The 916,665-nt window shown below is 72.5% G+C and carries 773 protein-coding genes, 9 tRNA genes, 1 other RNA gene, 16 pseudogenes, 1 CRISPR repeat array and 1 riboswitch (2 of these 801 running past the window's edge); of the genes and pseudogenes, 371 read left to right on the forward strand and 428 right to left on the reverse strand.

Annotated features, from left to right (window positions below):
* The 7 genes from BRM3_RS02300 to BRM3_RS02330 all read right to left on the reverse strand — a co-directional run.
* Positions 1-136, reverse strand: the 5' end (the start) of a protein-coding gene (locus tag BRM3_RS02300) for a glycosyltransferase family 4 protein (protein ID WP_263594496.1). 1,196 nt of this gene lie to the left of the window's left edge; only the first 136 of its 1,332 coding nucleotides appear in the window; its start codon is at positions 134-136; its stop codon lies beyond the left edge, outside the window.
* A complete protein-coding gene (locus BRM3_RS02305; protein WP_263594497.1) occupies positions 133-513 on the reverse strand; it encodes a PRC-barrel domain-containing protein in 381 nt (126 codons plus the stop codon). The genes BRM3_RS02300 and BRM3_RS02305 overlap by 4 nt, the downstream gene beginning before the upstream one ends.
* Entirely contained in the window at positions 513-2,864 is a 2,352-nt protein-coding gene (locus BRM3_RS02310) for a hypothetical protein (protein ID WP_263594498.1), read from the reverse strand. The genes BRM3_RS02305 and BRM3_RS02310 overlap by 1 nt, the downstream gene beginning before the upstream one ends.
* Positions 2,865-2,942: 78 nt before the next feature.
* Entirely contained in the window at positions 2,943-3,716 is a 774-nt protein-coding gene (locus tag BRM3_RS02315; RefSeq protein ID WP_263594499.1) for a TetR/AcrR family transcriptional regulator, read from the reverse strand.
* Between the two features lie 75 nt (positions 3,717-3,791).
* Positions 3,792-4,922: an aspartate-semialdehyde dehydrogenase gene (locus tag BRM3_RS02320; RefSeq protein ID WP_396127023.1), complete on the reverse strand. Its 1,131-nt coding sequence runs from the start codon at positions 4,920-4,922 to the stop codon at positions 3,792-3,794.
* 104 nt (positions 4,923-5,026) lie between these two features.
* The gene (locus tag BRM3_RS02325; RefSeq protein ID WP_263594500.1) at positions 5,027-6,535 is read right to left on the reverse strand and encodes an aspartate kinase; all 1,509 of its coding nucleotides are present in this window, start codon (positions 6,533-6,535) and stop codon (positions 5,027-5,029) included.
* 262 nt (positions 6,536-6,797) lie between these two features.
* A complete protein-coding gene (locus tag BRM3_RS02330) occupies positions 6,798-7,505 on the reverse strand; it encodes a ThuA domain-containing protein (protein WP_263594501.1) in 708 nt (235 codons plus the stop codon).
* A 184-nt stretch (positions 7,506-7,689) separates the two neighbouring features.
* Here BRM3_RS02330 and BRM3_RS02335 point away from each other — a divergent pair, with 184 nt between their 5' ends.
* Positions 7,690-8,706 (forward strand): hydroxyacid dehydrogenase, encoded by a 1,017-nt coding sequence (locus BRM3_RS02335; protein ID WP_263594502.1) that lies wholly within the window; start codon positions 7,690-7,692, stop codon positions 8,704-8,706.
* Positions 8,707-8,813: 107 nt separating this feature from the next.
* On the opposite strand, the gene BRM3_RS02340 is transcribed toward BRM3_RS02335, so the two are convergent.
* The 6 genes from BRM3_RS02340 to BRM3_RS02365 form a co-directional block, all read right to left on the reverse strand.
* On the reverse strand, positions 8,814-9,359 hold the full coding sequence (locus tag BRM3_RS02340) for a type 1 glutamine amidotransferase domain-containing protein (RefSeq protein WP_263594503.1): 546 nt from the start codon (positions 9,357-9,359) through the stop codon (positions 8,814-8,816).
* A 293-nt stretch (positions 9,360-9,652) separates the two neighbouring features.
* On the reverse strand, positions 9,653-10,306 hold the full coding sequence (locus BRM3_RS02345) for a DedA family protein (protein WP_263594504.1): 654 nt from the start codon (positions 10,304-10,306) through the stop codon (positions 9,653-9,655).
* A gap of 129 nt (positions 10,307-10,435) precedes the next feature.
* Positions 10,436-11,290 carry a metal ABC transporter permease gene (locus BRM3_RS02350; RefSeq protein ID WP_263594505.1) on the reverse strand — a complete coding sequence of 285 codons (855 nt, stop codon included), beginning with the start codon at positions 11,288-11,290 and terminating at the stop codon, positions 10,436-10,438.
* Positions 11,287-12,129: a metal ABC transporter ATP-binding protein gene (locus tag BRM3_RS02355; RefSeq protein ID WP_263594506.1), complete on the reverse strand. Its 843-nt coding sequence runs from the start codon at positions 12,127-12,129 to the stop codon at positions 11,287-11,289. The genes BRM3_RS02350 and BRM3_RS02355 overlap by 4 nt, the downstream gene beginning before the upstream one ends.
* Positions 12,126-13,121: a metal ABC transporter solute-binding protein, Zn/Mn family gene (locus tag BRM3_RS02360; RefSeq protein ID WP_318152454.1), complete on the reverse strand. Its 996-nt coding sequence runs from the start codon at positions 13,119-13,121 to the stop codon at positions 12,126-12,128. The genes BRM3_RS02355 and BRM3_RS02360 overlap by 4 nt, the downstream gene beginning before the upstream one ends.
* A gap of 224 nt (positions 13,122-13,345) precedes the next feature.
* Positions 13,346-15,565 carry an NAD(+) synthase gene (locus tag BRM3_RS02365; RefSeq protein ID WP_263595374.1) on the reverse strand — a complete coding sequence of 740 codons (2,220 nt, stop codon included), beginning with the start codon at positions 15,563-15,565 and terminating at the stop codon, positions 13,346-13,348.
* A 344-nt stretch (positions 15,566-15,909) separates the two neighbouring features.
* Here BRM3_RS02365 and BRM3_RS02370 point away from each other — a divergent pair, with 344 nt between their 5' ends.
* Both BRM3_RS02370 and BRM3_RS02375 read left to right on the forward strand, forming a co-directional pair.
* A complete protein-coding gene (locus BRM3_RS02370; protein WP_263594507.1) occupies positions 15,910-17,145 on the forward strand; it encodes an ABC transporter ATP-binding protein in 1,236 nt (411 codons plus the stop codon).
* On the forward strand, positions 17,145-18,233 hold the full coding sequence (locus BRM3_RS02375; RefSeq protein WP_263594508.1) for an ABC transporter permease: 1,089 nt from the start codon (positions 17,145-17,147) through the stop codon (positions 18,231-18,233). Before BRM3_RS02370 ends, BRM3_RS02375 begins: the two co-directional genes overlap by 1 nt.
* Positions 18,234-18,343: 110 nt before the next feature.
* On the opposite strand, the gene BRM3_RS02380 is transcribed toward BRM3_RS02375, so the two are convergent.
* The 10 genes and pseudogenes from BRM3_RS02380 to BRM3_RS02425 all read right to left on the reverse strand — a co-directional run bounded on the left by BRM3_RS02380 (position 18,344) and on the right by BRM3_RS02425 (position 34,021).
* Positions 18,344-19,906: a hypothetical protein gene (locus tag BRM3_RS02380; protein ID WP_263594509.1), complete on the reverse strand. Its 1,563-nt coding sequence runs from the start codon at positions 19,904-19,906 to the stop codon at positions 18,344-18,346.
* A gap of 301 nt (positions 19,907-20,207) precedes the next feature.
* Positions 20,208-20,801: a recombination mediator RecR gene (gene recR / locus BRM3_RS02385; protein WP_318152431.1), complete on the reverse strand. Its 594-nt coding sequence runs from the start codon at positions 20,799-20,801 to the stop codon at positions 20,208-20,210.
* Positions 20,802-20,970: 169 nt separating this feature from the next.
* Positions 20,971-24,357, reverse strand: a complete 3,387-nt coding sequence (locus tag BRM3_RS02390) for a DNA polymerase III subunit gamma and tau (protein WP_263594511.1) — start codon at positions 24,355-24,357, stop codon at positions 20,971-20,973.
* Between the two features lie 421 nt (positions 24,358-24,778).
* Positions 24,779-26,155, reverse strand: coding sequence for a TIGR01777 family oxidoreductase (locus BRM3_RS02395; protein WP_263594512.1), 1,377 nt, complete (start codon positions 26,153-26,155; stop codon positions 24,779-24,781).
* Between the two features lie 225 nt (positions 26,156-26,380).
* Positions 26,381-27,931, reverse strand: a complete 1,551-nt coding sequence (locus BRM3_RS02400; RefSeq protein ID WP_263594513.1) for an alanine/glycine:cation symporter family protein — start codon at positions 27,929-27,931, stop codon at positions 26,381-26,383.
* Positions 27,932-28,290: 359 nt separating this feature from the next.
* An RNA gene (gene ffs / locus BRM3_RS02405) (signal recognition particle sRNA small type) lies at positions 28,291-28,387 on the reverse strand.
* 237 nt (positions 28,388-28,624) lie between these two features.
* Positions 28,625-29,245: pseudogene (locus BRM3_RS15020) on the reverse strand (CPBP family glutamic-type intramembrane protease); the annotation flags it as partial.
* Positions 29,246-29,664: 419 nt separating this feature from the next.
* Positions 29,665-30,669 carry an aldo/keto reductase family protein gene (locus BRM3_RS02415; RefSeq protein ID WP_263594514.1) on the reverse strand — a complete coding sequence of 335 codons (1,005 nt, stop codon included), beginning with the start codon at positions 30,667-30,669 and terminating at the stop codon, positions 29,665-29,667.
* 300 nt (positions 30,670-30,969) lie between these two features.
* Positions 30,970-32,556: an AbgT family transporter gene (locus tag BRM3_RS02420; RefSeq protein WP_263594515.1), complete on the reverse strand. Its 1,587-nt coding sequence runs from the start codon at positions 32,554-32,556 to the stop codon at positions 30,970-30,972.
* 94 nt (positions 32,557-32,650) lie between these two features.
* Positions 32,651-34,021 carry a M20 family metallopeptidase gene (locus BRM3_RS02425; RefSeq protein ID WP_263594516.1) on the reverse strand — a complete coding sequence of 457 codons (1,371 nt, stop codon included), beginning with the start codon at positions 34,019-34,021 and terminating at the stop codon, positions 32,651-32,653.
* A gap of 201 nt (positions 34,022-34,222) precedes the next feature.
* On the opposite strand from BRM3_RS02425, the gene BRM3_RS02430 reads away from it, so the two are divergent.
* The 3 genes from BRM3_RS02430 (at position 34,223) to BRM3_RS02440 (ending at position 36,214) form a co-directional block, all read left to right on the forward strand.
* Positions 34,223-35,857 carry a sodium-dependent transporter gene (locus tag BRM3_RS02430; RefSeq protein ID WP_263594517.1) on the forward strand — a complete coding sequence of 545 codons (1,635 nt, stop codon included), beginning with the start codon at positions 34,223-34,225 and terminating at the stop codon, positions 35,855-35,857.
* A gap of 43 nt (positions 35,858-35,900) precedes the next feature.
* Complete coding sequence (locus tag BRM3_RS02435; protein ID WP_263594518.1) at positions 35,901-36,008, forward strand: methionine/alanine import family NSS transporter small subunit; 108 nt, start codon at positions 35,901-35,903, stop codon at positions 36,006-36,008.
* A gap of 121 nt (positions 36,009-36,129) precedes the next feature.
* Positions 36,130-36,214 (forward strand) — tRNA-Ser (locus BRM3_RS02440).
* Between the two features lie 197 nt (positions 36,215-36,411).
* Here the strand turns inward: BRM3_RS02440 and BRM3_RS02450 are convergent.
* From BRM3_RS02450 to BRM3_RS02465, 4 genes are all read right to left on the reverse strand, one after another.
* Positions 36,412-37,281, reverse strand: a complete 870-nt coding sequence (locus BRM3_RS02450; protein ID WP_263594520.1) for an aldose epimerase family protein — start codon at positions 37,279-37,281, stop codon at positions 36,412-36,414.
* A 110-nt stretch (positions 37,282-37,391) separates the two neighbouring features.
* Positions 37,392-38,042, reverse strand: coding sequence for a hypothetical protein (locus tag BRM3_RS02455; protein ID WP_263594521.1), 651 nt, complete (start codon positions 38,040-38,042; stop codon positions 37,392-37,394).
* 70 nt (positions 38,043-38,112) lie between these two features.
* Positions 38,113-39,390: an MFS transporter gene (locus tag BRM3_RS02460; protein WP_263594522.1), complete on the reverse strand. Its 1,278-nt coding sequence runs from the start codon at positions 39,388-39,390 to the stop codon at positions 38,113-38,115.
* A gap of 99 nt (positions 39,391-39,489) precedes the next feature.
* Entirely contained in the window at positions 39,490-40,095 is a 606-nt protein-coding gene (locus BRM3_RS02465) for an alpha/beta hydrolase-fold protein (protein ID WP_263594523.1), read from the reverse strand.
* On the opposite strand from BRM3_RS02465, the gene BRM3_RS02470 reads away from it, so the two are divergent.
* Positions 40,084-41,163: a DUF3100 domain-containing protein gene (locus BRM3_RS02470; protein ID WP_263594524.1), complete on the forward strand. Its 1,080-nt coding sequence runs from the start codon at positions 40,084-40,086 to the stop codon at positions 41,161-41,163. The genes BRM3_RS02465 and BRM3_RS02470 overlap by 12 nt on opposite strands.
* 188 nt (positions 41,164-41,351) lie before the next feature.
* Here the strand turns inward: BRM3_RS02470 and BRM3_RS02475 are convergent, their stop codons facing one another.
* The gene (locus BRM3_RS02475; RefSeq protein ID WP_263594525.1) at positions 41,352-42,875 is read right to left on the reverse strand and encodes an ABC transporter permease; all 1,524 of its coding nucleotides are present in this window, start codon (positions 42,873-42,875) and stop codon (positions 41,352-41,354) included.
* Between the two features lie 36 nt (positions 42,876-42,911).
* Positions 42,912-43,802 carry a hypothetical protein gene (locus BRM3_RS02480; RefSeq protein WP_263594526.1) on the reverse strand — a complete coding sequence of 297 codons (891 nt, stop codon included), beginning with the start codon at positions 43,800-43,802 and terminating at the stop codon, positions 42,912-42,914.
* A gap of 163 nt (positions 43,803-43,965) precedes the next feature.
* On the opposite strand from BRM3_RS02480, the gene BRM3_RS02485 reads away from it, so the two are divergent.
* From BRM3_RS02485 to BRM3_RS02515, 7 genes are all read left to right on the forward strand, one after another.
* Positions 43,966-44,202: a hypothetical protein gene (locus BRM3_RS02485; RefSeq protein ID WP_263594527.1), complete on the forward strand. Its 237-nt coding sequence runs from the start codon at positions 43,966-43,968 to the stop codon at positions 44,200-44,202.
* A 233-nt stretch (positions 44,203-44,435) separates the two neighbouring features.
* A complete protein-coding gene (locus BRM3_RS02490) occupies positions 44,436-45,386 on the forward strand; it encodes a neutral zinc metallopeptidase (RefSeq protein WP_263594528.1) in 951 nt (316 codons plus the stop codon).
* An 890-nt stretch (positions 45,387-46,276) separates the two neighbouring features.
* Positions 46,277-47,449 carry an LLM class flavin-dependent oxidoreductase gene (locus tag BRM3_RS02495; RefSeq protein ID WP_263594529.1) on the forward strand — a complete coding sequence of 391 codons (1,173 nt, stop codon included), beginning with the start codon at positions 46,277-46,279 and terminating at the stop codon, positions 47,447-47,449.
* A gap of 90 nt (positions 47,450-47,539) precedes the next feature.
* Positions 47,540-48,292 (forward strand): CE1759 family FMN reductase, encoded by a 753-nt coding sequence (locus BRM3_RS02500; RefSeq protein WP_263594530.1) that lies wholly within the window; start codon positions 47,540-47,542, stop codon positions 48,290-48,292.
* Between the two features lie 121 nt (positions 48,293-48,413).
* Positions 48,414-49,265, forward strand: coding sequence for an SMP-30/gluconolactonase/LRE family protein (locus BRM3_RS02505; protein WP_263594531.1), 852 nt, complete (start codon positions 48,414-48,416; stop codon positions 49,263-49,265).
* Between the two features lie 87 nt (positions 49,266-49,352).
* Positions 49,353-50,093: a siderophore-interacting protein gene (locus BRM3_RS02510; RefSeq protein WP_263594532.1), complete on the forward strand. Its 741-nt coding sequence runs from the start codon at positions 49,353-49,355 to the stop codon at positions 50,091-50,093.
* 134 nt (positions 50,094-50,227) lie between these two features.
* Positions 50,228-51,235 (forward strand): Sir2 family NAD-dependent protein deacetylase, encoded by a 1,008-nt coding sequence (locus tag BRM3_RS02515; RefSeq protein ID WP_263594533.1) that lies wholly within the window; start codon positions 50,228-50,230, stop codon positions 51,233-51,235.
* On the opposite strand, the gene BRM3_RS02520 is transcribed toward BRM3_RS02515, so the two are convergent.
* A complete protein-coding gene (locus tag BRM3_RS02520) occupies positions 51,220-52,083 on the reverse strand; it encodes a DUF1206 domain-containing protein (protein ID WP_263594534.1) in 864 nt (287 codons plus the stop codon). The two genes, BRM3_RS02515 and BRM3_RS02520, sit on opposite strands and share 16 nt — an antisense overlap.
* Before the next feature lie 120 nt (positions 52,084-52,203).
* On the opposite strand from BRM3_RS02520, the gene BRM3_RS02525 reads away from it, so the two are divergent.
* Positions 52,204-52,737 carry a GNAT family N-acetyltransferase gene (locus BRM3_RS02525; RefSeq protein ID WP_263594535.1) on the forward strand — a complete coding sequence of 178 codons (534 nt, stop codon included), beginning with the start codon at positions 52,204-52,206 and terminating at the stop codon, positions 52,735-52,737.
* Positions 52,738-52,840: 103 nt separating this feature from the next.
* On the opposite strand, the gene BRM3_RS02530 is transcribed toward BRM3_RS02525, so the two are convergent.
* Positions 52,841-54,334 carry an MFS transporter gene (locus BRM3_RS02530; RefSeq protein WP_318152432.1) on the reverse strand — a complete coding sequence of 498 codons (1,494 nt, stop codon included), beginning with the start codon at positions 54,332-54,334 and terminating at the stop codon, positions 52,841-52,843.
* Between the two features lie 50 nt (positions 54,335-54,384).
* On the opposite strand from BRM3_RS02530, the gene BRM3_RS02535 reads away from it, so the two are divergent.
* Positions 54,385-55,239 carry a TetR/AcrR family transcriptional regulator gene (locus BRM3_RS02535; protein ID WP_263594536.1) on the forward strand — a complete coding sequence of 285 codons (855 nt, stop codon included), beginning with the start codon at positions 54,385-54,387 and terminating at the stop codon, positions 55,237-55,239.
* A gap of 201 nt (positions 55,240-55,440) precedes the next feature.
* Here the strand turns inward: BRM3_RS02535 and BRM3_RS02540 are convergent, their stop codons facing one another.
* From BRM3_RS02540 to BRM3_RS02570, 7 genes are all read right to left on the reverse strand, one after another.
* Positions 55,441-57,651 carry a glycoside hydrolase family 3 C-terminal domain-containing protein gene (locus BRM3_RS02540; RefSeq protein ID WP_263594537.1) on the reverse strand — a complete coding sequence of 737 codons (2,211 nt, stop codon included), beginning with the start codon at positions 57,649-57,651 and terminating at the stop codon, positions 55,441-55,443.
* Positions 57,652-57,765: 114 nt separating this feature from the next.
* On the reverse strand, positions 57,766-58,575 hold the full coding sequence (locus BRM3_RS02545; RefSeq protein WP_263594538.1) for a GNAT family N-acetyltransferase: 810 nt from the start codon (positions 58,573-58,575) through the stop codon (positions 57,766-57,768).
* 143 nt (positions 58,576-58,718) lie between these two features.
* Complete coding sequence (gene putP / locus BRM3_RS02550) at positions 58,719-60,371, reverse strand: sodium/proline symporter PutP (protein WP_263594539.1); 1,653 nt, start codon at positions 60,369-60,371, stop codon at positions 58,719-58,721.
* A 447-nt stretch (positions 60,372-60,818) separates the two neighbouring features.
* Complete coding sequence (locus BRM3_RS02555) at positions 60,819-61,769, reverse strand: carbohydrate ABC transporter permease (protein ID WP_263594540.1); 951 nt, start codon at positions 61,767-61,769, stop codon at positions 60,819-60,821.
* Positions 61,766-62,848 (reverse strand): carbohydrate ABC transporter permease, encoded by a 1,083-nt coding sequence (locus BRM3_RS02560; RefSeq protein WP_263594541.1) that lies wholly within the window; start codon positions 62,846-62,848, stop codon positions 61,766-61,768. Before BRM3_RS02560 ends, BRM3_RS02555 begins: the two co-directional genes overlap by 4 nt.
* 67 nt (positions 62,849-62,915) lie before the next feature.
* Positions 62,916-64,175 (reverse strand): sugar ABC transporter substrate-binding protein, encoded by a 1,260-nt coding sequence (locus BRM3_RS02565; protein WP_263594542.1) that lies wholly within the window; start codon positions 64,173-64,175, stop codon positions 62,916-62,918.
* A 69-nt stretch (positions 64,176-64,244) separates the two neighbouring features.
* On the reverse strand, positions 64,245-65,348 hold the full coding sequence (locus BRM3_RS02570) for a LacI family DNA-binding transcriptional regulator (RefSeq protein WP_263594543.1): 1,104 nt from the start codon (positions 65,346-65,348) through the stop codon (positions 64,245-64,247).
* Between the two features lie 201 nt (positions 65,349-65,549).
* On the opposite strand from BRM3_RS02570, the gene BRM3_RS02575 reads away from it, so the two are divergent.
* Positions 65,550-67,625, forward strand: a complete 2,076-nt coding sequence (locus tag BRM3_RS02575) for a glycogen debranching N-terminal domain-containing protein (RefSeq protein WP_263594544.1) — start codon at positions 65,550-65,552, stop codon at positions 67,623-67,625.
* Between the two features lie 348 nt (positions 67,626-67,973).
* Here BRM3_RS02575 and BRM3_RS02580 read toward each other — a convergent pair whose 3' ends face one another.
* The 4 genes from BRM3_RS02580 to BRM3_RS02595 form a co-directional block, all read right to left on the reverse strand.
* Positions 67,974-68,498 (reverse strand): NUDIX domain-containing protein, encoded by a 525-nt coding sequence (locus tag BRM3_RS02580; protein WP_263594545.1) that lies wholly within the window; start codon positions 68,496-68,498, stop codon positions 67,974-67,976.
* A gap of 438 nt (positions 68,499-68,936) precedes the next feature.
* Positions 68,937-70,472 (reverse strand): glycerol kinase GlpK, encoded by a 1,536-nt coding sequence (gene glpK, locus BRM3_RS02585; RefSeq protein ID WP_263594546.1) that lies wholly within the window; start codon positions 70,470-70,472, stop codon positions 68,937-68,939.
* Between the two features lie 98 nt (positions 70,473-70,570).
* On the reverse strand, positions 70,571-71,314 hold the full coding sequence (locus BRM3_RS02590) for an MIP/aquaporin family protein (protein ID WP_263594547.1): 744 nt from the start codon (positions 71,312-71,314) through the stop codon (positions 70,571-70,573).
* Positions 71,315-71,473: 159 nt separating this feature from the next.
* On the reverse strand, positions 71,474-73,231 hold the full coding sequence (locus BRM3_RS02595) for a glycerol-3-phosphate dehydrogenase/oxidase (protein ID WP_263594548.1): 1,758 nt from the start codon (positions 73,229-73,231) through the stop codon (positions 71,474-71,476).
* A gap of 174 nt (positions 73,232-73,405) precedes the next feature.
* Here BRM3_RS02595 and BRM3_RS02600 point away from each other — a divergent pair, with 174 nt between their 5' ends.
* Positions 73,406-74,365 carry a sugar-binding transcriptional regulator gene (locus tag BRM3_RS02600; protein ID WP_263594549.1) on the forward strand — a complete coding sequence of 320 codons (960 nt, stop codon included), beginning with the start codon at positions 73,406-73,408 and terminating at the stop codon, positions 74,363-74,365.
* A gap of 322 nt (positions 74,366-74,687) precedes the next feature.
* On the opposite strand, the gene fdhD is transcribed toward BRM3_RS02600, so the two are convergent.
* The 14 genes from fdhD to pdxS form a co-directional block, all read right to left on the reverse strand.
* The gene (fdhD, locus tag BRM3_RS02605; RefSeq protein WP_263594550.1) at positions 74,688-75,557 is read right to left on the reverse strand and encodes a formate dehydrogenase accessory sulfurtransferase FdhD; all 870 of its coding nucleotides are present in this window, start codon (positions 75,555-75,557) and stop codon (positions 74,688-74,690) included.
* 10 nt (positions 75,558-75,567) lie between these two features.
* Positions 75,568-75,966, reverse strand: a complete 399-nt coding sequence (locus BRM3_RS02610; RefSeq protein ID WP_263594551.1) for an ArsR/SmtB family transcription factor — start codon at positions 75,964-75,966, stop codon at positions 75,568-75,570.
* On the reverse strand, positions 75,963-76,466 hold the full coding sequence (locus BRM3_RS02615) for an SRPBCC domain-containing protein (protein ID WP_263594552.1): 504 nt from the start codon (positions 76,464-76,466) through the stop codon (positions 75,963-75,965). Before BRM3_RS02615 ends, BRM3_RS02610 begins: the two co-directional genes overlap by 4 nt.
* 164 nt (positions 76,467-76,630) lie before the next feature.
* Positions 76,631-77,746: an ABC transporter ATP-binding protein gene (locus BRM3_RS02620; RefSeq protein ID WP_263594553.1), complete on the reverse strand. Its 1,116-nt coding sequence runs from the start codon at positions 77,744-77,746 to the stop codon at positions 76,631-76,633.
* A 7-nt stretch (positions 77,747-77,753) separates the two neighbouring features.
* Positions 77,754-79,061, reverse strand: a complete 1,308-nt coding sequence (locus BRM3_RS02625; RefSeq protein WP_263594554.1) for an ABC transporter substrate-binding protein — start codon at positions 79,059-79,061, stop codon at positions 77,754-77,756.
* Between the two features lie 85 nt (positions 79,062-79,146).
* Positions 79,147-79,986 carry a carbohydrate ABC transporter permease gene (locus BRM3_RS02630; protein WP_263594555.1) on the reverse strand — a complete coding sequence of 280 codons (840 nt, stop codon included), beginning with the start codon at positions 79,984-79,986 and terminating at the stop codon, positions 79,147-79,149.
* Positions 79,983-80,906, reverse strand: a complete 924-nt coding sequence (locus BRM3_RS02635; RefSeq protein WP_263594556.1) for a carbohydrate ABC transporter permease — start codon at positions 80,904-80,906, stop codon at positions 79,983-79,985. Before BRM3_RS02635 ends, BRM3_RS02630 begins: the two co-directional genes overlap by 4 nt.
* A 246-nt stretch (positions 80,907-81,152) precedes the next feature.
* Positions 81,153-81,623: an SRPBCC family protein gene (locus BRM3_RS02640; protein WP_263594557.1), complete on the reverse strand. Its 471-nt coding sequence runs from the start codon at positions 81,621-81,623 to the stop codon at positions 81,153-81,155.
* A gap of 80 nt (positions 81,624-81,703) precedes the next feature.
* The gene (locus tag BRM3_RS02645; RefSeq protein WP_263594558.1) at positions 81,704-82,648 is read right to left on the reverse strand and encodes an ABC transporter substrate-binding protein; all 945 of its coding nucleotides are present in this window, start codon (positions 82,646-82,648) and stop codon (positions 81,704-81,706) included.
* An 89-nt stretch (positions 82,649-82,737) separates the two neighbouring features.
* Positions 82,738-83,406 (reverse strand): ABC transporter permease, encoded by a 669-nt coding sequence (locus BRM3_RS02650; protein WP_263594559.1) that lies wholly within the window; start codon positions 83,404-83,406, stop codon positions 82,738-82,740.
* Positions 83,403-84,128, reverse strand: coding sequence for an ABC transporter permease (locus tag BRM3_RS02655; protein ID WP_263594560.1), 726 nt, complete (start codon positions 84,126-84,128; stop codon positions 83,403-83,405). The genes BRM3_RS02650 and BRM3_RS02655 overlap by 4 nt, the downstream gene beginning before the upstream one ends.
* Positions 84,125-84,958, reverse strand: coding sequence for an ABC transporter ATP-binding protein (locus BRM3_RS02660; RefSeq protein WP_263594561.1), 834 nt, complete (start codon positions 84,956-84,958; stop codon positions 84,125-84,127). Before BRM3_RS02660 ends, BRM3_RS02655 begins: the two co-directional genes overlap by 4 nt.
* Before the next feature lie 340 nt (positions 84,959-85,298).
* Positions 85,299-85,982 carry a pyridoxal 5'-phosphate synthase glutaminase subunit PdxT gene (gene pdxT, locus BRM3_RS02665; protein WP_396127024.1) on the reverse strand — a complete coding sequence of 228 codons (684 nt, stop codon included), beginning with the start codon at positions 85,980-85,982 and terminating at the stop codon, positions 85,299-85,301.
* On the reverse strand, positions 85,979-86,908 hold the full coding sequence (gene pdxS, locus BRM3_RS02670; RefSeq protein WP_396127025.1) for a pyridoxal 5'-phosphate synthase lyase subunit PdxS: 930 nt from the start codon (positions 86,906-86,908) through the stop codon (positions 85,979-85,981). The genes pdxT and pdxS overlap by 4 nt, the downstream gene beginning before the upstream one ends.
* Positions 86,909-86,995: 87 nt before the next feature.
* Between pdxS and pdxR the strand changes: the two genes are divergently transcribed.
* Positions 86,996-88,405: a MocR-like pyridoxine biosynthesis transcription factor PdxR gene (gene pdxR, locus BRM3_RS02675; RefSeq protein ID WP_263594563.1), complete on the forward strand. Its 1,410-nt coding sequence runs from the start codon at positions 86,996-86,998 to the stop codon at positions 88,403-88,405.
* 1,345 nt (positions 88,406-89,750) lie between these two features.
* Here pdxR and BRM3_RS02680 read toward each other — a convergent pair.
* From BRM3_RS02680 to BRM3_RS02700, 5 genes are all read right to left on the reverse strand, one after another.
* Positions 89,751-90,623 (reverse strand): class II glutamine amidotransferase, encoded by an 873-nt coding sequence (locus tag BRM3_RS02680; protein WP_263594564.1) that lies wholly within the window; start codon positions 90,621-90,623, stop codon positions 89,751-89,753.
* Between the two features lie 55 nt (positions 90,624-90,678).
* Positions 90,679-91,521, reverse strand: coding sequence for an amino acid ABC transporter permease (locus BRM3_RS02685; RefSeq protein ID WP_263594565.1), 843 nt, complete (start codon positions 91,519-91,521; stop codon positions 90,679-90,681).
* Complete coding sequence (locus BRM3_RS02690; RefSeq protein WP_263594566.1) at positions 91,518-92,201, reverse strand: amino acid ABC transporter permease; 684 nt, start codon at positions 92,199-92,201, stop codon at positions 91,518-91,520. The genes BRM3_RS02685 and BRM3_RS02690 overlap by 4 nt, the downstream gene beginning before the upstream one ends.
* Before the next feature lie 65 nt (positions 92,202-92,266).
* Complete coding sequence (locus tag BRM3_RS02695) at positions 92,267-93,262, reverse strand: glutamate ABC transporter substrate-binding protein (protein ID WP_263594567.1); 996 nt, start codon at positions 93,260-93,262, stop codon at positions 92,267-92,269.
* A gap of 55 nt (positions 93,263-93,317) precedes the next feature.
* Positions 93,318-94,079: an amino acid ABC transporter ATP-binding protein gene (locus tag BRM3_RS02700; protein WP_263594568.1), complete on the reverse strand. Its 762-nt coding sequence runs from the start codon at positions 94,077-94,079 to the stop codon at positions 93,318-93,320.
* 196 nt (positions 94,080-94,275) lie between these two features.
* Here BRM3_RS02700 and BRM3_RS02705 point away from each other — a divergent pair, with 196 nt between their 5' ends.
* The gene (locus tag BRM3_RS02705; RefSeq protein WP_263594569.1) at positions 94,276-95,199 is read left to right on the forward strand and encodes an isoaspartyl peptidase/L-asparaginase family protein; all 924 of its coding nucleotides are present in this window, start codon (positions 94,276-94,278) and stop codon (positions 95,197-95,199) included.
* Here the strand turns inward: BRM3_RS02705 and BRM3_RS02710 are convergent, their stop codons facing one another.
* A complete protein-coding gene (locus tag BRM3_RS02710; RefSeq protein WP_263594570.1) occupies positions 95,200-96,000 on the reverse strand; it encodes a hydroxymethylpyrimidine/phosphomethylpyrimidine kinase in 801 nt (266 codons plus the stop codon).
* Between the two features lie 81 nt (positions 96,001-96,081).
* Here BRM3_RS02710 and BRM3_RS02715 point away from each other — a divergent pair, with 81 nt between their 5' ends.
* The 4 genes from BRM3_RS02715 (at position 96,082) to BRM3_RS02730 (ending at position 100,524) form a co-directional block, all read left to right on the forward strand.
* Positions 96,082-96,684 (forward strand): GtrA family protein, encoded by a 603-nt coding sequence (locus BRM3_RS02715; RefSeq protein WP_263594571.1) that lies wholly within the window; start codon positions 96,082-96,084, stop codon positions 96,682-96,684.
* A 199-nt stretch (positions 96,685-96,883) separates the two neighbouring features.
* On the forward strand, positions 96,884-98,962 hold the full coding sequence (locus tag BRM3_RS02720; protein ID WP_263594572.1) for a PTS sugar transporter subunit IIA: 2,079 nt from the start codon (positions 96,884-96,886) through the stop codon (positions 98,960-98,962).
* A gap of 6 nt (positions 98,963-98,968) precedes the next feature.
* Positions 98,969-100,111 carry a mannitol-1-phosphate 5-dehydrogenase gene (locus tag BRM3_RS02725; RefSeq protein WP_263594573.1) on the forward strand — a complete coding sequence of 381 codons (1,143 nt, stop codon included), beginning with the start codon at positions 98,969-98,971 and terminating at the stop codon, positions 100,109-100,111.
* 140 nt (positions 100,112-100,251) lie between these two features.
* Complete coding sequence (locus tag BRM3_RS02730; RefSeq protein ID WP_263594574.1) at positions 100,252-100,524, forward strand: HPr family phosphocarrier protein; 273 nt, start codon at positions 100,252-100,254, stop codon at positions 100,522-100,524.
* Positions 100,525-100,614: 90 nt separating this feature from the next.
* On the opposite strand, the gene ptsP is transcribed toward BRM3_RS02730, so the two are convergent.
* A complete protein-coding gene (gene ptsP / locus BRM3_RS02735) occupies positions 100,615-102,333 on the reverse strand; it encodes a phosphoenolpyruvate--protein phosphotransferase (RefSeq protein WP_263594575.1) in 1,719 nt (572 codons plus the stop codon).
* 258 nt (positions 102,334-102,591) lie between these two features.
* Here ptsP and BRM3_RS02740 point away from each other — a divergent pair, with 258 nt between their 5' ends.
* The 3 genes from BRM3_RS02740 (at position 102,592) to BRM3_RS02750 (ending at position 105,722) form a co-directional block, all read left to right on the forward strand.
* Positions 102,592-103,872, forward strand: a complete 1,281-nt coding sequence (locus BRM3_RS02740) for an ABC transporter substrate-binding protein (RefSeq protein WP_263594576.1) — start codon at positions 102,592-102,594, stop codon at positions 103,870-103,872.
* A gap of 66 nt (positions 103,873-103,938) precedes the next feature.
* Positions 103,939-104,841 (forward strand): carbohydrate ABC transporter permease, encoded by a 903-nt coding sequence (locus BRM3_RS02745; RefSeq protein WP_263594577.1) that lies wholly within the window; start codon positions 103,939-103,941, stop codon positions 104,839-104,841.
* On the forward strand, positions 104,838-105,722 hold the full coding sequence (locus BRM3_RS02750) for a carbohydrate ABC transporter permease (protein ID WP_263594578.1): 885 nt from the start codon (positions 104,838-104,840) through the stop codon (positions 105,720-105,722). Before BRM3_RS02745 ends, BRM3_RS02750 begins: the two co-directional genes overlap by 4 nt.
* Before the next feature lie 87 nt (positions 105,723-105,809).
* Here BRM3_RS02750 and BRM3_RS02755 read toward each other — a convergent pair whose 3' ends face one another.
* The 5 genes from BRM3_RS02755 to BRM3_RS02775 all read right to left on the reverse strand — a co-directional run bounded on the left by BRM3_RS02755 (position 105,810) and on the right by BRM3_RS02775 (position 110,624).
* Complete coding sequence (locus tag BRM3_RS02755) at positions 105,810-106,253, reverse strand: VOC family protein (protein WP_263594579.1); 444 nt, start codon at positions 106,251-106,253, stop codon at positions 105,810-105,812.
* Between the two features lie 304 nt (positions 106,254-106,557).
* Complete coding sequence (locus BRM3_RS02760; protein WP_263594580.1) at positions 106,558-108,036, reverse strand: lipase maturation factor family protein; 1,479 nt, start codon at positions 108,034-108,036, stop codon at positions 106,558-106,560.
* A gap of 10 nt (positions 108,037-108,046) precedes the next feature.
* Positions 108,047-108,604 (reverse strand): NYN domain-containing protein, encoded by a 558-nt coding sequence (locus BRM3_RS02765; RefSeq protein ID WP_263594581.1) that lies wholly within the window; start codon positions 108,602-108,604, stop codon positions 108,047-108,049.
* A 346-nt stretch (positions 108,605-108,950) separates the two neighbouring features.
* Positions 108,951-110,390 carry an MFS transporter gene (locus BRM3_RS02770; protein ID WP_263594582.1) on the reverse strand — a complete coding sequence of 480 codons (1,440 nt, stop codon included), beginning with the start codon at positions 110,388-110,390 and terminating at the stop codon, positions 108,951-108,953.
* 146 nt (positions 110,391-110,536) lie between these two features.
* Positions 110,537-110,624, reverse strand: a tRNA-Ser gene (locus BRM3_RS02775).
* A 257-nt stretch (positions 110,625-110,881) separates the two neighbouring features.
* On the opposite strand from BRM3_RS02775, the gene BRM3_RS02780 reads away from it, so the two are divergent.
* On the forward strand, positions 110,882-113,005 hold the full coding sequence (locus tag BRM3_RS02780; protein WP_263594583.1) for a S9 family peptidase: 2,124 nt from the start codon (positions 110,882-110,884) through the stop codon (positions 113,003-113,005).
* Positions 113,006-113,608: 603 nt separating this feature from the next.
* On the opposite strand, the gene BRM3_RS02785 is transcribed toward BRM3_RS02780, so the two are convergent.
* From BRM3_RS02785 to BRM3_RS02825, 9 genes are all read right to left on the reverse strand, one after another.
* Entirely contained in the window at positions 113,609-114,457 is an 849-nt protein-coding gene (locus BRM3_RS02785) for a MetQ/NlpA family ABC transporter substrate-binding protein (RefSeq protein ID WP_263594584.1), read from the reverse strand.
* 202 nt (positions 114,458-114,659) lie between these two features.
* The gene (locus BRM3_RS02790) at positions 114,660-115,355 is read right to left on the reverse strand and encodes a methionine ABC transporter permease (protein ID WP_263594585.1); all 696 of its coding nucleotides are present in this window, start codon (positions 115,353-115,355) and stop codon (positions 114,660-114,662) included.
* Positions 115,352-116,368, reverse strand: coding sequence for a methionine ABC transporter ATP-binding protein (locus BRM3_RS02795; RefSeq protein ID WP_263594586.1), 1,017 nt, complete (start codon positions 116,366-116,368; stop codon positions 115,352-115,354). The genes BRM3_RS02790 and BRM3_RS02795 overlap by 4 nt, the downstream gene beginning before the upstream one ends.
* Before the next feature lie 528 nt (positions 116,369-116,896).
* Positions 116,897-118,123: an anhydro-N-acetylmuramic acid kinase gene (locus BRM3_RS02800; RefSeq protein ID WP_263594587.1), complete on the reverse strand. Its 1,227-nt coding sequence runs from the start codon at positions 118,121-118,123 to the stop codon at positions 116,897-116,899.
* An 11-nt stretch (positions 118,124-118,134) separates the two neighbouring features.
* Positions 118,135-119,718 carry a glycoside hydrolase family 3 N-terminal domain-containing protein gene (locus tag BRM3_RS02805; RefSeq protein WP_263594588.1) on the reverse strand — a complete coding sequence of 528 codons (1,584 nt, stop codon included), beginning with the start codon at positions 119,716-119,718 and terminating at the stop codon, positions 118,135-118,137.
* Between the two features lie 7 nt (positions 119,719-119,725).
* Entirely contained in the window at positions 119,726-120,553 is an 828-nt protein-coding gene (locus BRM3_RS02810) for a carbohydrate ABC transporter permease (RefSeq protein ID WP_263594589.1), read from the reverse strand.
* Positions 120,550-121,533: a carbohydrate ABC transporter permease gene (locus tag BRM3_RS02815; protein ID WP_263594590.1), complete on the reverse strand. Its 984-nt coding sequence runs from the start codon at positions 121,531-121,533 to the stop codon at positions 120,550-120,552. The genes BRM3_RS02810 and BRM3_RS02815 overlap by 4 nt, the downstream gene beginning before the upstream one ends.
* The gene (locus tag BRM3_RS02820) at positions 121,530-122,828 is read right to left on the reverse strand and encodes a sugar ABC transporter substrate-binding protein (protein WP_263594591.1); all 1,299 of its coding nucleotides are present in this window, start codon (positions 122,826-122,828) and stop codon (positions 121,530-121,532) included. Before BRM3_RS02820 ends, BRM3_RS02815 begins: the two co-directional genes overlap by 4 nt.
* Before the next feature lie 400 nt (positions 122,829-123,228).
* Positions 123,229-123,546 carry a MazG nucleotide pyrophosphohydrolase domain-containing protein gene (locus BRM3_RS02825; RefSeq protein WP_263594592.1) on the reverse strand — a complete coding sequence of 106 codons (318 nt, stop codon included), beginning with the start codon at positions 123,544-123,546 and terminating at the stop codon, positions 123,229-123,231.
* 244 nt (positions 123,547-123,790) lie between these two features.
* Between BRM3_RS02825 and BRM3_RS02830 the strand changes: the two genes are divergently transcribed.
* The 5 genes from BRM3_RS02830 (at position 123,791) to BRM3_RS02850 (ending at position 128,231) form a co-directional block, all read left to right on the forward strand.
* Positions 123,791-124,897: an ABC transporter ATP-binding protein gene (locus BRM3_RS02830; RefSeq protein WP_263594593.1), complete on the forward strand. Its 1,107-nt coding sequence runs from the start codon at positions 123,791-123,793 to the stop codon at positions 124,895-124,897.
* Entirely contained in the window at positions 124,894-125,727 is an 834-nt protein-coding gene (locus BRM3_RS02835; protein WP_263594594.1) for an ABC transporter permease, read from the forward strand. Before BRM3_RS02830 ends, BRM3_RS02835 begins: the two co-directional genes overlap by 4 nt.
* A gap of 87 nt (positions 125,728-125,814) precedes the next feature.
* Complete coding sequence (locus BRM3_RS02840) at positions 125,815-127,014, forward strand: sensor histidine kinase (protein ID WP_263594595.1); 1,200 nt, start codon at positions 125,815-125,817, stop codon at positions 127,012-127,014.
* Entirely contained in the window at positions 127,011-127,637 is a 627-nt protein-coding gene (locus tag BRM3_RS02845) for a response regulator transcription factor (protein WP_263594596.1), read from the forward strand. The genes BRM3_RS02840 and BRM3_RS02845 overlap by 4 nt, the downstream gene beginning before the upstream one ends.
* Positions 127,638-127,748: 111 nt before the next feature.
* Positions 127,749-128,231, forward strand: a complete 483-nt coding sequence (locus tag BRM3_RS02850; RefSeq protein WP_263594597.1) for an SRPBCC domain-containing protein — start codon at positions 127,749-127,751, stop codon at positions 128,229-128,231.
* A 57-nt stretch (positions 128,232-128,288) separates the two neighbouring features.
* Here BRM3_RS02850 and BRM3_RS02855 read toward each other — a convergent pair whose 3' ends face one another.
* Entirely contained in the window at positions 128,289-128,756 is a 468-nt protein-coding gene (locus BRM3_RS02855; protein WP_263594598.1) for a nucleoside deaminase, read from the reverse strand.
* On the reverse strand, positions 128,753-129,298 hold the full coding sequence (locus BRM3_RS02860; RefSeq protein ID WP_263594599.1) for a dihydrofolate reductase family protein: 546 nt from the start codon (positions 129,296-129,298) through the stop codon (positions 128,753-128,755). Before BRM3_RS02860 ends, BRM3_RS02855 begins: the two co-directional genes overlap by 4 nt.
* A 119-nt stretch (positions 129,299-129,417) precedes the next feature.
* Between BRM3_RS02860 and upp the strand changes: the two genes are divergently transcribed.
* Positions 129,418-130,056: a uracil phosphoribosyltransferase gene (gene upp, locus BRM3_RS02865; protein WP_263594600.1), complete on the forward strand. Its 639-nt coding sequence runs from the start codon at positions 129,418-129,420 to the stop codon at positions 130,054-130,056.
* Positions 130,057-130,504: 448 nt separating this feature from the next.
* Positions 130,505-131,311 (forward strand): winged helix-turn-helix domain-containing protein, encoded by an 807-nt coding sequence (locus BRM3_RS02870; protein WP_263594601.1) that lies wholly within the window; start codon positions 130,505-130,507, stop codon positions 131,309-131,311.
* Between the two features lie 444 nt (positions 131,312-131,755).
* Here the strand turns inward: BRM3_RS02870 and BRM3_RS02875 are convergent, their stop codons facing one another.
* A complete protein-coding gene (locus BRM3_RS02875; protein ID WP_263594602.1) occupies positions 131,756-132,529 on the reverse strand; it encodes a protein phosphatase 2C domain-containing protein in 774 nt (257 codons plus the stop codon).
* Positions 132,530-132,598: 69 nt separating this feature from the next.
* Here BRM3_RS02875 and BRM3_RS02880 point away from each other — a divergent pair, with 69 nt between their 5' ends.
* The 3 genes from BRM3_RS02880 (at position 132,599) to BRM3_RS02890 (ending at position 138,464) form a co-directional block, all read left to right on the forward strand.
* Positions 132,599-135,868: a DEAD/DEAH box helicase gene (locus BRM3_RS02880; protein ID WP_263594603.1), complete on the forward strand. Its 3,270-nt coding sequence runs from the start codon at positions 132,599-132,601 to the stop codon at positions 135,866-135,868.
* On the forward strand, positions 135,865-136,644 hold the full coding sequence (locus BRM3_RS02885) for an SWIM zinc finger family protein (protein ID WP_263594604.1): 780 nt from the start codon (positions 135,865-135,867) through the stop codon (positions 136,642-136,644). The genes BRM3_RS02880 and BRM3_RS02885 overlap by 4 nt, the downstream gene beginning before the upstream one ends.
* 257 nt (positions 136,645-136,901) lie before the next feature.
* Complete coding sequence (locus BRM3_RS02890) at positions 136,902-138,464, forward strand: serine hydrolase domain-containing protein (protein WP_263594605.1); 1,563 nt, start codon at positions 136,902-136,904, stop codon at positions 138,462-138,464.
* Positions 138,465-139,237: 773 nt separating this feature from the next.
* On the opposite strand, the gene BRM3_RS02895 is transcribed toward BRM3_RS02890, so the two are convergent.
* Positions 139,238-140,854 (reverse strand): serine/threonine-protein kinase, encoded by a 1,617-nt coding sequence (locus BRM3_RS02895; RefSeq protein ID WP_263594606.1) that lies wholly within the window; start codon positions 140,852-140,854, stop codon positions 139,238-139,240.
* A 141-nt stretch (positions 140,855-140,995) separates the two neighbouring features.
* Here BRM3_RS02895 and BRM3_RS02900 point away from each other — a divergent pair, with 141 nt between their 5' ends.
* Both BRM3_RS02900 and BRM3_RS02905 read left to right on the forward strand, forming a co-directional pair.
* A complete protein-coding gene (locus tag BRM3_RS02900; RefSeq protein WP_263594607.1) occupies positions 140,996-141,244 on the forward strand; it encodes a hypothetical protein in 249 nt (82 codons plus the stop codon).
* On the forward strand, positions 141,241-142,152 hold the full coding sequence (locus BRM3_RS02905) for a hypothetical protein (RefSeq protein WP_263594608.1): 912 nt from the start codon (positions 141,241-141,243) through the stop codon (positions 142,150-142,152). Before BRM3_RS02900 ends, BRM3_RS02905 begins: the two co-directional genes overlap by 4 nt.
* A 34-nt stretch (positions 142,153-142,186) precedes the next feature.
* Here the strand turns inward: BRM3_RS02905 and BRM3_RS02910 are convergent, their stop codons facing one another.
* From BRM3_RS02910 to BRM3_RS02915, 3 genes and pseudogenes are all read right to left on the reverse strand, one after another.
* The gene (locus BRM3_RS02910; RefSeq protein ID WP_318152433.1) at positions 142,187-143,434 is read right to left on the reverse strand and encodes an alpha/beta hydrolase; all 1,248 of its coding nucleotides are present in this window, start codon (positions 143,432-143,434) and stop codon (positions 142,187-142,189) included.
* A gap of 247 nt (positions 143,435-143,681) precedes the next feature.
* A pseudogene (locus tag BRM3_RS15105) lies at positions 143,682-144,740 on the reverse strand (MFS transporter); the annotation flags it as partial.
* A 102-nt stretch (positions 144,741-144,842) separates the two neighbouring features.
* Positions 144,843-145,040 (reverse strand): CsbD family protein, encoded by a 198-nt coding sequence (locus BRM3_RS02915; RefSeq protein ID WP_263594609.1) that lies wholly within the window; start codon positions 145,038-145,040, stop codon positions 144,843-144,845.
* A 51-nt stretch (positions 145,041-145,091) separates the two neighbouring features.
* On the opposite strand from BRM3_RS02915, the gene BRM3_RS02920 reads away from it, so the two are divergent.
* Both BRM3_RS02920 and BRM3_RS02925 read left to right on the forward strand, forming a co-directional pair.
* The gene (locus BRM3_RS02920) at positions 145,092-145,253 is read left to right on the forward strand and encodes a hypothetical protein (RefSeq protein ID WP_263594610.1); all 162 of its coding nucleotides are present in this window, start codon (positions 145,092-145,094) and stop codon (positions 145,251-145,253) included.
* A 66-nt stretch (positions 145,254-145,319) separates the two neighbouring features.
* Entirely contained in the window at positions 145,320-146,288 is a 969-nt protein-coding gene (locus BRM3_RS02925) for a C40 family peptidase (RefSeq protein WP_263594611.1), read from the forward strand.
* A 166-nt stretch (positions 146,289-146,454) separates the two neighbouring features.
* Here the strand turns inward: BRM3_RS02925 and BRM3_RS02930 are convergent, their stop codons facing one another.
* The gene (locus BRM3_RS02930; RefSeq protein ID WP_263594612.1) at positions 146,455-147,282 is read right to left on the reverse strand and encodes a serine hydrolase; all 828 of its coding nucleotides are present in this window, start codon (positions 147,280-147,282) and stop codon (positions 146,455-146,457) included.
* A 331-nt stretch (positions 147,283-147,613) separates the two neighbouring features.
* Here BRM3_RS02930 and BRM3_RS02935 point away from each other — a divergent pair, with 331 nt between their 5' ends.
* Positions 147,614-147,787: a hypothetical protein gene (locus BRM3_RS02935; protein ID WP_263594613.1), complete on the forward strand. Its 174-nt coding sequence runs from the start codon at positions 147,614-147,616 to the stop codon at positions 147,785-147,787.
* A gap of 70 nt (positions 147,788-147,857) precedes the next feature.
* Positions 147,858-149,234: an NADP-dependent succinic semialdehyde dehydrogenase gene (locus BRM3_RS02940; protein ID WP_263594614.1), complete on the forward strand. Its 1,377-nt coding sequence runs from the start codon at positions 147,858-147,860 to the stop codon at positions 149,232-149,234.
* Positions 149,235-149,726: 492 nt separating this feature from the next.
* On the opposite strand, the gene BRM3_RS02945 is transcribed toward BRM3_RS02940, so the two are convergent.
* From BRM3_RS02945 to BRM3_RS03000, 12 genes are all read right to left on the reverse strand, one after another.
* A complete protein-coding gene (locus BRM3_RS02945) occupies positions 149,727-150,911 on the reverse strand; it encodes a M20 family metallopeptidase (RefSeq protein ID WP_263594615.1) in 1,185 nt (394 codons plus the stop codon).
* Positions 150,904-151,569 carry a DUF1028 domain-containing protein gene (locus BRM3_RS02950; RefSeq protein WP_263594616.1) on the reverse strand — a complete coding sequence of 222 codons (666 nt, stop codon included), beginning with the start codon at positions 151,567-151,569 and terminating at the stop codon, positions 150,904-150,906. Before BRM3_RS02950 ends, BRM3_RS02945 begins: the two co-directional genes overlap by 8 nt.
* Positions 151,566-152,000 (reverse strand): RidA family protein, encoded by a 435-nt coding sequence (locus BRM3_RS02955; RefSeq protein WP_263594617.1) that lies wholly within the window; start codon positions 151,998-152,000, stop codon positions 151,566-151,568. The genes BRM3_RS02950 and BRM3_RS02955 overlap by 4 nt, the downstream gene beginning before the upstream one ends.
* Before the next feature lie 61 nt (positions 152,001-152,061).
* Positions 152,062-153,444: a flavin-containing monooxygenase gene (locus BRM3_RS02960; RefSeq protein ID WP_263594618.1), complete on the reverse strand. Its 1,383-nt coding sequence runs from the start codon at positions 153,442-153,444 to the stop codon at positions 152,062-152,064.
* Between the two features lie 112 nt (positions 153,445-153,556).
* On the reverse strand, positions 153,557-154,561 hold the full coding sequence (locus BRM3_RS02965) for a LysR family transcriptional regulator (protein ID WP_263594619.1): 1,005 nt from the start codon (positions 154,559-154,561) through the stop codon (positions 153,557-153,559).
* A 93-nt stretch (positions 154,562-154,654) separates the two neighbouring features.
* Entirely contained in the window at positions 154,655-156,055 is a 1,401-nt protein-coding gene (locus BRM3_RS02970) for an MFS transporter (RefSeq protein WP_263594620.1), read from the reverse strand.
* 278 nt (positions 156,056-156,333) lie between these two features.
* A complete protein-coding gene (dnaB, locus tag BRM3_RS02975; RefSeq protein WP_263594621.1) occupies positions 156,334-157,713 on the reverse strand; it encodes a replicative DNA helicase in 1,380 nt (459 codons plus the stop codon).
* 81 nt (positions 157,714-157,794) lie between these two features.
* Positions 157,795-158,517 carry an ABC transporter permease gene (locus BRM3_RS02980; protein WP_318152434.1) on the reverse strand — a complete coding sequence of 241 codons (723 nt, stop codon included), beginning with the start codon at positions 158,515-158,517 and terminating at the stop codon, positions 157,795-157,797.
* Positions 158,518-158,522: 5 nt separating this feature from the next.
* Positions 158,523-159,266, reverse strand: a complete 744-nt coding sequence (locus BRM3_RS02985) for an ABC transporter ATP-binding protein (RefSeq protein WP_263594623.1) — start codon at positions 159,264-159,266, stop codon at positions 158,523-158,525.
* Positions 159,267-159,578: 312 nt separating this feature from the next.
* Positions 159,579-160,088: a mycothiol transferase gene (locus BRM3_RS02990; RefSeq protein ID WP_263594624.1), complete on the reverse strand. Its 510-nt coding sequence runs from the start codon at positions 160,086-160,088 to the stop codon at positions 159,579-159,581.
* Positions 160,089-160,237: 149 nt separating this feature from the next.
* On the reverse strand, positions 160,238-160,522 hold the full coding sequence (locus BRM3_RS02995; protein ID WP_263594625.1) for a GNAT family N-acetyltransferase: 285 nt from the start codon (positions 160,520-160,522) through the stop codon (positions 160,238-160,240).
* A gap of 172 nt (positions 160,523-160,694) precedes the next feature.
* Positions 160,695-162,446, reverse strand: a complete 1,752-nt coding sequence (locus BRM3_RS03000; protein WP_263594626.1) for a hypothetical protein — start codon at positions 162,444-162,446, stop codon at positions 160,695-160,697.
* A gap of 195 nt (positions 162,447-162,641) precedes the next feature.
* On the opposite strand from BRM3_RS03000, the gene BRM3_RS03005 reads away from it, so the two are divergent.
* A complete protein-coding gene (locus BRM3_RS03005; RefSeq protein ID WP_263594627.1) occupies positions 162,642-163,787 on the forward strand; it encodes a hypothetical protein in 1,146 nt (381 codons plus the stop codon).
* Positions 163,777-164,562, forward strand: a complete 786-nt coding sequence (locus tag BRM3_RS03010; RefSeq protein ID WP_263594628.1) for a ferritin-like domain-containing protein — start codon at positions 163,777-163,779, stop codon at positions 164,560-164,562. The genes BRM3_RS03005 and BRM3_RS03010 overlap by 11 nt, the downstream gene beginning before the upstream one ends.
* 282 nt (positions 164,563-164,844) lie before the next feature.
* On the opposite strand, the gene BRM3_RS03015 is transcribed toward BRM3_RS03010, so the two are convergent.
* Positions 164,845-168,177 carry an efflux RND transporter permease subunit gene (locus BRM3_RS03015; protein WP_263594629.1) on the reverse strand — a complete coding sequence of 1,111 codons (3,333 nt, stop codon included), beginning with the start codon at positions 168,175-168,177 and terminating at the stop codon, positions 164,845-164,847.
* 211 nt (positions 168,178-168,388) lie between these two features.
* Here BRM3_RS03015 and BRM3_RS03020 point away from each other — a divergent pair, with 211 nt between their 5' ends.
* On the forward strand, positions 168,389-169,735 hold the full coding sequence (locus tag BRM3_RS03020) for an MATE family efflux transporter (RefSeq protein ID WP_263594630.1): 1,347 nt from the start codon (positions 168,389-168,391) through the stop codon (positions 169,733-169,735).
* 40 nt (positions 169,736-169,775) lie between these two features.
* Here BRM3_RS03020 and metE read toward each other — a convergent pair whose 3' ends face one another.
* The 3 genes from metE to BRM3_RS03035 all read right to left on the reverse strand — a co-directional run bounded on the left by metE (position 169,776) and on the right by BRM3_RS03035 (position 175,813).
* Positions 169,776-172,109, reverse strand: coding sequence for a 5-methyltetrahydropteroyltriglutamate--homocysteine S-methyltransferase (gene metE, locus BRM3_RS03025; protein ID WP_263594631.1), 2,334 nt, complete (start codon positions 172,107-172,109; stop codon positions 169,776-169,778).
* On the reverse strand, positions 172,106-173,059 hold the full coding sequence (locus BRM3_RS03030; RefSeq protein WP_263594632.1) for a methylenetetrahydrofolate reductase: 954 nt from the start codon (positions 173,057-173,059) through the stop codon (positions 172,106-172,108). Before BRM3_RS03030 ends, metE begins: the two co-directional genes overlap by 4 nt.
* Before the next feature lie 75 nt (positions 173,060-173,134).
* Positions 173,135-175,813, reverse strand: coding sequence for a LuxR C-terminal-related transcriptional regulator (locus BRM3_RS03035; protein ID WP_263594633.1), 2,679 nt, complete (start codon positions 175,811-175,813; stop codon positions 173,135-173,137).
* A 783-nt stretch (positions 175,814-176,596) separates the two neighbouring features.
* Here BRM3_RS03035 and BRM3_RS03040 point away from each other — a divergent pair.
* Complete coding sequence (locus BRM3_RS03040; RefSeq protein ID WP_263594634.1) at positions 176,597-178,138, forward strand: sugar transferase; 1,542 nt, start codon at positions 176,597-176,599, stop codon at positions 178,136-178,138.
* Between the two features lie 122 nt (positions 178,139-178,260).
* Positions 178,261-178,716, forward strand: coding sequence for an adenylyltransferase/cytidyltransferase family protein (locus BRM3_RS03045; protein WP_263595378.1), 456 nt, complete (start codon positions 178,261-178,263; stop codon positions 178,714-178,716).
* A 523-nt stretch (positions 178,717-179,239) separates the two neighbouring features.
* On the opposite strand, the gene BRM3_RS03050 is transcribed toward BRM3_RS03045, so the two are convergent.
* Positions 179,240-179,503, reverse strand: a complete 264-nt coding sequence (locus tag BRM3_RS03050) for a hypothetical protein (protein ID WP_263594635.1) — start codon at positions 179,501-179,503, stop codon at positions 179,240-179,242.
* A gap of 10 nt (positions 179,504-179,513) precedes the next feature.
* Between BRM3_RS03050 and BRM3_RS03055 the strand changes: the two genes are divergently transcribed.
* The 4 genes from BRM3_RS03055 (at position 179,514) to BRM3_RS03070 (ending at position 187,752) form a co-directional block, all read left to right on the forward strand.
* Complete coding sequence (locus tag BRM3_RS03055; RefSeq protein ID WP_263594636.1) at positions 179,514-179,933, forward strand: DUF4352 domain-containing protein; 420 nt, start codon at positions 179,514-179,516, stop codon at positions 179,931-179,933.
* A 2-nt stretch (positions 179,934-179,935) separates the two neighbouring features.
* A complete protein-coding gene (locus tag BRM3_RS03060) occupies positions 179,936-184,891 on the forward strand; it encodes a PKD domain-containing protein (RefSeq protein WP_263595379.1) in 4,956 nt (1,651 codons plus the stop codon).
* 527 nt (positions 184,892-185,418) lie between these two features.
* Positions 185,419-186,726 carry an ISL3 family transposase gene (locus BRM3_RS03065; RefSeq protein ID WP_263594637.1) on the forward strand — a complete coding sequence of 436 codons (1,308 nt, stop codon included), beginning with the start codon at positions 185,419-185,421 and terminating at the stop codon, positions 186,724-186,726.
* 33 nt (positions 186,727-186,759) lie between these two features.
* Positions 186,760-187,752: an acyltransferase family protein gene (locus BRM3_RS03070; protein ID WP_263594638.1), complete on the forward strand. Its 993-nt coding sequence runs from the start codon at positions 186,760-186,762 to the stop codon at positions 187,750-187,752.
* Between the two features lie 214 nt (positions 187,753-187,966).
* Here the strand turns inward: BRM3_RS03070 and BRM3_RS03075 are convergent, their stop codons facing one another.
* From BRM3_RS03075 to BRM3_RS03085, 3 genes are all read right to left on the reverse strand, one after another.
* Entirely contained in the window at positions 187,967-188,965 is a 999-nt protein-coding gene (locus BRM3_RS03075) for a nitroreductase family protein (RefSeq protein ID WP_263594639.1), read from the reverse strand.
* Positions 188,966-189,056: 91 nt separating this feature from the next.
* Positions 189,057-190,517 carry a lipopolysaccharide biosynthesis protein gene (locus tag BRM3_RS03080; protein WP_263594640.1) on the reverse strand — a complete coding sequence of 487 codons (1,461 nt, stop codon included), beginning with the start codon at positions 190,515-190,517 and terminating at the stop codon, positions 189,057-189,059.
* Positions 190,514-191,590 carry a polysaccharide pyruvyl transferase family protein gene (locus BRM3_RS03085; protein WP_263594641.1) on the reverse strand — a complete coding sequence of 359 codons (1,077 nt, stop codon included), beginning with the start codon at positions 191,588-191,590 and terminating at the stop codon, positions 190,514-190,516. Before BRM3_RS03085 ends, BRM3_RS03080 begins: the two co-directional genes overlap by 4 nt.
* A 680-nt stretch (positions 191,591-192,270) precedes the next feature.
* Here BRM3_RS03085 and BRM3_RS03090 point away from each other — a divergent pair.
* The 3 genes from BRM3_RS03090 to BRM3_RS03100 are packed head-to-tail and all read left to right on the forward strand — an operon-like array spanning position 192,271 to position 196,381.
* Positions 192,271-193,455, forward strand: coding sequence for a DUF1972 domain-containing protein (locus BRM3_RS03090; protein WP_263595380.1), 1,185 nt, complete (start codon positions 192,271-192,273; stop codon positions 193,453-193,455).
* A complete protein-coding gene (locus BRM3_RS03095; RefSeq protein ID WP_263594642.1) occupies positions 193,452-194,357 on the forward strand; it encodes a glycosyltransferase family 2 protein in 906 nt (301 codons plus the stop codon). The genes BRM3_RS03090 and BRM3_RS03095 overlap by 4 nt, the downstream gene beginning before the upstream one ends.
* A 26-nt stretch (positions 194,358-194,383) precedes the next feature.
* Positions 194,384-196,381: a PIG-L family deacetylase gene (locus BRM3_RS03100; protein WP_263594643.1), complete on the forward strand. Its 1,998-nt coding sequence runs from the start codon at positions 194,384-194,386 to the stop codon at positions 196,379-196,381.
* Positions 196,382-196,454: 73 nt separating this feature from the next.
* Here the strand turns inward: BRM3_RS03100 and BRM3_RS03105 are convergent, their stop codons facing one another.
* Positions 196,455-197,021: a CDP-alcohol phosphatidyltransferase family protein gene (locus BRM3_RS03105; protein ID WP_318152435.1), complete on the reverse strand. Its 567-nt coding sequence runs from the start codon at positions 197,019-197,021 to the stop codon at positions 196,455-196,457.
* A 694-nt stretch (positions 197,022-197,715) separates the two neighbouring features.
* Between BRM3_RS03105 and BRM3_RS03110 the strand changes: the two genes are divergently transcribed.
* Positions 197,716-199,023 carry a hypothetical protein gene (locus BRM3_RS03110; protein ID WP_263594644.1) on the forward strand — a complete coding sequence of 436 codons (1,308 nt, stop codon included), beginning with the start codon at positions 197,716-197,718 and terminating at the stop codon, positions 199,021-199,023.
* 91 nt (positions 199,024-199,114) lie between these two features.
* The gene (locus BRM3_RS03115) at positions 199,115-200,500 is read left to right on the forward strand and encodes a polysaccharide biosynthesis tyrosine autokinase (RefSeq protein WP_263594645.1); all 1,386 of its coding nucleotides are present in this window, start codon (positions 199,115-199,117) and stop codon (positions 200,498-200,500) included.
* 100 nt (positions 200,501-200,600) lie between these two features.
* Here the strand turns inward: BRM3_RS03115 and BRM3_RS03120 are convergent, their stop codons facing one another.
* A complete protein-coding gene (locus tag BRM3_RS03120; protein ID WP_263594646.1) occupies positions 200,601-201,524 on the reverse strand; it encodes a glycosyltransferase family 2 protein in 924 nt (307 codons plus the stop codon).
* A 68-nt stretch (positions 201,525-201,592) separates the two neighbouring features.
* A complete protein-coding gene (locus BRM3_RS03125) occupies positions 201,593-202,726 on the reverse strand; it encodes a glycosyltransferase (RefSeq protein WP_263594647.1) in 1,134 nt (377 codons plus the stop codon).
* 185 nt (positions 202,727-202,911) lie between these two features.
* Between BRM3_RS03125 and BRM3_RS03130 the strand changes: the two genes are divergently transcribed.
* Together BRM3_RS03130 and BRM3_RS03135 are read left to right on the forward strand one after the other, a co-directional pair.
* Complete coding sequence (locus BRM3_RS03130) at positions 202,912-203,868, forward strand: glycosyltransferase family 2 protein (protein WP_263594648.1); 957 nt, start codon at positions 202,912-202,914, stop codon at positions 203,866-203,868.
* A gap of 150 nt (positions 203,869-204,018) precedes the next feature.
* Entirely contained in the window at positions 204,019-204,996 is a 978-nt protein-coding gene (locus BRM3_RS03135; protein WP_263594649.1) for a glycosyltransferase family 2 protein, read from the forward strand.
* 168 nt (positions 204,997-205,164) lie between these two features.
* Here the strand turns inward: BRM3_RS03135 and BRM3_RS03140 are convergent, their stop codons facing one another.
* From BRM3_RS03140 to BRM3_RS03170, 7 genes are all read right to left on the reverse strand, one after another.
* Positions 205,165-206,604, reverse strand: a complete 1,440-nt coding sequence (locus BRM3_RS03140; RefSeq protein WP_318152436.1) for an MFS transporter — start codon at positions 206,602-206,604, stop codon at positions 205,165-205,167.
* A 9-nt stretch (positions 206,605-206,613) separates the two neighbouring features.
* Positions 206,614-208,083, reverse strand: coding sequence for a M48 family metallopeptidase (locus BRM3_RS03145; RefSeq protein WP_263594650.1), 1,470 nt, complete (start codon positions 208,081-208,083; stop codon positions 206,614-206,616).
* Between the two features lie 162 nt (positions 208,084-208,245).
* Positions 208,246-209,661, reverse strand: coding sequence for an aldehyde dehydrogenase family protein (locus BRM3_RS03150; RefSeq protein ID WP_263594651.1), 1,416 nt, complete (start codon positions 209,659-209,661; stop codon positions 208,246-208,248).
* A gap of 20 nt (positions 209,662-209,681) precedes the next feature.
* Positions 209,682-211,403: an ATP-binding protein gene (locus tag BRM3_RS03155; protein ID WP_263594652.1), complete on the reverse strand. Its 1,722-nt coding sequence runs from the start codon at positions 211,401-211,403 to the stop codon at positions 209,682-209,684.
* 213 nt (positions 211,404-211,616) lie between these two features.
* Entirely contained in the window at positions 211,617-212,822 is a 1,206-nt protein-coding gene (gene manA, locus BRM3_RS03160) for a mannose-6-phosphate isomerase, class I (RefSeq protein ID WP_263594653.1), read from the reverse strand.
* Positions 212,823-212,918: 96 nt separating this feature from the next.
* Positions 212,919-213,671 (reverse strand): transglycosylase family protein, encoded by a 753-nt coding sequence (locus BRM3_RS15025; protein WP_318152437.1) that lies wholly within the window; start codon positions 213,669-213,671, stop codon positions 212,919-212,921.
* Between the two features lie 281 nt (positions 213,672-213,952).
* Positions 213,953-215,695, reverse strand: coding sequence for a pyruvate dehydrogenase (locus tag BRM3_RS03170; RefSeq protein WP_263594654.1), 1,743 nt, complete (start codon positions 215,693-215,695; stop codon positions 213,953-213,955).
* Positions 215,696-215,988: 293 nt separating this feature from the next.
* On the opposite strand from BRM3_RS03170, the gene BRM3_RS03175 reads away from it, so the two are divergent.
* The 5 genes from BRM3_RS03175 (at position 215,989) to BRM3_RS03195 (ending at position 221,333) form a co-directional block, all read left to right on the forward strand.
* Positions 215,989-217,044, forward strand: coding sequence for an efflux RND transporter periplasmic adaptor subunit (locus tag BRM3_RS03175; RefSeq protein ID WP_263594655.1), 1,056 nt, complete (start codon positions 215,989-215,991; stop codon positions 217,042-217,044).
* Positions 217,045-217,118: 74 nt separating this feature from the next.
* Positions 217,119-217,922, forward strand: coding sequence for an ABC transporter ATP-binding protein (locus BRM3_RS03180; RefSeq protein WP_263595383.1), 804 nt, complete (start codon positions 217,119-217,121; stop codon positions 217,920-217,922).
* Entirely contained in the window at positions 217,919-219,121 is a 1,203-nt protein-coding gene (locus BRM3_RS03185) for an ABC transporter permease (protein WP_263594656.1), read from the forward strand. The genes BRM3_RS03180 and BRM3_RS03185 overlap by 4 nt, the downstream gene beginning before the upstream one ends.
* 164 nt (positions 219,122-219,285) lie before the next feature.
* Entirely contained in the window at positions 219,286-220,758 is a 1,473-nt protein-coding gene (locus BRM3_RS03190; RefSeq protein WP_263594657.1) for an MFS transporter, read from the forward strand.
* Positions 220,755-221,333, forward strand: a complete 579-nt coding sequence (locus tag BRM3_RS03195) for a universal stress protein (RefSeq protein ID WP_263594658.1) — start codon at positions 220,755-220,757, stop codon at positions 221,331-221,333. The genes BRM3_RS03190 and BRM3_RS03195 overlap by 4 nt, the downstream gene beginning before the upstream one ends.
* 13 nt (positions 221,334-221,346) lie before the next feature.
* On the opposite strand, the gene BRM3_RS03200 is transcribed toward BRM3_RS03195, so the two are convergent.
* Entirely contained in the window at positions 221,347-222,300 is a 954-nt protein-coding gene (locus BRM3_RS03200; protein WP_263594659.1) for a CPBP family intramembrane glutamic endopeptidase, read from the reverse strand.
* 34 nt (positions 222,301-222,334) lie between these two features.
* Entirely contained in the window at positions 222,335-223,339 is a 1,005-nt protein-coding gene (locus BRM3_RS03205; RefSeq protein ID WP_263594660.1) for a class II glutamine amidotransferase, read from the reverse strand.
* Positions 223,340-224,297: 958 nt separating this feature from the next.
* Here BRM3_RS03205 and BRM3_RS03210 point away from each other — a divergent pair.
* On the forward strand, positions 224,298-224,903 hold the full coding sequence (locus BRM3_RS03210) for a hypothetical protein (protein WP_263594661.1): 606 nt from the start codon (positions 224,298-224,300) through the stop codon (positions 224,901-224,903).
* A 502-nt stretch (positions 224,904-225,405) separates the two neighbouring features.
* On the forward strand, positions 225,406-226,635 hold the full coding sequence (locus BRM3_RS03215) for a TVP38/TMEM64 family protein (protein ID WP_263594662.1): 1,230 nt from the start codon (positions 225,406-225,408) through the stop codon (positions 226,633-226,635).
* Here BRM3_RS03215 and BRM3_RS03220 read toward each other — a convergent pair.
* The 5 genes from BRM3_RS03220 to BRM3_RS03240 all read right to left on the reverse strand — a co-directional run bounded on the left by BRM3_RS03220 (position 226,607) and on the right by BRM3_RS03240 (position 231,556).
* Positions 226,607-227,425, reverse strand: coding sequence for a VOC family protein (locus tag BRM3_RS03220; RefSeq protein WP_263594663.1), 819 nt, complete (start codon positions 227,423-227,425; stop codon positions 226,607-226,609). The two genes, BRM3_RS03215 and BRM3_RS03220, sit on opposite strands and share 29 nt — an antisense overlap.
* Positions 227,426-227,568: 143 nt before the next feature.
* Complete coding sequence (locus BRM3_RS03225; RefSeq protein ID WP_263594664.1) at positions 227,569-228,726, reverse strand: bifunctional glycosyltransferase family 2/GtrA family protein; 1,158 nt, start codon at positions 228,724-228,726, stop codon at positions 227,569-227,571.
* Between the two features lie 5 nt (positions 228,727-228,731).
* Positions 228,732-229,724 carry a phosphodiester glycosidase family protein gene (locus tag BRM3_RS03230; protein ID WP_263594665.1) on the reverse strand — a complete coding sequence of 331 codons (993 nt, stop codon included), beginning with the start codon at positions 229,722-229,724 and terminating at the stop codon, positions 228,732-228,734.
* A gap of 73 nt (positions 229,725-229,797) precedes the next feature.
* Positions 229,798-230,025, reverse strand: coding sequence for a hypothetical protein (locus BRM3_RS03235; RefSeq protein WP_263594666.1), 228 nt, complete (start codon positions 230,023-230,025; stop codon positions 229,798-229,800).
* Positions 230,026-230,110: 85 nt separating this feature from the next.
* The gene (locus BRM3_RS03240) at positions 230,111-231,556 is read right to left on the reverse strand and encodes an amidohydrolase family protein (protein WP_263594667.1); all 1,446 of its coding nucleotides are present in this window, start codon (positions 231,554-231,556) and stop codon (positions 230,111-230,113) included.
* A 109-nt stretch (positions 231,557-231,665) separates the two neighbouring features.
* Here BRM3_RS03240 and BRM3_RS03245 point away from each other — a divergent pair, with 109 nt between their 5' ends.
* The 6 genes from BRM3_RS03245 (at position 231,666) to BRM3_RS03270 (ending at position 237,525) form a co-directional block, all read left to right on the forward strand.
* A complete protein-coding gene (locus tag BRM3_RS03245; protein WP_263594668.1) occupies positions 231,666-232,643 on the forward strand; it encodes a squalene/phytoene synthase family protein in 978 nt (325 codons plus the stop codon).
* Positions 232,640-234,244, forward strand: coding sequence for a phytoene desaturase family protein (gene crtI, locus BRM3_RS03250; protein ID WP_263594669.1), 1,605 nt, complete (start codon positions 232,640-232,642; stop codon positions 234,242-234,244). Before BRM3_RS03245 ends, crtI begins: the two co-directional genes overlap by 4 nt.
* Positions 234,245-234,355: 111 nt before the next feature.
* Positions 234,356-235,408, forward strand: coding sequence for an NAD-dependent epimerase/dehydratase family protein (locus tag BRM3_RS03255; RefSeq protein ID WP_263594670.1), 1,053 nt, complete (start codon positions 234,356-234,358; stop codon positions 235,406-235,408).
* 47 nt (positions 235,409-235,455) lie between these two features.
* The gene (locus tag BRM3_RS03260; RefSeq protein ID WP_263594671.1) at positions 235,456-235,854 is read left to right on the forward strand and encodes a VOC family protein; all 399 of its coding nucleotides are present in this window, start codon (positions 235,456-235,458) and stop codon (positions 235,852-235,854) included.
* Positions 235,855-236,059: 205 nt separating this feature from the next.
* Entirely contained in the window at positions 236,060-236,713 is a 654-nt protein-coding gene (locus BRM3_RS03265; protein WP_263594672.1) for a DUF4956 domain-containing protein, read from the forward strand.
* The gene (locus BRM3_RS03270; protein WP_263594673.1) at positions 236,710-237,525 is read left to right on the forward strand and encodes a polyphosphate polymerase domain-containing protein; all 816 of its coding nucleotides are present in this window, start codon (positions 236,710-236,712) and stop codon (positions 237,523-237,525) included. Before BRM3_RS03265 ends, BRM3_RS03270 begins: the two co-directional genes overlap by 4 nt.
* Before the next feature lie 17 nt (positions 237,526-237,542).
* On the opposite strand, the gene BRM3_RS03275 is transcribed toward BRM3_RS03270, so the two are convergent.
* Both BRM3_RS03275 and BRM3_RS03280 read right to left on the reverse strand, forming a co-directional pair.
* The gene (locus BRM3_RS03275; RefSeq protein ID WP_263594674.1) at positions 237,543-239,111 is read right to left on the reverse strand and encodes an SDR family oxidoreductase; all 1,569 of its coding nucleotides are present in this window, start codon (positions 239,109-239,111) and stop codon (positions 237,543-237,545) included.
* Positions 239,112-239,115: 4 nt separating this feature from the next.
* A complete protein-coding gene (locus tag BRM3_RS03280; RefSeq protein WP_263594675.1) occupies positions 239,116-239,601 on the reverse strand; it encodes a pyridoxamine 5'-phosphate oxidase family protein in 486 nt (161 codons plus the stop codon).
* A gap of 168 nt (positions 239,602-239,769) precedes the next feature.
* Here BRM3_RS03280 and BRM3_RS03285 point away from each other — a divergent pair, with 168 nt between their 5' ends.
* A complete protein-coding gene (locus BRM3_RS03285; RefSeq protein WP_263594676.1) occupies positions 239,770-241,350 on the forward strand; it encodes a carbohydrate-binding domain-containing protein in 1,581 nt (526 codons plus the stop codon).
* 264 nt (positions 241,351-241,614) lie between these two features.
* On the opposite strand, the gene BRM3_RS03295 is transcribed toward BRM3_RS03285, so the two are convergent.
* Positions 241,615-244,215, reverse strand: coding sequence for an alkaline phosphatase PhoX (locus BRM3_RS03295; RefSeq protein ID WP_318152438.1), 2,601 nt, complete (start codon positions 244,213-244,215; stop codon positions 241,615-241,617).
* Between the two features lie 708 nt (positions 244,216-244,923).
* On the reverse strand, positions 244,924-247,527 hold the full coding sequence (locus BRM3_RS03300) for an FAD/NAD(P)-binding protein (RefSeq protein ID WP_263594677.1): 2,604 nt from the start codon (positions 247,525-247,527) through the stop codon (positions 244,924-244,926).
* Positions 247,528-247,697: 170 nt separating this feature from the next.
* Between BRM3_RS03300 and BRM3_RS03305 the strand changes: the two genes are divergently transcribed.
* From BRM3_RS03305 to BRM3_RS03340, 8 genes are all read left to right on the forward strand, one after another.
* Positions 247,698-248,765 (forward strand): amino acid ABC transporter permease, encoded by a 1,068-nt coding sequence (locus BRM3_RS03305; protein WP_263594678.1) that lies wholly within the window; start codon positions 247,698-247,700, stop codon positions 248,763-248,765.
* Positions 248,762-249,610, forward strand: coding sequence for an amino acid ABC transporter ATP-binding protein (locus BRM3_RS03310; protein WP_263594679.1), 849 nt, complete (start codon positions 248,762-248,764; stop codon positions 249,608-249,610). The genes BRM3_RS03305 and BRM3_RS03310 overlap by 4 nt, the downstream gene beginning before the upstream one ends.
* A gap of 27 nt (positions 249,611-249,637) precedes the next feature.
* Positions 249,638-250,639 (forward strand): ABC transporter substrate-binding protein, encoded by a 1,002-nt coding sequence (locus BRM3_RS03315; RefSeq protein ID WP_263594680.1) that lies wholly within the window; start codon positions 249,638-249,640, stop codon positions 250,637-250,639.
* Entirely contained in the window at positions 250,636-251,640 is a 1,005-nt protein-coding gene (locus tag BRM3_RS03320; protein ID WP_263594681.1) for an ABC transporter substrate-binding protein, read from the forward strand. The genes BRM3_RS03315 and BRM3_RS03320 overlap by 4 nt, the downstream gene beginning before the upstream one ends.
* The gene (locus BRM3_RS03325; protein ID WP_263594682.1) at positions 251,637-252,587 is read left to right on the forward strand and encodes an LLM class flavin-dependent oxidoreductase; all 951 of its coding nucleotides are present in this window, start codon (positions 251,637-251,639) and stop codon (positions 252,585-252,587) included. Before BRM3_RS03320 ends, BRM3_RS03325 begins: the two co-directional genes overlap by 4 nt.
* A 46-nt stretch (positions 252,588-252,633) precedes the next feature.
* A complete protein-coding gene (locus BRM3_RS03330) occupies positions 252,634-253,980 on the forward strand; it encodes an LLM class flavin-dependent oxidoreductase (RefSeq protein WP_263594683.1) in 1,347 nt (448 codons plus the stop codon).
* A 413-nt stretch (positions 253,981-254,393) separates the two neighbouring features.
* Entirely contained in the window at positions 254,394-255,308 is a 915-nt protein-coding gene (locus BRM3_RS03335; RefSeq protein ID WP_263594684.1) for a LysR family transcriptional regulator, read from the forward strand.
* A gap of 192 nt (positions 255,309-255,500) precedes the next feature.
* Positions 255,501-255,983 carry a hypothetical protein gene (locus BRM3_RS03340; protein WP_263594685.1) on the forward strand — a complete coding sequence of 161 codons (483 nt, stop codon included), beginning with the start codon at positions 255,501-255,503 and terminating at the stop codon, positions 255,981-255,983.
* A gap of 323 nt (positions 255,984-256,306) precedes the next feature.
* Here BRM3_RS03340 and BRM3_RS03345 read toward each other — a convergent pair whose 3' ends face one another.
* The 4 genes from BRM3_RS03345 to BRM3_RS03360 all read right to left on the reverse strand — a co-directional run bounded on the left by BRM3_RS03345 (position 256,307) and on the right by BRM3_RS03360 (position 260,925).
* The gene (locus tag BRM3_RS03345) at positions 256,307-256,783 is read right to left on the reverse strand and encodes a nuclear transport factor 2 family protein (protein ID WP_263594686.1); all 477 of its coding nucleotides are present in this window, start codon (positions 256,781-256,783) and stop codon (positions 256,307-256,309) included.
* A gap of 909 nt (positions 256,784-257,692) precedes the next feature.
* Positions 257,693-257,986: a YciI family protein gene (locus BRM3_RS03350; RefSeq protein WP_263594687.1), complete on the reverse strand. Its 294-nt coding sequence runs from the start codon at positions 257,984-257,986 to the stop codon at positions 257,693-257,695.
* Between the two features lie 179 nt (positions 257,987-258,165).
* Entirely contained in the window at positions 258,166-259,011 is an 846-nt protein-coding gene (locus BRM3_RS03355) for an undecaprenyl-diphosphate phosphatase (RefSeq protein WP_263594688.1), read from the reverse strand.
* A gap of 450 nt (positions 259,012-259,461) precedes the next feature.
* Positions 259,462-260,925 carry a family 4 glycosyl hydrolase gene (locus BRM3_RS03360; RefSeq protein ID WP_263594689.1) on the reverse strand — a complete coding sequence of 488 codons (1,464 nt, stop codon included), beginning with the start codon at positions 260,923-260,925 and terminating at the stop codon, positions 259,462-259,464.
* Between the two features lie 230 nt (positions 260,926-261,155).
* On the opposite strand from BRM3_RS03360, the gene BRM3_RS03365 reads away from it, so the two are divergent.
* From BRM3_RS03365 to BRM3_RS03415, 11 genes are all read left to right on the forward strand, one after another.
* Positions 261,156-262,517, forward strand: coding sequence for an extracellular solute-binding protein (locus BRM3_RS03365; protein ID WP_263594690.1), 1,362 nt, complete (start codon positions 261,156-261,158; stop codon positions 262,515-262,517).
* 1 nt (position 262,518) lies between these two features.
* Positions 262,519-263,451 carry a carbohydrate ABC transporter permease gene (locus BRM3_RS03370; RefSeq protein WP_263594691.1) on the forward strand — a complete coding sequence of 311 codons (933 nt, stop codon included), beginning with the start codon at positions 262,519-262,521 and terminating at the stop codon, positions 263,449-263,451.
* Complete coding sequence (locus BRM3_RS03375; RefSeq protein ID WP_263594692.1) at positions 263,448-264,254, forward strand: carbohydrate ABC transporter permease; 807 nt, start codon at positions 263,448-263,450, stop codon at positions 264,252-264,254. The genes BRM3_RS03370 and BRM3_RS03375 overlap by 4 nt, the downstream gene beginning before the upstream one ends.
* Positions 264,251-265,438 carry a carbohydrate kinase family protein gene (locus tag BRM3_RS03380; protein ID WP_263594693.1) on the forward strand — a complete coding sequence of 396 codons (1,188 nt, stop codon included), beginning with the start codon at positions 264,251-264,253 and terminating at the stop codon, positions 265,436-265,438. The genes BRM3_RS03375 and BRM3_RS03380 overlap by 4 nt, the downstream gene beginning before the upstream one ends.
* A 413-nt stretch (positions 265,439-265,851) precedes the next feature.
* Entirely contained in the window at positions 265,852-266,265 is a 414-nt protein-coding gene (locus BRM3_RS03385; protein WP_263594694.1) for a hypothetical protein, read from the forward strand.
* Positions 266,266-266,305: 40 nt separating this feature from the next.
* On the forward strand, positions 266,306-267,319 hold the full coding sequence (gene dhaK / locus BRM3_RS03390) for a dihydroxyacetone kinase subunit DhaK (RefSeq protein WP_263594695.1): 1,014 nt from the start codon (positions 266,306-266,308) through the stop codon (positions 267,317-267,319).
* A gap of 6 nt (positions 267,320-267,325) precedes the next feature.
* Positions 267,326-268,066: a dihydroxyacetone kinase subunit DhaL gene (gene dhaL / locus BRM3_RS03395; protein ID WP_263594696.1), complete on the forward strand. Its 741-nt coding sequence runs from the start codon at positions 267,326-267,328 to the stop codon at positions 268,064-268,066.
* Positions 268,063-268,470 carry a dihydroxyacetone kinase phosphoryl donor subunit DhaM gene (dhaM, locus tag BRM3_RS03400; RefSeq protein WP_263594697.1) on the forward strand — a complete coding sequence of 136 codons (408 nt, stop codon included), beginning with the start codon at positions 268,063-268,065 and terminating at the stop codon, positions 268,468-268,470. Before dhaL ends, dhaM begins: the two co-directional genes overlap by 4 nt.
* Positions 268,471-268,961: 491 nt before the next feature.
* Positions 268,962-269,657 carry a helix-turn-helix domain-containing protein gene (locus BRM3_RS03405; RefSeq protein ID WP_263594698.1) on the forward strand — a complete coding sequence of 232 codons (696 nt, stop codon included), beginning with the start codon at positions 268,962-268,964 and terminating at the stop codon, positions 269,655-269,657.
* A 60-nt stretch (positions 269,658-269,717) separates the two neighbouring features.
* Positions 269,718-270,809: a serine hydrolase domain-containing protein gene (locus BRM3_RS03410; protein WP_263594699.1), complete on the forward strand. Its 1,092-nt coding sequence runs from the start codon at positions 269,718-269,720 to the stop codon at positions 270,807-270,809.
* Positions 270,806-271,324: a hypothetical protein gene (locus BRM3_RS03415; protein ID WP_263594700.1), complete on the forward strand. Its 519-nt coding sequence runs from the start codon at positions 270,806-270,808 to the stop codon at positions 271,322-271,324. Before BRM3_RS03410 ends, BRM3_RS03415 begins: the two co-directional genes overlap by 4 nt.
* 13 nt (positions 271,325-271,337) lie before the next feature.
* Here BRM3_RS03415 and BRM3_RS03420 read toward each other — a convergent pair whose 3' ends face one another.
* The gene (locus tag BRM3_RS03420; protein WP_263594701.1) at positions 271,338-272,120 is read right to left on the reverse strand and encodes an alpha/beta hydrolase; all 783 of its coding nucleotides are present in this window, start codon (positions 272,118-272,120) and stop codon (positions 271,338-271,340) included.
* A 196-nt stretch (positions 272,121-272,316) separates the two neighbouring features.
* Here BRM3_RS03420 and BRM3_RS03425 point away from each other — a divergent pair, with 196 nt between their 5' ends.
* The 5 genes from BRM3_RS03425 to BRM3_RS03445 all read left to right on the forward strand — a co-directional run bounded on the left by BRM3_RS03425 (position 272,317) and on the right by BRM3_RS03445 (position 281,117).
* Positions 272,317-273,813 carry an alpha-amylase family glycosyl hydrolase gene (locus BRM3_RS03425; protein ID WP_263594702.1) on the forward strand — a complete coding sequence of 499 codons (1,497 nt, stop codon included), beginning with the start codon at positions 272,317-272,319 and terminating at the stop codon, positions 273,811-273,813.
* A 400-nt stretch (positions 273,814-274,213) separates the two neighbouring features.
* On the forward strand, positions 274,214-274,636 hold the full coding sequence (locus tag BRM3_RS03430) for a hypothetical protein (protein ID WP_396127026.1): 423 nt from the start codon (positions 274,214-274,216) through the stop codon (positions 274,634-274,636).
* Positions 274,637-275,194: 558 nt separating this feature from the next.
* The gene (locus tag BRM3_RS03435) at positions 275,195-277,099 is read left to right on the forward strand and encodes an ABC transporter ATP-binding protein (protein WP_263594703.1); all 1,905 of its coding nucleotides are present in this window, start codon (positions 275,195-275,197) and stop codon (positions 277,097-277,099) included.
* The gene (locus BRM3_RS03440; protein ID WP_263594704.1) at positions 277,096-278,904 is read left to right on the forward strand and encodes an ABC transporter ATP-binding protein; all 1,809 of its coding nucleotides are present in this window, start codon (positions 277,096-277,098) and stop codon (positions 278,902-278,904) included. The genes BRM3_RS03435 and BRM3_RS03440 overlap by 4 nt, the downstream gene beginning before the upstream one ends.
* A gap of 512 nt (positions 278,905-279,416) precedes the next feature.
* On the forward strand, positions 279,417-281,117 hold the full coding sequence (locus BRM3_RS03445) for a cation:proton antiporter (protein WP_263594705.1): 1,701 nt from the start codon (positions 279,417-279,419) through the stop codon (positions 281,115-281,117).
* A 100-nt stretch (positions 281,118-281,217) separates the two neighbouring features.
* On the opposite strand, the gene BRM3_RS03450 is transcribed toward BRM3_RS03445, so the two are convergent.
* Positions 281,218-283,353: a prolyl oligopeptidase family serine peptidase gene (locus BRM3_RS03450; protein ID WP_263594706.1), complete on the reverse strand. Its 2,136-nt coding sequence runs from the start codon at positions 283,351-283,353 to the stop codon at positions 281,218-281,220.
* Positions 283,354-283,475: 122 nt separating this feature from the next.
* Between BRM3_RS03450 and cas3 the strand changes: the two genes are divergently transcribed.
* From cas3 to cas2e, 8 genes are read left to right on the forward strand one after another with little or no spacing between them, the layout of a single operon-like run.
* Complete coding sequence (cas3, locus tag BRM3_RS03455) at positions 283,476-286,292, forward strand: CRISPR-associated helicase Cas3' (RefSeq protein ID WP_263594707.1); 2,817 nt, start codon at positions 283,476-283,478, stop codon at positions 286,290-286,292.
* 58 nt (positions 286,293-286,350) lie between these two features.
* Entirely contained in the window at positions 286,351-288,045 is a 1,695-nt protein-coding gene (casA, locus tag BRM3_RS03460; protein WP_263594708.1) for a type I-E CRISPR-associated protein Cse1/CasA, read from the forward strand.
* A complete protein-coding gene (gene casB, locus BRM3_RS03465; RefSeq protein WP_263594709.1) occupies positions 288,035-288,706 on the forward strand; it encodes a type I-E CRISPR-associated protein Cse2/CasB in 672 nt (223 codons plus the stop codon). The genes casA and casB overlap by 11 nt, the downstream gene beginning before the upstream one ends.
* A gap of 34 nt (positions 288,707-288,740) precedes the next feature.
* Positions 288,741-289,871 (forward strand): type I-E CRISPR-associated protein Cas7/Cse4/CasC, encoded by a 1,131-nt coding sequence (gene cas7e, locus BRM3_RS03470; protein ID WP_263594710.1) that lies wholly within the window; start codon positions 288,741-288,743, stop codon positions 289,869-289,871.
* Positions 289,868-290,575, forward strand: a complete 708-nt coding sequence (cas5e, locus tag BRM3_RS03475) for a type I-E CRISPR-associated protein Cas5/CasD (protein ID WP_263594711.1) — start codon at positions 289,868-289,870, stop codon at positions 290,573-290,575. The genes cas7e and cas5e overlap by 4 nt, the downstream gene beginning before the upstream one ends.
* Positions 290,572-291,270, forward strand: a complete 699-nt coding sequence (gene cas6e / locus BRM3_RS03480) for a type I-E CRISPR-associated protein Cas6/Cse3/CasE (protein ID WP_263594712.1) — start codon at positions 290,572-290,574, stop codon at positions 291,268-291,270. Before cas5e ends, cas6e begins: the two co-directional genes overlap by 4 nt.
* Position 291,271: 1 nt before the next feature.
* Positions 291,272-292,213, forward strand: a complete 942-nt coding sequence (gene cas1e / locus BRM3_RS03485) for a type I-E CRISPR-associated endonuclease Cas1e (RefSeq protein WP_263594713.1) — start codon at positions 291,272-291,274, stop codon at positions 292,211-292,213.
* Positions 292,213-292,593: a type I-E CRISPR-associated endoribonuclease Cas2e gene (cas2e, locus tag BRM3_RS03490; RefSeq protein ID WP_263594714.1), complete on the forward strand. Its 381-nt coding sequence runs from the start codon at positions 292,213-292,215 to the stop codon at positions 292,591-292,593. Before cas1e ends, cas2e begins: the two co-directional genes overlap by 1 nt.
* Positions 292,594-292,654: 61 nt before the next feature.
* Positions 292,655-300,449: direct repeats of the CRISPR family, unit length 28 nt; unit sequence GTGCTCCCCGCGCGAGCGGGGATGAGCC.
* Positions 300,450-300,696: 247 nt separating this feature from the next.
* Here cas2e and BRM3_RS03495 read toward each other — a convergent pair.
* Together BRM3_RS03495 and BRM3_RS03500 are read right to left on the reverse strand one after the other, a co-directional pair.
* Positions 300,697-301,281 carry an AAA family ATPase gene (locus BRM3_RS03495; RefSeq protein ID WP_263594715.1) on the reverse strand — a complete coding sequence of 195 codons (585 nt, stop codon included), beginning with the start codon at positions 301,279-301,281 and terminating at the stop codon, positions 300,697-300,699.
* A 419-nt stretch (positions 301,282-301,700) separates the two neighbouring features.
* Entirely contained in the window at positions 301,701-303,101 is a 1,401-nt protein-coding gene (locus tag BRM3_RS03500; protein ID WP_263595386.1) for an MFS transporter, read from the reverse strand.
* Positions 303,102-303,466: 365 nt separating this feature from the next.
* On the opposite strand from BRM3_RS03500, the gene BRM3_RS03505 reads away from it, so the two are divergent.
* From BRM3_RS03505 to nhaA, 3 genes are all read left to right on the forward strand, one after another.
* Complete coding sequence (locus BRM3_RS03505; protein ID WP_263594716.1) at positions 303,467-304,741, forward strand: M20/M25/M40 family metallo-hydrolase; 1,275 nt, start codon at positions 303,467-303,469, stop codon at positions 304,739-304,741.
* A gap of 429 nt (positions 304,742-305,170) precedes the next feature.
* On the forward strand, positions 305,171-306,688 hold the full coding sequence (locus tag BRM3_RS03510; protein WP_263594717.1) for a sodium:proton antiporter: 1,518 nt from the start codon (positions 305,171-305,173) through the stop codon (positions 306,686-306,688).
* Positions 306,685-308,052: a Na+/H+ antiporter NhaA gene (gene nhaA, locus BRM3_RS03515; RefSeq protein WP_263594718.1), complete on the forward strand. Its 1,368-nt coding sequence runs from the start codon at positions 306,685-306,687 to the stop codon at positions 308,050-308,052. The genes BRM3_RS03510 and nhaA overlap by 4 nt, the downstream gene beginning before the upstream one ends.
* 191 nt (positions 308,053-308,243) lie before the next feature.
* On the opposite strand, the gene BRM3_RS03520 is transcribed toward nhaA, so the two are convergent.
* The 5 genes from BRM3_RS03520 to lysX all read right to left on the reverse strand — a co-directional run bounded on the left by BRM3_RS03520 (position 308,244) and on the right by lysX (position 317,257).
* Positions 308,244-308,651, reverse strand: a complete 408-nt coding sequence (locus BRM3_RS03520; RefSeq protein WP_263594719.1) for a universal stress protein — start codon at positions 308,649-308,651, stop codon at positions 308,244-308,246.
* Positions 308,652-308,699: 48 nt separating this feature from the next.
* Positions 308,700-310,196, reverse strand: coding sequence for an APC family permease (locus BRM3_RS03525; protein ID WP_263594720.1), 1,497 nt, complete (start codon positions 310,194-310,196; stop codon positions 308,700-308,702).
* 244 nt (positions 310,197-310,440) lie between these two features.
* A complete protein-coding gene (locus BRM3_RS03530; protein ID WP_263594721.1) occupies positions 310,441-312,081 on the reverse strand; it encodes an LssY C-terminal domain-containing protein in 1,641 nt (546 codons plus the stop codon).
* A gap of 76 nt (positions 312,082-312,157) precedes the next feature.
* Positions 312,158-313,753: a variant leucine-rich repeat-containing protein gene (locus BRM3_RS03535; RefSeq protein WP_263594722.1), complete on the reverse strand. Its 1,596-nt coding sequence runs from the start codon at positions 313,751-313,753 to the stop codon at positions 312,158-312,160.
* Between the two features lie 108 nt (positions 313,754-313,861).
* Positions 313,862-317,257 (reverse strand): bifunctional lysylphosphatidylglycerol synthetase/lysine--tRNA ligase LysX, encoded by a 3,396-nt coding sequence (gene lysX / locus BRM3_RS03540; RefSeq protein WP_263594723.1) that lies wholly within the window; start codon positions 317,255-317,257, stop codon positions 313,862-313,864.
* Positions 317,258-317,476: 219 nt separating this feature from the next.
* On the opposite strand from lysX, the gene BRM3_RS03545 reads away from it, so the two are divergent.
* A complete protein-coding gene (locus BRM3_RS03545) occupies positions 317,477-318,745 on the forward strand; it encodes an alpha/beta hydrolase (protein ID WP_263594724.1) in 1,269 nt (422 codons plus the stop codon).
* A gap of 142 nt (positions 318,746-318,887) precedes the next feature.
* Complete coding sequence (locus BRM3_RS03550; RefSeq protein WP_263594725.1) at positions 318,888-319,724, forward strand: aldo/keto reductase; 837 nt, start codon at positions 318,888-318,890, stop codon at positions 319,722-319,724.
* Between the two features lie 46 nt (positions 319,725-319,770).
* On the opposite strand, the gene BRM3_RS03555 is transcribed toward BRM3_RS03550, so the two are convergent.
* From BRM3_RS03555 to BRM3_RS03565, 3 genes are read right to left on the reverse strand one after another with little or no spacing between them, the layout of a single operon-like run.
* Positions 319,771-320,628: an SDR family NAD(P)-dependent oxidoreductase gene (locus tag BRM3_RS03555; protein ID WP_263594726.1), complete on the reverse strand. Its 858-nt coding sequence runs from the start codon at positions 320,626-320,628 to the stop codon at positions 319,771-319,773.
* Positions 320,629-320,680: 52 nt separating this feature from the next.
* The gene (locus BRM3_RS03560) at positions 320,681-321,292 is read right to left on the reverse strand and encodes a DinB family protein (protein ID WP_263594727.1); all 612 of its coding nucleotides are present in this window, start codon (positions 321,290-321,292) and stop codon (positions 320,681-320,683) included.
* A gap of 58 nt (positions 321,293-321,350) precedes the next feature.
* Positions 321,351-321,926 carry a DinB family protein gene (locus BRM3_RS03565; RefSeq protein WP_263594728.1) on the reverse strand — a complete coding sequence of 192 codons (576 nt, stop codon included), beginning with the start codon at positions 321,924-321,926 and terminating at the stop codon, positions 321,351-321,353.
* A 142-nt stretch (positions 321,927-322,068) separates the two neighbouring features.
* On the opposite strand from BRM3_RS03565, the gene BRM3_RS03570 reads away from it, so the two are divergent.
* The 4 genes from BRM3_RS03570 to BRM3_RS03585 all read left to right on the forward strand — a co-directional run bounded on the left by BRM3_RS03570 (position 322,069) and on the right by BRM3_RS03585 (position 325,971).
* Positions 322,069-323,082: a helix-turn-helix transcriptional regulator gene (locus BRM3_RS03570; RefSeq protein WP_263594729.1), complete on the forward strand. Its 1,014-nt coding sequence runs from the start codon at positions 322,069-322,071 to the stop codon at positions 323,080-323,082.
* 317 nt (positions 323,083-323,399) lie between these two features.
* Positions 323,400-323,720, forward strand: coding sequence for a hypothetical protein (locus BRM3_RS03575; protein WP_263594730.1), 321 nt, complete (start codon positions 323,400-323,402; stop codon positions 323,718-323,720).
* 410 nt (positions 323,721-324,130) lie between these two features.
* Positions 324,131-325,294: a histidine kinase gene (locus BRM3_RS03580; RefSeq protein WP_263594731.1), complete on the forward strand. Its 1,164-nt coding sequence runs from the start codon at positions 324,131-324,133 to the stop codon at positions 325,292-325,294.
* Positions 325,291-325,971 (forward strand): response regulator, encoded by a 681-nt coding sequence (locus BRM3_RS03585; protein ID WP_263594732.1) that lies wholly within the window; start codon positions 325,291-325,293, stop codon positions 325,969-325,971. The genes BRM3_RS03580 and BRM3_RS03585 overlap by 4 nt, the downstream gene beginning before the upstream one ends.
* A 503-nt stretch (positions 325,972-326,474) precedes the next feature.
* Here the strand turns inward: BRM3_RS03585 and BRM3_RS03590 are convergent.
* The 13 genes from BRM3_RS03590 to BRM3_RS03650 form a co-directional block, all read right to left on the reverse strand.
* Positions 326,475-327,326 carry a GH25 family lysozyme gene (locus BRM3_RS03590; protein WP_263594733.1) on the reverse strand — a complete coding sequence of 284 codons (852 nt, stop codon included), beginning with the start codon at positions 327,324-327,326 and terminating at the stop codon, positions 326,475-326,477.
* Between the two features lie 69 nt (positions 327,327-327,395).
* Entirely contained in the window at positions 327,396-328,133 is a 738-nt protein-coding gene (locus tag BRM3_RS03595) for a glutamine amidotransferase (RefSeq protein WP_263594734.1), read from the reverse strand.
* A gap of 309 nt (positions 328,134-328,442) precedes the next feature.
* Positions 328,443-328,784: a cupin domain-containing protein gene (locus tag BRM3_RS03600; protein WP_263594735.1), complete on the reverse strand. Its 342-nt coding sequence runs from the start codon at positions 328,782-328,784 to the stop codon at positions 328,443-328,445.
* A gap of 65 nt (positions 328,785-328,849) precedes the next feature.
* Positions 328,850-329,614, reverse strand: a complete 765-nt coding sequence (locus BRM3_RS03605) for a GntR family transcriptional regulator (RefSeq protein WP_263594736.1) — start codon at positions 329,612-329,614, stop codon at positions 328,850-328,852.
* Positions 329,615-329,764: 150 nt separating this feature from the next.
* Positions 329,765-331,381: an MFS transporter gene (locus BRM3_RS03610; RefSeq protein ID WP_263594737.1), complete on the reverse strand. Its 1,617-nt coding sequence runs from the start codon at positions 331,379-331,381 to the stop codon at positions 329,765-329,767.
* Between the two features lie 103 nt (positions 331,382-331,484).
* Positions 331,485-332,450, reverse strand: coding sequence for a sugar phosphate isomerase/epimerase family protein (locus BRM3_RS03615; protein ID WP_263594738.1), 966 nt, complete (start codon positions 332,448-332,450; stop codon positions 331,485-331,487).
* A 43-nt stretch (positions 332,451-332,493) separates the two neighbouring features.
* Positions 332,494-333,558 carry a Gfo/Idh/MocA family protein gene (locus tag BRM3_RS03620; RefSeq protein WP_263594739.1) on the reverse strand — a complete coding sequence of 355 codons (1,065 nt, stop codon included), beginning with the start codon at positions 333,556-333,558 and terminating at the stop codon, positions 332,494-332,496.
* 71 nt (positions 333,559-333,629) lie between these two features.
* Positions 333,630-334,544, reverse strand: coding sequence for a 5-deoxy-glucuronate isomerase (gene iolB, locus BRM3_RS03625; RefSeq protein ID WP_263594740.1), 915 nt, complete (start codon positions 334,542-334,544; stop codon positions 333,630-333,632).
* Positions 334,545-334,563: 19 nt separating this feature from the next.
* Positions 334,564-335,466 carry a Cgl0159 family (beta/alpha)8-fold protein gene (locus BRM3_RS03630; RefSeq protein WP_263594741.1) on the reverse strand — a complete coding sequence of 301 codons (903 nt, stop codon included), beginning with the start codon at positions 335,464-335,466 and terminating at the stop codon, positions 334,564-334,566.
* Positions 335,463-336,503 carry a 5-dehydro-2-deoxygluconokinase gene (gene iolC, locus BRM3_RS03635; RefSeq protein WP_263594742.1) on the reverse strand — a complete coding sequence of 347 codons (1,041 nt, stop codon included), beginning with the start codon at positions 336,501-336,503 and terminating at the stop codon, positions 335,463-335,465. The genes BRM3_RS03630 and iolC overlap by 4 nt, the downstream gene beginning before the upstream one ends.
* Before the next feature lie 118 nt (positions 336,504-336,621).
* A complete protein-coding gene (locus BRM3_RS03640; RefSeq protein WP_263594743.1) occupies positions 336,622-337,077 on the reverse strand; it encodes a tautomerase family protein in 456 nt (151 codons plus the stop codon).
* Positions 337,078-337,106: 29 nt separating this feature from the next.
* On the reverse strand, positions 337,107-338,111 hold the full coding sequence (locus BRM3_RS03645; RefSeq protein WP_263594744.1) for a sugar phosphate isomerase/epimerase family protein: 1,005 nt from the start codon (positions 338,109-338,111) through the stop codon (positions 337,107-337,109).
* A 33-nt stretch (positions 338,112-338,144) separates the two neighbouring features.
* Positions 338,145-339,341 (reverse strand): Gfo/Idh/MocA family protein, encoded by a 1,197-nt coding sequence (locus BRM3_RS03650; RefSeq protein ID WP_263594745.1) that lies wholly within the window; start codon positions 339,339-339,341, stop codon positions 338,145-338,147.
* 368 nt (positions 339,342-339,709) lie between these two features.
* Here BRM3_RS03650 and iolD point away from each other — a divergent pair, with 368 nt between their 5' ends.
* From iolD to BRM3_RS03675, 5 genes are all read left to right on the forward strand, one after another.
* Positions 339,710-341,602: a 3D-(3,5/4)-trihydroxycyclohexane-1,2-dione acylhydrolase (decyclizing) gene (iolD, locus tag BRM3_RS03655; protein WP_263594746.1), complete on the forward strand. Its 1,893-nt coding sequence runs from the start codon at positions 339,710-339,712 to the stop codon at positions 341,600-341,602.
* A gap of 56 nt (positions 341,603-341,658) precedes the next feature.
* Positions 341,659-343,161 (forward strand): CoA-acylating methylmalonate-semialdehyde dehydrogenase, encoded by a 1,503-nt coding sequence (locus BRM3_RS03660; protein WP_263594747.1) that lies wholly within the window; start codon positions 341,659-341,661, stop codon positions 343,159-343,161.
* A gap of 17 nt (positions 343,162-343,178) precedes the next feature.
* Positions 343,179-344,150, forward strand: coding sequence for a sugar phosphate isomerase/epimerase (locus BRM3_RS03665; protein ID WP_263594748.1), 972 nt, complete (start codon positions 343,179-343,181; stop codon positions 344,148-344,150).
* Between the two features lie 28 nt (positions 344,151-344,178).
* Positions 344,179-345,048: a sugar phosphate isomerase/epimerase family protein gene (locus tag BRM3_RS03670; protein WP_263594749.1), complete on the forward strand. Its 870-nt coding sequence runs from the start codon at positions 344,179-344,181 to the stop codon at positions 345,046-345,048.
* A gap of 288 nt (positions 345,049-345,336) precedes the next feature.
* Positions 345,337-346,290, forward strand: a complete 954-nt coding sequence (locus tag BRM3_RS03675; RefSeq protein ID WP_263594750.1) for an aminoglycoside phosphotransferase family protein — start codon at positions 345,337-345,339, stop codon at positions 346,288-346,290.
* A gap of 6 nt (positions 346,291-346,296) precedes the next feature.
* Here the strand turns inward: BRM3_RS03675 and BRM3_RS03680 are convergent, their stop codons facing one another.
* A complete protein-coding gene (locus tag BRM3_RS03680) occupies positions 346,297-346,968 on the reverse strand; it encodes a GNAT family N-acetyltransferase (protein WP_263594751.1) in 672 nt (223 codons plus the stop codon).
* A gap of 32 nt (positions 346,969-347,000) precedes the next feature.
* On the opposite strand from BRM3_RS03680, the gene BRM3_RS03685 reads away from it, so the two are divergent.
* A complete protein-coding gene (locus tag BRM3_RS03685) occupies positions 347,001-347,627 on the forward strand; it encodes a pyroglutamyl-peptidase I family protein (protein WP_263594752.1) in 627 nt (208 codons plus the stop codon).
* A gap of 37 nt (positions 347,628-347,664) precedes the next feature.
* Here the strand turns inward: BRM3_RS03685 and BRM3_RS03690 are convergent, their stop codons facing one another.
* The 4 genes from BRM3_RS03690 to BRM3_RS03705 all read right to left on the reverse strand — a co-directional run bounded on the left by BRM3_RS03690 (position 347,665) and on the right by BRM3_RS03705 (position 351,288).
* On the reverse strand, positions 347,665-348,126 hold the full coding sequence (locus BRM3_RS03690) for an Hsp20/alpha crystallin family protein (protein WP_263594753.1): 462 nt from the start codon (positions 348,124-348,126) through the stop codon (positions 347,665-347,667).
* 175 nt (positions 348,127-348,301) lie between these two features.
* Complete coding sequence (locus BRM3_RS03695; RefSeq protein ID WP_263594754.1) at positions 348,302-348,937, reverse strand: mismatch-specific DNA-glycosylase; 636 nt, start codon at positions 348,935-348,937, stop codon at positions 348,302-348,304.
* Between the two features lie 583 nt (positions 348,938-349,520).
* A complete protein-coding gene (locus BRM3_RS03700; RefSeq protein WP_263594755.1) occupies positions 349,521-350,657 on the reverse strand; it encodes a rhomboid family intramembrane serine protease in 1,137 nt (378 codons plus the stop codon).
* A 94-nt stretch (positions 350,658-350,751) separates the two neighbouring features.
* A complete protein-coding gene (locus BRM3_RS03705) occupies positions 350,752-351,288 on the reverse strand; it encodes a peptidylprolyl isomerase (protein ID WP_263594756.1) in 537 nt (178 codons plus the stop codon).
* A 208-nt stretch (positions 351,289-351,496) separates the two neighbouring features.
* Here BRM3_RS03705 and BRM3_RS03710 point away from each other — a divergent pair, with 208 nt between their 5' ends.
* Together BRM3_RS03710 and gluQRS are read left to right on the forward strand one after the other, a co-directional pair.
* Positions 351,497-352,417: a hypothetical protein gene (locus BRM3_RS03710; RefSeq protein ID WP_263594757.1), complete on the forward strand. Its 921-nt coding sequence runs from the start codon at positions 351,497-351,499 to the stop codon at positions 352,415-352,417.
* A 190-nt stretch (positions 352,418-352,607) separates the two neighbouring features.
* Positions 352,608-353,525, forward strand: a complete 918-nt coding sequence (gluQRS, locus tag BRM3_RS03715; protein WP_263594758.1) for a tRNA glutamyl-Q(34) synthetase GluQRS — start codon at positions 352,608-352,610, stop codon at positions 353,523-353,525.
* Between the two features lie 45 nt (positions 353,526-353,570).
* Here the strand turns inward: gluQRS and BRM3_RS03720 are convergent, their stop codons facing one another.
* The 4 genes from BRM3_RS03720 to BRM3_RS03735 all read right to left on the reverse strand — a co-directional run bounded on the left by BRM3_RS03720 (position 353,571) and on the right by BRM3_RS03735 (position 357,704).
* On the reverse strand, positions 353,571-354,560 hold the full coding sequence (locus BRM3_RS03720; RefSeq protein ID WP_263594759.1) for a TerC family protein: 990 nt from the start codon (positions 354,558-354,560) through the stop codon (positions 353,571-353,573).
* Between the two features lie 199 nt (positions 354,561-354,759).
* A complete protein-coding gene (locus BRM3_RS03725) occupies positions 354,760-355,500 on the reverse strand; it encodes a class I SAM-dependent methyltransferase (RefSeq protein WP_263594760.1) in 741 nt (246 codons plus the stop codon).
* An 11-nt stretch (positions 355,501-355,511) separates the two neighbouring features.
* The gene (locus BRM3_RS03730; RefSeq protein ID WP_263594761.1) at positions 355,512-356,279 is read right to left on the reverse strand and encodes a metal-dependent transcriptional regulator; all 768 of its coding nucleotides are present in this window, start codon (positions 356,277-356,279) and stop codon (positions 355,512-355,514) included.
* Between the two features lie 45 nt (positions 356,280-356,324).
* Positions 356,325-357,704, reverse strand: coding sequence for an Nramp family divalent metal transporter (locus BRM3_RS03735; RefSeq protein ID WP_263594762.1), 1,380 nt, complete (start codon positions 357,702-357,704; stop codon positions 356,325-356,327).
* Between the two features lie 264 nt (positions 357,705-357,968).
* On the opposite strand from BRM3_RS03735, the gene BRM3_RS03740 reads away from it, so the two are divergent.
* Together BRM3_RS03740 and BRM3_RS03745 are read left to right on the forward strand one after the other, a co-directional pair.
* A complete protein-coding gene (locus tag BRM3_RS03740; protein ID WP_263594763.1) occupies positions 357,969-359,951 on the forward strand; it encodes an alpha-amylase family protein in 1,983 nt (660 codons plus the stop codon).
* 108 nt (positions 359,952-360,059) lie between these two features.
* The gene (locus BRM3_RS03745) at positions 360,060-360,443 is read left to right on the forward strand and encodes a VOC family protein (RefSeq protein WP_263594764.1); all 384 of its coding nucleotides are present in this window, start codon (positions 360,060-360,062) and stop codon (positions 360,441-360,443) included.
* Between the two features lie 61 nt (positions 360,444-360,504).
* Here BRM3_RS03745 and BRM3_RS03750 read toward each other — a convergent pair whose 3' ends face one another.
* Positions 360,505-362,979, reverse strand: coding sequence for a glycoside hydrolase family 31 protein (locus BRM3_RS03750; RefSeq protein ID WP_263594765.1), 2,475 nt, complete (start codon positions 362,977-362,979; stop codon positions 360,505-360,507).
* A gap of 148 nt (positions 362,980-363,127) precedes the next feature.
* Between BRM3_RS03750 and BRM3_RS03755 the strand changes: the two genes are divergently transcribed.
* Positions 363,128-363,826, forward strand: coding sequence for a hypothetical protein (locus BRM3_RS03755; RefSeq protein WP_263594766.1), 699 nt, complete (start codon positions 363,128-363,130; stop codon positions 363,824-363,826).
* Positions 363,827-363,901: 75 nt separating this feature from the next.
* Positions 363,902-366,970 (forward strand): YhgE/Pip domain-containing protein, encoded by a 3,069-nt coding sequence (locus BRM3_RS03760; protein ID WP_263594767.1) that lies wholly within the window; start codon positions 363,902-363,904, stop codon positions 366,968-366,970.
* Here the strand turns inward: BRM3_RS03760 and BRM3_RS03765 are convergent.
* From BRM3_RS03765 to glpX, 3 genes are all read right to left on the reverse strand, one after another.
* The gene (locus tag BRM3_RS03765; protein ID WP_263594768.1) at positions 366,942-368,165 is read right to left on the reverse strand and encodes an AI-2E family transporter; all 1,224 of its coding nucleotides are present in this window, start codon (positions 368,163-368,165) and stop codon (positions 366,942-366,944) included. The genes BRM3_RS03760 and BRM3_RS03765 overlap by 29 nt on opposite strands.
* Positions 368,166-368,231: 66 nt before the next feature.
* A complete protein-coding gene (ppk2, locus tag BRM3_RS03770) occupies positions 368,232-369,095 on the reverse strand; it encodes a polyphosphate kinase 2 (protein ID WP_263594769.1) in 864 nt (287 codons plus the stop codon).
* Positions 369,096-369,152: 57 nt separating this feature from the next.
* A complete protein-coding gene (glpX, locus tag BRM3_RS03775) occupies positions 369,153-370,115 on the reverse strand; it encodes a class II fructose-bisphosphatase (protein ID WP_263595387.1) in 963 nt (320 codons plus the stop codon).
* A 332-nt stretch (positions 370,116-370,447) separates the two neighbouring features.
* On the opposite strand from glpX, the gene BRM3_RS03780 reads away from it, so the two are divergent.
* Positions 370,448-371,044: a DUF6318 family protein gene (locus BRM3_RS03780; protein ID WP_263594770.1), complete on the forward strand. Its 597-nt coding sequence runs from the start codon at positions 370,448-370,450 to the stop codon at positions 371,042-371,044.
* A 157-nt stretch (positions 371,045-371,201) separates the two neighbouring features.
* A complete protein-coding gene (locus BRM3_RS03785; RefSeq protein WP_263594771.1) occupies positions 371,202-372,020 on the forward strand; it encodes a PKD domain-containing protein in 819 nt (272 codons plus the stop codon).
* A 51-nt stretch (positions 372,021-372,071) separates the two neighbouring features.
* Here the strand turns inward: BRM3_RS03785 and BRM3_RS03790 are convergent, their stop codons facing one another.
* A complete protein-coding gene (locus BRM3_RS03790) occupies positions 372,072-372,992 on the reverse strand; it encodes a sugar-binding transcriptional regulator (RefSeq protein ID WP_263594772.1) in 921 nt (306 codons plus the stop codon).
* A gap of 295 nt (positions 372,993-373,287) precedes the next feature.
* On the opposite strand from BRM3_RS03790, the gene BRM3_RS03795 reads away from it, so the two are divergent.
* From BRM3_RS03795 to BRM3_RS03830, 8 genes are all read left to right on the forward strand, one after another.
* Entirely contained in the window at positions 373,288-373,758 is a 471-nt protein-coding gene (locus BRM3_RS03795; protein WP_263594773.1) for a PTS sugar transporter subunit IIA, read from the forward strand.
* Positions 373,759-373,835: 77 nt separating this feature from the next.
* The gene (locus tag BRM3_RS03800; protein WP_263594774.1) at positions 373,836-374,072 is read left to right on the forward strand and encodes a PTS sugar transporter subunit IIB; all 237 of its coding nucleotides are present in this window, start codon (positions 373,836-373,838) and stop codon (positions 374,070-374,072) included.
* 39 nt (positions 374,073-374,111) lie between these two features.
* Positions 374,112-375,491: a PTS galactitol transporter subunit IIC gene (locus BRM3_RS03805; protein ID WP_263594775.1), complete on the forward strand. Its 1,380-nt coding sequence runs from the start codon at positions 374,112-374,114 to the stop codon at positions 375,489-375,491.
* Between the two features lie 42 nt (positions 375,492-375,533).
* Positions 375,534-376,202, forward strand: coding sequence for a class II aldolase/adducin family protein (locus BRM3_RS03810; RefSeq protein WP_263594776.1), 669 nt, complete (start codon positions 375,534-375,536; stop codon positions 376,200-376,202).
* A 16-nt stretch (positions 376,203-376,218) separates the two neighbouring features.
* Entirely contained in the window at positions 376,219-376,860 is a 642-nt protein-coding gene (locus tag BRM3_RS03815) for a histidine phosphatase family protein (protein WP_263594777.1), read from the forward strand.
* A gap of 29 nt (positions 376,861-376,889) precedes the next feature.
* Complete coding sequence (locus BRM3_RS03820; RefSeq protein WP_263594778.1) at positions 376,890-377,903, forward strand: dihydroxyacetone kinase subunit DhaK; 1,014 nt, start codon at positions 376,890-376,892, stop codon at positions 377,901-377,903.
* Positions 377,904-377,912: 9 nt separating this feature from the next.
* A complete protein-coding gene (locus BRM3_RS03825; protein WP_263594779.1) occupies positions 377,913-378,536 on the forward strand; it encodes a dihydroxyacetone kinase subunit L in 624 nt (207 codons plus the stop codon).
* Positions 378,537-378,562: 26 nt separating this feature from the next.
* A complete protein-coding gene (locus BRM3_RS03830) occupies positions 378,563-379,183 on the forward strand; it encodes a hypothetical protein (protein ID WP_263594780.1) in 621 nt (206 codons plus the stop codon).
* A 35-nt stretch (positions 379,184-379,218) separates the two neighbouring features.
* On the opposite strand, the gene xylB is transcribed toward BRM3_RS03830, so the two are convergent.
* From xylB to BRM3_RS03845, 3 genes are all read right to left on the reverse strand, one after another.
* Positions 379,219-380,610 carry a xylulokinase gene (gene xylB, locus BRM3_RS03835; protein WP_263594781.1) on the reverse strand — a complete coding sequence of 464 codons (1,392 nt, stop codon included), beginning with the start codon at positions 380,608-380,610 and terminating at the stop codon, positions 379,219-379,221.
* Between the two features lie 137 nt (positions 380,611-380,747).
* Positions 380,748-382,220: a glycoside hydrolase family 36 protein gene (locus BRM3_RS03840; RefSeq protein WP_263594782.1), complete on the reverse strand. Its 1,473-nt coding sequence runs from the start codon at positions 382,218-382,220 to the stop codon at positions 380,748-380,750.
* Positions 382,221-382,291: 71 nt separating this feature from the next.
* Positions 382,292-382,888, reverse strand: coding sequence for a hypothetical protein (locus BRM3_RS03845; RefSeq protein WP_263594783.1), 597 nt, complete (start codon positions 382,886-382,888; stop codon positions 382,292-382,294).
* Between the two features lie 154 nt (positions 382,889-383,042).
* On the opposite strand from BRM3_RS03845, the gene BRM3_RS03850 reads away from it, so the two are divergent.
* Together BRM3_RS03850 and BRM3_RS03855 are read left to right on the forward strand one after the other, a co-directional pair.
* Entirely contained in the window at positions 383,043-384,350 is a 1,308-nt protein-coding gene (locus tag BRM3_RS03850) for an FAD-binding protein (protein WP_263594784.1), read from the forward strand.
* Positions 384,351-384,462: 112 nt separating this feature from the next.
* Positions 384,463-385,431: a sugar-binding transcriptional regulator gene (locus tag BRM3_RS03855; protein ID WP_263594785.1), complete on the forward strand. Its 969-nt coding sequence runs from the start codon at positions 384,463-384,465 to the stop codon at positions 385,429-385,431.
* 61 nt (positions 385,432-385,492) lie between these two features.
* Here BRM3_RS03855 and BRM3_RS03860 read toward each other — a convergent pair whose 3' ends face one another.
* The 8 genes from BRM3_RS03860 to BRM3_RS03895 all read right to left on the reverse strand — a co-directional run bounded on the left by BRM3_RS03860 (position 385,493) and on the right by BRM3_RS03895 (position 391,668).
* Entirely contained in the window at positions 385,493-386,791 is a 1,299-nt protein-coding gene (locus BRM3_RS03860) for an NAD(P)H-dependent oxidoreductase (protein WP_263594786.1), read from the reverse strand.
* Between the two features lie 16 nt (positions 386,792-386,807).
* A complete protein-coding gene (locus tag BRM3_RS03865; protein ID WP_263594787.1) occupies positions 386,808-387,299 on the reverse strand; it encodes a transcriptional regulator GutM in 492 nt (163 codons plus the stop codon).
* Between the two features lies 1 nt (position 387,300).
* Complete coding sequence (locus tag BRM3_RS03870; protein ID WP_263594788.1) at positions 387,301-387,669, reverse strand: PTS glucitol/sorbitol transporter subunit IIA; 369 nt, start codon at positions 387,667-387,669, stop codon at positions 387,301-387,303.
* 79 nt (positions 387,670-387,748) lie between these two features.
* Positions 387,749-388,774: a PTS glucitol/sorbitol transporter subunit IIB gene (srlE, locus tag BRM3_RS03875; RefSeq protein WP_263594789.1), complete on the reverse strand. Its 1,026-nt coding sequence runs from the start codon at positions 388,772-388,774 to the stop codon at positions 387,749-387,751.
* Positions 388,771-389,376, reverse strand: coding sequence for a PTS glucitol/sorbitol transporter subunit IIC (gene srlA / locus BRM3_RS03880; protein WP_263594790.1), 606 nt, complete (start codon positions 389,374-389,376; stop codon positions 388,771-388,773). The genes srlE and srlA overlap by 4 nt, the downstream gene beginning before the upstream one ends.
* Positions 389,377-389,536: 160 nt before the next feature.
* Positions 389,537-390,070, reverse strand: coding sequence for a YjbQ family protein (locus tag BRM3_RS03885; RefSeq protein ID WP_263594791.1), 534 nt, complete (start codon positions 390,068-390,070; stop codon positions 389,537-389,539).
* Between the two features lie 26 nt (positions 390,071-390,096).
* A complete protein-coding gene (locus BRM3_RS03890) occupies positions 390,097-390,954 on the reverse strand; it encodes a class II fructose-bisphosphate aldolase (RefSeq protein ID WP_263594792.1) in 858 nt (285 codons plus the stop codon).
* Positions 390,955-390,978: 24 nt separating this feature from the next.
* Positions 390,979-391,668, reverse strand: coding sequence for a triose-phosphate isomerase (locus tag BRM3_RS03895; protein ID WP_263594793.1), 690 nt, complete (start codon positions 391,666-391,668; stop codon positions 390,979-390,981).
* Positions 391,669-391,866: 198 nt separating this feature from the next.
* On the opposite strand from BRM3_RS03895, the gene BRM3_RS03900 reads away from it, so the two are divergent.
* The gene (locus tag BRM3_RS03900; RefSeq protein WP_263594794.1) at positions 391,867-392,280 is read left to right on the forward strand and encodes a (deoxy)nucleoside triphosphate pyrophosphohydrolase; all 414 of its coding nucleotides are present in this window, start codon (positions 391,867-391,869) and stop codon (positions 392,278-392,280) included.
* 16 nt (positions 392,281-392,296) lie between these two features.
* On the opposite strand, the gene BRM3_RS03905 is transcribed toward BRM3_RS03900, so the two are convergent.
* The 8 genes from BRM3_RS03905 to BRM3_RS03940 form a co-directional block, all read right to left on the reverse strand.
* Positions 392,297-393,097 carry an HNH endonuclease gene (locus BRM3_RS03905; protein WP_263594795.1) on the reverse strand — a complete coding sequence of 267 codons (801 nt, stop codon included), beginning with the start codon at positions 393,095-393,097 and terminating at the stop codon, positions 392,297-392,299.
* A 109-nt stretch (positions 393,098-393,206) separates the two neighbouring features.
* Positions 393,207-393,785: an HdeD family acid-resistance protein gene (locus BRM3_RS03910; RefSeq protein WP_263594796.1), complete on the reverse strand. Its 579-nt coding sequence runs from the start codon at positions 393,783-393,785 to the stop codon at positions 393,207-393,209.
* 126 nt (positions 393,786-393,911) lie between these two features.
* Positions 393,912-394,604, reverse strand: a complete 693-nt coding sequence (locus tag BRM3_RS03915) for an N-acetylmannosamine-6-phosphate 2-epimerase (protein WP_263594797.1) — start codon at positions 394,602-394,604, stop codon at positions 393,912-393,914.
* 94 nt (positions 394,605-394,698) lie between these two features.
* The gene (locus BRM3_RS03920; RefSeq protein ID WP_263594798.1) at positions 394,699-395,562 is read right to left on the reverse strand and encodes a PRD domain-containing protein; all 864 of its coding nucleotides are present in this window, start codon (positions 395,560-395,562) and stop codon (positions 394,699-394,701) included.
* Positions 395,559-396,044 (reverse strand): PTS sugar transporter subunit IIA, encoded by a 486-nt coding sequence (locus tag BRM3_RS03925; protein WP_263594799.1) that lies wholly within the window; start codon positions 396,042-396,044, stop codon positions 395,559-395,561. Before BRM3_RS03925 ends, BRM3_RS03920 begins: the two co-directional genes overlap by 4 nt.
* Positions 396,045-396,166: 122 nt before the next feature.
* A complete protein-coding gene (locus tag BRM3_RS03930; RefSeq protein ID WP_263594800.1) occupies positions 396,167-397,840 on the reverse strand; it encodes a PTS transporter subunit EIIC in 1,674 nt (557 codons plus the stop codon).
* Between the two features lie 238 nt (positions 397,841-398,078).
* A complete protein-coding gene (locus BRM3_RS03935) occupies positions 398,079-398,354 on the reverse strand; it encodes an HU family DNA-binding protein (RefSeq protein ID WP_263594801.1) in 276 nt (91 codons plus the stop codon).
* Positions 398,355-398,502: 148 nt separating this feature from the next.
* Entirely contained in the window at positions 398,503-400,221 is a 1,719-nt protein-coding gene (locus BRM3_RS03940) for an ABC1 kinase family protein (RefSeq protein ID WP_263594802.1), read from the reverse strand.
* 120 nt (positions 400,222-400,341) lie between these two features.
* On the opposite strand from BRM3_RS03940, the gene BRM3_RS03945 reads away from it, so the two are divergent.
* Complete coding sequence (locus BRM3_RS03945) at positions 400,342-401,505, forward strand: glycerate kinase (RefSeq protein ID WP_263594803.1); 1,164 nt, start codon at positions 400,342-400,344, stop codon at positions 401,503-401,505.
* 18 nt (positions 401,506-401,523) lie between these two features.
* Here the strand turns inward: BRM3_RS03945 and BRM3_RS03950 are convergent, their stop codons facing one another.
* On the reverse strand, positions 401,524-402,294 hold the full coding sequence (locus BRM3_RS03950) for an ABC transporter permease (RefSeq protein ID WP_263594804.1): 771 nt from the start codon (positions 402,292-402,294) through the stop codon (positions 401,524-401,526).
* A 195-nt stretch (positions 402,295-402,489) separates the two neighbouring features.
* Here BRM3_RS03950 and BRM3_RS03955 point away from each other — a divergent pair, with 195 nt between their 5' ends.
* The 3 genes from BRM3_RS03955 to BRM3_RS03965 all read left to right on the forward strand — a co-directional run bounded on the left by BRM3_RS03955 (position 402,490) and on the right by BRM3_RS03965 (position 403,838).
* A complete protein-coding gene (locus BRM3_RS03955) occupies positions 402,490-402,774 on the forward strand; it encodes a DUF1540 domain-containing protein (protein ID WP_263594805.1) in 285 nt (94 codons plus the stop codon).
* A 159-nt stretch (positions 402,775-402,933) separates the two neighbouring features.
* Positions 402,934-403,107 (forward strand): hypothetical protein, encoded by a 174-nt coding sequence (locus BRM3_RS03960; RefSeq protein ID WP_263594806.1) that lies wholly within the window; start codon positions 402,934-402,936, stop codon positions 403,105-403,107.
* A gap of 5 nt (positions 403,108-403,112) precedes the next feature.
* On the forward strand, positions 403,113-403,838 hold the full coding sequence (locus BRM3_RS03965) for an MgtC/SapB family protein (protein WP_263594807.1): 726 nt from the start codon (positions 403,113-403,115) through the stop codon (positions 403,836-403,838).
* Between the two features lie 63 nt (positions 403,839-403,901).
* Here BRM3_RS03965 and BRM3_RS03970 read toward each other — a convergent pair whose 3' ends face one another.
* Complete coding sequence (locus BRM3_RS03970; RefSeq protein WP_263594808.1) at positions 403,902-406,349, reverse strand: glycoside hydrolase family 3 protein; 2,448 nt, start codon at positions 406,347-406,349, stop codon at positions 403,902-403,904.
* Positions 406,350-406,524: 175 nt separating this feature from the next.
* Here BRM3_RS03970 and BRM3_RS03975 point away from each other — a divergent pair, with 175 nt between their 5' ends.
* The 5 genes from BRM3_RS03975 to BRM3_RS03995 all read left to right on the forward strand — a co-directional run bounded on the left by BRM3_RS03975 (position 406,525) and on the right by BRM3_RS03995 (position 411,634).
* Positions 406,525-407,802: an ABC transporter substrate-binding protein gene (locus BRM3_RS03975; RefSeq protein WP_263594809.1), complete on the forward strand. Its 1,278-nt coding sequence runs from the start codon at positions 406,525-406,527 to the stop codon at positions 407,800-407,802.
* A 70-nt stretch (positions 407,803-407,872) separates the two neighbouring features.
* The gene (locus tag BRM3_RS03980; protein ID WP_263594810.1) at positions 407,873-408,826 is read left to right on the forward strand and encodes a carbohydrate ABC transporter permease; all 954 of its coding nucleotides are present in this window, start codon (positions 407,873-407,875) and stop codon (positions 408,824-408,826) included.
* 9 nt (positions 408,827-408,835) lie between these two features.
* Entirely contained in the window at positions 408,836-409,765 is a 930-nt protein-coding gene (locus tag BRM3_RS03985) for a carbohydrate ABC transporter permease (RefSeq protein WP_263594811.1), read from the forward strand.
* The gene (locus BRM3_RS03990; protein ID WP_263594812.1) at positions 409,762-410,763 is read left to right on the forward strand and encodes a LacI family DNA-binding transcriptional regulator; all 1,002 of its coding nucleotides are present in this window, start codon (positions 409,762-409,764) and stop codon (positions 410,761-410,763) included. Before BRM3_RS03985 ends, BRM3_RS03990 begins: the two co-directional genes overlap by 4 nt.
* 31 nt (positions 410,764-410,794) lie before the next feature.
* Positions 410,795-411,634 (forward strand): MBL fold metallo-hydrolase, encoded by an 840-nt coding sequence (locus tag BRM3_RS03995; RefSeq protein WP_263594813.1) that lies wholly within the window; start codon positions 410,795-410,797, stop codon positions 411,632-411,634.
* A gap of 69 nt (positions 411,635-411,703) precedes the next feature.
* Here BRM3_RS03995 and BRM3_RS04000 read toward each other — a convergent pair whose 3' ends face one another.
* Both BRM3_RS04000 and BRM3_RS04005 read right to left on the reverse strand, forming a co-directional pair.
* Positions 411,704-411,958: a Txe/YoeB family addiction module toxin gene (locus BRM3_RS04000; RefSeq protein ID WP_263594814.1), complete on the reverse strand. Its 255-nt coding sequence runs from the start codon at positions 411,956-411,958 to the stop codon at positions 411,704-411,706.
* Positions 411,959-412,210 carry a type II toxin-antitoxin system Phd/YefM family antitoxin gene (locus BRM3_RS04005; protein WP_263594815.1) on the reverse strand — a complete coding sequence of 84 codons (252 nt, stop codon included), beginning with the start codon at positions 412,208-412,210 and terminating at the stop codon, positions 411,959-411,961.
* A gap of 111 nt (positions 412,211-412,321) precedes the next feature.
* Here BRM3_RS04005 and recQ point away from each other — a divergent pair, with 111 nt between their 5' ends.
* From recQ to BRM3_RS04025, 4 genes are all read left to right on the forward strand, one after another.
* Complete coding sequence (recQ, locus tag BRM3_RS04010; protein ID WP_263594816.1) at positions 412,322-414,241, forward strand: DNA helicase RecQ; 1,920 nt, start codon at positions 412,322-412,324, stop codon at positions 414,239-414,241.
* A gap of 116 nt (positions 414,242-414,357) precedes the next feature.
* Positions 414,358-414,428, forward strand: a riboswitch (Fluoride riboswitch).
* A 52-nt stretch (positions 414,429-414,480) separates the two neighbouring features.
* The gene (locus BRM3_RS04015; RefSeq protein WP_263594817.1) at positions 414,481-415,032 is read left to right on the forward strand and encodes a universal stress protein; all 552 of its coding nucleotides are present in this window, start codon (positions 414,481-414,483) and stop codon (positions 415,030-415,032) included.
* The gene (locus BRM3_RS04020) at positions 415,029-415,511 is read left to right on the forward strand and encodes a fluoride efflux transporter FluC (protein ID WP_263594818.1); all 483 of its coding nucleotides are present in this window, start codon (positions 415,029-415,031) and stop codon (positions 415,509-415,511) included. Before BRM3_RS04015 ends, BRM3_RS04020 begins: the two co-directional genes overlap by 4 nt.
* Positions 415,511-415,885 (forward strand): fluoride efflux transporter FluC, encoded by a 375-nt coding sequence (locus BRM3_RS04025; RefSeq protein ID WP_263594819.1) that lies wholly within the window; start codon positions 415,511-415,513, stop codon positions 415,883-415,885. Before BRM3_RS04020 ends, BRM3_RS04025 begins: the two co-directional genes overlap by 1 nt.
* A gap of 50 nt (positions 415,886-415,935) precedes the next feature.
* Here the strand turns inward: BRM3_RS04025 and BRM3_RS04030 are convergent, their stop codons facing one another.
* Positions 415,936-416,190, reverse strand: coding sequence for a hypothetical protein (locus BRM3_RS04030; protein ID WP_263594820.1), 255 nt, complete (start codon positions 416,188-416,190; stop codon positions 415,936-415,938).
* Between the two features lie 215 nt (positions 416,191-416,405).
* Between BRM3_RS04030 and eutC the strand changes: the two genes are divergently transcribed.
* Entirely contained in the window at positions 416,406-417,122 is a 717-nt protein-coding gene (eutC, locus tag BRM3_RS04035; protein ID WP_263595388.1) for an ethanolamine ammonia-lyase subunit EutC, read from the forward strand.
* 329 nt (positions 417,123-417,451) lie between these two features.
* On the opposite strand, the gene BRM3_RS04040 is transcribed toward eutC, so the two are convergent.
* The 4 genes from BRM3_RS04040 to BRM3_RS04055 all read right to left on the reverse strand — a co-directional run bounded on the left by BRM3_RS04040 (position 417,452) and on the right by BRM3_RS04055 (position 421,154).
* Positions 417,452-418,456: an NADP-dependent oxidoreductase gene (locus BRM3_RS04040; protein WP_263594821.1), complete on the reverse strand. Its 1,005-nt coding sequence runs from the start codon at positions 418,454-418,456 to the stop codon at positions 417,452-417,454.
* A gap of 208 nt (positions 418,457-418,664) precedes the next feature.
* Positions 418,665-419,174 (reverse strand): type 1 glutamine amidotransferase domain-containing protein, encoded by a 510-nt coding sequence (locus tag BRM3_RS04045; RefSeq protein WP_263594822.1) that lies wholly within the window; start codon positions 419,172-419,174, stop codon positions 418,665-418,667.
* 73 nt (positions 419,175-419,247) lie between these two features.
* Complete coding sequence (locus BRM3_RS04050; protein ID WP_263594823.1) at positions 419,248-420,636, reverse strand: NAD-dependent succinate-semialdehyde dehydrogenase; 1,389 nt, start codon at positions 420,634-420,636, stop codon at positions 419,248-419,250.
* Positions 420,637-420,725: 89 nt separating this feature from the next.
* Positions 420,726-421,154, reverse strand: a complete 429-nt coding sequence (locus BRM3_RS04055; protein ID WP_263594824.1) for an organic hydroperoxide resistance protein — start codon at positions 421,152-421,154, stop codon at positions 420,726-420,728.
* 114 nt (positions 421,155-421,268) lie between these two features.
* Here BRM3_RS04055 and BRM3_RS04060 point away from each other — a divergent pair, with 114 nt between their 5' ends.
* A complete protein-coding gene (locus BRM3_RS04060) occupies positions 421,269-421,700 on the forward strand; it encodes a MarR family winged helix-turn-helix transcriptional regulator (RefSeq protein WP_263594825.1) in 432 nt (143 codons plus the stop codon).
* A 27-nt stretch (positions 421,701-421,727) separates the two neighbouring features.
* Positions 421,728-422,123, forward strand: a complete 396-nt coding sequence (locus BRM3_RS04065; RefSeq protein ID WP_263594826.1) for a DoxX family protein — start codon at positions 421,728-421,730, stop codon at positions 422,121-422,123.
* A gap of 357 nt (positions 422,124-422,480) precedes the next feature.
* Here the strand turns inward: BRM3_RS04065 and BRM3_RS04070 are convergent, their stop codons facing one another.
* From BRM3_RS04070 to BRM3_RS15110, 3 genes and pseudogenes are all read right to left on the reverse strand, one after another.
* Positions 422,481-422,648: a hypothetical protein gene (locus BRM3_RS04070; RefSeq protein WP_225911270.1), complete on the reverse strand. Its 168-nt coding sequence runs from the start codon at positions 422,646-422,648 to the stop codon at positions 422,481-422,483.
* A 188-nt stretch (positions 422,649-422,836) separates the two neighbouring features.
* Positions 422,837-422,905 (reverse strand): annotated as a pseudogene (locus BRM3_RS04075) (hypothetical protein); the annotation flags it as partial.
* 400 nt (positions 422,906-423,305) lie between these two features.
* Positions 423,306-423,359: pseudogene (locus BRM3_RS15110) on the reverse strand (hypothetical protein); the annotation flags it as partial.
* 207 nt (positions 423,360-423,566) lie between these two features.
* Here BRM3_RS15110 and BRM3_RS04085 point away from each other — a divergent pair.
* A complete protein-coding gene (locus BRM3_RS04085; RefSeq protein ID WP_263594827.1) occupies positions 423,567-423,839 on the forward strand; it encodes a transposase in 273 nt (90 codons plus the stop codon).
* Here BRM3_RS04085 and BRM3_RS04090 read toward each other — a convergent pair.
* A pseudogene (locus tag BRM3_RS04090) lies at positions 423,811-424,622 on the reverse strand (transposase). The gene BRM3_RS04085 and the pseudogene BRM3_RS04090 overlap by 29 nt on opposite strands.
* Positions 424,623-424,651: 29 nt before the next feature.
* Between BRM3_RS04090 and BRM3_RS04095 the strand changes: the two are divergent.
* Positions 424,652-425,735: pseudogene (locus tag BRM3_RS04095) on the forward strand (IS3 family transposase); the annotation flags it as partial.
* Between the two features lie 255 nt (positions 425,736-425,990).
* Here BRM3_RS04095 and BRM3_RS04100 read toward each other — a convergent pair.
* The 7 genes from BRM3_RS04100 to gyrB all read right to left on the reverse strand — a co-directional run bounded on the left by BRM3_RS04100 (position 425,991) and on the right by gyrB (position 432,527).
* Complete coding sequence (locus BRM3_RS04100; protein ID WP_263594828.1) at positions 425,991-426,419, reverse strand: hypothetical protein; 429 nt, start codon at positions 426,417-426,419, stop codon at positions 425,991-425,993.
* A 22-nt stretch (positions 426,420-426,441) separates the two neighbouring features.
* Positions 426,442-426,514 (reverse strand) — tRNA-Ala (locus BRM3_RS04105).
* A 60-nt stretch (positions 426,515-426,574) separates the two neighbouring features.
* Entirely contained in the window at positions 426,575-426,733 is a 159-nt protein-coding gene (locus BRM3_RS04110) for a DLW-39 family protein (RefSeq protein WP_263594829.1), read from the reverse strand.
* A 21-nt stretch (positions 426,734-426,754) separates the two neighbouring features.
* Positions 426,755-426,828 (reverse strand) — tRNA-Ile (locus BRM3_RS04115).
* A 231-nt stretch (positions 426,829-427,059) separates the two neighbouring features.
* The gene (locus tag BRM3_RS04120; RefSeq protein WP_263594830.1) at positions 427,060-427,680 is read right to left on the reverse strand and encodes a DUF3566 domain-containing protein; all 621 of its coding nucleotides are present in this window, start codon (positions 427,678-427,680) and stop codon (positions 427,060-427,062) included.
* A gap of 3 nt (positions 427,681-427,683) precedes the next feature.
* On the reverse strand, positions 427,684-430,452 hold the full coding sequence (gene gyrA, locus BRM3_RS04125) for a DNA gyrase subunit A (protein ID WP_263594831.1): 2,769 nt from the start codon (positions 430,450-430,452) through the stop codon (positions 427,684-427,686).
* An 83-nt stretch (positions 430,453-430,535) separates the two neighbouring features.
* Positions 430,536-432,527 carry a DNA topoisomerase (ATP-hydrolyzing) subunit B gene (gene gyrB / locus BRM3_RS04130; protein ID WP_263595389.1) on the reverse strand — a complete coding sequence of 664 codons (1,992 nt, stop codon included), beginning with the start codon at positions 432,525-432,527 and terminating at the stop codon, positions 430,536-430,538.
* 542 nt (positions 432,528-433,069) lie between these two features.
* Between gyrB and BRM3_RS04135 the strand changes: the two genes are divergently transcribed.
* Complete coding sequence (locus tag BRM3_RS04135) at positions 433,070-434,023, forward strand: DMT family transporter (protein ID WP_263594832.1); 954 nt, start codon at positions 433,070-433,072, stop codon at positions 434,021-434,023.
* Positions 434,024-434,026: 3 nt separating this feature from the next.
* On the opposite strand, the gene BRM3_RS04140 is transcribed toward BRM3_RS04135, so the two are convergent.
* From BRM3_RS04140 to dnaA, 6 genes are all read right to left on the reverse strand, one after another.
* Complete coding sequence (locus BRM3_RS04140) at positions 434,027-434,611, reverse strand: anthranilate synthase component II (RefSeq protein ID WP_263594833.1); 585 nt, start codon at positions 434,609-434,611, stop codon at positions 434,027-434,029.
* Positions 434,608-436,113, reverse strand: a complete 1,506-nt coding sequence (locus BRM3_RS04145) for an anthranilate synthase component I family protein (protein WP_263594834.1) — start codon at positions 436,111-436,113, stop codon at positions 434,608-434,610. The genes BRM3_RS04140 and BRM3_RS04145 overlap by 4 nt, the downstream gene beginning before the upstream one ends.
* A gap of 141 nt (positions 436,114-436,254) precedes the next feature.
* Entirely contained in the window at positions 436,255-436,989 is a 735-nt protein-coding gene (locus BRM3_RS04150; RefSeq protein ID WP_263594835.1) for a DUF721 domain-containing protein, read from the reverse strand.
* Positions 436,983-438,272 carry a DNA replication/repair protein RecF gene (gene recF / locus BRM3_RS04155; RefSeq protein WP_263594836.1) on the reverse strand — a complete coding sequence of 430 codons (1,290 nt, stop codon included), beginning with the start codon at positions 438,270-438,272 and terminating at the stop codon, positions 436,983-436,985. Before recF ends, BRM3_RS04150 begins: the two co-directional genes overlap by 7 nt.
* A 25-nt stretch (positions 438,273-438,297) precedes the next feature.
* On the reverse strand, positions 438,298-439,422 hold the full coding sequence (dnaN, locus tag BRM3_RS04160) for a DNA polymerase III subunit beta (RefSeq protein ID WP_263594837.1): 1,125 nt from the start codon (positions 439,420-439,422) through the stop codon (positions 438,298-438,300).
* Between the two features lie 536 nt (positions 439,423-439,958).
* Entirely contained in the window at positions 439,959-441,605 is a 1,647-nt protein-coding gene (dnaA, locus tag BRM3_RS04165; protein ID WP_263594838.1) for a chromosomal replication initiator protein DnaA, read from the reverse strand.
* A gap of 349 nt (positions 441,606-441,954) precedes the next feature.
* Between dnaA and rpmH the strand changes: the two genes are divergently transcribed.
* The 8 genes from rpmH (at position 441,955) to BRM3_RS15030 (ending at position 448,526) form a co-directional block, all read left to right on the forward strand.
* Positions 441,955-442,092, forward strand: coding sequence for a 50S ribosomal protein L34 (gene rpmH, locus BRM3_RS04170; protein ID WP_263594839.1), 138 nt, complete (start codon positions 441,955-441,957; stop codon positions 442,090-442,092).
* Between the two features lie 86 nt (positions 442,093-442,178).
* A complete protein-coding gene (gene rnpA / locus BRM3_RS04175; protein ID WP_263595390.1) occupies positions 442,179-442,481 on the forward strand; it encodes a ribonuclease P protein component in 303 nt (100 codons plus the stop codon).
* Entirely contained in the window at positions 442,478-442,780 is a 303-nt protein-coding gene (gene yidD / locus BRM3_RS04180) for a membrane protein insertion efficiency factor YidD (protein ID WP_263594840.1), read from the forward strand. Before rnpA ends, yidD begins: the two co-directional genes overlap by 4 nt.
* Before the next feature lie 78 nt (positions 442,781-442,858).
* A complete protein-coding gene (yidC, locus tag BRM3_RS04185; protein ID WP_263594841.1) occupies positions 442,859-443,944 on the forward strand; it encodes a membrane protein insertase YidC in 1,086 nt (361 codons plus the stop codon).
* A gap of 65 nt (positions 443,945-444,009) precedes the next feature.
* Positions 444,010-444,684, forward strand: a complete 675-nt coding sequence (locus BRM3_RS04190) for a R3H domain-containing nucleic acid-binding protein (protein ID WP_263594842.1) — start codon at positions 444,010-444,012, stop codon at positions 444,682-444,684.
* Between the two features lie 109 nt (positions 444,685-444,793).
* On the forward strand, positions 444,794-445,468 hold the full coding sequence (gene rsmG / locus BRM3_RS04195) for a 16S rRNA (guanine(527)-N(7))-methyltransferase RsmG (protein ID WP_263594843.1): 675 nt from the start codon (positions 444,794-444,796) through the stop codon (positions 445,466-445,468).
* Positions 445,469-445,529: 61 nt separating this feature from the next.
* Positions 445,530-446,393 (forward strand): ParA family protein, encoded by an 864-nt coding sequence (locus BRM3_RS04200; RefSeq protein WP_263595391.1) that lies wholly within the window; start codon positions 445,530-445,532, stop codon positions 446,391-446,393.
* Positions 446,394-446,489: 96 nt separating this feature from the next.
* A complete protein-coding gene (locus BRM3_RS15030; protein ID WP_318152439.1) occupies positions 446,490-448,526 on the forward strand; it encodes a ParB/RepB/Spo0J family partition protein in 2,037 nt (678 codons plus the stop codon).
* A 2,816-nt stretch (positions 448,527-451,342) separates the two neighbouring features.
* Here BRM3_RS15030 and BRM3_RS04210 read toward each other — a convergent pair.
* The 6 genes from BRM3_RS04210 to BRM3_RS04235 all read right to left on the reverse strand — a co-directional run bounded on the left by BRM3_RS04210 (position 451,343) and on the right by BRM3_RS04235 (position 460,844).
* Positions 451,343-452,131 (reverse strand): hypothetical protein, encoded by a 789-nt coding sequence (locus BRM3_RS04210; RefSeq protein ID WP_263594844.1) that lies wholly within the window; start codon positions 452,129-452,131, stop codon positions 451,343-451,345.
* Positions 452,132-452,222: 91 nt separating this feature from the next.
* The gene (gene trxB / locus BRM3_RS04215) at positions 452,223-453,317 is read right to left on the reverse strand and encodes a thioredoxin-disulfide reductase (protein ID WP_263594845.1); all 1,095 of its coding nucleotides are present in this window, start codon (positions 453,315-453,317) and stop codon (positions 452,223-452,225) included.
* Between the two features lie 56 nt (positions 453,318-453,373).
* On the reverse strand, positions 453,374-454,216 hold the full coding sequence (locus tag BRM3_RS04220; protein WP_263594846.1) for a hypothetical protein: 843 nt from the start codon (positions 454,214-454,216) through the stop codon (positions 453,374-453,376).
* Positions 454,213-456,627 carry a hypothetical protein gene (locus BRM3_RS04225; protein ID WP_263594847.1) on the reverse strand — a complete coding sequence of 805 codons (2,415 nt, stop codon included), beginning with the start codon at positions 456,625-456,627 and terminating at the stop codon, positions 454,213-454,215. The genes BRM3_RS04220 and BRM3_RS04225 overlap by 4 nt, the downstream gene beginning before the upstream one ends.
* 91 nt (positions 456,628-456,718) lie before the next feature.
* On the reverse strand, positions 456,719-458,464 hold the full coding sequence (murJ, locus tag BRM3_RS04230) for a murein biosynthesis integral membrane protein MurJ (protein ID WP_263594848.1): 1,746 nt from the start codon (positions 458,462-458,464) through the stop codon (positions 456,719-456,721).
* A gap of 10 nt (positions 458,465-458,474) precedes the next feature.
* Positions 458,475-460,844 carry a DUF6049 family protein gene (locus tag BRM3_RS04235; RefSeq protein ID WP_263594849.1) on the reverse strand — a complete coding sequence of 790 codons (2,370 nt, stop codon included), beginning with the start codon at positions 460,842-460,844 and terminating at the stop codon, positions 458,475-458,477.
* Positions 460,845-460,974: 130 nt separating this feature from the next.
* Between BRM3_RS04235 and BRM3_RS04240 the strand changes: the two genes are divergently transcribed.
* The 6 genes from BRM3_RS04240 to rplI all read left to right on the forward strand — a co-directional run bounded on the left by BRM3_RS04240 (position 460,975) and on the right by rplI (position 467,242).
* Positions 460,975-462,387 carry a CCA tRNA nucleotidyltransferase gene (locus BRM3_RS04240; protein WP_263595392.1) on the forward strand — a complete coding sequence of 471 codons (1,413 nt, stop codon included), beginning with the start codon at positions 460,975-460,977 and terminating at the stop codon, positions 462,385-462,387.
* Between the two features lie 248 nt (positions 462,388-462,635).
* Positions 462,636-465,146 (forward strand): transglycosylase domain-containing protein, encoded by a 2,511-nt coding sequence (locus BRM3_RS04245; protein ID WP_263594850.1) that lies wholly within the window; start codon positions 462,636-462,638, stop codon positions 465,144-465,146.
* A 211-nt stretch (positions 465,147-465,357) separates the two neighbouring features.
* Positions 465,358-465,648, forward strand: coding sequence for a 30S ribosomal protein S6 (gene rpsF, locus BRM3_RS04250; protein WP_263594851.1), 291 nt, complete (start codon positions 465,358-465,360; stop codon positions 465,646-465,648).
* Between the two features lie 122 nt (positions 465,649-465,770).
* Positions 465,771-466,361 carry a single-stranded DNA-binding protein gene (locus BRM3_RS04255; RefSeq protein WP_263594852.1) on the forward strand — a complete coding sequence of 197 codons (591 nt, stop codon included), beginning with the start codon at positions 465,771-465,773 and terminating at the stop codon, positions 466,359-466,361.
* Between the two features lie 153 nt (positions 466,362-466,514).
* Positions 466,515-466,751, forward strand: a complete 237-nt coding sequence (rpsR, locus tag BRM3_RS04260) for a 30S ribosomal protein S18 (protein ID WP_263594853.1) — start codon at positions 466,515-466,517, stop codon at positions 466,749-466,751.
* A 23-nt stretch (positions 466,752-466,774) separates the two neighbouring features.
* On the forward strand, positions 466,775-467,242 hold the full coding sequence (gene rplI, locus BRM3_RS04265; RefSeq protein ID WP_263594854.1) for a 50S ribosomal protein L9: 468 nt from the start codon (positions 466,775-466,777) through the stop codon (positions 467,240-467,242).
* Between the two features lie 188 nt (positions 467,243-467,430).
* On the opposite strand, the gene BRM3_RS04270 is transcribed toward rplI, so the two are convergent.
* From BRM3_RS04270 to BRM3_RS04280, 3 genes are all read right to left on the reverse strand, one after another.
* Complete coding sequence (locus BRM3_RS04270) at positions 467,431-468,348, reverse strand: endonuclease domain-containing protein (RefSeq protein ID WP_263594855.1); 918 nt, start codon at positions 468,346-468,348, stop codon at positions 467,431-467,433.
* 252 nt (positions 468,349-468,600) lie between these two features.
* Positions 468,601-469,902: an MFS transporter gene (locus BRM3_RS04275; RefSeq protein WP_318152440.1), complete on the reverse strand. Its 1,302-nt coding sequence runs from the start codon at positions 469,900-469,902 to the stop codon at positions 468,601-468,603.
* 73 nt (positions 469,903-469,975) lie between these two features.
* On the reverse strand, positions 469,976-470,533 hold the full coding sequence (locus BRM3_RS04280; protein WP_263594856.1) for a MarR family winged helix-turn-helix transcriptional regulator: 558 nt from the start codon (positions 470,531-470,533) through the stop codon (positions 469,976-469,978).
* A 168-nt stretch (positions 470,534-470,701) separates the two neighbouring features.
* Here BRM3_RS04280 and BRM3_RS04285 point away from each other — a divergent pair, with 168 nt between their 5' ends.
* From BRM3_RS04285 to BRM3_RS04295, 3 genes are all read left to right on the forward strand, one after another.
* Positions 470,702-472,189, forward strand: a complete 1,488-nt coding sequence (locus BRM3_RS04285; protein ID WP_263594857.1) for an amino acid permease — start codon at positions 470,702-470,704, stop codon at positions 472,187-472,189.
* A gap of 178 nt (positions 472,190-472,367) precedes the next feature.
* Positions 472,368-473,210, forward strand: a complete 843-nt coding sequence (locus BRM3_RS04290; protein WP_263594858.1) for a hypothetical protein — start codon at positions 472,368-472,370, stop codon at positions 473,208-473,210.
* Positions 473,211-473,319: 109 nt separating this feature from the next.
* A tRNA-Leu gene (locus tag BRM3_RS04295) sits at positions 473,320-473,403 on the forward strand.
* A 258-nt stretch (positions 473,404-473,661) separates the two neighbouring features.
* On the opposite strand, the gene BRM3_RS04300 is transcribed toward BRM3_RS04295, so the two are convergent.
* Positions 473,662-474,489: a PRC and DUF2382 domain-containing protein gene (locus BRM3_RS04300; protein WP_263594859.1), complete on the reverse strand. Its 828-nt coding sequence runs from the start codon at positions 474,487-474,489 to the stop codon at positions 473,662-473,664.
* A 360-nt stretch (positions 474,490-474,849) separates the two neighbouring features.
* Here BRM3_RS04300 and BRM3_RS04305 point away from each other — a divergent pair, with 360 nt between their 5' ends.
* The 3 genes from BRM3_RS04305 to BRM3_RS04315 are packed head-to-tail and all read left to right on the forward strand — an operon-like array spanning position 474,850 to position 475,973.
* On the forward strand, positions 474,850-475,260 hold the full coding sequence (locus tag BRM3_RS04305; protein WP_263594860.1) for a phage holin family protein: 411 nt from the start codon (positions 474,850-474,852) through the stop codon (positions 475,258-475,260).
* On the forward strand, positions 475,247-475,642 hold the full coding sequence (locus BRM3_RS04310) for a DUF3618 domain-containing protein (RefSeq protein ID WP_263594861.1): 396 nt from the start codon (positions 475,247-475,249) through the stop codon (positions 475,640-475,642). The genes BRM3_RS04305 and BRM3_RS04310 overlap by 14 nt, the downstream gene beginning before the upstream one ends.
* Positions 475,643-475,673: 31 nt before the next feature.
* Complete coding sequence (locus tag BRM3_RS04315; protein WP_263594862.1) at positions 475,674-475,973, forward strand: DUF4235 domain-containing protein; 300 nt, start codon at positions 475,674-475,676, stop codon at positions 475,971-475,973.
* Between the two features lie 89 nt (positions 475,974-476,062).
* Here the strand turns inward: BRM3_RS04315 and BRM3_RS04320 are convergent, their stop codons facing one another.
* Entirely contained in the window at positions 476,063-477,217 is a 1,155-nt protein-coding gene (locus BRM3_RS04320) for a YihY/virulence factor BrkB family protein (RefSeq protein ID WP_263594863.1), read from the reverse strand.
* A 96-nt stretch (positions 477,218-477,313) separates the two neighbouring features.
* On the opposite strand from BRM3_RS04320, the gene BRM3_RS04325 reads away from it, so the two are divergent.
* Complete coding sequence (locus BRM3_RS04325; protein ID WP_263594864.1) at positions 477,314-478,030, forward strand: TetR/AcrR family transcriptional regulator C-terminal domain-containing protein; 717 nt, start codon at positions 477,314-477,316, stop codon at positions 478,028-478,030.
* A 16-nt stretch (positions 478,031-478,046) separates the two neighbouring features.
* Positions 478,047-478,277, forward strand: coding sequence for a hypothetical protein (locus BRM3_RS04330; RefSeq protein ID WP_263594865.1), 231 nt, complete (start codon positions 478,047-478,049; stop codon positions 478,275-478,277).
* 82 nt (positions 478,278-478,359) lie between these two features.
* Here the strand turns inward: BRM3_RS04330 and BRM3_RS04335 are convergent, their stop codons facing one another.
* The 5 genes from BRM3_RS04335 to BRM3_RS04355 all read right to left on the reverse strand — a co-directional run bounded on the left by BRM3_RS04335 (position 478,360) and on the right by BRM3_RS04355 (position 482,184).
* A complete protein-coding gene (locus BRM3_RS04335; protein ID WP_263594866.1) occupies positions 478,360-478,680 on the reverse strand; it encodes an SPW repeat domain-containing protein in 321 nt (106 codons plus the stop codon).
* 19 nt (positions 478,681-478,699) lie between these two features.
* Complete coding sequence (locus BRM3_RS04340) at positions 478,700-479,158, reverse strand: hypothetical protein (RefSeq protein ID WP_263594867.1); 459 nt, start codon at positions 479,156-479,158, stop codon at positions 478,700-478,702.
* 23 nt (positions 479,159-479,181) lie between these two features.
* Positions 479,182-481,119, reverse strand: coding sequence for an MDR family MFS transporter (locus tag BRM3_RS04345; RefSeq protein ID WP_263594868.1), 1,938 nt, complete (start codon positions 481,117-481,119; stop codon positions 479,182-479,184).
* Positions 481,116-481,760, reverse strand: a complete 645-nt coding sequence (locus BRM3_RS04350; protein ID WP_263594869.1) for a TetR/AcrR family transcriptional regulator — start codon at positions 481,758-481,760, stop codon at positions 481,116-481,118. Before BRM3_RS04350 ends, BRM3_RS04345 begins: the two co-directional genes overlap by 4 nt.
* A 136-nt stretch (positions 481,761-481,896) precedes the next feature.
* Entirely contained in the window at positions 481,897-482,184 is a 288-nt protein-coding gene (locus BRM3_RS04355; protein ID WP_263594870.1) for a GNAT family N-acetyltransferase, read from the reverse strand.
* A 132-nt stretch (positions 482,185-482,316) separates the two neighbouring features.
* On the opposite strand from BRM3_RS04355, the gene BRM3_RS04360 reads away from it, so the two are divergent.
* A complete protein-coding gene (locus tag BRM3_RS04360; RefSeq protein WP_263594871.1) occupies positions 482,317-482,931 on the forward strand; it encodes a class I SAM-dependent DNA methyltransferase in 615 nt (204 codons plus the stop codon).
* Positions 482,932-483,011: 80 nt separating this feature from the next.
* Here the strand turns inward: BRM3_RS04360 and BRM3_RS04365 are convergent, their stop codons facing one another.
* The gene (locus tag BRM3_RS04365) at positions 483,012-483,326 is read right to left on the reverse strand and encodes a DMT family transporter (protein ID WP_263594872.1); all 315 of its coding nucleotides are present in this window, start codon (positions 483,324-483,326) and stop codon (positions 483,012-483,014) included.
* A 152-nt stretch (positions 483,327-483,478) separates the two neighbouring features.
* Between BRM3_RS04365 and BRM3_RS04370 the strand changes: the two genes are divergently transcribed.
* The gene (locus BRM3_RS04370; protein ID WP_263594873.1) at positions 483,479-484,186 is read left to right on the forward strand and encodes an alpha/beta hydrolase; all 708 of its coding nucleotides are present in this window, start codon (positions 483,479-483,481) and stop codon (positions 484,184-484,186) included.
* A gap of 21 nt (positions 484,187-484,207) precedes the next feature.
* On the opposite strand, the gene BRM3_RS04375 is transcribed toward BRM3_RS04370, so the two are convergent.
* From BRM3_RS04375 to BRM3_RS04410, 8 genes are all read right to left on the reverse strand, one after another.
* Complete coding sequence (locus BRM3_RS04375) at positions 484,208-485,704, reverse strand: gluconokinase (RefSeq protein ID WP_263594874.1); 1,497 nt, start codon at positions 485,702-485,704, stop codon at positions 484,208-484,210.
* A gap of 118 nt (positions 485,705-485,822) precedes the next feature.
* Positions 485,823-486,761, reverse strand: a complete 939-nt coding sequence (locus tag BRM3_RS04380) for an SDR family oxidoreductase (protein ID WP_263594875.1) — start codon at positions 486,759-486,761, stop codon at positions 485,823-485,825.
* Positions 486,762-486,880: 119 nt separating this feature from the next.
* On the reverse strand, positions 486,881-487,762 hold the full coding sequence (locus tag BRM3_RS04385) for a carbohydrate ABC transporter permease (RefSeq protein WP_396127027.1): 882 nt from the start codon (positions 487,760-487,762) through the stop codon (positions 486,881-486,883).
* A gap of 1 nt (position 487,763) precedes the next feature.
* Positions 487,764-488,663 carry a carbohydrate ABC transporter permease gene (locus BRM3_RS04390; RefSeq protein WP_263594876.1) on the reverse strand — a complete coding sequence of 300 codons (900 nt, stop codon included), beginning with the start codon at positions 488,661-488,663 and terminating at the stop codon, positions 487,764-487,766.
* Entirely contained in the window at positions 488,660-489,970 is a 1,311-nt protein-coding gene (locus BRM3_RS04395) for an extracellular solute-binding protein (RefSeq protein ID WP_263594877.1), read from the reverse strand. Before BRM3_RS04395 ends, BRM3_RS04390 begins: the two co-directional genes overlap by 4 nt.
* 19 nt (positions 489,971-489,989) lie before the next feature.
* Positions 489,990-490,511 (reverse strand): SRPBCC family protein, encoded by a 522-nt coding sequence (locus BRM3_RS04400; protein WP_263594878.1) that lies wholly within the window; start codon positions 490,509-490,511, stop codon positions 489,990-489,992.
* A complete protein-coding gene (locus BRM3_RS04405) occupies positions 490,508-494,026 on the reverse strand; it encodes a S41 family peptidase (protein ID WP_263594879.1) in 3,519 nt (1,172 codons plus the stop codon). The genes BRM3_RS04400 and BRM3_RS04405 overlap by 4 nt, the downstream gene beginning before the upstream one ends.
* A gap of 61 nt (positions 494,027-494,087) precedes the next feature.
* A complete protein-coding gene (locus BRM3_RS04410) occupies positions 494,088-494,684 on the reverse strand; it encodes an NADPH-dependent FMN reductase (protein WP_263594880.1) in 597 nt (198 codons plus the stop codon).
* A gap of 209 nt (positions 494,685-494,893) precedes the next feature.
* On the opposite strand from BRM3_RS04410, the gene BRM3_RS04415 reads away from it, so the two are divergent.
* A complete protein-coding gene (locus tag BRM3_RS04415; RefSeq protein WP_263594881.1) occupies positions 494,894-495,178 on the forward strand; it encodes a hypothetical protein in 285 nt (94 codons plus the stop codon).
* A 76-nt stretch (positions 495,179-495,254) separates the two neighbouring features.
* On the opposite strand, the gene BRM3_RS04420 is transcribed toward BRM3_RS04415, so the two are convergent.
* The 9 genes and pseudogenes from BRM3_RS04420 to BRM3_RS04460 form a co-directional block, all read right to left on the reverse strand.
* Complete coding sequence (locus BRM3_RS04420; protein ID WP_263594882.1) at positions 495,255-496,316, reverse strand: LLM class flavin-dependent oxidoreductase; 1,062 nt, start codon at positions 496,314-496,316, stop codon at positions 495,255-495,257.
* Between the two features lie 135 nt (positions 496,317-496,451).
* Positions 496,452-497,963, reverse strand: coding sequence for a nucleobase:cation symporter-2 family protein (locus BRM3_RS04425; RefSeq protein ID WP_263594883.1), 1,512 nt, complete (start codon positions 497,961-497,963; stop codon positions 496,452-496,454).
* Positions 497,964-498,011: 48 nt separating this feature from the next.
* A pseudogene (pucL, locus tag BRM3_RS04430) lies at positions 498,012-498,872 on the reverse strand (factor-independent urate hydroxylase).
* Positions 498,827-499,096 (reverse strand): hydroxyisourate hydrolase, encoded by a 270-nt coding sequence (locus BRM3_RS04435; protein ID WP_263595395.1) that lies wholly within the window; start codon positions 499,094-499,096, stop codon positions 498,827-498,829. The pseudogene pucL and the gene BRM3_RS04435 overlap by 46 nt, the downstream one beginning before the upstream one ends.
* A 70-nt stretch (positions 499,097-499,166) precedes the next feature.
* Positions 499,167-499,607, reverse strand: a pseudogene (gene uraD / locus BRM3_RS04440) (2-oxo-4-hydroxy-4-carboxy-5-ureidoimidazoline decarboxylase); the annotation flags it as partial.
* Between the two features lie 58 nt (positions 499,608-499,665).
* Positions 499,666-500,475 carry an alpha/beta fold hydrolase gene (locus BRM3_RS04445; protein WP_263594884.1) on the reverse strand — a complete coding sequence of 270 codons (810 nt, stop codon included), beginning with the start codon at positions 500,473-500,475 and terminating at the stop codon, positions 499,666-499,668.
* Positions 500,476-500,500: 25 nt separating this feature from the next.
* The gene (locus tag BRM3_RS04450; RefSeq protein ID WP_263594885.1) at positions 500,501-500,650 is read right to left on the reverse strand and encodes a hypothetical protein; all 150 of its coding nucleotides are present in this window, start codon (positions 500,648-500,650) and stop codon (positions 500,501-500,503) included.
* Between the two features lie 118 nt (positions 500,651-500,768).
* On the reverse strand, positions 500,769-501,284 hold the full coding sequence (locus BRM3_RS04455) for a ferritin (RefSeq protein ID WP_263594886.1): 516 nt from the start codon (positions 501,282-501,284) through the stop codon (positions 500,769-500,771).
* A gap of 33 nt (positions 501,285-501,317) precedes the next feature.
* A complete protein-coding gene (locus BRM3_RS04460) occupies positions 501,318-501,725 on the reverse strand; it encodes a DUF1801 domain-containing protein (protein WP_263594887.1) in 408 nt (135 codons plus the stop codon).
* A gap of 314 nt (positions 501,726-502,039) precedes the next feature.
* Between BRM3_RS04460 and BRM3_RS04465 the strand changes: the two genes are divergently transcribed.
* Positions 502,040-502,786 carry a glycerophosphodiester phosphodiesterase gene (locus BRM3_RS04465; RefSeq protein WP_263594888.1) on the forward strand — a complete coding sequence of 249 codons (747 nt, stop codon included), beginning with the start codon at positions 502,040-502,042 and terminating at the stop codon, positions 502,784-502,786.
* Positions 502,783-504,045, forward strand: a complete 1,263-nt coding sequence (locus tag BRM3_RS04470) for an enterochelin esterase domain-containing protein (RefSeq protein ID WP_263594889.1) — start codon at positions 502,783-502,785, stop codon at positions 504,043-504,045. The genes BRM3_RS04465 and BRM3_RS04470 overlap by 4 nt, the downstream gene beginning before the upstream one ends.
* Here BRM3_RS04470 and BRM3_RS04475 read toward each other — a convergent pair.
* The gene (locus BRM3_RS04475) at positions 504,026-504,649 is read right to left on the reverse strand and encodes a hypothetical protein (protein ID WP_263594890.1); all 624 of its coding nucleotides are present in this window, start codon (positions 504,647-504,649) and stop codon (positions 504,026-504,028) included. The two genes, BRM3_RS04470 and BRM3_RS04475, sit on opposite strands and share 20 nt — an antisense overlap.
* A 162-nt stretch (positions 504,650-504,811) precedes the next feature.
* Between BRM3_RS04475 and BRM3_RS04480 the strand changes: the two genes are divergently transcribed.
* From BRM3_RS04480 to BRM3_RS04490, 3 genes are all read left to right on the forward strand, one after another.
* Positions 504,812-505,333, forward strand: coding sequence for an O-acetyl-ADP-ribose deacetylase (locus BRM3_RS04480; protein WP_263594891.1), 522 nt, complete (start codon positions 504,812-504,814; stop codon positions 505,331-505,333).
* Positions 505,334-505,462: 129 nt separating this feature from the next.
* Entirely contained in the window at positions 505,463-506,806 is a 1,344-nt protein-coding gene (gene gdhA, locus BRM3_RS04485) for an NADP-specific glutamate dehydrogenase (protein ID WP_263594892.1), read from the forward strand.
* A gap of 17 nt (positions 506,807-506,823) precedes the next feature.
* Positions 506,824-507,318 (forward strand): DUF3995 domain-containing protein, encoded by a 495-nt coding sequence (locus BRM3_RS04490; RefSeq protein ID WP_263594893.1) that lies wholly within the window; start codon positions 506,824-506,826, stop codon positions 507,316-507,318.
* On the opposite strand, the gene BRM3_RS04495 is transcribed toward BRM3_RS04490, so the two are convergent.
* Positions 507,272-508,390, reverse strand: coding sequence for a phosphotransferase family protein (locus BRM3_RS04495; protein ID WP_263594894.1), 1,119 nt, complete (start codon positions 508,388-508,390; stop codon positions 507,272-507,274). The genes BRM3_RS04490 and BRM3_RS04495 overlap by 47 nt on opposite strands.
* Before the next feature lie 86 nt (positions 508,391-508,476).
* On the opposite strand from BRM3_RS04495, the gene BRM3_RS04500 reads away from it, so the two are divergent.
* On the forward strand, positions 508,477-509,283 hold the full coding sequence (locus BRM3_RS04500) for a sulfite exporter TauE/SafE family protein (protein WP_263594895.1): 807 nt from the start codon (positions 508,477-508,479) through the stop codon (positions 509,281-509,283).
* Here the strand turns inward: BRM3_RS04500 and BRM3_RS04505 are convergent.
* The gene (locus BRM3_RS04505; protein ID WP_263594896.1) at positions 509,255-509,734 is read right to left on the reverse strand and encodes a pyrimidine dimer DNA glycosylase/endonuclease V; all 480 of its coding nucleotides are present in this window, start codon (positions 509,732-509,734) and stop codon (positions 509,255-509,257) included. The two genes, BRM3_RS04500 and BRM3_RS04505, sit on opposite strands and share 29 nt — an antisense overlap.
* A 151-nt stretch (positions 509,735-509,885) precedes the next feature.
* Between BRM3_RS04505 and helR the strand changes: the two genes are divergently transcribed.
* The gene (gene helR, locus BRM3_RS04510) at positions 509,886-512,159 is read left to right on the forward strand and encodes an RNA polymerase recycling motor ATPase HelR (RefSeq protein WP_263594897.1); all 2,274 of its coding nucleotides are present in this window, start codon (positions 509,886-509,888) and stop codon (positions 512,157-512,159) included.
* Between the two features lie 10 nt (positions 512,160-512,169).
* Here the strand turns inward: helR and BRM3_RS04515 are convergent, their stop codons facing one another.
* From BRM3_RS04515 to BRM3_RS04525, 3 genes are all read right to left on the reverse strand, one after another.
* Positions 512,170-513,912 carry a bifunctional 3'-5' exonuclease/DNA polymerase gene (locus tag BRM3_RS04515; RefSeq protein ID WP_263594898.1) on the reverse strand — a complete coding sequence of 581 codons (1,743 nt, stop codon included), beginning with the start codon at positions 513,910-513,912 and terminating at the stop codon, positions 512,170-512,172.
* Between the two features lie 52 nt (positions 513,913-513,964).
* The gene (locus BRM3_RS04520) at positions 513,965-514,810 is read right to left on the reverse strand and encodes an aminoglycoside phosphotransferase family protein (RefSeq protein ID WP_263594899.1); all 846 of its coding nucleotides are present in this window, start codon (positions 514,808-514,810) and stop codon (positions 513,965-513,967) included.
* Between the two features lie 86 nt (positions 514,811-514,896).
* On the reverse strand, positions 514,897-516,465 hold the full coding sequence (locus tag BRM3_RS04525; protein WP_263594900.1) for an HNH endonuclease: 1,569 nt from the start codon (positions 516,463-516,465) through the stop codon (positions 514,897-514,899).
* 129 nt (positions 516,466-516,594) lie between these two features.
* On the opposite strand from BRM3_RS04525, the gene BRM3_RS04530 reads away from it, so the two are divergent.
* Positions 516,595-517,833 (forward strand): FUSC family protein, encoded by a 1,239-nt coding sequence (locus BRM3_RS04530; RefSeq protein ID WP_263594901.1) that lies wholly within the window; start codon positions 516,595-516,597, stop codon positions 517,831-517,833.
* Between the two features lie 10 nt (positions 517,834-517,843).
* Here BRM3_RS04530 and BRM3_RS04535 read toward each other — a convergent pair whose 3' ends face one another.
* A complete protein-coding gene (locus tag BRM3_RS04535; RefSeq protein ID WP_263594902.1) occupies positions 517,844-518,356 on the reverse strand; it encodes a VOC family protein in 513 nt (170 codons plus the stop codon).
* 70 nt (positions 518,357-518,426) lie between these two features.
* On the opposite strand from BRM3_RS04535, the gene BRM3_RS04540 reads away from it, so the two are divergent.
* The 4 genes from BRM3_RS04540 (at position 518,427) to BRM3_RS04555 (ending at position 523,665) form a co-directional block, all read left to right on the forward strand.
* Positions 518,427-519,236 carry an AraC family transcriptional regulator gene (locus tag BRM3_RS04540; RefSeq protein ID WP_263594903.1) on the forward strand — a complete coding sequence of 270 codons (810 nt, stop codon included), beginning with the start codon at positions 518,427-518,429 and terminating at the stop codon, positions 519,234-519,236.
* Between the two features lie 93 nt (positions 519,237-519,329).
* Positions 519,330-520,184, forward strand: coding sequence for a pyruvate, water dikinase regulatory protein (locus tag BRM3_RS04545; protein WP_263594904.1), 855 nt, complete (start codon positions 519,330-519,332; stop codon positions 520,182-520,184).
* Positions 520,181-522,646: a phosphoenolpyruvate synthase gene (gene ppsA, locus BRM3_RS04550; protein WP_263594905.1), complete on the forward strand. Its 2,466-nt coding sequence runs from the start codon at positions 520,181-520,183 to the stop codon at positions 522,644-522,646. Before BRM3_RS04545 ends, ppsA begins: the two co-directional genes overlap by 4 nt.
* Positions 522,643-523,665 carry an NADP-dependent oxidoreductase gene (locus BRM3_RS04555; RefSeq protein ID WP_263594906.1) on the forward strand — a complete coding sequence of 341 codons (1,023 nt, stop codon included), beginning with the start codon at positions 522,643-522,645 and terminating at the stop codon, positions 523,663-523,665. Before ppsA ends, BRM3_RS04555 begins: the two co-directional genes overlap by 4 nt.
* A gap of 36 nt (positions 523,666-523,701) precedes the next feature.
* On the opposite strand, the gene BRM3_RS04560 is transcribed toward BRM3_RS04555, so the two are convergent.
* The 5 genes from BRM3_RS04560 to BRM3_RS04580 all read right to left on the reverse strand — a co-directional run bounded on the left by BRM3_RS04560 (position 523,702) and on the right by BRM3_RS04580 (position 528,283).
* Positions 523,702-524,124 carry a YccF domain-containing protein gene (locus tag BRM3_RS04560; protein WP_263594907.1) on the reverse strand — a complete coding sequence of 141 codons (423 nt, stop codon included), beginning with the start codon at positions 524,122-524,124 and terminating at the stop codon, positions 523,702-523,704.
* 9 nt (positions 524,125-524,133) lie between these two features.
* Complete coding sequence (locus tag BRM3_RS04565) at positions 524,134-524,715, reverse strand: cysteine hydrolase family protein (protein ID WP_263594908.1); 582 nt, start codon at positions 524,713-524,715, stop codon at positions 524,134-524,136.
* Positions 524,705-526,123 (reverse strand): purine-cytosine permease family protein, encoded by a 1,419-nt coding sequence (locus tag BRM3_RS04570; protein WP_263595396.1) that lies wholly within the window; start codon positions 526,121-526,123, stop codon positions 524,705-524,707. Before BRM3_RS04570 ends, BRM3_RS04565 begins: the two co-directional genes overlap by 11 nt.
* Positions 526,124-526,284: 161 nt before the next feature.
* Complete coding sequence (locus BRM3_RS04575) at positions 526,285-527,136, reverse strand: hypothetical protein (RefSeq protein ID WP_263594909.1); 852 nt, start codon at positions 527,134-527,136, stop codon at positions 526,285-526,287.
* A 64-nt stretch (positions 527,137-527,200) separates the two neighbouring features.
* Entirely contained in the window at positions 527,201-528,283 is a 1,083-nt protein-coding gene (locus tag BRM3_RS04580) for a WXG100 family type VII secretion target (protein WP_263594910.1), read from the reverse strand.
* A gap of 106 nt (positions 528,284-528,389) precedes the next feature.
* Between BRM3_RS04580 and BRM3_RS04585 the strand changes: the two genes are divergently transcribed.
* The gene (locus BRM3_RS04585) at positions 528,390-529,151 is read left to right on the forward strand and encodes a PH domain-containing protein (RefSeq protein ID WP_263594911.1); all 762 of its coding nucleotides are present in this window, start codon (positions 528,390-528,392) and stop codon (positions 529,149-529,151) included.
* Here BRM3_RS04585 and BRM3_RS04590 read toward each other — a convergent pair.
* Positions 529,132-529,620 (reverse strand): GNAT family N-acetyltransferase, encoded by a 489-nt coding sequence (locus tag BRM3_RS04590; RefSeq protein WP_263594912.1) that lies wholly within the window; start codon positions 529,618-529,620, stop codon positions 529,132-529,134. The genes BRM3_RS04585 and BRM3_RS04590 overlap by 20 nt on opposite strands.
* Before the next feature lie 354 nt (positions 529,621-529,974).
* Here BRM3_RS04590 and BRM3_RS04595 point away from each other — a divergent pair, with 354 nt between their 5' ends.
* Positions 529,975-530,790, forward strand: a complete 816-nt coding sequence (locus BRM3_RS04595) for a methyltransferase domain-containing protein (protein ID WP_263594913.1) — start codon at positions 529,975-529,977, stop codon at positions 530,788-530,790.
* A 36-nt stretch (positions 530,791-530,826) separates the two neighbouring features.
* On the opposite strand, the gene BRM3_RS04600 is transcribed toward BRM3_RS04595, so the two are convergent.
* The 6 genes and pseudogenes from BRM3_RS04600 to BRM3_RS04625 all read right to left on the reverse strand — a co-directional run.
* Positions 530,827-531,432, reverse strand: coding sequence for a YbhB/YbcL family Raf kinase inhibitor-like protein (locus tag BRM3_RS04600; RefSeq protein ID WP_263594914.1), 606 nt, complete (start codon positions 531,430-531,432; stop codon positions 530,827-530,829).
* Complete coding sequence (locus BRM3_RS04605; protein WP_263594915.1) at positions 531,429-532,304, reverse strand: HAD family hydrolase; 876 nt, start codon at positions 532,302-532,304, stop codon at positions 531,429-531,431. Before BRM3_RS04605 ends, BRM3_RS04600 begins: the two co-directional genes overlap by 4 nt.
* A 4-nt stretch (positions 532,305-532,308) precedes the next feature.
* Positions 532,309-533,097 carry a fructosamine kinase family protein gene (locus BRM3_RS04610; protein ID WP_263594916.1) on the reverse strand — a complete coding sequence of 263 codons (789 nt, stop codon included), beginning with the start codon at positions 533,095-533,097 and terminating at the stop codon, positions 532,309-532,311.
* A gap of 31 nt (positions 533,098-533,128) precedes the next feature.
* Positions 533,129-533,902: an SDR family oxidoreductase gene (locus BRM3_RS04615; RefSeq protein WP_263594917.1), complete on the reverse strand. Its 774-nt coding sequence runs from the start codon at positions 533,900-533,902 to the stop codon at positions 533,129-533,131.
* 65 nt (positions 533,903-533,967) lie between these two features.
* Complete coding sequence (locus tag BRM3_RS04620) at positions 533,968-534,819, reverse strand: alpha/beta fold hydrolase (RefSeq protein ID WP_263594918.1); 852 nt, start codon at positions 534,817-534,819, stop codon at positions 533,968-533,970.
* A gap of 29 nt (positions 534,820-534,848) precedes the next feature.
* Positions 534,849-535,277, reverse strand: a pseudogene (locus BRM3_RS04625) (class I SAM-dependent methyltransferase); the annotation flags it as partial.
* A 173-nt stretch (positions 535,278-535,450) separates the two neighbouring features.
* Between BRM3_RS04625 and BRM3_RS04630 the strand changes: the two are divergent.
* From BRM3_RS04630 to BRM3_RS04640, 3 genes are read left to right on the forward strand one after another with little or no spacing between them, the layout of a single operon-like run.
* The gene (locus tag BRM3_RS04630; RefSeq protein ID WP_263594919.1) at positions 535,451-536,053 is read left to right on the forward strand and encodes a hypothetical protein; all 603 of its coding nucleotides are present in this window, start codon (positions 535,451-535,453) and stop codon (positions 536,051-536,053) included.
* Complete coding sequence (locus tag BRM3_RS04635) at positions 535,969-536,763, forward strand: sensor histidine kinase (RefSeq protein WP_263594920.1); 795 nt, start codon at positions 535,969-535,971, stop codon at positions 536,761-536,763. The genes BRM3_RS04630 and BRM3_RS04635 overlap by 85 nt, the downstream gene beginning before the upstream one ends.
* On the forward strand, positions 536,760-537,464 hold the full coding sequence (locus tag BRM3_RS04640; RefSeq protein WP_263594921.1) for a LuxR C-terminal-related transcriptional regulator: 705 nt from the start codon (positions 536,760-536,762) through the stop codon (positions 537,462-537,464). Before BRM3_RS04635 ends, BRM3_RS04640 begins: the two co-directional genes overlap by 4 nt.
* A 38-nt stretch (positions 537,465-537,502) precedes the next feature.
* Here the strand turns inward: BRM3_RS04640 and BRM3_RS04645 are convergent, their stop codons facing one another.
* From BRM3_RS04645 to hutG, 3 genes are all read right to left on the reverse strand, one after another.
* Entirely contained in the window at positions 537,503-538,945 is a 1,443-nt protein-coding gene (locus tag BRM3_RS04645; protein WP_396127028.1) for a dicarboxylate/amino acid:cation symporter, read from the reverse strand.
* Positions 538,946-539,011: 66 nt separating this feature from the next.
* Positions 539,012-540,118 (reverse strand): PLP-dependent cysteine synthase family protein, encoded by a 1,107-nt coding sequence (locus BRM3_RS04650; protein WP_263594922.1) that lies wholly within the window; start codon positions 540,116-540,118, stop codon positions 539,012-539,014.
* The gene (gene hutG, locus BRM3_RS04655) at positions 540,115-541,101 is read right to left on the reverse strand and encodes a formimidoylglutamase (protein WP_263594923.1); all 987 of its coding nucleotides are present in this window, start codon (positions 541,099-541,101) and stop codon (positions 540,115-540,117) included. The genes BRM3_RS04650 and hutG overlap by 4 nt, the downstream gene beginning before the upstream one ends.
* 45 nt (positions 541,102-541,146) lie before the next feature.
* On the opposite strand from hutG, the gene BRM3_RS04660 reads away from it, so the two are divergent.
* From BRM3_RS04660 to hutI, 4 genes are all read left to right on the forward strand, one after another.
* Positions 541,147-541,935 (forward strand): IclR family transcriptional regulator, encoded by a 789-nt coding sequence (locus tag BRM3_RS04660; RefSeq protein ID WP_263594924.1) that lies wholly within the window; start codon positions 541,147-541,149, stop codon positions 541,933-541,935.
* Between the two features lie 88 nt (positions 541,936-542,023).
* Entirely contained in the window at positions 542,024-542,575 is a 552-nt protein-coding gene (locus BRM3_RS04665; RefSeq protein ID WP_263594925.1) for a GNAT family N-acetyltransferase, read from the forward strand.
* 103 nt (positions 542,576-542,678) lie between these two features.
* Positions 542,679-544,361 (forward strand): urocanate hydratase, encoded by a 1,683-nt coding sequence (locus tag BRM3_RS04670; protein WP_263594926.1) that lies wholly within the window; start codon positions 542,679-542,681, stop codon positions 544,359-544,361.
* Positions 544,358-545,539 (forward strand): imidazolonepropionase, encoded by a 1,182-nt coding sequence (gene hutI / locus BRM3_RS04675; protein WP_263594927.1) that lies wholly within the window; start codon positions 544,358-544,360, stop codon positions 545,537-545,539. Before BRM3_RS04670 ends, hutI begins: the two co-directional genes overlap by 4 nt.
* Before the next feature lie 5 nt (positions 545,540-545,544).
* Here hutI and BRM3_RS04680 read toward each other — a convergent pair whose 3' ends face one another.
* Positions 545,545-546,069 (reverse strand): hypothetical protein, encoded by a 525-nt coding sequence (locus BRM3_RS04680; RefSeq protein ID WP_263594928.1) that lies wholly within the window; start codon positions 546,067-546,069, stop codon positions 545,545-545,547.
* A 56-nt stretch (positions 546,070-546,125) separates the two neighbouring features.
* On the opposite strand from BRM3_RS04680, the gene hutH reads away from it, so the two are divergent.
* The 4 genes from hutH to BRM3_RS04700 are packed head-to-tail and all read left to right on the forward strand — an operon-like array spanning position 546,126 to position 551,286.
* Positions 546,126-547,667: a histidine ammonia-lyase gene (gene hutH, locus BRM3_RS04685; protein ID WP_263594929.1), complete on the forward strand. Its 1,542-nt coding sequence runs from the start codon at positions 546,126-546,128 to the stop codon at positions 547,665-547,667.
* Between the two features lie 44 nt (positions 547,668-547,711).
* Positions 547,712-549,229: an MmgE/PrpD family protein gene (locus BRM3_RS04690; RefSeq protein WP_263594930.1), complete on the forward strand. Its 1,518-nt coding sequence runs from the start codon at positions 547,712-547,714 to the stop codon at positions 549,227-549,229.
* Positions 549,229-550,137 (forward strand): methylisocitrate lyase, encoded by a 909-nt coding sequence (gene prpB / locus BRM3_RS04695; RefSeq protein WP_263594931.1) that lies wholly within the window; start codon positions 549,229-549,231, stop codon positions 550,135-550,137. Before BRM3_RS04690 ends, prpB begins: the two co-directional genes overlap by 1 nt.
* A gap of 3 nt (positions 550,138-550,140) precedes the next feature.
* Positions 550,141-551,286, forward strand: a complete 1,146-nt coding sequence (locus BRM3_RS04700) for a bifunctional 2-methylcitrate synthase/citrate synthase (RefSeq protein WP_263594932.1) — start codon at positions 550,141-550,143, stop codon at positions 551,284-551,286.
* Between the two features lie 388 nt (positions 551,287-551,674).
* Here the strand turns inward: BRM3_RS04700 and BRM3_RS04705 are convergent, their stop codons facing one another.
* A complete protein-coding gene (locus BRM3_RS04705; protein ID WP_263594933.1) occupies positions 551,675-552,247 on the reverse strand; it encodes a hypothetical protein in 573 nt (190 codons plus the stop codon).
* Positions 552,248-552,438: 191 nt separating this feature from the next.
* On the opposite strand from BRM3_RS04705, the gene BRM3_RS04710 reads away from it, so the two are divergent.
* A complete protein-coding gene (locus BRM3_RS04710) occupies positions 552,439-553,362 on the forward strand; it encodes an NADP-dependent oxidoreductase (protein ID WP_263594934.1) in 924 nt (307 codons plus the stop codon).
* On the opposite strand, the gene BRM3_RS04715 is transcribed toward BRM3_RS04710, so the two are convergent.
* From BRM3_RS04715 to pdxH, 3 genes are all read right to left on the reverse strand, one after another.
* On the reverse strand, positions 553,346-553,867 hold the full coding sequence (locus BRM3_RS04715) for a GNAT family N-acetyltransferase (RefSeq protein ID WP_263594935.1): 522 nt from the start codon (positions 553,865-553,867) through the stop codon (positions 553,346-553,348). The two genes, BRM3_RS04710 and BRM3_RS04715, sit on opposite strands and share 17 nt — an antisense overlap.
* A gap of 21 nt (positions 553,868-553,888) precedes the next feature.
* Positions 553,889-554,119, reverse strand: coding sequence for a hypothetical protein (locus tag BRM3_RS04720; protein ID WP_263594936.1), 231 nt, complete (start codon positions 554,117-554,119; stop codon positions 553,889-553,891).
* 179 nt (positions 554,120-554,298) lie between these two features.
* Entirely contained in the window at positions 554,299-555,027 is a 729-nt protein-coding gene (gene pdxH, locus BRM3_RS04725) for a pyridoxamine 5'-phosphate oxidase (protein ID WP_263594937.1), read from the reverse strand.
* A gap of 188 nt (positions 555,028-555,215) precedes the next feature.
* On the opposite strand from pdxH, the gene BRM3_RS04730 reads away from it, so the two are divergent.
* The 8 genes from BRM3_RS04730 (at position 555,216) to BRM3_RS04765 (ending at position 565,888) form a co-directional block, all read left to right on the forward strand.
* Entirely contained in the window at positions 555,216-556,853 is a 1,638-nt protein-coding gene (locus BRM3_RS04730) for an ABC transporter substrate-binding protein (RefSeq protein ID WP_263594938.1), read from the forward strand.
* A 101-nt stretch (positions 556,854-556,954) separates the two neighbouring features.
* Positions 556,955-557,950, forward strand: coding sequence for an ABC transporter permease (locus tag BRM3_RS04735; RefSeq protein ID WP_396127029.1), 996 nt, complete (start codon positions 556,955-556,957; stop codon positions 557,948-557,950).
* Between the two features lies 1 nt (position 557,951).
* A complete protein-coding gene (locus BRM3_RS04740) occupies positions 557,952-559,010 on the forward strand; it encodes an ABC transporter permease (protein ID WP_263594939.1) in 1,059 nt (352 codons plus the stop codon).
* Positions 559,007-560,716: an ABC transporter ATP-binding protein gene (locus tag BRM3_RS04745; protein WP_263594940.1), complete on the forward strand. Its 1,710-nt coding sequence runs from the start codon at positions 559,007-559,009 to the stop codon at positions 560,714-560,716. The genes BRM3_RS04740 and BRM3_RS04745 overlap by 4 nt, the downstream gene beginning before the upstream one ends.
* 170 nt (positions 560,717-560,886) lie before the next feature.
* Positions 560,887-562,386 (forward strand): APC family permease, encoded by a 1,500-nt coding sequence (locus BRM3_RS04750; RefSeq protein WP_263594941.1) that lies wholly within the window; start codon positions 560,887-560,889, stop codon positions 562,384-562,386.
* Complete coding sequence (locus tag BRM3_RS04755) at positions 562,383-563,270, forward strand: universal stress protein (RefSeq protein ID WP_263594942.1); 888 nt, start codon at positions 562,383-562,385, stop codon at positions 563,268-563,270. The genes BRM3_RS04750 and BRM3_RS04755 overlap by 4 nt, the downstream gene beginning before the upstream one ends.
* Positions 563,271-563,378: 108 nt before the next feature.
* Entirely contained in the window at positions 563,379-564,596 is a 1,218-nt protein-coding gene (locus tag BRM3_RS04760) for an acetyl-CoA C-acetyltransferase (RefSeq protein WP_263594943.1), read from the forward strand.
* The gene (locus BRM3_RS04765) at positions 564,596-565,888 is read left to right on the forward strand and encodes an acyl-CoA dehydrogenase family protein (RefSeq protein ID WP_263594944.1); all 1,293 of its coding nucleotides are present in this window, start codon (positions 564,596-564,598) and stop codon (positions 565,886-565,888) included. Before BRM3_RS04760 ends, BRM3_RS04765 begins: the two co-directional genes overlap by 1 nt.
* Before the next feature lie 25 nt (positions 565,889-565,913).
* Here the strand turns inward: BRM3_RS04765 and BRM3_RS04770 are convergent, their stop codons facing one another.
* Entirely contained in the window at positions 565,914-566,372 is a 459-nt protein-coding gene (locus BRM3_RS04770) for a hypothetical protein (protein WP_263594945.1), read from the reverse strand.
* 351 nt (positions 566,373-566,723) lie between these two features.
* On the opposite strand from BRM3_RS04770, the gene BRM3_RS04775 reads away from it, so the two are divergent.
* From BRM3_RS04775 to BRM3_RS04800, 6 genes are all read left to right on the forward strand, one after another.
* A complete protein-coding gene (locus BRM3_RS04775) occupies positions 566,724-568,862 on the forward strand; it encodes a 3-hydroxyacyl-CoA dehydrogenase NAD-binding domain-containing protein (protein WP_263594946.1) in 2,139 nt (712 codons plus the stop codon).
* A 126-nt stretch (positions 568,863-568,988) separates the two neighbouring features.
* Positions 568,989-569,789, forward strand: coding sequence for a hypothetical protein (locus BRM3_RS04780; RefSeq protein ID WP_263594947.1), 801 nt, complete (start codon positions 568,989-568,991; stop codon positions 569,787-569,789).
* 179 nt (positions 569,790-569,968) lie between these two features.
* Complete coding sequence (locus tag BRM3_RS04785; RefSeq protein WP_263594948.1) at positions 569,969-570,958, forward strand: hypothetical protein; 990 nt, start codon at positions 569,969-569,971, stop codon at positions 570,956-570,958.
* Positions 570,959-570,995: 37 nt separating this feature from the next.
* Positions 570,996-571,874, forward strand: coding sequence for a putative RNA methyltransferase (locus tag BRM3_RS04790; RefSeq protein ID WP_263594949.1), 879 nt, complete (start codon positions 570,996-570,998; stop codon positions 571,872-571,874).
* A 24-nt stretch (positions 571,875-571,898) separates the two neighbouring features.
* The gene (locus tag BRM3_RS04795) at positions 571,899-572,972 is read left to right on the forward strand and encodes a LacI family DNA-binding transcriptional regulator (protein WP_263594950.1); all 1,074 of its coding nucleotides are present in this window, start codon (positions 571,899-571,901) and stop codon (positions 572,970-572,972) included.
* Positions 572,973-573,075: 103 nt separating this feature from the next.
* Positions 573,076-574,425 (forward strand): glycoside hydrolase family 32 protein, encoded by a 1,350-nt coding sequence (locus BRM3_RS04800; RefSeq protein ID WP_263594951.1) that lies wholly within the window; start codon positions 573,076-573,078, stop codon positions 574,423-574,425.
* A gap of 17 nt (positions 574,426-574,442) precedes the next feature.
* On the opposite strand, the gene BRM3_RS04805 is transcribed toward BRM3_RS04800, so the two are convergent.
* The 7 genes from BRM3_RS04805 to BRM3_RS04835 form a co-directional block, all read right to left on the reverse strand.
* Positions 574,443-574,736 (reverse strand): DUF2316 family protein, encoded by a 294-nt coding sequence (locus BRM3_RS04805; RefSeq protein WP_263594952.1) that lies wholly within the window; start codon positions 574,734-574,736, stop codon positions 574,443-574,445.
* 96 nt (positions 574,737-574,832) lie between these two features.
* The gene (locus BRM3_RS04810) at positions 574,833-576,425 is read right to left on the reverse strand and encodes a PTS ascorbate transporter subunit IIC (RefSeq protein WP_263594953.1); all 1,593 of its coding nucleotides are present in this window, start codon (positions 576,423-576,425) and stop codon (positions 574,833-574,835) included.
* A 44-nt stretch (positions 576,426-576,469) separates the two neighbouring features.
* A complete protein-coding gene (locus BRM3_RS04815) occupies positions 576,470-577,318 on the reverse strand; it encodes a PTS sugar transporter subunit IIA (protein WP_263594954.1) in 849 nt (282 codons plus the stop codon).
* Positions 577,319-577,393: 75 nt separating this feature from the next.
* A complete protein-coding gene (locus tag BRM3_RS04820) occupies positions 577,394-577,999 on the reverse strand; it encodes a hypothetical protein (RefSeq protein ID WP_263594955.1) in 606 nt (201 codons plus the stop codon).
* A complete protein-coding gene (locus BRM3_RS04825; protein WP_263594956.1) occupies positions 577,996-579,012 on the reverse strand; it encodes a cation:proton antiporter in 1,017 nt (338 codons plus the stop codon). The genes BRM3_RS04820 and BRM3_RS04825 overlap by 4 nt, the downstream gene beginning before the upstream one ends.
* A 57-nt stretch (positions 579,013-579,069) precedes the next feature.
* Positions 579,070-579,564 (reverse strand): hypothetical protein, encoded by a 495-nt coding sequence (locus tag BRM3_RS04830; protein WP_263594957.1) that lies wholly within the window; start codon positions 579,562-579,564, stop codon positions 579,070-579,072.
* Between the two features lie 31 nt (positions 579,565-579,595).
* Complete coding sequence (locus BRM3_RS04835; RefSeq protein ID WP_263594958.1) at positions 579,596-580,834, reverse strand: aminotransferase class I/II-fold pyridoxal phosphate-dependent enzyme; 1,239 nt, start codon at positions 580,832-580,834, stop codon at positions 579,596-579,598.
* 66 nt (positions 580,835-580,900) lie between these two features.
* Here BRM3_RS04835 and BRM3_RS04840 point away from each other — a divergent pair, with 66 nt between their 5' ends.
* The gene (locus BRM3_RS04840; RefSeq protein WP_263594959.1) at positions 580,901-581,824 is read left to right on the forward strand and encodes a hypothetical protein; all 924 of its coding nucleotides are present in this window, start codon (positions 580,901-580,903) and stop codon (positions 581,822-581,824) included.
* Positions 581,825-581,850: 26 nt separating this feature from the next.
* On the opposite strand, the gene BRM3_RS04845 is transcribed toward BRM3_RS04840, so the two are convergent.
* From BRM3_RS04845 to BRM3_RS04860, 4 genes are read right to left on the reverse strand one after another with little or no spacing between them, the layout of a single operon-like run.
* Positions 581,851-582,333 (reverse strand): SRPBCC family protein, encoded by a 483-nt coding sequence (locus BRM3_RS04845; RefSeq protein WP_263594960.1) that lies wholly within the window; start codon positions 582,331-582,333, stop codon positions 581,851-581,853.
* Positions 582,294-582,677 (reverse strand): ArsR/SmtB family transcription factor, encoded by a 384-nt coding sequence (locus BRM3_RS04850; protein ID WP_263594961.1) that lies wholly within the window; start codon positions 582,675-582,677, stop codon positions 582,294-582,296. The genes BRM3_RS04845 and BRM3_RS04850 overlap by 40 nt, the downstream gene beginning before the upstream one ends.
* 60 nt (positions 582,678-582,737) lie before the next feature.
* Positions 582,738-583,208, reverse strand: coding sequence for a SufE family protein (locus BRM3_RS04855; protein WP_263594962.1), 471 nt, complete (start codon positions 583,206-583,208; stop codon positions 582,738-582,740).
* The gene (locus BRM3_RS04860; protein WP_263594963.1) at positions 583,205-584,104 is read right to left on the reverse strand and encodes a sulfurtransferase; all 900 of its coding nucleotides are present in this window, start codon (positions 584,102-584,104) and stop codon (positions 583,205-583,207) included. The genes BRM3_RS04855 and BRM3_RS04860 overlap by 4 nt, the downstream gene beginning before the upstream one ends.
* 607 nt (positions 584,105-584,711) lie before the next feature.
* Here BRM3_RS04860 and BRM3_RS04865 point away from each other — a divergent pair.
* Positions 584,712-586,805, forward strand: a complete 2,094-nt coding sequence (locus BRM3_RS04865) for a heavy metal translocating P-type ATPase (RefSeq protein ID WP_263594964.1) — start codon at positions 584,712-584,714, stop codon at positions 586,803-586,805.
* Positions 586,806-586,842: 37 nt separating this feature from the next.
* Here the strand turns inward: BRM3_RS04865 and BRM3_RS04870 are convergent, their stop codons facing one another.
* From BRM3_RS04870 to BRM3_RS04905, 8 genes are all read right to left on the reverse strand, one after another.
* The gene (locus BRM3_RS04870) at positions 586,843-587,550 is read right to left on the reverse strand and encodes a hypothetical protein (protein ID WP_263594965.1); all 708 of its coding nucleotides are present in this window, start codon (positions 587,548-587,550) and stop codon (positions 586,843-586,845) included.
* A gap of 21 nt (positions 587,551-587,571) precedes the next feature.
* Entirely contained in the window at positions 587,572-588,288 is a 717-nt protein-coding gene (locus BRM3_RS04875; protein WP_263594966.1) for a DsbA family protein, read from the reverse strand.
* Between the two features lie 201 nt (positions 588,289-588,489).
* Complete coding sequence (locus BRM3_RS04880; protein ID WP_263594967.1) at positions 588,490-589,383, reverse strand: PadR family transcriptional regulator; 894 nt, start codon at positions 589,381-589,383, stop codon at positions 588,490-588,492.
* A 122-nt stretch (positions 589,384-589,505) separates the two neighbouring features.
* Complete coding sequence (locus BRM3_RS04885; RefSeq protein WP_263594968.1) at positions 589,506-590,681, reverse strand: ATP-binding protein; 1,176 nt, start codon at positions 590,679-590,681, stop codon at positions 589,506-589,508.
* A gap of 88 nt (positions 590,682-590,769) precedes the next feature.
* Entirely contained in the window at positions 590,770-591,339 is a 570-nt protein-coding gene (locus BRM3_RS04890) for a hypothetical protein (protein ID WP_263594969.1), read from the reverse strand.
* A gap of 95 nt (positions 591,340-591,434) precedes the next feature.
* On the reverse strand, positions 591,435-592,430 hold the full coding sequence (locus tag BRM3_RS04895) for an asparaginase (protein ID WP_263594970.1): 996 nt from the start codon (positions 592,428-592,430) through the stop codon (positions 591,435-591,437).
* Complete coding sequence (locus tag BRM3_RS04900; protein WP_263594971.1) at positions 592,427-593,083, reverse strand: SRPBCC domain-containing protein; 657 nt, start codon at positions 593,081-593,083, stop codon at positions 592,427-592,429. Before BRM3_RS04900 ends, BRM3_RS04895 begins: the two co-directional genes overlap by 4 nt.
* On the reverse strand, positions 593,080-594,312 hold the full coding sequence (locus BRM3_RS04905; protein ID WP_263594972.1) for a methyltransferase domain-containing protein: 1,233 nt from the start codon (positions 594,310-594,312) through the stop codon (positions 593,080-593,082). Before BRM3_RS04905 ends, BRM3_RS04900 begins: the two co-directional genes overlap by 4 nt.
* An 87-nt stretch (positions 594,313-594,399) precedes the next feature.
* On the opposite strand from BRM3_RS04905, the gene BRM3_RS04910 reads away from it, so the two are divergent.
* Positions 594,400-595,026, forward strand: a complete 627-nt coding sequence (locus tag BRM3_RS04910) for a GOLPH3/VPS74 family protein (RefSeq protein WP_263594973.1) — start codon at positions 594,400-594,402, stop codon at positions 595,024-595,026.
* Between the two features lie 186 nt (positions 595,027-595,212).
* Here the strand turns inward: BRM3_RS04910 and hrpB are convergent, their stop codons facing one another.
* Positions 595,213-597,780, reverse strand: a complete 2,568-nt coding sequence (hrpB, locus tag BRM3_RS04915) for an ATP-dependent helicase HrpB (protein WP_263594974.1) — start codon at positions 597,778-597,780, stop codon at positions 595,213-595,215.
* Between the two features lie 7 nt (positions 597,781-597,787).
* The gene (locus BRM3_RS04920; protein ID WP_263594975.1) at positions 597,788-598,333 is read right to left on the reverse strand and encodes a hypothetical protein; all 546 of its coding nucleotides are present in this window, start codon (positions 598,331-598,333) and stop codon (positions 597,788-597,790) included.
* 104 nt (positions 598,334-598,437) lie between these two features.
* Here BRM3_RS04920 and BRM3_RS04925 point away from each other — a divergent pair, with 104 nt between their 5' ends.
* Together BRM3_RS04925 and BRM3_RS04930 are read left to right on the forward strand one after the other, a co-directional pair.
* A complete protein-coding gene (locus BRM3_RS04925; protein WP_263594976.1) occupies positions 598,438-599,223 on the forward strand; it encodes a hypothetical protein in 786 nt (261 codons plus the stop codon).
* Between the two features lie 612 nt (positions 599,224-599,835).
* Positions 599,836-600,891 (forward strand): WXG100 family type VII secretion target, encoded by a 1,056-nt coding sequence (locus BRM3_RS04930; protein ID WP_263594977.1) that lies wholly within the window; start codon positions 599,836-599,838, stop codon positions 600,889-600,891.
* On the opposite strand, the gene BRM3_RS04935 is transcribed toward BRM3_RS04930, so the two are convergent.
* Together BRM3_RS04935 and BRM3_RS04940 are read right to left on the reverse strand one after the other, a co-directional pair.
* Positions 600,875-601,912, reverse strand: coding sequence for a bile acid:sodium symporter family protein (locus BRM3_RS04935; protein WP_263594978.1), 1,038 nt, complete (start codon positions 601,910-601,912; stop codon positions 600,875-600,877). The genes BRM3_RS04930 and BRM3_RS04935 overlap by 17 nt on opposite strands.
* Positions 601,913-601,984: 72 nt before the next feature.
* On the reverse strand, positions 601,985-603,463 hold the full coding sequence (locus BRM3_RS04940; protein ID WP_263594979.1) for a glutamate--cysteine ligase family protein: 1,479 nt from the start codon (positions 603,461-603,463) through the stop codon (positions 601,985-601,987).
* Between the two features lie 131 nt (positions 603,464-603,594).
* Here BRM3_RS04940 and BRM3_RS04945 point away from each other — a divergent pair, with 131 nt between their 5' ends.
* Genes BRM3_RS04945 through BRM3_RS04960 form a run of 4 tightly spaced genes read left to right on the forward strand, consistent with a single transcriptional unit; the run spans position 603,595 to position 607,408 of the window.
* Complete coding sequence (locus BRM3_RS04945) at positions 603,595-604,428, forward strand: nucleotidyltransferase family protein (RefSeq protein WP_263594980.1); 834 nt, start codon at positions 603,595-603,597, stop codon at positions 604,426-604,428.
* The gene (locus tag BRM3_RS04950; RefSeq protein WP_263594981.1) at positions 604,425-605,675 is read left to right on the forward strand and encodes a GHMP family kinase ATP-binding protein; all 1,251 of its coding nucleotides are present in this window, start codon (positions 604,425-604,427) and stop codon (positions 605,673-605,675) included. Before BRM3_RS04945 ends, BRM3_RS04950 begins: the two co-directional genes overlap by 4 nt.
* 31 nt (positions 605,676-605,706) lie before the next feature.
* Positions 605,707-606,504: a hypothetical protein gene (locus BRM3_RS04955; RefSeq protein ID WP_263594982.1), complete on the forward strand. Its 798-nt coding sequence runs from the start codon at positions 605,707-605,709 to the stop codon at positions 606,502-606,504.
* Position 606,505: 1 nt separating this feature from the next.
* Positions 606,506-607,408 carry an aminotransferase class IV gene (locus BRM3_RS04960; protein ID WP_263594983.1) on the forward strand — a complete coding sequence of 301 codons (903 nt, stop codon included), beginning with the start codon at positions 606,506-606,508 and terminating at the stop codon, positions 607,406-607,408.
* 4 nt (positions 607,409-607,412) lie between these two features.
* On the opposite strand, the gene BRM3_RS04965 is transcribed toward BRM3_RS04960, so the two are convergent.
* From BRM3_RS04965 to BRM3_RS04975, 3 genes are read right to left on the reverse strand one after another with little or no spacing between them, the layout of a single operon-like run.
* Positions 607,413-609,254, reverse strand: coding sequence for a glycoside hydrolase family 15 protein (locus BRM3_RS04965; RefSeq protein ID WP_263594984.1), 1,842 nt, complete (start codon positions 609,252-609,254; stop codon positions 607,413-607,415).
* 21 nt (positions 609,255-609,275) lie between these two features.
* Positions 609,276-610,232 (reverse strand): sugar-binding transcriptional regulator, encoded by a 957-nt coding sequence (locus BRM3_RS04970; protein ID WP_263594985.1) that lies wholly within the window; start codon positions 610,230-610,232, stop codon positions 609,276-609,278.
* Positions 610,233-610,275: 43 nt separating this feature from the next.
* Positions 610,276-611,235 (reverse strand): DMT family transporter, encoded by a 960-nt coding sequence (locus BRM3_RS04975; RefSeq protein ID WP_263594986.1) that lies wholly within the window; start codon positions 611,233-611,235, stop codon positions 610,276-610,278.
* A 73-nt stretch (positions 611,236-611,308) separates the two neighbouring features.
* On the opposite strand from BRM3_RS04975, the gene BRM3_RS04980 reads away from it, so the two are divergent.
* Together BRM3_RS04980 and BRM3_RS04985 are read left to right on the forward strand one after the other, a co-directional pair.
* Complete coding sequence (locus BRM3_RS04980; protein WP_263594987.1) at positions 611,309-611,758, forward strand: hypothetical protein; 450 nt, start codon at positions 611,309-611,311, stop codon at positions 611,756-611,758.
* Complete coding sequence (locus BRM3_RS04985) at positions 611,755-612,246, forward strand: NUDIX domain-containing protein (protein ID WP_263594988.1); 492 nt, start codon at positions 611,755-611,757, stop codon at positions 612,244-612,246. Before BRM3_RS04980 ends, BRM3_RS04985 begins: the two co-directional genes overlap by 4 nt.
* Positions 612,247-612,252: 6 nt before the next feature.
* On the opposite strand, the gene BRM3_RS04990 is transcribed toward BRM3_RS04985, so the two are convergent.
* Both BRM3_RS04990 and BRM3_RS04995 read right to left on the reverse strand, forming a co-directional pair.
* A complete protein-coding gene (locus BRM3_RS04990; protein WP_263594989.1) occupies positions 612,253-612,564 on the reverse strand; it encodes a hypothetical protein in 312 nt (103 codons plus the stop codon).
* Positions 612,565-612,584: 20 nt separating this feature from the next.
* Complete coding sequence (locus tag BRM3_RS04995; protein ID WP_263594990.1) at positions 612,585-614,282, reverse strand: sodium:solute symporter family protein; 1,698 nt, start codon at positions 614,280-614,282, stop codon at positions 612,585-612,587.
* A gap of 155 nt (positions 614,283-614,437) precedes the next feature.
* Here BRM3_RS04995 and BRM3_RS05000 point away from each other — a divergent pair, with 155 nt between their 5' ends.
* Both BRM3_RS05000 and BRM3_RS05005 read left to right on the forward strand, forming a co-directional pair.
* A complete protein-coding gene (locus BRM3_RS05000; RefSeq protein WP_263594991.1) occupies positions 614,438-616,741 on the forward strand; it encodes a carbon starvation CstA family protein in 2,304 nt (767 codons plus the stop codon).
* On the forward strand, positions 616,738-616,956 hold the full coding sequence (locus BRM3_RS05005) for a YbdD/YjiX family protein (RefSeq protein WP_318152441.1): 219 nt from the start codon (positions 616,738-616,740) through the stop codon (positions 616,954-616,956). The genes BRM3_RS05000 and BRM3_RS05005 overlap by 4 nt, the downstream gene beginning before the upstream one ends.
* On the opposite strand, the gene BRM3_RS05010 is transcribed toward BRM3_RS05005, so the two are convergent.
* A complete protein-coding gene (locus tag BRM3_RS05010; RefSeq protein ID WP_263594992.1) occupies positions 616,886-618,220 on the reverse strand; it encodes a glycoside hydrolase family 15 protein in 1,335 nt (444 codons plus the stop codon). The two genes, BRM3_RS05005 and BRM3_RS05010, sit on opposite strands and share 71 nt — an antisense overlap.
* A 22-nt stretch (positions 618,221-618,242) precedes the next feature.
* Positions 618,243-619,724 carry a S10 family peptidase gene (locus BRM3_RS05015; protein ID WP_263594993.1) on the reverse strand — a complete coding sequence of 494 codons (1,482 nt, stop codon included), beginning with the start codon at positions 619,722-619,724 and terminating at the stop codon, positions 618,243-618,245.
* Between the two features lie 61 nt (positions 619,725-619,785).
* Between BRM3_RS05015 and BRM3_RS05020 the strand changes: the two genes are divergently transcribed.
* From BRM3_RS05020 to BRM3_RS05030, 3 genes are all read left to right on the forward strand, one after another.
* Positions 619,786-620,016, forward strand: a complete 231-nt coding sequence (locus tag BRM3_RS05020) for a hypothetical protein (protein WP_263594994.1) — start codon at positions 619,786-619,788, stop codon at positions 620,014-620,016.
* Positions 620,017-620,031: 15 nt separating this feature from the next.
* A complete protein-coding gene (locus BRM3_RS05025) occupies positions 620,032-621,132 on the forward strand; it encodes a serpin family protein (protein ID WP_263594995.1) in 1,101 nt (366 codons plus the stop codon).
* Between the two features lie 157 nt (positions 621,133-621,289).
* Positions 621,290-622,237 carry an aminoglycoside phosphotransferase family protein gene (locus BRM3_RS05030; RefSeq protein WP_263594996.1) on the forward strand — a complete coding sequence of 316 codons (948 nt, stop codon included), beginning with the start codon at positions 621,290-621,292 and terminating at the stop codon, positions 622,235-622,237.
* Between the two features lie 192 nt (positions 622,238-622,429).
* Here BRM3_RS05030 and BRM3_RS05035 read toward each other — a convergent pair whose 3' ends face one another.
* Positions 622,430-624,241, reverse strand: a complete 1,812-nt coding sequence (locus tag BRM3_RS05035; RefSeq protein ID WP_263594997.1) for an HNH endonuclease — start codon at positions 624,239-624,241, stop codon at positions 622,430-622,432.
* Positions 624,242-624,574: 333 nt separating this feature from the next.
* Positions 624,575-625,900: an ISL3 family transposase gene (locus tag BRM3_RS05040; protein ID WP_263595400.1), complete on the reverse strand. Its 1,326-nt coding sequence runs from the start codon at positions 625,898-625,900 to the stop codon at positions 624,575-624,577.
* 1,060 nt (positions 625,901-626,960) lie between these two features.
* Here BRM3_RS05040 and BRM3_RS05045 point away from each other — a divergent pair.
* From BRM3_RS05045 to BRM3_RS05065, 5 genes are all read left to right on the forward strand, one after another.
* The gene (locus BRM3_RS05045) at positions 626,961-628,364 is read left to right on the forward strand and encodes an ABC transporter substrate-binding protein (protein WP_263594998.1); all 1,404 of its coding nucleotides are present in this window, start codon (positions 626,961-626,963) and stop codon (positions 628,362-628,364) included.
* The gene (locus BRM3_RS05050; protein ID WP_263594999.1) at positions 628,361-629,245 is read left to right on the forward strand and encodes a carbohydrate ABC transporter permease; all 885 of its coding nucleotides are present in this window, start codon (positions 628,361-628,363) and stop codon (positions 629,243-629,245) included. Before BRM3_RS05045 ends, BRM3_RS05050 begins: the two co-directional genes overlap by 4 nt.
* Entirely contained in the window at positions 629,242-630,162 is a 921-nt protein-coding gene (locus BRM3_RS05055) for a carbohydrate ABC transporter permease (protein ID WP_263595000.1), read from the forward strand. The genes BRM3_RS05050 and BRM3_RS05055 overlap by 4 nt, the downstream gene beginning before the upstream one ends.
* Before the next feature lie 265 nt (positions 630,163-630,427).
* Complete coding sequence (locus tag BRM3_RS05060; RefSeq protein ID WP_263595001.1) at positions 630,428-631,864, forward strand: amino acid permease; 1,437 nt, start codon at positions 630,428-630,430, stop codon at positions 631,862-631,864.
* A complete protein-coding gene (locus tag BRM3_RS05065; RefSeq protein WP_263595002.1) occupies positions 631,861-632,739 on the forward strand; it encodes a universal stress protein in 879 nt (292 codons plus the stop codon). Before BRM3_RS05060 ends, BRM3_RS05065 begins: the two co-directional genes overlap by 4 nt.
* Before the next feature lie 98 nt (positions 632,740-632,837).
* Here the strand turns inward: BRM3_RS05065 and BRM3_RS05070 are convergent, their stop codons facing one another.
* Complete coding sequence (locus BRM3_RS05070) at positions 632,838-633,272, reverse strand: Lrp/AsnC family transcriptional regulator (RefSeq protein ID WP_263595003.1); 435 nt, start codon at positions 633,270-633,272, stop codon at positions 632,838-632,840.
* Between the two features lie 128 nt (positions 633,273-633,400).
* Here BRM3_RS05070 and BRM3_RS05075 point away from each other — a divergent pair, with 128 nt between their 5' ends.
* From BRM3_RS05075 to BRM3_RS05110, 8 genes and pseudogenes are all read left to right on the forward strand, one after another.
* Positions 633,401-634,441 carry an ornithine cyclodeaminase gene (locus tag BRM3_RS05075; RefSeq protein WP_263595004.1) on the forward strand — a complete coding sequence of 347 codons (1,041 nt, stop codon included), beginning with the start codon at positions 633,401-633,403 and terminating at the stop codon, positions 634,439-634,441.
* 3 nt (positions 634,442-634,444) lie between these two features.
* On the forward strand, positions 634,445-635,491 hold the full coding sequence (gene ctlX / locus BRM3_RS05080; protein ID WP_263595005.1) for a citrulline utilization hydrolase CtlX: 1,047 nt from the start codon (positions 634,445-634,447) through the stop codon (positions 635,489-635,491).
* Positions 635,492-635,567: 76 nt separating this feature from the next.
* Entirely contained in the window at positions 635,568-636,806 is a 1,239-nt protein-coding gene (locus BRM3_RS05085; protein ID WP_263595006.1) for an arginine deiminase, read from the forward strand.
* A gap of 76 nt (positions 636,807-636,882) precedes the next feature.
* On the forward strand, positions 636,883-637,665 hold the full coding sequence (gene ddaH, locus BRM3_RS05090; protein WP_263595007.1) for a dimethylargininase: 783 nt from the start codon (positions 636,883-636,885) through the stop codon (positions 637,663-637,665).
* Positions 637,666-637,688: 23 nt separating this feature from the next.
* The gene (locus BRM3_RS05095; protein ID WP_263595008.1) at positions 637,689-639,563 is read left to right on the forward strand and encodes a glycoside hydrolase family 35 protein; all 1,875 of its coding nucleotides are present in this window, start codon (positions 637,689-637,691) and stop codon (positions 639,561-639,563) included.
* Positions 639,560-640,747 (forward strand): annotated as a pseudogene (locus BRM3_RS05100) (Gfo/Idh/MocA family protein). The gene BRM3_RS05095 and the pseudogene BRM3_RS05100 overlap by 4 nt, the downstream one beginning before the upstream one ends.
* Before the next feature lie 26 nt (positions 640,748-640,773).
* Positions 640,774-642,090, forward strand: a complete 1,317-nt coding sequence (locus BRM3_RS05105) for an alpha/beta hydrolase (protein WP_263595009.1) — start codon at positions 640,774-640,776, stop codon at positions 642,088-642,090.
* A gap of 412 nt (positions 642,091-642,502) precedes the next feature.
* Positions 642,503-643,450: an aldo/keto reductase gene (locus BRM3_RS05110; protein WP_263595010.1), complete on the forward strand. Its 948-nt coding sequence runs from the start codon at positions 642,503-642,505 to the stop codon at positions 643,448-643,450.
* A 7-nt stretch (positions 643,451-643,457) separates the two neighbouring features.
* On the opposite strand, the gene BRM3_RS05115 is transcribed toward BRM3_RS05110, so the two are convergent.
* From BRM3_RS05115 to BRM3_RS05170, 12 genes are all read right to left on the reverse strand, one after another.
* Complete coding sequence (locus BRM3_RS05115) at positions 643,458-643,865, reverse strand: hypothetical protein (RefSeq protein WP_263595011.1); 408 nt, start codon at positions 643,863-643,865, stop codon at positions 643,458-643,460.
* 181 nt (positions 643,866-644,046) lie between these two features.
* Positions 644,047-645,171: an SPFH domain-containing protein gene (locus tag BRM3_RS05120; RefSeq protein ID WP_263595012.1), complete on the reverse strand. Its 1,125-nt coding sequence runs from the start codon at positions 645,169-645,171 to the stop codon at positions 644,047-644,049.
* 79 nt (positions 645,172-645,250) lie between these two features.
* On the reverse strand, positions 645,251-646,630 hold the full coding sequence (locus BRM3_RS05125; protein ID WP_263595013.1) for a glycoside hydrolase family 32 protein: 1,380 nt from the start codon (positions 646,628-646,630) through the stop codon (positions 645,251-645,253).
* 107 nt (positions 646,631-646,737) lie between these two features.
* Positions 646,738-647,751 carry a LacI family DNA-binding transcriptional regulator gene (locus BRM3_RS05130; protein ID WP_263595401.1) on the reverse strand — a complete coding sequence of 338 codons (1,014 nt, stop codon included), beginning with the start codon at positions 647,749-647,751 and terminating at the stop codon, positions 646,738-646,740.
* A 56-nt stretch (positions 647,752-647,807) separates the two neighbouring features.
* The gene (locus BRM3_RS05135) at positions 647,808-648,695 is read right to left on the reverse strand and encodes a carbohydrate ABC transporter permease (protein WP_263595014.1); all 888 of its coding nucleotides are present in this window, start codon (positions 648,693-648,695) and stop codon (positions 647,808-647,810) included.
* Position 648,696: 1 nt separating this feature from the next.
* Positions 648,697-649,575, reverse strand: coding sequence for a carbohydrate ABC transporter permease (locus BRM3_RS05140; protein ID WP_263595015.1), 879 nt, complete (start codon positions 649,573-649,575; stop codon positions 648,697-648,699).
* 52 nt (positions 649,576-649,627) lie between these two features.
* The gene (locus tag BRM3_RS05145) at positions 649,628-650,971 is read right to left on the reverse strand and encodes an ABC transporter substrate-binding protein (RefSeq protein ID WP_263595016.1); all 1,344 of its coding nucleotides are present in this window, start codon (positions 650,969-650,971) and stop codon (positions 649,628-649,630) included.
* A gap of 26 nt (positions 650,972-650,997) precedes the next feature.
* Positions 650,998-652,434, reverse strand: coding sequence for a glycoside hydrolase family protein (locus BRM3_RS05150; protein ID WP_263595017.1), 1,437 nt, complete (start codon positions 652,432-652,434; stop codon positions 650,998-651,000).
* Between the two features lie 180 nt (positions 652,435-652,614).
* Positions 652,615-653,217, reverse strand: coding sequence for a glutathione peroxidase (locus tag BRM3_RS05155; RefSeq protein ID WP_263595018.1), 603 nt, complete (start codon positions 653,215-653,217; stop codon positions 652,615-652,617).
* 270 nt (positions 653,218-653,487) lie between these two features.
* The gene (locus tag BRM3_RS05160; RefSeq protein WP_263595019.1) at positions 653,488-654,411 is read right to left on the reverse strand and encodes a PfkB family carbohydrate kinase; all 924 of its coding nucleotides are present in this window, start codon (positions 654,409-654,411) and stop codon (positions 653,488-653,490) included.
* A 22-nt stretch (positions 654,412-654,433) separates the two neighbouring features.
* Positions 654,434-656,503 (reverse strand): NADPH-dependent 2,4-dienoyl-CoA reductase, encoded by a 2,070-nt coding sequence (locus BRM3_RS05165; protein ID WP_263595020.1) that lies wholly within the window; start codon positions 656,501-656,503, stop codon positions 654,434-654,436.
* A 31-nt stretch (positions 656,504-656,534) separates the two neighbouring features.
* Complete coding sequence (locus BRM3_RS05170; protein ID WP_263595021.1) at positions 656,535-657,650, reverse strand: MerR family transcriptional regulator; 1,116 nt, start codon at positions 657,648-657,650, stop codon at positions 656,535-656,537.
* A 165-nt stretch (positions 657,651-657,815) separates the two neighbouring features.
* On the opposite strand from BRM3_RS05170, the gene BRM3_RS05175 reads away from it, so the two are divergent.
* Genes BRM3_RS05175 through BRM3_RS05200 form a run of 6 tightly spaced genes read left to right on the forward strand, consistent with a single transcriptional unit; the run spans position 657,816 to position 662,271 of the window.
* Positions 657,816-658,856 (forward strand): GNAT family N-acetyltransferase, encoded by a 1,041-nt coding sequence (locus tag BRM3_RS05175; protein ID WP_263595022.1) that lies wholly within the window; start codon positions 657,816-657,818, stop codon positions 658,854-658,856.
* Between the two features lie 49 nt (positions 658,857-658,905).
* Entirely contained in the window at positions 658,906-659,577 is a 672-nt protein-coding gene (locus BRM3_RS05180; protein ID WP_263595023.1) for a YdcF family protein, read from the forward strand.
* On the forward strand, positions 659,574-660,068 hold the full coding sequence (locus BRM3_RS05185) for an SRPBCC family protein (RefSeq protein ID WP_263595024.1): 495 nt from the start codon (positions 659,574-659,576) through the stop codon (positions 660,066-660,068). The genes BRM3_RS05180 and BRM3_RS05185 overlap by 4 nt, the downstream gene beginning before the upstream one ends.
* Entirely contained in the window at positions 660,065-660,523 is a 459-nt protein-coding gene (locus BRM3_RS05190) for a DnaJ family domain-containing protein (protein WP_263595025.1), read from the forward strand. Before BRM3_RS05185 ends, BRM3_RS05190 begins: the two co-directional genes overlap by 4 nt.
* A 9-nt stretch (positions 660,524-660,532) precedes the next feature.
* Complete coding sequence (locus BRM3_RS05195; protein ID WP_263595026.1) at positions 660,533-661,348, forward strand: HAD family hydrolase; 816 nt, start codon at positions 660,533-660,535, stop codon at positions 661,346-661,348.
* Entirely contained in the window at positions 661,345-662,271 is a 927-nt protein-coding gene (locus BRM3_RS05200; protein ID WP_263595027.1) for a CPBP family intramembrane glutamic endopeptidase, read from the forward strand. Before BRM3_RS05195 ends, BRM3_RS05200 begins: the two co-directional genes overlap by 4 nt.
* An 87-nt stretch (positions 662,272-662,358) precedes the next feature.
* Here the strand turns inward: BRM3_RS05200 and BRM3_RS05205 are convergent, their stop codons facing one another.
* Positions 662,359-662,814, reverse strand: a complete 456-nt coding sequence (locus BRM3_RS05205) for a hypothetical protein (RefSeq protein WP_263595028.1) — start codon at positions 662,812-662,814, stop codon at positions 662,359-662,361.
* Positions 662,815-662,920: 106 nt separating this feature from the next.
* Entirely contained in the window at positions 662,921-666,250 is a 3,330-nt protein-coding gene (locus BRM3_RS05210) for a DEAD/DEAH box helicase (RefSeq protein ID WP_263595029.1), read from the reverse strand.
* Positions 666,251-666,301: 51 nt separating this feature from the next.
* Between BRM3_RS05210 and BRM3_RS05215 the strand changes: the two genes are divergently transcribed.
* The 3 genes from BRM3_RS05215 to BRM3_RS05225 are packed head-to-tail and all read left to right on the forward strand — an operon-like array spanning position 666,302 to position 668,097.
* Positions 666,302-666,769, forward strand: a complete 468-nt coding sequence (locus BRM3_RS05215) for an NUDIX hydrolase (protein WP_263595030.1) — start codon at positions 666,302-666,304, stop codon at positions 666,767-666,769.
* A gap of 43 nt (positions 666,770-666,812) precedes the next feature.
* Positions 666,813-667,550 carry a class I SAM-dependent methyltransferase gene (locus tag BRM3_RS05220; RefSeq protein ID WP_263595031.1) on the forward strand — a complete coding sequence of 246 codons (738 nt, stop codon included), beginning with the start codon at positions 666,813-666,815 and terminating at the stop codon, positions 667,548-667,550.
* Between the two features lie 10 nt (positions 667,551-667,560).
* Positions 667,561-668,097 carry a CPBP family glutamic-type intramembrane protease gene (locus tag BRM3_RS05225; RefSeq protein WP_263595032.1) on the forward strand — a complete coding sequence of 179 codons (537 nt, stop codon included), beginning with the start codon at positions 667,561-667,563 and terminating at the stop codon, positions 668,095-668,097.
* Positions 668,098-668,194: 97 nt separating this feature from the next.
* Here the strand turns inward: BRM3_RS05225 and BRM3_RS05230 are convergent, their stop codons facing one another.
* Positions 668,195-669,502: an ISL3 family transposase gene (locus BRM3_RS05230; RefSeq protein WP_263594637.1), complete on the reverse strand. Its 1,308-nt coding sequence runs from the start codon at positions 669,500-669,502 to the stop codon at positions 668,195-668,197.
* A 208-nt stretch (positions 669,503-669,710) separates the two neighbouring features.
* Here BRM3_RS05230 and BRM3_RS05235 point away from each other — a divergent pair, with 208 nt between their 5' ends.
* Together BRM3_RS05235 and BRM3_RS05240 are read left to right on the forward strand one after the other, a co-directional pair.
* Positions 669,711-670,907 (forward strand): ATP-binding protein, encoded by a 1,197-nt coding sequence (locus BRM3_RS05235; RefSeq protein WP_263595033.1) that lies wholly within the window; start codon positions 669,711-669,713, stop codon positions 670,905-670,907.
* Positions 670,908-671,148: 241 nt separating this feature from the next.
* The gene (locus BRM3_RS05240; RefSeq protein ID WP_263595034.1) at positions 671,149-672,309 is read left to right on the forward strand and encodes a hypothetical protein; all 1,161 of its coding nucleotides are present in this window, start codon (positions 671,149-671,151) and stop codon (positions 672,307-672,309) included.
* Here the strand turns inward: BRM3_RS05240 and BRM3_RS05245 are convergent.
* Positions 672,263-673,303 carry a hypothetical protein gene (locus BRM3_RS05245; protein WP_263595035.1) on the reverse strand — a complete coding sequence of 347 codons (1,041 nt, stop codon included), beginning with the start codon at positions 673,301-673,303 and terminating at the stop codon, positions 672,263-672,265. The genes BRM3_RS05240 and BRM3_RS05245 overlap by 47 nt on opposite strands.
* Before the next feature lie 208 nt (positions 673,304-673,511).
* On the opposite strand from BRM3_RS05245, the gene BRM3_RS05250 reads away from it, so the two are divergent.
* Positions 673,512-674,183: a hypothetical protein gene (locus BRM3_RS05250; RefSeq protein WP_263595036.1), complete on the forward strand. Its 672-nt coding sequence runs from the start codon at positions 673,512-673,514 to the stop codon at positions 674,181-674,183.
* Positions 674,184-674,228: 45 nt separating this feature from the next.
* Here the strand turns inward: BRM3_RS05250 and BRM3_RS05255 are convergent, their stop codons facing one another.
* Positions 674,229-675,719, reverse strand: coding sequence for an amidohydrolase (locus BRM3_RS05255; protein ID WP_263595037.1), 1,491 nt, complete (start codon positions 675,717-675,719; stop codon positions 674,229-674,231).
* Positions 675,720-675,818: 99 nt separating this feature from the next.
* On the opposite strand from BRM3_RS05255, the gene BRM3_RS05260 reads away from it, so the two are divergent.
* From BRM3_RS05260 to BRM3_RS05285, 6 genes are all read left to right on the forward strand, one after another.
* Positions 675,819-676,733 carry an ABC transporter ATP-binding protein gene (locus BRM3_RS05260; protein WP_263595038.1) on the forward strand — a complete coding sequence of 305 codons (915 nt, stop codon included), beginning with the start codon at positions 675,819-675,821 and terminating at the stop codon, positions 676,731-676,733.
* Positions 676,734-676,762: 29 nt separating this feature from the next.
* The gene (locus BRM3_RS05265) at positions 676,763-677,590 is read left to right on the forward strand and encodes an ABC transporter permease (protein ID WP_263595039.1); all 828 of its coding nucleotides are present in this window, start codon (positions 676,763-676,765) and stop codon (positions 677,588-677,590) included.
* A gap of 41 nt (positions 677,591-677,631) precedes the next feature.
* Entirely contained in the window at positions 677,632-679,047 is a 1,416-nt protein-coding gene (locus BRM3_RS05270; protein WP_263595040.1) for a sensor histidine kinase, read from the forward strand.
* Positions 679,044-679,679 carry a response regulator transcription factor gene (locus BRM3_RS05275; protein WP_263595041.1) on the forward strand — a complete coding sequence of 212 codons (636 nt, stop codon included), beginning with the start codon at positions 679,044-679,046 and terminating at the stop codon, positions 679,677-679,679. Before BRM3_RS05270 ends, BRM3_RS05275 begins: the two co-directional genes overlap by 4 nt.
* 1,126 nt (positions 679,680-680,805) lie before the next feature.
* Complete coding sequence (locus BRM3_RS05280; protein WP_396127030.1) at positions 680,806-682,197, forward strand: HNH endonuclease signature motif containing protein; 1,392 nt, start codon at positions 680,806-680,808, stop codon at positions 682,195-682,197.
* Between the two features lie 227 nt (positions 682,198-682,424).
* Complete coding sequence (locus tag BRM3_RS05285) at positions 682,425-684,302, forward strand: ABC transporter ATP-binding protein (protein ID WP_263595043.1); 1,878 nt, start codon at positions 682,425-682,427, stop codon at positions 684,300-684,302.
* 40 nt (positions 684,303-684,342) lie between these two features.
* Here the strand turns inward: BRM3_RS05285 and BRM3_RS05290 are convergent, their stop codons facing one another.
* Positions 684,343-685,176 (reverse strand): NAD(P)-dependent oxidoreductase, encoded by an 834-nt coding sequence (locus BRM3_RS05290; protein WP_263595044.1) that lies wholly within the window; start codon positions 685,174-685,176, stop codon positions 684,343-684,345.
* A 35-nt stretch (positions 685,177-685,211) separates the two neighbouring features.
* Between BRM3_RS05290 and BRM3_RS05295 the strand changes: the two genes are divergently transcribed.
* On the forward strand, positions 685,212-686,048 hold the full coding sequence (locus tag BRM3_RS05295) for a sulfurtransferase (RefSeq protein WP_263595045.1): 837 nt from the start codon (positions 685,212-685,214) through the stop codon (positions 686,046-686,048).
* A 13-nt stretch (positions 686,049-686,061) separates the two neighbouring features.
* Here BRM3_RS05295 and BRM3_RS05300 read toward each other — a convergent pair whose 3' ends face one another.
* Positions 686,062-686,628, reverse strand: coding sequence for a hypothetical protein (locus tag BRM3_RS05300; protein ID WP_263595046.1), 567 nt, complete (start codon positions 686,626-686,628; stop codon positions 686,062-686,064).
* Positions 686,629-686,658: 30 nt separating this feature from the next.
* On the opposite strand from BRM3_RS05300, the gene BRM3_RS05305 reads away from it, so the two are divergent.
* The gene (locus tag BRM3_RS05305) at positions 686,659-687,594 is read left to right on the forward strand and encodes a phosphoglycerate dehydrogenase (RefSeq protein ID WP_263595047.1); all 936 of its coding nucleotides are present in this window, start codon (positions 686,659-686,661) and stop codon (positions 687,592-687,594) included.
* A gap of 78 nt (positions 687,595-687,672) precedes the next feature.
* Here BRM3_RS05305 and BRM3_RS05310 read toward each other — a convergent pair whose 3' ends face one another.
* Positions 687,673-688,338: a response regulator gene (locus BRM3_RS05310; RefSeq protein ID WP_263595048.1), complete on the reverse strand. Its 666-nt coding sequence runs from the start codon at positions 688,336-688,338 to the stop codon at positions 687,673-687,675.
* Positions 688,339-688,618: 280 nt separating this feature from the next.
* Between BRM3_RS05310 and BRM3_RS05315 the strand changes: the two genes are divergently transcribed.
* The 3 genes from BRM3_RS05315 (at position 688,619) to BRM3_RS05325 (ending at position 692,130) form a co-directional block, all read left to right on the forward strand.
* Positions 688,619-688,798, forward strand: coding sequence for a hypothetical protein (locus tag BRM3_RS05315; RefSeq protein WP_263595049.1), 180 nt, complete (start codon positions 688,619-688,621; stop codon positions 688,796-688,798).
* A gap of 17 nt (positions 688,799-688,815) precedes the next feature.
* Entirely contained in the window at positions 688,816-690,021 is a 1,206-nt protein-coding gene (locus BRM3_RS05320; RefSeq protein WP_263595050.1) for a sensor histidine kinase, read from the forward strand.
* 237 nt (positions 690,022-690,258) lie between these two features.
* Positions 690,259-692,130 carry a BCCT family transporter gene (locus tag BRM3_RS05325; protein WP_263595051.1) on the forward strand — a complete coding sequence of 624 codons (1,872 nt, stop codon included), beginning with the start codon at positions 690,259-690,261 and terminating at the stop codon, positions 692,128-692,130.
* Positions 692,131-692,233: 103 nt separating this feature from the next.
* Here the strand turns inward: BRM3_RS05325 and mtnN are convergent, their stop codons facing one another.
* Complete coding sequence (gene mtnN, locus BRM3_RS05330; RefSeq protein ID WP_263595052.1) at positions 692,234-692,944, reverse strand: 5'-methylthioadenosine/S-adenosylhomocysteine nucleosidase; 711 nt, start codon at positions 692,942-692,944, stop codon at positions 692,234-692,236.
* A 98-nt stretch (positions 692,945-693,042) separates the two neighbouring features.
* Here mtnN and BRM3_RS05335 point away from each other — a divergent pair, with 98 nt between their 5' ends.
* Positions 693,043-693,930, forward strand: coding sequence for an alpha/beta hydrolase (locus BRM3_RS05335; RefSeq protein ID WP_263595053.1), 888 nt, complete (start codon positions 693,043-693,045; stop codon positions 693,928-693,930).
* On the opposite strand, the gene BRM3_RS05340 is transcribed toward BRM3_RS05335, so the two are convergent.
* Complete coding sequence (locus tag BRM3_RS05340; RefSeq protein WP_263595054.1) at positions 693,914-694,624, reverse strand: lysoplasmalogenase; 711 nt, start codon at positions 694,622-694,624, stop codon at positions 693,914-693,916. The genes BRM3_RS05335 and BRM3_RS05340 overlap by 17 nt on opposite strands.
* A gap of 116 nt (positions 694,625-694,740) precedes the next feature.
* Entirely contained in the window at positions 694,741-696,474 is a 1,734-nt protein-coding gene (gene argS / locus BRM3_RS05345; protein ID WP_263595055.1) for an arginine--tRNA ligase, read from the reverse strand.
* A gap of 159 nt (positions 696,475-696,633) precedes the next feature.
* On the opposite strand from argS, the gene BRM3_RS05350 reads away from it, so the two are divergent.
* Genes BRM3_RS05350 through BRM3_RS05360 form a run of 3 tightly spaced genes read left to right on the forward strand, consistent with a single transcriptional unit; the run spans position 696,634 to position 700,521 of the window.
* Positions 696,634-698,292 (forward strand): DUF7937 domain-containing protein, encoded by a 1,659-nt coding sequence (locus BRM3_RS05350; protein WP_263595056.1) that lies wholly within the window; start codon positions 696,634-696,636, stop codon positions 698,290-698,292.
* Positions 698,293-698,331: 39 nt separating this feature from the next.
* Complete coding sequence (locus BRM3_RS05355) at positions 698,332-699,654, forward strand: uracil-xanthine permease family protein (protein WP_263595057.1); 1,323 nt, start codon at positions 698,332-698,334, stop codon at positions 699,652-699,654.
* Between the two features lie 6 nt (positions 699,655-699,660).
* Positions 699,661-700,521, forward strand: coding sequence for a GNAT family N-acetyltransferase (locus BRM3_RS05360; protein WP_263595058.1), 861 nt, complete (start codon positions 699,661-699,663; stop codon positions 700,519-700,521).
* Here BRM3_RS05360 and pulA read toward each other — a convergent pair.
* From pulA to BRM3_RS05375, 3 genes are all read right to left on the reverse strand, one after another.
* Positions 700,493-704,443, reverse strand: coding sequence for a pullulanase-type alpha-1,6-glucosidase (gene pulA / locus BRM3_RS05365; protein ID WP_263595059.1), 3,951 nt, complete (start codon positions 704,441-704,443; stop codon positions 700,493-700,495). The two genes, BRM3_RS05360 and pulA, sit on opposite strands and share 29 nt — an antisense overlap.
* A 185-nt stretch (positions 704,444-704,628) precedes the next feature.
* Positions 704,629-707,430: an FAD-binding and (Fe-S)-binding domain-containing protein gene (locus BRM3_RS05370; RefSeq protein ID WP_263595060.1), complete on the reverse strand. Its 2,802-nt coding sequence runs from the start codon at positions 707,428-707,430 to the stop codon at positions 704,629-704,631.
* Between the two features lie 22 nt (positions 707,431-707,452).
* Positions 707,453-708,169 carry a sulfite exporter TauE/SafE family protein gene (locus tag BRM3_RS05375; RefSeq protein ID WP_263595061.1) on the reverse strand — a complete coding sequence of 239 codons (717 nt, stop codon included), beginning with the start codon at positions 708,167-708,169 and terminating at the stop codon, positions 707,453-707,455.
* 95 nt (positions 708,170-708,264) lie between these two features.
* Here BRM3_RS05375 and BRM3_RS05380 point away from each other — a divergent pair, with 95 nt between their 5' ends.
* Entirely contained in the window at positions 708,265-709,095 is an 831-nt protein-coding gene (locus BRM3_RS05380; protein ID WP_263595062.1) for a DUF5926 family protein, read from the forward strand.
* Positions 709,092-709,958, forward strand: coding sequence for a glycosyltransferase (locus BRM3_RS05385; RefSeq protein WP_263595063.1), 867 nt, complete (start codon positions 709,092-709,094; stop codon positions 709,956-709,958). Before BRM3_RS05380 ends, BRM3_RS05385 begins: the two co-directional genes overlap by 4 nt.
* Positions 709,959-709,961: 3 nt before the next feature.
* Here BRM3_RS05385 and BRM3_RS05390 read toward each other — a convergent pair whose 3' ends face one another.
* On the reverse strand, positions 709,962-711,959 hold the full coding sequence (locus BRM3_RS05390) for a hypothetical protein (protein WP_263595064.1): 1,998 nt from the start codon (positions 711,957-711,959) through the stop codon (positions 709,962-709,964).
* Positions 711,960-712,167: 208 nt separating this feature from the next.
* Here BRM3_RS05390 and BRM3_RS05395 point away from each other — a divergent pair, with 208 nt between their 5' ends.
* From BRM3_RS05395 to pheA, 5 genes are all read left to right on the forward strand, one after another.
* Positions 712,168-713,115 (forward strand): hypothetical protein, encoded by a 948-nt coding sequence (locus BRM3_RS05395; protein ID WP_263595065.1) that lies wholly within the window; start codon positions 712,168-712,170, stop codon positions 713,113-713,115.
* Positions 713,112-713,606, forward strand: coding sequence for a GntR family transcriptional regulator (locus tag BRM3_RS05400; RefSeq protein ID WP_263595066.1), 495 nt, complete (start codon positions 713,112-713,114; stop codon positions 713,604-713,606). The genes BRM3_RS05395 and BRM3_RS05400 overlap by 4 nt, the downstream gene beginning before the upstream one ends.
* Positions 713,603-714,130: a GNAT family N-acetyltransferase gene (locus BRM3_RS05405; RefSeq protein ID WP_263595067.1), complete on the forward strand. Its 528-nt coding sequence runs from the start codon at positions 713,603-713,605 to the stop codon at positions 714,128-714,130. Before BRM3_RS05400 ends, BRM3_RS05405 begins: the two co-directional genes overlap by 4 nt.
* 43 nt (positions 714,131-714,173) lie before the next feature.
* Positions 714,174-714,713 (forward strand): GNAT family N-acetyltransferase, encoded by a 540-nt coding sequence (locus BRM3_RS05410; RefSeq protein WP_263595068.1) that lies wholly within the window; start codon positions 714,174-714,176, stop codon positions 714,711-714,713.
* Positions 714,714-714,792: 79 nt separating this feature from the next.
* Positions 714,793-715,773, forward strand: a complete 981-nt coding sequence (gene pheA / locus BRM3_RS05415) for a prephenate dehydratase (RefSeq protein ID WP_263595069.1) — start codon at positions 714,793-714,795, stop codon at positions 715,771-715,773.
* Positions 715,774-715,776: 3 nt separating this feature from the next.
* On the opposite strand, the gene BRM3_RS05420 is transcribed toward pheA, so the two are convergent.
* Complete coding sequence (locus tag BRM3_RS05420) at positions 715,777-716,904, reverse strand: diacylglycerol/lipid kinase family protein (protein WP_263595070.1); 1,128 nt, start codon at positions 716,902-716,904, stop codon at positions 715,777-715,779.
* 67 nt (positions 716,905-716,971) lie between these two features.
* Between BRM3_RS05420 and serS the strand changes: the two genes are divergently transcribed.
* The 3 genes from serS to BRM3_RS05435 all read left to right on the forward strand — a co-directional run bounded on the left by serS (position 716,972) and on the right by BRM3_RS05435 (position 720,004).
* Entirely contained in the window at positions 716,972-718,237 is a 1,266-nt protein-coding gene (serS, locus tag BRM3_RS05425) for a serine--tRNA ligase (RefSeq protein WP_263595071.1), read from the forward strand.
* Between the two features lie 164 nt (positions 718,238-718,401).
* The gene (locus BRM3_RS05430; protein WP_263595072.1) at positions 718,402-719,268 is read left to right on the forward strand and encodes an HAD family hydrolase; all 867 of its coding nucleotides are present in this window, start codon (positions 718,402-718,404) and stop codon (positions 719,266-719,268) included.
* Between the two features lie 43 nt (positions 719,269-719,311).
* Complete coding sequence (locus BRM3_RS05435; protein ID WP_263595073.1) at positions 719,312-720,004, forward strand: nucleoside/nucleotide kinase family protein; 693 nt, start codon at positions 719,312-719,314, stop codon at positions 720,002-720,004.
* A 415-nt stretch (positions 720,005-720,419) separates the two neighbouring features.
* Here the strand turns inward: BRM3_RS05435 and BRM3_RS05440 are convergent, their stop codons facing one another.
* The 3 genes from BRM3_RS05440 to BRM3_RS05450 form a co-directional block, all read right to left on the reverse strand.
* The gene (locus tag BRM3_RS05440; RefSeq protein WP_263595074.1) at positions 720,420-721,355 is read right to left on the reverse strand and encodes an NAD(P)H-quinone oxidoreductase; all 936 of its coding nucleotides are present in this window, start codon (positions 721,353-721,355) and stop codon (positions 720,420-720,422) included.
* Positions 721,356-721,418: 63 nt separating this feature from the next.
* Positions 721,419-722,720, reverse strand: a complete 1,302-nt coding sequence (locus tag BRM3_RS05445; RefSeq protein ID WP_263595075.1) for an MFS transporter — start codon at positions 722,718-722,720, stop codon at positions 721,419-721,421.
* Positions 722,717-723,367, reverse strand: a complete 651-nt coding sequence (locus tag BRM3_RS05450; protein ID WP_263595076.1) for a GntR family transcriptional regulator — start codon at positions 723,365-723,367, stop codon at positions 722,717-722,719. The genes BRM3_RS05445 and BRM3_RS05450 overlap by 4 nt, the downstream gene beginning before the upstream one ends.
* 302 nt (positions 723,368-723,669) lie before the next feature.
* Between BRM3_RS05450 and BRM3_RS05455 the strand changes: the two genes are divergently transcribed.
* From BRM3_RS05455 to BRM3_RS05470, 4 genes are all read left to right on the forward strand, one after another.
* Positions 723,670-723,757, forward strand: a tRNA-Ser gene (locus BRM3_RS05455).
* 115 nt (positions 723,758-723,872) lie between these two features.
* On the forward strand, positions 723,873-725,057 hold the full coding sequence (locus BRM3_RS05460; protein WP_263595077.1) for a MarP family serine protease: 1,185 nt from the start codon (positions 723,873-723,875) through the stop codon (positions 725,055-725,057).
* A gap of 45 nt (positions 725,058-725,102) precedes the next feature.
* Entirely contained in the window at positions 725,103-725,423 is a 321-nt protein-coding gene (locus BRM3_RS05465; RefSeq protein ID WP_263595078.1) for a nucleotide pyrophosphohydrolase, read from the forward strand.
* A complete protein-coding gene (locus tag BRM3_RS05470; protein ID WP_263595079.1) occupies positions 725,410-727,131 on the forward strand; it encodes a DUF2075 domain-containing protein in 1,722 nt (573 codons plus the stop codon). Before BRM3_RS05465 ends, BRM3_RS05470 begins: the two co-directional genes overlap by 14 nt.
* A gap of 132 nt (positions 727,132-727,263) precedes the next feature.
* Here the strand turns inward: BRM3_RS05470 and BRM3_RS05475 are convergent, their stop codons facing one another.
* From BRM3_RS05475 to BRM3_RS05490, 4 genes are read right to left on the reverse strand one after another with little or no spacing between them, the layout of a single operon-like run.
* Positions 727,264-729,699 (reverse strand): glycoside hydrolase family 31 protein, encoded by a 2,436-nt coding sequence (locus BRM3_RS05475; RefSeq protein WP_263595080.1) that lies wholly within the window; start codon positions 729,697-729,699, stop codon positions 727,264-727,266.
* 5 nt (positions 729,700-729,704) lie between these two features.
* Positions 729,705-730,523: a carbohydrate ABC transporter permease gene (locus BRM3_RS05480; protein WP_263595081.1), complete on the reverse strand. Its 819-nt coding sequence runs from the start codon at positions 730,521-730,523 to the stop codon at positions 729,705-729,707.
* 1 nt (position 730,524) lies between these two features.
* Positions 730,525-731,475 carry a carbohydrate ABC transporter permease gene (locus BRM3_RS05485; protein ID WP_263595082.1) on the reverse strand — a complete coding sequence of 317 codons (951 nt, stop codon included), beginning with the start codon at positions 731,473-731,475 and terminating at the stop codon, positions 730,525-730,527.
* A gap of 43 nt (positions 731,476-731,518) precedes the next feature.
* A complete protein-coding gene (locus tag BRM3_RS05490) occupies positions 731,519-732,895 on the reverse strand; it encodes an ABC transporter substrate-binding protein (protein WP_263595083.1) in 1,377 nt (458 codons plus the stop codon).
* Between the two features lie 160 nt (positions 732,896-733,055).
* Between BRM3_RS05490 and BRM3_RS05495 the strand changes: the two genes are divergently transcribed.
* Together BRM3_RS05495 and BRM3_RS05500 are read left to right on the forward strand one after the other, a co-directional pair.
* Positions 733,056-734,132, forward strand: coding sequence for a LacI family DNA-binding transcriptional regulator (locus BRM3_RS05495; protein WP_263595084.1), 1,077 nt, complete (start codon positions 733,056-733,058; stop codon positions 734,130-734,132).
* A 104-nt stretch (positions 734,133-734,236) separates the two neighbouring features.
* Entirely contained in the window at positions 734,237-734,740 is a 504-nt protein-coding gene (locus BRM3_RS05500; protein ID WP_263595085.1) for an FBP domain-containing protein, read from the forward strand.
* A 46-nt stretch (positions 734,741-734,786) separates the two neighbouring features.
* Here the strand turns inward: BRM3_RS05500 and BRM3_RS05505 are convergent, their stop codons facing one another.
* Both BRM3_RS05505 and BRM3_RS05510 read right to left on the reverse strand, forming a co-directional pair.
* On the reverse strand, positions 734,787-737,366 hold the full coding sequence (locus BRM3_RS05505) for an excinuclease ABC subunit UvrA (RefSeq protein WP_263595086.1): 2,580 nt from the start codon (positions 737,364-737,366) through the stop codon (positions 734,787-734,789).
* A gap of 53 nt (positions 737,367-737,419) precedes the next feature.
* Positions 737,420-738,928: pseudogene (locus BRM3_RS05510) on the reverse strand (protein adenylyltransferase SelO).
* Positions 738,929-739,030: 102 nt separating this feature from the next.
* Here BRM3_RS05510 and BRM3_RS05515 point away from each other — a divergent pair.
* Positions 739,031-739,741 carry a M50 family metallopeptidase gene (locus tag BRM3_RS05515; protein ID WP_318152442.1) on the forward strand — a complete coding sequence of 237 codons (711 nt, stop codon included), beginning with the start codon at positions 739,031-739,033 and terminating at the stop codon, positions 739,739-739,741.
* 67 nt (positions 739,742-739,808) lie between these two features.
* Here the strand turns inward: BRM3_RS05515 and BRM3_RS05520 are convergent, their stop codons facing one another.
* Positions 739,809-740,129 (reverse strand): hypothetical protein, encoded by a 321-nt coding sequence (locus BRM3_RS05520; protein WP_263595087.1) that lies wholly within the window; start codon positions 740,127-740,129, stop codon positions 739,809-739,811.
* 79 nt (positions 740,130-740,208) lie between these two features.
* Here BRM3_RS05520 and BRM3_RS05525 point away from each other — a divergent pair, with 79 nt between their 5' ends.
* A complete protein-coding gene (locus tag BRM3_RS05525) occupies positions 740,209-740,679 on the forward strand; it encodes a peroxiredoxin (protein ID WP_263595088.1) in 471 nt (156 codons plus the stop codon).
* Between the two features lie 167 nt (positions 740,680-740,846).
* A tRNA-Ser gene (locus BRM3_RS05530) sits at positions 740,847-740,935 on the forward strand.
* A 187-nt stretch (positions 740,936-741,122) separates the two neighbouring features.
* Here BRM3_RS05530 and BRM3_RS05535 read toward each other — a convergent pair.
* The 4 genes from BRM3_RS05535 to BRM3_RS05550 form a co-directional block, all read right to left on the reverse strand.
* Entirely contained in the window at positions 741,123-741,899 is a 777-nt protein-coding gene (locus BRM3_RS05535) for a hypothetical protein (RefSeq protein WP_263595089.1), read from the reverse strand.
* An 8-nt stretch (positions 741,900-741,907) separates the two neighbouring features.
* Positions 741,908-742,891: a hypothetical protein gene (locus BRM3_RS05540; protein WP_263595090.1), complete on the reverse strand. Its 984-nt coding sequence runs from the start codon at positions 742,889-742,891 to the stop codon at positions 741,908-741,910.
* A 263-nt stretch (positions 742,892-743,154) separates the two neighbouring features.
* On the reverse strand, positions 743,155-744,054 hold the full coding sequence (locus BRM3_RS05545; protein WP_263595091.1) for a hypothetical protein: 900 nt from the start codon (positions 744,052-744,054) through the stop codon (positions 743,155-743,157).
* Positions 744,051-744,527, reverse strand: a complete 477-nt coding sequence (locus BRM3_RS05550) for a hypothetical protein (protein WP_263595092.1) — start codon at positions 744,525-744,527, stop codon at positions 744,051-744,053. The genes BRM3_RS05545 and BRM3_RS05550 overlap by 4 nt, the downstream gene beginning before the upstream one ends.
* A gap of 255 nt (positions 744,528-744,782) precedes the next feature.
* On the opposite strand from BRM3_RS05550, the gene ppc reads away from it, so the two are divergent.
* A complete protein-coding gene (gene ppc, locus BRM3_RS05555) occupies positions 744,783-747,554 on the forward strand; it encodes a phosphoenolpyruvate carboxylase (protein ID WP_396127035.1) in 2,772 nt (923 codons plus the stop codon).
* A 137-nt stretch (positions 747,555-747,691) separates the two neighbouring features.
* Positions 747,692-748,243: a glycosyl-4,4'-diaponeurosporenoate acyltransferase CrtO family protein gene (locus tag BRM3_RS05560; RefSeq protein ID WP_263595094.1), complete on the forward strand. Its 552-nt coding sequence runs from the start codon at positions 747,692-747,694 to the stop codon at positions 748,241-748,243.
* Between the two features lie 28 nt (positions 748,244-748,271).
* On the opposite strand, the gene BRM3_RS05565 is transcribed toward BRM3_RS05560, so the two are convergent.
* Complete coding sequence (locus BRM3_RS05565) at positions 748,272-750,599, reverse strand: HAD-IB family hydrolase (RefSeq protein ID WP_263595095.1); 2,328 nt, start codon at positions 750,597-750,599, stop codon at positions 748,272-748,274.
* Positions 750,600-750,797: 198 nt separating this feature from the next.
* On the opposite strand from BRM3_RS05565, the gene BRM3_RS05570 reads away from it, so the two are divergent.
* The 3 genes from BRM3_RS05570 to BRM3_RS05580 are packed head-to-tail and all read left to right on the forward strand — an operon-like array spanning position 750,798 to position 754,131.
* Complete coding sequence (locus BRM3_RS05570; protein WP_263595096.1) at positions 750,798-751,589, forward strand: SDR family NAD(P)-dependent oxidoreductase; 792 nt, start codon at positions 750,798-750,800, stop codon at positions 751,587-751,589.
* A gap of 5 nt (positions 751,590-751,594) precedes the next feature.
* On the forward strand, positions 751,595-752,416 hold the full coding sequence (locus tag BRM3_RS05575) for a lysophospholipid acyltransferase family protein (protein WP_263595097.1): 822 nt from the start codon (positions 751,595-751,597) through the stop codon (positions 752,414-752,416).
* Positions 752,413-754,131 (forward strand): FAD-binding oxidoreductase, encoded by a 1,719-nt coding sequence (locus tag BRM3_RS05580; protein WP_263595098.1) that lies wholly within the window; start codon positions 752,413-752,415, stop codon positions 754,129-754,131. Before BRM3_RS05575 ends, BRM3_RS05580 begins: the two co-directional genes overlap by 4 nt.
* 132 nt (positions 754,132-754,263) lie before the next feature.
* Here BRM3_RS05580 and BRM3_RS05585 read toward each other — a convergent pair whose 3' ends face one another.
* Positions 754,264-754,941 (reverse strand): SDR family NAD(P)-dependent oxidoreductase, encoded by a 678-nt coding sequence (locus BRM3_RS05585; RefSeq protein WP_263595099.1) that lies wholly within the window; start codon positions 754,939-754,941, stop codon positions 754,264-754,266.
* A gap of 103 nt (positions 754,942-755,044) precedes the next feature.
* Between BRM3_RS05585 and BRM3_RS05590 the strand changes: the two genes are divergently transcribed.
* Complete coding sequence (locus tag BRM3_RS05590; protein WP_263595100.1) at positions 755,045-755,878, forward strand: helix-turn-helix transcriptional regulator; 834 nt, start codon at positions 755,045-755,047, stop codon at positions 755,876-755,878.
* 102 nt (positions 755,879-755,980) lie between these two features.
* Here the strand turns inward: BRM3_RS05590 and BRM3_RS05595 are convergent.
* The 11 genes from BRM3_RS05595 to BRM3_RS05645 form a co-directional block, all read right to left on the reverse strand.
* Positions 755,981-756,053, reverse strand: a tRNA-Arg gene (locus BRM3_RS05595).
* Positions 756,054-756,177: 124 nt separating this feature from the next.
* Positions 756,178-757,467 carry an LppM family (lipo)protein gene (locus BRM3_RS05600; RefSeq protein ID WP_263595101.1) on the reverse strand — a complete coding sequence of 430 codons (1,290 nt, stop codon included), beginning with the start codon at positions 757,465-757,467 and terminating at the stop codon, positions 756,178-756,180.
* Between the two features lie 141 nt (positions 757,468-757,608).
* Entirely contained in the window at positions 757,609-758,466 is an 858-nt protein-coding gene (locus BRM3_RS05605; RefSeq protein ID WP_263595102.1) for an SGNH/GDSL hydrolase family protein, read from the reverse strand.
* Positions 758,467-758,471: 5 nt separating this feature from the next.
* Positions 758,472-759,044, reverse strand: coding sequence for a cell division protein CrgA (locus BRM3_RS05610; protein ID WP_263595103.1), 573 nt, complete (start codon positions 759,042-759,044; stop codon positions 758,472-758,474).
* A gap of 27 nt (positions 759,045-759,071) precedes the next feature.
* Entirely contained in the window at positions 759,072-761,147 is a 2,076-nt protein-coding gene (gene pknB, locus BRM3_RS05615; protein WP_263595104.1) for a Stk1 family PASTA domain-containing Ser/Thr kinase, read from the reverse strand.
* Positions 761,148-761,160: 13 nt separating this feature from the next.
* A complete protein-coding gene (locus BRM3_RS05620; RefSeq protein WP_263595105.1) occupies positions 761,161-762,525 on the reverse strand; it encodes a serine/threonine-protein kinase in 1,365 nt (454 codons plus the stop codon).
* On the reverse strand, positions 762,522-763,967 hold the full coding sequence (locus BRM3_RS05625) for a peptidoglycan D,D-transpeptidase FtsI family protein (RefSeq protein ID WP_263595106.1): 1,446 nt from the start codon (positions 763,965-763,967) through the stop codon (positions 762,522-762,524). The genes BRM3_RS05620 and BRM3_RS05625 overlap by 4 nt, the downstream gene beginning before the upstream one ends.
* A gap of 1 nt (position 763,968) precedes the next feature.
* Complete coding sequence (locus BRM3_RS05630; RefSeq protein ID WP_263595107.1) at positions 763,969-765,345, reverse strand: FtsW/RodA/SpoVE family cell cycle protein; 1,377 nt, start codon at positions 765,343-765,345, stop codon at positions 763,969-763,971.
* Positions 765,346-766,689, reverse strand: a complete 1,344-nt coding sequence (locus tag BRM3_RS05635; protein ID WP_263595108.1) for a PP2C family protein-serine/threonine phosphatase — start codon at positions 766,687-766,689, stop codon at positions 765,346-765,348. It lies immediately after the preceding gene.
* A complete protein-coding gene (locus tag BRM3_RS05640) occupies positions 766,686-767,189 on the reverse strand; it encodes an FHA domain-containing protein FhaB/FipA (protein WP_263595109.1) in 504 nt (167 codons plus the stop codon). The genes BRM3_RS05635 and BRM3_RS05640 overlap by 4 nt, the downstream gene beginning before the upstream one ends.
* A gap of 7 nt (positions 767,190-767,196) precedes the next feature.
* Positions 767,197-767,910, reverse strand: coding sequence for an FhaA domain-containing protein (locus BRM3_RS05645; protein WP_263595110.1), 714 nt, complete (start codon positions 767,908-767,910; stop codon positions 767,197-767,199).
* Positions 767,911-768,108: 198 nt separating this feature from the next.
* On the opposite strand from BRM3_RS05645, the gene BRM3_RS05650 reads away from it, so the two are divergent.
* The 10 genes and pseudogenes from BRM3_RS05650 to BRM3_RS05695 all read left to right on the forward strand — a co-directional run bounded on the left by BRM3_RS05650 (position 768,109) and on the right by BRM3_RS05695 (position 776,064).
* Entirely contained in the window at positions 768,109-768,930 is an 822-nt protein-coding gene (locus BRM3_RS05650; protein WP_263595111.1) for a serine hydrolase domain-containing protein, read from the forward strand.
* A gap of 3 nt (positions 768,931-768,933) precedes the next feature.
* On the forward strand, positions 768,934-769,815 hold the full coding sequence (locus BRM3_RS05655; RefSeq protein ID WP_263595112.1) for a serine hydrolase domain-containing protein: 882 nt from the start codon (positions 768,934-768,936) through the stop codon (positions 769,813-769,815).
* A gap of 25 nt (positions 769,816-769,840) precedes the next feature.
* Positions 769,841-770,479, forward strand: a pseudogene (locus BRM3_RS05660) (FecCD family ABC transporter permease); the annotation flags it as partial.
* Positions 770,476-771,564 carry a FecCD family ABC transporter permease gene (locus tag BRM3_RS05665; protein WP_396127031.1) on the forward strand — a complete coding sequence of 363 codons (1,089 nt, stop codon included), beginning with the start codon at positions 770,476-770,478 and terminating at the stop codon, positions 771,562-771,564. The pseudogene BRM3_RS05660 and the gene BRM3_RS05665, both read left to right, overlap by 4 nt.
* A gap of 13 nt (positions 771,565-771,577) precedes the next feature.
* Complete coding sequence (locus tag BRM3_RS05670) at positions 771,578-772,471, forward strand: ABC transporter ATP-binding protein (protein ID WP_263595113.1); 894 nt, start codon at positions 771,578-771,580, stop codon at positions 772,469-772,471.
* A gap of 57 nt (positions 772,472-772,528) precedes the next feature.
* Complete coding sequence (locus BRM3_RS05675; RefSeq protein WP_263595114.1) at positions 772,529-773,677, forward strand: NAD-dependent epimerase/dehydratase family protein; 1,149 nt, start codon at positions 772,529-772,531, stop codon at positions 773,675-773,677.
* On the forward strand, positions 773,674-774,798 hold the full coding sequence (locus tag BRM3_RS05680; RefSeq protein WP_263595115.1) for a glycosyltransferase family 4 protein: 1,125 nt from the start codon (positions 773,674-773,676) through the stop codon (positions 774,796-774,798). Before BRM3_RS05675 ends, BRM3_RS05680 begins: the two co-directional genes overlap by 4 nt.
* A gap of 30 nt (positions 774,799-774,828) precedes the next feature.
* Positions 774,829-775,110, forward strand: a complete 282-nt coding sequence (locus tag BRM3_RS05685; protein WP_263595116.1) for a DUF3253 domain-containing protein — start codon at positions 774,829-774,831, stop codon at positions 775,108-775,110.
* A 14-nt stretch (positions 775,111-775,124) separates the two neighbouring features.
* Positions 775,125-775,445, forward strand: a complete 321-nt coding sequence (locus tag BRM3_RS05690; protein WP_263595117.1) for a biopolymer transporter Tol — start codon at positions 775,125-775,127, stop codon at positions 775,443-775,445.
* A 73-nt stretch (positions 775,446-775,518) separates the two neighbouring features.
* A complete protein-coding gene (locus tag BRM3_RS05695; protein WP_263595118.1) occupies positions 775,519-776,064 on the forward strand; it encodes a dihydrofolate reductase family protein in 546 nt (181 codons plus the stop codon).
* 96 nt (positions 776,065-776,160) lie between these two features.
* Here BRM3_RS05695 and BRM3_RS05700 read toward each other — a convergent pair whose 3' ends face one another.
* The 10 genes from BRM3_RS05700 to hemE all read right to left on the reverse strand — a co-directional run bounded on the left by BRM3_RS05700 (position 776,161) and on the right by hemE (position 788,239).
* A complete protein-coding gene (locus tag BRM3_RS05700; RefSeq protein ID WP_263595119.1) occupies positions 776,161-776,508 on the reverse strand; it encodes a hypothetical protein in 348 nt (115 codons plus the stop codon).
* Positions 776,509-776,836: 328 nt separating this feature from the next.
* The gene (locus tag BRM3_RS05705; protein WP_263595120.1) at positions 776,837-779,029 is read right to left on the reverse strand and encodes an MMPL family transporter; all 2,193 of its coding nucleotides are present in this window, start codon (positions 779,027-779,029) and stop codon (positions 776,837-776,839) included.
* Positions 779,030-779,182: 153 nt separating this feature from the next.
* Entirely contained in the window at positions 779,183-780,568 is a 1,386-nt protein-coding gene (gene hemL, locus BRM3_RS05710) for a glutamate-1-semialdehyde 2,1-aminomutase (RefSeq protein WP_263595121.1), read from the reverse strand.
* 151 nt (positions 780,569-780,719) lie between these two features.
* Positions 780,720-781,727, reverse strand: coding sequence for a porphobilinogen synthase (gene hemB / locus BRM3_RS05715; RefSeq protein WP_263595122.1), 1,008 nt, complete (start codon positions 781,725-781,727; stop codon positions 780,720-780,722).
* Positions 781,727-782,485 (reverse strand): uroporphyrinogen-III synthase, encoded by a 759-nt coding sequence (locus BRM3_RS05720; protein WP_263595123.1) that lies wholly within the window; start codon positions 782,483-782,485, stop codon positions 781,727-781,729. The genes hemB and BRM3_RS05720 overlap by 1 nt, the downstream gene beginning before the upstream one ends.
* Positions 782,482-783,513 carry a hydroxymethylbilane synthase gene (gene hemC, locus BRM3_RS05725; protein WP_263595124.1) on the reverse strand — a complete coding sequence of 344 codons (1,032 nt, stop codon included), beginning with the start codon at positions 783,511-783,513 and terminating at the stop codon, positions 782,482-782,484. The genes BRM3_RS05720 and hemC overlap by 4 nt, the downstream gene beginning before the upstream one ends.
* Positions 783,510-784,871: a ferrochelatase gene (locus BRM3_RS05730; RefSeq protein WP_263595125.1), complete on the reverse strand. Its 1,362-nt coding sequence runs from the start codon at positions 784,869-784,871 to the stop codon at positions 783,510-783,512. Before BRM3_RS05730 ends, hemC begins: the two co-directional genes overlap by 4 nt.
* A 37-nt stretch (positions 784,872-784,908) precedes the next feature.
* The gene (gene hemQ / locus BRM3_RS05735) at positions 784,909-785,640 is read right to left on the reverse strand and encodes a hydrogen peroxide-dependent heme synthase (protein ID WP_263595126.1); all 732 of its coding nucleotides are present in this window, start codon (positions 785,638-785,640) and stop codon (positions 784,909-784,911) included.
* On the reverse strand, positions 785,637-787,133 hold the full coding sequence (gene hemG / locus BRM3_RS05740) for a protoporphyrinogen oxidase (RefSeq protein WP_263595127.1): 1,497 nt from the start codon (positions 787,131-787,133) through the stop codon (positions 785,637-785,639). The genes hemQ and hemG overlap by 4 nt, the downstream gene beginning before the upstream one ends.
* On the reverse strand, positions 787,130-788,239 hold the full coding sequence (gene hemE / locus BRM3_RS05745; RefSeq protein ID WP_263595128.1) for a uroporphyrinogen decarboxylase: 1,110 nt from the start codon (positions 788,237-788,239) through the stop codon (positions 787,130-787,132). The genes hemG and hemE overlap by 4 nt, the downstream gene beginning before the upstream one ends.
* 187 nt (positions 788,240-788,426) lie before the next feature.
* Here hemE and BRM3_RS05750 point away from each other — a divergent pair, with 187 nt between their 5' ends.
* Both BRM3_RS05750 and BRM3_RS05755 read left to right on the forward strand, forming a co-directional pair.
* Positions 788,427-789,944, forward strand: a complete 1,518-nt coding sequence (locus BRM3_RS05750; RefSeq protein WP_263595129.1) for a glutamyl-tRNA reductase — start codon at positions 788,427-788,429, stop codon at positions 789,942-789,944.
* Positions 789,923-790,234, forward strand: a complete 312-nt coding sequence (locus tag BRM3_RS05755) for a hypothetical protein (protein ID WP_263595130.1) — start codon at positions 789,923-789,925, stop codon at positions 790,232-790,234. Before BRM3_RS05750 ends, BRM3_RS05755 begins: the two co-directional genes overlap by 22 nt.
* Positions 790,235-790,828: 594 nt before the next feature.
* On the opposite strand, the gene BRM3_RS05760 is transcribed toward BRM3_RS05755, so the two are convergent.
* Positions 790,829-792,157 (reverse strand): UDP-glucose dehydrogenase family protein, encoded by a 1,329-nt coding sequence (locus BRM3_RS05760; protein WP_263595131.1) that lies wholly within the window; start codon positions 792,155-792,157, stop codon positions 790,829-790,831.
* 93 nt (positions 792,158-792,250) lie between these two features.
* Here BRM3_RS05760 and BRM3_RS05765 point away from each other — a divergent pair, with 93 nt between their 5' ends.
* From BRM3_RS05765 to BRM3_RS05780, 4 genes are all read left to right on the forward strand, one after another.
* Complete coding sequence (locus tag BRM3_RS05765; protein ID WP_263595132.1) at positions 792,251-793,891, forward strand: DUF2142 domain-containing protein; 1,641 nt, start codon at positions 792,251-792,253, stop codon at positions 793,889-793,891.
* Between the two features lie 174 nt (positions 793,892-794,065).
* Positions 794,066-795,124: a glycosyltransferase family 2 protein gene (locus tag BRM3_RS05770; protein ID WP_263595133.1), complete on the forward strand. Its 1,059-nt coding sequence runs from the start codon at positions 794,066-794,068 to the stop codon at positions 795,122-795,124.
* A complete protein-coding gene (locus BRM3_RS05775; protein ID WP_263595134.1) occupies positions 795,121-796,233 on the forward strand; it encodes a glycosyltransferase in 1,113 nt (370 codons plus the stop codon). Before BRM3_RS05770 ends, BRM3_RS05775 begins: the two co-directional genes overlap by 4 nt.
* A gap of 11 nt (positions 796,234-796,244) precedes the next feature.
* Entirely contained in the window at positions 796,245-797,192 is a 948-nt protein-coding gene (locus tag BRM3_RS05780) for a flippase-like domain-containing protein (RefSeq protein ID WP_263595135.1), read from the forward strand.
* Between the two features lie 9 nt (positions 797,193-797,201).
* Here BRM3_RS05780 and BRM3_RS05785 read toward each other — a convergent pair whose 3' ends face one another.
* The 3 genes from BRM3_RS05785 to BRM3_RS05795 are packed head-to-tail and all read right to left on the reverse strand — an operon-like array spanning position 797,202 to position 802,972.
* Positions 797,202-798,524, reverse strand: a complete 1,323-nt coding sequence (locus BRM3_RS05785) for a M18 family aminopeptidase (protein ID WP_263595136.1) — start codon at positions 798,522-798,524, stop codon at positions 797,202-797,204.
* 59 nt (positions 798,525-798,583) lie between these two features.
* Positions 798,584-800,899: an acyltransferase family protein gene (locus BRM3_RS05790; RefSeq protein ID WP_263595137.1), complete on the reverse strand. Its 2,316-nt coding sequence runs from the start codon at positions 800,897-800,899 to the stop codon at positions 798,584-798,586.
* Between the two features lie 15 nt (positions 800,900-800,914).
* The gene (locus BRM3_RS05795) at positions 800,915-802,972 is read right to left on the reverse strand and encodes a DUF6541 family protein (RefSeq protein WP_263595138.1); all 2,058 of its coding nucleotides are present in this window, start codon (positions 802,970-802,972) and stop codon (positions 800,915-800,917) included.
* 103 nt (positions 802,973-803,075) lie between these two features.
* On the opposite strand from BRM3_RS05795, the gene BRM3_RS05800 reads away from it, so the two are divergent.
* Positions 803,076-803,822 carry a glycosyltransferase family 2 protein gene (locus BRM3_RS05800; RefSeq protein ID WP_263595139.1) on the forward strand — a complete coding sequence of 249 codons (747 nt, stop codon included), beginning with the start codon at positions 803,076-803,078 and terminating at the stop codon, positions 803,820-803,822.
* Positions 803,823-803,827: 5 nt separating this feature from the next.
* Positions 803,828-804,328, forward strand: a complete 501-nt coding sequence (locus BRM3_RS05805; protein WP_263595140.1) for a DUF2304 domain-containing protein — start codon at positions 803,828-803,830, stop codon at positions 804,326-804,328.
* Here the strand turns inward: BRM3_RS05805 and BRM3_RS05810 are convergent.
* Complete coding sequence (locus BRM3_RS05810; protein ID WP_263595141.1) at positions 804,290-805,174, reverse strand: glycosyltransferase family 2 protein; 885 nt, start codon at positions 805,172-805,174, stop codon at positions 804,290-804,292. The genes BRM3_RS05805 and BRM3_RS05810 overlap by 39 nt on opposite strands.
* Positions 805,171-806,370 carry a hypothetical protein gene (locus tag BRM3_RS05815; RefSeq protein WP_263595142.1) on the reverse strand — a complete coding sequence of 400 codons (1,200 nt, stop codon included), beginning with the start codon at positions 806,368-806,370 and terminating at the stop codon, positions 805,171-805,173. The genes BRM3_RS05810 and BRM3_RS05815 overlap by 4 nt, the downstream gene beginning before the upstream one ends.
* A gap of 257 nt (positions 806,371-806,627) precedes the next feature.
* On the opposite strand from BRM3_RS05815, the gene BRM3_RS05820 reads away from it, so the two are divergent.
* Positions 806,628-808,235 carry a glycosyltransferase gene (locus tag BRM3_RS05820; protein WP_263595143.1) on the forward strand — a complete coding sequence of 536 codons (1,608 nt, stop codon included), beginning with the start codon at positions 806,628-806,630 and terminating at the stop codon, positions 808,233-808,235.
* A 4-nt stretch (positions 808,236-808,239) separates the two neighbouring features.
* Here the strand turns inward: BRM3_RS05820 and BRM3_RS05825 are convergent, their stop codons facing one another.
* Entirely contained in the window at positions 808,240-810,507 is a 2,268-nt protein-coding gene (locus BRM3_RS05825; RefSeq protein WP_263595144.1) for an acyltransferase family protein, read from the reverse strand.
* A gap of 116 nt (positions 810,508-810,623) precedes the next feature.
* Here BRM3_RS05825 and tgt point away from each other — a divergent pair, with 116 nt between their 5' ends.
* Complete coding sequence (gene tgt / locus BRM3_RS05830; protein WP_396127032.1) at positions 810,624-811,934, forward strand: tRNA guanosine(34) transglycosylase Tgt; 1,311 nt, start codon at positions 810,624-810,626, stop codon at positions 811,932-811,934.
* Between the two features lie 139 nt (positions 811,935-812,073).
* Positions 812,074-813,567, forward strand: a complete 1,494-nt coding sequence (locus BRM3_RS05835; RefSeq protein WP_263595145.1) for a PQQ-like beta-propeller repeat protein — start codon at positions 812,074-812,076, stop codon at positions 813,565-813,567.
* A gap of 389 nt (positions 813,568-813,956) precedes the next feature.
* Here BRM3_RS05835 and BRM3_RS05840 read toward each other — a convergent pair whose 3' ends face one another.
* Positions 813,957-816,989, reverse strand: coding sequence for a glycoside hydrolase family 2 TIM barrel-domain containing protein (locus BRM3_RS05840; protein ID WP_263595146.1), 3,033 nt, complete (start codon positions 816,987-816,989; stop codon positions 813,957-813,959).
* Positions 816,990-817,162: 173 nt separating this feature from the next.
* On the opposite strand from BRM3_RS05840, the gene BRM3_RS05845 reads away from it, so the two are divergent.
* Entirely contained in the window at positions 817,163-818,695 is a 1,533-nt protein-coding gene (locus BRM3_RS05845) for a DUF3375 domain-containing protein (RefSeq protein ID WP_263595147.1), read from the forward strand.
* A 1,014-nt stretch (positions 818,696-819,709) separates the two neighbouring features.
* Here the strand turns inward: BRM3_RS05845 and BRM3_RS05850 are convergent.
* From BRM3_RS05850 to BRM3_RS05870, 5 genes and pseudogenes are all read right to left on the reverse strand, one after another.
* A complete protein-coding gene (locus BRM3_RS05850; RefSeq protein WP_263595148.1) occupies positions 819,710-820,069 on the reverse strand; it encodes an MGMT family protein in 360 nt (119 codons plus the stop codon).
* A 264-nt stretch (positions 820,070-820,333) separates the two neighbouring features.
* A protein-coding gene (locus BRM3_RS05855) for an IS3-like element ISPfr10 family transposase (RefSeq protein WP_263595405.1) occupies positions 820,334-821,484 on the reverse strand; the annotation gives its coding sequence in 2 pieces (ribosomal slippage) (positions 820,334-821,214 and positions 821,214-821,484; 1,152 coding nt in all).
* 84 nt (positions 821,485-821,568) lie between these two features.
* Positions 821,569-821,841, reverse strand: a pseudogene (locus tag BRM3_RS05860) (helix-turn-helix domain-containing protein); the annotation flags it as partial.
* A gap of 76 nt (positions 821,842-821,917) precedes the next feature.
* Positions 821,918-822,250 (reverse strand): TfoX/Sxy family protein, encoded by a 333-nt coding sequence (locus BRM3_RS05865; protein ID WP_166813951.1) that lies wholly within the window; start codon positions 822,248-822,250, stop codon positions 821,918-821,920.
* The gene (locus tag BRM3_RS05870) at positions 822,247-822,633 is read right to left on the reverse strand and encodes a hypothetical protein (protein ID WP_263595149.1); all 387 of its coding nucleotides are present in this window, start codon (positions 822,631-822,633) and stop codon (positions 822,247-822,249) included. Before BRM3_RS05870 ends, BRM3_RS05865 begins: the two co-directional genes overlap by 4 nt.
* A gap of 19 nt (positions 822,634-822,652) precedes the next feature.
* Between BRM3_RS05870 and BRM3_RS05875 the strand changes: the two genes are divergently transcribed.
* Positions 822,653-823,372, forward strand: a complete 720-nt coding sequence (locus tag BRM3_RS05875; RefSeq protein ID WP_166813973.1) for a winged helix-turn-helix transcriptional regulator — start codon at positions 822,653-822,655, stop codon at positions 823,370-823,372.
* A 257-nt stretch (positions 823,373-823,629) separates the two neighbouring features.
* Here the strand turns inward: BRM3_RS05875 and BRM3_RS05880 are convergent, their stop codons facing one another.
* The 3 genes from BRM3_RS05880 to sbnA are packed head-to-tail and all read right to left on the reverse strand — an operon-like array spanning position 823,630 to position 828,639.
* Positions 823,630-825,339, reverse strand: a complete 1,710-nt coding sequence (locus BRM3_RS05880) for a type III PLP-dependent enzyme domain-containing protein (protein ID WP_263595150.1) — start codon at positions 825,337-825,339, stop codon at positions 823,630-823,632.
* 11 nt (positions 825,340-825,350) lie between these two features.
* Positions 825,351-827,432, reverse strand: a complete 2,082-nt coding sequence (locus tag BRM3_RS05885) for an FAD/NAD(P)-binding protein (protein ID WP_263595151.1) — start codon at positions 827,430-827,432, stop codon at positions 825,351-825,353.
* Positions 827,425-828,639: a 2,3-diaminopropionate biosynthesis protein SbnA gene (sbnA, locus tag BRM3_RS05890; RefSeq protein WP_263595152.1), complete on the reverse strand. Its 1,215-nt coding sequence runs from the start codon at positions 828,637-828,639 to the stop codon at positions 827,425-827,427. The genes BRM3_RS05885 and sbnA overlap by 8 nt, the downstream gene beginning before the upstream one ends.
* Positions 828,640-828,937: 298 nt before the next feature.
* On the opposite strand from sbnA, the pseudogene BRM3_RS05895 reads away from it, so the two are divergent.
* Positions 828,938-829,383, forward strand: a pseudogene (locus BRM3_RS05895) (pyridoxamine 5'-phosphate oxidase family protein); the annotation flags it as partial.
* 290 nt (positions 829,384-829,673) lie between these two features.
* The gene (locus BRM3_RS05900; RefSeq protein WP_263595153.1) at positions 829,674-830,342 is read left to right on the forward strand and encodes a DUF4194 domain-containing protein; all 669 of its coding nucleotides are present in this window, start codon (positions 829,674-829,676) and stop codon (positions 830,340-830,342) included.
* 297 nt (positions 830,343-830,639) lie between these two features.
* Here the strand turns inward: BRM3_RS05900 and BRM3_RS05905 are convergent, their stop codons facing one another.
* Positions 830,640-832,022, reverse strand: coding sequence for a sugar porter family MFS transporter (locus BRM3_RS05905; protein WP_263595154.1), 1,383 nt, complete (start codon positions 832,020-832,022; stop codon positions 830,640-830,642).
* Between the two features lie 150 nt (positions 832,023-832,172).
* Here BRM3_RS05905 and BRM3_RS05910 point away from each other — a divergent pair, with 150 nt between their 5' ends.
* On the forward strand, positions 832,173-835,553 hold the full coding sequence (locus BRM3_RS05910) for an ATP-binding protein (protein ID WP_263595155.1): 3,381 nt from the start codon (positions 832,173-832,175) through the stop codon (positions 835,551-835,553).
* A gap of 177 nt (positions 835,554-835,730) precedes the next feature.
* On the opposite strand, the gene BRM3_RS05915 is transcribed toward BRM3_RS05910, so the two are convergent.
* Positions 835,731-837,161 carry a maltokinase N-terminal cap-like domain-containing protein gene (locus BRM3_RS05915; protein ID WP_263595156.1) on the reverse strand — a complete coding sequence of 477 codons (1,431 nt, stop codon included), beginning with the start codon at positions 837,159-837,161 and terminating at the stop codon, positions 835,731-835,733.
* A 186-nt stretch (positions 837,162-837,347) separates the two neighbouring features.
* Here BRM3_RS05915 and BRM3_RS05920 point away from each other — a divergent pair, with 186 nt between their 5' ends.
* The gene (locus BRM3_RS05920; RefSeq protein WP_263595157.1) at positions 837,348-839,003 is read left to right on the forward strand and encodes an Ig-like domain-containing protein; all 1,656 of its coding nucleotides are present in this window, start codon (positions 837,348-837,350) and stop codon (positions 839,001-839,003) included.
* A 24-nt stretch (positions 839,004-839,027) separates the two neighbouring features.
* On the opposite strand, the gene BRM3_RS05925 is transcribed toward BRM3_RS05920, so the two are convergent.
* Positions 839,028-840,452 carry a beta-N-acetylhexosaminidase gene (locus tag BRM3_RS05925; protein ID WP_263595158.1) on the reverse strand — a complete coding sequence of 475 codons (1,425 nt, stop codon included), beginning with the start codon at positions 840,450-840,452 and terminating at the stop codon, positions 839,028-839,030.
* A 221-nt stretch (positions 840,453-840,673) separates the two neighbouring features.
* Positions 840,674-841,831: a peptidoglycan-binding protein gene (locus BRM3_RS05930; RefSeq protein WP_263595159.1), complete on the reverse strand. Its 1,158-nt coding sequence runs from the start codon at positions 841,829-841,831 to the stop codon at positions 840,674-840,676.
* Positions 841,832-842,260: 429 nt separating this feature from the next.
* Here BRM3_RS05930 and BRM3_RS05935 point away from each other — a divergent pair, with 429 nt between their 5' ends.
* A complete protein-coding gene (locus tag BRM3_RS05935; protein WP_263595160.1) occupies positions 842,261-842,845 on the forward strand; it encodes a WXG100 family type VII secretion target in 585 nt (194 codons plus the stop codon).
* 85 nt (positions 842,846-842,930) lie between these two features.
* On the opposite strand, the gene BRM3_RS05940 is transcribed toward BRM3_RS05935, so the two are convergent.
* The 3 genes from BRM3_RS05940 to BRM3_RS05950 all read right to left on the reverse strand — a co-directional run bounded on the left by BRM3_RS05940 (position 842,931) and on the right by BRM3_RS05950 (position 846,421).
* Positions 842,931-843,007 (reverse strand) — tRNA-Pro (locus BRM3_RS05940).
* Positions 843,008-843,074: 67 nt separating this feature from the next.
* Positions 843,075-844,004, reverse strand: coding sequence for a metallophosphoesterase (locus tag BRM3_RS05945; protein ID WP_263595161.1), 930 nt, complete (start codon positions 844,002-844,004; stop codon positions 843,075-843,077).
* Positions 844,001-846,421 (reverse strand): penicillin-binding protein, encoded by a 2,421-nt coding sequence (locus BRM3_RS05950; protein WP_263595162.1) that lies wholly within the window; start codon positions 846,419-846,421, stop codon positions 844,001-844,003. Before BRM3_RS05950 ends, BRM3_RS05945 begins: the two co-directional genes overlap by 4 nt.
* A 191-nt stretch (positions 846,422-846,612) precedes the next feature.
* On the opposite strand from BRM3_RS05950, the gene BRM3_RS05955 reads away from it, so the two are divergent.
* From BRM3_RS05955 to BRM3_RS05970, 4 genes are read left to right on the forward strand one after another with little or no spacing between them, the layout of a single operon-like run.
* Positions 846,613-846,924, forward strand: coding sequence for a WhiB family transcriptional regulator (locus BRM3_RS05955; protein WP_263595163.1), 312 nt, complete (start codon positions 846,613-846,615; stop codon positions 846,922-846,924).
* A 19-nt stretch (positions 846,925-846,943) separates the two neighbouring features.
* Positions 846,944-847,114 (forward strand): DUF4177 domain-containing protein, encoded by a 171-nt coding sequence (locus BRM3_RS05960; protein WP_263595164.1) that lies wholly within the window; start codon positions 846,944-846,946, stop codon positions 847,112-847,114.
* On the forward strand, positions 847,111-847,599 hold the full coding sequence (locus BRM3_RS05965) for a RidA family protein (RefSeq protein WP_263595165.1): 489 nt from the start codon (positions 847,111-847,113) through the stop codon (positions 847,597-847,599). The genes BRM3_RS05960 and BRM3_RS05965 overlap by 4 nt, the downstream gene beginning before the upstream one ends.
* Complete coding sequence (locus tag BRM3_RS05970) at positions 847,596-848,417, forward strand: MBL fold metallo-hydrolase (RefSeq protein ID WP_263595166.1); 822 nt, start codon at positions 847,596-847,598, stop codon at positions 848,415-848,417. Before BRM3_RS05965 ends, BRM3_RS05970 begins: the two co-directional genes overlap by 4 nt.
* Before the next feature lie 68 nt (positions 848,418-848,485).
* On the opposite strand, the gene BRM3_RS05975 is transcribed toward BRM3_RS05970, so the two are convergent.
* On the reverse strand, positions 848,486-849,163 hold the full coding sequence (locus tag BRM3_RS05975) for a Crp/Fnr family transcriptional regulator (protein ID WP_318152443.1): 678 nt from the start codon (positions 849,161-849,163) through the stop codon (positions 848,486-848,488).
* 142 nt (positions 849,164-849,305) lie between these two features.
* On the opposite strand from BRM3_RS05975, the gene BRM3_RS05980 reads away from it, so the two are divergent.
* The 4 genes from BRM3_RS05980 (at position 849,306) to BRM3_RS05995 (ending at position 852,066) form a co-directional block, all read left to right on the forward strand.
* Positions 849,306-850,001: an endonuclease III domain-containing protein gene (locus tag BRM3_RS05980; RefSeq protein ID WP_263595167.1), complete on the forward strand. Its 696-nt coding sequence runs from the start codon at positions 849,306-849,308 to the stop codon at positions 849,999-850,001.
* The gene (locus BRM3_RS05985; protein ID WP_263595168.1) at positions 849,998-850,678 is read left to right on the forward strand and encodes an NUDIX hydrolase; all 681 of its coding nucleotides are present in this window, start codon (positions 849,998-850,000) and stop codon (positions 850,676-850,678) included. The genes BRM3_RS05980 and BRM3_RS05985 overlap by 4 nt, the downstream gene beginning before the upstream one ends.
* A gap of 193 nt (positions 850,679-850,871) precedes the next feature.
* A complete protein-coding gene (locus BRM3_RS05990; protein WP_263595169.1) occupies positions 850,872-851,255 on the forward strand; it encodes a cold-shock protein in 384 nt (127 codons plus the stop codon).
* A 4-nt stretch (positions 851,256-851,259) separates the two neighbouring features.
* Positions 851,260-852,066, forward strand: coding sequence for a DUF3027 domain-containing protein (locus tag BRM3_RS05995; RefSeq protein ID WP_263595170.1), 807 nt, complete (start codon positions 851,260-851,262; stop codon positions 852,064-852,066).
* 15 nt (positions 852,067-852,081) lie between these two features.
* On the opposite strand, the gene BRM3_RS06000 is transcribed toward BRM3_RS05995, so the two are convergent.
* The 3 genes from BRM3_RS06000 to BRM3_RS06010 are packed head-to-tail and all read right to left on the reverse strand — an operon-like array spanning position 852,082 to position 855,019.
* The gene (locus BRM3_RS06000; RefSeq protein ID WP_263595171.1) at positions 852,082-853,227 is read right to left on the reverse strand and encodes a DNA polymerase III subunit delta'; all 1,146 of its coding nucleotides are present in this window, start codon (positions 853,225-853,227) and stop codon (positions 852,082-852,084) included.
* Entirely contained in the window at positions 853,224-853,916 is a 693-nt protein-coding gene (gene tmk, locus BRM3_RS06005) for a dTMP kinase (protein ID WP_263595172.1), read from the reverse strand. Before tmk ends, BRM3_RS06000 begins: the two co-directional genes overlap by 4 nt.
* Positions 853,913-855,019 carry a Gfo/Idh/MocA family protein gene (locus BRM3_RS06010; RefSeq protein ID WP_263595173.1) on the reverse strand — a complete coding sequence of 369 codons (1,107 nt, stop codon included), beginning with the start codon at positions 855,017-855,019 and terminating at the stop codon, positions 853,913-853,915. Before BRM3_RS06010 ends, tmk begins: the two co-directional genes overlap by 4 nt.
* 232 nt (positions 855,020-855,251) lie before the next feature.
* Here BRM3_RS06010 and BRM3_RS06015 point away from each other — a divergent pair, with 232 nt between their 5' ends.
* The 4 genes from BRM3_RS06015 to BRM3_RS06030 all read left to right on the forward strand — a co-directional run bounded on the left by BRM3_RS06015 (position 855,252) and on the right by BRM3_RS06030 (position 859,979).
* Positions 855,252-856,574 (forward strand): ABC transporter substrate-binding protein, encoded by a 1,323-nt coding sequence (locus BRM3_RS06015; RefSeq protein WP_263595174.1) that lies wholly within the window; start codon positions 855,252-855,254, stop codon positions 856,572-856,574.
* 181 nt (positions 856,575-856,755) lie between these two features.
* Entirely contained in the window at positions 856,756-858,078 is a 1,323-nt protein-coding gene (locus tag BRM3_RS06020) for an ABC transporter substrate-binding protein (protein ID WP_263595175.1), read from the forward strand.
* Between the two features lie 3 nt (positions 858,079-858,081).
* A complete protein-coding gene (locus BRM3_RS06025) occupies positions 858,082-859,059 on the forward strand; it encodes a carbohydrate ABC transporter permease (RefSeq protein WP_263595176.1) in 978 nt (325 codons plus the stop codon).
* Positions 859,056-859,979 (forward strand): carbohydrate ABC transporter permease, encoded by a 924-nt coding sequence (locus BRM3_RS06030; RefSeq protein WP_263595177.1) that lies wholly within the window; start codon positions 859,056-859,058, stop codon positions 859,977-859,979. The genes BRM3_RS06025 and BRM3_RS06030 overlap by 4 nt, the downstream gene beginning before the upstream one ends.
* Positions 859,980-860,093: 114 nt before the next feature.
* Here the strand turns inward: BRM3_RS06030 and topA are convergent, their stop codons facing one another.
* The 3 genes from topA to BRM3_RS06045 form a co-directional block, all read right to left on the reverse strand.
* Positions 860,094-862,793 (reverse strand): type I DNA topoisomerase, encoded by a 2,700-nt coding sequence (gene topA, locus BRM3_RS06035; RefSeq protein ID WP_263595178.1) that lies wholly within the window; start codon positions 862,791-862,793, stop codon positions 860,094-860,096.
* Positions 862,794-862,893: 100 nt separating this feature from the next.
* Positions 862,894-863,868 (reverse strand): phosphatase PAP2 family protein, encoded by a 975-nt coding sequence (locus tag BRM3_RS06040; RefSeq protein ID WP_263595179.1) that lies wholly within the window; start codon positions 863,866-863,868, stop codon positions 862,894-862,896.
* On the reverse strand, positions 863,865-865,496 hold the full coding sequence (locus BRM3_RS06045; protein ID WP_263595180.1) for a DUF7059 domain-containing protein: 1,632 nt from the start codon (positions 865,494-865,496) through the stop codon (positions 863,865-863,867). Before BRM3_RS06045 ends, BRM3_RS06040 begins: the two co-directional genes overlap by 4 nt.
* A 93-nt stretch (positions 865,497-865,589) precedes the next feature.
* Here BRM3_RS06045 and BRM3_RS06050 point away from each other — a divergent pair, with 93 nt between their 5' ends.
* Positions 865,590-868,085, forward strand: coding sequence for a DEAD/DEAH box helicase (locus BRM3_RS06050; RefSeq protein ID WP_263595181.1), 2,496 nt, complete (start codon positions 865,590-865,592; stop codon positions 868,083-868,085).
* Between the two features lie 78 nt (positions 868,086-868,163).
* On the opposite strand, the pseudogene BRM3_RS15115 reads toward BRM3_RS06050, so the two are convergent.
* The 9 genes and pseudogenes from BRM3_RS15115 to BRM3_RS06090 form a co-directional block, all read right to left on the reverse strand.
* Positions 868,164-868,445: pseudogene (locus BRM3_RS15115) on the reverse strand (Rv3654c family TadE-like protein); the annotation flags it as partial.
* On the reverse strand, positions 868,442-868,843 hold the full coding sequence (locus BRM3_RS06055; protein WP_263595182.1) for a TadE family type IV pilus minor pilin: 402 nt from the start codon (positions 868,841-868,843) through the stop codon (positions 868,442-868,444). The pseudogene BRM3_RS15115 and the gene BRM3_RS06055, both read right to left, overlap by 4 nt.
* A complete protein-coding gene (locus tag BRM3_RS06060) occupies positions 868,840-869,073 on the reverse strand; it encodes a DUF4244 domain-containing protein (RefSeq protein WP_263595183.1) in 234 nt (77 codons plus the stop codon). The genes BRM3_RS06055 and BRM3_RS06060 overlap by 4 nt, the downstream gene beginning before the upstream one ends.
* A gap of 105 nt (positions 869,074-869,178) precedes the next feature.
* Positions 869,179-870,270 (reverse strand): type II secretion system F family protein, encoded by a 1,092-nt coding sequence (locus BRM3_RS06065; protein WP_263595184.1) that lies wholly within the window; start codon positions 870,268-870,270, stop codon positions 869,179-869,181.
* Complete coding sequence (locus BRM3_RS06070) at positions 870,267-871,442, reverse strand: TadA family conjugal transfer-associated ATPase (protein WP_263595185.1); 1,176 nt, start codon at positions 871,440-871,442, stop codon at positions 870,267-870,269. The genes BRM3_RS06065 and BRM3_RS06070 overlap by 4 nt, the downstream gene beginning before the upstream one ends.
* Positions 871,439-872,548: a hypothetical protein gene (locus tag BRM3_RS06075; protein ID WP_263595186.1), complete on the reverse strand. Its 1,110-nt coding sequence runs from the start codon at positions 872,546-872,548 to the stop codon at positions 871,439-871,441. Before BRM3_RS06075 ends, BRM3_RS06070 begins: the two co-directional genes overlap by 4 nt.
* A gap of 465 nt (positions 872,549-873,013) precedes the next feature.
* Positions 873,014-873,814: an exodeoxyribonuclease III gene (locus BRM3_RS06080; RefSeq protein ID WP_263595187.1), complete on the reverse strand. Its 801-nt coding sequence runs from the start codon at positions 873,812-873,814 to the stop codon at positions 873,014-873,016.
* A gap of 9 nt (positions 873,815-873,823) precedes the next feature.
* On the reverse strand, positions 873,824-874,618 hold the full coding sequence (locus BRM3_RS06085) for a siderophore-interacting protein (protein ID WP_263595188.1): 795 nt from the start codon (positions 874,616-874,618) through the stop codon (positions 873,824-873,826).
* A gap of 89 nt (positions 874,619-874,707) precedes the next feature.
* Entirely contained in the window at positions 874,708-875,727 is a 1,020-nt protein-coding gene (locus BRM3_RS06090; protein ID WP_263595189.1) for an iron-siderophore ABC transporter substrate-binding protein, read from the reverse strand.
* Positions 875,728-875,836: 109 nt separating this feature from the next.
* Here BRM3_RS06090 and BRM3_RS06095 point away from each other — a divergent pair, with 109 nt between their 5' ends.
* The 5 genes from BRM3_RS06095 to BRM3_RS06115 are packed head-to-tail and all read left to right on the forward strand — an operon-like array spanning position 875,837 to position 880,631.
* A complete protein-coding gene (locus tag BRM3_RS06095) occupies positions 875,837-876,907 on the forward strand; it encodes a FecCD family ABC transporter permease (protein ID WP_263595408.1) in 1,071 nt (356 codons plus the stop codon).
* A complete protein-coding gene (locus tag BRM3_RS06100; RefSeq protein WP_263595190.1) occupies positions 876,904-877,899 on the forward strand; it encodes a FecCD family ABC transporter permease in 996 nt (331 codons plus the stop codon). Before BRM3_RS06095 ends, BRM3_RS06100 begins: the two co-directional genes overlap by 4 nt.
* 23 nt (positions 877,900-877,922) lie before the next feature.
* Positions 877,923-878,738, forward strand: a complete 816-nt coding sequence (locus BRM3_RS06105; RefSeq protein WP_263595191.1) for an ABC transporter ATP-binding protein — start codon at positions 877,923-877,925, stop codon at positions 878,736-878,738.
* Positions 878,739-878,796: 58 nt separating this feature from the next.
* Positions 878,797-879,807, forward strand: a complete 1,011-nt coding sequence (locus BRM3_RS06110) for an ATP-binding cassette domain-containing protein (protein ID WP_263595192.1) — start codon at positions 878,797-878,799, stop codon at positions 879,805-879,807.
* Positions 879,804-880,631, forward strand: a complete 828-nt coding sequence (locus tag BRM3_RS06115; protein WP_263595193.1) for an ABC transporter permease — start codon at positions 879,804-879,806, stop codon at positions 880,629-880,631. Before BRM3_RS06110 ends, BRM3_RS06115 begins: the two co-directional genes overlap by 4 nt.
* Here the strand turns inward: BRM3_RS06115 and BRM3_RS06120 are convergent.
* The gene (locus BRM3_RS06120) at positions 880,613-883,861 is read right to left on the reverse strand and encodes an ATP-binding protein (protein ID WP_263595194.1); all 3,249 of its coding nucleotides are present in this window, start codon (positions 883,859-883,861) and stop codon (positions 880,613-880,615) included. The genes BRM3_RS06115 and BRM3_RS06120 overlap by 19 nt on opposite strands.
* Positions 883,862-883,923: 62 nt before the next feature.
* Between BRM3_RS06120 and BRM3_RS06125 the strand changes: the two genes are divergently transcribed.
* Together BRM3_RS06125 and BRM3_RS06130 are read left to right on the forward strand one after the other, a co-directional pair.
* A complete protein-coding gene (locus BRM3_RS06125) occupies positions 883,924-884,772 on the forward strand; it encodes an SDR family NAD(P)-dependent oxidoreductase (protein WP_263595195.1) in 849 nt (282 codons plus the stop codon).
* A 43-nt stretch (positions 884,773-884,815) separates the two neighbouring features.
* A complete protein-coding gene (locus tag BRM3_RS06130; protein WP_263595196.1) occupies positions 884,816-885,418 on the forward strand; it encodes an orotate phosphoribosyltransferase in 603 nt (200 codons plus the stop codon).
* A gap of 1 nt (position 885,419) precedes the next feature.
* Here the strand turns inward: BRM3_RS06130 and ypfJ are convergent, their stop codons facing one another.
* Positions 885,420-886,322, reverse strand: coding sequence for a KPN_02809 family neutral zinc metallopeptidase (gene ypfJ, locus BRM3_RS06135; protein WP_263595197.1), 903 nt, complete (start codon positions 886,320-886,322; stop codon positions 885,420-885,422).
* Positions 886,323-886,426: 104 nt separating this feature from the next.
* Here ypfJ and BRM3_RS06140 point away from each other — a divergent pair, with 104 nt between their 5' ends.
* The 3 genes from BRM3_RS06140 to fbaA all read left to right on the forward strand — a co-directional run bounded on the left by BRM3_RS06140 (position 886,427) and on the right by fbaA (position 888,835).
* The gene (locus BRM3_RS06140; protein WP_263595198.1) at positions 886,427-887,089 is read left to right on the forward strand and encodes a DedA family protein; all 663 of its coding nucleotides are present in this window, start codon (positions 886,427-886,429) and stop codon (positions 887,087-887,089) included.
* Positions 887,086-887,739: a TrmH family RNA methyltransferase gene (locus tag BRM3_RS06145; protein WP_263595199.1), complete on the forward strand. Its 654-nt coding sequence runs from the start codon at positions 887,086-887,088 to the stop codon at positions 887,737-887,739. Before BRM3_RS06140 ends, BRM3_RS06145 begins: the two co-directional genes overlap by 4 nt.
* A 64-nt stretch (positions 887,740-887,803) precedes the next feature.
* Positions 887,804-888,835: a class II fructose-bisphosphate aldolase gene (gene fbaA / locus BRM3_RS06150; RefSeq protein ID WP_263595200.1), complete on the forward strand. Its 1,032-nt coding sequence runs from the start codon at positions 887,804-887,806 to the stop codon at positions 888,833-888,835.
* A gap of 54 nt (positions 888,836-888,889) precedes the next feature.
* On the opposite strand, the gene BRM3_RS06155 is transcribed toward fbaA, so the two are convergent.
* The 6 genes from BRM3_RS06155 to BRM3_RS06180 all read right to left on the reverse strand — a co-directional run bounded on the left by BRM3_RS06155 (position 888,890) and on the right by BRM3_RS06180 (position 893,680).
* Entirely contained in the window at positions 888,890-889,201 is a 312-nt protein-coding gene (locus BRM3_RS06155) for a DUF2516 family protein (protein WP_263595201.1), read from the reverse strand.
* Positions 889,202-889,219: 18 nt separating this feature from the next.
* The gene (locus BRM3_RS06160) at positions 889,220-890,533 is read right to left on the reverse strand and encodes an FUSC family protein (protein WP_263595202.1); all 1,314 of its coding nucleotides are present in this window, start codon (positions 890,531-890,533) and stop codon (positions 889,220-889,222) included.
* The gene (locus BRM3_RS06165) at positions 890,530-890,988 is read right to left on the reverse strand and encodes a hypothetical protein (RefSeq protein ID WP_263595203.1); all 459 of its coding nucleotides are present in this window, start codon (positions 890,986-890,988) and stop codon (positions 890,530-890,532) included. Before BRM3_RS06165 ends, BRM3_RS06160 begins: the two co-directional genes overlap by 4 nt.
* 18 nt (positions 890,989-891,006) lie before the next feature.
* Positions 891,007-892,128 (reverse strand): CAF17-like 4Fe-4S cluster assembly/insertion protein YgfZ, encoded by a 1,122-nt coding sequence (ygfZ, locus tag BRM3_RS06170; protein ID WP_263595204.1) that lies wholly within the window; start codon positions 892,126-892,128, stop codon positions 891,007-891,009.
* The gene (locus BRM3_RS06175) at positions 892,121-892,774 is read right to left on the reverse strand and encodes an FABP family protein (protein ID WP_263595205.1); all 654 of its coding nucleotides are present in this window, start codon (positions 892,772-892,774) and stop codon (positions 892,121-892,123) included. The genes ygfZ and BRM3_RS06175 overlap by 8 nt, the downstream gene beginning before the upstream one ends.
* A 150-nt stretch (positions 892,775-892,924) precedes the next feature.
* The gene (locus BRM3_RS06180) at positions 892,925-893,680 is read right to left on the reverse strand and encodes a hypothetical protein (RefSeq protein ID WP_263595206.1); all 756 of its coding nucleotides are present in this window, start codon (positions 893,678-893,680) and stop codon (positions 892,925-892,927) included.
* A 178-nt stretch (positions 893,681-893,858) separates the two neighbouring features.
* Here BRM3_RS06180 and mshD point away from each other — a divergent pair.
* The 11 genes and pseudogenes from mshD to BRM3_RS06230 all read left to right on the forward strand — a co-directional run.
* Positions 893,859-894,653 (forward strand): annotated as a pseudogene (mshD, locus tag BRM3_RS15120) (mycothiol synthase); the annotation flags it as partial.
* Between the two features lie 222 nt (positions 894,654-894,875).
* On the forward strand, positions 894,876-897,026 hold the full coding sequence (locus tag BRM3_RS06185) for an RNA degradosome polyphosphate kinase (RefSeq protein WP_396127036.1): 2,151 nt from the start codon (positions 894,876-894,878) through the stop codon (positions 897,024-897,026).
* Positions 897,023-897,997 (forward strand): NUDIX hydrolase, encoded by a 975-nt coding sequence (locus tag BRM3_RS06190; protein WP_263595208.1) that lies wholly within the window; start codon positions 897,023-897,025, stop codon positions 897,995-897,997. Before BRM3_RS06185 ends, BRM3_RS06190 begins: the two co-directional genes overlap by 4 nt.
* A gap of 29 nt (positions 897,998-898,026) precedes the next feature.
* On the forward strand, positions 898,027-898,449 hold the full coding sequence (locus BRM3_RS06195) for a DUF4190 domain-containing protein (RefSeq protein WP_263595209.1): 423 nt from the start codon (positions 898,027-898,029) through the stop codon (positions 898,447-898,449).
* Positions 898,450-898,591: 142 nt separating this feature from the next.
* Positions 898,592-899,713 (forward strand): phosphate ABC transporter substrate-binding protein PstS, encoded by a 1,122-nt coding sequence (gene pstS / locus BRM3_RS06200; RefSeq protein WP_263595210.1) that lies wholly within the window; start codon positions 898,592-898,594, stop codon positions 899,711-899,713.
* A gap of 8 nt (positions 899,714-899,721) precedes the next feature.
* Complete coding sequence (gene pstC / locus BRM3_RS06205; RefSeq protein ID WP_263595211.1) at positions 899,722-900,645, forward strand: phosphate ABC transporter permease subunit PstC; 924 nt, start codon at positions 899,722-899,724, stop codon at positions 900,643-900,645.
* A gap of 8 nt (positions 900,646-900,653) precedes the next feature.
* Positions 900,654-901,826, forward strand: a complete 1,173-nt coding sequence (gene pstA, locus BRM3_RS06210; protein ID WP_263595212.1) for a phosphate ABC transporter permease PstA — start codon at positions 900,654-900,656, stop codon at positions 901,824-901,826.
* 34 nt (positions 901,827-901,860) lie between these two features.
* Entirely contained in the window at positions 901,861-902,640 is a 780-nt protein-coding gene (gene pstB, locus BRM3_RS06215; RefSeq protein ID WP_263595213.1) for a phosphate ABC transporter ATP-binding protein PstB, read from the forward strand.
* 93 nt (positions 902,641-902,733) lie between these two features.
* Entirely contained in the window at positions 902,734-903,495 is a 762-nt protein-coding gene (locus tag BRM3_RS06220; RefSeq protein ID WP_263595214.1) for an ABC transporter ATP-binding protein, read from the forward strand.
* Complete coding sequence (locus BRM3_RS06225) at positions 903,492-904,826, forward strand: FtsX-like permease family protein (protein WP_263595215.1); 1,335 nt, start codon at positions 903,492-903,494, stop codon at positions 904,824-904,826. The genes BRM3_RS06220 and BRM3_RS06225 overlap by 4 nt, the downstream gene beginning before the upstream one ends.
* Positions 904,827-904,908: 82 nt before the next feature.
* A complete protein-coding gene (locus BRM3_RS06230; protein WP_263595216.1) occupies positions 904,909-905,232 on the forward strand; it encodes a rhodanese-like domain-containing protein in 324 nt (107 codons plus the stop codon).
* A 12-nt stretch (positions 905,233-905,244) separates the two neighbouring features.
* On the opposite strand, the gene BRM3_RS06235 is transcribed toward BRM3_RS06230, so the two are convergent.
* On the reverse strand, positions 905,245-906,042 hold the full coding sequence (locus BRM3_RS06235; RefSeq protein WP_318152444.1) for a CPBP family intramembrane glutamic endopeptidase: 798 nt from the start codon (positions 906,040-906,042) through the stop codon (positions 905,245-905,247).
* A gap of 36 nt (positions 906,043-906,078) precedes the next feature.
* Positions 906,079-906,576 carry a GNAT family N-acetyltransferase gene (locus BRM3_RS06240; protein ID WP_263595217.1) on the reverse strand — a complete coding sequence of 166 codons (498 nt, stop codon included), beginning with the start codon at positions 906,574-906,576 and terminating at the stop codon, positions 906,079-906,081.
* Between the two features lie 523 nt (positions 906,577-907,099).
* On the opposite strand from BRM3_RS06240, the gene BRM3_RS06245 reads away from it, so the two are divergent.
* Both BRM3_RS06245 and BRM3_RS06250 read left to right on the forward strand, forming a co-directional pair.
* Positions 907,100-908,851, forward strand: coding sequence for an HNH endonuclease signature motif containing protein (locus tag BRM3_RS06245; RefSeq protein WP_263595218.1), 1,752 nt, complete (start codon positions 907,100-907,102; stop codon positions 908,849-908,851).
* A 64-nt stretch (positions 908,852-908,915) separates the two neighbouring features.
* Positions 908,916-909,626: an SDR family oxidoreductase gene (locus BRM3_RS06250; RefSeq protein WP_263595219.1), complete on the forward strand. Its 711-nt coding sequence runs from the start codon at positions 908,916-908,918 to the stop codon at positions 909,624-909,626.
* Positions 909,627-909,630: 4 nt separating this feature from the next.
* Here the strand turns inward: BRM3_RS06250 and ppdK are convergent, their stop codons facing one another.
* The 5 genes from ppdK to BRM3_RS06275 all read right to left on the reverse strand — a co-directional run bounded on the left by ppdK (position 909,631) and on the right by BRM3_RS06275 (position 915,257).
* Complete coding sequence (ppdK, locus tag BRM3_RS06255; protein WP_263595220.1) at positions 909,631-912,336, reverse strand: pyruvate, phosphate dikinase; 2,706 nt, start codon at positions 912,334-912,336, stop codon at positions 909,631-909,633.
* Positions 912,337-912,469: 133 nt separating this feature from the next.
* Positions 912,470-913,102: a DNA-3-methyladenine glycosylase gene (locus tag BRM3_RS06260; protein ID WP_263595221.1), complete on the reverse strand. Its 633-nt coding sequence runs from the start codon at positions 913,100-913,102 to the stop codon at positions 912,470-912,472.
* A complete protein-coding gene (locus tag BRM3_RS06265; protein WP_263595222.1) occupies positions 913,099-913,389 on the reverse strand; it encodes a metal-sensitive transcriptional regulator in 291 nt (96 codons plus the stop codon). Before BRM3_RS06265 ends, BRM3_RS06260 begins: the two co-directional genes overlap by 4 nt.
* A gap of 2 nt (positions 913,390-913,391) precedes the next feature.
* Complete coding sequence (gene purB, locus BRM3_RS06270) at positions 913,392-914,828, reverse strand: adenylosuccinate lyase (protein ID WP_263595223.1); 1,437 nt, start codon at positions 914,826-914,828, stop codon at positions 913,392-913,394.
* Between the two features lie 33 nt (positions 914,829-914,861).
* A complete protein-coding gene (locus BRM3_RS06275; protein ID WP_263595224.1) occupies positions 914,862-915,257 on the reverse strand; it encodes a phage holin family protein in 396 nt (131 codons plus the stop codon).
* 40 nt (positions 915,258-915,297) lie between these two features.
* Between BRM3_RS06275 and BRM3_RS06280 the strand changes: the two genes are divergently transcribed.
* The gene (locus BRM3_RS06280) at positions 915,298-916,398 is read left to right on the forward strand and encodes a histidinol-phosphate transaminase (protein WP_263595225.1); all 1,101 of its coding nucleotides are present in this window, start codon (positions 915,298-915,300) and stop codon (positions 916,396-916,398) included.
* Positions 916,399-916,449: 51 nt separating this feature from the next.
* On the forward strand, positions 916,450-916,665 hold the beginning of the coding sequence (locus BRM3_RS06285; protein WP_263595226.1) for a Gfo/Idh/MocA family protein. Its footprint extends 1,080 nt past the window's final position; 216 of the gene's 1,296 nt are visible here — the first part of the coding sequence; its start codon is at positions 916,450-916,452; its stop codon lies beyond the right edge, outside the window.

Here is a 916,665-nt window from a genome sequence, read left to right on the forward strand (position 1 = left end):
CGGGATAGTGGGGCGGGGGCGCGATCACGGCCACGTCGTGCCCGGCCTCGTGGAGCGTGCGGACCACCGAGTTCCACCGCCGCTGCGGGGCGCCGTGCTCGGGGTGGTAGTAGTGCGACAGCAGCAGGACCCTCACGGCGCGGCCTCCGCGGCGAGCGCGCGTCGGGCCGCGGCGAGCGCGTCGGGCTCGAGGTGGGCGGTGGCCGGCGCGGCCATGGCCGTCGTGCGCACCCGGTCACGGGAGGCCGCGACGCGGACCCGGCCGGGCGCTGCCGGCGAGAGCATGTCGAGGGGGATCACGGCGTCGTGATCGGCGAAGGGACCGAGCGCGACGCTCACGGCCGCGAGCTGCCCGGTGCGATCGACGAGGTAGACGTCGAGCACGCGACCCACGCGGCGCCCGTCCTCGTCCTCGACGGTCGCCGACGCGATCGTGCGCGGGTCGAGCGCGGGGGCGCGCGACGGGAGGCCCGGTCTCGCCGAACCGCCCACCTGCGCCGCGCCGCTGTCCATCACCGCTCGAACACGACGGCCATGGGGGTCTGCTCGCGTCCCTGGCCCAGCGGGTTGTCGGCGAACTGCAGCTCGTAGTGGGTACCGCTGTGCGGGGCCGCCTTGCCCAGGGTGTTGCGGCCGATGTCGTTGGCGTCCATCACGACGGTGCCCGTGAAGGACTCCCGCCACGCCTGCGGCACGGCCGCTCGGACCACGTCGTTCAGATGCCGGGCGACGAGGTCGGGATCCTTGGGCGGCAGCTTGGCCGACACGTTGGCCGGGTAGACCGAGTACTCGGTGGGCCCGTCGATCGCGCGCACGTTGCCGCCGACGACGTGGTAGAACCAGCCCTTGCGCCGCAGCACCTTGCCGGCGGCCCCGGCCGCGGAGGCCGCGATCACACGGGGCAGACCCGCCTCCTGGATCGCGAGCTGCATCGTCACGGGGTCGCCGAGGCCGATGCCCGCGGGCGTGCGCGCCACGTAGCGCGAGAGGTTCTGGGCCCACCACGTGGGCTGGACGTCCCACACGAAGTAGGAGCGGCCCTGCATGATCGCGATGATCTTCTCGGAGATGGTGAGGTTCCAGGGCTTGCCGACGGTCGCGGCACGATGGTCCTCGGCGTCGGGGCCGTCGGCTGCGAGCTCGGCGTCGAGCGCGTCGAAGAACCCGGACACGTAGCGCGTCACCTCGGCGTCCATGTCGGAGTCCGCGGCGAACTTGCCGGTCTGCAGCGGGTAGCGCCGGGCGATCACGGGGGCGGCGGAGCGCGGGTCGCGCACCTCGAGGTCGAGCTTCTTGCCGGGGTTGGCGGCGAGCGGGGGCTTGGGCTCGGGCTCGTCGAAGCGGCCGTGGTCGTCCTGGCCCTCCCACGCGTCGTCGGTTTCGTCGGAGGCCTCGCGCGTCGGGTCGTCGACGCACTCGCGCATCCACAGCTCGAGGTTGAGCAGGCGCCAGAACACCTCGTCGCCCCCGGTGGTGCGGCCCGCGACGTGCGCCTCGAAGGCCTCGAGCACGGCACGCTGGTCGCTCCAGGGGCGACGGGCGAACTGCTCGGAGCGGAACACCTGGTGGAGGGTGCCCTTGAGCCGCGACAGCCACTCGTGCTGGTCAATGGGCGCGATCCGCTCGGGCTCGGTGGCGACGGCGCGCGGCGCGGCCAGCGGCGCGAGCGGGGCGAGCACGTCGCCGTCGGCGCCGGTGGACTGGGCGAGCACGGAGGCGACCTCGGGGTCCACGAGCGGGAGCGCGAACGCGAGGCCGAAGCGCTCGGCGTTGCGCTGGGCGGCGACCACGGCCGCGGTGTCGCGGGCGGAGGCCGGCTCGGAGGCGAGATGGCCGGCGGCCGCGGTGTCCTCGAGGAAGGCGCGGGCCAGGAGCGCGTCGGCCGTGAGCGCGGTGCGCCCGCGCGCGGCGATCCGCTCGCGCACCGCGCCGAGCGCGGAGGCAGGAGCCGCGACGACCTCGGGGGCGGACGAGGAGCCGATGAGGCCCGCACCGCGCGGCCCGCTCGCGTCGAGCACGAGCGCCGCGGTGCCCGTCTCGTGCGCGACCTCCCGCAGAGCGCAGTAGTGGGCGTACACCCCGAGGCCGCCGAAGGGCTCGGCCTGGGTGCGCACGAGATCGCCGAGGTCCTTCTTGAAACGGTCGGTGGTGGGGCCGACGGTGCGCAGCGCGGCGCCGACGGACTCGGCCGCCACGGCGGCGCGGGAGGCGCCGCCCGTCTCGGCCGAGGAGTCCTGGGCGCGGGTCGAGCCGGCCCGCACGCGCACGGCCCGCACGGAGTCGTCATCCTGCGGTGCCGCCTCGCCGGGTGTCGCCTCGTCGGTCGTCCGCGCAGGGCGGGCGCCGTCGACGGCGGCGAGCAGGGCGGCCGAGGCGAGGTCCTCACCGAGCACGACCGTCGGCGCACCCGCGGGCGCGTCGGACAGCGACCGCTCCACGGCGCCCTGCACGGCGCGGGCGAGCGGCACCGAGGAGGCCGGGGTGGCGGGCTCCGGGCGGAGGCGGTCGACGGAGCCGTCCGCGGCGATGCGCATCTCGTCGCCGGCGCGCAGGCGCAGGACGCCGTCGAAGAACGTGGAGGGGGCCGAGGCGACGTCGTCGCCGCGCAGATAGGCCAGGACCACGCCGTGGTGCGGCGCGATCGGGTGCCCCTGGGCGGCGAGACGGCGCACGAGCCCGCCCAGCTCGGTGCCCCAGACGACCGCGTCGTCGAGCACGGCCAGGTAGAGCTGCGGAGCGGCGGCGCCGGTGCGGGCGGCGACGATCGTGCCGTCCTCGCGGCGCTCGAGGCGAAGCCCGGCGGGCAGCTCGGGGGCGGCGTCTCCGGCAGAGCTCAGCGCGATCGAACCGGCGGTCTCGGACATGGGCGGTCCCTCCATGGAGCGGGGCCGGCGCACGCCGGCCGGGTCGAAGAGGGCGCCCGCGGCGGGCGCCCCGGTGTGTCAGCGCAGGAGCATCTCGATCAGGCGCAGGTAGTCGGGCCCGGCGACGCCCGCGCTGCTGGGCTGCACGGCGCCGATCGTGGCCTCGCGGGTGATCAGCGGGATCCGCATGGAGATCAGCAGGCGCCCGGCCCACGCGAGGTCGAGGCCCTCGACGAGCTCGCCGCGCGCCTCGAAGGCCCGCAGCACGTGCTCGGCGATGTGCTCGTACACGCGGCGCAGCCGGATCAGGCGTAGCCGGCACGGGAAGTCGGGGGCGATGGCCTCGGTGCTCAGCACCGCGAACAGCAGCATCTCCTGGGAGTCGGTGACGAAGTCGCCCTTGACGATCTTCTCCAGCCGCTCCGTGGTGATGGTGTCGAACGTGTCGATGTGGTCGATGACGTGCTGGGCGTGGCCCTCGAGGTCGTCGATCACGGCGTCCAGGAGCGCGTCCTTGGACTTGAAGTGGTGGAGCATGCCGGGGTGGGAGATGCCCACCTTGCCGGAGATGTCGCGCAGGCTCGTGCCGCGGTAGCCGCGCACCGCGAACAGCTCCGAGGCGGCGTCGAGGATCTCCCGCCGACGACTGCGACCGCCGACCTCCGTGGGCGCCATCTGCCCCGACACGGCGTCGAGCGTCGAGATCGCGTGCGCGATCGGGTCCATCGGCGCGACCGGCGGGGATGTCGCCTCCTGGAGCCCGAGCACGTCGCCGGCCCGGTCGCTCAGAACGGTCTCAGGAGCGGCTGGACCGGGCTCGGATCCCTCGAGGGGGCGGGGAAGTGTCGTCATGGCGGTCTCACTGTAGCCTGCGCCGTCAGCGCGCGACGCCCATGCGCCCGGGCGCCGCGCATCGAACGGCGACGGTCACGCGGCCCGGGCCCCCGCGCGCAACGAGCGCCCGACGATCTCGGCGATCTGGATCGCGTTGAGCGCGGCGCCCTTGCGGAGGTTGTCGCCGACGGCGAAGAGGATGAGGCCGCGCCCGTCGGGCACCGAGGCGTCCTGGCGGATCCGGCCGACGAAGGTGCCGTCGCGTCCCGCCGCGGCGAGCGGGGTGGGCACGTCGGCGAGCTCGACGCCGTCCGCGGCCTCGAGGAGCCGGCGCGCCTCGTCCGGGGCGATCGCTCGGTCGAACTCGGCGTGGATGACGAGGGAGTGACCGGTCACGACGGGCACGCGCACGCACGTGCCGGCGACCGGCAGATCCGGGATGCCGAGGATCCGGCGCGACTCGTTGCGCAGCTTCTGCTCCTCGTCGGTCTCCTCGGAGCCGTCGTCGACGATGCTGCCCGCGAGCGGGACGACGTCGTACGCGATCGGCGCGGCGTACACCTCGGGGGCGGGCAGGGCGGCGGCGGAGCCGTCGACCGCGAGCGCCTCGATGTCGTCGGCGCCGGCGCGGATCTGCGCGGCGAGCTCCTGGACGCCCTTGACTCCGGAGCCGGATACCGCCTGGTAGGTCGCGACCACGAGCCGCGTCAGGCCCGCGGCGTCGTGGAGGGCCTTGAGGGCGGGCATCGCGGCCATCGTGGTGCAGTTGGGGTTGGCGATGATGCCGCGCGGGCGGTCCTCGATCGCCTCGGGGTTGACCTCGGAGACGACGAGCGGCACCTCGGGGTCCTTGCGCCACGCGGAGGAGTTGTCGATCACGACGGCGCCGGCGTCGGCGAAGCGCGGGGCCAGGCGCAGGGACGTCGAGCCACCGGCCGAGAAGATCGCCACGTCCACGCGCTGGCCCTCGGAGGTCAGGTCGGCGAGCTCCGCGTCCTCGACGAGCACGTCGCGACCGGCGAACGAGACGGTCGAGCCGGCCGACCGCGCCGAGGCGAAGGCACGGATCCGCGAGTGCGGCACGGCGCGCTCGGCGAGCAGGGCGAGCATGACGCGGCCCACCTGGCCGGTCGCGCCCACGACCCCGATCACGGGGCCCTCGGGCGTGTAGCCGGGGCCCTCGGCGGTGGCGCGGTCGACGGGGGCGGTGCTGGTCTCGGTCACGGGAGCCTCCTGGGGAAGCGGGCGGTGGACGGGGGTGGCGGGCGGAGCCGGGTCGGCGGGTCGGCGGGTTCCGAGTCGATCATGCACCCGGCGACGCCGCCCCGTCAGCGGCCGGTGCCGCCGTAGACGACGGCCTCGGCGGCGTCGGAGTCGAGGTCGAAGGCGGTGTGGATGGCGCGCACGGCGTCGTCGAGACGGTCGATGTCGGTCACGACCGAGATGCGGATCTCCGACGTCGAGATCATGTCGATGTTGATGCCTGCCTCGCCGAGCGAGCGGAACAGGGTGGCCGAGACGCCCGGGGACTGCCGCATGCCGGCGCCGACGAGGGAGACCTTGCCGATGCGATCGGTGTAGCGGACCTCGGAGAAGCCGACCTCGGCCTGCGCGGCCTCGAGCGCGGCGAGGGCGCCGGCGGCGTCGGACTCGGGCAGGGTCAGGGAGATCGCGACCGTGTCGTTCGTGGTCGAGGTGTTCTGCACGATCATGTCGATGTTCGCGCCGGTCGACGCGAGGATGTCGAAGATGCGCGCGGCCTTGCCGGGCATGTCGGGCACCTCGACCACGGTGATCTTGCCCTCCGAGCGGTCATGGGCCACGCCGGAGATGATCGGGGCCTCGAGGCCCTGCTCGTCGATGTCGTCGGGCACGGGGGCCTCCTCGGGGTCGGTGGTCGCGGACGGGGCCGCGTCGGAAGTCGTGGTGGCGGCCGCGGGCATGGTGCCGCCGGAGCCGGCCGGGGCGGCAGCGGCTGCTGCTGCTGCTGCTGCGTCGACGGTCGGTGCCTGGGTGGCACCGGGCAGGATCGGGGTGCCGCCCAGGTCGGCCACCGCGCGGATCGGCAGGGTCAGCTCGGGGTCCACGGGGATCTCGCGGTCGGGCTCGTCGGACACGATCGTGCCGATGCGGCCGCTGAAGGAGCTGCGCACGTGCAGCGGCACGCCGTAGCGCCGCCCGTACTCGACGCTGCGGACCATGAGGATCTTGGCGCCGTGCGCCGCGAGCTCGAGCATCTCCGCGCACGAGACGACGGGGACGCGTCGGGCCGCGGGCACGACGCGCGGGTCGCCCGTGAAGATGCCGTCGACGTCGGAGTAGATCTCGCACACGTCGGCGTCAAGCGCGGCGGCGAGCGCGACGGCGGTCGTGTCGGAGCCGCCGCGACCGAGCGTCGTGATCTCCTTGGTGCTCCGCGAGACCCCCTGGAACCCGGCGACGATCGCGACGTGTCCGGTGTCGACGGCCTCGCGGATCCGGCCCGGGGTGACGTCGAGGATCATCGCCTTGCCGTGCGTGGTGTCGGTGATGAGGCCGGCCTGGGAGCCGGTGTAGGCGCGCGCCGAGACGCCGAGGCTGTTGAGGGCCATCGACAGGATGGCCATCGAGATGCGCTCCCCCGCCGTGAGCAGCATGTCGAGCTCGCGCGGCGGCGGGTTCTCGGTGACCTGCTCGGCGAGGTCGATGAGCTCGTCGGTCGTGTCGCCCATCGCCGAGACGACCACGACCACCTGGTGCCCGGCCTTCGCGTACAGCGAGATCCGCTGGGCGACGCGCAGGATGCTCTCGGCATCCGCGACGGAGGATCCGCCGTACTTCTGGACGACCAGGCTCATCGGGGGTGGGCTCCTTGCGATGGGTCCGGGCCGTGGCGGACGCCGTCCGCTCGCCGACCCGGAGCGGGGCCGGGTGCTGCCGGGCCCCGGTGACTCGGGTGAGCCCGAGCGCGCCGGGCCCGGTGGTCCGCGCAGAGACCACCGCGCTCAGTCTACGAGCGGGGGCGCGGGACCCCCGGCCGCGGTTCGGCATGCGGGACCGGGGCGGGGCTGCGGCGAGAGGGCGCGGCGTGTGCCGGGGACGGTGCAGTCCCGGCGCGGCTCACGCGTCGAGGGGACGTCCCAGCAGCCAGTTCACCTCGTGCAGGAGCAGCGCCACCCGCTCGGGGGACTCGAACGCCCGCGCGTCGTGGCCCAGGGAGTCGTAGACCGTGCGCACGCCGCCCGCCGTGTTCACCCAGCTGGTCGGATGCTCGACGCCCGCCTCGAGCTGGGTCGTGGTGACGACGACCCCGTCCTCGGGGGCCAGCAGCGTGTACCGCTCGTCGTCGACGGGGATGTCGGCGAGCCCCTCGGTGAGGGGGTGCGCGCCCGGGACCACGCGGAAGAGGGCCGGCGACCGCGGGGGATGGTAGGTCGTGCCGCGCACCCAGCGGCCGCCGATGATGCGCGGCCACGCGGGATCGTCCAGGAACGCGTTGATGCCCTGGTGGTGGGCGAGCAGCGGGGCGCCGGAGAAGACGTGGTCGTGGAGCGCGCGGTGGAACGGCTGCCAGTCCTCGTCCGTCCCGTCGAACTCGGGGTCGACGCGCCCCGTGCCGCCGTTGACCACGAGGAGGTCGTGCGTCCGGGCCGCGATCAGCTCGGCCGTGCTCGGGAACAGGGAGGCGACCGTGGCCTCGAGGCCGTGGGTCTCGAACAGGCGGGCCAGCAGGTGCGAGGTCGCCGCGTGGTCGTGCCAGGGGTCCTCGTAGCGGCCCCGCCCCGCCAGGACGAGCACCCGTGGCCGGGCCTCCGGGCTCGACGTCATCGCTCTGTCCTCCCTTCGGGCCGCGCGCGGGCCGCTCGACCACCGAGCCGTCGCTGCGGCCCTGGTCTAGTATCGCAGTCACCCGCCTGACCTGCGGCGATCGTCCCCGAGGAAGCTTTCAGGGAGCTGTCGGTCCACCCACGCGGCGGCCTGCACCGGCGTCGCGACCGACCGAGGAGTGCCCGTGACCGACCGCCCCACGATCGTCCTCTCCGTGCTCGACGACTATCGCGACCGGTTCTTCGACCCCGCCGCCGTCCGGCGTCTGCGGGACCTGGGCGAGGTCGTGCTCGACTCGGACCCCGCCGCGCACGCGACGCACGAGAGCCTCGCCCTGCTGCGCCGCGCCGACGTGCTCGTGACCGGGTGGGAGACGGGGCCGGTCGACGCCCTGCTCGCCGCCGGCGCCCTGCCCCGCCTGCGGCTGCTGACCCATGCGGGCGGATCCGTGCGCGGGGTGGCGGGCCCGGAGGTCTTCGACCACGGCGTCCGCGTGAGCTCGCAGACCCAGCTCAACGCCGAGCCCGTCGCCGAGTTCACCCTGGCCATGATCATCCTGGCCGCCAAGAACGCCTTCCGGGCCCGGGACGACTACCGCCGTGAGCACGCGAGGCCGGACCTCACGGGCCCCGCGTACCGGACCATCGGGCTCTACGGCGCGACGATCGGCATCATCGGCCTGTCGCGGATCTCCCGGCGCGTCATCGAGCTGCTCCGGCCCTTCGCCTGCACTGTGCTCGTCGACTCCGCCCACCTGACCGCTGCCGAGGCGAGCGCGCTCGGGGTGCGGGCCGCGAGCCGGGAGGAGGTGCTCTCCACCTCGGACGTGATCTCCCTGCACTCGGCCTCCACGCCGCGCACCCGTCACATGCTGGGCGCGCAGGACTTCGCGAGGATCACAGACGGCGCCACCTTCATCAACACCGCACGCGGCGCGATCTGCGACGAGGACGCCCTGATCGCCGAGCTCCGCACGGGCCGGATCAGCGCCGTCCTCGACGTCACCGATCCCGAGCTCCCCCACCCCGACTCGCCGCTGTGGACGCTGCCCAACGTCGAGCTGTTCCCGCACCTGGCAGGGTCGATGGGGCGTGAGCTGCACCGCCTGGGCGACGGCGCCGTGGACGATGTCGCCGCCTTCCTGGCGGGGCGGCCCGTCGCGGGCGAGTTCGGACCGGAGGAGTACGGGGGCCGGGCCTGACGCCGGGGCGGGAGGTCAGCGGCAGGAGCACGACGGGCACGGGGCAGGAGGCGCAGGGGTTGCGGTACCGCGCCTCCCGGCCCCGACACAGCCCGTTGCCCGGCGCGTCAGCCCCGGGCGCTCACCCGGGCGATGATCTCGGCGTTGAAGGCGTCGAGGTCGCCGGGGTTGCGGCTCGTGGTGATCCCGCCGTCGGTCACGACCTGCTCGTCGACCCACTGGGCGCCGGCGTTCTCGAGGTCGCTGCGCAGCGAGGTGTAGCTGGTCAGGCGCGTGCCCTCGACGAGCCCCGCCTCGATGAGGATCCACGGGGCGTGGCAGATCGCGGCGATCGGCTTGCCGGCGCTCGCGAACTCCTGCACGAAGCGCACCACGTCCGTGTCGACGCGCAGGGCGTCGGCGTTGAGGGTGCCGCCCGGCAGCACGACGGCGTCGTAGTCCGCCGCGCTCGCGCCGGCGACGGGCCCGTCGACCTCGAAGTCGCGGCCGCGGTCCCAGTCCCCCTGCAGAGCGGTGATGGTGCCCTGCTCGGGGGAGAGCAGCCGCACGGTCGCCCCCGCGTCCGAGAGGGCGGAGAGCGGCTGGGCGAGCTCGGGCTCCTCCACGCCGCGGGTGGCGACGAGGGCGATGGTGCGACCGGTCAGTTCAGCCATGGTGGACCTCCTGTGCTCGGGCGCCGCTCCGGCGGGCTCGTGGCCGGGCCCGGGCGGCGCGCATCGGTGGGCCCCGAGGTGTCCGGGGCGTCGCTTCCACCGTAACCAGAGTCCCCGTGCCGGCCCAAGGGGTCGACCAGCAGGTCGAGGACCTCCGTGCGGGCGGGGAGGGTGCAGGAGAAGGTAGTCATATGGTCGAGCGGCCACCGTGAGGGACTCGGCTGACCATATGACTACCTTTTCCGACCACGTCCTGCCGCTCGCCCCGAGGAGCCGGTCAGCTGCAGCAGGTCTCAGGCCTTGCTGCCGGTCGAGGCGCGGTCCTGCTCGCGGCGGCTCTTCCTCCAGGCGCGCAGCCCCTCGATCGCCATGGGGATCACCGACAGCGCGACGATCAGCAGCACGGCGATCTCGAGGTTGTCGCGGATCGCGGAGACACCGCCCAGGAAGTACCCGAGGACCGTGATGAGCACGACCCACAGCACCGCGCCCACGGCCGACCACGTGAAGAACACGCGGCGGGGCATCTGCCCGACGCCCGCGACCACGGTGATGAAGGTGCGCACGACCGGCACGAAACGCCCGATCACGAGGGCACGGCGCCCGTACTTGTCGAAGAACGCGATGGTCTGGTCGAAGTACTTGCGCTTGATGATGCGGCCGTCGCGCTCGTACAGCCGGTGCCCGGCGGCGCGGCCGATCTCGTAGCCGACGACGTTGCCGGCGACCGCGGCGATCATGAGCGTGACGAGCGACAGCCCGAGGGGCTGATGGAGCTGGCCCGAGTGGGAGAACATCCCGACCGCGAACAGCAGCGAGTCGCCCGGCAGGATCGGGAAGAACAGCCCGCACTCGATGAACACGATGACGTGCGAGAGCCACCAGAAGGCGTCCCCGAAGCGCTCCAGCAGCTGGGCCGGGTCCATCAGCAGGTGGATGAGGTCCATGGAAGTCCTGTTCGGCTCGGGAAGCGGCGGCCGGTGGCGTGCGGCCCCGTCCATGGTGCTCTGCGCCGGCGCGCGGGGGCCAGTCCAGGTGGCACACCGCTCACGTGATCCCCGCGGTCCCCGCACGCCCTACCTGCTCCTGCGCACCCGGGCGACGACCCGGCACACCCCGTAGAGGAGGAACGAGATCGTCGTGATGTACGGGCTGATGGGCACCGAGCTGCCCGCGGCCAGCAGCACCCCGCCCACCGAGGCCGTGAGCGCGAAGACCACGCTCAGCAGACACATGGTGAGCGGCGAGGCGGTGATCCAGCGGGCGGCCGCGGCGGGTGTGACGAGCAGCGACAGCACGAGCAGCGCGCCCACGATCTGCACCGACACCGCGACCGCGAGTCCCAGCAGGAGCATGAACGCGATCGACAGCGCGCCCGTCCGCACCCCGCGCGCCGCGGCGACGGCCGGGTCGGTCGACGCGAACAGGAGGGGACGCCACAGCGCGAGCAGGGCGACGATCACGATCACCACGATGATCACGAGCGACGTGATCCGCGGGGTGTCGATCGCGACGATCTGGCCCGTGAGCAGCCCGAACTTGTTCGCCGCGCGCCCCTGGTACAGGGCAAGGCACAGGATGCCGAGCCCGAGCCCGAAGGGCATGAGCACCGCCGTGATCGAGTTGCGGTCGCGGGCCCGGGAGCCGAGCGCGCCGATCGCGAGCGCTGCGAGCAGCGAGCCGATGAGCGACCCGGGGACCACCCCGATGCCCAGCAGCAGCCCGGCCGAGGCCCCCGCGAAGGACAGCTCGCTGATGCCGTGCACGGCGAAGGCCATGTCCCGCATCGTCACGAACACGCCGATCAGGCCGCCGACGAGGCCCAGCGCGACGCACGCGATGATCGAGTTGCGCAGGAGCGGCAGCAGCTCGCCGTAGTCGGAGAAGTCGATGATGCGGGACAGGTAGTCCGAGAGCTCCGCGGCGGTCATCGCCCTCCTCCCGTCGTGGCGAGCGGGTCCGGCGCGTCGTCCGCGTGGTGGGGCACGTGGTCGGGTGCTCCCACCACGAGCACGCGCCCACGATGGCGGATCACGTCCACGGGCGCGCCGTACAGGTCGGAGAGCACGTCCGAGCGCAGGACCTCGTCGGGCGTGCCGATGCGGAACCGGGCGCCCGCGATGTAGAGCACGCGGTCGACGGCGTCGAGCACGGGGTTGATGTCGTGGGTGACGAACAGGACGCCCAGGTCGAGCTGGCGCCGGGCGTCGTCGACGAGGTCGACGACCATGCGCTGATGGGTGAGGTCGAGCGACAAGAGCGGCTCGTCGCACAGCAGCAGCGAGGGGTCGGCGGCGAGTGCCTGGGCGATGCGCAGGCGCTGCTGCTCGCCGCCCGAGAGGGTGCCGACGGGCGCGTCGGCGTAGCGCTGCGCCCCGACCGCCTCGAGCAACCCCTCGATGCGGGCGCGCCGCGTGCGCGAGGGCAGCGGCAGACCCCAGCGATGGCCGTCGATGCCGAGCCCGACGAGGTCGCGGCCCCGCAGCGGCACCCCCTCGTCGGCGAGCGTCTGCTGGGGCACGTAGCCGATGCGCCGGTCGCCGCGGCGCACGGGCGCCCCGAGGAACCGGACCGTGCCGGAGGTCAGCGGCTGCTGTCCGAGGATCGTCTTGAGCAGCGACGACTTCCCGGAGCCGTTGGCCCCCAGCACGGCGATCACCTCACCGCGATGCACGTCGAGGTCCAGGCCGTGCCACAGGGTGCGCTCGCCGAAGCGGAGCGTCGCCGAGCGCAGCGACAGGACCGCCTCGGCGGACTCGGTCCCGCTCACTTGCCGAGCGCGTCGCCGATGGCGCTGAGGTTGTCGCTCATCCAGGTCACGTAGTCCTTGCCCTCGGGCAGGGTCTCGGTCACGCCGACGACGGGCACGCCGTTGTCCTTCGCGGCCTTGAGCACGGCGTCGGTCTGCGGCCCGGCGGTCTGCTCGTTGTAGGCCAGGAGGTCCACGGACTTGTCGGTGAACAGCGTGAGGGTGTCGTTGAGGACGGCGGCGGGGACGTCGTCGCCCTCCTCGATGGCCTCGCTGAACTCCTCGGGCGTCTTGTTGACGAGCCCGATCGCGTCGAGCATGTAGAGCGGCACGGGCTCGGTGATCGCGACGGACTTGCCGTTGTCGCTCGCCTTGAGGTCGGCCTCGGTCTGGACCAGCTCGTCGATCTTGGCGTTGAGGGCCTGCGCGTTCGCCGTGAAGGTGTCCTTGTGCGCGGCGTCCGCCGCGCCGAGGGCGTCGGCGATCGCGTCGACGACCTTCTTGACGGTCGGGAAGTCGTACCAGACGTGCTCGTTGAGCTCCTCGCCGGCGCCGGCGGTGTAGCCCGAGATGTCGACGGCGTTGAGCACGGTGGCCGAGGTGTTCTTGGCCGAGGTGAGCATGCGGTCGATGAAGTCGTCGTAGCCGCCGCCGTTCTCGATGACGATCGCGGCCTTGGACAGGGCGAGCTGGTTGCGGGTGGACGCCTCGTACTCGTGCGGGTCGGCGTCCGGGTTGGAGATCAGGGAGGTCACGTCGACCTGCTCCCCGCCGACGGTGGCGGCGAGGTCGCCCCACACGTTGGTGGACGCCACGACGGTGATCCCCGAGCCGGAGCCTCCGCCGTCGCTCGCTCCCCCGGCGTCGGACGAGCCGGACGCGGTCGAGGACGACTCACCCGAGGAGCACGCGGCGAGCGTGAGCCCGACGGCGGCCGAGGCGGTGGACAGGAGGAATGCTCTTCTTCTCATCAGGGCAGCTTTCTGGACGAACGTGTGCGCGGCGAGGACCACCGCGCGCAACCCTTATGATACTCATTCTCAAACGATGTTGAGACCACGGCAGGGTGCCGTCCGTGTCTGATCGATGACAGTCGTCAGCGCAAGGGGCACCGGGGGGCCGGGGCGGGCGCTTCCGGCCAGTCCGGTCCCGTCGCGCTCACCCGGCCCCGTCCCGTCGGCCCGGTCACGTCTGCGGGGGCTGGCCAGCCCGGTCATGCCCGACCCGCCCGGCCCGGTCAGCTGTCGCCGGGGGCCTCCCCGTCGTCGCCCGGCACATCCTGCTCGATCTGGGCGAGCCAGGCCGCGGCCGCGGCGTCCGAGGGCATGCGCCAGTCCCCTCGCGGGGAGAGCGAGCCGCCCGCGAGCACCTTGGGCCCGTTGGGGATCGCCGAGCGCTTGAACTGGTTGGCGAAGAACCGCCGCACGAAGACCTCGAGCCAGTGCTTGATCTCGCCGCGCGAGTAGGCGCGCCGGTCCTCGACGGGGTACCCCGAGGGCCAGTCCCCGAGGTCGACGTCGCCCCAGGCCTGATGGGCGAGGTAGGCGATCTTGGCGGGGCCGTAGCCGCGCCGCAGCACGTGGTAGAGCGTGAAGTCGTGCAGGGCGTAGGGCCCGATCGAGTCCTCGGTGGACTGCGCCTTCGTGCCCTCCTGGTGAGGGATCAGCTCGGGGGTGATCTCGGTGTCCAGCACGGCTTGCAGCACCTCGCCGGTCGCCGCGTCGAAGATCCCCTCGCTGATGACCCAGCGGATCAGGTGCTGCATGAGGGTCTTGGGCACGCCCGAGTTCACGGTGTAGTGGGACATGTGGTCGCCCACGCCGTACGTGCACCACCCCAGGGCGAGCTCGGACAGGTCACCCGTCCCCACCACGATCCCGCGGCGCTGGTTGGCCAGACGGAACAGGTAGTCGTACCGCACGCCGGCCTGGACGTTCTCGAAGGTCACGTCGTAGACCGGTTCGCCGTCGCCGGCGGGATGGTGCATGTCCCGCAGCATCTGCAGGCACGTGGGGCGGATGTCGATGGTCTCGAAGCTCGCGCCGAGGGCCCGCGCCAGCAGCTCCGCGTTCGAGCGCGTCTTCTCGGTCGTCGCGAAGCCGGGCATCGTGTAGGCGAGGATCTCGGAGCGGTCCCGCCCCAGCAGGTCCATCGCACGCGCGCACACGATCAGCGCATGGGTCGAGTCCAGGCCGCCGGAGACGCCGATCACCGGGCGCGAGCCGCCCGGGCGGTCCCCGCCGATCTGCTGCAGGCGCCGCACGAGGCCCGCGACCTGGATGGAGTAGGCCTCGTAGCAGTCCTGGGCCAGCAGCGCCGGGTCGTCGGGCACGAAGGGGAAGCGGTCCTGCGGGCGGCGCAGCGGCCCGGTCTCCAGAGCCGGTCGCTCGCGGCTGACCTCGTGGTGCTCGAGGTGTCCGACGTTCGGGCCGTCGTCGGTCGAGACGCCCGGGTCGACCTGGGCCCCGCCCGGCTCGTGCGCCAGCAGCAGCGCGTGATGGGTCATGACGTCCTGGTCGGCGCCCAGGGTGCGCCGGTTGTCGTCGAACGTGCCCTGGCGCCGACGCTCGCCGACGATGCGGTCGAGGTCGACGTCCACGATCGTGGCCGCGGAGCCGCGCGGGAACCGCGGGGACTCGCCCAGCAGGTCCCCGCACTCGTACACGAAGGTCTGCCCGTCCCAGGCCAGGTCGGTCGTGGACTCGCCCTCCCCCGCCGCCGCGTACGCATAGGCGGCGAGGCAGCGGCTCGCGGCGCTGCGGGCCAGCAGCTGCCGATCGGCGGCCCGGCCGATGGTGATGGGCGACCCGGACAGGTTGACGAGCACGGTGGCGCCGGCGAGCGCGGCCTCGGCCGAGGGCGGCACGGGCACCCACATGTCCTCGCAGATCTCGATGTGGACCACGAGTCCCGGCACGTCGTCGACCGCGACCAGCTGGCGCACGCCGAAGGGCACGCGCTCCCCCGCCGCGCCCGCGCCGCGCAGGGTGAGGGTCTGGCCGATCACGTCGTCGCCCGGCGCGTACCAGCGCCGCTCGTAGAACTCGCGGTAGGTGGGCAGGTTGGCCTTGGGCACCGCGGCGATGATGCGTCCGCGGTGGATCATGACGGCCGCGTTGTAGACCCGGTGGCGCCATCGCACGGGGGCGCCGACCACGATCAGGGGGAACAGCTCGCGGCTGGCCTCGACGAGGGTGCCGAGCGCTGCCTCGACCGCGTCGAGCAGCGGCTCGGCGAGCACGAGGTCGTCGAGGCTGTAGCCGGTCAGGGAGAGCTCGGGGAAGACGGCGAGCCCGACGTGCTGCGGCTGCAGGTCGCGCAGGACCTCCAGGTGGCGCTGGGCGTTGCTCGCGGGATCCGCGAGGGCCACCGGCAGGGTGACGGCGGCGACGCGCACGAAGCCGTGGTCGTAGATCGAGGTCGACGGGTGGGGACCGGTCGGCGGGACGGGCCGCACGGCGCCCTCGGAGTCCGGGGTGGTGGTCACGACCTCAGGGTACTGGGGGCACGTCCCCGGGGCGGGAGCGGTGGGTGTCTCGCCCGGGCGTCACGCCCAGGGGCGGCAGGGCCGGGGCGGCAGGGATAGCGCCGGGCACGCCGGGCACCACGCCGGGGCCGGGCACGGTCGGCTCCGTCGCCTCCACCATCTCCTCCACAAGCTCTTCTCGGTCTCTCCCCCGGTTCTTCCCGGGTTGCGCGCCGGGCAGGACGTGTCGTGTGACACGATGCGTCGAGGGCGCCGCCCGCGGCGACCGGCGGATGCCGCAGAGCCGCGCCACGACTCGACCTGAGGGGACTCCCATGACGACGCAGGATCCGATGCACCCCGAGCAGGCGGGGCAGCGGGTGTGCCGCGACTACGCGTACTCGCCGCAGCCGCCGACGGGCGATCACGGCCCCTCCGGACGCGCCGACGCGCAGAACCCCGCCGGGCACAACCCGCAGGAGCCTCCACGCGAGGTGGCGCCGACGCCGGGCCTGGCCGGTCCGCGCCCGCAGGTCCCCACGCCGCCCGGCGCCTGGACCGCCGGCGCCGAGGCCGCCCCCGGAACTCCGGCAGCGCCGGGGGCGTCCCCGCAGACGCCGCAGGAGCCCGGCATCGTCGTGGACCGGGTCTCGCGGGCCTTCGGCGCAGTGCAGGCGGTCGCCGGCATGAGCCTCGTCGCCCCGCGCGGGGCCGTGACCGCGCTCGTCGGCCCGAACGGCTGCGGCAAGTCGACGCTCATGCTCATGCTCGCCTCGCTGCTCGCCCCCGACTCCGGCACGGTCCGGATCTGCGGCATCGACCCCCTCGTCGACGCCGCGGCCGTGCGCACGAAGGTCGGGTGGATGCCCGACCAGTTCGGCACGTGGGACTCGCTGCGCGTGCAGGAGGTGCTCAGCGTGGTGGGCGGCGCCTACTTCATGCCGCGCGAGCAGATCGCCCAGCGCACGCCCGAGCTGCTCGCCGAGCTGGACCTCGAGCAGCTCGCGACGCAGCGCGCGCACGTCCTCTCGCGCGGACAGAAGCAGCGCCTCGGCCTCGCCCGCGCCCTCATGCATCGCCCCGAGGTGCTCGTGCTCGACGAGCCCGCCTCGGGCCTCGATCCGGCCTCGCGGCGCAACCTCCAGCGCATCGTGCGGGAGTTCGCCGCGGCCGGCGGCACCGTGCTCATCTCGAGCCACATCCTGTCCGAGCTCGAGGAGATGGCCGACAACGTCGTCTTCATGGACCACGGCACGCTCGTCGACCAGTCGAGCGTGCGGGACCTCGCGCGGCGCGTCCAGCCGTGGCGCATCGAGTCCCTCGACGCCGCGCACCTGCGGACGGCGCTCGAGCACGTCGGCATCACCGGGATCCCGGTGACCGAGGCCGAGCGCACCGTGAGCGGACACGCCGAGGCCGTCGTCCTCGTGTCCGACGAGTCGCAGGCCGCGCGCCTCGTGTCCGACCTGGTCGCCGCCGACGCGCGGGTGGTCGTCTTCGCCCCCGCCTCCGGCCGCCTCGAATCCGCCTACCTGTCCACCGACGCCGGTCGCCGCAAGGGAGCCCTGTGATGAGATTCCGTCCCCGCGCCATCGCGCTCGTCGCCGGTCTCGAGCTGCGCCAGCGTGTGCGCTCGATCCGCTGGTACGTGGCCCTCGGCATCTGGTTCGTGTTCCTGCTGGGCATGTCCGCGCTCATCACGGTCGCCATGCTGTGGATGACCGGCGACCCGTCGAGCGCGATGCCGGGGGCGACCGTCGCCGCCATCGTCTTCAGCTTCTCGGTCCTCCTGCTGATCTTCGCGATGCTGCTGGTCATCCCGGCCCTCGCCTCGGGCGCCATCAACGGCGACCGCACCGCCGGGACCCTCGCGACCCTGCAGGCCACGCTCCTGTCCCCGCTCGAGATCGTGGTGGGCAAGGTCCTCGCGGGATGGGCGACGGGCCTCGCGTTCCTGGTCGCGGCGCTGCCGTCGATCGTGCCGTCCGCGCTCATCGCCGGCAACTCGGTGTTCTACCTCGCCCGGGTGATCATCGCGATCGCGTTCATCACGCTGTGCATCACGGCTGTCGGGGTGGGGCTGTCGTCCCTCACGTCGCGGCAGCTGGGCTCCGTGGTGCTGTCCTACCTGGTGGTGCTCGGCACCACCGTGATCCTGCCCGTGGTCTACGTGTGCACCCTGCCGATGCTGTCGACCACGCGGGAGGTGACCGTCTACGAGGCCGAGTACGGGCCCGTGGGCGGGGGCGACGAGTTCGACGAGGTGAGCTGCCAGAAGTCGGTCCAGCAGATGCCGATCGTGCGGACCGACCTCACCCTGCCGCTGCTGTGGGTCAACCCCCTCGTCATCGTCTCCGACATGGCGCCGATCCCGAAGAGCGGGGTCGTCGACTCCTCGCCGGGCACCGTCGACGCCCTCGTCCTGATCGGCACCGGCGTGCGCTACCTGGCCCATCCGACCGATCCCTCGCACTTCGTCATGTGCTACGACACGAGCATCCCCGGCTATCCGACGGATCTGGCCTCGCCGACGTCGATCCCGGTGTGGCCCTTCGGAGCGGCGCTGTACCTGGTCGCGGGGGCCAGCGGCATCGCCGTCGCGACCTGGCGGATCCGCACCCCCATGCGGCGCGTGGGAGCGGGGACGCGGATCGCGTGAGCTGTGCCGGAGAAGGTAGTCATATGGTCAGCCGAGCCCTCTGAGAGAGTCGGCCGACCATATGACTACCTCTTCCTGCAGCACGCAGCGACCGACCTCGACGCCCCTGCTCAGCGCCCCTCGAGCTCCGTGACGTCCTCGGGGATGTCGTCCCGGGCGGCGGCCGGGGGTCGGGTCCGCGGCGACCGTCCCGCCGAGAAGTCCGGCAGCGAGCCGTCCGCGCCGAGCGCCCCGGCGCCGGCAGCGGCGGCTCCCGCACTGCCGCCGCCCGCGGGCTTGACGGTCTCGTCCTGTCCGAGCCGGCGCATGCGTGCCCGCACGAACGGGTCGGCGGCGAGCTCGGTGCGCGTGCCGATCGGCGGGGCGATGAGGGCGAACGGCGTGCGGCGTCGCATGTACCGGCCCGCGGGTCCGTAGACCACGTCGCGCAGGCCGCCCTGCATGCCGCGCAGCACGGCCGGGTAGGTCAGCGGCGTGAGCACGACGAGGTCGATCGTGATCCAGGTCCACGCCATCGGGTCGAGTGTGCCCGCGACGCCCAGCCCGATCGCGAGCAGGACCGTCGCCGCACCCATGGCGATCGTGTCGATCGCGGCCGTGGTGCGGCACACCGCGACCTCCCACGGGTTCACGGCGGCCCGCTGGGCCCACGTCGGTGCGGTGCGCAGGTCCGTGACGAGCGCGCGCTGCGGCTCGGCCAGCCGCATCGCGACGAGGGGCGCGAGGGCCATCGCGGCCAGCAGGAGCGCGAGCAGCAAAAACCCGATCGCGTAGGTCGGCCAGGGCAGGCCGGTGCGGATGGTGGTGTCGAGGGACGAGCTGATCCGGGTGAAGAAGACCGCCGCATCGCCGATGCCGAAGGCGAGCCACATGGTCGGCAGCAGCACCGGCCCCCACCACGTCACGAGGGAGCGCACGGTCACGAACAGGGACCGGAGGACGGCGGGCCCCGGATCGACCGGCCCGCTCGGCGGGAGATGGCGGCGGTCCTGGGCGATCGCGTCCTCCCGGAACTTCCCGGAGCGGGTCACCTCGCCGTCTCGGGGCCGCAGCAGAGCGGGCACGTCGAGCAGACGGCGCACGATCGCGGAGGCGACCCACGTGAGGCCGACGCCTCCCGCGAGCCCGGCGATCGCGCCGTAGCTGAGGTCCTTCCACTGCAGCGGCGCCTGGCAGAGCACGGCCAGCAGCAGGAGGGCGATCGCCGCGACGGGCGGCAGCACGAGCACGCGGGCGATGCGGGTCGACACGGCCCGGCGCGCCCCGACGGCCGTGAGGTGCCGGCGCGGGTTCACGCGGGCGGCCGCCGCCGAAGCGACGGGGAGCAGTGCGAAGCTCAGCGCGGTGCCGACGATCGGCACGAGCACCAGGAGGAGCACGATGCCGCCGAGGCTGAAGCCGACGAGGGACAGGACCGCCGTGAGCGGCACGCCGCCCGTGGCGAGCAGGAGCGGGGTGAACGCCCACAGCGTGGGCGAGGCGGAGTGGATGTAGCCGATCGCGAGCAGGAGCCACAGCGCCAGCAGGACGAGCCCCGGCTTCCAGAACCCGCGGCGCAGACGCGCCGTGAGCTCGGCGCGGGACTCGAGCAGGATCTCCGAGGGGACCGCGGGCGGATCGGCGGGCAGCCGCGGCGGGGCGGGCAGATCGTGCAGCGGCGGCCGGGACGGCATGCCATAGGTCCCGGCAAGGTGCGGTAGCGGCACGGAGCGCGGCGGCGGTGCGGAGCGCGGGGCCGGCACGGAGTGCGGAGGCAGGGCGCCGGGAGGCGGACCAGCCGTCGCGGGCTGCGGGACCCTCGGGCCCGGCGGCGTCGAGACCGACATTCCCGGGTGGGGGCTCGGCACGCCCGCGTGGGGGCCCGGCGGCGATCCCGGCACGCCCGTGGCCGGATGGGCGGGGCGGGCCGGCACCTGTCCCTGCGGTCGGGAGGGCGGGGGCGGCGGCCCGGGCTGTCCGTAGGTCATGCGGCGATCAGACCGTCTGGCGCCCCGTGAAGGCGCGCCCGAGCGTCATCTCGTCGGCGTAGTCGAGGTCGCCGCCCACCGGGAGCCCGGAGGCCAGCCGGGTGACGGTGATGTCCATGGGCTGCAGCAGCCGCGAGAGGTAGGAGGCGGTCGCCTCCCCCTCGATGTTGGGGTCCAGCGCGAGGATGATCTCCTGCGTCTCGCCCGAGCCGAGGCGCGCCATGAGCTCCTTGATCCGCAGATCGTTGGGGCCGATGCCGCCGATCGGGTCGATCGCGCCGCCGAGCACGTGGTAGCGGCCCTTGAACTCGCGGATCCGCTCGATCGCGACGATGTCCTTGGACTCCTCGACCACGCAGATCACGGCCTCGGTGCGGCGCGGGTCCGAGCAGATACGGCAGGTCTCCGAGGCCGACACGTTCCCGCAGATCTCGCAGAAGCGCACGGTCTCCTTGACGGTCACGAGCACCTCGGCGAGACGGCGCACGGACGCCTCGTCCGCATCGAGCAGATGGAACGCGATGCGCTGAGCCGACTTGGGGCCGATGCCCGGCAGCTTGCCGAGCTCGTCGATGAGGTCCTGGACGATGCCTTCGTACACGGCTGCCACTCTAGGCGAGAGGGCCGACATCCCCGCCTGTCGGCGCCCGCTGTTCGCGGCGAGCGCGACGGGAGGGGTCGAGGCACGGCGCGCCGTCCGACGGCCGGACCGCCGACGTGACGCACCCTGCGCGGGTCGCCACCCGCGCGCAGCTCAGCGGCCTCCGGCCTCAGTGGGTCTCGTCGATGACCTCCAGGACCGTGCCGCCGAGCATCTGCTCGACGATCTCCTGCGGGCGGCGCGAGGTGTACTGGGCGTCCTCGTCGTCACGGGAGGCGCCGCCGGTCGGATCCTCGGGTGCCGGCTCGACGTCCCCCGGTCGGACCGCACGGCTGCCCGAGCGGTTCGTCGGCCCGGCGGCGCGCGAGGCGAGCGCCGCCTCCCGCACGAGCGCGGCGCCGCTGCGGCTCGCCGAGCGCGGTCCGCTGTCGGGACGTGCGGACGGGGCGGGCGCGGTGCCGCGGGCCGCGGCCGACGACGTAGAGGAGGGACGTGTTCCGGACGCCGAGTCCGCCGGCGCCGGCGACACGGGGCCGGACGGTGCGGGGCCGGCCTGCGCACGGTCGGAGGACGCACGGTCCGAGGATGCGCGGTCGGGGGACACGGAGCCGGGCGGGGCATCGCGGCTCTCCCACCCCTCCCCTGTCGCCGCGGAGCTCGTCGTCGGGGCCTCCGCGGTGGTCGCCTGGGGAGCGGTGGCGCCCGTGCGGGGCTCGGTGCGCACGGGACGACCGGTCTCGAGGGCGCGGCGCAGCGCCTCCTGGCCGTGCGTGCGCGGGGTGTCGTCCGGCAGGGAGTCCCGAGAGTCGTCGGGAATGACGATCGGGGTGAGGTCCGGGGCGCCCACCGGGGCGGGCTCGGCGGGCCGCTCCCGATCCGCGCTCACGCCGGCCGCAGACCCGGGGTCGTCCGTCGACGGGCCGGCGGCGCCACCGCTCCGGGCGGGGCCGCGCAGGTCAGCGTGCTCCTCGGGGTCGGCTGACGCCTCGGGTGCCTGGCCGCGAGCGTCCGGCCGTCGGGAAGTAGCTTTCTGACCACCGTCTGCGGGGGCGCGACCGCCGGTCGCCGTGGGCCGGGCCTCGCGAGCAGCGGGGGCGGACCTGTCCGCCGGCGCCGAGAAGCCGTCACGAGCCGGCGCGGCCGACGACCAGTCCCCCGACATGCCCGGATCGGCGGCGTGAGCCTCGTAGGGGTCCGGCGGATACGGGTCGTCGGGCTCGGGCGGGAGATCGTCGTCGGCCGGGAAGCCGGGGCCGCCCGCCGCCATGCCTCGTGGCGAGGTTGCCGCGGAGCGGTGCTCGCCGGCGGTTCCTCCGCGCCGCTCTGCCGGGGCGCCCGCACCGGAGCCGCCGCCTCGCGACTGCTGGCCGCGGCCGTCTGTGCCGGTCGCGCCGCTCGCCGGCCGGCCAGGAGCGTCACCTCGCGGCGTGCTCGGGCCTGCGCCCTGCGGGGCGCGACCATCGCGGCCGCCAGGACCGCCGCCCGGGCGGCCCCCGCCACCGCGGCCGTCGGGTCCCTGCGGGCCGCCGCCGGCCTCGGGGTTCTCCCCGACCACCGCCTCGACCATCACCTCGCGTCGCATGACCCGGCGCACGGCGTCGGCGACATTGCCCGCGCCGGTGCCGCGGTGGAACGCGGCGAGCAGCCCGTCGGTCGCGAAGCCGAGCACGAGAGTCGAGTCCTGGGCGGCATGCACGTGGGCGTTCTGCGAGACGAGCGCCCAGGTGGGACGGCGGATCTGCTGCAGCTCGTCGAGGATCGCCGACCAGTGGCCACGGACCTCGTCGGCGTCGAGGCCGCCCTCGCCGCCTGGCGCGGCGGCGCCGGAACCGCCGTCCGCCTGTTCGTCGGAGTGCGGGAGCACGCCGCCGTGCAACGGCGCGGCGCGATCGACCATCTGCTCGCCCGCGCCCGACTGCGCGGCGCCGGGACCCTGCACACGACCGTCGTCGCGGGACGCCTCCGGCCCGGCACCGCGCCCGTCCGCGGACGCAGGCTCCTGGGGGGCGGCGCGGCCGCCGATGGGCGCCACGGGCCCCCAGTCGTCGTCCGTCGAGAGAGCCGCCGCGGGGGCGTCCTGCCGACCCGTGTTCGGCGCGGAGCGGGGCCCCGAGGGACGCGGCGCCCCCTGCGTGCTGGGGCTGCGATCGCCCGCCTCGCTCCGAGGATCTGCCGCCTGGGGTCGAGTGCTCGAGGCGGCCTGGTCTCCCGGGGCCTCCGGACGCTGTGCGGGGTGGGGCCGGCCGCCGGTCTCTGTCGAGACCGGGGTGCCGCTGCGCACGTCGCCGGCGCGCTCGCCGTCACGGGCGCGCCGTGCCGCCTCGGCCTGCTCCTGTGCGATCTGGCGGGCACGATCGCGTCCGCTCGCCTGGCCACCCGCGGCGGGGCGCCCGGCCGGTGCGCCCTGCCCGCGCGGCGGAGCGTCGGGCGCGCCGACCGGCGCCGCCTGCGCACGCTCGTCACGCAGCACGAGGCGCGCCGCGAGCAGCTCGAGGTGGACGCGCGGGGAGGTGGCCCCCGACATGGTCGAGAGCGTCTCGTGCACGAGGTCGCCGCAGCGGGACAGGTCCGCCGTCTCGAAGCCCTCGATCTGGTCACGCATGCGGGCGAGCTCGTCGGCCGGATGCTGGGGCAGCAGGTCCTCGCCGCGCTCGGGCACGGCGGACAGCACGATCAGGTCGCGCAGCCGCTCGAGGAGGTCCTCGACGAAGCGCCGCGGCTCCTGGCCCGAGGCGATCACCTGCTCGACGGCGCCGTACATGCCCGCGGCGTCGCGTCGCGCGATCGCGTCGACGGCGGTGTCGAGCAGGGCGGTGTCGGTGAAGCCGAGCAGCGCGATCGCGGTCGCGTGGTCGATCCCGTCGTCGCCGGCACCGGCCATGAGCTGGTCGAGCACGGAGAGGGTGTCGCGCGCCGAGCCGCCGCCGGCGCGCACCACGAGCGGCAGCACGCCGTCGCCGACGCGCACGTCCTCGGCCGCGCAGATCTGCTCGAGGTAGGGGGTGAGGACCTGCGGCGGGATCAGGCGGAACGGGTAGTGGTGGGTGCGCGAGCGGATGGTGCCGATCACCTTGTCGGGCTCGGTCGTCGCGAACACGAACTTCACGTGCTCGGGCGGCTCCTCGACGAGCTTGAGCAGGGCGTTGAAGCCGGCCGACGTGACCATGTGGGCCTCGTCGATGATGAACACCTTGAAGCGGTCCCGCGCCGGGGCGAAGGTGGCGCGCTCCCGCAGCTCGCGCGCGTCGTCGACGCCGCCGTGGCTCGCGGCGTCGATCTCCACGACGTCGAGGCTGCCAGGGCCGCCGCGGGCGAGGTCACGGCACGAGTCGCACTCGCCGCACGGCGCGTCGGTCGGCCCCTCGGCGCAGTTCAGGCAGCGCGCGAGGATGCGCGCGCTCGTGGTCTTGCCGCAGCCGCGGGGGCCGGAGAAGAGGTAGGCGTGGCCGATGCGCCCGTGGCGCAGGGCGCGCATGAGCGGCACCGTGACGTGATCCTGGCCGATGACATCGGCGAAGGTCTCAGGGCGATAGCGACGGTACAGAGCGGTGGCCACCCCCACAGGCTAGTGGAGGGCACCGACGTCCGAGACGGCCGTGCACAGCGCCCGCAGCGAACCCGGAGGCCGCGCGGACAGGTGGGGCGGTTGGACTGGTCGAGGGCAGGCCGGCGGCCGGGCAGGTCGGGGGCAGAACCCGCGGGCAGGCCGCGCGGGGCAGGCCAGGTGGCCACGCGGGGCAGGCCGCGCAGGCAGGCCGGGTGGCCACGTGGGGCAGGCCGCGCGGGCCGGCCGGGTGTCCAGTGGTGCGAGAGGGAGCAGGCGCGACCCTGGAGCCATCCATCCTGGTCGTCCCGACATGTCCGCTGGCGGACCCTCGCACGCCGGCCACGGTCCGCGAGCAGGCACCCAGCCCCGCTATCGGTCGTCCGGCACACCACGCCACGGACTCCCGCCCCCACCCGGGCCAGCCGGCCGCTCAGCGTCGCAGGACGTGGCGCAGGGCGCCCTCGAGCTCCGGGTAGGCGGCCTCGAATCCGCTGTCGCGCAGCGTCGCGTCCGACACGCGCTGGTCGGCGCGCACCAGCTCGCGCGCTCCTTCTCGGCCGAGCAGCAGGGCGGGCCCGGCGGCCGGCACGGGCACGACGGCGGGACGGTGCAGCACGCGGCCGAGCGTCGAGGCGAGCTCCCGCGCGGTCGCCGGATGCGGGGCGACGGCGTTGACGGGCCCCGCGAGATCCGCCGTGAGCAGGGCGTGCGCGTACGAGCGCACCATGTCGTCGAGCGTGATCCAGCTGCTCACGGCGTCGGGCGGGGCCAGACGGCCGCCGAGACCGAGCAGGAACAGCGGCAGCTGGGGCAGGAGCGCTCCCCCGCCGTCGGACAGCACGATCCCGGTGCGCAGATGCACGGTCCGCACGCCCGCCTCGGCGGCACGCCGGGTCGAGGACTCCCAGGCCCGGCACACCTGCGCGAGCACGTCGTCGCCGCCCAGGTCGCCCTCCGTGAGCAGCTCCCCGGGCCGCTGCGCCCCGTAGTACCCGATCGCGCTCGCCTGGACCAGGACGCGCGGCCCGTCGGACATGCCCGCGATGGTGCGGGAGATGAGCTCGGAGCTCGAGACGCGGGAGGACAGGATCTCCTGCTTCGCCTCAGGCGTCATGCGGGTGGCGATCGAGCGGCCGGCGAGGTTCACGACGGCGTCGACGCCCTCGAGGTCCGCCGGGTCGAGCACGCCGCGCTGCGGGTCCCACGAGATCTCTCCCTCGCCCGCCTCGCGTCCGCGCACCATGCGTCGCACGCGGTGCCCGCCCGTCTCGAGGAGGGCGGCGAGCTGGGTGCCGATGAGACCCGAGGCCCCCGCGATCGCGACCGTGAGCCGTGGCGCGTCGGCGTAGCGGGCATGGAGGTCGAGGTCGTCCCGCAGCTGCTCGGTGCGGAAGGTCAGGGTGCGGCGCACCTGGTCGGCGAGGGCGGCATCGGCCACGCGGCCACCGCCCGGAGCCTCGGCCTCGATCGTGTCCCGGACCGTGGTGCCGGATCCGTCGCCGCGCAGCTCGTGCACGTGATGCCACAGGCGGAACGGCCCGGTCACCTGCCGGTCCTCGAAGCGCAGGGCGTCGTCGTGCTCGGCGAGCGCCGCGTGTCGCAGCGTCCAGCGGGGCCGCCCGGTCGGCAGCATGCCCGGGCCGAGGTGCACGCTGACGCGACGGCCGACGTCGAGTCCCCCCTCGGCGGGCCGGTCGATCGTGGCGAGGCCGGGCGGGGTGAGCCGCACGAGGGCGCCGGGACGGCGATGCCACGCGGCGACGTCGGCGAACGGGTGGTCCAGGTGGTCGGTGGACTCGATGCGCATGGCATGCCTCCGGGGCTGACGCGGGATCGTGGCTCCACGCTACCGGGGCCCGCGCCGTAGGAGGAACGGCCGGCCGGTCGGTCGGGTGCGCCGACACAGAGGTGACGCTGAGAGCCGCACCCCTCCGATTCTCGAGGGCTGCGGCTCTCAGCGTCACATGTGTGCGCCGCCCGGCCCCGTAAGCCGCTCGGGCGGGGACGTCAGCGCACCGCGGGAGCAGCCGCGTCAGCGCGTCGCGTCGACCTCCTCCTCGGAGCGCCCGTCGCGCTGGGCGCGCTTCTCGGCGCGCTCGATCCAGAAGTCCGCGTTCTCGATGCCGAGCTTCCGCGGATCGAACTGCGGGTCGAGCCCGGCCTTCTTCTGCTGCCGGTAGTCCTTGAGCGCCTTGAGCGCCGGGAACTGCAGCACGAGGATCGCCAGGATGTTGAGCCAGGCCATCGCGCCCACGCCGATGTCGCCCAGCCCCCACGCGGTGCCGGTGCTCGTGGACAGGCCGCCCACGAGCACGGCCACCATGATGAGCACGCGCAGCACCCACACCAGGGCGCGTCGCGCCGTGTGGTTCGGGACCCAGCGCATGAGGTAGGTCAGGTTGGTCTCGGCCATGTAGTAGTACGCGATGATCGTCGTGAACGCGAAGAACAGCAGCGCGAACGCGATGAATGAGGCGCCGACGCCCGGGAGCATCGTGTCGAAGCCGGCCTGGGCGAAGCCCGGGCCCACCTTGACCGAGTCGGCCAGGCCGCCGGGGCCCTCGGTGAGGATCTGCGAGGGGTCCTCGACGGCATCGGAGTAGACGCGGTACATGCCGGTGGACAGGATCATGAACGCGGTCGCGGAGCAGACGAACAGGGTGTCGACGTACACCGCGAAGGCCTGCACGAAGCCCTGCTTGGCGGGATGGGACACCTCGGCGGCGGCGGCCGAGTGGGGGCCCGTGCCCTGGCCGGCCTCGTTCGAGTAGAGGCCGCGCTTGACGCCCCACTGCACGGCGAGGCCCCAGATCGCGCCGTACACGGCGTTCATGCCGAAGGCCGAGGAGAAGATCTCGCTGAAGACGGGCACGATCTGGTCGGCGTTGACGACCATGAGGGCGATCGCCGCGATGATGTAGATGATCGCCATGGCGGGCACGACGAGCGACGCGAAGTTCGCGATGGTCTTGACGCCGCCGATGATGATGACCGCGAGCACGACGAGCACGACCACGGTGGGCACCCACAGCGGCAGACCCCACGCGCCTTCCATCGAGGTGGAGATGCCGTTGGCCTGCACGCCCGGCAGGAAGAAGCTCAGGGCGATCACGGACACGATCGCGAAGATGATCGCGTAGACCTGGGAGAAGCCCCGGCCGCGCGTGTGCCTGTAGGCCTTCTCGATGTAGAAGGCGGGGCCGCCGCGGTACTCGCCCGTGTCGCGGTCGCGCTCCTTGAAGATCTGGCCGAGCGTGCACTCGATGTACGACGTGGCCGATCCGAGGAACGCCATCATCCACATCCAGAACACGGCACCGGGGCCGCCGAAGGCGATGGCCGTGGCCACGCCCGCGATGTTGCCGGTGCCGACGCGGCCGGCGAGCGAGATCATGAGCGACTGGAACGAGGAGATGCCGGAGGCGGACTTCTCGCCGCGGACGATCTGCCGCAGCATGTCGGGAATGTTCCTGATCTGCAGCAGGCCCGTGCGGATCGTGAAGTAGAGGCCTGCGGCGAGGCACAGGACGATGAACGGGGTGCCCTGGATGTTTCCGGACAGCCACCCGATGAGGTCGGTCATCTGCGGACTCCTCGTGGTCGGGGAAACGGGACCTGCATCAAGGGGGAAGCAGGCGTACGGCGTCCGGGCGGTGGCAGAGCACGCCGATGCCGGTGGGCACGGGCGGGTCCGCGAGGCGGTCGCCGCTCGGATAGGCACCGAGTGTGGCGGACATCTCCCCGTCGGGAGAGCAGTTTTCCGTGCCGGAGCCGACTTCGTTGTCGATCCGTGACCTTGGCCGGCGCCCCCGCGGGGCGGAGATCGCGCACCTCGCGGAGCATCGCGGGCCGCTCGCGGAACATCGCGGGGCGTCCGCGCCGGTCGACCTTGCGCACGTGCCCGGGCGGGTCGCGGCCGACGGCTCTGCCTGCGTCCGGGCATGGAAGGACCCCTCGCGCACCTGCCAGAGCCCGCCTGCCCTTGCTGCCGTCAAGCCCTGGGGGAGTTCAGCGAGGTGACACCGCACGAGGGGTCGCGGACGAGTCTAGCCAATGCCCCGGGGCGGTGCGAACCCGCACGTCGCCCCGCCGCCCGCATCACGAGGAACGCGGCGAGGAGCCACAGCGCCCAGCCGCTCGCCTCGACGATCCAGAACGCCCCGTCCCCGCGCTCGGACGCCGGGGAGAGGAGGTTCTGGTCGATCGCGACGCGCAGGCTGTTGAGGAGGCCGTGCCCGAGCACCGCCGGCCACACGCTCATCCCGAGCACTCGCAGCGTCGACAGCAGCGGAGCGACGGCGAGGATCACCAGCAGGTAGGCGACGAGCTCGCGACCGGCGAGCCCGAGGGCGATCACGATCGGCAGGTGCCAGAGGGCCCAGAGCACGCCGATGACGAGGGAGGAGGCCCAGAAGCCGAGCGGGCTGAGCGTCGTCTGCAGCCATCCGCGCCAGCCCAGCTCCTCGCCGATGCCGAAGAGGGTCTGGAGGACGAGCACGACGGGCACGGCGACCACGATCATCGCGATGCCGTCGCCTGCGCCGAGCTGCGCCGATCCGGTGACCAGCGCGATCGCGGCGCGCACCAGCGGGACCGAGGCGAAGGCGAGCACCGCGACTCCCGCGGCCTGCCAGAGGGCCCTGCGGGACGGGACGGTGAGGGTGAGGGCGTCACGCCTCCGGACGGATCGGTCGCGCACGATCAGCGCGGCGATCAGCGGGGCGAGCTGCGCGATCGGGACGACGAGACCCACGGCCTCCTCCGGGAGGACGCCGAGGGCGAAGGGCACGGAGAGCAGGCCGGAGGCCGCGAGGGCGATCGCGAAGAAGGCGGCCACGCGGGTCCAGCGAACCCGGGTCGGCGTCGCCGCGATCGCGGCGGACGGGGAGAGGGGCATGGTCTCGCTCCTGGGATGGAAGGGCGCCCACCGGATCGGGCCGGCCGGGTCGTTCACTGCCCTCGACGCTACGGAGGCGCCGACCGTGCCGACATGGTGGATCCCGCCGTCCCTTCCGGGGGAGAACCCGAGGTCCCGACGCCCTCTCTCGGGGGACCGCTGCCACGGACGGCGTCCCGGCTCTCGTCGTCGACCTCGAGGCCCGCTCCCTCGGCGCTCCGTCCCGCTCTCCCCGGCGAGGCCCCTGGGTCACCGGCGTCGAGCTCACGCGACGTGGTCACGACGCGCTGCTCGATCGCGCGCCGCCGCATCGAGGGCCCGTCGGGGAACAGCGGGATCCCCGGCGCACGGGCGAGACGGTGCCGGCGACGCCGAGCACCTCGGGTCAGCTCGACACTCAGGTCAGCTCGACGCCCGGGTCAGCTCAGCCGATGCGGCGGAGAGACCGTCTTGGCGGGGTCGGTCTCCGGGATGTCGCCGAGCACCTCGTCGATGCGTCGCAGGGTCTCGGCGTCGAGGCGCACGCCCGACGCCTTCACGTTCTCGGTCACCTGCTCGGGCCGCGAGGCGCCGATGATCGCGCCGGCGACGTTGTCGTTCGCGAGCACCCACGCCACGGCGAGCTGGGCCATGGTCAGACCCAGGTCGTCGGCGATCGGGCGGAGGTTCTGGACCGCCTCGAGCGTCGGATCGTCGAGGAAGCGCTTGATCATGTCGGCGCCGCCCTTCTCGTCGCGCGCCCGCGACCCCTCCGGCGGCTCGGCGCCCACCTGGTACTTGCCGGTCAGGATGCCCTGCGCGATCGGGGACCAGACGATCTGGGAGACGCCGAGCTCGCGCGAGTCGGGCACCACGCGCTCCTCGATCACGCGCCACAGCATCGAGTACTGGGGCTGGTTCGAGACGAGCTGGATGCCGAGGTCGCGCGCCAGGTGGTGCCCCGCCCGGATCTGGTCGGCGGTCCACTCCGAGACCCCGATGTACAGGGCCTTGCCCGCGCGCACGACGTCGGCGAAGGCCTGCATCGTCTCCTCGAGCGGCGTCTCGTAGTCGTAGCGGTGGGCCTGGTAGAGGTCGACGTAGTCGGTCTGCAGACGCCGCAGGGAAGCGTCGATCGACTCGCGGATGTGCTTGCGGGACAGGCCGGTGTCGTTGTGGCCCTTGGGGCCCGTCGGGAAGTAGACCTTGGTGAAGATCTCGAGCGACTCGCGGCGCTCGCCCTTGAGCGCCTCGCCCAGGACCGTCTCGGCGGCCGTGTTGGCGTAGGTGTCGGCCGTGTCGAAGCTCGTGATGCCGCTGTCGAGAGCCGCCCGCACGCAGGCCCGCGCCCGCTCGTCCTCGATCTGGGAGGCGTGGGTGAGCCAGTTGCCGTAGATGATCTCGCTGATCTTGAGGCCGCTGCGGCCCAGGTATTTGAATTCCATGCCGTCAGACTACGAACCCCCGCCGACAGATGCATGGGCGCCGTCGCGGGGCCGCCCGCGGAACCCGTCCGGACCTCCTGACCTCCGTGCGCCGTCGTCACCCACTCTCGGACCAGCGCGACGCCGGGACGGGGGCGCGCACGAGCGCGGGCGCGGGCACCCTCAGGCCATGAGCCCGCTGGCGGACCGTGCCGGCGAGGCCACGGTCCGCCAAAGGACACGAGCGCGACGCCACGGTCCGCCAGCAGCCACGAGCGCGACGTCAGCCCCCTGCCCCGCGCGCCCCGCGCGCGCCGCCCGTCACTCGCCGAGGTAGATCCCGTTGCCGGGGCCGAGCGGCAGATCGGCGAAGAAGAACACCGCGAGGATCGCGGCCCAGATCAGCCAGAACGGCACGACGAAGGGCAGCATGCGCGCGAACAGCGTGCCGAGTCCGGCCTGCGCCTCGTACTTCCGCAGCATGCCCAGCAGCACGACCATGTACGGGTTCATGGGGGTGATGATCTGGGTCGCGGAGTCGCCCACGCGGAACGCCGCCTGCGTGAACGCCGGCTCGTAGCCGAGCAGCGCGAACATCGGCACGAACACCGCGGCCATGATCGTCCACATGCCCGAGCCGGAGATGATGAACAGGTTGAGCACGCTCGCCAGCAGGATGAAGCCGAGCACCGCCCCGAAGCCGGTCAGGCCGATCCGCTCGAGCCCCTCGGCGCCGGTCACGGCGATCCACGAGCCGATCCCGGACCAGTTGAACAGCGCGATGAAGTTGCCCAGGATGAAGGCGAGCACGAGGAACGGCAGCATCTCCTTGATCGCGTCGGTCATCATGCGCACGGCGTCTCCAGTGGAGCGCAGGGTGCCCGTGACCATGCCGTAGACCAGGCCCAGCACGACGAAGTACGCGAACACCAGGAACACGATCGAGTCGAGGAGCGGGGACTTGGGCAGGAAGCCGCCGTCCTCGTTGCGCCACGGCGAGGAGGGCAGGAGCGCCGCGACGAGCACGACCGCGGTGAGCACGACGCCCGCGATCACGGCCGCCACGAGCCCGCGCTTCTCGACCGGGCTGAGCTTGGCGCGCATGTGCTCGGCCGAGGTGCCGGAGTCGTCCCCGTCCTCGAGCGTCTCGTCGCGCGGCACGTCCTGGCGCACGAGCCGGGGCTCGATCACGCGGTCGATGATGAAGCCCGCCATCGCGCCGAGGATGATCGACGCGGCGATGTTGAACCACCAGTTGGAGATCGGGTTGACGGTGGTCGCGCCGAGCCCCGGCAGGGTCTCCATGACCGAGTTGGTGATGCCGGCGAACAGGGCGTCGAGGCTGGTCGGCACGATGTTGGTGGAGTAGCCGGCGCCGGCCGCGGCGAAGCCGCCGAGCAGACCCGCGACGGGATGGCGCCCGGCCGCCTTGAAGACGAGGGCGGCGAGCGGCGGGACCACCACGAACGCGGAGTCGGCCATGATCGAGGCGATCACGCCGACGAAGCCGACCACGTAGGGCAGCGCCCAGGCGGGCGACGAGCCGAACATGGTCCGGATCCCCGCGGCCAGCAGCCCGGAGTGCTGGGCGATGCCGATGCCCAGCAGGATCGGCATCACGGTGACGAGCGGCGGGAAGCCCATGTAGTTCTGGCCGATGTTCGAGGTCAGCCAGGTCAGGCCCTCCCCCGTGAACAGGCCCTTGATGACGGTGGGCTCGTCGGAGCCGGGCACCTCGACGACGACGCCGGCGAGCGCCATCGCGGTCGAGACGATGCCGGTGATCGCGAACAGGATCAGGAACAGCATGAACGGCTCGGGCAGCTTGTTGCCGATGCGTTCGACGCCGTTGAGGATCCGGTCGCCGAATCCTCGGGGGCCGGCGCTCGGGGCAGGGGTGGCGGTCATCGGTGCTCCTGGGGCGGGGTGTCGGGCGGAAGGGAGGCAATGCGGTCCGGGCGAGTCTCGATCGGCAGAGGGGAGCCGATGCTGGTCAGGCGGGTCAGTCGAAGTAATGCGGGACGTCGATGGCGCCGCCGGAGGCCGCGAACTCCTCGGCCACGGCGCGGGCCAGCTCGTCATCGTGCAGGACGTCCAGGAGGGTCGCGGCGAGGCCGAAGGCCCCGTCGGCGGCGGCCGAGCGGGCGCGGTCGGAGGTCGCGGCGGCCGCGAACTCGCGCGTGTGCAGGGCGACCTCGGGGTCGGCGATGCGGATGAGCGGGTGCATGCCCGGCAGCCGGTAGCTGACGTTGCCGAAGTCGGTCGACGCGGCGAGGGTCTCGGAGACGACGCCGCGGGGCAGCGGCTCACGTCCGCGACGCCGCTGCGCCTCGACCCAGCGGCCGGTGAGCGCCTCGTTGGTGCGCACGGGCAGCGACGGGGGGTGCACGTCCCAGTCGACGGTCACCCCGCAGCCGGTCATGAGGGCCGCTCCGAGCGCGACGTCCTCGACCCGTCGGGACAGGTCGCGCAGGGTCGCCGGCGCGGGAGAGCGCACGTACATCTGGACGCGGGCGAGGTCGGGGATGACGCTCGCGCGGTCCCCGCCCTCGGTGATGACGGCGTGCAGGCGGTCGGTGGGCGGGGTCTGCTGCCGCAGCAGACCGATGCCCTGGTACATGAGGGAGGCGGCGTCCAGGGCGTTGCGCCCCATGAAGGGCTGGGCGGAGGCGTGGGCCGTGCGGCCGTGGAAGTCGACGGTCAGGGTGCGCCGCCCGAGCCACAGCTGATCGGCCAGGTCGTGGCCGTAGCCGTGGGCCATGACGGCGGCGTCGAGGCCCTCGAACGCGCCCTCGCGCGCCATCACCTCCTTGCCGCTGTGCCCCTCCTCGGCGGGGGTGCCGAGGTAGACGACGCGGCCCGGCACGAGGCCCGGGTCCTCTTGGGCGAGGGCCGCGAGCGCGAGGAACGCGCCGAGGCCCATCACGGCGATCACGTTGTGGCCGCAGCCGTGGCCGATGACCGGCAGGGCGTCGTACTCCGAGAGCACGGCGACGGTCGGGCTCTCGACGCCCTCGGCCGGGGCGATCTCGGCGCGGATGGCGGTCTCGACGCCGTGCACGCCGAGCTGGGCGTCGATCCCGTGGCGCTGCAGCATCTCGACGATCGCGCGGCTGGAGCGGACCTCCTCGAAGGCGGTCTCGGGATGCGCGGCGAGGTCGAGCATGAGGTCGACGAGCTCGCCGTGCAGACCCTCGACGGCGTGCTCGAGGCGAGCGGTCACGGCATCGTCGGCGCCGGCGAAGGCGGAGCCGGGATGGCGTGCGGTCGCGTACGCGGCATCGGTCGCCGCCTGCAGCTCCTCGAGGTAGTCGGTCGAGGGCTCGAGCGGCTCGGCGGAGGGGCGAGGGGCATCGTGCGCAGTGGTGGGCATGGGAACACCCAAACACAGCGAGCGGCGTCGGCGCTCCTGATCCGGCACGTGCAACCATGCCGTGACGTGCGCAGACCACGCATCGGTCACCGGTGGCGACGGATGGCGGCCCTGTGCCTATCCTGGGCCCTTTCATCCGCCGGGCATCCCCGGGCGGCCCGTCCGCCCCGCCCTCGTCCCTCTTCTCCCCGGAAGGCTCCGATGTCCTCCTCGACAGACACTGCCGCCCCGGAGAAGGCGAGCGCCAATCGCGGCGCCTTCTCCGGTCGTTCCGCCTTCATCTTCGCCGCCATCGGCTCCGCCGTCGGCCTCGGCAACATCTGGCGCTTCCCCGCCGTCGCGTACGAGAACGGCGGCGGGGCGTTCATGATCCCCTATCTCGTGGCACTGCTGACCGCCGGCATCCCGCTGCTGTTCGTCGACTACGCGATCGGCCACCGCTGGCGCGGCTCGGCCCCGCTGGCCTGGCGCCGCCTCAAGCGGTGGGGCGAGTTCATCGGCTGGTGGCAGGTGCTCATCTGCGTCATCATCGGCGCCTACTACGCCCTGATCATCGCCTGGGCGGCCGACTACATGTTCTTCTCCCTCAACACGTCCTGGGGCGATGACGCGGCCGCGTTCTTCGGGAGCTTCACGCAGGCGCCCGACGCCGCCGAGACCTCCGTCGGCGGCTCGATCGTGTGGCCCGTCCTGATCTCCATCGTGGTGGTCTGGGTGGCCACCGTCGTCACCATGATCCTGGGCATCCAGAACGGCATCGCCCGGCTGTCGATGATCTTCATCCCGCTGCTCGTGATCATGTTCGTGATCCTCGTGGTGCGCGCGCTGTTCCTGCCCGGTGCGCTCGTCGGTCTCGAGACCCTGTTCACCCCCAACTGGAGCGCGCTGGCCGACGGAGGGGTGTGGGTCGCCGCCTACGGACAGATCTTCTTCTCGCTCTCGGTCGCGTTCGGCATCATGCTCACCTACTCGTCGTACCTGAAGAAGAAGTCGGACCTCACGGGCTCCGGGCTGGTCGTCGGGTTCTCCAACTCCGCCTTCGAGATCCTCGCCGGCATCGGGGTCTTCTCGGCGCTCGGGTTCATGGCCCAGGCCCAGGGCGTGCGGGTGGACGAGGTGGTCTCGAGCGGCATCGGCCTGGCCTTCATCGCCTTCCCGACGATCATCGGCGAGGCGCCCGGCGGCGCCCTCATCGGCGTGCTGTTCTTCGGCTCCCTCGTGCTGGCCGGCTTCACCTCGCTCGTCTCGATCGTCGAGGTCGTCATCTCGGCGGTGCACGACAAGTTCGGCATGTCCCGCGCGGCGTCGGTGCTGGTCGTCATGGTGCCGCTCGCCCTGGTCTCGACGATCCTGTTCTCGTTCAGCTCGGGGCTGCCGATGCTCGACGTGCTCGACAAGTTCGTCAACGAGTACGGCATCGTCGCGGTCGCCCTGGTGTCCACCGTGATCCTCGCGTGGCTCGTGCGCGGTCTGCCCACCCTGCGCGACCATCTCAACCACTCCGGCTCCTTCAAGATCGGCTGGTTCTGGATCGCGTGCGTGGCGGTCGTCGACCCGATCGTGCTGGCCGTGACGCTGTTCTTCTCGAGCCGCGACCTGCTGGGCGCGGGCGAGCCCTACGGCGGATACCCGGCCTGGTTCGTCAACGTGTTCGGCTGGGGCATGGCGGCCCTGCTGCTGGTGGCCGCGATCGTGCTGTCGCTCGCGCCCTGGTCACCCCGCTCGCACCTGCATCAGCTCGACTCCGACGGTGACGAGGTCGCCCCGGACGTCGTGCCCGGCCAGGGCCTCGAGCACGCGGGCGCCGCGACCCCGCACGCGATGCGCACCCCCTGAACGCCCAGTCCGCCTCCCGCCCACCGACCCTGAGGAGCTGCACATGTCGGCCTCGTCCATCGTCATGCTGATCGTCGCGATCGCGACCGTGTGGGGCGGCCTCGTCGCCGCGATCGTCAACGTCGTGCGTCATCCCGAGGACCTCGACTGACCCCGGACCGGCCCGCCGCCTGCACACGATCCTCGTGTGACCTGCGTCGGGCCGGTTTCCGTTCCCGGCCGCCTCTCGGGTAGCCTGGAGCACGCCTCGCGGGCCTGTGCCCCGATGCACTGGAGGATTCGCCTAGCGGCCTATGGCGCACGCCTGGAACGCGTGTTGGGTTCACGCCCTCGGGGGTTCAAATCCCCCATCCTCCGCCCACGAGAACGCCCCTGACCTGCCTTTCGGCAGATCAGGGGCGTTCGTGCGCCGGGGCATGCCTCCTGCCGGGCACGACGCGGCAGCCGCCCCGCCCGCCGTCAGATGCGTCGCACGCCCCACACGAGCTCGAGGGACCTCCCCGGCTCGAGCACCGCCAGGTCGCGCCCGGAGTTGAAGGCGTCGGGCGGGCACGTCATCGGCTCGATCGCGAGCGAGGCACGGCGCTCCTGCCCGGGGAGCGTGTCCGCCGTGAACACCTGCACCCATCTGGCGGTCCTGCCGAGCGTGACCTCGACGCCGTGCCCGTCGTCAGACGGATGCGCGCGACGCCCTCGTCGTCTCGTCGCAGGTCCGTGAAGGCGGTGTCGAGCACGGTCGCCCCGAGGCGACGGGGAACGGAGACGTCGCGCCCGTCGCCACCGCTCCGGGGCACCGCCACCTCGTCGATCGGCAGGCCCCGGTCATCGCATCGCAGTGATCGCCGTGCGGGCAGGTCGAGCCGCCAAGCGTCGACAGCGCCCTCGTGGGCGGGGCCGGCCACGAGGTAGGGATGGACTCCCAGCCCGCACGGCGCCGGGGTCGTCGACACGGTGGTGGCGACGATGCGCTGCGTGCACCCCTCGGCGCCGACGGAGGCCTGGACGTCGACCCGCATCCGCCACGGGTAGCCCGGCCGCGGCGCGATCCGTGTGCGCAGACGGACGGCATCGCCGGACCGGGCGAGCACGTCGAAGTCCTGCATGAAGACCAGTCCGTGCACAGCGCTGCGGCCGGCGACGTCGTTGACCGGCAGCTGATGGGCCGTGCCCGCGAAGCGGTACGCGCCGTCCGCGACCCGATTCGGCCAGGGGGCGAGGACCGCTCCCCTCATGCCAGGGAGGAGGTCGTCCTCGTCGAAGCCGCCGACGAGGTCCTGCCCGCGGAACGTCACCTGGCGCAGGGCGGCGCCGAGGCCCGTGACCGTGGCGGCGTAGTCGCCCGCACGGAGGACGAGCTGTCGCCCGGAGAGCGGCAGAGGCCGCGCGTCGCCGCGGTCCGCGTCGCCGTCGTCGTCAGGGCGCATCGGACCGGATCCTCTCCTCGACACGGGACACGCGGACGGGCGGGAGGGCGGGTCGCCAGATGCTGCGCGGCGACCCGCCCTCCCGCCATCAGGACGCACAGACCGGGCCGTCAGCGTCCCTCGTCCGCGACGCGCTCGCCGTCGGCGTACCACGGGATCAGCCCGTGGACGGGCGTGATCGGGACGTCCGGGTCCACGATCCTGCCCTTCTCCGCGAAAGCGTAGACCGCCCGGTCGTAGTCCTCCCCCGCGCCGAGGGCGTCTGCTCCCCCGGCCTGGCCGGCCCATCCCTGGAGCGCCAGGGCGACGACGGCGTGATGCGAGCTGGAGAGGATGATCTGCTTGACGATCTGGCAGTCCTCGTTGATGACGTAGATGTTGAAGTCCGCCATCCGGATCGTCTTGCCGCCCAGGCCCATCGAGCGCGCTCGAGGCGTGTCCTTCGCCGTGCCCTCGTAGACGGTGTAGACGGCTCCGCAGGCCTCGTTCGCGAAGACCTGGGACTCGACCGCCCGGAAGTCGGGGATGACGTCGTTGATCATCCGGGCCTCCTGGCTGTCGGCGTCCTTGAGCGCGGTGCCCCAGTCGCCCTTGGGGTATTCGGCGCCGCCCGAGTCCCAGCTCTGCACGGTCGCGTCCGGCGCGAAGTTCCAGTACGTCGGGTCACGGACGATCCTGCCGGTCTCGTGCCCGTCGACATGGGCCTTCGTGAACTCCTCTGCGACGCGGCGGTGCCATGCGATGAGCTCGTCGCGCGTCATCTGACTCTTCTTCGGGGACATTGATCTGCCTTTCTTCTGGATCGAACAGGGGAAGATGCCGCGACCGGCGTCATCTGACGCTCTTGATCGGGAACACGCACAGCGAGGAGAGGATCACGCCGATGATGGCGTAGATGAAGATCACCGCATAGTTGTGGCCGAACATGCCGAGCAGCACGGCCGCGAGGATCGGCACGAGCGTCTGGGGGATGTTGGTCGCCACGTTCAGGACGCCCAGGTCCTTGCCGACATCGCCGCTCGAGGGCAGCACATCGATCATGAGGGCGAGGTCGACCGAGATGTACGCGCCGTAGCCGACGCCCACGATCACGCCGTAGAGGAACATCGCGGCCGTGGTCGGCACGAGCAGCGGGATGAGGATCGCCACGATCATGATGGCGCTCGCGGCGAACACGAAGGCCTTGCGGCGGCCGATCTTGTCGGAGAACCGCCCGAACGCGATGGAGGCCACCATCGTCGTCACCATGATGATGATGTTCATGGTGGCGAGCGCCCGGCCCGCCGCGTTCACCTCCAAGCCGATGTAGTCGGTGAAGATGTAGAGGCCGTACTGCTGGATGGCCTGGTACCCGAGGACCATGAAGAAACGCCCCAGCCACGCCCACACGAAATCGGGGTGCTTGCGGAAGTTCAGCGGCCGGAAGAAGCCGAGGAAGAACTCCTTCCAGGAGAAGTCGGCGCGAGCGAGCCCCGTCGTGGACCTGTCGCGGTTGACGAGCACGAAGACGACCGCCCAGACGATCACCGCGCCGCCGAAGAGCGTGTACCCGACGCCCATGCGGTTCAGCAGGTTCCCGGCGAGCGCGAAGCCCGCCGAGATCCCGAGCGTCGTGCCGACGCCGACGAAGGAGGAGCCCAGCGCGCGGTGCCGGTAGTCCACGCGATCGGCGAGCACCGCGGACGACGGCGCCTGGAACACGTTCAGCGCCGCCTGCGCCAGCACCCAGCCGATCCCGACCAGCGCGACCGAGTTCGCGAACTGCATGAGGATGACCACGGCGCCGCCGGCGACGGCACCGCTCGCGATCCAGGGCGTGCGGCGCCCGAGGCGGGACCGGGTCCGATCCGAGAGCGTGCCGACGATCGGCTGCACGAAGAGCGTGATGAATGCGCCGATGCTCGAGATGACGGCGAGGTTGTCCACCTTGGCGGCGTTGTCGATCAGCGCGAGCTTGGCCGGGACGAAGACCCCGCCGATCGCCGCATAGGCGGTGTTCAGGAAGAAGAAGCTGAGGAGCAGTGAGACGAGAAGGGCGTTACGCTGCGCGCCCGAGAGGCCGAACGAGTGCTCTCGTTCGTCGGCCGTGACCGCTTCGGTGGTGTTCATGGGTGTCCTTGTCTAGACGTCGTCGTCAGGTAGGTGAGGCGGCGGTGAGCGGCGCTCGTCGTGCGACCGGAGGTCGGCGAGCGCGGTCACGTCGGGTGGTCAGGCCGCGCTCTGCGAGGGGAAGCAGGTCCGGGCGAAGCTGCGGTACGCGTCGATGCAGCCGGTCTCGTGGTCCTCGTCCGGGAAGATGGCCGTCGTCAGCGTCAGGCCGGGGACGGGGTGGCAGCGCGCCAGGTCGATGAAGCGGAGGTCCTCCACGGCCATCTTCCTCATGAGCTCGGAGGGCCCGAAGATCTCGCCGGTCCCGAGCGTCATGTGCAGATGGCGGGCGCGGCCGGCGTTCGCGTCGTCGGCCGCGAAGGCGCGATAGCGGTCGAAGATCGTGCTGTCCGGGACGAGGATGCCGGGGCTGCCGGCACCGAAGCGGGTGAAGAACGTGGACCCGGAGGTCAGCGCGTAGAGGGCGAAGAGCCCTCCGTACGAGAAGCCGAAGAGGCCCGCCCCCTCGTCGCTCACGCGATGGCGCGACGCGATGAACGGATGCAGCTCGTGCTCGAGGAGGTCGAGGAAGCGATCGGCCCGCGGGCGCTCGATCCACTCGAAGAACTGGTCGACCAGCGCCTGCGAGCCGCCGGGTGCCTCCGGGCCGAAGTTCTCCAGGATGTAGTCCCGCATGAAGGCCGGATAGGGCTCGTGCGGGGGCATCAGGTCGCGGTTGCGGAGGGCCAGGGGGTTGATGCCCTCGTCCAGGCGGGCCCCGCCCTCCTGCTCCAGGAGGTCGGCCACCTCCTGGGCACCGTCGCCCTCGCCCTGCCGCTGGCCGTGCTGCTGCGCATGGGGCCGGCGACGATCGGCGCGACCTTCTCGATCGACCGCGAGGGCTCCTTCGCGATGGTCAGCGAGCGCTACGGATCGGGCTCCCACCAGTACCGGGGCGTGCTGTCGATGTACGTGTTCGGCACGGTCTTCGGCGCCGTGATCGTCAGCCTGATCGCGTCGCTCACGATCTCGCTGAGGATCTTCGACCCGCTCGCCCTCGCGATGGGCTCGGGCGTCGGCTCGGGATCGATGATGGCGGCCGCCGCCTCGGTCATCGTCTCCGAGCACCCCGACATGGAGCAGCAGGTCCTCGCGCTCGCCGCGACCTCGAACCTCATCACCGGCGCCCTCGGCCTGTACGTGGGGGTCTGGGTGTCCCTCCCCCTCACCGACCGGTTCTATCGTCTGCTGACCCGCAACCAGGACGCCGAGCTGCCCGGGCGCGGCGCCGGGGCCGCGGACGCCGACGAGGCCGATCCGGCCGCGGTGAGCGAGGTGCTCGCACGGCCGACGGTGCGCGTGCCGCTGTGGATCTCCCTCGCGGTCGTCGCCGTCGCCGGGGTGATCGTCTCGGTGATCGCGAGTCGCACGTTCTCGTGGGACCTGGTGATCACGTACGTGGTGCTGGTGGCCCTCGTGGCGGCCGGCCTGGGGCTCAACCACCTGGTCCGCCGGGCGGTCCCCGCGATCATCTTCGTCACCACGATCGGCGTGATCGCGACCTCGCCGATCTCGCCGATCGCCGACTGGCTGGGCCAGGTGTCGGTCTCGGCGGACTTCCTCGCCATGATCACGGTCATGCTCACGATCGCGGGCTTCACGCTCGGCAAGGACGTGCCGATGCTCCGCAAGATCGGCTGGAAGATCATCCCCGTCGGCATCGTCGCGATCATCGCCTCGTTCCTGCCGGCCACGATCGTCGCGGAGTTCGCGCTCGGCATGTGGACCGCGTGAGCGCACGCCGGGCCGCGGCCCTCTGACCGAGGCGCCCCGGACCGGCGCGGCGCCGCGTCAATCCGCGCCCCTGTGCGCTGCGTCAGCCCGCGCCGGGTCAGCCGGCGCCAGCTCAGCCCGCGCGGGGTCAGTCCGCGCCAGGTCAGTCCGCGCCAGGTCAGCCCGCGCTGCGTCAGTCCGCGCGGCCGTCAGTCCGCGCGGGGCGCGCCGTCCTCGGTGCCGGCGGCATCCGCCGGGGTCCGCCGATCGGTCCGCGGGCCCTGGCCCAGGTCCGCAGCAGCCGCCTCGTCGTCCTCGATCCCGTAGCCGTCCACGCCCACGTCCTCGAGGCTGCCCATGATGCCGGTCTCCGGCGACCAGTCCTCGGCGGGGATGGGGCCGTCCTCCAGCAGATCGCTCCCGCGGCGACGGCCGGTCAGGCCGTGGTCTCCGTCGCCCTCGCGGGCGGCCCCCGGGGCACGGTGCCGGCCGACGTGCCCGGCCGCAGCTCCGTCCTCGGCCGTCCCGTCACCGGTGCGCGCGCCGTCCTCCCCCTCGCCGGAGGTCGCCAGATGCACGAGGGCGCCGTCGTCACGACGGGCGAGCCCCCGGGCGGCGAGCAGCCGGCCGTTCTCGCGCTCGTGGATGCGCCCGTTGGCCCGCTGGGCGTCCTGGAACATCGTGGTCCTCCCGCTCAGGACACGCCGCACCCGGCGCCACTCCCAGTAGGGCTTGCCGACCCACGTCAGCACGAGCCCGACGACCAGGTAGCCGGCCCACATCGCCCAGCCGCGGCCGTAGCCCGGTCCGACGTCGTAGACGAGACGCTTGAGCATCTCGCTGATGCCGGAGCCGACGACGACGTGGTTGAGCCACTGGAAGGGCTGGGGCATGAGCCACTGGGGCATCGCCGCACCCGAGGCGGGGATCGACAGGAAGATGAAGATCGTCATGGCGGGGGCCGCGATGAAGCGTCCGACGAAGTAGGACAGCCCGTTGACCGCGACGCCGATCGCGACCGCCCATGCCCAGCCGAGCCCCCACAGGGCGAAGAAGTGGCCGTGGATCGCGCCGAGCACGAGGTCCACGAGCACGGCCGCGAGCAGGCTCAGCCCCAGGCCCACGCCGCCGATCACGGCGAAGCGGGTCAGGCGCCGCAGGGGGCCGCCCATGAGGCCGATGAACATCGCGGCCAGGTAGCCCGAGATGCACCACGCGAGCATGAGGTACATCGGCGTCATGCCCAGGTCCCCCGCGGGCAGCGGCGCGATGTCCTCGTGCGTCGGCGTCTCGTCGGCGCCCAGGATCGGGGCCACGAGCGTCGGCAGCAGCTGGGCCGCCTGCGCCTGGTGCGCTCCCGCGACGATGACGGCGTTGGACTCGACGTCGTAGGCCAGCCCCACCCGCCCGGCGCGCACATCGGAGCGCGCGGTCGCGCCGTCCGGCTCGCGCACCATGTCGAAGGCATCGGGCATCGCCGCGTCGGCCGCGCTCTGGTACTGCTCGACGGCGGCGCTCGTGCCGATCACGCCCACGGGCACGTGGCGGGGCGCGACGTGCTGGAACGCGCCGACGTAGCAGACGATGAACATGACGCACAGGAACACCGGCATCCACAGCTGCATCAGGACCAGCTGCAGCGGCGGGTTCAGCCGGCCGAACCAGCGGCGGAACGCGCTCGTGCCCGGCGGCGGGGTGTGGACGACCTCCTCGGTCGGGTTCGCGCTCGTCATGGCTCCTCGGTCTGTCGGCGGGGTCTCGCGGGCAGGCTACGCCTGGGCCTCCCGCTCGTCCGCGCCCGGCATCGGCCGGCCCACGCGCGCCCAGAACCCCGGGTCCCAGGCGATCAGGCCCGCGGCGGGCAGCGCGAGCACCTCGGCCAGCTGCTCGTCGAGCATGCGCTGGGCCCACAGCTCGACCACCGCCGCCATGAGCCGGCGGGCACGGACCCCCACCCCGCCGTCGCGATCGGACAGCGCCTCCGGCAGCACCTCGGTGCGCTCGATCGCCATGGCGACCTCGTGGAACAGGTCGAAGTACTCACGATGCCCGAACGCCGGAGCAGCGCCCAGCTCCCGGACCCGCGCCGCGAGCCTCTCGACCTCCGCCTCCTCCGGCGCGGCGAAGGCGCGGCGCGCCCAGGCGCGCGCCTGGGCGTCGGACTCCGGCACGAGGCGGCAGTGCTCGATGCCCGCCTCGTCGCCGACGAGCCGCTCGAGCTGGCGCGACAGGTCATCCGGCTGCTCCCGTACGGCGATGAGCACGCCTGCTCGCAGGGGCCGATACCCCCAGTGCCGGGCGACGTGCAGCACGCGGTCGCGATCGCCGCGCCGGGTCTCGGGGATCGTGACCAGCAGCGCCCGGAAGGAGCCGTCGTAGGCCGCGGTCTCCTGAGCCCCGGAGTAGCGGACGAATCCGCCGTCGAGCTGCGTCGAGCGTCGGTAGACGCTGACCCTGCCGGCCGTCGAGCGCACGAGCAGGCCGCGGTCCACGAGGCGCACGAGCTCGTTGCGCACGCTCAGCGCCGAGTACCCGCGATGCGCCAGCACGGCCGCGAAGGCGGGGCCGGGCACGGCCACGGCGCCCAGGCACCCGAACACGCTCACCAGGTCGAAGGCGGCGCGGGTCATGCGATAGCGGGACGGCGAGACCCTCGGCATGCGCCGACGATAGAACACATCTGGCGCCCGGATCGGGACGATCTCGCGCCGCGCCGCCACGCGCCCGACGATGGGCGCACCAGCCGCGGCGAGCGCGGTCCCCGCCGGCGCCGCGTCGCCGCGGACCCGCGCTCCATGCGCCGCCCGAGCGAAGGAGACGCCCATGTCCGCCGATCAGCGCCAGCCCCATCCCCCCGTGCCCGCCGACGACGTGAACCGGCTGGCGCGGGCGCTCCGGTCGAGCCTGCTCGCCGCCGCGATCGCCGCGATCATCGCGTTCATCGCCTTCGGGATCTTCGCGGGCGACTCCGAGGTCATGGCCCGCTGGATGGTCATGTCGGCGCTGCTCGCGGGCTCGGGCGGCTACATCGGCGGGCTCATCGCCGGCCGGGGGCGCTGACCTCCTGACGCGGCGGCGCCGCGAGCGGGGCCGGAGCCGCGGGCGGGGCCGCAGCCACGCGGGCGGGGCCGCAGCCGCAGGCGGGGCGAGCGGGTCGGACGCATCGTTCGATGCATCGTGGCGCCCGGGCGGCGGCGACCGGTGAGAGGGGGCCGACGCACGCCAGTACCCTGGCCCCAACGCCGCGCCCTCCCCCCGTCGCGCGGCCCCGGCTCACCCTGCTGGAGCGCACGATGGAACCTCGCGGACGGCATCTCGCCACCGGCGCCGGCCTCCGGCAGCGTCATCCCGCCCTGGTCCTGTGCGCCGCGCTGCTCGTGGGCTGTGTGGCGGTCGGGGTGGTGGGGATCGCGTTCCTCCACCAGCTGCGCGCGTTCGACGCCCCCTATCGTCCCGGCGGGGCCGATCCGCTGTACTCGCAGGCTCCCGTGCCGCCCGAGGCCGGCCTCTCGGTCCCCCCGAGCGGGCACGAGAGCCCGGCCTGGTCGGCTCTCACCGGCTCCCCGCTGACCCGGCTGCGGGTGACCGAGACGACGGACTGCGATCTGCCCGCGCTGCGCGGCAGATCGACCTCCCGGGACACGCTCCAGGAGCACCTGACGGCGCTCGCCGGCTGCCTCGACCGGCAGTGGGCGCCCGTGCTCACAGAAGCGGGCCTCACCTTCGAGCCGGTGTCCGTGGTCGTCTTCGATCCCCATCGCGGCACCGGCAGCGCATGTGGCGGCAAGGAGTCGGCGGTCCCGGCCGTCTACTGCCCGTCCGAGCGCACGATCTACGTCTCGTCCTCGGTCGGCAAGCACCGCTCGGGCACCGCCAACTGGACCGAGCTGACCGTCGTGAGCGTGCTGGGCCATGAGTACGGGCATCATCTGCAGTCGCTCACGGGAGTGCTCGACGACGCGGATGCGGCCGCCGCCCAGGGGGCGGACGGCTCTGCGGACATGGCGCGGCGGATCGAGTCGATGGCCACGTGCCTGGGCGCGCTGTCGCACGGCCGGCTGGGCGGGGCCCAGCAGATCACCCAGGGCTACTACGCGCGCATGATCGACCCCGGCACCTATCGCGCGGACGCCTCCCACGGCAGCGCCGCCACCCAGGCGTTCTGGGCCAAGCGGGGCTACGACGCGGACGGCGACACGAGCCGCTGCGCGACCTTCTCCGCCCCGGCCGAGCAGATGCGCTGACCGGGAGGGCGCGGGCGGCAACGCAGCCGGTGGGCGGCGCGGCCGGTCGGTGGCAGAGCCGGTGAGTGGCGCGGCCGGTCGGTGGCAGAGCCGGTGGGCGGCGCGGCCGGTCGATGGCACTGCCGGTGGATGGCGCGGCCGGTCGACGGCACGGCCGATGGGCGGGGCGGCCGGTCAGTGGCAGAGCCGGTGGGCGGCAGAGTCGGTCGGCGGCGCGGGCGGTCGATGGCACTGCCGGTGGGCGGGGCGGCCGGTCGACGGGGCGGCCGGTCGGTAACAGAGCCGGGCGGTGGCAGAGCCGGTGGGTGGCAGGGCCGGTAGGCGGTGCGGCTGGTCGGATGAAGCACGTCGCACCGGCCGGACGGGCAACGATGGCAGGAGCAGACGCGCAGCCCCGCCAGGGGCACGGCGTCGGACGACAGGAGCCAGGCGCTCACCCGAAGTCCGGGCCGGGCGCTCATCCGAGGTCCGGGCCAGGCGCTCACCCGAAGTCCGGGCCGGGCGCTCACCCGTGAACCGGGGTGCCAGCCGGCGTCCCGGCCCAGGCCCCTCCCACCCGGACCTCCTCGGACTCGAGATCAGGGCCGCCTCCTCGGGCCACTGGTCACGGACGGGACGCTGGTGATGTGCTGTGGCTATATAGCCAGTGCACATCACCAGCGTCCCGTCCAGGACACGCACCCCGGGTACGCCGGCCACGTAGCCCGCCTTTCTCTCTCCCCCCGCAGTCCCCTCGCCGCCACTCCCTTCCCTCCCTCCGCCGCCCCGGCTCCCTCTCCTCGGTGTGCCATCAGCGACATCCCCTTGCCCCCGCCCCTTCATTAGTTTACTTTTCATCTATAGACCCGGTGTGGCCGGGCCTGCGCCGAGCCCGGAAGGAGGGCGCTCCCGTGCAGTTCGGGATCTTCACCATCGCCGACATCACGCCCGACCCGACCACGGGGCGCGTGCCCACCGAGCACGAGCGCCTGCGATCCCTGGTCGAGCAGGCCACGCTCGCCGAGCAGGTCGGCCTGGACGTCTTCGCCCTCGGCGAGCACCACAACCCGCCGTTCGTGACCTCCTCGCCCACGACCACCCTCGCCTACATCGGCGCCCAGACCTCGCGCCTGCTCCTGTCGACCGCGACCACGCTGATCACGACCAACGACCCGGTCAAGATCGCCGAGGACTACGCGATGCTCCAGCACCTCACGGAGGGGCGCGTCGACCTCGTGATGGGCCGCGGGAACACCGGCCCCGTCTACCCGTGGTTCGGCCAGGACATCCGCAAGGGCCTCGAGCTCGCGGTCGAGAACTACGACCTCCTGCACCGTCTGTGGACCGAGGACGTCGTGGACTGGGAGGGCCGCTTCCGCACGCCTCTCCAGCAGTTCACCTCGACGCCGCGGCCGCTCGACGGCGTCCCGCCCTTCGTCTGGCACGGCTCGATCCGCTCGCCCCAGATCGCCGAGCAGGCCGCCTACTACGGCGACGGCTTCTTCCACAACAACATCTTCTGGCCGATCGCCCACACCCGTCAGATGGTCGAGCTCTTCCGCCGGCGCTTCGAGCACTACGGCCACGGCACCGCCGCGCAGGCGTTCGTCGGCCTCGGCGGCCAGGCGTTCATGCGCGCACGGTCGCAGGACGCGGTCGCCGAGTTCCGCCCGTACTTCGACCATGCCCCGGTCTACGGCGGCGGGCCCTCGCTCGAGGACTTCACCGCCCAGACCCCGCTCGTCGTCGGCTCCCCCGAGCAGGTGGTCGAGCGCTACCTCACGATGGCCGACCACGTCGGCGACTACCAGCGCCAGCTGTTCCTCATGGACCACGCGGGGCTGCCGCACCGGACCGTCATGGAGCAGATCGAGCTGCTGGGCACCGAGGTCGTGCCCGTGCTGCGGCGCGAGCTCGACGCCCGGCGGCCCGCCGACGTCCCGGACGCGCCCACCCACGCGGGCCTCGTCGCGGCGGCCGAGGCCGAGCGCGGCGCCTTCGATGCGGCGTACCGTTTCGAGACGGGAGAGAACTGGACCGGGCTCCGGGCCGAGAGCGGTGACTCGCCACGGCGACCCGCCTGAGCCTCATGCGTCCGGTCCGCCGGCCGGCCGCGCCCTCGGCGGTCGCCGGCGCGGCGGCGCCGTCCCGTCCATCGTCAGGGAAGTGAGGCCATGACCGACACACCGATGCGGATCGTCGTGCTGAGCGCGGGGCTGTCGTCCCCGAGCTCCACCCGGATGCTCGCCGACCATCTCGCCGCGAGCGCCCGCGCGGAGCTCGAGGCGCGGGGCGCCGAGGTCGAGGTGACGGCCTACGAGCTGCGCTCCTACGCGCACGAGATCACCGACGCGATGCTCTCCCACTTCCCCGGCGAGCGCCTCGCCGCGCTGATCGCCGCGGTCCGGGACGCGGACGCCGTGATCGCGGTGACGCCGATCTTCAACACCGGCCCCTCGGGGCTGTTCAAGTCCTTCATCGACGTGGTGCCGCTCGGCGTGTGGCCCGGCAAGCCCGTGCTGCTCGGCGCGACGGCCGGCTCGGCTCGTCACTCCCTCGCCCTCGAGTACACGATCCGCCCGATGTTCGTGTACCTCAAGGCGGCTCTCGTGCCGACGGCCGTGGTCGCGGCGAGCTCGGACTTCGGCGTCGCCGCCGTCGGCGAGGGCGACGCGGCCTCGCTCGCCTCCCGCACGCGCCGCGCGGCCCAGGAGCTCGCGGCGCTCGGCTGCGGCGCGCGCCGCATCGGCCACGACGACGTCGAGCCGCCCTCGGAGGCGGACGGCCCGGCCGACGAGCGCCCCACAGGCGCGGACGACGCCGCCCCGGCGGGCTCAGCGGACCCCGCGCCGACCGGCGGCGCCGCGGGCCTGGACCCGGAGTTCTCCGACTTCGTGCCCCTGGGCTCGCTCCTGCGCCGCGACTGACCGCCCCGGCGCTGCGCGACCAGCCGCGACGGTCCGCGCTGCCGCGGCGAGCGGGACCCGTCGCGTAGCGTGGTGCTCCCGGGGCCACCGCCGGCCCCATCTGCGACCCGAGGGAGCGACCGTGGATGCCGAGCGCCTGACCGATTCGATCTGCTACCACGCCGAGGGGCCGTCATGGTCCGACTCCTGGGGCGGCCTGCGCTGGGTGGACATGCTGGCGGGCGACCTGCTGCACCTGCACGAGGACGGCGACGTCGACCGGATCGAGACGCCCAGCCCCGTGGTCGCGTGCGTCCGGCCGCGGCGCCAGGGCGGAGCGGTCCTCGCCGTCGAGAAGGGCTTCGCGCTCGAGGGCGCCGACGGGGGCGTCGAGCTGCTCGAGGACCTGTGGGACGGCCCGGTGCGCATGAACGAGGGCTCCGTCGCCCCCGACGGCTCGTTCCTGTGCGGCTCGATGGCCTATGACCAGCACGAGGGCGGCGCCGAAATGTGGCGGCTGTTCCCGGACCTGAGCACGCGCCGCATCGCGACCGGGCTGACCATCTCCAACGGCCTGGCCTTCTCCCCCGACGGCACCCTCGCCTACTACGTGGACACCCCCACCGGTCGGGTCGACGTCCTGGACTGGGACGACGAGCGCGCCCTGGTGAACCGTCGCCCCTTCAGCGACCTGTCGGCCGAGGAGGGCGGCCCCGACGGCCTGTGCCTGGATGCCGACGGGCACGTGTGGGTCGCGATGAACGGCGGGAGCGCCGTGCTCGGCCTCGACGCCCTCGGCTCGGTGGTCCAGCGCATCGAGGTCGGCGCCCGTCAGGTGACGGCCTGCACGTTCGGCGGGGACGATCTCGCGACCCTCTTCATCACCACGAGCCGCGAGAACCTCGCCGACGACGACGATCCGGCGGCCGGCTCGCTCTTCGCGGCGACGCCCGGCGTGAAGGGGCTCGGGCCCGGGACCGCGTTCGCAGGCTGACCCGACCGGGCGTCGGGCGGCTCTCACCACCCCGAGCCCCGACAGGCAAGGTGTTCCTCACCTCACCTCGAACCTCGGAGGGCGCCCGTGCCGACGACCAACTCCCGCACCAGCTCCCCGCGCCGCGGCGTCAACGGAGTGATCCTCAAGGCCTTCCGAGCCCGTGACACGCGCGTGAGCGTGATCGGGCGCGAGGAGGTCTCCGAGCACTTCGTGCGCCTGCGCTGCCGCGGCGACGAGGTGCTCGCCGCGGAGGATCTCTACCCCACCTACTGGCTGCGCCTGTGGTTCACCGAGCCCGGCGGCAAGGGCCATCAGCGCGGATACACCGTCGTGGACCCCGATCCTGCGACGGGCGAGTTCTCGCTCGAGTTCTACCTCCATCCGGGCATCGCCTCGGCGTGGGCGCAGCGCGCGACGCCCGGCGACGAGATGGAGGCGACGATCCTCAACGGGCGTCCGCTCGTGGACCCGCTGCCCGACCACCTGGTCGCCGTCGGCGACGGGGCGTCGCTGCCCGCCATCCTCGACACCCTCCGCCGCACGCCCGACCTCCCCGCCACCGTGCTGCTCGAGCGCGGATATCCCGATGACGAGAGCGTCCTCCCGGCGCCCCGGCCGCGGGCGGGGCAGGTGGACGTGCGCTGGTTCGACCGCGACGGCTCGATCGTCGACGCCGCCCTCGATGCCGCGGCCTCCGCGCCCGCCGGCAGCGTGTACTTCGTCTCCCTCGAGGGCGAGCCCACCCGGCGTCTCTCCTCGGCGCTGCGCAAACGCCTGGGGGTGCCCAAGGAGCGCGTGCACGCGCTCGCCTACTGGAAGCGCTGACCGCCGCCGGCACCCCGGGGGGGCATCGCGTCCGGGGCAGCCGGCCCGCCTCCATCGGCCGCGTCGCCCCGGCCGGCGCCACGCCCTGGGCGAGCTGGCGGCCTCCCCTCGGTCGCACGTCGTAGCCTGGCCGCGTGAGCCCCGGATCGTCGCCCCCGTCCGCCCCGCCCCGACCGGGCGATGCCGCCGACGTCGGGCGCTGGTTCTCGACGGCCACCGCCCCGGTTGTCGGCCGCGGGCTGCCCCGTCTGCCCGCGTGGGGCCCCGATCCCCGCGGTGGCTACGGCCTCGTGAGCGACGAGGGGACCGTGGAGCGGGCGCTCGCCGTCATCCGCGGCCGGGACACCGCCGTGCTGACGGGCGCGGGCATGTCCACCGGCTCCGGGCTGCCGGACTACCGGGGCGCCGACGCCGTGCCCCGCTCCCCCATGACCTTCCAGGAGTTCAGCCGCTCCGACCTCGCCCGGCGCCGCTACTGGGCGCGCTCGACGGTGGGCTGGACCCAGTTCAACCGGGCCCGCCCCAACCTCGCGCACCGACGTCTGGCCACCCTCGCCCGCGTCACGCCGCTCGAGGCGGTCATCACCCAGAACGTCGACGGCCTCCATCAGGCCGCCGGCTCCCGCCCCGTCGTCGACCTGCACGGCCGCCTCGCGGTCGTGCGATGCCTCTCGTGCGATGCGACCAGCTCCCGCGAGAGACATCACGAGCGTCTGCTGGCGATGAACCCCGAGGTCGCCGCGCATCTCGACGAGCTCGCCGCCGACGCCGCCCAGGCGCCCGACGGCGATGCCGAGGTCGACCGCACCTCGAGCTTCCGCTACCCCCCGTGTCCGCTGTGCGGCGGCGTGCTCAAGCCAGACGTCGTCTTCTTCGGCGAGAGCGCCCGCCCCGAACACGTCGCCGAGGCCATGGCCGCCGTCGACCGCGCGGAGGCGCTGCTCGTGCTCGGATCGAGCCTCACCGTGCGGTCGGGGCTGCGGTTCGTGCGCCGCGCGATCGGCCGCGGCGCGGCGGTCGTCATCGTCAACGACGGGCCCACCCGCGGCGACGCCCTCGCGGCCGTGCGCGTGCACGGCCGGATCGAGGACGTGCTGGGGCGCTGGCTCGAGCTGCTCGGCGAGGGTCAGAGATCCTCGTAGCGCGCCCGGAAGAAGCTGTAGACGCCGTAGAGGACGAGGCCGATGCCCACGAGAGCGAGCAGGATCGTGCCCGCCGGCAGACCGGCCATCGTGTGCAGGGCGCCGTCGAGCCCGGTGGCCTTGTCGGGGTCGGCCCCGATCCCGGCCCACGCGAACAGGGCGCCCACCGCGATCAGCGCCACGCCCTTGGCGATGAAACCTGCCATGGCGCATGCGACCACGAGGGCCGACGCCGAGCCGGACGGCTCGCGCCGCAGGTCCCGTTCGAACCGTCGGGTGGCGCCCTTGACCACATGGAACACGCCGACGCCGACGACGACGGCGCCGACGGCGACCACGAGCACCTGTCCCGCGGGGTTGCCCAGCAGCGGAGCGGCCGCCCCCTCGGTCTGCTGGCTCGACGAGGAGCCGGCGCCGACGGCAAAGCGCCCCGCGGCGACGGCCATGACGGCGTACACGACCGCCTTGCCGCCGTACGAGACGGCGCGGCTCAGCTTCGTGGCGACGGTCGGCTCGCGCCGTGCCTCGAACCACGCCTCGAGGGCATTCCAGATGGCGAGGGCGCCCATCGCGAGCGCGCCGATACCGAGCAGGATCTCTCCGCCGGGGGCCTGGGCGACCGAGGCGAGCGCACCGGACTGGTCGGCGTCGCCGCCGCCGGAGCCGAGGGCGAGCCGTAGGGCGATCCAGCCGATGAGGATGTGCACGAGCCCGCTCGCGACGAAACCGGTGCGCGCCGCGGTGCGCAGGGCCGTCGAGCTCTCGGCGCGCTCGGCCGCGTCCTCCGCACGATCGGCGGCCTCGCTCACGCCGGATGCGGCGTCCGTGGTGCCCGCGTCCTCGTCCATGAGGACCATCCTGACCCATCGCAGCTCATGCGGGGCACCGGATCGCCCCGCACCGCCCGTGGACAGGTTCGTCGTCGCGGGCCGGCGACCGTCAGGATGAGCGCACGAGGAGGCCCACCCATGCGAATCACCGAGGCCGATGCCGCCGCCATCCCGGCCATCACCGCCATCTACAACGACGCCGTCGAGCACACGACCGCGATCTGGAACGACCAGACGGTCGACGAGGCCAATCGCGCCGCCTGGGTCGCCGAGCACGAGCAGGCCGGCTTCCCCGTGCTCGTCGCGGTCGATGACGACGAGGTGGTCGGTTACGCCACGTTCGGGCCGTGGCGTCCGCACGACGGCTACCGCTACACCGTCGAGCACTCCGTCTACGTGCGCAGCGATCAGCGCGGGCGCGGCCTCGGCCGGACGCTCATGGTCGAGCTGATCGACCGTGCGCGTGCCCTGGGCCTGCACGCGATGGTCGCCGGCATCGCGTCGGACAACCTCGGCTCGATCCGCCTGCACGAGAAGCTCGGCTTCCAGACGGTCGGCATGCTCCCGCAGGTGGGGACCAAGTTCGGCACCTGGCTCGACCTCACCTTCCTCCAGCTCACGCTCGACGACCGGGAGCGCCCCGAGGACGCGGAGCGCGGCGAGAAAAGGTAGTCATATGGTCGGCCGAGGCTCTCACGGAGGTCGGCTCACCATATGACTACCTTCTCCAGCAGGCACCACATCACCTGAGCGGCACCTCCGGCGCCGGCCCGGCTCAGTCCTGTGTCACGCCGTCGGCCGCCCCGCGGGCGCGCGCGTAGCCCCAGCCGACGAGCAGGGCCGAGACGACGGTCAGCACGAGGCCGGCGACGGTCACGGCCTCCCGGAACTCGCCGGTCTGGGCGGCGCTCCAGGGCGCGACGGCGATCGACCCGCTGAACAGCGCCGCCAGGATGGTGCCGGGCACCGCGATGCCCACGGCGGACGCGACCTCGGTCGAGGTGTCGGCGAGCGCGGCGCCCGTCGAGGTGCGGTCGGCCGGGAGCCCCCGCATCACGTTCGTGCCGGCGACCACACCGACCACCCGCATCCCCGCGGAGACGAGCACGAGGGCGAGCGCGACCCAGCCGTAGCCGAAGCGACCCAGCACGGCGTACACCGCGAGGCCGGCCACGACCACGAGGGCGCTGATCCAGGCGGACCGCTCGAGCCCCAGCCGCTTCATCATCGGCGTGATCACCGCACCGCCCGCGATCAGCACCACCACCTGCGGCAGCATGCCGAGGGCCGCGAGCGCCGGCGCCCATCCCCAGTCCAGCTGGAGCTGGAGCGTGACGAGGTAGCCGATCCCCGCCGTGGCCAGGCCCGAGGCGGCCTTGTAGGCGAGGCCGCTCGAGACCAGCGGGCGGGCCAGGAGGGCGAGGTCGAGCAGCGGGTGGTCGGCGCGGCGCTCGCGCACGACGAACAGCACGAGGGCGAGGACGGCCCCGGTGCTCGCCGCCCATGCCGCGGCGGAGGCGGCGCCGCGATCGACGAAGAGCGTCGGTGCGACGAGGGAGAGCACGATGGCCGCGGTGCCGAGCGCGGCACCGGCCAGGTCGGCGGGGGCGCGGTGCAGCTCGGCGGGGTCGTCGGCGGCGATCCCCGAGCGGACCCCGACGAGGGCGAGGATCGCGATCGGCACGTTGACGAGCAGCAGCACCTGCCACGGCGCGACCGCGAGGACCAGCCCGCCGGCCGTCGGCCCGATCGCGAGGCCCACGATCCCGACCGTCGAGATGAGCGTCATCGCACGCACTCGCAGCGCGTCGTCGGGGAACAGGCGGAAGGCGAGCGCGAGCGACCCTGGGGTGGTCATCCCGGCGGCGACGCCCATCGCGACGCGCACCGCGATCAGCTCGCCCGCGGTCGAGACGAACGCCGTGGCCAGGCTCGCGAGCCCGAGCAGCACGAGGCCGACGAGCATGACGCGCCGCCGCCCGACGCGGTCGGCGAGGGCGCCGAGCGCCAGCATCGGCCCGCCGAAGACGACGGCGTACGAGCCGGTGACCCACTGCAGCGCGGTGGTCGAGGCGTTCAGCTCGCGCCCGATCGTGGGGAGGGCGACGTTGAGGATCGAGCTGTCGAGCATCTCGAACAGGAAGACGGCCGAGAGGCCGGCGAGCGCGACCCATGCCTCGCGGAGCGAGGCGGGTGCGCGACGGGAGGCGGAGGAGTCTGAGGAGCGGGCGCCGGGTTCGGGTGCCACGATGGTGTTGTCGGAGGACATACCTCTACGTTAAGTAACTAAACTTAGTGACTCAAGGGAGTGTGACGCGCATGCCACGCACCGATCCGCGCGGAGGGGCTCGCACGCGCGCCCGGATCCTCGAGGCTTCGTCCCCGCTGTTCCTCGAGCACGGGTTCGACGCCGTGACGGTCGCGCAGATCGCGAAGGAGGCGGGCGTCTCGAGCGTCACCGTGTTCAACCACTTCCCGCGCAAGGAGGACATGTTCCTCGACCGGGCCTTCGACGCCGACGAGCTGCTGCGCGCGGCCGTGCGCGACCGGGCGCCGGGACGCGACGTGCTCGACGCCCTCGAGGAGCTGTGCGCTCGTCTCGCCGACGAGCGCCATGCGCTCTCGGGCCTCGACCCGCGCTCGGTGCCGTTCTTCCGCACGGTCGCGGGCTCGGCCGCCGTGATCGCGCGCGCCCGCCAGATCGCGGCCGATCTCGCGGCGGCCCTGGCCGAGGAGATCACGCAGACGAGCGCCTCGCCGAGCACCGCCGCCCGCGGCGTCGCCGCGCCTGGCGACACCGCACCGAGCGACACCGCGCCCGGCGACACCGCACAGAACGACCCCCGGCCTGGTGGGACCGGGCCTGGCAACACCCAGCCGAGCGGCGTGGCGCCCGAGGGCGAGGAGGCGCCCGCTCCCTCCGGGGCCGCCGCAGCATCTCCGACCACGACCACGACCACATCCCCGAGCGGGGACGGCACCACCGCCGAGGCCGAGCTGCTCGCCGCGCTGTTCGTCGCGGGCTATGCGGCGGTGCTCACGGGCACCGCGCGCCGGCGCCTGCGGGACGCGCCGACGGACGAGGTCGACCCCGCGCTCGTGGAGGACCATCGCGTGCGGCTCGGCGCGCTGTTCACGATGCTGCGGAGCGGAGCGCCGGCTCACCACGGATGACACACGTGCCCGCCTGCGGACCGTGATCTCGTGACCACGGTCCGCAGGCGGGCACGTGCGGGCGACAGCGCCACCGGGTGAGCGACCGCGGCGCCACCGTGCGGGTGACAGCGGCACCAGGTGGGCACCAGCGCCGCCAGGTGGGCGACACCGACTGAGCGACCGCGCCGCCGCGGGCTTTCCTCGAGTGCCCGCGGCGCCTCAGCGCTGGTTGAGGCTGTCGATGAACGCGGCGAGGTCCTCGCGGCTCACGTTGCCGATGCCGGTGAGGCGGCCGATCGGGATCTGCTCGGCCATCTTGCGCATCTCGGGGTCGGCCATGAGCCCGATCGAGGACATGAACGACTCGAGCTTCTCCTCGCCGCCGGGCATCTCCGCGATCTCGAGCGGCGTGGTCGCGCCGGTCACCTCGGGGATCGTCTCGTCCCCGGTCACCTCGACGTCACCCTCGAGGCGCAGGTCGCGGCTCGAGGCGCCGACCGCCACGTGGTAGGTGCCGCCCTCGACGGCCCAGCCGTGCAGGGCCACGCTCCAGTACTGGAGGTCCGCGTGCGCGAGCGTGAGCTCGACCCGCTCGGAGGCGCCGGCCTCGAGCTCGACCTCGGCAAAGCCCTTGAGCTCGCGCGGTGCGCGCGCAACCTTCGAGCCGGGCACCGACACGTAGGCCTGGACCACCTCGCGGCCGGCCCGCTCCCCCGTGTTCGCCACGGTGAGCGCGACGTGGATGCCGTCGTCGTCCGAGGAGAGCTCGAGGTCGGAGTAGTCGAACGTCGTGTACGACAGCCCGTAGCCGAAGGGGAACTGGACGTCGAGGCCGCGTGCGTCGAAGCCGCGGTATCCCACGAAGAGGCCCTCGCCGTACTGCACGCGCGAGGCCTCCCCCGGGAAGTGCAGGAACGAGGGCACGTCCTCGAGACGCAGCGGCACGGTCTCGGCGAGCTTGCCCGAGGGGGTGACGGCGCCGAACAGGACGTCGGCGACGGCCTCGCCGCCGGCCTGGCCCAGCAGCCAGGTCTCGAGCACGGCGGAGGCGTCGAGCAGCGCCGAGGGGAAGCGCACGGCAGATCCGTTGGACAGCAGCACCACCACGCGGTCGTTGACCTTCTGGATCTCCTGGAGCAGCGCGACCTGCTCCGCGGGAAGCTCCATGTCGGTGCGGTCGTAGCCCTCGGACTCGACGTCCTCCCCGAGCCCCAGGAACACGAGCACCGTGCCGGCGTTGCGGGCGACCTCGACGGCCTCCTCGACGAGCGCGGAGTCGGCCTTGTCCCCGGGCACGAAGCCGCGCGCGAAGGGCACCTCGGTCCCGGTGGCCTCGCGGATCGCGTCGAGCGCGCTCGAGAGCCGGGTGGGGATGACGTGCGAGGAGCCGGCGCCCTGGTAGCGGGGCGTCTGCGCGAAGTCGCCGACCACGGCGACGTCGGCGTCGGGGGCGAGCGGCAGCGTGCCGTCGTTGGTCAGGAGCACGATCGCCTTGCGTGCGGCGTCGCGGGCCACGGCGTGGTGCTCGTCGCGGTCGTAGGCGGCGTCGGGGTCGGCGTTCTCGGCGCTGCGGAGGATGAGCGCGGCCACCCGGTCGGCGGCGCGGTCGAGGGCGCCCTGGTCGTAGTCGCCCGCGGCGACGGCGTCGCGCAGGTCCTGCTCGGCGCCGGTGTCGGCGGGCATCTGCAGGTCGAGGCCGGCGGCGACGGAGGCCGGGCGGTCCACGACGGCGCCCCAGTCGGAGACGACGACGCCCTCGAAGCCCCACTGGTCGCGCAGCACCTCGGTCAGCAGGTGGTGGTTCTGGGAGACCAGGGTGCCGCCCACGGAGTTGTAGGAGCACATGACGGTCCACGGCTGGGAGCGCGTCACGACCGAGCGGAACGCGCGCAGGTAGATCTCCTGCTTCGTGCGCTCGTCGACCTCGACGTCGACGCGCATGCGGTCGGTCTCCTGGTTGTTGAGCGCGAAGTGCTTGATGGAGGTGCCGACGCCCGCGTCCTGCATGCCGTCGACGTAGCCCACGGCCATCTCGCCCGCGAGGTGGGGGTCCTCGGAGAAGTACTCGAAGTTGCGGCCGCACAGCGGCGAGCGCTTGATGTTCATGCCCGGGCCGAGCACGACGGACACTCCCTCGGCGCGGGCCTCCTCGGCGATCGCGGCGGCGACGGCGCCAGCCGTGCGGGGGCTCCAGGTCGCCGAGAGGCCGACGGCGGGCGGGAAGCAGGTGGCCTCGACGGAGTCGTTGAGGCCGAGCATGTCGGAGTCGCCCTTCTGGGTGCGCAGGCCGTGGGGGCCGTCGCTGACCATCACGTCGGGCAGGCCCTTGTCGGGGAAGGAGTGGAGGTGCCAGAAGTCCTGTCCGCCCGTGAGCGCGATCTTCTCGTCGGTGGTGAGGTCGGCGGCGGGGCCGGAGCTCTGGTCGTTCACGGTGATCTCCTTCGATGCTGGACGTGAGTCCTGCCGACGGTACCCGTGGCCCGGCCGGGCGGCGCACCGCGCCGACGGTCGGACGTGCCCGATCGGTGCGGTGGGATCAGCGCCTCAGCGCCGCCACTGGTACGGCGTGGTCGTCGAGACCCTGCGCAGCCCCGAGCGCTCGAGGATCGGCCGCGAGTGCTCAGTCGAGTCGGAGTGCACGAGCGTACGGCCGAGGGCCAGAGCGGCCCGGGCGCGGGCGGCGGTGAGCGCCCGGTAGATGCCGCACCCACGGAACGCGGGCAGCGTCGCGCCGCCCCAGATCCCCGCGAAGTCGGTGTCGGGGACCGGCTCGAGGCGTCCGCCGCACACCATCTGCCCCTCGGTCTCGGCGACCCAGAGCTGCATGCCGTCCGGGCGGTCGCGCTCGCGCGCCAGGCGGTCGATGAGGTCGCGCGCGCGGTTCTCGTCGCCCTCGTCGCCGAAGGCGCGATCGACCATGAGGCTCACGGCGCGCACGTCCTCGGGCTCCGTCGCCCGACGGATGGTCACCCCGGCCGGGGTGGGCGCGTCGGCGAGCGCGGTGAGCGGGCCGATCATGATCGACTCGGGCTCCTCGGCGCGGAAGCCGCGCGCCACGAGGGCCTCGTGCAGGCCCGGGGCCCGGTCGTGGCCGCGGGTCTTCCACTCCACGCGCACGATCGAGCCGTCGGCCCGGAAGTGGTCGAGGGCCGCGTCGACCAGGCGGGCGATCTCCTCGGCGTCCGCGCCCGCGAGGTCGCGGTAGGTGACGAAGCCGCGCCCGCCCGCGAACGTCACGAGCCGCAGCGGGCCGCGGCGCTCGACGGCCAGGGCGCTCGGCGTCTCCGCGTCGGTGCGCAGCTGCTCGTCGTAGGCGCGAAGGTAGGCGGAGACGTCCGCGGGCCGCTCGGTCATGCCTGGAAGCATGCCCGAGCGGCCCGCGTCCGCGCGAGGGGATTTCCGTGCGGCCCCGTCCGCCACCGTCGCCCGCCACCCGGGGCACAGCGGCACGGGGCGCGGCGGCCCGCAGACCGCTCACGCCCGGGGTCAGGCGGCGATCAGTCGGTTGAGCTGCCGCGCGGCGTCGCGTCCGGCTCGGCGCCCGCGCCCTCGGCGCCGACCGCGGCGAGCTCGGGCTCGCGGGTCGGGATCACGCCGTCGGAGAGCGAGGCGACCATGTCGTCGTACTCGTCCATCGCAGCCCGCGGGGGTCGCGGCGTGATGAGGGAGATGACGATCGCGAGCACGAGGCACACGACGAAGCCGGGCAGGATCTCGTAGAGGTGCTCGCCGCCGAAGAGGTCCCAGCGCACGTCGGGGCTCTGGTAGTTCGTGACGTCGCCGTTCCACAGCGGGGCGATCGTCTTGTACCCGCCGCCCCACCAGAACGCGACGGCCGCGCCGGCGACCATGCCGACGAGCGCGCCGGCGGCGGTCAGCCGCCGCCAGAACAGCGACAGGATCACGATCGGGCCGAACGCGGCGCCGAACCCGGCCCACGCGAACGACACGAGGCCGAGCACCGAGCTGCCCGGATCGAGCGCCAGCAGGAGCGCGACGATCGAGACGGCGAGCACGCCGATGCGGCCGCCCCACAGCTTGCCCTGGGGGCCGAGCTTGATGCCGACGCCGCCGACGAGATCCTCGACGAGGGCCGAGGAGGTCACGACGAGCTGCGACGAGATGGTCGACATGATCGCCGCGAGCACGGCGGCCAGCAGGATGCCCGCGATCAGCGGGTGGAACAGGATCTGCCCGAGGTCGAGGAACACGGACTCGCCGTTGGTGGTGTCGGTCAGGTGCTGGTCCTGGTGCTGCTGGAAGTAGGCCAGTCCCGCCATCGAGGTGAAGATCGCGCCGAGCACGCACAGGATCATCCAGGTGAGCCCGATGCCGAGGCCCCACCGGGCGTCGCGCGAGGAGCGCAGCGCCATGAAGCGCACGATGATGTGGGGCTGACCGAAGTAGCCCAGGCCCCACGCGAGCGAGGAGATGACGCCGACGGCGGTCGCACCCGCGGTCATCGAGGCGAAGGTGTCGTTGACCTCGCGCACGGAGGCGAACATCTCGGCGGGGCCGCCCACCACGAACATCGCCGTGACGGGCACCGCGATGAGCGAGACCAGCATGATCAGGCCCTGCACGACGTCGGTGTAGGTCGCGCCGAGGAAGCCGCCGAACAGGGTGTAGAGGATGGTCACGCCGGCCACGAGCAGCATGCCCACGAGGTAGGAGCCGCCGAAGGAGGACTGGAAGAACACGCCGCCGGCGACCATGCCGGAGGACACGTAGAACGTGAAGAACACGAGGATGACCAGGCCCGCGGCGAAGCGCAGCAGGTGGGTGCGGTCGTGCAGGCGGTTGCCGAAGAAGCTCGGCACCGTGAGGGAGTTGTTGGCGATCTGCGTGTACTGGCGCAGGCGCGGGGCGATGAAGAACCAGTTGAGCGCCGCGCCGGCGGTCAGGCCCACCGCGATCCAGGCCTCGACGAGGCCTCCGACGTACAGGGCGCCGGGCAGGCCCATGAGCAGCCAGCCCGACATGTCGGCGGCGCCGGCGGACAGCGCCGCGGTGAACGGGTGCAGGCTGCGCCCGCCGAGCATGTAGTCCTCGCCGTCGTCCGTCTTGCGGAAGGCGTAGAGGCCGATGGCGAGCATCGCGAGGAAGTAGACCGCGAGCGCGATCAGTTTGAAGACGAGGTCCGAGCTCATTCGTGGCTCCTGCTCTTCAGGGCGGCTCTCGGGCCGCGGTGAGGATGCACGGCCGGGGTCGGCCGCGGGGCGGACGTGCGCTCCGAGTCGGCCGCTGGTGGGGGCGGCGGTCCGACGCTGACGCGGGAAAGGTGGCCTGCATGAGGCGTGGGCCACACTATCGCGTGCCCGTCCGTGCCCCCGACGGTTCGCGCAAACCGTGACCGCATCGTCATCCGGGCAGCGGCTCGCGGGAGCGGGGAGCCGCGCCGGGGAGGGGCGCGCCCGGTCGTCGTGCCTGTCCCCGCGTCCAGTGGCAGCCCGCCCGGTCCCCAGGCAGGCACCTCGGCGCGACAGGTGCCGGCCGCGGGGCCTGCCCTGTGCTCGTGCCTGCTCGCGGACCGTGGGCGAGCGATCACGGTCCGCACCGGGGCTCACACCGGCCCGGTCACGCGCCCGCTGCGCCCGTCAGCCCTTCACGGCGCCCGAGGAGGTGTTCATGATCCGGCGCTGGAAGATGAAGAAGACGAGGGCCACCGGGACCGTCATGAGCGCGGCCGCCGCGAGCTTGAGCGGGTACTGGCTGCCCTGGGACAGCTGGCCCGAGGCGAGCTGGGCGACGCCCTTGGTCAGCGTCGTCAGCTCGGGGCTCTGGGTGGACACGATGAAGTGGTTCATCTCGTTCCAGGAGCCCTGGAACGAGAGGATCACGATGGTCATGAGCGCCGGCGTCGCCATCGGCAGCACGATCGACCAGAAGGTGCGGAAGGTGCTCGCGCCGTCGATCTTCGCCTGCTCCTCGATCGACCGCGGGATCGACTCGAAGAAGTTCTTCATGATGAACACGCCCGCCGCGTCGGCGAGCAGCGGCAGGGTCATGCCCGCATAGGAGTCGTACATCCCCAGGGTGTTCAGGACCAGGAACTTCGGGATCAGCAGCACCACCCCGGGGACCGCCATGACGGCCACGAGCAGCGCGAACACGACGCCGCGACCGCGGAAGTCGAGGCGGGCGAGCGCGTAGCCGGCGAGCGAGTCGAAGAAGACGCGCCCGAGCGTCACGATGATCGTCACGATGAAGGAGTTCTTGATCCACAGCGGGAAGTCCGAGTGGGCGAACAAGCGCGTGTAGGCCGCCGCGGTCCACGTCTCGGGGATCAGCGAGAGGGGGTTGGAGGCGGCATCCGGCTCGGTCTTGAAACTCGTCGCGATCTGCACGAGGAACGGGAAGATGTAGACGACCGCGACGATCAGCAGCACGACGTACGTGACGAGGGAGCCCGTGCTGAACGCCCCGCCCCGACGGGAGCGACGCCGAGGCCCGGAACCGGCGGCCCCGCCCGCGTCCGTCGTGCCCGTGCCGGGAGCGGCGAGGCCCGTGCTCGCGCCGACGGGTCCGATGGTGCTCTCGGCGCTCATGCGTGCGCTCCGTTCTGCGTGCCGCGGCGGCGGGAGCCGAGCCGGCGGCGGCGGGGCTCGTCGCGCTCGCGCAGCACGAGGCGCTGCAGGAGCGTGAGGGCCACGATGATGAAGAAGAGGATGAACGAGATGGCCGCGCCGTGCCCCCACTGCTGCTGGTTCAGGGCGGCGTCGAAGGACAGGTAGGCGGGCGTGAGCGTCGTCTTGGACGGCCCGCCCTGGGTGCCGACGTAGATCTGGTCGAAGACCTGCCAGGTGCCGATCAGACCCAGGGTGAGCACCGTGAACAGCGTCGGGCGCAGCTGCGGGACCGTGATGCGGAAGAACCGCTGGACCGTGCCCGCCCCGTCCATCATCGCGGCCTCCTCGACCTCGGGGTCCAGAGCCTGGAGCGCGGCGAGGAACAGCAGCATGAACGTGCCGGAGGTCGTGAACACCGCCATCAGCACGAGGGCGGTCATGGCGATGGACGGCCCGGCCAGCCAGTCCCAGCCCGAGAGCCCCAGGAAGCCCGGCTGGGACAGGGCGGCCGGTGCGGCGTCGACCCCGAACCAGCCGAGCACGACGTGCAGCAGGCCCCGCGGATCGTTGAACCAGTTGGGTCCCTTCACGCCGACGAAGGAGATGACCTTGTTGACCACGCCGGCCGAGGAGAACAGGAACAGCCACAGCACGGTGATCGCGACCGAGCTCGTCACCGAGGGGAAGTAGAAGGCGGTGCGGAAGAATCCCTTGCCCCGCAGCACCCGCTTGTTGACGGCCACGGCGAGCAGCAGCGCGAGGATCGTCTGGAGCGGCACGACGAGCAGCACGTAGTAGGCGTTGTTGCGCAGGGCGGTGCCGAAGTCCCGCTGGGCCAGGCCCTTCTCCCCGAGGATCTGCCCGTAGTTGCGGGCGCCGACGAAGCTCACGCCGGACGCGAACGGGCTGCCCCGCCCGGTCCAGTCGGACACGCTCACCCAGGCGGCCATGATCACCGGGACCACGAGGAACAGGCCCAGGATCACGATGACGGGAAGGGTGAAGACCCAGCCGGCGGCGGCGTCGCGGCCCGCGCGGCGGCGGAGGCTGACGGCCATGGGGACTCCTCTCGGGGACGGTGGGGACGGCGGACGCGACGCGTGCGTCCGCCGTCCGGAGGCGGGATCAGTCGAGGGCGGCTTCGAGGTTGCTCTGCACCGTGCCGAGGATCGTCGCCGGATCCTGGCTCGCGAGGGACTCGAGCTGGGAGTTGAGGTCCGCGATCACGTCGGAGACGCCGGCCTGGGAGGGGATGTTCTTGGCGTACTCGGCACCGGCGCTGAAGGCCGCGAGATCCGGGTACTGGGCCGACCAGTCCGCGGCGGCCGCCGTGAGCGACGGCATGACGCCGAAGGCCTTGGCGAAGGCCATCTGCTGCTCCTTGGAGGTCAGGAACTCGACGAGCTTGAGCGCGTCGTCCTGGTGGGAGGAGTCGGCGGCGATGCCCCACGCGTTGGTGAACTGCAGCGTGGCCTTGCCGGCGGGGCCCGCCGGCAGCTCGGCCACCCGGTAGGCGACATCGGGGAAGTCGGCCTCGAGACCGCCGGTGATCCAGTTGCCCTCGATCGTCATCGCGCACTGCTTCTTGCCGAACGCCTCGCCGCCCCAGCCGGCGCCGAGGTCCTTGGCGAACTTCATGGTCCCCGCGCCCAGGAGCGACTTGACGTAGTTGAGGCCCTCGACGTTCTGGGCGGAGTCGGCGGTCGCCTTGCCGTCGGTCACGAGCTCGCCGCCGGCCTGGGCCATGAACGCGCCGAGCCGCGCGTACTCGCCGCTCACGGCGAGGCCCACGACATCGCCCTGGGTGAGCTTCTGGGCGACGGCGGTCAGTCCGTCCCAGTCGGTCGGGAGGTCGCCGTCGCCCAGGCCCGCGGCCTGCCACAGCTCGGTGTTGATGATGAGGGCGAGGGTCGAGAAGTCCTTGGGCGCGCCGTACTGCTTGCCGTCGAGCGTGAAGGCCTCCATGAGCGCCGGGTAGAAGTCGTCCTTGTTCGAGAGCCTGTCCCCGTAGGCCTCGAGCGACCCGTTGGAGGCGAAGCCGGCGAGGGAGTCGGAGGACAGGTAGAACACGTCCGAGGGCTTGCCCGAGGCGAAGCCCTGGGAGAGCTGCTGGGCCAGGTCCGAGGCGGCGATGACCTTGGCCTCGGTGCCGGAGTCCTTCGACCAGGCGGCCACGGCGTCCTGGACGGCCGTGGTCTCGGCGTCGCCGGAGGAGCCGATGAGCACGCTCAGGCCGCTCGAGCTGCCGCCGCCGTCCGAGCCGCCGTCGGACGAGTCGAAGCCGCTGCCTCCGCATGCGGCGAGGCCGAGGCCGAGGGCGGGAGCGGCGGCGAGGGTGCCGAGCACGCGGCGCCGGGTGACGGGTGAGATGCGGGTGGGGGTCATGACTGCTCCTGAGGTGAGGCGATGGGCCGGACGGGATCGGTGAGGGTGGTCGGGAGGCGGCGCGCGGCGTCAGGTCGCGCGGCGACGATGCACGACCGGCGTGAGCAGGTCGGTGGGGTCGGAGGCCGGGGAGGCGCCGGGATGCTCGATGCGGTGGATGAGCAGGTCGACCATGCGGCGGGCGGCCTGCTCGACGGGCTGGTCGACGCTCGAGATGCCGACGGCCCGCGCGATGGGGGTGTCGTCGAAGCCGACGACACGGTCCATGACGTCGTGGCGGCCGAGCGCTCGCATGCGGGCGATCGCACCGAGCGCGAGCGAGTCCGAGACGCACACGAGGGCGTCGGCGCCGGCGGCCACGAGCCGCTCCGCCGCGCCCTGGCCGTTCTCGAAGCTGTCCTCGACCCGGTCGACGAGATCGGGCACGTGACCCAGGTCCTCCATCGCGGTGACGTAGCCGTCGAAGCGGTCGTCGCCCGCGCCGGAGCCCTCGGGCCAGCCCATGAACCCGATGCGGCGCGCCCCGTCCTCGGCGAGGAGGCGGGTCGCGGCGTCCGTCCCGGCGCGGCCGTCGATGTCGATCCAGTCGTGGTCGCGCGTCGTGGCGGCGTCGATGCGCCCCCAGGGGCGCCCGAAGCAGACGAAGGGGATGTCGTGCTCGAGCAGCCAGTCGGCGCGCCGGTCGCCGTGGTTGGTGGAGGTCAGCAGGAACCCGTCGAGCGCGTTGGTGGCCCGCAGGTCCTCGTAGGCGGCGATCTCGGCGGCCTCGCCGTCGGCTGCGAAGACGAGGAGGGCGTAGCCGCACTCGTGAGCGCGCGCGGTGAGGGCGTGGAGCAGGCGGTCGAGGATGGAGCCGTTGATGCCGTCGGTCGTGTCCTGCATGCGGAAGCCGAGCAGCCGCGAGCGCCGGGTGCGGAGTTGGCGGGCCGCCGCGCTCGGGCGGTAGCCGACGCGCTCGATCTCCCCCCGCACGGCGGAGCGGGTGGGCTCGGCGACCCGCTCGGGGCTGTTGAGCACGTTCGAGACGGTCTGCCGTGAGACCCCGAGGGCGCGGGCGATCGAGTTGAGCGTCGGCGTGGCGGTACCGGTGTCGGCCGGGGCGTTCACGCGGCGGCCGGCGGGTACCTGCTCGCCGCTCGCGGTCCCGTGGCCATGCTGGCTCTCCTGGCCCATGGCTCGTACCTCCTGTCCCGTCCTTGCGACGTCCCACGGTGCGACACCGCGAGGACTCCGTGGCATTTGATCGTTCAAACGCGGTTGCGCTCGAGAATTTGATCGATCAAACTGTGGATGCGCCCATCGTCAGCCGCTGATGCGGGCCTGTCAAGCACCGCCCGGCTCCCGCCGGGCGCCACCCCCGTCCGGAGGAGTCCGTTGACCGCGCAGCAGCCCTCGCCCGCCACGCCCCCGGACGCCTCGGCGTCCCTCCCCGGCGGCCTGCCCCCGAGCATCCATCCCCTCGAGTTCCACCAGCCGTTCGTGCACGACCTCACCGGGGTCTTCAACGCCCCCGTCCAGGCGTGGTCGCTGCCCGACGGGTCGATGCACGGCTCCGGTGCCCACGGGATCTACGCGGGCGACACCCGCATCGTCTCGCGCCTGACCGTCGAGGCCCTGGGCGGTCAGCTCTCGCCGCTCCCGGTGCAGGTGGTCTCGGCCCGCGAGGTCGTGCACACCGACGCCGTCTCCCTGCTCGACGGCACCGTCGACCCGCTCCTGCTGCTGCGCCGCGCTCGCCGCGCCGATACCGACGGCGTCACCGAGACCCTCACGCTGACGAGCGCGGACCCGCGCCCCCGCGCGCTCTCGCTGCGCGTGCGTCTCGGCGTCGACGACACCTCGATGTCGGCGGTCAAGGACCCCCGGATCCTGATCCAGCGCACGTCTCCCCTGCCGTCGGTGACGGTCGATACCGCCTCGGGCACCGCCCGGTGGGTCTTCGGCCCCCGTGCGCACGCCGCTCTGCGCACCGACGTCCCGATGTCGGCCACCGACAGCCCGTGGGAGATCGAGCTGAGCGTCGAGCTGCACCTGGACGGCCCCGGCTCGGTCGAGGCGAGCTGGCGCCTCGAGGCGCAGGACCCGTCGCTGCCCTTCGCGGCCCCCGCGCCGTCCGCCGTGCTCGGCGCCGCCGCCGAGCGCGCCCGCGCGGCGAGCCGCGGCGCGGACGACCCCGAGCGGCGCGCCGTCGCCGATCTTGTGGCACGCTCCCTGGGCGATCTCGATGCTCTGCGCCTGCGTACGCACGAGCACGCCGACGAGGTCTTCTACGCGGCGGGCGCGCCGTGGTTCTTCACGCTCTTCGGCCGTGACGCGCTCATCGCCGCGTCCCTCGCCCTGCCCGTCGATCCCGAGATCGCGTGGGGCACCCTGCGCACGCTCGGCGCACGGCAGGGCAGGGTGCGCGACCCCGAGACGGCGGAGCAGCCGGGCAAGATCCTGCACGAGGTCCGCGCCGAGGGCATGGACATGGTCGACTCCCACCTGCCGCCCGTCTACTACGGCACGATCGACGCGACGCCCCTGTGGATCGAGCTGCTCCACGAGGCGTGGAGCGCCGAGACGGCCGCGGGGTCGGACGAGGCGACCCGGCGCGCCGCGGCGCGCGTGCGAGTGCTCCGGCCCCAACTTGAGGGCGCCGCGACCTGGCTCCTCGAACATGCCGACGCCGATCGCGACGGGTTCCTCGAGTACATCGACGAGTCGGGGCACGGCCTGACCAACCAGGGCTGGAAGGACTCCGGCGACTCCGTCCGGCGCGCCGACGGGTCGCTCGCCGAGGGCAGCATCGCGCTCGCGGAGGTGCAGGGGTACGCCTATGCCGCCGCGCTCCACGCCGCCGAGCTGTTCGAGGGCCTCGACGACGGTCCGAGGGGCAGCGCGGGAACGGACGAGACGGCGGCGCTCCCGGCGCGTCTGCGCCTCTGGGCCGCCGAGCTGCGCGAGCGGTTCCGCGCGGCGTTCTGGTGCACCGACGAGCTGGGGCCCTACGTCGCGCTCGCCCTCGACGGGTCCAAGCGGCCCGTCGACGGTGTCGCCTCGAACATGGGCCACCTGCTCGGGACGGGGCTGCTCGACGCCGAGGAGGAGGCCGTCGTCGTGCGCCGCCTCCTGCATCCCAGCATGTTCTCCGGGTACGGGATCCGGACCCTGTCGACGACCAACGCCGCCTACTGGCCGCTGCGGTACCACGGCGGGAGCGTCTGGACCCACGACACCGGCTACATCCTGCGCGGCATGCTGCGGGCGGGCTTCCGCGACGAGGCCCAGGTGCTCGCGCGGGGTCTGCTCCGGGCCTCGGAGGGCTTCGACCGCCGCATGCCTGAGCTGTTCGGCGGGCAGGCGGCCGACGAGGTGTGGCCGCCCGTGCCCTACCCGGCATCGTGCCGCCCGCAGGCGTGGGCCGCGGCGACGGCGGTGACGGTCGCCCAGGCGCTCGACGCGCTCTGACGGGCACGCTCGAGGACGAGCCGCGGCCCGGGCGGCGCTGCGGCTGGAGCGGGGCCCGGCACGCGGCTGGGGCGGGGGGCGCTGCGGCGCCTGAAGCCGGGGTGGTGCGGCGCACTGGCCGGACGCCCGCCGTTCGAGCCTGCTGGCGGACCATCGGAAGCCCACCACGGTCCCCCAGCAGACCCGACACCGAGGACCGGCCATGGCCTCGCCGTCAGATCCCGCTCCCGGACCGTCGGGAGCGCATCACGGTCCCCCAGCGGACTCGTCCATCGCATCGCCCGCCCCGGACCCCGAGCGCTGCGGCGCGCCATGACGGGCGCGGTGGGTGAGCGGTGCCCGCTCGCGCTATTCGCCGGCGCGCGGCGGCTCGGGGTGGCGACCCCGTTCCGCGAGGCCGTGGAGATCCACCTCCGCGCGGCCCTCGAGCACGTCGAGCGCCCGCAGCGCTCGCGACGCGCCCCAGGTGCTCAGCAGGTGTGCGTCCTCGGGACCGACGAGCGCCCAGTCGTCGAGCTCGGCGGCCTGCAGGCGGATCCGCGCGCGCAGCTCGGCCTCGGGCATCACGCCGGCGTCGAACACGAAGTGCACGCCCATCGGCGCGGAGTTCGCAGCGCGCGACGGCGCCCAGTCCAGGGCGAGCAGGCGGCCGATGGAGAGGTCGAGTCCGAGCTCCTCGATCACCTCGCGGTGCGCGCACTGCCGCGGGTCCTCCCCTGGGTCCACGCCGCCACCGGGCAGCAGCCAGTGGTCGCGGTAGTTGGGCTTCTCGATGACGAAGCGTCCGGTCTCGTCGCGCAGCATCACGGCCCCCGAGGAGATGATCTTCGGCAGCCCTGCGAAATACACCGGATCGGGCAGCAGCTCGTTCATCCCGTCATCCTGGCACGCCGACGCCGCTGGACGTCCCCCGGGCCGACATCCCCGGGCCAACGTCCCGCGCCCCGATCCTGCATCCCGATCCCCAGCCCGACCCTTCCCGCAGTCGGACCCTGCCGCAGCCCGACCCGCACCCGCACCTGCACCTGCACCTGCTGACGCTCCTCGACCTCCGAACCCCTCCCGAGCTCTCCGTCGGCCCTCGACCCCCGGGCGAAAGACAGCTGACGGCACCTATCAGACGCGATAGGTGCCGCCAGGTGGCAATGGGTCGGCGGCGGGGCGACCCCCGCAGAACCGGGCCGCGGGGCGACCCTACGGAACCGGGCCGCGGGACAGCCCCACAGAACCAGCCGCGGGACAGCCCCACGGGGCCAGGCCTCGGCCCGGCCCGGCCCGGCCCGCGAGGTGAGACGCCCCCCGGGCCGGACGTCAGCCGTACAGCTCGTTGACGTCCTCGTCGACCCAGTCGTAGGTGCGCTCGACGGCCTTCTTCCACAGCCGCAGGTAGCGCTCGCGGGTCGCCTCGTCCATCGTGGGCTCCCAGCGCTTGTCCTCGGCCCAGTTGTCGATGACGTCCTGCTCGCCGTCCCAGAAGCCGACGGCGATGCCGGCCGCGTAGGCGGCGCCGAGCGCGGTGGTCTCGATGACCTGGGGGCGCACGACGGGAACGCCGAGGATGTCGGCCTGGAACTGCATGAGCGTCTCGTTCTTGACCATGCCGCCGTCGACCTTGAGCTCGCTCAGCTCGACCCCGGAGTCCGCGTTCATCGCGTCCAGCACGTCGCGCGACTGGAACGCCGTGGACTCGAGCGCGGCCCGCGCGATGTGGTTCTTGTTGATGTACCGGGTGAGGCCGACGATCGCGCCGCGGGCGTCGGACTTCCAGTACGGGGCGAACAGGCCGGAGAAGGCGGGCACGATGTAGCAGCCGCCGTTGTCGTCGACCTTCTTGGCGAGGTCCTCGATCTCGGGCGCGTCGCTGATGAGCCCGAGGTTGTCGCGGACCCACTGCACGAGCGAGCCGGTCACGGCGATCGAGCCCTCGAGGGCGTAGATCGGCTTGTTGTCGCCGATCTTGTAGGCGACCGTGGTCAGCAGGCCGTTCTCGCTGCGCACCAGCTCCTCTCCGGTGTTGATGAGCATGAAGTTGCCGGTGCCGTAGGTGTTCTTGGCCTGGCCGACCTCGAAGCAGGCCTGGCCGAAGGTCGCGGCCTGCTGGTCGCCCAGGATGCCCGCGATCGGGGTGTCGATGAGCAGGCCCTGCTTGCGGCCCGTGCCGTAGACCTCGGACGAGGAACGGATCTCCGGGAGCATGGACAGCGGGATGCCCATGTCGCCCGCGATGTCCTCGTTCCAGTCGAGGGTGTCGATGTTCATGAGCATCGTGCGGGAGGCGTTGGTGACGTCCGTGACGTGCACGCCGCCGTCCTTGCCGCCCGTCATGTTCCACACGAGCCACGAGTCGGTGTTGCCGAACAGCAGGTCGCCCTTCTCGGCCTTCTCGCGGGCGCCCTCGACGTTGTCGAGGATCCACTTGACCTTGGGGCCCGAGAAGTAGGTCGCGAGCGGGAGGCCCACGCGCTCCTTGTACTTCTCGGCGCCCTCGTCACCGGCCAGCTCGTCGCAGATCTTCTGGGTGCGGGTGTCCTGCCAGACGATCGCGTTGTAGACGGGCTCGCCCGTCGTCCTGTCCCACACGACGGCGGTCTCGCGCTGGTTGGTGATGCCGACGGCGGCGAGCTGGTGGCGGTTGATCTCGGCGCCGACCAGGGCGTCGCCGACGACGCTGCGGGTGTTCCGCCAGATCTCGGCGGCGTCGTGCTCGACCCATCCGGCCTTGGGGAAGATCTGCTCGTGCTCGCGCTGGCCGCTGGCCACGATCTGGCCGGCGTGGTCGAACACGATCGCGCGGGTGGACGTGGTCCCCTGGTCGATCGCGAGGATGTACTTCTGGTCGTCGTTCATCGAAACTCCTTCGTTGCGGATGGCGGTGGACTGCGGTGGGTGGAGGGGACGGCGGGCACGCGCCGAGGGTGCTCTCGGGGCGCGCCCGCCGTCCGCCGTCAGATGAAGGCCTTGGCGGCGAGGCCCGCGAGGATGCCGCCGACGGCGGGCCCGGCGATCGGCACCCACGCGTACGACCAGTCCGAGCCGCCCTTGTGCGGGATCGGGAGGAGCGCGTGGGCGATGCGGGGACCGAGGTCACGGGCCGGGTTGATGGCGTAGCCGGTGGGGCCGCCGAGGCTCGCGCCGATCACGACGACCAGCAGGGCCACCGCGAGCGGGCCCAGGCCCGAGGGCGTCCCGCCGAACAGGATGATGATGAACACCAGGATGAAGGTCGCGATGACCTCCGTGACGAAGTTCCATCCGTACGAGCGGATCTCCGGGCCGGTCGAGAACACGCCGAGGATCTTGCCCTCGTCGGTCTCGGCGTCGAAGTGCTTCTTGTAGGAGAGCCAGCACAGCACGGCGCCGAGGAAGGCGCCGATCATCTGGGCGACGATGTAGGCGATCACGTTGCCGAAGGTGGCCGGGATGGCGGGGAGGCCCGCGGCGGCATCCCCGGGATACAGGTCGCTGCCGTTGACCAGCAGACCGAGCGTGACGGCCGGGTTCAGGTGGGCACCGGTCTTGTAGGCGACGTAGACGCCCGAGAAGACCGCGAGCCCCCAGCCGAAGCTGATCATCAGCCAGCCGCCGCCGAAACCCTTGGTCTTGGTCAGGATGTTGTTGGCGACCACGCCGCCGCCCAGCAGCAGCAGGACGGCGGTGCCGACGATCTCGTGAAGGAAGATCACTCCCATGGGTACTCCTCATCGAGTAGGGCGCCCCCGGGCGGGCGACGCCGGTGGCCGAGCGGACGGTGGTCCGCTCGGTCGCAGGGGGGAATCCTCCCTGACCTGCCATGGCATGCACACGGCATGCCGACGGACGTGTCCGGGCACGGCCGCCCGGACACGGGCTCAGACTCCCGGCCCCACCTGCGGGACCTCGGGCACGCGCGACGCGGCCGTCTCGGCGGCGGCGTCGTCACGGGTGCGCTCGCCCTCGAGGCGGGCCTCGATGAACGCGCGGTAGGTGTCGATCTCGAGCCGGGTGCGCTCGGCATCCCAGTCGAGCTCGGGGCCGATGAGCGCGGCCACCTCTTCGGCGGCGCCGACGCCGCGGTCGCTCACCTCGTAGTCCAGGCGCATCCGGCGCGTCAGCGCATCGGACAGGTGGCGCACGCCCTCGGCGCGTGCCGCGTACAGGGCCTCGGCCCGCAGGTAGCGCGGGGCGTGCTCGAGCGGGCGTCCGAGGGAGGCGTCGTCGTCGATGAGGGCGAGGACGTCGCGGAGGAGGGCGCCGTAGCGCATGAGCAGCCGGTCGACCCGGACCTCGTCGAAGCCGTAGGAGCGCGCGATCTCGGCCTTGGAGGCGACGAGCTCCTCGTAGCCCTGGGCCCCGATGACGGGCACCGAGGTGGTCAGTGAGGGACGGCCCGCGAAGTCGTCCTTGATCGCGAAGTCGACGACGTCCTCGGCCATCACCCGGTAGGTCGTGTACTTGCCGCCCGCGATCGCCGAGAGGCCGGGCTCGACGGCCATGACCGTGTGCTCGCGCGAGACCTTGGTCGACGAGCTGGACTTCTCGCCCTTGCTCACGGGCTGCAGCAGGGGGCGCAGGCCCGCGTAGACGCCGATGACGTCGTCCCGGGTCAGGTCGCTCGTGAGCACGGCGTTGGCGTGCTCGAGCACGTAGTCGATGTCGTCGCTCGTGGCCGCCGGGTGGGCGACGTCGAGCTTCCACGGGGTGTCGGTCGTGCCGATGATCCAGTACTCGTCCCACGGGATGATGAACAGGACGGACTTCTCGGTCTGCGTGATGATGCCCGTGCTGGGCGCGGCCGGGATGCGGTCCTTGGCGACCGTGATGTGGACGCCCTTGGACGCGAGCACCTCGAGCCCGGTCTCGGCGCCGGCGAGCTCCTGCTGGTCCTGGGTCCAGACGCCGCCGGCCAGGATGGTCTGGCGGGCATGGACCTCGAACTCCTCGCCGCTCTCCTCGACCCGCACGCGCACGCCGATCACGCGGCCCGCGTCGTCGTGGAGGTAGGCGGTGACGGTCGTGTAGTTGGCGACGGCGGCGTCGAGCTGCGCGGCGGAACGGGCGAGCATGGCGACGAACCGCGCATCGTCCACCTGGGCGTCGTAGTACTCGAGGGCGCCGACGATCTTCTCGCCGTCGAGAGCCGGGAAGACCGTGAGCATCTTCTTCTGCAGCAGGTGGCGGTGCACGGGGACCGCGCGCTTGCGGCCCACGGACTGCATCGCGTCGTACAGCGCGACGCCCGCGCCGATGTACGAGCGGTCGATGACCTTGCGGAAGAACGGGAAGACGAACGCGATCGGCTTCACGAGGTGCGGAGCCGTGTGGGTGAGCAGGAGGTCGCGCTCACGCAGGGCCTCGGCGACGAGCTTGAAGTCGAGCATCTGGAGGTAGCGCAGGCCGCCGTGCATGAGCTTGGACGAGCGCGACGAGGTGCCGTGGGCGAAGTCGCCGGCCTCGACGAGGCCGACGGACAGGCCGCGGGTGGCGGCGTCGAAGGCGGCACCGGCGCCGGTCACGCCACCGCCCACGACGAGGACGTCGAGGGGGGCGTCGGCAGTCGCGGCACGCAGACGGTCGAGGTGCTCGCGGCGCGCGGCGGGGCTGAGAGCGGAACGGTTCGTGGACGGCACGGGAGCTCCTTTGCATCGGTGGTCTCGTCCGGGGCCCCCGGCGGTCGAGGACGGTGGTTCTGCCTCGGCCGATGGGACGTTCGTCCCCGTGACGGATGACACCATCGTGGTTCGATGTGCGTGCTGACGCAAGCGCGCTGCACGAACGTGCAAGACTGCGGGGGTGATCCCCCGATGACGGCCTCCACGCGCCACGCCGAGGCGTTCCGCGCTGCACGGATGTACTACGACGAGGGCCAGACGATGGAGGCCATCGCCGGGACGCTCGGCGTCTCGCGCTCGACGGTCTCGCGTCTGCTGCGCGACGCCCGCGAGGACGGGCTCGTGCGGATCTCCCTGCACCCTCCGGGGGCACACCGCTCGCGCGACCTGCGCGAGCGGATCCAGGACCGCTTCTCCGTGGCCACCCGGGTGGTGCCGGCCCCGGCGGGCACGAGCGAGCGCGAGCGCCTGCAGGCGGTGGCCGCGGGCGCCGCCGCCGAGCTCGAGCGCATGCTCGCCCCCGACATGGCGGTGGGCCTGGCGTGGGGCACGACGGTCGCGGCGGTCGTCGCCGAGCTGAGGCCCCATCCGATGCCGGGGCTGCGGATCGTGCAGCTCAACGGCGCGATCAACACCGAGGGCTCGGGCCTCACGTACGTCTCGACCGTGCTCGCGCGCGCCGCCTCGATGTGGGACGCGACGGTCCACCAGTTCCCGGTGCCCGCGTTCTTCGACTTCGCGGGCACGCGGGAGGCGATGTGGCGCGAGCGCTCCGTGCGGCGCGTGCTCGGGGCGCAGCAGCAGTGCTCGCTCGCGGTGTTCGGGGTGGGCGCGTTCGACGCCGAGGTCCCCAGCCGCGCCTACACCGCCAACTACCTGACCGAGCAGGACCTGCACTCGCTGCGCGCGGACGGTGCGGTCGGCGACGTGTGCACGGTGTTCCTGCGGGCGGACGGCTCGTGGCGGGGCATCGGGATGAACGAGCGCTGCTCCGGGCCGAGCCCCGATCAGCTCGCGCGGATCCCGCGGCGCCTGCTCATGGCCGCGGGCACCCGCAAGGCCGTGCCCCTGCGGGCCGCGCTCCTGGCCGGCGTCGCGACGGACCTCGTGGTCGACGAGGTGACGGCCTCGAGCTTGCTCGCGCTCGACTGATCGCGGGGCGGGGGCGCCGGCCGGGCGGGTTCGCGTCGGGATCGCCGTGACCGGTGGCATCCGGGGCCATCCGCGCATCGAGATCGCCACAACCTGTCGCTTCCGGGGCCCGCACTTCCAGATCGCCTTATCCGGTGGCATCCGGCGGCCCGCGCATCGAGGTCGCCTTTTCCGGTGGAATTCCAGGAGGATTCCGCCCGAAAAGGCGATCTCGATCGATGACGCCCCGTCGCAGGGTCTGGCGCCCCGTCGCCTCGCCCGACGCTCCGCTCTCGCTGCGCACGCCCCGGGACGGCGCCGCCCAGCACTCCGCGCCGATCCGTCAGGCGGCGTCGCTCAGGTCGAGGCGCTCCGGGCCCGTGTAGACGTTCATCCGGCCGTCGCCGTCGTCGCGGCCGCGCAGGAAGCCGACGAGCGTCATGCCGACGCGCTCAGCCGTCTCGATCGCGAGCGAGCTCGCCGCCGAGACGCAGGCGAGGAACGGGATGCCGGCCATGTACGCCTTCTGGGCGATCTCGAAGCTCGCGCGCGAGGAGACGAGGAGCAGGCAGTCCGCGGCGGGCAGACGGTCGTGCAGGAGCGCCCAGCCGATCACCTTGTCGACGGCGTTGTGGCGGCCGACGTCCTCGCGCTGGACCAGGATCTCCCCGTCCGGGGCGATGAGCGCGGCGCCGTGGATGCCGCCCGTGCGCTGGAACATGACCTGCCCGGCGTCGAAGCGCTGCTGGGCGGCGAACAGGGTCTGCGGGGCGATCGTCCAGTCATGGCCGAGGGTGTAGCGCCCCTGGGTCTGCACCTCGTCGATGCTCGTGCTGCCGCACACCCCGCACGCCGAGTTCGTGACGACGTTCCTGATGGCGATCGGGGCGAGCGGACGGATCCGGGTCGCGACGTCCATGACGTTGTAGTTGTTCTCCGGCAGCCCCGTCTCGCCCTGGATCACCGCGCCGTCGCAGTAGCGGGCCTCCCCCACGTCCTCGCGACCGGCGATGTAGCCCTCGGCGTGGAGGAAGCCGTGGATCAGCTCGACGTCGTGGCCGGGCGTGCGCATCGTCATCGACAGCCGCTGTCCGTTCAGGCGGATGTCGAGCGGCTCCTCGACGGCGACATGGTCGCCCTTGCGTCCCGCGTAGAGCCGACCGTCGCGGATGCGGACCGTCGTGATGCGGCGCGCGTCGGTCACTCGTCCCATGGCCTTGAGACTAGTCGTCCTCCCCGGCCCCGTGATCGTCGGCCCCACGACCATCGGCCTCGCGGCGCTCGGCCTCGCGCGCGATGCCGGCCAGGCGGCGGTCCCAGCCGCGCGCGACGGCGCCGAGCAGCTCGGAGATCTCGCGGATGCGCTCGGGGCTCACGCGGTGGACGCGGCGCCGTCCCTCGGGCTGCGAACAGACCAGCTCGGCCTCCTCGAGCCGGCGCACGTGCTTGGCCACGGCCTGCCGGCTGAGGTCGAGGTCGCGCGCAACAGCCCCCGCGTCGCACGGCTCGACGGCCAGGCGTGCGAGCACGCGGCGCCGCGTGGGGTCCGCGAGGGCCGTGAACACACGGTCGGCCGCGGGCGAGGTGAGGTCGACCTCGAGGGCCCCGGCCCGAGGGATCATCGACCGCCCTGCTCGGCGAGCGTGCGGGCGAGCGTGAGCTCCTCGACCCAGCCGGTGTCGTTGGCCTCGAAGCGGCGGCGCCGGGTGACCGCATCGGCGTCGAGGCTCGCGAAGCCGGTCTCGCGCACCGTGAGCAGCACGCCGTCGCCGTCGGGCTCGAGGGTGAACTCGACGATGTTGGCCGGGGTGTCGGCGAGGGCGCCCGGGTCGCCGCCGAGCCAGCGCATGACGACGCGCCGCGGCGGCTCGAGCACGTCGGTGCGCAGCTCGAAGGTGCCGTGCACGGGGTCCGTCACGCGGGCCACGTCGCCGTCGACCTCGATGTCGTGGGCGCGGTACTCCCCGTCGTTGATGAACCAGCCGGGCTCGGACACGATCGACCAGACGGTCTCGGCGCTCGCCGCGATGCGGATGGTGCGCACGATCTCGTCGGGCACGTCGTCGGTGGTCAGCGCGGTGTCGTCGGCGTCGGGCGACGGCGCGTTCGGGACGGTGGTCATGGCGCTCTCCTCGATCGGGCACCCGGGTCGGTGCACCCCGAGCGTTGCACGTCCAGTCGCTAAGTGCAACCCTGCAGTTGCACTCGTGAGCGCACGGCTCACCGCGGTCGCGCCGGGCGGGCGCGACGGCACGAGCCCCCGCGCGGCGACGTCGCGGCGCCTGCTCACACCGCGGCGGCGTGTCCCCGCTCGTGCCCGAGGGCCTCGCCGCTCTCAGGGTCGAACCACCGCACGTCGTCGGCCACGGGCCGCACCGCGAGGGTCTCCCCCGGCCTCGCCGACTGCTTGCGGTCCAGCCGCACCACGATGCGGGGCGCGGTGACCTCGACCCCGTCGGCGAGCGCACGGCCCTGCCCGTACGCGAACGACTCCGCGCCGAGCGCCTCGACCTGCTCGACGTCGACGTCGAGGGCGCCCGGCGTGCCGGCCGCGACGACCTCCCACTCCTCCGAGCGGATGCCCGCGACGACCTGCTCGCCGGCACCGGCGGGCACGGCGAGCTCGACGCCCTCGGCGAGAGCGACCCGGCCGCCCCGCACGGGCGCCGTGAACAGGTTCATCGCCGGGGAGCCCATGAACGTCGCCACGAACAGGTTGGTGGGGTTCTCGTAGATCTCGGCGGGGGTCGCGACCTGCTGGAGGCGGCCGTCGGACAGGACCGCCACGCGGTGGCCCATCGTCATGGCCTCGACCTGGTCGTGCGTGACGTACACCGTGGTCACGCCGAGCCGCCGCTGGAGGTCGGCGATCTCCCCGCGGGTCGAGACCCGCAGCTTGGCGTCGAGGTTCGACAGCGGCTCGTCCATGCAGAACACCGCCGGGCGCCGCACGATCGCGCGCCCCATCGCGACCCGCTGGCGCTGGCCGCCCGAGAGCGCCTTGGGCTTGCGGTCGAGCAGGCCGTCGAGGTGGAGGATCCGCGCGGCCTCGTCGACCCGCTGCGCGATCTCCGCCTTCGGCGTCTTGACGTTGGCGAGCGCGAACCCCATGTTCTGGCGCACCGACATGTTCGGGTACAGCGCGTAGGACTGGAACACCATGGCCACGTCGCGGTCCTGCGGCGACAGGCGCGACACGTCGCGCTCGCCGATCAGGATCCGCCCCGCGGTGACCTTCTCGAGCCCGGCGAGCATGCGCAGCGCGGTGGACTTGCCGGACCCCGACGGGCCGACGAGGACGAGGAACTCCCCGTCGGCGACGTCGAGGTCCAGGGCGTCGACGGACGGCACGTCGTTGCCCGGGTACGTGAGGGTCGCGCCCTCGTAGCTGACGGATGCCATCAGGCGGTCACTTCGCCTTCTTCTCGAGCTGCTCGAGCTTGGGAGCGGCCCAGTCCTGGAGCTCCTTCATGGTCGCGGCCACGTCGGCGCCCTGCACGATCTTGTCCCACGCGCCGCCGATCTGCTTGCCGCCGCCCGCGATGAACACGCGCGCGTAGTCCTGGGACTTGGTGAAGGGGAGCTGGTCGAGCGCGGTCTGCGCCTGCGGGGTCTTCTCGAGGTACTGCTTGATGGTGTCGGAGTCGAGGGCGGCCGTCTGCACGGGCATGTAGCCGGTGCCCTGGGCGAAGGTCGCGGTGTTCTCGACGTTGGTCAGGAAGCCGATGGCCTTGAGGGCGTTCACCTTGCGCTCGTCCGAGATGCCGGCGGGGATCGCGAGGCCCGCGCCGCCGGTGGGGCAGCTCTCGCCCTTGGGGCCGGGCAGGAAGGCGGTGCCCACCTCGAACTTGCCCGCGGCGGCGTCGAGCACGCCCTTGAGGGAGCCCGTGGACTCGATCATCGCGGCCGACTGGCCCGAGCTGAACACGGGCGCCGGATCGCTCGAGACGTCGTACAGACCGGTCGCCTTGAAGTCCTGGAGGAGCTGCGCGGCCTTGATCGAGTTGTCGTCGGTGAAGGTCGGCGTGTAGCCGTCGGAGTAGCCGCCGCCCATCGACCACAGCAGGCCCTGCGCGATCCAGTCGAGGTAGCCCACGCCGTCGCCCGTCACGAACGAGAGCTGGGCGCCGGCCTTGTCCTTGAGCGTCTGCGCCCACTCGGTGAGCTGCTCCCAGGACTCGGGCCCCTGGTCGGGCAGGCCCGCCTTCGCCCAGAGGTCCTTGTTGTAGTAGAACAGCGGCGTCGAGCGCGAGTAGGGCAGCGCGTAGTGCTTGTCCTTGAAGGTGTAGTCGTTGTAGAGCGGCTCGACGTAGCCCGAGGGGTCGACGCCGGCCTTGTCGAAGAGGTCCTCGAGCGGGGCGAGCTGCTCGTTGAGGGCGAAGTTGAACCAGGTGACGTCCGACAGCACGACGATGTCGGGCAGGGTGCCGCCGGACAGGGCCGCGTTGAACTTCTGCTGGACCTCCTCGTAGTTCTTGCCGCCGTCGACGAGGGTGACGGTCACGCCGTCGCTCTGCTTCTCGAAGGCGTCGATGAGCTGCTGCTCGACCTCCTTGGAGCTGCCCGGGTGGTTGGACCAGAACTGGAGCTTGGTGGCGTCGCCGCTCTGCTCGCTGCCGCCGCCGGTGCCGGCGCACGCGGACAGGGCGAGGGCGCCGGCGGCGCCTCCGAGGCCGAAGAGGCTGCGCCGGGACAGGCGGGTCTGGCGTGCGTTCATGACTGCTCCTTGGTTCGTAGGTTCGTGAGGCGAGGTCGGGTGAGGGGCGGGACGGGGACGAGCGCGGGCGGGCGACGGGAGGCGCTCAGCCCTTGACGGCGCCCGAGGTGAGGCCCTTGATCATGGGCCGCTGGAGGAAGAGGAAGACGATGAGGATGGGCAGCATGGTGAAGATCGTGCCGGCCATGATGGGGCCCCAGTTCTGGGTGCCCTCGTTGTTCTGCAGGAGGGTGAGGCCGATCGGCAGGGGCGCGGTGGCCGCCTGGTCGGACATGAGGTAGGGCCAGAGGTACTCGTTCCACTCGTTGACGAGGGTGATGAGGATGAAGGCCACGAGGGTGGGCCAGCTCATCGGCAGGACCACCCGGAACAGGGTGCGCAGGGGGCCCGCGTTGTCCATGCGCGCCGCCTCGATCACCTCGGTGGGCAGCGACAGGAAGTGGTTGCGCATGAGGAAGGTGCCGAAGGCGACGCCCGCGAGCGGGATGATGATGCCGGCGAAGGTGTTGCGCAGCCCGGCCTGCGCGACGAGCGCGTAGTTGGAGATCACCGTGATCTGGTTGGGGATCAGCAGCGCCGAGACGATCACGACGAACACGATGTTGCGCACCCGCCGCGAGACCTCCGCGAAGACGAGGGCATAGGCGCTGATGACGCCCAGGACCACCTTGATGACGGTGAGCGAGCCGGCGATGATCAGCGAGTTGCGGAAGTACGTGAGGAACGGGATCTGGGTGACGAGCGTCCCGTAGTTGTCCGTCGTGAACGGGTGCGGGACCCACGTGGCCGGCACCGTGTAGATGTCGGACTGGGTCTTGAAGCTCGCGATCGTGATCCACAGCAGCGGCATGCCGATGATGAGCAGCACGACGAGCATGGCGGCGTAGCCGCCGACCCGGCGCAGGAGCGAGGCGGTCGAGGTCATCGGGAGCCCTCCCGGTCCATGATCCGCACCTGCACCACCGTGATGAGCAGGAGCACGACGAACATGACGGTCGCGACGGTCGCGCCGTAGCCGGCCCGCTGGTTCTGGAAGGTCTCGACGTAGACCTGGTAGATCATCGTCGTGGTCCCGATGTTCTGCGGGCCGCCGCGGGTCATCACGTTGATGATGTCGAAGACCTGCAGCGAGTTGAGCATGACCGTGATGGACAGGAAGAACGTGGTCGCGCGCAGCTGCGGCATGGTCACGCGCCAGAACGTCGTCCACGTCGAGGCGTGGTCGATTGCGGCGGCCTCGTAGAGGTCCTGGCGGGCGCCCTGCAGCGCGGCGAGGTAGATGACGAAGCTGTAGCCGACGTTCTTCCAGATGTACGTCAGCGTCACCATGAACAGGGCCCATCCGGGCCGCTGGTAGAAGTCGGGCGTGTGCACGCCGATGCGGCCGAGCAGGTCGCGGATCATGCCGAAGTTGGGGTCGAAGACGAACTGGAAGGCGATGCCGACGGCCGCGCCCGAGAGCACGAAGGGCGCGAAGATCGCCGAGCGCACGAGGTTGCGGCCGCGCAGGCGCTGGTCGAGCAGGAGGGCGAGCAGCAGGCCGAGCACCATGCAGCCGCCGACCACCGCGATCGTGAAGATCACGGTGTTGCGCACGATCGTCCAGGAGTCGGGGCTCGTGGCCCACTCGACGTAGTTGTCGCCGCCGATGAACGTGGAGGTGGGCGACGAGATGTTCCAGTCGAAGAACGACAGGCGGATGTTGTCGACGAGGGGGCGGTACGTGAAGATCGTCAGCAGCACGAGGTTGGGCAGCAGGAGGCCGACGAACAGCAGCCAGTGCTTCCAGGCGCCGCGCGAGCGCGGGGGCGCGGCAGGCAGCGCGGCAGGGTCGGCGGAGGTCACGAGAGGCGACCGTAGGGGGCGGGGGCGAACGCGCGGCAACGGGCGAGGGACCAGGCGGTGACCTGCGGGCGTCGCACGGCGATGGGCGATGTGGTGCTCGACACATCGGGGACCGTAGCACGCGGGGTCGGGCCGGGTGGGGCGGTCGGAAGAACTTGTGACCGCCCCGTGACCAGGGCCGACGGCACGGTGACGGGCCCTCCCGCCGCGACGGCGGGAGGGCCCGGAGAGCGGCCGAGCGGCCGGTCAGCTCGCGGTGACGGCGGCGGCGAGCAGGTTGAGGGACTGCTCGAGGTCCTCCTCGGTGACCTTCGGGAAGATCTGGCGGAGCTTCGGGTCGGTGACCTTGGACCAGTCGTAGGTCAGCGACACCTCGGTGTCGCCCGAGTCGAGCGGCGTGAGCTCGTACAGCCACTCCCAGCCCGCCGGCTGGTCCTTGTTCTGCTCCTGCGCGGGCTGCCAGCCCACCATCTTGTTGTGGTCGAACGCGGTGACGTGGTTGTACATGCGGTAGTCGCCGCCCATGTCCTCGGCGTGCATGTTCATCACGAACTGCTCGCCCACCTTGGTGATGCGCTCGGTGTCCTCGCTCGAGCGGACCATGCCGGAGCCGTCGAACTCACGATGGCGGGCGGGCAGGGTCAGCAGGGCGAAGACGTCCTTGGCGGGGACGTCGATGGTGCGGGTGACGGTGATGGAGTTCTCGGTGCTGGTCATGTCCTCCACCGTGCCACGGCATCGCGGGCTTGTCAGCCCGCGGTGCCGTGGCGCCCGGAGCGCCGGGGCGGACCGACCGGTCAGACCAGGCCCTTGTCCTTCAGCCAGGCCGTGGCGATCTCGGCGGACTTCTTCTGCTCGTCGACGCTCTGGGTGTTCAGGGCGATGAGCTCCTCAGTCGTGAGCGCGTCGGTGACGGTCTTGATCGCCGCCTTGGCCGCATCATCGACCTTGGCCGAGACGATCGGCACCACGTTCTGCGGCAGGATCATCGACTCCGGGTCCTCGAGGGTCACGAAGCCGTTGGCCGCGATCGCCGGGTCCGCGGAGTAGATGTCGGCGAGCTGCACGGTCCCGTCGGTGAGGGCCTTGACGGTGAGCGGGCCGCCCGAGTCCTCGACGGGCACGAGCGTCACGTCGGCGCCGTAGACCCGCTTGAGGCCCTCGGGGCCATAGGGGCGGGTCTCGAACTCGCTGTTGGCCGCGACCTTGAGGCTCTCGGACACCTTCGAGAGGTCCGCGAGCGAGGTCAGGGAGTTGGCCGACGCGAAGTCCTTGGTCGTGTTGTAGGAGTCCTGGTCGGTCGCCTGGGCGTACGGGAGGGCGGTCAGGCCGTCGGGCAGGGCCTCGGCGAGCGCCTGGGCGATCTCGTCGGGGCTCGCCGTCTCGGCATCCTTGTCGTAGTACTGCAGCAGGTTGCCCGTGTACTCGGGGATCACGTCGACCTTGCCGCCCTCGAGCTCAGGGAGGTACACCTCGCGCTGGCCGATCTGGTACTGGCGCGACACCTGGGCGCCGGACTTCTCGAGCACCTGCGCGAAGAGCTCGGCGATGATCTCATTGGAGTAGTAGGCCTGAGAGCCGACGACGATGCCGCCGCCCGCGCTGCCGCCGTCGGAGCCGCCGGCGCTCGAGGACTCCTGGGACAGCGGGTCGTCGTTGGAGCAGGCGGCGAGCGAGACGGCCGCGCCGCCGAGGCCCAGCAGGCCCAGGGCGCTGCGGCGCCCGATGGAGGTGGTGGTCATGGTTCTGTCCTTCCGGTGGGGCGGGTTCGCGGGCGGGGATGCCCGGAGGAGGTGGGTCTGGTCGGGCGCGAGGTCACGTCGACGGGCGGTCACGTGGAGACGGCGGCGCCGCGCGGCGCCGTGAGCCGCTGGACGGTCAGCAGGATCACCTCGAGCACGATCGCGAGCGCGATCACCAGCAGGGACCCGGCCAGCATCTGCGGGTAGTCCTGGGTCTTGAGGCCCAGGAAGATGTAGCGGCCCAGGCCGCCGTTGCCGATGTACGCGGCGAGCATCGCGGTCGAGACGACCTGCAGGGTCGCCGAGCGCAGCCCCGAGATGAGCAGCGGCAGGCCGAGCGGGAGCTCGACGCGCGCGAGGATCTGCCACTCGGTCATGCCCTGCGCCCGGGCGGCGTCGACCGTGCGCGGGTCGACCGACTCGCACGCGGAGTACGCCCCGGCCAGGAGCGAGGGGATCGCGAGGATCACGAACGCGAGGACGGGGGCGAGCAGGCCGATGCCGGCGAGCAGGCCGAACAGGGTGACGAGGCCCAGGGTGGGCAGGGCCCGTGCGGCGCCGGAGGCCGTCACGGCGATCCCGCGTCCGCGATGGGTGTGGCCGACGAGCAGGCCGAGTGGGATCGCGATGACCGCGGCGATGCCCACGCCGATCACGGTGTACCAGAGGTGCTCGCCCAGGCGCATCGGGATGCCCGAGGGGCCGCTCCAGTGCAGGGGGTCCGCGAGCCAGGCGAAGGCGCCGGTCAGCTGGTTCATACGACGCTCACCTCCTGCGCGGCGGGGTCGGGACGCGCCGGGCCGGTCGGTGAGGACGAGGCGCCGCGACGTCCGCGGCGCGGGGCGCCGCCGCCGCGGGACCAGGGCATGAGCACGCGGCCCAGGAGCACCAGCAGGCCGTCGAGCACGAGGGCGAGCACGGCGGTCATCACGATGCCGGCGAGGATCTCCGCGACGATGCCGCGCTGGAAGCCGTCGACGAAGAGCATGCCGAGGCTCGGCACGCCGAGCACACCGCCGACGGTCACGAGCGAGACGGTGGAGACCGTGACCACGCGCAGGCCGGCGAGCAGGACGGGCCCGGCGAGCGGCAGCTCGACCTGCACGAACCGTGCCAGCGGCGCGTAGCCCTGGGCCGTCGCCGACTGCAGGACCTCGCGGCTCACGCTGCCGAAGGCGCCGACCGCGCTCGGCACCATGAGGGCGAGGCCGTAGAGCGTGAGGGCGACGACGATGTTGAAGGGGCTGCGGATGCCCGTGCCCAGGATCAGCGGTAGCACGATGAACAGCGGGAGCGACGGCACCGCGTACAGCAGCCCGGAGGTGACGCTGACGGTGCCGCGCAGCCATCCGCGGGAGCCGGCGAGCTTGGCGATGGGGATCGCGAGCACGAACGACAGCACGATCGGGGGCAGCGCCTGCAGCAGGTGCGCCCCGAGGTTGGAGGAGATGGTGTCGAGGTTGTCGAGCACCCAGCTCATGACGGGCCCCTGCCGCGATCCTGGTCGAGCACGCCGATCGCGCTGCCGGCGGCGTCGAGCACGACCCGGGCGCCGTCGACCTCCGCGACGTGCAGGGTCCGCTTGCCGCGGTCGGCGCCGATGAAGTTCTGCACGAACTCGTCGGCCGGGGCCGCGAGGATCTCCTCGGGCGTGCCCGCCTGGGCGATCACCCCGCCCGGACGGAGCACGACCACCTCGTCGCCGAGCAGGAACGCCTCGTCGATGTCGTGGGTGACGAACAGGATGGTCTTGCCCAGGTCGCGCTGGAGGCGCAGCAGCTCGGACTGCAGCTCCGCGCGCACGATGGGGTCGACCGCCCCGAAGGGCTCGTCCATGAGCAGGATGTTGGGGTCCGAGGCGAGCGCACGGGCCACGCCCACGCGCTGCTGCTGGCCGCCCGAGAGCTGCGAGGGGTAGCGCGCGCCGTGGTCGCGCGACAGTCCCACCATCTCCATCAGGTCGAGCGCCCGGGCGTGCGCCTCCTTCTTGGGCGCGCCGTTGAGCATGGGCACGGTGGCCACGTTGTCGACGACGGTGCGATGCGGGAGCAGCCCGCTGGACTGCATGACGTAGCCGATGCTCCGGCGCAGCTTGACGGGATCGACCCGCGCCACGTCCTCGTCGTCGATGAGCACGCGGCCCGAGGTGGGGTCGACCATGCGGTTGACCATGCGCAGCAGGGTGGTCTTGCCGGAGCCGCTCGTGCCCACGAGCACGACGCTCGCATGGGAGTCGATCGTGTACGAGAACTCGCCCACGGCGGTCGTGCCGTCGGGGTAGGTCTTCCCGACGGAGTCGAATCGGATCACGGGGTCCTCCTCATCGCGCGGTTCGGCCGGCGACTGGGATCGGGTGCCCCACCCTATGCGACCCGACCGACATTCCCACGGCGCCGACCGCGCGGTCGCCGCGGGCAGGGGCCGGGGCGACGGGGAGCCGCCCGTCGACGCCGGGCCGGCGAGGGGCGGCGACCCGCGGCGCGGCGCCCACGGAGCGCGGCGCCAGCGGCCCCGCCTCTCATCGAGATCGCCTTTCCGGGTGGAATCCGACGGGAATTCCACCCGAAAAGGCGATCTCGATGAGAGGCGGGGCCACGATGCCCCGTGAACCGGCGATCTCGATGCTGCGCCTCAGCCGACGTCGGCCCCCTCAGCCGACCCGCCCGCGCCGCACGGAGGCCAGGCGCAGCAGCTCGCGGTGCACGGTCGTCTCCCCCGTGAGCTCGGGGTGGAAGGAGATGCCGAGCAGGCTGCCCGCGCGCACGCCGACGATCGGCGCGTGAGGGTCGCCCACGTCGTCCCCACGACGGGCGTTGACCTCGACGCCCTCCCCCACGGCGACCACCTCGGGTGCCCGGATGAAGGCCGCGCGCACGGGGCCGAGCGTCGTCGCGAGGGTCTCCTCGGCCGAGTCGACCTGGCGGCCGAAGGCGTTGCGCCGCACGGTCACGTCCAGGCCGCCGAGGCTCTGCTGTCCCGGGGCGGGGTCGAGCACGCGGTCGGCGAGCAGGATGAGGCCGGCACAGGTCCCGAGCGTCGGCAGCCCGCCGGCGAGCGTCGCTCTCAGCGGATCCCGCAGTCCCAGGATCCGGGTCAGGCGGTCGATCGTGGAGGACTCCCCGCCCGGCAGGACGAGCGCGTCGAGGTCCTCGAGCTGCACGGGCCGGCGCACGAGCACCGCCCGGGCGCCCAGAGACGTCAGCAGCTCCACGTGCTCGCGCACCCCGCCCTGGAGGGCGAGCACGCCGACGCGCAGCCCGGCGCCGGGGAGCAGGTCGTCGGGATGCCCATCGTGCGCGTCCCCTCGGCGCACCTGCTCGCCCGTCGTGGTCACCAGCCGCGCTCGGCCAGGCGATGCGGGGCCGGGAGGTCGGCGACGTTGATGCCGACCATCGCCTCGCCGAGGCCGCGCGAGGCGTCGGCGATCGCGGCCGGGTCGTCGTACTGCGCGGTGGCGCGCACGATCGCGGCGGCGCGGCGCGCCGGGTCGCCGGACTTGAAGATGCCCGATCCCACGAACACGCCGTCGGCGCCGAGCTGCATCATGAGCGCCGCGTCGGCCGGGGTGGCGACGCCGCCCGCGGTGAACAGGACGACGGGCAGCTCGCCCCTCTCGGCGACCTCGCGCACGATCTCATACGGCGCCTGCAGCTCCTTGGCGGCGACGTACAGCTCCTCGGGCGAGGAGGTCCACAGCCCGTGGAGCTCGGCGATCTGCTTGCGGATGGTGCGGATGTGCTTGGTCGCCTCGGAGACGTCACCGGTGCCGGCCTCGCCCTTGGAGCGGATCATCGCGGCGCCCTCGGCGAGGCGCCGCAGCGCCTCGCCGAGGTTGGTCGCGCCGCACACGAACGGCACGGTGAAGCGCTGCTTGTCGATGTGGTGGGCGTAGTCGGCGGGGCTGAGCACCTCGGACTCGTCGATGTAGTCGACCCCCAGGTGCTCGAGGATCTGCGCCTCGACCTGGTGGCCGATGCGGGCCTTGGCCATGACGGGGATCGAGACGGTCTCGATGATGCCCTCGATCATGTCGGGGTCGCTCATGCGGGACACGCCGCCCTCGGCGCGGATGTCGGCGGGTACGCGCTCGAGCGCCATCACCGCGACGGCGCCGGCGTCCTCGGCGATGCGAGCCTGCTCGGGGGTGACGACGTCCATGATGACGCCGCCCTTGAGCATGTCGGCCAGCCCGCGCTTGACGAGCGGGGAGCCGGTGGTGGGGGCGTCGGTACCTGGGGTGTTCTGTGCCATGGGCACCATGCTCGCCCCCTGCAGTGGTCCATCACCAGTTCCAGTTTTCGCGTGTTCCGATGGACCACATACCCCTCGCCGGACGAGGATGTGCATGTGCCCCGCTCCGCTCGCCCCGTGGACCTGCCGCTCGATCCGACGACCGGTCCCGAAGGGTCCGTGCCCGAACGCCTCGCCGCGCAGATCCGTGCCCTCGTCGCCGAGGGGACCCTGCGCCCCGGCGACCCGCTGCCGTCCTCGCGCGCGCTCGCCGAGCGGCTGGGCGTCTCGCGCGGGAGCGTCGTCGGCGCCTACCTGCAGCTGAGCGCGGAGGGCTACCTCGCGGCCGTGCGCGGCAGCGGCACCGTCGTCGATCCCGCCCTCGCCCTTCTGCCCCGCCATCCGCGGGCCGGAGCACCCGTCGCGTCGCCGACGTCCGACCGGTCCCGTGCGGCACCGGCTCCGATCGATCTACGCCCCGGAGCCTCCCGTGGGCTTATCTCGCTGACGTCGCCCGCGTGGCGACGGGCCTGGCGCGACGCGGCGGCGAGCGCACACGGGGTCCGCGCCGAGCCGCTCGGCTCCCGCGCCCTGCGGGAGGTGCTCGCCGAGCGGCTGCGACGGGTGCGTGCCGTGCGTGCGTCGGCCGAGCACGTGGCGGTCACCGCGGGGACCCGCGACGGCCTGATGCTCCTGCTCACGGCGCTGCAGCAGCGCCACGGGCGCCCTCTCACGGTGGGCTTCGAGTCGCCCGGGTATCCGAGCCTGCGGCGCATCCCGCACGTCCGCGGCGATCGCGTCGTCGACGCCCCGGTCGACGGGCAGGGTCTTGATCCGGAACGTCTGCCGCGCGGCCTCGACGTCCTCGTCGTGACCCCGTCGCATCAGCACCCGCTCGGCGGGTCGCTCCCTGTCGGGCGGCGGCTGGCGATCCTCGAGCGGGCCCGGGCAGAGGGCTTCGTGGTGGTCGAGGACGAGCACACCGCCGAATGGCGCTGGGAGGGCGCGCCGCTGCCTGCTCTCGCCGGGCTCGACGATCCGGCCGATCCCCGCACCGTGCTGCTGGGCAGCCTGTCCTCGCTCGCGGATCCCGGCATCGTCGCCGGCCACCTCCTCGCACCTGTCTGGCTCCTCGAGTCGCTCGCGAGCGTGCGCCGGGCGGTCGGGACGCCGCTCGGCGCGGTGCCGCAGGCGGCGATGGCGGCCTTCGTCGGCTACGGCGCGCTGGACCGGCAGCTGCAGAGCGCGCGACCGGGGCATCGCCGCCGCCTGCAGCTGCTCCGCGACCGGCTGAGTGAGGTGCCCGGCCTCTCCGTGCAGGACGTGCCGGGCGGACTGGCCGCGATCATGCTGGCCGATGCGCCCGTCGGCCCGCTCCTCGAACGCGCCGCCCGCGCCGGGGTGCGCGTGGAGTCACTCGACCGCTACTGGGCGGACAGGGCGCCGCGGCCGGGCATCGTCGTCGGGTTCGGCGTGCCCGACGACGACCTCGACGAGGGGCTGCGGCGACTCGTCGCGGCGCTCTGAGCGCGGCGGGCGCCGGGGGTGACGACAGGGTGGGTGCCTGGGACGACGACAGAGCCGGCGCCCGGGGCGACACAGAGCGGGCGCCCGGGGCGACACGGAGCGGGCGCTCAAGACAACGACAGTCACGACCTCGACCACGGACGAGGACCCCACACGCCTCGGCCTTCGAGGCGCCTCCAGGGAAGCGCTCCTCCCGCATCGACAGGCACGAAGACGTCGAAAAGTAGCCCTGCACCAACGGCAACGTGCACCTCGATCCAGGAAAACGACGCAAACGTGCGTCTCGACGGGATCCGCGTCGGGTGACCCCCGCGAGGACATCGACAGGCACGAATGCGTCGGAAAGCCGCCCTATACCGACAGCAACGTGCACCTCGATCCAGGAAAACGACAGCAACGCGCACCTCGATGACAGAGACCGGCACCCGCAACATCGACGTCTGCGTTTCGGTCGTCATCCATGCCATATAGCGACTAAAACGCAGAAGTCGATCCCTCCCCCAGACATCGAAGCCCGCACGCCCTTGGGTTCAGCTCACGCCCGCATCGATACGCCCGACGACGTCTGAAAGTAGCCCTATACCGACTGCAACGTGAACCTCGATCCAGGAAAACGACGCCAACGTGCGTCTCGACGGGATCCGCGTCGGGTGCCCCCCGGGAGGACATCGACAGGCACAAACACGTCGGAAAGTCGTCCTATACCGACAGCAACGTGAACCTCGATCCAGGAAAACGACAGCAACGCGCACCTCGATGACAGAGACCGGCACCCGCAACATCGACGTCTGCGTTTCGGTCGTCATCCATGCCATATAGCGACTAAAACGCAGAAGTCGATTCCCCCCCAGACATCGAAGCCCGCACGCCCTTGGGTTCAGCTCACGCCCGCATCGATACGCCCGACGACGTCGGAAAGTAGCCCTATACCGACATCAACGTGAACCCCGATCCAGGGAACCGACAGCAACGTGCACCTCGATCCGGGCAACCGACGCCAACGTGCCACTCGATCCAGGCAACCGACGCGAAGGTGCACCTCGATCCAGGCAACCGACGGTAACGTGCACTTCGATGGCAGAGACAGGCGCCAGCAACATCGATGTCTGCGTTTCGGTCGCCATCCATGCCATATAGCGACCAATACGCAGAAGTCGATCCCCAAGGCAGCCAGAACGCAGACGTCGATCCCCCGAGACAACCGGAACGCAGAGGTCGGGGCGAACGGAGCGACCCGGCCAGGGCCTCCGCCCTCGGCTCCGCACCCTCCGCACGCCCGGTTCCCTCCGCACGCCCCGTTTCCCTCAGACGCCCCTGCCCTCCAGACGCCTCTGCCCCTACTCCCTCACGCGGCCCGCAACGACGGCTGCGCGCCGGGCGCGTCGGGGCGGGCGGCGGCCCAGGCGGCCTCGCCGTGGGCCTGTGCCGGGGCGAGCTCGAAGCCCTCGAGCGGGGAGCGCACGTCCACCTCGAGCGTGCCGCGGTGGACCGTGAGCGCGTTGCCCTGCGGGATCGAGACGAAGGCGTCCTGCGGGTAGCCCGAGGAGCTCACGATCACGCGATGCTCCTCGACCAGGCAGCGCAGGTCGTAGGTGTCCCACGTCGAGTCCTCGCGCAGCTGCGCGGGGTCCGACTGGGCATAGGCGACGAGCTCGTGCGGTGTCATCACGAGGCAGTTGAGACCCTCGGGGTAGCGTCCGCCGAGCTCCTGGACCCACTGCGTGACGTCCTGCGCGGCGCGCTGCACGGCGAGCGCCCAGCCCGTCTCGCGGGCGTGCGCGGTGATGAGCGAGAAGTAGAGCTCGGAGTCCGTCGTTCCCTGCACGCCGCGGCCGCCGCGCGCCAGCACGCGCTCGCGGAACCCGTCGGGCATGTCGAACTGGCCGTTGTGGGCGAACGCGACATCGCCCTCGACGAAGGGATGGGTGTTGTCGAGCGAGAGGCCCAGGCCCACGCTCGCGCGACGCAGGTGCACGATCACGAGCTCCCCGTCGGCGTCCGCGACCGCCTGGCCGTACTCGTTCGAGACCCGGGCCGTGTCGATCCCCTTGCGCACCTCGAGCACGGGCGCGGACTCCGACGAGTTCGAGGAGTACCAGGCCACTCCCCACCCGTCCTTGTGCCGCTCCGAGAGGGCGGTGAACAGGGGCAGCTCGTCGGGGACGGCCTCCCTGAGGGGGGTGTGCTCACGGGTGACGACGCCGAGGAGACGGCACATGGGGCAGGACCTGCTTCCGAGGACGGACGGAGTGGGACGGGCGCGGGCGGGTCGGTCAGTCGACCAGCGAGCCCGTGGTGGAGGCGGCACGTCGCTGCATGCGACGGTCCAGCCAATGCGCGAACTGGGTCAGCACGAAGTTCAGCGCGACGTAGATGAAGGCCACGATCAGATAGGTCTGGATCAGGAAGTGCGTGTACGCGACGAGCGACTTGCCCTGGTACTGCAGCTCGTTGTAGCTGACCACGAAGCCGAGCGTCGAGTCCTTGAGCAGGGAGACGAGGGCCAGGATCAGGCTCGGCAGGACCAGGCGGATCGCCTGCGGGATCACGACGTAGCGCAGGGTCTGGGCGTGCGTCAGGCCGATCGACGCGGCCGCCTCGGACTGTCCGCGGTCCACCGCGCGGATGCCAGCGCGGAACACCTCGGCGGTCGTGGCCGAGGACACCAGGATCATCGGGATCACGAGCATCCAGAACCGCGGGAACGTGACGTTGAAGGGCGCGCCCGGCAGGGCGAGCAGGAAGAAGTAGACGACGAGCAGCATCGGGATCGAGCGGAAGACCTCGATCCACGCGGTCGTGACCCAGCGCAGCGGCAGGAACGAGCTGAGCCGGCCGAGGGCCAGCAGGAGCGCGAGCGGGAACGCGAACACGGCGGCCACGGCCGTGGCCAGGAACGTGCCCTTGGCCCCCTGGCCGAGGAAGGCGATGTAGTCCGGCCGCAGGAACGGCGCCCAGCGATCGGCCGCGAGCTGCCCGTTGACCCCGAACTGGTACAGCCCCAGGGCGATGACGCCGAGGATCGCGAGCGCGCTCAGGAGCGACAGCAGCAGGATCCGCCGTCGCCCGCGGGGCCCGGGCTCGTCGAACAGGACTCGGGTGGCGCTCGCGCTCATGCTCCGGCTCCGATCCGCGTGGTGTGGCGGTTGAGCAGGCGGGTCGGGGACAGTCGGCGCTCGAGCAGCCAGCCGACGAGGCCGCCTGCGAAGGCCAGGCACAGGTAGACGGCCCCGACGAACAGGAACATGAGCACGGCCTGCGCGTACTGGTTGTTGATCGCCTGGGTCTGGTAGGTCAGCTCGGGCACCGCGACGGCCGCGCACAGCGATGAGCCGATCACGGTGCCGATGAAGATGTTGACGAGCGGCTGGATCATCGTGCGGAAGGCCTGGGGCAGCACGACGAACCGGAGGACGCTGAAGAACCCGAGGCCGATCGAGCGTGCGGCCTCGGCATGGCCGATCGGGACCGTGTTGATGCCCGAGCGCACGGTCTCGCACACGAACGCCGAGCCCGACAGCACGAGCGCGAGCACGCCGGTCCAGAACAGCGGGAGCAAGAGGCCCGCGTCGGGCATGCCGAAGGCGAGCAGCACGAGCAGGGAGAGCATCGGCATGTTGCGGAAGATCTCGACGTAGACCGTGGCGGCCCAGCGCAGCGGGGGGATCGGGCTGACGCGGAACACGGCCAGCAGGGTCCCGAAGATGAGCGAGAACGCGTATCCCAGGATCGTGAGCAGGCACGTCGTGCCGATCCCGTGCAGCAGGGCCGGGATGTTGTCGGTGATAGCGTCCATGGGCTCGGCCTCCTCTCATCGGTCGGTCCGCCGTGCGCGCGCCGGCGCGCACGGCGGACGCGCTGTCACTCGGCGGGGGCGGTGTCGCCGATCGTGGGCGGCGCCGGGGTGTCGCCCTCGACGACCTGGCCGATGGTGGCCTTCCACAGCTTGGCCCAGGTGCCGTCGTCGTAGATCTTCTGCAGGAAGCCGTTGACGAAGTCGAGGGAGTCCTCGTGGTCCTTGGACAGGCCGATGCCGTAGGGGTCCTTCGTGAAGGGCTCGCCGACCACCTTGAGGGAGTCGTCGGCGACGGCGTTGGACAGCAGGATCGACTGGTCGAGCACGTAGGCGTCGACGCGCTTCTGCTTGAGCGCGGCGATGCACTGGTCGTTCTCGGCGAACTGCTGGATGTCGGAGTCCTGGGCGTCCGGGACGTGCTTCATGATGGCGTCATACCCGGTCGACGCGGACTCGGTCGTGATCTTCTTGCCCTTGAGGTCGTCGAGCGAGGAGATCGAGTCGTCGTCCGAGCGCACCTGGATGGCCGCGCCCGAGGCGTAGTACGGGCCCGCGAAGTTGACCTTCTCCATGCGCGGCGCCGTGATCGAGTAGGTCGCGACGACGACGTCGACGGTGCCGTTCTGAAGCATGGTCTCGCGGGTCTCGACGGTGGTGTCGAGGTAGTCGATCTTCTCCGTCGAGTCCTTGCCCAGGATGTACTGGGCGAGCAGCTGGGTGATGCCGGCGTCGAAGCCGGTCACCTTGCCCGTCGACGGGTCCTTGAGCGAGAAGATCTGGCCGGTCGTGATGCCGCCGCGCTTGAGCTTGCCGGCCTCCTTGATGCCCTGGGCCCACTCGCTGCCCGAGACCGTCGCGTCGTCGGCGACGGGGCCGCCCGCGATGATCTCGTCGTAGTCGGAGCCGACGTTCGAGCCGCCGCCTCCGTCGGAGCCTCCGGAGCCGCCGATGGCGGGGGCGTCGGAGCCGCTCGAGGAGCACGCCGCGAGCGCGGCGCCGACGGGCAGGAGGGCGGCGGCACCCAGCAGGGCGCGGCGCGAGGGGCGGGTCGAGGGGTTCATCGGACTTCTCCGTTCGAGAGGGACTGCGGACTGCGGTGGCGCACGGGCGCCGGGATCAGTGGGCCAGGATCTTGGACAGGAACGCCCGGGCGCGCTCGGAGCTGGGGGCGGTGAAGAACTGCTCGGGCTCGGCCTCCTCGACGATCTCGCCGGAGTCCATGAACACGACGCGGTCGCACACGTGGCGCGCGAAGCCCATCTCGTGCGTGACCACGAGCATCGTCATGCCGGCCTCAGCGAGCTCCTGCATGACGTCGAGCACCTCCTTGATGACCTCGGGGTCGAGGGCGGAGGTGGGCTCGTCGAACAGGAGGGCCTTGGGCTGCATGGCGAGCGCGCGGGCGATCGCGACGCGCTGCTGCTGGCCGCCGGAGAGGGCCGCGGGCAGGTTGTGCTCCTTGCCCTGCAGGCCCACGCGCGCGAGCAGCTCCATCGCCTGCTTCTGGGCCTCGGCCTTGGCGACGCCCTTGACCTTGACCGGGCCGAGGGTCACGTTGTCGACCGCGCGCATGTGCGGGAAGAGGTTGAAGGACTGGAAGACCATGCCCACCTCGGAGCGCAGCTTCGCGAGGTCCTTGCCCTCCTCGGGCAGCGGCTTGCCGTCGATCGTGATGGTGCCCGAGGTGATGGTCTCGAGCCGGTTAATGCAGCGGCACAGGGTGGACTTGCCGGAGCCCGACGCGCCGATCAGGGCGACCACCTCGCCGCGGTGGATGTCGAGGTCGATGTCCTTGAGGGCCTGGAAGTCGCCGAAGTACTTGTCGACGCCGCGCACGGAGATGAGGGCCTCGCCGCTCGAGCTCACATCGTTCGTCATAGGTTGAGAATGAGCCCCGACCCCCGATGTGTCCACCCGGCGAAACTCGGATTCACATATCGAGACCACTTCGTGACCGGAGCCCGCCGCCGGCGCCGGCCGTGCGAGCGCCGCGTCCTCCGGCGGTCCTACCGTGGAGGCACGGCCCTCCCCCGCCCACCATCCCGGCGCACCCGCCCCGACCCCAGGAGATCCCATGACGACCGCCCCGCGCACCCTCACCGCGCCCCTCGACGAGCGCGGCTTCGCCCTCGTGCTGCACGGCGGCGCGGGCGGACGGGTCGAGGAGCTCTCGCTCGAGGCCAAGGCGGACTACGACGCGGGGCTCGCGGCGGCGCACCGCGCCGGCGAGGAGGTGCTCGCCGCGGGCGGCGCCGCGCTCGACGCGGTGTGCGCGACGGTCACCGCGCTCGAGGACGATCCGCTGTTCAACGCGGGCCGCGGCGCCGCGCTCACCGCGAGCGGGCGGGCCGAGCTCGACGCGTCCGTGATGACCGGCGACGGCGCGGCCGGCGCCGTCGCCGCCTCGCGCTGGGCCCGCAACCCGGTGCAGGCGGCGCGCGCCGTCATGGAGCGCACCGACCACGTCCTGCTGGTCGCCCCGGCGGCCGAGCTGGTCCGCTCCTGGGGGCTCGAGACCGTCGACCCCGAGCACTTCGTGACCGAGGCGCGGCTCGCGCAGCTCCGGCGCGTCCTCGCCGCGCGTCAGGAGGCACCGCGCCACGGCACCGTCGGCGCGGTCGCGATCGACGCCGAGGGGCGCATCGCCGCCGCGACCTCGACGGGCGGCATGGTCGGCCAGGCCGACGGCCGGGTCGGGGACTCCCCGATCATCGGCGCCGGCACCTTCGCGCGCGACGGCGTCATCGGGGTGTCGTGCACGGGCGAGGGCGAGGCGTTCCTGCGCGGCGCGGTCGCCCACGACGTCACGGCCCGCATCGCCTACGCCGGCCAGGAGCCGCTCGCGGCGATCGAGGCGACGATCGCGGCGGAGCTCACGGCGCGCGGCGCCTCGGGCGGCCTGATCGCGGCGGGGCCGACCGGCGTCGTGGTGGCCCACAACTCCCCCGCCATGTTCGCGGCCTACCGCGAGGGCGAGCGGCTCGTGACGCTGACCTGATCAGCCCGCGTAGGCGCCCTGGTAGACGGCCTCGAAGGGGGCGTGGCCGCCCTGACGATGCGCGATCGCGCTGTCCACGACGGCCTTGGCGGTCCGCGCCGCCTCGAGCGGGGTCGCGCCCTTGGCGAGCTCGGCCGTCACGGCGGCGGCGAGCGTGCAGCCCGCTCCCGAGACCCGCTCCTGGCCCACCTTGGGGCTCGCGAGCTCGACCATCTGCTCGCCGTCGTAGAACACGTCGACCGCGTCGTCGCCCGGCAGCTCGACGCCGCCCTTGGCGAGCACGACCGCGCCCGAGGCGTCGTGGATGCGGCGCGCCGCCTCCTGGAGGTCCTCGACCGACTCGATCGCCTCCATCCCGGACAGCGAGAGCGACTCGAAGAGGTTGGGCGTCACGAAGGTCGCGAGCGGGAGGATCGTCTGCTTGAGCGCGTTGTCCGTGTCGAGCGCCGCGCCGGGCTCCTGCCCCTTGCAGATGAGGACGGGGTCGAGCACGACGTTCCGCCACTCCTGACGGCCGAGCGCGGCGGCGACCGCGTCGATCGTGGCCGGGGTGCCGAGCATGCCGATCTTGACGGTGTCGATGTCGTGGAGGGCGGTCGTCGCCTCGATCTGGTCCTGGATCACCTGCGGGTCGACCGGCACGAAGCGGTGCGCCCACCCGTTGTCCGGGTCGAAGGAGACGATGCAGGTCAGGGCCACGGTGCCGAAGGTGCCGAGCTGGTGGAAGGTCTTCAGGTCGGTCTGCGCGCCGGCGCCGCCGGTGGCCTCGGAGCCGGCGATGGCAAGGGCGACGGGGATCATGCGTTCCTCCTGGCGGGTGCGTGCGGGATCGACCAGAATGCTACGCGCTCGCGAGGAGGCCGCTGGAGTACAGTGCCTCGCGTGCCGACCCCCTCGCCTGCCGCTCCCTCGGCCGACGCGCCGTCGGCCGGAGCCTCCCGTCCCGACGCCGCCGGGCGCCGCGCCCACCACCCCGGATGGCAGCGCGGACTCGTGGCCCGCCATCTGGGCTCGAGCCTGAAGTTCCTGGTCGTGGGCGGCATCGTCTTCCTCGTCGACGCCGCGACGTACAACGTGCTCGTGTTCCTCGACCCCGTGCACGGGTGGGGCCACGGCGTCCTGTTCGACCATCCCGTGACGGCCAAGGTGCTCACGATCGCCTTCGCGAGCGTGCTCACGTATCTGGGCAACCGGCTGTGGACGTTCGCGGACCGGCCGAGTCCGCGGACCACGCGCTCGATCGTCGCCTTCGTCGTCGTGAACCTGATCGCCACCGGCCTGCAGCTGGGCTGCCTCGCCTTCTCGCGGTACGTGCTCGGGCTCGACTCCCCCCTCGCGGACAACATCTCGGGGACCCTCATCGGACAGGTCGTCTCGACCTCGTTCCGGTACGTCACCTACGGGCGCTTCGTGTTCCCGCCCCATCACTCCGCGCACGAGGCGGATCCACGGCCCCAGGGCCGCTCTGACGTGCCCGAATCTTGACTCGCGCGCGCGGCACGCACATCCAGAAGGCCCGCGATCCGACCTCTCGGTCGCCCTACACTGGGCGCATCGGCTCTCCGCCGTGCCGACGTCATCCCCGCGGAGCGGCAGGGAGCTGTCGACGGCCCACCCGGGCCGCTCCTGCTATCACCCCGTGGTCGCGACATCGTCGTCGCCCGGGCCTCCGCGAAGGACACACATGAGCACCACCACCGAGACCCGGTCGGGCTTCAGCCCACGGGTCGCCCTGCAGAAGGTCGGCACCTCGCTGTCGAACATGGTCATGCCGAACATCCCCGCGCTGATCGCGTGGGGCATCTTCACCGCCTTCTTCATCCCGGACGGCTGGACGCCGAGCGAGCCGCTCGCCACGCTCGTCGGCCCCACGATCCATTACCTGCTGCCGCTGCTGATCGCCAACACCGGCGGCCGCATGGTCTACGAGGCGCGCGGCGCCGTCGTGGGCGTCGTCGCGACCATGGGCGTAATCGCGGGCTCCGACTGGCTGATCGCCCAGGAGAACGCGCCCGCTCTCGCGAAGTGGGTCGCCGAGGGCAACGACTCCTCGACCTTCTCCGGTCTCGGCCAGGTCCACATGTTCATCGGCGCCATGATCATGGCGCCGCTCGCGGCGTGGCTCATGAAGAAGTTCGACCAGGTCGTGCAGCCCCGCATCCCCGCGGGCTTCGAGATGCTCGTCAACATGTTCTCGGCCGGCATCCTGGCCTTCGTCATGGCGGTGCTCGGCTTCTTCGGCCTGGCGCCCGTCGTCAACTGGGTCATGCACCTGCTGTCCGACGGCGTGAACGCGCTGATCCAGCATGATCTGCTGCCGCTCGTGTCGATCCTCATCGAGCCGGCCAAGGTCTTCTTCCTCAACAACGCGATCAACCACGGCGTGCTGACGCCGCTCGGCATCACGGAGGCCGCAGGCCCCGCCGGCAAGTCCGTGCTGTTCCTGCTCGAGGCCAACCCCGGCCCCGGCCTGGGCATCCTGATGGCGTACACGATCTTCGGACGCGGCGCCGCGCGCGCCTCGGCCCCGGGCGCCGCGATCATCCAGTTCATCGGCGGCATCCACGAGATCTACTTCCCGTACGTGCTCATGAAGCCGATCCTCATCATCGCCGCGATCGGCGGCGGCATGACCGGCGTGTTCCTCAACGTCGTCTTCCACAACGGGCTCATCGCCCCCGCCTCGCCGGGGTCGATCCTCGCGATCATGGGCGTGGCCGCACGCGGTGACCGCCTGACGATCCTCATCGCCGTCTTCGGCGCCGCCGTCGTCAGCTTCGTGCTCGCCTCCCTGTTCCTGCGGATCGGCAAGCAGGAGGACGGCGACATCGCCGCCGCCACCGCCAAGATGGAGCAGATGAAGGGCAAGAAGTCCTCCGTCGCGGGCGCGCTGACCGGCGCCGCCGGCGACACCGTCGCGGACTCCGACGCCGACGCCCACACCGGCCCGATCCACAAGATCGTGTTCGCGTGCGACGCGGGCATGGGCTCGTCCGCCATGGGCGCGACCGTGCTGCGCAAGAAGATCCGCTCCGCGGGCTTCAGCGACGTCGAGGTGACCAACAAGGCCATCTCGAGCCTCGCCGACGAGTGGGACCTGGTCGTCACCCAGAAGGAGCTCGCGGATCGTGCCGCGCAGCGCACCGGCTCGGCCGTGCACGTCGCGGTCGACCAGTTCATGAACTCGCCGCGCTACGACGAGGTCGTCGAGCTGGTCCGCGAGCGCAACACCGCGGGCGAGGCCCCGGCAGCGGCGGCGCCTGCCGCAGCTCCGGCCGCGGCGGCGACCGGCACCCACCGCGCGGACACGCCCGCCGACGCTCCCGCAGACGCCGCGGGCGAGGTCATGCCGGCCTCGAGCGTCGTGCTCCACGGGACGGCCGCCTCGGCCGCCTCGGCGATCGACGAGGCGGGCCAGCTGCTCGTCGGCGCGGGCGCCGTGGACGAGGCCTACGTCGCGGCGATGCACGACCGCGAGCGCTCCGTGTCGACGTTCATGGGCAACGGCCTGGCGATCCCCCACGGGACCAACGACGCCAAGTCCTCGATCCGGCGCTCGGGCATGTCGTTCATCCGCTACGACGACCCGATCGACTGGAACGGCAACGAGGTCCGCTTCGTGGTCGGCATCGCCGGCCAGGGCAACGAGCACCTCGCCCTGCTGCAGAATGTCGCCATGACGTTCTCGGATCCGGCGCAGGTCGAGAAGCTCGAGAAGGCGACCTCCGCCGACGAGATCCTGTCCATCTTCGACGAGGAGTGATCACACATGAAGGCAGTCCACTTCGGGGCCGGTAACATCGGCCGCGGCTTCATCGGGCTCCTCCTGCACGAGGCAGGCATCGAGCTGGTCTTCGCGGACGTCGCGGAGGCCCTCATCGACCACCTCAAGCAGGCGGACTCGTACACCGTGCACGTCGTGGGCGACGAGCCCCGGGACATCGAGGTCAGCGGCTTCTCTGCCGTGAACTCGGCGTCCGAGGTCGACGCTCTCGTCGAGCAGATCGCGAGCGCCGACATCGTCACCACGGCGGTCGGCGCCCACATCCTCAAGTTCGTCGCACCGGCGATCGCGCAGGGCATCGCCGCGCGCGAGGCGGGCGCTCCGAGGATCGCGGTCATGGCGTGCGAGAACGCGATCAACGCGACCGACATCCTGGCCGCCGAGATCGCCAAGAGCTACGACGGCGACGACCTCGCCGAGCGGGCCGTCTTCGCCAACACGGCCGTCGACCGGATCGTGCCGGCCCAGGCGCCCGACGCGGGCCTCGACGTCACCGTCGAGACCTTCTGCGAGTGGGTCGTCGAGCGGACCCCCTTCGGGGGCTCCGAGCCGGACATCCCCGGCGCCACCTACGTGGACGATCTCTCCCCGTACATCGAGCGCAAGCTGTTCACGCTCAACACGGGGCACGCCACCACGGCCTGGTACGGCTGGGCGAAGGGCATCGAGAAGATCTCCGACGCGATCGCCGACGAGGAGATCCGGGCGAAGGTCTCCGACGTGCTCGACGAGACGTCGGCGCTGCTCGTGGCCAAGCACGGGTTCGAGCCCGAGGTGCAGGCGGCCTACAAGGCCAAGATCCTCACCCGCTTCGCGAACCCGTATCTGCCCGACACCCCGGAGAGGGTGGGCCGCAGCCCGCTGCGCAAGCTCTCCCGGCACGACCGGATCGTCGGACCCGCGGCCGAGCTCGCCGAGCGCGGGCTCGACCACTCGGCTCTCATGGGGTCGTTCTCGGCGGCTCTCGCGTTCACGCCCGAGGGCGACGAGGAGGTCACGCAGCTGCAGGGGATCCTGAGCGGCGACGACGCCGAGGCGGCGACCGTCGAGATCACCGGTCTCGACCCGACCCACCCGCTCTACGCGGCGGCCCTCGCGGCCGTGGCCGAGCGGATGAAGGCCCTCTGAGACCCCTCAGGGACCACCATCGTGGGGCGGGGCGCCCGATCCGTCGGACGCCCCGTCCCGCCAGGACTTCGATCCTCCACGAAACGGTCAGCGCCCTGTAGCCTGACCACACGACGCAGGACCTTCCGAAAGGCATTCCCATGGCAGAGCGCACCGTCAAGATCGCCAGCTCGTCCGGGCTCCACGCCCGCCCCGCCGCGATCTTCTCCAAGGCCGCCGGCGAGCAGCCGGCCCAGGTCACGATCGAGAAGGCCGGCGGGAACCCCGTGCAGGCCTCGAGCATCCTCATGCTCATGACCCTCGGCGCCGGCCACGGCGACGAGGTCACCCTGCGTGCCGAGGGCGACGGGGCCGAGGAGTCGGTCAACGCCCTCGCGGATCTGCTCGAGAAGGACCTCGACGCCGACGCCTGAGTCCTCTCGCCGCGGTCCTTCCGCGCGAACGCCCCGACCCGCATCGCGCGGGCCGGGGCGTTCTGCATGAGGGGCCGGGGCCCCCGGGGCTCAGAGCCCCAGCTGCTCCATGATCGGCAGGGCGGCGCGGACCGCGTCGCGGCCCTCGTCGGCCGTGCGGGCCGAGACGGCCACCTGCGCGAGGCGCTGCGCCTCCTCGAGCGAGACGGTCGCGAGCACGGTCGCCACGGCCGGCAGGGAGCGCGGGGTCATCGACAGCGAGTTCACGCCCAGGCCCACGAGGACCACGGCGAGTGCCGGGTCGCCCGCGGCCTCGCCGCACACGCCCACGGGCTTGTTCGCCGAGTCGCCGAACGCCTCGGGGTCGCCCCCGGCGGCGCGGGCGCCCGTGCAGGTCGCCCCGACGAGCGAGAGCACCGCGGGCTGCCACGGGTTGTTCAGGTGGGCGAGCGAGCCGAGCATGCGATCGGCCGCCATCGTGTACTGGGTGAGGTCGTTGGTGCCGATCGACGCGAAGTCGCACTCGGCCAGGCAGCGGTCGGCGGTGACCGCCGCCGAGGGCGTCTCGACCATGATCCCGGCGGGCGAGATGCCCCGCTCGCGGCACATGCCGATGAAGTCCTGGACGTCCTCGACGGTCGAGATCATGGGAGCCATGACCCACGCCTTCGCGTCGGACTCGGCGGCCGCGGCGGCGATCGCGTCGAGCTGGTTGGTCAGCACCGAGCGCTTCTCCCACGAGGTGCGGTAGGCGCGCACGCCGAGCGCCGGGTTCGGCTCGTCGGCGTCGGTGAGGAAGGGCAGCGGCTTGTCGGCGCCCGCGTCGATCGTGCGGACCACGACCTTCTTGCCGACGAAGTGGGAGAACACCGCGGCGTACGCCTTCTGCTGCTCGGCCACGCTCGGCTCGTCCTCGCGGTCGAGGAACAGGAACTCGGTGCGGAACAGGCCCACGCCGTCGGCGTGCGCCGCGGCGGCCTTCTCGGCGTCCTTGGCGTTGCCGATGTTGGCGAGCAGCTGCATGCGGGTGCCGTCGGTCAGGGTGACCCCGCCGCCGGAGTAGGTGAGCGGGTTCTTCTGCAGCTCCGCCCACGCGGCGGCGAGCTCGCGCTCGCGGTCGCCGACCTCGTCGGTGATGGTGCCGCGCGCACCGTCGACGAACACCTCGGAGCCGTCGGCGATGGCGTCGATGCCCTTGGCCGCGACGATCGCCGGCAGGCCCAGCTGGCGGGCCAGGATCGCGGTGTGGGACTGCGGGCCGCCGTCGGACGTGACGAGCGCGATCACCTTGGCGGGGTCGAGCGTCGCGGTGTCGGCCGGGGCGAGGTCGATCGCGAGCAGCACGAAGGGCTCGGCCACGTCGGGGATGCCGGGAGCCTGCTCGCCGCGCAGCTCCGCGACGATGCGGGCCCGCACGTCCTTGACGTCCGCGGCGCGCTCGGCCATGTAGCCGCCGAGGTTCTCGAGCATCGCGGCGACCTGGTCGCCGGCGTCCCACACGGCGCGCTCGGGGGTCACGCGGGTCGAGCTGATGAGCCCCTCGGCGGTCTGGACGAGGGTGGGGTCCGCGGCCATCTGGGCGGTCGCCTCGAGCACGGCCTTGGCGTTGCCCTCGGCGCGCTCGGCACGCCGGGTGAGGGACTCCTGCACGGCGGCGGCGGCGTCCTTGATGCGTGCGGCCTCCTGCTGGAGGTCGGCGTCCTCGGCGACCTTGGCGTCGGCGGCGGGCTCCGCGACCGGCGGCGCCATCGACCGGACGGCGCCGATCACTCGACCGGCGCTGACTGCAACACCTGCGTATTCGGACATCTGTGTCCACCCTCCGGGAAGTCGTTGTCGTGCGCGGACCCGCGGTGCGGCGCGATGGCGCGCGATCGGTCCCTGTCATGGTACGTGGGCCGCGCGGGACCTCCGTCGGGACGATCAGGGTCTGGAAGGTGACGGGGCCCACGTCACGAGCCGGTCACGGTCTGCCGATTCCCGCCGAGAGCGCTCTCGGAGGTGTCTAGACTGCTGCGCACCCGGGCATCGCTGCCGGGGTGCGCATCGTTCAAAGGAGAACCGATCATGCTCAACCGCAGGAACTTCCTCGCCCTGTCGTCCGCGGGCATCGCCGTCGGCGCCCTCGCCGCGTGCGGCGACGACTCCGGAGGCGGCGGGGGCGACAAGAGCAAGGAGGTCGAGGTCTTCACGTGGTGGGCCCAGGGCTCCGAGAAGGCCGGCCTCGACGCCCTCGTCGAGGTGTTCAAGAAGCAGCACTCCGACTTCACCTTCGTCAACGGCGCCGTCGCCGGCGGCGCGGGCTCGGCCGCCAAGGACATGCTGCAGTCGCGCCTCCAGGCGGGCGATCCGCCCGACACCTTCCAGGCGCACGCGGGCGCCGAGCTCGCCGACTACATCGACGCGGCCCAGATCCAGGACGTCTCGTCGCTCTACGACGACTACGGCCTGACCGACGCGTTCCCCCAGGACCTCGTGGACCGCCTCACCGTCGACGGCAAGATCTACTCGATCCCGTCGAACATCCACCGCTCGAACATGGTGTGGGGCTCGACCGAGGCGCTCACCAAGGCGGGGATCGACCCGGCCACCCCGCCCGCCGACGTCGACGCGTTCATCGCCAACCTCGACAAGGCCAAGGCCGCCGGGGTGACCCCGCTGTCCATCGCGACCACGTGGACCCAGATCAACCTGCTCGAGGCGATCCTCATGGCCGACCTCGGGGCCGACGGCTACAACGGCCTGTTCGACGGGTCCACGGCCTGGGACTCCGCGGACGTGACGACGGCCCTGCAGCAGTTCGAGAAGATGATGGGCTACACCAACACCGATCGCGACGGGCTCGACTGGCCCGACGCGACCCAGCAGCTGATCGACAACACGGCCGCCTACAACGTGATGGGCGACTGGGCGGTGGCGGCCTTCCAGGAGGCCAAGCTCGCCGAGAACGACCAGTACGTGTACTTCCCCCTCCCCGGCAAGGACAAGATCTTCGGCTTCCTCGCCGACTCCTTCACCCTGCCCGAGGGGGCGCCGAACGAGGACGGCGCCAAGGCCTGGCTCGAGACCATCAGCTCGACCGACGGCCAGCTCGCCTTCAACCTCGCCAAGGGCTCGATCCCGGCGCGCACCGACACCGACAACTCGAAGTTCGGCCCGTACCAGCAGACTGCCCTGACGTCGTTCAAGGAGGACACGATCTGCCCCTCGATCGCGCACGGCGCCGCCGTGCCGATCGCGTGGCTGAACGACATCTCGGACGCCACCAGCCAGTTCACCTCGGGTGCGAGCGACCTCGCCGCGTACCAGAAGGCCCTGGTCGACGCGGCGGACAAGCACGCCGCCTGATCGCGTCTCACGGCAGGGAGCGACCGGAGGGCCGCTCCCTGCCCCTCCTCGGACGAAAGGCTCCCCGTGCGCTCCTTCCTGCGCCGCTTCGGTCCTCCCCTCCTGCTGATCTCCCCCTCGCTGATCCTCGTCGGGGTCTTCGTGTACGTGCTCATCGGCCGGAACCTGTGGACCTCCCTCACCGACAACCACACCGCCGGGCAGGCCAACGGCCGACGGCCCGTGTCGTTCGTCGGCCTGCAGAACTACGTGGACCTGCTGGGCACCCCGCAGTTCCGCCACTCCCTGCTGAACCTCGTGCTGTTCACGGCGGTGTTCCTCGCGGGCGCCCTCGGCATCGGCTTCGTGTGGGCGTGGCTGCTCGAGCGGCCCATCCGCGGCGGGCAGATCTTCCAGACCGTCTACCTGTTCCCGATGGCGATCTCGTTCGTCGCCTCGGGCGTGGTCTGGCGGTGGCTGCTGAACTCCAACGAGGGGGACGCGGCGTCGGGACTGAACCGCCTGTTCCAGATGGTGCATCTGGACTTCCTGCAGAACCCGTGGTGGAACCAGATCACCTTCGGCATCATCGCGATCGCGCTGCCCGCCGTGTGGCAGCTCTCCGGTTACGTGATGGCCCTGTTCCTGGCCGGCTTCCGCGGCGTGCCCGATGATCTGCGGGAGGCGGCCCGCGTCGACGGGGCGAGCGAGTTCCAGGTCTACCGCCACGTGATCTTCCCGCAGCTGACCCCGGTGCTCATGAGCGCGCTCGTGATCATCGCGCACATGTCGCTCAAGTCGTTCGACCTCATCATGTCCATCTCGAAGCCCGCGAATTACCAGACGAAGGTGCCCGCGGTCGACATGTTCGTGTTCAAGTCCGGCTACGACTACGCGAACGCCGCCGCGGTGGGCACCCTGCTGCTCGTGTTCGTCGCCGTCCTGGCCGTCCCCTATCTGATCCAGCAGCACCGGGAGCGCACGCGATGAGCACCGAGGCCCTCTCCATCCCCGCGTCCGCGGCGCCTGCCGCGCCGCCCCGGCCGACGGGTCGCCGCGTGACCCTGCGGACCCTGCGCTACGCCGCCCTGCTGATCGGGATCCTGTTCGTGCTGATCCCCGTGTACGTGCTCGTGGTGACGAGCTTCAAGGGCCAGGGCGACGCGACGCCCGCGCGCGCCTGGGCGCTGCCCACCGCGTGGACCACCGAGAACTGGGCCCAGGCGTGGCAGACGCTCGCCCCCTCGATCGGCCGCACCGTCGCGCTCGTGGTGCCCTCGACGATCATCTCCTCGGTCCTGGGCTGCATGAACGGCTTCGTGATGTCGCGGTGGCGCTTCCCCGGCGCCGACATCGTGTTCACGCTGATCCTGTTCGGCATGTTCCTGCCCTACCAGGCCGTCATGATCCCGCTGCTCGAGCTCGTCCTGTCCACGGGCATCCCCAACGGGATCCCCTCGCTGATCCTGCTGCACGTCGTCTTCGGCATCCCGATCACGACGCTCATCTTCCGCAACTACTTCGAGACGGTGCCGCACGAGCTGATCGAGGCCGCGACGGTGGACGGCGCTGGCATGCTGCGCACCTTCGCGTCGGTGGCGCTGCCCATCGCGGTGCCCGGCTTCGTGGTGGTGATGATCTGGCAGTTCACGAGCGCGTGGAACGACTTCCTCTTCGCGGTGTTCTTCTCGACCCCGCGCAACGGGCCCGTCACGCTCGCCCTCAACAACCTGGCCAACGGCGCGCTGCTGACCAACTACGGGGTGTCGATGGCCGGTGCACTGCTCGCCTCGCTGCCCACCCTCGTGGTGTACGTGCTGCTCTCGCGCTACTTCATCGCCGGGCTCATGTCGGGCTCGGTCAAGGGGTAGCGGTCAGGAGCATGGGGTGCGAGAAAAGGTAGTCATGCGGTCGCACACCGCCTGTCAGACGTGCGGCCGACCATATGACTACCCTTGTCAGCGGCGTTCGCGGCGGAGGTCCTGCGCGAGCATGACGATGATGCCGCTCGGACCGCGCAGATAGGTCAGTCGGTAGACGTCCTCGTAGGTCGCGACGCCGCGCAACGGATGGCAGCCGTGCCGTGCGGCGATCTCGAGGGCCGCGTCGAGGTCGTCGACCGAGAAGGCCACCCGGTGCATGCCGATCTGCTCGGGGCGCGTGGCCTCCGTCTCGATCGCCTCGGGATGGATGTACTCGAAGAGCTCGAGGCGACCATGGCCGTCGGGCGTCTGGAGCAGGGCGATCCGGGCATGGTTGCCGTCGAGGCCGACCGCGGTGTCGGCCCACTCGCCGCTGATCGTGTCCCGGCCGACGACCGTGAGGCCGAGGTCGGTGAAGAAGGCGATCGTCGCCTCGAGGTCACGGACGGCGATGCCGACGTTCTCCAGGATGATGGACATGGCCGCACAGTACCGGGCAGGGGCTCGTGCCGGGGAGAGGCCTGCGGTCAGGACCGGGCAAGGGGCCGTGCCGGGACCGAGCAGGGGCCTGCGGTCGGGACCGGGCAGAGGCCTGCGGTCGGGACCGGTCGGGGTCCCGGCCGTGCCGAGGAGTGGCCTGCGACCAGGACCGGACCCGATCCTGTATCGCCCACATCCGATCCTGCGTCGCCCACATCCGGTTCTGCGTCGCCCATGTCCGATCCGCGCCCTGCCCGCGCGTGCTCCTGCCTCGATCGGGCTCCACCGCGACCGGCGGCACTCCTCACCCGCCGTCGGTGGAGCGGACGAGGGTGCCGAGCTCCTCGCGCATCCACCACTGCCCCGTCTCGCGCCGCTCTGCCCGGGTCGCATAGCGGTAGTCGAACACCCGCACCCGGATCCGGCGGGGCGCCCTGCCGTCGAAGGGGTCGACCCGCAGCAGGCGGCGGATGGGGGCCTCGCCGTCGACGATCGCGTCGAGCAGGCGTGCGAACCAGGTCGCGTTCCAGGAGCCGAGCGCAAGGAACCACATCATCCAGTCCAGACGCAGGTGGTACGGCGCGAACTGGCGGGAGCGCCGACGCACGTCGCCGGGCTTGCCCTTGAACTCGTACGGCCTCCAGTCCTCCTCGGCAGGGTCCTCGGCAAGCGTGCCCTCGATGATCACCTCGCGCCGCTGGCGCGTCATCGAGCCGAACGCGCCGTAGGCGTTGACGAGCTGCCAGCGGTTGAAGCTCGCATTCATGAGCTGATGGGAGGAGACGAGGTTCTTGAGCGGCTTCCAGGACAGGACGAGAAGGCCCGCCACCACGAGCGCGACCAGCACGTGCCACCACACGGGAGATGCCGCCGTACCGCTCGAGACCGCATCGGCGCCCTCCCATCCGGGCCCCCACCCGGGCCACGGGCCGCCGACGATCCAGCGCCAGAAGCCGTCGCTGATCCCGCAGCAGGCGATGACGATGGTCAGCCAGTTCAGCCACGCGTAGTTGCCGGTGACCACGAGCGCGAGCTGGGTGAGGATGATGCAGCAGGCGGCGATCGACGCGATGGGTTGCGGGGCCAGCAGGAGCAGCCAGGGCGCGACGAGCTGGACGACATGGCTGCCCAGGGTCTCGCTCTGATGCCACCAGTGCGGCTTGAGATGGGCCCAGCGGCTGAGCGGGCCGGGCATCGGCTGGGTCTGGTGGTGGTAGTCCATCGCGGTGAGGTCGCGCCACGCGGGATCGCCCCGCATCTTGATCATCCCGGCGCCGAACTCCAGACGCAGCATCAGCCAGCGCAGGAAGAGGATCATGAGCAGCGGCGGGGCGACCGCGTGCGACCCCAGGAAGCCGACGAGGAAGCCCGCCTCGAGCAGCATCGACTCCCAGCCGAAGCCGTAGAACGTCTGCCCGACCGCGACGATCGACAGGTACAGCCCCCACATCGCGAGGAACACCGGGATCGGCACCCACGCCGGCCCCAGCTGCGGCAGCCCCACCACGACGCTCGCCCCGAGCACCATCCCCACCACGCACATGACGCGGAGCCGCCGATCGGTGTAGCCGACGGAGCGGACGCGGAACAGGGTGGGCGTCCCGCCCGGCCGTCGGCGCGCGAGGTAGGCGGGCACGGGCAGCAAGCCCCGCTCCCCCAGCAGGGCCGGGAACTGGTGGAAGGTGGAGAGGAAGGCGACCACGAACAGCGCGGCCGTGCCTCGCTGGATGATCTCGCGGGCGATCGTGTAATCGGTCGCGTCCAGATGCCCGAGCCACTCCATCGTCGTCACCTCACAGGAAGTCCAGGGGATCGAACTCGTCGATGTCGATGACCCGCAGCCGCGGCAGCTCGGCGGTGAAGGCGTGCACGTCGTACTCGAGGTCGAAGAACTCGACGCCGGGGATGCGGCGCAGGTCGGAGGAGAGGAACTCCTGGAAGCCGACGATCCCGGTGCGGCGGCCGGGGGTCTGCGCGAGCACGTCGAGCTGCAGGGCGAAGTCGCGGTCATGGCTGACGAGCGCGACGTCGGCCTCGCGGGAGGCGAGGGCCTCGGCGGTGCGCTGGATCGCGATGTCCACGACCTTGCCCTCGCCGCGCAGCATGATCGGCTGGTAGCCCATCGCGACGAGCGCCTGCACGAAGGACGCCGGGAGGTCGCCCTCGACGGCGAGGAAGAAGAGGCCGCGGACGCTCTGGCGCCACTGGCGCTCGATGAACTGCAGGAGCTTGTTCCAGCGGGGCCGCTCGTCCGGATGGGGGCGACGCCCGAGGATCGACATGCCGAGGGTGGCGTCGATGTTCTCGCCGTCGATCAGCAGGTAGGTGAGGCGGTCGTCCGTGGAGGCCATGCGCCCAGCGTAGGCCGTCGGCGCGACATGGAGTCCGCGAGGGGCCAGGTGAGGGACGGCGGCGAGAGGTGGTGGGCGGCGGGGCGCGGCGGGCAGGCCGGGGGCGGAGGCGGCGAGCGGGGTGGCGGGGCACGGCGGGCAGGCCAGGGGGTCTGCGGGAGCGGCGGCGGGGGCGGGGATCCCGGGGGTCTGGTCGCGGAGGGGAAGCTGGTGATGTGCACTGGCGATATAGCCAGTGCGCATCACCAGCGTCCCCTCCAGAACGCGCACCCCGTCTACAACCGCATGCGGGCCCCGATCAGGTCACGCGCCCACGATGCCCGTGCTGGCCGGGGACCGGGGCCCGTCAGGGGTGCGGGTGGAGCGCGTCGTAGGCGCGGAAGCTCGGCAGCACGCGCAGGATCACCGCGACCAGCGCGATGATCACAATGCCGCCCAGGAGCGGCGGGAACCAGGCGGCGACGAGGGTGGCGAGGATGCCCGCGTAGAGGTCGCCGATGCGGGGTCCGCCGGTCACGACCACCATGAACACTCCCTGGAGGCGGCCGCGCATCTCGTCGGGCGCCGCCGTGAGCAGCATCGACGAGCGGAAGATCGCGCTGACCTCGTCGGAGGCGCCGGTGCCGGCGAGCGCGAGGCACGCGAGCACGAGGGCCGGCCAGCCCACCGCGTCCCACGAGGGCCCCGTCGGTCCGAACAGCCCGACCGCGGCGAGCAGCAGCACCAGCCCGAACACGCCGATGCAGGCGCCGTACACGATGACCGCCCCGCCGATCGCGACGCCGTACCGGCGCACGCTGCCCACCCGCCCGGAGAGCAGGCCCGTCAAGAAGGTCCCGATCGCGGCGGAGGCGGTGAGGATGCCGACGGTGGTCGGGCCGCCGCCGATCACCGCGGCGCCCACCGCGGGGAACAGCACATAGGTGCGCCCGAAGCTCATCGCGATGATGTCGACCAGGAAGCCGGCGCGAATGTTGGTGGCGGTGCGGAGGAACGCGAAGCCGTCGCGGAGCGCGGCCAGGCCGGGCCGCGCGACCTCGGTGAGCGGGGGCAGGGCGGGCAGCCCCAGGATGCCGAGGAACCCGGCCGTGAACAGCACGGCGTCGACCGCGAACGTGAGCGGCAGGCCGATCGCGGCGGCGAGCACGCCCGCGAGCGCGGGACCCACCGTGAGCTGGATGCCCATCGAGATCCCGCCGAGGGCCGAGGCGGCGGGCACGTACTGGGCGGGCAGGATGCGCGGGAAGACCGCCGTGCGGGTCGCACCGCTGATGGTGGCGGCGACCGCGTTGACGGTTGTGGCCACGTAGAAGGGCCACACCTCGCGCAGACCGCCGGTCGTGCCGAGATGGGAGTGCACAGCGGACAGGGCCACGATCGACAACGTCGACAGCCAACCCAGGAGGCTCGAGACGATGAGCACGCGACGGCGGTCGAAGGCGTCCGCGAGCATGCCGCCCCAGAGGCCGGCGACCACCATCGGGGCCAGGGCGATCCCACCGACGAGCGAGACCGCGAACGTCGAGGAGGTGATGTCGTAGATCTGGATGCCGACGGCGACGGTCGTGAGCTGAGCGCCGATACCCGAGACCGCGGCGCCGATCCAGAGGCGCGCGAAGGCGGGCGAGACCCGCAGCGGGGTGAGGTCGACGAAGTGGCGGCGCCGCCCTGCGTCAGGCGCGGCACCTGCGTCGCCGGCCGGGCTGTGCTCGGCGGGCGGCGTGCCGTCGGCGGATGACGGATCGTCGGCGGGAAGGCCCGTGTCCTCGTTCTCGGACTCGGACACCTGCGGCTCCTCGGGACGACGGGCGGCCCGTCGCGCGGGCACGGGATCGGAGGGCCCAGGCGACACGCGCCACAGGTGCTCCGCATCGAGAAGCTCCCCGGGTCGAGGACCCGGGGAGCTTCTCGGCGGTCCGTACGGACCTTCAGCGGTAGCGGCGGGATTTGAACCCGCGGTACGGGGTTACCGTACACGACATTTCGAGTGTCGCACCTTCGGCCGCTCGGACACGCTACCGCCGACGATCCTACCGTCGGGCCGCGGACAGGGCCAAACCGCTCGACGTCGCTGCGACGCAGGTCACCGCGCCCCGCATCGCACCGCACCGGCGTCGACGGCTGTGTGCACGCCCCGCCGCGGGCCGTGAGGACGCCGCGGTCCGCACGGGCAGACCGTCACCCGCCTTCCCCACCAGGAATGGATCGTGCGCCCCGTCCGTGCGCAGGCATGCGACCGCTCAGCCCTCCTCCACCGCTCCCGGCTAGGCTCGACGGGTGACCGAGCAGACCCCCACCCCCGCCCTTCCCGAGCCGCCCCGACCCGAGGCCCGACCCACCGAGCGCACGTTCCACGGCGACACCGTCGTTGACGAGTACGAATGGCTGCGCGACAAGGAGGACCCGCAGGTCATCGCGCACCTCGAGGCGGAGAACGCCTACGCCGACGCGCGCACCGCCCATCTCGCCGATCTCCGGTCCCGCCTCGTCGACGAGTTCGTGGGCCACACCCAGGAGACCGACCTGTCCGTGCCCGTGCGCCGCGACGGCTGGTGGTACATCACCCGCACCACCGAGGGCCACGACTACCCGGTCTTCACGCGGGTCCGCGACGAGGGCTCGATGCCCGAGGTCGTGCCCGGGACGCTGCTGGAGGGAGAGGAGGTCCTGCTCGACGCCCAGGCCGAGGCGGCGGGCCACGAGTTCTACTCCCTCGGAGGCTTCCACCCTTCCCCCGACCAGGACCTCCTGGCCTACGCCGTCGACGTCGCGGGCGACGAGCGCTTCGACATTGTCGTCACCGGTCTCGACACCGGTGAGATCGTCGACGACGCCGTGCGGGGCGCCGGCTACGGCCTCGCCTTCAGCACCGACCAGCAGTGGCTGTTCTACGCGCGCGTCGACGACGCGTGGCGTCAGCACCAGATCTGGCGCCACCGGCTCGGCTCGAGCGCCGAGGCGGATGTGCTCGTCCTCGAGGAGCCGGACGAGAAGTTCATGATCGGCTTCGAGACCTCGCGCGACGCCTCCACGCTCGTGATCCAGTCCGCCTCGACCACGACGACCGAGGGCTGGCTGCTCGACCTCGCCGACCCCACGTCCGCGCCGCGTCCCGCGGGTGGCCGCCGTCTGGGCGTCGAGTACGCCCTCGAGCACGCGGGCGATCAGCTGCTCGTGGTCCACAACGACGGCCATGAGGGCTTCGCGCTCGCGACCGCCCCACTCGAGGATCCCGGCGCGTGGACGACGATCCTGAGCGCGGGCGAGGGCGAGCGTTTCGAGGGTGTCGACGCCTTCGCGGGCGCTGCGGTGATCGAGCTGCGCTCGGGCGGCCTCGCGGCCGTGCGCGTCGTCCCGCGCCGCGAGGACGGCTGGGACGTCGAGGGCGCGTGGGGCATCGACCACGGCGGCGAGCTCGACTCGGTGTGGCTGGGCGAGAACCTGATCTGGGACGCGACGAGCCTGCGCTACGAGCTCACGAGCCTGCTCACCCCGTCGACCGTCGCCGAGGTCGACCTGGCCACGCGCGCGACGACGGTGCTCAAGCGCACGCCGGTGCCCGGTTTCGACCCCGAGCTCTACGTCGAGCGGCGCCTGTGGGCCACGGCGGCCGACGGCACCCGCGTCCCGCTGTCCGTCGCGATGCGCCGTGAGGTCACCGCCGACGGCGGCAACCCCGGCTACCTGTACGGGTACGGCAGCTATGAGATCTCGATGGACCCGTCGTTCGTCGCGACGCGACTGTCGCTGCTCGACCGCGGGGTCGTGGTCGCGATCGCCCACATCCGCGGCGGCGGGGAGATGGGCCGGCCCTGGTACGAGCACGGCAAGCTGCTCGAGAAGAAGAACACCTTCAGCGATTTCGTCGCGGCCGCCGACGCCCTCATCGAGGACGGCTGGGTCGCACCGGATCGGCTCGCCGCCGAGGGGCGCAGCGCCGGCGGCCTGCTCATGGGCGCCGTCGCGAACCTGGCCCCGGACCGCTTCCGGGCGATCATGGCGGGCGTGCCGTTCGTGGACGCGCTCACCACGATCCTCGACCCCTCGCTCCCGCTCACGGTCGGCGAGTGGGAGGAGTGGGGCGACCCGCTGCACGACCCCGAGGTGTACGCGTACATGAAGGAGTACACCCCGTACGAGAACATCCGGGCGACCGAGTACCCGGCGATCTTCGCCTCGACCTCGCTCAACGACACCCGCGTGTTCTTCGTCGAGCCCGCCAAGTGGATCGCCCGGCTGCGGGAGACCGTCACGTCGGACCAGGTCGAGCGGCCCATCGTGTTCCGCTGCGAGATGGTCGCCGGGCACGGAGGCCGCTCCGGGCGCTACGCCAAGTGGGACCAGCGGGCCGACGAGCTCGCGTGGCTGCTCGACCAGATCGGCGCGACCGAGCGGATCTGACCCGCGCGGCGGGTCGCCGTCCCCATCGAGGTCTGCGCGCGGGTCGCCACCGGCCATCGAGGTCTGCGCGATAGTCGCCACCGGGCATGCCTGGCGGCCCTCGCGCAGAACTCGAGTGCTCAATGGGTGCCCGCGGCCCTCTGTCGACAACCCGGCCGGCGGGGCGAGATCGACGCGCGCGTTCCTGTCGCGTCCACACATCGACGCGCGCGTTCCTGTCGTGTCCCCGCATCGACGGGCGCGTTCCCGTCGTATCCCCGGATCGAGAGGCACGTTCCTGTCGCATCCACGGATCGACGCGCACGTTCCCGTCGCATGCCCGGATCGAGAAGCACGATGACGTCGCTCTGCCGGCGGAGAGCGACGTCATCGTGAGACTGGATGGGTCATTCCGACATCAACGTGACACTGGATGGGGCACCCCGGCGCCACCGCGACACGGGTCAGGGCATGCCGACGCGGACGAGCCTCTGGATCGAGCGACCGCTGAAGAAGCGCCCGCTCGCCGGTGCCGGCCGCGGGCAGCAGCCTCCTGGCGATGGGCCTCCAGCCACGCACCACCAGCGGCCGCTACGACCGCTACGACCGCGGCGTGAAGCCCGGTCAGAAGGCCGGGATCACCGAGCCGTCGGTGTAGGTGCTCGTGATGAACGAGCGCACGTCGTCGGAGTGGATCAGCTCGTCGAGCTTCGTGAGGCCGGCGTTGTCCTTGTCGGCCTCGCGGCACACGACCATGTTGGCGTAGGGGCTGCCCTCGCCCTTCTCGAGCACGATCGCCTGCTCGGAGGGCTTGAGGCCAGCCTCGAGGGCGTAGTTGCCGTTGACGACCCCAGCGGCGAAGTCGCCGAGCGAGCGCGGGATCTGCGCCGCCTCGATCTCGGTGAACTTCAGGTTCTTGGGGTTGTCGGCGACGTCGCCCACCGTGACCTCGGTGGGCTCGACGCCGTCCTTGAGGGTGATGACGCCGTTGTCGGCGAGCAGGCTCAGACCGCGGCCCCGGTTGGCGGGGTCGTTGGCGATCGCGACCTCGCCGCCCTCGGGAAGCTCGTCGAGGCTCGTGATGGACTGCGAGTACAGGCCCATGGGCTCGACGTGCACGCCGTCGAACGCGTGGAACTCGTATCCCTTCTCCTTCTCCTGGGACTCCAGGAAGTTCGGGGTCTGGTAGAAGTTCGCGTCGATGTCCCCGTCGTTGAGCGCCTGGTTGGGGATCTGGTAGTCGGTGTAGGGCGTGATCTTGAGGTCGAGGCCCGCGTCCTTGGCGAGGTTGTCCTGGATGAACTGCAGGATCTCGGCGTGGGGCTTGGGCGAGGCGCCGATGTTGATCGTGGTCACGCCGTCCTTCTCCTCGGGGCCGCTCGCGCCGCCGCCGCCCGCGCCGCACGCGGACAGGGCGAGCGCGGCGAGGCCGGCGCCGGAGACGAACAGGGTGCGGCGGTTGATGGGGGTCACAGGGATCTCCTCGGGTCTGGGGATGCGATGCGGTCGGCGACCGCGGGGACAAGAGGGGCCGACGGGCCGGGCGAGCGGGTCCGACGGGATCGGGCGGGCGGTCCCGGCCGGATCGGCCGGGTACGCCCGGTCGGGCAGGGCCGGGTCGAGCAGGGCGGGGTCGGGTGGGACGGGGTCGGGTGGGACGGGGGCGGGCGGGTGGTCAGGCGTGGCGCGCCCGGTGGTCGACGGCGCGGGCGAGAGCTGAGCCGAGCAGCTGCACGGCGATCACGATGACGATGAGCAGGACGACGGTCGCGACCATCACCACGTTGTCGTAGCTCTGGTACCCCATGCGGTTGGCGAGGTCGCCCAGCCCCTTGCCGCCCACCGTGCCGGCCATCGCGGTGTAGCCGATGACGGCGATCGTGGTGGTGGTGAGCGAGCCGATGATGCCGGGGAGCGCCTCGGGCACGAGCACCTGGCGGATCACCTGCCAGCGGGTGGCGCCCATCATCTGGACCGCCTCGATCTTGCCGGCGGCGACCTCGCGCAGGTTGATCTCGATCATGCGCGCGAGGAACGGGATCGCGGAGATCGTCAGCGCGAACATAGCGGCGTTGGGCCCGGTCACGCGCCCGACCACGAAGCGGGTGACGGGGATCAGCGCGATGATCAGGATGATGAAGGGGAACGAGCGTCCGATGTTGACGATGAAGCCGACGACGCGGTTGACCCAGCGGGCGGCCGTGCCGCGCGAGCGCTCGGTCTCGAACAGCAGGATCCCGAGCGGGAGGCCGACGATGGTCGCGAAGACCATGGTGCCGAGCGTCATGTAGAGCGTGATGAGCGTGTTGGACCACAGGCTCGAGTTCGAGTCCCAGGTCGTGAAGACGGGGTTCTGCCACCAGGGCGTCATCGGGTCACCTCCTGGGCCACGACGCCCTGGGCGTCGAGCGCGTGAATGAAGGCGTCGAGGCCTTCCCGGCTGATGGGCGCGCCGGAGTCGTTGCGCAGGGCGAGCTGCACGCGCCCGACCTGCCGGCCGCCGATGGTCTCGATGGTGCCGGCCACGATGGTGGCGTGCGCGCCGCGCTCGCCGGCCAGGCGCACCAGGTCATCGCTCGTGCGGAGGGTCTCGGAGTCGCCGTAGTCGCAATTGACGACGAGGGCGCTGATACCGGTCGGGGCGGGCGGCAGCGGGATCAACTCGGACGAGAGCGGCCCGTGCGGATCGCTCGCGACGTCGAGGAGACCTCCGGACTGCACGACGCGGCCGCCCTCGAGGAGCGTCACGGCGTCGCACACCTCGCGCACGACGGACATCTCGTGCGTGATGATCACGACCGTGATGCCGAGCCGGTCCCGCAGGTCACGGATGAGTGTGAGGATCTGGCGGGTCGTCGAGGGGTCGAGCGCACTCGTCGGCTCGTCGCACAGGAGCACCTTGGGCTCGGCGGCGAGGCCACGGGCGATGCCGACGCGCTGCACCTGGCCACCCGAGAGCTGGGCGGGGTGGTTGTGCTCGCGCCCGCTCAGGCCCACGAGCTCGACCAGCTCGGCGACCCGCTGCTCGCGGCGGGCACGGGGCACGCCCGCGATCTCGAGCGGATGGGCGATGTTCTGGGCGGCGGTGCGGGAGTCCAGCAGGTTGGCGTGCTGGAAGACCATGCCGATGTTGCGGCGGGCGGCGCGCAGGGAGGCGCCGTCGAGCGCGGCGATATCGGTCCCGTCGATGCTCACGTGTCCCGAGGTGGGCTTCTCGAGCCCGGTCAGGCAGCGGATGAGGGTCGACTTGCCGGCGCCGGAGCGACCCACGATGCCGTGGATCTGACCGGCGTCGACGGTGAGGTCGATGTCGTCGAGCGCGACGACGTCGGCTCCGCCGCCAGGGGCGGGGAAGACCTTGGTGAGGCCGTCGAGAGTGATCACGCCGGGCAGTCAACCAGAGGCCGCGCTCGACACCTGCACGCACGTTCACATAACGACCACTTTCGGCGGTCATCGTGCCCGATGTCACCCTCGGTCGCGCGCGAGGCGGCGCGCAGGGTGATCCGCGCCGCTCGTGATGAGGAGCGGACGGGGACCTGGTCGCCGAGACGCGCACCTTCTACCGGGACTTCTACGACTACGACCTGTCCGAGGACGACGCGCAGCGCATCATCGCCGGTCAGGCCCCGGCGAGCAGAGCGCAGGCGGGAGCGGGGGCGCCCTGGTCGAGCGCACCCGAACCTGCGCCCGCACCTGCATCCGCATCCGCATCCGCATCCGCACGACGACACATCGAGATCGCCTTTTCCGGCGGGATCCGAGCGGAATTCCACCGAGAAAGGCGATCTCGATGCGTGCGGCCCACGACCCGCGGGGCCGTGAGCGTGTCGATGCCCGTGATGCGAGGGTTGCGCTCCTCGGTGGGCGAGGCGAGCGCGACGAGCGACCGCCCGTCCGCGGGAGCCGGGGTCACCGGTCCTCCGGGGGCGCAGGCGGAGATCGGACGATCATCCGGCGGATCGAGCCCGGGCGGGGCTCGAGACCGGCGGGCAGGACCGGCGGGGTCAGCGCGCCGAGCACCACCGCGGCGTCCGACCCCGTGACGGTGCGGCCGTCGGGCGCGAGCGGCAGGGCCGGCATCCCGTGGACGCCGAGGTAGCCGAGCAGCGCCATCAGGAGCGCCTCCTTCGCGTCGGGCGGGACGCCGAGGGCGCTCGAGTCCTCGAGACGGGCGGGCGCCATGAGCGCTTCGAGCCGTTCGACGAGGACGGGATTGCGCATGCCGCCACCCGAGCCGATCACCCGGTCCACCCGGTGCGGCGCGAGGGCCTGGGCGACGGTGGTCGCCGTGAACTCCGTCAGGGTCGCCACCAGGTCCGCGGTCGGCATCCCCGCGGGATCCGGAACGGCGACGCCCCCGGGCCCCGCGAGCGCGGCCTCACGGACCCGGCGCGCGACGTAGTCGCCGTCGAAGTGCTCGCGGCCCGTGGACCGGGGCAGCGGCAGGGAGAAGAAGGGGTCGGCGAGCAGGATCTCGAGCAGAGCCCGGTCCACCTGGCCCGTGCGGGCCAGGCGGCCGTCCTGATCGCACGAGAGCGCGCCGTCGGTGGCCTCGTGCACGGCGGCGTCGATCAGGGCGTTCGCGGGCCCGAGATCACCGGCGAGCACGCCGTCCGCGGTGGTCACGGTCGCGTTGGCGATCCCGCCCAGGTTCAGCACCGCACTGCCCGGGCCCGCCCCGAGCAGGGTGTCGAGCACGGGGGCGAGGGGCGCCCCGTGCCCATGGCGGGCCAGGTCCGCCGAGCGCACGTCGTACAGGACGCTCGTGCCGGTCGCAGCGGCGACCCGTGACATGTCCCCGATCTGCAGGGTGCCCCACGCGTGTCCGTCGGCGTCGACCCCGTGGAACAGGGTCTGGCCGTGGCAGCACACCAGGTCCGCTCCCCCGCCGGCGTCCAGGGCACGCGCGGCAACGTGCGCGAAGTGGTCGCCGACCTCGGCGTGCAGACGGGTCCAGGTCCCGACGTCGCTCGTGGCCGGCGCGAGCACGCCCAGCAGGCGGCCGCGCAGGTCGGTGGGCCACGGATGCTCACGGACGTCGAGCAGATCCGCGTGCAGGAGCCCGGGATCGTCCTCGTCGCGGTGCAGGTCGACCAGGGCGGTGTCCACCGCGTCGATCGAGGTCCCGCTCATCATGCCGAGCACCCTCACGCGGAACCTCCCGTGGCGCCGGCGGTCCGGCCGGCGGCGAGCAGCGCCTCGACCGCGGCGCGCATGGGCACGAGGCCGCCGCCGAGGGTGAGCACGAGGTGCCGATGGGCGGGAGCCGCGTCCGGCACCCCGATGTGCACCACGATCGCGTCGGGCCGGGCGGTGATCACCTCCTGGAGGCGCCGCTCCTCCGGCGGGTCGGCGCGGGGCAGCCGGGTCACGACGAGCACCGCGCGGTCGTCTTCGAGGTCCGAGACCGCCTCGGCGGCGGTGGCGTCGATCCCCTTCTCGGTGAGGGCCTCGAGCAGGTGCACGGGGCGGATCCTCGCGGCGTGGTCGACGCGGCCGCGGGCGTCGACCACGACCACGGGGGTCCCGTCCAGGGCCGCGGAGCGGATGTCGATCGCCCTCGCGGCGGCCCGGGGCCCGAGTCGCGCGAGCGTGCCGAGGGCGTCCGCGAGGTCTCCCTGCCCGTGCAGCCGGCGTCGTCGGCGCAGGGCGCCGGCCGCCTCACGGGTCCGCAGGGCCCGGGAGGCGAGGTCCTCGCGACGGATCCGGCCGGACGCGACCGCTCCGACCAGAGCATCGTGCGCCTCACGCACCATGCCCAGGTCGTCGCGACGCAGGGATGTGCCCAGGCACAGCAGGTCGGCGCCGGCCTCGACGGCGCGGACGACGGCCTCGCCGACGCCGGGATCGGCGGCGACCGCGGCCATGTCCAGCGCGTCGGTGACGATCAGGCCGTCGAAGCCGCCGCGGGAGACGTCCCGCAGCAGCGGGGCCGACCACGGGGAGATGGACGCCGGCCCCTCGCCCAGGGCGGGCACGAGGATGTGCGCGGTCATCACCGCGTCCAGCCGCGGGGCGATGGCCCACGGCGCGAGGTGCTCGGCGCGGAAGGCGTGCTCGTCCAGGTCGATCCGGGGCAGGTCGGTGTGGGAGTCGGTCGCGGTCGCCCCGTGCCCCGGGAAGTGCTTGCCGCACGTGCCCACGCCGGCCGACCGCAGCCCGGTCGCGAAGGCCTCGGCGTGACGGGCGACGAGATCGGGCGTCGCCCCGAAGGCGCGGGTGCCGATCACGGGATTGGCGGGGTCGGTCGAGACGTCGAGCACCGGGGACAGCGCCAGGTCCAGGTCGCATGCGTGCAGCAGGCCACCGAGGGCGGCCCCGACCTCGGCCGTGAGGGCCGTGTCGTCGACCTGGCCGAGCGCCCAGGCGGTGGGCAGCGACGACCCGGTCCCGGCCTGCAGACGGGTGACGTCGCCGCCCTCCTCGTCGATCGAGACGAGCGCCTGGGCGGAGATCCCGTGGATCTCCCGCGCCAGGTCCCGGGCGGCCTCGGGGCTCGGGGTGTTGTACCCGAACAGGATGACCGAGGCGAGGCCGCCCTCCAGGGCGCCGCGCGCCCACTCCGGGACGGTCGTGCCCTCGATCGGCGCCATCAGCACGCCGAGGGCGTCGCGGTCCCAGGTCCCGGCGAGCCCGGTGCCGGCGCCGGGGGTGCCGGCACCCCCAGCATCGGCGCCGTCGGCACCGAGGGCCTCGGCGCCCTGCGTGGCCGGGTTCGTGTCGCTCGTCATCGACGCCTCATCCCTTGACCGCGCCCTGGGTGAGGCCCTTGGCCAGGTTCTTCTGCACGAGCACGAAGAAGATCACGACGGGCAGGGCGATCAAGGTCGAGGCCGCCATGACCGGGCCCCAGTCCGCGGTGTTCTGGGTGAAGAACTGCCGCAGGCCCACCCCGACGGTGTACTTCGAGCTCTCCTGCATGAAGGTGAGCGCGAAGATGAACTCGTCCCACGCGGTGATGAAGCTGAACACGGAGGTCGCCACGAGTCCGGGGCCGACGAGCGGCAGCAGGATCGAACGGAACGTGCGGCCCCAGCTGGCGCCGTCCACGTAGGCGGCCTCCTCGAGCTCCTTGGGCACCGCCGCGACGAAGCCGCGCAGGTTCCAGATCGCGAAGGGCAGCGAGAACGCCAGGTAGACGACCACCAGCCCCGCGAGGGAGTTCAGCAGGTGCAGCGACTTGGCCTGGATGAACAGCGGGATCACGAGGGCCTCGAGCGGCACCATCTGCACCATGAGCACCAGGATCAGCACCCCGGTGCGGCCGCGGAAGCGGAAGCGGGCGACGGCGACCGAGGCGAGCAGGGCGACCAGCGCGGAGATCAGCACCGTGGCCACCGCGACGATCGCCGAGTTCTTCACGTACCGCAGGAACCCGGCGTCCACGAGGACGAACCGGAAGTGTTCGAGGGTGAACCCGGTGGGCAGCACGCTGCCCCCGCGGGCGAGCGGGTTCGGGTCCACCGCGGTCGTGATCATCCAGTAGAAGGGGAACAGGGTCACGACGATCAGCACGACGACGCCGAGCGCCTTGGCCGGTTTCGCGAGCGGGCTGCGGCTCCTCACAGCTCCTCCTCCTTGAGCAGGGTGCGCATGTAGATCACGGAGACGACCAGCAGTACGACGGTCAGCAGCACCGCGATCGCGGAGCCCATGCCGTACATGCCCTGGGAGAAGGACTCGGAGTAGGACCACACGCCCAGATTCATGACCTGTCTGTTGGACCCGTCGCCGCCGGGCATCAGATAGATCTGTGTGAAGACCTTGAAGTCCCAGATGGTCGAGAGGATGACGCACACGGCGAGCACCGGTCGGATGCCGGGCAGGGTCACGTGCACGAACCTCTTCCACGCCCCGGCGCCGTCGAGGGCCGCCGCCTCGTACAGCTCGAGCGGGACCCCGATGACGGCCGCGAGCACGGTCACCGCGATGAACGGGAACCCGTGGTAGACGACGTTGAGCAGCGCGATCCCGTAGAAGGCCCATCGGTTCGTGAACCAGTTCCAGGATCCGGCATCCATGATCCCGAGGCTGTCCATGAGGTTCGTGACCAGGCCGTTCAACGGATCGAACAGCCACACGAACACGTAGGTGCCCGAGAGCGCGGGGATCGCCCAGGCGATCATGACCACGGTCGTGCAGATGCTGCGCCACACGGTGCCCAGCGTGTTCAGGAACAGGGCGACCCCGATCCCGACGACGATCGTGACCACGACGCAGACGATCGCGAAGCCCACGGTGTTGGGCAGCACGGTCTTCCACAGGAAGCCGTCGGTGAGGATCTTGGTGTAGTTCTCGATGCCGATGTAGTTGGACTCGCCGCGCACCAGGTTCCGCAGCCGGTAGTCCTGGAAGGACAGCATCAGCACCCGCACCAGGGGCCACAGCAGCAGCACCGCGAGCAGGATCAGCCCCGGGGCCAGCAGGGCCCAGGGCGCGGCGCCGCGGGCGAGGCGGCGCCCCAGCGGGACCTGCCGGCGCTCGAACGGCCGGCCGCCGGACGAGGCGCCGGAGATCCCGGTCGGGACGGGGGTCGCGTCGGTCATCCGCCGAAGATCTCGTTCATCTCATCGGCGGCGGCGTCGGCGGCCTTCTGCGGATCGGTGCCGCCCAGCACGTCGGACATGAGGGTGGTCAGGGTCTTCTTGCCCTCGATCTGCCCCCAGGCCGGGGTGACGGGGACGGTCGTGCCGCCCTCGGTCATCTGCTGGGCGAAGACCTTGGTCAGCTCGTCGCCCTGGTCGATCACCGCGTCCAGGGCCTTCTGCTCGCCCGGGAAGTAGTTGGTGTCGGTGGCCCACTGGGTGGCGAAGTCGCCGGTCGCCATGAGCTTGATGAGCTCGAAGGCGAGCTCGGGCTCCTCGGTGTCGGCGAATCGGCACAGGTGCGAGCCGCCCAGGAACGACGGGGCGATGGCCTTGTCCTTGGCCGGGATGGTGTACGCGACCAGGCGGCTCGCGAGGTCGGGGTCGTCGTCCTTGATGGTCGCGGGCACCCACGAGCCGGTGATGAACATGGCGACCTTGCCCTGCTGGAACGCGGCCAGGGAGTCGGTCTCGAGCCAGGTCGAGGCGGCGGCGGTCGAGGCGTCGTGCTTGAGCGCCAGGTCCGCGTACCAGCTGATGCCCTCGACGGACTCGGCGGAGTTGATGGTCGCCGTCCACTTCCCGCCGCTCTCGGTGGCCAGGTCGCCGCCGGCGCCCCAGATGAACGGGGTCAGCGAGTAGGAGCTGGCGCCGGCGACGGGGAACGGGATCGTGTCGGGGTTCTTCGCCTTGAGCGTCTCGATCTTGCCGAGCAGGTCGTCCCAGCTCCCGGGCTGTCCCTCGACCCCGGCGTCCTCGAGGATCTTCTTGTCGGCGAGGATCGCGCGGACCCCGGCGTACCAGGGCATGCCGTAGAGCTTGCCGTCGATCGTGCCGGCGGTGACCAGGCCCTCGACCAGGCCGTCCTTCAGCCCGGCCTTCTCGATGTCGTCGGTCAGGTCGTCCAGGCCGCCCGCGTCGGCGAACTCGGGGGTCCAGGTGGTGCCCACCTCGGCGACGTCGGGGCCGGTGCCGCCGCTCATGGCGGTCACGAACTTGTCGTGCGCGCCGTCCCAGGGCTGGACCTCGACGGTCAGGTCCGCTCCGGTCTTGTCCTTGAACGCCGTGGTGATCGCGTCGATGTACTCGTCGGTCTTGGCATTGGTGCCCTGCATGATCCACAGGGTCAGGGACTTGCCCTCGTTGGCGTCCTTGTCGGTGGGATCCGTGCTGCTGCCCCCACCGCCGCACGCGGCCAGGGTGAGGGCTGCGCTGCCCGTCGCGCCCGCGGCGAGCAGGCTCCTGCGTGTGATCATCATTTCTCCTCGGTCCGGTCCGGTTCCCCGGGCGCTTCGTTGAACTCGTGGTCGACCTGCAGTGATCGAGGCAACTTTTGCAACCGATCTCCACAGTGGAAGTTAGCATCATCACGGAGATCGTCCGAGGCGGAGGGCGGCAGTTACCGAGCTGTGACCGCTTCCGATGACGGATCGAGGCGCTCGTCTCGGTGGGCTTCGGTGACGACACCCGTGTCTGCTTCGTCCCGCCGCCGCGGAATCGCGAGCACGATGCCGTCCGCACGAGGGGCGAAGCCCCCGCCTCGCCCGCCCTTCGTGAGGTCGCGGACGGCCCGCCACACCGCGGCAGCGCCCGGTCCGACGGCGAACCGGCATCCGAAGGTTGCCCGGCGGGCCCCGCGCACGCGCTGAGCGGCCCTCACCGAGCAGCCGGACGTCTCCACGCGAGCCACTTGCGGTCGACCGCCGCCGAGAGGTCGACGCCGAAGCGCTGCGCGATGAGCAGGACGTGGGCGAGCACGTCGGCCAGCTCCGCGCGCAGGTCCTCGTCGAGCTCGGCGCCCGCACGTCCCTTGTCCCGCGCCTGGCCGGCCCGCGCGAGATAGGCCTGCGTCAGCTCGCCGACCTCCTCGTTGAGCTTGAGCAGCAGCCAGTCGCCGGTGCGATCGATCCCGTGCCGCTCGGCGTACAGAGCGGACACCGCCTCGACCTCGTCCCTGAGCGTGTCGATGTCCATGGGCGGAGTCTGCCACGCCCACCGCGCCCTCCCACGGGCGGAGGGAGAGCAGGTCCCGGCACGGAGTCACCAGGCCGCCCGGAGCCGCAAGGCCCCGCGCCCCGGGCGGCAGGGGAGCCGACATGACACATGTCAGTGCCCGTCCGTGCATCGCTCACGACAGCTCGTGAGAAGCCGCCCTACCAGCCATCTCGGCGTCCCGGAAGGCTGGGATCACCGACATCGACCACGGAAGGACAGCGCCATGACCACCACGCAGAGCACGCCGGAGGGCACCGGCTCCCGGCCCGGCGCCGCCGGTGAACCCGGCCGCAGCCGCCGCGCCACCGGAGCCGGCATCGGCCGGGCCGACGCCGCTGCCCGCACCTCCTCCGCGGGCCGACCGCGCGACACCCGTCCCGTGACCGACGAGGCCGCGGTCATCTCCGCCTCGGGGCTCGAGCGGCGCTACGGCTCGCACCGCCACGGCCACCTCGCCGTCGCTGGCATCGACCTCGAGATCCGGCGCGGTGAGCTGTTCGCGCTGCTCGGCACGAACGGCGCCGGCAAGACCTCGACCCTCGAGGTGCTCGAGGGCCTCGCCCGCCCCACCGGCGGCAGCGTGCGGGTGTTCGGCGCGGACCCCTACCGCGACCGGGGCACCGTGCGCCCGCGCCAGGGCCTCATGCTCCAGAGCGGCGGGTTCCCGGCCGACCTCACCGCCCGCGAGGCGCTGCGCATGTGGTGCGCGACGCTGAGCACCCCGCGCCCGCTCGATGCGGTGCTCGAGGAGGTCGACCTGTCGCATCGCGCCTCGACACGCATCTCCGCGCTGTCGGGAGGCGAGGTCCGCCGCCTCGACCTGGCCTGCGCGGTCGCGGGCGGCCCGGAGCTGCTGTTCCTCGACGAGCCCACCACGGGGCTCGACCCCGAGTCGCGCACCCGCACCCAGGAGCTCATCGCCCGTCTGCGGGCACGCGGCACGACGATCGTGCTGACCACCCACTACCTCGACGAGGCCGAGGCGCTCGCCGACCGGATCGCGATCATGCACCGCGGGCGCATCGTGCGCCGCGGGGCCCTCGCCGAGGTGATCGCCGGGCACCCCGCACACCTGCGCTTCCGTCTCGCCACCGGCCTCGCGGAGCTGCCGTCCCTGACGGGCGACGTCGCGATCGACGGACGCGACCGGATCGTCGTCACCACGACGGCGCTCCAGGACGACCTCGGTCGCCTGCTCGACTGGGCGAGGTCGCGTGGGGTCGCCCTCCTCGACCTCGATGCGCGGGCCCCGAGCCTCGAGTCCGTGTTCCTGTCCATCGCCGGGTCCGAGACCTACGCACCCGCGCTCACCGAAGGAGCCTCCGCATGACCTCCCCCGCGCTGACCCGCCCCGCCGCGCCGGCCGCCCAGGCGTCGCGCACCCGTCGCCCGCACCGACTGCTCGGCCTCGCGCGCGCCGAGCTCACGCTGCTGCTGCGCAACCGGATGCAGCTGTTCATCGCGCTCGTGATGCCGCTCGCGATCCCGCTGATGTACATCCCGCTCAAGAACGCGGGCATCGGCGGCCCCGCTCTCGCCGGAGCCCTCGGCTCGATGTACGTGGTCGCGCTCCTGTTCGTCGTCTACTACAACCAGCTGTCCACGTATGTGGCCCGCCGCGAGTCGCTCGTCCTCAAGCGGCTGCGCACCGGGGAGGCCTCCGATGCGACGGTGCTGACGGCCACGGCGGTCCCGGCAGTGGTCATCGCGCTCGTCATGCTGACCCTGATGACCGCCCTCGCGGTCCCGCTGCTCGACCTGCCCGTCCCCTCGCACCCGCTCCTGCTCCTCGCGGCCGTGGCCCTCGGCGCCGCCGTCTTCGTGCCGCTCGCGCTCGCGACCGCCAACATCACCCGCACGGTCGAGTCCGCGCAGGTCACGTGCCTGCCGTTCATCGCGATCGCGATCGTGGGCGCGGGATCGGCCCTGCCGCTCGACCTCATGCCCGAGTGGTTCCGCCGCATCATCGACGTCATCCCGACCGCTCCGCTCGTCTCGCTCGTCCGCCTCGGGTGGCTGGGCACCGACGCGGCCGGTGCCGCGCTGTCCGCGAGCGACGTGTGGCGCGACGCCGGCCCGCAGGCCGGGATCCTGGTGATCTGGTTCGTCCTGGGCTGCTGGTTCGTCTCGCGGCGCCTGCGCTGGGAGCCGCGCGCCTGAGCGGCTCCGCTCCACCCCGTTCGGCCCCCCCGTCGGGCGCCGCTCGGCGGCGCGTCGGCCATCACCTCGCATGGAAGGATCGACGACATGACCGCTCCGACGGCGCCCTCCCGCTCCTGGCGCGTGTACCTCTGGTACACGGTCCTGGGGATGGTGATGTTCGTGGTCGTCATCCCGCTCGTGATCGCGGGGTTCCTCGAGACCTACGAGCCCGACGCCGCGGACGCGCTGCTGACGCCGGGCTCGTTCGTCCTGCTCGCGGCCCAGTTCGTGCTCTCGGCGCTCTCGACGTGGTGCGGCGTCCTGCACTGGGCCCGCTCGACGCCGCCACGGCACCGGACCGACGATCGCACGATCCTGCTGGTGACCGGCGCGAGCCTGGTGCCGCTGCTCGCGGCGGTGGCCGCCGCCCTGCTCTCCCCCGCGATCGGTCCCGCCACCGCGCTCACGTGCGCCGCCGTGGTCGCCGCGGATCTCGGCTCGCGCGGCCGTGCCGTCGGGATCGCCGTGACCGGCGTGCTCGTGGTCGGGCTCGCCCAGCTGCTGCCCGAGCACCGGTCGCTCGTGACGGTCTGCGCCGTCGTCGTGACGACGTGCGCGCTCCTGATGCGCATGACCCTGTGGCTCGGCGCGCTCGTCCGCGAGCTCGACGACGCCCGCACCTCCCAGGCCGCTCTCGCCGTCGCCGAGGAGCGGCTGCGCTTCGGACGGGACCTCCACGACGTCGCGGGGCGCGACCTGTCCGCGATCGCGGTCAACGCCGAGCTGCTGACGCGGCTCATCGAGCGGGGCGACGACCGGTCCGCCGAGCAGAGCCGCCAGGTGGCGGCGCTCGCCCGCTCCTCGCTCGCCGAGATCCGCTCCCTCGCGCGCGGCTACCGCCAGGCGGACCTGGGCACGGAGCTGCACGGGACGGTCTCCCTGCTCCGGTCCGCCCACATCGAGGTCGCGGTCCAGGGCGCCGCCGACGACGTCCCGGCCGAGCATCGCGCCACCGCGGCGTGGGTGCTGCGTGAGGGCGGCACCAACATGCTGCGTCACGCCGCACCGTCCTCCGTCACCGTCGTGCTCGACGCCGAGGGCCTGCGCCTGAGCAACGACGGGGTGCCCGCCGACGAGGGCGCGGTCGTCGAGAGCAGCGGCCTGACCGGTCTGCGGGAACGGCTCGGCACCGGCCTGCTCACCACCTGTCGGGCGGACGGCGTCTTCACCCTGGACGTGCGCTTCGATCCCGCCGCCGTCCCGTCGGCCCCACCTGCTCGATCCGCATCCCCGGAGGACACATGACCGCCACCGCACCGACGCCGCTGACGGTCGTGCTTGTCGACGACGAGCACCTGATCCGCAGCGCGCTCGCGACGATGCTCGACCTCGAGGACGATCTGCACGTCGTCGGCCAGGCGGCCACCGTCGCGGACGGCCTGGCCCTCGTCGCGTCCGAGCGGCCCGACGTCGACGTCGTCGATCTCCAGCTGCCCGACGGCGACGGCCTCGACCTGTGCGCCGCCACGGCCTCTCGCTCGCCCGCCACGAGGTGCCTCGTGCTCACGTCCCATGCCCGGCCCGGCTATCTCAAGCGGGCGCTCGAGCAGGGCGTGCTCGGGTTCCTGCCCAAGACCACCTCGGCCGACGTGCTCGCCGCGGCGGTGCGCAGCGTCGCCGCCGGGCGACGGGCGATCGACCCGGAGCTCGCGGCGGAGACCATCGCCTCGGGCGACTCGCCGCTCACCCCGCGCGAGGCCGACGTGCTCGAGTACGCGGCCGACGGCGCCGGGATCGCCCAGATCGCGCGCCGTGCGCACCTCGCCGAGGGCACGGTGCGCAACTACCTCTCGAGCGCCCAGGCCAAGCTCCAGGCCGCCAACCGGCACGAGGCGGTCGCCGTCGCCCGGCGCCACGGGTGGATCTGAGCCCCCCGAGGCATACGGGCCAGGTCACGGGACGCCGACACCACGGCATCTTCCCCGGGCGCCGCCGACGGCGCACCATGGGTGCATCGTCCCCCACCCGAGGAGCCCGCGATGAGCCCCCAGCCCACCGGCACGCGCACCCCCGACGGTCGCGTCGTGATCTCACGCCGTCTCGACGCCGCCCCGGAGGAGACCTGGTCGTGGATCACCGACCCCGACCGCACGGCCCGATGGTTCGGGCGCTGGAGCGGGGACCCCGCGAGCGGGCGCGTCGCCGTCCAGCTCTCGGCCGAGGAGGGGGCGCCGACCTCGACCACGCTCATCCGCACGTGCGAGGCTCCCCGGCGTCTCGTCATCGAGAACGGTCTCGGCTGGGTGCTCGCGCTCGACGTCGAGGCGGACGGCGCGGGCAGCGTCCTCACCCTGAGCCAGGTGATGGACGACGCCGAGTTCGCGGCCTCCGTCGGGCCCGGGTGGGAGTTCTACCTCGACCGCCTCGTCACCGCCCGCGCCGGCGGCGACGTCGACGCGATCGTCTTCGAGCCGGACTACGTGCCCGGCCAGAGCGCCCATTACCGCGCCCTGTTCAGCTGAGGCGCCGGCACCCGGGGTCGAGGGCGACGCCGGGCCGACCGCGCCGGGCCGGGCCCCTCATCCCCGCGCCCGGCGCCGCTGACGGAAGAAGTCCCGCAGGAGATCGCCGCACTCGGTGCCGCGCACGCCCGTCGTGAGCTCGACCCGATGGTTCAGACGCGGCTCGCGCACGAGGTCGTAGAGCGAGCCCGCGGCCCCGGCCTTGGGGTCCATCGCGCCGACCACGAGGCGCTCCACGCGCGAGAGCACGATCGCGCCCGCGCACATCGTGCACGGCTCGAGGGTCACCGCGAGCGTGCAGCCCGTCAGGTTCCAGCGGCCGGTGGCGCGCGCCGCCGCCCGCAGGGCCAGGATCTCCGCGTGCGCCGTGGGATCCTCGTCGGCCTCTCGCCGGTTGCCCGCTCGTGCGAGCTCGACGCCGTCGGGTCCCACGACGACCGCGCCGATCGGCACGTCCGGGCGCGTGCGGCGCGCCGCCGCGCGGGCCTCGTCGAGCGCGATGCCGATCAGCTCGTCGTCGGTCATGCGGTCCCGCCGGCGGATCGCACGGCGTATCGCGCGCACACGAACGCCTGGTTGCGGGCGACGTTCCGCAGCTCGAGGTCGAGCCGGCCGGTGAACAGCGGCCGGCCCGCGCCCAGCATGACGGGGGCGATCGAGACGACGACCTCGTCGAGCATCCCGGCCTGCGCGCACTGCGTGGCGAGATCGCCGCCGCCCACGATCCACACGTCCTTGCCGCCGGCGGCGGCCTCGAGCCGGGATCGCAGGTCCGCGACGGGTCCGGCGACGATCGAGACGTTCTCGGCGACGGGCGCGAGATCCCGGTGGGACAGCACGAAGCTGGGCTGGGCGTAGGGCCATGCGGAGTCCGCCAGGGCGTTCCGGCAGACCCACTCGTACGTCGTCGCACCCATCACGACCGCACCGACGTCGCCGATGAACTCCCCGTAGCTCATCGGACCGGTCTCGTCGATCGGCTGGGAGAGCAGCCAGTCGAGGTTGTCGTCGGGGTCGGCGAGGAACCCGTCCAGGGTGGTCGCCGTGTAGTAGCGGTACGCGCTCACCCGTGCAGTGTCCCAGAAAGCAGGACGGTCGTCCCGGGAGGCCGGACGGCCCCGGGAGACCAGCTCTCGGCGCCCGCCGGTCCCCGTCCGCCGCTCTCGCGCTCGGGTAGATTCGCCTCATGCGCGTCCTCGAGATCGACCACCCGCTCGTCGCCCACAAGCTCACCGTGCTGCGGAACAAGGAGACCCACTCCTCGGTGTTCCGTCTGCTCGCCGACGAGCTCGTGACCCTCCTGGCCTACGAGGCCACGCGCAACGTCGCCGTGGCCCCCGTCGAGATCGAGACCCCGGTGACGCCGATGACGGGCACCAAGCTCACCAATCCCAAGCCGATGGTGGTGCCGATCCTCCGGGCCGGCCTGGGCATGCTCCACGGCCTCACCACGCTGCTGCCGACCGCCGAGGTCGGGTTCCTCGGCATGGTGCGCAACGAGGAGACCCTCGAGGTCACCACCTACGCCAACCGTCTCCCCGACGACCTCACGGGCCGCCAGTGCTTCGTGCTGGACCCGATGCTCGCGACCGGCCACACCCTGATCGCCTCGGTCAACTACCTCCACGAGCGCGGCGCGAAGGACATCACGTGCGTCACGCTCCTCAGCGCCCCGGAGGGGCTGCGAACCCTCGAGGCCGCGATCGGCGAGGACGTCGACCTCACCGTCGTCACCGCGGCGATCGACGACCATCTCAACGAGAAGGGCTACATCGTGCCCGGCCTCGGGGACGCGGGCGATCGCCTGTTCGGCGTCGTCGACTGAGGCGCACGACCGCCACGACGCGCCACCCTGGCCCACGACGGCCGACGGGGCGACCGCACCTGTTCACACACGTTCACACATCCCACGATGTGAACGCATGCTTGTCCGCCTCCGCGCATCGGGGCACTCTCTACCCATGACCTCCGCCCGGCTCCGTGTCGAGGCCACCGTCCCGGTGGCCTCCGCGATGATGCCCTCGATGCGGATGATGCACATGCCGATGATGCGCATGATGCAGCGTCAGCCGAGCCTCTGAGCGCTCGAGAATCCTCCGGGGTCGGCTGACAGGAGCCGGTCGAGAGGCGCGGGCTCCAGGTGCCACCGGGAGCACAGCCCCAGGCCGGACGCGACCCCTCCTCCGCGAGGACGACGCAGACCGCCGATCGCGGGATCCCGGGCCCACCTGCCCGCCGGACGCCGTCGGCGCCCGCGACCTCGGAGATCCGCCATGACCATCGCCCTCGATCGCCCCACCACCGCCCCCGCCGCTCCGCACACGGCCGCCCTCCGCTCCGTCGGGGGCCGCACCGCCGGCGTCCAGCGCCCGGCCTCCCGCGCCCCCTTCACCGCTCCGGGAGCGCCCGCGCCGCGTCCGGAATCCTCGACCGTCACCGTGACGCTGACCATCTCGCTTCCCGCCGGCACGCCCGACGTCGAGTCCGCCCGCCTGGCCGACGCGCTGCGCACGCAGGCGCAGCGGCTCACGGCAGGGCGCCGAGCGCGTGCCACCGTCGACGTGACCTCGCCGCACCCGTTCACGTCCACCACGGGCTCCGCCCAGCGCGCTCTGCCGCCCGTGGGGCGCGCCTCGGCGCCCGCGAGCCCGGTGCGCGAGCGTCGGGCTGGCGTGGTCTCGCCGAACTCGCCGGCGCGCCGTGACATCGAGACCGCACGCCGCCGGGCGCTCCAGGCCACCGCGGTGAGCCCGTCTCCCGCCCCGGTCCCGGGCGACACGGCCCTCGTCATCGACCTGTACGGGCGGCGCGTGCGGCTCGACGGCACCGACATCGACCTCACCTACAAGGAGTTCGAACTGCTCGCGCATCTCGCACGCCACGCACGCCGCATCGTCAGCCGCGAGGAGCTCATGGAGTCGGTGTGGGCGGACGCCGAGGCCGACACGGGCGAGCGCACGGTCGACGTGCACATCCGCCGGGTCCGCTCGAAGCTGGGCCGCTACCGCAAGCTCATCTCGACCGTGCGGGGCGCGGGCTACCGCCTCGATCCCGGCAGCGACGTGGCCGTGCTCGACTGACCGGACACGCAGGGCCCGCCCCCGGACGACCGAACGGCGGTCGGCACGCTCACGCGTGTCGACCGCCGTTCGGCGTACGGGACGCCGCGAGCGCGGCGTCCCCGACGTACAAAGCGAGCGGCCCGGAACTCTCACTCGACCGAAGTCGGGGGCTCACGGGCCGCTCGCCGACCTGTCGTCCGTCAGGGGTGGTGCGGGCGAACAGGCGAGACGAACCGTCAATTCGGGGGGAACTGACGACGGTCCGTCCAACCGCTTCCCTCAGGGGGGGTCGAGAGAAGCGGCGCTTTTATCCAATTCTCAGGACTGCTGAACCATCGCCGGCGGGAACGTGCGAGATGCCCGCGCTGCGACGGCCACAAGTCTAGGGCGAGATTTCCGCGCCTGTAAACGGGGGTCATCCCCCCGTCGTCAAGATCTCCCCAAGATTTGCCCCAGATCCGGTCACCCGGCGTGCCCCGGGAACCATGCCAGGACGGTCGCGTCGTCGTGCGTCTTGCGCTCGGGCAGGGTGCCCTCCTCCGCCCGGCGGGACTCGACGCGGCGCACCTCGTCGATGAGCTCCGCCGCGCCGCTCGCGTCCTGGCAGCGCCGTGCGACCGCGTCCGCACCGCCGATGCCCAGCAGGTCGATCGCCCTGGTCACGCCGTCGGAGACGAGGACGGCCGCCTCGACCTCGGCGAGCGGCACGGAGCCCACGAGGGCCTCGCGCGCCGCGCGCTCCTCGTGGCGTGCCACCCAGAACCCGCCCTCCCCGTTGCGCAGCGCCTCGATCGCGTCGGGGACGCGCTCGCGCCGCACGACGTCCTCGATCCGGGTGTCCGTCACGCGCACGACGTCGCCGTCGGCGCGCGCCAGCAGGAGAGACGAGTCGCACAGAACCAGATGCTCGAGCACCCCGTCACGGGCCCTCACCGCGACCACGGTGGCCGACGGGCTCCCGGCCTCGAGGTCGCACTCGCCCTCGTGCAGAGCCCGGACGCGTCCGATCGCGGCGGCGAGCGCCGCCCGCATCGAGACGCCCTCGTCGGCCAGCTCCTCGGCGAGGGCGTCCACGAGCGCATGGGAGTACCACGCCACCGTGTGACGACAGCCGGCGCGATAGCGCGGCGGCACGCCCGACCCGTCCGCGAGCACGGCCACGCGGGCGTCGAACCGGGCCGCGTCCTCGTTGGCGGCCTCGGGCGAGGACGGATCGGTGACGATGAAGGAGCGCATCGCCCCACCGTATCCACCGCCGGCACCCCACCGTCGCCGCTCGTCACACCCCCGCCCTACGCTGGAGCCATGCCCGTCCACCGCCTCCATCTGATCGTCGACGACGATCTCGGGGCAGCGCTGTGGGCGCGCGAGCAGACGGGTCCCGGCCGCTCGCGCGCGCTCGAGGACCTCGCCCCGCTCCTCGAGCACGCCCCCGCACCGATCGCCGAGGTCCTGCGCCCGCTCGCCGGTCCCCTGCGCCACCGGCTGCGGGTCGCCGGCACCTCCCGGCGGGTCCCCGCCCGGGCGCTCGGGCCCGTCCGTCTGATCGAGCTGGTCGAGGCGGTGCGCGCGGTGCTGAGCGCCGGCGACGACGCCTCGGCGGCCCCGCTCGTCGAGCGCGTGCGGCCGCTCGTGGAGGCCGGCAGCTCCGTGCGCCTGACGGAGAGCCTGCTCGCGATGCCCGATCTGCTCGCCGCGCTCGTGGCCGACGACGCCGCGCAGACCCTGGTCGCGGCGCGGCACGTCGTGCCCGTGCTCACGGAGCGCTACGACACGGTCCGCGCCCGCTGGGCCCCCGTCGCCGCCGACGGCTCCCTCCATGACGCCCCGCTGCTCGCCGCGCTCGTCGACGCCCGCACGCGCCCTGTCCTCGGCGCGCTGCTGGCCGAGGGCGAGCACGCCGACCCCCGTCGGCTGCTGGCCGCGCTCGTCGACGACGAGGTGACGGTCGAGGCCGACGTGCCCGCCGTGCGGCGCCTGACCGAGGCGCTGTCGGCCTTCGCGGGATCGGCGCGGGAGACCGTGCAGCTGTCCTCGACCGACCTGGGCCTCGTGGTGCGCCTGCACGAGCCGCCGCTCGGCACCGCATGGCCGCTCCAGACGTGCCTGCGCGAGAAGGACGGAACGGTGCATCCCGTGGCCGATCTGCGAGCCGTCGGCGACCTCACGGCCGCCGGCGCGGTCGAGGCCGCCGGGGAGGTGGTGCGCCTCGCCCCCACCGTGCGCGGGGCCACGTGGGACGACACGGGGGTGGACTGGCTGCTCACGACGGCGGAGGCCTCGGCCTTCCTCGCTCAGGACGCCGACCTGCTCGAGGCCGCCGGGGTCACCGTGATGCTGCCGCGCGAGTGGACGAAGGCGCGGGCGAGCGTGCGCGCCCAGGTCGCGGACGCGGCCGAGACGGACGCGAAGCAGGGCAAGGGGATCGGCCTGCACGCCCTGGCGTCCTTCCGGTGGAGCGTCGCGATCGGCGATGTCGAGCTCACCGACGAGGAGATGCAGGAGATCCGCGAGGCGCAGTCCGAGCTCGTGCGGCTGCGCGGGCAGTGGGTGCACCTGGACTCGTCGACCCTGCGGGCCGCCGAGCGCTTCCTCGACGCCTTCGCGGCCCGTGCGCGCCGTCGTGACCCGCTCGAGGGGACCGGCGGGGAGCCGCCGTCCACCGGCGAGGCGGGCCCTGTGCTCGTCGGCACGGTCCTCCCGCCCGCGGGCGCCCGACCCTCCCGCCGGGACCAGGAGGCCTTCGCCGTCCACGACCCGCACAACCCTGTCGGACCGGGCGCCGTCGAGGGAGACCTCACGCTGCGGGACTGGTTCGGCCTGCTCGCGTCCTCGGACGCCGAGGGCGCCGACGTCGGCGACCTCACGGTCAGCGGGGAGATGGGCCGCCTGCTCGACGCCCACGAGGCGCAGCCCGCGCTGCCCGCCCCCTCGACCCTGCGCGCCGAGCTGCGTCCCTATCAGCGACGCGGGCTGGACTGGATGTGGTTCCTCGACTCCCACGGGCTCGGCGGGATCCTCGCGGACGACATGGGCCTGGGCAAGACCATGCAGGTCCTCGCGCTGCTGTGCCGCGAACGCGAGCTCGCGGCGGGCGAGCGCGTGGGCCCGACGCTGCTCGTGTGCCCCATGTCCGTCGTGGGGTCGTGGCAGCGGGAGGCCCGCACCTTCGCACCCGAGCTGGCCGTGCACGTGCATCACGGCGGGGACCGTGTGCGTGACGCCGCGTTCGTCGAGGGCGTCGCCGACGTCGACCTCGTGCTCACCACGTACTCGCTGCTCGCGCGGGACCTGCCCCTCCTGCAGAGCGTCCGCTGGGGCAGGGTGGTCCTCGACGAGGCCCAGCACGTCAAGAACCCGCAGACGGCGGTCTCCCGGGCGGCTCGCGCCCTGCCCGAGGGACGGCGGCTCGCCCTGACCGGGACCCCCGTCGAGAACCGGCTCGCCGATCTCCATGCGCTCATGGAGGTCGTCAATCCCGGGCTGCTCGGCCCGCTCGACGGCTTCGAGGCACGGATCGCCCGCCCCATCGAGTCCGACGGGGACCCCGCGGCCGTCTCCCGGCTGGCGCGTCTGACGAGCCCGTTCGTGCTGCGCCGCGTCAAGACCGACCGGTCGATCATCGCCGACCTGCCCGCCAAGACCGAGATCACCCAGCGCGTAAACCTCACCCCCGAGCAGGCCGGGCTGTACGAGGCCCTCGTGGACGAGATGCTCGGGCAGCTCGGTGGGGCCGACGAGAACCAGCGGCGGGCCCTCGTCGCGTCGACGCTCACCAAGCTCAAGCAGGTCTGCAACCATCCCGCGCACTATCTCGGCGACGGCTCGTCGATCCTGCGCGTCGGCGCCCACCGCTCCGGCAAGCTCGAGCTCGTCGACGACCTGCTCGAGGCCGCCTTCGCCGAGGGCGAGAAGGTGCTCCTGTTCACCCAGTTCACGACGTTCGGCCGCATGCTCGTGCCCTACTGGGGCGAGAAGTTCGGGATCGACATCCCCTTCCTGCACGGCGGGGTCTCCAAGCTCGACCGGGACGCGATGGTCGCCGACTTCCAGGCGCGCACGGACGCGCCGGGCGCGATGCTGCTGTCCCTGCGGGCCGGCGGCACCGGCCTCACGCTCACGGCCGCCAACCACGTCGTCCATCTCGACCGCTGGTGGAACCCGGCCGTCGAGGACCAGGCCACCGACCGGGCGTTCCGCATCGGCCAGCGCCGCGACGTGCAGGTGCGCAAGCTCGTGGCCGCCGGCACGGTCGAGGAGCGCATCGACACCATCCTGAGCGACAAGAAGCAGCTCGCGAACCTCGCGGTCTCCTCGGGCGAGGGGTGGATCGCGAGCCTCGGCGACGCCGACCTCGCCGCCCTCCTCGCGCTCGACGCCGACCAGGTGGGCGACGCACCGGAGGACGACGGGACGGGGGCCGGCCCGGCGGGACGGGAGCCGGGAGCCGGCCCGGCGAGCGGGGAGTCGGGAGCCGGATCGGCCGGCCAGGGTCCGGGAGCCGGGCCACCGGGGGCGGGCGACGGCCCCGATGCCGGCGACGAGGGGCCAGGCCGTGAGAGAGGGGCCGCATGAGCATCACCCTGCGGTCGCGTCGCGGCCCGATCGGCACCTCGTGGGCCGCCGGCATGCTGCGCTCGAGCCTTGGTGACGAGCTGCGTCCTCGCACGGCCAACGCCGGCAAGCGCATCGCCCGGGCGGGTCTCGTCGACTGGCTCGACATCTCCCCGGGCCTCGCCCGCGCCGAGGTGCGGGACGAGACGACGGGGCAGGCCGTCATCGCGCGTCTGGAGTTCTCGCCCCTCCCGGCGGGGGATCGCGCCGTGCTCCTCGACCTCGCCCACGCCCACCCCGAGCTTCCCGCCCAGCTGGTCGCCGGGGAGTATCCGCCGGACTTCGAGGTCGAGCTGAGCCGGCACGAGATCTCGCTGCTGCCGCACGGGGCCTCCGAGTACTCCCATGACTGCTCGTGCCAGGACTGGCCGGGCCCCTGCGCCCACGTCGCGGCGCTCGGGTACGTGCTGGTCGAGGCCGTGGACGTGCGGCCGATCCACCTGCTGACGCTGCGCGGGCTGACGCTCGAGGACATCGCACCGCCGGCCGTCTCCGCACGTCAGGCGGCATCGGAGAGCGCCTCGGCTCCCGCCGTGGATTCGGGTGAGGGCCAGGAGGAGCTCGAGGGGGGCGGCTCCGACGAGCCTTCCGCGCCCCGGTTCGATCCGACGCGCGGGGACGCGACCCTGCTCGTCGACGCGCTCGGGCGGGACGCGGCGCGTGTGCTCGCCCGCTTCTACGGGGCGGCGGAGCCGGGCACCGCTCAGCGCGGGGAGGCCCCACCTGCCGTCGGCTGAGACCTCGGTGTGGCCCACCGCATCGGGCCGGCGCGCCGGGGGGATGGCGGGCCGGCCCGATGTTCGCGGGGAACCACGATCACCGAAGTGACCTGTCGGCGGGAGGGGGGTCCCACCGACAGCACCAGCGAACACCGCGACGCTGGGAGCGCTCTGCCCTCCCCCTCCGAATTCCCTCCGGATCTCGGGGCGCACGAGACCGCCCGCGCTGCTGCCACGCCGGGTCCCTCTGTTGAGGCGGCCCTACAGTGGAGGCCATGACCTCGCATGACACTGACCTCGATCCCGCGACCACTCCGCACGCGGCGCTTCCCGCACCGACGCGCACGAGGATCGAGGACCTGTTCTCGACGGCGGTCGGCGAAAACCGGACCGCCGGCATCACCTGGGCCGTCGTGGGCGGACACGACGAGCCGTCGGCCGTGCTCGCCCGCGGCAGCGCCGGCGACGCCGAGCTGCGTGACGGCGTGCCGGCCCCCGGCTCCGCTCCCCTGTCCCCCGGCTCGATCTCCCGGATCGCCTCGATGACCAAGTCGTTCACCGCGGCCTCGATCCTGCGCCTGCGCGACGAAGGCCGGCTGCGCCTCGACGATCCGGTGGCCCAGCACGTGCCGGAGGCGGCGGGGCTCACCGGCCCGACGGCCGACTCCCCCGTGCTCACCCTGCGCCTGCTGCTCACGATGAGCGCGGGCCTGGTCACCGACAACCCGTGGGGCGACCGGCAGGAGGCGATGAGCCGCGAGGAGTTCGCGCGCGTCCTGCGCGGCGGCCTCGGGCACGTGAGCGTGCCCGGCACGGGCTTCGAGTACTCCAACACCTCCTTCGCGCTCCTGGGGCGGGTCATCGACGAGGTGTCCGGCGTCCCGTACACCCGGTTCATCGAGCGCGAGCTGCTCGCGCCCCTGGGCATGGCGGACACGGGCTTCGCGCTCGAGGACGTCGACTCCTCGCGCGTGGCCGTCGGCCACCGGATCGGCGACCGCGCCGACCGCAGCCGCTTCGAGCCCGTGCCCTTCGACCGCCCCGGGGTGTACGGCGCGATGGCGGGGCTGTTCTCGACCACGTCGGACATCGCGCGCTGGGTGCGCTTCCTCGCCGCCGCCGATGCGCCGGATGCCGCCGCGCGCGAGCAGCTGCCGCTCGGCACGGCGAGCCGCCGTGAGATGCAGCAGATCCATCGGGTCCAGCCCACCGCGCCCCTGCCCGCCGGGCCCGACGGCGTCTCCCCCGGTTTCGACCGTGTGCGTGGCTACGGCTTCGGGCTCGTCATCGAGCGCTTCGCCGATCTCGGCGAGGTCGTGTCCCACTCGGGCGGCTACCCCGGCTACGGCTCGTACATGTGCTGGCATCGCGACAGCGGCGTCGGGGTGGTGGCGCTGGCCAACGCGAAGTACGCCCCTGCCTCCGTGCTCGCGCAGCAGACCCTGCGGGTCCTGCACGAGGAGACCGACCTCCTGGCCCCGCGCGCGGCGGTCGCGGCGCCGCGCACGCTCGCCGCCGCGGAGGGCGCCATGCGGTGGCTCGCGACGGGCGACGACGCGGTCGCCGATGCGTGGTTCGCCGACAACATGGACCTCGACAGCACGCGCGCCGAGCGCCTCCGTCGGCGCGATGCCGCTCTCGCCGGCGCCGGCCTCGACGCGACGGTCCTGCGCGGGCTGCGGCCGGAGGACGCCCGGGTGCTGACCCCGGCCCAGCTGCGGTGGGAGATCCCGTCGCGGCGCGAGGGCGCCCCGGGAGTCCGGGTGGACGTCCTCGTCGACCCGCGGCGCGAGGCCCTCGTGCAGTCGATCGACGTGCTCCCCCTCCGCGAGGCCTGAGGGGGCCGGGGGGCCGGAGGTGAGCCCGGCCCTGAGGACGGGGCGGGAGCCCGGCGTGAGGACAGGGCCGGAGGGCCCGTCGAGGCCACCTCGGGGGCCGAGCCTGAGGACGAGAGCTGGGGGCTGGTCCTGATCATGGGACCTGTGGGAACAGGAGCTGAGGGCCGGCGGTGCCCAGAGGAGCTGAGGCAGGAGCTGAGGGCTGGGCCTGGCCTCACGTGAGGACCGGGCCGTGCGAAAAGCCGCCGGGCAGCGACGGCTCCCCCGCGCCCGGGGCGATGTGCACCGGTGATCTCGGGCCCATGGTCGCGGACAGGACGCTGGTGATGTGCTGTGGCTATATAGCCAGTGCACATCACCAGCGTCCCCTCCACGACCGGACCGCCAACCACGTGCCACGACCGACCCGCCACGATCGGCCGGGACCGGCCAGGACCGGCCCAGCGAACACCTGTCAGGACCGGCTGGCGAACCCCAGCCAGGACCGACTCGACCGACCCCCTGCCCTGACCGACCCGACCGACCCTCTGCCACGACCGACCCCGCGCCCCCCTGTCAGGACCGGCCAGGACCGGCCCAGCGAACCCCTGCCACGACCGGCTCCTCGAGCCCCTGCCCTGACCGATCCGACTGACCCTCTGCCACGACCGACCCCGCACCCCTGTCTGGACCGCCCCGCCGACCACCCACCAGGGCCTACCCGCCGACCGTGGCGGCTACCAGAGCGGGACGCCCCGCGCCCGGGTGTGGACCCGCGTGGACCTGCCGTCCCGTCACGCGTAGGCGTAACTGCCGTCGTCCTGGCGCGTGCACGAGATGTAGCTGCCGTCCGGCAGGGTGGCGACCACGCCGAGCTCCGCCTCGGTGCAGGCCTGCCCCTCCGCGACCTGGGCGATCGCCGGCCCCGTGCTCTCCGGGGCGCTCGAGGTCGGGTCCGCGGACGGCGTCCCCCGATCCGAGAAGACGAACAGCAGGATCGCGGCAAGCGCGATGCCGGCGAGCACGGCCACGACGAGTCCGATCACCGCGGCCACGATGGTGCGGCGCCTGGAGTTCCGGGGCAGCACGCCGCCGATCGCACGGCCGATGCCGCCACCCGTCGGGGCGCCCCTCTGACCGCTCGGGCCTCCCGTGGAGCGCGGACCGGTCTGCGGGCTCGGCGAGGGGAAGCCGCCGGGCGAGGGAGCGCTGCGCGGCATCACGGCAGCGGGCGCCGCGGCACGAGCCGGTGCGCCGGCCGGCACCGACTGCTGCGGCCTGGCCGGTTCGACCATGCCCGCCTGCCCGCCCCGCGACGCCGGGGCGAAGGATGCGGGACGGCCCGATCCCGGCGCGGGCTGCCCGGAGCGCGCAGGCTGCGCGGCGAAAGCGGCGGGGTCAGCTCGTGGGGGCTGCCCCGCCGACGCCATGGCGCCCACGGCGAGCGGGGCGGACCGGGCGGGGCCGCCGCTCCGGCCGGGAAGCTCGCCGCGCCGGGCGGCCTCGGCCGGTCCGGGCGTGCCCGGGGCGGGCATCGACGGCGAGCGCACGGCGCCCGGTGCGTCCGGCGGCAGCGGGTCGAGCGTGTCGTCGGCGCGGAAGTCCGAGCCGTCGGCGAACGTGAGGGGGAAGGAGGCCGGCACGCGCGGGAGGGCGGCGCGCACGCTCGCGGCGTCCTGGAAGCGATCGGCGGAACGGGGTGCGACCATGCGGCGCAGCACAGCCGCGAGCTTCGGGGAGGCGCCGCGCAGGTAGCCGTCGAGCTCGGCGGGGCGGAAGGGCCCGTCGTGCAGCGCGAGCGGACCGTTCAGCGCCATGAGCGCGACCACGCCCGCCGCGTAGATGTCGTGCGACGGCTCGGGCTCGGCCAGGTCGAAGAGCTCGGGCGCCATGTAGCCGGGCGTCCCGTTGATCATGCCGACGTGCGTGAAGCGCACGTCGGTCTCGTGCACCGCGATCCCGAAGTCCGCGAGGCGGGTGTGGGGGCGCCGGCGCCCCGTGGCCTCGAACATGAGGTTGGCGGGCTTGACGTCACGGTGGATCCAGCCCTGGGCGTGCACGAGCGAGAGGCCGTCGAGCAGCTGGTCGAGGATCACCACGGCCGTCGGCTCCGCCACGGGACCGTGGGACCGCACGATCGACTCGAGGGTCCCGCCGGAGACGAGCGGCATCGCGATGACGACGTGCTCGTCCTCCGCGCCCCACCCGTAGGGCGCGAGCAGATGCGGATGGTCGAAGGCGACGCCCTTCTCGCGCACGAACCGCATGAGGTCCGCGGAGTCGCGCTGGCGCAGGACCTTGGCCGCACACAGGCGCTGGGCCTTCGCATCCCAGGCACGCCACACGGACCCGGAACCGCCCTTGGCGATCAGGTCGATGAGCGCGAACCGCCCCACGATGACGTCGGCCATAAGGGCCCCAGCATATCGACGCCCTCGGCCTCGGGTCGCCCGTGTACAGGACGCGGCTGTCGTGCACGGGACGGAGGCGGCGACCGCCCAGCGGATACACTGCCCGCGACGACCGCCGGCCCGGCGACGGAGGAGGCCCCGATGGACGACGCGCTGTGGCAGCTGCCCCTGTCCGACGCCGCGCTCATCGCGATCTTCGCCGGCGTGGTCGTGCTCGTGACCGTGATCGCCGCGGTGTGGGCGGTCGCGGTGCCGGAGTCGGCGCCGCGCCCCGACCGCGACGCGACCGCCCGCATCGTCGAGCGGCGTCATGAGGACGCCACCCAGGTGGCCCATGTAATGGACGACGAGACGGGCCGCACCGACCCCGCCGTGGTGTGGACCCGGTGAGCGCCGTGCCCGCCCTCGACCGCCGGCGCGCCCTGTCCCGCGGTCGGCATGCGGTCTGGCCCGCGGCCCTCGCACTCGTCGTGGCCGTCGCGCTGCCGGCCTGCGAGCCGTCGCCCACGACCGACACGCCGTCGCCCACGACCGCTCCTGCCGCCGACGCCCCGCGCGACGTCCTGGCCGACCTCGACCGCTCCGTCTGGTCGGCCACCGACACGACCTCGCTGCTCGCGCTCGACATCGACTCCTCGGCCGTGGACACGGCGGCCTGGGACGCCGACGGCATCGACTCGAAGGCGATCGAGGCGACCCGCAGCGCGCTCGCCGACTACCTGTCCACCGCGATGTTCGACCCCGACGCGCTGCGCGAGACCGACGACGCCGACGACGAGCAGGCGATCATCGACGCCGCGCCCACGGTCTGGAAGGACAAGCTCAAAGAGCAGTGGTCGGCCGACAACCGCCGCTTCTACGCGATCGAGTTCGCGGAGCCCTACCGGGTGATCGGCGCGCCCCGCGGCGCCCTCACCTGGCGCCTGGCCGAGCTCGACGACGGGCACACGCTCACGCTCGGCGGCACCGTCGCATACTCCGTGATCGACACGCGGACGGGCGACACGGGGGCGTTCGCCGTGCGGGTCGGCATCGTCGCGACACCCGCGGCCGAGGGAGCGGACACGCCCTCGAAGGCGTCGATCCGCGTCACCCTCAACGGGCAGGACATCTGCCAGACCGACGCGGGGGACGGCACGATCGTGCCCGCCATCGGCACGGCCGACGATGCGCAGGCCGCGCAGAAGGCCGTCATGGACTCGGTGATCGCGAGCCCCGACGTGAGCGCCGACGCCCTCGCCCACGACGACTCGGACGAGCTAAGCGGCGACGTCTCGACCGCGGTCGTCTGCGACTGACCGCCTCGGGGTCGGGCGCCCGCGGCGGACCACGTCAGGCGCGCAGGCCGCACGCCTCGCGGACGAACGCGATCTGCCGTCGCAGCGCCCACTGCGCAGCGGGCCCGTCGCTCATGACGGCGTCGTCGTGCTGGCCGCCGGGCTGCTCGGTGAACGCGACCGGTACCCCGGCCGCACGCAGCGCCTCGGCGAGCGCGCGGGCATCTCCCAGCAGGATCTCCTCGGACCCCGCGAACAGGAGGACCGGCGGCAGCGCCTCGAACGAGGCGAAGCGGGGGCTCACGCGCGGGTCCGTGAGCGCGTAGCCGCCCGCGTACTCGTGCGCGCAGCGGGCGAGCGCCGGGGCCGACAGCACGCGGTCGCGGTCCTCGCGGGCGGCCACGAGCGGGTCCGCGAGGGTCAGGTCCGTCCACGGGGACAGCAGGATCACGCCCGCGGGCAGCGGGATCCCCTCGTCCCTCAGGGCGGCCAGGACGGCGAGCGCGAGACCGCCGCCGGAGCTGTCGCCGCTGAGCACCCAGCCGCCGTCGCGCACGTCGGCGCGCTCGCGCAGGTCACGGATCACGGCCAGCACGTCGTCGAGGGCGGCTGGGAAGGGCGACGTGGGCGGCATCCGGTAGTGGATCATCGCCGCGGCGGCGCCCGACCGGCGGCGCAGCTCCTCGAGCCAGCGCCAGTGCTCCGGCTGCTCCCCGGCGACGTGAGCGCCGCCGTGGAGGTGGATGACGGCAGCGGTCCGGGAGCGGGGCCGGTCGATCCAGGTGACGGGGACGCCCGGCACGGTCTCGCCGACCCCGCCGATCCGCTCGCGCGTGACGAGCGCGCGCGGCACGAGGCGCCGGGAGGGCTTGGTGGGCCGCTGGGTGCGGGTCATGAGCGCATGGAAGGCGGCGTCGGGCAACGACCCGAGCACGCGCATCGCGAGGCCGTCGCGGCGCCGGCTCCCGGAGGTGTCGGACGGAGGCGGCGTCGCCTCGGCGGTGCCGTGCAGGGCGAGGGAGTCGACCGCTGTGCGCGGCCCGGTGCTCGGTGCGTGGCTCATGGCCCGCATCCTTCCACGTTCCGCCTGGGGCCGTCCGGGACGGCGGCGGATCGCGCGAGGAGGGCGGGTCGGGGCGGCGCGGCGGCGGGTCAGCCCGCCGGAACGAGATCGAGATCGCCCTTTCGGGCGGAATCCGACGAGAATTCCGCCCGCAAGGACGATCTCGATCGGGCAGGTGCCCTTTCGCGCGCCCGAGACGACGATCTCGATCGGGTGGGTGCCCCTTCGCGCGCCCGGCATGGCGATCTCGCTCCGTGTCCTCCGGCGGCGTCCGGGGCCCCCGGACTCGGGCTCGCAGCTCGTCGTCGACGAGGTGCGGGCCGGCCGCTCGCCATCCGACCAGACCCATCGCGAGGCCCGCGGCGGCGAGCACGACGAGGATCATCGACCAGCCGCCGAGGATCTCGTGGAAGAGCCCGACCGCGAAGGGGCCGAGCGCGGCCAGGAAGTAGCCGACGGGCTGGACCATGCCCGACAGGCGCGCCGTGACGAGCGGGTCGTGGCTGCGGGAGGGGATGAGCGCGATCGCCGTCGCGAAGGTCCAGCCGCCGATGCCCAGCAGCACCGTCCACAGCAGCGGCGCGGCCGCCGGGGCCAGCAGCAGGCCTACGTATCCGGCGGCCGTGAGCAGGCCGAGCGCGAAGAGCACGGGCCCGAGGTTCCGCACGCGGGCGACGGCGAGCGGCATGAGGAGGCCGCCGATGATGCCGAAGCCCGAGATGAGCGCCGTGAGCGCACCGGCGGCGGTCGGCGCGAGGCCCGCGTCGGTGAGGATGCGGGGCAGCCATCCCATCTGCACGTAGGCGGTCATGGACTGCAGGCCGAAGGTGACCGTGAGCGCGATTGCCGTGGTCGAGCGCAGCAGGCTGCCGCGGAGGTGTCCCGCCGGGGAGAGCGGCGGGAAGTCGTGGCCGGTGCGCCGCCACACGACGAGCCAGACCACGACCGGCACGGCCGCCAGGGTCCCCCACACGAACAGCGAGCGTCGCCAGCCGTCGGGGGCGGACCCGGCCATCGGCACGGACAGCAGCGAGCCGGCGCCGCCGCCGGTCGCGAGCATGACGGTGTACACGGTCATGAGCTGGACCGCACGACGGCCGCCGTGGCGCTTGACCCAGGCGGGCACGAGGACGTTGCCGGTCGCAGGACCGATGAGGGCAAGGGCCGAGAGCACCACGAAGACGGGGAAGGAGCCCGCGAGGGGTCGCAGCAGCAGTCCGAGGGTCGTGACGGCGAAGGCCAGGACGATGGCGCCCGTGAGCCCGAGGCGACGCGCGATCGGCACCGCGAGCAGCCCGAGCACGCCGAAGCACAGGCCGGGCAGAGCGTTGACGACGCCGCCCGCGGTCTCGCCGAGGCCGAAGGCGGCGGTGATGCGGTCGATCAGGGGCCCGGGAGCGGCCGCTCCGAGGCGGAGGTTCATGGCCACCGTGAGCACGGCGACCGCCGCGAGCAGAGCGCCGACGGTGCCCGGGCGGACACAGCGAGGAGGGACCGGCTCGGAGGCGACGGCGTCGGGGGCGAAGGAGTCGGGGTCGACGCTCATCGTCCCGTTGTAGCACCCCGGAGACGACGAGCGCCCGCCCCGCGAGGATGCGGGACGGGCGCTCGGAGGACGACGGCGGCCCGGGGGTCGCCGTCGCGGCGATCACTCGCCGGTCAGGCCCTCCTTGAGGTTCTTGCCGGCATCCTTGACGTTCTCGCCGGCCTGCTTGGCGCCGGCCGACGCCTGGTCGCCGACGCCCTCGGCCTGGAGATCCTCGTTGTCGGTCTTGTCGCCGACGAACTCCTTGGCCTTGCCGCCGAGCTCCTGGGCCTTGTTCTGGATCTTGTCACCCGCATTCATGGGGATCCTCCTTCGAGTCGGTGGAAGCGCCATATGGCGCAGGACACATCGATGATAACCACGGGGTCCTGGGCGGCCCCGACCGCTCGGTCGCTCTGGCGAGGGTCCGCGGCCACGAGACCCGCCGTGCCGAGCGACCTCGTGCGCTCGTACGTCGAGGCCGGCATGCTCGGCCGCACGAGCGGTGAGGGCTTCTACGGCGACGACGACTGAGCGGCGGCGCGATACGGTGATCGTCCTCCGCCGGCCCCAGGAATCGTCCAGAGGAGATGACCCCCGGTGACCACTCCCGCTCTTCCCACCGCCCCCGTACCGGGTGCCGCGGCCGTCGTCGTCGTGGACGTCGCGACGCTCTGGAGCGAGCCCTCGGCCCCCCGCCCCGGCATCGACGACGCCGCGCTCACGCGCCCGACCGACCTCGACGCCTGGAACGCCGCCATGCCCGGGGACGAGGAGCGCGGCTGGCTGCTCCCCCATCTGGAGACGCAGGCCCTGTTCGGCACGCCCGTGCTCGTCGACGAGCTGCGCGAGGGGTGGGCGCGCGTGGTCGTGCCCTCGCAGCGGACCTCGCGGGACGAGCGCGGCTATCCCGGCTGGGTGCCCGCGGTGCAGCTCGTGACCGATCCCGGCTTCGTCCGCCTGGTCGAGTCGGCGCCCTCGCTGCACGTGACGGCCGACCGCGCCTGCCTGCGCGACGTCGAGGGAGCCCCCGGCCCCGTCCCGGCTCTCGTGCCCCTGAACACCGTGCTGCCCGTCGTCGGGCGTGAGCCGGAGGCGGTGCGCGTCGCTCTGCCCGGCGGGGGCACGGCCCTGCTCGCGGAGACTGATGCCGTGGCGCGCGAGAGCAGGGAGCAGGCCCCGATCGGGACCGCAGACGACGTGATCGCCACCGGCGAGCGCTTCCTCGGCCTGCGCTACCTGTGGGCGGGCATGAGCCCGTGGGGCTTCGACTGCTCAGGCTTCGCCTGGGCGATCCTCCTCCGCCACGGCGTGACGATCCCGCGGGACGCGGGCGATCAGCTGCGTCTGTCGGGGTTGCCGCGCATCGATCGCGAGGATCTGCGACGCGGCGACCTCGTGTTCTTCTCGGGCTCGTCGGGCGGCGACTCCATCCGGCACGTGGCCGTGTACGTGGGCGAGGGTCGGATCCTCCACTCCCCCAACTTCTCCCGGGACGTCACCGAGGAATCGCTCGCCGACTACGACGCGCGCGACGAGTACGCGGGAGCGGTGCGGCCGATCCCGTGAGGCACAGGGCCCGACGATCGGGCATACCTCGCGGGTCGAGGACCCGGTATGTGCCGGGTCTGCTGAGTATCGGCGCTCCGTGGACGGGCGAGCCGCGGCAGGACCTCGCTCGGCCGCAGAGCGCCGTCTTCTCGCAGGGAACACCTCGGTCGTCCCCGAGGCCAGCTCAGGCGGCCAGGTCCCCGAGCAGCTCGCGGGCGATCCGTCGGATCTCCTCGTCCGCCTCGAGCGGGGCGTATCCGCTGGTCATGACCGCGAGCACGCGCGCGTCCGGCAGCGTGGGGTCACCGATGAGGGCGACGTCGTGGCGATAGCCGTCGACCTCGCCGGACTTCGAGCCCACGACGATCCCCTCGCGCACGACCGTCGCGATCACCCGGATCCGCTGGGCGCGCAGCGCGCCGAGCGCGAGGGCCGTCGAGGCGCGCGACACGGCGTCACCGCTCACGATGGCCCGCATCGTGGTGGCGAGATCGGCGGCGGTCGTCTCGTTCGTCAGGCCACGCCCGATCGCGGACGGATCGCCGATCGCGCGTTCGATCCGGGTGTCCGTGAGCCCCAGGTCGCCGACCACGCGGGCGATCGCCTCGAGGCCGACGCGCGCGATCACGGCGTTCGTCGCCTCATTGCTCGACCGGTCGATCATGCGCACGAGCAGCTCGCGCATCTCGATCGGGGTGCCGTCGGGCGGATGGCTCGGGTCGAGATGGTCTCCCTCGAGGGCGAAGGGCGTGCCGTCGGCGCCGGTGAACGTCCGGCTGGCAGGCACTGTCGCGGCGAGGTCGAGCTCGCCATGGTCGGCGGCCCGGAGGGCGGCGAGCAGCACGCAGAGCTTGATCGTGCTGGCGGCGTAGAACCGGCGGTCCGGGTCCCGTTCGGCGAGCACCGAGCCGGCGGCGTCGAGCAGGCAGAAGGACAGCCGGTGGCCCTCGGTCGGCTCGGGCGGCGGCATGGTCGTGGGAGGGGGACGGCGCTCGGATCCTGCGGCGGGCATGCCTCGACCGTACCGGGCCGGGCCGGCGCGGGGTCTTCGTCCTCGTGTGCGCCGGCCGACTCGGCGTCCTAGCATCATCGGCATGCAGCCGCTGCCCCGCTTCTGGAGTCTTCCGGGTGTTGGTGACCGGGACCGGCGTCACCCCGGTGGAGGGGGACGCCGAGCGGATCCTCTCGGAGCTCGCCTCGGACCCGCTTTACGTGCGTCTGTGCGCGGCGCAGGGAACCTACCGGGCGCCCTTGACACCCAAGCCCTGGCGGATCGGGATACGGGGTCCCGCCTCCGCCCTGCGCTGGCCCGTCGAGGGTGGGTGCGAGAGACGCTACCTGGCGTGGTCGAGGAGTACTCCCGTCGCAGCGGGCCGTGGGCGATGTGTCGTCGCGAGGCGTGGAACGGGCTCGAGCCGAGCGCGGCCGAGCGCCTCGTCCTCGAGCTGTACGACCGCGTGACCGGTACGGACTCGGTGCCGCGCTCGCCTGAGAACGGCCATCGCGCGGAGTCCTAGGGTGGAGGGCACAAGCACCGCGTGCGCACGGCGGCCCGCCGCGCGCACCTCGCGAGAACGGAGGCACCCCATGGCCATCGCCACCATCAACCCCGCCACCGGAAAGACCGAGAAGACGTTCGATCCGCATGACAGCGCCGAGGTCGAGCGCCGCATCGCCCAGGCCCACGCGGCCGCCCATACGCTGCGCGGCACCGCCTTCGACGAACGCGCCGGATGGGCCCGTGCGACCGCCGACGTGCTCGACGCCGACACCGACATCCTCGCCGCCGTCATGACCACGGAGATGGGCAAGCCGATCGCGCAGTCGCGCGCCGAGGTCGGCAAGTGCGCCGCGGCGCTGCGGTTCTACGCCGACAACGCCGAGCGCTTCCTGGCCGACGAGCCCCTCGAGGACCCGTCCGCGGTCGGGGCCACACGGGCCTGGGCCCGCTACCAGCCGCTCGGCACGATCCTCGCGGTCATGCCGTGGAACTTCCCGCTCTGGCAGGTGATCCGCTTCGCCGCGCCGGCGCTCATGGCGGGCAACACGGGGGTGCTCAAGCACGCCTCGAACGTGCCGCAGACCGCCCTGTACCTCGACGGGCTGTTCGAGCGCGGAGGCTTCCCCGCCGGCTCGTTCCGCACCCTCCTGATCGGCTCGGACCGGATCGAGGCGGTGATCGACGATCCGCGGATCGCGGCCGTGACCCTCACCGGCTCCGAGCCAGCCGGCCAGGCGGTTGCCGCACAGGCGGCGCACCGGATCAAGAAGTCGGTCCTCGAGCTCGGGGGCTCCGACCCCTACATCGTGATGCCGAGTGCCGATCTCGACGAGGCCGTCTCCACCGCGGTGACCGCCCGCACCCAGAACAACGGGCAGTCGTGCATCGCCGCCAAGCGGTTCATCGTGCACACGGACGTGTACGACGAGTTCGCCGAGAAGTTCGTCGCGGCCATGGGCCGGCTCACCGTGGGCGACCCGATGGACGAGTCCGTCGACGTGGGCCCGCTCGCCATGGAGGGCGGCCGCGACGACCTGATCGAGCTCGTCGACGATGCCCGTGAGGCCGGGGCCTCGATCCTGCTGGGCGGCGAGGCGCCGGAGGGGCCGGGCTGGTTCTACCCGGTCACGGTGATCGCCGACCTGCCCGACTCCGCCCGGCTGGTGCGCGAGGAGAGCTTCGGCCCCGTCGCCTCGCTCTACCGGGTCGCTGATCGGGAGGAGGCCGTGCACGTCGCGAACCAGACGCCGTTCGGGCTGTCCTCCTCGGCGTGGACCACGGACCCCGAGGAGCAGGAGTTCTTCGCCGATCGTCTGCAGGCCGGCGGCGTGTTCCTCAACTGGATGACCGCGTCGTCGCCGCAGCTGCCGTTCGGCGGCATCAAGCGCTCGGGCTACGGCCGTGAGCTCTCGGCCGCGGGCATCCGCGAGTTCTGCAACCTCAAGACGGTGTGGGTGGCCTGAGGGCCGGAGCGCGGCATGCGGCCCGAGGCAGAGCACGGGGTTCACGGCCAGAGGCGGAGCACCGGTCACCGGGCCCGAGGTAGGGCACCGGGTACGTAACCGTGCGCGTGGCGCTGGGTGCCGGGAGACCGGTGCCGCGGCGGACCCCGCACTTCGGTGCACGTGAGAGCCGCAGCCCTCGAGAATCGAAGGGCTGCGGCTCTCACGTACAGATCTGTGCAGGCGCTGAGCCACTCTGGGCAGGAGCCGCCGAGCCAGGTCGCGCCGTCGCGCCAGGCCGCGCCGTCGCGCCCGGCACCACACCCGCGCGGCAACGCCGCCCATGGGCGGCGCGGCAACACCGATGTGACGCCGAGAGCCGCAGCCCTCGAGAATCGGAGGGCTGCGGCTCTCGGCGTCACATCCGTGCACGGCGTTTCAGAACGACGCGCCGCCAGACCGGAAAGATTCAGCTCTCGCGTCCAGCGCGCTCAGCCCGCGCGTCCTCCAGACTCAGCTCTCGCGCCGCCAGTCCTCGGCGACGTCGATCGCCGTCCAGGCCAGTGCCGTCGCACCATCGCTCAGCGTCCGCTCCGCAATCGGGCCGACGCAGTGGTCCGCGAACTCGCGCTGGTGGTTGAGCACGGGGAAGCTGCCGACCCCGATGTACGGGTGGATCGCACGGACCACCTGGGAGACGTTGCCCATGTCCGTCGAGGCCGTGCACATCGCGGTCTCGGGCCCGTCGGTGACGAGGGTGCGGCCGAGGGCGGCGGCGTTGAGCTCGTAGGCGGCGAGCGCCGCCTCGTCCGTGCGGAGATCCGAGTAGGGCTGGGACTCCGGCTCCAGGGCGAGCTCGCAGCCCGTGGCGAGGGCGCCGGCCTCGAAGCAGTGCCGCACCTTCTCCTCCGTCTCGGCGAGCTCTGCCATGCTCGACGCCCTCACGTACCAGCGCCCGGTCGTGACCTCCGGGATGGCGTTGGGCGCCTCGCCCCCGGAGGTCATGACGCCGTGCACGCGCACGGTGGGCGGGAGCTGCTGGCGCAGCATCCCGATGGCGACCTGCGCGATCGTGAACGCGTCGGCGGCATTGCGGCCGTGCGTGGGGTAGGCGGCGGCGTGCGCCGCCTTGCCGGTGAAGCGGATCGCCGAGTGCGACACGGCGAAGGGGCGTGCGCGGGCGACGTCGACGGGCGCGGGATGCGCCATCATCGCGAGGTCGAGGCCCTCGAAGGCACCGCGATCGAGCATCTCGATCTTGCCTCCCCCGCCCTCCTCGGCGGGCGTGCCGAACACCTCCACTGTGAGGTCGAGCTCGTCGGCGACCGCGGCGGTCGCGATCGCGGCCCCCGCCGACATCGCCGCGATGAGGTTGTGGCCGCACGCGTGCCCGATGCCGGGGAGCGCGTCGTACTCGGCCATGAACGCGACGCGGCGATGCCCGGTGCCGCGTGTCGCATGGAACGCCGTGGGAAGATCGGCGACGCCGCGCACGACCGCGAAGCCGTGCCGCTCGAGCAGGGCGGCCACCGCCGCGCTCGAGCGGACCTCGTGCCATGCCGTCTCCGGGTCGCCGTACAGGCTCTCCGAGAGCTCGACCAGTTCGGCGCGGGCGCCGGCGACCGCATCTCGGGCGCGCTCCTTGAGCGATCCGAGCGGGCCCGAGGGGGCTCCCGCCTCCGTGCTCGGCTCACTCATCTCCCGGCACCCCGTAGGACGGCGAGGTGCTCGGGTCGATCCCGCGCGTGACGTAGTCGCCACGCTGGGGCAGCCACACCTCGAGGAGTGCACCGAGGTCTGCGAGCGGGTTCTCGCTCCAGTCGACGCGCAGGTCGGTCTCGTTCCATCCGGCGTCCCGCGCGACGGCGAGACCAGCCGAGTGGATGTCCCCCGCCTCTCCTCCGGCGTCGAGGCCGGCCGACATCGCGGCGAGCAGACGCTCCTCGAGGTCGCCCCGCGACGTCTCGAAGGCCTCGAGGACGGCGTCGACGACCCCGGTGTGCGCGAGCAGGTTCCCCGCCGCGACGGCGTCGGCGCCGAGGCGTGTGTGATGGGTACCGAGGGTGTGCGAGCCCGAGTGAACCGCGGGCTCACCGCTCGTGCCGATCACGGCCACCTGGCGGTAGTCCATCGTGGCGTCCTCGGCGCGCAGGGCGTCGAGCGCCTCGGATGCGGACTCCCCGACAGCCAGCCGATCGAGCAGGAGGCCGCCGAAGCGCGGATCGGTGATGTTCTGCGAGGCCACTCCGCCGACACCGCCGCGAAGATGCAGACAGCGCGCGGCGACCGCGGGGGACGAGGAGGCGACGGCCATGCCGATGCCGGACTCGTCACGGGCCAGGATGGAGAAGGTCACGCGTGCTCCCCCTCGTCTGCCCTCTCGCCCAGAACGGCCGTCGCGTCGATCTCGACGAGCCACTCGGGCCGCGCGAGCGCCTCGACGACGAGCCCGGTGGAGACGGGGAAGACGCCCGCGAGCCAGCGGCCCATCACGCGGTACACCGTCTCCCGGTAGCGGATGTCGGTCAGATAGACGACGACCTTGACGATGTCCTCGAGCTCGCCGCCGGCTTCCTCGAGCAGCATCGCGATGTTGGCCATGGCCTTCTCGGCCTGTGCCTCGACGTCGCCGATGCCGACGCTCTCGCGGGTCTCGAGGTCTTGACCGATCTGCCCACGCAGGTACACCACGCCGCCCGCGACGACGGCCTGGCACAGGTCGTTGTCGAGATTCTGCTCGGGGTAGGTGTCCTTGGTGTTGAACGGACGGATCCTCGTGTGCTTCATGGATGTGCTCCTCGTCGGCGATGGTTTGGTGTGGCAGGCGGTGCAGGAACGGTCGGGGCGATCAGGGTGACGGCACCGCCTCGTCCTCGGGGGCGGCAGCGGCGAGGTCGTCACTACCGCTCACCGCATCGGCGTCGGCTGCCGGCGCGGTACGGGCGTCGCGCTCGGCCGCGGCGGCCTCGGCCGTGAGCGTCGCCCCCGTGGGCTGGTAGGCGCGATAAGACCGCTGGATCACGATGTGGTCGCGCAGGAACTTCGCGTCGTGCCACACGCCCCAGATGAAGCTCGAGCCGCGCCGCGACTGCCAGGGCAGCCCGAGGAAGAAGATCCCTGGCTCGGTCGAGATGCCCCGCTGGTGAGCGGGCCGGCCCCGTTCATCGAAGGCATCGACCTTCAGCCAGTCGTAGTCGAGCGCGAAGCCCGTGGCCCAGATGATGGACGTGACTCCTGCCTCGGCGAGATCGAGCTCGGCGAGAGGGTGGGCGAGGCAGTCGGGATCCGGGCCGATCCCGTGCGCCTCGGGCTCCTCGGGCAGGTCCAGGCCGTTGCGAGCGATGTACTCGTCGGCCTCGCGCAGCAGGCCCAGGTAGTTCTCGTCGCCGAGCTCGATGTTCTCGCGCAGGTCGGGGGCGAAGCGCATCCTGCCGTCGGCGAAGGATGACGCGCGGCCGGTCAGGTGCACTCCGCTCTCGGCGAGCCGGCGGAAGTCGACGGTGGCGCCACCATGGGCCCCGCTGACCGCGATCGTCACGTGCTCGGCGCCCTGGGGCGGCGTGGCAGCCTCCCACTTGTTGAGCACCCCGAGCCACCACACGAAGTCGCGGCCGCGGTAACGGCGCGGGGGACGATCATGGGCGCCGACGGCCAGGTACGTGGGACGGCCCGAGCGACGGAGCTCGTCGGCGATCTGGACGCCGGACGACCCGGCGCCCACGACAAGGACGCCACCGGCGGGCAGCTGGTCGGGACGGTGGTAGGAGCTGGAATGCAGCTGGTGGATCCCGGCGGTCTCCGGGACGACCGGTGGGATGACCGGCTTCTGGAACGGGCCGGTGGCGGCGACGACGTAGCGGGCGTCGATGGTGCCCGTCGAGGTCTCCACATGGAAGCCGGGCCGTCCGTCGTCCTTGATCACCGAGAGGACCTCGACACCCGTCTCGATGGGGGCTCCGATCCGCTCGGCGTAGGCGGCGAGGTACGCGGCCACCTGCTCCTTGGTGGGGAACGCGTCAGGGTCGACGTCGAACTCCTGGTGCGGGAACCGGTCGTGCCAGGCGGGGCCGTTGGCCACGAGGGAGTCCCAGCGCATCGAGCGCCAGCGCTCGGCCACCCGGTCGCGCTCGAGCACGAGGTGCTCGATTCCGGCGTCCCCGAGATGCTCGCTCATGGCGATCCCGGCCTGACCGGCTCCGATCACGAGGACCTCGGTCTCACGGTGGGTCATGCGTGCCTCCCTCTCCAAGCGGGCCGCCCCGATCGCAAGCCGTACGGCCCGCGCTGACGCGGGTCGTGGTCGCCGGGGCGGAGATTGGCTCACACGCTACGACCGGCAGTCATCACCCACCAGAACGGAATTTCGTCTGCACGTTCGGTTCTGCCGATGCCTCCGCGGAGTGAGCCGCGGTCGCCGCATCGGGTGTTCCGTGGTCCGCGAGCACCTCGCGCGCCACCTGGATGAACGCGCGGACTCGTCGATTGGGCGGGGATCCTCCCGGCGTCACCGCGACCACGTCGAGACCCTCGGGCCGGGTCACGAGCTCCTTCGTCACATACTCGAGGCCTTCATAGCTGACGGTGGTGCGGGGGCGCTGGCTCAGCAGGGCGAAGCCGATGCCCCGGGCGACGAGGCAGCGGGTGAGCTCGGAGCTCTGGGTACGGAAGCGGATCCGAGGGGTGAGGCCCGCTTCGTCGAACAGGGACAGGAAGTAGGTGCCGCCGGGCTCCAGGTCGAACAGGATGAACGGGTCCTCGGCGAGCTCGGTGAGCGTCACCGTCTCGGCATCGGCCAGGCGATGATCGGGAGGGAGCAGCACGTACGGCGGGACCGCGGAGAGCCGGGTGGCGGTGTGGCCGAGCTCGGAGAGCTGGTTGCCGAACCGGTAGGCGTACATGACCGCGACATCGCTGCGCCCCTGGACGAGCTGGTCGAGCAGCTGGTGCCGGGAGCCCTCGGAGAAGGTCACGTCGACGGCCGCATACCGCTCGCCGAACGCGGCGACGGCACCGGGCACGAGGAACGGGGCGATGGTCGTGTAGCAGCCGATGTGCAAGGCGCCTGTCAGCTGGCTGCCCAGCATCGACGCATGGCTCTGGAGGTTCTCGGCGTCACGCAGCAGACGCCGGGCCTCGGCGACGATGCTCTCCCCGTCGCGCGTGAGCGTCAGGCCCCGGGCGTGGCGTACGAAGAGAGTGACCTTGAGATGGCGCTCGAGATCGGCGATCGCCGTCGACACGGTCGACTGCGACAGGTGCAGGGCGTGCGAGGCCGCAGTGACCGTGCCGTGCTCGGCGACCGCGACCAGGTAGTCGAGCTGGCGCAGCGTGAGGTTCACAGGGGACATCGGGACTTCCGGATCGCGGGGCGGAGGCGGCCGGAGCCGTCCGCCGCCGCGATCACTGTACGTCCGCGCCGCCGCCGCTCCCGCAGGGGACGGTCACCAAGCCTCGACCTCGGACTCCCGCCCCGTCGCAGGGCGCGACTCTCGCTGCGAGGAGGGGGCGGAGGCTCCGGCTGCCGCCGGCGCGAGGTCGGATTCGTGCAGGAGGTCGATGCCCCGGGTCTCGGGGATCGTCAGGATGGTCACGAGGCCCACGAGACCGACCACGATGAGTGTGTAGGCGGGGACCATCTCGGAGCCGGTGAGGTCGATCAGCCACGTGTTGATGTAGGGCAGCGTCCCTGCGAACAGGGCACTCGCGAGCGAGTACGCGATCGACAGGCCGCTCTGGCGGGTTCGGGTGGGGAACAGCTCGGCGACCGTCGAGGAGTGCGTGCCCAGGATGATCGCGAGGATCGCCGCGAGCAGGGCGGTCGCCACGAACCCGGCGCTCATCGTGCCCGTGCGCATGAGCGCGAACAGCGGGATGGCCGCGACGATGAGGAGCACGGCGGCCGTGAGCAAAACCGGCTTGCGACCGACCCGGTCCGAGACCATGCCCGACAACGGGATGAGCGCGATCGCGACGAGCGAGGCGATCGTCGACAGCAGTGCGGCGTCGTCGGCGGGGAGGGCGACGATCTCCTCCTGATAGGTCAGCAGGTAGACGAGGACCACGTAGAACGTGCAGTTCATGAAGGTCTCGATGCCGATGGTCTGGAGGATCTGCAGACCGTTGCGCCGCACTGCCTCCGTGACGGGCGATGCCGGAACGGTGTTCTGCTCCTCGAGCGCCCGGTACTCGAGCGTGTCCTCGACGCGCAGGCGGATGAACAGGCCGATCAGCGCGAGCGGCACGGTGATCAGGAAGGGCAGGCGCCAGCCCCACGCGAGGATGGTGTCATCGGCGAGCGTCGCGTGGAGCAGCCACACCACGAAGGAGGCCAGGAGGAAGCCGAGCACGGACCCGACCTCGAGCCAAGAGGTGCCCATGCCCCGGCGCCGGGCCGGCGAGTACTCCGCGAGGAACGTCGCCGCGGAGCCGAACTCGCCGCCGGCGGCGATGCCCTGGATGACACGCGCGACGATCAGCAGGATGGGGGCCCAGATGCCGATCGTCTGATGCCCCGGGATCAGCGCGAGCATGAGGGTGCCCGCCGCCATCACGACGATCACGAGCGAGAGGGTGGTCCGGCGCCCGAACCGGTCACCCAGGAAGCCGAAGATCACCGACCCGATCGGTCGCACGAAGAAGGCGATCGCGAAGACCGCGAACACGGAGAGCAGGCTCGCCGTGCCGTCCTCCTCGGGGAAGAAGACCTTCGCCATCGTGGTGGCCATGTAGGCGTAGACCGCCCAGTCGAACCAGTGGACGAGCACGCCGATCGAACCGGCCACGACGCTCGTGCGCAGGCCCTTGCCCATCGCACGCTCGTCGGCAAGGACTGCGGACGTCATACGGTTCCTCCCGTCGCCGACCGCCGGGCCGCGGGGCCCGGCGTGAACCCGATCACCGGGTTGCGCCGAGAATAGTGGCGTCCTTCTCGCGGCAACCAGCGGGAAAATTCGATGGCCACCACGGCGTGGGCGATGGCTGAGGGTCGCGCGGCAGCACCGATGTGACGCAGAGAGCCGCAGCCCTCGAGAATCAAGGGGCTGCGGCTCTCTGCGTCACATCTGTGCAGGGCACCTCCGAGCGACACGGCACCAGTCCTGGGCGGCGTGCGCCGCGGCGGTCAGGCGGCGTAGCCTCCGCCTCCGCCGGCCATGTCCTTGAACCGGGAGTAGCGGCCCTCGAAGGCGACCGGGATGGTCTTGGTGGCGCCGTTGCGGTGCTTGGCCACGATGAGGTCGGCCTCGCCGGCCCGCGTGGACTCCTTCTCGTAGTAGTCCTCGCGGTGGATGAGCACGATGAGGTCGGCGTCCTGCTCGATCGAGCCCGACTCGCGCAGGTCGCTCATCATCGGCTTCTTGTCCGTGCGCTGCTCGCTGCCGCGGTTGAGCTGGGAGATCGCGATGACGGGCACCTCGAGCTCCTTGGCGAGCAGCTTGAGGGCACGCGAGAACTCCGAGACCTCCTGCTGACGCGACTCGACGCGCTTGCCCGAGCTCATGAGCTGCAGATAGTCGATGACGACGATCTTCAGGTCGTGCTTCTGCTTGAGCCGCCGGCACTTGGCGCGGATCTCCATGAGCGACATGTTCGCCGAGTCGTCCATGTACAGCGGGGCGTTGGAGATCCGCGACATGGCGCGCGCGAGGGCCTGCCAGTCGCGGTCGTCCATCGAGCCGTCGCGCATGCGGTTCATCGGCACCTGCGACTCGGCCGACAGCAGGCGCATGGTGATCTCGGTCTTGTCCATCTCGAGGGAGAAGATGCAGGCCGTCTGGTTGTTGTGGATCGCGGCGGAGCGCAGCACGTCCATGCCCAGGGTCGTCTTGCCCATCGCGGGGCGCCCCGCGAAGATGATCATCTGCCCGGGATGCAGGCCCTGCGTGAGCTCGTCGAACTCCGAGAACCCGGTGGGGATGCCGGTGACCTGGCCGCCGCGCCCCTGCGTCGCCTCGATGACGTCGACGGTCGGCAGGATCACCTCGCCGAGCGGCACGAAGTCCTCCGACTGGTTGCGCTCGGTGACCGCGTAGACCTGGGCCTGGGCCTCGTTGATGACCTCCTCGACCTCACCGCCGTCGGCCGCGTAGCCGAGCTGGACGATGCGCGTGCCCGCCTCGACGAGGCGGCGCAGGGTGGCGCGCTCGGCGACGATCTCGGCGTAGTAGCCGGCGTTGGCGGCCGTGGGGACCATGTCGATGAGGTCCGCGAGATAGGCGCCGCCGCCCACCCGCTGGAGCTCGCCGCGCTTGGTGAGCTCGTCGGAGACGGTGACCAGGTCCGCGGGCTCGCCGCGCCCGTAGAGGTCGATGATCGCCTCGTAGATGAGCTCGTGCGCGGGGCGGTAGAAGTCGGAGGCGACGACCTGCTCGACGACGTCGGCGATCGCGTCCTTGGACAGCATCATGCCGCCCAGCACGCCGCGCTCCGCGGCCAGATCCTGCGGGGGCGTGCGCTCCAGCCCGCGATCGGGGCCGGTCTCGAAGGCGTCGGTGGAAGTCACCGGATCAGTGTAGGGAGACGCCCTGACCGTCGACGGCTCGGGAGGGCGAGTGCCGGGAACGTCACCCGTGCGCGCCGGAATTCACGCCGAGCGTCGGCGCAACGTGAGGGAGGCCAGCACGAGCACGCCCACGACGACCGCCGCGACGATGCCCAGGTCGGCCCAGTAGGTGGAGGTCAGGTCGCTGTGGTCGCGGAGCTGCTCGAGGGCCTCGACGCTGTAGCGCAGCGGCATCACGTCGGAGACCGGCTGGAGCCAGCCCGCCATGTCCTCGCGCCGTCCGAACAGCCCGCACAGCAGGATCTGCGGGATGACCAGCACGGGGAACATCTGGATGGCCTGGAACTCGGTGCGCGCGAACGCGGAGGCGAACAGCCCGAGGGCGACCCCCATCAGGGCGTTGACCACGCCGACGAGCAGCACCGCCAGGACGGGCCCGGCGATGTCGAGGTCGAGCGCCCAGAAGCACCAGGCCGACAGGATCGCCACCTGCGCGGCCGCGAGCAGGCCGAAGGCGAGCGCGTACGCGCCGATCAGGCCCCAGGGCGTGATGGGCGTCGTCATCAGGCGCTCGAGCGTGCCCGAGGTGCGCTCGCGCAGCATCGCGACCGACGTCAGCAGGCACATGAGGATGAGCGGGAACACGCCCATCATGTCGAGCTGGAGACGGTCCACGAGCGGCTCCGCGCCGTCGAACAGGGCGTAGGCGATCGAGATGAGCACGACCGGCAGCACCGCGACGAGCGCGAGCGAGCGGTGGTCGTGACGGAGCTGGGTCAGCAGCCGGATCGCGGTGGCGAGCATCGGGGTCATCGTGCGCCCCGTTCGTCCGATCGCGAGCCGTCCGGCGCCCGGGCGCCGTCCGACTCCTCGCGGATGAGGGCGAGGAACGCGGCGTCGAGGTTCTCGGCGCCGGCGCGGGAGCGGATCTCGTGCGGGGTGCCGGCGGCGAGGAGCGCACCGTCGCGCAGCAGGAGGATGTCGTCGCAGCGCTCGGCCTCGTCCATGACGTGCGAGGAGACGAGGACGCACGCGCCGCCGGCCGCCCGGGCGCGCAGCCGGTCCCACAGCTCCTCGCGCAGCACGGGGTCCTGGCCGACGGTGGGCTCGTCGAGCACGAGCACGTCCGGCGAGCCGACGAGGGCGCACGCGAGCGAGACGCGAGAGGTCTGGCCACCGGAGAGGCTTCCCGCCAGCCGCCGCTCGTAGCCCTCGAGCCCGACGGCGGCGACCACCTCGGAGATGCGTGACGTGGGGGCGCCGATGACGCGGGCGAAGTAGCGCAGGTTGTCGAGCACGGACACGTCGCGGTAGATGCTCGGGGCCTGGGTGACGTACCCGATCCGGCGGCGCAGCGAGGCGCTGCCCGCCGTCTCGCCGAGCACGGTGACCCGCCCGCCCGCGAACTTCTGGGTGCCCACGATCGCCCGCATGAGCGTGGTCTTGCCGGCCCCCGAGGGCCCCAGCAGGCCGGTCACGCGGCCCGGGAACATGGCGCACGTCAGGTCGCTCAGGACGGGGACCCTGCCGCGCACCACGGTCAGGCCGTCCACCTCGATCGCCGGTCGGTCCCGGCCACCGACGACGGCAGGGTGCAGCTCGTCGTGCAGAACGCCCGGGCCTCGTCCCCGCGCGTGACCCTCCGGCCGCTCGGGGCTCGGGCCCGGCACGGGCCTGGACATCGGTTCCGGTGCCGGCTCCTGAACCGATGCCGCGGCGGTCCAGGTCGTGCTGGGCTCCCGTGCGGGACCGGCCGCCCGATGCGTCGGCCGGTGCTCCTCCGAACCGCCGGACCCGTCGTCCGTCGCGGCGTCGTGCGCCCCCATCGCCGGCTCCCCCCTGCCCGCGCCGTGCCGGAGCCGGGCTCAGGCCTTCTCGGGGACCCCGACCACGTAGGCCGCCTGGCCCACGTGCTCGGCGGCGTCGATGACGACGCTCATCAGGCGCACCCCGCGCGTGACCGGCGGATCCCAGTTCTCGTCGATGACCTCGCCGAGGTCCTCGTCGCCCAGGGTGTCCAGGTAGTCCTGGAGAGCGCCCGTGGCCGCGGCGACGTAGTCGAGCAGCGGGCCCGGCTCGTCGACGGTCACGGCACGCGCCTCGTCCTCGCTCATGCCGTACCCCATGGCCGAGCCGATGCCGTCCAGGCCCAGCTTCTCCTCGAAGCCCTGGGCGGTCCACACCTGCTCCTGGCCGCTCAGGTCCGCCACCTGGGCGTCGATCTCGCGCCCGACGTGCCACAGCAGCCACGCGACGGAGTTGGCGTGCCCGCCGACGTGCGCGTTGAGCACCTCGGCCGTGAGAGCGTCCCGCAGCGCCTCGGCGGCCTCGAGCGGCCGGCCGGCGGCGTCCTTCAGAATGTCGATTCCGTTCATGGTCGCCACGCTACGCCGCGTCGTCGACGCGCGCTCGGTCGGAGACATGGCCGCGCCACACGGCGTTCACGGGGTCGTGCGCGCCCGCCGCGGGGCTCACCGCACCACGGAGCCGTCTTCTCGGACGTCCCGTCAGTCGTACGTGACGATCAGTCGTACGTGACGATGTCGGCCTGCTCGGGATGGCGCTGCAGCCAGCTCTCGACGAAGGGGCAGATGATCCGCACCCGCTCGCCGCGCTCGCGCGCGTCGTCGAACGCGCGCCCCGCGAGGGTCGAGGCCACGCCGTGCCCGCGCTCGTCGGGATCGGTGACCGTGTGGATCAGCTCGAACACCCCGCGGCGGCGCGTGAAGGTCAGCAGCCCGACCTCGCGGCCGTCCTCGACGGCCACGTACCGGGAGCCGCGGGCGTCCTCGTGCACGTCGATGCTCATGAAATCCTCCTGCTGCCGGTCCGGGGTCCCTCCAGTCTTCCAGACGTCCCGCCCCCTGCCCGCCACGCCGGGCACCGCCCGCCTGGCGGATCCGGGACGGCAGCGGGATCGGACGACAACGGACTGGGACTGCAGCCGCTCTCGCCGTCCCGCCCGGACGTCGAGCGCGGACTCACTCCGCGGCGGCCCCCTCCAGGCGCGCCACGTCGGCGCTCGTCCGGTGCGCGTGATCGCTCTCGCCGAGCTCGCGCCAGCCCTCGAGCGCGCGACGGGCGGCGGCGAGCGCGGCCCCGCGCTTGCCGAGGCGTTCGAGCATCGCCGCGTCCCGGTCCTCGAGATACACGGCCCAGTACCGGGCACGCTCGGCCTGGCCCTGCGGTGCCGCGGCGATCGCGTCGGCGACCTCGGCGCGTCGCGCGGCGTAGACGGCGGCATCACCGGCACCCGAGGTGGCCGCGGCGATCATGCGGCCCACGTGCGCATCGACGGTGTGCTCCCACAGCACCGCCTCGGGCACGACGGGCCACCCGCGCGTGCGTCGGATCCTGGTCAGGATGCCGCGGGCCTCCGCGTCCGCGATGTCGGGCAGGGAGGCGTCGAGCGCGAGCCGCAGGGCCAGCCCCCGTGCCTCGAGCTCCGCGCGCAGGAAGCGGCCGCGCTCGGCGCGCGTCGCTCCCAGGTCGTCGCCCAGGTGCTGCGCGTCGGAGGCCGCCTGCCCGAGGGCCTGCACGGCCTGCGCGAGCCGCCCGCCGCGCCGATGCACCTCGGCCGCCAGGCGGTGCACGCGCAGCAGGGCATGGTGGTCGCGCTCGGCGCGCGCGAGCGGCCGGGCGTCCGCGAGCGGCCGCGTCGCCTCGTCGGGCCGGCCGACGGCGATGCGGGCGGCCGCGACCACGAGCAGCGGCGCGACCCGCTCGACCGGCGTCGGCAGCGTGCGCAGGAGCGAGTCGAGGCGGCTCGCGGCGTAGTCGGCCTGGGCGGCCCGGCCGGCCGCGACGAGGTCCTGGACCAGGTCCTGGATGACCGCGACCCGCAGACGGGGGTCGTCCACCCGGTGCAGGTCGAGCAGGGCGTCGGCGCCGTGGCGTGCGGCCGTGAGCGGCTCGGTCGGCCGCAGGGCCCAGGCGAGGATGGCGCGCGCCGTCGTCGCACTGCGCTCGACGTCGTCGTCCGCCGCGCGCAGCGCCAGATGCTCGAGCACGTCACGGGCCTGGAACGCCGCGTCCTCGGAGCGGTCCTGCAGGCGCAGGACCTGGGCGTAGCGCAGACGCAGGAGCGGTTCGGGGTCTCCGAGGATCGCGTCACGCACCTCCGGGTAGGCCGACAGCGCGGACAGGAAGCGGCCCTCCTCGTGCTCGAGACCCTCCTCCCCGAGCGCGAGCGCCTCGGCGGCGGTCGGCGCCCGCTCCGTGAGGCCTCGCACGACGACGAGGACGGCCTCGTCGACGTCGGCCTCCTCGACCACGGACAGCGGGTCGGCCCGCCGTCGGCCGCGCCGCTCCGCGGCGGACGATGCCGCGGGGTCCGTGAGGCCCAGGGCGACCACCGCCGCCCGGGCGTGCTCGTGATGCCCGGAGCCGTCGATCAGGCCGACCATCTCGCGCAGCACGTCGGCGGCGGCGTGATCCTGCCCACCGGCGTGCAGGGCCCGGGCGTGCGCGACGAGCAGCTCGACGCGCTCCGGGAGCGGCGCGGGCTCGGCGGCGAAGGACTCCGCGATCATGCGGGCCGCTCCCAGGCGGCCGAGATCGGTGAGGTCGTGGACCCGGTGAGCGGCCTCGAGGACCGTGGTCGGGAACGGCAGGGGCAGGCCCGGAGGGCGGAGCGCCATGCGCAGATCGTCCCAGGTCAGCACGTCATCCGGGGCGGGACCGGCGGCGACGGGACTCCGCTCGGAAGCGGAGTCGGCGCCGGGAGCGGTCATGGGCCCGAATCTATCAAGACGGCGGGGGCACGCTCCCAGCTCCGACGGGCCGCGGCGGAGGCGCCCGGGCTCTCCCGGCGCGGCGCCGATCGGACCGGACAGGCCCCGTCTCCCCGCCCATCGTGACCGGTCGCACCCGAGGTCGTGGGCCCTGCACCACGTCAAACAGAACGAGTGTTCGCTATGATGGTGGGCATGCCCGACACCAGCCTGATCCGCGGCCAGGATCGTCTGTCCGACGGGCGTTCCGCCTCCCCCCGCGCGCACACCGCCTCCCCGGTGGTCGAGCATCCGCCCGGATACGTCGACGGCCGCCTGTACTCCGATGCGACCGATCCCCAGGTGCTGCTCACCGCCTTCGACGTCGCCGCCTACACGCAGCAGGCGCGGGGCCGCATCGAGGTGGACGCCTCGGCCGTCGAGCCCCTCGACGAGCGCACGCGCGCCGACCTCTCCTACCTGTGGCGCCTCGATGCCGCGGGGCTGTCCGAGATGCGCGCCGTGCTCTCCTCGTGGACCGCGAACGAGGCGCGGGTGACCGCGTTCCTCGCCACCTGGGCCTACGAGCGCTACTGGTTCGCCCGCGGGATCCGGGACGTGCTCGCGGCCGACGGCGGCCCCCTGCCCGAGCCCGCACGACGCCCCCTGTCCTCCCACCTCAAGAGCATCTACGTGTCCCGGCTCCTGCCGATCGTGTCGCCCGTGTGGACCACGGCGATCGGCGAGACCGCGACGGCCGGCCACATGGCGCGCCTGGCGGTACAGGAGGCGAGCCTCCGCGCCGCCTATCGCGCGCTCCTGCCGCGGCTGTCCGGCGAGGCCCGCCGCCTCGTCGAGGAGGTCGTCGAGCGGCGCGAGGAGATCATCCGCTTCTTCCGGCTCGAGGCCGGCGCACGGATCCGGCGATCCGCCGCGGAGGCCGCCGCCGCCCGCGTGCACCTGGGCGGCACGTGGCGTCCGCTGCGAGTGGTCGGCGTCGCCGACGCCGACGAGGTCCGGGCGATGACGAGCATCTTCGACACCGCCGAGACCCGACGCGAGCTGCTCGACGCCGACGCGGCGATCCGGGATCTGCTCGCCGAGGCGCCCGGCGCCCATGGTCGCGGCGCGACCGCGTCCTCGCTGCCGCGAGCCCTCGCGCAGATGCTCGGCGCACCGCGCGATCCCGACGCCCCCGCCGGCCTGCTCCGCCGCGGAGCCCCTGCCCCCGGCCCGGAGGTCCACGAGCGGACCGCGCCGGGCATGCTCCATCGCCTGCTGAGCATGTCCTCCCGCTCACGTCGCGATCACCTTCTGCCCACCGACGCCGACACACGGAAGAATCACGCCCGTGGCCTTTGACATGGAGAAGTTCACCGAGACCTCCGACCGCGTGCGGTGGGAGGATCTCGAGCTCGCGCGCTTCCGCGACGAGCCGCTGGACGCCGAGACCCTGCGCTCCCTGCGCTACATGTGTGACGTCGAGTACCACACGTCGTGCTTCCTGCGGGAGATGCTCGTGACCCCCTCGCACCGCGAGGACGAGGCCGCCGGCTTCATGACGATGTGGAACCGCGAGGAGTTCTGGCACGGCGAGGCCCTCGCGGCGGTGCTCGGCGAGCACGACATCGTCGTCGACTACGACGAGATCAAGGCCAAGCGGGTCAAGCTCGGCTGGCAGCTGGCTCTGGGCCCGCTCAAGCAGTCCGTGCTCTCGAACCTCGTGGGCCAGGACTTCGTGGCCGTGCACATGACGTGGGGCGCCGCGAACGAGCTCTCGGCCGTCGCGGCCTACCGGCGCATGGCCGCCATGACGGACCACCCCGTGCTGTCACCGCTGCTCAAGCGCATCGCCCAGCAGGAGACGCGCCACGTCGCGTTCTACACGACGCAGGCTCGTGCCCGCCTCGAGGGCTCCGAGCGGGCCCGCTCGATCGTGCGGATGATCCTCGGCAAGGTCTGGCGACCCGTCGGCTCCGGGATGATGGACGAGGACGAGGTGCGCCACGTGATGGGTCACCTGTTCGCGGGCAAGCCCCACGAGCTCGACAAGCTCGACCAGCGCATCCAGAAGATGCCCGGCCTCGACGGGCTCACGATCTTCCGCAACGCCTTCGCCCGCATGGGCATCGCCTGATCCGAGGTCCCGCCGGGTCCGCGAGACGGACGCGCCCCGGGGCGGCATCCGCACGCCGACGCCCGCCCCGAGTCCGCGTGCGGACGTTGATCGCCGGACGACGGTCCGCTGCGGGGCACACCTCCCGGCCGTGACGCGCGAGCCCCGGTGGTCAGCCGCATGGCGCGCTCAGCAGCGGCTCCACCCGGCGGCGCCCCCCGCGCGCTCAGCGGCAGGACCACCCGGCAGTCCCGCTCGACCGGCCCGCGCCGGCCGCACGGGGCGGGCCGGCGCGGCGGGCGCTCACTCCACGTCGGCCCGATGGCGGCCGTGGCGCGGGGACGCCCCGTCGGCATCCGACGGGTCCGCGTCCGCGGCGGTCGCTGACGCGTGCTCGCCCTCGGCGGCAGGGCCCTGCCCCGCCGCGCCGACCGCACCGTCGTCGGCCGCATCCTGGCCGGTCCCGGCCGCGGCCTCGCGCAGCCGGCGACGCTCGCCCGGGCCCTCCGCGATCCGGTAGAGCACCGGCACGATCACGAGGGTGAGCAGCGTCGAGGTCACGAGGCCGCCGATCACGACCACCGCGAGCGGCTGGGAGATGAAGCCGCCCTCACCGGTGATGCCCAACGCCATCGGCAGCAGCGCGAAGATCGTCGCCGCGGCCGTCATGAGGATCGGCCGCAGACGCTTGGAGGCGCCCAGGTGGATCGCCTCGTCGAGCGCCGCGCCGCGACGCCGGTACTGGTTGACCAGGTCGATCAGCACGATCGCATTGGTGACGACGATGCCCACGAGCATGAGCAGGCCGATCATCGACGGCAGGCCCAGCGGGACCCGGGTGATGAGCAGCAGGCCCAGGGCGCCGGTCGCCGCGAAGGGGATCGACACCAGCAGGATGAGCGGCTGGACGAGGGACTTGAAGATCCACACCAGGAGCACGTAGGTCAGGAGCACCGCCGCGAGCATCGCGATGCCGAGCTGGCCGAAGGTGTCGCCGATGTCCGAGGCGGTGCCGCCCAGGGTGGCCTCGGCGCCCTCGGGCAGGTCGGCCTTGTCGATCGCCGCCTGCGCGGCGGAGCTGACGGCGCCCACGTCGTCCCCGGTCGGGGTCAGCGAGATGGTGACGGTCTCGCGCGTGTCCTGCGTGGCGATCTGCGGCCGGGACTGGGCCTCGCCGACCGTCGCCACGTCGGTGAGCGGCATCCCGGCGATCTGCATCGACCTCAGCTGGTCGAGGGTCGAGACCTTCTCCCCCTGCTCGAGGTAGATGTCGAGGTCCTGGCCGTCCAGCTCGATCGACCCGATCGAGCTGGGGTACAGCTGCTGGGCGACGAGGCCGACGACGGCCTTCTCGGTCAGGCCGCGCTGGGCGGCCTTGTCGCGGTCCACGGTCACGACCGCGGTGGGCTGGTCGGCCTCGAGGTCCGAGCCGACCTTCTCGACGTCGGCGGGCAGCGGGTCGAGCTCGGCGAGGATCGCGTCGTTCGCCTTCTGGCGCGCCTCCGCCGTCGGCCCCGTGATGAGGATGTCGACCGAGCTGCTGCCGGTCACGCTCGCGGAGTCCTGCTCCTCGACGTCGCCCGCGCCGGGCAGGCCCTGGAGCGTCGAGAGGATGTGGGCGCGCACGGTCTCCTGGTCGGCGTCCTCGTCGGTCGTGATCGAGTAGCTGATCTCGTTGGTCGCGCCGCCGCCCCCGGCGCGGCCGAACGCGGAGGCGCCGATGGTGGTCTGCACGGTCTGCACGCCCGAGACGTCCTGGAGGGCCTTCTCGGCCGCAGCGGCCTCGGCGGACGTGTCCTCGAGGCTCGTGCCGGCCGGGAGCGTCTGGGTGTACGAGGCGAGGTTCTGCCCGCTGTCGCCCAGGAAGTTGATCTTGAGCAGCGGGATCATGAAGACGGTGGCCACCAGGATCGCGAGAGCCGCCCCGAGCGTGATCAGCCGGTGCCCGAGGCCCGCCTGGGTCCAGCGCAGCACGGGGGCGTACACGCGGTGCAGCCAGGTGCGCTCCTCGCGCTCCTCCGCGGCGGCGCGCACGCGCTCCACCTCGGCGGCGTCGTCGGGATCTGCGGGCACGATCGCGTTCTTGGGCACCCGCAGGAACCAGTACGCGAGCACCGGCACGATCGTGAGCGACACGATGAGCGAGGACAGCATCGCGATCGCGACCGTGAGCGAGAACGGCCGGAACAGCTCCCCGGCCATGCCGGAGACGATCGCGACGGGCAGGAACACGATCACCGTGGCCAGCGTCGAGCTGGTGACGGCCCCCGCGACCTCCCCGACGGCGTCGATGATCGCGCGATGCCGCGCCTTGCCGTACGTGAGGTGGCGGGTGATGTTCTCGATGACCACGATCGAGTCGTCGACGACGCGGCCGATCGAGATGGTCAGGGCCGCGAGCGTCAGCATGTTGAGCGTGTAGCCCGAGACGAGCATGCCGACGAAGGCCATCAGCAGCGACAGCGGGATCGAGATGGCGGTGACGATCGTCGGGCGCAGCGCCCGGAGGAACAGCAGGATCACGCCGATCGCGAAGATGAGGCCCAGCAGGCCCTCCTCCGCGAGGGACACGATCGACTTCTGGATGAAGGGGGCCTGGTCGAACACGACGTCGCTCGTGGCGTCGCCGCCGACGCCCGGCAGGGTGTCCTTGAGCGTGGCCTCGACGTCATGGGAGACGTCCACGACGTTGCCGTCGGCGGTCGCGGTGACCACCAGCACGAGCGACTCGCGCCCGTTCGTCCGGGAGATCGAGGTCGCCTCCTGCTGCGTCTGCTCGACGGTCGCGACCTCGCCGAGCGTCACGACGCTCCCGGTGCCGCGCGAGGGCGCGGCGCCGTCCTGGCCCTGGCCCTCGTCCTGCCCTTGGCCGGCCTCGTCGCCTGCGCCGCCCGAGGACGGCATCACGACGATGCCCTTGAGGTCGTCGAGGGAGGTCAGCGGATCGCCGACGCTCACGTCGAGGCTGCGGTCGCCGTCGGTGACGGTGCCGCCCGGCACGCTCAGGCCGTCGTTGTCGAGCGCGGTCGTGATGTCGGAGTCGGTGAGGCCCTCGGCGGCGAGCTTCGCCTCGTCGGGCGTGATCTGCACGATCTGCGTGGGCGCGCCCGCGAGGGCCACCGAGGAGACGCCGTCGACGCGTTCGAGCTCGGGCACGACGTCGTTGCGCAGACGCTCGGCGAGCACGGCGGGATCGTTGTCGGAGGAGATCGAGAGGACCGCGGCGGGGATGTCCCCGGAGCCGCCCGAGATCACCTGCGGGTCCGCGTCGTCGGGGAGCTGGTCCTCGATGCGCCCGAGAGCCGCGTCGACCTGGTTCGCGCTGCGCGCCACGTCGGTGCCGTAGGTGAGCTCGACCGTGACCATGGAGACGCCGGGCTGCGAGGTCGAGGAGGTCTTCTCCACGTTCTCGAGGCCGCGGACGGACTGCTCGATCGGCGTCGACAGCCGCGAGGAGACCTGCTCGCTCGTCGAGCCGGGCGACGTCGTGACGATCTGGATCTGGGGCAGCGACACCGAGGGGATGAGCTCCTGGCGCAGCGACGTCATCGAGATCGCGCCGATCACGGCGACGGCGATGCAGACGAGGGCGATGAAGGAGCGGTTGGCGAGGCTGACGGTCGCGAGGCGGCGCATGAGGGCCTTCCGGCAGTACGGCGATGGGCGCGGGATCCGCACCGTGCCCGCCCGTTCGCCGCCGACGGCGGATGCGGGATGCGGGAGGAGCAGGAGTCTCCGCGCACATTCGATCACGCCCGCCTGGGACGAGGGACCCGACGAAGGGAGGAGATCGGGCGCGAACGGCGCCACGGGCCGGGGAGGGCCCGCAGGTAGGGTGGCGGGCGCCATGACCTCGAAGAACCCGGCCGCCTCCTCCCCCCGCGCGGTCGTCGATCGCGACATCCTGCGTCTGGCGATCCCGTCGCTCGGCGCCCTCGTGGCCGAGCCGCTGTTCGTGATGGTGGACTCCGGGTTCGTCGCGCGCGTCTCGACGACGGCGCTCGCGGGGCTCGGCCTCGCCTCGACCGTGCTGACCACCGTGGTGGGACTGTCGGTCTTCCTCGCCTACTCGACGACCGCCGCCGTGGCCCGGGCCTTTGGGGCCGGGCGACGCAGGGAGGCGATCGCGCGCGGCGTCGACGCGTGCTGGCTGGCCCTCGGGATCGGCGGCGGCTGCCTCGTCGTGCTGGTGGCGCTCGGGCGGCCCGTGCTCTCGCTCTTCGGCCCGTCGCCGGAGGTGCTCGACCAGGCCGTCGTCTATCTGCGGATCAGCGCGATCGGGCTTCCGGCCATGCTCTCGGTGCAGGCCGCGACGGGACTGGTCCGCGGCCTCCAGAACGCGCGGCTGCCGCTCGTGGTCGCGATCGGGGGCGCCGTCCTGAACATCCCCCTCAACGGCCTCCTCATCATGGGCCTGCACCTGGGGATCGCGGGCTCCGCGATCGGGACCGTCGTCTGCCAGTGGCTCATGGCCTCGGTGCTGCTGGTCGTGATCGCCCGCAGCGCGCGCCGCGACGGGGTCGGGCTCGCGCCGCAGCTGCGCTCGGTCGCCTCGGCGGGCCGCGAGTCGATCCCGATGTTCGTGCGCACCGTGAGCCTGCGCCTCGTGCTGATCGTGACCGTGTTGATCGCGACGGGCCTGGGCGAGGTGCAGCTGGCCGCCCATCAGCTCGCGTCGACGGTGTTCAACCTGCTCGCGCTCACGCTCGACGCGCTCGCGATCGCGGGGCAGGCCCTCGTCGGACGCTATCTCGGGGCCGCCGACACCGACACCGTGCACGCCGTGACGCGGCGCCTCATCACGTGGGGCGTCGGCGGCGGCGTGGTGGTGGGGTTCGTGCTGCTCGCGGCGAGCTACGTCGTGCCGGGCCTGTTCACCCCCGACCCGGCCGTGCAGGCGAACCTGCGGGCGGCGCTGTGGGTGCTCGTGATCGCCCAGCCGCTGGCCGGGTACGTGTTCGTGCTCGACGGGGTGCTGATGGGGGCGGGCGACGCCCCCTACCTCGCGCGCGCCGGCATGATCACGGCGGCCGCCGTGATGCCGGGCGCCGCGCTCGTGGCCTGGTGGCATCCCGCGGGTCCGCTCGGGCTGGCTGCCCTGTGGGCCGCGTGCAACCTCGTCTTCATGATCGCGCGTGCCGTCGCCCTCGGGATCCGGGTGCGCGGGAACGCCTGGATGCGCACCGGGGCGTGAGCGCGCAGCGCCCACGCCCCGGTGCCCGGGACCGCGAGGGTCAGGCGGCGCTGCCCTGCAGCGCGCCGGCCCGCACCCGGGCGGCCGCCTCGACGAGATGGGCGAGCGAGGCCCGCGTCTCCTCGTAGCCGCGGGTCTTGAGGCCGCAGTCGGGATTGGCCCACAGCCGCTCGGCGCCCACGGCCGCGCGCGCCGCCGTGAGCAGCTCGGCGATCTCGTCGACGCCGGGGACGCGGGGCGAGTGGATGTCCCACACGCCCGGGCCGATGCCGCGCGCGAAGCGCTCGGGGTCGATCGCCGCGACCACCTCGCCACGCGACCGGGCCGACTCGATGCTCGTGACGTCCGCGTCGAGGGCGTCGATCGCGTCGATGACCTCGTTGAACTCGCTGTAGCACAGATGGGTGTGGATCTGGGTGGCGGGGGCCGCGCCGGCGGTCGCGAGGCGGAACGCGTCGACCGACCACGCGAGGTAGGCGTCCTGGTCGCCGTGGCGGAGCGGGAGCAGCTCACGCAGGGCCGGCTCGTCGACCTGCACGATGCCGATGCCGGCGGCCTCGAGGTCCGCGACCTCGTCGCGCAGGGCGAGGGCCACCTGGTCCGCGGTCTCGCCGAGGCTCTGGTCGTCGCGCACGAAGGACCAGGCCAGGATCGTCACCGGTCCCGTGAGCATGCCCTTGACCGGCTTGTCGGTGAGCGACTGGGCGTAGGCGGCCCAGTCCACGGTGATCGGCGCGGGGCGCGACACGTCGCCGAACAGGATCGAGGGACGCGTGCAGCGCGAGCCGTAGGACTGGACCCAGCCGTGCGCGGTCGTCGCGAAGCCGTCGAGGTTCTCCGCGAAGTACTGGACCATGTCGTTGCGCTCGGGTTCGCCGTGCACGAGGACGTCGAGGCCCAGCTCCTCCTGCAGCTCGATCACGCGACGGATCTCCGCGCGCATCGCCGCGACGTAGCCGTCGTCGTCGAGACGTCCGGCGGTGTGGTCGGCGCGGGCTCGCCGCACCTCCGCGACCTGCGGGAACGAGCCGATCGTGGTCGTCGGGAGCACGGGCAGGCCCAGGGCCTCCTGCTGCGCGGCCGCCCGGCGGGCGTAGTCGCCGCGCTCGAGATCGGCGGCCGTCAGGGCGGCGGCCCGGTCGCGCACCGCCTGGTCGCGCACGCCCGGGAAGTCGCGGGCGACGGACCGCGGGCCGTCGACGCGGCCCGGCTCGACCTCGCCCGTCGCGAGGTGCACGACCTCGGCGACCTTCTCGTCGGCGAAGGCGAGGGTCGCGACGAGCTCGGCCGGCAGGGCGGACTCGCGCTCGAGGGTGTGCGGGACGTGCTGGAGGGACACCGAGGTCGCGACCACGACGGCCGCGGGGTCGCCGCCGGCCGCCTCGACGCGCTCGCGCAGCGCGGCGAGGCGCGCGGCGGCGGTCGCCTCGTCGGTGCGCCACACGGAGCGGCCCTCGACGAGGCCCGCGACGAGCTGCACGTCGCCGATGCCGGCGAGCTGCTCGGACGTGGGCAGGTCGCCGCGGGTCGCGTCGACGTGCACGGCCTCGACGCCGCTCCCGAGCAGCGCCGGCAGCAGGTCGCCGATGCCGCCGTAGGGCGTGGTCACGAGGATCCGCGGCCGGTCGGTGCGGGCCGCGAGCGCGCCTGCGGTGCGCTCGACGAGGCGGGCGAGCTCGTCGGCGCCGATGCGCTGGTCGGCGGCGAGCGCGGGCTCGTCGAGCTGCACCCACGGGGCGCCGGCGGCCGCCAGCTCGGACAGCAGCTCGGCGTACACGGCCACGGCGTCGTCGACCCGGTCCAGGGGGTCGAAGCCCGCGGGGGCGTCGTCGGCGGCCTTGGCGAGCAGGAGCAGGGTGAGGGGGCCCACGATCACGGGCCGGCTCGTCACGCCGTCCTCGAGGCCCTCCCGGAACAGCTCGGCGAGACGGTGCGAGGCGACGTGGAGGTCGGTGTCGGGGCCGATCTCGGGCACGAGGTAGTGGTAGTTGGTGTCGAACCACTTCGTCATCTCGAGCGGCGGCTGCTCGGCGCTGCCACGGGCGAGGGTGAAGTAGCCGTCGGTGCCGATCGTGCCGTCGGCCTCGACCACGGAGGAGAAGCGGGAGGGCACGGCGCCGATCGACACGGCGGCGTCGAGCACCTGGTCGTAGAGGGAGAAGGTCTCGGGGATCGCGGCCGGCGCGGTCAGGCCGAGCTCGACGAGGCGCGCACGGGTGGCGCGGCGCAGCTCCCGGGTGCGCCGGGCGAACTCCGCGGCGTCGATGCGGCCGGCCCAGGCTGCCTCCTCGGCCTTCTTCAGCTCGCGGTCGGGGCCGATGCGCGGGTAGCCGACGATCGTGGCGGCGGGCAGGGCGGCAGAGGTCGCGGTCATGAGGGATCTCCTGTGGTGGGGGTGTGCGGCGCGGGTGCGGACCAGCGGTCCAGGTCGAGGGTCTCGAGCACGTCGAGGGCCTCGGCGTGACGGTTGAAGGTGAACAGGTGCAGGCCGGGGGCGCCGTCGTCGAGGACGCGGCGGATGAGGTCGACGGTGAAGGCGACGCCGATACGTCGCCGCGCGGCGTCGTCCCGCGCGGTCTCGAGGGCGTGCAGCAGCGAGCGCGGCGCCTCGACGCCCGAGAGCTCGGCCAGGCGGTGCAGGCGGCGAGGGTCGGTCGCGGGCACGAAGCCGGGCACGATGGGCAGCTGCACACCGACCTCGCGCGAGCGCGTGACGAGGTCGGTGTAGTCGGCGGGGTCGAAGAACACCTGGGTGATCGCGAAGTCCGCGCCCGAGCGCTCCTTGGAGACGAGCACCTCGATGTCATGGCGCCGCGTGGGCGACTCCGGATGGCGCCGCGGGTAGGCGGCCACCCCGATCGAGACGCGGCCCGCGCCGAGCGTCGCGGTGCGCTCGCGCTCGACGGCACGGATCAGCTCGACGAGGTAGCGCGCGAAGGGCACCTCGTCGTCGTCGGCCTGGTGGGCGTCCTCGACGTCGCCGCGCAGCGCGAGGAGCCCGCGCACCCCCCGGTCCAGCAGGGCGCGGACGACGAGCTCGAGCTCTCCGCGCGTCGATCCCGTGGACGTCAGGTGCACGAGCGGGCGCAGATCCGTGCAGGCGAGCACGTACTCGGTCAGCTCGAGGACCCGGTCGAGGTTGGCCTGGCCGGTGCGGCTGGTCACCGAGACGTAGTCCGGCGCGGTGGCCTCGAGCTGCGACACCGTCTCCCGGAGCCGGTCGAAGGAGGCCTCGGAGCGGGCCGGGAACAGCTCGTAGGACAGCGCTAGACGCCGACGCGGCGGGGCGCTGCGGGCGAGCTCCGGGAGCGTGGACGCAGACATGTCGGGGACGCTACGCGAGCGGGCGGAGGCGTCCGAAGGACGGTGACGGCGTGTGAACGTGGAGGGCTGGGACCCTCAGCCGCGCTCGCCGGACATGGCCCGTATGAGCTCGGCGCGCGAGCTGACCCCGACCTTCCGATAGATGCGGGTCAGGCTCATCTCGACGGTGCGCACGGACACGTACAGGTCCTGGGCGATCGAGCGGTTGCGGTAGCCCTGCTGGACGAGGCGGGCGACGTGCGCCTCGCGCTCGTTGAGGGTGGAGAGGATCTCCGGGACGGGTTCGGCCGTGCGCGCGTCGTGCGTCGTGCACAGCTCGCTGGGCATGGCCACGCCGATGTCAGCGAGCACTCGTTCGGCGGCACGCCGGTGGCCGAGCGCCTCCTTGCCGTGGCCGGCCTGCTCGAGACGCTCGGACGAGCACAGCAGGGTGCGCGCGTGCTCGTACTCGAGCTCGCACGCCGGCCAGGCGCCGAGCAGCTCGTCGAACAGCTCGAGGGAGCGTGCTCCCTCGGCGACCAGGGCCTCGCAGCGGGCGAGCGTGAAGGTGGCCCACCGGGAGGGCGCCGCGGCCGCGCGGGCGCGGAACTCCGCGAGCACCTCGCGCGCCTCGGCGCGCCGGCCCATCCGGACCAGGAACTCGACATGGTCGGCGTGCGCCCGCACGAGCTGCGGGTTGCCGACGCCCGTGGCGACGCGGCGGGCCATGGCCATGCGGTCGAGGGCCTCCGCGCCCTCGCCCTGCATCCAGGCCAGCCGGCCGCGCAGGGCGTGCACGCGCGCGCCGAACACGGCGGGGAGCGCGTTGAGGGGCACGAGGGAGAGCACCTGCTCGAGGCGCTCGTGGGCGAGTTCGGCGCGGCCCTCGACGGCGAGCAGCTCCGCCTCGGCGACGTCGAGCTCGACGGGGAGGACCTGGAGGGCGCGGGCGCTCGACCGGGCCCGGTCGACGCCTGCCCGCGCCTGGCGGAAGGCGTCGGACCGCAGGTCGAGCATGAGCGCGGCCCGGTTGACGACGACACCCCACAGCGGGGGCGCCCCCGCTGTGCTCTCGCGCAGCCCGGCCAGGATCTCGCGTGCCGCGCCGAAGCGCTCGGCGTAGATGAGCACGTGCAGCAGCACGGCGCGCGCGGCGAGCTCGCGCGGCACCGGCAGCGGGTTCAGGTGCCGGCGGATCTCGTCGTAGCTCGGCACCTCTCCCCCGTCACGCACGAGGCGGCACAGCCTGGTCAGCGCCTCGATGGCCTCGGCCAGCTCCGGACGGGCAGGGGCGAGGTCGCGGACGGAGGGCAGCTGCGCCTCCGCCTCGTCGAGCTCCCAGCGCAGCAGTCGCGCCATGACGACGGTCCCGACCATGGCCAGGCAGCCGACCGGGTCGCTCTGGCCGTAGACGCCGAGCTCGCGGGCCATGCACTCGGTGCCCACCCCGCGCCCCTGGAACAGGTCGAGCAGGGTGCCCAGGACGACGAGGCGCGGCGGATGGGAGATGCCCTGGTACATGCGGTGCAGGGTGTCCTCGTAGCGGCGCGCGAGGTCGAGCTCCGCGTGCTGCACGAGGGTCATCGCGAACTCGGTGAGCGCCGGCCCGACGTCGGCGCCCCTGGCGTCGACGAGGGCGCGCTCGGCGAACTCGAGCGCGGCGTCGAGCATGTCGTCCACGACGAGGGACGAGGCCGCGCCGAGCAGCTCGACGGGGCAGCCGTCGTCGGGCGGGGCGAAGCACCGGTGCCATGCGGCGATCCTGTCGTCGCGCCCCTCGGCGGTCCCGGCGAGCTCGGTGTGCAGGGCGAGGCGCCGCACGGCGGGCATGCCGCCGTACGCGGTCGCGCGCACGCGTGTGCTCGCGATGTGGAGGGTCGTGGCGGTGCGCTGCACCCAGCCGCCGGCGACGAGCTCGTCGAGCCCCGCCGACTCCACGCTTCGCGCACGCGAGGCGACCGAGGTCGGCAGGTAGGGCGCGCAGGACAGGGCCTCGAGGGTGCGGCGGGCCGGGTCGCCCAGGCCGACCAGATCCGCCCGGGTCGCCTCCATCGCCGCGTCGCTCAGGCCCAGCGGCGCGGGCATGGGCTCCTCCCCCCGCAGGGCGCGGTCGGAGAGCCGGTCGAGGATGTCGGTGAGCAGGCCCGGGTTGCCGTCGGCGATCCGGACGAGCAGCTGCACGGTGCCCGGCGGCGTGTCGGAGGGCGCGAGCGAGCGGGCGAGCTCGAGCATCCGGGCCCGGTCGACGGGGCCCAGGCGATGGGCGTCGATGCCGCGGAGCGGACCGGCGTCGAGGTGGCCGCGGCAGCTGAGGACGATCCGCAGCCCGGTGCCGCGCACGTGTCGCACGAGGTGGCCCAGGACCTGCTGGCTCTCGGGGTCGAGGTCGTCGGCGTCGTCGATCAGCAGCAGGGTCGGCGGCAGCGGACGCGCCGACAGCCTCGCCACCAGCGCAGGCGCGAGCCGCGAGGGCCCGGTGGCGGCGCTCCCCCCGATCGCGAGCCCGTGCAGATCGGTGCCGTGGCGGCCGTCGATCCCGATGAGCGCGCTCGTCAGCCCGGACAGGGACCAGGTGGACTCCCCGGGATCGACGGTGACCAGCACCGATGTCGCACCGGAGAGACGGGCGGCGCTGCGCAGGAGCGTCGAGCGCCCGGAGCCGGCGGGCCCCACGAGGGCGAGGGCGCCGTCCTCGGCGCCGTGCGCGAGGTCGACCAGGGCCCGGAGATCCTCCGGACGGCAGGTGAGCGTCGAATCGGGACGACGGATGAGCATTGAGGCGACTCCGTTCTGCTCGCGGATCGGCAGTGCGGGAACGGATGTCCGTCGGGGGGCTCTCGCCCCCGCGACCTCGTCTCCGTTCCTCCCCCCTGCACTGCTCCGGACACCCGGATCGTCCACGCGTCCCGACTGGCGGGCGCTCGTTCCCCCCGGAAGAGCGCCCACCGTCGGGCAGCCACCCCTGACGCAGAATCCATGATGCGCAGGGGGTGGGCGGGACCCGTGAAGGTGTCCGCAAGAAGTGCGGAAATTGCGGGAGCTAGATCACTATATCCCCCGAAAACACCCCCTATCGGGTGGCGCCGCTCACGCTGACCCCCCGAAACAGGAGGGGGTCCAAATACGTGCGTGACGTGCATGAATGCACTTAGTGAGACGCACGCCAGGCATAAGTTCTCCATAGGGTGGCACCCGTGCGGTGCAGCCACCGCGGCCGCGGCTCTGCTGCACCGCACCTGCCCGCGCAGCGGGTCGAGACCCGCGTGACGAGGGCCGCCGGGACGATGCGAAGCGTCCATCTGCCGAAACCGGCAGTGGGAGTCGCCGACATGGGTTACGATCACCGAGTCTGCAGTACATCGTGCGTGTAGACGTCGTAGGGGTACGGCGTCCACGGGCCCGTGATCGGGGGATCACAGGGGCGCACGGTTTCCCGGGGGGTCGGGAGCGCAGACCTTCGCGAGCACACAGCTCACGGAGGGGGGTTTTCGTTTTTTTTGGGGGAACAGTGAAGTACTGGGGGATTTTGTCGTGCGCTCGGGGCCGGGGGGCCTCGTCATGACCACGTTCGAAGACGCTGTGAGCACGGGTCACAGCGACACGGTGACCTTGCCGCTGACCGCTCCTCGGGTCCTGACCGAGCCGTGGGCCACGCTCGTCGCGCCCCGGATCACGCCGACGCTCGAGCGCCGGCGCCTGTGGGAGCGTCGCTACCGGCTCCGCCTGCTCGGCTCGGACGTGCTCGCGATCATCGTCGCGATCGGAGCGACCAGCGCACTCCAGGTCGCTGTCGGCGCCATGGACGGACCGACCGTGCGCAATGCGGTGGTGCTGGCGGTGTTCTGGATCCTCACGCTGGCGGGGCTGCGTACGCGCGACGCCTCGCTCATCGGCTCGGGCACCGCCGAGTATCGGGCGGTCGCCAATGCCGGAGGGCTCGCCTTCGCGCTCCTCGCCGTGACCGGCGTTCTCCTGGACTGGCAGGATCTTCGCGCCGCACTGTTCCTCGCCCTTCCCGTGGGGGTGCTCGGCATGCTCATCGAACGGTGGACCTGGCGGCGCTGGCTGCAGCGCAAGCGGCTCGAGGGCGAGTTCACCTCGCGCACGCTGGTCGTGGGCGAGGAGGAGGACGTCGAGTACGTCATCTCCTCGCTGCGCAGCTCCGGCGCGTACGGCTACGACGTGGTCGGCGCGACCCTGCTGGACGGCCGGGAGAACGGCTCGGGCCGCTTCATCGTCGGCAACTCCTCCTACCGCGTGCTCGGCACGCCCGACACGGTCGCCTCGGCCGCGTCCGAGGTGGGGGCCGACACGATCGTCGTCGCGAGCCGCCCGGAGGGCTCGCCCGACTTCGTCAAGCGCCTCGGATGGCAGCTCGAGGGCACGGCCGCCGAGCTTGTCCTCTCGAGCCGGCTCACCGATGTCGCCGGCCCCCGCATCTCCCTGCGTCAGGTCGAGGGGCTCCCTCTGATCCACGTGAAGATTCCGGCCTACGAGGGCGGCACGCATCTGCTCAAGCGCGCGCTCGACATCGCGGTCGCGTTGGTCGCGCTCACGCCGATCGCCCTGCTCACGCCACTGATCGCCCTGCTCATCAAGATCGACTCGCCCGGGCCGATCTTCTTCCGCCAGACCCGCATCGGGCGCGACGGCACCGAGTTCGGCATGCTCAAGTTCCGCACCATGTGCACCGACGCCGAGGAGCGCCTCGCCGAGCTCGCGGCGCAGAACGAGGGCGCCGGCGTGCTGTTCAAGATGCGCGAGGACCCGCGGATCACACGGGTCGGCGCGATCCTGCGCAAGTACTCGCTCGATGAGCTCCCGCAGTTCTGGAACGTGCTGCGCGGGGAGATGAGCGTCGTCGGGCCGCGGCCCCCGCTCCCCCGCGAGGTGAGCGAGTACGCGGGGGCGGTGCATCGCCGCATGTACATCAAGCCCGGCATCACCGGCCTGTGGCAGGTGAGCGGCCGCAGCGACCTGTCGTGGGACGAGAGCGTGCGCCTGGACCTGCGGTACGTCGAGAACTGGTCGGTCATCAACGACCTGCAGATCATGTGGCGCACCGCCAAGGTCATGCTCAAGCCGAGCGGGGCCTACTGACGACCTGGAGCTCCGGCTCGGGCATCGCTCTCACGAGCGTCCGAGCCGGACTCGAACCGGCGGCCGGGGGGCCGCCCGACGGCCGAGAGCCGTCCTGGGGAGAACACGTGATCGGGGGATCCATGAATCAACGTATCGGCTATGCGGCAGGCGCTTTCGACCTGTTCCATGTGGGCCACCTGAACCTGCTGCGTCATGCCAAGCAGCACTGCGACATCCTCATCGCGGGTGTCGTGAGCGACGAGATGCTGCGGGAGGTCAAGGGCATCGAGCCCGTCGTCCCGACGGCGGAGCGTGCCGAGATCGTCAGGCACATCTCGTTCGTCGACGACGTCTACGTCGAGACCGAGCCGTCGAAGATGGATGCGTGGCGCGACGTGCGCTTCACGCACTTCTTCAAGGGCGACGACTGGCGCGGCACCGAGAAGGGCCTGCGCCTGGAACGGGAGTTCGCCGAGGTCGGCGTCGAGGTCGTGTACTTCCCGTACACGGCTCATACCTCCAGTACCACCCTCCGGCGCGCCCTTGCTGCGCTCAACGCAGGTGTTGCCCCCATCCCTGCGGTCGCCTCCAGCTGAGGCACAGCGCGCGGACGAGGCCTGAGGGTCGGCGCCCCATCTCTCCGAGCCGAACCCCACATCCCGGCTCGGAGAGATGCGGGTGAGATGTGGGGCACCGCAGCATGAATTTTTCACACACCTGGGGATCGAGCTTCCAGTGACACTTCCGAACGATGTGGAACATGGTCATCCTTCTCCGTCCGGTGCACCGGAACTCCGAGACGGCTTTCCTGAAACGACTGTCTCCACGGGCAAAGCCCCAGGTCACAGCATTGCAGTCCCTTCGCGCTCATCGCAGCGTGCCGCGTTCGGCCGGGCAAAGGCGACGGAGTCCCGAAACACGTTCCCGGGGGCGGCAGAAGGGTCGCCTCCGCACGACAGTCGAATATATAATCCGACCATCCAGATGACCGGGGGGCGTCGTCGACACGGGCGGGTTTGGCAGAACCGTCGTCCAGGATCTCCTCCACACCTCGGCCGCACGGTCCGGGGGACGCATTCGAGGAGTCACCGTGAAGCGCTTCTCCGGTCGCACGACATCTCAGGTCGGTGCCATCACATCTCTCGCGCTCGTCTGCACGTTCGCGCTGACGAGCTGCTCGACCGAGACCCCGAGCACCCCGCCCACGTCGGGTGGTTCCTCGTCCTCGTCGACCGCACCCTCGGCATCTCCGTCCTCGTCCTCCTCCGATGCCGGGACCTCTTCCCCCTCGAGCGCTCCGACCACGTCGTCGGGACCGACCTCGGGGGCCGCGACGCCTTCTGCACCGCCGTCGCCCACCGGCAGCTGGGCCCCCGCGGCCAAGGATGCGCCGATGGGGCCCACCGCAGCGGCTCCCGTGCCCACCGAGTCCGCGGCCCTCGACAAGCCGGTGACATTCGGCACCGGTGCCACCGTGTCCCTCACCAAGATCGAGACGATCACCGTCGAGGCCAAGCTGCCGGGCGAGACCGCCGGCCCTGCAGTTCGCGTGACGGTCTCCGTCCAGAACAAGGGCGATGAGTCGCTCGACGTCAATTCCGCCGTCGTCACCCTGTCCGCCGACGACGGCGGCTATGGCGTGGGCACGACCGCCGGAGATCCGCATGCCCTGCAGGGCAGCGTCGAGCCGGGCTCCACCGCCACGGGGACCTACGTCTTCATGCTGGACCCGGCCAAGGACCGCGAGGTCACCATCAGTGTCAATTATGCGGCGGGGGATCCCATCGCGGTCTTCACAGGGAGGACAGCGTGACCATGCACCCCGCATCTCGCGTCCATCAAGGATTCATCCGTCGTGGTCTCGCGGCACTCACGGCAACCGTGCTCGTGGCCGTCGGTGCTCTCATCACCGTTCCCGCGGCTCGTGCCGATGACACTCCGACGCCCTCCTCGCCGGCGCCCCTGCTGCAGCGAACCCCTGACCATGTCACCTCCGACGACCTGCCCACCGTGCAGATCAACGACGGCTATGTGTGGGCCCAGACGACCATCGGCACGACGGTGTACGCGGTCGGCAAGTTCGCCAACGTCCGGCCGGCCGGCGCAGCCGTCAACACCAATCTGACGCCGCGCAGCAACGTCCTCGCGTACGACATCACGACCGGAAACCTCATCACCGCCTTCGCGCCCACCGTCAACGGCGTGGTCAAGTCCGTGACCGCCTCGCCCGATGGCAAGCGGATCTACATCGGGGGCTCGTTCGACACCGTCAACGGCCAGCCCCGCTGGAACTTCGCGGCGCTGGACGCCACGACCGGGCAGCTCGTGCCCGGCTTCAACTCGTCCATCGGGGGCACCGGCGTCTACGCGATGACGGCGACGTCCTCGGGCGTCTACGTGGGCGGGCTCTTCACCCAGGCCAACGGGACGACACGTCAGAACCTGGCCGCCTTCGACCCGAGCACCGGTGCCCTTCTCGCCTGGGCGCCGATCACGGACCGGCAGGTCGACGCGATGGTGATGGAGCCGCAGACCGGCAAGGTGGTCATCGGTGGCCGGTTCTACTCCACCAACGGCCAGGTTCAGCGCGGCCTGGCCAACCTCGACCCCGTGACGGGTGCGATCAACACCGCATGGCAGGCTCCGAACGTCGTCCAGAACGGCTGGAACACCGGATCGGATGCCGGTTCGGCTGGCATCTTCGGCCTCGCCGCCGACGCGAGCGGTGTCTACGGCACCGGCTGGGTATATGCGAACGCTGCAGTGGGCAACCTCGAAGGCGTCTTCGCCGCCGACGCGGGAAGTGGAGACATCCGATGGATCTCCGACTGCCACGGCGATCACTACGGCGTGTACTCGACCGGGTCGGTCGTGTACGCGACCGATCACACGCACCAGTGCGAGACCGTCAGCCTCTGGCCAGACTCGAATCCCCGCGCCTATCGCTACGCCGAGTCGTACACGACCTACGCGAACGGCACACTGACACGTTCCTCGAGCGCCGGAAGCACGTACAAGGACTGGAGCGGCACCCCCTCGCCGTCGGCATACGACTGGTTCCCCGACTTCACGGTCGGCACGACGTCGGGCCTCGGTCAGGCCGGACTGAGCGTGACCGGCGCCGCGGGCTACATCTCGATCGGCGGCGAGTTCGGCACGGTGAACAATCTGTCCCAGCAGGGCCTGACACGATTCTCCACCGCTCCTCCGGGAGGCGCGAAGCAAGGGCCTCGAGTACAGACGTCGAGCTGGACACCGCAGGCGATCTCGGTGACCTCGGGGACGGCGCGCATCAGCATCCCGGCGAACTGGGACCGCGACGATCTCAATCTCACCTACACGCTGCGCCGACAGGGCTCATCCACACCGGTCGCGACCCAGACGGTGGCCTCCACCTGGTGGAACCAGCCCACCGTCACCCTCAACGACAGCGGCCTCACGCCCGGCTCCAGTCAGACGTACACGGTGACAGCCACCGACGCGGATGGGAACTCCAGAGCCAGCTCGCCTGTCACGGTGACGATCGCGAGCAGTTCGACGTCGCCGTACGCGAGCACCGTTCTCCAGGACAACCCGTCCCTGTACTACCGCCTGGGCGGAACCGCCGTCGATTGGGCGGGGGCCAACAATCCTGTGTACGGCGCCAACGTCACGACGGTGACTCCCGGCGGTATCGCGGATCAGGGCTCGGCGGCATCCCGTTTCGATGGTACGAACAAGGGCATCGTGTCCAGTTCGAAGACGGCCTCGACGGCGAGCAGTCTGTCCGAGGAGACGTGGTTCAAGACGACCACCACCGAGGGCGGCATGCTGATCGGTTACGGCGATTCGCAGACCGGAAGCTCCAGCAACCACGACCGACACGTCTATATGACGAACGCCGGGAAGATCGTCTTCGGTGTCTATCCGGGTTCCGCGCAGACCATCACCAGTCCGCAGTCGTACAACGATGGGAACTGGCACCATGTCGTCAGCACCCTCGGCAGTGACGGCATGAAGCTGTACCTGGACGGCACGCTCGTCGCCTCGAACGCATCCGTCACGACCGCTCAGCCCTTCACCGGCTACTGGCGGATCGCCGGCGACAATGTGGGCGGCTGGCCCAACGCGCCGACGTCGAACTATTTCTCCGGGTCGATGAACGATGTGGCGATCTACTCGTCCGCGCTGACTCCCCAGCAGGTCGCGCAGCACTACAGCATCGGCAAGGGGCTGACTCCGCCGACCGCGGCGTTCACCACGACCTCCGCGGACCTGAAGGCCTCGTTCGACGCCTCGGGCTCGACAGCGATGAACGGCCACTCGATCACCTCCTACGCATGGAACTTCGGCGACAGCTCCGCGGCGGGCACAGGGAAGACCGCGACGCACACCTACGCCTCGGCCGGCACCTATCCGGTGACCCTCACCGTCACCGATGACTCGGGTATGACGAGCAGTGTCACCAACTCCGTCACGGTGCTGGCCCCGAATGATCCGCCCACGGCCTCCTTCACCAGCACGGCGAGCGGGCTGACGGCGTCCGTCGACGGCACCGCCTCGAGCGACCCGGATGGTTCCCTCGTCGGCTACTCGTGGGATTGGGGCGATGGAACGGCTGCGGGCACCGGCATGACCATGGCGCACACCTACAACGAACCGGGGACCTACACCATCACCTTGACGGTGACCGACAACCGGGGAGGGACGGCGACCAAGACCCGCGATGTGACGGTGACCCATGCGGCTCCGACGGCCTCGTTCACCGCGGTGGCGGATGGCCTCGGGGTGTCCGCCGACGGCAGCGGCTCGACCGCGAGCGACGGAGCGACGCTGACCTATGCATGGGACTGGGGCGACGACTCGACCGACGGCTCGGGCAGGACTGCCACCCACACGTACGCCGCAGCCGGCACGTACTCGATCAAGCTCACCGTCACCGACAGCATGGGTTCGACCGCGACCAAGACCCAACAGGTCACGGTCACAGCTGTCACCTATGCGGCCTCCGACGACTTCAGCCGAACCGTCCCGTCAGGATGGGGCGCCGCGGACATCGGCGGCACCTGGTCCGCACTGTACGGTCCCGCCGCGGACGGATCCGTCGACGGTTCCCGAGGAAACATCACCCTGTCTGGCGGCAAGACACGCAACATGGCACTGGCAGGGCTCTCGGTGCGAGACTCCGAGGCCTCGGTCCAGTTCTCACTGAGCTCTCCGCCATCGCAGGGCAGCTCATACGTCGGCATCGCCTCACGACAGTCGGCCAGCAGCAACTACACAGCGCGCGTCTGGATGAATGGCGACGGAAGCGTGTGGCTCCTGGCGCAGCAATCCGGCACCGATCTCAAGGTGATGAAGATGCCGGGTCTGACCTGGACCAATGGCGAGGTCTTCCATCTGAAGACGAAGGTCTCCGGCACCAGTCCGACCACGATCCAGGCCAAGGTCTGGAAGGACGGCTCGCCCGAGCCCACCGATTGGCAGTTGACGACGACGGATTCGACTGCGGCGCTGCAGGCCGCCGGATACACCAGTGTCCAGTTCGCTCGGGCGGCATCTGCGACCACGTCCTCAACGGCGTCGTTCGACACGTTCCGCGTGGTCGACCTCTCGCCGCCGCCGGCCGCGACGGCCCCGACCGCGTCGTTCACCGCACAGACCACCGACCTCAAGACCACCGTCGACGCCTCCGCCTCCACCGCCCAGGACGGAGCCACCATCTCCACCTACACCTGGGACTGGGGCGACAACTCCACCGCCGGAACCGGCAAGACCACCAACCACACCTACACCCAAGCCGGCACCTACACCGTCAAACTCACCGTCAAGGACAGCAACGGCCTCACCGGCACCACCACCAAGACCATCACCGCCACCGACCCACCGGCCGCGACGGCCCCGACCGCGTCGTTCACCGCACAGACCACCGACCTCAAGACCACCGTCGACGCCTCCGCCTCCACCGCCCAGGACGGAGCCACCATCTCCACCTACACCTGGGACTGGGGCGACAACTCCACCGCCGGAACCGGCAAGACCACCAACCACACCTACACCCAAGCCGGCACCTACACCGTCAAACTCACCGTCAAGGACAGCAACGGCCTCACCGGCACCACCACCAAGACCATCACCGCCACCGACGGACCGCCGGATCTGAGCTCCTACCTCGCCGCCGATGGCTTCGGCCGTACGGTGGCGACCGGCTGGGGCGCCTCCGACAAGGGCGGAGCGTGGAGCACCCTGTACGGCGGTGCCAGCGCCGCGAGCGTGGCCAGCGGGTCCGGCAAGCTCGAGATCCCCACGGGCAAGGTGAGGTTCCAGGCACTCAACGGGGTCTCGGTACAGGACGTCCTCCTGGAGGCGAACGTCTCGGCCGCCGACGCACCGGCGACCGGCCAGTCATATGTCGGTTTCTTCGCTCGCCAGAACGCGAGCGGCGACAACTACCAGGTGCGTGTGTGGCTGCGGAGCGACGGCTCGGTGTGGCTTGTCACGCAGCACGGCAACGACGTGCTCAACACGTATGCGGTGCCGGGAGTCACCTGGGCGAGCGGCGACAGCTTCACCGTGAAGGCGCAGGTATCGGGTTCCGGGACCACGACGATCACGGCGAAGCTGTGGAAGGCCGGCAGCACTGAGCCGAGCGCCTGGCAGATCACGTCGACGGACACCACCGCCGCGCTCCAGACCCCCGGGACGATCGGTGTGTCCGCCAGCCGGTCCTCATCCGCGACGACAACGGGGACGTACAACTTCAGCCGCTTCCGCGCGACATCACTGGCCTGATCCGCGAGGCCTGCCCCACCGTGCGCTTGGTGGCGCCCTGAACACCACGGTGTCCGGACCGCGTCTCCTCGCTCCTGGCGTGGGCCAGACCCACGGCGCGCAGTTCGCCGTGAATTCCATGCTGGGCTGCATGTCCGGGGAATGGATGCGGTAGGGGCGAAGCGGTCGAAGGCACCGGCGAATGAACGGCACGGCCTCAGGTTCTTCCCGACCCGACCGAGGAAGCAATCATGTTCGCCGGACTCGGAGATCTTCTGGAACAGGTGCACGTCGGTCCTCGCCGCACATCCGTCTCGATCATGATTGACCGCACCCGCCCGAGGCGATAATGTTCAATGGGGCTGAGGGGAGCCTAAGGGGATATGATGGGGAACGACAGGGTTTTTTCTGCGGTCTTCGAGCCCCGCCGCAATGGGGCTCTTCATGAACGAGGGTGTAGTCGGTTGAGCGCGTCGGTGGCCGGGTAGGGGTCGAGGTCTCCCGGATGATGGAAGTTCTTCACGCTCGCCATCCCGAAAGACCTCGACGTGCTCCACCCTACTTTCGCGACCCCTGACCTGACCACGTTCTGCCGCCTCGACGAGCTCGGCCTCGTCGCCGTCGGCCAGCTGATCGAGCCGGATCGGGCCACGATCGAATGCCGCGTCGTCGAGGACGACCCGTGGTGTCGGAAGTGCGGTGTCGAGGGCGTGCCGCGGGACACGGTCACGCGTCGACTGGCGCACGAGCCGTTCGGGCACCGGCCGACGACCCTGCTGGTGCGGGTGCGCCGGTACCGGTGCGGACACTGCCGGCGCACGTGGCGGCAGGACATGACGCGGGCAGCGGCGCCGCGTGCGAAGATCTCCCGCGGCGGCCTGGAGTGGGCGCTGCGGGGCATCGTCATCGACCACCTCACCGTCACCCGCGTCGCCGCAGGTCTCGGGGTGTCCTGGAGTGCCGCGAACGCCGCCGTCCTCGCGGAAGGCAAGCGGCGCCTGATCGACGACCCCGCCCGGTTCGACGGGGTCACCACGATCGGTGTCGACGAGCACGTCTGGCGACACACGAGGCTGGGCGACAAGTACGTCACCGTGATCATCGACCTCACGCCCGCGAGGAACAAGACCGGGCCGGCGAGGCTGCTGGACATGGTCGAGGGCCGCTCCAAGGCGGTGTTCAAGCAGTGGCTCGCCGCCCGCCCTGCGGACTGGGCGAAGCGGATCGAGGTGGTCGCGATGGACGGCTTCGCCGGGTTCAAGACCGCTGCCGCCGAGGAACTCCCCGACGCCGTCCCCGTCATGGACCCGTTCCACGTGGTCCGCCTCGCCGGCGACGCGCTGGATGTCTGCCGGCGTCGGGTCCAGCAAGACACCACCGGTCACCGCGGGCTCAAGGGCGAGCCGCTCTACAAAGCCCGCCGCACCCTGCACACCGGGGCGAGCCTGCTCACCGACCGGCAGCGGGCACGCCTGGACGCAGTGTTCGCGAGCGAGGAGCACGTCGAGGTCGAGGCGACCTGGGGCATCTACCAGCGCATCGTCGCGGCCTACCGGGAGCCCGACAAGAAGAAAGCGAAGGCGATGATGCAGGAGGTGATCGCTGCGATCAGCAGCGGCGTTCCCGCGGCGCTCGTCGAGGTCCGCAAGCTCGGCCGGACCATGAAGCAGCGGGCGGGCGACATCCTCGCGTTCTTCGACCGCCCCGGCACCAGCAACGGCCCGACCGAGGCCATCAACGGGCGACTCGAACACCTCCGCGGCTCCGCCCTCGGCTTCCGCAACCTCACCCACTACATCGCTCGGTCGCTGCTCGAAGCCGGAGGGTTCAGACCCGCGCTACACCCTCGTTCGTGAAGAGCCCGCAATGGACTGAACTTCGTCCGGCTCATGTTGGCCGTAGGCGTCATCCTGTTCCATTCGTTTCCGCTGACCGGACGCACGATCTCGTGGCCGCCGCTGCACCAGTTCGCGAGCCAGATCCACGTCGATGGCTTCTTCGCCATCAGCGGCTACCTGATCGTCTCGTCCTGGATGAACCATCCTTCGTGGTTCGCGTACCTGCGGGCGCGCGTGCTGCGCATCTTCCCCGCGTTCTGGGTCTGCCTGATCCTGACGGCTCTGGTGGTCGTGCCGCTGACGACAGGCGTCTTCACGACCGCGAACCTGCACTACATCGTCAGCAACGCCGGGCTCCTCATCAACCAGTTCGACATCGCCGGGACGCCCCGGGACGTTCCCTATCCGGAGGCCTGGAACGGGTCGCTGTGGACGCTGTTCTGGGAGTTCGGATGCTACCTCGCAGTGCTTGTGTTCGGACTCGTCGGACTGTTGAGGCGCCGCCGCACGATCCTCGCGCTGTTCCTGTTCTCCGTGGTCATCGCCGTGGCGGTGGACCTCCAGCTGGTGCACAACTTCTGGATCAACAACGGGGCACGTTTCGCCCCCATGTTCCTGGCCGGCGCCGTGATCTGGCGGTACCGCGACCGGCTGCCGGTCGGACGGGTGTGGATCGTCGGAGCCGTGGTGATCGTGCTCGCGAGTCAGTGGCTTCCGGACTACCGCATCGTCGGTGCGATTCCACTGGCCTACCTGATGCTCACGGCGGGCGCACTGCTGAAGGCGCCCCGCTTCCGCCTGCGCAACGACCTCTCGTACGGCGTCTACATCTACGCCTTCCTCGTCCAGCAAGTGCTGGCCGTGTGGGGCCTGTACACCCTCAATGTGGTCGTGTTCTTCCTGCTGAGCACGGCATGCACTCTGCCGCTGGCAGCAGCCTCCTGGTTCGCGATCGAGAAGCCGGCGCTGCGGCTGAAGCACTGGCGGTCGTCGGCGCGATCCGTCGTCGTGACGCCCGCCGCGGCCGAGCAGGTGTCCCCCTAGTGGGCGGTGCTGGGGAGCGGTTCCACAGGGAGATCCTCACCGATGCGGGCACAGCGGGTGAGATCGACGGGGATCTCAGCGTCGACTCGACGATCAGACCTGCGCATCGACACGCCACGAGCCACCGACGGCACCCGTGACACGCCTCCTCGGTCGAGTTGTCTGTGAAGTGCGGCTGCATTCGGTCGAACGGGGGGCGCGATCCTCGACCGGGTCAGCTCTCTCCGAGACCGATGCGAGGAGAAGCAGCGACCCTGAACTCGTCGGGGAGGTGTCCGAACCCGATGAACATGACGACCGCCTCGTCATCGCGCAGATCAGGCATCGCCTGACGGAGCAGGCGATCGCGCGACGGCACCTTGGACCAGTTGAGGGCCACGCTGCCGAGGCCCTGAGCATGGAGCCCCAGCATGAAGTTCATGGCGAAGAGGCCGCCATCGATCCACCCCTGATTGCGTTCGGCTGACCTCCAGTAGCTTCGCAGGGAGACGGTGACGAGCGCCAGCGCCGGGATGTTCTCGCCGAACCCCCTGGTCCCACCCTGGATCTCGAGAAGACGGTCGATGGTCTCCCGGTCCCGCCACGTGCGGATCGCGCCGAACTGGCGATTGCAGACCGCCGGAGCGCAACGAGCCGCCAGGACCGCGGTCTCGATCTCCTGGTCCGTCACCGGCTGCGGGTCGTATATGCGCACAGAATGTCGACTGCTGAAGAACTCGGGAGTCACGCTCGCTGCCGCGGACTCGACCTCCGATCGGGAGACGTCGCGGACACCGGCCACGCCGATCGGGTTGCCCGAATAGTTCCTCACCAGATGCTCGATCCGGTCCCCGAAGGGGATGGATCCGACGTCGATGCGCTGTGCATTGAATTCGTGATAGGCGCTCAGCGCCCCGACGGCAGCGGCCGTGAGCTCGTCTTCCCCGTAGGACTCCAGGTACTGCGTCAGGAGCCTCGTCAGCGGCTCGATGACGCTCGCGCCGTGGCCCGGCTCCGGGGCTGGTAGCGAGAGACCCTTCTCGACACCGTGATACCTCTCGGTGATCTTGGCGGCGAGATTCCTGCGTGTACGAAAAGGGCCGAGGCTCGAAGAGAATCTCAGGTAACGATGGCAATCGTAATAGTACGACGCAACCACATGCGAGGACTCTCGCAGCTGGTCCAGCCTTCGCGCCAATTCGCGCTTGGTGTCGCGCAGCTTGTCCACACGCATGTCTTCTCCTTCTTGTCGAGGATTGGCCACGGCGACGAACCGATAGCTCATCACGGCCGGGCAGGGGAATCTGCCGAGAAGTCTGCGGCGCCTACGCCCGCTCGCGCTTGAGCACAAGGCGTGCGAACCCGAGAAGGGCGTGCGCATCGCGTCGGAACACCGGGATGACCAGGAACACCGCGGCGGCTGCCAGCCCACAGGCTGTCCCTGCGAGCACCGTGAGCCATGCGTTGGTGTGGACCACCGATGCAGTGGCCCACGAGACTGCCGCGACGACGCACGTCAGACCCGAGACTCGGAGCCCTCCGCCCCACAGCGCCTTGAACGGGATCGGAGTGACCCGGGAGAGCCAGAACAACGAGAGGGACCAGGCCAGCAGAGGCGCCGCGAGAACTCCCGCTGCGACGCCCATCAGGCCGAAGAGAAGGCCGCCCGCGATGATGCAGACGGCACGGATCCCCAGGGAGACCATGGAGTATCGGAAGAGCTGGTGGGCCAGCCCTCGGCTCACGTACACCCAGTACCCGACGAAGGCGAGAGAGGAGAGCAGGGAGGCACCTGCGAAGAAGCGGAGGAACGGCGCCGCCGCACCCCACTGCGGTCCCAGGACGATGTGGACGACGGGATCCGCCAACCCTGCGACCAGGGCGAGGGGGATGCCCAGCCCGACACCGAGGGCGAGCTGGCCCGAGATCACGAAGGAGTCGAACCGCTGGGTGTCCTTCTGGATCCGCGACAGGACCGGGATGGCCACGGAGGAGATCGGCGTGCGGATCTGGTTGAACGACGAGGTGATCAGCTGATAGGCACGGTTGTACAGGCCCAGGGAGGTCGTGCCGAACTGGGCGCCGACCATGATGGTGTCGACCTGATTGCCGGCGTAGTTGGCCAGGCTCGAGGCGACCATGTTCCATCCGAACCGGATGAAGGGCACGATCGGATACCTGCGCGAGTACCAGCGTGGGAGCCAGGGCCCCGCGAGGACTGCGCCCAGCAGGAGAGCGAGGCTGTTGACGAGCTGCTGGAGCACGAGCGCCCAGTATCCCGCGCCGAGCGCGGCTGCGACGATCGCCGAGCCGAGTCCGAGCACGGCCGCCGCGATGTCGATCACCGCCAGTGCGCGGAAGCGGAGACCTCTCATCAGCTGGGCGCGGTACTGGGTTGTCAGCCCGTTCATCAGGAAGATGCAGGACAGCACCCTGATGATGGCGATGAGGTCGTCCTCCCCCATGAACTGGTGCACAGGATTCGCGAGAGCGAACATGAGTGCCGCCAGCACGACACCGATCGCCGTATTGATCCAGAAGAGGTTGTCCCGCTGGCCGTCCGTCAGCTCCTCCGCCTGGACGGAGGCCGAGGTCAGCCCGAAGTCACGGAAGATCTCGCCGATCCCGATGATCACCATCACGATGGCCAGCAGACCGTAGTCGTGTGGGCTGAGCAGCCGAGAGAGAGTGACCACTGAGAGCAGCTGGAGGAACATCTTGACGCCCTGCGCACCGAGGGTGAAGGCCGCCCCGCGCGCAGCTGAACGCCCTAGAGATGGACTCACGAGGTGAGCCCTCCGAGCAGCGGGATGGTCCTGTCCATGAGATCGCGGGCCCGTGCCTGCACCTCGCGCGCGTGCTCCCCCAGCCCTTCGCGCCTGACGGAGGCGAGGACGGCCCGCGCAGTCTCGTCGCCGTCGGCGATGGGCACCACGTGCTCCCAGCCGAGAGCATTCATCAACGGGGCGAACTTCCTCGAGTAGGCCATCGCCACCGCAGGGACACCGGTGGAGAGCGCGTTGAGGCAGGCATGCATGCGCGCACCGATCACCACTTGCGCGGAGGCGATCAGGCCACGCGCATCGTCGAGATCCTGCGGGACGACGAGGTCCAGAGCCCCGTCGTAGTGCCCTACCAGGTGCTTCGCCACAGGCACGTCATTGTCGACATTCGGCGAGTCCAGGACATGAGGGAGCAGAGTTATCGAGCGACCATCCGAGATGAGCTGCTGGATGATCGAGTGCACTCCGTGCCGATAGGCTTCGTGGTCGACATGCGAGTTCTCGTGCCACAGCAGACCGGACACGTTGAGGACGACATCGTGAGGATCCGACTTCTCCGGCTGCTCGAGCCCGAAGACCATGTCCGTGACGGTCAGCTCGACCGGTCTGCCCAACGCGGCGGCAGCTCGGGCACTGGCGGCGTCCCGCGCGAAGACCAGGGAGGACCGTGAAAGGTTGCGACGCGCCAGCAGCCGGGCCTCACGCCTGGAGAACGGCCCGATGGTCTGGGGAGCCATTCCCACCGGAACTTCGGCCTCGTGGACGAACTCATGGATGAGCGACATCGTCCGATGGCGGTCCATCCCATAGATATCGGTGAAGCTGTCACCCGACCGGGTGTCCCACATCAGGTCGAACTGGGAGAACCAGTCCATCATTCCTCGACGGCCGGTGACTCGTTCCCGGATGAGCCCCTTCGGAGTCCACGTCACCGCATCCGGTCGCGCCCCATAGTTCATGTATTCGAATTCCGCCCCCGGCCAGACCTGGCTGAGCAGATCCCGCGAGCCCTGCGCGAGCACTCGCACCCCCAGATTCGCGGCCGTGTTGTTCGCCCACGCGACCAAGATCTTCACGCAGCGTTCCCCCTCATTCTTCAGCCGACCCGTCTCGCCCTCTTCTGGCGCGGACGACACTGTAGCTGTGATATCGGCCGGTCCGGAGCGCCCGCCCCACGAGTCGCAAAGCGATGCGAACGGAGTCCAGCGCGGCGGCCGAGCCGAGAATCCAGCCGCCGGGCGGCTGAGTCAACCGCCCCAGCATAGTCGCGCCATGAAGAGGCCGGGCCCAGGTTCCCACCACGTCGTCCCTGTCCAGGCCCCTTGCCCGGCGCAGAGCCCGACGACCCAGCGGGCCATTCGAAACGCCTCGAACAGGATTCCGTCCGACTGCCGATCCCCATCGGCTCGGTCGACGGGCCTCGCCATCACCGATCGAGACCTGTCACGCCGCTCCACAGCGCTTCCACCCGTCGGCGGAGAGCGGACGCGATGGCCACTCACCGGTCGGGCGTGCGCCGTGGCCCCGTCGTTCTCGACGGCCGACAAGGTGGACCAGGGGCCCGGGCGCAAGGGGTGGCGGCGGCCCCGCGACATCACGCCGGATGGCGAGGCCAGGGCTTCATGACGAGGTCCCGCCTCCGCGCACGGACATAGAGCCCGACTTCCGGCCGAGCGACCATTCAGGAGCCCACACCGTGTCCACCATGACCACGACGCGTCTGGTGGCAGGGAAGGCGTATGAGATCATTCGATCCATGGCGCACGTGGGGGGAAGCGATCCGTTGAAGGTGGCACTGATCGGAACCCGGGGGGTTCCCGCGAGGTATGGCGGATTCGAAACCGCAGTGGAAGAGATCGGACGGCGTCTGGTGAATCGGGGCCACAGCGTCACCGTCTTCTGCCGCACAGCACAGGATGAGGCCCCCGAGATTCCGCGCCGCTACCTCGGCATGGACCTGGTGACCTTGCCCGCCATGCGGCGGAAATCACTGGAGACCCTCAGCCACACCACGCTGTCCGTCCTCCACCCGGCACTGCGCGGCACGGATGCGGCCATCGTCTTCAACGCCGCGAACTCGCCACTTCTGCCGGTTCTGCGCGCGCGTCGGATCCCCACCGCGACCCACGTCGACGGCATCGAATGGAAGCGCGCCAAGTGGCAGGGGGCAGGCCGCCGGTACTACCGCGCCGCCGAGGCCATGGCCGTCCGCCTGTCCGACGCGCTCATCGCCGACGCCCGTGGAATCGCTGAGTACTACACCGACGAGTTCGGTGCCAGCACCCGTGAGATCGCCTACGGCGCTCCGATCATCGAGTCTCCCAGCTCCTCCCGACTGGCCGAGGTGGGCCTCGGACCTCACGGATACCACTTGGTGGTCGCGCGCTTCGAGCCGGAGAACCACGTGTTGGAGATCGTGGACGGCTACAGCCGTTCGAACGCCGAACTTCCCCTGGCGGTGGTCGGCTCCGCTCCGTACGCCGCCGAGTACACCCGGCAGATCCATGAGGCCGCCGACGATGAGCGGGTCCGATTCCTCGGCGCGCTGTGGGATCAGGAGCTCCTGGACCAGCTCTACGCCAACTGCGCCTCCTATCTCCATGGTCACAGCGTCGGCGGCACCAACCCCTCTCTGCTGCGCGCGGCCGGTGCCGGGGCCATGGTCATCGCGGACGACGTCGTGTTCAACCGTGAGGTGCTCGGTGACAGCGGCCTGTTCTTCACCGATGCTGCGGGCGTGACTGCCCGGATCGAGCACGTGGAGGCACATCCGGAGGAATCGCAGGCGTGTGGCGACCGACTGCGCACCGAGATCGCCCGATACTCGTGGGACACCGTGACCGACGGATATGAAGACCTCCTGCATGACCTCGCCCGCGTCGGCCCCACCCCTCTCCGGTCACACCCCCGTGGACGCCGAGCGGGAAGCGACGACCGATGACCGGATCGACCTTCGCCGTCGTCATCGTCAACTACGGCGCTCATGCACTGCTGGCGCGAAACATCCCGCCGGCCTCCGAGATGGCGGACGCATGCGTCTACGTCGTGGACAATCCGTCGACCCTCGAAGAATGCGCAGCGATCAGAGCGCTGTGCACGGCTCGCGGTTGGACACTCATCCCGTCGCCGGCCAACGACGGTTTCGGTGCCGGGGTCAACCGCGGGGTGCAGGCAGCCATCGCCGACGGGATCGGCGTCTTCGTCCTCCTCAATCCGGACGCGGCGGCAGACATCCCGGTCTTGTCCGCGCTCGCCCAGGAGGTGCGCTCCGATCCCACTCAGGTCATCTCACCGCAGGTCGTCAACTCGTCCGGGCAGACCGAGTTCGCCGGGTCCGTGGTGAGCCTGCGCACGGGCCGGACTCGCAGGGGCTGGATCCCAGACGACGACGACCCCGAATGGGTCAACTGGCTCACCGGCGCCTGCATGGCGTTCGACCTCGGCGCGTTCGAGGACCTCTCCGGATTCGATCCGAGGTACTTCCTCTACTGGGAGGACGTCGATTTCTCCCGCCGAGCCGCCGAGAGCGGCCGCCGTCTGGTCGTGCGGAAGGATCTCGAGATCGTCCACGACGAGGGTGGAACGCACAACAAGCAGGGCAGCCGCGCGAAGTCGCACCTCTACTACTACTGGAACTGCCGCAACCGGCTGCGATTCGGCCGCCGATTCAGCCGCGTCCCCTGGGGAGAATGGCTCAAGGCGACGCCGGAGGAGTCCTGGCAGATCCTGCTGCGAGGCGGACGACGGCAGATCGTCTCGGACCCCGGCACCCTCGGCGCCACGATCCGCGGCACGGTCGCAGGGGTCGCCGTGGCATCGCGCATGCCGAGACGGAGCATCTGATGTCGCGTCCCCGTGATCTCTCGTCCATGACCGTGCTCGCGGTTCACCCTGGAGCCGAGATGTTCGGTTCGGATCGGATGTTCCTCGAGTCGGTGAGGGGCCTGCGGGCCTCCGGTGCCCAGGTCGTGGTCGCGCTGCCGATGTCCGGGCCGCTGGCCGACCAGCTCGAACGCGAGGGAGCCTCGGTTGCCGTGGAGCCGGCTTTCGTCCTGCGCAAGGCTCTGCTCAGGCCCGCCGGTGCTGGTCGTCTCGTGACCGGACTGATTCGCGGGACCGGATCCGCTCACCGGCTCGTCAGTCGGGTGCGTCCCGACGTCATCTATGTCAGCACGATCATCGAGCCGCTGTGGCCGGTGGTCGGCCGGCTCCGCCGGATTCCGGTGGTCAGCCACGTCCATGAGGCCGAGGCGTCCGGCAGCCGACTGGTGAGCGCCGTCCTCTACCTCCCCCACGCGCTGTCGTCACATGTGATCGTCAACAGTCGTTTCACCAGGGATGCCGTCGGCCGCGTGCTCCCGGCCGTCGCCCGCCGCGCCGAGATCGTCGTGAACGGGGTGGAGAGCCCCCAGCGACCCCTCGCACCCCGACCGACCATCGAGGGGCCGATACGGGTGACATATGTGGGGCGGCTGTCTCCGCGGAAGGCACCTGACCTCGTGCTGGATGCCGCGAAGATCCTCGCCGCCGACGGAGTCCCGATCACCGTCACCCTGGTCGGCGACGTCTTCCCGGGCTACGAGTGGTTCGCCGATGAGCTGCGCGCGAGGGCGGCCGGCATGCCCGACGTGCCCGTGGAGTTCGCCGGCTTCCATGCCGACGTGTGGCCGTGGCTCGCCGCCGCCGACGTTCTGATCGTGCCGTCGCGCGAGGACGAGTCGTTCGGGAACACCGTCGTCGAGGGGATCCTCGCGCTCAGGCCGGTGGTCGTGAGCGATATGAGCGGACTGCGCGAGGCGGGAGAAGGGTACTCGACAGCTCGACCCGTGCCCGTCGACGACCCGGCTGCGATCGCGACGGCGATCCGGGAGCTGTACGAGAACTGGGCCACGGTCGTCGAAGCGACGTCGGGCAGCCGCGATGTGGCTCGCCGCCGCCACGACCCGCACGTCTACCGCAGGGAGGTGAGCACGGTCGCCGCGGCAGCAGCAGACGGGACGAAGCGGAGAGGGGCTCACGGCGCCCTGGACGTGCAGAAGGAGTCGGGAATGGCCGGAACGGGGAGCACGACACCGCGCGTGGGGCTGACGGCGAGTCTCCGCGGCGCAGCGAAGGCCGTCGTGAGGAGGGCGTCGTCATCCGCCATCCGGGTGCTGGGAACCGACGAGACGTACGCGATCGCGGAACGATCCACGGTGCTCATCTCTCCCCACCCCGATGACGAGACCTTCGGGTGCGGAGCGACGATCGCGAGGCTCCGGGCGTCCGGACAGGCGGTGCGGCTGCTCGTGGTCACCGATGGCGCGGACTCCCCGAGGCCGGAAGGCGTCTCTCGGGACGAGATGATCCTGTTGAGGCAGGAGGAGACCCGGCGCGCCATGGCCGAGCTGGGCGTTGACGGGTCTGCGATCACCTTCTGGGACTTCCCCGACGGAGGCGCGAGCGAACATCTCCCCGAGCTCGTGGACCGTCTCTCCATCTTCTTGAAGGAGGTGTCGCCCGATCAGGTGCTGGTCACCTCCGCTGCGGACCGCCACCCCGATCACGCCGCAGTGGGGCTCGCCGCACGGCGAGCCATCGGCCGTCTCGACATCGCGCCGAGACTGCTGGAATACCCGATCTGGCAGCGGGTTCCGGCGCTGCTCTTCGTGCGCCGCCGAAGCCCCCGTGCAGGAACCGGTGCGCCAGCCCCAGAGAGCGCGATATCCGGGCAGCCGCGCCTCAGCCAGAGCGGCGCTTTCCTCACACAGAAGAAAGCGGCCATCGCGGCCTACGCAAGTCAGCTTCCGCACTTTCCGGCAGGGTGGGTGAATGATTTTCTGCTACCGTTCGAACACTTCGCCGAAATACAGGTCGAAGAGGAGTGAACGGGGCGCGAGAACACGGACGTCGCTCACACGCCCCGTGTCGAGACGACACAGAAGTCCCGGGGGACGGGCATCAGAGCGTCTTCATCCTGCGGAACCAGATGGGGAGTGCGAGGGCCACATAGAGCACCTCGGCGAGCGTGAGCAACGAGTAGATGCCGACGAAGACGGCAGGAAATCCCCAGAACACGAACGAGAAGCAGACCACGCCATAGTCAGTAGGCAGCCCCATGAGCGAGCGCCTCATGGATGAGCCACCTTGCTCGGTCGCCTGCGGAACACCCTGTCGGGCCCGAAGCAGGTCATTGAGGATCATGCCGAAGAACTCCACCGTCGTGGCCACGGCGAGCAGGAGCGGCACAAGGAGCCAAGCCTCGGAGTTCAGGGGGAAGAACCGATACCAGCCGACGGCGGCGGCCAGCGGCAGGGCCACGGCCTTGAACGCGTCGATCACATGGTCCAACCACTCCCCGGCCACTGAGCCTCCGCCACGAAGACGTGCCACCTGGCCGTCGGCGCTGTCGAAGGCGTAGCCCAGGGCGAGCAGGATCCAGACGACGATGCCGATCCAGACGGACGCCGGCACGGCAGCCAGGAGCACGATGGCGACCACCGTGAACGTGGCACTGATGGCAGACACCTGATTCGGAGTCAGGCCTCGTGCGTGAGCGGCTGCAGCAAGGACTCGGCCCGCCGGACGGTTGACATACAGCGAGTAGGCGGGCGCACCCCTGCCCCGCCCCTTCTGCGCCGCCGCAAGCTGCCGATAAGAATCCACGTAGCTCAGCGTGAGCTCCTCCCCCTCAGTGGCCGCTCCGCGGCGAGCAGAGCATATCATCGCGGCAATCAGAACCCCCGCGACCAGTGGAGAAAGCGGTTCACCCACGTCATTCGACTGAAGCGGTCGAGCGGCTCTGTCGCACCATGCGCAAGCATGCGCATCGGACGAGATCGGACCCGAAGAATGTGAACGCGCGTCCTCCGGGATGGCCGAAAGCCGCCTGAGGGGACACGGAGGTCGCGCCGCCCCGCCGACCAGCGCGTGACCCCCATCTCAGCCTGCACCCCAGGGCCCCGCCCGCCTATCCGGGCCCGGACGGCAGCCGCCGCGCCGCCCGGCGATCGATGGCCCGTCACACTATGAAGAACTCGTTTCCAGCCCGACCACAGCGACCGACGGACCCGTGACGTCGGTGCCGCTCGTCGTCCGCGGAAGCGCCCTGGGGCATAATTGCCGAGAATTCGGGCGCCCGCCCTCGATCTCGTCGCCTGCTTCCCGTGCGCCGGCGAGGGGGGGGTAGCCTCACCCGGGGGAAGGAGGGGACAGAGTGGGGATGATCACAACCATCGCCATGGGCGTCGTCGCGCTCAGCGCGCTGCTCGTCGTCGTCTCGTTCATGAGGGCGATGCCGCGGACGACATTCGTCGTGTGGGCCCTGGTGATGTTCTTCGTCCCGATCTGGATCGGGCTGGCCGCGGGGCCCCTCTTCGTCTCCGTCATCACGATCGTCACCCTGCTCGCAGTGGTCGCTTTCGGAAGAGATCTGCGGTTCTCCCTCGCGGACGCCCTGATGATCGCGCTCGTGGCTATCGTCGCCCTTCAGTATGTCCTGGGTGTCATCAACCTCAATTACACAGTCGTCACCGTGCTCGAGTGGGCGCTGCCCTACCTCTGGGGGCGGCTCGTCCTTTCGAGACTGCGCCCCGCGTTCGCCGTCCAATGTCTCGCTGTCTTCGGGATGATTGCTGCAGCCGTCGCCCTGGTCGAGGTCTTCACCAAGACCAACGTCTTCGTCCTGATGAAGCAGGACGATTCTCTGTATTCGGTCTGGGGCACTCTCCAGATGCGCGGCGATCACCTCCGGGCGGAAGGCGCCTGGGGGCATTCGATCGCCTTCGGGTCTGCCCTTGCCATGTGCTCGAGCTTCGTCCTCGCCACGCAGTGGAAGCCAGTCGTCCGCGTTCTCGGCGTCGTCCTGATCTCGGTTGCCTCGGTGTTGACTCTCAGTCGCACCGCGATGTTCGTCCTGATGCTCACCCTCGCACTGTCCGTGGTGCTGCTTCCTCGCGTCGGCCGACTCACTCGCGGCCTGGTGATAGCGCTGGGCTGCATCGGCGCCATCGTGGCCGGCCCTTTCATCGCCTCGATCTTCTCGGACCAGGGGCAGGAGGCCGAGGCCAGCGCCGGCTATCGAACCGATCTATTCTCCTTGTTTGCCTACGTCAAGCCTTTCGGCTCAGCCGACAGCTTCCTGGGGGTGACGAGCGGTGGCCAGTACCTGGGGAATTTCGCGAAGTCGATCGACAACGCTTTTCTTCTCACGGCCCTTCGGCTCGGCTGGTTCGGCTTCGCAGCGTTCTGTCTGGTGATATTGATCGCGGTCGCCTCACCCCTGCTGAGCCGCCATGTCACCCCCGCGGCGATTGCGGTCGCCGCGCAGATTCCTGGACTCTTCACGGTCGCCTTGATCACGCAGTTCGGCATGTTCTTCTGGTTCGCCGTGGGCCTGGCCGTCGGCTGGGACAGCCTGCTCAGGCATAGCCGGGAGGACGCCGCGTGGCCGGATGAGCGGCGCATGCTGCTCGGCATGGAGGAAGACTACGACCTGATATCGGCCTACGAATTGACGAGGTCGAGATGAACATGGCTCCCCACGAACATATTGCGCGATGGCAGCCTGTTCCCGATCTTTGTTTCCGCGCATCCGCGACCGACAGGAGGATTGGTCTCCCATGACACCCGAGCCCTCGAGCTGGAGTCTCGCACGCATCTGGCGTGCCCTGAGGCGATATTGGGCGATCATCGCCATCTTCGTCGTCGCAGGGGGCGGCGGCAGCTATGCGATCGGCATGATGACGCCGCCGACGTACGAGTCCACCTCGACACTCGCGTTCTCGGTCACCCGCGGGTCGACCGCGGCGGACCTGGCCAACGGCAGCATCTACGCCCAGGACCAGATGCAGACCTACGCCCAGCTCACGACGTCCTCGGCCGTGCTCCAACCGGTCATCGACGAGCTGAGCCTCGACATGAGCGTGCAGGACCTCGCGGAGTCGATCGTCGTGACGAACCCGCCGAAGACACTGGTTCTTCAGATCAACGTGTCTGCCTCGTCGGCTGATCGCTCGGCGGACCTGGCCAATGCGGTCGCACAGAGCCTGACCGAGGTCGTCGGGAGCACGTCGACGACGCCCACGGAGGGCTCCTCGCCGAGCATCGAAGCATCGCTGGTGGACACGGCTATGCCGCCGCGGCACCAATCCTCGCCGAACAAGTCGAGGCAGGGGCTTCTCGGCGCCCTCGGCGGTCTTGTCGTGGGCTGCGCCGTGGTCCTCGTGCTGGCGCTTCTCGACACGAAGATCCGCGACGGTGAGGACCTGCGGCGGACCGCCAATGTTCCGCTCCTGGGTTCGGTGCCGAAGGTGAAGGACGAGCACGAGCTGAATGTCACCGAGCACCCCGGGTCGCTGGCCTCCGAGCAGTTCAGGCGCCTTCGATCGACCGTCAAGCATGTGACAGCGACCCAGTCGACATGCAAGATCTTGGTCACGTCGCCGACCGGTGGAGACGGCCGGACGACGATCTCAGCAGGGCTGGCCACCACCCTTGCTCGTCTCGGCGACAAGGTGCTCCTCATCGACGCTGATCTGCACCGTCCCGGTGTCGCGGCTCTCTTCGGCCTCGACGGCGAGGAGACCCCCGGCCTGTCCGGCGTCCTGACGGGCGGTGTCACCTTCGCGGCCTCGAAGCGCTATGTCGCTGGAAGCGGACTGGACATCCTGACGTCCGGCCGGACAGGTCAGAACGCGGCCGAGCTGCTCACCTCCGATCGGATGCAGGCGATGCTGGACGAGGCCGGAGATTCCTATGACGTCGTCGTCATCGATTCCCCGGCAGCGCTGGACACCGCAGACGTGAGTCTGCTGGCTCCCCAGTCGGACGGCGTCATCGTCGTCGTGAACGCCGATCGGACGAACCGCTCCGTCCTGCTCAGGACGCTCTCCAGCCTCGAGGCTGCGGGGAGCAACGTCACCGGTGCCGTCCTCAACCGATACCGGCGCGGTCGAGCGGCCACCGAGGTCCTGGGGAGGACAGACCTCCCACGCGAAGAGCGATAGGAATCCGGCTCGTCAGATGTTCGCGGCAGGCCTGTCAGAGGCCTGCCGCGAACCCGTGGCGACGGACACGACGAGAGGACGGGCGGCGCGGGTTCCCCTCTCAGCCCCCCGGCCGGGAGGGCCGCCCATACTCGTTCAGGCTTCCGCCACGCGCCCCCCACACCGCGCCGCACACGGAGAGGACCGTGTCGCGGCCGATCCCTGCCAACCGTGGCCGGCGCAGAACGTGGCCGGCGAGCCATTGGACGGAACCCCACGGCACACGCACGGCCGCCCGCGCCCACATCCTGAGGACGAGCTGTCGACGCCGTACCGGGGGTTCCACCGCCAGGACGGCATGGGCCCAGGACGCCCCCGACCGGAAGGCACGCCGCCGCACCCAACGGCCGGAGAGCCTGTCCCGGGCGACCACTTCCCTGACCACCGCCTCATCGCACCAGAGGATCACTCCCCCGCATGCCACGATCTGCCGGCTCAGGAGAGTGTCCTCCCCGCCTATCAGGCCGAGTTCGTCCGCGAACCCGAGCTGATGCTGGCGGAGGAAGGACAGGTCGAGGAGCAGGTTGTTGGTGGCGAACCCCTCCCGGCGAGCACCGGTGGGTCTGCGAGCGCGCTCGAACGCCCCCGTTCGGGCCATCCAGCTCATCGAGTCGGATCCGGTGAAGATCGGCTCGACCGGCCCGGTCACCGCAGCGGGCCGGTGGGCGCGCCAGAATCTCACGAGTTCGGCCAGCCAACCGGGCTCGGCGGTCTCGTCATCATCCAGGAAGAGCAAGACGTCGAAGTCCGAGGCGGCCCGGAGAGCGGCATTGCGCGCCGCGGAGATGCCCGGGCGTGGCTCGTGGACGTATCGCACGGCCGACCCGGGAACGGTCTCCTCCGCGACGACGTGCCGCGCACTGCCGGTCGGCTCGTTGTCGACGACCAGGAGGGTGGCCGGAAGCTGGATCTCCGCCAGCTGGGGCAGAACGGAGCGCATCGCGAGACGCAGCGCCTCCGGTCTGCGGTAGGTCAGTACCGCCACCGCGACATGCGGCGCCCCTTGACCCTGCCCATGCGATGCCACTCGGTCCCCCATCAGTCTCGGCGTTCTCACCGCGCGGGCTCGCCCGATGCGTCCTGTCCGTCCTGCTCTTCCGCGTCGTCCGGGGCACGCTTCGCGTGGTGGCGGATCGCATCCCGATACCACCCGTCCACCAGCGCTACGAAGCGCTCCGCGTCCCAGGACGAGACGGGCTCGCCGCCGACGGACGCCGCCTCCCTCAACTTGCTGGCCAGGTTCGCGACGACATCGCCCTCCAGCGAGGCGATGTGCGCATTGGGCCCGGCCAGGACGGGCGGACCGCCCATGGGCAGGCAGACGACCGGGCACCCCAAGGCGCTGGCCTCTGCAGCGACCCACCCGGCCTGGTCGTGCATCGATGGGAAGAGCATCGCGTCCGCGTCGGCCAAGGCGCTCAGGACCTCGTGGCGGGGCCGATGACCGTGGAAGCCGACCCGCGTCTCGATCCCGAGACGACGAGCATACGAGCGGAGGGCCTTCTCCTCGTAGCCCTCGCCGTAGATGTCGAGGCGCCAGCCGGGAGCTCGGGCGATCGTCGCGAGGGCCAGACGTCCTCCCTTCCACCCGAGGAGACGCGCCGGGAACACGGCACGTCGATCACCGCGATCATCATCGGTGCGTCGGGCAGCCGGCGGAAGATCCTTCATCGCCGCGTTGGGCTCGACCGCCACGTCGGCCGCGTACCGGAATCTCCGTGCCACGTCAGGGTTCTGGGCGACGACGACCCCGGCACGGCGCGCTGCGGCGTCTCCCCAGATCCGTCGCGGGATCCCCGTCGTCGCACCTCGCGCCAGCTCGGTGACCGTGCCCCGCAGACCCAGCCATCGGGCCAGCTTGACGATGGGCACTCGAGAAGCGCCCCCGACCGGCCCCCAGACGAACGCCGGACCATCGATCCGGGCGGCTCCGCAGGGGAGCCAGTCATTGGCCCACGTGACGTGGTGAATGACGTCGAACCCGAATTCCTCCTGGAGATCGAGACCCTTGTGCGCCATCAGCCGCTGCCAGGCCGCGTAATACCAATAGAGGTCCCATGACCGGCGTTTCATGGCCATTATCCGGGGCGGGAGGTCGAGGTAGATCACGGTGAGATGGGCAGCGAGCTCGGGATCATCGGACCGCGCCTTCTCCACCAGGCCCCTGAAGCGCTCGCGGGTGATCACCCATACATCGTGTGACCGGGCCGCTGCGGTCGCCATCGTCCAGCCGGCCGCAGCTTCGGGCTCTTCGCACGGCGCGCATGCATAGGCGCTGACCAGCACGCGAAGCCGGGGGCCGCGACCTTGACTCATGGCCGAACCCTATCGCTATCCGGATAGTCTGGACCCACCGCGTGAGAGGGGAAGCGATGCGCAGCAATGAGCGGTCCGTGGTGGTCGGTGTGCTCACCTATCGTCGGCTTGAGATGCTCAGCACTCTGCTGAGAATGCTCGAGGAGCAGAGTGAGGCGGTCGACCAGACCATATGGACCGTCAGCACCCTTGTCGTCGACAACGACGCCGACGGCAGCGCCCGTGACCTGGTGACGAGCCGCTACCCCTCGGTCCACTATGAGGTCGAGCCCGTGCCCGGGATTGCGCGTGCACGGAATCGCGCGCTGGACGCGGCAGCGGACCTCGGTGCGCAGGTCCTCGTGTTCATCGACGACGACGAGGAGCCGGAGCCGGGGTGGCTCACATCGCTGCTCGCCACATACGAGCACTGCGACTGCGCCGCCGTCGTCGGCAGAGTCGTGTCGCGGTTCGAAGGCGCTCCGGATCCTTGGCTGATCGAGGGCGGATTCTTCCGGAGGGCCCACCGGCTCGGACTGCGCACCGGAGACACCGTGGCGTCGGCGGCAACGAACAATCTGCTGCTCGATCTCGCGATCGTCGGCGACCTGGGTCTTCGATTCGAGGAGACGCTCGGTGCGGCGGGCGGCGAGGACACCCGCTTCACGCTCCAGCTCACTGCGGGACACGGCCGGATCGTGTGGTGTGAGGAGGCGGTCGTCGTCGATGTCGTCACCCCCGAGCGCGCCACGCGAAAGGTGGCGGTCCGCAGGGTGTTCTCGGCCGCCAGCGGTTCGATCGCAGCGATCGTCGCGTCCCAGGAGACGCCGAGGGCCCGTGCGAGGTCGATCGCGCGGTTCACCGCGACCGGTCTGGGACGCGTGGGGATCGGGGCCGTGCAGACGGTCGCGGGAACTGTCGCGCGCCGCCAGCGCTGGCAGGCGCGCGGTGTGGGCAGGATGGCCCGGGGCGCGGGGGCCCTCTTGGGCATCACGGGGAGGTCCTATGCCGAGTATCGACGTCAGGACGCATGAGCCTCGTGGCGACAATCGGCCGAAAACTGCCTCGTAGGCGTCGTCCCGCCCGTCGACAATCTCGAGGACCCGGCATCGTGTTACGATGCCGCAGCAGATCGGTCCATCTCTGATCAGCATTTATTCGCAAGAGTTCTGGGGGGAGCCGCGATGCGAAGCGATTTTGGCGAGAACAATCCGGGAAACGGCGATGGCGGCCTTCGCGTGGTGATGCCCGTCCACAACGCCGAGAGCTTTCTCGACGAGGCCCTGGAAAGTGTTCTGAACGATCTTCCGGCGGGGGGCGAGGTCGTCGTCGTCGACGACGGGTCGTCCGACCGCAGCCCGGAGATTCTGGCACGCTATGCCGACGACCGCCGGGTCGCGGTCATTCGCAACGACACCGCCACCGGCGTCTCGCGTGCCCTGAACAGGGCGATCACCTACGGCGAGTGCCCGGAGTTCGTGTCCGTGGCGGAGCACGACGACGTCGTCCTCCCGGGGCGCTTCGCAGCCCATGTGCGAGCACTGGAGACCGAGCCCCAGCTGGGGGCCGTCTCCGGAGAGGGCCGCTATCTGGGCCCGACGGGGCGGGTCGCCGGGAGGGTCGCCGTCGGGCCGAAGAACTCCGATGAGTTCCGCCGGATGAAGGAACAGGGACGCGAGATCCTCATTCCTCATCCCGCCATCACCTACCGACGCGATGCTGTGGTCGGCGTAGGCCTCTACGATGAGACGTTCGATGCCGCCCAGGACCTGGAGATCGTCAATCGGCTGGTGTACGAGGGCGGATGGGAGGTACGGCTGCTTGCCGGACCACACGTCCTGTATCGAATTCATGATGAGTCGATGTCTTTCGCCCATATCGCTTCCCAGCGCATGATGACCCGCTACATCGTGTACCGGAACAATGCACAGCTGAACGACCTGCCGTACGAGGGATATTCACGATGGTGCGAGCTCAATCAGCCTGATCGCCGCACGAAGGTCCGTTGGTGGCGCAAGGACACCGGGGCTCTCTGCTACCGGAAGGCGGGTCTCGCGTGGCTCAATCGGCGACCGTTCTCGTTCCTCGGCAACCTCGCGGAGGCCAGTGTCCTCCACCCGAAGTGGGTGCTGATGAAGATCGGCGTCGCGATGGGGCGATGACGCCTCGGAGGCTCGGGCTCCAGGAAGGTCTCGGCAACCATGCGGCGCATCTGGACCGACACCCTGTGCGGACGGCATCGCCATGGGCCTGCCGCTTCGCTCCCGTGAGCCCGGACGGACCTCTCCAGAAGCGCCCTGGCACAGGGGTCTGACCGCCCCGGAACGGCCTCACTCCCCCGACCCGACTCCCGCCTTCTCGCGCGCGCGGTCGAGCACGCTCACGCCGAGCGCGACCGTGGCGAGCGCCATGATCACCACGAGGGTGATCACGAACGCCTCGTACCAGGCCATGCCGCCCTCGACGAGCGAGAACAGGATGCCCGGGATGAGGGCGGTGCCGATCGCGGCGCCGATGCGCTGGCCCAGCGACAGGATGCCGCCGGCGACCCCGCCGAACCGCGGGTCCACGGCACCGAGCGTGAGGGTCTGGTTCGGGGAGATGGTGAAGCCCTGGCTCGTGCCGATCAGCAGCAGCGGCAGCGCGAGGACCCCGTAGCCCACGGCGCCCGACTCCACGGGCCCGGCCACGAGCGCCACGAGCGCGAGGCCCGCGATCGCGATCAGGAACCCCGCGATCACGAGGCGGCGCCCGAGTTTGAGCACGTAGCGGCCGCCGATCTGGGAGGTGATCATCGCGGCGATCGAGGAAGGGATGCCGATGATCGACGCCTCGAAGGGCGTGTGGTCGAGATGGCGCTGCAGGTAGAGGGGCACCACGATCCAGATGCTGGTCGACCCCAGGAAGTAGACCGAGACGATGATGATGCCGTTGCGGAACGGGGTGCTGCGGAAGATCGCGGGGTCGACCATGGGCGGCCGTCCGCGCTCCCGGTAGCGGTTCTCCCAGGCCACCCAGCCGAGCACGAGCAGCAGACCGGCCGGCAGGCACAGCCACACGAGCGCGGAGACCTCGCGCTCGAGGAACGGCAGCATCACGAGCAGGATCGAGAGGCCCAGGAGGATCGTGCCCACCGGGTCCAGGTCGGGTTTGGCGGCGCCCCGCAGACGCAGCTTGTCGTCGGGGATCCACGCCACGGCGAGCGCGATCGCGAGGATGCCCAACGGCACGTTCATGAAGAACATCCAGCGCCACCCGGCGTCCTCGCCGAGCAGCTGCATGAGCAGCCCGCCGAGCACGGGCCCGACCGCCGTGGCGACCGCGACGGTCGTCCCGAACATCGCGAAGGCCCGTGCCCGGGCCTGACCGCGGAAGGTGGTCTGGATCAGGCCGATCGACTGCGGGTTCAGCAGGCCCGAGCCGACGCCCTGGAGGATGCGTGCCACGTTCAGCACGTTCACGTCCCACGCGAGCCCCGCGAGCAGCGACCCGAGGGTGAACACGCTGACCCCGGCGATGAGCATGCGCCGCCGTCCGGTCGCGTCGCCCGCGCGTCCCGACGGGACCAGCAGCACTCCGAAGGCGAGGGCGTAGCCCGACAGCACCCACTGCAGCCCGGAGGAGTCCGCACCGAGCGAGTCGCCGATCGGGTCGAGCGCCACGTTGATGATCGAGACCGCCACGAGCGCCATGAACAGCGGCAGGAGCAGGACGAACAGGACCCGGCGAGGATGGGACGGGGACTGCGAGGAGGAGGTCGGAGAGGGCACCTTCGCAGTCTAGGGGCGCTGTCCAGGGCCGTCGCCGGGCGGCATGCCCGGCCCGCCGGGGGCGGCTCCCGGACCGCTCGGCGACGATCCCGGACCACCCGTGTACGGCCCGGACGGGCTGCCCGGATACGGACCCGGGCCGCTGCTCGGCGACGGACCGCCGCCCGGGTAGGGGCCCGAGCCGCCTCCGGGGTGCTGCCCGGCACCGCCGCCGGGGCCGGCGGCGGGCGTCGGCCCGTCGCTGCGCCGCGAGAGCAGGGGCATGGCGGTCTGCACGGCACGGATCGACGGCTCGTCCGAGTAGTCGGCGCCCGGGAAGCGGCCGAACTGGTTGGTCAGGTTGCGGGGACGCTGGGCATCGGCCGCGTCCAGCATCTCGAGGACCTCGTCCGGCGTGGGGTAGGCGCTCGTGAACACGCTGCCCGAGGGCAGGGGACCGCGGAACATCGGCGTGCTCGCCACCCCCGGGAACAGCGGCGAGCCGGGACGGAACCAGATCTTGCCGGAGCGCTCGCGATGGCGCAGGGCGTGCGCGCGCCACGTCGTGATCGGATGGCTCGAGCCCCAGTTGACGATGTGGAGCCACAGGCCCCGTTCCGTCACCGCCCGGTCGGCCAGCTCGTTGACGTTGACATCGGCGTTGAGGTACTTGCCGGCGCCGAGCACCGCCATCGTCCCGGGCGCCCCCTGCGGGCAGAAGCTGTAGCCGAAGTTGTCGGCCGTGTACTCCTGGGCGCGGGAGAAGGCCGGGCCGATCAGCGGGACCTGCATCATGAGGGTCGTGAACAGCACGCGCACGTAGGAGACGTGGCCGGCGGCCATGTGCCCCACCTCGTGACCGATGATGAAGCGCAGCGCCTCGGGGTCGCGCGCGGCGCCGCCGACCTCGAACAGGTCGGAGTAGACCACGACGAACCGGCGGAACCCATGGCCGGAGGCGAAGGCGTTGATGGTGCCGTTGCCGAGCATCACGTAGGCGTCGGGCACGCGCCGCAGGCCGTGGTGGCGCGCCGCCTCGACCACCATCCGGTAGCCCTCGGGGAACTGGGTGGGGCTCATGCGGACCCCGACCGCCCGCGGCTGGGCGTACTGGATCGCACGGCCGAGCCACAGCATGAGCGCGAGCACGCCGATGAGCACGTAGAACTGCATGAGCGTGCTGCCGATCCCCGAGTACTCGTCGAGACGGTCGAGCATCGACTGGGCGCCCGTGACGCCAGCGAAGACGAGATAGACGGTCGCCCACAGCCACAGGGCGAACGCGACGATCGTGATGGCCACGCCGACCCACAGCAGCGGCAGCTCCCAGGGGTGGCGGATCCCCCGCCGCCCCAGGATCCCCTCGGTCGTGGCGCCGTTGACGAGGTTCGGCGCGTCCGGACGGCGCGGGACCTGCCCGTAGGGGCCGCTCGGCGGAGGGCCCGCGGGGCCCTGGCCGTGCTGGGGCCCCTGACCGTACGGGGAAGAGGGTGGGGTCATCACGGTGCGCTCGTCTCCTCGGCGACATGCTGGCTGGGACCGATCGGCCCCGTCGGGATCATCCGCTGCCCGGGACCGTCGCGTCGCCTCCACACAGTACTGGAGCGCAGGGGCTCCCGACCCCCGACGTCCGTCGACCGCGGGACGTCGTCGGTCGGGCTCTCAGCCGCCGAGCAGGCGGCGCACGAGCCGGCGCCGCAGCGCCGAGACGGGCGGATAGACGAGCCGCAGGGTGTCCGGCACGAGCGGCTTGGAGACGACCGGCTTGGCGTGGGTGAAGGCCTCGAGGCTCGCACGGCCGTGATACGCGCCGTGCCCGGACTCCCCCACCCCGCCGAACGGCATCGAGACCGCGCCCACGTGCGCGAGGGTGAGCCCGAGAGCGAGAGAGCCCGACGACGTGCGGGTCGCGAACAGGCGACGGGTCCGCGGGTCGTCGCTGAAGACGTACGCGGTCAGGGGCTTGGCCCCGGCCCGGATCCGGTCGACGGCCTCGAGCGGGCCCGAGACCGCGAGCAGCGGGAGGATCGGGCCGAAGATCTCCTCGTCCATGACGGGGTCGTCGAACGAGACGTCCACGAGCACGGTGGGCGGGATGTGGCGTGCCGCGCGATCGATCCCGTCGACGCCTCCGATCGCGGCCGTCGCGCCGTCGAGCAGCCCGGCGAGACGGTCGAGCTGGGCCTCGCCGACGATCCGTCCGTACTCCTCGCACGTGCGCGGATCGGGCCCGTACATCTCCTCGATCGCGGCGCGCAGGTGCGGGAGCAGGGCCGCGAGCGTGGCGGGCGTGGCCATGAGGTGATCCGGGGCCGTGCACGTCTGGCCCGCGTTGGTGAACTTGCCCCACACGATCCGCCGTGCCGCGCGGGCGAGGTCGACGCCTTCGTCGACGAACACGGGCGACTTCCCGCCGAGCTCGAGGACCGTGGGGGTGAGGTGCTCCGCCGCGGCGTGCGCGACGAGGCGGCCCACCCGGCCGCCGCCGGTGTAGAAGATGAGATCGAAGCGCTCGGCGAGCAGTGCGGTCTTCTCCTCGACCCCGCCCTCGACCACACGGATCCACGCGGGGTCGAGGTGGCGCGCGGCGAGCCGTGCGAGCGCGGCCGAGGTCGCAGGAGCGAGCTCGCTGGGCGCCAGGAGCGCCGTGTTGCCGCCCGCGATAGCCCCCACGAGCGGGGAGAGCGCGAGATTGACCGGGTAGTTCCACGGCGCGATCACGAGCACCGTGCCGAGGGGCTCGCGCAGCACGTGCCCGCTCCCGGGGGCGAGGACGGCGCCGAGGCCGAAGCGACCGGGCCGCAGCCAGGAGCGGAGGTGTCGTCGCATGTGGTCGATCTCGGCGAGCACCACCCCGATCTCGGTGACCGTCGCCTCCTGGGTGCTCTTGCCGAGGTCCTCGGCCAGGGCGCGCTCGAGGGCGCTGCGCTCGGCGACGATGCCGCGGCGCAGGGCGGCGAGCGCCTCGAGCCGCCCGTCGATGCCGAGCGTCGTCCCAGCGTCGAAGGACGCGCGCAGGGCCGCGACCGTGCCGGGGATGTCGAGCAGCGGTCGGGAGGCGGCGGTCATGCTCTCCATGGACCCCACGATAGGTGGAGTCACCCGCGCGGAGGAGGAGAGGCCCGTACGTAACGTCGGTGTTTGCTGGTCGGGGGCGCCGTCGGGCTGATGCGGCCGTCATCGACGAGCCTCTTCAGGAGAGGCCGCAGGGTGCCCACGGAGAGTCCGGTCAGCTCCGCGATCTCCCTGATGGAACGCGCATCGGACGGGGACAGGACGTCCAGGACCGTGTCCGGGGAAGGGCGCGCCCTGCGCTTTCCCGCCATGGGCTCGGCGTTCGTTCGTCGCCAACCGTCCGGATCCTTCCGCAGCACGCCGTCGTGAGTGAGGTCGGCGAGCACGCTGCGCACGTCATCCGAGTCGAGCTGAAGCATGTCCCGGACGAGCTCGACTGTCAGAACCGGGAACTGTCGGGCCATCATGGCGACGATCTGCTCGTGCCGCGTCAGGTCCCGGTGCGCGACCGCGGCCAGCCACGTGCGGTTCTCCGGGAACTCGGTCGCGTGCCGCCCTAGCGTCAACGTGACCAGGTCGGGGGCCGCCCGGTAATGCGGTTCGGGGAGCGCCTGGGCACTCATCTGGTTCCTCATGAACTCGACCCCCGTGCCGTTGCCCTCGACGACGGACCCGGGCTTCCCGCTGAGCGGGAGTTTTCTCAGGATCTGCAGAAGAGTGGCATTGCGGCATCGGGACTGCCCATTGGCCAAGGTGGCCACCGTCTTCCCACCCCACAGACCACCCGGACTGGCGACCTCGATGCGATCCGGGAAGACGTCGACAGAGATCGGCTGGCCCTGGAAGGGCGGGCTGTACTCCCGATGCAGCACGGCATTCGCCACGGCTTCGCGCAGCACCTCACGCGGGACCTCGAGCTGGTCCACCCTGCCGGTCCCCTCCACCGTCGAGTACGTACGCAGATTGCGAGCCACCGTCTCCACGGCCTGGTCGACCATGTCCGCCAGAGGCCCTTCGCACAGCCTGCGGTCCACGAAGCGCGTGGACGACCGCGCGGTGGCCCGATCCGGATACGGGTGGACTGCCACATCGATGAGCATCTGAGGGAAGTGCTGCTGAGGGTAGCGCCCCATCGTGAGGAGAGCCGCGAACCGGACGCCTCCTCCCGGGGCGGTGACATTCAGACGGCGCAAGGCAGCCGCCCGGTCACCCTGGTCTATGCCTGCCAGCGCACGGGAGCCCGCATGAGCCTCGACGTACCGGTCCACCAACGTCTCGTCGAGGTCATCGATCTGCACGTCGTCCACCACCCGGCGATCGGCCTCGCTGATCATCGTCGCGGTCTGCATCTCGAAGATCTCGGTCATCGAGAGTCGAAGATCCTTGTCCCCGACCCTCTTGTACGAGCCACCGTGGACTGCTCGCCGAGTGATGTAGCAGGGCTTCAGGCCGACCGCGTTCTCCGCGATGTCCACGGCCAGGATCGGAATGCCGTCGACCACCGCGGTCGTAGGCCGGTACTGGGGCGGATGGGTGAGTCTGCCCCCGTGCCCGCCCCCGTCTCCCATCCCCTCGACGAACTGGGAGAGGACGCGGTCCAGGTCGAAGCTGGGGCACGGCTCGAACCCCTCGCGCTCGTCGAGACCCAGCAGCAACGTCCCGCCGTCGGTGTTCGCGAAGGCGCTGACGGTCTCCCAGACATCCGCGCTCAACGTCGTGGCACAGGTCTTGGCCTCGATCCGCTCGTCGTCTCGTCCGATGGCGCGCAACCGTGCCACCAGGTGCTCGACTCCCTGGTTATCCATGTGTCATCTCCGAGCCCTACGACTCACTGTCGCCGTCACCATTCGCCTCATCAGTCAATGATCACTCACATATCACTCTATATCGAGTCAATCATCAGTGATCAGATGAGATGCCAGTGATCAGACGAGAGGGAGGGCAAGTGCCTGACGCCGATGCGCCGTCCTGCTGTCGGCCGAGCGCCGCTGCACGCCCCCTCGGTCACCGAACGCCGGTCAGGGAACGCTCGCCTGGACCAGGCGGCCGCTCCCCCCGACCCGCACGACCCCCGCGACGGCGGGCACGAACAGGGCGCGCCCGCGCTCGAGGGAGCGGCGGCCCATCGCCGACTCGACCGTCAGCTCGCCGTCGAGCGCGAGCAGGATGCGCGGACCGCTGCCAGGGATCGCGTGGTGCGGGGGCGTGCCCCCGGACCCGTCGGCGATCGTCGTCAGGGACAGCTCGAAGTCGTCGATCGGTGCGTAGTAGGCGACGGTCGCCGGGGTCAGCCGCTCGGCGGCGACGCGGAGCGGCGGGGCGGCGACGACCGAGACGCACTGCAGCACCTCGTCGGCGTCGACCCGCTTGGGGGACAGCCCCGCGCGCAGCACGTTGTCGCTCGCGGCCATGATCTCGACCGCGAGGCCCGAGAGGTAGGCGTGGATCGCGCCGGCGGGCACGAACATCGCCTCGCCCGGATGCAGGGTGACGGGGTTGAGCAGCAGCGCGGCCACGACGCCCGGGTCGCCGGGGAAGTGCTCGTGCAGGAGCCACACGGTGCGGTCGATGCGGGGGGACGGCGACTGCCCCCGCTCGTAGCGGGACGCGCACGCGGAGGCGACGCGCGCGACCGTCTCGGGGTCCGGCCGCATCGACGGCGAGACCAGGGTCCGGAAGGCGGCGCGCATGCCGTGCGCATGGGGGTGCTGGACCAGGAGCGCGTAGAGGCGGTCCGTCAGGTCGGTGCCGAGCCCGGCGAGGATCGCGGCGGCACGCCGCGGCGTGCGGAACCCGCACAGCGCCTCGAAGTGCTCGAGGGCGACGACGAGCTCCGGCTTGTGGTTGTCGTCGCGGTAGTTGCGCTGCGGCGAGTCGAGGGGGAGGCCGGCCGCGTTCTCGGCCGCGAAGGACTCCGCGGCATGCTCGCGCGAGGGATGCACCTGCAGGGAGAGCGGACGCTCGGGCGCGATCACCTTGAGCAGATAGGGCAGGTGGCCGTCGAAGGCACGCATGACCTCCTCGCCGAGCAGCCGCTGCGGCTCGGCCTCGATCGCCCGGTCGAGAGGGGCAGAGGTCTCGCGCAGGGTGGCGGGCGCGAGCGGATGCGCGCCGTACCAGACCTCCGCCCAGGGCGTCCCGTCGCTCGGTCTCCCGAGGAAGGAGGGCAGGGCGGCGGCGGAGCCCCAGGCGTAGTGCTGGACCGTGCCCTCGAGCTCCCACATGCCCGATTCTCCCTCCGTCGACGCGCCCTACATCGTAGGGGCAGGCGCCACGGGGAGAGCACGCGGGGGGCGACACCCCCGCCCGGACACCCTCGCTCAGCGGCGGTTGAGGTAGTCCTGCAGGACGCGCACGGTGGCGCGGTCGGTGCGGAAGCTCTTGGCGCCGTTGGTCGGGGCGCCGATCGCCTGCTGCAGCTTGCGCGTCGTCTCCCGCCCGATCACGCCGTCGGGGTTGGCGCCGACCTTGCGCTGCACGGCCTTGATGTCCGCCTTCGAGAGCGAGCCGTCGGCCGACACGCCCGCCCAGCTCTCGAGCGCACGGGTGGTCTTCGGGCCGAAGCGGCCGTCGACGACGAGCTTGGCGCTCGTGGGCGTGCTCGGGGCGGGGTTGGCCGGGGTCTTCGTGCCGGAGGAGCCGTAGCCGGGCTGCGCCGAGCGGTCGGCGTCGCCGGTCGTCTTGGTCAGGCCGGCCTTCTTCGAGCAGACGGGCCATGCCCCGGGACCCTGGGAGGCGAGCACACGGCGCGCCACGGCGATCTGCTGGTCCTTGCTCGCCTTGTCCGCCGTCGAGGCATAGGCCTGGCCGCCGAACTCGTTCCAGGTGGAGCGGCTGAACTGGAGGCCGCCGTAGTAGCCGTTGCCCGTGTTGACCGACCAGCGCCCGGAGGACTCGCACTGTGCGACCCGGTCCCACGTGGCCTCGTCGGCCTGCGCCGTCGCGCCCCCGGCGCCGACGATCGCGGTCGCCGCGATCGCGCCGCCCACGACGGCGGCCGCGCGCGGCGCCAGCCGGGAGCCCTTGAGCAGGACGGGAGCGCCCTCGGCGCGATGGGTGGGGGTGCGGGACATGGGGACCTCCGGGGCTCGTGATGGGGGAGGTGCGCCGCGCCCCGCCTGCGAAGGCGTGGGGACGGCACGACGCACCGCTAGCGCTCACGGTGCCAGCACTCCACCACCCCCACCAGACGATTTGACCGAGTCTTTACGCGACCTGGACCGTGTCGTGGCGCACGGACGCGCCCGTGACCTGGTACCAGGCCGCGGGCGCGTCCACGGAGTCCTTCGGCGGCGCCGGCGGGTGAGCCCCTTCCCCGTCCGCGTGGGGCGTTCCAGCGGCCCCCGGCGCCGTCTCAGCGGGGGATGTTGCGCACGTTCGCGGCGGCCATGTCGACCATCTTGCCGACGCCGCCGCCGAGCACGACCTTGGTGGCCGAGGTCGCGAAGCCACGGATCTGCTGGGAGGTGATCTTCGGGGGCATCGAGAGGGCGTCAGGGTCGGTCACGACGTCGATCAGCACCGGCCCCTTGCGGGACAGCGCGTGGCCCAGGTCCTTCTTGAGCCGCTTGGGATCGGTGATCCGCACCGACGGGATGCCCGCGCCCTCGGCGATCGCCGCGAAGTCCACGGAGGCATGGTCGGTCTCGTAGTCGGGGATGCCCTCGACGAGCATCTCGAGCTTGACCATGCCCAGGCTCGAGTTGTTGAACACGAGGATCTTGGTGTTCAGGTCGTGCAGGCGCACGGTCAGCAGCTCGCCCATCAGCATGCCCAGGCCGCCGTCGCCGGACATCGAGATCACCTGCCGGCCCGGGAACGCGGCCGAGGCGCCGATGGCCTGCGGGAGCGCGTTGGCCATCGTGCCGTGGTGGAAGGACCCGAACACGCGCCGCTTGCCGTTCGGGGTGATGTACCGGGCGCCCCACACGTTGCACATGCCCGTGTCGACGGTGAACACCGCGTCGTCGTCGGCCAGCTCGTCGAGCGTGCTCGCGACGAACTCGGGATGGATCGGCTTCATCCGCTCGACGTTCCTGGTGTACGCCGAGACCACGCCGGTGAGCGCCTTGTGGTGCTTCTTGAGCATGTCGTCGAGGTAGCGGCGGCTCTTCTTCGGGGTGATCTTCTCGAGCACGGCCTGGAGCGTGAGGGCCACGTCGCCGTGGACCGCGAGATCGAGGGGCACGCGACGTCCCAGCCGCGAGGCGTCCTCGTCGATCTGGACCACCGCGATGCCCTTCTCCGACGGCAGGAACTCGCTGTACGGGAAGTCGGTGCCGAGCAGGATCACGAGGTCCGCCCCGTGCATCGCCTCGTAGCAGGCGCCGTACCCGAGCAGGCCGCTCATGCCCACGTCGAAGGGGTTGTCGTACTGGATCCACTCCTTGCCGCCGAAGGCGTGGCCGATCGGCGCGTGGACCTGCTCGGCGAGGCGCAGGGTCTCCTCGCGGGCGCCGCGCACGCCCGCACCGGCGAACAGCATCACGCGGTTCGCGGCGTCGATCATCGAGGCGAGCTCGTCGACGGGCCCGGCGGCGGGAGCGACCGCGCCGAGGTCGGTCGCGAGATGCTTGGTGAGGGGCCCGGGGACCTCCTGGTCGGCGACGTCGCCGGGCAGCACGAGCACCGAGACGCCCTTCTTGGCGATCGCGGTCTGGGCGGCGACGTGCAGGAGCGTCGCGCCGTGCGGGCCGGAGTTGACCATCTCGCAGAACTGCGAGGCCTCCTGGAACAGCGCCTCGGGATGGGTCTCCTGGAAGAAGCCGGTGCCGATCTTGTCGCTCGGGATGTGCGACGCGATCGCGAGGACGGGTGCGCCGTCGCGGTTGGCGTCGTACAGGCCCTGGATCAGGTGGGTGTTGCCGGGGCCGCACGATCCGGCGCACACGGCCAGCCGGCCGGTCAGGCGCGCCTCGGCGCCCGCGGCGAACGCGGCCGCCTCCTCGTTGCGGACGTGGACCCACTCGATGCCCTTGGTCGTGCGCACGGCGTCGACGACCGGGTTGAGCGAGTCTCCGACGAGGCCGTAGATGCGCTCGACGCCCATGTCGCGGAGCTGGGTGACGAGGAGCTGGGCAAGGGTGATGCGTGCCATGGATGCCTCCTGGAGCAGGTTCGAGGACGGCGCCCGCCAGGCGGGGCGCCCGATGGATCCACCCTAACGAGGCCCCTGGCGAGGGTGAAGGCGCCCGAGAGCGAGCAGACATCGCCCCCGGTGTCCAGTCTTGCACGGGCCGCGCGCGCATCGTTGGATGCATGCCGCGTCGTCGGTCTCCGGGACGAATCCGGGGCCCGACGGCGCCGTCCGTCGGGCGGACTCCGTAGGCTTCGAGTCCTCACGGGCGGCGCAGGGTCGCGCTGCCCGGCTCACACGATGAGGGGAAGACGATGGAAGCGGTGCGCCGGTATGTGTTCCCTCTGATCTGGATGGTGATCCTGGCGGTCATCGCCGCAGCCCTCGCGAAGATGGCGTTCTTCTCGTCGTCCTCGGCCGACGACGGGCCCGGCGCCTCGCCCGCCGCCGAGGTCGACCAGTACGCCACCGTCGCCGTCGCCCGGGGCGACATCTCCTCCTCGATCGATCTGAGCGCGACGGTCACGCCCGACGACGGCACGCCGCTCAAGGCGAGCGACGCCGGGGAGATCTCGACGCTCTGGGTCCGCAACGGCGACCACGTGGTCGAGGGCGACAAGATCCTGCAGGTCCGGGTGCCCCGTGAGGAGGACCCTGTGCCTGCGGCGGCCGCCGATCCGGCGGGAGCGGACGCTGCGGCGGCCACGTCGACCGCCCCCGCCGAGGTCCGGTACCGGTACCTGACCCTCAAGGCCGGCAGCGACGGCACCATCCGCGACCTCGCGGTGCTCAAGGGGCAGACCCTCGCGATCGGCGACCCGGTCGCGACCATCTCGCCCGGCACCTACGCGATCGTCGCGGACCTGACCCCCGAGCAGCAGCTGCGGCTGCTCGACCAGCAGATCACCGCGACGGCCGCGCTGCCCGACGCCGCCGATCCGGTGCCGTGCCAGGCCCCGGCGATCGAGGAGGACGACCCCTCCCAGGACGACGCGAGCACGGCCTCCCAGCCCGTCATGGACCCCTACACGGGCGAGGTCTCGACGCCCCAGGAGTCCCAGGCGGCGTTGCGCTGCCCGGTGCCGGACGGGACCAAGATCGTGCCCGGGCTGTCGGTGACCGTCACGGTCGATCTCGGCACCGCCTCCGGCGTGCTGACGGTCCCGATCACGGCCGTCGAGGGCGACGGCACGGCCGGCACGGTGTACGTCCTGGACGAGGAGACGGGCGAGCCGACGGCGCAGAAGGTGACCCTGGGCAAGCGAAGCGAGGATACCGTCGAGGTCACCGAGGGCGTCGAGGAGGGCACGCAGGTGCTGCAGTACGTGCCCGGCGTCGACTCCGACGATCCCAACATGGGGGTCTGGTGAGCACCGCGGCCCCGCCGGGCGCGGAGCCGCCCACCGTGACGCTCGAGCCGACGCCCGCCGAGGGCCGGTCCGACGTGCCGCCGCTGCTCGAGCTGCGGGGCCTGACCCGGTCGGTGCGCCTGCCCGACCGGCGCAGCCTCGACATCCTGCGCGGCATCGACCTCGTCGTGCGCTCCGGCGAGCACGTGTCCGTCGTCGGCCGCTCGGGCTCGGGCAAGACCACGCTGCTGAACCTGCTGGGCCTCATCGACCGCCCGACGTCGGGATCCCTCCTGTTCGACGGGCTCGACGTGACACGGCTGTCCGACCGGCGCCGGGCGCACCTGCGGGGCGCCTCCGTGGGCTTCGTGTTCCAGCAGTTCAACCTGCTCGACGGACGCACCGCCCTCGAGAACGTCATGATGCCGATGCTGTACGGCACGGCCCGGCAGTTCTGGCGGCGTGAGCGCACCGCACGCGAGATGCTCGACCGGGTGGGCCTGGCCGACCGCGCCCGCTCGACCCCCAACCGCCTCTCCGGCGGCGAGCAGCAGCGCGTGGCCGTGGCCCGCGCGCTCGTGCGCCGACCTCGACTGATCCTCGCCGACGAGCCGACGGGGGCTCTCGACGTCACGACCGGGGAGGCCGTCATGGCGCTGCTCGACCAGATCGCGCGCGACTCGGGCGCCGCCCTCGTGACCATCACGCACGACCTGCAGGTCGCCGCCCTCTCGGACCGCTCCTACCTGCTGGACGAGGGCACCCTGCACGCCGTCGACACCGACTCCGCGCGGTCGGCGCTCGCCGGCACGGGCGGCATCCGCACCGGACGCGAGGCCGTGCGAACCGCCTCCCCGAGCACGGGCTCGCCCGCGAGCGCGCCGGGAGGTGGCGCATGACCGGCCTGATCGCCTCGATCGTCGAGGCCTACGGCGAGCTGCGCGTCAACAAGGGGCGCATCCTGCTGTCCCTCATCGGCGTCGCGTTCTCCGTCTTCGCGCTCACCGCCGTCCTGAGCGGAGGCGGCATGCTGCAGCAGGCCATCCAGCAGTCGACGGAGCGGTTCAACGGACGATCCGCGACGATCGAGGTCGACGCCTCCGCCGCGTCACCGGACACCGACCAGGCGACGCTCGACCGCACCGTGCTCGAGCAGTTCGACCAGCTCGGCATCACCGAGCGCACCCGTGAGCTGAGCGGCCAGCTGCGCCTGCAGACCGGGTCCGGGGTCGTGTTCGCGGGATGGCGCGGCGTGGACCCCGCCTGGGGCGAGATGCACCGCACCGACGTGGTCGCCGGACGCTGGTTCGCCGACTCCGACCAGGCACGGCTGGCTCCCGCCCTCGTGGTCGACCAGACGATGTACGACATGCTCGGGCGTCCCGCCCTCGGCTCCGAGACCGTCGACGTCGTCGGGGAGGGCGGCGTGACGCTGCCCTCCGTCGTCATCGGCGTGGTGCCCGCCCAGGACTCCTCGGGCATGTACCCCGCGCTCTTCTCGACCGCCGAGGCCGCCACGGCCTTCCCGGCCGGGAGCGGGGCGGACGGCACCATGACCACCTACTTCGCGTGGGTGCCCCCGGAGCAGGCGGACGCGGTCGTCTCCGAGCTCAACAGCCGGCTGGCGAACACCCCCGCCGGCGCCTTCAGCTCCTATCGGTCGGACTACAACGACGAGCTCAAGGTCTTCTCCTACATCCGCTGGGCGATCATCGGCGTGGCCCTCGTGATCCTGGTGCTCGGCGCGATGGGCCTGGTCAACATCGCCCTCGTGACCATCCGCTACCGGGTCCGGGAGATCGGGATCCGCCGCTCCTACGGGGCGACCGGGATGCGCGTGTTCGTCGGCGTGCTCATGGAGTCGGTGGTCGCGACCGTGATCGCCGGCGTCGTGGGCGTGACCGCGGCGGTCGCGCTCGTCAAGGCGCCCTTCGTGACCGACTTCTTCCACGCCGCCGGGCTCGTGGACATCCCGCCGTTCCCCACCACCGCGGTCCTGATCGGCCTGCTCGCCGCCACGATCGTGGGCGTCCTCGCGGGGGCCCTGCCCGCCCTCATCGCGACCCGCATCAAGGTGATCGACGCGATCCGCAGCTGATCCGCAGCCGATCCGCGGACCGCATGGTCGGCCCCTGGCCGCAGGCGCCCCACCGGGAGTAGGGTGCCTGCCGCACGTGACCCAGCGCACAGGCCGACCACGCCGCCCCTCCTCCTCCACGGCGCGCGCCGACCGATGGCACCCCGCATCGGACAGGAGACCCCATGAGCAGCGCGTGGGCGAGTAGGACCATGAGCACCAAGGCGGTGCGCAGCCTGATCCCGGCTCGCATGGACCGGCTCCCCTGGGCCCGGTTCCACACCATGGTGATCGTCGGCCTCGGGGCTGCCTGGATCCTCGACGGGCTCGAGGCCCAGATCGTCGCCGCCAACGGCTTCGCCCAGGACCTCGACATGACGACGCCGGAGATCACGGCGTCGGCCACCGTCTATCTCGTGGGGCAGGTCCTCGGCGCGCTCGTCTTCGGGCGCCTCACCGACCGCATCGGCCGCAAGAAGCTGTTCGCGGTCACCCTCATCGTGTACCTGGTCGGGTCGGGGCTGGCCGGGGCGTCGTTCTCGATGTGGTTCTTCTACGCGTGCCGCTTCATCGCGGGCGCCGGCATCGGCGGCGAGTACAGCGCGATCAACTCCGCGATCGACGAGCTCATCCCCGCCAAGTACCGCGGGCGGGTGGACCTCGCCGTCAACGGCACCTACTGGGGCGGCGTCATGCTCGGCGCGATCGCGACGATCTTCCTGCTCGACGGCTCGCTCGTCGACGAGCACTGGGGCTGGCGCATCGGCTTCTTCATCGGCCCCGTCCTCGGCATCGCCCTGATCCTGCTGCGCGAGCACATCCCGGAGTCCCCGCGCTGGATGCTCACGCACGGCCACGGCGACCAGGCCGAGGAGATCATCGCGGGCATCGAGGACGACGTGCGCTCGACGGGCCACGAGCTCGCCGAGGTCGACGACGCGCGCGCCATCACCGTCAAGCCCGAGGAGAAGCTGCCGTTCTCGAAGGTCGCGCACGTCTTCTTCCGCGTCTACCCCACGCGCACGATCCTGGGCGTCACGCTCATGGTCACCCAGTCGTTCCTGTTCAACGCCATCTTCTTCACGTACGAGATCGTGCTGGGCCAGTTCTACGACGTCCCCAAGGCCTCCGTCGGGATGTACATGATCCCGTTCGCGGCGGGCAACCTGCTGGGGCCCCTGCTGCTGGGCCACTTCTTCGACACGATCGGGCGTCGCAAGATGATCTTCGCGACCTACTCGATCGCCGCGGTCGTGCTGACCGTCTCGGCGTTCCTGTTCCAGGCCGACGTGCTCACCGCGACGACGCACACCATCTTCTGGTGCGTCGCGTTCTTCTTCGCGAGCGCGGGCGCCTCCTCGGCCTACCTGACCGTCTCGGAGATCTTCCCGCTCGAGGTGCGCGGGCAGGCGATCAGCTACTTCTTCTCGATCGCCCAGATCTCCGGCGCGATCGCGCCGCTCATCTACGGCCTGCTGATCGGCGACGCGTCCTCGCGCACCCCGCTCATGTGGGGCTACCTCGGCGGCAGCGTGATCATGCTGGCGGGCGGCATCGTCGCCCTCGTACTCGGCGTCAACGCCGAGGGCAAGGGCCTCGAGGACGTCGCCGACCCGCTGTCCAAGCAGAACGCCGAGGAGGAGGGGGCGGTCGCATGAACGACGACGCGACAGGACGCGACGCATCGGAGGGGCCGATGCACGGGGAGCGCGGGGTGGCGGGCGCCGGCGTGCCCACGACGACGGGACGCCCCCATGGTTTCGTCGTCGTGGGCGTGAGCGGCAGCTCGGGCTCCCCGGTCGCGCTGCGATGGGCGCTCGACGCCGCCCGCCTGCGCGGCCTGCGCCTGGTGGCGGTGCGCGCCTACAAGGTGCCCTCCACCGCGGCGGGCTCCGTGCGCCCCACGCCGTCCCGCGTCGCGGACGCCCCGGCGGTCCTGGAGGGCGCGGCGCGCGACGAGCTCGAGGCGCACGTCCGCTCGGCCCTCGGCGCCGACGCGACGGAGGTCGAGCTGCGGGCGGTACGCGGCGGACGGCGCCGCGTGCTGCTCGCCGCGAGCGCGGGAGCCGCGATGCTCGTGGTCGACGCGCCCCGGGCGCGGGAGCTGTCGGGCGATCCGGCCTTCGCGCGGAGCCTGATCTACCGAGCGCCGTGCCCCGTCGTCGTCATGCCGCCGCACGTGGCGAGGACCGACCCTGCCGCCTGGGTCGAGGGGGCGCGCACGGCGAGGTAGGCCGGGCGGCGCGTCAGACGCGCGCGAGGCGCGGCGCGGGGGCGTCGGCCGGGCGGGTCACGGCCTGTGTCGAGCCCGTGCGCTCGCGGTGGTCGGTGAGGGTGCCGAGCACGAGGGCGGTCGCGACGATCGCGATCACGGTGACCGGGCCCTGCGGGGCCACCGGGCCGCCGAAGAGCGCGGCGAGAGAGGTCATGCCGACCACGGCGAGGTGCAGCAGGATCGGCAGCTCCATCCCCCCTGTCTTCCACGCCACGTACCCGCACGCCAGGCCGAGCACGGCCGCGCCGAGGAGCGCCTGGGCGGAGTAGCCGCGCCCGATCAGGGCGAAGGGCACGGGGATCACGATCGCCCACGCCGGATGGCGCAGCCAGGTGCCGACGGCCTGCTGGCCGAGCCCGCGGAAGGCGACCTCCTCCCCCGCCGCCTGCAGCGGGGCGAGCACGACGAGCAGCACGATCACGGCGACGATGCGACCGGCGGAGAGGCCGGGGGCGAGGTGCGCGTCGCCGAGCATCAGCGGCAGGGCCGCGACGAGCGCGAAGACGAGCAGGACGATCGACGCGGTGCCGCGCAACAGGGACCAGCGGAAGCGTCCGGCCACCGACCACAGCAGGTCGAGCGGGCGCCAGCCGCCCAGCCGCACGCCCACGAGGGCGGAGGGCAGGGCGATCGCCGCGAAGCCGCACTGGAGGAACACGTCGAGCGGGCTCGTCGGATCGCCGAGGAGTCGTCCGATGGAGAGGTCCGCCCCGGCCAGACCGAGGACGACGACCGTGCCCACGAGCAGCAGCGACGCGAAGATCGTGTAGGCGACGAGGGCGACCGCGACGGCGAGCAGGGGGCGCCACCAGCGGGACCACTCGGGGCGGAGCGTGGCGAGGCGATGGTAGGCGGTGCCGTGGGTCGGCGCCTCGCCTGCACCGGCGTCGGGACGGAGGGGTTCGGGGTGCCGGGGTGCGCTCATGACGCGGTCAGTCTAGTGGCGCGGCGGGAGCGGATCAGGCGGCCTCGCGCTCGCTGGCGCCCTGCAGCGCGGTGCGGCGCTCGGCGCGTTCCTTCGCCGCGGCGTCATGGGCCTGGGAGGCCGCGGCCGAGAGCCCCAGGTCCTCGATCCGCAGCGGGTGGGCGAGCTCTCCGAAGGGCGCCTCGGAGGTGAGATGACCGTCGGGGTCGACGTGCACGAGCTCGCCGGGGTCGAGGAGGCGCCAGCCCTCGTCGTCGTCCATCGGCTCGCTCGCGATGACCACGGAGTGCACGTCGCGCAGGTCGTCGGAGTGCGCCCGCATGGTCTCGGACTCCTGCTCGAGCGCCGCGTCCGCCCCCTGGCCGGCGTCGCGGTCGAGCACCCACAGCTCGTTGGTCGCGGGAAGACGCACGGCATAGAGATGATGGTCGCGGGCGACGAGCAGGTTCACCGAGTACACGGGCACATGGCGGGCGATCCAGCCGAGCGCGGCGACCAGGCCGTCGTGCAGGGCGCGGTCCCGGGCCTCGGCCTCGGCGTCGTGCTCGCCGGGACCGGCCGGCTCGTGGGCCACGCGCCGCAGTCCCCGAGCGGTCTCGCGCTGGGCGACCTCGCCGGCGATGAGAGCGGCCATCCACTCGCTGTCGGTCGAACCCTGGACGAGGTGACCCGCGCCGAGGGACCGCACCCGCTCCCGCAGCTCGTCCGTCACCTGCAGCACCCCGTTGTGGGCCGTGATGATGCCGTCCATGAGGAACGGGTGGGTGTTCTCGCGCTCGGAGCCGGTGCCGCTGGACAGGCGGATGTGGGCGATCATCGTGCGGGCCGTGAGCGACGTCGCGGCGCGCTCGAACCGGTCCGACGAGTACGCGGCGACCGGGCGCTTGGCGACCGTGGCCGCGCCTTCCTCGTCGATCCATCCGATCCCGGTCCCGTCGGCGTTGTAGCGGGACTGATCCCGCAGGCTGTGCGGCGCATCGAGCAGCCAGAAGCGTGCGGTGACGGGCGAGTCGGCGGAGAGGGCGAAGAGGCGGCACATGACGGAGGCCACCGTACTCCCCCGTCGTCTCACATGCTATGAGCGCGGTCTCACCACGTGGGCGGGTGGGGAGGGCATGGGCCAGAGCCCATGCGGCCTCGGCCTCATCGACAGGCACGTTCCTGTCGCGTGCGCTCTCCCTACCGACGGGAACGTGGCGCTCGAGCACGCATGGCGACGGATTCGTGCGCGTCGCGTGCACACAGGGCGCAGCCGCCGGCGGGTGGCATCGACACGCGCGTTCGCGTCGCTCTCAGAGGCCATACCACCGAGAACGTGCACGTCGATCTCTGCTTCCGACGGGTTCGTGCATCTGGATCAGCCCCTCGCCCCGACGCGGCGACGGGAACCTCGCGCGAGCAGCCGCGTGCCCTGCCTCGGGAGTTCCGGGCAGGCCCTGCCGCACGGGCCCTTCGACGGCGCGTTCAGGCATGTCTCTCGCACATGCTCGACGGCACCGGCGCGAACGTCCCTCTCGGGCAGGGGGCTCTGCCGCCCTCGGCACGCGACGAGGCGCGCTCGGCCGCAGACTTTCCCGGCGCGAGTTGTGGAGGAGTCGCCGATGACGGCGTTGACCTGCGGATTGTGGAGCGCGCATCGTCGACGGACCGCGCCCTGCCACTCTCATCCCATGACGCGTCCCGCCGCCGAGCTGCCGCCTCCCCTCCGGGCGGGCGCCTTCAGTGCCCAGGAGCTCCGACGACATGGCGTGTCCGTCGAGCGCGCTCGACGCCGGGACATCCGTCGTCTGGGACGCGGCATCTACGTGCATGCCGCCGCGACACCCACCGAGGAGGACGTCATCGCGGCGTACTGTCGGGCGGACTCGCATGCCGCCGCCTGTGGGTTCTCGGCTGCTCGGCTATGGAGGCTCCCCCTGCCAGCCCCCTTCGACACGTGGGTTCCGGGGCAGCGGGTCGAGATGGCGGGCTCCTCGCATCGGCGGACGACGGAGTCCGTGTCCTGGAGGCACCTCGAGCTGTCGAAGGCGGACCTGGTCACCGGCGTACGCCTCCGCGCCACGTCACCGGCTCGGACCCTGCTGGACATCGCTCCCCTGCTCGCGCACGACGATCTGGTCGCGGTCGGCGACGCGCTCGTCCGCTCCCCGCGCCTCGCCTTCGAGGGCCGGAGCGAGCCGTGGGCCACGATCCCCTCCCTGACCGAGGCGGCCGCCTCGTTCCGCGGACGCGGCGCGAGGGCTGTGCGGGAGGCGCTCGCCGACGTGCGGATGAGTGCGGACTTCCGCCCCGAGACGTTCCTGCGGCTCGCGAGCGTGCGCGCGGGGCTTCCCGAGCCGCTCGCGAACGCCGAGATCCGGGTCGACGGGATCTCGCTGGGCACGCCCGATCTGCAGTGGCCCGAGCTCCACGTGTGCGGTGAGCACGAGGGCCCCCGGCATCGCACCCCGGAGCAGCAGGAGCGCGACATCCGTCGGGCAGAGCTGCGTCGACGCCACGGCTGGGTCGAGGTCCTGACGACGGCCGTCGACCTCCGCGACGGGTGCACGCGCGCGGTGCGCCGCTACCGCGAGGAGCTGGTGCGACGGGGGTGGGAGCCGTGAGCCGCGCAGGGACGGGACGCCCCACCTCGGTCGTGGGCCGACAGGCGGAGAGCAGGCGGGGGGAGAGAGAGAACAGGCGCCAGGGGGGAGCAGGCGGCGGGGAGGAGAGCAGCCGACAGGGGGAAGCAGGCGCCGACCCCTATCGGGGGAGTCCATCGCCCTCTCTCTCTTCTCTCTCCCCCCGGGGGGGGCGAGCTGGCTGTGGACGTCGCATCGAGGATCACGATTCTGTCGGTATCTGCAGCCACAACGCCCGAAATGTGCACCTCGATTCACGGTTTCGACGACAACGTGCCACTCGCCCCCCCGCCGCGTACTCGGGCGGGACGCGCTGAGCTCTTGTCGGCGTCCTCGCCCTCGTGATCAGCGCAGGGCCGCGGAGCGGATCGGCCCGGGCGGATCGCGCTCAGCTCTTGTCGGCGTCCTCGCCCTCGTGATCAGCGCAGGGCCGCGGAGCGGATCGGCCCGGGCGGATCATGCGGTCCGGGGGACAATTGTCGCGATGAACCACACCGACCGGCCCGATCCCGCCGCCTCCGCGGGCCCCGTCCCCGCGGACCGGAACCTCCCCGACGCCTCCTCCCCTGCGCCGTCCGCCTCGTCGAACGCCCCCTCGTCGAGCGCGACGATCTCGACGTCGCCCACCCCGTCAGGCGCCACGGACGCCACGATCTCGATGTCGCCCACCCCGTCAGATGCCACGGACGCCACGATCTCGGCGTCGCCCACCCCGTCAGACGCCACGGACGCCACGATCTCGACGCCGTCCGCCACGGACACCACGGTCTCGACGCCTTCGCGCACCTCGGGCGCCTCCTCCGCTCCCGACCTCCACCCGGCCCCCGCGCGTCACTCCGCCGCCTCAGGCAACCACGACGACGCGCTCACCCTCGACGCGCCGCTGAACCCCGACGTGCCCGTCGATCCCGACGCCCGCCCGTCGACCGGCACGCCCTTCGACGACGGGGCCGACGAGGACGACGCGACCGACGAGGCCACGCCGCCTCGACGCGCCGGCGTCCCGTGGGGCTCGATCCTGCGCAACGCCTCGCTCGTGCTCGTCGTGCTCGGGATGCTCTGGCTCGCGCTCAACGTGCGCCTGCCGGACCTCTCGACCCTCGACGAGCGGATCGAGGGCTATGGCTGGGCGGGTGTCTTCGTGTTCATCGCGCTCTATGCGGTCGTCGCCCTGACCCCGATCCCCATCACGATCATGGCGGTCGCGGGCGGCATGGCCTTCGGGGTGCTCCTGGGCACGCCGCTGTCGCTGATCGGCGTGACGCTCGGCAGCTGGGGCGCCTACGGGGCGGCCCGCGGGCTGGGTCAGAAGACGGTCCTCAAGATGCTCGGCGGCCACGCCCACGTGGTCGAGTCCCAGCTGGTCGGAGGCGGTTTCTACGCCGTCTGCACGCTCCGCCTCGCCCCGGGCATCCCCTACTGGCCCGTCAACTACGGGGCGGGCGCGTTCGGCGTGCCGCACCGGGACTTCCTCGCCGCGACGATCCTCGCCTCGGCGCCCGGCCAGCTCTCGCTCGTCGCGATCGGGGCGTTCATCGCGGATCCGGGGTGGATCAACGGCTCGGTCGTCGTGATCTCGTGGATCGTCGTGCTCGTGCTGTCGGTGCTCGCCTTCCGGCGCTGGCGTCGCGACACCCGCTCCGCGGCCCCGGACGCCGGCGCGGCGACGCCCCGTCGCCGCGGTCTCAGGCGCTCCGTCTCGAAGACTGGATGACCTGGAACGAGGCCCCCTCCGGGTCGGCGACCGTGGCGAGGTAGCCGAAGGGGCTGTCCTGGGGCCCGTCGAGCACACGACCGCCGAGCTCGACGACGCGGGCGACCGTCGCGTCGGTGTCCTCGACCTCGAGGTACAGGCGCCAGAAGCCCGGGGCGCCGGCCGGCAGGAACGCGGAGGCGTCGCACAGCCCCGCCGTGGCCGCCTGGCCCTCCCCGTTCGTGGCGTACCAGAACCCGCTCCCGGACGACCCGCGCATGACCGCGATCTGCCAGCCCAGGGCGTCGCGGTAGAACTGCTCGGCCACGAGCGCGTCCCCGCTCATGCACTCGAACCAGACGGGCGCCCCCGCGCCGCCGGCCGTGTCGAAGCCGGCGAAGGGGGCGGCCTGCCAGATCCCGAACGGCGTGCCCACCGCGTCGGCCACGAAGGCCATGCGGCCGACGTCCGGCACGTCGACGGGACCGAAGACGAGGCTCCCGCCGGCGTCGGCGATCGCGGCGGAGGTGCGCTCGACGTCGTCCGTCGCGAGGTAGACGGTCCAGGCCGACGGCGCCTCGTCCGCGGGCAGCGGCGTGCCGTCGGCGTCCATGGCGAGCATGAGGCCGGCCACCGGACGTCCGTCGACGGAGGCCCGCTGATAGTGGTGGGTCTCCGGCCCCGCGTCCTCGAAGGTCCAGCCGAACAGATCGCCGTAGAACGACTGGGCGCTCTCGAGGTCGTGGCAGCTGAGATCCATCCAGGTGGGTGCGCCGAGAGGGCGCGGGGCGATCGTGTCGGTGTGGTTCATGGCGACTCCTGTGGTCGGGTCGGTGCCCCGTGGCTCCCCTCTTCGCGGCACGGCCGCGCCCCCCCCCCCCGGGAGCGACGGGCGGATGGGGACAGCGTAGGGACTGCGGGATCGCTCGCCCAGGGAGGTCCGCCGATCGGGGCTCAGGGGCGGCGGAAGACGAGGACCTTCTGCACGACGAAGCTGAGCGAGAACAGCAGCAGGTCGGCGGCGATCTTGGCGGGCACGGCCGCGAGGCCGAGCGCCATCAGGGCGTCCACGAGCAGGATGCCGCCGCCGAGCACCGCGCCCGCGAGCAGCGCGTAACGCAGGGCTGCCCGTCCCAGAGGCGCGGCCAGGCCGCCCCGGAAGACGACCCAGCGGTTCATCGAGAAGTTCCCCGCCGAGCTCACGAGGCGCGCGATCGCGAGGGCGGGCGCGACGGGCAGGCCGATCGCGGTCAGCATCCAGAAGATCCCGGTGTCGACCGTGAAGGCCGCGAGCGAGGACGCGGCGAAGGCGAGCACGGGGCCGAGCACCCGCAGCGAGTCCCGGACGGGCCGGAAGTGGCTCGAGGCGTTGTCGTCCTCGTAGACCGTGCTGATCGGGACCTGATGCAGCCCGATGCCGTCGCGCGCCGCGCGCACGAGCATCGTGTACTCGTACTCGTAGCGATCGCCGGGCAGGGTCCGCGCCCACGTCAGGTGCCGCGCCGGGATGCCCCGCAGCCCTGTCTGGGTGTCGCCGAGGGAGACGCCCGCCGCGGCACGGAAGGCGAGCGAGCTGAGGGCGTTGCCGAAGCGGCTGCGCAGGGGCACCTCGCCGTCGAAGGCGCGCACGCCGAGCACGATCGGGGCGCGGTCCGCGGAGCCGCTGCGGCCGAGCTCCTCGCGGAGGCGCCGGATGTCGACGAGGGTGTGCTGGCCGTCGGCGTCGGCCGTGACGACGTCCGACCCGGGGAAGCAGCGCTGGGCCGCGGCGAACGCCTCGCGCAGGGCCGTGCCCTTGCCGCGGTTGTGAGCACAGCGCAGCACGCGGGCGCCCGCGAGCTCGCAGCGGTCGAAGACGACGTCGAAGCGCGGGCCCGAGCCGTCGTCGACCACGATCACGTCGATGCCCTCGGCGGCGAGGTCTCCCACGAGCCTCACCAGCTCGGGGCCGGGCTCGAGCGCGGGGATCGCGACCACGGCGCCGGGGCCGCGAGGGGCGGTCCCGTCGCTCGTCGGGGCGGGGGCCAGGACGGCGCGAGGGCTGTCGGCCTGCGTGAGCGGCGGGGTCAGCGGCCTCGCACGGCCGGGCAGGGGTGCCGGAGCTGCGGTCATCGCGCTCACCCGGCCACGTACAGGATGTCGGAGGTGCCGCGCTCGCCGCCGTTCGAGGGCTGGTTGACGATGTCGCCGTCGAAGATCATGACCGAGGAGCCGCCGCCGTCGAGGTTGTAGCCGCCCGTGCAGCCCAGGGAGAGCAGGATCTGGCCGAGCTCGGGGAGCGTGGCCCCGGCCGAGTAACCCTCCGACCGGCCGTCGACCACGAGGAACACGAGGTGGTTGTCGTCGATCACGCCCACCGCGGTGCGGGGCTGCTTGCCCTGGATGGAGTGGTTGCCGATGTTGGTGTCGATCTCGACGTCCTCGACCCCGTCGGGCACCGCGCCGTCCACGAGCACCGCCGGCCCGAAGCTGAGGGTGTTCCAGACCCCCGCGGCGAGGAGCGTGTCCGCGTCGGTCGTCGTCTCGTCGTAGATCCTGATCGAGCCGTCGCGGTAGAACGCCATCCCGGTGCGCGCCGGCTCGTCCCGGTAGGAGACCCCGTTGCGGATCTCGATGCCGGTGTCGCGGAAGCCGTAGTAGTCGCCGTTGATGGCGAGCACCGCATCGTGCGCGGCCGCCATCGCCGACGGCTTCTCGATGATCGACTGGCCGAACTCGTCGTTCGCGAAGGCGGAGCGGATCACGGTCGCGTCGGTGACCTGGATGTCGGCCGCGTACCAGGCCAGGGCCTCGGAGCCCGAGCCGGTCGCGGTCGAGGTGAGCGTGATCGTGGTGGTCGAGGACGTGTACCCGGTGGCCGAGTAGGCGCCGTCGGTCGAGCTGACCGTGCTGACGCCGGCGGCGGTCTCGGCGACGCCCACGTCCGCGACCTCGACCTTGTCGCGCACGTACCGGTCGTACGCCCAGGCGCCGGTGCCGCCGGTCGCGGCGAGGAGCCCGACGCCGCCGCCGAGCAGGACCCGGCGGGTCACACGGCGGGATCGGGGGCGTGGGCCCTTGCCGTCGGTCGGCGGTGGGGCGATGTCGGTGTCGGGGTGCTCGTTGTGCATGGCACGAGGCTCGGGCCCGTACTTGTGCGGGGCACCCCGGTGGGGCTGTGCAGGTGCTGTGCGGCGGGCCGCGTCAGCGCCGGGGCGCTCCCCCGCGTCCGAACGCCTTGGGGCCGAACATCGAGAGCATGACCACGAGGTCCACGACGGCGACGCCGACCAGGATCCACCGCACCGGGGGCTGAAGCAGGAACAGCCCCATCGCAGCGATCAGGATCGCCGCGATCACGGCGGCCACCACGACCAGCTGCGCGGCGCGCTGCTCGGGCGGGCGGGGTGCGGGCGGCGGGGAGAGCGTCATGCGGCCACCCTAGTCAGCGCCTGCGCGAGGCGGGCCGGCAGGGCAGCCCGCGCCCTGCCGGCTCTCCGCCGCGCGCCGGGCCCCGTCACCGGGCGCACGGGGCGGCCTCGAGCCGGGCGAGCACCTCGTCGAGGTCCTCGCGCGAGCGGTGCACGCCGTCGCGCACCACCCCGGCGATGCCGTGCAGGGCCCGATGGTCGGCCACGGGGTTCTCCTCGAGGAGCACGAGGTCGGCCTCGAAGCCGAGCTCGACCCGGCCCGCGACGTCCTGGCGCCCGAAGAAGCGTGCCGCGTCGAGCGTGGCCATCTGCAGGATCCGCAGCGGGGAGACCCCGGAGCCGGCGAGCAGGTCGAACTCGTCGTGGATCGCGAGGCCCGGGATCACCCAGCCGGCCCCGTCGGCGTCGGTGCCCACCAGCATCGGCACCCCCGCCTCCGCGAACACGCGGGTGAGGCGGCGCTTGGCCTCCCAGTCCTCCGCGAGCGCGTCCTGGGTGGCGCCGGGCAGCTCGGCGAGGGTCGCCGAGGCGTCCTTCCAGGCCGCGAGCTCCTCAGGGTGGACGTACTTCGCGCGCGGATCGTCCAGATGGACGGGCTGGTCGCCGAAGTTCTGGGTGTGCAGACGGATGAGGGTCGGGCAGTTCCAGGTCTCGTGCTCGACGAACAGCGCCGCGAGCTCCTGGGCCTTGCGCTCGTCGTAGGTGCGGCCGGCCAGCTCGTACGCCGCCGCGACCTGCGCGCTCGTGCTCTTGGACGGGTTGACGACCATCTTCAGCAGGGACTTCTCGAAGGCCTTGGACAGGAACCGAAGCGGCGGCAGCGGGGGCAGCGACCGGCTCATGGCCCGCACCTGCTCCTCGCGCCGCGAGCTCGCCGCCACGAGCGCCGTGCGCGGCCCCAGATGCTCGATGCAGCGCAGCCCCTCGCGGGCCGCCTCCCGGGGGTCGAGATCCTCCGGCAGATGGCCCGCCATCGGGATCCCGGCCTCGTTCGCCGCGCGGAGGGCGGCCATGAACGTGCGGGCGGAGGTGAAGGCGGCCTTGATGAAATCGGCGCCGTGCTCGGCCTCGTGCCGCACCGTGCGGGCCGCTGCGCTCGCGGTGCCGGCGTTCAAGGGGGTGAGCAGCTCCCCCGGGAGGGCCAGCAGGCGGGGCGCGCCCGGAGGCTCGCGCAGGGTGCCGGCCGCACGGCGCTCGAGGAGCTCGTCGCTCCCGGACATCTGGCGGTAGCCCGCGACGCCCGCGGCGAGCATGAGGGCGTAGGCGCCGTCGACCTCGTCGGGGTGGTTGAGCGGATGGGCGTGGGCGTCGACGAAGGCGGGGATCACGCAGCGCCCCGCGGCGTCGACCACCGCGACGTCCGGGCCGTGGCCCTCGGGCGCATGGGCGGAGATCGACGCGATCGTGCCCCCGTCCAGACGGATGTCCTGGTGAGGGGTGCTCGTCCCCCTCTCCACGTCGATCACGGTGACGTCGGCGAGGACCGTCGGTCCCTCTCGGGCGGGTGTCGTGACAGAGGCGGAATCAGGCATATGGGCAGGCTACGTGAGGAATCTCGCCCGTGGTCGACAATCGGCGCCGACCCTCGACCGGCCGGTCGGAGGCCGCCGTCCGGGCAGGGCGCCGTGGTGTACTGGCCGGATGGAGCCACGACGCCGCGTCGGCCTACGCCGACCCGCGAGGACCGCGCTGGACGACTACGACCGGGCTGCCGAGGCCGCCGCGGCGACCGTGATCGCCCGGTACTCGACCTCCTTCGGCCTCGCGACCCGGCTGCTGCACGGCGTGGTCCGTCGACGCACCCGGTCCGTGTACGCCCTCGTGCGGGTGGCCGACGAGATCGTCGACGGCGCCGCCGCCGGTGCCGGGCTCGGCCCGGACGTGATCGCGCAGCGCCTCGACGACTACGAGCGCGAGACGGAGACGGCGCTCGCCACCGGCTTCAGCACCGATCTCGTGGTCCACGCCTTCGCGACCGCGGCCCGCGCGACGGGCATCGGCACCGACCTCACCCGGCCCTTCTTCGCCGCGATGCGCGCCGACCTCGCGATCTCCGCGCACACCGAGGACACCTTCGAGCGCTACGTCTACGGCTCCGCGGAGGTGGTCGGGCTGATGTGCCTGCGGGTCTTCATGACGGATGCGGCGGAGACACCGGTCGAGCCGCCGCCGCACCTCGTGACCGGCGCCCGGCGGCTCGGGGCCGCCTTCCAGAAGGTCAACTTCCTGCGGGATCTCGCGGCCGACGTCGGCGAGCGCGGCCGCGCCTACTTCCCCGGCGTCGACCCCGTGCAGCTGGACGACGCCGACCGCGACCGGCTGCTCGCGGACATCGACGCCGATCTCGCGGCGGCCCGCGCGGTGATCGACGAGCTGCCGGGCTCGAGCCGCCTCGCCGTGCTCTCGGCCCACGACCTGTTCGCCGAGCTCTCCCGGTGCCTGGCCCGCGTCCCCGCGAGCACGCTGCTGACGACGCGGGTTCGCGTGCCCGATGCTCGCAAGGCGCTCGTCGTGGCCCGCGCGGCCGCCGTCGAGCGGCGCGGCCGCGGAGCCCGGCCGCGGACCGGGGACGAGGCTCGTCGTGCGTCGGGCTCCGGCGGCGCGGGGACCGGGCCGTGAGCCGGGTCGTCGTGATCGGCGGCGGTGTCGCGGGGCTCGCGACCGCCGCGCTCCTGGCCCGCGACCGCCACACCGTGACGCTCGTCGAGCGCCGCGACGTGCTCGGCGGGCGGGCCGGCACGTGGGAGCGCGACGGCTTCACCTTCGACACGGGGCCGTCGTGGTACCTCATGCCCGAGTGCTTCGAGCACTTCTTCGGCCTGCTCGGCACCCGGGTCGAGGACCACCTGGACCTCGTCGACCTCGACCCGGCCTACCGCGTGTTCGGAGAGGCGTACGAGACGCCGCTCGACGTGGTGTCGGGGCGGGACCGGGTCCGGGCGCTGTTCGAGAGCGTCGAGCCGGGCGCAGGAGAGGCCATCGGCCGGTATCTCGACTCGGCGCGCGAGGCCTACGAGCTGGCCGTCGGCTCGTTCCTCTACACGACCTTCTCGCGCGTCCCGGCGCGCACCCTCGCGCACGTGCTCCCCCGCGCGGCCACCCTGAGCCGCCTGCTGCTGGAGTCGCTGCACGCGCGCGCCGCCCGCACCGTCGCCGACACCCGGCTGCGGCAGATCCTCGGCTACCCCGCCGTCTTCCTCGCGGCGACACCGCGGACCACGCCGAGCCTGTATCACCTCATGAGCGCGATGGACCTCGAGGACGGCGTGCGCTACCCGCTCGGCGGGTTCACGCGGCTCGTGCAGGCGCTCGAGCGTCTCGCGCGCGAGGCCGGCGTCGAGATCCGCACCGGGGACGAGGTCACCGCGATCCGCACCGCGCGGCGACCGGGCCGCCGCGCCCTCGCCACGGGCGTCACGCTGCGCACGGGGGAGGACGGCGGACGGCTCGAGCAGCTCGACGCGGAGGTGGTCGTGTCCACCGCGGACCTCCACCACACCGAGACCGCCCTGCTGCCCGCCGAGCTGCGCACCTACCCCGCTGCGACCTGGCGCCGCCGCACCTCCGGGCCGGGGGCGGTGCTCGCCCTGCTGGGCGTCGAGGGGCGTCTGCCCGAGCTGACCCACCACAACCTGTTCTTCACCGAGGACTGGGACGCGAACTTCGCCCAGGTGTTCGCCGAGCGCCCGACGGTGCCCGATCCCGCGAGCCTCTATGTGTGCAAGCCCTCGGCGACGGATCCGTCGATCGCACCGTCGGGCACCGAGAACCTGTTCGTCCTGATCCCCGTCTCCCCTGACGCCGAGGACGGCGAGAGCATCGGACGCGGAGGCGTCGACAGGCACGGCGAGGCGCGCGTCGAGGCCGCCGCCGATGCCGCGATCGCCCAGATCGCCGGCTGGGCGGGCATCCCCGACCTCGCCGAGCGGGTGCGCGTGCGCCGCACCATCGGCCCGGGCGACTTCGCCGCGGACTTCCACTCGTGGCGGGGCAACGCCCTGGGGCCCGGGCACACGCTGCGCCAGTCGGCCTTCCTGCGCGGCTCGAACGCGAGCCGTAAGGTCGCCGGGCTGCTCTATGCCGGAGCGACCACCGTGCCCGGTGTCGGGCTGCCGATGTGCCTGATCAGCGCGGAGAACGTGCTCAAGCGGATGCGCGGGGACACGAGCGACGGGCCCCTGCCCGAGGACGCCCTGGGGACGAGTCGCCCGATCAGATGAACGAGGTGGCAGACCCGACCGATCGGTCCCGCAGTGCCGACGGACGACACCCTGCCTCTAGCGTGGCTGGCACATCGACCCGATGCGCCCACCCCGCCACGAGGAGTTCTCATGCATATCGTGATCATCGGAGCCACCGGCAACGTCGGGACCGCGCTGCTACGCCGCCTGCACGCGGCCGACGAGGTGACCTCCATCGCGGGAGTGTCGCGCAACGGCCCTGACCGCACCGGTGAGCCGTACGAGAACGTGCGTTGGCATCGCCTCGACATCGGAGAGGCCGCCTCCGCCCCCGCGCTCGTCGAGGCGATGCGCGGTGCCGACGCGGTCGTCCACCTCGCCTGGGTGATCCGCCCCAACCGCGACAATGTCGCCCTGCGCCGCATCAATGTCAACGGCTCCCGGCGTGTGTTCGAGGCCGCTGCCGCGGCAGGCGTCCCCCACCTCGTGTACGCCTCGAGCGTGGGCGCCTACGGTCGACCCGATCGCGTCGCGCCCGGGCCGGGTCCCCAGGATGAGTCGTTCCCGACCTGCGGTGCCCCGGCATCCCACTACGGCCGCCAGAAGGCCGAGGTCGAGGCGATCCTGGACGAGGTTTCGACGTCCCACCCCGAGATGCTCGTGACACGCCTGCGACCCGGCCTCATCTTCCAGGAGGAGGCCGGGCCCGAGATCCGGGACTACTTCCTCGGGGCGCTGGCTCCGCGCTCACTCCTGAGGGCGGTCGCCCGCATGCGCGTTCCCCTCGTGCCCTGGCCTCGCGGCGTCGTGACCCAGGCGGTCCACACCGACGACGTCGCCGACGCGTACTGGCGCGTGATCCAGCAGCACGCGGGCGGGGCGTTCAACGTCGCCGCCGACCCGCCGCTGGGCCCGGACACCCTCGGGACCGTGCTCGGAGCCCGCCGTTGGCTCCCGGTGCCCGTCCCTCTCGTGCGCGCCCTCGTGTCCGCCGCCTATCGGCTGCGGCTCGAACCGACCGATCCGGGCTGGGTCGACATGGCCGTCCTCACGCCCGTCATGTCCACCGAGCGGATCCGCGCCGTCGTGGGCTGGGAGCCGAGCCGCTCCACGCACGAGGCCCTGCGCGCCGTGATCGACCACCTCGGGGACACCGGCGGGCTGGGGAACTCCCGGCACCGGTCCCGCAGCCCTCTGCGCTGACGTCACACACCGCACCGACAGGCGCCAGCGCCGTCTACGCTGCGGGCATGTCCGGCCCCCTCCACCACATCGAGCTGTGGACCCACGATCTCTCGATCGCGCCCTCCTTCGACTGGCTCCTCGGCGAGCTGGGCTGGGAGACGCGCCACGACCCCGAGTGGCCCGAGGGTCGCACCTGGCACCACCCTGCGGGCGTGTATCTCGTGCTCGAGCAGTCCCCGGCCGTCATCGACACCGACCACGATCGGATGCGGCCGGGCCTGAACCACCTCGCGCTCACGGCACCTGACCGTGCCGCCCTCGATCGTCTGCGCGCCGACGCCGCCGCGCACGGCTGGTCCGAGCTGTTCGAGGACCGCTACCCCCACGCGGGCGGCCCCGACCACGCCGCGCTGTTCGTCGAGAACGCGCAGGGCTTCGAGCTGGAGATCATCACAACCGCGTGACCCGGCGGCGCCGTCCCAACTCATCGTCGTCGCACCTCATCGTCGTCGCACCTCATACAGCCGCGACAGGCCCGTCATAGGCGATGCACAGCCGGGCTCGGGAACGTTGTCCCGCGAGCCGCCCGGAGCTGCCGGGCGCCGGGTCCCCTCCCTCGGGCCCGCGCCCGGACCCGGGCGGCTCGTCCATCGATCCCAGGAGCCTGCCATGACCACCGCACTTCCCCTGTACGCCCTCGACCTGATCGCCGCGACGATCCTGACGTTCGCCGTGTACTGGCCGCGCCACCGTCGCCGCGATCTCGTGGTCGCCTTCTTCGGCATCAACGTCGGCGTGCTCGCCGTCGCCGCGCTGCTCGCGAACTCCGCGGTCACGGCGGGCCTGGGACTGGGGCTGTTCGGCGTGCTGTCGATCATCCGGCTGCGATCCGACGAGCTGGCCCAGCACGAGATCGCCTACTACTTCGCGTTCCTCGCACTCGGTCTCATCGGCGGCCTGGGTATCAGCCCGATGTGGCTGTCCGCGCTGTTCATGGCCCTGATCGTGGCGACCATGACCCTCATCGACCATCCTGCCCTGCTCGCCTCGCACCGCCGCCAGGTGATCGTCGTGGACCGCGCGATCCGGGACGAGGCGCAGCTGCGGGCGCACCTCGAGTCGCTGCTCGGGGCGCACGTCACCGCCCTCTCCGTCAGCCGCCTGGACCTCGTGACCGACACGACCACGGTCGACGTCCGCTACCGGGTGCCCTCCGGCGCCTCCCGCTCGGCGGTCGCCGAGCGCCCTGCCGTCGAGGTCCCCGAGGCCACCGCGGCCGGGGCTCCCGAGCGGGAGATGCTCTCCGCGGCGAGCGCGCGATGAGCACGGGAACGTGGGGTCTGGCCCCCATCGGCCTCGAGGAGCTCACCGCTCGCGCCGCCCTCATGACGCGGGTCGACCGCAAGTACCTGGTGCCGCTGGACACCGCGCACCGGCTGGTCCATGCGCTCGACGGCGGGCTCCGGGTGCTCGAGATCGACGGCCGCCGGGCCTTCGCCTACCGCTCGACCTACTACGACAGCCTGGACCTCGTGTCCTACCGCGGCGCCGCGACCGGCAGACGCCGACGGTTCAAGGTGCGCCGTCGCGACTACCTCGACACGAGCGCGTCCTACCTCGAGGTCAAGACGCGCACGGGCCGCGGGGAGTCCCGCAAGGTCCGCGCCGAGCTGCCCGCCTCGTCGCCCACGCGTCGCCCGCTGGCCGGGGAGGCCCTCGGCTTCGTGCTCGAGGAGCTGCGGGCCGCCGAGGTGCCCGCCCCCGAGGGGCGGCTGCTGCCCATCCTGTCGACCGCGTACGACCGCACGACGCTCCTGCTGGCCGGGGAGGAGTCGCGCCTGACGATCGACGCCGAGCTGACGTGGACCGATCTGCGCACGGGGGACGAGGTCCAGTCCAACGAGGTGCACGTACGGCGCCCGCGGGCCAGCGGCTCCCACACCCTCGAGGATCTCGTGGTCATCGAGACCAAGGCGGGCACGAGCCCGGGTGCCGCGGACCGCTTCCTGTGGTCCGAGGGGCATCGGCCGCTGCGGCTGTCCAAGTACGCGACCGGCCTGGCCCTGCTGAGCGACCACCTGGCCGCCAACCGGTGGGCACGCACGCTCGGCGCCCTGACGGTGCGCGCCTCCTGAGGGCGGCGCCCGCCGCCTCAGCCGCGCGTGGTCGAGCGTGTGCGCGCCTCGGCCATGATGTGTCGTGCCATCGACGGGAACACGAGGGCGTGGAACGGGTAGATGCCCCACCAGTAGAGGCGCCCGATCAGGCCGTCGGGGAAGTAGACGGCGCGCTGGTGATAGGTCGTCGACCCGTCGTCCTCGGTCACTCCGAGCTGCAGCCACGCCCGTCCCGTCATCCGCATCTCGGCGCGCAGGGTCAGGCGGCGGCCCGGCTCGATCGCCTCGACGCGCCACCAGTCCACCGCATCGCCCACGCGCAGGTGCGCCGCGTCGCGGCGCCCGCGGCGCAGGCCGTAGCCGCCGAGCAACCGGTCCATCACCCCGCGCAGGCGCCACAGCAGCGGTGTGGAGTACCAGCCGCTCGTGCCGCCGATCCCCTCGATGACCTCCCACACCGCCGCCGGGTCGATACCGTCCTCGGTGCGGGTGCGCTCGTCGGTGTAGACGGTGTGGCCCGCCCAGTCCGGATCCTCCGGGAGCGCTGCCTCGGGGCCCTGGGCCATCGCGACATCACCGTCCCAGGTGGTCGCGAGGTCACCGCTCTTCTGCTGGACGAGGGCCTCGCGCACCGCCTCCCGATAGGGCGTCGGGCCGCCCGGCGGAGGGGGCACCACCTCGTCGAGCGCATGCCCGTGCGCGACGGCCTCATCCTTCATCGACTGCGCGAGCGGGACGGCGATCGAGAGCGGGACCGGCGTGACCATCCCGATCCAGAAACCCGACAGCAGCGGAGCCGGGATCGGCAGCGGGATCACGTGGCGCGCCGACAGGCCCGCGACCTCGGCGTACTGGGTGAGCAGATCCATGAAGCGCAGCTCGGACTCGCCGGAGGAGATCTCGTACGTGCCCTCGAGCTCGCCGGAGGCGAGCGCCGCCTCCTTCAGATAGTGCAGGGCGTCCGCGATCGCGACCGGCTCGATGCGGTTGGCGACCCAGCTCGGCGCGGGCATGACGGGCAGGCGCTCGGCGAGGTGACGGATGATCTCGAAGCTCGCCGACCCGGCTCCGATCACGGTCGCGGCCTGCACCACGAGCGTGGGCACACCACCCTCGCGCAGGATCTCGGCTACCCGTTCGCGGGACGCCATGTGCTCGGACAGGTCGTCGGTCTCGGGATGCAGCCCGGAGAGGTAGACGAGGCGGGAGACCCCGGCACGCTCAGCCTCTTCCGCCATGATCCGCGCCATGCGCGCCTCCCGATCGGCATAGCCAGCGCCCCCGCCCATGGCGTGGACCAGGAAGACGACGACGTCGATGCCGTCGACGGCGCGACGCACGGACATGCGGTCGGCGAGGTCGGCCTCGACCACCTCCGTGCGCTCGGACCACTCGCGGGCCTCGAGCGCCGCACGATGACGGCCGCACACGCGCACCCGGGCACCGGCGTCGAGCAGCACGGGCACGAGGCGTCCGCCCACGTAGCCGGACGCGCCCGTCACGAGCACGCGGACAGCAGCCCCGTTCGACGGCGCGTCGAGGGAGGGCGCAACATCGGCCGAGAGCGTCCGGTCCGCAAGAGCCTCCTCCGGTGGCGTGCTCACCCGCTCACAGCTCCGTGGTCGAGGTACCGCCGGGGACGCGGTCGCCGGTCACCTTCGCCTTGACGATCTGCGCAAGGGCCGAGACCTTGCCTCCGGGGAGTCCCCAGAACTGCGCGGAGTCGCCCGTCACCCGCACCAGTCCGAGGCTCGGATCCTCCTTGCCGCCCTCGAACCATGCTCCGGCCTCGTCGTTCCACAGCTCGTCGACCTTCGCCCGGTCCTCGACGAACTCGGCGCGCCCGGCCACGGACAACCAGCTGCCGGCCTCCGAGACCGCGATGTTCACAGGGGGGCCTGCGCGCAGCGCGTCGGCTTGGTCCCCGTCCAGAGAGAGGAAGAACCAGACATCGGTGTCGTCGGTGACCTCCTGCGGGCTCATCGGATGGGACAGCAGCGTGCCGTCGGCGAGCGCGGTGGTCAGCATGACCCACTTCGCTTTCCGCAGGGTCTCGACGACATCGTGCTGGGACAGCTCGGTCCTGTCGGTCATGGGGTCCTCCTCGATCCGGATGCTGCGGACAGCTCGACCCTAGACGGCACCGGTGACATCCGGGCGACCACGCGGTCGGCGCCCTCACATGACGGGCCTGTGCCCAGCATAGGCCCTGCACAGCCTGCGCCCCGAGGCTGGTGCCATCCAGCCACGGAAGGAACCACGATGACCACCACGCCCGCCCCCGGCACCCCCGACGACAGCTCGCACGACGACACCGCCGCCCGTTCTGCCGCGCCGCGGACGACCGCCGCCCGCGCGCACCGCCGCCGCGGCCCGCTGCGGTCGGTGCGGCGCGCGACCGTCGCCGCCGCCCTCGCCGCGGGCGCCCTCGCGCTCGCCGCGTGCAGCAGCGCGACGGCGCTCACCGAGACGGCCACGTCGACGTCGGCCTCGACCAGCGCGACGAGCACGATCACGTCGACCACGGACCTGTCGACCCTCGACACCCACGTCGACGACGACGACCTCACGTGGGACGACGCCGACGTCCAGGACATCACCCTGGCCGACGCCGGCTCGACCTCCGACGCGGACGGCGTGAGCGTCGACGGCTCGACCGTCACGATCACCGCCGGCGGCGTGTACCGGGTCTCCGGCACCCTGAGCGACGGCCAGCTGGTCGTCGGGGCCCCCGACAACGAGACGGTCACGCTCATCCTCGACGGCGCCTCCATCACGAACGCCGACGGGACCGCCATTGCGGTCACGAGCGCGGACGAGGTCACGATCGACCTCGCCGACGGCTCGTCGAACACGGTCGCCGACGGCACGGACTACGAGGTCGCGGACGACTCCACCCCCGTCGCCGCGATCGCGTCGGTGAGCGACCTGACGATCGCCGGCACCGGCTCGCTCGACGTCACGGGCAACACCAACGACGGCATCTCGACCAAGGACGGGCTGGTCATCGCGTCGGGCACGATCACCGTGACCGCCGCCGACGACGCGATCCGCGGGAAGGACTACGTGTCGGTGCTCGACGGCACGCTGACCCTCACCTCGGGCGGCGACGCGCTCAAGTCCGACAACTACGAGGACGCCGATCGCGGCTGGGTGCTCATCACGGGCGGCTCGATCACGATCGACTCGGGCGACGACGGCATCGACGCCGAGCGCGCCGTGCAGGTCGCGGGCGGCACGCTCGACATCCAGCAGTCGGTTGAAGGCATCGAGGCCCAGAACGTGTCGATCACGGGCGGGGACACCTCGGTGGTCGCGAGCGACGACGGGCTCAACGCCACCGCCGCGACGACCGCCGAGGAGGCGGCCGCGGAGGACTCGGCGAGCAACGACGCGACCGACACCGCCCAGCAGGGCCCGGGCGGCGGCTCCGAGGAGGACGACGGCTCGGAGATGCTGATCTCGGGCGGGACCCTCACGGTCGACGCCGACTTCGACGGGCTCGACTCCAACGGCACGATCAGCCTGCTCGGCGGCACCATCACCATCACGAGCGCCGACAACGGCGGGGACGGGCCCGTCGACGCCAACGGAGACGTGGAGCTCGACGGCGCCACCCTGACCGCCAACGGCACCGAGATCACCTCGGTCGACCAGCTCGGCACGCAGAGAGGCGGGGGCGGCATGGGTGCCGGTGGCGGACAGGCTCCCTCGGGCGGCCAGGGCGGCCCCGGCCAGCAGAGCGGCAGCACCGACTCGACCGGAACCTCGGACTCGACCGACTCGTCCGGGACCTCGTCCACGACCGGCACGTCCTCGAGCACGACCACGATCGACAGCTGACGCGGGCGGGCGGTCGACGCGGGGGCGGGCGATCCGACTCCTCGTCGAGCTCGCGTCGCCCCCCATCGACGCCCATCGAGATCGCCTTGTCGGGCGGAACTCTCGCCGAATTCCGCCCGACAAGGCGATCTCGATCCAGGCACGGGTCGGGGTCCGGTCGTCGCCGCACGGTGCGAGCCCGATCGGATGCGCTCCCGCTCCCGCCCCCGCCCCCGCACCACGCGCCGCACGGGGGCACGGGCGGCCGCCCGTGCCCCCGTGCGCTCAGCCGGCCTTGCGGAAGCTGATCCGCCGGGTGACGGTCGCCCGGTGGAGGAACGCCGCCATGGCGTCACGGTGGATGGGCGCGAGAGGCCGATAGGTCCCGTCGGCCCAGCCGGTCGAGATGCCCTCGGCCTTCAGCCACGCGATCTCCCGTGCGAACTGCGATCGCGCGGGCACGTCGGTGAACGGGGGCGACGTCGGGGCGGCCGTCTCGGGGCTGCCCGCGTAGCGGTAGAGGAACGCGGCCATCGCGTCCCGCGCGATCGGCGCCGTGGGGCGGAAGGTGCGGTCGCCGAAGCCCTGGGCGATGCCCTGCTGGTAGGCCCAGATCATCGCCTCGTAGTGCTCCATCCCCGGCCTGACGTCCGTGAACGGCTGGGTGCGCGGCGGCGTGATCGCCGGCGCGCCCGCGAGGCGGTAGAGGTACTCGGCCATCGCGTCGCGGTTGACGGGGCTGAGCGGCCGGAACGTGCCGTCGGGGTAGCCCGTCGTGATGCCCTCCGACGCCATCCACATGATCTCGTCGTAGTACATCGTGCCCTCGGGCACGTCGGTGAAGGCGGTGGGACGCGGGGTCGGCAGGACCTGGACGACCGTCGGCCGCGGGCCGGACCCCTTCTCGAACTCGGGGAACATCGAGGTGGGCTCCTCGTAGCTGCCCTCCTCGCCGGGGTGCTGGACCGAGACGAAGGCGGTCCGGTCCTGGTCGCGCACGATGGGGCCGCACGTCTCGGCGTCGGCCGGGACGGACAGGAACTGCTCGACGCGGCCGCGCGCGTCGCCCGTGAGGGTCACCCGGAACAGGCCGTCGTTGTAGCCGATGCCGTCGGGCGCGCCGTCGGTCGAGATCCAGAGGTTGCCCACGGAGTCGAAGGCGAGGTTGTCGGGGCACGAGATCGGGGAGACCTTGTCCCGCGGGAAGCCGCTGAAGTAGGTCACGTCGCCCTGCGCGGGGTCGCCGCACACCAGGAGCAGGTTCCAGGCGAAGGTCGTGGAGGTCTGGTCGCCCTGTTCGTCGATCTCGACCACGTGCCCGTCGCGGTTCTCGCGGCGCGGGTTGGCCTCGTCCGGGGCGGCCTTGCCCGAGGCGCCGCGGTCGGAGTTGTTGGTGCACGCGACGTAGACGCGGCGCGAGGCGAGCGACGGCTCGACGTCCTCGCAGCGGTCCATCTTGGTGGGGCTCACCGCGTCGGCGGCGAGACGCGTGTGCACGAGCGCCTCCTCGACCGAGAAGCCGGGCACGCGGGACCGGCCGCCGACGACGAGCGGGATCCACTCCCCGCTGCCGTCGAAGGAGCCGTCGGCGGGCACCGCGCCGGTGCCGTCGATCTCGGCGGCCGGGGAATTGCCTGTGAAGCGCGCGACGTAGAGGTCGCCCTCCTCGAGCAGCGTCATGTTGTGCTTCCGGTCGCCCTCGACGTAGGTGCCGTGGGAGACGAACTTGTAGAGATAGTCGAACTTCTCGTCATCGCCGGAGTAGGCGACGACGTGGCCGTTCTCGGCGACGATGACGTTGGCGCCCTCGTGCTTGAAGCGCCCGAGCGCCGTGTGCTTGCGCGGCGTCGAGGTCGGGTCCCACGGGTCGACCTCGACGATCCAGCCGAAGCGGTTCGTCTCGTTCTCGTAGCCGGGGGTGCGGGTGTCGAAGCGGGCGTGGGTGTTCTCCCAGCCGCGGGCGGTCGCCTTGTCGGTGATGCCGTAGCGCTTGTCGGCGTCCGAGGTGCCGGGCGCGCGGAAGTAGGCGTGGAAGTTCTCCTCGCCGGACAGCAGCGTCCCCCACGGGGTGAGGCCGCCGGAGCAGTTGCCGAAGGTGCCCAGCACCTCGCGCCCGGAGGGATCGTCCACCGTCGTGAGCAGGTCCGAACCGGCCGCCGGTCCCGTCAGCGCGTAGGGGGTGTCCGAGAGCAGCCGCCGGTTGTGCTCGCCGTCGACCACGTAGCGGTACGGGGACCGGCGGTCGTCGCGCTCGAGGTCGACGACGGTGAGGCCGTGGGCGGCCAGCCCGACCTCCGTGATCGTCGCCGCGTCGGTGTGCGGCGGCAGCATGATGTTCTCATTGGTGTACTCGTGGTTGACGAACATGACGGCCCGCAGGCCGTCCGAACCCGGGACCTCCTGGATCTCCGTGTAGTCGTTGTTGTAGCCGAACTGCACGCTCTGGGTCTCGCCGCTCTGGGCGTCCCAGTCGAAGTCGGGGGCGTCGGACCACAGCTTGTCGCCCCACCGGATGATCGGGTGCCACGCGAACCCCTCGGGCACCGTGAACTCGTCGGTCTTGAGCAGCACCGGGGAGATGGCGTCGAACTCGAGGGGCGACCCGGCGGGGCCGCCGCCCTCGGCGGGCAGCACGCCAGGGCCGGCGGCCTGGGCGGGAGCGGCCTGCGTCCCGGTCGTGACGGCGATCGCGACCGCCCCGGCGGCCGCGCCGCCCAGGAGGGCACGACGCGAGAGGGCCGCCGCCGCGATGTCCCGGAAGTAGCCGTTCGACGAGGTGTTGCAGGTCGGGCCGAAGCACTGGTTGTCGCACTTGAGGGCGCACGTGACGGCGGATCGCTTGCCGGCGACGTGGTCGGTCATGAGGAGGGGGAGGCGCAGGGGCATGGCGCGGCCTTTCAGGAGGAGGGGTCACGTCCTGGCGCCGGCTCCCGCCGCACGCGCGTCGCCGATCTCCTCGGGATGTCCGGGACGTCGTGCCGCCGCTCGGCACAGCCGAGGGGCGTTCGCGGCGCGGGGCCGACCCCCGGGGCGACGGGGGCAGGCCTCGACTCTTGTGGGCCCGTGTGACGCGGACGACACATCGCGGTGAACGCCTCGTGTCGGGCAGGCGCAGATCCGGCCAACCCGCGCGAGCCCGACGGCCCAGGCCGGGCAGCGCCTGCTGCTCCTCCGCGGCCCCGGAGAGCTCTCCTCTCGGCGATCATGCGGGGCGGATCTGACGGAGGGGGCGCGACGGGCGGTCCGCCCCCTCATCGAGATCGCCTCTTCGGGCGGAATTCTCGCCGAATTCCGCCCGAAAAGGCGATCTCGATCTGGCCGGAGCGCTCCTCAGCACCCGACACGGCGATCTCGACCCCTGATGGCCGCCCTGCCTCAGGACCCCCGGCGGCGACGGAGCCCCGGAGCACACCGACCGACGGCCCGGCTCAGGCGGCGGTGGACCGACCCAGGCTGGAGCGATCCCCCCAGGCAACGGCAATTCGGCCCGGGTAGCAGCGGCCCGGCCCGAGCCACGCTGAGCACGCGGCGGCCTGGCTCAGGCAGCGGCGCCGCCCAGGCAGCAGCGACCGGCTCAACCCGCGACAACCTGCCTCAGGCGGCGGTGGCCCGCTCGCGACGGTGGGCGAGCCGTGCCTCGAGCTCGGCGCGCGTGGCCCAGCCGGTGAACAGGTCGCCGTCGGGCTCGAGCGCGCGGCCGTCGGCGAGCGCGCCGAGCACGACCGGCTCGAAGCCGAGCGCCTCGAGCACACCGCTCGCGCGCCGCAGCGCGTCGGCGTGGTCGCCCACGAGCGCGAGCGCCCGCGGGGCTCCGCGATGCCGCAGGCCCGCCTCATGGGTCTCGACGTCGTGGTAGCCGATGTGGTTGAGGGTCTTGACGACGGCCGACTGCGCGAAGTGCTCGGCGACGATCTCGCTCGTCGAGCCCGACCGGTCCGCGAGCCGTGCCGCGTCGAGGTCGCCCCAGGCGTTGGTCGCGTCGATCACGACGGCGCCGGCGAGCGCCGCGGGATCCGTCGCGAGCGCGACGTGCAGGGGCACGGCGAGCACCACGACGTCGCACGTGCCGAGCTGCTCGACCGCGATGGGATGGGCCGCGGGGACGCGCTCGCGCAGCGTGGCCGGCCCCTGCCGACCGGCGATCCGCACGTCGAGGCCGCGCCGCACGGCCAGACGCGCCAGGGCGGTGCCGATGCGGCCGGGGCCCAGGATCGCGATCGTCGGCCGCTCCCGCGTACCGGGCACGGATGATGCCGCGGCGCGGGGCCGCGGGGAGACGGAGAGACCGGCGGCGGTGCGCAGGATCGACCGTGCCAGGGCGTCGTTGCGCCGGAACACCGGCGCGTTCGTGCGGGGGCGGGTGAAGGCGCCCAAGGGCAGCTCGGAGGTCCATGGGCCGGCCGCCCAGATCGTCGCGTAGGGGGTGCCGTCGGGCCGCACCATGTGCTGCCCGGCATCGATCTCGAGCCGGCCCGGCGCCGCCGCGGCCTCGCGGCCCCGCACGAGGGGTGCGGCGGACGCATCGGCGCCCACGAAGGAGCGCAGCAGCGCGTTCGTCGACTCCCCCAGGGTCTGCTCGGGCAGGAACGCGTCGATCAGGGCGCTCGTCTCGACGCGCGTGCCGGTGCCGCCCTCGGCGACGAAGCGTCCGGTCGTCTCGTCGGTGCGGACCCGCAGGCGGGGGCCGAGGAAGGTGACGACGCCGGCGCGCTCGAGCGCGAGCAGCTGCTCGAGGCGGTGCGGCGGCGGGCCCGAGTCCACGAAGCTGAACACCGAGTGCCACCACGCGGGGTAGTCGCCCGAGGAGTCGTCGTGCAGCCGGTCGGCGGGCAGCAGGTCCACGAGGGCGCCCGTGATGCGCAGCAGCACCTGGAACAGCGCCCGCTCGTCGTGCGTGTCCGCGCCGGTGCGCGAGCGCAGGTCGTTCTCGAGATGGTGCACGACGGCGTCGCGGGTGAGGCGGCGGGCGTCGCACGGGGGCAGCAGGTCGCGCGGGACCCACGAGTCGTCGGCCACGAGCCAGGCCAGCGGGTCGTCGAGCCAGCGCAGCTCGGCGTCCTTCTCGACCGGCGGCGCCGGCGGGTAGGCCCGACGGATCTCCGCGTCGATGAGCGGCAGCACGTCCTCGCGGAAGCGCACCCGGCCCTCGGCGTCCTCGCGCGCGGCGATCGCCTGCGCGGTCAGGTGCACGAGGTCGCCGGGGCCCGCGGGCACCGACTCGTCGGCCACCTTGGAGTGGTAGGGGGCGCCGCGGCGCGAGCCCACCCACACGTGCGGCTCCTCGCCCGAGGCGAGGTATCGCAGGCGGCCCTGGCGGCCGGTGCCGGGGCACGGCTCGAAGCGCCCCCCGCGGCCCTCGGTGAGCAGGGACAGGAGGTCGACGAAGGCGAGCCCCATGCCCCGCACGATCACGTCCTGACCGGCGGCGATGCCGGACAGGTCGACGTCGCGCGCCGCCGACGGCGGGACGTAGGCACCGCCGTGGCGGCGGGCGAAGGCCGCGAGCGCGTGGCGGGCCGGGGTGGGGCGGGCGTCGGTGTGTCCGACGGTCACGAGCAGCAGGTCGGCCTCGAGGTGCCCGCCGTCGGCCAGCAGCACGCGCCACGGCCCCTCCGCGGCGTGTGCCGACCCCGCGCCGACCCCCTCCGCATTGGTCGCGCGCTCGCCGGTCGCACGCTCCGCGGTGGCCGAGCGCTCCGCGCCGAGGTCCTCGACGCCCTCGGCGAGGGTCCGGTGCACGCGCACCTCGATCGTGCCGGGCAGCGCGGCGAGCACGCGGCCCGTGAACCACTCGAGGTAGAGGGCCTGCAGCCGCCGGCTCGCGAAGGAGTCGGCGCGCAGGCCGTCGATCTCGGCGCGCAGATCGGTCGCGGCGGTCGGCTGGGCGATCCGGCCCGCCCGGATCTCCTCGGCCCATGCGGCGAGCGTGGGGCCGGCCACGACCGGGCCGTCCATGCGCACCGTCTCGTCCGTGAAGATCGTCACGTCCTGGGCCCGCGAGTTCATGAGCAGCAGGGGGCTCTCCGTGAGGTCCCAGATGCGCCCGGCCCCGGGCATGTGCGGCTCGACGACGTCGACGACGAGCGCACGCCCGGCGAGCAGCGGCGCGCTCGCGGACATGCGTTCGAGGATCCCGAGGGCGCGCGGGCCGCCGCCGATGACGGCCAGGTACACGGGGGTCGCGAGATCGGAGCTCATGCGAGAAGTCCCTTCCGAGGGGTTTGTGACGACGTGTGGCGGACTCGAAAGCCGGGCCTTGCGTCTCCATTAGGTTCGCTTATAGATTCCATCACCGCAAGCTATGGCGGCGCGGCGTTCACAGAGCGCCACACCCCCGCCCCCTCGTTCCCGTCCCGGAAGGCGACGCCATGAGCTCCACCACCACTCTTCGGAGTCCCGGCACCGATGCGGGCCCGACGGCCCCGGTGCCGAGCGGCTCCCCGTCCGGGACCGCCGACGCCGAGAGCGGCTCGCTGGCCCCCGACGCCATCGCGCAGCTGCGCATCGCGCCGGCCCGCCACCCCGGGCGCCTCGTGCTCACCGCGATCGCCGGCGTCATCGTCGTCGCGGTCGCGTTCTCCCTCGTCACGAACCCCCGCTGGGAGTGGGGGGTCGTCGGCGAGTGGTTCTTCGCGCAGTCGATCATCCGCGGCCTGCTCGAGACGCTGAAGCTGACCGCCCTCGCGGGCGTCATCGGCTTCGGTCTCGGCCTCGTGCTCGCCCTCATGCGGCTCTCGCGCTCGGCGCTGGCCCGCGGGGTGTCCTGGAGCTTCTCGTGGGTGTTCCGCTCCACGCCGCTGCTGGTCCAGCTCCTGCTCTGGTACAACCTCGGCTATCTCTACGAGCGCGTGCGCCTGGGCGTGCCGCTCACAGGCGCCTCGCTCCTGGACGTGCGCACGAGCGACCTCATGACCCCGCTGCTCGCGGCCGTGCTCGGCCTGGGCCTGCACCAGGCGGCGTACGCGGCCGAGCTGATCCGCGGCGGCATCCTGTCCGTCGACGCCGGCCAGCTCGAGGCGGCGAGCGCCCTGGGCATCCCGGCCCGCGACCGCTCGCTGCGGATCGTGCTGCCCCAGGCCATGAGGGCGATCCTGCCGAGCGCGTTCAACGAGATCATCGGCCTGGTCAAGGGCACCTCGGTGGTCTACGTGCTCGCCCACGCGGAGCTGTTCTTCACCGTGCAGCTCATCTACGGGCGCACCCAGCAGGTGCTGCCGATGCTCATGGTCGCGACCCTCTGGTACGTCGTCATCACCTCGGTCCTGTCCGTCGCCCAGTACTACATCGAGCGCCACTACGCCAAGGGCGCCGTGCGCACCCTGCCCCCCACCCCGTTCCAGCGCCTGCGCGCCGCCGTCACCGGTCGCCGCGCCCCGGGCGCCGGGCGCCGTGGCCAGGGGCTCGACCGCCTCGACACCCCGGAGGTCTCCGTATGAGCACCACGACCGGCACCACGCGCCCCACCGGCCCCGTCCAGCGCGTGGCTCCCGCACAGGCCGCGCCGTCTTCAGCCGCCCGTCGCGGCGGGCGCATCGAGATCCGCGGTGTCCGCAAGTCCTTCGGCGACCTCGAGGTGCTCCGCGGCATCGACCTGACCGTCGAGCCCGGGGAGGTCACCGCGATCCTCGGGCCCTCGGGATCGGGCAAGTCCACGCTGCTGCGCACGATCAACCACCTCGAGACCCTCGACGGCGGCCTCGTCACGGTCGACGGCGAGGTGATCGGGTACCGGCGCCGCGGGAACGTGCTGCACGAGCTGTCCGAGAAGGAGGTCCTGCGCCAGCGCACCGGCATCGGCATGGTGTTCCAGAGCTTCCACCTGTTCGGGCACATGACCGCCCTGCAGAACGTGGCCGAGGCGCCGCGCCGCGCCCTCGGCGTCGACCGTCGCACCGCCGAGGACAGGGCCCGCGCGCTGCTGGCCCGCGTCGGCCTCGCCGACAAGGCCGACGAGTACCCGCGGCGCCTGTCGGGCGGCCAGCAGCAGCGCGTCGCGATCGCCCGCGCGCTCGCCCTCGAGCCCACCGTGCTCCTGTTCGACGAGCCCACGAGCGCCCTCGACCCCGAGCTGGTCGAGGAGGTGCTGTCGGTCATCCGCGACCTCGCCGAGGCCGGCACGACCCTCGTGATCGTCACGCACGAGATCGCGTTCGCGCGCGACGTCGCCGACACCGTCGTCTTCATGGACGGCGGCGTGATCGTCGAGCAGGGTCCCCCCGAGGACGTGATCGACCATCCCACCCACAACCGCACCAAGGGCTTCCTCGCCCGCGTGCACTGACCGCCCCGACACCCTGGAGACCACCCGATGACCTGGACCGACGGCCGCCTCACCCGGCGCACCCTCACGCTCGGCGGCCTCGCGCTGCCCGGCCTCGCGCTCGCCGCCTGCAGCGACCCCGCCTCCTCGGCCTCCGGCGCCTCGGGGTCCGCCGCCGGCGGGGCCTCCGACGGCGGCGGCTCCGGCACCGCCGCGATCGACACGAGCGGCACGCAGGAGCGCATCCGCTCGACGAAGGACGACGCGATCGCGGCGACCGTCCCGGCCGACATCGCCGCCGACGGCAAGCTCACGGTCGGCTCGCTCACGGGCGGCACCCCGCCGCTCGTGTTCCTCGCCGACGACAACACGACCACGATCGGCTCGGAGATCGACATCGCCCAGCTCGTCGCCGACAAGCTCGGCCTCGAGATGGACCTGCAGCTGACGAGCTGGGACAACTGGCCCCTCAAGCTCGAGGCCGGCGAGTACGAGGTCGTGCACGGCAACGTGGGCATCAACGCCGCCCGCCTCGAGAAGTTCGACTTCGCCTCGTACCGGGCCGCCTTCATGACCTTCCTCGTCTCGAAGGGCGCCGGGTTCGAGCTCGGGGAGCCGGAGTCGATCAGCGGTCACGTGATCGCGGTCGGCTCGGGCACCAATCAGGAGCAGATCCTCACCACCTGGAACTCCCAGCTCAGCGCCGCCGGCAAGGAGCCCGCCGAGCTCAAGAACTTCTCGTCCGACGCGGACGTGCTGCTCGCGCTCGGCTCGGGCCGCATCGACGCCTACTTCGCGCCGTTCGCGACCATGACCTACATCGCCGCGACCCGCGACGACGTCGAGACGCAGGGCCGGATCGACGCGGGCTGGCCGAACAAGACCCTCGTCGCCGCGACCTTCCCCCGGGGCTCCGGCCTCGCCGAGCCCTATGCGGCCGCGATCAACGCGCTCATGGCGGAGGGCACCTACACCCAGGTGCTCGACCGCTGGGGGCTCGCCGACGAGGCCCTGACCGAGTCCACCGTCCACACCCAGGAGAACCCGTGATCGCACGCCCGCTCCGCCCGACCCGGCGTGCCGTCGCCGCCGTCGGGCTCCTCGCCCCGCTCGCGGCGCTCGCCGCGTGCGCCGATCCCGCCTCCTCCACGACCACCACGGCGAGGGCCGCCTCCGACGGCGGCGGCTCCGACGGGGGCGGCATCGACGGGGGCGGCATCGACACGAGCGCGAACCTGGATCGCATCCGCACGACGAAGGACGAGACGGTCGCCGCGAAGCTCCCCGCCGAGATCGCCGACCGCGGCTCCCTCATCGTGGGCACCGGGACCGGCGGCGCGCCGCCCCTCGTGTTCCTCGCCGACGACAACAAGACGACGGTCGGCACCGAGCCCGATCTCGCCCAGCTCGTCGCCGACAAGCTCGGGCTCGAGCTCGACCTGCGCTACACGAGCTGGGACGACTGGCCGCTCAAGCTCGGGGCCGGGGAGTGCGACGCCGTCCACTTCAACGTCGGCATCACGCCCGAGCGCCTCGAGAAGTTCGACTTCGCGCCCTACCGCAGCGCCTTCATCGCCTTCCTCGTCCCCGCCGACAGCGGCCTCGACCTCACCGATCACACCGCCATCAGCGGACTGACCGTGGCCGTCGCCGCGGGCACGACGCAGGAGCGGGTGCTGACCGACTGGAACGCCGAGCTGACCGCGGCGGGCAAGAAGCCGGCCGAGGTCAAGCACTACTCGCAGGAGGCCGACGTGCTGCTCGCCCTCGGCTCCGGCCGGGTCGACGCCTACCTGGAGCAGTCGCCGACCGCCGCCTACACCGCCTCCCAGCGCGACGACTTCGTCGTGGCCGGCCGCTTCAGCGAGGGCTGGCCCGACGAGACGCTCATCGCGGCCACCCTGCCCCGTGGCTCGGGGCTCGTCGACGCGTACGCCGCCGCCATCGAAGCCGTCATCACCGACGGCACCTACGCCCAGGTGCTCGACCGCTGGGGGCTGGCCGACGAGGCCCTCACCGAGTCCCGCCCGCACACCAAGGAGAACCCGTGACCGACCGCTCTGCCGCCACCCGCCCGTCCGAGGAGACAGCACCCCTGCCCGTCCTCGCCGTCGACCTCCTCACCGAGCCCTCGCTGCTGCCGGGGCTGCACACCCTGGCCCGCGACCTCGAGGGGGCGGGGGTCGGGGCGATCACGGTCACCGACGGCGGGCTGCACCCCGTCCACGTCGCCGCGAGCCTCGCTCCCGTCACATCGGCCCTCGCGCTCATCCCGCGCACCGACGCGATCTACGTCGAGCCCTTTCACCTCGCCACCCAGCTGATGAGCCTCGACCACGTCAGCCACGGCCGCGCCGGATGGCTCGTCGAGGCGCGCACCGACGCGGGCGCCGCCCACGCCGTCGGACGCGATGTGCTCGACGCCGAGCAGACCGCTCGCGAGGCGGCCGACGTCGTCGACGCCGCCCGCCGCATCTGGGACTCGTGGGCCGACGACGCCGTGGTGCGCGACCTCGCGCGCGGCGTCTACGTCGACGCGTCGCGCCTGCAGTACGCCGACGTCGAGGCCGAGACCTTCTCGGTGCGCGGGCCCTCGATCACGCCGCGCTCCCCGCAGGGGCTCGTGCCCGTGCTCGTCGCCGAGACCGACCGGCCCACGGTCGGCGAGCGCGCCGACCAGCGCGCCGACGGCCGGGCCCTCGACGTGCGGGTCGATGCGAACGCCCCTGCCGAGGTGATCGTGCGCAGCGTGCGCGACGCCCTCGCCGCGAGCGAAGGCACCTCCCTCGTGCGCCTGCTCGGGCTCGACCCGGGCGGTGCCGACCTCGCCGCGCGCGTGGGACAGGCCGCGGCCGCCCTGCGCTCGGCGGGGGCGATCGCGCCCGCCCCCGCCGCGGGCGACACCCTGCGCGACCAGCTCGCCCTGGACCGCCCCGACGTCGTCATCGATCCCGCGCGCCGCTCCGATCGCGCGCGGCTCGCCGAGACCGCCGCGTGAGCGCGCCGACCCTCCACCCGACCACCTCGTCCGCTGAGGAGACCCCATGACCATCACCAGCAGCCGCGCCGACGCCCGCCCCGGCACCGACGCCCATCCCCTGCACCCCGAGCACACCCCCACCGGCACGGTGCAGCTCGGTGTGTTCTTCCAGGGCGTGAACTCGTCCACCGTGTGGAAGCTCCCCTCGAGCGGCGACCAGGTCGCCTGGGAGTCCTTCGAACGGCTCGTCACCAAGGCCCAGGACGGGATCTTCGCGGCGTTCTTCCTCGGCGAGGGCCTGCGGCTGCGCGAGCACCGCGGCGTGCCCTTCGAGCTCGACGTCGCCGGCCGGCCCGACGCCCAGACCCTGCTCTCGGCGCTCGCGTCGATCACCCAGGACATCGGGCTCGTGGCCACCCAGAACACGACCTACAACGACCCCGCCGACCTGGCCCGTCGCCTGCAGACCCTCGACCTGCTCTCGGGCGGCCGCGCCGCCTGGAACGTCGTGACCACGGACAACGCGTGGACGGGCGAGAACTTCCGCCGCGGCGGCTACCTCGACCACGCCGACCGGTACACGCAGGCGGCCGGGGTCGTGGACATCGCCCGGCGCTTCTGGCGCGGCGAGAAGATCGACCACCACGGGGCGCACTACACGGTGCAGGCGCAGGGCTCCCTGCCGCGATCCCCGCAGGGCGAGCCCGTGCTGTTCCAGGCCGGCGTCTCCCCCTCGGGCCGCGACTTCGCGGCGGCGACGGCCGACGTCATCTTCTCCCCGTACGGCTCGCTCGACGCCGCGATCGACTTCCGTCGCGACATCGTCGACCGCACCCTCGCCGCCGGTCGCGACCCGCAGTCGGTGCTGATCATGCCCGGCGCCGAGTTCGTGCTCGCCGCCTCCGACGCGGAGGCGCACGACAAGCTCGTGTGGCTGCGCGAGCAGCAGATCGGGCCCCAGCAGGCGATCGCCTTCCTCGAGCAGTTCTGGGGCCGCGACCTCTCGACGTTCGACCCGGACGGCCCCCTCCCCGATGTCGAGCCCGAGGTCGAGGAGTCCGATGTGACACGCGGCAGCGGCTTCCAGTTCGGCAAGGCCAAGGAGCTCACGGAGTCCTGGCGCGCCGAGGCCGCCGAGAAGGGCTGGTCGATCCTGGACTTCGTGCGCGCCCGCCAGGGCTCGCGCGGCGGGGACTTCGTCGGCGGCTACGACACGGTCGCGGACCGGATCACCGAGTTCGCGCGCGTCGGCGCGATCGACGGCCTCAACATCACGCCGTGGCTGATCCCGTCGGGGATCGACGACATCGTCGACGAGCTGGTCCCGCGCCTGCAGGACCGCGGCGTGTACCCGACCGAGTACGCCGGGTCCACTCTGCGTGCGAACCTCGGGCTGCCGATCCCGGCGTGAGCCGAGCGGTCGGTCCGTGCGGCGCGGCGATCGCCGCACGGGCCGACCGGATCGCATGGTGCCGGGCCGGGCGCACGGCGGACCGGGCGCACAGTGCCCGACCCGGGCGCACGGCGGGCGGGGCGCACGGCGGGCCCTCTCGCACGGTGCCGGACGGAGCGTACGGCGCCGGACGGGGCGTACGGCGGACCCTCTCGCACTGTGCCGAGCCGGGCGCACGGTGCCGGGCGGGGCGCACGGCAGGGACATCTCGGCCGGGTGGCGCGCCGTCTCCGGGTCGCCGGGTCGCCGCGTGTCGGCGGTCTTCGCAGGGCGGCTCACCGTCGCGGGTCCGACCCGAGGGGGTGCCGAGCCCTGCACGGCGTGGCGAAACCCATAAGCACACCTAGGGAGGGGTGCGTAGAATGCGCCTTATGGACCCCCGTCGACTGCTGATCTTCCGCACCGTCGTCCGCAACGGCTCGATCGGGGCCGGCGCCCGCGAGCTGGGCTGGACCCAGCCCGCCGTGTCCCAGCACCTCGCCGCCCTCGAGAAGGAGATCGGCACCCAGCTGCTGCTGCGCTCGTCCTCGGGCGTCACCCCCACCGAGGCCGGCCGACGACTCGCCGTGCACGCCGAGTCGATCGCCGCGCAGCTCCAGGCCGCCGAGGAGGAGCTCGCCGACATCACGGCGCTGCGTCGCGGCAAGGTGCGGTTCGCGACCTTCCCCTCGGCCGCCGCGGTGCTGCTGCCGCCGGCCCTGGCCCGCATGTCCCAGACGGCGCCGGGCGTCGACGTCACGTTCGACGAGCTCGAGCCGCCGGACGCGATCCCGGCCCTGCTCGACAACGAGGTCGACCTCGCTCTCGTGTTCCGCTACGGCTGCACGGACGTCGACGCCGAGGGCACCCTGCAGTGGACGCCGCTCATGGAGGACCGCGTGCTCGCGGTGCTCCCGCGCGAGCACCCGCGGGCCGACGACCCCTCCCTCACGCTCGCGGACCTCGCCGAGGAGCAGTGGATCGCGGGCTGTGAGCGCTGTCGCGCCAACCTCATGTCGAGCGCCCGGGCCGCCGGGTTCAGCCCCCAGATCCGCCACTCGACCGATGACGCGACCGTCGTCCAGCGCCTCATCGAGCACGGCGGCGGCGTGGCGCTGCTGCCGGAGGTCACCCTCGAGGCGTCCCCGCCCACGAAGGTCGTGATGCGCGAGCTGCCCGAGCTGAAGCCGCGGACCATCGGGCTCATCAACCGTCGCGGCGCCCTGTCGATCCCCGCGGTGTCGGCGCTCAAGGACGCGCTCGCCGCCGAGACCAACGAGCGCGCCGTCGAGGCCGCCCTGATCTGAGGGCGACGCCGGGCGTCGCGGTGTCCTGCTGAGAGCTGTGTGCTGCGGCGAGCGGCGTCCTGCGAAGGGCTGCGTCCTGCCGAGGACCGTCGCTGCGCAGGTCAGCGGCACCAGCGAGGCTGCCGTCGGATTCCCCGGGCACCGCCTCCGGGCAGATCGGGCCCCGGTCGTCCTGCTCCGGAGGCTCCTGCGGTGACTACTGTGGGTCTCGTGCCCGCCTCGATCCCCACCCGCGCCTGGCTGCGGCCCGCGCTCATGGCGCTGGGCGGCCTGGTGATCGCCGCGGTCCTGATCCTCATCCACCAGTGGGTCGCGGGCGTCGTCCTGATCGCGTTCGCCCTGTTCATGGGGTACTGGACGTCGCCGATCCGCGGCGGACAGCACGTGCCGTTCCACGAGGCGATGGCGCGGCGCGGCCCGGACCACGCGATCATCCTGTGGGCTCCCGGCGACCCGCTCTCCGCGCGCATGCAGACCGCGATCCGGGGAGAGCGCCCCGACGTCTCGTGGGTCAACGTCTACCAGGACCCTGCGGCCGACGAGTTCCTGCTGACGAGCGGCGGCCACGGCGCCCTCCCTCTCGTCATCATCGGCGACGAGATCCTGCGGCGCGCCACGGTGGGCCAGTACCTCGACGCCCGCGCCGAGGCGAGCGAGCAGCCGCACCGCAGCTGACGTAGGGCGGGTCGTGGCCTCGCCGGGCGGGTCGTGGCCTCGCCGGGCGGGCGGGTCGTGGCCTCGCCGGGCGGGCGCGGCGTTCCAGCGGCTGCGCGGGCGGGCGCGGCATTCCAGCGGCTGCGCGGGGTGGACGCAGCATCCCGGCGACTGCCCAGGCTGGGCGCAGCGTTCCGGGGACTGCCCGGGCTGGGCGCAGCGTCCCGGCGACTGCCCAGGCTGGGCGCAGCGTCCCGGCGACTGCCCGGGCTGGGCGCAGCGTTCCGGGGACTGCCCAGGCCGGGCGCAGCGTTCCGGGGACTGCCCGGGCTGGGCGCAGCCGATCAGAACGTCGGCAGCTCGCCCTCGCCGGGGGTCACGCGGAGCTCGTCGTGCCCGATCGGGACGTCGTTGATGCTCGCCTCGCGGCGGGCCATGTAGCCGAGGTCGTCGAACTCCCACAGCTCGTTGCCGTAGGAGCGCCACCACTGGCCGCTGTCGTCGTGCCACTCGTACTGGAAGCGCACGGCGATGCGGTGGCCGTCGAAGGCCCACAGGTTCTTGCGCAGGCGGTATGCGCGCTCGCGCTCCCACTTGCGGCGCAGGAACGCGATGACCTCGTCGCGGCCGTGGAGGTGCTCGTCGCGATTGCGCCAGATCGTGTCGGGCGTATAGGCGCCCGCGACGCGCTCGGGGTCACGGGTGTTCCAGGCGTCCTCGGCGGCCTGCACCTTCTGCAGGGCGGTCTCCCGGGTGAAGGGCGGAAGGGGCGGACGCGGGGCGGCGGCATCGGCGGGCTGCGGCGCTGGATTCTCGCTCATGCCCCCAGTGTCAGCCACTGAGGCCCCCGATGTCCTGGTCCTGCTCGATCCAGAGACACATCGGCGTCCCCCGGCCCCCTCCGCAGGCACGTTCCCGTCGGAAGGTGCTGTCGAGAGGCGCGCTGTCGTCGCCATGACCGCCAGCCCACCTCCGTGCAGCCACCAGCCCCATCCAGAAGCACCTTTCCGTCGGAACACGACATCGAGGGGCACGTTCCCGTCGGAACACGACATCGAGAAGCACGTTCCCGTCGAAATGCGACATCGAGAAGCACGTTCCCGTCGCAATGACCGCCGAGAGCGCCGACTTCGTGAACCTCGATGTGCATCGCGACCACGGCTGCTCAGCCACGAACCCCCATCGAGAAGCACCTTCCCGTCGGAACGCGACATCGAGGGGCACGTTCCCGTCACAATGACCGCCGAGAGCGACGACTTCGTGAACCTCGATGTGCATCGCGACCACGGCTGCGCAGCCACGAGCCCCCACCAGGGGCACGTTCCCGTCGCAATGACTGGAGCAGACCATCGTGACGCCGCCCCCGTCCAGAAGCGCGTTCACGTCGGAACGCGACATCCAGAGGCACGTTCCCGTCGCAATGACCGCCGAGAGCGCCGACTTCGTGAACCTCGATGTGCGTCGCGCTCCCGGCCGCGCGCGTCGGCCTCCTTCGCGGGTCGACGACCGGGCTCGCGCATCGACGTCTGCGCCGTGGTCGCCATCCGGTGTCGATGGCGACCAGAGCGAAGACCTCGATGCGCCATGACGACCAGAGCGCAGAACTCGACGGGCACGGTGGGAGCGCCGCCGCCCAGGCGGCTCCTCAGCCGCCGCGACCCGCTCGCGGGACGACCCACACGCCCAATGACCGACGCCCGCCGCCTCGACCGGCGTCTGTCACCGGCCGCTCAGGCGAGGCCCGGGAGCTCCCCGATCACGATGTCCCACGGGCGGATCGAACGCTCGGCGACGAGGCCCTCGCGGCGGAACGGGTCGTCGTCGAACACGGCGAGCACGGCCTCGGCCGACTCGCCCTGCGCGATGATGAGCGCGCCCGCCGCGCCGTCGCCGCCGTACGGGCCCGACAGCAGCACGGTCCCCTGGTCGAGCAGCGTCCGCAGGAAGGCACGGTGCTCAGACCGGTGCTGGTCGCGGGAGGCGGCGTCCTCGCCGTAGACGTACTGGATCGCGAAGGTGGTCATGGTGCTCCTCGGTCGGCTGGCCGCCAGCCTAACCACGCGGCACGCGCCCCGGCGGTTCCGCAGGCTCTCCCGGCACGGCCCGCGCTCGGAGCGGCCCCGCACCGCTGCGGGACCCGCCGCCCGCCTCCTGAGCACGTCGCCTCCTGGGCACGTCGCCGCCCGGCCCGCGGCACCTGTGATCAGGCCCCGACGACACCCCCGGTGACGAGCCCGATGATCACGAGCCCTAGGATCACGCGGTAGACGATGAACGAGGTGAAGGAGTTCTTCGAGACGAAGCGCAGCAGCCACGCGATCGACGCGTAGGCGACGACGAACGACACGACGGTCGCGATCACGGTCGGCCCCCAGCCGACGGTCGCGGAGATGTCGCTCGCGCTCGTGACGGCCTCGAGCCCGCCTGCCGCGACAAGCGCGGGGATGCCCATGAAGAAGCTGAGGCGGGTCGCGGTCACGCGGTCGTAGCCGAGCATGAGGCCCGCGGAGATCGTGGCGCCGGAGCGGGAGACGCCCGGGAACAGCGGCGCGAGCGCCTGGAACCCGCCGATGACCAGGGCGTCGCGCACGCTCACGTCGCCCATCTGCTTGGGGTCCACCTGGTGCGCGGCGATCCGGTCGGCGGCCCACATGGCCGCCGACCACACGATGAGGGCGATCGCGATGACCCACATCGAGCGCAGCGGCCCCTCGATCCAGCCGCGGAACGCGAGGCCGATGACGGCCACCGGAATCGAACCGAGGATGATGCCCCACCCGAGCGTGTAGTCCGGATCGCGGCGCCCCTCGCTGCTCGCGAGTCCGCGGAACCACGCGCGCACGATCCGCACGATGTCGCCGAGGAAGTACACGATCGCGGCGATGATCGCGCCCACCTGGATCACCGCGGTGAACGCCGTCATGCCGCGCGAGTCGATGTCGTAGCCCAGCAGCTTCTCGACGATGTTCAGGTGGCCCGTGCTCGAGACGGGCAGGAACTCGGTGACCCCCTCGACGATGCCGAGGATGATGGCGTGCAACCAGTTCACAGAGGTCTCCCGGGGGGTCGGAGGCGGGGGTGGCCGGGCCGGAAGACCGCCCACGGGCGGTGATGGCCGCGAGTCAGCGTACGACCGCACCCGCGTCCGGCCGCGTCATGACCACGCGGACGAGCGAGGCTTCACACGACCTCCCCGAGATCCGCACCGTGCCGGGCCGATGCCCGGCGTCGGAAGCGGACTCCGGACCGAGACCACGGGGCGGCCGGGTCGACAGCGGCGCTCGAGGGACCGGGCCGGAGGGCCGACAGCGGCAACGGACGGCCCGGGGCATGGCGGCGTCGGCCGGACCGGCACCGCGGTGCGACCGGCCGTCTTCCGCATCGGCCGCACCGGCCACGCCGGCCCGCGACACATGGCCGCGGCGCCGGACCTCCACGCCGCACGGCCCAGCCTGCTCGGCGCCCGGCCCGCTCGGCGCCCGGTCAGCCCGGTCTCCGGTCAGCTCCCGCCCAGCAGCGCCGCGATGTCGGGGTGCCCCGCCTCGTAGCCCTCGAGCAGCGCGCGCCCCGCCTCGACCGAGCGCACGAGCGGGTGGGTCGCGAAGCCCACCCAGGCGCGCTCGCGCGACCCCGTGAGCGCGGCCTCGAGGATCGCCCGCTCCGACGCCCGCAGGGACGACATCATGCCGAGCTGGTCGAGCGTGAGCGGTCCGACCCGCTCGGGGTGCACGCCGGCGCCGTCGACGACGCACGGCACCTCGAGCACCAGGTCGGCCGGCAGCTCGGGGATCACGCGCTCGGCGGGCGCACCGCTCGAGCCCGCGGGGGCGTTGCCCACGTCGAGGATCATGCGCTCGGGCCGGCCGGTGGCGATCGCCGTCATGAGCCGCAGTGCCACCTCCTGGTAGCCGCCGCCGGCGATGTCCTCCTCCCGCCGTTCCTCGTCGCGCGTCTCGGCCATGTAGGTCGCCTCCCGCTCGTGCAGCGTCGAGCGCCAGCGCGACAGCGGGTCGGCCTCGGCGGGGCCGCCCGCGTAGAAGCTGCCCTGCTGGCGGGCGAGGAACTCGCCGCGGGTGGTGTCGGAGGCCGCGATCCGTGCGCGGGCCTCGTCGGTGTAGAGGTAGTAGAAGAGGTACTCGTTGGGCAGGGCGCCCATCGCCCGCACCCAGTCGAAGCCGACGAGGCGCGCCTCCTCGATCGCGTCGAGCGCGGCGTCGTCGGCCAGGACGGAGGGCAGACGGTCCTCGCCGTCGACCGTGAGCGCGCGCAGCCAGCCCAGGTGGTTCAGCCCGATGTAGTCGATGCCCACCCGGTCGTCGCCGGTCGGGTCGAGCCCGAGCAGGCGCCCCACGCGGCGCACGAGGCCGATGGGGGTATCGCAGATGCCGACCACGCGATCGCCGAGCACGCGGCGCATGGCCTCGGTGACGATGCCGGCCGGGTTGGTGAAGTTGATGGTCCAGGCGTCGGGGGCGACCTCGGCGATCGTCTCGGCGATCGCCGTGGCCACCGGGATCGTGCGCAGGGCGTAGGCGAGGCCGCCGGGGCCGACGGTCTCCTGGCCCAGGAGACCCAGGCCCAGCGCGACCCGCTCGTCGACCGTGCGTCCCTCGGCGCCGCCCACGCGCACGGCGCTGAACACGAAGTCCGCGCCGGTCACGGCCTCGCGCAGGTCGGTCGTGACGGTCAGGCGCGGCAGGGCCCGCGCGGCGGCGCCGTCGGCCAGGCGCGGGCCGCCGCTCGCGCCGGGGCCGTCCGTCCCTCCGGTCGCGGAGCCGACCCGCCCGTCGGCGACGAGCTCCTCGCCGAGCTCGTCGACCACCCGGGCGATCGTGCGCAGGCGGTCCTCGTCGACGTCGTACAGCACGACCTCGTCGACGCGCAGACCGGTGGCCCCGGTCGCGACCGCCTCGTACACGAGGGGGACGCGGAATCCCCCGCCCCCGAGGATCGTGAGCTTCATCCGATCTGCCTCTCCTTCGTCCGGGTCGCGCCCGTGCGCGGCACGCCGATGCCCCGTGCGGGGCGCGCGTCCTCGCTCAGCACGGGCCCCGCGACGGGCTCGGCGGATGCCGGAGGACGCCGACGCGGGCACGCTAGCACCCGGCGCGTGGCATGCTCGTCACTAGGCTGGTCACCCATCCCCGCGCCGCGAGGGGAGAACCTCCCGGCGCCCTTCCCCAGGAGCACGCCATGCACCGCCGCACCTTCCTCTCCTCGACCGCCGCCGCCGGCGGACTCGCCCTGCTCGCCGCCTGCGCGCCCGGCTCGGACGACGCGTCGAGCACGTCCGCTCCCGCCCCGAAGGCGGACGAGGTCGACAAGGACATCACGGCGCTGGGCGACATCACCCTCACGGTGTGGGACCAGGAGGTCCGCGGCTCCCAGGACGCCGCCATCACGGCCCTCATCGCGACCTTCGAGCAGACCTACCCCAACATCACCGTCGACCGGGTCAAGCAGTCCTTCGACGACCTGCAGAAGCAGACCTCGCTGGCGCTCTCGGGCAACGACGTGCCCGACGTGCTGCAGGTCAACAACGCCCGTGCCGACATGGGCGAGTTCGTCAAGGCCGGCCAGCTCACCGACCTCTCGGGATACGCGGACGCCTACGGCTGGGCCGACCGCTTCCCCGAGTCCGTGCTCGCGAAGGTCCGCTACTCCGACGACGCCGTGACCTTCGGCGACGGCTCCCTGTGGGGCGTGCCGCAGACCGGCGAGGTGTGCGGCATCTACTACAGCGCCTCCCGGCTGCAGGCAGCCGGCGGCACGGTCCCCACCACGTGGGACGAGCTGATCGCCCTGCTCGGCACGCTCCAGAGCGCCGGGCAGCAGCCCGTCGTGCTCGGCAACCTCGACAAGTGGCCCGCGCTGCACGTGTTCGGGCCGCTGCAGGCGCACTACGTCGGAGCCGACGAGATCACCGAGCTCGCGATGGGCAACGCGGGCGCGAGCTGGACCGACGACGCGAACGTGCAGGCCCTGACGACGCTCGCGGACTGGGCGAGCAACGGCTACCTGGGCGACTCCCCCAACGGCCTGGACTACGACACCGCGTGGGCCGACTACTCCAAGGGCACGGGCGTGCTGCTCATCGGCGGCTCGTGGCTGGGCACCGACCTGGCCGCCGTGATGGGCGACGACGTGCACTTCATGGCGCCCCCGCCCGGCGCCGACGGCAAGGTCGCGACCACGGGAGGCACCGGCATCCCCTTCTCGATCCCCGCCTCGGCGAAGAACCCGGCCGCCGCGGCCGCCTACATCGACTTCATCACGAGCCAGGACGCGATGAAGCTGATCGCCGACAACGGTGGCATGCCGGTCCTCGACACCGCGTCCTACGCCCCCGCCTCCGGTGTCAACAAGGAGATCTTCGAGGCGTTCACCGCCGTCTCGACCGACGGCGTCCTGCTGCCCTATCTCGACTACGCGACGCCCACGTTCGCCGACACCGCGGGCGACACGCTCCAGGAGCTCCTCGGCGGCCAGACGTCGCCGGCCGACGCCGCCGCGGCCCTCCAGGCCGACTACGCGAAGTTCACGAAGCAGGGCTGAGGTGCCGTCCTCCACCCCGCCCCGGCGCCGCGGACACGCCCCCTCGGCCGTCGTCCGCAGCCGCCTCACGCCCTACCTGTTCCTCCTGCCCGGCTTCGTCGTCTATGCCGCGTTCGCGCTGTACCCGCTCGTGAGGGCGGGACAGTTCTCGCTGTACGACTGGTCCGGGATCGGCCCGTCGACGTTCGTGGGCCTGGGCAACTACGTCGACCTCGCGCACGACGGCCGCTTCCTCGCGGCGATCGGGCACGCCCTGATCCTGATCGCGTTCTATGCGCTCCTGCCGCTCGTCATCGGCCTCGTGCTCGCCGCGATCCTGCGGCGCGGCCAGGTCCGCGGCATGGGCTTCTTCCGCACCGTGATCTTCCTGCCGCAGGTCATCGCGCTCGCCGTGATAGCCGTCGCGTGGAAGCAGATCTATGCGCCCGCCGGACCGCTCAACCAGGGCCTGCGCGCCCTCGGCCTCGACGGCTGGGCTCGCGGGTGGCTGGGCGAGCCCGGCAGCGCGCTGCCCGCGGTCGGCTTCATCGGCACCTGGCTCGAGATGGGCCTCGTGATGCTCCTGCTGCTGGCGGGCATGAGCCGCATCCCCGACGACCTGTACGAGGCGGCCCGCCTGGACGGCGCCGGCGCGGTGCGCGAGTTCTTCGCGATCACGCTGCCGGCCGTGCGCGGGGAGATCGTCACCGCGCTCGTGCTGACGATCATCGCAGCGCTCAAGACCTTCGACCTGATCTATCTGACCACGTCGGGCGGGCCGGGGACCGCGACCACCGTGCCCAGCTACGAGGTCTACCACCGGGCCTTCGAGCTCAAGGACGTGGGGTCGGCGAGCGCCGTCGCGATCGTCCTGACCGTGCTCGTGTTCGCGATCAACCTGCTGGTCACCCGCATCGGCGACCGCGACGACACGGCGGCGGGAGGTCTGCGATGAGGGTCTCCGCCGCCGAGCGCACGATGAACTACATCGTGCTGATCGTGTTCGCCGTCTTCGCGCTCGGACCGATCCTGTCGATCGTGGCGATGGCGCTCGGGCCCCGGATCGGCGCCCCGAGCGGCCTCCACCTCGGCAACCTGGCCCAGGCCTGGAGCATCGGCGGCTTCGGCACCTCGCTCGTGAACTCCGTCGTCGTGGCGGCGATCGTGGTGGTCTGCTCGATCGTGCTGTCGCTCGGCACCGGGTACGCCTTCGGCACGATGCGCTTCCCGGGCTCGTCGGTGCTGTTCGCCCTGTTCCTGCTGGGGCTCATGATCCCCGCCGAGGCCGTCGTGATCCCGCTGTTCTTCGATCTGCGGGCCGTGGGACTGACCGACACGTACGCCGCGATCGCCCTGCCGCAGATCGCGCAGTCCGTCGCCTTCGGCACCTTCTGGCTGCGCTCGCAGTTCCGCTCAATGCCGCGGGACCTGATCGAGGCCGCCGCCCTCGACGGGGCGAGCCCGCTGCAGACGCTCACGCGGATCCTGGTGCCGGCCTCGCGCCCCGCGATCGTCACCCTCGTCGTGCTCGTCTTCATGTGGACGTGGAACGAGTTCCTGATCGCCCTCGTGATGACGCCGAGCGGGCACCCGCGGACCGCTCCGCTGGGGCTCGCGAACTTCCAGGGCCAGTACACGGCCGACCGGGCGCTGCTCGCGTCGGGGGCGATCATCGTCGCCCTGCCTATGGTGGTGCTGTATCTGTTCTTGCAGCGGCACTTCATCCGCGGCATGCTCGAGGGGGCCTCGAAGGGATGACCAGCACCGATCGCAGCGACGCGACCGACGGGACGGGACCGGTGACGCCGGGGGACGCCCGGACCGCCGCGGCCGCCGACGCCGCCGAGGCGACCGCCTCGTGGGATCCGCTCGCCTCGCGGCGCACGCCCGAGGACCCGCCGCTCGACGTGCTGCTCTCGGGCACCGTGTTCTTCGACCTCGTGTTCACGGGGCTGCCGCGCATGCCCGGGCCGGGCGAGGAGCTGTGGTCCGAGGGGCTCGGCTCGTGCCCGGGCGGCATCGCGAACCTGGCCACCGCGACCGCCCGCCTGGGACTGCGCACGGGCCTCGTCGCCGGGTTCGGGGACGACGCCTATGCCGACTGGATGTGGGACACGCTGTCCTACGACGAGGGCATCGACCTGTCGGCCTCGCGGCGCTTCGGCCACTTCCACTCGTCCCTGACCGTGTCCATCGCGACGTCGGGCGACCGCGCGATGGTCACCCACGGCCACGACCTCCCCGAGCCGCTGTCGGTGCTGATCGACGCGGCGCCGCGCGCGCGAGCCGCCGTCGTGGACCTCGGGGGCGAGACCTCGTGGTGGTCGCGGCTGGCCGCCCAGGGCACCCTGATCATCGCCGACATCGGGTACGACGAGACCGAGCGCTGGGACCCGGCCGACCTCGCGCCGCTCGCCCACTGCCACGCCTTCACGCCCAACGCCGTGGAGGCCATGCGGTACACCCGCACCGAGACCCCCGACCGGGCCGTGCGCGCGCTCGCCGAGCGGGTCCCCCTCGCGGTCGTGACCGACGGCGTGGCGGGTTCGTACGCGATCGACTCGATCACGGGCGAGGAGGCGTACTGCCCGGCCGTGCCCGTCGAGGCCCTCGATCCCACGGGCGCCGGCGACGTGTTCGGCGCGGCCATCACGCTCGGCGCCCTCGCCGATTGGCCCCTCGTGGAGCGGCTCAAGTTCGCCTCGCTGTGCTCGGCGCTCGCGGTCCAGCAGTTCGGCGGCTCGCTCGCCGCTCCCGGCTGGGGCGACATCTCGGACTGGTGGCGCTGCATCTCGCAGGCGGCCGACGGCGGGGACCTCCGCGCCGCCTACACGCGCGACCAGTACCGATTCCTCGACCAGATCGTGCCGCCGCATCCGGTGATGGGCCGCCGCCGCGCCCAGGGCACCTTCGCGCTGCGCTCGGACGCCGGGGACCACTGAGGCCAGGGCTCGCCTGCCGGAAAGGGTAGTCATATGGTCAGGCGACCCCTCCAGGGGCATCGGCCGACCATATGACTACCCTTTCCGGACGCCATCGGCGGTACCTTCGGCGCATGGCCACCCCACCGCCCACCGGTCGCACCCCCGGTCCGCTCCCCACCGGTCGCACCCCCGGCCCCCTGCCCACGCAGCGCACGCCGGGCCCCCTGCCCACGCCGCAACCCGGCGGCCCGCAGCCCGGGACACCGCAGCCAGGCGGCCAGCAGCCCGGCCCCGGGCAACCCGGTGCCGCGCAGCCAGGTACCGGGCAACCCGGTGCCGCGCAGCCAGGCGGCCAGCAGCCCGGCCCCGGGCAGCCGTCCGCCCCTCGCACCGCCCCGCCGTTCCACAGCCCGGAGGACTTCCCCACCCGCGTGAGCGAGGACGGGCGCCTCGCCTGGGCCCTCGGCCTGCTCGGGCTGCTCGGCGTCCCAGGGCTCGCGGCCCTCGTCATGTCGATCGTGATGCTCGTCGTCGGCCTGCTCCAGCGCCGGCGCAATCCCGTCGCCGCCCACGTGGGCACGCGCGCCGCGATCTTCGGGGGCATCACGCTCGCCACGGTGATCGCCTTCTTCACGATCCTCATCATCGGCATGGTCACGACGGACCCGACCAGGACCTACGACACCCCGCCGCCGCTCGGGATCGCGCTCATCGTGCTCGGCATCTGGATGATCCTGGTCGGCCCGCTCGTCGGGGTCGTCATGGGCATCGTCGCCCTGGTCCGTCCCGTGAGCCGCGACAAGGCCGCGGCCATCCTGGAGCGCGCCGCGAACGCACCCCGCTGAAGCCGTGACGCCCGTCACGATTGCGGGTAGCGTCGGCCCCATGAAGAAGCTCATCAACTCCCCCGACACCGTCGTCGCGGACGCTCTCGAGGGCATGGCGCTGGCCCATCCGAACACCCTGCACGTCGACCTCGAGAACAAGGTGGTCCTGCGGGCCACGCCGAAGGACGAGGGCAAGGTCGCGATCATCTCGGGCGGTGGCAGCGGCCACGAGCCCCTCCACGGCGGGTACGTCGGCTACGGCATGCTCGACGCCGCGTGCGCGGGCGAGGTCTTCACCTCCCCCGTGCCCGACCAGATGCAGGCCGCGACCGCCGCCGTCGACCGCGGCGCCGGCGTCCTCTACATCGTCAAGAACTACACGGGCGACGTCATGAACTTCGACATGGCCGCCGAGCTCGCCGACGCCGAGAGCGGCACGCAGGTGCGCCAGGTCATCACGAACGACGACGTCGCCGTCGAGGACTCGACGTTCACCGCGGGCCGCCGCGGCGTGGCCGGCACCGTGCTCGTCGAGAAGATCGCGGGCGCCGCCGCCGAGGCGGGCCGCTCCCTCGAGGAGGTCGCCGAGATCGCCGAGCGCGTCAACGCGAACGCGCGCTCGATGGGCATGGCGCTCACCGGGGTGACGGTCCCGGCTAACGGCAAGCCCAGCTTCGAGCTGGCCGACGACGAGGTCGAGATCGGGATCGGCATCCACGGGGAGCCCGGGCGGCGCCGCGAGAAGGCGGCCTCGGCGGCCGAGACCGCTCGCACCCTGCTCGACCCGATCCTCGCCGAGCTCCCCGGCGAGGGCTCCGTGCTGCTGTTCGTCAACGGCATGGGCGCGACCCCGCTCATCGAGCTGTACATCATGGCGCGCGAGGCCTCGAAGGTGCTCGACGAGCGCGGGGTGAGGGTCACGCGCCACCTCGTCGGCAACTACATCACGAGCCTCGACATGGCGGGCTGCTCGATCACCCTGCTGCGCCTGGACGACGAGCTGACGGAGCTGTGGGACGCGCCCGTCCACACCCCCGCCCTCAGCTGGGCCGCCGACGACACCAAGGAGTGACCGCACATGACCAGCACCGACACGTCCGACAGCACCGCTGACGACCGCGGCGGCACCGTCTCGATCGCCGATCTCGTGGCCTGGCTCGAGCGCGCGTCCGAGCTCCTGACCGAGCACGTCACGGAGCTCAACGACCTCGACTCGGCGATCGGCGACGGCGACCACGGCACCAACATGAAGCGCGGCTTCGCGGCCGTCTCGGAGGCCCTCGGCTCGGGCGAGTTCGGGACCGTCGACGAGCTCATGAAGAAGGTGGGCTCGACGCTCGTCTCCCGCGTGGGCGGCGCCTCCGGTCCGCTCTACGGCACGTTCTTCCTGCGTCTGGGCACCTCCCAGAAGGGGGCCACCGAGCTCGACGCCTACTCCCTGCAGTCGGCGATGCAGGCCGGGGTCGAGGGCATCGAGCAGCGCGGCAAGTCGATGATCGGGCAGAAGACGATGCTCGACGCCTGGGTCCCGGCCCTCGACGCCTTCCAGCGCGCCGCGGACTCGCTGCCACTGGCCGTGCAGGCCGGGGCCGGCGCGGCCGCCCAGGGCCGCGACGACACGGCGCCGCTCGAGGCCAAGAAGGGGCGCGCGTCCTACCTCGGCGAGCGCTCGATCGGCCACATCGACCCCGGCGCCGCGTCGACGGCGCTCCTGTGGCAGGCCGCGGTCGAGACGATCGGGACCGGCGGCTCCGGCGGCACCGACTCCTCGCGCGCCGAGGGCTACGATCTCGCGGCCGACGAGGAGGCGACGTCGTGACCGGCATCGTCGTGGTGTCGCACTCGCGCCCCCTCGCGGAGGCCGCGGTCGCCCTCGCCACCGAGATGGTGCACGGCGACGCCTCGGGCATCGCGATCGCCGCGGGGCTCTCGGAGACGGAGCTGGGCACCGACGCGAACGCGATCGCCGAGGCCATCGGCCACGTCATGGACGACCAGGGCGTCGTGGTGCTCATGGACCTGGGCTCGGCGATCATGTCGAGCGAGCTGGCCCTGGAGCTGCTCGACGACGCCGACGCCGAACGGGTGCGGCTCAGCTGGGCACCGCTCGTCGAGGGCCTGGTCGGGGCCGTCGTCACCGCCGCGGGCGGCGCCGATCGCGAGACCGTCGCCCACGAGGCCGAGGTCGCGAGCGAGGCCAAGAGGCAGCAGGTCGAGGGCTAGAGCCTCAGTGGGCGGGGCGGCCGGGATGGGGGCATGCCTCGTCATCGAGATCGCCCTTTCCGGCGGAATCCGGCCGGAATTCCGCCGGATCGGGCGATCTCCATGCTGGTCCCCGCCCGTGGCTCGACAGCTCCATGACCCCCACGTCGAACAGCTCCTCTGCCTCACGCGGGGGAGCCGTTCGGCGTGCCCGTAGCCACCTCGCACCCCTCTCCGTCCTTCCCCGCCCTGGGGCCCGGGCGTCTTGACCTCCCGCACCTCGCCCTCTACGCTAGTTTGAACATCCGGAATTTCGGAACTCTGCACCGCGGAGCGAGACGACGCGAGGAGGGACCGGCATGAACGTCACCGAGCCGACGCCCTCCGAGGCCGCGCCCTCCGAGACCGCGTCCTTCCCAGCCACACCCTCCGGAGCCACGCCCTCCAGAGCCACGCCTTCCGGGGCCACGCCCTCCCTGGCCGCCCCGTCCGAGCCGACATCCTCTGCGGCCGTGCTCGAGCAGCGCCTGGCCCGGCTCGAGGACCGCGTCGACCGCCTCCTCGACGTGCTCGACGCGACGCCTCCTCGCGCGAATCCCGGCGCGACGTCCCTCGGGGGCACCGCGGACTCCCCCCATGAGACGGATGCTCCCCGCCAGGACGACGCCGCCCCGCGCCTCGAGCTCCATCGACTGCGGGACGCTGACCGCCCCGCCGGCCGGAGCTCCGCCGGCCCCGCCGCCCCGACCGGCGCTCCCGGTTCGTCCTCGACCAGCCCGGCCGGCGGCGCCTCGACCTCCGCCGACGACCCTCTCTTCGCCCTGCATGCGCTCGAGGAGCGCTACCCCTCCCCGGGGGCCGTGCTGTACACGGGCTCGGTCGACCTGCCGCTGGGACCCGTCCAGTACCAGTGGGGACGGACCACCGCGGACATCCTGCACGCCGACTGGGCCGAGCGCGCCGAACGCGCCGGCGCCCTCGGTCACCCCCTCCGCCTGGCACTGCTGCGGCTCCTGCTCGAGGGCGAGCACACCGTCGCCCAGCTCGTCGACGAGCTCGAGCTCGGCTCCACGGGCGTCGCCTACCACCATCTGAACCAGCTCCACACGAGCGGCTGGATCACCTCGCCGCGCCGCGGCGTGTGGACGATCCCTCCCAGCCGCGTGGTGCCGCTGCTCGCGATCATCATCGCGCTCGAGGAGAACTGACCGCCCCGCCGCACGCCCGATCGACCCTGCACGTGACCGCCCCCTCGAACGGAGGCCAGGATGCCCGCCACCCCGACCACCCGTCCCTCCCGCCGCGCCGTGCTCGGCGCCGCCGTACCGGCCGTGCTCGTCCTGGGCGCCGCCGGCGCTCTCGGATCGCCACGACCCGCCGCCCTGGGCGAGCCGACCGGCGACACCCGCCTGGCCGACGCCCTCGCTCAGCATCTCGACGGCCATCGCCGGGTCGCCGCCGCCCTCGTGACAGCCGGCGGGGCGCGCTTCGCCGGCTTCGGCGCCGACCGGTCCCGGGAGTTCGAGATCGGCTCGGTGAGCAAGACCTTCACAGCCTCCCTGACGATGGCGGCCGTCGCGCGCGGCGAGCTCACGCTCGACTCGACGGTGGCCGACGTGCTCGGCGACCGGGCGTCCGGCTCGGCGATCGCCGACGTGTCGATCGCCGAGCTCGCCTCGCACACCTCGGGCCTCCCCTCGCTGCCGTCGTCGATCGCCGTGCGCTCGCTCCTGACGAGCACGCTGCGCAAGGATCCGTACGCGGGGCACGACGCCGACGACGTCATCGAGGACGCCCTCGGCACGTCCCTCGGCGACCGCGGGCAGTACGCCTACTCGAACCTCGCCACCGCTCTCGAGGGCCAGCTCCTGGCGACCGCCGCGGACAGCACGTGGGACGACCTGCTGCGCTCGCGCGTGCTCGGGCCCCTCGGACTCGAGGCGACCCGGGCTCCGCTGTCGGCCGACGCCCTCGGGGACGGGCCCACGGGGCACGCGGCGAACGGCCATGGCGCCGCCGCCTGGACCATGGACGGGTACGCCCCCGCGGGCGGCATCCGGTCGACCGTGGCCGACCTGGCGATCCATCTGGGCGCGATGATGGACGGCACCCACCCCGGCGCGGCGGCGATCGAGCCGACGGCGGACGTCAGCGAGGGCTCGCGCATCGGCGTGCACTGGCTGACCACGACGACGGCCGGGGGTGAGCGCGTCACCTGGCACAACGGTATGACCGGCGGCTTCGCCGCCTTCTGCGGGTGGAACCGGGACACCGAGGTCGGGTTCGTCGCGCTCACCGACACCGCCCGGAGCCTCGACGCGCTCTCCATGGACGTGCTCGACGGGACGGTGACGGCATGAACCTCGCGCTCGCCCTCCTCCCGCTCGTGGTGGCGATGGCCCTCGTCGTGCTCATGGCCGTCGGGGTGTACCGGCTGCTGCGCCACTGGGTGCATCCGTTGCGGATCCTCACGATCGGTCTGTCCCATGCCTTCTACCTGCTCGTGCTCGCGCTCGTGATCTCGCTCGGCGGGGTGCTCGCGATCATCTGGTGGGCGCTCGTCGCGGGGACCCTGCTCGGCGTCGTCGTGGCGAGCATCCGGGCGCTGCGACGGGACCCGCCCGGGAGCGCACGGGCGGAGGCCCCGTCCGTCGCGGCGCATCCGGCTGCCGTGCCGGAGGCGGGGGCGGACGGGACCTCTCGATCGGGCACCGACGCCCAGCCCAGCCCGGGTCCCGGCGCGCACAGCGCCCCGGGGCCGAGCCGCCGGGAGCGTGCCCGACGCCGCCTGAGCACATCGCCCGCCCTCTCGGAGGTGGCGGTGACCGCCGTGCTCACGCTCGCGCTGATCGCGGCCGAGCTCGTCGCCGGCTGAGGTCGCGGCGCGCTCAGGCCTCGCGGCCGCGGAGGGGGAGCCAGGCGAGCACGTCCTGGATCGCCGCGTCCCACAGGTCCCAGCTGTGCGCCCCGGGCCGCAGGACCGCGGTCAGATCGTGCCCGAGCTCCTCGGCGAGCGCGATGAACTCGCGGTTCTGCTCGATCAGATGGTCCTCGGTCCCGCACGTCACATACAGCCGCGGGGTCGAGCCCGGCGCGGCCGCGCGCAGCAGTCCCGGCAGGTTGTCGTTCGTCGTCTCGATGTCGGTGTCGCCCCAGATGCGGTCCCGCAGGTGACCGCCGTGTGCGCTCAGGTCGAGGTGGGCGGGATCGACCACGCCCGAGAGGCACGCGGCCGCGGCGAAGCGCTCGGGCAGGTTGAGGGCGAGCTTGAACGCGCCAAAGCCGCCCATCGAGAGCCCGGCGACGAACGTGTCGGCGGGGTCGGCGGAGACCCGGAACGTGCGCTGCACGAGCTGCGGCAGCTCCTCGGAGACGAAGGTCCAGTAGGCGTCGCCGACCGCCTCGTCGACGTAGAAGGAACGCCTGACCTCGGGCATCACGACGGCGATGCCGAGATCCGCGGCATAGCGCTCGATCGAGGTGCGGCGCTCCCAGATGGTGCAGTCGTCGCTCAAGCCGTGCAGCAGGTACAGGACGGGCGGAAGGTCCGTGGCGTCGGCCGGGCTGCCGGCCATGCCGATCTGGCCGTCGGCGGACTGCGGCATCAGCACCACCATGGAGGTGGACATCGCCAGGGAATCGGAGAAGAAGTCGGTGCGCATGCGGATCATGGGTCCATGAGATGCCCCCGGGCGTCCGCGATCAAGCATCTGCCCGCGCGTCGGGGCCCTGTCGTGGTGCCGCGCCCCCGAGGACCGGCGCCGCGCCGATCCCGCTCACGGACCGCACGGCGCCTCGCACGGTCCGGTGGCGGCCTCATGTGCGCGTTCCGGCAGATCCGTCATCGGTCCGCCCTACGATGGCCGCATGAGCGAGCGCCCCACCTCCACTCCGCCCCCCGTCCCCGCCTGGCTGCACGACGCGATCGCCTGGCAGGTCTATCCGCTGGGCTTCTGCGGGGCTCCGCTGTCCCGGGAGGATCTCGCGGCCACGAGCTACGGCGACGCCGACGGCGAGAACATCGTGCATCGGCTCGGCCGCCTGACCGGATGGCTCGACCATCTGGTCTCCCTGGGGGCCAACGTGCTCATCCTCAACCCCATCTTCGACTCCGTGAGCCACGGCTACGACACCCTCGACCACCGGCGCATCGATCCGCGTCTCGGCGACGAGGCCGACTTCGCCCAGCTCGTCGAGGAGGCGCACCGGCGCGGCATCCGCGTCGTGCTCGACGGGGTGTTCAACCACGTCTCGGACCGCCACCCCGCGGTGCGCCGCGCGGTCACGGAGGGCCCCGCGAGCCCGGACGGCCAGCGCATCCGGTGGGCGGGCGACTTCCCGTACGGCTTCGAGGGCAACAGCGACCTGGTCGAGCTGAACCTCGCGGACCCGGCGGTGCAGGACGCGATCGTCGACGTCATGGGGCTGTGGCTCGACCGCGGCGCCGACGGGTGGCGGCTCGACGCGATGTACGCCGCCGGCCCCGAGGCGTGGGCCCCGATCCTGGAGCGCGTCAAGGCCGACCATCCCGAGGCGTGGATCCTCGGCGAGGTGCTCCACGGCGACGACGCGGCCTTCGCCGCGACCTCGGGCGCGGACTCGATCACCCAGTACGAGCTGTGGAAGGCGATCTGGTCGTCCCTCCATGACACCAACCTCTTCGAGCTCGCGCACGCGCTCCGTCGCGGCGAGGAGTTCCGCGCCCCGACCGGCCCGGCGGGCCATGTGCAGATCCCCCAGACCTTCCTGGGCAACCACGACACGACGCGCATCGCCTCGCAGTTGCCCGACGGGCGCGACCTGGCCGTCGCCGTGGCCCTGCTCGCGCTGTTGCCGGGCGTGCCCACCGTGTATGCGGGCGACGAGTTCGGGGCGCTCGCCGTCAAGGAGGATCGCGCGGGCGGCGACGACGCGGTACGGCCCGTCTTCCCCGCCTCCCCTGAGGCGCTGCTCGACGCCGCCGTCGCCGGGGACCGCGCCCGGCTCGAGGCCGCCGCCGGCGATCCCGCGCGCGAGGCCCACGGCGCCGCCGTCCTGTCGCTGCTCAAGCCGGACGCGGCGCCCCGCATCCTCGAGGTCCATCGCCGGCTGCTCGGCCTGCGCCGCCGGGAGCCATGGCTCGCGGACGCCGCCGTGACCGTGGACGAGGGCTCGCTCGCCAACGAGTACGCCGAGATCGCGCTGACCGGCACGGACGGGGACGGCCAGGAGCGCCGCCTGCTGCTCGTGCTCAACCTGTCCGACGAGGACCGCGGGGCGCCGGGCGAGGTGCTCGAGGCCGTGCGCGGTGCCAACATGATCGACGGCGTCGGCGGTGCGGGCGACGGCACGGTCCCGGCGCACGGCGTCGCGGTGGTGCGCTGACCGGCGAGCGCGGCGATCCCGGGCCCGGCGGCCGCGAAGGCGCCCGCCGGCGTGGTGGTCCCGGCGCGGAGGCGCCGATCAGGGCGTCTGGGATGCTCGGCCGGACGCGCCGATCAGCGCGCCTAGGGTGCTCGGCCGGACGCGCCGATCAGGGTGCCTGGGGTGCTCGGCCAGACGCGCCGATCAGGGCGTCTGGGATGCTCGGCGAGGCCGTGGTCGCGGGAGGGACGCGGGTGATGTGCTGTGGCGATATGGCCAGAGCACGTCACCAGCGTCCCTTCCAGGACCACCGGGCCCGGGAGGCGCGGCGGCGACGCCGATCAGTGGCCGCGTCCCCGCCGGCATGCCCGGCGCGTCCGGACCGTGGCCGTGCGTCAGGATGCGGGCGTAGGTTCATGACATGGACCACGCCGAGAACACCTCCGATGACACCCGCCGCCCCGCGGCCCGCGACGAGCACGGCCGCCTCGAGCACCGCGCCGAGCACCACAAGCCGGACTTCACCGATCCCGTCGTCGCCGTCAACACGGCCCCGGTGGTCGCGATCGGGCTGATCGGCGGGTACGGCGTCGCCCGCGCGACGGGCAACCGTCCTCTCGGGGGCGCGGTCCTCGCGGCCGCCGGGATCTACGCCGGGCGCACGTGGCTCGCGCGCCGCGGGCCCGTCGTCGCTGCGGGGCTCGGGGCGACCTACGTGCTGGGCTTCGGCCTCTCGCATCCGCTCGCCAAGAAGATCGGCGCCTGGCCGTCGGTGCTCGCGGTGACGGCCGTGTCCGCCGCCGCCGCGCATTACCTCTCGGACACCCAGCTCTCGCTGCGCTGACCCAGGGCGCGGCTCGAGCCGGCCGGACGCGGCGCGGCGCGAATCCAGCGCGACTCCGGGGGCAGCGCGGCTCGGCGGCGCGGCTCTGACCGGAGCTGCTCGGGTGCAGCGCGGCTTCGGAGGCGGCGCGCACTTCCCTATCTGTGAGAGCCGCAGCCCTGCGACAACGGAGGGCTGAGGCTCTCACGGACAGGAACGTGCAGGGCACCCGCCCGGACAGGAGCGCCGGCCGCTCCGCCCGCACCTGCCTCGGGCATCCGGTCCCCGGGCCCACCATCAGGCATCCGGCCCTCAGTACCAGGCAACCAGCACCCAGCGACCTGGCCTCTATACCCGTCAACCGGTACCAGGCACCAGGCACCAGCGAACCCGCACGCGGCACGCGGCACGCGGCACCAGCGACGCCACACCCGGCACCAACGCCCAGGCCACCAGCCACCGGTGACCGTCCACCAGACATCCGACACCCGCCTCGAATTCTCCCGCGCTCTCCCGCGCGGAGAGGTCTAGGCTGGATGACCGCCCACACTCCTCCTACCTTTCGAGGCCTGCTCCCCCATGCTCACGCCGATGGCCCGCCTGTGGCAGACCGTGCGTCCGATCCGCTGGCGACTGTTCGGCGGCCTGCTCAGCGCCATGACGGCGTCGATCGTCTCCCTGCTGATCCCGCAGGTGCTCGAGGCGATGATCAACCGCCTGAACACCTCGGCCACCTCCGCCACGGTGCTCACGGCCGGCGCGATCGTGCTGGGCCTGGGCCTGATCGAGGCCGGCCTGATCTGGGCCCGCCGCATCTTCGCGGTCATCCCTGCCACGCAGGCGGAGAAGGACATGCGCGTCCGCTTCTACGCGAAGGTGCAGGACATGCCGGTGGCCTTCCATGACCGCTGGGGCTCCGGGCAGCTGCTCTCGCGCGTCATGAGCGACATCAACGCCATCCGCCGCTGGGTCGCCTTCGGCATGATCATGATGGTGACGAGCGCGGTCACGATCGTCGTCGGCATCGTCCTGCTGTTCCGCTCGAGCACCCTGCTGGCCCTCGTGTTCCTGGCCGCGGCGATCCCGGTCGCGATCATCTCCTACTCCTTCAGCCGCCGCTACCACTACCTCTCGCGCCTGTCGCAGGACCAGAACGGCGACCTGGCCACGACGATCGAGCAGAGCGTGCAGGGCATCCGCGTGCTCAAGGCCTTCGGCCGCGGCCCCACCGCGCTCGAGGCGTTCAGCGGCCAGGCCGACGAGCTGCGCCGCACCGAGGTCGCCAAGGCCACCTCGATGGCGCGCTTCGACATGTCGATGTTCATGCTCCCCGAGCTCGCGCTCGGCATCGCCCTGTTCCTGGGGCTGCACCAGACGGCCGCGGGACACATGAACGTCGGACAGCTCGCGGCCTACTTCGCGACCGCGACGCTCGTGGTGGGGCCCACGCGCTCGCTCGGCATGCTGTTCGGCCAGGCCGTGAACACGTCCACCGCGCTCGAGCGGCACTTCGAGGTGATGGACGAGCCCAACACGATCACCTCCCCCTCCCATCCGGCGCCCGTGGACCTCTCCGCGGCCCGCGGCGACCTGCGCCTGTCGGGAGTGCACTTCCGCTACCCCGACGCCCCCGCCACCAAGAACGACGGGCGCGAGAACCCCGACATCATCGACGGGGCGACCCTGCACGTGCGCCCGGGCGAGACGATGGCGCTCGTCGGCGTGACCGGCTGCGGCAAGTCCACCCTGCTGCAGCTCGTCCCCCGCCTGTACGACAGGACGAGCGGCTCCATCACGATCGACGGGACCGACATCCGCGACATGTCGCTCACGGACCTGCGCACCCTCACCGCGATCGCCTTCGAGGACGCCACCCTGTTCTCCGACTCGGTGCGCACCAACGTGCTGATCGGCACCGATCCGGCTCTGCCCGCCGCGCGGCAGGAGGAGATCCTGGCCGAGGCGCTCAGCACCGCCGACGCGACGTTCGCCGAGGACCTGCCCGAGGGCGTCGACACCCGCATCGGCGAGGAGGGCCTGAGCCTGTCCGGCGGGCAGCGCCAGCGGCTCGCCCTCGCGCGCGCCGTCGCCGCTCACCCCGCGGTCCTGCTGCTCGACGACCCGCTCTCGGCGCTCGACACCCGCACCGAGGAGCGCGTCACCGAGCGCCTGCGCGAGGTGCTCGTCGGCACCACGACGCTCATCGTCGCGCACCGCACCTCGACGGTCGCGCTCGCCGACCGGGTCGCGCTGATGGACCGCGGCCGGATCGTGTCCGTGGGGACCCACACCGAGCTCATGGCGTCCTCGGCGCTGTACCGGTACGTGATCGCCAACCAGGAGCAGGAGGCCGCCCGCAACCGCGACATCGAGACGATGACGGGCGAGCTCGAGCTGCAGGCCGTGCGCGACGCCGCCCTCGCGACGATCGAGGACGGCGCCGAGGGATCGGACGCCCCTGCGACGGGAGGTGAGGCCCGATGACCGCCCCCGTCTCCGAGGAGCAGCTCGAGCAGCAGACCCTCACGGCCGAGGAGAATCGTCTCGCCCGTCAGCGCTCGCTGCGCCTGCTCGGCGAGCTGCTGCGTCCGGTGCGCGCGAAGTTCGTGCTCATGTCCGTCATGGTGGTCGTCGCGCAGCTCGCGGTCGTCGCCGGCCCCGCGATCATCGCGTGGGGCATCGACCACGCCCTGCCCGCCCTGCTCGCGGGCGACGGCACCCCGGTGCTGCTCGCGACGGCCGCCCACATCGCGGCGGCGCTCGCGGGCGGGTTCCTGACCTTCGGCTACGTGCGCCAGTCCACCGTGATCGGCCAGCAGATGCTCCTCGCGCTGCGTCGGCGCGTGTTCCGCGAGACCCAGCGCCTGGACCTCGAGTTCCACGAGCGCTACACGTCCGGCCGCATCGTCTCGCGCCAGACCTCCGACATGGAGGCGCTGCGCGAGCTGCTCGAGGGCGGCGTCGACGTCATGGTCGGCTCGAGCCTGTCGATGGTGTTCACGATCGTGCTGATCGTCGGCATGGACCCCGTGACCGGTCTGGTCATGCTCGTCATGCTCGTGCCGGGCCTGTTCCTGACGGTCTGGTTCCAGCGGCGCTCGCGCGAGGCCTACCGGGCGATCCGGACCCACTCGGCCCGCCTGATCGTGCACTTCGTCGAGGCGATGAACGGGATCCGCGCCGTCAAGGCGTTCCGCAAGGAGCCCCGCAACCTGCGCGAGTACGACACCCTGGCCCAGGACTACCGGGACGCCTCGCTCAAGTCCATCCTCATCTTCGGCATCTACCAGCCCGCGCTGCGGGTGCTCGCCAACACGACCATCGCGGCGGTGCTCGTGGTCGGCGGCTTCCGGGTGCTGCAGGGGGATCTGCAGGTGGGCGTGCTGGTGGCCCTCGTGCTGTACTCGCGGCGGTTCTTCCAGCCCATCGACGACATCGCGAACTTCTACAACTCGTTCCAGAGCGCCGTCGCGGCGCTCGAGAAGATCGCCGCGCTGCTGGCCGAGGTGCCTGCGATCCGCGATCCGGAGAAGCCCGTGCGCCTCGAGCGCGCCCGCGGGCAGGTGGACCTGGTCGACGCGTCGTTCCGGTACACGGCCGAGGGTCCTCTCGTGCTGCAGCCGACGGACCTCGCGATCCCGGCGGGCCAGACCGTCGCGCTCGTCGGCCAGACCGGTGCGGGCAAGTCCACGATCGCCAAGCTGGTCTCGCGCTTCTACGACCCCACCGAGGGGCGGGTCGAGCTCGACGAGGTGGATCTGCGCGATCTGACGTCGAGCGACCTCACGCGCAACATCGTGATGGTCACCCAGGAGGCGTACCTGTTCTCCGGGACCGTGGCCGACAACATCGAGCTGGGGCGCCCCGGCGCCTCGCGCGAGGAGATCGAGGCGGCGGCCGATGCGATCGGCGCGGGCGCGTTCATCCGCGAGCTGCCCGACGGCTTCGACACCGACGTCAACAAGCGCGGCGGTCGCGTGAGCGCGGGCCAGCGCCAGCTCATCTCGTTCGCGCGCGCCTTCCTCGCGGATCCGGCGGTGCTGATCCTCGATGAGGCCACGAGCTCGCTCGACATCCCGTCCGAGCGCCAGGTGCAGGAGGGGCTCACCCATCTGCTCGGGCGCCGCACGGCCGTCATCATCGCCCACCGCCTGACCACCGTGATGATCGCCGACCGTGTGCTCGTGGTGCACGACGGACGGGTCGTCGAGGACGGCTCCCCCGCCGAGCTCGTCGCCTCCGGCGGCCGCTTCGCGGCGCTCTACCAGGCCTGGCAGGACTCGCTGTAGAGGACGGCGGCGGGCCGGGCTGCCGGGAATCGGGGAACAGTCCGGACCATGCGGACGGTCGCACCTCGGATGTCGGCTCACGTGGCAGGAGCCGCTCGTGCGACTGGTGAGCCGGCGTTCGGCGGCCATTTCCGGTGACGTGCTCGCGGTCGGCGAGGTCGCTGTCGTCGACCGGATCGGCGTTCACCCAGAAGGTCGTGCGGCTCGGCCCCGTCGCCGCGCGCGTGCATGGGCTCGAGCAGGGTGCCCGTATCCATCGAGCCGCTGGCCGACCCGTTCCCGGCCGACGCTCATGCGGCGTTCAGTATCCTGGTCATGCGTCATCCCCGGTCCGGGCCGCACGGCACGAGGGGTCCGTCGGCGCGAAGCGGAGGGCATCGGCGTCACGGATCCATGACGTCGGGCGCCGCCGCCCGCGTCGCCCGCGCCCGCCGATGGCGCGGCACGGAGCTCCGGACGCCCTGCACGGGCCGGCGGCGACGCGCACCAGGACGCCGACCGAAGGAGCATCCATGCTGACCATCGCACTCGTGGTCGGCATGCTCGCCATCACGGTCGCGTGCGTCGCCCTCGGCGAGCGGCTGCACCTGCCCTACCCGATCCTCATGCTCGTGGTCTCGGCAGGCATCGCCTTCATCCCCGGCATGCCGCACCTGACCGTCGCGAGCGAGGTGATCCTCCCGCTCTTCCTGCCGCCGCTCCTGTTCGCGACCGCCCAGCACACGAGCTGGGCCGTGTTCCGCGCCCGATGGCGCACGCTCGTGGTCCTCGCGCTCGGCCTCACCGCCGTCACCGCCTTCGTGGCCGCCGGCGCCGTGTGGGCGCTCGTGCCGGGCATCGGCGTGCCCCTCGCGCTCATGCTCGGGGCGATCGTGGCCCCGCCGGACCCGATCGCGGTCGAGGCGGTGGCCGGCCCTGCGCGCATGCCGCGGCGCCTGCTCACCGCGCTGCAGACCGAGGGCCTGTTCAACGACGCGATCGCCATCGTGCTGTTCCAGGCCGCGCTCGGCGCCGTCACCCGCGGCGAGCAGCTGGGGCCGATGATCGGCGTGCGCTTCGTGATCGGCGCCGTGCTCGCCGTGGGCGTCGGCTTCGCGATCGGCTGGCTGTTCCGCATGGCCGACCGGCAGGTCACGTCGCTCGCGGCGCGGACCGCCCTGGGCATCGTCGCCCCCTTCGCCGCGTACATGCTCGCCGAAGAGATCCACGCCTCGGGTGTCATCGCGGTCGTCGTCACGGCGCTCGAGACGCGTCGCAACTCCCGTCCCGAGGACGGTGAGCTGCGCATCACCCGCACCTCCTTCTGGAACGTCGCGAACCTGCTCGTGACGGGCCTCGCGTTCGGACTCATCGGCGCCGAGCTGCGCGACGTCATCACCGACAACACCGACCTCCTGCACCTCACGGGCATCGGGCTCGCGGTCGCGGCCGTCACGATCGCGGTGCGGCTGCTGGCGATGGTGGTGCTGCACGTCGCGACGCGCGGGAGCATGAACCGCGCGCCGGTGGACTGGCGCGAGACCATCGTGCTGACCTGGTGCGGGATGCGCGGCCTCGCGACGCTGGCCCTCGCCCTCGCCATCCCCGCGAGCGTGCCGCCCGAGCACCGCACGATGATGGTGGTCGTCGCGTGCACCGTGCTCGTGGTGACGCTCGTGCCGACGGGGGCGCTCCTGCCGTGGCTGCTGCGGGTCCTGCACCTGCAGGACGACGGCCGGGCCACCCGGGAGGCGGTCGCCGAGCTCTCCCAGCGCGCGCAGGCCTCGGCGCTGACGGCCCTCAAGGAGCGCCTGCCCGAGCTGCACCTGCCCGATGAGCAGAAGCGCGCTCTGGTCAAGCGGCTCAAGCACCTGGGCCGCGACCTCGCGCCGTTCTCGACGCTCACGGGGGCGATCCCCACGGTCACCGGCGGCGCGTCGACCGAGAACATGCCGCTGCCCGAGGTGGACCCCGAGGAGGAGCGGATGCGGCGCCAGCGCATGCGCGCGGCGCGCGATCTCGCCGTCGCGGCGCAGACCGTGGCCCTCGACGCCGCCCGTGCCGAGGTGCTCGCCGCGCGCAGCGAGGTCGGGATCGATCCCGCGGCCGCGGACCTCGTGCTGCGGCGCCTGGACACGCGCATGATGGCGGCGCCGCCGCGACTCAAGGCCAAGCACGCCACCAAGGCCACGCCCCGAGCGCGCGGCGGTGCCGAGGGCGCGGACCGGCACTGAGCCCGGCGGCGAGCAGCACGGGGCAGGAGCCGGGCTGGGGTCCCGGGGGTCGCGGGGAACCTGTCGGACACGGCGGGAAACCGCGTGCCGGGCGCCCGGCTCAGCGGTCCGAGGCGGCGGTGCCCGTGCCCTCGAGCTGCAGCACGGGCACGTCCACGGGGCAGAAGCCGAACACCTGGCCGTAGAAGGACAGCGACGCCTCCGTCGCCCGGATGATCGACTTCGCCTTGCGGAAGCCGTGCTGCTCGCCGGGGAAGAGGATGTAGGCGTGCGGGATGCCCTTGGCGGCGAGCGCGTCGCGGAACATCTCGGACTGGCTGGGCGGCACGATCCGGTCCTCGTCGCCCTGCAGGAGCAGGACGGGGCAGTCGAGCTCGTCGACGTGGCTCAGCGGAGCGCGCTCGACGTACAGGTCGCGCCGCTCCGGGTAGGGGCCGACGAGCCCGTCGATGTAGCGGGACTCGAAGTCGTGGGTGTCCTTGACGAAGTTCTCGAGCTCGGCGACCCCGAAGCTCGAGACGCCCGCGCTGAAGGTGTCGGTGCGGGTCAGGCACGCCAGAGTGGTCCAGCCGCCGGCGCTGCCGCCCTCGATGCCCAGGCGCTGCGGGTCGGCGAGGCCGCGGGCCACGAGGTGCTCCATCACCGCGACCGTGTCCGCGACGTCGACGACACCCCACTGGCCCTTGAGGCGGTCGCGGTAGGCACGGCCGTAACCTGTCGAGCCGCCGTAGTTGATGTCGACGACGCCGAGCCCGCGCGAGGTGTAGTACGCGATGCCGAGCTGCAGGATCGCGGGTGCCTGGGACGTGGGGCCGCCGTGGACCTTGGCGATGACCGGGGGCTTCTCGTCGTCGGGACCCTCGATGCCCTCCTGATGCGGCGCGTAGTACACGGCGTGCACGACGCCGCCGTCCGGGAGCGGCACGTCGATCGGCTCGGGCGTGGGCAGCGCCGAAGGGTCCGGGGCGTCGCCGCGCGAGGAGCGCACGAGGCGCAGCGAGCCGAGGCGCGGGGAGTCGCCGACCGTCAGCTCGGCGAGCCAGATGCCGCGGAACGTCGTCGGCGAGGCGCCCAGGATCGCGAGGGTGCCGTCCGCGCGCATGCCGCCGACGTGCAGATCCGTCAGGGCAGTGCCGTCGGCGGGAGCGACCTCGAGCTCAGCGACGTCGCCGCTGGTCACGTCGAGGACACCGAGGTGGGTCGTGTCCGTGCCGTACTGCACGAGCAGGTGGTCGCGGTCGAGCACGCGGTAGCTCGAGGTGCCTAGCGTCCACATGGGGGTGGCCCACTCCTGCGCCGCGTGCCGGGAGCCGGCGGCCAGCAGCGGGCTCAGGCCGTCGGAGGCGCTCCACAGGTAGGGGTTCCACCAGCCGGAGGCGTCGGAGAGGAGGGCGAGGTGCTCGGTGTCGAGCCACTCGGGCTGCAGCACCGAGGTCGAGGTGTCGCCCGTGACGACCTCGTCGGCCTGGGCGGTGCCGTCGATCAGGTCGGCGACGTGCAGCTCGGTGCCGTCCCAGGGCATCTGCGGGTGCTCCCACGTGATCCAGGCAAGGCGGCCGCCGTCGGGGCTGAGGGCCGGCGCCGCGATGAACCGCGAGGCGGGAGTGACGCGGCGGATGGCCGAGAAGTCCTCGGCGGCTGAGCCGTCGAGCGGGACGGCGGCGAGGTAGCGCTCGATGTGCGGGACGCCGTCGGCATCCAGGTGCGGACCCTCGGGACCGCCCGTGTGGTCCTCGCAGATCCACCAGACCTCGGGGGTGCCGTCGGCCAGGGTCACGGGCGTGGGGCAGGCCCAGCGTAGCGATGGGCCGTGCGCGGTCTCGACCTCGGGACCCGACGGGGTGAGCGGGCGCGGCTCGGCGCCCTCGGTGAGGGCGTAGAGGCGCTGGTCGGCGAAGTTCACGAAGACCACGAGCGGGGCGGCATCGGCCTCCTGCTCGCCGGCCGCCGCAGTGGTGTGGGCGGGGCCGAGCACGGCCCACGAGGCACCGCCGTACTCGTGCACACGGGATCGGGCGTTCCACGGGGCCGGGAGCACGGTGACGGGTTCGCCGCCGTCCTCGGCACGGCCGGGGGTGCGCACGATGGCCTGGCGTCCGCCTTCGGCGGCGATGCCCTCGGTCCACCACAGCTGATCGCCGGCGAAGCGCGGGCCGCCCAGGGTGTTGCCGCCCGTGGCGAGCGATGCCGCGGAGATCGGGGAGGGCCAGGAACCGTACGGAAGCGTGGTGGTCATGGGGCCAGGGTAGGACGGATGGCCTGGGCGAGCATCGTTCGATGCGTTGTGCGCCGACGACGCTCGGGGCGATCGCTCACGGCCGATACCCTCGTCCGCATCCCCCCGATCGAGGAGCGACGATGGCGTCTTCCCCGCAGTTCGATGTGGCTGCATTCTCGAATGCCGCCCGCGCCTTATGGGCGAAGTCGGGTGACAAGGAGGCTCGCGGGACGGGTGACGATCCGTGGCTCGCCCTCCCCCAGCACATGCTCGACTCGGCAGGCGTCGCCGACTCCCTGTGGACGGAGTGGGCGCCGGTGTCCGTCCGACGTGCGATCACGGGTTCCGCGGGCGTGAGCGATGAGGACGCGCACACGCTCCTCACGTGGCTCGCGTGCGTGCATGACCTGGGGAAAGCGACTCTGTCGTTCCAGGCTCAGCTCGACGTGAAGCCGGAGTTCGCGCGCTTTCTCGATCGTGTCCGCCAGGCCGGCCTCTCGCCACGCATGGAGATGACCGAGCGCGGCATGGGCCGCTTCCCGCACGCCCTCGCCTCGGGTGTCATCGTGCAGCGCTGGCTCGCCTCCCAGCGAGTTCCGCCGCCGATCGGGCGAAGCCTCGCCGGAGTCGTCGACTCCCACCACGGCGTCCCCTCTCAGCCTGGGCTCCGGCCGCGTGCGCACGCCGTCCTCGAGGAGTACGCGCTCAAGAAGCCCGAATGGACGGCCGTGCATGACGAGCTCATGACCGTCGCAGCGGATGTCACCGGCATCCGTGACGTCCTTTCCCGCTTGACGACGCCGATCGGGGCATCCGCCCAGACCCTTCTGACGGGCCTCGTCATCATGGCGGACTGGATCGCGTCGAACACGGAGTTCTTCCCGCTCACCTCGGACGGCATGGCCGGCGATCGGCGCGATGCAGGGCTCAGAGCCGTCGATCTGACCTCCCCATGGACGCCATCTCCCCCGGCACCAGAACGCCTCGACGAGCATCTGCGGGACCGCTTCGACTGGCCCGGCGACTACAGGGCGCGCCCTGTGCAACGGGTCGTCGTCGACGCCTGCGCCGAACTCACGGGGCCCGGTCTCGTCATCATCGAAGCGCCCACCGGTGAGGGCAAGACCGAAGCCGCCCTCACGGCGGCAGAGATCCTCGCGTCCTCCTCTGGCGCGGGCGGCGTCATCGTCGCCACACCCACCATGGCGACGGCGGACGGGCTCTTCCGGCGCGTTCTGGACTGGTCCGTTCGAGCCGCCGGCACGGAGGCGCTCTCGATGTTCCTCGGCCACTCCAAGAGCGCGCTCAACACCGACTACCGGAACGTGAGGCTGCACGGCGTCGGCGGTGACAGCCCCTCGGAGGGCACGGTCATCGCCTCGCAGTGGATGTCGGGCCGCAAGAAGGGCATCCTCTCGAACGTCACCGTGGCGACCGTCGACCAGGTGCTGTTCATGGCCCTGCAGGCCAAGCATTCGATGCTCCGCCACCTCGGCCTGGCCGGCAAGGTGGTGGTCATCGATGAGGTCCATGCGTACGACGCCTACATGTCGGCCTACTTGCGAACCGCCCTGGCGTGGCTCGCCCGATACGGCGTGCCCGTCGTCCTGCTGAGCGCGACGCTCCCCGTCCAGCAGAAGCGTGACCTTATCGAGGCGTACCGGAGCCAGATCAGCGACGATGGTCTCGGCCTTCTGTCAGATGCATACCCCCTGGTCACCACGGTGAGCCGAGACGGCCTCCATGAGGCGCCCGTGGACTCGCGTCCGGCCGACCTCCACGCCTCCGTCGAGATCATCGACGACGGGCTGGAGGTCCTGGAGGAGCAGCTGTCGTCGGCGACCGGCGACGGCGGCTGCATTCTCGTCATCTGCAACACGGTGCGACGGGCACAGGCAGTGTTCGAGCGGCTACGAGAGACCTTCCCCGGTGAGGTCGAGCTCCACCACGCCGCGTTCATCGCCTCAGCACGAGCGCGAAAGGAAGAACGCCTCCGTGTTGCGCTGGGCCCGGACGCCCATCGGGGCGGGGACCGTCCCGAACGCCGCTTCATCGTCGCCACCCAGGTCGCCGAGCAGAGCCTCGACATCGATGTCGACCTCCTCGTCACCGACATCGCGCCGATGGACCTCCTGGTCCAGCGCATCGGGCGCCTGCATCGTCACGACCGGCCGGAGAGCGACCGGCCCGTCGCCCTGCGCTCGCCGCGGGTCCTGCTCCGGGGCATCGAGACCCTCGAGCCGCCGGTGTTCGATGCGGGGGCGCGAGCGGTCTACGGGCCGAAGCTCCTGCTCTCGACCCTCGCCGTCCTTCAAACCGATGTGCTCGAAGCCGGTTTCCGGCGCCCCGACGACATCGCGGGACTGGTCCAGGCCGCATACGGGGAGGAGCCGCCCGTCCCGTCAGCATGGACCGACGTCTGGGACGTCGCCTGCGCGGAGAGCGACGCGGCGCGAGCGGACGCCCAGTCACGATCCAGGACCTTCCGCATCCCGCTTCCCGGCGCCGCCCCCAACCTCGATGCCCTCTTCAGCATTCAGCAGGGCAACGTCGACACTGAAGACGGGGAGGCCAAGGGCCTCGCCCAGGTCCGCGACAGCGATCCTTCCGTCGAGGTCATTCCGATCCTGGTGACCGCGAACGGGTACCGGCCGCTCGACGCGTCCCCCGAGGCGGTCGAGCTCAATCCCGATCAGCCGCCTGCGGATATGGCCGCCCGCGACCTTGCCGCCGCGACCGTTCGCCTGCCGGCGCGCCTCACCCGCTACGCCGACATCTTCGACGAAGTCGTAGAGCAGCTGGAGCGCGCCACCCCTCTGGGCTGGCAGCAGTCCACCTGGCTCAAGGGCCAGCTCGCCCTGCCTCTGGACGCCGCACGGTCGATCGAGCTCGCCGGACGCACGCTCCAGTACGACGACGACCTCGGTCTCCGCGACACCACCCCCATGTCACTGTGAAGCCCGTCCGTCAGACCCCCTCGATACCGTCCCCATCACTCACCCCCCGAGGAGCGACATGACCACACCCCCCTCGTTCTCCCTGGTCACAGAGCCATGGATCCGCGCTCAGGCGCTCGACGGCGCCGATGTGCTCCTCTCGCTCCGCGAGGTCTTCGACGGCTCGCAGCCCGTGGCCGCCATCCGTGGCGAGACCCCGACCCAGGACTACGCCGTGCTGCGCGTTCTCTTGGCGATCTTCTGGCGAGCCCATCGTGCCGACGCTGCCGTGAGAGCCGGCGAGACCTTCGATCACGACATGTGGCGGGAGCACGCCTGGATGCTCGCCCAGGCCGACGCCCCTGACACCGCGGCGCTCGACTATCTCGACGCACACGCCGATCGGTTCGACCTGGTTCACCCCAGCACTCCGTTCATGCAGGTCGCGGATCTGCACACGACCAGCGGATCTCGCTCGAGCGTCGAGCGCATCATCCCGGAGGCCGAGTCGTCCTACTTCTCCATGCGGGCCGGCGCGGGACTGGCGAGCCTGTCCTGTCCCGAAGCTGCGCGCTGGCTCATCCACACCCAGGCCTACGACTACTCCGGCATCAAGTCAGGCGCCGCCGGAGACCCTCGGGTGAAGGGAGGAAAGGGCTATCCCATCGGTCCCGGCTGGACGGGGCTGACCGGGGGGACGACCATCCTCGGGGACACGCTGCGCGAGACGCTGGTCCTCAACACCCCGCTCGAGGCCCTCACCGCACCCGGGCACGACATGCCTGCCTGGGAGAGGGAACCGGACACGGCGGCCGAGCGACGGTCACCCGTCCCCACCGGTCCGGCGGACATCGTCACGTGGCAGTCCCGCAGGATCCGCCTCTTCACCGACGGTGATCGGGTGACTGGCGTGCTCGTGAGCAACGGCGACCGCGTGCCCGACGCGGGGGCGAATATCTTCGACGACCCCATGACTCCGTACCGGTTCAGCACGAACAAGTCCACAAAGGCCAAGGATGTCTTCTACCCGCGGCCCTACGAGACATCGCGCATGATGTGGCGTTCGCTCGAGCCGCTGCTCGCCCTCGACGGGGACATTCCGCTGGCTCGGGGCGTCAAGGCGGGCAAACGCCCGCGGACCCTCGATGAACTGGCCGGTCTCACTCCCGGCGTCGACACCAGTCTCGAGGTCATGAACATCCGTCTGACGTCAGCGTCCTACGGCCCGCAGGGCTCGTCGGCATCCACCACCATCGACGCCCGCATCGACATCCCTCGCACCTTGCTCCACCCGGAGTCGATCCTCGCACGCCGTGCCGTCCTCGACACGGCGAGCGCCACCCTCGCGGCCGCCCGCAAGCTGGGCGTCTTCGCCGGCCGGCTTCTCCGGGCAGCCGGCGGCGAGGACGCCTTCCAGGCCACACACACCGACGCGGTCCTGGCCGAGCTCGAACCGGACTTCCAGATCTGGCTCGCCCGGTTCGATCCACTGACGGCCGAGACGACATGCCGTCAGTGGCAGGACCACGTCGCCGACCGTCTTCGCGACCGCGCGCAGACGCTCCTCCGTGGCGCCGGCCCCAAAGCCCTGATCGGTCGGGAGGTCCAGGACGCCAACGGCCGCACCATCCTGCTCACCGCAGGCACGGCCTACGGCCAGCTGCTGCGCGACCTCCGCACCTCCCTCCCGTTGCTCTCACCCCTTCCCGAGAAGGCCACATCCGCCTCCGATCCCGCCGACACCCCCACCCAGGAGTTGACCGATGCCCTCTGACACGCTCCCCCCGGCCCCTTCCCCGGCACGCGCCGACCTCTACGGCGCCATCGCCGGCTCCGCCGCGACCCTCCAGGCGCAGTACCTCGGCTCACGCGGCCAGCGCCAGCAGGCCCACGCACGAGGTCAGCTCGCCGTCCTGCGCCGCAGCGCGGGCTTCACCCCCGAGCAACATCCGCTCGCGCTGCAGAGCGTGCTCGACTCCCTGCATCCGCTTCTCGAGGACGGGGAGCTCGGGACGGGAGACACCGCCTCCCGTTCGGAACGCGCCGCTTTCGACGCGATGTGCATGTTCGCCCTCCACATGCAGTCGGCGACGCGGCCCATGCACGTCTCGGGCCGCAGTTTCGGCTCCGCCATGGGCATGCTGCGGATCCGCAACGACAGCGGCTCGCTCAAGCCGCGGTTCGACGCGCTGCTCGCCGCGCGCAACGAGCGTGCTCGCCTCACCCATGCCCGCTCGCTGGTCACCCTCCTGCGGGGCGAACAGATCGGCCTGGACTACGGCCGCTTCGCCCAGGATCTGCGTACCCTCGCGAGCTCGGCTCGCGGCGGCGTGCTGCTGCGCTGGGGCCGGGACTTCGCCGTGATGCCCCGGCGAGAGCGGGAGCGGGATCAGACCTCAGAACCCACGAGCATCACCGCGACCACCACCCCCTGACCACCACTCTCACCCCACCCCCGGAAGGAAACCCATGTCCCTCGTTCTCGACATCCACGCCCTGCACTCCCTCCCCCCGAGCAACATCAACCGCGACGACACCGGCGCCCCCAAGAGCGCCGTGTTCGGCGGCTTCCCCCGTCAGCGGGTCTCCTCGCAGTCCTGGAAACGAGCCATTCGCCACGACTTCGAGCGCGCCCTCGGCGCCGATGCCGTCGGCTATCGCACCAAGCGCGTCGCGGACCTCGTCTCCGACAAGATCCAGGAGCTCACGAAGGCAGGCGGTGGCGAATGGGATCGTGATCGTGCCGACGCCGCGTCGAAGAGCCTGTTCGCCGCGGCGGGCATCAAGCTCACCGCACCCAAGGTGCGCGAGGGCGAGCAGCCGCGCGGCGAGGAGACCGGGTACCTGCTGTTCCTGAGCCCTCGGCAGATCGAGAACGCCGCCCGATTCCTCATCGGCTCCGAAGGTGCCAAGCCGGGCAAGAAGGATGCCAAAGAGCTGCTCAACTCGTCCCACAGCATCGATATCGCCATGTTCGGGCGCATGGTCGCCGATGCGCCCGACTACAACGTGGACGCGGCCGTACAGGTAGCCCATGCCATCGGCATCCATGAGTCCGAGCCGGAGTTCGACTACTACACGGCCGTGGACGACATCCTCGAGGACAAGGAAGAGACGGGCGCCGGCATGATCGGCACCACCCAGATGATGTCCTCGACGCTCTACCGCTTCGCCACCGTGGATCTGGACTCTCTCGCCGAGAATCTCGGCAACGCCGATGCCGCCGTCGAGGCGACGGTCGCCTTCGTGAAGTCCTTCATCACCTCCCTTCCCACCGGCAAGCAGAACAGCTTCGCCCATAACACCGTTCCGGAACTCGTGTACGTGGCCGTGCGCGACACCCGTTCCCTGTCTCTCGTCAATGCCTTCGAGGAGCCGGTGCGGGCGGACGACCGCGCTAGCCGCCGTCTGAAGGGCGCGCAGCGGCTCGCCGAGGAGGCCGCGCAGCTGCAGACGAGCTATGGGTTCGTCCCGACCGCGAGCTTCGTCATCGGACTCGGGGACCTCCCTGCCCCCTTCGCGGAGATCGCCACGACGACGACCCTGCCGGCTCTCGACGGTCAGGTCCGCGACGCGCTGCGCGGCGAGGTGCAGGCGTGACCAGCACCCTCCTGCTGCTCCTCAAGGGGCCGATGCAGTCCTGGGGCGATGCGAGCCGGTACCGGGACCGCGCCACCGGCGCGCACCCCACGAAGTCCGGTGTGCTGGGTCTGATCGCGGCGGCCGACGGACGGCGGCGCTCCGACGACATCGAGGACCTGGCGCGTCTGCGCTTCGCCGTGCGAGTGGACCAGCCCGGCTCGCTGCTCCGCGACTACCAGACGGCCGAGGACTGGCAGCGCGGCGGCGGGACGAGCCTCGTGAGCAGGTACTACCTCTCCGATGCGGTCTTCCTGGCTGCCGTGGAGACCGAAGACCGCAGCCTTCTCGAGTCGATCGCCGAAAAGCTCCGCTCCCCGCGGTTTCCCCTGTACCTCGGGCGCCGATCGTGCCCGGTAAGCCCCGATCTGGTCCAGGGCATCGTGGCGACCGATGCTGTCACCGCTCTGCGCGAGGCGCCATGGCATGCCTCACCGTCGCATCGCAGGACTCGCCCCACCACTCTGGAGCTCCCCCTCTTCCGCGACGGCATGCCGGGCGAGGAAGGAGAAGCACGACAGGACATCCCGCTCTCGTTCGACCAGGCGCACCGCCGCTACGGATGGCGCACGGTCGTCCGGGAGGAGGTGGGGGCGAAAGTCGACAACGGGGCGCTCGGCAACGACCGCTTCGACCCGTTCTTCGAGGCGGTGGTCTCGGCATGACCACCTTCACCCGCATCCTGCTCAACCCCCAGAAGCGCGGGGGACGCCGTCTGCTGTCCAATCCCCAGGCCATGCACGCCGCGGTCCGAGCCTCCTTCCCGCCCGACCTCGACGAGTCCACCTCGCGCATCCTGTGGCGCGTCGACCACGACGGACACGAGCACACGCTGTACATCGTGGGGCCGGAGGAGCCCGACCGGTCGGTGATCGTCGATCAGGCCGGATGGGCGGCTCGACCCGGCGAGACAGCCGACTACGATCCCCTGCTCGACGGCCTGAGACTCGGTCACGAGAGGCGCTTCCGTCTCACCGCGAACCCGGTGAGGAGCCTGGCCGCGCAGGGCCAGAAGCGAGGGAAGATCGTTCCTCATGTGACACCCGCCCAGCAGGTCCAGTGGCTCGTGGGGAAGGCATCGGCCCACGGGTTCGAGGTCCGGATGACGCCGGCCACCGACACCGGCGCACCTGACACGGCACTGCCCGACGTGATCGTAGATCGACGGGAGAACCTCTCCTTCACACGCCGAGACAAGACGTCGCCCCGGACGGGAACGGTCACCCTCCGGACGGCGAGATTCGACGGTTCACTTCGCATCACCGACGTGGAGGCATTCCGCCGGACGCTCACCCACGGGATCGGGCGAGGCCGCGCCTACGGATGCGGGCTGCTCACGATCGCCCGCCTGGAGGGATGACATGGGCCGCCTGGCTGGTGCACCGCCACCGGAGCGCATCGAGCTCGCGCGGGTGCAGGACCGCGTCTCGTTCCTGTACGCCGAGCGCTGCACCGTCCATCGTGACGCCAACGCCTTGACGATCACGGACCAGCGCGGTGTGGTCCACGTGCCTGCCGCCTCGATCGGCGTGCTCCTGTTGGGGCCCGGTGCACGAATCACGCATGGCGCGATGGGGCTCCTCGGCGACTGCGGCGTCTCGGCCGCCTGGGTCGGGGAGAACGGTGTCCGGTACTACGCTTCCGGGCGACCGCTGGCGAAGTCGTCACGGATGGCTGAGGCGCAGGCTCGGATCGTCACCAACCAGCGGTCACGCTTGGCATGTGCCCGGCAGATGTACGACATGCGGTTCTCCGGTGAGGACGTCTCCGCTCTCTCGATGACGCAGCTTCGAGGCCGCGAGGGCGCACGCATGAAGAAGGTGTACGTGGCCGAAGCCACCCGGACCGGGGTCGACTGGTCGCGGCGTGCGTACTCGCCGGACGACTTCGAGGCGAGCGATCACATCAATCGCGCGCTCACCGCGGCGAGCGCGGCCCTGTACGGCGTGGCCCATGCGGTGATCTGCTCGCTCGGATGCGTGCCGGCGCTGGGGGTCGTCCACTCCGGCACGGACCGGGCCTTCGTCTATGACATCGCGGACCTCTACAAGGCGGAGGTCGCGATTCCTGCCGCGTTCGATGCCGTCGCATCGGAGGCTGTGGACCCTGCCACCGAGGTCAGGCGCCTGGTGCGCGATCGAGTCGTCACGGCACGCCTTCTCCCCCGCATGTCACGAGACATTCACACCCTGCTCGGGATCGACGACGAGATGGAGGCCGACTTCGGGGATCTTCTGCTCTGGAGTGAGATGGAGGCGGTGCCGAGCGGGGTCAACTGGGACGGGTCCGGCGTGCTCGCATGATGACCCTCGTGCTCACCGCCTGCCCACCAGGGCTGCGCGGAGACCTCACCAAGTGGTTGATGGAGATCAGCCCCGGGGTCTTCGTCGGTCATCCATCGGCTCGTGTGCGTGATCACCTATGGCTGCGCACGGTCGAGCTGTGCAAGGACGGCAAGGCCATCCTTGTGTACTCGGCCCTCAACGAGCAGGGGCTCGAGTACCGCGTCCACAACCATGACTGGACCCCCATCGACGTCGACGGGCTCACGCTGATGCTGCGTCCGACGACCTCGGAGGCGCCCCAGCGTCGGACCGGATGGAGCACTGCACGTGCCATGCGTCGTGCACGTCGACCGCGATGGGGCGGAACGCACGAGGAACAGGGCGGCGCCACGGACTAGCTCCGCCGTGAAGCTGTATCCCGGCGCTCAATGGCGGTAGCATCGTTGCTGGTCAGCAAGAGTGCTCCCCGCGCGAGCGGGGATGAGCCGTGCCGGCCGTGGCGCGTGCCGCCGCGCAGATCGTGCTCCCCGCGCGAGCGGGGATGAGCCCCTGAGCAAGGAGAAGAAGCGATGACCAACAGGGTGCTCCCCGCGCGAGCGGGGATGAGCCGTCTGCGGATTCCACCGTACCCCTCCCCTCCCCGTGCTCCCCGCGCGAGCGGGGATGAGCCGTCACGTCGCGCCAAGAAGCACCTCCGGACGATGTGCTCCCCGCGCGAGCGGGGATGAGCCCAGCGTCATCGTCCCGGTATGGAACGGCATCAAGTGCTCCCCGCGCGAGCGGGGATGAGCCTCGGTCAGCGAACACGTACCAGCCGAAGACGATGTGCTCCCCGCGCGAGCGGGGATGAGCCGAGCGCGACGTCGAGTTCACCACCGGCGCCGGCGTGCTCCCCGCGCGAGCGGGGATGAGCCTGATCCTGCCAACGGTGGAAAGTGATACTCCGAGTGCTCCCCGCGCGAGCGGGGATGAGCCGCGCACGTCCGCGTCGGTGGACATCTCATCGCTGTGCTCCCCGCGCGAGCGGGGATGAGCCGGGCTGGCCCCGCCGTGACGACGCCGAGATGCTGTGCTCCCCGCGCGAGCGGGGATGAGCCTGCTCGCGGATCAACGCCGCGAGCCCGATCATTGTGCTCCCCGCGCGAGCGGGGATGAGCCCACTCCGCTGCGAGGGTTGGGTCCGCCAGCACCGTGCTCCCCGCGCGAGCGGGGATGAGCCGTTGTCGAGGGTCTGGAGTGCTGCGAGGCGAGAGTGCTCCCCGCGCGAGCGGGGATGAGCCCACCAGCCACCGCATCCCGATGCAGGGAATCGAGTGCTCCCCGCGCGAGCGGGGATGAGCCCGACTCGGGAGGCGTCAGCATCGAGCACCTCCCGTGCTCCCCGCGCGAGCGGGGATGAGCCGACGTTCGGCCCGGCAGCGCCCCACACGTAACGGTGCTCCCCGCGCGAGCGGGGATGAGCCCTCGGTCGCCGCGGCCTGGTGCTGCAGGAGCGCGTGCTCCCCGCGCGAGCGGGGATGAGCCGGGGTCCTCGAAGCTGATCGCGACCGTGCAGCGGTGCTCCCCGCGCGAGCGGGGATGAGCCGAATTTCACGCAGGACGTGTCGTGGATGGCGATGTGCTCCCCGCGCGAGCGGGGATGAGCCCGTGAGGGGGATGCAGTGATCCCCGCGACGATCCGGTGCTCCCCGCGCGAGCGGGGATGAGCCCCCCGCGTCAGGCAGGTCGGAGTAGACGCGATCGTGCTCCCCGCGCGAGCGGGGATGAGCCCCGGAAAGGACTCTCTCATGCAGATCAACGCCCGTGCTCCCCGCGCGAGCGGGGATGAGCCGAAGTCCGTGTTGATGTCGGATCGGTCCGCCTTGTGCTCCCCGCGCGAGCGGGGATGAGCCGCGGCGAACCGGTGCCCCGTCTGCGGGGGCGACGTGCTCCCCGCGCGAGCGGGGATGAGCCCTCATGTGGGCGACCGGCAAGAACGGAATCTGCGTGCTCCCCGCGCGAGCGGGGATGAGCCCGGCCGCTGGTGGGCCGGGATCCAAGACGCAGGGTGCTCCCCGCGCGAGCGGGGATGAGCCCGTGTCCGTGTTGACGCCCATCCGCTCGTCGTAGTGCTCCCCGCGCGAGCGGGGATGAGCCCGGGGGTCATGATGTCTGAGCCGATCGCCGTTGGTGCTCCCCGCGCGAGCGGGGATGAGCCGGAGGGACCCTGACCCCGCTACGCAGGGAGTATGTGCTCCCCGCGCGAGCGGGGATGAGCCGCCGACGGGTTGACCCTGACGGCCGAGGTGGAGGTGCTCCCCGCGCGAGCGGGGATGAGCCGTCGTCGCTCGAGGGCCCGAACAGCAGCAGACCGTGCTCCCCGCGCGAGCGGGGATGAGCCGAGCTTTGAGCCGAAGCCCCTCTTGGATGCGGTGTGCTCCCCGCGCGAGCGGGGATGAGCCGCCGTTCATCTCGGACACGGTGCCGTTCTTCCCGTGCTCCCCGCGCGAGCGGGGATGAGCCTCCGGATACGACTTGTACAGCAGGTACCCGGACGTGCTCCCCGCGCGAGCGGGGATGAGCCGAGTAGATGCCTTCATCGAGACGACTTCGTTGGGTGCTCCCCGCGCGAGCGGGGATGAGCCCCGGCTCATCCTCGCAACTGCGGGGCTCACACTGTGCTCCCCGCGCGAGCGGGGATGAGCCCGTGCCCGACTCGCCGCTGCGCGACCCGATCGAGTGCTCCCCGCGCGAGCGGGGATGAGCCGACGTCGCATCCCGGATCAGCCACTCACCACACGTGCTCCCCGCGCGAGCGGGGATGAGCCCACGGACCGGCATCGTCATGCGTGTTTCCTACAGTGCTCCCCGCGCGAGCGGGGATGAGCCCTCCGGCAGCTCGACCCGTGACGCGATCGACCGGTGCTCCCCGCGCGAGCGGGGATGAGCCTGCCACCGACCTGCTGGCCCCCGAAGCGGACCGGTGCTCCCCGCGCGAGCGGGGATGAGCCCCACATGATGTCAGCGGCCGCACCACGCAGGGCGGTGCTCCCCGCGCGAGCGGGGATGAGCCCGGGTAGGGGCGGGTGCTGTACTTGACGGTGATGTGCTCCCCGCGCGAGCGGGGATGAGCCGCCCCCGACGAAGGTCGAGGGCGGGGGCGGTGGGTGCTCCCCGCGCGAGCGGGGATGAGCCGTGAGTGCATGGCGGTCCAGTCGGGGTGAGTGAGTGCTCCCCGCGCGAGCGGGGATGAGCCGCGGGTCCACCGGGAGACGGCCGAGGACTTCAAGTGCTCCCCGCGCGAGCGGGGATGAGCCGATGATGTCGCGCGACCTCCGCAAGACCGTCATGTGCTCCCCGCGCGAGCGGGGATGAGCCGCTCCACGTCAGAGCCGGCCCATTCCTCGGTGAGTGCTCCCCGCGCGAGCGGGGATGAGCCCCGACGTCGACGACCGCACCTACTCGAAGCAGGGTGCTCCCCGCGCGAGCGGGGATGAGCCCACCGTGGTCGATGCCGCCCTTGTCGATGACCTGTGCTCCCCGCGCGAGCGGGGATGAGCCCGGTCGCGATCAACGACCGCACCGCCCTCTACAGTGCTCCCCGCGCGAGCGGGGATGAGCCCAGTAAATCGGCTGGTAAACGGCATTTTGTAGCGTGCTCCCCGCGCGAGCGGGGATGAGCCGTCCTGCCCGATGGTGACCTGCAGCGTGTAGGAGTGCTCCCCGCGCGAGCGGGGATGAGCCGTGTTCAAGCGCCTCGGCGCCCTGGAGACCCCCGTGCTCCCCGCGCGAGCGGGGATGAGCCGGAACCGCCACCATGGCCGCCCTCTACGATCACGTGCTCCCCGCGCGAGCGGGGATGAGCCGGTCCAGCCCCTCAGCGAGCAGGAGACCAACGCGTGCTCCCCGCGCGAGCGGGGATGAGCCGAAGTCCGATGTGGCTGCTTACGGCACCACGCCGTGCTCCCCGCGCGAGCGGGGATGAGCCGCCGTTCATCAGCGACTCAGTCCCGTTCTTCCCGTGCTCCCCGCGCGAGCGGGGATGAGCCGGTTGGCGCCATTGGGGCGGGCGTCGCTATCGGGTGCTCCCCGCGCGAGCGGGGATGAGCCCCCGATGGCATGGAGCACCGGTGATCTGATCACGTGCTCCCCGCGCGAGCGGGGATGAGCCTCTTGTTCCACGCGTGACTGATACTGTCCTTCAGTGCTCCCCGCGCGAGCGGGGATGAGCCCGCGGCCCCGCACGCGTGACACTGCCACATGTCGTGCTCCCCGCGCGAGCGGGGATGAGCCCGCGACGGTCGAGGGCGCCCCGGGGAAGTATTGGTGCTCCCCGCGCGAGCGGGGATGAGCCGGCTACAAGAACACGTTCAACGTCGAAGAGACGGTGCTCCCCGCGCGAGCGGGGATGAGCCGTCGCGGCGGAGTTCTACCAGGCGCCGCGTTCGGTGCTCCCCGCGCGAGCGGGGATGAGCCTCCCTGGACGGTGAGCCCCGTCCAGTTCGGCTGGTGCTCCCCGCGCGAGCGGGGATGAGCCGTGTTCAAGCGCCTCGGCGCCCTGGAGACCCCCGTGCTCCCCGCGCGAGCGGGGATGAGCCGCCGGTAGGGATGACGCCGGCGGCTGTCCAGGTGTGCTCCCCGCGCGAGCGGGGATGAGCCCAGACTGATCCCCTGCCGCGCGAGTGCAACTCAGTGCTCCCCGCGCGAGCGGGGATGAGCCGAGGTCATCGACAAGGGCCTGTCCCCGAAGGCAGTGCTCCCCGCGCGAGCGGGGATGAGCCGCGCGAAGCCCTGTACGGGGCGTGGGGGAGGTCGTGCTCCCCGCGCGAGCGGGGATGAGCCCCGGGGGGCGATCAGTGCTGGCGGCTCGATCGAGTGCTCCCCGCGCGAGCGGGGATGAGCCGTCGAGACGCGGTGGAAGAGCCTCCTGGATGAAGTGCTCCCCGCGCGAGCGGGGATGAGCCCTAACGTCCCCGTAAACCACTGAACGATCACAGGTGCTCCCCGCGCGAGCGGGGATGAGCCCACGTTAGTGAGCTTGTCACCAATCGCGCTTGCATGCTCCCCGCGCGAGCGGGGATGAGCCCAACCCGTTCATGCCCGAAGCGCGACGCGAACCGTGCTCCCCGCGCGAGCGGGGATGAGCCCCTCGGCGCATCCATGGGGCTCGCCCCCGCCGAGTGCTCCCCGCGCGAGCGGGGATGAGCCTCCGCCGGGGAAAATGATGACGGTGGTTGGGGTGTGCTCCCCGCGCGAGCGGGGATGAGCCCTGGCGATGGCCGCCGCGTCGTACCAGGACGTGGTGCTCCCCGCGCGAGCGGGGATGAGCCCACGGACGGGTACGTGAACGCTCTCGTCGTCACGTGCTCCCCGCGCGAGCGGGGATGAGCCCATGGCGCAATGTCAAACCGGCCTACTCGTCAGGTGCTCCCCGCGCGAGCGGGGATGAGCCGGATCCTGGGCGGCCTTCTGTTCGGGCTGGGCGGTGCTCCCCGCGCGAGCGGGGATGAGCCGGCGTCGCGGGCGTCGCGCACACCTTGGTCGGCGTGCTCCCCGCGCGAGCGGGGATGAGCCGGCTCCCGACATCACGTCAAGGGCGGGGCGGGGGTGCTCCCCGCGCGAGCGGGGATGAGCCGGCGGACGTGCAGATCCTCCGGGACGAGACGCTGTGCTCCCCGCGCGAGCGGGGATGAGCCCGCAGCCGACACAGACGAGGTTCCTGCTGATGGGTGCTCCCCGCGCGAGCGGGGATGAGCCGGTCCTTGGGTGGCGGCCCGGCATGCGCCCCCTGTGCTCCCCGCGCGAGCGGGGATGAGCCCCCGTCAAGCTGGATACGACGAGCGAGCGTATCGTGCTCCCCGCGCGAGCGGGGATGAGCCCAACGGGGCGTGGAAGCGGATCCGCGAGATCACGTGCTCCCCGCGCGAGCGGGGATGAGCCGTGGACGTCGATGCCCTGCTCGGTGGTGCGGTGGTGCTCCCCGCGCGAGCGGGGATGAGCCCTTGCCGCCCTGGGCCTTCACGGGGGTCCCGGAGTGCTCCCCGCGCGAGCGGGGATGAGCCGTCCACGTTCTGCGTGAACTTGTACTCGCCGTAGTGCTCCCCGCGCGAGCGGGGATGAGCCGCTCGGCTCCTGCCCCCGGACCGTGCGCACCAGGTGCTCCCCGCGCGAGCGGGGATGAGCCCTCGGCCGCCGTCTCACGTATCTGCTTCGCGATGTGCTCCCCGCGCGAGCGGGGATGAGCCCAGGTAGAGAGCCCCAGCCAGAAGCGTGACCCCGTGCTCCCCGCGCGAGCGGGGATGAGCCCGGCGGTAACGCGCCGGCGTGGCCGACCTTCCTGTGCTCCCCGCGCGAGCGGGGATGAGCCCGCCTCCGTGCTCGACGTCGCCCGGCTGCTCGGGTGCTCCCCGCGCGAGCGGGGATGAGCCCTGGCCTGGGCGGACGGGAGGTCGGTCTGTGCGGTGCTCCCCGCGCGAGCGGGGATGAGCCCACCGTCGTCCATGACGAAATCCTCCGCGAGTCGTGCTCCCCGCGCGAGCGGGGATGAGCCGGACGCCTTCACGGTGCTTCCTTCTACCCAGCCGTGCTCCCCGCGCGAGCGGGGATGAGCCGGTCCTGCAGATCGACGGGACCGGCCAGGAGCGGTGCTCCCCGCTCGAGCGGGGATGAGCCGTTGACGATCAGCCAGAGGATGATGACGGTGATGTGCTCCCCGCGCGGGCGGGGATGAGCCCGCGAACGAGCACGAGGCACCGCAAGCGAACGCGTGCTCCCCGCGCGAGCGGGGATGAGCCGGACAAGGCCGGGTTCGTGGTCGATGTTCTCTCGTGCTCCCCGCGCGAGCGGGGATGAGCCCCGGCGCGACGTGCGCTGCGACTTGCCCTCCTGGTGCTCCCCGCGCGAGCGGGGATGAGCCGATGCCGGAGGACGCGGGCGACGGCTGCCCCTGGTGCTCCCCGCGCGAGCGGGGATGAGCCCTGCGAGAGGGACTTCATGAGCTTGAGCCAGTCGTGCTCCCCGCGCGAGCGGGGATGAGCCTTGATCGTGCCCTTGAACGACGGGCCGGTGTCAGTGCTCCCCGCGCGAGCGGGGATGAGCCGTTGCGCCTGAACGTCTGCGGATTTCAGCATCTGTGCTCCCCGCGCGAGCGGGGATGAGCCCCACTTCGCCGAAAGCCTCCACCTCGCGTTCATGTGCTCCCCGCGCGAGCGGGGATGAGCCCTGGCAGGACGCAGCAGAGGCGGGGCCGTCCTCGTGCTCCCCGAGCGAGCGGGGATGAGCCGTGTCGTGAACTGCGCGACAGACGTCACCGGCAGTGCTCCCCGCGCGAGCGGGGATGAGCCGGCTCATTGAACAGCGTTAGCCGGCGCCCCGCAGTGCTCCCCGCGCGAGCGGGGATGAGCCGACCGAGACGCTCCACGTGATCCGTGAGGTCTCGTGCTCCCCGCGCGAGCGGGGATGAGCCAAGACCCTCGACTTCAGCTCGCTGTCGGGCTTCGTGCTCCCCGCGCGAGCGGGGATGAGCCCAACCCACGAAACAACTCTGAGCCTCGGCACACGTGCTCCCCGCGCGAGCGGGGATGAGCCGTCCGCGTCGTCGGCCGCGATCCAGTCCTTCTTGTGCTCCCCGCGCGAGCGGGGATGAGCCCCGTTCGCCTGGGTAGTACTGGGCGAAGTCCGCGTGCTCCCCGCGCGAGCGGGGATGAGCCTATGCCACGACTCCCACAGCGACATCGGCGGGGGTGCTCCCCGCGCGAGCGGGGATGAGCCGGACCGCCGCGATACCGCGGAGGCCACGGAGTAGTGCTCCCCGCGCGAGCGGGGATGAGCCTAGACGCAAGCCGCTGATGGGCGCGGCCCCTCGGTGCTCCCCGCGCGAGCGGGGATGAGCCCTGGTGGGACACGATGCCGTCTACGGGCGTGCCGTGCTCCCCGCGCGAGCGGGGATGAGCCCTTCTCATCGCTCAGCGCATCTCGCTCAGCAGCGTGCTCCCCGCGCGAGCGGGGATGAGCCGAAGAGCTCGGGGTCGACGTCGAGGCACTGCGAGTGCTCCCCGCGCGAGCGGGGATGAGCCCTCATGATCCGTCTCCTGTCTTGTGTGGGGTGGGTGCTCCCCGCGCGAGCGGGGATCAGCCGACGTCGCCCTCGAGACCGCCGTCAGCGGACTCGTGCTCCCCGCGCGAGCGGGGATGAGCCCTGGCCGGAGATCATCACCGAGCAGAGATCATCACCGAGCAGTACGAGAAGTGCTCCCCGCGCGCGGGGGGATGAGCCCTCGTAGAGCTCGGAACCCATGTTGAGTGTTGTGCTCCCCGCCCGAGCGTGGGCCGGCCCACCAGCCTCAACCACCCTCGACGTGGCGAAGCATTCCCGCCTGAGCGAGGACACACCGCAGCCTCGATCCGGCTACGGCACCCAGCCCTGCCCTGTTCCCCACGCGCACCCGGGCACACCTATGCGCAACAGGGAAGGCTTTGGCACAGCACACGGCAGCGAAGGACTCCGGAGCACCACTCCGCGGTCAGACAGCGCCATCGAACTCGGCGCCACTCTGCGCACAGCCAGGCTCGATCCACCCCGCCACCGAGAGGATCTCGCGCGCGATGTCGCTCACGGAACGTCCGTCCGTGTGGACGCGATGCGCGGTGCTCTCGGCGTCGAGTCGTGCAACCGCCTGCCGGCTGCGCTCGATGTGCTCGTCCAGCGCAGAGCCGATCTCGCGCTGCCCCAGGCGCTGGGCCGCCGTCTCGTCGCTCGCGGTGAGGAGCACACCGAACGGCCGGAGATCGGTGCCGAGGGTGACGGCGAGCGTGGGGATCTCGAGCACGGAGACCGTGTTGGTGAAGATGAGACGTGAGTACCCGATCGCGCGATAGTTCGCCCACATGGCCGCGAGATTCCGCTCCGCGAGGTCGATGCCCTGTCGCCACGGCTCCGGATGCGCCTGGTCGAGGTTGTCCCCCTCGATCACGGCGTGCCGGATGTCCGCGCGTGCCAGGATGCGCGATGCCTCGGCCGCCACGGAGGTCTTGCCGACCCCCGATCGACCGCCGAGGATGATGACATCGGTATGGGTCTCTGCGAGCACCCGGACATCGTCGCCCATCGCGAGCTCCGAGACAGCCCGATATTCACCTCTCCCTCCGGCTTGCCGTCAGCTCGAGGACACCTCGGGCCCCTCGCCGCGTCCAGGACGAGAACGAGGGCGACGGCGCTCACGAGCGCCGCTGCGAAAAGGAAGAGCACCACGGCAGGACGGCGCGGACCGGTCGCGACCTCGCCGCACCGGCGGCTCGCCCGGCCCCGGCCACGGCCCCACGCACGATGGATGAGCCCGCTGGCGGACCATCGCCGGCCGAACACGGTCCGTCAGCAGACTCGAGCTACCCGTGACCTGCCAGCCCCCGGGCACATCCGAAGTAAGAGCCCGCTGGCGGACCATCGCCGGCCGACCACGGTCCCCCAGCGGACTCATAGCCCCGGGCCCGAACGCCCCCTCAGGCGCCCTCCGCCCGTCCCAACCCCTCACCGCCCCGTCGCGTCGAGCGCCTCTCCCTCGGCCGCGACGGCCTCGGCGCCGTAGTCCGACGGCTCGGACTCGGGGATCTCGGTGCCGTGCAGGGAGGCGCCCGCGGTCTCCTTGAGCGTGAACAGGGCGATGATGCCGATCATGCACGAGGCCATCATGTAGACGGCCGGGAACTCGAGGAACCCGGTCGCGCTCACGACGCCCTCGTTGATCATCGCGGCGGTGCCGCCGAAGATCGAGGTCACGACGTTGTAGGTGACGGCGAAGCCCGCGAACCGCACCTGCGCGGGGAACATCGCCGGGAACGTCGCGGAGATCGTCGAGAGCTGCGGGATGTACACGAGGCCCAGCACCGCGAAGGCGAGGATCGCGAGCGCGAAGCTCACGCCCATGAGCATGTACATCGGCAGGGCGAGCAGGAGCAGGCCGATCAGGGAGAACGCCCACATCTTCTTGCGCCCGATGCGGTCGGACAGGCCGCCGCAGAACGGGATCAGCGCCATCATGGCGAGCTGTCCGATGAGCACCACGATCAGCGAGCGGTCCTGGGCCAGGCCGATCTTGGTCTCGAGGTAGGCCGGCATGTACGTCAGCAGCGTGTAGTTCACGATGTTCAGCGGGATCACCAGTCCGGACATGGTGAGGATCGGCCGCCAGTACTCGCGCAGCAGATTCTTCAGGCCGCCGACGGCGCTCTCCTGGGCCTCACCCTCGTCCTCGAGCTCCTGGAAGACAGGCGTGTCCTCGAGGCGCGAGCGCAGGTAGAGGCCGATCGCGCCGAGCGGGAGGGCCACGAAGAACGGCAGGCGCCAGCCCCAGTCCATCATCGCGTCCTCGCCAAGCACGGCCTGCAGGGTCAGCACCACGACGGTGCCGAGGGCGAAGCCGCCCAGGGTGCCGAACTCGAGGAAGCTGCCGTAGCGGCCGCGCCTCTTGTCGGGCGCGTACTCGGCCATGAACGTCGCGGCGCCGCCGTACTCGCCGCCCGTGGAGAAGCCCTGGACGAGCCGCAGCACGGCCAGCAGGATCGGCGCGAGCACCCCCACGCTCTCGTAGGTGGGCAGCACGCCGATGAGGAACGTCGCGGCCGACATCAGGATGATCGTGAGCGCGAGGACGTGCTTGCGCCCGATGCGGTCGCCGAGCGGGCCCCACACGAAGCCGCCGAAGGGGCGGGCGACGAACGAGATGGCGAGGAAGGCGAACGTCCAGAACAGGGCGCTCGCGCTCCCCGGCGGGAAGAAGTGCTGGGCGATGTACACGCTGACCACGGCGTAGGCGCCGTAGTCGTACCACTCGGTCGCGTTGCCCATCGCCGAGGCGGCCACGGCCTTGCGGATCGTGCGGCGGTCCGGCAGCTCGTGGAAGGGGATCTGCCCGTCGTGGCCCTCGACGATCGCGGTCGCCTCGTCGCTGAGGTCGGTGGTGTCGAAGCCGCCCTCGGCAGGCGGTGCGGCGGGGGCGGGGATGCCGGGGTCGCCGGTCCCCCGGTCGGTCGGATGGGCGGGGCCGTTCGCAGGTGGCGTCACGATTCTCCGTCGGGTCGAGCGCGCGACGCGACTCGGGTGGAGGCGTCGGCGCGAGATGGTCTTCCGGTCCTGAAGCCGTTCCACGGTAGGCAGTCGAACCCGGTCCCGCCACCTGTCACATGCCGACATGCGCCGCGAGAGGCACCGTCGCCGCAGGTCAGAGGCGACCTTGAACAAATCCCGACCACGGCCCGCCCACGGGCGAGGACGATCACTCTCCTAGAGTGGGCATCATGAACGACTCCCTCCCGACGACCCCTCGCGAGCTCATCGACGCCCTCGTCTCGCTCGACACCACCTCGGCGGCGGGCAACCGCCCCGCGATCGACCTCCTGGAGCGGGTGTTCGACGCCGCGGGCGCCGAGATCCATCGTTTCGACGAGGACGACCCGAGAAACGCCAACCTCGTGGTCGTGTTCCCCGCGACGACCGAGCAGGCCTCCGGCTCCGCGTCGGAGGCGGCGGCGGACGAGGCCACGCGCCTGTTCGTCGATCCGGAGGACCCCTCGCGACGCGGTGTCCTGATCGCCGGGCACGTGGACTGCGTGCCCGTGACCGGGCAGAGCTGGACCACCGACCCGTTCACGCCCACCGAGCGCGACGGCCGTCTGTACGGGCGCGGCACCGCGGACATGAAGTCCTATCTCGCGATCGCGGCCGCCCTCGCCCCCCGGTTCCAGGAGGCCACCCGCAGCGTGCCCGTCTACGTCGCGGCGACCTGGGAGGAGGAGACGAGCTGCGACGGCGCACGCCGCCTCGTCGAGCAGCTCGAGTCCCTCGACATCCGTCCCGCCATCGCCCTCGTCGGCGAGCCCACCTCGATGCGCGCGGTCCCGGCGCACAAGTCGATGAACTCCCTGCGGGCCGAGTTCCGCGGCATCGCCGCCCACTCGAGCCTGCTGCCGCGGGGTCTCAACGCGATCCGCTACGCCGCCGAGTTCACCGCCTTCTTCCACCGCGAGGTGATCGACGACTTCCGGGAGAACGGCCCGCGCGACGAGGCCTTCCCGGTGGCGTGGTCGACCGGCGGCGTGAACCGCATCGACGGCGGCAACGCCGTCAACACGGTGCCCGCGCTCGCCGAGGTGTTCCTCGAGTTCCGGGCGCTGCCCGAGATCGACATCCGCGAGGTGGTCGACCGCATCCAGCACAGGATCGACGAGATCGACGCCGCGATGCGCGAGGCCGTGCCCGACGACCCCGCCGACCCGGCCGCCGCGCGGTCCGTGGGCGCGAGCCTCGAGCCCCTCAACCTGCTCTACGGGCTCGACGGCTCCCCCGACGGCCCCGCCGCGACGGCCGCGGTCGCCCTGGGCGCGGAGCGCACCGAGGACAAGGTCACCTACGGCACCGAGGCCGGCATCTACGAGCACGCGGGCATGCAGGCCGTCGTCGTCGGTCCCGGAGACATCGCCCAGGCCCACGGGCCCGACGAGTTCATCGACCTCGACCAGATCGACCGCTGCGAGGAGTTCTTCACGCGCCTGCTGGCGGTCGTCTCGGCCTGAGGCCCGGCCCGGGCCGGCAGAGTTACGCCCCCACGTGGGGCGTGGTCGAGGCTCGCGCAGCCCGCGCGACCCCGGACCGTTGCGCCCACCGCTGTGGGCGCGGGCGTCGCGGACAGACGGTCATGCCGGCCGCACCCGACCCCGCTGGCGGACCGCCGCGTCGCCGGCACGGTCCGCGAGCGGACGCGACCGCGCCTGCCCGACCGTCTCGCGCGGCACCGAGCCCCGTGCGGGCCCCTTCGACCTCCGTACGAGCCGCGCGACGCCGTCCTCACCTTCTGTCCGCCGCGGACGGCGGGGCGCGAGTACGGTGCTCCGTGCCACACTGGGCCCCTGGTGAGCCGGGAAGCCTGGTCGGCACGGGGCGCATGACGCGCCCCGTTCGTCCGTCGTGCTGCCCCAGCACACCCCGATCGGCAGGAGTCGCTCATGACCTTTCCGGCCTGGACCGTCGCGCCCTTCCTCCTGATGCTCGCGGCGATCGCGATCGCTCCTCTCGTCCCTGCCCTCGCCAGGCTCTGGGATCGCCCGCGCAACCAGCTCGTCTACGCGCTCGTGCTCGGCCTCCCCGTGGCCATCGGGGTGCTCGTCGCCGGCGAGGGACATCTGGTCACGCACGCCCTCGTCGAGTACGCCCAGTTCATCGTGCTGCTGTTCGTGCTGTTCGTCGTCGCGGGCGGGATCTTCCTGAGCGGAGACATCCGCGCCACCCCGCGCACCAACAGCACGTTCCTGGCGATCGGCGCGGTGCTCGCGAGCTTCATCGGCACCACCGGAGCCGCGATGCTGCTGATCCGGCCGCTGCTGAACACCAACGCCGAGCGCAAGCACGTCGCGCACACCGTCGTGTTCGCGATCTTCATGGTGGCCAACTGCGGCGGCCTGCTGACCCCCCTCGGCGACCCGCCGCTGTTCCTCGGCATGCTGCGCGGCGTGCCCTTCGCGTGGACGTTCTCGCTGCTGCCCCAGTGGCTGTTCGTCAACGCGCTGCTGCTCATCACGTACTACTGCCTCGACCGGCGCCTCGTGGCCCGGGAGGCACCCGAGGACGTCGAGATCGACCGCGCGAACGTGACGCCGCTGCGGCTCGTCGGCGGCTCCTCGGTCGTCGCCTTCGTCGTGATCATCCTGACGGTCGCGTTCGTGCCGTCGGTCGACGCGACCGAGCTCGCCGAGGGGCACCTGCACGGCTGGGGTCTCGTGCCGTGGCGCGAGATCGTGATGCTCGCGGTCGCGGCGGCCTCGTTCCACCTGGGCGACAAACGGGTGCGCTACGAGGACAACCGCTTCTCGTTCGCGCCGATCGCCGAGGTCGCCGCCCTGTTCATCGGCATCTTCCTGACCATGATCCCCGCGCTCGAGGTGCTGCGGAACGTCGCCCCGCGGCTGCCGCTGAACGAGGTCACGCTGTTCGTCTTCACGGGCGGCCTCAGCTCCGTGCTCGACAACGCCCCCACGTATGCGACCTTCTTCGAGATGGCCTCGCAGCTGCCGGGCGCGCCGCGCGTCGCGGGAGTGCCCGAGTCGATGCTCGTCGCGATCTCGCTCGGCGCGGTGCTGTGCGGCGCCCTCACCTACATCGGCAACGGCCCCAACTTCATGGTCAAGTCCGTCGCCGAGTCCCAGGGTGTCGTGATGCCGACCTTCGGCGGCTACGTGCGCCGCGCGTTCTTCAACCTCGCGCCCGTGCTGCTGGCGCTGCTGCTCCTGTTCATCGCCGAGCCGATCTGGGCCAAGGTCCTCGGCGCCCTTCTCACCGTCGCGATCCTCGTGCGCGCCATCGTGCTGGCCCGCTGGGGGCACCACACGGCCCCCACGCCCGATGAGGCGGAGAGTCTGCGGGGCGCACGCACGGGGCCCGAGCCCGACGGTCCCAAGCACACCGGTGCCATCCCCGTCGTGGACGCGGATGGCGACGACCCGACCACCACGGAGGCCCACGCATGAGCGATTCGCGCTCCCCCGTCTCGAACCCCGCCCGCACCCGCACGATCCTCGCGCGCGGCACCTATCGCGAGTACCGCCGCATCGAGCAGATCATCACCGCCGAGAGCACGGGCGGCCTGATCCTGCTGGTGGCGACGCTCGCCGCCCTGGTCCTGGCCAACTCCCCCGCGGACTCCGCCTACTTCGCGCTGCGGGACGTGCATCTGGGGCACGACGTCGGTCCGATCCACCTGGACCTGTCGATCGGCCACTGGGCCGCCGACGGGCTGCTGGCCGTCTTCTTCTTCCTCGCCGGACTCGAGCTCAAGCAGGAGTTCGTCGCGGGCGATCTGCGGGACCCCGGCACGGCGCTCGTGCCCGTCGTCGCGGCCGCGGGGGGTGTCGCGGTGCCAGCGATCATCTTCACCGTCATCAACCTGTTCGGCCCCGCCGAGGCCCTCGGCGGGTGGGCGATCCCTGCCGCGACCGACATCGCCTTCGCCGTCGCCGTGCTCGCGGTGCTCGCCAAGAACCTCCCGGCGGCCCTGCGCACGTTCCTGCTCACGCTCGCGATCGTCGACGACCTCATCGCGATCCTCATCATCGCGATCTTCTACACGTCCGATCTGCGACTGGGGTTCCTCGCGATCGCGGTCATCCCGATCGTCGTCTACCGCCTACTGGCCACGCGCGCCGAGTCCCTGTTCCGCATCTCCTACGCCGCCGCCTGGTACCTCCTGCTGCCGCTGGGCCTCATCACCTGGGTGCTGTTCTACAACTCCGGGATCCACGCGACGATCGCGGGCGTCGTGCTCGCCTTCATGGTCCCGGTCCGCCCGCGGTCGCGACTGGGCGCGGACCACTCCCTCGCCCAGACCTTCGAGCACCGCTTCCGGCCCCTGTCCTCGGGGTTCGCGGTGCCCGTCTTCGCGTTCTTCAGCGCCGGGGTCGCGGTGGGCGGTCTCAGCGGACTGCTCGAGGCGTGGCAGTCCACGGTCGCGCTCGGCGTGATCGTCGGCCTCGTGTTCGGCAAGATCGCCGGGATCCTCGGGTCCACGTTCCTCGTCACGCGCCTGCGCCGTGCGAACCTCGACCCGGACATCCGCTGGGGCGACCTGCTGGGCGTGGCCGCCGTCGCGGGCATCGGGTTCACGGTCTCGCTGCTCGTGACCGAGCTGAGCTTCGCGGCGGACGACCCGCTGCACGACCAGGCCAAGATCGGTGTGCTCACCGCCTCCGTGCTGGCGGCCGTGCTCGGCGCGGCCATCCTGGGGCCGCGCAGCCGCCGCTACGCGAAGATCGCGGCCGCCGAGCGGGTCGACGCCGACGACGACGGCGTGCCCGACGTGTTCGCCCCGGACGAGGACGCGCCGACGACGAGGTGATCGAGCTCTGCGCCGTGGTCGCCGCCGTCGAGGGATGGCGGCCACGGCGCAGAGCTCGATCCCCGATGACGGCCTGATCGCAGAGCTCGACGCACCGAGGACGGCGATGCAGACCGTCATGGCATACGCCGGCTCCCGACCCCGGCGACGCTCACCTCAGAGGGGCACCGCGCCGACGGGCCCGGGAGCTCTCAGAAGCTCGGCGGCACGAAGCCCTTGGGCTTGACGCACACGACGGGGCACGGCGCCTCCATGATGACGCGCTGGGACGTCGAGCCCAGCAGCATCTTGCCGATCGGCGTGCGCTTGCGGATGCCGAGGACCACCATGTCGATCTCGCCCGACTCCGCGGCCGCGAGGATGTCGTCGGCCGGGTCGTCACGGCGCGGCACGACGCGCAGCTCGTAGTCGATGCCGGACTCCTCGAGGCGCTGGGTGAGCGGACGGTCGTCGGTCACGGCCGAGGCCTTCTTGGGGTCGGCCCCGCCTTCGGAGGCGAGCACGAGCACGGAGGCGCCTCTCTCCTTGGCCTCCTGGAGGGTGAAATCGAACGCCGCCTCGGCGGTGGCGCTGGGGACGTAGGCGAGCAGGATCTTCATCGGGACTCCCGGGGTGGTGGCGGTCGAGGGGGTCGGGCTCGGGTCGCGTCAGTCGCGGCCGATGTCGTCCGGGTGGCGGAATCGCGTCGTGCGTCCGCGCACGGCGGCGTTGTACAGGTACGTGATGACGTACAGCACGAGGCCGACGGCCAGCAGACCGCCCGCGATCACGTAGTTCTGGGTGGGCTGGGCCAGCGGGGTGACGAGCAGGAACGACGTGATCGCCCCGATGAACGGCAGCACCGTCGGGGTGCGGAAGTGCCCCGGCTCGCCCGGATCCTTGCGCAGGACGAGGACCGCGATGTTGACCATGCCGAACACGGCCAGCAGGAGCAGCGCCGTGGTGCCGCCGAGGGCGGCGATCGTCTTCTCCGCGAGCACGTAGCGCACGACGAGCACGAGCACGATCGCGAGCCCGGTCGAGAACAGGACGCCCGCGTACGGGGTGCGACGGCCCTTGAGGACGCCGCTCAGGAAGCCGGGCAGGACGCCCTGCTTGGCCATGCCGTACAGCAGGCGGGAGGCCATCATCATGTTGATGAGCACCGTGTTGGCCACGGCGAAGATCGAGATGAACGCGAAGATCGTGTCGATCGGGAAGTCCGGGGCGCCGTGGGCGACCACGGACAGCAGCGGGGTGGACGCTGTGGTGAGCTCGCCGATCGGGACCACGGCGACGGCCGTGACGGAGACCAGCACGTAGATCACGCCCGTGATCGACAGGCCGCCCAGCAGCATCTTGGGGAAGTTCTTGGCGGGGTCGACGGTCTCCTCGGCCATGTTGACCGAGTCCTCGAAGCCGACCATCGAGAAGAACGCGAGGGCGGTCGCGCCGATCACCGCCATGAACATGCTCTTGTCCTCGGGGGACTCGAAGATGATGACGCGGGAGAAGTCGGCGTCGCCGCGGCCGATGGCCAGGAAGCCGATGATCAGGACGAGCGCGAGGCCGGACAGCTCGATGAGGGTCAGGACCACGTTGAGCTTGACCGACTCGGAGACGCCGCGCATGTTGATGCAGGCCACGAGGCACAGGAACACGAGCGCGATGCCCGTCGCGGTCTGCGTCGCGACGCCCTCGCCGAGGCTCTCGTCGAGGCGGAAGGCCTTGAGCACGTTCTCCGCGAGGAAGATCGCGCTGTTGGAGGCCGAGGTGATGCCCGAGGACAGCACCGCGAACGTCACCATGAACGTGACGAAGTGCAGGCCGAACGCCTTGTGCACGTAGAGGGCGGCGCCCGCGGCCTGCGGGTACTTGGTGACCATCTCGACGTAGGAGAGGGCGCTGACCATCGCGACCAGGAACGCGATGATGATCGGCAGCCAGCCGGCGCCGCCCACCTGCCCGGCGACCTGGCCGGTCAGCGCGTAGACGCCGGTGCCGAGGATGTCGCCGACGATGAACAGCAGCAGCAGCTTGGGCGTGATCGCCCGCTTGAGCTCGGGCTGGTCGCCGGAGACGTCGCCGATCGGCCCGTCGGTGCGGAGGTGGCCGTCGGCGGTGCCGTCGGTCGTCGGGGAAGGGTTTCCGGGAGCGTCGTTCATGGCGGGACTCCTCGCGGGGATCGGGGGTTCGGGCCGTGCAGTCGAGAGGACGGATCGTCGGGTGCGGCGTCGCCACGGGGACGGACATGCACGGGCTGGCGGCTGTCTCGGAACGGTGGGGGGTGTGACCCCTGCCACTGCGGCGACCGTCGCCGCGGTGGTCGGCACCCTACTACGTCCCTGGGACGATGCGCGGGTGAACAGGTCGATCCTGTGGATGGTGACCGAGTCGTGACCTGCGGTGTCACTCCTCGACGCGACGCTGCGACTCCCGCTCCGAGAGCCCGTCCGCGACCAGTTCCCCGGCGCCCGGCAGGTCGCCGACCGGCTCCAGCAGGGCGGCACGGCTGCCGCTCTCGCGCGGGGTGAGCACCCAGGCGCGCGCGGCGTCGGAGGTGATGGCCATGACGACGAGCACCGAGACGCCGGCCGCGGCGAGCGCACCGTGCTCCCCGCCCGGGGCGTCGAGCAGAGCGGTCGCGCCCGCGAGGCGCACGAGGGCGTCGGCCGTGAACAGCGCCGTGAGCAGCACGCGCGCCCAGCGGCTGCGGCGCAGCACGCCGATCACGAGGGCGAGGCCGAGCAGCCCCACCACGGTGGCCTGCCACAGCGCGGTGGGGTCGGAGACGAGCACGACGGCCTCGGAGAGCACGGGGCCCAGCTGGTGGCCCACGAGCTGGGAGATCCACTGCCCGGCCACGAGCAGCACCTGCACGACCGCGACGACCGCGACGAGCGCCACGGTGGGCGGCGGCAGATGGTGCACGCTCGCGTTGTCGACGGCGTCCTGGACGTCGTGGAGCACCTGGTGGAACTGACCGGCGAGCTCGGACCGGTACGAGCCCGCGGTGTGCGGCCGGCGGCCGCCGTCGGCGGGACGGGCGACACTGCGCAGCTGGCTGACGGCGCCGCGGTGCTCGAGCGCCCGCGAGCGCAGCACGGAGGTGCCGGTGGGGCGGTGCCGCGGGAGCATGACCGCCGTGGCCCCCGCCGAGCGCTCCCGTGCGCCGCGCAGGTCGATCACGGGGAGGTCGCCGTCGGTGCGCAGCCGGTCGCCCTGGCCGTTGCGATGGTGGTAGGCGGTCGAGAAGTCCTCGATGACGTTCACGGGGATGCGCGGGTCCGCGTAGCGCAGGGTGTCGACGAGGTAGTCGCGCTCGAGGTCGATCTGCTCGTCGATGCGGTGGGTGATCTGGAGGGTGAACATCGAGAAGCCGACGGCGCGGTCGAAGGTGCCCGCGGCGAGCCAGTCGACCCGTTCGCCGCCCGGCAGCACGAAGTCCTCGGGCATGCGCCAGAAGCGCACATGGTGGCGCTGCGCGGTGGTGCCGCCCACCTCCTGCTGATAGGCGAAGTCGTGGCGCCGCCCCATGAGGTACAGGTCGGACATCGGCGCGGCCTCGTAGGAGCGGCGCAGCACCGAGGCGACCACCATGCGCCAGGCCGAGCCGAGCGTGCGCTCGTCGGCGAGCACCCAGCCCGCGCGGCGCATCGCGACGTGCAGGTCGGTCTCCTCGCCCTCGAGCGCCACGTTCAACGGGTCCGAGAGCACGCCCACGGAGGTGCGTGTGCGGCCGATGAAGTAGTCGGGGAGGTACAGCACGGTCAGCAGCTGGTGCAGGCGCGGCAGCGCGATGTAGGTCAGCAGCACCCAGAAGGCGACGAGGTACAGCAGCCGGACGAGCGAGAGGGAGAAGCCCTCGCGCAGGTAGAGGCCTGCGAGCCACAGCGACAGCGCGAGCCCGATCACGACGAAGACGGCGTCGAACAGGGCGGGCAGCCCCAGGCGCAGCGGGCGCCGTCCCGGACGCGGCGGATGCTCGTACACCGGTGCGCTCGTCGGCACGGGCCGGGAGAGCGGCGTCAGCCGGGGCGAGCGGTCCACGGCCCGATCGTATCCGGGGCGGCCCGACGACGCCGAACCGACGTCGGGCCGTGCCCGGTGCCGGCGGGCCGTGGCCTCAGAACGTGTCGGACGACGACTTCGAGACGGTGAAGCCGTGCCCGGTGCGCTGGTTCCAGCAGGTCATGCCGCTGGACTCCGAACGGCACGCGACCTCGCCGTTGGCCGCCGTGGAGCCGTAGGGCAGCTCGGTCCCGCCCCCGGATCCCGGGGTCCCGTACGAGCTGCCGCAGTCGACGGTCGGACGGTCACCGGCGACGGCGATCGAGAACGGCGACGCGGTGTCGGTGCAGTTGCCCGAGGGCGGGAAGGACCAGGTGCCGATCGAGCAGCCGACCGAGTCGTCGCCCAGCTCGCACGTGATGTTGCCGGTGGGCGAGCGCACGGAGGTGAGGTCCTGGGCGTCGTCGGGCGCGGGCGAGACGAGGGCCTCCGACGACGAGGAGGACGGCGACTCGCTCGTCGACGAGGAAGATTCCGTGGGTGTCTCGGACGCCGAGGTGGTGCGGGTCGTGGCGCCGCCCGTGTCGTCGCCGCCTCCGCCGCGCACCAGGTAGGCGCCGATCCCGACCACGACGACGAGCACGATCGCGAGGGCCAGGCAGCCCAGGCCCACCCAGAGCAGGGTGCGCCTGCCCGTGCCGTCGCCCGAGCCCGACGACGGGCCCGTGCCTCCGGCGGGCGGCTGCGGCGGGGACCCGTAGGCGGCCGGCGAGGCGTAGGCGGCAGGAGAGGCCGCGCCCGCGGCGCCCGCTGCGGCGGGGCGTGCCGGGGAGGGAGAGGAGCCGGCGCTCCTATAGGCGGCCGGGGACGCGTAGGAGGCAGGGGTCGGCGACGGATCGGCCGACCGCTCGGCGGGGGCCGGAGAGACCGCGTCGAGGTAGCCGGTCACGCGCGGCAGCGAGGGGCGCTCGTCGGCGTCACGGCTCGACGGCTCGGCGGCACGCGAGGGCTGTTCGGGAAGGGGGACGACGTGCTCGGCCGTGGGCGTCGCGGGCACGGGGCCGTCGGAGGACGCGGCGTGTCCGGGCAGCACCTCGGTCGGATGGTCCTCGGCGACGGGCAGCACGTCGGTGGGGCCCTCGTCGCCGACGGGAGCCGTCGCAGGCTCCCCGGTGGTCTCGCCCGGCGACGCCGTGGGCTCCGCGGGCTCCGCGAGGGCGGGCGGCTCCGGCGTGGACGACGGCTCCGGCTCGGCGCTCACCGCGCCCATCGCCTGTGTGGCCTCGAGGTCGACCGCGTCGACGGGCGCGGTCTCGGGCTCGTCGGCCGGCGTCGCCACGCTGTCGATGCTCGCGCCGTCGGCGCCCGCGTCGGTCGTGCCCGCGGCATCGGCGCTCGCGGTGTCCACGCTCTCGGCGTCGGTGTCCGCGGGCCGGTCCGAGCCGAGCCCCCACGCGTCGCCGCCGGCGTGAGCCTGCTCCGCGACCTCGGCGGGGTCGGCCGAGGCCGCCTGGGCGTCGTGCCGCGTGGTGCGGTACAGCTCGGCGGCCGAGCGGTTCGAGGCGAGGATCCACTCGCGCGTGCGCTCGGGGCACGACGGGTTCACCGCGACGAGCGACTGCAGCTCCGGAAAGGTCTCGGCGATCTCGGTCAGACGTTCGGGTGACGTCGAGTCGTCGAGAGCCTCGGAGGCTTCAGGGGGCAGGGCCATATGGATCGCTCCAGACGGTGCACTCGGGTATCGGCTGTCGCCGGTGGGCTTCGCGGAATGGTAGTCCACCGCCCGTCATGGCCGAATCCCGTTCCTCGCAAGGAACGGTCAAGGACGCGGGGTCGGCCGCACGAACGGGAAGGTGAGCACCTCGCGGATGCTGGTGTCGGTCAGGAGCATCACGAGCCGGTCCAGCCCGATGCCCAGGCCGCCCGCCGGCGGCATCGCGTTCTCGAGGGCGAACAGGAAGTCCTCGTCCACCTCCATCGCCTCCGGGTCCCCGGCGGCGGCCTTGAGGGACTGCTCGGTGAAGCGCCGGCGCTGCTCGAGCGGGTCGGCGAGCTCGGAGTAGGCGGTGCCGATCTCCATGCCGCAGATCACGAGGTCCCAGCGTTCGACGAGGCCCGGCTTGGACCGGTGCGGGCCGGTCAGCGGCGAGGTCTCGGCCGGGAAGTCCGTGTAGAAGGTGGGGCGCAGGGTGCGCGCCTCGACGAGCTCGCCGTACAGCTCCTCGAGGATCGCGCCCGGGCCCATGTCGTCGCGCACGTGCACCTCGTGCTCCCGCGCGAGCTCGAGCAGCACGTCGATGTCGGTGTCGAGGCCGAGCGGACGGCCGACGGCCTGCGACAGGGCCTCGCCCATCGGGATGGCGGGCCATGGGCCGGAGACGTCGGTGAGCAGGGACTGCAGGCGCGCCGCGGCGTCGGCGGGCTGCTCGGCGAGGCTGCGCCCGCGCAGGTCCACCCCCGTGCGCACGTCGTGCAGCGGAAGCACCTCGGCGCCGTAGAGCGCCCGGGCGGAGGCCTTGATCATGCCCTCGGTCAGCCGGCGCATCCCGTTGTAGTCGCTGAACGGCTCGTAGGCCTCGATCACGGTGAACTCGGGGTTGTGGGTCGCGTCGGCGCCCTCGTTGCGGAAGTTCTTGCCGATCTCGAAGATCGGCCCCATGCCGCCGACGAGCAGGCGCTTGAGGGCCAGCTCGGGGGCGATCCGCAGGCTCAGGTCCGTCGAGTAGGCGTTGATGTGGGTGTGGAACGGGCGGGCGTTGGCCCCGCCGTGCACGGTCTGCAGGATGGGCGTCTCGACCTCGGTGAAGCCCGCCGTGCCCATGTGGTCGCGCACGGCGCCGATCACGATCGAGCGGGCCCGCAGCAGCCCCGCCGAGCGGGGGTGCACGATGAGGTCCGTGGAGCGGCGGCGCAGCCGCGACTCCGGGTCCTCGAAGGCGTCGAAGGGGATCGGCTGGAGCGCCTTGGACGCCATCTGCCAGGCGCTCACCACGAGCGACGGAGTGCCGGTGCGGGAGGTCCCGGCGCGTCCCTCGAGCTCGACGATGTCGCCCGTGTCGACGGCGGCCCGCCACAGGTTCACGCGCTCGCGCGGGATCGCGGAGCGGCCGATGATCGCCTGGAAGCCCTCGTTGCCGTCGACGATGTCGGCGAAGCACACGCCGCCGAAGTCCCGCAGGCGCCGCACCCGCCCGGCCACGCGCAGCATCGGGGTGGGGGTGGCGGCGTCGTCGGCGCTCGGGGGCGCCGTCGCGGCCGCCCGGATCGCGCGCACGACCTCGGCGAACGGCTGCGGCGGATGCAGGCCGATGGGATAGGGCTCCATGCCCGCCTCGCGCAGGAGCTGCAGATGCCGCACCCGGTGCTGGGACTGGTCGCTGCGGCGGGGCCCGAGATCGGCGACGTCGACGCGGCGGGCGTCGATGCGGGCGATCGCGGCGAGGTCGTCCTCGCCGAGCCGGGCCGGCGGCGTCTCGCGGTGCCGCCTGAGCATCGGGACGAAGCCCTCGAGCTCCCCGGCGGCGAGCGCCGCGCGCGCGAGGCTCAGCACGGAGTCCACGAGGATGTACCGGGGCACCCAGTCGGGACGGTACTTCTCGTTGGAGCGGTAGAGACGTTCGAGCTGGAAGTAGTGATCGAAGCGGCTGAGCGCGCGGGCGGCGAGGCGGGTCCCGGGATCGGCCCCGACCTTCTCGGCGTCGACGAACACGCCCCGGAACATGGCGAAGTTGAGGCTCACGTCGCGGATGCCGAGGTCCCCGCCCTCGCTCAGGAGGGTCGTGACCATGAGCTCGGTGACCCCGCCCGGGGCGTCGGGGCTGCGCCGCATGACGTCGAGGGACGCGCCGTGGCGCCCCCACGGCACGAAGCTGAGCAGGCCCTTCCACGCGCCCGTCTCGTCCTCGGCGACCACGAGCACGCAGCTGCCGTCGGCGGGGTCCCCGAGGCGCCCGAGCGCCATCGAGAAGCCGCGCTCCTCCCCGCCCTGGCGCCACTGGTCGGCGAGGCGGGTCATGCGCTCGCGCTCGTCGTCGGTGAGGCTGGCGTGCCGTCGGACCGTCGCGGTCAGCCCGGCCGCCCGGGCGTGGGACACGGCGCGCCGCACCGGTGTCATCGTGGTGGTCGCGAGGTCGAAGCGGTCGGCGTGCAGCACGGCCTCGTCGCCCATCGTCACGGCGGCCATCCCCACGTCGGACCAGGCGCGCGCGGCCCGCTCCCCCGCCGAGAGGACCGCCGGCACCCAGCCGCTCTCGCGGCACATGTCGAGGAAGGCGCGCATCGCGACCGGCCACGCCGCGTGCGGGCCGATCGGGTCGCCCGCGGCCATGCACACGGCGCCGCGCACGCGGTAGGCGATCGCGACGGTCCCGTCGGCCGCGAACAGCACGTCCTTGTCGCGCCGGGTGGCGAAGTAGCCCAGGGAGTCCTCGGAGCCGTGATCGGCCAGCAGCGAGCGCAGGGCGATCTCGCGGTCCGGCGTCCAGGTGTCGGCGCTCTTGGCGGCGCGCAGCAGCACCACGGCGGTCGCGAGGATCGTGACGCCCATCAGGAGCGCCGTGAGCCACGGGATCCACACGGGCACGTCGGTGAAGCGCTCGTCGCGCACCAGGCCGAGCGTGCGCAGCACCGAGTAGCGGAGGATGCGCAGGTCGTCGAGGCCGTGGCCGATGGAGGCCACGAGCAGCAGGTGGGTCACGGCGATCGCGATGATCGTGCCGCTGGCCAGCACCGCGACGGACCGCAGCACCGCGCCCCGGGCGAGCCGGCCGGGGAACAGGGAGCGCACCCTCCACAGCAGCGCGAGGGCGGCGACCGCGACGAGCGGGCTCAGCGCGTTGGCGATGAGCGCGAGCCACAGGTGCCATGCCCGCCCCAGCTCGGAGAGCTGGACCAGGTGGGTGGCGAGCGCGACGACCACGAGGGCGGACAGCAGGCCCCCGCCGACCTGGAAGATCGCGACGATCCACAGGGCGATGCGCTTGCGGCGGATCAGGGCGCCGGTGATGAGGCCCAGCAGGACCACCGACACGATCGACGGGAACAGCGGCACGTTGAGCACCGAGAACAGGAACTCGGGGATCGTGATGCCGCGTGCGCTGCCGAGACGCCCGAACAGCACGAGGATCACGGCGCTCGCCGCGGCGATCGCGTGCACCCAGATGATCGCCATCGCCCAGTGGCGGAGCCGGTCGCCGGTCTGCTGGTCGCGCTGCACGCTGGCCTCCCTGCTCTCGCGCCCGGGCCGGCGCGTGGATCCTCGTCGGCCGGGCACAGGTCGCCGCGGCACGCACCACTATCGTAGTGACGCCGAGGCCCCGGACCGAGGGTGGACCCGGCATCCCGGGAGACCTCCGGGATCGATCGGCCACGTGCGGGTGCATGATCGACGGCGGAGACATCCGGTGATGCCGGGAGCGGAGCGGAAGAGGCGGCCATGCGTCCTGGGTTGACCCTGGCGGAGAGCACGGGGCCCCTGGCCCTGACCGGGCCGGTGGTCGTCGGCGGTGTCACGGCCCTCGCGGCGCTCGCCTTCGTGCTGGGGATCTGGTGGGTGCCGCGCGTGCTGCGCGCCCGCGGCACGGGTCGGGTGCGCGCGGTCCTGGTGCAGGCCGTCACGCTGATCCTGTGCACGGCCCTCGTGATGGTCGCGACAGGGGTGTGGCTCAACCGCGCGTTCGTGTTCTACGGCTCGTGGAGCGATCTGTTCGACTCGGGGTCGACGCAGATGAGCACGCACCTGTACGGGAGCGCCGCGGGTCAGGGCACCGTGGGCGGGGCGATCGGAGCGGACGCGGACCCGGCGGGCACCGCCGTCCCCCTCACGGCCGCCGAGCAGCGGGCGCTCACGGCCGCGCGCACGGCGCCGGCGACCGCGCTGCAGGCCGACCCCCTGCGCGACCCGGCCCTGGCCGGCGTGACGGACGCCCGCGGGGGCCAGGACGTGTGGGTGACCATCCCCGCGTCCGCCTCGGACGTCACGCAGCAGGCGATCGTGCACCTCCCGGCCGGGTACATGCAGCACCCGGACCACCGCTACCCCGTGCTGCTCGCGTTCACCGGCATCCCGGGCTCCCCCGAGACGTGGGAGCAGGCCTTCGACCTCGGCGGCAGGCTCGACGATCTCGCATCCCGCGACAAGATCGCCTCCGCCATCGTGGTCATCCCGATCGTCTATCCCGGAGCCGACGACACGGAGTGCGTCGACCCGAGCCACGGCCCCGGGCGCTACGAGACCTGGCTCTCCCGGGACCTGCCCGCGTGGATCCACGAGCATCTGCGCACGATCGAGGACCCCTTCGCCTGGGCGACGATCGGCTACAGCGCGGGCGGCTGGTGCGCCTCCATGCTGTCCGTGCGCCATCCGGACCTCGCGCGCGCCTCGATCTCCCTCGGCGGCTACTTCGTCGTCGACTACGCCAAGGGCCAGCAGCGCACCGCCCCGGACGACCCGCGCTACGACCTGCCCGCCCTCGTGGCGCACGAGCGGCCGCCCGTGGTCATGTACTTCTTCTCGGGCGGCGAGGACCGGCTCACCGAGCCGACGCTGGGTGAGATGAGCCAGGCGGTGCAGCCCCCGACGGCGCTCACGGTGCGGCGCACCCGGTACGGCGGCCACATGCTCACGCTGTGGGTCGCACAGCTGCCGATCTCGCTCGGCTGGCTCGCCGGCCACGAGGCGGGCTTCACGCCGACGCCCCGGTGACGTGGGCGACCCGTGCGCGCCCGGCGATCCGCTGTGCGTGAACGCAGGTCGCCCGCCTGGACGTGACCCCACGGGGGCGACCTAGGGTGGCCAGGACAGCTCCGGAGCGCCGGAGCCACCCGACCACCCTGAGGAGTCGCACATGACCACCGTCCCCACGATCACGTTCCACGACGGCCGCACCATCCCGCAGCTCGGCTACGGCGTGTGGCAGGTCGAGAACGACGTCGCGGCCGATGTCGTCGAGCAGGCCCTGCGCGCCGGCTACCGCCACATCGACACCGCCGCCGCCTACCGCAACGAGGAGGGCGTGGGCCGCGCGATCCGGGCCTCCGGGGTCCCGCGCGAGGACATCTTCATCACCACCAAGCTCTGGAACCAGGACCAGGGCTACGAGTCCGCCCTCGCGGCCCTCGACGCCTCGCTCGAGAAGCTCGGCACGGACTACGTCGACCTCTACCTGATCCACTGGGCCAGCCCGCAGCGCGGCACCTACCTCGACTCGTGGAAGGCGCTCGTCGAGCTGCAGAAGCAGGGCAAGGCGAAGTCGATCGGCGTCTCCAACTTCCCGGCCGAGCAGCTCGAGGAGATCATCGAGGCCACCGGTGTGGCTCCTGCGATCCACCAGATCGAGCTCCACCCGTACTTCCAGCAGGGCGAGCTGCGCGCGGTCGACGCCAAGCACGAGATCGTCACCGAGTCCTGGTCGCCGCTGGGCCAGGGCGGCGGCGAGCTCGAGGACCCGGTCATCACGGAGATCGCCGAGAAGCACGGCGTCGAGGCCGGTCAGGTGATCATCGCCTGGCACCTCGCCAACGGCCTCGTGGTGATCCCCAAGTCCGAGACGCCGTCGCGCATCGTGTCCAACTTCCGCTCGGCGGACCTCGAGCTGTCGACGGACGAGGTCGAGCGGATCAACGGCCTCGACCGCTCCCCCGAGGGCCGTCAGGGCGCCGACCCGGCCAACCCCGGCTTCTGAGCCGCGCGCGGCCCCTGCCCGCACGCCGGGCCCGGGCACGAGCCCTTCAGCCGTGGCCCGGGCCCGGGCCCTGCAGCAGCAGGCCGCCGTCGACCGGGAGCACCACCCCCGTGATCCACGCGGCCTCGTCCGAGGCCAGGAACGCGACGGCCGCCGCGACGTCGGCGGCCTCCCCCACCCGCCCCAGCGGATAGAGGGGGGCGAGGCTGTCGGCTCCGCCCTCGACGCCGTGCCAGACGCGCGTGCGCACGGTGCCGGGGGCGACGGCGTTGGCGCGGATGCCGTCGGCGGCGACATGGGCGGCCAGGTTCTGGGTGAACGCGAGGAGACCTGACTTGGCGGCCGCATAGGGCTCGCCGCCGATCACGACGAGGGCGTTGACCGAGCTGATCGTGACGATCGCGGCGCGGTCGCTGCGCCGCAGCAGGGGCAGCGCCGCGCGCACCGTGCGCACGGGCCCCATGAGGTTCAGGTCGAGCAGACCCTCCCACACCTCGTCTCCCGTCTGCGCCGGTCCCCCGTGGTCGACGTTGCCGCCGGCGACGTGGGCGAGCACGTCGATCCGCGCGAACCTCTCGGCGATCTCCGCGAAGGCCTCGTCGACCCCGCCTCTGTCGGTGACGTCGAGACCGACGGCGGCATGGTCGGCCTCGCCGATCCGGGGCAGGGATGCGACCCGGGCGGTCGCCGCCTCGAGGTCGAGATCGGCGGCGACGACGCTCGCCCCCTCGGCCGCGAGCCGTTCGGCCGTCGCGGCGCCGATGCCGTGGGCGGCGCCGACCACGAGGGCGACGGCGCCGTGGAACCGCAGCGGGGAGGGATCAGGTCGCACGGACGGCGCCGGGCACGGCGCCGTCCGTGCGGGCTCTGCGCCGTCCTGAGCGTGCGGGTCGACGGTCGTCATGGGCACACCGTCTCATGCCCGCCGCCCCGCGGCGGCCGGAACCTGCGGGCTCTCAGCGCGTGTGCGCGTAGAGGTCCCGCAGCAGCGCCACCTCGGAGAGGTGGTGGATGAGCTCGCGATGGATGTGCGCCACGAGATCGGCCCGTGAGAGCTCGGCGTACGGGCCCTCCGTCTCGCCGACGGGCTGGGCCAGATCGTCGTCCGACCATCCGCGGACGCCCTCGATCCAGCGTGCGTACTCGGCGTCGAGCTGGGCGAGCGCTCCGTCGGCCGTGGCCGCGTAGTCCCAGGTCATGTAGTCCGCCTCGGGTCCGCCGAAGTGGGAGTGGTTGCGCATGGCGAGCACGCCGACGATGACGTGGGCCAGGCGCCAGGCGATCGTCGTGAAGGGCGCCGGCTCCGGCTCGGGGTAGGCGAAGTCGATGACGAGGTCGCCGGAGCCGCCCTGGATCCACCCGTCGGGGAGATTGTCCCGGGGCGGGTGCACGGTCCAGATGTCGTGGTCGGTCGTGGGGTCGAACAGGTACTCCTCGTCGCTCAGCCCGTCGAGGCGGGGGCGGATCTGCTGGGTCCAGTGATGGGTGATCTGCTCACCGAGGACGCAGCCGATCGAGTTTTCGTTCGCGGCGGGGATGTTCTCGGCGTTGCTGTCGTTGCTGGTCATGGCGGGACTCCTGGTGCTGGATGGCGGGCAAGGTCTGGTCGGGAGGGGAACGGGGCGCTCACTCCCAGCCGGCGGGAGGCCAGGGCTCGCCGTCGGCGAGCGCGTTGAGCTCGTAGGCGCGTCGGCCGTCGATGCTCTCCCGGATGATGTCGGCGTGCCCGCAGTGGCGGGCGACCTCCTCGATGCAGTGCGCGGCCACCCAGCGCGCGGGCCAGGTGTCGAGGTCGGAGGGGAACCAGGGCGCGTCCGGGACGGGGATGCGGCGGTCGGGGTCGACGGCCCGGACGACGGCCTCGACCCGGTCGGCCGCCTCCCGCAGCTCGGCGATGAGCGAGTCGGCGGTGTCGTGCTCGCGCACACCTGCCGGGTCGCATGCGCCCGCGGCGAGGTCGGCCGGGTCGGTCATCCCCTCGGGCTCGGCGTCCGGGTCGAGGGAGGCGACGAGACCCCCGCGCAGGATGAGCGAGACGTGGCGGGCGATGATCGCGAGGTTCATCCCGCTCGCGGTCGGCACGGCGCGGATCTGCTCGCCGCTCAGCCCCTGCAGGGTGGTCGAGAGCTGGCGGATCTGCTGGGCCGCGAACGTCGCGAGCATGTCGTTCTCGTCGGTGACGGTGGGGGTCAGGAAGGGCATCGGGGTCTCCTGTCTCGGGGCGGTCGGACGGGCGGCGTGCCCGGCGATCTCTCCGGTCCGGTGGCCGCCGTCCGGGCGGGCAGGGCCACTCTCCTCGCTTCGGCGGACAGTTCCTGTCCGCGGACTCGGGCAGACTTCCCTCATGAACGACGTGACGTCGCGGACCCTCCACCTGCTCTCGCTGCTGCAGTCGCGGGCCGTCTGGTCGGGGGCCGAGCTGGCCGAGGAGCTCGGCGTGACCGCCCGCTCCGTGCGGCGCGACGTCGATCGGCTGCGACGCATGGGCTATCCGGTGCTCGCCTCGACGGGACACGGCGGGGGCTATCAGCTGGGCGCCGGCCGCGCCCTGCCTCCGCTGCTGCTCGAGCGCGACGAGGCGGTGGCGGTCTCCGTCGGCCTGCGCCTGGCGGCGGCCTCGGGCATCGACGGGCTCGGCGAGCATGCCCTGCGTGCGCTCACAGCGCTCGACCAGATCCTGCCGCCGACGGTCAGCGCGGAGGTCGGGGCGCTGACCGGGGTGCTCGACGTCGTCACCTCGCGACCCTCCTCGGTCGCCCCTCCCACGCTCGTGACCGTGGCCCGCGCCGCACGCGACGGGGTGCAGCTGCGCATCGAGTACGAACGCCGCGACGGGGAGCGCTCGTCCCGGCGGCTCGAGCCGTATCGCGTGCTCTCGGTCGACGGCCGCTGGTACCTGTTCGCGTGGGATCTCGACCGGGAGGACTGGCGCACGTTCCGGCTGGATCGCATGCTCGCGGCACGCGCCACCACGTTCCGCTTCGCCGCCAGGACGCTGCCCGACGTCGAGGCGTACGTGCGCGAGTCGATCACCGTCGCGCCGTACGCGACGACGATCACCGTGCGCATCCTGCGCCCGCTGGCCGACGTGGCCCCGCACATCCCGGCGACGATCGGCAACCTCACGCCCGACGGCGCCGCGGCGTGCGTCCTGCGCGTGGGCGGGGACGACCCGCTCTGGCTGGTCCTGCACCTCGCACATCTCGGCATGCCGGTCGAGCTGCTCGACCCACCGGGCCTGCGCGACGTGGTCGCCCGTCTCGGCCAGTGGTTCGACCAGACGCGGGGAGGGTTCGACCAGGCGCGGGGAACCGGCGGCGACTCGGACGATCTCGAGGCGCGGACACTCGACGGCTGAGAGGCGCCGATCCGCGCGCTTCCCCAGGGGCGTATCACCCCGACCGACGGCTCGGCGGGCGTCTCACGAGCGTCTGAGCAGCGTCTTGGTGCGGTCTGCACGAGACCACCGAGGGAGATCCACATCACAGAGAAAGGTGCTCGCAGCCCTCCCTCAATTCGACAAAACACCTGTTTTCGGGCAACACAAAATACGGGCCATGGCATTTGGTATCAAAAAGGTAAATTCCCTATCTAGGTCTTGTAGCCAGGGTCCGGGGTGGCGCAGGATGCGTCTCAGAAAGAGTGTTTCACGCCATCCCGGAAAGAGGAATCGCCATGACGATGCACACCGAAGAAAAGTTCGAGCACACCCCCCGCACCGCTGCGGCCTCCCCGAGCCGCGGTCGCCTCGTCGGACGCGTCGTGGCCACGAGCGTTGCGGCCGCCGCCCTGGCTCTCGGTGCCGCCGTGCCGGCGAGCGCCGCCGTCGCCAACGCCCCCCAGGCCGTCGGCGCAGTGGCGAGCGTCTCCAGCGCGCTGCTCGGCGGAAGCTCGGAGAGCACCTCCGCGTCGAGCCTGCCCACCGGGGCGGCCAACTTCCTGGGCGGCAAGCCGTGGCAGTGCTTCCTCTTCCCGGCCATGAAGAGCTGCAGGTGACAGGCGACGCCTTCTCGGCGTCGACTTCCACCCCACGCAAGAAGATTCGTGGCCGAGCACTTCCGTCGCTTGGTCACGAATCTTCCCCGCGTCGCCGGATGATCTTCTCCTGGCAAAACGGGCCTGGGGAGTTCGCTGGATGAAGTAACCTGAGTGCTGTCCTCTGAAGTTGGCGCCACGACGTCATCGATGCCGCCCGACGGACATCAGCACATAATCGGGCGTACAACAACGCCGGACAGACTCAGGCGGAGGCCATCTCGGTGCAGGTTGCGAGCGCGGATCACGATCCCCGCCCCCCCATGCGATCGCGGCGACGGAAGCGGGATGCCACGTCGGGCCCCCGGCGGCAAACCCCGTCGCAAGAGGCCCTAGCGGGGCCTTCCCGCGGATTCAACGCCATACGGATCGTGCTCACGATCGCGGCCTTCGCGTTCGACTTCGTGGTATGGGGCGGCCAGACGCATTCCTGGGCAGGTGACGACCTGCCCTTCCCCCTCATGCTTGTGGCGATCCTCGCCGTCTATGCCGCGATCGCCTTTGTCCGGTCGCCCGTTCCCGGGTTCGTCGCGATGATCGCTCTCGGTGCCACCGGGTTCGGAATGGACACCTACGCGGGCCTGGGGGGACTGCTCGTCTCGATATTCCTCGTGTCCTATCGCCTTCAGCGGCGCGGCGCGATCTTCGCTCTTCTGGCCACGATCTTCCCCCTCGCCAATCATGTGCTCGTGGCGGCCCGCTACCTGAGTGATGCGGGGCCTGCCTACATCGTCAGCACGGCCGGCACCTGGTTCCTCGCCTTTCTCATCGCCTGGGGGGTCGGCCGCTTCCTTGCGCGCACCGAACGTCGGCTCGCCGCGACGCGTCAATGGGCGGTTCAGGCCCGCGATGAGGCCCTCGCGGCGGAACGTCTGCGCATCAGCCGCGACCTGCACGATTCGGTCGCGCACGCCCTGACCGGCATCGTGCTCCAGACCGCCGGCGTGCGGGCGGGGCTCCGTCGCTCCACCCTGAGCCGCGAACAGCTGGACCAGGCCCTCGCCACCATCCAGGAGGCCTCCGAGCAGAGCGTCCGCGAGATGCACCGGCTGGTCGGCCTGCTCCGCGAGGACCAGGCGCAGGACGGCGGCGTGAACGGCGTCGAGGAGATCCCCCGGCTGGTCGAGAACTCCCGCGCGAGCGGCCTCGACGTCGTGATGCAGACCGTCGGAGATCCTGTCTCGATCGACACCAGCATCGCGCGCGCGGCCTTCCGGGTCGCGCAGGAGGGCCTGTCCAACGCGATGCGCCACGGCCGTCCCGGCGCGAAGGCGGAGGTCACCGTCGAGTGGCGCCCCCGCTCCCTCGCGGTCTCGGTCCGTAACGGCGCCGGCCCCTCCTTGGCGGATCAGGACGACGGCATCTCGCTCCCGAGCGGCGGCTTCGGCCTGATCGGCCTGCGCGAACGGGTCGCCGTTCTCGGCGGCTCGCTCGAGGCCGGACCGCAGGGCGACAGCTATCTGCTCCGTGCAACCATGCCTCTCGACGGCGCGCCTGCCCCGGCCGTCATCCCCCCGAAGAAGGAGCAGAAGTGACGCGCGTCTACATCGTCGACGACCAGCCCATGGTGCGAGCGGGCATCTCGATGCTCCTCGCCGGAGAGGACGACCTCGAGGTGCTCGGCGAGGCGGGATCCGCCGACGACGCGATCGCGGAGATCCGTCGCCTGCGCCCCGATGTGGTCCTCATGGACGTGCGCATGCCGGGCACGGACGGCGTGAGCGCCACCCGGGAGCTGGTCTCCGACGTCGGGGCGAGCCCGGACCAGATCATCCGCGTGCTCATCATGACCACCTTCGACGACGAGGACGTCGTGGTCCGTGCGCTCCAGGCCGGTGCGAGCGGCTACCTGCTCAAGCACGCCTCCCCCACCGAGATCGCGGACGCCGTGCGCCGGGTCGCGGCCGGGGACACGTGGCTCGACGCCCGCGCCGCGGCACGGATCGTGGAGCGTCTGCGGCCGCGGACGGCGGTGAGCCGCGACATCTCCGCCCTCCTCACGCCGCGCGAGCAGGATGTGCTGCGCATGGTGGCGGCGGGGCTGACCAATCAGGAGATCCGCGTCCGCCTCAACCTGAGCGAGGCCACCGTGAAGACGCACGTGGCCCGGATCCTGCTCAAGACCGGGTCACGAGACCGGGCCGGAGCGGTCGCCCTGGCCTACCGCAGCGGCTTCGCCCAGCCGGACGATCCGATTCCGGGCACCGACTGACCCGTCCCTTCCGCCGAGCCCCCTACCACGGATCCACACCGCCCGAGCACTCGCCGCGGCGGCGGAGCAACGTCCCGGGGCGGGTTCTGACACCCCGTGTCATCCCGATGGGGTACCCGGATACCGTCAGCGGTTGATCCGCTCGGGGGCGTCGGCGAGTGAAAATATCAAAGCTTGAAGAACGTCCGTCAGGGATAGGGGCCGCACCGTCTCCACCCCGACACGAAGCTCCGGGTTTCCGGACTTCGCGCTCCCGGCAGCAGGGGGATCTCCGCATCGGAGATGTTCTGCCGGGTCACGGTGCATGGCGCAATCCCCGCGTCGCCCGGTTCGCACCGGGCTGGCGGGGATGCGTGCGGTCGGGGCTCATGTCCCGACGGCGAGTCCGGGGCCGGGGGGCCCTGGATGTGCGGTCGGTTCCGGGGGGAGCCGGCCGCGACGAAGGCCTGGTCTCCGGGGGGAGGCCAGGCCTTCGTCCTTTCACACAGACCGGCGTGCCGGTCTCAGGCATCGATCGATGCGGCGTCCTGCAGGCCCGCCACGTCCATGACATCGAGATCGACCTTGGAGTCGATCCCGTCGACGCGCGCGTCGAACCGGACCTGCCAGATATCCCAGTCCGTCTCGGGACGCCGGGAGTCGCGCGTGTGCCACTGCGGCCGCTCGGTCTCCTCCGGGAGGGTGTAGCGGTTGCGCCACTCCCACGACGAGTAGACGACGACACGGCGCCCCCACGCCTTCTCGACGGCCGTCACGAAGGCGTCGACCTCCTCCTTGACCGCGGAGGAGTCCGGCTCCTGGGTGCATGAGCCGTCGAGCTCGAGGTCGACGGCCGGAGGGAGCGACCCCTCGTCGGGCGGCACGGCCGCCAGGAACGCCTTCGCCTGGTCGGCGCCCGAGGAGCACAAGGTGAAGTAGTGGTAGGCGCCGCGTGCGATGCCGGCCGTGCGCGAGGACGTCCAGTTGCTCGCGAAGGTGTCGTCGGTGTGGCCCACGCCCTCGGTGGCCTTGATGTAGGCGAAGGACACGCCCGCGGAGCGGACCGTCGTCCAGTCGATGTCCCCCTGGTGGGCGGAGACGTCGATGCCGAGCACCTCGCCGTCGCGCAGCGACTCCCCCGACGGCAGCTGCGAGAGGGCGCTCGCGTCGGTCGTGGTGCGCGGGATCGTGAGCGCGTCCGTGCCGGTGTCGACCGTCGGCTCGGCCGCCGCCGTGGCCTCGGCCTCGCCACCGTGCGAGACGAGGCGCACGAGGCCCGCCGTGCACGACACGAACACGATGAGCACGAGCGCGGCGAGGATCAGGGCGGCGATGCGCCGTCTCCGGAGCACCTGCTGCCTCGTGTAGCGGGGCACGCCGACATCGTAGGGCGCCAGGGCCGCTCTGTCGCAGGCCACGGCCTCAATCGGCGTGGCGCGGACGGGTCAGCGGGCGAACAGCTCCGCGAAGGAGCGCAGCACGCCGCCGGCGGCGTCGACGTCGACCGTCGCGATCACCTCGAGCAGATGCGCGAGCTCGTCCGGCTCGAAGTAGCCGTGATCGCGGTAGGCGTCGAGGCGCTGGGCGAGCCCGGGCGGGTCCAGCTCGGGGTGGAACTGGGTCGCGTACTGGCGCGTCCCGATGCGGAACATCTGCACCGGGCTCGCGGTGCCCGTCGCGAGCAGCACGGCGTGCGGGGGAAGGGAGCGCACGGCCTCCTTGTGCCCCACGAAGGCCATGAAGCGGTCGGGCAGCCGGGCGGTCCGAACGAGCGGGTCGACGCGGCCGGCATCGGTCAGCGACACCTCGATGGGGCCTGCGCTCTCGCCGTAGGTGCGGTCGACGACCGCTCCCTGGTGGACGCCCAGGGTCCCCACGCCGTAGCACGCGCCGAGCAGGGGCACGTCACGGGCCAGCACCCGGTCCAGGAGCGCGGCGAGATCGGCCTCGACCCGCAGCTGGAGGGGCGTCTTGGACTCCCGGGGATCGGACGTGGTGAACGGGCTGCCGCCGAGCATGATGCCGGAGACCTCGTCGAGGTCGAGCGGGGGCATCGGCGCCGCCTCGAGCCGCACCCGACGCAGATCGCGCTCGTCGAGCCCCGAGCGACGGCAGAACTGCTCGTACTCGGCGTCGGCGATATCGTCCTCGGGACGAGTGGCGATCAGGACGAACGGTTTCACGAGGGGATCGTACGTGCCCGGCCGCGCTCCGGACGGGACGGTCCACCGGACCACTGTCGCTCCCCTGCCCGCGACCGGCGCGTGACACTCGGACCGCGTGTCGCGGACGGGACGCTGGTGATGTGCTGTGGCGATATCGCCCGTGCATGTCACCAGCGTCCCGTCCGCGACCATGCGCCGCCGTCACCGCGCGTGTCACCGCGCGCGACCGGCACCCGGGCCGCCGGGTTCGACGTGCACCCGGCCGCGAACAGCCCCTCCCGACAGCCGAGCGCGCCGTCCCCGCCCCCGACCCCGTGCGCCGGTCCGCTACTCCCCGTGGCTCTCGATGCCGGGCACGCTCGTGACGGTGGTCAGCAGGAACGCGGCGTCGGTGAGCGCCTCGACGCCGTGGCGCTCGTGGGTCAGGACGAGCAGCTCCCCCGCGGAGGCCTCGACGTCCTCATGGCTCGTGACCCGCACGGTGCCGCTCAGCACCTGCAGCGACGCGGCGGGCGGGGCGTTGTGATCGGCCAGGCGGGTGCCCGCGCGCAGGGCGAGCACGGTCTGACGCAGCGGGCCGTCGTGGATCATCAGCTCGGCGTGCCGGCCGTTCTCGGCGGCGAGCGCCGCGGCGAGGGTCTGCTCGGCGATCTCGGGCAGGGTGGGCATGGCTCCTCCTCACGTCCGCCGGGGCGTCGGCGCCCCGTGCCCTCCCATGGTCGCAGGCCCAGCCCTCAGTCGACGAGCGTCACCTCGAACGTGTAGCGCGAGGCGCGGTACACGTGGTGGCCGTGCTCGATCACGGCACCGTCGTTGGAGAAGACCTTGCGCTCCATCGTGAGCAGGGCGGCGCCGACGGGCTCGTCGAGCAGCTCCCCCTGCTCCTCGTCGGCCGTGATCGCGCCGATCCGCTCGTGGGCGACGGCGGCGAAGACCCCACGACGCCGCAACGCGTCGTACAGGCCGGTCGTCGAGAGCTCCTCGCGGGTCGGCGCGAAGCGCTCGGGGAGCGAGTTCATGAGCAGGGCCAGGGGCTCCCCGTCCACCCGCCGCAGGCGCACGAGGTCGAGGACGAGCTCGCCCGGCTGGAGCAGCAGGCGGCTCGCGACCTCGGGCGAGGGGCGCCCCACCCGGTACTCGAGCACCTCGGTCGTGGGGCGCTTGCCGGCGCTCGCGAGGTCGTCGTACAGCGAGGTCAGGGCCACGGGGCGGTTCACGCGGGACTCGACCACCTGGGTCCCCACCCCGCGCTTGCGCACGAGCATGCCCTTGTCGACGAGCTCCTGGATGCCCTGGCGCACCGTCGGACGTGACAGCCCGAGCCGCTTGGACAGCGCGACCTCGTTCTCGATGCGCGAGCCGGGCGGCAGCACCCCGTCGCGCACGGCGGTCTCGATGCCGTCGGCGAGCTGGAGGTACAGCGGGCGGGAGGCCGCGCGGTCGACGAGGAGCGGCAGCTCGACGGGCTCGGTGCCGGTCGACGTGCTCTGCGGTGCCATGCGCCTCCCTCGTCCTCCGGACTGCCGTTCGTGGCGCCCCGGCCCGTGCGTGTCCGAACAAATCTTACGCACACGACGACGAGGACCCGCCGGGGCCGCCGCGACCGTCCGGTGCGGCGACCCCCGCGGGTCCGTGCGTGGGGAGGTCCGTCAGTCGCCATACTCGACGCGGAAGTCCTCCTCGAACTGCTCGAGCGACACGTCCTTGGTCTCCGGCACGATCCGCCAGTAGAAGAGGAATGCCACGACATTGATGGCGGCGAAGATGAGGTAGGTCAGCGAGCCGCCGAGCCCCGCCATCATGGGCGGGAAGACGAACGCGACGATGCCGTTGAACAGCCACAGCGCGCACACCGAGACGCCCTGCGAGGCACCGCGGATCTTCGCGGGGAAGATCTCCGCGAGCAGCACCCAGGTGACGGTCCCCGCCTGCTTGATGAACACGAACAGCGACACCACGGTGAGCACGAGCCAGGGCACGAACACCGGGATGGTGTCGGCGATCGACCCGTCGTCCTTCATGTGCGGCTCGATGCCGAAGTGGAACAGGGCGGCGAGCACGAACAGGGAGATGGCGACCCCGGCCTCCTGGACCATGCCCACGTGGCGGCGCCGCAGACGGAAGATCACGTAGAAGCCGACGGCGGACCCGATCGCGGAGACGAGGCCGGTCACGACGTTGAGGCTGATCGCGGTGCCCGTCGAGAAGCCGGCGGCGCTCAGGATGGTCGGCATGTACCACATGGCCGTGTTGATGCCGGTGAGCTGGTCGAAGATGCCCAGCATGATGCCGATCCAGATGAGCCGCCGGGCCCATCTCAGCTTGAGGCCGTGGCGCAGCGTCCACTCCTCCTGCTCGGCCTCGGCCTTCTCCAGCTCGACCATCTCGGCGACCTCGCCGGGGATGTCGTCCTTGGCGGGGTCGCGCACCGTCTTGAGGCTCGCGATCACGTCGTAGTAGCGCTGGTTGGCGGCGAACCAGCGGGGCGACTCGGGCATGCGGCGCATGCCGATCCACAGCAGGATCGCCGGGATCGTGGCGAGCACGAGCATCCACCGCCAGGCGTGGCCGTTGCCGTCGGAGACCACGATGCCGGTGATGTGGCTGAGGTCGTCCCACGAGACGGTCTGCCCCGCCTGGTAGGTGCCGCTCGGATCGCTCTGCACGACGGCCTCGGGGGCGCGGTTGATGCGGGCAATGACCGCGTTCATCGCGTAGGCGACGAACTGGCCGAACACGATCATGAACTGGTCGGCCGCGACGATGGGCCCGCGGATCCGCTTGGGAGCCGACTCCGACAGGAACAGCGGGACGGTCGAGGACGCGCCGCCCACGGCCCAGCCGAGGATGAACCGGAAGGGGGCGATCACCCACACGTTCGGGGAGAACGTGCATCCCAGGGTGCCGATGATGAAGATGATCGCGAGCAGGATGATCGCGCGCCGTCGGCCGAAGCGGTCGTTGATCTGCCCGCCCACGAGCGCACCGAACGCCGCGCCGAAGGCCAGCAGGGAGGTGACGAGGCCCTCCTCCGTGGCCGTCAGGTGCAGACCGCCGGCGGCCTCGGGCAGGTGCATGTACGGCAGGGCGCCGGCGATGACGCCGGTGTCGTAGCCGAACAGCAGGGAGCCCAGCGTGGCGACCATCGCGATGGCGAGCGGGCTGCGGTGCTTGCCCCAGGCGGCGATGCGCTCGACGAGGCCGGGCACCTCGTCCGGGGTCGGGATCTTCCCCGGCGGAAGAAGGGAACGTGGGGAGTCGGACATCGTTGTCGTCCTAACGGGAATACTGCGTGATGGGTTGGCCGCGAGCCGGTCGCCGTGCAGGCGACCGGTGCGCGGGAGTCGGGGCGCCCCGGATGGGCTGCCCTCAGATGGCCGCGGGTCTCCAGGTCGGAGCCGCGCGGGGCATGACACGGTCGAGGAGCTGCACCGTGTGGCCGAGAGCCTCGACCGCGTCGATGTGGATGTCCTCGTGCTCGATGGACAGCACGCCGTCGTAGCCGGCGGCCCTCAGGTCGGAGAGCAGCTGGCCCCAGAACGTCTCGCCGCCCGGATGGCCGAGCCCGAGAGTCACGAAGTTCCACGCGCGCTCGGCGGGACGGTCGACCGGCGTGGTGTCGAGGACGCCCTCGACGTCGATGACGCGCGGGCTGAGCCGCACGTCCTTGGCGTGCACATGGTGGATCGCACCATGGAGCTGGGCGACGAGGGCGCGCGGGTCCGCGCCCTGCCACATGGGGTGGGAGGGATCGAGGTTCGCCCCGATCTGCTCCCCGATCTCACGGCGCAGGCGCAGCAGGGTGCGCGCGCCGTGGACGAGCTGGGAGCCGTGCATCTCGACCGCGAAGCGCACCCCGTGGTCGCGGCCGAACGCGGCCGTCCGCCGCCAGTACGGCAGCGCCACCTCGTTCCACTGGTAGTCGAGGATCGCGGCGGTCTCGGGGGGCCACGAGGTCGTGACCCAGTTCGGGGTGCGGTCGCCGGGAGCGCCGCCGGGAAGCCCGGACATGCACACGACGGTGTGCACGTCGAGGCGCTCGGCGAGGAGCACGGCCCGGCGCAGCACCGCGTCGTCCACGTCGCCGTGGACGGGGTGGAGCTGGTTGCCGTTGGCGTTGATCGCGCAGATCCGCAGCCCCCGGTCCTCGACCGCGCCCCGGAAGGCGGCGAGCGCGTCCTCATCGGCGAGCAGGGCCTCGGCGTCGCAGTGCGGCGCGGTGGACCAGCCGCCGATGGGGAACTCGACGTCCGTGACGCCGGCCGCGGCGGCCGCGTCCAGCATGTCGGTCAGGCTCAGGTGCGACAGCGAGTCGGTCACCATCCCGATGCGCATGGCTCCCCCTCTCCGGGCCCGGGGGCGACGGGCGGGCGGGACCTCACGGCCGCTCACGCAGCTCGACCGCCACGAAGCCCGCGCTCGTGAGCGAGGCCTCCGCGGCGGCGCACGTCGCGGCCGTCACGTAGCCGTCCCAGACGCCCGCGGAGCGGGCGGCGATGTTGCTGCCGTCCTCGATCGCGTGGATCCAGGCCTGGACCTCGGCGTCGTAGGCGTCGCGGAATCGGGGGCGGAAGTCCGCCGGGACGCTGCCGCCCCAGCGGCCGCCCTCGAGCTGGGTGGTCACGCGGGCCACGTTCATGCCGATGGTGGCGATGCCCCGGGAGCCGAGCACCTCGGTGCGCACCTCGTAGCCCGAGCGCGTGTTGACGTACAGCTCGTCGGTCACGATCTTCCCGGACCGCGTGCGGAAGAGGAAGATCATCGGGTCGTGCTGGCCCTCGAGGGCGTTCTCGCTCGGGGTGGGCGTGATCGTCTGGACCTCGACGACGGGCTCCTCGAGGAAGTAGTTGATCGCGTCGATCTCGTGGACCGCGGAGTCGTAGACCATCATCTCGTCGAGGAACCCCTCGGCCACCGAGGCGTTGCGGTGCTTGCAGTTGATGACGACGGGGGTGCCGAGCTCGCCCGCGTCGAGGGCGTCCTTGAGCTCGGCGTACTCGGCGTCGAAGCGGCGCATGAAGCCGAGCGAGACGAAGCGGCCGCCGGACCGGGCCTCGGCCAGGACCACGGCGTAGGCGTCGTCGGCGTTCATCGCGAGCGGCTTCTCGCACAGCACCGGCTTGCCCGCCTCGATGCACGCGATGGCCTGGTCCTTGTGGAACTGGCCGGGGCTCGCGATGAGCACGGCGTCGACGTCGTCGGCGGCGATGAGCTCCTCGGGCGAGGAGACGACGCGGCTGCCGGGCGCGGTCGCCGCGACCGTGCGCGCGGTCTGCTCGACGTAGTCGGTGATGACGCTGACGCGTGCGCCCTTGATGCGCCGGGTGAGGCGCTCGACGTGGTCGGCGCCCATCTTCCCGACGCCGATCACGCCGACCCGTACGTCCGCCGGCACCTCGCGGGCGGGCTGGGGGTCGGTGACATCCGTGGTGGGCTGGTTCATGGGGTGGTTCCTTCGGCTCTGAAGCGGGATGGATGGAGGACGGGGAGGCGCGCCGGGCGGCGCCGCGCGCCTCAGGTGCGGTCGGCGAGGCGGGGATCGGGGCCCAGGCCCTCCCAGGTCGCGCGGACCCAGGTCTGGTCGGGCCGGTCGGTGATGTCCCAGGCGCGGTGGTCGCCGGGACCGGCCATGACGTTGAGGTAGTACATGTCGTGGCCGGGAGCGGCGGCGCACGGGCCGTGCCAGCCGTGGGGCACGAGCACGACGTCCCCGGCGCGGACCTCCTCGAGCACGTCGATGGGCCGCTCGGGATCGGTCGACGTCGTCTGGTGGTAGCCGAAGCCGGGCGTGCCCGAGGGCGACTCCGCGATCTCGTAGTAGTAGATCTCCTCGAGCTCGGACTCGGAGTCGGTCTGCTCGTCGTGCTTGTGGGCCGGGTAGCTCGACCAATTGCCGCCGGGCGTGATGACCTCGCACGCGATGAGCGCGTCGCATGCGTCGAACACCCCGACGGTCCCGAAGTTGCGGACCAGGCGGGTCATGGCGCCGGCGCCGCGCACCTCCACGGGCACGTCCTCGGCGGCGATGTACGCGGCGGGATGGTCGGTGCGGGCCCGCGCCAGGCACACCGCGAACCGGCCTCCGCGTGCGCTCGAGATCCGGATCTCGGACCGGCGCGGGGCGTAGGCGGCGTCGGTCGCGCCCGCGAACACGTCGGGCCGGCCGGCCAGATCGTACGCGGCGGTCGTCCCGTCCGCCACGATCTCGACCTCGCACCCGCCCGACAGCGGGACGACCATGGCCTCGAAGTCGCCGGTCGCGAGGGTCTCGGCGCCGCCGGGGGCCAGGGCCAGCACCTTGAGGCCCGTGTAGGTCCAGTCGTCGCGCCGCGCGGGGTCGACGACGGTGTCGAAGCTGCCCTCGGCGCTCGAGCGCGCGGGGATGTACCAGGTGCCGCCGGGGGCGGGCTGAGCTGCGGGGGTGGTCATGGGCTCCTCCTTCGTCCTGTCAGGGCCGGATCATCGCACCGGCCGCGGCGACGGCGGCGGCGACGTCGTCGTCGGCGGGGTAGAGCAGGGAGCGTCCGACGACGAGACCGCGCACGTGCGGGATCGCGAGGGCGCGCTCCCACTCCGCGCGCACGGCGTCCGGGTCGGAGCCGCCGGGGTCGCCGCCGAGGATGAGGGTCGGCAGCGTCGTCGCGTCCATGACGCGCTCCATGTCGGGCACGGCGGGCAGCTTGAGCCAGGTGTGGGCGCTCGTCGCGCCGAGCCCCTGGGCGATGTGGATCGACGCGATGACGGCCTCGGGGCTGAGGTCGTTGACGAGCCGCCCCTCGGGGCCGCGCCGGGAGACGAACGGCTCGATCATCGCGATCAGCTCGTGGCGCGCGAGGTCGGTGATCGCGTCGGCGCACATCTTGAGCGTGTGCGAGGTGCGGTCGTCGGAGTAGTCGACCCGCAGCAGCATCTTGCCGCCGTCGAAGCGGTCGGCCTCGATCGAGGGCGCGTCGTAGGCGGTGAAGCGGTCCTCGATCTCCCACGAGCCGCCCTGCAGGCCGCCGCGGTTCATCGAGCCGAAGACGACGCGGTCCTCGAGGGCGCCCATGAGCAGCAGGTCCTCGAGCACGTCGGGCGTGCCCAGCACGCCGTCGACGCGGGGGTCGGCGAGCGCCGTGCGCAGCCGGTCGAGCAGGTCGGTGCGGCTGGCCATCGCGTCGGCGCGGCCGCCCGAGGCGAGCGCGCCGCGCGCGGGATGGTCGGCGGCGACGATGAGCATGCGCCCGTCCGTGTCGGCCACGGTGCGGCGGGCGCGGGTCCGCGCGAGCTCCCGGATCCGCTCGGGGTGCTGCACCCGGACCTCGGTGATCTCCTCGTAGGCGGTGCAGAAGCCGGCGGCCGTGGCGCTCATGCCCGCTCCCCCGCCGGCTCGTCATGGGTGCCCGCCGTGCGACCGCGCAGCTCGTCGAGCATCTGCTCGACGGTACGGCCGCCGTTGGGATCCTCCCCCGCGATGAGCTGGTCGATCTCGGTCTCGGTGGGCATGGCCGTCGAGCACTCGAGGCGGGTCGAGACGATCGCTCCCGCGGCGTTGCAGCGGGTCAGGATCGTGCGCAGGTCCGCGCCCGTGAGCAGGCCGTGGATGAGCGAGCCGCCGAACGAGTCCCCCGCTCCCAGGCCGTTGATGACGGTGATGACGTTCGGGGCGACCTCGACGCGTTCGTCCCGGGTCTTGGCGAGCACGCCCTTGGGGCCCTGCTTGACGATGGCGATCTCGACGCCGCGCTCGAGCAGGGCGTCGGCGGCCCGGTCGGGCTCGGTCTCGCCGACCGCCGTCTCGCACTCCTCGCGGTTGCCGACGGCGACGGTCGCGTGCTCGAGGGCCCACGTGTACTGCTCGCGGGCGGCCTCCATCGACTCCCAGAACATCGGGCGGTAGTCGAGGTCGAAGACGGTGTGCTCGGTGCGCCCGCGCGCCTCGAGGGCCGCACGATGCGCGCTGCGGCTCGGCTCCTCGGAGAGCCCGGTGCCGGAGAACCAGAACAGTGGCACGTCGCGGATCGCGTCGAGGTCGAGATCCTCGGGCCGGACCTGCAGGTCCGGGGCGGAGGGCCGCCGGTAGAAGTAGAGGGGGAAGTCGTCGGGCGGGAAGATCTCGCAGAACGTCACGGGCGTGGGGAGGTCCTCGTTCGTGACGACGTAGCGCGACGACACGCCCAGGCGCTCCATCTCCCGCACGACGTATCGGCCGAAGGGGTCGTCGCCGACGCCCGTGATGACGGCCGGCCGATGCCCGAGACGGGCCGCGGCGACCGCGACGTTGGTCGGGCTGCCGCCGAGGAACTTGCCGAAGCTGTGGACGTCCTCGAGCCCGACGCCGATGTCGAGGGGGTAGATGTCCACGCCGCTGCGCCCGACGGTGATCGCGTCTGTCTGGGGTGCTGTCATGCTCGTCTCGCCTCCTGGAGGAGAAGTGCTCGCGTGCGACGGTGCCGGGTGCTGCGAGGCGCGGCCGCGTCGCCGTGCCCCGAGCCTAGGCCCATGTCGCCCACAGGGTCAATGATTGTCAGGACATTTTTTCAGAGTGAGCCGGAGGGTCGTCGGCACGCGGGCCGTCGTCGTCGCCCCGGCCGAGCTCGCCGGTGAGGAACTGGGCGCGGCCCGAGCCGAACGACCAGTCCTCGAGCGTGTTGGCGCTCACCGACACGATGAGGTCCTCGGGGCGGACCAGTCCGGCCTCGTCCAGTCGCTCGGCAAGAGCCCTGTACATGGCCTCTTTCTGGGCGAGCGAGCGGCCCTGCTGGGTCACCGACACGATGAGCACGCCCTCGGAGCTGCGCTCGAGGCCCAGACCCGTGTCCTCGGCGATGATGTCTCCCACCTCGTGCTCGGTGATGATCTGATAGCGGTCGCCCTCGGGCGCCGCGAACACGTCGCGCATGACGCCGTGGCACACGTCGGCGATCCTGCGCTTGGTCTCGGGACTGCGGCCACGGACCATGTCCAGTCGAATCAGGGGCATCGCGGTTCTCCTCGGGAAGGGTCGGTCGGTCAGACGCCGGCGCGGCCGGCGGCCTCGAGCAGGGTGCGGGCGCCGCGGGCGAGGCCCTCGAGGCTCTCGAAGGCGGCGTCCTCGTGCTCGATGTTGACGTGCATGTCGGGGTCCACCGCGGCGAGCGCCGTCAGGAACCGGGCCCAGTAGTCGACGTCGTGGCCCTCGCCGAGGGCGACGAAGCGCCACGCGGGCTCGGAGGGCCACTGCGAGACCGTGTGGCCGATGCCCGTCGGGACGGGGTCGGCCGTGTCCTCGGGCAGCCGCGAGAAGGTCGAGTCGAGCACGCCGCGCACGGCGACCTCGGGCAGCACGGCCGTGTCCTTGGCGTGCACGTGCTTGACGTGGTCCCCGAGGGCCGCGATGCAGGCCAGGGGCTCCATCTGCTGCCAGAACAGGTGCGAGGGGTCCATGTTGACGGCGATGTTCGTCGTCTCGGCCCGCTCGAGGAGCTGGAGGAAGGTGGGCGGCGAGAACACCAGGTTGTGCGGGTGCAGCTCGAGGCACACCTGGACGCCCTCGGCGCGGGCGATCGCGTCGATCTGCCTCCAGAACGGCACCGCGACCGACCACTGGTAGTCGAGCACGTCGAGGTCGACGCCGTTCCAGGGGTTGACCACCCATGTCGGGTAGGCCGCCCCGGCGTCGCTGCCGGGCGTGCCCGACATCGCGACGACCTCCCCCACGCCCAGGGCGCCGGCCGCGCGGATCGCCCGGCGCAGGTCCTCGGCCTGCTGGGGGCCCACGCCGGGCAGCGGGGACAGCGGGTTGCCCGAGGTGTTCAGGCCGGTCAGCTGCATGCCCGCGTCGGCGAAGGTCTGCAGGTACGCACGGCGAGCGCGGGCGCTCGCCAGGAGGGCGTCGACGGGGCAGTGCGGCGAGGGGATGAACCCGCCCGCGTTGACCTCCGCCCCGGTCAGTCCGACGGAGGCGAGCACCTCGAGGGCCTCGGGCAGGGAACGGTCGTGCAGGCACGCGGTGTACGCGCCGTAGACGAGCGGCATGGGGTCTCCTTCTCGGTCGTCCGGGGTGGGGGGTCAGGCGATCGCGACGGCCTGGCCGTCGGCGGCGGCGCTGCGGGCCACCGCGTCGAGGATGCGCATCTCGCGGTAGCCGTCGGCGAAGCTCGCACAGGGCGGGAGCGCCCCGTCGTCGATGCCGGCGACCTGCTGCAGGAAGGCGTGGGCCTGGTAGGTGAACTGCTCGATCTGGTTGAGGCCGACGCCCGCGAAGGCCATCGAGGAGCCGCCCGCGAAGTAGGGGAACTCGGGGTTGGCGAGCACCTGGCGCAGGCCGCCCAGGCCCGCGGGGCTGCTGCCGTCGGCCAGGAGGATCTCGCCGCCGCGGGCCAGGTCCCACGCCGCGCTGCCGCGCGTGCCGAGAACGTCGATCGTCATCGCGTTGGGGATCCCGAAGGCGACGCGCGAGCACGAGAACGTGCCGGCCGCGCCCGAGGCGAAGTGGGCCGTGAAGGTCGCGACGTCGTCGTTCTCGACGTCGACCAGCTGGGACATGTCTCCCTTGACGTTGCGGCCGCCCAGGGCGGCGCCCGCGGGGCGGGGCCGCTGCTCGATCGTGCGCACGAGCACCGCACCGGAGACGGAGTCGATGGGGCCGCCGATCAGCTCGGCGGTGTCGATGAGGTGGCTGCCGACGTCGGCGAGGGCCCCGGTGCCCATCGGCCCCTCGTAGCGCCACGAGATCGGGACCTCGGCGTCCGCGCCGTAGTCACACCAGTACCGCCCCTCGAGGTGGGCGACGGTCCCCAGGTCGCCCTGTCCGACGGGGCGGGCCAGCATCGCGACCGCGGGGTTGCGCCGGAAGGTGAAGCCGGTCGCGAAGACCTGCTCGCGAAGACGGGCCTCGATGTCGGCCATCGCCGCGGCGTCCTCGAGGGTCCCCGCGAGCGGCTTCTCGCACAGCACGTGCTTGCCCGCCTCGGCCATCGCCTCGGCGATCTCGCGGTGCAGGGCGTTGCCGACGACGATCGAGACCACGTCGATCGAGGGGTCCTCGGCGATCTCACGCCAGTCCCCCACGGCGCGCTCGTAGCCGTAGTGCGCCGCGGCGTCCTCGGCGAAGGGCAGGTACTGGTCGGCGATCGCGGCCAGCCGCACGGGCGGGAGCGTGAGGTCGTAGACGGTCCCGGCCTGGCGCCAGGCGTTGGCGTGGGTGCGTCCCGCCATGCCGGCGCCGATCACGGCGACCGCGAGGGTGGAGTCGAGGGAGCTCATCGAGGATCCTTTCGCGGACTACATTGTCCTATCCAAACCCTAAGCTTGTCAGGATTGCGGTGAGGCTAGCACGTCACGCGCGCCCCGGTAAGGCCCCGATGCGCACGAGTTCGGCCTGCCGCCGTCGGGGCCTCGTCGCACACTCGCCCACACCGGATGCCCCTGCGGGAGCGGCGCGAGAACCGCCTCACCTGCGGCATCGCCACTCGGTTGCGTGCACGCCCGCGGCCATGGCGACGCGGGGCGCAGACACCCGGGACGAGCCGGACGCCTGTCCACAAAATGTGCTGACATTTGATTGACAGGCTCCGCGGCCCGCGGCATGCTGGTGTCGTCTCATCGTCGAGCCCGTGCACCAGGAGGAGCCCGTGAGCGAGAAGACCGTCCGTCTCACCGTCGCCCAGGCCGTGATCCGTTTCCTGTCCGTCCAGCACTCCGAGCGGGACGGGGAGCGTCAGCGTCTCATCCCCGGCGCGTTCGGGATCTTCGGGCACGGCAACGTCGCCGGCATCGGGCAGGCGCTCCTGCAGAACGCGCTCGATCCCGCCGAGGGCGAAGGCGACCTCGCCTACTACCAGGGCCGCAACGAGCAGAACATGGTGCACACGGCCGTCGCCTACGCCCGCACGCGCAACCGCCTGCAGACCCTCGCGGTCACCGCCTCCATCGGCCCGGGGTCGACCAACATGGTCACCGGCGCCGCCCTCGCGACGATCGACCGGATCCCGGTGCTGCTGCTGCCCAGCGACCTGTTCGCGACGCGGCGCGTGGATCCGGTGCTCCAGCAGCTCGAGGACGAGCGCGACCCCGGGGCCTCGGTCAACGAGGCCTTCCGCCCGGTCTCCCGCTTCTTCACCACGATCGACCGCGCCGAGCAGCTGATCGCCGCGCTGCCCGCGGCGATGCGGGTCCTGACCGATCCGGCCGAGACGGGCGCCGTCACGATCTCCCTCCCCCAGGACGTCCAGGCCGAGGCGCACGACTGGCCCGTCGAGCTGTTCCGGGAGCGCACCTGGCACGTGGCCCGCCCCGTGCCCGAGCCGGCCGCCCTCGACCGGGCCGTCGAGGTCATCCGCGGCGCCAGGCGCCCGCTCGTGGTCGCCGGCGGCGGCGTCGTCTACTCCGGGGCGAGCGACGCCCTGGCCGCCTTCGCGGACGCGACCGGCATCCCGGTCGCCGACACCCAGGCCGGCAAGGGCGCGCTGAGTGCCGACCACGCCGCCTCCGTGGGCGGCGTGGGGGCCACGGGCAACGACGCGGCCAACACCCTCGCCGCCGAGGCCGACGTCGTCATCGGCATCGGCACCCGGTACACCGACTTCACGACCGCCTCGCGCACGGCCTTCCGCGATCCCGCGGTGCGCTTCGTGAACCTCAACGTCAAGGCCTTCGACGCCGCCAAGCACGCCGCCGAGATGGTCGTGACCGACGCCCGCACGGGCCTCGCCGCCCTCACGGACGCCCTCGACGGCTTCCACGTCGAGGAGTCGTACGCCACGCGCGTCGCCGCGCTCCGGCGCGAGTGGGACGAGCGGGCGGCCCCGTCCTTCGCGCCGCACGACCAGGAGCTGCCCGCCCAGACGGAGATCTTCGGCGCCCTCAACGAGCTCATGGGCGACGAGGACGTGGTCATCAACGCCGCCGGCTCGATGCCGGGCGACCTGCAGGCCCTCTGGAAGGCGCGCACCCCCGTCCAGTACCACCTCGAGTACGGGTACTCGTGCATGGGCTACGAGATCCCCGCCGCGCTCGGGGTCAAGATGGCGGCCCCCGACAGCGAGGTCGTCGCGATCGTCGGCGACGGCACGTACCAGATGGCCCCCCAGGAGATCGCGACCATCGTGGCCGAGGAGAAGAAGGTCATCCTCGTGATCCTGCAGAACTTCGGCTGGTCGTCGATCGGCGCCCTCTCGGAGTCCCACGGCTCGCAGCGCTTCGGGACCAAGTACCGCATGCGCAACCGCGACACGGGCATGCTCGACGGGCCGCGCCTGCCGATGGACATCGCCGCCAACATCCGCAGCTACGGCATCGACGTCGCCGAGGTGGCGTCGACCGCGGACTTCCGCCAGGCCTTCCGCGAGGCCCAGGAGAACCCCGAGGCCTGCGCGATCGTCGTGCGCACCGACCTCTACGGGCCCAACCCTCCCGGCATCGGGTGGTGGGACGTGCCCGTCTCCCAGGTCTCGACCCTCGAGTCCACCCAGCAGGCCTACGAGCAGTACGAGCAGGCCCGCCGCCACCAGCGCGACCACCTCTGACCGTCCACCCCGCCGACCAGACCCGCGGCCGCGCGCCGCACCCCCGAAGGAGAGTCATGACCGAGATCTACACCGTCCACCACTGGATCGACGGCGCGGAGGCCGAGGGCTCCGCCTCGACCCAGCCCATCCTGAACCCCGCCACGGGCGAGCAGGTGGGCACCCTCGACCTCGGCGACGCCTCGACCGTCGACCGTGCCGTCGAGGTCGCCCGGCGCGCCCAGCGGCAGTGGGCCGCGGTGTCGCTGTCCAAGCGCACCCAGCTCATGTACCGCATGCGCCAGCTCATGATCGAGCACACCGACGAGATCGCCCAGGTCATCTCCCGCGAGCACGGCAAGACCGTCGACGACGCGAAGGGCGAGATCGCGCGCGGCCTCGAGACCCTCGAGTTCGCCACCTCGATCACCCAGGACTCCAAGGGCGAGTTCTCCGCGAACGTCTCGACGGGCGTGGACATCCACTCGATCCGCCAGCCCCTCGGCGTCGTCGCCGGCATCACGCCGTTCAACTTCCCGGCCATGGTGCCGTTCTGGATGCACCCGATCGCGATCGCGACCGGCAACGCCTTCATCCTCAAGCCCTCCGAGCGCGACCCCTCCACCTCCAACATCGTCGCCCGGCTGTACGCCGAGGCGGGCCTGCCCGCGGGCGTGTTCCAGGTGGTCCACGGCGGCAAGGCGACGGTCGACGCGCTGTGCACCCACGAGGGCATCTCCGCGGTCTCGTTCGTCGGCTCCACCCCGATCGCCCGGCACGTGCACGAGACCGCCGCCGCCTCGGGCAAGCGCGTGCAGGCGCTCGGCGGCGCCAACAACCACGCCGTCGTGATGCCCGACGCCAACGTCGCCTTCGCCGCGTCGCAGATCGCCTCGGGCGCCTTCGGCTCCGCGGGCGAGCGCTGCATGGCGGTCCCGGTGGCCGTGACCGTCGGCGACGTGCACGACGAGTTCGTGGCGGCGGTCAAGGCCGAGGCCGAGAAGCTCACCGTGGGCCCCGCCTCCGACGCCGCGACCGACATGGGCCCCGTCATCACGCCCGATGCCCGCGAGCGGGTCATCTCCATGACGGACGAGGCCGAGAAGGCCGGGGCGACCGTGGTCGTCGACGGCCGCGGGCTGGTCGTGCCAGGGCATGAGAACGGCTTCTTCGTGGGCCCGACCGTGCTCACCGACGTCGACCCCGAGCTGCGCGCCTACAAGGAGGAGGTGTTCGGGCCCCTGCTCGTGGTCATGCACGTCAACAACTTCGACGAGGCGCTCGAGCTCGTGAACTCCTCCCCCTTCGGCAACGGCACCGCGATCTTCACGGCCTCGGGCCACTACGCGCGCCGCTACCAGGAGGAGGTCCAGGTGGGCATGATCGGCGTCAACGTGCCGATCCCGACGCCCGTGGGCTACTACTCCTTCGGCGGCTGGAAGGACTCGCTGTTCGGCGAGTACCACGCGCACGGCCCCGAGGCCGTCCGCTTCTACACCCGCGCCAAGGCGATCACGGAGCGCTGGCCCCGCCAGGACGAGGCCGTCGAGGCCTCGATGAGCTTCCCGACGCACGACTGACCCCGAAGGAGCCGACGATGACGTCCCCCACCACCGGTCTGCCCACCACCGCCGACGGCCGGCCCGACCGGTCGCGCAATCCGCAGGCGCCGTACGACCGCCTCACGATCGGGGTGTGCCCCGACCAGTGGGGCGTGTGGTTCCCCGAGGATCCGCAGCAGATCCCCTGGCGGACGGCGCTCGCGGAGATGGCCGAGGCCGGGTTCTCCGTCATGGAGACCGGACCCTGGGGCTACTTCCCGCAGGACGCCACGCAGCTCCGCGCCGTCATGGACGAGCACGGGTTCCGGGTGGTGGCGGGGACCGGCTGGGGCATCCTGCACAAGGCGGAGGCGTGGGCCGACACCGAACGGACGTTCCGTGCGATCGCCGAGGCCCACGCCGCCGTCGGCGCGGAGTACATCGTGCACCTGCCGCCGCTGTTCCGCGACGACAAGACGTGGGAGTTCACGGACGACCGCGAGCTCACGGGCGAGGCCTGGGAGCTGTACGTGGACAACGCCAACCGGCTGGGCCGGATCATGAAGGACGACTACGGCCTCACGATGGTCCTGCACCCCCACGGGGACGCCCACATCGAGACGCCCGAGCAGATCGACCGGATCTTCGCCGCGACCGACCCCGAGTACGTGAGCTTCTGCCTCGACACGGGCCACATCGTCTACGGCGGCGGCGACCCGATCGCGATGGTCGAGCAGTACCCCGAGCGGATCGGGTACGTGCACATCAAGGCGTTCGACCCGGAGATCACGCGCCGCGCCCACGAGGAGGACTGGCCCTTCGGCAAGGCCGTGGCCGAGGGGGCGTCGGTGCGCCCGCCGGCCGGGGAGCCCGACATGCGCCGGCTCGTCGAGCGCCTCGCCGCGATGGACAAGGACCTCTACGTGATCTGCGAGCAGGACCTCTACCCGTGCGACCCGTCGGTCCCCCTGCCCAACGCGATCGCGACGCGCGAGTACCTGGCCGACTGCGGCCTGGGCGTGAAGTGACCGCCCCGAGGAGACGAGGAGAGACCCGATGGTGAAGATCCTGCTCGACCCGAGCATGTACCACCCGCAGCTGTCCGTCGCCGACGAGGTCCGCAAGGCCCATGAGCTCGGCTACCGCTACCTCGAGCTGTCGCCGCGCGCGGACTTCCACGAGTGGCACCACTACCCCAAGGTCGACCGCCACCAGATCGCCGAGGTCAAGCGGGCGATGGACGAGACCGGCGTGAGGATCTGGACGTTCAACCCGGTCTTCAACTGGTCGAGCCCCGACGAGCAGGAGCGCCAGGCGCAGGTGCGCAACTGGAAGCGCCTGCTGGAGCTCGCCGATGCGCTCGAGGTGCCGCTCATCGCGACGGAGCTCTCGGGGGACCCGAACCAGCCGCTCGCGAGCGAGCACCAGTTCTACCGGTCGATCGAGGAGCTGATCCCCGTCTTCGAGCGGTACGGCATGGAGTGCACCGTCGAGGCGCATCCGTACGACTTCGTGGAGACCAACGACCGGGCGGTGCAGATCGTGCACGGGGTGGATCGGGACTGGTTCAACTACGAGTTCTGCTTCCCGCACGCCTTCCACCTCTCCGACGGGACCGGCGACATCCGCGGCATGCTGGACTACGCGGGCGACCGTCTCCGCCACCTGCACATCGCCGACGTCTTCAACCACCGGGCGAACGTGGGCAACCGCTACATCGTCAACCCGCCCGGCGTGGACGCCCGCGTGCATCAGCACAACGAGATCGGCAACGGCGAGATCGACTGGGACGACGCCTTCGCCGCGCTCCGGGAGCGCGAGTACGACGGCCCGGTGTCCGTGTGCGTGTTCGGCTGGGAGGAGGAGGCCGACGCCATCCACCGACGGATGCGCGAACGGATCCTCGCCGAGCTCGGCGGGGAGTGAGCCGGGCCGCGTGGGGCGGACCCCGGGCAGCCGTTCCGCAGGGGAACGGCCTCGTGGATGGCCCTTGCCCTGTCCCGAGGCCTCCCCTCCGCCCCCGCCGGCGCCCTCGACCGAGGGTAGGGCGCACAGATGTGACGCTGAGAGCCGCAGCCCTGCGATATCGCAGGGCTGAGGCTCTCAGCGTCACATCCGTGTCGGCTCCCGGCGAGAATGGACACGGTCCTGCACCCCGGCCGCCTCCCGGGCAGTACGGCGGGGAGGAATGACCGTCGACACGGAGGAGACCTCATGGGCCATCGCCGCCGCTCCCCCTCGACGCCGCGCACGGACGCTCCGTCCGCCTCCGCACCTCGCGCGCACGTCTCCCCCGGCGGCACGCCCGCGGCGGGGGACGAGGCGGATCGTCGGGAGCTCGCGGCGGTCGCGGACGACGTGGCCGCCACGTGGCGCCTGGCACTCGGGCCGCCGTTCCCCGGGGGGACGGCCTCGTGGGTGACCCCCGCCCGGGACGAGGCGGGCCGTGACCTCGTGCTCAAGATCGCCCGCACGCACGACGAGGCCCGCGACGAGGCCGCCGGCCTCCTCGCCTGGCAGGGCCGAGGCGCCGTGACCGTGCACCGCACCGTCGTGGACGGCGCCACCACCGTGCTCCTGCTGGACCGCTGCCGCCCCGGCACCCCGCTCGCCGCGGCCGCGTCCGCCGAGGAGGCCGACGAGGTGATCGCCGCGCTCGTGCGGACCCTCTGGATCGTCCCTCCCCCGGGGTCTCCCTTCCGCCCGCTCGCCGAGATGTGCGACCAGTGGGCCGGCTCGGCCGCGGCACGTCTGGGTCACGACGCCCACGGCCTGCCCGCCGAGATGGTCGAGGCGGGCCTCGACCTCTTCCGGCGCCTCCCGCGCGATCCCGTGGAGCCCGTGCTGCTCGCGACCGATCTGCACCACCTCAACGTGCTCGCCGTCGACGAGGCGACGACGGGGCCGTCCCGCGGTCCGTGTGGCTGGCGGCTCATCGACCCCAAGCCGTACGTCGGCGATCCGCACTACGACCTCCTGCAGCAGGCCCTGAACGCCCCCGACCGGCTCGCGGCGGACCCGATCGGTCTCATCGACCGCATGGCACACCTGACCGGGCTCGACCGCGACCGCGCCCGCACCTGGCTGTTCGCGCGCTGCGTGCAGGAGGCCGGCGCATGGGACGGCCTCGCGGAGGCGGCGATCACGCTCGCCCGCGTGGTGCTGTGAATCCCGTCAGGGACGGACGTCCGTCGCCCCGAGGAACCCGCGCAGCTCGTCCGTCATCCCCTCGACCTCGACCGGCACCGCCGGGCGCACGAACGTCTCGGGAGTGACGACGAAGTGCTGCATCGGCACGGCGCGCTCGCCGTGCAGCTCGATGCGGGTCCCGTTGGGCTCGTACCCGCAGCCGCGCGAGACGGCGGTCGACGGAGCGTTGCCGAGGACCGCGGAGGACTCCGCGCGGCGCGCCCCGAGATGATCGAAGGCGAAGGCGAGCATCGCCTGACGCATGAGCCGCCCGTGCCCGTGGCCGTGCGCCTCGAGGGTGAGCCAGGAGCCGGAGCTCACCACGCGCCGTCGGCCGAAGTCGACGCCCGCCACGTCCTGCATCCCGCGCAGGCTCCCCTCGAGGAAGACGCCGAGCGAGAGGTTCCACGCCGCGGGGCCGGCCTCGGCGCGCAGCCGCCACTGGAACTGCAGCGCCTGGCGCACCCGCTCGTCGGGCTCGGGCCGGTACCAGGGGAAGACGTGGTCGGCGTCCTCCTCGATGTCCCGGGCGGGGAAGATCGGGCGACGCAGCAGCTCGGCGTAGTCGGGCATCTCGGCGTCCTGCAGGACCCGCATCTCGAGCGGGCCCGCCGTGATCCTCAGACCGAACGGCGCATACAGGGAGGCGGGGATCATCGGGACATCGTAGGGGCCGATAGGGTCGCCGCATGCCCTCCCTCCTGCTGTCCGGCTTCGAGCCCTTCGACGGCGCGACGATCAACGAGTCCTGGGAGGCCGTGCGCGTGGCCGAGCGGCAGCTGCGCGAGGAGCACCACGACGTCACGTCCGTGCTCCTGCCGGTCGTGTTCGGGCGGGCGGGGGATCTGCTGCTCGACGCCGTCCGGCGCGAACAGCCCGCCGTCGTGATCGCGACCGGCCTCGCCGCCGGACGCGAGGCGATCACGCCCGAGCGCGTCGCGATCAACGTCCGCGACGCCCGCATCCCGGACGCGGCCGACGCCTCGCCCGTCGACGAACCGTGCGTGCCCGTGCCCGAGGTCGGCTGGTTCTCGTCCCTGCCGATCAAGGCGATGGTGACGGCCGCGCATCTCGCGGGGGCGCCGGCGCGCGTCTCCCAGACCGCCGGGACCTACGTGTGCAACGACGTGTTCGCCCGGCTCATGCACCATCTGGCGACCGAGCCGGGCCTCGGCTCGATCCGAGGCGGCTTCGTGCACGTGCCGGCCGCCTCCGCGGTGCCGGTGGCGCTCAGCGGCCGGGCGCTCGCGCTCATGGCCGCGATCGCTCTCACCCGGCCCCAGGACGACACGACGACGGGCGGCGCGGAGCACTGACCTGCCGGTCGTGCCCGCACCGCCCGTCGGCGCAGGGTCAGGCCGTCTCGGACGCCCCGCCCGCGGTGTCGGAGCCGTCGGCCTGGATGGTGGTCGGCGTCGACGAGTGGGCCACCGCGATCTTGCGCGGCTTGGCCTCCTCGGCCATCGGGATCGTCAGGCGCAGCACGCCGTCGTCGTAGTCGGCCTGGATGCGGTCGAGGGCCACCCGCGTGCCCAGCGTGAGCTGGCGGGCGAACGTGCCCGACGGGCGCTCACGGGTCAGCCAGGTGCGTCCCTCGTCGCGCGAGGACGGCGTGCGCTCGGCCCGCACGGTCAGCGTGCGGTCCTCGACGTCGACGTCGATGGTCGTCGGATCGACGCCCGGCAGATCGATCTCGGCGACGAACGTGTCCCCGTCGCGGGACAGGTCCATCGGCATCGCGAGCGACGCGGGCATGCGGGCGATGCCGCCCAGGAAACGCTCGGCGTCGTGGAACGGGTTCAGTGCGCGGTCCATGTGCAACTCCTTCGCTTCATCGATCCGGCACGATGCCGGAGGGGTGGGCGCGTCCTTCGCGCCATGCACCAGGAGCAACGGCGAGGGCCGGGGCCGTATTCCCATCTCGAGTCTCGACCGCTCAAGTCTGTGGGCGCGGCGTCGGGAGCGCCCGACGCCGCGGCTCCGCGGCCGGTCAGGCGCGCGGCGGGAAGGTCTCCATGCCCGCCGCGTCGGCCGCCTCCCGATAGTCGCGGGCGAGGGTCGGGATGGTCGCATGGGCGTTGAGCCCGCTCGGATTGGGCACGACGAACAGCGGGGTGGCCTCGAGGGCGGCGCGACCGCCGGGAGGGCCCTGCTCGGCGAGCTCGAGCGCGCTCGCCGGCCAGCTCTGCTGCCGGCCCTGGCGGGCCGAGCGCACGCCGAAGGCGGTCCGGTAAGCGGTGATCCCGGCGACCGCGACGGCACCGGGCCGCCGCTCCCGCACGGTGTCGACCAGGCGTCGCGCGCCGTCGCGCAGCTCGTCGTCCGTGAGCTCGTCGGCCCGGGCCGTCGCACGACGCGCGAGGTTGGTGATGCCCAGCCCGATCGCGCGCAGGTGGGCGAGGTCCTCCTCGCGGTAGCCCTCGGCGGGATCGACGAGCCAGTCGGTGATCCCGGCCGCGGCGAGCGCCGGGTAGAAGCGGTTCCCCGGGCGGGCGAAGTGGGCGCCCGTCGCACCGGTCCACAGCCCCGGGTTGATGCCCACGACGAGCAGTCGCAGCGGCTCGGGGAGGAGGTCGTCGATGACCGCGCCGCGGGCGGCCTGGAGGTCTGCAGGGGTGGGGCGCATGCCGTCCATTGTGCGCGGTGGCCGCACGCTCCCGGACGCCGCCGCTCCCCCGCCGGCCGTCCTCCCTGTCGTCCCGCCCACGGTGCACAACCGGGCCGCGGGCACCCCCACGGCCGGCGCGGCACGCCGCGGTGTGCAGAGACGGGGAGGTTATCCACAGGCTTGTCCACTCCTGTGCACGAATGACAGGCATGTGATTCCGCAGGTGGCACGGCTTCGTGCCCACCCTTGCGCCCCAGGGCCGTGGACGACGAGACGCGGTTGTCCACGACGCGTGCCGCGACACGCCGAGGCGACCTGCAAGAACGCGCATCACCGCAGGTCAGAGGGGTATTGGAGCGCAAGCAACACAGGCCCATACCACACCGGCTACGCCCTGACGGCCGCCGAAGGCCCGCGCGGACGCACCGGAACAGAGACGGACGAATCGCCCCTCTCGCGGGCCGCCGCGCCGGTGGGCGTCCCCTCCCGCTCCACACCGATCCTCGAGTTATCCACACGGATCGGCGGCCGTCCCCCGTCGGAGCAGAGTTATCCCCAGCCGTTTCCACAGCTGGGGATAATCACACCCGTGTCATTCCGGTCAGAGGACACCGAACACGCCGGGCGGGGCGATCGCGACCTTGACCACGATGAGCAGCAGGCACAGCAGCACGGCGCAGGCGATCACGCCCCCATGGATGAGCGCCGAGCGCCGCGCCAGCGCCGCCCGGTCCGACCCTGCGCTCGCGCGCGGACGGGTGGCGAACAGCAGCGCCGTCGTGGCGGTCCCGAGCACGAGACCGCCCAGGTGGCCCTGCCAGGAGATGTGCGGGTAGAGGAAGGTGATCACGAGGTTCAGGGCGATCAGCACGAGCACCTGGCCCGACTGCAGACCCATCCGTCGGTTCACGACGAACAGGCTGCCGAACAGCCCGAAGATCCCGCCCGAGGCCCCCACCGTGCCCCCGAACCATGCCGGGCTCATGGGGCTGGCCATGAGCAGCACCGCCACATGGCCGGCGATCACGGACACGAGGTACACGCTCGCGAAGCGCCAGCGGCCCATCGTGCGTTCGAGGTGGGGCCCGATGAACCACAGCGCCATCATGTTCAGCAGGATGTGCGGCACGCTGGCGTGCAGGAACCCGCTCGTGATGAAGGTCCAGGGCATCGCGAGGGCACGGAACGGCGCGAAGGTGAGCAGCTGGTCGACGACACCGCCGCCGAGCATCTGCCCGAGGTACAGGACGACGCACACCGCGATGATCGCGATCGTGACGACGGGCCGCTCCGTGGACGTGCGGCCGCCCATCGCCGTGCGCGGCGCCGACTGGCGCTGCTGGCGCTCGATGTCCCGGGCGCAGTCCACGCACAGGATCCCGACCGCGGCCGGGCGCTGGCACTCGGGGCAGGCGGGACGGTGGCAGCGCTGGCAGCGCACGTAGGCCACACGGTCGGGATGGCGCGGGCACACGGGCACGTCCTCGGGGCCCGAGGCGCCGTAGGCGCCGCTCTGGGCGCCGTAGCCGTCGTCCGCTCCCCCGGCGTCCTGCCCGCGGTCGCTCCCGACGGGGCGGGGGACCTGCCCGTACCGCTCCTCCGGTGCCTCGGAGCCGCCCTCGATCGCAGGACCTGTCGGATCGGCCGAGCCAGGGGGCTCGTCAGGGCCCGAGTAGCCGTAGGAGGGACGGGGTCGGGAGCAGTCGTCGGCGCCGTAGCCGTAGGAGGGGCGGCTCATGGCCGCCATTCCATCACGCAGCCCTGGGACGCAGATGGGGGCGCCGCCGGTGTCGGCGGCGCCCCCGGGTCGGGCTGCGCGGGAGGACGCGGTCTCAGTCCTCGATCTCGACGGACTCGATCACGACGTCGTCGACCGGACGGTCGCGCCGATCGGTCTCGACCGTGGCGATCGCGTCGACGACCTTCTTCGACTCCTCGTCGGCGACCTGCCCGAAGACGGTGTGCTTGCCGTGCAGGTACTGGGTGGGGGCGACGGTGATGAAGAACTGCGAGCCGTTGGTACCCGAGGGACGGCCGGTGATCGCGTTCATGCGCTTGCCGGCGTTCGCCATCGCGAGCATGTAGGGCTCGTTGAAGTTCTTCTCGGAGATCTCGTCGTCGAAGGTGTAGCCCGGGCCGCCCGTGCCGGTGCCCAGCGGGTCACCGCCCTGGATCATGAAGGAGTCGATCACACGGTGGAAGACCACGCCGTCGTAGAACGGACGGGAGACCTTCTGGCCGCTCTCGGGATCGGTGAACTCACGGGTGCCCCGGGCGAGGCCCACGAAGTTGTCGACGGTCTTGGGAGCGTTGGCCTCGAACAGCTCCAGACGGATGTCGCCGAGATTGGTGTGCAGAGTTGCGAACATGCGCCCATCCTCGCACAGCGCGCCCGCGCGGAGCCGCTCGGGCGCGGGCCGTGGGCGCCCCCGCGCCGGCTCTCGTTCCTGCACACCCGCTGGGACGACGTGTGCCCCATCACGCTATGGTGGAGCGGTACGAGGCGTCGCCCGCGGGACGACGCCCGATGGCTCGACATCGCCGTACCCGGCGATCCCGATCGAAAGGGGTTCCCCCATGGGGTGCAAGAAGAACAAGCGCGCCGCCAAGAAGGCCGCCCGCACGGCGAGCTCGCGGGTCGAGCACTTCGCCGACAAGGCGCAGAAGTCCGCCGAGGAGGGCCTGGCGAAGTTCAACGACACGGTCGTGCCGGCCGTGTCCGAGGGCGCGAAGGACGTGCGCAAGAAGACCTCGGAGCTCGTCGACCAGTACCTCCCCCAGGTGCAGGAAGCCGCGAAGGACCAGGGCGAGAAGATCGCCCAGTTCGCCGACTCGCTGAGCCCGCGCGCCGAGAAGCTCCGCCACGACCTCCAGGACGACTACCTGCCGCGTGCTCGCCGTACGGCCGGCGCGACCAACACCGTGGTCGCCTCCGCCGTCACGGCCGCCGTGGACGCCGCCCGCAAGGAGCTCGATAAGGGCCAGGGCGAGATCAAGAAGGCCTACGCCCAGCCCACCCCGAAGCAGCGCAAGGGCCGTGCCGGCAAGGTGCTGCTCGTGCTCGCGCTGACCGCCGCCGGGGCGGCCGCCGGCTACGTCGTGTGGAAGCGCACCCGTCCGGTCGAGGACCCGTGGGCCCCGCCGGCCGACTTCGCGCGCGCCCACTACCCGGCGTCCGCCGCGACCGACACCGACTCCACCGAGGTCTCCGACACGGTGGGCGGCGCCGAGGCCGGTGACGTCGCGCAGTCCCTGCAGGGCGGCAAGAACGCCCCGAAGACCTCGAAGACCGAGGACCGCACGTCCGACACCGAGCCCCACGACGTCAAGTTCGACTCGGCGTCCGGCAAGGACGCCTCGGCCGGCACGCACCGCGGCGACGACCTGCCCGAGCAGGGCCGTGTCATCGACCCGGCGATCGACCCCGAGGACAACCCGGCGGATCCCAACCGGGCCGCCGAGGAGGGCAAGCGGGGCACCCACCGCGGCGACTCCTGAGCCCGGCTCCACAGCCTGTCCGCGAGCGGCCGTCCGACCCCACGTGGTCGGGCGGCCGCTCGCTCGTCGGTGGGGCTTCCTACACTGATCAGATGCTCCTCGCACCCCCGTCCGGCCGACGTCTCCCGACCGCTCGGTCCGTGCCGAGCGCGCTCACGGCACTCGGCCGTCCCGTGCGGACGTCCGCCTCGTGAGCGCCGGCACCGGCCGGGGGGCGGGACGCTACGCGCCGTCGCCGAGCGGCGACCTGCACCTGGGCAACCTGCGCACCGCGATCCTGGCGTGGGTGCTCGCCCGCCGCAGCGATCGCGCCTTCCACCTGCGCGTCGAGGACCTGGACCGGGTGCGGCCCGGCGCCGAGGAGCGCCAGCTCGCGGATCTCGCCGCGATCGGCCTCGACTGGGACGGCCCGGTCGTGCGGCAGTCCGAGCGCGACGACGTCTACGGACGGGCTCTCGAGCAGCTCTCCGCGCAGGGACGGGTCTATGAGTGCTACTGCACGCGCCGGGAGATCCTCGAGGCGCCGAGCGCCCCGCACACGCCGCCGGGCGCCTACCCGGGGACCTGCCGCGACCTGACGCCCGCCGAGCGCGAGCGGGGTCGAGCACGCATGCACGAGCTGCGGCGCGAGCCGGCCCTGCGCCTGCGCGCCGAGGTCGCGACGTGGAGGGTGCACGACTTGTTCGCGGGCGAGGTCACGGGCGGCGTCGACGACGTCGTGCTGCGTCGCGGCGACGGCGTCGTCGCGTACAACCTCGCGGTTGTCGTGGACGACGCGGCGACCGGGATAGACCAGGTGACGCGCGCCGACGACCTGCTGGCATCGGCCCCCCGCCAGGCCTATCTCGCCCACCTGCTCGGGGCCTCGGCCCCGGAGTACGCGCACGTGCCGCTCGCGGTGTCGCCGAGCGGGGCACGGCTGGCCAAGCGCGACGGGGCCGTCACGCTGCGCGATCGCCTCGAGCGCGGGGAGAGCGCCGGCGACGTCGTGGAGCGCATCGGGGCCTCGCTCGGACTGACGGGCTGCCACGCGGCGTCCGACGTGCTCGCGCGCTGGGACCCCGCGACCCTTCCCCGCGAGCCTTGGGTCGTGGACCTCCCCGCCTGACGCCTGCCGTACCGGCCGGCCGGCCGGTACGGCGAGGGTGGCGGCTCAGGCCTCCACGTGCTCCTGCTCGTCCGCGCCGCCCTCGGTCTGCGAGCTCGCGCCGCCCTTGGGGCCCCAGATGAGGGAGGCGATCGTCGCGACCGCCATCGCCAGGATGATGAAGCCGAGCGAGACGACGGTGTTGATCTCCGGCACGTGATGCATGAACCGCCCGAATGCGCTGTCCTCGGGCCACAGCGGCGACTCGTGGATCGCGTGGAAGATGAGCTTGACACCGATGAAGGCGAGGATCGCCGCGATGCCGTAGTGCAGGTACACGAGGCGTTCGACGAGACCGCCCAGCAGGAAGTACAGCTGACGCAGGCCCATCAGGGCGAACAGGTTGGCGGTGAACACGATGAACGCGCTCTGGGTGATGCCGAAGATCGCCGGGATCGAGTCGAGGGCGAACATGACGTCGGTCAGGCCGATGGTCACGAACACGAGCAGCATCGGCGTGAAGACCTTCTTGCCGTCGATGCGCGTGCGCAGCTTGTTGCCGTCGAACTCCTCGGTCACCGGGATGACCTTGCGCAGCCAGCGCTGGATGAAGGTCTCGCTGTCGTCCTCGTCGTCCTCGCCGCGAGCCTGGTTCCAGGCGGTGTAGAGCAGGAACAGGCCGAAGAAGTAGAAGATCCAGGAGAACTGCTCGATCGCGACGGCGCCGACCCCGATGAAGATCGCGCGCGCGACGAGCGCGATGATGATGCCGACCATGAGCACTTCCTGCTGGTACTTCCGGGGCACGCCGAAGCGGCCCATGATCAGCAGGAACACGAAGAGGTTGTCGACCGACAGCGAGTACTCCGTCAGCCAGCCGGCGACGAACTCGACGGCGGGCTGGTGGCCGCCGAGGTACCAGATGGCGATGGCGAAGACGAGCGCGAGGCCGACGTAGAAGCCGATCCACGCCGTGCACTCCTTGATCGACGGCACGTGCGGTCGCTTGAGGACGAGCAGCAGGTCGACCAGCAGGATGACGACCAGGATCGACATCGAGGCGATCTCAAAGGGAAGGGACAGTTCACCCAATGCGGTGGCCTCTCGGTCTGGGAGGTGGGGTTCGCCGGGCCCCGGAGATGGGGATGCACGGGGCCGGAGGATGCGTCCAGGGTAGCGGGCCGTGCTCCGGAGGACCTGAGACCGTGCCGTCGCGCACATCTCGGGGATGCGTGCGGCGGGGTGCGCAGAGCCGTCAGGCGGCGCGACGGAGCAGCAGCACGCCGTCCTCGATCTCCGCGGGCCGGCCGTCGGGATCCACGACCTGTCGACGCCGGGTCTCGGCGAGCTCGGTGCGCCACCTGACGGGGTCGAGGGCCAGCGCGGCGAGCTCCCCGGCGGGGTCGAGCAGCTCCGCGTGGCCGTGGCGGTCGTGCTCCGGCGCCCAGGGCGGCGGCGCCGCGTGGGAGACGATCAGCAGACGGCCGCCCGGGGCGAGCGTGGCCGCCGCGCGGCACAGGATCGCCGTGCGGGCCAGCTCCACGGTGGAGTGGAAGAAGCTCGCCGTGACGAGGTCGAAGGGGCCCGCGAGCAGCCCGCCCGACGGGTCGTCGGCATCGTCCGCGGCGGCGGCCCAGGCCGAGAGGTCCGCGGCCACGAAGCGGATGCGCTCGTCGGGCAGCCCCGCCTCGAGCGCGGCGAGGCGGGCGCGCTCGGTCGCGGTCGTGGAGATGTCGACGCCGATCGTGTCCCAGCCGTGCTCGGCCAGCCAGATCGCGTCGGCACCCTCGCCGCAGCCGAGGTCGAGGGCTCGGCCCGGTGCGGCGCTCCGCTGCGGCAGCCTCCCGACCACGGCCGCGGTGGTCGCGTTGACCGTGCCGGACCACACGTGCTCGGTGCCGTACCGGTCCTCCCAGTACTGGGCGGCGGTGCGGGTGTCGGGGGTGGCCGGTCGCGCGGCGGTGCCGTGCTCGTCCGGCGAGGCAGAGTGCTCCATGCCGGCCGAGCCTAGTCGCGCGGGGCGGGGCGGTCGGGGCGCGACGGGCCTCGGGCCTCGCCGCCGACCGGGATGACGCGGACCGCCGCGGCCACCTCGGCGGGAACGGGCACGAGGTCCGATTCCGCGCGAGGGCGGACCGCGAGCGCGGCCGGGCCTGCGGTCCCACCCGCGGCGCCGTCGGCGGAGGGATCGGCGGCCGGCATCGGCTCGACGTGCACGGTGCCGCCCGGCACGAGGCCGAGGTCGTGCGCGGACCCCAGCACGGCGGGCTCGGCGTCCGAGACCCGCACCACGCGGAGGTCGCCGGGAGGCGTGACCTCGGCCAGGAGCAGCGCACCGGGGGGCAGCGAGGTGCGGCCGCTCGCGGAGGGGATCGGGTCGCCGTGGGGATCCGACGCGGGATGTCCGAGGGCGGCGTCGATGCGGTCGATGAGCTCGGGCGAGGCGGCGTGCTCGAGCCGCTCCGCCTCGTCGTGCACCTCGTCCCACGCGTAGCCGAGCGCCTCGACGAGGTAGGTCTCGAGAAGACGATGACGGCGGACCATCGCGACCGCGCAGGCGGTGCCGTCGGCCGTCAGGCGCACCGGCCGATAGGGCGTGTACTCGAGCAGCCCCTGCCCGGCGAGGCGCCGCACGGTCTCGGTGACGTTCGCGGCGCTCGTGCCGAAGCGCGTGGCGAGCTCCCCCGTCGTGATCGGCGCCGCGCCCCACTCGGTCCTGCTCCAGATCACCTTGAGGTAGTCCTGGGCCACGGGGGTGAGGTCGTCGAGGTCCACGGCTCGGATGCTACCCGCCGCCCCGCTCCGCACGGAGGTGCCGCCTCACCCCAGGCCGAGGGCCGTGAGCACCACGAGGGCGACGTTGAGGGCGATGATCGCGAGGGCCACCATCGCCGCCGCGAGGCGCATCGGCCGGCCGTTGGCGAAGTCGCCCATGAGGGCGCGGCGGCTGGTGAGGACCACGAGCGGCACGAGCGCGAAGGGGATGCCGATGCTCAGCATGACCTGGCTGAGCACGAGGGTCCACGTGGGCTCGGCGCCGATCGCGAGCAGGGCGAGGGCGGGCACGAGCGTCACGGCACGGCGGATCAGGAGGGGCACGCGGACGTGCAGCAGTCCCTCCATGATCTGCGCCCCGGCGTACGCCCCGACCGAGGTGGAGGCGAGACCCGAGGCGAGCAGGCCGACGCCGAAGAGGGTCGCGATGACGGGCCCGGAGGCCTGCGCGATCGCATGGTGCGCGCCCTCGATGGTGTCCGTGCCGGGCACGCCGGGGAGCGCCTCCGCTGCCAGGACGAGCATCGCGATGTTGACCGAGCCCGCCACGAGCAGGGACAGCACCACGTCCCAGCGGGTGGCGCGCAGCAGGCGCCGGATCCTCGCGGGAGAGCCGCCCCCGCCGTGCCGGTCCCGCACGAGCCCCGAGTGCAGGTAGATCGCGTGGGGCATGACGGTCGCGCCGAGCATGCTCGCGGCCAGGACCACGGTGTCGGGGCCGTGGAAGCGCGGAAGCAGACCCTCGGCCAGGGCGCCGGGATCGGGCGGGTCGAGCACGAGCCCCGACAGGAAGCCGACGGTGATGAGGGCGAGGAACGCGATGACGACGTGCTCGAAGGCGCGCTGACCGCGACGGCTCTGCACGGCGAGGAGCAGCATCGAGACGACGCCGACGAGGACGCCGCCCGGCACGAGCGGCACCCCGAACAGGATCTGCAGGGCGATCGCGCCACCGATCACCTCGGCGACGTCGGTCGCGGCGGCGACGAGCTCCGCCTGGGCCCAGTAGACCAGCCGGGCGCGGCGGCCGAGCCGCTCGCCGAGCACCTCGGCGAGGCTGCGTCCGGTCACGGCGCCGAGCTTCGCCGAGAGGTACTGGACGAGCACGGCCATCGCGTTGGCCACGACGAGCACCCACAGCAGCAGGTAGCCGTACCGGGCTCCCGCGCTCATGTTGGCGGCGATGTTGCCGGGGTCCACGTAGGCGATGGCGGCGACGAAGGCGGGCCCCAGCAGGCGCACGACCGAGCCGCGGCGTCCGCGCGGACCAGGGCCCGTGGTGGTGCCCGGGGCGCGGTCGGGCTCGCGTGAGGCCGGAGCGGGCGCGGCGGTCGAAGCGGGCGTGGAGGCAGCGCCGGTCGAAGCGGGCGTGGAGGCCACGGCCGCGGGGCAGGGCGCGTCCGTCGTGCTGCTCAGGTCGTCCATCGCTCTCGCCTCCTCGTCGTCCACACGTTTTAACCTACCCTAACTTTTCCCCGGCGGGAGATCTGAGACGGTGGGAGCTGCACAGATGTGACGCTCAGAGCCGCAGCCCCTCGAATCCGGAGGGCTGCGGCTCCGAGCGTCACATCTGTGCGCCTCACCGCGACCCGGACAGCGCGCCGGCCCTCGGCGGCACCTCCCACGCGCCCACCGGTCCCCGCCCGGAACGACGGCTCCCGCTCTCCCGCAGGCCCCTAGGATCAGGCCATGAGCCCGACCCACGCACGCTCCGTCGAGTCCGACCGTCCCGATCCGCATCTCGCGCGGTCCTTCGACCTGCGGGTCGCGCGCTACGGCGCCGACCTGCGACGGGGGCTGCACGCCTGCTACGGCGAGCGCGCCGACGAGACCTTCGAGCGTGTGCTGCAGATCCTGGCCGCGGCGATGGCGGAGCGCTCGGAGGACCTGCGCGGCCTGGACGAGGAGCGCCTGCTGGCTCCCGACTGGCTGCAGGACCCGCGCATGCTCGCCTACGTGGCCTATGCGGATCGCTTCGCCGGCACCCTGCGCGGCGTCGAGCAGCACCTCGACCACCTCGAGTCCCTCGCGGTCACCCACCTCCACCTCATGCCCCTGCTGGATCCCCGCCCCGGGGACAGCGACGGCGGCTACGCCGTGCGGGACTTCCGGAGGGTGCGCGAGGACCTCGGCACCATGGACGACCTGGCGGCGCTCGCCACGTCCCTGCACGACCGCGGCATGAGCCTCGAGCTCGACCTCGTGCTCAACCACGTCGCCCAGGAGCACGACTGGGCGCGCCGCGCCCGCGCCGGCGAGGAGCGCTACCGCGACTACTTCCTGACCTACCCCGACCGCACCGAGCCGGACCGATGGGAGCAGACGCTGCCCGAGGTGTTCCCCGACTTCGCCCCCGGCAACTTCACGTTCGACGAGGAGCTCGGACGCTGGGTGTGGACCACCTTCAACGCCTTCCAGTGGGACCTCAACTGGGCGAACCCCGATGTGTTCTGCGAGTTCGTCGAGATCATCTGCTTCCTCGCGAACCAGGGCGTCGACGTCCTGCGGCTCGACGCGATCGCGTTCACGTGGAAGCGCCTGGGCACCACGTGCCAGAACCTGCCCGAGGTCCACCACCTCACGCGGGCCCTGCGCGCCGCCGCCCGGATCGCCGCCCCTGCTGTCGCCTTCAAGGCCGAGGCGATCGTCGGGCCGCAGGACCTCATCGGCTACCTGGGCCTCGGCGAGCACGCGGGCAAGGTCTCGGACATGGCCTACCACAACAGCTACATGGTCCAGCTGTGGTCGGCCCTCGCCTCGCGCAGCACGCGGCTGCTCGAGGTTGCCCTCGGCAAGTTCCCGCCCAAGCCGTCGTCGACCACCTGGGCCACGTACGTGCGCTGCCACGACGACATCGGCTGGGCCGTGACCGACGAGGACGCCGCCGACGCGGGCCTCAGCGGCCACGCCCACCGGGCGTTCCTCTCGGAGTTCTACTCGGGGGCTTTCCCGGGCTCGTTCGCCCAGGGCCTCGTGTTCCAGCACAACCCCGCGACCGGCGACAAGCGCATCAGCGGCACCCTCGCCTCCCTCGCGGGCCTCGAGCGCGCCCTCGGCGGTGGCACGGGGATCGCGGCCGCCGCGACCACGGACGCGGCCGACGGCGCCGACCCCGCGGCCGTGCACCTCGCGATCGACCGGATCCTGCTGCTGCACGCCGCGATGCTCGGCTTCGGCGGCCTGCCCCTGCTCTACATGGGCGACGAGGTCGCCCTGCTCAACGACGACCGCTTCGCCGAGGACCCCGATCACGCCGCCGACAACCGCTGGGCCCACCGCCCCGTGATGCCGTGGGACGCCGTCGCCGCCGCGGAGGACGACGCCCGCGGCGTCGCGGGGCCGACCACGCCCGCCGCCGTGGTGCTCACGGGGCTGCGCCATCTCATCGCGGTGCGCTCGTCGCTCCCCCAGCTGCACGCGAGCGTCGAGTCGACGATCGTGCCGAGCCCCGACCACCGCCTCCTGATCCTGCGGCGCGACCACCCGCTCGCCCCGCTGGTGGAGGTGTTCAACCTGTCGGAGTACCCCGTCGAGCTCGAGACCTCCGTGCTCACCCCGATCGTCGGGGACCATCCCCACGAGGCGATCGGCGGCCACGACTGGTCCCTCGAGGTCCCCCGCGTCACGGTGCGCCCCTACCAGGCGCTGTGGCTGGTCGGCGAGGAGCGCTGACCCGAAAGCACGGGCGTGCCGGGCGGGAGCGGCGCACACTGGGGAGGGACGGCGGCGCCGCTCCGCCCGCCGCGACAACCGGCACCGACCCGGGAAGGAAGGGCCGTCATGGTCTCCCGCACCGCCAACTTCTGCATCGACGCCCACGACCCCCACGCCCAGGTGGCCTGGTGGGCGCAGGTGCTCGACGACTTCACGCCCGATGAGGAGCAGTCCGAGGACGAGGCGGGCCTGACCGGTCCCGCCGGTCGCTGGATCGGCTTCCTGCGGGTTCCCGAGCCCAAGACCGTCAAGAACCGGATGCACATCTGCGTCCGTCCCGTGGACCGGAGTCGCGACGAGGAGGTCGAGCGGCTGCTCGGCCTCGGCGCCACGCTCGTGAACGACCTGAGGCGCGGGGACGAGGGGTGGGCCGTGCTCGCCGACCCCGAGGGCAACGAGTTCTGCGTGCTCACCCGTCGGGCCGACGAGGCCGGCGTGCTCCGGAGCTGACGGCGCCCGGCCCCGGAGGGCGGTCCGCGGTGCGGGCCGCCCTCCGGGCCGGCGGCCGAGGTCACTGGGCCGTGAGCACCTCCGCGACCGCGGCGATGAGCTCCTCGGAGGGCCGGTCGTAGTCCTCGGGCTTCTGCGTGAACGGCGAGGGCCCGGCGCCGAAGGACCCGATCGAGGAGAGCGCGCCGACGCCGTGCTCGGTCACCGCGTGCTGGATGCGCTCCTTGAGCAGATAGCCCACCTGGGCGCCGTTGAGCAGCTCCTCGAGGGCGGGCGCGACCTCGTTCGTGCCGGTCGAGGCGAATCCGGCCGAGCGCAGCTCGAGCACGCGGGCCCCGGTGTCGGCCACGGTGGTGGGCACGACCTCGACGAGCAGCGTGCCGCGCTCGGCCGGTCGCACGCTGACCTCGGCGCCGTCGGCCACCAGATCGCCGAAGGCCGCCGGGTCGAAGCCCAGCAGGCGCAGGCTCCAGCGGCGCGCACCGTCCTCGCCCACCGGCGAGCGCTCGGGCAGCTCGATGCGCAGGGCTCCGTCCGTCGCGTCGAGCACGATGCGGGTCGCGATCCAGTCCTCCGGCGCCGCGACCTCGCCCTCGGGCTCCTCGCACAGCGTGAAGTCCCCGTCGGCGCCCGCGCCCACCCACAGCTCGAGGGCGCGCGGGTTGCGCGAGGCGTCGAGGTCCTCGCCCTCGGCCACGAGCGGCACGATGCCGCCCGCGCGCACGAGCACGGGGATCGACGCGGCGTCGCGGAACATGCGCACGCTGCGACCGCCGGTGTACGCCCAGCCGGTGAACGCGTCCACCCAGCGGCCGGCGGGCAGGTGCACGTCCGCGCGACCACGCGCGACGTCGGCCGCGGCGGGGCGGACGATCGGGGCGACCAGGAGCTCGGAGCCGAACAGGTACTCGTCGCGCTGCGCGTAGGCGCCGGGCGACGTGTCCTCGAAGTAGACGGGCTCGACGAGCGAGCGGCCCTCGACGTGGGCGCGCCGGTTCATCGTGTGCAGGTAGGGCACGAGCCGGTGGCGCAGGCGCAGCTGCTCCCTCATGACGCCGCGCGCCGGCTCGGTGAAGCGCCACGGCTCCTTGCCGCCGAAGGGCGAGTTCGAGGAGTGCAGGCGCATGATCGGCGAGAACACCCCGAACTGCACCCAGCGCATGGCGAGCTCGTCGTCGCGCACGCCGCCCATGTGGCCGCCGATGTCGTGGCTCCACCAGCCGTAGCCGATGTTCGCGCCCGAGGCGGTGAAGCGCGGCTGGAAGGCCAGGGAGTCCCAGCTGATGATCGAGTCGCCCGAGAAGCCGACCGGGTAGCGGTGGCTGCCGGGGCCCGCGTACCGGGAGAAGGTCAGGCCGCGGTCGCCGTGCGCTGCGGCCTGGCGCTCGTTGTCGGTGAAGTGGGCGTGGTTGAGCACCCACAGCGGATCGACGCCCGGCACGTTGGAGGTGGGCCCGCTCTGCCAGTCGATCCACCAGAAGTCGGTGCCGAGCTCCTCGAGCCCGCGGTGCAGCACCTCCATGGAGGCTCGCATGAACTCGGGGTCCGTGGGATCGAAGACGACGGGCGTGCCGTCGGCCTCGCGTCCGAGTGCGCGGCACATGGCCTCGTAGGGCTCCTCGAAGGCCCGCACCCCATCGGCCGGGTGGTCGTTGAGGGTCACGTGCAGGCCGCGCTCGTGCAGCTCGCGCTGGAAGCGCGCGGGGTCGGGGAACAGCTCGCGGTTCCACGTGTAGCCGGTCCAGCCCGAGCCATGGGCCGGGTCGACGTCGTCGACGAGGTGCCAGTCCATGTCGATCACGGCCACCGAGAAGGGGATCCCGGCCTCGTCGAAGCGGTCGAGCAGCCCGAGGTAGGAGGCCTCGGAGTAGCGGTGGTAGCGGGACCACCAGTTGCCGAGCGCCCAGCGCGGCAGGAGCGGCTGCGCGCCCGAGATCGCGAAGTAGTCGCGCACGGCGGCGACGTGGTCGCGTCCGGCGGCGAACACGTACAGGTCGAGGGCGCCGTCCTCGGCGTCGCGCGCGACGAGCCGGCCGTCCTCGAAGACCATCGATCCGGAGTCGTCGATCACGGCGTAGCCGACGGCGCTGTTGACGCCGGGCTCGAGCGGGATCTCGCCGTCGGCGAGGTCGACCGTGCGCGCCGCCCCTCCCAGGTTCCCGTCGAGAGGGCGCTCGGGCCGTCCGCGGCGGCGCGCCTCGACGTCGGCGGGCAGGGACAGGTCCTGCCCGTAGCGCCACACCGAGTGGTAGGTCGAGACGCCGCCGAGCACGTCGAGGCGCAGCCCGGAGGGGCTGAAGGGCCCTTCGTCGTACTCGAGGCGGAAGGCGTCGGTCAGGACGAGCAGCCGGTTCGTCTCGCGGGCGACGTGCACATCGGGCACAGGCAGGTCCCGGTGGAGCGCGAACGTCGACGGCCGGTCCTCGAAGCGCCCCGACGGAGACCACTCCAGCCGCACCACCCGGGGGGTGAGCGGTGTGATCCGGTAGTTCTCGCCGGTGATCGAGCCGTCGACGAGCTCGGGGGCCTTGGTCATCGCGTGGTGCTCCTCTCGCACAGGGTCTCGCGTCCGCTCACCGTACCGGCGCGCCGCCGCCGCGAGGACGAGAGGATGACCCCATGGACACGCGCGCACCCCGGGGGTCCCGGTTCGCCGTCGCCCTCCGGCGCCAGGAGGCCGGGCGATGACCGCGGTGGGCGTCGTCGCCTTCCTCGGGCTCGCGATCGTCGGTCTCGACCCGTTCGGCGGGATCGTGGCCGCCGGCGCGATCGCCCGCGGGGCGCGCCCCCGGGCGCTGCTCGCGCTCCTGGGCACCTATGTCGTGCTCATCAGCCTCGAGATCCTGGCCCTGCACCCGATCCTGGACTGGGCCGGGCGCGTGCTCGCGCCGGTCCTGCGCTCCCCCGCCGTGTGGTCGGCGGCGCAGATCGCGGTGGCCCTCGCGTGCGCCGGGATCGCCGTCCACCAAGGCCTCGCGCTGCGCCGGCCGCCGGCCCCTCGCACGTCGTCCGCGGGGGTGAGCGTGCGCGCCATGATGATCGCGGCGGCGCTGCTGGCCGTCACGAGCCTGCCCGATCCGCCGTTCGTCGCGGCCGTGGGCCTGGCCTCGCGCGTCGACGCGCTGCCCGTCCGGATCGCGCTGCTCGTGGCTTGGAACGTGCTCTACCAGGCGCCGATGCTCGTGCTCGCGATCGCCGGGCTCACGCCCCTGCGGGAGCGGGCCGAACGCGCCTGGATCGATCTGCTGGCCCGGTGGCGCACCCCGCTGCGGCGGGCTATCGTGGCCGTGCTCGTCCTGGCCGCCGCTGCCCTGGGGGCGGAGGCCGCGGTCGCGCTCACACACGGCTCCTTCCCCTGGCTGCACGCCCTGCTCGCCGGGTGAGATCGGCACGTTCCCTCCGCCACAGCCGCTCTCGATACATTGGCGTATCGGATGCGTACGCGTATCGTCTCGCCCATGGCCTTTCTCGCCCATCTCCTCCATGCCCTGCGGGACCTCGTCCTCAGGCTCGGGCGCGCCGTGGGACGCGGCGCCCGAGCGACCGGTTCGATGGTCCGCAGCGTCGGCCACGACATCTCGGCCGTCATCCCCGGCGAATGGAAGCAGCGGATCGCCCTGCTCTTCGCGACCGGCCTCGCCCTCGTGCCGCTCGTGTACGCCGGCAACATGACCTGGTCCTTCAGCGACCCCAACGGTCACCTCGACCACGTCACCGCCGCGGTGGTCAACGACGACACGGGCGCCGAGACCACCGCGACCGACGGCAGCACCTCCCGCATCGACGTCGGCGGGGAGTTCACCGACACCCTGCTGGGGATGGACAAGTCCACCGTCTACCACTTCGTGCGGACCGACCAGGCGACCGCCGACCGCGGCCTCGCCGACGGCACCTACGGCGCAGTCGTCGAGATCCCCTCCGACTTCTCGGCCGACATCGCCTCGATGGGCGCGGACGACCCGATGCAGGCCGCCCCCGCTCTGCTCACGGTGCGCACCAACGACACCGTCAACTACGTCTCCGGCAACTTCACCAAGTCGGTCGGGACGGCCCTGCGCGAGTCGCTCGAGTCCAACGTCCTCGCGCAGTACCTCGACAACGTCTACATCGGCTTCACGACGATCCACGACAACCTGGTCGACGCCGCCGACGGCGCCTCGCAGCTCGCCGACGGCGCCTCGGACCTGCACACCGGCACGACCGAGCTGACCAACGCCTCGGGGCAGCTCGCGGACGGCGCCTCGCGTCTCGACGCCGGCAGCTACGACCTCGTCGTGGGCCTCGGGCAGATCTCCACCGGGGCCTCCACCCTGAGCGACGGCGCGAAGCAGCTCGACCAGGGCGCCGACACCCTCAGCTCCGGCCTGGACACGCTCGACGCCCAGAGCCCCCGGCTCCGGTCCGGGTCCGGGGCGCTCGCGAGCGCGTCCTCCCAGGTCGCCGACGGCTCCTCGAGCCTCGCCGACGGCGCGGGCCGGCTCGCCGACGGCACCCAGCAGCTCGACTCGCGGCTCAGCGCCGCCCAGCAGCGCGCCCGCGACCTCGGCATCGACCAGACGAGCGTCGACCAGACCACCGCCGACCTCCAGACCGCGGTCGACGACCTCGCGACGATCGCGACCGACGTGAACACCGCGCTCGCGGACCCGGACTCGAAGGCCGCCCAGCTCGCGACGGACGCCTCGACGCTCTCCGACTCGGTGGGCACGGCGGCCGACAGCGCACAGAAGATCGCCGACGCCGTGAGCAGCGGCTCCGACGACGCCGTGTCCGTGCGCGACGGTGCCTCCACGATCGCCGGGGACGTGCAGGACGTCGACGACGCGGTGCAGGGCGCCGCGACCGGCGCCTCGACCCTCAAGGACGACGCCTCGACGCTCGACGACTCCGTGGGCACCTACACCCGCTCCGTCGACGACCTCTACGCCGAGGCGTGCACGGGCGGCTCGACGGGCTCCGCGGCCTCCGATGGGGGCGGGGCCTCCGATACCGACCAGCTCTGCTCGCGACTGGCCGAGATCACCGCCGACTCGAGCGGGCTGCGCGACAGCGCCGCGGGCGTCTCGGACGAAGCCTCGGACCAGAACGACACGATCGCGGGCGCCGCGACCAGCAGCTCCCAGATCGCCGACACCGCCACGGGCATGAACGATGCCGCCGGGCGCGTGGTGACCCTGCTGCAGGGAGCGGACGGCGAGGGCGGCCTGCGCCAGCAGACCCAGCAGATCGCCGACTCCGCCGATGCGCTGCGGGACCCCGCCTCGCAGCTCTCGGACGACGCCGGCACGCTCTCGACCGCGATCTCGCAGGCCCGTCAGACGGCGCAGGACGCCGCGGCCGACCCGGCGACCGCCCAGCAGCGCATCGACGACCTGCACGCCCAGGCCACGGCCGCGGTCCAGGCCCTGCCCACGGCCTTCGACCAGGCCGATCAGGCCGTGGTCGCCGTGCGTCAGCTGAACCAGGGCGCCCAGGGCCTCAGCCAGGGGGCCGACCGGCTCTCGGGCGCGACCGGGCAGCTCGCCGACGGCGCGCAGACCCTCGACCAGGGCGTCGACCAGTACACGGCCGGCGTGAGCCAGGCCGCGGACGGTGCAGACCAGCTGTCCGGCGCGACGGGACAGCTGGCCGACGGCGCCGACCGCCTCGCGAGCGCGGCCGACCAGGCGGAGTCCGGCGCCTCCGCGCTGCACGACGGCGCCTCCCAGCTCGACTCGGGGGCCCAGCAGCTGCAGGACGGAGCGTCCCGGCTCGACGACGGCGCCTCCCAGCTCGACGACGGCACCCACACGCTGAGCGACGGCCTCAACGACGCGAAGGACAAGGTCCCCTCGTACACCGACAGCGAACGCGACCACCTGAGCAGTGCGGCCTCGGATCCGGTGGGGCTGGACTTCCACCGCGACAACGGGCTCAAGAACTTCGGCGAGGGCCTGGCCCCGCTGTTCCTGGGTATCGGTCTGTGGGTGGGCGGCATGGCGATCTTCCTCATGATGTCGCCGTTCTCGGCCCGCGCGGCCCGGCAGGGCGCGAGCGCCCTGAGCCTGCTCCTCGGCGGCCTGCTGCCGCCCCAGCTGCTGGGTCTGGTCCAGACCGCGATCGTGCTCGCGGTCCTGCACCTGGCCGTCGGGATCACGGCCGTCCACCTCTGGACCTTCGTGGCGATGGCGGCGCTGACCAGCGTCGTGTTCGTGGCGCTCAACCACGGCTTCGGGGCGCTGTTCGGCCCCGTCGGCAAGTTCCTCGCCCTCGTGCTGATCGCGCTCCAGGTCTCCGGCGCCGGCGGCACCTATCCGGTCAAGACGCTGCCCAGGTTCTTCCAGGCCATCCACCCGTTCCTCCCCATGACCCATGCGGTCGACGCGTTCCGCGGGGCGATCGGCGGCGGCTGGGTCGACCCCTGGGGCGACATCGCATGGCTGCTCGGCTGGCTCGCCCTGGCCCTGCTGATGGGCTTCGCCGGTGCGCTGCGCATGCGTCGGCGGGTGCAGGACGACTTCACCGGGGAGATCCCGGCGCAGGCCTGACGCGCTCGCTCGGCGCCGTCTCCGCCGCCGAGGCGTCGTCGGCGAGGAAGGCGTTGAGCCAGCGCGCCTGCGGATCGGCGTCGATCAGCAGCTCCTTGACCAGGAGGGTCATCGGCACCGACAGGAGCGCACCCGCCGCGCCGAGCACCCAGGACCAGAACAGCACCGACAGGAACGAGATGCTCGGCGCGAGGCCCACGGCCCGGCCCGTGACGCGCGGCTGGACGAGGCCCTGCAGGAGCATCGCGATCGTCGAGCAGATCACGACCACCGCGACCGCCGTCCAGGGGCCGCGGTCCAGGAGCGCCATGAGCGTGGGCGGGATGAGCGCGAACACGAACCCGATGTTGGGGATGTAGTTGCACAGGAACAGCAGCACCGCCCACACCCCGGGCAGGGGCACGCCGAGCAGCCACAGCGCGAAGCCGTCGATGACCGCCACGACGGCGCCGAACAGGGTGGTCACGATCCAGTAGGTGCGGGCGCTGTGGGCGAACTCGAGCAGCGCGGCGTGATCGCGCCCGTGATGGCGCTCGACGACCGCGAGGCGCTCGGGCAGCCCGGTCGCGTCGAGCCCGAAGAAGACGATGGTGGCGACGGTCGCCGTCAGCAGCGCGCTCACGGAGCCGACGGAGTTCAGCGCCTGGTTCAGCATGCCCACCAGCGACGACACGTTCACCGCGGAGATCCACGAGGTGAGCTGGTCCTGGCTGACGCCGAACCCGTCGGCTATGTCGAGCGCCTCGCCGAGCAGGGTGTTGAACCGGTCGGAGTAGTGGGGCAGCTCGGTGACGAGCTGCGCGATCGCCCAGCCGATCGCGCCGAAGAACACCACGAGTGCGACGAGCACGGTGAGCATGTTCGCGAGCGCGCCGACGATCCGGGGCAGGCCTGCGCGGTCGATCGCAGCACCCAGGGGGTGCACGGCGATCATCAGGTTCAGGGCGAGGAAGACGGGCACGATGAGCCCGGCCAGCTGCTGCATCCCCGACAGCACGATCCAGGCGGCGGCGAGGCCCACGAGGATCGAGAGGGCGCGAGGCACCCGGCGACCGGCAGGGGCGTCGGTCTGGCGGCTCGACGCGGGCTCCCGGCCGGCCCTGCCAGCGTTCTCGGCTTCCGCGACGGGACCGCTCGCGGCGTCGGGAGCCTCGGCGGCGGGCCCGTGCTCCGCCGCGGTCGATCCATCGCTCATCGGCGTGCCTCCTGCGGGCCCGAGGAGGCCGGATGCCTCACGCGATGATCGTAGGCGAGGCGGGCCCTAGGAGCGCTTCGTCTTGGCCTTGGACTTCGGGGCGGCCTCGAGGCTGCTCGCGACGTCCTCGACGTAGACGTAGTCGGAGCGGTCGGGCCGCGAGTAGCCCTTCTCCGGCGGGCGCGAGGGGATCTCGATCTCCTGCGGCTCGACGTAGCCCCAGGGGACGCGCTGCAGGATGTCGTGGATGACGTTGATCCGTGAGCGCTTCTTGTCCTCGGACTCGACGGTGTACCAGCGGCCCCACGGGGTGTCGGTGGCCGCGAACATCGCGTCCTTGGCCCGCGAGTAGTCCTCCCAGCGGCTGATCGACTGCACGTCCATGGGCGAGAGCTTCCAGCGCCGCATCGGGTCCTGGGCACGGGAGCGGAAGCGCGCCTCCTGCTCCTCGTCGGAGACGGAGAACCAGTACTTGATCAGGCGGATCCTGTCCTCGACGAGCATGCGCTCGAAGTCCGGGGCCTGCCGCAGGAAGCGGTGGTACTGGGCCTCGGTGCAGAAGCCCATCACCCGCTCAACGCCCGCCCGGTTGTACCAGGAGCGGTCGAAGATGACGATCTCACCCGCCGCGGGCAGGTGCTGGATGTAGCGCTGGAAGTACCACTGGGTCTGCTCGCGCTCGGTGGGCGCGGGCAGCGCGACGATGCGCGAGTGGCGAGGGTTGAGGTACTGGGTGATGCGCTTGATCGCCGATCCCTTGCCCGCGGCGTCGCGGCCCTCGAAGATCAGGCAGACGCGCTCGCCGTTCTCGATGACCCACTGCTGCATGGCCACGAGATCGGCCTGCAGGCGCTCGAGCTCCTTCTCGTACGCCTTCTTGTCCAGCTTGGGCGGGATGCCGACTTTGCGCTCATTGTCATGGGAGGACATGGCCGGAGCCTACGGGGCGCCCCGCCCGAGAGAAGGGACGGGGGTCCCGCGGGCGCATCATCCCTGATCGGGCCCCTGGCGCAGCCACTGGCTCCACTTCTCGCGGCGATGCTCGGCGTCGACCACGCGCACCGTGCCGGAGGCCGAGCGCATCACGAGGGACTGGGTGAAGATCCGGCCGCGCCCGAAGCGCACGCCCTTGACGAGGTCGCCGTTGGTGACGCCCGTGGCCGCGAAGTAGCAGTTGTCGGAGGTGACCAGGTCGTCCGTGGCAAGCACGCGGTCGAGGTCGTGGCCGGCGTCGACGGCCTTCTGCCGCTCGGCGTCGTCCGTCGGCGCCAGGCGGCCCTGGATCACGCCGCCGGTCGCCTTGATGGCGCACGCGGCGACGATGCCCTCTGGGGTGCCGCCGATGCCCAGCATCATGTCCACGCCCGTCGAGGGCCGCGCGGCCGCGATCGCACCGGCCACGTCGCCGTCCATGATGAACTTGACGCGCGCTCCCGCCTCGCGCACCTCGGCGACGAGGCGCTCGTGGCGCGGACGGTCGAGGATGCACACGGTGACCTCGCCGATCGGCTTGTCCAGCGCCCGGGACACGGCCTCGATGTTGGCGCGCACGGGGTTGCGCAGATCGACCACGTCGGCGGCGTCGGGGCCCACCACGAGCTTGTCCATGTAGAACACGGCCGAGGGGTCGAACATCGTGCCCCGCTCCGCGACGGCGAACACCGACAGGGCGTTGTCGTAGCCCATCGCGGTGAGCCGCGTCCCGTCGATGGGGTCGACCGCGACGTCGACCTCGGGGCCGGTGCCGTCGCCGACGGCCTCGCCGTTGAACAGCATGGGGGCCTCGTCCTTCTCCCCCTCGCCGATCACGACGGTGCCGTTCATGGCGACGGTGTCCATGAAGGTGCGCATGGCGTCGACGGCGGCGCCGTCGGCCTTGTTCTTGTCGCCCGCGCCGACCCAGCGGCTGCCGGCGATCGCGGCCGCCTCGGTGACGCGGACGAGCTCCATGGCGAGGTTGCGGTCGGGACTGTTGGACTGGGGGGTGGAAGGGGCCTGGACATCGTTCTTCGAGGTCACCGTGATTCTCCGTGGTCTGGGGGACGGACGGGCCGATGCCGACGGCCGCACGCGATGGCGACAGCGACATCGGAACTTCTTGCAGTGTAGGAGGAGGGAGGCCTCCGTGGCCACGAAATGCCCTCATTACCTGCGGGAACGGACGAGACGGCAAGGTATCGGCTGGCACTCTCGGATATCCACAACGAGGTCCCCAGGGTGTTGCGCGTGAGGCAATCACGCTACTGTCAGGCGATCTCCACCACGTCCGAAGGGGTCCGGACATGACGCTACGTCGCGCCTTGGTCATCACCGCCGTGTCAGCTCTCGCACTGGGGCTCGCGGCCTGCGAGGGAGGCGCTGACGAGCCCTCACCGTCCAGCACCGCCGCCACGACAACCGCATCCCCGACGGAACCGACGACGGCAAGCGCCACCACCTCGCAGCCCGCCGTCGCAGCGCCCGATCCCAGTGCCTATCCGGGGATGGACGAGCAGACCGAGGAGGGGGCCATGCAGGCGTATAAATTCTTCTGGGACACGCTGATCTACGGATATCAAACCGGAGATTCCACTCCGTTTAGGGGCTTAAGTTCGGCCGATTGTAGCTATTGTATTGATGCCGCGAGAGACATTGACGGGTTTCGCGACCGCGACGAATACTGGGGCCCGGTTGAACTAAGTGAGCACTTCTTGAATGCGCAGTCGGAGGCGGAAGACCAGTTCGTGGTGAGCTACGGGTTCTCGCTCTCTGAGCACGACGAGCCCTCGAACGTAGCTGGGGAACGAACCAGTGACCCAGAAACAGCCTATGGTGCGGCCGGGCGCCTGAAGTGGGACGGCTCCCATTGGGTCGTTCAGGCGGTGGACCTTGAAACTTAGTTGGCACCGTCCTATCACGTTCACAGGGCTGATACTCGCGATAATTTTAGTTCATGGAGGGAGTGCTTGGGCGGGAATCACTGGGGATACCGACGATGATTCGCTAACTGCCGCCGCCAATGAAGCCCTCCGGGTTGCCAAGGCGCACACTCCCACGATGAACCCCGCCAGCGGGGCTAGCAGGAGCCCCATCACGCGCTCCTGGAAGCGCATCGATCGCGTCACCAACCCGTGTTCGGCAGACCCCACCCAGTCCGACAGCTGCTTCTTCCCGGTGGCGGCGTGCAGCGGGCGGAATGCCGCGAACGCGGCTACCGGAGGCGACGCGGGATGGACGGCCCAGAGCGGCACCGAGACCGATCGCCGCACGGGGGCGTCCTCGAACCTCGGCTTCCGCTGTGTCGACGTCAACGGCAACCCCGTGACACCCGATGGGGCCTCCATCGTCATCACCGTCACCCAGCAGGACTTCGCGTCCCTTCCCGTGCAGCCCGCCGTCGCCCACGCCGGGCCGTCCGTCGGCTATCTGCCCGTCGGCATGGACCTGATCGTCTACGCCGAGGCGACCGAGCAGACTCTCGACACCACCCTGCTGGCCACCCCGGTGCGCGTACGCGCCACCCCCGTCCGCTACCACTGGGACTTCGGCGACGGGAACTCCCTGGACACCTCGACGGCCGGGCGCCCCTATCCCGACCGCGACATCACCTCCCAGTACGCCCACGAGGGCTGGTACGACGTCACGCTCACGACCACCTACTCGGGCCAGTTCTCCGTCAACGGCGGGGCCTGGCAGGACATCGACGGCACCATCACCGTGGACTCCGACCCGGTCGCGCTCTACTCCAGGTCGTTCGAGTCCCGTCTCGTGGACCCGAACACGGCACCCGACGACGCCGAGACCCTCGACCTGCCCCCGCGCACCCCCGACACCGAAGGGCCTCGCGCCGAGTCACCGCGCCACCGCACGGCGTGACGCAGGGCCGGGAACACCGCCCAACATCCCGCCATGCCCCGCCGGTGACGGTCACTGCCCGGCGAGCAGCGCCTCCGCGACGCCGTTGTCCGTGACCAGGGCGTTCGCGAGCCCTGAGCGCACGGCCACACGAATGGCCTCCGTCTTCTCCTCGCCGCCGCCGATCATCAGCCGCGTGCCGACGGCCCGCATCTGCGTGAGGGACAGGCCCACCACCCGCTCGTCGAGGGGCGAGGCGATGCGCGCACCGTCCGCACCGAAGAATCGCGCGGAGATGTCCCCGACCGCGCCGCGCCGACCCAGGTCGTCGAAGACGCTCCCGTCGACCCACGCGGACCAGAACTTGCGCGCGGTCTCGAGACCGCCGACGCCGACGACCAGCAGATCCGCCTGCTCGGCCCCGGCCAGGGCGCTCCGCAGCCCCGGGTCACGCAGGAGCGACTGCGCCGACTCCCGATCCCGGGCGATGAGCGGCGCGGGCAGGCCGAACACCGTCGACCCCACGGCACGGGCGAGCGCCGAGGCGACGTCGTGCGGGTCCGCGCCGCTGGCCTGGCCGGGACGACCGCCGCCGACCGGGAAGATCTGGAGATGCGGAAGGGAGAGCTCCCTGACGTGGGCGACCGCGTCCCGCACCGACTCGCTCAGCCCGAGCGTCACACGCTCCGCCCGCGGCAGCAGCTCCCGGATGGCGCGCCCTCCCGCGCGACCGAGCGAGCACGAGTCCTCGGACCGCGGGGCCACCCACGTGGCCCGCAGCCCGAGCGAGGCGGCGAGGCGCCGCTCGAGGTCGGCGAACGCGGGCTCCTCGCTGTGCACCGTGATCTCGACGATCTTCTCCTGGCGGGCCTCCGCGAGGAGGCGTGTCACCTTGACCCGGGAGAGCACCAGAAGGCGCGCGATCTCGGCATGCGTGAGCCCCTCTTCGTAGTAGAGGCGGGCCACACGGCCCAGCAGTCTTCGATCCGTCATCCGACTCCTCCCGGTCGGCACCTATCTTCTCCCGCAGCCGCGAGGGCTCGACCGTCTCGATCGGGACCAAGGGCCTTGACTTCCCCTCAGAAGCATCCAAAGATGGGTACATTCGTACAGCGCGTTGCACAAAAGTACACCGATGCTGGACCTCAGGGACGAGGCTCGACTCTCCGGATGAGTCACGATCCTGAGGTGAGGCCGTCGGCGTCCGTTCGCCGGCACCGCCTCGGGACCACAGACGGGGTGCTCCGCGCCCCGACCGCATGCCGGATCTGACCAAGGAGGGTGGATCGTGCACAAGGACCTGATTCGGAGGGATCTCGTCCAGCTGGACTGGATGGTGGCCGACCAGGACGAGTTCTTCGACCAGATGGTCGGCAAGCTCGAACGCCTGGGCTACGTCAAGGACACGTTCCGTGCGGCCATCGCCGCCCGCGAGCAGAAGTTCCCGACCGCGCTGCCCACGCAGCCGGAGGCGATCGCGATCCCGCATTCCGACGTCGAGCACATCATCCGGCCGTTCATCGCCCCGACGCGCCTGATGGCGCCCATCGGGTGGCACGAGATGGGCAACGACGAGAACGAGCTCCAGGTCCGCTTCATCTTCATGCTCGGATTCACCGGCGGTGACGGGCACGTGGAGCTGCTCCAGATCATGCTCGACAACTTCATGGACGACGACTTCATCCCGCGGCTCGAGGGCGTGAAGACCGACGACGACTTCTACGAGCTCATCCGATCCATGCGCGGCATGGAGTTCTGAGAACCGAGAGAAAGGCTAGAAAAATGGCTGCAAAGGTGATTGTTGCGTGTGGCAGCGGGGTTGCGACGTCGCAGACCGTGGCGAGCAAGGTGACGCGTCTGCTCAAGGAGGCGAAGGTCGACGCCACGGTCGAGGCCGTGGACCTCAAGTCCGTCGACCGGTACCTCAACGGCGCCGCCGCCTACATCACGATCGTGCGCGAGAAGAAGGAGCGCTCGATCCCGACCAGCAACGGGATCGCGTTCCTCACCGGCGTGGGTCAGGACCAGGAGTTCCAGAAGCTCGTCGACGCGATCAAGGCGTCTCAGGGCTGAACCGAGCCCTGAGCCTTCATTCAGACGGAAGAGCAGACAATGCAGGTCCTCCAAGACTTCTTCAACTTCATCCTGTCCCTGGGTGCTGCGATCTTCGTGCCGATGATCATCATCATCGCGGGCCTCATCGTCCGGATGAAGGTCAAGGACGCCATCTCCTCGGGCGTGATCCTCGGCGTCGCGTTCTCGGGCATGACCATGCTGATCAGCTACATGACGGGGGCCATCACCCCCGCCGCTGAGCAGATGGTCAAGACGATCGGCGTCAACCTCCCCATCACCGACGGCGGCTGGACCACGATGTCCACGATCTCGTGGTCGTGGCCGTACGCGTTCCTCATGTTCCCGGTGGTCATCGGGATCAACATCGTCCTGATCCTGCTCAAGCAGACCAACACGTTCAACGCGGACCTGTGGAACGTCTGGGGCAAGATCTTCACCGCCGTCGCGGTGTACTACATCACCAACAGCGTCGCCCTCGCCTTCGTGATCGCCGCGATCCAGACGGTCTTCGAGCTCAAGAGCGCCGACTTCCACCAGTACCGCGTCGAGCACCTGTCCGGCATCCCCGGCGTGACCATCACCCACAAGATGGTGTTCCTCGCCGCGCCCATGTATCCGATCGACTGGCTGCTGCGGAAGATCCCGGGGCTGAACCGCTCGTTCAACGCCGAGGACCTGCGCAACAAGGTCGGCATCTTCGCGGAGAACCACATCCTGGGCTTCCTGCTCGGCATCGTGTTCGGCCTGCTCGCGCGGTTCGGGATCGCCGAGACCCTGACCCTCGCGATCCAGTGCGCGACCGCTCTGACCCTGTTCCCCGTCATCTCGAAGTACTTCATGCAGGCACTCGAGCCGATCTCCAACGCCGTCTCGGAGTTCATGCGCAAGCGCTTCCAGGACCGCGAGCTGTTCGTCGGCCTGGACTGGCCCTTCTTGGGCGGTGCGAACGAGATCTGGCTCGCCGTGATCTGGACCGTCCCGGTCACCCTGCTGATGTCCTTCATCCTGCCGGGCAACGAGATCCTGCCCTTCGCCGGCATCATCAACATCGCGATCGCCGTGCCCGCCTACTTCGTGTGCCGCGGCAACATCATCCGGATGCTGATCCAGTGCACGATCTTCGTGCCCGTCTTCCTGTACGTGGGCACCGCGTTCGCCCCGTTCATGACGCAGCTGGCCAACACCACGCACGCCGTGGACCTCAAGCCCGGCCAGCTCATCTCCAACTCGAGCATCGACGGGCCCATCTTCACCTACGCGTTCTCGCACTTCATGGAAGTGGTCAACGGGAACTGGCTGCCGCTCGGCGTGCTCGTCGTCTGGGTCGTGTGCTTCGTCTTCTACGCCCGCAGCCTCCTGCGGGAGCGCAACGCCGCGCTCGCGGCGAACGACCTGGACGTCGCCGCCGCCGAGTGACCGGAACGCCGTTTCCCCCCATCAGAAAGTGAGCAGAGAACAATGTTGGAGTCACTGAAGAAGGACGTCTGCGCGATCGCCAAGCGCGCCCAGCACGACGGCCTGTGCAAGCACAAGTCCGGGAACTTCAGCGCGAAGGACCAGGAGACCGGGCTGATCGTCGCGACCCCCGCGGGCCTCGACCGGGAGATCATGAGCCCCCGCGACCTGGTCGTGATGGATCTGGACGCCCGGGTGATCGAGCACGAGTCCGGGCTGCGCCCCACGAGCGAGGTGCTCATGCACATCGCGATCTACCAGGAGCGTCCCGAGGTCACAGCGATCGCGCACACCCACTCGGCGTACGCGACGGCGTTCGCCGTGCTGGGCAAGCCGATCCCGGCGATCGTCTACGAGGTCGCCAACCTCGGCCTCACCAAGGGACGCATCCCGGTCGCCCCCTACGGCCGCCCGGGCACCCCGGCGCTCGCCGCCAACATCATCGAGGGGGTGCGGGAGGCCGACTGCGTGCTGATGGAGAAGCACGGCTCCGTCGCGGTCGACGATCGCGACATCTATGAGGCGTTCCTCAAGGCGGCGTACATCGAGGAGCTCGCCGAGCTCTACCACCACGTGCTCACGGCCAACGGGGGTGTCGAGCCCGAGGCGTTCGCCCAGGACGAGCTGCAGAAGTGGGCGTACCCCTCCGAGATCACCTTCCCCGAGAAGTGACGGGGGCCCCGCGGCCATGCGCATCTTCCTGATCCGGCACGGACGGCAGTCCGACGCGCGGTGCAACGTCGACGTCGGCCTCTCGGAGGAGGGCCGGCGGCAGGCAGCACTCGTCGCCGAGCGCATGGCCGCGTGGGGTCTCGAGGCCCTGTACGCGAGTGACATGGTGCGGGCCCGGGAGACCGGCGCCATCGTCGGCGAGCGGCTCGGGCTGCCGGTCGAGGTCGTGCCGCAGCTGCGGGAGCTCGACTTCGGCGACCTGACAGGTCTGACGGACGCCGAGACCGGCCGCGGCTTCGCCGACTTCAAGGCGCAGCAGGCGGCCATGGCCTCCGACCTGCGCTATCCGGGCGGGGAGACCATCGGGGAGGTCGTGGCGCGCGCCGTCCCCGCCTTGCAGGCGATCGCCGAGGGTGGCCACGGGACCGTCGCCGTGGCCACCCACGGCGTCGTGATCCGCGCCCTGATCGCGCACATCCTCTGCGCGCCCCTGGCCCGCTGGCGCCTGGCCTCGACGACGCTCGAGAACGGGAGCCTCACGGAGATCTCCTACGACACCCGCCTCGAGGAGTTCTCCGTCCAGCGGGTCAACGACTTCGCCCACCTCGAGCCCCACCCCGAGCTGCTGCGCAGCGCGTGGGGCGTGAGCGAGAACTGACAGCACAGACGAACGACAGGAGTTCAGCGATGGAGATGAAGAAGATCATGAATCGCGCCGATGACTTCGTGCGCGACACCATGGAGGGCATCGCCGCGGCATACGGCGACAAGGTCACGCTGCTCGACGGGGACCACCGGGTGCTGGTCACGGGCTATCCCGTCGCCGAGAAGAAGGTCGGCATCGTGACCGCCGGCGGCAGCGGGCACCTCCCCCTGTTCCTCGGCTACGTGGGCGAGGGCATGCTCGACGGCTGCGCCGTGGGCGAGGTCTTCGCCTCCCCGTCGGCCGAGAAGATGACCGACATGATCCGGGCGTGCGACCGCGGAGCCGGCGTGCTGTGCCTGTACGGCAACTACAACGGCGACCGGTTCAACTTCGCGATGGCGTGCGAGGAGGCCGAGTTCGACGACATCGAGACGCGCCAGGTGATCGCGCGCGACGACGTCGCCAGCTCCCCGGCGGAGAACGCCGACAAGCGGCGAGGCGTGGCGGGCATCGTCTACGCCTACAAGATCGCCGGCGCCGCGGCCGCCCAGCTCAAGTCCCTCGAGGAGGTCGGGGACCTCGCCGAGCGGGCGCTCGCGAACACCCGCAGCATGGGTGTCGCGCTCTCCCCGTGCATCGTCCCGAAGGTCGGGTCGCCGACCTTCACCATCCCGGCCGACCAGATCGAGATCGGGATGGGGATCCACGGCGAGGCCGGCATCGAGGTGCGCCCGATGATGACCGCCGACGAGATCGCCGAGGTCATCCTCGACGCGATCACGACGGACATGCCGCTGAGCACGGGCGACGAGGTCTCGGTGATGGTCAACGGCCTGGGCGCGACCCCGCTCGAGGAGCAGTTCATCGTCTACCGCGCCGTGCATCGGCGTCTCGCGGACGCCGGCGTGAGCGTCGTGATGCCCCACATCGGCGAGTTCGCCACCTCGATGGAGATGGCGGGCCTGTCCATCACCGTCCTCAAGCTCGACGCCGAGCTCAAGGAGCTGCTGCTCGCCCCGGCCCGCACGCCCTTCTACACGAACCTGAACAAGTAGGTGATCACGATGGTGGATCGAGCATCGATCGCGAAGGCCGTCACGTCCATCGGCGGCCTCATGAGCGAGAACCGGGACTACCTCGTCTCGCTCGACCAGGTCAACGGCGACGGGGACCTCGGCATCTCGATGGACGACGGCTTCCGGGCGCTCTCGGCGTTCCTGGACGGCAGCGACGAGGAGGATCTGGGCCAGCTGCTGCGGCAGGCCGCCAAGGTCTTCAACGAGTCCGCTCCGTCGTCCCTCGGCACGATCATCAGCTTCGGCCTGATGGGGATGGCCAAGACGCTGCGGGGACGCACCGAGGTCGAGTTTCCCGAGATGGCCCGGGCCCTCCAGGCCGGGGTCGAGAACATCATGGCCAAGGCCGAGTCGAAGCCTGGGGAGAAGACCATCCTCGACGCTCTCGTGCCCGGGGCGAACGCCCTCGTGGACGGCGCGGACGGCGATGTCGACGCGGCGCTCGAGGCCGCGGCCACGGCCGCGGCCGAGGGATCGGAGGCGACCACGCAGATGCGTGCGGTCCACGGTCGTGCCGCCTACTCCGCGGCACGCAGCATCGGCGTGCTCGACGGCGGCTCGGTCGTCGGCAAGCTGATCTTCGAGGGGATCGCGTCCGCGCGGTCGGCGTGAGCGGGCGGGCAGCGAGGATGGGGATCGTGCACACCGCCGACGTCCGCCACGACCTGCGGCTGGTCCGTGCCTACATCACGTTCCGCAACGCGAAGGTGTGGCCCACGCGCAAGCTCCAGCGGTCGCTCATCGCGGCCATCCTGGTGGCGGTCGGGTTCATGGTCACGCCCGGCCTGCTGCGCGATGCGCTGTGGGTGGCGGCCGCCCTGGTCGTGGTCTGGGTGCTCGTCGGCGACCGCGTCCTGGCGCTGCTCCGCCTGCTCCGGGACCCGTACCGTCGCACGGGGCGGGCGGAGCGGTACGAGTTCGGCGACAGGACGTTCCGTCGCGCGGCGGAGCCCGCCGATGACGCCCCAGCCCGCCCGTATGCGCACGTCACCGCGATCTACGCCGACGACGCGTACTGGTATCTGTGCCTGCGCACGGGCGAGATCTGCATCGTCGACCAGACGGCGGTGGATGGCGGCTCGACCGCGCCGGCGGCCTTCGAGCGCTTCCTGGCGCAGAAGGCGGACACGGAGGTCACGAGGCTGGACCTGAGCCTCTCCTCGCGGGCCCACCAGGCCCAGGAGTCCCGCCGCTCCTACCTCCACAGCCGCCGGGGCTCCTCGATCTTCAGCCGGAAGGGCCTCCACGAGGACGCCTGAGGGCACCGCGGCACGACCCCGACCGGGCCGAGGCCTCATGCCCAGTCCGCGGTGCGCTCCTTGAGCTCCTCGTAGGCGCGCAGCACCGCGGGCGTGGGCTCGGCGGCGGACGCCTCGCAGTGCACGGGCTCCCAGGCCGGGGGCTGGGCGGATCCGGCGAGCGCCCACGCCGCCTGGCGGGCGGCGCCCAGCGCCACGTACTCCGCCTCGTCGGCGACGAGCACCTCGCGGCCGAACACCGCGGGGGCGAGGGCCCGGACGGCCGCGGACTTCGCGGCCCCGCCGATGAGCAGGATGCGTCGGGCCGGGAGGCCGTTCTCGGCCTCGAGGGCGGCGATCCCGTCCGCGAGCGAGCACAGCAGCCCCTCGACGTGGGCGCGGGCGACGTCCTCCCGGCTCGTCGTCGTGGTCATGCCTGTGAGGGTCGCGCGGGCGTCGGGACGGTTCGGCGTGCGCTCGCCGTCGAAGTAGGGCAGGAGCGTGACGCCCCGGGCGGCCGGCTCGCTCGCCAGGGCCAGGCGGGAGAGCTCGGCGTGGTCGACGCCCAGGAGCGCTCGGCCGACCTCGAGGATCCGGGCCGCGTTGATGGTCGTGGTCATCGGCAGGAACCGACCGGTCGCGTCCGCGAAGCCGGTGACGATGCCGGTCGCGTCGGTCGGGCGGACCTCGGAGACCATGGCGCAGACCCCGGAGGTGCCGATGGAGACCGACACGTCCCCGGGCCTCAGGTCGAGCCCGAGGGCGGCCGCCATGTTGTCGCCCGTCCCGGCGGCGAGCGGCACTCCCGCGTCGGTCGCGGCCATGACCTCGGACGGCACGGACGGCAGACGGGGCAGCGTGAGCTCGTGGCCGAGCGCCGCGGCGGCGAGGCGCCGGTCCCAGTCGTCGGTGCGGGTCGAGAAGTAGCCGGTGCCCGAGGCGTCGCCGCGGTCGGTGAAGGGCTCCGTGCCCGGCGCCGCGAGGTGGAGCGAGACCAGGTCGTGGGGCAGCAGCACGCGGGCCGCCCGGCGGGCGATGTCGGGCTCGTGGTCGGCCACCCACCGCAGCTTGCTCGAGGTCATCGAGGCCACGAGCAGGCTGCCGAGCTCCTCGGCGCACGCGGCCGGGCCGCCCATCTCCTCGATGAGCGTGCGGGCCTCGGCGGCGGAGCGGGTGTCGTTCCACAGCAGGGCGTCGCGGACCGGTGCGCCGTGCTCGTCGAGCAGCACCATGCCGTGCTGCTGCCCGCCGACGGCGATCGCGTCCGCGCGGGCGAGCAGCGGGCCGGCGGCCTCGTCGACCGCGTCGAGCCAGCACTGCGGGTCCACCTCGGTGCCGTCGGGGTGGGCGGCGCGGCGCTCCTCGAGCACCTCGCCGCTGTCGGCGTCGACCAGGAGCGCCTTGGTGGACTGGGTCGACGAGTCGATGCCGAGCACGAGCGGTGCCATGGTCCGGCCTCTCTGTCAGGCGGTCGCGGGCGGCGCCGTCGAGCTCGCACGGCGGTGCCGGGGTCAGATCCGCACCGTACCCCGGACCCTGCCGTCCGCGGCGGCACCCGCGCGAGCCCGAGGCGGCACGCGCCTGCTCAGCGTGCGGGCAGCAGACGGAAGATGCGCGCCGAAGGCTCGCCGGTCGGGTTGCGCAGCCGGGCGATGCCGTCCTCCCCCACCGAGGCGTCCCACGCCGGGAGTGCGCGCGGGAAGACCTGGTCGAGCCTCGGCGCCGTGCCCGCGGGCAGGGGGACCTCGATCGGCCTGCCGTCCGCCCGCCGGTCCCAGACCAGGAGGGTCGAGGAGCCCGGGCCGCGCAGACCGAGGGCGACGGTGTCGTCGTCCCAGCCCGGCAGGCCGAGCGGCCAGAACGGCACGCAGCGAGGGAGGTCCTCGCGCCTCTCCCGGTACAGGGCGACCGCCTCGAGGACCAGGGCGAGCTGGTCGGGTCCCAGGCACGGCAGGAACCCGGAGAGATAGAGGCGCCCGGCGAGGCCGGTGGTCAGCGTGAACGCGACCTGCTCCAGGGTCATGTCGGGATGCGGGTAGGCCCAGTTCGCCGCCTGCTCGGGCAGGATCGACATCGGGGCCGAGGCCGCGATGGGCGGGTACGCGAGCGGATCCTGCTGGTCCGAGGTCGACTGCAGCTGGGTGCGCGAGGTGATGGCGACGTCGGCGCGCATGGCCCCGGAGCTGCAGCTCTCGAGGATGAACGCGGGATGCCGGGCCCGGAGACCGTCCAGGACGTCCTGCACGGCGCGGCAGTGCCCCAGCAGGCCCTCCCCCGCCGAGTCCGCGTCGCGATCGGTGCCGACGCCGGGGTCGATGTTGTAGTCCATCTTGACGTAGCCGGCGCCGAGCTCGTCCACCAGACGGTCCAGCACCCCGTCCACGTGGGCCCGCGCGGCGGGATGGCGCAGATCCAGGTGGAAGCGGCCGTGCTCGACCACGCGCTGGCCGTGGAGCTGGAGGAACGCCTCGGCCGGGAGCTCGTCGGCGACGGGGCTGTGCACGCCGACGACCTCGGGCTCGATCCAGAGCCCCGCGATCATGCCGCGGTCGCGGATCGCGCCGATCACCTCGCCCAGGCCGCCCGGGAAGCGCGTGCTCGAGGGGGTCCAGGCCCCGACGCTGTCCCACCAGTCGCCCGAGTCGTCGTACCAGCCGGCGTCGATGCAGAACACCTCGGCGCCGACCCGTGCCGCGGCGTCGACGAGCGGGAGCAGCCGCTCGGTCGTGGGGTCGCCGTCGAGCGTGTTCATGTAGTCGTTGTAGACGAGCCGCGGGGCCCGGTCGTCCGGATGGGCGACGCGGGCCGCCCGCCGGAATCCGGTCAGCCGGGCCACGGCGTCCTCGAGGGTGCCGGCGACGGTGACGGTCGCGGGCACGGACTCGACGCTCTGCCCGGGCCGCAGCACGGTGCTCCAGCCGTGGTCGGCGAGCGTGGGCCCGGACAGGGCCACGTACCCGTCGCGCAGGCCGTCCCCGATCTCCCAGCGCCACGGACCGTTGTGCTCGATCTGCCACGCCCACGTGGTCCCGGTCGCCGCCGCGGTCACGGCCGCCACCGGCAGGACGCGGCCCGTCGACCAGGTCCCGTCGGAGGAGAAGATGACGGCGCCGCGCGGCTCCTGACCGGTCAGCTCCGCCGCGAGGCGCGGGTAGAGGGCCTGCGTCGCCGGCGTCGTCGACCAGCGTCCTCTCCGAGCCAGTCGCTGCGGCCGTGGTGGATGCTGACGTCCGCGAGCGCGCCGCCTTGTGCGGCCGCCGCGGGTGGGGCGTCGGCGCGCGTCGCACCGAGCCCGCTGACCCACGAGGTCACGGCGCGCAGGGCCACCGACCGGTCGCCGTCGTTGGTCACGAGGAGGCGGGAGCGCACGGCGGCGGCGTCGCCCACGACCTCGAGGATCTGCTCGGTGACCAGGCCCGTCGCCTCGTCGCGCGCGTGCAGCACCAGCTCGCGTCCGGTCGGCGTGGGCCGCTCCTCCCATCCCTCGAGCACGCTGCGCTCGCCGACGACGGTGCGGACCAGCCGGGGGCCGGCGAAGCTGCGTCCCTCGGCCACCGTCAGCACCTCGGCGAGCGGCCGGGGCGCCGTGATCCGGGCGTCGTGGCCCGCGATCGTCAGCCGGGTGAGGCAGGCCGGCCCCGACGACGCGGCGGTCAGCTCGAGCTCGACCGGGCCGTGCCCCCACCGGATGCTCCGGGGCGGGGTCTCGTGCTGCGTGCCGCTCATGTCGTCTCCTCGTCGAGTCCTCGCGCGGTCGGCCCGTGCGCGCCGGCGGCACCCGCGCCGAGCCGGATCATCCTATGGGCGCGAGGGCGGCCGGGCCCGCCCCTGCACCTGGTTGGATGGCCCCATCCGACCGCTCCTCAGAGACGAGGCATCCATGAGCACGACACCCGCCGGCAGCACCTGGTCCCAGACCTACGCGTACACGGCGCGCGAGCTGATCGAGCCGCGGTCGCTCGACGAGCTGCGCGAGACGGTGGCCGGCGCGCGACACGTGAGGGCGCTCGGCGCCCGGCACTCCTTCAGCGCGATCGCCGACTCCCCGGGCGTGCTCGTCTCGCTCGGGCGCCTGCCGGCCGACATCTCCGTGGCCCCGGACCGCCGCAGCGTGACGGTGGGCGGCGGCGTGCGCTACGGCGAGCTCGCGCGGGAGCTCGACGCGCAGGGGCTCGCGCTCGCGAACATGGCCTCCCTCCCCCACATCTCGGTGGCGGGCTGCATCGCGACCGCGACCCACGGCTCGGGTCTCGACAACCGCAACCTCGCGGCCGCCGTGCGCGGTCTGGAGATCGTGACGGCCGACGGGGACCTGGTCGCAGTGAGCCCGGCCGGGGACGCGGACTCCTTCGAGGGCCTCGTGGTGGGGCTCGGCGCGTTCGGGGTGGTCACGAGGGTCACCGTGGAGGTCGAGCCCGCCTTCGCTGTCCGCCAGGCGGTCTATCTGGACCTGCCCGCAGCGGTGCCCGACGTCGAGGCGCTCGACGCGGTGCTGGGGTGCGCGTACTCGGTCAGCCTCTTCACCCGCTGGCAGGGCCCGAGCTTCGAGCAGGTGTGGGTCAAGCAGAAGGTCGGCGGGTCCAGGGCGGCTCTCGGCGTCCCCTCCGACGAGGCCTCCGCCTTCCCCGACACCCTGGCGGGTGCGACGAGGGCGCAGGCGCCGATCCATCCGCTGCCGGCCCTGCCGGCGCGCAACTGCACCGATCAGAGCGGGGCGCCGGGACCGGTGCACGAACGGATCCCCCACTTCCGCCTCGAGTTCATGCCGTCGGCGGGCGACGAGATCCAGAGCGAGTACCTGATCGGGCGCGAGCATCTGGCCGAGGCCGTGGTGGCGGTGCGGGCGCTCGCCCGCCGGCTCGACCCCGTGCTGCACGTGAGCGAGATCCGGACCGTCGCGGCGGACGATCTCTGGATGTCCACCGCGCAGGGGCGCGACAGCGCGGCCCTGCACTTCACGTGGAAGCGGGATCCCGAGGGCGTGGCCGCGGTGCTCCCCGTGCTCGAGGCGGCGCTCGAGCCCTTCGCCCCGCGCCCGCACTGGGGCAAGGTGCACCGGATCGCCCCCGAGGTGGTGCGGGACCGGTACCCGCTGGCCGATCGCTTCTCGGATCTCGTCGCGCGATGGGACCCCGAGGGCACGTTCGGCAACGAGATGCTGAGGGGCCTGCGCATCACTCGGCCATGAGGCGATCGAGGCGCGTCGTTCGCGCGAGTAGCATCGAGAAGTGGTCTCCCCACCCCTGGCGCGACATTCGAGCGGGCCGTGGGCCCCACGCTCCACGGAGGATCCAGCGCAGATGCCCGACAGGAACGAAGAGAATCACCTGCGCTCCATCGCGCGCCTGTACTACCTCGAGGACAAGGGGCAGGCGGAGATCGGCCGCCTGCTGGGGATGTCGAAGTCGACCGTCTCGCGCAAGCTCGCGGCCGCTCGCAGCGCGGGGATCGTGCAGATCCGCATCGTCGGCGAGAACGGGGTGGACCGGGCGGAGGACCTCGAGCGCCAGCTGCTCGCGCGCTTCCCTCTGCGCGACGCCTTCGTGGCCGATGCCGGCCGCCGGCTGGACCCGCTCCGGGCCGCGGGGCGGCTCGCCGCGGAGGTCTTCGTCCAGCAGGCGCCCGGGGCGTCCCGCATCGGTTTCGGGTGGGGCCTGACGATCGGCAGCATCATCGATGCGATCCCGTCCCTCACGCTGCGCACGGACACCGTGCTCACCTCGATCGTGGGCGGCATGCCCTCGGTCGACACCGGCCCCAGCGGCAACCATCTGATCTTCTCGCTCGCCGAGAACTGCGGCGTGCGGGCGCGGCGCTTCGACGCCCCCGCCATCGTGGAGTCACCCCTCACGCAGGCCGCGCTCCTGCGGGAGACGTCGGTGGCGAGCGCGCTCGACTTCGGGCGCGGCTGCGACCTCGCCTTCGTCGGCATCGGCGCGTTCGGCATCCGCACCTCGGAGAAGGTGCTCGAGCAGATGCGCCTGACCGACGAGGAGCTGCAGCAGGTGCTCGACGCCCGTCCCGTCGGCGACGTGCTGGGGCGCTTCTACGACAAGGACGGGGTCCCGCTCGGGCCGCCGTCCTCCGACCGGGTGATCGCCCTGACCGTGCCCGACCTCGCACGCATCCCGACCGTCGTCGGGGTCGCGGCCGGGGTCGAGAAGCTGCAGGGGGTCCTCGGCGCCCTCGCGGCACGCACCTTCGACATCCTCGTCGTGGACCGTCGGCTCGCCGAGTCCCTGATCTCCTCGGTGCGCGCGAGGCCCTGAGGGCAGCGGGAGACGGGCGGAGGGCCGGCCCCGGGGGCCGCCCCTCCGCCCGCCTCGTGCCTCAGATCATGCCGTTCTTGACGAGCGCGTCCTGCAGGCGCCGCATCGCCACGAGCGGCCGCGTCTCGTCGACCTCGACGTCGTCGTAGCCGATGAACTCGTCCGCCTGCTTCGGCGCCTTCAGGGTGCAGCGGCCCAGCAGCCCGATCGGGATCAGGTTCTGCTCGCGCGCCGTCTCGGCGGGGACCGCCCAGCCGTAGTAGTGGTCGCCGCCCATGCCCTCGAGGGTGATGCCAGGCTCGAGGTCGGACTTCGCCCGGGCCACCACCTCGGTCGTGACGTGGTGGGACTGGAAGTCGCTCCGGCGGTTGAGGATCGCCTCGCCGATCGACAGCGGCGCCTCGATGGAGGCGATGTGCCACGGCCGGTAGAAGAGGTAGTACGGACCGGTGCCGAGCTTGAGGTAGTCCAGCTCGTGGGTGACGACGTCGCTCTCGGACTTGACGATCGCGAAGACCCCGGGGGCCACGTCGCCGGTGACGTACTCCACGACGGGTCCCTCGCCGTCGAGGATGCCGCCGTCGGCGCGCGGGATGAGCGTCGTGGCGAGGTCGGCGAGATTGCACTCGGGACCGTGCATGCCCTCGACCTCGATCGGGAAGCCCGTCGCGTTGGACAGGGCGGTCATCTCGAGCTGCGTCTTGGTGCCGTCGGTGAACTCCGTGAGCATGCGCGGGTTCATGCGCTTGCGCTCGGCCTCGGCCAGGTTGTCGGAGGGCACCGAGTGCGGCTTGTTGGGGTTGTTCTTGCCCTTGCCGACGCACACGACCTTCATGCCGAGGTCCTGCGCGTACTCGACGAGCTTGAGGCACTCGACGGGCTCGTCGCCGCGGCACACGGTGTAGACGGAGCCGCCGGCGTTCGCCATGCGGCTCAGGAGCACCCCGACCGTGATGTCGGCCTCGACGGTCATGAGCGCCACGTCGGTGCCGTGCGCGATGCACGTGTAGGCGATCTGCGCGGCGATCTCGGGCACGCCGGAGACCTCCAGGACGATGTCGATGTCGAGCTCGGGCATCTGCAGCCCGTCGGTGATCGCGACGGCGCGGCCGGCCGCGAGGCCGGCGCGCGCGGCGTCGAGGTCGTCGCCCGCGGCGAGCACGTCGTCCGTGCCCGCGTTCCGGAGCGCCTCGGTGGCCTTGTCCAGCACGATGTCCGCGACGGCCGTGACGGTCATGCCCGGCGTGCGGCAGATCTGCGCGATGAGCCCGGCGCCCATCTGTCCGGCGCCGACGACGCCGACCCGGACGGGGTGGCCGAGCTCGGCCTCCCTCTCGAGAAGTCCCTTGGTGTATCCCATTTCCTTGCTCCCTTTCCTAGTGGTTCATGGCGTGCGCGACGGGGGTGGCCGCCCGCGCGGGGGTGGATGCCGACCTGCGGAGAGTCCGCGGGCGGTCCGCGGCGCTCGCGCCCATGGAGACCGCCGCCCCGCGGCGCGGCTTGGGCAGGCGCAGCAGGGCGTCCTCGGCGCCGCGCCGCAGCGCCCGGCTGCGGGCGCGGTCGGCGAGTCCGGTGACCGGTCCGATCAGCTCGGGGCGCGCCCGGAACCGCGCGAAGACCGTGCGACCGGTCATCGCCGTCGCGCGCACGACCTCGCCGCGCGAGGTGTCGACCACCATCACGACGACGGCCCCGCCCCGGAAGGAGCGGCAGCGGCCCGAGATGAGCGCGTTGTCCGGCCCGCTCGCCGCTCGCGCGGAGTCCTGGAGCTCACGGTTGTAGCGCCTGGCCTGGAACAGCGTCATGACCATCGCCAGGATCATCGCGGTGATCAGGAGGGCGGGGAACTGCCAGCCGACGTCGTGCATGTCAGCCCTCCTCGAAACGGATCTCGGCGCCGACGGCCGGGGCCTTCGGCATCTCGCCGGTGGCGAGCACGGCGCCGGGCAGCAGCTCCTGCTCGGGCTGGTTGACGTAGACGACGACGTGGCCGAGCTGGACGAGGTTCTCGTTGGCCTGGGCGCCGAGCGCGTCGACCGTGACCCGGTCCTCGCCCAGGACGAGGACGTCGCCCGGCGCGATGTCGCGCACGGGCCGGGCGGCGCCGGTGTGGACGATGCTGACGTCGGCGAGGGCGGGCGGCACGGGCTCGCCGAAGAGGATGACGACACCGGCGTCGAGCATGTCGTGCGTGTCGTCGCCGATGTGGCTGACGGTGGAGGTCCAGAGGGTGCTCATGAGGGATCCTTCGCGGGTTCGAGAGGGGGCGGGGACGGCCGCGCGCCGACGAGGGCGGGCGCGCGGCCGTCGGTGCCGTTCAGAGGAGGAACGACACGAGGTAGGCGATCAGGACGGCGATCGGCGAGGTGATCAGGCGGGTGAACAGCACCGCCGGCACGCCGACCGAGATGGTCTCCGGCTTGGCCTCGCCGAGGGACAGGCCCACGGGGATGAAGTCGGCGCCGACCTGGCCGTCGATCGCGAACAGCGTGGGCAGGGCGTACTGGACCGGGAGGGCGCCGGCGCCGATCTGCGTGCCCATGAGGACGCCGACCACCTGGGCGATCGCCGCGCCGGGCCCCAGGATCGGGGACAGGAACGGGAGCGCCACGATGAGCGACAGCAGGAGCAGCCCCAGGGGGTTCTGCGCGAGCGGCGTGACCAGGTGGGCGATGCCCTGCGAGATCCCGGTGTAGTTGACGAAGCCGATCAGGAGCCCGACGTACGCCATGAACGGGATGACGGTCTTGAGGATGATGTCGAGCGCCTGGCGTCCCGAGGACAGCAGCGTGTTGATGACGTAGCCGATCGCGTTGCCGAACCCGACCACGATCCCGGTGAACCCGCGGGGGCGCCCTGGCGCGGCCGCCTTCCGGGGAGCCTCGGCGTCCGCGTCCGCGGGGGCCGCCTGGTCGGCGCCCGCCGCCGCAGCGCCCGCGCCGCCGACACCGGCGGCCGTGGCGCTCTGCTCGGCGTCGGCGACCGCCACCTGGTTCACGCCCACATCCGACACGAAGATGTCGTCGGTGATGAACTGCGCGAGCGGGCCCGTCGGCGACCCCGGGTACACGTCGATGGTCGGGATCCGCTTCTTGGGGTACACGCCGATGCGGGCGGTGCCGCCGCAGTTGATGACGACCGCCATCACCTCGTCGTCGGCGATGTGGTTGGTGAAGCCGTCGAGCACCTCGGCCCCGGAGAGCTCCGCCATCCTCTGGGCGACGGGATGGATCCCGCCGCCCGTGACCGACAGGATGACCTTCTTGGTGTCGGTGGGGACGATGGTGAGGCCGCTGCCCCACCCGGCCCCGCCCTTGGTGACGCGGATGGGCGTGAAGCTCATGACACACCGCCCTGGATCTCGCCGGCCGCGTAGGCCTCGTCGTAGGCGCGGAAGGTCTCCTCGTGGCCGCCCCGCTTGATGAGCAGGGAGGTCATCCACTGGGTGGCGATGCCGCGGATGAGGATCACGACGATGCCGACCAGGAAGTACAGGGCGGCGAGCGGCGCGTACTTCTCGGGGGCGATCTGCAGGACGCCGGCCGAGACTCCGGTCCACACGAAGATCTCTCCCGCGTTCGCATGCGGGAACAGCGACGTCACGGGGTGCACGAACGACACCGCCGAGTCGTAGAAGGCCGGCTTGTAGCGCTCGGGCAGGAAGCGGCCGAAGGTGTAGGCCATCGGGTTGGTCAGGAGCAGGACGGCGAGGACCGGCATGACCGTGTAGCGGGTGACGGCCCATCGGCTGGACCAGCGCACGGCGCGGGTGACCCGCTCCTCGCCGATCCAGGTGGTGACGGCGTACATCAGGGTCAGCATGACCATCAGCAGCGGGAGCACGCCGGTGACGAGGCCGACGAACGACTCGGCGGCCGCCTGGAAGAGGCCGATGAAGTGCTCGGCGGCCCAGGTGATTCCCTTCATGATCGGGTTGTTCTCCACGAGAACTCCTTTGTTTCGAGTGGATGTCGCATCGGGCGCCTGACCGTCGGGCGGTCAGCGGCGGCGGTGCGCGGCAGGAAGGACTGCAGCAGTGATGAGGAGGGTCACCTCCGGTCGTCGGGGCCGTGGGGCCGGTTCGGCAGTGGGGACGGGGGCGGGTTCACTCACCGGTGAGCACGATGTGGCACCTGCGCGTCCGGGAACGCGCCCGGTCGAAGTCGACGAAGAACACGTAGCCCGTGGGCCCGACCGCGAGCTCGCCGTCGATGACGGCGAAGGTCTCGCTCGAGCCGAGGATGCTGGCCTTCAGGTGCGCGTCGGCGTTGAACAGCTGGGTGCGGTCCCCTCCGGGGAGGTAGGCCGCGGCGTCCGGCCAGGACTCCACGGCCCGGTAGTGCTCCTCCCCGGGGTAGGTGTAGCCCTGAGCGGGCGGGAAGTCCTCCTGGGCGGGGAACAGGCGCGACAGCACGGCGTCGAGGTCGTGCTGCAGGTAGTCGTTGCCGTCGGCGTCGAGGTCGTGGGCGAACTCCTCGAAGTACACGGCGCAGGTGGTGTGCGGGGAGATCACGCTGCAGGTCCCTGCGGCGATGCCGCTAGCGGCGATCGCGTCGCGCACGTGCGGCGTGACGTCCAGGAACGTCGGGCCGCCTCCGCGGGAGACCAGCTCGAAGGTGGTGGTGGTGGTCGTGGTCATGTCGTCTCCTCGTCTCCTGGGCCTGGTCAGAGCGCGCCGGCACGGGGCGCGAGCGCCTGCACGAACCGTCCGACGTCCTCGCGCACGCCCTGGCGCGCGCGCACGGCGACGTCGGAGAACACGTAGGTGTCCTCGCCCTCGAGGGCGTCCCGCGCGGCGTCGAGGGCGGCCTTGGCGGCGTAGGTGTAGTAGTTGATCTTGCGGACGCCCCGATCGATGCAGGCGCGGTACTCCTGGGGCTTCAGCCCCGAGCCGCCGTGCATCACGAGGGGGACGCCGGCGGCTCGGCGCAGCTGCTCGATGAGCTCGTAGTCGAGCCTCGGCTCTCGCCGGTACAGGCCGTGGACCGTGCCGAAGGAGGCCGCCAGGCAGTCCACGCCGGTCCGCGCGACGAAGTCCGCCGCCTCCTGGGGTCTCGTGTAGAGGGTCTCGTCGGCGATGCCCTGGGACGGGTCCCCGTTCTCGTTCCCGCTCATGGCGCCGATCTCCCCCTCGACGTCGGCGCCGCGCTCATGGGCCATCTCGACGACGGCGCGGGTGAGGGCCACGTTCTCCTCGTAGGGCCGCAGGGAGCCGTCGATCATGGCGGACGTGAACCCGATGTCGAGTCCCGTCCGGATGTACTCGATGTCCTCGCCATGGTCGACATGCACCACGAAGGGGGCCTCCGACCGGGAGGCGAGGGCCACCATGGCGGGGCCGATCTCCTCGATGCTCACGTACTTCTCATGGGACTGGGCGAAGGCCAGCACGATCGGGACGCCGGCCCGCTCGCCGACGTCGATCGTGGCGAGGAGGGCCTCGAAGAACGGCGTGTTCACGGCCGCGAGACCGCCGCCGTGCGTCTCGGCGTAGGACAGCGCTTCGCTGAGTGAGATGAGCACGATCGCTCCTTTCGCTGACCGGGGTCAGGGCTTCGCGGTGCGGAGGGCGGTGTACATGTCCGAGAGGATCCGCCGGTGGTCGGGGTGCTGCAGGATGCCGCTCGTGCCGCCTGAGCCGTCGGCGCCCTGGGCGAGCACGCGGGCGACGTCCTCGCCGGTCGAGACGCCGGCAGCCTGGATCACGAGGATGTTCGCGTCGACCTCCTTGACAATGCGGGTGGTGCGCTCGACGTAGTCGCCGGCGTCCATGCGGCCGGTGCCGATCGCGGAGGTGGGCTCGCAGATCATCACGTCGGGGCCCAGCGTCGCGACCGCCCGGCACTGGGCGTCGGAGTCGGCGCACACGATGGTCGCCAGGCCGGTCGCGCGGGCCCGGGCGATCGTCCGGTCGAGCTCGTCGAGGGTCAGGGGGTGCTCGGCATGGTTGAGCACGACCGCGCCGACGCCGGCCTCGACCAGTCCCTCGGGCAGGATCCTGCCCATGCCCCGCCCGGGCACGAGGGGGTCCATGTGCTGGGCGGTGACCACGAGGTGCTCGGTGGCCTCGGCGATCATCCGCAGGTCCACGTGCTGGGCCGTGAAGATCGTGGTAATACCGAACTGGCCCGCGAGCTCGTCCGTCAGGCGTGCGAGCCGGAGCGTCTCGCCGCCGCCCAGGTACGCCTTGGGGTTCACGATCAGCAACGGTCCCGTGAGCGTCGAACGTCGGTCCATGGGCCTCTCCCGTCTTTGGGCTGTTCACGAGCACTGGATGAAACTTGTTGCAGTTAAGTGCAACTCGTCCTGCTGAAGGTACGTGACGGTGTGCGGGCGCGCAAGAGTTTCACGAAAGTGGGAGAAGTTTCAGCGCCAGGAGGCGGGCGCTCTGCTCGTACGATGCTCGTGCAGCCGCACGCGACCCGGGGAGGGACCATGGACGACACCGCGTTGCGGGTGGTGGGCGCCGTGATCCGCCGTGACGGCCTCGTCCTGTGCGCCCGGCGGGCGGCGACGACGACCTCGGCCGGCCTCTGGGAGTTCCCCGGCGGCAAGATCGAGCCGGGCGAGACGCCCGAGGCCGCGCTCGTCCGGGAGATCCGTGAGGAGCTGGGGGTCGGCATCAGCGTCCACGGGCTCGTCTCCCGGCACGTCACGCCGCTCGGCGCCCGTCGGATCGACCTCGCCTGCTACTGGGCGGCGCTCACGGGGACGCCGCCGGTCGCGAGCACCGATCACGACACCCTGCGATGGCTCGAGCCCTCGGCCCTGGGAGGCATGCGCTGGGCTCCTCCGGACGTCCCGATCGTCGAGGACGTCCGGGCGTCGGGATCGATGCCCTCACGATGACGTCGGCTCTGCGGCGCTACCGGCCGTGGACCGTCGTGCCGCGACCGTCGAAGCCCAGGTCCACGCGCGCCGCACGAGGCACGGTGGCGCTCACGAAGCTCTCGTAGTGCTGGGCGAGGAGCTCCGGAGCCGGTCGCTCGCGCGCGTGCCGGGGGACCACGCGCAGCGCCTGCCCGTGCAGCCGTTTGAGGCCGTGTTCGAGGATGGGGCCGTCGACCTCGTCGAGGATGTCCCCTCGGATCTCGACGTGCAGGTCAGGGGTGACGCCGAGGATCCCGGTGTCGTAGGCGGCGTGGTGGATCTTGCACAGGGCCAGACCGTTACGAGCTGCCGCGATGCCGTCCTCGTGGGAGTCCTCCACGATGTGGGCGGCGTCGAGCAGGGCCGCATGACGGAGCTGGCACACCGCGCAGCTCGTCTCGTAGGCGCGCATGACGATGCTGCGGAACACCGGCTGGTGCAGGCGCGCACGCGTCTGCTGGAAGAGGTATCGCCGAAGGACCTCGTCGACGCCGGCCCCCGTGGCCTCGAGGTTCTGCAGGCCGTCGGTGGCGACGACGAACTGATGCGCCTCGGACTCCTCCCCCACGAGAAAGACGGGATAGATCGGCTTGTAGACACCGGGGGCGACTCCCCAGAACCAGATGAGCGGGACCCGCCGCTCCATCGCCTCGCGCAGGGCCCGATTGTTCGGGTGCAGAGGATCGGTGCCCTGCCATTTGTACCGGAGCAGCCCGTCCGGCCCGGGACTGTCCTCGTACGGGCGATCTGCTCCCGGCGCCCGGAAGGTCGTGGTGATCGAGAGCGCCGCGTCCATGCCCCGGGGCTTGTAGATCCCGAGCTGACGGTTCTTGAGGGGCTGCTTGTCGCCGCGGAAGGTGAAGTCCCCGAACTCGTGCCAGTCGATGGGACCGCGCGGCGGGACCTCAGCGCGTCATGCGGCGCAGCGTGAAGGCGTGCCCGATCTGCAGGGCTCCGACCACGATCAGCCAGACGGCGAACAGCCAGACCAGCGCCGCGACGGTCGCGAAGGGGAAGAACAGCAGCATGAGGCCGCCGATGATCTGCAGGACGCCGCCGGCGACGGCCCAGCCGCGGCCGGGCGCGCCGCGCCAGGAGAGCACCTGGGTCAGGTACGTCGCGCCGGCGAACAGCCAGCCGATGCCGATCCAGATCCCGAGCAGCACGATCGACTGCGCGAAGTCCATGAAGCAGATGACGCCGAGCACGATCGAGAGGACGCCCACGACGATGTCGAGGATCCTGCTCCCGATGTTGACGTAGGGAGAGGAGGCCGCGGCGAGCCACCCGATGCCGGTCAGCACGAGGTACACGCCGAACAGGATCCCGACCACCGCGAACGTGCCCTTGGGCCACGCCAGGGCGATGATCCCGACCACGACGGACAGGATCCCCAGGGCCAGCAGCCACTTCCAGCCGCTGCGCACCACGGAGCGGACGCGGTCTTCGAGAGGACTGCGCGGATGGTCGGTGGGCGTGGACATGGGGACCTCCTGGAGACGGGGCCTGGACGGCACTGGACCCAGGTTACGTCGGACGCTCCCCCGGCCGGCCCGGCCCGACGGGGCCGGACTTGCCGCCCAGGGCGAGTACGCCGGCCGTGCCCCCGCTCAGCTCGCGGTGGAGCCGTCGACGGCCTCGGCGAACCACCGGGTGATCGTCGTGGGATGCGTGATGGCCGTGCCGACCACGACGGCGAAGGCGCCGCGCTCGTGCGCCGCGACCGCCTGGGCCGGGGTGTGGACGCGGCCTTCGGCCACCAGGGCGGTGCCGCCCGGCAGTCGGTGCGCGAGCCCGCCCAGCAGGTCGAGGTCGGGCCCGTCGGTGCGCTCCCTGGCCTCGGTGTACCCCGCCAGGGTCGTGCCGACGATGTCGGCGCCGGCCTCGGCCGCGGCGAGAGCCGACTCGAGGCTGTCGCAGTCGGCCATGATCGGCCCGTCGAAGCTCTCGCGCACCGCGGCGACCGTCTCGGCGAACGTGAGCCCGTCGGGGCGGGGGCGCAGGGTCCCGTCGAGGGCGAGGATGTCGGCGCCGGCCTCGATCACCGCCCGGCAGTGCTCGAGGGTCGGGGTGATGAACACCCCGTCGGCGCCGTCCTTCCAGATGCCGATCACGGGGACGTCGACCGCCGCCGCGACCGCGCGGATGTCCTCGAGGCCCTGCGCGCGCACGGCCGAGGCGCCGCCGCTCTCCACGGCGGCGGCGACCTGGGCCATGGTGCGCGGGTCGCGCATCGGCTCCCCGGGGTAGGCCTGGCACGAGACGATCAGCGTGTTCCGGAGGGCGGAGACGATCGGGTGCATGGGGATTCCTTGTCTTCGTGGAGGGCCTGCTCGGCGAGCGCGCGGCAGGCGGAGGTGACGGGACGATGCCGCCGAGGATCGACGGCGAGCACGGTCAGGGGCTGTCCGCGCTCGTCACGAGGCGGTGGATGTGCAGGGCGATGTAGGTGGTCTCGTCCTCGCTGATCTCATGCCCCCAGGTGGAGTTCAGAGCCTGTGCGACCTCGCGGGCGAGGCGCATCGTCTCGGGCACCGAGCTCTCGAGGGCGTCGCTCATGAGCCCGGGCACGACGGTGACGTCGCGCCCCTCGGCCAGGCGCACGAAGAGGTAGCGGAGGTGGGTGACGAAGCGGGAGACCGACTGGCTGTTGCGGTCGAGCGGGACGCTGAGGCGCGCGTCGAGCAGATCGAAGATCGTCGACAGCGCCTCGGTCATGGACACGGTGCGATCCAGCGCGGCCCCGGAGAAGGTCGCCGAGACGAAGTGCAGGGCGAACGCCGTCGCCTCGTCCGCGGGCAGCGCGGTCCCCAGCCGGGCGCGCACGATCGCGAGAGCGCGGTCGCCCGCGGCGAGCTCCCGCGGGTACAGGTGCCGCACCTCCCAGACGAGCGGGAGGCTGATCTCCGTGCCCTCCTGCGCGCGCCGGATCGCGTACTGCAGATGGTCCGCGACCGGGAGCAGGAGGATCTCCGGGCGGGTGAGGCCCGTGATCTGCTGCGCGTCGTCCACGATCTCCCGGGCGGTCGTGACCACCTCATGGGGGATGTCCGCGAGGGTCCCGGCGGCGCTCGCCGCACGGGCGGCGTCCTCGGGCACGTAGACCGCCTCGACCCGGGAGACGTCCACCTGGCTGCCACGCCGCAGTCCGAACCCGACGCCCGGGCCCGTGACCACGAGCGAACGCCCCCGGCCGTCGAGCGCCAGCACGACGTTGTTGTTGTGGACCCGCTGGACGACGAGCCGCTGCGGCGGGATCATCGGGAACGGACCACCAGGATGCCGTCGCCCGTCGCGTCGAGGAACGGGCCCTCGACGGTGTACGCGTCGGCGTTGCTGACGACGACCGGCGTCACGACCGAGGGGATCTGGTGGCGCACCGTCTCCAGGTCGACCTCGAGCAGCACCTGGTCCGCCTCGACGACGTCGCCGGGGGCGCAGCGGGCGGTGAAGCCCTGCCCCTTGAGGGCCACGCTGTCGACGCCCACGTGGACGAGGATCTCCGCGCCGTTCGCCGCCCGGATGCCGACGGCGTGCAGCGTCTCGGGGACCAGGATGACCTCCCCGGCCACCGGGGCGACCACAGAGCCGTCGGTCAGGTCGACCGCGAAGCCGGGCCCGACGAGGCCCCGCGAGAAGACGGGGTCGGGGACGTCGGCGAGCTCGACCAGCGAGCCGGAGCCGGGGGCGCCGACCGTGATCGCGGTGTCGTCGTGGTTCTTCTTCCTGCCGAATCCGAACATGAGGGACGTTCCTTCCTGAGCGGGGACGCGACGGCCGTCGCGGTCACCGTGCCGGGTGGTGGGGTCGCCCGCGGTCGCCGTGCCGACCGGGCGGGCTGGGGGCGGGACGGGGCCGTCCGCGGTCAGTCGTCGTGGCCGATCATCTCGTTGATGACGCTCTTGTACAGCACGGCCTTGCCGCCGTAGACGGCCTGCACGCCGCCTGCGACCTCGAACACGTCGATCGCGCCGAGCTCCTTCAGGCGGGCCTTGTCGACCCGGGCGGGGTCATGGACGGAGACCCGCAGACGGGTGATGCACGCATCGACGTCCTCGAGGTTGTCCTGGCCGCCGAGCGCTTCGATGATCTGGGTCGAGGTCTGCTCGAGCTCGGCCTGGCGCCCCTTCCTGGTCGCGGCGGCTCGCGAGGTCGTCCCGCCGGCCGCGCCCGCGGCTGCGGCCTCCGTGGCGGCGGCGCCGTCGTCGGCCTCGGCGGCGGGGAGCGCGGCGGCGTCCGCGTCCGCGTCCCGCCCGGGCGTCTTGATGTTGAAGCGGGTGATGAGGAAGCGGAAGCTGACGTAGTAGAGGACGAACCAGACGACGCCCACCGGGATCACGTAGAGCCAGTGCGTCTTCCCCTCCCCCTGCAGGATGCCGAAGAGCGTGAAGTCGATCGCGCCGCCCGAGAACGTGTTGCCGATCCGGATCTGCAGGAGGTCCGCCACGAGGAACGACAGGCCGTCGAAGAACGCGTGCAGGACGTACAGCAGCGGCGCCACGAACAGGAACATGTACTCGATCGGCTCGGTGATGCCGGTGATGAACGAGGTGGCGGCGACCCCGATGAACAGCCCGGCGAACTTCGCGCGACGCCCCTTGGGGATGCAGTGGTACATCGCGAGGCACGCGCCCGGCAGGCCGAACATCATGGTGTCGAAGCGACCGGCGAAGTACTTGGTGCCCTCGGTGTACAGGCCCTGGTGGTTCGGGTCCGCGAGCTGCGCGAAGAAGATGTTCTGGGCGCCCGAGACGCTCGTCCCGGCGACCGTCTCCGTGCCGCCGAGGGGCGTGTACCAGAACATCGGGTAGATCATGTGGTGCAGTCCGACGGCGCCGGACAGCCTCAGGAGGAACCCGTAGAGGAACGTGCCGAACGGCCCGAGGCCGGCGATCGACTCGCCTGCCCCGACGAGGACGCCCTGGATCGGCGGCCAGATCAGGAAGAACAGCACGCCCAGCGGGATCGCCGCGAGCGAGACGACGATCGGCACGAACCGCGAGCCGCCGAAGAACCCCAGCACCTGCGGGAGCTGGATGTTGTGGTAGCGGTTGTGGAGGGTGACGGCCACGGCGCCGATCACGAGGGCCCCGACGATGCCGGTGTCGATGGCATCGCCGTCGGGGTCGAAGAGCGTGAGCATCGAGGCGGTGGTGCCGGTCATGACGAGGTAGCCGACGATGCCGGCGAGGGCGGCCGTGCCCTTGTCGCGCTTGGCGAGGCCGATGCAGAGCCCGATGCTGAGCAGCAGGGCCAGGTTCGAGAACACGACGGTGCCGGCGTCGGCCAGCACCTGGAAGATCCCCTGGAGGACGGGGTGGTCCAGCACCGGATAGGTGGCGACCGTGGTGGGGTTCGACAGGGAGCCGCCGATGCCGAGCAGCAGACCTGCGGCGGGCAGGATCGCGATCGGGAGCATGAAGGCCTTGCCGACCTTCTGCAGCGTCTTGAAAGGGGATCCGAGGCGCTTGTTCAGGGACGACGTCGGCGAGGACGCGTCCGCGCCGGTGGCGGCGACGTGCGCGGGAGAGGAGGACATGGCGGACTCCGGGCGGTGCGAAACGCCAGGTCTTGCCTCGAGGGAGTCACAATCCTGCGATCAGCGACTGACGATAGGGGTCGGAGCGCCCGGCGGTCAAGGCCGCCGGTCGACGACCGCCTGGTCGGCGACGGCCTGGTCGGCCGTCACGGGCCGGCGACCGCCCGCCGGAGTGGACCGCGACGAGCAGAGGCCGCCCCCGGGATCCGGGAGCGGCCTCTGCGGCGGGTGGGGGGTGTCAGGAGTTGACGGCGTCCTTGAACGCGGAGGCCGGCTTGAACGCGGGAGCGGTGCTCGCGGCGATCTGGACGGGCTCGCCCGTCTGCGGGTTGCGGCCGGTGCGAGCGGAGCGCTCACGGGGCTCGAAGGTGCCGAAGCCGGCGAGCGAGACCTTCTCGCCCTTGGCGACGGCGGCGACGATGCCGTCGAGGGCCGCGCCCAGGATCTCCTGGACATCCGTCTTGGAGGCGCCGGTGGTGTTGGCGATGCTGTCGATCAGTTCCTTGCGGTTCATGGGGCCCATTATTGGCATGAACCGCGCCGGAATCACGCATCAGGGCGACACGCACCTGTCCGAACGGCCCCTCGGACGGCCTCGAGGGCGCCTTCTCGGCGCCTGTGGCGGCCCGTGCGCGGGTCCGTCACGAGGCTCCGGGGACCGCTCAGCGGAACATGCGGCGCACGAAACGACGTGCGCTGCGCGCCGGGCCCGCGTCGGCGGCCAGATAGGCGCCGAGCACGCCTGCGGCCGCACCGCCCACGAGCATGAGGGGGTCCCGCAGCCGTCCCACCCGGGTGTCCCCCGTCGCGGCGACCGTGGCGATCCCGACGATCAGCGCGCTCATCGTGATGCCGGCCACCACCCGGTCCCCGGTCGCCTCGACACGCTCGACGAGAGGTTCGAAGTCCTCGGGCGGCAGCTGCACCTCGATGCCGCGCGCCTCGTAGTCCTCGAGCAGGGCGAGCAGGCGCTGGGGCAGGTCGGCCGCGATCCGCGCCGCTCGTTCGGTGTCATGGCGCAGTCGTCCGGCGAGCGCGTGCGGTCCCCACTGGTCGACGAGCGCTGAACGCCCCACCTCCTCGAGCACCTGGCCGAGGCGGAAGTCGGGATCCAGGGTGATGGCGCTCGCCTCCGTCAGCACGAGCATCCGCAGCAGCGTGGAGACGGCTCCCGGGAGCTGCAGGCGGTGGCGCCGCAGCAGGGCGGTCAGCCGGGAGAAGAAGTCGAGCATCGAGATGTCGGCCAGATCCTTGCCGCGCAGGGTCGCCAGGAGGCGGTCGACATCGGTGCGCAGGGCCCGCCGGTCGACGGTGCCGCGCGGCGGCGCGATCTGCAGCAGGTGATCCATGACCGCGTCGGTGTTGTCCCGTTGGAGCGCCAGGAGCAGCCACAGGATGTCGCCGCGCAGCCGGTCGTCCAGCTCGCCGACCATGCCGAAGTCGATGAGCCAGATCCTCCCGTCCTCGCGGACGAACAGGTTGCCCGGGTGGGGATCGGCGTGGAAGAACCCGTCGGCGAGCACCATGTGGATGATCGTCCGGGTCGCCCCCCGTGCGAGAGCCGGACGATCCACGCCGGCGCGGTCGAGGGCCTCCGTGTCGTCGATCCGCATGCCGCCGGCGAACTGCTCGGTGAGCACCTGGGACGTGCACAGGTCCGGGTGGACGGCCGGGATCGACACGAGGGGGTCGTCGGCCAGGTTGCGGGCGAAGTGCTCCGCGTTCGCCGCCTCGCGGGTGAAGTCCAGCTCGGCCCGCAGGGTCCGGGCGAACGCGTCGGCGAGCGCGACGATGTCGTAGTCGCGGGCGAGCGTCCACTCGCGCGAGGCGACGGTCGCGAGCTCCTCGAGGATCCGCAGATCGACGTCCACGAGCTCCGCGACGCCGGGCTTGCGCACCTTGACCACGACCTCGGCACCGTCGTGGAGGCGCGCGCGATGGGTCTGGCCGATCGAGGCAGTGCCGAGCGGGGCCTCGTCGAACTCCGCGTAGAGCGCGGACACGTCGCCGAGCTGGTCGGCGATGATCGTCCGGATCTCCTCGAAGGCCACCGGCTCGGTCCCGCTCTGGAGCCGGGAGAGCTCATGGGTGTAGGCGACGGGCAGGATGTCCTCGCGCGTGGCGAGCATCTGGCCGAGCTTGATGAAGGTGGGGCCCAGCTCCTCCAGGGCCTCGCGCAGCCTCACCGGTGCCGGGGTGCGGGTCCGCTCGCGTCCCGGCCGGCCGCGGCCGCCCTCGCCGGTGCCGTGTCCGCGGCGCAGCAGGGCGGCGAAGGAGGGGACGCGTGCGCGCAGCCCGACCTGCTCGGCCACCGTCGACCAGCCGTGGCGGATGAGGACCTCGGCGATCTGGCGGTACCGCTCACTCTGGGTGACGCTCATGCCGGGAGCCTACCGAGGCCCTCCGACGCATCGCCGTACGGTGGGTCCAGCACGCGCAGGGCGCCCCGGGTGGTCGCCGCTCGGGTGCGGACCGTCCGACATCGCACCGAAGGCTCCGACATGCGCATCGTCCTGGCCCCCGACTCGTTCAAGGAGTCGATGACCGCGCCCCAGGCCGCGGCCGCGATGACGCGCGGCGTGCAGGCCGTGCAGCCGGATGCCCAGTGCGTCGAGCTGCCCCTGTCCGACGGCGGGGAGGGCTTCACCGACGCGGTCGCCGCCGCGCTCGGCGCCCGCGTGATCGAGGTGACCGTGCACAACGCCCTCGGGCGGCCCGTGACCGGGCGTCTCGCCCTCGGGGACGAGGTGGCGGTGCTCGAGGTCGCGAGCGCCGTCGGTCTGGACCGGATCGCTCGCGCCGAGCGCGACGTGCTGCGTGCCGACTCGCGAGGCGCCGGGGAGCTGCTGCGCGCTGCGCTGGATCACGTCCGCCCGGGCGGCCGCATCGTGGTCGGCCTCGGCGGGAGCGCGACGAACGACGGAGGCGCCGGCCTGCTGGTGGCTCTCGGGGCGCGGCTCCTGGACGCCGACGGCGCCGAGCTCGCCCCCTCCCCCGGGGCCCTCGCGGCGCTCGAGCGTGTCGACCTCTCCGGCCTCGACCCCCGCCTGGGACAGGTGTCGATCCGGGCCGCGTGCGATGTCACCCACGTGCTGCTCGGCCCGCACGGCGCCAGTGCCGTCTTCGGCCCTCAGAAGGGCGCCGACCCGGCCCAGGTGAAGCAGGCGGACGCGGCCCTCGCCCGCCTCGTGCGCACGGTCGACGCGGCCGTCCCACGCCCGGGAGGGGAGTCTCCCGCGCGATGGGCCGACGAGCCCGGCGCCGGCGCGGCCGGAGGCCTCGGATGGGCCCTGCTCGCGCTGTGCGGGGCACGGCTGGAGCGGGGCCTGGAGCTCGTGGCGCGCACCGTGGGCCTCGACGAGGCGATCGAGGGCGCCGACCTCGTGCTGACCGGCGAGGGCCGGGTCGACGCGCAGTCCCTCTCGGGCAAGGTCCCCGGTGGCGTCGCGGCGCACGCGGCCCGAGCGGGCGTCCCCTGCCTCGTGCTCGCCGGCTCCGTCGCCCCCGATGCGGACGCCCTGCTCGGGAGCGGGGTCAGCGCGCTGCTGCCGATCGTGCCGGGCGTCGTCGATCTCGAGCGGGCGCTCGCCGACGGCCCCGCGAACCTCGAGCGCGCGGTCGCGAACGCCCTGCGGCTGATCGACGTCGGGGCCGCGCTCGCATGAGCCCGGTGAGCGGGGCTCTCATGCCTCCTCGGGGACCGGCAGGCGCGAGGTCCGGGCCAGGCGACGGGTCAGGACGAGCGCGCTGAGGGTCTGCGCGGTCAGGATCGCGACGAGCACGACCACCTGGAAGCGCGCCGCCTCGAGCGGGCTCGCGCCGCCGGCCAGGGCGCCGATGAAGGCGCCGGGCAGCGTCACCACGCCGGAGGAGCGGGTCTGGTCGATGTTGGGGATGAGCGCGTCGCGCACGGCCTCGCGCGCGACGTCGCCGAACGCGACCGGGGACGTCGCGCCGAGCGACCACCACGCCTCCACCTCGCCGGCCCGGTGGTGGGCCAGGGTGCGGAAATGGCGGCCCGCCAACGTCGCCGCCGTCATCGCGTTGCCGGTCACGATGCCGCCGACCGCGAGCACGTTCCGTGCGCTGAGCGGCATCATCCCCAGGGCGAACACCGCTCCGATCGCGACGAGGGCCCCCGTGATCACCGCGAGGGCCGCCGCGCGGCGGCCGCCGTCGAGCGTGTGCAGACGTCCGGCCGAGGTCGCCGAGGCCATCGTGAGCATGAGCGCGAGCACCGCGATCACGGTCCACGGCACCGACAGGGCACCCGAGAGGATGACGGAGGCGAGGGTCAGCTGGCCGATCGCGCGCAGGACGGCGATCACGGGCTGCGCGCCGACCCGCACGCCGCTCGCGCGCAGCACGATCATCACGGCTGTCACGAGCACCGCGATGCCGACCACGGTGCGCACGAGCAGCGGCCCGTCGACCGATGTCAGCAGTTCCCGCATCGTCCCAGCCTAGAGGCGCCGCCCGACCGCGCACGGGCCCGTCGGATATGATGAACGTCCGCGGAAATGAAAAACGGCGGTCTTTCCAAAAGCGGAGAGGCAGGCATTCCTTGCTAGTCGGAATTCCCTTTTCCTTCTATTCTGATATCAGCCGGCCGTCGCCCCGGCCGGCACCAGAACCCTCAGGAGGACACCATGATCGTCGTCGACATGCCCCGCGTCTCCGAATGCACCGTCACCGGCTGCTCCTACAACCACGACGGCTGCCACGCCTTCGCCGTCACGGTGGACGACGACGCCAGCTGCGCCACGTTCATCCCCCTCGACGTCAAGGGCGGTCTGAACAAGGTCGTCACGTCGGTCGGCGCGTGCCAGCGCACCGACTGCGTGTTCAACGACAAGCTCGAGTGCACCGCCGCCACCATCCGCATGGGCGCCGGTCACGACACCGCCAGCTGCCTGTCCTTCCAGGAGCGCTGAGCCTCCGCGGACACGTCCGCGAGCCCCGTCGCCGACCTCGGCGGCGGGGCTCGCCCCTGTCCGGCCGACGCCCTCCCTACCGCCCGGCACGTGACGGCGCCGCGCCTTCGTGCCTACAGTCCTGGTGTCATGCGCACCACACGGCGAGAGGAGCACGTCATGAGCGATCCGCACGAGAACCTCGAGAAGAACGCGTCCGAGGAGGAGCCCCAGGAGGGCGAGACGGTCCAGGACGCTGCCGAGCAGCAGACCGAGACCTCGAAGGACACCCCGACCACCCATCCGGGCCCGACGTCCACGTCCGATGAGCCCGTGGAGGGCGACGGTCACTGACCCCGATGGACCCTCTCGTCGGCCTGCTCTCGCGCACCTCGGGCATCGAGTTCGAGCTGCTGGGGGCCACCCTGGTCCTGTGCTCGCTCATCGGCATCGAGCGGCAGATGCACCAGAAGGCCGCGGGCTACCGGACGAACGTGCTCGTGGGTCTCGGCTCGTGCGCGTTCACGCTGGTCTCCGGCTACGGCTTCGCGATGGTGCTCGGATCCGACGTGACGCTCGATCCGTCGCGCATCGCCGCCCAGGTGGTCTCGGGCATCGGCTTCCTGGGCGCGGGCGTGATCTTCAAGGGGCACGACGTCGTGCGCGGCCTCACGACCGCCGCCACGGTGTGGGTCTCCGCGGCCGTCGGCATGGCCTGCGGCGCAGGCATGCTGTCGCTCGCGATCTCGCTCACGATCGCCCATCTGCTCACCCTGTTCGTCATCGCGCCGCTCGTGCGGCGTCTGCCCACGCCCGACCGGCACCGCGTGATCGACATCGGCTACGTCGACGGGGAGGGCGTGCTGCGCCGCATCCTCGCGGTGGCCACGGCGATGGGCTTCTCGTCGTCGGTCGACTCGAGCCGGCGGATCGAGGGGGAGAACGGCCCGCAGGTGATCGTGTCCGTGCGCTTCCACGGCCGTCAGCCGCTGCGCGACCTGGTCCCGCAGCTCGTAGACGTCAGCGGCGTGCGCCACGTGAACGTGCGCCAGGGCGACGAGCCCGAGGACGAGTACCCCGGCTGAGGTCGGCCCTGCCACCGCCGTGGCAGGGCCGACCCGGGGTCGTGGTCCGGCCGCGCGGCAGGGTCAGCGACGAGTGCGGTCGGCGAGGCCCGCGTGCAGCAGGTAGGTCAGCACGTGCCGGGCGGTGCGCTGCATCTCGCCGAGGGTGATCCCCTCCGGCCGCTCGTACGACGCGACGACGGAGTCCTCGCGGGTCTCCCCGCCGTGCTCGATCGAGCCGGGCATGAGCACGTCCACTCCCGCCCGCACCCGGTAGGCGCTGTCGCGCACGTCCGGGAAGTCCGGGTCGGGGGCCATGCGCATCCACCAGTCGGTCATCACGTTGCCCTGGTAGCCCCACTGGCCGCGCAGGATCGTGGTCACGAGGTCGTAGTGGTAGTGCGCCCAGACCCCGTTGATCTTGTTGTACGCGGTCATGATGTTCAGCGGCGACGCCTCGCGCACGCAGATCTCGAAGCCCTTCAGGTAGATCTCGCGCAGCGCCCGCTCGGAGACGCGGGAGTCGGCGCGGGTGCGCTCGGTCTCCTGGTTGTTGCAGGCGAAGTGCTTGGGGCAGGCCGAGACCCCCTGGCCCTGCAGGCCCCGCACGACGGCCGCCGCCGAGCGGCCGGTGAGCAGAGGGTCCTCCGAGAAGTACTCGAAGTTGCGTCCGCACAGCGGGTCGCGATGGATGTTCATGCCGGGGCTCAGCAGGATGTCCGACCCCTTGCGCCGCATCTCCTGGGCGTGCAGGTCCGCCATCTCCTCGATCGCCCGGGGGTCCCAGGTCGAGGCGAGCGCGGTGCCGCACGGCAGCAGGGAGGCGTACGCGGCGATGCGGATGCCCGACGGGCCGTCGGTCGTGATCGCGGGGGGCACGCCGCGCGAGCGCAGCGCCTCGGTGACCCCGCCGAGCGCGCCCGCGTTGCCGGGCGCGCCGAGGGGTGAGTCCATCGTGATGTCGCCGTAGCTCAGGGAGGCGAGCTCGCTCGGGCTGAGCTGGGCGATGAAGCTGTCCAGGGTCGCCTCGCCCGCCGCGACGTCCGCGAACGACACGTCCGTCCGAGCGGCGCCGTCCGCGGGCTCGGCCTCGACGCTGCCGGGGACCGCCGAGGGCAGGCGATCGAGGATCCGCTCGCGCAGAGCCACCGTGGCCTGGGGGGTGGGCTCCCAGGCGATCTCGGCGGAGCCGTCGTCGCCGCGGCGCAGGGTCATCCGGTCGAAGGCGTGCCGCGGGGCGGCGGCCTCCTCGAGCTGCTCGACCACGCGCGTGTTCTTGACCGTGTGCGAGCCGGCCCGCCGGGCTCGGCGCACGTCCGCGCCCACGTGCAGGACGTGTTCGCCCGCGGCGAGCACCCAGGCGCTGCGGTGCCCGGTGGCCCCGGTCTCGTCGTAGGAGGCGAGGGAGGCCAGAGGCACCTCGAGGGTCACGTCCTGGGATGCTCCCGGCGCGATCGACGCCGTGCGCGCGAAGCTGACCAGCTCCCGGGCGGGGGCGGCGAGCGCGCCGTCGGGCTTGGTGACGTAGGCCTGGACGACCTCGGTGCCCGGCCGGTCCCCGGTGTTGGTCACGCGCGCCGTGCACCGCATGGTGTCGTCCTGGACGGTCACGTCGCCGGGGGCGATGTCGAAGGTCGTGTAGCCCCGGCCGAAGCCGAAGGGGTACAGGACCGCCTCCGGGGCGAAGGTCTCGAAATAGCGGTAGCCGACGAACACGTCCTCGGCGTAGTCGTTGGCGACGGGGTCGCCGAAGTGCGCGGCCGACGGGTAGTCCGAGTACCGGCGGGCGATGGTGTCGGGCAGGCGTCCGCCCGGCTCGACGGCGCCGGTGAGCACGTCGGCGATCGCGCGGGCGCCCTCCATGCCGCCGAGCCAGGCGATGAGGAGCGCGTCGATCGCGTACTCCTCGGCCCAGGAGAGGTCGATGACGTTGCCGGTGTCGACGATCACGACGGTCCGCTCGAAAGCCCTGGTGACCTGCGCGAGCAGCACCCTCTCCTCGTCGGTGAGGTAGTAGGAGCCCGGCTCGAGGAGGTTCTCGCGGTCCTCGCCGGCGGCACGTCCGAGGGTCACGACGGCCACGTCGGTCCGCTCGGCCGCGGCCCGGACGGTCGCGTCGTCGAGGGGCATCTCCGGGAAGGAGAAGGGCCAGCTCCCCCACTCGGCGCCGGCCCCGGTGGGGTGCTCGGCGCACCAGGACTCGTAGACCCCCGCGAGCTCCTCGTCGACCTCGACGCCCTCGGCCTCGCGCAGCGAGGTCAGCAGCTCGGTCGAGTACGGCGCGTTGACGTCACCGCCCGAGCCGTAGCCCACCGCGATCCAGTCCTTCTGCACCCGTCCGAACAGGGCCACGCGCGTAGCCGCGGGGAGCGGGAGGGAGCCGCCGTTCCTGAGCAGCACGGCGCCCTGGGCGGCCGCCGACCGGGCGCGCCGCACGAGCTCGGGATCGACCCGCCGATCATCGCCCGAGGCGGTGGTCGAGGCCTGCGACAGCAGCTGGGAGTCCGGGGTGTCGCGCGGGGTGGTGGTCATCGTCGAGGTGCCTCATTTCGCGAAGGGCGGCGGGCGGGCATCGGCTCCTCACCCGGGTCCGGGCGGGGCGGTCCGACTCCCTCGGAGCGTACGCACCGCGGGTGGGGTATGCTCCCAGTCACGCTCGTGAGAGCGCTCTCACAGCATAGATGCTTGTCGGACAAAGGAGTTCCCCATGAAGCCCACCCGGCGCGCCGTCCTCGCGGGCGCAGCAGCCACCGCGGCCACCACCGCCCTCGCCGCATGCGGCGGCGGCGACGACGGCGGCGAGTCCAAGAACGCGGACGGGAAGATCGAGCTCACCGTCGCCACCTTCAACGAGTTCGGCTACGAGGACCTCTTCACGCAGTACATGAAGGACAACCCCGACGTCGTCATCAAGGCCAAGAAGGCCGCGACGAGCGACGACGCCCGCAAGAACCTCATGACCGGTCTCGCCGCCGGCAAGGGTCTCGCCGACATCGAGGCCGTCGAGGTCGGATGGTGGGCCGAGCTGAGCCAGTACGCCGCCAAGTTCGAGGATCTGAGCAGCGATGCGGTCAAGGACCGTTGGGTCGACTGGAAGACCGAGGCCGCGACGGTCGACGGCAAGCTGCTCGGCTACGGCACCGACATCGGCCCGGAGGGCATCGCCTACCGCTCCGACCTGTTCGCCAAGGCCGGCCTGCCGACCGACCGCGAGGAGGTCGCCACCCTCCTGACCGGTGACTGGGACACCTACTTCGAGATCGGCAAGGAGTTCGTCGCCAAGGCCGGGATCCCCTGGTACGACTCGGCCGGCGGCACCTACAACGGCATGGTGCAGCAGCTCAAGAACCCCTACGAGAAGGACGCCTCGACCCCGATCGCCCTCAAGGACAACACCGACGTCAAGGGGATCTACGACAAGCTCGCCGAGCACAAGGACCTGTCCGCGGGCCTCGGCCAGTGGTCCGAGGACTGGGTCGCGGGATTCCAGAACGACGGGTTCGCGACCATGCTGTGCCCGCCGTGGATGACGGGCCCCATCGAGGGCAACGCCGAGGGCGTGACCGGCTGGGACGTCGCCAACGTGTTCCCCGGCGGCGGAGGCAACTGGGGCGGTTCGTACCTGACGGTCCCCTCGCAGGGCAAGAACGTCGAGGCGGCCAAGAAGCTCGGCGAGTGGCTCACCGCTCCTGAGCAGCAGATCGTGGCGTTCAAGGCCAAGGGCACCTTCCCGAGCCAGAAGAAGGCTCTCGAGTCCGACGAGATCACCTCGCAGACCAACGAGTTCTTCAACAACGCCCCCGTCGGGCAGATCTTCAGCGACCGCGCCAAGGCCGTCGAGTTCCAGCCCTTCGTGGGACCGAAGTTCTACGTCATCAACACCGTGGTGGCCGACGCCATCACCCGGTTCGACGTGGACGGCAAGGACGCCGCCGCCTCGTGGGACCAGGCGCTGACCGCGTACGACGAGCTCGATCTCAGCTGACACACCACTGACGCGGGCGGGCGGAGCGGCGCACACGTCGCTCCGCCCGCCCCGTGTCCGGGAGGACCCCATGACCACGAGCACCTCGCATCGCGAGCGCCCCCGCTGGCGCCAGCGGCTCTCGCGCCTCGACGTCCGCTACTCGCCCTACGCCTTCATCAGCCCCTTCTTCATCCTGTTCCTGGTCACGGGACTGTTCCCGATCCTCTACACCGCCTGGGTGTCGTTGCACGACTGGGACCTCATCATGGGCCAGGGGCCCTTCGTCGGCCTGCAGAACTTCCAGGACGTGCTGTCCTCGCCGAACTTCTACAAGGCCCTGCGCAACACCTTCTCGATCTTCCTGCTGTCCTCGGTCCCGCAGGTGATCGTCGCGGTCCTGATCGCCTACGTCCTGGACGCCAACCTGCGCGCCAAGACGCTCTGGCGCATGGGCGTGCTGCTGCCCTACGTCGTCGCCCCCGTCGCGGTCTCGCTCATCTTCGCCAAGATCTTCGCTGACAAGTCCGGGGTGCTCAACACGGTGCTGACCGACATCGGGCTGCCCGCGATCGGCTGGCACAGCGAGGTCCTGCCCTCGCACATCGCGATCGCGACCATGGTGAACTTCCGCTGGACCGGCTACAACGCCCTCATCTTCCTCGCGGCCATGCAGGCGATCCCGCGCGAGATCTACGAGGCGGCGATCATCGACGGCGCGAGCCGGATGCGGCGCTTCTGGTACGTGACCGTGCCGATGCTGCGTCCCACGGTCATCTTCGTGGTCATCACCTCCACCATCGGCGGCCTGCAGATCTTCGACGAGCCCCGCATGTTCGACACCGCCGGCGCCGGCGGCGGGGACCGGCAGTGGATGACCATGACGATGTACCTCTACGAGCTCGGCTGGGGTCCGCAGATCTCCTTCGGGAAGGCCTCCGCCGTGGCCTGGCTGCTGTTCCTCATCATCGTCGTCGTCGGCGTCGTCAACTTCCTCATCACGCGCAGGATCGCCTCGAGCGGCAGCGCGAAGGCCCCGCGGTAAGGAGCACCCATGGAATCCGTCGCCTCGATCGAACAGTTCGCCGGCAAGGGCGCGGCCCGGTCCGCCCGACGCCGCCGCGACCGCGAGGGCCGCCGCCTCAAGGGCGGGGGCGGCGTCTCCGCGCGACCGCGCTGGTTCAACTACCTGATCCTCGGGGTCTTCCTCGTGATCTCGGCCTATCCGCTGTACTTCGCGTTCCTGCTCGCGTCCTCCGATGCGGGGACCATCGCCCGCCACCCGATCCCGTCGCTCCTGCCCCACGGCAACCTGATCCACAACATCGGCGCGGTCATCACCTCGGACATCGACTTCTGGAGCGCCCTGGGCAACTCGGTCATCGTCGCCGTCATCACCTCGGCGTCGGTCGTGTTCTTCTCGACGCTCGCGGGGTATGCCTTCTCCAAGCTGCGGTTCAAGGGCCGACGGGGTCTGCTGGCGTTCGTGATCGCCACGATGGCGGTGCCGGCTCAGCTGGGCGTGATCCCGCTGTTCATCGTCATGGCCAAGCTCGACTGGGTGGGCGATCTCAAGGCCGTGATCGTGCCCGGGCTCGTCACCGCCTTCGGGGTGTTCTGGATGAGCCAGTACCTCGAGGACGCGCTCCCGTTCGAGCTGATCGAGGCGGCTCGCGTCGACGGCTGCTCGATGCTCCAGTCGTTCTTCCACGTGGCCCTGCCGGCCGCGCGCGGGGCCGCGGCGATGCTGTTCCTGTTCACGTTCGTGGGCTCGTGGACGAACTTCTTCTGGCCGTTCATCATCCTCGGCGCCGACAACCCGACGCTGCCCGTCGCGCTCCAGCAGTTGCAGGCGTCGTACTTCAAGGACTATTCCTTGATCATGGCCGGTGTCATCGTCTCCGTGATCCCGCTGCTGCTCCTGTTCATCGTCGCCGGGCGCCAGCTGGTCAACGGCATCATGCAGGGAGCGGTCAAGGGGTGAACCGGGCCCCCACCCTCGAGGACGTCGCGCGCGTCGCCGGGGTCTCCCGTGCCACGGCGTCGCGCGTCGTCCGGGGCGACGCGAACGTCCTGCCCGACCGCGCGACGGCCGTCCGGCAGGCCATCGACGCTCTCGGCTACGTGCCCAACAGCGCCGCCCGGTCCCTGGTCACCCGCAGCACGGGGGCGGTCGCACTGATCGTGCCCGAGCCGGACACCCGCGTCTTTACCGATCCCTTCTTCGGGACGGCCGTCGCCGCCATCGGCGAGCGCCTGGCCGGTGCCGGCAAGCAGCTCATCCTCGTCCTGAGCGGCTCGGACACCCAGGGCGACCGCCTCGAGCGGTTCATCCGCGGGGGCCACGCCGACGGCCTGCTCGTCATGTCGCACCACGAGGGCGGACCGTCCCTCCAGGTGCTCCCTCACGCTACCGTGCCCGTCGTCTACATCGGGCGGCCGCCGACGGGGACGGACTCCCTGTTCGTCGACGTCGACAACGTCCAGGGCGGCAGGATCGCCGCCGAGCGGCTCCTCGCCCGCGGCCGCACGCGCATCGCGACGGTCACCGGACCGCAGGACATGGGCGCCGCCGTCGACCGTCTGCACGGCTTCCTCGCGGCGCTCGACGAGGCCGGGCTGCGACCGGTCCGCATCGAGCACGGGGACTTCTCCGCGACGAGCGGGGAGAGCGCCGCGGACCGCATGCTGGGCGACGGCGTGGAGGTCGACGCCGTGTTCGCGGCCAACGACCTCATGGCCATCGGGGCGCTGCGGCGCTTCACGGCGGCGGGCAGGCGCGTCCCCGAGGACATCGCCATCGTGGGCTTCGACGACATCGCGATCTCCGCGGAGCCGATCAACGCGCTCACGACCGTGGTCAACCCCGTCTCCCGGCTGGGTTCGCTGGGCACCTCGATGCTGCTCGACGCGATCGCCGGCCGGGCCGCCGAGCCGCTCATCCTCCGCGACCTGGAGCTGCGCGAGCGGTCGTCCGCGTGAGGGGCCCGCACGAGACCGAGAGGACCCGACGATGAGGATCAAGCAGATGGGGACGGCCGCCGCCGAGCGGATCCCCGCGATCTTCTGCAAGTGCAGGATCTGCGAGAACGCCAAGCAGGTGGGAGGCAAGGAGAAGCGGACCCAGGCGCAGGCGCTCGTCGACGACGACCTGCTGATCGACTTCGGTGGCGACAGCTACCTGCACTACGTCCAGCACGATGTGCCGCTGGCCGATCTCTCGGTGCTGCTGGTCACCCACTGGCACTCCGACCACTTCTACGGCGAGGACCTCGCCTATCGCATGGGCGCCTACGGCAACGACTTCGATCAGCTGATGACGGTGTACGGCACCCAGACCGTCCAGGAGTTCTACCAGCGGGCGTTCGGGCTCGAGCAGATGCGCGACCCGTCGCGCCTGCGCTACGAGGTCGTCACCGGCGGCGACTCCTTCGAGGTGCTCGACGGGAAGTACCGGGTGTTCGTCGTCGAGGCGGCCCATGGCCACCACGACGGCGACTGCGTCTTCTACGGCATCACGGACGGCGACAAGGCACTGCTGTACATGCACGAGACGGGACCGATCTCCGAGACGGCATGGAAGCAGATCGAGGACGCCGGCCTCGTCTACGACTACGTCTCGATGGACTGCACGTCCGGTGCGCGGGACATCCACAGCGGCGTGCACATGAACCTCGCCGAGAACGTGCAGACACGGGATCGGCTCCGCGACCCCGGGCTCGTGCACGAGGGCACGTTCTGCATGGCCAACCACTTCTCGCACAACGCGCAGGCCACGCACGTGGACCTCGAGCGCGCGGCGGCGGAGGTGGGTTTCTGCGCCGCGTACGACGGCGTCGTCACCGAGCTCTGATCGCTCAAGGGCGCGGTGGAGGTTCGGATCAGGAGGTCATCGGCGGGGCGGCACCGCCCTGCCGCGTCCTCAGTAGTGGTATCGAGCCTGGAGGATCACCAGATCGTCGCCGTCCACGAGATACACGAGGTGGTGCTCCTCGGTGATGCGCCGCGACCAGGCTCCCTGGGCCCCGTACTTGAGAGGTTCGGGCTTGCCGAGGCCCGTCGTCGGCTCACGCAGACACGCGTCGAGGAGAGTGTTGATCCGCTTGAGGATCTTGCGGTCGGACGTCTGCCAGGAGGTGTAGTCCTCCCACGCGGAGCGGTCCCACACCAGACGCACTCAGTCCTCCCGATCGAGCTCGTGGACCTCGGTCCGGCCGTCGCGAGCGCGCTCGTACGCGTCGAGCAGCCTCCGGGCGTTCCGCGGCGATCGGAACAGATAGGCGGTCTCCTGCCACGCCGCGTACTCGTCGGCCGACATCAGGACCGCGTTGCCCTTGCGGGAGACGATCTCCACGGCATCCCGATCGTCGTTGACGCGCTCGATGAGCGGGAACAGGGTCTTGCGCGCTTCACTCGCACTGATGGACATGGCGCTCCCTCGTCTGTACTGGTACCAAGCGATGGTACCAGTACCCGAGGGGTGGCAGACCTCCGCCGACGACCGCGGGGCGTTCCCGCGAGAGCCCCTACCCTGATACCCATGGACGACGGCCCCCTCCCCACCTCGGCGATCACCAACGCACCGGATCCCGTCGATCCCCTGGCCCCGGCGGCGAGCGCTTCGCCCTCGCGCGCTCTGGACGTGCTGTCGACCGTCTTCGGCTACGACGCGTTCCGCGGCGAGCAGGCCGAGATCATCGACCACGTCGCCTCGGGCGGGGATGCCGTGGTGCTCATGCCGACGGGCGGCGGCAAGTCGCTGTGCTACCAGATCCCCGCGCTGCTGCGGCCGGGGACCGGCATCGTCATCTCGCCTCTCATCGCGCTCATGGCCGATCAAGTCTCCGCCCTCGACCAGCTCGGGATCCGCGCCGCCTATCTCAACTCCACGCTCGAGCCGCACGAGGCGCAGGCCGTCGAGCAGCAGCTCCTGGCCGGCGAGCTCGACCTGCTGTACATGGCGCCCGAGCGTCTGGTGCTGCCCCGGACCCTCGACCTCCTGCAGCGCGCCCAGCTCGCCCTGTTCGCGATCGACGAGGCGCACTGCGTCGCCCAGTGGGGGCACGACTTCCGCCCCGACTACCTGGGGCTGTCGGTCCTCGCGGACGTGTTCGGGCAGGTCCCGCGCATCGCGCTCACGGCGACCGCCACCGGCGAGACGCACCGGGAGATCACCGAGCGCCTGCGCCTCGACGACGCCCGGCACTTCGTGTCGAGCTTCGACCGCCCCAACATCCAGTACCGGATCGGCCCCAAGGACAGGGCCCGCGACCAGCTGCTGCGGCTCATCCACACCGAGCACGACGGCGAGTGCGGCATCGTCTACTGCCTCTCGCGCCGCGGCGTCGAGCAGACCGCCGCGTGGCTCGTCGAGCACGACGTGCCAGCCCTCCCCTACCACGCGGGTCTCGACGCGCAGGTCCGTCACGCTCATCAGGAGCGCTTCCTGCGCGAGGACGGCCTGGTCATGGTCGCGACCATCGCCTTCGGCATGGGGATCGACAAGCCCGACGTCCGCTTCGTCGCGCACCTGGACCTGCCCAAGTCGATCGAGGGCTACTACCAGGAGACCGGCCGTGCCGGCCGCGACGGCCTGCCGTCGACCGCCTGGATGGCCTACGGGCTGGGAGACGTCGTGAGCCAGCGCCGTTTCATCGACGCCGGCGAGGGCAGCGACCAGTTCAAGCGCAACGCCCGGGCCCACCTGGACGCGATGCTCGCGCTGTGCGAGACCGTGACGTGCCGACGCGTGCAGCTGCTGCGGTACTTCGGCCAGGAGTCGGAGCCGTGCGGCAACTGCGACACGTGCCTGAACCCGCCGGAGACCTGGGATGCGACCGTCGCCGCGCAGAAGCTCCTCTCGGCGATCATCCGGCTCGACCGTGAGCGCGATCAGCGTTTCGGCTCCGGGCAGGTGATCGACGTGCTGCTGGGCCGGGCGAACGACCGCTCGCGGCAGTCCCGCCACGCCGAGCTGAGCGTGTGGGGCATCGGGCAGGACCTCTCCGAGCGGCAGTGGCGCACCGCGCTGCGCCAGCTGCTGGCGCGCGGGATCGTCGAGGCGGTGGGCGACTACGGAGTGCTCGTGGCCGGCGCGCACGCGGGCCCCGTGCTGCGCGGCGAGGTGACGGTCGAGCTCGCGGTCGATCGTGCGCCCGCCGGCGGCAAGGCCTCGCGCTCGACGGGGACCGGGTCCCGGTCGCGCCCGGCGGACGCCCTCGAGCCCGCTCAGCGGGAGGTCTTCGAGGCCCTGCGGGCCTGGCGCACGAGCGTCGCGCAGGACAGGAAGATCGCCCCCTACATGGTGTTCTCCGACGCCACGCTCGTGGGGATCGTCGAGTCCCGCCCCCGCACGATCGGGGCGCTCGGACAGGTGAGCGGGGTGGGGGCCAAGAAGCTGGCCGAGTACGGGGACGCGGTGCTGGAGGTGCTCGACGAGGCGGCCCCCGGCGACCGCTGAGGCTGCCGAGAGCACCCTGCCCCGACGTCGAGCTCCGGTGCACAACGCTGACGCATCGGCTTCAGCAGCTGTGGATCTGGGACCTCGAACGCCGGGCCCCCCGCTCACAGCGGTAGGATCGATGCGGCGATGGATCCCGCCTGGGCATGCCCCGAACCGCCGACCGGCTGATGGTTCCTGCACCGTGCATGATGACGGGGCAGGTGAACTCTGCCCGGAGGGGACTCGCGATGGCCCATATGCCACCCCAGCCTGCAGTCGACAGAATCACGCCGTTCGCCGGGCATCCCATCGTGGTCGGCGTGGTCCCGGAGCTGCCCGACCTGGTCACCCTCACCGCCGCCTCGATCGCCCAGGCCACCGGGGCGAGAGCGATGTACTTCGCCTACTCCGACCCGTCGCGGACGGTTCGCGAGGAACGCCCGGACGGCTCGGTCGTCCACGAGCCGATCGACCCCGACGGTCTCGACGACCGGTGGGAGCTGGTCGCCCAGCAGATCGTCGACCACCTGACCCACGTGCTGTCGACGACGCAGGCGCCGTGGGAGTTCCGGTATCTCGCCGGGCGCCCCGATCGTGCGCTGACCCACCTCGCCCGGGCAGTGGACGCCGCGGCGATCGTGGTGGGCACCAGGACGCCCCGCCGTGACATGGGCCTGCGGCAGCTGTTCGAGGGCTCGGTCGCGGTGCACCTGTCCCAGCACCAGCATCGACCGGTGATCACGGTGCCCTTGAGCGTCGTCGACTGGAAGGAGACGGCGAGCGCATGGGACCGGCGGGAGCACGCATGAACACCGACACCGGCCCGGATGCGGGGGGCCGCCCCCTCCGCCGGCGCCCCCCGGACCGCCTGCTCGGCTTCGCCGCCCTGGTGGGCCTCGGCTCCATGGTCGGCACGCTGCTGCGGGCGAGCATCGAACAGGGTTTCGCCGGTGCGGCCGCGACGTGGCCGTGGCCGACGTTCGTGATCAACCTGGTCGGGAGCCTCGTGCTCGGCGCACTGCTGGAGACGCTCGGGCGCCTCGGCCAGGACACCGGTCGGCGCCGTGTCGTGCGACTGGCCGGCGGCACGGGTGTGATCGGCGGGTTCACCACCTACAGCACGTACGCGCTGGAGATCGACCAGCTCGCACGCTCGGGGGATCTGCTCCTCGCCGTGCTGTATGCCGTGATCAGCCTCGTCGCCGGGGTCGCGGCCGCCGCGATCGGCCTGGCCGCGGCGACGGCGCTCATGGACCGGCGGTCGGCCTCGAGAGAGCAGGTGCGGTGATGCTGCTGCTGATGGCGACCGCCGTCGCCGGCGGATTCGGGGGCGCCGCCCGCTTCCTGCTCGACACTGCCATCGCCCGCCACAACCGCGCCTCGGTGCCTATGGGCACCGTGGTCATCAACGTGAGCGCCTGTCTCCTGCTGGGCCTGCTGACCGGATACGTACTGGCCCACGCGGGCGCGGAGGACGTGCGCACGGTCCTCGGCGTCGGGTTCCTCGGCGGCTATTCGACGTTCAGCACGGCTGCGGTCGAGGGCGCACGGCTGCTGCGGGAACGGCGCTGCGCCGCCGCGCTGCTCCACGGCGGCGGCATGCTCGGGGTCAGCCTCGTGGCGTCGGCCGGAGGCCTGCTGCTGGGCGGGCTCGTGCCCTGAGCGATGCGGCAGGAAGCGCGCTCAGGGCCCGCTCGGGATCCGTTCGGCGTTCACGCGGCCAGGGCGTCGTCGATGGAGCGGATCGCCCGGTCGATCATGCGCTCGAACAGCTCGTCGGCGGACGACGGCGGGAGCGCGAGCGCCCGGCGCGAGAGCGGCGCGCGGGCGCCGGGGTGCGCCTCGAGCCAGTCCTCCTGCACCGGGTGGAGGATCGCCCGGCGCTTCTCATCGGTCGCGTGACCGTGGGCATGGTCGATGAAGAGGGTGAATCCGAAGACGTCGGTGAGGAACTGCTGTCGCCACACGAGGGCGTCGGCGAGGGGCAGGCCGAGCGCGGTCAGGGACTCCAGCAGCTGCTCCGGGAGGAGGACGCGGCCGGACGGAAGCTCCGCGGCGGTGACGGTCTCCTCGAAGGCGAAGAGGATGGCGCGGCCGATCCGGCGGTAGGCACGGCCCCCGGTCCACCACCGCGACCGGCTCCTGGGAGCAGCTGCGTCAGCTCACACAGGCCCGCGTCGGCCTGGGGCGTGCCGGTGACTCGCTGCCCACCCGGGCTGTCGGTGAGTTGCGTGCCGCACACGCCGCCGCCCGCGACGCCGTCCACGTGGACCTCGACACCGCCGCGCTGGTCGACGCGCTGCGCGAGGCCGGTTTGGGCGAGGTCCCGGTGGTCACCAGTCGTGCCGCCGACCGTGCCACCTACCTGCGCCGCCCCGACCTCGGCCGCCAGCTCCATCCCGACGTCCACCTCGACGCCCAACCGGCTCGCATCGGCATCCTGCTCGCTGACGGGCTGTCGCCGCAGGCTGTCGCCACCCATGGCGTCGCGCTGGTACGACGGCTGGTCGATGTTCTGGGCGAGGAGTCGAGCGTGGCCACGCCGGTGTTGGCCACGCAGGCGCGCGTGGCGCTCGGCGACCAGGTTGGCGAGCAGTTGGGCGTCGAGACGATGCTCGTCGTCATCGGCGAGCGTCCGGGCCTCAGCGCCGTCAACAGTCTGGGCATCTACATCACCCACCAGCCACGCCCCGGACGCCACGACGCGGAGCGCAACTGCATCAGCAACGTGCGGCCGCCGAGGGGCGTCGGCTACCAGCAGGCCGCCGTCACCACGCTGAGGCTGGTGCGCCGCATGCGGGAGCTCGGCCGTTCAGGCGTCGACGTGAAGGACGTCGCGGAGCCAGCCCCCCTCACCAACCGACCAGCACCGGAGGTCCAGGCGAACAGTTCGCTGTAGGGTGACCGCGCTGATGAGGATGACGTCGCGGCCGTTGTGGCGCCGTGCAGGTGGGGTCGAACTCGCCGTGGTCTCCGCCTCGGCCGGGATGGCAGGAAGCGCAGGGGCTTGCACCAGGCGTTGCGAGAGGTTGTGGAGCAATGCGTCCAGTCCACCGGGGGACAGCGGCCATTCGAGACGACCCCCTGCCTGGCGGCCACCAGGCCTCGGGGCGCACCGGGGGGACCTCCGCAGGATCATGGGCATGCCAACGCCCAGCCCATTCGGAGGTCCCCCCGGTCAACTGTCCGTGGTGATGTCACCGCGGACGAAGGCAGCCGATGACCTGCTCAGAGGTTCACGATCATCTTGCCGGTGTTGGCACCGTCCAGCAGATCGATGAAGGCCTGTGGGGCGGCGTCGAGACCGTCACGGGCGGTCTCGTCCCAGTGGATGGAGCCGTCGGCGATCCAACGGCCCATGTCCCGCTCGAAGTCCGCCCTCGTCTGCTCGGCGTACTTGGCGATCACGAACCCACGCAGCGTGAGCCGCTTGCCGATGGCCAGCGCCAGGTTGTGCGGGGCGGAGGCCGGCTCGGTGGAGTTGTACTGGCTGATGGCCCCGCACATCGCCACCCGGCCATCGGTGCGCAGGTTCGCGATCGCGGCCTCCAGGTGGTCACCGCCGACGTTGTCGAAGTACACGTCGATGCCCTCCGGGGCGGCCTTCGCGAGCTGCTCGGTCACGTCGCCGTCGTGGTAGTTGAAGGCAGCATCGAAGCCGAGCTCCTCCAGACGGGCGATCTTCTCGGGGGTGCCAGCCGAGCCGATCACCCGGGAAGCGCCCTTGAGCTTGGCAATCTGTCCGACGGCCGAGCCGACTGCTCCCGCCGCGCCGGAGACGAAGACGGCATCGCCCTCACGCATCTCGCCGGCCAGCAGCAAACCCGCGTAGGCGGTCAGGCCGGGCATGCCCAGTACGCCCAGGTAGGCGCTGTCCGGCATGCCCCGGGCTGTCAACGGTCGCACCGCATCACCGGCCAGGATGGCGTGTTCCCGCCACCCGAGGCCGTGGGTCACCTTGGTGCCCACGGGCAACTGCTCCACCCGTGACTCGATCACCGTGCCGACGGCGCCGCCGTCCAGCGGCTGGTCGATCTGGAAGGGGGGCACGTAGGACTCGACGTCGTTCATGCGGCCGCGCATGTACGGGTCCACCGACATGATGGTGTTGCGGACGAGGACCTGACCGTCGTCGAGATCGGGCAGGTCGACCTCGACGGTGCGGAAGTTGTCAAGGGTGGGCTTCCCGTCGGGGCGGGAGGCGAGGTGGATCTCGCGGGTGTGTGTGGTCATCCCTGTACTCCTGTGGGTGAGTGGGTGGGTGGTGGTCAGTGGGTCAGCAGGTCGAGGAGGCGGCGGGCGGCATCAGCCGACGAGGCCGGATTCTGCCCGGTGACCAGCGTGCCGTCCGTGACGACGTAGCTGTCACCGTCGGGGCCCTTGCTGTAGCGGGCGCCCGCTTCCTTGAGGGAGTCCTCGACCAGGAACGGGACGATGTCGGTCAGCCCGGCGGCCTCCTCCGCGCAATGGTGAAGCCAGTCACCGAACGGTCGGTGATGAACGACGTCCCGTCCTGCTTCTTGATGGCATGCAGCACGCCGGGGGCGTGGCAGACCAGGCCCAGCGGCCTGCCGGCGGCGCCGCTGTCGAGGATGATCTGCTGCGAGGTGGGATCCTCCACGAGGTCCCGCAGCGGGCCGTGGCCTCCCGGGTAGAAGACCGCGTCGAACTGGCTCACGTCAACCTCCGACAAAGGGGTGCTGGTCGTCAGGGCAGCCTTGGCCGCGTCGTCGGCCTCGAATCGACGGGTGGAGTCGGTCTGCATCTGCGGCAGCGTGCTGGTCGGGTCGACCGGCGGTCGCCCGCCCTTCGTCGAGGCCAGGGTGATGTCGTGTCCGGCATCGCGGAACACGTAGTAGGGAGCGGCGAACTCCTCGAGCCAAAAACCGGTCCTACGGTCGGTGTCACCGAGTTGGTCGTGGGATGTGAGGATCATCAGGATGCGGGACATGGCATCTTCCTTTCGATGTCTCGTGGAGTGGTTCCATGGTCAGGGGTGGCTGTGCCCCGGGTTGGGGCGGGGTTCACTGCTCAGGACCCACGGGGTCGGAAACGCGGACCAGACGTTTGTTGACGAACTCGTCGACGCCGTAGTCGCCCAGTTCCCGGCCGAAGCCAGAGCGGCCGACGCCGCCGAAGGGCAGTCCGGCGAGGCTGGTGCCGTGCTCGTTGACGTAGGCCATGCCCACGTCGAGGCGGCGGGCGGTGGCCTCGGCGAGTTCGAGGTCGTCGGACCACACCGAGCCGCTCAGGCCGAAGTCGGTCTCGTTGGCCAGGGCAACGGCCTCGTCCACGTCCGCGGCGCGGAACACGACCGCGACCGGTCCGAACAGCTCCTCCGACCAGGCCCGCATGTCGCGGGTCACGTCGGTCAGTACGGTCGCCTCCATGAAGGCGCCGGCACCCTCGCGCGGGTGGCCGCCGACGAGGACGTGGGCGCCGTGGCCCACGGCATCGTCGACAAGCTCCATCAGCTCGTCGCGGGCATCGGTGCTCGACATGGGGCCCACGTCGGTGGCCCCATCCTGGGGGTCCCCGACGACCGCTGCGGATAAGGCAGCCGACAGCTTGTCGACGAAGGTGTCGTAGAACTCGTCGACCACGATCATCCGCTTGGGCGAGTTGCAGGCCTGGCCGGCGTTGCTCAACCGCGCCCGGGCGGCGGTGCTCGCCACCGCGTCGATGTCACCACCGAGGACGATCAACGGGTCGGAACCTCCGAGCTCCAGCACCACCTTCTTGAGGTGCTTGCCGGCTGCGGCGGCGACCGAGGCCCCCGCGCCCTCACTCCCGGTGAGGGAGACACCGCGCACGCGCGGGTCGGCGATGATGTCCGCGATCTGGGAGCTGTCCACGAGGAGCGTCTGGTGGACTCCCTTCGGCAGACCGGCCTGGTCGAGGAGCTTTTCCATCTCGAGGGCGGAAGCAGCGCAGATCGAGGCCGGCTTCAGCAGCAGCGTGTTGCCGAGCAGCAGGTTGGGTGCGATGAACCGGGCGAGCTGGTAGTAGGGGAAGTTCCACGGCATCACGCCCAGCAGGACGCCCAGGGGCTGCTTCTCCACGCGGGAGGAGTTCGCCCCCTGGTCCGGCAGGACCTCGTCGGCCATCAGCTCGTCGGCGCGCTGGGCGTAGTAGTCGAAGATCTGGGCGACCAGCTGCGCCTCGGCGATGCCCTGGGAGACGGGCTTTCCCATCTCGGAGGCCGCGATTCCGGCGAGCTCCTCCGCCCTCTGCTCGAACAGGTGCGCGGTCCGGGCCAGCACACCGGCGCGCTCCTCGACGCTCGTGCGCCGCCAGGAGGTGAAGGCCTCCTCGGCGGTGTCGATGGCCGTGCCCACCTCGCGTGGGTCGAGGGAGTCCCAGCTGCGGACGACCTTGCCTGTCGAGGGGTTCTGTGTGCGGTAGGTGGTCATGGTTGCCTCCATTGTGGCGATGGTTGGGGCGGTGCAGGTGGCGCGGTGGGTGGGGCCCAACGCGTTGGTGTCGCGGCGAGGCGGGAGGGTCAGTCGTCGACGACGACGACGTCGACGCGGATGTTGCCGCGGGTGGCGTTCGAGTAGGGGCACACCTGGTGGGCCTGGTTGGCCAGCTGCTGCGCCTCGTCGTGGGGCAGGTCGGGGATGACGACCTCAAGGGTGACTGCCAGGCCGAAACCCTCACCGGCCTTGCCGATGCTCACCTGGGCACCCACCGACGAATCGCCGAGATCCTTGTGCGCGTGGCGGGCCACCATCTGCAGGGCGGAGTGGAAGCAGGCGGCGTAACCGGCGGCGAACAACTGTTCGGGGTTGGCGCCCTCACCGCTGCCGCCCATCTCCTGCGGGATGGCCAGGTCGAACGAGAGCCGGCCGTCGGCGGTCTGGACGTGGCCGTTGCGGCCTGCGCCGGTGGCGATGGCCTCGGTGGTGTAGACGGGCTCGATCTCGATCATGGTGCCTCCTGGGTGGCGTGTGTGCGAGGCCTCTCCTGCCTCGCGATTGCAGAGACAACATAGCGCACAAGTGGATTGCACACAATCAGATTGTGTCTGAGGTAGGCTTGGGGTGTGAGTGACCAGATCCCCGACCTCGACCAGCAGCTCTGCTTCTCCCTGTACAGGGCCAGCAGGGCGGTGACGCGCGCCTACCGGCCACTGCTCGAGGACATCGGCCTCACCTATCCCCAATACCTCGTCATGCTCGTCCTGTGGCACGCTGACAAGCCCGTCGGTGTCAATGACATCGGAGCTCGGCTGCACCTCGACAGCGGCACCCTGACCCCCCTGCTGCGACGGCTGGAGCAGGCTGGTCTCGTCACCCGGTCGTGGAGTGGCAACGACGAACGGCGCCGCCTGATCAGCCTGACCCAGGAGGGGAGTTCGCTGCGGTGCAGGGCAACCGGAGTTCCCGCACAGATGCTCGCGCTCTACCCGGGCCCACCAGAAAAGCTCGTCCAGGTGAAGGCATTCCTGGACGACCTGTCCACCCAACTCGAGTGACAACCACCATCCAGGAGGATCATTTCCATGCCCACCACACACCGCTCCCAAGAACTCGCACGAATCGCGCTCGGAGCGTTCATGGTCTACGCCGGCGTCTCCCACCTGAGCTTCAAGCGCCAGGAGTTCCAGGCACAGGTGCCCGACTGGTTCCCCGGTGACAAGGATGCCGTGGTCATCGGCTCCGGCGTCGCCGAAGTCTTGGCCGGCAGCGCGATGCTGGCGCTGCCGCGTCATCGCATGCTGACCGGTGGTGCCCTGGCTGGGTTCTATGCCGCGGTCTTCCCCGGCAACATCGACCAGTATGCGGCGCGGCGAGACGGTTTTGGCCTCGACACCGATGGCAAGCGACTCGCGCGGTTGTTCGGCCAGCCCGCCCTGATCGCCGCGGCGCTGTGGTCGGCCGGCCTGCCCCGGTCGTAGCAGAAGACCGACCCCGGGCCCCACGCCCAGGGGCCGGGCGCAACCGGCCGGCATCGCGACGTGGAGGTGCACGCGCAGCGCACCTCCTGTCAGGACGGGGAGGTCTCGACCATGGCCGTCACGCCCAGCACACCGTGCTGGGCGTGGACGACGCGCAGGTGCCTGGCGGGGTGGAGAAGGAGGTCGAACGCGACGGGTGGCACCTCCCGGGCCCTGCGGAACCGGCTTCGCGGCCTTGACCGTCCAACCCGGGAGGCACGCTGGAGTGCCAGCCCTGGCATGCAGGCCAGCACCCCGTCGGAGCGCGACGGTGCCACCGGCCGCCATGAGCCCTGTCACGGCGGTCGGGCCCCGGTCTCAGCAGAAGTCGGACTTGCGGATCAGGCCGTGCACGCCGGTGGTCTTGTCGACGAACTGGCTGACGTAGAAGTCGCTGGCCGCCGACAGGTAGGCGTAGGCGACAGCGCGGGGGATGCCCACGTCGACCTGCAGGTGGTCGAGCGCATTGATGACCGCCCTGCGCATCGCCCCACGTTCAGGTCGGTGTCGTCGCCGCCGACCAGGCCGTCAGGGTCACTGAGGCCGATCGGGATCCACGCGTCGCGGGTCTCGCCGAAGGGGTGGTGGAAGGCGACCGACGGGGCATCCCCAGACCCCTTCTTGCAGACCGACAGGCGGAAGGTGCCGCGCAGGGAACCCTCCATCGCAGTGAGTGCCACCTCGCCCGAGCCCATCGCGTGGTGCGGGTCGCCGACGTAGAACAGGGCGCCCTCGGCCGCCACGGGCAGGTAGAAGGTGCTGCCCAGGCCGAGGTGGCGGATGTCGATGTTGCCGCCACCGAGGGGTGGGAGGGACGGAGTGCGCGGACGGGTCGTTCAGCGTGGTCGCCTCCGAGCGGGCGACGCCCATCATCCCGAAGAACAGCTGCAGTGGGAAATGGACATGGCGCCGACCGGCGCGCATCCGGGCGCGGCCATCGACGATGTCGGCGAAGACCGAGACGTTGCCGTAACCGGTGGGGTCGTGGGTGGCTCGGCCGTCGGTGGCATGTGGCGGCATCACCTCGGCCAGGCTGATGCCGGCCGGGGGAGTGCCGTTGGGGGTGATGGCCAGGGTGCCCTTGCCGTGTCGGGAGCTGACCACGCCGTAGGGGACGCGGGTGCGCAGGTCGAGGGTCTCGATCTTGAGCACGTCACCCGGCTCGGCGCCCTCGACGAACACCGGGCCGGTGACCACGTGCGGGCCGTCGGCGTCGAAGTCGCGCCGGTGGCGGTCGTAGCGGGCGGCGACGTCTATGGCGTCGGCCAGGACGTGGTGGCGGCGGACGCCGTGCTCACCGAACCAGCTGATCGGGTCGCGGCCCTGGTCCTCCAACAGGCCCTCGTGGCTGAGTGAAGCGCCCTGGGTTTCGTTCCGACCTACTTCCTCAAGGAGGATTGGGACATGCCCCAGAAGTACAGCCCGGAGTTCAAGGCGCGAGCCCTGCAGCTCATCGAGGAGCGAGTCCGTGCCGAGCAGTGTTCAGGCTGGGTCGCCTGCACCGCCGTCGGGGAGGCCCTCGGCGGGATCTCGCCCCACACCTTGCGGAACTGGTGGAAGCAGGACCGCATCGACCATGGTGAAGCCCCCGGGGTGACCACTGCTGAAGCCGAGGAGATCACCAGGCTGCGCAGGGAGAACCGGCTCTTCACGAACGAGGGTGTAGCGCGGGTCTGAACCCTCCGGCTTCGAGCAGCGACCGAGCGATGTAGTGGGTGAGGTTGCGGAAGCCGAGGGCGGAGCCGCGGAGGTGTTCGAGTCGCCCGTTGATGGCCTCGGTCGGGCCGTTGCTGGTGCCGGGGCGGTCGAAGAACGCGAGGATGTCGCCCGCCCGCTGCTTCATGGTCCGGCCGAGCTTGCGGACAGCCTCGCCGGCCCGGTCTTGTTCCTCGCGGGCGTGAGGTCGATGATCACGGTGACGTACTTGTCGCCCAGCCTCGTGTGTCGCCAGACGTGCTCGTCGACACCGATCGTGGTGACCCCGTCGAACCGGGCGGGGTCGTCGATCAGGCGCCGCTTGCCTTCCGCGAGGACGGCGGCGTTCGCGGCACTCCAGGACACCCCGAGACCTGCGGCGACGCGGGTGACGGTGAGGTGGTCGATGACGATGCCCCGCAGCGCCCACTCCAGGCCGCCGCGGGAGATCTTCGCACGCGGCGCCGCTGCCCGCGTCATGTCCTGCCGCCACGTGCGCCGGCAGTGTCCGCACCGGTACCGGCGCACCCGCACCAGCAGGGTCGTCGGCCGGTGCCCGAACGGCTCGTGCGCCAGTCGACGCGTGACCGTGTCCCGCGGCACGCCCTCGACACCGCACTTCCGACACCACGGGTCGTCCCCGACGACGCGGCATTCGATCGTGGCCCGATCCGGCTCGATCAGCTGGCCGACGGCGACGAGGCCGAGCTCGTCGAGGCGGCAGAACGTGGTCAGGTCAGGGGTCGCGAAAGTAGGGTGGAGCACGTCGAGGTCTTTCGGGATGGCGAGCGTGAAGAACTTCCATCATCCGGGAGACCTCGACCCCTACCCGGCCACCGACGCGCTCAACCGACTACACCCTCGTTCATGAAGAGCCGGAGAACCTCGAGCTGCGCCGCGCGAACGAGATCCTGCGCAAGGCCTCGGCTTTTTCGCAGCGGAACTCGACCGCCCCACGACGAGATGATCCGGTTCATCGACGAACACCGCGATCAGTTCGGGGTCGAGGCCATCTGTCGCGTGCTCAGCGCGACGGAATGTGGGTTCATCACCTCGCGCGGCTACCGCGCCGCGAAAACGAGGCCCGCCTCGGCGCGGGCTCTGCGAGACGTCCTGCTGCTCGAGGAGCTCATACGGATCCACGCGGAGAACTACAGTGTCTACGGGGCCAGGAAGATGCACCACGCGATGGCCCGTGCCGGCTGGGCGGTCGGCCGCGACCAGGTCACGAGGCTGATGAAAACCGCCGGTCTCCAGGGAGCACGGCGTGGACGCAAGCCGGTCACGACCCGCCCTTCTGGCAAGCCGGATACCCGCCCCGACCTGGTAGAACGCCGCTTCGCTGCAGATCGGCCCCACCAGCTATGGGTTGCTGACATCACCTACGTCAGGATCCTGACGGGCTTCTGCTACGTCGCGTTCATCACCGACGTGTTCACCCGCCGCATCGTGGGCTGGGCCGTCTCGGGCAGCCTCCACACCACGGGGTTACCGCTGCTGGCATTGGAGCACGCGTTGGTCTCCACCGGCGCGATCCGCGGCAAGGAGGGGCTGACCCATCACAGCGACCGCGGCGCCCAATACGTCAGCCTGGCCTACTCCGACGCCCTGATCGCCGCCGGGGTCACCGCGTCAGTGGGCACCGTCGGAGATTCCTACGACAATGCCCTTGCCGAGACCGTCAACGGGCTGTTCAAAGCCGAGCTGATCCACGCCAAACGGATCTGGGAGTCCGTCAGCGCCGTGGAGATTGCCACCACGGGCTGGGTCCACTGGTGGAACACCACCCGGCTCCACGAAGCCCTCGCCTACCGCACACCAGCGGAGGCGGAAGCGGCCTACACTCACGACCACGACGCAGCGCCCGTTGCGATGTGACCACGGAACGAAACCCAGGGCGCTTCAACCAACGGAGCAACGCCTACGACGGCCTACGACGACGCCGGCGACCATATGCACGGGGCTACCTTCACCGGCCGCCGCTTCAAGAAGAACCAGTGACAGCGCACCGCGATCCTCACCTACCGGGTCGAAGACGCCATCGAAGCCGCCTACCAGCACGTCGGCCTCGACCACGAGGACGCAGCCAAGGTGAAGAACGTTCTCGGCGGGGTGTTCGACACTCTCGAAGCCTCATCCAGTGACGAACGGCAGACCCTGACCGTCCAGAAGAACAAGCTCGAAGCTGAGGAGCTCAAACTCCTCCAAGCCCACTACGCCGACGCGATCAGCCTCGACCTGCTCAAGACCGAACAAGAACGCATCCGCGCCAGCCTCACCACAATCACCAGCCGGCTCGACAAGCTCGACACCCTCTACGACGGAGCCAGAGACGGACTCGACGCGATCCTGAGCATCCTCACCAACCTCGGAGACCTCTACACCGCAGCCGAACCCGCCGAACGACGCATGCTCAACCGGGCACTGTTCACCAAGATCATCATCGACGACGACGAAACGGTCACCATCGAGACCGCCGAACCCGTCACGATGATCCTCAACACCAGCATGAACACGAACAACGGCAACGCCCGAACCTCCACCCGCATGGAAACGGGGCAAGGTTCGAACGTTGCCGATTATGTGGAGCCTACGGGACTCGAACCCGTAACCCCCTGCTTGCAAAGCAGGTGCGCTACCAATTGCGCCAAGGCCCCTCGTGCCGCGCGAGGCGGCCTGCGCCGGTGGCGCGGCATCGCGAGGGCGATGCAGGCTTCTCAGTGCTGGACGGTGCGAGCGGCGTCCAGGTCGGCGGAGGCCTTCTCGGCCTCGGCCCACAGGTCGTCCGTGCGGTCTGCCTCGACCTTGCGCCACACCAGGAGGCCGCCGATCACGGATCCCGCGATGAGCAGGACGGACGTCAGGAACTTCTTCATCAGATCCTCCGATCCGGGGAGTGGGCCTAACTGGACTTGAACCAGTGACCTCTGTCTTATCAGGACAGCGCTCTAACCGACTGAGCTATAGGCCCGGAGGCGGGACTTCCGAGCCATGCTCGGGCGTGCCTGCCGACGCACAACACTACCGGGCTCCTGCGCGCCGCGTCCAACCGGGATCGGCCGCTGTACGCGAGGTCACAGCGACACCGCGACGCCGGTCTGCTCGCGACGACCTCGGCAGACGCACGGCGCCCCGTGGTCGTCCCCGGGGCGCCGTGCGAACGTGGTCCCGGTGCGGCGGCATCGGGCCCGCCCGCCACGTCTCACTCGTCGGTGAACGTCATCTTCAGGCCGCCCAGGAGGCTGGCCACGATGTTGTAGAGGAACGCGAAGAGCGTGCCCAGCGCCGTGATGATCACGAGGTTGACGAAGGCGACGACGGTCGCATAGCTGACCATCTTGGAGAAGGTGAACATCTCCATGAACGGCAGCGGGGTGCCGCCGTTGAGGTCCTCGCCCAGCTTGTTGAGCGAGTCCCACAGCCCGATCCCGTCGACCACGCCCCACAGGATCGCCACGGCGAGGACCGTCGCGATGCCGATCGCCACGGCGAGCAGGAAGGACAGCTTCATCACGGAGAACGGGTCGAGGCGCGCGAGGGTGAGGCGGATGCGACGCGGAGAGCGACCGCGGCCCTTCGTCCCGCGGGCGGCGCCGCTGTTCTTCGCGGGGTTCCCGGTGCGCTCGGTGCGGCTCGCGGACGTCGCGCTCGAGTCCTCCGTGGCCACCGTGTCCGTCGCGGTGGCCGTCGCCTCGGCATCGTCCCCGTCGCTCGTGAACGAGGCGGGGCCGGCCGTCACCTTGCCGGTGCGCGAGCTCGAACGTCCGTCCCCAGACGAGGAGGCCTGCTTGCCGCCGGAGCGGTTATTGCTGGTGGGGGCCACGGATCACTCCTCGGTGGTCGCGTCGTCGGCGTCCGACCGGCTGTCGGACCCCTCCGAGACTAGATCATCGGCGCCGACGGTCTCGCTCATATCCGCGCCGTCGACACCGGTCACGTCCGCATCGGTCTCCTCGGCGTCGATGTCCTCCTCGGACTCGGCGGACACGGCGACCAGCACGATCCGGTCCTTCTTGTCGGGCTTGGCGAACACCACGCCCATCGTGTCGCGGCCCTTCGCGGGCACCTCTGCGACCTTGGAGCGCACGACCTTGCCGCGCTCCATCACCACGAGCACCTCGTCGCCCTCGTCGACGACGGCGGCGCCGACCAGGTGTCCGCGGTCGTCGGGCAGCTTGGCGACCTTGATGCCCAGGCCGCCGCGGCCCTGCACGCGGTACTCCTCGAGCGGCGAGCGCTTGGCGAAGCCGCCGTCGGTCACCGTGAACACGTAGTTCTCGGGGCGGGCCACGTCCATGGCCAACAGCTCGTCGTCCCCGCGGAACTTCATGCCGGTGACGCCGCTCGTGGCGCGCCCCATCGGGCGCAGCACGTCGTCCGCGGCCGGGAAGCGCACGCTCTGGCCGTTGCGTGAGACCAGCAGCAGCTGGTCGTCGGCGTCGACCACGCGGGCCGCGACCAGCTCGTCGGTCTTGGGGCCCTCGTCGGTCTCGACCTCGCGCAGGTTGATCGCGATGATGCCGCCCGAGCGGTTCGAGTCGAACGCCGTGAGCGCCGTCTTCTTGACCAGGCCGCGGCGCGTCGCGAGCACGAGGTAGTCGGCGTCCTCGTAGCCCGAGATCGCGAGCACCGAGGCGATCCGCTCGTCGGGCTGGAAGGCGAGCAGGTTCGCGACGTGCTGACCCCGGGCGTCGCGCGGCGCCTCCGGCAGCTCGTACGCCTTGGCACGATAGACGCGCCCGTGGTTGGTGAAGAACAGCAGCCACTGGTGGGTGGTCGTCGTGAAAAAGTGCTCGACCACGTCGTCGGTGCGCAGGGAGGCGCCGCGCACGCCCTTGCCGCCGCGCTTCTGCGCCCGGTACTGGTCGGTGCGGGTCCGCTTGGCGTAGCCGCCGCGCGTGATGGTGACGACCACGTCCTCCTCCGGGATCAGGTCCTCCATCGACATGTCGCCGTCGAAGGGCACGATCTCGGTGCGGCGGTCGTCGCCGTACTTCGAGACGATCTCGCCGAGCTCGTCGGAGACGATCTGCCGCTGGCGGACCGGGGACTCGAGGATCTCCGTGTACTCGCGGATGAGCGCCTCGAGCTTGTCGTGGTCCTCCATGATCTTCTGGCGCTCGAGGGCGGCCAGGCGACGCAGCTGGAGGGCGAGGATCGCGTCCGCCTGCACCCGGTCGACGTCGAGCAGCTCCATCAGGCCGCTGCGCGCCTCGTCGGCGTCCGGCGAGCGGCGGATGAGCGCGATGACCTCGTCGAGCGCGTCGAGCGCCTTGAGGTAGCCGCGGAAGATGTGGATCCGCTCCTCGGCCTCGCGCAGACGGTGCCGGGTGCGACGCACGATGACGTCGATCTGGTGCTTGGTCCACTCGCGCACGAACACGTCGATCGACAGGGTGCGCGGCACCCCGCCGACGAGGGCCAGCATGTTGGCCGAGAAGTTCTCCTGCAGCTGCGTGTGCTTGAACAGGTTGTTGAGCACGACCTTGGCGACGGCGTCGCGCTTGAGCACGAGCACGAGGCGCTGGCCGGTGCGGCCGGACGTCTCGTCGCGGATGTCGGCGATGCCCTGCAGCTTGCCGGTCTTGACGGACTCGGCGATCTTGCGGGCCAGGGTGTCGGGGTTGACCTGGTAGGGCAGCTCGGTCACCACGAGGCACATGCGCCCGTGGATCTCCTCGGTCGAGACCACGGCGCGCTGGGTGATCGAGCCGCGACCGGTGCGGTAGGCGTCCTCGATGCCCTTGTGGCCCAGGATCGTCGCGCCGGTCGGGAAGTCGGGGCCCTTGATGCGTGCGAGGCACGCGTCGAGCAGCTCCTCCTTGGTGGCCTCGTGGTTGGTCAGCAGCCACTGCACGGCGTCGGCGACCTCGCGCAGGTTGTGCGGGGGGATGTTGGTGGCCATGCCCACCGCGATCCCGGCCGAGCCGTTGACCAGCAGGTTCGGGAAGCGAGCGGGCAGGATCTCGGGCTCGGAGAGGGTGCCGTCGTAGTTGTCGCGCATGTCGACGGTGTCCTGGTCGATGTCGCGCACGAGCTCCATCGCGAGCGGCGCCATCTTGCACTCCGTGTAGCGCGAGGCCGCGGCGCCGTCGTCCCCGGCGGAGCCGAAGTTGCCCTGGCCCAGGATGAGCGGGTAGCGCATCGACCACGGCTGCACGAGGCGCACCATGGCGTCGTAGATCGCGCTGTCGCCGTGGGGGTGGTAGTTGCCCATGACGTCGCCGACGACCTTCGCGCACTTGGAGAACGAGCGCTCGGGACGATAGCCGCCGTCATACATCGCGTAGACGATGCGGCGGTGCACGGGCTTGAGGCCGTCGCGCACCTCGGGCAGGGCGCGGTCCACGATCACGCTCATCGCGTAGTCGAGGAACGAGCGCTGCATCTCCTGGTTGAGGTCGACCTGCGTGACCTGGTCGCCCTCGTCGACCGCGTCCACGAGGGTCTCGAGGGGGTCCAGGCCCTGCTCCGCGGCGCTCGGTCCGGCGGCGGCGGTGCCGCCGTCGGTCAGAGGATCGCTCTGGGCGCTGTGCGTGGCCTCCTCGTCGGGGTCCCCGGTGGGGCCGGCGGGAGTGGTGGGGGTGTCACTCATGAAGGTGTGCCTTTCGGGCTGTGACGTGCGAGGACGAGGTGTCGGAGACGGCGCGCCCCGCCAGGGCGGGGCGCGCTCTCATCTCAGATGTCGAGGAACCGGACGTCCTTGGCGTTCTCCTGGATGAACTTGCGGCGGGACTCGACGTCCTCGCCCATGAGCACGGCGAACACGGCGTCGGCGTCCGCGGCCTCGTCGACGGTGACCTGCTTGAGCGTGCGCACGTCGCGGTCCATCGTCGTGGTCTGGAGCTCCTTCCAGTCCATCTCGCCCAGGCCCTTGTACCGCTGGATGCCGTTGTCCCGGGGGATGCGCTTGCCGCCCGCGCGGCCCTCCGCGAGGCGCGCATCGCGCTCGGAGTCGCTGAACACGTACTCGTGCGGCGCGTTGGACCACTTCAACCGGTACAGCGGCGGCATCGCGATGAACACGTGGCCCAGCTCGATGAGGGGGCGCATGTACCGGAACAGCAGCGTGAGCAGCAGGGTGCAGATGTGCTGGCCGTCGACGTCGGCGTCGGCCATCAGGATGATCTTGTGGTACCGCAGCTTGGTCGCGTCGAAGTCCTCGCCGATGCCGGTGCCGAACGCCGTGATGAGCGAGCGGATCTCCTGGTTGTCGAGGGCGCGGTCCAGCCGAGCCTTCTCGACGTTGAGGATCTTGCCGCGGATCGGGAGGATCGCCTGGGTGCGCGGGTCGCGCCCCATGACGGCCGAGCCGCCCGCCGAGTCGCCCTCGACGATGAACACCTCGCACTCGGCGGGATTGCGAGACTGGCAGTCCTTGAGCTTGCCGGGCATGCCGCCGGTCTCGAGCGGCGACTTGCGCCGGGTGGCGTCGCGGGCCTTGCGCGCGGCCTCGCGGGCCATCGCCGCGCTCTGGGCCTTGCGCACGATGTCGCGGGCCTCGTTGGGGTGCGCCTCGAACCAGGCGGCGAGGTGGTCGGTCATCACCTTGGAGACGAAGGTGCGGGCGATCGTGTTGCCGAGCTTGGTCTTGGTCTGGCCCTCGAACTGGGGCTCGCCGAGCTTGACGGAGACGACGGCGGTCAGGCCCTCGCGGATGTCCTCGCCCGTGAGGTTGGCGTCCTTCTCCCGCACGATGCCCTGTGCGCGCCCGTAGCGGTTGACCACCCCGGTCAGCGAGGAGCGGAAGCCCTCCTCGTGGGTGCCGCCCTCGTGGGTGTTGATCGTGTTGGCGTAGGTGTGGACCGACTCGGTGTAGGCGGTGGTCCACTGCATCGCGATCTCGACGGAGATCATGACGTCGGTGTCCTCGGCCTCGATGTCGATGACGTCGGGGTGGATCACATCGGCGCGCTTGGAGGTGTTGATGTAGTGCACGAAGTCGCGCAGGCCGTTCTCGTACCGGTACGAGATCGTCTTCGGGCCGGCCGGCTCGGGGGCCTTGCCCTCGGCGTCGGCGACGTCGTCGAGCGGCTCGAGCTCCTGGACCCGCTCGTCGGTCAGCGTGATCCGCAGGCCCTTGTTGAGGAAGGCCATCTGCTGGAAGCGCTTGCGCAGGGTCTCGAAGTCGTAGACGGTCGTCTCGAAGATCTCCGGGTCGGCCCAGAAGGTGATCGTGGTGCCGGTCTCGTCGGTCGCCTCGCCCTTGTCCAGCGGCGACTGCGGCACACCGCGGCGGTAGGCCTGGCGCCACACGTGGTCCTGGCGGCGGATCTCGACCTCCATCCGGGTGGACAGGGCGTTGACGACGGAGGAGCCCACGCCGTGCAGGCCGCCCGAGACCGCGTAGCCGCCGCCGCCGAACTTGCCGCCCGCGTGGAGCACCGTGAGCACGAGCTCGACGGCCGGCTTGTTCTGGGTGGGGTGCATGTCCACGGGGATGCCGCGCGCATGGTCGACCACGCGCACGCCGCCGTCGGCCAGCAGGGTCACCTCGATCGAGTCGCCGAAGCCGGCCATCGCCTCGTCGACCGAATTGTCGACGATCTCGTAGGCGAGATGGTGCAGCCCGCGCTCGCCGGTCGAGCCGATGTACATGCCCGGACGCTTGCGCACGGCCTCGAGGCCTTCGAGGACGGTGATGTCCGAGGCCTCGTAATGCTGGTTCATCAGGTTCTCGTGGTCGTCCGCCGACGGCTCGTCAGGGCTGGTCGCATCCTGCGCGGCCGCGATGGCATCGGCGCCCGACTCGGTCGGCTCGGCGGGGATGCCGTCGTTCTGGGGGTTCTCGCTCACGAAGGGGTCCGCTCCTCGGGTTCAGACGTCCCCCGGGCGGCCGTGACCGCGGCGGGGGCATGCAGGTGGCCCGATCTGCGTGGCGCACGGAGCGTGCCCTGGGGAATCCAGGGCTCACGCGCGCGAAACCGGACCTCGTCGATTCTAGCCGATCTGAGCGGTCCGATCACCCTTCACAGTGCACGAATGATGCCTCCGGCGTGTGCGATATGCCCCTGTACGGCCCGCGACGGCCTCTGGGACCCGCGCGGGGACGGTCAGATGAGGTCCCGTATGCCTCCCGGCCCCTCAGAGCGTCTGGCGGCTCTCTGAGCGGACCGGGGCCATGCCCGCCGTCGAACCCCCGTAGCATGCCGGAGGACGTTCCGCGGGGCTCGCCCGGAGCACCGGCACCTGGGAGCCGGAGGGAGGTCGCCGTGATCGGCATCGTGCTGGCCGCCCTGCTGTGGGGCACGACGGGCACCGCCGCGACGCTCCTGCCCGACGGCATCGGCCCGCTGGCCACGGGCGCGTCGACGATGGCGGTCGGCGGGCTGCTGCTCGCGCTCACGGCGCCGCGCGCGACCACCGCCGTGCTCCGGAGCGGGGGCGCCTGGCGCTGGGTCGTGCCCGGCGCGCTGTGCACGGCCGTCTACCCGCTCGCGTTCTACTCGGGCATGTCGCTTGCGGGCGTCGCGATCGGCAACGTGACGGCGCTCGGCACCGCGCCCGTGTTCGCGCTGGTCCTCGAGCTGCTGTTCGAGCCGGCGGAGCGGCGGCCCGTGCTCACCGTCCGGTGGGCCGTCTCGGGCGCCGCGGCCGTGCTCGGGGTGGCCCTGCTCTCGGTCGTGGGCCACGGCGGCGCGTCCGCGGGACCAGGCGGGCAGGTCTCCCTCGGCGTGGGGCTCGGGCTGCTCGCGGGCCTCACCTACGCCGGCTACAGCTACACGGCGGCGCGGCTCATGCGCGAGGGCCATGCGTCGCGCGGGGCCGTGGCCGCGCAGTTCGGCCTGGGCGGGCTGGTGCTCGTCCCGGTCCTGCTGGTCGTCGGTCGCCCGGTGCTCACGGGATCAGGAACCGTCGCCGACACCCCGCTCGCGCACGTCCTCGGCCCGGTGCCGCCGCTCGCGGTGCTCGCCTATCTCGCGATCGGCCCGATGTTCCTCGCCTATGTGGCCTTCGGGCGGGGCCTGCGCACGGTGCCCAGCTCGCGCGCCACGACAGTGACCCTGCTCGAACCGTTCGTCGCGACGATCCTCGCGGTGCTCGCGGTCGGCGAGCGCCTGGGCCCGCTCGGCTGGGTCGCGCTCGCGCTCGTCCTGGGCGGCGTGGTGCTCACCGCGACGGAGCCCGAGGCGCCCGGCCCGGTCCCCGTCGCGGCAGGGCCGTGAGCCTCAGGCCGGACGCACGTACGTCTCGTGGAAGCCGCGCAGCAGCTCGATGCCGCGCTCGGTGCCGACGGACTCGGGGTGGAACTGGATCGCCTCGACGGGCAGCTCGCGGTGGCGCACGCCCATGATGTAGCCGTCGTCGAGGGAGCGGCTCGTGACCTCGAGCGCGGCGGGCAGCGTGGGCTCCTCGATGATGAGCGAGTGGTAGCGCGTGACCTCGCGCCGCGTGCCCTGCTCGCGCGAGAACACGCCCTTGCCGTCGTGCTCGATCGTCGAGGTCTTGCCGTGCATGATGTGCGCCGCGGGCGACACGGTCGCGCCGTAGGCGACGCCGACGGCCTGCAGGCCCAGGCACACGCCGAGGATCGGGATCCGGCCCGCGAAATGGTGCACGAGCTCGACGTGGCCGGAGTCCACCGGGTGACCGGGGCCGGGCCCGAGCACGAGGTAGTCCGGGGCGAGCTCCTCGATGCGGTCGATGTTGCCCGCGTCCGAGCGCAGCACGGTGCGGTCCTCGTCGAGCTCGGCGAGGTACTGCTCGATGATGTAGACGAAGCTGTCGTAGTTGTCGATCAGGACGACGCTCATCGGATCTCCTTCCCGCACACGGCCCAGTAGGTCGAGGCGAGCTTGCTGAGGGTCTCGTTCCACTCCCGCTCGGGCACGGAGTCGGCGACGAAGCCGGCGGAGGCCCGCATCACGAAGCGGTCGTCGCGGTGGACGGCCATGCGGATCGCGAGGCCCAGCAGCGCGTCGCGGGCGTCGAGGCCGATGAGCCCGAACGCGCCGGCGTAGAAGCCGCGGCGCGAGGTCTCGAGGTCCTCGATGATCTCCATCGCGCGCACCTTGGGGGCGCCCGAGACGGTGCCGGCCGGGAAGCTCGCCCGGATCACGTCGTAGGCGTCCGCCGTGCCCGTCAGCTCGCACGCGACCTGGGAGACGATGTGGAAGACGTGGGAGTACGTCTCGATCGTCATCAGGGTCTCGACGTCGAGGGTGCCGGGACGGGCGAAGCGGCCGAAGTCGTTGCGGCACAGGTCCACGAGCATGATGTGCTCGGCGCGCTCCTTGGGGTCGGCCAGGAGGGCGGCCTTGGTGGCCTCCTCGTCGCCGCCGCGGCGCGCGGTGCCGGCGATCGGCCGCATGACGGCGCGGCCGCCCTCGACGCGGACGAACAGCTCGGGGCTCGCGCACACGATCGTGTATCCCGCGGCGGGCAGCAGGGCCATGTACGGGGAGGGGTTGCGCTCGCGCAGCCGCTCGTAGACGGCGAGCGGGGTCGCGTCGGTCTCGACGGTGATCGAGTGGCCGAGCTGCACCTGGTAGATGTCGCCCAGACGGATGTGCTCGAGGCACTGCTCCCCGCGCGGCAGGTACTCGGCCTCGGTGATGTCGTCGCTGATCGTGCGGGGCGTCGGCACCTCGGGGGCCGAGGAGCCCGGGGGCGCGTCGGCGGCCGCGGCGAGCGCCGTGACGATCTGCTCGGCGTCGAGGTCCTCCCATGCCTCGGAGGTGACGACGGCCAGGTGGGCCGCGTCGGCGTCGAGGGTCACGAGCGCGTCGACGAGTCCGAAGATCGCGTCCGGCGGGGCGTCGGGCAGGTCGACGATCGTCCGCGGCAGCCGCTCGACGTACCGAGCGGCGTCGTAGCCGAAGACCGACAGCAGCGAGAGGGCCAGATCCTCCTCCCCGGTGCCGTCGTCGGACGGAGGGGCGGGGCGCAGGGCCTCGCCGATCGCCTGGGGCAGGCGCCACATGGCGTCGTCGTCGACCAGGTGCAGGGCCCCGTCGCGCTCGGTCACGGTCCCGGAGTTCCGCACGATCGTCTCGAGCGCGTCGCGGATCGCGTCGACGCCGCTGATGCGCACGACGCCGCGGGTCACGGTCACCTCGGCGCGCCCGGCGAGGCCGCACATCGAGAAGCGGCTGTCCGTGCTCGGGCCGCCGACGGACTCGAGCAGGAACGTGCGCTCGGCGCCGAAGGCGGCGCTCAGCGCGCGGTAGGTGGCCAGCGGGGTGGTGGCGGGCAGGTCGCGGCGCCGCGCGCGGAGGGCGGGCGACGCGGCGGCGGTGGAGGGCTGTGGGGGCACTGCGGTTCCTGTCCGGTCTGGAGGGACACGGGAGGCTCGACGCGGCCGCCCGCACCCCTAGTGTCCCAGCTCCCCGGGGCAGGTGGCCGACAGGTCCATCCGCGCCGCGGGCCTCGCGCCGCGGATCGCCTCCGCCCGGCGTCAGCCGTAGGTGTCGCGCGGGCCGCGCCAGGTCACGGTCCGCCGTCCCTTCTTCCAGGACTGCGCGGCGGGGCCGGTCACCTTGAGCTCGGAGATCACGCTCGCTCCGACGTGCTCGTGGATGCGGGTGATGAGCTGGGGGGAGAGCATGCGCAGCTGGGTCGCCCAGGCCGAGGACGAGGCGCTCACGACGAGGATCCCGGCGTCGAGCGTGACGGGCCGGCAGTGGGCGGCGATCTGCTCTCCCACGATCTCGTCCCACTCCTCGAGCACGCGCCCGGAGCTCATGCCCTCGCTCCAGCCGAGGCTGCCGAGCACGCGGCGCAGCACGGCCTCGATGCCCTGGGGGTCGCGCGGGTCGGGCCGGGCTCCCGAGTAGCCGGGGGCCGAGGCGGAGCGGTCGCGCACATCGCGTGCCTGGGTCTTCGCGGAGATGGGGAACAGTCCGCGGTCGCGGGCGGCGGCGCGCGACTGGTTGACGGTGCGTCGGGCCAGCTCGAAGGGGTCGACCAGATCGCGCGGCAGCTCGGCGGGATCCCACGCGGCCTCGTCGTCCTCCTCCTCGCGGGGCGGGTCGACACGCGGATCGGGGCCGGCGCCCTCCTCCGCGACGGTCGTCGGATCGTGAGAGGGGGTCGGCACGGCGTCCTCGGCCTCGCGGTCCCGTCGCCAGGTGGAGAGGTCGTAGGGGTTGAGCGCGGGGCGGCGCGGCCGCGGCGCCCCTGGGCTCACCATGACGCGGTCCCGGCGTCGTGGGCGTGGCGGGACATCGTGCCCTCTCGGGGCACGGCGCTGCCGCGGGTCACGTCGACCACGTGGATCTCGCCCTCGAGCGAGTCGGGGATGTCGGAGTCGTTCGCGGTCGTGATGAGCACCTGGTGGGCGTCGGCGACGATCCGGCCGAGACGTTCGCGGCGATGCGTGTCGAGTTCGCTGAAGACGTCGTCGAGGATGAGGATCGGCTCGCCGTCGCCCAGGTCGCCCTCCTCGAGGCGCAGCAGGTCGTAGGAGCCCAGGCGCAGGGCCAGGGCGAGGGACCAGGACTCGCCGTGGCTCGCGTAGCCCTTGGCGGGGAAGTCGCTCAGGCGGATCTCGAGGTCGTCGCGGTGGGGGCCGACGAGGGTGACCCCGCGATCGATCTCGTCCTCCCGGCGCCGCTCCATCTCGGCGAGCAGGGCGTCGTGGAGCTCCGGGAGCGAGGGCAGCTGTCCCGCGGGGGTGCCGAGGGCGTCGACCACGGCGCCCCGGTAGCCGATGTCGGCCGGGGAGTCGACGTCGCCGCGGTCCTCGGGCGGGAGGTCGAGCGCGGTCTCGGCTCCCTCGTCGGTCGCGACCCGCAGGTAGGAGTACCCCAGGTGGGGTCGCAGCCGGTTGACCAGGTGCATGCGGGCGCGTGTGAGCTCGGCGCCGGCCCGGGCGAGCTGCGCGTCCCACACGCTCAGGGTCGAGGCCGCCGCCTCGGCGGGATCGAGGCCGCCGACGCTGCGTCCCGAGGAGCCTCGGCGCATCGACCGCATCTGCTTGAGCAGGTGGGAGCGCTGTTTGAGCACCCGGTCGTAGTCGGCCTTGACGCCGGCGAAGCGGGGGGCGATCTCGAACAGCAGCTCGTCCAGGAAGCGCCGTCGGCCGTCGGGGTCGCCCTTGACGAGGGTGAGGTCCTCGGGGGCGAACAGCACGGCGCGCACCTCGCCGAGCAGGTCCCGCAGCCGCGACAGGGCCGATCCCTGCACCCGGGCGGTGTTGGAGCGGCCGGGCGTGATCTGGAGGTCCACCTGCAGCGGCCGGCCGGCGCGCACGAACGAGGCGCGGATGATCGCGGTCTGCTCGCCGCGCGTCACGAGCGCCGCGTCGTGGGGGACGCGGTGGCTCGAGAGGGTCGCGAGGTACCAGAGCGCCTCGACGATGTTGGTCTTGCCCTGGCCGTTCGGGCCGACGAACACCGTGACGCCGGGCGCGAGACGCAGCTCGAGTCTCGGATAGGACCGGTAGGACGTGAGGTCCAGCGCGGTCAGCTCCATGTCCAGGCCGTCCGCGTCATGGGGCTCAGATCCGCATCGGCATGAGCAGGTACTTGTACGACGGGTCGGGCGAGCCCTCGAGGCTGTCCTGGCCGCTCATCACAGACGGCTTGATGGAGTCGGTGAAGGTCAGACGGGCGAAGTCGGTGCCGAGGGCGCCGAGGCCGTCGAGCAGGAACCCGGAGTTGAAGCCGACCACGAGGTCGTCGCCCTCGAGCTGCGCCTCGAGCACCTCGGAGGCCTGGGCGTCGTCGCCGGCGCCGGCCTCGAGGGCGACCTGGCCCTCGGTGAAGGTGAGGCGGACGGGCGTGTTGCGCTCGGCCACGAGGGACACGCGCTTGACGGCCTCGATGAGCGGAGCGGTCGCGACGACGGCGGTGATGGCGACCGAGTCGGGGAACAGGCGCCGCACGGGCGGGTAGTCGCCGTCGACGAGCGTGGAGGTGGTGCGTCGGCCGCTCGACTCGAAGCCGATGAGGTTGGCCGAGGAGTCGTCGGCGAGAGCGATGTCGACGTCGGAGCCGGTCGCGAGCGACCGGGCGACCTCCTGCAGGGTGCGTCCACGGACCAGTGCCGTGGTCGAGGCCGAGGGGCTCGCGGGTCGCCAGGTGAGCTCGCGCAGCGCGAGACGGTAGCGGTCGGTCGCCATGAGCGTGACCTTCTCGCCCTCGATCTCCATGCGCACGCCGGTCAGCAGGGGAAGCGTGTCGTCCTTGGAGGCGGCGACCGTGACCTGACCGATGGCCTCGGCGAGCACGTGGGCGTCGACGGAGCCGGCGACGGGCGGCATCGACGGGAGCTGCGGGTACTCCTCGACGGGCAGGGTGGCCAGGGCGAAGCGCGCACTGCCGCACCTGACCTGCAGCTTCGTCCCCTCGAGCGAGACCGTGACGTCCTTGTTCGGGAGCGCCCGGACGATGTCGGAGAGCATGCGGCCCTGGACCAGCACCTCGCCGGGGGCATCGACCTCGGCCGCGAGCGTGATCTGGGCGCTGACCTCGTAGTCGAACGTCGACAGCTGCAGCTCGCCGCTCGCGTCGGCGACGATGCGCACGCCCTGGAGGATGGGCATCGCGGGCCGGACCGGGAGGGTGCGGGTGGCCCAGGAGACGGCGTCCGCCAGGACGCCGCGATCGAGGTGGAACTTCACCGTTGCCACTCCTTCGCAGTGGGGAAAGCTGTGTCGTTGCAGGGTCTCACGCGGACGCACGGCCTGTCGCCGGGATCGGGGGCCTCCCGGATCCCGGGCGGCGGTGTCGCGGGAAGGCCACAGTAGCCCGGCTCTCGCCGACACGCCGAATCGGATCCTTGACTTCCGGCTGTGAGGCTTCCGATTCCCTCCTGGCTCTCCTCCCTCCCCAGCGCCCCAGCAGGGAGGGCCTCTCCGGCCCAGACTTCTCCACACCCCTTGAGCCAGAACTACAAGAACACTCCTCTTCACAGCTGTTGACTCTGGGGAGAAGTGGCATCTGAGCAGGTCAGTACCGGAAGTCGTGTCGTGCATGCTCAGTGCATCCGGCTCGTCGCCGTGTGCATGGACTGTGGAACACAAGCCGTCCCGGCGACGAGCACGAGATTCTGGATCCACATCGGTCCCTGCGACGATGCCGATTGCTCCACATTGTCCACAGGCTTATTCACACTGGGGACAGACCGGCTCTGACCGGCCGTGTGATCCCGGGAGGCTCAGACCTGGTTGGCGCTGCTGTTCTTGATGCGCGCCGTGAGCTCGGTGACCTGGTTGAAGATCGCCCGACGCTCCTTCATGAGCTCCGAGATCTTCTTGTTCGCATGCATGACGGTGGTGTGGTCGCGCCCTCCGAACTCCTCCCCGATCCTGATCAAGGGCATGTCCGTGAGCTCACGGCACAGGTACATGGCGATCTGCCGGGCGGTCACGAGCACGCGCGTGCGGGCGCCGCCGGTGATCTGATCGACGGTGAGCCCGAAGTAGGACGCGGTCTGGGCGATGATCGTCGTCGCCGTGATCTCGGCCCCGTTGTCATGGGCCAGGAGGTCCTTCAGCACGCTCTCGGCGAGGGTCACGTCCATCGGCTGGCGCGACAGGGAGTGCAGGGCCTGCACGCGGATCAGCGCGCCCTCGAGCTCGCGGATGTTCGTGGAGATCCTCGAGGCGATGTACTCCAGGACGTCGCGCGGGACCTCCTGGGTGCCCTCCATCTCGACCTTCTTGCGGAGGATCGCGATGCGGGTCTCGAGATCCGGCGGCTGCACGTCCGTCATGAGCCCCATCTCGAAGCGGGAGCGCATGCGGTCCTCGAACCCCCCGAGCTGCTTGGGCGGCAGGTCGGAGGTGATGACGATCTGCTTGTCGGCGTTGTGCAGCGTGTTGAAGGTATGGAAGAACGCCTCCATCGTCTCCGGGGCGCGCTGCAGGAACTGGATGTCGTCGATCAGCAGGATGTCGATGTCGCGATAGCGGCGATGGAACTCCTGGGCCTTGCCGAACTGGCCGGACTGGATCGAGTTGATGAAGTCGTTCGTGAACTCCTCGGAGTTGACGTAGCGGACCTCGATGCCCGGGTAGAGGTTCTGGGCGTAGTGGCCGACCGCGTGCAGCAGATGGGTCTTGCCCAGTCCCGAGCCGCCGTAGATGAACAGCGGGTTGTACGCCTTGGCGGGGGCCTCGGCGACGGCGGAGGCGGCCGCCTGCGCGAAGCGGTTGGAGGAGCCGATGACGAAGGTGTCGAAGGTGTACTTGGCGTTGAGCCGGGAGTCGGAGCCGAGCGTGGTGCCGTCCCCGCCGCGGGCCGAGGGGTCCTCGCGCGGCTCGGGGTCGGGGCCGCGGCCGATCGTCATGGACCCGGTGCCGCCGATGCCGGCCTCGCCGCTCGGATACGCCGACGGCGGGGTGGTGGGCGACGTCACGCTCGCCCCCCGACCGATCCCCGCGGGCCCCTCGGTCGCCGCGACGCCCGTCTCGGGCAGGGGCGCGATGCTCGGGGTGCGCCGCGCACCCGTGTTCTCCACAGCGTTGTCCACATCGCGCGGTGGACGCGGCGCGGGCGACGGGGAGGGCGCCGGCTCGGGGTCGTCGTGGGACAGCAACGTCTCGTCGATCGTCACGGCGAAGCGGGTGTCACGGCCCGTGGCCTCGGACAGCGCCGACTTGAGCGGCTCGGCGATGCGCTGCTCGAACACGTCCTTGGCCCATGCCGACGGGGCCGCGAGCAGGGCGGTGTCCGCGACCACGGCCATCAGGCGGGAGAGGGTGAGGAAGGCCATCACGCGCTCGGTGACGGTCTCGTCCCGGCGCAGGATGCGCAGGGTCTCGTCCCAGATGGCGTCGTAGTCGACGTCGGTATCGTCCATGGTGTGCTCCGGTGGTCGGCGAATCTCGAGGTAGTTTTCCACAGGAGATGGGGATAACGCGATCCGCGATCCACAAGAGCGTGGCCGATCGGCGTGCGGGAGGGTGCTCCCGCACCCGTGCCCACGGGCGGTGAGAATCCCGCCACATCTCCCGGGTGGGCCCCGGCCGTCTCGTTGACCCCCTCCCGGGGCACGGCTAGTCTCGGTCAGTCTCTGCTGCGCGTGAGCGCGGCGGCTTCCCCGGCAGGCAGCGCTCATCGGCGCGCCCGGTGAGCCGCCCGAGCGCGGCGAGCCACCAGCCCCCGCGAGCCGGGCCACCATGGGCCGCACGCACCACCGAGGAGAAGTCATGACCAAGCGCACGTTCCAGCCGAACAACCGTCGCCGCGCCCGCAAGCACGGCTTCCGGGCCCGCATGCGCACCCGCGCCGGCCGCGCGATCATCAACGCGCGTCGTGCCAAGGGCCGCAGCGAGCTGTCGGCCTGAGTCCTGAGCCCGGCCGGGCTCCCGTGACCTGGTCACGGCACCGGATCTCCTCCGGTGACGACTTCCGCCGTGCCACCCGTCAGGGTGTGCGCAGCGCCCGATCCCACGTGGTCGTCCACCTCGCCCTCCTGCCGGAGGCACCCGAGGGGCCCCGCGTGGGATTCGTCGTGTCCAAGAAGGTGGGCAACTCCGTTGTCCGCCACCGCGTGACCCGGCGTCTACGGGAGATCATCCGGCCTCGTCTGTCTCTGCTGCCAAGCGGGTCCACCTGCATCGTGCGCGCCCTGCCGGGCATCGACGACGTCCCGTTCGCACAGCTGACCGAGCAGGTCGACTCCGCAGTGCGGGCGGCGGCCACGAAGCTCTGCGGCGCCCGGGCGGTCCGATGAGCCTCCCGAATCTCTCTGTGCTGCCGCGCCGCCTGCTGGCGCTGCCGATCCGCGCCTACCAGGTGGGGATCTCCCCGTACACGCCGCCGGCATGCCGCTACTACCCGGTGTGCTCGCAGTACGCGCTCGACGCGATCCGGGTGCACGGCGCCCTCAAGGGGACCGTGCTCGCGCTCGGGCGCATCTGCCGCTGCAATCCCGCCTCCCGCGGAGGGGTCGATCCGGTCCCCGCACCCGGGATGTGGAGGAACCCCCGTGCTCGTCATCCTGTGGACGGTCACATCCACCCGACCCTCTAGTCTTGTCCGAGACCCCGACCCGCAGCCGTCACATCGCATGAACGACATGCGCCTACCGACGGCAGGAAGACCAGGCCGATGAACATCCTCTATCCCATCGAGTGGGCCGTGGCGTGGATCATGGTGCAGTTCCACTCCCTGCTGTCGCTCTTCATGGACGCCAACTCCGGATGGACGTGGCTGCTGTCGATCGTCGGTCTGACCGCCGTGATCCGCACCCTGATCATCCCGCTGTTCGTGCGGCAGATCCGCGCCTCGCGCGCGATGCAGATGGTCGCCCCCGAGCTGCAGGCGATCCAGAAGAAGTACAAGGGCAAGACGGACCAGGAGTCCCGCCAGAAGCAGGCCGAGGAGACCATGGCGGTCTACCGCGAGGCCAAGGCGAACCCGTTCTCGTCATGCCTGCCGGTGCTGCTGCAGATGCCGATCTTCTTCGCGCTGTTCCGGATGCTCTTCTACAAGCTGCCGGAGGCCGCCAAGTCCGCGGACGGCTTCGGCCCGCTCTCCCAGAAGCTCGCGCAGAGCGCGCACGACTCGACCATCTTCGGCTCGGTCACGATCTCCTCGAGCTTCCTCGCCGGCGACATGTCGGCGAAGATCATCGCGGGCATCATCATCGCGCTCATGTGCGCCGTCACCTTCCTCACCCAGAAGGAGCTGACGATGCGCAACATGCCGCCGTCGGCCCTCGAGGGCCCGATGGCGAGCACCCAGAAGATCATGCTGTACATGCTCCCGTTCGTGTACATCATCTCGGGGCCGGGCATGCCGATCGGCGTGCTCATGTACTGGCTCACGACGAACGTGTGGACCTTCTGCCAGCAGTGGATCATCATCCGCAACAGCCCGACCCCCGGCACCGAGGCCGAGAAGGCGATGCAGCGCCGCGTCAACGCCAAGCGCGAGAAGAAGGGTCTCGAGCCCATCGACTTCACGCCCAAGAAGAAGGCGGCTCCAGTCGAGGAGCAGCAGATCCGGGTGCAGCCCAAGAAGTCCCAGGGCGGCCGCAAGCTGTCGGACGCCGAGCGCCTCGAGCAGGCCCGCGCTGCGCGTGCGAAGGCCCAGGACGAGCGCCGTGCGGCTGCCGAGGCCGCAGGCGAGGTCCCGGGAGTGACGTCCTCGTCCTCGAAGAAGAGGCGCTCGAAGAATTCGCGCAAGCGCTGACCCAGCTTCCCGGTCGGCACCCCATCCCTCCGCCGGCCGGAACATCCCCGCACAGGAGGACCAGCATGACCGACAACCAGATCGATCCCACGGGTGCCGCCGTGCACGAGGCCCCCGAGGCGCCGGAGGCCGCTGTGATCGCGGACGCCGAGTCCCCGGAGAACACCGTGGCGACCGAGCCCGCCGCCGAGGCCCCTGAGCCGGATGCGGACGAGACCGCCGCCGACACCGACGAGGCCGAGGACGACGGCGCCGCCGACGAGTCCGCCGAGGACCGGGTGCGCCGTCTCGAGGAGGAGGGCGACATCGCCGCGGACTACCTCGAGGAGCTGCTCGACATCGCCGATCTCGACGGCGACATCGACATCGACGTCGACGGCGACCGCGCCTCGGTCGAGATCCGCGGCGCCGCCCGGCTCGGCAAGCTCAACGAGCCCAAGGGCGAGCTCATGGACGCCCTCCAGGAGCTCGCGCGCCTCGCCGTGCAGACCCGCACCGGCAACCGCTCCCGCCTCATGCTCGACATCGGCGGCTTCCGCGCCGAGCACCGCAGCAGCCTGCAGGAGCTCGCCGAGAAGGCCGTCGAGCAGGCGACCGCCGAGGGGCAGCCCGTGCCGCTGCGGCCCATGAACCCGTTCGAGCGCAAGGTCGTGCACGACGTCGCGAAGGCCGCCGGCCTGCGCTCGGAGTCGGACGGAGACGGCAAGGGCCGTCACGTCGTCATCTACCCGGCGTCCTGACCGCGCCGTGGCATCCCAGCAGCCCACCTCCCCCGGGGGAGGGCGGCGCCGGGCAGCGACTGCGCTGTCGACGCTTCCGCCCCTCCCCGTCCCCGACGATCTGCGTCCCGTGGCCGTGCGCCTGTTCGGCGACCGCCTGGAGGTCGCGGAGCGCTTCGCGGGGCTGCTCGCCGGGGCGGGCGTCGAGCGGGGCCTGATCGGTCCGCGCGAGGTCGATCGCCTCTGGGAGCGGCATCTGCTCAACTGCGCCCTCCTGATCGACGCGATCCCCGCCTCGGCGCGCACCCTCGCCGACGTCGGCTCGGGGGCGGGCCTGCCGGGTCTCGTCGTCGCGATCGCGCGCGAGGACCTCGAGGTGACCCTCATCGAGACCATGCAGCGGCGCGCGCTGTGGCTCGAGGAGGCAGCCGCCGAGCTGGGCGTCGAGGTCGAGGTGGTGCGCTCGCGCGCCGAGGAGCTGTCGGACCGGACCTTCGACGTCGTCACGGCGCGAGCCGTGGCGGCCCTCGACAAGCTCGCGACCTGGACCCTGCCGCTCGTGGCCGACGGCGGTCACCTGCTCGCCATGAAGGGCAGCTCCGCGGCCGAGGAGATCGAGGCCGCCGGTGCGACGCTGAGCCGTCGTGGGGGCCTGGATCCCCACGTGGTCGTCGTCGGTGAGGGCGAGGTCGCCCTTCCCACTACAGTGGTCACGGTCCGCCGTGCCGACCGCGCTCCCGCCGAGAGGGAGCAGGCCGGCCGTTCGCCCAGGAGAGGAGCCCGCCGTGGCCGCACGTCGCACTGACGCCGAACCGGCGTCCTCGACCCCCCGCAGCTCGGGCGCCGCACTGGACGACAGTCCCATCATGCGGGCCCTCGCCCAGGACCACGCCCGCCGTCGTGAACTGGAGGGACTCGTGTTCGACGCCCCGGAGCAGACCCGGATCCTGACGGTCGCCAACCAAAAGGGTGGCGTGGGCAAGACCTCCACGACCGTCAACCTCGCCGCCGCGCTCGCGATGGGCGGCCTGAAGGTGCTCGTCATCGACGTCGACCCCCAGGGCAACGCCTCCACGGCGCTCGGCATCGACCATCACGCCGACGTGGCCAGCATGTACGAGGTGCTCGTCGAGTCCCGCCCCATGGACGACGTGGTCCAGGCGTGCCCGGACATCGAGAACCTGTGGTGCGCCCCCGCGACGATCGACCTGTCGGGCGCGGAGATCGAGCTGGTCGCCATGGTGGCCCGCGAGAACCGCCTGCGCGGCGCGATCCGCGACTACCTCGCGGGGCGCGAGAAGTCGGGCCAGGAGCGGCTCGACTACGTGCTCGTGGACTGCCCGCCGTCTCTCGGCCTGCTCACCGTGAACGCGCTCGTCGCGGCGCGCGAGGTGCTGATCCCCATCCAGTGCGAGTACTACGCGCTCGAGGGGCTGACGCTGCTGCTCAAGAACATCGACCTGATCAAGGCGCACCTCAACCCCGAGCTCGTCGTCTCCACCATCCTGCTGACCATGTACGACGGTCGGACGCGCCTGGCCTCCCAGGTCGCGCAGGACGTGCGGGACCACTTCCCCGAGCAGACGCTCGAGATCACCATCCCCCGATCGGTGCGCATCTCCGAGGCGCCGAGCTACGGGCAGACGGTACTCTCGTACGACCCGACCAGCTCCGGTGCACTGGCCTATCGCGCCGCCGCCCGTGAGCTGTCCCTCCGCCCCGCTCTCTGAGCGGGACGGACGCGAACACCACTGAGGGGGCATCGCCGCTCCCGACCGTGCCGCCGGTCTCTCCGGCGGTCATCTTCAGGCGAGCGAAGGACGGACATGACGCAGAAGCGAGGCCTCGGCCGCGGGCTCGGTGCCCTGATCCCCGGTGCGGGACCGACCGCGCCCCGGAGCACGACCGCACCGGCACCGGCAGCTGCCTCTCCGGAGCCCGTCGCCTCGCCGGCCGAGTCCGACGCCGAGCAGGCCACCTCGCTGCGCACCCGGAACCATCCGCGCACGAGCCCCGAACCGGGAGAGTCGGGGGCGGGGAGCCGGCCCGTGGACATGTTCTTCTCGGGCGATCCCGTGGGCGGCACCGAGCGCCCGACGCGGGGCTCCGGCAACGGACGCGACGTGGCCGGCGCGATGGCCCGTGCCGCCGCCGAACGCCGCGCCGCCAAGAAGGCGCCGAGCCGCGCCACGGCCGCGAAGAGCGCGGGCGCCCAGGGCGCGGCTTCCCCGGCGCGCAGCACGAGGGCGACAGATGCCGAGGCCACGGAGGCCACGGGCACCGAGCGCTCGGGGGCCCGGAGCGCCCCGGGCACGACCCGGAAGCGGACTGCCGCGACGCCGTCTGCGAAGAAGACCCCCGCGAAGAAGGCCCCCGCAGCGAAGACCGCCGCTGCCTCCTCCGCACCCGAAGCCGAGCCGACGGCGGACGCTGAGCCCACGGCGACGCAGTCCACGACGGCCTCGTCGCGAGGTCGAACCTCCGCCACGAAGACGCGAACGGCACGGCCGAGCTCCGCGACGCCACAGCCTGCGGACATGTGGTCCGAGCCGGCCGCTGCGCCGCTCGAGCCGGCGACGGCCGACGAGCTGGCCGCCACCGGGCTCGAGCACACGCCGGCCGGGATCGTGGCCGGTCACCCGGCGGACTCGGGGCCGGCGTCCGCGCCCACGGACGGTGCACCCGCGCCGGAGGCCGGACGCGCCTCGGCATCGACGCCCGCGCCGAGCGCTGAGGCCGACGCCGATCTGGCCGTGCAGGTCGAGACGGTGACCCCCACCCCCGCCATCGCCGGCTCCGGCCAGGGCGAGCACGCCTCGCCCGCGATGTCGGAAGAGCCCACGGACGAGGGGACGGACACGGCCCCGACCGGTGCGGTCCAGGCAGAGGAACCGGCGGCGTCCGAGCAGGCTGTCGCCGCTGTGTCGCCCGCCGCGGAGCCGCCGGCGGGCGAGACTCGGACCGACGACGACGCGACCGCTGAGATCGCTGCCACCGACGTCGATGATGCGGACACCGACCTGCTGCCGGTGCCCGGGGCCGAGTTCGCCGAGATCCCGATCCACGAGATCCGCGAGAACCCCCGGAACCCGCGCACGCAGTTCGACGACGACGCGCTCGACGAGCTCGCCTACTCGCTGCGCGAGGTGGGCGTCCTGCAGCCCGTCGTCGTCCGGCCGATCCCGGCGACCGAGGCCGGAGAGTCATTCGAGCTGGTCATGGGCGAGCGCCGCTGGCGCGCCGCACGCCGCGCCGGACTCGCGTCGATCCCCGCGATCATCCGTGAGACGAGCGACGACGACCTGCTGCGGGACGCGCTGCTGGAGAACCTCCACCGCTCGCAGCTGAATCCCCTCGAGGAGGCGGCCGCGTACCAGCAGCTGCTCGAGGACTTCGGATGCACCCAGGATGAGCTGGCCGACCGCATCGGCCGCTCCCGGCCCCAGATCTCCAACACCCTGCGACTCATGAAGCTCCCCCCGCTCGTGCAGCGGAGACTCGCCTCGGGTGTGCTCTCGGCCGGTCATGCGCGGGCGCTCCTGTCGCTGGACAATCCGACGCTCATGGAGGAACTCGCGCAGAGGATCGTGGCCGAGGGCCTCTCGGTCCGGGCCGTCGAGCGTCTCGTCTCCACCGGCGCCGAGCCGTCCCGCACGCGCACCACCCCCCGCCGCAGCACCTACGATCCGCACGTCGTCGACCTGACGAGCCGACTCTCCAACCGGCTCGAGGCGCCCGTCCGGATCGACGTGGGCAAGCGCAAGGGTCGCATCACGCTCGAGTTCACCAACCTGGACGACCTCGAGCGCCTCATCGAGCGCATCGGGCTCGAGACCCAGGACGACGACTCCTCGGAGGGCTGAGGCCCCGACCCTGCCGCAGAGCGCAGGGCAAGGGCGGATGAGTGCGAGGCCCTGTCCCAGATCCCCTCGTCGCCCCTGGCAGGCCCGGAGAGATAGCGCGTTGCGCACCCCGGGCGCCGGTCCGTGATCGCGCAACCCGGCCTCCGACAGGGTGCACGGGTTCCACGCGACGACCAACTCCCCGTCGTGCTCTCGCGAAGGAGGTAGTTCTCCTCGCGCTCCAGGGGGCGGCCCTCTCCGGGTTCGGCCGCCCCTCCATCCTCTCGCCGTGAACGTGTGTGCGCGCCGCGGCCATAACACTGTGATAGCACCATGTCACGGAGCTGCTGGGGGGGTAGTCCAGGACAGCCTTCAGCGTTCTCCACTCCCCGGCCCGCTCCTGAGGGCGGTATCCGTCCACGACTGTGCGCACAGCTGTGGATGACGTCGATGCGTGATCCGGCTGGTTGTCCACCATGTTGCCAACAATGGGGACAGCAACGCCTGGAGATTGTCCTGCGCTCCTGCATGCAGCAGAGCCGAGGTCGCGGTGGCGCCCTCCCGGGCCGACGTGGGCGAGCTGGGCCGGGCTGTCCCCTCGTGGCGCGCCGCGGGGTTGGTACGTCGAGAGATGCGATCCCCCGAACCGAGAAGCGCACGTTCCACGTGCAACTGCGATGCGACGGCGGTGCCCATCCCATCGGTGGGGGTCACGTTTCACGGGCAACAGCCCGCAGCCCCGCCCGTCCGCCCATCCGGCCCACAGCCGCGCGTGGTGGGCTGCCGACGCGCCCTCCCGTAGTTCAAGACACCTCCCCTCACGTCCCGGCTGCTACTCCACGAGGCCGTTTCACGTGAAGCGAGCGTGACGACACGTGGCGACAGCTGAGGCTCGAGCGGCAGTATGCACGCGCAGGGTGGGATGTTTCCCGTGAAACGGCGCACGCGGGAAAACGGAGACCGCTTCCAACGACGCCACAGCCGGCGTTTCCCGTGGAACGAGCGCCTTGAAGGCATGCACAGCAATGCCTCGATGAGAAAACCGTGGCTACCAACGCCCAGTGACGTGTCGCCGATCGTTGCTCAGCGAGCGCCAGGATGTTGGTAGGGCATCAGGGGGACGCCCTCGCTTCACGTGAAACAGTGCGACAGCATGGAGTGCGCCGGGGTCCGGCAGGGACACCTGAGAAGTTCTCTCGCAAGGCGGCCTTCATGGGGCCGCCGTTCACTTTGTCGTCAGAGCTTCACGTGAAACGTTGCGCACGAGCGCCACCAGGATCGTCGCGCACGACATGGGGAGTGTGTTGGCGGGAACATAGGCCAGTTCGGCCGGCTGGGGCTTCACGTGAAACGTCGGCTCCACAAGCCTGTGACACGACGACCGGGCCGCCCGACGCCGAGATAGACCCGTGGTCGGTGTTGGCGTGCCTCCGCGAGGCCGCTCGGAGCTCTCCACCCGCTGTGGGGAGCCACGGCGGCTCGAGGCGGGCCTGCGCGTGACGGAGGGGCGCTCAGTCCGTGCTCCCGACGTGTCGTTTCACGTGGAGCGCGCGACGGCAGAGGAGGAGCGGGCGTGACCCATCACGGCCTTTCCCTCACGAAGAACACGCTCTCGCGACGCCCCCACATATCGCGAACCCGCCGACGCGTCCACGTCTGGTGGAGGGCCTGACGACTTCTGCAGACGCCAAATCGATCGGGCAGCCGCGCATCCGTCTACCCCGGGACGCAGGACGGAGAGCCCTGCTGCTTCACGTGAATCGAGGGAGCTGAAGGATGAGGCAGCCGGCGCGCGTTCTACGTGAAACTCTTGCCAACACCCCCCGTATGCACGCCCCGGGAGCACCGCCCCTGCTGAACTGCCGCTCATCTGGCTTCAAGGTCTTGAATTGCGACAGCGGCGCACGCGTTTCACATGAAACGGTGCAGACGTTCCACGTGGAACGAGTCAGGTGTGCAGACGTCAAGACTCACCTCTGCGGGCCTCTCTGTAGCGGAACCGAGACGATGCCCTCCAGTGCGTTCGCGCGGAGAAGGCGGCTCAAGGTACGCAGTCGTCAGAGCTTCACGTGAAACGCGGTGGCGCACCGCCTACTCCGGTGTCCGAGGAGGCGCACGCGAGGCTGGCGGAAGTTTCACGTGAAGCCCGCGCCGCCCCACACCGTCACGTGAGCCTCGTGCGTGCACGCACCGGCGCCGCATGAGCTGGAATGCACATCGTCTGGGCAGGGGGCATGTGTCTCGTCTAGGGCGCCTCATGCCGAAAATGGCGCGGTGGACTGCCGCGGCGCTTGACGTACTACACGACCACGGGCCGTGGGCGGGCTGTACGACGGCACGGCCGGTCGCACCGTTCCAGCCGGCCGTGTCGTCAGCACGACGCGTGAGCCGTGAGCAGGCGGCGCGCCATGGACGTTCCACGTGAAGCGCGCGGTGGAGATGCTCGCATACTGATGTCCCTCTGCTCCACGTGAAACGTACGTCGATGCACTGCGCGACCCCACAGCGTCCGGCCGGGCGCTGGCGGGCTCGCGAGTGCGGGACGTCGATAGTCACACGTGTGGACAATGTTGGGGACAACGTGGCCCGCCACAGGACAGGGCGAGGAGGGAGGCGCGTCCGAGAGCTGAGTTTCGAAGCGTGAAACCACACGTCACAGCAGGATTAGCTGTCGAGACATGGGAACCCGCCCGGACCGCCCCTGGGTACGGTGGACGGAGCTGTGGATAACTACGGAGCTGTGTGACCTCTGTGGAAAACTTCTCACGACGACCGCGCCGGATGCGCGCCTCACCTGAGGGTGAAAGCCGCCCGGTTCCGTGTGGTTGCCCCTGCGCTCACGAGCGGAACAGCGTGCGCTCGACCTCGTGCTTGGGCAGCGCTCCCGTGAGCCGCCCGCTCTCCACGTATCTGCACGAGCGTCGCCGTTCGGTGCCAGGCAGCTCTGCCATGGCGCCGCCCTCTCGTACGCCTCGACCGCCTGCACTCGCCTCTGCACCGCCCATCGAGGCCTCGTCCGCGGATGCAGTGGTGGACTCGTCGACATCGAAGGCGATCCAGGTGGGGAGCTCGGTGATGCCCCACCGGTCGATCAGGGCGTCCCGATCGAGGGGCTCACCCGGGTGCACGACGAGGCCGGCCCCTCGGGCGACATCGGCGCCGGCCTCCGCGGTCTTCTCGCAGCACGGTGTGCTCCCGCTCGTCTCCTCCCCGTACGGCGCGCTCCCGCTCGCCTTGTCGCCGTACGGCGCCGGCCCGACGTGCTCCGCGCCCTCAGCGGGCCCGGCGTGCTTCGGGCGGGATGACCCCGGGATCTCCTCGCCGGCGGTGCCGGCGGCACACAGGACGAGGCTGTCGGACCGGGACTCGCTGTCCGGCAGCTGTCCCGCGGCCCCGGCTCCCCGCGACGGTCGTGACCCGGAGGTCAGCACGAGCGCCGTCGCCGCCGGCCCCTCGCCGAGGTCCACCATGACGACCATGACGCTGTCACGGTGCTTGCGAGCGAGCTCCCGGGCGAGCGTGGGCGCCGGTCGGCAGGGATCGGGCCAGACCGCCGTGACGAGCACGACGACGCGGCCAGGCGCGGGGGCGACATCACGGCGCGAAGTATCCGATAACACTGTCATAGTTAGTGAAACACACCCGTCGGGCGAGCTGATAGTGCGTCAGGTCTGCGCTCAGCTGCACGGCACCCGGAACCCGACCGCACGGCACGTCTCAGGCTCGGACCGCCATGTCCTGATCGGCGGCCCGCTCGGCGGCGACCTCGGCGTCCTCGACGGACAGGTTGGCGAGGTAGCGCTCGGCATCCAATGCTGCCTGGCACCCCGACCCGGCGGCGGTGATCGCCTGCCGATAGGTGTGGTCGACGACGTCGCCACAGGCGAAGACCCCCTCGACGGAGGTCCGCGTCGATCGCCCCTCGCACACGACGTAACCCTGCTCGTCGAGCGCGATCTGGCCGGTGAACAGGGCCGAGCGCGGCACATGCCCGATGGCCTCGAAGACGGCATCGGTGCGGATCTCGCGCTCCTCGCCGCTCACGGTGTCGAGCACCGTCAGCGACGTCACGGACTCCTCGCCGCTGATCCGCACCGGCTGGCTGTTCCACGCGAACTGCAGCTTCGGGTCCGCGGCGGCGCGCTTGGCCATGATCTTCGACGCGCGCAGCGCGTCCCGTCGGTGCACGAGCGTCACGCTCGAGCCGAAGCGGGTCAGGAAGGTCGCCTCCTCGACGGCGCTGTCACCGCCGCCGACGACGACGATGTCCTTGTCCTTGAAGAAGAACCCGTCGCACGTCGCGCACCAGGACACGCCGCGGCCGGAGAACTCCTTCTCCCCGTCGATGCCCAGCTCGCGGTAGGCCGAGCCGGTGGCGATGATGATCGTGCGCGAGCGGTAGACGGTGCCGTCCTCGAGGGTGACCGTCTTGATCGGCCCCTCGAGCTGCACCTCGGTCGCGTCCTCGAACAGGATCTCGGCGCCGAAGCGCTCGGCCTGCTCCTGCATCTGCGCCATGAGCTCGGGGCCCATCACGCCCTCGGGGAAGCCGGGGAAGTTCTCGACCTCGGTGGTCGTCATGAGCGCACCGCCCGCATCGAGGGACCCTGCGATCACGATCGGCCGCATCTCGGCGCGCGCCGCGTACACGGCGGCGGTGTAGCCAGCGGGCCCGGAGCCCACGATGACGACCTCGTGCACGGTGTCGTCGGCGGTCGCGGCCGCCGACGACACGGCGGCCTCGGCGCTCGCGGCGCCGGGTGTGCCGAGCAGTCCGGGCACGACGGTGATGGGCTGGATCGGGTCGGTCATGAAGGAAGCCTTCCGGTGGTCGGGGCGGATGAGGGAGAGCAGGGGGGCAGGAGGGGTCAGGAGGTGGTCGGCGAGAGCATCGTGGAACCGCTCCACAGCAGGCTCTGTGACGCGTCGTCCGCGCTGCCGCTGCCGCACGAGGGCAGGACGATGGACACGTCCACCGCGCCGCCCTCGGAGCGGAGCGTGGCGGCGTCCGTGGGGGTGTGCACGATCAGCCAGGAGGACTGCATCGTCGGTCCCCATGCCACCTCCTCCATGATCAGCACCGGCGAGTCGATGCCCTGCTGCGCGAGACAGCTCGAGACGTCGAACGCCGCTGCGGAGTCCACGTATCCGGTGTCGACGAGGTTCTGGACCTCGGGGCCCAGCGTCGACTCCGTGAGAACGGTCAGATTCGACGAGATGTTCCCGCTCGCCCGGGTGTCGTTGATCGCTCCGCTGCCGCCGACGGTGCCGGGCTGGGTGGTGAGCACGAGGGCCCAGGACAGCAGCAGCCCGATGACGGCGGCGATGGCGAGCGCCGCGACGAGCAGCGGCAGGGGCAGGCCGAGCATCAGGATCGACGTGGCGCGGCGGGTCGGCGAGTCGGCGCGGCGCGAGTGCTTGCCCTCGTGCCGGTCCTCGGTCGGGAGGCGCAGCCGTCGTGACACCGATCCCGCGCCCCGGGCGGCGCGCTGGGAGACGGCGCCGACGCCGCTCGCCGCGCGTCGCGTGATCACTCCCGCTCCCCGGGCCGCGCGCGCGGCCGTGCGCCGGGACGCCGCGCCGAGGGCGGCGCCGTGGACGCGCACCCGACGACCGGAGATCCGCGCGAGGCGACGTCCGTTGCGGGCCAGCCGGCCGCTCACCTCGGCGAGACGCCGGGCGATCCGGTCGAGCTGATCGCGGCGGCTCATTCGACGCGGATCTCCGCGATCTGCGCGAGATTGCGCGAACCGTCCGAGGGCAGCTCGGGGATCCAGACCATGAGGTGCTGGGCCTGCACGGGCTGCGCGGGCGCGAGGCGCACCTCGCCGTCACCGGCGAAGGCACCGCTCGCGATCGTGTCGCCCATCGAGCCGTCGTCGTTGACCGCATGCAGCTCGAGGGTGCCGCCCTCGACCTGCGCGGTGGTCACCACGACGGCGTTCACGGTCGCCGGGTCCGTGAGGTCGATCCGGATCCCGATGCCGTCCTTGAGACCGCCGAAGGAGGCGGAGGCGTAGCGCTTGGACTTCCAGACGGTGCCGGGATCGCCGTCGGTGAGGCGATCGGCGTTGTCGGCGTGGTCCCCGCTCCCGCTGCTCTCGACCGCCACCGAGGCGATGGCCGGCGGGGCCGCCGCGGGCTGCTGCGTCGCGGCCGGCGCCTCGCTTGTCGCCTCGGCGGAGGCTGTCGGGGAGGGAGCCGCGCTCGAGGCGGCTGCGGCCGTGCCGAAGGGATCGGCCATGCGCTCACGCAGACCCGAGGTGATCGAGGTCAGGGCCAGCACGAGCGCGAGGATGACCACGATGATCGCGCCGACGAGGATCCACAGCGATCGTCGTGACCGTCCGGGCGCCTCCTCGGGCTCGACTGCGTAGGCCTCGTCGGCGTCGCGGTCCATGGCCACGCCCATCACGTCCCGGAACGAGGAGCGCCGTGCGTCCTCGCCGAGGGCGGCCGCGGCGACGGAGGTCTCACGCCCGGGGACCACGATCGGGCCCGATCCCCCGCGGGGCAGCCCTCCGGGCACGGAGACGGGCCCGCGCGGCTCGTCGGCGTCGTCACGGGCGTCGGGCTCGGGCTCGACGGGCTCGTCTTCCCCGGGGCGATCGTTGGACGGCGCGGCCGAGGGGGTCGAGGCGGCGACGGGCGGAGCAGCGGCCGCGGCGTCGACGTCGGCGCTCTCCTCGGCGGTGCCGCGGCTGCCCGTCATGTCCACGACGTCGGGATCGAGCACGACGTCCTCGTCTTCGGCGGCGGCGGTCGGGGTGAACGCCAGGGCGGCGGGGAAGGCGGTCTGCTCGCGACGCTCGGTCAGGCGGAGGTCGTCGACGAGGCGCTGGGCCTCGGCGGAGCGGGCGTCCGACACGGAGGCCTCCGCGACCGGATCCCCGTCGCCGTGCTCCTCCGCGACGGGCTCGGACAGCGCCTCCTCCGCGACGGGCTCGGACAGCGCCTCGTCCGTCACGGCGGTTGACCGGTCCGGTTCGTCGTCGGCCGGGGCCGCGTCGACCGTTCGCGCGGACTCGACCTCGACGAGGTCCTCCTCCACGGGCTCCGGCTCCGTCGGCTCGGGGGCCTCCGGGGCCGATCCCGGCATCTCGCTGTCCGGGAGGGGCTCGGGCTCGAGCCCGGTCGCGTCGGCTGCAGCCTCCGGGGTCTCCGGCGCGGCCGCCGTGGCGCCGGCGGTGCTCGCCGAGCCAGCGAACAGGGGGAAGGAGGAGGCGGGACGGAGCCCGGTCCGCGGGGACACGACCTCGTCGACGGTCGAGCGGCCCGCGTCGGAGCCCTCGTCCACCGTCTCGGCTCCCGCGGCCGCCTCGTGCCCCGCCCCGGCGTCGGCGGCGTCATAGGCCTCGAGGGTGACGGGGATCGACTGCCACGGACCGAGCTCCGCGATGAGCTCGCGGACGTTGGCGGGGACCGGGGCATCGCCCGGGTTCAGCACCCCGTCGCACAGCGCCTCGAGATCCTCGGGGACCCGGCGCTCGGCCACCTCGCCGGCGCGCGGGACCACCCCGGTCTCGTCCCGACGAGGGCTCGCCCCCGTGACGGCCCGGTACAGCAGAGCGACGAGCGCGGTGACGTCCCGCTGGGCGGCGGCCGGCCCGGAGAGATCCGCCGTGCCGTGGGCCGCGGTCTCCACCCCGACCCCGAGCACCCACACGGAGCCCGAGGCGAGGTCGACGAACACTCGGTTGGAGTCGAGGTGCTGGTGGCGCAGTCCGCGCCGTCGCGCGGCCTCGAGGCCGGTGGCGGCCTCCCCGATCACCGAGCGCGCGGTCTCGGCGCGCAGCGGCCCGTCGGCGAGCAGCGCCGCGAGCGGGGGTGCGGGAGGGAAGGGATAGGAGACGGCGGTCAGGGCGGGGGTGCCGTCGTGGTCGTCGAAGACGTCGATGTCGTCGACGGCCAGCAGCCGCGGGTTCTCGACGAGGAAGGCGCGCCGGGCGGCATCGGCCACCTCGAGCGCGGCGCCGCCCTCGGCGAGGAACAGCGCGCGGCTCTCGCCGTCGGCGGCGCGGGCACGGTGCCAGGAGCTCCCCTCGGCGACCTGTCCCAGCGGGATCTCGCCCTCCAGGGTCCACCGGGCAGCCAGCGCGTCCTCATGCGGTCGTCGGTTCACGCCTCGTCCTCCGGATCGATATCACTGGGCCCATGCTACGGAATGCCCCGGAGCGGCCGAGCCCCGCCGCGCCACGCCGCCCGCGGTGCGCTCACGGCAGACGACGGCGCAGACGCTCGGTCACCGTCCCCGTCAGGGCCCGCAGCTCGTCGACCCGCAGCACCCAGGCGAGGGCGACGTAGACGGCGGTCATGATGGCGCCCACCACGAGGCCCAGCCCGATCGCCGCGAGCTTGCTCGTCCAGAACAGATCCTGGAAGCCGAGGAAGAGCCCGAGGCCCACCGCGAGGGACACGAGACCGGCGACGAGGAGCTTGACGAGCACCACGGCGCTCTGCGAGGCGGTCTCGGCGCGAGCCCCGAGCGAGCGGATGCGGCGCGACATGAGCCGCAGGCCCAGCATCCAGCCCAGGATGTTGCCGACCGAGCTGACGAGCGCCGCGACCGCGGTGGCCCAGCGCGGGTCGACGAAGAGGATCACCGGGACGATCGCGAGGAGCGAGACCACCGTGTTGGGGATCTGCATCCAGAAGGGGGCGCGCGCATCCTCGTACGCATAGAAGACACGCTTGACCAGGTACGTCGCCGCGAACGGCACGAGCCCCACCATGTAGCCCGACAGCACCAGGCCGTTGGCGCGCGAGGCGACGGGCCCGGTGCCGCCCGTGATCACCCACATGATCGGCGCCGACAGCGCGATGAACACGGCCGTGAACAGCACCATCGGCACGGCGAGGGTGCGCGAGGTCCTCGCGTACTGCCGCAGCACGTCGTCGTGGTTGCCGCGCGAGGCGCTGCGTGCGATCGACGGGAAGGCCGCCGTCACGAGGGCGACCGCGATGATGCCCTGCGGGATCATGAAGGCCATGTAGGTCTGGGAGAGCGTCGACAGGGCCGGGTACATCGACGCGTGGACCGGGTCGGATCGGTCCATGTAGACCTCGGACATGTGGCTCGCCCCGCGCGTGGACCAGCGGGTGGCCCAGATCCCGAGCTGCGCCACCCCGAGCATCGCGAGGGTCCACAGACCGATCCGCGAGAGCTTGCCCAGGCCGAGCCCCCGGAAGCCCCACTTCGGGCGCAGCCGCAGGTTCAGCTTGCGCACGTAGAAGAAGAGGAACACCACCTGGGCGGCGGAGCCGCCGACGTTGGCGGCGGCGAGCGCGATGATCATCGGCATCGTCCAGCCGGCGGGATCGGAGTTGGTCGTCCCCCACACGAGCATGAAGGCGCAGGCGCCGAGGATGCCCACCACGTTGTTCATGACGGGCGCCCACTGGTACGGGCCGAAGGACTCATGGGCGTTCAGGAGCTGGCCGCACATCACGTAGAGCGCCGAGAAGATGATCTGGGGCATCATCCAGAACCCGAGCTGGATGGCGAGGGACAGCGTCGCCCCGCGCAAGGCGCCGCTCGTGACCGTCACGAGCACCGGGACCAGGGCGATGCACGCGGCGGTGAGGACAGCGGAGGCCAGCACCACGAGGGTCATCAGGCGCGACACGTAGTCGGAGCCGCGGTCCGCGCGCTCGGTCGCGCGCACGATGGCCGGCACGAGGATCGCGTTGAGCACGCCGCCGCCGATGAAGATCCAGATCGAGTTCGGCAGGAAGTTCGCGGCGTCGACGGCGTTGGCCACCGCGTTGCTGGTGCCCCCGAACAGCATCCCCATGAGCACGTTGCGCACGAACCCCAGCACGCGGGACACGATCGAGCCGGACGCCATGAGCGCGCTCGCACGCACGAGGCGCGAGCGCGACGAGCCGGTCGGTGCGGTCTCGGCGGGCGGCACGTCGCCGGGCTCGGCAGGGGCCTGGCCAGGGGTGGGGTCGGTCATCGGGCGATCATCATCCGTTCGGGGGCTGGGGGGTGTCGGCGTCCGTGCCCTTGCCACGGGCGGCGAGCTCGGAGCGGCCGGTGTGGGCCAGGACGTCGGAGTTCTCGGGGCCGCGCACGGCGGGCGCCCGGCGGTCGGAGCCATGGCGCCGCGCGCGCAGGACCCCGACGACGACCAGGAGGCCCATCGCGATCACGATGAGCATCGTGGTCCAGTTCTCCCATGCCGGGTTCACCGTGAGCGGCATCTCCTGGCTCTCGGTCAGGGGACGCCCGTGCGTGTCGGTGAGGCGGACCGACAGGGTCACGTCGCCGTTGGCGACGGCCTCGACATGCACGGGCGCGCTCTCCTGCCCCCGCGCGGGCACGGTCACCGTGGGCAGGTCGTCGGACACGCGCAGGAGCGGCTTGTCGGACGAGGCCGCGAGGCTCACCGTGACGGCGCTGTCGAGGTTGTTGACCACGGTGACCGGCACGTTCACGTCGCTCGCGACGAGGTTGTAGCCCGAGGCGGGCACGATCGTGACGGCGCCGGTGAGCGCGTCGACCTGGTCGGAGGCCGTCGAGACCCGCTGCTGGAAGGCGTCGGCGGCCTCGGTGCCGCGCCAGCGCACGGAGGTCGCCGAGGCCACGGCGAGATCCGCGGCGTCGGTCTGGGCGGGATCCTGCATGGCCGAGCGCAGCGTGTCGAGCGCGCGCGCCTTCTCCTGCAGACCCAGCAGCACGCCGGGACCGAGCAGCCCCGGCGCATCGGGCTCCTCGAGGCGGGTGATCGAGCCGTCGGCGCTGCGCGAGGTGGGGTGCACGGCGTCGGCATGCAGGGTGCCGAGCGCATAGGCCTGGGTCGAGCCGTCCTGCGAGTCCGTCGTCCAGTCCGCGTCCGCGGCGAGGCCCAGCACGTCCCCCGTGCGCTCGTGCTGGACCCACGGCGCCTCGCCGAGCGCATCGAGCGTGCGACCCATCGCGCCGGCGTCCGCGTCGTCCGCGAGCGTCGGGGAGATCAGCACATGGCGCGGGGAGGAGGTGGGCTCCGAGGCGATCACGGCGGTCTCGGCGAGCATCCGCTGCGTGGTCTGCTCGCCGTCCGAGCCCGCCGTGATGGAGGACAGCTCGTCGGACAGCACGGGATCCGGGGCGAGCACGGGCGTGGTGCCCGCATCGCTCGCGTACGCGCCGATCGACGACGGGGTGACGATGCCGTCGGGCTCCTCGCGCAGCGACGCCGAGGACGTCATCAGCACGTCGGCGCCGGTCTCCTGGGCGGCTGTCAGGGCCTGGCCGTCCGCCTCGTCGGCCGGCACCTCGACGACCGTGCCCGCCGACGTGATGCCCGCCGACGACAGCGCCTCCTGGGAGCGCCGCGAGAGCTGATCGGCCAGGTCGCTCGCCCCGGCGGCGTCGAGCGAGACCAGGTCGGCCCGCGCATAGGGCGTGGTCAGGACCGTGCGCTCGCCGACGGCTCCCGTGAGCTCGTCGACCAGGCCCTGGGCGGCCTCCGAGCGGGCGTAGCGGCCCGTGCCCTCCGGCGTCGGCGAGGCGTCGGCGGTCGTCGTGCCCGCCGAGGGGTCGGCCTGCGGATCGCCGGCCCCGGCCTCCGCCTCGTCGGCGGGGACGGCGAGGGCGGGCGGGTCGACGAGGGCCGGGTCGAGCAGCCAGTCCACGTCGGGGCGGGTCGCGAGGTCCGCGACCGCCCGCAGATGCCCGCCGGTCGCCGAGGCGTCGTATCCGGCCGGATCGAGCGCCGCCTCGCCGGCGTCGTCCGCGCTCACGGGCAGCAGGACCGACTCGGAGATCGACGCGGTGGTCCCCGCCGGGCGCCACACGGTGAAGGTGCGCAGCGTGGCGAGATCCTCGCCGCCCGAGGCGAGCGTGAGGGCGAGACGGCGCGTCCCCCACAGGTCCGGTGAGGACGAGAAGCCCAGGGAGTCGGCGGCCACCGAGACCGTGACGGTCCGTGACTCTCCCGGCGCGAGCGCGGGGGCTCCCGAGGTCGAGCTCGCGTCCGCGGTCCCGGACACCGCCGGCGTCGTGTCGCGCTGCCAGGTGTCGAGCGTCGAGCGTTCGGTGACGCGGGGCGTGCGTGCCCGCAGCTCGAGCACCGGCTCGGCGATCGTGGTGTCGGTGCCGTTGGTCACCTGGACCTGGGCGGTGAGGGTCGAGCCGGGCGTCAGGGCCGTCGGGCCCAGGGACACGAGGTCGAGCGCGACCCCTGCCGCGGGTGTCGCGGGGGGGCGCTGCGGCGCCGTGCCGGAGGCCTGCTCGACGGCGATAGAATGCGTCGGCGCGCTGCCCAGGACCATCGCGAGCGCGATGAGCAGTGCCGCCACGAACCCGATCGGTCGCGGCCCGCGACGGCGCGCGAGCGTGGGCGTGGACGGCATGGGGACACTGTAGACGCGCGCCCCGGAGCCGGAGCAGACAGGAAGCCTTCCCGTGACCCACGCCCCTGACCAGGACCCGACCGCGGCCCGCGAGGCGCGTCTCGCCCTCGCACGTCGGCGCGCCGGGAGCATGTTCGCGGCCCTGCCCGAGCCGCTCCACGCGCTCGGGCGGCTCTTCGAGGAGGCCGGCCACGAGCTCGCCCTCGTCGGCGGTCCCGTGCGCGACGCGGTGCTCGGCCGCTCGAGCGCCGACCTCGACTTCACCACCTCGGCCCGCCCCGACGAGACCGAGCGGATCCTGCGGGCGTGGAACGGCGGCGGCGCGATCTGGGACATGGGCCGCGACTTCGGGACGCTCGGCGCGGCGCACGCGGGCGTGAAGGTCGAGATCACGACCTACCGCACCGAGACCTACGATCCGACCAGCCGCAAGCCGCAGGTGGCCTTCGGCGACACCCTGGCCGGCGACCTCTCGCGCCGAGACTTCACCGTCAACGCGATGGCCGTGCGGCTGCCCTCCCTCGAGTTCGTCGACCCCTTCGGCGGCCTCGGGGACATCGCAGCCCAGGTGCTGCGCACGCCCGTCGACCCCGTGCAGTCCTTCACCGACGACCCGCTGCGCATGATGCGCGCCGCACGCTTCGTGTCGCAGCTGGGCTTCGTCATCGAGCAGGACACGGCCGCCGCGGCCCGTGCCCTGGCCGATCGGATCGAGATCGTCTCGGCCGAGCGGGTGCGCGACGAGCTCGTCAAGCTCCTGCTGGGCGCCCATCCCCACCGCGGGCTCGTCGAGCTCGTGGACCTCTCCCTGGCCGAGCACGTGCTGCCCGAGCTGCCCGCCATGAAGCTCGAGATCGACGAGCACCATCGCCACAAGGACGTGTACGAGCACTCGCTCACGGTGCTCGACCAGGCCATCGCGCTCGAGAGCCCCGCGGGCTCGGGCGGCCCCGTGGAGTCCCCCGACCTGGTGCTGCGTCTGGCCGCGCTCCTGCACGACATCGGCAAGCCCGCGACGCGGCGCTACGAGGACGGCGGGGTCGTCACCTTCCGCTTCCACGAGACGGTCGGCGCCAAGATGGCGGCGAAGCGCCTGAAGGCCCTCGCGTTCGACAAGGACACCATCAAGCAGGTGGCTCGACTCGTCGAGCTGCATCTGCGCTTCCACGGCTACGTCGACGCCGCCTGGACCGACTCGGCCGTGCGCCGCTACGTGACCGACGCCGGGCCGCTCCTCCAGCGTCTGCACCGCCTCACGCGCGCCGACGTCACCACGCGCAACAAGCGCAAGGCCCGGGCGCTCGCGCGCGCCTACGACGACCTCGAGCAGCGGATCGACGAGCTCGCGGCCCAGGAGGAGCTCGACAGGATCCGCCCCGACCTCGACGGCAACGCGATCATGCGGATCCTGGAGCTGCCGCCGGGGCGGGAGGTGGGCGAGGCCTACCGCCACCTGCTCGAGCTGCGCATGGAGCACGGCCCGCTCGGGGCCGAGAGGGCCGAGCAGGAGCTCCGTCGCTGGTGGGAGGCCCGCCAGAACTGACCGCTCCGCCCCGGCGGGAGGCATGTGGCGCACGTCGCGCGTGACGTGAAAACCCTGTGAGAGGCGCCGCGCGGACTATCCCCGTCGCCGGTGTCGTCCCATACTGGAGCGCAGTGGCGTCCGCACGCCCGCATGTCCTGGGGACCATGGCGCCCCCGCCGGACGGCCAGGTGGGGACGACCGCACCGCTTGCACGCCGGTCCCCGACGCGCGGCACCGGCCCTGCTTCCCACGCCCCAGGAGAACTCGTGAGCGACACTCCCCGTTCGCCCAAGCACACCTCGCGCACGTCCCGTTCCGGGTCGTCGGGAGGCACGGGCGGGCGCACACCCTCCGAGGGCGGCGCCGGGCGCCGCGGGTCCTCGACCTGGGTCGGGGGGAGCTCCTCGGGCGGATCGACGAAGGGCGGCGCGTCGGCGACGGGGGCGGCCGGCAAGGACCGCCGCTCCTCCCGCGCCGCCAAGGACAAGAAGAAGGCCACCACGGCTCGGCGGGCCGGCTTCTGGGGCGCGATCGCCGGCGCCCTCAACTACCCCCGACGCGGCAAGAGCGGCGCGCTCCGCTGGTTCCCCTCGCTGCGGCTCATCGTGGGCGTGGTCGCGCTGTTCGTCGTGCTCGGCGTGGGCGGCGCGGCCTGGCTGTACGCCGTGACCGACGTGCCCGAGGAGGACCAGATCGCGGTCGCGCAGACCTCGCGCGTCTACTTCAGCGACGGCACGACCGAGATGGGCACGTTCAGCGAGGTCAACCGCACCATCCTGCCCAACGACGAGATCCCGCAGAACGTCAAGGGCGCGGTCGTGGCGAGCGAGGACTCGACGTTCTACGAGAACCGCGGCGTCTCGCCGCGCGGCATCGTCCGTGCGCTCGTGAACAACGTCAAGGGCGGCGCCCGGCAGGGCGGGTCCACGATCACCCAGCAGTACGTCGAGCGCTACTACACGGGCACGACCACCTCCTACACCGGCAAGGTGAAGGAGATGATCATGGCGCTCAAGATCGACCAGGAGCTGCCCAAGGACGAGATCCTCTCCCGGTACCTCAACACGATCTACTTCGGGCGCGGCGCCTACGGCATCCAGGCTGCGTCGCAGGCCTACTTCGGCAAGGACGCCAAGGACCTCACCGACTCCGAGGCGGCCCTGCTCGTCGCCGTCATCCCGGCCCCCTCGAGCTACGACCCCGCGGTCAACCACGACGAGGCGGTCAAGCGCTGGAAGCGCGTCATCGAGCGCGAGGTCAATGTGACCAAGACCCTCACCTCGGCCCAGGCCGACGCGATCGAGTTCACCGAGCCGCAGGCGCCTGCCCCCAAGAACAACCTGGGCGGCACCAACGGCTACCTGCTCAAGATGGTCGAGAGCGAGCTCAAGCGCGAGGGCATCCCCGAGGACGAGCTCAACCAGGGCGGGTTCACGATCGTCTCCTCGATCGACAAGTCCATCCAGGACAACACCGTGCGGGCGATCGAGGACCTCCCCTCCGACCGGCCCGCGAACAACCACGTCGGCACCGTCACGATCGACCCCAGCACGGGTGCGATCCGGGCCCTGTACGGCGGCGCCGACTACGTGACCCAGGGCCGCAGCGACGCGACCCAGTCGCACATGCAGGGCGGGTCGATCTTCAAGACCTTCACCCTGCTCGCGGCCCTCCAGGACGGCTACAGCCTGAACTCGACGTGGAACGGCAACTCGCCCCACCAGTTCCCCGGCTGGAAGGTGAAGAACTTCAGCGACGTCTCCTACGGGAACATCACCCTCACCGAGGCCACGACCCACTCGGTCAACACCGCCTACGCGGCGCTGAACCTCGACATGGGCCCCGAGAAGACGAAGCAGATGGCCATCACGATGGGCCTGCCCGAGGACACCCCCGGGCTCGACGACAACCAGACGAACGTGCTGGGCACCGCCTCGCCGACCGTCATGAACATGGCCACCGCGTATTCGACGATCGCCGCGCAGGGCGTGCACCGCACGCCGTACATCGTGCAGAAGGTGACGACGTCCGACGGGGCCGTGCGCTACGAGCACCAGGACGACGCCAAGCAGGTGATCGACCGCGATATCGCCATCAACGCGACCGTCGCCCTGCAGGGGCCGCCGTCGTCCTCGGGATCGGCCGACTACGTCGCCGACCACATGAACGGCCGCGAGGTCGCCGGCAAGACCGGCACGTCCGAGAGCTTCAAGTCGGCCTGGTTCGTGGGCTTCACCCCTCAGCTGGTCACGGCGGTCGGGATGTTCCAGCCCTCCGAGGACGGCACGGTCGAGGAGCAGCTCACCCCCTTCGGCGGCGAGAGCAACATCACCGGCGGCACCTTCCCCACCGAGGTCTGGGTGGGCATCATGAAGCCCTCCCTGCAGGGCCAGGAGAAGCTCGACTTCCCGAGCGCGGTCTCGTCCGGGTCCCAGAAGAAGGGCAAGGCGAGCTCGAGCTCGCGGTCCTCGACCACGCGCAAGCAGACCACCGAGGCGCCGAGCACCACGACCGAGGCCCCGACCACCGAGGCTCCCACCACGACCGAGGCGCCGACCACGACGACCGAGGCTCCCCAGCAGACGACCACCGAGGCGCCGCGCACCGAGCAGACGACGCAGGCGCCCCAGTCGTCGACCGGCCAGAACGGCGACCAGGGGCACAACGGCGACCAGGGACAGGATCAGGGCCAGAACCAGGGACAGGGGCGCAACCAGGACGGCCAGGGTCGGACCCAGGACCGCGAGAGCGTCCCGGCCCGCGAGGTCGACGACTGATCCGCGAGGTCGACGACTGATCCGACAGCGCCTTCACCTGTGATCCGTCGCGCACGCAGACCCCACGTGTGGTGGGCGGCGCGGAGGGCCGATAGGCTGGATCGGTCCGTGTCCTGACCGGGGCGCCCGTCCCGGCCGGCGCGGAACGCATGAACCCTCCTGCCACGGAAGGACCGTGGCCGCGAAGACCACAGGAGGTGGGTACTCGAACATGCGCAAGTACGAAATGGTCGTGATCCTCGACCCCTCGATCGACGAGCGGACCGTGGGCGGCACCTTCGAGAAGCTGGTGTCGGTCGTCCCCGCCGAGGGCGGCAGCGTCGACAACGTCGACGTCTGGGGCAAGCGGAAGTTCGCCTACGAGATCGACAAGAAGACCGAGGGCGTCTACGTCGTCCTGAACTTCACCGCGAAGCCGGACACCGCCAAGGAGCTGGACCGTCAGCTCGGCCTCAACGAGTCCGTCCTCCGCACCAAGCTGATGCGGGTCGACGCCCGCTGATGTCCCGCGCACCGGGGCGACCCGGTGACCACCGCATCCACTGACCCATCTGGTCGCACCGTCGTCACCGACGACCGCGGCCGTCCGCAGTCGCGGAACGACCAGCACCCGAGGAGCACCGCATGGCCGGAGAAACCATCATCACCGTGGTCGGCAACCTCACCGCCGACCCCGAGCTGCGCTTCACGCAGTCCGGAGCCGCGGTCGCGTCGTTCACCGTCGCGTCCACCCCCCGCACGTTCGACCGTCAGGCGAACGAGTGGAAGGACGGCGAGGCGATGTTCCTGCGCTGCTCGATCTGGCGCGACGCCGCGGAGAACGTGGCCGAGTCGCTCGAGAAGGGCACGCGCGTCGTCGTGCAGGGGCGCCTCAAGCAGCGCTCCTTCACCGACCGCGACGGCAACAACCGCACCACCATCGAGCTCGACGTCGACGAGATCGGCCCCTCCCTGCGCTACGCGACGGCCAAGCCGCAGCGTGTCCAGCGCGGTGGCGGTGGCGGCTTCGGCGGCGGCCAGCAGGGCGGTGGCCAGGGCGGCTACTCCGGCGGCGGCGGTCAGAACCGCGGCGGCTACTCCGGCGGCGGCAACCAGGGCGGCTACAACGGTGGCGGCCAGGGCGGCGGCTACAGCGGCGGCCAGCAGGGCGGCGGGGACGCCGACCCGTGGGCCGGCGGCGGCAACCAGGGCGGATACGACGACCCGCCGTTCTGATCGGACCTGATCGCGGCCCTGCGGCCCCGGTCGACCGGCAGGAAGCGGATCGACGGATCCTCGCCCGCCCGCGGCGCACGACGCGTCGCATCTCATCCATTCATCCATCCCGGGTGCATGCCCGGGCTCCACTTCGAACGAAGGAGCACCACGATGGCCAAGCCTGTTCTTCGCAAGCCGAAGAAGAAGCAGAACCCGCTGAAGGCAGCGGGCGTCGAGACCGTCGACTACAAGGACGCGGCCCTGCTGCGCAAGTTCATCTCCGACCGCGGCAAGATCCGTGCGCGCCGCGTCACCGGCGTGTCCGTGCAGGAGCAGCGTCAGATCGCGAAGGCCGTGAAGAACGCCCGCGAGATCGCCCTGCTGCCCTACTCGACCTCCGGTCGCTGATCGAGGAAGGGAAAGGACGTCACATGACCACCAAGCTCATCCTCACCCATGAGGTCACCGGCCTCGGCACCGCGGGCGACGTCGTCGACGTCAAGGACGGCTACGCGCGCAACTTCCTGCTGCCGCGCGGCCTCGCGACGCCGTGGACCAAGGGCGGCCAGCGCCAGCTGGACCAGATCCGCTCGGCCCGTTCCAAGCGCGCGATCACGTCGCTCGAGGACGCACAGGCCCTGCGCGACCTGCTGCAGTCCAAGCCCGTCGTCGTCGCCGAGCGCGCCGGCGAGAGCGGCCGCCTCTTCGGCGCCGTCTCCTCGAAGGACGTCGCGGAGGGCGTGAAGAGCGTCTTCGATCGCGACATCGACCGTCGCGCCGTCGAGTTCGTCGCCCCCGTGCGGTCCCTCGGCGAGCACAAGGCGACCGTGCGCCTCCACGAGGACGTCGTCGCGAACCTGCTCATTCAGGTCGTCGCCGCGAAGGGCTCGAAGGCCTGATCGGCTGACGCACCCCGCCAACGCAGCGCCCCCGCACCGTCACCCGGTGCGGGGGCGTTCGTGTCGCCGGGGGGGGTGGTGGGGCCGGGGCCGCGCGGTCCGGAATACGGGGGACGCGGGTCCGGGATGCACAGATGTGACGCTGAGAGCCGCGGCCCTCGGATTCTGGAGGGGTGTGGCTCTCAGCGTCACCTCTGTGCGGGGTCGACTCGGCGCGGGCCTCGCTGGCCCCCGGGGGCGCCCTCACGCGGCGGGCACAGGAGCAGGCCGCGCCGTCCGGGCGACGCGCGATGCAGGCGCGAGGCGACCAGGTCGCGCAGGAACAACTGCGTCCGCTCCCAGTGCACGACGACGTCCTCGAAGCTCAGGCGCACCACGCGATAGCCGAGGAGCACCAGGGCACGGTCACGTCGGCGATCCTCGTTCTGAGCCTCCCGGCTGCCGTGATGCGTCCAGCTGTCGCACTCGATGATCAGGCACTCGCCCACCCTTATGTCCGTGTAGCCCACACCCGGGACGTGCCACTGCGGCACGACCGTGACGCCGAGCCGCTCGAGGAACCGGCGCACGCGGGACTCCGGCCCCGACATGGCCCTGCCGTCGATCGGACCGAGCGCCCTGCGGGTCTTGAGAGGAAGCGACGAGAGGAGCCCGTCGAGGGCGGCCCGCTCCAGCAGTCCCCGGTGCGCCACCGACTCGAGCACCATCACAGCGATGTCCGTCTCCTGGCACCGGACCAGATGGGACAGGGCGATCGTCAAGGGCATGATCGGCTCCGCGTCGGGCCACGAGCGCAGAGGGCGATGGTCGATCACGAGCCCGCCCGCTGCGGCTGCTGAGGAACGGTGCAGCCGAGCCTCGTGGCGAGCGGCGGACGGGACTTTCCAGGCACCGTGCAGCGCCACGGCGTCGATGCAGGTGAGCCGGGCCCCGCCCCGGAGAGAAGCGGCGACGCGCGGAGGCGTCCGGGCGGTGCCGAGCCACTCGCGTCCGAGCCGGACGAGGTCGCCGGAACGGATCATCGTGTCGATCTGGCCGCGTGTGTAACCGTCCCGCAGGAGCTCGGCGCGGCGTCCGACGTGCAGGGTGCGGGACAGGGCGCTCATGCGCCGAGAGTGCCGGGTGGGGTGAGCCCGGCGTGTCTGCTCCGCGGTGATGGTGGGCTTCCTGGACGTGGGGAGGGGATACGACATGCCGCGAGCGCCGGCAGGGGCGGCCGCCACGCCTCCCGATGCCGGGGTCCAGCACAGATGTGACGCTGAGAGCCGCAGCCCTCGAGAATCGAGGGGCTGCGGCTCTCAGCGTCACATCTGTGTCGCGCGCTCAGGCGAGCGCGGGCGGTGCCGGGCTTGCGAGGGTCAGATCTCGTCGCCCTCGGCGATCGCCTCGGCCTCGGCCTCGGCCGACAGGTGCGGGCGGGTGACGCGCGACAGGTGCTTGTGGCCGATGCCGAGCATCGCGATGCTCAGCAGCAGGGCGATCACGGCGAACAGGTACGGGGCGGCCGCACCGAGGGCCGCGGCGATCGGGCCCGCGACGGCGGAGGACACGGCGCCGCCGAAGAAGCGGACGCCCGAGTAGGCCGAGCTCGCGACGGAGCGGGGCAGGTCGGTCGCCTCCATGACGGTCTCGGTCAGGGCGGTGTTCATGATGCCCTGGAGCAAGCCGCCGATGACGATCAGCACGATCATCCCGACCAGCGAGGTGTGGAACACGGCCAGCAGCGCCATCACGACGGCCAGGCCGATGAGCGTGATCACGAGCGTGCGGACCAGGCCGAACGCGCGGGTCAGGAGCGGGGCGCCGAACACGGACGTGATGGCGAGGCCCACGCCCCAGCCGAAGAACACGCTGCCGATGCCCATCGAGCCGAGCTCACCGCCGCCGGCGGCGGCCGCCGCCTCGAGCGGGAAGGGCGAGTAGGCCAGCATCGCGAAGAACGCGAAGTTGTAGAACACCGCGGTGAGGGCGAGGGTGCGCAGGGCCGGGTTGGACAGACCGCGGATCGCGGCCCACGGGGAGATGCGCGCCGGCTTCTCGGCGGGCTTGTTGAGCATGGTCACGATGGCGATGAAGCCGCAGGCCATGAGGATCGCGGTGCCTGCGAAGGGCGCGCGCCAGGTCCAGGAGCCGAGCACGCCGCCGAGCAGCGGGCCGAAGGCCATGCCGATGCCGAGCGCGGTCTCGTACAGCATGATCGCGCCGCGGGAGGTCCCGGCGGCGGCGCCGACGATCGCCGCGAGGGCGGTCGAGATGAACAGCGCGTTGCCCAGGCCCCATCCGCCGCGCAGGCCGATGATCTCGTCGACCGAGGTCCCGGCGGCGGCGAGGCCGGCGAACACGACGATCAGCGCGAGGCCGATGAGCAGGGTGGTGCGGGTGCCGAGGCGCGAGCCGATCCAGCTCGTGAAGAACATGGCGATCGCCGTGATGAACAGGTAGCTCGTGAACAGCAGCATCGCCTGCGTATGCGAGGCGCCGAGCTCGTTGCTGATGGCCGGGAGGATCGGGTCCACGAGGCCGATGCCCATGAACGACACGGTCGCCGCGAAGGCGATGGCCCAGACAGCCTTGGGCTGGTGGAAGGCGTCGGCCAGGCCGGATCGGCCCTGCTCCGGGGCGGGCGCCTGGTGGGGCGCAGGAGCGGTCGTGCTCGTCAACGTTCTCTCTCTTTCGGTGAGGTGATGCGGGGGCGGGTCGGGAGCCGGCGTCCGGGGGCGGACGAGCCGGGGGTCAGTGGTGCGAGGCGGCGGCCGCGCGGGCGGTCGGGGCGTCGCCGAGGGCGTGGTCGCCGAACGGGAGGGGCTCGGTGCCCCCCGCGATGTCGGCGGTCGCGAGGATCCCGTACAGGATCTCGGCGGTGCGCCGGAGGGCGCCGCGGTCGTCGTCGTCGAGATCGGCGAGCAGGCCCTCGACGGTCGCGCTCAGCCGGCGGCGCCACTCGCGCAGCTGATCGGAGCCGCGCTCGGTGAGGCGCACGAGGGACGAGCGCGAGTCGGAGGGGTCGGTGCGGCGCTCGACGAGGCCGGCCTCCTCGAGGCGCTGCACGGCGGTCGTCGCGCTCGGCCGGGTCACCTGCTCGAGGGTCGCGATCTCGCTCACGCGGAGCTCGCCGCGCTGGTCGAGGGCGGCCGCGATGCGCCACGTCACGGACGACACGCCGACGTCGGCGCCGCGGATCGCGAGGCGGGCGAAGCGGCTGCACGCGAGCGTGAGCTCGAGCGGCAGCTGATCGGCCGTGGGCTGGTCGACGGCGTCCCGGGCGGCGGCGGAAGCAGAAGTGGTGGGCACGACACCCGAATATAGTTAATGGACCTAACTAGAACAAGCGAGTGTGGCCCAGCGGACATCCAGGAACGAGCGTGCCCACCCAGCGCCTGCCCGGCAGACCCGTGTCCGCGGCGCCCGCGGGGGCGGGCGTCCCGGCCCGCAGCGCCCGTCCCGTCATAGGCTTCGCCGATGAGCAGTGCCCCTTCCTCCTCCCCTTCCCGTTCCGCCCGCCGCACCTCGCCCGACGGCCACCAGCACCTCGCACGCTCCCTCGGCCACGGCCAGATGGCTATGATCGCGATGGGCTCGGCGCTCGGCACAGGGCTGTTCCTCGGCTCCGGCTCCGCGATCGGCGTGGCCGGCCCCGCCGCCGTCGTGAGCTTCGCGATCGGCTCGCTCATCGCCGCCTGCATCGCGCTGTGCATGGGCGAGATGGCCTCGCGGCATCCCGTGCGCGGCGGCTTCGGCACCCTCGCGGCCCGCTTCCTCTCCCCCTTCTGGGGATACCTCTCGCGCTGGCTGTACTGGATCGTGACCGTCGCCGTGACGGGCACCGAGCTCGTCGCGTGCGCGTCCTACCTGCAGTACTGGTCGCCGACGACGGCCGACGGCAGCCCCGTCGTGCCCCTGTGGGCGGGCATCGTGCTGTTCGCCGCGATCATCGTGGTCATCAACGTCGTGAGCGTGGGGTCGTTCGGCGCGATCGAGTTCGTGCTCTCGAGCATCAAGGTGATCGCGGTGCTCGTGTTCATCCTGGTGGGGCTGTTCCTCGTGGTCTTCGGACTGCCGAGCGCACCCGCGCCGGGGCTGTCGAACCTCGTGGCCGACGGCGGATTCGCCCCGAACGGCTGGGGCGCCGTGTGGCTCGCGATGGCGATCGTGATGTTCAGCTTCGGCGGGATCGAGCTGCTGTCGGTGACCGCTGCGGAGGCCAAGGACCCGGCGGTCTCGATCCGCACCGCGGCCCGCACCACCGTCATCCGCCTCGCCTTCTTCTACGTGCTGTCGATCGGCGTGGTCGTGGCCCTCGTGCCGTGGCAGGACGCGGCCGGCACCGGCGACGCCGTCGCGACCAGCCCGTTCGTCATGGTCTTCGACCGGATCGGGGTGCCGGGGGCCGGGCACATCACCAACCTGCTCGTGCTCATCGCGGCCCTCTCGGCCGCCAACGCCAACCTCTACGCGGGCAGCCGGATGCTGCAGTCCCTCGCGAGCGACGGGCTCGGCCCGCGCGGCCTGCGGGTGCTCTCGCGGCGCCGGGTGCCCGTGCGGGCCATCGCCGTCAGCTCCGTGGGCATCGTCGCGGCGGCCGTGCTCGCCTTCACCGGGGTGGCGGGCGTCTTCAGCTACATGATGAGCCTCGTGGTGTTCTCGGTGCTGCTCGTGTGGGGCCTGATCCTCGTCACCTACCTCGCCTACCACCGCACGCGCGACGGCCAGGAGACCTTCCACGCGCCCGGCGGGGCGGTCACCGCGGTGATCGGGCTGGTCGGCGTGGTCGGGGTGTTCGCGACCGTCGCCGTGGTGCGCGACATGCAGCTCGCGGCGCTCGTCGGCGTGCCCGCCGTGATCGTGGCGACGGTGCTCTACGCGACCGTCGTGCGTCGTCGGCGAAGCGTCGGCGCCGTCGAGGAAGCCTTCGCCGAAGCGGACGAATTTCGCGAACGGGGCGCCTGACCGCTCCCCAGGGGGTCGATCTCCCCACTGGGGACGCGCGTACCGGATACTCCCGGTACTGTGTCCTGCGCAGCACGCGCGGAGAGGCCGGGACGATGTCCGGCCGACGTCTCGCCCGCTTGTGCGGCACGGCCGGTCGGAACCGGCCCGGATCTGTCGGACAGGGGAAGGGACCGCGATGCGCGGAGGAGATCACAGCGCCGCCGGCCGGCGCGCCCGTGCGCGCTCCGCGGCTGCCGCCCCGCGTCTCCTCTCCCGCTCGTCGCGCTCCGTCGTGGCGCTCGCCGGGGCCCTCGTGCTGTCGCTCGCGGCCTGTGACGGCGGCTCGCACGTCGACAACGGGGCCTCCGACTCCGGCACCGCCGTCGAGGCGGGAACGGGCACGGCGATGACCACCGCGGCCCCGTCCTCGGCGCTGCCGTCCATCGCCCTCGTCTCCCCGCTGCCGGACAACACGGCCCTGGACGCCTCAGGCTCGACGGTCACGCAGGCGGGGCTCGTCACGCTGCTGTCCGAGCAGCTCACCGATGCAGGCAGCGGCACGGTCCAGACCGTCGTGTGCTCGGGAGGGCTGAGCCTCTCCACGGGCAAGGGCGCCACGTGCACCGCGACCCTCGAGGGCTCGTCCTCGGGCGATCAGACCTGGCAGGCCTATCCGGCCCATGGGCCGGACGCGAGCCCGGCGATCCTCCTGCTCCAGGGCCAGCCCCTGTCCGAGGAGTTCTCGAGCGTGCTGACCGCGACGGGCACCGCGATCGTCGCCCACGCGATCGACCCCACGTACGGCTCCGCGGGCGGTGTGGGCGCCGAGCAGCTGCGTCAGGACGCTCAGGGCGTGCTGCACGACGAGCACTCGCCGGTCGAGCTCTCCGGATGCGAGGGCACGCTCGCCTTCACCGCGCTCGAGCCGGTCGAATGCCATGGGTCGTCGAACGGATCCCCGGTGCAGGCGATCGTGCTGCCCGGCTCCTTCCTCTCGGAGGATCAGGGGCTCATCGTCGTGACGCGCCCATCTTCCTGACGCGATGTGCGCTAAACCACGCTTTCCTGGGTTGGGCCTGCTGCGATGCTGTGGGTACAGTGAAGGAACCTTCGGCCTCGGTGTGCTGGACACCCGGTGTCGAAGACACGCGCGAGTGGCGGAATAGGCAGACGCGCACGGTTCAGGTCCGTGTGCCCGAAAGGGCGTGGGGGTTCAACTCCCCCCTCGCGCACGTGTGACGTCTCGGGACATCGTTCGTCGGTGTTTCGGGGCATGGTTCGTTCACGAAGGGCCCCGGCTTTTGCCGGGGCCCTTCGTGCGTCGCCGTGGGTCGAGAGCGAGCTCGGTCCGGATCGCGCCGCGGGCCTGCGAGGCGCCGTACGCCTGCGAGGCATGCGCCGCACCACGTGCCCGGCCTGGTCGCGTCACGGGGCAGGCGGGCTGACGATCCCCGGGGCTCCGTCGCCCCGGGGATCGTCAGAGGGGCCGGTCAGCGGCGCCGGGCGTCGTCCTCGTCGACGTCGATCTCCTCCTTCCGCAGGTCCGCGGTCACGGCCTCGGTGTCCTGCACCGTGCGCTTGCCGACGTTGACCTTCTCGGTCGCGACGGTCTCCTTCTCGACGACGGGACGCTCCTCCTTGAGAGTGATGACCTCCTCCTCGTCACGCCCCTCGGCGATCGGCGCGGTGGAGCGCGCCTCGGCCGAGTCGGGATCGATGGCCTCCCGCTCGACCACGAGCTCCTCGCGACGCACCGGGACCTCGATGTTCTCGGTCTCCGTCCGGACCCGCTTGCGCAGGCGCGCGCGGCCGGCCTCCTGCTGCTGGGTGTCCACTCGCAGGCGCTCCTCGTGGGCGACCATCGTGCCGTCGGCGTCGGCGTCGACGCCCTGGCGTGCGTCGCGACGACCCTCGCCCGCGGCGACCTCGGTCCTCTGCTCGCGTGCCGTCCGCTCCTCGCCCGCGTCGCGGCCGGTGGGTGCGGCGTCGCGCTCGCCGGCGGGGGTGCCGTTCGCGTAGTAACGGAACAGCTCGGTCTCCTCCTCGGGCGTGATCTGCGCATCGGCCTCGACGTTGGGGGCGCCCTTGATGAAGTCCTTCGAGAACGGCACCGTGAGATCGCCATCCGCAGGGCGCGCGGCGTCGACCGGGATGAATGTCTCCCGCGTGCCGAACAGCCCCAGGTTGACGGTCACGAAGGTGGGCCGGCCCGTCTCGTTGTCGAGGTAGACCTGCCCGACGGTCCCGATCTTCTTGTTCTCGCTGTCGTACACCGCGGCGTTCTCGAGCGCCTGGAAATCGTTCTGGTCGTCGACCATGTGATGTCACCCGTCCTAGCTCATGGCCGCCCGTGGACCGGGCGGCGTGCCTCCCGATGTCTTCGGGTGCGATTCACGCTAACGCGGTAGACTTACGTTGTAAACAACGTCTGCGAAGGCGTCTGCCGGACCCCCTGCGGGACCAGGGAGACGGCGACTCGAGAGCTGCATACCAGCAGGTCGGCCAGCTTCGCCCGTGCGCCATACGGTGTAAGGATGTCCCCACCCTGTGGCGTCCTCCGACCGGGGCAGCGTCGGGAGCCGGTGACCAGTCCCGTCGGGCTGATGACGGGCTCCGCGCTCGCCGTTCCGCCCCGCCGGCTCGGAGCCGCCTGCGCCGATCGAGAGGAAGAGAGATCCATGAGCCATCCACAACCCTCGTCCCAGCCCTCGCCCGCCGAGCTCATCACCCGGCTGTCCGAGCAGACCTCGCGCCTCGTGCGCGACGAGCTCAAGCTCGCCCGGGCGGAGATGACGGCCACCGCCAAGCAGGGCGGCGTCGGCGCCGGCCTCCTGGGAGCCGGCGGCATCCTCGCCGCCTACGGCTTCGCCGCGCTCATCGCCACCGCGATCATCGCGCTCGCCCTCGTGCTGCCCGCCTGGGCCTCGGCCCTCATCGTCACGGCCGTGCTGTTCATCGCGGCCGCCATCGCGGCGCTCGTGGGCAAGAAGAAGGTGCAGGACCTCTCGCTCACGCCCGAGCGCACGATCGAGAGCGTCAACGAGGACATCGCCGAGGTGAAAGGACAGACCCACCATGACCACGCCTGACCCCCAGAAGCCCACGTCCCGCCACGAGCCCGACGGCGACGCCTCGCCGGACCAGATCGAGGCCGACATCGCCCGTACGCGGGAGGAGCTCGGAGAGACCGTCGACCAGCTGACCTCCGCGCTCGACGTCAAGTCCCAGGCCAAGCAGCAGGTCGACCAGGCCAAGGTCCGCGCCCGGCAGCAGGTCGACGAGGTCAAGGACCGCGCGACGGAGCAGCTCGGCCGCACCCGCGAGCTCGCCTCCGAGGGCCTCACGACCGCGCGCGATGCCGTGACCGACGACCAGGGTCAGCTCAACCGCAACGGCTGGATCGCGGCCTCCGCCCTCGGCGCGGGCGTGGCCCTCGGTCTCTACCTGATCGTCCGCGCGGCGCGCCGCTGACCGCCGAGAGAGCCGAGAGAGAGGCACGCACATGTCCAGCAACGAGTCCACCAGCACTCCTGCGAAGATCCTCTACCGCCCCATCGGGATGGTCGGGAGCCTCGTCGCCGGAGCCGTGGCCGGCGCCGTCTTCAAGCAGGTGTGGAAGCTCGTGACGCCGAAGTCCATGGCCGACGAGGCGCCCAAGGCCCTCGAGTCGGACTTCGACCTCAAGGAGGTGCTCGCGGCCGCCGCGCTCCAGGGCGCGATCTTCGCGGTCGTCAAGGCGCTCGTCGACCGCGGCGGCGCGCGCGGCTTCCAACGCGTGTTCGGGGAGTGGCCCGGCAACTGACGGCCCTCCGCCTGCCCGGCACGACGAACGCTCCTGAGCCCGATCGGGCCCAGGAGCGTTCGGTGTCTCGACGAGGCGGCGGGCAGAGCTTAGTCGCGCGCCCGCCGCGCTCCGGTGGTCGGTGCCTCGTCGTCGGGATCCGACGACGAGCGCTCGGCGTCCGCATCTCCCTCGGCCGCGTCCGGCTCCTGGCTGCGGCCCGCGGTCTCCCGCAGGGCGCGGGCGCGCTCGACGTCCTCGGCGAACTTCCGCTCGCGCTTGTCGCTGGCTTTCGTGTCGCGCGCCGGCAGCTGCAGCGTCTCCTCGGCGGGCATGCCCGCCTGCAGCTCCCGCCCGCGCTCGATCTCGCTGTCCACCTCGGCGCCGAACAGCAGGATCGCGTTGATGATGTAGATCCACAGCAGCAGGACGATCACGCCCGCCAGGGCGCCGTAGGTCTTGTTGTAGTTGCCGAAATTGGAGACGTAGAAGAAGAAGCCCAGGCTCGCGAGCACGGCGACGACGATCGCGATCACCGCGCCCATGCTGATCCACCGGAACTTGGGCTGACGCACGTTGGGCGTCGCGTAGTAGAGCAGCGCGACCACGAGCACGACGATCGCGGCGAGCAGGAGCCACTTGGCGACGCCCCACACGGCGAGCGCCGTCGAGCCCAGGCCGATCGCCCCGCCCACGGCCTCGGCCACGGGGCCGGACAGCACGACCACCAGGAGCCCCACGGCCCCCAGCACGAGCACGAGCGCCGTCAGCAGGTACATCTGCACGGTGAGCTTGATCGCGCCGCGCCCCTCGGGGACGTCGTGGATCCTGTTCATCGCGCGCCCGAAGGCCTTGATGTAGCTCGAGGCGGACCAGAGGGCCGCGAGCAGGCCGATGACCAGGCCCAGCCCGGGCGCGGGAGCGGTCAGGACCGACTCGAGGGCGGGCCGGACGGACTCCCAGGTGTCGGCCGGCACGATGCCGCGGGCCTGGTCGAGGATCGAGGTCACCGACCCGCTCTGCCCGAACAGGCTGAGGATCGACACGAGCGCGACGAGCGCGGGGAACATCGACAGCACGGTGCGGTAGGTCAGGCCCGACGCCAGATCGGTGCATCCGTCCGCGGAGAACTCGCGCACGGTGGTGCGGAGCACGTACCGCCACGAGGGTGCGGTGATCTCGGTGGGACTGTCGGGCTTGCGGGAGTCCTCGGGGTGCGGGGCGTCGGCCGGATCGTCCGTCCGCCGGCTCGAGTGCGGTGACATCGTCCATCCTCTCGTCGAAGCGCTTACGCCGTAAGGCTAACAATGTAGGCTGCGCGACGGGTGGCATCCCGACGCCGAGGATTGGACACTGGCCTCATGGACAGCACGGCAGACGGCGCGGGACCCCGCAAGAGCGGTCGAGGCCTCGACCGCCACATCGTCATCGAGACGGCGCTGCGGACGATCGACCGGGACGGCCCGCGATCGCTCACGATGCGCGGCCTCGGGCAGGAGCTGGGCGTGGAGGCGATGTCGCTGTACCGCTACGTGACCGGTCGCGAGGACCTCCTCGAGGGCGTCGTCGTGGATCTGCTCGAAGGCGTCACGACGGAGATCGAGCAGGGCCGTCCGACGAGCTGGCAGGAGTACCTGCAGAACCTCGCCCACATGGTGCGCGACCTCGCGGTCGAGCACCCCCTCGCCTTCCCCCTCGTCGCGACCCGCCACCCGGCCGCCCCGTGGCTCCGGCCGCCGCTGCGCAGCATCGAGATCGTCGAGAACTTCCTGACCACGCTCGGCGGATTCGGCTTCACCGACGAGCAGAAGGTCGGCGCCTATCGCTCCTTCACGAGCTTCCTGCTGGGGCACCTGCTGCTCGAGGCCGCGGCCCGCGGCGACGGGGTCTCGGCCCCGGAGGAGCCGCTCGACGAGGGCGACGCGGACGTGCCCAACCGAGACGGGCGCGTCGAGCTCGCGCCCGACAGCGAGGTGCTGCGGCTGCGGGCCCAGCTGAGCGAGAACCGCGGTGCCGAGGAGTTCGAGCTGTCCCTCGAATCCCTGCTCGATCGCATCGAGCTCGAGATCTCCCAGTAGGCGTAGCCTCGACGCCATGACACCCCTCATCTCCCCGCTCGTCGCCTTCTACGGCGTGGGCCTGCTCGTGGTCGTCGCGGTGATCGTGCTCGCCGTGGTCCTCGGCCGCCGCGCGAACCGCCGCGAGGGCTACTCCTCCGCCCGTGAGCGCACCCTCGAGGCACAGCACCGCCGCGCGCAGATGGAGACCGAGGACGTCGACCCCGGCATCCACGCGAGCGCGAAGCACGGCGGCTTCGCTCCCTGATCCGCGCACGGGCCCCACGACGACATGGCCCCGACCACCTGCAGGGGTGGTCGGGGCCATGTCGGTCCTGAGAGGCTCGCGATCAGGCCTGCACGCTCATGCGACGCCGGGCGTTGCGGGCGAGCTCGCCCAGCGCGCCGCCGAACAGCACCACGAGCGCGACGAGCGACAGCACAACCAGGGTGATGCCGACGACGACGTCGTTGGTGGTGCCGGCCGCCCAGTCGGACGTGCGGGCCTGGTAGCCCACGAGGAACGGCGCGACGATCATCCACAGCCCCGACAGGGTCAGCAGGGTCAGGATGCCCATGCCCACCTTGTCGAGCGTGTTGAGCGGCTGCGGGACGGCCGGGGCGGGAGCGGTCTGGACGGCCGCGTCGGTGGTCTGCGAGGTCTCGGTCATGGAAGGTCTCCTTCGGGACTCAGCGGGCGGACACGGCCGGGACGGCGCCGGTGTCGGTGCCGAGGGCGCTCGTGCCGTACTCGCGGTGATGGTGGGGGGTGGTGGCGGTGGGGTCCTCGGCATCGTTCTGACGGGCGATGTCGCGGGCGAGCGCCGCGATGAGCGGGGTCAGCATCGCGTCGAGGTCCTCCGAGCGGCCGGTCGCGGCCGGCTCCGGGGTCTCCTCGGGGGCGGGAGCGGGGCGCGGGGTGATGTACCCGGCCTGGACCATGTGCTTCTGGAGGGCGAGCGCGAACACGATCACGCCGGCGAGGCCGACCACGGCCAGCGGGATGCCGGTCCACACGTTGGTCAGGGTGTTGTCGGTCCAGTCCGCGTCCTGGGGCTGGAAGCCGAGGGCGAAGGGGGACAGGACCAGCCAGAGTCCTGCGAGCAGGGCGAGGAGCGAGACGGTCGCTCCCACGAGACGTCGAGTCATGGGATTTCCTTTCGAGGGGCCGCTCAGGCCTGAGCGGGGAGCGAGGTGGACAGGAGGACGGGGTCCGATCCGTCGGACCGGGACTCCTCGTCGGTCGGGGCGCGGTGGCGTCCGTGACCGCCGGACGTCTCCGCGGCCCCTCCCAGGAGGGACAGAGCGGCGGGGGCGAGCAGGGTGCGGCTCGCATGGGCGGCGCGCTCGGCGGTGGTGCCGGGTGCGTCCCCCGCGAGGCGGGACAGGGCGAGCGTGAGCTCGTCGTCGGGGCCGGCCTTCTGGGCGCGCTGGACCAGCAGGGCCAGGGTGAGGCCGAGGGTCAGGTCGTCGCTGCGACCGCGGGTCGCGGAGGCGGCGGAGCCAGGGGCGGCGGAGCCGGGGGCGGTCGCCGCGGAGGCCTGCCCCTCCGTCATCCCGGAGGCGGCGTTGCTCGTGGCCAGCGGCTCCTCCTTGACGAACAGGACGAGGATCAGCGCGACGCCGAGCAGCGGGAGCAGCCACAGGAAGATCGGGGTGAGGGCGTCGGTGTAGGCGCCCACGATGATGTCCTGGATGCTCTGGGGCAGGCTGTCGACGAGGGCGGGCGTGAGCGAGTTGGTGTCGCCGCCGCCCATCGCACCGGCCGCCTGGGCCGGCATCCGCTCGGACAGCAGGTCCGTCAGCCGGCTCGTGAACACGGAGCCGACGATCGCGGAGCCGAGCGAGGCGCCGATCTGCCGGAAGAAGTTGTTCGAGGCGGTCGCGGTGCCCACCTCGGCGATCGGGAACGTGTTCTGCACGATCAGCACGAGGTTCTGCATGCCGATGCCCAGGCCGGCGCCGAGGACGGCCATGTGCACCATGATCACCCACACGGCGGTGTCGGCCGACATGGTCGACAGCAGGAACACGCCCAGCGCGGTGACGACCATCGAGAGGATGGGGGCCCACTTGTAGCGGCCGGTCCGCGAGACGATCTGGCCGGAGGCGATCGAGGTGACGAGCAGGCCGCCGACCATCGGCAGCAGCATGAGGCCCGACTTGGTGGCGCTCACCCCGGTGGTCATCTGCAGGTAGGTGGGCATGTAGCCGATGGCGCCGAACATCGCGATGGCGATCACGAGGGCCGCGACCGTGGTCAGCACGAAGTTGCGCTTGCGGAACAGGTGCATCGGGATGATGGGCTCGACCGCGTGGCGCTCGGCGAGCACGAACAGGCCGCCGAACACGACGGTCACCGCGAATAGCACGATGATCTGCCACGAGTCCCACTCGTAGGTGTTGCCGCCCCACGAGGTCGCGAGGATCAGGGCGGTGACCGCGACGGCCATCGTGAGGATGCCCCACACGTCGAGGCGGGCGCGCTGGGAGTGCTTGGGCAGCTTGAGGAAGAACACGGCCGCGACGATCGCGAGGATGCCCAGCGGGATGTTCAGCCAGAAGCCCCACCGCCACGACAGGCTCTCGGTGAACCAGCCGCCCAGGAGCGGGCCGACCACGGAGGACAGGCCGAAGACGGCGCCCATGATGCCCATGTACTTGCCGCGCTCACGCGCGGGGACGACGTCGGCGATGATCGCCTGGGCGAGCAGCATGAGGCCGCCGCCGCCGATGCCCTGGATGGCACGGCCGGTGATGAGCACGCCCATGTTGCCGGCGAGGGCGCCGACGAGGGAGCCGACCACGAAGATCGACAGCGCGAAGATCAGCAGGCTCTTGCGGCCGATGAGGTCGCCGAGCTTGCCGTAGATCGGCATCATGATCGTCGAGGACAGCAGGTAGGCCGTGGTCACCCACAGCATCTGGTCGACGCCGTCGAGCTCGCCGACGATGGTCGGCAGAGCGGTGGAGAAGATGGTCTGGTCCAGCGCCGCGAGGAACATCGCGACGAGGAGTCCCGCGAACAGCGGGACGAGGTGGCTGGAGCCGGAGCGGGGCTGCGCCGCGGGTGCGGCGGGCTCGGCGGCTCGGGGGATGGTGGCGGTCATCGCTGGGTTTCCTTGATGAAGTCGAGGTGGTCGAAGAGGTTCTGGTGGAGCTCGTGGACGGTGAGCTGCGGGCGCGTGGTCCACAGCCGTGCGGCGTAGAGGGCGATGCCCATCCACAGGCTCACGACGAAGGCGGCATGGCTCTCGAGGCCCTCGTCGTCGCCGGTCCCCGGGGGCGGGGCGCCGGTGGGTCGCTCCTGCTGGGTGCGCAGGCGTCGGGCGACGAGGGCGACGAGATTCTGGTTCGCGGCGGCGATGCGTTCGATGTGCATCCGCGCGAGCTCGGGGTTGCGGTGGATGACCGCGGCCCGCCGCTTGCGCGCGCCCAGGTCGTGGTCGGGCTGCTTCTCGAGCAGGGTGGTCGTCATCATGCGCACCAGGTCCCCGAGCACGTCCGGGCTCGAGGAGTCCAGGAACTCCTGGACCAGGGCGTCGGAGGGCGGCTCCGGCGTGGGGCCGAGGACAACCGCCTCCTTGGACCCGAAGTAGTTGAAGAAGGTGCGGCGGGAGACTCCAGCGGCCTCGCAGATCTGGGCGACCGTCACGGTGTCGTAGTCGAGCTCGGTCATGAGCTCGAGCGCGGCGTGCTCGATGGTCGACTGCACCTGGCGGCGCTTCTTCTCGCGCAGGCTCGCGGTCATGCGCTCCTCCTTCCGACTGCGGAACGAGAAGCAGTGTATGCACTCAGTGCAAAGTTGCACTAGGTGCACGAACGTCTGGTGCGTCACGCCCGGCAGGCTCGGGCGTCAGGGGGCCGCGGCGTGCGCGGCGCCGCGATCAGGAGGCGACGAGATCCTGGTAGTCGGGGTGCTTGTCGATCCAGGCCGCGACGAAGGAGCAGCGCGGCTCGACGGCGAGGGCGCCGTCGGCGCGCACCTGGTCGAGCGCATGGCGGATGATCGCCCCGCCCACGCCCCGTCCCACGTACTCGGGGAAGACCTTCGTGTGCGGGAAGATCACGGTGCCGCCCACGCGCTGGTACTCGGCGTAGCCGGCGAGCTTGCCGTCGATGTCGCCTTCGAAGCGGCTCGCGTCCTTGTTGTCGGTGACCACGACGTCGGCCATGGGGTCCTCCTGAGCGGTGGCGAGGGGGCGACGGCGCTCGTGGCCGTCGCCACATGACGTTCCCTACGATAGGCGCGCTCGCCGGAGGTGGCCGGGACGGTCAGGGGGCGGTCCGGGCGCGATACTGGATCCATGCCCGGACCCGAACGCAATGTGTGGACCACCGTCGTCGCCGCGAACCCCGGCCATGCCCGCGCCTACGCCCAGCGATGGCGCGACCTCGAGGCGGCGGGACGCGACATCGACGGCGAGGCCCGCCTGATCGACGCGATGGCCGATCGCGGCAGCCGGATCCTCGACGCCGGCTGCGGCACCGGCCGCGTGGGCGGCTACCTCGCCGCGCGCGGTCACGACGTCGTCGGCGTCGACCTCGACGAGCACCTCATCTCCGTGGCCCGTGAGGACCATCCGGGCTCCCGCTGGGAGGTCGGCGACCTCGCGACGTTCACTTTGCACGACGCGCAGGGGGCGCCGCTCGCCGTGGACCTCGTGGTGAGCGCGGGCAACGTGATGACCTTTCTCGCCGATGCCGAGCGGGTGCCGGCGCTGGCGAGGATCCGCGCGCATCTCGCGCCGGGAGGACGCGCTGTGATCGGCTTCCAGACCGCTCGCGGGTACAGCGCCGAGGAGTTCGCCGGCGACGCCGAGCGGGCCGGGCTCGCGATCTCCCAGCGCTTCGCGAGCTGGCAGCTCGCGCCCTGGACGGACGACACGGGCTTCCTGGTCGCGGTGCTCGTCGCCGGCTGAGCGCCTCGGGGGCAGCGGCGGGGCGGCGAGGCGCTCTGGCTCCGGGCCACGGCGCCTCGGTCCGTCGGTGCCCCAGCTTCTCAGTGCAGCACCTTCAGCCCCACGATGCCGCCGATGATCGCCGCGAGGCACACGATCTTGGCGACCGAGATCGCCTCGGCGCCCGTCGCCATCGCGTAGACGACGGTGACGACCGCCCCGATGCCGGTCCACACGGCGTACGAGGTGCCGACGGGCAGGGTGCGCATGGCCATCGCGAGGCCGGTCATCGAGGCGAGCAGGGCCACGACGAAGACGATGCTCGGACCCAGCCGGTGCAGACCCTCGGAGCGGCTGAGAGCGGTGGCCCACACGGCCTCCATGAGGCCGGACAGCACGAGGACGAACCAGGACATCGGGGCTCCTGTGACGGATCGAGGACGGACGGTCCGTCCATCATGCCCGGTCCGGACACCCTGGTCCGGGCACTCCCCGGCGGGGCGCCGCGGGGCCCGGGACCGCGCCGGTGCGCCGCGGCCGGCCGCGGCGGCGCGCTACGGTCGAGGTCATGAGCACCCCGAGCCCCACTCCCGATCTGCGCGGCCCCGACCCGCGGATCCCGACCGTCACCCCGGCGACCCGTGAGATCGAGCGCTCCGCCGAGCGCTGGACGCGGCTGCCCCGGGAGGGGGAGCGGGTGGTGCTGCTCCTCCACGGGCTGGGCAGCTCCGAGGACGACCTGATCTCCCTCGCGCCCTTCCTGCCCCAGGGCCTCGTGTACGTGTCGCTGCGCGGCATCCACCGCTACGGACCCGGCTGGGCATGGCTCGGGCATCCCGTCGACGCGGCGGACCGCACGCTGCTCGAGGCATCGGCCGAGGCGGTCGAACGGTGGATCGGCGATCTCGAGCACGGCACGGTCGTGGGAGCCGTCGGGTTCTCCCAGGGCGCGATGCTCGCCCTCGAGCTGCTGCGCCGCCGTCCGGCCTCGCTCGACTGGGTGGCCCAGCTGTCCGGCGGACCCTTCCCGGCACGGCTGCCCGGCGACGAGGAGCTCGCCCGTCGCCGGCCGCCCGTGCTGTGGGGCCACGGCGGCCTGGACCCGCTGTTCGACGCCGCGCTCGAGACGCAGGTGCGGCAGTGGCTCGAGGCCCACGTCGACGTGACCGAGGAGCGCTCGCCGCTGCTCGGCCACGGCGTCGACGAGCAGGTGCTCGGCGCGCTCGCCGCCTTCATCGCCGAGCGCGAGACGGCGGCGAGCGGCCGGGCGTCCTGACGAGGGCCGGCCGCGGCGCCGTCAGGCCAGGTCGGCGAGCTTCTCGAAGCGGGCGAGGCGCTCGCGGTAGTACCCGGCGCGCCCCGCGACCGGCTCCACACGGCGGGTGACGGGGGCGGGCGCCACACCGGTCTCACCGATCGCCTCGAGCGCGAGCAACGCGACGCCGCGCATCGTCGACCGGGAGACGTCGATGTGGTCGATCGGGGTGTCGAGCGCGTCGGCCAGGATCTGCAGCCACTCCGGCACGGCACCCGTCATGCCCCCGGACAGCACGATCCGCTCGGGCGGGCCGCTGATCTCGCGGAGCTGATCGGCGATCCGCAGGAACGACAGGGCGATGCCCTCCATCGCTCCGCGCAGGATCTCCTCGGGCGTCGTCGAGGCGCTCACGCCGGCGAAGATCGCTCGGGCGGCATCGCGCCAGCCGGTGCCGCGCTCGCCCGAGAGGAAGGGGACGACGAGCGGGGTGGTCCCGACCGGCGGCGCCTCGAACAGCGTCCGGGTGTCGATCGCGGTGGGCTCGTCGGGCAGGGCGAACGTCGCGTGCACGTACTCGAGGACGCGCCCGCAGTCGCTCATCGCCGAGCCGACCAGGGTGCGCTCGCCGTCCACGCGGTAGGCCCACAGGCCGGTGGGGAGGCGTGGCACCTCGTCGTCCACGAGCACGCGGATCGCGCCCGAGGTGGCCGTCGAGATCCCCCACGTGGAGGTGCCCGCCGTGCCGATGCCGATGTTCGCGCCGAGGCCGTCACCGACCACGGGCATCCAGCGAGCGCCCTCCACCTGCGGGAACTCGTGGGCCAGGAGGCACGAGGCGGGAACGCGGGGGCCGTCGGCCGGGTCGAGCGGGGCGCCGAGCAGCTCGGGGCCGATGCCTGCCGCCTCGAGCAGCTCGGGCACGTACTGCCCGGTGCGGCGGTCGAGCATCCCGCCCCAGGCGGCGGCGGCCGTGCCGATCGCGGGCTCGCCCAGGAGGCGATGGGCCACGTACTCGCCGAGCGCCATGAAACGCGCGGACCGCGCGAACACGTCGGGGTGCTGCTCGCGCAGCCAGATCAGACGCGGCGTGAGGAAGGAGGAGTGGATCCGGGCACCGGTGCGGTCGTGCAGCCGGATCAGGGCGTCCGGCCCGAGGGACTCGCGCAGCGCGGCCGCCTGGTCGCGGCAGCGGGTGTCGGCGTAGGTGATGCACGGGGTGAGCGCATCGCCCTGGGCGTCGACCGCAACGAGCGACGAGGCGAAGGTGTCGACACCGATGCCGGCGACGGGCTCCTCGAAGCCGTCGAGCACGTCGGCCATGGCCTCGAGGAGCTCGTCGACCACCTGGTCGGCGTCGATCGTCGAGGTGCCGTCGGCTGCGGTCGTGAAGGCATGGAGCACCTTGCAGTGCCGCTTGCCCACCTCGCGTCCCGTCGCGTCGTACACGGCGGCGCGGGATCCGCCCGAGCCCACGTCGAGCCCGATCACGTAGGGGCCGGCGGCTTGGTCAGGGCGGATCGAGAAACGAGGTGTCACGGGGGCCTCCTTGTCCGGGTGCACAGAGCGCCCTCAGGATACGGAGTGCGCCCATGGCCGCGGCCGGTGTCCGTCCAGGGGAGCCGCCGACCGCGGCCCGGTCACGGGGCCGTGCGCGTCACGGCATCGGCGAGCCGCCGTTGACGTGCAGGGTCTCCCCGAGCACGTAGCTGGACTCCGAGCTCGCGAGGAACACATACGCGGGGGCGAGCTCGGTGGGCTGGCCGGCACGGCCCAGCGGCGTCGACTTCCCGAACTCCGGCAGCGCCTCCTTGGGCTGGCCGTCGGACACCTGCAGGGGCGTCCAGATGGGCCCGGGCGCCACGGCGTTCACACGGATCCCCTTGGGGGCGAGCTGCTGCGCGAGCCCCTTGGAGAAGGTGTTGATCGCGGCCTTCGTCGTGGCGTAGTCCAGCAGGGTCGGTGAGGGCTGATAGGCCTGGACCGACGTCGTGTTCACGATGGTCGCGCCGGGCTGCAGGTGCTTGAGGGCCGCCTTGACGATCCGGAACTGGGCGAGGATGTTCACCTCGAACGTGTCGGTGATCTGCTCGTCGCTCAGGTCCTCGATGTTGTCGACGGCGATCTGCTTGCCGGCGTTGTTGACGAGGATGTCGAGCCCGCCGAGGGCCTCCGCCGCGTCGTCGGGGAGCTTCTCGCACACCGCGCGGTCGGACAGATCGCCCGGGAGCAGGACGGCCTTGCGCCCGGCGGCCTCGATGATGTCCCGCACCCGCTCCGCGTCCTCCTGCTCGACGGGAAGGTAGTTGAGGGCCACGTCGGCGCCCTCGCGTGCGAAGGCCACGGCCACGGCGGCGCCGATGCCGGAGTCGGAGCCGGTGATGAGCGCCTTGCGGCCGTTGAGGCGGCCGGTGCCGCGGTACGAGTGCTCACCGATGTCCGAGAGCGGACGCAGGTCGACGTCGAGGCCCGGCTCCGGCTGATCCTGCTTCGGGGGCGTGATGTCCGGGTACCGGGTCACCGGGTTCTGCAGGGTGAGCTGGTCGGTCGTGGTGTCGTGGGCGTCCTGGGCGGCGGTGGAGCGGTCGTCGGTCATCGAAATACCTCCGGGGTGTCGTGACGGATCGGTGCCGCCATCGTCTCGATCCGGCGTGCGCGAGGGCAACGTTGGCTACCGGGTGGTCCGGTTCGCGGCGCGGACGGGCCGGCGTCGGGTCAGCCCTTGAGCCCGCTCCCGAGGTCGGCCGCCCGGAAGTGCCGCTGGAGAGCCGCGAAGACGACGACCACCGGCAGGGCGAGCGCGAGGGCACCGGCGAGGATCGCCCCGTTGGGGTTGGGCATGGTGGTGGCGACGTTGGTGATGAAGTTCGCCAGGCCCACCGCGAGCGGCTGCAGAGCGGTGTCCTTGGTGATGAGGAAGGGCCACAGGAACTCGTTCCACGGGCCGATGAACGTCACCAGCACCACGGTCGCGATCGCCGGCCGCACGAGGGGCGCGGCGATGGTCAGCATGATCCGCAGCTCCCCGGCGCCGTCGATGCGGGCGGCCTCGAACAGGGAGTCGGGGACCGTGAGGAAGTACTGGCGGAAGATGAACACGGCGGTGGTGTTGACCAGGAACGGCAGCACCATCCCCAGGTAGCTGTCGCCCAGGCCGTACATCCCGGCCACCTGGATGTACAGCGGGATCATCAGCAGCTGGAACGGGATCATCTGCACCGCGAGCATCGCCGCGAACAGTGCCCCCCTGCCCCGCCAGCGCAGCCGGGCCAGTGCGTACCCGGCGGGCAGGCCGAGCACGAGGGTCCCCGCCACCGCGCCCCCGGTGACGATGAAGGAGTTCAGAAGTCCGCGCAGCAGATCGACCCGCTCATCGACCAGCACGACGTTCTGGACGGTCCAGTCGCCGGTGGGCACGAGCGCGGCCGGCGTGTTCGTGGGGCTCGCCTGGAAGGCACCGACCGCCATCACGTAGAACGGCAGCACGAAGGCGAGGGCTGCGAGGATCAGCGCCGCCGCGAGCAGCAGCGGATGCCGACGACGAGCGGGGAGTCGTCGTGCACCCCTGTCATCCCTCGGAGTGCGTCGTGTGCTCATCTCACCGCTCCCTCGTCACGCGGGCCATCACCAGGGACAGGACACCGACCGCCATCACCAGCAGCACCCCGATCGCGGAGGCCGCGTCCGGGTTCCCCTGCTGCAGGGCCTTCTGATAGATCAGCAGCACGGGGGTGGTCGAGGCCCCGTTGGGGCCGCCGCCCGCGGTGAGCAGGTACGGCTCCGTGAACAGGTTGGCCCCGAAGACCAGCGCGAGGACGAGGACGAGCACCGTCACCGGCCGGACCCCGGGCACGGTGACGTGGCGGAACCGCTGCACCACGCCGGCTCCGTCGACCTCGGCTGCCTCGTAGAGCTCCTGCGGGATCGACTGGATCGCCGCGAGGTACAGCAGGATGTAGAACCCGAGCTGCTTCCACGTGGAGTACAGGGCGATCGTCGGCATCGCGAGGTTCGAGTTCACGAGCCACGACGGGTCGGGGGCCAGCGGCCCCAGGACCGTGTTGACGAGCCCGTCGGCGCTGAACAGGAGCATCCACACCCCGATCAGCGACACCGAGGCGGTGATGTAGGGCAGGTAGAAGGCGACGCGGAACACCGAGGCGAAACGGACCACGCCGTTCAGGGCGCTCGCGAGCACGAGGGCGAGCATCAGGGTCAGGGGCACGTTGATCACGAGGTAGACGCCGAGGTTCCCGAAGGAGCGTCGGACCTCCGGGTCGCTCAGCGCCTGCCGGAAGTTCGCCAGACCCACGAAGGGGTGGTCGACCTGCGCGGTGGGAGCCGTGAAGACGACGTCGTGGAAGGCCATCCACACCGCGTAGGCGAAGGGCCAGGCCATCACCAGCAGCAGGAACAGGACGTAGGGGCCGGCCAGCAGGTTGCCGATGGGCTGGAGCCGACGTCGGGGCCGCCGGCGAGCTGAGTATGCCGTGCTCATCCGCGGACCTCCACGAGCTGGTCGATGGATCTCGCGACGTCCGTGAACGCGTCCTCGACCGATTCCTCCGCGAAGATCACGGAGGACGAGAACGCGCCGCGGAAGCGCTGCCACACCTCGATCGAGTTGGGGATCAGCGGGACGTCGACGGTGCGGGCCGCCTGGGCGCCGTACCCCGCGTACAGGGCGTTGGCCGCGAAGTAGTCGGGGAAGGCGCTCAGCAGATCCTGACGCAGCGGCATCTGCCCGGAGATCTCCAGGAACGCCCCGTCCTGCTCGAGGGAGGTCGCGAAGCGGATGACGTCCCACGCGGTCGCCCGATGGCGGCAGGTGGTGAACATTCCAATGTTCTTGGAGTCGGCGAAGGTGACGACCTCGTCGGCCGGGCGGCCCTGCGCGGTGGGCACGGGCATGAAGCCGACATCGATGAGGTCGCGATAGGCGGCCACCGCCCAGGGGCCGGTGATCTGCATGGCGGTCGCGGAGGTGCCCATGGCGTCGTCCACGGACCTCTCCCGTGGTGCGAGGCCCTCGCGGTACAGGTCTTCCCAGAACCGGGCGACGCCCAGCCCCGCGTCGCCGTCGAACTGGGCGCTCCCGTCCTCGACGAGGCGGGTGCCGCCCGTCTCGGCGAGGAAGAGGGGGTAGAAGTCGTACCAGGGGTTGTAGAACTCGCTGCCGGGATTGGGCCAGATCGCCGACGGGGCGGCGCCCGACTGCACGAGCGCCCGCGCGCCGGCGAGGAACGCCTCATGGGTCCCCATGCCGGGGTGCTCGGGGTCGAGGCCGGCGGCGGCGAAGAGCCCCTTGTTGTACATGATCATCACCGGTCCCGTCTTCCACGGCAGGACGTAGTGGGCGCCGTCGATGCGGAACTGGTCGACGCGGTCGGCACCGGTGCGGTCGGCCATGTACGCCTCGGCACCCTCGAAGCCCGTGAGGTCGACCATGCCGCCCGAGCGCGCCCACATCGGCAAGGGCGCGAGGGCCACTCCGAACAGCAGGTCCGGCGTGGTGCCGGCGGTGATGGCCGCGGTGATGACCTCCTCCGAGCTGCGCCCGGCGGGGATCTCCTGCATGCGGATGGGCTCCTCCGGGTGCGCCTGGTTCCACTGCTCGACGATCCCGCCTCCCCACCGCAGCTCGAACTGGTCGTAGGAGAACCACACGGTGATCGGGCCGCGGGAGTCCCGGGCGGTCTCGGCGTCGACACCGCTCGAGCGGGCGCAGCCGGCGGCGCCGAGCAGCGGCAGGGCGAGTGCCCCCGCGAGCGCGCGGCGGGGGACGGACGGGACCGTGGTCGGCACGGCGCCCCCTCGCCGCGCCTCACTCCGGCGCATGGACCTCGAGCCCCAGCTGCGCCGCGTACGCCTCGTTGAGCTCGACCCAGCCGTAGGCCATCGCGTCCATGCCGATGATCCGCTCCTGGTCCTCGCCGTCGAGCAGGGCGTCGAGCACGCCGAGGCAGACCTGCCAGCCTGCCGCGGACAGGGGCGCCAGGTCCGGCCGCACCAGCCGCATCTGCACGACCAGGCGGCCGTCCTCGATCGCCCACTCGATGACGTCGTCGCCCCAGCGGTGGGTCAGCGCACGTCCGTCCGCGATGGCCAGCACGTCGGCCGCGACGGGATCCGCCTCGGGGGTCTCCCGCGACAGTGCCGGTCCCACGCTCGTGAGCGGGCGCTCCGGCACCACCGGCGACCAGCGCTGCAGCACCTCGGGGTCGGTGACGGCCTGCCACAGCTCCTCGGCCGAGCCGCCGAGATCCGCCTCGAGGATCAGGGGCTCGTCGGCCAGCTCGACCGTGACCGGCAGGGTGCGGATCCGGGTGGCGATGCCGGTGGTCATCGCGTCCCCTTCCCTGCGCCGCCGAAACGGGCCGGCGGCAGCGGCGGTGCGACCGCGGCGGGCTTCTCGGCCAGACGCGCGAGGGCCTCCTCGATGCCGCGCACGAGCTGCGGGTCCTCACCGGCCAGCCAGGCGTTCGGCGGGAAGGGCACCTCGATGTCGGGCTCGACGCCGTAGTTCTCGATCGACCAGTCGACCCCCGTGAACCAGCTCGCGTACTTGGGCTGGGTGACGCCGGTGCCGTCGACCAGGTCGAAGCGGCCGTCGATGCCGATCACACCGCCCCAGGTGCGGGTCCCGATCACGGGGCCGATCCCCATCGCCTGCGCGACGGCACCGACGATGTCGCCGTCCGAGCCCGCCTCCTGGTTGCTCACGAACACGACGGGCCCGCGCGGCGCATTGGCCGGATAGGTGCTCGAGCGCTGGTCGCGCGGGTAGTCCCACGACAGCACGGTGCGGGCCAGCCGGTCCGTGACGAGCTGGGAGGTGTGCCCGCCGGAGTTGTAGCGCACGTCGACGACGATGCCCTCGGCAGCGCTCGCGGCCCGCAGGTCCCGGTGCATCTGTGCCCAGCCCGTGGAGACCATGTCGGGGATGTGCAGGTAGCCGAGCCGGCCGCCCGAGCGCTCGCGCACGACGGCGCGCCGCGAGGCGACCCAGTCCTGGTAGCGCAGCTCGGAGTCGTCCGCGAGGGGCACCACGACCACGCGCCGCCGGTCACCGCCGCGCTCGAGCACGATCTCCGTGGGCCGGTCGGCCGAGCCGATCAGGAGCGGCTGGATGCCCGCGGCCGGGTCCACGTCGCGCCCGTCGATCCGCACGATGACGTCGCCGACCTCGGCGGCGACGCCGGGGGCGAGCAGCGGGGACCGGGCGTCCGGGTCCGAGGAGTCGCCGTGCAGGATGCGGGTCAGAGCCCACCCGTCGGCCGTCAGGGCGACGTCCGCACCGAGCTGACCGGGCGTGCCCGGCACGGCGGGCCGCCACGGCGCCGGCGCGACGTAGGCGTGGCTCGTGCCGAGCTCGGCGACGACCTCCCACAGCAGATCGCTGAAGTCGTCGTCGGTCACGACCCGGTCAACCGTCTCGTCGTACCAGCTCGTCATGGCGTGCCAGTCCTGGCCGTCCATGTCGGCGCGCCAGTAGTTCTGCGCCATGAGGCGGTAGTTGTCCCACAGCATCCCGCGGCGCTCGGCGACCGGGTCGATCAGCAGGCGCAGGCGCGCCGTGTCGATGACGATGCGGGCGGGGTCGTCGTCCTCGACCTTGCGGTCGGCGGGGATCTGCGCGAACGCGTCACCCTGGCGGACCACGAGCTGCTGGCCGTCCCCGGAGGCCCACACCGCGTCGACGCCCTCGGCCAGCGTGGTCAGCTTGCGGTCGGCGAGGTGCCACAGCTCGAGCGTGGGCTTGGGGCCGTCGCCGTCGACGCCTGCGCGCGTGGACCCGAGCACGACCTGCTGGGGATGGCGCAGCCACACGAAGCCGGCCGCGACCGCGGTGAGCGAGGAGATGTACCCGGACTCGACGGGGAAGGGGACGATGCGGTCCTCGATCGCCTCGGTGTCCAGCACGCTGCGCGGCGGGACCTGCGCCGTGCCGGTGCCCGCGGCGGTCGCCGCCGTGGCGGGGGCGCTCGCCTCGCCGTCCGTGCCGCCCGTGACCTCCGTACCGGTCTTCTTCGAGGCCTCCGCCCCGGCCTCGCCGTTCTCAGGGCGTGCCGGGGCCCAGCCGTCGGCGTCGGGGCCGAAGGGATCGCGCGTGGTCCGCTCGAGGGGCAGCAGGTGGGGGCGCTGCGCGTTGACGAACGATAGGTCGAAGACGAGGTCGTCGTACACCGTCTCGAAGGTGCGGGCCGCGACGAAGGCGAGGTAGGCGCCGTCGGCGCTGAAGGCCGGTGCCTCGTCGAGGTAGCGGCCCTCGGTGAGCGCACGCCCGGTGGCCTCGCGGTCCTCGGTGTCGGAGACCATGAGCCGCGCAGTGTACTCCGAGGTCGGCTCCGACCACACGAGATAGCGCGAGTCGGGGGACCAGGCCAGGTCACGCACCTCGCCGGCCTCGGAACGACCCACCTCGCGCACGCCGTCGAGCGTGGGGGCCTCGGGGCGCGCGGCCGCCTCGTCGGCGTCCTGCCCGCTCGTGCGCGCCGGGTCGACGAGGCCGCGCAGGGTCACGAGCCGGACCGTGCCGTCCTGCGAGGCGATCGCGACCGACCTGCCGTCGGGTGCGGGCGCCACGTGCAGGATGCGGCCCACGTCGCCGAGGTCGAGGCGGGTCTCGTCGTCCCCCGCGTCGAGGCGGCGCACGGCGAGCACGTCCGAGCCCACCCCGCCGTCGGTGCGGTCGAGCTGGGCCCCCTCGTCGGTCACGTAGACGGCGAACGCGCTGCGCCCGAGCGGCGTCGCCTCGCGGATCCGCAGACCGCTCGTGCCGCCCAGCACACGGGAGGGCCCGCCGCGATGCGTGAGCACGTGGGCGGTGCCCCGCCACTCGACGACGCTCGCGCGGGCGTCGAAGGTGGGGCGCATGGCCAGCAGGTTCTTGGCCGGATCGAGGTGCCGATCGCGGCGACCGGCCGCGACGCCCGCGGTCACCACGGGGATCTCGCGCGGCTCCTCGTCAAGGCCGTCCATGGAGAACAGGGCGCCGCGAGAGCTGAACACGAGACGCTCGCCGTCGCTCGCGGGGTCCCGGAGGTACCCCTCGGCGCTCGTCAGACGGGTGTGGACGCGCAGGTCGCTGCCGTCGGGCAGGACCGACCAGAGGTTGCCGGTGGCGCGGTCGGTGCGGGCGGCGCCCTCACCAGGGGTGTCCGAGGCGAACACGAAGCGCTCGCCCAGGAAGAACCCGCGGTACTTCGGGCCCAGGAGGTCGTCGCGCAGCGGCTCCCATGAGCGGGCCGCATGCCGCTCGGCGGGAGCGTCGAGCGGCACGTCCTCGGTCGAGACCCAGAGCCGGGGCGCGGTGCCGCCCTGGTAGTGCTTCCAGTGCGACGGCTCGTTGCGCCACACGGTCGTGACGACGGTGGTCCCGCCGGGCCCGAAGGCCACCTCGCCGGCGCGCCCGAACGGCAGCAGCTCCGCCGTGCCGTCGAGCGACAGCGCCCACAGCTGGGCGTCCCGGCTCGACAGCGCGGCGCCGTGGCCGGTGGTGACGATGATCCGCTCGTCGGGCAGCCAGCCGACGACGCGCGTGAGCCGGTTGCCCCAGTAGGTCAGGCGCCGCGGTGCGACGTCGCCGTCCACGCCGACGACGTGCACCTCCTTCTCCCCGGAGAGGCGGGAGATGTACGCGACGAGCGTGCCCGACGGCGAGATCCGCGGGTACAGCACGGGAGCGCGGTCGTCGGTGAGACGCCACGCGCGGCCTCCCGCGTACGGCACCGCCCAGACGTCGTCGGCCGCGCAGAACACGACGAGATCGCCGCGCACGTCCGGATAGCGGAGGTAGGCGGCGGATCCGGTGGCGGCGGGGACGGCGGGTGAATGGTTGCGCGGGGGAGTCGATGTCATGCACGTCACCCTACGGCGGTGCCCTGACGGACGGGGCCGCCCCCGCGCACCGGGGCCGGTGTCAGCTCGCGTGGGGGCGCAGCAGCGCGCCCACGCGCTCCATCTCGGCGAGCATCGTCTGGGCCGACAGGACCGCCGAGTCGGGGGCGTCCACGCCGCCCTCCTCGGTCAGGTACTGGGCGGAGAAGGGGATCGCGACGGTGCCAGGGGGCACCGCGAGGCCGAGCGCCTCGAGGACCTGCCGCAGCTGGTGGGTCGCACGCAGGCCGCCCGAGAGACCGCCGTAGGAGACGACGCCTGCGACCTTGTCCTTCCACTCGACGTAGAGGTAGTCGAGGGCGTTCTTGAGCGAGGCCGGGAAGGAGTAGTTGTACTCGGGGGTGACGAAGACGAACGCGTCGGCGGCGGCGGCCTTGGCCGACCACTGCTTGGTGTGCTCGTGCTCGTACCGGTGCAGGCGCGGGTGGTGCGGCTCGTCCAGGAACGGCAGGGCCAGCTCGGCGAGGTCGACCACCTCGACCGCGTAGCCGCTGTGGCGACGGGCGACGTCGGCGATCCACCGGCCCCACTTATCGCCCTGGCGGCCCGGGCGCACCGAGCCGATGACGGCCATCAGGGTGCGCGGAGCGGCGGGGTTCGGGACGGCGGTCTCGGTCATGGGGGTCCTTACGGCACAGTGGTTGAAAACGTGACGACTTTACGGTCCTGCAGGGCTCGCCCGTCAAGCAGCGGGGCCGCGGCCGATCCGGATCTCACATGCCTCGGCGCGGTAGCGTCGATCCATGGAGCTCGGGCGATCGATCGTGCAGTGCTCGCGGCCCCGCGCGGGTCCGAGGCCCATGAGCTGAGGACTTGTACCCTGCGGGCATGATCATGAGCTTCGACGTGGGCGTCCGTGAGCGGCACGCCATCGTCTTCTCCTTCGACAAGGTCTGGGGACGCATCACGATCATGGTGGACGGTCAGAGCGTGGTCGACGGGGTCGTCGGCCTCTCCTTCAGCACGGTCAGGACCTGGGAGTTCGACGTCGGCGTGCACGAGCGCCACAGGGTCCGGATCGACAAGCGTCGTCCTCTGCTGCTCGCGGGCGCGCGCCCGCAGACCGTCACCGTGCACGTGGACGGGGTCCTGGTCGCGCAGAACACCGCGTAGGCCAGCAGGTCCCCGGCCCTCGCCGCGGCCCCGGTGTACGCAACGGGGCCGCGGCGACCTCGTGGGTGTCGTCTCCTCAGGCCTCGTCCCCCTGCACGGGGCCCTCGGTGTTGGGCTTCCAGCCGAGCGCCGGGGCGACGTGCTCGGCGAAGTTCTGCAGGATGCGCAGGTTCAGGTCCACGCCCATCTGCGAGGGGATCGTGAGCATGACCGTGTCGGCGCTCATCACGGCGGCGTCGGCCCGGAGCTGCTCGATGAGCTGGTCCGGCTCGCCCGCATAGGTGCGGCCGAAGGTCGACTCGAAGCCGTCGATGATGCCGATCTGGTCGGCGCCCTCGCCCGGTCGCATGCCGAACAGGTAGCGGTCCTCGCCCGTGACGATCGGGAACACGCTGCGGGAGACCGAGACGCGCGGACGCCCGCTGTGCCCCGCCGCGGCATAGGCGTCGCGGAAGCGCTGGATCTGCTCGGCCTGGAGATCGCCGAGCGACTGTCCGGTCGCCTCCGTGAGCAGGGTCGAGCTCATCAGGTTCAGGCCGAGCCGCCCGGTGTTCTCGGCCGTCTCGCGCGAGCCGGCGCCCCACCAGATCCGGTCGATGAGCGAGGGGGAGTGCGGCTCGACGCGCAGACCCGCGCCGGCCGGCGCCGAGCCGTAGGGCCCGGCCGCCGCCGTCGCGAGGTGCTCGCCGCGCACGGCCCGCAGGAAGCGCTGGAGCTTGACCTGGGCGATGTCCGCCCCGCGCGGGTCGGTCGACCCGGTGTAGCCGAAGGACTCCCAGCCGCGGTCGGCGGGCTCGGGGCTGCCCCGGGAGACGCCGAGCGCCACCCGGCCGTCGGCGATGAGGTCGAGCGCGGCCGCCTCCTCCGCGAGGTAGAGGGGGTTCTCGTAGCGCATGTCGATCACGCCCGTGCCGACCTCGATGCGCTCGGTGCGCGCCGCGATCGCGGCGAGCAGCGGCATGGGGGAGGCCGACTGCCGGGCGAAGTGGTGCACCCGCACGTAGGCGCCGTTGACGCCGAGCTCGTCGGCGCCGACGGAGATGTCGATCGCGTCGTGCAACATCTGGCGCGCGTCGACCCCGCGCACGCCAGAGCCGTGACCGTAGTGGCCGAAGCTGAGGAATCCGAAAGCTCTCATGATGGGCACAACCCTAGCCGGTGATTGAATATTTCACTAGCTCGGATCGGGACCGGCTCCCGTGCCCCGACAGCCGTCGGCCCCCGCGCAGCGCTCGGGCTGCACGGGGGCCGACGGGCCCGGCCTCTCAGGACGTCAGGACCGAGGCTCGCGCACGGTCTCGCGGGCACGGGTCCCGTCGGTGCGCTCATCGGGCTCGTAGGACTCCGCATCGAGCGCACCCCCCTCGCCCAGCACACGGATTTCGCCCGTCTGCACCCGCAGCGGCGGGGCCGCGGCGAAGTCGTTGGGATCATCGGGGCGGCCGGGCTGGAAGACGTTGAAGAACAGGTTCAGCAGCACCGCCACGATCGCCGCCGCGCTGATCCCCGAGTGGAAGATGGTGACGAACCAGCCCGGGAACGCGTGCCAGAAGTCGGTCGCCACGACGGGGATCAGGCCGAACGCGACCGAGGCCGCGACGATCACGAGGTTGTTGTTGCCCGCGTAGTCGACCTTGGACAGGGTGCGCACGCCGCTCGCCGCGACGGTCCCGAACAGGACGATGCCGGCGCCGCCGAGCACGGGGCTCGGGATGATGCTGAACACGGCCGCGGCCATCGGCGAGAGGCCGAGCGCGATCAGCACGACGCCTCCGGCCGCGACGGCGAAGCGGCTCTTGATGCCGGTCAGCGCCACCAGACCCACGTTCTGGGCGAAGGCGGTCGCGGGGAAGGAGTTGAACACGGGCGCCACGAGGGAGGAGGCCATGTCGGCCCGGAGGCCGTCGCCGACCCGCCGCGAGTCGACCTTGGTGCCGACCACCTCGCCGACCGCGAGCACGTCGGCCGTGGTCTCGACCATGATGACGAGCACGACGATCACCATCGAGATGATCGCGCCGATCTCGAACATCGGCATCCCGAAGGCGAAGGGCCGGGGGAGGGCGACGATCGAGGCGTTCGCGACCGGCGAGACGTCCGCGGCGCCCGTGAAGAGGCCCACGATCGTGCCCACGGCGAGCCCGAGCAGCGCCGCGAGCCGCGACAGCACCGGGACCTTGCTGAGCACGATCACGACCGCGAAGGTGAACAGCGCCAGCAGCACGTTGGGCAGGGACGCGAAGTCGGGGTTGGCCACGGACTCGCCGTCGACCGTGATCGTCGCGTTCCCCGTGTTCCAGCCGGCCGCCACGGGCATGAGCGACAGCCCTATCACGGTGATGATCGACCCGGTCACGACGGCCGGGAAGAAGCGCACGATGCGGGCGAAGAACGGTCTGATCAGGAGGCCGACCAGGCCGGCGACGAGGATCGCGCCGAACACGTGCTGGAGCCCCTCGCGCCCATCGTCGCCGATGATCGCGAGCATCGTGGAGACGGCCGCGAACGACGTGCCCTGCACGAGCGGCAGCTGGGCGCCGAAGTAGGGCAGGCCGAGCGTCTGCAGCAGGGTCGCGAGGCCGCTCACGAACAGGCCGCTGGCCACGAGCAGCGCCCGGTCCGCGGTGTCGAGCCCGGCCGCGCCGCCCACGATGAGGGGCACGGCGATGACGCCGCCGAACATGGCGAGGATGTGCTGGATGCCGTAGCCGATGGTGCGGCCGGGGCCGAGCCGTTCGTCCTCGGGGCGCCCGACGCGTGGTCGGGCGGTGGTGGTGGCGGTCATGGGGTTCTCCTCACTCGGAGCGGGGTCGCAGGTGCTCGACGGGTCGGGTCAGACGAACGTGGGCACGCCGGCCCACGCCGCGGGCGCGGGGGCGGCGCCGTCGCGCACGACGGTGCCCTCGATGAGCCCGTAGGGGCGTTCGGCGGCGTAGAACACCTCGTTGGAGTTCTCGAGCCCGAAGGGCGCCAGGTCGTAGACGAAGTGGTGCTTGTTGGGCATCGCGAAGCGCACCTCAGCGATCTCGGGCCGCGCCTCGATGGCCGCCCTGCCCATCTCGAAGAGGGTCTGCTGGAGGGCGAGCGAGTGCACCGAGGCGAACGTCGAGAGCAGCACCGCGGTCACCTCGTCGTACAGGCCGTCGTAATCGATGCCCGCCTCGACGGCCTCGGGCAGGAAGCGCCAGCGCCCGGTGACCGAGGAGGTGGCCATGATGCGGTCGTCGGTCTCGACGAGCGTCGTGTACTTGTCGCGCGGGAAGCCGGCGAACTCGCTGCCGGTGGACTTCAGCACGACCAGGTCCTTCACGCCGCCTGTGACATGGGTGGCGCCGTCGATGATCTGCACCGTGGCCAGGCGCGTGCCCTGACCTGTCCGGACGAAGGAATGATCGTGCTCGACGCCGTCGACGACGATGCGCGCCCAGTCTTACTTCTCGGCCTGCCAGAGGCCGCCCTCGATCCACTCGAAGTCCTCGGTGAAATGCTTCCCGAGCGTGAGCAGGAATTCCTCGGGGGAGGAGATGCCGTATTCCTTGGCGAAGGCGAACACCGTGTTCTTCTGGGTGTCGGTGGCGACGACGAGATCGTTCTCGCCCTTCAGGTACGAGTCGACGAGAGCCGCGCCGCGCAGCTGCGAGGTCACGCTCAGATCGGTGATCTCATGCCGCGGGGTGTCGCGGACGATGCGCACGACCCGGTTCTCGCGACCTCGTGGCGCGCGAAGTAGGCGCCGGTCGCGAAGGCCACCGTGTAGTCGCCGTCGGGCAGGGTGTCGGGACCGAGCGCGAGGCGCCCGTCGTCGTCGGTGCGCCCGCTCGCGATCACCGAGCCGTCGGCGTCGCGCAGCTCGACCTCCACGTCGACGGCGGGCCCGCCCGAGGTCGCGTCGAGGATGTGCGTGCTCAGGTGGCTCATGCCAGGTCTCCCTCGAGGGTTCGAGCGCGGTGCGCAGGCGGAGGATCGCGATCTCGCGCAGCTGCGCGAGGGCCTCGGCGGTCTCGGTCGCCTCGTCGAGGGCCAGACGGCGACGGACCTCGGCGAGCATCTCCTCGGGGGAGCGGCCGGCGGCCCGGATGAGGAACACGCGGCCGAAGCGCTGCTCGTAGTCGACGTTGGCCTGGGCGATCGCGGCGGTCACGGCGGGATCCGCTCCCGCGACGGCGGCCTGCTCGGTGCGCGAGGCCGCGGCCTCGGCACCGGATCCCCCGGGGCGCTCGCCGATGCGGGGATGGTGGACGAGTGCGGCATCGAGATCCTCGGCCCCCCAGGTGGCGGCGGCATCACCGGCGACGTCGGCGAGCTCGTCGACCGAGCCGTAGGGGCGATGGGCGACGATCTCCTCGACCCAGCGCGGCACATCTGCCCACACCCGGGCGGTCTGCGCCGCGGCGGAGGCGGGGGCGCGATTGAACTCGGCCAGATCCATGGGCCGACTGTAGCGTGCGCGATCCTCGCCGCACCGGCACGACGAGCCGGTCCCGCGCTCAGACCAGGTGGCGCTCGAGGAAGCGGCGGATCGCGGCGTTCGTCTCGCCGGGCCGGTCCTGGTTGGAGTTGTGCGCCGCACCCGGCAGGACCACCAGCTCGGCGAGGTCGGGGTTCTTGCGCGCCATCGCGGCCATCTCCCGGCGGATGGCGCCCAGTCGGTCCTTGGCGCCCACCAGCAGCAGCACCGGCACCTCGAAGCGGTAGTCCGGGTCGGGGGTGAGGGCTGCGGCGACAGACCTGGTCACCTCGACCATGCGCCGCTGCCCGATGCGCTCGAGCCGGGCGGTCGCGTAGGCGCGGGTCGCGTGGGCGGCGCCGTAGCGGGACGCCCACCGCCGTGCGGTCCACCGCCAGGGACGGGCGCGCACGAGCGGACCCGTGGACGCGAGGGCGATCCGTTCGCGTCGGCCGTCGGGGCCGTGGTTGTCGGCCGTGTCGATCAGGACCAGGCGATCGGCGCCGCCCGGATGGCGCGCCGCGAAGGTCTGGACCAGCTGGCCGCCCATCGCCTGGCCCACGAGGGTGAGGTCCTGGGAGCCGAGAGTCGCCACGAGGGCCTCGAGATCCTCGGCCATATCGGTGTAGCGGAACGGCCCGGGCAGCGGGGAGGAGCCATGGCCGCGCGCGTCCCACACGCAGATCCCGCAGTCCTCGGGGATCGCGCCGAGCTGAGGGTCGAACATGTGACCGTCCATGCCGGCCCCGTGGCACAGCACGAGCCAGCGCCCGCTCGTCGACGCGCGACGTCGCACCGTGATCCGGGTTCCGGCGCGCTGCAGGACAAGGGCCGTGAGCTCGACCGTCATCGTGAGGGCCGCCCCTCGGGCGGGGTCAGGACGTCCGTCCGTCGCCGGGCACCACGACGGCGAACAGCACGCCGTCGCGGAGGAGATCAAGATCGCCGCCGAACACGTCGGCGTAGTACGCGAAGGCCTCGGCCGCGGTGCCGGGGAAGGAGATGTACGGGCTCGAGCTGGGCATCGGTGCTCCATCGTCGTCGAGGGCGCACCACCGGGGCAGGGGGCGCCTGCCGCTCATCCTGCCAGGTGGGGCTCCCGGGGGACAGACCCGGGCCGGGAGCCCCTGGCCGGAGGATGCGTCAGTCGTCCTCGGTGGACTCGGCCGGGCGCTCGCCGAGCTCGGCGTCGAGGCGGAGGATGCCCGAGCCGTCCTCCCCGATCAGGGTGATCCGGTCGATGATCTCGGAGACGGTGGCCTCCTCCTCGATCTGCTCGTCGACGAACCAGTTCAGCAGCGGGCGGGAGTCGAAGTCGCCCTCCTTCTCGGCGGACCGGTACAGCTCGCGGATCGACTCGGAGACCTTCTCCTCGTGCGCGAGGGCCGCCTCGAAGATCGCGCGCACCGACAGCCCGGGGGCGATCGAGGCGGGGGTGATGGTGCCGATCGCGGCGTGGTTGCCGCGGTCCACGACGTGGTCGATGAACTTGTTGGCGTGCACCACCTCCTCGTCGGCCTGGTGGCGCAGCCACGAGGCGATGCCGGTCAGCGACTGCTCGTCGGCCTCGATCGCGAGCTGGCGGTAGGTGGCCTCCGCGGTCAGCTCGAGGGTGATCTGCTCGGAGAACTTCTTCTCAAGGTCATGGCTCATCTTCATGGGCCCGACGATAGACGGGCCCCTGAAGCGCTGTCAGCCCCGGCCCGTGTCCCACGCGAGCTCGACGAGCGCGCGCAGCACCTCGAGGTCGACGTCCCCGAGATCGTTGACGTACACGCAGCCGGCGCCGAGGCGGTGGGTGCCGAGCCGGTCCAGGAGCGCCCGGGCGCCCTCGTGCTCCTGCAGCCCGTACAGGGAGATCGCGGCGCGGCGCGGGCTGAAGCCGACGCGGAACCACTCCGCTCCGGCACTGCCCCGGGAGGACGCCGCGCTCGAGCCGTAGCCGATCATGCTCGGCCCCCACATGACGGGATCGCAGCCGGTGACCTCGCCCATGAGCGTCAGCAGGCGCGCGCCCTCGGAACGGCGTCGCGCGGTCGGCAGCGCGGCGCAGTAGGCGACGGGGTCCTCATCGGTGGGACGGGTCTTCGGGGCGGCCATGCCGTGATCCTAGAGCGGCGCCGTCAGCCCTCGGGAAAACCCGTTGCACGCCCTCGCGACCCGGGTCCACGATGAACGCACACAGGAAGGAGGTGATCCGAGGAATGATTTCCCATCGGACGCGTGAGGTGGCTCGCCGCTGAGGCAGCCCTCGATCACTGATCGACGGACGCGCAGCGAATACCACCGAGCTGCCCGAGCCCGCAGGCGCCGGACCTCGTCCCCCGGCACGCGCCCCGACCCCGGTCGGAGCGACGCCTGCGGGCTCGCCCATGCCCTTGCGGCCCCCGGGCCGGCCCGCGAGGATCGTGCCCATGACCACCCCTGCTGCCGATGCCGTCGCCCGTCCCGTCCTGATCGGCCACCGCGGCGCCGCCCTGCTCGAGCCCGAGAACACCCTGCGCTCCTTCCGCCGCGCCCTCGCCGACGGCGCCGACGGCGTCGAGTGCGACGTCCATCTGAGCGCCGACGGCCACATCGTCGTCATGCACGACGAGAGCATCGACCGGACCGCCGACCCCGCCTCCCCGCGCCGCACCGGCGCCCTCGCGGCCCTCACCCGCGCCGCGCTCGACGAGGTGGTGCTCGGGGAGGGCGAGCACGTGCCCTCCCTGCAGCAGCTGCTCGACCTGCTCGACGACACGGGCCGCACCGCCGAGGGCGCCGTCCCGCAGGCCTACGTCGAGGTCAAGGCGCCGGCGGCCGCCGAGGCCGTCGGCGCGCTGCTCGCCGGGCGCGAGGGCGCGACCGTCATCTCCTTCATCCCCGACGCGCTCGCCGCGATCCGGCGCAGCGCCCCGCACGTGCCCATCGGCTGGATCGTGCAGCGCACCGACGAGAGCGTGTTCGCGACCCTCGCCGAGCTCGGCGCCGAGTGGCTCTCGATCGACGTGGACGCCGTGACGCGCGCGGACGTCGACCGCGCCCACGCCGCAGGGGTCCAGGTGAACGTGTGGACCGCCAACACCGACGAGCAGCTGGACCGGGCGCTCGAGGCGGGCGCGGACTCGATCAGCACCGACGACGCCGGCTGGGCGCTCGCCCGCCTCCGCCGCGCATGAGCCCTGCCCCGACGGACCGGCCCTCGCCCCAACCCGAGGTCCCGGCGACCCCGACGGGCCCCGACGGCGCGCCCCTGCGCGCCACCCCCGCCTGGTGGCCCGCACATCCGACCGACGCCGCGCTCGCCGCGGCCGCCGCGCATGGCACGCCGATCCTCGGCGCCCGCCGGGAGGCGGCGGGGGTCGAGCTCGTCGAGACCACCTTCCTGTGGGAGGGCGACGGCGCCGAGCACGCCGTGCTCATGCACCTGAACACCCTGACCGACCGGCACCGCGAGGACGTGACCGGCGCGCTCGCGCCGCGCGTGCCCGGCACCCGCTGGCACGCCCTGACCTACCTCCTGGCCCCCGACGTCGTGCTCGGCTACCGGATCGTCGTGCGCGACCGGATCCCCGCTGACATCGGCGCCGGGCGTGCCGGCTGGCGCGACGTGCATGCGGCAGGACGGCCCGACCCCCGCAACGCGCGCACCCTCACCGACGGCTTCGGGCGCACGTCCTCGCTGCTCGTCGGCCCCGACGCCCGGGAGCACCCCGACTGGGCCGACTCCGCGCCCCCGCTGCCCGAGACGGCCTGGAGCGCGGTCCACGAGCTGGGGGACGACGAGCGCGCGGTGACCCTCTGGCAGGGGAGCGGCGCCGCTCCCCGTCGGCTGCTGGTCCTCTTCGACGGCCACACCTGGCGGCGGCTCGACGCCGCGGCCCCCCTCGGCCGCCGTGCAGGCGCCTGGGACCTGCTCCTGATCGACTCCGCCTCCCTCCCGCAGCGGGCGCGCGAGCTGCCCGACCCGGACCGCGCGGCGGACCTCGTGAGGGACGCGATCGCGCGCACCTCCGCGGCGAGCGGCCTGCGCTGGGACGCCGAGCGCGTGGTCCTCGCGGGCCAGTCCTACGGGGGCCTCGCGGCCGCGAGCCTCGTGCTGCGCCGACCGGACCTCGCCGCGCGCGGCATCGCCCAGTCCGGCTCGTACTGGTTCGCGGGCGACGGCGACGCGCGCACCGGACGCGGGGACCTGCTGCGCTGGATCGCCGACGCCCCGGCGCCCGCCGGGCGACTCGTCGTGCAGGCCGGGAGCGAGGAGGGGGAGATGGCCGCGCTCTCCGCGGAGCTCGCGGGCGCGCTCGCCGCGCACGGCGCCCTCGTGGGGCATCGCACCTACCGCGGCGGCCACGACTACGCGTGGTGGCGCCACGGCCTCTCGGACGGCCTGGACCTGCTCGAGGCCGAGGGGCGGTCCCTCAGCGCACCCGGGCGGTGAGCGCGAGCTCGTCGTCGGCGACCGGCGTCGCCGTGATGACCCAGGTGGCGGTGCGCCCCGAGCGGTTGAGGTCCGTGACCTGGCACGTCGTCTCGAGCCTGTCGCGCGAGGAGTCGAGGCCGTGCGCGCACGTCCCGCTGATCGCGTAGTCCGAGGCGTCCGAGTCCGAGGAGAGCTGGCCGATCCCGTCGTCGAGGGACTCGACGGCGATCGGGTCGACGGCGTAGGGCAGATCGAAGCTCGAGCCCGACGTGAACCACTCGTCGGGCGCGGCGTCGCCCTGCGCGTCGGAGGACGGGTCGTCGGTGCTCGCATCGGAGCGCGTGCCGGTGGGCTTGAGGGTCAGCGAGGAGCTCGACGGCGGCTCCGTGGGCGTCGAGCTCGGCTCCTCCGTCGGGGTCGAGGGGCTCGCGCTCGCGGAGCGCGTGGAGCTGGGCGACGTGCTCGGGCTCTCCGAGGCGCTCGGGCTCGTCGACGCGCTCGCGGTGGCGGGCTCGCTCGTGGGCTCCGTCTCGCGTGCGGGCCCACAGGCGGTCGCGAGACCCGCGATCGCGAGCACGGACGCCGCGGCGCGCACGGCCATGCTGCTGCGGACGACGGACATGACAGCTCCCTCGGGACGACGGCATCCACCCCGGCGCGGTGGACCCTGATCCAAGCATGCCCCCTCGTGCCGGAGGAGGGGACGGCGGACTTCTCCGGGAACGATCCGGGACGACGCGCGACTGGATAGCGTGGGCCCGACGACATCTCCCGGGAGGTTCTCATGGCAGACAGCGCACCGATCAGCCTGCGCCGCGGCGACATCACGGCCCTGACCGACGTCGACGCGATCGTCAACGCCGCCAACCACTCGCTGCTGGGCGGCGGCGGCGTCGACGGCGCCATCCACCGTGCGGCCGGACCCGGCCTGCTCGAGGAGTGCCGCACGCTGGGCGGCTGCGACACGGGCGACGCCAAGCTCACAGGCGGCCACGACCTGCCCGTCGGCCACGTGATCCACACCGTCGGTCCCGTGTGGGCGAAGACCAAGCCCGAGGAGAAGGACGCCGAGCTCGCCTCGGCCTATCGGCGCAGCCTCGAGGTGGCGCACGACAACGGCCTGTCCCGGGTCGCCTTCCCCTCCATCTCCACGGGCGTCTACCGCTTCCCCGTGGACCGTGCCGCCCGCCTCGCGATCGACACGATCCGGGAGACGACGTCGCGCCTCGGCGGCTTCGACGAGATCGTCCTGGTCCTGTTCGACGAGACGACCTACGCCGCCTACGAGAAGGCGCTCGCGGCGTGACGCCGGTGCAGGCCACCATGTGAGATCATGCGTCCGTTTCGCGGAACGGACGGTGCAGGCGGTGCCCGGCCACCGTCCCTAGGCTGTCTCCGGCCGTGCGCCCCGCGTCGCACCGAGGAAAGGAATCCCATGCTCGATCCCACTCTGCAGCAGACCCTCGACGAGGTCCTCCGTCGCAACCCCGGCGAGCCCGAGTTCCATCAGGCCGTCCGCGAGGTCTTCGAGTCCCTGCAGGTGGTCCAGGAGCGCCACCCGGAGTACTCCGACAAGGGCATCATCACCCGCCTGTGCGAGCCCGAGCGGCAGATCATCTTCCGCGTGCCGTGGGTCGACGACGCCGGGACCGTGCAGGTCAACCGCGGCTTCCGCGTCGAGTACAACTCCGCCCTGGGCCCCTACAAGGGCGGCTTGCGGTTCCACCGCAGCGTCAACCTCGGCATCGTGAAGTTCCTCGGCTTCGAGCAGATCTTCAAGAACTCCCTGACCGGCCTGCCCATCGGCGGCGGCAAGGGCGGCAGCGACTTCGACCCCCACGGCCGGTCCGACGGCGAGGTCATGCGCTTCTGCCAGTCGTTCATGACGGAGCTGCACCGCCACATCGGCGAGTACACGGACGTCCCGGCCGGCGACATCGGCGTGGGCGCCCGCGAGATCGGCTTCCTGTTCGGCCAGTACAAGCGCCTGACCAACCGCTACGAGGCCGGCACCCTGACCGGCAAGGGCCTCGACTGGGGCGGCTCGCTCGTGCGCAAGGAGGCCACCGGCTACGGCGCCGCGATCTTCGCCGACGAGATGCTCAAGGCGCGCGGCTCGAGCTTCGACGGCCGCCGCGTGGCCGTCTCGGGCTCGGGCAACGTGGCCCTGTACGCGATCGAGAAGACCGAGCAGCTCGGCGGCATCGCCGTGACCGCCTCGGACTCCTCGGGCTACGTCGTCGACGACGACGGGATCGACCTCGAGCTGCTCAAGCAGATCAAGGAGGTCGAGCGCGGCCGCATCTCCGAGTACGCCGAGCGTCGCGGCGGGCGTGCGCGCTACGTCGCGGGCGGCAGCGTGTGGGACGTGCCGGTCGCGATCGCGCTCCCGTCGGCCACCCAGAACGAGCTCGACGAGCAGGCCGCCCGGACCCTCGTGGCCAACGGCGTCGAGGCGGTCTCCGAGGGCGCGAACATGCCGTGCACCCCCTCGGCCGTCGCGGTGTTCCGCGACAAGGGCATCGCCTTCGGCCCCGGCAAGGCCGCGAACGCCGGCGGCGTCGCGACCTCGGCGCTCGAGATGCAGCAGAACGCCTCGCGCGACGCCTGGACCTTCGAGTACACCGAGGACCGGCTCACGGCGATCATGAAGGGCATCCACACCACGTGCCTCGAGACGGCCGACGAGTTCGGCCGGCCGGGCGACTACGTGCTGGGCGCGAACGTGGCCGGCTTCCGCAAGGTGGCCGACGCGATGATGGCCTTCGGCGTCATCTGACGGATCGGCCCCGCTCCATGAGCGAGCGCACGACCACCGCGGGCGGCGCCGGCGCGGCCGCCTTCGCGGTGGCCGCGTCCGTCGGCATCGTGCACGGCATGTTCAGCCTGTACTGGGCGCTCGGCGGGACGTGGCTGCTCGCCACCGTCGGCAGCCGGATGGTCGAGCAGTTCGCGGACGCCCGCGGGGCGCTCGCCCTGGTGGGGATCGTCAAGCTCGTCGCGGCGGCCGCCCCGCTCGTGCTCGCCCTCCGGGGCTGGCCGGTGCGGCGGCCGGCCCGCGCCGTGTGCTGGACGGGCGCCGCGGTGCTCGTGGTGTGGGGCGGCGCGGGTGCCGTCGCCGCGCAGCTCGTGCTCGCAGGAGCGGTCGCGCCCGACGGGGGCGTCGATCGCGCCGGCATGATCGGCCACGCGTGGATCTGGGACCCGATGTTCGTCCTGTGGGGCGTGGCGCTCGCCGTCGGGCTCACCCGCACCCGCCGGCGCCGCACGAATCCGGGAGCTCGCCGCTGAGGCGCCGGGCGAGGCCGTCCCGCAGGACCGGGAGGGCGGCCGCGTGCACCGGGTCGCCGTCGGCGGCCCGGCGCGACACGTGCAGGTACATCGCGGTGCGCTCGTAGGCCTCCCACGCGTCGCGCCGGATCCGCAGCTCGTCGACGTCGAGGGCCCGGTCCGGGGCGAGCGCGCGGGCCGCGTCGACGTAGGCGAGCAGGAAGCCCTCGTGGGCCTCCGCGTCCATCGGCACGTACCAGGGCCCGCCGTGCACGGGACCGCCGATGATCGCGACGTCCCGGGCGGGGTCGTCGGCCTGGGCCCACTCGAAGTCGATGTAGCGGGGCACGGGCCCGGCGCCCGACCCGTCGTCCTCCCACACGACGTTGGTCGCGCACAGGTCGCCGTGGGCGAGGGTGAAGGAGTCCAGGCGTGCCGCGACGGGCTCGGCCGCCGCGCACACGGCGCGGGCGGCGTCCAGCAGCCCGGCGGTGAGCGGCTCGCCCGTGACCTCGGGGTGGTGCTCGCGCCACCAGGAGAAGGCGCCGTCGACCTCGGCGAGGATCGAGAAGGGGCCGCGGACGAGGCCCTCCTCCTGCTCGGCGCGCGTGCCGGGCAGGAGCCGGCCGCGCCCCGGGAGGACGGGGCGGTGCAGCACGGCGAGGGTCCGCGCGTGCGCCGCCAGATGCGCGGACGTCCATCGGCGCGGCGCGAGCACCCGCCCGGGCACGTAGGACGTGACCACATAGGGCAGCTCGATCGGGCTGCGCCCCGGATCCGTGCACGCCGCCACGGGCCGCGGGCCGACGGCCGGGTCGACGTGGCCGAGCGCGGCGATCTCCTCGCCGAGAGGCTGGGCCAGATCGTCGAGCGGCCGCCACGGCACGCGCACCACGAGCCTCTCGCCGTGCGCGGGCGTGAGCCGCCACGCGACGAAGGACTCGCCCACCCCGGTCACCACCGCCTGCGCCTCGCGCGCGCTGTGCGCCCCGTCGGCGCCGTCCGGGACCAGGGTGCCGTCGCGCCATGCGGCCAGCAGGCGCTGCCCGAACGCGGGAGAGGCGACGGGCGAGGCGGTGCCGAGAGTGCTCACTGCCCGGAGTCTAGGGCCGCCGGACAGCCGGGGTGCGGTGACGCGGTCTACGCTCGTGCCGTCCCCGATCCGCAAGGAGCCGCCCCGTGACGACCGCGATGCTCCTGGCCGCCCTCGTCGGCCTGGGTGTGGGCGTGGTGGTAGGGGCCCTCGGGGCGGGCGGCGGCATCCTGGCGGTCCCGATCCTCGTCTACCTGCTCGGGCAGGACCCCCACGCGGCCACGGCCTCCTCCCTCGTCATCGTGGGCATGACAGCGCTCGCGAGCATCCTCTTCCATGCCCGGCGCGGCAACGTCGCCTGGCGCGACGGCCTCGTGTTCGCGGCGTGCTCGACCGTCGGGACGGCGGCGGGCTCGCGGCTGTCGGCCCTGGTCCCGGCGGCCGTGCTCATGATCGCCTTCGCGTGCCTGCTCGCGGTGGTCTCGGTCGCGATGTTCCGCCGCGCGGCGGCCACCCAGCGCGAGGAGGCGGCGCACGCCCGACGACCGTCCGGGGCCGAGAGCCCCGCGCCGGCCGCCCGCTCCCTGTCCTGGCCTGTGCTCGTGGCCACCGCGACCGCGACAGGCGCCCTCACCGGGTTCTTCGGGGTGGGCGGCGGCTTCATCGTGGTGCCCATGCTCGTGCTCGCCCTGGGTCTCTCGATGCGGCGAGCCGCGGGGACGTCGCTGCTGGTCATGCTCGTGGCGAGCGCGGTGGGGCTGCTCTCCCGGATCGGGACCGACGTGCACGTCGACTGGGGCGTCACGCTCCTGTTCGCCCTCGGCTCGATGGCCGGCGGCCTGCTGGGCGGGCCGCTGTCCGAACGCGCCCGCCCCTCGACACTCACGCTCGTGTTCGCGAGTCTGCTCGGTGCGGTCGCGGTGTTCACCCTCGCCGAGACGCTGCTCGGCTGACCTCCCCCGGCGCCGCGCGCTCCCACGGCTCGACGTCACCGTCGACCGCCGCGAACAGCGGGTGGGGCCGGGGCGGCACGCCCGGCGCCGGCAGACGGTCGAGCCAGTCGGGCGCGCGCTCGACGCACTTGGCCCGCAGATGCTCGAGCTCGAGGGCGAGCTGTCCGCGGGTCACGGGGATCGGGGGGAGCGCCGCGGGGTCGCCGGCCTCCCGGATCCTCAGCGCGTCGAAGCGATACCCGCGGGCGAGCGCCTCGTCGCGCACCCCGGACAGGTAGGCGCCGACGCTCTCGAGCGGGCGGGGCTGGGCGCGGAACCGCTCCAGCTGGGGGTGGCGGGTGTAGCCGCGGGTCTCGCCCGCGAGCACCTTCTGCGCCAGGAGGGCCTCGCGCCACACGGCGACGAGCGCCGCCCGGTCGAGGATCGCGGGGTGCAGGCTCCACAGTCGCATGGGGCCGATCCTGCCATCTGTCGCGCCGCCCGGCCGACCGCCCCTGCCATGACCAGGATAGACGCGCGAGGGGGGCTTGCGGCAAGGGCCCCTGCGGGGCGCAGAATCCAGGCCTCGCCCGCCCGCCGCCCGCCCTGCTCCCGGAGATGCCATGACCCGTCCGCGCCCGTCATCCCCGCCCTCCCCGTCCGCCTCCACCCCGTCCACTTCCGCACCGTCCGCCTCCGCACCGTCGGGGTCGGCCTTCGCCCTGCCCTCGCGCCTCGCCGAGAAGTCCGCGCCGTCGCTGCTCGCCGCAGACGAGGCCCAGTTCGCCGCGATCGGCACCGCGCTGTCCGCCGCCCGCGCCGATCTCGGCGCCCGCCTCGAGCAGGCCCTGGCCGCCCCGGCCCGGGACGGCCAGGAGCGGGTCGAACGCGACGTCGCCGTGCGGAGCCTGGGCGCGCGACGGCGCCGCCTCGACCGCTTCTCCCTCGACGCCTGTCTGGGCCGCACCGTCGCCGTCGACGGCGGCTCGCCGCGCTACATCGGACGGCTCGGGGTCGCCGACGCGCACGGCGATCCGCTGCTCCTGGACTGGCGCTCGCCGGCCGCCGAGCCGTTCTTCGCCGCGACCAGGGCGCACCCGCTCGATCTGGCGAGCCGGCGCCGCTACCGGTGGGTCGGCGGCCAGGTGCGGGACTACGTCGACGAGACGTTCCGGGCGCCGGGCGGTCCGGAGGCCGCGACCGTGCTCGTGGCCCCGGCCGCGCCCGACGACGACTCGGAGTTCCTCGAGAGCCTCGGCGAGGCCCGCACCCCACGGATGCGCGACGTGCTCGCGACCCTCGCCGCGGATCAGGACGCCGTCATCCGGGCCGACGCGCGCACCCCGCTCGTGGTCGACGGCGGCCCGGGCACCGGCAAGACCGTGGTCGCGCTGCACCGCGCGGCCTATCTCCTCTACGCCGACCCGCGGACGCGCCGGGACGGGGTGCTCGTGGTCGGCCCGCACCGCCCCTACCTGCGCTACGTCGCGGACGTGCTGCCGAACCTCGGCGAGGACGACGTGCGCACGTGCACCCTGGCCGATCTCGTGCCCGAGGGCGCCGACGGCGCGCTCGCCGCGGAGCGCGACCCGCGCGCCGCCGCGCTCAAGGGCGATGTCCGCATGGTCGCGGCGATCGAGCCCGCCGTCGCCTTCTACGAGGAGCCGCCGACCGCCCCCCTCGATGTCGAGACGCCGTGGGGGAGCGTGCACCTGACCGCCGCCGACTGGGCCGACGCCTTCGCCGCGGTCGCGTCCGGGACGCCCCACAACCTGGCGCGGGAGCAGATCCTCGACGAGCTCGCCGAGATCGTGCTCAGCAGGCTCGACGCCGACGAGGAGGACCTCGAGGTGGACCGTGTGCGCGCCGACCTCGACCACGACGAGGAGCTGACCGCCGCGCTGCGGCAGGCCTGGCCGATCCTCGACGCCGCCGACCTGGTCGCCGACCTGTGGGAGGTGCCCGCCTACCTGCGGCGCTGCGCCCCGTGGCTCGACCGGCAGGACGCCGCCCGGCTCCGCCGCGCCGACCCCCGCGCCTGGACGGACGCCGACCTGCCGCTGCTCGATGCGGCGCGCCACCGGCTCGGAGACCCGGGCCACGAGCGACGGCGTCGGCGGGCCGACGCGGCCCGCGCACGGACCGAGGAGGACCTGTCCGGGATCATCGACGACCTGATCGCCTCCGACCAGACCGAGATGCTGCAGATGTCGATGCTGCGCGGCGACGACCTGCGCGGCGCCCTGGTCGCGGCGGCGGAGACTCCCGAGGCGGCGCCCGAGGACCTCGCCGGACCGTTCGCGCACGTGATCGTCGACGAGGCCCAGGAGCTCACCGACGCCGAGCGAGGCATGATCCTGCGACGCTGCCCCTCCCGCAGCCTCACGATCGTCGGGGACCGGGCGCAGTCACGCCGCGGCTTCGCCGAGAGCTGGACCGAGCGCCTGGCCCGGGTCGGCCTGCCGCGCGGCGTCGAGGTGGCCACGCTGCACGTCAACTACCGCACCCCCGCCGAGATCATGCGCGAGGCCGAGCCGGTCATCCGTGCGGTGCTGCCGGACGCGAACGTGCCCACCTCGATCCGCGAGACGGGGACCGCCGTGCGCCGCGGAGCGCTCACCGAGCTCGACGCCACGGTCGACGGCTGGCTCGCCGCGCATCCCGAGGGGATCGTGGGCGTGCTCGCCGTGGGCGATCCCGGGGGCGAGGGGGCGTGGCGGCACGACGACCGCGTGCAGCTGCTCACCCCCGAGCTCGCGGCGGGCCTCGAGTTCGACCTCGTCGTCCTCGTGGACCCGGAGGCCCTCGGCACGGGCGTGGCCGGCGCGGTCGCGCGCTACGTGGCGATGACCCGCGCGACGCGCGAGCTCGTCGTGCTGGCCGACACCGCGGGCTGATCCGGGCGCCTCACGCCTTCCCGGCGTGCTCGGCGATGTGCAGGTCGAGGGGGAAGTCGACCGTGCTGCCCGGGAACAGCAGGCGGCCCGCGGCGTCCGCGGCGGCGAGGATCGCCGTCGCCGCGGCGTCCGCCTGCTCGGCCGGCGCGTGCACGATCACCTCGTCGTGCAGGAAGAACGCGAGATGGGCCTGACGGTCGAAGCCGGGGCCGGAGGCGCGGGCGGCCCGCTCGGCCGCGACCGGCTCGAACCGCGCGAGACGGAGACGGAGGTCCGCCATCCACGCCAGCGCCCATTCGGCGGCCGTGCCCTGCACGACGAAGTTGCGGGTGAAGCGGCCGCGGGAGCGGGCCGCGCGCACCGCGCGCTCCTGCTCCGCCGTCGAGGCGTCGGGCAGGTGCGCCGAGGTCTGGGCGGCGCTCCATCCGGGGTCGGGCGGCGGCGAGGAGCGGCCGAGCCAGGTGGTGACGGTGCCGCCCACCTCGCCGACCTCGGCGGCGCGGTCCACGAGCCGCATGGCGTCGGGGAAGGTGCGTCGCAGTCGCGGCACGAGGCGGGCGCTGTCGCCCGTCGTCGACCCGTAGAGCGCGCCGAGCACGGCCACCTTCGCCTCGGTGCGGGTCTCGACGACCCCGGTCTCGACGATCCCGGCGTACAGGTCGGTCGCGGCGCCCGCGGCGGCCATCGCCGCATCCCCCGCCATCGCGGCGAGCACGCGCGGCTCGAGCTGGGCCACGTCGGCGCTCACGAGCAGCCAGCCCGGATCGGCTCGCAGCGCGGGGCGGAGCTGACGGGGGATCTGGAGCGCACCGCCGCCGCTCGAGGCCCAGCGCCCGGTGACGACGCCGGCGGGCACGTAGACGGGCCGATAGCGGCCGTCGTGCACCCACTCGTCGATCCACCACCAGCCGTTGGCGGCCAGGAGGCGGGAGAGCTTCTTGTACCGCAGCAGAGGCGCGATCGCGGGATGCTCGTGCGCCTCAAGCTCCCAGCGCGAGGTCGAGGCCACGTCGATGCCCGCGCGGCGCAGCGCGCGCAGCAGCCGGGGCGGCGAGTCGAGGCTCAGCGTGCGATCGTCCAGGGCGTCCCGGGTCTCGGCCGCCGCCTCCGCCATCTTCACGGGCACCTGCCCGCCGTGGGGGCGCGGTCCGAGGGCCTCCCGCAGCAGCCGGTCGTGCTCGGCCGCATCCCACGGCATGCCTGCCGCGTGCAGCTCGGCCGCCACGAGCGCGCCGGCCGACTCGGCCGCGAGCAGCAGGCGCAGGCGTCCCGGCTCCGCGGCGCTCTCGGCCGCGGCCCGCTGGCGATCGAACTCCGCGAGCGCCTCCTCGAGGCCGTCCGGCACGGACGTCGGGCTCCCGGCGGACCCGTCGAGCGAGAACAGCGTGCCGTCGCCGCGCGGCTCGGCCGCGAGATGCTCGGGGGAGACGTCCCACGCCGCCGCGGCCCGCAGCGGCTCGGGCTCCCGGACGACCTGCGAGGTGCGCAGCACCGCGTGGACGAGGCGCAGGTCCACGCAGCGCCCGATGCGGATCCCGGCGTCGAGGAGCGCCGGGTACCACTCGGCGGTGTCGCTCCACACCCAGCGCGGCGCGTCCTCGGCCTCGCGCGCGGCGACGCGGGCGGCGAGGTCGGCCGCGGGCAGGACGACCGGCTCGTCCCGCGCCCCGGACCCGTCGACGTCGACGAGACCGATGCGTCCCTCGCCGAGGCGGCCGACGACGCACCACGGGCGTCGCGATCCAGCGGTCATCGGGCCATCCTTCCACCCGGCGCTCCTGGGCTGGGCCGCGTGGGGCGCAGGTTCAGGGTGAGGACAGGGCTCGCCGGGCGAAGGTGGTGAGGGCGTGGTCCCGCAATGACGTGTCGCCGCCGAGCGATGCCGCGGCCGCCACCTGGAGAGGGAGGGAGGCGCGATGCACCGTCGCTCGGCGCAGGGTCTCGGTCGTGATGTCGCGGGCGAGGGCGTCGTGGTCGTAGTGGGCGAGCAGGGGGGCGACATCCAGAGCAGGGTCGGCCCAGGCGGCGTTGTCGATGTCGATGAGCGCAGGAGGGCGACCGTCTGCGACGAGGATGTTGTGGGGCCCGAAATCCCCGTGCACGAGGGTCGGCTCCGCGTCCTCGTCGGCGGCGAGGGCGTCGCGCACCGCTCTCCGGGCCGCGTCGTGCAGACGTCGGTCGTGGTGCGTGAGGCGCTCGACGATCTCGGGCCATCGAGGGCCGCCGCACCAGCTCCGAGCGGCAGGAAGCAGGTGGACGAGGGCGTTCCTCCGGTGTGCGGCGAGACGCCACGAGTCCAGGATCGGAAGGATGATCCGTCGGTCGTCCCGCCATGTGCCGGGGCGAAGGGGGGCGCCTGGCCGGAACTGCCAGGCGATCGCCGACCAGGCGGGCGCGGAGACGGTCTCGGAGACCGGCCGGGGCACGTCGAGCCCCAGGTCGCCCACCACGTGGGCGACCCGCCTCTCATGAGCGGTCCGATCAGCATGATCGTCATCCGAGCGAACACGGATGACGACGTCGGGGGCGAGCACGATCACGCCGTGGAAGGCGCCATGGGCTTCGGTCGCCGACGCCCAGGGCAGTCCGGGCCAGCGGTCCTGCAGCACGCGGAACGCGCCTCCCGGCAGGCCATCGCGCGTGTTCGCCATGTCTCGAGCCTAGGGCGTCCTTCTCGAGCTCCCGGGGCGCAGTGCCCGGGCAGTGCACCCGCGCACTGGGCCGCCCCGCCCGGGTCCTAGCCGGGACGCAGACGCCGCGCGACGAGCGCCGCGAGCGTCACCTCGACGATCGACCGGCAGCTGATGACGAGGTCCGGGGGCAGGCCGAACTCCCGGCACGCGGCGGGGCCGGTCCGCATCTCTTGTCCTCGCGTCTCCGCCGGCCCGGTGGCCGTCGGTGGCGATGTCGGGGGCTCTCCGGCGTCGGTGTCGAGGCGAGAGCGTCGGTGTCGTCCTTGGAGCGGGGTGCCGGTGCGTCGGGTGATGACCCCGAGACTCGAGGTCCACTGGACGACCCGACTCCCGTCGTCACCGCGAGAGGCGCGCACGCGGGCCATGAGCTCGCGTGTCCAGTTGCAGTGCGCGCACAACCCGGCCCCGTTGCCCAGGGACGTCGCCCCACCATCGGCGAACGCCTGGATGTGGTCGATGTGGCGGATCGGGGCACCGCAGAACGGACCCATGCACCCGGCCTGACCCATCCGGATCACCCGCGCCAGCGCCACCGGGAACGCCCGCGCGCGGGACTCGACCGCGACCAGCTCACCCGTGCCCGGATGCGTGTACAGGCGCCGCAGGATCGCCTGGACCTCCCCGTCCACACCCCGCGGCGCCGTGATCGAGGCGAGCGCGGTACCCGAGGGAATGGTGCCGTACCCCTCGATGACCGCATCACCCTGCCGGCCCGCCAGCAGCACCCGGTCGGACACGACCACACCGACATCCAGACGGACCGGATCCATCGCCTCGTCCCGACCCAGCAGAGTGTCCGCGAGCAGATCAGCCATCGCCTGCCCATGCCCACGCCGATCACCCTGGGCACGCAGACGCTCCGCGGCCACCGACAGCTTCTTGCCGATCGCGGCCGCATCGATCCCCGACAGCGTCGCGTGCAGACGCCCCATGCCGTGGGCACCCCGCACGATGCTCACCGACCGATCCGCGTGCGCTCGCCGATGCCGCCGCGCGAAGGAACCAGGATCCAGGCGATGCGCGATCAGATCGATCTCCTGCTCCCACTGCCGCACCGACGCGTCCTGGAGATACGGGAGGTGATCGACCACGATCCCGTCGACCTCGCCCCGCAGGCCCGGGCCCAGGGGCCCGCTCGTGGTGCCGATCGCGAGGGCCGACGCCTCCGGCAGGGTGCCCTCGGCCAGAGCACGATGGGTGCGGGGCATGTCTGCCGTGAGACGACGCGCCGCGGCCACACGCCGCGAAGCCACCGCCGGGGACAGACGCGAGGCCATCGTCACGTGATGCGCCGTCGCTCGCCCCCGCCTGGGCTCCGGGACCTGCTGCTGGGCCTCGGTCTCGCGGAGCCTCGCGTCCAGGGCCATGATCGCGTGATCCTCCACGGCAGCAAGCGCCGACCGCAGCACACTCGCACGGGCCAGCACCTCGGTCGCCTCCCGCGCCCCCAGATCCTCCAGCACCCGGCCAGGGACCCCCGCGAGCGCAGCGGCCACGGCCCCGAGATCGACCCCGCCGAGCCGGACACGACCACCCTGCACCACGTCCACGCACAGACCCTCCCCAGGAGGGGCTCCGCCCTCCGGGGTCAGGTCTCGCGGGTTCGTCGTCATGCGACCATCCCATCCCAGGGGTGTGACACTCGGGATCGCTCCAGCTGCGGAGTGGGGAGAACGTGCGTGTGACCCCGCGCCTCCTATGCTTCCGGCCTCCTCTGCTCCCGGGCCTCCTATGCTTCTGACGTGCCTGATCAGACCGCTCCGGGGCCCGACGGGGCCGACCTCCCCGACCGGGCTGACCTCCCCGACCGGGCTGACCTCCCCGACCGGGGCGACGTCCCCGACCGGGCTGACCTCCCCGACCGGGGCGACGTCCCCGACCGGGCCGACCTCCCCGCCCGGGCTGACCTCCCCATCCGTGCGGAGCTCACCCGGACCGCGCGCGGCATGCTCCGCCTGGGTCCTGCCCGGGCGGACGCGGCACCGGCCCTGCGAATCTCGCTCTCGCTCGCCGCGCCCCTCGTCCTGCTGCTCGTGCTCGGGCATCTCGAGTGGTCGCTGTTCGCCTCGTTCGGCGCGTTCACCTCGATCTACGGGCGCTACCAGACCACCGTGACGCGCGTGCGCCAGCAGGTGCTCGTCGGCATCCTGCTCACGTGCTGCGTCGCGCTCGGGGCGGTGATCGCGGCGGTGTTCGCGCCGGACGGCTCCGCGACGACGGGCGCCGCCGCGCATCTCCACAGCCTGGTCACGGTGGTCGTCGGCGCGCTCGTGGCCGGTGCGAGCGCCGTGCTCATCCTGGTGCGCGGCCTCAAGCCGGCCGGCCCGCTCTTCCCCGTCTTCGCGACCACGGCCGTCGCCTCGGCGCCGGTCTCGGCGCCCGTGTGGCTCGCCGTCCTGATCGCGCTCGGCGCGGCGTCGTGGTGCGTGCTGCTGAGCCGCCTCGCGCAGTGGACCGGCGAAGGGCCGATCGGCCCGGCGCCCGTGGGCACGGCCCCGGCCGTCCCACGCGCCGAGCGGCGCGTCGAGTTCTCCCGGTACGCGCTCGTGGCGTTGTCGGGCGGCGGCATCGCGACCCTCGCCGGTCTGCCGTCGCCGTACTGGGCGCAGGTCGCGTCCGTCGTCCCGCTGTCCGCGCCCGGGCATCGCGCCCAGGTCGAGCGGGGGCTGCACCGCATCGTGGGCACGGCGATCGGGGTGCTCGTGACCGCGTTCCTGCTGTCCTTCCCCGCCCAGCCGTGGCAGACCCTCATCTGGGTGGTGCTCCTGCAGTTCCTCGCCGAGCTGTTCGTGCTGCGCAACTACGCGCTCGCGCTCACCTTCATCACGCCGCTAGCGCTGCTCATGGTGCAGCTCGCGAACCCGCGTCCCGCGGTGCCGCTGCTGCTCGCCCGGGTCGCCGAGACGGCGATCGGCGCTGTCGTCGGCATCGTCGCCGTGCTCGTGTCGGTCGCGCTCGCGCGCCGGGCCCGGCGCCGCTGACGGGCCGAGCTCACCCCTGCTGCTGGGCCGCCGCCCACTCCTCCACACGGCGTGCGCTCTCGGCCTCCGACAGGTCCTCGACGCGGGACATGATCGACCAGCGCACCCCGAAGGGGTCGCGGATCGAGGCGAACCGGTCGCCCGAGACGAAGGTGCTCACGTCCTCGCGGACCGTCGCGCCGGCCTGCACGGCCCGCTCGACCACCTCGTCGACGTCCGCGCAGTACAGGCCCATCGAGTAGCAGTCGGCGTCGCCGTCGGGGAGCGGTACGAGGCCGTAGGCGGGCTGGGGCTCCCCGAGCTGCAGGTGGCCGTGGCCGAAGTCCAGCTCGGCGTGGGCGACGACGCCGCCCATCTCGGTGACGCCGGCGACGCGGGCACCGAACACCGAGCGGTAGAACTCGATCGCCTCGCGCGCGCGCTCGACGGCGAGGAAGGGGGTCAGGCTGGTCAAGCCGTGGGGGATGCCATCGGTCGTGTGCTCGCCGCTGACGCCGTGTCGGGGTGTGTCGTGATCGCTCATGATGGGACCGTAGGAGTCTCCGCGCGCCGCCGGCTTGGAGATTCGCGACGACCGCGTCGAAGGAGGCGCCATGGACGAGTCCCCGCCCGGGGCCGATGCCGGTGACCGGCGCGGCGTGCTGTACCCGGCGCGACTGCCCACGTTCCATCGCGAGGGCGCCCCGGCCTCGCTCGCCGCTCTCGTCCGGTGGTTCTGGTTCCCCCGCTGGGACCTCCCTCCCGGCGAGGTCTCCCGCCAGGAGCTGCTGCCCTTCCCCGCCTCCAACCTCGTGGTCCAGCTCGACGGCGTCACGCTCGCGGGGCCCGCGACGGGCCGCGCCCATCGCGATCTGCAGGGGCGCGGGTGGGCGGTCGGCGCGCTCCTGCGGCCGGCCGGACTCATGGCGCTGCACGCCGAGCCGTCCCGCCTCCGTGACATCGAGGTGGCCATGCCCGTGCCAGGCCTCCACGGCGGCATCGCAGAGGCGATGGAGCTGCCCGACGAGGCCGCGGGACGCCGCCACGCGATCGGGGTCTGGGAGACCTGGGCCGCCGAGCACCTGCCGGCGCCCGATCAGACCGCCCTGCTCGGAAACACCATGGAGGACCTCATCGCGACCGACCCCGGGATCGTGCGCATCGAGCAGGTGGCCCGGCGGCTGGGCGTCTCGGTCCGCGGGGTGCAGCGTCTCGCGCACCGCGGCATCGGGCTGCCGCCGCTCGCGGTGATCCGCCGCTACCGGCTCCAGGAGGCCGCCCAGCGGCTGCGCGAGGACCCGACGCTGAGCATCGCGCAGACTGCCGCGGACCTCGGCTACGCCGACCAGGCGCACCTGGCCCATGACTTCCGACAGGTCCTCGGCACGACGCCGAGCGCCTACCGGGAGGGCCGCGGCGCCTGAACGGCGGACCGTTCGTCCCGTCCTCGCGCGCGCCCGCGCACGTACGATCGGGGCAGACCGGGAGACCGGCCCCCCGATGACGTGCAGGTCCCGATGACGACGCCCGAGCAGCCGGCGACGTCGGTCGCCGTGCCCGTCTTCGTCCTGTCGGACGCCACGGGCATCAGCGCCGAGACGATGGCCAAGGCCCTCCTCCTGCAGTTCCCCGACGTGCCCTTCGCGCTCGAGTTGATCCCGTTCATCACGAGCGTCGACGAGGCCCACGAGATCGTCGCGCGCATCGACGCCGCCCGCGACGGCCCCGCCGAGCCCCTCGTGTTCATGACGGTCGTGAGCGAGGACGTGCGCGCCGTCCTGCGCACCGCGCACGCCCCGATCGTCGACTTCGTCGGCGACCACCTGCCCGTCATCGAGGCCGCCCTGGGTCGGTACGGCGACCGCCAGCCCGCGCGCCTGCACTCGGTCGGGGACGTCCGGCGCTACCACCGCCGGATGGCGGCGGTCGAGTTCGCGATCGAGCACGACGACGGCCAGAGCCTGCGGGCCCTCGACAAGGCCGACATCGTCCTGCTGGGCCCCTCCCGCTGCGGCAAGACGCCCACCACGATGTTCCTCGCCCTCCAGCACGGCATGTTCGTGGCCAACTACCCGCTCATCGACGAGGACCTCGAGACCGACGAGCTGCCCGGCCCCGTCCGGCCGCTGCGCGATCGCTGCTTCGGCCTGCTCTCGAGCCCGCAGCGCCTCCACGACGTGCGCGAGGAGCGCCGTCCGGGCTCCCGGTACGCCTCGACGCCCCAGGTGCGCTGGGAACTGAGCCGCGCCCGCAGCCTGTACCGCGACCACGCGATCGATTTCGTCGACACCTCCACCCGGTCGGTCGAGGAGATCGCCACGATCCTCCTCCAAGGATTCCCCCGTCCCGGGGGACGAAAGGACGCCTCATGATCCGGAACGTCGCACGCTTCTCCGAGCTCGGCATGGGCGATGTCGAGACGGTCGGCGGCAAGAACGCGTCCCTCGGCGAGATGGTGTCCCACCTCGCGTCCCTCGGCGTGGCCGTGCCCGACGGCTTCGCGACCACGGCCGAGGCCTACCGCCGCTTCCTCGGGGAGACGGGCCTGGCCGACGACATCAACACGGCCCTGGCCGGCCTCGACATCGAGGACACCGTGCACCTGGCCGAGGTGGGCGGGCACATCCGCGAGCGCGTGCGCCGCCAGCCCTTCCCGCCGGATCTCGAGGCCGACATCCGCGGCGCCTACGCCGAGCTCGCCGCCGGCAGCGGCGACCAGGTCTCCTTCGCCGTGCGCTCCTCGGCGACCGCCGAGGACCTGCCCGACGCGTCCTTCGCGGGCCAGCAGGAGACGTACCTGAACGTGCGCGGCATCGATGCCGTGCTGCAGGCGGTCCGGGAAGTCTTCGCCTCGCTCTACAACGACCGTGCGATCGCCTACCGGGTCCACCACGCCTTCGACCATGCAGCGGTCGCGCTGTCCGCGGGCGTGCAGCGCATGGTGCGCACCGACCTCGGCTCGAGCGGCGTCATGTTCACCGTCGACACCGAGACGGGCTTCGAGGGGGCCGTGTTCATCACCTCGGCGTACGGCCTCGGGGAGGCCGTCGTGCAGGGCGCCGTCAACCCCGACGAGTTCTACGTGCGCAAGGAGTCGCTGCGCCAGGGCCGCCCGGCGATCCTGCGCAGGACGGTCGGGGAGAAGGCCACCAAGATGATCTACACCGACGACGCGACCGTCGGGCGCACCATCGACTCCGTGCCCGTCGCCCCGGCCGACCAGCGCCGGTTGTCGCTCGACGACGAGCAGGTGACCGAGCTGGCCCGCCACGCCCTCGTGATCGAGGAGCACTACGGGCGGCCGATGGACATCGAATGGGGCCTCGACGGCGTCGACGGACGGCTCTACATCCTCCAGGCGCGCCCGGAGACGGTGCAGTCGCGCCACACGGCCGGCGGGGTCCAGAAGTACGCGCTCCACGAGCGCGGGCCCGTGCTCATCGAGGGCCGCGCCATCGGCCAGCGCATCGGCGCGGGCCCCGTGCGGGTGCTCGCGTCGATCGACCGGATGCACGACTTCGTGCCCGGGGAGGTGCTGGTCGCCGACATGACGGACCCGGACTGGGAGCCGATCATGAAGCGGGCGAGCGCGATCGTCACCGATCGCGGCGGACGCACGTGCCATGCCGCGATCATCGCGCGCGAGCTCGGCATCCCCGCCGTCGTCGGCACCGGGCGCGCGACCACGGACCTCGTCGACGGCACCGCCGTGACCGTCTCGGCCGCCGAGGGCGACACCGGCTACGTGTACGAGGGGCTGCTCGACTACGACGTGACCTCGACCGACGTCGAGGAGATGCCGGCCCTCGACGTCAAGATCATGATGAACGCGGGGGCGCCGGAGCAGGCGTTCGCGATGTCCCGGATCCCGTGCGACGGCGTGGGCCTGGCCCGGCTCGAGTTCATCATCAACCGCCAGATCGGCATCCACCCCGCCGCGCTGCTCGCCCTCGGCACCCTCGAGGACGCCGCGCTGCGCGAGCGGATCGAGCACATGACGGCGGCCTACCCCTCGCCGCGCGAGTACTTCGTGTCCCGTGTCGCGGAGGGCGTCTCGACCATCGCGGCGGCGTTCTGGCCGCGCCCCGTCATCGTGCGCCTGAGCGACTTCAAGTCCAACGAGTACGCGAACCTCGTGGGCGGCGAGCTGTTCGAGCCCGACGAGGAGAACCCGATGATCGGCTACCGCGGCGCCTCGCGGTACGTCTCGGCCGAGTTCGCGGAGTGCTTCGCGATGGAGTGCGCGGCGATGAAGCGGGTGCGCGATGACATGGGGCTCACGAACGTGCGGCTCATGGTGCCGTTCGTCCGCACCCCCGACGAGGGCCGCCGCGTGGTCGAGCTGATGGCCTCCCACGGGCTGCGGCGCGGGGAGAACGGACTGCAGGTGATCATGATGTGCGAGATCCCCTCGAACGCCGCGACCCCCGAGGCGTTCCTCGACCACTTCGACGGCTTCTCGATCGGATCGAACGACATGACCCAGCTGACCCTGGGCCTCGACCGGGATTCCGCGCTCGTGGCCGACCAGTTCGACGAGCGTGATCCCGCGGTGCTGTTCCTGCTCGAGCGCGCGATCCGGGCGTGCCGTGCCCAGGGCAAGTACATCGGGATCTGCGGCCAGGGCCCCTCGGATCACCCGGACCTCGCCGAATGGCTCATGGACCAGGGCATCGAGTCGATGTCGCTCAACTCCGACACGATCGTCGAGACCTGGCTGCGCCTCGCGCGGCACGCGGGGCGAGGCGGCGGCTCCTCGAGGGGTGGCGCTAGCGTGGGCGGCGAACATCGGCCGGTGCGTCGCACCGGGCACACCGCAGAAGGAGAGCCATGAACGCCGAGGACCACACCACGAGCCGCCAGATCCACCTCGTCTCCCGCCCTGAGGGATGGCCGACCGAGGACACGTTCCGGCTCGAGGAGGTGGAACTGCCCGAGCTGGGTGAGGGCGAGGTCCGCGTGGCCAACGAGTTCGTGTCGGTCGATCCCTACATGCGCGGCCGCATGGTCGAGCAGGAGAGCTATGTCGAGCCCTACCGCCTCGGAGAGGCGATGGACGGCGGCGCCGTCGGCCGGGTGACCGCCTCGCGCGACGCCTCGCTGCCCGAGGGCACGCTCGTCCAGCACATGCAGGGCTGGAGGGACGTCGCCCAGGGACCGGCCGCGACGTTCACGGCCGTGCCCGAGATCGAGGACGCGCCCTCATCCGTGCACCTGCACCTCCTGGGGATGACGGGACTGACCGCATATGCCGGGCTCGTCGAGGTCGGGCGGCTGCGAGAGGGCGAGTCGGTCTTCGTCTCGGGGGCGGCGGGCTCCGTCGGGACGGCTGCCGGTCAGTTCGCGCGGCTGCTCGGCGCTTCCCGGGTCGTCGGCTCCGCCGGGTCCGACGAGAAGGTCGCCGTGCTCACCGAGAAGTACGGCTACGACGCCGCGGTCAACTACAAGGACGCCCCCATCCGCGAGCAGCTGCCGGACGTGATGCCCGACGGCATCGACGTCTACTACGACAACGTCGGCGGTGATCATCTCGAGGCGGCCATCGACGTCATGAACCGCGGCGGGCGCGGCGTGCTGTGCGGGGCCATCTCCTCCTACAACGAGCGGGCCGCGAGGCCCGGGCCGGACAACCTCGGCCGCCTGATCACCTTCTCGCTCTCGCTGCGCGGCTTCACCGTGCGCGAGTTCGCCGAGCGATACCGCGACGAGTTCGCCGATCGCGCTGGCACCTGGCTGCGAGAGGGACGGCTCGTCTACGACGAGACCGTGGTCGACGGTGTGGAGAACGCCCCGCAGGCCTTCATCGACATGATGAAGGGCGCGAACATCGGCAAGATGCTCGTGCGCATCTGACGCCGACGTCCCCTGCGGGGACCCGTCCGCTCCGCGTCAGCCGCGCGCGGTCGGGAACATCTGCGCCCGCGCATCGGCCGAGGACACGACCTGCTTGCCGAAGGGGAAGCAGGTGACGGGGATCAGCTTGAGGTTCGCCCACGCGAGCGGGATGCCGATGATCGTGACGGCCTGGGCGACGGCGGTCAGCACGTGCCCGAGCGCGAGCCACCAGCCGGCGATCACGAACCAGATCACGTTGCCCAGCGAGCTGCCCACGCCGCCGCGCCGGGTGTCGACGACCTCGCGGCCGAAGGGCCACAGCACGAAGCCGGCGATCCGGAACGAGGCGACGCCGAAGGGGATGGTCACCACGAGGATGCACGCGAGCACGCCCGCGATGACGTAGCCGAGGAACAGCGACCATCCCGCGGTGACGAGCCAGATGAGGTTCAGGATGAGGGAGATCACGGTACGCATGGTTCGAGCCTAGGGCCCCGTCGCGGCCTCCGGGAGGGACCCGGTGCTCTCCACGAGGTCGATCTGGGGGCCGAACAGGCCCAGCACGTGAAGCGCGGCCTGCCCGTTCTCCGGTGTCGAGGCGGCGCACGCATCGGTCACGACGGTCACCCGCACGCCGGCATCGGCGGCCGCGAGCGCCGTCGCGATCACGCAGCAGTCCGTCGAGACCCCGGCGAGCACCAGGTGGGGGCGCTCGCCGACCCGCGCCGCGAGCTGCGGGCCCCACTTGCCGAACGTCGGCTCGTCGACGGTCGGGTGGGCCGACAGCACGGCGGCGCCCTCGACGAGCGCGTACAGCGGGTCGTCGGCGGGCACGTCGGCGAAGGGCCATGCCCGGAAGTAGTCACCCCAGGCCGTCGACCGGTCGCCGGTCGGGAGCCAGCGCGTCACGAGCGTGCGCTCGGGCCCGAAGCGGGCGGCGAGGCGCACGATGCGCTCCATCGCCGCGGGGAAGGCGGGAGACGCCCACGCCGAGGCGGGGTCGGCGAAGATGCGCTGGGGGTCGATCACCACGAGCCAGGGACTCGCGGCGGCTGCGTCACGCGCCACGGCGCATCAGCCCTGCCTCCTGGCGCTGGATGCGTCCGCGCCGCACCACCAGCGTGACCAGGAACGACAGCACGAGAGCGACGATCACGCCGAGGTTCGCAGACGCCCACGTGCCCTCCTTGCCGCCGATCAGCCCGAGCAGGTAGCCCTGCCAGTTGTTCCACGGCGCGTCCTCGGCGAAGGAGTTGATGACCAGGCCCCAGCCGATCAGCGACGCGACCACCATCGTGCCCACGGAGATCCCGTCGACCGCCCCGTAGCGGCCGCGCGCGTCGAACAGCGCCGCCTCGTCGTAGTCGGTGCGCCGGGTCAGGACGTCGGCGATCAGGATGCCGGCCCACGACGCCATCGGCACGCCGAGTGTGATGAGGAAGCTCTGGAAGGGGCCGATGAAGCTCTGGGCGAAGAACGCCACCCAGATGGTGCCGACCGTGAGGATCACGCCGTCGACCGCGGCCGCCGCAGGGCGCGGGATGCGGATCCCCAGGCTCAGCAGCGTCAGGCCCGAGGAGTAGATGCCGAGCACGGCGCCCGAGACGAGGGTCAGGATCGCGACGATCCAGAACGGGATGAGGGCCCAGAGCGGCAGGATCGTGGTGAGGGCCCCGATGGGGTCACCGCCGATCGCGTCGGCGAGGGACTGGTCGGAACCGGCGAGCAGGAGCCCGAAGACGACGAGCACGACGGGGGCGGCCGAGCCGCCGATCGTGTTCCAGGCGACGATCGAGGAGTCGGACGCGGAGCGGCGCTGGTAGCGCGACCAGTCCGCGGCGATGTTGATCCAGCCCAGGCCGAATCCCGTCATGACCATGACGAGGGCGCCGATCATCTGCTGGAGGGAACCGTCGGGCAGCGAGGCGACGGTGCTCCACCGGATGTGCGGCACGGTCAGGATCATGAACAGGATCGTCATGGCCCCGGTGGCCCACGTGAGGATCGACTGCAGCCGCATGATCGTGTGGTAGCCGAGCACGGCCGCCGAGACGATGAGCGCGGCGATGAGGATCGCCGCGATCACGGTCACGACGCCGCCGCTGCCCCAGCCGAGCGCGCGGAACACGGTGGCCGTCGCGAGCACGGCCGTGATCGATAGCGACGTCTCCCAACCGATCGAGGTCAGCCACGAGATGATGCCCGGCAGCTTCTGGCCCTGCACGCCGAAGGCGGCGCGCGAGAGCACCATGGTGGGCGCGCTGCCGCGCTTGCCGGCGATCGCGACGAGCCCGCACAGGGCGAAGCTGATGATGATGCCGATGATCGCGACGACCGTGGCCTGCCACAGCGAGATGCCGAAGCCCAGCAGGTAGCTGCCGTACGTCATCCCGAAGACGGAGACGTTGGCCGCGAACCACGGCCAGAACAGGTCGTGCGGGGCGGCGGTCCGCTCCGACTCGGCGATGATCTCGATGCCGGTGGTCTCGACGAGGGCGCCGGGACGGTCGGAGTGCTCGCTGCTCGAGGGGACAGGGTCGGCGGGCCTTGGGGACGGGAGGGACGACACGGGCGCCTCCGTGGGGATGCGGGGAGCGGGACGGGATGCAGGGCACATCCTTGCAGAGTCCCAGCGGGTCAGCTCTCCGTCTCGTCGTCCACGAGGACCGGGACGAGATCCTCGAGGATCGCGCGGAGGGTGGTCGCCGAGACGTCCGTGATCTGCCGGGAGCGCTCGGCGTCGTCGCCCTCGATCGTGCCGTTGTCGAGCACCCGCAGGCGGTCCTCGGTGCCGAAGAAGGTGGCCTGGCGGCCGGCGCCCTCCGTGATGGAGGTGAGCACGGCCAGGGAGCGGGTGCCCTCGACCCGGTAGTCCTCGATCGGGCCCTCGGGTGTCACGGTCTCGATCGCGCCGTCCTCGTGGGCGGACTCGAAGGGATCGACGAAGACCGCGAGACGCTCGGGCAGGGCGTCGAGGGTGGGAAGGCTCAGGTGGTGGAAGCCGTCGATCGTCACGTATTCCTCGAGCACGCCGCCGCCGGGGAAGAGGTAGAGCCCGAGCACGGTGGTGCCGCCCGCGAGCGTGCGGGACACGGTCATCATCGCCTCGGGGATGCGGCGCAGGGTAATCGCGCCGGCCAGACGGCGGTCGAGCTGCACGGCGCGCTCGCGGGGGTCGCCGTCGCCGACCACGACCTCGCCCTCGTCCTCGCGCCCCTCGGGGGAGACCGTGACCAGACGGCGTGCCGCGAGCGAGCGGACGGCGGCGGCCGACGACGACTCGGCGTCGATTCGGTCCTGTGCCAGGTAGGGGCCGCCGAGCAGCTCGAGGGCGGCGGGACCGGCGAGTCCCAGCAGCTCCTCGTCGGTGAGCACGAGCAGCTCGTCGGGGTCCGGCGAGGCGGCCGCCAGCAGCTCGAGGGCACCGAGCATGTCCCGCTCGGTGACCTGGATGTCACCGGCGTGGTCGGTCGATGTCGACGTGGTCATGCAGGCCCTCCTTCAAGGGGACGGCGGAGAGAGGGGAGCGGCGGAGGCGGCGGACCCGCTGGTCTCACCCGAACACACTGTGCCAGGCGTTGGACAGCCCGTCGCCGATCGCCTCGCCGGCGTCGGAGGCGAAGTCGCCGACCGCGTCCGCCGCGTTCCCGACGGCCGAGGTCGTCGCGTCCCACACCTGGCCCGCGGTCTCGGAGATCGAGTCCCAGTTGTCGTAGACCATCTTGCCGACGTCCGCGAGGGCCGCCCCGGCGGTGATCACGGCCCCCGCGGCGGCGAGCGGACCGCCCACGATCGCGCCGACGCCCGTCGTGGACATGAGGCCGCCCGCGAGCATGAGGGAGCCGCCGAGGGTCTGGGCTCCGCCGGTGATCGCGTGGAAGGTGTCGCCCTTCCCGATCGAGTCGATCATCTGGTAGCCGCCGAACGCGATGTCGATGCCCGGGAGCGCCTTGCCGAGCCACGGCGCCGCCTTGGTGAGAAAGGGGACCTTCTCGGCGATCTTGCCGACGCCCGAGTCGATCCAGCCGAAGAAGTTCTTGGGGCCGAAGCCGGTGGGCAGGCCGAGCTTGCCGAGCAGGCGCGAGGCGAGACCGGAGTACTCCTTGCCGGTGCTGAGCACCTTGCTCGTGATCTCCTGCCCGTACCTCCAGGTGCCCGCCGCGAACTCGAAGACGTCCCCGGCGCCGCCGAGGAAGCGGCCCCAGGTCCGGACGTCGCTGATGAGGTCCCACGCCTTCTTGGACTTCGAGAACAGGCCCTGGAGCTTGTTGTAGGCCTCGATCCCGCCCGGGATGATGTCCCACACGCCGCCGGGCGTCGATCCGTCGCCGGGCGATCCCTCGCCGGGAGCGCCCTGGCCGCCGCCCTGGGAGGCGGTGTCCTGCTCCTCGGCCTCGTGGTCGAGGGTGGTCCCGTCGCCGCCGAGCTTCGCGACGACGTCGGCGACGGCGGGGGCGGTCCGCGAGGTCCACGTGCTGCGGAACGTGTCGGCGTCCGGTCCCACCCAGATGGACTCGTCGAGCACGGCGGGTTCGAGCCGCTCGCGCAGCTGGGCCAGCGACGACGCCCTGTCGCGCAGCAGCGACGCGTGGGCCCTGAGCGCCTCGGGGTCGGCACCCCAGAATCCTCCGGCCACGGTCTCTCCCCTCGTCGGTCCTCGGACGCCGCTCAGCCTAGGCCGTGCGCGGCGCTCGTCCCCATGGGGAGAACTCCCCATGGGATCGGCCGGTACGGTGCGGTCCATGGCCTGGACCCGATCTCAGCAGACCTTCCTCGCGGCGACCTCGCGCATCACGAAGCGGTACGACACGAGGACGGTCGACCTGCCCGAGAGGCTGCTCGCGCCCGACGAGGTGGTCCACGAGGTGCTCGTGGGGGACACGCGGTCGGACGCGAACCCGTTCCTGCTGGTCACCGACCGCCGGGTGCTCGTCGCGCGGCTGCGCATGCTGCGCGGATGGCGCGTGGTCGCCCAGGCCGCCGCCCCCGACATCACGGGCGCCGAGTACACGCCGACGGCCCTCTCGGGCCGGCTCCGGGTGGGGACGCGCGGGGGAGCCGACCTCGAGCTCGTGAGCGACGACCGCGCCCAGGCCGAGCGCGTCGTCGGCCTCGTGCGTCACCTGGTGGCCGGGGCCGCGCAGCCCGAGCCGGTCCTGATCGGGGACGCCGCCGCGAGCGGCGGAGGCGTCGAGACCGTGCTCGAGGCGGGCGAGCGGCCGATCGCCTCGACGCTCGGCGCCGGCGCATCCGGGGCCCGGCGGGCGGCGCTGCTCGTGAGCGACCGGCGGGTGCTGCTCGCCTCGACGGGACTGCTCGGCTGGAGGATCGACCGGGAGATCCCGCGGGACGCCGTGGCAGTCGCCGAGCTGACCGGGCCAGGCCCGGACGGCACGGCCACGGTCGTCGTGCACGGCGCGGACGGGCACCGGCTCGAGGCCGCGGGGGTGGCGGAGGCGGCGGGGCGCGCCGTCGTGGACGCGCTCACACCACCCTGGCCATGAGCTGCGTCGTGAAGTCCGGGAACACGCGTGGCCGCACGTGCGCGAAGCCGTGGCGCTCATAGAACGGGCACAGGCGCTCGACGCAGTCCAGTCGCAGCGCGGCGGCGCCGCTGCGCCGCGCGATCGACTCCGCGTGGGCGAGCAGCACGGCCGGCAGCCCGATCCCGCCGGCCGTGAGCGCGACCATCAGGGTGTGGAGGTAGAGGGCGGGCGTCGGATCTGCGCCCCAGAACTCCTCGTCGGTCTCCATGACCCGGACGGCGGCCTCGATCCCCTCGTTGCCGCGGACGCACCACCATTGCCGCTCCGCGAGCTGTTCCTCGACCTCGGCGAGCGGCAGGGAGTCGAGGGGCCACTGCACGATGCCCCTGTGCTCGAGCCAGTTCTCGCGCTCGCGGCGCAGCGCCCAGAGCGCGGGAGCATCAGCCGGTCGGCAGCGCTCGACGCGGCGGTTCGCGGTGGCTGTCATCTGTTCCTCCCTGACGCGCTGTCCGACGCGACCCTCGCCGGCAGGCACGAGCGGTTGAGTCTAGTCGGCGGCTGTTCTCGGTGATCGACGCCGAGGCGGCGGGCGATGTCCCCGACGTGGGAAGGGCTGAGCGCGGGGTGCTGCGGTCATCGAGTTCTGCAGAGCGGTCGCCATCTGACGCGATGGCGACCATGGCGCAGAACTCGATGCGCGATGACGACCATGGCGCAGACCTCGATGGCCGCGGGACGCGTTCTCGGCAGGGGACCGTGGGCGCCGCGCCGGGAGAGGCGGGCTCGGACTGCATCGCGAGATGATCCGTCCCGAATGTCGGGACAGTCGTAGTGTGCTGGCATGTCCGACGCCACCGTTCACCCGCACGCCTACACCCACGGATACGCACCCGCCGTGCTCGGCGGGCACCGCCGTCGCAGCGCCGCGAACTCGGCGTCCTACCTCCTCGCGCACCTGCGCCCCGGTCAGCGCCTGCTCGACGTGGGCTCGGGGGCCGGCACCATCACGGCCGACCTCGCCCGCGCCGTCGCCCCGGGCTCCGTGACCGCCGTCGAGGTGTCCGAAGAGGCGGCAGCCCTCACCCGGGCCGAGCTCGAGCGCCAGGGGATCGCGGCCGAGGTGATCGTGGCCGACGCCCACGCCCTGCCCTTCCCGGACCACGCCTTCAACGTGGTCCACGCCCACCAGGTGCTCCAGCACGTCGCCGATCCCGTCGCGATGCTCGTCGAGCTGCGACGCGTGACCGTGCCCGGCGGCATCGTCGCCGTCCGCGACGCCGACTACCCGGGCTTCCGCTGGTACCCCGACGAGCCCCGGATGGACCGCTGGCTCGAGCTCTACCTCCAGGCCGCCGAGGCCAACGGCGGCCACCCCGACGCGGGCCGCCGGCTCCTGGCCTGGGCGCACGCGGCCGGCCTCGAGGACGTCGAGCCCGGCGCGAGCACGTGGTGCTACGCGACTCCCGAGGACCGCGCCTGGTGGGCCGACTCATGGGCCGGCCGGATCAGCGCGACCGCGCTCGCCGCCCAGCTCGTGCGCGAGGGCCGCGCCGAGCAGGCCGAGCTCGACGCGATCGCCGGGGCCTGGCGCGCCTGGGCGACGGACCCCGACGGCTGGTTCCTCGTGCCCCACGGCGAGATCATCGCGCGGGCCTGACCCCCTTCGCCTCGTCGGGGGTGCTCCCCGCGGGCGTCAGGAGGTCTTGGTGCCCACGAGGTGACCGCTCGCGACCACGTGCCCCTCCACGAGCGGCAGCAGCGCCGAGAGCGCGCTGCCCTCGGGCGGCGTCACGGGGGTGTCGAGCGCGTAGAGGTGGAACGCATAGTGATGGGTGCCGTGGCCCGGCAGCGGGCGGGGCGGCGCGAACCCCGTGCGGCCGCGGTAGTCCTTGCAGAACGCGAAGCGCGAGGACCCCGCGACGAGGGCGCCCTCGACGATCTCGCCGCTGTCGCCGTCGGGCTCGAACATCGCGACGCTGTGCAGGCCGGTGTGGGAGGTCGACGGGAAGTCGAGATCCTCGACGATCAGCAGCAGGCGGCGCGCAGAGTCGGGCACGCCGGTCCAGGCGAGCTCGGGGGACACTCCTCGGCCCATGCCGACGCCGCAGTGGCGATCGGGGATCTCCTGGCCGTCGGCGAACGACGTGGAGGTCACGGTCAGGCCGGCCGGCCCCTCGAGCTGGCGGAAGTTGGCGACGGAGCCCGCGGCCCCGACGCGACGATCGTTCAGGGCGCGTCCCAGGGGACTCACGGCGGACTCGACCGCGCGGCGGACATCGGAGCTGCTGGGAAGCTTCATGCCCGCGAGTCTTCCAGACGTGCATCGTCGAGGAGGCCCAGGCGCTCGAACGCCTCGACCAGGCCGTGCTGCTCGGGGCGGGGCACGACGAGGTCCGCGTGCTCGAGCACCGCCGCGGGGGAGCCCTCGATCCCGATCGACGTGCCGGTGATCGCGAGCATGCCGACGTCGTTCATCCCGTCGCCCGCCCCGACCGTGTCCTCGATGCCGAGGCCCAGGCGGCGGGCCACGAGCGCGACCCCGTCGGCCTTGTCGACATCGGCGAGCTGCAGCTCGCCCGAGCGCGTCGCGTCGCCCGAGACCGAGTTGGGCAGCGGCCGCACCCCGGCGCCGATGCGCGCCGCGAGCTCCTCGACGCCGACGGGCGAGTCCCACACCGAGACCTTCGCGAACGAGCAGGCGCGCAGGTCGTCGGGCACGGTGAGAGCCGCATAGATGTCGTGGGGGCCGCTCGCGTCCCGCCGTTCGTCCGTCGCGCGGAGCAGCCGTTCGATCTGCTCGCGCAGCCGCTCGATGCCGCTCGCGGGCGTGTACATCGCGTCGGGCGCCTCGAGGCAGTAGGCGACGCCGTTCGCCTCGAGCACGTCGACGGTGCGACGCGCGAGCTCCGGCGGGTAGCGGTGGTCGCACAGCACCTGGCCGTCGATGTCCACCCGGGCCCCGGCCGACGAGACGATGCCGTCGAAGGCCTCGGTCACGGCGGGAGCGAGGATCGACAGCGGACGCCCCGTGCACAGGAGCACGTCGTGGCCGTTCGCGCGGGCGCGACGCACGGCCTCCGCATGGGCGTCGGGCACGACGCCGTGCATGGCGTAGGTCCCGTCGAAGTCGAGGAAGACGACGCGACGGCGGGCGGGGTTCGGGGCAGTCATGCCCTCAGGATCGCAGGTCGTCGGCCCGGGCCACCACCGCACGCGCCGTCGAGACGGCCTGGTCGGTGTACATGCCGCCGAACAGGTGGACGTGGGCGAGCAGGGCGAAGAAGAGATGGGCCGGCAGATCCCGGCGCCACGACGCCGGCATCGGGTGCTGCTCCTCGTAGCCGGCGGCGATCTCGTCGAGGTGGGGCGCGCCGAACAGCGACAGCAGCGCGAGATCCTCGAGCCGGTGCCCGCCGTGGGCGGCGGGGTCGATGAGGGTCCCGCCGGACTCGGTCCACATCAGGTTCCCGGACCACAGGTCGCCGTGCACGCGGGAGGGCTGCTCCGTCCCCTGGCCGGCCACGCCGTCGAAGGCTCCCGACGCGATCGCGTCGACGGCCTCGTCGACGGCGGCGCGGCCCGCGGGCCCGAGGGTCGGCGCCGCGCGCCGGGCGATCGGCCGCAGACGGTCCTCGGCCCAGAACTCGGCGAACGTCGCGCGCGAGGCGGTCGGCACCTCGAAGGGCGCCTCGAGAGGACCGAACCAGGCGGTCGGGGACGGCGCCCAGCCGAAACCCGGGGCGCCCGCGTCGTGCAGGCGGGCGAGGCGCGCGCCGACAGTCCGTGCCGCGAGCGCCGTGGGGGAGACGCCCGTCAGGTGCTCGAGCCGCACGAAGTCGTCGCCCACCTCGAGCACCTCGACCACGGGCACGGCCCGCGGTGCGGCGAGCCAGCGGAGACCGTCCGCCTCCGCGGCGAAGAAGCCCCGCGGGGCGTCGGCACGCTGCTTGAGGTGATCGCGCATGCCCCCACCGTAGGGCTCGTGACGCCCCCGCTCACACGGCGGGCGTCGCGAACCCTCCGTTGGAGTAGAGCAGCTGGCCGCGGATCCAGGAGCCGCGCTCGGAGACGAGGAAGCGCACGAGGTCCGCGACGGTGCTCGGCCCGCCGAGCTCACCGCCCGGGGTCTGCGCGGCGCCCGAGGCGCGGACGTCGTCGTCCATCCACCCGGTGTCGATGGGACCGGGGTTGATGACGTTGGTGCGGATGCCGCGGTCGGCGAGCTCGCGGGTCCCGGCGAGGATGAGGCGGTCGAGCGCCCCCTTGGTCGCGCCGTAGGGCAGGTTGTGCACGGTGTGGTCGCTCGTGAGGGCGATGACCTCCCCGCCCGGAGAATCGGCCCCGACGGGCACCTGCTCGGCGAAGGACTTCTCGAGCAGCCAGCTCGCCCGCACGTTGACCGCGTAGTGGCGGTCGAAGCTCTCGACGGTCGTGTCGAGGATCGAGGAGTCCACACTCTCGCAGTGGCACAGCACGAGCGCCCCGAGCGGGCCGAGGGCCTCCCGCGCCGCGTCGACGAGCCGCGGCGGGACCTCGGGGTCGGCGAGGTCGCCCGGGAGCAGGACGACGCGGCGTCCGAGAGCACGCAGCTCCTCGGCGAGAGTCTCGACGTCCGAGGGCTCGGCGTTGACGCGACGGTCGTAGTCGTCGGAGAAGGACAGGGCGAGGTCGAAGCCGTCCTCGGCGAGGCCGCGGGCGATCGCGGCGCCGATGCCGCGCCGACGCCCGACGCCCGTGACGAGAGCGGCAAGGGGAAGAGTTCTGTGCATGCGCTCGACGCTACGGGCCGCCCCTCGGCGCGGGCAACGCAATTCCGGTGCGCCGCCCGCGGGCGTCACGCCGGGAAGCGGGCGCGGAGCCAGGCGAGCGCGTTCGGGGCCTCATCCAGGACGGTGATGTGCCCGGCGCCCGGCACGATGCGCGCCTCCGCGCTCGGGCAGTGGGCGGCGAGCCATCGACCGTGGGCCGCGGCGACCATCCTGTCGTCGTGACCGTGCAGGAGAAGGACCGGGACGCGCGTCTCCTCGGGCCTGAACCCCCACGGCCGGGTGGCGGCGAGCAGGTCCTCGATCATGCCTTCGGTGCCCTGCGCGACGGCCGCTCCGGCGACGCCGGCCAGCCAGGACCAGGTGTCGTCGAGCGCCGCGATGTCCGCGTCGGTGAAGAAGGCGTCCATCTCCTCGGGCTCGCTCCGGGCCCAGTGCGCCTCGAGGGCGGCTCGGCCCTGCGCCGCTGCGCGATTCTCCGCCGTGATGCCGGGTGACGAGCCGGCGGACCAGTCCAGCCCGTCGGCGTCCATGGGCGCGGGGGCGGACGCGCTCACGGCCGCCGTGACGCGCTCGGGCAGCAGCGTCGCGCAGGCCAGGGCGTGGGGACCGCCGCCCGAATGCCCGAACACGGCGAAGCGGTCGATGCCGAGCGCGTCGGCGATCGCCGCCACGTCGCCGGCCGCGGAGGCGACGGCCCGTCCCTCGTGCGGGCTCGAACCGCCGTACCCGGGCCGGTCGTAGGAGATCCAGCGGAGACCGCTCGCGCGGGCCGCCGCCACGAGCGGCTCGGGCGGCGAGCCGATGTTGGGCGTGCCGTGCAGCCAGACCACCGCCTCCGCCGGCCCCGGCGGCGCGTCCGTCGCGTAGGCGTGCAGCGTGCGCCCGTCGGGGTGGACGATGTCCGTCTCGGTGATCATGCGAGATCCTCTCCCGCGGGGCGCGGCGGCATCACGAGGCAGCCCCCGGGAGCCAGGTGCCGTGCGGCGTTGCGGAAGCACGCGACCTGGTCCTCCTGGGTGAGCAGGTTGGCGATCGTGTTGAACACGAGGTAGGCCAGGGTGAAGCCGCTGCCGGCGCGCGCCGTGGTCATGTCGCCCTCGACGACGGGAATCGTGCGCTCATCGGCCTTCTCGCGCAGCCGCGCGATCATCGCCCGGGAGAGCTCGATGCCCGTGACGTCGACGCCGCGCTCGCGCAGCGGGAGGGCGACCCGGCCGGTGCCGATCGCGAGCTCGAGGGCGCGCCCGCCCTCGGCGAGCGCGGCGAGCGTCGCGACCGTCGGGTCCAGGACCTCGGGCGAGAACGCGCCCTCGCCGGGGGTGTCGTAGGCCTGCGCGGTCGCCTCGTCCCACAGGCGCTGCTGATCGATGTCCATGGCGTCATCCGCGCGCGATCGACGGCCCGCGCCCACGTCTTTTCACGCGACGATGGTCCCTGGACGAGGCCGTGTCCCCGACGCGCACGACAGCGCCGCTCGCATTGCCCCCGCTCAGCGGGACCTCCTGCTCGCGAGGGGTCGGGGCGTGGGCGTCGGGGCGCGAGGAGGGCATGCGCCCGACGCTACGTCACAGGCTCGCGAGCGTCTCGCGCACGCTCGCGCGCAGCGCACGCCGTGTCGGCACGAGAAGGGCGGCCAGGACGACCGCGAGCGTGATCCCGGCGGCGATCGAGAGCTCGGCCCACGGCAGCACGAGGCGCACGCGTGCCCCCTGGACGGCGCTCGTCTACCTCGCGGCGGAGACCCTCGGCGGTCTGCTGGCCGCGGCCAGCTGGACGACGATCGTGCTGATCCCCGCGTGGCTGCTCCTCTGGCCGCGCCTGGAGCCGTGGCTGCTCCCGCTCGCGGGGCACCCCCGGCCCCGGATCGAGCGGGGACGCTGGGAGCTGCGCTGGCGCGACGTCGTGCTCGCGCTCCTGACCCCGGTGCTCGCGACGGCGATGTTCATCGCCGGGGTGTGCGCCGCGGTCGTGCTCGTCGTGCTCTTCTGGCTCCCCGTCGTGGTCGCCGGCGGAGGCAGCGTGACCGGCATCGACGCGGACCAGGAGCTGCCCGCGCTTCCACGGCCGTGCTCGCGCCGCTCCTGGGCCTCGTGCTGCTGGCGCTGCTGCTGTGGGGTGCCGTGGCGCTCGCCTGGGCCTGGGGCCGCGTGAGCCTGCTCCTGTTCGTGGACGTCGAGGCACGGCTCGCGGCGCAGGTCGACGCCCTCAGCCTCGAGACGGTCCGCCGGGAGGACGCGATCGCGCTCGAGCGCCGGGTGCTGCAGCGGAACCTGCACGACGGCGCCCAGATGCACCTGAGCGCGGCCGCGATGCGGCTGGGCATGCTCGAGCTCGACGCCGAGACGCTGCCCGCAGGCCCGGGGCGCACGCGCGTCCTCGAGGGCCTCGAGGCGGTGCGGGAGCAGCTGGACCTGGGAGCGCAGTCCGTCCGGGACGCGGCGGCCGGACTCGTGCCCCTCGCCCTGCGCGACGGCGGGCTGTGCCCCACCCTGCGGGAGGCGGCCGCGGCGCTCCCGCTGGCATGCGAGGTCTCGTGCGACGTGCCGCGGCTGCGGGAGTCGGTCGAGCAGAGCCTCTTCCTGGTGGCGAGCGAGGCGCTGACCAACGTGGTCCGCCACGCCGAGGCGAGCCGGGTGCGGATCCGCTGCGCCCTCGACGACGGCGGCCGCGCCCTCGCGCTCGAGATCGCCGACGACGGCTGCGGGGGCGCCGAGCCCACGGGGACCGGGCTGGTCGGCATCGCGGCACGCGTGCGGGGACTCGGCGGCACGCTCGCGGTGAGCAGCCCCGAGGGCGGCCCGACCGCGCTGCGGGTGCGCATGCCGCTCGAGGGCGTGCGGGCCGGCGAGGGGGAGGCATGAGGATCCTGCTCGCCGAGGACGCGGCCCTGGTGCGCGAGGGCCTGCTCGCCCTGCTCGACCGCGCCGGCCACGACGTGGTCGCCGCGGTGCCGACCGCGACGGAGCTCGCCTCCACGGCGACCGCCCTGATCGCCGCGGGTGCCGTGGATCTGGTGCTGACCGACGTGCGCATGCCGCCCGGTCACGGCGACGACGGCCTGCGCGTCGCGCTCGAGGTGCGCCGCACCCATCCCGAGGTGCCGATCGTCGTGCTCTCCCAGTACGTCGAGCACCGGTACGCGACGACGCTGCTCGGCCTCGCCCCGCGCGACCGGGATCCGGGAGCGGACGTCGCGACGGCCCCCGTCGCCGGGGTCGGCTACCTGCTCAAGGACCGGGTGGCCCGCGTGCACGACTTCGTGCGCGCGCTCGAGACCGTGCGGTCGGGCGGGGTCGTCGTCGACCCGGCCGTGGTCTCGTCGCTCATGCGGGGACGGGACGACGGCCTCGCGGTGCTCACGGCACGCGAGCGCGAGGTGCTCGCCCTCGTCTCCGAGGGCGAGACCAACGCGCAGATCGCGGACCGCCTCCATCTGTCACGGGGCGGCGTCGCCAAGCACGTGAGCGCGGTGTTCGACAAGCTCGGGATCTCCGAGCACGACGGCAACCGCCGCGTGCTGGCCGTGCTCGCCTACCTGCGCCACGCGGAGCGCCGGGGCTGAGAGGCCCCGGCGCGCGTCCGCTCAGGCGCCTCGCCCGCTCAGGCGCGGGTCGGCTGCGGCACGCGGTCCGCGTCGCCGGGGGCCTGGGCCGCGTCGGACGCCTCGGCGACCGTCGCCGCCGGCTCGGCCTCCGCGTCGATCCCGCGGAACGCCGTGGTCGCGGCGGCGTCGTACTGCGCGCGGTCCAGGATCTTCTCGCGCTGGGCGACGATCACGCCCACGAGCGACTGCCCGGTGACGTTGAGCGCGGTGCGGCCCATGTCGATGATCGGGTCGATCGCGAGCAGCAGGCCGACGCCCTCGAGCGGGAGGCCCAGGGTGGACAGGGTCAGCGTGAGCATCACGGTCGCACCGGTCATGCCGGCGGTCGCGGCCGAGCCGAGCACCGAGACCACGACGATCAGCACGTACTGCATGATCGACAGGTCGATGCCGTAGAAGTTGGCGACGAAGATCGAGGCGAGCGCCGGGTAGATCGCGGCGCAGCCGTCCATCTTGGTGGTCGCGCCGAGCGGGATCGCGAACGAGGCGTAGTGCCGCGGCACGCCCATCCGCTCCGTCACGGTCTGGGTCATCGGCATGGTGCCGAGCGAGCTGCGGGACACGAAGCCGAGCGACGTCGCGGGCCACACGCCGCGCGCGAAGGACCTGATGCCCAGGCCGTTCAGGCGCAGCAGGACGGGGTAGACGACGAAGGCCACGAGTGCGAGGCCGATGTAGATGTCGGCGACGAACCAGCCGAGCTGGCCGATCGCGCTCCAGCCGTAGGTCGCGACGGCGAAGCCGAGCAGGCCGACGGTGCCGATCGGGGCGAGGCGGATGACCCACCACAGCAGCTTCTGGACGACCGCGAGCAGCGAGTTGACGACGTTCAGGAACGGGTCGGCCTTGGCGCCGACCGAGAGCACGGCGATGCCGACGGCGATCGAGATGACGAGGATCTGGAGGGTGTTGAAGCCCATCACGACCGAGCCGTCGTCGGTGCCGTGCGCGTTGATGCCGAGGAAGTTCGCGGGGACCAGGCCGACCAGGAAGTCGAGCCACGAGCCCTGGGTGTCCGAGACGCCGGCGGACGAGGCGTCGACGCTCGAGCGGGAGCCCGGGCTGGTCAGGACGCCCAGGCCGATGCCGATCCCGGTCGCGATGATCGCGGTGATCGCGAACCACAGCAGGGTCTGCCAGGCGAGGCGGGCGGCGTTGGCCACCTGGCGCAGGTTCGCGATCGAGGACACGATCGCGAGGAACACGAGCGGCGGCACGAGCGCCTTGAGCAGCGTCACGAACGCGCTGCCGATCGTGTCGAGGGTGACGGTCAGCCAGCCGCTCTCGCCCATGGGCGCGGCGACGAGGCCCAGCACGATGCCGAGCACGAGGCCGATGAGGACCTGGATGCCGAACGGGATGCGGGCGATCGCGCGCAGGGGGTTGCGGCGGGCGGTCGAGGGAGTGGGGGACGGGGAGGTCGTGGGGGTCTGGCTCACGCGAGCGATCCTACAAAGCCGTCGCAGGCACCTTCACAAGAATGTCTTGGGTCTCACAGCGGAGGCTCAGTGTTCCCCGATCGGCAGGACGCGGGCGAGCTCCGCGATCCACGGCGCCAGCTCCCACCCCTGCTCGGCCACCCAGGCGTCGTCGAAGTAGGTCGCGGCGTAGCGGTCGCCGGAGTCGCACAGAAGGGTCACGACGGAGCCCGGCTCGCCGCTCGCCCGCATCTCGGCCACGAGGCGGGCCACGGCCACGAGGTTGGTGCCGGTCGACGCCCCGACCCGTCGGCCGAGCCGCTCCGAGAGGAAGCGGGACGCGGCGACCGAGGCGGCGTCCGGCACCCGGATCATGCGGTCCACGACGGTCGGCACGAAGCTCGGCTCGACCCGCGGCCGCCCGATGCCCTCGATCCGGGAGCCGACGCTCGAGGTCACGGACGGGTCGCCGCTCGCCCAGCCCTCGAAGAACGCCGAGTTGTCCACGTCGGCCACGCACAGACCCGTCGGCAGGCGCCGATAGCGCAGGTAGCGCCCGAGCGTCGCGCTCGAGCCCCCCGTGCCGGCGCCGACCACCATCCAGCGCGGCACCGGATGGGGCTCCTCGACCATCTGCTCGATGATCGAGCGCGCGATGTTGTTGTGGCCGCGCCAGTCGGTCGCACGCTCGGCGTAGGTGAACTGGTCCATGAACAGGCCGCCGCAGTCGGCGGCCAGGCGGCGCGCCTCGGGGTCCATGCGGTCGGCCGAGTCCACGACGTGGCAGCGGCCTCCTTCCCGCTCGATGAGCGCGATCTTGGCGGCGCTCGTGGATCGCGGCAGCACGGCCACGAACGGCACGTCGAGCATGCGCGCGAAGTGCGCCTCCGAGACCGCGGTCGAGCCCGAGGACGCCTCGATCACCGTCATGTCCGGGCGCAGCCGCCCGTTGACCAGGGCGTACATGAACAGCGAGCGCGCGAGACGGTGCTTGAGCGAGCCCGTGACGTGGGTCGACTCGTCCTTGAGGTACAGCTCGATGCCCCATCGGGCGGGCAGCTCGAGACGCAGCAGATGGGTGTCGGCGCTGCGGCGCGCATCGGCGTCCAGGCGCCGCACGCGCTCGGCCACCCAGGCGCGGACCGCATCGTCCGAGCGGTCGACGTCGATGAGGTCGTCCAGCAGGCCGCTCATCGCGCCATCACCCCGCGCACGGCCTCGTCCACGAGCCGGGCCCCGGTCCGGGCGGTCCGCGCGTCGACGTCGAGCGGCGGGCACAGCTCGACGACGTCGACGAGCGCGAGCGCACCCGTGGCCGCGGCGGCCCGGACGGCGGTGGCCACGAGCGGCGCCGCGACGCCGAGGCCGGCTGGCGCCGAGACGCCCGGCGCGACGGCCGCCGGGAGCACGTCGAGGTCGATCGTGAGGTACAGGACGTCGAGGTCGGCGGCGAAGTTCGCGACGAAGGAGGCGATCGCGGGGGCCCCGCCTTCGGCGCACTCGACATCGGTCATCCAGGTGACGCCGAGCTCGCGCGCGGTCGTGAACAGGGCCGGCGTGTTGGAGGGCTCGGCGATCCCGAGCACCCCGTAGCGCAGGGCGCGCCCGGCCTGCGCCTCGGCCTCGGCCATCTGGGCGAACGGCGTGCCCGAGGTCGCGCGGTCCTCGCGTCGCAGGTCGAAGTGGGCGTCGAGGTTCAGCACGCCCCAGCGCGTGTCCTCCCCGCAGCGTCGCGAGGCCCGCAGCCCCCGGTACGAGGCCCACGCCGTCTCGTGGCCGCCGCCGAGCACGACGACCAGGCGGGCCCCCTCGGCGTCGAGCGCGCGGGTGATCAGCACGGCCGCCTGGTCCTGGCCCGCCTCGAGGTCCTCGCCGCAGGTGACGGCGTCGCCGTGGTCGCGGATCGCGGCCTCGCCCCGGGCGAGGGCGCCGTGCAGGGCGAGCGGGGCGAGCGCGCGCCGCAGCGCCTCGGGCCCGTCGGCGGCGCCGATGCGCCCCTGGTTGCGCCGCACCCCCTCGTCGGATTCGAACCCGAGCACGCCGACATGCGGCAGACCGGGGCCGGCGGGAGCCTGCTCAGCCGGGCGCACGACCTCGTGCCAGCGGGCGTGCTCGGGCCCGTCGCCGTCATGGCGGCCCGTCCAGGCGCGGCGGGGATCGGCGGGGGCAAGGGGCACGGGCTCTCCTCGTGGTCGGGTCTGACCTGGCATCCTGTCGCCATCATGGCATCCGATCCCCGCGCCCCGCGCGCCAAGGCCCCCGCCGCGGACGCGACCCTGCGCGTGCTCGCCCACCTCGCGGCGCAGCGGGGGCCGGTGCCGGCGGCGCGCATCGCGCGGGACCTCGAGCTGCCGCGCTCGACCACGTACGACCTGCTCGCGGTGCTCGTGGCCCGCGGCTTCGCGCTGCACCTGCCCGAGGAGCGGCAGTACGCGCTCGGGCCCGCCGCCCACGAGGTCTCCGCGGGCTACCTGCGCCACGCGCCGCTCGCGCGGGTGGGGCGCCGCGCCGTCGAGCGCATGGTCGATGCGGTGGGGGAGTCCGGGCACCTGGCCGTGCTGCACGGGAGGGACGTCCTGTACCTCGTCGAGGAGCGCGCGCGGCGCCGACCCTCGCTCGTCTCCGACATCGACGTGCGCATCCCCGCGCACCTGACCGCGACCGGGCGGGCCATGCTCGCCGTGCTCCCCGCGGCTCAGGTGCGCGCCCTGTACCCGGCCGCCGGATCGTTCGTGAGCCGCACCGACGCGCCCACGCCCCGCACCCCCGGCGAGCTGCGGAGGGCGCTCGCCGCCGTGCGCCGGGAGGGGATCGCATGGGAGATCGGCGAGGTCACCCCGGGCTTCCGCTCGGTCGCGGCCGCGATCCGCGACCCGGCGGGCTGGCCGAGCGCCGCCGTCGCCCTGACCTGGGAGGACGGCACGCTCGGCCCCGAGCAGGAGGCCGAGGCCGAGGCGGCGGTGCGCCGGGAGGCGCGCGCCGTGGCCGCCGCGCTCGGCGGGACGTCGTGAGAAGAGGTAGCCATATGGTCAGCCGAGCCTCTCTCGGGGGTCGGCCGACCATATGACGACCTTTTTCGGCAGCTGCGACGATGACCCCATGCCCACGACCCCTCCCGGCGTCCTCCTGCGCGTGGTCTCCCCGCGCGACGCGCCCGCCCTGTCGCGCCTGCAGATCCGCAATCGCGAGCACCTGCTGAGCGGCGCGCCCCTGCGCACCGAGCAGTGGATGAGCGTGCAGGGGCAGCGTGAGGTGATCGCCCAGGGCCTCGCCGAGCTGCGCGCGGACCGGCAGGTGCCGCTCGTGATCGAGGCCGACGGGGAGCTCGTCGGCCGCCTCACCCTTAGCGGCGTCACCCGCGGCGCGCTGCAGTCGGCGGCGCTCGGCTACTGGGTCAGCGAGCATGCGACGGGCCGGGGGATCGCGACCGCCGCGGTGCGCCGCATCGTCGACATCGCCTTCGGCCCCCTGCGCCTGCATCGCCTCCAGGCCGAGGTGCTCGTGGGCAACGACGCCTCCGTGCGCGTGCTCGAGAAGAACGGCTTCGTCCAGTTCGGGCTCGCCCCGCAGTACCTCGAGGTCGGGGGGAGCTGGGGCGACTTCCGCATGTTCCAGCTCATCAACGGCGCGTGGGGAGCCGAGGGCGCCTGACCCGTCCGGTATCCCGGACACGACTCGGTGCACGGGGGCACCGCAGACGCCGTGCGCGTGGTTGCCTGGCTGGGAGCCGCTTCCACCCGCCGAGGAGACCACGATGGCCCTGCCCGGAGCCCGCCCCGTCCGCGCCCCGCGCGGCACCGACCTCACCGCCAAGTCCTGGCAGACCGAGGCCCCGCTGCGCATGATCCAGAACAACCTCGACCCCGAGGTCGCCGAGCGCCCCGACGACCTCGTCGTCTACGGCGGCACCGGACGCGCCGCCCGCTCGTGGGAGGCCTTCGACGCGATCCTGGCCTCCCTGACCGACCTCGAGGGCGACGAGACCCTGCTGGTCCAGTCCGGCAAGCCCGTCGGCATCCTGCGCACCCACGAGTGGGCGCCGCGCGTCATCATCGCCAACTCCCACCTCGTGCCCGACTGGGCCACGTGGCCGGAGTTCCGCCGCCTCGAGGCCGAGGGCCTGACCATGTACGGCCAGATGACCGCCGGCTCGTGGATCTACATCGCGACCCAGGGCATCCTCCAGGGCACCTACGAGACGTTCGCCGCCGTCGCCCGCAAGCGCTTCTCCGGGACGCTCGCGGGGACGATCACCCTGACCGGCGGCTGCGGCGGCATGGGCGGCGCCCAGCCCCTCGCCGTGACCCTCAACGGCGGGGTGTGCCTCATCGCCGACGTCGACCGCTCGCGCCTCGAGCGCCGCGTGGCCAAGCGGTACCTCGACGAGATCGCCGACGACCTCGACGACGCGATCGCCCGGGCCGGTGCCGCCGCGGCCGAGCGGCGTGCGCTCTCGATCGGCATCGTCGGCAACGCCGCCGAGGTGTTCGGCTCTGTGCTCGACCGCCATCGCGCGGGAGACGTCCGCATCGACGTGGTCACCGACCAGACGAGCGCGCACGACCCCCTGTCCTACCTGCCCGTGGAGATCGCCGTCGACGAGTGGCAGCGCGAGGCCGAGGCCGACCCCGAGGGCTTCACCAAGAAGGCCGAGGAGTCGATGGCCCGCCAGGTGCAGGCGATGGTCGAGTTCCAGGACGCGGGCGCCGAGGTGTTCGACTACGGCAACTCGATCCGCGACGAGGCCCGCAAGGCCGGGTACGACCGCGCCTTCGCCTTCCCCGGCTTCGTGCCCGCCTACATCCGCCCCCTGTTCTGCGAGGGCCTCGGCCCGTTCCGCTGGGTCGCGCTCTCGGGCGACCCCGAGGACATCCGCGTCACCGACCAGGCGCTCAAGGAGCTGTTCCCCGACGACGAGCACCTGCACCGGTGGCTCGACGCGGCCGACCAGTTCGTCGAGTTCGAGGGGCTCCCGGCCCGCATCTGCTGGCTCGGCTACGGCGAGCGCGACCGCGCCGGGCGGCTGTTCAACGACCTCGTGCGCGAGGGCCGCGTCTCGGCGCCGATCGTGATCGGCCGCGACCACCTCGACGCGGGCTCCGTCGCCTCCCCGTACCGCGAGACCGAGGGCATGCTCGACGGCTCCGACGCGATCGCCGACTGGCCGCTGCTCAACGCCCTGACCGCGACCAGCTCCGGCGCCACCTGGGTGTCGATCCACCACGGCGGCGGCGTCGGCATCGGCCGCTCGATCCATGCCGGCCAGGTGGGCGTCGCCGACGGCACCGCGCTCGCCGAGCGCAAGCTGTCGCGCCTCCTGAGCAACGACCCGGCCCTGGGCGTGATCCGGCACGTCGACGCCGGGTACGCGCGCGCCGACGAGGTGGCCCGCGACCGCGGCGTGCGCATCCCGATGGAGCCGAGGATCCGCGAGTGACCGCCACGCTGATGACGGGGATCTCCGAGCTGTGGACCCTGCAGGACGAGCAGCCGGTGCTCCACGGCGCCGCCCTCGTGCTCGACGGCGACCGCATCGCCTGGACGGGCCCCGCCGCGCACGCCCCGGAGGCCGACGAGCGGGTCGACCTCGAGGGTCGTGCCGTGCTGCCGGGCTGGGTCGACTCCCACACCCACCTGGTCTTCGCGGGGGACCGCTCCGCCGAGTTCGAGGCGCGCATGGCGGGCCGCGACTACGAGGCCGGCGGCATCCAGGTCACGACCGACGCGACCCGCGCCGCGAGCACGCCGACGCTCACCGACCTGGTCGCCGCGCGCGCCCGGGAGGCGGTGCGCGGCGGCACCACGTGCCTCGAGACCAAGACCGGGTACGGGCTGACCGTGGCCGACGAGGAGCGCTCGGCGCGTCTGGCCGCCGATCTGGTCCGCGACGGCGTGCTCGACGAGGTGACGTTCCTCGGCGCGCATCTCGTGCCCGCCGAGGCCGCCGACGCCGAGTCCTACGTCGACCTCGTGGCGGGGCCGATGCTGCAGGCCGTCGCACCCCATGTGCGCTGGATCGACGTGTTCTGCGACCGGGGCGCCTTCACCCCCGAGCAGGCCGAGCGGGTGCTGCGCGCCGGCCGTGCCGCCGGGCTCGGGCTGCGCGTGCACGGCAACCAGCTCGGGCGGACCGGCGGCGTGCGCCTGGCCGTCGAGCTCGGCGCGGCGAGCGTCGACCACGTCAACCACTTGTCGGACGAGGACGTCGAGGCCCTCGCCGCGTCCGCCCGCACCGCGACCCCCACGGTCGCGACGGTGCTGCCCGCGTGCGACCTGTGCACGCGGGCCCCGCTCGCCCCCGCGCGGCGCCTGCTCGACGCGGGCGCCCAGGTGGCGCTCGCCTCCAACTGCAACCCCGGCACGAGCTACACGAGCTCGATGGGCTTCTGCGTCGCGACCGCCGTGCTCCAGATGGGCCTGAGCCTCGCCGAGGCGATCACCGCCGCGACGCGCGGCGGGGCGCTCGCCCTGCGCCGCGACGACGTCGGGCACCTCGGCGTCGGCGCCCGCGCCGACCTGCACGTGCTCGGCACCCCGCACGCGATCGACCTCGCCTACCGGCCCGGCATGCCGCTGACCCACCAGGTGTGGCGGCGCGGCGCGAGGGTGCGATGAGCCGCTCAGCGCGAGGCGGTCGCGCGCTTCCACGCGTCGAACGGCCCCCACTCGTACATCGCGGCGCCGCCGCTGATGCGGGTGCCGTCGCGCCCCAGCACGTCCACGAACAGCATGCCGTGGTCGCGTCGCTCGCGGACGTCGACGATGTCGCCGTAGGCGATCGCCCGTCGACGCCCCAGGGCGGTCCGGGCGACGAACCCCGTCGGCGTGGCCTCGACGAAGACCGTCAGGTAGGGCACGACGAGCAGCAGGCCGCTGACGAGTATCACGATGCCCGCGATCATCATGGCGCGCCCGTTGGCCGGGTCCGCGTCGTCCGTCGTGCCCACCAGGCCGATCAGCGCCCCGCAGCCGGAGATCAGCAGCCCCGTCACCGGGAGCGCCCGGGTCAGCCGGCGGCGCGTGCGGATCGAGCGGTTCCGATGGGGCCGCCGCACGGCGGCCTTCGAGAACACCGTGAGGGCCACGACCACCGCGACCGTGATCGCGGCCTTCAGCAGCCCCGGAAGCCACGAGTCCACGCCCATGCCCGCACCCTAGCCTCCGCGCCCCGGCGCCCCCTCCTGGAAGGACACCGCCCCCGATGACCCGCACCCTCACCCTGTCCACCTCGGGACTGCGCGCCGACGACGTGCTCGCCGTCGCCCGCCACGACGCGCGCGTCGAGCTCGCCGACGACGCGCGCGAGGAGGTCCAGCGCGTCCGCGCCCACGTCGACGCCCTCGCCCAGGGCTCGACCCCCGTCTACGGCGTCTCGACCGGGTTCGGCGCGCTCGCCGACACCGCGATCGAGCCCTCCCTGCGCCAGGAGCTGCAGCGCTCGCTCATCCGCTCGCACGCCGCCGGCACCGGGCCCGAGGTCGAGCGGGAGGTGGTGCGCGCCCTCATGCTGCTGCGCGCCAAGACCCTCGCGAGCGGCCACACCGGGGTGCGTCCCGTCGTCATCGACACCATGCTCGCCGTGCTCAACGCCGGCATCACCCCGATCGTGCACGAGTACGGCTCGCTCGGCTGCTCGGGGGACCTCGCCCCGCTCGCCCACTGCGCGATCGTGCTGATCGGCGAGGGCCGCGCCCGCGACCGCGAGGGCGCGGAGCGCCCCGTGCCCGAGCTGCTCGCCGAGGCCGGGATCGAGCCGATCACGCTGCAGGAGAAGGAGGGCCTGGCCCTCATCAACGGCACCGACGGCATGCTCGGCCAGCTGCTCATGGCGATCGCCGACCTCGAGGAGCTGGTGCGGATCGCGGACCTGACCACGGCGCTCTCGGTGCAGGCCCTGCGCGGGCGCGACAGCGTGTTCCGCGCCGAGCTCCACGAGGACCTGCGCCCCCACCCTGGGCAGACGGCCTCGGCCGCGAACATCCTGGCGCTGCTCGAGGGCTCGGAGATCCTCGCCGACGCGGCGGGGGAGGGCTCACGGGTCCAGGACGCGTACTCGCTGCGCTGCGCGCCCCAGGTCGCGGGCGGCGTGCGCGACACCCTCACCCATGCGCGCACCGTCGCCGAGCGCGAGCTCGCCGCCGCGATCGACAACCCGGTCGTGCTGTCCGACGGGCAGATCACCTCCAACGGCAACTTCCACGGTGCCCCCGTCGCCTACGTGCTGGACTTCCTGGCGATCGTCGCCGCGGACCTCGCCTCGATGTCCGAGCGCCGCAGCGACCGCCTGCTCGACCGTTCGCGCTCCTTCGGGCTGCCGCCGTTCCTCGCCGACGACCCCGGCGTCGACTCCGGCTTCATGATCGCCCAGTACACGCAGGCCGCCCTCGTCTCGACCATGAAGCGCCTCGCCGCGCCCGCGAGCGTCGACTCGATCCCGTCGTCGGCGATGCAGGAGGACCACGTGTCGATGGGCTGGCACGCCGCCCGCAAGCTCCGCACCGCGATCGACGCGCTGCGCAGCGTGCTCGCGATCGAGCTGCTCACCGCGGCGCGCGGGGTCGACCTGCGCGCCCCGCTGCGCCCGTCGGCGGCGAGCGCGGCCGCGATCGCGGCGCTGCGCGAGCACGTCGCGGGGCCCGGCCGGGACCGCTTCCTCGCGCCCGACATCGACCGGGCCGAGGAGCTGCTGCGCGACGGCTCGGTGCTGCGCGCGGTGCAGGAGGTCGTCGGCGCGCTGCGGTGACGGTATACGGTGGCGCTCGCCGCCGTCGACGCCGAGGAGAGCCGATGAAGTCCCATCACGTCCGGACCCACGCGAGCTCCGAGGGGCTCGCCCGCGAGGACCAGCTGGCCTGGCGGATCGCCGAGGTCGCCGCCGACCCCGTCGCCGTCGAGGACGACGTGGCCGAGATGATCGTCAACCGCGTCATCGACAACGCGGCCGTGGCCGTCGCCTCCCTGCATCGTGCGCCCGTGCTCGCCGCGCGCGGCGCCGCCGAGGCGCATCCCCGCGCCGCCGCGCCGCCCTCGCGCGGCCACGGGGCCACGGTGGTGGGGATCCCCGGGCGCTTCTCGCCCGAGTGGGCCGCCTACGCCAACGGCGTCGCGGTGCGCGAGCTCGACTACCACGACACGTTCCTCGCGGCCGAGTACTCCCACCCCGGGGACAACATCCCGCCGATCCTCGCGGTCGCCCAGCACACGGGCGCCGACGGCGCCGCGCTCGTGCGCGGCATCGCGACCGGCTACGAGATCCAGATCGACCTCGTCACCGCGATCTCCCTGCACGCCCACAAGATCGACCACGTCGCCCACCTCGGCCCCTCGGCCGCCGCGGGCATCGGCACCCTGCTGGGGCTGGCGCCGGAGGTGACCTACCAGGCCATCGGCCAGGCCCTGCACACGACCACCGCGACCCGCCAGTCCCGCAAGGGGGAGATCTCGACCTGGAAGGCCTCGGCCCCCGCCTTCGCGGGCAAGATGGCGATCGAGGCGATCGACCGGGCGCTGCGCGGACAGACCTCCCCGGCGCCCATCTGGGAGGGCGAGGACGGCGTGATCGCCTGGCTGCTCGACGGCCCCGAGGGCGGCTACGACGTGCCGCTGCCCGAGCCGGCAGAGCCCAAGCGCGCGATCCTCGACTCCTACACCAAGGAGCACTCCGCCGAGTACCAGGCCCAGGCGTGGATCGACCTCGCCCGGCGTCTCGGCGCCGAGCGCCCGGAGCTGCGCGACCCGCGCGCGATCGACTCGATCGTGCTCGCCACGAGCCACCACACCCACGCCGTGATCGGCACGGGCGCCGGTGACCCGCAGAAGTTCGACCCCTCGGCGAGCCGCGAGACCCTCGACCACTCGCTCCCGTACATCTTCGCGGTCGCCCTGCAGGACGGCACCTGGCACCACGTCGACTCCTACCTCCCCGAGCGGGCCGCGCGACCGGACACCGTCGAGCTGTGGCACCGGATCTCGACGGTCGAGGACCCGGAGTGGACCCGCCGCTACCACGCGACGGACCTGTCCGAGAAGGCGTTCGGCGGGCGCCTCGAGATCACGCTCGCCGACGGATCGCGCCACGTCGAGGAGATCGCCGTGGCCGACGCCCACCCGCTCGGCGCCCGGCCCTTCGGCCGCGCGGAGTACGTGGCCAAGTTCCGCACCCTCGCCGACGGCGTCCTGGCGCCCGCGGAGATCGACCGCTTGCTGGACACCGCCCAGCGCCTGCCCGACCTCACGGCCGAGGAGCTGGGCTCCCTGACCGTGCACGCATCCGGCCTGCCCGCCGCGCCCGAGGGGCTGTTCTGATGCTCGAGGCGACCGCGAGCCCGCATGCCAAGCGCCTCGCCCTGCGCGAGGCCCTCGCCTCCGGTTCCCTCGTGCGCGCCCCCGGTGCCTTCAACCCGCTGTCCGCCCGGCTCGTGGAGGACAAGGGCTTCGAGGCGGTGTACATCTCGGGCGCCGTGATCTCGGCCGACCTCGCCCTCCCCGACATCGGGCTGACCACCCTCACCGAGGTCGCCCAGCGCGCCGCCCAGATCGCCCGCGTCACCGACCTGCCCGCCCTCGTCGACGCCGACACCGGCTTCGGGGAGCCCATGAACGCGGCCCGCACCGTGCAGATCATGGAGGACGCGGGCGTCGCGGGCCTGCACATCGAGGACCAGGTCAACCCCAAGCGGTGCGGCCACCTCGACGGCAAGGAGGTGGTCGACGTGACCACCGCGGCCCGCCGCATCCGCGCCGCCGTCCAGGGGCGCCGCGACGACGCCTTCCTCGTCATGGCCCGCACCGACGTGCGCGGCGTCGACGGCATCGACGCCGCGTGCGAGCGCGCGCGGGCCCTCGTCGACGCGGGCGCCGACGCGATCTTCCCCGAGGCCATGGGCACGCTCGAGGAGTTCGCGGCGATCCGCCGGGCCGTCGACGTGCCGATCCTGGCCAACATGACCGAGTTCGGGAAGTCGGAGCTGTTCCCGCACCAGGCGCTCGCCGACGTGGGCGTGAACCTCGTGATCCACCCCGTCTCGCTGCTGCGCAGCGCGATGGGCGCCGCCGAGCGCGCGCTCGACGTGCTCGCCGCCGACGGCACCCTCGAGGCCGTCGTGGGCGGGATGCAGACCCGCGCCCGTCTCTACGAGCTCGTCGACTACGAGGCGTACGCCGCGTTCGACGACTCGATCGCCACGTTCGACCTGAGGGACACCAGGAGCTGACCCATGAGCGAGACCCCCACCGGCCCGGAGATCCGCAAGGGCCTGACCGGCGTCGTCGTCGACCGCACCGCGATCTCCCAGGTCGATCCCGCCACGAGCACCCTGCTCTACCGCGGCTACCCCGTGCAGGACCTCGCAGCCCGCTGCAGCTTCGAGGAGGTCGCCTACCTGCTGTGGCACGGCGAGCTGCCCGACGACGAGCAGCTCGCGGCGTTCACGGCCGCCGAGCGCTCCCAGCGGGCGCTGCCGCCCGCCGTGCGCACGATCATCGACGCGATGCCGCCCGCCGCGCACCCGATGGACGTGCTGCGCACCGCCGTCTCGGCCTACGGCACCCTCGACCCCGAGGCGGCGGACGCCTCCGAGACCGCCAACCAGGCCAAGGCGCTGCGCCTGTTCGCCGTGCTGCCCGCGATGGTCGCCTACGACCAGCGGCGACGGCGGGGCCTCGAGCCGATCGCCCCGCGCGAGGACCTCGGCTACTCGCGCAACGTCCTGTGGATGACGCACGGGCGGGAGCCGAGCGACGTCGAGGCCGACGTCTTCGATCAGTCGATGACCCTGTACGCCGAGCACTCCTTCAACGCGTCGACGTTCACGGCGCGCGTGGTCACCTCGACCCTGTCGGACCTCTACTCGGCGGTGGTCGCGGGCATCGGCGCCCTCAAGGGGCCCCTGCACGGCGGGGCGAACGAGGCCGTGCTGCACATGTTCGACGAGATCGGGGACGCGAGCCGGGCGCGGGCCTGGCTCGGCGAGGCCCTCGCCGCCAAGCGCCTCGTGATGGGCTTCGGGCACCGGGTCTACAAGAACGGCGACTCCCGGGTCCCGACCATGCGGGCCGCGCTCGACCGGCTCGTCGCCGAGCGGAGCCGCGACGACGTGACCGCGCTGTACGACGAGCTCGAGCGCGCGATGGACGAGGCCACCGGCATCAAGCCCAACCTCGACTTCCCGAGCGGGCCGGCCTACCACCTGCTCGGCTTCGACACCGAGGTCTTCACGCCCGTCTTCGTCGCGAGTCGGGTCACCGGCTGGACCGCGCACATCATGGAGCAGCTGCGCTCGAACGCGCTGATCAGACCGCTGTCCGCGTACGACGGCCCCGCCCGGCGCGAGGTGCCGGAGGGACGCGGAGCGCGCGCCTGACCGTCCAGGCGGTAGGAAGCGTCTCGAGCGCACAGACCGCGAGTTCCCTGCGGCGAGGTAAGAGCTACGTTGGCGGGCTCGTCGGCGGAGCCCACACCTATCCAGCGCGTCCACCCGCCTCCCCTCTGGGAGGCGCGTGCGATCTGTTGAGCTGAATTAGTCTTCGATATATCCCGTATCCGGGTCGATCTGAGCTAGAAACTCCCGAATGGCCCTCCGATGGTCCTCAGGAGTCAACGGCGTGTTACTGTTGCTAGCGGTACTGAACCCATATCCTTCGTGGGGTCCGGAAATCCACGTGTAATGATATTGTGCCGGGCCGCCGTTGGCGATATCAAAAACTTCATTGTCGCATTCAATCCGCATTACGACCATCCGCAACTCCTCCTTATGCGGTGCAAGGCAATGAAACTTCCTTGCTGTATGCCTTATCGGCCGTATCGACCATGCCGTCTATATCTACATCAGTAATTGTTCTCCAGTATCGGGACCCCGTGGACTTGCAAGCTATCTTTGCGACCCCACGCTTCCCCTTTCCGCTGCCTGGGTAGACGTCAACGGTTGTTCCTTGTATTATAGTCACCCATTTCCCGCTCGAGTTGCGCATCTGTAGCCAAGTCTTCACGTGAGCCTTCTTGCTCTTCAACTTTGCGTCGGTCGTTGACCAAAATCCGTGGCCGGACACATACGCGCCTGACTTATGTGGGTATTCGGCGTGGCTCACGTAAAGGTGGACGGACTGGACCGAAGGGCCCGCCCCATCTTCGGAAGCCGTGCCTTCGACAGAGGTCACACGCGTGTCGTCGTCATCCGTGCGAGCCCCATTCTCGGCGCTCGCCATACTCGGCGTGAATGCTAGGGCGGCGACCGCCAGTGCCGCCGCCATCGCCCGCGCTATAGAGTACCTCCTCGTTCCGTTTTCGGAAGCCTCTCCCATTTGCGTCGAACTGAGATCATCCATGACCGCCACCTTTGACTTCGGCTCCGCTGTGCTCTAGTCCACTGATGGTGTGCCGTCATGCGGGGCTCGTCAAGCAACTCCCTCTTCAGAACGCATCGATCGGCCACTCGTCGCTCGATCTGCGTCCTCAGCCGTCCCCGGCCGCGGCACCGGCCGGAATACCGAAGCCCGCACGGTCGTTCGCAGCAGGTATGAAGGCGATCACCTACAGCAGCTATGGAGACCCCGACGTCCTCACCCTCGACGAGGTCGCGGAGCCGAAGGTCGGCCCCGGGGAGGTGCGCCTGGCCGTGCGCGCGGCGGGCGTGAACCCCGTGGACTGGAAGATCGTGGCCGGCGGCCTCGACCCCCTGATGACCGTGCACTTCCCGGCGATCCCCGGCTGGGACGTGGCCGGGGTCGTGGAGGCCGTCGGGCTGGACGTCACGGAGGTCGCCGAGGGCGACGAGGTCATGGCCTACGGCCGCAAGGACTGGGTCGAGCAGGGATCCTTCGCCGAGCGCATGACGGTCCCCGTGCGCACCCTCGCCCGCAAGCCGGCGTCGCTCGGCTGGGAGCAGGCGGCCGCGCTCCCGCTCGCGGGTCTCACCGCGTACCAGAGCCTCACCCGCCTCGGCGTCGGCGAGGGGAGCACCGTCCTCGTGCACGGCGCGAACGGCGGCGTCGGAGGCTTCGCCGTGCAGATCGCCGCGGCCCTTGGGGCCCGGGTGATCGGCACCGCCTCCCCGCACCATCACGACCGCGTGCGCGGGCTCGGGGCCGAGCCGGTGGCCTACGGCGACGGTCTCGCGGACCGGGTGCGCGCCCTCGCCCCCGCGGGCGTCGACGTCGTCGTCGACTACGTGGGCGGCGTCCTGGAGACGACGCTCGCCGTGCTCGCCGACGGCGGCCGGCACGCCTCGATCGCCGATCCGCAGGTCGAGGCCGCGGGCGGCACCTACCTGTGGGTCCGGCCCGATGCCGCGGACCTCACCGCCCTCGCCGAGCTGGTCGAGAACGGGAGGCTGCGCGTCGACGTCGCGCGATCCTTCCCCCTCGCCCAGGCCGCCGAGGCGTTCCGCGCCAGCATGGAGGGCCACACGAGCGGCAAGATCGCGATCACGATCGGCTCGTGACGAGGCGCGTCATCCGGATCTCGCGCAGGTCCTCGAGGCCCGGATCGCGCTTCTCGGCGCCGTCGGGCACGAAGCCGACCTTGGCGTAGAAGCGCTGGGCGCGCGGATTGGGATCGGCCACCCACAGGTAGGCGGCGCGGTCGCCCAGCAGCTCGGTCACGAGTGCCCGGGCGGCCCCGCTGCCGTACAGCGCGGTCGCGAGGTTGAGCGCCTGCAGCTCGAGCGGGACCGGCGCGTCGTCGTCGCGGGCGTCGCCGACCAGCAGGAACCCCGCCGCGGTGCCGCGCGCGTCGCGCGCGATGCGCAGGCGCTCCCGGATCGTCGCGGGGCTCGACGTGGACAGCGTCGCCGTCCACATCTGCTCGCGGCGCTCACGGGCGGCCTCGTCGAAGAAGGTCGCGGGCAGGAGACCCGCATAGGCCTCGCGCCACGCCTGCACGTGCACCGCCGCGAGCGCGGGCGCGTCGGCGAGCACGGGCAGGTCGATCGTGAAGCGTGCGGTCATCGCTCGATCATCGCAGGTGCCTCACGCGGGCAGCGGGGCGAGCACGCCGCGGCGCGGCCGCTGATGGCGCCCGGCTGTGCGGTGGGCCCGGCGGGCGCGGGCGCGGGCGTCCGCCGCCTCGACGAGGGCGAGCTCGTGCTCGTGGGCGGCGGTGCGCTCGGCGCGGATCGCGCGGAGCCGGGCGAGGGCCTCGGGATCGCCGAGGGACTCATCGAGCGGACGGTAGACGATGGGGGCGGTGGTGGTGGTCATGGCGGGAGCCTCCCTCTCGGGGTTGTGAGCGCGGGTCGCCGGGACCTGTGCGGCCCCTGTGCCCGTGCCTCGTGCGCTGATGACTCCACGATCCGGCCTCGGGCCGCCGCCCTGCGTCCCCCTGCCGACGTGAGCGCCTCCACCCCCGGGTGGATCCGTGCCGTCGCGGGTGCGACCGCCTACGGCTGCAGGCGCACGACCCGCCACGCGCCCTGCTCGGCCTCCCGCTCGAACACGATGCGGTCGTGCAGGCGCCCGTGGCGCCCCTGCCAGAACTCCACCCGGTCGGGCACGAGGCGATAGCCGCCCCAGTGCGGCGGCCGGGGGATCGGCGCGTCGGAGGCGAAGCGCGCCTCGGCCTCGGCGTAGCGCGCGTCCAGCGCCGCCCGCGAGGCGACGGGACGCGACTGGTCCGAGGCCCATGCGCCGAGCTGCGAGGCCCGGGGCCGCGAGTCCCAGTACGCGTCGGCCTCGGCGGCGGACGCGTCCTCGACGCGCCCGTCGATCCGCACCTGACGCTGGAGCGGGTACCACGGCAGCAGCACGCTCGCCCACGCGTCGGCCGCGAGCTCGCGGCCCTTGGCGGAGTCCTTGTTCGTGTAGACCACGACGCCGCGCTCGTCCCACGCCTTCATGAGCACCGTGCGCGATCGCGGGCGCGGCACGTCGCCCGTCAGGTCGACCGTCGAGAGCACGACGGCGCTCGGCTCGGGCAGGTCGCCCACTTCGTCGCGGCGCGCGAACGCCTCCTCGAGCCAGCGCGAGAACAGGGGGAAGGGGGAGGGCCCCTCGGCGTCGGCCGCCGCGGCGATCGCCTCGTCCGCGAGCGCCCCCGCCCCGTAGTCGATGCGTTCGGCCGCGAGGCGCCGTCGACGCCGGGACTCCTCCTCGGCGGGTGTGCTCGTCATGGCCCGATCGTAGGGCGGGACGGCGGGACGCGTATGTCGCAGGTCACGGTTCGGCCACACATCGCAGGTGCTCCTCGGAACCCCCACGGAGGGCTGAGGGCCGGTGCTACCTTCCCGGCAACCCGATCGGGCCTCGTGGAGGTCCGACCCGCCGTCGGCGGGAACCGCATCCCACCGAGAGGTCCCTCATGTTCGACGCCGCCTTCACCCCTCGCCGCCGCACGGTCCTGCTGTCGCTGGCCGGGCTCCCCGTCCTGCTGACCGCATGCGCCCAGACCTCGGAGGACGGCGGGAGCGACGGCGGCGGCTCGGGCGACGGCCTCACGGCCGGCACGACCGACAAGGTGACCGCGCTGGATCCCGCGGGCGCCTACGACAACGGCTCGTCGATGGTCTGGACCCAGTGCTACGGGTACCTGCTCAACACCGAGATCGGCTCGACGGACGGCGTGCCCAAGCCCGACCTCGCCGACACGGCCGAGTTCACGGGCGACGCCGAGTACACGGTGACCCTCAAGGACGGCCTGACCTTCGCCAACGGCAACCCCATCACCGCCAAGGACGTCAAGCACACGTTCGACCGCCAGCTCGCGATCGCGGACCCCAACGGCCCCTCGAGCCTGCTCGCGAACCTCGACTCGGTCGAGGCCGTCGACGACTCGACGGCCGTCTTCCACCTCAAGGAGGGCAAGGACCAGACCTTCCCCTACGTCCTGTCGAGCCCCGCCGGCCCCATCGTCGACGCGAGCGTCTTCCCCGCCGACGCGATCCTCCCCGACGCCGACATCGTCAAGGCCAAGGCCTTCAGCGGGCCGTACCAGATCGCGTCGTTCAAGCTCAACGAGCTCGTCTCCTACGAGGCCTTCGACGGCTACAAGGGCCTGTACGGCGCGCCGAAGACGCCGAGCATCTCGACGACCTACTACGCCGACGCCAACAACATGAAGCTCGACGTGCAGCAGGGCAACGTCGACGTCGTCTACCGCTCCCTGTCGGCGACCGACGTCGAGTCGCTCAAGAAGGACGGCAAGGTCACCGTGCACGACGGCCCGGGCGGCGAGATCCGCTACATCGTCTTCAACTTCGACACGATGCCCTACGGGGCGAAGACCGCCGAGGCGGATCCCGCGAAGGCGCAGGCGGTGCGCCAGGCCGCGGCCGACCTGATCGACCGCGCCGCGATCGCCAAGGACGTCTACAAGGACACCTACACCCCGCTGTTCGGCTACATCCCCGACGGCCTGCCCGGCGCCGGCACCCAGTTCAAGGACGACTACGGCGACGGCCAGGGCGGACCCGACGCCGCCACGGCGAAGTCCCGCCTGGACGCGGCGGGCGTCGCGGTCCCGGTCAAGCTGTCGCTGCAGTACAACCCGGACCACTACGGCGAGTCCTCGGGCGACGAGTACGCGGCCGTGAAGTCCCAGCTCGAGGCCGACGGGCTGTTCCAGGTCGACCTGCAGTCCACGGAGTGGGTCCAGTACTCCAAGGACCGCACGAGCGACGTCTACCCCGCCTACCAGCTCGGCTGGTTCCCGGACTACTCCGACGCCGACAACTACCTCTCGCCGTTCTTCATCACGGACAACTTCCTCGCCAACCACTACGCGGACCCGCAGGTCGACCAGCTGGTGGCCCAGCAGCGCTCGACCGAGGACCCCGCGGCCCGCGAGGCGCTGTTCCAGCAGATCCAGGACATCGTCTCGACGGCCGTCTCCACGATCCCGCTGCTCCAGGGCTCCCAGATCGCGGTCTCGGGCGCGGACCTGCAGGGCGTGACCCTGGACTCGTCCTTCAAGTTCCGCTACGTGCCGCTGTCGAAGTGAGCACCGCGACTGCGCCGGAGGCACCGGCCGCTCCGGGCGGCGCCTCCGGCCCCGCTCCGCGCGCGCGAGGCCGGGGCGGGGGACTGGGACGGTACGTCCTGGTGCGCTTCCTCCTGATCATCCCGACGGTCTTCATCCTCATGACCGTCGTGTTCTTCCTGATGCGCATCACGGGCGACCCGATCACGGCCGCCCAGGGCGGCCGCCTGACCCCGGCGGAGCTGGCCCGGCGCCGGGCCGAGGCGGGGTACGACCGGCCCCTGATCGTGCAGTACCTCGAATACCTCGGGCGCGTGGTGCGCGGGGACTTCGGGGAGACCTACACCGACCACACGCCGATCACGCAGCTGCTCGTCACGTACGGCTCGGCGACCGCCGAGCTCGTCCTCTACGCGGTCGTCGTGGCCCTCGTGCTCGGCGTGCCGCTGGGCATGCTGGCCGCGCGCTTCCGCGACCGCTGGCCCGACGCGCTGCTGCGGATCCTCGCGATCCTCGGCTACGCGACGCCGGTGTTCTTCGTCGGCCTGCTGCTCAAGCTCGTGTTCTCGGTGCAGCTGGGATGGCTCCCCGTCGCGGGCCGCATCTCGAGCCGCGGCGAGCTGACGATGGGGCGGATCACCAACCCCTCGCCGTTCTACCTGCTCGACGCGGTGCGCCTGGGCGACGGGGCCCTCATCGGGGACGTGCTGAGCCATGCCGTGCTGCCTGCGATCGCGCTCGGCCTGCTCACGGGCGGCGTGTTCCTGCGCCTGGTCCGCACCAACCTGATCGGCACCCTCGAGATGCCCTACGTGGACTCGGCCCGCTCCCGCGGCGTCCCGGAGCCGCGCCTGGTGACGCGGCACGCGCTGCGGCCCGCCCTGATCCCGATCGTGACCGTGATGGGGATGCAGATCGCGATGATGCTGGGCGGCGCCGTCCTGACCGAGACCACGTTCGAGTGGAAGGGCCTGGGCTACATGCTGGCCCAGTACATGCAGGCCCGCGACTACGTGGCCGTGCAGGGCATCGTCATGCTGCTCGCCGTGATCGTCGCGATCTCCAACTTCCTCGTCGACGTGATCGCCGCGCTCATCGACCCCCGCGTGAGGTACTGAGATGACCCTCTCGAACCCCCTGCCCCCGGGCGAGGAGAACGGCGCGCGCGACCTCGGCCTCGAGGCCGAGGGCGCCCAGGCCGTCGACCAGGCCCGCCGGCCCTGGTACCTGCGTCTGCCGATCGTCAGCCACCTGCGCCGGAGCGTCGGCCTCCAGCGCCTCATGCTCGTGGTCGGCCTCGTGCTCGTCGTCGGGCTCCTGCTGACGGCCCTGCTGGCCCCGCTCGTGGCCCCGTACTCGTACGGCGCCACGAGCGCCGACGGCGCCTCCTTCGGGACCCAGCTCCCGCCCGGCACCCCGGGACACCTGCTGGGCACGACCGTGTCGGGCTTCGACGTGCTCTCCCGCGTCATCTGGGGCACCCGCACCGCGGTCCTGGTGATGGCGTGCGCCGTCGTCGCCTCGATCTTCGTGGGCGTCGCGCTCGGCCTCCTCTCCGGCTACGTCGGCGGCTGGCTCGACCGGGTCCTCGTCATGCTGGCCGATGCCGTGTACGCCTTCCCCTCGCTGCTGCTCGCGATCGTCATGTCGATCGCGATCACGCGCGGCCAGTCGAGCATGTGGGGCGGCATCCTCGCCGCGGCGATCTCGATCACCGTCGTGTTCGTGCCGCAGTACTTCCGGGTGATCCGCGCGGAGGTCGTGCGCCTGAAGGCCGAGCCCTTCGTGGAGGCCGCCAAGGTGGTCGGCACGGGCCACGTGCGCATCATGGGCACGCACCTGCTGCGGAACGCGACCCGCACCCTCCCGCTGATCTTCACGCTGAACTGCTCCGAGGCGATCCTCACGCTCGCCGGGCTCGGCTTCCTCGGCTTCGGCATCGAGCCGACGACGGCCTCGGAGTGGGGCTACGACCTCAACCGGGCCATGGCCGACGCGACGTCGGGCATCTGGTGGACGGGCCTGTTCCCGGGCCTCGCGATCGTGCTGGCCGTGCTCGGGGTGACCCTCGTGGGCGAGTCCGTCAACGACCTGAACGACCCGCGCCTGCGCACCCGACGACGGCGCCGCGCCGTGCGGCCCGCCGTGGGCCCCGATGCCGAGGAGGCACGCGCATGACCGAGCCCTCGACCGCGCCCGAGCAGGTCGGCGTGCCGCGCCTGTCGATCCGCGGGCTCGACGTCACCTTCGCGACCGACGGCGGCGACGTGCACGCCGTCGACGGCGTGAGCTTCGAGGTCGCGCCCGGGCGGATCCTCGCCCTCGTCGGCGAGTCCGGCTCGGGCAAGTCCGTGACGGCACGATCGATCCTGGGGCTGCTGCCCGAGACCGCGACCGCGTCGGGCGCCGTGCTCGTCTCCGGCACCGACGTGGTGGGGCTGTCCGGGTCCCGGCTGCGGGCGCTGCGCGGCGAGGACGTGTCGATGGTCTTCCAGGAGCCCTCGAGCGCGCTGAACCCGGTGTTCCCGATCTGGTGGCAGATGGGGGAGGGCCTGCGCGCGCACGAGCCCCGGATCTCCCGCAAGCAGATCCGCGCGCGCACGATCGAGGCGCTCGAGTCGGTCGGCATCCCGGACGCGGCCGAGCGCATCGACCGCTTCCCGCACGAGTTCTCCGGGGGCCAGAAGCAGCGGATCATGATCGCCATGGCCCTCGCCCTCGGCGCGGAGCTGATCGTCGCCGACGAGCCCACGACGGCTCTCGACGTCACCGTGCAGGCGGAGATCCTCGAGCTGCTGCGCGACGTGCGGGACCGCTTCGGCACGTCGATCATCGTCATCACGCACAACATGGGCGTCGTCGCGGACCTCGCCGACGAGGTCGCCGTCATGTACCGCGGGCGCGTGATCGAGCGCGCCGAGGTGCACGAGCTGTTCGCCCACCCCCGCGAGGAGTACACACGCGCCCTGCTCGGCGCCGTGCCGCATCTGGGCCGCGACTCGGCGTGGACGGCGCTCTCGGAGCCCGAGCGCGACGCGCTCGGCACGGCCGAGCCCGTCGTCGAGGCCCGGGATCTCGTGATCGAGTACCCCGGGCGCCTGGGGCGCGCGCCCTTCCGCGCCGTCACGGGCGTCGACCTCACGATCCGCGCCGGCGAGGTCTACGGGCTCGTGGGCGAGTCGGGCTCCGGCAAGACGACGATCGGCCGCGCCATCGCGGGGCTCGAGCGGGTCACGGGCGGCAGCCTGCGCGTGCTCGGGCACGAGATGAACGGCGTCCGGGAGCGCGCGTTCCGCCCCGCCCGCAAGAGCATCGGCTTCGTGTTCCAGGACCCGGCGACGAGCTTCAACCCGCATCTGACGATCCAGGAGTGCATCGCCGAGCCCCTCGTCGTGCACGAGAAGGGGCTCCCGACCACGGAGCGCCGGGACCGGGTGCGGGCGCTCCTCGACGCCGTCGAGCTGCCCGGCTCGTACGCGGGACGCTATCCGCACGAGCTGTCGGGCGGGCAGCGCCAGCGGGTCTCGCTCGCCCGCGCGCTCGTGCTGGACCCCGCCCTCCTGATCGCCGACGAGCCGACGAGCGCGCTCGACGTGTCCGTCCAGGCCACCGTGCTCGCGCTGTTCCGGCAGCTGCAGTCGCGCCTGGGCTTCGCGGCCCTGTTCATCAGCCACGACCTCGCCGTGGTGGACTCCCTCGCGCATCGGATCGGCGTCCTGTTCCGCGGCGAGCTCGTGGAGTCCGGCCACGGCCCCGACGTGCTGCAGAACCCGCAGCATGCATACACGCGCAAGCTCATCGCCTCGCTGCCGGTGCCGGACCCGGTCGAGCAGGCCGAGCGTCGTCGTGCCTTCCGGGAGAGCTGGGGACGGCGCGCGAGCTGAGGTCCGCGAGGCTGCCCGCAGGTCACGATCCGGTAACGGTGAGCTGGGAGCCCCATTGACGCCGGAGCCCGAGGGGACCACTCTGGGGCGGCGACCCGGGGAACCGGTGCCGCTCGAGCGGAGGGCCCGACGTGCGCCGACGGCGTGCGCACCCCCGGAGAGGAGTCGCCATGAGCGTCCTGCGGCGCAAGAGCATCGAGACGGTCATCCGTCAGGATGACGACGAGGGCAGCGAGCACCTCCGCAAGAACCTGCGGGCCCGCGATCTGATCGGCTTCGGCATCGGGATCGTGATCGGCACCGGCATCTTCACCCTGACCGGTCTCCAGGCCAAGGAGAACGCCGGCCCCGGCGTCGTCATCTCGTTCCTCATCGCGGGGGCCGTGGCCCTGCTCGCGGCCCTGTGCTACGCCGAGCTCGCCTCGGCGGTGCCCACGGCCGGCAGCTCGTACACCTACGCCTACTCGACGATCGGCGAGATCTTCGCGTGGATCATCGCGTGGGACCTGATCCTCGAGTTCGCGCTCGGCGCGGCCGTGGTCGCGCGCGGCTGGTCCGGCTACATCGCGGGCGTGTTCGACCTGCCGTCGGCCTGGTTCTCCGAGGACGGCTCGATCGTCAACCTCGGCGCGATCTTCATCGCGCTGCTGCTGGGCGGCGTCGCGATCCGCGGCATCCGCGAGTCCAAGTGGGTCACCAACGGGCTCGTCATCATCAAGGTCGTCGTGTGCGTCTTCGTGATCGCCGTCGGCGCGTTCTACGTCAAGAGCTCCAACCTCGTGCCCTTCATCCCGCCGGCCCAGAAGCCCGAGTCGGCGCACAGCGGGCTCGCCGCGCCGCTGTGGCAGGCGCTCTCGGGCATCCAGCCCACCGAGTTCGGCTTCGCGGGCGTGCTCGTCGCGGCGGCCGTCGTGTTCTTCGCGTACTCGGGCTTCGAGGCGGTCGCCAACCTCGGCGAGGAGACCGAGAAGCCCGCGCGCGACATGCCGCGCGGCCTGCTCGGGACCCTCGCCATCTGCACCCTGCTGTACGTGGGCGTCTGCCTCGTCATCACCGGCATGGTCCACTACTCCCAGCTCAACGAGGGCGACGCCGTGGCCGACGTGTTCTCCCAGGTCGGCCTCGGCTGGGCCGGGATCCTGGTGGGCATCGCCGCGGTCGCCGGGCTCAGCTCCGTGATCCTCGTGGACATCGTCGCGATGGGCCGCATCGGCTTCGCGCTCGCCCGCGACGGCCTGATCCCCGGCGTGTTCGCCCGCGTGCACCCGCGCTGGGGCACGCCCATGCTGATCACCGCGCTGACCGTCGCCGCCGTGGTGATCCTGGCCGGCTTCGTGCCCATCTCGGTGCTCTCGGAGATGGTCAGCATCGGCACCCTGTTCGCCTTCGTCGTGGTGTCGATCGCCGTGGTCGTGCTGCGGCGCACCGATCCCGACATGAAGCGCCCCTTCCGCACCCCGCTCGTGCCCGTGCTGCCGATCGTGTCGGTGCTGGCCTGCCTGGCCCTCATGGCGAGCCTCGCCGTCGAGACCTGGCTGCGCTTCCTGGTGTGGCTCGCGATCGGCCTCGTGATCTACGGCATCTACGGCTACCGCCACTCGCGCGTGGGCCGCGCGGTCGCCGCGGGCGAGCCCGCCCCGGCCGCCGACGAGCTGGAGGAGACGCCGTGAGCATCGTGGTCGGCTTCGGCCCCGACACCCGCAGCGCCGGCGGCGTGCGCTTCGCCGGCCAGCTCGCCCGCACGACGGGCGAGGCGGTCGTGCTGTGCTGCGTCATCTACGACTCCTTCGCCTCGCCCGCCCTGCGCGACTTCAACGGGATCGACGACGACTGGCGGCGCGAGCTGACGGGCATGGCCTCGCGCGCGCTCGCCGAGTCGCGCCGCGCGCTCCCCGACGGCGTCGAGGTCGAGGAGGTCGTGCGCACGTCGCGCTCGGTGCCCGACGCCCTCGAGCGCGAGGGCCGCGACCGCGGGGCACGTCTGCTCGTCGTGGGCTCGGCCTCGAGCGGTGCGTTCGGCCGCATCGGGCTCGGCACGACGAGCGACCGGCTCGTGCACAGCGCGCGCATCCCGGTCGGTCTCGCCCCGAGCGGCTACACGCCCGACGGCGAGCCCGTGCGGCGGCTCGTCGTCGCCATCGGGCCGGGGCCCGCGCCCGGGCCGCTCGCGCGCGAGGTCGCCCGCACCGCCGACTGGCTCGGCGCGAGCGTGGACATCGTCTCGTTCGCCGTGCGCGGCACCGCCCGCACTGCCATGTCGGCCTTCACGGACGCCGAGGTCTACGAGCACTGGACCCAGCTCGCGCGCGACGCGCAGAAGGCCCTGGCCGCCTCGCTCCACGACCGTGCGCCGGACCTCGAGATCGGACGCCACGGCGTGCTCAACGGGGATCGCTGGTCCGAGGCCGTGGGCTCGTACCCGTGGCGCACGGGGGACGTGGCCGTCGTCGGCTCGAGCTCCCACGGCGGGCTGGCGCAGGTCTTCCTCGGGTCGACGGGCTCGCGCATCCTGCGCACCTCGCCGCTGCCGGTGATGATCCTGCCGCGGCCCTGAGGGCCGGGACGGGGCTCTGGACGCGAACCTACGGGTGCGTAATACTGGGCGGCGGTTGCTAGTACGCTCGGTATCAGGAACCTGAAGGATCGCATCCAGGAGGCAGAGTTGCCCGAGGCCGTCATTGTCGCCGCCGTCCGTTCGCCCATCGGCCGCGCCCGCAAGGGATCGCTCGCCTCGATCCGCCCGGACGAGCTCGCCGCGCAGACCGTCCGGGCCGCCCTCGACCGGGTGCCCGCCCTCGACCCGCGCGAGATCGACGACCTGCAGCTCGGCTGCGCGATCCCCGAGGGACACCAGGGAGGCAACCTCGCGCGCACGGTCGCGGTGCGGCTCGGGCTCGACACCGTGCCGGGCGCGACCGTGACCCGCTTCTGCGCGTCGAGCCTCGAGACCACCCGCTCCGCCTTCCACGCGATCCGCGCCGGCGAGGCCGACGTGATCGTCTCCGCGGGCGTCGAGTCGATCAGCTTCTCGAGCGGGCGGCTGCTCGACGACGACGCCCGCGACCCGTACTTCGCCGAGGCGATGGAGCGCACCGAGCGCCGCGCCCACGAGCTCGAACCCACCCCGTGGCACGACCCGCGCGACGACGGCCGCGTGCCCGATCCGTACATCGTCATGGGGCAGACCGCCGAGAACGTCGCCGAGGTGCGGCAGGTGTCGCGCGCGGCCCAGGACGAGTACGCCGTGCGGTCCCAGAACCGTGCCGAGAAGGCCGTCGCGAGCGGCTTCTTCGACCGCGAGATCGTCCCCATCACCCTGCCCGACGGCCGCGTCGTCGTCACCGACGACTCCCCGCGCGCCGGCGTCACCCTCGAGGCGGTCTCCGCGCTCCAGCCCGCCTTCCGCGAGCACGGCACCGTCACCGCGGGCAACTGCTGCCCGCTCTCGGACGGCGCCGCGGCGCTCGTGATCATGTCCGACGAGCGCGCCGAGACGCTCGGCGTGCCACCGCTCGCCCGCATCGTCGCGACCGGGGTGAGCGCCCTGAGCCCCGAGATTATGGGGCTCGGGCCGGTCGAGGCGACCCGTCGGGCCCTCGCGCGCGCCCACCTCACGATGGCCGACATCGATCTGGTCGAGCTCAACGAGGCGTTCGCCGCCCAGGTGATCCCGAGCGCCGAGGACCTCGACATCCCGCTCGACAAGCTCAACGTGCACGGCGGCGCGATCGCGCTCGGCCACCCGTGGGGGTCGACCGGCGCGCGCATGATCACCACGCTCCTGAACGGCCTGCGCTCGCGCGACCAGCACGTGGGTCTCGCGACCCTGTGCGTCGGCGGCGGGCAGGGCATGGCCCTCATCGTCGAGAGGATGAACTGATGACCGACCAGAGAGAGCCGACAGACCCGACGGAGCCGGCAAGGTCGACTGAACGCACGGCGCCGCCGGCCCCGGGGCTGCGCCCCGACGCCACGACCGGCGCCGAGCTGCTGGACCCGACCGCCGACTTCTACGCCCTGTTCGCGGACGTGACGGGGGAGGACCTCGAGGCCTGGCGCGCCGCGCGCTCGCTCGCCCCCGAGATCCTGCCGCGCCTCAACGACTGCTGGGACGCGGCGGAATACCCGACGGACCTGCTCGTCCGGCTCGGCGAGCTGGACCTGCTGACCGACGGCCTCGAGATCCCGGGGCACCGCTCGCTGTCGCCGCTGGGGGCCGGGCTCGTGAACATGGAGATGAGCCGCATCGACGGCTCCGTGGGCACGATGATCGGCGTGCAGGGCGGCCTCGCGCTGCGCTCGATCGTGCTGCTGGGCTCGCCCGAGCAGCGGGAGCGGTGGACCGAGCCGCTCGTGACCGGGCGCGAGCTCGGCGCCTTCGCGCTCACCGAGCCCGACCACGGATCGGACTCCGTCTCGCTCGAGACGCGCGCACGGCGCGAGGGCGACGAGTGGGTGCTCAGCGGCCAGAAGCGCTGGATCGGCAACGGCGTGAACGGGGACGTGACCGTGGTCTGGGCGCGCGTCGAGGACCCGTCCGACGAGATGCTCGACGGCCAGGTGTCGGGCTTCGTGGTCGAGCAGGAGCGGGAGGGGTACGAGGCCGAGGTGATCCGCGGCAAGGTGTCGCTGCGCGCGATCCACCAGGCGCACATCCGCCTGCACGACGTGCGCGTGCCCCCCGGGGCGCGACTGCCCGGGGCGCGCTCGTTCAAGGACACCTCGACCGTGCTGCATGCGACCCGCGCAGGCGTGGCCTGGGGCGCGCTCGGGCACGCCGTCGCGTGCTACGAGGCGGCGCTCGAGCGTGCCCGCACCCGGATCCAGTTCGGCCGCCCCCTCGCCAAGGCCCAGCACGTGCAGGTGCGCCTCGCGACGATGCTGCAGACGGTGACCGCGATGGCCCTCTACTGCAGGCGGCTCGCCGAGCTCGAGGCGGCGGGCGCGCTCACCCCCGAGCAGGCGTCGCTCGCCAAGGTGCACAACACGCGCGGCGCCCGCGCGGTCGCCGCCGATGCGCGCGACCTGCTGGGCGGCAGCGGGATCCTGCTCGAGAACCACGTGGTGCGCCACATGGCCGACATCGAGGCGCTGCACACCTACGAGGGCACCGACACGATGCAGTCCCTCATCGTCGGCCGCCGGGTGACGGGCGTCGGCGCCTTCGTGTGACGGGGAGCCCGCAGTCCCGGAGCCTTCAGTCCCGAGGGCCCAGGCGCTGCTCGTCGTCCGGTTCCTGGTCGCGCTGAGCGGCCAGGGCGCGGGCGCGCGCGACCTGGCGGGCCTGGTCCCAGCGCAGCAGGCCGAACAGCAGCACCGCCGCGCCGACCACCACCGCCGCGGATTCCACGGGGGTGCGGATGTCGGGGAGCACGCTCAGCAGCACGACGACGAGCAGGACCATGAAGCCCAGCGCGACGAGCTGCGGGAGCGAGCGTTCGAGGCCGATGCCCGCGTAGTGAGTCCGTACGCCCCCGTCGACCACGATCACGGCGATGAGCAGCACCGCGAAGCCGATCGCCGTGCCGGCGAGCCCGAGCGGGAACGCCCCGATGAGGATGCCGACGGCCCCGGCGCCGAGCAGCGCCTCCAGCAGGGTCCACGGCCAGGGCACGTCCCGCGGCTCGCGTGCGATCGGTGACCAGGGATGCGTCATGGTCCACCTCCAGCTCGACTCCTTCCACCCTAGCCATCGAGCGTGGTCGGCGGCGGGGATGGGGATCTCCAGGACACGCCCCTCGGGTACGGCCGCCCGCCGGCCCCGATCAGACGGCGCGCCGCACCTCGACGCGGCCGCTCGCGGCCCTCACCAGGACACACCCCCACGGTCCACCCGCCCGCACGGCCCCGACTGCTCCACGAAGGGTCGCTTGCCCCGCCCGCCTCCCTGCGGCACCATGTACCTAGAACTCCCGGTATCAGACAATGGGCCCCGTCCGCGCACGCTCGTGCGGCCCGGTCCGTCGCCCCGGGACGAGTCGACGACGACCAGGAAGGCGCCCCCGCCATGACCGACACCTACACCGAGCACGTCACCCGCGTCCTGACCGAGGACCGCGACCAGGCCGGCATCGGCACCGTCGCCGTGCTCACCGTCGCACCGCCCGAGGGGACGCGACGCCCCGCGACCCTCGGCCCCCGCTCCCTCGAGAACGTCGCCCGCGCCCTCACCGAGGCGATCGAGCGGGCCGAGAAGGGCCGGATCCAGGCGATCGCCTTGACCGGCACGGACCGCGTGTTCCTCGCCGGTGCCGACCTCTCGATGTTCGCCGACCCCGAGGCCGCGAGCGCCATCGCCGCCATGACCGACCTCGCCCACGGCCTCCAGGAGCGCGTCCGCACCGCGCCCGTGCCGATCCTCGCCCACCTCAACGGCGCGACCCTCGGCGGCGGCCTCGAGATCGCCCTCATGGCGGACATGCGCACGGCCGCCCCCGGTGCGCGGCGGATCGGCCTCCCCGAGACGAGCCTGGGCATCCTGCCCGGCTGGGGCGGCACGACGCTGCTCACCGGGGTGGTCGGCGGCGAGAGCGCGGTGCGCATGATCCTCGAGGACCCGGCGCGCGACCGGCAGCTGAACGCCTCCCAGGCCCTGGAGATCGGCCTCGTCGACGAGCTCGCCGACGACCTCGACGTCGCGCTCGAGGCCTTCGCCGGCTTCGTCCAGGCGGCGGCCGACGAACGGGCCGAGGGCGGAGCGGCGTGGGCCGATCGTCCGTCGCCGCTGCCGGCCGCCGGATCTCCCCAGGCCGACGCCCTGCTCGACGCGCTCGACGCCGCGCACGGACCGGCCGAGTCGCGTCGCGCCTGGGCCCGCCGCGCCGAGGCCCAGGGCGCCCCGGCCCTGGCCCGCGTCATCGCCCTGCTCGAGGGGCTGCCCGGCTCCGACCTCGATGTCGCCCTCGACCGCGAGAAGCAGGCCCTGCTCGACCTCGTCGCCTCCGACGCCGCGGCCGGCTCCCTCTACGCCGCCGAGCTGCTGCGCCGCGGCAAGCCCGGCCGCGCCCCGGTCGAGGGTGCCCGCGAGATCCGCCGGGTGGGCGTGGCCGGCGCGGGTCTGATGGCCTCCCAGATCGCCGCGCAGCTCGCCCTGGGCCTGCGCGTCCCGGTCCTCATGCGGGATCTGGACGAGGAGATCGCCCAGCGCGGCCTCGCCCACGCCCGCGACGTGATCGCGCAGACCGCTGCGCGCGGTCGCCTGAGCGAGCAGGACGCGACCGCCGTCGCGGCGCTGCTCGACGCGACCACCGACGTGGCCGACCTCGCCGACGCCGACCTCGTGCTCGAGGCGGTGCCCGAGGTGCTGTCGATCAAGCGGTCCGTGTTCGCCGAGCTCGAGGCCCACCTCGCACCCGAGGCGCTGCTCGTCACCAACACCTCGTCGCTCTCGGTCGCCGCCATGGCCGAGGGCCTCGAGCATCCCGAACGGGTGGTCGGCCTCCACTTCTTCAACCCCGTCGCCCGGATGCTGCTCGTCGAGGTGATCCACACCGAGGCGACGGACCAGCAGACCCTCGCGACGGCGCGCGAGGTCGCGCGGCGATGCGGCAAGTTCGCCGTCGAGAGCGCCGACGCGCCCGGCTTCATCGTCAACCGGCTGCTGTTCCGCGTGCTGTCGGAGGTGCTCGCCTCGATGGACGCCGGGGCCTCGCCCCAGGTCGTCGACGAGTCCCTCGACGCCTTCGGGATGCCGATGCGCCCCCTCGAGCTGCTCGACCTGGTCGGCATCGCCGTGGCCGACCACGTCGGCAAGGTGCTCGCCGACCAGCTGGGGGAGGACCGCTTCCCGGTCTCGCCGGGCCTGAGCGCGATGGCCGAGCGCTCCGAGCGCTTCACCCAGCGCTCGAAGGAGCACGTGCACCCGCCGGTCGCGCCGGGGGTGTCCGAGGCGTTCGGCTCGGGCGGCGCGGCCTCCGCCCCCGTGGGCGACGAGCTCCTGGGGCGGGTGCTGCACGGGCTCGCCGAGGAGGCGCGGCTGCTGCTCGACGAGGGCGTCGTCGAGGGCCCTGAGCAGATCGACCTCGCGATGATCCTGGGCGCGGGCTTCCCGCGCCATCGCGGCGGCCTCACCCCCTACCTCGACCAGTCCGGGGTGAGCCTCGAGGCGACCGGCACCACCTTCCACGGCGGGACGTTCACCCGCTGACGACCGGCGGGAACGCATCGATTCGGTCACGACGCGCGTGCCGCGTGCGCCGCTCGGCTACGCTCGCGCCAGCGGCGCACAGGGCGTCCGCGACGGCCGCTCCGGCCGCGTCCCTGCGAGGCCGCCATGACCGCTCCTGATCCCTCGTCTCCGCGCAACCCGTACGGCCCCGCCGTCGGTGACGCCGACCCCAGCTGGGCCGTCGCCGACCCGGGCGGCGGAGCCTTCCCCGGGGGCCCGTTCCCGGCCGGCACGGGCGGCACGCCGCCGCGCTCCGGGATGTCCCACGGGGCCGTCATCGCCATCGTGCTCGGGTCCGTCGCGGCCCTCGTGCTCGGTCTCGGCATGGCCGGCGGGGTCGCCCTCCTGCTCTGGCGCGCCGGGGCCGAGGCCGGCTCCGACATGGCCTGGGACCAGTCCGACTACACCGATGACGGCGTGTGGGAGGGCGAGGTGCACGACGCCTCCGGCACGGTCCTGGCCGACACCGGCACCTGGGACGCGCCCGCCGGGGTCGGCGACAGCACCCTGGTGTGGCCCACCGACGACGGCGGCACCGTCTCCGTCGTCGTGAGCGACGTGCAGTGGGAGGCCGACGCCGAGGTCGCGGCGGCCGCCGCCTCCAACCGGCCCGCGAGCGACGGCATGCACTACGCGCTCGTCACCCTCGACGTCTCCTACAGCGGGCAGAGCTTCGTCCTGCCCTACGACCTCCTGTACGTCAGCGTGGAGACCGACATGGACATCTTCAGCAGCGACGACGAGCTGGTCCGGCCGCCCCGGCCGCTGTGGGCCCAGGGCGGCATCGCCGACGGCGAGACCGGCTCCGGGCAGGTCGCGATCGAGGTCCCCGACGCCGAACGGGCCGGCGCGCTCATCGGCGTGAGCCCGTGGAACGGCACGACCCTGTACGTGGACGGCCGCTGACGGCCTCCTCCTCGACCACGACCCGCCCCGTCCAGCGCCCGGATCGGCGGGATTGTCCACCTCTTCCCCTAAGATCTGGCCATCAGGAGCTCCCCCTCCCCTGACCCGTCCGCATCTCGATCGATCTCCCTGACCCCTTCCGAGAGGAGGGCGGCACCCCGAGCGGTGCCGCACCCGCCATGTCCCAGCCCCCTCAGTACCCTCAGGACGGACAGCCCCGTCCCGACGGCTCCTCCGATCCCTACGGCTCGCAGTACCCGGGCCAGCCGCCCGCCGCGCCCTATGAGCAGTACGGCGGCTCGCCCGCCTACGGGCAGGGCTCGCCCGACCCGTCCGGCCAGGGCTACGGCCAGCCGTCCGCGAACGGCTACGGCCCCAGCGCCGCGGGCTACGGCCAGGCCTCGCCCAACGGCTACGGCCAGGTCCCCGGGGGAGAGGGCCCGGGCGGCTACCAGCCCATCCAGCCCGCGCAGACCAAGAAGACCCGCTGGCCGCTGTGGACGTGCCTGGGCTGCGGCGTCCTCGTGCTCATCATCCTCATCGTGATCGGCGGCTGCGCGTTCCTCAACCGCGGCTCGAACGACGAGCCGACCACGCCGCCGGCCCCTGCGACCTCGTCGACGGCGACGGAGGAGCCGACCTCGGACGCTCCCACGACCGACGCCCCGACCTCGGACGCGCCCACGAGCGACGCGCCCACCTCGGCGGCGGCCCAGGGCGGCGCCGGCACGGCGGACAGCCCCTTCCCGGTCGGCGGCGGCCCCGCGACCCTCACGACCAGCACGGACGGCACCCTCGACGTGACGCTCGGCGAGGTGAACTGGGACGCGTGGTCGGACATCCAGAAGGCCAACCAGTTCAACGAGGCGCCCGGTGACGGCGAGGTCTACGTGACGGTGCCGGTGACGGTCGTCTACCACGGCTCGGGCGAGGTCTCGCCGTGGATCGAGACCACGATCTCGCTGTCCTCCCCCAACGGCCAGGTGTACTCGACCAGCTCGGTCGTGACCGGCCAGGACTCCTTCAGCGTCAACGACCTGACGGACGGCGGCACGGCGACCTTCACCGAGGCGTTCCTGATCCCGGCCGACCAGGCCAAGCAGGGCACGTTCATCGTCGAGCCGCTCCTGAGCTTCTCCGGCGAGAAGTTCTACTTCGCGGCGGCCTGACCCGGCCGTGCAGGCCGCGGGCTCCTAGGCTGGGCCGGTGACATCCGACCCCGCCTCCCTGGAGCTCGCGGCCCGTCTGTTGCGGTGCCCCCTGTGCGCCGAGCGCCTCGCGCCGGCGTCCGGCTCCGCCCTGCGCTGCCCGGCACGGCACACCTTCGACGTGTCCCGCCACGGGTACATCTCGCTGCTGGGCGGGGCCCGCGCCGTGAGCGGCGACGACCCGGACATGGCGCGCGCCCGCGAGCGCTTCCTCGCGACCGGCGCCTACGCCCCGGTCCGGGACGCCGTCGCCGCCCTCGCCGGGGGCGGGCGCGACGAGCCCGAGGTCGTGCTCGACGTCGGGGCCGGCACCGGCTACTACCTCGCGGGCACGCTCGAGCGGATGCCCGCCGCGCACGGCATCGCGCTCGACACGTCCGTGCGGTCCCTGCGGGTCGCGGCTCGTGCCCATCCGCGCGCGATCGCCGCGACCTGGGACGCGTTCCGCCCCTTCCCCCTCGCCGACGGCTCGGTCGACGCAGTGCTCGACGTGTTCGCGCCGCGCAACCCCGCCGAGTTCCACCGCGTGCTGCGCCCCGGCGGCAGGCTCGTCGTGGCCCGCCCCACCGCGCGCCATCTCGCCGAGCTGCGGGCCGAGGTCGCCGCGATGGTGACGATCGACCCGGCCAAGGAGGAGCGCCTGGCGCGCGCCCTCGCGCCGCACGTGACCGCCGTGACCACGCGCGAGGTCGAGTACGAGCTGACGCTCGGCGCGGAGCAGGCGCGCGACCTGATCGGGATGACGCCGAGCGCCCGGCACCTCGACGTGCACGCCCTCGGGCGGCGCGAGGGCGGGGGAGCGGCGGGCGAGGGAGCTGCAGGCGCGGGCCTGGCCGTGACCGTGTCGGTGCTCGTGACGGCGTACGCGCCGCGCTGAGGCGGTGACCGTAGGCTGGTCCGCGTGAGCCCCGCCCCGCGCCGACCGACGTCCTCGGACGTGGCTGCGCGGGCGGGCGTGTCCCGGGCGACCGTCTCGATGGTGCTCAACGACCGCGTGGAGGGCACCGTCGCCTCCGCGACCCGGGACCGCGTGCTCGCGGCGGCCGCGGAGCTCGGCTACGCACGCAGCGCGATCGCGCTGTCGCTGCGCGACCGGCGCACGCGCACGATCGGCCTCATCACCGACCGGATCGCGACCTCCCCCTGGGCGGGGCCGATGACGCGCGCGGCCTCCCAGGAGGCGGCGGCGCACGGACAGATGGTGATCGAGGTCGACCTCTCCCTGCGCGAGGCGAGCCTCGCGGACGCGATGCGCCTGCTCGCCGAGCGCCAGGTCGACGGCCTCGTCTACGCGACGATGGGGCGCGCCCGGATCCGGCTCCCCGCCTCGACCTTCGGCCTGCCCCTGGTCCTGCTCGACTGCGAGGAGTACACCGCCGCTGGCGCCGACGCCTCCGCCGACGACAGGGACCGGACTCCCGTCCCCGCCTTCGTCCCCGCCGACCTCGAGGGGGCGCGGCGAGCGACGCGGCATCTGATCGGGCTCGGGCACGAGCGGATCGCGATGCTGAGCGGCGGCGACCGGCAGCCCGCGACCCTCGAGCGCGAGCAGGGCTACCGGACGGCGATGACCGAGGCCGGCCTCGCGCCCCGCCTCGTGCCGGCGGGCTGGCAGATGGACGACGGCTTCCGCGCGGCCTCGCGCCTGCTGGCGCACGGCCAGGCGCCCACGGCTCTGTTCTGCATCCGCGACCGCGTCGCCGCGGGGGCGCTGCACGCCGCCGCGCTCGCCGGGGTCGACGTGCCGGGGCGGCTCTCGGTGGTCGGCTTCGACGACGAGGACTTCTTCGCCGCGGCCCTCACCCCGCCGCTGACCACCATCGCCCTCCCGCACGAGGAGATGGGCCGCGCCGCCGTGCGCGCCCTGCTCGACCTGATCGAGGGCGGCGAGGAGCGGGCCGCCGTGCCGTCGGCGCCCGTCGTCGTGCCGTGCGCCCTCGTGGAGCGCGCGACGACCGGCCTCGTGCCCGCCTGACCGCTCCTCGTCCTTTGACACGTGTCGAAGCGGGTCCCATACTCGACGGACCGGCCTCGACACGTGTCGAGGCGCCGTGGATCGACCCTGCCCAGGAGGCCCCGTGACGAGCGACCCCTTCCCCTCCCTGCATCGCGTCCAGGCGCGGGGGTGGCTCAACGACCCCAACGGGATCGTGCGGCACGACGGCCGCTGGCACGTGTTCTTCCAGTACAACCCCGACTCCCCGCGCCACGAGCGCATCCACTGGGGCCATGTCTCGTCCGACGACCTCGTGAGCTGGCGCGAGGAGCCCCTCGGGCCCGCCCCGCGACCCGGCGAGGCCGACGAGGGCGGCTGCTGGAGCGGCGTCGCGACCGTGCACGACGGCGCCGTGCACGCCGTGTACTCGGGGGTGAGCCGCGGTCACGTCGAGCAGTCGCGCGTCGTGATCCAGCGCGCGAACGCCGACCTCACGGCCTTCGAGCCGCTCCCCGGCACGGCGGCCGACGCCCCCGACGAGTCCGGGCTCGTGGCCGTGCGCGACCCCTTCCTGCTCGAGCTGGACGGGCGCGCCCTCGCGATCCAGGGAGCGGGCCTGCGGCGTCGCGGCGCCGATGGCGTCGAGCGCATGGTCCCGGCGATCCTGGCCTGGGACCGCTCCGACCTCACCAGCTGGCGCTACCTGGGCCCGGTGCTGACCGGCGAGGAGACGATCGCCGGTCAGCACGCTCCGGCGGACGTCTGGGAGTGCCCCCAGCTGGTGCGCCTCGGGCGCGGCGACGAGGCGCGCTGGGCGCTCGCCCTGAGCCTGTGGACGACGCCGCCCGAGGGCGGCTTCGGGCCCGACCGCGTGAGCTGGCTGCTCGGCGACCTGACCTGGCACGAGACGGACGGCGAGGACGATCGGACGGGACTCGGCCCGCTGCGCTTCTCGCCGGCGACAGGCGGCCCGCTGGACGCCGGCCCCGACTTCTACGCGCCGCAGGCCCATGTCGATCCCGCGTCCGGCCGCGTCCTGCTGTGGGCGTGGTCGTGGGAGGGCGCGGAGCGCACGGCGGAGCAGGCCGAGGCCCAGGGCTGGGCCGGATGCCTGACCTTCCCGCGCGAGCTGGACCTCGAGCACGGCCGCGTCGTCTCGCGCGTGCCCGCCGAGCTGCGCACCCTGCGCGGCGCCCCGCTCCCGGTCGGCGACGACGGCGCGGTCCTCCCACCGCGCGCGGAGGCCCGCTCCGAGCAGGGCGCGCGCGTCGAGCTGATCGGCGAGGACGGGACGGTGCTCCGCGTGATCGCCGAGGAGCCGCACGGCCCCGTCACGGTGTTCGTCGATGCGAGCATCCTCGAGCTGCTGCCGGAGCAGGGCGTGCCGCAGACCGTGCGGGTGTACCCGGGCCAGGGCGAGTCGCTGCGGGTGCGCGCCCTCGGCGGCGCGAGCGACCTGCGGGTCTGGGAGCTGCGCCGGCCCTCGGCCTGAGGCCCGACGCGCCGCGGTCAGCGGCGGTCGGCGACCCCGAACCAGCCCGTCGCCGCGGCGCGCGCGTCGTCGGTCAGGATCGAGAACGGCGTCAGCTCGGCCCCGGCCTCGCGCACCGCCGTCTCGAGCGTGTCCCGCAGGAGCCACGCGTCCACGGGGCTCGTGCCCGGCGACATCGTCAGCGCCGAGTCGAACCGTGCGGGCGGCAGCCCCGTGCGTTCGCGCAGCTCGTCGCGGGTGAGGCCCGAGGCCGCGAAGTTGGCGGCTAACTCGGCGGCGGTGCGGGCCCGCTGGGGGCTGTTCAGCGACATGCCCCCATTGTGTCGGGCCGCCGCCGCGCGCGGGGAGGGCCGTGTGGGCTGTCTCGCCTGGTGGGCCGCCTGGCCTATGCGCCCTGGGGGGCGACGTCAGTCGGCGGGCGGGGGAGGAGGCACGGGAGCGCCCGCGGGCGGCGCGACCCGCGGGTAGCGGCCCGTCGACGCGGTCACCGCGGCTGCCCCGCCCGCGGCGCCCGTGCCCGAGGCCGTGGCGGCGCCCGCCGCGACGGCCGTCGTGCCGCCCGCGCTCCCGCGGGCGCGGGCGGGATCCCAGCCGGTGTCGACCACGCGGCGCTGCACGGTGATCGCGAGGGCGAGGATCACGAGGCCGATCACGGCGAGCACGATCGAGCCGAGCAGCACGCCCGGCCGGGCGCCGTAGCCGATCAGGATGCCGAACCAGCCGAAGTCGGTGTCGCCGAAGGTCGTGTTCTCCGAGCCGAAGGCGCCCAGCACCTTGAGCAGCAGCGCGGGCAGGAACGTGACCAGGAGGCCGTTGACGAAGGCGCCCGCGATCGCGCCGCGGCGCCCGCCCGTGGCGTTGCCGTAGACGCCGGCGGCGCCGCCCGTGAAGAAGTGCGGCACGAGGCCGGGCAGGACCAGGGCGAGGCCGAAGAGCGGCCCGAACACGGTGCCGAGCAGGAGCAGGCCGACGAGGCCGCCGACGAAGCTCGAGATGAACCCGATCAGCACGGCGTTCTGCGCGTACGGGAACACGATGGGCGCGTCGAGGGCGGGCACCGCGCCGGGGACCACGCGCGCGGCGATGCCCTGGAAGGCGGGCACGAGCTCGCCGAGGATCGTGCGCACGCCGAAGAGGATCACGGCCACGGCGATGCCGAACTGGAGGCCCTGGGTCACGGACGTCATGAGGTAGTTGCCGACGTTCGAGGAGGGGGTGTCGAAGGCGGTGAACGCCGTCTCCTGGCCGACCCGGGCGAGGTACACGAGCGCGACCACGACGTACATGAGCACCATCGACAGGGCCGTCGCGACCATCGAGTCGCGCAGGAAGCGCAGGCCCTCGGGCACGGTGATGTCCTCGGTCGAGCGGCTCCTGCCGCGCGGGTCGACGAGGCGGCCCACGGCCCCCGACGCGATGTATCCGGCGGTGCCGAAGTGGCCGATCGCGATCGTGTCGTCGCCCGTGATCTTGCGCGTGAAGGGCTGGGCGAGGGCGGGCAGTGACACCATGAGGATGCCGAGCAGGACCGCCCCGAGCACGACGACGACCGGCGTGGGCATGCCCGCCGAGGCCATCACGATCGTGATGAGGGTGGCCATGAACAGCATGTGGTGCCCGGTCAGGAACACGTAGCGCAGGGGGGTGAAGCGCGCGAGCAGGATCGCGACCACGAAGCCCAGGATCATGAGCCACGCGACCTGGGCGCCGTACTGCTGCTGGGCGATGCCCGCGATCGCCTCGTTGGTGGGCACGACGCCCTGGGCGCCGAGCGCGCCCTGGATCATCGTGCCGAGCGGCGCGAGCGAGGCGGTCACGAGGGTCGCGCCGGCGCCGATCAGGAGGAAGCCGAGCACGGCCTTGAGGCCGCCGCCGATCACCTGGCCGACGCTCTTGCGCAGGGCCAGCAGGCCGATCGCGGTGATGATGCCGATGAGGAAGGCAGGCACGCTCAGGATCTCGTTGACGAGGAACTGGGCGATCGCGAGGAGGACGTTCATGGTCGCGGCTCCGATGCTCGGACGGGGAGGGGAGGGGGAGGGCGTCAGACGGCGTAGAGGCGGCGCAGCGCGGCGTCGATCTCGGCCTGCGAGGTGAAGTCGCGGATCACCTCGACGGGCACGCCGACGTCGCCGAGCGCGTCGGCGATGGCCCCCGAGGTCAGCACGACGTCGGCGTCGTGGGCCTTGCCCTTGGCGGAGATCGTGTCGGTCGCCTCGATGCTGATGTAGGGGGACCAGCCCCAGCGGTCGAGCACCTGCTCGGCCGTGTTCTTGAGGAACAGGCTCGTGCCGAGGCCGTTGCCGCACACCGTGAGGATCAGGTTCTTCGAGGGCACGGTCTCCTCGTCGGCGGCGACCGGTGCGGCCTCCGCGGCGGGCCAGGGAGCAGCGGCCGGTGCGGCAGCGGTCGTCGTGGCCGGGGTCGCCGCGGCCGGTCGCGGGGCGGGGTCTTCGAGCACCGCGAGCACCTCGGCGGGGGTGGCCGCGACGTCGAGCGCGGCGCGGCGCTCGCGATCGGCGAGCACGCCCGCGAGCGCCGCGAGGGCCTGCTGGTGCGCGCCGGCGTCGGCCGCCGCGAGCGCCATCACGAGGGTCACGGGGTCGTTGTCGGGGTTGCCGAAGGCGACCGGCTCGGCGAGGCGCACGAGGGCGAGGCCGGTGCGGGCCACCGAGGCGTCGGGCCGCGAGTGGGCCAGGGCGAAGCCCGGCGCGAGCACGATGTAGGGCCCGTGTTCCTCGACGGTGCGGATCATCGCGTCGGTGTAGGCGGGGCCTGCGACGTCGGAGGCGGTGAGCAGCGCGCCCGCGGCGCGGATCGCCGCGCGCCAGTCGGCGGCGGGCACGTCGAGGCGGATCGCGGACGGATCGAGCAGGTCGCTGAGCGAGGACATGCGTGATCTCCTCTCGGCGGTGACGGGAGACGGGACGGCGTGTCCTGCCGAGGCTACGCGACGCGAACGGTCCCGTCAGGAGGCCGGAGGTCCCGTCCCGGCCCACGGCGACCCCTTGCGCTCCTCCGGCAGGCGCGTAATGTCACCGCTTACATACCGAATGTAAGCGGTTGTATTCACCCCACGACGACACGAGCACCGTGCCCTCCCGGGTGCCGAGCGGCTGGCGCGCGAGGTAGCCGATGTCGGCGCTCGCCCGGCGCAGGCGCGTCGCGTAGCGCTCGAGCCGTTCGGGATCCGGCAGCATCGGGGCCCGTCCGTGCCCGAGCCCCCACGGCCCGCGACCTGCCCGGACCGGGCGTTGCGCGCGTCGATCCTCGTGCGGGCCAGCTCCGTGCCGCCGCGGCTCGCGCTCGTGGGCAGCCGCAGGTTCTGCTGGTAGGCCGCGTCGCCGAGCCGGCGCGAGGCCTCGTCGGCGAGCTCGATCCGGCGCTGGGCGAGCTGGTCGCCCCCGTCGGCGAGCTCCCGCAGCGCGTCGGTGTAGGCGCCCATGAGCTGCTCGCGCGTCGGATTCTCCGTGCCGACCGTGGCCTTGGCGCGCTCGAAGGCCTCGAGGTGCTGGGCGTTGAGCTTGCGGCTCGTGTCCAGGCGCTTGCGCATCGCGTCGATGCGCGGCTTCATGTCCGTGCCGCGCCGCGCCGCGCCCGCCGGCCGAGGTGCCACAGGTCCCCGGCGAGCCATCCGCTGCGGGTCAGCACGATCACCACGAGGGCGACCACGGCGATCCCGAGCCCTGCCGCGACCCCCACCGAGTCCTCGTGCAGCTCGGTGAGCACCGCCTTGATCTGCAGGCCCATGGTCAGGAAGACGACGCCCTCGAGCACCATCTGCACGCTCGACCACGTGATGCCCGTGGTCAGGCGGTGCTGCGGGGGGAGCGTGCGCGGGCCCCGGAAGCCGATGATGAGGCCCGCGACGACCGCGGCCACGAGGCCCGAGCTGCCCAGCAGCTCGGCGGGCACCGAGGCGATGAAGGGGAGGGTGAACGAGAGGACCGTGTCGGCCGTCGCGTTCTCGATCCGTCGCCGGAACCAGAAGTTGCCCACCCCGACGATCGCGCCGATCAGGAGTGCCACGATCACGGAGTACAGGAAGGAGCCCACGGCGCCGGCCACCGAGAAGCCGTGCACGGCCGCCCCCGCGGCCGTCGCGAGGATGACGAGGGCGGTCGCGTCGTTGAGCAGCGACTCACCCTCGAGGATCGTGACGACCCGGTCGGGCACGCCGCGGCCCTTGATGATCGAGGTCGCGACCGCGTCCGTGGGGGAGAGGATCGCGCCGAGGGCGACGCCCCAGCCGAAGCCGAGGCCCGGCACGAGCCACCAGAACAGCAGCCCCAGCAGGAGCGAGCTGAGCACCACGAGGGTCACGGAGAGGCCGCTGATCGCGGACAGCTCGCGTTTGAAGCTGATCGCCGGCATCGCGACCGCGGACGCGTACAGCAGCGGCGGCAGGATGACCTCGAGCACGAGGTCGGGCTCGAGCTCGAAGGTCCCGAGCGCCGGCACGAAGCTGAGTGCGATGCCGACGACCACGAGCACGAGCGGAGGCGCCGCCTTGACCCGGGGGGCGAGGATGTCGGCCGCGCAGATGACGATGACGGCGACGACGCCCGCGGCGATGAGCCCGGTCATCGGCGCGCCGCCATCCGGGCGGCGACCGGGGGCCGGAAGGTTCTCACGGTCGCGGAGTCACTCGGTGGTGAAGGTGGCGAGCGCGCCGTCCTGGATCATCCGGTCCAGCCGCTCCTCCTGCGATCGCGCGGACTCGGCGAGCCGCTCGAGCTGCTGCGGGTCCAAGCGCAGGTCCACGGCCGTGAGCCGCAGCAGCGTCTCCCACAGGCATCGCTTGGCACGGACCAGCCCGGTCAGCGTCTCGATCTCGATGCGAGCGGCGGCAACCTGATGGGCACGCAGCACGTTCATCGGGTTCAACCGTCCGGCGACCTGGGCTCCCGCGGCTGCGGTCTGCTTGAGAGGGCCCACGGAGTACCCGAGGCCGCGGATCAGATCCCGGAGAGTGTCCCGGTCGGCCGTCACCTCGTCGGCGAGCTCCTGCAGCAGCTCGCCCCCGGGGCGGCCTTCCCAGGCGGAGGCGGCGGCCCGGAAGGCCTGCGCCCCGGATGAGGCTCCCAGATAGTGCTCCGTCAGGTAGGACGAGTACGTGTCATGATCGATCGCGGTCATCGGGTCTCCTCGGCCGAAGGGTGGGACCAGCCTAAGCGCCTCGGCGCCCTCGCGCCCACGCCCCGAGCCGTCGGGCCGCCTCGGCCAGGGTCGCGTCGTCCTTGCAGAAGGCGAAGCGGACGAGCGAGCGGTACTGGCTCGCGTGCCCGCCCGCGGCGTCGTCATGGCAGAACGCGGCGACGGGGATCGCGACGACGCCCGCCTCCTCGGGCAGGCGCTCGCACAGCGCGGTCGCGTCGTCCTCGCCGAGCGGCGAGAGATCCGCCAGGACGAAGTAGCCCGCTTCGGGCACGGCGACGTGCGCGCCGATCCCCCGCAGCGTGTCCACGAGCAGGTCGCGCCGCCGGGCGAGGTCGTCGGCGATCGCCGCGTACTGGGCCTCGGGCAGCTCGAGACCGCGCGCGACCGCGCCCTGGAACGGGGCCCCCGAGGTGAACGTGAGCCACTGCTTGACGCCCGTGACCGCCGCGACGAGCTCGGGGACGGCCGTGACCCAGCCGATCTTCCAGCCCGTGACCGACAGCGTCTTGCCCGCCGAGCCGATCGTGATGGTCCGCTCGCGCGCGCCCGGGAGCGTCGCGACGGGAACGTGGGATGCGGCGAAGGTGAGGTGCTCGTACACCTCGTCCGACACGATGATCGCGTCGTGCGCGCATGCCGCCTCCACGAGGGCCTCGAGCACCTCGCGTCCGAGGACCGCCCCGGTGGGGTTGTGCGGGGAGTTCAGCAGGATCAGGCGGGTCGCGTCCGTGACGGCCTCGCGGAGCGCGTGCGGCGCGACCGACAGTGACAGCTCGCCGTCGGTGCACCGGACCTCGAACGGGACCGTGCGGTGCACGCCTCCGGCGAGTGCGATCGTCGCCGCGTAGGAGTCGTAGAAGGGCTCGAGCGTGACCACCTCGTCACCCGGCCGCACGAGCGCGAGGATCGCGGCGGCGATCGCCTCGGTCGCGCCCGTGGTCACGAGCACCTCGCTGCCGGGATCCCAGGCCAGGGCGTAGAAGCGCTCCTGGTGGCGGGCGATCGCCGCGCGCAGCTCGGGCCGCCCCGGGCCCGGCGGGTACTGGTTCACGCCCTCACGGATGTTGCGCTGGGCGGTCTCGGCGACGACCGGTGGCGGGGCGGTGTCGGGGAAGCCCTGGCCCAGGTTCATCGCCCCGAGTGCAGCGGCGCGCGCCGACATGCGGGCGAAGACGGTCGGCTGCGCGACGCCGTCCACCCACAGATGCGCGCCGCGCGCCGCGGCCTGCCACGGGCCCTCGAGATCCATGCGGGCGAGTCTGCCAGAGCAGCGGACCCTTGCCGTCGGGGGGAGCGGAGCATACTCTCTAAAAGTATGAGCTGCGTCACACCCGCCCGCGTCCTCATCCGCCCTGTCCTGCTCGTCTCCGCGGCCTTCTCCCTCGCCGCGTGCGGGTCCCCCTCGGATCCCGCCGAGGCGGACCCGACGGGGAGTGCAGAGGAGAGCTCGGCGGGAGAGAGCGCGGAGAAGATGAGCGCGTCCTCCTCCGTGTCGCCCACGCAGGGGTCCTCGTCCGCCGAGCCGCCGACCGAGGGCACGACGAGCGCGAGCGATGACCCCTCAACCAGCTCCGAGGACACCGAGGTCAGCCTCCCCTCCTCGTGGGAGGGCACGATCCTGGCCGAGCCCGGCACCAGCCGCACGAGCGAGTCCGACGGCGCCTCGTACTACGAGGCCGTGATCGATCGCGAGGGTCGGACATCGCTCACGGCGGAGCAGGTCGCGCAGTCCGAGTTCATCGCCGGCTTCGACGACGGCGACCAGACCTACGTCCCGGACTGCAACTCCTCCGCCGACACCGAGGGGGCCATGGTCCTGTGCAGACTCACCGGGGAGGACGACAGCGTCGTCGTCACCGTCCAGGTCGCGCTCGCGCCGTCGGCCTTCGGCAAGACCGTGGTGATCCACCACGTCGACGGACAGGGCCCCGGGGACTTCACCGTGCCCACCGGCACCGAGATCGTGGCGGCCGCGAGCGAGGAGGACGATCGCGCGTCCGTCACCGAGGGCTCGGCACAGGAGACGGTGATCGAGGCGGTCATGCTGGCCGAGCACCCGGACGGCGACATCCCTGCGGAGGTCGAGGCGACCTGCCAGGTGCTCGACTCCGGCGATCACCTGGTGTGCGACGTGACGGGCACGACCGACGGGGGCGGCGACGGCACGTGGTACGGCACCGCGCAACCCGGCGACGACACGGAGCCCTACTACGTGTTCGGGCTGCTCCCGCAGTCCTGATCACGCCAGTCGCGGCACAGTCCTGATCAGGCCACGAGGGCGTCGATCTGGTCGAGCGCCGTGCGCGTCCCCTCCTCGACGCCCATGTCGAGGACCTGCTGCAGCCCCTCGCGCGTGGCGTACGTGGACACGTAGACGGCGCGGGTGCCGCCCTCGTGCTCGTCGAAGGTGCACGTCGTCTCCGAGACGGGCAGGTCGGGGTCCGGGGTGAGGTCCTCGCGCGCGAAGCCATCCCGGAAGCGGAAGGCGTGCGGCTCGTCGACCTCGATCACCTCCCAGTAGCCGGGGTACCGCTCGCCGTCGGGGCCGGTCATGTAGTAGGTCATGCGGCCGCCGGGGGCGAGGCGGTGCTCGACGAAGGTCGCTGGGAACCCGGGCGGCCCCCAGATCCGCTCGAGCTGCCGGGGATCGGCGTAGATGTCCCAGATGCGCTGGACGGGGGCGGCGAACTGCGCCGTGATGGTGAGGGTCAGGGTGTCGAGGTCGCGGTGGACGTCGGTGACGGGCATGGTGGTCCCTCCTGGGACGAGGCGGGGTCGATCAGCTCGTCGATGCGCGCGATGCGGTCCCGCCACAGGGCTTCGAGCTCGGAGAGGAGCTGGGCCGCCGAGCGCACCGCCTCGACCTCGCCGCGGGCGAGGGACTCCCGGCCGCGACGGTGCCTGGTGATGAGACCGGCTCGTTCGAGCACCCCGACGTGCTTCTGCACGGCCGTGAGGCTCATGTCGTACTTCCGTGCCAGTGAGGAGACCGACTGCTCGCTCCGCAGAGTGCGGCGCAGGATGTCCCGCCGGGTGCGGTCGGCGAGGGCATGGAACCGCGCGTCGACGAGGTCCTCGGCGGTCGTGCTCACGCCCACAACCTACAACCATGTGGTTGTGCTTTGTCAAGGGCCCGTCGCGTCGGCCGGCGCTCAGGCGGCCGGGACCTGGGCCTTCTGGCGCACCTGGCGCTGGATCCGGCCCAGCATCCCGGCCATGCCGCGCAGCCGCAGGGGGCTGACCACCTCCGCGAGGCCGAGGCGTCCGGTCACGTCGAGCGGCACCGCGAGCACCTCGCCGGCGCTCAGGCCGTCGAGGCCCTCGGCGAGGATGCCCGCGAAGCCGCGCGTGGTCGGCGCCTCCGGCGGTGCGGAGAAGAACAGGCGCACGCGCGCCTCGCACCCCGTGCCCTCCACCTCGGTCGCGAGGAAGATGGGGGACTGGCACTCGGGGACCGGCTCGAGGAGCTCGGGGTGGTCCGTGTAGCGCGCCGGCAGCTCGGGCAGGCCGTCGGAGAACTCGAGCAGCAGCTGCAGGCGGTCCTTGCCGGTGAGCTGGCCGAAGTCGTCCGCGATCTCCTGCAGCGCGGCCGGGACGGCGCTCTCGGCGCTCGCGGCGGTCATCGGCGCCCCGCCTCGCCCGGCTCGGACCCCACCGCGATGGGCAGGCGCACGCCGTTGCCCCACTCGGTCCAGGAGCCGTCGTAGTTGCGCACGTCCTCGAAGCCGAGCAGGTGGCGCAGCACGAACCACGTGTGGCTCGAGCGCTCCCCGATGCGGCAGTAGGCGATGACGGGCTCGGCCGGATCGAAGCCGATCTCCTCGCGGTAGATCGCCTCGAGCTCGTCGCGGGGCCGGAAGCGCCCGTCCTCCTGGGCGGCGCGCGCCCAGGGCACGGACCGTGCGGTCGGGATGTGGCCGCCCCGGATCGCGCCCTCCTCGGGGTACTCGGGCATGTGGGTGCGCTCGCCCGTGTACTCGGGCAGCGAGCGCACGTCGACGAGCTGGCCGCCGAGGAAGCCGAGCACGTCCTCGCGGAACGCCCGGAGGGGAGCGTCCCGGCGCTCGACGACGGGGTACTCGGCGCGCACGGGCGCGGGCTCGTCGCGCGTCATCTCGCGGCCCTCGGCCTGCCAGGCCGCACGGCCGCCGTCGAGCAGGCGCACGTCCTCGTGGCCGAACAGCTCGAACACCCACAGGGCGTACGCGGCCCACCAGTTGGAGCGGTCGCCGTAGACGACGACGGTCGTGTCGCGCGTGATGCCGTGGCGCGCCATGAGCTCGGCGAAGGCGGCGCCGTCGACGTAGTCGCGGGTCACGGGGTCGTTGAGGTCGAGGTGCCAGTCGATCTTGGCGGCGCCGGGGATGTGCCCCGTCTCGTACAGCAGCACGTCCTCGTCGGACTCGACGACCACGAGGCCGTCGTCCCCGAGGTGCTCGGCGAGCCAGTCGGTGGTCACGAGCTTCTCGGGATGTGCGTACTGCTGGAGGGCGGGCGACGGATCGGCGGGAACGGGCACGGAGATCACCTCACGGTTCGCGGACAGGGGACTCCAGCAGTCTCCCGCTCACGGCGCGATCCGTCACCTCGCGTTCGCTGAGGGCGGTGCGACCACGCGGCGTCGCGACACGGCGGAAATGTCGGTGCGTGTCGCAAAACTTTTTTTCGCGATCTGACCAGGAGGAACGTGGAAACTTTCCTCGTACTCATTGAACGTGCGGCGAAGTGTCCGTAATGTCCCAGGGAAGTCCCGGTCGACGGGCTCCTGAGCACCCTGGGGGAACGGGTGTCCGGAGCCGTCGGTCGCCGGGCCGACGCAGCATCCGAGATCGGAGGGGGACGGGCTATGACCAGCTCGAACACCGGACGGAAGGTGCCGAGGCGGACGCCGCCCGGCGCGGCTGTGCGGCGCTCCCGACCGCGCCCGGAGGCTGTCGAGAGCGTTCGCGAGCCGACGACGCAGCCCGTGGCCGTCGAGGTCACCGACGCCGGATCGTGACGCGCACGGGTTCGGGGGGACCCGTGTGAGTAGGGGGGACAGAGCCCCGGGCGGTGTGCGAGCCGCCCGGGGCTCTCTGTCGTCCGGCCCCCTCGACAAATACCCCTAGGGGGTATAGAAACGAGGTATGAGCCCCCACGATCACGAGCACATGCAGCACGCGACGCAGGGCACGGCGACCGCCGAGCACGCCGGTCACAGCGACCACGGCGCTCAGATGGACCACGCCGGGCACGCAGGCGGCCACATGCACCACGTCATGATGTTCCGCCGGCTGTTCTGGATCATGCTGGTCCTCGCCGTGCCCGTCGTCGCGCTCGACCCCATGTTCGCCCACCTGCTGGGCTACCACGTGCCCACGAGCGGGCCCGTCTCCTGGATCCCGCCGGTGCTCGGCACGGTCCTGTACGTGTGGGGCGGCCGCCCGTTCCTCACGGGCGCCGTCTCGGAGATCCGCTCCCGCCGGCCCGGCATGATGCTGCTGATCGCGCTCGCCATCACCGTCGCCTTCGTCGCGTCGTGGGCGGCCACGCTCGGACTGCTCGCCTCCGACCTCGCCTTCTGGTGGGAGCTCGCGCTGCTCGTGGTGATCATGCTGCTGGGGCACTGGATCGAGATGCGCTCGCTCGCGCAGACCTCGTCGGCGCTCGACTCCCTCGCGGCGCTCCTGCCCGACGAGGCCGAGCGGGTCACCGACTCCGGCACCGAGACCGTGACCCCCGCCGACCTCGCGACCGGCGACGTCGTGATCGTGAGGCCCGGCTCGACGGTCCCCGCCGACGGCGAGATCGTCGACGGCTCCGCCCACCTCGACGAGTCGATGATCACCGGGGAGTCGCGCCCCGTCGAGCGGTCGACGGGGGACCGGGTGGTCGCGGGGACCGTCGCGACCGACTCGGGCCTGCGCGTCCGGATCACCGCGACCGGCCAGGACACGGCGCTCGCCGGGATCCGCAAGCTCGTGGCCGACGCCCAGAGCTCGAGCTCGCGCACCCAGCTGCTGGCCGACCGCGCCGCGGCGTGGCTGTTCTGGTTCGCGCTCGCGGCCGCGATCGTCACCGCCGTCGTGTGGCTCGCCCTCGGCCGTCCCGACACGGCCCTCGAGCGCGTGATCACGGTGCTCGTCATCGCGTGCCCCCACGCCCTCGGGCTCGCGATCCCGCTCGTGGTCTCGATCGCGACGGGACGCGCCGCGAGCGCGGGCGTGCTCATCACCGACCGTCAGGCCCTCGAGGGCATGCGGACGATCGACACCGTGCTGCTCGACAAGACGGGGACCCTCACCGAGGGCGCGCCCGCCGTGACCGGCATCGCGGCCGCCCCGGGGCGCGGCGGCGCGGAGGACGATGTGCTCGCCCTCGCGGCGGCCGCGGAGTCCGACAGCGAGCACCCGCTCGCCCAGGCCGTGGCGCGCGCCGCCCGCGAGCGGGGGCTCGAGGTCCCGGCCTCCGCGGCATTCACCTCCGAGCCCGCCACCGGCGTCGCGGCGACGGTCGACGGGCGCCGCATCGCCGTCGGCGGCCCGCGCCTGCTCGAGGACCACGGCCTGACGCCCCTCGAGGCGGCCTCCGCGTGGGACGGCGAGGGCGCGACGGTCCTGCACGTGCTCGACGGCGACGAGATCCTCGGGGCGCTGCGCGTGGCCGACGCGGTGCGCCCGGAGTCCCGGCAGGCGATCGACGAGCTGCACGAGCGCGGCATCGAGGTCGCCATGGTCACGGGGGATGCGCAGACGGTGGCCGACGCGGTCGCCCGCGAGCTCGGGATCGACCGCGTGTACGCGCAGGTGAGGCCCGAGGACAAGGCCGACCGGGTGGCCGAGCTCCAGCACGAGGGGCGCCGGGTCGCGATGGTGGGCGACGGCGTCAACGACGCCCCGGCGCTCGCGCGCGCCGACGTGGGCATCGCCATCGGCGCGGGCACGGACGTCGCGATCGCGTCGGCGGGCATCGTGCTCGCCGGCTCCGATCCGCGCACGATCGTCTCCGTGATCGACCTGTCGTCGGCCGCGTGGCGCAAGATGCTCCAGAACCTGGGGTGGGCCGCCGGCTACAACGTGGTCGCGGTGCCGCTCGCCGCGGGCGTGCTCGCCCCGATCGGGTTCGTGATGCCGATGAGCGTCGGCGCGCTGCTCATGAGCGCCTCGACCGTCGTGGTGGCCCTGAACGCCCAGCTCCTGCGGCGGATCGACCTGCGCCCCCAGGACCGCGAGCGCACGTGACCGCGAGCGCACGTGACCGCGGCGCTCCGGCGCACCCTCAGCTCTCGATCGCCGGCGGACCGGGAGGGGCCGTGAAGTCGAAGGCCCGGTCGCCCAGGTGCGCCCGGTACTTCGCGAGCCACTCCGGCAGCAGCCACACCCGCTGAGCGAGCTGGCTGTGGCGGCTCTGGCGCACCATCGCCCAGAAGGCGAAGACGAGCTCGGCCGCGTCGGACTCGACGACATAGTTCACGCGGCCCGTCTCGGACTCGCCCAGGAGGGCGAACTGGCGCCGCGCGAGCATGCGCCCGGACAGGATCGAGTCCCAGTTCCACCACAGCAGGTTGGTGGGGGTCGACAGGTAGAAGCCGAACTGGTTGACGAACACGAGGCCGCCGTCGATGCGATGCCAGTGCGGCGTGGCGTCCCGCGCCGCGGCCGCGCGGCGCCGTGAGTTGCCGATCGCGCGGCCCGCCGCGACCCCGGCCGTCATCGCGAGTCCGCCGCGTCCGGTCGCGAGGAACATCGAGGAGTCATGGGTGTACGAGCCGTCGCCCAGGGCCTGGTACGAGTAGAGCTCGCACGGGGCGGCGAGCACGATCTTGTTGTCCGGGAAGCTCCCGTGCACGGCGAAGTCCACGTCGAGCGCGTCGATCCGGTCGTACTCGCCGTGCTCGATGGCATGGATGATCTGCGCGGTGCGCAGCAGCGTCTGATCGCGTGCCGTCCACGCGGAGCCGTCCGTGTCCTCTCCGTGTCCGGCCATGCGTGCCAGTGTAGGGGCGCGTCAGCGCGCGGCCTCGACCGCCTGCAGGAGTCCGCCGGCGACGTAGAGATCCGCCTCGGTCACCTCGGTCCCGTCGATCTCGACGACCGGGGTGCCGTAGTCCTTGGCGCGCGCCTCGGGCTCGACCACCTTCTCGACGTAGGGGATGAAGGTGCCGCCGGTGATGTGCTGGTCGACCGCCGCGGTCGCGCCCGCGCCGTGGGCGAGCTCGATCAGCCGCGCGTCGTCGAGGCCCGCGGAGTCCTCGGCGGGCTGCGCGTCGTACAGGGCGCTCTCCATCGCCCAGTAGCGCGTCGGCTCCTCGTCGTAGACGGCCAGGGCGGCGTTGGCGGACCGCCCGGAGTAGCCCGTCGGCGACGTCGCCCGGTCGAGCATCGGGCGCAGGTGGAGGCGGACGGTCGTGTCCTCGCGCGTGGACAGCTCGGCGAGGTCGGCGCCGTTGGCCTCCGAGAACTTCTTGCAGTAGGGGCAGAGGAAGTCGAGGTAGACGTCGATGATCGTGTCGCCGGTGCCGCCGTCGCCGAACTGGATGTACGGCTGGTCGGCGGCGACGCCCTGCGGGAGGGCCGGCTCGCCCGCGTCCGCATCCTCCGCGCGGGTGGCCGTGGACGATCCGCAGGCCGCGAGGCCGAGGCCGAGCGGGAGGACGAGCGCTCCGGCGAGCAGCGTCCGCCGCCGCGGTGCGGGCGAGGCGGTGCGAGAGGGATGGACGATCATGGTGGAGCTCCCGGGTCGAGACGGTCTGCGGGTCGCCGCGGCTCGTGACGGGAAAGTCGCCGACGGCGGCTCCGGACGGCAGTGTCACGGAGCCGCGGTCGGCAGTGGTGCACCCGCCCCCGGGTGCGAACCTCTGAGAACAGCGTAGGGACGCCGAGGGCCGCGGCGCCGGGACCAAGGTCACGGTGCCGCGGCCGCTCGTCACTCCTGCTCGGCACCCTCCGCCGCGGTCTCGGGGCCCGCGTCGTCGGCCGGGGCGTCGCCCGCGGCGTCCTCGACGTCGCCGGCGAGCACGCGGTACAGCGACCGCTTGGCGTCGGCGAGGATGCCGGCGGCCGCGCGGACCTGCGCGTCGCTCGCGCTGCGTCCGACCTCGCGGACCGCGCCCATGAGCTCATGGGTCAGGGTGCGCAGGTCGACCGTGTTCTCCTCGCCGTCGGTGGGGGCGGCGGGGAACGGGTCGGCCCACGAGCCGCGGTTCTCCTCGACGTGCGCGCGACCCTCGTCGGTCAGGCTCGCGAGCTTGCGGCCTCCCTGCTGGGAGACGCTGACGAGGCCCTCGTCCTCGAGCTGGCTGAGGGTCGGGTAGATCGCTCCCGGGCTCGGCGACCAGCGGCCGCCCGTGCGCTCCGCGATCGTCTGCATGAGCTGGTAGCCGTGCATGGGCTCCTCGGCCAGCAGCAGGAGGACGGCGGTGCGGACGTCCCCGCGGGGGGCGCGTCCCCGGCCGCGTCCACGGCGGCCCCGGGGCCCGCCGAAGCGGGGGTCGAAGCCCTCGGGCACGCCGTCCGGGCCGAAGGGCCCGCCGCCGGGGCCGAAGCCGCCGCGCGGGTCGAACCCGCCTCGACGGTCGAAGCCGCGGCGCGGATCGTCCTCGTCCTGCGGATCGAAGCCCGCGCGCGGGCCGAAGCCGCCGCCGGGGCCGAAGCCGGCCCGCGGTCCGCCTCCGACGCCGCGGCCGCCGAAGCCGCCGCGTCGACCGCGGCCCTCGGCGGCGGTCTCGTCGAAACCGCCGCGGCGGGCGTCTCGCAGGGCCGCGCGGAGGTCGTCGGCGTGCTCGGGATGGGGGAACTCGTGATGGTGATGGTGTCGCATGGGGCAACTCCCTTCTCTTTCGTCAGCATCACGATATATCGCTACTGGGAGCGACACAAGAGATATATCGATATGTCGTGTGTCACGGGAGGAGGTGCGCGGCCGGCGCTCCGGCGGGAGCGTCAGCGGCGGTCGCGAGGGCCCCTCGTGCGCCGGGCGCGCACGCCCGAGGCGAGCGGCGCGGCCTCGGCGTCGCGGCCTCGGCCCGCGAGCAGCGCCTCGCGCAGGTAGGGGAGCGCGAACTCGACGGTCCCGCGTTCGCCGGGGCGGATCAGCTCGTCGTCGAGGAGGCGCTCGCGGTAGACGGACTGATAGCCCGCGGCGACGCCCAGGCGCGTGGCGATGTCGGCGACCGCGGAGGGCCCGTCGTCGAGCAGCATCGCCTCGAGGTACTCGCGCTTCCGGGCGGCGAGCGAGCGCAGGGCCGGCTCGATGACGTTCGTGGCCATCTGCGCGATCGCGCCCTCGCGCGCCCCCTCCGCGTCCTCGAGCAGGATCTCGTCGGCGTCCCCCGCATGCGCCCAGGTCTGGGCCCCGACGTACTGGATCAGGTAGGGGTATCCGCACGAGATCTCGGCGGCGCGCACGGCGGCCGCGGCGTCGATCGACTTCTCGGTCGCCGCGACCGTGGCCTGGATCGCGGCGGCGGCGGAGCCGAGGTCGACCATGCCGATCTCGACGCGGCGCGCTCGCCGCAGGAAGGTGGTCTTGGGGCTGTCGAGCAGGGTGCGCACGCCCGCGCCGACCCCCGCGCCGACGAACGCCACGTTCTGCTCGGCCCGCACGAGGTCCTGGTAGATCTGGGCGAAGGCCGCGAGGTGCTCGAGGTCGACGGACTGCACCTCGTCGAGCGTGAACAGCAGCCCCGTGTCGGCGCCCAGGAGGGTCGTGAGCCGGGACAGGGTGCTCGCGGGCGAGAGCGCGGGGGCGCCGTACTGGTCGACCACCTCCCCGTGCAGCGACGCGATCGAGCCGACCGAGCCGCCGGTCGCCCGGAAGCGCGTCGCCTCCGGGTCGAGGTCGCGCAGGATCTCGACCGCCTGCGTGCGGGCCTCCTCGAGCAGGGAGCCGGCCGAGGTGTGGAGGGAGACGACCTGCCAGTCGTGGTCCCGCGCGATCGCCTCCATCTCGGTGAGCAGCACCGTCTTGCCGGTCCCGCGGGCGCCCATCACGAGGGTCGCGCGCCCCTCGGCGCCGGGGCCGTGGTCCAGGGCCGCCTCGAAGTCGTCGAGCACCAGGTCGCGCCCGGCGAGGAAGGGCGGCACGGCGCCGAACGAGGCGCGGAACGGATTGGGCACGGGCGCCTCCTCGGGCTCCGACGGCGGGGGTCGCCGCCGTCTGTTAGCAACGTTAGCAACCGCTCGCGGGCTCGTCAGCGGGCGCTCGTCACTCGCGCAGGTCGCCGGGGCCCGTCAGGCGGTCGGGGGACCGCTCCTCGCCGTGCAGGGGCGAGGCGGGCAGCTCCCCGGTCAGCTGCTCGACCGCTCCCTCGTCGGCCTCGCGCCACGAGCGCGAGCTCACGTGCAGCCGTGCCGTGTGCGGGATCTCGAGGGTCTCGTCGTCGAGGGTCACCGTGAACAGGTCCTCGCCCGTCGGGCGCAGACCGCCGAGCACGCCGAAGGCCTCCGCGGCGGGGATCGAGATCTGCAGGCCCACGAGCTCGTCGACGAGCGCCGGGTCGAGCTCGGCGGGGTCGAGCTCGACATCCGGCATGGCGCCATGGTGGGCATCGCCGTCGGCCGTCAGCTCGAGCCGGGCGAGCTGCTCGGAGAAGAGCCGCGCGAGCCGGGGCCGGCCGACGGTCTCCGCGGCGGGCGGGCCGGCCTGCGGCTCGGCGCTCGCCGGGGCCACGACGTTGGGATCGGTCGCGGGGGAGGCGAGGCCGCCCGGCGGCACGACGGGGACGTGCGGGGTGAAGGTGTCGGTGCCGGCGTTGGGGTCGGGCTGCTCAGTCATGGGATCACTCCTCCGGTCGTCGCGGGGCGCACGAGGCGCTCGCCACCACTGTCGCACACGACCTGTGCCCTGCGTCGCGCTCCGCGGCGGCTCCGTCAGTAGCCGAAGGCCTCGAACTCGCGGGAGATCCGGTCGGCGTCGGCGCCGTCGGCCACGAGGGCCTGCAGCAGGAGCCGTGCGGAGTGCGGCGTGAGGGCCCCGGCCATCACGCAGCCGGCCCGGATCAGGTCCACCTCGCTGCCGGGGTAGTCGTAGTGGTTGAGGGAGGTGCCGCCGCTCGGCACCCGGGTCGCGACGACGACCGGGACGCCGCGCGCGGTGAGCGCACGCAGGCGGCCGACGGCGCGCTCGGGCACGTGCCCCATGCCGACGCCCTCGACGACGAGGCCCTCCAGCGCGTCCGGCGCGAGCGCGTCGAGCAGCTCCGCGTCGTCGCCCAGGCCGAGCGCGAGCACGGGCACGCGCGGCAGGCGGTCGGGCAGGGCACCCCCGAGAAGAGCCGAACGGTCGGTCGGGCGGTAGACGAGCCGCAGGTCGCGCTCGCCGACGAGGGCGACGGGACCCGAGGGCTCGGAGGCGAAGGCGTCGACGGAGCGCGAGCTGACCTTGGTGACGCGATCGGCCAGGTGGACGAGGGAGTCGAACACGGCGAGCACGCCGAGGCCGCGGGCCGAGGGGGCGAGGGCGGTGCGCACGGCGTCGCGCAGATTGGCGGGACCGTCGGCGCCCGGGGCGTTAGCCGGGCGCATCGCACCGGTCAGCACGAGCGGCGCCTCGAGGTCCCAGTAGCGGTTGAGCAGGAAGGCCGACTCCTCGAGGGTGTCGGTGCCGTGGGTGACCACGACCCCGGCGGCGCCGCCGGCCACCGCGTCGCGGGCGCGCTCGAGCACCTCGGCCAGCTGCGCGGGACGCACCGACGGGGAGCCGACGTTGGCGACCGGGACGTGCGTGACCTCGACGTCCTCGGGCACCGGGGAGACGAGCCCGGCATCCGGCGCGTCGGCGGGGGCGGCCCTCAGCCCGGTCGCGTCCTGGGCCATCGAGATGGTGCCGCCGAGCGAGAGCACGTGCACGCGCGCGGGAGCTCTCACGCCTCGCCCCGGTAGAAGGCGGAGGTCGCCTCGGCGCGACGGTGCGCGGTCTCGGCTGCCGTGCCGGCGGCGACGTCGGCGCGCTCCCAGGCGGCGCAGCAGTCGGCCGTGAAGCGCAGCCCGTCCTCGGAGAGCGGGAACCGGGCCATCTCCGCGACGGGATCGGCCGTCGGATCCGCCAGGTGCAGGGAGAGCCCGAGCATCGCGCCGTCCCAGCCCGCGCCCGTCGCCGCGGGCCCGTAGGTCTCGTAGTGCTCGTTCAGGCCGACGTGGTGGCGCACCGAGAGCGTGGTCGCGCCCTCGTGCTCGGCGTGCGCGTCGAGCTGGAGGTCCAGCACGCTCGCATCGCCGCCGATGCCCCACGTCAGGGTCGCGGTGCGCGGCGGCGCGCACGCGAGGACGCGCGCCTCGACGCCCATCGCGACCAGGCGCACGGTGCCGCCCTCGCCCGGCTCGCCCTCGATCGGGGAGAACCATCGGACGAGCCGCCCGGGATCGGTGAGCGCCGCCCACAGCTCGGCGATCGGGACGTCGAACGTGCGGGTCAGGCGCACGTCGACCTCGTTGTTGGCGTCGTGGGCGACCGTGCGCCCGGCGTCGTCGAGCTGCGCGGCGAGCGCCGCCCGCAGCGGGTCCTGGTGCGTCGTGCTCATGGGGTCCTCCGTCCGTGGCGGCGCAGGTGCACCACCACCTCGTCGTGGCGGGTGTGGGGGAACATGTCGATCAGGCGCCCGCGCACGATCCGGGAGCCCGGCATCGCGGCGAGGTCGGCGGCGAGCGTCGTGGGGTTGCAGCTGGAGTAGATCACGTCGGGCACGGCCGAGTCCTCGATCCACGCCGCCAGGCGCGGCCCGATGCCGCGGCGGGGCGGGTTCACGATCACCACGTCCGGGGCGCCCTCCTCCGCGGCGCGGGCGATGGCCCACGCGGTCGCGTCGTCGGCGTGGAAGGAGACGTCGAGCCCGGCGGCCGCCGCGGCCTCGCGCGCCGACACGATCGCCTGCTCGGACACCTCGACCCCCGTGATCTCGCGCCGCGGCCCGGCGGCGAGGGGGCGAGCGCACGTCATGGCGAAACCGCCCACGCCGCAGTAGAGGTCCCACAGGCGTAGGGGAGGCGCGGGCGTGGAGCGGGCGCGGCGACTCTCGTCGATCGCGTCCACCCACGCCCCCACCTGCGCGTACAGCGCGCCGGCGACGGCGGTGTTGGTCTGCAGGAAGGACCGCGGGCGCGCGTGCAGGGTCACGGGCCCCATCGTGATCGGCAGGAACGCGTCCCCGGCGAGCGGGATCTCCACCTCTCCCTCGAGGGTCGCGGCATGCTCGGGATGGAGGTTCGCGCTCACGAGGGCGACCTCGGGATGCGCGGTCAGCAGGGCCGGCAGATGCTCCGTGAGGCGGCCCAGGGCGGCGTCGCTGCGCAGCACGAGACGCAGCATCGTCCGGCCGTCGGGCGCGATCGTGACGATGACGTTCTTGATCTCCCCGCGACGGCGGGCCACGTCGTAGGGCGGGACCTGCGCCCGTCGGATCAGGGCCCGCACCCCGTCGAGCAGCCGCTGCACCCCGGGCGGGTAGAGGGGGCAGTCGGCGAGGTCCGCGGTCCCCAGCAGCGGATCGGCGCCGTGGCGCGCCCGCGCCCCGCCCTGCCCCTGGATGCCGAGCACCGGCTCGTTCGCGGTGCCCGTCACGACCATCTTCGCCTTGTTGCGGAACCCCGCCTCGGCGCTCGTGACCGGCGCGTCCCAGGTCGCGCCCGTGGCCAGGAAGGGCGCGAGCAGCTCCTCGACGGCGCCGCGGGCCTCCCGCACCTGGCGCGCGTGAGGCACGTCCAGCAGGCTGCACGAACGGCACGTGCCCGCCTCGAAGTGGTCGCATCGCATCCGGCGAGTCTAGGAGAGGCGGATGCCGGCTCGACCGAGTGGTAGACGTCCCTGCGCCGTGCCTCGGCGCCTTGGCATCATCGGAGTATGACGCAGAGCACAACGATCGTGCGCGACCTCTTCCTGCTGCTGACCAACGACGCCGGTCGCCAGGAGGCGACGCAGGTGCGTCGCCAGTCGCTCGTGGCGGGGGCGATCACCGATCTCGTCGAGCGGGGGCGCGTGCAGCTCGACGACGCCCGCAACCCGCACGTGACCGTCGTCGACGCGACCCCGACCGGCGACGGGGTGCTCGACCACGTGCTCGCCCGTCTCGAGGAGGTCGACGGGCGGAGGCTCTCGAGCATCATCGGCAAGCGCGCCGTCGACGCGACCGAGCTCGTGGGCCAGGACCTCGTCGCGGCGGGCGCCGTGACCCGCCAGCACGGGCTGCTGGGCACCCGGTGGCCGGCCCGCGACCCGGCGATCGAGCAGGCGGTGCGCCGCGACCTCGCGGCCGTGCTGCGCGGCGAGCGGGAGCCGACCCACCAGGACGTGGTGCTGCTGGCGATCCTGCGGGCCCAGCGCAACGCCCACCGGATCCTCAAGGACGACGTGCCGGGCCTCTCCCGCTGGGAGATGAACAAGCGGATCGACGCCCTGGGACGCGACGTGCCCGCCGCCCAGGCGGTCCGGCGTGTCTACGACACGCTCATGGCCGCCGTGACCTCGTGAGCACGTCCTAGGTCCAGGGGCGGGGCCAGCCGGGCACCTCGTCCGGGAGGGAGCCCCCAGAAGAGCACCCAGAGGTACCACGGCACGTGCAGGCGGATCGCGGCGGTCGGGACCCCGACCGACTCCCGGTGGCGGCGCAGCGACGGAGACATGTCCAGCAGGGTATCGAGGGCGCCGCCGCCGCGTTCATGGCCGTCGTGACGTCGTGCGCGCCGTCGCCGGTGCCGACCACGGGTCCTCGGGCCAGGGGTGGCGCGGGTAGCGGCCGCGCATCTCCTTGCGCACCTCGCGATAGGGGCCGCTCCAGAACGAGCGCAGGTCGTCGGTGATCGCGAGGGGGCGCCGTGCGGGGGACAGGAGCGAGAACACGACCGGCACGCGCCCGTCCACGAGGCGCGGGGTCTCCGCGAGCCCGAAGCACTCCTGGAGCTTGACCTCCACACGCGGGCGGCCCGCGGGGTCCCCGACCTCCGGATAGTCGATCCGGGCCGTGCGCCCCGACGGGACGCCGAGCCGCTCGGGCACGAGCTGGTCGAGCCGGGCGGCCTCGGGCCAGGGGAGCAGCGTCCGCAGGGCACCGGCCACGTCGAGGCGATCCAGGCGGTCGCTCGGCCGCATCGCGGCCAGCCGCGGGCCGAGCCACGTCTCGAGGCGCTCCAGCAGCGTCCCGTCGTCCATCGCCGGCCACGGCTCCCCGAGCTCCCGGTGCAGCAGGGCGAGCCGACGGCGGAGCGCGTCGGCCGCTCCGTCCCAGGTCACGGCGCCGAGCCCGTGCTCACGCACGTGCGCGGCGAGCGCCGGGCCCATGTCGGCCGCCTCGGCGCGGACCGGGGTGTCGGCCAGCACGATCGCCCCGAGCCGCCGCACGAGGCGTGCGCTCACGCGGCCGCCGTCGAGGCGCGCCGTGCGCTCCTCGCGCAGCTGGTGCGCGCCCACCCGCAGCGCGGTCTCGTCGTCGATCGGGGCGGCGCTGCGGATCACGGCGCCCGTGCCGTCGGCCGCGCGGCCCTCGGCGCGCTGGACCTCGGCGATCGCGAGCCAGGGCCGGCCGAGCAGCGGGGAGCCCTCGGGCAGCGCCGCGCGGGTGCCCGAGGCCAGCAGATAGGTGCGTGCGTGCTCGGCGGTGCGCCGCGCGATCCGGTCCGGCCGGGCGAGGGCGACGAGAAGGCCCGTGCGCAGCTCGGCGGGGAGGGCCCGGGCCGCGGCGGTGGGAGGGGCGCCGGCCCCGCCGCCGGCCGCCTCACGGGCGATCCGTTCGAGGCGCCGCACCTCGCGGCGCCACCGCTCGGCCCCCGGGGCGCTTCCGCGGCGCAGGGCGCCGACGAGGGACGACAGGTCGGCGCCCTCGGCCCGGTGGTCGTCGGACAGGGCCGCGATCACCTCGGCCGGGACCGTGGGCGATCCCAGCTCGCGGGTCCCGGCCACGAGGGCGCTCGCCTCGCGCACCCCCACGGGCAGCGTCGAGACGCGGCGCCCGGCCTCGGTCGCGCGGCCCTCGGCGTCGAGGAGCCCGAGGGCGCGCAGCACCTGCTCGGCGTCGGACACGGCGTCCGGAGGGAGAGGGGTCAGCAGGGCGAGGCCCTCGGCGCGCGGCGTGCCCCAGCAGGCGAGCGCGAGGGTCGCGTCGGTCAGGTCGGCCGAGGCGATCTCGGGCGGCGCCGCGGCCCGCATGCGGGCGAGGTCGGTCTCGGAGTAGGCGCGCACGGCCGTGCCGGGCCCCTGGCGGGCGGCGCGGCCGCTGCGCTGCTCGACGCTCGCGCGCGAGGCGCTCACGGTGACCAGGCCCGTCATGCCGCGGGCGCGGTCGCGCCGCACCTCGCGCGCGAGCCCGGCATCGATCACGAGGCGCACGCCGGGCACGGTCAGCGAGCTCTCCGCGAGGGCCGTCGAGACCACGATCCGCGGGCCCTCGCCCGGGCGGCGCCCGCCCGTCGCGCGATCCTGCTCGCGCGCGCCCAGACGCCCGTGGAGGGCCAGCACGTCGACGTCGGTGAGGGCGCGCAGGCGCCGCACGGTCTCGTCCACCTCGCGCGCGCCGGGCACGAAGACGAGCGCGTCGACGTCCCCGGCCGCGGCGTGCGCCGCGGCGGTCGTGCGGGCCAGGTGGTCGAGGAAGGCGCGGGTCACGCCGCGCTCGTCGAGACGCGCGACCGGCGGGGCGGCGTAGCGGATGTCGAGGGGGTGCAGACCCGAGGGCACGTCCACGATCGGGGCGGGTGTGCCGCCGCCGAGCACGCGCGCGACGGCGTCCGCGTCGAGCGTCGCCGACATCGCGGTGACCTGCAGGTCCTCGCGCAGGGTGCGCACCTCGGCGAGCATGCCCAGCAGCAGGTCGACGTCGAGGGAGCGCTCATGCACCTCGTCGAGCACGACGGCGTCCACGCCGTCGAGGCCGGGGTCGGTGAGCAGGCGGCGCAGCAGCACGCCCGGCGTCACCACCTCGAGCCGGGTGCCGGGGCCGACGTGGCGCTCCCCGCGCACGGTCAGTCCCACGGCACCGCCCACCTCGCCGCCGTCGAGGTGGGCGATGCGCCGGGCCGCGGCGCGCACGGCCACCCGGCGGGGCTGGGTCAGGAGCGTGCGCCCGGGCACGAGGTTCGCGACGAGCGGCGGCACCAGGGTCGTCTTGCCCGTGCCCGGCGGGGCGGTGACCACCATCGCGCCCGTGGCCGCGGCCTCCTCGAGCCGAGCGCGGGCCTCGGCGACGACGAGACCGCGCCCCAGGGCGTCGAGGTCGAAGCGGTGAGCGGGCATGGGCGGCTCAGTCCAGCAGGTCGAACTCGACGGCGTCGGGGCACACGCTCGTGATCGACAGGGTCCAGTCGCCGATCCCGACGCTGTCGCCGACGGCGAGGGGCTCGACGGGCCGCGGCACGTCGCCGTGGAGCGAGGCGGTCAGCTGCGCGGCCGGATCCCCGTGGGCGCCGGAGGTGCCGGTCAGCGCGAGCGTGAGGGTCGCGCCGTCACGCGCAGGCAGGGCGGGATCCACGGCGCCGCCGGGGGCGAGACGGTAGGCGCCCTCGGCCGTGCAGGCGTCGGCGAGCTCGACGGGCTCGGCGGGCGGCGTGGCCGCGATCGGCACCGCCGCAGCCGGGGAGGTCGACGGGGAGGTCGACGGCGAGGCCGACGGCGTCCGCGACGTGGGCGAGGCCGGGGCGGAGGAGGTCTGCGAGGTGGTGCCCGCGGTCGCGCTCGTCGCCGAGTCGGAGGGCGAGCCGCCGCACCCGGCGAGCACGATCGCGACGGCAGCGGCGCCCGTCGTGGCACGGACGAGACGACGGGCGACGGGCACGGACGAGAGGATCACGGCGGCCTCCTGGACGGCGGGACGGGCGGGCCGCCTTACGCTAGCAACCGCCCCGGCCGCCCGGCCCGGGCGAGCGAACGCGCGCAGCGGAGGAAGGAGCGGCCATGGCCCCGGTCCCGGAGCGACCCAGCCCCGCCGCGCTGCGCGGACGGCCCGATCCCGCACGGCGGGTGCGCCCCGTCGACTGGTCCGCGACGGGCGCCGCGGCGCCTGCCGGCGACCCGCCCTCGAACGGAGGGCAGGCCGCGGAGGACGCCGGCGACCGGCTGCCTCGGCGCCGTGCGCGCACGGTCGCGCTGCCGCGCCCGCTGCCGGCCCCGCCGCCCGAGGCGCTGCACACCCTGGGCCCCGATGATCCGCGATCGGCGCCGCGGCCCCTGCGCCTCGACGAGGGCGAGCTGAGGACGGTCGGGGTGCGCGACGTGGAGCGCGAGCGGCTCATCGAGACGGTCGCCGACCCGGAGGAGGCCTGGACCTCGGACAACGGCGTCTCCGACCACTTCTGCCGCGGCGACCTCGTGGTGCAGGTCCGCCGTGCCGACAACGCCGTGATCGGTGCCTTCTCGCGCGCCTATGCGATGGCGGTACGGCCCGAGCAGGTGACGCAGCTCGACGAGATCGCGCAGCTCGCCGCCGGCCGCTCGCCGCGGCGCGGGGCCGGCACGCGCGTCCCGACCACCCGCCGCGAGCTGCTCGAGCGCATGACTGCGGCCGGTTTCGTGGTGACGCCCGGCTCGGTCCACGGCCGGGTGACCCATCCGGCGCACCCAGGCCTGTTCGTGCCGCTCGCCTCGACCCCCTCGGACGTGCGCTTCACGCGCCACGCGGTCGCGCAGATCCGCCGTGTGTTCGGCATCGACCTGCGGGACCGGGCGTCGGCGCCGGACTGAGCGGCGACGCCCCGACGGACGACGAGCGGGGGCAGGAACGGGTCGGGACAGAAAAGTGCCCCGGCTCGTCCCCACGAGCCGGGGCCATCCCTTTTCCCCCGCATCGAGGTTCTGTGTGGGCCCTGCCCCCTCCTCAGTGGGCGGGCCTCCCGTCGATGCGTTGAGATCATGTAACCGGGTCGAGCCGGGATTCCACTGTGGGGGAGCTGGTCATCTGCTGTGCGCGGGGAGCCGGGCCGAGGGCGGCGACGGCCCCGGACAGAAAAGTGCCCCGGCTCGTCCCCACGAGCCGGGGCCATCCCTTTCCCCCGCATCGAGGTTCTGTGTGGGCCCTGCCCCCTCCTCAGTGGGCGGGCCTCCCGTCGATGCGTTGAGACCAGTAAAACCAGCGACCCGGGGATTCGGCTGTGCTGGACCTACCAGTTCCCTGGGAACCGTCCCCGGCCGGCGAACGGCCTCCACGACGCCGTCCCTCTCCGCGCTCTGACCTGCGCTGATGCGTGGCAGGCGAGGTCGTCCACCGGCGCCCCCTCCACATGACCTCCACACCTCGCGGCGGGCAGGCTCGGAGCCGGCCCGCCGTTCTGGGCGTGGCCCGGAGAGGAGAGGCCCATGTTCCTGGGATGCGATGTCGAGGCGCTGCACGCCCGGGCGCGCACGATGACCCGGACGGCCGCGTGGATCGAGCACCGGGCCGCCACGATCGAGGCGACGCTCGGCGCCGCGCGGTGGGAGGGGGACGACGCCGAGGCCTTCGGTGCGGACGCCGCGTCCCGTCTCGTCGCTCCCCTCCGCCGTCTCGCCGCCGCCTGGCGGGAGCACGCGCGGGCGCTCGCGGCGCACGCCGACGAGCAGGACGCGGTCTCGACGGGCGAGGGTCGGGCGCCGGGCGGGCGGCTGCTCGACCGCCTCGTGCTCGGGCCCTCCCCGCACGAGACGGACCCCGTCTCGGAGACCCTGGACCGGCTGGCGCCGCTCGATCCCGGGCCGTCGCGGGGCTTTTTCGGCGACGCGCTCGGACAGGAGCAGGGGCGGCGCGCGGAGCGGCTCTGGAACGAGGTCACCCAGCATGCGGCCGAGCACAGCTCGGGCACGGCGCGTCGGAAGGCGAGCCTGCTCGGTGCGGTCGAGGCGCTCGTCGTGGACGACGCCAACCGTCGCCTGGGCATCTACGAGGCGACGCAGGGTGCGCGGGACGGCGACCTCTTCCGCGTGGCCGACGGCGGCGTCAGCTACGGCCTCGCGGGAGCGGACGAGGTGGCCAACGCCCTCAAGTTCACGCCGGCCGCCCCGATCGGATGGCTGTCCGCGCAGGTCACCGGGCGTGCGAACGGCGCCTGGGCACGCGCGCGGGGCGCCGCACTCGACGACGAGGACGCGGGCGGCTCCCCCTCGCGATACCTGATGCAGGCCCCCGCCCGGATCGACGCCGACGTGCTCGAGCCGCTCGCCGACCGCGTCGGCGGCCCGGTCGGCGACGGCCTCCGGACGCTCGGGGCCTACCCCGCCACGAGCCTGTCCGTCGTCGAGCACGAGATCGACCGGGCGGGCGCCCGTGTGGCCGAGGGGATCGAGAGATCGCCGGTCCTGCGCCCCCTGCACGAGCTGCCGCGGCGCTGGGCCGAGGCCCCGCGCCATGGCGCCGAGAGGCTCAGGCGGACGCGCTGACCTCCGTCGCCTCGGCCTGCGCGGCGGCCGCCCGGCGCGCGTCGCTGCGCCGGTAGAGCGCGGCGAGGATCGCACCGGACAGGTTGTGCCAGATCGAGAACACCGCGCCCGGCAGGGCCGCGGCGGGGGAGAAGTACTGCGCTGCGAGTCCGGCGGCGAGGCCCGAGTTCTGCATGCCCACCTCGATCGAGACAGTGCGGGCCGAGCGCACGGGCTGGCGCAGCAGACGCGCGAAGCCGTAGCCGAGCGCGTAGCCGAGACCGTTGTGGAGGATCACCGCGACGAGCACGAGCGCACCCGCGGCGGCCACCTGGTCGGCGCTCTTGCCGACGACCGCGGCGACGACGAACGAGATCGCGAGCACCGAGATCCACGGCAGCACCGGCAGGATCCGGTCGACCAGGCGCGACAGCAGCAGGCGGATCACGAGGCCGCCGATCACGGGCAGCAGCACGATCTTCACGATCGACATCGCCATCGAGCCGCCCTCGACGGGCATGTACTGGCCCGCGAGCCACAGGGTGAGCACGGGGGTCAGCAGCGGCGCGAGCAGCGTCGAGACGCTCGTCATCGCGACCGACAGCGCGGTGTCGGCCTTGGCGAGGTACGACACGACGTTCGAGGCGGTGCCGCCCGGGGCGCAGCCCACGAGGATCACGCCCGCGGCGAGCGCCGGCGGCAGCTGCAGAAGGGTGGCGACGCCCAGGCCGATGAGCGGCATGATCAGGTACTGGGCGACGACCCCGATCAGCACGGGGACTGGCCGGCGGGCCACGAGCGCGAAGTCGGACAGGGTGAGGGTCAGCCCCATGCCGAACATGATCACGCCGAGCAGCGGGTTCACGGCGGGGCCGAGCGAGGACGCGGGCCCGGAGAAGAAGAAGCCGATCGCGGCGGCGGCGAACACGAGCAGCGGGAAGATCGTCACGGCCACGCGGGCCGACCGATCCTCCTTGACGCGCGCAGCCGATGCCGCGGTGCCGGGGGAGGTGGACGAGGAGGTGGAGCCAGGGGAGGACATGCCCTGACCATATCGCCCAATGAGACGAAAAGTCCGTATCGCGAACGATTCAGCCGTGACGGCGAGCGGAGCTCAGCCGACGGGCCACTCGTGCACGGGGCTCAGCGACCACATGCGCTCGCGATACGCCCGGGTCATCGCCGTGAGCGCCTCGGTCCGGCTCATGCCCCCGCGCTCGAAGGCGGCGACCGTGTCGATCTGCCAGCGCGCCCCGCTGCGACGCGAGGCGGCCCGGCCCATGAGCACGGACTCGTAGCGCGCGACCACGTCGTCGTCGGCCCCCAGATCATGCAGACCCTGCATGGCCCGCGGGATCAGCTGGTCGGTGAGCAGGTCCGAGACCGGCACGGTGCCCAGACGGGGCCAGCGCACGCGTGCCTCGAGGCCGCGCCGCGCGCACGTCTCGAAGGTCTCGCGGGCGCTCGCGAACGACTGGCGTGACCACAGCGGCCGCCGCTCGTCGACGAGGAAGCGCACGATGCCGTAGAAGAACGCGGCGTTGGCGGCCATGTCGATCGGCGTCGGACCGCTCGGCAGCAGGCGGTTCTCGAGCCGCAGGTGCGGCAGGTCGGTGCCGGGATCGTAGATCGGGCGGTTCCATCGCCACACCGTCCCGTTGTGCAGCATCAGCTCGTGCAGGCGGGGCGCGGCGCCCTCGGTGAGCAGCGGCTCCTCGGCCATCTCCCGCGACTCGGGGATGAGCGCGGGGAAGTAGTGCACGTTCTCCTCGAACAGGTCGAACATCGAGGTGATCCAGCGTTCGCCGAACCACACGCGGGGGCGCACGCCCTGGGCCGCGAGCTCGGGCGGCCGGGTGTCGATCGCCTGGGTGAAGGTGGGGATGCGGGTCTCGTGCCACAGCCGCCGGCCCATCAGGAACGGCGAGTTGGCGCCGAGCGCCACCTGCGGCCCCGCGATCGACTGGGCGGCGTTCCAGGCGGCCGCGAACTGCTCCGGCGGCACCTGCAGATGCAGCTGCATCGAGGTGCACGCGGCCTCGGCGGCGACCGAGTCGAACTGCACGTCGAGGCCGCCGCCCTCGCCCTCGATGGTCAGCTGGATCTGCTCGCCGCGCGCATAGAGGATCGTCGTGTCGAGGGCCTCGTAGCGGGCCCCGGGAGCGCGCCACGACGGATGGTCGAGCAGCTCCTCGGTGAGGGTGGGCAGGTGCCCGATCGCGACGATGTGGCCGCCGCGGGTGCGGGCGGCGTCCTCCGCCCGCCGCATGCGGCGCTCGAGCTCGTCCTCGAGACCGCGCAGCCCGGCCCCCGGCGGGGAGGTCACGGGCAGGTTCGTCTCGAGGTTGAAGGCGCCGATCTCGTGCACGTAGTCCGGGTCGTCGAGGGCCTCGAGCACGGCGGTCGAGGTGAGCGCCGGCTGCTCGGCGTCGTCGACGAGGTTCATCTCGAGCTCGACGCCGATCGTGCCCTCAGTGCGGAACTCCGCGTGGTCGAGGAAGGTCTCGAAGATGTCCAGGTTGCGCCGCAGCTCGCGGCGGTACCGGGTGCGCTGGCTGCGCGTGTACTCGGTGCGTCCGACCTCGCGTCCCATGGCGACTCCTCGGGGAGGGGGCGCGCGGCGCTGCACCGCGCGTGAAGCGCTCGAAGTGTATCGGCGTCGCCTGTCCGCGCGACACGGCCGCCACCACGGCGCGGGAGGCGAGCCTTCCGTACACTGCCCACGTGCCAGCGCCGACCCCCGCCTCCGCCCCTCCCACCCAGGCCGTGATCCTCGCGCGCGGACTCGGGACCCGGATGCGCCGCCCCGACGACGCCGCGGGCCTCGACCCCGCCCAGGCCGCGATCGCCGCGACCGGCGTCAAGGCGATGATCGACGTCGGGCGGCCGTTCCTCGACTACGTCATCTCGGCCCTCGCCGACGCGGGCATCACCGACGTGTGCCTCGTGATCGGCCCCGAGCACGACGTGCTGCGCGAGTACGCCGCCGCCACGAGCGGCGGGCGCACGCGCGTCACGACCGTCGTCCAGGAGCAGCCGCGCGGCACCGCCGACGCCGTCGCCGCCGCCCGCGAGGTCGCCCCGGGCGAGCGGGTGGTCGTGCTGAACTCCGACAACTACTACCCGGCCGAGGCCCTGCGCCGCCTGGTCGCGGCCCCCGGCAGCGCCCTGCTCGGCTTCGACCGGCGCGCCCTCGTCGAGCGCTCCAACATCCCCGCCGACCGCATCCGCGCCTTCGCCCTCATCGAGACCGACGAGCACGGCCGCCTGACGCGCCTCCTCGAGAAGCCGAGCGACGACGAGGTCGCCGCCGTCGGCGAGGACGCGCCGGTGTCGATGAACGCGTGGATGTTCACCCCCGCGATCTTCGACGCGTGCGGACGCGTCGAGCCCTCGCCCCGCGGCGAGCTCGAGATCGTCGACGCCGTCGTGCTCGTGCGTGCGGGCGGCGAGGAGTTCACCGTCGTGCCCGTCGAGGCCGGTGTCCTGGACATGTCCTCGCGCGGCGACGTGGGCGCCGTGCGTGACGCCCTCGCGGGCATCGAGGTGCGTCCGTGACGGCCCCCGCGCTGCCCGTCCGTCGCCACGACGAGGTCGCCTGGTTCGTGCCGGGCCGCATCGAGGTGCTCGGCAAGCACACCGACTACGCGGGGGGTCGCTCGCTGCTCGCGGCCGTGGACCGCGGCCACACCGTGCGCGGTCGCGCCCGCGACGACGCCCGGGTGCGCGTCACCTCGAGCCTCGCGCACGAGACGGTCGACCTCGCCCTCCCCGGCGCGCGCGGGACCGGCGCCGCCGAGGCGGCGCCCGCCGGCCACTGGTCGACCTACGTGCGGACCGTCGTGGACCGGCTCGACGCGAACTTCCCCGGCATGCTGCGCGGCGCCGACCTGACGGTGGACTCCGACCTCCCGCTCGCCGCCGGCATGTCGAGCTCCTCGGCCCTCGTCGTGTCCCTCGCGCTGGCCCTCATGGACCTCGCCGGGATCACGCACGACGAGCGCCTGCGCGCCGTGGCACCGGACCGCGAGCGGCTCGCCGAGTACCTGGGCTGCGTCGAGAACGGCCAGACCTACGGCGCCCTCGCCGGTCATCGCGGCGTGGGCACCTTCGGCGGCAGCGAGGACCACACCGCGATGCTGTGCGGGGGCGAGGGCGAGCTGCGCCAGTACGCCTTCTGCCCCGTCCGTCTCGAGGACGCCGTGCCGTTCCCCGCGACCGCGGCGCTCGTCGTCGCGGTCTCGGGCGTGCAGGCCGAGAAGACGGGCGCCGCCAAGGACCGCTACAACCGCATCTCCCGCTCGGCGCGCGAGATGCTCGGACGCTGGAACGCCGCCACCGGGCGCGACGACGCGAGCCTCGGAGACACGGTGCGCTCCTCGCCCGAGGCGACCGCCCGCCTGCGCGCCCTGGTCGCGGACGACCCGGCCCTCGTGGCCCGCCTCGACCAGTTCGTGCTCGAGTCCGAGGTCATCATCCCGGAGGCGGCGCGCGCGCTCGCGGGCGGCGACCTGCTCGAGTTCGGCCGCCTCGTCGACCTCTCCCAGCACCAGGCCGAGACCGCCCTGGGCAACCAGGTGCCCGAGACCGTCGCGCTGCAGTCACTGGCCCGCGAGCACGGCGCCCATGCCGCGAGCGCCTTCGGGGCCGGCTTCGGCGGGAGCGTGTGGGCGATGGTCGAGGCCGACGGCGCCGACGACTTCGCGCGCGAGTGGGTCGACGCCTACGCGCTCGCCCATCCCGGCGTCGGCGACGCGGCGACCTGGCTCGTGACCCGACCGGGGGCGCCCGCGCATCGCGTATGAGGCCGGCGCCCGACTGTGCGAGAGTGGCCCCATGCCCGCTCCGCACCGCCTGCCCTGGCCCACCGAGGCCGACGTCCTGCCGGTCGAGCCGCTCCGCCCCGTCCTCGAGCGCCTGGCCTCCCTCGCCCTGCGCCACGGCGACGACGTCGTGCTGCTGCCGGCCCTCGTCGACGACGAGGGCGAGGCGGACGAGGCCGCCGATCCGCCGCCCGCCCTCGAGCAGGTGCTCGAGGAGTTCGGCGGGATCGAGCTGCGCGGACGCGTCCGGCTCGACCTGCTCGTCGACGAGCGCACCGAGCTGGGCCCCTACACGCTGCTCGGCGACGCGACCACGTACTACCCGCTGTACGAGGGCAGCGACGTCGCCGTCGTGCTCACGATCGCGGGCGACGGCACCCCGGGCGCCGTCTACGGGATCGGCGAGGACCTCTCGCTCACGCTCGCCGCGCGCGACCTCGGGGCCTTCCTCGAGCGCTGGGCCGACGCCCTGACCGCGAGCCTCGACGAGCTGGACGCCGAGGTCGAGCGCCGCGCGGACGCGTCCGAGGCGGACCGGGCCGAGGCCGCCGAGGAGCTCATGGAGGCGCATCTGCTGCGCACCGTCCTGGGCACCCTGCCCGAGCGCGTGAGCGTGCCGGTCGTGCCCGTCGCGCCCGGCTCCGTGCCCGAGGGCCTGCCCGCGGGCACGATCGCCGTGGCCGATCTGCGCGACGCCCCGCTCGACGCGACCGTCGACGTGATGGACGCCGAGCTGCCCGGCGATCCGCTGGACCATCATCTGGCCTGGGCCCACGGGGGCCAGGTCGTCGCCGTCGTCGAGGAGGACTGACATGACCGCCGTTCCCGCTCCGAGCCCCGTGCTCGTCCTCGTGCCGGGGGTCGCCGGCACCAGCGCCCCGGGCGAGGAGCCCTTCGTCCTGGCCGACCCCGCCGCCCCGCAGCTGCTCGTGACCGACCTCGGGATCGTGCGCGGCGAGGGGGCCTTCGAGACCATCGGCGTGTTCGACGGGCGGCCCATGGCCCTCGCCGAGCACCTCGCGCGGCTCCAGCGCACGGCCGACATGGAGGACATGGGCGCCCTCGACCTGGGCGTGCTCGAACGCGCCGTGCACGCCGCGATCGCGGCCCACGAGGCGGTCGGCGAGATGCTCGTGCGGATCTTCGTGACCCCGGGCCCCGAGGCGGGCGCCCCGGGCGCCGCGCGGCCCACCGCCTGGATCCACGCCAAGGCCTCGCCCGACTACTCCGCGCCGCGCCGCGGCATCCGCGTGGTCGCGCTCGACCGGGGGATCCCGACGACGGCCCCCGCGACGAGCCCGTGGCTGCTCGCGGGCGCGAAGTCCCTCAGCTACGCCGTCAACATGGCCGGTCTGCGCGAGGCCGAGCGCCGGGGCGCCCAGGACGTCCTGTTCGTCTCCTCCGAGGGCTACGCGCTCGAGGGGCCCACCTCGACGCTGCTCGTGCGCCGCGGCGACACCTTCACGACGACCCCCGTGGAGGCGGGCGTGCTCCCCGGCACGAGCCTCGGCACGGTCTTCGCCGCCCTGCGGGCCGAGGGCTGCGTCTGCACCGAGGAGCTGCTGACGCCCGCGCAGATCGTCGCCGCGGACGGCGCGTGGCTGATCGCGAGCGGCCGTCTCGCCGCCCCGATCACGCACCTCGACGACGTGCCGCTCACGGTCGACCACGCCCTGTCCGAGCGCCTGAGCGACCTCATCTCCGGTCGCGCCTGACGCGCTATCGCCGGGGTGGGCGGGTGAGCGCGTCGACGGCCTGGATCAGCCCGAGATGGCTGAAGGCCTGCGGGAAGTTGCCCGCCATCTCGCCGTGCGCCCCGTCGTACTCCTCGGAGAAGAGCAGCAGGTCGTTGCCGCACGCGAGCACGCGCTCCATGAGGGCCCGCGCGTCCGCGTCGCGCCCCGAGCCCGCATACTGCATGACGAGCCAGAAGCAGCACACGAGGAAGGACTGCTCGGGCCCGGCGACGCCGTCCTGGCCCAGCGGCCGATACCGCAGGACGAGGCCCTCGGGTGTCATCAGCTCGTGCTCGATCCGTGCGACGGTCGCGAGCATGTGCGGGTCGTCGGGCGCGCAGAACCCCGTCCGGGGGATCTGCAGGAGCGCCGCGTCGACCTCGGTGCCGTCGTAGGCCTGGACGAAGGCCCCCGACGCGTCCGTGCCCCGTTCGAGGATCTCCGCGCGCAGACGGGAGCGCAGCGAGCGCCAGCGGGTCACGGTCGCGTCGTCGGCGGTCAGGCCGTGCCGCTCGACCGCGTCGATGCCGCGGTCGAAGGCCGCCCAGACCATGACGCGCGAATGCGTGAAGTACTGCGGATCGCCGCGCATCTCCCACAGCCCCTGGTCGCGGTCGTCGACGTGTTCGGCCGCGAAGTCGAGCAGCTGGCGCTGGAGCGGCCAGGACCACTCGTCCTCGTCGACACCCTGTGCGCGCAGGTCCGCGAGCGCCATCATCACCTCGCCCACGACGTCGCCCTGGAACTGGGTGACGGCTCCGTTGCCGATCCGTACGGGCCGTGACCCGGCGTACCCGGCGAGGTGGTCGAGCTCGTGCTCGGCGAGGTACCGCTCCCCGCCGACGCGGTACATGATCTGCATGCGGCGCGGGTCCCCGGCGATCGCCCGCAGCAGCCAGTCGCGCCAGCGCCGCGCCGCGTCGACGTGCCCGTGCGCGAGCAGCGCCTCGAGCGACAGGGCCGCGTCACGCAGCCAGCAGAAACGGTAGTCCCAGTTGCGCTCGCCGCCGAAGTCCTCGGGCAGGGAGGTCGTGGGCGCGGCGACGATCCCTCCCGTGCGGCGGTGGGTGAGCGCCGCGAGCACGAGCAGCGAGCGCCGCACGGGCTCCGCGAAGCGGTCGTGCACGTCGACGCCGCCCAGCCAGTCGCGCCAGACCTCGACGGTGTCCGTGAGCGCGGCCTCGACATCGGGCGCGACGGGGATCGGTGCCCACGAGGGGTGCCAGGTCAGGGCCCATGCCGTGTGCTCGTCGGCGGCGAGGCGATGGCGCCCCGCGTGGGAGAAGCCCTCGGGGGCGAGCGCCGGACCGTGGAGGGCGATGGCCTCGGAGCCCGCGACGGCCGAGAGCACGGGTGCGCCCTCGGTGTCGGTGCACGTGCGCAGCCACGGGATCGTCGCCCCGTAGTCGAAGCGGATGCGCAGGCGCTGGACCACCTCGACGGTGCCCGCCGTGCAGCGCACGTGGCGCACGAGGTCGGCGCGGTCGGTGACGTCGTCGGCGTGCTCTGCTGTCGGGGCTGCCGAGCCCGCGGCCACGAGCAGGTCGGTCACGACGGCCGTGCCGGTGGGGGAGGTCCAGTGCGTCTCGAGCACCATCGTGTCCTCGACGTAGCGGCGAGAGGCGACGACGCCGTCCGCGATCGCGAGGCTCCAGTGCCCGTTGTCCTCGTCACCGAGCAGGGAGCACAGCAGCGCCGCGGAGTCGACGCGCGGCATGCACAGGAAGTCGACCGTGCCCTCGCGCGTCACGAGCGCGGCGGTGCGCTGGTCCGACAGCAGGGCATGGTCCGCGATCGGCGTCGCGGTCGGGGCGGGGGCGCTCATGTCCCCCGATTGTGCTCCTGCTCAGGCTCTCGCGAGGACGGCGCGCGCGAGGGCGGCGTCGAGCACGACCGTGTCGAGCACGCCGGTGCGCAGGACCCCGCGCACGCCGGGGGCCTTCTCGGCGCCGGCGGCGACGCCGACGACTTCGGGGATGCGGGCCAGCTGCTCGAGCGTCACGGCGATCACCCGCTCGGACGTCGGTGGCCCGAGCGGAGCGCCGTGCGCGTCCACGAAGCGTCCGCACACGTCGCCGGCGCCTTCCTGGGCGCGGACCCGGTCGCTCTCGGCCTCGGTGAGCCCCATCCCCTCGAGCAGATGCGGCGAGGAGTGCAGGCCCATCGAGCCGATCCCCACGAGCGCGAGCTCGACCCCGGCGGCGGCCGCGAGCACGCGAGCGATCGAGGGCTCGCGTTGCAGTGTGGCCGAGGCGGCGGCCGACTCGACCAGGGCAGGGGCGAACAGCGGCTCCGGCCGTGCCCCGAGCCGTGCTGCCAGGAGACGCTGGACCGAGTCGCCCGACTCCGTCTGGTCGAGCATGCTGAGACCGCCGACGAGCGGCAGCACGCGCGGTGCGGGACGCAGGCGCTGCGGCTCGAGCTGCGCGACGGTGCGCTGGACCGTCTGCCCCCACGAGACGCCGATCGAGCGGACCGCGGGCGCGCGATCGTGCACGAGCGCCGCGGCGGCCCGGGCGGCGGCGTCGAGCCCGCTCGCGCGGCCCGCGGCGACCACGACCGCGCAGCTCACGGAGAACGCCACCTCGATCGCCGTCTCGAGGGCTGGGTCGCGCACGGGCGGAGCGTCGGGGTCGTGGATCGTGATCTCGACGATGCCGCGCTCGCGCGCCCGGGTGAGGATCCTCGACACGTTCGAGCGCGAGAGCCCGAGCTCGCGGGCCACCTCGGACTGGGACAGGCCCTCGTCGTAGTACAGCCGTGCCGCCTGGACCACGGTCGCGGTGTCGCGCGCAGCGGGCATGGGCCCTCCTTCCGCGGCCTGCGGCCGTCGAACCAGCCTAGTGTCAGCGGGTCCGGCGCCGGGACCCGACCCCCGCGGTCACGCACGCCGCGACGAGGGTGAGCGCCGCGCCCGCCACGGTCGCCGCGTGCAGCGTGCCGCCGGTGCCCGGCGCGGCCGCGTCGAGGGCCACCGAGCCGACGATCTGGCCCGCGATCGTGGCCATCGCGAGGGTCAGCACGCCGAGCGGGTGCGCGAGACGCGCGGCCATCGCGATGAAGGCGACCCCGATGACCCCGCCCAGGTAGAGCAGAGGGTTCGTGGGCAGCGGGCCGGGGACGTGCCCGGTCACGAGCGCGTGCACGAGCGCTCCGGCCACGAGGGCGGCCGTGCCGACCACGAAGTTGGCGGCGGTCGCGACCCACGGGCTCCCGGCGTGCTGCGAGACCCGGCCGTTGACCGCCTGCTGGAGCCCCATCGCGATGCCCGCGACCATCGGCAGGGCGAGCGCGTACCAGGGCGCCGAGGCCGAGACGCCGCCGGACATCGCGAGCGCGACCGCCACGACCATGAGCGCGGCACCGACGAGGCGCCGCACCGTGAGGGGCCGAGCGCCACCGGGCCCGAGACCCGCCCGGTCGACCACGAGGCCCGTGACGGTCTGGCCCGCGACGACGAACACGATGAACAGCGCCACCCCGATCAGCGCCACCGAGAGGCCCTGGCCCAGCACGAACATCGCACCGCCGAGGCCCCCCAGGGCGAGCGGGATCGGGAAGTCCCCGGCACGGAGGTCGCGCCAGAAGGCCGCCGTGTCGCGTCGCAGGGGACGCGAGCAGGCCGCGATGACCGCGAGCAGCACGAGGCCGGTGCCGAACGAGATCGCGGCGGCCGTGAAGCCGTCGTGGAGGTCCGTGCCCAGGCGGGAGTTGATGCGCGACTGCACCGCGCCGAGCACGCCGCCGACCATGGCGGCCGGCAGCGCCCAGAGGGGTGCGTGGTGGGAGGAGGCGGGGCGGGTCACGGGCGACCACTGTAACGGGGGCGGGAGTCCGTAGACTCGGGGAGTCCGATACCGATGACACAGGAGGTGCGGCATGCCCGCCGACGAGACCGTGAACGGATCCGCGAACATCGACGAGCCCGACAACCCCGAGGATCTCGATCGCATCGAGCCCGGCGCCGACGGCCCGATCGGGCAGGGCGTCGAAGGCGCCGACACGATCCTCGAGGAGGACCGCTTCCACGACGACGAGGACGGGCTGGACCGCTACGGCGACCTCGAGGACGCCCAGGGCGTCGACGAGAGCGCCGCGGCCGAGCAGGGCAACCGCGACGAGGACGAGATGGTGTCCGAGGGCGACGACGCCGAGGAGGTCGCCGAGCTCGGCGGCGACGACGAGGACGTCGACGTCGTCGAGGCCGGGGACGAGCCCCTCGACGAGGAGCGCCTGGCCGCGGGCCTCGACATCGACGGCGACGCCGCCGGTCTGGCGGGCGACGTCGAGGGCGAGGACCCGCTCGCGGGCGGCCCCTCCGCCTCGTGACCGACGACGGCAGCGACGCCTCGCCCGTGCACCGGCCCCCGCGGGTCGGGGTGCGGGCGGCCGTCGTGCGCGACGGTGCGATCCTCCTGAACCACTACCGCACCGCCGAGGGCGACGTCTACGACCTGCCGGGCGGCGGCCAGGACCACGGGGAGACGCAGGACGAGGCGCTCGTGCGCGAGTGCCTCGAGGAGACGGGCGCGCGCATGCGGCCCTACGGCCTCGCGTGCCTCTACGAGATGATGACCGATCGCGCGCTGCGCACGGGCGCCTCGATCGAGCCCTTCCACCAGCTCAACGTCGTGCGCTGGTGCGGTCTCGAACCCGGCGAGGAGCCGGGCCTGGGCACCGTGCCCGACGAGCACCAGGTGGGCGTGGCCTGGGTGCCGGTCGAGCGGCTCGACGAGGTCGACGTGCGGCCGCGCGAGGTCGCCGCGTGGCTCATGGCCGATCCGAGCAGCCGGCCCACCTGGCTCGGGACTCTCTGAGCCGCGTCACTCGACCGCGGACAGGTCCTTGTCCTCGTCGGCTCCCGGCTCGTTGGGCTGGACCAGGATGCGGATGGGCTTCACACGGGCCCACACGATGAAGGCGACGCCGACGACGACCATCACGATGCCGGCCCACAGGTTGGCGTTGATGCCGCCGGTCTTCGCGGACTCGGCGTCGGTGAAGTCGAAGATCCCCATCGCGAGGACGAGGAGCCCGAACAGCCCGATCAGGGTGCCGATGAAGGTGCGGATGTCGAAGGCGCCCGCGGACTCGACGTGCGCCTCCTGGGGAGCGTCGGATGCTGGTGTGCTCATGGTGGCCTCCTTCGGACGGCTCAGGCGAACAGGACGTTCAGGACGATGACGAGGCCGAGGGCGAGCAGCGCCATCGGCACGGGACGCCCGTAGATCGGCAGCTGCTTCTCGTCGGGGTCGACGAGATCGGCCTGCGGGGTCTCGGAGTACACGAGACCCTTGAGCTCATGGACGGGCTTGGGCCGCGTGCGGAGCGTGACGAGGACGGAGACGACGATGTCGACCACGAAGGCCGTCGCCGCCGACAGGAAGGCGAGGCCCTGGCCGGCGCCGAGATCGAACCAGTGGCCGAACGTCGACCCGCCCCACAGCACCATCGCCGAGACGGTGCCCGCGACCAGGCCGGTCCAGCCGGCCGCCGGGGTCATGCGCTTCCAGAACATGCCGAGGATGAACGTCGCGAACAGCGGCGCGTTGAAGAACCCGAACAGGGTCTGCAGGTAGTCCATCAGGTTCGAGAACGAGGCCGCGATGAGCGCCGTGAAGATCGCGATCACGCACGCCGCGGCCGTCGCGATGCGGCCGACACGGATGTAGTGCTGGTCGGGCTTGTCCTTACGGACGTACTGCTGCCACAGGTCGTAGCTGACCACGGTGTTGAACGCCGAGATGTTCGCGGCCATGCCGGCCATGAACGCCGCGAGCAGACCCGCGATCGCGACGCCCAGCAGGCCGTTGGGCAGCACGTCGCGCATGAGCAGGAGCAGGGCGTCGTTGTAGGAGATGCCCATGTCTCCCGCCGCCGCGTCCTTCGCGAACGACAGCTGCTTGAACTCCTTGAGGTCGGTGACCAGGACGGCCGCGATCATGCCGGGGATGATCACGATGAAGGGCACGAACATCTTGGGGAACGCCCCGATGATCGGCGTCATGCGCGCCGAGGTGATGTCCTTGGACGCCATCGCGCGCTGCACCTCGACGAAGTTGGTGGTCCAGTAGCCGAAGGACAGCACGAACCCCAGGCCGAACACGATGCCGATGATCGACAGCACGGGGTTGGCGAAGCCCGAGAGCTGCTCGCCGGGCCACGTGTGCAGCTGCTCGGCGCCGAGCATGCCGTCCGCCCCGACCCGCTCCTTGAGGCCGTTCCAGCCGCCTACGCGGTGCAGCCCGATCAGGGTCAGCGGCAGCAGCGCCGCGACGATCACGAAGAACTGCAGGACCTCGTTGTAGATGGCCGCCGAGAGGCCGCCGACGGTGATGTAGAACAGCACGAAGGCCGCGGCGAGCACGAGGCCCACCCACATCGGCCAGCCCAGCAGGCGGTTGACGATCGTCGCGAGCAGCGAGAGGTTCACGCCCGCGATGAGCAGCTGGGCCACGGCGAAGCTGATCGAGTTGACGAGGTGGGCGCCCGTGCCGAAGCGCATGCGCATGAACTCCGGGACGCTGCGCACCTTCGAGCCGTAGTAGAAGGGCATCATCACGACGCCCAGGAACAGCATCGCCGGGATCGCGCCGACCCAGAAGTAGTTCATGGTCGGGAAGCCGTACTGGGCGCCCGTCGCGGACATGCCCATGACCTCGACGGCGCCGAGGTTGGCCGAGATGAACGCGAGACCCGTGACCCAGGCCGGCAGCGACCGGCCCGAGAGGAAGAACTCGATCGAGTTGGAGACGCCGCGCTTGGCGTACCAGCCGACACCGAGGACGAAGACGAAGTACAGCGCGACGATCAGGTAGTCGATCCAGTGCGCGTCGAGTCTGACCGAGACCATGGCAGCTCCTGGGGAAGGGAACGGGACGGCCGCCGGGCTAGGGATGACAGGCCGCTGACGCGCAACCGTACACCTCGGTGCGATGCAGGTCACGGAACCACCCGACCGGGGGTTAGGGTCGAGGCGTCCCCGGCCACCGCCGTCCAGGAGGCACCGTGTCCCCGTCCCTTCCCCCTGACTCCTCCGCTGGCTCCTCCGCCGGCTCCTCCGCGGCCGCCGTCCAGGAGGACCCGCCGCCGCCCGTCCAGGTCGAGGAGGACCCCCGCTCCGACCGCCGCTGGACCCCGCCGACGATCGCCCTGTGGATCGTCATCGCCGTGCTCGGCGGCGTCGGCTGGTTCATGGTCGCGATCGCCCGCGGCGAGACGGTCAACGGCGTCTGGTTCGTCTTCGCCGCCGTCTGCAGCTACCTCATCGCCTATCGCTTCTACTCGCGCTTCGTCCAGAACCGGCTGGTCCGGCCCGACGACACGCGCGCGACCCCCGCCGAGTACGCGTACGACGGCAAGGACTACGTGCCGACCGACCGGCGCATCCTGTTCGGCCACCACTTCGCCGCGATCGCGGGCGCCGGGCCGCTCGTGGGGCCCGTGCTCGCCGCGCAGATGGGGTACCTGCCCGGCACCATCTGGATCATCCTCGGCGTCATCTTCGCGGGCGCGGTCCAGGACTTCCTCGTGCTCGTCATCTCGACCCGTCGCCACGGGCGGTCGCTCGGCAAGATGGCCCGCGACGAGCTGGGGCTGGTCGGCGGGATCGCGGCGTTCATCGCGACCCTCTCGATCATGCTCATCATCATCGCGATCCTCGCCATGGTCGTGGTCAACTCGCTGGGCGAGAGCGCGTGGGGCGTCTACAGCGTGGGTCTGACCATCCCGATCGCCGTGCTCATGGGTGTCTACCTGCGCTACCTGCGGCCCGGCAAGGTGTTCGAGGTGTCGGCCATCGGGGTGGTCCTGCTGCTGCTCGCGATCGTCTCGGGCCGCTGGGTGTCCCAGACCGACTGGGGCCAGGCGCTGTTCCACCTGGACCGTCCCGTGCTGGCCGGCATCATCATCGTCTATGGCTTCGTCGCCGCCGTGCTGCCGGTGTGGGTGCTGCTCGCCCCGCGCGACTACCTGTCGACCTTCATGAAGATCGGCACGATCGTCATGCTCGCCATCGCGATCGTCGTGGTGCGGCCCGTCATCACCTCGCCCGCGGTCTCGGAGTTCGCCTCACGCACCGACGGCCCCGTGTTCACCGGCGCGCTGTTCCCGTTCCTCTTCGTGACGATCGCGTGCGGCGCCCTCTCCGGGTTCCACGCGATGATCGGCTCGGGCACGACGCCCAAGCTCGTCGAGAAGGAATCGCAGATGCGCATGATCGGCTACGGCGGCATGCTCATGGAGTCGTTCGTGGCGATCATGGCGCTCGTCGCGGCGGTGTCGATCGACCGCGGCATCTACTTCGCGATGAACTCGGCCGCGACCGCGACGGGCGGGACCGCCGAGGGTGCGGCGCAGTTCGTGAGCTCGCTCGGCCTGACCGGCGTGGACGTCGACGCCGCGACGATCGAGCAGACGGCGCGGGACGTCGGCGAGGAGTCGATCGTCTCGCGCACGGGCGGCGCGCCGACCCTCGCGGTGGGGCTCGCCGGGATCATGCACAAGCTCGCGGGCGGGCCCGGCATGATGGCGTTCTGGTACCACTTCGCGATCATGTTCGAGGCGCTGTTCATCCTCACGAGCGTGGACGCCGGGACCCGCGTGGCCCGCTTCATGCTCGCCGACCTGCTGGGCGGGGTGAACCGGCGCTTCCGCGACCCGTCGTGGCGCATCGGCGCGTGGATCACGACCGCCCTCATGGTCGCCGGGTGGGGATCGATCCTGCTGATGGGCGTGCTCGACCCCCTGGGCGGGATCAACACGCTGTTCCCCCTGTTCGGCATCGCCAACCAGCTGCTCGCCGCGATCGCGCTCGCGATCTGCCTCGTGGTCTTCGCGCGCAAGGGCCGACGCTGGAGCCTGCTCATCATCGCCGTGCCGCTCGTCTTCACGGCGGCGGTCACCATCACCGGCTCGTACCAGAAGATCTTCTCGTCTGACCCGAAGGTGGGCTACTGGGCCAACCACGTCGCCTATCGCGACGCGCTCGCCGCCGGCAAGACCGAGCTCGGGCTCGCCACCACGGTCGACGACATGCAGGCGGTCGTGTTCAACACCTTCGTGCAGGGATCGCTGTCGATCCTGTTCGTCGTGTGCACGATCATCGTGCTGCTCGTGTCGCTGTGGCGCGCCCTGCAGGCGCTGCGCGGCGTCAACCTGATCGACACGGAGGAGCCGCGGCACGCCTCGGAGCTGTTCGCCCCGAGCGGCATGGTCGCGACCCCGGCGGAGAAGGAGCTCGGCGCGCGGTGGCGGCAGTGGCTGGACCGTCATCCCGAGAAGGACCTCGAGTCCGCGGGGCACCACGGATGAGCGCGGGGGTGCTCGCCGCGACCGGGCGCCGCCTGCCGGCGGTGCTGCGCGAGATCCGTCGTGTCGCGCGCGGGATCCTCGGCTCCGACGCCTATGACGTCTACCTGCACCATCACGCCGTGACCGGGTGCCGGCACGAGCCCCTCAGCGAGCGGGAGTTCTGGCGGCGCCGGTACGACGAGCAGGGGCGGCGTCCGGAGGGACGCTGCTGCTGAGCAGGGCCGAGGCCACGAGCGCGGCGGTCCACGCGAGCGGCGCGACCGCGGCGGGACGTCCCGTCGCGATCACCTTCTCCGGGAGCGACCCGCTCGCAGTGCGGTGGCCGGCGAGCCAGTCCAGGAGCTCTGCCGCCCCGGTGGCCTGCGCGAACATCGCCGTCTGCGGTGTCCAGGTGATCCCGTCGCGACGCCACAGCGCTCCCGGCGCGACCCCGCCGGCCGGACGCGCCATCGCCGTCCGCGCCGCGTCGAGGTGGCTCCGCACGTCCGGGTCGTCCTCGAGCGCGTACGGCGGCAGCAGGAAGAGCATGCCCGCGTCCGCCCCCGCGCGCCCGGCGTAGCGGGAGTAGCCGGTGGGGCCGAAGCGGCTCCGCACGAGGGCGCGCAGCTCGCGGGCCCGCTCCCGGGCCCGCGCGGCGAGGGCCTCGTCGCCGGTCGCCTCGGCCTGGCGGGCGCCGCGCTCGAGCCCGACCGCGACGAGCGCGCACGTCGCGATCGTCGGGCGGGCCTCGTTCCGCTCCCAGTAGTCGGGCGAGGCGGGCGGCATCGGGGTCGCGCCGTTCGTGAGCTCGAGCAGGAGCGTCGTGCAGCGCCGGGCGGCGAGGGCGACCGCGTCCTCCTCGCGCAGGGCGGGCTCGGCCGCGGCGACCTCGTCGAGCGCCCACAGGTACCAGCCGGTCCCGTCGAGCTGGCGGCGTCGGGCGTCGGGCGGGGTGGTCGTGCCGGGCACGTAGCGCGCCTCGAACCAGCCGTCGGGCCCGCACAGCCGCGCGAGCTCCCGCACGATGCCGGCGGCCCGATCCGTGAGGCCGAGCCGGGCGAACGCGAGGGCCACGTGGGCGCTGTCGCGCGGCCAGACGAACCACCAGCCCCTCGACCACGCGGCGACGGGCGCGGCGAGCCCCGCGGAGAGCACGTGCAGGTCGAGTGCGGCGCCCAGCAGCAGGTCGTGGCGGGCGGGGGCGAGGTCGTGCGCGGCGGCCGCGGCCTCGACGGCCTCGCGCACGGCGCGCTCGTCGTCCTCGAGGGCCGCGAGCGGTTCGGCGTCGATGGCGATCCGGGTGCCCGGGATCGCGCCCGCGGAGCCCGGCGTCACGGCGACGCGCCGGCCGGGCGCGGTGAGCACGGCCGTCTCGGTCCACAGGGAGTCGAGCGCCCAGTGCTCCCGGTCGGGGTCCGCGGCCGCGGTCGTCGCGACGACGGCGGCACCGCCGATCCCGAGCGCGGTGCGCAGCACCCGGCGGCGCGACGGGGAGGACATGGGCGATCGGTCTCCGTCGTCGTCAGTCGCCGCGGACGAAGGCGGCGAGGTGCTCGGCGAGCTGCCGGCGGGAGGGCTCGTGGCAGTACATCATGTGCCCCGCCTCGTAGTAGGCGATGCGGATGCGCTCCTCGTAGTCGTCGCGATCGATCGCGAGATGGGCCAGCACGTGCTCGGAGGCGTGGAACGGGGTGGCGGCGTCGTGGTAGCCGTGGGCCACGAACACGCGCAGCGCGGGCAGCTTGCGCAGGGCGCGCGCGAGGTCCGAGGCGACCTCGACGGAGCGGTTCTCGAACTCGCGGTAGCTCCACGGGTGCACCCGCTCGGACATGATCTCGTAGACGACGTCGCTGACGACGCCGAGGTCGTGGCGCAGGTAGCGGTTGATCCCGGCCGTGTAGGCGGGGGCGAGCTGGTCGATGGACGGGTCGGTCTCCATCTGCGCGGCGTTGCCGTCGCCGGCGGGCGCGGAGAAGCGGCCGTCGATGCGGCCCACGACCCGCCGCTCGTCGCGCAGCAGCTCGGCGAGATAGGCGAGATGCTCGGGGCGCAGGTCGGCACGCTCGACCCACGCCGGGTCGACGCCGATGAGGGCGCCGATGCGCTCGGCCGCGTCGGCGCGCTCCTCGAGCGGCAGCCGCAGACCCTGTGCGAGCAGGCCCGGGTACTCCTGCTCGGCGAAGGCCTCGGCCTCGTCGACCACCTGCTCGAGGCTGCGGCCGGGATGCTTGCCGTGGGCGTGCGCGATTGCCGCGTAGGTGGGCAGGTAGTGCAGGAACGGGGCGTCGTTGCCGGGGGTGAAGAACACCGTGCCGAAGTCGAGCACGGGGGAGAGGAGCACGATGCCGCTCGTGGCCACGAAGTAGCGGTCCATGAGGCGTGCGGCGATCGCGGCGGCGCGTGTCGTGCCGTACGACTCGCCCAGCAGGTGGATCGGGCTCGTCCAGCGGTCGTGACGGGTGAGCCATTCGAGGATGAAGCTCGCGATGAGGTCGCGGTCGGCCGCGAAGCCGTGCAGGCGGTCGGGCGCGGCACCCGGCGAAGGACGCGAGAACCCCGTGGTCATGGCGTCGACGCACACCAGATCCGCGTCCCGCAGGATCGTCTCGCGGTTCTCGGCGAGCGCGTACGGCGGGGCGGCGGGGCTCGCCGCGTCGCCCGCGAGCACGCGGCGCGGGCCGAGCAGCCCGAGGTGCAGCCACACGGTCGAGGAGCCGGGGCCGCCGTTGAACGCGAACACGACGGGCCGCTCGGACGGGTCCTGGTCGGTCTCGACGACGTAGCTGACCGCGAAGAGCTCGGCGTAGGGCGTCGAGCGGGCGTAGGTCTCCCCGTGCGGCTCCTCGCGCAGCACGTAGGTGCCGGCGGTCGCGGTGTAGCGGAGGGTCTCGCCGTCGAGCGCCAGCTCGTGCGCGGTCACCGTGAGGTTGTCGTGGGGCTCCTCGGGGCGAGGGGACTCCGGGGCGGGCGCATCGGCGTGGGGGCGGGCGGCATCGTCGGGCATGCCAGCGATGGTACGGGCCCCGGGGGTGGTCCGGTGGGGCGAGGTCGGCGAGACTGGGGCGATGGAACCAGCTCTCGTACGACGTCGCAGCACCTTGACCGCACCCGTGCGTCTGGCCGCGCTCGGCCTGGGCGGAGCCGGTGGGGCGGCGGCGCTCGCCGCGTGCGGGGCGGGCGACGAGGACGCGGGACTGCTCACCGCGGATGTCGAGCGCCAGGAGCCCGGGCCCGTCGCACAGGCCGGTCCCCTCGCGGTGCCGTTCACGGCGCGTCTGCTGGCGGCCGCGGACTGATCCGCGACGAACCTCGTGTGCTCCCCGCTCTCGGCGCAGATCGCCCTGACCATGGCGGCGCTCGGTGCGGCGGGCACCACGCGCGAGCAGATGGAGGACGTGCTGGGCGCGGGCGTCGAGGAGCTCGCGGAGGCCGCCAACGCGCTCTCGGCCGCCCTCGCCGAGGTCGGCGAGGACCAGGCGGCGGAGGACTCGGGGGACGACGCCGAGCCGGACACCGCCTCCCTCGCCGACGGGGTCTGGGTGTCCGAGCGTCTCACCGTGCGCGAGGACTACCTCGAGTCGCTCGCACGGCACCTCGGGGCCGGTGCGCACGCCGCGGACTTCGTGGACGAGATGTCGCGGGAGCAGGCGCGCCGGAACATCAACGCCTTCGTCGAGAAGGCCACGGACTCCCTCATCGAGGAGCTCATCGGCGAGGGGGTGCTCGCGGAGTCGACGGTGATCGTGCTCGTCAACGCGCTCCATCTGGCGGGCTCGTGGGGCACGCCCCTGCTCGAGCCCCAGGGCGAGGACCCCTTCACGCGCGCCGACGGCTCGACGGTCCCCGTCGGCCTCCTGCGCGGGACGACGACGTCCTGGTACGAGGACGAGCTGTGCCGCGCGACCCTCCTGGGCGCCCGGGGCGGCCTCGGCCTCGCGCTCGTGCAGCCCGTCGCCGAGGTGGGCGCCGTGCTCGACGGCTGGGCGCAGGCGGCCGCCGATCCCACGACGGGGCTGGGCGCCCTGCTGACCGCGCTCGCCCAGGGCGACGGGGCGGAGGTCCAGCTCGCGCTGCCCGCGTTCTCGACGCGTACGTCCCTCGAGCTCGGCGCGGTGCTCGAGCAGCTCGGGATGACCGGCGCCTTCGCCGAGGGGGCGGACTTCTCCGGCATGGCCGACGACGGGGGCATGGTCCTGAGCGAGGTCCTGCAGCAGGCGGTGATCACGGTCGACGAGCACGGCATGGAGGCCGCCGCCGCGACCGCCGTGCTCGGGTCGGCGGCCTCGGGATATGCGGGGGAGCCGCATGAGCTCGTGCTCGACCGGCCCTTCCTCTACGTCGCCTGCCATGTGGAGTCGGCCGCCCCGCTCGTGATCGGCTGGATCGGGGACCCGACCGCGGAGGACGGCTGAGGCCGAGACCGGCTGGCGGCGGCTGGCGGCGGCTGAGGCTGGGACCTGCTGAGACTGAGGCCAGCTGAGGCCGAGGCCAGCCGAGATTGAGCCGGCGGCTCGGGCGAAGGCGGAAAACCGCTGGGCCGCACGATGTCGTGCCTGCCATGATCGGCCGATGCCGACGCGACTGACCTGGGGAGACCTGCCCGACACCGTGCACGCGCGCGTCGAGGGGGTGCTCGGGGAGCGCGTCGTGGCGACGCGCGGGGCGACGGGCGGCTTCTCGCCCAGCACCGCGGAGATCGTGCGGGGTGTCTCGGGACGGGCCGTGTTCGTCAAGGCGGTGCGCGCTGTCGATAATCCCGACTCGATCGTGCTGAACCGGCGGGAGGCGGACGTGCTCGCGGCGGTGCCGGGAGCGGCGCCCGTGCCGGCGCTGCTCGCGGTGTTCGAGGAGGGGCCGTGGCTGGTGCTCGTGACCGAGGCGGCCGCCGGGGCGGTGCCCGAGCTGCCGTGGGACGCGGGCCAGCTCGATGCGGTGCTCGCGGCGCTCGACGAGCTGCAGGAGGATACGACACCGTGCCCGGTGCCGGGCCTGCCGCCGATCGGCGAGCTGCTGGGCGAGGACCTGTTGGGCTTCGAGCGGGTCGCGGCGGACCCTCCGGCCGATCTGGACCCGTGGATCGCGGCGCGTCTGGGGGCGCTGCGCGCGGCCGCGCGAGAGGGGATCGCCGCTCATGGGGGTGACACCCTGGTGCATGGGGATCTGCGAGCGGACAACCTGCTGATCGCGGGGGACGGGGCGGATGGCCGGGCGGGCGCCGTGCGCTTCGTCGACTGGGCGTGGGCGTCGCGGGGGAGCAGGGTGGCCGATGCGGTGCAGCTGCTCGCCTCGGTCGAGGACCCGCAGGGCGTGCTCGACGTCAACGGCCGACTCGATGCCGTGCTGGATCGCCATGGCGTGCCGCGCGAGGTGGGGACGGCGATGCTCACGGCGATCCTGGGGTTCTTCGTCGATGCGGCGCGGATCCCGGACAGTGCGACGGTGCCTGGGTTGCGGGCGCATCGGACCCGACGTCGCGATGCGCTGCTCGCGACCGTGCGGGAACGCTGGGACCGGTGACGGTGACGGTGACTCGGACGGGCGGGAAAGCCTGAGGGCCGGTTTGGGGCGGGTCAGGTCTGGACTTGATCGGCCGGATCGGCACTGGTCCGGCCTTGGCCCGGATCGGCCAGGGCGGGCGGCACCGGAGCCTCGGCCGAGGGAGGCGGGAGTCCCTGAACACGCGAGCTGCTGCGCCGGAGCGCGCGGACTCTACGGGTCGGGGAGCGGAGGGGCATCGGTGCCAGGGTCATCGGTGTCGTCCGGAGTGGATGGGTCGGCCGGGTGGTCCTTGGTGTCGGAGTCGTCGTCTACGCGCGGCGAGCTGATGGCGCCGGGGTCTGGTGGAGGGCTGGCGGGGTCGCCAGTGGTCCTGGCCCCGTGGCCTCCTGGGCTCCCGGCCTCGACATTCGAGGGATCGTCGGTGCTCTCGCGGGGTCCGAGTGGTGTGAGGTGGCAGGTCGTGGTCGCGCCCCCGGGACTCGCCCACGTCACCGCCGGCGCGCCGTCACTGTCCCGGGTGGGGGTGACGATCCACCCGGCGTGGTCCTTGAGCAGATTGCACCGGACGCAGAGACCCTGCGCGTTCGCATAAGACGTGGCTCCACCGTCAGCGTGCGGAGTGACGTGGTCGATGTGACGCACGGTGGCGTTGCACCACGGACTCGCGCACGTCGACTCCCTCCACCGCACCATCTGCTCCAACGACGCAGGGAACGCCCGGGCACGCGAGTCCATCGCCACCAGCTCACCCGTCGTGGGGTGCGTATACAGCCGTCTCATCGTCGCGTTCATGGAGGCGTCGGGGTGTTCGTCCCAGCCAGGTTTGTTCTTGTACCCCGGTGGCTTCCCCGCCAACGTGTCGGCGATGATCTGGGCGGGGATGGGACCGTAGCCCTCGAGGTGGGCGAGTTCCCCGGCCCCGTCTGGGGAGAGCAATGCCCGGTCGGTGATCACGACGCCGATGGTGATGCGGCGGTGGCGGTAGCGGTCCGTCGAACGGTGGTTGGTGTCGGGGAAGTTAGGGGCACGCACCTTGTACGGGCCTGAGACATCATGGTCACCACCCTGGCCCGGGCCGGGGATGTCACGGTCCCGCATCTCGACGCGACCCTCTGCATCGGGAGCGATGACCCCCACGGCCAGAGGGATCCCCTCGAATTCCACATCAGGCAGCGACTCGCCCGAGACAAACGGGTCCCATGCCCGATCACCGCCGGTGATCGCGTCGACCAGGGCATCAGCCTCGAGCGCCCGGACCCCATCGATCGCCCCCTGAGCACGACGGGCCTCGGCCTCGGCACGGAGGGCTTTCATCACCGCGCTGGCATCCACGGCTCGCACCGTGGCGGTCACGGCGACCATGTGGTCATCCAGCAGGCGCGTCCGCACACACCGCCCGCGGGCTGCCCGTGCGGCACGGTGCCGGGCATCATCCGGGTCCTTCGCATCCCGTAGAGCACGGACTTCGGCACCCAGACGCCGTGTCCCCACACCGTTCAGGCGTGCAGGGTCGGCGGTCAGGGCCTCATCGATGGACTCGGCGACATCAGGGTCAACGTCATCGAGCGCGACCGCGATCGCCCGGGCCTGCTGCTCGGTGACCCGCCCCGAGGCGAGCAGGCCGAAGGTGCCGGGGAGCTGGGTGACCAGACGCTGCGACGCGGCCAGGGACATCGACGACGCCGACGGCGAGACTCGGCGCGCCAGGCTCAGCTCCTGCGCGGCCGCGCGCCCCTGATCCGCCGTCGGGACGCCACGCATGGCGTCGGCGTCGGCGATCCGGGTCGCGGCCATGACCTGCCAGGTCGCGTCCAGGGCCGCGAGGGTGGAGCGGAGCTCATCGATGACCGCGACCACACCCAGGGCCTCGGCTGCAGAGCCGGGCTCGGTGTCGACCAATCCATCACGCATCGCCACCGGGGCCTCCACCGCTGCCAGCACCCCCGCGAGGATCGACGCCACGACCTCCCGTGCCGCACCGGCGCGGCTGAGCATCTCCGCCTGGGCGAGGACCTGGGACAAGGCATCATCAGCGGGGGCGGTGCAGTCGCCGTCAGTTGCGGCAGTACCCGAAGGCACGCGGGTGCTCGACGGGAGCGACCCGTCATTGCGTCTCGATGCCGTTCCCTCGGTGGGCATCGACCTCGTGCTCGTGCCGCGCGCCGGAACGTCACCCCCTCCCGACCGCGACAGGGCAGGACCGTCCGCGCCCAGTGCCCGGGCGCGGTCATCGCGCTCCGGGCCCTCGGCCCTCGAATGATCCCGTCTTGTCGTCATGCCCCTATTCTTCCGAGAGGGTCTGACAAACGGGACCGCACTCCGGAGACCTTTTCGAGAATGTGGAAAACTGGCTCTTCAGAGTTGAGTGTGGGGTGAGGCGTCGAGACCGCCGGTGATGAGGAGCATGCGGAGTCGGTAGTGCTCGAAGTTGCGGAACCCTCTGGCGATGCGGCGGCCGAGTTCGATGATCCCGTTGACGGCCTCTGTCCCGCCGTTGCTCGCGCCGTCGGTGTCGAAGTAGGCCAGGAACGCGGTCTTCCAGCGGCGTAGCGTCTTCCCGAGCCGCGCGATCTCGGGGATCGGGCACGATGGCAGCTTCTCGATCAGCTGCTCGGCCAGTCGACGACCCCGGGCGGGTGTGGGCTGGTGGAACACGTCTCGGAGGTCCTGGACGCAGTGGTAGGCGACCTCGACCTCGATGTGAGCGGGATGGGCGTCGAAAGCGCTGGCCAGACGCACCTGTTGCCTGCTCGTCAAGCGTTCTCGGCCGGCGCGAAGGACGTTGCGGATCCCGTAGAGAGGATCACCCTTGCGGCCGCGGTGGCCGAGGGTCTCCTGCTGGATCCGGCGGCGGACGCCGTCGATCGCAGCCCCGCCGAGCTTCACGATGTGGAACGCATCCAGTACGCAGGTGGCATCCTCGAGGCGGTCATCGATCGCGTTCTTGTATCCCTGGAACGGATCCAGCGTCGCGATGTCGATACTTTGCCGGAACTCCTCGCCCCGCTCGTCGAGCCAGTTGCGATAGACCGTCCCGGATCGGCCCGGGACGAGATCGAGAAGCCTCGCGGTCGGGTGGGGGCCGCGCGTCAGATCGACCATCCCGGTGAGTTCCTTCGGACCACGCCGGCGAGGATCACGGTGATGCCAGACATGCTCGTCCACGCCCAGGACATGCACTCCTTCGAACCTGGACGGGTCCTCGGCGGCCAGGGTCAGGACGGGCTGGACCTGGGACCAGAGCGTGTTCCAGGTGGTGCCGAGCTGCCGGGCCAGGCCCTGGATCGTCGCTCCTTCACGGCGGAGCTGGCTGATCGCCCACCGAACCGCACGGATGCTCAACAGTCCCCGCGGTGCGCAGACCTCGGGATCCTGTTCGAGGAACGTCGCCACGGGACAGATGTCCTCGAGGCAGATCCAGCGGCGCTTCCGCCACCGGATCCGCACCGGCCTGCCGGCCCAGGGCGCATCGATCATCTCGACCATCACACGGCCGTGACCAGTCGCGATGACTCCACAGCCAGGGCAGCCCGTGACCGGATCGCAGGACTCCACCTCGAGCATCAGGCCTGAGGGAGCCTGCGAGACCGCGATCAGGTGAAGGCCGGGGAAGTCCAGGAGAAGATCGCATCTCCCACAGCGATCGAGCGCGTCAGGGCATACGCAACTATGGTTGTGCATCGTCGAGGTCCTTGGTGCGAGCAGAGGTAGAAGTCCGCTCATCATCCGGGACCTCGACGCCTACCACCAGCTACCCCGCACCACCGGCGCACCCACACTCAACTCTGAAGAGCCGGAAAACTCTGCGTGGGGAGGGAACGTCGAATGGGACGGTGGAAGGCGGTGGGTGGCTGTCGAGGCATTCCGGTGGAAGCGGGCTTCGGGCCGGGCAGGTGCAGCTGAATCCGCAAGCATGGGCGCGGACTTGTGGCAGACAGTGAGCAGGGTGGCCGTGCTCGATCGGGGCGAGCGGGCCCCGTGACGGAAGGGCCGACGAACGAACAGATGCCATGGCGGAAAGGTGGTAAGCCAAGCTGTCGGAGCTGTCGGAGCTGTCGGAGCTGTCGGAGCTGTCGGAGCTGTCGGAGCTGTCGGGCCCGGCGGCTCCCGGAGGCAGGGAACTCTCCACCCTGGATGCCGTCCGACCTCGAGTCGGGGCTCCGTCGCCGCCCTGTCGGTCGAGAGGGAGCCCATCCGCCGTCGCCACGAGGTCGCCGTTCAGGCCGGAATCGAGATCCGTGGCGAGATTGCAGCTGGAGGCGGAACTCCCCGAGCATCGAGATCGCCGTTTCCGGTGGAATCCTTGGCCGGTGCCGCATCGAGATCGCCTTTTCGGGTGGAATCCTAAGGAGATTCCGCCCGAAAAGGCCATCTCGACGGGGGCAGGTCGGCGGTCGCGGCGGGTGAAGGGCGGGCGGGGATGTGAGAAGGGATGATCGTCCGACGCCCCGACGCCCCGACGCCCCGACGCCCCGACGCCCCGACGCCCCGACGCCCCGACGCCCCGACGCCCCGACGCCCCGACGCCCCGACGCCCCGACGCCCCGACGCCCCGACGCCCGGCGGGCCCCGGTGCCCGCTCCGCCCCTCGCTGCCGGACACCGCTCCCGTCCCCACTTCCGCCCCGCCGACACCCCGCCAGCCCCCGCGCACCCCCCACCCCGCTCGGCCCGCTCCACGGCCCTGATGTGACCCCCGTCCCAGTCGCGCGCCATACTGAGGGTCGACTCAAGGAGGAGCGATGAGCGAACTGCGTCGCCACCGGGCGGCTTCTTCCCCGCCACCCGGGCCACGGCCCCGGTCCGGCTCACGTGCCCGAACGACCAGTCGGCGCGCCGTCCTCGGCGGCGGAGCCGCGGCCCTGGCCGCCGGACTCGCCGCGTGCACGAGCACGGGTGCGGCGACGGTCAACAGCGGGCCCACCATCCCGGCCTCGTCCGGCAAGGTCACGCTCACGTACTGGGCGTGGCTCAAGGACCTGCAGAAGGTCGCCGACGTCTACAACGCGACCCAGGATCGCATCGAGGTCCGCGCGGTGTGGATCCCCGGCGGCGACTCGGGCGGCTACGCCAAGATCCTGTCGGCCGTCGCCGCGGGCGGCGGCCCCGACATCGCGCAGGTGGAGCTGCGCGCCGTCCCCGAGTTCGCGCTCGCGGGCGCCCTCACCGACGTGGGTCGCTACGGCGCCCTCGACAAGGAGAGCGCCTTCGACCCCGGAGCCTTCGCGCAGGTCAAGATCGGCGACTCGGTGTGGGCGATCCCCCAGGACACCGGCCCCGCGGCGATGTTCTACAACCGCCAGGTGCTCGAGGACGAGCTGGGCCTGACCCCGCCCGAGACCTGGGACGAGTTCCGTGAGCTCGCGCAGCACGTCAAGGACGCCGGCAAGACGATCATGACGATCGACCCGGGCGACGGCTCGGTCCTCCCCATGTGGGCCATGCAGCGCGGCGCCAACTGGTTCGAGCCCAAGGGCGACACGTGGGTGCTGCACATGGCCGACGACGTCTCCCTCGAGGTCGCCGACTTCTGGGACGGCATCATCAAGGACCAGCTGATCGGCACCGGCTACGGCTCGTTCTCGACGCCGTGGATGGCGGCCGCCGGCAAGGGCGACGTGCTCTCCTACATCGGCGGCTCGTGGGGCGACGCGCTCATCGAGGGCGTGCCCGACGGCTCCGGCAAGTGGAAGGTCGCGCCCATGCCCCGCTGGCAGGACGGCTACGCCTCGGGCGGCCTCGGCGGCTCCTCGGCCGCCGTGCTGTCCACGAGCCAGCATCCCGCCGAGGCGCTCGAGTTCCTCACCTGGATGTGCACGGACCCCGCCGGCATCGACGCCATGATCGAGTACTCGGGCATCGGCTGGTCGCCGTCGGCCGACTACATCGGCAAGGAGCGCGAGAAGCCCTCGGAGTTCTTCAGCGGCCAGAACTACAACGAGGACGTGATCCTCCCGATGGCCAAGGGGCAGAACCTCGACTGGGTGTGGGCCCCGCTCATGCAGCGCGTCAACGCCCGGCTGGGCGACGGCATGCTCTCCGTGGTCGGCGGGTCCAACACGTTCACGAAGATGCTGCCGCAGGCACAGGACGACATCGCCGACATCATGCGCAAGATCGGCCTGAACGTGGAGGTGGCCAAGTGAAGAGCAAATGGGCTCCGTGGGCGCTGATGGCGCCCTTCCTGCTCCTGTTCCTGTTCACGATGGTCCTTCCCATCGTGATCGCGATCGGACAGAGCTTCATGACGGTCGAGCGGCGCGGTCTGCTCGGCGAGGAGGGCGTGACCAGCCGCTTCGCCGGACTGGAGAACTACATCTCCGCGCTGACCAACGACAACTTCATCAGCGCCATCGGGCGCATGCTGCTGTTCGGCGTGGTGCAGGTGACGGTCATGATCGTCGCCTCGACCGTGCTGGCCCTGCTGCTCGAGAGCGCCTCGGCGAAGTGGCCCGGCTTCTTCCGGGCCGCCTACTTCATGCCCTACGGCATCCCGGGCGTGATCGCCACGATCCTGTGGTCGTTCCTGTACGTGCCGGGCCTGAGCCCGATCGTGGACGTCCTCGGATGGGTCGGCATCAACGTCGACTTCCTGGGACCGAACATGGTGCTGTGGTCGATCGCCAACATCGTCACCTGGACCTACACCGGCTACAACATGCTCATCATCATCGCGCAGCTGAAGGCCATCCCCGGTGACATCTACGAGGCCGCGAAGATCGACGGCGCGAGCGCGATGCGCATCGTCACGTCGATCCAGATCCCGCTGATCCGGCCGGCGCTGCTGCTGACGATCATCTTCTCGATCATCGGCACCCTGCAGCTGTTCGCCGAGCCCCAGGTGCTGAGCTCCATGAGCTCCGGCATCAACTCCGAGTACACCCCGAACCTGTCGGCGTACGCCTACGCGTTCCAGTACAACGACATCGGCATGGCGTCCGCCGAGGCCGTCATCATCGCGCTGGCGGCCTTCATCCTGTCGGCCGTGGCGCTCGGCATCTCGAACCGCATCGGGAGGAAATCATGAGCACGGCGACCGACACCACGGTGCGGCGGGCTCCCGCGCGCGGCGCCAAGAAGGGGCATGAGACCCGCACCGCGGGCACCAAGCCGACCACCACGATCATCGTCACCGCGGTGCTCGTGATCGTGGCGATCTACTTCCTGCTGCCCGTGTACTGGGTGATCGTCAACGCCACCAAGTCGACCGACGCCCTGTTCGGGACCAACGGCTTCTGGTTCGGCGGCAACTTCCAGCTCTTCGAGAACATCCGGAACGTGTTCACGGCCAACGGCGGGGCCTTCCCGCGGTGGGCGCTCAACTCGCTCCTGTACTCGGGGGTGGGCGCCCTGTTCGCGACCTACTTCTCGGTCGCGGCCGGCTACGCGCTCGCCAAGTACGACTTCCCCGGACGCAACGCGATCTTCGCCTTCGTCCTGGGCGGCGTGCTCGTCCCGGGCACCGCGACCGCTCTGCCGCTGTTCCTCGTGTTCAGCAAGATCGGCCTCACCAACACCTACTGGGCGGTGCTGATCCCGTCGCTGCTGAGCCCCTTCGGGCTGTTCCTGGCACGGATCTACGCGGGCGCCGCGATCCCGGACGAGATGCTCGAGGCGGGTCGTCTGGACGGCGCGGGGGAGATGCGGATCTTCCATTTCCTCGTGCTGCGCCAGCTGATGCCGGCGATCGTGACGATCTTCCTGTTCCAGTTCGTCGCGGTGTGGAACAACTATCTGCTCCCCCTCGTGATGCTGGCCGACGAGAGGCTGTATCCGATCACGCTGGGCCTGAACAACTGGCGTGCGCAGACCGACCGTCTCCCGGAGTTCTACGAGCTCACGGTGGGTGGCGCGCTGCTCTCGGTGATCCCGCTCGCGATCCTCATCATCGTGCTGCAGCGGTTCTGGCGCGGCGGCCTCACGGAGGGCTCCGTCAAGGGCTGAGCCGACGGGGACGGCTGTGCAGTCCGTTCCCCACGCAGTGCGCACAATGGGCGACCTCGCATTCCACAATGCGAACAATCGCCGCCCATCGTGCGCACTGCTGGAATTGTGATTGCACATCCGTTGCCGCTAGTCTTTCACGCACGGAAAGGCCTGCGTCACCCGGCGACGGTCCTCCTCGTGAAGCAGTATCGCCATCGGACCGCGGGCGTCCTCGCCCGCGGTCCGATGGCGTCTCCAGACATGCTCTCCGAGAGGAAGCCCCATGGCCCTCGCACATCAGTTGTTCCGCCAGAAGCCCATCACGCCGCCCGCCGCGGCCCCCGGCGGGATGGAGCGCCGGATCGGCACCTTCCAGCTCGCGATGTTCGGGGTCGGCGGCACCGTCGGCACCGGCGTCTTCTTCGTCATGCACGAGGCGGTGCCTCTCGCCGGGCCCGCCGTCATCCTCTCCTTCCTCCTCGCCGGCCTCGCGGCCGGGCTCTCGGCGGTCTGCTACGCCGAGATGGCCTCGGCGGTCCCGGCCTCCGGCTCGACGTACTCCTACGCCTACGCGACCCTCGGCGAGATCGTCGCGATGGGCGTGGCCGCATGCCTCCTGCTCGAGTACGGCGTCTCGACGTCCGCCGTCGCCGTGGGCTGGAGCGACTACCTGAGCCGGCTGCTCCTGGATCTGTTCGGCTGGCACCTGCCCGAGGTGATCAAGGCCGGGCCCTTCGCAGGCGGCGTCATCAACCTGCCCGCCGTCGTGCTCGTCTTCCTGTGCGCCCTGCTGCTGATCCGCGGCACGAGCGAGTCCGCCGCGGTCAACACGATCATGGTGCTCATCAAGGTGGGCGTGCTGATCCTCTTCGGCTGCATCGCCTTCACCGCCTTCAACGCCGACAACTTCGCCGACTTCGCCCCCATGGGCGCCTCGGGCGTGACCGCCGCGGCCGGCACGATCTTCTTCACCTTCATCGGCCTCGACGCGGTCTCGACCGCGGGCGACGAGGTCAAGAACCCGCAGAAGACCCTGCCGCGCGCGCTCCTCATCGCGCTGTGCACGGTCATCGCGGTCTACCTGTTCATCGCGATCTCCGCGCTCGGCACGCAGCCGTGGCAGGCCTTCACCGATCCCGACCAGGCCGAGGCGGGCCTCGCGGTGATCCTCGAGGACGTGGTCGGCTCGTCCTGGCCCGCGATCGTGCTCTCGGCCGGGGCCGTCATCTCGATCTTCTCGGTGACCCTCGTGTGCCTGTACGGCCAGACCCGCATCCTGTTCGCGATCGCCCGCGACGGCCTGCTGCCGTCGGTGTTCGCGCGGGTCAGCCGCCGCACCCACACCCCGGTGTTCAACACGGTCGTGGTGGCCACGGTGGTCGCGCTGCTCGCGGGCTTCGTGCCGCTGTCGAGCCTGTGGGACCTGGTCTCGATCGGCACCCTGTGCGCCTTCATCGTCGTCTCGACGGGCGTGATCGTGCTGCGCGTGCGCCGGCCCGACCTGCCGCGCGGCTTCCGCGTGCCGGGCTATCCGGTGACGCCGATCCTCTCGATCGCGGCGTGCCTCTACATCCTGACCGGTCTGCACTGGAGCACGTACGCGTGGTTCGTCGGCTGGGTCGCCGTCGTGCTGGGCTTCTACCTGCTGTGGGGGCGCAAGCACAGCCGCCTCAACGATCCGCAGGACGCCCCCGAGACCCCGGTGGAGGCGGCGCCGTGACGATCGTGACGGGCTACGGCCCCTGGCGCCAGTCCTCCGGCGTGCTCGAGCTGGCCACGGCCGTCGCGGCGGCGCGCGGCGAGGACCTCCTCGTCGCGACGATCGTGCCGCCGCGCTGGAACGTGCCGTCGATGGCCCGGCAGGTGGACGGCGAGTTCGCGAGCTGGTCGACCGAGCAGGGCGAGCACGCCCTCGCGAGGGCCCGGGCGGAGATCGACGCCTGGGGGCTCGACCTCGAGGTCTCCTACCGCTGGGACGCCGACCGCTCGGCCGTCTCGGGTCTCCAGGCGATCGCGGCCGACGTGGGCGCGTCCCTGATCGTGGTCGGCTCGTCCGAGGACGGGCGGCGCGGCCGCGTCGAGCTCGGGTCGACGAGCGACCGGCTCGTGCACTCGGCGCGCATCCCGGTCGCGGTCGCCCCGCGCGGCTACGATCGCCCGGCCGACGGGTTCACGAGCGTGACCTGCGCCGTGGACGGCCGGGACGCCGACGCCGGCATCATCGCGACCGCCGCCGCGCTCGCCCGCGAGGCCGAGGTGCCGCTGCGCCTGGCCACCTTCGTCGTGCGCATGGACACGATGTACCCGCCCGAGGTGGGCCTCAACGCCGAGGACGAGGTCGCCGCCCAGGCGCGCGAGCAGGCCGAGCGCATGCTCGCGACGCTGCGCGGGACCCTGCCCTCCTCCGACGTGGAGGTCGTCGTGGGCCTCGGGCACGGCTGGCGCGCGGCGATGGACTCGGTGCCGTGGGACGACGACGGCGTGCTCGTGATCGGCTCGAAGCCGCAGGGGCCGCTCGCGCGCGTGTTCCTGGGCTCGAGCGCGACCAAGATCGTGCGCCACTCGATGATCCCGGTCGTGCTCCTCCCCGCGTGACCCTCCTCGTGTGAGCGGGCCAGCGGCCCGGCGGGCCGGCGTGAGGACGCCGGCCCGTCGGGTCCCCGCAGCTCGCGGGGTTCGCGCGGGCTCCGGTCTCACGCGGTCGCGGAGCTCAGCAGGATGCTCGTCTCGCTGTCGCGGATCCCGTCGATGCCGCGGATGACGCCGAGCGCGTGGTCGAAGGCGGCGAGGTTCTCGCAGCTCATCTCCGCGACCATGTCCCAGCGCCCGTTGGTCGTGTGCAGGGCCGCGATCTCGGGCACCCCGCGCAGCGAGCGGATCACCTCGCGCAGGCTGCGGCCCTCGACGGCGACCAGCATGATCGCGCGCACCGCCGACACCTCGGCGGGGTCGCGCACCTGCACCGAGAAGCCCACGATCACGCCGGACTCGACGAGGCGGTCGAGCCGTGCCGTGACGGTCGCGCGGGTCACCCCGAGCCGCCGCGAGAGCTGCACGACGGACTCGCGCCCGTTGGCACGCAGCAGGGCGATGAGCTGGCGGTCGAGGTCATCGATGGAACCGTTCATGGGCAGAGTGTACGAGGAGTGTTTCCACTGTGTGCAGCAGGGGTCAGAATTGAGTCGTGATGCCGATTGAATGTGCACTCACCGAGTTCGTAGCGTGAACCCCACGGACGACAGGGAGGAGAGCGGTCATGGTGCAGTTCGTGGATGTGGCCCGCATGCGGGAGTGGATCGAGACGACCGGGATCGAGACGATCGTCGCTCGTCTCGTGGACGCCCTCGAAACCGACTTCGCCCGCTGGGAGGAGTTCAGCAAGTGCGCGCGCATTGCGAGCCACTCGCCGACCGGCGTCATCGAGCTCATGCCGGTGAGCGACGGCCAGACCTACGGCTTCAAGTACGTCAACGGCCACCCCCTGAACCCCAAGGCGGGTCTGCAGACCGTCACCGCCTTCGGCGTGCTCGCGGACGTCTCGACCGGCTACCCCGTGCTGCTGTCGGAGATGACCCTGCTGACGGCGCTGCGCACGGCCGCGACCTCCGCCTTCGCCGCTCGCCGGCTCGCCCGCCCCGACGCCTCGGTGATGGCGCTCGTGGGCACCGGCAGCCAGTCGGAGTTCCAGGCCCTCGCCTTCCGCCGCGTGCTCGGCATCGAGTCCCTGCGGATCTGGGACAGCGATCCCGGCGCGCTCGACACCTTCGAGCGCAACATGCGGCCCCTCGGCTTCGAGATCGTGCGGGCCCGCAACGCCGCCGACGCGTGCGCGGGCGCCGACGTCGTCACGAGCTGCACCGCCGACAAGACCAACGCGACCGTCGTCACCGACGCGATGATCGCCCCCGGCATGCACCTGAACGCGATCGGCGGCGACTGCCCCGGCAAGACCGAGCTCGACCCGGCGATCCTGCACCGCGCCGACATCTTCGTCGAGTACGCCGAGCAGACCCGCATCGAGGGGGAGATCCAGCAGCTGCCCCCCGACCACCCCGTGACCGAGCTGTGGCGCGTCGTGCGCGGCGAGGCGCCCGGTCGCACGAGCGCCGAGCAGATCACCGTGTTCGACTCGGTCGGCTTCGCGATCGAGGACTTCACCGCCCTGTGCGTGGTGCGGGAGAGTCTGCGCGGCGACTCCGGGGTGCCCGAGCTCGACATGATCGCCGAGCCCGAGGACCCCAAGGACCTGTTCGCCCTCGTGTCCGCGGGCGCCGCGGCGCTCACCCGCGCGAGCTGAGGCATGTCGGTCCAGGCCCCGCGCGCCGTCGTGCTCGTGCGCCCGTCGCGCTTCGCCCCCAACCCGCTGACCGCGCTCGACAACTCGTATCAGAGCGCGCTTTCGCACGACTCGTACCAGAGCGCCCCCGTGTGCGACGTGGCGGGGGCGGCGCACCGGGCGGCGACCGAGGTGGCCCGCACCCTGAGCGCCGCGGGCGTGCGCGTGCACCTGTTCGACGACGAGACCGATGCGACGCCGGACAGCGTGTTCCCCAACAACTGGTTCAGCACGCACAGCGGCGGACGCGTGGCCGTGTACCCGATGTGCGCGCCCAACCGCCGCGCCGAGCGGCGCGCCGACGTGCTCGAGGCCCTCAAGCAGGTCTACCGGGTCCAAGAGATCGTCGACTACTCGGGCTTCGAGCGCGACGGCGTCTACCTCGAGGGGACCGGCGCGATGGTGCTCGACCACGAGTTCCGGATCGCGTACGTCGCCCGCTCCCGCCGCGCCGACCCGCGGCTGCTCGAGCGCTTCTGCACGACCTTCGGCTACGAGCCGATGGTGTTCGACGCCCTCGACGAGCGCGGCGTGCCGATCTACCACACCAACGTGATGATGGGGATCGCGACCGAGTTCGCCCTCGTCTGCCTCGAGGCGATCGCCGACCCCGCGCGCCGCGCCCAGGTCGCCGCGCGGCTCGAGGACAGCGGCAAGGCCGTCATCCCGCTCTCGCGCGCCCAGGTGCGCGAGTTCGCGGGCAACGTCATCGAGCTGCGGGGGAGCGGCGCCCGGCGTCTGCTCGCCCTCTCCGCACGCGCCGCCGCGAGCCTGACCGTCTCCCAGCGCACGGCCATCGAGGCGACGAGCACCCTGCTGCCCATGGACGTCGAGCCCATCGAGCTCGCGGGCGGCTCCGTGCGCTGCATGCTCGCGGGGATCCACCTCGACGTGCGCCCCGAGGAGGCGAGCGCCCACCAGACGCCCGGCATCCTCCCCCTCGCCGAGCCGGCCCCCGCCGCCGCGCAGACGAGCCCCCTGCCCGCCGGGCCCGTCGCGCTCGCCGGCTGACCCCGTCCGACCCCGCCCCCACAGGAGGACCGCCGTGCCCGTGTCCGATGCAGAGTCCGAGTCTGAGTCTGAGTCCATGCCCGCCTTCGGGGTCCACTCCGAGGTCGGTCCGCTCCGCCGCGTGCTCGTGTGCGAGCCCGGCCGCGCCCATCACCGGCTGACGCCGAGCAACAGCCACGAGCTGCTGTTCGACGACGTGCTCTGGGTCGACCGCGCGATCGAGGACCACCGCGCCTTCGTAGCCCAGCTGCGCGCCGAGGGGGTCGAGGTCCTCGAGCTGCGCGAGGTGCTCACGACGACCCTCGAGCAGCCGGGAGCCCGCACCTGGATCCTCGACCGCAAGATCCGGCCCGACCACGTGGGCCTGCTGCTCGTCGACGAGGTGCGCGCCCACCTCGAGCAGCTCGCGGCCCCCGCGCTCGCCGACACCCTGATCGGCGGCCTCGCCGTGCACGAGCTGCCCGAGTCCGCCTGGTCGCTCGCCCTGACCCGGGCCGCCCCGCGCGGCGCCCCCACCTCGTACGTGCTGCCGCCGCTGCCCAACATGCTCTACACGCGGGACACGACCACCTGGATCGGCGACGCGCTCACCCTCAACCCCCTGTACTGGCCGGCCCGGCGCGACGAGACCCTGCTCATGAAGGCCGTCTACCTGTTCCACCCCGGCTTCCGGCCGGCCGCGGGGCAGATCGTGTGGGGCGACCCCGAGCGGGACCGCGCCGCCGCGACCCTCGAGGGCGGGGACGTGCTCGTCCTGGGCGACGGGGTCGTGGTGATCGGCATGAGCGAGCGCACCTCGCAGCAGGCCATCACCCAGGTCGCCGCACGGCTGTTCGACACCGGCGCGGCCGAGCAGGTGATCGTCGCGGGCATGCCGCGCCTGCGCTCGGCGATGCACCTCGACACGATCCTCACCTTCGCCGACCGCGACGTGGTCACGGTCTACCGCTCGATCGTCGACGACATCCGCCCGTTCACCCTGCGCCCCGGCAGCGGGGGAGGGCTGCACGTCACGGCCGAGAGCGCGCCCCTGCTCGAGGTCATCCCGCGGGCCCTCGGGCTCGAGGACCTGCGCGTGGTCGACACGGGCGGCGACGCGTACTCGGCCGAGCGCCAGCAGTGGGACAGCGCCAACAACGTCGTCGCGCTGCGGCCCGGCGAGGTGTTCGCCTACGACCGCAACACCGTCACCAACGACCTGCTGAGCCGGGCCGGCATCACCGTGCACACGATCGTCGGCGCCGAGCTCGGCCGCGGCCGCGGCGGCGGGCACTGCATGACCGGGCCCCTGCTGCGCGACCCCGTGACCTCCTGACTGGCGCCCCGGCGCCCCCGCCGCGCCGGCCAGTAGCGTGACGCCCACACCCCCGACCATCGCGAGCGAGGCAGCCATGACCACGACCACCCCCGCCGAGCGCCCCTACATCCTGGTGCGCCCCCCGGCCGCGTCCCTCGACGACGGCATCGTGACCTTCCGCGAGCGCGAGCCGCTCGACCTCGACGCGGCCGCCGAGCAGTGGCGGGCCTACGTCGCGGCGTTCCGGGCCCAGGGCTGGGGCGTCGTCGAGGTCCCCGTGGCCGACGACCTGCCCGACTCCGTCTTCATCGAGGACACCGTCGTGATGTTCGGCGACCTCGCGGTCGTCACCAACCCGGGCGCCCCCGCCCGCAACCCCGAGACCGACGCCGTGACCCCCGTGCTCGACGAGCTCGGCATCGAGCACGTCAAGATCCAGCCGCCCGGCACGCTCGACGGCGGGGACGTGCTCAAGGTCGGCCCCGACGTGTACGTCGGCCGCACCGGCACCACCAACGCCGAGGGCATCGCCCAGCTCACCGCCTTCGTCGAGCCCCGCGGCTACACGGTGCACGAGGTCCCCGTGACCAAGGCGCTGCACCTCAAGAGCGCCGTGACCGCCCTGCCCGACGGCACCGTGATCGGCTACGGGCCCGTCGTCGACGACCCCGCCCTGTTCGGGAGCTTCGTCGAGGTCCCCGAGGAGCCCGGCTCGCACGTGGTCGTGATCGACGAGGACACCGTGCTGATGGCCGACGGCGCGCCCCGCACCGCCGCCCTGCTCGCCGAGCGGGGGCTGCGCGTCATCACCGTGCCCGTGGGCGAGTACGAGAAGCTCGAGGGCTGCGTGACCTGCCTGTCCGTGCGCGTGCGCTGACGGCGATCTGCGACGATGGGGCGATGACAGCTCTGCTCGTCCCCACCCCGACAGGCTTCGTGCGCGACGGCGCGCCCCACCGGATCGTCTCCGGGGCGCTGCACTACTTCCGGGTGCATCCCGAGCTGTGGAAGGACCGGCTGCGGCGTCTCGTGGCGCTCGGCTGCAACACCGTCGAGACCTACGTGCCGTGGAACCTGCACGAGCCCGCACCCGGCCGCACCCGCTTCGGCGCGCTGCCCGAGCTGGGCCTGTCGCTCGATCTGGGGGCGTTCTGCGACCTCGCCGCCGAGGAGGACCTCGACGTCATCGTGCGCCCGGGCCCCTACATCTGCGCCGAATGGGAGGGCGGCGGCCTGCCCGGCTGGCTCCTGCGGGAGGGTCCGATGCGCCTGCGGTGCATGGACCCCGCCTTCCTCGGCGCCGTCGACGCATGGTTCGACGCGCTCATCCCCGTGATCGTCGCGCGCCAGGCCTCGCGCGGCGGACGCGTCGTGATGGTGCAGGTCGAGAACGAGTACGGCTCCTACGGCGACGACGCCGAGTACCTCCTGCACCTGCGCGACGGCCTGCGCGCCCGCGGCATCGAGGAGCTGCTCGTGACCTCCGACGGCCCGGGCCGCCGCTGGCTCGACGCCGGTCGGATCGACGACGTGCTGGCCACCGTCAACTTCGGCTCGCGCACCGAGGAGGTGCTCGCGATGGCGCGCGAGGAGCTGCCCGCGGCGCCGCTGATGTGCATGGAGTTCTGGAACGGCTGGTTCGACCACTGGGGCGAGGAGCACCACGTGCGCGACGCGGCCGACGCCGCGCGCGAGCTCGCGACCATGCTCGACGCGGGCATGAGCGTGAACCTCTACATGGCCCACGGCGGCACCAACGTCGGCCTCACGGCCGGCGCCAACACCGAGGGCGGGCTCCTGCAGCCGACCACGACGAGCTACGACTACGACGCGCCGATCGCAGAGAACGGCGCCCTCACCGAGAAGTTCCACGCCTTCCGCGAGGTCATCGGGCGCCACCGCGAGCTGCCGCCGCTCACGGAGCAGCTCGAGAGCCTCGGCCTCGAGGCCGAGCCGCCCGTGCAGACCGCGGGCGCCCTCCGCCTCGAGCACGTCGCCTCGCTGCAGGACCTCGCGCGCTGGACCGAGCTCGCGCCGCGTGCGGTCGCGCCGCCCGCCTTCGAGGACCTCGGCCTCGAACGGGGCATGCTCCTGTACCGCCGCGAGCTCGAGCTCGCGCGCGAGGAGGGCTCGGCCCTGGCCCCGCTCGAGCTGTACGACCTCCACGACCGCGCCCTCGTGCTCGTTGACGGCACGGTGGCCGGGATCGCCGACGGCACCGGCAACCCGCACGTGCCCGCCGTCGTGCCCCTCGAGCCTCTCGAGCCTCTCGCCGAGGCGCTCCTGCCCGACGGGGGGAGCCGCCGCGTGCGTCTCGAGATCCTCGTCGAGAGCCTCGGCCGCACCAACTTCGGTCCGCTGCTCGGCGAGCGCAAGGGCGTGCTCGGCGGCGTGTGGCGCGACGTGCGCTTCCTCGGCGGCTGGGAGGCCGTGCCGCTCCCGCTCGAGGAGATGGGCGCCGAGCTCGCCGACCACGCCCGCAGCGCCGCCGCGGAGGGCCCCGCGGCGCTCCCGCTCGTGGTGCTCGCGAGCCTCGAGCGCGAGGCCGACGAGACGGGCGACGTGCACCTCGACGTGTCGGGCTGCGGGCACGGCGTCGCCTACGTCAACGGCACGTGCGTGGGCCGCTACTGGCGACGCGGCCCCCAGCAGTCCCTCTACGTGCCCGCCCCGCTGCTGCACGCGGGCAGCAACGAGATCGTGCTCGTCGAGCTCGAGGAACCGCACCCCCGCCTCGCGCTCGCGGCGGGGCCCCTGTTCGAGGTGATCGCATGACCACGACGCCGCGTCCCGACCTGCGCATCGGCGTCCTCGGCTTCGGCGCGCGCGGCCCCGTGGCCCGGCACGCCCACCGTCCGGGCCAGGGATCGGTCGTGACCGTCGTGGCCGAGCCCACCGAGCGCGGCCGTGCCGACGCCCGCGCCGTCCTGGGCGACGCCGTGCGCACCGTCGGCGACGTCGACGAGCTGCTCGAGAGCCCCGACGTCGACGCCGTCATGATCCTCGCGCCCGACGACCTCCACGCCCCCCTCGCGTTGCGCACGCTCGCGCGCGGCCTGCCCACCTTCACGGAGAAGCCCATGGCGATCTCCGTCGAGGACACCGACGCGATGCTCGCGCTCGCACGCGAGCGACGCGCCCGGCTCTACGTCGGCCACAACATGCGCCACATGCCCGTCGTGCGGCAGCTCAAGGCGATCGTCGACTCCGGCCGGATCGGGGCCGTGCAGGCGATCTGGTGCCGGCACTTCGTGGGCAACGGCGGCGACTTCTACTTCTAGGACTGGCACGCCGAGCGCGCCCGCTCCACGAGCCTGCTGCTGCAGAAGGGCGCCCACGACATCGACGTGATCCACTGGCTCGCGGGCGCCTACACCCGGCGCGTCTCCGGCATCGGCACGCTCGCCGTGTACGGCGACGTCGCCGATCGGCACGACAACTCCGAGCGGCGCATGCCGGACTGGTTCGACACCGGCACCTGGCCGCCGCGCGCCCAGCGGGAGCTGAACCCCACGGTCGACGTGGAGGACCTCTCGATGCTCCACATGACGCTCGAGGGCGGCATCCTCGCGTCCTACGAGCAGTGCCACTTCACCCCTGACTACTGGCGCAACTACACCGTGATCGGCGACGAGGGCCGGATCGAGAACATGGGTGACGAGGGCGGCGACCAGATCCACATCTGGACCTCTCGACGCAGCGGGCCCGGGCGTCCCGACGCGGTCGAGGTGATCGATTGGGGCGACGGCGGACACGGCGGCGCCGACCCCGGGCTGGTCGCCGAGTTCGTGCGCTTCGCGCGCGAGGGCGGCCGCACCGACGTCTCCGTGATCGCGGCGCGCGAGGCCGTCGCGACCGGCGTGTACGGCGCCGCCTCGATCCGCAGCGGGGGCGTGCCGTTCGACATCCCGCCCGTGGCCCCCGACCTGCGCGCCTACTTCGACGACGGGCAGGCCTGAGCCGCGCCCGTCCCTACAGTGGGGGCATGACCCCCCGCGAATCCGTCCAGACCCTGCCCGGCCTCACGCTGCGCGACCTCACCCTCGACGTGCCGCTCGACCGCTCCGATCCCGCGCGCGGCACGATCGAGGTGTTCGCACGCGTCGTCACCGCCCGCGGCGGCGAGGAGCGGCCCTACCTCGTCTTCCTCCAGGGCGGACCGGGCAGCGAGGCGCCCCGCCCGACCCTCGACCCCGTCTCCCCGCCGTGGCTCGAGCGCGCCCTCGCCGACTACCAGGTCGTCATGCTCGACCAGCGCGGCACCGGCCGGTCGACCCCCGTCGGCCTCGACACGCCGCTGCCCGAGGCCTTCACCCCCGGCGACGTCGCCCGGGCGGGCTCCCCGCGCACGCTCGGCGAGGCGAGCGCCGCCCAGCGCGCGGAGTACCTCACGCACCTGCGCGCCGACGAGATCGTCGAGGACTGCGAGGCCGTGCGCGAGGCCCTCGGCGCCGAGCGCTGGAGCACGCTGGGCCAGTCCTTCGGCGGCTTCTGCACCCTGCGCTACCTGAGCGTGCACGCCGACTCCCTGCGCGAGACCTACCTGACCGGCGGGCTGTCCGCCGTGGGGCGCCACGTCGACGACGTCTACGCCGCGACCTGGGAGATCATGATCGCGAAGTCCGAGGGCTACTACCGCCGCTTCCCCGGGGACCGCGAGCGCATGCGCGAGCTCATGGCCCGCGCCCGCGACGGGGAGATCCTGCTGCCCACGGGCGACCCCGTCTCCGTCGACCGCCTGCGCACGCTGGGCCACCGGCTCGGCGCCTCGGGAGGACCCGAGCAGCTGCACTACCTGCTCGAGCTCGACCATCGCGGCCCCGCCTTCCGCCACGACCTCGCCGCCGCGCTCCCCTTCGCGGGACGCAACCCCCTGTACGCCGTGTTCCACGAGTCCTCGTACGCCGACGGCGGGGTCACCAACTGGTCGGCGGACCGCACGATGCCCGAACGGGTGCACGAGGACGTGACGCTCCTGGGCGGCGAGCACCTGCACCGCTCCCTGTTCCGCGAGGACCCCGAGCTGCGGCCGTGGGCCGAGACCGCGGACCTGCTGGCCCAGCACGAGTGGAACACGCTGTACGACGCCGACGCCCTGCGGGCCTCCGACGTGCCTGGCGCGGCCGCCGTGTACGCGGTCGACGCCTACGTCCCCCTCGAGTTCTCGCTCGAGACCGCCGCCCTGCTGCCACGGCTGCACCCCTGGATCACGAGCCAGTACGAGCACAACGGCCTGCGGGCCGACGGTGCGCACGTGATGGACCGTCTGATCGGGCTCGCGACGGGGCGTCTGGCCCTCTGACGGCGCGGCGCGCAGAGAACGCGCAGAGAACGCGCAGGGCGCGGCGCACACAAGAAAAGTGCGCACACAAGAAAAAGTGCGCGCCGCCGATCGGAACCGTTCGCCCCAAGTCCGATCGGCGGCGCGCGAAGTCGCGACTGCTGGCGGGTTGATCCACCGCGTCAGCGACGACCATGGCGCCGGGATGACCTGCCGGGGACCTCTCGGTTCCGGCCGGCCGCTCCGGGCTGGCATGCACGAGCTTAGACGGACCTCACCGGATAGCGCAAGCCCAATCTTTCTAAATTCATGGGCGAGGCGTCTGGCCAGGCCGTCGGCGCAGTTCACGCGGGAAAAACCAGCTCCGCGCCGCCGTTCGCTTATTCGGGGCGAGTGTGCGCCGTGCGGGTCGCATCGGTCGAAGGGTCGGGCCATGACCACGACCAGCCCTGCCTCTGCCGCCTCCGCCCCGCGTCGCGGCCTCGGCGGCTTCGAGGTCTCCCCGATCGGGCTGGGCGCGATGCCCGTCTCGTCCGGCCGGGACGTCCTCCCGTCCCGTGACCGTGCGCTCGCGACCGTCCACGCCGCGCTCGACGCCGGCATCACCCTCATCGACACCGCCGACATCTATGCCCCCGCCTGGGACCAGATGGGACACAACGAGGAGCTCGTCGCCGAGGCCCTGCGCACCTACTCCGGTGACACGGACGGCGTGGTGGTCGCGACCAAGGGAGGCATCACCCGCTCCGAGGGCGAGACGTGGGGGCGCGACGGCTCCCTCGACTACCTGCGCGCAGCGCTCGAGAAGTCCCTCGCGCACCTCGGCGTCGACGCCGTCGACCTGTACTACTGGCACCGCCCCGACCGCTCGATCCGCTACGCCGAGGGCGTCGAGGCGCTCGCCCACCTGCGCGCGGAGGGCCTGATCCGCGAGATCGGCATCTCCAACGCCAACGTCGAGGAGATCGACGTGGCGCTCGACGTGCTCGGGGAGGGCAACCTCGCCGCGGTGCAGAACCAGTTCAGCCCCGTCTACTTCCACACCAGCCGTGAGGAGCTCGACCACTGCGCCGCGGCCGACATCGCGTTCGTGCCGTGGAGCCCGCTCGGCGGCATGGGCTCGGGCGACACCGTGGCCCGCCGCTTCCCGGCGATCGCGCGCGTCGCCGCCGCGCACTCCGTGAGCCCGCAGCAGGTGGTGCTCGCGTGGGAGCTGTCCCTGTCCGAGCGCGTGATCCCGATCCCCGGCGCCTCCCGGCCGGAGTCGATCACCGACTCGAGCGGGGCGATGACCCTCCAGCTGGGCGACGGCGAACGCGAGTCGCTGCGCTCGATCTTCGGCGAGGAGTCCGAGGACGCCGACGGGATCCAGTTCGACTGAGGACGGCTCAGCGCACGGGCCGCGTTCCCGTGCGCCGCAGCCCGAGGACCCCCGCGACCACGAGCTCGGCCACGCGCAGGAGGCCGCCCGCCCCGGCGAGCGCGACGGCCAGGGCCACGAGCGGCGCCGTGAGGACACCGGGCGCCTCCAGCTGGAGGCAGGCTATGGCCGCGCCGGCGACGAGCAGCGGCACGAGACCCGCGAGCACCGTCAGGACCAGCACGGCGACCGTGAGCCCGCGCGGCGTCGAGCCCCGCCTCAGCGCACGGGAGGCCAGGATCGTGACCGCCACGTCCAGCAGCAGGCGCACGAGGAGCAGGACGCCCCACCCGGCCAGACCGGTCTCGACCGTGCGCGCCCACTGCTCGGCGCGGGCCGCGGTCGCCGCGAAGACGCCCGACTCCGAGGCGCTCACGGCCACGAGCAGCACGCGCCCGCCCGTGATCAGCAGGAACCAGCCGACGGCATGGCTCGCGAGCCCCGCCAGGGCGGCCGCCGCCGCGACGGCGCCGAGCGCCCGGGGCGGGCGCGCAGACGGCGACGCCGCCGGCCCGGGGGGCCGACGGCGTCGCGGTGCTCCGATCCTCGCGGACGGCTCAGCCCTCGGGGCTGTAGCCGGGCCGGGCCCACGGCGGGGCCTGGCCCTGCCCCTGCTGGTCCTGCTGAGCGCGGCGCTCGGCCTCGCGCGCCGCGGACTCGGCACGGGCCCGATCGGCGGCCTGGCGCCGCTGGGCGTCCTCGCGGCGCCGACGGTCGGCCTCCGCGCGCTCGGTCGCGTCGCCGATCTTCTCGGCGTCGTGAGCGGCCTGGCCCTGCAGGATCGCGTTGCGGATCTCGTCGCCCATCGCGCCCACCGTGCCCGGGTTCGAGGGCAGGTAGAGCACGTTCGAGCGGCCGTTGCGGGCGATGTCCTGCATCGTGTCGAAGTACTGGGTCATGAGCAGCAGCTGCTCGGCGCTGTTCTCGATGCCGACCTTCTTGAGCATCTCGTACTGCTCGGCGATGCCCATCGCGATGGCCTTGCGCTGGGCGGCGACGCCCTCGCCCTGGAGCCGCTTGGACTCGGCCTCCGCCTCGGCCTGGGTGACGCGCTTGATCTTGTCGGCCTCGGCGAGCGACTGCGCGGCGACCCGGTCGCGCTGGGCCGCGTTGATGGAGTTCATCGAGTCGCGCACGCGCGAGTCCGGCGAGATGTCGGTGACGAGCGTGTTGACGATGTTGAAGCCGAACTCCTGCATGCGCGCCGAGAGGGTGTCCTCGACGTTGCGGGCGATGTCGTCCTTGGACTCGAACGCCTGGTCGAGGTTCAGGCCAGACAGCGCGCTGCGCACGGTGTCGAACACGTACGAGCGGATCTGCGCCTCGGGGTTGGACAGGCGGTAGTAGGCATCGACGACCTGCTCCTCCTTGATGACGTACTGCACCGCGACCGGGACCGTCACGAAGACGTTGTCCTTGGTCTTGGACTCGATGTTGACCTCGAGCTGCTGGATGCGCAGGGAGATCGGGCGAGTGGTGTTGTCGATGAACGGGACCTTCATGTTCAGGCCGGGTCGGGCGACCCGCGCGAACTTGCCAAAGCGCTCGACGATCACGTTCTCCTGCGTGTGGACGGTGAACATGATGCTCGAACGCAGGCCGCCGAACAGCAGTCCGGCGATGATGGCGATGACGACGATGACGATGACGATCACGACGATGGCGACGATCGCACCTTCCATGCTTCCCCCTCGGGGTCGGGTGCACGCCCGGCGATCGGTCGATCGCTCCCAGGCTGATGCGGGACACGTGTGATCCAGGCTACCAATCCCGGCGCAGCTCCCAGGCGCCCTCGGCCGGGAAGAACAGCATCGTGGCCATCGGACCCGTGGGGGAGGCGCCCTGGTCGCGCCGTGCCACGAGCAGCTCGGCGACACATCCGTCGAGGGCGAGCACGAGCTCGTCGCGCTCGCCGTCCACCGGGATCGGGAGGGTGCGCGTGCGGTCCCCGAACACAGGGCGGCCCGGCTTGGGGCGCCCGTCGTCGGCGAGGGCGGGCAGCGCGCTCTCGGCGCGACGCATCACGAGCGTGTCCTGCGCGGTGCGCTCGAGGCGCAGCTCGACGCGGTCGGGGGTCGCGAGCTCCCAGGCCGCACCGGCCGGCGGCAGGGGCAGGCGCAGCACGTGCACCGCTCCCGGGTCGAGCCTCGGTCCCTCGGGCGGGCGCGGCGCGGCGGGCAGCACGGGGATGAGCACGAGGCGCCGCGGGCCGTCGTCGGCCGGCTCGAGCGCCACGGTGCGGGCGAGGCCCATCGTGCCGCGCCAGGGCCAGGTGGGGGCGTGGCGCGCGTAGTCCCAGTTGCTCGCCCACGGCATCACGAGCGGTGCACCGTCGACGCCCCAGAAGGACACGGCCGCGTAGTGGTCGGGGCCGTGGTCGAGCGGTTGCGGCGCGTCGGTGGCGGTGAAGGCGGTCCCGTCGAACGTGCCCGGCACGCCCCAGGTCCCGCTGCCGCCGGCGGGGCCGTGGGGGTTGGTCGAGACGATCAGCAGCCAGGCGCCCTCGGGGTGCGCGGCGTCGAGCGGCACCAGGTCGGGGCACTCCCAGATCCCGTCGAGCCGATCGTCGCGATAGGTCGAGGCGTGCTCCCAGTGCACGAGGTCGACCGAGGTGTGGAGGAGGACCTCGTGGTCCTGGGCCTCGACGGTCACCATGACCCATCTCCCGGTGGGCTCGTGGCGCAGCACCTGGGGGTCGCGGAAGTCGGTCGAGCCGCGGTCCAGCACGGGGTTGCCCACGTACTTGACCCAGGTGGCGCCGTCGTCGGTCGAGACCGCGAGGTTCTGGACCTGCGGCCCGTGCTGCGCGGGATCGCCCGTCGAGACGTTGCCCGTGTAGATCGCGACGAGGGGTCCGGGCCCGCCGGCGGGGGCGAGGCCGCTCGTGTTCCGGGAGTCGTGCACGACGCTGCCCGAAAAGATCGCCGTGCCGTCCTCCTCGGGGATCGCGACGCCGAGATCGGTCCACGTGAGCAGGTCGTCGCTCACGGCGTGGCGCCAGGACATGTGGCCCCACGCCGAGCCGACGGGGTTGTTCTGGTAGAAGGCGTGCCAGCGGCCGTCCCGGAGGAACAGCCCGTTGGGGTCGTTCATCCAGGTGTCGACAGGGGTGAGGTGGACGGCGGGACGGGCAGGCGGCACGGGCGGGCTCTCCTGGGCAGGGGTGGGCGTGGGGCGGTGGTGCTGGGGGACAGGGGCATCCTCCCCCGCGGGGCGTCGGAGCGCGGTCTCGGGAAACGACGGAGGGCTCAGGCGGCCGCCCGAGGAGACGCCGAACCCGGCGGGGCCACGGAATCGCGGGGCACCGGGGGGCAGGGCACCGTGAGGACGCCCGTCGGCGGCACCGGCTCGAGACCGAGCAGGGCTCGGATCCCCCGTACGCCGAGCTCATAGTGCGGAAGGGCGACGGTCGACAGCGGAGGTCGCAGGTGGCCGGCGATGACCTCCTGGTTGTCGAAGCCGACGATCGACACCTCTTCCGGGATGCGCATGCCTCGCTCGCGCAGCGCGTCGTACAAGCCCATCGCCACCCGGTCGTTGTGGCAGAAGACTCCGGTGGCCCCCCAGCGCACGACCTCCTCTGCCGCCGCGTACCCGCCTTCCTGCTCCGGGCGCGCGTCGAGCACGAGCAGGTCGCTCTCCGCGGCCCCGACCTCCCGCAGGGCCGCGCGCAGTCCCGCCAGGCGCCCCTCCCGGGCGGGCGAGGGCGACGTGGTGTTGATGAAGGCGAGGCGACGATGGCCCGCCGCGAGCAGCATCCGTGCGGCCTCGAGGCCCCCGCCGAGCTCGTCGGGGACCACGGCCGGCGCGGGCTCGCCCTCCGCGAAGCAGTTGACGAGCACCCGGTCGACGTCGGCGAGGCCGGCGGGCAGACGGGTGCCGCGGTGGTTCCACGTCGAGTAGAGGATCCCCCGGACGTTGTAGCCCCTCATCATGGTGATCGCCTGCGCCTCGACCTCCGCATTGCCCTCCGTGTTGGCGATCAGCAGGACGAAGCCGCGCTTCCACGCCTCGTCCTGGGCGCCGTGCACGATCTGTCCCGCGAACGGGGTGCTCGCGATCGAGTCGGAGACGAGCCCGATGAGGTTGCTGCGGCCTTTGACGAGGTTCTTCGCGATCGGGTTGGGCCGGTAGCCGAGCTCCTGGACGGCGGCCTCGACACGCGACCGTGCCTCGTCCCCGATACGGGCGTCGGGACTCTTGTTGACGACGTGGGAGACGGTCGAGATGGAGACGCCGGCCTGCTCGGCCACCTGTTTCATCGTCACGCGGCGCGCGGGCGCCGCGCGATGACTCCGCTCGCTCTCCTGCTCCACGCTCACCCCTTCGTCGACCCGCTCTCCAGACCGTAGATCATGGCCTTGCTCAGCACCAAGAAGATCAGCAGCAGGGGCGTGACCGTGATCGTGACCGCAGCGAAGGTGGCGGTCCAGTCGGTCTTGCCCATGGCGCCGATGTAGTTCTGCAGCCCGAGAGGGATCGTCTTGAGCTCGTCGGTCAGCACGAACGTGTTCGCGAAGATGAACTCGTTCCAGATGAAGATCGCGTTGACCATGACCACCGTGATGATGGTGTTGAGCGACATCGGCAGCGTGATGCGCCAGAAGATCCGGTACGGCCCGGCGCCGTCGATGCTCGCGGCCTCGTAGATCTCCCGCGGGATGTATCCGAAGAACGACATGAACAGATAGAGCGCCATCGGCAGCGCGAACCCGGCGAGCGGGATGATCACGGCCTGGTAGGTGTCCAGGAGCGCGACGCGCGAGTAGTCGACGAACAGCGGGATCAGAGCGATCTGGACCGGGACCACGATCCCCATCAGGAACAGGCCCCGGACCAGGCGGCTGCCCCGGAAGTCCAGCACCTGGATGGCGTAGGCGCCCATCATGCCGCACACGACGATCAGGAGGCAGGCGCCGCCCGTGATGACGACGCTGTTGAGGATGTTGTGCCCCAGGTTCCCTTCCGCGAGGGCGCGAGCGAAGTTGTCGAGGGTGAAGGACGCGGGGAGGCTGAAGGGGTTGCGCGAGGCGAAGTCGTCGGCGTCGCGCACGCTCGTCAGGACGAGCCACACGAAGGGATACACCTGGATAACGAGGACCAGTCCGATCAGCGTGCGGTAGGCGACCTTGAGGGCGGTGACGGCGCGCGGGCGGTGGAGACGGCGGCCCCCGGGGGCGGCCTCGAGAGCGCTGGCGGTGGTCATCTCAGGACTCCTTCCTGCGCAGCAGGGCGAAGATGAGGCCGACGGCCACGAGGCACTCGACGACGATGAACACGGAGATCGCGCTCGCGTAGCCGTAGTTCGTGCTCGTGAACGCGGTCTTGTACATGTAGGTGGTGACGAGTTCCGAGGCATGTCCCGGACCGCCGTTGGTGAGCAGGTAGGGCACGTCGAAACCGCGCAGCGCGTAGGTCGTGGCCATGATCGTGGTGGTGATCCAGACGGGCCGGATGTGCGGGAAGCGGATCTTCCAGAAGCACTGCCACGCGTTCGCGCCGTCCAGCCGCGCCGCCTCCTCGAGCTCGCGCGGCACCGACAGCAGGGCCGCGTAGAGGATGATCGTGTACAGGCCCAGGAACCTCCATCCCTCGGGAACCGAGACGGCGACCAGCACCGTGTGCAGGTCGGACAGCCACGGACGGGCCAGCCCGTCCAGTCCGACGGCGGACAGGAGCGTGTTGACCAGCCCCATCGGCTCGGCCGAGTAGATGCGCTGGAACAGCAGGGCGATGGCCGTGGTCGAGATGACGGCCGGCAGCAGGTAGAGGACCTTGAGGACCTCACGGCCTCGCGTGATCGTCAGCAGCAGGGAGGCGACGGCGAGTCCCCCACCCAGCTGGAGCACCAGACAGACGACGAGGTAGACGGCCTGGTTGGCGAAGGTCGACCAGAAGACGGGGTCGCCCAGCAGCAGCTGACGGTAGTTGTCCAGGCCGACGAACGACATGGGGCTGATCCCGTCCCAGCGGAAGAAGCTGAGGCCGAGCGACTGGACGATGGGGAGCAGGACGCCGCCGCCGAAGAGCAGCAGAGCGGGGAGCAGGAACAGGATGACGGATGTGCGTGAGCGGTGAGGGAGCATGAGCCCTTCTCTCGGTCGGGTGGGGCGAGGCGTCGTCGACGCCCTGCCGGGATCACGCGGAGAAGTACTCCTTCGCGTTCGCCGTCAGCGCGGCGTCCAGCGTCGAGATGAACTCGTCGACCCCGATCGAGCCCTGGACCAGGAGCACGAGGTTCTGCTGGAGGGTCGTGTTCGTCGTGGGGTCCAGCTGCGTGTCCCACGGCATGAGCACCGCGCTGCCGATCGAGTCCGCCTCGTCGACGAGCTCCTGATAGATCGGCAGGGCGTTGTCAGGGATCTGCGGAGCGATCGTCGTGGGGCCGAGCAGGCCCTGCTCGGCGTAGAGCTTCGGGTAGTTCTCGAGCACGTAGCGCAGGAAGTCCTTGACGAGCGGATCGAAGGTCTGCGCGTTGATCGCGGCCCCGATCCCGGACGGCGCGGCGTACTCGTCGGTCGCGGTCGCTCCGCCGCTCACGACGGGGAGGGTGAAGTACCCGATCGCCTCCTGCATGGCCTCGGGCAGCTCCGTGGTCGCCAGGCTCGGCAGCTCCCAGGTGCCGATGTTGTAGATCGCGGCCCGGCCCGACGTGAACAGGTTCTGGGCGTCGGCGTAGCCCACCGAGGAGAAGCCGTCCTGGAAGGCGCCGGCGGCGCCGAGGTCGTGCAGCCACTGGACGCCCAGGCGACCCGCCTCGTCGCCGAAGGTCGCGTCGCCCTTCTTGAGCGCCCCGATGTAGTCCGGTCCCGCGGTCCGGAAGGGGTGGTAGGCCATGTACCGCTCGAGCGGCCATGCGTCCTGGCCGTCGAGGGCGATCGGAATGGTTCCGCTGCCCGCGAGCGTCGCGCACAGCTCGGGCATGTCGTCGAGGGACTGCGGCACGGAGACGCCGGCGGACTCGAAGAGCGCCTTGTTGTACCAGAACACCTCGAGCCCGTACTCGAGCGGCAGCATGTGCAGCGAGCCGTCGTCGAAGCGCTGGTAGTCGAGCGCCGACGGGCGGAATTGGTCGGTGACGCCGAAGTCGTCGAGCAGGGCGGCGACATCGATCATCCGGCCCTGGCGCGCGAGCTTCTGGGCGTAGGGCGTCGCGTCGGTGTCGAACAGCTCGGGAAGCTGGTTCGCGGTCGCGAGCGTCTGGTACTTCTGCAGGTAGCTGGGGCGGTCCGGGGTCGTGATGAGCTTGAGCGCGAATCCCGGATGGTCCTGGGCGTAGTTCTCGGCGATGCGCTGCATGACCGTGACCACGCCGCCGTTCGCTGGTCGTGAGAGCAGCCAGGAGATCTCGCGGGGCGTGATCTCCCCGCTCACGTCGACTCCCTGGCTCGTCGCGGGGAGGGCGGACTTGCCGCCGCACGCCGCCACGGCCGGGGTGAGCGCGGCCGCGGCCGCCAGGGCGAGGAACTGAGAACGCTTCATGGTCTTTCTCCTATGAAAGAGGGATGTCAGGCGTGCTGGTCGGGTGCGTGATGCAGATCGAGACGGTGGAGGCGGAGCGATCCGTCGGTCACGAAGGCGCCGAGGCGGCCGGAGACGTGATCGTGGATGCGGGTGGACAGGCAGACGCGCCGGTCGAACGAGACGACGAGGATGTCGTCCCACATGAGGACGTCGAGAGTGTGGGGGCGGTCGTCGTGATCCGGGAGGTCGAGCGGCCTCTCGAGCTCGATCGCGTGAGGGACGTCGCCCGAGATCTGCCACTGCTCGGTGCCGGTCGTCGGTCGAGGCCAGCGATCGAGCACCATGCGTCGTCGTCGCGGCTCGATGCGCAGCGCGTAGCCGTTCTCGCCGTCGCCCGAGCAGCGCAGCAGGAGGCCGTAGCCGCTCGTGTCCGGTGTCGCCTCCAGCTCGACGCGGACGTGCGCGCGACGGGGCAGCTCGTGCTCGCCGACGTCGCAGGCATAGCCGTCCGGTGCGGTCACGCAGGGTGTCAGGGAGATGGGCCCGGGCTCGGGGAAGGCAGAGAAGGTCTCGTCGGGGATGCCGAAGTCGAGCGTGCCGTCCTCCCGGGGGACGGCCTCGAGCAGCGACATCGTGCCGGCCCACTGCCAGGGGCCGTCGTCGGTGTCGCCCGCCCGGCTCGCGATCCAGCCGATGAACACGCGTCGTCCGTGGACGTCGGCGGACTTCGCGGCGTAGAAGGATCGCCCGTCGAGCGTGTCGAGGGCCGGGGAGATCCAGGGGCCCTCGGGGCTGCGGGACATCCGATAGCGCGTGACGAAGGAGTCCGAGAACTCCGAGTGCACGAGGTACCACCAGTCGCCGAGCCGGAAGATTTCCGGGCACTCGTGGGCGATCGCCTGGTGGGGATCCCAGAGCGGGGTCGTGGGCTCCCAGCGGCACAGGTCGGTGCTCGTCAGGCGCGCGATCAGGCCGCGTCGTCGTGAGGGCCCGTGGTCGTGCCGCGCGGCGAGGATCATCTGCCACGGGCCGTCCGGGGAGGTCCGGTACACGAAGGGGTCCCGCCAGTCGGAGGTCTCGTACCCCTCGGAGGCGCCGAAGGTGTCGTCCGGGAGCTTGGTCCAGGCCTCGAGATCGGGGCTGGTCGCGTGCATGACCACCTGGAGGGGACGGCCGTCCTCACCCGTCAGGGCCGGGTTCTGGCCCGTGTAGAAGAGGTGGTGGAGGCCGTCGTCATCGCGGACGATGCTGCCGGTGTAGGCGTTGAAGTCCGCGGCGTCCGGACCGCCGCCGACGAGCGCGACGCCTCGGTCCTCGAACGTCGTGAGGTCCTGCGTCGTGGCCAGCGCCCAGGGGGTGCCGGGTTTGGGGGAGGTGCGGCTCTCCCGGAGGTAGTAGAGCCGGAGGGTGTCGCCGTCCATGTAGGGGATGACGTCGCCCACCCAGTCGGGGGAGGGGCGGAAGAAGGGGGAGCTCTGCACGGCACGTCCTTGTGATCAATCGTTTGATCAGCACCTTAAGGCAGCACTTACGACGTGGTCAAGCGTTTGATCAGATTCCTTCTCGGATGAGGCGCAGAGGGACGAACTCGGGTGATCTCCCGCGGCCCGAGGGGCGGAGCCAGCAGGTGGAGGGCGGATGCGGAGGGCGCAGCCGCCGGCTCAGGCGCCGGCGCTCAGGGCGCCCTCGATGCGCCGGGCGATGCGCAGCGGCGGGATCGGGGGCGCATAGCGACGGATCACCTGGCCGTCGGCACCCACCAGGAACTTGGTGAAGTTCCAGGCGATGCGGCCGCCCATGATGCCGCCGCGCTGTGCGGCGAGCCAGCGGAACAGGGGGTGGGCGCCGCGCCCGTTGACCTCGATCTTCGAGAACAGCGGGAAGGTGACGTCGTAGGAGGTCCGGCAGAACTCCTCGATCTCCTCGTCGGTGCCGGGCTCCTGGTTCAGGAACTGGTCGCACGGGAAGCCGAGCACCGTGAAGCCGCGGTCGCCGTACGCGAGCTGCAGGACCTGGAGGTCCTCGTACTGGCTGCGGAAGTGGCAGCGGCTCGCGGTGTTGACGACGAGCGTGACCGTGCCGCGGAAGTCGGCGAGGTCGCGCAGGGTGCCGTGGATGTCCCGCGCGGAGAAGTCGAACAGGCTCGTCGAGCCGGGCGCAGCGGCATCGGCCACGAGGCCGGCGTGCGAGGGGCTCGGCGAGCCGACGGCCGTGACCGGGGCGCGGTCGGTGCCGGTCAGGTCGGTGCGGATCAGGTCGTCCATGACGGTCACCTCCGGGGCTGGTCGTCGGCGCCCGTGGGCACCGGCAGGGTTCGGCGCGGTGCCGAGGTCGGGTTCGAGATCCGGGCCCGGTGCGGCGGCCCGTCGGGGCCGCGCGCTCGTCGGCGCCCGGTGGATTCATGATACGGATCACGTTCCGGGCCAGGCCAGGGACCTCCGGTGACCGGCACCGGATCTTCACGAAACCATGACGAAGCGCTGACCCGGCGCGGACCGTCCGGCGCAGGCAGCCCCGTGGAGGCGCCCGCCCGCTCAGCGCAGGAAGGCGTCGACCTCGGCGCGCGGGGGTGCGGTCGCCCCGCCGTGCCGGGTCACCGAGATCGCGGCCGCCGCGTTGGCGCGCGTCGCCGCGGTCTCCCAGTCGGCGCCGAGCGCCCGCTCCGCGACGAGCACGCCCGTGTGGGCGTCGCCCGCGCCGTTGGTGTCCACCGCCACCTGGGGGAAGCCCGCGATCCGGGTGCCGCGGCCGTGGTGGAACACCGTGCAGCCGCGCTCGCCGTCGCGCACCACGACCACGGCCCCGGAGCCGATGCGCCGGCGGATCGTGGCGGGCGTGTCCTCGAGGGCGTCGAGCCCCGTGAGCGCGCGGGCCTCGTCGGCGTTCGAGGTCCACACCGTGGTGACGGCGAGCACGCGCTCCTGCAGCTCACGGGGGAAGCGGGCGAAGGGAGCGCCGGGGTCGAGCACGACCTCGACCCCACGGGGCAGGTGGTCGAGGAAGGCGAGCAGCGGATCGCGGGTCGGCTCGAACAGGCTGTATCCCGAGACGCACACGAGATCGCCGGGCCGCGGGTCGAGCCGCGCGAGGGAGTCGGCGCTGATGCGGCGCTCGGCGCCATAGGTCGTGACGAAGGTGCGCTCGGCGGTCGGCTCGACGAGCACCACGCACACGCCCGTGTCCTGGTCGGGCACGACCGTGTCGGTGAGCTCGACGCCCTCGGCGGCCAGGGTCTCGCGGACCAGGTCGCCGTGCGGCCCCGTGCCGTGCGCGCCGCCGTGAACCGCGCGGGCCCCCGTGCGGGCGGCGGCCACGAGCACGTTGACGGCGCCGCCCGCGAAGCGGCGCTCGCTCGTCGCGTTGACGTTGTCGCCGCGCTCGGGCAGCGCCGGCACCTCGATCACCTGGTCCACGAGGGCCTGGGCGGTGTGCAGCACGCGCGGCGCGGAGGCATCCATGTCGCTCAGGCTACGCGGGCCCTCACAGCGCGGCGACGACCTCGACGGCCTGCCGGACGGCCCGCTCCGCATCGAGCTCGAGGGCCACGTCGGCGCCGCCGATCACGTGCACGCGCGGGGGAGAGGGCAGCGCCGCGAGCTCGTCGGCGAGCGTGCGCTCGCTCTCCTGGCCCGCGCACACCACGACGGTGTCGACGGCCAGGAGGCGGGGTTCGCCCTCCTCGACGAGATGGAGGCCCTCGGCGTCGATCCGGTCGTAGGCGACGCCGCGATGCTCGATCACGCCCGCCCGGCGCAGCTCGGCGCGATGCACCCACCCGGTGGTGCGACCCAGGCCGGCGCCGATCCTGGTGTCCTTGCGCTGGCACACGTGGACCTCGCGCGCGGCGCCGGCGTGCTCGCGCGGCGGCGCGATCACGCCGCCGCGCACGTCCGCCGGATCGGTCACGCCCCAGGCCTGGGCCCACGCGTCGGCGTCGAGGGTGAGCGAGGGGGAGGGCGCGGTGAGGAACTCGGCGACGTCGACGCCGATGCCTCCCGCCCCGACCACGGCCACGCGCCGGCCCGCCCCGGCCCGTCCGGCGAGCAGGTCGGCGTACGACACGACGTCCGGGGCGCCCGTGGGCCGCGGCGACGACGGGTCGAAGCCGGGCTCCTGCACGATGCGCGGGCGGACCCCCGTCGCGACGATCACGTCGTCGAAGGCGGCGAGCTCCGCGGCCGCGGGCCGGGTGCCCAGGCGCACGCCCACGCCGTGCGCGAGCAGCCGCATGCGCCACGAGGCGATCGCGTCCGCGTAGTCCTCCTTGCCCGGCACGCGGGCGGCGTAGCGGAACTGGCCGCCGATCTCGTCCTCGGCCTCGAACAGCGTGGTGACGAAGCCGCGCACGGCGGCGCTGATGGCGGCCTCGAGCCCCGCCGGCCCCGCGCCGACCACGGCCACCCGGCGCCGGCGCAGCGAGGTGGTGGGCACGAGGCGGAGGTCACCGTCCGTCTCGTGGCCCGCCCTCGGGTTCACGACGCAGCTCGCCCGCCGGCCGTCGAACACCCGGTCCAAGCAGGCCTGGTTGCACGCGATGCACGCGACGACCTCGGCGGCGCGTCCCGCGGCGAGCTTGGCGGGCAGGGCGGGATCGGCCAGGAGCGGGCGGGCGAGGGAGACGAGGTCGGCCTCGCCGCGCGCGAGCACGCCCTCGGCGACATCGGGGCTGTGGAGACGCCCCGCGGCGACGACGGGCACCTGGGCGGCCTCCGTGAGCCGCGCCGTGAGCCGCGTGAAGGCGCCGTGGGGCACCGAGCTCGCGATCGTGGGGACCCGCGACTCGTGCCAGCCGATGCCCGTCGAGAGCACGTCGACCCCCGCGTGCTCGAGCTCCCGCGCGAGCGCGAGGGTCTCGTCCCACGTCTGCCCGTCCTCCACGAGGTCCAGCAGCGAGATGCGGTAGCTGAGCAGGAGCCCGGGCCCGACGGCCTCGCGCACCGCACGGGCGATCGCGAGGGGCACGGCGCGCCGCCCGGCGGCGTCGCGGCCGTAGCGGTCGCGCCGGCGATTGGTGCGCGGCGCGAGGAACTGGTTGAGCAGGTAGCCCTCGGAGCCCATCAGCTCGACGCCGTCGTAGCCGGCCTCGGCTGCGAGCGCCGCCGAGCGGGCGAAGGCGCGGATCGTGCGCGCGATCCCGTGGCGGGTCAGCCGGCGGGCCCGGACCGGAGAGATCGGGGCTCGCGTGCGCGAGGCGGAGACCGCGAACCGATGGGCGGCGTAGCGCCCCGCGTGCAGCAGCTGCAGGAGCACGCGGGAGTCGCCCTCGTGCACGGCGTCGGTCACCTCGCGATGGCGTGCGAGCAGAGCCGGCGAGGCGAGCGCGCCGTGGCGGGTCAGCCGTCCCGCGCGGTCAGGGGAGTAGCCGCCCGTGACGAGCAGCCCCGCGCCGCCGCGGGCCCGCTCGCCGAGGAACGCCGCGAGCTTCGCGACGTCCTCGGCGGAGTCCTCGAGGCCGGTGTGCATGGACCCCATCACGAGGCGGTTCGCGACGGTGAAGGGACCCAGGTCCAGCGGGGACAGGAGGCGGGCGTACGGCGCGCTGGCGGACATGCGTGCGATTGTGCCAGGGCGCGCCGCCCCCTCACGCGAGCTCGGCGACCGCGACCGCGATGTTGTCGGGGCCGCCGGCGGCCAGCGCGAGCCCCACGAGGGCGTCGGCGACCTCCTCGGCCGATCCCGGCGCCGTCAGGACGGGCGCGAGCCCGGCCGCCGGCACGACGGCGTGCACGCCGTCGCTCAGCAGCACCACCCGGTCGCCCGCCATGACGTGCCGCACGAGCAGATCGGGTGCGGTCGGCGCCCCCGGCGCGAGCGCCCGGTTGAGCGTCGCACGGTCGGGATGCGCGGCGGCCTCGTCGGCGGTCAGGCGACCGGCCGCGACGAGCGAGAGCACGTGCGTGTGGTCCTGCGTGAGCACGTCGATCCTGCCGTCCCGCACGAGGTACGCGCGCGTGTCGCCGATGTGGGCGAGCACGAGCCGCTCGCCCTCGATCGCGGCGACCGTGAGCGTGGTCCCGAGCTCGCCGCCCGGGCGGGCGGCGGCGAGCGCCTCGGCCTCGTGCCAGGCCCGGTCGAGGGCGCCGGAGAGGTCGTCGCCCGCCGCGAGCGCGCTCACGAGGGCGCCCGAGACGATGCCGAGGGTCTCCTGGGCGAGCAGGGCATCCTCGCCGAAGCCGTCGGCGACGCCGAGCATGCGGCGGCCGCCGGGCAGGGGGCGCTCGAGGGCGGCGTCCTGCTGGGCGGGTCGCGTCGTGCCGATGTCCGCGCGCGCCGCGGCGGAGGCGATGCGCGGGGAGCCGGTGGGGTCGATGGAGGTCATGACAGGGGCCTTCCTGGTGCTCCCGAGAGCGGTGAGGAGCTGCAGGACGGCGCCGTCGCGACTGATCGCGTCGGCGCGCTCCTGACGCCACCACGAGCGGATCTCGCTCGCCGCGGCGTCGGAGGGGAGGTCGCACACGATCGCGATCCGCGCGAGCCCCATGCCCACGCCGCGCAGGGCGGCGATGAGACGGGCGCGGGGCACCTGATCGGTCCCGTACGAGCGGTACCCGGTGACCGGGTCGACCGCGCGCGGGGGCAGCAGCCCCGACTCGTCGTACAGTCGCAGCGCCTTCGCGCTGAGCCCGCTCGCGGTCGCGAGCTCGCCGATCGACAGGGGCTCGTGCGAGCCCCGCGCGTCCGGTGACGTCTCGTGCATCGACCTCTCCTCGTGCTCCCCGGTCTCCCGGGCCCGGGGCGATCCCGGTGGGCCCACTCTCGGGATTGTCCTCGGGGCAGGGTCAAGCGGATCGGGGGAGCGACGGGCGACGGGCGACGGGAAATTGCCTCGACGCCGTCGCGCGCGCCGTGGTCTGCTCGGACCATGAGCCTCCGCATCCGCCCCGTCGACCCCGCCTCCGACGCCGACCTCGTCCAGCTCGGCGCCCTCCTCGAGGCCGGCCAGCGGCACGACTACGGCGCCTCCGTGCGACGCACCCCGGCGCAGCGCCGCGTCGGCCTCGAGTCGACCCCGTACTGGGACGTGAGCTGCTGGGCGGCGTTCGCCGAGACGATGGAGGGCGGCGAGGTGCTCGTCGGTGTCGCGGACACGATGATCCCCCTCGCCGAGGACCTCGACCAGATCCATCTCTCCGTCGAGGTGCATCCCGCCCACCGCGGCCAGGGCGTCGGCACCGCCCTCGTCGAGGAGGCGCTGATCCCCGCGATCCGCGCCGCGGGCCGGCCGCTCGCGACGGCCTACGGATCGATCCCCGCCGACGGCGACGTGGACGACCCGGCCCTGCCTGCCAACCGGCTCGCCGCACGCGTGGGTCTCGAACGGCGCAACGTCGCCGTGTGCCGCGTGCTGGACCTGCCCGTGCCGCCCGCGCTGCTCGCGCATCTGGAGGCCGAGGCCGTCTCGCGCATGGACGGCTACACGATCCTGACCTGGGAGGATGAGGTCCCCGCCGAGCACGTCGAACGCTACGGCGCCCTGCTGCGCCAGCTCGAGATCGACGAGCCCGATGAGGACGTCGAGCACGAGGCACCCGAGTACACGCCCGAGCGCATCCGCATCATGGAGGAGCGTCGCCGCCGCGCGGGGACCCACGTGCTCGCGGCCGTCGCCGTCGCCCCCGACGGGAGCTTCGCGGGCAACTCCGAGATCGGCTACGCGTCCTTGCCCGGGACGGACCTGGGCTACCAGGAGAACACCCTCGTGATGCCCGAGCATCGCGGCCATCGCCTGGGGCTCGCGCTCAAGGTCGCCAATCATCTCCGCCTCGCCGAGCGGGCTCCCGCTCTTCGGGCGCTCGTCACGTGGAACTCCCATGTGAACCCGTGGATGATCGCCATCAACGAGCAGCTCGGCTATCGCGTCGCCTTCCGCGAGATCGCCTACCAGGGGCGTTCTCGGACCTGAGCCTCGCCTGAGAGCGTGCGGCGGCCACGGCTCGTGCTTGCATGAGCCCATGACGAGCCGCCGACCCCGCGCGCGCCGCCCCGGACGCCCGGCGCGCGCCGGCCTCGGCCTCGCCCTGGGGCTGCTCGGGGCCGCCCTGGCCGCGGAGGCCGTCTCGGAGTGGGCGAGCCGACGCGAGCTCGGCGCGCTCGCCGAGAACCGGCCGGGCCGTGCCGAGGCCGTCGTGGTGCTCGGCTACGGCAACCGCGGGCACCGCGCCAACGCGATCAACCGCTGGCGCGTGCGCGTGGGCCTGCGCTCGCGAAACCCGGCAGCCTCCGTCTCGACGCTCGTGCTGTGCGGCGGCGCGGTGCACGGCGACGTCTCCGAGGCGGAGCTGCTCGCCCGCCATGCGCGCGACGAGCTCGGCGCCCCGGGCCCGTTCGTGCTCGACGACACGAGCCGCACCACGTGGGAGAACATCGCCCATGCCGTGCCCGTGCTCGAGGGCGCCGACCGCATCGTCATCGCCTCGGACCCCCTCCACGCCCTGCGCGCCCGACGCTACCTGCGCCGCCAGCGTCCGGACCTGGCCCGCCGCCTCGCCCGCGCCGACGATCAGCGCCTCGGCGAGATGGCCTGGCTCAAGCCCCTCGTCGTGGTGGTGGGGCTCGAGGCCCTGCGCCGCGATGCCCGGGACCGTCGCGCGCGGCGGCGCGCGCGTGCTTCGATGGGGCGATGACCCCAGAGCAGGCCCCCGCCCTCGGCAGCCGCGACGACGAGACCCGCGTCGTGAGCGCCTCCCGCCGCATCGACGCCCCCGCCGGCGTGATCTTCGAGCTGATCGCCGACCCCGCCCGCCAGCCCGAGTGGGACGGCAACGACAACCTCGCCGAGGCCGCCTCGGGCCAGCGGGTCCGCGGCGTGGGCGACGTGTTCCGGATGGCCCTCACGGGCGACGGCGCCATCCGCGAGAACCACGTCGTCGAGTTCGAGGAGGGAGAGCGCATCGCGTGGCTGCCCGCCCCCGAGGGCGAGCAGCCGCCCGGGCACCTGTGGCGCTGGGAGCTCGAGGGCTCCGACGACGGCACCCTCGTGATCCACACCTACGACTGGACGGACCTGCACGACGAGGCGCGCCAGGTGCGTGCCCGCGCGACCACGTCCGAGAAGCTCGCGGCGTCGATCGACCGTCTCGCCGCCCTCGCCGAGCGGGAGGCCGCGCAGCCGTGAGCAGCCCCGGGGACCCCGAGGACGCCGTCGCCGAGGCCATCGCGCGAGGCGACTTCGACGACCTCCCCGGCGCCGGCGCCCCGCTCGACCTGCCGGCCGTGCACGACCCCGACTGGTGGATCAAGCAGCGCCTCGAGCACGACGACATCGACTGCGACGCCCTCCTGCCCGTCGTGATGCTGCTGCGCCGCGAGCACGAGGGTCTCGGCGGGACCCTCGCGGCCCTCGACACCGAGGAGCAGGTGCGCGACGCCCTCGAGGACTTCAACGCCCGCGTGCTCGCCGACCGCGCCGCGCACCCCCTGGCCCGCATGCTCGCCCCGACCGTCGACGTCGAGGCGCGCGTCGCGGCCTGGCGCGCCGAGCACGCCGCCCGCCCCGTGCCGCCCGACCCGGCGCCGGCTCCGCCGCCCGCGCGCCGCCGCTGGTGGGAGAGGCTGCGGCGCCGCCCGTAGACTTCGGCCATGCCGCGTCCCCGTCTCGTCGCCTCCGACCTGGACGGCACCCTGCTCGACACCTCCGGGGTGATCACCGAGCGCACCGCGCGCACGTGGCACCGGCTGTGGGACGAGGGCATCGCGACCGTCCTGGTGACGGCCCGGCCGCCCCGCTGGGTGGACCACCTGGCCCAGATCACGGGCGATCACGGCGTCGTGATCTGCGCGAACGGCGCCTTCGTGTACGACGCCGCCCATCAGCGGATCCGCGAGAACCACGGGCTGGCCCCCGAGCTCCTGCACGAGCTCCTGGCCGACCTGCGCACGATCGACGGGATCGCCTTCTCCGCCGAGCTCGCGGGAGGCTTCCACCGCGAGGCCGCCTATCCCGGAGGGACCCCCGACGGCATGCCGGAGATCGGCCACGAGAGCGTCGGTCCCCTCGAGGCGATCGAGGAGCCGGTCGGCAAGCTGCTCGCGGTCTCCGAGGCCCTCGAGCCCCGGCGCTTCCTCGCCGCGGTCACCGAGATCATCGGCGACCGTGCGCTGCTGTCGACGTCGTGCGAGGGAGGGCTCGCCGAGATCGGCCCCGCGGGCGTCACCAAGGCGCGCGCGCTGGCCTCCTGGAGCGAGGGGCTCGGCATCGCCGGCGCGGACGTGTGGGCCTTCGGCGACATGCCCAACGACATCCCCATGCTCACGTGGGCCGGGACCGGCTGGGCCGTCGCGGGGGCACACCCCGACGTGCTCGCCGTCGCCGACCGGACCTGCGGCCCCAACTCGGCCGACGGCGTCGCCGCGGCCCTCGAGGACATGCTGGCCGGTCGCGAGGGCGAGCGGTGACCGCCCCCGCCGCCCGCGGACAGGGACGCAACGGCCGGCTGACCGGCCTCCAGCTGCTGCTGGCCCTGATCGTGTTCGTCGTCGCCGAGCTCGTGTGGACCCTGCTCGCGATCGTGCTCACCCTCGTGGCCAACCCCGCCGCCCTCGGCCTCGACGGCACCCCCCGCGCGCAGAGCGCCCTGCCCCTGGCCGGCGGCGCGTACCTCGTCGGGGCCGTGCTCGCGGGCGCGCTCGCCGTCGGCGGGCACCTGCTGATCGTGGGGCCGCTCGCACGTCGCCCGGGGCTGGCCGTGCGCGGCCGGCGCGTGCTCGGCGAGCTCGCCCTCGGCCTCGTGATCGGCGCGGCCCTCATCTCCCTGTCCACGGGTCTGATCGCGCTGCTCGGCGGCTACCGGGTGACGGGCCTCGACCCGCAGGCCGAGCTGCTGGGCCCGCTCGCGATCGGCGTCGGCGCCGCGTTCATCGAGGAGGTCTTCTTCCGCGGCGCGGTGCTGCGCCTGCTCGACGGCTGGCTGGGCAGCGGACCGGCCGTCGCGATCAGCTCGATCCTGTTCGGCGCCGTGCACCTGGCCAACCCCGGGGCCGGGCTGTGGGGCGCGATCGCGATCGCCGTCGAGGCGTCGATCCTGCTCGCCGGCGCCTACCTGCTCACGCGGCGGCTGTGGCTCGCGATCGGCATCCACCTGGCGTGGAACACCGTCCAGGCCGGGCTGTTCTCGTGGGACGTCTCGGGGACCGGCGCCCAGCACGGGCTGCTGCAGGCCGAGACGGCGGGCCCGGACTGGCTCACGGGCGGGGACATGGGCGTCGAGGGCTCGGTCGTGACCGTGGCCGTCGGCCTCGCCGCCGGGATCGTGATGCTCGTCCTCGCGCACCGCCGCGGCCACCTGCTGCCGCGCGAGTCCCGCGCCGCGCGGGACTGACGCCTCCCGCCGGTCGAGCGCGCCGGCTCGGTCGGAACGAGCGCGACCGCTCGCCCGGAGCGACCGGCGGCCGTCAGCGGCAGGGCCTCAGCCCTGGCCCCACGTGTCATGGGAGGCGCCCACGCGGTCGACGCTCGAATGCACGTCGGCGAAGCACTCGCTGCCCGAGCGCCACACCCGCACCGTGCCGTCGCCGAGGCCCTCGAGGCGCGCCACCTCGGCGCCCTCGGGGTGGTGCAGCGGCGGATGCAGGCGCACCGAGCCGTGCGTGAGCTCGAGGCGGATGCCGACGCCCGTGAGCTCGTGCGTGGACTCGACGTGCTGGGTGATGAGCCCGCGCAGCAGACCCGCCCACCGCTCGTCGGACGACGCCACGACCTTGCCGTCGACGGTCACCGTCGGCAGCACCGTGCACGTCAGCTGGGGGCCGTCGAGGCCGCCGGAGGTGGTGAAGCGCAGACGCACCTGATGCAGCACGAAGTCGACCTCGTGCAGGCGATAGCCCTCGAGACGGCTCACGAGGGACTCGGGAGCGACGGTCATGGTGGCACCCCTTTCCGTGTCGTCCCGACGGACGGGACCCTTGGGGCGAAGCGTGGTCGCCTCGCCTCGGGGCGTCGCAAGCCCGGGCGACCGGTGAGACCGTCGCTCACGCGTCGAGCAGATCCCGCAGGTCATCGGCGGTCAGCGCCGCGGCGAAGGCACGGTCGTCGTCGGTGAGTGACGTGAACAGGGTGCGCTTGCGCTCCTGGAGGGCGAGCACCTTCTCCTCGATCGTGTCCTCCGCGACCATCCGGTACACCATCACGCTGCGGTCCTGGCCGAGCCGGTGGGCGCGGTCGACGGCCTGCGCCTCGGCCGCCGGGTTCCACCACGGGTCCAGCAGGAACACGTAGTCGGCCTCGGTGAGGGTGAGCCCGAAGCCGCCCGCCTTGAGGCTGATGAGGAACACGGGCGCATCGCCCGTGCGGAAAGACTCGACCACGCGGGCCCGGTCCGCGGTGGACCCGTCGAGATAGGCGTGCGCGATGCCGCGCTCGTCGAGGCGCTCGGCCACGCGCGCCAGATGCGAGGTGAACTGGCTGAAGACGAGCACGCGGTGGTGCTCGGCGATCACCTCGTCGAGGTTCTCGAGCAGGGCCTCGAGCTTCGAGGACGCGACGCCTGCGTGCTCGGCGTCGACGATCGCCGGGTCGAGGGCGAGCATGCGCAGCAGGGTCAGCGAGCGGAACACGATGAAGCGGTGACGGTCGATGTCGCCCGCGAGGCCCAGCAGCTTCTGGCGCTCCCGCTGCAGCACCCGGTCGTAGAGCCGACGATGCGGGCCCGCGAGTGGGACCCGCAGCACCTGCTCCTGCTTCTCGGGCAGCTCCGGGGCCACGACGTCCTTCGTGCGCCGCAGCACGAAGGGGCGGATCCGGCGCCGCAGCCGGCTCATGCGCTGGGCGGCACGCGCGGCGCCGCTCTCGGACGGGTCGGGACTTTCGATCGGCTTGACGTACTCCTCGCGGAAGGCCCGCGGGGAGGCGAACAGGCCCGGCGCGGTGAGCGACAGCAGCGCCCACAGGTCGGTGAGCGAGTTCTCGAGCGGGGTGCCCGTGATCGCGAGCCGGAAGGGGGCGCGCACGGACCGCGCGACCTGATGCGCGCGCGAGGCGCGGTTCTTGACGAACTGCGCCTCGTCGAGGACGAGCCCCGACCAGTCGGCCGCGGTGAGCTGGGCGTCGTCCAGGCGCAGGATCGCGTAGCTCGTGACCACGAGGTCGGTGCCCGCGGTCGCCGCGGCGACCGACGTCCCGCGCTTCCTCGTCGTCTCGCCGAGCACGCGCACGTCCAGGCCGGGCGTGAAGCGCTCGGCCTCGGAGCGCCACACGGCGAGCACCGAGGAGGGGGCGATCACGAGGAACGGAGGCGCGTCGGGCGCTCGCGAGCGCTCGCGCGCCACGAGCGCGAGGGTCTGCAGCGTCTTGCCGAGGCCCATGTCGTCGGCGAGGATCCCGCCGAGCCCGTGCTCGGCGAGGAACGCGAGCCAGGCATAGCCCTCGCGCTGGTAGGGGCGCAGCGCGGCGGCGAGGCCCGGGGGCGGTTCGGGCACGGGGATCGACGCGAGGTCGCGCAGGGCGCCGACGCTGCGGCGCCACGCGAGGGCCTCGACGCTCTCGTCGGCGAGGTCCTCGAAGTCCTCCCACAGCTGCACCTGGTAGCGGCCGAGGCGCGGGGACTCGGGCTCCCACTCGTCGAGCTGCTCGGCCTCGGCGAGCAGCTCGCGCAGCCGGTCGAACGTCGGGTGGTCGAGCCGGAAGTAGGTCTTGTCCGGCATCAGCACGGCCTTCTTGCCCCCGGACAGGGCGGCGAAGATCGCGGTGAAGGGCACGAGCACGTCCCCGAGGGTGATCTCGAAGCCGAGGTCGAACCAGTCGTGGGCCTGTCCGTGGGGCGGCTCGACCTGGGTGATGCGCAGGTGCGGGGTCCCGTCGAGCTCGGTGTAGTCGGCGCGCACGCCCGTCTCGTGCACGTCGACGTCAGGCAGGGAGGCCAGGGCCGGCAGCAGGTGCTCGACGAAGTGCGCGAGGTCCACTCCTTCGAGGTGCTCGCGCCCGGCGCGGGCGGCGTCGGGCCACAGCCGGCGCACCGCCTCGAGCACGGCGTCCTCGTGCGCGGCGTCCCGGTCGGTCGCGCCGCGTGGACGGGTCAGGTCGAGCGTGCGGCGCGGTGCGCGGTAGGTCCACGACCAGGTGAGGTCCGCGGAGTCCTGCTCACCGTGGGCCACGTCGAGCCGGAGCCGGGGCGGGACGGCATCGGGGATCTCGAGGGACGGGTCGCGGCTGCTCACGGGGACGTGGCGGCGCAGCTGGGGGGAGACGTCGGCGAGGAACTCGTCGGCGTCGGCGGCGGGCACGCGCACCGGCTCGGCACGCTCGAGCAGCGACAGCAGGGCCTCGGGCATGGCGGGAGCGACGGGCACGAGGGTCACCCGCACGCCCGTCGCCCCGGTCGTGCGCGCGAGGGCGACCCCGCCCGGGCCGGCCCGCAGGGGACGTTCGAGCGGGGCGCCGGCGACCTCCACCACGGGCGCGACGACGAGGTCGCCGCCGTCCCGCCGCACGTCGAGCCGGGCCCTGCCCTCGGGGGACCAGAGCACCTCGGACACGGCCCCCGTGCCGGTGAGCACGACGCCCACCTCGCGGGCGCGGGCGAGCAGCGGCCACACCTCGGGGCCGCGGAACTCGTCGAGCCGCAGCACGTCGCCGACCTCGTAGCCGAAGGAGCGCTCGGCGAGCGAGAGCCGCACGATCCGCGCGAGCACGTCGGCCTGCGCACGGGGGAGGTCGAGCAGGTGCGGGGAGCGGAACGAGCGCCAGCTCAGGCCGCCCTTGATCCAGGACCCCGAGCGGCCCCGCTGGAGCGGCCGGAGGGCCACGGCGAGCTCGGCGCCCGCCGCCACGTCGCGGGCGGTCGCGGCGCGCGAGCCGAAGCGCGAGAAGCGGAATCCGCCGAAGCCGGTCAACAGCTCGACGCCGAGCGCGAGCTCGGGGGCCTCGGGCGCGCCGGCCGGGGCCAGGGCGCCGAGCAGCTCGCGCCACGTGGGCTCGGGGGCGGCGGGAGCTGCTCGCGGGCGGGCCCGCGCGAGGTGGTCGCGCATCGCGGACGAGGTGGACTCGTGGAGGACCGCGGCCACGTGCTTGCACTCCCCGCCCACGGGGCACGAGCAGCGCGAGTGGATCGGCGTCCACGCCGTCACGCCCGTGCCCAGCGTGCGCCCCTCTCTCAGCGTGACGAGGGTGCGGTACGGGCTCGCCGCGCTCCCGTCGACCGTGCCGCTCAGGCTGCCGGAACGGCGGGAGCCGCCCTCGGTCTCCCAGGTCAGGCCGTGCACCGCGTGGGCGCGCGCGTACCGCTTGCCGCGATCGGCGGCGCCGCTCCCGACGTGCGCCGTGATCGCCTCGTCGGCGACGTAGGGGAGGGGGTCGGCGGCCATCCGGCCATCGTGTCACGCAGGGGTGACGGACGGCTCTGGGAGACTGCGGGCATGCCCCACACCTTCGCGCTCATCCCCGCCTCCTACGTGTATCTGCTGCGCGGCGACGAGGTGCTGCTCCAGCGTCGCGCGGCCACCGGCTACATGGACGGCCACTGGGTCGCGGGCGCCGCGGGACACGTCGAGCCGGGGGAGACCGCACGTGCCGCGGCCGTGCGCGAGACCGCCGAGGAGCTCGGCGTCCGGATCCGCCCGCAGGATCTCGAGCTGCTCACCGTCATGCAGCGCACCGACGGGGCGGGCGAGCCGGTCGAGCAGCGGGTCGACTGGTTCTGGGCCGTGCGCCGCTGGGAGGGCGAGCCCCGCCTGTGCGAGCCGGCCAAGGCCTCGGGCCTCGACTGGTTCGTGCGCGACACCCTGCCCGCGCCGATGCCCGCCTACGAGCGCCGCGTGGTGCGCGGCATCGACGAGGCCGGACTGCCCGCCGCGACGAGCTTCGGCTTCGGCGCCGACGACTGACGGCCGGCACGGACGGCACCGCCGACTCTGGGAGACTGGGCCGATGCGCTCCTTCGAAGAACTCGTCGCCGAGGCCGTCTCCGCGGACGTCACGGGGTGGGACTTCTCCTACCTCGACGGACGTGCCACCGAGGAGCGGCCGCCCTGGCGCTACGTGCGTCTGCTCGCCGAGCGTCTCGCCACGGTCGGCTCGGCCCTCGACCTCGACACCGGCGGGGGAGAGGTGCTCGACGAGTCGCCCGCCTTCCCGTCCCGCATGGTCGTGACCGAGGCGTATGCGCCCAACGCCGCGCGGGCCCGCGCGCGGCTGGGCCCGCGCGGGGTCGAGGTCGTGGCCGGCACCGAGGACCTGCCCGACGCCTCCTTCGACCTCGTCACCTCGCGCCATCCCGTCGACCCGGCCTGGGTCGAGATCCACCGCGTGCTGCGCCCCGGCGGCCGGTACCTGGGCCAGCACGTCGGCCCCGCCTCGGCGTTCGAGCTGATCGAGCACTTCCTGGGCCCGCAGCCGGAGGCGCGCCGAGGCCGCGATCCGCGAGGCGAGGTCGCCGATGCCGAGGCCGCCGGGCTGACGGTCACGGACCTCCGCACGGCGCGGCTGCGGATGGAGTTTTTCGACGTGGGCGCCGTCGTCTGGATTCTGCGCGCGTGCGTGTGGTGGGTGCCGGACTTCTCGGTCGAACGGTACGAGCCCCAGCTGCGGTCGCTCGATGCCCGGATGCGTCGGGGCGAGCCCGTCGTGGCCCATTCGACCCGGCATCTGCTGCAGGCCCGACGGTAGCCTCAGCCGCATGCTGACCCTGCTCCTGTACTGCGTCCCCACGATCCTCTACGTCGTGTGGCGCACGCGGCAGGGCGACGACCGCCGGGAGGCGATCGCCGATGCCGGCGCGGTGCCGGGCACGGGGCGCGACTCCCTGTGGGGCCTCGCGCTGATCGTCCCGATCGCCCTCGTCGGCTGGGTCGCCGGGATGCTCCTTCCTGCCACGACGACGCGGGCCCCTCTCTCCGACATCCTCGCGCCGACCACGATCGCGCTCACGCTCGTCGGCGCCGCGGGCACCGAGATCCTGTTCCGGGGACTGCTCGGGGGCGTGCTCATGCGCCGGCTCGGCATGCTCCCCGGGAACACGGTGCAGGCGGCGATCTCGATGCTGCTCTCGCTCACCGTGCTCCTGACCGACGCGCGCCTGTGGCCGCTCGTGATCGCCGAGTTCGTCGTGGCATGGCTGCTCGGAGCCCTCCGGGCACGTCTCGGCACGTGCTTCCCCGGCATCCTCGCCGCGGGCCTCGGGCAGCTCGCCGCCGCCGCGCTGCTCGCGGGGTAGCAGTGTGTGAGGTAGACGGCTCTGACGGTCACGTGCACGGTGTGTGTCAGGAAAGTCGGTTCCAGCGTGTCAAATACGGCGATCTCAATGTGGCTCTTCACGAACGAGGGTGTAGCGCGGGTCTGAACCCTCCGGCTTCGAGCAGCGACCGAGCGATGTAGTGGGTGAGGTTGCGGAAGCCGAGGGCGGAGCCGCGGAGGTGTTCGAGTCGCCCGTTGATGGCCTCGGTCGGGCCGTTGCTGGTGCCGGGGCGGTCGAAGAACGCGAGGATGTCGCCCGCCCGCTGCTTCATGGTCCGGCCGAGCTTGCGGACCTCGACGAGCGCCGCGGGAACGCCGCTGCTGATCGCAGCGATCACCTCCTGCATCATCGCCTTCGCTTTCTTCTTGTCGGGCTCCCGGTAGGCCGCGACGATGCGCTGGTAGATGCCCCAGGTCGCCTCGACCTCGACGTGCTCCTCGCTCGCGAACACTGCGTCCAGGCGTGCCCGCTGCCGGTCGGTGAGCAGGCTCGCCCCGGTGTGCAGGGTGCGGCGGGCTTTGTAGAGCGGCTCGCCCTTGAGCCCGCGGTGACCGGTGGTGTCTTGCTGGACCCGACGCCGGCAGACATCCAGCGCGTCGCCGGCGAGGCGGACCACGTGGAACGGGTCCATGACGGGGACGGCGTCGGGGAGTTCCTCGGCGGCAGCGGTCTTGAACCCGGCGAAGCCGTCCATCGCGACCACCTCGATCCGCTTCGCCCAGTCCGCAGGGCGGGCGGCGAGCCACTGCTTGAACACCGCCTTGGAGCGGCCCTCGACCATGTCCAGCAGCCTCGCCGGCCCGGTCTTGTTCCTCGCGGGCGTGAGGTCGATGATCACGGTGACGTACTTGTCGCCCAGCCTCGTGTGTCGCCAGACGTGCTCGTCGACACCGATCGTGGTGACCCCGTCGAACCGGGCGGGGTCGTCGATCAGGCGCCGCTTGCCTTCCGCGAGGACGGCGGCGTTCGCGGCACTCCAGGACACCCCGAGACCTGCGGCGACGCGGGTGACGGTGAGGTGGTCGATGACGATGCCCCGCAGCGCCCACTCCAGGCCGCCGCGGGAGATCTTCGCACGCGGCGCCGCTGCCCGCGTCATGTCCTGCCGCCACGTGCGCCGGCAGTGTCCGCACCGGTACCGGCGCACCCGCACCAGCAGGGTCGTCGGCCGGTGCCCGAACGGCTCGTGCGCCAGTCGACGCGTGACCGTGTCCCGCGGCACGCCCTCGACACCGCACTTCCGACACCACGGGTCGTCCTCGACGACGCGGCATTCGATCGTGGCCCGATCCGGCTCGATCAGCTGGCCGACGGCGACGAGGCCGAGCTCGTCGAGGCGGCAGAACGTGGTCAGGTCAGGGGTCGCGAAAGTAGGGTGGAGCACGTCGAGGTCTTTCGGGATGGCGAGCGTGAAGAACTTCCATCATCCGGGAGACCTCGACCCCTACCCGGCCACCGACGCGCTCAACCGACTACACCCTCGTTCATGAAGAGCCCTCAATGTGTCAAAAAGGTAGACTTCACACATAATCGGGTACCGGCCACGTGTCGTCGACACCGAGCTCGACGTGCGCCTTGCCACGAGTGGGGCTGTGCTGATCGAGGGGCCGAAGGGGTGCGGGAAGACCGAGACGGCATTGCGGCGCGCACACAGCGTGGTGCGTTTTGATACCGATCCGGCCGCTCGCGCTCAGGTCGATCTCAACCCGGGCATCCTTTTCGAGGAGTCGGCTCCGGTCCTGTTCGATGAATGGCAGCGTGTCCCTGCGATCTGGGATCATGTCCGGCGGCACGTGGACGACATGCGCGGGCGCGGCTTGTGCATCCTGACCGGATCTGCAACCCCGACCGACGCTCGCGAACTGCACTCCGGTGCCGGACGGATCGGCACACTGCGGATGCGCCCGATGAGCCTGTTCGAGTCCGGTCACTCCACGGGGGAAGTCTCGCTCGCGGCGCTGATGCGTGGGGAAGACCAACGTGCCAGGCTCGCTCGGACCACGATCTCTCAGCTGATGGAGCGGATCGTGATCGGCGGATGGCCGATGCTGCTGGAAGCGGACGAGGCGTTCGCCAGGCGCTGGCTCGCGGACTATCTCACGCAGATCGTGGAAGTCGACATCCCGAGCCTCGGCACCACCCGTCGAGCCCCGGACCGTCTGCGCCGGACCCTTGCAGCCCTCGGTCGCGGTGTCGGCCAGCCGGTCAAGCTCACCGAGCTCGCCGCCGATATCGCAGGAGGCGATGACCAGAGACCGGCGAAGGAGACCGTCTCGGCGTATGTGGATGCGCTGCATCGGCTGAAGCTCACCGAGAACTCTCCGTCGTGGCGGCCCCACATGCGATCGCGCACCCGGCTTCGAGAAGCACCCGTGCGCTACTTCGTGGACCCGTCGCTCGGCACTGCTGCGCTCGGCGTCGGCGCACGAGACCTCCTCGCCGATCCGCAGGCTGCAGGCTTCCACTTCGAGGCTCTCGTGCTGCGCGACCTGCGCGTGTACGCGCAGTCGCTCGACGGCACCATCTCCACCTGGCGGGAAGCTCACGGGCGCAAGGAGGTCGACGCGATCGTCGAGACGCCGAATGCCTGGGCCGCGTTCGAGGTCAAGCTCACCGGCGACCAACGGGTGATCGACGCCGCCGCCCAGGGGCTGCTGGACTTCGCATCCGAGATCGACACCAGCCGGCACGGCGATCCGGCTGCCCTCGTCGTCGTGACCGCGAGGGGCGGCGGCGGCAGACGTCCCGACGGCGTCCACGTCGTGCCGATCACCGCACTCGGACCATGACGACCCGGATGAACAGATCGCGGCAGGCCGAGAACCGCAGAGACGCACTGATCCAGGCTCACGTGCTCGTGCGCCCCTGCGGCGCGCTGCTCGCGCTCCGAGTCCGAGCCTCAGCCCGCTGAGAGTCGTCGCTCCGCAGATCGCCGAGCCCCGTGAGACGGTTGCTGGCCGATGTGCCGCCGATTCCTAGCAGGCTCCGCGTGCGCCCGACGCCGGGCCGGCCGTCTGACAGGCTGGGGACATGACGACCGACCCCTCCGGCTCCGTGGCCGCGCGCCCGCGCGAGCCGGGCACCGTGCCTCCTGCGGACCCGAAGGCCTCGCGCGACGAGAGCCTCGCGCTCATCCTGGCGGGCGTCACGATCGTGGTCGGCGCCGTCATCGGGCTGCTCGCCCTGCCCTCGACGCGTCCCCTGTTCGGCCGCGGCTCGATCGGCGAGGTGGCCGCCTACTCCGGCATGGGCAGCGCGGGCCTCGCCTTCGCCGCGACCATGGCGACCGTCACCCCGAGGCTGAACCCGTGGCTGCGACGGATGGGCTGGCCGCGTCGCCTGCTGAACCTGGTGGGCCTCTCCCTGCTGCACGCCGTCTTCGCGTTCCTCCTGGTCCTGGCGCTGTTCGCGGTGTTCGCCGACGCCTTCCGCGGCGTTGCCCTCGACCACTGGGCGGGGACCTTCTGGGTCGCGGCCTCGTGCGGGGTGGCGGCGTACATGAGCGCGGCGAGCGCGATGGCGCTGACCACCCAGTCCCTCTCCGTGCTGCTCGCCGCCTTCGTCCCCACGGGCGCGCTCGCGAGCGCCCTGAGCGCCTCCGACCCGCACTGGTGGCAGCACCACTTCTCCGCCCTGGGCGGCGTCCCCGACGACTCGGGCTTCACCTTCACGGTCACGCTCCTGCTCGCGGGGCTCGCGCTCGTGACCGTCGGCGACTTCCTCGCCCACGACCTCGCGACCTGGGCCGACGCCGTGGGCGAGCCGCGCTGGAAGGTCACCTTCGTGCGCACCTCGCTCGGCATGGTCGGGGTGCTGCTGGCGGCCGTCGTGCTGATCCCCGTGACGACCGAGAAGGCCTGGCACGACGCCGCCGCCCAGTCCATCGTCGTCGTCTTCGCGGCCGCCCTCGTCGCCTTCCCCGTCCTGTTCGGCCGGCTGCCGGGAAGCTTCCGGGCCGTGACCGTCACCGTCGTCGCCCTGCTCGTGCTGTGCCTCGTCCTGTACAAGGGCGTGCGCTACCTCAACACGACGGCCTTCGAGATGGGCGCCGCGACCACCGTTCTGGTCTGGCTGCTGCTGTTCAGCCGCACCGTCTCGGCGGCCGTGCGGAGCCAGCCTCGACCGGCATGGCCGGCCGAGCCCGTCATGCGTCGTCGAGCACCCGCACATTCTCCCGGCGCCCGTGGGTGAGGCGGCGCAGATCGGTCGAGGAGTCGAAGCTCGAGCCGAGCGCTCCGGCGATCACCCCCAGGGCTGCGCTCAGCCAGGCGATGTCCACGTAGTTGGTGAACTCCGCGCGGCGGCCCAGGATCGATGACATGAAGTCGGGGTCGATCACCACGAGTCCGCCGAGGAGGATCAGCACGACGAGCGCGAGGTACAGCGCGAGCACGCACACGAGCATGGTGGCGACGGTCGAGAGGTTGTACAGGACCTCGACCGTCACCCGGCTCTCGTGGACGGGGCGGTCCCAGAGCCCGTTGCTGACGATCAACCATGCCGTCATGAGGCCGATCGCGAGCAGGCCGATGAGTCCCAGTCGCACGGGCGTGAGCGCGGCCGACATCTGCCAGATCGAGTTGTAGAAGATGCCGAATGCCCCGGTCGCGGCGGCCGCGGCGAGGGCTCGCGACAGCCGCGGGATGGTGCGCCACGGCTCGTTGGTGACCACCATGCCGAGCACGGTGCGAAGGCCGCCGATCGCCCGCCCGGAGTGGAGGCGCAGGTTTCCCGTCCCTTCGTCCCGGCTCCAGCTGTTCCACCACTGGGCATGCAGATGCGCGGGCTTCGTGTCGAGCATCCGCAGCGCGCACGCGAGGAGGACCGTCTCGAGCCGGCGGCGACTGCGGATGATGCCCACGGTCGGCCAGGAGACCACCGCCACGGGCCGTTCGGCGAAGATCTCCGCGATGATCGGCCAGTGATCATGGCGCGGCATCTCGGTCAGCAACAGCACCAGATCCGGATCGTCGGCCCCGTCCCGCATCTCGTCGATGGCTTCGAGCGCGAGCGCCTTGTCGGCCTGCAAGGGGATCAGGCGGGTGTCCACCGTCACCTCGCACGAACGACCGGTCTCCTCGCCGAGGCGGCGTGCCATGACCTCCCGGACGGACTCGGCTCGGCGCGTGGGGACGCCGGGATCGGCGATCACGAGCACGGTGAGGGCGGCGCGGTCTGCGAGCACGGGACTTCCTTCGGGCGGTGACGGGATGAGGACCACCGTAGGGTCAGGACTGGAGGACGGACTGACATCCCTGGTCGCGACGCTTACCGGATGGTGGGTGGACCTACGAGATCGGCCCCGACGACGACCTGAGCTGGGACGGCGACCTGGTCAACGGATGAGGTCCCGCCGTGTGCCGCGCTCAGCCACGGCTTGCTAGATTCCGGACATGACCACGCCCGATGACCACTCCGCCTCCGCCTTCGACGACTTCGACCCCCAGTGGAGCGAGCAGAGCCGTGCCCGCTACCTCGCCGGGGTCGACGACCTCGTCGAGGAGCTGCGTCGGCACGCGCGGCTGGTCGCGGGGCTCGACCAGGAGCACTTCCATCACGACCCCGACACCCGGCGCACCTTCCTGACCTCCCAGGACCTGCTCGACCGGGCGCTCGGCCGGGCCGCGGCCGCCGAGGCCGACTGGATCGGCACCACGTCGCTCCCGTTCGTCGAGCTCGACGCCGAGGAGGATCTCGACTCCCTCGACGAGCTCGACGATCTCGAGGACGACCTCGAGGGCGCGGGCGAGATCGTGAGCCTCGTGGGCCGCTGGGACCTCGAGATCCTCGACGAGCAGGCGTTCCTCGAGGCCGGCCGCGCCGCCTACGCGCGGCTGCACTCCCTGGCGGATCCGTCGCTCGCCGAGGCCAACGTCACCGATCCGCTGCAGGCCGCGGCGGCCCTCCTGGAGTCCCCGGCCTTCCCCGAGCTCGAGGTCGACGGCGCCTCCGCGCCGCTCGGCGCCTTCTGGACCTACGTGCAGCACACCGAGCCGCTCTCCGAGGCCGACGGCCTCGGCCGCTCCGATCCCTTCGACATCGCCCGCGACGACGAGGAGGGGTGACGCCGGGCGCCGAACCCTGGAGCCGACCTCTGAGCCTCGATCCCGTCAGCGGGCGGCGGCGAGGCGCCCGGCGACGACGGTCGCGAGCGGTCGCACGGCCCGCAGCCGCGCGGCCGCCTCGCGTGCCGCGGACTCGACCATGAGGCCGTCGGCGCCCGTCGGGACGTCGCCGAAGGGGTCCTCCTCGAGCAGCACGACGTCGGCCGCGCCGCCGACCCGCAGCGCGTCCACGCCGTCGGTCGAGGCGGCGAGCGCCTCGCGCGGCTGCAGCTGCTGGGCGGGGAACCACGCCGGGCGCTCATCGGCGCTGCGATGCACCGCGGCCGCCATCGCGAGCCACGGGTCCACCGGCGCGACGGGCGCGTCGGAGCCGAGGACGAGCCGCACGTGCGCCGCGAGCAGGTCGCGGAAGCGATAGGCCTGGTGGGCCCACGGCCCCCACAGCTCGCTCGTCGCGTCGCGGTCGTCCAGCAGATGCGCGGGCTGCACGGAGGCGACGACGCCGAGCGCCCCGAGGCGCGCGACGTCCTCGTCGGTCAGCATCTGCGCGTGCTCGATGCGCCCCGTCGTGCCGGTCGCGGCGTACGCGTCGAGCACGATCCCCACGGCGGCGTCCCCGATCGCGTGCACGGCGGTCTCCAGACCCAGCGCCCGCCCGCGCCGCAGCAGCTCCGCGAGCGCTGCGGGCTCGACGCTCAGCACCCCGTGACCGCCGCCCGCGGGGGTGCCGTAGGCGTGACGGCACAGCGCGGAGCCCGAGCCGAGAGCCCCGTCGGCGATGACCTTGAGCGGGCCCATCTCGACGAGCCCGTCGGCGGAGAGCACGGTGCCCGAGGGGCCCGGCACGTCCCCGAGCCCCGAGGGGTAGGTCGCGGTCCGCACCCGCAGACGCGCCTCGCGGCGCGTCCACAGCCGCCAGTTCTCGGCCCACTCCATGTCGACGAGCCCGACCACGCCGCGCGCGAGCGCATCGCGCTGCAGCATCCGCACCCCCGCCTCGAGGCCCGCGGCGACGCCCGGCAGGTCGTCGAGATGCGCGACGGCGTCGAACCACTCGTCCTCGCCCACGATGCCGTCGCGCGGCGGCAGGCCGAGCCCCCGCAGCGCGGCGCTGCTCATCCAGGCGTGATGGGCGTCCCCGCCGATCAGGACCACGGGGACCTCGCCCGCGACCGCGTCGAGGGCGGTCACGGTGGGCGCCGCGGCGAAGTCCACGAGGCGGTGGCCGAAGCCGACGAGGGCGCCCGCGCTCGCGGGGCGGTCGGCGAGGGCCTGGGACACGGCGAGCAGGAGGTCTCCCGCCCCGCGCGCGCCGGAGGTGTCAAGCCGCGAATAGCCCTGCGCGACCTGGCCGATGTGCACGTGCTGGTCCCACAGCCCGGGGATGGCGATCGCGCCGCCGGCCTCGTGGACCTCCTCGCCGGACAGGGCCGTCAGGCGAGGGCCGATCGCGGCGATGCGCCCCGCGGCCAGGCGCACGTCGACCGGGTCGGCGAGGGCGTCGGCCCGCCTCAGGCGCACATCGCGGAGGAGCACCCTGGAAGCGTATCCGGGCCGCGGCCGTGACAGCTGTCATGACCGCGACGTGACGGCGTGCTCTGGGCGCGCCCGCGCGGCCGGCGGAGGGTTGATCCCATGACCACGAACCCCGCTCCCGCGATCGAGCTCACCGGCCTCACCAAGCGCTACGCCGACGTGCGGGCGGTCGACGCCGTCGACCTCACCGTCCCGCGCGGACAGATGCTCGCCCTGCTCGGCCCCAACGGCGCCGGCAAGTCCACCACCACCGAGATGATCCTCGGCCTGACCACGCCCGATGCGGGCACGGTGCGGGTGTGCGGCACGACGCCCACCGACGCCGCGCAGCGCGGCCTGGTCGGGGCGATGCTCCAGAACGGCGCCCTGCTCGAGGAGACGCCCGTGCGCACGATGCTGGGCCTCGTCGCCGGCGTGTGCGCCCACCCCCTGCCGCTCGACGACGTGATCGAGCGGGCCGACATCTCCGCCCTCCTGCGCCGCAGCACCTCGAAGCTCTCCGGCGGCGAGGCCCAGCGCGTCCGCTTCGCGCTCGCCCTGCTGCCCGACCCCGACGTGATCCTGCTCGACGAGCCGACCGTCGCGATGGACGTCGAGACCCGCCGCCGCTTCTGGGAGCGCATGCGGCACGTCGCCGCCGACGGCCGCACGATCGTCTTCGCGACCCACTACCTCGAGGAGGCCGACCAGCAGGCCGGACGTGTCGTCGTCATGGACCGCGGCCGCATCGTCGCCGACGGCACCGGCAGCGACATCAAGTCCCGCATCGGCGGCCGCGCCATCACGCTCGCCGTCGCGAGCCCCGAGCGCGCCGACGGACTCGCCGCGCTCGCGGGCGTCACCGCCGTCGACCTGCTCGAGGACGGACGGCTGCGTCTGGCGACCTCCGACTCCGACGCGACCCTGCGCGACCTGTTCGCCGCCGACGGGCCCGGCGCGACCGGGCTCGTCCACGACATCGGCGTCACCACGCCCACCCTCGAGGATGCGTTCCTCGAGCTCACCAGCCACTGACCACCCGACCCGTCCTCCGAGGAGCACCGATGACCACCGCACCCGTCCCCACCGCCCGCGCCGCGACCCGGGGGCCCGCGCTCGCCGACCGCGGCACCCCCGCGAGCCAGGCGTCCCGCACCGTGCGCTTCGCGATCGCCTCCACCACGGTCACCCTGCGCAAGGGCATGTTCCTGTTCTTCACGGTCGCCCTGCCCGTGCTCATGTTCCTCATGTTCAACCAGATCTTCGGCAAGCAGATCGAGGGCGGCGAGACCGTGGGGACCTTCATCATGGTCCGCATGGCCGCCTACGGCGGGCTCGGCGCCGCCGTCAACGCGGGAGCCATCATCCAGCTCGAGCGTACGGGCGGCTGGCTGCGCCAGCTCATGGTCGCGGGCCTGACCCCGCGCAGCTTCGTCATCGGCAAGATGGTGGCGGCCATGGTCGTCGTGCTGCCCGCGCTGCTGGGGGTCTTCTGCGCGGGCCTGCTGTTCGCCGGCATCCACCTGAGCGCCGGGCAGATGGTGCGCTCGCTGCTGGCCCTGTGGATCGGCATGCTGCCGCTCGTGCTGCTGGGCCTCGTGGTCGGCCTCGCCCTGCGGCCGAGCGCCGTGGGCGCCGCGACCACGATCGGCATGATGCTGCTCGCGGTCGCGGGCGGCCTCTGGTTCCCCTACGAGATGTTCCCGAGCTGGCTGCAGACGATCTCGCGGTTCACCCCGACCTATTGGCTCGGCGAGCTCGGGACCTGGGGCGTCGTCGGCGACGGCTTCCCCGTGCGCGGCGCGATCACCCTCGCGATCTGGACCCTCGTCCTCGCCGTCCTGGCCGCGCTGCTGCTGGGCCGGGCCGCCCGCTCGTCCTCGCGGCGCTGACACCTCGGCACCGGACCGCGGACCCTGAGAGGATCGGACCCATGAGCATGCGTCGTCGTCGTCGACCGGTCCCGGTGCCGCAGGACCCCGTCGACCGCTGCGACGAGCACTTCCCGCGCACCCCGCGCGGCCTGCATCGGGCGGCGGTCGCCTCGGGGGCGATGTGGTACACCGCTCCGTCGCTGCTGTTCATGCTGTTCGTCGTCATCCCGGCCTTCGACGAGCGCAGCCTGCTACGAGGCGCCGCGATCATCGTGCTCGCCCTCGCCTACAGCGTCCTGTTCCTCTACCTGCCCGGTATCAAGGCCTACGGCCGTCGCCTCGTCTACGCCTACGTCGCGCTGGGCTGGCTCGTGATCGGCCTGCTCGCGCTCGTCATCGGCTCGAACGTGCTCTACATGGTCATGTTCGTGCTGATCATGCATACGATCGCGCTGCCCTGGCACGTCGCCCGGGTGGTCGTGGGCCCGATCGCCCTCGTCACGTGCGTGCTCGCGGTGGTCCTCGACCAGCCCACCGCGATCATCCTCGCCGTGGTGGGGGTGATGATCGCCCTCGGCGTGGGGTACGGCATCCAGCAGGAGGTCCTCTCCGAGCGGCTCGCGCGGGCCGAGCAGCGCAACGCCGTGCTCGCCGTCGCCGCCGAGCGCGAGCGCATCGGCCGGGACCTGCACGACATCCTCGGGCACTCCCTGACCACGATCACCGTCTCCGCGCAGCTCGCGCGGCGTCTCGTCGACGCCGATCCCGAGGCGGCGCGGGCCCAGCTCGCCGAGATCGAGCGCATCTCCCGGCAGTCGCTCGCCGACGTGCGGGCGACCGCGAGCGGCATGCAGCAGGTGCGGGCCGCCACTGAGATCGCCTCGGCGCGCAGCGTGCTCGCGGCCGCCGGCATCGAGGCCGACACCCCCGCCTCGCTCCCGCCGCTGCCCGACGACCGCGCCGAGCTGCTGGGGTACGTGATCCGCGAGGGCGTGACCAACGTCGTGCGGCATTCCCGCGCCACGCGCTGCACCATCCGTCTCGACACGTGCTCCGCGAGCGTGGCCGACGACGGCGTGGGCATCCCCGCCGCGCGTCCCCGCACGGGGCTCGCGGGGCTCGAACGGCGGGTCGAGGACGCCGGGGGCAGGCTCACGGTCCGGTCCGCGGCGGGCGCCGGCACCCTGGTACGGGCCGAGCTCGACGCCGCGGACGGTGAGGCGGGGGCCGCGGGCGTGGAGGACGCGGGTGGTGCGGCGGGTGCGGGGGATTCGGGCAGTGGGGCGCACGCGGCGGACGCTGGCGGTGCCGAGATCGCGGGCCAGCCGGAGAACACGGTCGGCGCCGAGGGGGCGGGTGTGGCGGACCGCGGGGACGGCGCGTTGAGTGCTGGACGGCCGCCGAGCGTGCACGGCGCGACCGGCACGGAAAGTGCCATCGAGCACCGCGTCCAGGATGAAGGAGCACGACCATGAGTCCCGTCCCGCCGATCCGGGTGGCCCTCGCCGACGACCAGGCGATCCTGCGCAGCGGGCTCGCCGCCCTGCTGCGCCTCGAGCGGGGTCTGGAGGTGGTGGGGGAGGCCGCGACGTGCGCGGACGCTCTCGCCATGGTCGAGCGCGAGCGGCCCGACGTGCTCCTGCTCGACGTGCAGATGCCGAGCGGCGGGGGCCCGGAGGCGCCGGCCGACGGCCTCGAGGTCGCCGAGCGCCTGCGTGGAGGCAGCACGCGCATCATCGTGCTCACGACGTTCGGACGCGCGGGCTACCTGCGCCGCACCCTCGAGACGGGCGCGAGCGGGTTCATGGTCAAGGACGCGCCCGTCGAGCAGCTCGTCGATGCGATCCGGCGCGTGCACCAGGGGCTGCGCGTGGTCGACCCGGAGCTGGCCGCGCAGTCGCTCGCGACCGGCCCCAACCCCCTCACGCCCAAGGAGTCCGAGGTCCTGCGCGCGGCCGCTCAGGGCGGCTCGACCGCACAGATCGCGGCCCGCGTGTTCCTGTCCGAGGGCACGGTGCGCAACCACATCTCGAACGCCATCGGCAAGCTCGGCGTCACCAATCGCGCAGAGGCCGTGCGCGAGGCCACCGACAACGGATGGCTGTAGGCCGCCGAGTGCGGAGCGCGGCGCATGAGTCGTGCTGCACCCGGCGATGACGACGTGCTGGTCCCTGCGGACGGCGATGGCGGTGAGCCGGGCCGTGCTGACGGTGCTGGTGACGGGCCGACCCGCGCGGATTGCGGCGGCTGCGAGGCGAGCCGTGCGGAGAGCGCTGGTGACAGGTCGGGCCTGCGCACGGAGCGGCTGGTGCCGGCGGGTTCGAACCGTGACACCGGTGTGACGTGGGGATCCCCGCGCATGTGGAAAAGCATGCTCATCCCCGAGTTCTCGGTGGGCGAGTGTGGAAAAGTGCGCCTTTCGTCGGAATGCGCTCGACGGGTGTGGAGACAACATTTTGTCGAGACGGTCCCTTCTGCATGCTCGACGACCTGACCGGGCCAGATCCGGTTCTTCTGCGTGAAGCGTGCGAGAGGGTGACGCTGCTCGCCGCACGTGTGCAGGCGACCACCTCTCCATGGGCGGGAACGGCGGCATCGGGCCAGGCCATAGCATCATCGCACCTCCCGGCTGTCCGTGCCGACGACTCTGCGCGCGTCGGCGTCCCTGTCCATCCATGTCTGCACCGTAGCCGCTCTTCGCCGCGGCGGATCAGCAGTGTGGAAAAGCTTGTAACAATGCGGTGAACCCTCCACATGTTCGACTTATGCACATTCTTATCTTTAGAGCTCAGGGGCTTCCTTGGTGGGGCGAGAGCAGATAGGATGGGCGAATCGGAAAAGCATTCACGTCTGTCGCTCTCTCCGCGGAAGGAGGGATTCTCATGTCGACCATCGATCGGGGGACTGCGGGCCGCTCGAGGTCCGCCTCCGCCGCCCTGTCTTCCGCCGCGACCCCCACCTCTGCTTCCTCTTCTGCTGCTTCCACCTCTGCTTCCTCTTCTGCTGCTTCCACCTCTGCTTCCGTTTCTGCTGCCTCGTCTGCCGCAGCTTCCTCCTCTGCCACCTCCGCATCTGCCCGCCGCCCCCGTCGGCGCCGGAACATCCGTGCGCGGCGGTCGCTCACGCGGGAGTCCCTGCTCGACGCGGCCCGCGAGCGAGGAGAGCTCGCCGCCCCCTACCTCGCGACGGATCTCCAGCGGCTCTGGGACCTCGAGGCCTCTCGTTCCCGTGAGATGGCGGCGCGGTTCGCGGCGCTCGCCCCGGCATGGTGCGATCGTGAGGCCGACGGTGTGGACCCGGACGTGTGCGATGTGCTCGATGCCCAGATCGCGGCGGCGCTCCGCTGCCCGATCACGAGCGTGCACCACACGGTCAAGGAGGCCCACCGTGCGGTCGAGCTCCTCCCTGGCTGCTTCGCCCGGCTCGAGGCCGGTGACTTCCCGGCCGAGTGGTTCTCCCGACTCCTCTGGCGCACGCGGGACCTGTCCGACCACCTGCTCGGTCTCGTCGACGAGACGATCTCCACCTGGGACCTCGGCATGCCTCCGGACCGTTTTCGCCGCGAGCTGGCCTATCTCCTGTGCTGGGTCCGGACCAGGGAACCGGAGGAGAGCCACGTGGCGCCGGAGGAGCGCCGCGGCGTCACGCTCGACCCCGTGGCGGACGATGGTGTGTCCCTGGTTCATGTCACCGGCCCCGTGCCCGAGGTGATGAGCTTCGCCAAGCGGCTGGACGCGACCGCTCGCGCGGTGCAGCAGGCCCAGCGCCACGCCCTCGCCAGCGGTGCGCCCGTTCCCGTGGACCCGCGGGGAGAGGTCTCCCGGTCGCAGACAGCGGCCACGCTCACCCGCATCCGGTACGACCTGCTCATGTCCGCGTCGTTCGACACCGGCGGCACAGGTGTTCCCGCCGACCGCTTCCGGATCAACGTGACCGTCCCGTTCCTGACGCTCCAGGGCAGATCGTCCGCCCCGGGCATGATCGACGGCGTCGTGCCGATCCCGGCCCAGCAGGCGCGTGTGATCGCCGGCGGGGAGAGCTTCTGGTACCGGGTGATGACCGACCCCACGAGCGGTCACTTCCTGCCGGCCCCCGCTGAGCGCTACACGCCGCCCGCCCCCATGCTCGAGCATCTGCGGCTGCAGCATCCGGCCTGCTCCCTGCCCGGCTGCGCGCGCATCGCCGCGTGGGGCGCGGAGTTCGACCACATCGAGGAGTACGACCACGAGCATCCCGAGCGCGGCGGCGCGACCGCGATCGACAACCTGCACCCGCTGTGCTGGCAGCACCACCTGCTCAAGACCCTCGGGCTGCTCGACGTGGTGCGCGAATCCTCGGCGGGCGGGTCGCCCCATGCGAGCACGTGGTGTCTCGACGACCGCGCGATCGTGCACGCCGAGGACGACCGGGACATGGCCACGCCGCACGTGGTCGCCGAGCTCGAGGAGGCATGGCGGGCCCACGCACGGGTCAGAGGCCGAGGTTCCCCGCCGCAGGAGGCGGGCGGCCCTTCCAGACCCCGTGATCCCGACATCGGAGATGCGGGTGACTCCTCCGGTCCTCGCGGTCTTGGCCCCGCAGATGCCGACGACACCGATGGCAGCCTCGGGCCGCCGCCGTTCTAGGCTCCACTCGGCCCCGCACGGCGTCTCTCCCTGCGGCCCCGCGCTGCACCTGCCCCGCGCCTGTATCTGCATCTACATCTGCGCCTGCACCTGCACCTGCACCTGCAATGGCACCCACACCGTAGCCGCCCGCCCACTGCGCGCCGTGCCCCTCCTCCGCCCATGCCCGGCGTGAATCCCCGGACATGCATGCGGGACGCGCACGCCCGGGCCCCTACGCTTGACCGGTGTCGTCCCTGCTCCACATCGTCCGCTTCACCCGTTCCCTGTCCCCGCTGTACGCCGCGATCATCATCTGCTCGGTCGTGACCTCGGCCGCCGGCCTCGCCGTCCCCTTCATCATCGGGCGCGCGACCGACGCCGTGACCGACGCCGTCAGCGGCCGCATCACGGTCGGCGCGGCCACCACCACCGTCGTCGTGCTCGCCGTCGCCCTGCTGGCCGCCGAGCTGGTCTCCACCGTCGTCTCGAACCTCGGCGGCCGCTACGGCGACATCATGGCCAACCGGATGCGCACCATCCTCTCGGTCCGCTACTTCGAGAAGCTCCTGAACCTGCCGCAGCGCTGGTTCGACGTCGAGCTCACCGGCACGATCGTCTCGCGCCTGAACCGCTCGATCACCGAGGTCACCAACTTCGCCAAGACCTTCTCGAACTCGTTCGCGAGCATGCTCATCACGACCCTCGCGGTGCTCGTCATCTCCGCCTGGTACGCGTGGCCGCTCGCCGCGCTCCTGCTCGTCATCTTCCCGATCTACATCTGGCTGACCGCGCTCACCTCACGGAAGTGGCAGCGCCTCGAGGGCGAGAAGAACACCGAGGTCGACCTCGCCGGCGGTCGCTTCGCCGAGGTCATCGGCCAGATCCGCGTCGTCAAGTCCTTCGTCCGCGAACGCAGCGAGCTGGCCCAGTTCGCCCGCCGCTTCCGGGCCACCGACGCCCTCACCGCCGAGCAGTCCACGCACTGGCACGTCATGGACATCCTGCGTCGCGGCGCCCTCAACCTGATCTTCTTCGGCATCTACCTGATCATCTTCATCCGCACCGTGCGCGGCGACTTCACGCTCGGCGACATGGTGCTGCTCATCCAGCTCATGTCGATGGCGCGCCAGCCCGTGCAGAACATGAGCTGGGTGATCGACTCCGCCCAGCACGCGATCGCCGGCTCCCGCGACTACTTCCGCGTCATGGAGACCCCCGTCGACGCCCGCCGCACCGTCTCGGTCGACACCGCGACCGGCGATGTGGTCGAGCGCGAGGCGGCGACCGGCGAGATCATCGACAACGACGTCCCCGCCGACGCCGATGCCGCCCGCCGCGCCCTCGACCCCGTCCCGGGCGCTCGCGCGATCGACTTCCGCGACGTCACCTTCGCCTACGAGAAGGGCGAGGACGTCCTGCACGGCATCTCCTTCGACGTCGCGCCCGGCGAGAAGGTCGCCTTCGTGGGCGAGTCCGGCGGTGGCAAGTCGACCATCGTGAACCTGCTGCTGGGCCTGTTCCCGACGGCGCAGGGCACCATCTCCGTGGCCGGCCACGAGATCGCCGACCTCCCCCTCGAGCAGCTCCGCCGCTCGATCGGCGTGGTCTTCCAGGACGCCTCCCTGTTCTCCGGCACGATCGAGGAGAACATCGCGTACGGCCGCCCCGGCGCGACGCCCGAGCAGATCCGGGCCGCCGCCCGCCGGGCCAACGCGAGCACCTTCATCGAGCGCTTCCCGGCCGGCTACGGCACGATCATCGGCGAGCGCGGCCTCCGGCTGTCCGGCGGGCAGCGCCAGCGCATCGCCGTGGCCCGCGCGATCCTCAAGGACGCCCCGATCCTCGTGCTCGACGAGGCCACGAGCGCCCTGGACACCAAGGCCGAGCGCAACGTGCAGGCCGGGCTCGACGAGCTCATGGCCGGCCGGACCTCGCTCATCATCGCCCACCGCCTGTCGACCATCGCGGGCGTGGACCGGATCGTCACGCTCGAGGACGGCCGCATCGACGAGATCGGCACTCCCGCCGAGCTCGCCGCCTCGGGCGGCATCTACGCCCAGCTGCTCGCGCTGCAGGACTCCGGCTCGAAGAAGGCGCTCGCGAAGTTCGACATCACCGGCTGAGCGTCTCGGCCCTCAGTCGTGAGGCGTCAGCCGCGATGCCTCAGCCGCGGTGCGTCAGGATCGAGGAGAAGTCGTCGTTCCCGCGGCCGGCCCCCTGCTCGGCCTCGAGGGAGCCGAGCGCCGCCCGCACCGCGGGCAGATCCTCTCCGGCCGTCGCGAGCATGAGACGGGCGTCCTTGGCGATCGCGTCGACCGTGAAGTCGCCGTCGGCGGTGTCCCGCTCGCCGCGCACGAACGGCGCCTTCATGCCCGCGATGAACGCGAGCCCGGTCGAGCCGAGCATGTCGAGGGTCTCCGACGGCGCCACCCCGCACGCCTCGCCCAGGTCGAGCGCCTCGCGCAGACCCTGGGCGCTCACGGCGAGCGCGAGGTTCGCGAGCAGCTTGCCGGTCGCCGCCTTCGCGGCCGAGTCCACGCCGCGCAGGCGATCCGGGTCGGCCCACGGGGCCACGAGCTCGAGCACGCGGCGGCGGCGCTCCTCGTCGGGCGTGCCCACGTACACGCCGAGAGTCCCTGCCCGTGCCGGGCCGAGCGTCCCCACGACGGGCACGGCCACATAGGTGTCGACGGCGCGGGCGAACTCGTCGGCGTCGGCGGGGGAGACGGTCGTCGTGTCCACCCAGGTCACGCCCTCGGGGATCAGCTGCGGGGCGATCACGGTCTCACGGACCGCGTCGGGCCCGAACAGGCTCGTGACCACCACCTCCGCTCCCTCGACCGCCTCGCGGGCGGTCCCGGCGACCGCGGCCCCGGCCTCGTGCACGCGCGTGGTGCGCTCGCGAGTGCGGTTCCACGCCGTCACGTCGTGGTGCTCGATGAGGTGGAGCGCGAGCTCCGTGCCCATCCTGCCGGTGCCCAGGAATGCGATCTTCATGCCGCCCACTCTGCCACCGACCTAGGGTGTGGGGCATGGCCAGCATCGACCCCGTCATCGAGACCGTGCCCGACGGCGCCCGCCTGATCGACATCCGCTGGGCCCTCGACGGCACCAAGGACAAGAGCACCTACCGCGCCGGGCACCTCCCCGGCGCGGTCTACGTCGACCTCGGCACCGAGCTCGCCGCCCCGGCGAGCCCCGACCGGGGGCGCCACCCGCTGCCCGACCCCGAGGACTTCGCCGCGGCGATGGCGCGCGCCGGCGTCTCGGACGACGCGACGGTCGTCGTCTACGACGACGCCGACGGCTCGCAGGCCTCGCGCCTGGTGTGGATGCTGCGGGCGGTCGGCGTCGAGGCGGCCGTGCTTGACGGCGGCCTCACGGCCTGGCGCGAGGGCGGCGGCGAGATCGCGACCGACGACGTCGTGCCCGAGCCGGGAGCCTTCACACCCCGCCCGTGGGGCGAGCACGTGATCGCGACGCCCGACGAGGCCGCGTCCGGGCGCTACACCGTGATCGACGCCCGCGCGCCCGAGCGCTACCGCGGCGAGACCGAGCCGATCGACCCGCGGGCCGGGCACATCCCGGGCGCCGTCAACGTGCCGTACGCGGGCAACGTCGACGACCAGGGGCGCTTCCTGGCTCCCGAGGCGCTGCGCGCCCGCTTCGCCGAGGCGGGCGCCGTCGCTCCCGACGCGGGCGAGACGGGGACCGGCCTGATCGTCTACTGCGGCTCGGGCGTCACCGCGACCCACGACCTGCTCGCCCTCGAGCGGGCGGGGCTGCCCGGGGCGCGCCTGCTGCCCGGCTCGTGGTCCCAGTGGAGCAGCGACCCGGAGCGACCCGTCGCGACCGGCCCCACCCCCTGAGCCCGCGGCCGGCTCAGACCGACTCGGGATGGGACGGCGGCACATCACCCACCGTCCACGTGAGCTCACCCGTCTCGATGCGCTCGAGCAGGCGCGAGAGCCACATGAACTCGGCGACCATGAGCGAGCGCCGGTAGTCGGCCTGCATCCAGTACGCCTCGGACAGACCGCGCCGCGCCGAGGTGCGGATGCGGGTCGTGAGCTGCCCCGTCACGTCGTCGAGCGCGGCCAGGCGCCGCGTGAGCGCCTCGCGCGCCACCTCGACGGGCACGGCGTGCGCGGTCAGCAGGGCGAGGTCGAACTGCGGACGCACCGTCTCCATCGTCTCGAGCGACCGCTGCGTCCAGGCGACGAGCGCCTCGCGGCCCTTGGGCAGCAGCACGAGGGAGCCGTCGCGACGACCCGCGAGTGCGCCCTCCTCGAGAGCGGCGACGGCGGCCGCGACGGAGGTCTCGTCCCACGCGATGATCCGGTCGTGACGACGCGAGGCGAGGGCCTCGCGCAGCTCCTCGGGCGTGGCCGGGGCCTCGGCGAGCAGGGCCAGCAGGGCGATGCCCAGGGGATCCGGTTCGTGCGGCATGCGGCCACGCTACCGGGCTAGCCTCGGTGCATGAAGGTTCTGCTGCCCGACACCATCGAGCTGTCCCCCGTGCTGCCCGCGGGCTGGGAGAGCGCCGTCGTCGACGCCCGGGCCGAGATCCCCGCCGAGCACCACGACGCCGACGCCCTCGTGGTCTGGGGCTCGTCGCGCCGCCATCTGGCCTCTGCCGCGCGCGACCTGCCCCGTCTGCGGCTCGTGCAGTCGCTCGCCGCCGGGGTCGAGGGCATCCTCGCCGCGGGCTTCGGCGACGAGGTCGTGATCGCGAGCGGCACCGGCCTGCACTCGCGCACCGTGAGCGAGCACGCGCTCGCCCTGATCCTCGCGCTCGTGCGGCGCCTGCCGGAGGCGCTCGCGGCGCAGGACGACCACGAGTGGTCGAGCGAGATCGGCGGCATCCAGCCCCTGCACCCCGCGGGCAGGATCACGACGCTGCTCGACGCGAACGTGCTGATCTGGGGCTTCGGGGACATCGGGCAGACCCTCGCCCCGCTCCTGGCCTCGATGGGCGCGCACGTGCGCGGGGTCGCGCGCAGCGCCGGACGGCGCGCGGGCTTCGAGGTCGTCGAGGAGGACTCCGTGCGCGACCTGCTCGGCGAGATCGACATCCTCGTCGACATCCTCCCTGCCAGCGAGGCGACGGCCGGGGTCATCGACGCCGACGTGCTCGCCGCGCTGCCCGACCACGCCCTGGTCGTCAACGTCGGCCGCGGCACGACCGTCGACCAGGCGGCCCTGCGCGCCGCGCTCGCCGACGGGACGATCGCGGGCGCCGGGCTCGACGTCACCGACCCGGAGCCCCTGCCGGCCGACGATCCTCTGTGGGACGCGCCGCACCTGCTGCTGACCCCGCACGGCGCCGGCGGGCGCCCCGTCGGGGCCGACGAGCGCATCGTGCACAACCTGCGCGCGCTCGGCGGGGACGGGGAGTTCGACCACCGCGTGTGAGCCGCCGGCCCGAGCCGACGCAGGGGCTCCTGAGCCGGCGCGGCCGAGCGAGGCTCTCAGCCCAGAGGGGCGATGCTCTCAGTCGTCGTCCTCGGGCACGAGCCCGAGCCGCACCGCTGCGACCGCGACGCCGGTGCGGGTGTCCGCGTCGAGGCGACGCATGAGCCGGTGCACGCGCGCCTTGACCGCGGACTCGCTCACGCCGAGCCGCTCGGCGATCTGCGCGTTGCTGAGCCCCCGGACGAGCAGCCGGAGCGCGGCGTGCTCGCGCGGGCTGAGCTTGGGCGCCGTCCTCGGCACCGCCGGCCGATCGGGGGTCGTCGCGGACATCGCGTCGACGACGGCCGCACCCACCTCGGGGGAGAAGCTGAAGGTGCCGTCCATCGCGGCGTCGAGCGCGCGGAGGATCTCCTCCGGGCGTGCGTTCTTGCTGAGGTAGCCCACGGCTCCCGCCCGGAGCACCCCGGCGATCGTGGTGGGGCTGGTCAGGCTGCTCATGGCGACCACGACGGTCTCGGGGCGGGCGTCACGGATCGCGGCCGTCGCCTCGGCGCCGTCGCCCCGCGGGAGGCGTACGTCCATGAGCACGACGTCCGGCTCCAGCTCGGCCGCCGCGGCGATCGCCTCGGGCGCGTCCTCGGCCGTGCCCACGACGGTGTAGCGACCGGAGTCCTCGAGGATGCCGGAGACGTAGTAGCGGATGATGGGCTCGTCCTCGACGAGCAGCGTCCGGAAGGGCTCCATGAGTTCTGTGCCTTTGCGGTTCGGGGGCCTCAGGATAGTTGCGCCTGGGCCGTTCCGCCCCGACGCGCCGGATCGCCGCCCGGTGGGGGCGGAACGGCCCAGGCGCAACTATCGGCCACCTTCTGGCCGACCAACTGGTCGGTGGGGGACGGCGAATACCTCACACAGGCGGTGAACCGGGGCCATCCGCTGCTTTCGGACACCTCGGCGGCGGGATAATGACACCGATTCCGCGGGGAGCAGGGGAGCTCCTCCGCGATCGACGAAGAACGGAAGTCCCATGGCGCACGTCATCACGATGCTCACGCTGGTCGTCGCTCTCGCCGCGACGGCGGCGTCCCACGTCCCTGCCGCCGCCCTGATGTCCCAGGACTCCGTACGCCCGGTGATCGCCGCGACGGCCGATCCCACCGAAGGCCCCGGTGACACGTTCTGCAAGCTCTTCCCCTTCCTGTGCTGACCGACGGCGATCCCGGCATGTCGACGTCCCAAGCCTCCGACTCGTCGCCGCGCCGCGGCGACAGCCGCCTGATCTCCCTCTTCGGGCGGTGGGGGCGCCTCCTGGTCGCCCTCGCCGCCGGGTGGGCGCTCCTGGGCGGCCTCGACGACGTCCGCCGGGTCTGGCTGTCCGATCGGCCGCTCGACCGTCAGGTCGCCGAGACGATCCTGAACCTCGCGTGGCCCGTCGCGCTGCTCGTCGCGCTGCGCTGGCCGTGGATCACGCTCGGCATCTACGCGGGCGCGATCGTGATCGGCGTCGAGGCGCACTACTACATCCCGGCGTTCCTCTGCGGGGTGATCGCCCTGGCGGCGAGCCTCCTGCGCGGTCGCCGGAGCCTGGTGATCGTCGCTCTCGGCGAGACGCTCGCCCTGCTCGTGTGCCTCGTGGTCTTCACGGAGACCCCGTTCTCCTTCATCCTGTGGATGTACCTCCCCTTCTTCGCCGTGGTGGCGCTCGGCCTCTGGCTCATCGGCGCCCTCTACCGTCGCCACCACGAGGCCGTGACGCACACCGAGCAGCTCGAGCGCGACGTCCGCGCGCTGCGGGCCCACGAGCGCCATCAGCTCGCCCGGGAGCTCCACGACGTCGTCTCCCGCGAGCTCGTCGCCGTGCAGCCCCACGCCCGGCTGCTGCGGGAGGCCGCGGACGGGGCCGAGCGCGAACGTCAGCTCTCGGCGATCCAGGAGGCGGCGCGGCGGGCCCAGGACGGCCTCGACAGCCTCGTGATCGTGCTCGAGTCCGAGGACGCGATCGCCCGCTCGGCGCTCACGAGCGCCACGGTCTCCGCGCACGAGTCGCTCGCGCGATGCGCCGAGCGGCTCGAGGGCCTCGGCCACCACGTGACGACGACCCTGACCACGCAGGTCCCGCCGCACCTCGCGGCGACGGTCGACCGCATCCTCGGCGAGGCCACGGCCAACATCGTCGCCCACGGCGGGGGAGCGTCGGCGTGCACGTTCGTCGTGCGCCGTGAGGCCGACTCGCTGCTCATCGACGTGACCAACGAGCTGACCGGCACCGGACCCACCCGCACCGCCTCGCTCGGCACCGGCACCGCAGGGCTCAGCGAGCGGGCGACGGCCCTCGGCGGGAGGCTCACGAGCCGGGCCGAGGGGAGCCTCTGGCGCCTGCACGCCGAGCTCCCGCTCCCGCCCGACGCGGAGGCGTCGGAGCAGGGCTGAGGCCCTCCTGGGCGCGAGATCGATCACCGGGTGTGATCGGCGACACGGTATGATGCCGCGCGGGTGCCTTCGGCCGGGAATGCGCTCTGACCTGGGACAGCGCCCCGGCCAGCCGGCCTCTGGGACGCTCGGGAGCGCTGGTGGCCCGCGGGTGCGGATCTGCCTCGGACGAGACCGGTCGCTATGGTCGTACCCGTTTGTCCCATCCCTGTCCCCCGAGAAAGGATCCCCGCCGTTGTGAGCAGCACAGACACCACCAAGGACCTCCTCGAGCAGCTCGATGCCTCGCACTCCGCTGCCGCCAAGGCCCATCAGAGACGTCCCGGCCTCGACCGGATCGTCTTCTTCGTGGCCGCGGCCGTCGCGATCGCCTTCGTCGTCTGGGGCGTCGTGTCCCCGGCCGGCCTGGGCTCGGTCGCCGACTCCCTCCTGAACGGCACCATCACGAACTTCGGCTGGCTGTTCGTGGTCGCCGCGAGCGTCTTCACGATCTTCGTGATCGTCATCGCCTTCAGCCGCTTCGGCGGCATTCCCCTGGGCAAGGACGACGAGGCGCCGCAGTACAAGACGAGCTCGTGGATCGCGATGATGTTCGCGACCGGCATGGGCATCGGCCTCATCTTCTACGGTGTCGGCGAGCCCCTGTTCTTCTACATGGCCCCGCCGCCCAACTCGGTGGACCCCGAGTCCGCGCGCGCCGCGGCCGTCGCCATGGGCCAGACCGCCTTCCACTGGACCCTCTACCCGTGGGCCATGTACGCGATCGTGGGCCTGGGCATCGCCTACGGCTCCTTCCGTCTGGGCCGCTCCCAGCTCTTCTCCGCCCTGTTCGCGGGCCTGTTCGGCGAGCGCGTCGTCTACGGCGTCGGCGGCAAGATCATCAACATCCTCGCGATCCTCGCGACGCTGTTCGGCTCCGCCTGCTCGCTGGGCCTCGGCGCCCTGCAGATCGGCGGCGGCATCCAGTCCGCCGGGATCATGGACGAGGTGGGCAGCCCCGTCCTCGTCATCATCATCGCGGTCCTGACCGCGTGCTTCGTCGCCTCGGCCGTCTCGGGCATCGAGCGCGGCATCCAGTGGCTGTCGAACATCAACATGGTGCTCGCGGTCCTGCTGGCGGTCATCGTCTTCATCGGCGGACCGACCCTGTTCATCCTCAACATCATCCCGTCGACGATCGGCGAGTTCATCCGCGACCTCCCGCAGATGGCGTCCCGGACCGCCGCCAACGGCGACCAGTCGCTGTCCGACTGGCTGGGCACCTGGACGATCTTCTACTGGGCCTGGTGGGTCAGCTGGAGCCCCTTCGTGGGCCTGTTCATCGCGCGCATCTCGCGCGGGCGCACCATCCGCCAGTTCGTGACCGGCGTGCTGCTCGTGCCCTCGGCGATCTCGATCATCTGGTTCGCGATCTTCGGCGGCGGCGCCATCGGCCTGCAGCAGCGGGCCGAGGCCGCGGGCGACAGCGCGAGGATGCTCGCCGACAAGGCCGACAGCATCGACTTCGACCTGATCCTGTTCGACCTCCTGCGTGAGCTGCCGGTGCCCTCCTGGGTGCACCTCGTGCTCATGGTGCTCGCGGTCGTGCTCGTCGCGATCTTCTTCGTGACCGGTGCGGACTCCGCCTCGATCGTCATGGGCGGTCTGTCGGAGAACGGCGCCGAGGATCCCAAGAAGTTCCTCGTGATCTTCTGGGGCGTGGCCACGGGCGCGGTCGCGGCGGTGATGCTGCTCGCGGGCGGCAGCGACCCGAGCGAGGCGCTCAACGGGCTCAAGAACATCACGATCGTGTCGTCCCTGCCCTTCGTGATCGTGATGCTCCTGCTGTGCATCTCGCTGTGGAAGGACCTCTCGCGCGACCCGATGGTGCTGCAGAGCCGCCTGGCCCGGCACGTGCTCGTCGAGTCCGTCGCCGACGCCGTCGAGATCCACGACGGCGAGGTCTTCCGTCTCCACACCGAGACGGGCGAGACGCCCGTGCTCGAGGAGGTCGAGGTGGACGACGAGTCCCGTCTCCAGCCGGCGGGCGAGGGGCATCGCGCCACCCACCGTGCCGACGTCCCCACGGACGGCGCCGCGCCCGGCGCGGACGCCGACGAGAGCCGCTGACGCGACGATCCTCACGCCGCCCCACGGCGGCACCCGAGAACGCGACGGGCCCCCTCCCGACCGGGAGGGGGCCCGTCGTCGTCGGCGGGACCGGGCGGCGGCGTCAGATCCGGGCGGCCAGGCGGGCGACCGCAGCGGCCGACGTCTCCGCCACGAGGTCGAGCTCGAGATGGAACTGCTGGCCGGCGGCGGGCCCGCACAGGTCCGAGATCGCCCGCAGCGCCACGAACGGGACGCCGAGCGCGGCGCACGCCTGGGCGATCGCGGTCGTCTCCATGTCCGCCGACAGGGCGCCGGGGAAGCGCTCGCGCATCGGATCGGCGAGCGGCGCGGTCACGAACGCGTCCCCCGAGAGCATGGGGCCCCGCCGCACGGCGCCGCCCTCGGCGCGCGCGGCGGCCTCGGCGGCGTCGGCGAGAACCGGGTCGGCCGCGAAGGACTCCGGCTGGCCGGGGACCTGCCCGGGCGCGTACCCGAAGGCGGTGGCGTCGGCGAGGAAGTACCGGAACTCCTCGCCGACGACGAGCGTGCCCACCTCGATGTCGGCGGCGAGCCCGCCGGCCGAGCCCGCGCTGACCACGGCGCGCGGACGCTCGGCGAGCACGGCCCAGGTCGCGGCCGCGCTCGCCGAGGCCACCCCGATCCCGCACGTCACGACCCGCACCGGGGTCTCGCCGAGGCGGCCGACGACGGCCGTCACAGGGCGCGAGGCGCCGGGGAAGGGGGAGGGGAGCGGACGGGCGTCGGCCAGACGCGCCTCGATCGGCGCGGCCTCCTCGCGCATCGCGGCGAGGATCAGGAGATCAGCGGGCATGCGCCCCAGGGTATCGGCGCACCCAGCCGGGCCCAGGGAGGACGGACCCGCCCGCGCTAGGCTGGAACGCGACCGCCGGCGACACGACAGGAGCAGCCATGGGCACGATCCGCGACGCGGTGACCGTGGGGGCGCGCGCGGTGTACCGCGCGCCGGTGCCCCCGTCGATCTACACCCACGCCCTGCGCCAGGCGCGGCGCGCGACGCCGCCCGGTGCGGTCCTCAAACGGCACGCCGTGGACCTCGAGATGATCGACCGGACCCGCTGCGTGTGGCTCGACCGCCACCGCGCCGAGCAGGGCGTGATCGTGCACCTGCACGGCGGCGCCTACGTGTCGGGCCCCTTCGCCGGCGACTGGGAGTGGCTGTCGGCGCAGGTCGACGCCGCGGGCTGCGCGGGCCTCATGATCGACTACCGCTTCGCGCCCGACCACACCCACCCCGTCGCGCTCGACGACACCGAGGCGGTCCTGCGCGCGCTCGCGGACGACGGCCCGCTCGCGGCGCACCCGTGGGCCCTCGCCGGCCAGAACGCCGGAGGAGGCCTCGCCCTCACGGTCGCGCGGCGCTTCCAGCCGGCCCCCGCCGTGGTGCTCGCGATGGCGCCCTGGCTCGACCTCGGCCTCGAGAACACGATGATCACCGAGGCCGACCAGCACGACCCCGTGCACGAGCGCCGCATGCTGCAGGCCGCGGCGCGCAGCTACGCGGGCCGCACGCCGCTGGACGACCCCGACCTCTCGCCCATCGACGCCGACCTCTCGACGCTCCCGCCGCTGCACCTGTCCGTCGGCACCCGGGACATCTTCGTGACCGATGCGCGCATCGCGCGCGTCCAGCTCGAGGAGCTCGGCGTCGAGGTCCGCTACCGCGAGATCAACGGGCGTCTGGGGACCCTCGTGCGGCTGCGCCGCGGCGAGGACGTCAGCCGGCTCCTGCACGAGCAGGCGGCGATGATCGCGGAGGCGTTCAGCTCTCGACGATGACGAGGGTCGCGCCGCCCAGGTCGCTGCCCGCCCGGGCGGGCGCGGGCACCAGGCGCAGGATCCCCAGCACGAGGCACGCGTGCCCCGCGAAGTAGCAGAGCATCACCCAGAACTCGGCGTGGGGCACCCACGCGCCCGGCAGGAACCACGTCATGCCCAGCACGGAGCTCGAGGCGAGCAGGAGCGTGCCGCCCACCCATGTCAGGGAGTTCACGCCCGCCGCGAGGAACGACATGGCCGTCAGCGCGACCGCGTACAGCAGCACGACCGGCATGAGGGATCCCGCGTTGTCCGCGCACGCCACGAACAGGGCGATGACGACGCCCGCATAGGGCACCGCGAGCAGGATGCGCAGGCTGTCGCGCGAGCGCGCCCAGACGGGGGCGAGCGCGACGGCGTAGGCGATCATGGTCAGCATGAACAGGCTCGCCGTGGCCAGGCGCCCCTCGATCGGGAGCAGCGGCGGCACGGTGTCGGTGAGCCAGGCGATGGCCAGCCCGATCCCGGTGAGCACGAACGTCGGCGTCCACCCGCGCACGCTCGCGACGAAGGCGGTCAGCAGGCTCGTCGCGGCGAGGGGCTGGGCGATCGCCGCGACCATGTGCTGGTCCGTGAACAGGCCCACCAGGTTGAGCACGGCGAAGGTCGCGAACGCGGCCCACGCCGCGCGCCTGACCTGTCCCCGCGCGCCCATGGGGCAAGGCTACGATCAGCCCCCGACACCCGGACAGGGCCGGACGGCCCGCGCGAGGGCACGGTTCGGTCACGATCCTGACCGGCCGGTCACTTGAGGCCGTCGGCCCCGGACGATCACATCTGCTGGGGTGCCTCCACGCCCAGCAGCGCGAGGCCCTGCACGAGCACCGCCCGGGTGAGCGCGGCGAGCGCGAGCCGGCCGGCGCGCACGTCCTCGTCGGCCTCCTTGAGGATCGGGCACGCCTCGTAGAAGCCCGTGAACGCCTGCGCCGTCGCGAACAGGTACGCGGCCAGACGATGCGGCTCGAGGGTCTCGCCGACCAGGGCCACGGTGGGCCCGAACTCGAGGAGCTGCAGGGCCAGCGCCCGCTCGGCGGGGTCCACCACGCGCGGCGCGGCGACCGCCTCGACGCCCTGCTCGGCGGCGCGCCGCTCGATCGAGCGGATCCGGGCGACCGCGTACTGCAGGTACGGCGCCGTGTTGCCCGTGAGCGCGAGCATCCGGTCGAGGTCGAAGACGTAGTCGCTGTCGTGGGCCGTCGAGAGATCCGCGTACTTGACCGAGCCGATGCCGATCATGCGGGCGATCTCGGCCCGCTCGTCCTCGGGAAGGTCCGCCCGCAGGGAGTCGATCACCTGCCGGGCCTGGGCGACGGCCTCCTCGAGCAGAGCCATCAGGCGCAGCGAGGAGCCCGAGCGGGTGCGCAGGATCTTGCCGTCCTCGCCCAGCACGGAGCCGATCTTGACGTGCACCGCGTCGACGTCCTCGGGCAGCCAGCCCGCCTCGCGGGCGGCGCTGAAGACCATCTGGAAGTGCAGCTCCTGGCTCGTGCCGACGACGTAGGCGATGCGGTCCGCGCCCAGGTCGCCCACCCGGTGGCGGATCGCCGCGAGGTCGGTCGTCGCGTAGCCGTAGCCGCCGTCGGACTTGCGGATGATGAGCGGAAGCGGCTGCTCGTCGCGGCCCGTGAAGCCGGCGGGGAACACGCACAGGGCGCCGTCGGACAGCCGCGCCTGCCCGGTCGCCTCGAGCTCGGCGCACACGCCCGCGAGCGCGTCGTTGTAGGTCGACTCCCCGGCGAGGTCGTCGTCGGTGAGGGTCACGCCGAGCATGTCGTAGATCCGGTGGAAGTACGTCGTGGACATCGCCACGAGGCGCCGCCAGATCGCGAGGGTCTGCTCGTCGCCCCCCTGGAGGGTCGCGACGCGGCGCCGGGCGCGGGCCGCGAAGGCGGGGTCCTCGTCGAACGCGAGCCGCGCCGCCTGGTAGAACGCGTTGGGGTCGGTCGCGAGCAGCTGGGCCTCCGGCGACGTCTCGCCGACGTCGAGCAGGTGCTCGATGAGCATCCCGAAGGGGGTGCCCCAGTCGCCGATGTGGTTCTGGCGGATGACGGTGTGGCCCAGATGCTCGAGGGTGCGGGCCAGGGCGTCGCCGACCACGGTCGTGCGCAGGTGGCCGACGTGCATCTCCTTGGCGACGTTCGGCGCCGAGTAGTCGATGACGACGCGCTGCGGGGCGACCGCGGGCAGCGCGAGGTCCTCGGCCGCGGCCATCTGCGCGGTCTGCGCCGCGACCCACTCGGTCCGCAGGCGGATGTTGAGGAAGCCGGGCCCCGCCACCTCGAGCGGCTCGGCCACGTCGTCGAGCGCGACGTGCGCGACGATGTCGGCGGCGATCTCGCGCGGCGGGCGCCCCAGTCGCTTCGCGAGCCCCATCGCGGCGTTGCACTGGAAGTCCGCGAACTGCGAGGGGCGGATGATCGGATCCGCGTCGGCGAACTCGGGCCCGAAGGCGGCGGCGAAGGCGGACTGGAAGCGCTCGGTCAGCGCGAGCTCGGGGGCGGTCATGGGCTCCAGGGTAGTGGCGGGGCAGGTCGGGACGGCGCCGCGAGAGGCGGATGTGCTCAGCATCGCGCGCGCGTGCGGCGCGCCCCCGCGATGCGCCCCGCCTCGCGCTCCTAGGATCGAGGGGGACCGACAGCGGGGAGCACAGGAGTGGGCAACGGCATGGCCGAGCGCGACGGACGACGTGACGACAGCGACTGGATCTTCGCCGGCGCCGATCCCGGGACCCTGCCCACCGAGCAGCTGCCGGGACGCGCCGAGTTCGAGAAGTACTCCTCGCCGCTCATCCCGACCGGGCAGATCCCCGTGGTCCCCGAGCCCGAGCCGGCGCGCGAGGCGAGCACGGCCGATCGCGACACCGACACCGACGCGATCGAGGAGGTCGCCGACGCGGACGAGAGCGCGCCGCTCGCCTCCACTTACGCCCGCTCGGGCACGACCCCCAACGCCGAGGACGCGCCGCAGCCCGCCGCCCTCGCGCTGCCCTCGCGCTTCGCCGCCCTCTCGTGGTGGGACGCGGTGCGCGACATCGTCGCGCTGCTGACCCTGTGCTCGGCCTACACCGTCCCCTTCACCCCGGGCGACATCGGCGGCTGGATCCTCGCCCCCCGCATCGCGATCGGGATCGCCGTCGCGACCCTCCTCGCGGTGCACCTGCTGCGCTGGATCCCGGCGCATCCCCACCTCGGCGCCCTCCAGCGGATCCGGCCGCTCGGCATGGCCCCGGCCGTGCTCGTGGCGGTCGGCACCATCGTCGTCGACGCCGTCACCTCGCTGCCCGTGCTGCTCGCCCCGCTGCCCGACGGACCGCCCGTGGGGGTCGGCGTCGGGGTGGCCCTGCTGCTGGTCGGCGGCATGCTCGGCGCCGAGCCGCGCGGCCACGAGGGCTTCGTGCCCGGCGAGTCCGCGCGCGCCCTCACCCGGCGCCTGCTGCTCGGCATCGCCGTGGCCGCCACCGTGTTCGCGGCGATCGCGCTCGTCATGATCATCGGGCGCGCGCTGACCACCGGCTGGGCCGGCTCCGCGCTCGTGCTCGGCGACACCGTCGTCGCGGTGCTCCTGCTCGGCCTCGTGATCGCCTCCGGGCTGCGCCGCGAGCGCTCCCGCTACGTGTTCTCGGTGGCCGCGGTCGCGGCCCTCGTGCTCGGCGCCATGGCCGACAACACGCTGCGCCTGCAGTACGCCCTGCCGCGCTCGATGGCCACGGGCTACGTGTACCTCCCCCTGCTGTTCGCGGCCTTCGCCGTCATGCTCTCGCGCTCGTTCGTGCGCTCGATGCCGCTGTCGTTCCGCCGCGCGGACTGGCTCGCCTGCGCGGTGCGCGCCCTCGAGTTCAGCGTGCTCATGCACGCGGGCGCCGTCGTGTGGAGCCTGCTGGCCGCGCTCGCCGCGACCGGCGGCGCGGGCCGCGGCGGCCCCGTGCTGCACCTCGTCGACGCGGTGCTCGCGGCGCTGTTCGCCCTCATGAGCTCGTTCGGGCGTCACGCCCTGCTCGAGCGCTCGCCCGACAGCGCCCGCTCCACCGCGGTCGTCGCCGCCGTGGTGATGGTCGTCGTCGGGTTCCTCGACGTGATCGTGAACTCGCTGGCCACGGGCGCCGGTGCAGGGCTCGTGACGGGCGGCGTCGCGCTCGTCATCGGCATCGCCGTGGCGCTCATGCTCACGGTGCCCGCCCCCGTGCGCGACGAGCACGGGGCGCCCGACCTCGCGCGCATGTTCGAGGACTTCCGCCATCGCGACGAGGCGGCGCCCTCGCTGCTCGCAGGCATGCCCGATCTCTCCGCCGACCGCGCCGCCAAGAAGTCCTTCCCCCGCCGCTGAGCGCGGCCCCCTCCGCCTCCTTCGAACGACAGGATCCCCATGTCCCTGCTCCCCTGGACCCTGCACGGAAACGGTCGCACCGTCGAGCCCGGTGCGATCGTGCGCCCCGAGGAGCGCCTGGCCTGGCCGCTCACCATCGGCATCGGCGCCCAGCACGTCGTGGCCATGTTCGGCGCGACCTTCCTGGTGCCGCTGCTGACCGGCTTCCCGCCGTCGACGACGCTCCTGTTCTCGGGCATCGGCACGATGCTGTTCCTGCTCATCACGCGCAACCGGGTGCCGAGCTACCTGGGCTCGTCCTTCGCGTTCATCGCGCCCATCACGGCCGCGACCGCCGCCGACTCCCCGCAGGCGGCCCTCGGCGGGGTGCTCGTGATCGGCGTGCTGATGGCACTGCTCGGACTGCTCGTCCAGGCCGTCGGCACGCGCTGGATCGGCCTGCTGATGCCGCCCGTGGTGATGGGCTCGATCGTCGCGCTGATCGGCTTCAACCTCGCCCCGACCGCGTACGGCAACTTCCAGAAGTCACCGGTCACGGCGGTCGTCACGCTTGCCGCGGTGGTCCTGTGCACGGCCCTGTTCAAGGGCATCCTGGGCCGCGTGTCCGTGCTGCTGGGCGTCGTGGTGGGCTACGTCGTCGCGGTCGCCCGGGGCGAGGTGGACTTCACCGAGTTCCACCACGCGCCGCTGTTCGGCCTGCCCGAGTTCACCCACCCGACCTTCGACCTGACGCTGCTGCCGATGTTCCTGCCCGTCATCGTCGTGCTGCTCGCCGAGAACGTCGGGCACGTGACGAGCGTGGGCCTGATGACGGGGCGCAACCTCGACCACATGGTGGGGCGCACCCTGTTCTCCGACGGGCTGGCGACCTCCGTCTCCGCGATCTTCGGCGGCTCGCCCACGACCACGTACGGCGAGAACATCGGGGTCATGAGCGCGACCCGCGTCTACTCGACCGCCGCCTACTGGGTCGCGGGCATCGTCGCGGTGCTGCTGTCGCTCTCGCCCAAGGTCGGCGCGCTCATCAACACCATCCCGCCGGGCGTGCTCGGCGGCGTCACCTTCGTGCTCTACGGGCTCATCGGGATCGTCGGCGTGCGCATGTGGGTCGACGGGCGCGTGGACTTCTCCCGCCCCAAGAACCAGATCACGGCGGGCGTGGCGCTCGTGGTCGGCATCGCCAACGTGACCTGGGTGTTCGACGGCATCACGCTGACCGGCATCGCGCTGGGCACGCTCGCGGCCCTCGCCGTCTACCACGTGATGGCGGGGCTCGGGCGGCTGACCGGCACCGACGAGCCGCAGCCGGCCCCCGAGGCGACGGCCCCCCGCGACGGCGCCACGGCCCGCGACGGTGTGTGAGGCGTCATGAGCAGGGACGGGGACGGGATCCTGGTCGCCGTCGCCGGTCCGGAGGACCGCGAGGCGTGGCGAGGCCTGCGCCTGCGCTCGCTGCGGGAGGACCCCCAGGCCTTCGCCACGACGTACGCCAAGGCGCTCGCGCGGGACAGCGACGAGCACTGGGCGCGCGCGATCGCCGCACCCGGGGCCTGCATCCTCGCGACCCCTGCGGGAGCGGACGCCCCGCTCGGCATGGCGCGCATCGTGCCGGGGGAGGCACCCGGCGCCCCGGCGTCGATCTTCTCGGTGTGGGTCGCGCCCGAGGCGCGCGGCACGGGGCTCGGCCGGGCCCTCGTCGAGCAGTGCATCGGCTGGGCGGAGGACCACCTGCCCGAGGCGCGGCTGCGCCTGGTCGTCGTCGAGACCGGCACGGCGGCGCGCCGGCTCTACGCACGCTGCGGGTTCGGGGTCGTGGGAGGGGCCGCCGGCCCGGACGAGATTGTCATGGAGCGCCGTACGGGCCGGGAGACGCCGGCGGTGCACCTGCCCACCGCCCTCGTGGCGCGCTACCGCGCCGTCGACCGCGAGCACGTCGGCTCCGCGCACCTCGACACCGCGGCCCACCTCGACGAGATCGAGGCCGACGCCCGCGTGCACGGCATCCGCACCCCGCTCGACCTCGCCGCCAACGAGGAGTTCGCGACCCTCGACGGCAACCACCGGATCGCCGTCGCCCAGCGGCTGGGCCTGCCCGAGGTCCCCGTGCACCTGACCCGGTGGCCGCGCACGCCGCGCCCGGCGCACGCGCGGCCCATGCACGAGGAGGACCTCGCGGTGCTCGAGGGGGCGCTGCGCGACGTCAGGAGTCGGCCTCCGACAGGTACGTGATCTGCTGCTCGTTGACGAGACGGTAGAGGAACGCGGCCATGGCGTCGCGGTTCATGGGCGTGCCGGGCCGGTAGGTGCCGTCGGGCCACCCGGTCGAGATGCCCTCGGACTTGAGCCACGCGATCTCGCGCGCGAACTGGCTGCCGGCGGGCACGTCGCGGAACGGCGCCGTCGTGGGCTGCGGGACCTCGGGCTCCCCGGCGTAGCGGTAGATGAACGCGGCCATGGCGTCACGGTCGATCGCCTGGGTGGGCCGGAAGGTGCCGTCCGACCAGCCGCGGGCGATGCCCTGCTGGTAGGCCCAGATGATCGCGTCGTAGTGCTCCATGCCCGGCTTCACGTCGCGGAACGGCTGGGTGCGCGGCGGCGTCACGGCAGGCGACCCGGCCAGGCGGTACAGGTACTCGGCCATCGCGTCGCGGCCCACCGGCGAGAGCGGGCGGAAGGTGCCGTCGGGGTAGCCCGTGCTGATGCCCTCGGCGCCCATCCACTCGATCTCGTCGAAGTACATCGTGCCGGGCGGCACGTCGGTGAAGCGCTGGGTCGGCTCGGCGCCCTGGGCCTTGACGAACACCGCGACGGTGCGGGCGGGCACGTGCGCCGTGCCCGTGGCCGCGTCCCACGACGCCGACTTCACGACCGCGTCCGACCCGTCCGCCTGAACGGGTGAGAGCACGTAGCCCTCGCCCGCCATGTCGTCGATCGCCTCGTCGATCGCCTCGTCGGAGACGTTGAAGACCGTGACGATGCCGTCCAGCTCGGGATCGGCGTCCTCGCCCACGGTGTCGTCGATCCGCATCACGAGCAGGCCGGGCGTCGCCTCGGGGCCCGCGTTGGGGAAGGTCACCTTCTGCTCGATGAGCGAGGCGTCGCCGAGCGTGAACAGGTTGGAGGACGAGCGCAGGCGCAGCAGGTCGAGCGTCTGGTCCGCCGAGGCGCCGATCGCCTCGGACCCCGGATGCAGCGCCTCGTCCTCGAGCATGGGACGCATGAGCGGCCACGCCTCCCCGTTCTTGCCCTCGGGCGGCAGACCGCGCCCGAAGCCGTTGTCGCTGCCCGTCCAGTCGATCGCGTTGACATGGTCGCCGGAGTCGTAGGAGTCGCGGTCGAGCGACTTCGAGCGCAGCAGATCGGTCCCGCCCGCCCAGAACGACGGGGACTGGCCCAGCGCCGTGGTCGCGAGCGAGAGGGTGTTCATGCGGACGCGGTCGTCCATGGACGTGTCCTGCGGCAGCTTCCACACGTTCATGTCGTAGAGCGTCTCGTTGTCGTGCGCGTCGACGTAGTTGACGGACTCCTCGGGGCGGCTCGCGTACCCGGCGGGCGCCCCGTTGTAGTCGACCTCGGCGCCCGTGACGACGGCCCCGGAGGCGTCGGTGAAGCGATAGTCCTTGAGGTTGCCTGCGAGCCCGAGGCGCACGAGGTCCGTGCGATGGCGCAGATCCGCGAGCTGGGTGTCGGCAGAGCCCTCGGCGTTGTCGTTGGGATCCGTGGAGAGCCCGTTGCCGAAGCCCTGATGGGTGCGCTTGTCGACGTCGAAGGGGCTGCCGCCGTGGACGCCGTCGCGCAGCCGGTCGTTGAACGCCCCGATCGAGGTGTCGTCGAGCTGGCCCTGCGTGGCCTGCGTGAAGCGTGCGTTGTCGGCGACCTCGCCGAAGTTCCAGCCCTCCCCGTACAGGTAGATCGACGAGCCGTCCACCCCGTCCTCGTCGAGCGTGAGGTCGTCGAGCGCCGAGCGGATCGCGAGCATGTTCTCGCGCGAGGAGTGGCCCATGAGGTCGAAGCGGAAGCCGTCGACGTGGTAGTCCTTGGCCCACATCACGGTCGAGTCGACCATGAGCTGCTCGGCCATCGCGTGCTCCGTCGCGATGTTCTGGCAGCAGGTCGAGGTCTCGACGGAGCCGGTCAGGCTGAGGCGCTGGTAGTAGCCGGGCACCACCTGGTCGAGCACCGAGGTCTTCTCCTGGCCCGAGGCGGCGGTGTGGTTGTAGACCTGGTCGAGCACGACCTGCAGGCCCATGTCGTGCAGGTCGCCGACCATGGAGCGGAACTCGGTCGTGCGCGGTCCGCCGGACTGGTGACCGGTGGTCGCGTAGCTTCCCTCGGGCGTCATGTAGTGGAAGGGGTCGTAGCCCCAGTTGTAGGCGTCCTGCGAGGCCACGGCAACGACGGCGGCCTGCTGCGCGGTCGAGGAGGGTCCTGCGTCGGCCGGGATCTGCGGGGTCTTCTGGAGGTCGCGGTCCTCCTCGATCGAGGCGATGTCGAAGGTCGGCAGCAGGTGCACGGTGGTCATGCCCGCCTCGGCGAGCTCCCGCAGCCGCGTGGTGCCGTCGGAGCCGGCCTCCCCGAACGCGGCGTAGGTGCCGCGCTCCGCGGCGGGGACCGTGGTGTCGCCCACCGAGAAGTCCCGGACGTGCATCTCGTAGATCGTCTGGTCGGCGAACTGCGCGACGGTCGGCGCGGACGTGTCCGTCCAGACGTCCGGCGCCCAGCGCGGGTCGTCGAGGTCGAGGAGCACGGAGCGCTCCGAGTCGAGCGTGAGCCCCACCGAGTACGGATCCGTCACGAGGTTGTGGTGCAGCGCGTCGAGGGAGGGGACGTACACCTCGACGTCGTAGAGGTACGAGCGGTCCTCCCAGGAGGCGTCGCCGGTCACGGTCCAGGTGCCGTCGTCCTGGCGCGTCATGGGCACGGACTCGGGGTTCGCGCCGTCGGCGTCGAACAGCTGCAGGGACACCGAGACGGCGGTCGGCGCCCACAGCGTGAGCGTCGGCACCCCGTCGGCGAAGCGGAGCCCGAGGTCGCCGCCCCGGCGTGCCGCATCGGCGTAGAGGTCGTCGAGCACCCCGGGGATCTGGAGCCCCGTGAACACCTGCACGGCGCCGTCGGCGTCGCGCTGGACGACGGCCAGCTGTCCCGTGAGGGCCTCGCCGAGCGTCTCGCGGTCGACCCCGCTCAAGGTGAGGGCGGTGAAGCCCGTCAGATGCCCCCGGTTCTCGAGCTGCTCGGCCGTCAGCCCCGCCGCGTCGCGCGCGAGCTCGCCCAGCCGGGCCCCGCCCGTGACCGTCCCGTCGGCCACCGTGAGGCCGCCGGTCGGGGAGGACCACAGCTCCCAGCTCGCCCCGGCGGTCACCCGATCGGTCGGCCACGCGATCGTGGTCGCGTCGAGGAGGTGCCCGAGCTGCTGGCCGGTCCCGTCCACGGGCGGGTCGGCGACGACGATCTCGAGCACGTGGGTGGACAGCGTGTAGCGGAAGGTGACGTCCTTGCCGGCCTGCGTCGCGAACGTGTAGTTCGCGCCGCCGACCTCGCCGTTCATGCCGTAGTTCTCGTCCCACGAGCGACCGTGCGCGACCTTGACCTCGTGGCTCCCCGCCGGGATCGCGGTCGTGGAGAAGGTGAACACGCCGTCGCCGTCGAGGTCCTGCATCCACGTGCTCATGCAGTCGGGCGCCCAGTCGGACGGGCAGCCGAGCTCCTGGTCGAAGGAGCCGGGCAGCGTGATCACGGGGGCGGTCGCGGTGTCGGTCAGGTAGTGCGTCGCGGGGTCGTACCAGAAGGTGATCGGACCGTCGGCGTGCGTGGTCGTGAGGTTCTCCCCGCCGGGGACCCCGCCCTGGCCGTAGCTCTCGTCCCACGAGCCGCCGACCGCGAGCTTGTACTGGTACTCGCCCGCCGGCAGGTCGTAGGTCGCGGAGTACAGGCCGGAGGCGTCGTCGAGGCTCAGCGCCGTGTCGGCGCAGTCCGGCTGCCAGTCGCCCGGGCATCCCAGCGCCGACTGCAGGTCGCCCGCGACGACGACCTCGGCGGGGTCCTCGGCGAGAGCGGCCGGGGCGGCGCCGAGCTGCCCGGCGAGGACCACGGCGAGGCTGCCGCCGATCGCGGCGGCACGGCGGGCGAGGGGGAGCAGCGGGGAGGGCATGCGGGACTCCTGTGTCCGGGCGGGGCGCGCTCGCCGGTCGCACGGCGACACGGCGGGGCGGGGAGGGTGAGGCGGGGGGAGGGCGGGACGGGCGGCGATGCCCGGTCCGTCGAGAGTACGTGCGGCCCGGACTGTCTGCAAGAGAACTGAAAGGACTGCAAGAACTTGCGGCGGGCACCCGTCTCTCAGCCGGTGGTCGCGGCCAGCAGCTCGAGCACGTGGCGGTACGGGCGTCCGGTCGCGGCGGCCATGCCCAGCTCGCACGTCCGGTTGGCGCTCACGTACCACGCCGTGGCCCGCGCGCCGACCTCGGTGGCCTCGAGCCGCGTGGCGGCGGCCGTCAGCTCGGGATGCAGCATCCCGCGGTCGCCCGCATAGCCGCAGCAGCCCCAGTCGGTCGGCACGACGACCTCGTGCGCGCAGGCGGCGGCCACGGCGACGAGATCGTCCGTCGTGCCCAGATGGGTCGTCGAGCACGTCGGGTGCACGGTCACCGCGGACACGGGGGAGGTCACGGCCAGGCGGGGCAGGAGCACTCGACGCGCGAAGGTGACGGCGTCGATCACCTCGACGTCCGCGCCGGCCATCGCATGCCGCACGCCCTCGGTGCACGATGCGGCGTCGACGACCACGGGGACTCCGCCGTGGCGCGCGCTCGCCGCGCCGAGGACCGTCCGCACACGGCGGTGCATGTCCTCCTTGGCCGACGTCATCCCCTTGGACGAGAACGGCGTCGCGCAGCACAGCGTGCACGCCTCGTCGGGCACGACGAGCCGCACGCCCGCCCGCTGGGCGAGCACCGTGAGCGCCTCCCCGACGCTCTCGGCCCCCTCCGGCGCGCCGTCGGGACCGAACATCGTGTGCATGCACGAGGGCAGGTGGACTGCGACGGTCGGGGCGCCCGTCAGTCCGCGGCCCCCGCCCTGGCGACGCCGCCCTCCGTGGCGCGGCAGCTCGGGACGGTAGGAGGGCACCCGGTCGGTGCCGGCCACGGCGCGGGCCGCGGCCGTCGCCGCGCGGGGAAGCGCGGAGGGCAGCGCCCCCGCGACGGTGAGGGCCGCCGAGGCGCCCCGCGTCGCCACGTCCCAGTGCGCGGCCGCGGCGCCCCAGGCGGCGCCCTCGACCGGGCCCGCCTCCTCGGCGCGCAGACGCCGCACGAGGTCGCCCGTGTTGATGCCGACCGGGCACGTGGTCACGCACATGCCGTCGACGGCGCACGTGGCCAGCCCCTCGTAGTCGTACGCCGCGGTGATCGCGGCGGCCGTCTCCCGATCGCCCCGCGCACGGGCGAGCGCGAGGTCCCGGCGCAGCACGATCCGCTGGCGCGGGGTGAGGGTCAGGTCGCGGCTGGGGCACACGGGCTCGCAGTAGCCGCACTCGACGCAGCGGTCGGCCTCCTCCTCGATCGGCACGACGGGCTTGAGGTCGCGGGTGTGGGCGGAGGCGTCGTCGGTGAGCAGGACCCCGGGGTTGAGGATCCCGGCGGGGTCCACCAGGCGCTTGATCTCGCGCATCACCGCGTACAGCTCAGGCCCGTACTGCCGCTCGACGAACGGCGCCATGACGCGGCCGGTGCCGTGCTCGGCCTTGAGGTTGCCGCCCTGGCCCAGCACGAGGTCGACCATGTCGTGCGTGAACGCCTCGTAGCGGTCCTGTCCCTCGCCCAGCTTCTCGTTGAGCAGGAAGTGGATGTTGCCGTCCTTGGCGTGCCCGAACACGACGGGGTCCTCGTAGCCGTGGCGCGCGAAGAGCCCCTGCAGCCCCGTGCAGGTCGCATCGAGCGCGCCGACGGGCACCACGACGTCCTCGAGCAGCGCGATCGCGCCCGCCGGCCGTGCTCCCGCGACGGCGGCGTACAGCCCGTTGCGCGTGGTCCACAGCGCCGCGCGACGCTCGGCGTCCTCGGTCATCGCGAGCGGCGCCGCGAGGTCGAGGGCGCGGGCGAGGCGGTCGGCGCGGTCGACGGCCTCCACGAGCGCCTCGTCGGTGTCGGCGCGCTGCTCGACCAGGAGCGCCGCGTGGTCCTGGACGTCCAGGCCGGCGATCTCCCGCGGGACCCGCGCGAGGCGCTGGGCCACGCGCAGGGAGCGCGCGTCCATCAGCTCGACAGTCGCGAAGCCCGCCTCGACGACGCCGGGCAGGGCGCTCGTGGCGGCGTGGAGCGAGTCGAAGGCGAGCAGGCCGGTCGCCATGCGACGGGGGATCGGCACCGTGCGGAAGACCGCCGCGGCGACGAAGGCGAGCGTGCCCTCGGACCCGACCACGAGATGGGCGAGCACGTCGGCGACGTCCTCGAAGTCGAGCAGCGCGTTGACGCCGTAGCCCATCGTGTTCTTGAGCGCGAAGCGCTCCCGGATCACGCGGGTCGCCTCGGCGTCCGCGCGCACGCGCGCCATCAGCCGGGCCAGGCCCGCGTGCAGGGCGGGCTCGTCGTGGCGCAGGCGGGCGTCCGCGTCGGGGAGGGCGGTGTCCACGACCGTGCCGGAGGGCAGCACGAAGCGCAGCGACTCGAGGGTGCGGTAGGAGTTCTCGGTGGTGCCCGCCGCCATGCCCGAGGAGTTGTTCGCGATCACCCCGCCGATCGTGCACGCCGTCGCCGAGGCGGGGTCCGGGCCGAGCCGGCGCCCGTGGCAGAGCAGGTGGGCGTTGACCCGGCCGAGCGTCGCGCCGGGACCCACCCGGACGCGCCGGCCGTCATCGAGCACCTCGATCCCGGCGAAGTGGCGCCGCACGTCGGCGAGCACCGAGTCCGACTGCGCCTGCCCGGACAGGCTCGAGCCGCCCGAGCGGAACGTGAGCGCGCGCCGCGAGGAGGCGGCCTCGCGCAGCAGGGCCACGACCTCGGTCTCCGAGGCGGGGGTCGTGACGGCCTCGGGGATCAGCAGGTAGTGGGAGGCGTCGTGCGCGAGCGCGTGGCGCCGCGCGAGCGAGGTGTCGAGCAGGGGGCGGTGGGGCGCCGTCGGCGATGACGGCAGGGGGCGAGCCATGGACCCACGCTAGACCTCGGCCTCAGCCCTCGCTCGACTCCCGCAGCATCAGGAGCGACTCGAGCCACGGGTGATGGGCCGAAGCGAGGGCGTAGGCGCCGTCGGCGATCACGGCGAGGCCCGCCACGGCCAGGATCGCCGCGAACACGAGCAGCAGCCCGCGGCGACGGGGGCCGAAGAACGCGCCGAGCCGGGCCAGGACCCGTTCGTGGGCGCCGAACAGGGAGGCGACGGTGACCGTCGCGAGCGGGAGCTGGTAGATGACGTTCCACGCCACCAGCAGCACGATCTCCTCGAGCACGCTCGGCACCTGCATCGCCATGCCGACGGCGACCGTGAAGGTCGGGTCCGCGAACGTCGTGAGGCTCAGCAGCAGCCCGCCCGTCGCGAGCGAGCCCACCTGGTCGCGCAGGTTGCGCTGGCGCGGCTGCGGGACGCGCTCGGCGTTGCGGCGCTGGAACACGGCGAAGCCGATCAGGGCGGTGCCGACGACGAGCTGGATCACGGCCAGCCAGGTCTCCGAGCCCAGCACGGGGGCCAGCCAGCCGCCGACGATGCGCAGCAGCGGCTTGAGCAGGAGCGTCACGACGATCACCGAGACGGCGTAGGCGCCCACGAAGGCGAGCAGGTGCAGGGGGCGCATGCCCCGGGCGAGGAAGGTCGCGGCGATGACACCGCCGAGGATGTCCATCGTCACCACGGCCATGCCGAAGAAGGCCAGCAGGCCGAGGGCGGTCATGGCGCCGACCCTACCGGCCGCCCTCCGGACCGCCCCAGGGGGATGTCCCCCCACTGATCCCGGGGGGCGGCGCCACCGCTGGCTAGACTGCCGCCATGCCCTCGACGACGCACGACGCACTGGTCCGCCGCCCGTTCGAGGGGATCGCCGCCGAGCGCGACCTCGTCGCGATGCGCCAGCTGATCCCCGCCGCGACCATGGCCGCCTCCACGACCGCCGAGCACGGCTCGGTGCCCGTCACGATCGCGACGGTGCTGCCGATGGCGTGGCCCGCGGTGCGCCGCAGCGACGGCGGCATCGTCCTCGGGCTGCAGGCCTCGGTGCCCGGCGGCGACCTCTCGCGCGCCTTCGGGCAGGCCGTCGCCCAGGCGCTCGCCGCCGCCCCCGGCACCCCGATCGCCCAGCTCGACCTCACCGCGGACTCCCCGCGCCTCCAGGACCTGCTCGACCTGGACGGCGACTTCCCGCTCACCGTGCACGACACCTTCGACTTCTGGATCGATCCCGGGGCCGAGCGCACCGCCGAGGTGACGCAGGCGCTGCAGACGGCCAACGAGTCGATCATGCCGACCGTCGCGATCGAGGCCCTCCCGCACGCCTTCTGGGTCGACGCGGGCGCCAAGGAGCACGTGCGCTGGGTGCTCGACGCCGACGAGGACGCCGTGATCGACGCGGTCTCCCGTCTCCACGCGCGGCGCGCGTCGGGTCTCGGCGACGGCACCCGCTACGTCGGCTCGTTCCGCGCCGAGGGCATGACGGTGCCGGTCTGGGACCTGCCCCACGGCTTCGGCGCCGAGGGCGTCGAGCGCGAGGCGCCCGCCCTGCGCGAGCGGTTCGAGGCCGCTCTCGCCGAGACCGCGCCGCTCACCGCTCTCGAGCGCCGCGCGCGCGGCGGCATCGTCGCCCGCCAGGTGACCCTGCGATGACGACCGCGGCGGGGCGCGTCCAGGACCTGACGGATCGGTCCCGGCCCACGCACGTCGCCGTCGTGATCCCCGCCAAGGACGAGGCCGCACGGATCGAGGCGACCGTGCGCGCCGTGCGCGCGATCCCGCTCGTCGACCTCGTGGTGGTCGTCGACGACGGCTCGAGCGACGCGACCGCCGCGATCGCCAAGGGCGCGGGCGCCGCCGTCGTGCGCCACCGCAGCAACCGCGGCAAGGCCGCCGCGATGGTCACGGGCGCCCAGGTGGTCGCGATGCGCGAGGACACCGAGCGCGCCGACGGCGGCGAGGCCTTCGTCGAGGAGCTGCACGCCGAGCCGCGCGTCGAGGGGCACACCGGCCCCCTGCCCGTGATCGGGGCGGCCGAGGCGCCGCCGCGCGCCCTGCTGTTCCTCGACGGCGACATGGAGGACTCCGCGGTCGAGGCCGCGCCCCTCGTCGACGCGGTCCTGGCCGACGGCGTCGACATGGCCATCGCCCTGCTGCCCGCCCAGGCCGGCGCGGCGGGCCTGGGCACCGTCGTGCGCACGGCCCGGCGCGGCATCGAGCGGGCGACCGGCTGGTCCCCGCGCCAGCCGCTGTCCGGCACGCGCTGCGTGACGCGCGAGCTGTGGGAGGCGTGCCAGCCGCTCGCCCCCGGCTGGGGCGTCGAGACGTCGCTCACGATCGACGCGCTGACCGGCGGGTTCTGGGTCAAGGAGATCCCGTGCGAGCTCCACCATCGTGCGACCGGCAGGGACGTGCGCAGCCAGCTGCACCGGGCCGCCCAGCTGCGTGACGTGCTGCGGGCCCTCGCGCGACGCCGGCACGTGCGCCCGCCGCACGTGCCCGACGACGAGGCCTGAGCCTCAGCGGGCCTCGACGGCGCGCGGGTCCGGCCACATGGGGATCAGCAGCGCGAGGGTCACGCCGAGCACGGCCGCCACGAGCACGGGGCCGGTGTCGTTGACGGCGTCGCCCAGCCAGGCGCCGATCGCGAGCGCGATCCGCACGGCATAGGCCTCCGGATGCGCCGCGTCGAACGCGGCGAGGCGCCCCAGGCGTGCGCGTCGCGGCATGAGCATCGCGACCGTGAGCACGAGCGCGATCACCATGAGCACGGCGAGCGGCCAGATCCCGAGCACCATGTCGATGTTCTGGGCGAGCTTGCGGACCACCACCGAGACCAGCTCGCCCGACAGCAGGTCGTCGATGAAACGGCCCAGGTGGGTGCGCTGCTCCGGCGGGCGCAGCCAGTCCAGGAACGACACCGCCATGACCGCGGCCACGCCGCCGACCCCGAGCACGAGCACGTGCCACACGCGCACCCGGATCCCCGAGACGGCCAGGGCGAGGATGCCGAAGGTCGGCACCGTGACCAGCATCGAGCCGAAGTCGGCGCCCATCGACGGGGCGACGCACACGCCCGCGACCGCGAGGCCCACGAGCACCGCGGCGAGCACCCGCGCCCGTCGCGAGGACAGCCGCGAGAACAGCGCCAGCAGCGCGAGCAGCGCCCCCGCGAGGACCATGCCGAACAGATGGTTGGACAGGCCGTAGTAGCGGCCGCCCGAGATCGCCTGCGCGCCGAGCGGGGAGCCGAGCTGCAGGCGCGAGCCCGTCGCGGACTCGAGCAGGATGATGCCCGCGACGAGGGCGCCGGCCACCCCGGGCGGCCCCAGGCGCGTGCGGCGCCACGGCCCCGCGAGCACGATCACGGCCAGCAGGATCGAGCCGGCCCAGACCACGCCGGTCAGCGCGAGCACGGGATGCGAGGTCCGCCACCACGGCACGAGCGCCGCGCACAGCCCGGCGGGCAGGCACAGCGGCGCGATCGTGAGGGCCGCGCGGGCCACGGCGGCCAGGCGGCGGCGCCGCGCGAGCGGCGGCACGAGCAGCACGACGAGCCCCGCGACACCGGGCAGCACCCAGGTGCCGAGCGCCGGCACCGTCGCACGGTCCACGAGCCCCGCGGCCTGCGTGCGGTCGAGGGCGAGAAGCTGGGGGTGCTCGACCTCCTGGCCCTGCAGCGGCTGGCCCGGCAGGGTCGCGGGCACCGGCACGTCGTGGCCGGCCAGGACGGTCGGCAGCAGGTCGGTGAGCACGACGACGCCGCTCTGGTGGGTGGCTCCGCTCGTGAGGGCGGTGCCCGGCAGGCCGGAGTCCATGACCACCTGCAGCTGGGCGCTCCCGGGCGGTGCGGAGGCGATCGCGGACGTCGCCGGCACGTCGACCGCTCCGACCGAGGCGAGCAGGGTGCGGGGGAGGGAGGCGGCGTCGCAGCCGCCCTCGGCCTCGAGCACCCGGCCGACCTCGGCGTCGAGCTCGGCGAGCCCGGCCGCACGGTCGGCCGCGTCGCCGCGCGGCACCGAGGGCAGCTCGACGACGAGCAGTCCGGCGTCCGCAGGAGCTCCGGCGAGCCCGGCGGCGCCGTCGACCGTCACCGCGCCCCCCGGGACGCGGGACAGGAGGTCGACGGGCGGGTCGGGGATGCCGGCCGAGCGCTTGGCCTCGGCGGCGAGCCCGCGATAGCCGGTGTGCAGGCTCTCGAAGCCCTGGGCGCGCGTGGACAGCGGTGTCGTCGAGCTCGTGTTCATGGCGGCCACGCCCGAGCGGTCCGCGAGGCACTGGAGGTGCGGCGTGGCCGAGGCGTCCACGTCCTCCCAGGTGAGGCCCGACGTGACGAGCACGAGGCGCACGGGGCCGGGCGGCGTGTCCTCGGCGTGCGCCGCCCCGGCCGGCAGCAGCACGGCCGCGGCGGTCAGCAGGGCGAGCAGGGCGGCGCGGAGCATCCGGAGCGGCGCGGGGGCGGTGGGCGCGATGTGCGGACGACCCGGGCGACGGAGGGGGGCGGGGGCGGCAGGCACGCCCCCGATCGTACGAGGTGCGGTCGGAGAGCTCCCACCGCGCACGGGATCTCCACGAGGCGCCCTCACGGCCGCTCCTGCGTGACCTGCGGCCCGTCCTCCGGGGGACAGACTTGAACCAATACCTTGACACAAGGGCGCGTCACCGCCACTCTTGTGTCATCGAGGCGACACAAAGAGGTCGCGTCATGACGACGGGAGAGCGGCCATGAGCGGCATCTTTGCCATCGGGGCGATGGTGGTGGGCGTGCTGATCCCGGTCGGGGTCGTGGTCATGCTCGGCTACGCCTCCCTGCGCGGCGGTGAGACGACGGGCCTGCACCGCGGGGCGCTCCTGGCGCGCTGGGGAGGGTTCCTGCTCGCCGCGGGTGTGCTCGTGCTCGGCCTCGTGCTCGCGCAGAGCCCCTTCCTGCTCATCGAACGGCTGCGTCTCGGGGCGCTCGCCGGCGCGGTCCCGCTGCTCGCGGCCGTCGTCCTGGTCATCGCGATCGCGTGCGGCGAGCTCACCCTGCCCGCCGTGCGCGGGACGCGGCGGGTGGGGCTGCTGACGCCGCGCGGCGTGCGCACGACCCTGCCCCGCGTGCCGCTCGTGTGCGCGATCGCCGGTGTCGTGCTGCTCGTCGGTCTCACGGTCCTGACCGCCGCCGTCGCCTCCCCCGACGAGCAGGGACATGCCGGGCGACGGCTGTCGTCGCTCATGGCCGGCGGCGACGCCTCGACGGGGGCCTTCCCCGGCCAGTGGTACACCGTCCCGATGTGGGCGGCCCTCGGCCTCCTGCTGCTGTGCGCGGCCGTGGCGGTGGCCACGGTCGTGCTCCGCCGTCCGAGCGACGACCCGCAGGACCTGCTGCTGCGGCGCCGCTCCGCGGTCTCCCTGCTGGGGGCGGTGTGCGCGGGCGCGGGCGCCACCGCCGTGCCCGTCGCGCTGCTCGCCTTGCGCGGCTTCTCGCTGTTCTGGGGCACGGACTTCGCCTCATGGCGCCTCGCCCGCTGGGGCACCGGCCTCTCGGCCGGGGCGGCCCTCCTCGAGACCGTGCTGCTCGTCGCCGGGCTCGCGATGGTGTGCCTGCCCGGGCTGTTCGCCCGGGGCACGGCGCGCCCGGCCGTCCGGCGCCCCGCGACGAGGCTGGCCGCGGCCCCGGGGGTCGCGCGATGAGCCAGGTGATCGTCGATCTCGCGGATCCGACGCCGCCGTACGAGCAGATCCGGCGGGCCGTGCTCGACCAGGTGCGCGCGGGCCGCCTCCGTCCCGGCGACCGCCTCCCCACGATCCGCTCCCTCGCCCGTGACCTGGGCCTGGCCCCGGGCACGGTGGGGCGCGCGTACAAGGAGCTCGAGGAGGCCGACGTGCTCGTGACGGGGCGCGGTGCCGGGACCAGGATCGCCGACCCCGTGCCCGCGGCCGTGCTCGCGGCCACGGCCGCGGACCCGGCCGGGAGCGCCCGGGTCGCCCCGCTCGCGCACCCGTCCGCCGGACCCGCCGGCGCCGGCGTTCGTCCGGACGAGGCGGCGATCCCCGTCGCGCCCGAGCTGCACGGGCTCATGACCGACGCGGTCGACGCGGCGCGCAGCGACGGGTACGGCGACCCCGAGATCCTCGAGGCGGTGCGCCAGGTGCTCGCCGGGTCCCGGGCCCGCCTCGCATGACGGGCGCCGCCGCGGCGGACGGGAGCGGGGCGATCCGGCTCGTGCCGCTCGGTCGCGCCCATGTGCCGGCCGTGCTCGCCGGGCAGGACGAGGCGCTCGTCCGCGAGGTGTTCGGCCGCCGCTGGGACGAGGCGTCGCTCGAGGCGTTCTGCGCCCGCGCGGCACGCTGGCGCCCGGACGGCCCGATCCGGGAGCTCGTGGCCCTGGACCCTCGCGGCGTCGTGGTCGGCGGAGGGGGCGTGCACCTGCTGGGGGCGGGGCTCGAGCGGGGCCAGGCCGACCTCACGTACTGGGTGCTCGCCCCGCACCGCGGGCACGGCCTCGGGCAGGCGATCGCCGCCCAGCTCCTCGCGCTCGTGCGGAGCGAGGCCCGCGTGACGGAGGTCGTCGTGCGCATCGATCCCGCCAACCCCGCCTCGGCGGCGGTCGCGCGCCGTCTCGGCGCCGTGCCCACCGGACGCCTCGAGCGCCACCCCGCCGACGCCGACCGCCGGGTCGAGCGCTGGAGCCTCGCGCTGGGCTGAGGCCAGGGACGGGGCCGGGGCTGGGGCGTGCGATGCTGGGCCGATGCTCCGCCTCCTCACCCCCGATCCCGCCCGTCACGACGACTGGGCCGCCCTGGTCACCGCCTTCGACGGCGGCGCCATGGACGGCTCCGGCTACGTCGAGGGCGAGCGGCCCGACACGTCCGCGGACGCCTTCGCCGCCCATCTCGACCACCGTCTCGGCGAGGAGGACCCCGACCGGGAGCCGGCGCCCGGCCGTGTGCACGGCTCCTACCGCTGGATCGAGGAGGACGGGCGCCTCGTCGGCTTCATCGCCCTGCGCCACGCCCTCAACCGCTTCCTCTTCGACCAGGGCGGCCACATCGGCTACTCCGTCGCCCCCGCGGCTCGACGGCGCGGCGTCGCGACCGGGGCGCTGCGCCTCATGGTGGACGAGGCCCGCGCGCGCGGCCTCGACCCGGTGCTCGTCACGTGCGTCGAGGACAACGTCGGCTCGCGCCGGACCATCGAGCGCTGCGGCGGCGCCTACGACGGCTCCGTCGCCGGCATGCGGCGCTACTGGATCGGCACAGGGGAGCGCCCCGTGCGCCCCGCCGTCTGAGGACCGCGCCGCGCCGCCCACCCCGGGCCCGGCTGAACGCCCCCGCCCCCACGGCGCCGCCCCCGATACGCTGACGGCCATGCAGTACGGATTCCTCGGTCCCGAGACCACGTTCACCCACCAGGCCCTCCTGCAGGCTCTCGCCGCGATGCCGGAGGATGCCGCGGACGACGCCCCCGTGCTGCAGCCCTTCAGCTCCGTCGCGACGGCCACGACCTCCCTCGTCGAGGGCGAGATCGACGCGCTCATGGCGCCCATCGAGAACTCCGTCGAGGGCGGGGTCTCGGGCACCCTCGACATCCTCGCCGCGACCAAGCGCATCACGATCGTCGCCGAGCAGGTGGTCCCCGTGACCTTCGTGCTCGCCGCGCGTCCCGGCACGAGCCTCGCGGACGTACGTGCGGTCGCCTCCCACACCCACGCCCAGGCACAGGTGCAGGGATGGATCCGCGCGCACCTTCCCGACGCCGCCGTCGAGCCCGCTTCCTCGACGGCCGCCGCCGCGCGGGAGCTCGCGCTCGCCGACGTCGAGGACGCGACCGCCGCCTCGCGCGCCGCGATCTGCTCGCCGCTCGCCGCCGAGCACTACGGGCTCGAGGTGCTCGCCGAGGGGATCGAGGACAACCGGGGCGCGCAGACCCGCTTCGTGCTCATTACGCGCAACCACCGCATCCCGCCGCGCACGGGCGCCGACAAGACGACGCTCGTGGTCCATCTCGCCCACAACCGCGCGGGCGCCCTGCTCGAGGCGCTCGAGCTGTTCAACGCCAACGGCGTGAACCTCTCGCGCATCGAGTCCCGGCCCATCGGGGACGCCCTGGGCCGGTACTCCTTCTCGATCGACGTCGAGGGACACCTCGAGGACCGGCGCGTCGCCAACGCGCTGCGCGCCCTGCACCGGGTGTGCCCCGTGATCCTGTTCCTGGGCTCCTACCCGCGCGCCGACGGCATCCGCCCCGACGTCTCGTCGGTCACCGCCGACACGGCCTACGACGAGGCCCACGCCTGGGTCGACGCGCTGAGCGAGATGCTCACCCCGGGCGACGACCCGCAGATCTGAGCCTCAGACGCCCGCGGGCACCCGCATCCGCAGGGCCCCCGGATCGACCTCGGCGTGCATCCGGGTGGCCTCGTCCTCGACGTCGCCGTCGAGCTGGACGGGCTGGGGCCGGGAGGCGACGAGCTCGACCCCGGAGACCAGGTAGCGCTGCATCGACGAGAGCTTGGGCCGGGCGGGCCGCATGCGCGGCGCGACCAGCTGGGTGAGGATCTGGCTCAGCCCGGCCGCGGAGCGCCAGCTCATCGCGAGCACCTCGAGGTGCCCGTTGTCGATCGTCGCGTCGGGCATGAGCACGATGCCGGCGGGCAGCTTGCCGACGTTGCCGATCAGCACCGTGCGCGCCTGGACGGTGCGATGCACGCCGCCGGGCAGCGTGATCTCGACGTTGTGCGAGCGCCCGATGATCTTGCTCGCTCCCGCGAGCACGTACGCGATCCAGCCGATGCGCCGCTTCATGGTGGGACTGGTCGCGCCGATCACCTCGGCGTCGGCGCCGAAGCCGGCCATCACCAGGAAGATCTGGCGTGAGGCGACCTCGATGTCCTGGGGCGTCGAGCCGACGCGCAGCCAGCCCACGTCGATCCGCTTGTCGCGCCCGAGCACCGCCACCTTGAGCGCCCCCTCGACGTCGTCGAGCGGGATCTCGAGGTTGCGGGCCAGCAGGTTGCCCGTGCCCACCGGCAGGATCGCCATCCGGGTCGGGGAGTCGGCGAGGGCCGCGGCGACCATGCGCACGGTCCCGTCGCCGCCCGCCGCGATCACCAGGTCGGCGCCGTCGGCCACGGCCTGCGTGGCCTGCCCGTAGCCGGGGTCCTCCCGCGTGGTCTCGTAGAACCGGGCCTGCGTGCCCTCGTACCGCTCGATCACGGAGTGCACGTAGCGGCGGAAGCCCTCCGGGTCGGCGTGCTTGGACGGGTTCATGACCACGGCGATGTGGGGGATCACGCCCACGGCGCCGTCGGCCTGCTCGTCCTCCGCGAGCTCGCGCCGGGGGAGGTGGTCCAGGCGGTGCCCGAGGTCCGCGACCGCCCGGCGCTCCGCCGCCCGCCCCCGCAGCGCCACGACGCCCAGGACGAACGCGACGACGGCGATCACGAGGGCGCACAGGGCGAGCACGAGCGCGATGTCCATGCGGCGATCGTACCGAGTGCCCGCGGGCCGGATTCGCAGGCGAACGGTTGGTCGGTACCCTGGGGGGATGATCGATCTGCGGCTCCTGCGCGAGAACCCCGACGTCGTCCGTGACGCCCAGAGAGCGCGCCGGCGCGACCCCGCCACCGTCGACGCGGTGCTCGAGGCCGATGCGCGCTGGCGCGAATCCACGGCGGCCTTCGAGTCCGCGCGCGCCGAGCAGAAGGCGCAGGGCAAGAAGGTCGCGCGCGCCACGGGCGAGGAGAAGCAGGAGCTGCTCTCCCAGGTCAAGCAGCTCGCGCTCGACGTCAAGCGGCTCGAGTCCGAGGCCGCGACCGACGCCGCCACCCGGGACGCGGCGCTGCGCGCGATCCCCAACCTTGCCGAGGGCGCCCCGGAGGGCCTCGAGGAGGACTTCGAGGTCCGGGAGATCGTCGGCGACGTGCCCTCGTTCGACTTCGAGGTCAAGGACCACCTCGAGCTCGCCGAGGGCCTGCGCGCGATCGACATGGCGCGCGGGGCCAAGGTCTCCGGCGCCCGCTTCTACTTCCTCACGGGCGTCGGCGCCCAGCTCGAGCTCGCGATCCTCAACGCCGCGATCGACCAGGCCACGCAGGCGGGCTTCACCCCCATGATCACGCCGACCCTCGTGCTGCCCGAGTCGATGGACGGCACCGGATACCTGGGCGAGCATGCCGACGAGGTCTACCACCTCGACAAGGGCGACGACCTCTACCTCGTGGGCACGAGCGAGGTGGCCCTCGCGAGCTACCACCGCGACGAGATCCTCGACCTGTCCGACGGCCCCCTGCGGTACGCGGGCTGGTCGGCGTGCTACCGCCGCGAGGCCGGCAGCTACGGCAAGGACACGCGCGGCATCATCCGCGTCCACCAGTTCCACAAGGTCGAGATGTTCTCGTTCTGCCGCGTCGAGGACTCCTACGCCGAGCATGAGCGGCTGCTCGACTTCGAGCGCCAGATGATGGCGCGCATCGACGTCCCCTACCGGATCATCGACACCGCGGCGGGCGACCTCGGCACGAGCGCCGCCCGCAAGTTCGACTGCGAGGCGTGGCTGCCCAGCCAGGGCACGTACCGCGAGCTCACGTCCACCTCGAACACGACGCAGTTCCAGGCGCGCCGCCTGAACATCCGCGAGCGGGTCGACGGCGCCCTGCGCCCCGTCGCGACCCTCAACGGCACGCTCGGCACGACGCGCTTCATCGTCGCGATCCTCGAGAACCATCAGCTCCCCGACGGCTCGGTCGTCGTGCCCGAGGGCCTGCGCCCGTACCTCGGCGGCCGCGAGGTCTTCGAGCCCGTCGCCCGATGACGGCCCGCGAGGAGGACGCGACCGGGACCGAGGCTCCGCCGGACGGCGCGACGCCGACGGCCGGGCGGGGCGGGCGCGGCGCCGGACGGGTGCGCTCCGCGCTCTCACGTCTGAGCAAGCTCCCGTTCAGGTCCGTGTCACGTCGAGCAGGCACCGTGGACCCCATGAGCACCGCCACCACCACGACCGACGACCCCGAGGTCCTCGAGGCGATCGCCGAGCGCATCGCACCCCTGGCCGACCGCGAGCTGCTGATCGGCCTCGACGTCGACGGCACCCTCGTCGACCACCACGGCATGATGTCCCCGCGCATCTACGAGGCCCTGCGCCGGGCCGCCGAGCGCCACCACGTGGTCATCGCGACCGGCCGCTCGATCGGCGCGACGCTGCCCATCGTGCGCGCCGCGGGCGTGCGCCATGGCTACGCCGTGTGCTCCAACGGCGGGGTCACGCTGCGCATCGACCCGGACGCCCCCGACGGCTTCCGCGTGGACCAGGTGCGCTCCTTCACGCCCGGCAACGCCCTCGCAGCGCTCCGTCGCGCGGCGCCGGGCGCGGGCTTCGCGGTCGAGTCGCCGAGCGGCGCCTTCTACTCGACGGGCCAGTTCCAGGACAGCAGCTTCGGCGTGCGCGCGATCCCGACCGCCTTCGAGGACCTCATCGAGCTCGACGCCGTGCGCGTGGTGGTCCACGATCCGGACCTGACCGCCGCCGAGTTCGGCGAGATCGTGCGCAGCGCCGGCGTGCACGGCGTCGAGTACGCGATCGGCACCACCGCCTGGCTCGACATGGCGGCCCCCGGCGTCTCGAAGGCGACCGGCCTCGAGGCGATCCGCGAGCGCCTGGGGCTGCCCGAGGGGGACTCGGTGGCCATGGGCGACGGCTTCAACGACACCGAGATGCTGCGTTGGGCCGGCGTCGGCGTGGCGATGGGGCAGGCGCTCGACGGCGTGATCGACGCCGCGGACCTGCGCACCTCCACGATCTGGGACGACGGCTCCGCGCTGGTGCTCGAGGCGCTGACGGCCTGAGCACGCCCCGCGGGAGGCCGCGGCCTGCGCGTACGGTGTGCCCATGCCCGCCGACGCCGCCCGCACCCGCCCGACCTGCCGCCCCGCCGCGGCGATGAGCTGGGAGGACGTCGTCGACCGCGCCCGCGCGCTCGCCGCGACGGGTCGCGCCGTGCTCGGGATCGCCGGGCCGCCCGGCGCGGGCAAGACGACGCTCGCCTCCGCCCTCGTCGCGGCCCTCGACCGGGCCGCCCCCGGCTCGGCCGCCCACGTGCCGATGGACGGGTTCCACCTCGCCGACGTCGAGCTGACCCGGCTGGGCCGGCTCGACCGCAAGGGCGCCCCGGACACCTTCGACGCCGACGGCTACCGCGCCCTGCTCGCCCGGCTGGTCGCGCCGCGCGCCGGCGAGATCGTCTACGCGCCCGCCTTCGACCGCGAGCTCGAGCAGCCCGTCGCGGGCTCGATCCCCGTGGGCGGGGCCGTGGACCTGGTCGTGAGCGAGGGCAACTACCTGCTGCTGCCCGGGCCGGGCTGGCGGGCGGCACGGGAGCTGTGCGCCGAGGTGTGGTGGGTCGACGCGGGCCCCGACGAGCGGACCCGGCGTCTCGTGGCACGTCACGAGCGGTTCGGCAAGTCGGCCGCGGCGGCCGAGGTGTGGGTGCGCGACGTCGACGGGGCGAATGCGCGACTCATCGAGACCACGCGTGACGAGGCCGATCTGATCGTGCCGGGCGACCTCGAGCTGCCGGGCTGACGTGGGCGGTGGCGCCGAGGACGTGCCCCGCCGATACCGTCGCCGGTGTCGCGGTGTCCCGGTGTCCCGGTGTCCCGGTGTCCCGGTGTCCCGGTGTCCCGGTGTCCCGGTGTCCCGGTGTCCCTGTGTCCCGGTGTCCCGGTGTCCCCGGGCCCATGGTCGCGGAAGGGACCCTGGTGATGTGCACTGGCAATATCGCCAGTGCACATCACCAGCGTCCCTTCCAGGACGTGAGGCCCGCCTGCACCCGGGTCGGACTCGGCGACACCCGGTACGGGAGCGCCCCTCCTAGCGGGAGCCTCGCATGAGGACCTGATCGCCGCCCCCTACGAGGAGCAGCCCCCTCCCATCGGAGGCCTCTCGTCTCGACGTATGCGACCTGGGAGGCCTCCGGGCCTGCGGCACGCGGTACGCCTCAGCACCCGATGTCGAGCACGACCTTGCCGAGGTGTCCGCCCTGGCGCAGGATCTCGTGGGCCTCGGCGGCGCGCTCGATGGGGACGTGCGCCTGGACGGGCACGCGGATCGTGCCGTCGGCGATCCACGGCCAGACGAGCTCGCGGGTGAGCGCGAGGATGCGCTGCTTGTCCGCGGGAGCTCGGGAGCGCAGGGTGGTGCCGATCACGCGGGCGCGCCGCGCCATGAGCGCGGAGACGTCGAGCTCACCGGTCACCCCGCCGAGAGTGCCGATGATGACGAGCCGGCCGTTCTCGCGCAGCATCGCGACGTTGTCGTTCAGCGCCGGGCCACCCACGACATCGAGAATCACGTCGACGCCGCCCGCCTCGGCGACAGCGGCCGGCACATCAGCGGTGTGCCGGTTCAGGGCCAGGTCGGCGCCCAGGTCACGCGCCGTGGCCGTGGCCTGATCGGAGCCGACCGTCGTGAGCACGCGGGCACCGAGCGCGTGCGCGAGCTGGATCGCGACGGTCCCGATGCCACCCGTGCCGCCGATCACGAGCACGGTCTCCCCGCGGGCGAGCTGGGCCTCGACCACGAGGTTCGAGACCACGGTCGCCGCGACCTCGATGATCGCGGCGGCGTCGGCCAGCGAGACCCCCTCGGGGGCGGGCAGCACCTGGCCCTCGGGGACGGCCACCACCTCGGCGTAGCCGCCGCCCGCGAGGAGCGCCACGACCTCCTCGCCCGTGTCCCGGCGGCGCCCCGAGACCTCCAGGCCGGGCAGCTCGGAGGCGCCGGGCGGCGGCGGGTAGTGCCCGGCGACCTGGGAGAGGTCGGCGCGATTGACACCCGCCGCGACGACGTCCACGAGGATCTCCCCGGGCGTCGGGGTCGGCTCCGGGAGGTCGGTGAGGGTGAGGCGGCGATCGGTGATGGCAAGAGCACGCATGGATCTCACGGTACGCGGCGGTGCTGGGCATCGGCCTGGGCGGGCACCGCTGCGGCCGTCGGGTCAGGCGTGCGTGCCGGGCAGGTGCGCACGCCAGGCGCAGAGCACCTCGATGAGCGTGCCGAGAGCGATCACCGCACCAGCGGTGAACAGGAGCGGATAGCTCACCCAGCTCGAGAGGGCCGCGAGCACGATCGGGACGAAGAAGCCGAGATACGCGATCGAATAGAACACGGCGGTCAGGCCGGCGAGATCCTCGGCCCCGGCGATGCGCTGCACCTCCGACAGGCCCGCGACGAGCGCCAGGCCGTAGCCGCAGCCGAGCACGGCGGCCGCGGCGATGCCGAGCGCGAGACTCAGGACGGCGGCAGCGAGGGCGGCCATCACCACGCCGACGGCGATGATCGCCATCGCGATCACCGAGGCGCGGGCGCTGCGGTGGGTGTCGATGCGGCGCCCGAGAGCTTGGATGCCCACTCCGCACCCGAGGGTCACGACCGTCATCAGGCCTGCGAAGGCGATGGGATACCGGCCCGCGTGCGTGGACAGCAGCGAAGGGAGGATCGCGTACGCGGTCCCCGCGGCCCCGAAGACCCACGGTGCGACCGGGAGGACCACCCGCAGGAAGCGCCGGTGGGCGGCGGAGGGGACCCGCAGCCGGGAGAGGAGGTCGCGGGCCGAGAGGCGTTCGTGCACCGACGCGGGCCTGGTCTCGGGCACCTGGATCAGCCAGACGCCGGTGATCACCGTGATCGCCATGTGCAGGAGGTAGGCGGTGTGCGCCGGCCACGGCGCCCACTGGGCGAGCACGGCCGCCGCTCCGGCCCCGAGCAGGAAGCCGGCGGTGAGCGACAACGCGGCCCGGCGGGCTCCCGCGGCGGGCGGGGCCCCGGCGCCGTCGGACAGCTCCTTGACCCAGGCGCTGCCGATCGCCATCACGAGGCCGAGGGCGATGCCGCACAGCACCCGTCCGATCCCGATGGCGAGCGCGGACTCGCTGCCCACGGCCAGCAGCAGGGAGCCGGCGAAGGAGATGGGGGCCGCCGGCAGGAGCAGGCGGCGTCGTCCGAGCACGTCCGACAGGGGGCCGCCGATCAGGAGGGCGGGGACGATGCCGAGCACGTAGGCCGCCAGCAGCCCGTCGACGACCACGGGGGAGAAGCCCGCGAGGGAGCGGTAGAGCACCAGCAGGGGCGTGAACTCGTTGCCGCCCCAGGCGATCGCCATGACCGAGGCGGCCACGGGCCACCAGGCGCGCGGGTCGAACCGGGCAGGCCCCGGAGCGCCCGTCGTCAGGGCGCCGCTCACCGGGGCGCCGGCGGCGGGGGAGGAGATCGTGGCAGGGGACTCGATGCCGACGCTCACGCGAGGACCTCCCGCGCCATCTCGAGATGGGCTTCGAGGAGGTCGACGTAGCCGTCGGCATCGCCGGCCTCGAGCTGGGCGAGCAGCTCGCGATGCCCGATCGCGAAGCGTGCCGCGTGTGCGGTGTCCCTGGCGAGACCGCCCGCCACGAGACGCTGCTGACGCTCGCGGAGGCTGTGGGCGAAGCCGGCGAGCAACTGGTTCCCGCCGGCAGAGATGACGGTCAGGTGGAAGTCCGCATCACGTCGCGCGTACACCTCCAGATCGCCGTCCGCGATGGCGGATTCCTGGGCGTCCAGCAGGTCGCGCAGCCGCCCGAGCGTGACGTCCCGGCGTCCCGACGGCAGCGCCGCGACGTGGCGGGCGGCATGGGCCTCCACCAGCATCCGGGCGTCGAAGACGTCATCGGCCTCGCCCGGGGCGATGGGAGCGATGAGGACGCCGCGCTTGGGGTGGATCCGCACCAGGGACTCCGCCTGCAGGCGCATGAGCGCCTCGCGGACCGGAGTGCGGCTGACGCCGAGGGCGGCGGCGATCTCGCTCTCGGAGGTCATCTCCCCGCCGGGGAGGGCTCCGGTGAGGATCCGGTTCTTCAGATGCTGATAGACGCGGTCGGGAGCCGACACGGTCGCAGATGTGGACGACATGTATACATGGTGCACCCGCCAGGATGCGCAGGAGGACCTCCCGGCTGCGAGATGTGCCACGTGGCCCCGGGAGGCGCGTGGCACGGAGGGTGGTCCCGCTCGCACCGCGAGGGCGCCGCGTGCCGAGTGTCGTGTGGCGGCACCTGTCGGGACGGACAGGTCTCGTGGGGTGACTCTCGGTTGCTGCTGCTGCTCGGGACGGAGCGCCGGGTCCGGTCGGATACGCTCTGTGCGACGTGCCCGGGAGGGACGACGTGCGCGGGTCGCTCCTGCGCATGGCCGCACCCCCGCGGGAGCGTCGAGGAGGGATGACAGAGCGGCCGAATGTGGTGGTCTTGAAAACCACTGTGCAGTGATCCTGTACCGCGGGTTCGAATCCCGCTCCCTCCGCTCCGACCGGCCCGACCGGCCCGACCGGCTGGCCGGTTCTCAGGCTCTCCGGTCATCATGGGCGCGAGCCGGGTCGAGCGTCCCCGGTCGTGGCCGCCGCAGGAGGGGAGGACGCATGACCCTCGTCGTCGACATCGTGATCGTGCTCATCCTCGCCGGTGCGCTGAGCGCGGGCATCCGCTCGGGCCTCTTCGCGACGCTCGGCACCCTGGTCGGCCTCGCCGCGGGCGCGCTCGCCGCACCGTGGGTGCTCCCCCTCGTGGCCTCCGCCATCACCGACGAACGACTCCGCGGCGTCGCCGTGCTCGGCACCCTCGCCGGGCTCCTGCTGATCGGCGCGATGATCGGCTCGGGCCTCGGCTCGCTGATCCGCCGCGGCGCCGACCGGCTGCGCCTGCGCATCCTCGAACGCGTCCTGGGCGGCGCGCTCGGTCTCGTCGTCGGGCTCGTGGTCGTGTCCCTCGCGGGATCCGGCCTCTCCGCTGCGAGCATCCCGCAGGTCTCCGCCGCGGTCGCCTCCTCGCAGGTGCTGCGGGTCGTCGACGAGGCGACCCCCGTCCCGGTCGACGAGGCCCTCGCCCGGCTGCGCGCGACGCTCGCCGGCGGTATCGCCATGCCCACCATCGACGGCTCGGTCCCGCAGACCGCGCCGAGCGGCGCGCCCGCCCTCGACACCGTCGACCTCGACGACCCCGCCCTCGCCCGCGCGGCGCGCTCGGTCGCGCGGGTATCGGGTGCGGCGACCGGCTGCGGGACCATCTCGAGCGGCTCGGGCTTCGTGGTCGCCGAGGACCGGGTGGTCACCAACGCGCACGTCGTCGCCGGGGTCGAGAACCCGCTCGTGGAGCTGCCCGGCGAGGACGCGCGCGACGGCACGGTCGTCTACTTCGACCCGGTCGACGACCTGGCCGTGATCGCCGTCGACGTGGACGCGGCACCGCTGCCGCTCGACGACTCCCTCGCACCGGGCGACGGCGCCGTGGTGCAGGGCTATCCGTACGGCGGGCCGTTCAGCTCTGCGAGCGCCGTCGTCACCGGCAGCGGGACCACCCTGGTCGACGACATCTACGGGGGTGCGGGAGCCGAGCGCTCCGTGTACTCCCTGCGTGCCCAGATCGTGCCCGGCAACTCCGGCGGCCCGCTCCTCACCTCCGACGGCGGCGTGGCCGGCGTCGTCTTCGCCCGCAGCGAGTCGGACGCGGGCATCGGGTACGCGATGACGACCGCTGAGCTGCTGCCCGTCATCGCCCAGCTCGACCAGGACACCGCCCCGGTCTCCACGGGGGCGTGCGAGGGCTGAGGCCCCCGGCGGCAGGGCTCGTCGGGCCGATGCTACGTTGCAGCCATGCCTGACGACCGCGTGCTCTCCGCCCTCCGCGACCTCGTGCGCGAGCGCGACTGGGCGCAGTTCCACTCCCCGGCGAACCTGGCGAAGTCCGTGGTGATCGAGGCCGGCGAGCTGCTCGAGCACTTCCAGTGGGACGACGACGCCGACCGCGGTGAGGTCGCGGACGAGCTCGCGGACGTCCTGACGTACTGCTACCTGCTGGCCGACGCCCTCGACCTCGACCGCGACGGGATCGTCCTCGACAAGCTCGAACGGACGAAGTCCAAGTACCCCGCCGACAAGGCCCGAGGGGTGAGCACCAAGTATGACCGCCTTTGAGATCGAGGAGCTGTCGTTCACCGCCCGGTCCGTGAGCGATGCCGACGCCAGGCTGCCGCGTTTCTCCAACTGGCCCGTCGTGTACCTCCTCGAGGACGGCCACGACATCTACGTCGGCGAGACCGGCAATGCCACCAACCGGATGCGCCAGCACCTCAAGTCCCCCGCCAAGGAGCATCTGCGCGAGGTGCGCGTGGTCTTCGACGACCGTTTCAACGGCTCCGCCTGCCTCGACCTCGAGTCGTTCCTCATCCGCCTGTTCGGGGGCGACGGGCGTTTCGACGTGCTCAACCGCAACGACGGCATCACCAACCGGGACTACTACCAGCGTGAGGAGTACCTGGAGACCTTCCGGGAGGTGTTCGAGGAGCTGCGGGCGCGCGGCTACTTCGAGCGCTCGATCCCGCAGATCGAGAACACGGACCTCTTCAAGCTCTCGCCCTACAAGGCGCTCAACACCGAGCAGGGCATCGCGGTCCTCGACATCATGGAAGGCCTCGTCGACGACCTGCGGACCCCGGCGCGCACCACCGCCGTGATCCAGGGCGACCCGGGGACGGGCAAGACCATCGTCGGCATCTACCTCATGAAGCTCCTGCGGGACCTCGCCCAGTTCGACCCCACCGACGAGATCGACGGCGACTCGATGTTCTCGGATCTCTTTCTCGAGGGGAGCCGGGAGCTCTTCGAAGGGCTCCGTATCGGCCTCGTCGTGCCGCAGAAGTCGCTCCGGCAGTCCATCGAGGGCGTGTTCCGGCGGGTCCCGGCGCTGCGCGGGACGCCGGTCCTGACGCCCTACGAGGTCGCCGACGCCGAGGAGGACTTCGACATCCTCGTCGTCGACGAGGCCCACCGCCTCACCCAGCGTGCGGCGCAGGCCCACGGCACCCTGACCAAGCGGTACGGCGAGATCACCCGGCGTCTCTTCGGCGAGGACGACTACACGATCAATCAGCTGGACTGGATCCATGCCCGCTCCCGGCACACCGTCCTGCTGCTCGACACCGCGCAGAGCGTCCGCCCGGCCGACATCGAGCCGGCGGTCTTCGATCGTGTGATCGCCCAGGCACGCGACGAGCACCGCCTCTACCCGCTCGATACGCAGATGCGCGTCCGCGGGGGCAGCGCCTATCTGGAGTTCGCCCGGACGCTGCTCTCCGACGAGCCGCCCGAGCACGCTCCCGACCTCGAGGACTACGAGGTGGAGCTGTTCGATGACCTCGGCGCGATGCACGACCGCATCCGAGAGCGCGACGCGGAGACGGGGCTGTCGCGCCTCGTCGCGGGCTATGCGTGGAAGTGGAAGAGCAAGAAGAAGGGCTCGACCGAGGTCGACATCGAGATCGACGGATGCCGTCTGAGGTGGAATGTCTCCGAGGTCGACTGGATCGCGTCGCGCACCGCTCTCGAGGAGGTCGGCTCGATCCACACGGTCCAGGGCTACGACCTGAACTACGCCGGGGTCATCATCGGGCCCGACCTGCGGATCGCCCCGGCGACGGGGAAGCTGGCGGCCGATCGCAAGCACTACTTCGACAGCCGCGGGAAGGCGAACAACAGGATGCGCGGCCAGGTGACGACGGACGAGGACCTGCTGCGCTACATCACCAACGTCTACCGCGTGCTGATGTCCCGGGGCATGCGCGGCACGTACCTGTACGTCGTCGACCCGCTGCTCCGAGAGCGGCTGCGGCGCGTGCTCGGCTGAGGGGCGCCCCCCCGGGCAGGGCTCGCCGCGCCGAGCGCCGCCTGACGGCACATATCGGGTGAGATAGGTGCCGTCAGACGGCGTTCGGCCGGCCGCACCGGTTCGGGCGAGGCGGCGGGCGTGCGGCCGCCCCTACTCGGCGGCGACGAGCTCCTGGATCGCGTCGACGAGCTCCCGGGAGGCCGCGTCGTAGCCGTGCACGACCGGGGCATGGCCTGCCGGTGCCGAGCCGACGGCGGCCCAGGACGCGCCGCCCTGGGCCCCGAAGCCGGTCACGGAGGCCAGCAGCCGCTCCTTGAGCTGGTAGCCCACCTGCGCGGTGCGGAGCAGCTCGGTGACCCGGCCCTCGACGTCGCCCGTGCTCTGTGTGGTCATTCCCGCCGAGGACAGGACCAGGCGCGGGACGTCCTCGGGCAGGTCGAGCCGCACGAGCACGGCATCGTCCTCCGCCTCCGCGTGGCAGCTGCCGTGGGACGAGGTCAGGTCGGCGAACGCGCCGACGTCGAAGCCGAGCAGGCGCACCGTGAGCCCGCGCTCTGGCCCGAACGGCCGCTCGGGCGCCTCGACGGTGAGCGTGCCCGCCGCGACGTCGAGCGCGAACTCGGTGCGGACCCAGACGTCGTCCTCCGGCTCCTCCCACAGGGAGAAGGCGTTGTCGGCGCCCGCGGCCACGAGCACCTCGAGGTCGGGAAGGCGCGAGTCGGCCCACGGGTCGTCGCCGCGGGCCGCGAGCGGGAGGAAGCCGCCGGCCTTGAGCAGCACGGGGATGCTCGCGAGATCGCGGTGCATGCGGACGGTGCGTCCGCCCCGGTACGGCTGGTGGGTGAAGACGTCGATCCAGCGCCCCTCGGGCAGGTAGACGTCCGTCGAGGCCCGGCGCGTGTCGCGCGCCGCGGGCCGCACGATCGGCGCGACGAGCAGCTGGGAGCCGAACGAGTACTGGTCCTGGTGCTCGTAGGCCTCGTCCACGGGGGCGACGAAGTACGTGGGCTCGACGAGCGGACGCCCCTCGTGGTGCGCGCGATGGTTCATCGCGTGCAGATAGGGGAGCATCCGGTGGCGCAGACGCAGGTGCTCGGACATGGTCGCCTCGGCGGCCGTGTCGAAGTTCCACGGCTCCTTGCCGCTGAACGGCGAGTTGCCCGAGTGCAGGCGCATGATCGGCGAGAACACCCCGAACTGCACCCAGCGGGCGGCGAGCTCGTCGTCGCGCACACCCTCCATGTGGCCGCCGATGTCGTGGCTCCACCAGCCGTAGCCGATGTTCGCCCCGGCCGCCGTGAAGCGCGGCTGGAAGGCGAGGGAGTCCCAGCTGATGATCGAGTCTCCCGAGAAGCCCACCGGGTAGCGGTGGCTGCCCGGCCCGGCGTAGCGCGAGAACGTCAGCGGCCGCCGACCCCCGCGCGCGCTGTCCTCGAAGTGCCCGTGGTTGAGCACCCACAGGGGGTCCAGTCCGTCGCGCCGCGAGTACGGCCCGCTCTGCCAGTCGACCCACCAGAAGTCGGTGCCCAGCTCCTCGAGCCCGCGATGCAGGACCTCGAAGTAGGCGTCCATGAACCGCGGATCCGCGGCGTCGAACTCGATCGGCTCCCCGTCGGCCGGACGGCCCAGCGCCCGGCACATGGCCTCGTAGGAGTCCTCGAAGGCACGCACCCCGTCGGCCGGATGCACGTTGAGGGTCACCGCCATCCCGCGCTCGTGCAGCTCGCACTGGAAGCGCGCGGGGTCCGCGAACAGCTCGCGGTTCCACGTGTAGCCCGTCCAGCCCGAGCCGTGCACGGGGTCGATGTCGGTCAGATGCCAGTCCATGTCGACCACGGCCACGGAGAAGGGGATCCGGTGGGACCGGAAGCGGTCCATGAGCTCGAGGTAGGAGGCCTCGGAGTAGCGGTGGAAGCGGGACCACCAGTTGCCGAGCGCGAACCGCGGCAGCAGCGGCTGGGGCCCGCTGATCTCGTAGAGGTCCGCGAGCCCGGCGACATGGTCGCGCCCCTGGGCGAAGACGTAGAGATCCCTCGCGCCCTCGGGCGCCTCGCGGGGCCCGAGGCGGCCGCCGTCGAACACCATCGAGCCGGAGTCGTCGATCACCGCGTAGCCGACCGTCGAGCTGATGCCGGGCTCGAGCGGGATCGCGCCGTCCGCCTCGTCGAGGGTACGGGCGGCCCCGCCGAGGTTGCCGTCGAGAGCACGCACCGGAGCGCCCCGGCGTCTGCCCTCGCGGTGCGCCGGGAGCGAGAGGTCCTGCCTGTAGCGCCACACCGAGTGGTACGCCGAGACGCCACCGCCCACCTGCAGCTGGAGCCCGTTGGTGCTGAAGGGCCCCTCGTCGTACTCGAGCCGGTAGGCGTCGGTGACGACGTGGAGGCGGCCATGGGCGCGGTGGACCCGCACGCCCTCGCGCTGGACGGGGCGCTGCGTCGCGAACACCGAGGGGCGGTCCTCGAAGCGGCCCGTGGTGGACCACTCGAGGCGCACCACGCGGGGGGTCAGCGGCGTGATCCGGTAGTTCTCGCCCTGGACGGAGCCGTCCGCGGCGCGGGCCACGGCGGCGGCAGCTGTCTCGGTCACGGCCCTCACCCCTTGACCGCGGCGCTCGCCGCACCGGCGATGAAGCGCCGCTGGAAGACGAGATAGACGACGAGGACCGGCAGGATCGACAGGGTGGTGGCCGCGAACAGCCCTCCGAAGTCCGTCGAGTAGCGGCCGCTGAAGGTGGTCAGGCCGACCGCGAGCACCTGCTTGGAGTCGTCCTCGATCATGAGGTACGGCCACAGGTAGTCCTCCCAGACCCACAGGAACTGGAAGATCGCGAGCGCGCTGATCGAGTTCGTGCTCATCGGCAGCACGATCCGATGGAAGATGTAGAGCTCCGAGGCGCCGTCCATGCGGGCGGCCTCGAGGATCTCGTCGGGGATGCCGTCCATCGACTGCTTCATCATGAAGATGCCGAATCCCGAGAAGATCACCGGGATGATGATCGACAGCCACGAGCCCTTGAGGCCCACCTCGGAGAACATCGTGTAGCGCGGGATGATCGTGACCGCCCACGGGATCATCATGGTGGCGAGGATGAACCCGAACAGGGCACCCCGGCCGCGGAAGACGTACTTGCCCAGCACGAAGCCCGCGAGCACGCTCGTGTAGATCGAGATCGCCGTGATCGTGACGGACAGGAACACCGAGTTCCCGAAGAGCCGGATGAAGTCGAAGTTCTGCTGGATGTTCAGGAAGTTGTCGAACGTCCATTCACGGGGCAGGAAGGTCTGGTCGAGCGCGCGGATCTCGCTGTTGGGCTTGAAGGCGCTCAGCACCATCCACACGAACGGGAAGACCGTGATGACCCCGATCGCGAGAAGGCCGACGTGGAGCACGGCGGACTGGAACCGGCGCATGTCACACCGCCTTCCGGCCGGAGCGGACGCGACGGGGGCGGGCCCCGGTGCGGGTGCCGATCCCGGTGACCCAGAAGGACAGGATCGTGAGCACCGCGGTCGCCAGGAACAGGGCGAACGCGATCGCGGAGGCGTAGCCGAAGTTGTACTTGACGAACGCCTCGTCGTAGATCAGGTACGAGAGCAGGTAGGTCTTGAACCCGGGCCCGCCCTTGGTCAGCACGAGCACCTGGATGAAGGTCTGCAGATACGAGATCAGCGAGGTGATGACGACGAAGATCATCATCGGCCGCAGCAACGGGAGCGTCACGTGCACGAAGCGCTTCCATGCGCCCGCGCCGTCGACCTGGGCCGCCTCCATGACGTCCTCGGGCAGGGAGTAGAGCCCCGCCAGGAACAGGATGACGGCGTAGCCGAAGTCCTTCCAGATCGTCATCAGCATGATCGCCGGCAGCGCCCAGTGGCTGTCGAACAGCCAGTTCACGTCGGTGCCCAGGAAGGAGTTGACGGCCCCGACCTGCGGGTCGTACATCATCTTCCACACGTAGGCGACGGCCACGAGCGGGGTCACGGTCGGCATGTAGAACAGGGCCCGGAAGAACGTCTTGAACCGGGTCATGCGCGAGAAGATCGCGAGCGCGAGGGCGAGCCCGAGGACCACCCGGGCGGCGATCACCACGAGCCCGAACACGGTCGTGTTGACCACCGAGGTGACCAGGCGCGGGTCGGCGAACATGCGCGTGTAGTTGTCGATCCCGACGGGGTCGAACCGGCCGTTCAGCGGGTTCCAGTCGTGGAAGCTGCCCGTGAGCGCGATCGCGACGGGCACGACGAGCAGGACGAGGTTGAAGACGATGAGCAGGATGACCACGGAGTTGCGGATCCCGCGCTCGCCCTTGTAGACGATCCGACGCTTGGCGGGGCGCGTGCGCCCCATGGCAAGGGAGTTCATGGTGGCTCCAGACGGGCCCGGCGCGCGGCCGGGCCCGTTCCGATCAGTGGGAGGGCTGGTAGAACGCGTACTTGTCCTCGACGGCGGCGAAGTCCGCGGAGGTGAGGTCCTTCTCGATGCCCGCCTGGGCGGCCTTCATCGCGTCGTCGGGGCTCGTGCCGTTGAAGAGGATGTCCTGCCACATCGTCTTGGCGTTCTCCTCGATGGTCGCGGGCATCGGCCCGGGCCAGATGTAGTGCTCGATGCCGTCGGCGAGCGACGACAGCTGGGGGTCGGCCGTGATGTCGGCGTCCTCGGCGAGCGGCTTGTACATCGGGAAGACGTGGTAGTTCAGGCAGAGCGCCTTCAGGTTCTCCTCGCTCGTGAGGTAGAACTTCAGGAAGTCCTGGGCGACCGCCTTGGCGGCGTCGTCGGCGTTCTTGTTGATGCCGAGGGTGGACTCGCCGTTGTAGCGGTCGAAGGCGTACGGCTGCTGCCCGGCCTCCGGCACCGGCGTGCGGAAGGTGTTGTACTTCGCGTCCGGGAAGTCCTGGGCGAGCGTGCCGCCCAGGTGGGTCCACGAGTAGACCATCGCGGACTGGCCCTGGCCGAAGGACTCGCCCGAGTCGTTGCCGAAGTCTTTCGAGCCGACCTTGTCGGTGTCGTAGAACCCGGTGAACATCGCGATCAGGTCGCTCATCGCGTCCGACGCGAAGGTCGGGGTCTTCTGGTCCTCGGCGAAGAGGTTCTGGCCGTGCTGGTAGGGCAGGCCCGGCGTGAAGGCGTTGAACTGGCTGTTGAAGTTGAAGCCCGCCTGCGTGATCGTGTCGCCCTCAGCGACCGTGAGCTTCGTGGCCACCTCGCGCAGCTGGTCCCAGGTCTGGGGGATGTCGGCGTCGCCGAGGCCCGCCTTCTCCCACAGCTCGGTGTTGTAGTAGATGACCCCGCTCATGAGCCCGTAGTCGGTGTAGTAGAGCTTGCCGTCGATCACGTGGGCGTCGGCGCCCGTGTAGTCGGCCGAGAGCTGCTCGAGATCGACGTTGTACGGCTCGAGGTACGGGAAGAGGTTGGCGTGGTAGCTGTTGTGGATGTTGAAGATGGCGGGGTTGCCGCCGTCCTTGAGCGCGAGGGGGAGCTTCGTCCAGTAGTCCTCCCACGGCTGCTTGACGACCTTGATCTTCACGTTGGTGTGGATCGCGGAATACGCCTCAGCGAACTTCCCGAAGATCGTGTCGCCGTCCCACAGCCACCACTCGAGCGTGATCGGCTCGCCGTCGTTGACGAGGTGGTTGGGGTCGTACGTGAGGGTCTTGCCCTGCACCGGGTGACCGCTCGGCGCGGACTCCATCTTCTCGGGCCCGTCGCTCGAGCACGCCGTGAGGGAGGCCGCGCCGGCCAGGCCGATCGCGGAGGCTGAGAGGAATGAGCGTCGACTGAACATGATCCACCGTCCTTGCCAGAGAGTTCAGCGCCCGGGGATGCCAGGCTGGTCCAGCGTCCGCCATCCCGAGTGGCGAGGTTTAACGCTAAACTGAAGGTAACGTAGCCCATACGGTGGCGATGTACAAGAAATCGGCGCCTACTCGCTCGAGGAGGCCCGGATGACGACGCTCGCCGATGTCGCGAAGGCCGCCGGTGTCAGCACGATGACCGTGTCGAACGTGCTCGCGGGACGCTCGAGCAAGGTCTCGGCGACGACCGCCGCGCGCGTGCTCGAAGCGGTCGCGGCGACCGGCTACGTGCCCAGCGGGGCCGCCCGGTCGCTCTCGGGCCGCCGTTCCCGCATCGTGGCGCTCGTGATCAACGGCCACGGCGAGGTCATGACCTCCACGCACGACGCCCGCTACGTGGGCGAGCTCGCCCTCGCGCTCCAGAACCGCGGGTACTTCTCGATGCTCGTGACCGCGACGGACCTCGGCGAGACCGTCGCGAGCCTGAAGTCCTGGAACGTCGACGGGGCAATCCTCATCAACACGATGGCGATGGAGATCGACGAGCTGCGCGAGGCGCACGACGTGCCCATGCTGTTCTCGGACAACTACTCCGAGGATCCGACGATCCTGACGGTGCGCGCGGACGACGCGGCCGGCGGCAGGCTCGCGGCCGAACACCTCCTCGAGCGCGGGCACCGCGAGGCCACGTTCATCGGGCCGGTGCACTACAGCGTGAGCGTCGACGACGAGCGCTGGCGCGGATTCCGGGGGCCCTTCGAGCGGGCCGGGCTTCGCGCCCCCGACGCGATCCAGGTCGCGACCACGAACGTGGTCTCGGGGATCGCGCTGGCCGAGCAGCTCGTCCGGGAGGACAGGGTCCCCGCCGCCGCCCTGTGCTCGGCCGACGACCTGGCGGCCGGCTTCCTGATCGGGCTCACCCGAGCAGGCATCCGCGTGCCCGAGGACGTGTCGCTCATCGGCTACGACGGCTTCGACATCAGCCGGGTGACGGCGCCCGGCCTCACCACGATCGCCCAGGACATCGGCGCCAAGGCCGCGCGGAGCGTCGACTCCCTGCTCGCGGCGATCACCGGAGCGGCCGAGCCGGACCGCGCCGCGCCGCTCTCGGTCTCGCTCGTGGAGCGCGAGTCCGTGCGCCGCGTCGGGCCGGCGCTCGCTGTGCCGGGCTCCGGCGGCGCACCGAGCGGAACGGCCGATGACGGGCCCGGCCCGGCTGTCGCCTGACGGCACGCATCGGGAGCCCCGGGTGCCGCACGCGGGCGCTGCGCCGGACCGGCGGCCGGGAAATCCATGCGACGCCGCCGTGCCGACGGTCTACCGTGGTGCCAATGAGACCGCTCAGCGAGGACCAGATCCGCGACTCGTTCATCAACACCACGGTGCGTGAGGCACGTCAGGTCACGGTGCCCGACCTCGACGCCGTGCGCTGGGACGATGTCGAGTACCTCGGATGGCGCGACCCCAAGCGCGACCTGCTCTCCTACGTCGTGCTCGAGCTCGACGACGAGGCCGTCGGCATCATGCTGCGCACCCAGCCGCCCAGCCCACACCGGCGCAAGATGATGTGCGCGTGGTGCCAGGACGTCACGATCGCCGACCCGGCCGTGCTCTACGTGGCTCGCCGGGCAGGGGCGCCGGGCCGCAAGGGCGGCACCATCGGCACCGCGATCTGTGCGGGCTTCCGCTGCTCGGCCAACGTGCGCCGGGCGCCGTCGCTGACCGAGATGAGCGGCGGCTCCGACGAGGAGAAGCAGTACTGGATCGACCTGCGTATCCAGGAGCTCCGGGACCGTTCGGCGTCGTTCGTGCGCGAGGTCGCGCGGACGGCGTGACGGCCCTGCCCCGCGGAACGTCGCACACCGGCCAGGGCGCTGCCGCTCAGCTCCGGTCCAGGTGGCGCGCGAGATAGGTGCCGGTCGAGGACTCCGTCGCGGCGCTCACTTGCTCGGGCGTGCCGGTGGCCACGATCCGGCCTCCCGCCTCGCCGCCGCCGGGTCCCATGTCGATGATCCAGTCGGCGTCGGCGATCATGTCGAGGTCGTGCTCGATGACGACGAGGGTCGCGCCGTGGTCGACGAGCCGGTCGAGCACACGCAGCAGGGTGCGCACGTCGAGCGGGTGCAGCCCCACGCTGGGCTCGTCGAACACGAACACGGAGTCGGTCTGCGTGCGATCGACCTGCCCGGCGAGCTTGAGCCGCTGGGCCTCGCCGCCCGAGAGCGCGGGCGTGTCCTCGCCGAGCGTCAGGTAGCCGAGCCCGAGGTCGACGAGCGTCGTGAGCCGGCGGCGCACGGGCGGGATGTCTCCCACCAGGTCGATCGCCTCGCTCACGGTCGTGCCCATCAGCTCCGGCAGGGAGACCCCGCGACCCTCCGCGTCGTCGTGGGGCCCGCCCTCCTGCGCCTCCTCGCCCGCGCCGTCGTGCTCCGCGGAGCGCCCGGGCACCGCGCGGCGGATCTCGTCGGCCTCGGGCGCATAGCGCCGGCCGTCGCACTCGGGGCAGTCGATGTCGATGTCGGGCAGGAACTGCACGTCGAGCGACACGCGGCCCGTCCCCTCGCAGCGAGGGCAGCGCAGCGAGCCGGTGTTGTAGGAGAAGTCGCCGAGCGTGAGCCCGCGCGCGACGGCCTCGTCGGTGCGGGCGAAGGCGCGTCGCAGGTCGTCGAGCACACCGGAGTAGGTGGCGACGGTCGAGCGCACGTTGACGCCGATCGGCGTCGCGTCGATCTGGTGGATCCGGGCGATGCCGTCGGCCTCGAGCGAGGCCACGTGCGACGGCAGGCCACGGTCCTCGACCGCGGCCCGGACCGCCGGGACGAGCGACTCGAGCACCATCGTCGTCTTGCCCGAGCCGGACACGCCGGTCACCGCGGTCAGGCGGCCGCGCGGGATCTCCACGTCGAGCGCGCGGACGGTGTGCAGCGGCGCTGTCCGCAGCCGGATCGTGCCGGAGGCGAACACGTCGTCGGCCTCCGCGCGACGGCGTGCCGCGACCTGCTCGGCACCCGACAGGAACGGTCCGAGCCGCGATGCCGGGTCGGCCGCGACGTGCGCGACCTCGCCCTGGGCGATCACGGTGCCGCCGTCGCGGCCGGAGCCGGGCCCGATCTCGATCAGATGGTCGGCCTCGCGGAGCACCTGCACGTCGTGGTCCACGAGCAGCACGGAGTTGCCGTCGCCCAGCAGGTCGCCCACGAGCTCGAGCAGGCCGTCGATGTTGGAGGGGTGCAGGCCGATGCTCGGCTCGTCCAGCACGTACAGCACGCCCGTCGTGCGGTTGCGCACGGCACGCGCGAGCTGGACGCGCTGGCGCTCGCCGGTCGAGAGCGTCGAGCCGGCGCGGTCGAGGCTCAGGTACCCGAGGCCCAGGTGCACGAGGCGCGCGGCCATCTGCGTGAACTGGTCCACGAGCCCGCGCGCCATCGGATGCATGGGCTCGGGCAGCGGGTCGGTGATCGTCCGCGCCCACGCGATCACGTCGTCGAGGGTCTTGGCGGTCGCGTCCGCGAGGGTGATCCCGTCGATCTCGGGGCGGCGCGCGGCCTCCGACAGGCGGCTGCCGTGGCAGTCGGGGCACGTGCGCTCGCTCAGGAAGCGGCTCACCCGTGCGAGGCGCTTCTCGTCCTTGGCACGCCGCAGCTCCTCGGTGACGGTCAGACGGGCGTTGCGGAAGGTGAAGTCGAGGTCGTGCACGCCCTTCTTCGAGGTGACGGTGATGTGCTTCTTCTCGGCCGGCCCGCCGAGCACGATCTCCCGCTCATGGGCGGTCAGGTCGCGCCAGGGCACGTCGGTGCGCACCCCGAACTCGCGCACGATGTCGGGCTGCACGTTGAAGCCGAACATGTTCCAGGGCACGACGGCCCCGCCGTCGAGCGTCTTGGACGGGTCGGGGACGAGCGAGGCGTCGTCGACGTCGCGCACGATCCCGGTGCCCTCGCACCGGGGGCACGCTCCCTCGGAGTTGAAGGCGAGCGCCTCCGCCCCGGGCGCGTGCACCTCGGCCCCGCACGTCGGACACGTGAACGGCACCTCCGCGGCGACGTCGATCGTCGGGGGCACCCGATGCCCGTTCGGGCACACGTGCGAGGCCAGGCGGGAGAACATCAGCCGCAGCACGTTCAGCAGCTCCGTCGAGGTGCCGAAGGTCGAGCGCACCCCGGGCACGCCCGGCCGCTGGCGCAGCGCGAGCGCCGCGGGCACGTGGGTCACGGCGTCCACGTCGGCGCGCGGGGCCTGGGCCATGCGCCGCCGTGTGTAGGTCGACAGGGCCTCGACGTAGCGGCGCGACCCCTCGGCGTACAGCACCCCCATCGCGAGCGACGACTTGCCGGAGCCGGACACGCCGGCGATCCCGACCAGGCGGTTCAGGGGGACGTCGACGTCGATGTCCCGGAGGTTGTGCACGCGGGCGCCGCGCACGGACACATGATCGGGCTGGGGGCGGTCGGCGGGAGGCACGCGCCCACCGTAGCCCGCAGGGGCGACAGCCGGCCGAGCAGGGCCGGGACCGTTCACGTGCCGCAGAAGGTGACGAAGGGCGCCCCGGGCTCCGCCCCGGGCCCCTCGAGCTCCTCGAGCCCCTCACGGCGGGTGAACGGCGAGGTGACGGCCTCGAGCAGCCGCTCGTACGGCGCCAGGTCCCCGAGCTCCGCGGCGCGCAGAGCCGCCTCGAGATGGTGGTTGCGGGGGATGTAGACGGGGTTGGCGGCGGCCATGCGGGCGCGCGCCGTCGCGGCCCGCTCGCCGTGCCCGGCGAGGTCCGCACGACGCTCGTCCCACGCGGCGAAGGCCGCGCGGGCCTCGCCCGGCAGCAGCTCGGACGTCCGGTCCTCGGTGAGCGCGCGGAAGAACCCCGTGTGGTCGACGCGGTGGCGCTCGAGCAGGTGCAGCGCGTCCTCGGCGAGCGAGCGCGCGGGGGCGAGATCCTCGTCCGAGCCGCCGTCTGCGAGCGGCACGCCCAGGCGCGCGGCCATGCTCTGGGTCCACGTGCGCACGTAGGCCGGCTCGAAGCCGCCGAGCACCTCGGTCGCAGCGGCGACCGCCGTCTCCGGGTCCTCGTCGATCACGGGCAGGAGCGCCTCGGCGAAGCGCGCGAGGTTCCACAGCGCGATCGCCCCCTGGCGGCCGTAGGCGTACCGGCCCTGGGCGTCGATCGAGCTGAAGCACGCCGACGGCGAGAAGACGTCGAGGAATGCGCACGGCCCGTAGTCGATCGTCTCCCCGGAGATCGCCATGTTGTCGGTGTTCATGACCCCGTGCACGAAGCCGACGCTCATCCAGCGGGCCACGAGCTCGGCCTGCGCTCGCGTCACGCAGCGCAGCAGGGCGAGGGGCTCGTCGGCCTCCTCGCGTGCCGCGGGCCAGTGCCGGTCGATCGCCCAGCGGGTCAGGGACCGCAGCAGGTCGGGGCCGCCGTGCCACGCCGCGTACTCGAAGGTGCCCACGCGCACATGGCTCGCGGCGACCCGCGTGAGCATCGCGCCGGGCTAGGGCACGGGCCCGCGGCGGAGCACGCCCGCTCCTGTCGCGGTGACCGCGAGCGCGCGCGTGGTCGGGATCCCGAGGGCGTGCATGGCCTCGCCCACGAGGTGCTCGCGCAGCATCGGACCGAGCGGCGCCCTGCCGTCGCCGGCACGCGCGAACGGCGTCGGCCCCGACCCCTTGAGGTGCAGGTCCCGCCGCCGCCCACGGGCATCGACGAGGTCGCCGAGCAGCACGGCGCGGCCGTCGCCCAGCAGCGGGTTGGGCCGGCCGAACTGGTGGCCCGCGTAGACCTGGGCCGTGGTGAAGGGATGGGAGACCTCGCGCGCGCCGGGGCGGCCCTCGGCGTCGAGACCGCCGGTCAGCAGTGCGAGCCCCTCGGGCCCCCGCAGCCAGGCGCGGTCGTAGCCGAGCTCGCGGGCGAGCTCCTCGTTGAGCACGACGAGTCGCGGCTCCGGCGGCGCCTCGGCGGCCTGGGGGATCGACAGCTCGGGGATCGCCGCGGCGTAGCTCTGGTGCAGACGGGGGATCGTCGTCATCTGCTCTCCTCTCGTCCAGCACCTCTCGTCCGGCATGGGCCGCTCCCCACGCTACCGGGCGCCTCCAGCGCCGCCCCAGCGCTCCGTGCCACCATCGTCGACGTGAGTCTGGAGACCCTGCGCCACGCGATCGGCGAGCGCATCGTGCCGACGGCCGACCCCGCGGCCGGCTGGTGGACCCTGCTCGCCGTCGCGGTCGCCCTCGTTCTCGTGGCCGTGCCGGCCGCGTGGAGGCCGGCACGGCTCGCGGTCACGATCGTGCACGAGCTCGGGCACGCCGTCGTCGGGATCCTGGTCGGCCGCCGCTTCACCGGATTCGTGGTGAGCGCCGACATGTCGGGGCATGCCGTCACGGTGGGACGCAGCCGCGGTTTCGGCCGCGTCGTGTCGACGTGGGCGGGCTACCCGGCGCCCGCGGTCGTGGGCGCGGTGCTGACTCACATCGCCTTCGGCGGCTTCTCGCGCACGACGCTGTTCGCCGACCTCGTGATCCTGGTGGTGTCGCTCGTCTTCGTGCGCTCGGCCCACACGCTCGCGACCGTGCTCGTCGCCGTCGTGGCGATCGGCGCCCTGTGGTGGTGGGGGAGCGCGGCGCTCGCCGCGGCGGTCGTGCTCGGCGCGGGCGTGTTCCTGCTGCTCGGCGCGTGGCGCCACTTCGGCGCCGTCATGGCTCACGGGCGACGCCAGGACGACCCCCAGCAGCTCGCCCAGCTCACGGGCGTCCCCACCGCGGTGTGGGTCGCAAGCTACGTGCTCGTGCTCGCCGCCTGCACGTGGTGGGGGTGGCGGGCGCTCGCCCCGCACGTGCTGTGACAACCGTGGGGACGGAGGTCGGGGGCAGGTGGCGCCGGCCCCGACGATGCGGGCCCGGCGGAGCGGCTCAGGCCTGCTGTGAGCTCCCGGCCTCGGCGATCTGCCGCTCGCGCGCCTCGAGGAGGTAGGTCGCGATCGACGACGCACGATCGGCGTCGACGGCCCCGTCGGCGAGCAGCATCACCTCGGCGGCGACCTCGATCTCGTCGTCCTCGCCGGCCACGATGAACGCCCACGCGCCGTCGCGGACGGGCTGCTCGTGCGCCGCATCGATCAGCCGCGAGGGGATCTGCAGACCCTCGGGCTGGGCGCCGGGCACGCGCGGCGCGTCGTCGCGGTCGTCGGCGGGGTGGAACTCGTGGGCACTCGGCGTCTCGAAGCTCGTCATACCCCCACAGTAGGGTGGCGGGCGTCCGCGCGTCATGCCGACGCGAGGGCCCGCCGACCGCCTGAGCGCAAGGAGACCGATGTCCGACGTGAAGCTCGCCGTGGGGGACCGCGCCCCGGACTTCGACCTGCCCGCCGCGGGCGGCGGCCGCATCGGCCTCGAGGACCTGCGCGGGGCGCCGGCCGTGATCTGGTTCTACCCGGCGGCGGGCACGAGCCTGTGCACGAAGCAGGCGTGCGGGCTGCGTGACGACTACGCGCTGTTCGCCGACGCCGGCTACCGCATCCTGGGGATCTCCCCGGACCCGGTGCCCGACCTCGAGCGGTTCATCGCGGACCAGCAGCTGCCCTACGACCTCGCGTCCGACCCCTCCCACGAGACCATGGCCGCGTACGGCGCCTGGGGCACCAAGAACATGTACGGCCGACTCGTCGAGGGCACGATCCGCTCGACCCTCGCGATCGACGCCGACGGCGTCCTCACCCTCGTGAAGTACCGCGTGGGCACGCCCACGCACATCGCCCTGCTGCGCGACCGCCTGGGGCTGTGAGACGGCCCGGACGGGGCTGCCGGCCGGCGTCGCGCAGGTGCGGGCGACGTGCTCGCGTGACCTCCGTCCGGTCCTTTTGTGCGACCCGGCGCCCTCCGGTAGTCTGGCCGCCGTTGCGCGCACGCAAGCGATTGCGCCCGCACAGCACACCATGCGCACGCGCATGAGGAGACGTGGCAGAGCGGCCGAATGCGCTCCCCTGCTAAGGGAGTAGGCGACCAAAATCGCCTCGGAGGTTCAAATCCTCTCGTCTCCGCATCGACCTGAGGGTCGCTGACCGGGAAGACCTCCTGGGAAGCGGCCCTCTCGTCACTTCTGCGGCTCGTCTCATGGTCGTTCAACGGTCGACCTCAGACGGCGCTGGAACTCACGCGGCACGCCGCGCACGCGCCGGGCGGGGCACGAGGTGCAATGTCTAGGCAGGTTGTTCTCGATCCGACCGATCATGGCCTCGCGACATGCTGCGTGATCAAGGCGGCCATGCGATGTCGTGCCACATGGCCAGGCACGGGCATGGTGCTGGTCCTTCGGGGCAACGTCCCCGCGAGCTCGTGGAGGAGCACTGCAGCATCCCGGCGGCGACCGCTGAGCGGCGCCTGGTCAAGCTTCCAGCTCGTCTCAGGATAGGCCTGGCGGATCTCCAAGAGGGAATGCAGGTCTGTCAGGTCCTTGGGGTCTGAGAGACCGCGAGCTTTCCAGCTATGTGCCTTCAGCACCACGGCGGCCTCGAGCCGCGGGACCCGCGTGCGGAATTCGATCACTGAGCCGTCCAGAAGCTCCGCAGCCACCTCCAGGGTGATCCCTGACCCCGCGAAAGCGAAGGTGAGCTCGGGCAGGGTGTCGACCCATCCGAGGCCGGGCACGTCCGTCGCGCGGATTCCGTGCGAACTCCCGCTGCGCGACATCAGCACGTTGATCTCGATCTCCTGGCCTCCGTCGGTCTGTCGTGCGAAGAGGTTCCCGCCCTTCTTGGCGAAGTGCAGAATCTGCAACCTCTCAGCGATCGGACCGACCACCTCGACGTCATCGACGGCGGCATCGGCGTCACGGGTTGATCGGTGGACAGCGTTCGGCGTCGGGTAGACGAGCTGGAGCATGCGCACCATGTACCCGCCGATGATCATGTACTCCGTCTCGCCTGCAGCCTCGGCAACGGCCTGGAGTCCGAGCAGCCCCAGCGAGTCGGCGTTGCTCGTCGCCCGAGTACTGATCGAGAACATCTCGTCCTTCACTCGCCGGCACCGACGATGAGCGCCGCGACCTTCTCTGCCGCGGCGTCACTGTCGACGTCGGAGCTGTTCAGCAGGTCCCACAGCACGATCGGGGGATCCGCCAGGGGAAGGGACCCAGGTGCGCCGCGCTCTACTTCCGCATCGATCAGTCGCCACAGGGTCGGGTCCCGCGGCACGCAGGTGATGAGGGTGGCGTCCTCGAGCGGGGCGGGCACGAAGCCGTCTCCTGCGAGGTCGACGGGCTTCCGTACGTAGATCCGCCCTCGTGCCGGGAGCTTCCATGGCGCGATCACGTCGGCGGCGACGTCTCCGCTGACCAGCGGCTGCGCGTCGAGCGAGGCGGCGACCGTGGCAGCCGCTCTGGCCTGCTCTCGGGTGTCGGCAAGCCCGTACCAGCCGAACTGGTGACCTCCGGGGCCTGCGTACTCCGCCGTCCAGTGCGCGAGGAGCGCACGCCGGTCGCGTGTGATCACGCCGCCGCCGTGGTCGGTCACGAGGTCCTTGAGCTTGCGCACGGCGGCGGAGATCGCCTGCTGACTCGTGCCCAGCTGTGCCGCGATCGCAGGCTGCCGCACCGGGCCCTTCGCCAGCAGGAGGTACCTCTCGAGCGCCCAGCGGATCCACGCCGGCCGGCCGCGCGGCGTCCCCTGCCTGCTCGTCTCGCTGCTCGCCGGCTCGTCGGCTTCGTACGTTCGTCCCTGATAGATGAGGCGGATGGGCCTCTCGGTGAGGATGTCGACCTCGCCGGCCTGAGCTCGTGCGACCGTCGTCGGGGTGGCGGATGCGCCCACCAACAGGGGCCTGCGGCCGTGCGCCAGGGCCCCACGTACGTGCTGGGCGTCCATGCGTTCCACGGCGGGCGCGGGAGTCACCTCGATGCGGGTGCCGTCGGGTGCGTGCAGGAGCCACGATCCGACCGTGGATCCGCCTGTGACTGCGACATCGAGCTCGCGCAGAAGAGTTGCCACGTCGACAGCCATGAGCACCTCCGACAAAAATATACACGACGTCCCTGTAGTTGTTTGTTGGACAACGATAGCTCATGCGGAGTGTGAGAACCGGTTGTCAAGGCAACATCGAGAGGGACCTGGTTGGAGCCGGGGAGCACGACCCGCGGACCCCATGACGACGATGCGGAGGCTCCCCTCGGCACCTCACGACCCACCGCCTTCACGGCGAGTGCTCACGGGGTCGATGAAGTGTTCACGCACATGCTGGCGTCACGCCCCGTACCTCGCGCGGCTCACACGGCCCGGGACACGGCCCGCGGACGCACCGGCGCGGTGAGCCGCGCGAGGCGGCGGCCCGCACGGGTGTCCCGCAGTCGTTCGACGGGCACGAACGCCGCCCAGCACACGGCCGTGGGCAGGAAGTGGATGCCCAGCAGGAGAAACGTGCTGAGGTGGAAGCCGAGGAACACCGCGATCAGCACGTACAGCGCCCGGCCCCGCAGGAACAGGGCGAGCGGCGAGCTCAGCTCCATCGCGACCGCCGCCCACTGGGCGGGCACGAAGACCCACGGCACGTGGAGCAGCCACGCCGCCCACGGGGTGCCGCGCCGGATGATCGCCCACGCGAGGATCGCGCTGTCGGCCCACGCGGCGACCGACCCCGAGGCGAGGAACTTGGCCAGCACCGAGAGGAAGTAGGTCGCGACCACGGCGAGCTGGATGCAGCGCAGCGCCCAGCCGGCCGCCTCCGACGGGGTGTCGTCGCGCCACGAGGCCGCAGGCACCGTGGGCAGCACCCAGACCGCGACCATGAGCGCGAGGTGGTCGTGGGCGATGTACCCGTAGCTGTTGGAGTACAGCATCCACACGCCGAACGCGACCCCCACGACCGCACCCGTCAGGCGCGGCCGCCATCCGAGCAGTCCGAGCACGCATCCCAGCACGATCACCGTCTGCAGCACGTGCGCCCCGGCCTCGGTCACGGGCGGCAGGTGCAGGAGCCGCGCGAGCAGCATCGGGCGGAAGTACTCGGCGTTGGCGGCATGCCCCGGCACGTCGCCGTCGATCACGACGATGTCCACGAGCACGAAGACGGCGACGATCGCGCGCAGCGCCGCGACCCGGGAGGCGGGGAGCGCCGGGAGCAGCGTGCGGCGCAGCACGGAGGAGCCCACGGGATCGCGGCCGGTCACGGCGCCGCCCAGCGCACGATCTGCACCGTCTCGGGCGGACCGGCGGGTGCGCCGTGGCGCAGCGTCGTCACCCGCTGGCACACGACGAGCGCCGTGAGCGGGGCGAGGCCCGGGTGCTCCCGGTCGTAGTGCTCGGCGAGGGGCGCGAGCAGCGACGGGTCCGCGCGCATCGCCGTCAGATGGTTCTCGACGTCGGCCCTCTCGATGCCGACGCTGCGCGGGCCGAAGCCGATGTCGACGACCTGGCCGTCGCGCTCGCCGAGCAGGCACGTGCTGCGGACCTGCCCGTCGGGGTCCTCGGCCTGCGCGTACTGCTCGAGGGTGCCGAAGGGGAAGTACTCGTTGGTGCGCTGCAGCTGACCGGCGAGGAGCACGGCGGCGAGCGCGAGCATGACCGTCACCCGCCACAGCACCGAGCCGCTGCCCAGTCGGCGCACGCCGGCGCGCGCGGGGACGGGGCGCTCGGGCGGCATGGGGGGAGCCTAGACTCCTCCGCCGCCCGGGCGGACCGGCAGGCCGCGCCGTGCGCACGCGAGGTCCGCGGCCGGTCCGGATGCAGGACCCGAGGCGGGAGCTGTCGGCCGTCGCCTGTACAGTGACGCTCGTCCGCTCAGCGCCGTCGCGGCCAGCGCAGCCCCCGGCGCAGGTCGCACGGTGCCGTTCCCACAGGAGGTCCCGTGCGCGACGACGAAGCTCTCCGCGTCCCCACTCTCACCGCCGAGTTCCCGGTGGTGGGGGACGATCCCCATATCGATGCCCCGCTGCGCGCCGTCGTGCGCCGCCTGTCCACACTGCTCGGCCGCACGATCGCCGACCAGCACGGCCAGGAGCTCCTCGACCTCGTCGAGGACGTGCGCCGGCAGACCAAGCAGGCCAAGGCGTCGGCCGATCCCGAGGACGCCCAGCGCATCCAGCAGCGACTGGCCGAGCTGCCGATCGAGCAGGCGACCGCGCTCACGCGCGCCTTCACCGAGTACTTCCTGCTGGCCAACGCCGCCGAGCAGGTGTACCGGGTGCGCGCCATCTCGGAGACCGCGGCCGAGGACTCCTGGATCCCCCACACCGTCAAGGAGATCGCCGCGGAGCGCGGCTCCGAGGCGCTCCAGAAGGCCGTCGACAGCCTCGACGTGCGCCTCGTGTTCACCGCGCATCCCACGGAGGCCTCGCGCCGGGCCGTGCTGACCAAGCTCCGGCGCGTCTCCGATCTGCTCGAGGACGAGACCGAGGAGGGCAGCGTCGAGCGTCGCCGCCAGGACCGCGACCTGTCCGAGGTCATCGAGGTGCTGTGGCAGACCGACGAGCTGCGCCGCCAGAAGCCGACGCCGCTCGACGAGGCGCGCAACGCCCTGTACTACCTGCGCGAGATCTACCTGCACACGATGCCGGGCCTGCTCGACGACTTCCGCGACGAGCTGCGGGAGAACGGCGCCGATCTCGACGAGACCACGACGCCCCTGCGCTTCGGCTCCTGGATCGGCGGCGACCGCGACGGCAACCCCTTCGTGACCGCGCAGGTCACGCGCGAGGTCCTGCGCCTGCAGGCCGACACCGCGATCGACCTGTCCATCGAGCTCATCAACCGGGCGATCCTCGAGCTGTCGGTCTCGAGCTCGCTCACGGGCGACGACCCCGAGCTGCGCGAGAGCCTCCAGGCCGAGAGTGCCCTCCTGGCCGAGGACCAGTACGAGATGTACGCCGAGGAGCCCTACCGCCTCAAGCTCGGCGTGATACGGGCCAAGCTGCAGAACACCCGGCGACGGATCCGCCGCGGTACCCCGCACGAGCACGGCACGGACTACCTGCGCAGCTCCGAGCTCCAGGCCGACTTCGACCTGCTGCGCTCGGCGCTGCGCCGCCACCAGGGGGACAGGGTCGCCGACGGCTCGCTCGCGATCGCTCAGCAGCTGGTGGCCGGCATCGGGCTCTCCCTCGCGACCCTCGATGTGCGCGAGCACGCCGAGAAGCACCACGAGGTCCTCTCCCGCCTGTTCGACCGTCTCGGTGAGCTCGACCGCCCGTACGCCGAGCTGAGCCGCGCGGAGCGGACGGAGGCGCTCTCCGCGGAGCTCGGGAGCCGACGGCCGATGGCCGGCGCCGACCTCGCCTCCGAGGAGAGCGGCATCCTCAACGATGCGACGCGCCCCACCTTCGAGGTGTTCCGCGAGATCCGCGAGGCGCACCGCACGTACGGCCCCGAGTGCATCGAGACCTACATCGTGTCGATGACCCGCGGCGCCGACGACATCCTCGCCGTCGCGCTGCTGGCCCGCGAGGCCGGTCTGGTCGATCTCGCGAGCGCCGACGACAAGCGCGCCGACATCGGCTTCGTGCCCCTGCTCGAGACCGTCGAGGAGCTGCGCCATGCCGGCGAGATCCTCGACGCGCTGCTCGAGGACCCGTCCTTCCGGGAGATCGTGCGCCTGCGCGGCGACCGCCAGGAGATCATGCTCGGCTACTCCGACTCCAACAAGGAGTCCGGCGTCATCACGAGCCAGTGGGAGATCCATCAGGCGCAGCGGCGCCTGCGCGACGTCGCCGCCAAGCACGGCGTCACCCTGCGTCTGTTCCACGGTCGCGGCGGCAGCGTCGGCCGCGGCGGCGGCCCCACCTACGACGCCATCACCGCGCAGCCGTACGGCGTGCTCGAGGGCTCCATCAAGTTCACCGAGCAGGGCGAGGTCATCTCGGACAAGTACATGCTGCCGGTGCTCGCGCGCGAGAACCTCGACCTCTCCCTCGCGGCGGTCCTGCAGGGCTCGGCGCTGCACACCGAGCCGCGCGTGTCGCCCGAGCAGCTCGATCGCTTCGGGGACGTCATGCAGACCGTCTCGGACGCGGCGTTCGCCCGGTATCGCACGCTCGCGGACGACCCGGACCTGCCCGAGTACTTCGTGACCTCGACGCCGGTCGAGCAGCTCGGCGATCTCAACATCGGCTCGCGCCCGTCCAAGCGCACGACGTCGGAGAAGGGCCTCGACGGCCTGCGAGCGATCCCGTGGGTGTTCGGCTGGACCCAGTCGCGCCAGATCGTGCCCGGCTGGTTCGGAGCGGGCTCCGGCCTCAAGGCCGCGCGCGACGCGGGCCTCGAGGAGGACCTGCACGAGATGCTGCGGCACTGGCACTTCTTCCGCACGGTGCTGTCCAACATCGAGATGACGCTCGCGAAGACCGACATGGACATCGCCGCGCACTACGTGCATTCGCTCGTGCCCGAGCGGCTGTGGCCGCTGTTCGACCGCATCCGTGAGGAGTTCGAGCTCACCGTGGCGGAGGTCGAGCGCCTCACGGGGGTGCTGGGGCTGCTCGACAACCAGCCGATCCTCAAGCGCACGCTCACCGTGCGCGACCGCTACCTCGATCCGATCAGCTACATGCAGGTCGCGATGCTGCAGCGGGTGCGCGCCCTCGCCGAGAAGGGCGAGGAGCCGAGCGAGGAGCTGCAGCGCGCGCTGCTGACCACGATCAACGGCGTCGCGGCGGGCCTGAAGAACACGGGCTGAGACACGCACGTCCGGAGCTCGGGCGCGGTGGCTGGGATGCCGCCGCGCGGGTGCCCCGGTGCGGACCGTCGCCTCGCCGGCACGGTCCGCACCGGGGCGCGAGCGTGTGCGGCCGGTCCGGGCCGACGGGAGGCGCCGTGACGCCGGGGCCGGTGGATCCGGGGCGGGGGCGGCGCCGGGCCACCTCGGCCGTGGTGGGCGCGATCGGCGTCCTGCTGCTGATCGGCGCCTGGGCGACGGTGGGCCCCCGCCATCCGGTGTTCGCGCTCGTCGTCACGATGACGAGCTTCGGGCTCGTGCCCTTCCTCGGTCGTCCCCTCGCGCCGCATCTGCCGCGATGGCTGCTCGACGTGCCGCCCGGTGAGCGGGTGCTGCACCGGCTGCTGGGGATCGGCCTCGTGATGCGGGTGCTCGACGCCGTGCGCTGGAACGCGTCGCTCGGCCGTGGCCGCGGGACCGCCGGCACCCGGGCGGGGTTGCGCGCGGTCGACCGGCATACGCGCGAGAGCCTCGCCGCGCACGGCGTCGGCGCCCTCGTGCACGCCGGCGCGGCGGTCGCCCCCGCGGCCGCGGGGGCCTGGGGCGTCGCGGGCCTCGTGCTGTTCGGCGGGCTCGCCGCCCACGTCTACCCCGTGCTGATCCAGCGGGCGGTGCGCCTGCGCCTGGCGCCGCTGCTCGCGCGGCTGTGACTGCGAGGCCGACACCCGCGCCGCGCCGTCACCACTCGAGGATGGCCCAGCGCTTCTTCTTGGCGATCGAGTAGAGGCCGAGGTCCGGCGAGACCGCCGACGGCGTGCCCACGAGCTCGAGCCACGAGGCGTCGGCGAGCGAGTCGCCGTAGCCGTAGGACTTCTTGAGATCGGCGCCGACCCGGCCGGCGTACTTGCGCAGCCAGTTCGCGCGCGCCTCGTCGACGACCGGGGGAGTGGCGAGGTAGCCGGTCATCACGCCGTTCGCGTCGACGTCCATGTGGGTCGCGACGACCTCGTCGAAGAGGTCGGCGAGCGGCTCCACGAGCACGTCGAGCGCGCCCGTGACCAGGACGGTGCGATGGCCGGCCTGCTGATGCCGCTCGATGAGCTCGAGCGCCTCGGGACGGATCGACGCCCGGATCCGGCGGCCGAGCTGGCCCTGCATGAGGGCGCGCAGCTCGTCGGCGCGGAAGCCGCGGTAGCGGCGGTTGACCGAGCGGATGAACTCCGAGCGGTCGCGCCGCTCGGTGCGCAGGTAGCCCGGGAGGGCCCCCAGCAGGTTGCCGATCTCGCCCGGCCACTGGCGCTTGGACCGCGTGGCGCGCATGACCTCGAGGTACTGCTGGACGATGTTGGTGGCCACCACGGTGCCGTCGAGGTCGAACACCGCCAGGATGTCCGAGCCCTCCTTCATGGGCGGCGCGGGACGGCCTGCGCGGCGGTCGAGCGTGGCCTTGCGACGCGAGTACGCCTTGGTCAGCTCCGTCACGGCGGGCAGGTGCAGCTCGCGGAAGTAGCGCAGCCAGTCCAGCTCGGCGATGTCGAAGTCCAGCTCGGCCCGCTCGACGCCCTCGAGCGCACCGGCCACGCCCTCCGTCGAGGTGCCGCCGCGCAGGAAGGCCTCGGGCAGCTCCTCGCGCAGGGCGCGCGTGTTGGCGTCGTCGAAGACCATCTCGGTCTTCGTGTACTGCCGGTACAGCTCGGTGTACTTGCGCAGGGTCTCGAGGCCCGACGCGTTGCGGTGCAGCGTCGAGGTCCACTCGCGGGTCCGCCGGGTCGCGGGAAGGCGGGACACCGCCACCTGGCCCGCCTTGGTCGCGAGCTCCTTGAGGCGGAAGCGCACGTCGACCGCCTCGACCGCGGGGAAGTCCCACTCGGGCACCTCGATCGGCCGGCCCTTCTCGTCCTCGAGGGGCTGCTCGACGAAATAGCCGCGCACGGCCGTGACCATCTCGTGGAACGGCAGCGGGTTGGTCGCGCCCGAGACCACCTGGAAGTACGCCTCGTCGCCCCGACGGTCGACCTTCTGGGTCGCGAGCGCCACGATCACGTTGACCACGAAGTCGACGGGGATGATGTCGAGGATCGAGTCGGCCAGGCCCGGGAACTCGGGCAGCAGCCCGCGCCCGTAGGCCATGATGAGCGGATCGGCGACCTTGTAGCCGTCGATCCAGCCCGGGTAGGGGCGCCGCAGCGCCGACTCGATGATCGACGGGCGCACGAACGACACGCGGTGCCCGGCGGAGGCCCACAGGTCCTCGGCCACCCGCTCGGCCATGGCCTTGGTGAACGTGTAGATGTCGGTCCAGCCGACCGACTGGGCGCGCGTGCGCCCGTAGTCGACGAGACGGTCGTGGACCCACGTGGTGCGCAGCTCCTCGGCGGCCGCGGCGACGGCCTTGGGGCCCATCTTGCCCTGGCGCACACGCGCGGCGAGCATCTGGGAGCGCAGGGTCTCGGGCGTGCGGGACTGCGCCTCGACCCGGTGGTGGGCGGCGAGCGCGGCCTCGTGCTCGGCGCGCCAGTCGACGTCGTGCGCGAGCGAGCCCTCCTGACGCAGGCCCTTGGAGATGCCGCCCACGTACGCGGTGGAGACGTGGATGACGTGCGGATCCTGCCCGGACGCGAGGAGCGCCTCGTAGAGGTTGCGGGCGCCGCCGACGTTGGTGCGGAAGGCCTCGTCGATGGGCGGGTCGAAGGACACCGAGGACGCCGAGTGGATGACGGTGTCGATGCGCTGCTCGATCGCGGGCATGTCCGTGAGGTCGCCCTCGAGGATGTCGACGCGCTCGTCGAAGGCACGACGGACCTCGTCGGCGCCGACGCGCTCGCCCCAGGACGTGAACACGGGCTTGCGCAGCAGTCCCTCGAGACGCTTGCGGCCCGTCTGCACGCCCTTGGGGCGGACGAGGGCGGTGACGCGCACGGCGGGGAAGTTCTCGAGAAGGGACTGCAGCACGGCCTGGCCGAGGAACCCCGTGACCCCGGTGAGCAGGATCTGCTGGTCGGCGCGGGGAGCCGTGCTCGGCTCGGTGCTCGGATCCGTGCTCGACGAGGCGGGCGTGTTCGGCATGCTGGGCTTCCCCTGGGGACGGCGGCGGTGGACGGGGCCCCGTGCCGCGGTCGCGCCCGTCCGCCTCGATGCCTGCGTCGTCGCAGGTGGGACGCAGGTTCCGGGGGTGAGGAGGGGCGGTCTTCGCAGGGCTCGGAGCCCGGCGGGACGAGGGTCGTCCCGACGCTGGTCAGCGCCTCGCTAGTGTACCGTAGGCCCATGCACAGGGCCCTGATCACCGGTGGCACATCCGGCATCGGAGCAGCATTCGCGACGGCGCTCGCACGGCGGGGGGTTGACCTCGTCCTGGTCGCCCGCAACGCCGCGCGGCTCGAGGAGACCGCCGAGCAGCTGCGTCGCGACTTCGGCATCGGCGTCGAGACCGTCGCCGCCGACCTCTCCGACCGCGACGACCAGCAGCGCGTCGCCGACCGTCTCGAGGCCGACGACACCGCCGAGGGGACCCCGCCGATCGACATGCTCGTCAACAACGCCGGCTTCTCGGTGCGCACGGAGCTGACCGATCCCGACATGAGCGAGCACGACCTCGGCTACGAGGTCATGATGCGCTCGGTCATCGTGCTCTCGGGCGCCGCCGCCCGCGCGATGGAGCGGCGCGGCGAGGGATGGATCGTCAACGTCGGCTCCGTGAGCGCCTTCGTCACCCAGAACAACTACTCGGCCATCAAGTCGTGGGTGAACTCGTACACCGAGGCCCTGCACGTGCAGCTCCACGACCGCGGCATCCACGTCACGCTGCTCGCGCCCGGCTGGGTGCGCACCGAGTTCCACTCGCGCGCCGGCATCAAGGGCTCGTCGATTCCCGGGTTCCTGTGGCTCAGCCCGCAGCGCCTCGTCGAGGAGTGCCTCAAGGACATGGCGCGCGACAAGGTCATCTCGATCCCGTCCACGCGCTTCAAGGTGATCGTGGTGCTCGCGCGGATCGCCCCGCGCAACCTCATCCACCGGCTGAGCGGACTGCTCAGCTCGCGCCGCAGCAAGGAGGGCTGAGCGCCGTGTCCCCGTCCCCCGACCCCTCCGCGTCCGGCTCGTCCCGCCAGCGCCGGCCCTCGCTGTCCTCGCGCTCGCGCGCCGAGGGCTTCGACTACTCCGACGAGCAGCTCGCCATGTACCGGTCGCGCTGGCGCGCCGTCGTGCGCCGCGTCCTGCAGCGCGGCATCTTCCGCCTCGTCGTGCGCTCGGCCGTCACTCCGAGCGTCGAGGTCAACCGCCGCGTGCGCTCGATCCGCGGCCCGTTCGTGCTGGTCGCCAACCACACGAGCCATGTCGACGCCCCGCTGCTCGCGATGAGCCTGCCCTGGACCCAGGCGCGGCTGCTCTCGACCGGCGTCGCCGCGGACTACTGGCACCCCGTCTGGTACCGCCGCCTGTTCGTGCGCTGGATGATGAACGCGTACTTCATCGACCGTGACGGCTCGCGCAAGAACGCCGGGGTCTCCCGGCGCCTGCTGCGCGGCGGCGTGCCGATCCTCGTGTTCCCCGAGGGCGGTCGCCAGCAGACCGGTGTGCTGGGGGCGTTCAACCCCGGCGCTGCCGCGCTCGCGGCGAGCGGCGGCGTGCCCGTCGTGCCGGCCGCGATCGTGGGCGGCTACGAGGCGATGCCCAAGGGCCGCTACTGGCCGCGGCCCGGCCGCCCGCCGGTCGGGGTCATCTTCGGCGAGCCGCTCATGGCCGACCCCGACGAGACCGTCACGGACTTCACCGCCCGCATCCGCGCGAGCGTGCAGGACCTGTACCAGACCCATCACGATCAGATCCTCGGGGCCTCCGACGGCCCCGAGCCCCCGGACCAGGAGAAGAAGGCGAGCACTCGATGACGACAGCGGCGACCCCGGGCAGCGCACGAGAGGTCAAGCGCCACAAGTGGTGGGGGTGGGGTCTCGACGACGTCACCTTCCGCTGGGACAACAAGCCCGCGTTCGCCCCGTTCGCGTACGACAAGATCGGCATCGACCTGCCGTCGCTGCCGCCGGCCGTCGAGCCGCAGCTCTCGGACTTCGAGGTGCCCGCCTCGATCCTGCCCGGCGACGTGCGCGCCCGCCTCGTCGAGGTGCTCGGCGAGGACAACGTCGCGACCGACGACGAGTACCGCGTCGTGCACTCCTTCGGCCGCTCGGTCCGCGACCTCTACCGCGTGCGCACGGGCGACTTCGTCCGCCTCGTCGACGCGGTCGTGTACCCGGGGACCGAGGAGGAGGTCCAGCGGGTCCTCGAGATCGTGCTGGACGCGGACCTCGTGCTGATCCCCTACGGCGGCGGCTCGTGCATCTCCGGCTCCGTCACCCCCGACGTCGACGAGAAGCGCCCCGTCGTCACGCTCAACCTGGGCCGGATGCGCCGCGTGCTGTCGATCGACGACACCGCCGGCCTCGCGGTCGTCGAGGCGGGGGTCTACGGGCCCGACCTCGAGGAGCAGCTCAACGCCGACGGGTGGACGCTGGGCCATTTCCCGGACTCCTTCGCCTACTCGACGCTCGGCGGATGGACGGCGACCCGCTCGACGGGCATGCAGAGCGACAAGTACGGCGACATCGCCGACATCGTGCGCGGGCTGCACCTCGTCCATCCCCGCGGGGTGCTGCGCATCAAGGGTCTCCCGAGCCAGTCGACCGGGCCGAGCCTGCGCGAGATCGTGGTGGGCTCCGAGGGGCGCCTCGGCGTGATCACCCAGGTCACCGTGCAGGTGCACCGTCTGGCCCCCGAGCGTCAGGTGATCGCGTACATGTTCCCCGACTGGGAGCACGGGATCCGCACGATGCACGCGATCACGCGCAACACCGACATCCACACGACCTTCGCGCGGCTGTCCGACGGCGACGAGACCGCGTTCTCCCTGTCCATGCTCAAGGAGCCGACGACGCTCAAGTCGAAGGTGACCGCGACCGTGCAGGACAAGCTCTTCGCGTACCTCGCCTCGAAGGGCTGGGACACGGAGCGGGGGATGTGCATCGGCTACGTGTGCTTCGAGGGCTCGAAGGAGGCGGTGGCGCGCCAGCAGGGCGTGGTCAAGAAGATCGTCAAGGCCAACGACGGCGTCTCGCTCGGCGCGGGCGCCGGCAAGATCTACGACCAGAAGAAGTTCGACACGCCCTACCTGCGCGACTTCCTGCTCGACTACGGGGTGTTCGGCGACGTCTCGGAGACCGCCGCCCCGTGGTCGCGGCTGAACGAGGTGCACGCCGAGGTCACGGCGGCGGTCCACCGGGCGCTCGACGAGATCGGCCGCCCCGGCTTCGTGTTCTGCCACATGTCGCACAGCTACCACTCCGGGGCGTGCCTCTACTTCACCTTCGCCTTCCCGTTCACGGACGACGATCGGGCTCTCGCGGAGTACGACACGGTCAAGCGCACGATGCAGCAGGCGTTCATCGACCACGGCGCGACCCTGTCGCACCACCACGCGGTGGGCACCGAGCATCAGCCGTGGATGGAGCAGGACGTCACCGCGGTGGGCGTGAGCATCCTGCAGGACCTGTTCACGACCTCCGATCCCGGTCGGAACCTCAACCCGGGCAAGATCGTCACGCCCTGAGCGACCGGCCCCCCGCTGACCGACCCTCCGCTGACCGACCCTCCGGCCGCTGACCGATCGTCCACCCGCTGGGCGGTCGATCGCGCTCGCCGGCCGTCCGGGCCGGCGACCAGGGCAGGGGCCCCACGTACGTCAGTACGCGATGCGCCCCTCGCGGTCGTGGAACTCGCCCGTCGGCCCGTCCGGGCCGACGCACGCGAGCGCGACCGTCGCGTCCGTCCCCTCGGTCACCGTCTGGTGTCCGCGGTGGCCGTTGAAGTCGGTGGCGGTGAAGCCCGGATCGCTCACGTTGACGCGGAACCCGGGCAGGCTGCGGGCGTACTGCACCGTGAGCGCGATGACCGCCGCCTTGGACGCCGGGTAGGGCACCGCGAGGACGTGCTGGGCGTCGGGGTGCCCGAGCAGGAACCGCGGCCAGCCGAGCCCGGAGGCGACGTTGACGATCACCGGGTTCGCCGACGCGCGCAGCAGCGGCAGCGCCGACTGGGTGACGCGCACGATCCCGACGACGTTCGTCTCGAGCGTCGTCCGCATGATCTCGGGCGTGAGGTCGTCGATGTCCGCGGCGCCGCCGATGATGCCGGCGTTGTTGACGAGCACGTCGAGCTCTGGCAGGCGAGCGATCGCCGAGGCGACGGACCCGTCGTCCGTCACGTCGAGCTGGACGGGGACGGCGCCGAGCTCGCGGGCGGCCTCCCCGGTGGTCAGGTCGCGCATGCCGGCGTAGACGGTGTGTCCGGCTGCGACGAGGCGACGGGCGGTCTCGAGTCCGAGGCTCTTGTTGGCGCCGGTGATGAGTGTCGTGGTCATGGAATCCAGTCTGCGCCGGGGCACGCGACCGCTCCAGGCACGGCGCGTCGGTAGGACCGCCCGTACCAGGATCCGTCGGCGTCGGGGGCGCGCCATGGGTGTCATGAGCGAGTTCGGGAACGTCCTCATGTCGTGGCGGCAGCGTGTCTCGCCTGCCGAGGTGGGGCTGCCGGCAGGCGGCGTGCGCCGGACCCGGGGGCTGCGCCGGGAGGAGCTCGCCGCGCTGGCCGGCATGAGCGTCGACGACGTCGTGCGGCTCGAGCAGGGGCGTGCGCGGCATCCGTCGCCGCAACTGCTCGGCGCCCTCTCGCGTGCGCTGCGCCTGAGCGAGCAGGAGCGCGACCATCTCTACCTGATGGCGGGTGCAGCTCCTCCGCCGCGCACGGACGTGCCGCGTCACATCCCTCCGGGCGTGCAGCGGATGACGGACCGCCTGGGGGACGTCCCCGTCGCGGTCTACTCGGCGGCCTGGGACATCCTGCAGTGGAACCCGCTCTGGGCCGCGCTGCTCGGGGACCCCTCGTCGTACCGCGGGGACGACGCCAACCTCGTCTGGCGCCACTTCATGCACGGTCACGCGACCATCGAGTTCTCCCCGGCGCACGAGGAGGAGTTCGCGAGCGACCTGGCCGCGGACCTCCGCTCGGCCCACGCCCGGTATGTCACGGACGCCGCGCTCACGGCTCTCGTGGCGCGGCTGCGCTCGGCGTCACCGGCCTTCGCCGCGCACTGGGACTCGGGGCGGATCGCGCAGCACCGGTCGTCGCGCAAGACGGTGACGGGATCGGCGGCGGGACCGATCACCGTCGACTGCGACGTGCTGACCGTGCCCGGCAACGATCTGCGGATGGTCGTCTACACCGCCGTGCCCGGCTCGGGGGACGCGTCGCGGCTCGCCCTGCTCCGGGTCGCGGCCCTGCAGGCCTCGCCCGGCTGACATCTCGGCCCGCGGCCGATGCGGGAGGCGCTCGGCGCGGATCCCCGCGTGCACCGACGACGACGAAGCCCCGCGATCGATGAGATCGCGGGGCTTCTGCGGTGCGCCCGGAGGGATTCGAACCCCCAACCTTCTGATCCGTAGTCAGATGCTCTATCCGTTAAGCTACGGGCGCTCGCCGGCTCAGGCCGACCTCATCGATAGTAGTCGTCCGTGCCCGAGGGCGCCAATCCGGGCCGCATGAAGAAGCTCACACGGCCCGGATCGACGGCCTGGATCGACGGCCCTGGGCGCCGCGCTCAGCCGCGCTCGTCCGGGCGGGACCAGGGCTGCTGGCCGGAGGCCGGCGGCTGCTCGCCGGACGGCTCGTGCGGAGCCGGCGGCTGGGCCCACGGCTGGTCCTCGGCCGCATTCTGCGACGCCTCCTGCCCGCTCGGAGCGGCCGGGGCGCGCGAGCCCTGGGGCCCCGACGCGCTCTGGCCGGGGAACGGGGCGGGCGAGCCGTGATGCGGCGGCTGGACCGGCGCCTGCGGGCCGGGCGAGGCCCAGGATGACGACGACGCAGGAGGCTGGCCGCCCGGGCCCGGCAGCGGCGGCTGACCGGCAGGCGGCGGGGTGGGGGAACCGTAGGACGGCGACCCGTAGGCCGGCGTGCTCGGGGCCGGGAAGCCGTAGCCCTGCGGCGCGGACGCGTCGACGGGGGAGCCGTAGCCCTGGCCCTGCGGCGACCCGTAGCCCTGCGGCGCCGGGGAGGTGCCGCCGCTCGGGGGCACGTAGGCCGGCGGGACGCCCTGGCCGGGCGCGCTCGGCCCCTGCCCGTTCGGGCCCGGTGCCGCGGATCCCGGACCGCCGTACGCGTTCGGCGCGGGCGGGGCGGAGGCGGTGCCCGACGGGCCGGCGTAGCCGCCGGGGACCGGGGGCACCGTGCTCCCGTCGCGCTTGCGGCGGCGCAGCAGCAGCACGACGGCCACGACCGCGGCCGCGATGATCACGAGCACGACGAGCAGGGCGATGCCGCCGACGATGGCCCACACGAGGCCGCTGCCGCCCGTCTTGGCGCGGATGTCGATGCCCGTGCTCGCGAACTCGTTCAGATCGGTGTAGGTCACGGTCTTGCCGTCGACGGTGCCGCCCGAGGACTCGATGACGTCGCCGGGGAACTCGACCGTCAGCTGGAAGTCGATGTCGCCGAAGGCGTCGGTCCCCTCCAGGCCCGCGTCGGCCGGGGTGACGACGAGGTGGTACTCGCCGTTGTCCTCGCTGAGCTGGAAGTCGCCGTTGAAGTTCTCGCGCGCGATGGTCCCGGCCACCGTGCACACGTACATGTCGTCGGTCTCGCTCGGATCGGCCTTGTCGGGGCCCGTGACCCCGCCGTCCTCGGAGGAGAACTCGTCGCACAGCGCCTGCGCGGAGGAGATGCCGCTCATCGAGGCGATGTCCTTCTCGATGCCGAGCTCGAAGTTCACGTAGAGGGTCTCGACGTCCTGCACCTCGAGGGAGCCCTTGAAGCTGCCGCACGCGGCGAGGACGACGAGGAGGGGGAGGAGGAGCACGGCCCGCAGCCGCCGCGCCCAGGTGGTGGAGTGCATGGTTGTCCCTCGGTGGGTGGTCCCGTCGTGGGCGGCGGCGCCGCCGGGGCCCACGCTACCGTGCACCCGCCCGTCCCCGCCGTGGGGACAACTCCCCACGCATCGCACGGGCACCCCGGGCGAGCGCGGACCGGCGCCGGCTCAGTCCTGCTCGGGGGCGGGGGAGGCGGCCGATCCGGGCGGCATGCCCTTGCCGAAGACGGGCGCCGCCTGGGGGCGCTTGGGCACCAGGTCGTCGCCGGAGGACTGGTGGCGCAGGCGTCGCAGCACCCAGGGGCCGAAGTGCGAGCGCGCCCACTGCAGGTCTCCCTGGCGTGCGGCGCGCCAGGTGAGCAGCGGTGCGTCCTCGGGGTCGGCCGGGTGCAGGTGGTGGGGGACGTGCAGGGTGTCGAGGACCTCGGCCGCGATCGTCTGGTGCCCGCGCGCCGAGAAGTGCAGGCGGTCCTCGGCCCACATCGACTCGTGGGTGAGCGCCCGCAGCGCCCACAGGTCCACCACGGCGGCGTCGTGGCGGGACGCGATCGTGCGCAGGTTCTCGTTGTAGATCGCGGCGCGGCCGCGGATCAGGTTGAGCACCGGCGTCGAGCCGACGTCCGGCGCGGTGAACAGGACGACGGTGGCGCCGGTGTCCGCGAGCCGCCCGACCGTCTCGTCGATCTCGACGGCGATCGCATCGGGATCGGCGAGCCGCAGCACGTCGTTGCCGCCGGCCATGAAGTTCACCAGTTCGGGCTCGAGGGCGAGCGCCGGCTCGAGCTGCTCGTCGATGATCTGCCGGAAGAGACGGCCCCGGATCGCGAGGTTGGCGTACGAGAAGCCGTCGACGTCGCTGCCCAGCTCCTCGGCGACCCGGTCGGCCCAGCCGCGGTGGCCGCCCGGCACGGTCGGGTCGGGATCGCCGATCCCCTCGGTGAAGGAGTCGCCGATCGCGACGAAGCGGGTCCAGGGGTGGCGGGCGGGCTCGCCGTCGGGGAGCGGGGGCACCTCCGTCGAGGACATCCCCGTCACTTCCAGCGCATGAGCAGCCCGCCGCCGACGACCATGATCCCGAACCCCACGAGCAGGTTCCAGTCCTGGATCGGGAGCGGCAGCTGACCGCCCGAGAGGTAGAAGGCGACGAGGTAGACGAGGCCCACGATCAGCAGCGTGACCGCGGTCGGGGCCAGCCACGCGGGGTTCGGCGCGGTCGCGGCGACCCGTCGACGCGTGGTCGTGGTGCGCGTGCGCTCGGCCTCGGCGCTGCGGCGGGCGCGCGCGGTGCCGGTGGCTGAGGAGTCCTTGGCCTCGTCGGGGACCTCGAGGCGGGCCGGGGCGCGGCGCTTCGAGGGCTCGGCGCGGCGCTTCGACGGCTCGGAGGCCCGCTTCGCGGCCCGCCGGCGGGGAGCGATCGTGTCGCCGAAGCCGTCGAAGTCGTCGTCGGACGCCTCCTCCGCGCCGTCCGCCGCGGCCTCCTCGGCCTCGGCGGTGCCATCGGTTGCGGGCGACTCGACGGTCGTGTCGTCGGGCTGCTCGACGAGGGCCTCGTCCGTCTCGGCGGGGCGGGTGGTGGCCGTCGGTGTGCGCTTCCTGCGCGCCATGCGTTCTCCGTTCAGCGGTGCGGAGGATCAGCCCTGGGGCTGGTCCTCGTCGGTGGGCGTCCCGGTCTCGGTCGGGGTCGGGGACGTCGACTCGGTGGGCGAGGCCGGTGCCGAGGTGGTCGGGGTGGGCTCCGGCCCGTCGGACACCACGATCGTGACGGTCGACCCCGCGTCGACGGGGGAGTTGGCCTCCGGGTCGGTGCGGATCACGGAGCCCTTGGGCACGTCGCTCGAGTGCTCGGTGGTGCGCTTGACGCCGAGGCCGAGGTCGCCCAGCTTCGTGGCCGCGGCGTCCGCGGTCTGCCCGGTCAGGTTCGGCACGGTCACGGGGCCGGGGGCCGTGGCCACGACGATCTGCACGGTCGAGCCCTTCTCGGCCGTCTGGGTGCCGTCGCTCGCGGGATTCTGCGAGGTCACGGTGTCGGGATCGACGGTGTCGCTCTCGGCCTCGGTCACCTCGGCCTTGAGACCCGCCTCCTCGATCGCCTTCACGGCGTCGTCCTTCTTCATGTCGACCACGGCGGGCACGGTCACGTCGCCCGAGGCGGTCCACACCTCGATGGTGTCGCCCTCGCTCGCGGTCGTGCCCGCGGCCGGCTTGCTGCGCGTGATCTGCCCCTTGTCGACGTCCTTGGAGTCCTCGGAGTCCACGACCTTCAGGCCCAGGCCCTGCGCATCGAGGATCTGCTCGGCCTCGTCGGGGGTCTTGCCCGTGAGGTCGGGGACGTCGACGGTGCCCGGCCCGCTCGAGACCACGACGGTGACGGTCGAGGCCGTGGCGACCTCCTTGCCCGAGGTCGGGTCCGTCGAGATCACGCGGCCCTTCTCGACGTCGGCGTCCGCCTTCGGCGTGAACGCGGGCTTGAGGCCCGCGTCCTTGAGCTTCGCGGAGGCCTCGGCCTGGGTGTCGCCCACGAGATCGGGCACGGTCGCGGTGTCGGCGCCCCCGAAGGGGTTGAAGTACGCCAGGGCGGCCGCCGCGATCGCGAGGACCGCCAGGATGATCAGCACGAACAGCCACACCGGCCGCCGATGCCGCTTCTCGGCCGCGTCGTCGCCGGGCGGCGTGGCGCCGGGCCCCGTCGGCGCGGGCGCCGAGGCGACCGGGGCGACGGCGTGGCCGCCCTGGGTCGGGATCAGCTGGGTCTCGCCCTCGGGCAGCACCTGGGTGGCGCCGACGGGGGAGAGCACCGTCGTGGTCTGACCGTCGGCGCCCGTGAGGGTGCCGCCCGCGACGAGCTGCGGGGGACGCCCCGCGACGACCGCCGCGATGTCGCGCGAGAAGGCGACCGCGCTCGGATAGCGCTCGTCGCGGTCTTTCGCGAGCCCCGTGAGGATCACGGCGTCCATGGGTGGCGGGATCGTGGGGTTGTACGTCGACGGCGGGACCGGGTTCTCCCGCACGTGCTGGTAGGCGATCGAGACGGGCGAGTCGCCCGTGAACGGCGGGCGCCCGGTGAGCATCTCGTACAGCACGCACGCGGCGGAGTAGATGTCCGAGCGGGCGTCGACGAGCTGGCCGCGCGCCTGCTCGGGCGAGAGGTACTGGGCGGTCCCCATGACTGCCTGGGTCTGCGTCATCGCGCTCGTCGCGTCCGCGACCGCGCGGGCGATCCCGAAGTCCATCACCTTCACGGCGCCGTGCTCGGTGATCATGATGTTGCCGGGCTTGATGTCGCGGTGCACGATGCCGCGCTCGTGCGAGTACTCGAGCGCCGACAGCACGCCGGCCATGATCTCGGCGGCCTGGCGCATCTCCATCGGCCGGTCCTCGTGGATGAACGCGCGCAGGGTGCGGCCCTCGACGTACTCCATGACGATGTACGGGATCGAGATCTCGTGGCCGCGCTCGGTGCGGTGGTCCTCGCCCGTGTCGTAGACGGACACGATCGCGGGATGGTTGAGGCCCGCGGCGCTCTGGGCCTCCCGGCGGAAGCGCTCCTGGAAGGAGTCGTCGCGGGCGAGGTCGGAGCGCAGCACCTTGACGGCGACCGTGCGATGCAGGCGCGTGTCGGTCGCGAGGTACACCTCGGCCATGCCGCCACGTCCGATGACGTGGCCCAGCTCGTACCGGCCGCCCAGGACCACGGGTTTCTCGCTCACAGTCCAACCGTCCTCATGACATGACCGGGCCGTCTGCGGCCCATCCGACCATCGTAGGTGACGCCCCGGCCAGCGCGAACAGATGCCCGGTGCCGCCCAGCACGGCGACCACGACCACCACGAGCAGCAGCAGGATCAGCAGCAGCCCGGGCACCGAGAAGGGCCCCAGGCGCCGCCCCGTCGACGTGCCGCGGGTGGTCCGCTCGGTGCGACCGGAGTCGCCCGACGTGCCCTCCGGGCCGGCGGCCGCCGCATCGGCGGGGCGCCAGGCCCCGCTCGGCGAGACCTGCGCCGCACGGCGCGCCTCGGAGCCCGGTGCGGGCTGCGGGCTCGAGGCCGAGAGCCCCGAGGGGGCCGACAGGCCCGAGCTCGCCGAGGGCCCCGAGCGGTGACGGATGCCGCGCCGGCCCGAGGTGCGCGGCAGCGGCATCGCCGCGGTGCGCGTGCCCGTGGGGCTCGTCGCCACGCCGCCGGGGCTCGCCGACGTCGAGGCGGGCTGCTCGCCCGTGCTGCGGACCGAGGGGATCGCGCCCGTCGTGAAGCGGGGGTGCTCGCCGCGCTGGATGGACTCCAGGATGCGCGCGACGGCCGAGGCGGACCGCGGACGGTTCGCGGGGGCCTTGGCGAGCGTCATCGAGACGAGCTGGCGCAGGTCCGGGTCGATCGACGCGGGCAGCTCGGGTGCCGGCTGCTTGACCTGCGCCATCGCGATGTCGACCTGGCTCGCGCCGGTGAAGGGCCGGTGTCCCGTCAGCATCTCGAAGGCCACGATCCCGAGCGCGTACACGTCCGAGAGCGAGGTGGCCTGCTTGCCCATGGCCTGCTCGGGGGAGAGGTACTGGGCGGTGCCCATCACGAGCCCCGTCTTGGTCAGCCGCGCCTGGTCGGTGCTGCGGGCGATCCCGAAGTCCGTGATCTTCATGCGCCAGTCGTGGTCCTCGTCGACGAGGATGTTCTCGGGCTTGACGTCGCGGTGCACGACGCCCTTGGAGTGGGCGGCGTCGAGAGCGCGCGCGAGGTCGATGAGCACCGAGATGACGCGGCGCTCGGGCAGGCCCCCGGGGTTCTCCTCGATGATCTCCGAGAGCGGGCGGCCCGTGCACAGCTCCATCACGATGTAGGCGCGCCCGTCGAGCTCGCCGTAGTCGTAGAGCGCGGCGATCGCGTCGTGCGAGAGGGCCGCGGTGTGGCGCGCCTCGGCGCGGAAGCGCTTGAGGAAGCCCTCGTCGCCCGCGTACTCCTCGCGCAGCACCTTGACCGCCACGTCGCGGTCGAGGTCCTGGTCGCGTCCCTTCCAGACCTGGCCCATGCCGCCCGTCGCGATCAGCTCGACGAGCTCGTAGCGGCCCTCGAGCACCAGTCCCGGCTGCGTCCTCACGGCGAGACCACCGCCTCCATGATGTCGCGCGCGATCGGGGCGGCGGCACGGGCGCCGTAGCCGCCCTCCTCGACCACGACCGCGACGGCCACCTTGCGGTCGCCGGCGTTGGCGTAGCCCACGAACCAGGCGTGGGGGGTGCGGCCCGAGCCCCACTGGGCGGTGCCCGTCTTGCCGCCCACCTCGGCGCCGTCGATCTGCGCGGCCGTGCCGGTGCCGTCCTCGACGGTCGCGACCATCATGTCGCGCATCTGCGCGGCGTTGGAGGCCGAGAGCGGCTGGGAGAGCTTGGTGGAGGTGAGCGAGGAGATCTCCTTGAGGTCGCTCGTGCGGACCGACTGCACGAGCTGCGGCTCCATGACGACGCCGTCGTTGTCGAAGGACGCGGCGACCATCGCCATCTGCAGCGGGGTGACGCGGTCCTCGTACTGGCCGATCGAGGTGGTCGCGAGCTGGGCGCCGTCGAGGTCGTCGCCGATGCTCGAGGGCGTGACCCGCATCGGGATCGACATCTTGGTGCCGAAGCCGTACTCCGCGGTGATGTCCTGCAGCGCCTTCTGCCCGAGCGCCGTGCCCAGGAGCGCGAACGACGTGTTGCACGACTGGCGCAGGGCGTCCTGCAGGCTCGACTGGTCGCCGTCGCCGCACGGGGTGGTGTCGCCCTCGGAGTGGTTGTTCATGACGTTGGAGGAGCCCGGCAGCTGGTACGTGCCGGGGCCCGGGATCACGGAGTCCTTCGTGTACTGGCCCGAGTCGAGCGCGGCGGCGGCCACGAGCAGCTTGAACGTCGACCCCGGCGGGTACAGGTCGCCGCCGATCGCCCGGTTGGTCATCGGCTTGGAGGAGTCCTTGGACAGCGACTGCCAGGTCTCGGTCACGGCGCTGCGGCTGTGGCTGGCCATGTCGTTGGGGTCGTACGACGGGGTCGAGGCCATCGCGAGGATCGCCCCGGTCTCCGGGTCGAGCGCGACGGCCGCCCCCCGATGGCCCTGCAGGCCGTCCCACGCGGCCTTCTGCGCCGCGGGGTCGATCGTGAGCTCGACGGTCGCGCCCTGCGGGGTGCGGCCCGAGACGATGTCGGAGATGCGCTGGTAGAACAGCGAGTCCGCCTCGCCCGAGAGCGTGTCGTTGAGGGAGTTCTCGAGGCCCGTGAAGCCGTAGACGACCGAGTAGTAGCCCGTCACGGGCGCGTACATCGGCCCGTCGGCGTAGGTGCGCTGGTAGCCGTAGGTGTCGTCGGTCTTGACCGAGTCGGCGATCGGGTCGCCCGCGACCACGATGGGCCCGCGGTCCCGACCGAACTCCGCGTACAGGGTGCGGTGGTTGCGCGAGTCGTCGTTGAGCGACTTGGCCTGGATGGCCTGGATGTACGTGGTCGAGCCGAACAGGAACACGAACAGGATCCCGACGACGAGGGCGACGTGGCGCAGCGGCTTGTTCATGTCAGCCCACCTCCGCCGGGGCCGGTGCGGTCTCGGGGGCGATGCGGCGCGCGGCGGGACGCCGGGCCGCGTCCGAGAGCCGCACGAGGATGCCCACGATGATCCAGTTGGCCACGAGGGAGGATCCGCCCGCGGCGAGGAAGGGGAGCGTGAGGCCGGTCAGCGGGAGCACCCGGGTCACGCCCCCGACGACGACGAAGACCTGCAGCGCGATGACGAAGCCGAGCCCCCCGGCGAGCAGGGTCCCGAAGCCGTCGGAGATGCCCACGGCCGCGCGCAGCGAGCGCTGGACCAGCAGCAGGTACAGGACGAGCACGGCGAAGGCGCCGACCATGCCCATCTCCTCGGCGAGGCCCGCGTAGATGAAGTCGCTCTGGCCGAACGGCACCATGTTGGGGCGCCCGTTGCCCAGGCCCGAGCCGAGCACGCCGCCGCTGCCCATGCCGAACAGCCCCTCGTTGATCTGGCCGCAGCGGGAGAAGTTCGCCGAGCTCATCGGGTCGAGCCAGCAGGTCAGGCGGGTGCGCACGTGGCTGACCTGGGTGACCGCGAAGATCGCGGGCGGCAGGAACATGACCGCCCCGATGATGAGCCAGCTCAGGCGGTCGGTCGCGATATACAGCATCGCGACGAACAGGCCGAAGAACATGAGGGACGTGCCCAGGTCGGTCTCGAACACGAGCACCGCGACGGCGAAGGCCCACGCCACCAGGATCGGCCCGAAGTCCGACCAGCGCGGCAGATGGATGCCGAGCACCTTGGGGCCGGCCAGGGCGAGCGTGTCGCGCCGGGAGACCAGGTATCCCGCGAAGAACACGGCGAAGCAGATCTTGGCGATCTCCGCGGGCTGGAAGCTGTAGCTGCCGACCGCGATCCAGATCCGCGCCCCATACACGCTGCGCCCGAGGCCGGGCACGAGCGGCAGCAGCAGGAACACGGCGCCGACGAGCGCGCTGACCCACGTGTAGCGGCGCAGCAGGCGGTGGTCGCGCAGGAGCGCGAGCACCACGAGCGCGAGCACCACGCCGACGACCGTCCAGATCAGCTGACGGTCCGCGTAGTGCGTGGCCTTGGACGCGTACAGCGCCTTGGCGGAGTCGAAGCTCGAGATGGCCGACAGCCCGATCAGGTTCAGCAGCAGCACAAGCGGCAGGATGACCGGGTCCGCGTAGGGGGCGCGCCACATGACGACCGCCTGCAGGGCGACCGCGAGCACGGTCACCACGATCGCGGTGGTCGGCAGCGAGGGAGGGATCTCCCCGGTGCGCCCGAGGCCCACGAGGGCGTACGCGCCCAGCCCGATGACCAGTGCGAAGAGGAGCAGCAGGGCATGGGTGAACCGGCGCGTGCGCGCGGTGTACGAGACGACGGTCGTCACTTACCCCCCTGCGCTCTCGGTCGTGGTCGGCGCGGGCTCGGACGGCACGGCGCCGGGCTGGGCCGACTGCTCGGCCGCCTGCTGCTCGGCCTGGGCGGCCTCCTCCTGGGCGCGCCGCGCCTCCTGGGTGCGGCTCGCCTCGTCGCGGAGCGTCGCGACGACCTCGTCGGCGGCCTCGCGCGAGTCGGCGGGGATCGTGTCCCGGACCTGCTCGAGCGTCACCGACGAGAGGTCGTCGGTGCTGATGCCCGTCGACTCGATGCGATGGGACAGGTGCACGGGCCCGAGGTCCTGGGAGACGCCCTGGTAGACGACGATCTCGTCGTCCTGCGCCGCCACGTAGTACTGGCCCTGGGTCCACGCGTACCCGGCCCACAGGCCGCCCGCGAGCACCGCGGCGATCAGCAGGGTCACGACCACGGCGGGCCAGTGGCTGCGCCGCGGGGCGTCCTCCTCGGCGAAGTCCTCGTCCTCGAAGGGGGTCGGGCGCTCAGGGCGGGTGAGCGCCGCGGCCTTCGCGGCAGGCCCCGACGCCGCCGTGGGCTGGTGGCGCGAACGCCCCGCCGAGCCCACGATCTCGGGGCTCGAGGACGGGGCGCCCATGCCCTTGGGCAGGGCGTCGAGGTCGACCACGTCGGCGATCACGCACGTGATGTTGTCGGGTCCGCCGCCGCGCAGGGCGAGCTGGACGAGGGCGTCGGCGCACTCGCCGGGATCGTCGATCTCCCGCAGGGTGCGGCCGATGGTCTCGAGCGAGACCAGGCCGGAGAGCCCGTCGGAGCACAGCATCCAGCGGTCGCCCGCGCGCGCGGGGCGCAGCGACAGGTCGAGCTCGGGGTCGGAGTCGACGTCGCCGAGCACGCGCATGAGCACGCTGCGCTGGGGGTGGCGCTCCGCCTCCTCGGGCGTCAGGCGGCCCTCGTCCATGAGGCGCTGGACGAAGGTGTGGTCCTTGGTGATCTGCGTGCACTCGCCGTCGCGCAGCAGGTAGGCGCGCGAGTCGCCGATGTGGGCGAGGGCGAACTTGCCCTCGGCGCGCAGGAGCGCGGTGACGGTGGTGCCCAGGCCCGCGAGCTGGGGCTCGTCGCGGGCGCGCCGAAGGATCGACTGGTTGGCGTCGAGGATCGCGTCCTCGAGCGCCGCGACGATCTCGGTCGCCGGGGTGTCGGAGTCGAGCTGCGAGAGGCGACCGATCACGATCGACGAGGCGACGTCGCCGCCGGCGTGGCCGCCCATGCCGTCGGCGACGGCCACGAGGTGGCTTCCGGCGTAGCCCGAGTCCTGGTTGTTGGACCGGACCAGGCCCACGTCGGACCGGGCCGCGTAGCGCAGGGCGAAGCTCATCGGGGTCCTCGTCTCAGCTCGACCTCGGTGCGGCCGATGCGCACCCGGGCGCCCGACTTGAACGGCACCGTGCCCTCGATCTTCTTGCCCGACAGCGTGGTCCCGTTCGTGGAGCCGAGGTCCTCGACCCACCACTGGCCGTCGCGCTGGAACACCCGGGCGTGCCGGTTGGAGGCGTAGTCGTCGTCGAGCACGAGGGTGCACTCGGGGGCGCGGCCGATCAGCACGGGCGTCGACCCCAGGGTGAGGGTGGTCCCGCGCAGCGGGCCGGCCGTCACCACGAGCGTGGTCGCGGTGACGGCGGGATCGGTGCGCAGGGCCGCCGCCGCGGCCGGATCGGCCGAGGGCCTCTGCTCGCGGCGCGGGTCCGGCTTCGAGGCCCGCGTGACCACGGTCGTGCCGAAGAGGTCGTTGCGCAGCACGAGCAGCACGGCGATCACGAAGACCCACAGGGCGACGACGAAGCCGATCCGCAGGACGACGATGGTCAGTTCGCTCACGGACGCCTCACCAGTCCGCCGTCGTCGAGCGGTCGGGCAGGATCACCGTCATGCGCGTGCGCCCCACCGTGACGAGCGAGCGGTCGCCCAGGCGCACGGGGGTCGAGATCCGCTCCCCGTCCACGAACGTGCCGTTGGTCGAGCCGAGGTCGGTCGCGACCACGCCCCCGTCGCCCTGGCTCGAGAGCTCGACGTGGTGACGCGAGACGCCCGTGTCGTCGAGGATGATGTCGGCGTCGCCGCCGCGCCCGATCACCGTGACGCGGCCCGTGAGCAGGTACTGCTGGCCGTCGATCTCGAGGATCGGGTCGGTCCCGCCGGCGCGGGCGCTGCCGGTCGCGGGCGCCACGGCGCCCCGCTCGGTGCGGGACTCGGTCTCGAAACGCCCCTGCCGCACCTCGTCGTCGGTCTGCAGGGAGACGGAGACCGCGCCGACGAACATGTAGGACTGCTTCTCGGCGTGCTCGACGATCACGCGCTCGAGCTCCTCGAGGAGCGTGTCCTCCCACGAGGCGAAGCGCTCGTGGTCGGCGCTGCTCAGATAGACGGCGTAGACGTTCGGCGCGAGGGTGCGCGTGCGGTCGAGGACCTGGATCTGGTCGTCGCACTCGCGCTTGAGGCCCTGCGCCAGGTCGAGCGGCTTGATGTGGCCGCGGCCCGGCGAGAAGACGCTCGTCACCCCGCGGTCGAGGCCGCGTTCGATGCGCTCCAAGATCCCCACGTGTGGTCCTCCGGTCCTCTGCTGGTCGGGGTCGGCGGCGCTCCCGGCCCGTTCGACGGGGCACGCACCTGCCCGATCGTACCGTGCAGGTCCCGCGCACCCCCGGCCGACGGCCGCAGATCCTGTGCAGCATTCGTGCAGACCAGACTCGGGACCGGGCTCGGCCGGTGCGGGTGGGCCCTGTGGGATCCTGGGCCGGTGGACGACTCGCCGCTACCTCTCCCGGACTCCCTCGCCTTCCCCTGCACGGTGGGCCTGACCGACGCCGACGGCACCCTGCTCCTCCAGGGCGCCCCCGACGTGCCGCGTCCGCTCGCGAGCGTCTCCAAGCCGATCGCCGCCCTCGGCGTGCTCGTCGCCGTCTCCCGCGGCCTCGTCGACCTCGACGAGCCGGCCGGCCCCGAGGGCTCGACGGTGCGCCACCTGCTCGCCCACGCCGCGGGCTACTCCTTCGACGGGGACCGCGACACGCTGCTCGCCGCGCCCGGCACGCGCCGCATCTACTCCAACACCGGCTTCGAGGTGCTCGGCGACCACCTCGCCGAGGCGACCGGCTACTCGACCGCCGAGTGGCTCGAGGAGCGCCTGGTCGCCCCGCTCGGCCTGGGCGACATCGACGTCGACGGCTCTCCCGCCGCGGGGTACGGCGCCACGGTCGCCGATCTGCTCGCCGTGGGACGCGAGCTGCTGCGGCCCACCCTCATCCCCCAGGACCTGTGGAAGGAGGCCACGACCGTGCAGTTCCCGGGGCTGTCGGGGGTGCTGCCCGGCTACGGCCGCCAGCGTCCCAACGACTGGGGGCTCGGCGTCGAGATCCGCGACGGCAAGTCGCCGCACTGGACGGGCACCCGCAGCTCGCCCGCGACCTTCGGCCACTTCGGGCAGTCCGGCTCGTTCCTGTGGGTCGATCCCGATCGCGGCCTCGCGGCCGCCTTCCTGGGCGACGAGCCCTTCTCCCCGGCCCACGTCGAGGCGTGGCCCGCGCTGACCGACGAGCTGCTCGCCCGCGCCGGGGCCTGAGAGATGGCGGACGAGGCGGCGCACGAGGCCGGGCGCCCGCGCGCCGGCGCCTCGCCGCTCGACGTGCTCGACGAGCTGCCCTTCGAGGGCGCCGCGATCGTGATCGGGCCCGAGGGCGTCCGCGAACGGCGCGGCGACGTGCGGCGCGAGCGGGCCTGGCGCAGCGTCACCAAGCCGCTGACCGGCTACGCGGCCGCCGTCGCGCTCGACCGCGGTCTGATCGACCTCGAGGCGCCGTGCGGCCCCGAGGGCTCGACCCTGCGTCACGTGCTCGCCCACGCCTCCGGCCTGTTCTACGGATCCGACCGGACCCTGATGGCGCCCGGGCGGCGACGCCACTACTCCAATCGCGGCATCGACCTGGGCGGGGAGCACGTGGCCGCCGCCGTCGGGCGCGACCTCGAGGACTGGGTGAGGGAGCAGGTGCTCGACCCGCTCGGCATGGACGGCGTGCGCTGGACCGGCTCCCCGTCGGTCGGCGCCTTCGGCACCCTCGAGGACCTCGCCCTGCTGTGCGGCGAGCTGCTGCGCCCCACCCTCGTGGGCCCCGAGGCGTTCGCCGCCGTCACGACGCCCCAGCTCCCCGAGCTGGTGGGCATCATGCCGGGCTTCGGGCAGCAGAGCCCCAACCCCTTCGGGCTCGGCTTCGAGGTGCGGGGGGACAAGAGCCCCCACTGGACGGGGCACGGCAACGACCCCGCCACGTTCGGGCACTTCGGGATGGCGGGCACCGCGTTCTGGGTGGACCCCGTGGCCGACGTGGCCCTCGCGGTCGGGACCGGCCACGAGTTCTGCGACGCCCACCGCGAGCTGCTGCCGCGCCTCGCGGACGCCGTGCTGACCGTCCACCGGCGCCGCGACCGGGCGGCGCAGCGGCCGATGTGATCTGGTCGGTCCCGCCTGCCCGACCGCGATCGGCTCGTGCTTGATCACCGCCGTGCTCGTCTACGCGATGGGGTCCCTCGGCCGCGGCGGGGCCACCCCGCTCAAGCTCGCCCTCGCCGGAGCGGCGACGACCGCCGCCCTCAGCTCGCTCACGACCGCGGTCGTGCTGCCGCGCGGCAACCTCGCCGAGGGCTTCCGCTCCTGGCAGATCGGCGGCGTCGGCGGCGCCACCTGGGACGCGCTCGCCCAAGGCGCCCCCTACCTGGCCGCCGGGCTCGTCCTGTGCCTGCTCTCGGCCGGCGGCCTCAACGCCCTGGCCCTCGGGGACGAGATGGCCGCGGGCCTCGGCACCCGGGTCGGGCTCGCGCGCGCCGTCTCCGCCCTCGGCGCGGTGCTGCTCGCGGCCGTCTGCACCGCCGTGTGCGGCCCGATCGGCTTCGTCGGGCTCGTCGTCCCCCACGTCTGCCGCCTGCTGGGCGGCTCCGACCATCGCTGGCTGCTGCCCTTCTCCGCGCTCGGGGGCGCCGTCCTGCTCACCGTCGCGGACGTCGTCGGGCGCGTCCTCACCCCGCCCACCGAGATCCAGGCCGGCATCATCACGGCCGTCGTGGGCGCCCCCTTCTTCATCTCGATCGTGCGCCGACAGAAGGTGCGCGAGCTGTGAGCGCGACCGTCGAGGTCCCCGAGACCGCCCCCGCCGGCGGCGCGCCCGCCCCCCGGCCCTCGACCGTGGCCCGCCTGCGACGCGCCCGCCGGGCCCAGACCGTGCGCCGCACCGTGGTCCTGCTCGTGCTCGCCGCGCTCGTCGTCGTGCTCGCCGCGGCCTCGCTCATGTACGGCCACACCACCTACTCGCTCGGCGACGTGGGACGCGTGATCCTGGGCCGCACGGTGCCCGGCGCGTCGTTCACGGTCGGGGAGCTGCGCCTGCCGCGCACCGTGCTCGGCATCGTCGCGGGGCTCGCCTTCGGTCTGGCCGGATCGACCTTCCAGACGATGCTGCGCAACCCCCTCGCGAGCCCCGACGTGATCGGCATCAGCACCGGCGCGGGCACGGGCGCCGCCTTCGCGATCATCGTGCTCGGGCTCGGCTCCATCGGCACCTCGGTGTTCGCGATCGTGTGCGCGCTCGCGGTGGCGGCCACCGTGTACGCCCTGTCGTACCGCTCGGGGGTCTCGGGCACCCGCCTCATCCTCATCGGCATCGGCGTCGCCGCGATGCTCGAGTCCGTGACCACCTACCTGCTCTCCCGCGCCTCCCAGTGGGACCTGCAGGAGGCGATGCGCTGGCTGACGGGCTCCCTCAACGGCGCCGCGTGGCTCACGACCGTGCCGGCGCTGATCGCGCTGCTCGTGCTCGGGCCGCTGCTGCTGGGCGCCGGGCGCCACCTCGAGGCGCTGCAGCTCGGCGAGGACGCCGCCGCGGCGCTCGGCGTCCGGGTCGAGGCCACCCGGATCGTGATGATCGTGTCCGCCGTCGCCCTCATCGCCTTCGCGACCGCCGCCTCGGGCCCCATCGCCTTCGTCGCCTTCCTCGCCGGCCCGATCGCCGCCCGCCTGACCGGCGGCGGCCGCCCCGTGCTCGTGCCCGCGGCCCTCGTGGGCGCCGTCCTCGTGCTCGCCTCGGACTTCGCGGGGCAGTGGCTCGTCGGCACCCGCTACCCGGTCGGCGTCATCACGGGCGTGCTCGGCGCCCCGTACCTCATCTACCTCATCATCCGCACCAACCGCAGCGGGGGCTCGCTGTGAGGGAAGGAGGGTCGTGACCCAGGACCACGCCCTGAGGCTCGGCGCGCTCGAGGCCGGCTACCGCGACCGCACGGTCATCCACGGGCTCGACCTCGAGCCCGTGCCCGGCGCTATCACCGCGATCGTCGGCGCCAACGCCTGCGGCAAGTCGACCCTGCTGCGCACCATGTCGCGCCTGCTGCGCCCCTCGGGCGGGCAGGTGCTGCTGGACGGCCGCGACCTGCACCGCTACGGGGCGCGCGAGCTTGCACGGACCCTCGGCCTGCTGCCGCAGACGCCGCTCGCGCCGGACGGCATCTCCGTGGTCGACCTCGTCGCACGCGGCCGCCATCCCCACCACGGCCTCGTGCAGCGCTGGACCTCCGAGGACGACGCCGCGGTCGCCGAGGCGCTCGAGGCCACGGCCGTCGTCGACCTCGCCGAGCGCAGCGTCGACGAGCTGTCCGGCGGCCAGCGCCAGCGGGTGTGGATCGCGATGGCCCTCGCCCAGCGCACGGACGTGCTGCTGCTGGACGAGCCCACCACCTTCCTCGACGTCAACCATCAGGTCGAGGTGCTCGACCTGCTCGTCGACCTCAACCGCTCGCGCGGCACGACCATCGTCATGGTGCTCCACGACCTCAACCTCGCCGCCCGCTACGCCGACAGCCTGGTCGCGATGCGCGACGGCCGCGTGCACGCCCACGGCGCCCCCGGCGGCGTGCTCACCGAGGAGACGATCGAGGCGGTCTTCGGGATCCCCTCGCGCGTCATCACCGACCCCGTCTCCGGACGGCCGCTGATGCTGCCCATCGGCCGCCATGGCGTCCACGACGACGTCCGCCGGCCCGGTCGCGCGGGCGCCGACGTGACGAGCGGGCGACGGGACGCCGAACAGACGGTCGGATCCCCGTCGCCGCGGAGCTGACGTGCAGGTCCCCCCGATAGCGTGGGGGCATCACCCGAGCATCAGGAGGAGTTCTCGATGAAGATCGTCGTCGCCGGCGGAGACGGATTCTGCGGCTGGCCCACCGCCCTCTACCTGTCCGACCGCGGTCACGACGTCACCATCGTCGACAGCCTCGTGCGCCGCGACATCGACACCGAGCTCGGCTCGAACTCGATGACCCCGATCCTGCCGCTCGCCGAGCGCGTCGCCGCCTGGAAGGAGGTGTCGGGCCGGGACATCGCCGTCCGCATCGGCGACCTGACCGACTACGACGTCGTCTCCTCGATCTTCCAGGACCTCGAGCCCGAGGCGTTCGTGCACTTCGCCGAGCACCGCAGCGCGCCCTACTCGATGATCGACCGCGAGCACGCGATCGAGAACCACCGCAACAACGTGACCGGCACCCTCAACGTGCTCTGGGCGATCAAGGACTTCGCCCCGGACTGCCATCTCGTCAAGCTCGGCACGATGGGGGAGTACGGCCAGCCCGACATCGACATCGAGGAGGGCTGGATCGAGATCGAGCACAAGGGCCGCAAGGACCGCCTGCCGTTCCCCAAGCAGCCCGGCTCCTTCTACCACCTGACCAAGGTGCACGACAGCGACAACATCATGTTCACGTGCCGCATCTGGGGCGTCCGCGCGACCGACCTCAACCAGGGCGTCGTGTACGGGCTCGAGACCGAGCAGACCCGCCGCGACCCGCGCCTCGTGAACCGCTTCGACTACGACGCCGTGTTCGGGACCGCGCTGAACCGCTTCCTCATCCAGGCCGCCATCGGCCACGACCTGACCGTGTACGGCGGCGGCTCGCAGACCCGCGGCTACCTCAACATCGCCGACACCGTGCGCTGCATCGAGATCGCGTGCGAGAACCCCGCCGAGCGCGGCGAGTTCCGCGTGTTCAACCAGTTCACCGAGTCCTTCTCCGTCAATGAGCTCGCCGAGAAGGTGCAGCGGGTCGCGCGCGACCAGGGCCTCGAGGTCGCCATCTCGCACCTGGACAACCCGCGGGTCGAGAAGTACGACCACTACTACCACGCGGTCAACACCAACCTGCTCGACCTCGGCCTCGAGCCGCACCTCCTGACCGACGACGTGCTCGCCGAGATCCTCGCGGTCAGCCGCGAGAACACCGACCGGGTGCGGCGCGAGCTGGTGCTGCCGACGGTCACCTGGGCGTGAAGATCGCGCTCGTCACCGAGACCTACCTGCCCAGCGTCGACGGGGTCGTGACCCGTCTGTCGCACGCCGTCGAGCGCTTCACCGCGCTCGGGCACGAGGTCATGGTGATCGCACCGGACCTGGGCGTCTACGAGCACGCGGGGGCGCGCGTGGTCGGCATCCGGCCCGTGACCCTGCCGTTCTACAAGCACCGGCGCTTCACCCTGCCCAGCCCCACCGTGGACGGCATCATCCGCGGGTTCCACCCCGACGTGGTGCACGCGGCCCAGCCGATCCTGCTCGCCTCGTCCGGGGCCTTCGCCGCCCACCGCCAGGACATCCCGCTCGTCGCGAGCTATCACACGCACATCCCGCGCTACCTCGACCTGTACCGGGCGTGGAAGTGGTCCAAGCCGCTCATCTGGTGGCAGATCGACCGCAACCACGCGCTCGCCGACGTGAACCTCGCGACGTCCGAGACCCTGCGCGCCGAGCTCGCCGTGCGCGGCATGCCGAACCTGCACGTCCTGCGGCGCGGCGTCGACACCGTCGCCCACCACCCCCGCTTCGCGTCGCGCGCCATGCGCGAGCGCCTGAGCGGCGGGACCCCGGACGCCAAGCTGCTGGTCTTCGTCGGACGCCTCGCGGCCGAGAAGGAGATCCAGTCTCTGCGCCCGATGCTGGACCGCCGCGACGACGTCGCCCTCGCGATCGTCGGCGACGGGCCCTTCCGCGCCGAGCTCGAGCGGACCTTCGCCGGGACGCGCACCGTGTTCCCGGGCTTCCTGTCGGGCCGGGAGCTCGCCGAGGCGTTCGCGAGCGCGGACGCCTTCGTCTTCCCCTCGGTCACCGAGACCCTCGGGCTCGTGATCCTCGAGGGCATGGCCTCGGGCCTGCCGGTCGTCGCCGCCCGCTCCGGCCCCACGCTCGAGCAGGTCACCGACGGGGTCGACGGGCTGCTCTACGACGCGGGCGACGAGGCCTCGCTCGACCGGGCGATCGACCGGCTCGGCGACCCCGGGCTCGTGGAGGGGATCCGCACGGCCGCGCGTACCGAGGCCGAGGCCTGCTCGTGGGACGCCGCGAGCGACGACCTGCTGCGCTACTACGAGATGGCGATCGCCCGGCACGAACATCGCTGACCGGGGTGAGCCGTGCCGTACGGTTCTCAGATGGCCTGCCGCTCCGCTGCGATCGACCCCTCGGTGCTCGCCGAGGAGATCGTCCGCCTGCTCGGACAGCGCGCGCCGGGCGCGTCGATCTGCCCGTCCGACGTCGCACGCAGCGTCGGCGACGCGTCGTGGCGTGCCCTCATGGACGATGTCCGGGCCGCTGCGGGAGCCCTCGCCGATGACGGAACGATCGTGGTGACGCAGGGGCAGAGGGTCGTCGACATCACGGCCGCGCGGGGCCCGGTCCGGCTGCGCCGGGGGCCCGCCTGGTCGGTCCTCTGAACGGCGGTGGCGGCATGAGCAGATCCCGTGACGTCGACCGGACGCCCGACGGCCGCTACCTCGTGATCGACGGCCGTCGATGGCGCGCCGCCGACCCCGAGCTGCCGGACGACCTGCGCGCGTCCCTGCAGTCCGCGCTCGGCCGGGCGCGGTCGGCGGTGCGCACCGCCGACGACGCCGCACGCCCCGGCGCGCGTCGCCGCGTCCAGCTCGCCAAGGAGGGGCTCGGTGAAAGAGGAGATCCGTGGTGGGAGCTGGCCCGGGCCGAGCGGGTGAGCCGGGCCCGGCAACGGCTCGCGGCGATCGTCGAGCTCGAGGAGTCCGCCGGACGATGACGCCGCATACCCGAGCGCGGGGCGGGACGGTGCCGCCCTGGGCATCGATCGGCCCTGGCGGTACCCTCCCGACATGAGACCCCTGCGGTATTCGATCAACGTGACGCTCGACGGCTGTGTGGACCATCGCGAGGGGATCGCCGACGAGGAGCTGCACCACCGCGCCGCCGAGAACCTCGAGCGGTCCGACGCGCTGCTGCTGGGCCGGGTCACCTATCAGATGATGGAGAGCGCTTGGCGTCTGCCGCTGGCACCGGAGATGCCCGACTGGACCCTCCCGTTCGCCCGCACGATCGACGCCATGAGCAAGCACGTCGTCTCGAGCACGCTCGATCATGTCGACTGGAACGCCGAGCTCGTGCACGGCGATCTGGCGGCGGCCGTCCAGCAGCTCAAGGACGCCCCCGGCCGGGGCATCGCGCTGGGCGGGGTGCAGCTGCCGCTCGCGCTCGCCGAGCTGGGCCTGATCGACGAGTACGAGTTCGTCGTGCACCCGCGCGTGGTGGGCCACGGGCCCGCCCTGTTCGCGGGGCTCTCGAGGCCGCTCGACCTCACGCTCGTCGATCGCACCGAGTACGCCTCGGGCGCCGTGGCGCTGCAGTACGTGCCGCGGAGGTAGCCGAGGGACCGGTCAGCGGCTGCGGGGTGGCGACGGGTCAAATGGCTGCCGGTCGGAGGCGACGAGGTCAAGCTGCTGCCGGTCCGCGGCGACAGGTCAGCGGCGGCGCCGACGGAACAGGCCCCGGCGGCGCGGGGGCGCCGTGCTCGCCTGCTGGTCCTCGACGGGTTCCTCGACCTCGACCCATTCGTCGGTCCAGCCGATGTCCTCGGCGTCCCGCGGCCGGTACTCGGCGCGCTCGGGGAGCTGATCGGCGACGTCGGCGAGCTCGATCTCCCGGGGCGCGTCGACGTTCTCGGCACGATGGGGCACCGGGCAGGACCAGAAGTACGGGCAGCCCGGGCAGCCGGCGAGCTCGTCGTCGGGCGCCGCCTCGCGCTGCATCTGCACGCTGTCCTGCTGTTCGAGGATGCGCAGGCGCGCCAGGGAAGGGTTGATCTCCATCGTGAGGGAAGGCTACTCGTGTGGGCTGCGCGGGCGGCACCCGCGGAGGTGAGCCGTCCACCCCGCTCGGCGCGGACGCCGCCCAGGGGAGAGTCCCGGCCCGCGCGGGTGGGTGCCCTTCGCGGAGGGGCCCTCGACGATCGAGATCGCCTTGTCCGGCGGAATTCCTGCTGGATTCCGCCGGAAAAGGCGATCTCGATCAGTGGCCACCCCGCCGTTCCGCCCGAGACGGCGATCTCGAGGGCGGGGCGTCCGTCCGTGGCCTGAGCCCGAGCCCGCTTCCGGGGCGCATGCCCGGGCAATCCCCCCCGGTGTGCGAGGCGGGAGGTCAGCGCCGACGGGCGATCCGGGCCGGCCACCACACCCGGTCCCCGAGCGCGTACGTCAGGGCGGGCACGAGGAGGGTGCGCACGATCAGGGCGTCCATCATGACCCCGAGGGAGACGATGATGGCCAGCTGCAGCAGGAACTGGATGGGGATCACCGCGAGAGCCGCGAAGGTGGAGGCGAGGACCACCCCGGCCGAGGTGATGACGCCGCCCGTGATGGTCAGCCCGCGCAGCACGCCCGTCCGGGTGCCGTGGAGCAGCGACTCCTCGCGCACCCGGGTCATGAGGAAGATGTTGTAGTCGATGCCGAGGGCCACGAGGAACACGAAGCCGTAGAGAGGGACCGACGGATCGGAGTCGGGCTGGCCGATCAGGGTGAAGATCCACGCGCTCACACCGAGCGCGGCGCCGAAGCTCAGCACGGTCGTGGCCAGCAGCATGAGGGGCGCGAGAACCGAGCGCAGGAGCAGTGCGAGCATGAGGGTGATCGCCGCGAGCACGACGGGGATGATCAGCGTGCGGTCGGCGACCGAGGTGTCGTTGGTGTCGAGATCCACGGCTGTCGACCCTCCGACCTCGGCGCCGAGCGGATCGACCGCCGCCCGCAGCTCGCGGACCGTCTGCTCCGCCTCGAGCGAGTCCGCGGGCGCCGTGAGCGTCACCGAGAACAGCAGCCGGGAGTCGACGACGGTGGGCTCGACGCCCGCGAAGGGGCCGCGGGCCGTGCTCGGATCCGCGTTCCCGCTCGCGTCGACCGGCAGCGAACCGGAGGGTGAGTCCTGGGCCGTCAGCGCGAGGCCGCCGTCGGCGTCGACCCCCGTGACGCCCGAGATCGCCGCGGCGACCTCGGCGCGCGCGGACGCGGGCGCGAGCACGTAGGTGGGGGAGCCGGAGCCGCCGGGGAAGTGGCGGTCGAGCGCCGCCTGGCCGTCGCGGGCCTGGCTCGCGCCGAGCACGAACTGGCTCTGGGGCACCCCGTCCGCGTGCAGCTGGGTCAACCCGATGCAGCCCACGGCGAGGAGGAGCGCCACGCCGGCGGCGAGCCGCCGCGGGGCGCGGGCCACGAGGCCGCCCACCCGGTCCCACGGGCCGAGGCGGGGGGAGGGCCCCGGCGCGGCCCCGCCGGGCACGGCCGTCGTCCCCGGGCGCGGGATGCGAGGCCAGAACGCGGCACGGCCGACGAGCACCAGGAGAGCCGGCAGGAACGTGAGCGAGGTGAGGACCGCGCACACGATGCCGATGGAGGCGACGGGTCCGAGCGCCGCGTTGGAGGTGAGGTCCGACAGCAGCAGGCACAGGAGCCCGGCGATCACCGTTCCTCCCGACGCGGCGATCGGCTCGAGGACGCCCCGCAGCGCCGCCCAGGTCGCACGGGCAGGTGAGCGATGAGCATGCAGCGCCTCGCGGTAGCGGGCGATGTAGAGCAGCGAGTAGTCGGTCGCCGCGCCAATCACCAGGATGAACAGGATCCCCTGGACCTGCCCGTTGATGACGACGATCCCGGCCCGGGCGAGGGAGACGTTCACGAGGACCGCGCCGCACAGCGCCGTGAGCGAGCTGAGGAGCACGAGGACGGGGAGCAGGGGCGAGCGATAGACGACCACGAGGATCACGAACACGACGGCGAGCGCGACCACGAGCAGGATCCCGTCGATCCCGGCGAAGGCCTCCTGGAGATCGGCGGTGAACCCTGCGGGACCGGCGACCCACGCGTGCGCACCCGGGGGCAGGGCGTCCGCGGCCGCAGCTCGCAGGGCCTCGACCTGCTCACCGGCATCGAGCGTCGACGGGATGGTGACGACGATCTGGGCCGCGTCGCCGTCCTCGGCGGGGATCGGCGGGGACGACGCGGCGCCGGGGACGAGGTCGGGGGCAGCCGCCGCGAGGGTCTCGAGCGCGGCGCGGTCCTGCGCGGTGAGGCCGTCGGTGCGCTCGACCACCACGATGGCCGGGATCGCGTCGGATCCCAGGAATGCGGGCAGCGCGTCCTGGACCTCCGTGGACTCGGCGCTCGCGGGGAGGAACGAGGAGCGATCGGTGGAGGCGAGGTCGCTGATCTTGGCGAAGCTCATCCCGCCGATCGCGAAGACGACGAACCAGATGCCGGCGAGGACGAGAGGCAGGACGAGGCGCAGCAGGACGGGCGGGCGGCCGTCCTCCTGGGCGTCGTGAGTCGCAGCGGCGGGAAGCATGCTCTCAGTATCCCTGCCGGCGTCCGGACCGCGGACGCCGGCAGGGTCGGGTCGGATCCTCGAGGATCAGCGGGGTCCCCGCGATACCACGGATCCGACGATCTCGGTGATCCGTGGCCCTCTGGCTCCGTGGCTCCCTGCCGGCCCTCCGGCTCAGCCCTGCGCGGCCGCCTTCGCGGCGCCGGGGAGCGCCTCGGCGATGCGGTCGAGCGTCTCGTCGTCGTGGGCCGTCGAGACGAACCAGGCCTCGAAGGCCGACGGCGGCAGGTAGACCCCCGCGTCGAGCATCGCGTGGAAGAACCGGGCGAACGCGCCGGTGTCCTGCGCCTTGGCGTCGGCGTAGGTGCGCACGGGCGCGTCCCGGAAGAACACCGAGAACAGCGTCCCCGCGGTCTGCACGACGTGCGGGACGCCCGCGGCGGTGAGCGCGTCCGCGACGAGCTGCTGCAGGGTCGAGGACGCCCGGCCGATGGCCTTGTAGGCGTGCTCGTCGAGCTGGGCGAAGGTCGCGAGCCCGGCCGCCGTCGCGAGCGGGTTCCCCGACAGCGTCCCGGCCTGGTAGACGGGTCCGCCGGGCGCGAGCAGCGCCATCAGGTCGGCCCGCCCGCCGAAGGCGCCCACGGGCAGGCCGCCGCCGATCACCTTGCCGAAGGTCATGAGGTCCGGCGCCCACGCCCCGTCGCCCGAGACGGCGCCGTCGATGCCGTAGTAGCCCTCGCGCGAGGCGCGGAAGCCGGTGAGCACCTCGTCGGTGATGAGCAGGGCGCCCGCGGCGTGCGCGGTCTCGGCGAGGAAGCGGTTGAAGCCGACGCCGTCGCCCCTCTCGCCGCCGCTCGGCGGCACCACGCCCATGTTCGCGGGCGCGGCCTCGGTGATGACGGCGGCGATCTCGTGGCCGCGCTCGGCGAACAGCGCGCGGATCGCGGCCCGGTCGCCGTAGGGCACGACGACGGTGTCGCGCGCGGTCGACGCGGTGACGCCGGCGCTCCCGGGCATCGCGAAGGTCGCCACGCCGCTTCCGGCCTCGGCGAGCAGCGCGTCGACGTGCCCGTGGTAGCAGCCCGCGAACTTCACGATCACGTCGCGGCCGGTCGCGGCGCGCGCGACGCGCAGCGCGCTCATGGTGGCCTCGGTGCCGGAGTTGACCAGCCGCAGGGACTCGACGGGGCCGATGCGGGAGATCACCTCCTCGGCGAGCGTGACCTCGCCCGGCTGGGGCGCGCCGAAGGACAGGCCCCTCCCGGCGGCCTCGCGCACCGCGTCGACGACGAGGGAGTTGGCGTGGCCCAGGATCATCGGCCCCCACGAGCCGACGAGATCGACGTACTCGCGGCCGTCGACGTCGCGCAGCAGGGCGCCCGCCGCGGAGTCGATGAAGGGCGGGGTGCCGCCCACGGAGCCGAAGGCGCGCACGGGGGAGTTGACCCCCGAGGGGATGACGCGGCGGGCGCGCGCGAAGAGCTCCTCGGAGAGCGCGCCGTCGGTCGGGTCGGCGTCGGGGTCGAGCGGAGCGGGGACGGCGGTCTGGTCGTTGGTCATGGGATCTTCCCGGGTCGACATCAGGGGGGTGGGGCGACGGGTGGGTGGCCGGGGACGAGCCCCGGGCCGGCGGCAGCGGGGGCTGTCGCCGTCGGGGGCGAGCTGAGCGCGGCGCGGGGCGCCGCGGGCTCGGCTCGCCCGGCGGTCGGGGTCAGGCGAACTCGCGCAGGTGCTCGGGCAGGCCGCGCTGCAGCCAGAGGGCGACCTCGCTCGCGTAGTAGGTCAGGACGCTCGTCGCGCCGGCGCGGCGGAAGGCGAGCAGGGACTCGAGCACGGTGCGCTCCCGGTCGAGCCAGCCGTGCGCGCACGCGGCCTCGATCATCGCGTACTCGCCGGAGACCTGGTAGGCGCCCACGGGCACGGGGGAGGCCTGCGCGACGTCCCGCAGCACGTCGAGGTAGGGCAGGCCGGGCTTGACCATCACCAGATCGGCGCCCTCGGCGACGTCGAGCGCGAGCTCCCGCAGCGCCTCGCGGCCGTTGGCGGGATCCTGCTGGTAGGTGCGGCGGTCGCCCTGGAGCGACGAGTCGACCGCCTCGCGGAACGGACCGAAGAACGCCGACGCGTACTTCGCGGTGTAGGCGAACAGGCCCACGTCGGTGAAGCCCTCGGCGTCCAGGGCGTCGCGGATCGCCGCGATCTGGCCGTCCATCATGCCCGATGGGCCGAGCATGTGCGCGCCGGCGCGGGCCTGGGCGAGGGCCATCTCGCGATACCGCACGAGGGTCGCGTCGTTGTCGACGCGACCGGAATCGTCGAGCACGCCGCAGTGGCCGTGGTCGGTGAACTCGTCGAGGCACAGGTCGGCCATGAGCACGGTCGCCTCACCGAGCTCGGCGCGGAGGGAGGCGAGCCCGCGGTTGAGCACCCCGTCGGGGTCGGTGGCCCCGGAGCCGACGGCGTCCTTGGTCTCGGGCACGCCGAAGAGCATGAGCCCGCCGACGCCGCGGTCGACGGCCTCGCGGCCGGCCGCGACCAGGGAGTCCTCGGTGTGCTGGAGGACGCCTGGCATCGAGGCGATCTCGCGCGGCGCGTCGAGGCCCTCGCGCACGAACATCGGCAGGATCAGGTCGCCGGCGCGCAGGGTGTTCTCGCGGACGAGCGAGCGGACGGCGCCGGTGGTGCGCAGACGACGGGGACGGATAAGAGGATCGGACATCACGCTTCCAGGGTAGGTCTCAGGGCCTCGGCCACGGCTGTGACGAGGGCCTCGGTGGTGGGGGCTGCCGCCTGCACGTCGACGCGCAGCCCGGCGTCGCGGGCGGCCGCGCTCGTGGGGGTGCCGATGGTCACGACGCGGGTGCGGGCGGCGAGTCCGAGGGCCGCGGCGCGGCGCGCGATCATCGAGCTCGTGAGCACCATCACGTCGTAGGCGCCGGCGCGCACATCGTCGACGACGCGGTCGTCGAGCACGGTCTCGACGGGTCGGTAGGCGGTCTCGCGCCGTACGCGGTATCCGCGTGCGGCCAGGCCGTCGGGGACGGTGGGGGCGGCGGCGGCCGAGAGGGGCAGCAGCACGGCCTCGGAACCCGAGGGGTCGGGCATCTCGGCGACGAGGCTCGCTCCCGATCCGCGCGCCACGAGGTCCGCCGCGACACAGCGGGCGCGCAGGGCGGCGGCCGTGCCCGGGCCGACGACAGCCGTGCGCGTGGTGACCGGCACGACGAGGCGTCCCGCGTTCGACGTGTCCGCCGTGCCGAGCCGGCTCAGGGCGTCGACCGCGACGGCGCTCGTGAGCACGAGCCAGGCGAAGCGGCCCGCGGCGAGCTCGTCGACGGCCTCGCGCAGGGAGTCCCCGTCCTCGGGCACGAGCTCGAGGAAGGGGACGTGGTCCACGGCGTGCCCGTCGGCGCCCAGGCGCTCGGCGAGGGCGTCGCCGCTGCCCGCCGGGCGGGCCACGAGCACGCGGGAGCTCACGCGGGCTCGCCCGGGTTCTCGACGGCGGCGCCCTCCTGGGCGGCGACGGCGTCGGCGGTCGTGGGCGGTGCGGCCAGCACCTCCGCGGCACCCTGCTCGAGGAGCGAGGCAGCCAGGCGCGTCCCGAGGTCGGCGGCGATCACGGTGAACGCCTCGCGCGGTGCGTCCAGGTCGATCGCGGCCACGAGGGTGTCCTCGAACACGTGCGCGGCGTCGGGGGAGATGGCGAGCGCGCGCAACTCGAGCTGACCGTCGCGCACGGTGCCGAGGGCCGCGACGGGGGCGCTGCAGCCCGCTTCGAGCGCGCGCAGCAGGGCGCGCTCGGCGGTGACGGCGGCCCGCGTCGCGGGATCATCCTCGGCATCGGCGGCCCGGGCGAGATCGCCGCCGAGGGCGAGGTCGCTCGCGCGGCACTCGACGGCGAGCGCCCCCTGCGCGGGCGCGGGGAGCATCACGTCGACGTCGAGCAGCTCGGTGATCGCGTCGGCCCGGTCCAGGCGGCGCAGTCCGGCGGCGGCCAGCACGACCGCGTCGAGGTCGGCGGTCGGTCCCAGCGCCCGGGCGAGGCGGGTCTCGACGTTGCCGCGCACCCCCACCACGTGGAGGTCCGGGCGCGCGCGCAGCAGCTGAGCGGCGCGGCGCGGGGATCCCGTCCCCACGCGGGCCCCGGTGGGGAGCTCGGCGAGGGTGAGCCCATCGCGCGCGCACAGGGCGTCGCGCACGTCCTCGCGGGCGGGCATGCATGCGATGGCGATCCCGTCGGCCGGCTGGGTCGGGAGGTCCTTGGCGGAGTGCACGATCGCGTCGACCTCGCCCGCGAGCAACGCCTCGCGCACGGCGGTGACGAACACGCCCGTCCCGCCGATCTGCGCGAGCGGGCTGATCCGGTCGCGATCGCCGTGGGTCGACACGTGCACGAGCTCCGCCTCGCCGTCGCCCGGCAGCCGGGCCGCGATCTCCCGGCCGATCTGGGCGGACTGGGCGAGCGCGAGTGCCGATGCGCGCGTGCCGATGCGCAGTGTGCTCATGCGGGGCGGGCCTCCGAGGCGGCCGCCGCCTGCGCGGCCGTCGCCGCTCGCAGCCCGGCCGCGATGTCCTCGAGGGGCTGGGCGGTGGGATCCGGTCGGGCGTCGGCGCTGCGCGCCGCCTGGCAGCAGGTGCGCCCGCACGTGCCGACGGGCACCCCGCAGCCGACGGCCGGCACCCGGGTGGTGCCGGGGACGAGGTGCTGCTCGATGAGGTCGGCCAGCATCGCGATGAACCGAGGGTCCGTCCCAGAGGTCGCGACCCGGCGGAACCCGAGGTGGTGCTCGGCAGCCGTCTCCTTCGCCTCGGTGTCGAGGTCCCAGATGACCTCGACGTGGTCGGTCACGAAGCCGATCGGCACGACGATGACTGCCGTCTTCCCACCGTCGGCGGCCAAGGTCCCGATGACGTCGTTGATGTCGGGCTCGAGCCACGGGATGTGCGGTGCCCCGGAACGGGACTGGTAGACGAGCTGCCACGAGGGCACGGCGGTGGTCTCGGCGTCGACGACGTCCGCGCTCGCTGCGTCGTCGTCATCAGCGGCCAGCTGCTCGATCACCCAGCGGCAGGCGGTGAGGTGCTGGGCGACGTACCACCCGCCCTCGGCGACCTGCGGGTCGGTGGACCCGCTCATCGGCGGGCCGGACGTCCGGGACATCGTCAGCGGGATCGAGTGCGTCGAGAACAGGATCTCGATGTGCTCGGGCGCGTGCCCCTCGGCGCGCAGCTCGGCGATCGCGGTGCGCACGCCGTCGGCGACGGGCTCGAGGAAGCCCCGCTGGTCGAAGTAGGACGGGACCTTGTCGACGGTGACCTCGCCGAACAGGCCGTGCTGCTCGAGTCCGAGGGCGAAGTCCTCGCGATACTGGCGGCACCCGGAGTACGAGGAGTAGGCGCTCGTGACGAGCGCGAGCACGCGGCGGTGGCCGTCGGCGTGGAGGGAGGCGATCGCATCGCCCGTGTAGGGCTCCCAGTTGCGGTTGCCCCAGTACACGGGCAGGTCGATCAGGCGGCCCTCGAGCTCCTTCTCCAGTGCCGCGATCATCGCGCGGTTCTGGTCGTTGATGGGCGAGCGGCCCCCGAGGGCGCGGTAGTGGCCCGCGACCTCCTCGAGGCGCTCGTCGGGGATCCCGCGGCCGCGGGTGACGTTGCGCAGGAAGGGCAGCACGTCGTCCTGCCCCTCGGGGCCCCCGAAGGACGCGAACAGGATCGCGTCGTACGGCGCCGGGGCGGGCGTGCGCGCGATCGACGCGACGGCCTCGGCCGTGCCGCTCTCGCTCGACGTGGCCTCGAGGGACTCGGCCTCGATCGGTTCGGGGTCTGCGGATGCGGTGGCCTGGGCTGCGGTATGGATGCTCATGGTGTCCTTTTCTTCGGCGACGGGGACGGGGTCGGGCTCAGGCGAGCAGCGCGGCGACCTCGGCGGAGGTGGCGAGGCGGCGTCCGACGTGGAAGGGCAGCTCGTCGCGCACGTGCAGGCGGGCCCGGGAGTAGCGGAGATGGCGCATCATGTCGACCAGGTCGTGGAGGTCGTCGGCCTCGAACGAGAGCAGCCACTCCCAGTCGCCGAGTGCGAAGGCCGCCACGGTGTTGGCGTTGACCTGCGGGAAGTCGCGGCCCAGCCGTCCGTGCTCGATGAGCATCTCGCGACGCTCCTCCTCGGGCAGCAGGTACCACTCGTAGGAGCGGGTGAAGGGGTACACCGTGAGCCACTCGCGCGCCGTGCGGGAGGGGGACATGAACGCGGGGGCATGGGTGCGGGAGAACTCGGCCTGGCGGTGCACGCCGACCGCGCTCCAGGCGCGCCCGAGGCCGTCGGCGCTCCACGAGCGCTCGAGGACCCGCAGGGCGTGCTGGAGGCTCTCGGGGCGCTCCGCGATCAGCCACACCAGGAGGTCGTCCTCGGGGCGGAAGCCGGAGGCGTCGTAGAAACCGCGCACGGTCACGTCGAGGCCCTCGATCGCGGCCACGACGCGGTCGATCTCCGCGGCGAGCTGCTGGGGCGCCGCGGCCTCACCGCCGGGCGCGCCCGTGCGGGTGAAGACGGTGTACGAGGTGTAGCGCAGGATCTCGCGCCCCTCACCGCCCTCGCCGGCGGGAGCGGTCGGGGCTGCGTGCTGGTCGGTCATCGTGGACGTCCTTCCGAGGCGGGTGAGGCGGTGGTGGATGGGTCGGTGGGGCCGGACGAGCCCGGGTCGGGCCGCCGGCGACGTCGCTCCGCGGCGGCCATCGCGTCGAGCCCGGTGCCGTCGCGCCACGAGCCGACGAGCTCGAGGGTGTCGTCGCCCTCGGCGAGCAGCTCGGCGAGGCGGTCGAGGGCCTCCCGATGTCCGGGCAGCGCCTGGCGCATGGCGTCGGGCCAGGTGACGACGGCGGCGCCGCGCAGCTGCGTGCGGTCCAGGTCGCGGGTGAGGATCGCGGAGGCGTCGGCCAGGGCGCGGTCGACGATCGTGCTCGCGCCGCCGTCTGCCTCGAGGGCGCTGTCGTCGGCGGGCAGCGCCTCGCCGGGCCGCCCGTAGGACAGGCGCACGACGTGCAGGCCGTGCGCGGCCTCGCGCACGTGGTCCCACTTCGCGCTCGCATGGGTGAGCGCCTTGGCGCGCACGCCGCGCGTGCCCGGGGCCACGAGGGCGCCTGTGCCCGAGGGGGCGGCGTCGAGGGCGGGGGCGTCGAGCACGAGGACGACGAGGCGCACCGGGGAGGAGGGGGCCTCGGGGATCGCGCGGGCGAGGTCCGGGGCGGCGTCGGTGAGCAGGGCGCGCGCCGCGTCGGGCGGCACGGCGAGCACGAGGCAGTCCGCCTCGAGGAGCTCGGGGGCCGCGCCGGGCGTCGAGCCCGCCGTCTCGAGGCGGGCGCGCCAGGTGGAGCCGTCCCGCTCGAGGCCCGTGACCCGCACGCCCGTGCGCACGACCGCGCCGGCCGCCTCGAGCTCGCGGCGCAGCGCGCGCGGCAGCTCGGCCATCGTCGGGGTCACCGAGCGCACCGCGGTGCCCGCACTCGACCGGCGCGGACGCAGGGCGCGCACGGCCCCGGCGAGCGAGCCGTGCTCGCGCACCGCGGCGGGCAGGCGCGGCTGGATGGCGGCGAGCTCGAGGGTCTCCGGATCCGAGGAGTGCACGCCGCCCACGACGGGGGCCACGAGGCGCTCGGCGACGCGACGGCCCATGCGGCGGCGCACGTAGGCGCCGATGGTCACGCCGTCGGCGAGCCCCCAGCGGGAGGGCAGGGCGCGGTCGGCGGCCGCGCGCAGGGCGCCCGCGGTGCCGAGCACGGCGCGGGCCTCGCGGGACAGCGGTCGTCCTGGGATGCCGAGCAGGCCGCCGCGGGGGGAGGGCAGGGAGCCGGCGTCGGAGACGAGACGGCTTCCGCGACCCGCGGCGGGGGCCGCGATCTGGGCGGCGAGGCCCAGCTCGCCCAGCAGGTCCTCGACGGCGCCCGAGGTCACGGAGAAGGCCTCGGCGCCGGCGTTGACCTCGAGGCCGCCGACCTCGACGGCGCGCACGGCGCCGCCGACCTGGTCCGAGGCCTCGAGCACGGTGACCGTGTCGCCGCGCGCGGCACGGCGGCGCGCCGCGAGCAGTCCCGCGATGCCGCCGCCGACGACGAGGGTGCGTGCGGTCATGAGCGGGCGGGCTCCGCGTGGAGGAAGGAGACGAGGTCCGTGAGCACGTGCGGGTCGGTCTCGGGGGGCACGCCGTGGCCGAGGTTCACGACGTGGCCGGGCGCGCCGGCGCCCGCGTCGAGCACGGCCCGGGCCTCGGCGTACCGGGCGGCCTCGGACGTGAACAGCACGGCGGGATCGATGTTGCCCTGGACGGGGACGCCCGGCCCGAGCAGGTCGAGCGCGCGGTCGAGCCGCAGCCGGTGGTCGACGCCCACGACCGTCGCGCCCGCGTCGTGCAGGGCCCTCAGGAGGTGGGCGGCGCCCACCCCGAAGTGGACGCGCGGGACCGGGAGGTCGGCGACGGTGTCCAGCACGGCGGCCGAATGGGACAGCACGTGGCGGCGGTAGACGTCCTCGGACAGCGAGCCGACCCACGAGTCGAACAGCTGGACCGCGCTCGCGCCGGCCAGGACCTGCGCGCGCAGGAAGCGGCCGGAGGCCTCGGCGACCCACGCGGCCAGGCGCGCCCACACCTCGGGGCGCTCGCGCATGAGGGCGCGGGTGCGCAGGTGGTCACGGCTCGGGCCGCCCTCGACCATGTAGGAGGCGACCGTGAAGGGGGCGCCGCAGAAGCCGATCAGGGGCACCGGGCCCAGCTCCGCGGTCGTGAGGCGCACGGCCTCGCGGATCGGCTCGAGGGCGGCCTCGTAGTCGTCGCCGAGCGATGGGAGGGCCCGCACGTCCTCCTCGGTGCGGATCGGATGGGCGAAGACGGGACCGCGGCCCGGCTGAATCTCGACGTCGAGGCCCGCGAGGCGGGCGGGCACGACGATGTCGGAGAAGAAGATGCCGGCATCCACCCGGTGCCGGCGGACGGGCTGCACGGTGATCTCGGCGACGAGGTCGGGGCGCCGGCAGGCCTCGAGCATGCCGGTGCCCTCGCGGGCACGCCGGTACTCGGGCAGGGAGCGTCCGGCCTGGCGCATGAACCACACGCTCGGCGCGGCCTCGACGGCCTCGCCGCGGTAGCGGCGCAGGAGGGGGGCGTCGGCCGTGCCGCCGGCGCTCGCGGGGCGCTGCAGCGGGTGGTCGGCGGGCAGGACGGAGGGCCGGGACGACGGCATGACGGCGACGCCAGTTTCTGACGCCCCGTCGTCAAAAGTGGCCTCTGACGTGCGGTTTGTTTCCATCGTCCGTCCATTGTGCACGCCCCGGCGGCGGAGTGCGCGCACATGTCGCGGAGCGTGTGGGACGCCTCACCCGGGTCGTCCCGCCGGATCCGCCGAAGGTCCCGGGTGCCTACCATGAGGCATGCTCGTCGCCCTCCGCGCCACCCACGAGCACCTCGATCTCGGGGTGCTCGATGCCCTCACCCGGGGATCCGAGCACCTCGGGCACGTCATCGAGAAGCTCAACGCCCAGGCCGCGGGGGAGGCCGTCGAGGCCGTCGACGTCGCTGCTCTCGAATCCGGCGCCCCCGAGCCCGACACCGTCGAGGCCGCCGAGGACGCGACGCCACCGCTCGCGGGCTGGGTCGTCGTCTCCACCTGCAACCGTCTGGAGATCTACCTCGACGCGCACCGCTTCCACGACGGCGTGGATCTCGCCGCGCGCGCCGTGGCCGCGACGAGCTCCCTGAGCGCCGAGCAGGTCTCGCTGTGCCTCGAGGCCGCGATGGGCGCCCCCGTCGCCGAGCACCTGTACGAGGTGACCGCGGGGCTGCGCTCGATCGTGCTCGGCGAGGCCGAGATCGCAGGGCAGGTCCATGCGGCGTTCGAGCGGGCGCATGCGGCGGGCTACACCTCGCCCATGCTCAACGACCTGTTCCAGATCGGCTTCCGGTACGCCAAGCGGGTCGCCGCGCGCACGCCCGTCGGCGCCGCCGGTCGCAGCGGCGTCGCGATCGCGCTCGACCGCGCGGCCGACATCCTGGGGCCCCTCGAGCACCGCAGCGTGCTCGTGATCGGCACCGGCGCGTACGCGCGCCTGGGCGTGGCCGAGCTGACGCGGCGCGGCGTGCGCGACGTGCACGTGCACTCCGCCTCGGGGCGTGCGGTCGCCTTCGCCGAGCGGCAGGGGGTCGCCGCGATCGAGGCGGCCCAGCTGCCCGAGCGGCTACGGGAGGCCGACCTCGTGCTGGCCTGCTCGGGCCGCGGCACGAGCCTGTTCCCCGAGCTGTTCCTGCAGGTCGGGCCGACGCTCATCCTCGACCTCGCGCTGCACTCCGATCTGCACCCGCTCGTCCGGCACCTGGCCGACGTGCAGGTCCTGGACCTGACCGACCTCACGATCGAGGCCGACGACAGCGCGGCGCCCGCGCTCGCCGCGGCCCGCGAGATCGTCGCCGAGGGCGTCGAGAGCTTCCGCTCGCGCCAGGAGTTCCGGCGCGTGGACCCCGCGATGGCGGCGCTGCGGCGCAGCGTCAACGAGGCCGCCGACGCCGAGATCGCCCGGCTGCGCCGCGGACGGGCCCAGGACGAGGCGGACGCGCTCGCGGCCGATGTCGAGCGCTCGATCCGCCGCATCCTGGCCAAGGTGATGCACTCGCCGGCCACGCGCGCGCGACGGCTCGCCCAGGAGGGCAACGCGGGGGAGTTCGTCGACGCCTTCCACACGATCTTCGGGATCGACATCTCCGCGCCCGACGGCGAGGTGACGGCGGGACGCGAGGGCGCCCCGGCCGGATGGATGCGCCTGGACCAGACCGTGCCCCCGGCGCTCGACGGCGCGGGGCTCCCGGCCCCCGACCGCACGGCGCTCGCCGCCGAGCTCGTGCGGGCGGCCGCCCAGCGAGAAGGAGGGGCCGCGTGCCCGATCGAGACCCCGTGACCGAGCAGTCGTCCTCCGCCGTCGAGCCGGGGGAGCGCATGCGCCGCGCCTACGCCGCGCTGCCCGCCCTGCTCGAGCGGCATGAGCCGACCGACGCCGTCGTGATGGCCGCGCGCATGGAGCTCGCGGAGGCGTGCGCCGAGGCCGGTGAGCTCGAGAGCGCGCTCTACCAGGCCGACGAGCTGGTCAAGGACGCCGAGCGCGCCGTCGGCCCCGAGCACGGGACGACCGCGCAGGCCCGGGAGGTCGTGCGGCGCATCCGGCGGCTGGCAGGGGCCGACGAGGTCTGACGGCCGGGGGCCGACAGCAGGGTGCGCGTCGACCGCGGTGGTCGCGCCCTGCCCTCGATCCCATCGCCGAGGAGGCCACAGGACTGCGGCGCCGCGCGGAGTCCCGGCGGCGCCCGGGCTCGCGACGGTGCCCGGGCGCGGCCCTGCCCTCATCGAGTTCTGCGTTTCGGTCGCTATCAGCGCGAGATAGCGACCAGAACGTCGATGTCGATGTCGGGTGGCGACCGAAACGCAGATGTCGATGTCGGGTGGCGACCGAAACGTAGATATCGATGTCGGGTGGCGACCGAAACGCAGATGTCGATGTCACGTCGCGACCAGAACGCAGAACTCAAGATGGGGGCGACGGGCGCGGGCCTGTGCGGAGCGGCGTGGCGCAGAGCGAGCCCGGGAGCTGGAACCCAGGAAGCCCGAGGTCAGAGTCCCACAGAGCCCGGGAGCTGGAGCCCAGGAGGCACGAGGCCAGAGTCCGATAGAGCCCGACGTCCCCTGGAGCCCAGGAAGCCGGAGCCGAGGGGATCGGGAGAGCCCTCGCACCGGGAGGCTCGGCGCCGGATTGGCGCCGAAAGGATCGGCGTCGGGTCCCCGCCGGGTTCAGGGGCGGCCGATGGACTGGTAGGTCCATCCCGCGTCGCGCCAGCGCTGCGGGTCGAGGGCGTTGCGGCCGTCGATGATCCAGGGCGTGGCGACGACCTCGCGCAGCGCGACGGGGTCCAGGGCGCGGAACTGGGCCCACTCGGTGAGCAGGAGCACGATGTCGGCGCCCTGGGCGGCGGTGAGGGCATCGGGGGCGATGGCCAGGTTGGGGCGCTGGGCATGGACGTTGTCGGCGGCCGCGGGGTCGGTCACGACCACGTCGGCTCCGCGTCCGGAGAGCTTGGAGGCGATGTACAGGGCCGGGGACTGGCGGATGTCGTCGGAGTCGGGTTTGAAGGCGGCGCCGAGCACCGCGATCCGCTTGTGGGTGAACGTCCCGCCGAGCGCTCGATGGGTCATGTTGACGACCCGGTCGCGCTGACGGTTGTTGAGGGTGTCGACCTCCCGCAGGAACGACAGGGCGTCGGTGACGCCGAGTTCTCCGGCCCGAGCCATGAACGCCCGGATGTCCTTGGGCAGGCATCCGCCGCCGAAGCCGATGCCGGCGCGGAGGAACTTCGGACCGATCCGGTCGTCGTAGCCGATCGCGCGGGCGATCGTGGACACGTCTGCGCCGCTGGCCTCGCACACCTCCGCGATCGCGTTGATGAACGAGATCTTCGTGGCCAGGAACGAGTTGGCCGATACCTTGACCAGCTCGGCGGTCGCGTAGTTCCCGACCACGAGGGGGGTGCCTTCCGCCAGCGGCGACGCGTAGACCGCGTCGAGGATCTCCCGGGCCCGGCGGGCCTCGTCGGGGTCCTCGGGCAGGCCGTAGACGATCCGGTCGGGCCGCAGCGTGTCCTCGACGGCGAAGCCCTCGCGGAGGAACTCGGGGTTCCAGGCGAGCAGGGCCGCAGAGCTCGCGGCGGCCAGACGCTCGCGCAGACGGGTCGCGGTGCCCACCGGCACGGTCGAGCGGCCCACCACGAGGCTGGGACCGTCCGGGGACCGATCGAGGTGGGGCGCGAGGGCGTCCAGGGCCGCGTCGACGTACCGCAGGTCCGCGCCAGGCCCGTCGATCTGCTGGGGCGTGCCCACGCAGATCACATGGACCTGCTGGGTGGCCGCCTGGGCGTAGTCGGTCGAGAAGCGCAGACGTCCCGTGCGCAGGGACTCGGCGATCAGGTCGTCCAGGGCGGGCTCGTAGAACGGTGCCCTGCCCTCGTTGAGGGCCGCGACCTTGGCCTCGTCGACGTCCAGACCGACCACGTCATGCCCGAGCGACGCCATCGCCGCCGCGTACACCGCGCCGAGATACCCGCATCCGATGGTTGTGAGTTTCACAGCGCGGCACTCTATCGTGGATGCCTCGGCTCCACCGTCCCCTCGGGCCCCGTCCGCGGCCCGTGACCCGCACCCGACTCCCAGGCGAGGATGATGCACGCCAGATTCACTGTCCGAGGGCGAGTCCTCGACCTCCTCGCCCTCGTGCTCGGCCTGTTCCTCATCGTCATCGCGTGGGCGGTCTCCTCGCCGGTCGGCGCCGTGCCCGACGAGTCCGACCACATCGTGCACGCCTACGGCGCCGCCACCGGGCAGACCCTGCCGGGACTCGTGGACGAGGAGACGATCGAGGGCCGGACGTTCACGATGGTGCGCTATCCCGCCGACCTCGAGGACTTCCCGCCGCCGGAGTGCTACCGGTTCGACTCCTCCGCGACCCCTTGCGCGGCCGAGAGCCACGGCCAGGGCATGGTCTCGGGCATGAGCGGCATGACGCGCTACCCGATCGCGTACTACATCCCCGTCGGCGCCGTCCTCTGGCTCGGCACCGCGGCGGGGCTCGGCGGTCCCGCCACGCTCGTCCTGGCGCGCATCGTCTCCGGGCTCCTCTCCGTCCTGGTGCTCGCCCTGGCCGCCGTCGTCCTCGGCCGGCGCTTCGATCGTCGGCCGATCGCGGCGGCCATGGCGCTGTGCATGGTCCCCATGACGTGGTTCCTGTTCGCGTCGATCAATCCCAACGGACTCGAGATCTCGGCGGCCATGCTGCTCGCGGCGGTGGTCTGCTGCCTCCGCCACGACGCCATGGCCGGCACCCGGCTCGGGCGCGACGTGCTGTGGCTGTTCCCGATCGCGATCCTCGTGCTCGGCATGACCCGGCCGCTCAGCGCGATCTGGGCGTGCGGTCTGTGCCTGCTCGTGCTCGTGCCGGTGCAGCGGGCGACCGGGGACGCGGGACGGCGCGTGCCCCTGCTCATGGGCCCCCGATGGTGGGCCGTGCTCGACGTGCTGCTCGCGCTCAGCACGGTCGCCTGGCTCGCGTGGACCTCGTCGGTGCGCGGCGGCGAGGCGGGCGAGGACCGCATGGGGGCGTGGTCGGCGCTCCCGTTCGTCACGCGCATCGTCGCCGTGCTCCAGCAGTGGGCGAGCCTCGTCGTCAACGGCTTCGGCCACCTCGGATGGGTCGACACCCCCATGCCCCTGGCGCTGTTCGTGCTCTGGGTGGTGGCGGCGGCGTGGGTGTTCGGGCGCATGTCCCTGGGACGGGTCCGGCCCGCGGTGGGGCTCGGGCTCGTCGGCGCCTACGGCCTGCTCATGACCACCGCGATCTTCCTCGAGAGCTACCTGAGCGCCTTCGCCTGGCAGGGTCGCTACTACCTCCCGGTCCTCGCGGCGATGGCCGTCCTCTGCGTGCCGGCGCTGCAGGGGCGCATGCTCGAGTCACGGCAGCTGCTCCGCGCCACCGCGCTCGTCGTGGTGGCGGGCGCCTGCGCGACCCTGATCGCGCTCGTCTGGTCCACCTGGCGCTATGTGTACGGGTTCCATACGCCGATGACCCGGTTCGACGCCATGCCCTACCCGTGGCGCGCCCCGCAATGGGCGCCGGCGATCGGCACGGTCGGCGTCTTTCTGGTCGGGACAGTCGGACTGATCCTCGCGGCAGCGGCAGCGCTCGTGCCCTGGAGCCGGGCCTCGGCGCGCCCGGTGCCCGACTCGCGACGGGCCGCGTCGTTCCCGCGTCCGCGACCCGTCCGGTCGGCGGCGCCGACGGCTCACGGGCGGCACCGTCGGCCGTGAGGCTCGAGGGGCGCAGGCACGCAACGGACCTCACACGGAGGCTGTGCGCCGCCCCACGGCCTCGCGGGACCTCATTGGATAGCCTGTCTCGGCGACGTGCCCGCGATCCCCATGACCCCGCGATCCGGGACGGCTGCGGAGCCGGGCGGTCCCGGCAGAGAAGAGGTGACGGCCGTGAAGGTCTTCGTGCAGGTTCCCTGCCTCAATGAGGAGTCGACGCTGCCGAGCGTCCTCGACTCGATCCCCCGCGAGCTACCGGGGGTCGACCAGGTGGAGCTGCTGGTCATCGACGACGGCTCCACCGACCGGACCGTGCAGGTGGCCCAGGAGCACGGGGTGACCCACATCGTGCGGCACGCCCGGAACATGGGTCTGGCCCGGTCGTTCCGCGACGGCGTCGACTACGCGCTCGCGCACGGCGCCGACATCGTGGTCAACACCGACGGCGACAACCAGTACAAGCAGGAGCGGATCGCGGACCTGATCGCGCCGGTCGTGAGCGGCGAGGCGGACATCGCGATCGCCGACCGCCAGACCGCGACCATCGCGCACTTCTCGCCGTTCAAGAAGCGCATGCAGAGGTTCGGCTCCCACGTCGTCAACCTGGCCGCCGAGACCGATCTGCCCGACGCCGCCTCCGGGTTCCGTGCGTACTCCAAGGCCTCCCTGCTGCGGCTGAACGTCGTCACGCAGTTCTCGTACTGCATGGAGACCATCATCCAGGCCGGCAACAAGCGCCTGCGCATCGCCTCGGTCCCGATCACGACCAATCCGAAGACGCGCGAGTCGCGGCTGTTCACCAACATCTTCCAGCACATGATGAAGTCCGGTTCGGCGATCGGCCGCGCCTACCTCATGTTCAAGCCGCACCAGGTGCTGGGCTGGCTCGCGGCGATCACCGGCATCCTCGGCGTGATCCCCTTCGTCCGCTTCCTCGTGTTCGCCCTCATGGGGCAGAGCGAGGGGCATCTGCAGTCCCTCATCTTCGGGACGACCCTGCTGACGTTCGCGTTCCTGAGCCTCGTCCTCATGATCATCGCCGACCTGCAGCGGACCAACCGGGTGCTGCTCGAGGAGCTGCTCGAGCGCACCAAGGCCCTGCAGTACGGCGACCCCCGGGTCCCGGTCCCGGTGGCCCCCGCCGTGCAGGACGCGAGCCCGGTGGCGGGGCCCGCGGTCGCCGACGACGACCGGCGGACCACGGAGCCGAACCTCGTCGGACGCTCCGCATGAGGCGCCTGCTGGCGTTCGGCACGTTCGACCTCGACCGGCATCCGCGAGCGCGCGTCCTCCTCGAAGGCCTCTCGTCCACGTGGCAGGTCGCGTCCCTGAACCGTCCGCTCGGCTTCTCGACCGCGGAGCGCGTGCGGATGCTCGAGCAGCCCTGGCGCCTCGGCGGCTTCGCGGCGCGCCTGGCCGGGCGGTGGCTCCAGCTCGCCGCCGGATCCCTGCGCTACCGGGGTGATCGCGCGCCCGATGCCCTGCTCGTCGGGTACATGGGGCACTTCGACGTCCTGCTCGCCCGCCTGCTCTTCCCCCGCACCGTGATCGCGCTCGATCACCTCATCTTCGCGGCGGGGACGGCGCGCGACCGCCGAGCGTCCGGTCGGGTGCTGCACCTCGTGCTGTCCGCCCTCGACCGCGCCGCGCTCGCGGCCGCGGACGTGCTCATCATGGACACCGACGAGCACGCGCGGCAGCTGCGGCCCCGGGAGCGGCGGCGGGCGCTCGTCGTGCCCGTCGGCGCGCCCGCCCGCTGGTACCGCCTCGCCCAGGGGCGGCACGGCTCCCGCGACGCCGACGCCCCGCTCAGCATCGTCTTCTTCGGACTGTTCACCCCGCTGCAGGGGACCCCGGTCATCGCGGCCGCCCTGCGTCGGCTCCACGACGACGGGGTGGCCTTCCGCGCGACGCTGATCGGCACCGGGCAGGACGCCGAGCGCTGCCGCGAGATCCTCGAGGGCGTCGACGAGGTGACGTGGGTGCCGTGGCTCGAGGGCGCGGACCTCGCCGAGACCGTCGCCGACCACGACGTGTGCCTGGGCATCATGGGCTCCACGCCCAAGGGGCTCGACGTCGTGCCCAACAAGGTCTACCAGGGCCTCGCCGCCGGGTGCGCCGTCGTGACGTCCGACACGCCTCCCCAGCGGCGTGTGCTGGGGGACGCGGTCGACTACGCCCCGCCCGGCGACGCAGCCGCGCTCGCGGCCGTGCTCGCTCGGCTGAGCCGCGAGCCAGCGGCCCGACGCGCTCTGCAGGTCCGCGGGCGCGCCCGCGCCGACGAGCTCCGCGGGGACCGCCTCGTGCAGGACCTCGACGACCGACTCCGGCGCCGCGGATGATGTCGCGCCTCATGGCCGTCGTGCGCTCGCCCGCGGTGCGGGCGGTCTTCCTGCTCGTCGCGCTCGCCGCGGCCGTCTGGGCAGTCGTCTCGCGCCGCGCCGAGCTCGCGCAGGCGCTGGCCGACATGAACCCGCTGATCCCGGTGGGCGCGTTCGCCCTGGGGGTCGTCTACATCGTCCTGACGATGCTCGCCTGGCGGTCGGTGCTCGCGGACCTCGGCAGCCCGCTCGGCCTCCGCGTGGCCTCGGAGCTCTTCTACGTCTCCCAGCTGGGCAAGTACGTCCCCGGCGGGGTGTGGAACATCCTCGCGGTCGCCGAGCTGGGACGCGACCGCGAGATCCCCCAGCGCCGCTCCGTCGCGGCGATGCTCGTGTCGGTGCTCATCTCCTTGGTGTCGGGGCTCTTCCTCGCGGCCGCGAGCGTGCCGTTCGCGCCCTCTGCGCTGGCCGACCGCTTCGGCTGGGCGCTCTTCACGCTCCCCGTCTTCGTCGTGATCCTGCTGCCGCCCGTGCTCAACCGGGTGCTCGGCCTGGCCCTTCGCGTGCTGCGGCGCCCGCCGCTCGAGTCTCCCGTGACCTGGCGAGGCGTCGTGACCGCCACGGCCTGGACGCTCGCCGCGTGGCTCGTCGCGGGGATGCAGGTGTGGCTGCTGTGCGTGGGCATGGGCGCGTCGCCGTCCGCCGCGACCCTCGGCCTGAGCATCGGCGGCTACGCCCTCGCCTGGTCGGTCGGCTTCCTCGCGATCTTCGTCCCGGCCGGGGCGGGCGTGCGCGAGGCCATCCTCGCGATCGTGCTCGGCGGGAGCCTCGGAGCGGGCGGCGTCATCGCCGTCGTCCTGCTCTCGCGCGCCATCCTCACGATCGCGGACCTCCTGCTGGGCCTGGCGGGGGTGGTGGCCCTGCGACGCGGACGCCGACGCGCCGCGGCCGGGCCGACGACGGCGCGCAGAGCGCCCTGACCTCGCCGATCACTCCCCGGGCAGCCAGAACGCCGCGGCCGCGCGGGACAGCAGCTCGGGGTCTGCCACCGCGCACAGCTCACGCGCCGAGTGCATCGAGAGCAGGGCGATCCCGGCGTCGATCGTGGTGATGCCCAGCCGGGTCGCCGTGATGGGGCCGATCGTGGAGCCGCACGGGACGGCGTTGTTCGAGACGAAGGGCTGGAACGGCACGCCCGCCCGCGCGCAGCAGCGGGCGAACTCCGCCGTGCCGACCGCATCGGTCGCATAGCGTTGCTGGGCGTTGATCTTGAGCAGCGGCCCGCCGCCCAGCCGCGGCCGGTTGGCAGGATCGTGGCGCTCGGGATAGTTCGGGTGGGCGGCGTGGCCCGCATCGCACGACAGCACCATGGAGCGGGCGAAGGCGCGCAGACGCGAGGCCTCGTCGCCCCCGAGGGCCGCGTGCATGCGCACGAGCACGTCCTGCAGGAATGGTCCGGCCGCGCCCGAGCGGGTCGCCGAGCCGACCTCCTCGTGGTCGTTCGCGACGAGCAGCGCGATCGGCCCGTCGGCGCGGTCCGCCTGCGCGGCGACGTCGACCAGGGCGCGCACCCCGGCGTGCGTCGAGGAGAGGTTGTCCAGGCGCGCCGAGGCGAACAGCTCGTCGTGGGCGCCGATGACGGCGGGCGCCTGGGCGTCGACGGTGACGATGTCGTAGCCCGCGATCGTCTCGGCCTCGACCCCCGCGGCATCGGCGATCACCTGCAGCGGGTCGAGCCCCGCGTCGAGCCCCAGGATCGGCTGGAGGTGGCGCTGGGGGTCCAGGCGCAGACCCTCGGAGTTGACCTGACGGTCCAGGTGCACCGCGAGCTGCGGCACGCGCGCCACGGCGCCCGTGGCGACGAGGCGGACCGTGCCGTCCGCGAGCACGACCCGGCCCGCGAGGCGCAGATCGCGGTCGAGCCAGGAGTTCAGGAGGGGGCCGCCGTAGACCTCGACGCCCGCCTGGGCGAAGCCCTCCGCGCCGAGCTGAGGATGCGGCTTGAGCTTGAGGGCGGGGGAGTCCGTGTGGGCGCCCACGATGCGCCACGGCGTGTCCGCGTCGGCCGACTGCGGCGTGCTCCAGGCGATGATCGAGCCGTCGCGCAGCACGAAGCGGTCGCCGCGCACGTCCTCGGACGCCCACGCCTCGCGCTCGTCGAGCTCCACGAAGCCTGCCGCGCGCAGACGGCGCGCGGACTCGTCGGCCGCGTGGTACGAGCTGGGAGAGGCCGTCACGAAGGCGGCCAGGTCCTCGGCGAAGGCGCGTGCGGCGGGCGTGGGGGCGAGAGCGGCGTCGAGCGGGGTGGTCATACGGCCATTGAATCACCGCGGCCGCGCGCGCCCCGACGTCGAGGAGGGCGGGGACCGCGTCAGCCGTCGCTCGCCGCGGGCGCGGCGTGCACCCTGTCGCGCGCGGCGAGCGCGGACTGCACCTCGGCGCCGAACCACGGGCCCATCGAGCGGGAGAACTCCGTCGTCAGGTGGTTGTCGTCGCGGTACACGAAGACGTTGCCGACGATGGGGGAGCACCGGTCCCGGGGGCAGAGCTGATCCGTGGTGGGGTCCGCGACGAGCACGGGGGCGGAGGGATCGTCGTCCGCGAGCGACGCGATCGGATCCTGGGCGCCGGCCTTCGCGGACAGGTCCGCCCCGCAGTCCGCGTCCGCCGAGGCGGGAGTGCCGCCGTCGCGGATCACGTCGAAGGCGCAGTCGTAGGGCGACGGCGAGGTCGACCACCGCGGGTTGTCGCGGAGCACGACGGCCGCGATGTGGCGTTCGCGGACGAGCTCGAGGGCGCCGCCCAGGTCCGGCCGTGCCGTCTCGGCGGGCCCGCTCGCCGTGGTGCGCGAGCCGATCGTGATCACGACGTCGGGCTTGATCGAGTCGAGCACGGTCGGCCACGCCGCGTCGATCGTGGCGCAGCCCGGGTTCCCGCTCGCGGTGCTGAACGAGCAGCCCATCTTGCCCACGTAGTACACGGCCCAGTGGTGGGAGCTCGCCTCCTCCATCAGGGCGCTCGCGTACTGCGCGGCATGCGAGTCGCCCGCCAGCAGGATCGTCGCGGCAGGCGTCCCGCTCGCGGGCTGGTAGCGGCAGTAGACCGCGTCGGCGCTCCCGAATCGGCCGGTGCACGAGTCCGGCAGCAGGTCCTGTGGGATCGACAGGGCGTCGGGCAGGGGCGCCGGGGACGCCGAGAGGTCCGCGAGGGGATCGGTGGTCCACCGGGCGCCGGGGTGCGTGGAGGCGGTCGGGGCGCCTCCCTCGGACGAGCCGCCCTCGATGACGTGCCGCGCGGCGGGGAACGCGACCAGGCTCGAGGCGAGGACGAGCGCCAGGGACGCGGCCACGACCACCCCCGCGCGCCACCAGCGCCGCTCGAGCGCCGGCGAGCGACGGATCGGGGTGTCGACCAGGCGGGTCAGCAGCCAGGCGAGCACGATCGAGGCGGCCAGCACCACGACGCCGTCGAGGGGGCCCGCGCGGTCGCCGCCCCGGACGGCGAGCCAGCCCACCAGCAGCGGCCAGTGCACGAGGTACAGGGCATAGGAGATGTCGCCGAGGAAGCGGGCGGGTCGTCGCGACAGCACGGCGTCGGCGCCCCAGCGCCGGCTCGAGAAACCGGCCGCCATGACGAGCGCGGCCGAGACGAGGGGCCAGAGCGCGATCCAGCCGGGGAACGCGGTCGAGACCTGCAGCACCGCCCCGCACGACAGCAGCCCGGCGACCCCGAGCCAGCCCAACAGGGCGCGCCCGGTCGGGTGGAGCGGCGCCGTGTCGTCCTCGGGACGGCGGCCCCCGGTCCGACGGTCCCACCACGGCAGGAGGAGCGCCATGAGCGAGCCGGCCGCGAACTCCCACAGGCGCGCGAAGGTCGAGAAGTAGGCGCTCGACTGCGCGCGCTCGGTGTCGATGATCGACCAGGTGAGGGAGGCGAGGAGGACGACGGCGAACAGGATCATGAGGACGGTGCGGACGGGCGGGCGGCGGCGTCCGCCCGTCGCGAGCAGACCCGCCAGAGCGAAGAGCACGGGCCACAGGAGGAACACCTGGCCCTGCACCGAGAGGGACCAGAAGTGCTGGAACGGCGAGGCGGCGGAGGCGTCGTGCGCGTAGTAGTCGGTCGCCTCCGCGGCGAGCACGATGTTCTGGACGTACAGGGCGCTGGCCAGCGCGTGGCGAGACAGCAGCGTCCAGCTCGAGGCGGGGAGCACCGCGAGGCTCATCGCGAGGGTCGCGACGATGACGATCGCGGCGGGCGGCATCAGGCGCTTGAACGTGCGGAGCCAGTAGCGGGGGATCGCCAGCGGCTGACCGGTCTCCGCTCGGCGAGTGAACGTGCCCGTCAGGAAGAACGCGGACAGGAACAGGAAGACGTCGACCCCGCCGGAGACGCGGCCGAACCAGACGTGGTAGACGGCGACCAGGAGCACGGCCAGTCCGCGCAGCCCGTGCAGCTCCGTGCGGAACGCGGGCCGTGCCGGGGCGGGGCGGCTGCGTTCCTGCTCGCCCGCCCGCTCCCGGGCGCCGTCCGGCTCGTCACCCTGCGGATCGACCGCGGCGTGGTGGGAGGGCTCCGCGCGGTCGGCGGCCGACCGGTCGCGGGCGAGGAGACGCTCGGTCTCCTCGTCCCGGGGGCTGCTTCGACGCCGACCGTGGACGGCGGTGGACGAGGACGGTTGGGCCACGACGCGGGACCCGGCTCAGCGCTGCGCGCCGCAGGCCGTGATCTCGTACAGCTTCGCGGCGCCCTGCTGGTCCACGAGCTCGAAGCCCGGGGCGCTCGCGAGGCCGTCGAAGCCCGGGTACGTGCCCGGGGCGTCGTTGACGTTCTGCTCGCCGAAGTCCAGGACGTAGCGCACGTGGAGGTCGTCGACGGCCGTGCAGACCGCCGGATCGGACTCGGCCCGGTTGAGGTCCTCCCGGAGGACCTCCTCCGCGGGGCGCACGTAGGCGAGCGCATGGTGATTGGTGGTCTGCACGTCGGCCAGCGGATAGGCCAGCGAGGAGCCGTCCCACGGATCGGTCGCGACGACCGCGTCCGCGGGCACCTCGGAGGGGAGGCGTTCGATGAGGGCTCGTTCGTCGGGCGTCAGCAGGGCGCTGTGCTCCGTCTCGGCATACTGCTTCTCGATCCGCTCGATCGAGTTGTTCATGTACGGGGCGCGCTGCGTCACGAGCACCAGCGCGGCCGCCGCGACGACGGCGATCACGAGGACCAGGGGCCCGCGGCGCCACGAGCGCCGGGTGACGAGCTCGACGAGGCCCAGCGCGCCCTGCACGGCGAGCGGGAGGACGACGAGCGGCAGCACCATCGCGACCCGGTACGGATCGGTGTACCAGACGCCGCTGATCTTCAGCCGCCAGGCGTCGTAGGGCTGAGCGGCGACGATCAGCCAGCAGTACCCGAGGAGGACCCAGGTCACGGGGAGCCACAGGTTCTCCCGTCGGCGCACCGTGCGATAGAGGCCGAGAACCGCCAGGATGCTCACGATCCACGCCGGCCACAGTCCCAGGGGGGCGTTGAGCAGACCCTGCCCGACGGCGTCGGTGAAGGACGTGAAGGGCTCCCAGCGCAGCTGCGAGAGCGGCGGCCGGAGGACTCCCCACAGGTAGTCCACGACCACGAGCCACACTGCCGCGAGCACGACGGCGACCGGGATCCACCACCGCGAGATGCGCCCGATCACCCCGTCCCGCAGCGAGCCCGCGCACCGCACCAGGACCGCGGCGGTCGCGAACACGACGACCGTCATCACGGCATTGGGGTGGGCGAGCGCGACCCCGGGGGAGACGAGCACGAGCAGCCCCAGGGCCGTGCCCGTGCCGTACCGGCGCACGGGGGCGACGCGGAGCAGTTGGATGCCGAGCCCGATCATGATCGGGGCGAGCGCGATCCCCAGCAGGTTCGGGTACAGCACCCCGAAGTCCATCGCGAGCCCGGGGAAGGCTGTCACCGAGGCCGTCATCACACCGGTCACGGCCGCCGCGACCGGGGAGTCGGGCAGCATGCTGCGCGTCAGGAAGAGGCAGGACGCGACCCAGACCAGGACGGCGGAGCACAGCATCGCGTTGGACGCGACGGGGATGCCGGCACCGGTGATCTCCACGACGAGCGACACGACGTCGTGCCAGGCCGCCGGGTAGAACTGCGAGGTGCCGGGGGCGGCGTTGAGCGAGCTCAGCGTGAGGGCCGAGGCGTCCCCGGTGTCCAGGATGTAGCGGATCGCCGAGAGGTGGAAGATGTTGTCGAAGGTCTGCGAGATCGCGTCCGGGGAGCCCAGGATGTTCCTCATGTGACGGGCCCACAGCAGCCCGCCGAGGACGAGGCCTCCCAGCAGCCAGGTGTCGCCCCAGCTCCACCACCGCTCGACCACGGGACCGACGGAGACACGACGCGAGCCGGCCGTGCGCCCCGGGAACGCCGGGCGCAGGGACGCCGGGCCCTCGGCCCCGGATCCCTCCGCCGCGGCTCGGCGATCGCGGCGGCGTGCACGCCGCCGCTGGAGGATCCATCGGCCGAGCAGGACGAGCACGCACGCGACGAGGGCGAGCGCGATCACCATCCACACGTTCCAGCGCAGCCCCGTCAGCCCGAACACGATCGCGGCCGTGGCGATGATCGTGGTCGAGAGCGCGGGGGCCAGCAGCACCGCGCCCATGCCGCGGCGGCCGGTCGCCACGGCGACGGCGAGGCCGGGCACGACGAGCAGGAGCACCGTGACCGCGAGGGGGGCGAGAAGGGGGATCCAGGTCTGCACGGGCATCATCTTCCCAAACACGCCCCGTGAACGGGCACCACCGCCTGGGTGACATTCCTCCGCGGCGACGGGGCGGCGCAGGGCGGACGGTATCTTGGAAGCCATGACGACCACCGATCAGGACCTGGCCGCGCCAGGACACTTCCTGGTCATCATGCCCGCCTGGAACGAGGAGGCCGTCATCGGTGCGACTCTCCGGGAGCTTGCCGACGCCCTTCCCGAGGCGGACATCCTGGTGGTCGACGACGGTTCGTCCGACGGCACGGCGCGCCTCGCCGAGGAGGTCGGCGCCCGTGTGATGCGGCTTCCCTACAACCTCGGCGTCGGCGGAGCGATGCGCGCCGGATACAAGTACGCTCGCCGTTTCGGCTACGAGCGCGCGATCCAGGTGGATGCCGACGGCCAGCACGATCCGCGGGACATCGTGCGCGTGCTGGCGGGTCTTGAGGACGCAGACATCTCGATCGGTGCACGATTCGCCGACCGCGGCTCCTATCAGGCACGTGGCCCGAGGCGCTGGGCGATGGTGTTCCTGGCACGGACGATCTCCCGTATCGCCCGAACCCGTCTGACGGACGTCACCTCCGGGTTCCGGGCGGCCAACCGTGCTGCGATCCGGCAGTATTGCGAGCACTATCCGGCGGAGTATCTCGGCGACACCATCGACTCCCTCGTCGTCGCGGTGCGCTCGGGGCTGACAGTCACTCAGGTGCCCGTCGAGATGCGGCCGCGCCAGGCTGGCACGCCATCCAACAACCCGTGGAAGGCGGCGGTCTATCTCTTCCGCTCGTTCTTCGCGTTGTTCATCGCGCTCACACGGCGCAAGGTGCATCCCGAGGAAAGGGCCTGACCGCGATGCCCAACAAGCTGTTCGTTCTGGCGGTGGCAGTCGTCATCGTCCTGCTGGTGTTCCGGCTGCTGCGCAGTCGTGCCCTGCGAGAGAAGTACGCCGCCTTGTGGATCCTGGTGGGGCTGGGCACCGTTGTGCTCGCTGCTTTCCCTGGCTTGTTGAACCAGGCGACGACGCTGCTCGGGTTCACGGTGCCGTCGAACCTGCTGTTCGTCATCAGCACGCTGCTGCTGCTGGCCGTGTCGCTGCAGCTCTCCCACGAGATCTCCGTGCTCGAGGATGAGACGCGCGTGCTCGCCGAAGAGTCGGCGATCCATCGCCTCACGATCGCCCGTCTGCATGCGCGGCTAGAGACGCTTGAGAAACGCGCTGTGGATGAGGGGCCCCCACGGTCCGCGCGGGACGAGACGGCCCGGCTCGCCCGACCCGATCCGGTCGAGCGCGCGTCGCGGCCGGAGTCGGTGTGGTCACGTCGTGAGGACGTGCCGCGCGAGCGCCCGCAGTGACGCGACATCGCGGGACCTGAGTGCGAGGGGAACCGTCAGCCCCGCATAGGCGCGGGACGTGACATGCAGCCTGGCGGCCCGTGCCGCCCGGCGCCAGCCGAGGGAATCGGCCTGGGCCGCGGCGATCCGGAAGTACTCGCGCTCGTCGTCGAAGCGGCTTCCGTCGAGCAGCTTGTCGCTCGACAGGCTCGCGGAGTGCCGACGGTACTCGAACGACATCGTCCTGAGAGTCACGAGCTGTGCGCCGTCGTAGATCATGTCGAGCAGGAGCGCCAGGTCGAGGACGATGGGGAAGCCATCTCGGAACGGGGTTGCCCGGATGGTCTCGGTCTTGAAGGCGAGTGAGGGCCAGTACAGCCAGTCTCCGTGCAGGAGCGACGTGGCGAGTTTTTCGCCTGACAGGACCTCGTGGTCGTGGCGGCGAGGGCGCAGGATCCTCTGCTTGACGAGGTCGGCGAGGGTCCGGGACGGCTCGCCGTGCTCGTCGATCAGACGCACCCCGGGCTGGAAGATCGAGGCCTCGGGGTGGCGCCGCGCGGCCTCGTGGATCTGCTCCACGTAGTTGGGGAGCAGACGGTCGTCGCAGCCGGGCATCGCCATCAGGGGGGCGCTCGCCGCCGCGACGCACGACCGGAAGTTCTCGGTGATGCCCTCGTTGCGCTCCTTGCGGAGGTACCTGATGCGATCGTCGTCGATCTCCGCGATGTGGTCGCGGATCTCCGTACCTGGGTACGCGTCGTCGATGACTGTCAGACGCCAGTCCGGATCGGTCTGGGCGAGGATGCTCGCGATGGTCTCGCGCATGTAGCCGGTATCCCCCCAGTAGGGGACCATGAGGTCGATCATGAGGTGCCTTCCTGGTGTTGAGCGGGACCCGCTGTGCGAGTGGAAATCCGAGTTCGGCGAGACGCCGAGAGGATGACCGGGGCCATCAGCAGCAAGCCCGCGGCGGGTCCGACGAGCAGGGACGTGATGGCGCGCTGGTCGAGGCTCCCGGGGAGGAGCAGCAGCCCGATCGAGACGGCGCAGGCGAGCACCCACCCGCCGAGGAAGCTCGCGTGACGTTCGAGCGACTGGCACAGCGCCCCGCACAGGGTGAGAGCTGCCAGCAGGCCTGCGGCGAGCGTGAGGAGGCCGAGCACCCCCCCGGAGATCTCGTAGGTGAACAGCACCCGCATCAGCCAGGGGCCGATCAGCCAGGCGAGCGCGGCGCCGACCGCGGTGATGGCCGCGAGAACTCCACCCAGGATGGCCAGGACGCGCCCGGCGCGGTCCTTCCGGCTCACGAACGCCGAGATGAGCATCGTCTGGAACGCGGTGAGTGGGATCAAGAGAGGAGCCCTGGTCAGAGAGATCGCCTGGAGCAGGGCGGGGGAGTCCGAGACCTCCCGTGCGGGGGTGGTGAGCGACAGGAGCATGGGATAGCCCGCCATCAGGAGGGCGGTCGCGCTGAGCGCTCCGACCGAGGCGGCGAGGTGACGCGCCAGCAGAGGGGCGGCCACGTCTGTCCGGGAACGGAACGCGGTTCGCGCCGGCGCCGCCACGAGCAGCAGGAGCATCCAGGAGAAGGCGGCAGCGGTCATCGCACCTGCGAACCCGAACAGTCCGAAGCCGAGCACCGCGGCGGCCACAGACAGCAGCAATCGCATGAGAGCCTCGAGCCCGAGCAGGCTGCCCATGCCTCCCCACGCCGCCCGGCCCGACAGCGCCCCGGCCAGGGCCGCGTGCCCGGTGAAGCCGAGGGCGGTGACGATCGTCATCGCGATGAGGAAGGCGTGGTCGCCCGGGAACGCGCTGCCCCACAAGGGCGAGGTCGCGGCCACGATCACCGCGAGGACGATGGCGACCACGACCACGACGCTCGAGACCCGGGGGCCGCGGGCGACACCGGATGCCCGTGCGTTCGCAATGGTCCGTGTGAGCTCGGTAGAGACTCCCGACAGCAGCCCGGTCACGATCTGGTAAGTCGCGATGAAGACAAGGAGCGTCGCACGGTCGCCATCAGGGAGTGCGCGTGCGCCGATCATCATGACGATGTACATCGCCACAGCCGACAGCGCTGATCCGGCTCCGACAAGAGCGACGCCACGTACGCGTTGCGGCCGGGATGAGGCCTCGACGGCGGGCCCGTGGTTCATGGGGCGGGACCTCCGGGAACTTGGGAGCGCGGGTCGGCAGGAACCTCGGGCCGTGCGGTCCCGGGTGGTCGCGAGGACCAGGTTGATAGTGTACGGCGGTGCCTCTCGACGCTTGGAAGCGACCTGTGATCGGTGCCGTTATCACGGCGTTCGAACCCTCGGTGACCCTGGAAGCGGCCGTCCGGAGCGCCCTCCCCCAGACCCGCGCCCTCGTGGTCGTCGACGACGGCTCGCGCGGCGAGGACGCGCTCGCCGTGCTGCGCCGCGTCGCCGATCTGGGTGCGACCGTGGTCCGCCAGGAGAGCAACCGGGGGATCGGGGCCGCGCTGAACGCGGGGGTCGCCGAGCTCTGCACGGACGACGCCGTCGACGGGGTGCTCACGCTCGACCAGGACTCCGCCCTCCCCGTCGGCTTCGTCGACGCGCTGGTCGCCGCGGCGCACGCCGCGCACGTCGACGGCGTCGCGGTCGGCATGGTCGGTCCCGGCGCCGTCGCCGGCATGCGTCGCCGGGAGTCGACGGACGAGCGGGCGTACGCGATCGGCGGCGAGCCGATCCAGTCCGGGCTGCTGATCCCGCGGCACGTGCTCGAGGAGCTGGGCGGCTTCCGGGAGGACCTGTTCATCGACGGCGTCGACTCCGACTTCTATCTCCGGGCGAGGCGGCACGGCTACCAGTGCGTCGTCGCCCCGGGCGCCACGCTCGAGCACCGGCTCGGCCGCGGTCATCGCGTCGCCGTCGCGGGCCGCTCCGTCGAGCTGACGGTCGCGAGCGACTTCCGCTACTACTACCAGGTGCGCAACCTGATCCATGTGGTGCGCGAGCACGGGCGGGCCGACCCGCGATGGTCCCTCGGGGCGGTCGGACGGGAGCTCCGACACCTCGCGATCGTCACCGCCGCCGTGCCGGGCCGGGCCGCTCGGCTCGAGGAGGCGCGGCGAGGACTCGCCGACGGGCTGCGGGGGCGCACGGGACGACGCCCCGAGGGACCTGCCGCGCCACCCGCCGCAAGCCCCTCCGAGGACGGGCCGCGCCCCTCGGTGAGCGTCTGCATGGCCGCCTGGAACGGCGCCGACTACATCGCCGAGCAGATCTCGTCGATCCTCGAGCAGCTCCGGCCCGACGACGAGCTCGTGGTCGTCGACGACGCCTCGGGCGACGACACGGCGGCCGTCGTCGCCGCGATCGCCGACCCGCGCCTCCGCCTGATCCGCCATGAGGCCAACGCGGGGTACGTGCGCACCTTCGAGGACGCCCTGCGGGCCGCGCGAGGCGAGCTCCTCCTGCTCGCGGACCAGGACGACGTGTGGCTTCCGGGCCGGCTGGACGCGATGGCGGCGGACCTGCGCTCGGCGGGCGTCGTCGCGACGAACCTGACCACCCTGGGCGGCCCGGCCTCCATCCGGGGCCCCTTCGGGCAGCCGGACTGGCATCTGCGGGCGAGCGCCTCGACCCACCGGCGCCGCAACGTCGCGGGCATCCTGGCGGGCAACATGCCCTACTACGGCTGCGCGATGGGGATCCGGCGCGACGTGCTGGAGTCGGCCGTGCTGCCGTTCCCCGCCTTCCTCGACGAGTCGCACGACCTCTGGATCGCGCTCGTGGGGAACCTGGGCGGCCAGATGCTCCACGACGAGCGGCGCACGGTGGCCCGGCGCTACCACGAGTCCAACGCCTCGCCGAACCGGCCCCGCGGCGTCCTGCCCGCTCTGCGGTCCCGCGCCCTCCTGCTGCGGTGCATCGCCGAGATCGTGCGTCACCGCCGCTGAGGGGTCATCCCCACGTGAAGCCCTGCGCCCCGAGCTGCTCGTCGAGCGCGCCCGAGAGGGTCCGGGAGTAGGTCGTCGAGATGTGCGCGGCGTCAATCCACACGTACACGTTGCCGATCTCGGGCACGCAGGCCCGATCGGGGCAGATGTCCTCGCTCAGGTCGGCGGTGTAGTAGCGGGCCGCCTCCTCGCCGGTCGGGGCCGGCTGGGGCCACGGCGCGTCCTGTGCATACTCCTCGTGCACGTCGAACGTGCAGGAGGAGGCGTCGCTCCGACCGTCCTCGAGGCACTCCACGGGACTGCCGTCCAGACGGGGGATCGCCCGTTCCCCGAGCACGGAGATGCCGTGGTCCATGATGGTGCGCGCGAGCTCCGCGTGGCCGGGGGTGGCGATCTCGTGGAAGTCCGGCGAGATCCAGGTCGCGCTCGTCACCACGAGATCGGGCTGCGTCCTCAGCAGGTAGTCGGTGACGAAGGCGTTGTGGTCGCTGCACCACGGCGCCGCGTCCGGTCCCGTCGAGTAGACGCAGCCGCCGCTGAACAGGGTGACCACGGTCCACCCCTCGCGGAGGGCGAGGCTCGCGAGCGCCGGCGCCGCCTGCTGGTCCCGGGAGTCGCCCACGATGGCCACGACCCGGCCGCGTCCGTTCCCCTCCTGGGCGCAGATGCCGGAGACAGGACCGTCGGCGCTGTCGGGGGCCAGGGCGCCCCGGCAGGGTCCGCCGGTGGAGTACCAGTCGTCGGGCAGCATCGCGAGGTCCGGCAGGGGGCTCGCGTCTGCGTCGGCCTCGTCCACGTAGTCCGCGGTGAGGGAACGCGCGCCCGGGTTGTTGCGGGCCGCGTCGGCCTCGATCGCGCGCGTCCGTGCGTCGAGCGAGTACCGGACCGTCCCGACCGCGGCGAGGACGACGGCGCACGAGGTCACGATCACCAGGGCGCTGCGCCACCAGCGCGCCTCGAGCCGGGGCGAGTAGCGGATGGGGGAGTCCACGAAGCGGGTGAGGGCCCAGGCCAGGAGGACGGAGGTCGCCACCAGCAGGGCGCCCTGCCATACGTCGAGCCCGGTGGACCCGAAGGCCACGAGGGTCAGGATGAGCAGCGGCCAGTGCACCAGGTACAGGGCATAGGAGATGTCGCCGAGCCATTGCAGCGGACGGCTCGAGAGCAGCCGGTCCGCCCCCCAGCCAGTCCCCGTCGGCCCGGCGGCGATCACGAGGCACGCGGCCAGCAGCGGCCACAGCGCGATCCAGCCGGGGAAGGCGCCCTGGACGTCGACCACCCACCCGCACGACAGGATCAGCGCGAGACCCGCCCATCCCAGGAGCGCCCGCACGTGACGGCCTCGCTCCGAGCGAGGATCGCGGCTCTGCCGGTAGCCGATGCGCTGCTCGAGCAGCGGGAGGACCAGCGCGAGCACGGAGCCGAGGGAGAACTCCCACAGCCGGGACCGGGTGTCGAAGTAGGCGTAGGCCTGGTCCGTCGCGGTCAGGTGGACCGACCATGCGAAGGAGACGACGGTGATCGCCCCGAACAGGGTCAGCAGGGTGGCGCGCACGGGCAGGCGGAAGCGCCGGATGAGCAGCGCCGCCAGGAGGAAGAGCAGCGGCCACAGGAAGAAGACCTGCCCCTGGATCGAGAGCGACCAGTAGTGCTGGAGAGGGCTCGCGGTCGAGTGGTCGGCCGCGTAGTAGTCGACGCTGCGCGAGGCGAGCAGCCAGTTCTCCCCGTAGATCAGGGAGGCCACGGAGTCCGACAGCAGGTCCACCCAGCGGGTGGCGGGCAGCACGAGGAGGCTCGCGCCGAGCGTCCCGAGGATCACGAGGGCACCGGGAGGCACGAGCCGCTTGAAGGCGTGCAGCCAGTACCGCGGCACCTGGAGGGGAGCGCCCCTCTCGAGCTTGCGGGCGAAGGAGCCGGTCAGCAGGAAGGCGCTGATCAGGAGGAAGATGTCGACGCCGCCCGAGACCCGGCCGAACCAGATGTGGTAGCAGACGACCATGAGGATCGCGACGGCGCGGAGCCCTTGGAGCTCGGGTCGATAGGAGCCGGGGCCCTTCTTCTGCCGGCCGCTGTCGACGGGGGCGACGTCCGCCTCCGCGACCTGCGCCGTCGCCGAGGACGGCTCGGCCGTCGACAGCGGCACGGTGCCCGTGTCGGCACGATGGCGGTGGTGGCGCCCCGGTGCGACGCGGTGGCCGCGGAGCTGCTCATCCCGTCTCGAGAGCGGGGAGCCGCGGCGGCGTCCGCGAGGAGGGGCCGGGCTGTCGGTCATCGGGTGTGGAGGTCCTGGTGGCGAAGGGGGCCGCACGCCGAGCGGGGAAGGGGGGCGCGATCGGCCGAGGGAGCGCGGCCCATGCTACCGATGCGTCCCGTGCGAGACTGTGCGTCGTGTCAGACCCCACCCCCGCGCCCCGTGCCGCCGCCTCTCCCGGGGCCGCCGTCCCCGCCGCCGCCCCTGCCGACACGGGTTTCGAGATCACGGCGCGGACCGGTGCCAGGGCCCGGGCGGGCCGGATCACGACGCCGCACGGCACGATCGCGACCCCGGCCTTCGTGCCCGTCGGCACCAAGGCCACCGTCAAGGCCGTGCTGCCCGAGTCGATGGCCGAGCTCGGCGCCCAGGCGATCCTCGCCAACGCCTACCACCTGTATCTCCAGCCCGGGCATGAGCTCGTCGACGACGCGGGCGGCCTCGGCGCGTTCATGAACTGGCCCGGCCCCACGTACACCGACTCCGGCGGCTTCCAGGTGATGAGCCTCGGCGCCGGCTTCAAGAAGGTGCTCTCGAGCGAGTTCTCCGGGGGCGAGAAGGCCCGCACCGCGTCCGGCGAGGACGACGACGTGGCCGAGGGCAAGGAGCGCCTGGCCCACGTCGACGACGACGGCGTCACCTTCCGCTCGTTCATCAACGGCGACGTCCACCGCTTCACCCCCGAGATCTCGATGCAGATCCAGCACTCCCTGGGCGCCGACATCATGTTCGCCTTCGACGAGCTGACCACGCTCATGAACTCCCGCTCCTACCAGGAGCGGGCCCTCGAGCGCACCCGGCTGTGGGCCCAGCGCTGCCTCGTCGAGCACGCGCGGCTCACCGCGGCGCGCACGCACCGCCCCTACCAGCAGCTGTGGGGGGTGATCCAGGGCGCCCAGTACGAGGACCTGCGCCGCACCGCCGCCCGCGATCTCGGCACGATGGACAAGGACGGCCAGCGCTTCGACGGCTTCGGCATCGGCGGGGCGCTCGAGAAGGAGAACCTCGGGACGATCGTCGGCTGGGTCACCGACGAGCTGCCCGAGGACCGCCCCCGCCACCTGCTCGGCATCAGCGAGGTCGACGACCTGTTCGTCGCCGTCGCCGCGGGCGCCGACACCTTCGACTGCGTCTCTCCCTCGCGCGTGGCCCGCAACAGCGCCGTCTACACGCGCACGGGACGGGTGAACCTCACCGGCTCGCGCTATCGCCGCCTCTTCGCGCCGATCGACGAGACGTGCGACTGCTACACGTGCACCCACTACACCGCGGCCTACATCCACCACCTGTTCCGCGCCAAGGAGATGCTGTCCTCGACGCTGTGCACGATCCACAACGAGCGCTTCGTGGTGCGCCTCGTCGACGAGATCCGTGCGGCGATCGCGGCGGGGGAGTTCGACGCGCTGCGCGAGGAGCGCACGGGCGCCTACTACGGCGAGCCCCGCTGAGGCCATGACGACACCGGGCGGCGCCGGCCGCCGGCAGGGGCGGCCGGCACGTGGCCCACGGCGCGCCGACGGGCGCGACGTCGGCGGGCGGAACGGTCGTGGCCAGGGCGCTGGCCGCCGGGGCCGGCCGGATCGTCTCGTGCTCCTCTCGCTCGCCGTGGCCCTCGCCGCCGTCGGCGCGGTCTGCTGGATCGTGGGCGAGCATCGGCTGCAGGCCCCCCTGCGCCTGCTCGGCGGCGCGATCGCCGGCCTGGCGCTGGGGCCGCTCGTCCTGGTCGTCGCCGGCCGGGTACGACGAGGCCGCGTGGTGGCCGTGGCGCTCGCGGTCTTCGCCGCGCTCGCCCTCACGGTCCCCGCTGTGCTCGCCCACCGGGTCGGCACGCTCGACGGCGTCGAGCCGGCGGGCCTCGCCCCTCTCGGCGCCGACGACCAGGTGGTCTCGGTCGCCGGCACGGACGAGCCCTCCGCGATCCTGGTGCGCCGCGCGGCAGGCGCCTCCCAGCTGGTCGCCGCCGACGGCACGGCCGTCACCGACCTCGCGACCGCGGCGGGGGCCGTCGCCGCGCTCTCGGCCGACGGCCGCTACGTGACGGTCGCCCATGCCGGGAGCACCCGGGTGGCGTCGGCCTCGAACCCTGCGCGCTCGCGCACGGTGGTCGGCACCCCGGTCGGCCTCGTGGGCGACGTGCTCGTGGTGCGGGTCTGCGCCGACGAGCGCTGCGACGAGCGCGGCTACGACCTGCGGGGGACCGGCCCCCTCGACGAGCCGACATGGACGGTCGACGTGGACGTCGACGCCCCCGTCGCCGACGCCGAGGGCGCCGCGCTCACGATCGGCGGGCCCGCACCCTCTGCGGCGGACGTCGGCCGGCAGGCCGGTGTGCTGCCGGACGCGGTCGTGCGTCGCGCGGCGGGACAGGGCTGGGCCTGGGTGGACCCCGCGACCGGTCACCTGCACGGGCGCGTGATCGCCCCGGACGACGGGAGCTGCCGCGTGGTCGCACCCGCCTCGCTCGACGACGACGGCGCGGTGCCGCCCGTCGTCGCGGTGTGCGCCGCGGCCGACGGCGCCCTCACGGCGAGCGCGAGCCGCGACGGCGCCCCGCTGTGGACGAGCGACGCCTCCGCGCCCGGCGACTGGACCGTGCGCATCGACGGCGGACGGGTGATCGCCGACGGCACCCAGTCCGAGACCGGCACCGGGGGGGAGATCGTGGCCACCGAGCACGACGCCGCGTGGAGCGAGCCCGGCGGTGAGACGGTCGCCGAGGCCGGCCCGTACCGCGCCCAGGTCGGCGTGGACGGCATGGACGTCGCCCGGGTGACCGCGGCGGGCCAGGCGATCGCGCACGACATCGCGACGGGCGAGACCGTCTGGGCCGAGCCCGTCTCGGAGCAGGGTGGCCCGCTGCGTGGTGCGCTCGGCGCGCGCACGGCGGTCCTGCTCGACACCGAGGCGCGCACCGACGCCCTCGACCCCCGCGCGGCGACCCGCCTGCGGGTCATCGACTCCGCGACCGGCGAGGTCACGGTCGACGGCTGGTCCCCGCACCCCGTGCAGGACGTGCGACCGGTCTCGGCCGGCCGCGCGCTCGTGCTCGTCGACGACCGCATGCTGCTCGTCGGGGTGTGAGCTGGCGGGCACGCCGGGGGGGGGCTCCCTGATCACCTCGTCGAGGCGCACGTTCCCGTCGCTCTGAGCACGCAGAGCGACGGGAACGTGCCTCTCGACCAGGCAGAGCGACCAATACGTGCGCCTCGATCTGGGTGAGCGACGAGAACGTGCCTCTCGATCAGGGTGAGCGACCAGAAGGCGCCTCTCGAGCATGCTGAGCGACGGCAACGTGCGCCTCGATCGGGCTGAGCGACGCCAACGTGCCTCTCGATCCTCCCGATCACACGCCCTCGACGACGGGCCGACGACGACAGCCGGACAGACCTGCCCACGCGCCCGCCCAGCCTCGACAGCGGACGCCCGCCACCCGGCGGGGCGGCCGCGGATGACGCCGGCCGCCACGCCGGTCAGGCGTCGGGCGTCAGATCGAAGCGGAAGCTCGCGGGGCGGGCCGTCAGCACGTACTCCGGGAGCGGGGCCGGTCCGCACGCGGCCGATCCCACGCCCTGCAGCGCCGCCGAGAGTGTCACCCAGGTCAGGCCGTCGGGGCGCAGCTGCGCGTCGTGCCCGGCCCGGTCGAGCTCGGCCGAGGACCACGGGTGCACCGCCAGCCCGAGGGACTCGGGCGCCATGACGCGCAGGCTCCGGGAGCCCGTGCGGATGTCCGCGCGGTGGGTCCCGGCGCGGTTGCCGTTCTCCTGCGGGAACACGTACGGCGTGTTGAGCTCGTCGATCCCGAGGTGCCACAGGGCCGTCGTGGTGCCGCCGCCCGTGTCGGGGTAGGCCTCGTGCGGGCCGCGGCCCAGGAGGTCCACCTCGCCGGGCGCGCCCTCGATCGCGAGGGTCCATCCGATGCGGGGCAGCGGCAGGTCGGAGGGCCAGGTCGCGTCGGGCACGACCGTCACCTCGACCGCGAGGGTGCTCCCGTCGCTCGTGAAGCGCTCGGTGAGGTCCGCGCCGAGCGAGGTCCCGTCCAGGCCCAGCCGGCGGGTCACCGTGAGGCCCGCGTTCGTGAGGTCGACCGCGACGGTGCGGGTGCGGGCGACGTCGAGCCCGAGGCGCCTCCACCGGACCTCGAGGGGGTTCTCGGTGAAGGCCCGCTCGTTGTCGACGGGAGCCCGCCACAGGTCCACGCCGGCGGAGCGGACCTCGAGGCCGCCCAGGCGCACGAGGCCGCCGAGCGTGTCGAACACGGCCGGGCCCAGGGTGATGACGCCGTCCTCCCGGACGGGGGCGGTCGCGTCGCCGGGGACCGGAAGGGTCGCGGCCAGACGCTCGTGGTCCACGTGGTCGGCGACCACGACCACGTGCCCGGCGGGCACCGGGCCCTGCGTCTCGCGGGTCGTGACGCGCACGGTCGTGACGGGCCCGTCGTGGGCGGGCAGCTCGAGGTCGGCCGCGGCGCCGGGGGCCACCGGGTCGACGGGGAGCTCGCGCCACGTGCGCTGGCCGTCGGTCGAGACCTCGACCACGAGGTCCGCAGTGTCGGTGAACGCGCGGCGGTTGGTCAGGCGCACCCGGTCCGGCTCGACCTCGAGGCCGATCGGCGAGTACCAGTGCTTCATGTCGAGCAGGGCGGGCGAGGGCGTGCGGTCGGGCAGCACGAGCCCGTCGGCCACGAAGTTCGCGTCGTGCAGGCGCTCGCCGAAGTCGCCGCCGTAGCCGTCGATCGTGGTGCCCTCGGCGTCCCGCGTGACCAGGCCGTGGTCGATCCACTCCCAGATGAAGCCGCCCTGGAGCGCGGGATAGCGCTCGGTCAGCGCGAAGTACTCGCGCAGGGACCCCGCGCCGTTGCCCATCGCGTGCGCGTACTCGATCCAGACGAAGGGCTTGGTCAGGGCGGGCGGGTCCGCGAGCGGGCGCCCCTCGGGGTCGACCCCGAGGTCCTCGAGCATGCTGCGCAGCCGGGCCGTGAACTGCTCGCTCAGCGCCCGCCGGCCGATCTGCTCGGTCTCGTCGACGCTCGGGTACATGAGCGAGAAGACGTCGACGTGCTCGGCGAGGTAGTCCTGCTCGTAGATGACCGGCCGGGTCGCGTCGAGCTCGCGGACGCGCGCGATCATCGCCTCGGTGTTGCGCCCCGTCGAGGCCTCGTTGCCGATCGACCAGAGCACGATGCTGGCGTGGTGGCGGTCGCGGTGCACGAAGCGATCGGTGCGCTCGACGAGCGCGTCGGCGAACCGTTCGTCGTCGGCCGGGCGCGCGGCCTTGCCGGACGAGTCCTCTCCCGTGACGTCGGCGTGGAAGCCGTGGGCCTCGAAGTCGCCCTCGCAGATCACGTAGAGCCCGGCCTCGTCGCACAGGTCGAGGAAGCGCTGATGGGGCGGGTAGTGGGAGGTGCGGACGGCGTTGACGTTATGGCGCTTCATGAGCGCGATGTCCGTGTCCTGATCCGCGAGGTTCTGGGTGCGGCCGCCCCAGCGGTCGACCTCGTGACGGTTGACGCCGCGGAACACGATGCGCTCGCCGTTGACACGGAGCACCTCGCCGTCGACCTCGACGCGCCGGAAGCCCAGACGCAGCGACACCGTCTCGATCTCCTCGCCGCCGTCGCCGAGAGCGGTGACGGTCGCGTCGTACAGGCGCGGCGACTCGGCGCTCCACGGCGCGGGCGCCTCGACCACGACGTCCTCGCCGGTCGTGGCCTCGAGGCCCAGCTCGGGCACCCGGATCCGTGCCGTGAGCGGGGCGCCGTCCTCGCCGGTCGCGTCGATCCGCAGCGAGCCGTCGCGCGTGGAGGGGTCGAAGTCGGCGACGACGACGAGGTCGTGGACGCCCCCGGCCGGCCGCAGCAGCAGGTCGACGCTGCGGAAGATCCCCGAGGTCCACCACATGTCCTGGTCCTCGAGGTACGTGTTGACGCTCCACTGGTTCACGAGCACGTCGAGCGTGTGCTCGTCGCCGCCCGTGAGCAGCTCCGTCACGTCGAACTCCTGGGAGAGGCGGCTCCCGGCGGTCGTGCCCACCCGGGTGCCGTCGACCCAGACGGTGCCGCACGAGTCCACGCCCTGGAAGCGCAGCAGCACCCGGTCGCCGTCGGCGATGCGCTCGCGCCACGCCGCGGGCACCGACACGTGCCGCGAGTACAGGCCGGTGGGGTTGTCGTCGGGTACGTGCGGCACGTCGAGCGGGATGGGGTAGACGACGTTCGTGTACTGCGGGGCGCCGAAGGGGTGGCCGTCCTCGAGGGCGCTGCGGCCGTCGCGTCCCTGCAGCTGCCACAGGCCGGGCACCTCGATGCTCGTGGGCTCGCCGAGGTCGGAGCCGTCGGCCCGATGGCCGAAGCGGAAGTCCCATATGCCGTCGAGGCTCAGCTCGGGGGCGTCGGTGTGCAGGTGCGCGCGGCCGGGAAGACGGTTCGCGCCTGCCGGGAGCGCCTCCCAGGGGCGGTCGTCGGCAGCGAGGGGGAGGACCGCGGACGTGCGGGCGGCGATGCTCACAGGGAGGGCTCCAGAGGACGGGGTGGACGGACGGGCCGCAGACCACGCTATGCCAGCAAGCCGCGCGACGACAGGGGGGTGCGCGGAACGGAGCGTCGACGCCCCGGTCGGCGGGGCAGGTCGGGCGGGCGGCCGCCGGGGGGGCGCCGCGACGGTCGGTAGACTCCCCGTTCGTGACGACGCCCGAGCCCACGAGGTGGACGAACCCGGTCAGCGATGCCGTGCGCGCCCGCAAGGAGGCGTACGAGCAGCTGCGCCGCATGAGCACGTGGCGCCTGCTGTCGGCGACCAAGGCCCCCGCCGTCCTCGCCATCCTGCAGGCCGTGTTCCCCGGCGGGGACCGTCGGCTGCCGCGCTCGGAGCTGGTCGCGCGCGTCGAGACCCACCTCGACCTGCTGCGCGAGGACCGCGGCGGCTCCGACGACGGCGGGGCGGGTCCGACCGCCGCGAGCGGCCGGACCGCCGCCGAGTACTGCGACACGTGGGTGCGCGAGGGATATCTGACGCGTCGCGACGACCCGCAGCACGTCGAGACGACGTTCGAGCCCTCCCCGGCCACGATCGACGCGATCCAGTTCATCGTGTCGCTCGAGGAGCACCGGCCGACGACGACGGAGTCCCGCCTGCAGCTCGTGGTCCAGCAGTTCGACCGGCTCGTCCAGGAGACCGAGGCCGACCGCGACGTGCGCCTCGCGGGCCTCCAGGCGCAGCGGGCCCGCATCGAGCGGCAGATCCGGGAGCTCGCCGAGGGCGAGCTCATGCTGCCGAGCCCCGAGTCGTCGCTCGATCGGCTGCGCGACATCCTGCAGATCGCCTCGGAGCTGTCGGGCGACTTCCTGCAGTACCGCGAGGACCTGCGCGCCGTGGACCTGCACCTGCGCGAGCAGATCCTCGCGCCCGAGGGCTCGCGCGGCGAGATCCTCGAGCAGCTGCTCGCGGGCGACGACCTCCTGGGCCAGTCGAGCGTGGGCCGCACCTTCACCGCGTTCTTCCGCATGCTCAACGACCCGGCGAGCAACCGCACCGCGCAGGAGGTCGTCGACCGGCTGCTGGACCGCGACTTCGCGGCCTCCCTCACGCGGGCCGAGCGCGAGCGCCTGGCCAACGTGTTCAGCGACCTGTACGAGCCCGCGCAGGAGGTGCTCGACGTCAAGACCGAGCTGTACCGCTCGCTCGCCCGCTTCGTGCGCAGCCAGGACTTCCGCCAGCACCGCGTGCTGCTGGACCTGCTGCAGGAGGCCCAGCACCTCGCCCTCGCCCAGAAGGACGACGTCTCCTCGCGCGCGCCGTTCGAGCTCGAGCTCGACCTGTCGCGCGTCCAGCTCGCCTCGGTCTCCCAGCACCAGCTCAAGGACCCGACCGATCTGGGCGCTCCCGCCGAGGCCGAGGTGCACGACGCGACCACCCTGTCGGTCGAGGTGCTCGCCGACCTCGTGCGCACCAACGACATCGACATCGTCGAGCTCACGGGGCGCGTCAACGACGTGCGCGGGCGCGCGGGCCAGGCGAGCATCGGCGACATCCTGCGCGCGCACCCCGCGAGCCAGGGCCTCGCGAGCGTGATCGGCCTGATGTTCCTCGCGACCCAGTTCGCGCGGTCGCGCGAGGGCGCCACCGAGCTCGTGCGCTGGCGCGAGTTCGACGGCCGCGACTACGCCGCCCGCGTCCCGGCCTTCTTCTTCCTCGAGGACGTCCCGGTCGAGTAGGCGCGGGACGGGGCGGCGGGGGCGTCGGCCCGTGGGACTGGGTCCGGCCGCGGTGTGCGTGCTCCGGGCGTGGTGCCGCCGGACGCCTCGCATCGAGGGGCACGTTCTCGTCGTTCTCCCGCATCGACTGTCACGTTGTCGTCGCTTTCCCGCGTCGCCCCTCACGTTTTCGTCGCTCTCTCGCATCGAGGGGCACGTTTTCGTCGTTCTCTCGCATGGACTCTCACGTTCTCGTCGTCATGTCCGTGAAGAACGACAGGAACGTGCCTGTCGCTCTTCCGCATCGACGGGTACGTCCCCGTCGTCCTCCCGCGCCGACTGTCACGTTCTCGTCGCTTTCTCGCGTCGCCCCTCACGTTTTGGTTGTCGTGTCCATGAAGAACGACGGGAACGTGCCTGTCGTGCTCCCGCGTCGACTCTCACGTTCTCGTCGCTCTCTCGTATCGACTCTCACGTTGTCGTCGTCATGTCCGTGAAGAACGACGGGAACGTGCCTGTCGATGCAGCGGGGGCGAACGCGCGGCAAGCGTGCCCGCGCTGTCCTCTCATCCGGGGCGCTCGGGCGGCTGCGCCTCGGCGCCAGGGGCGGTCGACGTCTGTGTCGCCGCGCCTGGGCGCTCGGCGATCACGCCGCGCCATCGGGGGCGATCGACGCCTGCACCGCCGCACTCCGAGCGGTCGACGTCTGCGTTCTGGTCGCCATCCTGCATCGAGTTCTGCGTCGGCGTCGCCATGACGCCCGGATGGCGACTCGTTCGCAGACCTCGCGTGCCCGTTGCCCGCGCACCCGTTCACGCGGCCATGGCGTCCCCGGCGGCCCCACCCTGTGCCGGCTTGCCCGGGGCGGGTTCACCGAAGGCCGGTTCGCCCGCCGCCGGTTCACGGGGGCACGCACGCCCGGCGCCGGTTCACCGAGTGCCGGTTCACCGAGGGCCGGCTCACTCGGGACCGGTTCGCCGTAGACCGGGTCACTCGGGGCCGGTCCGCCCGGGACCGATCCGCCCGCGGACCCGCTCAGTCGGGCAGATCGGCCCAGGCCGCCTGTGCATCGCGCCGCAGCTGGTCGAGATCGGCCCCGTACTCCCGCATGCGGCAGCCCAGCCCGTTCGGCTTGAGCGCGATGCCCTCGGCCTCCCACTGTTCGAGCGCCCGCCCACGCAGGCCGGCCGGGATGTCCCCGTAGCTGCTGGTCACGCGCCACCACGGCACCGACGAGCCCCAGTCGCTCATGATCCGGCCGACCAGTCGGGGGCCGATGCCGACGATCGCCCCGATCTGCCCATAGGCGGCGACGCGCCCGCGGGGGATGACCTCGACCGTGCGCAGCACCCGCTCGACGGTGACGTCGTCCATACGTACGGGGCGGGAGGCCATGGTCGGCTCCTTCTGGCGAGGCGAGGCGAGGCGAGGCGAGGCGAGGGCGAGAGCGAGGGCGAGGGTGGGAGGTGAGGTGCGAGAGCGAGAGCGAGTGCGAGAGCGAGGGCAAGAGGCGAGGGCGAATCGCAGAGGCCGCGCGGCACGAGGCGCCCAGGAGGTGGGCACCTGTGACGCCCTCGAGGACACGGCGACGGTCGTGCGCACTCTATCGGCAGGAGCCCGGGGGCGGACGGCGCGCGCACGCGCCGTGGGCCGCCCCCTTCATTCGGTCCGGTCGCTCTGTGAGTCGTCGGTTTCGATTTGATGGGTGCACTGCCGAGCGTACTCGGCCGGGGGTAGGTAGCCGAGCGATGAGTGCCGACGCTGATGGTTGTACTCGGTCTTCCAGTCGCCGATCACGACCTGGGCGTGCAGCAGTGAGTAGAAGCTGTTGATGTTGAGGCACTCGTCGCGGAGGCGGCTGTTGAACGATTCGACGTATCCGTTGTGCCAGGGCGAGCCGGGCGGAATGTAGAACAGGCCGGTGCGGGTACCCGCCCAGTCGGCCATCGCGTCGCTGATGAACTCGGGCCCGTTGTCGCTGCGGAGCACACCCGGTGCACCGCGGACGGCGACGAGCTCTTCGAGGTGGGCGGTGAGCCGGTCGGCGGTGATCGACCGCTCCACGAGCCCGCCGATGCATTCGCGGGTGTGCTCGTCGACGATGGAGCAGATCTTGATCGGGCAGCCCCGCTCGTCGGCGTCGAACTGGAAGTCCACCGCCCATACGAGGTTCGGTGCGACTGCCGCTGGGGCGTCGACGGTCGAGGATCCGACACGCTTGCGGCGTCGCCGCTGCGGGACGCGGAGGCCTTCGGCTCGCCAGAGGCGTTGGATCTTCTTGTGGTTGACCGCCCAGCCCTCACCCCGGGCGTCGTGATACGCCCGCCGGTACCCGTAGCGGGGATGCTTCTTCGCCCACGCGCGCAGCCAGTCTCGCAACGCGCGATCAGGGTCGGCGACCGTGTCGCCCTTGAGCGGGCGACGGTACGCGGACCTGCTCAGCCCGGCCAGACGGCACGCCTTCCGCTCGCTCACCTGCAGTGTCCTGATCAGGTGCGAGACGGCGGCGCGGCGCCTGCCCGGGCCTAGAAGTTTCCCTCGGCCAGCTCCTTGAGCGCAGCCTTCTCCATCTCCGCTTCGGCCAGCAACCGCTTGAGCGTGGCGTTCTGCTTCTCCAGCTCCCTGAGGCGCTTCGCGTCGTCGGCCTTCAGTCCGCCGTACTGGTTACGCCACCGGTAATACGTCTGCTCGGATATCCCAAGCTCCCGACACACCGCGGCGATGTCGCTGCCGTCGGCGAGCATCCTGTCGGCCTGCCCGAGCTTGCGGACGACCTGCTCCGGGGTGTGACGCTTCCTGCTGTTCGACATGATCTGACCAGTCTCCCTGCCCGCAACCACGGGCGACAGGACGACTCCCAGAACCACCGGACCTAAAAAACGGGGTCAGCCCACTGCGAGTTGAACAGGCCCTTCCCTCAGGCGCATTCGTAGGCTCACGCACCGTTTTGTCGTCTTCTTGCTCGTCTTGTTCGGTGAGGACTTCGGACGTGACGACCGGTCTTGCATCGGCTCGCCAGCGAGGTAGCGGTCGACCCACCGCTTCACGGTTGGCCACGACACCTGGAAGCGGGCAGCGACTTCGCTGATCGGCCATCCTTCCTCGACGACGAGGCGGGCGACTCGTAGACGATGACGTGGGGTCAGTGCGGCATTGCGATGACTCAAAGTGCCTCCTGAGATAGATCGGTGGCCGGCCGCGTTTGCGACCGGCCACCGGATGATGGAGTTGGAGTAGAGACTTCTACTTGGAGCCTTGCGCTGCGTGGAAGGTGAGTGCTGGCGCAAGCCAGGACTCGAGCCCAGGTCCCTGGAGGGCGGCCTGTTCAATGCTGATCCAGCCTTCGCCCATGGGGCGGTCTGCACCCATGAGCGCAGGGTGAGCACCAGGACGGGCGAGTAGGTCCTCCGCGTCAGCGGGGTCGATGCGTAGCAGGAGTGTCCCTTCCCGACGAGCGGCGACGACCATCCGGTCCTCGACCATGAACGACACTCCCCCGAACATCGACACCTCACGAGGGTTGCGAGCTCTTAGCGCGTCACGAACTCGCTCGACCAGGTCCTTCTGTGCTGTCATCGTCCACCCTTCTCGATGTACTTGGGGCCGCTGTAGTGAAGGTTCAAGGACGCGATGCGTCCGCCGTCGAAGGTGAAGAACTCCGCGAAGGTCATGGGACCGCCGGGCATGGTCGCCGTGTAGAGCACGGCGGAGCCGTTAGGGCCGTGCACGTCGTGGATGATCTCGATCTGCTTGACCGTCGCAATGAAACCGGCAACCCCGCCCAGGAAGCCATCGGTGGCGTCGGGGAGGTGTCCGGCGAGGGAGCCCGTGAAGTCGAGGTGGTCACCCAGCAGAGGCCGTAGGTCAGCCTCGTCCTGGTAACTGTCGATGCCGGACTCGAGGATCCGGTAATAGTCCTTGAGGGTCTGAGGTGCGGCAGAAGACAGGGTGGCGGGCATGGCTCTCCTTGGTGTGAGAATGGTGCTTGATACTTTCAAGCAGGCACTTGATAAAGTCAAGGGGGTTCAGGTGAAGTCCTACGGACAGCTCTGCTCGATCGCTCGCGCCCTGGATGTCGTCGGTGACCGGTGGACTCTCCTGATCGTGCGTGAGCTGCTGATCGGGGGCGCATTGCGCTTTGGCGAAGTCCAGCGCGGCCTGCCTGGCATCGCGACGAACCTGCTCACCCAGCGTCTGCGGGACCTCGAGACCAACGGTGTCGTCGCCCGCGAGCCCGCCCCAGGAAACCCGGGCACGCCAACGTATCGGCTTACCGAGCGTGGCCGGGCCCTGGACGGAGTGCTGCGCGAGCTTCTGAAGTGGGGTGCACCGACGGTTCCAGACGCGCCGAGTGATGCGATCTTCCAGATGCACTGGCTCAGCCAACCGGCACGCTTCCTCCTCGCGGATCACAGGCCGGACGAGCCACCGATCGTGATCCGGTTCGGCACCTTCGACGACGGCTTCGACCTCACCGCCGCCGACGGGACCATCACGGTGGACCCTTGCCGGCGCGACGTCAGCCCCCTGGCGGGTGTTACAGGCCCCGGGCCGGTACTGGTTGCCCTCCTACAAGGCGCAATGCCTCTGCCCGCCGCTATCGCGCAGGGCGTGGATGTCACCGGCGATGCCGCGGCCCTGACGCGAGTTCTACCAGCGCCGCAAGCGTCGACTAACGTCCCCGGTCATTACAGCTAGCACTCCTGTTGCGTCGGGTCAGACCGAGGCCGCGCCGCCACCGGCTCGCGTGCCGCCCCGCGCTTGGCAACGCCGTCAGCAGGTCGGGTGCCGCCGAGCGCGAGGCCGCCCCGTGCATGGCCGCGCCGTCAGCTGGTCGCGTGCCGCCCCGTGCGTGCCAGCACCTGCACCTGACGGGACGCATCTGTGCCCACCTCGACCGGTGGGCCGAAGATTCCCGGCATGTAGGCGTGCTCACAGAGCTCTCAAGCGGGGGATCAGGCCCGGATGGGCAGCACCCGGTCGATGCCGTCGCGCTTGAACCCGGGCACATCAGGACGGGGATCGCTGCCTTCGACGGCGGTGCTGCTGCGGTCCGTGCCGCCCGTCCTGCTGCGGTCCGACACCTCTGCGCTGGGGTGGTCACCTCCGGATCCGCCTGCCTCCCCACCGCCGACGCGCTCCACGTTGGAGGCCAGGGGGATCTGGTGGGACGCGCTCTCCAGGATGTGCATCAGGTACCCGGCGGTGTTGGGCAGGGCGATCACATCGCCCACGGCCACACCCTGCGGGAACGCGAGGCGCCGACGCAGGATCAGCTCGGCCTCGATGCAGTAGGCGCCCACCAGGAACCCCTCGAACCGTTCGCTCGCCCTGCTCTGCCCGGCACCGGCGACCGACGGATCCGTGGCATCGTCGCGTGTGCCGGTGCGCACCAGGATCGGGTCCACCAGGAAGTCGTCGGAGGTGGAGCGGCACTGGGTGCGGTTCATCTCCAGCCCCACCAGGGGCACGCCGTCGCTGGCACTGGTGCGCTGGATGACCCTCGCCAGCGTCATGCCGCAACCGTCCATCATGGAGCGGCCCGGCTCGCAGCGCAGCTGCACCCCGCGCTCTCGCAGGGCCTGCCCGGCAGTGGCACCCGGGCGGATCTCGTGGCCCAGGAGCCGCTCCAGCCAGGGCCCGCGGATCACCTGCTGGTGGTAGGGGTACACCTGCCGCAGCGGTTCCCGGCGCCAGGTCAGCGGGGCGGTGGGGGCGTCCTCGCCGGCGTCGGGGGCAGCCGCGGGCCGGTCGTCGTCGGCCGCGCGAGCACCCCCGCCGAGGCCCGACTCCGGAACCTGCCGCTCGTGGGCCTGCCAGAAGGCGTCCCACTGCTCGGCATCGTCCAGGTAGCTCATCGGGATGCCGCCGCCGATGTCCACGAACGCGCCATCCTGGGCCAGGCCGCGCTCGCGCAGCGCGTCGATCAGCTCCAGCGCCTCCCCGAGGGCGGTGGCGCGCGCGATCGGGTCATAGCCGTGCAGGTGGAAGTGCACACCGTCCACCCGCAGCAGGTCGCCCAGGCCGCCGGAGTCGATCAGCTCGAGCCAGGCGCGGGCCGACTCCCCGAAGCGGGTGGGCGGGATCAGGTCGCTGGGCTTGGGCGCGAGGCGCAGCGCCACGGGGAACGGCTCGGGGGCACCAGAGGCCCCGTCCGCGGGGCGACCTGGTTCCGCGCTCCGGGCGCCGGTGACCTGCTCGGCGACCCTCCGGGAGGCGGCCACCTCGTCGAGGTTGTCCAGCACCAGCAGTGAGCGGGACTCCAGGGCCAGGCGCAGCACCGGATCGGGCTTGATGGCCGCGGTGACCACCACGTCATGCGGCGGCACACCGGCCTCGAGCACCTGGCCCAGCTCGCGCTCGCTGCCCACGTCGACCCCCAGCCCGGCGCGATGCGCGGCACGCACCATGCCGAGGGTCTTGTTGGCCTTGCGTGCCACGAAGATCCGCAGGTCCACCCCGGAGCCCTCGGCCACCTCCGTGAGCTCTGCGGCGTTGCGCGGCAGCGCGGAAAAGTCGTGCACGTTCAGCGGGCTTCCGTAGCGCTCCAGCAGCGAGCTGCAGGTCGCAGGGTCCGCCAGCAGCTCCTGCATCCACGGCTCCAGACGAGCCGACAGCGGCGGGGTTCCCTGGCATGCCTCGCGCAGGGTGGGTTCCTCGGTCACGGCAGGTCCTCTCACTCGGGGGCGACAGCGGGGACGGGGGCGGCAGGAACAGCTGCGTCAGCCGGCGCGGCAGGGGCGGCCGCGTCAGCGGGAGCGGCATCGTCAGCGCCCGCAACCCGGTCCGCGATCCGTCGGGCCCAGCATCGGCCCTCGTGGTGCAGGTGGCGGTTCAGCGAGTCGTGGCCGATGACATGGTCCTCTGTGGGCCGCCCGATCAGCGCGAGCCCGGCCACGGTCCGACCGTCGGGGGCGACCAGTGGCGCGTCATCGCGGCCGACGGGGGAGCCGGCCTCGTCGATCATCGCCCCCCGCCTGCCGGGCCGCACCTGCACCAGGCCGCGGTGCAGCAGCGACCCCGCCAGCTCGTCGGTGAGGTTCAGCAGACCGGGCGGGGTGAGCACCGCGTCGATCACCACGTCGACATCGCCGCCCGACGGTGCGTCGTCGTGCCGGCCGGTGGCAGTGGCGTCAACATGCCGGCCCGTGGCAGTGGCGTCGGAGCTCTCGGTCACGGGCGCGACATGGATGCTCTTGCCGTCGATGCCCGTCCCACCATCCATCCAGGACAGGTCCACCGCGCCGGAGTCGATCATCGCCAGCAGCTTGCGGGCGTTGACCAGCGGAGGGCCGAAGGCGAACCGCTCCAGCACCTGCGCGGCCTGCCGGAAGCGCGCCCACTCCTCCTCGGGGGCGTCGCTGCCGCGCAGGGCGGCGGAGACCGGGGAGTAGAGGGTCTGCCACACGCGACCCAGCGCCCAGGCCGGACCGGGCGAGCGGTGGCCCTGGGCCGTCTCGATGCTGCGACGCAGCGCCGCCTCGGCGCGCCCCGCGCCGCGGGGCAGATGGGGTTCCGCACCGGTGCTCAGCGTGTGTTCGACGGCCGCGCGAGAACCAGCGACGGTGTCGCGCGCATCCCGTCCCGAGGTACTGGCGTGCTTCTTGGGCGCGGGTGTCCCCTCGAGCATGGCGGTGGCGGCATCGACCACGATCGCCAGCACCGCGTCCGGGCCCATGCCCTGGCCGGAGGTGAATCGGGCGCGGGCCTGCTCGACGGCGCGCTCGCCGGCCCCGGTCAGGGGTGATCCCGGGTCCGGCTTCGCATCCAGCAGCAGACCCTGCCGGGTGATCGGCCGGATCACGGTCGGCTCGTGCGGCCCGCGATGGTGCACCAGGCGGGCAGGGACATCCGCCTCGGTGCCGCCGCTCGCGTCGACCTCGGTGCTCTCGGTGAAGGTGCCGCCGCGGCCCTCGGTGAGGGTAAGCAAGGCGTCGATGAAGGTCAGCGCCCCGCCGCGCACCGCGACCCGGGAACCGGGTGGGACCTGCTCGGCGCTGAGCATCCGCTCAGCGGGCAGGACCGCCGGGACCAGGGGCAGGGGTGAACTCCAGTGGTGCACCAGGGCGCCCCGGTGGCCAGCGGCGTGACCGGTGGCGATCAGCACCTCGTCCACCGGGCCGACGTCCGCGGGAGCAGCGTCGGTGGTCAGATGCCAGGCGCTGCCCTCGCGCCGCAGGTCCGTCACCCGGGCCCGGGCGTGCTCCACGCGGGCATGCCGGGAGAGACCATGGATCATCTGCTGCCAGCGCTGGGCGAGGTACTCGCCGACCACCGCGCGCGGCGGGTACGGCTCGTCGGCCAGCTGCGGGTACGGGTCCTGCACCCAGTTGGGGTACGCGGGGAAGTCGCCGGTGGCGGGCTCATCCAGGATCGCCGCCGTCACGTTCAGCCGCAGGTGGTGCGGCTGGCCGGAGTGGTAGGCGGCGCCCGTACCCGGCACGTCGACAGGATCGATCACCGTCACGATCAGGCCGGATGCTGCTGACGATGCGGAGGCCGCAGCTCCCGCGTCGTCGGCGGTGGCCGTGGCGGAGCCCGCAGCATCCAACAGCGCGGTCAGCTCCTCCAGCGCGTACAGCGCCTTCGGTCCGGCACCGACGACGGCGAGCCGCAGCGGCGCATCGGCGGCCGGGCGAAGCGGTGTCTCAGCGGCTGCCATGGGCGGTGCAGTGCGGTCGTCGCGAATCGGGCGGGCAGCACCGTCGCTGCGGGCCGGATGGGCCGTGCCGGCCCGGACGGAGGGCTGCTCAGCCACGGCGGGCGGTCCTGCGCAGCTGCTCGATCCCCTCCGCGATCGCGTCCGTGTCGGCGTCGAGGTTCTCCCGCACCCACTGGTCGTCGTACACGGTCTCCAGGTAGGGAACGCCGCCGTCGTGCACCACGAACACCACGCGGGTGCCGGGCTCGAGGCTGGGGATCAGCCCGCCCAGGGCATGCACGATGCCGCCGGTGGAGCCCCCGGCCAGGATGCCCTCGCTGCGTGCCAGGTGCCGGGCGCCCACCACGCAGTCCAGGCCCTCCACGCGGATCACCTGATCGGGTTGAACCTGGCGGGACAGCTCGGTGACCACGCCCGCACCCATGCCGGGCAGGGGGCGGGGCGCGGCGGTGCCACCGAACAGAACCGAGCCCACCGCGTCGACCGCGATCGCGCGGGTGCTCATGTCGTGGTCGCGGATGTACGCGGAGCAGCCGCCGATGGTTCCGGTCGTGGACACCGCCGCCATCAGCACGTCCACCTGGTGCCCGGTGGCCTCGGCGATCTCCCGCATGGTGCCGTCGTAGTGGGCACGGGGATTGGCGGGATTGCCGTACTGGTACAGGTTCACCGCGTCGGGGATCTCCTCCAGCAGCTCCTTGACCCGGTTGAAGCGGGCGGTGAGCAGGTCGCCGGTAGCTGGATCGGGCTCGGAGACCAGGTCGATCTCCCCGCCGAGCGCCTGGATGGTGCGCACGGTGGTGGCGTTGGTACGGGCGTCGACCACGCACACGAACCGCACGTCGTGGGCGTTGCAGGCACGGGCCAGGGCCACGCCAAGGTTGCCGGAGGAGGACTCCACCACGGTGCCGCCGGGGGCCAGTCGCCCGGTCTGCAGGGCGTCGCGCACCATGCCCATCGCCGGCCGGTCCTTGGTGGAGCCGCCCGGGTTCACCGACTCCAGCTTCGCCAGGATCTCCACCCCGGAGTCGGGGAACAGGGAGTCCAGACGGATCAGGGGAGTGTTCCCGATGGCCTCGCTGATCCCGGCCACGATCGCGGGCACGGGGGCCGCGAACCCCGCCGCGGAGACGCCCGGGCCCTCCGGGGCGTTGTCGAGACCGACGGGGATGTCGGGTCTGCTGGTGGCCGCCTCGGCGGGGGTGGCGGGCGGCCGGTCATCCGCGGGCGTGCTGCTGGTGTGCTCCCGCTGTAAGGAGCCGGTGGTGTGCTCCCGCTGCGGGGAGCCGGAGGTGTGGGTCACCTGGCCACGCTACGACATGCAGGCCCCATGAACGGACGGCCTGCTGTGACCGAATGGTCGAAGGGGCATGGCACCCGCATCCGGTCCCGAAGGGTGCTGGTGGCCGCCGGAGTGCGCGACGAGCTGCCTGGCATCCCGGGACCGGTCGGTCGGGTTCCTGGGTGCCCGTCGCAGGTGCGGAGCCTACGGTCGACGCATCACCGGGCGCGGCCGCCCGACGTCGGCGCGCCCGCTCATCCAGGTGTGGCCCAGGGGCCCGCACCCCGTTCGACCACCCGCTCGACCCGATGGAGGAACCGTGAGCACCGACCAGGACTTCACCCAGCAGGACGTCGTCGAGAAGCTGCGCGGCACCAGCATCGTCATGCTGACCACCGCCCGCGCCGACGGCAAGCTGCTGTCCCACCCCATGACCGTCCAGGACGTCACCGACGATGCTGATGTGTGGCTGTTCGTGGGCCTGCAGGGCGATCAGGCCGACGCCCTGCGTCAGGGCCCCGAGGTGAACCTCAACGTCTCCGAGGCCGGATCCTGGCTGTCCGTGGCGGGCAGGCCAAGTTCGTCGAGGACCGCGCCAAGATCGCCGAGCTGTGGGACGACTCCGCCAAGAGCTACTTCCCCGACGGCGTGGACGATCCGAACCTGGCCCTGGTGCTGGTCACCAGTGAGTCCGCACAGTACTGGGGCCTGCCCGGTGGCAAGGTCGCAGGTGTGGCCCAGATCCTCAAGGCCAAGGTCACCGGGCTGCCGTCGGCGAGCATCCTGTCGGCCTGCCCGAGCTTGCGGACGACCTGCTCCGGGGTGTGACGCTTCCTGCTGTTCGACATGATCTGACCAGTCTCCCTGCCCGCAACCACGGGCGACAGGACGACTCCCAGAACCACCGGACCTAAAAAACGGGGTCAGCCCAGCCGCATGGGCCCTCGGTCGAGCGGGCCTGCCACACTGCTGCTCGACCGCACCGCCGGGCGAGGCTCTGCCACGTGCGAGGCTCTGCCGCCCTGCCCGGTCGACCGACGGTAGGCTGGGGCGCCGTGAGCACTGCGACCGCCTCGGCCCGGCACGAGTCCGACGACGAATATTCCGAGGGCACCTCCGTGATCCTCGGGCAGCTGACGGACGAGTCCCGGCGCGCGCTCGTCGCGCTGCTCCAGGGCCCGTTCATCGACGGCCGCAAGGACTCCACGCGCTACACGCAGCTGCTCCGGGACCGGGCCGCGATCGAGGCCCGCCTCGCCGACCTCTTCCTCGAGCTGGTCGTCGACGACGACGCCCAGGTCGCGTTCGTCCGCCAGAGCGAGGAGGACGCCGACGCCCCCAAGCTCCTGCGCCGCCTCACGGGGCTCAACCGCCTCGACTCCGTGCTGCTGCTGGTCCTGCGCCAGACGCTGCTGACCCAGTCCTCGCGCGGCCAGCGCGCGGTCGTGTCCGAACGCGAGATCGAGCAGTCGCTCGCGGCCTATCGGCGCACCGCCTCGACCGACGAGGCCGGCTTCGCCAAGGAGGTGCGCGCCTCGATCGCCAAGCTGCAGCGTGCGGGCCTGCTCGACGAGCAGGGCGACGCCTACGAGGTCTCGCCCGTGCTCCGCCTCATGATCGACCCCGACACCGCGCGCGAGTTCATCCGGCTCTACCGCGACTCCGGCGTCGCGCTCGAGGACCCGCACGACGCCGAGGACGGCGCCCGAGGCGAGACCGACTGACGGGCTGGTCCACTCGTCGGGCGGGACCGACTGACGGGCTGGGCGACGCGCTGGGCGGGATCGGCTGACGGGCTGGGCGACGCGCTGACCGTGCCGTGCGAGAGTCTGGTCCTGGTCCCGCGTCGGCACCGGGATGCGAGTGCCACACAGCGGCACATAGTCGGGCCGATAGGTGTCGTGAGCTGGCACTCGGGGAGGGCTGCCCTCCGGTGTCGCCGACCGCCCCGACCCAGCCCCAGCACGCCGCCACGCCCCGACCCACCTGGACCGGCGGCGAGACCCGGCCGGGGCCGCCTCTCAGGCCGAGTCGCGAGCGGCCCGCGGATCCTCGATGAGCCCGAGCTCGGCCTCCATCTCCTCGAGCGGCACGCCCTTGGTCTCGGGCATGACGCGCAGCACCCAGACCAGCTGGCCCACCATGGCGATGAAGAACACGAGGAAGGCGACGCCGCCTCCGAGCGCGCCGATGATCGGCGGGAACAGCCACGTGGTGATCGCCGCGAAGGTCCAGTGCGTGAGGCTGCCGAGCGACTGGCCGCGCCCGCGGATGCGGTTGGGGAAGATCTCCGAGATGAACACCCAGATCACCGAGCCCTGGCCGAAGGCGTGCGCGGCGATGAACACGAGCAGGCCCACGAGCACCAGCACGCTCGAGACGGACGAGAAGCCCACCTTCTCGAAGTAGAACATGACGACCGTGAGGAAGCCGAGCGAGACGAGGTAGCCGATCGTGCCGACGATCATCAGGGTCCGTCGTCCCAGCCGGTCGATCACGGTGAGCGCCGCCATCGTCGCGATCAGGTTCATGACGCCGACGGCGATCGTCATCAGATAGGCGGCGTTCTCGCCCGCACCGGCCTCCTGGATCACGCGGGGCGCGTAGTAGAGGATCGCGTTGATCCCCGACATCTGGTTGAAGAAGGCGATCGCGACCGCCAGCAGGATCACCCGCGCATGGTTGCGGGTGAAGAACCGCACGCCCTGGACGCTGGCCTCTTGGGCCAGGCTCGAGCGGATCTCCGCGAGCTGGTCGGCCGACTCCTCGGCGGTCCGGGTGAGGCGGCGCGAGACCTGCTCGCCCTCGGCCTCGCGGCCGTGGGCCATGAGCCAGCGCGGGGTCTCCGGGACCGTGAACAGGAGCAGCAGGAAGATGACGGCGGGCACCACCATGACGCCGAGCATCCAGCGCCACGCGATGTCCTCGGGCGCGACCACGCGGATGATCGCGTTCGACGCGTACGCCACGAGGATGCCGAGCACGATGTTGAACTGCACGAGCCCGACGAGCGTGCCGCGGTTCTTGGGCGGGGCGATCTCCGCGGTGTAGATCGGGGCGCACACCGAGGAGGCACCCACCCCGAGCCCGCCGAGGAGGCGGAAGATCATGAGCACCTCGGCGTTGGGCGCGAGGGCCGAGCCGAGCGCGCCGATCACGTACAGCGCGCCGATCACGTAGAGGACCTTCTTGCGGCCGAAGCGGTCGGCCGGTTGCCCCGCGACGAGGGCGCCGATGATCGTGCCGATCAGGGCCGTGGCCACGGTGAAGCCGAGCATGAAGTCGCTCATCCCGAACTGGGATTGGATGGCCTCCTCCGCGCCCGAGATGACGGCGGTGTCGAAGCCGAAGATGAGCCCGCCGATCGCGGCGACGATCGCGCTGCGCAGGACCAGTGCGTTCATGGGAATACCTCGTTGTAGCTCCCGGATCTGACCGGGCACACACTACAGGAGCGAGGGGCTGGCGCAAGGGGGCCATATGGCCGACATGTCCGATCGTCGATCTCTGCACCGCAGGGGTCGGCTGTCGGCCCCACTGGGTACCCTGGCCCGGTGGAATCCGCAGCCGCCGCCCTCGACCTCCCCGGCCTCCGCGAGGCCCCTGTCGACCAGCCCGTCGCGACCGACCCCGATCACCCGCACCCGGGCCAGTGGCGGCTCGTGCACGTCCAGCTGTCGAACTGGGGCACGTTCCACGGCACGCACGACCTCGCGATCAGCCCCAAGGGCTTCTTCCTCACGGGAGGCCCCGGCACGGGCAAGTCCACCCTGCTCGACGCGATCAGCGCGCTGCTGACCCCGCCGCGCACACTGCACTTCAACGCCGCCGCCTCCGACGCGGGCCCCACCCGCTCCAAGAGCCGCCGCACCGTCGCCTCGTACGTGCGCGGCGCGTGGGCCATGCACTACGACGCCGCGACGGGTGAGTTCAGCCAGGAGGTCCTGCGCGCGACCTCGACGCTCTCGGTGATCTCCCTGCGCTACTCCGACGGCGAGGGGCACACGATCCAGCTGTCCCGTCTGCTGCTCCTGCACGCGGGCCACCGCGCCGACTCGGACGTGAAGTCCCTCTACGTCATCTCGCGCACCCCGCTCGACGTCACCGACCTGCGCCCCTTCGTCTCGACCCAGATCGAGGGCCGCGCCCTCGAGCAGGCGATCCCGGGCACCGAGACCTTCCGCCAGTTCCGCGAGTACCGGGCGAAGTTCTGCCAGCTGCTCGGGATCCCCGACGAGAAGGCGCTCCAGCTGCTCCACAAGATCCAGTCGGCCAAGGAGCTCGGCGACGTCAACACGCTCCTGCGCGACTACATGCTCGACGAGCCGCGCACCTTCGAGCTCGCCGACCAGGCCCTCGCCAACTTCCACAACCTCTCGGAGGTCTACGAGGCGCTCGTGACCGCGCGCGAGCAGCGCGACACCCTGCGCGCCCTGCGCGAGGCGCACACCTCGTGGACGCAGATGCGCGAGCGCGGCGGCGAGCTCGTCGACCGCCGCGAGGACATCGACCTGTTCGCGGCCCGTCATCTCGTGCGGCTCCTCGCGGGTGAGGAGGACCGGCTGCAGCTCGAGCACGACCGGGCCGGCGCCCAGCAGCGTCGGCTGACCCAGGACGTCGCCGACGCGCGCGCCGACCTGGCCCAGCTCAAGGAGCAGCGCCGCCGGGCCGGCGGCGGCGAGATCGACGACTGGAAGCAGCAGATCGCGGGCCTCGAGGTCGAGCGCGACCGCCGCAAGGAGCGCGCGACCGAGTTCGCGGCCCAGCTCGCGACGGTCGACCTGCGCACGCCCGTGAGCGAGGACCTCTTCCTCGCCGTCCAGCGGGACGTGACCGCGATGCGCCGCGACCTCGACGAGGAGGAGCGCTCCTCGTCCCAGCGCCGCTGGGACGCCGAGGCGGCCGTGCGCGAGCAGACGGAGACCCTGCGCGCCGCGACCGCCGAGCTGCAGTCGCTCACCACGCGCGCCTCGAACCTCCACTCCGAGGACGTGGCCCTGCGCGACGCGATCGCCCGGGAGGTCGGCATCGCCCCCACCTCGCTGCCCTTCGCGGCCGAGCTGCTGCAGGTCCGGGCCGGGCAGGAGGAGTGGACCGCGGCCGCCGAGCAGGCGCTGCGAGGGCTCGCCCGCTCGATCCTCGTGCCCGACCGGGTCTACCGCGAGGTCGCCGCGGTCATCGACCGGACCCGACTGCGTCGCCGCATCTCCTACAACCGCATCAACACCGACCTGCGCCAGCCCGTCCGCGCGATCGACGAGCGCACCCTCGCCTCCAAGATCGAGATCAAGGACGGCGAGTTCCACCCGTGGCTGTCCCACGAGATCTCCTCGCGCATGGACTACGTGTGCGCCGAGACCCTCGAGGAGTTCACCCGGCTGCCCCGCGCCGTGCTCCGCTCGGGGCAGATCAAGCACTCCGCGACGCGGCACGAGAAGAACACCGACCGCGCCATCAACGACCGCTCCCAGTGGGTGCTGGGCTTCGACAACCGCGCCAAGCGGTCCGTCTTCGAGGCCGAGCGCACACGTGCCGAGCAGGCCCTGTTCGAGGCCCAGGCACGTCGCAAGGACGTCGAGACCGAGGACGAGCGGCGCCGCGAGCGGCTCTTCGCGCTCCAGGCCATCTCGTCGGTGACCTGGGACGACATCGACGCGGCGTCCGTCGCGCGCCGCATCGCGAACCTGCGCGACATGGTCCGTGCCGCCGAGGACGGCTCCCAGGCGCTGTCCGAGCTCGCGCGCCAGATCGACGACGTCGAGCAGTCCATCGCCGACGCCGACGAGGAGCTCCTCGACGTCGTGCGGACCCTCGGGCGCCTCGCCGAGCAGTCCGAGCGCGCATCTGCCCGGCTCGCCGAGGCGCGCACCCGCATCGAGGCGCGCGAGCTGTCCGCCGAGGTCGAGCACGATCTCGCCGAGCGGTTCGCGGCGATCGCCCCGACCCTCGTGCTCGCCAACATCGACCAGGTCACCAAGGACGCCTCGGCGACGCTGGACGCCGAGCTGATGGACCTCACCCGGCGCACCTCGCGCGCCGAGGAGGACATGCGCACGGCGATGCGCGAGTTCAGCCGCCGCTGGCCGGCGGAGGCGGGCGACACCGACACCTCGCTCGACGCCGCGGGCGACTACCTCGCGATCCTCCAGCGCATCGAGGAGGAGAAGCTCCCCGAGGTCGAGGACCGCTTCTTCGAGTTCTTCACCGGCAACACGCTCGGCGACGTCCAGGCCCTCGCCACCGCGATCGGCCGCGAGCCTGCCGAGATCCGCAAGCGCCTCCAGCGCATCAACTCGCTGCTCGCGCAGGTCGAGTTCCACCGCGGGCGCTACCTGCAGCTCTCGATGCGGCCCGTGCACCTCGCGGCGCTCGACGAGTTCCGCGACGCCCTCGACGAGGCGGCGCGCGACACCGTGGAGAACGACGTCACGCGTGACCGCGACCGTGCCGAGGAGCGCTTCATCTCGCTGCGCCACCTGATGGGCCTGATCTCGGCGGCGCGCACGAACGACGACCAGGTCTCCCGCGTGATCCTCGACGTACGTCGTCACGTGCACTTCCACGCCGAGGAGGTCGACGCCGAGGGCACCGTCGTCCACGCCCATGAGTCCGGGGGCCCGCTGTCCGGCGGCCAGAACGAGCGCCTGACCACGTTCTGCCTCGCCGCGGCGCTGCGCTACCAGCTCGCGGGCACCGGCGCCGACGTGCCGCGCTACGCGCCCATCATCATCGACGAGGCGTTCTCGAAGGGCGCGGGCAAGTTCATCACGGCCGCGATGGAGTCCTTCCGCCACTTCGGCTTCCAGGTCATCCTCGCCAACCCCGGCAAGAACCCGCAGGCTCTCGCCCCCTTCATCGGCGGCGTCGGGGTCGTCGCGATCCGCGACGACCGCTACTCGTCCGTCTCCCCGATCGAGTTCGTCCCCGTCGACTGACGCGGGGCGGGGGAGCCGCGCAGCGTCGCCGTCCTGGGCCCCCGCCCCCAGGGCATCCCCCCTGGGCGAGCGCCAGCTCACGGCACCTATCGGCCCGGATAGGTGCCGTCAGGTGGCGCTCGGCGAGGGGCGAGAGACGAGGGGCGAGGGAGAGCGAAGGGGCGAGGGCAGGAGCCCTCAGCCGGCGATCCTCTCGAGGGCGGCGAGGGGGATCGGGGCCCAGGCGGGCCGGTTGCGCGCCTCGTACAGCGCCTCGTAGACGGCCTTGTCGGCCTCGAACGCGGCCAGCAGCACCGCGAAGACCGCGTCGTCGTCGGGAATCTGTGCGATCTCGCGGTACCCGGCGAGGAAGGCGTCCCGTGCGCGGGCCGCCCACGCGGAGACGTCGGTCGCGTGTTCGAGCAGCACGGCGCCGGCGGCGTAGTCGAGGCTGCGCAGCATGCCGGCGACGTCGCGGACCGGGCAGTCGGGCAGCGAGCGCTCGGCGAGCGGGCGCATCGGCTCGCCCTCGAAGTCCAGCAGCACCCAGCCGCGATCGGGCACCGCGAGCACCTGGCCCAGGTGGTAGTCGCCGTGGATCCGCTGGAACGGCGGCCACGCGACGTCGAGCGTGCGACGGATGACGGCGGCGAGGGGCTCGGCGGCGGCGTCGACGGCGGGCACCTCGGCGCGTGCCTCCTCGAGGCGCGCGAGCATCGAGGAGACCAGGCGCTCGCGCTCGGCCGGCGACGGGTCGAGGGTCGGCAGGCGATCGGCCAGATCGCGGTGCACCCGCGCGGTCGCCTCCCCCAGGGAGCGCGCCCCGGCGGAGAAGTCGACGCCCGCCACGGCGTCCCGCAGCGCGACCCGCCACGCGTCCTCGACACCCGTGAGGAACTCCTGGATGAACAGGGCGTGCCCGCTCTCGTCGGCGTCCGCGCCCTCGCCCCAGGTCACCCGTGCGGCGCCGATGAGCGGCGCGACCTGCTCGCTGCCCGCGGCGTCGAGGGCGCCCTGCAGCACGACATCCGGGTTGTCGCCGCTCTGCAGGACGCGGAAGAGCTTGGCGATCACCGGCGCGGCGCCGTCGAGCTCGACGATCATCGAGGAGTTGGACTGCTCGCCGCTCAGCAGGCGCGAGGACACGATGCGGCCGCGACCGCGCCCCGCCACCGGCTCCCCGCGCAGGCGCAGGCCGTCCCCGGCGATCTCACGTCCGTCGACCACCACGCCCAGCAGCGCCGCGCGCCCGACAGCGGTACGGGTCGCGTCCTGGACCCGCACCGACCCTCCCGGGACGGCCAGCACGGCGATCTCGGCAGCGGGGTCACCGTGCGCGGCGGGGGCCGCGTCGGCGGGCGACAGCACGAGCGGCACCTGGTAGTCCGTGGTGCGGGGCGCCGTGCCCACCCGCACCACGACGTCGAGAACCTGGTCGCGGCCCGTCTGCGCGACGACGGCGCTCGCGACGAGGCACACGTCCGAGGGCGCGGCGGACTTCGCGGCATACCACCGCTGCGCGGGCATCCACGCCACGAGGTGCGGGAGCAGCAGCGGGACCAGGTCGGTCAGGGCGGGAAGCCCCGAGGCGGTGGCGGAGTCCGTGACGGGCGTGGTCGAGTCGTCCATGGGCCCAGCCTAGAGCGAGATGAGCGCCCGACAGAGGGTCGCCCGGATCCGGCCGACCTGCGGCGCCGGTGTCCCGGGCCGAGGCCGAGCGTCACGCCCCGGCCCACGCGGGAGCGCCGTGGTGTCGTGACGTCCGAGCCGCACCTCCGCCCCGGGTGGCGCCACCGCCCCTGGTAGCGTGACCGCGTGCCGCCCATCCCGCCTGCCCGCGCGCCCCGCCCGTGCGCCCGCGAGCAGGCCCGCCACCGCGAGCAGCCGCGTGGCCGGCGCACCGCCCGCTGGTCCCTGCGCCTGGCGGCGATCCTCCTGTCCGGTGGCCTCGTGCTCGGCACCGGCACCCCGGCCCTCGCGGACGACGGAGCGGTGACGGACCACGAGGCCACAGCGGCCGAGGGCGAGGCCGTCACGGTCGACCTCATGGACGGCGCCGAGGGCGTCACCGCAGGCAGCGCCCGGCTCCTGCTCGACGGGCTGCCCAGCGGCTCGACCCTCACGAGCGACGGCCGGCGCGCCCAGGTCCCCTCCCAGGGCACCTGGCAGCTCTCCACGGACGGCACCTCGCTCACCTTCACCCCCATCGGCCCCCGCCTGGGCCGCGAGCCCTCGCCCATCCGTTACACGGCCCGCGACGCCTCCGGCGACGCCGTCACCCCCGCCGTCGTCACCGTCTCGACCCCCGTCATCCAGGACATGGTGCGATCGGCACCCTTCGGCCAGAGCGTCGACCTGCCGGTCTCGGAGGTCGACGAGAACGTCGTCCCCGGCTCGCTGCGCCTCGTCGCCGCGCCCGGCGTGCAGGGCGTCGAGCTCGCCGAGGACGGCACCCGGGCGACCGTCCCCGGCCAGGGCACATGGGCCCTCGACCGCGCGACCGGACACGTGCGCTTCACGCCGGACTCCGATGCCGTGCACACCGTGAACCCGATCGGGATCCGCGGCTCCGACGCGGACGGCGCCGAGACCGCGACGGCCCTGCTGAGCATCGGCTACGCCGCCCTCACCGACCGCGTGGTGGCCGAGCACCCCGGATCCGTCGTGCAGTTCGCGCCGATGGACGGCTCGCGCAACGTGCGCGCGGACTCCTTGCGCTTCCTCACCGACGGTGCGCCCGACGGTGCGCAGCTGTCCAAGGACGGCCTGACCCTCACCGTGCCCGGCCAGGGCACCTGGACCCTCGACCTCGACGCGCGGATCGCTCGCTTCACCCCCGAGGAGGGCGTGACGGCGAGCCCCGACCCGGTGCCCTACGGCGGCCTCGGCCTGTACGCCGACAACCCCGTGAGCGCGATGCTCGTGGCCGAGTACACGGCCTACCCGCCCACGGCCCGGGCGGACCAGCTGCGCGGCCGTCCCGGCGAGGTCCTGTCCGTGGACCTGCTGGCCAACGACACCCCGGGCCGCGCCTCCGATCCGCTGCGCGCGCGGACCGTGCGCCTGTTCTCCCCGCGGGCGGCCAACGCCGACGAGCTCACGGACGGGACGGGCACCCGCCTCGTCGTGCCCGGCGAAGGCGAGTACACGGTGCGCGGGGACGGCGTCCTCACGTTCGTCCCCGAGAGCGGCTTCCGCGGCACCGGCGGCTCCGTCGAGTACGTCGTCGAGGACTCCGCGGGCATCGTCGTGACCGCGCCCGTGAGCGTCGACGTCGATCCGCAGGCGCCCGCCGTCGCCGCGGGCGGCGATGCGGGCGGCATCAACTCCATGCTCGAGGGGATCCGGCCGTCCCGCACCCCCACCTTCACGGTGTTCGCGACCGTGGCGGCGCTGCTCGTGTTCGCCGGAGCGGCGTCGCTGTGGATCGGCGGCCGGATGGAGGCCGACCGCCGATCCCTGCGCGGCTGACGCGACCGGGACGGCCCGCGAGGGTCAGTCGAGGGCGCGGTAGGCGATGCCGAGCGCGTCGAGCCGGCCCAGGTGGCTGCGCAGCCGCTCGTCGAACTCGTCGAAGGACTGCTCCGGGGAGCCCCACGCCCGCTCGGCGACCGCGCACAGGCGCGGGAAGGCCATGTACTGCAGGTGCTCGGCGCTCGTGATGTACTCCGTCCACAGCTGCGCCTGGATGCCCAGGATGAGCGACTGCTGGTGCTCGTCGAGGTCCCGGGGGAGCAGCTCGGAGGTGTACACGTCCTCGAGCGTCGTGACGGCCGTGCCGATCGCGAGGGGCTCGTCGTGCCCCTTGGCCTGGGCGTGGTCGAAGTAGAGCACCGACTCGGTCGCGACGACGGTCGGGAAGCCGCGCGAGGTCGCCTCCTCGATCCCCGACGGCTTGCGCCAGTTCATGACGATCATGTCGTCGGGCAGGTGGCTCTCGAGCACCTCGTCCCAGCCGATCGCCCGCTTGCCCTTGGCACGCAGCACGTCGGCGGCGAACTGCGTGAAGCGTCCCTGGATCTCCGAGACCCGGCTGAGGCCCCACTCGTTCATCCGCTCCCGTGCCTCGGTCGAGCGCTCCCACTCGACGCGCGGGCACTCGTCGCCGCCGATGTGCACGTAGGGGGCCGGGAAGATGTCGGCGACCTGCTCGAGCACGTCGCGCAGGAAGGTGAAGACCGCGTCGGAGACGCCGAGCACGTGATCGGAGATGCCCCACACCTCGCGCACCCCGATCGAGCGGCCGGTGGTCTCGGGGAAGTTGCCGAGCTCGGGGTAGGCGGCGACGGCGGCCTGCATGTGCCCGGGGAGGTCGACCTCGGGCACGATCATGACGCCGCGGCGGCGCGCGTACTCCACGAGGTCGCGCAGCTGGTCCTGGGTGTAGAAGCCGCCGTGGCGCTCGCCGTCGAAGCGGTAGTCGGCGGGATCGGTGCCCTGCATCTGGCCGACGAGGGACTGCGCACGGAAGCCTCCCACCTCGGTCAGGCGGGGGTAGCCCTTGATCTCGACGCGCCAGCCCTGGTCGTCGGTCAGGTGCAGGTGCAGCACGTTGAGCTTGTGCAGGGCCATCGCGTCGATCATGGTCTCGAGATCGGGGATCGCGAGGAAGTGGCGGGACACGTCGATCATCAGCCCGCGCCACGCGTAGCGCGGCGCATCGGAGATGGTGACGCACGGCAGGGGGCCCTCGGCGCCCGCGACGATCTGCGCGAAGGTGTTGCGGCCATCGGCCAGCGCGGCCTCGCTGCCGGCCGTCAGGCTCGCCCCCGCCGGGGAGATCGTCAGCGTGTACTCGGAGCGGGGGAGATCGTCGTTGACGCCCACGGTCAGGGCGCTCCACGGATCGTCGCTCTCCCACGTCTCGGAGGACCAGACGGCGGAGCGCGGCAGAGGGACGAGGGCGATCGGATCGGACATGGAGGAACTCCTCGAGGTCGACTGGACGGCGGTGGACGACCGTCGCCGCCGACAAGTGTTTCACAGGTCACCCGAAACATCGGAGGACTGGGGACGGCGAATCGCGCCCCGGCATGCACAGGGGCCCGGTCGGCGATGCCGACCGGGCCCCTCGCGACGCCCTGTCCCTTCCCGGTGACGGTCATGACCGTCGGACAGGCCGGCGCGGCCTGGATCGTCCGTCAGCGATAGGTGACGAACACGTGCGGAGAGTTCCAGATGCTCCGGTTGACGACCTTGCCCTGGGACCCCGAGGCGTCGACGATTTTGCCGTCGCCGGCATAGATCGCGATGTGGCCGTAGTTGTCGGCGGTGAACGCCACGAGATCACCCGGACGGGCCTCGGACTGCGAGATGATCTGGCCGCCGAGCGCCTGCGAGCGCGCCGTGCGGGGGATCGTGATCCCGTTCTGCTTGTACGCGTAGCTCGTCAGCCCCGAGCAGTCGAAGCCCTGCGAGGGCGAGGAGCCTCCCCATACGTACTTCACGCCCACCTGCGCCTTGGCGGAGGAGACGATCGCCGAGCCGCTCACGTCGGACGACGAGCCCGACGACCCCGACGAGGACGAGCCCGACGAGGACGATCCCGAGCCCGCCGCGCTGCCCTGGCCGTTGCGGAGGGCGGACCACGTCTTGGGGCCCACGACCCCGTCGACGGACAGACCGGCCGACCGCTGGAAGGCGAGCACGGCCCGATGGGTCGCGGGGCCGAACTTGCCGTCCGCCGCGATCGACGCGCCGTTGTCCCGCAGCAGGTTCTGCAGGGTGGTGACGGCCGCGGAGCGGTCGCCCTGACGCAACTTGGGCTGGCTCGAGGAGGACGATCCCGAGGAGGTGGACGAGCCCGAGGAGCCCGAGGCGGGGGCTCCGCCGAGCGCCGCCCAGGTCCTGGCCCCGGCGACGCCGTCCACGACGAGGCCGGCGCCGCGCTGGAAGCTGCGGACGGCCTGGAGCGTGGCGGAACCGAACTTGCCGTCCACCGCGAGCGAGGCCCCGTTGGCGTTGAGCGCCTCCTGGAGGGAGGTGACGGCGCTGCCGCGCGCGCCGGACCGCAGGGTGACGACGGACGGGGGGACGACCGGCGCTGCGGGGGAGACGGCGGGGGCGACCGTGGTGAGGGCCTGCGGTGCGAGCGACGGCGGTGCCACGGTCCGGGGCTGGGGGGAGCCGGGGGCCTGGGCGTTGGCCGTGCCGACACCGGCGATCGCGACGCCGGCGGTGACCGCTCCGAGCACGGCTGCGCCGCTCACGGACCGGCCGACCGGCACCGCGAGGGCCCGATAGTCGACGACGGCGCGACCGGGTGCCCGGTGCGCGCCGCGAGGGGGGGTGCGGAACATCTGGGGGACTCCTTCGGGCCGCCCATGGCGCGCGACGCAGGGGGGATGCGCGCGTTCCTGCCCGTCCCTGGGGGGAGGAAGGGTCCGGGCGGGGACGGGGAGGCGGCCGCGGGGACGGTGCCCCGATCGGGCGGCACCTACGCCAGGGTACGGTCCTTCACAGGGTCTTCACGAGAAGCATTTACCCTCTTCACGGCGCACCTTTGCCAAGATTTTGCCCATCGCGGGCTGGTGCCCCGCGTTTCCTCCCGCGCCTCGGCTCGACGCCGTGGTAATTGCAGCCATGTGATTCAGGGGCGGTGCCCTTCCCTCCCCACGTCCGCGCTGTCCACCGGGTCGGCCGGCCCCGTGCGCGGGTCGCCACCGCCCGTGCACGGTGGACCTCCACCTCGCCGTGACGGACGGCGGGGACAGGGGACGGAGGATGCGATGGGCGAGGCGGACTTCCACGGGGCCGACCCGACGGCGCTGGAGGAGCTGGCGGCCGAGGTCGGGGCGGCGGTGGATCTTCTCGGCGCCCTCGAGCAGGCCGTCGAGACGATCCTGGGCACGCTCGACGGAGGGTGCTGGGTGGGGCCGGACGCCGACGCCTTCGGCGCCGCGCTGGGCGACTGGAGACGTCGAGCTCACGAGGCCGCGGTCGTGCTCGACGCGCGGGGCACGGAGCTGCGCGACCACGGGGAGGAGCAGGAGGCCGCCTCCGCGTCGGAGACGGCCGCCGGAGCGACGTCTCGAGGGCTGCCGACGGTTCCGGGCGCCAGGGGGTGGCCCGGCCTGCGGAGCCTCGTCGGGAGCCGCTCGGGCCCGGGCGACGGCCGTGCCGACGACCTGCCCGTGCGGGCTCGAGGGCCGCTGGGGCCGAACATGATGATCGCGACCCCCGAGACGACGGAGACCCTCGACCGGCTGCTGCGCGAGCACGTGCCCGGATACTCGCGGCTCCCGGAGATGCCGGTGCCCGACCGCTCCCAGGAGACGCCGGCCGAGCGTCTCGTGCGGCTGTCACGGATGTGAGCGGGGCCGGGCGGGTGCAGGCCCCGGGAACGACGAAAAGCCTGGGCCGCGACGCGTCTGTCGACGACGTCGCGGCCCAGGCCGGTGGTCGGGGTGACAGGATTTGAACCTGCGACCTCCTCGTCCCGAACGAGGCGCGCTACCAAGCTGCGCCACACCCCGAGGGTGATCCGCGGAGCGGCTCACCAGCAGGCAACACTACCAACTCCCCGGCGATGCGAGCGACCCGTCATCGGTCGCGGGGGAGCAACGTGAGCAAAGTCGCCTCGGGCGGTGTCGCGAAGCGGTAGTTCGAGTACGGGCTCGCCCCCATCCCCGCGCTCACGTGCAGAGGGACGCCGCTCCACGTCGACAGGCCGCGCGCCTGCGATCGGGGGAGATCGCAGTTGGTGACGAGCGCGCCGAAGCCCGGCACCCGCAGCTGGCCGCCGTGGGTGTGCCCGGCCAGGATCAGATCGGCCCCGTCGCGCACGAAGGCGTCGAGCACCCGCCGGTACGGCGCGTGGGCGACGGCGATCCTCACGACGGGGGCGGTCGTGGCCGGGTCGGCGTCCTCCGCGGGGGCGGGCATCTCGTCACGCTCGAGGTGGGGGTCGTCGACCCCGACCCAGCGGATCCGCAGGCCGTCGACCACGCTCTCGTCCCGCCGATTGGTCAGGTCGCGCCAGCCGTGCCGCGACAGCCCCGCGGCGAGCTCCTCGGTGGGCAGCTCGAGCGGCCGCTCCGGCTCGGTGTAGCCGTCCGGGCGCGCATCCGGCAGGAAGTAGCGCAGGGGGTTCTTGGGCCCCGGGGCGTACATGTCGTTGCTGCCCATGACGAAGGCGCCCGGACGGTGCAGCAGCGGGTCGAGCGCGTGCACGAGCGGGGCGACCGAGCGCGCCGAGGCGATGTTGTCGCCCGTGTCCACCACGAGGTCCACGTCGAGGCGCCCGAGCTCCTTGAGGAACGCGAGCTTGCGGCGGTCCTCGGGCATCAGATGGATGTCCGAGATGTGCAGGAGCCGCACGGGGTCGGCGCCCGCGGGCAGCACGTGCAGCTCCTCGCGCCGCAGCGTGTACCGATGGATCTCGATGCGGCGGGCCCAGACGTGCGCGGCGGCGGCGCCCAGGGCCGCCGCGCCGACGGCGACCGCCGCGGCGCGCCGACGCCCGTTCCTCACGAACCGGCCGATCGGATGATCGTGACCGGGCCGCCTTCGGACAGAGCCGTTCCGGCGCCGGGCTCGGTGCCGATCACGGAGCCCTTCGGGACGCTGTCGGAGGTGCCGTCGCGCGAGGACACCACGTACCCGGCCTTCTCCAGGATCGAGGTGGCCTCCTTGACGGACTTGCCGGACACGTCCGGCACGGTGTCCCCGGAGTCCGCCTCGCCCGAGCCGTTGCCGACGAGCGAGCCGCGCGGGGGCTGATCCGGGAAGGGCACGTTGTCCATGTCCCGCGTCACGTCGGTCATGTACTCCTGCCACGTGGGCAGCGAGACCGTGTTGCCGTAGACGTCGCCGTAGAGGCGCTTGCCGTCGACCACGGTGCCCTGCGGGCGCTCGTTGCCGCGCGGCGAGCCGTACCAGACGGCGGTCGAGAGCTGCTCGGTGAAGCCGACGTACCAGGTGTGGTACTCCCTGCTCGAGGTGCCGGTCTTGCCGCCCGCGTCATGGCCGGGGATGATCTTGCCCTTGCCGGTCGCGCGCGGATCCTCGAGGTCCTGCTGGAGCACCCACTGCACGGCGTCGGCGACCTTCTCATCGAGCACCTGGCTGCACTGCGAGCCGGACGTCGCCATCTCCTGGCCGTCGCGATCGGTGACCGAGGTGATCGGGGTGGGCACGCAGTAGGTGCCGCCCGCCGCGAAGGTCGCGTACGCCGCCGCCATGTCGAGCGCCGAGATGTTCTGCTCGCCGAGGATCAGGGCCGCCGGCGCCAGGCGCTCGCCGTAGATGTCCTCGATCGGCTTGGTGGACGCGTCGTCGGAGAGCTTGTCGTAGGTCGCCGGCACGACGCCCATCGAGCGGGCCCGGCTGCCGATGTCGCACAGGTCGATGCGCTGGGCGATGTGGGCGTACGACGTGTTGACCGAGAACTTGGTCGCGTCCAGCACGGTCTGCTGGGCGGGCAGGGTGAAGCCCACGGCGTTGTCCGGATCCCAGCCGTCGCTCTCGTACCAGCGTCCGCGTGAGAGGCAGTGGGCGGGGAAGGACTTCATCGTGCCGCGAGCGGTGGCCACGGTGTCGTAGATCGAGTGGCCCGTCTCGAGGTACTGGGTCAGCACGAAGGGCTTGTAGGTCGAGCCGACCGGGAAGCCGCTGCCGCCGCCGTACTGCTTGGGCACGTTGTAGTTGATCGCCGTCTCGCCCTTGGCCGCGTCCTGGAACGGGTTGAAGGTGCGGTTCTGCGCCATCACGAGGATCTTGCCGGTGCCCGGCTCGACCGTGACGATCGAGTGGCCGAAGCCGCTCTCGGAGTCGGCGGGGACCTTCCGGTTGAGGATGTCCTCGGCGATCTTCTGCTTGCCCGGGTCCAACGTGGTGCGGATCGTGAGTCCGCCGCCGTACAGGAGCTTGCGCCGCTCCTCGGCGGTCGGCGCGAAGTTCGGGTCGTTGACGAGCACGCGGGTGACGTAGTCGCAGAAGAACCCGCTGCCGCCCGCGTCGGCGCAGCCGGCCCGCACGTTCTGCACGTGCAGCATGTCGCCGACGGGCTGCTGGGAGTACTGGTCGAACTCCTCCTGGGTGATGTACCCCTGGCTCAGCATGCGTGTGAGCACGAAGTTGCGGCGCTCCTGCGCCGCCTCGGGATGCTTGACGGGGTCGTACTGGTTGGGCCCGTTGGTGATGGCCGCGAGCATCGCGGCCTCGCCGGGGTTCAGGTCCTTGGCGTCCTTGGAGAAGTAGTGCAGGGAGGCGGTCTGCACGCCGTACTGCGAGGGCCCGAACTGGGCGAGGTTGAGATAGCCGTTGAGGATCTCGTCCTTGCTCCACTTCTTCTCGAGCGAGATCGCGAGCTTGGCCTCGCGCAGCTTGCGGCCGTAGGTCTGCTCGGTCGCCTTGTCGATGTCGTCCTGGTCGCCGCGCTGCACGGCGTCCATCAGGAGGGCGTTCTTGACGTACTGCTGGGTGAGCGTGGAACCGCCCTGGGTCGAGGAGCCCATCGAGTTGGAGACGAGCGCTCGCAGCGTGCCCTGGAAGTCCACGGCGCCGTGCTCGTAGAAGCGGCGGTCCTCGACGGCGATCACCGCGTGCTGCATGTAAGGGGAGATCTGGTCGAGCGGGACCATGATCCGGTTCTCCGTGTAGAACGTCGCGAGCAGCGAGCCGTCGGCCGCCTCGATGCGGCTGGACTCGTTGAGCGGCTCGACCTCGAGCTCGGCCGGGTAGGAGTCGAAGAGCTTGACACCGCCCTCGGCGGCCTGCGAGGTCATCGCGACGGCGGGGAGGAAGAACGCGGCCATGAGCACGCCGACCAGCCCGCACACCGCGAGCAGGCCCAGGAGCAGCATCAGGGTCTGGGAGGCCGCGGCGGGAAGGGAGCGGCGACCGGTCGAGTCCGGTCCCTCGTCGCGGAGGTCGTCGAGTTGCGCCATGGGCCTACAGTACGGGGCCGCGAGCGCGAACGTCCGTCTCAGCGACGCGTGCCGCTCCCACCGGCGCGAACGTGCGCCGCCGACGCCCTCGCGGGGAAAGCCCGGCTTGGCAGGGCGGGCGGCCCTCCCTAGGATGGCCATGAACCAGACGGGTCAACGACGATTCGGGAGGTACGTTCGTGACGATCAGCATGACCACGGAGAGATCGGACAGCAGCTGGGCCGCCCAGGGCCAGTGCCGGGACCTGGACCCGGACGGGTTCTTCGTCCAGGGAGCAGACCAGCGTCAGGTCAAGACCCTGTGCGCGGCATGTCCCGTGCGCATCGAGTGTCTGGCCGACGCGCTCGACAACCGCATCGAGTTCGGGGTGTGGGGAGGCATGACCGAGCGCGAGCGCCGTCGCGTGCTCCGCGAGCATCCCCATGTGCAGGACTGGTACGCCCTGCTCGACCGGGCCCGCACCCGCACCCAGGGGGCGGCCGGGGAGACCGTGCCCCGTTAGCCCCGGCTAGAGTCGGGCCATGACTGCAATGACCCGTTGGGAATACCTGACCGTCCCCCTGCTCATCCACGCGACCAAGCAGATCCTCGACAACTACGGGAGCGAGGGCTGGGAGCTCGTCCAGGTCGTGCCGGGGCCCAACCCGGACTCGCTCGTGGCCTACCTCAAGCGCCCTCTCTCGGCGGCATGAGCGTGTCCGCGGTGATCGAGCGGCTCGAGGCCGCCGGCTACGCCCTGCCGTCCGTCGCGGCCCCCGTGGCCAGCTACGTGCCCGCCGTCGTCTCGGGCTCGACCGTGTGGACCTCGGGTCAGCTGCCGATGGTCGACGGCTCCCTCGCCGCGACCGGCAAGGTCGGGGCCGAGATCGACCCCGAGCAGGCGCGCGAGCTCGCCCGTGTCTGCTGCCTCAACGCTCTCGCCGCGATCGCCGACCGGATCGGCGACCTCGACCGCGTGGTGCGGGTGGTCAAGGTGACCGGCTACGTCGCCTCCGACCCCGCCTTCACCGGGCAGCCCGCCGTCGTCAACGGGGCCAGCGACCTGCTCGGCCTCGCGTTCGGCGACGCCGGGGTGCACGCCCGCAGCGCGGTCGGCGTGGCCGTGCTGCCGCTCGACGCCCCGGTCGAGGTCGATCTCGTGGTCGAGGTCGCCGCCGAGGAGACCGCCCTCTCGTGAACGAGGAGGGCCTGCGCGACGAGCGGGCGCCGCTGCCCGAGATCACGCGCGTGCGCGCGCCGAACCCCGGGCCGCTCACCCTGGACGGGACCAACACCTACGTCGTGCGCGACGGGGACCAGGCCTGGGTGATCGATCCCGGGCCGCGGGACGCCGGCCATCTCGCCGCCGTCGAGGAGGCGGCGGGTCTCGCGCGCGGGGTGCGCCCCGCCGGCGTGCTCGTCACGCATCGTCACGACGACCACATCGAGGCGGCCGGCACGCTGCGGCGCCGGCTCGAGAACCGCGGCGGCACCCAGGTGCCGCTGTGGGCGGCCGACCCGGCCGCGGTGCCGGGGTCGCGCATCCCGCCCGGCCGGCTCGACGGCGACCGCGGCACGCTCGGCCACGTCATCCATCTGCCGGGTCACACGGCCGACTCGATCGCGCTGCTCGTCGTCGGGGGACGTCTGCTCGTGGGCGACACCCTGCTGGGCGGCTCGTCGACCGTGATCGTGCCTCCCGACGGCTCGCTCGGCGACTTCCTGCAGTCCCTGCGCGTGCTGCGGGCCCTGTGCATGGACGGCCGGATCTCGGAGATCCTGCCCGGGCACGGCGAGGCGTTCAGCTCGCCCCCCGCGGCGCTCGCCGCGATCGAGCAGGCGATCGAGCACCGCCTCGCCCGCGTCGAGCAGGTGCGGGCGGCACGCGCGCGGGGTGCGCTGACGATGCCCCGCCTGCTGCGCGAGGTGTACGGCCCGGATCTGGCGCCCGAGCTGCGCGAGGGCGCCGAGTGGAACCTGCGTGCCGCGATCGAGCACCTCTCCGGCCCCGAGTAGGTCGCGGGAGCCCCGCACGACGCACGAGGCCCGTCAGCGATGACGGGCCTCGTGCAGGCGGAGCGGGGTCAGCGGGCGCGGCGGCTCAGGCGCTCGATGTCCTGGAGCAGCACCGCACGTGCCTCGAGGCGGATCCAGCCGCGCGAGGCGAAGTCGGCCAGGGCCTTGTTGACCGTCTCGCGGGACGCGCCCACGAGCTGCGCGAGCTCCTCCTGGGTGAGGCCGTGGGCGACCATCACACCGTCGTCCGTCTGGCGGCCGAAGCGCTGGGCCAGGTCCAGCAGGTTCTTGGCGACGCGGCCGGGCACGTCGGCGAACACGAGGTCCGCGAGCGACTCGTTGGTCTTGCGCAGGCGCCGGGCGAGGCTCGCCAGCAGGTGACGGGCCACCTCGGGACGCTGCGCGAGGACGCGGTAGAGGTCCTGCTGCGACAGCGAGTAGAGCGACGTCTCGGCCACGGCGGTCGCGGTCGCGTTGCGCGGCGCCGGGTCGAACAGCGAGAGCTCGCCGAGGGTCTCGCCCGGGCCGAGCACCGCGAGCAGGTTCTCGCGGCCGTCGCCCGAGGCGTGGCCCACCTTGACCTTGCCCGTCGCGATGATGAAGAGGCGGTCGCCCTGATCGCCCTCGCGGAAGATGACCGCGCCGCGGTGGAAATCCTCCTGGGTCATCGACGCGAGCACGGCCTGCTTGCCGTCGTCGTCGAGAGCGGCGAACAAGGGTGACGAACGTACGATGTTCTCGTCCACGGATCCTCCTGGAGCTGGGTGTCCCATCTGGTCGGGACGCAGTGTTCGCCTCCATTGTGACTGATGATCCGCGATGATGCGTGGGTCCGGTCACATGGACGCGTCGCGGGGACGCACACCCCGCGGGAAGGAGACAGCGCTGGTGGGACCCTCACGGCAGCGCCGCGCCCCGAGCCGGGAGGCCTCCGCCCGGACGCCCGCGCCCGTGCGCACGGTCGCCGACCGCCTCGCCGAGGCCTACCCCGACGCGCGCACCGCGCTCGTCCACCACGACGCCTTCGAGCTGCTCGTCGCGACCGTCCTGTCCGCACAGACCACCGACGTGCGCGTCAACCAGGTGACGCCCGAGCTGTTCGGCCGCTGGCCCGACGCGCCGGCTCTCGCGGCCGCCGACGTCGGTGCGGTCGAGGACGTGCTGCGCCCCGTCGGGATGGCGCCCACCAAGTCCCGGCGCGTCGTCGCCCTGGCCCGTGCCCTCCTCGACGACCACGACGGTGAGGTGCCCGAGGAGCAGGAGGCCCTCGAGGCGCTCCCCGGCGTCGGGCGCAAGACCGCCCTGGTGGTGCGCGGCGTCTGGTACGGCGCCGACGCCCTCGCGGTCGACACCCACGTCGCACGGCTCGCCCGCCGTCTCGGCTGGACCTCGAGCACCGACCCCGCTCGCGTCGAGCGCGACGTCGTCGAGGGCGTGCAGCACGCCGGCGCCCCCGCGATCGCGCTGACCACCCTCTCGCTGCGCCTCATCGAGCACGGCCGCGCGATCTGCCATGCGCGCCGGCCCGCCTGCGGGCAGTGCATGCTCGCCGGCGTGTGCCCCTCGGCCGGAGCGGCCGCATGAACGGCGCGGAGCCGACGATCCCGGAGTTCCTGCGCACGGTGGCGCTGCGCACCGCACGAGGCGACGACGAGCTCGCGCGGCCGCTGCGCCGCGCGCCCGAGCGCTGGAACCCGCGCCGCAGCGCCGTCCTGCTGCTCGTCGCGGGCGAGGACCTGGCCGAGGCGTCGCTGCTGCTCGAGGAGCGGTCCCACGTGATGCGGTCCCAGCCGGGCCAGTTCGCGCTGCCCGGCGGGAGGGCCGAGCCCGAGGACCCCGACGACGTCGCGACCGCGCTGCGCGAGGCGCGCGAGGAGACGGGGCTGGACCCCGACGCCGTGCGCGTGCTCGGCTCCTTCGCGCCGATCGCCATGCCGTGGCGCAACTACACCGTGCGGCCCGTCGTGGGCTGGGTGCCCGAGGCGCCCGCGCTGCGGGCCGTCGACCCCGCGGAGGTCGAGCGGGTGCTGTGGGCACCCGTGAGCGGGCCCGGCTCGCTCACGGCACCGGCGGTGCGACGCATCGGCCTGATCGACGGCACCGAGACCGGGCCCGCCTTCGACCTGCCCGGCGAGGCCTTCGTATGGGGGTTCACCGCGATGATGGTCGAGGCGCTGCTCGAGGCGATGGGAGCGCCCGTGCCCGCGGGCGCGCCGCCCCGGGTCGAGGTGCCCGAGCTGCGCCGCCGTGCCGGGCTGTGAGCCCTCGGCGAACAGCTCGTCCCGCGCGGCCCCGCCTGTAGACTGAGGACCACGGCGCGGCCGGGCTCGCCCTCGACTGCAGACCCCGCGCCCCTTCAGCATCCAGTACGCGCGAGCATCGCGCACCGGCACCCGCGCCCCGGGTGCCACGACAGCAGGCCGCGCCCCTCCGGGCGCAGAGACGGGGATCGACGTGCCACGTGGCAAGGTGAAGTTCTACGACGCCGACAAGGGATTCGGCTTCCTCACGGACGAGGACGGCGGCAGCGTGTACGTGCACGCCTCGACGCTGCCCGACGGCGTGACGACCCTGCGCCCGGGCGCCAAGGTCGACTTCGACGTGGCCGACGGGCGCCGTGGCCCCCAGGCCCTCTCCCTCCAGCTCGTGGACCCCGCGCCGTCGGTGCTGCGCGCGCGTCGCAAGAAGCCCGAGGACATGGCCGTGCTCGTGGAGGACCTGATCCGCCTCCTCGACTCCGCCTCCAACGGACTGCGCCGGGGCCGCTACCCCGACCGCGGGCACGCCGAGAAGATCGCGACCGTGCTGCGCGCCGTCGCCGACGATTTCGAGGCCTGAGCCGATGCCCCGCACCGCAGCCCGCCTCGACGCCGTGAGCGCCAACGCGATCGACCTCGCCCGTGAGGCCGTCGAGTCCGTGACCGAGCCCGGCCAGGTCGGCGTGCACGTGCGCGTCGAGGCCAGCGGCGAGCGTCTCGTGACCCATGTCTTCGAGTGCACGATGCCCGGGTACCGCGGCTGGTCGTGGGTCGTGGTGCTCGCCCGTGCTCCGCGCGCCAAGGCGCCCACCGTCTCCGAGACCGCCCTCCTGCCCGGCGAGGACGCCCTGCTGGCCCCGGCCTGGGAGCCGTGGGAGGAGCGGCTGCGGCCCTCCGACGTCGGCGCCGACGACCTCCTGCCCTACCGGGACGACGATCCCCGTCTCGAGCAGGGCTACGAGCAGACCGACGACGCCGAGGCCGACCGGGTCGCCCTGTGGGAGCTCGGCCTGGGGCGCCCGCGCGTCCTCGCGCCCGAGGGCCGCGAGGACGCCGCCGAGCGCTGGGTCGCCGGCGATTTCGGGCCCCGCGAGCTGAGCGGTCGCCATCGCAAGGGCACCGTCGCGGCGCACTGCTCGACGTGCGGCTTCCTCTCGCTCCTGTCGGGCTCGCTGCGCCAGGAGTTCGGCGTGTGCACCAACGAGTGGTCGCCCGCCGACGGTCGCGTGGTCTCCCTCGAGTACGGCTGCGGCTCGCACTCCGAGACCGGCCAGGAGGAGGCCCCTCGAGAGAACCCCGCCGACCGCATCGTGATCGACGAGCTCCGCGTCGACTTCGAGCACGCCGAGGAGCCCGCCGTCGCGGGCGCCGAGGCGGGCGCGCGCGACTGAGTGTCGCGCCGGCGCTCAGCGTCGGCTGACGGCGACCTGCGCCAGGAGCGCCTCGAGCGCGAGCAGCGGGGGCACGTTCCCGGCGATCCGCGCGCGAGCGGTGCCCACGGCGTCGAGCAGGCGCAGGGAGTCGCCCGCCTCCGAGGTCGCCGCCGCCTCCTCGAGGGCGTCGTGCACCCCGGGGTTGACGAGCGCGGAGCCGCTGTCGAGCTGGAGGGTCAGGACGTCCCGCAGCACCGAGTGGGCGTCGAGCAGGTAGCGATCGAGCACATCGCGCACGAGCCGGGTCTGGCGGCGCTTGGCGTCCTCCTCGAGCTGGCGGTACTGGGCCCGCAGAGCGGGCGGCACCTTCTCGTCCTCGATGCCGGCCGAGCGCAGGAACCGCTCGCGCTCGGCCGCGCTCACCTCGTCCGCGTGCTCCTTGGCCTCCGACGTGGCCTGGTCCACGAGCGCCTGCGCCGCGAGCACGGCGGCTCCCGCCCCGCGCAGGGACAGCAGGGTCCGGGCGGCCCGCTCGCGCCCCTCGAGCGCACCGGGCTGGGTCGCGTAGCGCAGCGCGAGGCCGATGTGCCCCTGCGCGGCGCGGGCGCTGCGCCCGGCCACCTCCGGATCGACGCCGTCGCGCCGCACGAGCAGCTCGGCGACCGTCTCGGCGGGCGGGATCGTGAGGGTGACGACGTGGCAGCGCGAGCGGATCGTCGGCGCGAGGTCCTCGGCCGAGGGCGCGCACAGCATCCACACGGTCAGCGGCGGCGGCTCCTCGATCGACTTCAGGAGCACGTTGAAGGTGCCCGCGCTCATCCGATCCGCGTCCTCGACGATGATCACGCGGTGACGGCCCGTCGCGGGGGAGCGCTGCGCGGTGAGCACGAGGGAGCGCACCTCGTCCTTGGAGATCGACAGCTTGTCGGTCGCGACCACCGTGACGTCGGGATGCGTGCCGGCGAGCACGGTGACGCACGCGCGGCAGCGGCCGCAGCCGACGGGAGGGTCGTTCTCGCATTCGAGGGTGGCGGCGAAGGCGCGCGCGGCCGTCGAGCGTCCCGAGCCGGGCGGCCCCGTGATCAGCCAGGCCTGGGCGAGCGTGCCCTCCGGCGAGGCGGCACGGCGGAACCGTGCCACGGCCGCCTCCTGGCCCACGACCTCGTCCCACACGCTCATCGGGGCTCCGGGCCGCTCGCGGCGAGGGCGTCGAGGTCGGCGGCGAGGGCGGCGACCACGTCGGCGTGCACGTCCTCGCGCGAGCGCGAGCCGTCGATCACGCGCCAGCGGCCGGGATCGGCCGCGGCCATCGCCAGGAACTGCTCGCGGACGGCGGCGTGGAACACCTCGCCCTCGCGTTCGAGGCGGTCGAGGGAGCCGGCCTCGCGGCGCCGCGAGATGGTCTCCGGCGGGATGTCGAGCAGGAGCGTGCGATGGGGGAGCAGCCCGCCCGTGGCCCACAGCGACAGCGCCGCGACCTGCTCCGGGTCGAGCGCTCGCCCGACGCCCTGGTAGGCGACCGAGGAGTCGAGGTAGCGGTCGGACAGGACGACGCCGCCCGCCTCGAGGTGGGGGCGCACGAGGGTCGCGACGTGGTGCGCGCGGTCGGCCGCGTACAGGAGCGCCTCCGCGCGCGGGTCGACGTGGTCGCCGTGCAGGATCAGCTCGCGCAGCTGCGCGCCCAGAGCGGTGCCGCCGGGCTCGCGCGTGGTCAGGACCTGGTCGGGGGCCAGCCCGCGCGACCCCAGCAGATGCTCGCGCAGAAGGCGCAGCTGGGTCGACTTGCCCGCGCTGTCGCCGCCCTCGACCGTCACGAACAGGCCCCGCGGCGAGGGGCCGGGGGCGGGGACGCGCAGCTCGGCGCTCACCGCGCTCCCAGCCACTGCCCGGGCGCGGACTCCCCTGGGTAGACCGTGCCGAGCGCCTCGCGCACGGCGTCCATCGTGCCGAGCACGGAGAGCGTGTCGTCCCACGTCATGCGCGGCGACTCGAACAGCCCGGCGTGCAGGCACCGTGCGAACTCCGCGGCCTCGAACGACATGCCGAGCGACGTGTCGCCCGGATGGGTGAAGGACGCGGTACGCCCGTCGTCGAGGTCGACGGTGAGCGTGCCGGGGGCGTAGAAGGGCCCCGTGAGGCGAGCGCGCCCGGCGGAGCCGGCCACCCAGGCCTCGGTGGGCGTGCGTGCGAGCAGCGTCGCGTCGAGCATCGCCAGGCCGCCCCGTGCGCCGCGCGCCAGCAGGCTCGACTGGGCGTCGACGCCCGTGGCCGTGAGGGAGCCGCGCACGGCGAGCTCCGAGAGGTCGCCCAGCAGCGCCTGCGCGAACGAGATCGGGTAGACGCCGAGATCGAGCAGGGCCCCGCCGCCCAGCTCGGGGGCGAACAGGCGATGGGACGGGTCGAACGCGAAGTGCTGGCCGTGGTCCGCGGCGAGGGACGCGACCTCGCCGAGCAGCCCCGACGCGACGACCTGGCCGAGCACGTCCATCTGGGGCAGGAAGCGGGTCCACATCGCCTCCATCGCGAGCACGCCCTGCTCGCGGGCGAGCGCGAAGAGGTCCTCCGCCTGGGGGCGGTCGAGGGTGAACGCCTTCTCCACGAGCACCGGGAGGCCGGCCTCGAGCGCCGTGCGCGCGTAGTCGTGATGCTGGGCGTGGGGCGAGGCCACGTAGACCGCGTCGATGCCTCCGGCCTCGAGCATGGCCGTGACGTCGTCGAACGCGCGCGGCGGGGCGCCCTCGTCGGGCACGTGCTCGCTCGCGAAGGCCTCCGCCCGGTCGAGGGAGCGCGAGCAGACGGCGGCGATCTGCGAGGCGGTGCCCCGGTGGACCGCGCGCGCGAAGGAGCCGGCGATCCCCCCGGGCGAGATGATGCCCCAGCGGATCGCGGGCGCCGACCTGGGGGCGGGCACCGTGCTCGCGGGGAGGGTCAGCGGATCGGGGGTCGCGGAGGGCTCGGCAGCATCGGGCATGCGCACCAATCTAGCGTCGGGCCCCGACGTTCGAGAGCGCCGCGACGACCGGGGGCGGCGAGGCGTGCCGACGGTGACCGTGGGGTAGGTCACAACTGTGTTGCAATTCCGCGAGACCCGCACGTTCTCCCTGGCCAGCGCGATCCGTCCCCGCTACTTTTAACCTCGCGGGCCGGGAGCGGACCCGTCCAGGGGCTGCACCGCCCGCTGATGCGAACAAAGGAGTTTCGACATGGCGACACATCGTCGCGGCCTGAGCCGCCGCACCGTCCTCGGCGCGAGCGCGGGGGCCGCCGCGGCCCTCGGTCTCGCCGCGTGCGGCGGGGGCTCGGACGACGCGGGAGGCTCGGACAGCGGCGGCGCCGCCGCCGACTTCTCCGAGCGCGGCCCGATCACCCTGGCCAAGGGCAAGGACACGACGGGCAAGCTGCAGGAGTTCCTCGACGCCTGGAACACGGACCACCCCGACGAGAAGGTCACGCTCGTCGAGCTGCCCGAGAGCTCGGACGAGCAGCGCAGCAACCTGCTCAACAACGCCCAGGCGAAGTCCGACGCCTACACCGTGCTGGGCCTCGACGTGGTGTGGACCGCCGAGTTCGCGGCCAACCAGTGGGTCGTCGAGCTGCCGAAGGACAAGTTCCCGCTCGACACGCTCATCCCCTCCACCGTGGAGACGGCCACCTACTTCGACAAGCTCTACGGCGTGCCCTTCATGACCAACGCCCAGCTGCTGTTCAGCCGCAAGGATCTGCTCGAGGCCGCGGGCTACACCGAGGCGCCCAAGACCTTCGACGAGATGTACCAGATCATCGAGAAGGTCAAGGGGGCCAACCCCGATCAGCTCGGCTACGGCGGCCAGTTCTCCAAGTACGAGGGTCTGACGTGTGCGGTCACCGGGATCGTCAAGTCGGCCGGCGGCGAGCTCTTCGACGACCAGGGCAAGCCGCATGCCGACTCAAAGCAGGCCATCGCCGGTCTGCAGACCCTCAGGAACGGCTTCGACCAGGACTACATCCCCCAGGAGGCCCTCACCTACAAGGAGGAGGAGTCCCGCCAGGCGTTCCAGGACGGGCGTCTTGTGTTCCTCACCAACTGGCCCTACGTCTTCGAGAAGTTCCAGGCGGACGACGGCTCCTCGCAGGTCAAGGACAAGGTGCTGGTCTCCCTCGTCCCCGCCGTCACCGGGGACGGGGTCTCCACCCTGGGCGGCCTGAACTTCGGCATCAGCGCGTTCGCGAAGAACAAGGGGACCGCGGTCGACTTCATCGCCTACATGGTGGCCGAGGAGCGCCAAAAGGAGTGGGCGATCGCGACGGCCCAGCCGACGGCCGCCGAGAGCGTGTACGAGGACGCCGACGTCATCGCGCAGTTCCCCTTCTTCCCGCAGCTCAAGGACGCGATCGACAAGGGCGTGTCCCGTCCGCAGGTGGTCAAGTACGGCGATGTGACCCAGGCGATTCAGGAGAACGCCTACAGCTGCATCTCCGGCTCGACCGAGGCCAAGGCCGCCATGACCGACCTGCAGAAGACGCTCACGGAGGTCGCCGGGAAGTGATCCTCTCGGGGGCGATCGCTCCCGATAGCCGTGTCCCAGGTCACAACTGCGTTGCAATGTCCGCGTGCGGACTTCTGCCGTGTGACCTGGGTCATCGACGTCATATATTGGCCTGCGCGGGCTCCGGGCGAGTCCGCGCAGGGGGTGCAGCACCCGCTGGTGCGAACAAAGGAGTTTCGACATGACGACACGTCGTCGCGGCCTCAGCCGCCGCACTGTCCTCGGCGCCGGTGCAGGCGCCGCCGCCGCCCTCGGTCTCGCCGCGTGCGGCGGGGGCTCGGACGACTCGGGAGGCTCGGACAGCGGCGGCGCCGCCGCCGACTTCTCCGAGCGCGGCCCGATCACCTTCGCCACCGGCAAGGACACCTCGGGCATCCTCAAGGACTTCCTCGACCGCTGGAACAAGGACCACAGCGACGAGGCCGTGACGCTGGTCGAGCTCCCGGAGAGCGCCGACGACCAGCGCAGCCAGTTCATCAACAACGCGCAGGCGAAGTCCGACGCCTACTCGGTCCTGGGCCTCGACGTGGTGTGGACCGCCGAGTTCGCGGCCAACCAGTGGGTCGTCGAGCTGCCGAAGGACAAGCTGCCCGTCGACGCCGCGATCCCCGCGACCGTGGCCACCGGCACCTACTTCGACAAGCTCTACGCGATGCCGTTCGCCACCAACGCCCAGCTGCTGTTCAGCCGCAAGGACGTGCTCGAGGCGGCGGGCTACACCGAGGCGCCCAAGACCTTCGAGGAGATGTACCAGATCCTCGAGAAGGTCAAGGGCACCAATCCCGATCTGCTCGGCTTCGGCTCGCAGTACTCCAAGTACGAGGGCCTGACCTGCCAGATCACGGACGTCGTCAAGTCCGCCGGCGGCGAGCTCTTCGACGACCAGGGCCAGCCCCAGGCCGACTCGTCCGAGGCGGTCCTGGGCCTGCAGACGATCCGCGACGGCTTCGACAAGGGCTACATCCCCAAGGAGGCGCTCACCTACAAGGAGGAGGAGTCCCGTCAGGCGTTCCAGGACGGCCGGCTGGCCTTCCTGCAGAACTGGCCCTACGTCTACGACAAGTTCCAGGCCGACGACGGCTCCTCGCAGGTCAAGGACAAGGTCCTCGTCTCCCTCGTGCCCGCCGTCAAGGGCGACGGCACGTCGACCGTGGGCGGTCTGAACTACGCCGTCAGCGCGTTCGCCAAGAACAAGGGCACGGCCCTCGACTTCATCGCCTTCATGGCCGCCGAGGAGCAGCAGAAGGCGTGGATGCTCCAGACGGGCAATCCCACCGCCTCGCAGGCGATGTACACCGACGCCGAGATCAAGGAGAAGTACCCCTACCTCGATCAGCTCAAGGACGCGATCGACAAGGGCGTGCCGCGGCCGCAGGTGGTCAAGTACGGCGAGGTCACCCAGGCGATCCAGGAGGCGGCGTACGGCTGCATCTCGGGGGAGACGGAGGCCAAGGCCGCGATGACCGATCTGCAGAAGCAGCTCGCGGACCTCACGAAGAAGTGACCGATGGCTGAGACGCACCGGCGCGCCGTCACGGGCGGGCAGGGGAGGATGGCCTACCTCCTCCTGCTGCCCACCCTGGTCCTGCTCGCGATCGTGGTCGGGTTCCCGCTCGTCCTCTCGGCGTGGCAGTCGCTCACCCAGTCCGGCGGCGACATCGATCCGACCACCGGCATCCTGCAGCGCGGCGACACGTTCGTCGGGCTGGAGAACTACGCGACCGCGTTCACGTCGGCAGGCGCCGGCGCGGGCTTCTGGAACGCGTTCTGGAACACGACGCTGTTCACGGTCGTGGGCGTCACGATCGAGACCGTGCTGGGCGTCGCGATGGCCCTCATCATGGCGCGCGCCATGCGCGCCACGGGCATCGTGCGCGCCTCGATCCTCGTGCCGTGGGCAATCCCCACGGTCGTGTCGGCCCTCATGTGGCAGCTCATCTTCGACGCCAACGGCATCGCCAACCGCCTGCTGGGCCACCAGATCCTGTGGACCACGGAGGGCTGGCAGGCCAAGGCGGCCGTGCTCATCGCCGACATCTGGAAGACCGCGCCGTACATCGGGCTGCTGACCCTCGCGGGCCTGCAGACGATCGACGACCAGGTCTACGAGGCCGCGAAGATGGACGGCGCCAACCGCTGGCAGACGTTCTGGCGGGTGACGCTGCCGCTCGTGCGGCCCGTGCTCGTGGTCGCGGTGCTGTTCCGCATGCTCGACGCGATGCGCATGTTCGACCTGCCGTACGTGCTGCTGGGGCGTCTGAGCTCCGGGCAGACGCTGTCGATGCTCGCCTCGGACGCGGCCGGCAAGACCGACTACGGCATGGCGTCGGCCTATTCGATGATCCTGTTCGCGTACATCTGTCTGGTGGCGTTCGTCTTCGTCCGCGTGCTCGGCGCCGACGTGATCGGTGAGCAGACACCACGCAGGAAGAGCCGACGCGCCGCACGACGGATGCGCAGCACGGCGGAAGGGAGCATGGCATGACCGCGACGGCGAGCAGCACGAAGAAGGAGGGCGTCCGCTCGAGCTCGGGCGAGCTCCTGACGCCCAAGAAGATCAAGGGCGGCCGCACCGGTGCGATCCTGATCGGCATCGGGATGGCCTTCATCCTGGTGTACTGCCTGGCGCCGTTCTACTGGATGCTCGTCTCGGCGCTGAGGCTGCCGAGCGAGGGCCGGTCGACCGAGCTCATCCCGAGCCCGATCAGCTTCGAGAACTTCGTCGCGGTGTTCGACCCGGACAACCACTTCGCGCGGGCGCTCGTCAACTCGCTCATCGTGGCGGGCGGGACCACCGTGCTCGTGCTGCTGCTGGGCACGTTCGGCGCCTACGCCCTCGCGCGGCTGGACTTCCGCGGCAAGGTGCTCGTCATGTTCCTGATCGTGGCGACATCGATGTTCCCCGTGATCACCCTCGTCGTGCCGCTCCTGAAGCTGTTCAGCGGCGGGTTCGAGTGGTGGCCCTTCAACTGGATCAACTCCTACCAGGCGATGATCCTGCCGACGATGTCGTTCGCGCTGCCGCTCGCGGTGTGGAACCTCAACGCGTTCTTCCGGCAGCTGCCGGTCGAGCTCGAGCAGGCGGCCATGGTCGACGGGACCACCCGCTTCGGGGCGTTCTGGCGGATCATCCTGCCGCTCGCGGCACCGGGCGTGTTCACGACGGCGATCATCACCTTCATCGCGGCGTGGAACGAGTTCCTCATCGCGCTGACGATGGTCAACCAGCCGGAGATGCAGACCGCGAACGTCGCGATCTCGAAGTTCACGGGCTCCTCGCAGTTCGACACCCCGTACGGCACGAAGATGGCCGCCGGCCTGATCGTGACGGTGCCGCTCATCGTGATGGTGCTGATCTTCCAGCGCCGGATCATCGGCGGCCTCGCAGCCGGTTCGGTGAAGTAGCCGCTTCCGCGCACAGCAACCCCACGCCCGACGGGCGGGAGACGAGGAGGGCCGCGGCGGATGCCGCGGCCCTCCTCGCGTGTCAGGGCCTCGTCGCGGTCGGGCCCGTGCCGGTCAGGACTTCTTGCGGGTCGAGGTCGCCTTCTTGGCGGGCGCGCGCTTGGCGGTGCTGCGCTTGGGCGCCGGCCCCTTGGCGCGCTTCTCGGCGAGGCGCTCGACGGCGATCTCGTGCGTCAGGGAGTCCAGGACGTCGTCCTTGCGCAGCGTCACGTTCGTCGTGCCGTCGGTGATGTAGGCGCCGAAACGCCCGTCCTTGACCACGATCGGCTTCTCGCTCGTGGGGTCGGTGCCGAGCTCCTTGAGCGGGGGCTTGGCGGCGGCCCGCCCGCGCTGCTTGGGCTGGGCGTAGATCGCCTGCGCCTCGGGCAGCGTGATCGTGAACAGCTGCTCCTCGGACTCGAGCGACCGCGAGTCCGTGCCCTTCTTGAGGTACGGGCCGTAGCGGCCGTTCTGGGCGGTGATCTCGGTGCCGTCCTCCTCGGTGCCGACCACGCGCGGCAGCGAGAGCAGCTTGAGGGCGTCCTCGAGAGTCACGGTCGCCAGCTCCATGGACTTCAGCAGCGAGCCCGTGCGCGGCTTGGGCCGCTTGGACTTCGGGGTCTTGTCCTCCGGGTCCTCGGGGAGGACCTCGGTGACGTACGGCCCGTAGCGGCCGTCCTTGGCGATGATCTCGTGGCCCGAGGCGGGGTCGGTGCCGAGCACGCGGCCGTCGTCCTTCTGCCGCTCGAGCAGCTCGGTGGCCGCGGCGACCGTCAGCTCGTCCGGGGCGATGTCGTCGGGCACCGAGGCGCGGACCGGGTCGGCCCCCTCGATCGGCGTGCCGTCCTCGTCCCGCGCGGCGCGCTCGACGAAGGCGCCGTAACGGCCCACGCGCAGTGTGATGCCCTCGCCGATCGGGATCGAGTTGATCTCGCGCGCGTCGATGTCGCCGAGGTTCTCGACGGTGTGGTGCAGCCCGATGTGGGCGACCTCGCCGCTGCCGTCGCCGTTGTAGAAGGTGTCGAGGTAGTCGCGCCCCTCGAGCTCGCCGCGCGCGATGCGGTCGAGGTCGCCCTCCATCTGGGCCGTGAAGTCGTAGTCGATGAACGTCCCGAAGTGCTCCTCGAGCAGGCGCACGACGGCGAACGCGATCCACGAGGGGACGAGCGCGCTGCCGCGCCGCAGCACGTAGCCGCGGTCCTGGATCGTCGAGATGGTCGAGGCGTACGTCGAGGGGCGGCCGATCCCGCGCTCCTCGAGGGCGCGCACGAGCGAGGCCTCGGTGTAGCGGGGCGGCGGGGTGGTCTCGTGGCCGTCGGCCTCGAGCGCGCGGACCTCGAGCGTCTGGCCTTCGCGCATCTGCGGGAGGCGCTTGTCGGCGTCGTCGTCGCCGTAGCGGGAGGCGTCGCGCCCCTCCTCGTACGCGGCCAGGAACCCGCGGAACGTGATCACGGTTCCCGAGGCCGAGAACATCGCCTCACGGCCGCCGCCCGCGACGGTCAGCTGCGCCGTCGTGGTCTCGCCCTTGGCGTCGGCCATCTGCGAGGCGATCGTGCGCTTCCAGATCAGCTCGTAGAGACGGAACTGCTCGCCCTGGAGCTCCCCGGCGAGCTGGGCCGGGGTGCGGAAGGTGGATCCGGCGGGGCGGATCGCCTCGTGGGCCTCCTGCGCGTTCGCGCTCTTGGAGGCGTAGACGCGGGGCTTGTCGGGCACGTAGGAGGCGCCGTACAGCTCGGTGGCCTGGCTGCGGGAGGCGCGGATCGCCTCCTGGGACAGCGCGACCGAGTCGGTGCGCATGTAGGTGATGTAGCCGTTCTCGTACAGGCCCTGGGCGACCCGCATCGTCTCGCGCGCCCCGAGGCGCAGCTTGCGGGAGGCCTCCTGCTGGAGGGAGGAGGTCGTGAACGGCGCGGCGGGGCGTCGCGTGTAGGGCTTGGACTCGACCGAGGTGACGGTCGCGTCGGCTCCGGCGAGGGCCTCGACGAGCTCGCGCGAGGACTGCTCGGTGAGCACCGTGACGCTCGCCGTCTTCAGGGTGCCGTCGTCGGCGAAGTCACGGCCGGTCGCGACGCGGGAGCCGTCGACCGTGCGGATGCCGGCGGTGAAGGCGGGCGCCTCCTCCTCGGAGCGCGAGGCGAAGGTGCCGGTCACGTCCCAGTACGACGAGGCCACGAAGGCCATGCGCTCGCGCTCGCGATCGACCACGAGCCGAGTCGCGACGGACTGCACGCGCCCGGCGCTCGTGCCCTGGCGGACCTTGCGCCACAGCACGGGGGAGACCTCGTAGCCGACCAGACGGTCGAGCACGCGGCGGGTCTCCTGGGCGTCGACCAGGTCGGTGTCGATGTCGCGGGTCTGGGTCAGGGCGTTCTGGATCGCCTCGCGCGTGATCTCGTGGAAGACCATGCGGTGCACGGGGAGGGACTTCTTGGGCTTGAGCGTCTCCATGAGATGCCAGGCGATCGCCTCGCCCTCGCGGTCCTCATCGGTCGCGAGGTAGAGGGTGTCGGCGTCCTTGAGCAGCCGCTTGAGCTCGGCGACCTTCTTCTTCTTGTCCGGGTCGACCACGTAGTAGGGCTCGAAGCCGTGCTCGACGTCGACGGCGAAGCGGCCGAAGGGGCCCTTCTTCATGTCCGCGGGGAGGTCCTTGGGCTGGGGGAGGTCGCGGATGTGACCGACCGACGCCTCCACGACGAAGTCGTCCCCGAGGTACCGGCCGATGGTCCGGGCCTTCGCGGGGGACTCGACGATCACGAGGTGGCGGCCATCAGCCACGGGCTCACTTCCTTCCGACGGGCGCCCGCGCCGTCCAGGGCGCGGGATCGATCCAGCCAACCCGGCAGCACGCAGGGGCGTGTCCGGGGCTCACGGGGCATCACCGTACACGTATCGGATCACCGCGGCGCGGGACCGCCCGGCGCGGGACGGCGGGCACGTGGAGCGCGAGGGTCCCGCCGACGAGGGCGGACGACGCGCCCGCCAGCAGCAGCATGCTCGCGCGGTAGGCGCGGGCCTGGGCGGCGCCGTCCGTGAGGTCGAGCGGGGTGGGCACGCCCGCGAGCAGCACGGCGCCGAGGGCGAGCCCTGCCACGGCCGCGAGGCCGAGCACGACGATCGCGGCGCGCGCGCCGCGATGGACCGGCAGCACCGGACGGGCGGGCCTCTCGCCCGCCGCGGGGCCCTCGGCGCCGGCACGGTCGTCGTCGCGGCCGGCGCCGTCGCGGGCGGTCCGGACGATGGCCATCGCGGCGTCCACGGCGAGCACGAGGAACGTCCAGGCGCCCACCACGAGGAGCGCGCCGAGCACGTCGCTCGGGCGGTGCCAGCCGCCCGCGACGGTGCCGATCCCCGCCATCGCGGTCCACGCGGCCCCCACGAGCGCGACCACGCTGCGCACCTGACGCGGACTGGCGAGCGTCACCGCGACCGCGACCGCGCCCGCCGTGGTCGTGTGCCCGGAGGGGAAGGAGTTGGGCGTCAGGTCGATGTCCGCGGCGAGCGCCGAGCGGGTCACGACGAGGTGCTTGAGGACCTCGGTGGTCGCGATCGCGCCCGCGACCAGCACGATCAGGTGCAGCGCCATCGAGGTGCGGCGCTGGACGAGGGCGACGACCGCCGCGACGACGAGGGCGACGACGACCACGGGCACGGTCACGGTGTTCAGCGCGGGGAAGACGATGCGCGTCAGGGCCGAGGTGTCGTGCCGCGCCGCCGTCAGGATGAGCTGGTCGAGCCGCTGGCCGCGCGCGGTGCCGACCGCCGCGGCGGCGAGCAGGGCGGTGCCCGTCGCGCACACGGCGCACGCGAGCAGTGCGAGCACCATGCGCAGGACCAGGGCGCCGCGGGTCATCGCGCACCCTCCCGGTGCTCGAGGTCGAGCATGCCGGTGCGCACGAGCTCGCGCAGCTCCGGCAGCAGGCGGCCGCGCGCCTCGGCGACGTCGGCATCGGTCAACGCGCACACGGCGCCGAGGATCTGGTCGACGGTGAGCTCGCCGTCGCTCGCCCCGACGGTCGCCGCGAGCAGCTGGTCCGCCGTCACGGTGCGCCCGAAGCCGGCGCCCTGGACCAGCTCGATCAGCAGCGGGTCCCAGGCGCCGGGCGTGAGGTGACGGCGCTCGACGACGTCGTCGGCCCGCACGGGGAAGGCGGCGCCGAGCGCGTCGTCGTCGAGCGCCGCGAGCTGCGCGAGGCGGTCGAGCCCCTGGGCCAGATGGGCGCCGAGACTCCCGGTCCCGGTGGTCAGGACCTCCTCGAACAGGCGCGCGGGCGGCCGCCCGGGGGAGGCCGGGCGGCGGGCGAGCAGATAGCCGAAGCCGATCGCGTCGACCGCGCGGGAGGCGAAGTCGTCGAGCCATGCGGAGACCATGGGGGCCCAGCGGGCATCGCGCTCGGTGATGCCGCCGTCGCGTGCCCAGGTCTCGGCGTACTGCGCGGGGTCCTCGCGCTCGCGCTGGATCACCCACGCGTCGAGACCGGTGCGGTCGAGCCAGGCGGCGGGATGCGTCTGCCACGGCTCCGGCGCGGAGATCTCCCAGTTGGCGAGCATGACGGCGGTGCCGCCGGGCCTCAGGTGCCCCTCGAGGCCCTCCACGACGTGGGCGAGCAGGGTGTCCCCGCGTTGGCCGCCGTCGCGGTAGGTCCACTCCGCGACGGTGCCGTCGCGCGGGGTGATGACGAACGGCGGGTTGGAGACGACGAGGTCGAAGCGCTCGGTCCCGACGGGGTCGAACAGGGAGCCCGCCCGCAGGTCGAGCTCGACGCCGTTGAGCGCGGCGTTGAACGCCGCGAAGGCGAGGGCGCGCTCGGACAGGTCGGTCGCGACGACGGTCTGCGCGTGGCGGGAGGCGTGCAGGGCCTGGATGCCGCAGCCGCAGCCGAGGTCCAGGACACGCTCGACCCGGCGTCGCGGCGTGAGGCGGGCGAGCGTGAGGGAGGCGCCGCCCACGCCGAGCACGTGGTCGGTGCCGAGCGGGCGCCCGGTCGCGAGCTCCGAGAGGTCCGAGGCGATCCACCAGGTGATCGCGCCCTGGTCGTCCTCGGCCGCGTACGGGGCGAGGTCCACGAGGGCGCGCCACGTGGGCGCGGCCGAGGCGCCCGGCTCCTGCCCGGTCTCGGCGGGGCCGAGCAGCCCGAGCTCGACCGCGCCGTCGAGACCGAGACGCGGCAGGGCCGGCTCGAGCTGCGCGGCCGTCGCCGTCCGGCCGAGCGTGAAGACGGAGAACAGGAGGCCGGCCGCCTCGTCGGTGTCCGCGAGCACGCGCAGGGCCGGCAGGGCGTGCTCGCGCCGGAGCGCCGCGGCGGCCCCCGCGCCCAGCAGCTGCTCGATGCGCGCGCTCGTGTAGTCGGCGGCCTCGAGATCGGCGCGCAGGGCCGCGACCGGTCCCGGCGTCGCCCGCGGCGCGGGCGACGAGGGGGAGCGGTCCTGCAGGGGGGCCTGCGCCGTGAGCGAAGCGGCGCTCGGGGCGGTGTCGGGCATGCCTACGATTGTGCCCCAGCGCTCTGCGCCCTTCCTCGGGTGACGGCCAGGGTGTGAGCAACGCGGTGCCGGGGCACCCGGGAAGGCGGCGGGGTGCGCACATCGAGGGCCGATCAGCTGCTCGCCGAGCTGTCCGAGCCCCTGACCCGGCGGTCCTGCCTGACCCACGTCGAGCATCGCGCTCCGCAGCCGGGACGCACCGCGGCGTGGCCGGCGTGGGCCGACGACCGGCTCGTCGAGCACCTGCGCGCCCAGGGCGTCGACCGCCCCTGGACGCACCAGGCCCGCGCGGCCGAGCTCGCCCATGGGGGACGGCACGTGGTGCTCGCGACCGCGACCGCCTCGGGCAAGTCGCTCGCCTACCTGCTGCCGGCCCTGACCGCGATCGGCGCCCGCAGCCTCGATCCCGAGGCGCGCCGCGCGACGACGCTGTACCTGTCTCCCACGAAGGCCCTCGCCGCGGACCAGCTCACGTCGATCGCGGCGCTCGCCGACGGGGCGGGCATCCACGACGCGCGGGTCGCGACCTTCGACGGCGACACCCCGGCCGAGCAGAGGCGGTGGATACGGCGCCACGGCACGTTCGTGCTCACCAACCCGGATATGCTGCACTTCGGGATCCTGCCCGGGCACGAGCAGTGGGCGAGCTTCTTCCGGGCCCTGCGGTACGTCGTGGTCGACGAGTGCCACAGCTATCGCGGGGTCTTCGGCAGCCACGTCTCCCTCGTGATGCGCCGCCTGCGGCGCATCGCCGAGCACTATCACGCCTCGCCCACCTTCGTGCTCGCCTCGGCGACGGCCGCCGACCCCGAGGTCTCCGCCTCGCGCCTCGTGGGGGCCGATGTCGAGGCGGTCACGGAGGACGGCTCCCCGCGGGCCGGCCTCACCTTCGCCCTGTGGGAGCCCGGCACCCGCGCCCGCATCGACGGCCGACCGGGAGGCTCCGCCGTGCGCGCCGAGCGGCTCGACCCGGCCGAGCGCCTCGACGCCGAGCCCGACGGGCAGACCACGGACGGCGACGGGGCGCGCGGCGAGGGGGCGCGCGACGAGCCGCTGCGCCGCTCGGCCACGAGCGAGGCGGCCGCGCTCCTCGCCGACCTCGTCGAGCGCGACGTGCAGACCCTCGTGTTCGCCCGCTCCCGGCGCGGTGCCGAGCTGGTGTCCTCGGGCGCGCGCCGCCTGCTGACCGAGAAGGCCGAGCACGGCGGGTCGCGGGCCCTGGCCGAGGGCGCGCGCCGCATCGCCGCCTACCGCGGGGGCTACCTCGCCACCGAGCGCCGCGCCCTCGAGGACGCGCTGCGGTCCGGGGAGCTGCGGGCGCTCGCGACGACCAACGCCCTCGAGCTGGGCATCGACATCGCGGGGCTCGACGCCGTGGTCATCACCGGCTGGCCCGGCACGCGCGCCTCCCTGTGGCAGCAGGCGGGCCGGGCCGGCCGTCGTCAGGGCGAGGGCGCATCGTCCGGGGCGCTCGCGATGTTCGTGGCCCGTGAGGACCCGCTCGACACCTATGTGGTCCATCATCCGGAGTCGGTGTTCGGCGCGAGCGTCGAGGCCGCCGTGTTCGATCCGGCGAACCCGTACGTGATGACGCCGCACCTGTGCGCCGCGGCCGCCGAGCTCCCGCTCCGCGACGGCGACCAGGAGATCTTCGGCCCCACCGCGGACGAGCTGCTGGCGACCCTCGTCGCGCGCGGCGTGCTGCGGCGTCGCGTGGCCGGCTGGTACTGGACGCTGCCCCAGAGCGCGCACGACCTCACGGACCTGCGCGGCAGCGGCGGGGAGCCGGTGCGGATCGTCGAGGGCGCGACCGGGTCGCTGCTCGGCACCGTCGACGCCGCGAGCGCCCACACCCAGGTGCACGACGGCGCGGTCTACCTCCACCAGGGACGCAGCTACGTCGTGGACCACCTCGACGTCGAGCGGGCCGTCGCGTTCGTGCATCGCGAGGACCCCCTGCACTCGACGCATCCGCAGACCGCCTCGAGCATCCGCGTGCGCCAGGTCGAGCGCACCGAGCCGTGGCACGACGGCGTCACCCTGTGCTTCGGCACGGTCGACGTGACCGACCAGGTCACCGGCTATCAGGTGCGCGACGTCTTCACCCAGGCGGTGCTCGGGCAGCACCCCCTCGACCTGCCGCCGCGCACGCTCACCACCAAGGCCGTGTGGTGGGAGATCCCCGCGGCGGTCGCCGAGTCCGCCGGGATCGACGACGACGCCCTGCCCGGTGCGCTGCACGCCGCCGAGCACGCGGCCATCTCGATGCTGCCGCTGCTGGCCACGTGCGACCGCTGGGACATCGGCGGGGTCTCCACGGCGCTGCACGAGGACACCGCCCGCCCCACGATCTTCGTGTACGACGGCGCCGCCGGCGGGGCGGGCTTCGCCGAGCGCGGCTTCGAGGACGCGGGCGCCTGGGTGCGCGCGACCGCCGACATGATCGCCGAGTGCCCGTGTGAGGGCGGCTGCCCTGCGTGCGTCGTCTCGCCCAAGTGCGGCAACGGCAACGAACCGCTGTCGAAGACCGGCGCCTCCGCGTTGCTGGAGGTCCTGCGACCGGACGACGTCGCGGGCCCCGTCGGCTGACGGCACGCGGGGCGGTCCCGGCCCCGCCCGGGCGCTCGCGGTGACGGTGCCGAGCCTGCCGACCGGGACCTCGACGGTCACGAGCACGTCCGTGCCCGTCACCGTGCACGCGGAGACGCGTGCCTCGTTGCGCTCGGCGACCTCCCCGGCGATCGCGCACGGGCCGGACCGGCCGATCGTGAGCGCGTCGGATCCCGCGAGCGCGGCCAGGTCCGCGGCGCTCGCGGCACGCGCCTGCGCGGCGGCCCCCTGCCCGAGCAGGGCCAGTGCGCTCAGCAGCACCACGGTGATCCCGATCCAGGCGAGCACGGCCGCCGGAGCGGACCCGTTCTCCGCGCCCAGGCGCCCGCGCCCGTTCACGGCCCGCCGCCGTCGAGCAGCTGCGGCTCGAGACGGGCCACGGCGTCGGCACGGAGCGTGACGGAGACGCCGGCGAGCATGCCGCCCGGGAGCGGGCGCAGGGTGCGCGTCGCCTCGACGCGCACCCAGTCCCCGTCTCGGCGCACCCCGATGCTCGCGGCAGGACCGGCGGTCCGGCGGCCGCTCGCGACCGCCTCGCCCTCGGGCTCCCCGCGGGCGAGCTCGCGTGCCGCGGCACGCGCCCCGCTCTCGAGGCGGACCTGCTCGAGCGCTCCGAGGCCCACCATCGCGAGCAGGATCACGAGGACCACCACGACGGGCAGCACGACCGCCGTCTCCGCGGTCGCCGACCCCCGGTCGTCCAGCCAGCGGGACGACCGGGCGCGGGACGCTGTCACGAGCCCATGGACAGGGCGGACGTGATGATGCCCATGAGCAGGGACCGCACCTCGCCCGACTTCAGCAGCACCACGAGCACGGCGGCGAAGCCGCACGCGGCGAGCGTCGTGATGGCGTACTCGGCGGTGGTCGCGCCCGTCTCGTCGGCCAGGCGGTCGACGGGCGTCACCTCCGCTCCCCGGGTCCGCCGCCCGGGGGCTCCGGTCCGGTTCTTCTCGATGATCGTCATCGGTGCTTCCTTTCTCGGCGCCCGCGCGGGCGCCTGTCCTGGGCGACCCGGCGTGCCGGACCGCCCGGCCGGGGGCGTCCCGGCCGTCCAGAGGGCAGGGGCCGGTCACGGCAGCACCTGCGAGAACGAGCCGCCCAGCAGGGACGCCACGGTGGGCACGATGCCCAGCAGCACGAAGGCGGGCAGCAGGGTGGCCCCCGTCGGCAGCACGAGGCGCACCGCGAGCCGCGCGGCCGCCGCCTCCGCCTCGCGGGCGCGGCCGCGACGGGCGTCGGCGGCGTTCGAGCGCAGGAGCCCCACCGGATCCGCGCCCGTCGTCTCGCCGACCAGGGCGGCCTCCCGCAGCGGCTCGAGCGCGGGCCCCGACCCCGCGAGCGCGATCGCGACCGGTGCTCCGGCCCCGAGCGCCGTCCCGGCGTGCTCGAGGGAGGACGCCGCCTCGTCGTCCTCGAGGGCGTCGGCGACCGCGACCAGGGCGGCGGCGAGCGGTGCCCCGGCGGCGAGAGGGCCGGCGACCAGGTCGAGCACGATGGAAGGGTCGACGGCACCCGCCGCGGGCTCCTCGCGCGCCGAGCGCACGAGAGATCGCATCCACCACCACCCCGCGGCGGTGAGCGCGACGCCGAGCACGCCGAGCAGCCGGCCGCCGCCTGTGAGCAGGAGGCCGAGGGGGTCGGCGCCGAGCAGCATGCCCAGGCCGATCCCGAGGACCGGCAGGGCGAGCAGGATCCTGGCCGTCGCGAGCGGTCCCGCGAACGCGCTGCGCCGGGCGAGGCCCGCATCGGCCACGGCGCGCAGGGCGTCGGCGAGCGTGAGCAGCACCGGGCCCGCGGGCGCCCCCGTGCGCTCGCACAGCGCCAGAGCCGCGCCGAGGGCGGCCACCTCGCCGCTGCGGGCCAGGCGGGCAGGCGCCGCCCGACGCGGATCCGCCCCGGCTCCCACGGCGCGTGCGAGGTCTCGCAGCGGGCCGGCGCCCGTCGTCGACGCGACCGCGGCCCACGCGGCCCGTGGTGCCACTCCCGAGCCGACGACCGTCGCGATCCGCTCCACCAGACGGGCGACGTCGAGGGGGCCGGGGCGTGCGGAGGGGCGTCTCGGGTGCCGCCCGCTCGAGGCGTCGCGAGGCCAGGCCGACGGCGGCCCCGCGGACAGGAGCAACCCCGCTCCCAGGACGGCGGCCACGGCGACGGGGATCATCGCACTCTCCCGGCGTCCATCCCGAGGCGCCGGGCGAGCCCGGGCCACGCCGGCCCGGCCGTCACCGGACCGTGCAGGTCGAGCGCCGTGCGCGCCCGCAGTCGCCCGGCCTCGTCCCGCTCGAGACATGCGACGTGCTCGAGCGCGCGCCGCCCCTCCCGGCGCCCGAGGTGGAGGACGACGTCGAGGGCGCTCGCCGCCTGGCTCCCCAGGGCCAGGGGATCGAGGCCGCCGAGCACGCCGAGCGCCTCGAGCCGGGCCGGCACGTCGACGGCGCGGTTGGCATGGACCGTGCCGCAGCCGCCCTCGTGGCCCGTGTTGAGTGCCTGCAGCAGCTCGCGCACCTCGGCGCCGCGGCACTCGCCCACCACGATGCGGTCCGGGCGCATGCGCAGGCACTCGCGCACGAGGGCGACGAGGTCGACGCCGCCCGCTCCCTCGGTGTTCGCGTGGCGCGCCTGGAGGTGCACCACATGGGGGTGCTCGGGGTCGAGCTCGTGCGCGTCCTCGACGACGACGATCCGCTCGCTCGCGGGCGCGGCGGACAGCATCGCGCCGAGCACCGTGGTCTTGCCGGTCCCCGTGCCCCCGCTGACGAGGAAGGCGACGCGCCGGGCCACGATCCGTTCGAGCACCTCTCGTGCGAAGGGCGTGAGGGAGCCGCTGCGCTCGAGCCCGGCGAGCGTGAGACGGGCGGCGGCGGGCCGCCGCAGCGAGATGAGGGCCCCGCCCGTCGACAGCGGCGGGAGCACGGCGTGCAGCCGCGTGCCGTCGGGCAGATGCGCGTCGGCGCACGGCGAGGCGTCGTCCAGGCGCCGCCCTCCCGCCGTCGCGAGGCGCACGGCGAGCGCCCGCGCCTCGCCGGGGCCGAGGCGGACCGCGGTGGGGTGCAGCCCGCTCGCGTCGTCGACCCACACCGCGCCGTCGGCGTTGACCAGGATGTCCGTGGCGCCGGGCACGGCGAGCTCCTGGAGCGGGCCGAGCCCCTGCACGTGATCGCGCACGGCGACGGTCAGGCGCAGCAGCTCCGCGGCGCCGATGACCCTGCCCTCCCGGTGCAGGAGGCGCGCCACCCGCGGGACGTCGACCTCGCCCGGCGCGGCCACGAGATCCTCGCGCACCCGTTCGAGCAGGGAGGCCGACACGGCGGCCGCGGCCGCCCGGGAGGTCATCGTCCCTCTCCCGCGTCGGCGGCGAGCCGGTCGAGCAGCCGTCTGCAGGCGGCGTCGGCTCCCCGCCGTCGCACGTCGAGCAGCGGCACGACCCCCGCGGCCGCGTCCCGGAACGCCCCGCTCGTCCGCAGCCCGAGACGCTCGGCCACGTCTCCGGGCGACAGCGGACCGGTGCGCCGCACGAGCAGGTGCACCCGCCCGCGTCGCAGGCCCCAGCCGTGCAGGCGGCGGGCTGCCGCGCGGACGGCATGGTCCGTCGCGGGCACGACCAGCACGACATGGTCGAGCAGGGGGAGGACGGCCTCGACGGTGCCGGTCCCGACGTCCACCACGACCGTGCCGTCGAGCGGGGCGAGAGCGGCGACGGCCGCCACGGCCTGCTCGGGCGTGGGCAGCGCGGCCTCGCGCGCGACGAGCACGTGCACGCCGTCGACCACGGGCAGCCCGTCCCGCAGAGCCCCGCCGTCGTCCCCGCCCAGGCCCCCGACGTCCTCCCACCGCGCCCCCGGCATGCCCGCGGCCTCGACGAGCACGTCGAGGCCGCCGCCGAGCGGGTCGGCGTCGACCAGCACCGCGGACGAGCCGGATCGCGCCGCGGCCCCCGCGAGACGGGCGGCGAGGCTCGACGCGCCGGCGCCGCCGCACCCGCCGACCACGCCGATCACGAGGCCGCGGGAGGTGCGGCGCACGCTCGCGGCCAGCAGGTCGAGCAGCCGGGCGGAGTCGGCCGGCAGTCTCACGACCGCGCGCACCCCGCCCTCGAGGCACGCCCGCCAGTGCTCCTCGCCGATGTCGCCGTCGGGGGCGAGCGCGATCACGGTGCCGGCGGGCCGGGTCGCTCCCCGCCGGGCGCTCCGCCGCGCGAGCACGGCGACGGAGCCCAGGGCGACGCCGGGCCCGGGATCGTGCGGCGCGGCGTCCACGAGACGGGCGCCGAGCGCGCCGACATGGTCGGCGGCGAGCTGACGCAGGGCGTCCGGTCCGCCGAGCCAGGAGACGACGCCCGGTTCGGCCGAGGGGAACACCGAGGCGGGACGCGAGGACGCCGCGGGCCAGGACGCCGGCGAGGTCCGGGACGGCGGGGGAGCGATAGCAGAACGGGTCATGTCGGCATCGTCGGTGCGCCGTGCCCGTCGGCACAGCCCCCGTCACCGCGCGGGGGATGATCCGGACGTGGGGAGGGGAGGCGGGCCCGGGCCGACCGCCGGCGGCCCCTTGTCGCCGCGGCAGGGCGGGAGTATGGTGTGAGTCACAACTCGATAAGGGACGCGGAACCCACGTGCGGGTGGTCTCCGTATCAGACCCGGCTCCCCGATGCCGACAGCATCCAGGCAGCCACGCATGAGATGCACGCCTGATACCGCGTCCCAGATCGAGTCAGACGGCGTCGCGGGTCACCGCGGCGCCGTTGTCTGTGCGCGGTCGCTCCGCGCGGGCACCGACCTGGCGCCCGCACGCGACGCTCGAGGCTCCTGGCGGACCGCAGGCGTGCTCACACGGTCCGTGAGCAGGCGCGCACCCGAGACCGTCGGCCGCCGGCGCGCCGCCCGGAGCGCACCGCCCTCTGCGCGTCAGAGCTCGAGGTCGACGATGACCGGCGCGTGGTCCGAGGCTCCCTTGCCCTTGCGCTCGTCACGGTCGATGCGGGCGTCGGTGACCGCGCGCTGGACGGCGGGGGAGCCGAGCAGGAAGTCGATGCGCATGCCTTCCTTCTTGGGGAAGCGCAGCGCCTGGTAGTCCCAGAAGGTGTAGACGCCCGGCCCCGGCGTGTAGGGGCGCGCGAGGTCGGCGTACCCGGCGTCGACGATCGCGCCGAACGCCTCCCGCTCGGGCGCGGTGACGTGGGTGCGGCCCTCGAAGAACCCCATGTCCCACACGTCGTCGTCCTGCGGGGCGACGTTGAAGTCGCCCGCGAAGATCGTGCGGGCCTCCGGGTCGGCCGCGAGCTCGCGCGCGCCCTCGGCCCGCACGGCCTCGAGCCAGCGCAGCTTGTAGGCGTAGTGCGGGTGGTCGATCTCGCGCCCGTTGGGCACGTACAGCGACCACACCCGCAGCCCGTCGCCGACGACGCCCGAGAGCATGCGGGCCTCGAGAACGCCGCCCTCCTCCTCGGGCCAGGTCGGCACGGCCTCCATCGCGACCCGCACGTCCTGGAGGCCCACGCGCGAGATCAGCCCCACGCCGTTCCACTGGTTCAGGCCGTGCACGGCCGTCTCGTAGCCCGCCGCGTGGATCGCCGTGAGATCCAGCTGCTCAGGGCGGGCCTTGAGCTCCTGGAGGGCGAGCACGTCCACGTCGTGGCGCTGCAGGAACGCGACGACGCGGTCGGTCCGGGCACGCAGGGAGTTGATGTTCCAGGTCGCGATGCGCATGGGACGAGTCTAGGAGGCCGCGCGGCGGCGCTCGGGCCGCCAGTACCCGCAGAAGTCGACGCTCGCCTTCGGCATCCCCCGCCGCAGCGCGCGCCGGCGCGCCTTGAGCGTGACCGCGGACTCGCCGACGATGTACACGTAGCCGCGCGGGTCCAGGGGGATGGCGTCGAGCTCCTCGAGCAGGGCGACGCCGGCGGCCGCGCCCTCCCGCACCGCCCAGCGCACGTCGAGATCGGCGCGAGACTCGAGCGGGCGCCGGTCGTCGGCGTGCGGCACCTCGAGCAGCACGGCCGCGCGGGTCGCGGCGGGCAGGGAGCGGGCGATGCCCTCGACGCCGGGCAGGCCCGACTCGTCCGACACGATCACGACGGGCGCCCCGTCCCCGTCGGCGCCCGTGCCGGCCGTGGTGAAGATGGTGCCCTGATCGAGGAATCCCACGACGTCGCCGGGACGCGCGGCGAGCGCCCAGCTCGCCGCGACGCCCTCGACCCGCCCCGTCTCCGGGGAGGTGTGGACCACGAAGTCGATGTCGATCCGCCACGTCCCGTGCTCGCGGCGCGCCTCGCGCACGGTGTAGTTGCGCACGGCCGGCCGCGTCCGCTCGTCCATGCCGAGCAGACGCGTGTACCAGCCCTCGGGGTCGCCCTCGGACAGGGCGAGATCGCATCCCGCCGCGGGGAAGAACAGGCGGAACCACTGGTCGTAGCCCATGGCGGCGTAGGTCGCGTCGAACGCCGGGTCGGAGCAGCGGACGCTCACGCGCACGAAGCTCGAGCTGAGGCGCCGCGCGGAGACCACGCGCATCCGGGTCAGGACCGACCGGCTCGGCCTGGTCGCCCTCGTCCGGGACCTCTCCTCCTCGGCGTCCGCCGCCCGCTCCCCGGTGCGGCCGCTCAGGATGCCGGCACCGCCTTCTCGAGCAGCGGCACGAGCCCCTCGATCGTGTACTTCGACGAGAGCGTGGTCTCCGTCGAGAACGCGGAGGAGAGATCGCCGTCGATCACGACCGCGTGCCCCGCCTGCACCGTGGACAGCTGCTTCCACTGGGGATCGTCGGTGATCGCGGTGGTCTCGATGTAGATCGGGAACGCGACGATCAGGTCGGCGTCGAACAGATCCAGCTGCTCGCTCGAGACGTCGACCGAGAACCCGCTGCTGGAGACGGGGAGCGCGGCGATCTGCGGGTTCTGCACGAAGCCGAACTTGCTGAGCGTGTCGACCCGGCCGCCCCCCTCGATGTAGGCGCCCCAGCCCTCGCTCGTCTTGGTGGCCGCGGTGACGGTCTTACCCTTCCACTCGGGGTGGGCCGAGGCGGCCGCCTCGAAGGCGGAGTTGACCTCGTCGAGCAGCTCGGCGCCCTTGTCGGGCATGCCCAGGGCGGTCGAGATCATGGTCATCTGCGCGTTGGTCGTCGTGAGGTAGCTCTCGCCGCCCTCGGGCACGCCGATCGTGGTCGCGATCTCCGACAGCTTCTCGTAGCGGTCCTTGTCGCCCGAGCTCTTGACGTCGAGGATCAGATCCGGCTTGAGCGCGGCGATCGCCTCGTACGACGGCTCGAGCGTGTCGATGATCGTCGGCGGGGACGTGTAGAGGCCCTGGGCCCAGGGGCCGACGCCCTCGCCGCCGAAGCCGAGCCAGTCCGAGGCGCCGACCGGCTGGACGCCGAGCGCGAGCGCCGTCTCGGCGTCGCCCCAGCCGAGGGCGACGACGCGGGAGGGCTTGGCGTCGACCGTCACGTCGCCGAAGGCCGTCGTGACGGTCTGGGGGAAGGACTGGTCGCCGGCGGCGGCGGACCCGTCGCTCGCACCGGAGCCGTCGCTCCCGCCGGAGCCGCCTCCGGACTGGGCGGCACAGCCGGTCGGGATGAGGACGGTCATGGCGGCGGCGGCGAATGCCCTGCGGGTGAGCTTCAAGGAGATGCCTTTCTGGTCCGTCGTGCACCGGCGGGCACGACGCCGGAGACGTGTGGCGCGTCGAACGTCGAGACGACGTCCGAGCGGCTCTAAGGGCAGCCTAAGCTGAATCGCTATGACTGTCGACGTACGCGGAGCCCGCCCCGCCCCGGCCGGGCGCGAGCGGCGCAGAGGCCTGTTCCGCGCGGCCCCCGCCCGTGCGCTCGGGCTCGTCCCGGTGCTCGTGGCCCTGGCCGCCGTCGTGGCCCTGAGCCTCGCCGTCGGTTCCCGCGAGGTGGCGCTGAGCACGGTGTGGGACGCCCTGACCGGGACCGCCACGGGCGACGGCGCCTCCGTGGTCACGTCGATCCGCCTGCCCCGCACGGTGATGGGCCTCCTGGTCGGGGCGGCGCTCGGCATCGCCGGGGCGCTCATCCAGGCCGTCACGCGCAACCCGCTCGCCGACCCCGGGATCCTCGGGGTCAACGCGGGCTCCGCCTTCGCGGTGGCGATCGCGGTCGGCGTGCTCGGCATCTCCCAGCCGCTCGGGTACGTGTGGTTCGCCTTCGCCGGCGCGCTCGTGACGACGGTGGCGGTGTACGTGATCGGCTCGGCCGGCCGCGGCTCGGTCAACCCCGCCCAGATCACGCTCGCGGGCGTCGCGCTCGCGGCGGTGCTCTCGGGCATCACGACCGCCATGCTGCTGGCCGACCCGAAGGGCTTCAACGCGATGCGGGCGTGGGAGGCGGGATCGCTCGTCGACCGCGGATGGGACGTCATCGCGGCCGTCTGGCCCTTCCTCTTGATCGGCGCCCTGCTGGCGCTGGGCCTGGGGCGGCCGCTCAACGCGGTGGCCCTCGGCGACGACCTGGCCCGCGCCATGGGGGCGAGCGTCCTGCTCGTGCGCACCCTGGCGATGATCGCGATCACCCTGCTGGCCGGGGGCGCGACCGCCATGGCCGGACCCATCGCGTTCGTCGGTCTCATGATCCCGCACGTGGCGCGCTGGATCACGGGACCCGACCAGCGCTGGATCATCGTCTACTCGGCGCTGCTGGCCCCGATCCTGCTGCTGGCCGCCGACGTGGTCGGGCGCATTGTGCTGCGCCCCGGCGAGCTGCAGGTGGGCATCGTGACGGCGTTCCTCGGCGCCCCCGTGCTGATCGCGCTCGTGCGCCGCCAGCGGGCGAGCGGGCTGTGAGCGCCCCGCTGCGCGCCTCCCGGCGCCCCCTCGTCACGGCGATCGTGCTCGTCGTCCTGGTCGCCGTGCTGGCCCTGCTGGCCCTGGGCCTCGGCGACTACCCGCTCACGCCCCGGCAGGTGATCGCGGCGATCGTGAGCGACCAGGGCTTCGACACCCGCGTCGTCACCCAGTGGCGCGCCCCCCGCGTGCTCGCGGCCATCGTGTTCGGCGCGGCGCTCGGGACCTCGGGAGCGCTGTTCCAGACCCTCACGCGCAACCCGCTCGGCTCGCCCGACATCATCGGCTTCTCGACGGGCGCCTACACGGGCGCCATCATCACGATCACGGTGCTCGGCACCGGCGTGCTCTCGGTCTCGGCGGGCGCCCTCATCGGCGGCCTCGCCACCGCGTTCGTCGTCTACGTGCTCGCGTGGCGCGGCGGGGTGCAGGGCTTCCGGCTCATCGTCGTGGGCATCGGCGTGACCGCGATGCTCTCGGGGCTCAACACCTTCCTGCTCCTCAAGGCGCAGACCGAGGTCGCGATGGCCGCCTCGATCTGGGGAGCGGGCTCCCTCGGCGAGGTCGGCTGGCACGAGGTCGTCTCCGCGCTGATCCCCCTGGCCGTGCTCGCGGCGGCGACGGCCCTGCTGGCCGGCCCGCTGCGCCAGCTCGAGCTGGGCGACGACACGGCACGCGCGCACGGCACCGCCGTCGAGCGCACGCGCCTCGGGGTGCTCGTCGTGGGCGTGGCCCTGATCGCCCTCGTCACGGCCGAGACCGGCCCCATCGCGTTCGTCGCCCTCGCGGCCCCGCAGCTCGCCCGCCGCCTGTGCCACGGCGCCGGCATCCCGATCGGCGCCTCGGCCCTCATGGGAGCGCTGCTGCTGCTCGCGGCCGATCAGATCGCCCAGCACGTCATCCCCGGCGCGGTGCCCGTCGGCGTGATCACGGTCGTGATCGGCGGCGTCTATCTGATCGCCCTGCTGATCCGGGAGGCGCGCAGGCCCTGATGACTTCGATCCAGGAGGCAAGCATGAACACCGGTGACGAGACCGCGGCCGCGTCCGCACGGCTGCGCGCCGACGGGGTGACCCTCGCCTATCAGCAGCGCGTGATCTCCGAGGCGCTCTCGGTGGACATCCCCGATGGGTCCTTCACCGTGATCGTCGGCCCCAACGCGTGCGGCAAGTCGACCCTGCTGCGCGCGCTGTCGCGCCTGCTGTCGCCGGACGCGGGCTCCATCGTGCTCGACGGGCGGGCGATCTCGACCTATCGCGCGAAGGAGGCGGCGCGCATCGTCGGGCTCCTGCCGCAGAGCTCGATCGCGCCCGAGGGCATCACCGTGGCCGACCTCGTCGGACGCGGCCGCTACCCGCATCAGGGCCTGATCCGGCAGTGGAGCGAGCGGGACCGCGAGGCCGTCGAGGCGGCCATGGCCCAGACGCACGTCGCGGACCTCGGGCGACGCCAGGTCGACGAACTCTCGGGCGGCCAGCGCCAGCGCGTCTGGGTGGCCATGGCCCTCGCCCAGCAGACCCCGCTCCTGCTGCTCGACGAGCCGACCACGTTCCTCGACATCGCCCATCAGATCGAGCTGCTGGACCTCTTCGCCGATCTGCACGACGCCGGCAGCACCCTGGTCGCCGTGCTGCACGACCTCAACCACGCCGCCCGGTACGCGACGCACCTGATCGCCATGAAGCAGGGACGCGTGGTCGCCGAGGGGGCTCCGCGCGAGATCGTCACCGCCGAGCTCGTCGAGGAGGTCTTCGGCCTGCCCTGCCTCGTCGTGGAGGACCCCGCGACCGGCACCCCGCTCGTGGTGCCCGCGGCACGCGACGCCCGCTGACAGCGGCCGACAGCGCCGCGACAGCGACCTGCCAGCGCTCCCGGGCACGCTCGGAGGCATGACAGCACTGCACACCGATCCGACGGCCGACTGGGCCGTCGAGGCCGAGGGACTCGTCAAGACCTTCGGCACGAACCGCGCGGTCGACGGCGTCGACCTGCGCGTCGCCTCCGGCACCGTCTACGGGGTCCTCGGGCCCAACGGCGCCGGCAAGACCACCACCATCAACATGCTCACCACCCTGCTGCGGCCCGACGGCGGCAGCGCCCGCATCTTCGGCCACGACGTCGTGCGCTCGGCGCAGGTCGTGCGCCAGCTGATCGGCGTCACCGGGCAGTTCGCCTCGGTCGACGAGACCCTCTCGGCCACCGAGAACCTCGTGATCTTCGGCCGTCTGCTGGGACTGTCGCGTCCCGCAGCCCACGCCAAGGCCACCGAGCTGCTCGAGCGGTTCGGCCTGAGCGAGGCGGCCCGGCGGCCCCTCAAGAAGTTCTCCGGCGGCATGCGCCGTCGCCTCGACCTCGCGGCGAGCCTCATCGCCCAGCCGCCGCTCATCTTCCTCGACGAGCCCACCACGGGGCTCGACCCCCGCACGCGCGGCCAGATGTGGGACACGATCCGCGAGCTCGTCGCGAGCGGCTCGACGGTCGTGCTGACCACCCAGTACCTCGACGAGGCCGACCAGCTCGCCGACCGCATCGCCGTGATCGACCGCGGCCGGGTCGTGGCCGAGGGCACGGCCGACGAGCTCAAGGCGTCCGTCGGCACCTCCTCGCTGCAGCTGCGCGTCGAGGATCCCGCCGACACCGCCCTCGCGCTGCGGGCCGTCGAGCAGGTGCTCGGCGTGCGGGCGGCCCTGAGCCCCGAGGCCTCGCGCCTGACCGCCCCCATGGCCGACGCCGACCGGGTCGCCGAGCTGCTCATCACCCTGCGGGACGCCGGCGTGCACCTCGCGGAGATGAGCGTCCAGAAGCCGTCGCTCGACGAGGTCTTCCTCACCATCACCGGCCACGACGCGACCGATCAGAGCGCCACCGCCCCCGAGCAGAAGCAGGAGGTGCCCGCATGAGCACCCTCGCCCCCACGGCCCGCATCGTGCCGGCCGCCGAACGCGACCTGCGCAACCGCACGAGCCTCGCGCAGACCCTCTCCCACACCCTCACGATGGCCTACCGCGGTCTCGTCAAGATTTGGCGCACCCCGGAGCAGCTGATCGACGTGACCGTGCAGCCCATCATCTTCACGCTCATGTTCGCGTACATCTTCGGCGGCGCGATCGCCGGGGACGTCCAGGACTACCTGCCCCAGCTGATCCCCGGGATCGTCGTGCAGACGGTCATCACGACCTCGGTCGTGACCGGCACCCAGCTGCGCGAGGACATGGACAAGGGCGTGTTCAACCGCTTCCGGTCCCTGCCGATCGCACGCATCGCGCCGCTGTCCGGCGCCCTGCTCGCGGACACCGTGCGCTACGCGATCGCCACCACCCTCACCTTCGCGATGGGCTACGCCATGGGCTACCACCCCGCGGGCGGCCTGGGCAGCGTGGTCCTCGCGGGCGTGCTCGTGATCGCGTGCTCGTGGGCCATCAGCTGGATCTTCGCGTTCTTCGGCGTCGTGGCCCGCACCGCCTCGAGCGTGCAGGGCATCTCGATGCTCGTCCTGTTCCCGCTGACGTTCCTGTCCAACGCCTACGTGCCGGTCGACACCCTGCCCACGGCGCTGCGCGTCTTCGCGACGATCAACCCGATCTCGCACCTGGTCAGCGCGATCCGCGAGCTCGCTAACAGCGCGACCTTCGGGGGCGACGCGTGGCTGTCGCTGCTCGGCGCGGCGGTCGTGGTCGCGGTGTTCGCCCCGCTCACCGTGCGCGCCTACATGCGCAAGGCGTAGAGCGCGCGGCGCACGGCCTCGTCGCGGGGGAGGGCCTGCGCCTCCTGGCGCAGGCCCTCGACGGCCGCGGCGCCCAGGCGCCGGGCGGCGACCTCCCGCCACGGCGCCAGATGCAGGCTCAGGAGGTCCTGGCGGGCGCCCATCGCCTCGGCGAGCGCGATCGCGCGGGCGCCCGCCTCCGGCTCCGCGGCCTCGTCGCGCAGCAGCCACGCGCCCCAGCCCAGCAGGGCCGTGCCGAGCACGGGCAGGTCGACGTCCTCGGTGCGTGTGCGCACATAGGCGACGGAGCGGTGGCGCATGCGGCGCACCCAGGGCGCGACGGCCTCCTCGGGGACGAGCCCCTCGGTGGCCGCGGCGGCCGCGACGAAGGCGGCGATCGCGGTCAGGTGCCACGGCAGCGACCGGCCGTCCGTGTCGGCGGCCGAGCGCAGGGCCGTCTCGAAGCGCTCGCGGGCGCGCGGCAGGTCGCCGTCCGCCCACGCGGCCTCGGCGAGCCCCAGGTGGCCGAGGAAGGCGAGCTCGCGGTCCTGGTCGTCGAGGTGGGAGGAGGTGGCCCGCTCGACGAGGGCCTCGAGCAGCCCCGTCGCCTCGTCGGTGCGGCCGAGAGCGAGCAGGCTGCATGCGCGCAGCCAGGTCTGGTCGCCGTTCTCCTCGCCCTGGTCGAAGGGGGCGAGGAGCTCGCGGAAGCGGTCGAGGTGGTCCAGCGTCGCCTCCGGCTGGGCGGACTCCGAGGCCAGATGGGCGAGCGTCGCGGTCGCCATGCCCGCGATCCACAGCTGGTCGGCGGCCTCGGCCACGAGCGCGGTGCGCCGGGCGACCTCGCGGGCGGCCGCCAGGTCGCCCGTGTTCTCGGCGAGCTGGGCGAGCAGCAGCGAGGCCAGCAGGGTGCCGTGGGCGCCGCCGCCGTGGCAGACCCGCTCGAGCACGGCCCGCACCCCGGCGACGTCGTCGGCCTCGAGCACGATCTCGAGCAGGGTGCGCAGCTCCGGGTCGAGCGGCGTGCCGGCGTCGAGCAGCTCGCGGGCCGCGCGGGAGCGGTCGGCCAGGTCGGCGCCGAGCGCCGTGAGCTCGAGCCCCGCGAGCTCCTCGGGGCCGTGCCGGGCGTCCTCGGCGTCGGCGAAGGCCTTGGCGAGGGCGATGCCGAGCAGCAGCACGAGGGCCCGCGCCGCGGGCGGGGCCGCGGCCGAGGACGGCCGGGAGCTCGCCGCGAGCGCCCGCGGGGCGAGCGTCATCATCTCCGTGAACCCGCCGCGCACGACCCATTCGCGGCACAGCAGGGCGTACACCGCGACGGCGTCCGCCTCCGCCCCGTCGTCGAGCGCGCGGCGCAGCACCGCCACGAGGTTGTCGTGCTCGGCGCGCACGGCGTGGAAGGACGCCGGGCCGAGCGGGAAGGCGTCATGGGTCCTCGCGAAGGAGACCGCCCAGCCCCGGGCCGCCGTCCAGGCGGCGCCGACGTCCTCGCCCAGGCGCGCGAGCGCGAACTCGCGCACCGTCTCGAGCATCCGGAACCGCACGCCCGCGCGCCCCTGCTCGGAGACGACCAGGAGGGACTGCGCCACGAGGCGGTCGAGCACGTCCTCGGCCTCGAGCTCCCCGCGGCCGATCAGGTGGGCCGCGGTGCGCGCGCCGAAGCCCGCCGGCAGCACGGCCAGGCGGGCCAGGGCCTCGCGGGCGACCGGGTCGACCAGGTCCCAGCTCCACGCGATCACCGCCTCGAGGGTGCGGTGGCGCGGCGGGGCGGCGCGGTCGGCGCTGCGCAGCAGGGCGAAGCGATCGCCCAGGTGCGTGTCGATCTCCTCGACCGACATCGTGCGCACGCGTGCGGCGGCCAGCTCGATCGCGAGCGGGAGGCCGTCCAGGCGCGCGCACAGACGTGCCACCACCTCGCGCGGCAGCTCCGCCTGCGGGCGCACGGCCCGGGCGCGCTCGCCGAACAGGCGCACGGCGGGACCGTCGGCCTCCGCCCCGCCGGTCGTGAGCGGCCCGAGCGGATGCACGACCTCGCCGGCCACGCTCAGCGGGGTGCGGCTCGTGGTCAGCAGGCGCAGCGACGGCACCGCCGCGAGCGCCTCCGCGCTCCAGCGGGCGACGCCGTCGACGATCTGCTCGCAGTTGTCGAGCAGGAGCAGGGCGGGGCGCTCGGCGAGGGCGTCGAGCAGCAGGTCGCGCAGCTCGACCTTGGCGCGCGCGTCGGACAGGCTCCTGCCCGGGACCGTCTCGGAGAGGCCGAGCACGGTGGCGATCGCGGCGGTCACGTCCTCGTCGGCGCGCACCGAGGCGAGCTCGACGACGATCACGGCGGGGGCGGACGACGCGGCGGCGACCGCCTGGGCGAGCCGGGTCTTGCCCAGGCCGCCCGCGCCGAGCACGGTCACCAGGCGCGAGCGCGCGAGCAGCCCGGCGACGGCCGCGAGGTCGTCGGCGCGCCCGATCAGCTCGTGGGGGGCCGCCCGCAGCCCGATCCGGAGGCGCGGCCCCGCGGGCTCCGCCCTCAGCAGGCTCGTGTTGAGGGCCTCGGTCTCGGGCTCGGGCGAGACGCCGAGCTCGTCGCGCAGCCGTCCGCGCAGCCGCGCGCACACCGCGAGCGCCTCGGCGCGGCGCCCGTCCTCGACGAGCGCCGTCATGAGCGCGCGATGGACGGGCTCGTCGAGCGGGTGGCGTGCGACGCAGTCCTCGAGCAGGCTCACGGCCTCGCCCGCCCGCGACTGCGCGAGCAGCGCCTCGGCGCGCACGGCGAGCAGCCCGGAGCGCACGGTCTCCGCGACCTCGGCGAGCCGGGCCGCCACGGGCGCCCCGCCGAGGTCCGCTCCGACCTCGCCGCGCCACAGCGCGAGCGCCCGGCCGGTCAGGTCGAGCCGGGCCGGGTCCGCGGGCGTGCGCGCCTCGGCGCGCGCGAGCAGCCCTCGGGCGGCCGTGAGGTCGACCTCGTCGCCGGCCGCTCCGAGCGCGTAGCCCGCGGGGCCGCTCACGACGAGGTCGGCGCCGCCTGCGCTCCGCAGCCGCGAGACGAGGGTCTGCAGGGCGCCGCGCGGGTTGCGCGGCAGGTCCTCTCCCCAGACGTCGTCGGCGAGGGCGTCCACCCCGCGCAGGGTCCCGGGCCGGCCCGCACCCAGCGCGAGAGCCGCGACGAGCGCCCGGGCGAGCGGGCCGCCCGCGTCGCCCGGCCGCAGCACGACGGGGCCGAGCACGCCGACGCGCGGCGCGGGAGACGGCTCGGGGAGGGACACGGGGCGAGCCTATGTCAGGGTCGCATCCCGTCCTGCGGGCCGCGAGAACCTATCATCGGCCCATGGCACGAGCGCTGGTCACGGGGTCCACGAGCGGACTGGGCCTCGAGTTCGCCTGGCAGCTCGCCGGCACCGGCCACGACCTCGTGCTCGTCGCGCGCGACGAGGACCGTCTGCGCGCGGTCGCCGAGCAGATCCGCCACGTGCACGACGTCGACATCGAGGTGATCGCGGCCGACGTCACGGACCGGCGCCTGCTCGATAAGGTCGCGGTGCGCCTCACGGACCCGGTCGAGCCTGTCTCCCTGCTCGTCAACAACGCCGGCTACGGTCTGCGAGGCACCTTCCTCGAGGTCCCCGTCGAGGACCACGAGCGTCAGCTCGACGCGCTCATGCGGGCCGTGCTCGTGCTCTCGCACGCTGCGGCCGGGGCGATGCTGCAGCGCCGCCGCGGCGCGATCCTCAACGTCTCCTCGCTCGCCGGGTACACCGTGAGCGGGCCCTATGCCGCCGCCAAGAGCTGGGTCACCGTGTTCACGGAGTCCCTCGCGCACGAGCTCAAGGGCACCGGCGTGACGGCCACGGCCCTGCTGCCGGGCTTCGTGCACACCGAGACCCACGACGGCGCCGCCGTCAACGTCGAGGGGCTCCCGCGCGTGACCTGGCTCAAGGCGCCGTACGTGGTCGAGCGGGCGCTCCAGGACACGGCGCGCGGCGTCGTGCTGTCGATCCCGTCGATGAAGCACCGCCTGCCCGCCGGTCCCAGCCGGGAGGCCCGGCACCTCCTCATCCGGCATCTCGCCGCGACCCGGCTGCGGCGCCGCATCGCCGAGCGACGCCTCGAGCAGGCCCGTCGCCGCGCCTCCCGCCGCCGGCTGCGCGCCCCATGGCAGCGCGACGACGACGAGTGAGCGGCCGCGCGGCCCCCGCCCGGGCCGCCGGTACCCTGGCGCCATGACTGCTGCCGCCACCCCCCGCACCGATGCCGACCGCGCCGCCGATCGGACCCGCCTGCTCGAGCTCATCGACTCCCTCGCCGTCGTGCGCGGGAAGGTGACGCTCTCCTCGGGCGCCGAGGCCGACTACTACGTCGACCTGCGCCGGATCACCCTGCACCACGAGGCGGCCCCGCTCGTGGGCCGGGTCATGCTCGACCTGCTGCGGTCCGCCGGGGTGCTCGACGGCGTCGAGGCCGTCGGCGGTCTCACCCTCGGCGCCGACCCCGTCGCCGGCGCGATGCTGCACGCGGCCGCGGCCGCGGCCGACGACGGCGCCGCCGACCTCGACGCGTTCGTCGTGCGCAAGGCCAACAAGGCCCACGGCCTCCAGCGCCGCATCGAGGGGCCCGGCATCGCGGGCCGGACGGTGGTCGCGGTCGAGGACACCTCGACCACGGGCGGCAGCGTGCTCACCGCGTGCGAGGCGATCGCCGCCGAGGGCGCCGACATCCGCGCCGTCGCGGTCATCATGGACCGCGGCACGGGCGCCCGGGAGGCCATCGAGGCCGCCGGTTACCGCTACCTCCACGCCTTCGACGTGACCGAGCTCGACGTCTGACTCACGGCTGCTCGACGTCGAAGGTGTCGCACGATCGCGGGTCCCCGCTGCCGTAGCCGGTCGTGAACCAGGCGCGGCGCTGCTCGGACGAGCCGTGCGTCCAGGTCTCGGGGGTCACCGGGCCGCCCGAGACGTCGTGCTGGATGTGGTCGTCCCCCACGGCGCTCGCAGCCGAGAGGGCCGAGTCGATGTCGTCCGAGGACAGCGGCTCGAGCATGGCCACTCCGTCGTCGTCCGTCGCGCTCGACGCGTGGTTCGCCCACACGCCCGCGTAGCAGTCGGCCTGCAGCTCGAGGCGCACCGAGTCCGAGGCGGGCCCGGTGGCCCGCGGGTCGATCCGGTCCATCGTGCCCTGGAGCTCCTGGATGTGGTGGCCGTACTCGTGGGCCACGACGTACTCCTTGGCGAGCTGGCCGCCGTCGGCGCCGAAGCGCGACGTGAGCTCCCCGTAGAAGCTCGTGTCGATGTAGATCGTGCGGTCGGCCGGGCAGTAGAAGGGGCCGACCGCCGAGGTCGCGGCGCCGCAGCCGGTCGAGACCCGGTCGGTGAAGAGGAGGGCCTGGGGCTCGACGAAGCGGATCTGGGCCTCGGTCGCGAGCGCGGCCCACACCGCGTCGGCGGACTCGACGGTCGCCTGAACCAGGCAGTCGTCGTCGGCGTTGGCGTCCGCCCCCGTGCGGCACTGCTCGGCGAGGCTCGTGTCCTGGCCCTGGGAGGTGGTCGCCGTGCCGCCCAGCAGGTCGCCGACGTCGCCGCCCGCGACGGCCCACACGAGCACGATCACGAGCAGCAGGCATCCGCCGCCCCCGCCGCCGATCGCGAGGCCGCGTCCGCCCCCGCCGCGCGGGCCGCCCGCACGGGACACGTTCCCGGAGCGGATCTCGGTGTCGGGGTTGAAGGTCATGGGCGAAGAATAGACGCTCATGGAGGACGCAGGAAGCCCCCGTACCCTGCGGAGCGCCCCGATGCCCGTACCCCGTCCGGCACCCGCACCAGGAGGTCCAGCCCATGAACATCGTCGAGTGGGCCGTCGCCACGATCGATCGCTTCGGCGGTCCCGGCGTGGCGTTCCTGATCGCGCTCGAGAGCGTGTTCCCGCCGATCCCCTCCGAGGTGATCCTCCCGCTCGCGGGCGTCAACGCCGCGAGCGCCCACCACTCGCTGCCGGGCATGTTCGCCTGGTCCGTGCTGGGCTCGGTGATCGGCGCCCTCATCCTGTACTCCCTCGGGCGCGCGCTCGGCGCCGAGCGGCTGCGTCGCCTCGTGATCCGCCTGCCGCTCGTGAGCGTCGAGGACTTCGACGCGAGCGTGCGCTGGATGGACCGCTACGGGAGCGCGGGCGTGTTCTTCGGGCGCATGGTGCCGGGGGTGCGCTCGCTCGTGTCGATCCCCGCGGGCATCTACCGCATGCCGCTGCCGCGCTTCGTGCTCCTGACCACCGCGGGCAGCGCTCTGTGGAACGCCCTGTTCGTCGGCCTCGGCTACGCGCTCGGGGAGAACTGGCATGTCATCGAGCCCTACACCGAGGTCGTCTCCAACGTCATCTACGCCCTGATCGTGCTGGTCGTCGTGGTGTGGGTGGTGCGCCTCGTGCGGCGCGACCGGCGGCGCCGCGCCGAGGGGCTGCCCGACCCCGACGACCGCGTCCGCTCCGAGCAGGACGAGCGGTGAGCGAGCGCGCGGTCGGGGTCGGCCCGCATGCGCGCCCGTGGCCGCGCGACGAGCGCCTGGACCCCGAGCTGCTCGCCCACGGCGACGCCCGCAACGTCGAGGACCGCTACCGCTACTGGCGGCGCGAGGCGATCGTGGCCGACCTCGACCGCACGCGCCACGCCCTGCACATCGCGATCGAGAACGTCGAGGACGACCGCAACATCGGCTCGATCGTGCGCACCGCCAACGCCTTCGCGGTCGGCGCCTTCCACATCGTCGGCCGCCGGCGCTGGAACCGGCGCGGGGCGATGGTCACCGACCGCTACCAGCACGAGCTGCACCACGCGTCCATGGCCGATCTCGCCGCGTGGGCCCGCGCGGAGCACCGGGAGCTGATCGCGATCGACAACCCGCCCGGCGCCGAGCCGCTCGAGCACGCCGCGCTGCCCGAGCGCGCCGTCCTCGTGTTCGGCCAGGAGGGCCCCGGGCTGAGCCCCGAGGCCCTCGCGGTCTGCACGCGCACCCTCGCGATCACCCAGTACGGCTCGACGCGCTCCCTCAACGTCGCGGCGGCCGCCGCGATCGCGATGCACATGTGGATGCTCCAGCATGCGCGGCCCGGCTCCTCACGTCCCGAACGTCCTGGGCCTCTCCCGCCGCTTCCGTGAGAGGATCGGGGCACCGGGTGCTCCACGCGCCCGGACGAACGCCCACGACCCGTGAGGAGCTGCCATGCCCATCGCAACCCCGGAGAAGTACGCCGAGATGATCGATCGCGCGAAGGCGAACAAGTTCGCCTACCCCGCGATCAACGTATCGAGCTCGCAGACGGCCATCGCCGCGCTGCAGGGCTTCACCGAGGCCGGCAGCGACGGCATCATCCAGGTGTCCGTCGGCGGCGCCGAGTACCTCTCGGGCTCGACCATCAAGGACCGCGTCGCGGGCTCGCTGGCCCTCGCCGAGTTCGTGCACGCCGTGGCCAAGAACTACCCGGTCACGGTCGCCCTGCACACCGACCACTGCGCCAAGGAGAACCTCCCGACGTGGGTCGAGCCGCTCATCGAGTGGGACCTCGAGAACCGCGTCAAGAAGGGCCTCGACCCGCTGTTCCAGTCCCACATGTGGGACGGCTCGGCCGTGCCGGTCGACGAGAACCTCGAGATCGCCGAGCGCCTGCTCGCCAAGACCGCCGAGGCCAAGAAGATCCTCGAGATCGAGGTCGGCGTCGTGGGCGGCGAGGAGGACGGCTACTCGGCCGACGTCGACGAGTCCAAGCTCTTCTCGACCCCCGAGGACGGCCTCAAGACCGCCGCGAAGCTCGGCCTGGGCGAGAACGGCCGCTACACGACGGCGCTCACCTTCGGCAACGTGCACGGCGTGTACAAGCCGGGCAACGTCAAGCTCACCCCGTCGATCCTGCTGGACATCCAGAAGGCCGTGGGCGAGAAGTACGGCAAGGACATGCCGTTCGACCTGGTCATGCACGGCGGCTCGGGCTCGACCCTCGAGGAGATCCGCGAGGCCGTCGACAACGGCGTCATCAAGATGAACGTCGACACCGACACCCAGTACGCCTTCACGCGTCCTGTCGTCGGGCACATGTTCGAGAACTACGAGGGCGTGCTCAAGATCGACGGCGAGGTCGGCAACAAGAAGATGTACGACCCGCGCGCGTGGGGCAAGAAGGCCGAGGCCGGCATGGCCGCGCGCGTCGTCGAGGCGTGTGAGAGCCTCCGCTCGGCGGGCACCTCCGCGACCGCCTGATCGACACACCGTCCCTCGACGCCCGTCCCGCGCTCGCGGGGCGGGCGTCGTGCGTCAGCGGCTGTTGCCCTGGGCGCGCAGCATGACGGCGCGCAGCGCGGGCAGCACGTCGGCGAGGAAGACGCCTGCCATCACGATGCCGATGATGCCCAGCAGGTAGGACGAGTACCCGGCGAGCGCGAGCAGGCCCAGGAGCACCGCGCCGCCCGCCATGAGCGACCAGAAGGTCTTGGTGCGCTTGGAGGCGGCGGTGTAGGCGCCGGGGCGGTAGCGCAGCGCGTTGACGAGCGCCCACACCTCGATCGCGACGAGCGCGAGCAGGAGGGCGCGGAACACCCAGAACTGGAACTCGGCGATGAGGAGCATGCCTCGATGCTACCGGCGCTAGCGGCGTCGGTCGGGATCCGAGCGGTCGGTGATGAGCAGCTCGAGCGCCTCGGTCGTCGCGGGCGGCTCGACGGCCGACATCTCGCGGGTCTGCGGGCGAGGGCCGATGGTGTCGCCGTCGCCCGTGATGAGCAGGCTCGGCAGGAAGCGCCCGGCCTGGTCGTGGGTGAGCCCGGTGGCCTCGAGCAGGTCGGTCGCGAGCGCTCGCAGCTGGATCACGAGCGTGACCCCCTCGAAGTGCCCGGCCCGGCCCGGCCGGGTGCCGTTGTCGTTGGTCAGCAGGATCTCGGGCGTGAGGTAGGAGCAGAAGATCCGCAGCGCGCGGCGTGAGGCGGTGAAGTCGGCGTCGTCGGTCGCGATCGCGTCGCGGATCGCGGTGACCGCGTCGTGGGCCGCGACGAGCGCGTCGGCGAGGGAGCTGTGGGGGTCGCCGTCGACCGCGTGGAGGAACTCGGCCTCGCGCCGGGCGATCACGCGCGCGTTGCGCATGGCGCGGTCCGAGCCGACGAGCAGCTTGCGCAGGCGCTCGACCGAGCGGGCGTGGCGGGCGCCGGTGGGGGAGAAGGTCGCCATCTCGTTGGCCGCGTCGTTGGCCAGGTCCCACTGGTCGGTGAGCTTCTGGGAGTTGCTGCGCAGGCTGCGCAGGCCGGCCGTGGCGACCTCCTCGGAGCCGGTGCGGGCCGCGACCGCGAGGGAGACGAGGGTGTCGTCGAGCTCGAGGTAGAAGCGCTCGGCCGCGCGGCGCTGCGGGCGCCGCGGATCGCCCGAGAACAGCAGGTAGATGACGATCGCGACCGTGACTCCCGTGACGGCGTCGAGGAAGCGCGAGCCGGGGGTCATGCTGGGGGTGGCCGGCATGACCAACACGAGCATCGACTGGATCCCGCACTGCATCGCGAACATGACCCCGGAGTCGATGAAGCGCGCGAGCATCGCCGCCACGAAGATCATGACGCCGATCTGCCAGACCCCGCCGCCGATCGTGACCCGGGCGACCTCGCCGAGCAGCACGCCCAGCAGCACCCCGGCCGACATCTCGAACATCTTGCGCATCTTCTTCTCGACCGTGAAGCCGACGACGACGTACGCCGCGACCGCCGAGAAGAACGGGAACTGGTGGCCCCACAGGAGGTGGGAGATGCCGTAGGCGATCGCGGCCGACGCGGCGACCCGTGCGATCGAGAACGTCGCCGAGCCCGAGCGCTTGAGGCCCGTGCGCAGGCGTGCCCCCGTCGCGCGGCGGGCCCGCTCGAAGGCGGATGGGTCGGCGATGTGCGAGCCGGTGCGGCTCGCCGGGAGCGGGGGCGTCATGGGATCACCGGGTCCCGCAGGCGCATCTCGAGCAGCTCGGGCAGGTCGAAGGTCTCGCCGTCGCGGGCGCCGCGGCCGACCACGAGCGGCGCCTCGGTGGGCTCGGGGTCCTCGCCGCGGAAGCGCGCCGCGAGACCGCCCGCGACCCGCATCACGTAGTAGCGGGCCTCGGTGTCCACGGCGATCGAGCGGTCCTTCTTGAGGTACCAGCCCGTGAGCGAGGTGCGCACGCTGGCGCCGCGATCGGTGCGTGCCCGCAGCGGCACCGGGTCGATGCCGGCGGCGCGGAACGCGGCGATGCCCTCGCGCAGGAGGGCGGTCGCCTTCTCGTGCTCGTCGCGGCGGGCCGCGTGGAGGGCCTCCTCCTGCGCGCGGATCACCTCGGCGCGGCGGGCCGTCCAGTCCTCGGCGGGGCCCGGCCCCGGGTCGGCGCCGGGAGGTGCGGGGTGGTCCATGTCCGCCATTGTGTCAGGTCACAGGCGCGCGGTCGGCGGCCGGGAGCCGTGGTCGCGCGGCACGACGATCGGCTCCTGGGCCGCGTCGAGCTCGACCACGTGCTCCTCGTCCCCGGCCAGGCGCACGTCGACCGTGAGCGGGGCGTCGAGCGGCACGCCGCGCCGCACCACCGCGAGCGCGATCGGGCCCAGGTCGGCGTGGAGCGCGGCCGTGGTCACGGCCCCGACGTCCTTGCCGGCGAACAGGACGCGGGAGCCCGCGGTCGCGCCGACGTCCTGGGAGCCGTCGAGGTGCAGCATCACGAGGCGGCGCGGCGGCTGGCCGAGGTTCAGGACCTTGGCCACGGTCTCCTGGCCGCGGTAGCAGCCCTTGGCGGTGTGCACGGCGGTGCGCAGCAGGTCGACCTCGTGGGGGATCGTGCGCTCGTCGACCTCCGTGACCAGGCGCGGCCGGTGGTCGGCGACGCGCAGCGCCTCGGCCGCGAGCATGCCGGCCAGGTGCTCGGGCCGCCAGGGCAGGTCGGCGAGGGGCGCGGCAGGCAGGATCGTGAGCACCCACGGGGTGGGGTCCTCGGGATCGGGGCCGTAGGAGACGCCGCCCGCCGTGACGGCCGGCCACGGATCGGCCCACACCGCGACCGGCTCGGGCAGGTCGAGGCCGAGCGGGCCGAGCACCTCGGCGGCGGGCCGCAGCGCGCCGAGCACGCGCAGGTCGTCGCGGTCGGTCAGCTCGACCCGGGCGGCGAAGCGCATCATCTCGAGATAGCGGCGCAGGTCGGCGCGCGTCCCGGGATCGGTCACGAGCAGGATCGAGCCGTCGGCGGGGACGGCGACCGCGGCCAGGTGCTCGACGCGGCCCTGCGGGCTCAGCACCGCGAGCTGCGCGCTGTCGCCCGGGGCGAGGGGATCGAGCACCTGGGAGGTGACGGTCGTCAGCCAGGACCGGTGGTCGGCGCCGCTCACCTGCAGGACCTCGAGCTGCGCGAGATCGGTGACGGCGCGCCCCGCGAGCAGGCGCCGCTGCTCGCGCAGGATCGCGCCGTAGTGGGCGGGCACGGCCTCGTCGGGGCCGGGGAGGTGGACGGCGTCGGTGGTCAGGAGCGGGCGGTGGGCGGGTGCGGGCGACACGTCCTCAGACACGATCGAGCTCCGCGGAGATGAAGGGCGCCGACTCCGACGACTCGCCCGCGCGTTCGACGAGCCACAGGAGGCGTCCGCCGACGAGCCCGAACATGCGGGTCGACGACGCGTGGGCGACCACGGCGCCCTCGGTGCGCCCCACCAGGTCGGTGGCGAGCTGGATGCGGGGCCCGCGCACCTCGCCCACGCACACCTCGACGGTGCCCTGCGTGCTCGCGAGCACCGTCTCGAGCTCGTAGGAGACGAGGGCCTCGGGCGAGCCCGGCTTGGCCGCCCGGGCGGCCTCGAGATCCTGCCCGGGCACGGGGCCGACGACCCGCCAGAAGCCGCTCTCGGCGATCAGCAGGCGGCGCTGCCCCTCGCCCGTCTCCGGCTCGGCGTCCTCGCTCTCGTCGTCCTCCTCGTCCGCGGCGAACGCGGCCGTCGGGGGCACGGGCGGCGGGGCGTCGAGCACCCACGTGCGCATCGACCAGGCCAGGGCCCCGTCCTCGGTCGGCTCGGCGACCACCTCCTGCTCGATGCGCCGGCCGTCCGCGGCGCCGTCCTCGGCGGCCAGCTGCACGGCCCCCTCGCCGCGCCACGTGCCCAGGAGCCACGCGAGCGGGTAGAGCGCCGGGTCGAGATCCGCGTCGAGCGTGATGGGCATGCTCAGCCCCTCGAGAACAGGCGGACGATCACCAGGACGGCGAAGGCGGCGGTGCCCACGCCCACGAGCGCGGACAGGACGAGGAACAGGGTCGAGATCGCGATCATGACCTCGATCCTAGCGGCCGCCGCCCGGCGGCGAGGGGAGCCCTCAGCCGAGCAGCCGCGCGGCCAGCAGCACGATCACGCCCGCGGTCGCGACGGGCGTCGCGGCGACCGCGAGCGAGGGCAGCGGGTCGCGCGCGACCAGGAGCGAGGCGAGCAGGCGATGGGACGCGGCGGCCGCGACGCCGATCATGGCGCCCGCGGCGATCGCGAGCAGGGCCGAGGCCCCGCCGGGCCCGGTCACGAGCACGAGCAGGGCCACCGCGGTCGCGACCACGACGGCGCCGCCGGCGGCGAGGGGTGCGGGAAGGGGCGCCTCGAGCACCACGAGAGCGGCCGCGAGCGCGACGGCGCACGCGGTCACGGCCGCGAGCGAGGCCCCGTCGGTCTCGACGGCGCGGACGGCCTGCACCCAGCAGCCGACGAGCCCCGTGAGCACGACGCCCGCGACCGTGCCCGTGAGGGAGGCGGTGAGCTCGCTGCGGCGCCGACGCAGCATCTGGTGGACGAAGGAGGCGAAGACGCCGAGCGCGCACACCGAGGCGATCGAGGCCATCGGGCTCAGCGCGGCGGGCGGGGAGAGGGCCGCGAGCACGCCCACGAGACCGGTCGTGGCCATCACGATCCGGGTGCCCAGGGCCGAGGGCAGCTCGAGCAGGACCGGCCAGCCGGCGGCGACCAGGAGCACGAGGGCCACGGCGACCACGGCGACGATCGCGGAGGCGGCGCCGCCGCACAGCGAGGCGAGGGCGAGGAGGAGGGCCAGGGCGGCCCCCAGGGGTGCCCGCGCGGGCGGGGTCATGGGGCCTCCCTCGGTGCTCTCGGCTGCCGTCCACGGACGGGGATCCGCACACGCTGCCGTGCGCATCGTTACAGTTGCAGTCTACGAGGCCCCGGCACCCGCCGATGCCCGGCCCGGCCCCACGCCCGCGATCGCCCCCGTGCGTCTCGGGCCGCTCCCTGCGGAAGGACCCTCGAGGATGATCAGCACGGACCTGCTCACGCCCGGGCAGGGCCGCGCCGTCGCCGAGCTGCTCGACGCGGTCGCCGAGCACGACGGCGTCGCGCCCGTCGACGAGGCCGGTCGGCTGCAGCTGCGGGACACGCGCCGTCGCCGCGGGGTCCTGCACCTGCTCGTCTACGCGACCGACCGCAGCCTCGCCGCGTACGCCGGGGTGCTGCCCGACGGCACCGCGCAGGGAGCCGTGCGCCCCGACCAGCGGCGCCGCGGCCACGGCGCCGCGCTGCTGCGCACCGTGCTCGAGCGTCGCCCCGAGGCGCGCGTGTGGGCCCACGGCGCTCTCGACGGCGCCCTCGCGCTGCTGAGCGGGGCGGGCCTGGCCCCCGTGCGGACCCTGCTCACGATGCGCCGCACGCTCGAGGACGACATCGCCCAGGGGGCGGGCGCCCCCGAGGACGTCGAGCTCACGACCTTCGAGCCGCGCCACGACGCCGACGCGTGGGTCGCGGTCAACGCCCGGGCGTTCGCGGCCCACCCCGAGCAGGGCCGCCTGAGCCGGCGCGACCTCGAGGCGCGCATGGCCGAGCCCTGGTTCGACCCGCGCGGCTTCCACGTCGCCCGCCGCGGCGACGAGCTGCTCGCCTTCGTGTGGACCAAGCGCGAGACGGGCTCCGACGTCGGCGAGATCTACGTGGTCGGCACCGCCCCCGAGGCGCAGGGCCTCGGGCTCGCCTCGACCCTGATGGCGCGCGCCATGGCGCATCTGCGCGACGAGGGCGTGCGCACCCTCGAGCTGTACGTCGAGGGCGACAACGAGCACGCCCGCCGCCTGTACGAGCGCCTGGGCTTCACGGTCGCCGCGCGCGACGTGCAGTTCGCCGCCGAGGGCGGCGCGGAGGACGCGGGGGCCGGGGGAGCCGAGGCCGCCGTGAGCGCGACGCGCCCCATCCCGCTCGTGATCCCGCCCCAGCAGGCGGCGCCCGAGGGAGCCGGACGCCCCGAGGGCGCCCGGTCCTCCCGGGCCCGGGACACGGGCCTGACCCGTGGGGACAGCGCCCGCGAGCGCCCGCTCGCCGAGGAGCTGCCCGCCGACCGCTTCCTCGAGCGCGAGCTGAGCTGGCTCGCCTTCAACGAGCGCGTCCAGGAGCTGTCGGCCGACCCCATGACGCCCCTCCTCGAACGGGTGCGGTTCTCGGCGATCTTCTCCTCCAACCTCGACGAGTTCTTCATGGTGCGCGTCGCGGGCCTCAAGCGGCGCCTCGAGACCGGCCTCGCCGTGACCGGGCCCTCCGGGATCTCGCCGCGTCAGGTGCTCGAGCTCGTGCGCCGCCGCGCCCACGAGCTCCAGGTGCGCCAGGCCCGCATCGTCGAGGACGAGCTGCGGCCCGCCCTCGAGGAGGTCGCGGGCGTGCGCCTCGTGCACTGGGGCGAGCTCGACGCCGACGAGCAGGCCCAGCTCACCGACTTCTTCGTCGCCGACGTGTTCCCGGTGCTCACGCCGCTCGCGGTCGACCCCGCCCACCCCTTCCCATACATCTCGGGGCTCGCCCTCAACCTCGCGATCCAGATGCGCCCCGAGGGGGCGGGCGACGACGGCAAGATCCGCTTCGCCCGGGTGAAGGTGCCCGACGCGCTGTCGCGCTTCGTGCAGGTGCGCTCGGGGGACGGCTCCGAGACGGCCGAGGACGCCCAGGTCCGCTTCATCGGGCTCGAGGACGTGATCGCCGCGAACCTCGACCAGCTGTTCCCCGGCATGGAGATCGTCGACCACCACCTGTTCCGGGTCACCCGCAACGAGGACCTCGAGGTCGAGGAGGACGACGCCGAGAACCTCCTGCACGCGCTCGAGAAGGAGCTGCTGCGGCGCCGCTTCGGCGCGCCCGTGCGCCTCGAGCTCGAGGAGGACATCGAGCCGGAGGTGCGGGACTGGCTCGTGCGCGAGCTCGGGGTCGCCGGCGCCGAGGTCTTCGAGCTGCCCGGCCTGCTCGACCTGCGCGGCCTCACGGAGGTCGCCGACCTCGACGCCCCGATCCTGCACTACCCCGCGTTCGTGCCCGCGACCAACCTCCAGCTCAAAGAGGTCGAGAGCGCGTCCCAGCCCGACGTGTTCGCGGCCATCCGCAAGCGCGACATCCTCCTGCACCATCCCTACGACTCCTTCTCCACCTCCGTGCAGGCCTTCCTCGAGCAGGCCGCCGCGGACCCGCAGGTGCTCGCGATCAAGCAGACCCTGTACCGCACCTCGGGCGACTCGCCGATCGTCGACGCCCTCATCGACGCCGCCGAGGCCGGCAAGCAGGTGCTCGCCCTCGTCGAGATCAAGGCGCGCTTCGACGAGCAGAACAACATCTCGTGGGCCCGCAAGCTCGAGCACGCGGGCGTGCACGTCGTCTACGGCATCGTCGGGCTCAAGACCCACTGCAAGCTCTCGATGGTGGTGCGCCAGGAGGAGGGCGGCCTGCGCCGCTACTGCCATGTCGGGACCGGGAACTACCACCCCAAGACGGCGCGGCTCTACGAGGACCTCGGGCTGCTCACGTGCGACGAGCAGGTCGGCGCCGACCTCACGCGCCTGTTCAACCAGCTCTCGGGGTACGCGCCCCGCACGACCTTCGGCCGGCTGCTGGTCGCGCCGCGCTCGGTGCGCAGCGGCCTCGTCGAGCTGATCGAGCAGGAGATCGAGCACCACCAGGCGGGGCGTCCGGCCCGGGTGCGCCTGAAGTGCAACTCCATGGTCGACGAGCAGCTCATCGACGCCCTCTACCGCGCCTCGCGCGCCGGCGTCCCCGTCGACATCGTGGTGCGCGGCATCTGCGCGCTGCGCCCGGGCGTGCCCGACCTGAGCGAGAACATCCGCGTACGCTCTGTCCTCGGCCGCTTCCTCGAGCACTCCCGGATCTTCGCGTTCGAGGGCGGGGGAGCGCCCGTGGTCATGATCGGCAGCGCCGACCTCATGCACCGCAACCTCGACCGACGGGTCGAGGCGCTCGTCGAGCTGGCGGCGCCCGACCAGATCGAGTACCTGAGAGGACTCATGGACCTGGAGATGGACGACGCCACGCAGAGCTGGCACCTGGACGCGGAGGGCCGCTGGACCCGCCACGGGGTCGACGCCTCGGGCGAGGCGCTGCGGGACGTCCAGGCCGAGCTGATCGCCTCGCGCCGTCGCCGCAGGCGGCTCGCATGAGCCCCAAGACGGAGGTCAAGCCCGCCAAGAACGGGACCAAGGGCCTCGTGGCGCCGATCCTCGCCGCGGGGGCGCTCGTGTGGCGCGAGAAGAAGGGGCGGCTCGAGGTGCTCGTCGTGCACCGTCCGCGCTACGACGACTGGTCGATCCCCAAGGGCAAGCTGGACCCCGGTGAGACCTTCCCCAGCGCCGCCGTGCGCGAGGTGGCCGAGGAGACCGGCTACCGGGTGCGCCTGCACCGCCCCCTGCCGGCCTCGATCTACACGCTGCCCGACGGCCGCTCCAAGGTGGTCCACTACTGGGTGGGCACGGTGCGCTCCCGCATCGGGCCGGGCCCCAAGAACCGGCGCGAGATCGACGAGGCGCGCTGGGTCCCCCTCGACGACGCCGACTCCGTGCTCACGCGCGGCATGGACCATCTCCAGGTCGACGCCCTGCGCCGCCAGGCCGCGACGGGCACGCTGCGCACCGAGCCGATCATCATCCAGCGCCACGCGGCCGCGCTCTCGCGCTCGAAGTGGCGCAAGGGCGAGGGCACCCGTCCGCTGAGCTCCAAGGGCAAGAAGCAGGCCGCGGCCCTGCCCCCGCTTATCGGCGCCTTCGCCCCCATGAGCGTCGTGACGAGCCCCTGGAAGCGCTGCGAGGCGACGGTCGAGCCCTTCGCGCGCGAGGGCGGCATGGAGATCGAGACCAAGGACTCCCTCACGGAGGCCGCCCACGAGAAGCGTCCCTCGCGCGCCGCGGCCGTCGTCGACCGGGTGCTGCGCTCGGCGCGCCCCGCCGTCGTCTGCACCCACCGGCCGGTGCTGCCCACGGTGATCGACGTGGCCCGCGAGCACGCGACGCGCGACGCGGCCCTCGAGCTGCCCACCGCCGATCCCTACCTCGCCGCGGGCGAGGCCCTCGTGCTCCACACCACCCAGGACGGCCGCGTCGTCGCCGTGGAGCGTCACCAGCCCGACATCGGCTGAGCGCCGATCCGATCCGTCAGAGGTGCCTCATGACCGGACCGACCGACCCCTACGACCTCTACGGCTCGTCGGACCCCTACGGCCCGGACGACCCGTACGCGGCCCCGCCCGCGGCCTCGGGCCCGTCGGCCCTCACGGTGCCGACGGCGTACCCGTACCCCTATCCGAGCGCTCCCGTGCCGCCCCCGACCTCGGGCACCGCGGTCGCCTCCCTCGTCCTGGGCATCCTGGCCCTGACGCTCTGCGCGGGGATCACGTCGATCCCGGGTCTCATCTGCGCGGCCGTCGGGATGCGCGAGACGCGCGAGGGCCGGCGCTCCGGCGGCGGCATCGCGGTCGCCGGTCTGATCCTGTCGATCCTCGGCCTGCTCGTCCTCGTGCTCGAGCTCGCGTGGTTCGCGTTCATGATCCTGACCGTCTGGATCGGCGTCTCGCAGTCCACCGGGTACTGACCCGCACGTCTCGACGGGCGGCGTGCGCGGCGTCCCCGAGTGGTGCGCGCACGTTCATCGCGCGTTCACGCGAGCGGTCGGCTCGTGTCACCTGTCTTTCCTAGCGTAGGGGCCGACACCCCCGACCCAAAGGACATGTGCAGTGAACGTTCGCTTTTCCCGCCTCACCGCCGTCGCCGCCCTCGCCCTCACAGGCGGCCTGGCCCTCAGCGCCTGCGGCGGCTCCGGCGGCACGGCCGTCGGCACCGCCTCGGCCGCCTCCGACGCGGGCGGCTCCGGCGACGCGACCGGCAAGATCTCGGGTGCCGGCGCCTCCTCCGCGGAGGCCGCGCAGACCGCATGGACCCAGAACTTCGGCGCCCTCAACGCGGGCGCCACCGTCACCTACACGGCCGTCGGCTCGGGCAAGGGCCGCGAGCAGTTCCTCAACGGCGGCGCCGCCTTCGCCGGCTCCGACGACGCCATGAAGCCCGAGGAGATCCAGGAGTCCTCGACGGCGTGCCAGGGGGGCACCGCGTTCGACGTGCCCATCTACATCTCCCCGATCGCGGTCGTCTACAAGCTCGACGGCGTCGAGGACCTGCAGCTGTCGCCCGCGACGCTCGCCGGGATCTTCTCCGGAAAGATCACCACCTGGAACGACCCGGCGATCGCCGCCGACAACCCGGGCGTGAGCCTCCCCGACAAGCCCGTCGTGCCGGTCCACCGCTCCGACAAGTCCGGCACCACCGGCAACTTCACCGACTACCTCGCGCAGACTGCGGGCGACGTCTGGACCGCGGGCACGATCGAGGAGTGGCCGACCGACGGCGGCCAGTCCGGCGACGGCACCTCGGGCCTCATCTCGACCGTGCAGGGCGGCGACGGCACGATCGGCTACGCCGACGCCTCCAAGGCCGGCAACCTCGGCGTCGCCAAGCTCAAGATCGGCGACCAGTACGTGGCCCCCTCCGAGGAGGGCGCCGCCGCGGCCGTCGAGAACTCGCCGCGCGCCGAGGGCCGGGCCGACACCGACATCGCGATCCAGATCGACCGCACCCAGACCGAGTCCGGCGCCTACCCGCTCGTGCTCGTCTCGTACATGATCCTGTGCGACACCTACAAGGACGCGGGGACGGCGGACCTGGTCAAGGCCTACGCGACCTACGTCGTGTCCGAGCAGGGCCAGCAGCAGGCCGCCGAGGCCGCCGGGTCGGCGCCGCTGTCCGAGGCGCTGCGCACGGACGCCCAGGCCTCGATCGACACGATCAAGGCCAAGGCCTGAGCGATCGGATGACCGCCCTGAGAGGCCGCGGGGGCCGCCGCGCGGGGGACAGCGTCTTCTCGACGCTGAGCGTCGGCTCGGGCCTGCTGATCTTCCTGACCCTCGCGCTGGTCACGATCTTCCTCGTGGTCCAGTCGATCCCGGCGATCCGGGCGTCGCGCGAGCTCACGGGCGACGCCGACGCCGTCTCCCTGCTCTCCTACGCGGGGCCGCTGCTGTTCGGCACGGTCTTCGCGGCCCTCCTGGCGCTCGTCATGGCCGTCCCGGTGTCGATCGGGATCGCCCTGTTCATCTCGCACTTCGCCCCGCGGCGCCTGGCCTCCGTGCTCGGCTACGTGATCGACCTGCTCGCCGCCGTGCCCTCGGTCGTCTTCGGCCTGTGGGGCGGCAAGTGGCTCGTGCCGCTGCTGGATCCCTTCTTCCGACTGCTCAATGAGCACCTCGGCTGGATCCCGCTGTTCGGCGGCGAGGTCTCCTCCCCGATGAAGAACCTCGCCTCGGCCTCGATCGTGCTGGCCGTGATGATCCTGCCGATCATCACGGCGGTCTCGCGCGAGGTGTTCCTGCAGACCCCGCGCCTGCAGGAGGAGGCGGCCCTCGCCCTCGGCGCGACCCGCTGGGAGACGATCCGGACCGTGGTGCTGCCCTTCGGCCGCTCCGGGGTCGTGTCGGCCTCGATGCTCGGGCTCGGACGTGCGCTCGGCGAGACCATGGCGGTGCTCATGATCCTCTCGCCGGGGGCGACCTACTCCCTGCACATCCTCGAGGTGGGGCGGCACAACACGATCGCCGCCAACATCGCCTCGCACAGCGCCGAGTCCGCGGGCGTGGACATGTCCCGCCTGATCTTCACGGGCCTCGTGCTGTTCGTCATCACCTTCGTCATCAACGCGCTCGCGCGCGCCGTCGTCTCGCGCCGCGCGACCAGCTGAGGGGACCCATGAGCGCGACCACCGCCCGCACCCCCATCCGCCGCGAGGGGGAGGAGCGCCGCCTGCCGTGGTGGCACCTGCTGCTGTCGGCCGCGGCGGCCCTCGTCGTCGCCGCCGTCGTGCTCCTCGCCGCCGGCGCCTTCTCCCTGCCCGCCGTCGTGGTGCTCGGCTACGTGCTGCACCTCGCCTTCGCCTACGCCTACGCGAGGGTCCGCGAGGGGCGCCGCTGGGCGATGGACCGCTTCATGTCGATGCTCGTGATCGGCGCCTTCGTGCTCGCGCTGATCCCGCTCGTCTCGCTGCTGTGGGAGGTCATCTCCCGGGGCGCCGCGCGCTTCGTGACCCCCGGCTTCCTCACGGCCGACATGTCGGGCGTGACGGGCGGCATGGACGCGGGAGGCATCGGCCACGCGATCGTCGGCACCCTCCTGATCACGCTCGGCGCGACCGTCATCTCGGTCCCGATCGGGCTGCTGACCGCGATCTTCCTCGTCGAGTACGCGCGCACCGGCGCCCTGCGGGTGCTCGGGCGCGGCATCACCTTCCTCGTCGACGTGATGACGGGCATCCCGTCGATCGTCGCGGGCCTGTTCGCCCTGGCCATGTTCATCTCGGCGACGCAGCTGTTCGACGTCGCCGGCGGGCACCAGGGCAATCCGGGCATCCGCATGGGCATCATGGGGTCGGTCGCCCTGTCGGTGCTCATGATCCCGACGGTCGTCCGCTCGAGCGAGGAGATGCTGCGCCTCGTGCCGATGGAGCTGCGGGAGGCCGCCTATGCGCTCGGCGTGCCCAAGTGGCTCACCGTCGTGCGCGTCGTGCTGCGGACCGCGATCGCGGGGCTCACCACGTCCGTCACGCTCGCGATCGCCCGCGTGATCGGCGAGACGGCGCCGCTGCTGCTGACCGCCGAGGTGCTCCCGCAGTACAACCTCAACCTGTTCGACGGGCAGATGCAGACCCTGCCGACCTTCATCAACAGCCAGTACAAGCTCGACCTCGCGACGTGCAACGCCGATGTCGTCACCAACCCCTTCACCGGGCTGCAGTACGCCTGCAGCATCACGGCGAACCTGGACCGCGCGTGGGGTGCCGCTCTCGCGCTGATCCTCATCGTGATGATCCTGAACATCATCGCGCGCCTGGTCAGCTACTGGTTCGCCCCCAAGACCGGCCGCTGAGGCCCTGCCCGACCCGCTCCCGAGAGGAACCCCGATGCCCCAGCCGATCACCGTCGAGGACCTGAACATCTACTACGGCGACTTCCTCGCCGTGCAGGACGTCGACATGGTCATCGAGCCCCGCACCGTCACGGCCCTCATCGGCCCCTCCGGCTGCGGCAAGTCCACCTTCCTGCGCACCCTCAACCGCATGCACGAGGTGATCCCCGGTGCGTACGCGAAGGGCACGGTCGAGATCGACGGCCAGAACATCTACGCCCCGGGGGTCGACCCCGTCAACGTGCGGCGCCGCGTGGGCATGGTCTTCCAGAAGGCCAACCCGTTCCCGACCATGTCGATCCGCGACAACGTGCTCGCGGGCGTCAAGCTCAACAACCGGCGCATCTCCAAGTCCGCGGCCGACGAGCTCGTCGAGCGCTCGCTGCAGGGCGCGAACCTCTGGAACGAGGTCAAGGACCGCCTCGACCGCCCTGGCATGGGGCTCTCGGGAGGCCAGCAGCAGCGCCTGTGCATCGCCCGCACGATCGCGGTGCGCCCCGAGGTGGTGCTCATGGACGAGCCCTGCTCGGCGCTCGACCCGATCTCCACCCTCGCGATCGAGGACCTCATCCACGAGATGAAGGAGGAGTTCACGATCGTCATCGTCACCCACAACATGCAGCAGGCCTCGCGCGTCTCCGACCGCACCGGGTTCTTCAACATCGCCGGGACCGGCAAGCCCGGCCGGCTCATCGAGCTCGACGAGACCGAGCGCATGTTCACCAACCCGGCCGAGAAGCAGACCGAGGACTACATCTCCGGTCGCTTCGGCTGAGCGGGCGGCGTCCGCCCGGGGTCGGACGCCCGCGGCCCACGATGGTCCCGCGGGCCGACGCGCGCCCGGCCGGCCACCGCGGAGGCTGGGGGCATGACCACATATGCCGCCCCTCATCCCGACGCCGCCCTGCCGCCCACGACGGGCCCGGCCCCCATCCTGCGCGGGCGCGCGCTCACGGCCGTCTACGGCGACCGCACCCAGCGCACCGTCGCGCTCGACGGCGTCGACGTCGCCGTGTGCCCCGCCGAGTCGCTCGCCATCATGGGCCCCTCCGGCTCCGGCAAGACGACCCTCCTGCACGTGCTCGCCGGGATCCTGCGTCCCGCCGCGGGCAGCGTCGACTACAACGGGACCGACCTCGCGTCCCTGCCGGACCGCGCCCGCACCCGTCTGCGGCGCAGCGACTTCGGCTTCGTGTTCCAGGACGGCCAGCTGCTCTCGGAGCTCACGGCCCTCGAGAACGTGATCCTGCCGCGCCTGCTCGGCGGCGCGTCGCGTCGCTCGGCGACCGCCGAGGCCCGCGGATGGCTCGACCGGCTCGGGCTCGCGGGGATGCACGACCGCCGACCCGGCCAGCTGTCCGGCGGCCAGGCGCAGCGCGTGGCCGTGGCGCGCGCCCTCGCGGGGCGCCCCGGCGTCGTCTTCGCCGACGAGCCGACCGGGGCCCTCGACCAGACCACCGGTCACGCGGTGATGGACCTGCTCGTGGGGACCTGTCACGAGGCGGGGGCGAGCCTCGTGGTCGTCACGCACGACATGGGCGTCGCCTCCGCGTGCGAGCGCACGCTCGCGATGCAGGACGGCCGGATCGCGAGCGAGTTCCGTCGCGACGGGCGGGAGGCGCGCGCATGATCCCGCTCCTGCTGCGGCGCCGGGGCTCGGTCTCCGAGGCGCTCGCCGTCATCGCCTTCACCGCGTCCTCGGCGATCCTCGCGACCGTCGTGGGCGGCGTCGTCGCCTTCGCCCACCGCGCGCACCTGCTGCCCGGCGACACGCCCCTGCCCGACGGGGCGGGGCTGTCCGACGAGCAGCAGCTCGCCGCCTCGCTCGTCGTGTGCGCCGTCGTCGCCGGGGCCCTGCTGGTCCCGAGCGCCGTGAGCCTCGGAGCCTCCGCCGCGAAGCTCTCGCTCGTGCGCCGCGCCAGGTCGCTCGCGACCATCCGCCTCGTGGGCGGGACCACCGGCCAGGTCGGCTCGATCGCCGTGCTCGACGTGGCCGTGCAGGCGCTCGTGGGCGCCGTGCTCGGCATCGGCGTGCACCTCGCCGTGACCCCGGTGCTCACCCGCCTCGACTTCGGCATGACGCCCTTCACGGCCTCCGAGCTGATGCTGCCGGTGTGGGCCTATCCGGTGCTCGTCCTCGTGCTCGTCGCGCTCGCCGCGGCCTCCGGGGCGATCTCCCTCGTGGGCGTCGCGATCTCGCCGCTCGGCGTGGCACGCGAGTCGCGCACGGTGCGGGTGTCGCTGCTGCGCGGCGGCCTGTGGGTGCTCATGCTCGTCGCTTTCGTCGTGGTCAGCCGCATGTCCTTCCATGACACGGGCGTCGCGATGGCCGTGATCGCGGTGTTCATGATGATCGTCGTCGCAGGGGTCGACGTGGTCGGTCCGCTCGTCGTGTGGCTCGCGGCCAAGGCCGTGGGCGCCACCGCGCCCTGGCCGAGCTGGCTGGTGGGGGCCCGGCGCCTCGCCGCCGACCCCAAGTCCGGCTGGAGGACCGTCTCGGGCATCACCTTCGGTCTCGTCGTGGCCGGCATGCTGACGCTGCTCGCGGTGGTCGGCGACTCGAGCGGCGACGCCGACCAGTTCGCGTCCGCCCTCATGACCGGAGGCTACCTGACCCTCGGGATCGCGACCGTGCTCGCCGCCGTGAGCACGGGCGTCACCCAGGCCGCCCGCGTGATCGACCAGGCCGACACCTACCGCGCCCAGCACATCGGCGGGGCCACGGTCGCCCAGCTGCACCGTGCCCGCGCGGCCGAGGTGGTGCTGCCCGTCGCGCTCAGCTCGATCGTCGCGACCACCTCGGCGCTCGTGCTGCTCTCGCCCGTGCTGGGATCGATGTCCACGAGCGTGATCCCCGTCGTGCTGTACGTCGCGGCCGCGATCTGCGCCTATGCCCTCGTGGGCGTCGCGGTGGCCGCGAGCGCGCCGCTCGTGCGCCGGGCGGCCCTGTCCGCGCGCTGAGCCGATGCCGGCTGGCCCGTGCGCGGCCCGGTGCTGTAGTGCCCGGTGCCGAGGCACGGGCCTGCCGCGTACGCTGGAACCCATGAACGTGGACGCCGTGGACCCCGCCGATCTGCCCGAGGGCGCTCAGCTCATCGATGTGCGCGAGCAGGACGAATGGGAGGCGGGGCATGCTCCCACCGCTCAGCATCTGCCGGCCAGCGAGCTCATCGCCCGCCTCGGCGAGCTGCCCGAGGACGGCGATCTGTACCTGATCTGCCGCAGCGGCGGCCGCAGCGTGCAGGCGGCCATGTGGCTCAACCAGAACGGCTACGACGCGATCAACGTGCGCGGCGGCATGGACCAGTGGTTCGAGTCAGGTCTGCCGATGGTCTCCGACGGCGAGGGCGAGCCGTACGTGCTGTGAGGCGACGCCTCCTCACAGCCCGATGACGTTCTTGAGCAGGGCGTAGCCGACGAACGCGACCACGTCGAGCAGCGTGTGGGCGACGATGAGCGGCATCGTCCGGCGGGTGCGCCGGAAGAACTCCGCGAAGACGACGCCCATCAGGGCGTTGGCGATGCCCGGGCCGATGCCCTGGTAGAGGTGGTAGCTGCCGCGCAGGAGGGCGGAGACGGCCACGATGCGTCGAGGCCCCCAGCCCAGCTGCTCGAGGCGCACGGTCAGATAGCCGACCGCGATCACCTCCTCGATCACGGCGTTCTTGATCGCCTGGAGGATCAGCACCGGGACCGTCCACCAGTACTCGCCGAGCGCGGCGGGCACGACCTCGACGGTCGCGCCGATCGCCCGCCCGGCGTAGTAGATCGCGAGGCCGGGGATCCCGATCGAGGCGGCGAGCAGCGCGCCCCAGCCCAGGTCGCGCACGAGGCGACGTCGCCCGCCGCGCGCTCGTGCGAGACCCAGCGTCTCCCACGCGGCGAGCCCGCTCATCGCCAGGAGCAGCACGGCCAGGGCCGCCGGCGTGAGGGTCACGGCGATCCCGACGAGCTGGTAGGCGAAGTCGAACCAGGGCCGCGGCGACTGGGACGTGTTGAGCGACGTGGTCTGGTGGCGCAGCGGTCCCCGGCTCAGCGCGTCCGCGAGCGCGAGGATCGCGTAGACGGCCGACTGGCCGAGCGAGAGAGCGAGCACGATCACGATCTCGGCCCGCACGAGCGTGCGGGCGCGAGGGCTCTCGATCGGCGGGACGGACGGCGGGGCGGCGGGCAGCACGCGGTCATCGTGCCACGAGGCACCGGGAGCCGGCCGTCAGGCGATCCTGCGCTCCATGAGGAGGTACGGCTCGCGGCCCGGCGCGTCCTCCACGCGTCGCAGACGGACGAAGCCGACGGCCTCCCAGAAGCGGATCCCGGCCGGGTTGCCGACGTCCGGGTCGACCGTGAGCCGTGCCCACCCGTGCACGGCCTGCGCCCGCTCCACGAGCGCCTCGACGACCGTCCTGCCTGCTCCGGCACCGCGCGCTCGGGGCAGGAGGATCAGGTCCAGGCCGCCGCCCTCGCCCTCGTCGGCGACGTGCAGCAGGGCGAGCCCGACCGGATCGAGATCCTCCGGCGCGTCCCCCCGGAGCACCAGGAAGCACTCGACATCGGGCAGCCGCGCGCCGAGGTACTTGGTGCGGAGGTCATCGTCGGAGAGCGGTCCCTCGCCTCCCCAGCCGGCGAACGCGGGATCGTCGACGAGGGTGCGGAGGGTCGCGAGATCGGTCGGGGAGGTGGCCCGCAGCGCGACGGTGCTCGGGGTGTGCATGCCGCGGATTCTGCCAGGCGCCGCCGCATCGGGATGCTGTCGAGGTGCGGTCTGTCGAGGTGGGGCGCGTCGAGATGGGGTCTGTCGAGGTGTGGTCCACGTCTGTCTCCTGTCGCCCGGGATCGCTCTGCGGCGATCGGTCTCTTCATGCATTCTCTCGTGACGCCGGGCATTTCCCGATGGTGTCCCGACGTGATTCCTTGGCCATCATTCTTGGCGATGCCGGCGGCGTCTGTCCATCGCCGGATGTCGCGGTGGATACGGCGCACGTGGGGAGGAGACCTGCGGCTGGGGTCGATCGAGTGGGGATGCGATGTGGAGAAGTCCGCAGTGTGGAAAAGCATGGGATGTGGAGAAGTCTGCCTTGTGGAGGCATCAGGAAAATACCAGGGAAGAATATGGCGCCCAGGCCTTCCTGCACCTGAACGCAGCGACTAGAGTGGTCCGTATCGAACACGTGTTCGATGATTCGACGGGTGGACGACAGGGAGCCGCGCGACGACGACAGGAGGGGAGGGGCGCCATGACCACGACAGAACGTCGCGACAGGGCGCCCAGCGACCGCCGCGGCGCCGCGCCTCGTGCGGGGGTCCGCCCGCCCGGCCCTGTTCGCGCCCGTCTCCCGCTCACGCGCGAGGGCCTCGCCGAGCGTGTCGACGCGGCCGGTGACGTCGCGTTGTCGCGGGACCTCCGCAGCCTGTGGGACCTCGGTGCCGAGGAGTCGCGCCTGCTCGCCGATCGCCACCGCCGTCTGGCCGCACTGTGGACGCCACCTGTCACGGACCCCGAGTCCGACGATCCGGCGGATCTCGTCGAGCTGCAGGTGGCCTGCTCCCTGCGCACCACGCGTGGTCATGCGAGTGCTCTCGTCCGCGACGCCCATCGTGCCGTGACGGCCTTCCCGCTGACCCTCGCCCGGCTGTCGGCCGGCCAGATGCCGGCGGAGTGGTTCACGCGCCTGCTGCGGCGGTCGAGCGATCTCGACGAGTCCGCGTGCGCTCGGCTCGACGGCATGGTCTCGCGCTGGGACGCGGGCATCACGGCGGAGCGGTTCCGTCGTGAGCTCGCCCGCGCGATCGCCTGGGTCGCCGCCGGCCAGCCCGCGCCGGCGTGCGTCCCCGACCGGCTGCGCAGGGTCGAGACCTTCGCACGCGAGGACGGCACCGCGACGCTCGCCGTGACCGGCCCGGTGCCGGAGATCTTCTTCCTGTCCACACGTCTCGACGCCGGGGCGAGGGCGGTGCAGACCCAGCAGCGTCGCGCCCTCGAGGCGGGGTCCCCCATCCCCTTCGACGACGGCACGGTTGCGGAGAGCGGGCGACCCCTGACTCTGGCGGCGCTGCGCTATGCGCTCCTGGTGCACTCGGTCCACGACACCGGCGGCATCGAGGTGCCGGCGCAGCGGTACCGCCTCAACGTGCTCGTCCCCGCCCTGACCCTGCTGGGGGAGTCCGATGCGCCCGGCGTGATCGAGGGCATCGCCCCGATCCCGGCGCCCCTGGCGCGTGACCTCGCGGGCCAGGTCGACACCTGGTACCGCGTGCTCACCGACCCGACCACCGGCGCGTTCCTGCCGCTCGCCCCGCAGCGGTACAGGCCCACGCCCTCGATGCTCGAGCACCTCCGCCTGCGAGGAGCACAGTGCGCCGTCCCCGGCTGCACCGGCCTCGTGACCTGGGCCAGCGAGGCCGACCACATCGAGGAGTACGACCACCTCCATCCCGAACGGGGAGGCCGCACGGAGGTCGAGAACCTCCACGACCTGTGCTGGAAGCATCACAGCCTCAAGACCGCGGGAACGATCGACCCCGTGCGCGTTCCCGGCGTGATCGAGGTGAGAGACGCCGCTAGCGGCATGAGCGGCCAGGACGAGCAAGCGGAGGGCGAGCATGCGGAGCGCGAGCATGCGGAGGGCGAGCATGTGGGGGAGGAGCCGAGCTCCCCGTGGCCGCTCCCGCCGTTGCCCGCCGAGCCGCCGCCCCCGCACACGATCGTGCACCCCGGGCGCACCGCCTGGCATCTGGGACTGAACGCGACGATCACGGTCACCGACGACACGGACCTCACCACGCCCGCCATGGCGCGCGCCTTCTACCGCGCGTGGGCTCGGTGCCGGCAAAGGGACGGAGGAGGGGCAGCGCCGGACGAGAAGACGGCGGCGTCGAAGCCAGCGTCGGCGTCGGCGTCGGAGACGGCACCGGAGTCGCAGACGCCCCCGACCTCGTCCGACCCGCCTGCTCCGCCCTTCACCTTCGACGACCCGCCGCCGTACTGATCCGACAGCGATCGCCGGGCGAGGTCGGCGGGGGAGAGGGAGGCACCATGCCAGACTCGATCGCATGACACCTGCTGATGCTTCCACCGCCCGCCCGGTCGCGCTCATCACCGGCGCCTCGCGCGGGATCGGGCGCGCGATCGCCGACGCGCTCGCCGCCGACCACCACCTGCTGCTCGGCGGCCGTGACCGCGACGCCCTCGACGAGCTCGCCGCAGGCCTTCCCTCGGCCGAGCCCTTCGCCGCCGACCTCACCGACCCGGCGGCCACCGCGCGCGCCGTCGAGGAGCTCGACCTCCCCGAGGGTCTCGCCGCGCTCGTGCACAGCGCCGGCATCCTCGTGTCCGGACGGGTCGACGAGCTCGCCGCCGAGGACTGGAGCCGCTCGCTCACGGCCAACGTCGCGGCCGTCGCCGACCTCACCCGGCTGCTCCTGCCGGCCCTCCGCCGCGCCCACGGCACCGTGGTCACCCTCAACTCCGGCTCGGGCTTCAGCTCAGGTCCCGGAGGCGGCGCCTACAGCGCATCGAAGTTCGCCCTGCGCGCGCTCACCGACTCCCTGCGCGAGGAGGAGCGGGCGCACGGCGTCCGCGTCTCCTCGATCCATCCGGGCCGCGTCGACACCGACATGCAGCACGAACTGCGCGCCTACGAGCACGGCGACTACGAGCGCGAGAACTACCTGCGCCCCGCCTCGGTCGCCGCCGCCGTCGCCTTCGCCGTGCGCGCTCCCTCCGAGGCGAGCGTCGACGTGCTCTCCATCCGGCCTCGCTGACGGCCTAGTGGTGCGGCTCGAACTCGTCCTCGAGCAGCGTCGCCCTCCCGGCCTCGAGCCGCGCCACGGGCACCCGGAACGGCGAGCACGACACGTAGTCGAGGCCGACGTGGTGGAAGAAGTGGATCGAGTCCGGGTCGCCGCCGTGCTCCCCGCACACCCCCAGCTTCAGGCGCGGGTTCGTGCGGCGCCCGCGCTCGGCGCCGATCCGCACGAGCTCGCCGACCCCGTACTGGTCGATCGACTCGAACGGGCTGGTCAGCAGGATCCCGCGGTCCTTGTACGTGAAGAAGAACCCGGCCTCGACGTCATCGCGCGAGAATCCCCACGTGGTCTGCGTGAGGTCGTTCGTGCCGAAGCTGAAGAACTCCGCGACCTCGGCGATCTCGTCGGCCCGCAGCGCCGCGCGCGGCAGCTCGATCATCGTGCCGATGCGGAAGTCGAGGTCGAGACCCACCTCGCCGACGACCTCCTCGCGCACCGCGTCGAGCTCCCGCTTGATCTCGAGCAGCTCCCGGATCGAGGACACGAGCGGGATCATGATCTCGACGTGCGGCTCCCCGCCGGCGCGGCGCACGTGCGCCTCGGCCTCGAGGATCGCGCGCGTCTGCATCCCGTACAGCCCCGGGATGGTCAGCCCCAGCCGCACCCCGCGCAGGCCCAGCATGGGGTTCTGCTCGTGCAGGCGTCGCACGGCCGCGAGCACCCGGCGGTCCCGCTTGGACCCCTTCTTGCCGCGCTCCTCGGAGCGAGCGACCTTGACCGACAGATCGGTGATGTCCGGCAGGAACTCGTGCAGCGGCGGGTCCAGCAGCCGGATCGTCACCGGGTGGGTCCCCATCGCCTCGAGGATGCCGACGAAGTCGTCGCGCTGCATCGGCAGCAGCCGCTCGAGCACCGCCTGGCGCTCCTCGTCGTCGGCGGCGAGCACGAGGTCCTCGACGTGCTTGCGCCGAGGCCCAAGGAACATGTGCTCAGTGCGCACCAGCCCGATCCCCTCGGCCCCCATCGCCCGGGCCCGCGCGGCGTCCTCCGCGGTGTCGGCGTTGGCGCGCACCCGCAGGCGCCGCGTGCGATCGGCGACGGTCATGAGCCGGTGCACCGAGGCGACCAGGTCGCTCACGTCCCCGCCCTCGGCGTCGACCTCGCCCGCGAGGTACTGGGCCACCTCGCTCGGCACGACCGGCACCTCGCCGCGGAACACCTCGCCCGTCGAGCCGTCGATCGACAACAGGTCGCCCTCGCGCGCGATCACCTCGCCGCCCGAGCGGATGACCTTGTTCTTCTCGTCGACCTCGAGCGACTCGGCGCCGCACACGCACGTCTTGCCGAGCCCGCGCGCGACCACCGCGGCGTGCGAAGTCTTGCCGCCGCGGGAGGTCAGCACCCCGTCGGCGGCGAGCATGCCGCCGAGGTCCTCCGGGTTGGTCTCGCGCCGCACCAGGATCGTCGCGACCCCCTCGTGCTGCTGGGTGATCGCGCTCTCGGAGTCGAAGACGACCTCGCCGACGGCCGCGCCGGGGGAGGCGTTGAGCCCGCGCGCCACGAGCTCCCGCTCGGCGTGGTCGTCGAAGCGGGGGAACATCAGGCGCGTCAGCTGCTCGCCGCTCACCCGGCGCAGGGCCTCGTCCTCGTCGATCACGCCCTCGTCGACGAGCGTCGTGGCGATCCGGAAGGCCGCGGCCGCGGTGCGCTTGCCCACCCGGGTCTGGAGCATCCACAGGTGCCCCGACTCGACCGTGAACTCGATGTCGCACAGGTCCCGGTAGTGCCCCTCGAGCGTCTCCATGATCCCGGTGAGCTCGGCGTACACCTCGGGCACCACCTCGCCCAGCTCGGGCAGGGAGCGCGTGTTGCGGATCCCGGCGACCACGTCCTCGCCCTGCGCATTGACGAGGAAGTCCCCGTAGACGCCGCCCTGGCCCGTCGCCGGGTCGCGCGTGAAGGCGACCCCCGTCGCGGAGCGGTCGTCGAGGTTGCCGAACACCATCGAGCACACGGTCACGGCCGTGCCCATCTCGTGGCTGATGCGCTCGGCGTTGCGGTAGATGATCGCGCGCGGCGCGTTCCACGAGTCGAAGACGGCCCGGATCGACTGGCGCAGCTGCTCGCGCGGATCCTGCGGGAACGGCGCGCCCGTCTCCTCGGCGATGATGCGCTGGAACTGCTCGACGACGCCCCGCAGGTCCTCGGCGGTGAGCTCGACGTCCGTCGCCACGCCCCGCTCGGCCTTGGTGCGGTCCATGACCTCCTCGAAGCGCTCGCCCTCGATGCCCTGCACGGTGCGCCCGAACATCTGCAGCAGGCGCCGGTAGGAGTCCTGCGCGAAGCGCTCCGAGCCCGAGCGCTCCGCGAGCCCCCGCACGGTCTCGTCGTTGAGCCCGACGTTCAGGACCGTCTCGAGCATGCCCGGCATCGACATCGCGGCGCCCGAGCGCACCGACACGAGCAGGGGATCGGCCGGGTCGCCGAACGCGCGACCCAGGTCGCGCTCGACCTCCCCGAGCGCCGTGGCGACCTGCGCGGCGAGCTCGGGCGGGTTCTCGCCCTCGTGCATGTAGTAGCGGCACGCGTCGGTCGTGATCGTGAAGCCGGGCGGGACCGGCAGGCCCAGCCGGGTCATCTCGGCCAGGTTGGCGCCCTTGCCGCCCAGCAGCGCCCTCTCGTCCTTCGAGCCTTCACGGAACGGATGCACGTACGTCGAGGTCATGACCGAGATCCTTCGGTTCCGCTCCCGGGGGAGCAGGCGGGGCGGCGCGGACCGCCGGCCCCGCCGCCGGACGCGTCGTTGCGTCCACGTGCCACTGTACGACCCGCTGGGTGCCGTGGCACCGGCCACGCGGTCAGCGGTTCAGGCGCCCCGGGCCCGAGACGGTGCGGTCCCCGGCGATGCGGAAGCGCCACGGGAAGCGCTCCGGATCGCTCGCGATCTCCCGCAGCCCGATGCGCGGACCGGTCGCGACGGTCGGCGCGGGCAGGGCCGGATCGCGCCCCTCGAGATGCATCGCGGTCGCGGGGTCGCGGGCGCCGTCGCACAGGTCGAGCCCGTCATCGGCGAAGGTGATGGCGCACGCGACGGTCGCCCGCCCTGGCCCGCGCGCGAGGTCCAGGTCGGTGCGGGACACCCCCGCGGCGTTGCGGCGCTCGCGCGCGAGCTCGACGCCCTCGACGATCCGGCCGGCGCGCACGAGGCAGCCGGTGCCGACGCCCTCGGCGTCGGCCACGACGTTCATGCACGAGTGCAGGCCCATGTGCCGATAGACGTACAGGTGGCCGGGCTCGCCGAACATCGTCGCGTTGCGCGCGCTGATCCCGCGGTAGGCGTGCGAACCGGGGTCCTGCGCCCCCACGTACGCCTCGACCTCGGTGATGCGCAGCCGGACGCCGCGCCCCACGAGCTCGCAGCCCAGCAGCAGCGGCGCGAGCTCGAGCACCCCTCGGTCGAACCAGGAGCGTGCGAGCGGCTTCCCGCTCACTTCATGAGCCTCTTGACGACCGTCATGACCTCGTCCATCTTGCGGTCGATCTCGAGGGGATCCCCCGACGCCGCGGCGTGCTGGACGCAGTGGTGGATGTGGTCGTCGGCGAGGGCGACCGAGAGCGACTCGAGGGCCTTGGAGACCGCGGAGACCTGTGTGAGCACGTCGATGCAGTACGTGTCCTCCTCGACCAGGCGCGCGAGGCCGCGGACCTGGCCCTCGATCAGCTTGAGCCGGCGCAGGTACGCCTTCTTGTCGCTGTGGTAGCCGGGCTCGTCGATCATCGTCACTCCTCCTGCAGGTGTCGCACGAGGTCGGGCGCGTAGCCGACGTAGCTCGCGGGCGAGAGCGCCAGCAGGCGCTGCTCCTCGTCCTGCGGAAGGTGCAACGCCCGGATGAAGTCCCGCATGCCCGCACCGTCGACCCGGTGTCCGCGGGTGAGCTCCTTGAGGCGCTCGTACGGGTTGTCGAGCCCCTCGACGCCCTGCACCCCGAGGGTGCGCATGACCGACTGCACGGCCTCGCCGAGCACCTCCCAGTTGGCGTCGAGGTCCGCGGCCATCGCCTCCGCGTCGACGTCGAGGCCCGCGAGCCCGCGGCGCAGGTTGGCGATCGCGAGCAGCGAGTGCCCGAAGGCGGGGGCCACGTTGCGCTGGGTGGTCGAGTCCGTCAGGTCGCGCTGCAGGCGCGAGGTGACGAGGGTCTGGCACAGCACGTCGAACAGGCCGCCCGAGATCTCGAGGTTGGCCTCCGCGTTCTCGAAGCGGATGGGGTTGACCTTGTGGGGCATCGTCGAGGAGCCCGTGCCGCCCTGCGCCGACAGGCGCTGACGGAAGTAGCCGAGCGAGATGTAGGTCCACATGTCGGTCGCGAGGTTGTGCAGGATGCGGCCCGCGCGCGCGACGTCCGCGTACAGCTCGGCCTGCCAGTCGTGGGACTCGATCTGCGTGGTCAGCGGGTTCCAGGTCAGGCCGAGATGCTCGACGAAGGTGCGCGAGACCTGCTCCCAGTCGGTGCCCGGCACGCTGATCGCATGGGCCGCATAGGTGCCCGTCGCACCGTTGAGCTTGCCGAGGTGCTCGTCGGCCTCGATGCGGCGGATCTGACGTCCCAGGCGGTGGGCGAAGACCGCGAGCTCCTTGCCGAGCGTGGTGGGGGTCGCGGGCTGGCCGTGCGTGCGCGAGAGCATCGGCACCTCGGCGGTCTCCCGTGCGAGCGCGGCGATCTGCTCGGTGACATCCCGCAGCGCGGGCAGCCACACGTCGTGCACGGCGCCGCGGATCATGAGCGCGTAGGAGAGGTTGTTGACGTCCTCGGACGTGCAGTAGATGTGCACGAGCTCGCCGAGGTCCTCGAGCGAGGTGCCCGCGAGGCGCCGCTTGATGTAGTACTCGACGGCCTTGACGTCGTGGACCGTCTCGGCCTCGATCTCCGCATGCTCGGCGATGCCCTCGGCCCCGAAGTCGGCGGGGATCGCGCGCAGCAGGGCGACCTCCTCGTCGGTGAGCGTGCGCAGGCCCGGGATCGCGCCCGTCGCGAGCAGATGGATGACCCACTCGGTCTCGACGACGAGGCGCGAGCGGTTGAGCGCGGCCTCGGAGAGGTGGTCGACGAGCGGGGCCACCTGGGCGCGGTAGCGGCCGTCGAGGGGGGTCAGCGCGATCGGCGGCGTGATGTCGGCGAGGCTCGTGAACGACGGGGCGGGCGCGGGGACCTGAGGCATGGGCCCCATTGTTCCAGACGGGCGGCCGGAGGCTCAGGCACGCTCGCGGTCGTCGTCCGGATCGATCGCGGCCTCGACGATCGACGTCAGCAGGCCCACCACGATGCCGCCCAGCAGCGCCCACCAGAACGAGTCGAAGGCGAGCGTGAGGCCGAACAGCCCCGAGACCCAGCTCGTCAGCAGCAGCATGAGCGCGTTGATGACGAGCAGGAACAGCCCCAGCGTCACGCACGTGACCGGCAGCGACAGCACCGACACGATCGGGCGCACGACGGTGTCGACGATCGAGAAGATGAGCGCGACGGCCCCGATCGTGAGGACCTGGGTGAGCAGGGGCGCCGAGTCGTCGCCCAGATGCATGCCGGGCAGGATCAGCGCCGTCACCCACAGGGCGAGCGCCGTGACCACGAGGTGTCCGAGGAATCGCATGGATCCAGTCTGCACCAGCGCGCGGCCCTACCCTGGAGCAGTGACCGCCCAGAACCCATCCGAGAACATCCGCCTGCGCGCAACGCTCGCCTCCCTGCCGCCCTACGTGCCCGGTCGGCCCGCCGCGGACGACGATCTCGTGCGCTACAAGGTCTCTTCCAACGAGTCCCCCTTCCCCGCGCTCCCGGCCGTGCGAGACGCCCTCATCGCGCAGATCGACGGCATCAACCGCTACCCCGACATGGGCGCGGTCGCCCTGCGCGAGGAGCTGGGCCGGATGCACCACGTCGACCCCGCCCAGATCGTGGTGTCGACCGGCTCGGTCGCGGTCACGGGCGATCTCGTGCGCGCCCTCGTCGACCAGGGCGACGACGTGGTCTTCCCGTGGCGCTCGTTCGAGGCCTACCCGATCCTGGTCGGCTCGCACGGGGGCGTCGGCGTCGGCGTGCCGCTCGGCGCCGACCACGCCCTCGACCTCGACGCGCTCGCCGACGCGATCGGCGAGCGCACCCGCCTGGTGCTCCTGTGCACGCCCAACAACCCGACCGGCCCGGCCCTGACCGCCGAGCAGATCGAGGGCTTCCTCGCGCGCGTGCCCGACACCGTCGTGGTCGCGATCGACGAGGCCTACCGCGAGTTCCTCGACCCCGAGATCGCGCCGGACACGGGCGCGATCTTCGCCGCGCACCCCAACGTCGTGCTCCTGCGCACCTTCTCCAAGATCCACGGGATCGCGGGCCTGCGCATCGGCTACGCCGTCGCCCACCCCCGGCTGGCCCGGGCGCTCTCGCAGGTCACGCTGCCGTTCGGGGCCGCCACGCTCGCGCAGGCGGCCGCGCTCGCGTGCCTGCGGCCGGCCGCCCGCGCCGAGCTCGAGCAGCGGGCCGCCCTGATCCGCGCCGAGCGCCACCGGGTGCTCGCCGCCCTGCGCGCCCAGGGCTGGGAGGTGCCCGACTCCCAGGGCAACTTCGTCTACCTGCCCCTGGGCGGGCGCAGCCAGGAGTTCGCCGCCTTCGCCGATGCGCGGGGGCTCGTCGTGCGCGCCTACGGCGAGGACGGCGTGCGGATCACGATCGCCGAGACCGAGGCCAACGACCGTCTGCTCGAGATCGCCGAGGACTGGCGCTCGCCTGCGTCCTGAGCGGGGCGTAGGGTTGTCCTCACGCATTAGTTGCAGAGAGGAAATAACAACATGACCTTCAGCCTCGGCATCGTCGGCATCGGGCAGTTCGGCACCCATTTCGCCGAGCTCTTCGCTGTCCATCCCCAGATCGATGCCCTGTACGCCGTGGACTCCGTGCCCGAGCGCATCGACGCGATCGAGCAGCGCGCGGAGCACCCCGTGCACTTCGCGGGCCGCTTCGACACCGTCGAGGAGCTGCTGGCCTCCGACGTCGACGCCGTCGCG

The organism is Brachybacterium huguangmaarense (assembly GCF_025725725.1).
GTDB classification, from domain to species: Bacteria; Actinomycetota; Actinomycetes; order Actinomycetales; family Dermabacteraceae; genus Brachybacterium; species Brachybacterium huguangmaarense.

What these genes read in the sequence shown, in the direction of transcription:
- BRM3_RS03005 (WP_263594627.1), top strand. Translation starts at nt 162,642, where the DNA reads ATGCCCGACACCAGCCTGATCCGCGGCCAGGATCGTCTGTCCGACGGG.
- BRM3_RS05765 (WP_263595132.1), top strand. Translation starts at nt 792,251, where the DNA reads ATGCACGCCAGATTCACTGTCCGAGGGCGAGTCCTCGACCTCCTCGCC.
- BRM3_RS04465 (WP_263594888.1), top strand. Translation starts at nt 502,040, where the DNA reads ATGACCACCCCTGCTGCCGATGCCGTCGCCCGTCCCGTCCTGATCGGC.
- recF (WP_263594836.1), bottom strand. Translation starts at nt 438,272, where the DNA reads ATGGAGCTGACCGCGCTGGACCTCACGTCCTACCGGTCCTATCCGAGA.
- BRM3_RS03745 (WP_263594764.1), top strand. Translation starts at nt 360,060, where the DNA reads ATGGTCTCCCGCACCGCCAACTTCTGCATCGACGCCCACGACCCCCAC.
- BRM3_RS03920 (WP_263594798.1), bottom strand. Translation starts at nt 395,562, where the DNA reads ATGATCCCGCCGCAGCGGCTCGTCGTCCAGCGGGTCCACAACAACAAC.
- BRM3_RS03015 (WP_263594629.1), bottom strand. Translation starts at nt 168,177, where the DNA reads ATGCGCCGCCTCGCGACCGTCAGCCTCGCCAACCGCTCCTTCATCGCC.
- BRM3_RS04720 (WP_263594936.1), bottom strand. Translation starts at nt 554,119, where the DNA reads ATGACCACCACCACCGCCCCCATCGTCTACCGTCCGCTCGATGAGTCC.
- BRM3_RS02610 (WP_263594551.1), bottom strand. Translation starts at nt 75,966, where the DNA reads ATGATCCCTCGGGCCGGGGCCCTCGAGGTCGACCTCACCTCGCCCGCG.
- BRM3_RS05145 (WP_263595016.1), bottom strand. Translation starts at nt 650,971, where the DNA reads ATGAAGCGTTCTCAGTTCCTCGCCCTGGCGGCCGCGGCCGCGCTCACC.
- BRM3_RS05565 (WP_263595095.1), bottom strand. Translation starts at nt 750,599, where the DNA reads ATGCCGAACACGCCCGCCTCGTCGAGCACGGATCCGAGCACCGAGCCG.
- BRM3_RS03735 (WP_263594762.1), bottom strand. Translation starts at nt 357,704, where the DNA reads ATGGACGACCTGAGCAGCACGACGGACGCGCCCTGCCCCGCGGCCGTG.
- fbaA (WP_263595200.1), top strand. Translation starts at nt 887,804, where the DNA reads ATGCCCATCGCAACCCCGGAGAAGTACGCCGAGATGATCGATCGCGCG.
- BRM3_RS03350 (WP_263594687.1), bottom strand. Translation starts at nt 257,986, where the DNA reads ATGACCACCTTCGCGATCCAGTACGTCTACGGCGAGGACGCCGCCTCC.
- BRM3_RS06085 (WP_263595188.1), bottom strand. Translation starts at nt 874,618, where the DNA reads ATGCGCGTGGTCTCCGCGCGGCGCCTCAGCTCGAGCTTCGTGCGCGTG.
- BRM3_RS05155 (WP_263595018.1), bottom strand. Translation starts at nt 653,217, where the DNA reads ATGGACGACCTGATCCGCACCGACCTGACCGGCACCGACCGCGCCCCG.
- BRM3_RS04070 (WP_225911270.1), bottom strand. Translation starts at nt 422,648, where the DNA reads ATGCGCAGGGCGGTCATCAATGCGCTCGACCACCTGCAGGTCGACGTG.
- BRM3_RS03265 (WP_263594672.1), top strand. Translation starts at nt 236,060, where the DNA reads ATGACCACCGCACTTCCCCTGTACGCCCTCGACCTGATCGCCGCGACG.
- iolB (WP_263594740.1), bottom strand. Translation starts at nt 334,544, where the DNA reads ATGACCACCCCCGCAGCTCAGCCCGCCCCCGGCGGCACCTGGTACATC.
- BRM3_RS05600 (WP_263595101.1), bottom strand. Translation starts at nt 757,467, where the DNA reads ATGCACTCCACCACCTGGGCGCGGCGGCTGCGGGCCGTGCTCCTCCTC.
- cas6e (WP_263594712.1), top strand. Translation starts at nt 290,572, where the DNA reads ATGACCACCTTCACCCGCATCCTGCTCAACCCCCAGAAGCGCGGGGGA.
- BRM3_RS05800 (WP_263595139.1), top strand. Translation starts at nt 803,076, where the DNA reads ATGACGACCACCGATCAGGACCTGGCCGCGCCAGGACACTTCCTGGTC.
- BRM3_RS03195 (WP_263594658.1), top strand. Translation starts at nt 220,755, where the DNA reads ATGAACGACGACGCGACAGGACGCGACGCATCGGAGGGGCCGATGCAC.
- BRM3_RS02655 (WP_263594560.1), bottom strand. Translation starts at nt 84,128, where the DNA reads ATGAGCTGGGTGCTCGACAACCTCGACACCATCTCCTCCAACCTCGGG.
- BRM3_RS05955 (WP_263595163.1), top strand. Translation starts at nt 846,613, where the DNA reads ATGACCACGGAGAGATCGGACAGCAGCTGGGCCGCCCAGGGCCAGTGC.
- BRM3_RS05730 (WP_263595125.1), bottom strand. Translation starts at nt 784,871, where the DNA reads ATGAGCATCCATACCGCAGCCCAGGCCACCGCATCCGCAGACCCCGAA.
- BRM3_RS03980 (WP_263594810.1), top strand. Translation starts at nt 407,873, where the DNA reads ATGACCACGAGCACCTCGCATCGCGAGCGCCCCCGCTGGCGCCAGCGG.
- BRM3_RS05395 (WP_263595065.1), top strand. Translation starts at nt 712,168, where the DNA reads ATGAGCGGCATCTTTGCCATCGGGGCGATGGTGGTGGGCGTGCTGATC.
- BRM3_RS03240 (WP_263594667.1), bottom strand. Translation starts at nt 231,556, where the DNA reads ATGCCTGATTCCGCCTCTGTCACGACACCCGCCCGAGAGGGACCGACG.
- BRM3_RS05625 (WP_263595106.1), bottom strand. Translation starts at nt 763,967, where the DNA reads ATGAACAAGCCGCTGCGCCACGTCGCCCTCGTCGTCGGGATCCTGTTC.
- BRM3_RS02480 (WP_263594526.1), bottom strand. Translation starts at nt 43,802, where the DNA reads ATGCCGAGGGTCTCGCCGTCCCGCTATCGCATGACCCGCGCCGCCTTC.
- BRM3_RS05275 (WP_263595041.1), top strand. Translation starts at nt 679,044, where the DNA reads ATGAGTCCCGTCCCGCCGATCCGGGTGGCCCTCGCCGACGACCAGGCG.
- BRM3_RS05370 (WP_263595060.1), bottom strand. Translation starts at nt 707,430, where the DNA reads ATGGCTCGCCCCCTGCCGTCATCGCCGACGGCGCCCCACCGCCCCCTG.
- BRM3_RS05195 (WP_263595026.1), top strand. Translation starts at nt 660,533, where the DNA reads ATGCCGCGTCCCCGTCTCGTCGCCTCCGACCTGGACGGCACCCTGCTC.
- BRM3_RS04840 (WP_263594959.1), top strand. Translation starts at nt 580,901, where the DNA reads ATGAGCTGCGTCACACCCGCCCGCGTCCTCATCCGCCCTGTCCTGCTC.
- BRM3_RS02435 (WP_263594518.1), top strand. Translation starts at nt 35,901, where the DNA reads ATGTCGGCCTCGTCCATCGTCATGCTGATCGTCGCGATCGCGACCGTG.
- BRM3_RS04355 (WP_263594870.1), bottom strand. Translation starts at nt 482,184, where the DNA reads ATGGCCGACGTCGTGGTCACCGACAACAAGGACGCGAGCCGCTTCGAA.
- BRM3_RS02760 (WP_263594580.1), bottom strand. Translation starts at nt 108,036, where the DNA reads ATGGAGTGGCTCGGGCATCTGGACGCGACCGATTACACGATCGCCCGC.
- BRM3_RS04285 (WP_263594857.1), top strand. Translation starts at nt 470,702, where the DNA reads ATGAGCAGTGCCCCTTCCTCCTCCCCTTCCCGTTCCGCCCGCCGCACC.
- BRM3_RS03170 (WP_263594654.1), bottom strand. Translation starts at nt 215,695, where the DNA reads ATGGCACGCATCACCCTTGCCCAGCTCCTCGTCACCCAGCTCCGCGAC.
- BRM3_RS04715 (WP_263594935.1), bottom strand. Translation starts at nt 553,867, where the DNA reads ATGACCGCACGCTTCACGATCGACCTGCCCGTGCTCGCCGACGCGCCC.
- BRM3_RS03310 (WP_263594679.1), top strand. Translation starts at nt 248,762, where the DNA reads ATGAGCACCACGACCGGCACCACGCGCCCCACCGGCCCCGTCCAGCGC.
- BRM3_RS03710 (WP_263594757.1), top strand. Translation starts at nt 351,497, where the DNA reads ATGGGGTGCAAGAAGAACAAGCGCGCCGCCAAGAAGGCCGCCCGCACG.
- BRM3_RS02690 (WP_263594566.1), bottom strand. Translation starts at nt 92,201, where the DNA reads ATGGACGCTATCACCGACAACATCCCGGCCCTGCTGCACGGGATCGGC.
- BRM3_RS04745 (WP_263594940.1), top strand. Translation starts at nt 559,007, where the DNA reads ATGACCGAGCCCTCGACCGCGCCCGAGCAGGTCGGCGTGCCGCGCCTG.
- BRM3_RS03705 (WP_263594756.1), bottom strand. Translation starts at nt 351,288, where the DNA reads ATGTTCGCAACTCTGCACACCAATCTCGGCGACATCCGTCTGGAGCTG.
- BRM3_RS05120 (WP_263595012.1), bottom strand. Translation starts at nt 645,171, where the DNA reads ATGGAAGGTGCGATCGTCGCCATCGTCGTGATCGTCATCGTCATCGTC.
- BRM3_RS02720 (WP_263594572.1), top strand. Translation starts at nt 96,884, where the DNA reads ATGAGCACCACCACCGAGACCCGGTCGGGCTTCAGCCCACGGGTCGCC.
- casB (WP_263594709.1), top strand. Translation starts at nt 288,035, where the DNA reads ATGCCCTCTGACACGCTCCCCCCGGCCCCTTCCCCGGCACGCGCCGAC.
- BRM3_RS04740 (WP_263594939.1), top strand. Translation starts at nt 557,952, where the DNA reads ATGACCCTCTCGAACCCCCTGCCCCCGGGCGAGGAGAACGGCGCGCGC.
- BRM3_RS05925 (WP_263595158.1), bottom strand. Translation starts at nt 840,452, where the DNA reads ATGTCCGATCCGATCGCCCTCGTCCCTCTGCCGCGCTCCGCCGTCTGG.
- BRM3_RS03285 (WP_263594676.1), top strand. Translation starts at nt 239,770, where the DNA reads ATGACCACCACGCCCGCCCCCGGCACCCCCGACGACAGCTCGCACGAC.
- BRM3_RS03725 (WP_263594760.1), bottom strand. Translation starts at nt 355,500, where the DNA reads ATGGAGCACTCTGCCTCGCCGGACGAGCACGGCACCGCCGCGCGACCG.
- BRM3_RS02455 (WP_263594521.1), bottom strand. Translation starts at nt 38,042, where the DNA reads ATGACGCGCGACGAGCTCATCGCATGGCACCGCCGCGTCGCAGAGGAG.
- BRM3_RS05210 (WP_263595029.1), bottom strand. Translation starts at nt 666,250, where the DNA reads ATGGCCGCCGACCCCCTCCCCTACGTCGCCGACGAGGCGATCACGGCG.
- BRM3_RS05450 (WP_263595076.1), bottom strand. Translation starts at nt 723,367, where the DNA reads ATGTCGTCCACATCTGCGACCGTGTCGGCTCCCGACCGCGTCTATCAG.
- dhaK (WP_263594695.1), top strand. Translation starts at nt 266,306, where the DNA reads ATGAAGAAGCTCATCAACTCCCCCGACACCGTCGTCGCGGACGCTCTC.
- mtnN (WP_263595052.1), bottom strand. Translation starts at nt 692,944, where the DNA reads ATGCCCGCTGATCTCCTGATCCTCGCCGCGATGCGCGAGGAGGCCGCG.
- BRM3_RS03810 (WP_263594776.1), top strand. Translation starts at nt 375,534, where the DNA reads ATGTTGGAGTCACTGAAGAAGGACGTCTGCGCGATCGCCAAGCGCGCC.
- BRM3_RS03945 (WP_263594803.1), top strand. Translation starts at nt 400,342, where the DNA reads ATGCGCATCGTCCTGGCCCCCGACTCGTTCAAGGAGTCGATGACCGCG.
- BRM3_RS04555 (WP_263594906.1), top strand. Translation starts at nt 522,643, where the DNA reads ATGAACGCCGAGGACCACACCACGAGCCGCCAGATCCACCTCGTCTCC.
- BRM3_RS05260 (WP_263595038.1), top strand. Translation starts at nt 675,819, where the DNA reads ATGACCACGAACCCCGCTCCCGCGATCGAGCTCACCGGCCTCACCAAG.
- BRM3_RS04450 (WP_263594885.1), bottom strand. Translation starts at nt 500,650, where the DNA reads ATGCCCAGCTCGAGCCCGTACATCTCCTTCCCCGGCACCGCGGCCGAG.
- hemC (WP_263595124.1), bottom strand. Translation starts at nt 783,513, where the DNA reads ATGAGCACACTGCGCATCGGCACGCGCGCATCGGCACTCGCGCTCGCC.
- BRM3_RS04520 (WP_263594899.1), bottom strand. Translation starts at nt 514,810, where the DNA reads ATGGCGAACACGCGCGATGGCCTGCCGGGAGGCGCGTTCCGCGTGCTG.
- BRM3_RS03205 (WP_263594660.1), bottom strand. Translation starts at nt 223,339, where the DNA reads ATGTGCCGCCTCTTCGCCCTCTCCGCCGACTCGCCCGTCACCGCACGC.
- BRM3_RS05750 (WP_263595129.1), top strand. Translation starts at nt 788,427, where the DNA reads ATGCTCGTCGCCCTCCGCGCCACCCACGAGCACCTCGATCTCGGGGTG.
- BRM3_RS03620 (WP_263594739.1), bottom strand. Translation starts at nt 333,558, where the DNA reads ATGAACCAGCCCACCACGGATGTCACCGACCCCCAGCCCGCCCGCGAG.
- BRM3_RS02730 (WP_263594574.1), top strand. Translation starts at nt 100,252, where the DNA reads ATGGCAGAGCGCACCGTCAAGATCGCCAGCTCGTCCGGGCTCCACGCC.
- trxB (WP_263594845.1), bottom strand. Translation starts at nt 453,317, where the DNA reads ATGACCGACCCGATCCAGCCCATCACCGTCGTGCCCGGACTGCTCGGC.
- BRM3_RS02630 (WP_263594555.1), bottom strand. Translation starts at nt 79,986, where the DNA reads ATGACCTCGACCGCCTCGCTCCTGCGCCGGGTCGGCGGCTACGCCGCC.
- BRM3_RS03430 (WP_396127026.1), top strand. Translation starts at nt 274,214, where the DNA reads ATGGACCACGCCGAGAACACCTCCGATGACACCCGCCGCCCCGCGGCC.
- BRM3_RS04925 (WP_263594976.1), top strand. Translation starts at nt 598,438, where the DNA reads ATGGCCCCGGTCCCGGAGCGACCCAGCCCCGCCGCGCTGCGCGGACGG.
- BRM3_RS03190 (WP_263594657.1), top strand. Translation starts at nt 219,286, where the DNA reads ATGAGCAGCGCGTGGGCGAGTAGGACCATGAGCACCAAGGCGGTGCGC.
- BRM3_RS02340 (WP_263594503.1), bottom strand. Translation starts at nt 9,359, where the DNA reads ATGGCTGAACTGACCGGTCGCACCATCGCCCTCGTCGCCACCCGCGGC.
- BRM3_RS03575 (WP_263594730.1), top strand. Translation starts at nt 323,400, where the DNA reads ATGACGATGCACACCGAAGAAAAGTTCGAGCACACCCCCCGCACCGCT.
- BRM3_RS04235 (WP_263594849.1), bottom strand. Translation starts at nt 460,844, where the DNA reads ATGCCGTCCACGCCCACGCTCGCGCGCCGTCGCGGGCCGCGACCGATC.
- BRM3_RS02685 (WP_263594565.1), bottom strand. Translation starts at nt 91,521, where the DNA reads ATGAGCGCGAGCGCCACCCGAGTCCTGTTCGACGAGCCCGGGCCCCGC.
- BRM3_RS05810 (WP_263595141.1), bottom strand. Translation starts at nt 805,174, where the DNA reads ATGATCGACCTCATGGTCCCCTACTGGGGGGATACCGGCTACATGCGC.
- BRM3_RS03330 (WP_263594683.1), top strand. Translation starts at nt 252,634, where the DNA reads ATGACCATCACCAGCAGCCGCGCCGACGCCCGCCCCGGCACCGACGCC.
- BRM3_RS03905 (WP_263594795.1), bottom strand. Translation starts at nt 393,097, where the DNA reads ATGGACGCGGCGCTCTCGATCACCACGACCTTCCGGGCGCCGGGAGCA.
- BRM3_RS04340 (WP_263594867.1), bottom strand. Translation starts at nt 479,158, where the DNA reads ATGACTCGACGTCTCGTGGGAGCGACCGTCTCGCTCCTCGCCCTGCTC.
- BRM3_RS02940 (WP_263594614.1), top strand. Translation starts at nt 147,858, where the DNA reads ATGGCCATCGCCACCATCAACCCCGCCACCGGAAAGACCGAGAAGACG.
- BRM3_RS05020 (WP_263594994.1), top strand. Translation starts at nt 619,786, where the DNA reads ATGGAACCAGCTCTCGTACGACGTCGCAGCACCTTGACCGCACCCGTG.
- BRM3_RS04855 (WP_263594962.1), bottom strand. Translation starts at nt 583,208, where the DNA reads ATGACCGCCGCGAGCGCCGAGAGCGCCGTCCCGGCCGCGCTGCAGGAG.
- BRM3_RS04610 (WP_263594916.1), bottom strand. Translation starts at nt 533,097, where the DNA reads ATGCGCGATCACCTCAAGCAGCGTGCCGACGCCCCGCGGGGCTTCTTC.
- BRM3_RS06195 (WP_263595209.1), top strand. Translation starts at nt 898,027, where the DNA reads ATGACCGGACCGACCGACCCCTACGACCTCTACGGCTCGTCGGACCCC.
- BRM3_RS02380 (WP_263594509.1), bottom strand. Translation starts at nt 19,906, where the DNA reads ATGCCGTCCCGGCCGCCGCTGCACGATCTGCCCGCCCCGCCGCGGCTG.
- BRM3_RS03565 (WP_263594728.1), bottom strand. Translation starts at nt 321,926, where the DNA reads ATGCCCTTCCTGACCCCCACCGTCACCGACGAGAACGACATGCTCGCG.
- BRM3_RS04825 (WP_263594956.1), bottom strand. Translation starts at nt 579,012, where the DNA reads ATGACCGGGCTCATCGCCGCGGGCGTCGTCGCCGTCATCGTCATCTGC.
- BRM3_RS03860 (WP_263594786.1), bottom strand. Translation starts at nt 386,791, where the DNA reads ATGGGATACACCAAGGGACTTCTCGAGAGGGAGGCCGAGCTCGGCCAC.
- BRM3_RS06040 (WP_263595179.1), bottom strand. Translation starts at nt 863,868, where the DNA reads ATGACCCGCGGCGCCCTGGTCCTGCGCATGGTGCTCGCACTGCTCGCG.
- BRM3_RS05375 (WP_263595061.1), bottom strand. Translation starts at nt 708,169, where the DNA reads ATGACCGCCCTCGGCCTGCTGGCCTTCTTCGGCATGGCCGTGGTGACG.
- BRM3_RS03375 (WP_263594692.1), top strand. Translation starts at nt 263,448, where the DNA reads ATGAGGGTCTCCGCCGCCGAGCGCACGATGAACTACATCGTGCTGATC.
- BRM3_RS02850 (WP_263594597.1), top strand. Translation starts at nt 127,749, where the DNA reads ATGAGCCCCCAGCCCACCGGCACGCGCACCCCCGACGGTCGCGTCGTG.
- BRM3_RS04670 (WP_263594926.1), top strand. Translation starts at nt 542,679, where the DNA reads ATGGCCCTGCCCGGAGCCCGCCCCGTCCGCGCCCCGCGCGGCACCGAC.
- BRM3_RS03020 (WP_263594630.1), top strand. Translation starts at nt 168,389, where the DNA reads ATGACCTCGAAGAACCCGGCCGCCTCCTCCCCCCGCGCGGTCGTCGAT.
- BRM3_RS03545 (WP_263594724.1), top strand. Translation starts at nt 317,477, where the DNA reads ATGCGTCCTGGGTTGACCCTGGCGGAGAGCACGGGGCCCCTGGCCCTG.
- BRM3_RS03360 (WP_263594689.1), bottom strand. Translation starts at nt 260,925, where the DNA reads ATGAAGCTCACGATCCTCGGGGGCGGGGGATTCCGCGTCCCCCTCGTG.
- BRM3_RS03680 (WP_263594751.1), bottom strand. Translation starts at nt 346,968, where the DNA reads ATGATCCCCGCCTCCCTGTATGCGCCGTTCGGTCTGAGGATCACGGCG.
- BRM3_RS03130 (WP_263594648.1), top strand. Translation starts at nt 202,912, where the DNA reads ATGCGCAGCAATGAGCGGTCCGTGGTGGTCGGTGTGCTCACCTATCGT.
- BRM3_RS05070 (WP_263595003.1), bottom strand. Translation starts at nt 633,272, where the DNA reads ATGAACGGTTCCATCGATGACCTCGACCGCCAGCTCATCGCCCTGCTG.
- BRM3_RS02420 (WP_263594515.1), bottom strand. Translation starts at nt 32,556, where the DNA reads ATGACCGCCACCCCTGCCCCGAGCGCCGGCCCCCGAGGATTCGGCGAC.
- BRM3_RS04595 (WP_263594913.1), top strand. Translation starts at nt 529,975, where the DNA reads ATGTCCGACGCCACCGTTCACCCGCACGCCTACACCCACGGATACGCA.
- BRM3_RS05605 (WP_263595102.1), bottom strand. Translation starts at nt 758,466, where the DNA reads ATGTCCTCGACGGAGGTGCCCCCGCTCCCCGACGGCGAGCCCGCCCGC.
- BRM3_RS05075 (WP_263595004.1), top strand. Translation starts at nt 633,401, where the DNA reads ATGGTGCAGTTCGTGGATGTGGCCCGCATGCGGGAGTGGATCGAGACG.
- BRM3_RS05495 (WP_263595084.1), top strand. Translation starts at nt 733,056, where the DNA reads ATGACGACGCTCGCCGATGTCGCGAAGGCCGCCGGTGTCAGCACGATG.
- BRM3_RS05590 (WP_263595100.1), top strand. Translation starts at nt 755,045, where the DNA reads ATGAGCGAGTTCGGGAACGTCCTCATGTCGTGGCGGCAGCGTGTCTCG.
- BRM3_RS02825 (WP_263594592.1), bottom strand. Translation starts at nt 123,546, where the DNA reads ATGGACATCGACACGCTCAGGGACGAGGTCGAGGCGGTGTCCGCTCTG.
- BRM3_RS03610 (WP_263594737.1), bottom strand. Translation starts at nt 331,381, where the DNA reads ATGTCCGACTCCCCACGTTCCCTTCTTCCGCCGGGGAAGATCCCGACC.
- BRM3_RS02395 (WP_263594512.1), bottom strand. Translation starts at nt 26,155, where the DNA reads ATGCGCATCGAGTCCACCGACCACCTGGACCACCCGTTCGCCGACGTC.
- BRM3_RS03420 (WP_263594701.1), bottom strand. Translation starts at nt 272,120, where the DNA reads ATGATCCGCATGCGCACCGACTTCTTCTCCGATTCCCTGGCGATGTCC.
- BRM3_RS05310 (WP_263595048.1), bottom strand. Translation starts at nt 688,338, where the DNA reads ATGGAGCCCTTCCGGACGCTGCTCGTCGAGGACGAGCCCATCATCCGC.
- BRM3_RS03110 (WP_263594644.1), top strand. Translation starts at nt 197,716, where the DNA reads ATGATCACAACCATCGCCATGGGCGTCGTCGCGCTCAGCGCGCTGCTC.
- BRM3_RS02415 (WP_263594514.1), bottom strand. Translation starts at nt 30,669, where the DNA reads ATGGAATTCAAATACCTGGGCCGCAGCGGCCTCAAGATCAGCGAGATC.
- BRM3_RS02725 (WP_263594573.1), top strand. Translation starts at nt 98,969, where the DNA reads ATGAAGGCAGTCCACTTCGGGGCCGGTAACATCGGCCGCGGCTTCATC.
- BRM3_RS03640 (WP_263594743.1), bottom strand. Translation starts at nt 337,077, where the DNA reads ATGCCCCTGATTCGACTGGACATGGTCCGTGGCCGCAGTCCCGAGACC.
- BRM3_RS04650 (WP_263594922.1), bottom strand. Translation starts at nt 540,118, where the DNA reads ATGAGCGGCCTGCTGGACGACCTCATCGACGTCGACCGCTCGGACGAT.
- BRM3_RS05060 (WP_263595001.1), top strand. Translation starts at nt 630,428, where the DNA reads ATGGCCCTCGCACATCAGTTGTTCCGCCAGAAGCCCATCACGCCGCCC.
- BRM3_RS02765 (WP_263594581.1), bottom strand. Translation starts at nt 108,604, where the DNA reads ATGGCCTCCACGGACGACCGCCTCACCTACCTGCTGATCGACGGCGAG.
- BRM3_RS03300 (WP_263594677.1), bottom strand. Translation starts at nt 247,527, where the DNA reads ATGAGCTCCGATCTCGCGACCCCCGTGTACCTGGCCGTCATCGGCGGC.
- BRM3_RS03035 (WP_263594633.1), bottom strand. Translation starts at nt 175,813, where the DNA reads ATGCTCATCCGTCGTCCCGATTCGACGCTCACCTGCCGTCCGGAGGAT.
- prpB (WP_263594931.1), top strand. Translation starts at nt 549,229, where the DNA reads ATGCTCGAGGCGACCGCGAGCCCGCATGCCAAGCGCCTCGCCCTGCGC.
- BRM3_RS04830 (WP_263594957.1), bottom strand. Translation starts at nt 579,564, where the DNA reads ATGACCGCGATCGATCATGACACGTACTCGTCCTACCTGACGGAGCAC.
- BRM3_RS05280 (WP_396127030.1), top strand. Translation starts at nt 680,806, where the DNA reads ATGGCGGCGCGGTTCGCGGCGCTCGCCCCGGCATGGTGCGATCGTGAG.
- BRM3_RS04380 (WP_263594875.1), bottom strand. Translation starts at nt 486,761, where the DNA reads ATGACCGACGACCGCTCCACCGCCGCCCAGGACGCCCACGACACCACG.
- BRM3_RS02800 (WP_263594587.1), bottom strand. Translation starts at nt 118,123, where the DNA reads ATGATGAGCGGGACCTCGATCGACGCGGTGGACACCGCCCTGGTCGAC.
- BRM3_RS05655 (WP_263595112.1), top strand. Translation starts at nt 768,934, where the DNA reads ATGGCGGACGAGGCGGCGCACGAGGCCGGGCGCCCGCGCGCCGGCGCC.
- BRM3_RS05420 (WP_263595070.1), bottom strand. Translation starts at nt 716,904, where the DNA reads ATGGACATCGCGCTCGTGCTCGCCCTGTGCGCCCTCGTGATCGCCGTC.
- BRM3_RS03505 (WP_263594716.1), top strand. Translation starts at nt 303,467, where the DNA reads ATGAACGACTCCCTCCCGACGACCCCTCGCGAGCTCATCGACGCCCTC.
- BRM3_RS05960 (WP_263595164.1), top strand. Translation starts at nt 846,944, where the DNA reads ATGACTGCAATGACCCGTTGGGAATACCTGACCGTCCCCCTGCTCATC.
- BRM3_RS04490 (WP_263594893.1), top strand. Translation starts at nt 506,824, where the DNA reads ATGAGCGAGCGCACGACCACCGCGGGCGGCGCCGGCGCGGCCGCCTTC.
- BRM3_RS05165 (WP_263595020.1), bottom strand. Translation starts at nt 656,503, where the DNA reads ATGTCCGCCAGCGCGCCGTACGCCCGCCTCCTGTCCCCGCTGGACCTG.
- purB (WP_263595223.1), bottom strand. Translation starts at nt 914,828, where the DNA reads ATGCCTCAGGTCCCCGCGCCCGCCCCGTCGTTCACGAGCCTCGCCGAC.
- BRM3_RS04805 (WP_263594952.1), bottom strand. Translation starts at nt 574,736, where the DNA reads ATGTCGCTGAACAGCCCCCAGCGGGCCCGCACCGCCGCCGAGTTAGCC.
- BRM3_RS03915 (WP_263594797.1), bottom strand. Translation starts at nt 394,604, where the DNA reads ATGCACCCGATCGTCTCCGCCCTCCGGAACACGCTGATCGTCTCGTGC.
- hemG (WP_263595127.1), bottom strand. Translation starts at nt 787,133, where the DNA reads ATGACCGCACGCACCCTCGTCGTCGGCGGCGGCATCGCGGGACTGCTC.
- BRM3_RS03805 (WP_263594775.1), top strand. Translation starts at nt 374,112, where the DNA reads ATGCAGGTCCTCCAAGACTTCTTCAACTTCATCCTGTCCCTGGGTGCT.
- BRM3_RS05500 (WP_263595085.1), top strand. Translation starts at nt 734,237, where the DNA reads ATGAGACCGCTCAGCGAGGACCAGATCCGCGACTCGTTCATCAACACC.
- cas3 (WP_263594707.1), top strand. Translation starts at nt 283,476, where the DNA reads ATGGCGTCTTCCCCGCAGTTCGATGTGGCTGCATTCTCGAATGCCGCC.
- BRM3_RS03935 (WP_263594801.1), bottom strand. Translation starts at nt 398,354, where the DNA reads ATGAACCGCAAGGAACTGATCGACAGCATCGCCAACACCACCGGCGCC.
- BRM3_RS03985 (WP_263594811.1), top strand. Translation starts at nt 408,836, where the DNA reads ATGGAATCCGTCGCCTCGATCGAACAGTTCGCCGGCAAGGGCGCGGCC.
- BRM3_RS04330 (WP_263594865.1), top strand. Translation starts at nt 478,047, where the DNA reads ATGACACCCCTCATCTCCCCGCTCGTCGCCTTCTACGGCGTGGGCCTG.
- BRM3_RS03950 (WP_263594804.1), bottom strand. Translation starts at nt 402,294, where the DNA reads ATGCGGGAACTGCTGACATCGGTCGACGGGCCGCTGCTCGTGCGCACC.
- BRM3_RS03645 (WP_263594744.1), bottom strand. Translation starts at nt 338,111, where the DNA reads ATGCCGCTCGTCTACGGCGCGTACACCGCGTGCCTGCACGACCGTTCC.
- cas2e (WP_263594714.1), top strand. Translation starts at nt 292,213, where the DNA reads ATGACCCTCGTGCTCACCGCCTGCCCACCAGGGCTGCGCGGAGACCTC.
- BRM3_RS05850 (WP_263595148.1), bottom strand. Translation starts at nt 820,069, where the DNA reads ATGGCCTCCCGCCCCGTACGTATGGACGACGTCACCGTCGAGCGGGTG.
- BRM3_RS05465 (WP_263595078.1), top strand. Translation starts at nt 725,103, where the DNA reads ATGCCTGACGACCGCGTGCTCTCCGCCCTCCGCGACCTCGTGCGCGAG.
- iolC (WP_263594742.1), bottom strand. Translation starts at nt 336,503, where the DNA reads ATGACAGCACCCCAGACAGACGCGATCACCGTCGGGCGCAGCGGCGTG.
- BRM3_RS03270 (WP_263594673.1), top strand. Translation starts at nt 236,710, where the DNA reads ATGAGCACGGGAACGTGGGGTCTGGCCCCCATCGGCCTCGAGGAGCTC.
- BRM3_RS04405 (WP_263594879.1), bottom strand. Translation starts at nt 494,026, where the DNA reads ATGACATCGACTCCCCCGCGCAACCATTCACCCGCCGTCCCCGCCGCC.
- BRM3_RS04690 (WP_263594930.1), top strand. Translation starts at nt 547,712, where the DNA reads ATGAAGTCCCATCACGTCCGGACCCACGCGAGCTCCGAGGGGCTCGCC.
- BRM3_RS03075 (WP_263594639.1), bottom strand. Translation starts at nt 188,965, where the DNA reads ATGCGTGTGGACAAGCTGCGCGACACCAAGCGCGAATTGGCGCGAAGG.
- BRM3_RS04935 (WP_263594978.1), bottom strand. Translation starts at nt 601,912, where the DNA reads ATGTCCTCCCCTGGCTCCACCTCCTCGTCCACCTCCCCCGGCACCGCG.
- BRM3_RS02460 (WP_263594522.1), bottom strand. Translation starts at nt 39,390, where the DNA reads ATGAACACCACCGAAGCGGTCACGGCCGACGAACGAGAGCACTCGTTC.
- recQ (WP_263594816.1), top strand. Translation starts at nt 412,322, where the DNA reads ATGGACGACGGCCCCCTCCCCACCTCGGCGATCACCAACGCACCGGAT.
- BRM3_RS04910 (WP_263594973.1), top strand. Translation starts at nt 594,400, where the DNA reads ATGACGCAGAGCACAACGATCGTGCGCGACCTCTTCCTGCTGCTGACC.
- BRM3_RS03675 (WP_263594750.1), top strand. Translation starts at nt 345,337, where the DNA reads ATGGGCCATCGCCGCCGCTCCCCCTCGACGCCGCGCACGGACGCTCCG.
- BRM3_RS04640 (WP_263594921.1), top strand. Translation starts at nt 536,760, where the DNA reads ATGAGGATCCTGCTCGCCGAGGACGCGGCCCTGGTGCGCGAGGGCCTG.
- hrpB (WP_263594974.1), bottom strand. Translation starts at nt 597,780, where the DNA reads ATGCCCGCTCACCGCTTCGACCTCGACGCCCTGGGGCGCGGTCTCGTC.
- BRM3_RS06010 (WP_263595173.1), bottom strand. Translation starts at nt 855,019, where the DNA reads ATGCCCGATGCTGCCGAGCCCTCCGCGACCCCCGATCCGCTGACCCTC.
- gyrB (WP_263595389.1), bottom strand. Translation starts at nt 432,527, where the DNA reads ATGAACCAGCATTACGAGGCCTCGGACATCACCGTCCTCGAAGGCCTC.
- pulA (WP_263595059.1), bottom strand. Translation starts at nt 704,443, where the DNA reads ATGCCCTCCCCGCTGCTCCCCCTCGCCCGCCGTGCCGCCGCGATCGGC.
- BRM3_RS03155 (WP_263594652.1), bottom strand. Translation starts at nt 211,403, where the DNA reads ATGGATAACCAGGGAGTCGAGCACCTGGTGGCACGGTTGCGCGCCATC.
- BRM3_RS03960 (WP_263594806.1), top strand. Translation starts at nt 402,934, where the DNA reads ATGAGCGATCCGCACGAGAACCTCGAGAAGAACGCGTCCGAGGAGGAG.
- BRM3_RS03295 (WP_318152438.1), bottom strand. Translation starts at nt 244,215, where the DNA reads ATGCCCCTGCGCCTCCCCCTCCTCATGACCGACCACGTCGCCGGCAAG.
- BRM3_RS05040 (WP_263595400.1), bottom strand. Translation starts at nt 625,900, where the DNA reads ATGCACAACCATAGTTGCGTATGCCCTGACGCGCTCGATCGCTGTGGG.
- BRM3_RS04515 (WP_263594898.1), bottom strand. Translation starts at nt 513,912, where the DNA reads ATGACCGCTGGATCGCGACGCCCGTGGTGCGTCGTCGGCCGCCTCGGC.
- BRM3_RS04700 (WP_263594932.1), top strand. Translation starts at nt 550,141, where the DNA reads ATGAGCGAGACCCCCACCGGCCCGGAGATCCGCAAGGGCCTGACCGGC.
- BRM3_RS03095 (WP_263594642.1), top strand. Translation starts at nt 193,452, where the DNA reads ATGACCGGATCGACCTTCGCCGTCGTCATCGTCAACTACGGCGCTCAT.
- BRM3_RS03700 (WP_263594755.1), bottom strand. Translation starts at nt 350,657, where the DNA reads ATGAGCCGCCCCTCCTACGGCTACGGCGCCGACGACTGCTCCCGACCC.
- BRM3_RS05480 (WP_263595081.1), bottom strand. Translation starts at nt 730,523, where the DNA reads ATGCGCCGGTTCCAGTCCGCCGTGCTCCACGTCGGCCTTCTCGCGATC.
- BRM3_RS04040 (WP_263594821.1), bottom strand. Translation starts at nt 418,456, where the DNA reads ATGACCACACACACCCGCGAGATCCACCTCGCCTCCCGCCCCGACGGG.
- BRM3_RS02485 (WP_263594527.1), top strand. Translation starts at nt 43,966, where the DNA reads ATGTCCGCCGATCAGCGCCAGCCCCATCCCCCCGTGCCCGCCGACGAC.
- BRM3_RS03940 (WP_263594802.1), bottom strand. Translation starts at nt 400,221, where the DNA reads ATGAGCGTCACCCAGAGTGAGCGGTACCGCCAGATCGCCGAGGTCCTC.
- BRM3_RS05535 (WP_263595089.1), bottom strand. Translation starts at nt 741,899, where the DNA reads ATGTTCTCGATCAGTACTCGGGCGACGAGCAACGCCGACTCGCTGGGG.
- BRM3_RS02890 (WP_263594605.1), top strand. Translation starts at nt 136,902, where the DNA reads ATGACCTCGCATGACACTGACCTCGATCCCGCGACCACTCCGCACGCG.
- BRM3_RS05825 (WP_263595144.1), bottom strand. Translation starts at nt 810,507, where the DNA reads ATGACCGACAGCCCGGCCCCTCCTCGCGGACGCCGCCGCGGCTCCCCG.
- BRM3_RS06000 (WP_263595171.1), bottom strand. Translation starts at nt 853,227, where the DNA reads ATGAGCGTGTGGGACGAGGTCGTGGGCCAGGAGGCGGCCGTGGCACGG.
- BRM3_RS03900 (WP_263594794.1), top strand. Translation starts at nt 391,867, where the DNA reads ATGGACGACACCGCGTTGCGGGTGGTGGGCGCCGTGATCCGCCGTGAC.
- BRM3_RS05875 (WP_166813973.1), top strand. Translation starts at nt 822,653, where the DNA reads ATGGTGCTTGATACTTTCAAGCAGGCACTTGATAAAGTCAAGGGGGTT.
- BRM3_RS03720 (WP_263594759.1), bottom strand. Translation starts at nt 354,560, where the DNA reads ATGTCGATCCTGGTCGTCATCCTGCTGGTCGACCTGCTGCTCGTCCTC.
- BRM3_RS06130 (WP_263595196.1), top strand. Translation starts at nt 884,816, where the DNA reads ATGACTGCTGCCGCCACCCCCCGCACCGATGCCGACCGCGCCGCCGAT.
- BRM3_RS05175 (WP_263595022.1), top strand. Translation starts at nt 657,816, where the DNA reads ATGAGCCTCCGCATCCGCCCCGTCGACCCCGCCTCCGACGCCGACCTC.
- BRM3_RS05690 (WP_263595117.1), top strand. Translation starts at nt 775,125, where the DNA reads ATGAGCAGATCCCGTGACGTCGACCGGACGCCCGACGGCCGCTACCTC.
- BRM3_RS05385 (WP_263595063.1), top strand. Translation starts at nt 709,092, where the DNA reads ATGACGACCGCGGCGGGGCGCGTCCAGGACCTGACGGATCGGTCCCGG.
- BRM3_RS04305 (WP_263594860.1), top strand. Translation starts at nt 474,850, where the DNA reads ATGAGCCATCCACAACCCTCGTCCCAGCCCTCGCCCGCCGAGCTCATC.
- BRM3_RS05095 (WP_263595008.1), top strand. Translation starts at nt 637,689, where the DNA reads ATGACAGCTCTGCTCGTCCCCACCCCGACAGGCTTCGTGCGCGACGGC.
- BRM3_RS04845 (WP_263594960.1), bottom strand. Translation starts at nt 582,333, where the DNA reads ATGCCCGTCACCGACGTCCACCGCGACCTCGACACCCTGACCCTCACC.
- BRM3_RS05215 (WP_263595030.1), top strand. Translation starts at nt 666,302, where the DNA reads ATGCCCCACACCTTCGCGCTCATCCCCGCCTCCTACGTGTATCTGCTG.
- BRM3_RS03765 (WP_263594768.1), bottom strand. Translation starts at nt 368,165, where the DNA reads ATGAGCGATGGATCGACCGCGGCGGAGCACGGGCCCGCCGCCGAGGCT.
- BRM3_RS02970 (WP_263594620.1), bottom strand. Translation starts at nt 156,055, where the DNA reads ATGACGTCCGCAGTCCTTGCCGACGAGCGTGCGATGGGCAAGGGCCTG.
- BRM3_RS02500 (WP_263594530.1), top strand. Translation starts at nt 47,540, where the DNA reads ATGACCGACACACCGATGCGGATCGTCGTGCTGAGCGCGGGGCTGTCG.
- pstB (WP_263595213.1), top strand. Translation starts at nt 901,861, where the DNA reads ATGCCCCAGCCGATCACCGTCGAGGACCTGAACATCTACTACGGCGAC.
- yidC (WP_263594841.1), top strand. Translation starts at nt 442,859, where the DNA reads ATGAACATCCTCTATCCCATCGAGTGGGCCGTGGCGTGGATCATGGTG.
- BRM3_RS03740 (WP_263594763.1), top strand. Translation starts at nt 357,969, where the DNA reads ATGAGCCCGACCCACGCACGCTCCGTCGAGTCCGACCGTCCCGATCCG.
- BRM3_RS05350 (WP_263595056.1), top strand. Translation starts at nt 696,634, where the DNA reads ATGGCCGAGCGCGACGGACGACGTGACGACAGCGACTGGATCTTCGCC.
- BRM3_RS05915 (WP_263595156.1), bottom strand. Translation starts at nt 837,161, where the DNA reads ATGGACGACTCGACCACGCCCGTCACGGACTCCGCCACCGCCTCGGGG.
- BRM3_RS05355 (WP_263595057.1), top strand. Translation starts at nt 698,332, where the DNA reads ATGTCCCTGCTCCCCTGGACCCTGCACGGAAACGGTCGCACCGTCGAG.
- BRM3_RS02430 (WP_263594517.1), top strand. Translation starts at nt 34,223, where the DNA reads ATGTCCTCCTCGACAGACACTGCCGCCCCGGAGAAGGCGAGCGCCAAT.
- BRM3_RS05815 (WP_263595142.1), bottom strand. Translation starts at nt 806,370, where the DNA reads ATGTACATCGTCATGATGATCGGCGCACGCGCACTCCCTGATGGCGAC.
- BRM3_RS02750 (WP_263594578.1), top strand. Translation starts at nt 104,838, where the DNA reads ATGAGCACCGAGGCCCTCTCCATCCCCGCGTCCGCGGCGCCTGCCGCG.
- BRM3_RS03315 (WP_263594680.1), top strand. Translation starts at nt 249,638, where the DNA reads ATGACCTGGACCGACGGCCGCCTCACCCGGCGCACCCTCACGCTCGGC.
- BRM3_RS02450 (WP_263594520.1), bottom strand. Translation starts at nt 37,281, where the DNA reads ATGCGCCCTGACGACGACGGCGACGCGGACCGCGGCGACGCGCGGCCT.
- BRM3_RS06125 (WP_263595195.1), top strand. Translation starts at nt 883,924, where the DNA reads ATGGCACGAGCGCTGGTCACGGGGTCCACGAGCGGACTGGGCCTCGAG.
- BRM3_RS03525 (WP_263594720.1), bottom strand. Translation starts at nt 310,196, where the DNA reads ATGAACGACGCTCCCGGAAACCCTTCCCCGACGACCGACGGCACCGCC.
- BRM3_RS03260 (WP_263594671.1), top strand. Translation starts at nt 235,456, where the DNA reads ATGTCCGGCCCCCTCCACCACATCGAGCTGTGGACCCACGATCTCTCG.
- BRM3_RS02755 (WP_263594579.1), bottom strand. Translation starts at nt 106,253, where the DNA reads ATGTCCATCATCCTGGAGAACGTCGGCATCGCCGTCCGTGACCTCGAG.
- BRM3_RS04930 (WP_263594977.1), top strand. Translation starts at nt 599,836, where the DNA reads ATGTTCCTGGGATGCGATGTCGAGGCGCTGCACGCCCGGGCGCGCACG.
- BRM3_RS02955 (WP_263594617.1), bottom strand. Translation starts at nt 152,000, where the DNA reads ATGAAGCACACGAGGATCCGTCCGTTCAACACCAAGGACACCTACCCC.
- BRM3_RS02535 (WP_263594536.1), top strand. Translation starts at nt 54,385, where the DNA reads ATGCCACGCACCGATCCGCGCGGAGGGGCTCGCACGCGCGCCCGGATC.
- BRM3_RS03845 (WP_263594783.1), bottom strand. Translation starts at nt 382,888, where the DNA reads ATGAGCGGCACGCAGCACGAGACCCCGCCCCGGAGCATCCGGTGGGGG.
- BRM3_RS04385 (WP_396127027.1), bottom strand. Translation starts at nt 487,762, where the DNA reads ATGAGCACACGACGCACTCCGAGGGATGACAGGGGTGCACGACGACTC.
- BRM3_RS05085 (WP_263595006.1), top strand. Translation starts at nt 635,568, where the DNA reads ATGCCCGCCTTCGGGGTCCACTCCGAGGTCGGTCCGCTCCGCCGCGTG.
- BRM3_RS02565 (WP_263594542.1), bottom strand. Translation starts at nt 64,175, where the DNA reads ATGACCCCCACCCGCATCTCACCCGTCACCCGGCGCCGCGTGCTCGGC.
- BRM3_RS06265 (WP_263595222.1), bottom strand. Translation starts at nt 913,389, where the DNA reads ATGATCGACGAGCCCGGCTACCACAGCGACAAGAAGGCGTACCTGCGC.
- BRM3_RS04730 (WP_263594938.1), top strand. Translation starts at nt 555,216, where the DNA reads ATGTTCGACGCCGCCTTCACCCCTCGCCGCCGCACGGTCCTGCTGTCG.
- BRM3_RS03445 (WP_263594705.1), top strand. Translation starts at nt 279,417, where the DNA reads ATGCTGACCATCGCACTCGTGGTCGGCATGCTCGCCATCACGGTCGCG.
- BRM3_RS05570 (WP_263595096.1), top strand. Translation starts at nt 750,798, where the DNA reads ATGCACAGGGCCCTGATCACCGGTGGCACATCCGGCATCGGAGCAGCA.
- BRM3_RS05700 (WP_263595119.1), bottom strand. Translation starts at nt 776,508, where the DNA reads ATGGAGATCAACCCTTCCCTGGCGCGCCTGCGCATCCTCGAACAGCAG.
- BRM3_RS03685 (WP_263594752.1), top strand. Translation starts at nt 347,001, where the DNA reads ATGCCCTCCCTCCTGCTGTCCGGCTTCGAGCCCTTCGACGGCGCGACG.
- BRM3_RS06060 (WP_263595183.1), bottom strand. Translation starts at nt 869,073, where the DNA reads ATGACGATCATCGAGAAGAACCGGACCGGAGCCCCCGGGCGGCGGACC.
- BRM3_RS02700 (WP_263594568.1), bottom strand. Translation starts at nt 94,079, where the DNA reads ATGACGAACGATGTGAGCTCGAGCGGCGAGGCCCTCATCTCCGTGCGC.
- hemL (WP_263595121.1), bottom strand. Translation starts at nt 780,568, where the DNA reads ATGACCAACGACCAGACCGCCGTCCCCGCTCCGCTCGACCCCGACGCC.
- BRM3_RS06025 (WP_263595176.1), top strand. Translation starts at nt 858,082, where the DNA reads ATGGCTGAGACGCACCGGCGCGCCGTCACGGGCGGGCAGGGGAGGATG.
- BRM3_RS06220 (WP_263595214.1), top strand. Translation starts at nt 902,734, where the DNA reads ATGACCACATATGCCGCCCCTCATCCCGACGCCGCCCTGCCGCCCACG.
- BRM3_RS05930 (WP_263595159.1), bottom strand. Translation starts at nt 841,831, where the DNA reads ATGTTCCGCACCCCCCCTCGCGGCGCGCACCGGGCACCCGGTCGCGCC.
- glpX (WP_263595387.1), bottom strand. Translation starts at nt 370,115, where the DNA reads ATGGAGCTCGTCCGCGTCACCGAGGCGGCCGCGATCGCCGGCAGCCGC.
- BRM3_RS02930 (WP_263594612.1), bottom strand. Translation starts at nt 147,282, where the DNA reads ATGCCCGCCGCAGGATCCGAGCGCCGTCCCCCTCCCACGACCATGCCG.
- BRM3_RS03090 (WP_263595380.1), top strand. Translation starts at nt 192,271, where the DNA reads ATGGCGCACGTGGGGGGAAGCGATCCGTTGAAGGTGGCACTGATCGGA.
- BRM3_RS05140 (WP_263595015.1), bottom strand. Translation starts at nt 649,575, where the DNA reads ATGCTCCCTCACCGCTCACGCACATCCGTCATCCTGTTCCTGCTCCCC.
- nhaA (WP_263594718.1), top strand. Translation starts at nt 306,685, where the DNA reads ATGAGCGATTCGCGCTCCCCCGTCTCGAACCCCGCCCGCACCCGCACG.
- BRM3_RS05775 (WP_263595134.1), top strand. Translation starts at nt 795,121, where the DNA reads ATGAGGCGCCTGCTGGCGTTCGGCACGTTCGACCTCGACCGGCATCCG.
- dnaA (WP_263594838.1), bottom strand. Translation starts at nt 441,605, where the DNA reads ATGGACGATACCGACGTCGACTACGACGCCATCTGGGACGAGACCCTG.
- BRM3_RS04210 (WP_263594844.1), bottom strand. Translation starts at nt 452,131, where the DNA reads ATGACAGTGTTATCGGATACTTCGCGCCGTGATGTCGCCCCCGCGCCT.
- BRM3_RS05400 (WP_263595066.1), top strand. Translation starts at nt 713,112, where the DNA reads ATGAGCCAGGTGATCGTCGATCTCGCGGATCCGACGCCGCCGTACGAG.
- BRM3_RS04585 (WP_263594911.1), top strand. Translation starts at nt 528,390, where the DNA reads ATGGCCTGGACCCGATCTCAGCAGACCTTCCTCGCGGCGACCTCGCGC.
- hemB (WP_263595122.1), bottom strand. Translation starts at nt 781,727, where the DNA reads ATGTCCGATCCTCTTATCCGTCCCCGTCGTCTGCGCACCACCGGCGCC.
- BRM3_RS04455 (WP_263594886.1), bottom strand. Translation starts at nt 501,284, where the DNA reads ATGAAGATGAGCCATGACCTTGAGAAGAAGTTCTCCGAGCAGATCACC.
- BRM3_RS06020 (WP_263595175.1), top strand. Translation starts at nt 856,756, where the DNA reads ATGACGACACGTCGTCGCGGCCTCAGCCGCCGCACTGTCCTCGGCGCC.
- BRM3_RS05055 (WP_263595000.1), top strand. Translation starts at nt 629,242, where the DNA reads ATGAGCACGGCGACCGACACCACGGTGCGGCGGGCTCCCGCGCGCGGC.
- BRM3_RS04970 (WP_263594985.1), bottom strand. Translation starts at nt 610,232, where the DNA reads ATGCCCGCTGCGCGCGACACCGCGACCGTGGTCCAGGCGGCACGGCTG.
- BRM3_RS04140 (WP_263594833.1), bottom strand. Translation starts at nt 434,611, where the DNA reads ATGAGCGTCGTCCTGATCGACAACTACGACAGCTTCGTCTACATCATC.
- BRM3_RS05320 (WP_263595050.1), top strand. Translation starts at nt 688,816, where the DNA reads ATGTCGACGTCCCAAGCCTCCGACTCGTCGCCGCGCCGCGGCGACAGC.
- BRM3_RS02545 (WP_263594538.1), bottom strand. Translation starts at nt 58,575, where the DNA reads ATGACCGAGCGGCCCGCGGACGTCTCCGCCTACCTTCGCGCCTACGAC.
- BRM3_RS05435 (WP_263595073.1), top strand. Translation starts at nt 719,312, where the DNA reads ATGCCCGCCGACGCCGCCCGCACCCGCCCGACCTGCCGCCCCGCCGCG.
- BRM3_RS02600 (WP_263594549.1), top strand. Translation starts at nt 73,406, where the DNA reads ATGACGGCCTCCACGCGCCACGCCGAGGCGTTCCGCGCTGCACGGATG.
- BRM3_RS02310 (WP_263594498.1), bottom strand. Translation starts at nt 2,864, where the DNA reads ATGTCCGAGACCGCCGGTTCGATCGCGCTGAGCTCTGCCGGAGACGCC.
- BRM3_RS03450 (WP_263594706.1), bottom strand. Translation starts at nt 283,353, where the DNA reads ATGACCACCACGCTTCCGTACGGTTCCTGGCCCTCCCCGATCTCCGCG.
- BRM3_RS04600 (WP_263594914.1), bottom strand. Translation starts at nt 531,432, where the DNA reads ATGAAGCTTCCCAGCAGCTCCGATGTCCGCCGCGCGGTCGAGTCCGCC.
- BRM3_RS05110 (WP_263595010.1), top strand. Translation starts at nt 642,503, where the DNA reads ATGACCACGACCAGCCCTGCCTCTGCCGCCTCCGCCCCGCGTCGCGGC.
- BRM3_RS05470 (WP_263595079.1), top strand. Translation starts at nt 725,410, where the DNA reads ATGACCGCCTTTGAGATCGAGGAGCTGTCGTTCACCGCCCGGTCCGTG.
- BRM3_RS04315 (WP_263594862.1), top strand. Translation starts at nt 475,674, where the DNA reads ATGTCCAGCAACGAGTCCACCAGCACTCCTGCGAAGATCCTCTACCGC.
- BRM3_RS02530 (WP_318152432.1), bottom strand. Translation starts at nt 54,334, where the DNA reads ATGTCCTCCGACAACACCATCGTGGCACCCGAACCCGGCGCCCGCTCC.
- BRM3_RS03235 (WP_263594666.1), bottom strand. Translation starts at nt 230,025, where the DNA reads ATGACGCTCTCCCCGCCGCCCGCACCCCGCCCGCCCGAGCAGCGCGCC.
- BRM3_RS04775 (WP_263594946.1), top strand. Translation starts at nt 566,724, where the DNA reads ATGACCGACACCTACACCGAGCACGTCACCCGCGTCCTGACCGAGGAC.
- helR (WP_263594897.1), top strand. Translation starts at nt 509,886, where the DNA reads ATGACCCGTCCGCGCCCGTCATCCCCGCCCTCCCCGTCCGCCTCCACC.
- BRM3_RS02965 (WP_263594619.1), bottom strand. Translation starts at nt 154,561, where the DNA reads ATGTCCCCTGTGAACCTCACGCTGCGCCAGCTCGACTACCTGGTCGCG.
- BRM3_RS02855 (WP_263594598.1), bottom strand. Translation starts at nt 128,756, where the DNA reads ATGACCGACGACGAGCTGATCGGCATCGCGCTCGACGAGGCCCGCGCG.
- BRM3_RS05430 (WP_263595072.1), top strand. Translation starts at nt 718,402, where the DNA reads ATGAGCACCGCCACCACCACGACCGACGACCCCGAGGTCCTCGAGGCG.
- casA (WP_263594708.1), top strand. Translation starts at nt 286,351, where the DNA reads ATGACCACACCCCCCTCGTTCTCCCTGGTCACAGAGCCATGGATCCGC.
- BRM3_RS04425 (WP_263594883.1), bottom strand. Translation starts at nt 497,963, where the DNA reads ATGACCGCCACCACCACCGCCCGACCACGCGTCGGGCGCCCCGAGGAC.
- BRM3_RS05130 (WP_263595401.1), bottom strand. Translation starts at nt 647,751, where the DNA reads ATGAAACAGGTGGCCGAGCAGGCCGGCGTCTCCATCTCGACCGTCTCC.
- BRM3_RS03380 (WP_263594693.1), top strand. Translation starts at nt 264,251, where the DNA reads ATGACCAGCACCGATCGCAGCGACGCGACCGACGGGACGGGACCGGTG.
- BRM3_RS05490 (WP_263595083.1), bottom strand. Translation starts at nt 732,895, where the DNA reads ATGTTCAGTCGACGCTCATTCCTCTCAGCCTCCGCGATCGGCCTGGCC.
- BRM3_RS04955 (WP_263594982.1), top strand. Translation starts at nt 605,707, where the DNA reads ATGCCCGCTCCGCACCGCCTGCCCTGGCCCACCGAGGCCGACGTCCTG.
- BRM3_RS04110 (WP_263594829.1), bottom strand. Translation starts at nt 426,733, where the DNA reads ATGAAGAAGTTCCTGACGTCCGTCCTGCTCATCGCGGGATCCGTGATC.
- BRM3_RS03670 (WP_263594749.1), top strand. Translation starts at nt 344,179, where the DNA reads ATGGTGAAGATCCTGCTCGACCCGAGCATGTACCACCCGCAGCTGTCC.
- BRM3_RS03280 (WP_263594675.1), bottom strand. Translation starts at nt 239,601, where the DNA reads ATGACCGACAGGACCGAGCTGTCCCAGCACGATGTCGTCGAGACCCTG.
- BRM3_RS03965 (WP_263594807.1), top strand. Translation starts at nt 403,113, where the DNA reads ATGGACCCTCTCGTCGGCCTGCTCTCGCGCACCTCGGGCATCGAGTTC.
- BRM3_RS03755 (WP_263594766.1), top strand. Translation starts at nt 363,128, where the DNA reads ATGACCGCGGTGGGCGTCGTCGCCTTCCTCGGGCTCGCGATCGTCGGT.
- BRM3_RS03365 (WP_263594690.1), top strand. Translation starts at nt 261,156, where the DNA reads ATGCACCGCCGCACCTTCCTCTCCTCGACCGCCGCCGCCGGCGGACTC.
- BRM3_RS04680 (WP_263594928.1), bottom strand. Translation starts at nt 546,069, where the DNA reads ATGGGCGTGGACTCGTGGCTTCCGGGGCTGCTGAAGGCCGCGATCACG.
- BRM3_RS02400 (WP_263594513.1), bottom strand. Translation starts at nt 27,931, where the DNA reads ATGACCGACCTCATCGGGTGGCTGTCCGGAAACATCCAGGGCACCCCG.
- BRM3_RS05005 (WP_318152441.1), top strand. Translation starts at nt 616,738, where the DNA reads ATGAGCGCGGGGGTGCTCGCCGCGACCGGGCGCCGCCTGCCGGCGGTG.
- BRM3_RS05995 (WP_263595170.1), top strand. Translation starts at nt 851,260, where the DNA reads ATGCCCCGCACCGCAGCCCGCCTCGACGCCGTGAGCGCCAACGCGATC.
- BRM3_RS04270 (WP_263594855.1), bottom strand. Translation starts at nt 468,348, where the DNA reads ATGAGCGCCCTGTCCCGCACCCTGCACGTCGGACGCCGCGCCGAGCTC.
- BRM3_RS02710 (WP_263594570.1), bottom strand. Translation starts at nt 96,000, where the DNA reads ATGATCCCCGTCGCCCTTGCCATCGCCGGCTCCGAGGCCACCGGCGGC.
- BRM3_RS05485 (WP_263595082.1), bottom strand. Translation starts at nt 731,475, where the DNA reads ATGAACTCCCTTGCCATGGGGCGCACGCGCCCCGCCAAGCGTCGGATC.
- BRM3_RS04605 (WP_263594915.1), bottom strand. Translation starts at nt 532,304, where the DNA reads ATGACTGCCCCGAACCCCGCCCGCCGTCGCGTCGTCTTCCTCGACTTC.
- BRM3_RS02520 (WP_263594534.1), bottom strand. Translation starts at nt 52,083, where the DNA reads ATGGACGAGGACGCGGGCACCACGGACGCCGCATCCGGCGTGAGCGAG.
- BRM3_RS05300 (WP_263595046.1), bottom strand. Translation starts at nt 686,628, where the DNA reads ATGCCGCACGAACCGGATCCCCTGGGCATCGCCCTGCTGGCCCTGCTC.
- BRM3_RS05265 (WP_263595039.1), top strand. Translation starts at nt 676,763, where the DNA reads ATGACCACCGCACCCGTCCCCACCGCCCGCGCCGCGACCCGGGGGCCC.
- BRM3_RS06070 (WP_263595185.1), bottom strand. Translation starts at nt 871,442, where the DNA reads ATGACCTCCCGGGCGGCCGCGGCCGCCGTGTCGGCCTCCCTGCTCGAA.
- BRM3_RS02555 (WP_263594540.1), bottom strand. Translation starts at nt 61,769, where the DNA reads ATGAGCGCCGAGAGCACCATCGGACCCGTCGGCGCGAGCACGGGCCTC.
- BRM3_RS04575 (WP_263594909.1), bottom strand. Translation starts at nt 527,136, where the DNA reads ATGACCACGTCGACATCGACCGACCACGCCGGTGACATCCAGGTCACC.
- BRM3_RS05675 (WP_263595114.1), top strand. Translation starts at nt 772,529, where the DNA reads ATGAAGATCGTCGTCGCCGGCGGAGACGGATTCTGCGGCTGGCCCACC.
- BRM3_RS04360 (WP_263594871.1), top strand. Translation starts at nt 482,317, where the DNA reads ATGCCCGGACCCGAACGCAATGTGTGGACCACCGTCGTCGCCGCGAAC.
- BRM3_RS03100 (WP_263594643.1), top strand. Translation starts at nt 194,384, where the DNA reads ATGACCGTGCTCGCGGTTCACCCTGGAGCCGAGATGTTCGGTTCGGAT.
- BRM3_RS02525 (WP_263594535.1), top strand. Translation starts at nt 52,204, where the DNA reads ATGCGAATCACCGAGGCCGATGCCGCCGCCATCCCGGCCATCACCGCC.
- BRM3_RS06275 (WP_263595224.1), bottom strand. Translation starts at nt 915,257, where the DNA reads ATGCGATTCCTCGGACACCTCGTGGTCACGGCGCTCGCCCTGTGGGTG.
- BRM3_RS04710 (WP_263594934.1), top strand. Translation starts at nt 552,439, where the DNA reads ATGAAGGCGATCACCTACAGCAGCTATGGAGACCCCGACGTCCTCACC.
- BRM3_RS03230 (WP_263594665.1), bottom strand. Translation starts at nt 229,724, where the DNA reads ATGCACAACGAGCACCCCGACACCGACATCGCCCCACCGCCGACCGAC.
- BRM3_RS04660 (WP_263594924.1), top strand. Translation starts at nt 541,147, where the DNA reads ATGGCATCCGATCCCCGCGCCCCGCGCGCCAAGGCCCCCGCCGCGGAC.
- BRM3_RS02625 (WP_263594554.1), bottom strand. Translation starts at nt 79,061, where the DNA reads ATGAACGCACGCCAGACCCGCCTGTCCCGGCGCAGCCTCTTCGGCCTC.
- BRM3_RS06080 (WP_263595187.1), bottom strand. Translation starts at nt 873,814, where the DNA reads ATGCGCATCGCGACCTGGAACATCAACTCCCTGCGTGCCCGGACCGAC.
- BRM3_RS02465 (WP_263594523.1), bottom strand. Translation starts at nt 40,095, where the DNA reads ATGCCCCCGCACGAGCCCTATCCGGCCTTCATGCGGGACTACATCCTG.
- BRM3_RS02620 (WP_263594553.1), bottom strand. Translation starts at nt 77,746, where the DNA reads ATGGCATCCGTCAGCTACGAGGGCGCGACCCTCACGTACCCGGGCAAC.
- BRM3_RS03150 (WP_263594651.1), bottom strand. Translation starts at nt 209,661, where the DNA reads ATGGAGAGCATGACCGCCGCCTCCCGACCGCTGCTCGACATCCCCGGC.
- ypfJ (WP_263595197.1), bottom strand. Translation starts at nt 886,322, where the DNA reads ATGACCTTCAACCCCGACACCGAGATCCGCTCCGGGAACGTGTCCCGT.
- BRM3_RS05440 (WP_263595074.1), bottom strand. Translation starts at nt 721,355, where the DNA reads ATGCGTGCTCTTGCCATCACCGATCGCCGCCTCACCCTCACCGACCTC.
- BRM3_RS04545 (WP_263594904.1), top strand. Translation starts at nt 519,330, where the DNA reads ATGACGACGCCCGAGCAGCCGGCGACGTCGGTCGCCGTGCCCGTCTTC.
- BRM3_RS05160 (WP_263595019.1), bottom strand. Translation starts at nt 654,411, where the DNA reads ATGGATGCCTCCGCGCCGCGCGTGCTGCACACCGCCCAGGCCCTCGTG.
- BRM3_RS05170 (WP_263595021.1), bottom strand. Translation starts at nt 657,650, where the DNA reads ATGCACGAGACGTCACCGGACGCGCGGGGCTCGCACGAGCCCCTGTCG.
- BRM3_RS03030 (WP_263594632.1), bottom strand. Translation starts at nt 173,059, where the DNA reads ATGTCTGCGTCCACGCTCCCGGAGCTCGCCCGCAGCGCCCCGCCGCGT.
- BRM3_RS03630 (WP_263594741.1), bottom strand. Translation starts at nt 335,466, where the DNA reads ATGAGCGCCACGGCCGCCGGCTTCTGCACCGCCTACGAGGAGATCACC.
- BRM3_RS03305 (WP_263594678.1), top strand. Translation starts at nt 247,698, where the DNA reads ATGAGCTCCACCACCACTCTTCGGAGTCCCGGCACCGATGCGGGCCCG.
- BRM3_RS03850 (WP_263594784.1), top strand. Translation starts at nt 383,043, where the DNA reads ATGAGCACGACACCCGCCGGCAGCACCTGGTCCCAGACCTACGCGTAC.
- BRM3_RS02370 (WP_263594507.1), top strand. Translation starts at nt 15,910, where the DNA reads ATGACGACGCAGGATCCGATGCACCCCGAGCAGGCGGGGCAGCGGGTG.
- BRM3_RS05205 (WP_263595028.1), bottom strand. Translation starts at nt 662,814, where the DNA reads ATGACCGTCGCTCCCGAGTCCCTCGTGAGCCGTCTCGAGGGCTATCGC.
- BRM3_RS03910 (WP_263594796.1), bottom strand. Translation starts at nt 393,785, where the DNA reads ATGTCCACGCCCACCGACCATCCGCGCAGTCCTCTCGAAGACCGCGTC.
- BRM3_RS02790 (WP_263594585.1), bottom strand. Translation starts at nt 115,355, where the DNA reads ATGACGCCCTGGTGGCAGAACCCCGTCTTCACGACCTGGGACTCGAAC.
- BRM3_RS05460 (WP_263595077.1), top strand. Translation starts at nt 723,873, where the DNA reads ATGACCCTCGTCGTCGACATCGTGATCGTGCTCATCCTCGCCGGTGCG.
- hutH (WP_263594929.1), top strand. Translation starts at nt 546,126, where the DNA reads ATGACCCGCACCCTCACCCTGTCCACCTCGGGACTGCGCGCCGACGAC.
- BRM3_RS06240 (WP_263595217.1), bottom strand. Translation starts at nt 906,576, where the DNA reads ATGCACACCCCGAGCACCGTCGCGCTGCGGGCCACCTCCCCGACCGAT.
- BRM3_RS04780 (WP_263594947.1), top strand. Translation starts at nt 568,989, where the DNA reads ATGACCGCTCCTGATCCCTCGTCTCCGCGCAACCCGTACGGCCCCGCC.
- gyrA (WP_263594831.1), bottom strand. Translation starts at nt 430,452, where the DNA reads ATGAGTGACACCCCCACCACTCCCGCCGGCCCCACCGGGGACCCCGAC.
- rpsF (WP_263594851.1), top strand. Translation starts at nt 465,358, where the DNA reads ATGCGCAAGTACGAAATGGTCGTGATCCTCGACCCCTCGATCGACGAG.
- BRM3_RS06110 (WP_263595192.1), top strand. Translation starts at nt 878,797, where the DNA reads ATGACAGCACTGCACACCGATCCGACGGCCGACTGGGCCGTCGAGGCC.
- BRM3_RS03895 (WP_263594793.1), bottom strand. Translation starts at nt 391,668, where the DNA reads ATGGACCGACGTTCGACGCTCACGGGACCGTTGCTGATCGTGAACCCC.
- BRM3_RS04015 (WP_263594817.1), top strand. Translation starts at nt 414,481, where the DNA reads ATGCCACCCCAGCCTGCAGTCGACAGAATCACGCCGTTCGCCGGGCAT.
- BRM3_RS05610 (WP_263595103.1), bottom strand. Translation starts at nt 759,044, where the DNA reads ATGGCGCGCAGGAAGCGCACACCGACGGCCACCACCCGCCCCGCCGAG.
- BRM3_RS02640 (WP_263594557.1), bottom strand. Translation starts at nt 81,623, where the DNA reads ATGACCAGCACCGAGAACTCCATCACCGTCACCCGCACCATCGACGTC.
- BRM3_RS06160 (WP_263595202.1), bottom strand. Translation starts at nt 890,533, where the DNA reads ATGACGCCCCCGCTCCCGGCGAGCCGCACCGGCTCGCACATCGCCGAC.
- BRM3_RS04345 (WP_263594868.1), bottom strand. Translation starts at nt 481,119, where the DNA reads ATGACCGCCACCATCCCCCGAGCCGCCGAGCCCGCCGCACCCGCGGCG.
- BRM3_RS06045 (WP_263595180.1), bottom strand. Translation starts at nt 865,496, where the DNA reads ATGCCCGACACCGCCCCGAGCGCCGCTTCGCTCACGGCGCAGGCCCCC.
- argS (WP_263595055.1), bottom strand. Translation starts at nt 696,474, where the DNA reads ATGACCGCCCCCGAGCTCGCGCTGACCGAGCGCTTCCAGTCCGCCTTC.
- BRM3_RS02680 (WP_263594564.1), bottom strand. Translation starts at nt 90,623, where the DNA reads ATGTGCCGTCTCCTCGGCGTCGTCACCCGTGAGCACACCCCCCTCAGG.
- BRM3_RS05805 (WP_263595140.1), top strand. Translation starts at nt 803,828, where the DNA reads ATGCCCAACAAGCTGTTCGTTCTGGCGGTGGCAGTCGTCATCGTCCTG.
- BRM3_RS05540 (WP_263595090.1), bottom strand. Translation starts at nt 742,891, where the DNA reads ATGGCTGTCGACGTGGCAACTCTTCTGCGCGAGCTCGATGTCGCAGTC.
- BRM3_RS03815 (WP_263594777.1), top strand. Translation starts at nt 376,219, where the DNA reads ATGCGCATCTTCCTGATCCGGCACGGACGGCAGTCCGACGCGCGGTGC.
- hemQ (WP_263595126.1), bottom strand. Translation starts at nt 785,640, where the DNA reads ATGACCGACCAGCACGCAGCCCCGACCGCTCCCGCCGGCGAGGGCGGT.
- rpsR (WP_263594853.1), top strand. Translation starts at nt 466,515, where the DNA reads ATGGCCAAGCCTGTTCTTCGCAAGCCGAAGAAGAAGCAGAACCCGCTG.
- BRM3_RS02560 (WP_263594541.1), bottom strand. Translation starts at nt 62,848, where the DNA reads ATGGCCGTCAGCCTCCGCCGCCGCGCGGGCCGCGACGCCGCCGCCGGC.
- BRM3_RS05250 (WP_263595036.1), top strand. Translation starts at nt 673,512, where the DNA reads ATGACCACGCCCGATGACCACTCCGCCTCCGCCTTCGACGACTTCGAC.
- BRM3_RS04750 (WP_263594941.1), top strand. Translation starts at nt 560,887, where the DNA reads ATGAGCGTCCTGCGGCGCAAGAGCATCGAGACGGTCATCCGTCAGGAT.
- BRM3_RS05220 (WP_263595031.1), top strand. Translation starts at nt 666,813, where the DNA reads ATGCGCTCCTTCGAAGAACTCGTCGCCGAGGCCGTCTCCGCGGACGTC.
- BRM3_RS02345 (WP_263594504.1), bottom strand. Translation starts at nt 10,306, where the DNA reads ATGGACCTCATCCACCTGCTGATGGACCCGGCCCAGCTGCTGGAGCGC.
- pstA (WP_263595212.1), top strand. Translation starts at nt 900,654, where the DNA reads ATGAGCGCGACCACCGCCCGCACCCCCATCCGCCGCGAGGGGGAGGAG.
- BRM3_RS03520 (WP_263594719.1), bottom strand. Translation starts at nt 308,651, where the DNA reads ATGAAGATCCTGCTCGCCTACGTCCCCAGCGCCACCGCCGAGGCGGCG.
- BRM3_RS04900 (WP_263594971.1), bottom strand. Translation starts at nt 593,083, where the DNA reads ATGAGCACGACGCACCAGGACCCGCTGCGGGCGGCGCTCGCCGCGCAG.
- BRM3_RS05295 (WP_263595045.1), top strand. Translation starts at nt 685,212, where the DNA reads ATGGCCAGCATCGACCCCGTCATCGAGACCGTGCCCGACGGCGCCCGC.
- BRM3_RS15025 (WP_318152437.1), bottom strand. Translation starts at nt 213,671, where the DNA reads ATGTCCCGCACCCCCACCCATCGCGCCGAGGGCGCTCCCGTCCTGCTC.
- BRM3_RS03045 (WP_263595378.1), top strand. Translation starts at nt 178,261, where the DNA reads ATGAATCAACGTATCGGCTATGCGGCAGGCGCTTTCGACCTGTTCCAT.
- BRM3_RS04190 (WP_263594842.1), top strand. Translation starts at nt 444,010, where the DNA reads ATGACCGACAACCAGATCGATCCCACGGGTGCCGCCGTGCACGAGGCC.
- BRM3_RS04435 (WP_263595395.1), bottom strand. Translation starts at nt 499,096, where the DNA reads ATGAGCCACCTGAGCACGCACATCCTCGACGCGACCTCGGGCGGGCCC.
- BRM3_RS04370 (WP_263594873.1), top strand. Translation starts at nt 483,479, where the DNA reads ATGAGCACCCCGAGCCCCACTCCCGATCTGCGCGGCCCCGACCCGCGG.
- BRM3_RS03145 (WP_263594650.1), bottom strand. Translation starts at nt 208,083, where the DNA reads ATGACCCCACCCTCTTCCCCGTACGGTCAGGGGCCCCAGCACGGCCAG.
- BRM3_RS05410 (WP_263595068.1), top strand. Translation starts at nt 714,174, where the DNA reads ATGCTCCGCCTCCTCACCCCCGATCCCGCCCGTCACGACGACTGGGCC.
- BRM3_RS05580 (WP_263595098.1), top strand. Translation starts at nt 752,413, where the DNA reads ATGACGACAGCGGCGACCCCGGGCAGCGCACGAGAGGTCAAGCGCCAC.
- BRM3_RS06140 (WP_263595198.1), top strand. Translation starts at nt 886,427, where the DNA reads ATGAACATCGTCGAGTGGGCCGTCGCCACGATCGATCGCTTCGGCGGT.
- BRM3_RS03790 (WP_263594772.1), bottom strand. Translation starts at nt 372,992, where the DNA reads ATGACGGATCGAAGACTGCTGGGCCGTGTGGCCCGCCTCTACTACGAA.
- BRM3_RS02835 (WP_263594594.1), top strand. Translation starts at nt 124,894, where the DNA reads ATGACCTCCCCCGCGCTGACCCGCCCCGCCGCGCCGGCCGCCCAGGCG.
- BRM3_RS03615 (WP_263594738.1), bottom strand. Translation starts at nt 332,450, where the DNA reads ATGCGCATCGGGATGGTGACCGACTCGCTGTCGCACCTGAGCCTGACC.
- BRM3_RS04875 (WP_263594966.1), bottom strand. Translation starts at nt 588,288, where the DNA reads ATGATCGTCCATCCCTCTCGCACCGCCTCGCCCGCACCGCGGCGGCGG.
- BRM3_RS04765 (WP_263594944.1), top strand. Translation starts at nt 564,596, where the DNA reads ATGACCGACCAGAGAGAGCCGACAGACCCGACGGAGCCGGCAAGGTCG.
- BRM3_RS02305 (WP_263594497.1), bottom strand. Translation starts at nt 513, where the DNA reads ATGGACAGCGGCGCGGCGCAGGTGGGCGGTTCGGCGAGACCGGGCCTC.
- BRM3_RS05380 (WP_263595062.1), top strand. Translation starts at nt 708,265, where the DNA reads ATGCCCTCGACGACGCACGACGCACTGGTCCGCCGCCCGTTCGAGGGG.
- serS (WP_263595071.1), top strand. Translation starts at nt 716,972, where the DNA reads ATGATCGATCTGCGGCTCCTGCGCGAGAACCCCGACGTCGTCCGTGAC.
- BRM3_RS03695 (WP_263594754.1), bottom strand. Translation starts at nt 348,937, where the DNA reads ATGCGCCCCACCCCTGCAGACCTCCAGGCCGCCCGCGGCGCGGTCATC.
- BRM3_RS03820 (WP_263594778.1), top strand. Translation starts at nt 376,890, where the DNA reads ATGGAGATGAAGAAGATCATGAATCGCGCCGATGACTTCGTGCGCGAC.
- BRM3_RS04400 (WP_263594878.1), bottom strand. Translation starts at nt 490,511, where the DNA reads ATGACCACCGGCATCGCCACCCGGATCCGCACCCTGCCGGTCACGGTC.
- BRM3_RS06250 (WP_263595219.1), top strand. Translation starts at nt 908,916, where the DNA reads ATGACACCTGCTGATGCTTCCACCGCCCGCCCGGTCGCGCTCATCACC.
- BRM3_RS03200 (WP_263594659.1), bottom strand. Translation starts at nt 222,300, where the DNA reads ATGAGCGCACCCCGGCACCCCGAACCCCTCCGTCCCGACGCCGGTGCA.
- glpK (WP_263594546.1), bottom strand. Translation starts at nt 70,472, where the DNA reads ATGAACGACGACCAGAAGTACATCCTCGCGATCGACCAGGGGACCACG.
- BRM3_RS02425 (WP_263594516.1), bottom strand. Translation starts at nt 34,021, where the DNA reads ATGCCCACCACTGCGCACGATGCCCCTCGCCCCTCCGCCGAGCCGCTC.
- BRM3_RS02350 (WP_263594505.1), bottom strand. Translation starts at nt 11,290, where the DNA reads ATGACCGCCGCGGAGCTCTCGGACTACCTGTCCCGCATCATCGACTTC.
- upp (WP_263594600.1), top strand. Translation starts at nt 129,418, where the DNA reads ATGCGCGTCCTCGAGATCGACCACCCGCTCGTCGCCCACAAGCTCACC.
- BRM3_RS05185 (WP_263595024.1), top strand. Translation starts at nt 659,574, where the DNA reads ATGACCCCAGAGCAGGCCCCCGCCCTCGGCAGCCGCGACGACGAGACC.
- BRM3_RS04995 (WP_263594990.1), bottom strand. Translation starts at nt 614,282, where the DNA reads ATGGTCTCGGTCAGACTCGACGCGCACTGGATCGACTACCTGATCGTC.
- BRM3_RS03930 (WP_263594800.1), bottom strand. Translation starts at nt 397,840, where the DNA reads ATGTCCTCCTCTCCCGCGCACGTCGCCGCCACCGGCGCGGACGCGTCC.
- BRM3_RS05785 (WP_263595136.1), bottom strand. Translation starts at nt 798,524, where the DNA reads ATGACCACCCCGCTCGACGCCGCTCTCGCCCCCACGCCCGCCGCACGC.
- pdxS (WP_396127025.1), bottom strand. Translation starts at nt 86,908, where the DNA reads ATGGTGCCCATGGCACAGAACACCCCAGGTACCGACGCCCCCACCACC.
- BRM3_RS03825 (WP_263594779.1), top strand. Translation starts at nt 377,913, where the DNA reads ATGGTGGATCGAGCATCGATCGCGAAGGCCGTCACGTCCATCGGCGGC.
- BRM3_RS03345 (WP_263594686.1), bottom strand. Translation starts at nt 256,783, where the DNA reads ATGAGCGAGAATCCAGCGCCGCAGCCCGCCGATGCCGCCGCCCCGCGT.
- BRM3_RS02945 (WP_263594615.1), bottom strand. Translation starts at nt 150,911, where the DNA reads ATGAGTGAGCCGAGCACGGAGGCGGGAGCCCCCTCGGGCCCGCTCGGA.
- BRM3_RS04045 (WP_263594822.1), bottom strand. Translation starts at nt 419,174, where the DNA reads ATGTCCCGCATCCTGATGATCCTCACATCCCACGACCAACTCGGTGAC.
- BRM3_RS06245 (WP_263595218.1), top strand. Translation starts at nt 907,100, where the DNA reads ATGACCACGACAGAACGTCGCGACAGGGCGCCCAGCGACCGCCGCGGC.
- BRM3_RS06225 (WP_263595215.1), top strand. Translation starts at nt 903,492, where the DNA reads ATGATCCCGCTCCTGCTGCGGCGCCGGGGCTCGGTCTCCGAGGCGCTC.
- BRM3_RS04300 (WP_263594859.1), bottom strand. Translation starts at nt 474,489, where the DNA reads ATGGTCGACGACCAGAACGATTTCCAGGCGCTCGAGAACGCCGCGGTG.
- BRM3_RS15030 (WP_318152439.1), top strand. Translation starts at nt 446,490, where the DNA reads ATGACGCAGAAGCGAGGCCTCGGCCGCGGGCTCGGTGCCCTGATCCCC.
- BRM3_RS02845 (WP_263594596.1), top strand. Translation starts at nt 127,011, where the DNA reads ATGACCGCCACCGCACCGACGCCGCTGACGGTCGTGCTTGTCGACGAC.
- BRM3_RS03415 (WP_263594700.1), top strand. Translation starts at nt 270,806, where the DNA reads ATGAACCTCGCGCTCGCCCTCCTCCCGCTCGTGGTGGCGATGGCCCTC.
- BRM3_RS02815 (WP_263594590.1), bottom strand. Translation starts at nt 121,533, where the DNA reads ATGACCGACGCGACCCCCGTCCCGACCGGGATCTCCGGCGCCTCGTCC.
- BRM3_RS05705 (WP_263595120.1), bottom strand. Translation starts at nt 779,029, where the DNA reads ATGCTTCCCGCCGCTGCGACTCACGACGCCCAGGAGGACGGCCGCCCG.
- BRM3_RS05685 (WP_263595116.1), top strand. Translation starts at nt 774,829, where the DNA reads ATGGCCTGCCGCTCCGCTGCGATCGACCCCTCGGTGCTCGCCGAGGAG.
- BRM3_RS03175 (WP_263594655.1), top strand. Translation starts at nt 215,989, where the DNA reads ATGGAAGCGGTGCGCCGGTATGTGTTCCCTCTGATCTGGATGGTGATC.
- BRM3_RS05135 (WP_263595014.1), bottom strand. Translation starts at nt 648,695, where the DNA reads ATGACCACCGCCAGCGCTCTCGAGGCCGCCCCCGGGGGCCGCCGTCTC.
- BRM3_RS03690 (WP_263594753.1), bottom strand. Translation starts at nt 348,126, where the DNA reads ATGGACCGCGCACTGAACCCGTTCCACGACGCCGAGCGTTTCCTGGGC.
- BRM3_RS03435 (WP_263594703.1), top strand. Translation starts at nt 275,195, where the DNA reads ATGCTCACGCCGATGGCCCGCCTGTGGCAGACCGTGCGTCCGATCCGC.
- BRM3_RS03995 (WP_263594813.1), top strand. Translation starts at nt 410,795, where the DNA reads ATGAGGATCAAGCAGATGGGGACGGCCGCCGCCGAGCGGATCCCCGCG.
- BRM3_RS06180 (WP_263595206.1), bottom strand. Translation starts at nt 893,680, where the DNA reads ATGACCCCGCCCGCGCGGGCACCCCTGGGGGCCGCCCTGGCCCTCCTC.
- BRM3_RS03885 (WP_263594791.1), bottom strand. Translation starts at nt 390,070, where the DNA reads ATGACCACGACCACCACCACCACCTTCGAGCTGGTCTCCCGCGGAGGC.
- BRM3_RS04470 (WP_263594889.1), top strand. Translation starts at nt 502,783, where the DNA reads ATGAGCCCTGCCCCGACGGACCGGCCCTCGCCCCAACCCGAGGTCCCG.
- BRM3_RS04870 (WP_263594965.1), bottom strand. Translation starts at nt 587,550, where the DNA reads ATGGCCGGACACGGAGAGGACACGGACGGCTCCGCGTGGACGGCACGC.
- BRM3_RS05935 (WP_263595160.1), top strand. Translation starts at nt 842,261, where the DNA reads ATGGGCGAGGCGGACTTCCACGGGGCCGACCCGACGGCGCTGGAGGAG.
- BRM3_RS06030 (WP_263595177.1), top strand. Translation starts at nt 859,056, where the DNA reads ATGACCGCGACGGCGAGCAGCACGAAGAAGGAGGGCGTCCGCTCGAGC.
- BRM3_RS04620 (WP_263594918.1), bottom strand. Translation starts at nt 534,819, where the DNA reads ATGATCACCGAGACGGACATCGTCCACCCCGACGGGCGCACGCTGCAC.
- BRM3_RS05305 (WP_263595047.1), top strand. Translation starts at nt 686,659, where the DNA reads ATGAAGGTTCTGCTGCCCGACACCATCGAGCTGTCCCCCGTGCTGCCC.
- BRM3_RS02705 (WP_263594569.1), top strand. Translation starts at nt 94,276, where the DNA reads ATGACGACCGCCCCGCGCACCCTCACCGCGCCCCTCGACGAGCGCGGC.
- BRM3_RS03055 (WP_263594636.1), top strand. Translation starts at nt 179,514, where the DNA reads ATGGGGCCCACCGCAGCGGCTCCCGTGCCCACCGAGTCCGCGGCCCTC.
- BRM3_RS05010 (WP_263594992.1), bottom strand. Translation starts at nt 618,220, where the DNA reads ATGTCCTCCCCGTCGCGCCGCCGGGTGCTGCGCACCGCGCTCGGGATC.
- BRM3_RS04810 (WP_263594953.1), bottom strand. Translation starts at nt 576,425, where the DNA reads ATGAACGTCCTCCTCGCGATCGCCCAGTTCCTCGTCAACGAGATCCTG.
- BRM3_RS06165 (WP_263595203.1), bottom strand. Translation starts at nt 890,988, where the DNA reads ATGGACCACCCCGCACCTCCCGGCGCCGACCCGGGGCCGGGCCCCGCC.
- BRM3_RS05905 (WP_263595154.1), bottom strand. Translation starts at nt 832,022, where the DNA reads ATGAACGCACTGGTCCTGCGCAGCGCGATCGTCGCCGCGATCGGCGGG.
- BRM3_RS05985 (WP_263595168.1), top strand. Translation starts at nt 849,998, where the DNA reads ATGAACGGCGCGGAGCCGACGATCCCGGAGTTCCTGCGCACGGTGGCG.
- BRM3_RS05360 (WP_263595058.1), top strand. Translation starts at nt 699,661, where the DNA reads ATGAGCAGGGACGGGGACGGGATCCTGGTCGCCGTCGCCGGTCCGGAG.
- ctlX (WP_263595005.1), top strand. Translation starts at nt 634,445, where the DNA reads ATGTCGGTCCAGGCCCCGCGCGCCGTCGTGCTCGTGCGCCCGTCGCGC.
- BRM3_RS04475 (WP_263594890.1), bottom strand. Translation starts at nt 504,649, where the DNA reads ATGTCCGTCGTCCGCAGCAGCATGGCCGTGCGCGCCGCGGCGTCCGTG.
- BRM3_RS05180 (WP_263595023.1), top strand. Translation starts at nt 658,906, where the DNA reads ATGACGAGCCGCCGACCCCGCGCGCGCCGCCCCGGACGCCCGGCGCGC.
- BRM3_RS03600 (WP_263594735.1), bottom strand. Translation starts at nt 328,784, where the DNA reads ATGCCCACCCTGCCCGAGATCGCCGAGCAGACCCTCGCCGCGGCGCTC.
- BRM3_RS04310 (WP_263594861.1), top strand. Translation starts at nt 475,247, where the DNA reads ATGACCACGCCTGACCCCCAGAAGCCCACGTCCCGCCACGAGCCCGAC.
- BRM3_RS04445 (WP_263594884.1), bottom strand. Translation starts at nt 500,475, where the DNA reads ATGACGGTCGAGCTCACGGCCCTTGTCCTGCAGCGCGCCGGAACCCGG.
- BRM3_RS03760 (WP_263594767.1), top strand. Translation starts at nt 363,902, where the DNA reads ATGGCCTTTCTCGCCCATCTCCTCCATGCCCTGCGGGACCTCGTCCTC.
- manA (WP_263594653.1), bottom strand. Translation starts at nt 212,822, where the DNA reads ATGTGGGAGCTCGAGGGCACGGTCCAGCACTACGCCTGGGGCTCCGCC.
- BRM3_RS04050 (WP_263594823.1), bottom strand. Translation starts at nt 420,636, where the DNA reads ATGACCACCTACCGCACACAGAACCCCTCGACAGGCAAGGTCGTCCGC.
- BRM3_RS03535 (WP_263594722.1), bottom strand. Translation starts at nt 313,753, where the DNA reads ATGGCCCTGCCCCCTGAAGCCTCCGAGGCTCTCGACGACTCGACGTCA.
- BRM3_RS02695 (WP_263594567.1), bottom strand. Translation starts at nt 93,262, where the DNA reads ATGAACCCCTCGACCCGCCCCTCGCGCCGCGCCCTGCTGGGTGCCGCC.
- gdhA (WP_263594892.1), top strand. Translation starts at nt 505,463, where the DNA reads ATGCTCGATCCCACTCTGCAGCAGACCCTCGACGAGGTCCTCCGTCGC.
- BRM3_RS04390 (WP_263594876.1), bottom strand. Translation starts at nt 488,663, where the DNA reads ATGAGCACGGCATACTCAGCTCGCCGGCGGCCCCGACGTCGGCTCCAG.
- BRM3_RS06015 (WP_263595174.1), top strand. Translation starts at nt 855,252, where the DNA reads ATGGCGACACATCGTCGCGGCCTGAGCCGCCGCACCGTCCTCGGCGCG.
- BRM3_RS02570 (WP_263594543.1), bottom strand. Translation starts at nt 65,348, where the DNA reads ATGGGCCAGGAGAGCCAGCATGGCCACGGGACCGCGAGCGGCGAGCAG.
- ptsP (WP_263594575.1), bottom strand. Translation starts at nt 102,333, where the DNA reads ATGTCCGAATACGCAGGTGTTGCAGTCAGCGCCGGTCGAGTGATCGGC.
- BRM3_RS04415 (WP_263594881.1), top strand. Translation starts at nt 494,894, where the DNA reads ATGATCATGAGCTTCGACGTGGGCGTCCGTGAGCGGCACGCCATCGTC.
- BRM3_RS02315 (WP_263594499.1), bottom strand. Translation starts at nt 3,716, where the DNA reads ATGACGACACTTCCCCGCCCCCTCGAGGGATCCGAGCCCGGTCCAGCC.
- BRM3_RS04615 (WP_263594917.1), bottom strand. Translation starts at nt 533,902, where the DNA reads ATGCACAGAACTCTTCCCCTTGCCGCTCTCGTCACGGGCGTCGGGCGT.
- BRM3_RS03225 (WP_263594664.1), bottom strand. Translation starts at nt 228,726, where the DNA reads ATGACCGCAGCTCCGGCACCCCTGCCCGGCCGTGCGAGGCCGCTGACC.
- BRM3_RS03780 (WP_263594770.1), top strand. Translation starts at nt 370,448, where the DNA reads ATGACGCTACGTCGCGCCTTGGTCATCACCGCCGTGTCAGCTCTCGCA.
- BRM3_RS05045 (WP_263594998.1), top strand. Translation starts at nt 626,961, where the DNA reads ATGAGCGAACTGCGTCGCCACCGGGCGGCTTCTTCCCCGCCACCCGGG.
- BRM3_RS03955 (WP_263594805.1), top strand. Translation starts at nt 402,490, where the DNA reads ATGATCGTCGTCGACATGCCCCGCGTCTCCGAATGCACCGTCACCGGC.
- pstC (WP_263595211.1), top strand. Translation starts at nt 899,722, where the DNA reads ATGACCGCCCTGAGAGGCCGCGGGGGCCGCCGCGCGGGGGACAGCGTC.
- BRM3_RS06175 (WP_263595205.1), bottom strand. Translation starts at nt 892,774, where the DNA reads ATGCCCATCACGCTCGACGCGGATCTCGACCCGGCGCTCTACCCGCTC.
- BRM3_RS02895 (WP_263594606.1), bottom strand. Translation starts at nt 140,854, where the DNA reads ATGGCCGACGTCATCGTGGGGCGGTTCGCGCTCATCGACCTGATCGCC.
- BRM3_RS05635 (WP_263595108.1), bottom strand. Translation starts at nt 766,689, where the DNA reads ATGAGCTTCGCCCTGCGCTACGCGGCCCGGTCCGACGTGGGCCTGGTC.
- BRM3_RS06065 (WP_263595184.1), bottom strand. Translation starts at nt 870,270, where the DNA reads ATGATCCCCGTCGCCGTGGCCGCCGTCCTGGGAGCGGGGTTGCTCCTG.
- BRM3_RS03060 (WP_263595379.1), top strand. Translation starts at nt 179,936, where the DNA reads ATGCACCCCGCATCTCGCGTCCATCAAGGATTCATCCGTCGTGGTCTC.
- BRM3_RS03650 (WP_263594745.1), bottom strand. Translation starts at nt 339,341, where the DNA reads ATGAGCTCCCTCGACTCCACCCTCGCGGTCGCCGTGATCGGCGCCGGC.
- BRM3_RS03000 (WP_263594626.1), bottom strand. Translation starts at nt 162,446, where the DNA reads ATGACCGCTCCCGGCGCCGACTCCGCTTCCGAGCGGAGTCCCGTCGCC.
- BRM3_RS06075 (WP_263595186.1), bottom strand. Translation starts at nt 872,548, where the DNA reads ATGACCCGTTCTGCTATCGCTCCCCCGCCGTCCCGGACCTCGCCGGCG.
- BRM3_RS04535 (WP_263594902.1), bottom strand. Translation starts at nt 518,356, where the DNA reads ATGAGCGATCACGACACACCCCGACACGGCGTCAGCGGCGAGCACACG.
- metE (WP_263594631.1), bottom strand. Translation starts at nt 172,109, where the DNA reads ATGACCGCGACCTCTGCCGCCCTGCCCGCCGCCACGATCGTCGGCTAC.
- BRM3_RS03925 (WP_263594799.1), bottom strand. Translation starts at nt 396,044, where the DNA reads ATGTTCGGATTCGGCAGGAAGAAGAACCACGACGACACCGCGATCACG.
- BRM3_RS06105 (WP_263595191.1), top strand. Translation starts at nt 877,923, where the DNA reads ATGAACACCGGTGACGAGACCGCGGCCGCGTCCGCACGGCTGCGCGCC.
- BRM3_RS02330 (WP_263594501.1), bottom strand. Translation starts at nt 7,505, where the DNA reads ATGACGTCGAGCCCGGAGGCCCGGCCACGGGTGCTCGTCCTGGCGGGG.
- BRM3_RS04815 (WP_263594954.1), bottom strand. Translation starts at nt 577,318, where the DNA reads ATGTCCTCGCTCAGCGACCTGCTCGATCCGTCCGCGATCCGCCTCGAC.
- BRM3_RS05240 (WP_263595034.1), top strand. Translation starts at nt 671,149, where the DNA reads ATGACGACCGACCCCTCCGGCTCCGTGGCCGCGCGCCCGCGCGAGCCG.
- BRM3_RS02910 (WP_318152433.1), bottom strand. Translation starts at nt 143,434, where the DNA reads ATGCCGGGCGCGCGAAGGGGCACCCACCCGATCGAGATCGTCGTCTCG.
- rpmH (WP_263594839.1), top strand. Translation starts at nt 441,955, where the DNA reads ATGACCAAGCGCACGTTCCAGCCGAACAACCGTCGCCGCGCCCGCAAG.
- BRM3_RS05520 (WP_263595087.1), bottom strand. Translation starts at nt 740,129, where the DNA reads ATGACGAGCTTCGAGACGCCGAGTGCCCACGAGTTCCACCCCGCCGAC.
- BRM3_RS02900 (WP_263594607.1), top strand. Translation starts at nt 140,996, where the DNA reads ATGGACGACGCGCTGTGGCAGCTGCCCCTGTCCGACGCCGCGCTCATC.
- BRM3_RS02915 (WP_263594609.1), bottom strand. Translation starts at nt 145,040, where the DNA reads ATGAATGCGGGTGACAAGATCCAGAACAAGGCCCAGGAGCTCGGCGGC.
- BRM3_RS04350 (WP_263594869.1), bottom strand. Translation starts at nt 481,760, where the DNA reads ATGACCGCGAGCCTGCGCGAGAAGAAGCGCCGCCAGGTGCAGTCGACC.
- BRM3_RS03785 (WP_263594771.1), top strand. Translation starts at nt 371,202, where the DNA reads ATGAACCCCGCCAGCGGGGCTAGCAGGAGCCCCATCACGCGCTCCTGG.
- BRM3_RS04020 (WP_263594818.1), top strand. Translation starts at nt 415,029, where the DNA reads ATGAACACCGACACCGGCCCGGATGCGGGGGGCCGCCCCCTCCGCCGG.
- xylB (WP_263594781.1), bottom strand. Translation starts at nt 380,610, where the DNA reads ATGGCACCGCTCGTGCTCGGCATCGACTCGTCGACCCAGTCCACCAAG.
- BRM3_RS04835 (WP_263594958.1), bottom strand. Translation starts at nt 580,834, where the DNA reads ATGGATCTCGAGGGCCCGTGGCAGGCCGCGGCGCGCGGCGCGCATCTG.
- BRM3_RS03555 (WP_263594726.1), bottom strand. Translation starts at nt 320,628, where the DNA reads ATGACGACCGTCGACCCGCACGCTCAGGACGGCGCAGAGCCCGCACGG.
- fdhD (WP_263594550.1), bottom strand. Translation starts at nt 75,557, where the DNA reads ATGGGACGAGTGACCGACGCGCGCCGCATCACGACGGTCCGCATCCGC.
- BRM3_RS04505 (WP_263594896.1), bottom strand. Translation starts at nt 509,734, where the DNA reads ATGCGACTGTGGAGCCTGCACCCCGCGATCCTCGACCGGGCGGCGCTC.
- BRM3_RS04325 (WP_263594864.1), top strand. Translation starts at nt 477,314, where the DNA reads ATGGACAGCACGGCAGACGGCGCGGGACCCCGCAAGAGCGGTCGAGGC.
- BRM3_RS04630 (WP_263594919.1), top strand. Translation starts at nt 535,451, where the DNA reads ATGCGCCCGACGCTACGTCACAGGCTCGCGAGCGTCTCGCGCACGCTC.
- BRM3_RS04890 (WP_263594969.1), bottom strand. Translation starts at nt 591,339, where the DNA reads ATGACTGAGCAGCCCGACCCCAACGCCGGCACCGACACCTTCACCCCG.
- BRM3_RS04590 (WP_263594912.1), bottom strand. Translation starts at nt 529,620, where the DNA reads ATGACAGCCACCGCGAACCGCCGCGTCGAGCGCTGCCGACCGGCTGAT.
- BRM3_RS05340 (WP_263595054.1), bottom strand. Translation starts at nt 694,624, where the DNA reads ATGGGCGCGCGGGGACAGGTCAGGCGCGCGGCGTGGGCCGCGTTCGCG.
- BRM3_RS03185 (WP_263594656.1), top strand. Translation starts at nt 217,919, where the DNA reads ATGACCGGCCTGATCGCCTCGATCGTCGAGGCCTACGGCGAGCTGCGC.
- BRM3_RS04880 (WP_263594967.1), bottom strand. Translation starts at nt 589,383, where the DNA reads ATGCGACACCATCACCATCACGAGTTCCCCCATCCCGAGCACGCCGAC.
- BRM3_RS05105 (WP_263595009.1), top strand. Translation starts at nt 640,774, where the DNA reads ATGACCCCCCGCGAATCCGTCCAGACCCTGCCCGGCCTCACGCTGCGC.
- BRM3_RS03510 (WP_263594717.1), top strand. Translation starts at nt 305,171, where the DNA reads ATGACCTTTCCGGCCTGGACCGTCGCGCCCTTCCTCCTGATGCTCGCG.
- BRM3_RS02820 (WP_263594591.1), bottom strand. Translation starts at nt 122,828, where the DNA reads ATGATCACACGCAGGAGCCTGCTCGCCGCGGGCGCGACGGGCAGCGCA.
- BRM3_RS03970 (WP_263594808.1), bottom strand. Translation starts at nt 406,349, where the DNA reads ATGACCACCACCCCGCGCGACACCCCGGACTCCCAGCTGCTGTCGCAG.
- BRM3_RS04960 (WP_263594983.1), top strand. Translation starts at nt 606,506, where the DNA reads ATGACCGCCGTTCCCGCTCCGAGCCCCGTGCTCGTCCTCGTGCCGGGG.
- BRM3_RS03495 (WP_263594715.1), bottom strand. Translation starts at nt 301,281, where the DNA reads ATGGGCGACGATGTCCGGGTGCTCGCAGAGACCCATACCGATGTCATC.
- BRM3_RS04150 (WP_263594835.1), bottom strand. Translation starts at nt 436,989, where the DNA reads ATGGTGAGCCCAGGGGCGCCGCGGCCGCGCCGCCCCGCGCTCAACCCC.
- BRM3_RS03335 (WP_263594684.1), top strand. Translation starts at nt 254,394, where the DNA reads ATGGACCCCCGTCGACTGCTGATCTTCCGCACCGTCGTCCGCAACGGC.
- BRM3_RS03255 (WP_263594670.1), top strand. Translation starts at nt 234,356, where the DNA reads ATGCATATCGTGATCATCGGAGCCACCGGCAACGTCGGGACCGCGCTG.
- BRM3_RS04320 (WP_263594863.1), bottom strand. Translation starts at nt 477,217, where the DNA reads ATGTCACCGCACTCGAGCCGGCGGACGGACGATCCGGCCGACGCCCCG.
- pheA (WP_263595069.1), top strand. Translation starts at nt 714,793, where the DNA reads ATGCAGTACGGATTCCTCGGTCCCGAGACCACGTTCACCCACCAGGCC.
- BRM3_RS05525 (WP_263595088.1), top strand. Translation starts at nt 740,209, where the DNA reads ATGTCCGACGTGAAGCTCGCCGTGGGGGACCGCGCCCCGGACTTCGAC.
- BRM3_RS03215 (WP_263594662.1), top strand. Translation starts at nt 225,406, where the DNA reads ATGAACCACACCGACCGGCCCGATCCCGCCGCCTCCGCGGGCCCCGTC.
- BRM3_RS04665 (WP_263594925.1), top strand. Translation starts at nt 542,024, where the DNA reads ATGCCCACGACCCCTCCCGGCGTCCTCCTGCGCGTGGTCTCCCCGCGC.
- murJ (WP_263594848.1), bottom strand. Translation starts at nt 458,464, where the DNA reads ATGACCGACCCCACCCCTGGCCAGGCCCCTGCCGAGCCCGGCGACGTG.
- BRM3_RS05315 (WP_263595049.1), top strand. Translation starts at nt 688,619, where the DNA reads ATGGCGCACGTCATCACGATGCTCACGCTGGTCGTCGCTCTCGCCGCG.
- BRM3_RS02740 (WP_263594576.1), top strand. Translation starts at nt 102,592, where the DNA reads ATGCTCAACCGCAGGAACTTCCTCGCCCTGTCGTCCGCGGGCATCGCC.
- BRM3_RS04220 (WP_263594846.1), bottom strand. Translation starts at nt 454,216, where the DNA reads ATGAGCCGCCGCGATCAGCTCGACCGGATCGCCCGGCGTCTCGCCGAG.
- BRM3_RS02580 (WP_263594545.1), bottom strand. Translation starts at nt 68,498, where the DNA reads ATGAACGAGCTGCTGCCCGATCCGGTGTATTTCGCAGGGCTGCCGAAG.
- cas1e (WP_263594713.1), top strand. Translation starts at nt 291,272, where the DNA reads ATGGGCCGCCTGGCTGGTGCACCGCCACCGGAGCGCATCGAGCTCGCG.
- BRM3_RS03040 (WP_263594634.1), top strand. Translation starts at nt 176,597, where the DNA reads ATGACCACGTTCGAAGACGCTGTGAGCACGGGTCACAGCGACACGGTG.
- BRM3_RS03660 (WP_263594747.1), top strand. Translation starts at nt 341,659, where the DNA reads ATGACCGAGATCTACACCGTCCACCACTGGATCGACGGCGCGGAGGCC.
- BRM3_RS03440 (WP_263594704.1), top strand. Translation starts at nt 277,096, where the DNA reads ATGACCGCCCCCGTCTCCGAGGAGCAGCTCGAGCAGCAGACCCTCACG.
- BRM3_RS02490 (WP_263594528.1), top strand. Translation starts at nt 44,436, where the DNA reads ATGGAACCTCGCGGACGGCATCTCGCCACCGGCGCCGGCCTCCGGCAG.
- BRM3_RS05870 (WP_263595149.1), bottom strand. Translation starts at nt 822,633, where the DNA reads ATGCCCGCCACCCTGTCTTCTGCCGCACCTCAGACCCTCAAGGACTAT.
- BRM3_RS04980 (WP_263594987.1), top strand. Translation starts at nt 611,309, where the DNA reads ATGCCCGCCGACGAGACCGTGAACGGATCCGCGAACATCGACGAGCCC.
- BRM3_RS04055 (WP_263594824.1), bottom strand. Translation starts at nt 421,154, where the DNA reads ATGATCGAGATCGAGCCCGTCTACACCACCGAGGCCATCGCCACCGGC.
- BRM3_RS05290 (WP_263595044.1), bottom strand. Translation starts at nt 685,176, where the DNA reads ATGAAGATCGCATTCCTGGGCACCGGCAGGATGGGCACGGAGCTCGCG.
- BRM3_RS02885 (WP_263594604.1), top strand. Translation starts at nt 135,865, where the DNA reads ATGAGCATCACCCTGCGGTCGCGTCGCGGCCCGATCGGCACCTCGTGG.
- BRM3_RS04420 (WP_263594882.1), bottom strand. Translation starts at nt 496,316, where the DNA reads ATGAGAGCTTTCGGATTCCTCAGCTTCGGCCACTACGGTCACGGCTCT.
- BRM3_RS03425 (WP_263594702.1), top strand. Translation starts at nt 272,317, where the DNA reads ATGAGCGAGCGCCCCACCTCCACTCCGCCCCCCGTCCCCGCCTGGCTG.
- BRM3_RS03135 (WP_263594649.1), top strand. Translation starts at nt 204,019, where the DNA reads ATGCGAAGCGATTTTGGCGAGAACAATCCGGGAAACGGCGATGGCGGC.
- hemE (WP_263595128.1), bottom strand. Translation starts at nt 788,239, where the DNA reads ATGCCGTCGTCCCGGCCCTCCGTCCTGCCCGCCGACCACCCGCTGCAG.
- BRM3_RS04785 (WP_263594948.1), top strand. Translation starts at nt 569,969, where the DNA reads ATGTCCCAGCCCCCTCAGTACCCTCAGGACGGACAGCCCCGTCCCGAC.
- BRM3_RS02650 (WP_263594559.1), bottom strand. Translation starts at nt 83,406, where the DNA reads ATGAACCAGCTGACCGGCGCCTTCGCCTGGCTCGCGGACCCCCTGCAC.
- BRM3_RS05550 (WP_263595092.1), bottom strand. Translation starts at nt 744,527, where the DNA reads ATGCCGCCCGAGCGCCCCGTCCCCGCGCGCGCCGGCGTGCGCCGACTG.
- BRM3_RS03870 (WP_263594788.1), bottom strand. Translation starts at nt 387,669, where the DNA reads ATGAGCACCCTCTGGACCTCCACCGTCAGCCACATCGGCGACGACACG.
- BRM3_RS05780 (WP_263595135.1), top strand. Translation starts at nt 796,245, where the DNA reads ATGGCCGTCGTGCGCTCGCCCGCGGTGCGGGCGGTCTTCCTGCTCGTC.
- BRM3_RS02805 (WP_263594588.1), bottom strand. Translation starts at nt 119,718, where the DNA reads ATGACGAGCGACACGAACCCGGCCACGCAGGGCGCCGAGGCCCTCGGT.
- BRM3_RS02995 (WP_263594625.1), bottom strand. Translation starts at nt 160,522, where the DNA reads ATGAGCATCGACGTGCACGAGGACGCCCGCGGCTCCCGGTACGTGGCC.
- BRM3_RS02590 (WP_263594547.1), bottom strand. Translation starts at nt 71,314, where the DNA reads ATGGGAGTGATCTTCCTTCACGAGATCGTCGGCACCGCCGTCCTGCTG.
- ppdK (WP_263595220.1), bottom strand. Translation starts at nt 912,336, where the DNA reads ATGACCTCGACGTACGTGCATCCGTTCCGTGAAGGCTCGAAGGACGAG.
- BRM3_RS04965 (WP_263594984.1), bottom strand. Translation starts at nt 609,254, where the DNA reads ATGAGCGCCCCCGCCCCGACCGCGACGCCGATCGCGGACCATGCCCTG.
- BRM3_RS02615 (WP_263594552.1), bottom strand. Translation starts at nt 76,466, where the DNA reads ATGACCACCGTCCCGAACGCGCCGTCGCCCGACGCCGACGACACCGCG.
- BRM3_RS05950 (WP_263595162.1), bottom strand. Translation starts at nt 846,421, where the DNA reads ATGGCGCAACTCGACGACCTCCGCGACGAGGGACCGGACTCGACCGGT.
- BRM3_RS04290 (WP_263594858.1), top strand. Translation starts at nt 472,368, where the DNA reads ATGCGCGGAGGAGATCACAGCGCCGCCGGCCGGCGCGCCCGTGCGCGC.
- BRM3_RS03855 (WP_263594785.1), top strand. Translation starts at nt 384,463, where the DNA reads ATGCCCGACAGGAACGAAGAGAATCACCTGCGCTCCATCGCGCGCCTG.
- BRM3_RS03245 (WP_263594668.1), top strand. Translation starts at nt 231,666, where the DNA reads ATGGAGCCACGACGCCGCGTCGGCCTACGCCGACCCGCGAGGACCGCG.
- BRM3_RS04940 (WP_263594979.1), bottom strand. Translation starts at nt 603,463, where the DNA reads ATGGGACGCGAGGTCGGACGCACCGAGTACACGCGCAGCCAGCGCACC.
- BRM3_RS03975 (WP_263594809.1), top strand. Translation starts at nt 406,525, where the DNA reads ATGAAGCCCACCCGGCGCGCCGTCCTCGCGGGCGCAGCAGCCACCGCG.
- BRM3_RS02840 (WP_263594595.1), top strand. Translation starts at nt 125,815, where the DNA reads ATGACCGCTCCGACGGCGCCCTCCCGCTCCTGGCGCGTGTACCTCTGG.
- BRM3_RS06190 (WP_263595208.1), top strand. Translation starts at nt 897,023, where the DNA reads ATGAGCCCCAAGACGGAGGTCAAGCCCGCCAAGAACGGGACCAAGGGC.
- BRM3_RS04905 (WP_263594972.1), bottom strand. Translation starts at nt 594,312, where the DNA reads ATGCGATGCGACCACTTCGAGGCGGGCACGTGCCGTTCGTGCAGCCTG.
- BRM3_RS04005 (WP_263594815.1), bottom strand. Translation starts at nt 412,210, where the DNA reads ATGTCCATCAGTGCGAGTGAAGCGCGCAAGACCCTGTTCCCGCTCATC.
- BRM3_RS06230 (WP_263595216.1), top strand. Translation starts at nt 904,909, where the DNA reads ATGAACGTGGACGCCGTGGACCCCGCCGATCTGCCCGAGGGCGCTCAG.
- BRM3_RS03560 (WP_263594727.1), bottom strand. Translation starts at nt 321,292, where the DNA reads ATGACCAGCAACGACAGCAACGCCGAGAACATCCCCGCCGCGAACGAA.
- BRM3_RS04065 (WP_263594826.1), top strand. Translation starts at nt 421,728, where the DNA reads ATGCCCACCACACACCGCTCCCAAGAACTCGCACGAATCGCGCTCGGA.
- BRM3_RS05405 (WP_263595067.1), top strand. Translation starts at nt 713,603, where the DNA reads ATGACGGGCGCCGCCGCGGCGGACGGGAGCGGGGCGATCCGGCTCGTG.
- pdxH (WP_263594937.1), bottom strand. Translation starts at nt 555,027, where the DNA reads ATGACGAGCACACCCGCCGAGGAGGAGTCCCGGCGTCGACGGCGCCTC.
- BRM3_RS04480 (WP_263594891.1), top strand. Translation starts at nt 504,812, where the DNA reads ATGGCAGACAGCGCACCGATCAGCCTGCGCCGCGGCGACATCACGGCC.
- BRM3_RS03570 (WP_263594729.1), top strand. Translation starts at nt 322,069, where the DNA reads ATGAACGACGTGACGTCGCGGACCCTCCACCTGCTCTCGCTGCTGCAG.
- BRM3_RS05030 (WP_263594996.1), top strand. Translation starts at nt 621,290, where the DNA reads ATGCCGACGCGACTGACCTGGGGAGACCTGCCCGACACCGTGCACGCG.
- BRM3_RS04200 (WP_263595391.1), top strand. Translation starts at nt 445,530, where the DNA reads ATGCGGGCCCTCGCCCAGGACCACGCCCGCCGTCGTGAACTGGAGGGA.
- ppsA (WP_263594905.1), top strand. Translation starts at nt 520,181, where the DNA reads ATGATCCGGAACGTCGCACGCTTCTCCGAGCTCGGCATGGGCGATGTC.
- BRM3_RS05585 (WP_263595099.1), bottom strand. Translation starts at nt 754,941, where the DNA reads ATGACCACGACACTCATCACCGGCGCCAACAAGAGCCTCGGACTCGAG.
- BRM3_RS04240 (WP_263595392.1), top strand. Translation starts at nt 460,975, where the DNA reads ATGTTCGCGGCCCTGCCCGAGCCGCTCCACGCGCTCGGGCGGCTCTTC.
- BRM3_RS03115 (WP_263594645.1), top strand. Translation starts at nt 199,115, where the DNA reads ATGACACCCGAGCCCTCGAGCTGGAGTCTCGCACGCATCTGGCGTGCC.
- BRM3_RS02325 (WP_263594500.1), bottom strand. Translation starts at nt 6,535, where the DNA reads ATGAGCCTGGTCGTCCAGAAGTACGGCGGATCCTCCGTCGCGGATGCC.
- BRM3_RS02990 (WP_263594624.1), bottom strand. Translation starts at nt 160,088, where the DNA reads ATGAACGGAATCGACATTCTGAAGGACGCCGCCGGCCGGCCGCTCGAG.
- BRM3_RS04865 (WP_263594964.1), top strand. Translation starts at nt 584,712, where the DNA reads ATGAGCCCCCACGATCACGAGCACATGCAGCACGCGACGCAGGGCACG.
- BRM3_RS03605 (WP_263594736.1), bottom strand. Translation starts at nt 329,614, where the DNA reads ATGGCACCGCAGAGCACGTCGACCGGCACCGAGCCCGTCGAGCTGCCG.
- BRM3_RS05270 (WP_263595040.1), top strand. Translation starts at nt 677,632, where the DNA reads ATGAGCATGCGTCGTCGTCGTCGACCGGTCCCGGTGCCGCAGGACCCC.
- BRM3_RS03070 (WP_263594638.1), top strand. Translation starts at nt 186,760, where the DNA reads ATGTTGGCCGTAGGCGTCATCCTGTTCCATTCGTTTCCGCTGACCGGA.
- BRM3_RS02475 (WP_263594525.1), bottom strand. Translation starts at nt 42,875, where the DNA reads ATGACGAGCGCGAACCCGACCGAGGAGGTCGTCCACACCCCGCCGCCG.
- BRM3_RS05695 (WP_263595118.1), top strand. Translation starts at nt 775,519, where the DNA reads ATGAGACCCCTGCGGTATTCGATCAACGTGACGCTCGACGGCTGTGTG.
- BRM3_RS06155 (WP_263595201.1), bottom strand. Translation starts at nt 889,201, where the DNA reads ATGCTCCTCATCGCCGAGTTCCAGTTCTGGGTGTTCCGCGCCCTCCTG.
- BRM3_RS03410 (WP_263594699.1), top strand. Translation starts at nt 269,718, where the DNA reads ATGCCCGCCACCCCGACCACCCGTCCCTCCCGCCGCGCCGTGCTCGGC.
- BRM3_RS04460 (WP_263594887.1), bottom strand. Translation starts at nt 501,725, where the DNA reads ATGGCCGCCCCGAAGACCCGTCCCACCGATGAGGACCCCGTCGCCTAC.
- BRM3_RS04560 (WP_263594907.1), bottom strand. Translation starts at nt 524,124, where the DNA reads ATGCGTACCGTGATCTCCCTCATCCTGAACCTCATCTGGCTCGTCACC.
- BRM3_RS02830 (WP_263594593.1), top strand. Translation starts at nt 123,791, where the DNA reads ATGACCACCACGCAGAGCACGCCGGAGGGCACCGGCTCCCGGCCCGGC.
- BRM3_RS03550 (WP_263594725.1), top strand. Translation starts at nt 318,888, where the DNA reads ATGACCACCGTCCCCACGATCACGTTCCACGACGGCCGCACCATCCCG.
- BRM3_RS04365 (WP_263594872.1), bottom strand. Translation starts at nt 483,326, where the DNA reads ATGTCCTGGTTCGTCCTCGTGCTGTCCGGCCTCATGGAGGCCGTGTGG.
- BRM3_RS04705 (WP_263594933.1), bottom strand. Translation starts at nt 552,247, where the DNA reads ATGGATGATCTCAGTTCGACGCAAATGGGAGAGGCTTCCGAAAACGGA.
- putP (WP_263594539.1), bottom strand. Translation starts at nt 60,371, where the DNA reads ATGAGCTCGGACCTCGTCTTCAAACTGATCGCGCTCGCGGTCTACTTC.
- ppk2 (WP_263594769.1), bottom strand. Translation starts at nt 369,095, where the DNA reads ATGTCCTCCCATGACAATGAGCGCAAAGTCGGCATCCCGCCCAAGCTG.
- cas7e (WP_263594710.1), top strand. Translation starts at nt 288,741, where the DNA reads ATGTCCCTCGTTCTCGACATCCACGCCCTGCACTCCCTCCCCCCGAGC.
- BRM3_RS05865 (WP_166813951.1), bottom strand. Translation starts at nt 822,250, where the DNA reads ATGACAGCACAGAAGGACCTGGTCGAGCGAGTTCGTGACGCGCTAAGA.
- BRM3_RS02880 (WP_263594603.1), top strand. Translation starts at nt 132,599, where the DNA reads ATGCCCGTCCACCGCCTCCATCTGATCGTCGACGACGATCTCGGGGCA.
- BRM3_RS04085 (WP_263594827.1), top strand. Translation starts at nt 423,567, where the DNA reads ATGCCCCAGAAGTACAGCCCGGAGTTCAAGGCGCGAGCCCTGCAGCTC.
- BRM3_RS02375 (WP_263594508.1), top strand. Translation starts at nt 17,145, where the DNA reads ATGAGATTCCGTCCCCGCGCCATCGCGCTCGTCGCCGGTCTCGAGCTG.
- rplI (WP_263594854.1), top strand. Translation starts at nt 466,775, where the DNA reads ATGACCACCAAGCTCATCCTCACCCATGAGGTCACCGGCCTCGGCACC.
- BRM3_RS02875 (WP_263594602.1), bottom strand. Translation starts at nt 132,529, where the DNA reads ATGCGCTCCTTCATCGTCACCGATCCGTCCTCGCCCGAGGCCGCCAAC.
- BRM3_RS05225 (WP_263595032.1), top strand. Translation starts at nt 667,561, where the DNA reads ATGCTGACCCTGCTCCTGTACTGCGTCCCCACGATCCTCTACGTCGTG.
- BRM3_RS04770 (WP_263594945.1), bottom strand. Translation starts at nt 566,372, where the DNA reads ATGACGCATCCCTGGTCACCGATCGCACGCGAGCCGCGGGACGTGCCC.
- yidD (WP_263594840.1), top strand. Translation starts at nt 442,478, where the DNA reads ATGAGCCTCCCGAATCTCTCTGTGCTGCCGCGCCGCCTGCTGGCGCTG.
- BRM3_RS05965 (WP_263595165.1), top strand. Translation starts at nt 847,111, where the DNA reads ATGAGCGTGTCCGCGGTGATCGAGCGGCTCGAGGCCGCCGGCTACGCC.
- BRM3_RS02980 (WP_318152434.1), bottom strand. Translation starts at nt 158,517, where the DNA reads ATGCTCGCCACCGCGATCCGGCTGCTGACCCAGCTCCGTCACGACCAC.
- BRM3_RS04525 (WP_263594900.1), bottom strand. Translation starts at nt 516,465, where the DNA reads ATGACGACGAACCCGCGAGACCTGACCCCGGAGGGCGGAGCCCCTCCT.
- BRM3_RS04820 (WP_263594955.1), bottom strand. Translation starts at nt 577,999, where the DNA reads ATGAAGCCGCGCATCGACGCGATGCGCAAGCGCCTGGACACGAGCCGC.
- BRM3_RS04255 (WP_263594852.1), top strand. Translation starts at nt 465,771, where the DNA reads ATGGCCGGAGAAACCATCATCACCGTGGTCGGCAACCTCACCGCCGAC.
- BRM3_RS04335 (WP_263594866.1), bottom strand. Translation starts at nt 478,680, where the DNA reads ATGACCGAGACCTCGCAGACCACCGACGCGGCCGTCCAGACCGCTCCC.
- dhaL (WP_263594696.1), top strand. Translation starts at nt 267,326, where the DNA reads ATGACCAGCACCGACACGTCCGACAGCACCGCTGACGACCGCGGCGGC.
- BRM3_RS04540 (WP_263594903.1), top strand. Translation starts at nt 518,427, where the DNA reads ATGGACGAGTCCCCGCCCGGGGCCGATGCCGGTGACCGGCGCGGCGTG.
- BRM3_RS06115 (WP_263595193.1), top strand. Translation starts at nt 879,804, where the DNA reads ATGAGCACCCTCGCCCCCACGGCCCGCATCGTGCCGGCCGCCGAACGC.
- BRM3_RS05015 (WP_263594993.1), bottom strand. Translation starts at nt 619,724, where the DNA reads ATGCCCGACGATGCCGCCCGCCCCCACGCCGATGCGCCCGCCCCGGAG.
- BRM3_RS04990 (WP_263594989.1), bottom strand. Translation starts at nt 612,564, where the DNA reads ATGAGCACACCAGCATCCGACGCTCCCCAGGAGGCGCACGTCGAGTCC.
- BRM3_RS02960 (WP_263594618.1), bottom strand. Translation starts at nt 153,444, where the DNA reads ATGACCCACCGTGAGACCGAGGTCCTCGTGATCGGAGCCGGTCAGGCC.
- BRM3_RS04025 (WP_263594819.1), top strand. Translation starts at nt 415,511, where the DNA reads ATGCTGCTGCTGATGGCGACCGCCGTCGCCGGCGGATTCGGGGGCGCC.
- BRM3_RS02645 (WP_263594558.1), bottom strand. Translation starts at nt 82,648, where the DNA reads ATGACCACCACCTCCATCGGGCGCCGCAGCGCCCTGGGCCTGCTGGGC.
- ddaH (WP_263595007.1), top strand. Translation starts at nt 636,883, where the DNA reads ATGACCACGACCACCCCCGCCGAGCGCCCCTACATCCTGGTGCGCCCC.
- BRM3_RS03750 (WP_263594765.1), bottom strand. Translation starts at nt 362,979, where the DNA reads ATGACCAAGGCCCCCGAGCTCGTCGACGGCTCGATCACCGGCGAGAAC.
- srlE (WP_263594789.1), bottom strand. Translation starts at nt 388,774, where the DNA reads ATGAGCTTCACGCCCATCCGCGTCACCAAGGGCGGGGCCGGGTGGGGC.
- BRM3_RS03665 (WP_263594748.1), top strand. Translation starts at nt 343,179, where the DNA reads ATGACGTCCCCCACCACCGGTCTGCCCACCACCGCCGACGGCCGGCCC.
- BRM3_RS04410 (WP_263594880.1), bottom strand. Translation starts at nt 494,684, where the DNA reads ATGACCGAGACCGCCGTCCCGAACCCCGCCGCTCCGCGCACCCTGATG.
- BRM3_RS05335 (WP_263595053.1), top strand. Translation starts at nt 693,043, where the DNA reads ATGGGCACGATCCGCGACGCGGTGACCGTGGGGGCGCGCGCGGTGTAC.
- BRM3_RS02870 (WP_263594601.1), top strand. Translation starts at nt 130,505, where the DNA reads ATGACCATCGCCCTCGATCGCCCCACCACCGCCCCCGCCGCTCCGCAC.
- BRM3_RS03220 (WP_263594663.1), bottom strand. Translation starts at nt 227,425, where the DNA reads ATGAACCACACCGACACGATCGCCCCGCGCCCTCTCGGCGCACCCACC.
- BRM3_RS03865 (WP_263594787.1), bottom strand. Translation starts at nt 387,299, where the DNA reads ATGCACGACGTCGGCTGGCAGTTCCCCGCCCTCCTGATCACCGCGATG.
- BRM3_RS02920 (WP_263594610.1), top strand. Translation starts at nt 145,092, where the DNA reads ATGATAACCACGGGGTCCTGGGCGGCCCCGACCGCTCGGTCGCTCTGG.